The organism is Nocardia sp. NPDC023733, from assembly GCF_040639775.1.
GTDB classification, from domain to species: domain Bacteria; phylum Actinomycetota; class Actinomycetes; order Mycobacteriales; family Mycobacteriaceae; genus Nocardia; species Nocardia rosealba.
The window spans coordinates 690,908-1,606,201 of record NZ_JBFAAN010000001.1 but is presented as its reverse complement, the minus strand read 5'-3'; the positions used below and the strand labels follow the sequence as shown (position 1 = coordinate 1,606,201).

Here is a 915,294-nt window from a genome sequence, read left to right as displayed (position 1 = left end):
CGCGTACGGCGAGGTCGACGAGGCGATCGGTGTCGGCGAAGACCGGTTCGGCTTCGGCGAAGTTGCCCGCGTAGAGGGCGTCGAGCAGTGCCTCCTGGCGGCCCTGTTCGAGGGCGAAGTGCAGGAGCCGGTGCATGTCGAAGCTGCTGCCGTAGTCGCGGCCGCTGCTCTGGTAGGGCAGGCCGAGTTCGGCGGCCTGGGCGGCGATGGCGCGTTCGTTGGCGGCGGCCTGGTCGACGGTGATGCCGTACTTGGCGGCGATGCGTGGGATCACCGGTCCGCTCTCGTCGGCGGGCAGGGTGGGGTCGAGTTCGTAGGAACGGTGCACGACTTCGACGTCGTCACGGTGCTCGAAGCTGTGCAGGGCCTGTTCGAAGCGGGCTTTGCCCAGGTAGCAGAACGGGCAGTTGATGTCGGTCCAGATCTCTACTCTTGTGGTCAAGCGGGCCTCCTGCGCCACATCGTGGATGGGTGCGCCGGCCCGGCGGAACATTCTGGACAGGCGTACAAGTTCGTTCGGTGCAACGCGAGCGACACTGCCGCTATTCCGGTGCAACGGGGAGGAACATGATGGCAGTCGAGCGCGGCGACAGGGGGTGGGTGCAGGTGCCCGACGGTCTGCCACGGCCACGGGCACTCGGCGGACTATGGGCCATCCGCCACGCCCAGAGCGAAGCCAATGTCTGGTACGCCGATCCCGCTACGCAGACCCGGCCGATGCGCGGCACCGACGCCGGGATGGACCTCACCGAATACGGCGGTACCCAGTGTCAGCGGCTGGGTGGGTGGCTGGCCGGGTTGTCGAGCTCGCAGCGCCCCGGCCTCGTGGTGTGTTCCCCCTATCTGCGCACGCGGCTGACGTGGGCGTTGATGGCCGACGCGGCGGTACGCGAACGCCGCTTCCCCCCGATCCGCACCCTTGTCGACGAACGGCTGCGCGACCGGGAGATGGGTGTGTTCGAACTGCACCCCTACCGGGCGATCCGGCGACACGCCCCCGAGGAGGCGTCGCGCCGCGAGCAGGTCGGCAACTGGGTGTACCGCCCACCCGGCGGCGAATCGCTGGCCGACGTGGCGGTGCGGGTGCGCGGTTTCCTCGACGAACTCGACGCCGTCGCCGCCGGGGAACAGGTCCTGCTGGTCACCCACGACGCGGTGGTCGTGTCGTTGCGCTACATCCTCGACGGCCTCGGTGCGCCCGTCCCGGATTCGCTGGAACCGGTACCCAACGCCTCGGTGTCGCAGTGGCGGCGCGAGGGCGACCGGTTGGCGTTGCGGGTGTGGGGTTCCGACGACCACCTGACCGTGGGTGAGCGGGACGGCTGAGTGCCCTGCGTGTCGGCGTGGGAGCCGGTTCCGCCGCCCCTAGATTGGCTCTATGCCGAACCAGGACACCGGCCGCACCGGCACTGCCCACCTCGATGCGGCCCTCGAGTTCCTGACCCGGCTGGGAACCGACGCGCTCGAGTGCGGTTACGCCACGGCCGCCGCCGAGGACATGGTGCGGGCGTGCGCTGCGGCGTGGGGCTTGTCGCGGCTGACGGTGACGGGGATCGGCCGGGTGCTCATCGTGCAGTGCGAGGACGGGCAGGGGCATCTGGTCTCGCGAATGGGTGAGTCCGCCGGCCTGGACAGCTTCGACTGCGACCGGATGCGCCGCGTCAAAGCAGTGGCGCGAGCGACCGTGACCGAACGGCTCGACCCGGAAACCGCATGCCGCCGGTTGACCGACGCCGATTCCGGTCCGCCGGTGTTTCCGTGGTGGTGGGTGCAGGCGGGTGGGATGTTGCTGGCGTTCTGCATCTGTGTGCAGATCGGTGGCGGGATGCTCGCGGCGTCGGCGGCCGCAGTCATCCAGTTGGTGGTGAACGTGACCGGTCGGGGTTTCGGCGCGTGGGGGGTGCCGAAACTGTTCGGTGTCGCGGTCCAGGCGGCGCTGGCGGGCAGCCTGGGCGGGTTGTGTCATCTGGCCGGCTGGTTGACGGTGGCGCAGGCGGCGACGGTGGTCGCCACCACCTGGGTGTTGATCGCCCCACTGCCTCAACTGATTTCGACCGCCATCGACATGGTGAGCGGAGACAGCATGTCGGCGCTGGTGCGTGCGCTCGGTGCGGGATTGATCATCGGTGGGATCGTCCTGGGTGGGCTGCTCGTGCTGTCGTTGTCGTGGCGATTCGATCTCGGCGTTCCCGTGAGCGCGGACCTGCCGGTGCTTCCGGTGTGGCTGGGTGTGGTGTTCGCGGTCCTCGGCGCGATCGGCAACGCGCTGTTCAATGCCGGTGGCAAGGATCTGCTGCTGCCCGCCGCGGTGGCGGGTCTGGTGACCGCGTCGGTGAACCAGACGCTGATCCATCTGGGGAACATGCCCTCGGCGTGGGCGGGACCGATCGCCGCGGTGGTGCTCGGGTTCCTCGCGGCGGCGTGTGCGGACCGGTTGCGGTTGCCGATGTCGGCGCTGGCCCTGGTCGGTATCACCGGTGCGTTGCTGCCGGGTCTGATCGTGTGCCAGGGGTTGATGCTGTCGGTGTATCAGGTGTCGGGGGTGCAGTATTTCGTGCAGGCGGGGGCGGTGTGTGTGGCGTTGGGGGTCGGGGCCAGTCTCGGGGTGTACCTGTGGTCGGTGGTGGCGCGGCGTGGTCGGGCGGTCACCGCGCGGTAGCGGGGGTGGAACAATGCCGGGGTGGATATCGCGATCGGTTTGGTGGTGCTCATCGGGTCCGCGGCGGCTCTTGCCGCGACCGCGCGTCGTTTCGGGGTGTCCGAACCGCTCGTGCTGACGGTGGCGGGTGTGCTCGCCTCCTATGTCCCGATGGTTCCGCAGGTGCATCTGGAACCGGAGATGGTGTTGCTCGGTCTGCTGCCGCCACTGCTGTACACGGCGGCGTTGAAGACCTCGCTGGTCGATTTCCGGAAGAATCTGCGCACCATCGCGTCGCTGTCGGTGGGGTTGGTGTTGTTCTCCACGTTCACTGTCGCGCTGGTGGTGTGGTGGTTGCTGCCGGTGCCGTTCGCGGCGGCGGTCGCGCTCGGTGCGGTGGTGGCGCCCCCGGATGCCGTGGCGGCCACCGCGATCGCGCGCCGTACCGGGATGCCGCGCAGCATCGTGACGGTGCTCGAGGACGAGTCGCTGTTCAACGACGCGACGGCACTGGTGTCGTTGCGTGGGGCGATCGCGGCGATGGCCGGTGCGGTGACGGTGTGGCAGATCGGTGGCGACTTCCTGCTCGCCTCGGTCGGTGGCGCGGTGATCGGTGCGCTGGTCGCCTCGGTGCTGGTGGTGTTGCGCAGGCGGATTCAGGACCCGGTGCTCGACACGACGGTGTCGCTGCTCGCCCCGTTCGTGGCCTACCTGCCCGCCGAGCACGTACACGCCTCCGGGGTGATCGCGGTGGTGACGTGCGGGATGATCCTCGGCCACGGCGCGCACCGCTGGCAGGGTGCGGCCTCGCGGGTCGCCGAGACAACCAATTGGCGCACTGTGCAGTTCATTCTGGAGAGCGCGGTGTTCCTCGTCATCGGGTTGCAGGTGCGCTGGATCGTGGAGGGCGCCTGGCATTCCGGGCTCGACCACACCACGTTGATCGTCGCGGCGGTGGCGGTGCTGGCGGCGGTGATGCTTGCGCGTCCGGTGTGGGTGTTCACCCCGGTGCTGGTTGCCCGGCTGTTCGGGCGCGAGACCGAACCGTTGAGTCATGCGGCGGTGGTGTCGTGGGCGGGGATGCGCGGTGTGGTGACGTTGGCCGCGGTGCTGTTGCTGCCGGATTCGACACCGCAACTGCCGGTGCTCGAATTGCTGGCGTTGGTGGTGGTGGGTGGCACGCTGCTGGTGCAGGGCACCTCGTTGCCGTGGCTGGTGCGGCTGCTGCGGTTGCGTGGCCCCAGCCGCGCCGAGGACGCGCTCACCAAAGCCGATCTGCTGCACCAGGCTTCGGTGGCCGGGCTCGCCGAGCTGGACCGCCGTATCGGCCCGCACACGCCGGAACCGGTGATCGAATCGTTGCGCCAGCGCCTCACCTGGCGCAGCAATGCCGCGTGGGAGCGGCTCGGTCGTCCGGAGGCCGAATGGGTGACACCGACCGCTGAGTACCGGCGGCTACGGCTGGCGATGCTGGCCGCCGAACGCGACGCCGTGCTCGCCGTGCGTGACGTGGGTGCGGTGGATTACGAAGTGCTCCAGCATGTGCTGGCCCGCCTCGATCTCGAGGAGTCGATGATCGACCGCTTCGACGAGGACGACGACGACATGTCCACCGAGCCCCTCGGCAACGCCACCGCCGGCTGCGCGCATCTGGAACAGGCACCCGACACCGCGCCCCCGGTGGGCGAACCGGTGTGCCGTGCGTGCCGAGAGGCCGGGATGCGGTGGGTGCATCTGCGGATGTGCCTGGAGTGCGGGCACATCGGCTGCTGCGAGTCCTCGGTGGGCAACCACGCGACCGAACACTTCCATGCCACCGCGCACCCGGTGATGCGCAGCGTCGAACCGGGCGAGCGGTGGCGCTGGTGCTATCTCGACGAACTGCTCGGTTAGCGGCGGTGCGAGTAGATCAGGCGCGCGTACTGCGACAGGAGGCGGTCGAGTTCGGTCGGTTCGCCGGTGGCGGCGAGCTGCTGGTAGCCGATGAGCATGGCCATGCCGACCTCGGTGACCACGGCCGCGGTGTCGTCGTCGCCGATGACGCTGTCGATCACCCGGTGCACGGTGCGCCTGCGTGATTCGTCGATCCGTTTGACGGTGACGTGAACGGATTCGTCGTTGGCCGCCCAGGCGCGCAGGGCCGCTTCGGCGCCGTGTTCGAGGCCGCCGGTGAGTTCGGACATGGCGCGTACGTCGGCGTCGGGGTCGCCGTGGCCGACGTCGAGGGCGCGTAGCTCGACCATCTGCCGGTTCTCCCAGTGCTCGAGCAACGCGTCGACGAAGCCCTGCCAGGAGCCGAAGTGGTGGTAGAACGAGCCGCTGGTGACCCCGAGACGACGGCACAGCACGCCGATGTTGAGACCTTTGAAGCCGAACTCGGCGAGCACCGCCACAGCGGTGTCGAAGTACTGCTCCTTGGTAACCACTCGGGACATCGCGATGCCGTTCTGTTCGTGCGGGCAGGGCCGAAGAATGCGAACAGTACCCCATCGTATCGAGGGCCCAGAGCACCGTAACGAAATCTATTCTGTGGCCCGAACGCCGCCGCGCCTCCCGAAATGCCAAGGGCTGGAACATAATCGGTGCTCGATGTGGTGAGAGGAGGTCCCGGATGGAATAACGGAGCAATAGCTCTGTAAAGTATTGTTCAGTAGCGACCCCTGTTTCATGGCCCCGCAGACCGTGCTCGACGCCACCGAAACCCCCGTTGCCCGAACGGGTCCCGCCACCTTCGAGGAACCGTCGTCCGCGGTCGAGTGGTAGGCACCGCCTCGGCGAACGCCGGGAAGTGCTGGCGCACATCTGGTTACGCACCGAAAGGAACCGTATGCCCACCCTGCGCCATCACGGCACCGTCGCCGTCCTCGACCTCGGTGACGGCGAGAACCGCTTCTCCCCCGAGTTCCTCACCGAGATGAACACCCACCTCGACACGGTCGTCACCACCGGTGCGCAGGCCCTGGTGACGACCGCGACCGGCCCGATCTACTCCCGGGGTCTCGACTTGGAGTGGTTGGCCGCCAACGGCGATCAGGCCGCCGGCTACGTGGCCGCCGTGCACACCCTGCTCGCCCGGGTGCTCACCCTGCCGATGCCCACCGCCGCCGCGATCGACGGAGACGCGTTCGGGGCGGGCGCGATGCTGGCGCTGGCCCACGACTACCGTGTGATGCGCGCCGATCGCGGGTTCTTCTGTTTCCCCGAGGCCGAGCTGCGGATCCCGTTCACCAACGGCATGGCTGCCCTGATCCAGGCGAAAGTGCCCCCGAAGACGGCGATCGCGGCCATGACCACCGCACGCCGCTTCGACGGCACCGAGGCCGCCGCCTTCGACCTGGTCGACGCCACCGCCGCCGAGGTCCTCGACGCCGCTCTGGCCTCGGTCGCCCCACTGGGCGGCAAAGATCAGCCGACGATGACTGCCATCAAGTCGGTGATGTTCGAGGGTGTGCTCACCGCCTTGCGCGGCAAGAACTGATCACGGCAGCCGCGGGCCCTTGCCCAGGTACACATCGCCGCGGTCGTCGGTGGCCCAGCCGCCACCGGTATACCCGTCGAGTACGAAACAGGCGCCGCAGAACTGTTTCCCGAACACCGACAAATAGATGCTGCGGTACTGACTGATCGCCCGCATCTTCACCGACTTGTAGGCGGCCTGGGCCGCAGGCTGGGCCTCGAGGAAGGCGTAGCGGCGGAAGTCGGCGACCGGTTCGCTCGAGAACCGGACCAGCCCGAGCCGGTTGAGGTTGCCCAGATAGTGTTGGTCGCGTTCGGGCATAGCGCACCCGGCCATATAGGCGATCATGTTGATCCCGTCGGCGAGGCGTTGGGACCCGATCCCGAAGGGCGTCTTGGTGCGGATGTCGATGGCGGGCTGTGGTCCGGCGACGGCGAGGAACCGCAGAATCCTGGCCTCGTCGGGAGTCAGGTCGTGCAGGATCGGCACGAACGAGGGGTGCACGTCGCGGGGTTGCTGCGCCGAGTCCCAGCCCTCGTTGATCATGGCGTCGCCGATGGTCTTGAGGTCTTCGGCGTCGACGTCGGAGTCGATGGCGCGCAGGGCACCGGAAGCGGTGGGCGCCAAGCCGAGCGCGCTCAGCGCCGCCCGGCGCAGCACATCGACCCGTTCGTCGATGATGCGTGACATCGGTTCGCCCGCCCGGATGTCGTCGACCAGTTCGGTGGCCGTATGCACAGCGCCCTTGGTGACGGCACCGACGAATTGCCGCATCGAGAGCCCGGCGATGCGGGCCAGACCCGCCAGATCGGTGGGGATACCGGAATCGCGGTCGTCGTCCATGTTCACGCTCCGAAGACCAGTAGGTGCACGCCACCGACGAGGGCGCCCAGGATGCCGCCGTGCAGATACAGCAGCCAGGCGTCCTGTTCGATGGCGGTGTACAGCATTTCGACGAATTCCTCGGGCGGTAGTTCGCGCAGCTTCTCGGTGGCGAGCTCGTCGACGCTGGCCGCTGTCGACTGGGAGAACTCCACGTCCTCGACCAGCCAGGGCTTCATCTCGGTGGCCAGGCTCGCGCCCGCGGTGGCCTGGATGGCGTCGAAATGGCGTGGGCCGACGGCCAATCGGGTCACCGACCGCAGCGGGCCGAGGATGCGGTCGATCTCGAGCTGCAGGAAGTGGGCGATCACCGCGCGGGTCTTGTCACCGCTCGGCCCGTCGAGCAGTTGTTCGGTGACCACGTCGAGGGTGACGATCTGGTACCCGATCGCGTGCCCGAGGTCGGCCGCCGCCTGATACTGGCGTTTGGCGAATTTCGCGACACCCCACGGGTATTTGTATCTCGGCTGCGGGTTCGCCGGTTCGAACACCACCTTGATGGCGATGATGTTGACCAGCACACCCACCACGGCGCCGCCGAGCACCACGACCAGCCATGCAGGAAACAGATGCACCAGGGTGTGCAACCAGCCGGGCAGTTCGATCATCGCGGGCGTGTCACCGTGCGGGGAGCTGTAGTGCAGCAACGACAACCACAGTGCTACGACCACACCGAACGGGAAACCCAGCACCCCACTGCGCGTCATGAACCGCAGTTCGGGAGCACCGAGCCCGTAGATCACGTCCTTGAGCAGTTCCGGGCGGCGGCGCAGATACCCGACGACCATCAGCTTCACATCGAGCAGCTGGTCGATATTGGCACCGATGAAGTCGAAGGCGCGGTCGGTGATCGCGGGCAGTTCGGCTTCGACCCGCGCGTAGATCGCCTCACGCGCGCGCGGCGGCATATCCGCCCACAGCTGCGGGTGTTCGGTGGTCATGATCGAATCGACCATCGAGCGCACATTCGGTAACGCCACGTGTGCGACCTGGGCGGAGATCTTGCGCGGGTCCATCTGGTCGAAGAAGTCCTTGGCCGTGCCGATCTTGGCGACGGCGTTGTCGACCATCAGGCTTGCCATCTTCTCCGCGCGCGCCGGGATGAACCCCTGGAAGCCGAGAATGCCGCCCGGCGCGAAGGTCGGCAGGATCTGGACCTTGCGCGGCAACAACGGGAACAGCGTTTTGAGGCCCGGCACATAGAAACCGGTGAATCGCACCGGCGCGAACAGCATGATGACGCCGGTCCAGTTGGTGATCAGACCCGCGATGGCGCTGAAGATCGGAATGCTGATCATGTCGACCCAGAACTTGCTGAGTCCGGTCATCTCTTCCCAGTTCAGCAGGCCGAAGAAGCCCGCCGCCTCGATCTCAGCATTCATCCGGCGTCCACTCCGTCGTGTTCCGAACATCGCGCGTTTCGGTCATCTTAGGGGACAGATCGGGAGGTTCCGGGCAAGTTCGGCACTTACCCGCAATATCGGAGCAAACCTGCGATCATGTCCGGGCCCGGCGTGCTTTCGACCTCGCGCAGGTACGTATTCCAGGCTAACGCGGCGGGTCCGGCTCCGGGTCGGGATCGTCGGACCCATGGGTGGTGGCGACCAGCAGCAGGTTGGTGTCGATGTCGTGGGTGACCTTGTTGGCGACCGATCCGAGCAGCCGCGCGGGCCCGCTCATCCCCCGGTTGCCGATGACCATGAGGTCGTATTTCCAGGCGGCGTTGCACAGCGCTTCGGCGGGCGGCACGCCGGTGAGCACGTCGTGGCCGAGCAGTTCGGGATCGTCGAGGCTCAGGGCCGCGTGCACCTGGGCCAGGGTTTCCGCGCCGTCGGCGTCGGTCTTCGTGGCGGTCACCAGGAACGGGCGCGCACCGAGTTCCAGGGCCAGGTCGTAGCCGCGGCGCACGGCGAGCATCGAACTGGGTGAGCCGTCGGTGGCCAGGCCGACGGTGGTCCAGCGCTTGGGCACCTTGTGGGTGAACAGGACGTCGGTGGGGCTGTGGTGGGAGACGTGGTTGGCGGTGGAACTGGTGAGCCGGTCCTTGGAGCGGCCGAGACCACGCGCCCCGATCACCAGTAGCGTGCCCGGGTCCTGCGCACCGACCTCGAGCAGGGCCGCGCTCGGTGTCCCCGGCATATCCAGGGCCGTCACCTCGGACAGGCCCGCCTCGACGAGCGCGGCGACGGCGGCGGCGCTGATCCGCACGGCCGATTCGGGATCGAGGGCGGACTTGCGCGCCTTTTCCTTCCAGACGGTCAGCGCGGTGATCGGGACCCCGAGCCGAAGCGCGACCTCACCGGCGACGGTGACCGCCAGTTGCGCGGCCTCCGACCCGTCGGTTCCCACCACGATGCGCTGGTAGCGGTCCATGGGACCCTCTCCGATCCGACGACGGCGGTTCGCCACAGTATAAACACCGCACGCTCCGGCAATCCTGCCGCAAATGCCTGCGCCGGGTCAGAGGGCGATACCGAGGAGCCCGTCGACGGCGTTGCGCACCAGGGCCGGCGCGTCGGTATCGGTGCCACCGTAGGCGATCGCCTGCTCGGCCCAGTTATCCACCGCGACAAGGGCTTTGGGGGTGTCGAGGTCGTCGGCCAGGTGCTGACGCAGGCGGGCGACGGTGTCGGTCGCCGACGGTCCCGAGCCGAGCGATACCGCTTCACGCCAGCGGGCGAGGCGCGCCTGGGCCTGGCCGAGGACCGCGTCGGTCCACATGCGGTCCTGCCGGTAGTGCCCGGCGAACAGGCCGAGGCGGATCGCGGCGGGGTCGACTCCGGAGCGGCGCAGTTTCGAGACGAGCACCAGGTTGCCCTTGGACTTCGACATCTTCTCGCCGTCGAGCCCGATCAGCCCGGCGTGCACGTAGTGGCGGGCGAAACGGCGGGTGCCGGTGATCGCTTCGGCGTGCGCGGCGGAGTACTCGTGATGGGGGTAGATCAGGTCCGAGCCGCCGCCCTGGACGTCGAATTCGGTGCCGATGCGGTTGAGCGCGATCGCCGCACACTCGATGTGCCAGCCGGGGCGCCCGGCGCCGAACGGTGCGGGCCACGACGGTTCGCCGGGGCGTTCGGCCCGCCACAGCAGGGCGTCGATGGTGTCGCGCTTGCCGGGACGGTCGGGGTCGCCGCCGCGTTCGGCGAAGAACTTCTCCATGGTGGCGCGGTCGTAGCCCGACTCGTAGCCGAACTGTTCGGTGGCGTCGGCGCGGAAGTAGATGTCGGGATGTTCGGCGTCGTCGACGATGTAGGCGGCGCCGGAGGCCAGCAACTTCTGCACCACCTCGACGACCTCTTCGACCGATTCGATGGCGCCGATGTACTGACGCGGCGGCACCACCCGAAGGGCGGACATGTCCTCACGGAACAGATCGATCTCGGAGCTGCCGAGGTCGCGCCAGTCGATGCCGTCGCGGGCGGCGCGTTCGAACAGCGGGTCGTCGACGTCGGTGACGTTCTGCACGTAGTGCACGTCGTGCCCGGCGTCGCGCCACAACCGGTTGACCAGGTCGAAGGTCAAATAGGTCGCGGCGTGGCCGAGGTGGGTGGCGTCGTATGGGGTGATTCCGCAGACATACATCTTCGCGGTCGCGCCGGGGGTGACCGGGCGGACCTGGCGGTCGGCGGTGTCGTACAACCGCAACGGCGGCCCTGCTCCGGGGACGGTCGGAAGGGCGTTATCGGACCAGGACTGCATGATTCGAGGGTAGAGGCCCGGCCGAAGTGCTCGCCTCGCGGCCCGGTCGACCCGGTTGCCCGGCCGGATTCGGCGCGGCCCGCAACCTGCACACAAACGTGTTCGACCGGCACTGTCAAGGGTTGTGCTCACGAGGATTCCCAGGCCGCGGGGGGTTCGCCTGTGCGGTGGGCGGTCGTGCCGCGGTGGCGAGCGCCGAGCCCGCGAACGGTAGCTGCCGTCATCGACCCGCTTCGGGCCTACTCCCTATCATTACCTAATTGCACCTATTCGAACGTTCCTATACGGTTGTTTCATGCCAGAAGGTTTCTATTCGGTGGAACAGGTCGCGGAATTGCTCGGACTGCATGTGCGCACCGTGCGCGGATATGTGCGCGACGGCAAACTGCCCGCCGCCCGCATCGGCAAGCAGTACCGCATCACCCACGACGACCTCGAGACCTTCACCGGCCTCCCGATCAGCGCACCGAAACCAGCAACCGCCGGGCACGCGGAGGCCTCCTGCATCGTCGAGATCGACGACATCGACCGCGCCACCGTCGACCGGGTCGCAACCCTGCTCACCGCCACCGCCGCGACACGGGGTCCCGGCGGACGGGCCCTGCGGGTCGAAACCAGCTACGACCCCGCACGCGGACGCCTCAAAGTGATCCTGCTCGGCGGACTCGCCGACACCGCACGCCTGCTCGACTACCTGGACGGAGTCCTCGCCCCATGAGCACCATCTACACCTCCGAGCACGGCCGCGACCGCATCGCCGAGCGCTACCGCGAACATCTGGCGACCTGGCCGGTGCCGTGGGAGCAGCGGCTCGTCCCGACCGCCGCGGGTGAGACGTTCGTGCTGGACTGCGGACCGGCCGACGCGCCGCCACTGGTGCTGCTGCACGGTTCCGGATCCAATACGAGCGCCTGGCGCGGCGATATCACCGAGTGGGCGGCCCACTTCCGGGTGTACGCGGTCGACCTGCCCGGCGAGCCCGGTTTCAGCGCGCCCACCAGGCTGGCGCTGGACACCGCCGCCTGTGCGAACTGGCTCGACGAGGTCCTCGACGGGCTGGGGCTGGACACGGTGTCGATGACCGGGATGTCTCTGGGTGGCTGGACCGCACTGGACTACGTGACCCGCAAGCCGGGCCGGGTCGAGGCGCTGGCGCTGCTGTGCCCCGGCGGCCTTGGCAGGCATCGCTACGGGTGGCTGGTGAAAGCCGTGGGTCTACGGTTGCTCGGTCGCCACAGTGTGCGCGACATGGCGCGAACCGGGCTGGGCCTCACCGGTCCGGCGGCGGAGGCGATCCTCGACGACGTGGAACTGGTCTTCAGCCACTTCTCGGCCCGCTCGGGCAACTTACCGAGGTTCTCCGAGGCGCGGTTGCGGGCGGTGGACATTCCGGTGCTGGTGATCGTCGGCGAGCGTGACGCCCTGTTCGACTCGGCGGGCACCGCACGTCGTGCCCGGCTGCTCACCGAGGGCGAGGTGCAGGTGCTGCCCGATGTAGGACACGCGGTACTCGGCCAGGCGGAACGGATCAGCCGGTTCCTGCGCTCCCGGTGACCGCCGCTCCCCGACGTGCGGCGGTCCGGGGTTCAGCTCACTGCTCGTAGCACTGCACATTCAGGTTGTCGACGTTCTCACCGAACTGCGGCAGCGCGTAGAACGAGGCACCGACCTGGTCGGGGGCCTGCACGGTGACATCGGGCAGCGGGGCGCCCGCGCGGTCGGTGGCGGTGCACACGAAGGTCTTGTTCTCCCACCAGCCGGCGGGGAAGGCCTGGGCGGGCGCGGCGACGACGGCGCCGAGCAGCAGCGCGGCGGCGGATCCGGTAACGATCGAACGAGTCGACATGGTGTTCCTCTGATGATGCGGGGACAGCGAAAGTGCTTGGAGCACACTAGCACCGGCGCCGTCGTCCACCCAGGAAAATCCGTGCCGGTCAGGAGGGCGTGCGCACCCGCGCTTTCCCGCCCTGCGGACCGAACATGTGCAGGATCTCGACGGTTCGATCGTCGGCGGGCCCGAACCAGTGCGGTCGGTCGGTGTCGAACTCGGCGACCTCGCCCGCACGGAGCACGAGTTCTTCCTCGCCGAGGATCAACCTCAGGTCACCGGCCAGCACATACAGCCATTCGTACCCGGCGTGGGTGACCAGGCGCGGCTTGTTCGGGCCGAGGACCTGTTTGAAGACCTGCATGCGTCCCGGGTACTCGGTCAGCGGCACGACCACACTGCCGTTGCGGCTGCGTCGCGGCGTGAGATGCACGCGCGGGTCGCCGGTGGCCGGTGCGGCGATCAACTGGTCGAGCGAGACCCGATGCGCCCGCGCCAACGGCAGCAGCAGATCCAGGGTAGGGCGTCGCTTGCCGGTTTCCAGCCGCGACAGGGCGCTCACCGAGATCCCCGTCTCGGCCGACAACTCGTGCAGGGTCAGGCCGCGGCCGCGGCGCAATGCCAGCAGGCGCGGTCCGATCTCGTCGATGATCTGGGCGTCGTCCACCCCACCATTTTGCGGTCTTCGCAAAATCTCTACCGGTTCGCTCGGCCTCGCCTCGACGATTCTCGCCATGATCGACACAGCGAAAGACCACGCCCTCGGCGCGAGACGACGATGGGCGGTGCTGGCCGTGTGCAGCACGGGCCTGTTCCTGGTGGGGCTTGACACCACCATCGTCAACGCCGCCCTGCCGTCCATCGGCCGCGACCTGCGCACCGGAGTCCGCGGCATCGCCTGGATCGTCGACGCCTACACCTTGGTGATGGCCAGCCTGCTGATCTCGGCCGGCGCCGTCGCCGACCGGGTCGGGCGGCGACGGGTGTTCCGGGTGGGGCTGGTGCTGTTCGGCACGTCATCGATACTGTGCGCGGCGGCCCCGACGCTCGGCGTGCTGCTCGCCGCGCGGATCGCGCAAGGTGCGGGCGCGGCGATGTTGAGCCCGGTGGCGTTGGCGATCGTCGTCGGGGTGTTCACCGACCCGGCGCAGCGGGCTCGCGCGATCGGCGTGTGGGCGGCGGTCTTCGGAGTGGCGATGGCGGCGGGGCCGGTCGTCGGCGGTGCGCTGGTACAGAGCCTGGGATGGCGTGGGGTGTTCTGGGTGAATCTGCCGGTGATCGCGATGGTGCTCGTGCTGACGGCGCTGGTGGTTCCGGAGTCGGAAGCCGCGCGGGTGCGGCGGCTCGACGGTCGCGGACAGGCGCTGCTGGTGATCGTGGTCGGCGGGTCTGTCGGTGTGCTTCTCGAGGGTCCGCGGCTCGGCTGGGCTTCGCCCGCGACGGTAATCGCATCGGCGGTGGTGTGCGCGGCGATGGTCGCGTTCGTCCGGCTCGAAGGTCGCCGGCCCGAACCGTTGATCGATCCGGGTTTGTTCCGGCGGGCACCGTTCACCGCCGCTGTTCTCAGCGCGGTCGCGGTGTTCGTCGCCCTCGGCGCCACCTTGTTGCTGACGACGCTGTATCTGCAGGACGCGCGCGGGATGTCACCGGCGGCGGCCGGTGCGGTGATGCTGCCACTGGCGGTACCCGCGATCGTGTTCGCCCCACTCTCGGGAGTGCTCGTGAGCCGCCACGGTGCGCGGTTGCCGCTACAGCTCGCGGGCGGATTCACCGCGCTCGGTGGTGTGCTGCTGTTCGTCGCGGTCGGCGAACACCGCCCGATCCCCCTGTTGCTCACCGCATTGCTGCTGGTCGGAATCGGATTCGGCTTCGCCAACCCGCCCATCACCACCACCGCCGTGAGCGGGTTGCCCGCCGACCGCGCCGGTGTCGCAGGCGGAATCACCTCCACCGCACGTCAATTCGGTGCCGCTCTCGGCGTCGCCGTGGCAGGCGGGTTCATCGGCGGCGCCGCGCAGACGGAACTGGCTCAGCACGCGCGGCCCGGTTGGGTTCTGGTCGGGGGCTGCGGGCTGCTCGTCATGGTCGCGGCCGGGTTCGCACCCTCAGAACGCGGGCCAGGGGATCGGGCGGGCCGAATTCGGTAGGGGCATGACCGGGCGTTCCAGCAGGGCTTTGGTGCGTTCGGTCAGTGCGGTGATCTCGGCGTCGGTGATGTGCTCGGCGAGCGAATCCGCTATCGGGCCGGTCAGATTCGTGGCGAACGCGGTGACATCGGCGATCAATGCCTCGTCGATGGGCTGACCGGCCCACCCCCACAGCACCGTGCGCAGTTTCGGTTCGCTGTGCAGGCAGATGCCGTGATCGACGCCGTAGACCTGGCCGTCGACACCTTCCAGCGCGTGCCCACCTTTGCGGTCGGCGTTGTTGAGCAGCAGGTCGAGCACCGCCATGCGTTGCAGGCGTGGATCGTCGGCGTGCACGAGCGAGATCTCGTTGCCGGTGTCGTCCAGGGCGCGCAGCACCTCGCAGAACCCGTCGGGCACCGTGCCCGGTGAACACAGATCGACCAGGTCCAGGCGCTGGCGTGCGTCGGTGCGGTTGTCGACCGAGGTCACCCACCGCTGCACCATGCCAGGCCCGAACGGACCGTCGCGCAACACCGTTTCCGGGATGACACCCCATCCCAGCTGTTCGGAGATCAGGTACGAGGCCACCTCGCGCCCGGCGAGGGTGCCGTCGGGGAAGTCCCACAGCGGTCGTTCGCCGCGCACCGGCTTGTACACCACCCGCAGCGGCGCACCATCGGGTTCGGGTGCGGCGATCTCGCACACCAGCGTCAGGTTGCTGGCGACGCCGACCCGTCCGATGATCTCGAGCTCACCGTCGGTGATGCCGGACACGTCTCACTCCTCGTCGAGTTCGGCCGCACCGAAGATCTCGCCGCGCTTGTAGCCGTTGGTGCGCACACACATGTGCCCGCGCGCCGACAGCGGTTCCCCGCACAGCGGGCACGGTGGGCGTCCGGCCGCGATCACCCGGGTGGAGCGCAACGCGAACTCGCGCGCCTGCATCGGGGTGAGGAACACGCGCACCGCGTCGGGACCCTCGTCGGTGTCGTCGAGCACCACCGATTCGTCGACCTCGGTCTCGGTGATCGCCAGCAGTTCCACCACCACGGCGTTCGCGTCGGCGTCCCAGCCCAGACCCATGGTGCCGACCCGGAATTCGGTGTCGATGGGAGTCGTCAGCGGCGCCACATCGGTGACGTCATCACCTTCGGGCGGTACCTCGGCCCCGAAACGGCGCGCCACCTCGTCGAGCAGCAACCCCATCCGGTCGGCGAGCACCTTCACCTGCTGCTTTTCCAGCAGCACGCTGACCACGCGCGGTTCCTGCACGGCCTGCAGGTAGAACGAACGATCGCCCGGCTCGCCCACGGTCCCGGCGACGAAACGATCGGGGGTGCGGAATACATGGATTGCGCGTGACACATGCACCTCCTGATACGTGACCCTCAACGACACTCACGAACAACCTCCTGGTTCAAGGAGAATCGCGGTGTCTCACATTCCCATTATCCGCACTCGCTGTCCCGGGTACTTCCCCGCCGGGCAGCGGTGGCGGTGGTGTACCCGCGGACAGGGCCGACAGGTCGGCGCCGGTGTCGTTGAACTTCCACACCGACGGACCGTGCGGGCTGTACCGGACCACACTGATCGAGGCCGGTTCCACCGCGATCCGCTGAAAACTGTCCAGGTGCAGACCGAGCGCGTCGGCCAGGATCGACTTGATGACATCGCCGTGCGCGCACGCCACCCACAGCACATCGCGACCGGCCTTGTCGGCGAGCCGGCGTTCGGTGTCGCGGATCGCGGCCACCGCCCGCTGCTGCACCTGGGCCAGACCTTCGCCACCGGGGAACACAGCACCGGAAGCGTGCCCCTGCACCACTTTCCACAACGGTTCGGTGAGCAGTTCGGCGATCGGGCGCCCGGTCCATTCGCCGTAGTCGACCTCGATGAGCCGTTCGTCGTGTTCGGGTTCGAGACCGAGTTTGTCGGCCAGCGGGGCGACGGTGCGCTGACAGCGCAGCAGCGGTGAGCTGGCGATGTGTTCGATCGGCAGGGTGGCGAGCCGGTCGGCGACCGCGGCGGCCTGTTCGGTGCCACGCTCGGTGAGCTCCACACCGGGTGCGCGCCCGGCAAGGGTGCGCGCGGTGTTGGAGGTGGACACTCCGTGCCGGAGCAGGATCACCGTCATGGGACCAGCCTAACCATCAGCGGGCCGCGCGCTCAGGTGGCGGAGACGACACCCGCGGCGAGCAGGCCCATCACCGTCAGGCCGAGGATGATCCGGTAGCCGACGAACCAGTAGAAGGAATGCTTGCCGACGAACTTGAGCAGCCACGCCACCGAGGCATAGCCGACGACGAAGGCGAGGATGGTCGCGACCAGCAGTTGCGGGCCGCTGGCGTTGAGGCCTTCACCGGCCGGTTCGAAGGCGTCGGGCAGGCTGAACAGGCCCGACGCGGTGACGGCGGGAATGGCGAGCAGGAAAGAGAACCGCACCGCCGCTTCCCGTTTCAGGCCCAGGAACAGGCCCGCGGTCGAGGTGGCGCCGGAACGCGACACCCCCGGGATCAGGGCAAGGCACTGGGCCAGGCCCATGATGATGCCGTCGCGGGTGGTGAGCTGTTCGATCGGACGGGCCTTCTTGCCGTAGTACTCACCGGCGGCGATCACCAGCGCGAACGCCACCAGCATGAACGACACCAGCCACAGGTTGCGGGCCCCGGTGCGGATCTCGTCCTTGAACAGGAACCCCAGTACACCGATCGGGATGGTCGCGATGATGACGTACCAGCCGACGCGGTAGTCCAGCTCGCGCTGGGTGTCGCGTTCGTGGGCTTCGCGGGCACTGCGGTCCATCACCGGCAGCTTCGTCGTCACCCGGTCACCGACGGCCACCGCACGCTGGGAGCGTTCACGCCAGCGCATGCCGAGGGTGGTGAACCAGGCGATGAGGATGCGCCAGATGTCCTTGGCGAAATACACCAGGACCGCGGCCTCGGTGCCGAGCTGGGTGACGGCGGTGAACGACGCACCCGCATCGTCACCGAAGAACACACCCGAGACGATGCGCAAGTGTCCGGAGGAGGAGATCGGCAGGAACTCCGTGAGCCCCTGCACCAGTCCGAGTACCAATGCCTGGAACCAGGTCATCGACTCGCCCACCACATCCTCCTACCACTTCTCGCGCCCGAAAGATCGCGTCCTCCTGGGCTTTTGCTTGCTCGCCCGGCCGTGTGGGCCCGCGATCCCGCAGCGACCCTACCCGTCGGGCCGGATCGGTGTCTTCGGCCCACCGGTGAACCCGACTCGCACCGGGTCGGCGCGGCGGTGACGGCAACACCGCGCATTAGGCTGGGCGCCGTGACGAAAGCACGGGCGCGGTGATGGAACAGCGAACGGTGGGACGAAGCGGACTGCGGGTGTCGCGGATCGGGTTGGCTACCCACACCTGGGGCACCCATACCGACGCCGAGGAGGCCTCGGTGCAGCTGGCGGCTTTCGCCGATGCCGGGGGAACACTGATCGACCTCTCCCCCGTCTACGGCGACGGCGCCGCGCATCAGATCCTGGCCGGGTTGCTCGGTGAGGTGGTCTCGCGCGAGGACGTGGTGCTCAGCGGGTGTGCGGGGGTGGTGACCCACAAGCCGGGTGCCGGAGTGGGTGACACGGTGCCCGCACCGGCCGCGGTGGGTCCCGTCGTCGACGCGTCCCGGCGAACCTTGCTGCGCCAGCTCGATCGCACCCTCACCGACCTGGGTACCGACCATCTCGACATCTTCAGCATCGCCGCCTGGGACCCCTACACCCCCCTCGAGGAGGTCGCGGCCACCCTCGAAACGGTGATCGCCACCGGACGGGCCAGGTACGCGGGCGTGCGTGGCCTCAGTGCCTGGCAGCTGGCGAGCCTGGCCGCGATCGGCCCGGTCACGGCCGCGCAGACACCGTATTCGCTGCTGGCGCGCGGCCCCGAGAACGATGTGATTCCGGCCGCACGCCATCACGGGGTGGGGATCATCGCTTCGGCGCCGCTTGCCGGCGGCATCCTCACCGGCAAATACAGCGACGGTGTGCCCGCCGATTCACGCGGTGCCGACGAGTCGACGGCCGCCGAGATCCGCCGCCGCCTCGACGACGACCGCGCGACCCGGGTGGTCGACGCGCTGGTCACCGCCGCCGACGGGCTCGGTACTTCGCCGCTGGCGGTGGCGCTGGCCTGGATCCGGGACCGGCCGGGTATCGCGAGCATGATCGTCGGTGCGCGCGATATCGGTCAGCTCACGGGCGTGCTTGCCGCCGAAACCCTGGAATTGCCGCGGGCGATCGCGGCCGCCCTCGACGATGTGAGCGCCCGTTCGGAATGATGGCTAGCCTTACCTGCATGAAACTGCGTGGTGTGCTGACGGCGATGTTGGCGGCGACGGTCCTCACCGGCGCCGTCGCCTGCACCGGAAGCAATCCTGCATCGACTGCACGATCCGGTGGGCCGGTGACCGCCGAGTTCGCGGACCTCGACCCCGTCCCGATCGGACCCGCACCCACGCCGAAGATGCCCGCGACCGCACGCTCCTTCGACGGCACCGAGGTGACGGTCACCGACGCCTCACGCATCATCGCCGTCGACCGGTACGGCACGCTCGCCCAAATTGTCTGGGCCCTGGGTCTCGGCGACAACCTCGTCGGGCGAAGCACCTCCGCCTCGTTCCCCGCCGTCGCCGACGTGCCGAACGTGGCGGGCGGCAACGGCAGCCTCAGTGTCGAAGCGGTGCTCGCCCTTCGCCCGTCGGTGTTCCTCACCGACACCACCAGCGCCGCGCCCGCCGTGCGCGACCAGCTGCGCGCCGCCGGTGTGAAGGTCGTGTACTTCGACCCCGACCGCAGCATGGACGGCGTCGTCCCGCAGATCGAGGCCGTCGCGACCGCCCTCGGAGTTCCCGACGCGGGCCGCGCGCTGGGACAGCGCACCCGCGACGAGATCGCCGCCGCCACCGCCCGCGTGCCCGCCGCCGACCCGAAACCCAAGATCGCGTTCCTTTACCTGCGCAGCGCCGCGATCACCATGATGGCCGGCCCGGGTTCCGGTGCCGATTCGCTGATCACCGCGGTGGGCGGGGTCGATGCGGGGACCTCGGCCGGGCTGAGCGAACCGTTCACCGCGATCACCAGCGAGGCGATGATCGCCGCGTCGCCCGATGTGCTGCTGGTGATGACGGACGGCCTGAAATCGGTGGGCGGGGTCGACGGTTTGGTGAAGGTGCCCGGCATCGCCCAGACGCCTGCCGGGCGTGACCGGCGCGTGGTCGACATGTCCGACGCGGTGGTGCTGAGCTTCGGTCCCAACACCGGCCGGGTGATCTCGGCACTGTCCGACGCCATCTACGGGAAGACGTCATGACTGCGCGAGCAGCAGGAGTGACCTGCCGGGCGCGTGTCCTCCAGCCGGTTGACCCGGTCGTTCGGCGCAGCCGGCGATGCCCGGAGTTCGAACGTCTGGCGCCGGTTACACGCGAAGCGCCGGGCGGGGGCGATAGCTCTCGCACTCGACAGCCAGGTCGGCGTCGTCGCCCGATGACGACTGAGCCTTCCCGCGACGAGCACCGAGACGTCGCATGAGTGACGCCCCGGGGCTGATCAAGTCCGCCGATCCGGCGCGGATCACCGATGCGACGCCTGACCCGCTGCCGCATCCGCGACACCGAACTGCCCGGGTGACGGTGGTATTCGCGGTCGCACTGGCCGCGCTGGTGATTCTGGCCGTCGTGTCGGCGGTGCTCGGGCAGGTGCCGACGACCGCCGCGGAGGTGGTTGGCAGCGTCGCGCACCGGATCGGACTGGATTTCGGGCCGATGCCCGCGCACCCGGCCGGCGAGGTGACGCTGTGGGAGGTGCGTTTCCCCCGCGTGGTGCTGGCCATCCTGGTCGGGGCGGCCCTCGCGACAGCGGGTGCATTGTTGCAGGGCGTGTTCGCCAATCCCCTGGCCGAACCGGGCGTGATCGGAGTGTCCGCCGGTGCGGCTGTCGGTGCGGGCACGGTGATCGTGATCGGCGGCGCGTTCGTCGCCGCCTGGTCGATCGCGGCGGCCGCGTTCGTCGCCGGGCTCGTCACGACGGCGCTGGTCTATGTGCTGTCGCGCTCGGGTGGGCGCACCGAGGTGGTGACGTTGATCCTCACCGGTGTCGCGATCAACGCGTTCGCCGGTGGTCTCATCGCGCTGCTGCTGTTCGTCGCCACTCCCGCCGCCCGGGATCAGATCGTGTTCTGGCAGCTGGGCAGTCTCAACGGCGCCACCTGGCCGTCGGTCGCCGTCGTCGCCACCCTCGCCGCGAGCGGAATCCTGGCCGCCGTGCTCATCGCGCCGCGCCTGGATCTGCTGGCGCTGGGGGATTCCGCGGCCCGTCACCTCGGTGTCGACGTGGAGCGGCTGCGCAGGCAGGTGATCGTGGTGGTCGCCGTGCTCACCGCCGCGGGTGTGGCGTTCAGCGGCATCATCCTGTTCGTCGGCTTGATCGTGCCGCATGTGGTGCGAATGCTCGTCGGCCCGGGGCACCGGGTGCTCGTGCCCCTCAGCGCCGTCGTCGGGGCGGTGGTGTTGCTGGGTGCCGACGTCGCCGCGCGCACCCTGGTCCGCAATGCCGACCTGCCCCTCGGCATGCTGACCTCACTGATCGGCGGCCCGTTCTTCTTCTGGCTGCTGCGCCGCACCAGGGCCAAGGCTGGAGGTTGGGGATGAGCACACCGGGCCGGTCCGCTTCGCGGCCGGTACTCGACCGAACGGCCGCGAGCAGCACGGCGGCGAGCAGCCCGGTTCAGCGGCGGAAGACGACGTCGTGGCGGTCGCTGTTCGCCCGTACTCCCGATGTCCCCGCCCGCCCGGAACCGGGCACCGTCACGTTGCGGGCGACGGGTCTCACCGTGCGCCGTGGCGAGCGCACGGTTTTGGAGGACGTCGACTTCCGGGTGGCCGCCGGTGAGATCGTCGCGCTGGTCGGACCGAACGGCGCGGGCAAGTCGAGCCTGCTCGCCGCCCTGGCCGGTGAGCTGGAACCCACCTCGGGCACAGTGAAACTCGAAGGCCACGCCCTGTCGCACTGGACCCACGCCGACATGGCCCGCCGCCGCGCGGTCCTGCCTCAATCACACACCGTCGGCTTCCCGTTCACGGCCCGCGAGGTGGTCGCCATGGGGCGCGCACCGTGGCTGCACACCCCCGCCGCCGATCGCGACGACGAACTGATCACCGCCGCCCTGGCCGCCACCGACGTCACCCACCTCGCCGCCCGCACCTTCCCCGCCCTGTCCGGAGGTGAACGCGCCCGCGTCGCCCTGGCCCGGGTCCTCGCCCAGGACACCGCGACCCTGCTCCTGGACGAACCCACCGCCGCCCTCGACATCGGCCACCAGGAAGCCGTCCTGCGGCTCGCCGCCGACCGTGCCGCCGAGGGTGCGGCGGTGGTCGTGGTCGTGCACGATCTAGGGGTGGCCGCGGCCTACGCCGACCGCGTCACCGTTCTCGACGAGGGTCGGGTTGCCGCCGACGGCCCACCCCGCGAAGTCCTCACTCGGGACCTGCTGACCAAGATCTACCGACACCCGGTCGACGTCTTCGACCACCCCGCCACCGGCCTGCAACTGGTCCTACCGGACCGCACCCACCACCGAAAGCCCTGACCCGCCACGTCGACGCCGGTCCCGCTGGTCGTCTCATGAGCTGGGGCCTGCTCGAACCCCCGGCCGGCGGACCGCCTTACTGGGCAGCCGCACGCCCTAGGGGCGGGATTCAGCGAAACCCGCCGCCACAACCGGAGTAACTGCCGCCCGTGTCACCGGAGTAACCGCCGCCCGTCTCACCGCCGTAGGTGGTGGAGGGGCCGCGGTATCCCGACGGCCGACCACGCCCGTTCGGATCGACCGGATGCGGGTCGATCGACTCCCCGGTCAACGCCTCCCAGCCGGCGCTCTCGCTTTGATACTTCTCCTCCAGTGCCCGCTTGGTTTCGGTGCCCCACATCACCCAGGTGTGCGGGTATCGCGCGCGCTCGGCGACCAGCGCCGCATGGACCTCGGTCACCGTCAGCCCACTGTTGTCCCCTCGTGGATCGTCCAAGCTGGACAGGTAGATCCAGAAACTGCGCGAGCCTCGGTAGTCGTTGAGGTAATAGGCCCATTGCGGTCCGGCGGCGGCTTCCAAGGCCGTGGCGCGCCGCGTACGGGCTCGCGCTTCCTCGCGATCAGCCTCCTCCTTCTGTCGTTTCCACTCCTGCTCCGCGCGTTGCCTTTGCTGGGTGCTGTACTCGACCAGGAACCCGGGCAGGTCGCCGGCTCTTTCCTTGTACACCGCCAGTGCGCGATCGAACTGCGCGCACAGTTCGTCGGCCTCCGCTTCGTAGTTGTCCCGCAGCGTGCGGTTTCGCCGCGCGTATCGGATGTGCCACCACTGTCGCGACAACGCGGAGCGACGCAGCGGCGGGCGCAGGTGCGCGCTGATCTGCTCGGCCCTGCCCTGCAGTGCCTGGATCGTGGCCACCAGTTCCTCGGTCGCCGAAAGCCAACGGTGGTGATCGCTGTCGGTGGCCTTCGCGAGGAGGGGCGGTCGAAATCCGAAATCGGGCTCGGCCACGCACTGCAGTTGAGCGTTTGCCCTGATCCTGCTGCCGAGGACGTCGTCGCGCCGGGTGTGGATCATTTCACCGAGTGTGCTCACGTGTACCGCGCGGCCCATACCTCAGTGTGACAGGGAACAGCGTGCACCACAGGCTCTTTCGCGGGCAGGCCACCGCTCACAGATTATTGACCTGGAAGTACAGAACGCTTATTGTCGAATCGTGGCCAGGCCCCGCAACTTCGACACCGAGACGGTCGTGGACCGTGCGCTCGACCAGTTCTGGACCTACGGCTACCTCAACACCTCCCCCGCCCAGCTCGCCGACGCAACCGGCATCGGTAAAGGCAGCCTGTACAACGCTTTCGGCAGTAAACGCGCCCTGTTCGATCGGGCCCTCGAACGGTACGGACGGCTCGGCGTGGCCCTGGCCGAGGAGTGTATGGCCGGGCCGGGCAGTACGCGCGACTGCCTGCGCGAGTACCTGCGTGCGGGGGTCGACCTGGATTTCTCGACACCGACCCGGCGCGGTTGCCTCGCGGTGAACAGCGCCGCCGAATTCGGAGACCGCGACACCGCGGTCACCACGGCTCTGCGCGCCATCGAGGAGCGCATCGTCGCCGTCCTGGCCGCCCGCATCGAACAGGGTCGCCGCGACGGTGATGTCGATCCGTCCGTCGATGCGAAAACCGTTGCGGCCCTGCTGTTCACCACCAACACCGGCCTACGCATCATGTCCAAGACCAACGACGCGTCCGCACTCTATCGCGTCATCGACGCGGCCCTGACCATCCTCTGATCTGCCCGTTCCCTCTCCACCTCTTTTCGCATGCCCTAATTTTTGACCTGTAGTTCAAGAAAGGCTCATCATGGACCTCGACCTCACCGGCAAAACCGCAGTCGTGACCGGCGCCTCGCGCGGCATCGGCCTGGCTGTCGCCGAACTGTTCGCCGCCGAGGGCGTCCGCGTCGTCGGCGCCGCCCGCACCATCACCCCCGAACTCGAGAAAGTCGCCGCCGCAACGGTTTCCGCCGACCTGAGTACGAGCGAAGGTGTGCGCACGGTCATCGATACCGCGCTCGACCATCTCGGCGGCATCGACATCCTGGTCAACAATGTGGGTGGCGGCGACGTCGACAGGCTCGCGCTCGGCGGGTTCCTCGACAGCACCGACGAGCACTGGCAGCGCTACCTCGACCTCAACCTGTTCAGCGCGGTCCGGGCCACCCGTGCGGCCCTGCCAAGCCTCCTCGAGCGACGCGGGGCGATCGTGAATGTCTCCTCGATCAGCGCGCGCCTGCCCGCGAGCGGACCCGCCGGCTACGGTGAGTCCAAGGCCGCCCTCACCTCGTTCGGCAAGCGGCTCAGCGAAGAATTCGGTCCCCGCGGCGTACGCGTCAACACGGTGTCCCCGGGCCCGGTCGGCACCCGGGTGTGGCTCGCCGACGACCACTTCGCCGCGACGATCGCCGCGGCCCAGGGCGTTTCGCATGCCGATCTGCTGGCGTCGTTGCCCGGCCGGTTCGGCATCACCACCGGCCGGATCACCGAACCGCAGGAGGTCGCCGCCCTGATCGCCTTTCTCGCCTCGGCCAAGGCCGCCAACATCGTGGGCGGTGAGATCGTGATCGACGGCGGCGTCGTCAAAACGGCCTGAATCCCGGCCGCCTCACCGCCAGATGATCTTGAGCAGCGCGGGGGTGAGCACCATGCGGATGATCGTGGCGTCGATGATGAGCGCCACGATCATGCCGTAGGCGATGTACTTCATCAGCACGAGATCGGAGAATCCGAACGCACCGGTCACGACGATGAGGATGGCGGCGGCGGAGGTGATGACCCCGCCGGTGTGGGCGACGCCGTAGCGGATCGACTCGGTGGCGTCGGCACCGGAGGCACGTTTCTCCGCGATGCGCGACAGCAGGAACACCTCGTAGTCGGTGGACAACCCGAAGATGACCGTCACGATCAACGCGACCACAGCGAACATCAACGGTCCCGGCGTGAACTGGAAGACCCCCGCCCCGTGCCCTTCTACGAAGATCCAGGTCAGCACACCCAATGTGGACACCAGGCTGAGCGCGCTCATCGCCACGGCCTTCACCGCGAGGATCACCGACCGGAACGCCACGATCATCAAGGCCAGGGCGGCGGCGACGAGGATCGCCAACAGCAGGGGCAGCCCGTCGATCAACCCGTTGATGCTGTCGCGTTCCAGCGCCGGAATGCCCGCGACCATGATCTCGACACCGGGTGGTGCGGGCAGGGCACGCAAGGAGTCGATCACCCGGTCGGCGTCGCGTTTGTCACCGAGCCCGGCCGAGAGCACGTTCACGTCGTTCTTCGTGGGCGCGGCCGGCTCGAACCGACCGGTCAACCCGGGAATCTGATTGGCCTCGAACCGGATGTCACCGAGCTGCTGCGGGGAGGCACCGACCACGACGAGCTTCAACGGTTCGGTGCGGAAACCGGGGAACAGCCGGTCGAAATCCTCCTGCGCCACTCGCGCCGGATTGTCGGCGGCCAGATACTTCTCGCTGATCCCACCGAACTCGATGTGGCGCAACGGAATACTCAGCGCCAGCAGTCCGAGCACGATGGGGATCACCACCGCCCACGGCCTGCGCATCGCCCAGGTCGCCAGCCGGGAGAAGAACCCGGCATCGATCTGGGCCTCGGTCTTGGTCCGGGAGAACCGTTTCCACCCGAGCCAGTCGATGCGCCGCCCCGCGATACTCAAGGCGGCGGGCAGTGCGGTCACCGACAGCACCGCCGCCAGCATCACCGCCGAGATGCCACCGTAGGGCACCGAGCGCAGCACCCCGTTGGGGAAGATGAACAGCGCACCGAGGCTGAGCGCGATGATCCCGGCCGAGAACTGCACCGTGCGGCCCGCGGTCGCCACGGTGCGCGCGGTCGCTTCCTCCACGCTGCGCCCGGCGGCGAGCTCCTCGCGGAACCTTGTCACCGTGAACAGCCCGTAGTCGATCGCCAGACCGAGGCTGACCAGCGTCATCACGGCGCTGGCGAACACATTCACCTCGATGTGGTCGGTGAGCACCCGCAGGATCCCCGAGGTGCCGAGGATGGTGAGCCCACCGATCAGCACCGGAAGCAACGCACCGATCACCCCGCCGAACACGAAGTACAGCAGGATCGCCACGATCGGCAACGCGATGATCTCCGCGCGCCGGATGTCGTGCTGCATCCCGATGTTGATGCCCTCGACCACCGGCTGCAACCCGGCCAGTTGCACCGTCGTCCCGCCGGGTCCGCCGCCGGGCACACCGGCGTTCAGGTGCGGTTTGAGTGCCAGGTAGTTGTTGACCGTGGCCGTGCCGCCGCCACCGGCCAGCCCGATGCTGGCGAAGGCGTGCTGTTTGGTGGGGTCGGAGGCGTTCGCCGAGAACGGGCTGTCCCAGTAGCTGTCGATCTTGTGGATGCGCTCGCCGTGCTCGGCACGTAAACCGTCGAGGGCGGCCAGGACCGGGCCGCGCACCGCCGGATCGTCGACGGTGGCGCCGGCCGGGGCGGTGTAGATGACGATGAGATCGCCGTCGGTGTCGCGCCCGAAGGTGTCGTCGGCCAGTTTCGACGCGGCGACCGATTGACTGTCCTCGTCGAACCAGCCCTCCTGGGTGTAGCGACCGGCCAGGTCACGGCCGTACCACCCGGAGATCGCCACCGCGAGGACGAACAACCCGAGCACGAGAAAACGATGCCGGTGGACGAAACGCCCCCACCGCATCGACCGCGATTCCCGCATCTCAACCGCAGGCGGCGGTGCGGTAGTCGGCCGAGCGCAGGATGCCGCACAGGTCGGTGCGCGAGATCTTCCACTTCCCGTCGATCAGCACGAAATGCACGATGGTGGTGCGGACATTGGTGCCCGAACCGTCCTTGTCCAGGCGCATGGTCGCGGTGAGCGTGCCGTCGCGGTTGTCGAACACCGGGTCCACGACCCCGTACACGGCGTGCGGGTTGTCGCGCAGCGCTTTGTACATGTCGGGGATCGCGTCCTTGAACGCGGCGCCGTCCTCGATGAGAGCGGTGCGTTCGTCGTCGGGCAGGTTGGGGTCGAGCGCGCGTTTGATCTGCGCGTCGAGTTCGGCGGCGGTCGGCAGCGGCACGTTGGCCTTGCTCGACGAGATCGCGACCGAGGAGGACAGGGAGGCGTTGGCCGAGGACCGTGCGGCGTCGACCGAGGCCTCGTCGGTCCCACCGCAGGCGGTGAGGACGGCAAGGGCCGTGAGGCAGGCGGTGGCCGCAGCGGCCCTGGCGAAAAGTGTGGAAGACATCACCATCTACATACCATCAATGACGGCACCGATCCGGCCGAGGATGCCACGAACACTGGTTTCGGGCCGCTGCACGGGTTGTGCGTGCTCGATCAGGTCGCGCACGAACGCGACGACGCTTCGCTCGTCGTCGAGGTCGATATCGGTGACCTGCGCACTGGCCTGGGCCACCACATCGGCGGAACCGGGCACGGTTTCGCCCAGGTCGGGGCGGTATATCTGGACGGTCAGGGTGGCGCGCCGGGTGCGGAAAGCGAAGGGCCGCCCGTCGTCGGTGGTGCCGAAACCGTGGGCGAACGGGCCGAGCGACAGGTCATCGATACCGAAACCCGACGCGGTGGGCTCGGTCATCGTGTGTTCTCCTGCCGCTGTGCGGGGCGATCAGTTGTCGACACGTCAACAGTAACGCGCGTCACCGTCGTCTCGGCGCGGGCCACCCGGTCGGAGCTACTGGTGAGTCATCATGGTCAGATGGTGATCTGCGGTCATCTCGTGCGGAATTGAAGGAGTTCGGTGCATGCGCCTTCGTGGCTCGGTCGCCTCGACGTTGCTGGCGGCACTTGTGGTGGCCACCGGTTGCGCGGGTGAGGACAGCGGTCCCTCTGTGCCGACCCGGGAACCGGCGACCGCCGCGGTCTCGCCCGCCGCGGCAGGTGTCCCGGCCGGGAGTGTCACGTCGCTGTCGGCAACGAAAGCGCTACTGGCCGAACGGGCGACCGGTCGGCTCGCCGCGCTCGACACCGCGGGCACGACGCTCGCCCTGATCGACTCGGCGGGCACCCAGCGGGTGGCCCTGCCCGTCGCGGGCACCGCCCTGGCGCAGGGGACGGCCGGTGAGGTGCTCGTCGCCGCCGACGGCCGGGTGCTGCGGGTGCGTGCCGATTCGGGCGCGATCACCGAACTGCCCGTCGAGGGTGACGTGCGCAGTGTGCAGATCCGTCCCGACGCGAGCCTGGTCGTGGGCACCGCCGACGGCACCGTCCGCGTCCTCGACCCCACCGGTGCGGTCACCCGCACGGTCACCGGCCTCGTCTCGGCCGACGCGCTCGCGGTCACCGGCGACGCCATCACCGTCCTGGACCGCAAACAGACCGCCGTCGTCGGTGTCGGCACCGACGCGCTCGGCCTGATGCTGCGCGCGGGCGACGGCGCGACCAACGCCTTGGCCGACCCGCACGGCCGCATCGTCGTCGCCGATACCGACGGCGGCGAACTGCTCGTCTACTCGGCCGGTCCGCTCGTGCTGCGTCAGCGTTTCCCGGTAGCATCGGCGCCTTACGCCCTGGCCTACGATCCGCGCTCGGACACGGTCTGGGTGTCGTGCACGCAGAGCAACGAGGTCGTCGGGTACGACCTGTCGACCGGCATCGGTGTCGAGGTCGACCGCTTGACCACCGTGCGTCAGCCCGACGCGATCGCCGTCGACGAACGCACCGGCGACCTGTTCGTCGCCTCGGCCGCGGGCGATGGCCTGCAGCGGATCGGGGCCGGACAGCGGAAGAGAGGGCTGTGATGGCGACTCCGCCGAGCTGGGAGACCAGCAACGACGATTACGAATACGTGCCGCTTCGCCTGCCACCGGAGGTCACCCGGGTCTCCGCTTCCATGCGGTTGGCCATTCAGGCCGAATTCGGTGGCTGGGAACTGTCGCGGGTGCGCGCCTACACCGACGGCAGCCGCCGGGTGTTGTTGCGCCGCCGCAAGACCGCCGTCCTCCCTGTGCCCGAACCCGGATTGTGAGCCGACCCATGTACGCCCTGCTATTACGTCTGATGTTCCTGATCCCGCCGGAGCGGGTGCACCACCTGGTGTTCGCGGCCCTGCGGTTCGCGACGTGGTTCCCGCCGACGCGGTGGCTGGCGCGCAAGCTCACCGTCGTCGAGGACCCGATCCTGGCGACGACCGCGTTCGGTGTCGATTTCCCCGCGCCGCTCGGGCTGGCCGCCGGTTTCGACAAGAACGCCGACGGCGCGAACACGTGGGGTTCGCTCGGTTTCGGGTTCGCCGAGATCGGCACCGTCACCGCCCAGGCCCAGCCCGGTAATCCGGCGCCGCGCCTGTTCCGTGTGTCGGCCGATCGCGGCCTCATCAACCGCATGGGTTTCAACAATCACGGTGCGGCCGCCGCGGCCGCCCGCCTGCACGGTGCGCACCCCACGGTGCCGATCGGCGCGAACATCGGTAAGACCAAGGTCGTCGAACCCGATGCGGCCGCGGCCGATTACGCCACCAGTGCGCGCCTGCTCGGTCCGCTGGCCGACTTCGTCGTGGTCAACGTGTCCTCCCCCAACACCCCCGGCCTGCGCGATCTGCAGGCGGTCGAATCGTTGCGCCCGATCCTGGCGGCCGTGCTCGACGTGGTGTCGGTGCCGGTGCTGGTGAAGATCGCCCCCGACCTGTCCGACGACGACATCGACGCGGTCGCCGACCTCGCCGTCGAGCTCGGTCTGGCCGGCATCGTCGCCACCAACACCACCATCCGCCGCGACGGTCTGAAGACTCCCGCCGCCGAGGTCGAGGCGATGGGCGCGGGCGGGCTGTCGGGCGCCCCGGTTGCCGAGCGTTCCCTGCAGGTTCTGCGCCGCCTCTACGCCCGCGTGGGCGACAAGCTGGTACTGATCTCGGTGGGCGGTATCGAAACCCCCGAGCAGGCCTGGGAGCGCATCCTCGCCGGCGCCACCCTGTTGCAGGGCTACACCGGTTTCATCTACGGCGGCCCCTTCTGGACCACCCGCATCCATCGCGGCATCGCCGCCAACCTGCGCGCGAGCGGTTTCACTTCCCTCGCCGAGGCCGTCGGCGCCGAACATCGCACCGCGAAGGCCTGAGCCTCACCCGTAGTACACGTCCCGCGCACGCTCGCCGTGCGGCAGCTTCGGCGGACCCCAGCCGACTCTGCGGTCGGGCGGATCGTGGAACGATTCGCCCGCGGGTTCGCGTCCGGCGCGGGCGTCGAGCCGTTTGGCCAACTTGGTCAGCGCCTGCTGCCACATCATGCCGAGGATGTCGGCGCGGGCGCTGATCTCGGCGTGGGCGATGCGGTCGTAGGCCATGCCGAGATCGCTGACGAGTTCGTCCAGTTCCATGCCCGCGCGAGCCTGTTCCGTGGTGAGCAGATAGCCGGGCAACCAGCTCAGGGTCCAGGAATCGGGGCCGACGCGTTCGGCGTATTCCGGTGTGCGGTCGCTGCGCATGGTGTCGTCGGTGCGGAAAATCATCGCGGACCTGCCTTCCCCGGCGGGCGCTTCACCTGTCCGGGTGTCCGGTGGGGCGGGCGCTCCCCCGTAACCCAGTGTGGCATTTGCCTTTTGTCCGGGTCAATTGCCATTGTAGAGAGGTAATTGCCGCAAACCGGGCGTGGCAAACCCGGCATTGTGGCGATCGCAGTCCGGCGACCGCGCGGTCGCGGGTCGTCAGGTGACGGGAGGCAGACATGTCGATGGTTCCCCAGGACGCCCGTGTCGCCGCGATCCGCAGCATCCTCACGCGCCTCGGCAAGTACTCCGGTCTGAGCGCGGAACGCTTGCGCCACACCGAAATCGACGCCGCGCCACTGCTCGAGCTGCTGTCGGTGCGCAGGCACGCCAGGCGCACCGAAGAGAGTGTCGAAGCCGCGATCCTGCCGGTGGTGCGTGAGGTCGCCCAGTGGCTCGCCCCTACCGATCGGCTGATCGTCGATGCCGCCCTGTGTCTGGGGTTGTGGCGGGACCGGCCGGGCGTCGGTGTCGATGTCGAACGCCTGTATGCGGACAACCTCGGTGAACGTCGAGAGGCCTTGACCGAACAGTGGGTCGCGTTGCACACCCTGCTCGATGTCGACCCGATCCCCGAGACCCCCACCGTCAAACGCCTGCGCACCGTCGTCGAGCATGCCGCGTTCACCGCGCTGGCCGGGCTGCTCGCCGCCGACTCGGGCTATCCGATGGCGCAGCCCGCCGCGCCCGCGCCGACCGCGCCGCCGCCCGCCCAGCGTGGGGTGGTGACGGTATTCGGTGACGCGGTGATCGACCACCTGTACCGGGTCGACGACTTCCCCACCGCCACCAGCTCGGCCAGCGGCAGCTTCACCGGTCATCCCGGCGGCAAAGGCCTCAACCGGGCGGTGGCGGCGGCCCGGCTCGGCATCGACGTGCACCTTGTGTGCGCGGTCGGTGACGACGAGTACGGCCGCCGCATCCGCGAATTCCTCGAAACCGAGCGCGTGCACCTGGATCTGGTGAAGGTGGTCCTGTTCGCGCCGTCGCTGGTGACCGCCGTCGTACTGGCCCCCAACGGCGAATCGCGGATGATCGGCTGCCGCGACACCCGCGTGCAGTTGCAGGACGAAGACCTGCACCGCCCCGAGCTGCGTGCCGCGCTCGAGTCCTCGGATGTGGTGATCCTGAGTTTCGAGCAGCCACCGGCGGTGATCGAACAGGTACTGGCCACGGTGTCGCAGCTGCAACCCAAACCGCCCGTGATCGTGTGTCCCACTCCGTCGATGCAGGTTCCCCAGGGGCTGTATCAGCATTTCGGCGCCGTCGACTACCTCGTCGGCACGGCCGCCGAACTCGCGGCGCTGCTGCCCGACGTGCCCGCCGAGTCCGGCGACGATATCGCCCGGTTACTGCGCGGGCTCGGTGTCGGCACCGTGTGCACGGTGGAGAACTTCCGCTGCGTGGTCGCCTCCGACACGGTGAACACCGTGGTCGACCACTTCCCGCAGGTACTCAAGGCCTCCGTCGGTGCGGCCGCGGCGTTCACCGGGGCGTTGGCGCATCGGTTGGTGAACAGCCGAACCGCGCTCACCGCAGCCGATTTCGCGTGGGCCACCGCCGCGATGATTCCCACCCAGAAGCTGGGTGCGATCGCGGTGACCATGCCCGGTGTCGACGACATCGATCGCATCGTGCGCCTGTACGCGCCGCGCGCCTGATCCGGGGGTAAAGTCGCGGCGTCGCACCGCACCCCGTCCCACCTCGGAGGATCGTTGACCATACTGTCGTTCGGCAGTACCGCGAGCACCCGTGCCGGGTCCGACACCGCCCACCGTTTGGGCCGTGCGGGCGGGCAGCTGCCGGTTCGGGTCATCGAGATCGCCGACCCCGACGACGGCGGGCATCTGCTGGTTTTCGGCAACCCCGGCGACGGTTGCCTGGTACGGCTGCATTCACGCTGCCTCTACGGCGAGAGCCTGGGCTCCGACGACTGCGACTGCGGCGCCGAACTGCGCACCGCGATGGACCGCATCCAAGCCGAGGGCTGTGGTGTGCTGGTCTATCTGGAGCAGGAGGGCCGCGGCGCCGGCCTGATCTGGAAGGCCAGGGGGTACCGGGAGAGCGAACTGTCGGGCGCCGACACGTTTCAGGCTTATGAGCGCCTCGGCCTTCCCGCCGACACCCGCCGTTTCGCACCCGCCGCGAACGCACTCTCCGAGCTGGGCTTGCGCCGGGTACGCCTACTGACCAACAACCCCGACAAGTGCCGGGCACTGACCGATGCGGGCATCGACGTGAACCCGGTGCCCCTGACGATCACCCTGGCCACGACCCGGGGCAGACAGTATTTGCAGGCCAAACGCGTGCACCGCCACCACACCATCCCCGTCGACGACCAGGTCCCCGGCACCCGCCGCCGGACGTGGTGGTGGCCCGGTCGCCGCAGGTAAACGCTCCGGGATTCCCGATATCCGGCTAAGATATGTGAGCCGTGCCACATTTGACGTCTTCGCCTCGAGATGATGTGAGGAAAGTCGTCTCATTGGTTCGGCACTTCAGCTCGGCCTATGGGAACAGGGATATGACAGAGATCGGTTTCGCGCACGCTTCCGGGGTCACGGTGCACACCGTACCCGCCGCCTTCCAGCAGACCGCCGCCTTGCGGCCCGGCCAGATCGCGCTGCGCACCGTCGGCGGCACCCAGGAGATCACCTGGTCCGAATACGCCACCCGGGTGCGCGCGCTGGCCGCCGGCCTGGCGAAACTCGGTGTCGGGCACGGTGATTCGGTCGGGATCATGCTCACCAACCGACCCGAGTTCAACCTGATCGACACCGCCGCCCTTCACCTGGGCGCCACCCCGTTCTCGGTGTACAACACCAGCTCGCCGGAGCAGATCGCGCACGTGTTCGCCAACGCGGGCAACCAGGTGGTCATCACCGAGCAGGCATTCCTCGATGTGATCCGGGAATCCGGCGCCGAGATCACGCACACGGTCCTCGTCGACGGCACCGCCGAGAACACCGTGTCGCTGGCCCAGCTCGAGTCGGACCCACTGCCGGACTTCGATTTCGACGCCGCCTGGCAGGCCGTGGAGCCCGGTGATCTGGCCACCCTCATCTACACCTCGGGCACCACCGGCCCGTCCAAGGGTGTGGAGCTCACCCACAGCAATGTGATCGCCCAGGTCGTCGGCCTGGTCTCCGGCCCGCTGCCGGTCGGTTTCGACGACCGCGCGGTGTCGTACCTGCCCGCCGCCCATGTCGCCGACCGCATTTCCGCGCACGCGATCAGCCTGCTCACCGGTGTGCAGATCACCACCGTCCCGGATCCGCGCGAGATCGCCGCCGCCCTGCCCGACGCCCGCCCGACGGTGTTCTTCGGTGTGCCACGGGTGTGGCAGAAGATCAAGACCGGTATCGAGAACAAGCTCGCCGTGGAACCGAGCCCGGTGAAGAAGGCGCTGGCCAACTGGGCGATCGGTGTCGGCGTCGCCGACGCGCGCGCCAAGCTGGCGGGCGAGGGCTCGTCCCTGCTGCTCGGTGTGCAGCACAAGATCGCCGACGCGCTGGTGCTGTCGAAGTTGCGGGACGCGCTCGGTTTCGCCGAACTCAAGGTCGCCGCGTCCGGTGCCGCCCCGGTGCCGCCGGAAACTCTCGAGTACTTCCTCGGCCTCGGCTTCTCGGTGAGCGAGGTGTGGGGTATGTCGGAGACCTCGGGTGTCGGGACGTTCACCGAGATCGACAAGCCGCGCCCCGGTTCGGTCGGTCGTGTCATGGACGGGGTCGAGTTGCGGTTGGACGCCGACGGCGAGGTCCTCATCCGCGGTCCGATCATCACCCGCGGTTACCGCAATATGCCCGACAAGACCGCCGAAGCCATCGACGACGCGGGCTGGCTGCACACCGGTGACGTCGGCACGCTCGACGCCGACGGCTACCTGCGCATCGTCGACCGCAAGAAGGAACTCATCATCAGCGAGGCGGGCAAGAACATCGCCCCCTCCAATATCGAGAACGCCATGAAGGCGGCCTCGTCGATGATCGGTCAGGCCGTCGCGATCGGCGACGCCCGCCCCTACATCACCGCCCTCGTCATGCTCGATCCCGACGTCGCCGCCCTGCGCGCCAAGGAATTCGGTGCCACCGACGCCACTCTGGCCGAACTGTCACGGCGCCCCGAGATCATCGAAGAGGTCAAGGAGGCGGTGCTCGCGGGCAACCGCAAGCTGTCGCGGGTGGAGCAGGTGAAGCGGTTCCACATCGTGGAGACGCTGTGGGAGCCCGGTGGTGACGAGCTGACCCCGAAGATGTCGCTCAAGCGCACCCCCATCGCGAACAAATACGCCGACCGCATCGCCGAGCTCTACGCGGCCGAACCGCCCGCGGGCGTCGTGAACGTGAAGTAGGTCCGAAAGAACCGGTGGCCCCACATCCGTGCGGGGCCACCGGTGTTCTCAGTGCTGTTCGTAGGTGCCGACGAGGGTGGCACGACCCAGGGTGTGGAAGAACAGGTTGAACCCGAGGTAGGCCGGGGTGGCGTCGGGGCCGACTTCGAGTTCGGGCACGTCGACGGCGTGCACGACCACGAAATACCGGTGCGGCCCATGGCCTTTCGGCGGGCCCGCGCCGACGAACCCGGGGAATCCGCCGTCGTTGCGCAACGACACCGCACCGGCGGGCAGGGTGCCGCCCTCGCTGCCCGCGCCGGTGTCGAGCGAGGTCACCGAGGCGGGGATGTTGGCGACCGCCCAGTGCCAGAATCCCGACGCGGTCGGGGCGTCGGGGTCGTAGACGGTGACCGCGAAACTCTGGGTGTCCTCGGGGAATCCGGACCAGCTCAGCTGCGGGGAGATGTCCTTGCCGCCCGCGCCGAACACCCCGGAGACCTGATCGTTGGCCAGCGGCTGTCCGTCGGTGATGTCGGTGGAGGTGAGGGTGAACGACGGCACCTTCGGCAGCGCGTCGTACGGGTTGTAGGTCATAGCGGCCTCTCTGTGTTGTTGGCGGCTGGGCCCGCGGGTTCAGCTGTTCAGCAGGAAGTGTTCCAGCACCCGGGTGCCGAATTCCAGGGACTGCACCGGCACCCGTTCGTCGACGCCGTGGAACAGGGCGGTGAAGTCGAGGTCCGGCGGCAGCTGCAGTGGCGCGAAACCGAAGCAGCGAATTCCCAAGCGGGCGAATGCTTTCGCGTCGGTGCCGCCGGAGAGCATGTAGGGCACGGTTCGCCCGTTGGGGTCGTTGGCCAGCACCGCGTCGTTCATGGCGTCGACGAGGTGCCCGTCGAAGGTGGTTTCGTAGGAGTCGAGTTTGGTGATCCACTCGCGTTCCACGTCGGGACCGATCAGTTCGTCGACCTCGCGTTCGAACGCGGCCTGACGCCCCGGCACCACCCGGCAGTCGACCACGGCCTCGGCGGTCTGCGGGATCACGTTGGCCTTGTAGCCGGCCGAGAGCATGGTCGGGTTGGCGGTGTCGCGCAGCGTGGCACCGATGATGCGGGAGATGGTGCCGAGCTTGGCGAGTTGACCTTCGATGTCGGGACTGTTCGGGTCGAACTGCAGGCCGGTTTCCTCGGTGACGGCGGCCAGGAATTCGGCCACCGAGTCCGAGAGCACCACGGGGAAGGTGTGTTTCCCGAGCCGGGCCACCGCGTCGGCCAGGATGGTGACCGCGTTGTCCTCGTGCAGGAACGACCCGTGGCCGGCACGGGCCTTGGCCCGCAACCGCATCCAGCCCAGGCCCTTCTCGGCGGTCTCCACCAGGTACAGCCTGCGTTCGGTACCGTCCGGGCGCGGGACGGTCAGCGAGAACCCGCCGACCTCACCCACGGCTTCGGTGACGCCTTCGAACAGGTCGGGCCGGTTGTCGACCAGCCACTGCGAGCCCCATTTGCCGCCGTTCTCCTCGTCGGCGAGGAACGCGAATACCAGGTCTCGCGGCGGCACGGTGCCCTCGGCCTTGAACTGGCGCGCCAGCGCCAGGGTCATCCCGACCATGTCCTTCATGTCGATCGCGCCGCGCCCCCACACGTATCCGTCCTGCACGGCCCCCGAGAACGGGTGCACGCTCCAGTCGGCCGCTTCGGCGGGAACCACGTCGAGATGGCCGTGGATCATCAGCGCACCCCGGCTCGGGTCCGCCCCGCGCAGGCGGGCGAACACATTGCCGCGCCCCGGCGCTCCCGATTCGACGTACTCGGTCTCGTATCCCACCTCCTGCAGTTGCGCAGCGACCCACTCGGCACACTCTCGTTCGCCCTTGGTGGTCGCGAGCTCACCGGTATTGGAGGTGTCGAACCGGATCAGCGTACTGACCAGCCCCACCACCTCGTCTTCCGCGCGAGACCGTCGATCGACTCCAGAACTTTCGCCAGATGCCACCACGCCCCTTTCCTACCACTGTTGGCCGTCTCGACGCGCCCCGCGTAGGCATCACCCCCATGTTTAGATGCTGACTTAATTAGATCTGTGTTTAAATAAGGGGTGCACGCTTTGGACATCCTCGGGGATCCGGTTCGCCGCCGGATTCTGGAACTGCTCGCCGCCGGTGAATGCGGTGCGGGCGCGATCAGTGACGCTGTGCGACAGGAATACCCGATCTCCCACCCCGCCGTGTCACATCACCTGCGGGTACTGCGGGAGAACGGGTTCGCGACCGTTCGCGCGGAAGGTACGCGGCGCCTCTACGCGGTCGACAGCGCCGGTATGCGTCAGGCCGACGAATGGCTCGACCGGTTCCGCCACCTGTGGCAGACCCGGCTCGACGCCCTGGACACCGAGATCGCCCGCGGCAAACGCGAGCGGCGCAGCTGAAGGAGACAGCAATGCTCGACCTCATCGATCAGATAAATCGCACCATGACGGACCTCGGGCCGTCGAAACAGGTGCGGCTCGCACGGACCTACGACACGACCGCCGAGGACCTGTGGAACGCGTGCACCGACCCGCAGCGGCTGTCACGGTGGTTCGAGCCGGTCGGTGGTGAGCTGCGGGAGGGTGGCCGCTACCGGCTCGACGGCAGCGGGACGACCGGCACCGTCGAAGAGTGCGTCGCGCCGACACGGCTGCGCGTCACCTGGGAGTACGGCGACGACACGAGCGTGGTCGAGGTGACGATCACCGGCACCGAGGGTGGGGCGACCCTCGAGCTCACCCACACCGTGCCGGACAACGAACACTGGCGAACCTACGGCCCCGGTGCCACCGGCGTCGGCTGGGAAACCTCGTTCCTGGCAGTGGGTTTGTACCTGTCCGGTGACGGCAGGGCGACCCCGGCGGAGCTGGAAAAGCTGCTGTCCACACCGGAAGGCGCCGAGTACATCCGGCGCGCCGCGAGCGCCTGGGGCGACGCGCACGCCACCGCCGGGACCGATCCGGCGACTGCCCGCACGGTCGCCGACCGCGTGGCCGGCTTCTACACCGGCGCCGAGTAGCGACGAGCGGAGGCAAGGCCGTCAGGAGCCTCGCACAGTCGCGGCCAACGCCTCGTCTGCGAGCGCTTTCGCCGCTTCTCGCGGTGCGTGGTGGGCGAGGGCGGTGACGAGATCGCGGATTCCGTGCCGCATGCCCGGTGTGAGGCGGGCGTGGCGTGCCACGTCGAGCTCGTTGGCGATGGTGAGGACGGCGAAGGCGTGCAGGTCGGCCCCGGTGATCGTGAGCGATCCGCCGGTGAAGCGGTCGGTGACCCGCAGTGACGGTTTCCCGAGGTCACGGTAGGTCGGTGTGCGCGCGCAGGCGCCGTAGAGGTAGACCAATTCCTCGGCAGGACAACCGATCACCTCGGCCAATCGGTGTCGCCGCGTGGTCGGTAGGAGTGCGGTGGCGAATCCGTCCGTGCCGTAGGTGGCGTGGCAGATCGCGGCGAGCCGGGTGCGTCGTGGGGCGTTCCACTCGGCGGTGATGGTGTGCACGCGCCGCAGGTGATCGAGCAGGTTCCCGCCCGGGTGTTCGACGCGTTCGGCGCCGAGTGCTCGCTGGAATTCGAATGCCTCGTGCACGGTGTCCTCGTCGAGACAGGTATCGGCGTGCACCGCGATGAGATCCGCTAGTTCTTCCGGCGCGTCGCGGGCAACCAAGTGCCCTGCCTCGGCGATCACGGCGGTGGTGACGCGCCGGTTCGCCCGGCGCAGACGGTGCACATCGTCGTCGGCGAGGAAGGAGCGGCCGCCGCGCACGAGCAGGATCGGCAGGTCAACTGTGCCGATGGTGGTGAGCAATGCTGGTCCGGATCCGAGGATGTCGTCGGTGAGGTCCTCGAGGCTTGCACTGAAGCCCTGGTCGCGCAACCAGGTTCGTGTCGGCTCCGGGTCGGGATCGGGAACGACGTCCACGAGGATCAGCCCGGCGACCCTGGACCGGACGGCAGGTTCGGCCAGCGCCGCCATGGCTGCGAAGCCGCCGAGGGAGGCTCCGGCGACCACCACGGGTCCGGGCTCACGGCCGATCAGCGCGGCCACGTCGTCGGCGAGCGGCCGAAGCGTGGTGACCTGCCCGGAACTGTCGCCGTGGCCGCGCAGGTCGACCGCAACGGTGCGGTAGCCGCGTGCCCCGAGCCGGGCCGCGATCGGCGACCAGACGCCGCGGCGCTCTCCCCCGGCGTGCAGCAGCAGGACCGTGGGTCCGTGGCCGCTGATCGTGGCGCGCAGTGTGGCGTCGCCGAGGACGATATCGGTGTGGATCATCGCAGGCCCCAAACCTTGACGTGTCCAGGTAACGGTATGCCGTGCCACCTTGGCCGGTCAAGGTAGTGTGACGAGGTGAGCATGCCGAGAGTGCGAAGGCGCCCCGAGGAGGCGCGTCAGGCGATCCTCGACGCCGCAGCGACGCTCCTGACCGAGGGCGGACCCTCGGCCGTGCAGGTCCGTGCGGTCGCCGCCCGCGTCGGTATGACCGACGCCGGCGTCACCCATCACTTCCGCAACCGGCAGACCCTGCTCACCGAGCTCCTGCGGCACGGCGGCCGCCGGCTCCGGGCGGGCCTCGCCAACATCGTCGCGACCTGGCTGGACGACAACGCCGACCTGCCCGCACTCATCACCGCACTCCACGACTTCTACCGCGGCGGCTACGCCGATCTGGCCGTCGCCCTGCACGCCGCGGGTTGGCGTGACCGGGGCAGCGGCATGCTCGACCCCGTCGTCGAGGCCCTGCACCGCGCCCGCCCACCAGGCAGTTCCCTCGACGACACCCGCCTCGCCGTCGCGGCTCTGCATCAGGCCGTGGCGCTGGATGTCCGCTACGGCAACGCTTTCCGGCGCAGCGCCGGGCTCACCGACGCCGCCGCGACCTTCGACGCGCACGCACAGTGGTGGGCACGCCATCTCGAAACCACCCTCGGCCTGTCCGCGCCCGGCCGGGTTCAGGGTTCGAGCACGTAACGACCGCGCGCCCCACCTTCGGCCATGGCTCGGTGGGCGTCGGCGGCCCGGTCCAGCGGCAGGACCGCGTGGGCCCGCGTGGGCAATCGTCCTGCTGCGGCAAGGGCGAGCAGCTGGCTCAGGCGTGATGCGTCCGATCGCACCATCAAGACGTTCACGGTGATCCCCCGTTCCACCGCGGGCACGATATTGGGCCGGACCCCGACGAATATCCCACCGTCACGGACCGGTTTCAGGCCCCACGTCTGCTGCGGGGTGGCGTCGACGACCGCGTCCCACCCGGGTTCGACCGCGGTGACGAAGTCGGCGCCGAGTCCGCGCACGAACTGTTCGTCGGCCGCTCTGGCCAGACCGGTGACCCGCCACCCCCGGTCGGGTGCGAGCGCGGCGACACCGGCCCCGACGGCACCGGCGGCGCCGATCACCAGCAGCCGGTCGCCATCGGCGGGTGCGTCGCCGAGCATGTCGACGATCTGTGCGGCGCTCAGACCACTGAGCGGCACCGTGGCCGCCGGGACCAGGTCCAGCCCGTCCGGCACGACCGCGAGGTCGGTGGCGGGCACGACGAGTTGTTCGGCGTAGGTGCCGAAGTCGCGGTCGAAGCCGAGCACGACACCGGCGACTCGGGTCCCGACGGCCAGGTCGACGCCGGGTCCGGTGGCCAGGACGGTGCCGGCGAAGTCCCAGCCCAGTCCGGTGTGCTCGGGTTGGTCGATCATCCCGAGATCATGGAAGAAGCCGCTGACGACACCGAGGTCGGTGGGGTTGACGGGTGCGGCCGCGACGGCCACCCGCACCTCACCCGGTCCGGGCTCGACGACGGGGACGTCGATGATCTCGATCGAGTCGGGTCCTGTGGGTGTGCGTACGACGGCGGCCCGGAAAGTGTCGGCTGTGTTCATGATTCGCTCCTCCATCAGTGCTGATGGGTTCCAGCCTGCTCACGCGACTTGGAGGGGAGTTGGAGCCGAATTGGACGTCGTCGTGCCCTGCTCGGTCAGCTGCGGATCGCCGCGGCGGCGCGCGCCCTGGCTGCGGTGGACCAGTGCGGGGCGTTCCACAGGTCGGCGATGTCGGCCGCCTGAGCGAAATGCGCGGCCGCCTCCTCGCCACGACCGAGGAACACGGCGAGTTCGCCCAGTACGTGCGCGACCGGGCGCACGGCGAGCGACACACTCTCCGCGCCCGCGGGAGGACCGTCGCGGTGCGGCAGCAGGTCCGTGTAGACCCGCTCGGCACCGTCGCGGTCGTTCACGGCGATCAGGGCCAGCGCCCGTAGGCTCGTCAGGAAGGTGAAGAAGAAATCGGCCCGGATCGGGGCCGGTGGTGTGGATTCCACTTCGTTGCCACGACCCGCCGCGTGCAGGGCCAGTGTCAGCAGGTCGGCGACCATCGGGCCGAGCGCGGCGTGGAAGGCGCGGACCTCGTCCAGGTGGGCGCCGAGGGTACCGTCGTTGATCCAGATCGCCGCGCGTGCGATGCGCAGGAACCCGGCCGCGTGCACCGACCCGGCGCGTTCCATGCGCTGGGTGGCTGTGATGTAGCGGCGTTCGGCGTCGGCGAACCGTCCCTCGATCAGTACCAGTGTCGCGAGGGCGATCTCGGCTGCGCCGACCGCTTCGGGCATCCGGTAGGCGCGGGCCAGGTCGCGCGCCTGTTCGCTGACGCGACGCATGGTCGTCGGATCGTTGGCGGCCGCGGCACCGGCGGCCAGGTTGAGCAGGGCGGTGATGCGGTACACGGGCAGGTCGTGCTCGGTGCCGATCGCCAGGAGTTCCCGCGAGTACTCCTGGCGGCCCGAGGCGCGCGCCAGGATCAGCAGGGCGGCGGCGCGCAGACCCGGGGAGGTCGCCGACTCGAGTGCTTCCAGAGCCGCGGGCATAACTGTCGGATCGTCTTCGCCGACCAGTTCGTGGGTGTAGGCGATGAGCAGATGGGCGCGCACCTCGCGGTCGAGGTCGGTGCGGGTGAGCAACCGGGCGAGCCGTTCGACGATCGGGCGGTCGACCGTGCCGTACATCCGGGACTGCCACGGTGTCGGTTCGGTCCAGGCGGTGAACGCGGCGATCATCAGATCCTCACGTCCCAGCGACTCGGCGAACTCCACGGCCTCCTCGCGGGTGCGTCTGGCCCCCGCGATGGACCCGGCCCTGACCTGTGCTCGCAGCAGTCTGCCGAGCAGATCCACCCGTTCGTCCGGTTCACGGGCAGCGGCGACGGCATCGGTGAGGAGTACGACCGCCACATCGTGGGCGTAGCGCGCCTCGGCCAGTTCCGCGGCTTGCACGCAGTACCCGACGGCTTTCGGTGACCCGGCCCGCGCCCAGTGGTGTGCCAGGGCGGCGATGTCGCCGGAGCCTTCGAGGGCCGCGGCGATCCGCGCATGCATCCTCGTTGTGCGTGCCCGGCTGACACCGGTGATCAGAGTGTCTCTGACCAGGGCGTGCACGAACCGGACACGACCGGGCCCCGGTTCGTCGAGCAGCCCGGCGATGACGCCCGCGTCCACGGCGTCGAGCACGCTGTCCTCGTCGGTGTCGGCGGCGCGCACGAGCACGTCGACCGCGCATTCCCGCCCGGCCACCGCCGCCAATCGCAGCACGGACACACCGCTGTCGGGCAACCGTGCGAGCCGTCGCCGCAGCACGTCGCGGACACCCTCGGGAACCTCGGAGAGCGCGACCAGTGCGCCTTCGCCGTTGAGCAGGCGCGCGGTCTCGCGCACGTAGAAGGGGTTGCCGCCGGTTCTTTCGGCGATTCCGGCCACGGTCGAGTCGTCGGTGTCGCATTCGGTACGCACGAGTTCGGCGACGGCGTCGCGGTCGAGTCCGGGCAGATCGAGGCGCAGCGGGGCGGTGCGGGCCAGGGTGGCGAGTGTTTCGGTGAGGCGCTCGCTTTCGTCCGAACGGTAGGCGGCCACGATCAGAATCGGGGCCTTGGTGTCGATGCCGCCGGTGAGCAGTTCCAGGGTGGCCGCGTCTGCCCAGTGCAGGTCGTCCAAGACGACGGCGACCGGGCGGTCGGTGGCGGCCGCGGCGAGCCGGGCCCACACGGCTCGGCGGAGCCGGAATCGTCCGGCTGCCGCGTCGCCGTGTGCGGGCGCGGAGTCGCCCAGCAGTGGAGCCAGATCGTCGGAGAACGGTTGTGGCGCAGTGCTTTCGGCGATCGATCGCAGCACTTCGACCCAGGCCCAGGCCGGTGGTGCGCTGTCGACGTCAGGGCAGCGCCCGACGGCTACGAGCCAGCCGTCGCGGGTGAGTGTCGTGGCGAGGTGCTCGAGCAGGGTCGACTTGCCCTGTCCCGCTTCGCCGGTGATCAGGGCGGTTCTCGCGCCGTTGGTGATCGCTTGCTCGGCGGCTCTGGTCAGGGCTGCGAGTTCGTGGTCGCGTCCGACAAACGGGGTAGGCGACCGGCCGTTGTCGACTGCCGTTGCCGCTGAGTGTGATCCGACGCTCCCGGAGTAGTTCTTCCCCGGGTCGACCGCACCTGGTCCGGCCGCGCCGGGGCGGACTTCGCCGGAGTCAACCGCGCCGGGGCCGACTTTGCCCACCTCTACCTCACGGCCGCCGCCCGCAGGATCTTCGCGCGCATTCCGGCTCCTGGGCAACGCTGTCCGCTGCGAGGGCGCCACCGGAACCGCCGCTCGCAGGAAGTCCGTGCGCTGAGCCAGGATCGCCTCTTCCAGTTCCACCAGGTCGGGGCCCGGATCGAGGCCGAGTTCGTCGGCGAACAGCGTGCGGGCACGCCGCAGCGCGGTCAGCGCATCGGCCTGACGCCCACTGCTCCACAGCGCGAGCGCGTGCAGCCGCCATCCTTCCTCGCGCAAGGGTTCGTCGCGGGTGAGGGTCTCGGTGTCGGGAACGACCGTCGCGGCCCGGCCCAGGCGCAGACCTGCCCCGATGTGCAGTTCGCGCGCGACCAGGCGCAACTCGTGCAGCCGTGCTGTTTCGGCGGCCACCCACGGCTCGTCGGCGACCTCGGCGAACGCGGGACCGCGCCACAGCGCCAATGCCTCGTCCAGCCGGGCGCGCGTGTCCTCGGGATCGGTGAGTGTGCGGGCTTGTTCGAGTAGCTCCTCGAACCGCCAGGCGTCCACCGCATGACCGGGTAGTCGCAGCGCGTAACCGGGTGCGGCGCTCACCAGCAGACGTGCCGGTGCCCGTGGTGGCCGGTCCGGTTCCAGCAGACGGCGCAGGTTCGACACGTACGCCTGCAACGACGCCAACGCCCGCGACGGTGCTTCCCCACGCCAGAGGTCTTCGACCAGGCGGTCCACCGGCACTACCTGCCCGCGCGCGGCCACCAGCAGCGCGAGCACACCGCGTTGACGCGGCCCACCGAGGGGAAGCGGTTCGCCGCCGACCTCGGCCGCGAACGAGCCCAACACCCGGATCAAGACCATGACCAGCCACATCGTACGCGCGCAGGCCCGCACGGTTTCAAGTCGGCTCCAACTGCCTTCCAAACCTCGGCGAGCAGTCTCGTTCACATCGAAACCCGTTGAAAGGCAGGACAGTATGAGCATCACTACCCAGGGCATGCGGATCGGCACAGTGGGACGAAAGGTGGTCACGAGGTATCGGGTCACCACCGTGATGGCCGTGATCTGCGCGGCGGCGCCGTTGTATTTCGGGCTGAGTTTCCTGCTCGCTCCCGAGAGTTCACCCGCCGGTTTCGGTATCGCGCCGTGGCCCACCGGCAATGCCGACGGCTATTTCGTCGTCAAGGGCGTGCGCGACATCTCCACTGCCGCGGTGGCGTTCCTCGTGCTCGCCCTCGGCCACCGTCGCGTCCTCGGCTGGATCGTGCTGATCAATGCGGTGATCCCGTTCGGCGACGCACTGGCCGTGGTGACACACGGCGGAACGGTGACGACAGCACTGACCGTGCATATTTCGGCCATGATGTTCGTCGTGCTGACGGCTGCACTGCTGCTCACGGAACGCCCCGGGCGCGCCTAGCCGAAACCGGAGCAGGTCGGTGTGGTCGTCTCGATCACACCGACCTGCCGGCTGTCCTGCGCACACCGAACCGCGCAAGCAACGCCCGCGCCGCGAGACCGAAGATGGTCCTGCCCGCATCGGCGGGCGCATCTTTGCTCGGCGCGCACCAGACTTGAAAGGTCTTAGGACTCATCGGAATCGAAATGTGCTCGTGCGTGATCACCCATCGGCCCTCCACCCGCCGAAGGCAGACGGTCTCGCGCACCCAGATCGACAATTCGATGCCACCCTTGTGCTTCCCGGAATCCAGATGGAGCATGTTGGCGAAGGCCACGTCCCCGTCGACGGCGATCGTCAGCTCATGCGTTTCCAGATCGATCGGCCCGTCGTACCCGTCGAACCACCGCAGAAAGTTCGCCCGCACCTCCTCGGTTCCCGTAAACCGCAGCGGCGCGACAGCATCGTAGTAGACGATGTCCTCCGCGTAGAACGACATCGCCGCGTCGATATCCTTCGATTCGTGCGCCCGGGTACGACTTTCCAAGAACTCCCTGATCTCGCTCTCACCTGACATCCCGCGTCTCCTTCCGCAACCTTCGGACCTTTTCGGTAGTCCGACGAGACAGCGACAACGAATGTGAGGTCCCCGCCGAGCGCACCCCGGAGTTCGGAAAGTCTCGTTGCACGTGTTTGGCTGGCGTGGTGAGCGCGCGGATTGTTCGGATCGGGGTCGGGGTGGTTGCCGGGGTGGCGACGCTGGCCGGAATCGCCGGTGTGGCGTTGCATTTTTCGCGGTGGGATGTGGAACCGCTTGTGTTGGCGGCGTCGGCGGCACCGTATCTGATGTGCGGTGCGGTGGTGGGGGCCGCTGGTTTCGTGGGCATCAAGCAGTGGGTGGCTGCCGGGGTGGCGGGGATCGTGGTCGCCGCCGGTCTGGCGACCCAGGCACCGCTGTACTTCGCCGATGGTGGTGGCGAGGGGCCGGCGATCATGGCGATGCAGGCCAACCTGCTGTTCGACGGTGCCGATCCGGTGGTGCTCGTGAACGAGGTGCGAGCACGGGACATCGCCGTGCTCACCGTCAACGAGCTCACCCGCCCTGCGGTCGAAGATCTCGGTCGCGCAGGTCTGGATGCTCTGCTCCCGTACCGCTACCTGGCCCCCGGCCAGACCGCGAGCGGGACCGGGATCTGGAGCCGATACCCGTTGTCCGACACCGTCGAATACGACGGGTACGTCCTCAACCAGATCTCTGCCACCGCCACCGTTCCCGAGGTCGGTCCGGTCTCGGTATATGCCTTCCACCCGGTGCCCCCGATCTACGACACGCACGTCTGGGCCGATGAACTGTCCCGCCTTCGGCAGGTACTGGACGGTGCGCCCGCCGATCGTCCGGTGCTCGTCGGCGGCGATTTCAATGCCACCCACGACCATGCCCGGTTCCGCGCTATGGCCTCGGGTCGCTACGCCGACGCGGGCGCCCAGGCGGGCGCGGGCCATCTGGTCACCTATCCGACGGACAAATCGATACCCCCGTTGGTCGGCATCGACCATTTCCTGCTCGCCGACGCACACGCAACGAAGGTGGAAACCGTCGATCTGCCCGGCGCCGACCATCGGGCCCTGGTGGCGCGCATCGTTTTTCCGTTGCGGTAAGAACTACGACTCGGCCCGAGCCAGCACCGCCTCGACCCGTGCCCGCATCGCATTCCCGGCCGCCAGCAGCGGTTCGGCCGAGCGCAATGTCCGCCCGAGCACGAACGCCCCTTCCAACGCGGACAGAACCGCCAGCACAAGATCGCGCGCCTCGTCCTCGACCAGTCCACGACGCACGAAGTATGTGGCACCCTGGGCGATCCAGTCGGTGATGACCTCGGCCACCACCTGGCGCAGTTCCGGTTCGGAGTCGGCGATCTCGCCCGCCACGGTGCCGACGGGACACATGTTGATCCACCCGGATTCCTCGAGCGTGCGGGCGGCGTCGGCGAACGCGGACGACATCGCGTCCACGAGATCCTCATGCGGGTCCATCAGCAGCGGCAGCAACTGGATGTAGGCGGCACCGGAATCGCGCAGCGCCACAGCGGCGATCTGCGGTTTTCCCTGCGGGAAGTGGTGGTAGAGCGAGCCCATCGGCACGTCGGCGGCGGCGGTGATCTGCTTGACCGTGATCGCGCTGTACCCGTGCGTGCGCATCAGTTCGGCGACGGCGGTGACCAGGCGTTCGCGGGTAGGCGTTGACATCTTCTCCCTCACGACTCCAGACTAGAGCAAACGCACTAGAGTGTTCGCTCTAACTGGAGGTTCTCATGCCGTCCGTCGAACTGCCCGCCGGCCGCGTCCACTACACAGAGCGTGGGGAGGGACCGCCGGTCGTGCTGTTGCACGGCCTCCTGATGAACCACCGGGTCTGGGATTCGGTCATCGATCTGCTGCCCGCCGGGTTCCGCTATGTGCTGCCGGATCTACCGTTGGGTGCGCACCCAGAGCCGTTGCGACCGGGCACCGACCTGAGCATGCGCGGACTCAATCAGCTGATCGCGGACTTCCTCGCCGCTCTGGACCTGCACGACGTCACCCTGGTGCACTCGGACTGGGGTGGTGGACTGTTCTTGACCGCCTACGGTCTCGACGAGCGGGTGGGTCGGCTGATCGTCTTCCCCAGCGAGGCGTTCGACAATTTCCCGCCCGGCTTGCCCGGCAAATCCGCGACCCTCGCCTCCTACCTGCCCGGCGGTATCACCCTTGCCCTGCGTCAGTTGCGCGTGCGCTGGTTGCGCGAGACTCCACCGCTGTTCGGCTGGATGGCGAAATTCCCGCTGTCCGACGAGCTCGTACGCGCCTGGACCGATCCCGGGCTGCGCGATGCCGGTATCCGCCGCGACCTGCTCGCCTACACCCGTTCCGGTTTCGACAAGGCCGAACTGATCGCCGCGACCGAAGCACTGCGGCACTTCCGGGGTGAGGCATTGATCCTGTGGTCGTCGGCGGGCAAGGTGATGCCCCGCGAGCACGGCCGCCGCCTCGCCGACCTGATCCCCCGCGCTCGCCTGGTCGAGATCGACGACGCCTATGTGTTGTCGATGCTCGACCAGCCGAACGCGGTCGCCGCCGCAGTCACCGAGTTCCTCACCAGCACGGCGGTTCGCCCGACGGAAAGGTGAATCAGCCGACCTCGAGGGTGGTGTTCACCGGTGTGGCTCCGGTGGTCGAGTCGAGCACGGGGCAGTGTGCGTCGACGGCTTCCTGTAGTTCGGCGTAGCGCTGCGGTGTCTCGGGGCCGTTGATCCGCACGGCGACCCGCACCGCCTGGAACCCCGCACGTACCGTGTCGTCGATGCCGAAGAACCCGCGCACATCCAGGTCGCCTTCGGCGGTGATCTCGAGGTCGTCGATGCTGATCCCGAGTCGCTCGGCCCAGAATCGGTAGGTCACCACCTGGCAGGAAACGAGTGCCGCCAGATACACCTCCACCGGATTGGCGGCGGTGTCGGCGCCGCCGAGCGCGGGCGGTTCGTCGACGCGCACGGTGTGGGTGCGTGCGGTGACCACGCTGCCCACCGTGCCCTCGGGCGTCGCCGCCGCACGGAACACCACGTGCGCGTTGGCCGTATCGAGGGCCACCGCTTTCGCTGTCGCTTCGGAAATGCTGTTCAGGGCCGCGAGGTGACTGGTCATGCCCGCACGCTATCGACGCGGATATCCGCGGCCAACCGATGAGTTCCGCGTGATTTCAACCCCTGCTCAACGGGCGACGCCCAGCGACAATGCGGCGAAGGCCTTCGGGGCGCCGGGTTGGTAGAAGCGGTCGAGTTCCACTATTTCGAATCCGGCGCCGGCGATCAGCGCGGGGATGTCGCGCGCCAGATGGCATCCACCGGCGATCCGCTGCTGGATCGGGTCGAGCCGGTGCTGCCACACCCGAACCGACTCGTCCGGCGCCAACCCGTGCTCGACGAAATGCAAGGTGCCACCAGGCTCGAGCACCCGCCGGATCTCGGCGAGCGCCGCCGCGACGTCGGGAATCGTGCACAGCGTGAACGTCGACAACGCGGTGTCGAAACTGTCGTCCCCGAACGGCAGCGCCTGCCCGTCCAGGCCCGCCCGTTCGATCGGAACCGGGCTGGCCGCAACCCTTTTCGCCGCGATCTTCCACCCCACATCAGCAGGCTCCACCCCACTGACCCGCGCCACCGTCTCGGGATAGAACCCCACATTGTTCCCCGAACCGAACCCCACCTCCACCACATTCCCCCGCAACCCGGAGCACACCCGCTGTCGCAGCGAGTCGTTCACCCGCGCCCCACATACCTTGTCGGTGAGATGTGGAAGAACCCGATCGGTGTAGAAGCCCATCCCCCGATCATCCTCGCCGACCAGCCGCCGGGAAAGACCCTGGTACTGCGTCAGCGCGAAGCTCAGGCCGAGTCGGTTCAGGCGAGGCGGCGGTCGAAGACCTGGGTGCCCGAGCCGGTGGCCGGGTCGACGGTGACGACGCGGGCGCGCATCGAGTCCGGGTACAGGTCCAAGACCATGAAGCCCAGTTCATGATGGGTTTGGTAGAGGGCGTTGTGGCGGCCGGTCGGTTCGCCGGGCTGGCCGGTGGAGGTTTTGGCCGAGGCGCCGGAGATGATCTGGCGGGTGCCTTTGGTGGCGGGGGTGGGTTCCAGGATCTGCATGGTGTGGTCGTGGCCGGACAGCAGCAGCGAGACCTTGCCCAGGACGTGGTCTTCGAAGAAGCGTTTGGCGTGGACGCCGTTGAGCGGTTCGATCGGCAGGCCCTCGTAATTGCCGGCGTCGCCGTGGGGGCCGTTGCTCAGGTAGGGGTGGTGGGTGCAGGCGATCTTCCACTGCGCGGTCGACTCGGCCAGTGCGCGGTCGAGCCAGGCCCGCTGTTCGTTCATGTAGGGGCCGCCGACCGACCAGTACGGGTCGAACACCGGCGGAATGTAGGCAGCCAGCGGGTTCACGTCGAGAACGAAGAACTCCACGACGGGGTTTTCCTCGGGCACGCGCAGCGAGTAGTAGCGGCTGGGCATCCACCAGCGCGGCGAATTCGCGTGATAGGCCACCTCGTGGTTGCCGCGCGGCAACCAACCGCCGTCGCCGGGAAACACCGAGCTGGTGTCGTGATTGCCGAGCACCATCGCCCAGGGGAAGTCCAGGCCGGTGTTGGGGTCTTCGAATTTCGTGGCGAACTGGATGTCGTCGGGCCCGTTCGGGCCGGAGTCGTAGATATTGTCGCCGAGCCCGACAGCCAGCGAAAACGGTTCGCGCGCATGGAATTCCCGCGCCGCGTCGGCCACCGCCCACTGCGTGCGCGTCCCGGTCCCGGCATCACCGGTGACCAGCACCCGCACACCGTGCCCTGCCGTGGGCGCGAATTTCGCCACCTCGGCGGGCACCGCACCGGCCGGGGTGAGCCCGACCAACGTCAGACCCGCGACGACACCGGCCGCGCCCGCGAGAACCTCGCGCCGACCGACACCGTTCGACCGCACGTTGAGCTGCTCGTCCATGCTCACCTTTCCGAGTTCACCCGCCGACCGCTCGATCGAAGCACAACACCCCGGCCGCTACCGCACCGCACCCAGCGCGTTTCGATGAACAATAGAACAACATGGACGATCGCCCAGTTAGCGTCGTGGAATTTGCCTCTAACAGCGGGTCGCGCCATCTCTCGCTCGACGACACATCAGCATCTGACCGGCCCCGACCTGGAATTCGTAGTCGACGTCGACCACCCGGCAGTCGACACCGTCGTCGGCCAGTTCGGAAATCAACGCACGCAGTCGTGGATACGGGGTGCACGAACCGATCGGGACAAGCGGGAACACCCTGAGCTCGGTACCGATCCGCAGCAGTTCGACGATCGCTCGACGATGGAATTCGGGATCGAGATCGTCGGCGTAGCAGAAGAGAAGGTGCGAACTCAGCACGAGGTCGACACTGTTGTCCGCGAACGGCAGGTGCGGCAACCATCCCGGAACGTAGCGTTGCGGATACGAACTGCTGTGGGCGGCGAACTGCCGGGCCGACTCGGAGCGTGCCCGGCGATGCGCGTCGGGATCGGCGAAGAACTCCCACCGATAGTCCTGCGCGTGTGCGCGAACGAAGTCGTTGCCGCGTTCGGCCTCGGCAACAGCGGTCGCCGCCACCTTCGCCAATCCGTCACCGAAATAGGCGACATCGCATGCGGTCACGTCCCCACCCCGAGCACACACCTCGGCGGTGAAACCCGCAGCACCACCGGGACAATCGAGAATCCGGCGCCGCAAGTCCTCCTCACTGAGCGCGAACATCGCCCGATACTCGTCCAGCGAACGAGAACTGACCAGAATCTCCCCGAACCCACCGGCTCCTGAACCTGAAGTGCTGTCGCTCATCTGTCGACCTCTCTATCCAGGACCGCCGCCCGGACCCGCCCAGATGTCGTCACGACAAGCACCCGACCGCCCGCGAGGCGGCCATGCAACAACAACGCCGTCCGCTACTGGACCGACCACCAATGCTGCTGCACACACATCATCACAGCCCGAGTACACCAGCCGCTCCCCTCCGCGCGCAACCACATTCGGCGCACCGCCCGATCACTCACCGGCAAGCGGGCTGCTCATTCTGCGAGCTGCCCGCCGGCAGGAGGAGGAGTGTGCCGCAGGGCCTCGTCATTGCTGATCCGGGTGGGCTGGCATCGCGCGGCTTCTGTTTCACTCGAGGTCGGCGATCGTCTTTCACATGGTTCGAGGCGGACGGGATCGCATTACCCGATCGGGTTGTGCCCCAGCAGGACTCGTCCCGTGAAGCGGGTTTGTTTGGGCCTGGGCAGGGGGTGGAATTGGCAGCCGAGGACGTCGCGGTAGAGGCGTTCGAGGTCGCAGGTGCGGGAGTAGCCGGCGCCGCCGGTGGTTTCGATGGCCAGGCGCACGGTGGCGATGAGGGCTTCGGCGGTGACTGTTTTGCGGCTGAGGGCTCGGGCGGCGTAGGCGTCGGTGTTGGGGAAGGTGAGGTCGGCGGCGTCGGTGAACATGGCGGTGACGAGGTCGTCGGCGGTGGTGTGGGCGTTGAGCATCTCGCCCGCTGTTTGCAGGGTGTGGTCGTCGGCGCGCCCGCGCAGCAGGTGGGCGGTGAGGGCGACCGCCGCGTCGGCGATGCCGAGGTAGGCGGCCAGGATCAGGGGAAGAGCGGCGCCCAGCACGACATTCAGCACGGTGGGCCACGCACCGGCGGGCCGGATCAGCGACACGGCCGCCTCGGGTACGAATACGTCGTCGAGCACCACGGTGTGCGATCCGCTGGCCCGCAAACCCAGTGTGTCCCAGGTCTTCTCGATCCGAACACCGGCTGCCGACATGGGGATCGCACAGTGCAGCACCTGGTTCCCTTCGAGGCGGACGCTGGTGACGAGCACGTCACCCACCTCGCATCCGCTCGCGGGCGCTTTGCGCGCACTCACCCGGTATCCGCCGTCCACCGGCACGGCCATTCCGTTGGAATCCACCCAGTCCGAGGCGCCGGTGCTGACGAGAATCGCCCCACCGACAACCTTCGCGAACACCCCGGAGGCGTCGATACCGTGCTTGTGCCGCCACACCTGCGCGGCGACCAGATGCGAATGCATCGCGAACGCCACCGCCGTCGACGGATCGTGGGCGCCGAGCTCACGCAGCACCGCCCCCATTTCGTCATGCGTAGCCCCACCGCCCCCGAATTCGGCCGGAACGAGCGCGGCCGAGAGCCCGGAGGAGCGCAGCAGGTCGAAGGCGGCGACGGAGATCTCGCCGGTGCGGTCGCGCTCGGCGACCTCGGTGCGCAGTGTTTCACCGATCGTGCGGGCCAGGGCGACCCGGTCGGTTGTGGAAGTAATCGTGGAAGTCATGTTTCGAAAGGTAGGGACGGGCGCGATAACCGGATAGTCCAGAAAGTGGACTCCCCCGGTCCAGTATCTGGACCCTGTCGGCGAGGTGATGATGACGAGCACAACCCCCAGCTACGCCCAGTACTGCCCCATTTCGCGTGCCCTCGACGTGCTCGGTGAACGTTGGTCGCTGCTCATCGCCCGCGACCTGTTCCTGGGCACCACCCGATTCAACGATCTGGCCCGCGGCTTGCCCGGCCTGTCGCGCAGCCTGCTGGCCAAACGGCTGCGCCAGTTCGAACGCGCGGGTCTGGTCGACAAGCTCGGCACCGAGTACGTGCTCACCGAGGCGGGTCGCGACCTGGAACCGATCCTGTTCGGCCTCGGCGAGTGGGGTGCGCGCTGGACCTTCGGCGAACCACGCCACGACGAGCGCGACGCGGCCCTGCTCGTGTGGTGGATGCACAACCGTCTCGACACCACGCAGCTGCCGGGTCGCCGTCAGGTGCTCGCGGTCCGGTTCACCGACGATCCGCGCCGGTTCTGGATCGTGGTCGAGGGCAGTGCGGCGTCGGTGTGCGAGACGGATCCGGGGTATCCGGTCGATGTCACGATCAGCGCCGACGTGGCGGGTTTGTACGAGGTGTGGCTCGGTCGGTTGCCGCTGGCACACGCCCAGCGCACCGGACGGGTGCGGTTCATCGGCCCGCTCGCGGTAACTCGCCGGATGCCCGATGTACTGCGATTGAGCCCGGTCGCCGGGTACGTGCGCGCGACCGCCCAGCAGGCCCGAGCCTCCTGAAACCGGACTTATTACGCAAAACCGAACAAAACGTGTCTGTTATCACTCCGTGGCCCATCGTGTTGGCAACGGCCGTGACCACAACGTTATTGTTCGAGTCATGGTACGTACCGGAGCAGAGCAGACAGAACCGGACGAACCGAATGTTCCTCTCCCCCAGCAGCATCCGGCACGTCTCGAACTAGTCGGCGATACCGACACCCCCGAACCCGCGGCATCGGCGGACGACGGGTTCCCTCGCCTCGGCGACACCAGCTTCCTCACCGGCGCGGCCAAGCACCGCCTCGCCGCGTTCATCCACACCAAGCTCGCCGAACTCGAGGAACTGCCCTGACCCGGATTAAGCTGGGCGCGCCGTAGATCAGCGGCGACCACGCGGGCGAGGAGGGCTGCGGTGAGCGAGGCGGTCGTGCTACCCGAACGGGTCCGGACCGAACTACGCCGCGGGGTCCGTAGCGTCCTGATCGACACCGCCGCACTGCGGCTCGTCGGTGAACGTTTCGACGACGACCAAGCGGGCGCGCTGCGCCGCTATCTCGAGGCGTCGCAGTCGGCCAACACGCTGCGCGCGTACCGCACCGACTGGATCGCGTGGGCGGGCTGGTGCGCGGGCGAACACCGCCAGGCGCTGCCCGCCGACCCCCTGGACGTGGCGGTGTATCTGGCCGCGGCCGCCGACGCCCGCCGCGACAACGGCACGTGGGCGTTCAGCCCCGCCACCCTCGACCGCAAATCCGCCGCTATCGCGGCCGTGCACGCGGCCAACGGGTTGCCGTCCCCGACCAGGTCCGACGTCGTGCGCCTCACCCTGCGTGGCATCCGGCGCACCCGCCGCACCCCACCGACCCGCAAACGCCCGGTCCTGCTGCACACCCTCGAACAGCTCCTCGCCGAACTCCCGCCCCCCGGCTGGCCGACCGAACCAGCTCGCCGCCGCGACGCCCTCGCCCTGCTGGTCGGTTTCGCCGGTGCGCTGCGACGCAGCGAACTGGCCGCCCTGCGCATCGGCGATGTCCAGGTACGCACCGATCACCACACCGGTGAACCACTGCTGATCGTGCACCTGCCGACCACCAAAACCGACCCGACCGGCGCGAGCGAACAGCGTGTCGCCCTGCCACGCGGCAAACACCCGCACACCTGCCCCGTCTGCGCCTTCGCCGACTGGGTTCAGCTCCTCGAAATCCATTCCGGCACAGCTGATCTCCGCGCCTGGGTCACCGCGAACCCGATCACCGACACCACCATCCACCGTTGTCACGGTTTCACCGGCACCGCCCTGAGCGCCGAACCCCACCGCCCCCTGTTCCCCACCGTCAACCGGCACGGCACCATCGCCCCCACCGCCCTGTCCGGCCGCGCCGTCGCCGAACTGGTCAAACGCTACGCCGCCCGCGCCGGCCTCGACCCCGCCCTGTTCTCCGGCCACTCCCTGCGCGCCGGTTTCGCCACCCAAGCCGCCCTCGGCGGCGCCAGCGACCGCGAAATCATGCGCCAGGGCCGCTGGTCCAACCCCCGCACCGTCCACGGCTACATCCGCACCGCCAACCCCCTCGAAGACAACGCCGTCACCAAACTCGGCCTCTGACACGCTGACCGACGCGCACCGGGTGCCTCGCGGAGCCGCTCACCCGAACGGCCGTACCTTCGTCATCGGGCTGCGGTCGCACCTGAGGAGAGTATGGCCATGAGATCTTCCGGGATGGGCATCGGCGTGAACGGGCCGACATCGGATCGACCGTTGTTGCCCAGTGGCGCCCGACCGGTCGCGGATGCGATGCCGCCGAACGCGAGTCGAAGTACCTGGCCGACGACTTCGCGGCGGTCGCGGGATCGGATCGCGAGCCGGAGCATCTCCCAGTGGGCGCGAGTGTGCGGCCACGCCCACTCCTGCGACAGGATATGGGCCCGCTCGAGGGCGTGCCACATCTCGTCGATATCAGTGGTCAGGCGAGCGCGGTTCAGTTCGGCTTCGAACGCGGATCGGACGCCGGCAGGCATGCGGGACATGGGGACCTCCTGAGTTGGATTGCCTCCCAACAGCGTTGCTGTCCACGTCGGCGCCTGCTTGAACAAACCTGCTACGGGCCGTCGAGTTCGTCCACCAATCGCAGCTGCCCGAAGTGCGACGGGGCTGCGCCGAACATGCTGTGGCAGACGCGGTTCAGATGGGCGCTGTCGGCGAATCCCGCACCGTGAGCAGCCTCGGTGAGGGTCCGACCTGCGGCGAACAGCCGGATTGCGTGCTGCATCCGCAGCCAGCGCACATACGCACGGAACGGAAGCCCCACTTCGGCCGAGAACAGGTGCGCCAGTCGGCTCTCCGACAGCCCCGCCCGCTGGGCGAGTTCACCGAGTCGCACCGGGCCGTCGGCGAGGAGCCCGGGCAAATCGGCCAAGGAACGGCGCACCGCCGGATGCCAGGCGCTACGGTCGGGCTCGCCCGCGCCGGTGACAAGGGCAGCCATTCCGATCGAGCCGCAGCTGAACATCGCCCCGTGACGCACCCAGATATCGACCGCATCCGCGGGATCGGGACACACCACGGTCGCCACCGCAGCTTCGGGCGCCAAGTGGATCAATGTCGCCGAGGCGGTGCCCTCGACCACTCGGTGGCTGGTGTTCGGCGGAATCACCGCGGCGCGGCAGCTCGCGGTCGATCCGTGTGCGTCACCGATACCGAACGCGGACTCGCTCTGCATGATCTGCACTGTGTGGTGCGCGTGCAGCGCCGTGGTTCCGACCTCACCTGTCAGCACCATCAACCCGGGCCGCAACAGCATCGTCCCGGTCCATCCGGTCGCGCCGGTCATGTGTTCTGCCCAGGAGCGGCCCGACACGCTGGGCCACCGACCGCGCGGTGCGAAGACTGCATGGTCGAAGTATGGCAATGCCACCAGCCCCCCACCCGGGAACCTCTAGTGCGATTCAGGGTGGTGCGCTCGCCTTCGACTGGCCGATGTGGGTGAGTCCATCTTCTTCGAAGCGGCACCGAACGGGTAGTCGGCTGCCGCGGGCGGCGCATTCGATCCGATGGCCGAGGGGCGCGCACCCCTACTGCGGATAGCCGAGGTGGCTGACAGGCGCCGCAGCGCGCACGGTCAGACCAGCGCCTCGGCATGGTGTACCTGCCGCAGATCATTGCGGTCGAGCCACTCGGAGATGGCGGCCGCCAGCAGGTCCGGCTGATCCTCGGGAGTGTGGTGACCGGCGACCTCGTCGTACTGCTGAATATGCAGGGCGGAAATGGTTTTCGCGCACCAGTCGATGACGGCGGGTTCGGTCATCGCGCCGTAGGCGGGCGTGAAGTTCACCATCAGCTTCGGTACGTCCGGGCTCGACGCGAGCCATTCGTCGTACGCTTCGGCGCGCGCGACGACATCGGTCGGCGTTCCGTCCAGCGGCATCGACCGGGCGAAGCGCAGCACGGGAATTCTGCTCTCCCGCGTCGGGAACGGGCGCTGGTACACCGCCAGGTCGGCGGGCTCGAGCCGATCCGAGATGGTGGCGAGCCCGTCTCGGACGAACGAATCCTCGAGGAAGATGGACTCGCCCACACCGTCGGTCCGGATCGCACGCCACAGATCCCGACCGGCTGCGGGGAACTCCTCCCAGCTCATGGGTTTGATGATGGTCTCGGTGAACGCGACCCCGCGCACCCGATCGGGATGGCGTGCCGCCCAGTCGAAGGCGAGCGCGCCACCCCAGTCGTGGCCGACGAGCACCACACTGTCCAACCCCATCGCCTCGATCCAGGCATCCAGGTAGCGCGCATGGTCGTCGAAGCTGTAGTCGATCGCCGGCTTCCCCGACTCGCCCATGCCGATCAGATCCGGAGCGAGCAGCCGACCGGCGCCGACTCCGGGTAGAACATTGCGCCACAGGTACGACGAGGTCGGGTTGCCGTGCAGGAAAACGATCGGTGCGCCGGTGCCGGTTTCACGGTGGTAGATGGTCGAGTCGAGTACACGGGTGACAGGCATGGTGGTCCTTTCAGGTGGAGACAGGAGGCGATCCGACCGACAGAGCCGGGCGGCGTCACCTCAAATCAGTTAGTTGCCTAACTAATTCAAGACGTTAGCGAGTGCCTTGCCGTTTTGTCCAGAGTTAGTTGGACAACTCACCCAGAGGGGTGGGGCGGCCCGTCAACGCCCCGTATGCAATGAGAAGTACTCCGACTGCCGAGGTGGCTGGGCGGCGGTGGCCAGGATTCGTGCCACGTCGTCGATGCCGTCCCGCAACGGCGCGACGGTCACACGCACCGCCTGCGGCTGACCTGCCTCTTCACCCACCAGAAAGGGACCACCCGGAGCCACTCGAATACCGTTGGCCGCCAGATGAACCAGCGCCGAGCGTTCATCCGTCACCGGCACCCAGGCATTGAGCCCGTCCCCGTCGGCGACCGCCACACCGTGCCGGCTCAAAGCACCGGTGAGTGCGCGTCGACGATCGGCGTACTCCGTACGCGCTTGTGAGACAGTGCCGTTCGCGGTGTCGTCACGCAGGAGTTCGTACAGCAGACGTTGCAGGATGCGCGGTGTCCAGCCGGGGCCGAGCATGCGGGTGGCGACGATGCGGTCAATCACCTCCTCGGGTCCGGAGAGGGCGGCGATGCGCAGGTCGGGGCCATGGGATTTGGAGAAACTTCGCACGTGCAGCACCTGGTCGGGTAACCAGCGGCCGAGGCTGATATCGGCGGCGGCGACGATCGCACCGGAATGGTCGTCCTCGACGACCATGCACCGATGCTCGCTGCGACCGAGGATTCTGGCGAGCGTCTCGGCGCGCTCGGCGGTCATGGACGCACCGGTCGGATTCTGGGCGCGCGGCTGCAGGACGGCGGCGGCGGGCGCGAGCGTGAGAGCGCGCGCCAATTCGTCCGGCAGCACACCGTTCTCATCCATCGCCACCGGGAGCGCCTGCACACCGATGGTGTCGAGGTAGTCGAGGAAATGCGGGAAGGTCGGGTTCTCGACGATCACCCGATCACCGAAGCGCACCACCGCGGCCAGGCTGCGCGCCACCGCGTCCATCGCCCCGTCGACGACAGTCAACCCACCCGACCCCGTCGGCCAGTCGGCCTGCAGCAGCCGACCGAGCTCGGGAACCACCGGTGGCTGGTGATAGTCGGTGCTCTCCGCACGCGAAGCAACCTGTGCGAGAAGCGACCCGATCTCGGGGAGCAGGGCCGGATCGGGCGTGCCGAGCGAGAGGTCCAGGCGCGCGGACTCGGCCCCACCGGTCATCCCACCCGCACGCGTCGGGGCAGCGCGCGGCACCCCGGTGACGAAGGTTCCGCTGCGCCCCTTGGAAACAACCAGCCCGGCCTGAGCCAGCGCCCGCCACCCGTGGCTCACGGTCGCCGGACTCACTCCTAGCTGCGCGGACAGTTCGCGCACCGTGGGGAGCCGATCACCCGGGCGCAGCTCGCCACTGGTGATGAGCCGGGCGATCGCCCCGGCGATCCCGGCGGGCGTCGGATCATCGATCCGGATCTTCTTGTCCACTTTTCCCTCGCCGTCGGCCCCTCGAGATTTACACTTCCCGGCATTGGGTGAAACATTCAAGAAATGTTTAGTGCTGACGATAACATAACCCAAATCCTAGGCAGGAGATCGACCGGTGACGATCATCAAAGCAGCCATCACACAGGCCACCTGGACCGGCGACAAAGAATCGATGCTCGCCAAACATGAGAAGTTCGTCGAGCAGGCAGCCGCCGAAGGCGTTCAGGTGATCTGCTTCCAGGAACTGTTCTACGGGCCGTATTTCGGCAATGTGCAGGACAAGAAGTACTACGAATACGCCGAATCGGTGCCGGGCCCCACCACCGAAAGGTTCGCCGCCCTGGCACGTGAACACAACATCGTGATCGTGCTGCCGGTGTATGAGGAAGACCAGCCCGGTGTCCTCTACAACACCGCCGCTGTCATCGACGCCGACGGCACCTACCTGGGCAAATACCGCAAGCACCACATCCCCCACCTGCCCAGCTTCTGGGAGAAGTTCTACTTCCGGCCCGGCAACCTCGGCTACCCGGTGTTCGACACCGCCGTCGGCAAGATCGGCGTCTACATCTGCTACGACCGCCACTTCCCCGAAGGCTGGCGCGCCCTGGGCCTGGCAGGCGCCGAACTCGTCTTCAACCCCTCGGCGACCAAACCCGGCCTGTCCAACCGGCTCTGGGAACTCGAACAGCCGGCCGCGGCGGCCGCCAATCAGTACTTCATCGCCGCCAACAACCGGATCGGCACCGAGAGCGACGAATTCGGCGATGACGCGGTGACCTTCTACGGCAGCTCCTACTTCGTCGACCCGCGCGGCAATTTCGTCGGCGAGGTCGCTTCCACCGGCACCGAGGAACTGGTGATCCGCGAGATCGACCTCGACGTGGTGCGCGAGGTGCGTGGCGACTGGCAGTTCTACCGCGACCGCCGCCCCGACTCCTACTCCTCGATCGTGGCGCCCTGAGCCGGAAAGGATCACCGTGGCAACAACATTGATCACCGGCGGCACCGTCGTCTCGGCGACCGGGGGTGGTGCGGCCGATGTGCTCATCGACGGTGAACGCATCGTCGCCCTGCTCGAACCCGGCAGCACCGTCCTCGGCGCGAATCTGACGGAAACGGTCGACCGCGTGATCGACGCGACCGGCAAGTACGTCATCCCCGGCGGCATCGACGCCCACACGCACATGTCGATGCCCTTCGGCGGTACCACCGCCGCCGACACCTTCGAAACCGGCACCCGCGCCGCCGCCTGGGGTGGAACGACCACCATCATCGACTTCGCCGTCCAGAAATTCGGTGAGCGAGTCCAGGACAGCCTGCAGACCTGGCACGACATGGCCGCGGGCGAATGCGCGATCGACTACTCGTTCCACCAGATCATCGGCGACGTCAACGACGAATCCCTGCGCGCCATGCGCGAACTGCCCGGCGAGGGCATCAGCAGCTTCAAACTGTTCATGGCCTACCCCGGCGTGTTCTACAGCGACGACGCCCAGATCCTGCGCGCCATGCAGACCGGCGCCGATACCGGCCTGCTCACCATGATGCACGCCGAGAACGGGCCGGCGATCGACGTGCTCGTCGGCCAGCTGCTCGCTCAGGGCAAGACCGACCCCTATTACCACGGCATCGCCCGCGCCTGGGAACTCGAGGAAGAGGCCACTCACCGGGCGATCATGCTCGCCAAACTCACCGGCGCGCCGCTGTATGTGGTGCACGTGTCGGCCAAGCAGGCCGTCGCTCAGCTCGCCGCCGCCCGCGATCGCGGCCAGAACGTCTTCGGCGAAACCTGCCCGCAGTACCTGTACCTGTCGCTGGAGGACCAGCTGGGTGCGCCGGGTTTCGAGGGCGCCAAATGGGTGTGCTCCACGCCGCTGCGTTCCAAGCACGACCACCACCAGGACGAAGCGTGGCAGGCGTTGCGCACCAACGACCTGCAGATGGTGTCCACCGATCACTGCCCCTTCTGCATGAAGGGCCAGAAGGACATGGGCATCGGCGACTTCTCCAAGATCCCCAACGGCATCGGCTCCGTCGAACACCGCATGGATCTCATGTACCAGGGTGTGGTTGACGGCAAGATCAGCCTCGAACGCTGGGTGGAGATCACCGCGACCACCCCCGCGCGCATGTTCGGTCTCTACGGCCGCAAAGGCGTCCTTGCCCCCGGCGCCGACGCCGACGTGGTGATCTACGACCCCGACGGCCACACCTCCATCGGCGTCGACGCCACCCACCACATGAATATGGACCACTCCGCCTGGGAGGGCTACGAGGTCGACGGCCACGTCGACACCGTGCTCTCGCGAGGCAAGGTCGTCGTCGACGACAACGCCTATCTCGGCCGCAAAGGCGACGGACGTTTCGTCCGCCGCGACCCCTGTCAATACCTCATCTAGGGAGCCACCATGCAATTCGGAGCGGTCCTGCAGTGCGACCCGCCTGCGGCGCGCACGGTGCACCTGGCCAAACTCGCCGAAGCACACGGCTTCAGCCACCTGTGGACCTTCGACTCCCACATCCTGTGGCAGGAACCGTACGTGCTCTACAGCCAGATCCTCAACGAGACCAAACGCATCACCGTCGGCCCCATGGTCACCAACCCCGCCACCCGCGACTGGACGGTCACCGCCTCCACCTACGCCACCCTCAACGAGGCCTACGGCAACCGCACCATCTGCGGCATCGGCCGCGGCGACTCGGCGGTCCGGGTCGGCGGCGGCAAACCGACCACCCTGGCGACCCTGCGCGAATCCATCCGCGTCATCAAGGAACTCGCCAACTCCCGCCCGGTCGAGGTCGACGGACGCGTGCTGCAATTCCCGTGGAGCACGGGCTCGACCCTCGATGTGTGGGTCGCCGCGTACGGGCCCAAAGCTCTCCAGCTCACCGGTGAGGTCGCCGACGGGTTCATCCTCCAGCTCGCCGACCTCGACATCGCCGAATGGATGATCCGCACCGTCAAGGACGCGGCCGCCGCAGCCGGGCGCGACCCCGACGCGGTCAAGATCTGTGTCGCCGCACCCATGTACATCGGCACCGACTGGGCACACATGCGTGACCAATGCCGCTGGTTCGGCGGCATGGTCGGCAACCACGTCGCCGACATCGTCACCCGCTACGGCGAATCCGGTTCCGTCCCACCGGCATTGACCGACTATATCGCCGGTCGCGAAGGCTACGACTACAACCAGCACGGCCGCGCGGGCAACACCCACGCCGCCTTCGTCACCGACGACATCGTCGACCGGTTCTGTGTCCTAGGCACCGCCGAGGACCACCTGAAGAAGCTGCAGCGCCTCGCCGAACTCGGTGTCGACCAGTTCGCGGGCTATCTCCAACACGACAACAAGGAGGAGACCATGCGCGTCTACGGCGAAACCGTCATCCCCGGCATGACCAAACACATCACCGCGATGAAGGCGGCATCATGACCGCCGCCGACACCGCGACCGACCTCGACGCCCTGGCCTACCGGCTCGACCGCGACCACGTCTTCCACTCCTGGTCCGCCCAGGCCGCGCTGCAACCACTCGTCATCGCGGGCGGACGCGGTTGCACGCTCTGGGACCACGCCGGCCGCGAATACCTCGACCTGTCCAGCCAGCTCGTCAATGTCAATATCGGCCACCAGCACCCGGCCGTCACCCGAGCGATCGCCGAGCAGGCAGCCCAACTCGCCACCATCTCCCCCGCCACCGCCAACCTCGCCAGAGGACAAGCCGCACAGCGCATCTCCGCGCTCGCACCGGACGGCTTCGACAAGGTGTTCTTCACCAACGGCGGCGCCGACGCCATCGAGAACGCCATCCGGATGGCACGCCTGCACACCGGCCGCGACAAGGTGCTCTCCACCTACCGCTCCTACCACGGCAACACCGGCGCGGCCGTGGTCGCCACCGGCGACTGGCGGCGCGTACCGAACGAATTCGCCCGCGGCCACGTCCACTTCTTCGGCCCCTACCTGTACCGCAGCGAATTCTGGTCCGAGACAGCCGAACAGGAATGCGAACGCGCACTGCACCACCTGGAACGGGTGATCCAATGCGAGGGTCCCGCCTCCATCGCGGCCATTCTGCTAGAGAGCGTCCCCGGTACCGCCGGTGTGCTCGTCCCACCGCCGGGCTACCTCGCCGGCGTGCGTGAGCTCGCCGACCGCTACGGCATCCTGCTCATCCTCGACGAAGTGATGGCGGGCTTCGGCCGCACCGGCGCCTGGTTCGCGTTCTCCCGCCACGATGTCGTTCCCGATCTCATCACCTTCGCCAAGGGCGTGAACTCCGGTTACGTCCCGGTCGGCGGCGTCATCATCTCCGACCCCGTGGCACACACCTTCGACGACACCGTGTTCCCCGGCGGCCTCACCTACAGCGGCCACCCTCTGGCCGCCGCCTCCATCGTCGCCGCACTCGACGCCATGGAATCCGAAGGCATCGTCGCCAACGCCGAGCGCGTCGGCCGCGAAACCCTCGGCCCCGCACTACGAGCCCTCGCCGACGACTTCCCCGTCATCGGTGAGGTACGCGGTGAAGGCGTGTTCTGGGCACTCGAACTCGTCACCGACCCACACACCCGCACACCCGTCCCCGCCGCGACCATGGGCAAGCTCAAAACCGGTCTCCTCGAACGCGGCGTGCTCCCGTTCATCGCCGACAACCGCCTGCACGTGGTGCCTCCCTGCGTCATCACCGACGCCGAGGCCACCGCGGGCGTCGCCGCGATTCGTGACGTACTCGCCGGACTCTGAAGACAAGGAAACGACCATGACACAGATTCTCGAGCACTGGATCGACGGCAAGGCCTGGCCGGGCGAATCCACCCGCACCGCACCGGTTTTCGACCCCGCCCTCGGCACACCCCAACGTGAGGTGCGCATGGCGACCGCCACCGACGTCGGCACCGCCGTCGCCGCGGCCGCCGCCGCCCTGCCCCAATGGCGCGACAGTTCGATCGCCACCCGCAGCAGGTTCCTGCTCACCTTCCGCGAACTGCTCAACGCCCGCAAAGACGACCTCGCCCAGATCCTCACCGCCGAACACGGCAAAGTCCTCAGCGACGCCGGCGGCGAGATCGCCCGAGGGCTCGAAGTCGTCGAATTCGCCCTCGCCATGCCACAACTGCTCAAAGGCGAGTTCAGCCAGAACGTCTCCACCGACGTCGACGTGTACTCGGTGCGTGAACCGGTCGGGGTGGTCGGGATCATCAGCCCGTTCAACTTCCCCGCCATGGTTCCCCTGTGGTTCTTCCCGATCGCCATCGCCGCGGGCAACACCGTCGTCCTCAAGCCCAGCGAGAAGGACCCCTCGGCCGCCAACTGGCTCGCCGAACTCGCCGCCGAAGCGGGCCTGCCCGCGGGCGTCCTCAACGTGGTCCACGGCGACAAGGAAGCCGTCGACGCCCTGCTCGTTCACCCGGACGTCGCCGCGATCTCCTTCGTCGGCTCCACCCCGATCGCGCGCTACGTCTATCAGACCGCCGCCGCCAACGACAAACGAGTACAGGCACTCGGCGGGGCCAAGAACCACATGCTCGTGCTGCCCGACGCCGACCTCGACCTCGCCGCGGACGCCGCCGTCAACGCGGGCTTCGGCTCGGCGGGCGAACGCTGCATGGCGGTGAGCGCGCTGCTCGCCGTCGACAGCATCGCCGACGAACTCGTCGCCAAGATCGCCGAACGCATGGGCAGACTACGCACCGGCGACGGCCGCCGAGGCTGCGACATGGGACCGCTCATCACCCGCGAACACCGCGACAAGGTGGCCGGCTACCTCGACGTGGCCGCCACCGACGGCGCCACCATCGTCGTCGACGGCCGCGAAACCAGCATCGACGGTGCGGCCGAAGGGTTCTGGCTCGGCCCGACCCTCATCGACAACGTCCCGACCAGCTCCGCCGTGTACCAGGACGAGATCTTCGGCCCGGTCCTCTCCGTCGTCCGGGTGAACGGCTTCGAGGAGGGCATCGAACTCATCAACAGCTCCCCCTACGGCAACGGGGTCGCGATCTTCACCAACGACGGTGGGGCCGCACGGCAATTCCAGCGCCGGGTCACCGTCGGCATGATCGGCATCAACGTCCCCATCCCGGTGCCCGTCGCCTACCACAGCTTCGGCGGCCACAAAGCGTCGATCTTCGGTGACGCGAAAGCCTACGGACCGCAGGGCTTCTCGTTCTTCACCCAGGAGAAGGCGATCACGTCGCGCTGGCTCGACCCGAGCCACGGCGGCATCAACCTCGGGTTCCCCCAGCACAGTTAGCAGTAGAAGTAGAGAGATAATGCGATGACAGAAACACAGGTCCACGCGCCCGAGGGCGCGGGACGACACTCGCAGCTGGTCAACGACGACTTGGCGCCCACTACCAAGGACACGGCGACCTGGCGCACCTGGGACCTGTTCTGTCTCTGGATGACCTCGGCCCACAGCATCGCCAGCTACGGCTTCGCCGTCGGCATGCTCGCCCTCGGCATGACCGGCTGGCAGACCATGCTCGCCCTGTTCGCCGGTGTGCTGATGCTGTGGCTCGGGAGCAACCTCGTCGGTGTCGCGGGTCAGAAGGTCGGGGTCCCGTTCCCGGTCTTCGCCCGCGCCACCTTCGGCGTGTTCGGCGCCAACATCCCCGCCCTGCTCCGCGCGCTCGTCGCGATCTTCTGGTACGGCATCCAGACCTACCTGGCCTCCACCGCGGTGATCGTGCTGATCCTGCGGGTGTCGCCAGGTCTCGAATCGTGGACGAAACCCAGCTTCCTCGGACTGTCCGCGCTCGGCTGGATCGCGTTCCTCGTGCTGTGGACCGTGCAGCTGATGATCATCAGCTACGGCATGGAGATCGTGCGCAAGGCCTCCGACTTCGCCGGGCCGGTCGTGTGGATCGGCATGATCGCCCTCGCCGTGTGGATCATGAGCGAAGCCGACTGGAGCATCGACCTCAATGCTCGTGCGGGTGAAGCACTCTCGAGCGGACAGACGGTGTCGGCGTTCATCGGGGTCGCGTTCCTGATGGTCGCGTTCATGGCCGGACCGCTGGTGAACTACGCCGACTTCGCCCGATTCTCACCCAGTCAGAAGGCCATCCGGCGCGGCAACGCCTGGGGCATACCCTTCAACGAGACCGCGTTCGTCGTCATCTCGATCATCATTTCCCTCGCGACCTTGAAGGTGTACGGGGAAGTACTGTCCGACCCGGTCGAGCTCGTCGCCCACATCGACAACGATGCGATCGTCATCATCTCGGCCGTGCTGTTCGCCATCGCGACCGTCGGCATCAACGTGGTGCTGAACTTCGTCTCCCCCGCCTACGACATCTCCAACGCCGCACCGAAGTACATCTCGTTCCGCACCGGCGGCATCATCACCGCCGTCCTGTCGATCGTCGTACTGCCCTGGAAGTTGTGGGCCAACCAGGACTTCATCGTCTACTTCCTCGGCGGTGTCGGTGCTCTGATGGGGCCGGTGTTCGGCATCCTGGTCGTCGACTACTACCTGGTTCGCAAACAGCGCACCGACGTGCCCGAGCTCTATTCCGGCGCGACCGACGGCACCTACTTCTACACCCGCGGATTCAACCCGCGAGCGCTCGTCGCACTGCTCATCGCGGGTGCGGTCAGCGTCGTCGTAGCTCTTGTCCCCGATTCCGCCTCGGTCACGGCGCTGTCGTGGCCGGTCGGCGCGGCACTCGGCGCCGCCGTCATGTACGGCCTGAGCCGCAAACCCGCGCAGGTCTGAACCTGCGACTGTGCCCCGGCGACAACGACTGTCGCCGGGGCACAGTCGTCAGACGATCCGGTCGAGCCGGAAGATCCGGAACTCGCGCCCGCCGGCGAGCTGATACTCCATCTCGTAACCAGGCCAGAACTCCACGACCTGATCCCACACCCGCTTACGTTCCACCCCGGTGATCTCCGCGACCGACACAGGGAACGCCGTACTGCCGTTGAACCGCACCGATGCCGTGCGCGCGGCACGCAGATTCGCCGACCAGGCCGGATGTTCGGGCTTGCCCCAGTTGGAACCGACGAGGAAGAAGCCGTCACCGTCGGGCACACACAGCAGCGAGGTCGTCCGCGGCACACCGGACTTGCGACCGACCACGGTCACCTCGATCGACGGCAGACCGGCCAGATCGAGGACACCCCAACGCCCACCGGAGAACCGGCGAAGCAACCGTTCGGCGGGCAACACGACACTCGCCCCCCGCATCACCCAGGCTTGTGCTCCGAACACGCGCGCCACACGGGGCAAGGGATTCCACACCATCCCCGAATCCTGGCTCGAGCGCGCTGGATTAACGAACCCACAGGGTGTGCTTGAGAGGCATTTCACTCCCCCGCCCTTGCTGGTGGTTTGTTCGTGGGCACATGTATCGGAGGTGAGTTGTGGGTTGGAAAGACTGGGCTGACATAGTTAGATGCGCATATCTGCGTAACCGAATGTAATAAATGGACGTTCGCCTTACTGCCGCAATTCCCGGACTACCGCTCGTCGATGCCGCACACTGGACTCTCCTCCCCCTCCCATTCCAGCCGCCAGGAGTGCCATGCCCTCCCCCAGCCGCCGCAGGATCCTCGCCACGATCGCCGTTGTCTTCGCCGCGCTCGCGGGAAGCACCTCCCCCACTACCGCCCGACCACCGGCATCCACCCAGTTGGCACCGATGAGCCCCGACTTCCTCTGGGGTGTAGCCGCTTCCGGGTTCCAGGCCGAAGGCGACGCACCGGACAGCAACTGGCGCCGCTACGCGGAGTCCGGCAGCACCGAGCATCCGTACCTGAACTCGGTCGACTTCCGCCAGCGGTTCCGATCGGATATCGCGCTCGCGGCCGACCTCGGCGTGCGCGTGTACCGCATCGGCATCGAGTGGGCACGGGTGCAGCCTCGACCCGGCGTCTGGGACGAGGCGGGTCTCGGGTTCTACGACGAGGTCGTCGGCGCGATCGTCGCGGCGGGCATGCGACCGATGCTCACCCTCGATCACTGGGTCTATCCCGGCTGGGTAGCGGATCGTGGCGGGTGGCGCGATCCGCGCATCGTGACCGACTGGCTGACGAACGCGCGCACCATCGTCGATCGCTTCGCCCACACGGATCCGCTGTGGGTGACGTTCAACGAGCCGATGGTGTACCTGGCCAACGAACTACGCCACGGCGGGCTCGGCCCCACGGACGCACCGGCTATGGTCGACCGAATCGCCCAGGCCCACAACAGCATCCACGAGTACATCCACGCCGTGCAGCCGGATGCCATGGTCACGAGCAATGTCGCCCACATGCCGGCCGTCGACGACGCGGTCAACGGCCCGCTGCTGGATCGCATCTCGGCGCGCCTGGACTACATCGGAATCGACTACTACTACAGCCTCTCCCCCGCCGAACCGCGCATCCCCGACCCCGGCAAACTCTGGACCATGCCCCTGCACCCCGAGGGCATCTACTACGTCCTCGAGCACTACGCCCGCAAGTTCCCCGGCCGCCCGCTCTACATCGTCGAGAACGGGATGCCCACCGAGAACGGGCTGCCACGCCCCGACGGCTACACCCGCGCCGATTCGCTGCGCGACACCGTGTACTGGCTGCAGCGCGCTGTGGCCGACGGCATCCCACTGCTCGGCTACAATTATTGGAGCCTCACCGACAACTACGAATGGGGTTCCTACACACCACGATTCGGTCTCTACACCGTCGACGTACTGACCGACCCCACACTCACCCGCAAACCCACCGACGCTGTCGCGGCCTACCGGGAGATCACCGCCGCGGGCGGTGTCGGCGATGACTACCGCCCGACGCGAGCGCCTGCGCCCTGTTCGGTGGTGAACGGGGTGGCGAGTTGCACCGATCCGGTGACAGTCCCTCGGTAACAGTTCGATACCGGATCGTGTGCTTTACACTCAGGCGGTGTCGAGCGCAACGTCACGACCAGCCCGCGCCGTGAGCGGCAGACAAGCCCGGTGGCAGCCGCACAACGACAGCCGCCGGGAACGGATCGTGCAGGCGGCGATCGAATTGATCGAGCAGGCGCCGCCGGGTGTCGAGGTGCCGATCGTCCAGATCGCCGAACACGCCGGGCTCGCGAAATCCGTTGTGTACCGGCAGTTCGCGGGCCGCGACGAGCTCGACCGGCGCATCCGCAGCGATATCACCGACCGGTTCGTCGGCGATATCGAGGACGCGCTCGACATCGGCGACGGTTCCATCCACCAGATCCTCGTTCGCACGGTCGATGCCGTCGTCACGTGGGTCACCGAGCATCCACGACTGCACGAATTCCTGCGCACCGGGCCGTCGGAGGCCGATCCGGACGTCGACGCCATGAGTTCACTCATCGCGACACTCGCCGCGTCGACCCGCGCGCTGGTCACCGGACTGGCCGGAGTGGTCGGCGTGGCCGACGACGGCTCGGCCGACGCGATGACCTTCGCGATCGTCTCGATGACCGAGGCGACGGTCACCCGCTGGGCCAACGACCCCGCCCCGGTCCTGTCGAGACAGCAGCTGATCGAGGAGGTCGCCTCCTATGCCTGGCACGTGGTGGACGGCGTCGCCCGGCGCCACGGGCTCACCCTCGACGCCGAACAACCCCTCACCACGGTCATCACCCAGCTGATGACCAACGGCGACTGAGGGCGGCTCACGCAGCCCTGCGGGCACTCCGCTCCGGCTCGCTGCGGTAGCGCGACAGCGGCCCGTCGATGCCGAGCGCCTTCCACACCTGCTTGGCGATCGGGTTCATCATGCCCAGATCGTCGGCCAGCTTCCGGACGTCGGCGAAGTAGCCCGCCAGAACGTGCTGCGAGTGCTCGGACTTCCAGAAGGCCTCCCGGATGACCTCACGCGGGATGTCGAACTGCGTGGCGAACGAACGGGGCGGAGCCATGATCTCCCCGGCCAGCCAGCGCATCGCGATCGGGAACGCCACCGAACACACGCCACGGTTGAACTTGCCCATCCGCCCGATGTGCGCGGCGAGGAAGTCGTGGGCGAAGGAGATGTGGCGCGCTTCCTCGGCGATGTGGATCTCCATGGTGCGCACCACCATCGGCGGCAGGTTCGCGCCCGCGCGCAGCATGGCCTTCTGATAGTGGTCGATCGGTTCCTCGCCGCCGAGGATGCCGATGAACAGGATCGTGTGCGCGTAGCCGCCCGCCACGCCGATGAACGGCGAGAGTGCCTTGAACAATGGCCGCATGCCCGGTACATCCACACCGATGCGGTTCACCAGTTCCTGGAACATCTGGATGTGGTTGCACTCTTCGGTCATCTCGTGCAAGCAGTACCGGAACTCGGGAGAGCCGTTCGGCAGCTTCATGATGTACTGCATCATCCCGCGGATCAGGATGCTCTCGAATGCGGCGCCGACCCTGATCGCGTTCGCGGTGCGCCACTTGCCGATCTCGATCTGCCGCTCCAGCGGCTGCTCGCGATACCACTGCGTGGCACCGAGCGGATCGTATTCGGACGACAACACCCAGCGCGGGTCGTTCGGGTCGAGAGCCAGCTCAGGCGAATCCCAGTCGATATCGAGGTAGGGATCGAAATGCCGGTCGACGGACCCTTGAGACAGGGTCGCCAGGGCATCGCGGTATTCCTCGCTGATGAGTCCGCCACGGCTCGATTCGGTCAGCGTCATCGGTGCCTCCTCGGTTCGCGTCGATGCGCACGGCAGTGTCAACCGTCACATCGTCGAACTCAGAGTAACTGAGACTTAAGGTCCCACACAACCCCCGTGTGCGGCGCGTCCGAATCGAGAGCGATGACTATTCGACCAGCAGAACAACCAGTTGACGGGCCAGTTCCGCGTCTGCGGGGCCGCCGCGCCAGATCAGCGGGCGACGGGGATCGAGGCGGTCCAGCGCATCGGGCAGGGAGCTGAACACGCGCTCGGCGCGGACCACGCACACCTGGGGCATGTCCTCCGACACGGCGGGTCCGCCATCCACCTCCAGGGCGAGCGAACCGGTCGAGGCATCGCCGGCGACAGCATCGCGGACCACCGCGTCGCCGCTGCTCGCCGCGCCGGAGCCGTGCACCACGGCATGACCCGGCGCACCGGCCCAATGGTCGAGCCACGCCGGACCTGGCTCGACGGCGGCGAGTACGGTGCGCACGCTCATTCCGTAGAGCACATCGGCCACGGCGGCGGGCAGGCCCGTGGTGTCGACCAGCCGCACCAGCGAACCCTGTTCGCGCAGCCGTTCGACGAAGCGGGCGAGTACGGCGGCGCGTTCGGCCGGGTCGGCGTCGGCCGGGCGACCCGCCGAGCGACGAACCGTCACCCGTCGCGCGTCGTCGGGTAGGTCCAGCAGCCCGTCGCGGACGCGGCGCAAGATCTCCTCGCGAGAATTCACTCGGGCACTCCCCGTTCGGCGGCGGTACCGGTGGGCCCGCCGTTCACACATCTCTCACCCCACATACCGCAGGAATCACCTCCTTCGCTACCGTACCGACCGGTCCCTCTGGAGTAGCGAGGGCGCCACGTGGGGAAAGTCATGCCGATCAGCCGACCGGGGGTGAGCCCGCCGTCTCGCGGCGCGCCTCGGCCGCCTCCTCGGCGGCCCGGTTCACCTCGGCGGCCAGCGTGGTGCCACCGACCTCCCAGGCCATGGCGAGCAGGCGTTCCCGGAAGCGGGCCAGGTCGACGCCGAGGTCCTCGCCGGCGTAGCCGCCCGACGCGTCGCGAACCGCGCCGACCACCTCGTCGGCGAGCGCGGCCATGCGTGAGCGAATCATGGTGCGCAGTTCGCCGCTGAGCGGAATGTCGATACCGACGTCGTAGAGCACGAGGGCGCCCTTGAGCATCGGGCGATCCGGCACGTACCACCGCTCACCGCGGCGCTCCAGATAACCGACGGCGATCAGTTCGGTCAGCACGTCCGAGCCGCGGTCGCCGAGCAGGGCGGCGAGTTCGGCGTCGTCGATCTCCGCGCTGCGTTGCGCGGCCTGGGCCGAACGCGGGTCGAACAGCGTGCGCCAGTCGCCGCTGGCCGGTTCGGCGTCGAAGACCTCACGGATTGCGTCGAGCCGCAGCCCGCGGCCCTGCATGGCGACGATGTCGCGCAATCGGTCCAGATGCTCGTCGGAATACACCACTTCCTTGCCTGCGCGCCCGGGCTTGGGTAGGACGCCGAGCGAGTGGTAATAGCGGATCGTGCGCGCCGCGACGCCGCTGGCGTCGGCGAGTTCCGCGCGGGTGTATCGAGGCACGCGACCAGCATAGGGGCCGAGCCCCGGGCGGACTTTGACAGTGCTGGCTGTCGGCGTTAGCGTTACCGGCGTCACTGTCGACACCATCGAGGAGCTCTTCTATGTCCGAGCGAACCACCGACTTCGACGTCTTGATCGTCGGTTCCGGATTCGGCGGCAGTGTCACCGCGCTGCGACTGGTGGAGAAGGGCTACAAGGTCGGCGTGCTGGAGGCAGGCCGCCGCTTCGCCGACGACGAACTGCCGAAAACCAGCTGGGACCTGCGTAAATTCGTGTGGGCACCCAAGCTCGGCTGCTACGGCATCCAGCGCATCCACCCGCTGCGCGACGTGCTCATCCTCGGCGGCGCCGGTGTCGGCGGTGGTTCGCTGAACTACGCCAACACCCTCTACGTTCCGCCGGAGCCGTTCTTCCAGGACGCGCAGTGGCGCGACATCACCGACTGGCGAGCCGAGCTCACTCCGTACTACGAGCGCGCCAAGAAGATGCTCGGCGTGGTGCAGAACCCGCACATGACGCCCGCCGACGAGATCTTCAAGGCCGTCGCCGAGGACATGGGCGTGGGTGACACCTTCGTCCAGACGCCGGTCGGTGTCTTCTTCGGTGAGCCGGGCAAGACCGTCGCCGATCCGTACTTCGGCGGGGCAGGCCCCGAGCGCACCGGCTGCATCGAATGCGGTGACTGCATGGTCGGCTGCAAGTTCGGCGCCAAGAACACGCTGGTGAAGAACTACCTCTACCTCGCGGAAAAGGCGGGCGCGCAGGTCATCCCGATGACCACCGTGTCGGCACTGCGTCCGCTGCCCGACGGCACGTGGGACGTGGCCACCGAGCGCACCGGCGCCTGGGTGCGCAAGAACCCCAAGACCTACACCGCCAAGCAGGTGGTGCTCGCCGCGGGCACGCTCGGCACCCAGAAGCTGCTGCACGCGATGCGCGACGAGGGCGCGCTGCCCAAGATCTCCGATCGGCTCGGCCTGCTCACCCGCACCAACTCCGAGTCCATCGTCGGCGCGGCCACCAAGACGCTCGCGCCCGGCCAGGACTTCACCAAGGGTGTCGCGATCACGTCCTCGATCCACCCCACTCCCGACACCCATGTCGAACCGGTCCGCTACGGCAAGGGCTCCAACTCGATGGGCATGCTGCAGACCCTGATGGTCGACGGCGGCGGGCGCGTGCCGAGGTGGCTGCGGTTCCTGTGGCTGGTGATCACCCATCCGCTCACCTTCTTCGGGTTCATGAGCGTGCGGAACTGGAGCGAGCGCACCATCATCTCGCTGGTCATGCAGCACCTGGACAACTCCATCACCACCTACACCAAGCGCGGGCTGTTCGGGCGCAAGCTCACGTCCAAACAGGGCCACGGGCAACCGAATCCGACGTGGATCCCCGCGGGCAACGAGGTGACCCGCCGCGTGGCGGACAAGATCGGCGGCGTCGCCGGCGGCACCTGGGGCGATGTGTTCAATGTGCCGATGACGGCGCACTTCCTGGGTGGTGCGGCGATCGGCGCCGACCCGCAGCACGGCGTGATCGACGCCTACCACCGTGTGTTCGGCTACCCGACGCTCAGCGTTGTCGACGGTGCGGCCGTCTCGGCCAATCTCGGGGTGAACCCGTCGCTGACGATCACCGCGCAGGCCGAGCGCGCGGCCGCCTACTGGCCGAACAAGGGTGAGGTCGACACCCGGCCCGAGCAGGACGCGGGATACCGACGGATCGAACCGGTCGCACCGAAGCAGCCGGTGGTCCCCGCGGGCGCGCCCGCCGCGCTGGTCTTGCCGATCGTCGAGATCCGCAACCCGGAGAAGACCGCGGGCTGACGACCGGAACATGGCCCCGGACAAGCGGTTTCGCACCGCAGGTCCGGGGTCTTGTTCGTTCAGAGGGCGTTGATGCGCGCCAACGCCTCGAACGCCAGATCGGCCGCCTGCCACAGCGCGGCGACCTCAGTCCGGATCGTGGGCGCCAGCGCGGGGTCCTGCAGGGCGAGTCCGTTGCTGAAGATCACCACGTTCGCACCGAGGTCGGCGGCGATGAGCATCTGCTCGGTGGCCACGCCCGCGCCGAACAGCTGATCGAGGCCCTCCCCCACGAAATAGAACCGCCACAGCGGCCCGAGGTCGGCACCGTAGACGGCTTTGGTCCGGTCGACGATCACTTCGCCGACCGAGGCGATGCCTGCGACGATCTTGAAATAGTCCGGTGCGTGCTCGGGACGGCTCCCGACGGCGGCCACCGAATACGTCAGGTCGACGGTCAGGTGCGCGTTGTATCCGGCCATCGCCGTGCGTGCCCGCGAGGCGCCGCAGTCCTTGGCCAGGGCGAAATAGTGTGCCCACTGCGGTTCGACGACGCCGCCGGAGAATTCGGCGTGCAGATTGTCGAGGAAACGACGCAGCAATTCGAGACTGATCGAATGCGCGTATTCGCGGTCGAGGAAGGCCGCCGGATCACGTTGCATCGGCATCACGGCGGTGGATTCCACACCGTCGAGGCCGATCGCGAACAGCCCACGCAGGTCCCGGTGCTCGACAAGGATCTCGGTGATTCGGTGGTGCCGGTCGACGGCGTCCTCCAGCCGGGTCAGGGTATCGCCGCCTGCGATCTCGGAAGTGTCCGAGAGCCGGGCGATCTCGCCGATATCGGCCGGCGAGAGGGTTGATCCGCACGCGGTGTCGGTCACAGCGCCGGCCGGTCCCGCGACCAACCCGGGCAGAGCCATGATCCCGACCGCGACAGCCGCGACTATTCCACTCCCGATACGCATCCTGCGATTCCACCACCTCCCGCCCCGATCCGCTGTGCGACGCACCCGGATCGGCAGGCTCGCCGAGGCGGGCAGGTGCCACGGAGATCCGAGCGGAACCGGCTGAACAGCAGGCCGTTCGGTGGCGGGTTAGCTGCGGCAGCCCACGTGTTGGAGGGCCGTCAGATCAGGCGGATGCTCGCGATCATCTTCTTGGCGTCGTCGGCGGACAGTTCGCCGGTGGTGCCCCGGTCGACCAGGATCGCCATGACCATCGGCAGACCCGCCGACTTCTCGAAGGCGAAGGTGTACACCGAGTACGTGGTCGTGGTGCAGCCCGGTCGCGCCGGTGTCCACGAACCCGAGCTCTCGACGAACTGTCCGGCCAAGCCGCTCTTGGTGGTGAGCGAAGTGGGGGCGGTGATTTTGCCGCCTGTCGAATCGGAGTAGCCGCCCTCGGCCGCGATCCTGGCCGCGGTGGTCGCGGCCTCAGGCAGGGTGTTCTCCGTACTGAGGGCGATCCCCGCGAGTCCTCGGTAGGCCGAACCGGGGCAGTAGTTCTCGCCTTCGGAGGCCTTTCCGGTACCCGCGAACATTCCGCTCAGACCGAGGATCACGACCGAGTCCGACTCCGAGGCGATCTGCCAACTCGGCGGGACGTCGTAAGCGATGCGCTCGTCAGCGAGCAGCACACCCTTCCAACCCGGCGTCACCGGTGCGGTGCTGGTACCGGTGGGCGGGACCGTCTGCGTGGTCGTCGTCGGTGCGGCAACCGCCTGCTCGTCGTTGCCGCCGGTTCCGATGACCACGGCGGTCACGAGCACCACCGCGAGCACCACGACAACCGCCCCGATCCCGATCAGCAGACCGGCATTACCCTTTCGCGGCGGCTGCGCGTACCCATACGTCTGCCCGTGCTGCGGAAACGGCAAGGACATGCTGGGCCCGAGCCCCTGCTGCGGAATTCCTTGCTGCGAGTTGGGTATTCCGTACCCACCCGGCTGCCCATAACCCTGCGGCGCCCCAGGGTACCCCTCCGACCCCGGCAGCATTCCCGGCTGCGGGCCCGGCATTGCCCGGTAGAGCACAGGCTGCTGGAATGCCCCGGACCCCTGCTGTCCGGATGCCTGCGGGGAGGCCTCCGATCCCTGCGGCGTACCGGGCTGTGGAAACGCACCCGACCCCTGCGGCACACTCGATTGAGGGAAGACACCCAGGCCATGCGGTTGCTGAAACGGCACAGGCCCCTGTGGAGCGAGGATCGTCGGATCCCCCTGCGGTGGTTGTGGAATCGCAGGCTGAGAAGTAGACCCGGACGACGCCGGATCCTCGCCCGGCGCCCCTGCCGACTCCCACCAGCGATCGACGTTGTCTGCCACGTCCCAGTCCTTCCTCACACCCGCCTCGCCGATCTCCCTCGAGCAGGCGTCCCGCTCAGCGTAACGGCGCAACCCCGTAAACGAGAGCCGCGCGTGCCGCTGCAGGCACCTGCCATCCCATTCATGGACAGCCGATCACCACGCTCCTATGGCTCGAAATCTGCCGACGTCCCGTCCTGAGAGCGCGGGATCTTGGTCGAGGCGCATGCCCGTCCCAATGCGCGGGGAGGGAGGGTGGGGCCGATCGGGCGACTAGCGCGTGGACGACGTGATCTGGTCGGCCGCGGCGGCGGTGGCGGCTCCGAGGGCGGTGACCTGGGCGGCGGTGAGGCGGGAGTCGGGGCAGGTTACTACCGAGGCGATGACGGCGCCGGTGGTGTCGCGGATGGGGGCGGCGACGGTGAGGACGGCGTTGTCGGGGCCGAGTTCGCCGGGCAGGTAGTCGATGGTGATGAGTTCGGTGATGACGGAGCCGAGTTGGGCGCGCAGGGCGGCGGTGATCGGTGTGTCACGCAGGGCCGCAAGGGCTTCCAGCATCGGCGTCGAATCGTCGACCAGTCGCTCGACGGAATAGCCGCGGGCGCGGATCTCGGTGAGGACGTGTGCGAGGCGCTCACGGTGTGTGGGGTCGGCGCCGGTGAGCCAGGCGCGTTGTTCGGATTCCGGTGCCCAGGCGACGAATTCGCGGCAGACAGGTGGGGCGAGCGGCAGCCGTCGGCCGGGCCGGATCCAGGTCGCCGACGGGTCGCCGACGAGTTCGGTGACCACGATGTTCGCCCCGTCGCGTTCGGCGAGGAAAACAGGTGCCGACACCTGGTCCGCCAGCGCGCGCAGGACAGGGGCGGCAGTACGGCGCAGCGGGAACGCGGCTTCGGCGCGACGGGCGACGGTGAGCAGCCGCAGACCGATGCCGTAGCAGCCGTCGCCGTCGCGCACGGTCCACCCGTCGGCGGTGAGCTGGGTGAGCACGGCGTGGGCGGTGGCGCGGGAGATCCCGGCTTCACGCACGATGCGGGCCAGCGTGAGCCGCTCGGTGGCGTGGCGCGAGAGCAGCTCGAGCACCTTAACCACCCGCTGGGTCGGGGCCGAGACGACGCTCGAATCCGGCTCGGCCGACGCCGGATCCGACGTCACCTCTTGACCGGCGCTCTCGGCCCGGCTTATCGTCGGTGTCACAATACCGAACGATAGCGTCGATTATTCGACAGTGCAACCCCGGGCGTGAGCCCGCCGGGAAGGTGGACAGTGCAGACGGGATACGAGTTGACGCACCTGGCGGCCCTGGAGGCCGAGGCGGTGCACATCCTGCGCGAGGTGGCGGCCACCTTCGAACGACCGGTGCTGCTGTTCTCCGGCGGGAAGGATTCGGCGGTGCTGCTGCATCTGGCGCGGCGCGCGTTCTGGCCCGCGCCACTGCCGTTCCCGCTGCTGCACGTGGACACCGGCCACAATTTCGACGAGGTGCTCGCCTACCGCGACCGCACCGCCGACCGCACCGGCGCCCGCCTGCTCGTCGCGAAGGTCCAGGACGACATCGACGCGGGCCGCGCGGTCGAACGCCCCGGCGGCACCCGCAACCCTTTGCAGACCACCACCCTGCTGCGCGCGATCGGTGAGCACCGTTTCGACGCCGTGTTCGGTGGCGCACGCCGCGACGAGGAGAAGGCACGCGCGAAAGAACGGGTGTTCAGCTTCCGCAATCGTTTCGGCGAATGGGAGCCGCGCGCCCAGCGTCCCGAGGTCTGGAACCTCTACAACGGCAGGCATCAGCCGGGCGAGCACATCCGGGTGTTCCCGCTGTCGAACTGGACCGAGCTCGACGTGTGGGAATACATCGACCAGGCGGCCGTCGAGCTGCCCTCGCTGTACTACGCGCACCGCAGGCGGGTGATCGAGCGCGACGGAATGCTGCTGTCCGCGACCCGTTTCGTCACCGAAGCCCCCGGTGAGCGCGCCTTCGAGGCCACTGTGCGTTTCCGCACCGTCGGCGACGCCACCTGTACCGGCTGTGTCGAGAGCACCGCCGCCACCCCGGCACAGGTGATCGCGGAGATCGCGGCCACCCGGCTCACCGAGCGCGGCGCCACCCGCGGCGACGACCGGATCTCCGAGACCGGGATGGAAGACCGCAAGCGAGAGGGCTATTTCTGATGCGCCGCAATCTGTTACGCCTGGCCACCGCCGGCAGCGTGGACGACGGGAAGTCCACCCTGATCGGTCGCCTGCTCTACGACTCGAAATCCCTCTTCGACGACCAACTCGCCAACATCGAGCGCCTCAGCACCGAAAGGGGCAGTGCCACTACCGATCTCGCGCTGCTCACCGACGGTTTGCGGGCCGAACGCGAGCAGGGCATCACCATCGATGTCGCCTACCGCTATGTGACCACCCCGCGCCGCAAATTCGTCATCGCCGACACGCCGGGTCACGTGCAGTACACCCGCAATATGGTGACCGGCGCGTCCACCGCAGATCTCGCCCTGATCCTGGTCGACGCCCGCACCGGCGTCAGCGAGCAAACCCGCCGTCATGCCTTCCTCGCCACTCTGCTCGGCGTCCCGCACCTGGTGGTGTGCGTGAACAAGATGGACCTGGTCGACTGGTCGGAGGAACGTTTCACCGAGATCAGGGAGGAATTCTCCGCGTTCGCCGCGAAATTGACCGTCGGAGACCTCAGTTTCGTGCCCGTCTCGGCCCTGCACGGCGACAACGTGGTCGACAGCTCACCGCAGCTGGGCTGGTATCCGGGTCCGCCGCTGCTGCGCCACCTCGAGGACGTGCACATCGCCTCGGACCGCAACCTCATCGACGCACGGCTCCCGATCCAGTACGTGATCCGCGCCGAACAGGGGTCGGCGCAGCGCAGTTACGCAGGCACCGTGGCGGGCGGCATCTTCAAACCGGGCGACGAGGTGGTGGTTCTGCCCGCCGGTCACGCCTCGCATGTGCGGGAGATCTGGGGTCCGGGCGGCACGAAAGTCGAGGAGGCGTTCACGGGGATGGCGATCTCGCTGACCCTCGACGACGACATCGATATCGGCCGGGGCGACCTGCTGGCCCGCCCGGGCAACTCCCCACACCAGAGCACCGAACTCGACGCCATGCTGTGCTGGTTCTCCGAGACCGCCCGGCTACGCGCCGGCGACAGCCTGCTCGTCCGCACGGCCGCGCAGACCACACAGGCCGAGGTCGTCGCCATCGACTACCGGCTCGACGTGAACACCCTGCATCGGGTCTCGGAGGTGGAGGCGTTGTCGCTCAACGACATCGCCAGGGTCCGGCTGCGCGCCCGTCGCCCGCTGCTGTCGGATCCCTACCGGGAGAACCGGCGCACCGGCAGCTTCATCCTCATCGATCCGCGCACCGACGAGACGGTCGCGGCGGGGATGGTCACCGGTCGCGAAACGGTCGAGGTGTCGAGCACATGCACCGGTCCGGTGACGTGGCATCGCTCGGCGGTGACGCGTGCCGAGCGCACACACCTCGGGGCGACGATCTGGCTGACCGGCCTGTCGGGTTCGGGGAAGTCGACCGTCGCCGTGGAACTCGAGCGCCTGCTCGTCGAGGCCGGGCGCCCCGCCTACCTGCTCGACGGCGACAATCTGCGCCACGGCCTCAACGCAGGACTCGGCTTCTCCCCCGCCGACCGCGACGAGAACGTGCGCCGAGTCGCCGAGGTCGCTGCCCTGTTCGCCGACGCCGGAACCGTCGCCGTCGTGTCGGTCATCAGCCCGTTCGCCGCGCAACGTGACCACGCCCGCACCGTGCACTCCGACCGGGATCTGCCCTTCCACGAGGTGTTCGTCGACACCCCGCTGGCCGAATGCGAACGCCGCGACCCGAAGGGCCTCTACGCCAAGGCCCGTGCGGGCGAGCTGCCCGGTTTCACCGGCATCGGTTCCCCCTACGAGCGGCCCGCACAACCCGACCTGGTCATCACCCCCGACCTCGGCTCCCCCGCCGAGAGCGCCGCCCATATCCTCCGAGAGCTAGGGATCACAATCCGTTGAACCAACCGAGTACCACCACTGCCGACACGGGCGCACCGCCCGATTCGCTCACCGCCCCGTTTCTCGCCGCCGTCGCCCAGGCCGAAACACTCATCGCCGGTGCGGAATTCGTGCGCAGCGACACCGACCGCGCCGAAGGCTACGACTACCTCGCCGCCAGTATCGCCGCCTGCCTGCGGCTCTCGGGTGCCCACGGCACCTCGCACCCCTACTTCGTGTCTTCCACCGGCCCGTACGCCAAGATGGGCCTGGACAATCCGGACACCCTCTACTACCACGCGAATATCGAGCCGACCGCCGAGTATGTGGTGAGCGGGGTGCGTGGAAGCACCGTCGACCTGAGTTTCCAGGTCCTCAAAGGTGACTACACGGCCACCGAGGTGCCCGGCGGGGCCGATGCCTTCGACGACCGACGGATCCCGATCGCCGCGGACGGCAGCTTCTCGATCCGCTTCGGTCCGGCGAAAGCCGATGCGGGCGTGGACTATTTCCCGCTCGGTGAGGGCGCGTCGATGCTCGCGGTGCGCGAGGTCTACAGCGACTGGACCGAACGCAAGGGCTCGATCCGCATCGAACGGGTCGACACCCTCGGCACCGCACCGGACGAACCTGATCTGGCCCGGTTGCGCAAGCGCTACCGGGCCGCCGGGAACATGCTGCTCACCAGGGTGCACACCTGGTTCAACTTCCCCAAGTGGTTCTATCTCGACCTGCCGGTGAACACCCTCACCGCACCACGGCTCACCCCGGGCGGTCTCAGCACCCAGTACTCCTCGGTGGGACATTTCGACCTCGCCGACGATCAGGCCCTGGTGATCACCGTGCCGAAGTCCGACGCGCCCTACCAGGGGTTCCAGCTGGGCAGCCTCTGGTACATCTCACTGGATTACGTGAACCATCAGACGAGCCTCAATCATGCCCAGGCACAGGTGGATCCGGACGGAATGATCCGGATGGTGGTGAGCAACCGCGATCCCGGCATCACGAACTGGATCGAGACCACCGGCCGCACGCGGGGCATCCTGCAGTTCCGGTGGCAACGCACCGACCGGCCCATGACCGAAGCCGACGGCCCGCGTGTGGAACTCGTCGACGTCGCCGATGTCCCCGCGCACCTGCCGTACTACGACCACAACCGGATCGACGCCGCCGCGTGGCGTGACCGGATCGCCGCCCGGCAGCGGGCTTTCGCCGAGAGGATGCTGGGATGAGCCTGCTGGACGGGAAGGTTGTCGTCGTCTCCGGTGTGGGGCCGGGGCTCGGCCGGTCGATCTGCACGGAAGCCGCGGCGGCGGGTGCGAAGGTGGTCCTCGCGGCTCGCACCGAATCGCGGCTGCAGGAGGTGGCCGCCGAGATCGACGGCGAAACGCTCTGTGTGCCTACCGACATCACCGACGACGCCGCGGTGCGCGACCTCGTGTCGCGCACGGTCGAGAAGTTCGGCCGCGTCGACGCGCTGGTGAACAACGCGTTCTCGGTGCCATCGATGAAGCCGCTCGAACGCACCGATTACGACCAGATCCGCGACAGCCTCGATCTCACCGTGCTGGGCGGTCTGCGGATGACGCAGGCGTTCACGCCGGCCCTGTCGGAGTCCAACGGCGCCGTGGTGATGATCAATTCGGCGGTGGTACGTCACAGCGAACCCCGCTACGGCAGCTACAAGCTCACCAAGGCGGCGCTGCTGGCGATGTCGCAGACCCTCGCCACCGAGCTGGGTGGCAAGGGCATCCGGGTGAACAGTGTGCTGCCCGGCTACATCTGGAGCGACCAGTTGAAGTGGTACTTCGGCCAGATCGCCGAGAAGTACGGCATCACCGTCGAGCAGGTCTACGAACAGACGGCTGCCCGATCCGATCTGAAGCGGCTGCCCGAGCCGGCCGAGATCGCCCGTGCCGTGGTGTTCCTCGCCTCGGACTGGGCGAACGCGATCACCGGCCAGACCCTCGACGTCAACTGCGGCGAATACCACAACTGATCAGGAGTTTCCCTCGATGACTGTGCGCACCGATGTCGGCACCGTAGCCGACCTGCACGCCTCGGCAACCAAACTCACCGGCCTCACCGATTTCGGCTCCGACGACTACACCGAAGCCCTCGGCGTGCTGCTCGATTCCTATCGCGACGAGGCCGGGCTCACCGAGCTCGGGTCCAAGATGTCGCGGTTCTTCCTGCGCGGCACCTTGATCGCTCGCGCCCTGAGCGAGGCCGCGTGGGCCGCGAACCCGGGGTTTGCCGAAACACCGGTCACCCGGCCGATTTTCGTCACCGGGCTGCCGCGCACCGGCACCACCGCACTGCACCGCCTGTTGGCGGCCGACCCCGCCAACCAGGGACTGGAGATGTGGCTGACGGACTTCCCGCAGCCCCGGCCGCCGCGGGAGAGCTGGGCGGACAATCCCGCCTATCAGCAGATAGACGCCGGGCTGCGTCAGCATCAGGTGCAGAACCCGGAGTTCATGGGCCTGCACTACATGAGCGCTGCCGATGTCGAGGAGTGCTGGCAATTGCTCCGCCAGTCGGTGATGTCGCACTCCTACGAGTGTCTGGCGTACCTGCCGAGCTATTCGCAATGGCTCACCACCCAGGACTGGACGCCCGCCTACGCCCGGCACCGGCGCAACCTGCAGCTCATCGGGATGAACGACTCCCGCCGCTGGGTGCTCAAGAATCCCAGTCACCTGTTCTGTCTGGACGCCCTGCTCGCCGTCTACCCCGACGCCGTCGTCATCCAGACCCATCGCGACCCCGCGACCGTGATCCCCTCGGTCTGCAGCCTCAACGAGCACGCCACCCGTGGCTGGTCGACCGTCTTCACCCCGGAGGTGATCGGCCGCACCCAACTCGACCTGTGGTCGCGCGGGTTGCGCGAGTTCACCGCCGCGCGCGCCCGCCACCCCGAGGCCCACTTCATCGATATCGACTTCGCCGACCTGCGCTCCGACCCGGTCGGCACCGTCGAGACGATCTACCGGTCCATCGGCACCGACCTCACCCCGCAGGCCCGAGCGGCCGTCCTCGACCTGGACGCCGAAAGCCGCACGGGCGCACGCAAACCCACCCACCACTACTCGCTCGCCGACTACGGGCTCACCGAGGACATGGTCGCCGAGCGCTTTTCCGGCTGATCGTGGGGGCGGCGGGTCTAGCGGGCGCTCCACCCGCCGTCCATCACATACGACGACCCGGTCACCATGCCCGCCGCGTCCGAGGACAGCCACGCCACCAGCTGGGCCACCTCCTCGGGCTCGATCAGGCGTTTGATCGCACTCTCGGTGAGCAGCACCTGTTCGACCACCTGTTGTTCGGGGATGCCGTGGATGAGGGCCTGATCGGCGATCTGCTTGTCCACCAACGGTGTTCGCACATATCCGGGATTCACGCAGTTGCAGGTGACGCCGTGCGGGCCGGCCTCGAGCGCCGTCACCTTCGACAGGCCCTCCAGCCCGTGCTTGGCCGTGACGTAGGCGACCTTGAACCGAGAGGCGCGCAGCCCGTGCACCGAGGAGATGTTGACGATGCGGCCGAACCCGTTGCGGTACATGTGCGGCAGTGCCGCGCGGATCAGCAGGAACGGTGCCTCCACCATCAGCGTCTGCATGGCCCGGAACCGTTCGGGCTCGAACTCCTCGATGGGGCTGACGGTTTGGATACCCGCGTTGTTGACGAGGATGTCGGTGTCCAGGCGCAGTTCGGCGAGTGCGTCGACATCGCGCAGGTCGACACACCAGGCGTGGCCGCCGATCTCGTGGGCGACGGCTTTCGCGCCGTCACCGTCGAGATCGGCGACGGTGACCTCGGCGCCGCGGGCGGCGAGGACCCGCGCGCAGGCGGCGCCGATCCCGCTCGCGGCACCGGTGACCAGCGCGGTGCGGCCGGTGAGGTCACTCATGCCGCAAGCCGTTTCGGCGCGTTGGTGTCCGCCAGATCGACGGTCTCGAGGTCGATCCCGCGCGTCTCCCGCGCACACAGCACCGCGATCACCGTGACCGACGCCGCCACCGCGAGGTAGACCGCGATCGGCACCGACGAACCATAGGAATCGAGCAGGCGCACCGCGATGATTGGCGCCAGCGAACCGGCCACGATCGAGGTCACCTGATATCCCAATGACACACCGGAATACCGCATTCTGGTGGGGAACATCTCGGCCATCATGGCGGGCTGGCCGGCGTACATGAACCCGTGGAAGACGAGACCGACGATGATGGCGGACAGAATCACCACGCTGTGCCCGCTGTCCATCATCGGGAACGCGAAGAACCCCCAGGTTCCGCCTGCGACGGCACCGGCCAGGTACACCGGCCGACGCCCGACCCGGTCACCGAGGTATCCGGCGAGCGGGATCACCGCGATGTGCACGGCGTGGGCGATGAGCAACCACCACAGGATCGTGGTCGTATCGGCGTGTACCTGCACCTTGAGGTAGGTGATCGAGAAAGTGACCACCAGGTAGTACATGATGTTCTCGCCGAAGCGCAGCCCCATGGCGGTGAAAACCCCACGCGGGTAACGGCGCAACACTTCGAACGGGCTGAACGAGGTGGCCTTGGTGTGCTCGAGCGCCTGCTGGGCGGCCAGGAAGATCGGCGCGTCGGTCACCTTCGTCCGCACGTAGTAGCCGACGAGCACCACCACCGCCGACAGCCAGAACGCGACCCGCCAGCCCCAGCTCAGGAACGCCGCGTCCGACAGTGTCGAGGTGAGCACCAGCAGCACGATGGTGGCGAGCAGGTTGCCCGCGGGCACTCCCGCCTGCGGCCAGCTCGACCAGAAGGCGCGGCTGCGGCTGGGGCTGTGCTCGGCGACCAGCAGCACCGCACCACCCCATTCACCACCGACCGCGAAGCCCTGAACGAAGCGCAGTGTCACGAGCAGCGCCGGTGCCCAGTAACCGATCTGGGCGAAGGTGGGCAGACAGCCCATCAGGAACGTCGCCGCGCCGACGAGCACGAGACTCGTCTGCAGCAGCTTCTTGCGCCCGTATCGGTCACCGAAATAGCCGAAGACGATGCCGCCGAGCGGGCGGGCCGCGAAACCGACCGCGTAGGTGACGAACGCGGCGAGGATCGCGTCCAGGTCGCTGGTCCCCTTCGCGAAGAACACCTTGCTGAACACCAGGGTGGCGGCGGTGCCGTAGAGGAAGAATTCATACCACTCGACGACGGTGCCCGCCATCGAGGCGGTCACCACCCGCCGTAGCCCGGACGGTGTCTCCTCCGGTGTGTCACCGGTGGGCCGGGTCGCGCTGCTGACGCTCATCGCACTACTCCTTCACGCGCTGTGAGCTGACTCACATTCCATGCGAGGAGTATTCGTGCAGAAGTCTTTCGGTCGCAATGCCCAGTTTCGCAGCGGCTATCTGCGAATATGCAGATATGAGCCGTTCCGTCGCGTCGTCCGGGCGCAGGCCGAGTGCCGATGATTTGCTCGTACTGCTCGCCGTCGGCCGGTCGGGGCGGTTCGTCACCGCCGCAGCCGAACTCGGGATCAACCACACCACCATTTCCCGGCGCATCGCCGCACTCGAGGCGGCGGTGGGCGGGCGGGTACTCACGAAAGTGGCAGGTGGTTGGGAACTCACCGATCTCGGTCGCGAAGCTCTCGTAGCTGCCGAGACGGTCGAAGCCGCGGTGCGCTCACTCGGTTCCCCGGGCGGGGAACGCACGCTCGAAGGGGTGGTGCGGCTCTCGGCGACCGACGGGTTCAGCGCCTATCTGGCCGCGCCCTCGGCGGCGCGGGTGCAGCGCCGCCACCCCGGCATCGCGGTGGAGATCGTCGCCGCCACCCGCCGCGCATCCACCCAGCGAACCGGCCTCGATCTCGAGGTGGTCGTCGGCAGACCCCAGGTACACCGGGCCGAGGCCATCGAACTCGGCGACTACTGCCTCGGCCTCTACGCCGCCCGGGACTACCTCGACGCCCACGGCGCCCCCGCGACCATCGACGACCTCGCCGGCTATCCGCTGGTCTATTTCATCGAGTCGATCCTGCAGGTCGACGACCTCGACGTGGCCACCAGCTTCGCGCCGACCATGCGCCAATCCGTCTCCTCCACCAACGTTTTCGTCCATGTGGAAGCCACCCGCGCGGCCGCCGGCATCGGCCTGCTCCCCTGCTTCATGGCCGACCGCCACCCCGACCTCGTCCGGGTCCTGGCCGACGAAGTCCGGGTCCAGCTCACCTATTGGCTGGTCACCCGACCCGAGACCCTGCGCCGCTCCGAAGTCGCCGCCGTCGTCGACGCCCTGCGCACCACCGTCCGCGAATGCCGCGCCACCCTCCTCGGCATCCCCGAAACGTGATGGTCCCGCTACCGATCGGCGGCCCAGTTCCTGGATGATGTAGCGCAGGTTCGCGGCCACAACACTTTCCGGAATCCGCCCCACAGTTCCGTCAGACGAAGAAGCAGGCGATCAGGAATGCTGCGACGGCTGTCCAGAGGAGGTAGCCGAGGTGGGTCCGTGAGTTCCGGATGGCATCGTCGATGGTGTGGGCTGCTGTGAGGCGGCCGGTGAAACCCGTTGGTGCCACCTCGAGCGCCTCGTCGAAGCCGTCGGCGGCGACGATCACGCGCAGCGAATGACTCTGTGCGGCAAGCAGTTTGCCGCGATACCCGCCGACCTCGGTCAATTGGTCACCCGCCAGCCCGGCGGTGATCGCGCAGGACGGGTCGATCCGGCGGCGCACCACACGCCCTCGTGACATCAGATAGTCGAGGGCGACGGCGAACGCCGCACCCGAGGACGCACCGCTGATGTCGTTGACCGGGGCGCCACCTTCGAGCGTGAGCGACCACAACACGCTCGCCTCGGTGCCCGCGATCCTGCTGACCTGCCAGGCGTCGACCAGCGCGTCGTGGAACTCCGCGTCGGCCTGCAGGAAGCTCATGCGGGCCGGGTCCGGATGCAAACCGCTCGGACCACCGTCGACCTGCGCCAATTCCAGGACGGCGACGTGTCCCTGACCGTAGGCGTCGACGAACAGGACGCGTATCGCGCTGGTGTGCAGGGTGACCGGCCTGTGTCCTGCCAGTTCGAGGGCGGCGAGCGTCGTGAATCCGTGCGCGGGATGGTCGCGGTGTTCGGTGAGATGACCGAGCACCGACGCGAGCTCGTTCTGCCCGGCGCCGATCGGGACGTCAGCAGTGGTGGAGGAAGGTGTCGAGTACAAGTTCGCGCGTTCGGCATGCGTGAGAAGACGCTGGACGGCGCTACCGGTGTCGGATACACCGGCCAGTGCGCATGCCAGCGCACCCAGTGCCCGCGCGGCCGAGAGTTCGGCGGTGTCGCGCCTGCCGTGGTCGCTGGGTGACTCCGCTTCCTCGGCAAGCAACTCGTCCTCGTCGAGGCTTTTCCAGCGTGCCAGCGATGCACGCGCCAGCACCTCGGTTTCCCGCCGGGGTGCCAGCAGCTCCCGAGCGGTCGTACCACCCGCGAGGACGGCGGCTCGACAGCATCGCAACCAGTGCTGTTGCGCTCCGACCAGCATGTCGAGCACGACATGGTCGGGAAGGTGGCTCAGGTCGTCCGCCGCGCCGGTGGGTCCGTGCGTGACGTGCGACGGGCCTGGGGGACCGACGGCATCTGTCGAAAGTCCGAGCATGGGTGCGCTCCTTACCGAGCCGGGCGGAGAATCCCGCGAGCGGGAGAACTCAGTGTCGCGCCGCAACAGGACCTGTCCACAGTCCGTCGGTGCCAAGGCCCTGACATACAGTGCCAACCCGTTGTCACCCTGTGGGACAGGGGTTTACGAACGCGCGGCCGGGGAGGGCGTTCGACCACTCCTGTGGGGTGATGGGTGCGGTGCCGGTGGCGCAGATGCGGGCGGCTTCGGTGGTGGCGTCGGTGCGCCAACGGCGCAGGGTGCCGTCGGTGGCGGATTCGACCAGGACGGTTCCACCGGCCGCGAACGCGAGCATTGTTTTCTGCCAGTGCCTTTCGTCGTGGTGCAGGGCGGCGTAGACGGTGGGCGCGGCGGGGTCGGTGTAGTCCCAGATTTCGATGCGGTCCCGGGCGAGATCGTCGACGGCGAGGCGGGTACCGGTGTGGTCGAAGGCGACCGAACCGACGGAGCCACGTGCGGCGACGGGGATCGGCAGGGGCCGGGGGCCGCCTGGTTCGCCGACGCGATAGACGAAGGCTCCGGCGCGGGTGCCGACGGCGAGGATGTTGTCTGTTGTGACGGCCAGCGACATGTCCTGACCAGCCGTTGGCAGGCCGGACAGTTCCGCCACGGGTCGGGCGTCGGGCCCGCCGCTCAGGTCGTAGACCGTGACATGCCCGGTGCGGTGACTGCCGACGGCCAGCCTCGATCCGTCGGGACTCACGGTGAGTGCGGTCGGATAGCCGTGCCCGAATCGCAGTGTGGACCGGAGCTCGGGACCGCCGGGCCGGGTCAGGTCCCACTGTTCCACCGATGACGTCAGACCCCGCCCGACGGCCAGGGTGCCGTCCGGGCCGAAGACGACACCTCGCGTGTCGACCAGGCCGTTGTCGATCGGCCGTCCGAACGGCTTCGGGGTGAGCTCGGTGATGTCCCAGACCTGGATGGCGCGTTCGTTCAGGGTGGCGGCTCGTGTCCCATCGGGGCTGAGCACCACGGTGTCGAAAAGGCCCGAGGGGTCGCCGTCCACGGAGTCTCGTCCCGTGGCCGCGGGGGTTCTCGACAGTGCGCGCAAGCGCGGCAGCAACGCGTCGGGCAGCACACCGGGAGCCGGTGCGGATACGTCTTGGGGAAGCCTGAACAGCGTCCGCGGTCCGAGTTCGGCGGCCTGGCCCGCGAGGTCGAAAACGTGGACGGCGCGGTCGAATCCGGAGGTCACCAGTGCGCGCCCGCCGCGGAACACCTCAACCCGCGCCACGGATCCTCCGGGGAACCGGGCGAGCACCGCACCGGTGTCGAGATCGAGGAGGCGAGCACGGGAATCACCGCCGACCACCACTGCCGTGCGGCCGTCCCCGGTCGGCGCCACGTCGAAGTACTCGTTGGCGCCTCGCGACATCGCGCGCAGCGGTTCGGGCCGGGCGATGTCGGCGCTCAGACGCCACCTGGCGATCTCGCCGGGGTTGAGCCCCACCGAGAGCACGTCACCGTCGACATCGACCGACCTGATCTCGGCGCCGTGCGGTCGGTCGGCCGACATCTCGAAAGCGGGACGGGCCGGATCCAGAGCTGTTGCGTCCCAGCCCCGTACGGTCGTGGTCCACGTTGTGTTGACGATCCGGGAACCGGCCGCGACGAGGACCCGGTCGTCGGCCGCGACGAACGCGTGGTTACCGGGAACAGTCAGCGCGGGTTGCGGCACAGGGTGCGCGGGATCGGCACCGAATCGCCAGGACAGCACCGTTCCACCGTGGGTGCCGATCGCCAGCAGATCGTTGCCGGGACCGAAGGCCAGCGACCAGGGCAGATGATCCGCCAACGCGAATTCGGTTGTCCGCCGGGGATTCTCCGCAATGCTCCACAAGACCGCCGAGCGTTCACCAGCCACCGCAAGCCAACGCTGGTCCGCGCTGATGGCCAGTGCCCGCACCGGGCCGGCCACCGCCGCGAACGCCGGCATTCGGGTCACCCCGGCATCATCGACCCGGACGAGCTGCACGGTGCCGTCGCCGTTGCCGATCGCGATCATGTCGCCACCGATGCTGGTCGCCAGCCGTGGCGGGTCGATACCGGCCGAGGCTCCGTCACCGGTTACCCCGGGCAGGATCCGGATCGGCGTGCCGAGAGCCGAGAACTCCAGCAGGGCCGATCGGGCATCCGTCGTGGCGCTCGTACGCACCGCCGCGAGGGCGACGAGTTGCGACAGCGCGGGGTCGAAGTCGGCACCACCCCGGGCCACGCCCGCGAACAGCCGGGAATTCGATTCGGCTCTGGCGGCGGCATTCTCGGCCCGGGCCCGGGCCAGACCGGTCACCGAGAGCACCGCGAGCAGGACGGCGAGCACACCGGCGACAGAGACCAGCCACAGCGCCATATTCGGTCTGCTGCGCGTGCGCGACACAGCTTCGGCGACCGTCGCGGCCGCCGCGATGCGGTCGAGGAAGTTCTCCGGCGCCTGCCGCCGCGCCTCTTCGTACCCGGTGGCGGCGACCACCACCCGAAGCGAAGCGCGCTGCGCGGCAGCGAGTTTGCCCGCATATCCGCCGACCGGGGTCAGTTCCGTTTCCGACAGGCCCGCCGTCACCGCGCAGGCCGGGTCGAGCCGGCGCACCCGCAGCCACCGGACCAGCTGGTGGCGTGGGGCCAGGTCGTCGAGCGCGACAGCCATCGCCGCGGCCATCGACGCACCGTTGATGTCGTTCTCGGGCGCGCGGCCCGCCCCGGTCACCGACCACAGCACGCAGGCGCCGGTCGCGGCCGGTCGGCTCACCTCCCACGCCCGCGTGAGACTGTCGGCGAACTCGCGATCCGCCTGCAGGAACGACATGGCGGCCGGATCCGGGTGCAACCCGCTCGGCCCTTCGCGCACCTGCTCCAATCGCAGCACGCCGACTCGTCCGGCTCCCCCGATGTCGACGAACAGCACACTGACCCGGGTGGTCCGCACCGTCGGTGGGCGCCGACCGGCCAGTTCCAGCGCGGTGACGATGCCGTAGCCGCGTGAGGGCCTGCCACCCTGGCCGAGCAGGTGCAGCACCACCTCGGCCAGCGGGTCGTCGCCACCGGTGATCGGGCCGGCGGGGAGCAATTGAGTACCGGCCGAATGCAATCCGGCCCGTTCGGTGTGCCGCAGGAAGACCGCACACGCCTCGGCGATGTCGCGTGCGCCGGTCAGGGCCTGGGCGAGGGCGGCGACCGCGTGGGCCGCCGACACATCGGCGGTGACCCGATCACCCTCGAGATCGGAGTTCTCCGATTCCTCTTCCAGCGGGTCGTCGCCTGCCTCGAGGTGTTTCCACCGCGCCAGCGAATGCCGTGCCAGCACACCGGTTTCGCGGCGCAGGTCGAGCAGCGCCAAAGCCGCCTCGGGGCCCTCGGCGACCGCTTCCCTGCACAGTGCCAACCACCGCTGCGGCGCTCCGGTGAGCTCGGACAACAGCGCGTCGTCGCGCTGGAACTCCGACTGTCCGGTCATCGTCGGCCCTCGACCGCAGCGGGGCGGGTCGCGTTCACCACGGCCGGATAAGCTCGACAGCGATGCGCATCAACGACCTTCCCGGGGGAACCATCTTGTCGAGAACACTCCTTGTCGGTGCTGCGCTGTCCGGTGCGGCGATCACCGCCCTGCTCGGCACCGGTTGCTCCACCGGGGACAGTTCGGCCATGCCCGTGGCCGGTGCCAACACTCCCACATCGACACCGCCGCCACCACTGCTGTCGGCCGACGACGTCGAGCAGCTGTTCGCGCGCATGCTCGACCCACGGGTCCCGAACTCCGAAAAGCTCGGTCATGTGCAGGGCATCGCCGACGATCCGGGTCTGCCCAACCGCATCGCCGAAGCACCGGGTCGGAACAACGCGACCGTCACCGTCACCATCGCCGGAACCAGACTCGGTGCGCCGGGCATGCTGGCCGAGGGCACCGGGACGATGAATACCGCGAGCAGCCCGTTGACCGTGCCGTTCGTCGCCGAGGACGGGAAGTGGAAGATCGAGAAGGCCTGGTATTGCCAGATCGCCTTCTCGATGATGGTGTCCTCCCCCACCTGCCCGTCCTAGCTCACATTCGTCGTGCGAACCGGTCGGGCGGGCAACGGCATCTGTGTAGGAGCCCGTTTCCCCTCAGCAGGAGGCTCCCGCTGTGACCCGTGTCGTCCGGTCGTTTCCTGGTCCGCCGACCGGCGCGCGGGCGATGCGACACCATGCCGGTTCGGCATCGAGCTGCCCGGTCCAGACCGTCCGCTACGCGAATTCTCATCGGGCACTGCGGCATTCGGCACTGTCGCCGACGAAGTGGGGGCACGGGTTGACTTCTGACTCCTTGGACACCTGGCTCGGCGCCACCTGGAGCGCGGTCCCCGCACCGCTGCGCCTCGCGGTGGTGGAACACATCTTCGGCGCCGATCTGGTCACCATGTCGACCTATGCGGCGGCCAAGGCGCGGTATGTCGTCGAGCGGGTCGACCCCGACATGCGTTCGGACTTCGAGGACGTCGCCCAGGACACCATGGTCGCGTTGACGGCAACCTTGCCCACCGAGCGTATCCGGCACTGGAAGACCCATGTCCTGCAGCAACTCCAGTGGCAGGTGCTGCAGAACAGAAGGCGCCGCACAGCGGAGAAACGTCATCCGGGACGCCGGGTCGACTACGAATCCACCGCGCTCGTCGTCGAAGACCACACACTCGTCGGCGGTGAGGACCGGCTGGCCGACCGCGCCGTCCTGCGGGACGCGCTCGACGCGATCCCGCACTCCGAGACCGCCGCCGTGCTGCGCGCGACCTTCGTACTCGCACCCGACGGCACCTACACCGACGTGCAGACGACCAAAGAGGTAGCCGAGGACCTGAACTTCAGCCAGGAGAAGGTCAAACGGCTGCGCGCGGCGGGAACGAAGATGCTGCGCGAAGCCCTGCGCGCCCAGCTCGACGCCCGCGACCAGGACTCCGAGGAGGCATCGTGACGACGCGCGATCATCGACCCGCACGGCTGGACCTGCCCGTCGACATCGACGTGCTGCTAGCGCTCGCCGACGACTCCGAACCCGATGCCGAGGCAGCCACCGCAGGCGCCCGCATCGCGGACCGTCTCTTGGCGGCAGACAACGCGACACCGGAACCACCTTCCCTGGCCGCCCGACGCGCCGTGATGCGGGTGCCCGGGTGGACGGTGCGGCCGCTGGCCGCCTCCTCCCGGGACGGAGCACCATCGAGCCGGGTCGTCCAGAAACAGATCGACCAGGAGCTCGGCATCGAATTCACCCGTACCCCCGCCGGTACCGAGCAGACACGGATCTCGGTGCAATCGTTCGGTCCCGACACCGCGGCAGGAGATGTGGTTCGCGTGGCGGTGCATGCGGGCGAGGAACGAACCGAAGTCCTCGTCGTCCTGTATACGGATGCCGACGGGTCGCTCACCGGTCAGATCGTCACCCGCGCACTGACTTTGGCCGAGCACCTGGAGATCTCCATCGTGCCGGGCGCGGCGCTGGGCCACACGCATACGGCGGCAATCACCGACGCCGTGCGGTGTTCGTTGACGGCCGGACGCAACGCGTGGCGGCGGGTCGCCAAGGGTCTGCCGGTCGGCGACCCGGTTCGGTCGGCGATCGTCGCCGGATTGAGCTGAGTGCGAGGAACGGCCCCGGCGCGGCGGACAGGTCGTGGGTGAGGAGACCCCCCAGCGATCTCCTCACCCACGACACGAGACGCGTCGCGGGCAGTGCCGACGACTGGTCTCGTCATCAGTGATGCGATACGGCCCCCGATCGGTTCGCTGCCGGGTGGAGTTCGGCAGAACGCCTATTCGCAGTCTTCGCATGGCGTGGTGTCGCGGGCGGTCCATCGTCGGAGTTGCGACGAACCGATCGCGCCGTAGTCCGCATCGATAGCGGTGGCAGGGGGAAGAATCCGGGGGGTACGTGATGACGAACGACGCTGATCGACGGCTGGAAATGGCTGCGGCGGCGGTCTTCACACTGGGTTCCTATGCCCGCGCACGGCTCGATTCGCTCGCCGGATCCGCGACTACGCGGGCATATATCCTGCGGCGAGAGACGGAGGCCACGCACACACGGCGGGTCGCGGTGGCCCATGCGATCGCCGACGCGCGAGTGCGTGACTGTTGTGCCCGCGCGCGGGCGGCGGTGGAGAAGCGGGCAGGTGGGTCCGATGCGGGCTCACCAGTTGCGGACTGTTCGGTTCGGATCGGCGAGTTGTCGTTCGGCCCGGATAGTGTTGTCCCGTTGGTGGTTCCGCTGCTCGGCCAGGGGAGCCTGGTGGTTTCGGGCGGTGCGCCCGGGGTGGTCGGCGAGCTCTTCGCCGCGATCGTGGATCGTATGCGAGCCGTCGTGCGGTCGCTCGCTGTGCACTGCTTCGATCCAGCGGGGCGAGGGCATCTTCAGCGGGAAGCGCAGCGGGCGCCGGAACAATTCGCTGACCTGGTCCACGGGCTGACCCGTACGCGGGCCACATCCGCTCGACTGCTCGTCGTGCTCGACTATCCGCGTGGCATGGATGACGACACCGCCACGGCACTCACCGAGCTGATGGGGACCGGACACGAGCACGGGGTGAGTATCCTCCTCCACCACGATCCGGAACACCGCGATTCGTGCGCGGGACTCGACTTCTCACGACCCCTGCGCGGGTACGGAAACGACTTCGTCTGGCAGGCGTGCCCACCCGGGCGAGTCGATCTCGATCCGTCGAATGTCTCGGTGGCAGTGCCGGATTCACGCCGTAACTACCTCGACTACCTTTCGGAGCTGGCCGAGATCGTGACGATCGCGCGCACTCGCGACGACGAGATCACCGCAGCCGACCACCAGCTCCAAACCGGCACGGCCGCGCTCGCCCGTCACCTGCTCGAACTGGACGACCGTGAACGGCACCACCGTGCGGTCATCGACGCACATGAACGTACGGCATGCCGACTCCTGCTCTCCGTGCGACGCGGCGACCTGATCCACGAACCGGAACCGACACCTCCGACGACTGTCCTGTCGACCGAGGAACTGCTCAGGGCCCTCGAAGTGGCAGTGCACGAACTGCGCCGCCAGGTCGAGGCCCAGCCGGCACCCGACAGGACCGCTCCGGCATAGCGGCTTGCGCCCGAGGAGCACGCCACCGGTCTAGTGGTGCGTCCTCGCGGCAGACTCGGCACCGGCGCTCATCGCGGCCAAGTCCTCGGCCACGGCATCCCACAGCGCGCCGTACTCGGGCACGAGGGTGCGGACGTGCGTCAGGGTCGGATAGTCGTTCGGGTCGAATGCCAGGTGTCCCGGACGACCGCCCGGCATGGCGGTGTCGGGCCAGCGACGGGCCGGTGCGTTCGACGCGGAGTCGTCGACGAACAGGATCTGCGCCTGCCCCTGTGCGCCGATCTTCCAGACAGCGCGGGTCGACGCGGAAATGGTCACGGGCATGAAGTCCTCCGATGGCCATGGATAGCGACAACGGGATCGTAAGACAGTCAAGGCGTTTCACGGAGTGTCGCGCGACCGTCCGGCGCCCCGCCCGGTCGCGGCCGCGTTCACCGGCGGAACAGCGTCCGACCATTTCTAGAACACGTTATAGTTTCCGGATGCGGCAAGGACAACCCGCCGCACGAAAGGTGGTACAGGTGCTGACCTGGGACGATGAAGCCGATGTCGTCGTTGTCGGATACGGCGGCGCGGGGGTTACGACGGCACTCGCCGCTCGCGAACGCGGCGCGGATGTCCTCGCCATCGATCGGTACCTCGGCGGCGGCGCGACCGAGCTGTCCGGCGGAATCATCTACGCCGGGGCGGGCACCTGGGTGCAGCACGCCGCCGGAATCGACGACGACGCCGACAATATGTTCGCCTACCTGCAGGCCGAGGTCGGCGACGCGGTGAGCGCGCAGACGCTGCGCCGCTTCTGCGAGGAGTCTCCCACGCTCGTCGACTGGCTCACCGAACACGGCGTGCCGTTCGAGGCGTCGGTGTGCCCGTACAAGACCTCCTACCCCACCGACGACTACTACCTCTACTACTCCGGCAGCGAAAACGCCGGTGGTTACCGGGAACTCGCGAAACCACGTCAGCGCGGACACCGCGCCCACGGACCCGGCGTCTCGGGCAAGGCGGTGTTCCGCCCACTGGCACGGTCGGCCGCCGCACGCGGCGTCCGGGTCCGAACCGGAACCACAGCGACCCGGCTCGTGGTCGAGGACGGCCGGGTGACCGGCATCGAAGCGGTCACCCTCGACGGCGCACCCGCCGCTGTGCGACGCCGTTTCGCCGCACTGGCACGGATCTCGTCGAAACCCGGCGTGTACCACCCAGGCCTGCGCCGGGCCGTGCAAGCGCTGATCGAACGTATCGAGCGCAAACACGGTGTGCCGGTGCGCATCCGGGCCCGCTCCGGTGTCGTACTCACCACCGGCGGGTTCATCGCCAACGCGGCGATGGTCGCCCGGCATAGTCCCCACTACCCGTGGGCGCAGGGTCTACCGTTGGGGTCGGCCGGGGACGACGGCAGCGGCATCACGATGGCCGAGGAGATCGGCGCGGCCACCGGCAAGATGGACGCGATGTCGGCATGGCGTTTCATCGGGCCGCCCAGCGCCTTCTACGGCGCGATCGCGGTGAACACCGAAGGCAGTCGCATGGTCGACGAATCACGCTACGGCGCGGCACTGGGCGCCGCTATCGCCACCGCCCCCGACAACCGTGCCTGGCTGCTCGTCGACGCCGAGCTCGCCGCCGAAGCACGCACCCAGATCGCCGGCCAGTCGGTGTGGTTCCAGCGCATGCAGACCGAACGGCTCCTCCGATTCGGCCGCACCACCGGCCGCACCATCGAAGAAGCCGCGACACGAGCAGGCGTCGACCCCGCAGGCCTGCGCGCCACCGTCGACGCCCACAACCAGGCCATCGAGCAGGGCGCCCCCGACCCCCTCGGCAAACCCGACGACATCCGCCGCCCGATCCACACCGGCCCCTACGCCCTACTCGACATCTCCTTCGCCGCCCGCCTCACCTACCCGATGCCGATGCTCACCCTCGGCGGCCTCCTCGTCGACGAACAAACCGGCGCCGTCCGCACCGAAACCGGCGACACCATCCCCGGCCTCTACGCCGCCGGCCGCGCAGCAGTCGGCATCTGTTCCAACGGCTACGTCAGCGGGTTGTCCCTGGCGGACTGCGTCTTCGCCGGTCGCCGTGCGGGAACTCACAGCGTCCAGCACGTCGCCCAGAACTGAACTACTCGCGTATCACCGAGCGCTGAGCGTCGTGATCGGTCTCCCTGGATCGCCTCCGAATCAGGGAGACCTGACGCACCCTGAGATTCAGCGCCTGACGGCACCCGTCCAACTCATCCGAACGTCCAGCAAAACCGCAGGTCAGATAGGCGATTTGGTTTACGACAATCAGTCGGATAATCTTTTGGCACACCAGCAAGTCCGGGTGGCGGAATGGCAGACGCGCTAGCTTGAGGTGCTAGTGCCCGTATTAGGGCGTGGGGGTTCAAGTCCCCCTCCGGACACCAGTGCTAAACACAATTATGTGTTTGCATATATCTTCTCGATGCTCCAGGTGCAGACCTCGCACCTGGAGCATCGGCATTTGTAGGCCCGTGCAGCGGCTACCCTGTGAGTAGGTGAACATCTCCGCGTGATTCGACGCGCTGGCGGGTCTCGGTCTCGTCCAATGGTCGGTCCAGGTCAGATTTCGTCTCAACCTATGGGTGGCCGCACCACCGGCAGTCCGGCCGGTGTGTTGGTCGAGCGATCGTCGAACGCCCACCTCGTGGTGCTCGGCGCCGCCACTCGCGCGCACACGATCCGGCACCTCGGAACGACCCTGCTCGCGGTGACCTCTCACGCACGCGGCGCTGTGGCGGTGGTGCGCGGAACCGAACTCGTCGCCGTCCACGCCTGGAGCGATCTGTCCAAAGGCGAGTACGGCGGCACCGACTACCTCGACTGCCGATCGAAGGTTTCGAAGCGGCCGAGCAGGCCCTGCTGGCCGAGCCTCTGGCAGGTTGGTCCGCGAAATATCCCGGCGTCGTGGTCCGTCGCGAAGTTGATGTGTCCGGGCCACGCGAACGGCTGGCCGAGTGGTCGAAGACGGCGCAACTACTCGTGGTCGGCAGTCGAGGGCGCCGCGGTTTCCGCGGCTTGCTCCGGGGCTCCACCAGCAACTGGTTGGTTCAGCACGCCGACTGCTCGGTGATGGTCGTGCATCCGGAATGAATCCAGCACACTGTGAAGTGTTCCTGCGGGAAGACGACTATCGGCCGACGTTCACGACAGAAAGGCTGAGAAATGGAAAACGACAACCCGAAAGTCGAAGAACTCGCTGTCAACGAATGCTGGGCCTTGCTCCGCACCAAGGAAATAGGCCGCCTCGCCGTGTCGGTGGACGACGACCCGGATATATTCCCTCTCAACTACGTGGTCGACCATGGAACCATCGTGTTCAGATCCGCGCCCGGTACGAAGATGTCCGCCGCGTTGTCGAATCCGCGCGTCGCATTGGAGGTCGACGGCTACCTGGCCGAGTCCCACGAAGCCTGGAGCGTAGTAATCAAGGGCCGCGCCGAAGGGATTCGTGAAATCGGTGACCTGATGGACACCGTGGATCTCCCCCTGTTCCCGTGGCAGGGTGGCGCGAAGAACTTCTTCATCCGGCTCGTACCGACCTCAGTGACCGGTCGCAGATTTGCCGTTGCCGAACCCGCAGCTTGGCGGACTCCCCTTTCCGACGCACGACGATCTCCGATGGAGTAGAACGCTCGTTGGCACCACCGGCACCACGCCAACCAACCGTTCCCCGCACCGCTACTAGCGAAACTCCCCTCGGCGGATGACAACTCCGAATCGGGGTCGATCAACAGCAGCACAGCGACCTCCCCGATCGACCGGCCTCGCGGGTTCATCGGGCCGGTCTCGCGCACCGATCTCTACCCCTGTGCCAGTGCCACCCGCCGCATGGATGGACGGTGCTGCAGTCCGACCCGGAAGTTATCGGTAGTCGTCGGTCGCATCCGAGGCCGACCATGACAGCTTCCTAGTGTTCGTCGTCGCACCGAGGCGCGCGGACCGTGGGGTGTGTCGCGGAGTTGTCAGGCGAGCGCGCGGTCGGCGCACGGCAAGGCGGGGCGATAGCGCGCGGTGGCGACGACGAGGTCGGCGACGAGCAGCCCTTCCTGGTCGGGATCCATCGGGATCGCGAGGTCGTGACCGTCGGGGCCGAGAATCCGGGCGACACCGCTACCCCCGTGCAGCACGTCAGCGCGGCCCTCCGCCGCTGCCTGCCATCCGCGCACCGGGACTACCGCAGTCGGGGCCAGCAGGTAGCTGCGAGCCGCCCGCGCGTACAGGCGGCTGGCAGCGGTGCTCAGGTCCGCCGCGTCGATCCGAGTGTCACCGCGGCAGAACGTGAATCCGGGCCAGGACGCCAGATGGATGTGCTCGCCCGCCCGCTGCATCGCCCCGCACGCGCCGGACAGGAAATGGTCGGTGCCACCGAGCGCCCCGATCGTGCCGAGTGCGGTTTCACGCAGCAGCGCGGGCCCGTCCGCCGTGCCGAACACGCTGCGTTCCAGGGCGGTGGGCAGCATCTTCCGGGAGACGGTGATGTCGCCCTGATCGTCGATCAGCGCCTGGGACATGAACACGCGGTTCCCGGCTCGCTCGGAGAAGCCGAGGCCGACGTGGATGCCTCGGCGGCGTGCGGCGTAGCGGATCGCGCGCAGCTCGGGGCCGTCGACGGTCATCGAATTGGCGTGGTACCTGGCGAGGATGTCGCCGTCCCACTCGACCGCGCGCAACCACATCCACCATGGGAAACCGGGTATGAATGTCTCGGGGAAGGCGACCAACCGGGCGCCCTGCTCCGACGCGGCCTCGACCAACGTGATGACCTGGTCGACGCCGGCGGCCACATCCAGCCACCGAGGCTCGGCCTGCACAGCCGCCACTCGCACCCTGCTCGTCATCGTCTCTCCTCGATCCAGCTGTGACACCTTCACAAGAAGGGACACGCGATACCGCCGGTCCTCACGCACCGACAGCTGAGATCACAATCACCCGAGTTGCCGCCTCCGATAGATCGCGCAGCACACGCAAGTGCTGGGATCTGGAACGCCTACGCACGTCGCGGCACCACGACCCTGCTCGCCGCGTTCAACACCGCCGACGGCACCGCGATCGGCGAGCTGCACCGCCGCCACCGCACAACCGAGTTCCGCAAGTCCTGATCGCGGCGCTTTCGAGGACGTCGAGAATGGACGCGGGCGCGCGCCACTCGATCGACGGATCGGCATGTACTCCCGCACGGACCGCAGCTGCGAAAGATTCCATCCGAACCAGAGTGCTACTACCTGGGTGCGTGGCCGACACCCATCGTCGGCGTCCGCGACGATGCCGATGCGCGGATCATCCCCGCTCGCGCGGGGAGGACACTACTTGACCAGGGCGTTTGCAGACCAACCACCCAAATTTCATTCACTTTCGACCGCACCGAGGCCGAAATCACCAACACGGCAGACCAGTATCCGGTTCCACATACACACCACCTCATCACGCGCCCTCAGCAGTCACCGTCACACCGCAAGTCACAGCACCCTAGCCGTCCGTCGAGCAGCCTGCCGGTGCATCGTCACGACACCGGCCGAGCACGGGCGCAGTTGACGACTTCGCGAAAGCCCAGCAAAGCCGCGTCCGCGGTACTCGACCCAACACACATCAATCACACAGAAATGACCGGAAACAGCGGGAAGCGACAGGAAGCAACCAGACTGCAGCGTGCGCCACAGTTCTGTTCTACCAGTAGTTTTGGGTACTTTCGGGTGGCTTCGGGACGACTTGAACCGGCGACAAGTGGTCGCAGGTTCAAATCTCCGCCAACCGCCCTTCCTCGAGCGGGCGGTTGGCGGAGTAGATCAGACCGCTGGATCAGAAGAGCTTCATGACGATCCCGCCATCAGTCCAGCACCAACGACGTCCGCCGAATCAGGCGGTGTGCATAGTGGTCGAATACCCCTCCGGACACAACGCTTTTTATTGATTTACCCCTTTGACCTGCATATATAGATGTAGGTCACAACTGTCTTCGAGCCGTGCGAGTCGCGAAACCGCAGGCAGGAGCCCGTGGGGGTTCATTACGGTTCTATCTGAGAGAGTCCCGAGAAGGCTGACAGCATCAGCGGATCATTGAGCCCGATGCTGCAAAGGCATCAATCGATCGAGATCACAAACTCGCCGAATAGGTCGCCACTTTTGAAGCTGGTCTCCATGCAGAAATCGGACCAGCCTGTGAAGTCTCCGTCGACGCACGCAATGCGACGGACGACCTGCTCGCTCAATGGCCGATGACCTGTCGGGTCAGTCCATGGCGACAGCGCATCGGCCATGGAGGCCGGTCAGCTCTTCCGAATAGGCCCACAGCTGTGCGGCCAACTCGAGATCTACCGCCTGCTTTCGGAACGAACGCCAGGGGACATGTCGTTCGAAGTAGGCACCGTTGATCCAGCCCGCTTCCGCTGTCAAGTACACCAGTGGATCGGCACCGCGCTCTGGGCTGAGGAGCAGTTTCCGTACCGGACGCGACCGGACGATCGCGCCCATCTTGTACGGCCCGTTGTCCCAGGCACCGGTGAGCACGGGGCCCGGATTGACTGCTGCGGTTGTCAGACCGGTGCCCGCGGTGCGGCGCGCCAATTCTCGTGTGAACAGAATATTCGCCATCTTGGTGTCGGCGTAGGCGGTGATCTGGTTGAACGGCCCGGTGACCGCGTTCACGCGATCCAGCCGCAATCGGGCGAAGCGGTGGTCCGAACTCGAGGTGTTCACGACCCGCGCCCGCGACATCACCAACCGTTCACGCAGCAGGTTCGTGAGGAGAAACCCGGCGAGGTGGTTGACCTGGAAGGTCGACTCGTTGCCGTCGACAGTAGCCGTGCGTCCAGGCCAGGATCCACCCGCGTTGTTGAGGAGCGCGTCGATCCTGTCGTAACGATCGAGCAATCGCGTGGCGAGCATGCGGACATCGTCCAAGCAGGTGAAGTCGGCCGTGAACGCCGTGCCTCCGATGCGCGCCGCCACCGCGGCAGTCCGCTCCGGCGAGCGACCGACAACTGCGACATCGGCGCCGCGCGCGGCCAGTTTCGCGGCGGCCGCGGAGCCGATACCCGCGCTCGCCCCTGTCACCACGATGGTTTTCCCTGTCAGATCTGATCCCTGCATGTTCCCCTCCAGATGTGCGCAACAAACCCCGTTGCTACACAATATATTTCATTTCTCATTCGCGCATATTGGGCGCGGCCCAGGGGCCGGGCAGCGAAAGGGCTGGACCGATGTGAGGCGTCCCACAGGTAAGGCTCCACTTACTTCTGACACACTTCTGTTGTGCTCTTCTTCGATGGACCAAGCGGGCTGGTGCACTACCGACGCTGGCGGACAGCGCGACCACGGACGACCGTGGTGCTTCTCCACGGCCTCGGGCAGCAGAGCGCGGACTACCACCGGTTCGCCAGGTTCCTGAACCGGCACCACATCGATGTCTGGGGCATCGACCACATGGGTCATGGATTGAGCGAGGGCGAATTCGACGGGGTCCCCCCGGTCGACGAATTGGCTACTGCGGCAGTGCAGTTGATGGCTCGTGCCCGATCGGCAGACCCTTACGGCTCGCTGGCACTGGTCGGACACTCCCTGGGTGCGGGAACGGCGCTCATCGCCATGCAGTCCGGCTCCGTCGAGGTGCAGGATGTTTCGCGGGTAGTCCTCACCGGAACCCCGGAACAGGCTCATACCCTCGCCATTCCAGCACCGAATGTCCCCACACTCGTCCTGCATGGGCGCGAGGATCGGCGGGCCAAGATCGACCCGATCAGGACATGGTGCGCAGATCGGCCGACGGTCATCCTGCGGGAGGTATCCGATGCGGGGCACGATCTGCTCCACGAGCCGGTGCAGCGAGCCGTCTCCGAAACAATCGTCGACTTCCTCGCCGGGGAGACGGAACCGTTCATGTCGACGCAGCAGATCCCCGGAGGGTCGCGCCAGGTGTCACGACGGCTCGAACATCGGCGACGGAGCACCTGCCGTCCGGGATGCCATGTCGGCGGCCGATAGGTGACGCCCACCTCGAACTTCGCGGTTCGCCTCGACCGGGAAGCCGGTCGAGACGAACCTTCCCCGAGAACCCACACGGCGCCGCCACGTCGAGGGGCAGCCCGACCCTAACCGATTCGGTAGGTCGCCCGTTCGAGCCGCGCCGACCAGGTCATCGCCCGTCGTGTCGGCCGATTTCACCTGATCCTTGCGCCATCTCACTTAGGTCGACATATACTATTAAATATATTTTAGTTCAGACGGGTTGTTCCGCGATCCGTCGACCTGCGTCCATGCCATGCATGGAGGGAAGTGAGAGACCATGTTGCGTTTCGACGGGAAGGTCGCCATCGTCACGGGCGGCGGCCGGGGGCTCGGCCGTTCGCACGCGCTGCTGCTGGCCTCACGGGGAGCATCGGTCGTAGTCAACGACTTCGGATCTTCTGCCGCCGGGCAAGGATCCGATACCTCTCCGGCCGACGACGTGGTCTCCGAGATCATCGCGGCGGGTGGAAATGCGGTGGCGAACCACGACAGTGTGACCACCGGAGCCGAGTCGATCGTGCAGACCGCGATCGAGGCATTCGGGCGTCTCGATATCCTCGTGAACAATGCCGGCATCAACCACATGACGCCTTTCGGACCGGAGGCGATCGAAGGGATCCGGCAGCACATCGAGGTCAACTTCCTCGGGACCGCGGCCGTGACGGCCGCCGCCTGGCCGCATCTCATCGCGTCGGGCGCGGGGCGAGTGGTCAACACCGCTTCGCCGACACTGGTCGGCTTCGAACAGCAGAGCGCCTACGTGGCCTCGAAGGGTGCGGTCTTCTCGTTCACCCGCACTCTCGCCATGGAGGCGCTCGCGGTCGGCATCCGCGTGAACGCGGTCGCCCCCACCGCATACACGCGAATGGCGGCGGAGGCGGAGATTCCCGATGAGCTCAAGAGGAAGCTCGAGACGACGATGACCACCGAAATGGTGTCCCCGACGGTCGCCTACCTCGCGCACGCGAACTGTTCCATCACCGGCGAGACTCTGCTGAGCCAGGGTGGGCTGATGCAGCGCTTCGCGCTCACGATGAACGATGGTTATACGAACCCCGAGGCCACGCCGGAGGACATCCAGGCGAACCTCGACGCCATCCTGGATGATGGCAGCAGCAAGCCGGTCGGAATCATCGGCACCGAGAACGAGGGTTCGCTTCTCGACTTGTTCAACTGATCCTCACCAGGCCGGGGTGGGCATCGACCTCACCCCGGCCGGGTCTGTCGGGCACCGCTGACCCAGCTATCGCCAGGAGCACGCTTGACCGACACGATGCGCGCACTCGTTTCCGGAATCGGCCCCGACTGGGTACTACGAGAAGTTCCGCGCCCGCAGCCCGCAGCAGGTCAGATCCTGGTGCGCAATCGGGCCGCCGCCACCAACAACGCCGACCTGCCGATGCTCGCCGCCGCGGACCCGACTCACGGCGGACACGGCAACCAATTCATCGCCGGTTTCGAATACGCCGGTGAGGTAGCCGCGCTCGGCGACGGCGTGGACGGGTGGCAGGTCGGCGATCCGGTGATGGGTTCGATTCCGTCGTCGTTCGCCGAATACGTCGTCGCCGATCAACGCTTCGTCCTGCCCCGCCCCGGCGATCTCGATCCGCCCGTGGCGTGCGCGCTGCCGACCGGTCTGCTCACCGAACACGGCGCACTCACCGCTGCGGGATTCACTGCCGGACAGAGCGTGCTCATCACCGGCGCTTCCACCGGCATAGGACTCATCGGGGCCCAGTTGGCCAAAGCCCTGGGCGCTGCTCAGGTCATCGGCACCACCCGTAGCGCCGCGAAACGCGAGCTACTGCAGGAGGCGGGGGTCGACACGGTCATCGTGACCGACGAGCAAGACCTCACCGAAGCCACGCTCGATGCCACCGACGGGCAGGGCGTCGACGTAGTTCTCGACCACATCGGAGGCCAGACCTTCGCCCGATGCCTTCCCGCGACCAAGATCGACGGTCACGTCGTCAATATCGGCCGCCTCGCCGGCCCGGCCTCCACCATCGACCTCGACGCCCTGTCCTATCGGCATCTCACGGTTCATGGAGTCTCATTCGGCTTCACCCGCGACCAGGAGATGGCCGACGTCATCGCCGCGCTCCTGCCCGAGGTGATCCCGGCCGTCGCTCGCGGGCAGATCCGACCGGTGATCGACAGCACCCTGGGCCTGACACAGGGCAAGGCAGCCGCCGATCGGCTGCGATCCGGCGAAGCAGTCGGAAAGATCGTGCTGGTCATGGGGAACTGATAAGCACGTTCGCCCCGGTTTCGATTTGCCGTCGTGATCATCGGCTCGTGAGCGCAGGCGCGGCATCGAAGTCGACCTGCCGGCCTGCGCTCACTTCCCGACATCCGTGCCTCCGGCAGCCGGCGACACTGACCAGCTATCGCGAATCCGGTAGCCAGGTCACGACATCGGGCCACAGGATGAAGCCGATGGCGACGATCACCATGGCGACCGCGTAGGGCGCGGCACCCCTGAACACTTCGACGGTGTCGCGGCCGGTCGCCCGCGCGACGACGAAGACGTTCAGTCCAAGTGGAGGGGAGATCAGGCCGATCTCGCCCATGAGCACGACGAACACACCGAACCAGATCACGTCGTAGCCGAGCGTTTCTACCAGCGGCAGCACGATGGGCACGGTGAGGGCGATGATCGCGACCTGGTCCATGAAGAAGCCGAGCACGATGTACATGACGAGCAACGCGAGCATGATCGCGATCGCTGGTATCGGCAGACCTTCGATCCAGGTGACCATCGAGCCGGCGACCTTCGTCTGCGCGAACGCGTAGCCGAACACGTGGGCCGCGATGACGATGGCGAAGATCATCGCACTGGACTTGACCGAATCGATCACCGCGTCGACGAGCCCCGTCACCGTCATCCGTCCGTGCACCGCGACAAGCAGTGCCGCGACCAGGCAGCCGATGGCCGCTGATTCGGTCGGTGTGACGATGCCGAAGTAGATCAGCCCCACGACCGCCAGGAAAACGACGAGCATCGGCAACGCGTCGAGCAGTGCCTTGATCTTGGTGAGCCAGGAAGACCGTTCGCCCCGGGGCATCCTCGACGGGTCGCGCAGGGCGGGCAGCAGCATGGCCGCCAGCAGCGCCGCGGCGATGATCAGCCCCGGAACCAGGCCGGCGACGATCATGTCCCCCACACTGGTTTCCGCGGTGACGGCATAGAACACGAGGATGACACTGGGCGGGATCATGCCGCCGAGCGTGCCGACCGAGGCCACGATGCCCGTGGCGGTGGTCGGGCGGTATCCCTCGTCGATCATGCGTTTGCTGGTCGTCTCGGCGAGCGTCGCCGCGGCGGCAGTCGACGAACCGGAGATGGCCGCGAAACCGACTCCCGCTGCGGTGGAAGCGATTCCGGTGCCGCCGGGGATCCGGCCGAACATCGTGCGCCCGGCATTGAACAGCGAGTCCATCATTCCCGACATCAGCATCAGATGTGCCATCAGGATGAACAGCGGAATCGCCGACAGGGACAGCGACTGCACCGATCCCACCGGTACCGCCTCGAGGACACCGAGTCCGGCCCCGACCGACAACTGCAGCGCCAAGCCCGCCAGACCGGCGCCGAGAATCGCGAACGACACCGGCACCCGGACGGCGATCAGCGCGATCAGCAGCACTGCCATGACAAGCGCGATCATCGCGCACCTCCCGCGATGTCGGTACCGGAACGGCTTGTAGCCGCCGGGGTTTCAGTGGTGTCGCCTGGGTCGTAGTCGGTGGCGAGGATTGTCCACGGCGCGATCAGCTCGCGGATGAGATCGATGAGCACCACGATCATGCCGAGGACCATCGAGACAGGCAGAATCGCGCGCATGACCCAACCGGGTATGAGCAGTTCCGACGACCCGCGGATCGGTCCTTCGTCGATGGCGATCGCGAACACCAGGCCTTCGATACCGGCGGTGAGCAGCGCGCCCATACCGATGAGCAGCACCAGGTAGGCCAGGATCAGCAGGACTTTCCGCAGCCGCACCCCCAGCCGGTAGAAGAGGCTGGTCACGGCGACGTGGGCGCCGCTGCGGTAGGCGGTCACCAGCCCGAAGAAGGCGACGATGGTGAGCAGGTACATCTCGATGAACGCGACCGCCCAACCCAATGTGACGGAGAAGAAGGTACGCAGGACCACGTCGACGAGCGTCAACGCGACGATCGCGACGATCGCGATTCCGGCGATGACGCCGCAGACCGCCGAGATGCCGTTCTGGACGCGATCCAGTCCGGGGTGTTGTTCGGTGCGATAACCGAACATGGTGCGCTGGGCGGTGCCGTGCCGGAAGGGGTGAACGATGCTCATTTCGCCGCTCCCCCGACCCTGGCTTCGATCGCGTCGAGAATCTCGCGGGCGTCCAGGCCCGCTGATTCCAGGTCGCGAACCCATTCGGCGCGCACGCTCGCGAGCGCGGCGTCCCACTGTGGGCGCGTCTGTGGGCTGACCTCGTCGAATTGGATTCCGGCCGCCCGCATCGCGTCGACGGCCTTCGCGTCGGCGGCGGCGATCGACGTGCAGGCTCCGGCGCGCGCCACTTCGGCGGCCGCCTGCACCACCCGTCGTTGCGCGTCGTCGAGCTCGGCCCAGGCATCGGCGTTCATGGTGAACCAGATGCTGCTCGAGCCCAGATTCGCCCGCAGCGTTCCGTACCGCAGCACCTCCTGGAAGCTGTAGGAGAGCACGGCGTAGCGCGGCAACAGCGCACCATCGATCGTTCCACGCGAGAGCGCCTCATACATGTCGCCGACCGGCAACGAGACCGGGGCCACCCCAAGGCCTTTCGCGACCCGGTCACCCACGCCACCGGGCGAGCGCACCAGCAGGCCGGCGAGGTCCTCGGGTCGGGTGGCGCGGCGGTCGGCGGTGAAGACCTCGATCCCGGAGACGGCAGCACCCCACAGTGGCACGACACCGCGCTGCTCGATCTCCTTGTCGTAGATGATCCCGCCGGGTTTGACCAAGGGATCGAGCACCTGAACTGTCGTGCACGGGTCATCGGTCAGCCCCGGAAGATCACCCACGCCGGTCAGTGGCAACTCGTCGGCCAGGTAGGCCGGCAGGACGAATCCCATGTCCACCGCGCGGGTTCGGACGAGGGTGAGCATTTCCTGTGTCTTGCCCAGTTGCCCGGCACCGTAGTAGTCCAGGTGCAGGCCGACCTCGGGACCGTGCTCACGCAGATAAGCGAAAAACGGCGCGGAGCCGCCCTTGCTCACGGGATGGCCGCCGGAGAATCCATCTGCCACTACCAGCGTGATGCCGTCGTCGGAGCCATGTTCCGCCGAACCACAGCCGACGGTGGCGACCAGGATCGCGGCCAGCGCTGCCAGCGCCGCTTTCGGACGATGCGTCATGGCTTGCCACCACCCGAGCAAGCTCCGGGCAGCCGTCGAAGTGAGGTGGCCGGCGCTGCCGGATCGCTCTCGGTTGGGGTGGCTCGATGCTTGAAACCCACGCTGGTCTCCGTCTTCATCAGGGGTGGCCTGCACCACAGTTCCGCATAATATATAAAGCACCGTATCAAGAAGTGTGACGCGTCACTGGTGATTCGGCCGAACCGGCGCCGAAGTTCCTGTTCGGGTGAAAATCTCGAAAACCCGATCCGCAATCTCGCTCAGCGAATATATTATGTTTTCTGCTCCGATCCCGAGTGATCCGTCGCAGATCTCGCGCTGTCCGGCGGCAGATCCTGCCCGCCAGCAAGCATCCCGTTACCCGACATCGGTGGCAGTCGCGTCAGCACTCCCAACTCTTCCCGAGGAGCACTATGAAACCCAACCGTCTGGCAGGCGTCTGTGCCGCCACGCTCAGCGCCCTGGTCCTGACCTCGACCGTCGCTGCCGCCGACCCCCTCAGCGTCGACATCGTCCCCGGCGTGAACTACACCGCGTACAAGGACGGAACCGCGGCCGTCATCGAGATCGAGCACGGCGCGCTCATCGTGGACAACGGTCAGTTCCAGATCCGGTCCGACCGCGGCGAGATCCTGGCCGGCGTGCCGCTCGAGTTCAACGTCGACGACATCGCCTTTCCGATCGACGTGGCCATCACCGGCGACACCGCGCGCCTGACCCCGGTGCTCGATCCCGCCCGCGCCCACTACCGACCCGTCGCGCTCCCCCACCAGGAACAGGCACCGTGGAAATCCCCGTATGACCGTGAGCAGGCCGCCTGGTCGCGGATGACCTCGACCATCTCGATGGGTGCGGCGGTCGGTGCCCTGGTCGGGGCGGTCGGCGCGGGCACGATCGGCTGTCTGCTCGGCGGCGTGACTGCCGGTGTCGCCACCGGGCCCCTGGCGTTGCTGTTCGGTGCGGGCCCGCTGGCCGGTTGCCTCATCGGCGCCGCCGCCCTGGCCCCGATCGGTGTGCTGACCGGCGCGATCCTGGTCGGCGCTCCGGTGGCGATCGCGGCCGTCATCCAGTACCAGGACACGGTCAACGCCCCCTTCCCCACCCAGAAATAGACGGCCGGTGGGCGGTTCATCCGGGCCGCCCACCTGGTGCCGAGCAGCGACCCCGAACCTCCGAAGGACATGCACGTGACACAACTCGCGCAAGAGCAATCCTCGCCCGCCACACCCCCACCGGATCCAGGTCCCGGGATAACCGGGTGGGGTCTGACCGGGATGTTGGTGGTGCTCTACCTCCTCAACGCCTCCGACAAGGCGGTGTTCGGGCTCATCGCCCAGCCGCTGCGCGAGGATCTCGGCCTGAGCGCCTCGCAGATCGGGTTCACGGGCAGCCTGTTCTTCCTCGCCTTCACCGTGGGCGGATTCCTTGCCGGACCGATCAACAAGCTCCTGGCCCTGCGGTGGTCGATCGCGTTGATCGCAGTGCTCTGGGGTCTGGTCATGCTGCCGCTGGTGGTGTGGGCGACCTTCGCCGTGCTGCTGCTGAGCCGGATGCTGCTCGGATTCACGGAAGGGCCGACCTCGGCGCTGCTGCACACCGCGGCGTACTCGTGGCACCCGCCGAACAAGCGGGGCTTACCCAGTGGGCTCATTCTCACCGGCAGCATGCTGGCCAAGATGGCCGTCGTTCCCCTGTTGGCGCTGGTTGTCGCGGAGTACGGCTGGCGCGCGGCGATCATCGTGCTCGCCGCGGCGACCGCCCTGTGGTGCGTCCCGTGGCTGCTGACCTGGCGACCGGGTCCGTATCAGGTGGGTGGCAAGCATGCCGCGACCCAGGACGCCACGACCGAACCCGCGGTGCCGTGGCGGCGGCTGCTGACGTCGAAGACCTTCGTCTCGGCGGTCGTCGTCGCGATCACCGCGTACGCGCTGATGTCGGTCGTGTTGACCTGGCTGCCTTCGTATTTCGAACAGGGCCTCGGATATTCGCGACTGGAGTCGGGCACACTGTTCGCCGCGCCGAGTTTCGTCGGGATCGCCACGCTCGTCGGTGGCTCGTGGCTCAGCGACCGCGGCGTGAGCCGTGGCCTGTCGACCCGGCTGGTGCGAGTGGTCGTGCCGTGTGTCGGTGTCATGATCGCCGGCGTGCTGCTGCTGAGCCTGCCCCTGCTCGGGTCGCCGCTGCTGGCGGTGATCGCGGTGTCGGTGGCCTACGGCCTGGTGGTGGCGATCTTCCCGCTGCTCAATGCCGCGGTCATCGCGACGTGCCCGCCGCGTCAGACCGCCGGGGTGATCGGTGCTTTCTTCGCGCTGCAGGCGATCGGCGGCATCATCGGTCCGTGGTCGATGGGGATAGTGGTCGACGCTTCGGCGAGCAAGGTCGACGGTTATACGGCCGCCTTCCAATGCCTCGGTGTGGTGGGCGCGATCGCCGCGGTGGCGGCGTTGTTCCTCGCCGATCCGCTCCGCGATCGGGAACGGCTGCGCGTGACTCGCTGATCCTCGACGAACAGGAGAACGGCCGGGAGACTTCATCGTCTCCCGGCCGTTCTCGCTGGGCGGCTCAGCCCAGGTTCATGTAGACGGCCTTCGGGTAGAGGTAACTCTCCACGTGTTCGCGGCCGCCCTTCCAGCCGTAGCCGCTCATCTTCGTTCCGCCGAAGCCGACCGATGGGTCGAGGATCCCGTAGCAGTTCACCCAGACGGTGCCCGCGTTGATGCCGCGCGAAACCTTGTGCGCAGTGCTGAGATCCCTGGTCCAGACCCCACCGGCCAGCCCGTACGGGGTGGCGTTGGCCAGGCGCAGCGCCTCCTCGGTGTCGTCGAACGGGATCACCGTCGCCACCGGGCCGAAGATCTCCTCCTGCGCGATGGTCATCTCGTTGGTGGCCAAGGCGAACACCGTGGGTTCGACGAAGAAGCCCGATGCGCGGTCGCCGTCGAGCCGCTTACCGCCGCTAACCAATTCGGCCTCACCGGAACCGATGTCGATGTAGTTCAGCACCCGGTCGAGTTGACGCTGCGAGATCAGCGGGCCCAGTTGGCTGTTCGGGTCGAGGCCGTCACCCACCCGGATCGTCTTGGTGAATTCGGCCATGCGCGAGACGAATTCGTCGTGAATCGAACGCTGCACGAAGATGCGGGTGCCGGCCACACAGACCTGGCCGCTGTTCGTGTACACACCCATCGCCGCGCCCGGCACCGCCAGGTCCAGATCGGCGTCGGCGAAGACGATGTCGGGCGACTTGCCACCGAGCTCGAGTTGCAGCCGCTTCATGTTCCCGGCCGAGGCGCGCACGATGGTCTGGGCGGTACCGACCGAACCGGTGAACGCGATGCGGTCCACACCGGGGTGCTCGGCCAACGCCGCGCCCGCGTCCTTGCCATAACCGGTGACCACGTTGACGACACCGTCGGGAACGCCTGCTTCGGTGAGCAATTCGGCGACCCGCAGCACCGACAGTGACGCGTCCTCGGCGGGCTTGAGCACGGCCGTGCAGCCGGTCGCCAGGGCCGGGCCGAAGATCCACCACAGGCCGATGAGCGGGCCGTTCCACGGGATGATCCCGCCGACGACCCCGACCGGTTCGCGGTAGCGCAGGGTCAGGAAGTCACCGGGCAGCGAGTTCGGCGGAGTGCTTGCCGTGCCCGCGTCGACCTGCGAGGCGAAGAACTGCAGTACCTGCGAGGTCCACTCGCGCAGGCCGCGCGTGCGGGTCAGCGGGGCGCCCATGTCCAGGGTCTCGATGGTGGCGAGTTCTTCGAAGTGCTCGAGGACCAGGTCGTGGACGCGCAGGATCAGCGAGCGGCGCTGGTGCGGGGTCCAGCGGCTCCATTCGCCCTCGAAGGCGGTGCGGGCGGCCGCGACGGCGGAGTCCACATCGGCGGCGCCGCTCGCGGCGATGGTGCCCATGGTGGCGCCGGTGGCGGGGTTGACGACGTCGAGGGTCTCGCCCGAGGCGGCGGGCACCCAGCGTCCGCCGATCAGGTTGTGCTTGGCCGTGCCGACGAACGCGGGCACCGGATGGGTGGTGGTCATAGATCTCTCCGAATCAACGAAAGGGCTTGGGGGTCAGTCGAAAAGGAAGACGCCCTTGCCCGCGTCCTGCTTGTCGAACCATCGGTAGGCCTCTTCTGCCTGCTCGAGGGTCCAGGTGTGCGAATACAGGTCGTCGACCGGAAGGTTGTGCGCGACGACGTAATCGGCGCAGCGTGCCTGTTCGATTGTCGACATGGTCCAGGACGTCATCAGCGTCCACTGGTTCTTGTAGACGGACTGGGTCGTGAACTCGACGTGTCCGGGCAAGCCGATGAACACGGCCCGGCCGAAGGTGCCGAGCACGGAGAGGGCGTCCTCACCGGCCCGGCCCGAGGTCTCCAGCACGACGTCGGCCTTGCGGCCGCCGGTGTGTTCGGCGACGACCTCGGCCACGGACTGCTCGCGAGAGTTGACGACGATGTCGGCACCGAACCGCTCGCTCTCGGCGAGGCGGCGGTCGTCGACGTCGACGGCGATCACCCGCGCCCCCATCGACGCCGCGAACATCGTCGCCGAAAGGCCCACAGGCCCTTGCCCGAAGACCACCGTCGTCGTGTCCGCAACGCCACCGGCACGCTTGATCGCACCCCACGCCGTACCCGTGCCGCACCCGATGGCCGCGCCAGCCTTGAACGACAGTCCTTCCGGCATCGGCAGCAGCGCCGCCGTCGGCACCAGGGCGAAGGAGGTGTGGCCGCCGTTGACGTGCACCGCCATGGTCTTGCCCGGCGCGGTCTCACACATCTGCGGCCAGCCCGCACGACAACGGCGACAGGTGTTGCAACCGAAGTAGTGGTGGATCATCACGCGGTCACCGACTGCGAAACGGGCCGGGTCGACACCGTCGCCGACCGCGTACACCTCACCGCACGGTTCGTGACCCTGGATCACTGCGTGGTCGAAATCGAAAGCACCGTGGTAGAAGTGCAGGTCGGAGCCGCACATTCCCGAGGCGCGGATCTTCACCACGACTTCGCCGTAGCCCGGTTCGGGCTCGGGGAAGTCCTTCAGCACCGTGGTGCCGTCTCCCGGGAACAAGATCCCCTTCATCAGTTTTCTCCTGTCTCGTGCGAGCAAATCAGGCGCAGCGGCGGGCGCGCAGCCGCGCGGTCGCCTCGTGATCGATGCGCAGTCCCTCGGGGTCGAGATGTGGGTCGCCCTCGACGACGACCCCGTAGTCGCGCGCGGCACCCGCGACGCTCACGTACTCGTTGCGGACGTCGGCGAGCACCCGTTCGGGATCACGGTGCAGCGGGTCGCCCCATCCACCACCACCGTTGGTGAGGCAACGCAGGATCGTGTTCGGTCCCGTCGACCACACCTGTTCGGCGGCGAAGTAGTGGTAGCGGCCGTCCACCGGGTCCAGCGCCTTGGTTTCCGGATCGAGGACTCCGGCGACCGGCACGCTCTCGGCGTAGACCTGTGTGTCAGTGCCGAGCAGGCCGGGGGCCGCGCCGTCCGCACCCGGCGGGAACAGCCACATCGCTCCGGTGGGCCCGGCCTGTCCACCGTTGGCGCCGACGCCGGAGGGCTGTTTCGTGCGAAACGGTGACAGGTAGTGCGCGCCGGCGGTGAGCCACAGCGCGTCCTTGAGATTGGCCGCGCCGCCGCGGAAGGTGCCGGCGCCGCCGGTGTCGATGGCGTGTTCTTTGCGCAGCAGCACCACCGGCGACTCGCGTTCGATCGTCTCGGTCGCGGGGTCGAGGTTGTTGAGTGTGAACAGGACGGTGTAGCTGTCGCCGTCGCCGACATGCGTTGCGCCCCACGGTCCGTGTTCGCCGCCGCACTGGGTGGCCGAGGTCCACGGCGTGCCGTCGGCCCGCAGGCCGGAGGCGTTGTGGGTGTTGGTCGAGCCGTAGTCACCACCGACACCGTGCTTGCCGAGGACGGGGTTGAGCGCGTCGAAGATCGCCGACGCCACAGCGCCGGAGGCTTCCCAGAACATCATGATGCCGCCGTCGGGTGGCAGCGAGGAGACGATGGTGCCCGGGGGCACCGCGAGGTCGACGTTGCGCCAGGTGCCGGAGGTGAACGGCACCTTCGGGTCGAGCAGCATCGTGAGGGCGACGCCCACAGCGGTTTTGGCGTCGAGCACACCGCAGTTGATGCAGGTCCTGGCCTGGGGCGAGGTGCCGGACAGGTCGATCTCCATGTCCTCGCCGCGCTTGCGCACGAGCACCCGCACGGTGTAGTCGACGGTGTCGTCGAGGCCGTCGGCGTCGATCAGTGCCGAGCCCGCGTAGTCTCCGTCGGGTACCAGTGCGATCGCGTCGCGCATGCGCTCGGCCGAGGTGTCGCAGGAATAGTCCAACGTGCCGAGATAGGCTGCGAGACCGTACCTTTCGATGTTCTCCAGGATCAGCCGCTCCCCCAGCTTCAGCTGCTGGAAGATGCTCTTGAAGTCGGGCAGCAGCATGCCGCCCCAGCGAGTGTTGTCGAAGATCAGGCTGAAGGTGGAGCGCACCGGTTCGTCTTGTGCCCACAGCAGCATGGGCGGGATCACGAGGCCGTTCTCGTAGACGTTGCTCTTGGTCGCGGAGAAGCCGCCGGGCACCGTGCCACCCATGTCGAGTTGGTGCGCGCACATGGTGACGTAGGAGACGACCTCTCCGTCGACGAACACCGGGCGGGTGAACGCCACATCGTTCACGTGCCTGCCACCTCGGTACGGGTCGTTGCAGATCAACACGTCACCGGGTCGCAGGTTCTCGGGCCCGTACTCCTCCACGGCGTTGCGGACCGCGTCACCCATGGTGCCGAGGAACACGACCAGGCTGTTGCTGACCACAGCCATCGGATAGCCCTTGTTCGCAGGACCGCTGATGGTGCAGGCGAAGTCGTACCAGTCGCGGATGATCGGCGAGAACGCCTCGCGCATGAAACCCGTGGACATGTGCTCGACCGCGTAGCGCAGCCGGTTGGTGATCACGGTGGCGCTGAACCGGTCGGCACCGTAGCGCTCGCGGAACTGGGCGTCGGACAGGTCGCGCAGCCGGGGGGCGGCGGGGATGGTCGGACTGGACATGTCACTTCCTCCGGATCACGATTTCGCCGTACACACCGACGGTGGCCTGCTGGCCCGCACCGATATGAGTGGTTGACAGTTCTTCCTCGACCACGGCGGGTCCGTCGAGCACATCGCCTGCGCGCAGGCTCGTGCGGTCGTAGACGTGGGCCTGCTGGGCGCCGATACCGTCCGAGTCGAGGTCACCCAGGTACCGCAGCGTGACGGTGCGGCGAGGGGTGAGTGGACCGTCGCCCACGGAACGGGACGGGAGCTCGGCGTATTCGACCTTGGGGGTGTCGAGGATCGCGCGCACCCGGAACGTCACGCCTTCGACGGGCATGATCTCGAAGCGGTTGCCCGAGCGGGCCTCGTAGGTGTCGTGGAAAGCCGACACCATGGTGGCGACGGCGGCCTCATCGATTGTGCCGCTCGGTACGGGCACGAACGGGGTCTCCCAGCTCTGTCCGGCCAGGTGCGCGTCCATGCTGCGCAGGATTCGCACCGAGCCCCCGCCCGTGCGAGCCCGCAGCTGTTCCTCCATCTCGGAGAACAGCTTGTCGATCGCGGGGGCGGCGTCACCCGTCAGCATGAGGTAGGCGCTGCGGTCGACCGTGAAAACCTGGTCGGTGGAAAGCAATCCGACCGCGGAGAACAGGCCGGGGTTCGGCGGCACGATCACCTGCTTGCACTGCACGGTGTCGAGTACCGCGGGCAGCAGCATCGGGCCCGCGGCGCCGAAGGCGACCAGGCTGTAGTCGCGGGGGTCGACACCGTTCTTGATGGCGACGTTGAACACGCCCTCGGCCATGTTGTTGACCGCCATCTCGTAGGCGTAGCGAACCCGGTGCGCCAGATCCAGCTCGGTGTCGAGGGACTCGAAGGCCCGCCGCGACGCGTCGGCGTCGAGCTGCACTTCGCCGCCCGCGAAGTCGTCCGCATCGAGGATCCCGATCAGCAGGCAGGTGTCGGTCGTTGTCGGCTGGGTGCCGCCACGGCCGTAACAGGCCGGTCCAGGCTGTGCCCGCGCACTGTCGGGGCCGACCTGGATCTCGCCCGCGGAACCGATCGACACGATGCTGCCGCCGCCCGCACCAATGCTGGAGATGTCGTTGGCCAGCGCATTGACCACGAGGTCGTGCTCGAGTTCGAAGGTGGTGTTGACGAACGGTTCGCCACCGCTGACCACGCTGATGTCACACGAGGTGCCGCCCACGTCGGCACACAGCAGGTCGTTCTCCTCGATGAGCGCGCCGAAGTGCGCGCACGCGACGGTTCCGGCGGCAGGGCCGGAGAAGACGATGCGGAACGGCTGCTCCATCGCCTGCGCCGAGGGCACAAGGGTCGCCGCGCAGTCGGCGAAGTTGAGCTGGCCGGCGAATCCGAGTTCGCTCAGGCCCTTCTCCAGGCCCGCGGTGTAGTCGGAGTAGATGATCTTCATCAGCGTGTCGATCACGGTGGTGGAGGCGCGGGCGTATTCCTTGGCCAGTGGCGACACCTCGCTCGAAATCGAGCACGGCACGTCGCCGAGCACCTCACGCACCAGTTCACGCAGCCGCAGTTCGTGCACGGGATCGACGTAGGCGTTGATCAGGCAGATCGCGACGCCCGCGACCTCGCAGCGGCGCAGCACCTCGAGTTCGGTCCTTGCCTGGTCCTCGTCGAGGGCGAACAGCACACCGCCGTCGGCGGTGATGCGCTCGTGGATGCCGCGCCGTAGGTAGCGCTGCACCAGTGGCCGCGAGGCGTCGCCGAAACTGCGCCGCCAGTGCGGGTCGAGGATGGCTTCGGCCGGGCGCCAGACCCGGCCCATGTCGAGGATGTCGCGGTGGCCCTCGGTGGTCAGGAAGCCGATCTTGGGCAGCTGGCGGGTGATCACGGCGTTGAGGCCGTGCGTGCTGGCGTGGTTGAACACCGCCGCGTCGGCGACGCCGAGCACCTCCGCGCCGCGCAGGACGGGGCCCGCGACCTCGGCGTAGTCGGTGGAAATCTTGGCGGTGTGGATCCGCCCGTCGCGCCAGGCGACGACGTCGGTGAACGTGCCGCCCACATCGACTGCGATCATGGTGTCTCCTGAAGTGATTCGGTGCTCAGACGAGGTCGGCGAGCAGCTGGATGGGGCCGAGGCGGTGCCAGGGTTCCCGCGACACGGAGTGCAGGCAGCGCTGGCACTTGACCACCTGCACCCAGCCCTGCTCGGCGACGACGGGGTACGCGCGCAGTTCGGCGGCGCCACATCGTGGGCAGGCGCCGTCGCGGGGTTCGCGATCCACCTCGAGTGGTGTGGGTGCGTCAGCCATGGCTGGGTCCTCCTACGGCGAAGAATGTGCGGCCGGGATGCCGTGAGGACGACGGTAGGATCGGGAGACCTGGGTCACAATCCGCTCGGCGAAGGTGCACTGTCCATCGAGCGAAGCACCTCTGGAATCGCAGAACGTATATTATATTGATTATGTGATACCCATCACGCCTGAAAGGAGGGTCTGCCGTTGTCGTCAGCACCCGCGGCGTGCGTGAGCGCCTTTCGTACGGAAGATCCGGCCGCCGCACACGATCACGTGGCCGCCGCCTTCGCCCACCACGAACTCGTCCTCGACGAGCGGCACAGGATCGACTTCGCCCTGGAGACGGTCCGCTCGCAGAGCCTGACCGTCGGCCGGATGGCCTATGGCACCGATGCCCGCATCGACGGACCCCCGATGCAGACGTGCTATCACCTGAATCTGTCCGTGGCCGGCCAGAGCACCGTGGCGCAACACGGCACCCGCCGATCGTTCGGCGCGGGTGAGGCCGGCGTGGCCTTCGTGCACGACGCCCCGGTGTCCATTCGCTGGAGCGCCGACGCCGCGCACTATCACATCAATCTGCGCCGCGTGCCGTTCGAACGCCACGCGGCTCGGCTGCTCGGCCGCCGCGACACCGAGCCGGTCCTGTTCGACCTCACCTTCCCCATCGACACCCCCGCCGGCCGCGCCCTGCTGGCCTCGACCCGGTTCGTCTACGACGAATTGGCCCGCGAAGGCGGGGTGGCGACGATGCCGTTGGCCTGCCGTGAACTCGAGTCGACGCTGATGACCCAGATCCTGCTCACCGCGCCGAGCCAGCTGACCCCGATCCTCACCGGTTCCGCGCCGAGCATCGGACACACGCGGGTACGCGAGGCCGTCGCCTACATCCACGCGCATCCCGATGCCGACATCTCGACCGCCGAACTCGCCGCCCGCGCCGGGGTGACCGCCCGGGCACTGCAATTGGCATTCCGCGACGCGGTCGGCATGTCGCCGAGCGCCTACGTCCGCTCGGTGCGGCTGGACCGGGTGCGCGACGAATTGTCCTCCGGCCGAGCCGCTTCGGTGAGCGACGTGGCGATGCGATGGGGCTTCTTCCATCTAGGCCGCTTCGCCCAGCAGTACCGCGAACGGTTCGGTGAACTGCCGTCGGAAACCGCGGGCCGGGCCGGCCTCGATTGAGTGCGGGCGGAGGACAGGAGCCGAACATGGCATCGAATCAGTGCAGTGTCGCCGAACTGAACGCCACCATCGCCGAGATCGCCGAGCACGCCGATGCCGTGCTCGATCGGGATCCGATAGAGCACCAGCTCGACCCCGGTGGAGAGAGCCTCGGCGCACTCTGGGACCTGGTCACCACCCGCGCATTGCGCGACACCGAGGCCGCGGGCTCCTCGCCCACCCGGCTGGCCGAACTGATCGGTCTGCTCGACCGGATCAGGGCGGCGGAATCGATGCAGGCGCGGCTTCGGCTCGCGAACCGGACCCAGCGGCTGAGCAAGGTGCACGCCGCGCTGTCGGAACTGAGCGCGGTGACCAGTGTGGATTCGCTGCTCACCCGGATCCCGGAGGCGACCTGCGGGCTGGGGTTCGACCGTGCGTTGGTCTCCACGGTGGACGGCGCGTGGCGGTTGCACACGATGCATGTCGTCCGCGATCCGCAGTGGGCGGCCGACATCGTCGCGGTCGGACGGGAGAACCCGCCGATTCTCGACCACGGGCTGGTCGAGAACGACACGGTCGTCGATGCACGCGCTGTACTCGTGCACCAGGTGCAAGACAATCCGCGAGTCAACCGGCCGTTGGCGGCGATAACCAAGTCCTCCTCGTACGGGATCGCGCCGCTGCTTGTCGACGGTGAGGTGGTCGGCCTCGTGCACGGGGACTGCTATCACCAGCAGCGTGTGCTCGACGACGTCGACCAACTGTTGCTGTCCACCTTCGCCCAGGGGCTGAGCCAGCAGCTGGCGCGCGTGTCGATGCTGGAGGGGATGTCAGCGATCCGCGCCCAGCTCGAGGGTTTGGGGAGGTGGTCGGCGCCGGGCCGTACTGTCACCCGATCGATCGCGGTGAGCCGTGACGAGGACGAAGTTCTCACCCGCCGGGAGGTGCAGATCGTCCGGTTGCTCGCCGAGGGTGACTCCAATGCGCGTATCGCCCGCAAGCTCACCATCTCCGAGGGCACGGTCAAGACCCACATCACCCGTGTGCTGCGCAAGCTGGGCGCCGCAAATCGGGCGGAAGCGGTGTCGATCTGGTTGCGGAACTCGGCCCCGTCCGGGTCGCTGCGCACCTGATGTATCCCGAACCGGCCGAAGGTCGTACGAAAGTCCTACCCGCGCCAGATGTCGGCGTGCCCGCCGAGCGGAAAAGTGACGTGTGACATAGAGCGGCAGCACAGCCGCCGCACACGGCACGGAGGCGCGGTATGACACAGAGCGAACGGGAAGCCGACTGGATCGTCGGCATCGACGTCGGTGGCACGTTCACCGACATCATCGGGCTCAACCAATCCACCGGTGAGGTCCGCGACGGCAAGGTGCTGTCCACCACCGAACAGGAGGTCGGCGTCCTCGCGGCGCTGGCGGCGATCGAGGTCGCCGTGCCAGCGGTCGCCGAGATCGTGCACGGGCACACGGTGGGAATCAACGCGCTGCTGAGCCGCACCGGCGCGCACACCGGCCTGATCGCCACCGGTGGGCACCGCGATCTGCTCGACATCGGCCGCATGCACCGCGAATTCGGTGACCGTTTCTACGATCCCACCTGGTTGCGACCGCACCAGGAACGCCCGATCGTGCGTCGCGAATCCCGTTTCGGTGTCCCCGGTCGCCTGCGCTACGACGGCACCGAACTGCTCGCGCTCGACGAGGATGCCGTACGCCGCGCCGCGCGCGAGCTCGGTGAGCAGGGCGCCCGCTCGGTGGCAGTGTGCCTGATGAACTCCTACATCAACACCGCCCACGAGCGACGCACCGCCGAGATCGTCGCCGAGGAACTGCCCGACGCCTACATCCAGACCTCGGCGCTGTACCCGGTGACGCGCGAACACGAACGCACCACCACCGTCGCGCTCGACGCCTACGTGGGTCCGGCGGTCGTCGGCTATCTCGAGCGTTTGATGGCCCGGCTGTCCGAGGAGGACTACCGGGGCACCTTGTGGATCATGATGATGAACGGCGGCGTCGCCACCTTCGCCGACGCGGGCCGCGCACCGGTGTTCCAGCTCGTCTCCGGGCCGGTCGGCGGGGTGAGCGGCAGCGTCAAGCTCGCCAACGAGAGCGGTGCGCCGAACCTGCTCACCATCGATGTGGGCGGCACCAGCACCGATGTGGCCGCGATCCGCGGTGGCAAGACCCCGCTCACCGATACCTGGACTCTCGAGACCGGCTTGACCCTGACCATGCCGCTGGTCGATGTCGAGAGCATCGGTTCCGGTGCGGGCAGCCTGATCCGCCCCAGCGCCCTCGGCAACGTCGCCGTCGGCCCGGCCTCGGCGGGATCGAATCCCGGTCCGGTCTGCTACCAGCGTGGCGGCGTGGAACCGACCCTCACCGACGCCTGTGCCGCGCTCGGCATCCTGCAGCCGGACCTGTTCGCGAACGGCGCGATCCAGCTCGATGTCGACGGCGCCGTCGAGGCGCTGCGCACCACCGGCAAGCAGTGGAGCATGTCGGCGCTCGAACTCGCCTCGGCCGCCTACGAAATCGCCTGCCAGGACATCGCCGCGAAGGTGCGCAGCATCTCGGTGTACCGCGGCCTCGATGTCCGCGAGTTCGCGCTCCAACCGTCCGGTTCGGCGGGGCCGATGCTCGCTGACCGGGTCGGTCAGATCCTCGGCCTGGACAAGGTGATCGTGCCGCGCAGCCCCGGCCAGTTCTCCGCACTCGGTCTGCTGCGCAGCGATCTGATGGTCACTCGCGCGCAATCCATCATGACGCCCTTGGCGCCCGACCGCGCCGAGGCGGTGGAGGACGCGTTCACGGCCTTGCAGGACAGCATCCGGGCTGATCTACAGGACCAGGGCATCGACGTCTCGCGTCTGCGTTTCGAGCGCGCCGTGTTCGCGATGTACCGCGGCCAGACCTGGGACAACCGGCTGCCCATCGAGACAGTCGCGATCACCGCAGAGCGGGTCGGTGAGCTGATCCCCCGGTTCCACGAGTTCTACCAGGACTCCTACGGTTTCGCGGCCCCGGAGATCCCCGTGGTCGTCTCGACTGTGGAGGTGACCGCGGTGATTCCACGCGAACTCGGCGCCGCCGACCACACCCCCGAGCAGGGCGAGTCCTTCTTGCGCACCACCCGGCTGACCGTGCCGGGAACCACCGACCCCGTCGAGGTACCGATCCACGTCCGCGAACGTCTCGCGCCGCACCAGCCGGTGCCCGGCCCCGCCCTGATCGCCGAGAAATTCGCGACCACCCTCGTGCTGCCCGGCCGGGCCGCCCACGTGGACGACGACCTCAACCTCATCATCGAGCCGCAGGCCTGAGGAGCAACCATGACCACCATCGAAACCCCCGGCCCCGCCGTCGACGTCGAGCTCGACATCCTGCGCTACGGCCTCGTCGAAGTCGCCCGCGAAATGCTGGATTCGCTGATGCGCAGCGCCTTCTCACCGGTCTGCCGTGACATCCTCGACTGCACCAGCGCCATCCACATGCGCACCGACGACGGCTGGGAGACGGTCGCGCTGTGGGAGGGCTGCATGCAGCACGCCTTCACCGCACCGCACATCGCGAACTTCGTGATGGACGACTGGGACATCGACACGATGCAGCCCGGTGACGTCATCTTCGTCAACGACCCGTGGCGCGGCACCATCCACCAGTCGGATGTGAACCTGTTGCGCCCGGTGTTCGTGAACGGCCGCGTGGAGTTCCTGCTGCACTCCACTTCGCATCTGGTCGACCTCGGCGGCGCGATTCCCGGCGGCTTCTCCAACGGCACCCAGACCCACTTCGAGGAACAGCTCAAACTGCCGCCGACGCTGTTGTACGCCAACGATGTTCCGGTGCGCCCGACCTTCAACTTCATCCTCGAGAACAACCGGGTACCCCAGCTGGTGCTGGGCGATCTGCGCGCGCTGCACGGCTGCCTGGTCGTCGGCGAACGACAGCTACAGGAGCTCGTCGCCCGCAGCGGTCTGGACAAGATCCGGGCCGCGGGGCGCTATGCCATCGAGTCCACCGAGGCGAGCATGCGCCGCGGTATCGCGAGCATCCCCGACGGTGACTACACGGCCGAGGACTTCCTCGACGAGGACGGTGTCAGTGGCGAGCCGATCCCGGTACACGTCACCGTGAAGGTCCGCGGGGATTCGATGGAGATCGACTTCTCCGGCTCCGGGCGCCAACCGCTGGGCAACTGCGGTACCGCCTGGTGTGAGGCCACCCGCTGCATCGAGGCGGTCAAGCTGATGGTCGACCCGTCCACTCCGGTCAACAGCGGCACCTTGCGACCGGTCGAAACCATCCTGCCGCCCGGCAGTGTGGTGCAGGTGCTGCCGCCGTCGAGCTGCTCCAACCACGCCGATATCGGTGCGCGCGGCATCAATGTGGTGACCCAGGCGCTGAGCCAGGCCACCGACGAGGCCTTCGCCTGTGACACCGGCACCGCGGTGGTCGTCAGCCTCGGCGGCATCGACACCCGCGCCGGGCACGAGGGCACACCGTGGGGTGCGTTCGCACTCGCCGGCGGCGGTTGGGGCGGTACCTGGAAAGAAGACGGCGTCTCGTTCTGCGTGATCCCGATCGGCAACTGCCGCACTTCCGTTCAGGAGCACCTCGAGATCGAGAGCCCGCTGGTCGTCGTCCAGCACGAAATGGTCGTCGACACCGCCGGTGCGGGGCGGTATCGCGGCGGCGCCGGATCGGTGTATTCGATCTACGCCGAATCCGACACGATGGTCACCGTCACCGCCGACCGGATCCGGGCCGGCGCCCCCGGGTCCAACGGCGGCGGCGCGGGCGCTCCCGCATTCGGCTGGTACATCGAGAATTTCGATCTGGCCCGGCACGGCGATCCGCTCGATCTGCGCGGGATCGAACCGTTGTTCGGCATGTTCGATGCCGACGGCAAGCCCGACCCCAACCACGGCGAGTTCGGCCGGGGCGCGCGCTATCAGACGGGCAAGTTCTCCGGTCTGATCCTGAAAGCCGGTGACGCCCTGCGTTTCGTCATCGGTGGCGGTGGCGGCTGGGGTGACCCGCTCGAACGCGAAGCGGACAGGGTCGCGTCCGACGTGCGGGCAGGACTCGTGAGCCCCGAATTCGCCACTGCCGGTTACGGAGTCGTGCTCGCCGACGGCGAAGTCGACGAAGCCGCCACCACCGCACAGCGTGCGCGCCTGGCGACCGAGCGTGCCGAGGGGCGCTGGCAGGTGCCGGTCGCCACTCCCCTCACCTGGACCCTCTGAAGACAAGGACCACTGACATGTCAGTCGATCGACTCCTGTTCCCCCGCCCCGAGACCGACCGCGTGTATGTCGAGCGCGTGCCCGTCGACGGCGCGTGCCCGGCCTGCGGTGCGGCCGAGCTGGCCCGCTACCCCGTCGCCAACTTCCTCGGCCCACGCATGGTCGTGAAGTGCCAGCGCTGCTTCCACCACGTGTCGGTGACCCGACCCGAACCCGAGGACCACTGGCCCGCGTGGCGCTCGCCCGCCCACGACTGGCCCGCCTCCCGCGTCGGATAAGCCCTCCCCCACCATCTTTCGCTCCGAAAGGACACACATGACGCTCGACGGGAAAGTCGTTCTCATCACCGGCGCCGCAGGCGGAATCGGTACGGCCACCGCGCTGCTCGCGGCCGAGGAAGGCGCGCGGCTCGCGCTGACCGATGTGTCGAAGGATCGCCTCGAAGCCACCGCCGAGCAGGTGCGCGCCGCGGGCGGCGAGGTCCTGGCCCTGCCCGCCGACCTCACCGACGGCGCCGAGGTGAACGCGCTGATCGACGCGGTCACCGCCGAATACGGCCGCCTCGACGGCGCGTTCAACAACGCCGGGGTCAGCGGCGGACAGATCGGCCAGGGCGGCCGCCGCGTCGGCGAGTGGGACGAAGACGCCTTCGATCGCGCGATCGCGGTGAACCTGAAGGGCGTATGGCTCTGTCTGCGTGCGGAATTGGCGCAGATGGAAGCCCAAGGTGGCGGCGCGATCGTGAACACCGCGTCGCTGGCCGGGCTGTCGGGCTTCAAGACCACCGCCGGGTATTCGGCCGCCAAGCACGGCGTCATCGGGCTCACCAAGACCGCCGCCCTCGAGTACGCGCCGACCATCCGGATCAACGCGGTGTGCCCCGGCTACACCGACACCGACCTGATGAAGGACGCCAAACGCCGCAGCGGCGACACCATCATGGCGCGCATCCCCGCGGCCCGGCTCGCCCAGCCCCGCGAGATCGCGGAGATGGCGTGCTGGCTGCTGTCCGACCGCGCCGCCTACGCCACCGGCGGCGAATTCGTCGTCGACGGCGGCTACATGGCGGGCTGACTGTCCCCTTCTCGAATTGATCTCTACCCGAAAAGGATTCACGCATGACAACCATGATCGGCGCGGCGGCCAGTTACATCGATGGTCGCTGGAGCGGTGGTGACGGCGAGCCCATCGCCACGATCAACCCCGCGACCGGGCTCCAGGTGGCGCTCACCCCCGCCACCGGCCCCACCCAGGTGACCGAGGCCGTCTCGGCTGCTCGACGCGCCTTCGACGGAGGTGAGTGGAGCCGCCTCGGTCCGGCCGAACGCGGCGCCCTGCTGCATCGCCTCGCCGACCTGCTCCAGGAGAACCGGGAATCACTGGTCCAGATCGCCGCCACCGAGATCGGCACCCCGATCAGCAGCGGACCGACCCTGCACGTCGACCTGCCCGCGAAGTTCTTCCGCTGGTTCGCCGACGCCGCCATCCGTGGACCCCGCGACGGCTACGAACAGCCCATGCCACTCGATCACGACCCGATCACCACCAGCAGTCTGCTGCTGCGCCAGCCCGCGGGTGTGGTCGCCGCGATCGTCGCCTACAACGTGCCGATCATGATGAGCGCCTACAAACTCGGCGCCGCCCTCGGCGCCGGTTGTTCCACGGTGCTGGTCACCTCACCGAAGTCTGTGCTGCTCACCGCCGCGTTCGTCAGGTTGGTCGAGGAGGCCGGATTCCCCGCGGGCGCGGTCAATCTGGTGTTCGGATCACCGGCGGTCACCGAGCAGGTGGTCACCGCCGCCGAAGTGGACATGGTCACCTTCACCGGCTCCCCCGCCGTCGGCAGCAGGATCCTCACCCTGGCCGCCCCGACGCTGAAGAAGGTGGTTCTCGAACTCGGCGGCAAGTCACCCAACATCGTGTTGCCGGGCACCGACCTGGATCGCGCGGTCCCCGCCTCGGCGCTGCGGTTCACCCGCAACAGCGGCCAGGCCTGCGGAGCGACCACCCGAACCCTGGTGCCGCAGGCCGACTTCGACGAATACGTCGAGCGGTCCGGCGCTTTCCTGCGCACCCTCACCGTCGGCGACCCGCTCGCACCCGACACCGTCCTCGGCCCGCTCATCACCGGCGAACACCGCGCCGACGTCGAAGGGTTCCTGGCCCGAGCTCGTGACGCCGGCGCCGACATCCCCGTCGGTGGTGGCCGACCGGCAGGCCTCGACGACGGGTTCTTCCTCGAAGCGACCCTGGTCACCGGTGTCCCCAACGAAGCCGAGATCGCCCAGGAGGAACTGTTCGCTCCCGTCGGTGTGGTCATGCCCTATACCGACCTCGACGACGCGGTCCGCACGGCCAACGACGTCAAATACGCCCTCAACGCCAATGTCTGGGGACCGACGCCCACCGCGATCGAGTTCGCCCGGCGTCTGCGTTCGGGCACCGTCACGATCAACGGCGGCGGCGGCATGCGCCCCGACGCCCCGTGGGGCGGCCCCGGTCACAGCGGTATCGGCCGGGAGGGCGGCGAAGAGGGCTTCCGCGAATTCTTCGAAGTCAAGCACCTGCAGTGGCCGCTGTGAACCTGTTGGACGGCAAGGTCGCCGTCATCACCGGCGCGGCGAGCGGGATGGGCCTGGCCACCGCGGAAACCTTCGTCGAACACGGTGCGAAGGTGGTACTCGCCGACATCCAGGAGGAACGCGGAGCGGCGGCCGCCGCCCGCCTGGGTGACTCGGCATTGTTCGTGCGCACCGATGTCACCGTCGCGGCGCAGATCGAGTCCGTCGTCGGCGCCGCGGTCGATACCTTCGGACGACTCGATGTCATGTTCAGCAATGCCGGTGCCGCCGTGGATCTTTCGCCGATCGATGACCTCGCTCCGGAGGGACTCGACCGCACACTGGCGCTGAACCTGCAAGCCCATGTCGCCGCGCACAAGTACGCGGCCAGGCAGTTCCGGGCGCAGGGTGTTCCGGGCTCGATCATCACCACCGGCAGTGTCGCCGCGTTGCAGGCCGGATGGAACGGCGGCGCGTACTCGATGGCGAAGGCCGCGGTGCTGGCCTTGGTTCGGCAAACGGCGATGGAGAACCAGGGCACCGGCATACGCTCGAACGCCATCCTGCCTGGTGCGGTCCTCACCTCGATCATCACCGACATGTTCGGGGTGAGCCGCGAGCGCGAGGAAGAGTTCCTCACCGGGATCGGCGACCGCATCGGCGGCGAGACGCTGATCGGGCGCGCGGGACGCGCCCGCGATATCGCAGGCGCGGCGCTGTTCCTCGCCAGCGATCTGTCAGCCTGGATCACCGGCGTCGCACTGCCGGTCGACGGCGGCGCGACGGCGGTCACCAAGGACGCCACGGTCTCGATCGTCACCGAGTTCGCCACCGAGTTCAACGCAGGTCCGTGAGGCGAGCTCATCCCCGCGTCGGCCGCGGTTGCCAGGTGGCAACCGCGGCTGATCTCGTTGTCGGTCAAGATTGTCGTTCACGGCGCGTCATCAGGTGAGCGACGAGGAGAACCGTGAGCACCGCCGTGCAGCCGACCGCGCCGACGGCCAACGCGATGCCGATCCCGGTGCCGCTCGGGTAGCCGTCGGGGGCGATGTGGGCGGCGAGGACCGCGCCGGACATCGCACTACCGAACGAACCGCCGACGGTGCGCAGCACCTGGTTGAAGCTCACCGCGCTGCCGAGCTCACGGTCGGCCACACTGCGCGCGATCAGCGCCGGCATCGCCGCGTAGGTAGTGCCGATGCCCGCGCCGAAGCCGAACATGCCGAGCAGAATCTCCCACAGCTCGTCGTGGGCCAGCCACAGCAGCAGGCTCGACGCGGTGACCAGCGCCGCACCGGGAATCAGCAAGGCGCGCATCGGGATACGGGCCGAGACCACCCGGACGACGCGATTGGCCGCGAAACTGCCGACCGACAGCGGCAGCATGACGAAGCCGGCCCAGAACAACGGCATCGCGATGCCATAGCCGGTGGAGGCGGGCGCCTGCGCGATCAGACTGGCGATCGACAGGCAGGCGTACATCGCGGCGCCGAGACCGATCGCGGTGCCGTTGGCGACGAGCGCGTCGCCGGCACGCAGGACCCGCAGGTCGACCAGCGCGTGCTCGGTGCGTAGTTCCACCAGAGCCCACACGGTCAGGATCGCCAGTGACACGACGAGCAGGCCGAGCGTCCACGGCGAAGCCCACCCCCATCGCGAGCCCTCACCGGCAACGAGCAGCAACGTCGCGAGACCGGCGCCGAGCAGCAGCGCGCCGCGCAGATCGAACGGTGTGCGCGGGGCCCGCTCGTCCGGACCGTCGGGGACGACTTTCCACACCACGAGCACGGTGGTCAGCAGGAACAGTGCCGCCGCCCAGAACGCGAACCGGTAGCTGAAAGCGTCGGCGAAGATGCCGGTGAGTGGGTAGCCGAGCCCGAGGCCGGTGGTGACTGTCACCGACAGTGTCGAGATGCCGTTGCGCACTTCGTCGGCGGGCAGGTAGCGCCGGGCAAGGGCGATGGTCACCGGCACGATGCCGTAACTGAGGCCCTGCAACGCGCGCCCGAGCAGGAACACCGCGAAATTGGTCGCCACGGCCGCGACGACCGACCCGACCAGGATGATGATCAGCGACCACAGCAGCAACCGCTTCTTGTGCGGGCCGTCGCTGAGCCTGCCCATGACCGGGGTCGTCACCGCACCGACCAGCAGATTGACGGTGAGCATCCACTGCGCCGCGCTCACGTCGACGCTCATCTCACGCGAGATCGCGGGCACGAGCAGCATGCCGAGCGAACTGACGATGGCCGAGGTCAGGGCCGTGTAGACGAGGGCGGGGGTCAATCGGCGCGCGGCGATCATTCGACCGGTCCCGCGGCAGCCAGTTTCCGTAACGCGGGCAGCGCCTCGTCGAGGGCCGCACGTTCCTCGTCGGAGAGTCGTTCGGCGAGAGCGCGCGCCAGCCAGTCCAGCCCCGCCGCCCGCTCCTCGACGAGCCGGGCGTGCCCCACGTCGGTGAGTTCGACCCAGACGCGACGGCGGTCCTCGCTGTCGGGTGTGCGCAGGACCAGCCCCAGGGCTTCGAGTTCGCGCACGGCGGTGGCGATGGCCTGGTGGCTGACGGTCTGGACCGTCGCCAGCGTGGCCGCGGTGGCGCGGCCGTGGGTGGACAGATACGCGAGCACGCCGAGCTTTCCGCCGGAGATCGTCCGACCGGTGAACAGCCGCCGGGCGATCGGGTGCAGGACTTCACCCAGCTCGCGGGCAGTGGAGGGTGCGGAAGTCATTAGCCAACCATACAACTAAATTGCACAACTTAATTGCGTAGCTGTCGTGATGCTGCACATACCGCCGACACGCGAAAGGCCCCTCCGATCGCAACCGGAGGGGCCTTTAGTAGGCGGGTCAGCGTCGTGGAACCAGCGACATCGTGCGCCCGTTGGCGAAATAGGTGCCGGTGTAGACCCCGACCGATTCGTCCAGATCGAGGACGCCGTCGGCACCGATAGTGAACCTCCGCAGGATCTCCTCGCCGCCGCGCGCCGGGTCGGTGCCGAGAGCCCACAGCACCTCACCGCTCGGTGACATCACCGTCGATTCGGCGAAAGTGCCCGGCTTCTCCGGCGCGAACGCGACGTCGGGCAGCGGTGTCAGCACGCCGTTCGGCTCCACCGCGAAGGAACTGATGTGTCCCGAGCCCATGTTCGGGACATACAGGAAACTGCCGTCGGGAGTGAAACTCGGGACGTGCGGCAAGAAGCCGGTCGGCCACGGCGATCCCTCGATCTCGGTGAGCGTGCCGTCGGCGGCGCGCCTGAAGCCGGTGACCGAACCCATGACCTCGTCGATGACGTACACGTGCCTACCGTCGGGGGTGACCCGCGGATAGATCGGGTTCACGCCCGTCGACGCCCGCTGCTTGGCCGGGGAAACCGAACCGTCGGCATCGACGTCGAACACCAGCAGCTGCTGAGGCAGCAGGCTGGCCACGTACAACTGCTTGCCGTCCGGCGAGATGGTGCCCGAAGCGACGCCGTCCAGGGACTCCCCGAACGGAACCGGCGAACCGTTGAGGGTCGGCGTCCCGTCCGCACCGATCCGCACCGGCACGACCTGCGCGTTCTGCAGACCGACGACGACGAAGGCATCGCGGTTGTTCGGCGAGATGATGATGTCGACCGGGACATCGGGCATCGCCAGCGGCGTCCCGGCGGTGAGTTCGCCGTCGGGCCCGATGGCGTGGGGGATCAGCTGGGGGTTCGAACCAGGGGCGACGAACAGGAACCGGCCGTCCGGCGTCGGCGTCTGCGGCCAGTTCAGCGCGCCGGGCATGGGCTTGCCGGCCACCGAGGTCGGCTGGCCGGTGTCGGACGCGTTGAAACCGGCGATGCCGTTGCTCAGGAAACCGTGCGCGTAGATGTGGTAGCCGCTCGAGTCGGCCGCGGCGGGCGTGGCTGTCGCGGTGAAGCCGGGCAGAACGGTCGCCGCGAGAGCGAGCACCCAGCCCGCTCGCGCGCGCCGCGTCCCCGAACCACCTGTCGACGTTGAATCAGAGGTCATAGCTGGGAGGTTATGACGCGAACCACACTCGAAATGTCCAGAAAACTGCACACCTACGACCGGCATAGACAGCGAACGACCCCTCCGGCCGGGACCGAAGGGGTCGTTCACAGAAGGGGGTCGTTCAGCCCTGGGCGGGCATCAGGCCGAGCTGGGTCAGGAAGCTGACGTTGTCCCAGTAGACGCGGTGCTCGCCGACCTTGCCGTCACGCAGAGTGAAGGTGTCGATGAGCGGGAAGGTCACCGTGCGGCCGGACGGCGGCACCTCACCCTCGGCGGTCGCCAGCGGTCCGGTCTGCACACCGGTGAAGACGATCTCGGCGATCGCGGTGTCACCGTCGACCCAGGTGTTGCGGCGCTCGATCTTCATCCCGGGGAACGCGGTGATGAAGGCGCCGATCATGCCGCGCAGTGCCTCGATGCCGGTGAGCGGGCCGGACGGGAACTGCGCCGACACATCCTCGGTGAACGGGCTCGCGGCCAGTTCGAGATCGCCGCCTTCCAGTCCGGCGTAGTGCACGTTGACGAGGTCGAGCAGATCGCTCATTGGTTGGACCTTTCGGTGAGGTTCGCACCCGGGGTTCCGGATACCGGAAAATATATTGTGCTTTGTCGATCAGCACCAGAGTAGTTGTGCGCCTTCACAATTCATATCGAGCGCGGTCGCACTGCGGCAGTGTTCGCCATGATGTACTCGAACAGGCAGACCAGCACCTCCTTGCACGAGGCACGGTCGCGCGCATCGCACAGCATGATCGGCACATGGGTCGGCACGCCGAGGGCGGCGCCGATCTCCTCGGGGGCGTAGCGGTCCGCGCCGTCGAAGCAGTTCACCGCGACCACGAACGGGATCCGCCTGGACTCGAAATAGTCCACCGCGGCGAAACTGTCGGCCAGACGCCGGGTGTCGACCAGCACCACCGCGCCGAGCGCGCCACGCGACAGCTCCGGCCACAGAAACCAGAACCGATCCTGCCCAGGCGTACCGAACAGATACAGGATCACTCGCGGATTGATGGTGATTCGGCCGAAATCCAATGCGACGGTAGTAGTTCGCTTGGCTTCGATCCCGCGCAGGTCGTCCACGGAACTACTCAGTTCGGTGAGTTGCTCCTCGGTACGCAACGGCGTGATCTCGCTGATGGCACCGACCATCGTGGTCTTCCCGACGCCGAATCCTCCGGCTACCAGGATTTTCACCGCCAATTCGGTGGCCATGACCGCCGGACCGCGTCCGTCAGAGGTTACGTATGCCATCCAATACCGCCTGCAGTAGTTCGGGGTCGGGGCCCGCTTCGGCCCTCGGTGGAGATCGGAAGATCACATAGCCGGCCGTGATGAGGTCGCTGACAAGCACCTTCACGGTGGCCAGGAGCAATTTCAGGTGGGCGGCGATCTCGACGATCGACATCGGCTGATGGCGGCACAGCTGAAAGATCTGGGCGTATTCGCGGTCGAGTTTGTTCACATCGGAGTCGTAGCCGACCGAGATCACCAGGGTCAGGATGTCCAGGTCCGGCAGGTCCCGGCCCGCTCGGCCGCGGGTCAGCGCGAACGGACGAACCAGGGGCCCCGGGTCGTCGTCCACGTAGCCCCACACCTCGTCCGGCCCCTCACTCACGGCACTCGCGTCGACATCGAGGTTCTCGGCGCCGCCGACAGATGCTCACGCACTTGGCCGACGATCACGTTCATCTCGTAGGCGATCAAGCCGAGATCCGCGTCGGCATCGGTCAACAGGGCCAGGCACGCGCCGTGCCCGGCTTCGGTGACCAACAGATAGCCGTGCTCCAGTTCGACGACAGTTTGATGCAGTGGCCCCTTGGCGAAGCGCGTGCCGACCCCGCGAGCCAGGCTGTGCAGGGCCGACGACATGGCGGCCAGATGCTCGAGATCCTCGCGCTCGAAACCGTCGGACCCGGCCAGTGCCAGTCCGTCCGCGGACAGCACCACCGCGTGTTCGGCGCCGGATGTCATCGTCACCAGGTTGGTGAGCAACCAGTCGAGCGTGCCTGCGGGAGCCTGACGAACCATCATGTCCTCGTTCATGTTCTGACCCGTTCTACGGATGGGAGTTGGGTGGTCGCACGCGAGCCCGTCGCGTGCCGTTCTGCAGCGAGCTCATCGCCGTACGCACCGTCTCCGGCGCTCGGACGCGCGCTGCCCCTGCCGGCGCCGGGTTGTACGGATCCTCTTCTCCCACATCGGTACTGAGTTGCGGCGACAAGTGCGTGAGCCGTTCACGTCTGGGCAGGGCAGGTCTGCGATCCGCCTCGGCGACCGAGGCTCCGTCGAGCCTGGCCGGCGGTTCGTTGCTCGCCGCGTGGTACCCGTTGCGTCGCACCGGCTCAGCCCGGCGGATCTGCTCCGGCAGGGCAGGTGCCGGAACCGGATCGGGGCGAGGCGCACCGGGCAGCGCGGTGGCGCCGGGAACACGGTGCACGGCGTCGCGGGTGTGTACCGGTTCGACCGCCGCAGTCGGATTGTCGTCCCCGGCCTCGAGCACAGCCCACGGCACCAGCACGGTCGCTCGCACACCACCGTACGGCGATTCCTGCAGGGTCACGGAGATGCCGTGGCGCGCCGAGAGTCTGCTCACCACGAACAGCCCGAGATGGCGATGCCCCGCCAGCGCCATCTCGTGGAACTGTGGCGGCTCGGTCAGCATCGCGTTGAGGCGTTCCCGTTCCTCGAAGGAGATCCCGAGGCCCTGGTCGTCGACCTCGACCACCACTCCCCTGCCGACCGAGTTGCCATGTACCGCCACCGGTGCGTCCGGCGGGGAGAACGCGGCCGCGTTGTCGATCAGCTCGGCCAGCAGGTGGATGAGGTCGGCGACGGCCGCGCCGAGCACGCTCACGGCGGGTAGCCGGATCGCGCTCACCCGCGCGTACCCCTCGGTCTCGGACACCGCGCTGCGCACGATCTCCTCGAGCGCCACCGGGTTGCGCCAGCGTCGTCCCGGCGCGCGACCGCCGAGGATGAGCAGGTTCTCGGAGTTGCGGCGCGCGCGAGTCGCCAGGTGATCGAGCTGGAACAGCAGCTCGAGGTCCTCCGGGTCGTCCTGGCGGGCCTCGGCGACGTCGAGCACGTCGAGCTGCCTGCGTACCAGGGCCTGACTGCGGAACGCGATGTCGAGGAACACCTTGTTGAAGCCGTTGCGGGTACTGGCCTCGCCCACAGCGGTCTCGAGCGCGGTGCGCTGGGCAACAGCGAACGCCTCTGCCACCTGGCCGATTTCGTCACGCCCCCGGTCGACCGGGGCGGTTTCGGCCTGCGCGTCGACCTGTTCACCGTTGTGGATACGGCGGATGAGATCGGGCAGCCGGTCGTTGGCGAGCTCGAGGCTGGCCGAGCGCAGAGTGCGCAGGCGGCGCAACAGCCGATTGGCCAGGACCAGCGAGCCCGACACCGCGAGGATGGTGACGACGAGCATGATGGCCGAGACGAAGAGCAGCTGGTCGATCATGCGGTCGGCCGCCGCGCTCGTCGCGTCGACCGTCACCCGGAACTGATCCCGGATCACCGCGATCAGGCGGGTGTCGACCGCACGTTCGGCGGCCAGCCATTGCTGCACCGGCATCGACAGCTCGCCGCGCTCGGCCATCTCGTCCTCGCCCGTAGTGCCGACACGCCAGTCGGCGCCACCGGTCAAGGCGCGAACGCTGGTGCGCACCGCGGGCGACAAGCGGGTGTCGACGAGCTCGAATTGTTTGCGATAGACGCCGATATGTTGCGCGAGCACTCGCCGCTCGTACGGCGACAGACCATCGGCCGCCGCCGTCCCCGCGGCCACGAGACTCACCACGCGCGAATGGCTTTCGGCCGCGCGCAGCAGCTCGATCGCGGTCATCTCGGCGTCCATCGTCGTGGTGTCGGAGGACTTCAACCGTGCGGAGTCCTGGCCCGCCCCGAGCATGGCGGCGATGAGGTCGCTGAAATACTGGTCGACATCGCCGGTGGTCGCCCGCCTGCTGTCGACCGATTCCCGGATCACCTGCATCCGGCCGATGAGATCCGACAGCGCCTGGATGGACTCGGCACCGGTGTTCTGATCCATATCCTGTGCCGCCGAGGCGATCCGGCCGGTCTCGGCGATCGCACGGTCGGTGTCGTCGCGGCTGGTGCGCAGTTCCGCGTCCGCGCCCGGTGCGTGCTCCTGCGCGGTGACACTGGCGAGTCGTTCGGCCTGGATCGACGTCACGAACCGCAGCAGTGGGTCGATCACTGTGCCCCGGTAGTCGGACCATTCCTTGACCGACTGCGCCCGGAGCCCGACCAACGTGACCGCGACCGCGCCAGTCGCCAGCAGCACCAGGCTGGGGATCAGAGCGATCGCGAGCACGCGGGTCCGCACGCTCGTGCCGAACCGGGCTCGCAGCGGGTGTTGCGAACTGCTCGAACGGGCGTCCTCGACGCTCGACTCTGCATCGGCCGACGGCACAGTGGTTCTCCTCGGGATGGACAGGCTCGGACGGCGCGGTGGGCCGGGCGGCCCACCGCGGTGCGTCATCGCGCGGGGGTCAGGTGGGCCGACGGGCCGTCGTGGAAGACCACGCCGGTGTCGACAGCGGGCAGCCCCGACGGCGCGATGCTGCCGTCGGCGGCGACGTTGTATGTGTGCACCCGCGCCGTACCGTTCACAGTGAGCGAGTCGATGACCCAGAGCTCGTCTTCGTCGGGACTGAGCACAACGCGGCCGGGAACAGTGCCCTCGGGGGTTGGGTAGGGCGCGCCGGGCAGAGGCGAGAGCGCACCGTCGGCGCCGATGCGGAAACCCTCGACCTGTCCGCTGCGTGATGCGGGCACGTACATGTGCTTGCCGTCCGAGGTGATCGCCGAACCGTGCGGGGTGTCACCGGTGGGGTACGGCGAGCCCGGAGCCTCCGACAGGCTGCCGTCAGGGGCGATCACATAGCCGGACAGGGTGGCGCTGCCCTCGTTGCTGACGTAGAGATAGCGGCCGTTCGGGGTGATGGCGGGCAAGGCGGGCAGCTCACCCGTCGCCATGGTCGGGCCGGCCTGGGTGAGCGAGGCGTCGGCGTTGATGGCGTAGCTGGTGACGGTCCCGCCGGTGAAGGTGGTCACGATCAGGTGGCGTCCATCAGGGGTCACCTGCGGCAGGCTCAATCCGCTCATTCCGGGCACCGGGGTGGCCGGAGCGCCGGTCGGCACGAGAACACCGGAGGCGGTGATGTCGAAGGAACGGACCTCGGTGCTGAGTGTGCCGACGGTCGCGAACAACCGTGATCCGTCCGGCGTGATCGTCACGCCGATCACGGGGGCGCCGAAATCGATGCGGCTGCCTGCGATCTGGTGCATCGCCCCGTCGGCGCCGAGGTCGAAGCCGATGATCGAGCCGGAGACCACGTGCCCGGCGTATGCCCGGCGGCCGTCCGGGGTGATCTCGAGGGTGATCGAGCCGGTGTCGCCGGCGAAGGGCGAACCGGGCACCGGAGTGAGCGCGCCGTTGTCGTCGACCCGCATGACGCCGATGCTCGCGGAACCGCTGCCGGTCACCAGCAGATAGCGTGGCGCGTCAGCGGGGGCCGAGTGCGCGAGGGCCGGGGCCGACGACAGTGCGAGCGCGGCAGCCACGACTGCGGCGACACGTCGCGGTGCGAATGCGTTCCTGAGCATCAGGATGCGGTACCTCCGTGTATCGGGCAGGCCACGTCGCCTGCCTCGAATTATGCACAATATAGTGTGCAATCTCACTCGCGTGGTTGATTTGAAATAAGGCAACGAGGCACCCCTCTACTTGTTACGACACACAACGGAGGTTGCCAGATCATATACAAAATGTGATCGTTCCGCGTTGTCGCGCGATTTTGCCTTCTGCCGATCGCGGACTCCGAATCTCATCGAGGAGATCACCGATGACTTCCCTTTCCCTCCCCTCCCGATCCGGCCCCGTGAGTCGTATACTCCGTTGCGCCGCACTGGCTTTCATCGCCATGCTGCTCGCAGTGGTCGGCTGGAGTGCTGCGCCCGGCCCGGCCGCGGCCGCCACTTCCCGCTTCCTGATGGTCGCGGGCACCGCGTCGATGGGCATCAGCGTCCTGCGCGTGGCCGACGACGGAACGTTGGCGAGTGTGCCGAACAGTCCGTTCCCCACCGGTTTCGGCGTCCTGTCGCTGGTACTCGCCCCGGACGGCCGCACTGTCTACGTCCCCCACGCCGGCGACTTCGGCGTCTCCGGATACCGCCTGGACGACAACGGGAGCCTGCATCCGGTTGCGGGCGCTGACATCACCGTCGGCGGGCCACCCACCGCCGCGACACTCAGCCCGGACGGCAAACAGTTGTTCGTCGTGGTCGGCGGGGCGCCGGGCCACGTCGAGTCGTTCGCGGTGACGCCCTCGGGCGCGCTCGTTCCCACCGGAGCGCCGACGGTTCCGGTCGACGGGTTCAGCGCGGTCGGTATGGCGGCAGTCGACCCGAGCGGACGGTTCCTGCGGGTGGTCACCTACCTCGGCAACACCATGTCCAATTACGCGATCTCGCCGGACGGCACGATGACCCCGCTCGGCGCCATCGAGGTGAAACTCGGTCCCGTCGCCCCCGGCCTCAGCCGGGACGGGCGATACCTCTACGTGAGCAACGAATTCGGTTTCGATCTGTCCGGCTTCGCGATCGGTGACGACGGGCAGCTGACACCGACACCCGGCTCGCCCTACCCGACCCACGGCGTTCCGCACGGCGCGGTGGTGACCGCCGACAACACCCGCCTGTACGTCCCCAACGCCATGGGCCAGTCGATCGCCGGCTTCGACCTGCACCCGGACGGACGACTGACCGAACTTCCCGGTTCACCGTACGCGGCGCCCGCGGCCACCCTGCCGGGTCAAGTGGCCCTGCATCCCGACGGCAAGACGCTGTATCTCATCGATGTGCTCACCGCGCAGGTGACGACGCGGGTGCACAGCTACACGATCCGTGACGACGGCAGCCTCGCACCGTCCGGACGGCCTTCGGTCGACACCGGTGTGGTCATGTCCGACGGGCCCGTGGTCGCCATCACCCCCTAGACGAACGAAAGGGCCGGTGTCATGACCATTTCGGTCACGACACCGGCCCTCAGCGCGAAGCTCCCGGCTTCGGGATCAGGGCTGGACGCCCATTTCCGGGCCGATGTACTCACGGACCCGCGCGGCCTTGCCGTCGCGCACCTCGACATTCTGCAGCAAGTGCAGCTTCATCTCCTGACCGCCGATCGATACCTCGGTGGTGCACTCGTGAAAGAACCCGTGCTCGGTGTAGGTGACCCCGAGGGAGACGAAGGTCGGAACGGCACCGCCCGCGGAACGCTCGTACACGGCCGCGACCGCGTCGGCCACGGTGACCCACTTGTCGTCGGAGCTGTGCCACACGAGGCAATCGTCATGGCTGATCTCCTTGAAGAGATCAATGTTCGTGAGGGCCTTGACCCAGTTGTCCGCGAGATCTTTGGTGGCCTGATCGGGGGTGGTGCTCATCGTTGAACGGTGCCTTCCTGTCCGGTTCTCTGCAGTGAGGTCCTGCTCCCCCATGCTGCGTGCGAACCGGCGCACCGAGTGTCCAACTTTCTGGACACTGCGACCTAGGCTGTGGACTTCTCCGGGGTGGACCACATGCCCTGCTTCTCCAGCATGGCGATGAGTTCGTCGGCGCCGGACATGATGTGATCGCGCATCAGGCTGCTCGCCGTCTTCGCGCGGCGCTTGCGCAGCGCCTCGAGAATGGCGGGATGGAAATCGAGAGACTCGTTGGCATGGCCCTCGATATTGCCGTAGAACCGGTTGGGCAACTGCTTGACGATCGAGCGCAACAACAGCGCGAGCCTGCGGGAATCCGCGGCCAAGTTCACGGTGCGATGGAATTCGTGGCCGAGCGCGACGATGCGGTCGAGATCGGCTCCGTCGGCTACCGCCTGTTCGTGCTCGGCGACCACCTCGGCGAGGTGGGCGAGCTGGCGCGGTGAGATGGATTTCGCCGCGCGCGAAGCCAGTTCACCCGCGAGTGTGGCCTGTGCCCAGAACAGGTCGCGTACGTCCTGCCTGCTGAACGCCGACACCATGAACCCGCGCCGCGGGACCAGTTCGACGAACCCCTCGCCACTGAGCAGCAAAAGGCCCTCACGCACGGGCGTGTTGCTCACGCCGACCGCTTCCGCGATCGGTTCCGCGCGCAGGAACTCACCGGAGCGAACCCGGCCCGAGATGATCAGTTCCCGCACGTAGCTCGCGACGTCTTCGGACAACTGCTGACGCTGCGAATTCGCGCGGCGGGGTAGCTCCCGGGGTGAGGAATCGGCGTCCAGAGGGTCTTTGTCGTTCGGCACTTACGCATTATGCGGCCCCGAAGCGCGATCGCGCAGCACCACCCCCATGGAAAACGGCGTCGGTCACCGCAGGGTGGAAACCCATGTGCCGTGCGCGGTGACCGACGCCTTGCCCGAGACCCCCGGGGGATCAGAAGGACCTCGGGAGGTCTTGGTGTTCAGAGCAAGACCTTATCATATATTTAATATTATGACCTATCCGATCCGAAGGGCACATCGATGACCGGAGCATTCTTCCGCGCGCAGCACAGCAGCCATGGGGTCGAGCTCGTCCCCCAGGCCGAGGCCGCGAGCGGGTGGGGCCAGGAGCACATGCGTGGGCTCGCGGTGAGTTCGGCACTGGCTCGCGCCGCCGAGCAGCAGGTCGACACCCTCGGGCGCACCGACCTGGCGCCGGTGCGGTGGACCGTCGACCTCTTCCGTCCCGCACGGTTACGCCCGTGTACCGCCTCGGCAACCGTCGTCCGGGAAGGCAAGAGATTGTGCTTGATCGACACGGTGCTCGAACAGGACGGGCGGCCCGTCGCCCGGGCTTCGGCGCTGTGGCTGGCACCCGGTCAGAGCCCACCGGGTGCGGTCTGGTCCGGCGGTACGCGACCGGAGCCGCCACCACCCGGAACCGCGCTGGTCGAAGCCCAGCACCGGCTCTACTTCACCGAGGAGACCGGATGGGGCGACGCGGACCGATCCACCAACGACGCTCGCAATACGATCTGGCACGAGCAGATTCCCGTGGTCGAGGACGAACCGACCACGCCGTTCCAGCTGGCCGCAGGCGTTGCCGACGTGGTGAATGTGGCGGTCAACCTCGGCGGCAACGGACTGGAGTTCATCAATGCCGACGTCTCGCTGGCCCTGGGCCGCCTGCCGGTGGGGCCGGCCGTCGGTTTCGCCACCACCCAGCGAATCGAAGAGGCGGGAATCTCGGTCGGCACCGCGGTCGCCTTCGACCGGGTGGGCGTCTTCGGCACCGTGACTTTGTGCGCGCTGGCCGACGCGCATCGAGCCGTCGACGTGCGGAGTTTCCGACCGATCGCGTGACGCAGGTCGCAGAATATATTATGCTGAATCAAAGACTCGTGAAGGAGTGCACCGATGATCCGCTGGGCGAACACCGACGACAAGGCCACCTCGTGCTGACCCGGGGCGCGGTGCTTCGGCAGACACCGGGCGCCTACGAGATCGTCGAACTCGACATCGAGGACCCCCGTCCCGGTGAGATCCGGGTCAAGATGGCCGCGGCGGGCTTGTGCCATTCCGACGACCATTTCGCGGTCGGTACGCAGACGCCGGGCATTCTGCCTCTCGCGGGCGGGCACGAGGGCGCCGGTGTCGTCGAGGCCGTCGGACCGGGCACCAAGGGCTTCGCCGAAGGTGACCACGTGGTCTTTTCTTTCCTTCCGGTGTGCGGCCGCTGCCGGTGGTGCGCGCACGGCCACCAGAACCTGTGTGACCTCGGCGCGTTCCTGGCCACGGGCGCGCGTTTCGACGACCCCACGTCGTATCGGCTCTCGCTCGACGGCGCACCCGTCGGTCAGCTCGCCGGACTCGGTACCTTCTGCGAATACACCACCGTTTCCGCTGTCTCGGCGATCAAGATCGATCCGTCGATCCCGCTCGATATCGCCTGCCTCACCGGCTGCGGTGTCGGCACCGGTTGGGGTGCGGCGGTGAACTCGGCCGAGGTGAAGCCGGGGCACGTCGTGATCGTCATGGGCATCGGCGGCATCGGGATCAATGCCGTGCAGGGTGCCGCACACGCAGGCGCCGGCGCGGTCATCGCGGTCGACCCCGTGCCGTTCAAGCGCGATTCCGCACTGAAGCTCGGCGCCACTCACGCCGTGGCCGACATCGAGGAGGCGGCCGAACTCGCCCGCTCGATGACCAACGGCCAGGGCGCCGACTCCTCGATCGTGACGGTCGGAATCACCACCGGTCGCCATGTGGGGCAGGCGCTGAGCGCCGTGCGCAAGGCAGGCACCTGTGTCGCCGTCGGGCTCGGCGACGCCACCGTCGGCGCGGGCGACATCAACCTGCACGAACTCACGCTGTACCAGAAGCGCCTGCAAGGCTCACTGTTCGGCGCGAGCTCGCCCACCGCCGACATCCCGGCACAGCTGGCGATGTATCAGCAGGGCTCGCTGAAACTCGACGAACTCGTCACCACCCGCTACTCCCTCGACGACATCACGCAGGGCTTCGCCGACATGAACGCCGGGCGGAACCTGCGGGGTGTCGTCGTCTACGACTGATCCCGGCAAGTCGAAGGACCGATCATGAACGTGCTGATCGAAATGACCGCATTGTGCCTGACCCGCCCCGCCCCCGGCGCGGATGCGCAAGCGCTGGCCGCCTGGTACGCGGCGAAGGCACGGTTGCACGACCACCTGGCCGGTCTCGGTGGACCCGACAGCGCGCGCGAACGTGAGCTCGCCGCGGCCGCTCACCGGCGCGCGCTGACCGTCACCGTGAGTGAACCGGCATGAGACCCGCGGGCGAGAAGTCTTTGCGCCTTCCCCCGCCGCGCGCGGAAGCCTGGGCCTGGCAGATGTATGCCACCTGCCGCGCCTACGACGTGAACGACTTCTACGACACGGGCCAGGAATCGCGAAAGGTGCTTGCCGCCAAGAAGGTCTGCGCGGACTGCCCAGTCCTGACCCATTGCCGGGACCACGCGGTCACCACCAACGAACCGCACGGCATCTGGGGTGGAATGACGCCGAGAGAACGAGCCAAGTACCGCTGGGTGCACTACTGGTCGAAACGCCTTTGACGCCAGTCGAACACCGGCATCGACAGGGCTATTCTCGGTAGAGGCGAGCGCACCCGCGCACCGCGACCTGAGCAGTACCGAATCGAGCCGAAATGGCCGACATCGAGTCGACGCAGCGCAGTTCCGCTTCGGGAATTCCCGCGGAGCTGGCCGCTGCGGGCTTCGAAGACGCCGAGGAGATCGGGCGCGGCGGTTTCGGAGTCGTGTACCGGTGCGCCCAGCCGGAGCTGGATCGGGTGGTCGCTGTGAAGGTACTCACCGCTGAGCTCGACCCCGACGGATTGCAGCGTTTCGTGCGGGAACAGCAGGCGATGGGCAGGCTCTCGGGTCATCCGAACATCGTCGCCGTTTTCCACGCGGGCACCACCCGTGGCGGGCATCCCTACCTGGTCATGCCCTACCACGCGCGTGGGTCGCTCGAACAGCGCATCCACACCGTCGGTCCGCTCGACTGGGCGGCGACGCTGCGGCTCGGTGTGAAGATGGCCGGAGCGCTGGAATCGGCGCATCGGGCGGGCATCTTGCACCGTGATGTGAAGCCCGCCAACATTCTGATCAGCGACTACAACGAGCCGGAACTCACCGATTTCGGCATCGCTAGAGTCCAAGGCGGATTCCACACGACCACGGGCGTGGTGAGCGCCTCCCCCGCGTTCGCCGCGCCCGAAGTGCTGCGCGGCGCTTCGGCCACCCCTGCCACGGATGTGTACAGTCTCGGCGCCACACTCTTCTGCGCGCTCACCGGACATGTCGCCTACGAGCGTCGCGAAGGTGAGCAGGTTGTGTCCCGATTCCTGCGGGTTTCCCAGCAACCCGGCCCCGATTTCACCAGCCGGGATGTGCCTGCGGCGGTCCGGTCGGTGATCGAGCACGCGATGGCCCCCGACCCAGCCGAGCGACCCGCCGATGCCGCCGATTTCGGCGCGGAACTGTGTGCGGCGCAACGGGCCACGGGTGCACCCGTGGATGTGCTTCGGGTTCCGAGCCCGCCACCACAGGCGGCGGCGACGGTACCGCGATCGAAGGAACGGACCACTGCCCCACCGACTCCGGCCACCAAGTACCGCCCGCCGACCCCGGCGCGTGCGACGCTGGCCCGTATGCGGCTGCTCGAGCGGCTGCGTACGTGTGAACACACCAGGCTCACCACCATTCACGCACCCAGCGGTTTCGGGAAGACCACGCTCGCCGCGCAATGGCACGACGAGCTCGTCGAACACGGCGCCGCCGTTGCCTGGCTCACCGTCGACGAGGACGACGACAACGTCGCCTGGTTTCTGGCCCACCTCGTCGAGGCTGTCCGTTCCGCGGTTCCCGATCTCGCCGACGACCTCGATCGTCTGCTCGAGGCCGACCCCGACGATCCGGCCCGCGCTGTCCTCACGGGGCTCGTCGACGGTCTGCACGCCCGCGACCGGCGGGTCACCCTGTTCCTCGACGACTGGCAGCGCGTCACCGGCGCCGGCTCGGTGGCGGCCATCCGGTTCCTGCTCGAGCACGGCTGCCATCATCTGCCGCTCGTCGTCACCACCACCGCGAGTCCGGACCTGCCGGTCAGCCGACTGCGCATGTACGGTGAGCTCACCGAGATCGACGCCGCCACTTTGCGTTTCGACGCCGACGAAGTCCGCCACTTCCTCGACGACGCCGATGATGTGCACCTGGACGCGGAGGAAGTCCTCGCGCTGACCCGGGCCACCGACGGGTGGATCGCCGCGTTACAACTCGTGGTGCTGTCGTTGCGCGCGGGCGAGGACACCGGGCAGCTACTCGGTAGCCTCGCCACCCACCCTGATATCGGTGCGTTCCTGGCCGAGAACGTGCTCGATGCCCTCGACCCGGAAACGCTCGACTTCCTCATGACGACCTCGATTTGCGAGCGGATCTGCGGCAGCCTGGCCGCAGCGTTGACCGGCCACGCCGATGCCGCCGAAGTGCTCGCCGACCTCGCCGAACGTGGATTGTTTCTCCTGCCGACCGGCCCCGGCAGCGAGTGGTACCGCTACCACCAGCTCTTCGCCGGTTACCTGTGCCGCAGACTGACCCAGGACCGGCCGGGACAAATCGCTGGGCTGCGGCTGCGGGCCGCGCAGTGGTTCGCCCGCCGTCATCTGCTCAACGACGCCGTCGAACACGCTCTCGCCGCCGAAGACCCCGGCCGCGCGGCCGAGCTCGTCGAGGAGGGCGCGGGCTATCTGCTGGAACGGTCCAGAATGGTGATGCTGCAGGGGATTCTGGCCAAACTTCCCGCGAATGTGTGCCGCACGAGACCGCGGATCCAGCTGTTCGGGGTGTGGGTGAACCTGGTTCTGCGCAGGCCTGCGGCCACCGAGGCATACCTGGCCCGTTTCGAGGCGGCCCTGGACTGCGTCGACGAAGCCGACCGTGCCGATCTACGGGCCGAAGCAGACGTCGCGATCAGTGTCCGCGAGATGTTCGCCGACCGGGTATCGGCACTGGACGGGCTGATCGGGCAGGCGCTGACCCGTCCCGACGACTTCTCTCCCCGGATTCCGGGCGTGGCCGCCAATATCGCCACCTTCGCCGCGATCCATCGCTTCGACTTCGACGAGGCGCGGCGACGGCAACTCTGGGCGGCGCCGTACCACGAGGCGACCGGCCCGTTCCTGTCCGTCTACGGTCGCTGTTTCGCCGGTCTCGCGGCCCTCGAACAGCTCGACATCGCCGGCGCCGAGGAGCTTTTCACCGTCGCACTCGACACCGCACTGGCCACGATGGGCCCGGCGGCGCACGCCACCCGCTTGGCCGGGGCACTACTCGGTGAGCTGCGTTATGAGACAGGCGATCTCGACGCAGCCGTGGATCTGCTCACGGCGAGCAGGGAACTGTCGACCGAAGGCGGCGGTGGGGTGGACTTCATGCTGGCCACCTATGGGACAGGTGCGCGGGCGCGGTCCCTGCGCGGCGATCACGTGGGCGCGCGCGAACTCCTGGCAGAAGGCCTGTCCGTCGCCGAGCGCCTCGAGCTGCCTCGGCTGACCGCTCGTCTCCGCAACGAACAGGTCCGCGCGGGCTTCGATCTGGACCCGCGAATCGCCGACGCCCTGCTGGCACCACGCACGGTCCGGCACGAGGACGGAATCGTCGCCGCCATCGACGAATTCGACGAGGACTCAGCCATCCGATTGCTGTCGGAGGCCGGCGAACACGAACGTGCGCTGGCACGAGCCGAACTCCTGCTCGCGAGCATGCACGCGGACCGTCGTCCGCTGGCGAGCTTGCGCGTCGGATTGCTGGTGGGTTCCGCGCTGCGGCGGGCCGGGCGCCGGGACGAGGCCGAACACACTCTGTCACCGTTGCTGTTGCAATGCACCCGGCTCGGCCTGACCCGTCTGCCCGCCGACGCGTTGTGACGACCGAGCTGTGCCGGACGGGAAACCTGAAGCTAGCGGGCCGGTTCGACGACCCCGCCCGGGTCTGTTTCAGGGGCCCGTACCTGCGCAACCTCGTCGTCGACCGTCGAAGCGGGCATCAGGATCACGACGACGGCGGCGATCAGCGCGGGGATCGCGAAGGCGTAGAAATTCCAGTGGCTGCCCAGCGAGGAGCCGACGACCCAGCCACCGATCGACGGACCGAGGATGGAGCCCACGCGGCCGAGCCCCATGCTGGCGCCCACCGCCGAACCCCGGCACGAGGCAGGGTATTTGGCCGCGACGTAGCCGTAGGCGAGCGAACTGCTGCCGATGGACCCCAGCCCCGCGCCTGCTACCGCGACCATCAACACCGCGGTGTCGAGTTTGCGACTCAGCGCGAGCAGCGACACCGCGCCGATGAGGAAGAACAGAACCAGGATCCGCCGTGAGCCGTACCGGTCGGCGAGCATCGAACCGCCGATCATGCCGATGATGGCACCGACCTGCAAGACCAGCAGGAATTGCAGCGAGGAGCCGAGTGGGTAGCCTGCCTCGCGCATCAGCACCGGCAACCACGTGTTCAGACCGTAGGTGATCACCTGGGCGCAGACGCAGACCAGGACGAACAGCAGCAGCGATGGCAGGTACCGGCGGGTGAGGAGCATGCGCAGCCCGCTCGCGCTGTCGGTGCTCGAGGCTGTGTCGACCTGGATTCGCTGTTCGGCGCGAATCGCGTCGATGTCGAGTCCGTAGGCACCGGCCAGCTCGGCAGCCTCGGCGTCCTTCCCGCGAGCGACCAGCGAGTTCACCGATTCCGGCAACCAGAAGTACATGGCGGGGACCACGATCACACACAGCGCGCCCACACCGTAGAGCACGCGCCAGCTGTTGTCGGGGAGCAAGGCGATCGCGACCAGGGCGGCGATGATGCCGCCGAAGGAGTAACCGGTCAGCATCATGCCGTTGTAGATCTGCCTGCGATTGCGCGGCGCGAACTCCATCGTCAGGGCGACAGCCGAAGGGACGACGCCGCCGAGGCCGATGCCGGTGAAGAACCGAGCGGCGCCGAGGAATTCGGGCGACGTGGCGACCGCGCAGATCGCGCATCCGGTGGAGAACCAGACGACACCCGCCATCATTACTTTGCGGCGTCCGATGCGGTCGGCCAGTGGGCCGGCGAGCAGGAAGCCGACCATCAGACCGACCAGGGTCCAGCTGCCGATCAAGCCCGCGGTGCTCGCCGACATCCCCCAACCCGGTTCGTCCAGGAGGCTCGGCACGGTGGCGCCGTAGACGATGAGGTCGTAGCCGTCGGCCACGATCGTCAGAAAACAGAGCATGACCACGACGAGGCCACTTCGTTTGCGCGGGGCCGGACCATCCATTTCGTACTCCTTCGACGTTCTGCCACAGCGACACCGCCGTGCGACGTGGATCACAATATCGCACAATATATGATCCGGAATACTCTTTCAGCGACCAGCTCGTGCGTGAACACAACAAAGGCCTGGGACCGTCGGAGGTTCCCAGGCCTTGTAGCCGGCGCTGTTCAGCCGTCAGCGCTTACCTGGCAGCATGACCGCCACCATGGTCACCGGCTTGTCGGTCCGGTTGCTCCAGGCGTGCTTGATCCCGCGGTTGATCACGGTGTCGCCCGCGCGAAGCAGGGTCTCCCCCGTTTCGTAGATCGCGTAGATCTCGCCGTCGATGATGGTGGCGATGTCGACGGTCTCGGTGGCATGCAGGCCGACGATCGCGTCGTCCTCGGCCTTGGCGTCCTCGCCGTGCAGGTTGCCGATCGATTCCGCGTATACCGCCGGGTCGATCTCGCTGTCGGGCGGGAAGGTCGCAAGGCGCACCACCACGCCCGCGGCGGGCGGATCCAGCTCCACCTCGGAACCGAGCGTGTCGCCGTCGGCCATGTCGGCGGGCAATGCGTCGACCCGCCACACGTCGTTCACTGTGAACGCGGGCAGGGCGATGCGCGTGGCGGTGCCCTCGTCGACGACGATCGTCGACTTGCCGTCGCCGTCGAGGCCCGCGATCACGCGTCGTGCGGTTTTGCCGAGATGCTCACTGGTCATGGATGCCACCCTTTCGGTCCGGACGGACAAGACGCCCGTCACATTCCCTAATAATATATTCCATATCAAATCTTCGATAGGGTGGGCGCTGATCAGAGGTTGGTCGCGAAGAAGGGGGTCAGGGCGGCCATGGCCTGGTCGACGTACTCAGGGCGGTCGTAGAGACCCACGTGACCCGCGCCTTCGACCAGCACGAGGTCGGTGTTCTCCGGCAGGCGCTTGTGCAGGGCATCGGCCTGCCACAGCGAACCGGCGGCCGAGCCGGCGATCAGCAGCACCGGCTGGGTCAGGAACTCGGCACCGGCGAAGGCGTCGTAGTCGAAGATCCGGGTGACGCTGGCGGTGAACAGCATCCGGTTGTCGGAGTTGGGGTGCTGCGCGCGCTGGGTGCGGTAGTACTCGTGCGCTTCGATCATGTCGGGATGGGTTGTGTCGTCAAGGGTTTCGGGCACGTAGGTGACCTCGGCGATCTCCCCGCCCGCGGCTTCGATTGCGCGCTGCCCCGCGACGGCGTCCAGCGTGGCGAGCTGTGTTTCCAGCGGCAACGAGCCGTCCCAGCCGCGCCGGAAGGTGGCGCCGATGTCGACCGGGCTCACCGTGCCGACGGCCTTGATCCGGCGGTCGGACTTGGTGGCGTCGATCGCGTAACCGCCCCCGGCGCACACACCGAACGCGCCGATCCGGGCGGCATCGACGAAGTCGAGGGTCGAGACGTAGTCCACCGCGGCGCGGATGTCCTCGACCCGCGCGAACGGGTCTTCCAGTCGGCGCGGAATCCCGCCGCTCTCCCCCTGGTGGGAGGCGTCGAAGGCAAGGGCGACGAAGCCCTCGGCGGCCAGCTTCCGCGCGTACAGACCGGCGGTCTGCTCCTTCACGCCCCCGCCCGGATGAACGCACACGATCGCCGGGTAGTACCGGTCGACGGAGAAGTTCTCGGGCAGGTACAGGTCGCCCGCCATGGTGACCGTGGCGTTCGGGAAGTCGATGTGCTGCACGATGATGTCCTCGGCTCGTCGGGGTTCTTTCCGGATGACATCAGTCTTCGTCATCCGGAAAGTCCCTGGCAGGACGACTCTGTTCCTGGGAAGGATCCTTCCCCCTCAGTGCACCGCGGCGAACATCAGCTTCGCGTCGTCGGCCTCGGCCGGATCGAACTCGGCCACGATGCTGCCCTGCTTGGCTACCAGGATCCGGTCCGAGAGGGCCCGGATCTCCGGCAGATAGGACGAGATCACGATCACCGCGACACCGTCGTCGGCCAAGGCGCGGATCATCGCGTGGATCTCGGTGATGGTCCCGAGGTCGACACCACGGGTCGGCTCGTCGATGATCGCCACCAGTGGCTGACGGGTCAGCCCTTTGGCCAGCACAACTTTCTGCTGGTTGCCGCCACTGAGCTCCTCCAACTTGGCCCGCTCGGGTCGCAGAGTGCGCACATGGAACCGCTCGACGAAGCGCTGGGCCACGGTCTTGCGTTCGCCCGGTCGGACCAGCAACGGCAGGCGTGGCGCGCTGCACAGGTGCCCGAAGTAGATGTTGTCGGCGATCGAGAAGTGACCGAAGAAGCCGGAGGACTTGCGGTCCTCGGTGATGTAGACCAGGCCCGCGCGACGGGCATGGCGCGGTGTCCGGAAACGCACCTTGTGCCCGTCGAGTCGCACGGTGCCGCCACGTAGACGCCGGCGCTTGGTCACCCCGGCGACGATCATCGCCGTCTCACTTCGCCCGGCACCGACGAGGCCGTAGATCCCGACGATCTCCCCCGCGTGCGCGGAGAACGACATGTTGCGCACAGCCGGAAGCAGGGTGATGTCCTCGACCTCGAGCACCGGTGCCGGATCGGGCTCGCGATTCGGTGGCACCCGTTGGTATTCCACGCTGCGCCCCACCATCATCCGCACCACCTCGGCGCGGTCGAAGGCCGGTTTGTCCAGTGTGCCCTGCACCTCACCGTCGCGCAGGACCGTGATGCGGTCGGCCTCTTCCAGTGCCTCGTCGAGCATATGGGTGATGAACACGACCCCGATGCCCTGCTTCTTCAGCCTGCGCATCGACAGGAACAGCTGCAGTCGTTCCTCCGGTGTCACCGAGGCGGTCGGTTCGTCGAGGATGACGACCTTGGCGTCGCGGTGTACCGCGCGAGCGATCTCCACCATCTGCTTCTGTGCGATGCCGAGCGCACCAGCGGGCACCTCCGGCCGGATGTGGAAGTTGTGTGACTCCAATAGTTCTCGCGCAACCACATTGAGTTGGGAGAGATTGTTGAAAGCCTTCTCGTCACCGAGGAACAGGTTCTGCGCCACGGTCATCGACTCGACGAGGGACCCTTCCTGGTACACCATCGCGACCCCGGCCTCGGCCGATTCCTTCGGGGTGCTGAAGTTGCGCATCCGCCCGGTGACGAGCAGGGTGCCCGCGTCGTGTTCGATCGCACCCGAGATCACCTTCACGAGGGTGGATTTGCCCGCGCCGTTCTCGCCGAGCAGGGCGTGGATCTCGCCCGGCGCGACCTCGAAGTCGACGTCGCGCAGCGCGTAGGTTCCGTTGTAGTGCTTGCTGATCCGGCTGAGCCGGATCACCGGCTCGGCGGCGACGGCGGTGTCGCTCACTGTACTCACCTTTCGTTCTCTGATTGCGGTTCGATCAGGTTGCGGAAACCACGCGCCGCCACCACGATCCGTCCGTCACGTGACACCACGCCGGTGACCCCGTGGCGGTCGCTATCCGCGCGCGAATGCACACTTTCGGCGATGCGTCCCCGCTGATCGATCCGGAAAGCCAGACCGTAGGAGCGCGCGGGCGCCCACGGTTTGATCACGCCGTGTACGCGCAGCTGCCCCAGTTGCAGGGTGTCGGTGTAGGGATCCGCACACCGCAGGCGTGGGACGAACCATTGGTCCTGACGAATCGTCGCGGTCATCTCGCGTAACAATTCGGGTTCGTCGAGCAGCAATTCGGTGAATCGGTTGCGCGCGTACGGCGCGGCGACCCACCAGCCGTTCGTGGTGGCGGCGATCCGGCCCGGATACACCGGCAGATTCGACGCCACCGCGGTGCCGGACTTGCCCGGGGCGGCCACGGTGCGGCGTTCGATGCGGTGGTCGAAGCCCAGCGATACCAGAACCTCACCCTCGCCGGCACTTTCGATGCCGCCGGGCCAGCCGAGACCCTCGGCGACCACTTCGGCGTGCAAGCCGTCGACGCGGACGATGCGCCCACTGCGGTCGTCGGCGACCAGCGCGGCGGACCAATCCGGTATCTCGCGGGAGCCGATGGTCGCCAGCACGACGCCGTCGGGCAGCAACGTCAGATCGGTGACGCACGCGGCCAGCTCGGGATCGGTGCACAGGTCGGTGGCCACTCCGCTCTCGTCGACTGTCACGAGGCCGACGCCCTCGACGGCGGCGACTACCCGATCGTCGGCGACCAACAGACTGCCGACCTGCCCACCGAGCGTCACCAGCCGCGTGACGGTGCCCTCGGTGAGCGTGAAAATGCTGTCACCACTGGAGAAGACGACTGCTCCGTTGTCACGGATGCGCACGTCGTCGGGTTCGAACTCGACGTCGGGCAGCAGAGTCACGCCCTCGTCGAGGCGGCGGTTGGGCCGCAGGCCCGCCTCGAACGGCGGCACCGTGCGGTGCCGGGCCCAGTCGGGGTTCAGCCATTCCTTCATGGCGTTGATCGTCCGGTTCATCGCCGTACCTCCACCATCGATCGGCCGGGCACGATCAACCCGGGAACCGCAGCCGGATCGATCGTTCCGACCTCGCTCGGGTCGAGGGTGAGTCGACCGATGCGGTTGTTGCTGACACCGCACAGATACAGCTGGCCGGCCCGCTCCTTGACCGCGGTCACCATCGGATAGTTCGCCAGCGACGAATCCCACAGCACCTGAAGGACTTCGCCACGATCGTTGAACTTCATGACGCACGACACGTTCAGCTGCGGTACTACCCAGCTGTCGAGCGGGACCTCCTTGGTCATCCGCCTGCGCACCGCCGGGTAGCGGTTGAGCAGGTCCGACATCGGCGTGCGCATCGACACGAACGGCAGCCAGTAGTTGCCGTCGGAGGAGCGGTTGAGGTTGTCGGGGTTGCCGGGCAGGTTCTCCAGCACCGGTTCCAGCTGTCCCTGCTTGGGTCCGGCGATCCAGAGCCGGTCCACCCGGCACAGACCGGTGCTGGCGATGAGGATCGACTGGCCGTCGTGGGAGGTGCAGATGCCGTTGGGAAACACGCTGTTCGACACCACCACCTCGGTGCCACCGTCGGGGTCGATGCGGACCACGCGGCCGTTTGCCCGCGATTCCACCAGTTCCACCAGATATTCGGCGGCATTGGTTCGTGTCGAGAAGTCCGAGACGTAGATCGAACCGTCCGGCGCCACGTCCAGGTCGTCGACCGCGCGCAAGGCCGAATCGTCGAGCAGGGAGAAACGACTGCGTCTGACCTTGGTGGCGATCGGCTCGGATTCGCCGTCCGGGGAGATCCGGTAGATGCCCATACCACCGACGGCGACGAGCAACTGGCCGTCCTGGTCCCACCCGTGCCCGAGGGGGAAACCGCCTGTGCGAGCGAAAATCTCGCCCTCATCAGGGTTGTCGGCGGCGAACCGCCACACCCAGCCTCGACGATCACCGCAGTAGACATTGCCCTCTGGGTCGACCGCGCAGTCCTCGGCGCCTTCGATCTTGCCGAGACCGATCGGGGGTGCGTCGGTGGTCCTGTTGTTGATCGTCCACACCGTGCCCGGCTCGGTGACGTCGATGAGCGGGCCGAGGGTGATCCGGCCCGGATCGATCTTGAGCTTGTCGGCGGTGCGCTGCCGGTATTTGCCCCACTGCAGGTCGAGCACCGCGAAGACGAGCAGTGCGGTGGCGAGAACGACCGTGTAGTAGGACCCTTCGAGCCGCAAGGCCACGGTGGCCTGCTGGATCACCTGCACCACGATGATTCCGACGGTCGCCCGCAGGACCGATCCGCGTCCGCCCTTGAGGCTGACACCACCGAGCACCACGGCGGTCAGGGCGATGATCTCCCAGCCCTGGCCGACGTCCGGGTCGGTGCGCCCGACCCTGGCCGAGGTGAGCAGGGCGGCCAACCCGGCCAGCGCCCCCGACAGGACGTAGACGAAGAAGGTGACCCGGTCGACTGGAATGCCGTTGCGCCGCGCCGAACGCCGATCACTGCCGACCGCCGCGACCCACCAGCCCCACCGCGACCGGGTGAGGCCGACATGCACGGCGATCAGTACGCACCCGAAGAAGCACCAGCCGGTGGGGATCAGCGCGATGCTGCCCTCACCGAGGAAGTCCCAGACGATATCGGGCTTGGGCATGCTCAGTTCGAAACTGAACGCCGACTGCAAGGCGGCGGCCGCACCACCGAACGCGACCAGGGTAACCAGCGTCGTGATGAACGGCCGCATCTTGCGATAGGCGATGAAGTAGCCGTTCACACTGCCCAGCAGCGCACCGAACACCACCGCGCCCGGTGCGACGAGGGCCATCGGCCAGTCCCAGGCACGGGAGGCGACCATCGCGCCGATCGCGGTCAGGCCGACCATCGAACCGATCGACAGGTCGATGCCACCGCAGACCAGCACCACGGTGAGCCCGATGGCGAGCAGCCCCTTCTCCGACACCTCGTCCATGATGATCGGGGTGTCGGCCGGACCCACCGGGGTAAACAGGACGAACAGCAGGCTGAGCAGCAGGGCGAGGGCCAGCGGAACCGCGCCCTCCATCCAGCGCTTCTCGAACAGATCCGACAGGGTTCTGGCAGGCGCGAGCCGATCACGCCACTTCCCGCCGGTCAGGGGGAAGGCATCGACTCCCCGCGAGCGTGATTGCAGTGTCATCGCCGCTCACTGCCCCTTGTAGCAGGCGATGGTGGTGTTGTCGACGTTCGCGCGATCCACGATGGTGTGCGGCACGAACGCGACGGTGTGACTGCTACCCGCCGGGGCGCCGGTCTGGATCAACTGCTGGGTCGTGACCACCGCGGCGGTGCCGACACCTTGGACGTCGTAGGAGGCCGAGGCCGTCACCTTGCCCGCGCGCAGGGCGTCGCACCACACGGTGTCGGCGGCCATCGTGTACGTGCCGAGGGAATCGGCGGGGATCACACCGCGCGAGACCGCGCTCTGCACGGCGTCCCCGACGGCAACGGAGTTGAGGTCGTAGGTCACCAGGAATCCGCAGAAGTTGTTCTTCTGCTGCTGGATGATCGACTCGGCGGCCTGTTGCGCGAGCGAGTTCTGCCACTGGGTGTGCGCGGTGGTCACCACCTCGAAGCCTGCCGGGTCGAGCACGTTGTGCACCCCCTTCGACCACAACAGCGAGGCCGCGTCGTTGCCTGGACCGTCGATGATCGCCAATCGCTTGGGGGCGCCGCGCTTTTCGCAGTCCTGCACGGCGCGCTGGGCGATGTCCTCGGCGGCGGCGAGGTTGTCGACACCGATGTAGGCGTCGCCGAGGCGGCTCGAGATCATGTTGACCACCACCGTGTAGATGCCCGCTCGCTGGGCGTCCTCGATCTGCTTGGACAGCACACCGACGTCGGGATTGTGCAGGATCAGCACGTCGACGGCCTTGCGGGCGATCAGATCGCTGATGATCCTGGTCATCTTGTCGGTGTCGAAATTGGGGTCGTGGATCTGGAAGTCGGCGCCGAGATTGCCGAAGGCACGCTCCATCGATGCGCCCCAGTTCATCGTCAGGTTGTAGCCCTTGTACAGGATCGGGACGAAGGCGACCCGCTTGCCCTGCATCGACTCGTGCACCTTCTGCGTCGCGTCGAACAGCTGCACGTTCTCACCGAACGCCTGGCCCTCACCGCCCGCCGGTCCGGTGGACGAGGTTCGAGCGCCGGTGGAACAGCCCGCGAGTACGACGGCCGAGACCGAGGCGAGGGCGAGGGCGATCATCTTCTTCTTCATCGTTGAAGACTCCTTGTGAGCGAAGGTGTTTCGAGGGTGGCTTTACAGTTCGCCGCTCTTGGCGGTTTCCTCGTCGCGCGGATGCAGCCACGAGTCGAGTGCGATGGCCGCGATGAGCACGCCGCCTCGGATCAGGTCCTGTACTGCGGAGGTGAGGCCGTGCAGCACGAGCAGGTTGTTGAGCACACCGATGAACAGCGAGCCGGCGAGCACCCCGAGAATCGAGCCGCGACCACCGGCCAGCGAGATGCCACCGATCACGGTCGCGGTGAGCGCGGTGAACAGCAGCGGGTCGAACGAGGTGACGGTGGTCTGTACGCTGCCCTGGATCGACACTGTCAGGTATCCGGCGAGCAGGGCGAGCAGCGCGGAGATCACGTAGGTGAGCACCTGCAACGGCCGAACCGGGGCACCGGTGGCACGAGCGGTGGCGAAATTGTCACCCATCGCTCGGATCAACCGGCCCGCCGAGGTGTAGGTGACGAAGAGCCAGGACAGCAGGAAGACCGCCGCCGCGATGATGATCGGCCGCGGCACACCGAGGAACGAACCGTTGCTGAGCTCCGCGATCCACGAACCGCCGGGCAGCGCGTAGTAGTTGCTGTCGAGCAGCAGCATGTCGACCCCACCGATGACGAGCAGACCGGTGGCCAGGGTGACGAACAGCGACGGCACCTCGACATAGGCCACGAGCACCCCGTTGACGAGACCGACGATCAGCGCGACCGCCGCGGCGATCGCGATCGCCTGCCACTCGGGCATGCCACTCGACATCAGCGCGAGCGTGGCCTGCGCGCAGCCGAGCGCGACACCGGCGATCGACAGGTCGATGCCTTTACCCAGGATGACGATGGCGACGCCGACGGCCAGAATCCCGAAGGCCGCCGACAGCCGCAACAGGCTGGCGAAGTTTCCGGTTGTCAGGAATCCCGGTGTCGTCGCGGCACCGACGACACACAGCACGGCGGTGATGCCGAGAACGAAATAGGCCTGTTCCGAGCGGCCGAGCTGGTCGCGCAGGCTGGGACGGGGCGTGGTGGCCGCCGCTGTGGACGTCGTCATGATGCTCCCCGCATGGGTTCTCCTCTGAGACTCAGGTCACTCTCGCAGACTGTGCGAAATATTAAATATGTGGTGTTGTGCCTCACAAGAAGATCGACCCGCGATCAACCGAAGGGTCGACAGCACTGCGACCAGCGGCTGATGCGGGCCCGGAGTTTCGGACACAATTCGGACGTACACCGCGCTATCGCGTTATATATTGCATATTCTGTGTGGTAGTGGTATGAGAACTGGAGTTGACACGTGGTGATCGACATGAGGGCACCCAGCGGCGGCATGGCAGTCGAGGCCGAGCTCATCGCCGTCGCCACTGAAGCGTCGGAGATCCTCGGACGCCGGATCCAGCTGCCCGGCACCCACTCCCCCGACGCGGCCAAGCGGCTGCTCACCCAGTTGTGGGACGAGGCCGTGGCCGCACTATCCGGAATCACCGACCACGCGGACATCCAGCGAACGACCGCGCTACTGGCTCGCATTCGCGCCGCCGAGACCGAACTCGCCGCGGCCGACGCCGCGAGTTCGGCCACCCACCTGCGGATGGCCGCCCAGGCGATCGCACGGTTACACGGCGCACGCGGCGTCGACGACTTGCTGAGCCGGGCCGCGGAAGCGATGGGCGCGATGGGCTTCGACCGCGCACTCGTGTCGACCACCGAAGGGCAGCGCTGGCACCCGCACACCATGTTCGTCGTCGACGACAAGCCGTGGGCCGAGGCGATTCTGGCGGCCGGACGCGAGTCGTCGCCGACGCTGGACGGCCACCTGGTCGAGAGCGACATCGTGCAGCGGGCCCGACCGGGACTCGTCTTCGACGTTCAGCACAATCCCCGTGTCGTCCGGCCGCTGGTGGAGATGACGCACTGCAGTTCCTACGCTGTCGCGCCGCTGACCCTGCACGGTGCCGTCGTGGGACTGGTGCACGGCGACTACTACTTCCAGCGGCGCGAAGCAGACGCCACGGCGCGGGCGATGCTCGCGGTCTTCGCCGCCGGGTTGGGCCACGCGCTGGCCGGTGCGAGTTTGCTCGACGGCGTGACCGCCCTGCGCAGTGGGCTGGATCGGCTGACGGACCACGCGGCCGCCGGCTGCCCACCCCGGGGCCAAGCGCTCTCGTCGCGCGAACTCGAAGTGGTCGAATTGCTGGCAGCGGGTCGAGCGAATCGCCAGATCGCGCGCGACCTGAGAATTTCCGAGGCGACAGTCAAGACTCACATCACCCATATCCTGCGCAAACTCGGTGCGGCGAACCGCGCGGAAGCCGTCGCGTACTGGCTGCGCGGCCACGCCGCACACTGACTACGGGATTGCCGGAAACCCGTTCGCAATGCTTACATAATATATAGTGCTAGCAATGGTGCGGGCAGGCCTGCTGTCCTCGCACCCCCGTGAGAGGACAGTCCATGGCCGACACCATCGTCGAGCAACTGGCCCGGTTCACCACCGGCGCGAACTACGACACCCTTCCTCCCGAGGCAGTCGACGAAGCCAAGCGCTTGCTGCTCGACGCGATGGGCTGCGCCCTCGGCGCCGTCGAGGAACCCAAGGGCAAGATCGGTATCCAGTACGGCAAGCTCACCGGCGGCACCGACGGCGACGCCACCATCATCGGCACCGACGACCGGGTGTCGATCTTCGGCGCTTCCTTCGCCAACGGTGAACTGATCAATGCCCTGGACTTCGACGCGGTGCTGCCCCCGGGCCACGTCTCGCCCTACGTCCTGCCGACCACGATGGCCATGGCCGAGAGCCGTGGCCGATCCGGTCGAGAGGTGCTTGCCGCCGTCGCGCTGTCGCACGAGATGTCCTACCGCTTCTACAAGTCGATGGACTACCTGCGCGACGTCCAGAACGATTCGATGGACCTGTCTCCGGTGATCGGCTACAGCGTCACCGTCTTCGGCGGCACCGCGGCCGCGGGCAAGCTCGCGGGACAGTCCACCGAGACATTGGCCAACGCGCTCGGTATCGCGGCCGCCACGGCCCCGGTGAACTCGATGCGGCCGTGGATCAAGCACGCTCCGAGCTCCACCCTCAAGTACCTGCTCGCGGGTACTTTGACGCAGGCCAGCCTGACCGCGGTCTTCATGGCCGAACTCGGCCACACCGGTGACCTGCAGATCCTCGACGATGCCGAGGTCGGCTTCCGCAAGTACATCGGCACCCGCCGATGGGAACCGCAGAACCTCACCGACGCTCTGGGCACCGAATGGCGTTTCCTTGCCGAACAGTCCTACAAGCCCTACCCGCACTGCCGCATCCTGCACGCGCCGCTGCACGCGCTCACCGAGATCCTCGAGACCAACGACATCCGTCCCGAGGAGATCGACGCCATCCGCTGCTGGGGTGAGGCCGCGGTGATGCACCCGCTGTGGCAGAGCCGGGTCATCGAGAAGACCCACGACGCGCAGTTCGACATCGCCCACGGCCTGTCGGTCGGCGCGCACCGGGTCACGCCGAGTCGGGCCTGGCACGCACCGGAACTCGTGTTCAGCGACTCGGTACTCGGCCTGATGGACAAGGTCACCTTCGCGCCGCACCCGGACTACTTCAAGGCACTGTCCGCGCATCCTTCGGCACGCCCGACCAAGGTCGAGGTCGACGCCCGGGGCACTACCTTCGTCGCAGAGCGGACCTACCCCAAGGGCAGCCCCTCCCCCGATCCGAGCACCAGGATGACCACCGACGAACTGGTCGCCAAATTCCGGATCAACGCACAGGAAGTGTTGTCCGAGAGCAGGATCGATCAGGTAGCGGAAACCGTGCTCGGCGTGGACAAGGTCGACGATTTCGGAACAGTGATGCGTCTGCTCGCGCCGAACAGCCTGCCCGCCTGAGCATTCCACCCCTGTAGACGAAAAGCCCCGCTCGCCCCCTACGCGCGCGGGGCTTTTCGTGTCCCGGCCTGCTGATCGCATGCCGTGATGTCGACTGTAGACACGACAGCGGCCGGGGCATGTCCAACAAACTGGACATGCCCCGGCCGACCGCTCACGCGATGCGCAGTGCCCTGATCCGGTTGTAGAGCGTCGAGCGGCTGACGCCGAGCGCCCGCGCGGCTTGCAGCTTGTTGCCACCCGCAGCCTCGAGAGCCGCCATGATGACTTCCCGTTCGGCTTCACGAATCGGCGAACCGGGCACCTGACCACCGCGGTGCGACGTGGGAAGGTCGGTGGGGATGATGTCGCCTGCCGATCGGGTGCTCGCCACCAGCTCCACGACGCGGCGCAGTTCGGCGAGATTTCCGCGCCACGGCTGCGAGGCCAGTACACGCATCGTCTCGGCGGTGAACCGGGTCCTGGTGTGGCCGGTGACCTCGGTCAGCATCTGCTGGGCGAGCCCCGGCACCTCGTGCCTGCGTCTACGCAACGGGACCAGTTCCCTGCGGTCGTTGCACAGCGCGGGCAGGGCGGCGTGCACCGCGTCGAGGTGCTCGCCCGGCGTCGAGGTGAGCACGACTTCGCGGGACGTTTCCCGTAGCCGCTGGGCGAGCAGCGCGGTGAGTTGCTCGGAAAGCAGCTGGATGTTCTCGATGACCACCGGCGGGCCGTCGGCCGCCAGTGTCTCGCCGAGCTGAGCGGCCCACGCAGTGTCACCGATGAGCACGATGTCGGTCGCGTCGAGCGTGCGAGCCGCGGGGCCGACCAGACCAAGCGCTTCGGTGGTTCGGCCGGTCCCCGCCTCGCCGACCACGAGCAGCGGCCACAGCGGCATCCGGTCCGAGGCCACCCTGGCACGTCGAACACCGGACTCCTGGGTGATGTCGACGAGAACTCCGTCGGCTCCGTCGATCGATCGGCAGACCAATCGCACGGCGCGACCGGAGGTCAGCACGAGTTCCCGGCTGTCCTGTCCACCGACGGGCACGGCTTCGGCGCAGGCACGCAATGCGGCGTGGTCGGCCGGCTCGAGCAGGTCGACCGCGGCAGGTGTGGCCAGGACCAGCCCGTCACCGATGACGACGACGGCCCGGCCGCGGCGTCCCGCGGCGGCCTGGAAGGCGCTCATCAGTCTGCTGTGCGCACGGGGTGAGTCACGTTGGAGCCGCTCTTGGATATCGCGGACCATGCGGCGGGCCAACAGCGCCGACAACCGGTGGTCCGCACTGGTTTTCGCGCCGATCCCCAGCACTCCTTCGAGCCGACGGGTGACCGGATGGAAGATCGGATGCCCGTAACAGGTGAATCCGCGAAACAGCGCCAGGTAGTGCTCATCGGCCCGCACGAGCAGGCTGCGCCTGGTCTCGAGCGGGGTGCCGAGCGCATTGGTGCCGATGCGATCTTCACCGAGCTCGACGCCCGGCACGATGCCGATATCGGCGACCGCCCGCCGGATCGATCGGGCGGCGCCGTGGATGTCGATCACCCGGCCGGCCTGATCGGCGAGCACCAGTGCCACCGGGGTGCCTTCGAGCTCACTCGCGACCCGCCGCAGGACCGGACTCGCCGCACGACCCAGAAAGCTGTCGGTGCTTCTGGTCGCGAGATCGAACGGTGGCATCGCGTCTTCACGGATGCCGTTGAGCCGCGATCGGGCCCACGCCGACTCGATGTCCGGTCGAGTCGAATCCCGGTAAACCTGCAACACAGTCATGGATACTCAACACCACCTTGTCCCCGGCCGCCTGAACATGCGGTCGACGCCCGGTCCTCTGTGACCGAGCGCACTTGTATTTTATACACAATATCTGCTTGGTTCCTCGGGATTTGCCGCGAATCCGACCATTTTCCGGTCGGCGTGGGAAGGATTTGTCCCAGGCACAGCGCCACGGGCGGGCATATCGTAGAGAAATGACCGAGAGAGCGCCCCACCTTCGCGAGCTGGGTGGATTCCTGAAGGCACGGCGTGCCGAGCTCAGCCCGGAGGAGGTGGGCTTGAGCGTGCACAGCGCCGCCGCGCGCCGGGTGGCAGGTCTGCGCCGCGAGGAGGTGGCGGACCTGGCCGCGATCAGTCACGACTACTACACCCGGATCGAGCAGGGCCGTCTCGCACCGTCGGAGCCGGTCCTCGACGCGTTGGTGCGCGTTCTGCGTCTCGACGACGCCCAGCGCGACTACGCCGAGAACCTGGTTCGCCGCTCTGCCCGTCGACCGGCCAAACGAGGCCAGAAAACCGTGCGCCCCCAGCTACAGCGGCTGCTCGACCAGCTCACCGAAACACCGGCCCTGGTGTTCGGGCGCTACCTCGACATCCTCGCCTGGAACCACCTGGCGGCGGCCTTGATCACCGACTTCGGCCACATGACTCCCCGGCAGCGCAACTACGTGCGGATGGTCTTCACCGACCCGGCGATGCGCACCCTCTACGACGACTGGGAGAGCGTCGCGCGCACGTGCGTCGCCATCCTGCGCATGGACGCCGCGGCCAATCCGACCGACCCCCAGCTCACCGCGCTGGTCGGCGAACTGTCCATAGCCGACGAACAGTTCCGGCAGTGGTGGGCGGCACGCAACGTGGCCCGGCAGGAGTTCGGCTCGAAGACACTCAACCACCCCGACGTCGGTGAAATGACCCTGAACTGGGACACTTTCAGCTCGTCGGGCGATTCGGAACAGCAGTTGGTCCTCTGGTCGGCAGAGCCGGGTACGACCTCCCACGAGAAGCTTCGCATACTCACGTCGTGGTCGGCACCGGTTCCCGAACGGGATCCGGCGGACCACCCGAACTGAACCCTTCCGGAACCAACCGGGCATGGCCTCCGGTCACAACATTGACGGTAGTTGATATATTATGCGTAATTATTCCGCGGACTCGTACCGACGTCCAAAGACCCCACCAGAGCAAGAACCACCGACGCCTGTGCGCATCACCGTCCACGAACTCCTCGACTACTTCGGACGATGCGGCGCATGTGGCTATCCAGCCTCGGCTTCGAGAGTCGTCAAGCATTTCGGCGACGGCTCCATCCAGCACGAGGTGATTGCCACGTGCGGTCTCCCCTGTGGCTGGCGCGCCCCCGTCTCGATGCGCCGGATGACCGGCTCTCCCTGAACCGTGTCCGAATTTCTGGACACTTCGCGCGCCCGAACCTTCCTACATTCGAACGACCCGGGAGTAGTACCCGGGGTGCCGCGCAATGCCGCGGCCAGTCGGGAACAGCGCTCGCGCGCCGGAAGGAACGTCGATGACGACATCCACCACAGGGGCCACAGGTTTCGCCGCACGCACCAGAAGGGCGGCAGTCGCAGTCGCGACCGTCCTGCTGAGCGCGGGGGCGATGTCCCCGGCAGCAGCCGGACCTGTCGAGGACCCGCAGTTCCTCCTCGTGGGCGGCACGGTCAGCGGTGACGTGACCGTGCTGCGCGTGGAACCGAGCGGCGGCCTGACGAAAGTGGGCCAGACACCGGTCGGCCTCGGCGTCATGTCCCTGGCGCTCGCACCGAACGGGCGCCACGTCTACGTCAGCCAGGCCGGCGAACAGCGCGTCACCGGATATCAGATCGACTACGCGGGCGCTCTTCGCCCGATCCCCGGGGGTGCGGTCGAAATCGGCGGCGGCGTTCCCATCACCTCGACTCTTTCCGCGGACGGTCGCCTGTTGTTCGTCGCCGTCGGCGGCGTGCCCGGACACATCAGGACCTACGCGGTCGACCCGTCCGGCGCGCTGACGCAGACCGCCTCGATCTCGGTACCGGGTTTCAGCGCCATCCCGATGATCCGGATCGACCCGGACGGCCGATTCCTGCGCTTCGTCAGCCCCTTCGACAGCCTGATCTCCAGTTTTTCGATCGGGCCCGACGGTGAACTCACATCGATCGGTGCACCCGTATCCGGCGGTGCGCTGCCGGTGAATCCCGGCTACACCCCGGACGGTCGCTTCGTCTATGTGAGCAACGAGCTGGGTGGCGACATCTCCGGCTACTCGATCGGCCGGGACGGCCATCTCACTCCCACGCCGGGGTCGCCGTATGCCAGTGCGCTGATGCCACACGGAGCGGAGGTCACCGCCGACGGCGCGCGGGTCTACGTGCCCGTGGTCGCCGGCGGTGGTGTGGCCGGCTATTCGATCGGCACGGATGGCGCTCTGGCAGCCCTGCCGGGTTCGCCGTTCCCGGCGCCTCCAGGCTCCGGCCCCGGCACGGTGTTGCTGAGCGACGGCGAGCGACATGTCTACGCCGCCGACGTGCTGACCACCGGAATCACCACCCGCGTACACACCTACGACGTGCGACCCGACGGGACGTTGACCCTGTCCGCCCTCCCGTCGGTGGATACCGGCACCGTGCTGGGCGACGGACCGATCATGGTTCTCACGCCCTGACCCATCAGATATATTATATTTCAAACAGGCCGCAGCGGATAAGGAGTAGCGATGCAGATGCCAGGTCATTTCGAGGTTCCCCTGGTGGTGCACGCGTGAGCGGGCAGCCGCTGGTGGGCCTGCGCGTCCTCGAGTTCGCCAGTTTCGTGGCGGGACCCTCGGCGGGGATGACTCTCGCTCAGCTCGGCGCGCAGGTCATCCGAGTCGACCCGCTCGGCGGTGGGCCCGACTACCGGCGGTGGCCGGTCGCCCGGAGCAATGGGGAGAGCCTGTACTGGAACTCGCTCAATCGGGGTAAGCAGTCGATCGCCGTCGACGTGCGCAGCGAGCAGGGCCGGGAGTTGGTCCTGGCACTCGCAACCGCGCCGGGCAAGGATGCGGGGATCGTTGTCGACAACGCGGTCGGTCGGCCGTGGTTCTCCTACGAGGCACTCGCCGATCGGCGAGCCGATGTGATCAAAGTGCACATCGGCGGCCAGGCCGGTGGCGGCCCCGCGGTGGACTACACGGTCAACACCGAGGTCGGCGTCACCGATCTCACCGGGCCCGCCGATTCGCGAACCCCCGTGAATCACGTACTGCCCGCGTGGGATCTGGTCGCGGGGATGACCGCGACCACCGCACTGCTCGCTGCCCTGCACCGCCGGGAACGGTCCGGCGAGGGCGCGCACCTGCAGATCGCGCTGGCCGATGTCGCCCTGGCCGGTGTCGCGAATCTGGGGTGGCTCAGCGAGGTTCGGGAACGCGGTGACCGCCCGCGCCACGGCAACTACATGTACGGCTCGTTCGGCGCCGACTTCGTCACCGCCGACGAGGGGCGCGTCATGGTGGTCGCGCTCACACCCCGTCAGTGGCAGGCATTGTGCACGGCGACCGACATGACGAAGGTGATCACCTCGCTCGAACAGACCCTCGGGGTGGATTTCGCCGACGAAGCACATCGATACATCCACCGCGAAACCATCGCGGCAGTGATGCGTCCCTGGTTCGCCAACCTGCCCCTCGACTCGGTGGGCGCGGCGCTCACCGAAGCAGGCGTGCTGTGGAGCCGCTACCGCCAGATGAGCGATGTGGTGGCCGATTTCGAGGCGGGCGTCGGCAGCCGGGTGCTGACCGAAGTCAACCAGCCCGGTATCGGACCGGTCATCTCGGCGCACAGCCCGATCCGTGAGAACAGCGAGTACGGGCCGGTAAGCCCGGCCGCCCCCCTCGGCGCCGATACCGATCAGGTCTTCGCCGAAATCCTCGGTCTCAGCGACAGCGAGCTCGGGAAGCTGCGTTCCGAGGGAGTGCTCGGGGCCACCGAATAGGGTTGCGGCCCTGCGCTACAGCGAAAGGGCCGGTGCTCGAGGACGACATTGTCTTCGAGCACCGGCCCTTTCGCTGTCGCGCCCGGTCACTCATCAGGCACGCCAGCGGTTTACGGTCAGCCGTCCGCCGAGAGCACCCCCGCGGCCAGAAGTTCGTCGACCTTCCCGGCCGGGTACACCTCACCGGCGACAGCGCGGGTATCCGCACCCACTCGCGGAGCGACACCGGGACGCTCGGGTCGTGCACCGGCGAAGCGCCACGGCGGGCGCACCAGCGCGAGCCCGTCGTCCTGCGGCTCGATCATGCGCAGCCACCCGACCTGCTCGTGCTCGACGTACCCGGTCATCGACAGCACCGGCGCGAAGGGCACGTCTTCGGCGGTGAGCCGCTTCTCCCACTCCGCGAACGAGCGCTGCTCGAACTCGGCCTCGACGATCTCGGCGAGCTCGAAATAGTTCGCCTCACGCGGGCGGTATTCGGCGAAGCGCGGGTCGACCGCCAGGTCGGCGCGATCCATCGCCCGGCACAGCGCCTGCCAGAACTTCTGCGACGACGAGAGATGCACAGCGATGTACTCGCCAGTGGCGGTCGGCGCGCAGAAATTCTGCGCCTGGGGATGCCTGCTGCGCCGGCTCGGATCGGAACCGAGTTCGAAGGCCTGGGTGATGCCGTCGGTGACGAGCACGCTGACGGCCTCCATGATCGAGGTCTCCACGTGCTGCGGTTCACCGGTGCGGTACCGGCCGACCAGCGCGGCGAGCACGCCCGCGGCCGTGCTCAGCCCGGTGACCAGGTCGGCACTCAGCCCGCCGGTGAGCTGGGGATGACCCTCGTCGCCGAGCAGCGAATACAGGCCACCGAAGGCTTGCCCGATGGTGTCGTAGGCAGGCCGCGCGGCCAGCGGTCCACCAGCACCGAAGCCGGTCACCGAGCCGTAGACGATATCGGGGCGTAGTTCACGACAGACCTCGGCGCCAAGACCCATCGCAGCCACCTTGCCGGGGCGCATGTTCTCGAGCACCACGTCGAAGCGCGGGATCAGGGCCTTGACAAGGGCGATGCCCTCGGGCTGCTTGAGATCGACGGCCAGGCTGCGCTTGCCGGTGTTGTACTGACGGAAGTACGGGCTGGCGTCGTTCTGGTGACGGCGGAAGTCCTCGCCGACGACGGGCCGCTCCACCTTCACGACTTCGGCACCGAGGGCGCACAACATGGAGGTGGCGAACGGGAGCGAGATGTAGCCCCCGATCTCCAGGATCCGAATTCCGTCGAGCGGCCTGTGCTGCATAGCCTGTCTCCCTCTAGTCACGTGCTCATATTATATATTATCGCTGCATCGCGGTGTCATAGGTCACATCCGGCGAAGGTCGATCGGCGCCCGACGGCAACCGACAGAATAGGCACAGTGGCGGTGAGCACAGCAGCCCTGGCCTGTGCGCTAAGTTATATCATATACTTTACATGAGCCGGGTCACATGGCACCGACGGAGCGCCGCGCGCTAAACCACCGCTGACCAGGGATTTCCCTACCCGGACACAATCGCCGACGAGGACGATAGGTCTACCCCATGAGTGTTCAGACAGAGTTGTGGCAGGGACAGTTCGACAAGCTGTTCATCGGCGGCGGGTGGGTGAATCCGGCAACGCAGCGCACGTTCGAGGTGGTCTCCCCCGCCACCGAGGAACCCCTCGCCCGCATCGCCGAGGGCAGCGAGGCCGACATCGACGCTGCTGTCGCTGCCGCCCGCGCCGCCTTCGATCGCGGCCCGTGGCCTCGGATGGAACTCGCGGAGCGGATCGCGGTGCTCACCAGGGTGAGCGAGATCCTCGCGGACCGGCAGGACGAGATCGCTCGCCTGATCAGCGCCGAAATGGGGTGTCCGATCACGCTGTCGACGCGGATGCAGTCGATGGGCACACGGATGCTGCTCGACGCGTTCCTCGAGCTCGCTCCGCAATACCAGTGGTCCGATATCCGCCGCTCGGTCACCGGCAACGCACTCGTCACGCGCGAACCCGTCGGGGTCGTGGCCGCGGTGGTGCCGTGGAACGCGCCGCTGCAGATCGCCATCATCAAGCTGGCGCCCGCGCTGTTGGCCGGATGCACCGCTGTGCTGAAGCCGTCGCCGGAGACCGCGATGTCGGCGTATCTGCTCGCCGAGATCTTCGAACAGGCCGGTCTGCCCGACGGCGTGGTGAACATCGTCGTGGCGGGCCGTGAGGTCAGTGAGCACCTGGTCCGTCATCGCGGCGTCGACAAGGTCTCGTTCACCGGCTCGACGGCCGCGGGCCGCCGGATCGCCGCCATCTGCGGGCAGGACCTGCGCCGCGTCACCCTCGAGCTCGGTGGGAAGTCGGCCGCGGTGCTGCTCGACGACGCCGATCTCGATGCCGTGGTGCCGGTGATCCGGGCGCTGTCGCTGCGCAACACCGGCCAGGTGTGCAGCAACAAGACTCGCATTGTCGTGGCCCGTTCACTGCGCGACGAGCTCTACGACCGGTTGCGCGACATGGTCGGGTCGATGCCGATCGGTGACCCGTTCGATCCGGCCACCGAGGTCGGCCCGCTGGTGACCAACGCCCAGCGCGAACGCGTGGAGGGCTATATCGCGCAGGCCCGGTCCGAGGGCACCCAGGTGCTCGTCGGCGGTGGCAGGCCCGAAGGTTTGGACCGAGGTTGGTACGTCGAGCCGACGATCTTCGGCGACGTCGACCCCAACGCGCGGATCGCGCAGGAGGAGGTGTTCGGTCCGGTACTGACCGTGCACACATTCGACACCGAAGCCGAGGCGATCGATATCGCCAACAACTCCGACTACGGCCTCAACGGTTCGGTCTTCGCCGCCGATCCCGCCCACGCGCTGGCGGTGGCTCGCCACATCCGCACCGGCACCGTCGAAGTCAACGGCACGCCCGCCGGCTTCTTCGCCCCACTCGGTGGCTTCAAGAACAGCGGCATCGGCCGCGAAGCCGGACTCGAAGGCTTCGACGCCTACATCGAATGCAAGTCCTACGGCCTGCCGCAGCCCCTGCTCGACTCGCTGGCCTGACGCCCTCCCTTCCTGAAAGGTTCTCCATGCCTTCCCTACCCCCGTTGGAAGCCGCCGTCGCCCGGCTGGTCACCGATCTGGAGTACGATTCGATCCCGGCCGACGCGCTGGCCGGCGCCCGTCGACTCATGCAAGACCAGCTGGCGGTGCAGATCGGCTGCGCATCCCTGCCATGGAGCCGGGCGGTGCTCGAGCTGACCAAGGCCTCGCACGCTCCCGGCTCGGCTCACGTCACGGCGTCAGGTGACGAAATGAGCGCCGCCGATGCCGCTTTCGTCAACGCGACGTACGGTCACGGCTTCGAGTACGACGACGCTCACCGATCCAGCTCCAGCCACCCCGGCAGTGCCGTGGTCTCCGCGGCTGTCGCTGTCGGCGAGGAGCTCGGTGCCTCGATGTCGGAGGTCATCACCGGCATCGTCGCCGGATACGAGGTCTACACCCGGATCGGCATGCTGGCCGCGCCGCAGCTGCTCGAGCGAGGGTTCCATCCGCACGGGGTGTTGTCGGCGTTCGGTGCCGCCGCCGTCGTCGCGAAGATGCGTGGATTCGATGCCGAGCGCACCATCCACGCGCTGTCGATCGCGATGAGCCACAGCTCGGGAACCACCGAATACACCTCGACCGGTGGCTCGGTGAAGCGGCTGCATTCGGGGATCGGTACGCGCAACGGCATTCGCGCCGCCGAGATGGCGGCGGCGGGCATCACCGGTCCGACCACGTTCCTCAGTGGCGGCAAGGGCTTCTACCGCACCTTCGTCGGGCGCCCGGTCGCCGAGGGCGCCGCCGAATTGTTCGACCCGACGGCCTCTTTCGAGATCACGCGGGTGTGGATCAAGCCCTACTGCTGCTGCGGCATCAACCACGCCTACATCGACGGTGCCCAGCAGCTCACCGCGCGGGCAGCCGAGGTCGAGTCCGTTCGGCTCGGCATCCAGTCCGGCGGCGACGTGATCATCGGCAACCAGAACGCCAACGCCTACGCCCCGCAGATCATCGAGCACCTGCAATACAGCTTGCCTTTCCAGTTCGCCTTGGCGATCCTGGGCCGTGGCAACGGTTTCCGCGCCCATCACGACTACATGGCCGGGCGCCTGGACCTCAGCGAGGGCAGTGAGGTGGCCGAGATGGCACGCCGGGTGAAGATCGAGGTCGATCCCGAGCTGGACGCCGAATACGCGGGACGCTGGATCGCCGATATCACTGTCACCTACCGCGACGGCTCCACCGAGCACGTCTTCGTCGACAACCCACGCGGCACCGCAGAGAACCCGATGACGCAGACCGACCTGGACGCCAAGTTCCGCGACCTCACCGTCGCCGATCTGGGTGCCGAACGCAGCGAGGCGTTGCTGACTGCGATCAACTCCGGGGATCCGGCCACCCCGGTCGGCGAGTTCGCCGCGCTCTTGCGCGTCTGACCCACCGGAAAGGCCTTGCCCGGCTCGGATTGCCGAGTCGGGCAAGGCCTTTCACATATCAGGGCATCAAGTACAAACGTTCGTTCGGCAGACGGGGCAGGTCAGCGTAGTGCGCGGCTGCGACCGTGATGTCACAGAGATGACGACCGGCCACATCCTGGACGAAAACCAGCGCTGCCGTCAGACACGCCACGAATTCCATTCGGATGGTGGCGAATTGGACCATCAATCGAACATCGGGTTCGTGGGGACATGGTGATCGCTTGTCAGATTTCATCGGGTATCGACCTGCTTGTACTCGTCGTTCCACAATGACTGTGCCCCGGCGGGCCTGTTCGGTTCGCCGGGGCACGGTCGGTGCCTGAACGGTGATCAGGCGGTCTCGAAGGTGGCGGCCATACCTTGGCCGCCACCGATGCACATGGTGGCAAGACCACGGCCACCACCACGTCGGCGCAGTTCGTGCAGCAAGGTGGTGACCATGCGCACGCCCGTGGCGCCGATGGGGTGGCCGAGCGAGATGCCGGACCCGTTGACATTGAGCCGGTCGTGATCGCGCCAGCCCCAGCCCTCCAGGACAGCGAGGACCTGCACCGCGAACGCCTCGTTGACCTCGACGAGATCCATCGAATCGAGCAGCGAGACGGTATCGGTGCCCTGGCGCGCGGCGAGTTTCGCGACGGCGGGCACCGGCCCGATACCCATGCGGGAGGGCTCGCAGCCCGCGGCGGCCCAACCGGTCAGATAGCCGATCGGCTCGAGGCCGAGCGCGTCGAGCTGGTCTTCGGCGACGACGAGAAGCCCGGCGGCGGCATCGTTCTGCTGGCTCGAGTTACCCGGGGTGACGGTGCCGTCGGGCATGATCGTGCGCAGCTTCGACAGGGTCTGCGGCGTGGAGTCCGGGCGGATTCCCTCGTCGGCGGCGAACACTACCGGCTCGCCCTTGCGCTGCGGCACGGTCACCGGAACCACTTCGTCGGCGAATCGCCCCTCCGCCCAGGCGGCGGCCGCCCGCTGGTGGCTTCGCGCGGCGAAGGAGTCGGCCTCCTCGCGCATCAGACCGTAGTCCTTCGCGAGGTTTTCGGCCGTCTCGATCATTCCGGAGATCTTGCCGAACCGGGCCACCGGTTGTGAGCGTTCGCGGCCGCGGTCGAGCCGGTCGAACAGCTGCACGGTGCCCGCACGGGCACCCCAACGTGTACTGGTCGAGTAGTACTCGATGCGGCTCATCGACTCCACACCACCGGCCAACACCACGTCGGCGGCGCCGGTCTGCACCATCATCGCCGAAGTGGCCAGGGCCTGCAGGCCACCGCCGCAGCGCCGGTCGAGTTGCATACCCGGCACGGTGATCGGCAGCCCGGCGTGCAGCGCCAGCCAGCGACCGACGCACGGCACTTCGGAGTTGGCGTAGGACTGGGCGAACACGACATCGTCGATGCGTTCGGGGTCGATCCCGGAACGCTCGATCACCGCTTTCACCACGGTGGCGCCCAGGTCCTCGACTGGTACGTCACGCAGGGAACCTCCGAAAGTACCGACGGGGGTGCGGGTGGGCGCGACGATCGCGGCCCGGCGCAGGGTTGACATCCATCGACTCCGATCAGATCGCGTTGCGCGCGATGAGCTGTGCGGCAATGACATTGCGCTGGATCTCGTTGGTGCCCTCACCGACGATCATCAGCGGCGCGTCGCGGAAGTAGCGCTCCACGTCGTATTCCTTGGAGTAGCCATAGCCGCCGTGCACGCGGATCGCATCGAGCGCGATCTGCATCGCGGTCTCGGACGCGAACAGCTTGGCCATGCCCGCTTCCATATCGGCACGCACGCCGGCGTCCAGTTTCTGGGCGGCGTCGAGGGTCAGCAGGCGGGCGGCGCGTTGCTTGGTCGCCATGTCGGCAAGCAGATTGCCGACGGACTGGTGCTTCCAGATCGGCTTGCCGAAGGACTCACGTTCCTGCGCGTACCGCACCGCGGCATCGAGTGCGGCCTGGCCGACACCGAGCGCGCGTGAGGCGACCTGGATGCGCCCGACCTCGAGGCCGCGCATCATGTGGCTCCAGCCCAGGTTCGGCACGCCGCCGAGGATGGCGTCGTCACCGACCTTGCGACCGTCGAACACCAACTCGCAGGCCTCCACGCCGCGGTAGCCGAGCTTGGGCAGCTTCTTGGAGATGATCATCCCGTCACCGGGTTCCACCAGGATCACGCTCATGCCCTTGTGGGCGGGCTTGGCGTCGCGATCGGTGATACACAGCAGACCGATCAGCCCCGAGTGCGCGGCGTTGGAGATCCAGGTCTTGGAGCCGGTGATGGACCACTGGTCGCCGTCGCGCACGGCGACGGTGCGCATGGCCTGCAGGTCACTGCCGCCCGCGGGCTCGGTGAGGGCCATCGTGGCCCGGATCGCACCCTCGGCCATCTTCGGCAGGTACTTCGACTTCTGCTCCGGTGTGCCGAAGGTCTTGATGAGGTAGGTGATCACCGAGTGGCCACCGATAGCGCCCGCCAGGCTCATCCAGCCGCGTGCCAGTTGCTCGGTGACACCGGCGAAGCAGGCGGTGCTCACATCGACACCACCGAACTCGGCGGGCGCGAGCAGACCGAAGAAGCCGAGCTTCTTCATCTCCTCGATGAACTCCTCGGGGTAGACATCGTCTTCCTCGAACTCGCGCACGCGGTTCTTGACCCGCTGGTCGACGAAATCGGCGACCAGATCGACCATCTGCTGCTCATCGGCTGTGAGGCTCATGCCTACCCTTCCCTAGTTCACGCATAAAATATTATATCATTTCCAGAAGCCGCGCGATTCGAGCATGTGCACCGCCCGGTCACCACCGTGCAGGAAATGCTCCTCGGTGACTGCGCGAGCCGTGTCCGCATCCCGTGCGCGCAGAGCTGCGAGGATCTCGCGGTGATCGCGGTCGGCGGTGTCGGACCAGTCGTCGTGCGTCTCGTAGAAGCCGTGCGGACCGGCGCTGCCGAGCACCTTGAGTTCGGTGAGCAGTCGCCGGGATCCACTCGCGCGGTTGATCATCCGGTGGAATTCGAAGTTCAGCGTTTCGCGGTCCGCGCTCGACGCAGTCGGCATCCGATCCAGGATCACACCGAGCGCGTCGAGTGAGGATATGCCGATCCGCTCGGCCGCGCGGGCGGCAGCCAGCCCGGACACCACGCCGAGCAACCAGTAGTGGTCGCGGACATCATCGCGAGTCATCGGAGCGACGAACGCGCCACGCCGGGGCGGCATATCGACGATGCTCTCCAGTTCCAGGGCGATCAGCGCCTCACGCACCGGCAGCTTGCTGATGCCGAGCGAATCCGCGATCTCGTCCTGGTCGATCTTGTCGCCGGGACGCAGCTCGCCCGCGAAGATCCGCCGCCGGATCTCCTGCACGGCGGTGGTTTTCAGGCTGGTCGGCGGTGCGACGCGCGGCAGGTCCATCAGGCCTCGCTCGGCTGGGCGGCCCGGGGCGCGAACTCGGCCCGGATCGCGTCGGTATGCGCGCCGAGCGCGGGCACCGAACCGTTGGTCACCGGCCAGTCCCGTGCCGTGCCCGGCGGCAGCAAGGCCGGCACTGGGCCGGACGGGGTGCCGACCTCACGCCACCGGCCGCGTTCTCGCAGCTGGGGATGCTCGGCGAGCTCGCGCACGCCGTTGAGCCGCGCGTTTCCGATACCCGCCCTGTCGGCGGCATCCTGAACCTCGGCGAGAGTCCTTGTCGCGCACCACTGTTCGACAACGGCGTCGACTTCGCCGCGACGCGCGACCCGGTCGTCGTTGTGTAGATAGCGCGGATCCTCGGCGAGTTCGGGGCAGCCCATGAGTTCGGTCATCCGCCGCCACTCCCGATCGCTGGTCGTGCCGAGAACCGCGGTCTGCCCGTCCGAGGTCGGATACGCGCCGTACGGGGCGATCATCGGCGAACCCATACCGACCGGCACCGGCTCCGTGCCCGCGTGCAGCACCTGGTTGAGCGCGAAGCCCATCATCTCCGAGACCACATCGAGCATCGCGACCGGCACGACCGCGCCGCGGCCTGTGCGCTCACGGTCATAGAGCGCGGCCAGGACCGCCGAATACGAGTACAGCGCGGTACCGATGTCGGCCACGGGGATGCCGGGCTTGGCCGGCTGTCCGGGAACGCCGGTGATCGCGCACGAACCCGCCTCCGCCTGGATCAGCAGGTCGTAGGCGCGTTTGTGGTCGAGCGGACCGCCGCGGCCGTAGCCGGAGATGTCGACGATGATCAGCCGCGGAAACCGGCGCGCCAGTTCCTCGACACCGAGCCCGAGCCGATCCAGCGCGCCCGGGCCCAGGTTGCTGACCAGCACATCGGCCCCCGCGAGCATCGCTTCGAGGACCGCCAGGTCGTCGGCGGCGCGCAGATCCAGCGCCGCCGATTCCTTGCCGTGGTTGAGCCAGGTGAAATGCGCCGACAGGCCACCGACAACCGTGTCGTAATGCCGGGTCGAGTCACCGTATCCCGGCTGCTCGACCTTGATCACCCGGGCGCCTAGGTCGGCGAGGTGGCGGGTGCACAGCGGGGCGGCGATGGCCTGTTCGAGGCCGATCACCGTCACCCCGGCCAGCGGAGCACGCGTGGGTTCGGTGCTCATGAGAACTTCGGCTCCCGCTTCTCACGGTGTGAGCCGACGCCCTCGACGACATCGGGGCCACCGAAGTGATAGAACTCGAGGCCGAGCGAGGCGTCGAAGATCGGCATGGCCTGCCGGTACCAGCCGTTGAGGGCCATCTTGGTGCCCTGGATGCCCGCCCGCGAACCGGCCGCGAGCTTCTGCGCGATCTCCATGGCACGGTCCTGCACCTGGTCGTCGTCGACGCACAGCGACACCATGCCGATGCGCTCGGCCTCCTCGCCGGTGAGGACCTCGTTGGTCAGCAGGTGGTACTTGGCCTTGGCCATCGAGGTCAGCAGCGGCCAGCAGATCGCGGCGTGATCGCCCGCGGCCACGCCGAGGCGCACATGGCCGTCGACGATCTTGGCACGGCGGCCCGCCACCGAGATGTCGGCGAGCAGCGCCGCCACCAGGCCGGCGCCCGCAGCGGGACCGTTGATGGCGGAGATGATCGGCTGGGGCACCTCGATGATGTTGCGCACCAGGTCCCGTGCCTCCCGCATCACCCGTGTCCGCGACGCGTAGTCCCCGATCATGGCCTCGACCAGATCGAAGCTGCCGCCGGCGGAGAAGGCCCGCTCCCCCGCACCACGGATGACGACGGCGCGCACCGATTCGTCGAGGGCGATCACCGGCCAGATGTCGGCGAGGTGCCGATGTGCCTCGGCGCCGACGGAATTCAGGTTCGGGCCGTCGAGCACGATCCGCAGCACGCCGTCGGCGGGCCGGTCGATCGTCAACGACGAGAACTCCTCGTAACCGGGCACTTGTTGTCCTTTCATTCGCTGATCGACACCGCGTCGGCGCCGGTGGTGACCGCGGCGGTCGTCCACCGGGCCAAGATGTCGTCGAGGTCGCCGAGCCCGGCAGGCGGGCACGACGGTGTGCGGGCCGGGGTCCGGTCGAAGCGTGGCGCGGGCGCCGGGTGCAGTACTCCCGAAACCCGCTGGAACACACCACGTTCGACGTTGTGGGGATCCGCGGCGGCCTCGTCGAAGGTGAGTACCGGGGACACGCAGGCATCGGTGCCCCGATATACCTGCCACCACTCGTCGCGGGTTCGCTTCGACACCGCTTCGGCGATGAGTTCGCGCAGTCTCGGCCACTGTTCGCGGTCGTCCTGGCCCGGCCAGCTGGTGGTGTCGACATCGAGGTGGCTCAGGAACTCACGGTAGAAGTCGGGTTCGAGCGCTCCGACCGCCAGATAGCGCCCGTCCGCACACCGGTAGGTGTCGTAGAACGGGGCGCCCGAGTCGAGGAAGTTGGTTCCCGGCTCGTCGGAGTACAGCCCGGCGGCGCGCAAGCCCTGCAACTTGGCCGTCAACACGGCCACACCGTCGACCATCGCCGCATCGATGACCTGACCACGACCCGTGCGCCCGGCCTCGACCAGCGCGCAGGCGATGCCGAACGCGCCGATCGCCCCGCCACCGGCATAGTCACCGAGCAGATTGATCGGCGGTCGCGGCGCCCCGCCTTCGGAGGCGAGGGCGTGCAGAGCGCCGGACTGGGCGACATAGTTGATGTCGTGTCCGGCGTCCTTGGCACGGGGACCGGTCTGGCCGTACCCGGTGAGCCGGACGTAGACCAGGCGGGGGTTGCGTGCGGTGGCGACCTCGGGACCCAGCCCAAGCCGTTCGGTGACACCGGGGCGATATCCCTCGATGAACACGTCGGCCGAATCCGCGAGGCGCAGAACAGCTTCGCGCCCGGCTGAGTCCTTCAGGTCCACGGCCACCGACCCGACACCGCGGTTGACCACATCGGTCTCCTCGGTCAGGCCGACGGTCTGGCTCAACTCCCGCGCCGAACGGTGCGGTGGCCGCACCACCCGGACGACATCGGCGCCCATGTCGGCCAGCAGCATCGACACATAGGGCACCGGCCCCATGCCTGCCAGCACGACGACACGCACACCCGCCAACGGTCCCGTCATGGGTATTTCTCCTCCTAGTAGGAACGCGGTAGGCCGAGCACCTGCTGGGAGATGTAGTTGCGCACCATCTCCTGGGAGAACGGCGCATTACGCAGCAGACGCACCTCCCGCCACAGCCGCTCGATGTGGTACTCCTTCGCGTAGGCGTATCCGCCGAGCGTGGAGAACGCGCGATCACACGCCTCGAAACCGGCTTCGGCACCGAGGTACTTGGCCGCAGCCGCCTCGGGACCACACGGCAGGCCCGCGTCGAACAGTTCCGCCGCGCGCATGATCATGCCCTCGGCGGCTTCCAGCCGGATCCAGGAATCGGCCAGCGGATGCGCGACGGCCTGGTTCTGGCCGATCGGGCGGTCGAAGACCACGCGGTTCTTGGCGTATTCGGCCCCGATCTCCAGCGCGGCGCGACCCAGGCCCACGCCTTCCATACCGACCACGATGCGCTCGGGGTTCAGTCCGTCGAGCAGGTAGTAGAAGCCCTTGTCGACCTCACCGACGAGCCGGTCGTCGGAAACCTCGAGGTTGTCGATGAACAGCTCGTTGGTATCGATGGCGGCGCGACCGAGCTTGTCGATCTCGCGGACCGTGACCTTCGAGCGGTCCATATCGGCCAAGAACAGCGACATGCCCCACAGCGGCTTGTCCTCCCGCCGCGGCGAGGTGCGGGCCAGCAGCAGGATCTTGTGCGCGTTCTGGGCATTGGTGATGAACACCTTCTGCCCGTTGATCACCCAGCCGCCGTCGACCTTGGTCGCCTTGGTTTTGATCCGCGAAGTGTCCACGCCCGCAGTGGGTTCGGTGACACCGAACGCCATCAGCAGCTCACCCGAGGCCAGCTTGGGCAGGTACTCGCGCTTCATCTCCTCCGAGCCGTACTTCACGATCGGCGCGGGCGGGAAGGCGTAGAAGTGGATCGCCGAGCCACCGCTCATCCCGGCGCCGGAGGCCGAGATCTCACCGAGCATGACGGCGGTCTCCTTCAGACCGAGGCCGATGCCGCCGTACTCCTCGGGGATCATCGCACCGAGCCAACCACCGGCGGCGAAGGCTTTCACGAAGTCCCAGGGGTATTCGTGCTTGTTGTCCTTGTCGAGCCAGTAGTTGTTGTCGAACTTGCGCGCGAGCTCGCGCGTGGCCTGTCGGACGACTTCGACGTTGTCGTCGGTCGCTGTAGCGGCAGTCATTGCTACTCCTGTTCGTCGCCCGTGGACACGGGGATCGCTTCGAGTGGGGTGGCGGGGTCGAGGGAGGACATGTCTCCGGTCGGTGCCCCGAGATACCGGGACCGAATGGCCCGGCGCATGATCTTTCCGTTCTTGGTCTTGGGCAGGCTCTCCACGACGACGACCGAGGGCGCGAACGAGCGTCCCGCGTTCCCGATCGCGGTGTCCTGCAGGTCTTCCGGGGCCTGACCGGTGGAACGCAGCACGGCGAAAGCGACCGCACGCTGACCACGCAGCTCGTCGGGCACGCCGATCACGGCGACCTCGGCGATCCGGTTGTCGCGCAGCAGCGCCGCCTCGATCTCCGCGGGACCGACCCGGCGGCCCGACAGTTTGATGGTGTCGTCGGAGCGGCCGTGGATGCGCCACATGCCCTGGTGGTCGATGCTGGCCAGGTCGCCGTGTACCCACACGCCGTCCCACTGGTTCCAGTAGGTGTCGAGATAGCGCTCGCGGTCCTGCCAGAAGGCATGGGTCATGCCGGGGAAGGTGTTGCGTACCACCAGTTCACCGATCTCACCGACGACCGGATTGCCGTCCTCACCGAACACCGAGGCGTCCACGCCGGGCAGTGCGCCGGTGAACGCGGCCGGGGCGGCGGGCAGGAACGGATACCCGATCAGGATGCCGCCACCGACCTCGGTGCCACCGCTGTAGTTCACGATCGGCCGGGTGCCGCCGCCGACCTCGGAGAACAGCCACCACCAGGTGGGTTCGTCCCAGGCCTCGCCGGTGGACACGAAGGTGCGAAGGCTCGGCATCGCATGGGTCACCTCCTCCCCCGCCGCCTTCAGCGCACGCGCCGCGGTGGGCGCGATACCGGCGACGGTGACACCGTTGCGCTCGATGATCTCCCACATCCGGTGCGCGGTGGGGTGCGTCGGCAGCCCCTCGATCATCACGATCGTCGCGCCGAGCTGCAGCGGACCGGTCATCAGCATGGGGCCGACGAGCCAGCCGAGATCGGTGATCCACGAGACGACATCGCCGTCGTGCACGTCGAAGCCGTAGCCGAAGTCGACCGCCGTCTTCACCGCGAAGCCACCGTGGGAGTGCACGATGCCTTTGGGGCGACCGGTGGTACCCGAGGTGTAGACGATGGTGAGCGGGTCGTTGGACTCGGTGTCCGCGGTCGGCACCGGCACCGGATCGGCATCGAGCTCGTCGTAGTACACGTCGCGGCCCTCGCGCATCGGCACCTCGGTGCCAAGATGCCGGATGACCACGACCTTGGCCACGGTCGGCGCCGACTCCAGCGCCGCGTCGGCGGTCGCTTTCAGCTCGACCCGCTTGCCGCGCCGCGTGGTCCCGTCGGCGGTCACCAACAGCACCGCCTCGGAATCCTGCAGGCGGGTGGCGAGCGCATCAGGCGCGTAACCGCTGAAGGTCGGCACCGACACGGCACCGATCATCGCGATCGCGAGGAAGGCCACCGCGGCTTCGGGCACCACCGGCATGAACAGCACCACCCGGTCACCCCGCCGCACACCCAGCTGGGTGAGGTTGGCGGCGAACCGCCGCACCTGGTCGTCGAGCTCGGCGAAGGTCAGGGTGCGCCGTTCGCCCTCGTCGCCCTCGTAGACCACCGCGAGGCGGTCGGCGGCGGAGCCGCGTGCATGCCGGTGCGCGGCCAGCTGCGCGATGTTGACGCCGCCGCCGGTGAACCACCGCGGGAAGGGTTTCCCGGCCGACTCGTCGACCACGCGGTCGAACGGGACCGAGAAGTCCACGCCCAGGTCGGTTGTCGCAGCCCGCCAGAACCATTCGGGCTCGGCGATGGCTCGCTCGTTGAGCTCGGCGACCGCCGCGGCGTCGTCACCGAATCCCCAGGCGCGCATCGCCGCGAGCAATCGGCTGCGCTCACGGATCTGTTCGTCGGGCACCCAGGCCGGCTGCTCGGCAGGCTGAACGTCCACCATGACGTGTCCTCCTCGTTGCTGGTTCGTCGTGTGTGGCGGATCAGGCCTGCTCGGCCGGACGCTTCATCATCAGGCCGACACGCAGGGCGTCACAGACCACCTCGTCGCGCTGATTGATCCCGAGGTGACGGAAGGTCACGATGCCGGAGTCGTTGCGGCTCTTGGATTCCCGCTTGTTCTCGATCTTGGTCTGCACGTGGATGGTGTCACCGTGGAACACCGGCTTGGGAAACTTGATCTGCTCGAAGCCCAGGTTGCCCAGGGTGGTGCCCTGTGTCGTCTCCGGCACGGTGATACCCGAGACCAGTCCGAGAATGAACAGGCTGTTCACCAGGCGCTGGCCGTAGATGGAGTCCTTGCTGTACTCGGCGTCCAGGTGCAGCGGGGCCAGGTTCAGCGTCATCACGCTGAAGAACGTGTTGTCGGCTTCGGTGACGGTGCGACGGTTCACGTGGTCGATAACCATCCCCGGCTCGAACTCCTCGAAATACAGGCCAGCCATGTCGCGTCCTCTCGGAATATATTATGTACTAGACGGTGTCGAACGGATGCTACCTCACCGTTCGGCTCATCGTATATTATATCATTGTATATTATATCTAGTATCAGCCTCAACCACAGAGGAGCCGAGAGTGTCCGAACTCAGTGCCGAGGACTTCGAGCCGATCCTGGCTCACGTCCGCACGTTCATCCGTACCAAGGTCGTCCCGCGCGAGCAGGAGATCCTGGAGACCAACGCGATCCCCGACGACATCCGGCAGGCCGCTGCCGAGATGGGTCTGTTCGGGTACGCCATCCCGCAGCGGTGGGGCGGCCTCGGCGTCGATCTCACCCAGGACGTCGAGCTGGCCATGGAGTTCGGTTACACCTCGTTGTCGCTGCGTTCGCTCTTCGGCACCAACAACGGCATCGCCGGTCAGGTACTGGTCAACTACGGCACCGACGAACAGAAGAAGCAATGGCTCGAGCGGATCGCCTCGGGCGAGGTACTGGCCTCCTTCGCGCTCACCGAACCCGGCGCCGGCTCCAACCCCGCCGGACTGCGCACCCGCGCCCGCCGCGACGGCGACGACTGGGTGATCGACGGCCAGAAACGCTTCATCACCAACGCTCCCCTCGCCGACCTGTTCGTCACCTTCGCGCGCACCGCCGAGCCCGGCCCCGACGGCCCCGGCATCGCGGTGTTCCTGATTCCGGCCGATACACCGGGCGTCATCGTCGGACCGAAGGACACGAAGATGGGTCAGGAAGGTGCCTGGACCGCCGACGTCACGTTCACCGATGTCCGAGTCCCCGCCGACGCCTTGGTCGGTGGATCGGAGAACGTCGGGTACAAGGCCGCGATGGCGTCACTCTCGCGTGGTCGCGTGCACATCGCCGCACTGTCGGTCGGTACCGCGCAGCGCGCACTCGACGAGTCGGTGGCCTATGCCGCCACCGTCACCCAGGGCGGTACACCCATCGGTGACTTCCAGCTGGTCCAGGCGATGATCGCCGACATGCAGACCGGCGTGATGGCCGGGCGTGCGCTCGTGCGCGACGCTGCCGCCAAGTACGTCTCCGGCGAGGACCGCCGCATCTCTCCCTCGGTGGCCAAGCTGTTCTGCACCGAGATGGTCGGCCGGGTCGCCGACAACGCGGTGCAGATCCACGGTGGCAGCGGGTACATGCGTGAGGTGACGGTCGAGCACATCTATCGCGACGTGCGCCTGCTGCGTCTGTACGAGGGCACCAGCGAGATCCAGCGCCTGATCATCGGCGGCGGTCTCGTCCGCGAAGCGAAGAAGCGCGCGTGAGGACCGGAACCGCGACGGATCTGGCGACCAGGATCCGCGTCGCGTCGACCCTGCTGTTCGTTCCGGCAGACCGTCCCGAACGCTTCGCCAAGGCCGCCGCGGCGAATCCGGGTCTGGTCGTCCTCGATCTCGAAGACGCCGTGGCACCCGATGCCAAGGAGGCCGCCCGTGAACACGCCGTCGCCTGGATCGAAGCGGGCAATGAGTGCGCTGTCCGCATCAACGCTGTCGGAACCGCTTGGCATGCGGACGATCTCGCCGCGCTGGCACCGCTGCGCTGCGCGGTCGTGCTGCCCAAGGCCGACATCGGCAACCTCGACGGTGTCATCGATGCCCTCACCGAGGCTCGGGCCAGCGCGCCCTACCGTCCGAAAATCGCCAGCAGCCGGCCCCTACTGATCGCATTGATCGAAACGGCCGCAGGGGTATTGCATTCCGCGGCCGTCGCGGCCACACCGGGCGTGGACCGGCTCGCGGTGGGCACCTTCGATCTGGCCGCTGAACTCGGTGTCGATCCCACCGACCGTGAAGCACTCGCCGGTACCAGGCACGCACTGGTCCTGGCTTCCGCCGCCGCCGGCCTGCCCGGCCCGATCGACGGCGTCACCGGCGTCGTCGACGATGCCGACCTGGTGCAAGACGATGCCCGCTTCGGCAAACGGCTCGGTTTCACCGGCAAGCTGTGCATCCATCCGCGCCAGCTCCACCCGGTAGCGACCGCGTTTCGCCCGACCGATGCCGAACAGGCCTGGGCACGCAAGATTTCCGCCGCGATCACCGACACCTCGGGGGTCGCCGTGGTCGACGGTGCCATGGTCGACAAGCCCGTACTCGACCGTGCCCGCCGAATCCTGGCGCAGCTCGACGCCACCACCGACAGTGAGGAAAAGCCATGACCGGACCACTTCTGGCCGACAAGACCGCCGTCGTCACCGGCGCCGCCCAGGGCATCGGCTACGCCATCGCCGAACGATTCGTCGCCGAGGGCGCGCGCGTGGTCATCGGTGACATCGATGGGGACGCCGCCCAGGCCGCCGCGGACAAGCTCGGCGGCGCGACCGTCGCCCGCGGTGTTCGCTGCGATGTCACCGTCGCCGACGACGTCCAGGCCCTCATCGACGCGGCCGCCGAATCCTTCTCCCCCGTCGACGTGATGGTCAACAACGCGGGTATCACCCGCGACGCGACCATGCGCAAGATGACCGAGGACCAGTTCGACCAGGTCATCGCCGTCCATCTCAAGGGCACCTGGAACGGCACCCGGCTGGCCGGTGCGGTGATGCGCGAACGCGGCAGCGGCGCCATCGTCAACATGTCGTCGCTGTCGGGCAAGATCGGTCTGCCCGGGCAGACCAACTACTCCGCCGCCAAGGCGGGCATCGTCGGCCTCTCCAAGGCTGCCGCGAAAGAGCTCGCGCACCTGGGGGTCCGGGTCAACGCCATCCAGCCCGGCCTGATCCGCACCGCCATGACCGAGGCCATGCCGCAGAAGGTGTGGGATCAGAAGATGGCGGAGATTCCGCTGGGCCGGGCCGGTGAGATCGCCGAGATCGCCGCGGTTGCATTGTTCCTCGCCTCCGACATGTCCTCGTACATGACGGGCACGGTGCTCGAGGTGACCGGCGGGCGGTTCATGTGAGCACCACCGCCGCCTGGCAACCCCACCTCGAGACCTCCACCGAGCTCCTCGATCCCGCGCCGGTGGCAGCGCTGGCCGCGCTGCTCGACGACGGTCTGCCCGCTCCGGCCCCCGGCGACACCCTGCCACCGCTGTGGCACTGGGTAGCTCTGCCCCGCTGGGCCGCCTCCGGCGTGCTCGGCCCCGACGGGCACCCGCGGCGCGGTTCGTTCCTGCCCCCGGTGGAACTGCCGCGACGCATGTTCGCCGGTGGTGAGATCCGTTTCCACGCACCACTTCTCGTCGGCAGCACGGTTCGCCGTGAGACCGAAGTGGTGTCGGTGACCGAGAAGAACGGGCGCTCCGGGGCCCTGGTCGTTGTCGATGTGCAGATCCGGTTGTTCGACGACACAGGGCAACTCGCGATCGAGGAATCGCAGAACCTGATCTATCGGGAGGCAGCGCCCAAACCGGACCGCGCCGCGGAACTGCCGTCCACCGAGGACACCCTGCCCGGTCCCCCACTGCGCCGAGTCGCGGACGACGCGTGGGAGCTGCGGACCGATCCCTCCCTGCTGGCCCGGTTCTCCGCGGCGACCGCGAACGCGCACCGCATCCACTACGACTGGCCCTACGCCACCGGTGTGGAGGGGTACCCGGGGCTGGTCGTCCACGGACCCTTGCAGGCGATCACGTTGGCCGAGATCCACCGGCTGATGCACGGGGCGCCGGTGCGGGGGTTGCGTCATCGCGGCCGGGCGCCGCTGTTCTGCGGTCAGCCGGCACGCCTGCTCGCCACCGAGGTCCCCGACGGTGTCGCACTCGAATTGTTCGGTCCCGGTGGGGAATCCGCCAGTCCGAATGCCACCGTCGACCTCACCACCGATTAGCCAGGAGACATCGTGACCCGCGTTTTCACCACTCTCGACGATGTCCGATCCGCAGTCGGTGTCCCGATCGGCCCGAGCGAGCCCTTCCTCGTCGACCAGACACGGATCTCCGCGTTCGCGGTTGTCACCGACGACGAACAGTGGGTCCATGTCGACCCGGTGCGCGCCGCGAACGGCCCCTACGGGAGCACCATCGCGCACGGGTATCTCACGTTGTCGCTGATCTCGCACTTCCGGCCGGAACTGATCGACTTCACCTTCGGTTCGGCACGGGTGAACTACGGCGTCAACAAGGTTCGCTTCCCCGCTCCGCTGCGCGCCGGGTCGAACCTACGGGCCTCGGTCACGATCACCGACGTCACCGAGACCGCCGCGGGCGCCGTCGTGACAGCGAAGTACGTACTCGACGGCGGCGAGGCCAAGCCGGCCTGTGTCGCGGAGACAGTCCTGCTGATCGTGAGCTGATCGGCCGCACGAAGAAGCGGGGGGTGGCCACGGCCACCCCCCGCTTTCGTCTGCCAGTTACGCGTTGGCCGCCACAGCGTCGGCCAGGGCGATGACACCCTCGGCCGTCTTCACGTGCGCGAGATCGATGTGCTGGCCTTCGAAGTCGACCGCCGCGCTACCGGCTGCCTCGGCTTCGTGGAAGGCCGCGATCATGCGCCTGCAGTAGTCGACAGTCTCCGGCGACGGCGAGAACACCTCGTTGGCGATCGCCACGTGCGAGGGGTGGATCGCCACCAGCCCGCGGTAGCCGAGCTGCCGGTTGTCCAGGCAGAAGCGCCGCGCGCCGTCGAGATCCTTGATGTCCTGCCACACCCCGGTCACCGGGTGGTGCAGTCCGTTCGCCTTGGCCGCCAGGATGATCCGGCTGCGCAGGTACAGCGTCTCCAGACCGGCGGGAGTGAACTCGAAGCCGAGTTCGCGGCCCACGTCGGCGTTGGGTCCGGTGGCACCGAGCAGCGAGGCCACCCGGGGGCTCGCGCCCGCGATGTCCTCGCAGTGCGCCATCGACACCGCGGTCTCGAAGGACACGATCAACTGCACCGTCCCGACCTCGATGCCTTCACGCTGCTCGATGTGGCTCAGCACGGCATCCAGGCGGACGATCTCGTCGGCGGTGAACACCTTCGCCAGGAACAGTCCGGCCAGCCCCGGCCGCACGATGGCTTCCAGGTCACCGCCGAGCAGCCCGCTCACCTCCGGGTTGGCCCGCACCCACAGGTCGGGACGCACACCCTCGGCGGTGAGACGGTCGATCGTGGCCGCGACCCTGCCGCGCGCCTCGACCTTGTCCGCGGCGGGCACCGAGTCCTCGAGGTCGAGGATCAGCGCGTCGGCCCCGGAGGCGACGCCCTTGTCGGCCCAGGACCCCTTGTGACCGGGGACGAAGAGCATCGAGCGGTACGGTTTCATCGTGTGCCTCCCTTGGCAACTGCTGTGCGAGTCTTTCTCAATATAATATATGTAATATCATCGCTGCACCGCCACTACCGCGTTCGCGCCGTCGGCGAAGATCAGCCCGGTGTCCACCGACTGCTCCCCTGTCGGTGTGAGCCGTCCGTCAGGCGCCATCGTGTACGGATGCACGCGCGCAGTGATGCCGACGGTGAGGGTGTCGATCAGGAAGAGCCGCCGCGTTTCCGAGTCGACCACCACTCGGCCCGGCAGCGTGCCCGCCGGCGCCGGGTACGGCGCCCCGGGCAGCGGGATCAACGACCCGTTCTCGGCGATCTCGTATCCACCGATTTTTCCCGCCATCGCCTCGGCGATGTACATCCGGCGGCTGTCAGCGGTGAATTGCGCGGCGTGCGGCAAGGACATCAGCCCGGTGTTGAAAGGCGACCCCGGCACGGGGCTCAGTTTGCCGTCGTTGCCGATCGCATAGCCCGAGATGGTGCCGCTTGCCTCATCGCTGACGTAGACGAACCTGCCGTCCGGCGTCACACCGGGCAGAGTCGACATCAGACCCGACCCGATGGAGTCGACGAGGGTCAGCGCGCCGTCTGACCCCACGGCGAAGCTGAAGGTCGTCGCCTGCAACCAGCCGACGGCGAATACGCAGCGGCCGTCCGGCGAGATCGCCATCTGACTGAGCCCACTCAGCCCAGGCACCTGAACCGTGCCGGTGAACACCAACCCGCCGGTGGCGGTGATCGAATAGGTGCGGATTTCGTTCGTCACCGAACCGCTCGACACATACAGCCGCTTCCCGTCGGGCGCGACCACGGCGCCGACACCGGGCGCGCCCAGCTCGAGATTCGCCTCCGGAATCGAGGTGAGGACGCCGTCGCCGCCGAGGCGGAATCCGTTCACGGTGCCCGACACCGTGTTCGTCGAGTAGACGTAGCGGCCGTCCGGGGTAACCGTCACAGCAAGCGAACCGGTCCCGGACGCGAAGGGTGAGCCGGGAACTGTCGACAATCTGCCCGCTTCATCGAGGCCGAGCACACTGATACTCGGTGACGCGGTCCCCCCGATCACCAGAAACCGGGTCTCGGGATCGGCCAGTGCGACTGACGAATTCAGCCAGCTTCCCGACACGAGTGCGAGCGACGCCGCGAGGCATGCGGCCGCGCGCCGGGGACGAAAACGCTGGTTGGGGAACATATGTGCAACCTCCGACCGATCGGCGAGCACCGCTGCTCCCCGATCGAATAGACACGCGCGATCTGCGCCAGGAACGAATCGGGCGGCAGTGTCCGTATGCCACCCTTTTCCCGATCGACGCTAGGCAATTTTTAGTGCGCGCAATGTCCAAGAATATGGACAGCACACAATTTCCGGACAGCACGATTTCCGGATCCCGCCGAGCAGCGCAAAGGGCCCCGCCGACCGACGTCGACGAGGTCCTGTGCGGTGGAATTCCGGTGCAGTGGGAAAAACTCAGTTACCCAGACCGGGGATATCCGCCGGCTCGTTTTCGAGCACCAGCGTTTTGGTTTCCAGGAAAGGCAGCAGACCTTCCGAACCACCTTCACGACCCACGCCCGACAGTTTGAAACCACCGAACGCGATCGAGAAATCGGTGCGCGGACCGTTCTGCCCCACCGTACCGGTGCGCAGTCTGCGCGCCACACGATAGGCGCGGTCGGTGTCGTTGGTGAAGACCGCGGCGTTGAGACCGTACGGGTTGTCGTTGGCCAGCGCGACGGCGTCGTCCTCGTCCTTGGCCGCGATAACAGCCAGGACGGGGCCGAAGATCTCCTCGGTCGCGATCACCGACCGGTTGTCGACACCGGCGAAGACCGTCGGCTCGACGAAGAAGCCGCGCTCGAGCCCGGCCGGTCGGCCACCACCGGTCACCAGGCGCGCGCCATCGGCTTTGCCTGCGGCGATGAAGCTTTCGACGCGTTCGCGTTGGCGAGCGGAGGCGAGCGGCCCCATGGTCACGCCTTCCTCGAACGGGTCACCCACGCGAACGGCGCTCATCGCGGCACCGAGCGCGTCGGCCAGTTCGTCGTGACGCTTCTCGGAAACGATGACACGTGTCAGGCTGTGACAGACCTGGCCCGCCAGGTAGCTGATGCCACCGGCAAGCACCTTCGCCGCCGTGCCGATGTCGTAGTCGTCGAGCACCAGGGCGGGCGATTTACCGCCGAGTTCGAGAGTGCAGCGCGCCATGCGGTCGGCACAGATCGCGCCGATCGTGCGGCCGGCCACCGTGGAGCCGGTGAACGTCACCTTGTCGACGCCGGGGTGGCGAACCAGCGTCTCCGAAACCTGCCGGTCTGCCGTCACCACATTGATCACACCCGGCGGCAGCCCGACCTGGTCGCAGATCTCGGCGAACAGATAGGCCGAGGTCGGTGCCTCTTGCGGCGGCTTCAGCACGACCGAACATCCGGCGAGCAGGGCGGGCGCGCACTTGTAAGCCATCAGGCCTGCAGGACCGTTCCAGGGAACGATGGCCGCGACGACACCGACCGGCTCGCGCACCAGCAGACCGGCGCCCCCGGCCGCGGGGGTGTGTGCCTCGCGGAACGGGAACGTTTCGGCCAGATCGGCATAGGCATTGAAAGCACCGGACAGGAACAGTGGAAGCCGGGTCTTTGCCAGCGAATAGACGATGCCCGATTCGATCGACCAGAGCCGGGCGAAATCGTCACCACGCCTGGTCAATTCGGCGGCGATCGCGCGCAGGTATCCGGCACGCTCGGCCGGCGACATCAACGGCCACGGACCGGTGTCGAAGGCCTTGCGCGCGGCCGCCACCGCGGCATCCACGTCCTCGACGGTCGCCGCGCCGACGGCGGTGACGACCTCCTCGGTGCTGCAGTTGACGACCTCGAAGGTCTCCGACGACGACACCGGTACCCAGTTGCCATCGATATAGGACGCCTCGGGGTGCACGGGCAGCACGCCCGCCGCAACCGACTTCGTCATTGAAAGTCCTCTCACGCTGTGACGCATGTAACGTATCTAAATATATACTATATTTAGTATCGATACACCATGCCGTTGAACAGGGGTTGCGTAGCGAGCGAGGCTTTCCTACGCCGACACCGGTCGTGGGTCAGGCTGTGGACTTTCGGGCCGGCTCGGCCCACAGCCCCTGCTTCTCCAGCATGGCGATCAGTTCGTCGGCACTGGACATGATGTGGTCTCGCATCAGCGTGTTGGCCGCCTTGGAACGACGCTTCTGCAGCGCTTCGAGGATCAGCGGATGATCGCGCAACGTGTCCTCGCCGTGTCCCTCGATATTGATGTAGAAGCGATTCGGTAGCTGCTTGACGACGGTCGCCAACAGCATCGCCAACCGGCGCGAGTCCGCCGCCAGATTGATCGAACGATGGAACTCGTGACCATAGGTGACGAGCGCGTCGTCGGAACCGTTCTCGGCGGCGCGCGCATGCGCTTCCACTACGTCCGCCAGGTGGTCGAGTTCGCGCTGGGAGATCGACTTGGCCGCCCGGCTCGCCAATTCGCCGGCCATCGTCGCCTGCGCCCAGAACAGATCGCGCACATCCTGTTTGCTGAACTGCGACACCATGAAACCGCGTCGCGGCACCAGCTCGACGAAGCCTTCGCCGCTGAGCAGCAACAAGCCTTCGCGCACCGGGGTGTTGCTGACGCCGACCGCCTCGGCGATCGGTTCGATCCGCAGGAACTCACCAGGCCGCACCCGGCCCGAAATGATCAGCTCGCGAACGTAGGTCGCGACATCCTCCGACAGCTGATGACGCTGCTTGTTCGCGCTGCGAGGCAAACGCTGCAGGATGGTTTCCATCGGGGTCCTTTCGGTCGCCTGTTCATGCATTATGCCTCATATGTGACATCAAACCCATGCGTGACACCCAAGTTCTGAGCATTTGTCCAGTTGAGGTGTCCAATTTGCTGGACACCGCGTGGCGGAAGCCCGGCTTAGGCTCGCCGAACGTCGCCCCTTCACCCGGGCGAACACCCGGCAAGCTCCAGCGTGCCGGGCCGAAGAACGCAGGATGGGAGTTCACGAGGTGAACCAGACAATCACCCGGATGGTCGACTCCGCAGTGACCACACACAGCGCTTCCGGCGAGGTGCGTGAACAGCTACTCGTCCTGGCCTCCCGATCTTTCGCCTCGGCCAGCAAGCTCAGTGATGACGGTGAGGCGGTGGCAGGTCTGGAACGGGCGGTGACCACGTGCGTCCGGTTGGGCGTCGACCTCGACACGACGTTGTCGATCGTCATCGGAGCCATCGAATTGGTCGTCGACGCCGCGCCCGCGACGTCCGCCCTCACCGCGGGTTCCGGGCAGATACTGCGGACGGTCCGCGTGGCCACCGGGATCGTCGCTCGCGTCTACGGGCAAGCGGGCCACCCGACCCACGACAGCGTCGAAGCAGCACAGGAAGTCGCCGCCGCACTGCTGCGCGGCGATTCGTCGAAAGTGCTCGGGCAGTGCAACCAGATAGCTGTCGCCGACGCCTACGCGATCATCGCCGTCCATTTGCCCGCACGGCGCGGCAGACCTCACGACGCGCCGCGCAGCCTGGCCGAACCCATTGTGGCACGGCTGTATTCGGAGCTGCGTCGCCGCTTCGGCCCGAGCGCGCTCGCCCTGCTTGGTGCCGCAGGCGCGACGGTCCTCGTTCCCGACACAGCGTTCGGCGAGTTCACCGCCCTCACCGGCTTCGTCGAAGCTCTCCGTACCGCGGAGGGCAATATCCCGACCGGGGTGATGATGTGTGCGCCGACCGCCGACGTGCCGACGGTGGCCGAACAGGTGCACGCCGCCCTGGACGTGGTCACCCGACTCGGGATGACCGAGCGGCTCCATCGCTTCAGTGACATCGCGGTGGAGTACCAGCTCACCCGCCCCGGCCCCGGCCGCGACGCCCTGTCCACCCTGCTCGACCCGCTCGAAGACTTCCCCGACCTCATCGAGACGCTGCGGACCTATGTGGAGACCGGTCTCGATCGCCGTCGCACCGCCCGCCGACTGCATCTGCACCCCAACAGCGTCGACTACCGGCTCAAGCGGATCTTCCGACTCACCGGCTTCGATACCACCGACCCGACCGGGCTCTGGAACCTGCGCTCGGCCTTGGTCATTCGCGACCATCACACCGAATACACCGCCATGCGCGCCTGATCGAGCGTCGGCGCCACGTCGAGCGCCGACACTCCGACCACGCTCAGAAGGTCGCGGTCTCGAAGACGACCCGGTCGTTCTCGATGTGGTACGTCTCGGTCCCGGTCTTGCCGTTGCCCAGGTCGAAGGCGAGATACACGTACTCGCCCACTGCCTCCTTCCGCGTGAACGTGGGGGCCGCCGCGGTGTCGAGCTCTTGGGCCCCGGCAGCCATCAGCGTCGCGAGGAACGCTTTCATAGCGGCCTTTCCGATCAGCGGCTCCGGCGCCAGAGTGGTGATGATGACCGTGTCCTCGGAGTAGTCTGCGGCGATCGTGTCGATGTCGCGTGTGCTCATCGCGGCGATGTGACGATCGACGACCGCCATGGACGCCGCGGAGATCTCGTCTACTTCAGAAGTCTTGCTCATGTGCTGCTGACCCATCTCTCATCGGCGGAACGGGGAGCCGTCATCGCCGGTCCATATCGCCCGAATCTGTTGCCCCCAGGGCGATTCCAGGAGACTACGGTCACCCACCGCTGAAATCTGTCCAGAAATTGGACAGTCCGAATACTCGCTGAATCCGATTGTGCAAGAAGGGGGCCCCGCGATTGCTATCGCAGGGCCCCTCGAGGTTGTGAGTAGTCCGTGCTATCCGAAGACCGGGCTGTCCGCGACAAAACTCGCAAATCTCGAGCTTCGGGTCTGCCACCGCTCATCGCGTTTGACGAATTCCAACGCGTATGTCCCCGAAAGCAGTACCCGGGTGCCGTCGGCGGCGAGGCGGAAGTAGAAGACGTCGGTGGCCGCTGTCGCCTTCTCGTCCTGGATATCGATAGCCGGATTGGTGATGTGGTGATGACACTGCGGCACAGAGTCGGGATCGAAGTGTTCTTGCGCCATCAGCGGTCGAGCAAGGTGACGACCGATTTGGTCTCGAGGTATTCCTCGAGTGCGTCGGGACCGTTCTCTCTGCCCCACCCGGACTGCTTGAAGCCGCCGATCGGCATCTGAACACCGCCGGCGCGGTGGATGTTCACGCCGATGCGGCCACCTCGCAACCGGCGAGCGACGCGATGAGCCAGCGAGACATCGCGCGTCCAAACGCTGCCCGCCAGGCCGTATTCCGTGTCGTTGGCCGAGGCGATCGCGGCGTCGACATCGGTGAACGACATCGCCGCGATCACCGGACCGAAGATCTCCTCGCGGACGATCCGCATATCCGGACTCGCATCGGCCATGACGGTCGGCGCGTAGTAGAAACCGCGCCCCGCCAAGCGCTTTCCGCCGCTGACGACGCGTGCGCCCGCTGCTCGGCCGTCCCCGACGTACCCGGCGACCCGGTCGAGTTGGCGCTGGGAGACCAACGGGCCGAGCAGCGCGTCCGGATCGGTGCCGTAGCCGACTTTCATACTCCGGCCCTGCTCCGCGATGCCCTCGACCAGCTCGTCGTAGACGTCGGCGTGTGCGAACAACCCGCGTGCCCGAGGTGCAGATCTGGCCCGAGTTCCAGAACACACCGATCGCGATACCAGCCGCGGCGGCGGCGATGTCGGCGTCGGGCAGCACGATCACCGGCGACTTGCCGCCCAATTCCAGCGACACCTTCTTCAGATTGCCCGTGGCCGCGGCGACGATCCTGCGACCCACCTCTGTGGACCCGGTGAAGCTGATCTTGTCGACGCCCAGATGCTCGGCCAGCGCCGCGCCCGTCGCCCCGAAACCGGTGACGACGTTGACGACACCCGCCGGAACGCCCGCGTCGAGCAGAATCCGGCCGAGGGCAAGCGCTGAGAGGGGTGCTTCCTCCGACGGCTTGAGCACACACGTGCACCCCGCCGCCAGTGCGGGCGCCAGCTTCATCGACATGGCGATCAAGGGCGCGTTCCACGGCACGATCATCGCCACGACGCCGACGGGTTCGCGGTACGTCGCGCCCTGCAGCCGACGTTCGGCGCTTCCGATCTCGACGGTGGTGCCCTGGATCTTGTCCGCCCAGCCCGCGTAGTAGCGGAACTGGTTGACCGCCTCGGCCACCATCAGTTTCGCCTGCATCGATGAGCAAGTGCCCGACGCCGCCGTCGGACCCGAACGCGGACCGCACCACTGCTTCCACTGCCACGATCGAGCTCATGCGTGATCGTGGATGTAGTAGGTGAACTGGTCTTCGATCATGAGGTCATCTCCGTCGGATCTTTCGGATACGAGCCCGACTTCGGGCTCGCGCGGGGCTTTCGAAATTCCTGGCTACTCGGCCGAGGGCGGGGTGCCGAGGACGAGACCGTAGGCACGACGGCCGACGTCACCGGAAAGGTCGATCGTGATTCCCTTGTCCTGGGTGAACTCGTTCAAGGCGTCGGGTCCGAGCTCACGGCCGGTGCCGGACTGTTTGAATCCGCCGAACGGCAGGTACTGAGAAATGTTGTGGTAGTCGTTGATCCACACCGAACCGGCCTCGATCCGACGGGCGACCTCGAGCGCGCGCTGGTTGTCACGGCTCCACACAGCGGCGGCCAAACCGTACTCGGTGTCGTTGGCGATCTTGATCGCCTCGTCCTCCGAGTCGTACTTCAGCACCGAGAGCACGGGGCCGAAGATCTCCTCGCGGGCGATGGTCATGTCGTTGGTGACACCGGTGAACACCGTCGGCTCCACCCAGTAGCCCTTCTCGAAGCCCGCGCCGGTCGGCACGCCGCCACCGATGACGACCGTGGCGCCCTCCGCCTTGCCCTTCTCGATGTAGCCGAGGATCCGCTCGTGCTGGGTCTTGCTCATCACCGCGCCGATGTCGGTGGCCGGATCCAGCGGGCTGCCGATCTTCAAGGTCTTCAGCCGTTCGACCAGACGCGCGACGAACTCGTCGTGGATCGACGCGGGCAGCAGCAGCCTGGTGCCGGACTCACACGCCTGACCCGCGTGCAGCAGGAAGGCATAGATCGAACCATCCACCGCCGCAGTCAGATCGGCGTCGTCGAGCACGATGTTCGGGCCTTTGCCACCGAGCTCGAGCAGCACGCGCTTGACGGTGCCCGAGGCGTCGGCCATCACCTGACGGCCGGTGGCGGTGGAGCCGGTGAACGACACCAGCCGCACGTCGGGGTGCTTCACCAAGTGGGCGCCGACGGTCGGGCCGTCACCGACGACGACGTTGAGCGCACCGTCGGGCAACCCGGCCTCCTTCAGCAGCTGGGCAAGCTCGAGTGCGAAGATCGGGGTCTTCTCGTCGGTCTTGAGAACAACGGTGTTGCCCGCCGCCAGCGCCGGGATGGACTTCCACACCGCGATGACCGCCGGGAAGTTCCACGGAACGATGCCCGCGCAGACGCCGACCGGCTCCTTGCGGATAAAACTCGCCGAAAGCACCTGGCCGGCAACAGGTCCCGAGCGCTCCCACTCATAGGTGCGGGTCAGTTCCGCGTAGTGGCCCAGGTGCATCAGTGGGAAGCCGACACCGATGGCGCCCGCCAGTCGCACCGGTATGCCGGTCTCCCTGGCGCTCAGCACCGCGAGCTCATCCATCTTGCCGCTCAGTGCGGCGATCACGCGGTCGATCACGGCGGCCCGCTCGGCGGGCGAGGTGTTGCGCCAGACACCGGACTCGTGGGTCCGCTCGGCGGCGGCTACCGCCGCGTCGACGTGGCTGGTGTCGGCCTTCGCGACGGTGACCACAACCTCTTCGGTGGCCGGGTCGATCACCGGGATGGCGGTCTCGGTATCGACCCACGCACCATCGATGAACAACCGGTAGTGCGGGACGCCGTCACGGTCGACGGCTGCGCTTTCGGGAAGGGTGGCAGTCATTGATCACCTTTGTTGCGAATTGCCGGCAATTCCGCCGGAGGAAGGCATGAACGGGCCGGTCGGTCGCTACCCGAAGGTGGCCGATCTCCGGTGGCCCAGATTCGAAGGTAGAGAAATCCAGATCACACGAGTGTCCAAATTCTTGGACACTCGCTGCGCGCGAAATGCGGTCCCTTGCACTGGCTTGCTCTGCAGTCGTCGACTGTGATTCGACGACCACGAATTTCCGCTTCGGAACATGTCACTGGGTTCGTACAGCTCAGCGACCTACGATGAGAACAGCCGGTGACCAGGCCTCGGGTTCTCCCGGCACGATTCACGATCGCTGCCGGTGAGCTGCCCCGGCCGCGTTTCCCCATCACGAAAAGAGACGAACATGACCGGACCGCTCGACGGCGTGCGCATCCTCGACCTCACGTCGAACTTCATGGGCCCTTTCGCGACGTTGCTGCTGGCCGACATGGGCGCCGATGTCGTGAAGATCGAGTCGACGGCCGGCGACACCACGCGCGGTGTCGGTCCATGCCGCAATCCCGGCATGGGCGCGATCTTCTTGCACCTCAACCGCAACAAGCGCAGCGTTGTGCTCGATCTCAAGTCCGCCGACGGCAACGCCGCTCTCCAGCGCATGCTGGCCTCGGCGGATGTGCTGCTCTACAGCCTGCGGCCGAAGTCGATGGCACGCCTCGGCTTGGCCTATGAGCAGGTCCGTGAGCGAAACCCACGCCTGATCTACTGTGGCGCTTTCGGTTTCGGCCAGAACGGCCCCTACGCAGACCGGCCCGCCTACGACGACCTCATCCAGGCCGCCGTCGGCATGCCGGTCCTGCAGAGCCGCAAAACCGGTGAGCCGACCTACATCGCCACCGCGATCGCCGACCGCGTCGTCGGCATGGCCGCGGCCAACGCCATCACCACCGCCCTCTACCGCCGCGAACGCACTGGACACGGCCAGGAGGTGCAGGTCCCGATGTTCGAGACATTCGCCCAGTTCGCCATGGGCGATCACCTCTACGGTCACACCTTCATCCCGTCGATCGGCACCTCCGGTTACGCCCGGATGATGAACTCCGACCGCCGCCCGTACCGGACTCGCGACGGCTATCTCGGCGTCAACGTCTACAACGACAAGCACTGGCACCGGTTCTTCGTCCTGGCAGGCAGGCCCGAGATGGCCCAGGATCCCCGTTTCACCGATATCGGCGGCCGCACCGAGAACATCGGGCTGCTCTACCGTTTCCTCGCCGAAGTACTCGAAACCAAGACGACGGCGGAGTGGGTGCAGATCCTGGCCGAAGCCGACATCCCCGCCATCGAGATGAATACTCCTGAAATGCTTCTCGACGATCCGCACATGAAGGACGTCGGGTTCTTCATCGAGGAGGAACACCCGACCGAAGGCCTGCTGCGGTCGCTGGGTATCCCGCAACAGTGGAGCGAAGACGCCCCTGAATTGCGGTACCCCGCACCGAGGCTCGGCGAACACTCGGTACAGGTCCTCAGCGAGTACGGGTTCGGAGAAGACGAGATCGAGCACTTGATGTCGACGGGTGCGGCATACACGCCGGAGACCCTGCAGACCTGACCGAATGAGCTGTCGACCTGATCGACGACAGCGTCGAGCGAGTTCAGGCGCCCGCGAAAGATCGACTGAACGACTGTCCCGCCGACACCCGATTGCGCATGCCCACCAACCGAGCGGATTCGTAGCGGGCCAGGCCTTCTTCGACTTCGATGCCGTCGAGCGCCTCGGCCAGCGCGGCCGCGTCCGCTACCGCCTCTTCGAATCCCGCACCGGTCATGGGTGTTTGGGCGTGCGCGGCGTCGCCGAGCACACCGATGCGGCCGTTGACCACTCGCTGCGGCAAATACTCGGTGATCGGCGTTGCCACCACTTCCCGTGCCTGGAACGCTTCGACAACTCCCGTACGCCACGGTTCGGACCACCGCTTTTCGGCGGTGCGCACCATCTCGTCGTACACCTCGGCGGGGATCGCGTCCACGCGCGGTGTGTGCTTGACCTCCGTGCCCTCGATCGCACCGATCCGCTGGAACAGCGAGGTGTGGTGCGGGTCGAACCAGCCCCACCCGTAGCGGGTGACGCCCCCGTCACGATCGATCAGTGGGTACACGGCGAGCATGTCGTCCTCGCCGGAGAAGAAGTCGGGGCCGCCTGCCCGGTCGAGATAGGACTCGGGCAGTTCCGATTGTCCGAGCCACACGACGTAGCCCGCGTAGTCGGCGACGGGGCGCGCCCGATCCACCCAGCGGCGCACCACGCTGCGGTACCCGTCCGCCCCGAGAAGGACGTCGCCGGTCCACGTGGAGCCGTCAGCTTCCCTGGCCCAGGCGGTGGTGTCGTCCTGTCCGACCTCGACGATGCGCACGTTCTCGACCACCGTGACGAGCGGTTCCGCATCGGCGGCGGCACGTAGCGCCGAGTACACGTCCCACCAGGAATGCGGGTACACGCCCTGGCGCATCGAGGCCGGGCCTAGCGCCGTGCCGACGATCTCGCGCGCTTGCCGACCGAGCGCCCGGCGCAGACCGGCACCCGACACCAGAATCGCCACGCCACGTTGGGTGCGCCCGGATGTCCGCTCGAGCACGGTCACGGCTGTACCGCGAGCCGCCAGCGCGAGCGCCGTTGTCAACCCACCCAGTGAGCCACCGACGATCAGTGCCGCCGCGTGCCGCGACGTCTGCCCGGAACTGTTCGTAGAAATGACGGTCTCCTCGATTCACGCCGCGCGACCCTTCACCGCGATGCGGTAGGTGCGATCGGCCCACAGCACTCGGCCGTGCTGCTGTCCGACTCGATGGTGACACCCGCCGATCACCCGTTGCAGGGGAGAAATTGCTCCTAGGAAGACCGCGAACCTGGTGACCACCCGTGTAGCGCGCCGATGGTGGAGCCCCTGGCTCAGGAGTACTCGAGAATTCCCGTGACCGAGGCGGAATCCTCCGCCGGCAGTCTGTCCCCGTTGTCGACCGGTACCGCCGGATCCGGCAGCGCATGACCCATCCGCTCCCGTTTTGTGAACAGATACGCCGCGCGGTGAGGGTCGGCCTCCACAGTGAGCGGCAACAGCCCAGATATCCGAATCCCGTTGTCCGCCAAGGCCTTCGCCTTATCGGGATTGTTCGTCATCAGCCGCACCGCGGTGACGTCCAAGTCGCGCAGCATCTGGGCCGCGGCACTGTAGTCCCGGGCATCGACTGGCAGACCGAGCGCGATGTTCGCGTCGACGCGTGCGCACCCCGAGCTTCGGATCGATGTTGCGCGGCGGCTCCGGCGAGGTGGCACAGGTGCGATTCCTCGGCGCGGGGTTCGTCATTCTCCAACCCTCGGAGTTCACCTTCGGGACGACCGGCTCGAAGTAGCCGTGCTGCGCTTCGATCAGTCGTCGGGCGAGGCGCGGCGGTTACGTTTGATGACGCCGCGCCGCTTCTTCGCTGAGATTCGACGTTCCTTCGCTCCGCGCGAGGGTTTGGTGGCGCGGCGGACAGGTGGTGGTGCGGCAGCGGCCTCACGCAACAACATGGCCAGGCGTTCGCGGGCAGCCGCGCGGTTCTGCAGCTGTGCGCGTTGCTCCGAGGCGGCGATCGTGAGTACTCCGTCGACCAGACGAGTTGCCAGGCGGTCGAGCATCCGGGTGCGCAGTCGCTCGGGCACCGACGGCGACTCAGCCAGGTCGAACGACAGCTCCACCCGGCTGTCGGTCGTGTTGACGTGCTGGCCTCCCGGCCCGGACGACCGTGAGAACCGCTCGCGTAACTCGGACGCTGGTATCACCAGCGCCCGGGTCACGATCAGGTCCTCTGCCATGGTCCGACGCCGTTCTCTCCGGTTCGCGAGTCGGCTCGGCCACGTCGCGACTGAATGGTGGTCTCGTAGCGAACCTCCACCACCGATTACATCATCCGGGGCGGCAGACGATCTCCGGTCAGCCGATCGCGCCCCGATCGCGCAAGACTGTGAGTTCGGCCCGGGTGAAGCCCCAGTCCCCCAGCACTTCGTCGGTGTGCTCACCGGGTTCGGCCGGCGGCCGCTGGATCGCACCGGGAGTGCGACTGAAACGCGGTGCCGGAGCGGGCTGGACCACTCCTTCGACATCGACGAAGGTGCCGCGTTCCCGCAGGTGCGGGTTGTGCGGTGCCTCGGTGAGCGAGAGCACCGGGGTCAGGCAGGCCTCCCGTCCCGCTGCGAGAGCACACCATTCGTCGCGGGACTTGGTGCGGAACACGGCAGCGAATTTCTCCTGCATCGCGGACCATTGCGATTTGTCGTGCTGGTCGGGCAGCTCGGATTCGTCGAGGCCCATGATCCGCAGCAGATTGCGCCAGAAGCGGGATTCGTTGGCGCCCAGGCTGATCCAGCCGCCGTCGGCGGTTTCGTACACGTTGTACCAGGGCGCGCCCGAGTCGAGCCGATTCACACCGCGCTCGTCGCTCCAGTAGCCTGCGGCGAACAGCCCGTAGAACAGCGTCATCAGCGAAGCCGAGCCGTCTACCATGGCGGCGTCGACCACCTGACCCCGGCCCGACGTACGACTCTCCAGCAGCGCGGAGACCACACCCAGCGCCAAATACAGTGCCCCACCGCCGAAGTCGCCCGCCAGGTTGAGCGGAATGACAGGTGGTTCACCGGCGCGGCCGACCGAATGCAGCACCCCGGTCAGCGAGATGTAGTTGACATCGTGACCGGGGTCTTTTGCGAGCGGCCCGTGTTGGCCCCAGCCGGTCATCCGGCCGTACACCAGCGTCGGATTCACCGCCGTACATTCATCAGGGCCGAGGCCGAGTTTCTCCGCGACCCCCGGCCGGAATCCTTCGAGCACCACGCGGGCCTCACCGACGAGGCGCAGCACCGCCTCGACCGCCTCGGGCTTCTTCAGGTCGAAGACCGCGCTGCGCCTGCCCCGGTTGAGCAGGTTGAACTTCGCGTCGATCGGTGCGCCGCCGTCGTAGCCCGGTGGGCGGTCCAACCGGATGACGTCGGCACCCAGATCCGACAGCAGCATCGCGGCGAAGGGTGTCGGTCCGACCCCGCCGAGTTCGACGATGCGAATGCCCGTCAGCGGGCCACTGCCGTCAGCCATCGCTGGCGCTTCGCTGTCCGAGAACACCGCGGAACCGCTCGTCGGCGCCGCCGATATCCTGCGCGGCAGGCAACGGGGGCGGTCGTTTGCCGTCGAACGACAGCGGCAGTCCGACGACCCCGATCTCGTCTTCGGTGGGCGCACCGATGATGCCGAGCGCCTTGGTCTGCTCGTGGGCCACCATCTCGGCAGTCGTCTGCACCGGCGCCACGGGAACACCGAAGTCCTGCAACCGTTTCTGCCAGTACTCGCGCGGGTGCTCCGCCAGCCGGTCTCCGATCGAGCGGTCGATCTCGGCGCGGTTGGCCAGCCGAGCGGTGTTCGTCGCGAACCGGTCGTCGCTCGCCCATTCGGGTCGGTCCAGCGCCTGGCTCAGGCGAGCGAACAGTCCGTCGTTGCCGCAGCTGATGATCAGATCACCGTCGGCGGCCGAGTAGGCGCGGTGCGGGACGATGAACGCGACCCCCGAGCCGTGGCGTTCACCGGGAGCGCCGTCGGCGTTGTAGCCCGCGACGCCGATCGACATCCATGCGATCGCCGTTTCCAGCAGCGAGGCGTTCACCGCGGCACCGTCCAGCTTGGATCGGCGCCGATGGAGCGCGGCGAGGATGCCGATGGCCGCCCACATTCCGGTGCCGAAGTCGATGATCGACACTCCCGCGCGCACCGGTGGGCCGTCGTGTTCGCCGGTGATGCTCATGATGCCGGAGAACGCCTGCATCAGCGGGTCGTAGCCGGGCAGACTGTTCATCGGCCCGTTGTGTCCGAACGCGCCGACCTCGCAATGCACGAGTTCGGGTTTGGTGACCCGCAGGCTTTCGGCGTCCAGACCGTACTTCGCCGCGGAGCCGGGTCGCAGATTGTGCAGGAACACGTCGGCGCGTTCGGCGATCAATTGGTGCAGCAGCGCGAGCTGTTCGCGGTCCTTGATGTCGATACCGATGGACTGTTTGCCGCGGTTGAGCGCGTGGAATGCCGCGCCGCTGCCTTTCCACATGCTCGGACCCCACCCGCGCGATGAATCACCGGTGGGTCGTTCGACTTTCCACACCTCGGCGCCGAGCTCGGCCAGAATCTTGCCGGTGAACGGCGCCGAGGCGCTGTCGCCGAGTTCGACCACGACGATTCCGGACAGCGGAAGTTCGCTCTGCTGGTTCATGACGTACCTCTATCCGGGGTTCGCGGCGGTGAAGACGGGGATGGTCTGTGCACCGCGTTCGACGAATCGGACGGTGACGTCCTGATCGATCGCGATGGCCTCGGGGTCGCCTTCGATCTGGGCGAAGAGCATGTAGCCCTCGGCCATCTGCACGAACCCGACCGTGTAGGGCGTGATCGACGCCCATACCGGCGTCGGGCCACGCATCACCGTGCTGAAGGAGTAGACCGTGCCGCGCCCGCTCGACTCCTGCCAATTCAGTGCGGACGAAGTACAGTAGGGGCAGTACGAGTGCGCGGGCCAGACGGCTTCGGCACAGTCGGCGCAGCGTTGAAAGGTCAGGCGCTGCTCGTCCAGCGCCGCCCAGTAGGGTGCGGCATCGAGCAACTGGTACGGCTGCGGCCAGTCGTTGGGTGTGGTCTCGCTCATGTTCGTCTCCGATTCCGCTCAGGCCGCCAGCACCAGGACGCTGCCCGCCGCCAACATGCCGCCCGCCCCTTGGACCAGAGCGGTCTCCGGCTTGCGGGTGGGCGCCAGCCCCAGCGCCTGCCCACGCAGCTGGCGCACGGTCTCGATGAGGGTGTCCATGTTGCAGGAGATGCCGGGCTGGCCGAAGGACAGCCAGCCGCCGTTGGTGTCGGTCGGTAGGTCGCCGTCGATGCCGGTGCGGCCCTCGCGATAGACGTCGATGCCCCGGCCCTTCTTCGCGAAGCCCAGATCCTCCATGACGATCGGTCCCATGTGCGCGAAGTTCACCGACATCTGGATCATATCGATATCGGAGGGGCCGAGTCCGGCCATCGCGTAGGCCTGCCTGGCCGCCTCGATGGTTGCGGTATGGGTCAGGTTGGGCAGGGTGCCGAAGCCGGCGAACTTGCAGGTGCGCATGTTCATCCGGTCCGACAGGTACTCGTGCGTGGTGGCCGACCCGTACCCGTGCAGGTAGACCGGCTTCTGGTGGGGGCGCACATTGTCGGGAGCGGTGACGACCAGCGCGCCACTGGTACCACCACCCCAGGTCGAACACATCCACCGGCGCAGCGGCGTCGCCACGTACGGCGAGGCGAGCACGGTGGCGACATCGATCTCGCCGTGCTTGGCCTTGGCCGCGTGCGGATGATGGGCACCCCAGCGCTGATTGGCGACGGCGACCTCGGCCAGATCGGCTTCGGTGATGCCGAATTCGTGGAAGTACCGGCGCGCGGCCTGGGCGTAGAGGGACGGGATCGTCGGTCCGTACATCACTTCGAACTGTGGATCCGCGTCGGCCTCCGCACCCATGGCCACCGCGTCGACGAACAACTCCGTCGCATCGCTCTGCAGGCACAGCACATACTCCGCCTTGCCCGCTGCGATCATCTGTGATGCCTGGGCGAGCGTGGCGGTGAGGCCTGCGCCGTGCAGGGTGAGTTCGCTGGTGAAAGTCAGCGGCATCTGCATGTGCGAGGCGAAGATGTTGTTCCACTGCGAGCGTTTGTCGGCCCACGGCGAGCGTCCGGTGAACAGGGCGTCCACCTGGTTCTTCGTGATCCCCGCGTCCGCGAGCGCCGCGACGGTGGCCTCGACGGCCAGTTGCAGCGGGTCCTTACGATCGGCACGGGTGGCATAGGCGTCACCCATGCCGACGATCGCTGCGACGGGTTGTGCGGTCATCGAATCAGCCCCGCACCTTTTCGGTCGGCAGCGAGGCGCCGACGAGGGCTTCGAGATCCTCGCGCTTGCGGAGCATGAGCAGGCTCCACTCGCTGCGCTGGACCACGTCGCCGTGCTGGTTGAGCGCCTTCATCAGGAAGGTGATGACGCCGAACTTCTCGTCCTTGTCCTTCTTGGCGATCACCTCGGCGGTGACGTAGATCGTGTCGTTGATGAGCACCGGCTTGAGGTAGCGCAGGTTGTCGATGCCGTAGTTCGCCTGGATCGACGGGCCGAACTGGATCAGGCCGGTCATCAGCGAGTAGGTCAGCGACCCCTGGACCAGACGCTCACCGAAACGAGTCTGCGCGGCGTAGTGGACGTTGGAGTGGATTTCGATCCAATTGCCGGTCAGCGCACAGTAATTCACCACGTCGGCTTCGGTGATGGTGCGTCCGCCGGAGCGGAAGACGGTGCCGACCTCGATTTCGTCGAGCGGCATGTCGATGCGGTTGTTGATGGTGGCCATCGGAGTTCTCCTGAGAGTGCTTGTGAGAGTGAGGATTACAGGCGCATCGACTTGGCGATGATGGTGCGCTGGATCTGCGAGGTGCCGCCGCCGATGGTGGACTGCACGCTCTCGCGCAGGTACCGCTCCATGTCGGCCTCGGGCAGGTTGGCGTAGCCGCCGAGGATCTGCATGCCGTCGAGGGCGCACTGCTTGAGCGTCTCGGAGCCGTAGAGCTTGGCCATCGAGGTCTCGCGGGCGGCGGGCAGACCGGCGGCCTTCATCTTGGCGGCGCGGTAGCAGAGCAGGCGCGCGGCGTCGACGCGGGTCTGGTTCTCGGCCAGCATGTGCTTGAGCACCTGGAACTCGTAGATGGGCTTGCCGAACTGGATCCGCTCGTGGGCGTACTTGTTGGCCGCGCGCACCGCTTCCTGGGCGTTGCCCACGTAGGCGGCGGCGACGGCACAGCGCTCGAGCTCAAGGTGGTCGGTGATGATCTTCCAGCCCTGACCGACCTGACCGAGCAACGCATCGGCGGGCACACGAACCTCGTCGAGGAAGATCTCGGTGGTGCCGGTGGCGTGGCGCGACAGCGTCGGCAGCTTACGGATGTCCAGGCCGGGAGTGTCGTTGGGAATCAACAGGACCGACAGGCCGCCGTGCTTGTCGTCGGCGTCGGTGCGCACCAGCATCGCGATCACCGTGTCCTTGGCCGCCGCACCCGAGCACCACAGCTTCTGGCCGGAGACGATCCAGTCACCGTTCTCGTCGCGACGCGCGCGGGTCTTGGTGTTGGAGGCGTCCGAGCCGGCGTCGGGCTCGGAGATCGAGACCGAGAAGCGGATCTGCCCGTCGATGAACGGCTTGACGTAGCGCGCCTTCTGCTCGTCGGTGCCGTACTTCAGGATGTTCATCGCGGTGAAGGTGGGGACCAGCACCGAGCAGGCGAAGTCGAAACCGAACTTGCCGAGACCCTCGGCCATCAGCGAGTAGTCGAAGATGTCGCCACCGGAGCCGCCGTCGGCCTCGTCGATGAGGATGCCGAGCCAACCCTGGGCGGCGATCTTCTCGTACGCCTCGTACGGGTACTCCCGGCCGCTGTCGCACTTGCGCACATATTCGACGGTGATCTCGTTGTCCATGAATTTGTTCACCGTGTCGAGCCAGGCGGCCTGCGACTCGTCCAGGAAGTTCGAATTCATTCTCTGTGCTCCGTATGCGATGAGTTCGGTTGAATTATTCGCCGAGATGAACGTTAATTCCGCCCGTCCGATGCGCCAAGTGATGATCTTCGAATTGCCTGTTCAACATCTACGAATCCTCGCCACGAGGCGCGAACAGGTCAGATAACCAGCAGGTCAACGCCACTTTGCCGCAACTGTTCGAGGCTGAACCACGAACCGGCACCCAGCAAGTGAAAAATATCGAATCGACGATTCGAAGACAGCGAATTGAATAGCCGTAGGGGCCGAACTATGGTCGGGGAGCAATCGCCGCCCAACCACAACGGTAACGTGGCGACATCGCCACGGCTATTCGGGAGTCATCATGAGAAGTGCCCCATTCTCGGCGCGGTACTGGAGTGCTGTCGAGACCCTCTCACCGCAGGAGTCGCGCCGGGTTCAGGACGAGCGGCTTCGCGAGCAGCTCGCGTACCTGGCCGCGCGCAGCGACTTCTACCAGGCGAAGTTCGCCGAGCACCGCATCGACGTGGGCAGGGTCGAGACCGTCGACGACCTCGCCGGACTGCCGTTCACCGAGAAGCAGGAGCTGCGCGACAGCCTCGCCTCCGCCCCACCACTCGGCACGCACGTCGCCGCCGCCGAGGCCGACATCGTGCAGATTCAGGCGTCCTCGGGCACCACGGGTTCACCGTCGTATGTCGGCCTGACAGAGAGCGACATCCGCACCTGGAGCGAACTGGGCGCACGTGCCCTCTACGCCAACGGATTCCGGCCCGGCGACCGCCTGCTGCACGGCTTCGGCATGAGCAAAGGCTTCGTCGGTGGCCTGCCGGTCGTGCAGATCCTGCAGTACATGGGCATCGTGGACATCCCGATCGGCGCGGAAGCGGGTGCCGAACGGCTGCTGCGCGTGCAGGCCGATCAGCGCCCCAACGCCCTCATCGGCACCCCCTACTTCCTCACCCACCTGGCCGAGCAGGCACCGCAGATCGTCGGTCGCGCTGCCGCCGAGCTGGGCGTACGCGCGATCAGTGTGGGTGGGGAACCGGGCGGCGGACTGCCCGCGGTGCGCGAGAAGCTCGAATCGCTCTGGGGCGCCACGGCGCGAGAGATGTTGGGTGGCACCGACATCGCGTGCACCTACTGGGGCGAGTGCGAGGTCGGCGACGGCATGCACTTCCTGTCACCGGATCTGATGATCGCCGAACTCATCGACCCCGAGACCGGCGACCAGGTGGCGCCCGTCGACGGCGCCGGCGGTGAACTCGTCTACACCGCGCTGCGTCGCCAGGCCTCTCCCCTGCTGCGCTTCCGCACCCGTGACCATGTGGTCGTCACCGGCACCGATTGTGCTTGCGGCCGAACGGGTTACAAGGTGCGCTGCGTCGGGCGGACGGATGACATGCTGATCGTGCGTGGCATCAACCTGTTCCCGTCCGCGGTCAAGGAGCTGGTCATGGAACTGGCGCCCGCGACGACCGGTGAGATGCGCATCCGTGCCGACTTCGAGGGCCACTCCACCCAGCGCCCACTTCCCTTGGTGGTGGAGTACGCGCTGCACCTGACCCCAGACCAGCGCGACGACCTGCGCGCCACCATCGAAGGCCGGGTGCGCTCGGCGCTCAACGTGAAGACGACCGTCGAGCTGGTGCCCGACGGCACCCTGAAGCGGCCCGACCATGTCAAGGTCGCGCTCATCGAACGGGTATCGACCGAATGAATGCTGGATATTAAATATTGTCTGCATGCAAACGCACTATGATCGGAGACACCGGTCCGGCCCGACAGCGGAGGTGAGATGGGCACGCTCAACCGGTTGCACCTGATCAGGCAGGTCGACCTGTTCACCTTGCGCCTGTTCCTCTCCGCGATCGAAGAACAGCAGATCGGCCTGGCCGCGATTCGCGAGAACATCGCCGCGTCCACCGCGACCAAACGCATTCAGGTGCTCGAGAACATCGCGGGCGTCAAACTGCTGGAGCGGACACCGAAAGGGGTGATTCCGAGCCAGGCGGGGGCGATCCTGGCCCGCCACGCCCGGATGATCTTCGACAGTCTCGACGACATGCGCACCGAATTCGCCTCGCTCACCGAGGGCGTGCAGGGCGAGTTGCGGATCGTTTCGGCCCGGTCGGTGATCGTGCCGTTCCTGGCTCGTGAGCTGGGCGAGTTCAGCCGCGAGTACCCGCTGGTCGACCTGGTGGTGCACGAGGTGGAGAACGCCGATATCGTGCAGGAGGTGGCGCGCGGTGAAGCCGACCTCGGCGTCTTCGTCTCGGCGTATGGCCTGGATCTGGACGGCGTGGAGGTGACGCCGTACCGGCGCGACCGCATCGTCGCCGTGGTTCCCCTCGAGCACTCGCTCAGCGGGCAATCGAGCGTGACGATCCGGGACCTGTTGCCCGAGAACCTGATCGCGCCGCGCGCGCTGGTCGGTGCGCTGCGCGCCGCGGCGCACCGAATCGGTGAGGAATACGCCCCGAAGCACGTGTTACGCAGCGGCGGTGCCGCCATCAGCCTGGTCCATGCCGGGCTCGGCGTCACCGTGCAGCCCGAATGCCTGGTCGGCCACGAATGGACCGGCCGCGTCGCCGTGCTGGAACTCGCCGAACCCTGGGCGGAACGACGGATCCATCTCGCCACTGCCCGTGGTCGCGAATTCAGCCCGGCCGCAAAAGTTCTCATCGAACAGTTGCTGACCCGTCCGATCGATGAGGACGAGCCGACGCCGGGCCGGTGAGTAGGCCGGAAAAGCTCGCGCGACCCTACTCACCGTGCTGACGGTCCGTCAGAGATGTTTGGTGAAGAAGGGCACGAGGCGGTCCAGCGCCTGCGATACCGCTTCGGGCTGGTCGTAGAGGTCGTAGTGCGTCACTCCCTCCAAAACGACAAGTTCCTTGTCCTTGGACGCGGCGCGCTGGTAGAGCTCGAACGCGTCGCGGTAGGCGCCGAACGCGCCGGGCTTGTCGCCGACGACGAGGCACAACGGCTGGGTGAGCAGGATCTCCGCGCGGGTGTAGGCATCCCAACCGACGAGGCGCGCCTGCCGGGAAAACAGAAAGCTGGTGCGGCCATTGGGTTTACGCCCGCGGTCGGTCTTGTAGTACTCGGTCGCCTCGACCAGGTCGACATCCGTCAGACCTGCCTGCTCGGCCGCTTCCGGGGACGGTGGCAGCAGATCGTTGACCTGCTCGTCCTTGCCGCGAGCCTCGGCGGTGCGCTGCGCGGCCATCGCCTCGAGCGCACCCAGTGGGTCGTATTCGGTGAAGCCCTCGAGCATTCGCCGCCCGACATTCGCACCGGTCACCGTGCCGAGGGCTTTGATGCGTCGTTCGGTCATGGTGGCGTTGACGGCGTAGCCACCGCCGCCGCAGATGGCCAGTACCCCGATCCGGTTCTCATCGACCCAGGGCTGGGTGACCAGATAGTCGATGACGTAGCTGAAGTCCTCCGCACGAAACCCTGGGTCCTCGATCAGGCGCGGTTCGCCCCCGCTGTCACCTTGAAAGCTCGCGTCGAAGGCGATCGCCACGAACCCCCGCTCGGCCAGCGCGGTGGCGTAGATATTGCCCGAGGTCTGTTCCTTACAGCTGCCGGTCGGGTGGGCACTGATGATCGTGGTGTATTTCCGGCCGGCATCGAATCCCGGCGGATAGTAGATATCTGCCGCGAGGTCCCAAGCCAGGGCATTGATACGAACGTGTTCGATGTTGTCGGTTGTCATGAGCTTCCTCTCTCGTCAAGTGAATTTCGTGGATCGTCCGCGACGGGCGTCGGTTGTTACGCAACGGACCGCGCGCGGGCGGCCCATCGTGTTCCCAGCCCACCTACCGCGCCCGCCAAGAGCAGGCGGCGCGCAGTGGGATGGGTCGCCAGCCAGGTGTAGGGGCTGAACGGCAGCGCTTGTTTTCCGAAATCCCCTTTGACGCGTGCGTCCCCGCTCGGCTCGTAGAGATTGCCGTCGGTGTCGGTCGCCGCGTCCTTGGTTTGCTCCATCGGAATACCGAACTTGGCCAGCACGACGTCGGCCAGTCGGGGGGTGAGGTGCTGTGTCACCTTCATCAGCTTGGCCGCGCCACCGGCGTAAAGATCGCGGACCGGGTAAGTGGCGGCGAACAGAACGCACTCGGCGACCACCGCCGGGTCGTAGAACGGCGGGGCGCCCTTCGGCTTCACGCCCATCTTGTTGCGGCCGTTGTCGAAGAACGGCGTATTGATCGCCGCCGGTTTGATACTGGTGACCGAAATCGGTGTACCCGCGGCTTGCAGCTCCCGCCGCAGAGCGTCGAGCATTCCTTCGACCGCGTGCTTGGACGCGGCGTAGGCGCTGTTGAGCGGCATGGAGATCACCGTCTCACCCGAGCCCACCGACACCAGCGCACCGCCGCCCGCCCGGCGAAGATGCGGCAGCGCCACCTGGAAGCCGTGCACCTGTCCCATGAAGTTGACCTCCATCAACCGGCGGAACTCCTCGGGTGTGGTGTGTTCGAAGTCCGCGTAGACCACCACGGCCGCGACAGCGACCCATGTATCGATCCGACCGAACTTCGCCACGGCCGCCTCGGCGACGGACTCGACCTGAGCCCGGTCGCTCACATCGCAGACGACATACACCGCCTCCCCACCGGCGTCCTCGATCTCACGCACAAGCGTCGACAGCCCCGCTTCGTTGCGCGCCGCCACCACCACCTTCGTCCCCGCGGCGGCAAGCCGAGGTGCGGTCTCTCGACCGATACCGCTCGATCCGCCGGCAACGACGGCAACCTGCTGCTCGAGTGGTCGAAGCTTGATCCTTGACATCCGTGATCCCTTCAGTAAGGCCAGGCCTCCAGCGAAAATTACGCATTATGCTTAGATGACGCCACCGTGCGCCTACCCCATTCGGTGGGTCCGAATCAGCGGGCCGAGAATTCCCGAAGCGGCCTCCCGAACCGTGCACAGCGCCCGAGGCCGATCTCCTGTTGGTGGGTGCCGGGTCGGCCCCCGGTGAGCAGCCCGCGACCGCAGCGACGGCCCGCGCGGCTCGGCCTACGTGAAGCGCGACATCCCGCAACTGGTCGAGTTCTACGAGGGGGCGCGTTGGTGCTGGACGAATTGGTCACCGAGACTTTCGGTTTCGACGACATCGCCGAGGCTTTCGACTACTGCGCCGGGGAGAACGGCGCCCGCGAGGGCTCCTCTCCCCTGGGGTCACGTAACGCAGGAGCGGCGTGGGCGGTCGGCTCCGCGATGCAGGCGTTCACCGGTCGTGGCGACAAACGGATCCGGCATGCTCTTCTCGGTATGCTGAGACTTCGCTGGGCACTGCTGGAGATCCGCTACGGAGGAAGCCATGAGCGCACCGCGTCTTCCGCTCGCACGCGCGGTGTCGCCGCTGGAACTGTTCTTCGACCTGGTCTTCGTCCTGGCACTGGGGCAGCTCACCCATCATCTGGTTTCACATCTGAGCTGGCGGGGCGCGGCCGAGACACTGGTCGCGTTGATCGCGGTGGTCGGAATCTGGACGTTCACCACCTTCGAGATCACCATGCTCGACGTCGAACGCAAGACCACCCAGATCATCACCGTGGTGGTGATGGCGTTCGGTCTGTTCGCCAACGCCGGAATCGCGCACGCGTTCGACGACAGTCCGTGGCTGTTCGTGGTGCCGATGCTGGCCGCGCTGATCGGACCCTGCGTCTATGCCGCGGTGACCGCGCCCGGCGAAGCTCTGCGTGAGCACTTCCTGCGGGTGTTGCTGTGGTTCGCGGTCTCCACTCCCCTGTGGCTGATCGGCGCGGCGGTGGAACCCGAGAACCGCCTGTGGCTCTGGGCAGCCGCGGCCGCGATCGACCTGATCGGCACCTGGGCGGCGCACCCGATCCCAGGGCGACGGATCCATTCGCGAGAACTGGCTTTCGACGCCGAACACATCGTCGAACGGATGCGGCTGTTCCTCATCATCATGCTCGGCGAGACCGTGCTGACGCTGGGCCGGGTGATCACCGAACACCACGACGACGCACTGGTGCTGACCATGGCCTTCGGCTGTTTCGTGGCGCTGGTGTGTCTGTGGCAGATGTACTTCGCTCGGGCCGAGCATCAGGTGGTCCGGCACATCACGCGCACCGCCGACCCGATCGCCGCCGTGCATCTCGGGCTCAGCGCGATCTACGGGGTGGTGGCGGGACTGGTGATGTTCGCCGCAGGCGCGGAAATGCTGCTCGGCCACGCGCACACAGTTCCCGCCGGTGTCGCGGGCGTGCTCGTCCTGACCGGGCCTGCTGTCTACCTGCTCTCGCAGGCCGTTTATTTCTATCGTGAGACGCGACGCGATTGGGCGCCCCGCGTAGTCGGAGCGGCCGTGCTGGTCGCCGCGTCGATCGCGGCCTATCACCTGCCGCCTTGGTCGGTGGTGGTACTGCTCGTGCTGAGCCTGGGCGGACTGGCCGTTCGGCTGTCGCGCACGTCTGCGGGAACCACCACCGTTTGATCACACCTTCTGCCCTGGTCGAGGTGCGATTCTCATCTAACAGTCCGTTTAGACTGTACAACCGGACAGTTGGATGGTTAACCTGGTGCGGTGATCGCAGACCTCGAAACGAACCGTGCAGGCAGGCGCGAATGGTGGGCGCTTGCCGCCCTGGTCCTGGTGGTGCTGCTGCTCGCGATCGACGGCACGGTCCTGTACCTGGCCGTCCCGTCGCTGACCACCGATATCGCACCGACCGCGACCCAACTGTTGTGGATCGGCGACATCTATTCATTCGTGCTCGCGGGCTTGCTCATCACGATGGGCAATCTGGCCGACAAGATCGGGCGCAAACGGTTACTGCTCATCGGCGCCGGGGCGTTCGGCTGTGCGTCGGTACTGGCCGCGTTCGCGCCGAACCCGGAAACGCTCATCGCCGCTCGCGCGCTACTCGGTGTCGCGGGCGCGACACTGATGCCCTCGACACTGTCGATCGTTCGTCACCTGTTCGCCGATCCGAGACAACGCACCACCGCGATCGCGATCTGGTCCGCGGGCGCCACAGCAGGTGCCGCGCTCGGACCACTCGTCGGCGGTGCGCTGCTCGAAAGGTTCTGGTGGGGCTCGGTATTCCTGATCAACGTGCCGATCATGCTGGTCGTCCTCGTCGCGGGCGTCGTGCTGCTCCCGGAGTCGCGCGGCGACGCCAACCGGCCGGTGGACCTCATCTCGGCAGCACTGTCGATTGTCGCGATCGTGCCTCTGGTGTACGCGATAAAGCATTGGGTCGGAACGGGTTTCGACTGGACTGTGCTCGCGTTCGCGGCAGCGGGTGTGGTGGCAGGATGGTTGTTCGTGCGCAGGCAGTTGAATCTCGAGTACCCGCTGCTCGATATCGCGCTGTTCCGCCGACCGGCATTCACGGGTGCGGTCACCTCGTCGGCATTGTCGATCTTCGCGTTCATGGGTCTGCTGTTCTTCTTCTCCCAGTACCTTCAGCTCGTGCGCGGTTACGGGCCGCTGCGGGCCGGGATGGCCGAACTTCCAGCCACGATCGCGTCCATCGTGGTGATCGCCTTCGTCGGAGTGCTCGTCACACGATTCGGCCCGGGCCGCTCCATCGGCGCCGGTCTCGCCACTGCCGCGGTCGGCCTTCTCCTGCTCGGGTTGTCCGCCACCCACTCCGGCTACTGGGGTCTGGGTGCCGCCTTGGCGGTACTGGGTCTCGGCGTGGGTGTGGCCATGACGCTGGCGGTCGACGCGGTGGTCACCGCCGTGCCCCGGGAGCGCGCGGGCGCGGCGTCCTCGATCGCCGAGACCGCGTACGAACTCGGCGGGGCGCTGGGGATCGCGGTTCTCGGGTCCATCCAGTTGGCGAACTACCGGTCGCATGTGAACCTGCCCGCCGATACCGACGCGGCCGTCGTGGAGGACTCGCTCGCCGCCACCGTCGCGACGGTCGACGACCCCGGCATCGTCGCGCTGGCCCAGGACTCCTTCGCCCACGCCATGCAGACAACGTCGTTCATCGCGGCGGCGATCCTCGCCGTCGCGGCGATCCTCGCCTGGCGCACCATCCCTTCCCACGGCACTGCGAAAGTAGCTCGACATGACGAAGCCTGACCGCGCGACCACCGGCGACCGCACCGCTACCCGCGACAAGGAACGAACCCGCCGCGCCATCTTGGACGCGGCCGAGGCGGTATTCACCGAACGCGGCGCCAACGTGGCTCTGGCCGATATCGCGGCCGCGGCAGGCGTCACCAAAAGCGGTCTCATGCATCACTTTCCACACCGCGAAGCACTCGTCAACGGAGTCACCGAGCACATCCTCACCCGCTTGCACGAAGAGGTGCGCGCCCAGATCGACCTGTCGGAGAACAGACCCGGAAAATTCACCCGGGCCTACATCCGCGCCTTCACCGGCGACAGCGAATACGTAAAGCGAGTCCTCGCCCCCACCAGCCTCATCACCACCCTCGGCACCTCACCGGAGCGCGAAGCCCTCTACGAACGCGACGCCCGCATCCTGGCCGATGCCTTCGCCGCCGACGGTCTCCCCCACACCCGGGTACTCCTGATCCGATACGCCACAGAAGGGCTCGCGGTCGCCGCCGCCAGCCCCTACCTATCGGACGAAGATCTCGAGATCGCCCGTACCGAACTCCTCGCGATGACCGAGGTGAATACTCCACCTGACCTGTAGCATCCCGAACTCTCGACACCGAAATCGTGCTCAGCGCGGTGCGCATCTGCTCGTCGTCGCGGTAGAAGACAGCGGATCGGTAGGCAGGGCCGACATCTCTACCCTGGCCGTTCTCGATCGTCGGATCAAAAGTGGTCTCGACTGCTTCGGCATGTCCACGACCGTTGTGCGGAGTGGGACAGCCTGTGCCACCGGCATATCCAGCACGTGTCGAGACCCACCGCTCACAAACAGAGCGAGGGCCACCGGTGTTCCGGTGGCCCTCGCTTCGTATCGAGCTGGATCAGCCCAGGTTCTTGTGGAAGAACGGCACCAAGCTCTCCAGAGCTTCGCCGGTGGGGCCGGGCTGGTCGTACAGGTCGTAGTGCGAGGCACCCTCGACCACGACGAGCTGCTTGTCCTTCGACGCGGCACGACCGTAGAGCTCCATGCTCAAGCGCTGCGACGCGAAGGCGCCGGGCTTGTCGCCGATCACGACACACAGCGGCTGGGTCAGGAAGACCTCGACACGGTCGTAGGCATCCCAGTCGGCAAGGGCGGCCTGACGGCCGAAGTTGAAGCTGGTCTTGCCACCGGGGGCCTGGCCGCGATCAGTCTTGTAGTAGTCGGTGGCCTCGAGCACATCGATATCGTTGACGCCCGCCTGCTTGGCCGCCTCGACCGATGGCGGCAGCAGATCGTTGATCACTTGAGCCTGACCGCGCGCCTCCGCGGTGCGCTGCGCGGCGATGGCCTCGAGCATGCCCATCGGGTTGTACTCCGAAAAGCCCTCGCGCATCAGCCGGCCGACGTTGCTGCCGACCACGGTGCCCAGTGCCTTGATCCGGCGGTCGATCTTGGTGGCCGCCACGGCATAACCCGCGCCTCCACAGATCGCGAGGACACCGATGTTGTCGGCGTCGACGTACGGCAGGGTGACCAGATGGTCGATCACGAAGCTGAAGTCGCTGGTGCGGAAGCCCGGATCCTCGACCGAGCGCGGATCGCCACCGCTGTCGCCCTGGAAGCTGGCGTCGAACGCGGCGACGACGAAGCCGGCCTCGGCCAGCGCCTTGCCGTAGATGTTGCCCGAAGTCTGCGCTTTGCAACTGCCGGTGGGGTGGGCAGAGACGATGGTGGGATACACCTTCGACTCGTCGAACCCGGGCGGGAAGTAGATATCGGCCGCGATGTCCCAGGCCCAGCCCTTGACCGCCACTGTCTTGATGTTGTCTGCCATGACCTTTCCTTCTCCCATTCGCTCTAGCTACTCACTGGCTATAACTAGAAGCTACGGCCGTTACAGCAGCGCTAGAAGGGCAGAACAGTGCCTAGGAAAGATCCTTCCCACCCTGGCCGAATATCGTGGACCGGAGCATGGAGGCGCAGCTATCCTCCCGCTTCGCCTTCGATCGAACCGGTGACATGACCGAGCTGACGAGCGCCCCGCGTCGGCAACTCGACCAGCGCGACGTAACACGGTGGCTGCGCTCGTCATATGCGTCAATCCACTACCAACGACGTATGTTGAATCAGGCGGTGTGCGTAGTGGTCGAATCGCCCTCCGGACACAACCAGTACACCCACGGGTGGTGTCGCTTCGGCGATCACCACCCGTGTTTTGTCTATGTAGGTCAGCTTGAGGCCGATCTGACGGTAGACCGCGTTCTTGTCCTCCGGATCAGCTCGCCCCAGGGCCGAAACCATCCCACCGAGGGACTCGACCAGCTCCCGAATTCCTTCGCGGCTCAGCCGCGGTTTCTCGCCGACAGTTCGTTTCAAGCTCGCCAGCTGGCTCGCAGCAACCTGCCGTTCGGCCTGTGTCTGTCTGGTCCAGCCTGCGACCGTGACAGGATCAGCGCCTGCGTCGAGCGCGTCGCGGTACCGAGCTAGCTTTCGATCACAGTTGCTGATCAATCGTCTCGCCTCCTCGAGCTGGGGCGCCTGGTCAGCTTGGGCGCTCTCGAGCGTGACCAACGACTCCTCGACCTGCTCGGACCGGAAGATCTGAGCCAGCCAGTGGTCAAGCTGTCCTGTCAACTTGTCCTCGCGGATGTAGACCGATAGTTGATGGTCGATCTGGTTGGCGATGGCATATTCAGACGGGTACCGGCAACGGTAGTGCGCCTTGTCGTGGTTCCAAGTGCCCTGCATCAGGCGACCACACGACTTATGCGAGATCAGCCCCTTGAATGCGTAGGGGTGCTTACGACGCTGGGTCGCCCGACCCGTTGATCGCGGTCCGCGCGAGGCCAACCGCAGCTGCACCGCATCGAACACGGAGCGATCGATCAGCGGCTCATGCGCGGGCTGATCGGAGAATACCCATTGTGACTTCGGATTCCAGGTCAGCCGTGTTTCGTGGCCAAGGGCGACGTCCTCTACGTCAATGAGAGATTCCTGCTTGCGTTGCCTGTTTCAGACGGCGTATCGAGGGGGCGCACCTTGCCGCTCATTCGGGGCGGCGGCGCCGGTTCTGGGTTGAGACCGATGATGGTCATTCCTGGCACCAGGCCCAGCGGTTCACAGAAGTCGAGAAGTCGGTCAACGGTGTAACGCCCTCGTCCACCCGCGACGAGCAACGGTACGTCGGCCTCATTGACGCCGAGCCGAGCAGCGGTCTCAAGGCGTGATTCACGCAGATCCTCAATTGCGTTCGCGATGACACCCCCGAGGCGATCGCGGTGAGTTGTGTTGGGGACGATGCGTGGCACGCCACACTGTAGCAATCTCTCTGACCTGCACGAACGTTCACCTATGACATCCGGAGGCGGTGTTCGTTCCCCGGTCTCGCAGTAGGCCAACGCCGACTTCCCTCGGTGTATCCGGCTTGCCAACGCAGCCAACGACACGCCTGCAGCCTCGCGGGCAGCTCGGAGCTGCGCACCGACGATAGCGCTGTGACTGTCCATGCTGTCGCATCATGCCACCCTGTGGACACGTTGTGGACGACGAATCTCTCCCAGCTCCCGCAAGATTCGAGCAGTGCCAGAGGAGCTGCCGCAGCCGAACATGGCGATGATCCGGGATGTGTGAACCATGGGCCAAAGGTTCGACGACAGACCGTGTCTGACGTTCTACCGAGTGGCCAAGCCCAAGATCGGCACGGTCCGCGTCCACCTGGACATCGAGGTTGACGACATCGAAGCCGGTCGCTGTCAAGTGAATCGACGCGACCCCGGCGATGGTGAGTACTGACTTGCACACCGTTCTGCCCAGAACCCGCTCGTGGTCGCGATGCTCGGCGACCCTTCCGCGCACCACGGTCGCGCGAGAAGCTCAATCTACCGATGGTTCACCGATCCGGCCTCGCGACGGATCTACCCGGAAAGAGACCGGCCCGCAGTCACGCTCGTTCGTCGCCGACCTGCGCGCGGCCGTCGGACGACGCAGTCCCGGCGACGCCGATGTGACCGAGCTGGTGGAGGAGCTGGCCCGACAGTCAGTCGAACAGGACCCAGCTGACCATCCGCTACCGGGTAGCGCGCAGATCTCCGAAGACTCCCACGCAGGCACCCCCGGTGGTATCGGTCACCTGCAGGCGCAGACGCAACGGCTTGTCGAATTCGAGATGGATCGGCACAGAGGCACCGAGTTTCACGAGGACGTCGGTGAGTAGTGTTCCGTCGGCGTAGATCTGGAACTGCACGGCGATGTCGCTCGGCGTCGAATCGTCCTGTACGCCGAGCACACCGTCGAGCCGGGTGAACTTGCGTCCGAGGTCGTACTCGACGAACGCCATTTCCTTCCGGTAGGGCGAGAGCAGAACAGAGCGGCTGTAGGAAGTTCCCGACACCCGGCTCGGCCCGAACTCGAGATCCGCGGACTCCCCACCCGACAAAGGTTTGAAGTCCATCACGTATTGCACGGCATCGGTGCTCACGTCCGACAGAGCTCCCGAGGTCGACCCGGCAGCCGATGTCGATGTCGATGTGCCGGATCGGGAAGTGGTCGGCGCGGCGGCTATAGCGCTCGGACGCGGGGCGGTCACCGAAACCGGCGCCGCCGTGTCGTTCGCCGGTGCGGACGACCGCTGCGAGGCAAGTACCACCACCGCGCCGACCAGCACGACGCATGTAATCCCCAACGCGACGGTGGCGAGCAGCAATGGATTACGTCGGTTGCTCACCGGCGACGGCAGATCCGCGAAGATGGCGTCCAGGTCGGCCTGGGTGGCGGCAGCGGTGATCTTTTGCGCCCGCAGATCGAATTCCCTGAGGTCGATGCGCCCGGCTGCCTGATGCTCGTTGAGAAGCGCCAGCGCGCGGTCTCTTTCGATTGTTCCGATCCGTGGATTCATTTTTCTCTTCCATTTTCCGCAGCGCGGTGGGACGCACTCTGCTGCTGGTTTGCCAAAGTTTCATCCGGTGCGAACGAATTCCCACCGACTCCGTCTCAGCGCTTACGCCCGGGCGGCTCCGTGCAGTGCACCCTCGGCCGGCCCCACGCATTCTTCGCATCCTGGGGCCTTCTCGTGTCGAACAACGTCAGCCGGAAGGCACCGGAAATGTCGACGGTGACCTCGCGGGCGCCGTCGTCCATCGTCATCTCGCCGGTGAAGACCTCACGGTCATCGGCCTGCACGACGAATCGACCGATTCCGTCGGACGAACCGGAATCAGCGTCCTTGCCGATCCATACCGAGAACCGATCGCATGTGCCGCCGATCGTCCAGATCGCGCGATTCATGGGGTCCGACGACGTGGACGGGTAGTAGCCGACAATGCTGCTCGGGAAGCTCGCCGATCCGATTCGAACTGGATCGACCGGGTCGAAACCGTTGTTCCAGGAGACGGCTCGGTACGAGGTCAACTCGTACCACCCGTCCGCGCGGGCACCTGTCGAAGGCGCGACCCCCGGGGATGGGGCGAGGCTCGACGTGGAAGCGAAGGGAAGCGCCGATGTCGGGGAGACGGTGGGCAGGGCACGCTCGTCCGCCGAGGTGAACCGTTCCAGTAACGACAGTGCGCCCTCGGCGTTCGCGAGGCCGGCCACCAGCAAAGCTGAAACCGTTGTCACGGCCAGCCATCGCGACGGCCTCGCTTTGATGAAACTCAAGACATGCTCCAGTCCAGATTCAAGACGGTGGTGAGCCGGTTCGCGGCAGCGTTGCCGGGCAAGGTTCACCGGGTAGATGAATACGGCACTATTCGTTCAGCCGCAGCCGTTTCGGCGATATTGTGCACCCCAAACCGATACCGCCCGGAAATGAATTCTGGACGGTCGGAATTAGTGCGCCGTACGAACCAGCTTTTGCTGTTCGGTCTTAAGCTGTCCGTAGGTGTCGCGTACGTAGCGCACGTATCCGGCACCCGGGTGTGGCACCAGGGGGCGGACATGCACACCGTCGGACTCGGCGGCCAGTTGCACCTCGACGGACGCGACATGCGAACAGAATCTCAGCAGCGGTTCCGGAACCTCGTAATCCGGTACGAGATCGGCGTGTTCGATGATCAGATCGCGCATCGCCCGGTTCACCGGCATCAACGCGTGGTCTCGCCACCGCCGCCAGGTCTCGGTGGCGAGATCAGGACGACGGTGCGCCGCGGCGGGAACCTGCGCTTCGCGCAGCTTCTCCCAGATGCGTTCGTTGATGTCGACCATGACGTGCAGCGGACCGTACAGCTCACGAATCTGCCTGCTGATCCTGACCAGTCGCGCCTGCCGCCGTTCCTGGGCGAGCTGGCCGCGCTGGTTGAGCAGATAGGCGAGTCCGGCGACCGCGACGGTCGTCACGGCCGTGATGAGAGTGGCCACCATGTTCACGGAATTCACGGTAGCCACGCCGCGCCCGAATCTGGATAGGGTTGCCGTTCAGGCGATTACAGAGTCTTCCAGCCGACTTCCAGCCGAGGCCGGCGCAGTCTCGACCGCCTCGGATCGGGCCACGATCTCCGTGACCCGAACGGTGTCGCCCACCTGGGTGGACAGGTCGATCGCGCTGCGCCGATGGTGTCGCGCCACCGCCTGTTCGCCACGGGCGTCGGCGACCTTCGCGAGCCCGGCGTGACCACGAGCCTGCTCGGCGGCGCTGCAGGCCATCTGCCCGAGGGCGACAGCATGCTCGAAGGCCTCTCGGGCATCGGAGAAATCGCCGAGGGACAGATAGGCGTCACCGAGTACGTTCGCGGTCATGGCCTCGTCGGCGAACAGGTTGAACGTCCGGAACATCTCCGCCGCTTCGAGCAGCCTCGGCAAGGCGTCGAGATGCCTGCCGAGACTCACCTCGATGAGGGCCGTGTCCCGCAACAGGATGGCCCGATTTCGCGGCGCACCATGCAGATCGGCGAACGCGAGGGCGCGCAGACTCAGCTCGAGCGCCTGCTCGAACTCGCGCCTGTGCACATGCACCCACGCCTGATGGGCCAGCGCGGTGTGTTCACCGTGCCGGTCGCCGAGCCGCACGAACAGCGCCCGCGCCTGCTCATAACGCACGGCAGCCGCCGCGGATTCGCCCTCCGTCATCAGGGCGAGACCGAGATTGTTGCAGGTGACAGCCTCCGCATACTGGTTTCCGGCCCGCACGGCGGCCGTGACGGCCAGCTCATGGGTCTCGGTCCACAATTCGATGTCCTTGGCGATGAACGCGAACCCGCGCACCGCGAAGGCGATCTGCCAGCACTGCTCGTCGAGGCCGTGTTCGAACGCGGCGCGGGCCACGGCGGCCAGATTGTCACGCTCGGCGGTCATCGCCAGCATGGCCTCCTGGTACGTCGGTTCTGTCGCCGCGACTCGACGCGGACCAGGCGCCATCTCGCCGCGATGCCGGGACGGGGTCAGCACTCTGTCCATGCCGTCGGCGAAAGCGGTGTAATGCTCGACGAGACGAACCAGCGCCGCCCGCGCGGTGGCCCGATCGCAGTGGACGGCGGCGCGGCGGCGCGCGAACTCGCGGACCAGATCGTGGCAGCGGTATCGTCCGCGCGTGGCGGGTTCGAGCAGACTCACCTCGATCAGCAGGCGCAGATGCCGCCACATGTCTGCGGGCTCGATGCCCATCAGCGCGGCGCCGCTCCCGATGTCGAAACTCGTACCCGGGTGCAGGCCGAGTACCGTGAACGCCCGCACCGATTCCGGTGGCAGACGGACCACGGAGTACTCGAACAGCGACTCGACATCACGGTCACCGTCGTGCAGCATCTCCAGCGCGACCAGTGGCTCGCCGTGCTCGGCCGTCGGCCACATCTCGCTGCGCAGGATCGCCGCGGCGATCCTGATCGCCACCGGCAGGCCGTGGCACTGGCGCGCGATCGCGGCACGCTGGGAAGCGCTCGGTACACGCCCGGGAGGCAGCCCGCGGGTGAGGCGATCGAGTAGCGCGAGCGCATCGTCCTCGCTCAGCCGACCGATCGGCACTCGATCCACCTCGTCGAGTCCGTTGAGCGTGCCGCGGCTGGTGACGATGATCGCGCAGGCACCCGCTCCCGGCAGCAGCGGCGCCACGTGCGCCGAGTCGACGACGTTGTCGAGCAGGACGAGATACTTTCCCGCACCGAGCTTGTCTCGCAGCAGCAACAGCCGCGAGTCCGGTTGAGCGGGAAGCGATTCGGCGGCAACTCCCATCTGCCGCAACAGCGCGCCCGCGGCTACCGCCGGTGCCACGACCGGCCCGGCCGCGTAACCGCGCAGGTCTAGGAAGAGGCAGCCGTCTGGAAACCGTGACAGCAGGTGTCGCGCGGCACGAACCGCCAGCGCGGTCTTGCCGACTCCCCCGAGGCCGGACAGAACGCAGACCGTGCCGCCGTCACCGACCAGCGTGATCACCTCGTCGAGCTCGCGTTCCCGGCCGTGCAGAACCGCGATGTCGCGCGGCAGGTCGTTGTGCCGCAACACCTCTCGTGCGGTCGTCTCGGTCTCGGGGCAGTCCTCGGCGCCGCGCGCGATACCCGCACCTTCACCCCGATGCCACATCTCGAGCGACTCCCGCAGATCGGCCAGCCGTTTTGCATCGGGACCCGAGATATTCAGCGCCGCAAGCAATTCGTCGAGGCGCTTGGTATCGGGCAGGGTCTCTCCCCGCAGGTAGGCGTAGACGCTACTGGCGGAGACACCGACCAGTTTGGCCACCTTGCTGCATGCCACCGGGCCGGAAGTCCGCTCGGCGCGTAGCTTGGCGGCTCTCAACTCGGCGGCGAATCGCGCGAACTTCGGCGTTGTCTTCTTGCCGCCCACAGTCAGCCTCCTGCTCGGGACCGCGCAGCATCCTGCAGGCTTTTCGAGCGCTTTCCAGATCTCCGGGCGCCCCGCACCTCGCCCGTGCTGGCATGACGGTTCAGTCTACCGAAGGAGACGCCCGTGTCCGAGGCGATGAGCAGACCCAGATCCCACGATGACGTCCCCTTCGATGCGGCGGAGTCGAGGCCGAGGTGCGATCCGTTCCGTCCGTACGGCCTGGTGCTGGACTCCGACGGCCGAATTCTGCTGGTGGACAGGGCAGACGAGCCACTCGACCGCCAGTTCTCGCAGGTGACGACAGTGCCGCTGCACGCGCGAACCGCTGCGCGACGACATCGACTACCCGCGGGGGGCGACGACTTCGGCCCCGACGCCCAACGGGGCGCGTGAAGGCAGATGTTCCGCCACATCTCCATCGTCGACTCCGCCCTCACCGCCATCGACCAGCACGTTGCCGCCCACCCACCGGAACGTGGTGGCGGGTTGCTCGGTCCGCTCGGAATGCCACTGATCACGTCATTTCTTCCTGACCCGGACGGTGTTTCGCCGACGGCGACCTTCCGTTTCTCAGCGGCGTTCCAGCGCGCCCTCACGCGCGTCGAGTTGGTCGAACCCGACCTCGAATTGAAGGGAATCGTGCACTCGCACACCGAGGGCGCCGAGCATCCCTCAGCCGCGGACCTCGTGGCGTTCGCCGACTGCCTGCGCCTGACGCCATGGCTGGGCAGGTATGTCACGCCCATTGTGACCCGACAGAATCAGCGCACCGAAGACCACCACGTGCTCCTGCCCAACGGCGTCATGTCCGTCTTCGTCTCGACGCCGACCACGCTGGGTGCGGTCGAGGTCCGTCCCGCCCGAGTGCAGATCCTGCCGATCGGACGCGACTGCGCCAGACTCGCGGCAACACTCGGCGCATCGGTATCCACACCGAGAACCGCCGATGTCGAAGGGGTCGTCCATATCGCGGTCACTCTGCGCACCGAGTCGCTCGTGCTGACGCTGTTGTTCCCGCTGCTGTACCCGACCCAGGCTCCGATCGCGTTGGCCGTACGCACCGTCGACCACCACCACCGCATACTTCCGCTGCCACTCACCTGGGATCTGACCGTCGCGGCGGGATCCCGGTTGGTGCGGGCTCTGGACACCGTGGCGGATCTGTCGTGGTGAATCCAATCCGCGACGAGGTCGACCTCGCCTACCATTCTGGCCCGTCACCGACTTCGCCACGGGGTGGCGAGCGCGCCGCGCGATTCGTATTCCACTCGGGCAGAACATCTTCGGGACGTCGATCAGAAGGGACGACATGAGGAACAAGACAACGATGACGCCGACACGGGCTGCTGAGCAGCCCACCTCGCTCCAGTGAGCACCGAGCTGGACTCGGCCGACCCGCCGGCCTCGGACAGCGCACCACGGGTGTTCGTCTCCTATTCGCACGACTCACCTGAGCACAAGGAGCTGGTACGCGAGTTCAGCACGTTCCTTCGCAGCGAGGCGGGCGTCGACGTCCGGCTCGACGTCTGGGACGATAAGGAGCGCCTCGACTGGTCGCTGTGGGCCATCGAGCAACTGACCGAGGCGGATTTCGTGCTCGTCATCGCCTCTCCCGCCTACAAACGCCGTGCGGACGGCACCGCCGCCGCGGACGAGGGGCGGGGCGCACAGTTCGAGGCGGCGATCATCCGCGACGGCATCACGAGGGATCGTCCGAGGGAAACCCGGCGAATTCTGCCGGTCATCCTCCCTGGCCGCTCGGTCGACGAGGTCCCGGTCTTCCTGACCGCTCATTCCACCACCCGGTATGAGATCAGCGAATTCACGACCGAGGGCGTCAACGATCTGCTCGCGGCGCTCAGCGGAGTCACCGAACATCCCGCGCCGCCTCGTGGCACCTGGGTCGGGCCGCGGTTCGGTACCCGACGCACCGAAACACAGCCTGCCGATGTCGCACCACGCAAGCGCAAGGCACGACTGCTCACCGACGCTTTGGACCCGATCACGCGCGGACCGGATCTGCAGATCACCGGAGCCGATCTGAACGGAATCCACTACGGCAACAGCATTGTTCACCGCTGTGCGAATTTCTGTGGCGACCCGCGTAGCCCGATCGAGTACAACCTGCGCCGGTCGTTCCACGAGTTCGAGACCCTGGTCGGAATCCTGGACGACGCCGTCGACGCGCGCCAGATCGGCTACTTCCAGGTCTTCCTCGACGGCGAGGCGCAGAAACAGGTCGAGGTGGCCTACGGTGAACCGGCGCGGATCCGCTACGACGTGAGCGATGTCCTGCGGCTACGCCTGGTCGCCTATCGTCCCGACACGGTCGCCAATCCGATGCTCGCCGGATTGGGTGCGGCCGTCGGGCGTCCAAGCAAGCTACCGGCTCTGGCCTGGGGGAACCCCACCCTGTTCGCCTGAGGGCTACCTCTCCGTTTCCAGTGGCGTTCAGCGTATTTCAGCGTTTCCACGCCACACGCCCCCACACCACCGCAGCAGCGCATTCTCGATGCGGCAACGCCCACGGCGTCGTCACGAGAAGGCCCGCCGACTCGGGCGCCGGGCGGGGTGCACTCGAATGCGCACCCCGCCCTTCGGAAACGGATAAGAGGTAATCGAATGCGATATGTCAACGCATTGTTCGTAGCGGTATTCGGAATCACGCTCTGTGTAGCCGGATTCAATTTCTACGGTTCGGGCGCGATCGTGGCGATCGTGCTGGGGCTGATATCCGTGGGATACGGAGGCTATATCGCGTTCTCGCGCGGCAGCTACTTCATGACGGACTGGTTCTACGCGCTGCCCATCGTGGGTGGGCTCGTCCTCTTCGCGGGCCTGAGTCGATGACCGGGAGTGGATCGCCGATGACATTCCGACGCGTCACCACGGTGACGGTAGGCATCGTCTTGGTCCTGGCGTCCGTCTCGTGCGGGCAGGACCCGACGAAGGTGACCTGTTCCGAGTTCGCGGCGATGAGCTACGAGGAACAGAACGAAACCCTCGACGACCTGTTGTCCGCCCACGACCTCGAAACGCTGTCGACCGCCAACACCATCGGCGTGCGCACCGAAGTGGACTCCTACTGCGGCACTTTCGGATTCAGCAAGGACACCGGGGGCAAGGCGGGCCGCAACGGCACACAGCAGATCGACAACGCCGTCGACTGGGACTCCAGCACATGGGGCTGAACCGGCGCGCCGCGGACCACCGCGGCGCGCACCGCAATTCGGGAAAGGTGAATACGCGATGACCGTGGAAATTGCCGTGGCCATGTTGGTCGCCTGGGCGATCGGCAAGGCCGGCCGAGTCCGCCAACCTATCAACGGAATCACCGGCCGAGCGCTCGACCTCGCGATCGATGGGGTGCGCGAGGCTGTTGTCGCCAAGCTCGGCGGCGACCCGGCCGTGCAACAACTGTTCTACGAGGCCCGCGCCACCGACGGCGCGGTGTCCGCAGAAACCCAGGTCGCGGTGGAACGGTCGATTTCGGCGGCGGTCGCCGGCGACAGCCGATTCGGCGCCGAACTCGCGCGACTGACCGCAACCCCGGCTCCGTCTCCCGTCCCGTCCGATGCCGGGTCGCGTACCTACTCCGGCAATTTCGGTGTAGCGGGCGATATTCACGCCTCGGGCCCGGTCAATGTCAGGAACAAGGTCGTCAACCAGGCCCGGCGCCACCCGGTCCTCGCGACGTTCGTCGTCATCGGGGTGGTCGCGCTGCTCGGTTTCTCCGCCAACCAGCTGACCAGCCAACAAGAAACGCAGCAGGTCGGCGGTGCCGAGACGATGTCCGGCACCTGGTCTGCCTCCGACGGCACCGGCACCAAAACCTTCGGTTCCGACGGCGGCGCTTGCGATGGGTTCTACTACAGCAACGGTCGACCGCTCGACATCGGCGGCCCGATGACGTGCTCGATGTCCAGCAAACCCGACGCCGAAGGCAGGTACTCGCTACGCGTCGTACAGAGCTCCAATCGTGCCACTTACCTCGTCGTGTTCTCAGATGCCGATCATGCGTCGGTCTTCGACACCTCCGGGGCCGAACTCTATGACCTCGAGCGCTTCTGACCGGTCGATCTCCGGTTTAACGCCACACCGAGCTCCCTGGCGATGATCATTTTCATCACCTCGCCGGTGCCCGCTCAGATTCTGGCTACGCGGGTATCGGTGTAGGGCCGGGCGACGGTGGCGTGTCTCATTGTGAGTTGCCGCGGAGGTAGGCCAAAGCGGCCAGGACTCGGATGTTGACGTGTGGGCGGGCCGGGTCGTCGGCTTGGACGAGGCCGAGTTTGTCCTCGATGGTGGAAACGTGGTGCTCGACGGTGTTGATCTTGGTGTTGAGTTGTTGCGCATACCGAGATTGATGCCATCCTGCACGCCTTCCACGAGGGCGTCGCCCTGTGCCTGAACCTCGTGCACAACCAGGCGCAATTCGACCGCAAAGCCATGCTCGACAGTTTCCGCACCGCGATGACCATTTCGGATCTGCTGTGCACCACCGCTACCCGCGCCTACATGCGGGAACACCGCAACGTCGCCACCGAACATCACACCGCGGTACACACCCTCACCTCCGCACTACTCGCCGGACAGCCCACATCGACCCTGTCCCGCGAAAGCCGGATCCCGATCGCCGAGTCGTATTCCGTTCTGGCGCTGTCTGTTCCGAAACGCCCCAGCGAGCACGACTCGCGCCTCGACGCCACCGTGGTGGCCCGACGGAAGCTGCGCAGACTGCTGGCCGCGCTGGTACCCGCGAAGACCGCCGAAATCCCCGGCGCGGTCGAACGCGCGCACGAACTACTCGACATGGTCGCCCGCCTGGGCAGCGCCGCCGGGCTGTACCACTTCAACGACCTCGCCCTCGAATACCAGCTGACCCGACCAGGACCCGGTCGGGCCAGGTTCGGTGAACTGCTGACACCCCTGGAACGCACTCCCGAACTCCTCGAAACCCTGCGCGTGCACATCGCCAACGACATGAACCGCCAACGCACCGCACACCTGCTGCACATCCACACCAACACCGTCGGCTACCGCCTGCGCCGCATCGCCCAGATCACAGGTTTGGACCCCACCGCAGTGTCAGGACTGTGGCAACTGCGCTCGGCGATGATCGCTCGCAGCTTCGACAACACCCCATCCATCGAACTCCCCGCCACCGACACCAAGCGGCACCATCCGACCCTGGCTAGATCCGCCTGACAGAACTCCGAACGACCTGCTCGCCCCGGCGTGGAGACTCCCCCGCCGTGTCGCTCATGGTCGACAGCGAGTCAGCGCGGGTCCGCCGCGGAATCGGGCCTCGATGAAGTTCCAGGCTTCGGTTATCCCTGTGCCGTTCCCGTGGACCAGGTGATCGCTCCTCCGTCGTTGCGGTAGAGCACCAGATTGCCGGTGTCCTCCAGGACCAACGTCGACGGGCCCTGGGTCCACGTCCTCGATGACCACGCCGCGGCCCCGCTTCCGGTGTACAGGACCAGGTTGCCGTCGTTCTGGTTGACCAGATTCTCTCCGTTCGTCGTCGCGGTCGACCACAGCACTTCCCCGCTGTTCCGATAAAGCACCAGGTTGCCATCACCCTGTAGCCACAGCTCGTAGAGTCCGTTGCGGGACCGAAGCGCGGACGCGCGGGGCAGGGTCGCTCCCGTTGCCAACCGCTCGGGCCAACTCGGGACCGGCGTGACACCGTCGCTACGCAGGGCCGCGCTGACATCGGCGGTGATCGGCTCCTTGCTCGCCATCGTCGTGGTGACCAGGCCGAAGTGGCACTCGGGATCATCGGCGGCGGTGCAGCGATCGCGGTAGGAGTAGACGATCAGCGGACCCGCATATGGCAGCGCACGCCACATGTGGACGCCCTGCACGAGGTACTTGCTGACGGTGCTCGCGCTCGGGATGGCCGCGAGTCCGGCTGTCGGATAGCCGAATTCGGTAGCCCACACCTTCTTCGCGGTGTCGCCGTGGCGAACCATCACCGAGTGCACCAGGGCGAGCTCACCACACGGCGTGGACTCCGAGGGTGGCCCGAACATGTTCCACCAGCGATTGACGCATTCGGGGTCGGCAGGGCCTTTGCCCGAGTTCCACGCCGGATACGGGTGGTGCGCGACGGCATCGAAATAGCCGCGATACCCACGGCTGTACGCCCAGTCCAACCAGACCGACGGCGCGTTCGGATTGGTCCCGCCCTGCACCGTTCCCGCGCCCGACGCCCCGGCCAGAACAACACACCCGGGACAGCGCGCCTTCACCCGCGGGTAGGCGAGTTTGACGAGCTGCCAGTATCGCGCTTTGCGGTCGCCGACGAAGTTGGCGAAGTTCACGAAGTTCGGTTCGTTCCAGATCTCGTATGCCTGGACCTTGGCGCCGAAGTGCGCGACCGTGCGATCCACGATCGAGGTCCAGTCCTGGTCACGGGTCGGGAACCATTTGTCGCCGCTGTGACCGCCGTTCGCCCACGGCGGCGCGTAGGCGAGGACGAGCAGAACCCGCATTCCGCGGGCGGCGGCGGCATCCACGACCGGGTCCAACCGGTCCCACCGCAGCGGCGCCCCACGGGCCGGTTCGACCGACCACCAGTCGAGGTCGAGGCGCAGCAGCGGAACCTTGGGCGCCACCGCGGACTGCATGGCGGGCAGACGCCGCACGATGTCGGCACCGTCACCTGAGCCTTCCGCGAAGCCGACATCGGCGGACGTGAAGGAATCGGCGGGCGCTGCCATCGCCGGGCCGGGCACAGCCGCCATCACCGACAGCATGCTCGCGACCAGCGCGAGCACCGTATTTCCGACGCGAATTCGTCCGAGCAGGTCGAGAATCGATGTCTTCATCCAGAAGGCCCTTCTGTATGAAATCTTCGCGATCGATGCGTGTGCTGTAGTGTGCGCCGACTCCCACGAAGGCCCCGAATGACACGCCGTCAACGAGGTTTCGTCACGCAGTCCGGTCTTAGTCCTCGGTTTCGACCCTGATTGCCGATCAGCCTGCCGTTCCCGGCGCAGCCACCGAACAGCAGGTACAGCCCGGTGTCGGTGAAGCCGACCGCGGTCAGCATCAGGACAAGCGTGCGAGTCGCGAAACCGCAGGCAGAGCGCGTGGGGTTCAACACCGCTCAATCTGAGAGATCCTCGAGAAACCGACGACATAAGCGGAGGCCACCCAGGCCCGAGGCGTCTGCAGCCTCGCCGGGCCCACGCAGTTCCACTCCGCTCGGAATCGCGGTGCCGGTGACCGGCCGGATACCGTAGCCTCGTCCTTATGAGTGTCCAGGCTGGGGTGGCTTCACCGCACGACCACGTCGTGAGCATTTATGACGGACTGGATGAGCTGGCCCGCAACGTCAGCGACTTCCTCGGGCAGGGGTTGGACACCGACGGTGCGGCCGTGGTGATCGCCACACCCGCCCATCGCGAAGCCATCGCGACGCGGTTGAGCGAGCACGGCTTGGACTTGGCTGCCCTCACCGCGGCCGGCCGCTATCGAGCCCTGGATGCCGCGCAGACCTTGGCGAGCTTCACCATCGACGGCGCGCTCGACCGGGCTCGTTTCGCCGAAGTGATCGGCGAGGTCATCGCCGCTGCGAGTGCGGGTGGGCGTTCCGTGCGCGCGTTCGGTGAGATGGTGGCGCTGCTGTGGGCCGACGGCGATCCGGCCGCTGCGATCGAGCTCGAAGCGATGTGGAACGAGTTGGCTCAGAGCCATCGGTTCCTGCTCTACTGTGCCTATCCCCGTGACATGCTCGCCGGCGCCGACGATCTGGTGCGCCTGCAGCAAGTGTGCGCCCATCATTCCGAGATCGTCGCTCCCGACAGCTACACCGCCGCCCAGCCCGAACTCGGGCCGAGCGCCGACCCGGACAGCGATTCTCGAACCTATCTGCCGGTACCCAGCGCCGTCAGCGCCGCGCGCCGATTCGTCACCGGCAGGCTGGGGAAATGGCAGCACGGCCCCGCGGTCATCGACGATGCCGCCCTGGTCGTTTCCGAACTCGCCGCCAACGCGGTTGCCCACGCGCACACCGCGTTCCGGATCCGTCTGTCCCAGACCGAGGGGATGGTGAAGATCGAGGCCGAGGACCTCAGCCCGCGCCGACCGGTTTTGGGCACCGACCGCGGAAGTGCGGTCGGTGGACGTGGTTTGATCCTGATCGCGGCACTGGGCAGCCGATGGGGCATCGAACCCGACCCGGCAGGACACGCCAAGAACGTGTGGTGCGAAATCCCCTCCCCTGACCTGAGGGAAGGACTCTGAGATATGTCGATCGATCTCTCCGCGCCCGCGCGCGGTACCTCGGTGGCCAGGGCGGCTGGTGCACTGATCGATAAGCGAAGCGGCGGCTGCCACGATCATGCCTGCGTGGCGTATACCACCCGCGCTGAACGCGACCGCGCCGCCGTGGAATGGCTGCTCGAGGGTGCCGCGCTCGGGCAGCGGCTGCTCGCGGTCACCGACGACGACGATGCCGGTGACCGCTTGCGAGCCGCTTTCGCCGCGGCCGATGCCGGCTACGAGCTGACCCATACCTCCCTCGGGGAGGTCTACGACTTGTCCGCGCCGATCGACGCCGAAGCCCAGCTTGCTCATTTCCGGGGCGAAGTCGCATCGGCCATCGACGCGGGTTTCGCGGGCATTCGCGTCTTCACCGACATCACCGCCCTGAACCTCGATCCCGCACGCCGTCCCGGTCACCTCCGGTGGGAACACGTCGCGGACGCATTCATGGCCGGCGGTAACCCGGTAGCCGCGATGTGTGCCTACGACCTCACCGCGACCGGCGAGGATCTGGGCGCGGTCATGGCCGTACACCCGTTGCGCCACGGCCCCTCCCGGGTCCCCACGACGTTCGGGATGTATTGGCGAGACGGCCACCGTTTCCTGGAGGGCGAGATCGATCAATTCAGCATTCCCGCCCTGATCGGCGCGCTCGAGGTCTTGCCGAGCGAGGGCGCCGACCTCGACGTCAGCGGTCTGGCGTTCCTGAGTGTGCGCGCCTCGGCGGTACTGGCGGGCATGGATCCGTCCCAGCGTGCACACCGGTCGATACGGCTGGTCAACGCCCATCCCGTCGTCGAGCGGGTATGGAGCGTGATGGATTTCGATCCCCGACGGTTGATCAAGCGCACCGATTCCTGAGCCGGCTTCCGTGCGGATTGCCGTCGTGGCCTATCGGTTCGATCGCGACTTCACCACCGCCGCAACGAATCTGGTGAGGGCCGCCGACATCGCCCCGCTCAGCCAACCGGCAGCTCCGTTCCCGGTGAATATCCCGCCCGATAACCTGCAGTCCCGCGCCGGCTCGGCGTCACAGCAGGTGGGTGGTGAGAAAGTCGATCTGATCGATGAGGATCTCCTCCACTACCGGCGGGTGATAGACGGTGAAGTGGTCGGCGTCGTAGTGGTTGAGGGTGGCGCGGGGCGCAAACGACGTCACGATGCACCCAACCGGGCGCGGTGCGTTTCACACAGTTTCCAGATCGCGTTGCGGATGCGTTCGTCCAGGACAGCGTCGGGCCATGGGGTCGGGATGGCCTTGGTGTTGAAGTAGGCGCCGTTGGTGTTGCGGACCTCGGGGCTGGTCGCGAGATGAATGCTGGACCGCGTGGCCCTGAGCAGCGCCTTGTGGCCATAGACCACCGGCATCGCCAGCCGCAGCAGCGGCACGATCGGACGCGCCAGCGGTGGGTAGGTGCCGATGGTGAGGTCCCTGTTCATCGAGGTGTACGCATGTCCGGGGTAGGCCACGTTCAGCGTCACCGGTGCCCCTTCGACCTCCTGGGCGAAGCGGTAACTCATCGCCATCTGGGCCAGCTTGGTCTGGTTGTAGAAGGACAAGCCGACGTAGGACTTCTCACCCTGGAGGTTGTCCAGATCGATCCGGCCCTTCGGGATGCCGCCGGTGATGTTGATGACCCGGGCCGCACCCGAGGATGTCAGGGCCGGCATCAGCCAGTGCGTGAGGCAGAACGGCGCGACCACGTTGACCGCGAACGCTGTCTCGATACCGTCCTCAGTTATCTCACGATGAGATCTGGTCGCTCCCGCGTTATTGATCAGCACGTCGACGCCACGACTCCGGGTGCTGACCTCCTCGGCGAGGCGCTTCACGTCGCCGAGCCGGGACAGGTCGGCAGTTATCGCCTCGACTCGGTGGTTCCCACTGGAGGCGCGGAGTTCCTCCACGGCGGCATCAGCGCGGTTCTTGTCGCGCCCGACGAGGATCACGCGTGCGCCCATTTCGGCCAACTGTCGCGCTGTCTCTTTACCGATCCCTCCGGTACTTCCGGTCACCAGCACGGTCTTGCCATCCACAACCATCACTCCGCTCGCCGAGATTCTGACACTTGGTGACACTTTAGTCATCAAGTGTACAGCTTAGTCTGAGTGCATGAGTGAGGGACTGAGGGAACGGACCCGGCGAGCCGTGCGGGCCGAGATCGCCGAGGTAGCCATCGACTTGTTCACCCGCCAGGGCTTCGAGAACACGACTGTCGATGAGATCGCACATGCAGCCGGCATGACCAAGCGCAGCTTCTTCCGGTACTTCCCGACCAAGGATGACGTCGTCTTCGATGGCATAGACCTCACCGGCGCGGACGTGGTCGCCGACATCGCCGCTCGACCTGCGGGCGAAAGCCCCTGGGAGTCTCTGCATCACGTACTCCGCGCCCGGCTGGGCGAGATCCATGCCAGTGAGCAGGTCCTGGTTACGTTGCGGCTGATCGAGGCCACCCCCGCACTGATAGGACGACTCCACCAACGACGAGCAGAGTGGCGAGGGCGAGTCGGTGACGCGCTCCAGGCTCGCCCGGGCGTCGAGATCGACGCGTACGCAGCAGATCTACTGATCAACGCCGCGACCGCTGTACTGGATGCCGTGTCCAGTCAATGGGTCCGATCAGGCGGCAAAGCAGACCGCTCCAGTCTTCTCGACCAAGGATTCCTCCACGTCCACGTAGATCCCGACCCGCAATAGTGTTAGTCCTCGGCACGTCGGCGACTCGTCGTTGACGTCCTCTATCAGCCGACGACCAGACAGAACGGGTGACCGGCCGGATCCAGCAGCACCCGCCACCGATCGACGCCCGGCTGGTGGTCCACCCTGACCGCGCCGAGACTCAACGCAATCTTCTCCGCCGCGTCGAGGTCCTCGACCCTGAAGTCCAGGTGTAACTGCTGCGGCACGTCCTGGCCGGGCCACGAGGGGGCCCGGTATCCGGTGACCCTCTGGAAGCCCAGGTCACAACCCGGACCATCGGTCAGAGCGACGAATTCGTCGGCGTCGTAGCCGAGCTGCATGCCCGTCAGCTCTTGGTAAAACCGGGCAAGAGCCCGGGGATCAGCGCAGTCCAGAGTCACGCCCCGCAGTGTGGCTTTCGGCATCATGTACTCCTCGGTCATCGATGTTCGCGGGCCGCGCGGCGGTCGCCGCAGGTAGTCATCCAACGCGCTGTCGTGGGTCGGCTCCACTCCTTTTCGGGCGGCGGACAACTCCAAACCAGGGATCACATACGTCTCGCCCAATCGAATCGCAGCCGAGGCGGGGATCAGTATCGGCACGCTTTCCTGATACTTCACACCCGCCCGTGGTCCGGTTCAGCGACGCGGTGATGCCAGCGAGCCGGGTTCCGCCGGTGTGGGCGGTCCTTCGTGAGCACCGTCGATTGCGTGGGGACGACGCAGCGTCGTACGGAGGCTGCGCGGATCAGCCTCGTGCACTGCGTAATCGACTCTCCCGATCGCAGGCGAACGCCACCACTAGTCGTCTGGCGATTCCGTAGAGCACGTGCGGCCGTTACCACGAAGCTCGCCGAGATCGGTGAGCGTGGCCGTGGTGCGTTCGATGTGTAATCCGTTGCGCCTGAGCTCAACTGAAGCAGCCGTCGATCTCGTGTGGACTGGTTGTCCGCTCGAAGATGAAGCGTCTAGCGTGTTGGCGTGAGCGTGTATCGGGATCCCGTGGACGGCAGCGAGTACCGCTTGGATGAGCCCCGGTGGCGGTCTGCGGCAGGACGCCCACTGTGGATCGACCCGGGAGCCGGACTCGACCGTTCCGATATCGATGTCTCCGCACGGTCGCTGTGGCGGTACCGCGCGGCGCTGCCGGTGGAGTTCTCGGAGCCGATCTCGCTCGGTGAGGGCTCGACGCCGCTGCTGGAACGGGAATGGGAGCGTGGCGGGCGACCGCTGTTCAAACTGGACTTCCTGAATCCGACCGGCAGCTTCAAAGACCGCGGCACGAGCGTGATGCTGTCCTATCTGCGCGATCGCGGAATCCGGTCGATACTCGAAGACAGCTCCGGCAATGGCGGCTCCTCGATCGCGGGGTACGGGGCCGCGGGCGGTCTACGGGTGAAGATCCTCGCGCCCGCGTCGACCTCGTCGGCCAAGATCGCGCAGGTTCGAGCCTTCGGCGCGGAGTTGCAGCTGGTGGAGGGCCTGCGCGAGGAGTCGCAGAACGAGGCGATCCGTCAAGCCGAGGGCGACGCCTTCTACGCCAGCCACAACTGGCAGGCGTTCTTCCTGCAAGGCACCAAGACCCTCGCCTACGAGCTGTGGGAAGACCTCGGGTTTCGCGCGCCCGACAATGTCGTCGTCCCGGTCGGCGCGGGCAGCAGTCTGCTGGGATGCTGGCTCGGGTTCCGTGAACTGTTGCGCACGGGACAGGTCGAGCGGATGCCGCGCCTGTTCGCCGCGCAGCCGCTGAACTGCTCACCGGTCGATGCGAGCTTCAGCGCCGACACCGACCAGCCGGTCGAGCGCGCGGTGGCGCCGACGATCGCGCAAGGCACGTCGATCGCCCGCCCGCTACGGCTGACACAGATGATCGCGGCGCTGCGCGACAGCGGCGGCGCCACAGTCACGATCCCCGAGAACGACATCGTGCACGCGCTGGAGAAACTGTGCTCGAGCGGCCTGTTCATCGAGCCGACCAGCGCATGCGCGGCCGCGGCGTACTCTGCCCTGTTGACGTCGGGACACATCACGCCGGCGGAGGAAACCGTGGTCCTCCTCACCGGCTCAGGGTTGAAGGCCGCGCCCACAGTGGCCGAACTGCTGGATACAGCGCACGAATGAGCGGCATCGCACACAACCCCGCATTTCGCTCGGGACCGCGATTTGTCGAGGGTCTGGACCCCGATCCGGTCGGAAACGGCATCGGGACGACCAAAGCGGCGAGGTTGGGTTCAAGGTTGACCAGCAACCGATCTCTGCAGTCACCCTCAGCGGGGTGGACGGCCTGATCCAGGTCATCTGGAACCGTTAGTGCCGCCGTGGAACTGATTCCGGGTACGAACCGGGTCGCCGCCAGCAGATAGGTGGGTACGGCCCACCTATTTGCATACTCGCGCCTATTTGCATACTCGCGATGACGGTCTACTACAGAAGCCGGTTCAGGACGGAAGCCCGTCGGGGAAGCACACGGGACGCCAGATCGTGCCGCAGAAGAAGTTGTTCAGGTCAGCGGAACCGCTGGCGATAGCGCCGGTACCGATCGGGTGGAGTTCATGACTCTGCGGTACGGCGACGGCATGCGCCGGGGCAACAGACATCAGAACCGCACCGCCCAGCAATGCGCTGGCGATGAGGACGCGATCGACGCGAATCATATGAAACCGATCTGCTCGAGTTGGATCCGGTCACGAATATGACCTCGCTCAGCACATCGATCACCGAACACCGACCGTTACGAGCCCAATGCCGTTGTGGCGTAGCCGAACCGAGGACGGGTTCGGCCAGCCGCCTTCGCGCGCAGGTCGTCACCACCCGACGGTCTCAGCCGAACGCGAACACCGTGGCTTAACGCGGTCATCTCTTCTCCGGGTCTTGCTCGGCAGGTAGAAGCTGGCGCGGGCCCATCCCGGGCGCCCGCGAGAACATGCAACCGCCCGAGGTCTTGCCTCGCGTAGTGACCACATGACAGCATTGGGTCACTACAAAGGAGCGCACATGCCCCGACCTCTACTTCCCGAACGCCGGGGGCGCATCCTTGCCGCAGCACAGCAACTGCTGCTGGACAAGGGGTGGCCCGCAACGACGGTGTCGGCGATCGCCGCTCGTGCGGGTATCGGCAAAGGTGCCATATACCTGGAGTTTCCGGACAAGCCCGCGATCCTCGCCGCTGTCCTGCAAGACCGGATGCGGCAGTTGAGCGTTCAGGTGCATACCCGGGTGGTCGAGGCCCCGGACCTCGTCGATCTGCCGGCGGTCTACCGCTTCGGGGTCGAGGCTCTCCTCGCGGATCCGTTGATGTGCGCGCTGTACACCGGTGATCAGAACGTGCTCGGCGACTACGTTCAGGCCGTCACCGACGACCGCTATCTCCAGCGCCAGGACTGGCTCGGCGACTACATCGCTCGCCTTCAAGACATCGGTGTCATCGACCAGACCATCCCCGCCGACACCATCACCCAGGTACTCAGCGTGTTCACCGTCGGTCTGATCCATGCGCCGGGAACGCTCGGCGCGACCAACGCGGAAATACTCTCGGCCACTGTGGGTTTGTTCGCTGATCTCGTCGGGCGCGGGCTCGCGACCGGCCTTGCCACCGACCCCGAAGCGGCGCGCGCGGCACAGCTCGAATTGCTCGAACGGCTGGAAACCCAACTCGATCCGCAGGAGCCGCCATGACCGACATTTTCGACACCTACACCGACGTGACCGTCGCCGGAGGCCCGGTACGGCTGTATCGCGCAGGCGATGTCGGGCCGCCGTTGCTCCTATTGCACGGCGGCATGCTTGACACCGCACAAGGTGTGTGGCGGCGGATCGTGCCCGACCTCTCCGCCGACCATCGCGTCTACGCCATAGACCTCCCCCGCCACGGCAACAGCCGCCCCTGGCAAGGAGTCCTCGACGACGCCTTCTACCGGCGGTTCCTCCACGAGCTGCTCGACACTCTCGACCTGCCCCGAGTCGCGATCATCGGAATCTCACTCGGCGCAGGCGTCGCGACCGGATACGCCTTGGACCACCCTGAACGAGTCACCGCGCTGATCGCCATCGGCCCCGGCGGAATCGGCGCAAAACGCCCAGCACAATTCCTCACCTGGTTACTCATCCGAACTCCCGGCGTCCTGCGGCTCACCAGCCGATACCTCGCTCGGCATCCCCGATCGATCTGCAAGTCGATGGCCAGCACCCTCACCGCAGGCGCGAACACCCCCGATTTCGACACCATCGTCGAGCTGGCCACCGCCGAAGCCGTAGCGAAAGCCGAACACGGCGAACCAGTTCTCGACGACTGGATGACCCGCGCATACGGCCCATTCGCCATGCGCCTCAACCATTTACCATCCCTCCAGAACCTCACCACACCCACGCTGTGGATCCGCGGTGGCAACGACTCACTGGTCGGTGCGACCGAGATCTCGGCTGCGGCTGCCGCAGCACCGAACAGTCACCTGGTCACCATCCCGGACGCCGGACACATCGTCACCTACGACCAGCCCGGGGAATTCAATCGTCTTGCTCGCGAATTCTTGGAGGCGACACTCGATCGCTGTTGACCGAGCCGCTTCGCGAAAGCGCTCTTCCGAGAACCACCCATTTGATCGGTCGGCTGAATCATCTGACGGTATCAGTGATTCCAGCACAGACGCTGCCACCCGCCACGATGTTCGCGTGGCCCCCGCCTGGCCTCAACGACATCCATTACAGTCGATGATCGTGGATCAGCTTCAGGAAGTACCAACACCGCCAACGATCTTTCGATCTTCGTGGGTCCGTTGGCTGGAGCTGATTCTGTTGGGGCTGATCGGGATCGCGGGCGGCTGGTTGCTCCTCGTATTCACCACCACCACCCAATCCGCGCTGACGTTCCCTGTCCTCGGTGCGATCATCTCGGGAACCCTTTCTCTGCTGCTCGGACTGCATCACCTCGTCCGTCGTTCACCCGATGTAGCAGTCGACGATCACGGGGTGACGTTCGGCCCGTTCGGCCGAATTCCGTGGGCCGGGATATCGCGTATCCATCTGCGCGCATCCCAGACCATGAGGTACCTGGCCATCGAACTGGTCGAGCCTGGGCCGAAGCCCACTGAAAGGCGTTGGCCCAGATGGGTGTACGGCCCGATCGGCAAGATCTATGCCGGATACCCGCTCACCGTCTCGGAGCGCTGGCTACGCCCGATATCGCTGGACGACATCGCTGATGAACTCCTCAGACGAAACCCTGACCTGGTCATCACAAGATCAGAACAGTCAGGACTCCGCTGGTGGTGAGGTCTGTCCCGAGCCGTTTCGACCCTGTGGAAAGACCCCGGCTAGCCTGGCTCCCGGATGGGCGCCAGCGGACAAAGGCGACGATCGCCAACAGCGCCAGCGCGGTCGTCTGCGAAATCAACAACACCGAACCATCGGCACAGCACGGCTTTGACCCCCTAGAAAGTCGGCGGCACCCAGCCCGTAGCCGCGCCGAGTACGAGTGCGGGGCCACGCCTTAGATCATGTCACCCAATCGAATTCGCTCGAGCGGCCACGGATCTCAGCCTGTACTAGTGTGCTCGACGAACACGAAGGCACTGTTAGGGGTACGGATGGAGTCAAAGCGTGTCGGCCGCAAGGTCGTCGACCCCGGTCGCCTCGATCCGGACACACCGCAGCGGTGTTCCTTCCAGCAGTTCCAACAGTGGCTGTCGGCACGTATCCAGACTCCGGTCGGCCATGAACGCGTACTGACGCTGCCCAAAGCGGCAGCGACAGTGACGCTCGCGCTAGCGGCGGCGGTCGCGTCAGCGGGCTGGAGCTACCTCCCTCTGATCTCCGAATTCAGGGATGGGTGTAAAAAGCTGTCGAATAGCGACGTCATCGGTGTGTTAGGTGCAGGAGCGGAAGTCGACGGATTCAATTACAGGCCTCAGCCTTCCGTGGCTCCGGACCCGGGTGCGGACAGAAACGTGCTGGCGGGAGGGGACATCTGCGCTCGGTATGTCAGCGGGTGGAAGGACGGCGACCGCCGGGGCAACAGTATGGTGTACGCGAGGACTCAGACCGGAAGCGATGCGACAGCTGTATTCCGACGTGAGCGGGAAAATGCTCTGAACCGCGACCCCCAGGACACGCAAACGCTGAGAACCTTCTTCTCGAGCGACACCCGGCTCGGCGACGAAGCGTTCTGCACGGTCACCAAGGACGCCGACGACCCCGCCCACGGCGTGCTGGTACGTTTCGGCGACAAGGTGGCATACGCCGATGTTCCGACGCTCGGCAACCTGACAGATGCGGAAAACTGCGATCGGGCCCGACGGCTCGCCAACGAACTCGGCTAGGTATTGTCGGCCACTGTTTCGAGCCATTCCAGCCGAGTGCACCAATGCGCGACGTCGACTTTCACCGACAGCGCCTGCTCACCGAAATCGAAGATGTGTCGTCGGGTATCCAACCATTGGCGAAGATATCGCGTGCTTGCAACTCTACAATCAGGGTGCAGTCGATTCGTATTGGCCTTCAGGGGTTCCCAAGACGAAGCGATCCCACCGTGATCTGGTGCATGGATTACCTGTTCCGACGGCGCACCGGTGAGGGGCTCATCATCTGAACCTCACAGTGCGACATGCCGGCGCGGCCAACCGTCGTCATCGAGTCGTTGTCAGTGGTTGGCTGTGCGTACGGCGGTTGCGGCCAGGGTGGTGTAGTTCATCGTGAAGGATCCGCCCAAGGAGTCGATGGCGTTTCCAACCGCGTCCAGTATCTCCGCCTGCTGATCGGGACGGAGCTGGGTGAGACCGCCTGTGGTGGGAAGCAATTCCAGCCATTGCTCGCGTGTATAGGACCGCTGCCAGTCGAATAACCACTGTTCGGGATCGTCGAACTGTTCGTTCTCACGGATCTGGGCGGCGAATCTCGCGTATCCCTCCTGGTAGAGCGCAAGGGGGCGTCGAGCGGGCTGGCCGCTGAGCGGGGAGTCCGGCGCGATCCGCCGGTAGGCCGCGGCGAACGGTTCCGCCACCTCGGCGGGTGGCTCGTACACGTGACCGAAGATCGCCAGTCGTCCCCCGGGACGCAGCACGTCGGCCGCCTTGGCGGTACCGGTGACGGGGTCCACCCAATGCCACGACTGAGCGGCGACGACCGCATCGAAGGTGCGGCCACGTGGTTGCCACCTCTCGAAGGTCGCCACCTCGACCTGCACGCCGTGGGCTCGCGCGAAGTCGGCCATCCGGGCATCGGGTTCGACGCCGAGCACGTCGCAGCCCGCGGCTTGGAACTGCCGGGCCGCGATGCCGGTACCACAGCCGACGTCGAGCACGTCCGCCTTGGAGTTCCCGGCGAGAATCCGCTCCACCAGTCCTGCGGGGTAGCGGGGGCGCGCGCGGTCGTAGCGCTGCGCGTCGATGCCGAACGACTCGGCCATGCGCCGATCCTCGCGCGGCAGGGGTGGTTCTTCTCGCGATAGAGTGGGCATGCGCCCACTTTAGTGGGCACATGCCCACTAGGCAATAATACCGGTGAATCGACGCACGAGAGGACAGCCAGTGCCGACTGGGATGCATCTTCGCGATGCGCGGCAGCAACTGTTCGATGCTGCCGAACGCGTACTGCTACGTGACGGTCCGAACGGGTTGACCAGCCGGGCAGTCACCGAGGAGGCGCGCTGCGCCAAAGGTGTTCTGCACCGGCACTTCACCGACTTCGACGCTTTTCTCGCCGACCTTGTGATCGATCGGGCCGCGCTGCTCGAGGCCCAGGGGAACGCGCTGCGTGCGTCCGCCGGCACCGGCACGGTGGCCGCCAATCTGACCAGCGCACTGCCCCTTCTTTTCGGGCCGGTTCCGGTGGCGATCATCCCGCTCATCACCTTTCGTGACGAGCTGCGCGCGCGACTGCGGCAAGCCAGGCCCGGCGGCGGTATGGCGATCCTCGCCGAGGCGACAACCGCGATCTCCACCTACCTGACCGAAGAACGTGAACTGGGCCGCATCGCCGCCGACGCAGACATCGACGCAATCACCCTCTCCCTGGTCGGCGGCGGGCACCTGTTGTTCACAGACCGCGACCCCAGCCCACCGACCACAGCAACGATCGAAAAATTCGTGACAGCGGTCATCTCCACCGCCCTGCAGCGACGACCCGACTGAGCATCCACCGGCGCACCGATCCAGACTGGGCCCAGAACGGAAATTCATTAGCTGACAGCAAGAGCCCTATTGCCACTCATCGAACGAACCGCGCCGGATGAGCTCTCAGTCGGCGCGGGCAGTGGCTGCCAGCGCAGCATATTGTTCTTCGAACCTCTGATTGCCACTGCCGCGGAGTCGATCTCCCGGACCGAGTTCGCCGGACACGAGCATTTGGGGCACCGCCGGACTCGTCACCACACTGACCGGAAACTCCGTGGTAGAGCGGTGGCGCGAGCAGTTTCGAAGTACCGAAAAGCTAGATTCCGGCCGCCGGTGCGCAGGCGCCGAACCTCGTATGGGTCGCCGATTCACCTACAGCTCGACCTGAACGGGATGGGCGTATGTGGCGTTCGTCTTCGACGTGTTCTCGAGGCCGAAGTCGTCCGTCGGCACGGGGCGTTAGGACCGTTACTGATGTCGAATTCGCGTTGCACAGGAGAACCCACACCGTCAACGATGCCTCCACGATGTTCTGTACCGACACAGGCACTCTCGCACACCTCACGCGCCTTCCTCGAGTTTGATCGAGCACAGACAGGTGCTGACCGGCTTCCTGCCGACCTTCGAGGACGCCGCCCGCTCCATAAGTCGATCAGCGGTGTACGAGTAATTGGGTTAAACTAACTCGTACTCCACTGTTTGACATACAGGGACGGACCAACATGAGCGCTACCGACCGAGCAGGTGCCGCGACAACTGCAGGTGGCCGAGCCGGGAACCGGCGCGCTGACGCCCAGCGCAACCGGATCTCGATCCTCGCAGCGACGCCCGTCGCCCTGCGTAAGAACCCTGACGCCTCCGTCGCGGACATCGCCGCCGAGGCCGGTGTCGGGCGGATGACGCTCTACGGGCACTTCGCCACCCGTGCCGAGCTGATCGAGGCAGCCTTGGTCGAGAGCTTGGAACGCGGTGACGCCGTCCTGTCCGAAGTCCCGCTCGACGGTCGACCCGCCCAAGCGCTGGCGCGCCTGGTCGAGGCGAGCTGGAACCTCGTCGACCAGTCGCGTGCGCTGCTCGCCGCCGCACAGAAGGAACTCTCGGCGACCCGCATTCGCGAGTTGCACGAGAAGGCCGAAGCACGGATGCGCGATTTGCTCGAACGGGGGCAGCGGGAAGGGGCATTTCGCGGCGACCTGCCGGTGAGTTGGTTGCTGGCCACGGCTCACGTCGTCATGAACGCCGCCGCCGAGGAGATCGCCGCAGCGCGCCTCGACCCCGGGGATGCCGCCCGTTTCATCGACGCCGTACTTCAACCCGCGTTCGCCCCCGCCGCCACGAAGGAACGATCGTGACTCGGCTCATCGCCAGCATGTGGACCACTGTCGACGGCTTTGTCGCCGGGCTCGACGACTCGATGGACTGGTTGCGTGCCGACGCCGATCTCATGGAGTACGAGACCAACCTGGTCGAGAACGCCGGCGGCCTTCTGCTCGGCAGGATCACCCACAGCGATTTCGCCGCGTACTGGCCCGCGGTCGCCGCCGGTGAGATCGACGCCGACGAAGGCACCAGACGCTACGCGCGTCGCCTCGATCAGCTCGACAAGTTCACCGCCTCACGCTCCGGCGAAATCGCCGACTGGCCGGGAACGCAACAGGTCGAGCACGTCACCGCCGCCCGAATCCAGCACATCAAAGACCATGCAGACGGTGACGTGATCACCTACGGCAGTCTCAGCCTGATCGCCGCACTCAATGAGCTGAGCCTGATCGACGAGTTCCATCTGATTGTCAATCCGACCCTGCTCTGCCGCGGCAAGCCCCTCTTCGACGAAGACCAGCGCCGGACCGAGATGGGCCTGCTGGAATGTCGGCCGTTCTCCGCCGGTGCCGTCCTCCTCCGGTATGCAGCGACTTCGACGACGAACTGACCGATCCCCCGAGCGAGAAACAACATGTCCAGACCATGTCCGGTGAGTACAAACCGGGCGCAATTCAAGGGAGAGCAACGATATGAGGCCACTCCGATACTCGATCAACGTCACGCTCGACGGCTGTTGCCATCACGAGGCGGGGCTCCCGCCGGACGAGGAGTCGATGCGCTACTGGACCTCTGAGATGCAGCGGGCCGATGCCCTGCTGTTCGGTCGAGTGACCTACCAGATGATGGAGTCGGCGTGGCGGCGCCCGGCCACGGGCGTGTGGCCTGACTGGATGGATGAGTGGGAGATCCCCTTCGCCGAGGCCATCGACCAGGTTCGAAAGTACGTCGTGTCGAGCACGCTCAGCGCGGTCGACTGGAACGCTGAGCTCATACAGGGCGACCTGGGGCAAGCAGTCCAGCAGCTCAAGCAGGAACCGGGCGAAGGCCTATGGGTGGGCGGAGTGACACTCCCCCTGGCGCTGGCGGATCTGGGACTCATCGACGAGTACGAATTCCTTGTGCACCCGGTCCTCGCCGGGCGCGGACCGACGTTGCTCGCCGGCCTGCGCGAACGCATCGAACTCGAGCTCGTGGATCGGCAGGACTTCCAATCGGGCGCGGTCGCCGTGCGATACCGGCCCACCCATGTAACCGCTTGACGCGATCGTCGTGGAACATCGGCCGCTGTCCTGCGATGAACGACGTTTCCCGCGACGGACACGACGAGTCGTCCTTCCCCCAACTCGAGCGCCGGACACCCACCGAGCGCGAGCCGAACAGAGACTGCCGAATGCACAACAGAACGACGAACCTCGACACCCACGCCCACCCCCACCCGTCCGGCCGCGCTGCGGCTATCGGAGGCCACCTACTCGCACGCTGGCCGTCGGTGCTCGGCCTGCTCGCACTGCTTGCCAACAACACAGACGGAGCCGATCCCCACGTCACGGCGATGATCATCATCATCGCAGCGACGTGCTACCTCGCGGCCGCCGCCGTCGGTTCTCGACGAAGCGGCTGGCTGATGGTGGCACTCGTCAGCATGGCCGTCGTCCTCGCCGAGCTCACGGGACTCGACCCGACCGCCACGGTTCTTGTCCTGGGAGCGGGGTTCGCGATCTTCGGGCTTCTCCGCAGAACCGGGGCAGATCGACGAGAGGTCGGCCGGCAGGCTCTTGCGTTCATCGGCTTCAGCGCCATCGCCCTGACCGCCATGATGTCAAGCCCGACCCTGGCCCTCTACCTGGCAGCCACCGCCTCGCTGGGACACACCGTATGGGACGTAGTCCATTTCATCCGCGACAAGGTCGTCAGCCGCTCACTGACCGAGGCCTGCTTCGTCCTCGACCTCGGCCTCGGGATTGCGCTGCTGCTCACAGCATGGTCCACGCACCCCCTATAACCTCGAGGGGCATCCGGTACCGATTATGGCGGGTATGAGCCCGATGGGCTCGAAGTGCATGCGGTGCGAGGCAAGCCGACGGTGATCCGGCGGTTGCGACTGACCCGCCAGGGCTGGGAAGCGCGCCGGAGTGCGCCGGTGGAAGTGACCGGACTGGCGGGGTGTCTGCCGCTGCCGGCGAATCAGACCGTGCCCCTGACCTTCTCGCTGGAAGTTCCTGGTGCGGAGTTGTTTTCCGTGGCAGCCAGAAGCCGGGACCCCCAGCCGGCGATGAGCTCGATCGCTTCGGGCGGTCCGTGCACGACGAACGGTGCTCCGATGGAGGCGAGGCAGAAGGCCGCCCAGTCCAGTGACTCCGCAGCGATGTGGACATCACAGATTCGGGCATCGAGGGCCTCGACGGTTCCGTAGTGCGCGATTTCAGCTCTGATCTGTTCGGCCGGAGCCTCGACCGTGGCGTACACACGGTATCTGGCGGGCATCGAGCCGAGCTGGTTGCGGACGTATTCCACCGGGTCGTCGCCGGGTAGGCCGCGAGGAGCGAACCGCGCTCCGGTGCGGTCGGTTCGCGCGATGCGATCGACGCGGAACGTGCGCCAGTCGGTACGGTCCAGATCCCACGCCACCAGGTAGAGGCGGTTCTCGACATTGACGATCCGATGCGGCTGAACTGTTCGGTCCGAGACCACGCGTTCGCCGTCGTGGTAGGTGAACGAGACGGTGTCGGCGTCGCGGCAGGCCAGCGCGAGGGTCGTCAGCGCGGTGACATCGTCGATGGCGGCCCGTTGGTATCCCTCGCCCGCCGGGGTGACCACCGTTCGCAGGCTGTCGATTCGGCGGCGAATCCGGGCGGGTAGAACCTGGACGATTTTGGCCATCGCGCTGATGGCGGCTTCCGCGGAGGCGGGGTGGATACCGGTCGCGATCTCCTTGAGACCGAGGACTGTCGCCGCGGCCTCCTCCTCGCTCAACACCAGTGGCGGCAGGGCAGCACCGGAGCTGAGTTGATAGCCGCCGCCGGTTCCGCGGGTCGTGAGGATCGGATAGCCCAGCTCTTGGAGACCGAGCACGTCACGCCGGATAGTCCGCTCGCCGACGCCGAGGCGGCGCGCCAGCTCGGCTCCCGACCAATGACGACGGCTCTGCAGCAGACCGAGCAGGGCAAGGGCGCGAGTACTGGTGGACACACCTCGAGATTAGGGCACTTGTGGACACATACTGTCCGGAACTGGGGCAAAACTGGGGCCACCAAACAAAGGAGACAGCATGTCCGACAATCCCGCAGTCCCCTCGGCGCCGGCCGGCTCAGCGACCGTCGACCCCTTCATCTGGACCGATGATGCGCCGGGTCTGATCAGTTTCCTGGTCGAGGTGTTCGGCGCGGTCGAGGTCCCCGAGGCCCGCACCGCGGACACCGATGGGCTGGTGCTGCATTCCGAGCTGCGGATCGGCGACTCGACGCTCACGATCGCCGATCGCAAGCCCGGCTGGCCGTACACGCCGGCGTTCATCCGGGTGTATGTCGACGACCCGAAGGCCACGCTGCAACGCGCCGCCGATCGGGGCGCCCGGATCGTCACCGAACCGACCGATTTCTGGGGTGATGTGCTCTCCCGTTTCGCGGATCCGTTCGGGCATCTGTGGTGGGTCTACAAGCACAACCCGGTGGCCGCCTCCTGGGAGGATGGCTCGGCGTCCGACAGCGGATCCGAATGGGCGCAAACCGATTCGGGCGCCGACGAGCAGTCCTGGGAATCGTTCGCGACACCGGAGTTGGCAGCTGTTCATTCCTCGCTGATGGAGGCGATGGCCTCTCTGCAGGATCCGCGCACCCGCTGACCCGCTGCGATTGTCGGCAGAAACCTAGGCAGCTTTCTCGACCGGGTGCGGTCTGCGCGAAGTGATCGGCGCACCGATCAGGGGCCGCCCGGTCGCGACCGCCAGCGCGGTACCGACCACCCCGATCAGTCCGCGCAGGCTCGGCGCCGAGATGCTCGACGACAGCACGGTTCGCGTACTCGGTGGCGCCAAGGGATCGGCAGCGATGCGGTCTGACAACCAGCGCAGACTCATCGGGGTCGACAGCGGAAGCAACGTGAAGTGGTCACTCATGCGGTCGCGTACGTAAGTGACGTGGGTGCCCGCAGCCCGGTACCGTTCGACCTGCTCGTCGACACTGCCGCAATGGATCACCTGATCATCGACCGGTTGCATCACCAGCAGCGGACAGGCAGGGGCAGACAAACCCAACCGCAGATCGTCGAGCACCGCGCGGATCTTCGGTTCGGCGAGGATCTCGTCGAGCGGACGTCGTAGGTGGTCGTCGAAACTCTGCCCCGACATCCGCAGCAGCGCGACAATCGGCGGTAGTTTCTCGACGGCTGCCAGCAACGCCTGTCCCTCGGGCAAGATATCGGCGTCGAGGGCAGCGTCGAGGTCCGGATACAGCCGACGCAGTGCCGCCACCACCATCAGCGGAAAACCGGAGAATCGACTGCCGTGCAGGCGAAGAAACACCTCGCCGGGATCGCCGACCGGTGCGCCGAGCACCGCACCCACCAGGTTCAATTCGGGCGCGTAACTCGGAGCCATCTCGGCGGCCCACGCGCTGGCCATGCCACCACCGGAGTACCCCCACAATGCGATCGACGTCCGCGGATGCAGGCCGAGCGGCGTGAACGACAGCGCCGCCCTTGCCCCGTCCAAGCTGCGATAGCCCGGTTCCCGTGGCGCGCCGAAACTTCCCTTCATACCGCCGTGATCAGCGATACTGACCGCCCAACCACGCCGGAGCGCATTCGCGATCAGCGGCCATTCGAGCCGGGTGATCGAACCCGGCGCCCGCGTATGGTGGCGCAACACGTAGGACGGCGCACAACGCTCGGTCACCGAGTCGATTGCGGACTGGAACAACAACAGCGGGCGGTCCTGGTCCGCGACAGCCCCGGCCGGGAGCACGACGGTAGTTATCGCGATCTCCGCCCGCCCGAAAAGGTCATTACTGCGGTAGGCCAACTGCCAGGCTTGGACCTGCTGCCGGACCGATCCGAACAGTGACAGTTCGACCCGTCTGCTCCGAATCAACGAGCCCGGTGCGTAGGCGGCGATATCGGCGGGACAGCGCATGAAGGGGTCTAGAGAGGGGAGCTGCGGGACGTCGCGGTGCGGTTCGGTACTTCTCGGCCCTGGCGAATGATCAGTTTCGGACACGATTTTAGGGTCTTCCTGGGTTCGATAGACGAGCTGTGCGATATCGAAGCCCGGGTCCACAGACCCCATCTCACAAACGGCCGAAGGCGACCTTGCCCACTACGAAGCCTAGGTAGCTCTCACCCGATTCGTGGGCAGCCGGACACCAATTGTGTTACCTCACAGCACGTTCAGCGCACACGTTGTATCCCGACGCAACGACTGTCCCCGCTGAGCAATCGCCGAAAAGCCGTGGGTCGAATGGAGCCTCGAGATCCGGCCGACGCGTGTTCGCCCGGTGTCTGATTCGGCGAACCGACCCCGGCCACCCGAGCTAGTAGGTGGCGGCCGTTGGGCGCCGAACTTTTCTGAACACTCCTCCCGGCCCGAATGCTTTGTCCGCGAACCGTTTTCCTATGAGGGCGTGTGTGTCGGTGTCCGGGTGCAGGCCGTCGGGAAGTGGATGGCGCTGTGCGTCGCGCTCGCCGTAGAGAGTGCGACCGTCGAGGTAGTGCAGGTTCGGATCCTCGGACCTGCTGTCGATGATCTCCGTCAAGGCATCCCGGATGACCCGAAGGGTCAGGCGGCCCAAGGTGGTATCGCACTTCTTTCCGGTCGCGACGAATTGAAGGGAGCCGGTGCCCAGCGTGGTCGGATCGATCGCGCCGGGGCCGGGGGTGTCCTCGTGGATCGCGCAATGGATGGGCGAGATCAGCAGCAGCGGCGTGGTGGGGTGGCCGTCACGGATGGTGTCCAGGAACCCGTGAACGGCGGGAACGAAGCTGCGCAGCCTCATGGAGTCGTGGTTCACCACATTGATTCCCAGCTTGACACTGATCACGTCCGCTGGAGTGTCACGCATGTGGCGGGTGGCTTTGATCGCGAATTCGGCCACCGTCTGGTCGTGAATCTCGACAGCGTCTTGTTCACGACTGGTCGCGAATCTCGACACCACTGCACCAACCTGGTTGCAGTACGGCGGTACCCAACTGATCTCCCGTATCGGGGGTTGTCAGCAGTCATCGTGAGGGATCGTCGCGTTGCCGCCCGGCGGACCTGGACAGCAGCATTGGAACGTGTTCCCGCATTCTTTGGTGTCGCGTCCGGGTTCCCCGGATGAACCGATAGGCGGCATTAGCGGACGTCTGAAAGTCTTGACCGAGAGTCGAGATTTCAACTGCGGTAGTCGAGTAGCTCGGTCAAGTAGTGGGCGCGGTCCTGCTCGCCGAAGTCACGAAGCGCACCGGCGAGCTTGAACCCGAGGTTGTCTGCATCTGGATCGTCGAGGCAGTTGTAGATCCAGTTCAGCGTGAACTGCGTGACTCCGGTATCACTGACTGCGCGGACGTCATCGAGACGCATACCTTCGCCATCGATGACGCACCGGACCCCGGAGCACGTCTTGGCCAGTAGTTCGGCTAGGTACACCGCGTACGCCAACACCTTGACCGCGCGGAGGGAAGGTTCTTCGTCGGGGTCTTCGGCCATCGATCCGACGACTCCCTGAACGAAAAAGACGCTCGGGTCGGTCCCGTCGAGGTTGGCACCTTCTCCTCTGGCCCAGTCGAGGAATCGATGTGCTTCCGCCAAAAGTTGATCACTCACGACGGCATCGTATGTGGCAGGACCGACGCACACGTTTTCACGCTCATCGGCATGAACCGACGTTCGACCGCGCTGGCAACTCGCCTGGAGACGCTTACCGGCCGTGCCCCATTCGTGCCCTGAGCCAGGGTCAGATGGGGTAAATCCGGGTACCTCACGCGCAACCGGTAGCCCAGGTCAGAGCGCTATTCCCGCCTATTCGCCTGCTTCCCAAGTAGTGAGATCTGCCGTCGGCAGATGCGGACGTTCGTGACCGCGCGGTATGCGGCAGAAGAGTGCGTGTGTCCCGGGGTCGACGTGGTCAATCGGTCGAAAAGAACAGGGTGTCCGCGACATACCAACTGGGACCTCGTCCCTGCCCGCTCAGCCAGGTCTCGTGCTCGAATTCCAGCTTCTCCACCAGGGTGGTGAGATCGTCGACGAAGTCTTGATCGATCTTGTCGATGACCGACCGATAGGCATCGGTGACAGCTTTCGCTCGTGACAGTGCCAGGTGGCCGACTTCAGGGTATCCCTCCAGCGAACCCGGTATGCGGAAGGGGATTTCGGCTGGCGGCCCGGCAAACAGGAACCCGAACGAACACAGTTCCTGAGGCACCCCACAGCGTTGAAGTTCCTTGTCCAGCTCGAAGAAGTACGAGATGGGGTTGCGAAAGTACCCGACCTGCACGGGATCGGAACCACTGCTGGCGATGATGATCTGCAGCGCGGCGTGATACGCGCAGCCTGCGTATTCTCCTGGCGAATCGGCACGGCCTCGGACCAGGTGATCGAGCGCGTCAGGTATGGACAGATCCCAGAAGACGTCTTGGTGATCGAGGGCGTCCTGATAGGCGCTGGCTCGATCCTTCATAGTGTCAAGGACGCGCACCTGATTCGCGGTCAATGATGTTGCGCCGATATACGAAAGAACGTTGTCGAGTTTGGCGCTACGCAACTCGATGCAGTGACTACCCATGCGCCCATGGTCGCAAGGCGCACCGACAAGAGCGGGCACTGGGATGCTCGCTCATCGGCAATACAGTGCGTTCGACAGGGCTCATCCAAGACCGGTACCGCATCGCCGATTTGAAACATGTTCATTCGCCGGATCAGGGCAGTCGGTGGTCAGACACCTGGCTGCTGAGTGGTCCGATGACGGGCGGCGATCAACAGACGTCTCGCGGGCGGTTCGGTACCGGTCGGCGGGCTGGGTGCTGTCGAGATTCACGAACACCACATCGAGCGGTGTTGGGATTCGCGACCAAGGTGGTGCCGAGATTCGCGACCAGAACCAGGCGGGCCATGAACGGATCCACGAGCGCGCTGCCGCCGAAGCCCAGGTTGCGCAGCTGCGCGCCGCCGCGCAGCGCCGCGACGACAGGCCAGATGCGAGTGGGGCTCGTGGCGTTGGAGCCCTGGCTAATCGAGCTGCCGTGGTGTAACCACACCGGACCGCTCGGCGGTGCGGGATGCAATTGGGCGTCGGACCGCAGTGCGATCAGATCGATCTGTTCGTTGTGCGGGAGCCAGATCTCGACCGTTTTCTCCCCGGGCGCGAGAGCGGTGATGGTGACGAGTTCAGAAGCCCCCGACTCGAACGTTCGGGTGCCGGTGCGCGGGTCGATCTCGATGGTGTCCCCACCGGTGAGGACGTGAGAATGGTGGAAGACGCCGTCGACCACCACGTCGACGGCACCGCGGGCGCGAGTCGCGCCGCGGTAGCTGATGCGGGTGGCGTGCACTTGCATACTGATGTCGACGCTCGTGGTGCGCACGGCGACTCGTACCCCGGAAGGGTGCGCTTCCATGAGGGTGAGCTGCGGATCGGCGAACCGCTCTCGGATCGGCCGGGGAAGTCTGTGAGAACGTGCGCCGCGCTCGGATGATTCCAGTTCTACTGCACCGCGGATCAATTCGGCGGCGAACTGTGTGGTGATCATGGAATTGCTCTCTCGCGGGCAGTGCCGCGGTTGTGCCAATGGGTGAGGAGGAAGTCGAGGGCGTCGATCAGTTCCGGCCACGACTGCTCGGCCGGTGGCATGCCGTGGGCGAAGCTCCCGCTGCGTTCGAGGTTCGGAAATCCGCTCAACGCGCTACCGATGATGCGGGTGACGTGAACCCGATCGGGGACGGCGATGTCGTAACCGAGCAGGACGGCGTCGGTCACCTGCACGATGCGGCGTGCGGCGCCCGAATCGACGGCGGCCTGCCCCGCCTGTCGCTGCAAGGACGCCCATCGGCCTGGATGTTCGGTCGAGTACGCACGGTGTGCGGTCGCGAAACCCAGCGCGTCCTTCTTCGACCGGCCGGCTATTGCGTCGCCGATGTTCGCCGCGAGTTCGCCGAGCGCCAGGGCGGTAATGCCGTCGCGTAGGTCGGCGAGGTCTTCGACATGCGAGTACAGGCTCGGGGTTCGCACGCCGAACGATCTGGCCACGGCCGCGAGGCGCGAATCAATACGCACCACTACGAGGAAGTCGATAACCCGGGAGTTCGAACTGGTCGGGCAAGCCGCCAGCTCGGCCGACGCGCATACCGCCGGCCGTTCAGTCATCGAGGAAGGCCAGCAGCTCCGCGGTGACGAATCGCGGGTTCTCCTCGACGAGCCAGTGCCCGGCACCGGGCACATCCACCGCGCGCACGATGTTCGTCAGCCGACCGGCCGTGCTCGCCCGCACCGGTTCGACCTGCCCCTGCGCCGTCAGAAGCAGGGTCGGAACGGGTGTCGGCGCCGCTGCGGCAGAATCGCGGACGTCCTGGTCGAGGGCTCGGTACAGCTCGAAACCGCCCGCCAGGTTTTCCGGGCGGGTATAGGTCCTCGCGTACTCGTCGATCTCGGCGTCGGTGAACGGCGACCGTCGCGAGGTTCCGCCGAAAGCTGTTCCGCCATAGGAGACCTGGGGGAAGAACAGGGCGAGGTAGTCGCGGACTTCGTCGCCGACCATCGCTTCGGGCACTCCCGGTTGGGAATGGAAAGCGATGTGCCAGCTCATCGAACGATAGGTGGCCGCGTCGACGGCAGGCCCGGGCAGCGGCAGGTCGAGGTAGCCGAGGCTCGCGGTGTCGGCGGGGAACTGGCTCGCGTAGTGGAAGGCGACCGCCGCGCCGAAGTCGTGTCCGATGACGTGCGCGTCGCGCACCCCGAGCCGATCGGCCACGAGGGTGTGGACGTAGCGCGCCAGGGTGGCCTTGCTGTAATCGCTCGGTGAGCCTGTGCTGTCACCCAATCCGGGCAGGTCGACGGCGTAGACGGTGTGTTTCTCGGCGAGCGCAGGCATGATCTCCCACCAGCCGTACCAGCTCTGCGGCCACCCGTGGATCAGCACCACCGGTGTGCCGCTGCCACCGGCCACGTAGTGCATACGAACACCGTCGACGTCGGCGAATTCGTGTCGGAAGGTCTTGTCGAAAGCTGGATCATCCTTGATCGCAACGGCATACGGGGGCACCTCCTCCCCCGTCGCTTCGGTGGCACATGCCGCGGCGCTGAGTGTGAGCACGGTGGCGACAGCGGTGACCCCCACCGCGCGGGCGTATCGACGCAAGCGTCCTGTCGTAGATCGAGCCGTGATGATCATTGTGGCTTTCCTGTAGTTTCGGGGATTTCGTTCCGCCCCACCACCTTTCCCGCGACCGCCACGACTCGACAACGAACCTTGCCACCCCAGCAAATCCCCCAGAATCATCGCCGGGCGCGCGACACGGCCGAATAGGTCACCGGATCAGGCCGCCACAACTCCGCAGCGGCTCGTCTTCGGGCACGAGATCTGTTGCCGCCGCGCCGGTTTCCGGGTCGTAGGGGTAGGACACGTGCTGGTGCACGAGCAACCAGCGTCCGCCGCGCTTGCGGAATACCCGGGTGCCTCGCGACCAGGAGTGATCGACCCGTCCATCGGCGTCCTCGGCGCTCATGTGGTTGAGGCCCCACACCACGGCGAGATCACCACGGACCTCGACTGCCATCTCGGGGACGTCCCAGGTCACCCGCCCGGGGGCGGATTCGAGTCCCCGTCGGCAGACCTCGCGGACGTTGTCCGCGCCGGTGTAATGCAGCGGTGCGTCGTGTTCGTAGGATTCGACGTCGGTGGCGATCTCCGCCATCAGGCTGTCGAGGTCCTTCTCGGCAGTCGCGGCGAACCACCGCTGATGCAGTGCGCGAATCTCGGCGACGTCGGCGGCCGGGTCGGCGGTGGTGTCGGGGAACGAATGGTGTTCGTGGGCCACCCTCCATCGGCCACCTTCCTTGCGCAGGCCGAGAGTGAGGCGTAGGCGGGTATCGGGTTCGGCCGCAAGCTCTTCCGGTGATCCACATCGAAGCAGAGCGTGTGCGTAGGCGACGTCGGCGCCGGCTGAAATGTTCAGCTCGACGATGTCGAAGGTGGCGCCGCGGCCGAGCCAGGTGAAGAACGGTGGCCAGGTCTGCCGGTAGGCATCGATGCCACGGACGCCGTTCTGCGGTGGCGGTACGTCGTACATGACGATGTCGGCGGTGTGGTCGGCCAGCACACGGTCGAGTTCACCGGCGCGGACGGCGGCAGCCCACTCGTGGATCAGGGTGCGGATCTGGTCTTCGTCGTGCGACATGACGGTCTCCCTTCGGGGTGCCGAGGTCGGGCCCCGGCCGGTGGGAACGTCCCACTACCGGTATGACCCAGCCGGCGGTGCCGAACTGATCGTCAGTCGGTCACGAATTCGGGGAGGGCGAAGCGGGCGAACAGTGTGGGGTCGAGGAACGACACCACGTCGGTGATCGCACCACCGCGCACTGTCAGCACATCGAGGGCCATGGCCGCGAAGACGGAGCGCTCGGGGTCCCACCAGTAGGTGCCGAACGCTGGTTGACCGTTGGCCACGGCCGGGCGGAAACGCCAGCGCCAGTGCAGCGGGCCGGTCACCAGGAATTCCCGGATCGCGGATTGTCCGGCATACCACTCGGGCAGTGGCGGCATGGCGTAGCGGGCGTCGGTGGCGAGCAGCGCGATGATGCCGTCGACATCGGCGTTCTCCCAGGCGGTGGCGTATCGCTCGGCGAGGCGACGCGCCTGCGGATCGTCGGGCGCTACCGACGGTTCGCGCTGCTCGAGGCGGGCTCGCGCCCGTTGTAGGGCGCTGTTGGCCGAGGCCACGGTCACGTCGAGCAATTCGGCGGTCTCGCTCGCGGTGAAGCCGAGGACATCGCGCAACAGCAAGGCACCCCGCTGCACACCCGGCAACTGCTGGATCACCGCGACGAACGCCAATTCGATCGACTCGCGAGCCGTATAGCGTGCCTCCGGCCCCGGCTCCCCCACCCCGATGCCTGGATACGGTTCGAGCCATATCCGTTCGGCCGCAGGCGCATCCGGCTCCGGATCCATCGGGAGTTCGCGGCGGCCGCGCTGCTCGAGCATGGTCAGGCACCGGTTGGTCGCGATCTTGTACAGCCATGGCCGGAACTTGCCCGGGTCGGCGAGGTTCGCGCGCGAGCGCCACGCGCGCAGCAAGGCCTCCTGCAGGGGGTCGTCGGCATCATGGACCGAACCGAGGAAGCGGTAGCAGTGCACGTGTAGTTCCCGCAAGGGGCCGACGAGGCGGTCGAACTCGGCGCGATCGGCGGCGGGACCATCGGCAGTGTCCACCTCGCGATCATGGCACACCTCAGGGCCGGGGTGCCCATGGTCCAGATTGTCGATGGCGGATTCAGACAGGTCTTGTCGGCGCCTCACTCTCAGCCGAAAACGAACATGGCATGAGTCGACATCGACTGGCAGGGTGAGGTGCATGGAGAACTTGCGGGACGCCGAGCGGCGGTTGCAGGCCGCGCAACTCGCCGGGGATGTGCAGGCGCTGGATCGTCTGCTCGATGACCGGTTGATCTTCACCTTCGGCGCAGACGTCTACACCAAAGCCGATGATCTGGAGCTTCACCGCACCCGCACGCAAGTGATGACGGCCTTGGTCGAAGAAGAGTTGAACGTCCTCACCGACGGGCGCGCCGGGGTGACCTGGTTCCTCGGGACCGTCGAGGGCACCGTCAACGGCGAACCTTTCGGAGCCAGGATGCGCTACACGCGTTCATGGTTGCACGACGATGAGCACGGCTGGCGGATCATCGCAGCACACGCCAGCGCAATGGACTGATGATGGGTGCGTGTGCGCTGTCAGCGGCGGGTGGTCCGGGCACGGATGTGGATGCGTTCGCCGTGTCGCCCGAAGAGGCTGAGGAGTTCGACGCTGCCGCGGCCCGCCGCACCGAACCAGTGCGGGATCTGGCAGTCGAACTCGGCTGCCTCACCGGCGTCCATGACGAAATCGTGCTCGCCGAGCCGGACGCGTAGTCGTCCGCGCAGCACGTAGAGCCATTCGTTGCCCTCGTGGGTCCGCAGGTAGGGCTCTTCGTCGTGGGCGGGGATGATCATCTTGTAGGCGCGGAGATCGCCCTGGTGCCGCGACAGTGGGACCAGCACCCGGCCGTCGTTCTTGGTGGGTTCCTGCGGCACACGAGGATCGACGATTCGGGGTGCGGCGACGATCTCTTCGAGCGGTATCCCGAGCGCGACCGTGATCGGTAGGAGCAGTTCGAGGCTGGGTTTGCGCTGCCCGGATTCGAGCCGGGACAGCGTGCTGGTCGACAGACCGGTGGCTCGGGCAAGGTCGGCCAAACTGAGTTTGCGCTGTTCGCGGGCACGTCGCAAACGTGGCGCGATCTGCTCGATCACGGCACCGACGGTCGGTTGATCATCCATCCGGCCAGCCAACCAATCCATCCCGGAATCGGCAAGGTTGTTTGCCGATACCGCACAGGCACACTGATGCTCGTCTCGGAGGTGCTCACATGAACGAGACAGTGGATACAGCGATGCACGGGTTCCCATCCCGCGACGGCATACCGCCGACGGAGTTCGTCGCGACCGACGGAATCGAGGCCGAACGAGAAAGGTTGGCGGCGTACAGGTTGCGCCTGTTCGACGGGTCCGTGCGCGAGGTCGCGTCGGCAGGTGATCGTCGATGACCGTCACCGCACAACTCACGCAACGACGCAGCGACCGCTTGCCCGTCGGCGTATACGTGCTTGGCTTCAGCCTGTTCGCGATGGGCACCGCCGAGTTCCTGCTCGCAGGTGTGCTTCCCGAGGTGGCCACCGACCTCGATGTGCCGCTGTCGTCGGCCGGCATGCTCATCACCGCCTTCGCGCTTGGTGTCGTATTCGGTGGACCGCCGTTCGCCGTACTCAGCCTGAGGTTGCCGCGCCGCACCGCACTGATTGCCACACAGGCCGTCTTCGCCCTGAGCATCGCGATCGGCCTGCTCGGCAGCTATCCGGTACTGCTGGCTTCCAGAGTCGTGGCCGGTATCGCCTATGCCGGGTTCTTCGCGATCGCGTCGGTGACCGCGATCGGCCTGGTCACTCCCGACCGCAACGCCCGCGCGTCCGGCGTGGTAGTGAGCGGGCTCAGCGTCGCGATGGTCGCAGGCGGACCGCTGGGCACACTACTGAGCCATTTCAGTGGGTGGCGGGGCGGATTCTGGGCCGTGGTCGCCCTCACACTCGTCGGGATCGCCGGTTGCGTTCTCGGGATTCCCGCTGCCGCAACGGTTTCCCGATCAGGCACCGGATCGGTCGTGGCACGCGAACTCGCCACGATACGCAAGCCGAGGCTGTGGGTGATCTACGCGATCACCATCGCGACCACCGCGGCATACATGCTCACGTTCAACTACCTGGCCGCCATGCTGGCCGACATCACCGATATCGGCGAGGTCTGGATCCCGGCCGTCCTCGCGCTCTTCGGCATCGGCGCCTTCGCCGGACTGACGATCGGCGGCCGGATCTCCGACCGGCGCCCCCACTCGGCGCTGGGCACCGGAACCGGCGCGATCGTGATTCTGTCCGTGGTGCTCGCGGTGTCGATGCGACAGGTCTGGATCGTTGTTCCAGCCGTATTTCTGCTGGGAGTTGCGGCGTTTGTGCTCAACCCCGCCCTGTACGGCCGGGTGTTCGCCATTGCAGGCGACGCGCCGACCCTCGCGGGAGCCACCACGGTCTCAGCCTTCCAATTGGGTATCAGCTGCACCCCGGTGTTGGCGGCCGTGATCCTCACGCAGGAGATGGCTCTGACGTCGGTTTGCCTGCTCGGAGCCGTTCTCGCAGTGCTGGCCGGGCCCCTGATCCAGCTCGACAAGTCACGACCGGCAGCCTAGCGTAAGCCGCTGTGGCTCTTCCGATCTCACGGTCTCCGTGCGGCGTGCGGTAGGTCATCGTCCACCGCAGCCGTTCGGGGCCGACGGGCACAGCTCGGCCCGACCCCTCGTACCGCAAATGCCCCTGCTCCACCGTGAACGGCGGAGCTTCCGCGGTTCCGCGCTGTCGGTAGGCTGCACGTTGAACACCATCACGCTCCGGATACCAGCCGAGGCACCAGGTCCGCGAACAGTTTCCGGCGCGAGATGTCCGATCATGTGCATGCCCAGTAGCCGGTCATGACCGCGCCTCCTCCGCAGGGACAGCCGCGTCCTTCTGCTCGGCCGCCGTCCGCGGGACGAGCAGACCCGCGATCACCGTTCCGAGGGCGATCAGCGCACCACCGAGCAGGAACGCGGTGGAGTAGCCGTCGCTGAGCCCGGCGGGCGAGCGGTCGTCTCCGGTGACGGTGGCGGCGATCGTGGTGAGCACCGCGAGGCCGAGCGCGCCGCCGAGCTGGCGGGAGCTGTTCAGCAGGCCGGAGGCCATACCGGCTTCCTCGGCGGACACACCGCGCATGGCGATGGTTCCCATGACCACGAAACTGATGCCGATGCCGACGCTGGCCACGATCGAGGGGCCGAGGATGTCGGTGAGGAAGGTGCCGCCTGGTCCGCCTGCGCCGAACCAGGCGATGCCGACGGCGCCGAGCAGGCCGCCCGCCACCAACGCGGCGCGATAGCCGAACCGGCCCACGATCGGCGCGACCAGGCGCATGCCGACCACGGCACCGAGCGCGAACGGGACGAAGCAGATGCCCGCGGCAGCCGGGGAATACTGCAGTACCGACTGCATGTGCAGCGACACGAAGTAGAAGGCGGTCAGCTGGCCGGCGGTGATCATGAAGCCGAAAATATTGGCGCCCGCCACGCTGCCGTGCGTGAGCAGTCCCAGGCGCATGAGCGGTTCGCGGACTCGCAATTCCACCGCCACGAACGCGGCCAGCAGCAGCGCTCCGGCGCCGAGCGTGCCGAGGGTGACCGCAGACGCCCAGCCGTGTTCGTCGGTGCGGACCACACCGAAGATCAGCAGCAGCATGGACGCGGTGACCAATACGGCGCCGACGACGTCGAGCCTGGGCCGCTGCTGCTCGACCGCGCCGCCGATGCCACGTACCGCGGTGGCGAGTGCGGCGAGCACGATCGGGACGTTGATCAGCAGGACCCACCGCCAGTCGGCGAAATCGGTGAGCAGACCGCTGGCGACGACGCCGAGAGCGCCGCCGAGCATGGTCGCCCCGGCCCACAGCCCGACAGCTTTGGTCCGGGCCGGCCCCTCCTCGAAGGTCACGGTGATCAGCGCCAGCGACAGTGGCGACAACGCGGCGGCGCCAAGACCCTGCACCGCCCGCGCGCCGATCAGCACCGATTCATGGGTGGCCAGACCACCGGCGAGGCTGGCCGCACCGAACAAGACGAGCCCGGCGATCATCGTGCGACGGCGGCCGATCACATCGCCGAGCCGCCCGCCGAGCAGCAGGAAACCGCCGAAGACCACCGCGTAGGCGTTGACCACCCACTGCAGCATGGTGGCCGGAAGGCCGAACTCGGCCTGGATAGCGGGCAGCGCGACGTTCACCACCGACAGATCGAGCGAAACCATGAACTGCACGATCACCACGGTCGCCAAGACGGCGGCCGGTTTGTTGACTTGCGACATCCGACTCTCCACAGCGTGATTCGATTTTACGAACGCGTATTTTTATCATGGAAGCACACCCGAACTCACCTGTCGAGAGCGCCATCGGAAGAATGGAGCGCCGTGCCGACCTCCACTCCCCGCCGCCGCGGCCGACCGGTCCGTCTGGAGCGAGACGCGGTCGTCGCCGCCACCGGCGACATGCTCGCCACCGACGGCGCCGACGCGTTCAGCATGCGGCGACTCGCCGGGCGACTCGGCGTCAGCACGGCGGCGATCTACCACCACTTCCCCACCAAGGGCGCACTGTTCTTCGCCGTCCTCGATGCCCGCGCCGACGACCTACGGAAGCCGGATCTCCCCGAAGACCCCAGGGACCGGCTGGTCGCGGTAGTCCTCTACCTCATCGAGACCCTGCACGAATTGCCCTGGGTGGTCGACATTCTCGTCACCGGCGAGACCTACGGCCGGGCGGCGATGTGGATCCTCGACGAGTTCGTCAGCTGCGCAAGAGCTCTCGGCGCCACCGAGGAGCAAGCGGTCTACCTGTATTCGGTGCTCTGGCGCTTCACCCTCGGCGAACTCACCGCCCGCCGGGCGGCCGACGACCGCGCCGATGCGACCCGCCGCGGTCATGCACCTCCGCATTGGACCGAGTCCGCAGCCACCGACCTGCTCGACGACTTCCCCGCCGCGGTCGGCGTACTGCCGCAATGGACGACCGCGATGGCGCGGTACGACGTCCGCAAGGCCGTCGGCGACGTCGTCGACGGCCTCGTCGCCAATCTCGCGCCTGCCGACGGCTGACCCACACCGCCACCTCCAGCCAACCGCCCGCTCGCCGGGTCAACCGACAGGCCGAGGTTCGGCTGCTACTGTCGAAAATGGTTGCCATTAGCAGCGATTGCGAATGATCGCGTGCTCGCCCGTCGGCACGGGCGCGAGATGGGAGCAGCAATGCCTGGAGGGTGGATCACCTCGAAGCCGACCCGAACCGACCGGCGGGCGAACGCGCCGGCTACCCATTGAACCGGCGCGTTCTCGATCTCCGCATTTTCCCGGGAAGATGCCGAGATCTATCAGGCCGTTACCCGCAGCAGTCCGACCCAACCACGCGTCTCCCACCCGAACACTCGATCGGCGGTCTCCTCAACCTAGGCGACCGAGGCCGAGCGGTCGGCTGGCGAGGCGTTCTACTGCGGATCCACCATCTCGACCCTCTTTCGAACCACTCGACATGACCGGCTTCGTGTCGCGCGACCCGCCGGCGGGTCGACTACGGTCGGTGGTTTCTCCGGCGGTGGCCAGGTGGTCCACGCGGTGGCGGCCGCGTGCTCGGCGACAGATTTCCCCCAGTCCCACATAGTTTCGCTCCTCCCCTGAGCTACTCGGCGGGTCTCATCCAGGCTATCCGGCGAATATCACGCGGCGCCAACAGTTTTCGCGTGTGAGCAGCACAGCGGCCCGGGTGCGGTAGACGGCTCTCGTATGCTGACGTGGTGCGCCTGATCGATCTGACCCGGCCGATCCACACCGGCATGCCGGTGTTCCCGGGCGATCCGGAAGTTCTGCTGGAACCGGCGTTGCGTGCCGCCACCGACGGGGTGAACGTGCTGCGCGTGCATCTGGGGTCACAATCCGGGACACACGTCGACGCACCGGCTCATCTGGACGACAGCCTGCCGACATTGGACCAGCTACCTCTCGAGCGCTTCGTCGGCCCCGCCCGGATCGTGGATGCGCGGTCGGCGCCGGCGCGCACCGCGATCGGACCGACACTGTTCGACGTCGACCTGCCGGCTGCCACGATCGTGCTGATCGCCACCGGTTGGGCTTCGCGATGGGGCACCCCGGACTACTTCACGCACCCGTATCTGCACCCGGAAGCAGCGCAACTGCTGGTGGACAAGGGAATCCGGACCATCGGCATCGACGCGCCGAGCATCGACCCGTCCGGGGTCGACGACTCGGACCTGCCCGCGCACCGGATCCTGTGCGGCGCACACGCCGTGATCGCCGAGAACCTGACCGCGCTCGACGAGTTGTCGAACGCGCAGGCCGCAGGCGAATCGATCGAGGTTTCGTTGTTCCCGCTACCGCTGCGTGGAGCCGATGGCGCCCCGATCCGGGCGGTGGCCCGGATCGGTCGAGGTCTCGACTGAGCAATCTCTCCGGCAACACCTCAGACAAGCCGAGCCGAGACATCCATACCGGTGTTCCTGGACCGATACCCCGGACGATCGGCTTCAGCTGTTCTTGAAGGGGTTGAACGTCTTTCCGAGGAAGTAGCCCAGGCGGACGGGCAGGGGCTTCATTGCGGCGGCGGAAATCTTGTTGACGATGCCCGGGACACACACGGGGTTGCCCTTCATCACCGCATCCCACCCCTCGGCGACTACTGCGTCGGGCTGCTGCCAGAGGATGCGGGGCAGGTGGTCGGCTTTGTCGCGTGTGCCCATGACATCGTGGAATTCGGTGCGGGTGAAGCCGGGGCACAGTGCGGTGATGTGGATGCCGTGGGGTTGGAGCTCCATGTCGAGGGCTTGCGAGGTGTCGAGGACGTAGGACTTGATGCCGGTGTAGAGCAGGCCGGCGCCGGGCGGGGCGAAGGCAGCGACCGACGACAGGTTGATGATGCGTCCCCAGTGACGCTTCTTCATACCGGGAATGACAAGGTGGGCGAGTTCGGTCGGGGCGGTGACCATCAGCTGGATTTCCCCGGCCAGGGAGTCCCATGCGGTGTCGGCGAAAGCAGTCTTGCCCGAGAGACCGGCGTTGTTGATCAGGACGTCGACGTCCAAGCCCTGCCCGTCGGCGTAGTCCACGATCGCGGCGGGTGCGGCGCTGTCGGTGAGGTCGGCGGCGAACACCTCGCAGCGCACATCGTGGCGTGCGCTCAGCTGCGCGGCGAGTTCCCGGAGACGATCGGCGCGGCGGGCGACGAGCAGCAGTTGGTAGCCGTTCGCGGCGAGGTGGTGGGCGAACGCCGCGCCGATGCCGGCGGACGCGCCGGTGATCAGCGCGGTGCGAGGAGTTGTGGTCATGATTCCTTCATTCGGGTTGGGCCGGGAACGAGTGGTGTCAGGCGGGCGGACCGGGCAGCTCGCGGGAGCCGGGGGTGAAGTCACGGCGGGCTTTACCGATGTCTCCGCGATAGGAGCCGATGGGACCGGTCAGCAGGAAGGGCCGGGGAACGCGGCGCTGGGCATCGGTGAATCCCCAGGTGCCGATGCCCAGGTAGACGCCGGGCGCGGCACGCCGCACCTCGTCCACCATGTGGATCGAGCCGCAGATCGAGGTGTAGGCGCGATAGACGAGCGTGTAGGACGGTGCGCCGTCATAGCGGGACGGGGCCGAGAGCGTGCGCATCGGGTAGCGCTGCCGGACTCGGCCGCCCACGCCGAAGGTGTTGTAACCACGTCCGCTGTTCTCGTCGACGGGCCGGAACGCCTTGCACCGCCACGGCTCCAGCGGGTTGGCCACGGCCATCTTTCCGGTCACCACGGCGAACAGGTTCGGCTGGGCAAGCAGAGCCGCGGCGTACTCGCCGTCGATTTCGGCAATCGTTGGGGCTTCCAGGGTGGTGAACAGGGCAAGCAGACCTCGGGTGTCGAGTCGGCGCAGCTCGTCGGCCACGTTGTCGGAGTCCATGGGAACCAGCCTCATCTCGCAATTTCTTGAACGTCGCTCAAGAAACGTACCGCCTTCTTGAGCGAGGTTCAAGATAAAGTGGTGAGGTGCCAAGGAATCGACGTCCGCAGAACCGTGAGGAGAAGCGAGAGGAGATCATCGCCGCTGCCCGGCGCCTGCTCATCGACGACGGCTTCGACTCGGCGTCCACGGCGCGGATCGCCAAGAGCGCGGGAGTCACCGTCAATACGATCTACTGGTACTTCCAGGACAAGGACGAGCTGCTCATCGCGGTCCTGGACCGCATCCTGGCCGAGGCGCTGGCCACCTACGCGGAGATCGACGGCCTGCCGCTGAACGAGCAGCTACTGTGGGTGGTCGACCAACTCGAACAGCTGCACGGGCTGGTCAACACCGTGCACGCCCGGGTAGCCGCCTCCAGCTCGGTAGACGCCTGGCACACCGGTTTCCACCAGCTGGCCGATGCGCTGTTCGCCGCGAATCTCCGCGCAGCCGGCGTCGCCGAGACCGACCTCGCCGCCATGTCGGCCATCGGCACCTTCGTCGTCGAAGGCCTCCTCACCCATAAGCACGACGCCGCGGACAAGCGAGCGGTCATCGACCTGCTCGTCCGCAGCCTCACCACCGCATCCGGCCCACCGAAGGCCGCTTCCTGAGGCCGTCGGTCCGGAAATCAGCGAGCCAGCCGCGATTCTCCGATCACGCTGCCGCACAGGCACATCGAGTACCCGCACGCAGGATGGGCAGTGACTCGTGCGGTGGCCGACAGCCCTGATCGACTGCCGGTCGGCCGCAATTATGATGCCGGGTCGGCGATCCGCCACGGTGGGTCGAGCCGGTTTTCTCCGGCGTAGAACAGGCAGAGCCGATGACCGTCCGGATCGTGCAGCCATGCCTCGCGCCACAGCCATGGTGTGTCGACGGGCGAACTGTCGAACACCACACCCGCGGCACGTAGCCGAGCGCACTGGTTGTCGAGGTCGTCGGATTCGAAGTAGATGGACACCGGCCCACCGCCGTGCAGGGAGTCGACGAGCTCGACCGAAAACGTGCTGTCCCCATCAGGGCATCGGAAACGCAGGTAGTGGTCGTTTTCGACGATCAGCTGTAGCCCGAGCAGCGCATAGAACTGCTTGGACCGGGCAAGGTCGATAGCACCGATGGTGATCTGATTCATCCGCATCCGGCCACTGTGCAACCTCAACCGCAGTGCAGGTCAACTTCGTGCCGCCGGTCCGTTCGACCGGACCCCGCCCGCGAAAACGCAACGCTCCGCGTCATCGACTGACTTCCAGCAGATCAGGGCAGTGCGGAGCAGTTGCTCGGGGCAGGCGCACCGGCGAGGCGTTGGGTGAGCCAGTCATGTGCGGCGAAGGTGGTGGGTAGGTATGCCAGCAGGTGTCCGATCGCGGTGCTGGGGAACAGCGGCGGTAGCCAGGCGGTGGTGTCCAGTTGCACGGTCGCGCCGTGTGCGCACCAGTCGACGGCGAGGCGGCGGACCTGAGGGTATGTCAGAACATCGTCGTTGGTGCCTGCGGCGATCAGGACCGGTGCGATGGGCTTGCGCCTGCCGATGCGCTGCTCGTCGATGATGGCCGACAATTCCGGTGAGCTGTCGATGATCTGGGCGGGCATGCGTCCACCGGTGGTGTACCAGGTCGCCGGGCGCAGCATGGTGCGGAAGACGGCTTCGCCGATACAGGTGTCGGCCAGCTCGGCCATCATCTGCTTGCCGGCGGGGTTGGTTGCGGCATCGATGATGGGGGCTGTTTCGGGATGGTTGGCGACGATTCCGTTGAGTACATAGCCCAGCAATCCCGTTCCGAAGCCACCGATCACACCGGGGATGATCCCGTTGACGGCCGGGGCGCTGAGCATGAGATCGCGCAGGTCGGCGGGCGGAGCTCCGGCGTACGTGCCGCGCACGTCGAGTTCGGGAGCGTATTCGCCCTGCAGTTCGGCGGCCGCGGCTGCGGCACCACCACCTTGGGAGTAGCCGAAAATGCCACTGGGACGCGAGATTCCGGTCAATGCTTCGGCGGCGCGAACGGAGTCGAGGACCGCATGGGCTTCGGCGGCCCGGTTGACGTAGTCGTGCACGGCGGGGGTGCCCAGGCCGTGGTAGTCGGTCATGACCACGGCCATGCCCCGTGCGAGCAGCGCGTAGACGGTGATCATCTCGTAGCTGACCCAGATGTCGAGGGGGAAGGTGTAGTGGATGAGCTCGGCCAAGGTTTTCGACGGTGCGCACTGGTCGCCTTGACCCTGGGTGCCCGGCGCGACCGCGATCAGCGGGCGTGGGCCCGGCCCGTGCCACGGCAGAGTGGGTTCGAGATAGGTACCGGTGACTGCGGCCGGTTCACCGTGGGTGTCGGCGCTGAGGTACATGATGCGAGTGGCGTTGGCGGGTAGTTGGCCTTGCTGTCCGGGGATGGCCCAGGCCAGCGCATATGGCTCGCTGCGCAGGATCTGGCCTGGTTCGCCGTCCGGGAGGGGTGTGGGCGGGAGATAGAAGTCACCAGCCTGCCCCGAACCCGAGGACGACCCCGACGCCGAGCCGGAATCCGGCGCAGCCGCGGCCGAGCCGGCTCCGACACTCAGGGCCGCCGTGGCCGTCAGAGCCAGCACGGCGAGCATCACCCACGTCTTACGCTGGCCGACCGGTATGCGCTGTGCTCCGACCGATTCCGTGAACATCAATTCCTCTTTTCTGAATCGAATTCAATATGAATTCGATTCAGATTCCCATGCGAGGGGGAGAGTGTCAACGGTCACATCTCCCACCGAAGTCGCATTGCCGATTTGCGGGGCTCGGCCTGGTGGCGAGCATCGCCAGAGACCGGAAAGGAACCGCGACGGCCTCGGACGACGGCGTATCCCGGTCGGCCGGTGCCCGCCGCGGGGCACATCCTGAGCGGGCATGTGGAACTGACCCCATGCCATGTATCCAGGCCGCCCCTGGGCAACAGCTCTCAGCTGGCGGCGACGGTCAGGGCACGCGAGACGGTTAGGCGGGCGGTGTGCATCGAGGCGGCGAACGCGACGTGGCGCGCGCGCCGGTTCATGAAGTTCGCCGGCAGGTGCGCCAGATCGTTGACGCGTGGGCAGATCGCGATCACCCGGGTGCCGCGAGCACGCACGGTGGCGATCTCCGCAATGAGGATGTCGGTCATCGGTCGTCGCAAGCACCTGTTCTCCAGGAAGCCGCCGAGTCCGGGAATGCGTGCGCGGTCCGGTGAGGCCATCGGGGCGATGAGGTAGATCTCGTCGAAACCGTGGTCTGCCAACAGATCCAGCGACGCAGTCGAGGCCACCCCGCCATCGATGTAGGTCCTGCCTCCCGCGGTGACCGGCGGCATCCACCCCGGCACCGCCCACGAGGCTTGCAACGCGGTCGCCGCCGACACCGCAGGAGCATCGGGGGCACCGAACGCGACCCGCTGACCGGACTCGGTATCGACCGCGACCATCCGGGCAGCGGGATGGTTCAGCCATGCCCCTTCGCGTGTGTAGGCCTCGGCCAGGCGGGCCAGCCAGCTCGCATCGCCACGCCCGGTCGGGGCGATGCCTGACAGGGCGGCCAGTCCGCGCTGCGAACGCAGCAAGCCAGGGTTGAGCAGGCGCGGAATGGGTAGCGGCGGCAAGGAAGGTGGTGCGGCGTCGTGGTGATCACGCAACCGTCTGTCGTGGGCCGTGCCCTGCTGCATGCGGACCAACTCGTCGACCGAGACCCCGCCGGCGAGCAGTGTGATCAGTTCAGCGCCCGCGGAGGTGCCTTGCATGAGGTCGGCGGTGCGGGGATCCCAGTCCAGTTGCTTCGACAGAGCATCAAGGGCTGCGACGATCCAAGCCGCGCCGATCGTGCCGCCGCAGCCGATCACCAGTGCGCGTGAGGTCATCGGGAACCGGCCTTGCGGCCACGCTTCGGCGCCGCTGAGGCGGTGACGGCTGTGGCGTGTTGATCGGCGTGGCGTTCGATGCGCTCGGTGTAGGCGCGACGGCTCTCGGCATCGATGCCGGTCAGCGCGCGGCGGTCGTCGACGAGGCGACGCACGCGGTTTTCGACGAAGCTGGGCACCAGTGCCTGCACCGCCGACCAGCCCGGCGCCAACCAGCCTGGGACAGAGATGGTTTCGGGTGTGCGGTGCACGCTGTCGACGACGGCGCGGGCGACGTCTTCGGGATCCACGGTGGGTATTCCTTTGCCCAGGGTGGCCCCCGACGACAGTTCCGTGCGCACCGCGGAGGGCAGTACCGCGGTGATGGTGACACCGGTGCCCGCGTATTCGCGGCGCGCGGCCAGCGACAAGCCGAGGGCGGCGAATTTGGAGCCGTTGTAGGTCACCATGCCGGGGATCGGGATCATCCCGGCCATCGAGGCGACGTTGACGATGTGGCCGCGACCGGTTTCGACCATGCCGGGGAGAACGGCGCGCATGCCGTTGACGACCCCGCGCACGTTGACGTCGAGGATCAAGTCGGTGGTTGCTTCGGTTTCCTCGGTGAAGCTGCCCAGCGGCATGACCCCGGCATTGTTGACCAGGACGTCGAGGCGCCCTTCGGCGCCGATGACCTCGGTGAGGAATTCGCGCCATGACTCGACGCCGGTGACGTCCAGGCGTGCGCTGTGGCAGTGCGGGATCGAGGCAGCGGTGGCCGCGGCGACGTCGGTGTCGATGTCACCGATCCACACCCGGGCGCCCTTGGCGCTGAACGCTTGTGCGGTGGCGGCACCGATTCCCCGGCCGCCGCCGGTGATCACGACGACAGCGCCGTTGAGGTCGATTCGGGAATTGCGAGACATCGTTGTCCTTGTCCTGGTCGGTTGTCAGACGGTCGTCGACTCGGCTACAGCGCCATGGTGTGCGGGCGAGCCGATGAGGAAGTCGCGGTCGTCGGGTTCGGTGAGCATGGCCGTCATCGTCTTTCGGTCGAAAGGCCACAGATCGATCGTGTTCTGATCGGTGAAGTACCAGGAATTGCAGCCGGTGTACCACACCGTCGGGCCCATCGCTTCAGCGACTGCGTCGTTGAACCGGGCTGTCGCAGCCTCGGTGACCTCGACGGTGTCGAGCTCACCGGTGGCGAACCGATGCAACCAGCGGGTGATGTAGCGGGCGGTCAGTTCGGCCGAGTACTGCAGCGAGATCGAGCCCGTCGGCGAATTCGGGCCGAGCACCGTGAACAGGTTCGGAAACCCGGGTATCGCCGTCATCCGGTAGGCGCGTGGGCCTTTCGCCCAAGCCTCGTCGATGTGCAGGCCGTCGCGGCCGCGCAGGTTCATCGGACGCATGTAGTTGTGCGGGTGGAAACCCGTGGCGAAAACGATGACGTCGACAGGATGTTCGCGTCCGTCGGCGGTGCGGATCCCGTTCGGGGTGATCTCGGTGATCTTGTCGGTCACCAGCTCGGCATTGTCGGCCTGAATGGCCTGGTAATACGTGCCGGAGACGACCTGCCGCTTACACAGCGGCTGGTAGTCCGGTGTCAGCGCGTCTCGCAGGTCCTTGTCCCGCACCTGCGCTCGTAGCGACAACCGGGCGAGCTGTTGCAGCGCTGTTCGCCGCCAGGTGGGGCGCAACGCGACATCGGCGAGGATGCCCGAGGCCCACAGCGACACCGCGTACACCCGATCATGCACCGTGGGTGAGGCGGCGAGAAGCTTTGCCACCAGCTTGGATTGGGCCGACCCCATCGGTGCCCACAACACCCATTGCGGAGTGCGGGTGAACTGGCTCAGCTTCGCCGCCCCCGGCTGCAACGCCGAAACAACCTGCACACCAGTCGATCCCGAGCCGATCACCGCGATCCGTTTGTCCACGGTAACGAGCGAATCGTCCCATCGCGCCGTGTGCACCGTGTCGCCGGTGAAAGTGTCGAGGCCCGGGATCTCAGGGACGAACGGGTGATGCAGTACCCCGGTCGCGGCGATGACGAAGTCCGCCGTCAACTCGGTGCCGTCGGCAAGGGTGACGACCCAACCGCGTCCGTCGAAGACCGCGTCGGTCACTTCGCTGTTCAGACGCAGGTGTTCACGCAGCCCGAACTTGTCGACGACCTCGGCGTGGTAGCGCTGGATCTCCGGACCGGTGGCCCAGACCCGGCTCCAATCGGGTTTGGGCGCGAACCCGAACTGGTAGAGCTGCGACGGCACGTCGCAGGTCAATCCGGGGTAGCGGTTCCAGAACCACACCCCACCGACGTCGGATCCCTTCTCCAGGATCACGAAATCGTCGAAACCGGCCTTCTTGAACGTCACCGCCGAGGCGATCCCGGCGACACCGGCACCGATGATGATGATCTTCGGCACACGAACCGGCCTTATTGCCATCAGCTTTGCCTTTCGAGCAGAGGAGTGGTTCACGACCCGGCCAGTGCGTGCAGTTTCGCCCGCAGGACCTTGCCGCTGGCGTTGCGGGGGATCTCGTCGAGCACGACGAACCGCTTGGGCACCTTGTAGCGCTCGAGACCTTCGCGCACATGCTGTTTGAGCGCGTCCTCCCCCGGCGCGGCAACACCCGGTCCGAGCACGACGAACGCGTTGAGGACCTGTCCGAACTCGGGGTCGGGGACGCCGATCACGACCGCTTCGGTGATGTCGGGGTGGGTGGCGAGGCGGTCCTCGACCTCGCCGGGAAAGACGTTCTCTCCGCCGGAGACGATCATGTCGTCGGCGCGGCCGTCGATGAAAAGCCGTCGCGAAGCATCGAAATGGCCCATGTCGCCGGTGGAGACGTGCCCGTCGATGACCTCTTTGGTCGAGACCTTCGCGGTGGGGTCGGGGGTGTATCCGGTGTACTCAAGACCGCTGCGTACGAAGATCTCACCGATCTCACCTGTCGCCGCCTCGCTGCGGTCCGCGCGCAGGATCCGCACCGACACCCCGAGCGCGGCCCGGCCGATCGTGTCAGGCGCGGCGACGAGATCGACCGGCGTGGCGATGGTGACCAGACCGGCCTCGGTCGAGCCGTACCCGTTGACCAGGACCGGGCCGAAGGCCTCGATCAGCTTCGAGATCGTGGTCGGCGAGATCGGTGCCGCACCGGTCACCATGACCCGCAGCGACGACCGCGCTGACCGGCTATCGGCAAGACCCGGCACAGCGAGTAGTCGTTGCAGCATGACCGGCACGGCCATCACCACGCTGACCTGGTGGCGGGCGATGTCGTCGAGCGCGGTCGCCGCGTCGAAACGACGTCGGCAGATCGCGGTGCCGCCCAACGCCAGCGGCCCGAGTAGCGACAACAGCCCGAAGCCGTGGAACATCGGCGGCGCGACCAACACCCGGTCGGTTGACCGCAGCCGCAGGATCGCCATCGCGGTCAACGTCAGCAACACGATCGCGCGCGGTTCGACCGCGCGCGGCACACCTTTCGCGAGACCTGTGGTGCCCGAGGTCAGCAAGGTCAGCTTCACCGCATGGCGCACCCTCGGCGGTGCGGGATGACTGCGGGCGGCCAGGTCGTCCAGCGTCGGTAACCCCGTGAGGTCGGCGTGCGGTTCACACCAAGCCAGCACCCGCAATCCCGCGAAGTCGGCCTTCTCCACGGTGACGGCGTATTCGTCGTCGTAGATCAGCACATCCGGGTCGTGCCGGGCGAGGATCGCTTGCAATTGCGGGGCGGGCAGTTCGGTGTTGATGAAGATCAGCTCCGCGCCCAGCTGCGCGCCCGCGGCCATCGCCTCGGCGAACCCGCGATGGTTGCGGCAGATGATGCCCACCGATTTCGGCGGTGCCGGGCACGCGGCGAACAGGGCCGCGGCGATCGCTTCGGCCCGCTGCTGCAGCCTGCGATAGGTCAGTTGCCCGGTGTCGTCGATGATCGCGACCTTGTCCGGGTGCCGGATGGCGGTCGCTGCCAACAACATCGCCGGTGTCGGGCCGTACCGGTAGAAGCTGCGCGCCAACGCTGCGGCCTTGCGCGGGCCGACCGGGGTCAGCATTCCCGACGACAGGACCGCCGGGATCGCCGAACTCCACTGACGCAGAATGTGATTCAGGTCAGCGGACATCCGTGCGCACCTGCCCGTTCGTGGAAGGGCCGGTGGCCTGCGCCGTCGGTGCGGTGGCCTCGGCCGGGGTCACCGGAACATGCGGGCGCAGCCGTGACAGCGAGGCCTCGGTGTCACCGAGATTGCGGAAGATCCGCTCGACGAGCAATTCCAGCGGCCACCGGAACACGGTCGCGTTGATCGCCGACGGGAATCCGTACAGCGGAGTCATCGTGCGCGGCTTCTTCACCACCGCCTTGGCCAGCACCTTCGCCGCGTCGTCGGGAGTCTGACCGGGCAGCACCCGCATCCACCGGCTCGGCGCGCTCATCCGCGTGTGCAGCAATCCGCCGTAGAACGTGGTCAAGGTGACCCCGTCGGCGCGCGCTTCCATCCCCACCGCACGCATCCACCAGTCGAAAGCAAGCTTCGACGACAGGTAGAACCCCCACTTGGGAGCGTTCGGGAACATGATCCCCACAGTGGAGACGTTCACGATGTGACCGCTACCGCGCGCCCGCATCCCCGGCAGCAGAGCCAGGGTGAGGCGCATCGGCCCGAGATAGTTCGCGCCGGTGGTGGCGGTGATGTCCTTCGGCCGGTCGTAGGACAGGTGGATCGATCGGCGCAAGGATTTGCCTGCGTTGTGGATCAGCACATCGACCTCGCCGAGGTCGTAACGCACCGACGCCGCGAACTCGGCGACCGACTGCTCATCGGTCAGGTCCAGCCGGTACGGATAGGCCTCTCCCCCAGCAGCGTTGATCTCCTCGGCCACCTCGAGCAACCGTTCCATCGAACGAGCGGCGATCACCACCCGGGCACCAGCCGCCGCGAACCATCGCGCGGTCGCTTCGCCGACGCCGAACGACGCACCGGTGATCACGACCACCTTGCCCTCGACCTCACGACGCAATGCCGCCTGACTGCGCAACCCGCGCGGTCCGATGACCCAGGCGACCGCGCGGGCGAACGGAGTTTCGACGATCCGCGAGGGACCGGTGGGCAGAACTTCAGACATCAGTGATCACTCCGTCGTCTTCGACATGGTGGACAGGGAGCCCAGAAAGGCCAATGCTTGGGGATCCGACAGCGTGGCGTCGATCGCCCGCTGGGTCAGCTCGATATCGGGGTCGGTGCGCAGGGCGGCCAGGATCGTGCCGAACATATTGCCGACGACCAGGTCTTTGACCTGCTCGCGGCTGATCTCGCGGGTGCGCGACCAGTGCAGGACCAGACCTTCGATGAAGGACACGAAGCCATTTATCGCCGCCCGCAACACCGGTGACGAGTCCGAGCCGGTCACCTCGATGAGCAGAGCTTCGGTCAATTGGGTGCGGTGCCGGTCGCGGATCTGACGCACTTCGGCGTCGGCGACATCGGCGAACAGCGCTTCGAACGCGCGCGGCTGCTGCTCGGCTTCATCGAGCAGCCGGTCTATGCCCCGGTTCAGCCGATCCAGCGCCGGGCCGCGCATGGCCAGCAGATCTCCCCAGAACTCTTCGGCGGCCTGCTCCAATACCGCGAGGTAGAAGCCTCGTTTCCCGCCGAAGTGGTAGCTGATCGACCCCGCTGCCACCCCCAGGGAGCGCGCCAGGTCGACGATGGAGACCTCTTCGTAGCGGTCGCTGCTGAACGCCGCCTTGCCTGCCGCGAGCAGCGCCGCACGCGAGGCCTCACCGCGCCGATTGCCGACCATCACACCTCCCGAGTTGTTGAATCAGATTCAGTAACTTGAGCGTAAGCGGCTTCGGCGACGTCGGTCAAGGATTTTCTGAACAGGATTCAAATATCTGGGCGTGGAGGGCGCTGCCGCCGCACAACAAGGCTCCTCGCCAGTGGGAGTAGTCGTCGGCATTGAAGCGAATATGCATCAATCGGTGTGGATTCGAAGCAAGTGGGCACTCGACCGCTAGCTGGACGAATTCAACCCCGAGGAGGCCGAGAATGAGCACTGTCATCGAAGCCGTCGACGTGCACGTGCCGGTGGCGACCGCCTACAACCAGTGGACCCAGTTCGAATCGTTCCCCCAGTTCATGCACGGTGTCGACCGCATCGAACAACTCGACGACACCCACACCCGATGGACCGTCGACATCGCCGGAGCTACCCGGACATTCGATGCCACCATCACCGAGCAGCACCCGGAGGAACGCATCGCCTGGAAATCCGACGATGGACCGCAGCATGCCGGAGTGGTCACCTTTCATCGGCTCGACGACTCGACGACCCGGGTCACCGTGCAGATGGACATCGATCCGGAGGGCTTCGTCGAGAACATCGCGGACAAGACCGGGGTGCTCGATCGTCGTATCAAGGGGGACGTGCGCCGCTTCAAAGACTTCATCGAAAGCCGTGGGTCGGAAACCGGAGCGTGGCGCGGCGATGTCGATCGCCCCAAGCCCTAGTCGCGAATCAGCATGCGGTGTGTGATCTTCGGGGTGACCGGCTACATCGGTGGCCGGTTGGTACCCGAATTGCTTCAGGCCGGTCATGATGTCCGGGTGGTCGCCCGGACACCGGCGAAACTGGCCGAAGTGCCGTGGCTCGATCGGGTCGAGGTGGTCGAGGGCGATGTCACCGACAGCGACCAGGTGCGCGCGGCGGTGGCCGGTCGGGAGGTCGTCTACTACCTGGTGCACTCGTTGACCCGCCGCGACTTCGCCGATATCGACCGTGAAGCCGCCCAGATCGTCGGGGCGGCAGCGTTGTCGGCGAGGGTCGGTCGCATCGTCTATCTCGGCGGGATCGTCCCGCCACACACCGAACTGTCTCGCCACCTGGCCTCCCGTGCCGAGGTCGGCGAGATCCTGCGTGCATCCGGTGTTCCCACTGTGGAGTTGCGTGCGGCGGTGATCATCGGATCGGGGTCGGCAAGTTTCGAGATGCTGCGGTATCTGTCCGAGCGCCTGCCCGCGATGGTCACCCCGCGGTGGGTTCACAACAGGATTCAGCCGATTGCGGTTCGAGACGTTCTGTATTACCTGGTGCACGCCGCGGAGTTGCCCGCCGAGGTCAACCGCGCCTTCGATATCGGCGGACCCGACGTGATGACCTACTTGACCATGATGCGCGAATACGCCGTCGTGGCCGGGCTGAATCGTCGAGTCGTGCTGCCGGTTCCGGTGCTCACGCCGTGGCTGTCGGCGCAGTGGGTCAATCTGGTGACCCCGGTGCCCCGTGCGCTCGCAGTGCCGCTCATCGAGTCGCTCGTTCACGAGGTCGTCTGCGGCGAGCACGACATCGCCGCATACATCTCGGATCCGCCGGAGGGCCTCACCCGGTACGGATGTGCCGTGGAGCTGGCGCTGACCCGCATCCGCAACGCCGAGGTGCCCACCCGTTGGTCCGATGCCAGCACCTACGGCGCACCCTCCGACCCCTTACCCACCGATCCGGACTGGTCCGGCGGCTCCCTCTATGAGGACATTCGCGAACATCACACCTCCGCAGATCCGGACACGGTGTGGGCGGTGATCGAATCCATCGGCGGTGAGAACGGCTGGTATTCGTTCCCGCTGGCCTGGTCGCTGCGCGGCTGGATCGACCGGGTGGCCGGGGGTGTCGGACTTCGCCGCGGCCGCAAACACCCTCGGCGCCTGCACTCCGGCGAGGCGTTGGACTGGTGGCGCGTGGAATATATCGACCGGCCACACCTGCTGCGCCTTCGCGCCGAGATGCGGGTCCCGGGCCTGGCATGGCTCGAGCTCGGTGTCGAACCCACCCCGAACGGTGGTTCCCGATACCGCCAACGCGCGATCTTTCAACCGCACGGACTTGCCGGGCACCTGTATTGGAAGGCGATCAGCCCCTTCCACAGCGTCGTTTTCGGGGGCATGGTCCGCAACATCACGAGTACTGCGGAACGCACCCCCGACAGCACGCCGAAAGGTTGAAGATTCGGACCCTCGGATCGGGGCCCGCGGTATCCGCATCTTGGGTTCGACCCGAACAGATCAGGCTTCGGTCGGGGTCAGTGCCCGTGCCCGACTACCACGCCGCGCCCACAACGCACGAGCCAGCGCCGAACCGGCGACGCGAGTCCGGCGCGCATTGCCCACGGTCGCTCGCGCGGTGAACACCGCGAACTCGCTCTGTTCGATCCGGTCGAGAATCTCCGAATACAAGATGGCCGCGGTGGCGACGCACGGTCGAGATACCGGGTGCAGCAACGCGATTCCGGCATCGGCGTACCGGTACCAGTCCCGGGCGACGGCGTGTTGAGCGGCCAGCGCCGACCGCACCTTGGGGTCGGTGCGCCGATTGGTCCGGCACCACTGCAAGCGGGCGCGGTCCACACCGAAAGCAGCCAGCTCGTCGGCAGGCAGATACACCCGGCCACGGTCGAGGTCTTCGGCAACGTCGCGAAGGAAGTTGGTGAGCTGGAAGGCTTTTCCCAGCGCCGCCGCGTAGGGCGCGGCCTCGGGTCGGGGGCCGATGGTGCCGAGCACCGGCAGTACCTGCAGGCCGATCACCGCTGCCGAACCGTGGATATAGCGATCCAGCGCGGCCCGATCCGGGTAGTCGGTCACCGTCAGATCCATCCGCATCGAGTCGAGGAAATCGTCGAACAGCGCGTGCTCGATCTCGTATCGGGCGGCGGTATCGGCAAGCGCGGCAAGGATCGGGTCGTCGTGGGTACCGCGAAGACTGTCGCGCATGGTCTTCGCCACCGCGTCCAGGCGTGCCGCCGCAGAACCGGTGGCGTCGCCGGTCGGGGGTTCGTCGACGATGTCGTCCGCCCATCGGGCGAAACCGTAGAGCGCGTGGATGGCGGGACGCTGGGCGGGCGCGAGCAGCCGGGTGGCGAGGAAGAATGTGCGCCCGTGCCGGGCGTTGAGCTCCCTGCACCTCTGATAGGACGCGCGCAACCCCGCGTCACGGATACCTGCGGCGTCGAGTTCGGTGCGAGTCATCGTCCTCCGTCCCTGGTCGCGGTGGAAAACGAAGACCGCGAGGTAGTCACGGTGCCGGTCACGCGGTCGGCGGCGAGACGACCCGACAACAGTGCCGTCGGCACGCCGACACCAGGAACGGTGCCACAGCCGGCCAGCACCGCATTGGTCACTCCGCGTGGCATGTTCGCGGGACGGAACGGACCGGTTTGGGCGAAAGTGTGCGCGAGCGAGAACGGAGTACCGGCCAGCATGCCCTGCCGTTGCCAATCGGCGGGGGTGTCCACATGCACGATCGTGGAGTTCTCGACGAAGCCCGGAACCAACCGGTCCTCGACGATCGCCGCGAGTTCCTCGCTGTAAGCGGTGGCTCGGCGATCCCAGTCCAGATCCTTGCCGCGATACAGGTTGGGCACCGGAGCGAGAACGGTGAACAGGTCCTGCCCGTGCGGGGCGAGGGCAGGGTCGGTCGCGGTGGGCCGGGTGACCAGCAGCGACGGGTCCGTCATCAACTCTCCCCCATCGATCAGTTCGTCGAAGGTCTGTTTCCAGGCGGCACCGAAGACGAGGTTGTGATGTGCGGTCGGCACGCCGGCGGGAAAGCCGACATGCATGACGACCGCGGACGGTGCCGGTCGCCAGCTGATCGGACGCCGCGGAGAGCGATCGAGCAATTCGTAGGCTGTGGCTAGTTCAGTCGCCAAAACGACTGCGTCGCAAGGGATTCTGCGTCCATTTTCGGTGAACACAGCGGTGATGCGTGAACCGTTCCGTTCCAGGTCGTGGACGGTCTCGTCGTAGCAGAACCGCACACCGGCATCCACGGCTGCGGCGGCCAGGGCGTCCGGTAGCGCACGCATTCCGCCGCGCGGAAAGTACACACCGCCCACGGTGTCCATGTAGGAGATCACCGCGTACAGCGCCAGGGCTCGCTGTGGCGAAACACCCGCGTAGAGGGACTGGAAGGTGAACACCCGCCGCAGCCGTTCGTCGGTCAGGAAAGATCCGACCGCCCGGTCGAGGCGACGAAAGCCGCCCAACGCGATCAACCGCGCGAGCGCCGGTGTGAGCAGAGAGAACGGAGAATCGACGTTCGTGGCGACAAACCGATCGAATTCGACGCGATACAGTTCGCTCAACCACGCCCGCAATCGGCGGTAACCCGCGACTTCCTCGGGCCCGGCGAATGCCGCGACCGATTCCTCCATCGCCGCGGCGTCACTGTGAATATCCAGCCCGCTGCCGTCGGCGAAGTGCGCGCGGTAGGCCGGGATGACCGGCAGCAAGTCCAGCCGGGAGTCGAGACTCTCCCCCACCGCGGCGAGGGTGTCGGCGACGATGTCGGGCATGGTGAGTACCGACGGCCCGGTGTCGAGCATAAGACCGTCGATATCGCGCCGCCCGGCTCGACCGCCTGCGACCGAGTCGCGCTCCACCACTGTGACACCGCGGCCGCGCCCCGCCAAGTGCAGCGCGGCGGCCAGACCAGCCAGACCGGCCCCGACGACGACAACCTCATCGGTTCTTCCCGGTATCGTTCGCATCTCTACCTTCCAGTCGGACTTCTCGGTGGCACGCTGGCCGGTCAGGACGTACGGTCGGTGCACAACAGCGCCATTCGGTGCAGCGCGTCGGCCACCGACGGTTCGAGGTCGGCGCGGTCGAGAAGCCGACGCGCGTGTTCGACTCGGTCGCGGATCATCCGCTCGGCGCACTGCCGCGCGCCGCTGTCGACGATCACCGCCTGTGCGAAGGCGACGCCCTGCTCGTCGATCAGCTCTTCCCGCCAGAGATCTCGCAGCCGGGCGCGGTCCGGCGGCCCGGCGAGCTGATCCGCCAGTGCGATCAACGTGGTCGCCTTGCGTTCTCGGATATCGTCACCGGAAGGCTTTCCGGTGGTCGACGGGTCGCCGAAGACGCCGAGCAGGTCGTCGCGAAGCTGGAATGCTTCTCCGACCAGTACGCCGTAGGCACCGAGAACATCCATCACGGTGTCGTCGCAGTCGGCCATCGCCGCACCGAGTTCCAGGGGTCGGCGCACGGTGTAGTTGCCCGATTTACGACGTGCGATGTCCATTACCGCGGTCAAGGACGGAAAGCGGTTCGCGTCGTTGGACAGGTCCGCGAGCTGGCCTACTGCCAGTTCGCTGCGCATCGCGTCGTAGCGTGGCCATGCCCGGCCCAACGCGGCGGTGCTGACGCCACTTTCGCGCAACATGCGCTCGGCCCACACGAGGTACAGGTCGGCGAGGAGGATCGCCGCGGATTCGCCGAATCGGGCCGCCGATCCCGACAACCCCTGCTCGGCATGCCACGCGGCCAGACGCAGGTGGGTCGACTGGCGCCCCCGTCTGACACGGGACTCGTCCATCACGTCGTCTTGCACGAGCGCGAACGCGTGTAGCAGTTCCACACTTGCGGCGGCGCGCAGCGCTGGTTCGAACTCGCCGCCGCCACCACACAGCCAACCGAGATAGACGAACACCGACCGCACGCACTTGCCACCCGACGCGAAGTCGACCATCAGCCGACCTGGCAGTGAGAACCCCGCCGGGTCCAATTCCGCCGCGCAACGCGCCCGGACGAACTCATCGACGTGATCGCGTACCGACCTCTGTGTATGCGCGAGCCACTGCGCGAACTGCGTCGAGCCGTCGTCGGTGGAGAGTCCACAAGGTCCGGCCGCGGTCGCAGCTCGCTCTGCATTCACGCCACGATTGTGACACCGTTTTCCCAAAAATGCATCGTTTGTGCGTCGATTACTGCCGCGTCGGCTCTCCCTCGCCGGCACAAGTTGTTCCGCACCGCGGCCGGGTCTCGGAGGGATCCGGTTGGATGAGCGCGTGACTGTCTATGACGTAGCCCGCCGGCTTCCTGCCATCGCCGACCTGCGGGACCTGTGCCGCGCGCTTGCGATGCTCGACGCGATCCTGAGCCCGGACTGGGAAAGCCGGTACTACTCCTTCAACGGCGCCTGGGCCGAAGGCCAGGAGATGGCTTCGATGCGCAACGGGTCCGGAGACGAATACTCCATCGTTTTCTCGGTGGCCGGGGTATATGCCCGGGGCTTCAGCCACGAGTCGCCGATGAGCCCGTATGGCCATGACCGCCTGCCCTGGCCGGGAGTGATCGACGAAGTTCCCGATGTCTTCATGCCCTTGGTCGAGGAGCCGGCATTCACCGACGAAGACGGCGTGCTTGCTGTGACGGCCTGCTTGTGGCGGGAGACGACGGATGATCAGTGGCACCACGGCACGATCGACTTCCCCCCGGACCATGCCGACCCTGACGGGGCGACATATCTGTTCCAACTACTGGTCGACCGCTCACCTGAAGCGTTCCAGCGCTTCGCCGAGGACTATTACGAGATCTCTGTGGACCTGGAAGCGGTGCGTGACGTGTATGCCTTGCGGCCGCTGGACCAGGAACTCGTGTCGTCGTTGAACCCAGAGGCCACCCTGGCGGACCTGGCCCAAGACATCTCCGAAATCGGATATCCGCATGCCTCGTGATCGAGTGAACGGAATTCGATCGTTCAGTCGGGAAAACCCGCGGGATCGACGAGCAGGCGCTTGAGCACTTTGCCGGTTTCCCCGCGCGGCAGCGAGTTGAGAAAAGTGACATCGCGCGGGACCGAGAAGCGACTGAGCCGGTTGCGGACGTAGGTGCGCACCATGCCCGAATCCAGGCTGGAGCCTTCATGTTTGACGAGGAATGCGGCCAATCGCTGACCGAATTCACGGTCGGGTACCCCCACCACCGCGACATCGCTGACCTGCGGCAGATACGACAAAGCCTCTTCGACCGGACGTGGGAAGACGTTCTCGCCACCGGAGATGATCATTTCGTCGTCGCGTCCCGCCACGAACAGTCTGCCCTCCGCGTCGAGGTAGCCCAGGTCACCGGTGTTCAGCATGCCGTCGGCCTCCTCGGGCGGAGTGTCGTTGACGTAGCCGTCGAAGAGCATGTGGTTGCCGACGAAAATCCGTCCGGTCACCCCGATCGGCACCGGCTGGTTGCCGGCGCCGAGGATCGCGATCCGGGTCCCCAGCGGCGGGCGGCCCGCCGTGGTGGGAGCGGCACGAAGGTCCTCGGGCGCGGCCACGCTGGCCCAGGAGACCTCGGTGGAACCGTAGAGGTTGTAGAGCACATCACCGTAGTCCTCGAGGAAGCGATCGACGGTCGCCGCGACGAGTGGAGCACCACAACTGACGACGTGACGCAGACTGCTCAGGTCGTGGCGAGCGCGCACCGCGGCGGGCAGGTCGACCATGCGCTGGATCATGGTCGGCACCGCGATGAGGGTGTTCACCCGGTGTTCGGCGACCTGACGAAGGCATTCCTCGGCATCGAATCCTTGCGCGAGCACCACGGTGGCCCGTACGGCGGTGCTCAATTGCAGTGCCGAGAGACCCCAGGTGTGGAACAGCGGCGCCGGGATCATCATCGTGCTGCCCACGTGGATCGGGATTCGCGACAGGAGCGCGACCAGGGTGTCGAATCCCTTCGGATGCGGACGCCTGGCGCCCTTCGGCGTGCCGCTGGTTCCCGACGTGAGCACGATCTGCCGACCGGGCACCGTGGGGACCGGAAAAGTCGTGTGGCCCATGGCGATCAGATCCTCGATGGTGATCCGCCCCGGGTCCGCGGGCAGGTCGTCGGTGACGAAGCGCGGCACGCCGTTGTGCAGATACTGCACGAGGTGGTTGAGGTCGGTGTCGACGAACAACGCCGAGAGCCGGTGCCGCTGCACGATCTCCTCGATCCGCCTGCCCGACAGGCCGGCGTTCAGCAGTGCGACGTCCACGCCCAGCTTGCCCGCCGCGACCATCGTTTCGACCATGCCGCAGTGGTTGGCGGCGAGCAACCCGATCGCGTCGCCCGCACGCAATCCGACCTCGTACATCGCACCGGCCAGCGCGGTGGTGCGCTTGTCGGTTTCGGCGAATGTGGCCGTGCTGACGGTGTCGATCAGGGCGAGTTGGTCGGGACTGTGCGCGGCGCCCGCCGCGTAACCGCCCGCCAGGTTGAAACCCCACCGGTACAACGACCGAAGTTGCCGCGCCGAGGTCACCGGCGGCGCGACCAGCCCGGAATTCACCACCCAGCGCACGAGCTCGGACTTGCGACGGATCGGCGCCCGGTCGCCGTTTCCCACCACCGATGTCTGCGCCCCACGCACCACATCGACCGCACGCCGCAGCCCGGCCCTGATCCACCGGACGGTCTCGGCGTCGCGTGCCTCCGCCAGCGCCGGATGCAACCGCGGCGCGGCGAAGGCGGTGACGCTCACGCTGGTTCGCTGCTGGTCACCGGCGAGCCGGATCAGCGCGAAACTGCCCGTCTCCGGGTTGTGCAGTTCGAAGCTCTCGTACCAGCGACCGATCCGCAAGGCCAGATCGACGGTGCGCACGCCGACATCCGCGTCGCCGATGCGGACCTGCCACCTCGTGTCTCCCTCGGTACCGGTCAACCGCTGGCATCCCCCGATGCCGGACCACAGCCGCGGATAGCTCTGCGGTTCCAGCAGCACCTCCCACAACGCCTGCCTCGCAACGGCGAAGTCCACGGTCACGTCCACGACATCACTCGACATCTCTGCGCCTCTCTCGGCCCGGCCACGCTGCCGGGAAGTGCCCACGCATCCCGGCCACTGTGCCGCGACGGCGCCTTTCGTCAGGCACTGCACCAGAAGTCATAGTCGCGCACCGGGTCGTGGCCGAACGAGGATTCTCCGGATGCTTGACGGTCTACCGAAGAACAGGCGCACCAACTGTGAACACTGCCAATCGTCGGCCGACCCGAAGTCGGGTAGCGGCCCGCGTATTTCAGTCCACCCGCTGAGCAGGATCGCCGGCCGCCGCCGGGGGTGGGTCGGCCAACAATCCGCCGTGCAGGAGCTGGGCGACAGCATCGTCCCAGCGGCGCAATTGTGCTGGTGAGGTGAGCGGCTCGGGTAGGTGCCGGTCGATCTGTTTCCGCAACACAGCCGTACCGATGACCAAGATCAATGGATGCAGCGCTGCCCAGGTGCGGTCGACATCGGGTCGTAGCAGCCCCTGTTCATCGAATTGGTGCCACTGCGTGGTGCTGATGGAGACCAGTCCATCGAAGATGGTCGTGCCGATGGTGTCGCCCTCGACGAACGCGTGCGCGATGTAGTCGACGACCTCGGGATGGTCGGTCATGATCGAAGCGACTCGATGCCCCAGCTCGCCGAGCGAATCCTCCGGTGGTGGCGGTAGGGGCCGAGACGCAACCGCTGTCGCGACGACTCGCAGGACGTACTCGTCGACAGCGACAACGAGTCCGGCCTTGGTACCGAAGTGATGTTGCACCAGCCCGATCGACACCCCCGCCTTCTCCGCCACCGCACGAAGCGAGGTTGCCGAAACCCCGTCGGCGGCGAAGCACTTCAACGCGGCAGCGCGGATCCGGTCCGCGGCCGAGGGGCCGGGGCCTGCCGGTAGGGGAAATGGCGACGTGGGCTGCACGAATCAACCATAGACAATACGAGCATACTGTGCCACGATACGTTCATATTGCAAAACAGTATGGACATATTGCACCGGGTATCGAGGTAGGTAATGGCCATCCAAGACAATCGACGTCGGACACGAAACCTGCGACTGACCGCTGTGACGTTCGCGATCGGGTTCGGCGTCCACGGCTTGGATCATCTGCGGCGCGGCATGGACGCTTCGCCGATGTCGATCATGATCGGCGGCAACGTGCAGGCAGTGCTTGTCGCCGTCGCCGTTCTGATGACGATGACTCACCGGTACCGGGCGCCGGAAGCGGCGATCGGCATCGGTTTCGGCAGCGCGGCCGTGTTCACCTACGCCCACCTGCTACCGACATTCTGGGCCGACTATCAAGACAGCTATATCTCGTTGCCGCACACCAACGTCACCTGGTTCTCCTGGCTGAGCGCGATCACCGAGATCGGCACCGGTCTCGTCTACGGGTTCGTCGGCGTCGGCGTACTACGAGCGAGGAAATCAACCGACCCATCCGCGCGTCTCGACGCCTCCTCGCCCGGAACAAACCGATGAGGGTCCTGGTGCTCGGCGGCTACGGTGCCGTAGGCGGCCATCTCGTCACCGAGCTCCGCCGCCGAGGAGACGCGGTGGTCGTCGCCGGCCGCGATCCGGCACGCTCGGACACGGTCATCGATCTCCAAGACCCTCGGCTGTCGGCCTATCGTGCGGCGCTGCCCGGCACCGATGTGACAGTCAACGCCTCGGGAGCCGAAAATCCACGATTGGCTGCCCTCGCCGGTGACCACGGGTCCGCGTTCATAGAAATCTCGGCCACCTCCGAATATCTCGACGACCTCGCACGGACAAACGTGGGATCCCCGGTCGTCGTCGAGGTCGGCCTCGCCCCTGGGCTCACCAACCTGCTCGCAGCAGCAGTCCACCGAACCTCGCCGGGCCCGATCGACCTCGCCGTGTTCCTCGGCGCCGGCGAACATCACGGCGCTGCCGCCGTCGAATGGTCATATCGACTGCTGGGCAAGCACTTCCGCGACGGCGACGGCTACATCCGCAACTACACACAGCCCGAGACCTTCGTGCTACCCGGGCACCGGAGACCACGGCGGCTCTACCGACTCGATTTCGCCGACCAGCACACCCTCCAGCGCGACTTCGACGTTGCTGTCCGCACGTTCTTCGGTCTCGATTCCCGACTTGCCACCACCGCACTCGCCGCACTCACCTGGCTGCCCGGCGCCTCGAAAGCGCCACGCGGACTCCACTTCCCAGGGACCGACCGATGGATCGTGCTGGCCCGCGGCCACGACGGGACCACGCGCTGGGCACGCGGAACAAACCAATCCCGCGCGACCGCGATCGTGGCCGCCGCAGCCGCGACTCACGCGCCGCACCTCCCCCACGGAATCCACTCCCTCCATCGCGTTCTCACACTGGCCGACCTGCCCCTGGGTGACATCGAACTCGACATCCCGGAGCCGGGCCGCTGACCGACTTCCGCAACAGCGGCGAGGTGTCGGATGAATTCGCGGGCCGACGGTCTCGGCGCAGTGTCCCGTGTCGCGACGGTGTCAGCTCGCGCGCGAGCCGGGATCTTCGGGGACTTCGGTGGTTTTCGTGCTGCGGTGCGCCCGGATCAGCAGGGCCGCGCGCAGATAGCACAGCCCGGTGATGTCGTTGAGGTCGAATCCGGTCATCTGGGTGATCCGCTTCAGCCGGTAATCGACGGTATTGGTGTGGATGAACATCTTTCGCGCGGTGCGCGCACGTTGCATATTCGTCGCCAAATACACCTCGAGGGTCTGCATCAATTCAGGATGCGGCTCGAGGGAATCGACAACCGAACTCAGATAGTCGCGGGCGGGCCCCGGTCGGGTGAGCTGATATTCGAAAGCCAATTCGTGCGGGCGGTAGACTTTGCTCGGCCCGCCGAGGCGGTGCACTATTTCGACGAGTTCGTGAACCTCTTCGGCGGCGCGCGGGATCTCTGTCGGCGCGGCCGTCGTCACGACCGCGCGCAGCGGTACCTGGGCGGCCGCGGACAGGTGTGCCACCAGCTCGTCGAGGTCTGCTCCGGCGAACTCGGAGGCAGGCAGCAGCAACGTGCCACCATCCACGCTGAGCAGCGAGAGCGCCTTGCCGTCGCACCGGTCGGCCAGTTCTGCCTGGACTCGCCGCAGCTTGCGTCGGGCGACTACTTTCGCGTTCAACCCCGGTTCCGATTCCTTTGCATGGGGCGGAAGTTCGAGCGCCATGACGTGATACTCGGCGTCGATCTCGATGCCGCATTCCCGCGCCATCGTCGCGGTGTTCTGGCCGCCGAGCAGCGCCGAGGTAAGGGTGTGCACGGCGGTATGGTGCTCGCTGACGACAGCACGCAGTTCCCGCACATACGCCGCCGACACCGCGGCGGTGATCATGTCCTGGGCGTCCATCAGCCGCCGTACCACGCCGACCATGGTGTCGTAATCATGGTTGGCGACATTGGTGATGATGAGGTCGAAGCCGAGTTTGAAGCCTTCGTACACGGCGTGGTGGATGGTGTCGATCGGAATGCCCTCGCGCGCCCAGTCGGCGGCGGCAGCCTGTACGCGCTCCACCCGGCCGGGCAGATCACGGCCGTCGAGCATGCTTCGGGTGAGTTCCAGGCAGATCCTGGTGACGGTGGTGATATCGCCGTCGAGCGCTTCACCGGGCAGTGTGCCGCAGGGGACGACGTTTTCGATGAAATGGACAACCATCTGCCGCGAGATCGCGCGCACATCGCTCAGGGGCGTCGACACCGGGCGGCCCGCGGCGGTCAAGAACGGTTCGATGGAGGTCGTAACAGCCATAGTGAATCCTTCCCACCCGAGTTCGTAGTTACCGGGCGCGGGCAGGTGCGGGCGCCCCGACGCTCGCCCACACCCGCCGCACGGTCCGGCGGATCAGAGGCAGAAGCTCACTTCCAGCGGCCCCAGCGGCAGCGGCAGGCAGACCTCGACCGAACCCGAAACAGGTGCAGGCGCGGCGGCGGTGGCGGTGCCGACGCTCAGCGCGGCGGCCGACATGACGAGCGCGGCAACGGCGAGCGGGCGGCTGATTTTGGCGTTCATATGTACTTCCTCGATTGTGCTCGTGAACATCCCAACCTCGGGACATCTCGATCAGATCACGGCGACGCTCGAAGCTCATTATTCCGGGCGAGGTTTTGACGTTCCCATTTCGCTCGCCGCACAATCCTCGGAGGAATCCACAACAAATGGTGACGGCCGTTTCCACCCCTCATCGGGTATGTACGCGGTCGTCGGCACCACGACGGTTCAGGCCCTCGGCAGACCCAACTGCACACAGGCCAGCAGCGCCACCTCGATGTCGAGCCGGTGCTCGGTGAGCGGATGCCCGAGCACCTCCTCGGCTTTGCGCACCCGATAGTGCACGGTGTTCTTGTGAACGTGCAGACGAGCGGCGGCATCGGTGTAACTGCCTCGCGCGTCGAGGAATACGCGCACCGTCTCCCGGAGCCTGGCCGCCGTCTCGTCGGTGCCCATCAGTCCGCCGAGCACGCGCGCCGCCCAGGCCTGGACCCGCGTCACGTCATCGGCGAGCAGCCCGGTCAGCGCCACGTCCGCGTAGGCGAGCACACCGCGGGATCGGGCGGCCACCGCCACCGAGCGAGCCCGCTGTGCGTCGTGGAAACTCTGCCGGAATCCCGCGAGCCCGGTCGCGGGATCCCCCACGGCCATCGAGAGAATCGGTGTCGCGCGCAGCTCCCGCACCAGCCGCGCGGTGTCGAGGACAGGCCTGCCGGTCGAAGCCAGCCACACCCAGCGGGTGTGCTCGTCGATTTCGACGGTCATGGGCGAACGGGCCGACACCGCAGCCAGCACCTGGATGCCGGCTCGCAACACAGGCCCCGGGTCGGCGGTTCCCGGCGGTGTCCACAGCAGCACGAACTGGTGCCAGCCGCGCAGCGACGCCGACAGCATCTGCTCCGCGGAGGCCAGATCCAGCTCCTCGGCGTCGAGCACCGCGCGGACCTGGGCGGCACGAGCGGCATCGGTGCGCGCGTCCCAGCGGCGTCGCTCCGTGCCGTAGATATCGATCAGGCCCTCGATCACCTGATCGATGTAGCTGTTGACGAGCTCGGCGACGCGTGCGGCGGCCGCCAGCGCCATGGCGGTCGGCGGCGCCAGCTCGGTCAGCAGCGTGATCGTCCACTGCACGAACATGTGCTCGCCGAGCCGGTAGGCCCGCAGCAGCGCCTCCAGCGACAGATCGTGCTGGGCGAAGCGGCGGGCGTACTCGGCGGCGGCGGGCGGCACGGTGATGTCGTCGAGCCCGATGCCGAGGGTGAGGATGTCGATGATGGCGGTGAGGTTCGACTCGGTGCTCGCAACCATGAGTCGGCGGACCTCGTCATCGTGGCGGAACTCCGGGATGGTGTCGGCGAACATCGTGGTCATCGCGGGAGTGAGCCGGTCCAGATCCGCCTTGATCCGGCCCGCCACCTCGCGGACAAGGGCGTCGTAGTCGGGGGCCATGGGCGCCGACACTACCCCGCGCCTACCCGCCGACCAGGCTGTTTGTACCCGTGGCACAACGGGGGCTCGCAACGCTGGTCTCCCGGCCCGTAGCCGCCACCGAGGCCGGTCCCTACCGTGGGTGATGTAACCCAGATCACAATCAGCCTCGTGAGGAATCATGCGACAGATCGTCGAATTGCCCACCACCCGAGCGGTTTCCGCGCCGGACGCGCCGTGCCTGGCCGACGACACCACCGCGCTGACGAACGCGCAGTTCCGGGACCGGGTGCACGGCGCCGCCTCGGTGCTGCGCCAGGCGGGTGTGCGTGCGGGTGACGTGGTCGCGGTGGTGCTGCCCAACCGCGTCGACCTCGTGGTCGTGCTGTTCGCCGCCTGGCAACTCGGTGCGGCGGTGACACCGGTGAACCCGGGACTGACCGACGACGACATCAGCTTTCAGATCGCCGATTCGCGAGCACTGGTGGTCGTCGGTGACCCCAACCGAGCGGGGACAACCCTCGACGTGGCCGAACTGGCGCATTCCGCCGGCCCGGTCGCGGCAGTGGCCCCTCGCGACGGTCTGGCGCTGATCATCTACACCAGCGGTACCACCGGCCGCCCCAAGGGCGTGCTACTCGGCCACGACAACCTCGCCGCCATGTGCGCGATGGTCATCGGCGCGCTCAGCCTGGACCACACCGACCACAGTCTGCTGATCCTGCCTCTGTTCCACGTCAACGGGATCGTGGTCAGCGTGCTGTCGCCGCTGCTGGCCGGTGGCCGCACCACGATTGCCGGGAAGTTCTCCGCGACCGGCTTCTTCGACCTGGTCGAGCGGGTCCGCCCGACCTACTTCTCCGGCGTGCCCGCCATCTACGCCATGCTGGTGGCCCAGCGCGCCGAGCTGTGTCCCGACACCTCCTCGCTGCGGCTGGCGATCTGCGGTGCGGCACCCATGCCCGCAGAGCTCATCGCCCGATACGAGGACCGTTTCGGTGTCCCGGTCGTGGAAGGCTACGGGTTGTCCGAGGGCACGTGCGCCTCGACACTGAATCCGGCGTCGGGACAACGCAAGCCGGGCACGGTCGGCCTGCCACTGCCCGGTCAGACCGTGCAGGTCGTCGACCTCGACGGCGTCGCGCAGCCCGCCGGGGAACGCGGCGAAGTGGTGATCAGCGGACCGAATGTCATGCGCGGGTACCTCGGCAAGCCCGAGGAGACGGCGAAGACGGTGATCGACGGCCGGCTGCACACCGGCGATATCGGCTATTTCGACCCCGACGGCTACCTGGTCCTGGTGGACCGGATCAAGGACATGATCATCCGTGGCGGGGAGAACCTCTACCCGAAGGAGATCGAGAACGCGCTCTACACCCATCCGTCCGTGCACGAGGCGGCGGTGGTCGGAGCGCCCGATCCGGTGCTCGGGGAGGTGCCGGTCGCGCACGTGGTCACCACCGGCGCCGTGACCGCCGCCGAACTCACCGAGCACTGCCGCGAGCGGCTGGCCGCGTTCAAGGTGCCCGCGGCGATCGTGCTCACCACCGAACTGCCGCGCAACCCCGTCGGCAAGATCGACAAGAACCGGCTCCGCGCGCTCGCGACGACCGCCTGAACACCCTCCACCGGAAGGTAATTCGGAATTCGAGGCAATTCCGGTCGCGGTCGCGCGCGCCCGGAACACGACAAGAAAGGCATGAGAACAATGGGGTTCAAAACAGGTGATTTCCCCCCGGTGGATACGGAGACATTTCTCGATCTGCCACTGCGCGACCGTGTGCGCACCCTGGCCCTGCACTGGGTCGAATACGGCTTCGGCTCACCGAAGATGATCCACACCGTCTATGTGCTGAAACTGCTGGTGCTCTACATCTTCGGCGGCGTCCTGGTGTCCACGCTGACCTCGGGAACCGGCCCGTTCTGGGACATCGGCGCCTGGTGGGATCAGCCGATCGTCTACCAGAAGCTGGTGGTGTGGACCGTCCTGCTCGAGGCGATCGGCGTGGCCGGATCCTGGGGTCCGCTGGCGGGCAAATTCAAGCCGATGACCGGTGGCGTGCTGTTCTTCGCCCGGCCGGGAACCATCCGGCTACGACCGTGGCGGCGGGTGCCGTTCACCGCGGGCAACACCCGCACACCCTTGGATGTCGTGCTGTACCTCGGGTTCCTCGCGACCCTCGGGCTCGCGCTGCTGGCACCCGGACGCCCGTCGCAGTCGCTGCTGGAACGCCTGCCCGACAACACTTCCGGGCTGATCAGCCCCGCGCTGCTCATCGCCGCGATCGCGCTGTACATCCTGTGCGGGCTGCGGGACAAGACGATCTTCCTGGCCGCGCGTGGTGAGCAATATCTGCCCGCGCTGGTGTTCTTCGCCCTGCTGCCGTTCACCGACATGATCATCGCCGCCAAGCTGCTGATCGTGATCGTATGGGTCGGCGCCGGGGTGTCGAAGTTCGGCAAGCACTTCACCAATGTCGTGCCGCCGATGGTGTCCAACAGCCCCTCCATGCCGTTCCGATCGGTCAAGCGCGCCCACTACCGCGACTTCCCGCACGACATCCGCCCGTCCAGGCTCGCCGCGTTCATGGCGCACGTCGGCGGCACCACCGTCGAGGTGGTCACCCCGATCGTGCTGCTGTTCTCCACCAACCACTGGCTCACCCTGGCCGGCGTGGCGATGATGGTCGTGTTCCACCTGTTCATCACCTCAACCTTTCCGCTGGCGGTGCCACTGGAATGGAACATCCTGTTCGCCTACCTGACGGTGTTCCTGTTCCTCGGCTACCCGAACGGGGAGGGGTACGCGGTGTTCGACATGTCCTCGCCGTGGCTGACCCTGGCGATCGTCGTGGCGCTGGCGTTCTTCCCGATCGTCGGGAACCTGCGCCCGGACCTGGTGTCGTTCCTGCCGTCGATGCGTCAGTACGCGGGCAACTGGGCCTCGGCGCTGTGGGCCTTCGCCCCCGGAGCGGAGCAGAAGCTGAACACCATCGAGCACCGGCCCACGCTCAACCAGCTCGAGCAGCTCCAGGCCATGGGTTACGAGCCGACCGTCGCCGAGATCACCATGCAGCAGACCATCGGCTGGCGCTCCATGCACAGTCAGGGCCGCGGCCTGTTCTCCCTGCTGTACAAGCACATTCCCGATATCGACCGCTGGACCGTGCGCGAAGCCGAGTTCGCCTGCAACTCGCTGATCGGCTTCAACTTCGGCGACGGGCACCTGCACAACCTCGACCTGATCGAGGCGGTCCAGCAGCGGGTCGGGTTCGCGCCCGGAGAATGGATCGTGGTCTGGGTCGAATCGCAGCCCATCCACAAACCCACCCAGGAGTACATGGTGATCGACGCCGCCGTCGGCGTGATCGAGCGCGGCACCTGGCGGGTCGCCGACGCGGTCGAGGCACTGCCCTGGCTGCCCGGTGGTCCCATCCCCCACCAGGTGACCTGGCGGCGCGAAGACGTCGACGCCCCGATCGTGTCCCGCCGCGCGGACACCACGGTCCTGCCCGCCGAATAGCCCGGAAACCGCAGACAGACAGGACGAGTCCATGAAGACGGCGACAGTGGTCGGCAGCGGCCCCAACGGGCTGGCAGCGGCGATCACCCTGGCCCGGGCGGGCCTGGAAGTGGCAGTGCTGGAAGCGGCCGACACCATCGGCGGCGGCACCCGCTCCCACGAGGCGATCGTGCCCGGCCTGCTGCACGACCACTGCTCGGCCATCCATCCGATGGCCGTCGGCTCGTCCTTCCTGCGCGGCATCGACGTGGAACGGTACGGATTGCGTTGGGCGCATGCGGAATTGGATTGCGTGCACCCCCTCGACGACGGCAGCGCGGGGGTGCTGCACCGCTCGGTCCGCGACACCGCCGCCGGACTCGGCGCCGACGAGCGGCTGTGGCGCAGGCTGTTCGAGGGCCCGGTGGCCGGCTACGACCTCACCAGCGCTGACATCATGCGGCCGCTGCTGCGCTTGCCCCGGCATCCGATCCGGCTGGCGCGCTTCGGGATTCCCGCGACACTGCCCGCCACTTTCCTGGCGCGGGCCTTCCGCACCGAGCAGGCTCGGGCGCTGTTCGGCGGCGTCGCCGCGCACGCCTTCCATCCGCTGCACCGACCGCTCAGCGCCAGTATCGGTCTCGGCATCCTCACCGCCGGCCACCGATACGGGTGGGCGGTGGCGGTCGGCGGCTCTCAGCGCATCGCCGACACTATGGCCGCGGTCCTCGGTGACCACGGCGGCAAGATCGAAACCGGTGTCCGGGTGCGCTCGACGTCGGACCTGCCGCCCTCGGATATCACGATCTGGGATCTCGCGCCGACCGCGGTCGCCGAGATCCTGGGCGACCGGCTACCCGCACGTGTCGCCCACGCTTACCGCCGATTCCGTTACGGGCCGGGCGCTTTCAAAGTGGACTTCGCTGTCGAGGGCGGTGTCCCGTGGACCGCCCCCGCCGCGCGACGGGCGGGCACCGTGCACCTGGGTGGCGACTTCGCCGAGATCGCCGCGGCCGAACGCGACATCCACGCGGGCCGGCTGCCACAGCGCCCCTTCGTCCTGGTCGGACAGCAGTATCTGGCCGACCCCGGCCGCTCGGTCGGCGACATCCACCCCGTGTGGACCTACGCCCACGTGCCCAACGGCTACACCGGTGACGCCACCGAGGCGATCATCGCTCAACTCGAGCGCTTCGCCCCCGGCTTCCGCGAGCGGGTGATCGGCATGTCGGTCCACAGCACGGCCGAATTCGCCGCGGGCAACCCGAATTTCTTCGGCGGCAACATCATGACCGGCGCCAAGGACATCCCGCAGCTGGTCTTCGGCCCGCGAAAGACCCTCCAGCCCTACGACATCGGCGTCCCGGGCCACTATCTGTGCTCGGCGGCGACGCCACCGGGCCCGGGCGCGCACGGCATGTGTGGCGCGAACGCCGCCGAGCGGGCACTGCGGAAGACGCATTCCTGAGGCCTCGTCGACCAGCGGGTTACGTCGACCCGAACCACCGGATAGGCGTAACTCAATCCACCGCGCGTCGGGACGAGTCGAGTCGGTGCACGGTGAGAGCGGCCGCGAGCATGCGGGATTCCCGGGGGACGGTGGGGTCGAGGCCGGTGAGTTCGGCGATGCGGTGCAGTCGATAGGTGAAGGTGTTGGGGTGGACGTGGAGGCGACGGGACGCTGTTTTGCGGTCGGCGCCGTAGTGCAGATGGGCTTCCAGCGCGTCGAGCAGATGGGGGCTGGCCAACAACGGAATCACGCGTTGGGCCAGTCTCGCTCGCGCGGGGCCCGGACGCGTGAGCTGGTACTCCAGCAGCAGATCGTCGAGCCGGTAGCAGCCACCCGGTCTGCCGCGCAGGCGCGCCAATTCGGTCAGTTCGATCGCGTCTTCGGCGGCGGCCGGAATATCCGCACGACCGACGCCGGGGAGTTCGGCCAGATACACGGTCACGCCGAATTGCTCCGAGAGTCGCGCGGCGAGTCGGTCGAACTGCTGGGCTTCGACGGTTCCGGTCTCGGAGCTGTCGCTCACCAAGGCGATTCCGGTCTTCCCGTCGAAAGTGGCGGGCGTGGTGGTGCCGGTGAGGTCGTCGAGTGCGTGTTGCAGCACCCGGATCCGGCGCCGGGCCACCAGATTCGCGGCGCTGCCAGTCAGCAGCGGTTCGTTCAGGTGTATCGCCAAGACGGTGTAGTGATCGGCGAGAATCGTGTCCGCGCGGGCCGCGAGTTCCTCGGCGGGCAGGCCCCGCACCAGTGCCGAGCACAATTCGCGACGCGCCTCCCGCTCGGCGTGATAGATCGAGCGCTCGACCTCGGTGTATGCCTCCACGACCGTCAGATTGATATCGCGCAGCAGATCGAGAAGTCTGCCGAATGCCATCAGGAATTGGTCCATCTCGTCCGGTTCGACCAAGGCCGATGCCTCGGCAAGCAACGACTTCGCCGATGCGTGGATCGCGGCGATGAGCATTCGCAGCGGCAGCCGGTCCTCGGCGTGCCGTTCGGCGACGGGTCCGACGAAGACCGCCACCTCGGCCTGACTGAAGTCACGACCGGCGGCGATGGCCTCCAAGACCGCACGGCCGCAGGTCAGGATCGTCGGCAGCACCTCCGCGGTGAAGTGGTCGGCGGGTAGGTCGGCGGGTGTGGTGGCACCGAGACCTTCCGCGAGCATGCGTTCGGAGATCTGCGGCCATCGAGCGAGCATGCGGGCAGTCAGAGCGGGTCGCACGGAAACAGGCTTTTCGACGAGCATGCCCCGATTGTGTTCCGAAGACAGGCCTGCAGTGGTAGGTCCGGTCGAATACGGCCAAACCCTGGCGTCCGCACCAATTTCGTCACCGTCATCTCAGCGCACGGTGCAACGAACGTCTCCGACTACAACGTGTTGCTACTCGTCATCGTCGCTCAGTGGAGTGACGATGCGGTCCTGTGCACGCCAAACTGTCGTGACCCTACTTTCGGAGATGCGGCCGACACCAACGATGATCATGTTCGACACCAGTGCCTTACCCTCCGCGCCGTCCGCGCAGATCTCGCGGGCGACGCAGCGGATCGTCGACGGAGTTCTGCACGCGATTCGCCCGCACAATGCGCCCAGCAATGTCCTGCACGACGAAATACATGCCGTTGTCAGAGAATGTCTGGAATTGGTGAGCGGCGCGCGCGATCACGATGTACGCGCGGTGCTCCGCCCCGCTGCCGCACGATGGGCGACCACCGGTGTTCCCATCGAAACCGTCCACCGGCTCGTGCAGACAGGGTTCCGTGTTCATCTGAACGACCACACCTCGAATCCGAGGTACCAAAAGAATCTCGGCAATGTCGCCAAGATCATGGAGGCGATGCAAACGGTCAACACGACGATCTACCGGGTCTATCTCGAGGTCGATCGGTTCGTCGCCGATCACCATGGTCGGCAGGCAGTCGCCCGTGCCCTGCTCAGCGGGCGAAACGCGTCCGCGGTCGCCCGTGAACACGGAACACCGCTCACCGAGCGGTACCTCGTCTTGTCGGTGGCCGCCCACTCGCCCGGGCCCGGGACTGTTTCACCCGGAAACTTCGTCGAGATGCTCGAAGACTGTCTCCCACAACCCGTTTCCGCGTTGCACAGCACGCTCGGTGGCACCGTGTTGATTCACGGCACGCCGGATACCGAGACAATTCGGCACATGCTCGTGCGGACATCGCTGATCGTGATCGCGATCGAGGCAGCGGGTGACGATATTCCGGCGGCCACCGAAGTCGGCCACGAATTGCTCGACGTCGCGCGCAGACTCCGCAAACGACCAGGCCTGTACGACTTCGACGATCTCGCAGTCGAATATCAGCTGACTCGTCCCGGTCCCGGCCGCGACTGCCTCGAAACCGCGCTCGACGCGGTAGCGGTAGATCCCGAGCTGGTGACCACGCTGCGGGTCCATCTCAACAACGGACTACATCGCCGGCTCACCGCACGTGAGATGCACATCCACGAAAACACCGTCGACTACCGGCTCCGCCGGATCTACCGACTCGCCGGACTCGACCCCCGCAACCCGGAGCTCATCACGAGACTGAGAGCAGCGCTGACCGTGCGCGAGTACATGCTGGCCTCACGGGTCCCGCCTCGCGCATAGCTCGCCGAACCGACGTCAAGGCCGTGGGCTGCGTATTGCCGCGAACCAGTCGACGAGGTGCGCGTCCTCGACAGCGGTCGCGGCTACGACGTCGCGGGGATCGGCGCCCTGGAGGATCTTTTTGAGCGGGACCTCGAGCTTCTTGCCGGTTTTCGTATGGGGGATTCCCGGGGCGACGATGATGTCGTCGGGGACATGGCGAGGTGAGGTTTTCTCGCGGATGGTTCGGTTGATGCGTCGACGCAGCGGCTCGGTGAGTTCGGTACCGTCGACGAGCACGACGAACATCGGCATCCAGTATCCACCGTCGGGTTGTTCGAGGCCGAGGACAAGCGTGTCTTCGATCTCCGGAAGTGATCCGACCGCGTGATAGATGTCGGCGCTGCCCATCCGGATGCCGTGGCGGTTGAGGGTGGAGTCGGATCGACCGTGCACGATCACGCTGCCGCGGCCGGTGCGGGTGATCCAGTCTCCGTGCCGCCAAATGCCGGGGTAGGTGCCGAAGTAGGCGTCGCGGTAGCGGTGACGGTCAGGGTCGTTCCAGAACATCACCGGCATGGACGGCATGGGTCGGGTGACAACGAGTTCGCCGACTCCGCCGCGGACGGGCCGTCCTTGTTCGTCCCAGGAGTCCAGCGCGACACCGAGATACGGTGCCGACAACTCACCCGGCCATACCGGCACGGTGCGCACGCCTCCGGCGAAGGCCGTGACTACGTCGGTGCCGCCGCTGATCGAGGACACCGCCACGTCTCGACCGACGTTGTCGCGGATCCACAGTGATGTGGAAGCCGGGAGTGCGGCGCCGGTGACGCCTACCGTGCGCAGCGACGTCAGGTCGCGCCCGCGGCGGGGTTCGACGCCGGCCTTCGCGCACGTCAGCAGATATGCGGGACTGGTACCCAGCACCGTCGCGCGGGTCCGGGCGGCCAAGTCCCACAGTGCGTCCGGCGCCGGACAGGTGGGGCTGCCGTCGTAGCAGACGATGGTCGCTCCGACGAGCAGACCGGCCACCTGGTAGTTCCACATCATCCACGAGGGGCTGGTGAACCAGAAGAATGTGTCATCGGCGCCGATGTCGGATTGCAGGGCAAGCGCTTTGAGGTGTTCGAGCAGTACACCGCCGTGGCCGTGCACGATGCCCTTCGGCGGGCCGGTGGTCCCCGAGGAGTAGAGCACCCACAGTGGGTGTTCGAAAGCGACTGGAACCGTGTCGATTCCGGGCGCTCCGGAATCGTGGCGGGCGACGTCGTCCCAGTCCTGCGAGTCCGGAACCGTGGTCCCCGCGCGGGTCACGGCGATCGTCTCGCGCAGCGTGGGGATCCCCTCGCGCAGCGTGGCGATGTCGTCACGTTTGTCGTGGGCTTTGCCGTTGTAGCGGTATCCGTCGCAGGTGATCAGCACCAGGGGCTCGAGTTGGCCGAGTCGGTCGAGCGCGGCGTGGGCCGAGTAGTCCTGCCCGCACGCGCTCCAGATCGCACCGAGGCTCACGGTGGCCAGGAACGCGATGACCGCTTCGGGGATGTTCGGCAGGTACCCGACCACGCGGTCGCCCGGTCCGACACCGAGCGACCGCAATGACCGCGCCAGTGTCGCAGTGCGAGTGAGCAGTTCGTCCCAACTGATCTCCCGGAGCGCGTTGTCTTCGGTGGCGGCCAGGATGGCGGGCCGATCCGTGCGGGCGTTGCGCACCACCTGATCGACGTAATTGAGGCGGGCGCCGGGGAACCAGTGTGCCTGCGGCATGGGTTGGTTCGTCAGTACTGTCCCCGGCGCGTCCCCGAGGTCGAACCAGTCCCACACGGTGCGCCAGAATCCGGCCACGTCGCCGATCGACCACTGCCACAACGCCGCGTAGTCGGGGAAGGTGATGCCGGTGCGTGTCGTGACGAAGTCGGTGAAGGCGGTGAGTCGGGCCTGGGCGAGATCTTCCGGCGCGGGCACCCACTGCGGCAGCGGGTGGTCGTCGGTCATCGTGGGCTCCCACCGGACTCGACCGAGCGCGGTCCGTCGAATCCTCGTTCGGCACTGCGGAGCAGGTAGTCGAAGCCGGCCTGGATTTGCGTGGGGTGCCAGACCTGGCCGCGCTTGTGTTCGGTCTCGAGCTCGCTGGACCACGTCTTCGGGCCACCCGCCGACAGCGACATGAGTTGGGTGCGGCAAGCCCGTTCGAGCAGTACGGAATACATGACGGCGGTTGCCACGTCGGGTCCCACGGTGACCGCGCCATGGTTCGGGATGAGGACCGCGGCACACTCACCGAGTGTGGTGGCCAGCGCGGCACCGAGGTCGGGGGTGTCGATCAGGGCACCGGTTTCGGTGAAGCGCGGCAGTCGCTCGTATGCGAACAGCACCCCGTCGTGGGAGATCGGGCGGATTTCGCAGTTCAGTGATGCGAAGGCCGACAGGGTCAGTGCATGGGTGTGTACGACGCTGCCGACATCGGGTCGCGCCGCCATGATCGCGGTGTGGATGGGATATTCGAGGTGGCGCCGCCCGGTTCCGTCGACGACGGTGCCCTCGGGTGAGACGAGGACGACCTTGGCGTCGTCGATCTCCTCGAATCCCCATCCGGAGGCTTTCATCCAGACGCCGCGGCCATCGGGGTCACGAACGGAGGCGTGTCCCCACACCATGTCGCCCAGACCTGCGACGGCCAGGGCGCGGCTCGCCTGCACGACGTGGTTTCGAGGGTCGGTCACTGTGTCTCCTGCGGTTCAAAGGGAGCGTGTGGCGGCCGGGTCGAGGACAACCACTTCGGTGGTCTCGGGCGCGAGGTTCTTCAGCAGCTGGCAATGCATGTTCTGGTGCGCGGGCGCCAGACCCGCCTGGTGGATCGGCACGACGACGCGCGGCGCGATCGACCGCAGATAGTCGATACCCTCGCCGATCTTCATCCACGGCCCGCCGATCGGCAGCAACAAGACATCGACCGCCGCAGAGATCTCGTCGAACGCGTCACCCGGGTGGAAGACGGCGTTGTCGATCAGATAGCCGACGTTGTCCGAGGTCGGCAACGCCGCATGGACACAAGCGTGTTCACCACCGGTGATCACGATGTCGTGGCCGAGCACCGAGAGCCTCTGGCCCGGCTGCGCGATGTGTGCGGGTCGACGCATGTTTTCGGGATAGTCGGGGTTGTCCAGTGCCGCGAGTGTGCCCTCGCCGACGATCAGCTGGGCGGCGGGGTTGGCCGTCAGCAACGCCGCCAGCCGTGGACCGTCGAGGTGGTCGGGGTGGGCGTGGGTGATCAGGATCAGGTCCAGGTCGGCCAAGTTCTCGAAACCCTGCGAATAGGTACCCGGATCGAACAGGATTCGCGTCGAGGCGGCCGCGCCCGGGATCTCCACGAGAACGCAGGCGTGCCCGAAGTGGGTGATGTTCATAGCTTTTCGCCTTCCGGTGAGGTGTTCATGGGTTGACGACGGTCATCCACATCGGTTCCTTGCGGTTCACCATCGCTTCGACCGCTGTGTCGGCATCGGCGAGAGGGAACCGCTGGGTGATCAGTTCGTCCACGGTCAGAGCGCCGGATCCGAGCAGCGCGAGGACGTGTTCGGCGTCGGACCTGGTGCAGGCGCGGGTGCCGACGAAGCGCCAGCAGTTCACCATCAAGGCCAAGGGCGGCAGCGACAACGGTGTGGTGTTGCCGCCCATATGCGCGAGGGTGCCGCCGGTGCGCAGGGCGGCCATCGCCTGGCTGGTGGCCGCGCCGGACGGGATGTAGTCGGCGACGGCGTGCGCACCCTCCGGGGCCAGCTCGCGAAGGCGGCGGGTGAGACCGCCGGTGCGCTCCCAGTCGGTCGGCAACTCGTCAAGGGCGATGGTGTCGACCTCGACATCGCCGGCCAGCGACGTGACCGCGGCGAGCCGTTCGGCGGAGCGGCCGACCAGCAACAACCGGGCGATGCCGAAGTGCGCGGCCAGTTTGATCGTCGCGGTGCCCATCGTCCCGGTGGCGGCGGTGGTGACGACCGTCGAGCCGAGCGGCAGCTGTGCGCATTTCAGGATCCGCACCACATTCGCCAGATCGTGTACCTTGGCCGCGACGTCGAAGCTGACGTTGCCCGGGAGCTGATCGATCAGCCAGTGCGGTACCCGGATGTATTCGGCGAGGCCGCCGTCGTGGTAGCGCTCGTAGAGCGGCATCGGCATCGTGCCGAAGCCCGCGTGCCCGATCATCGCCTGCTGCGGGCACATCATGTCACGGTCGGTGCGGCAGTAGTCGCAGGTGCGGCAGTTGAGGTTGGGGTGCACCCGTACCCGATCACCCACCGCCAGGTCGGTGACCTGCTCGCCCACCGCGGCTACTGTCCCTGCGGCTTCGTGCCCGAGTGTCGTCGGAAGATGTTTGAAGGCGCCCATTTTCAGCAGGGCGATCATGCCGGGTGCCAGCCCGGCGGAAACGACCTTGACCACCACGTCGAGTGGTCCTGGCTGCGGAATCGGGATCTGTTCGAGGGTCAGGGTGTGTGCGCCTTCGGTGGCGCGGGCGGCGAGCATGGTCATCGCGAGCTTCTTTCCCCGGCGAGGGCATCGAGGTATTCGGGTGTGCAGGGCTGCGCGGTGCGTGAGGTCTCGGCGACCTGGGGCAGTTCGCGATGGGACAGCACGCTGAGGTAGGCGCCGTCCTCATGGCCGACGCTGGTGTGGGCGATGCCGAGCGGGATCCGGACGAAGTCGCCCGGACCTAGTTCGACGATCCCGCGCTGGGTCACCAGCGTGCGCGAGCCGCTGATCTGGTACTGGATCTCGTCGGCGTCGAGGGTCCGTGTGTAGCGCCGCACGTCTGGTTGCTCAGACGTGAATGTCACTGTGCCCAAACTGAATTGGTCTGTCGCGTAGAGCCGATCCGAATCCGGGCCGACAGCGAATACCGCGATCCGGTCGGGTTCTTCGGTGACACGATCGAGCAGTTCGTGCTCGTCGATGCCGAACACGGTGATGTCGTGGCCCAGCGATCCCATGCACTGGGTGACCGCCTCGTTGAGTTGTCCTGGCTGCCATCCGGGAAACGGCGGCAGCACGGCTGCGGATGTACGCACCGCACTACCCGTTTCGGTGACCGGCGCCGGAATGTAGAACAGCAGATGGCTTTCGGCGCGCCCGTAGTTGTCGTGCGCGACACCGCGCGGAATGCGGGAGAACTCGCCGGGCCGGTGTTCGATGGTGCCGAGTTCGGTCATCAGGGTGCGTTCGCCGTCGATCTGGTAAGAAATCTCGTCGACGTCACAATTGCGGTGATAGAAGGGCTGGCGATTGTCCATCGTCTGCCATTCGATGCGGATCTGGTCGTTCTCGTAGACCCCGCGCGGTGGGGCGAACGGCTGCGCCTGGTACTGCCGGGGGAAGTGAACCACCGTCAGTGGCGGATGATCGCGCCACAGCTTCATCGGCATCTTGCCGTCGTGTGGCGGGGAGAGCAGGTGCCGTTCGTCGCGGCGGATGCTGCGCAGGGGCACCCCGGACTTCATGGTCACGATGTCTTCGATGACAACACTCATTGCGGAGACCTCTTTGTCTCGTCAGGAAACGAATTCGGCGGCAGGCAGTGCCTGGTAGTAGGCCGCCGCGCCGGGGTGCAGCGGAATCGGGGTGATACCCATCGTCGGCGGGTCGAGCGGGTAGGTGACCGGGCTGCGCTCTGGCGGCAGGTGCTGGTATTGCGCTTCGAGGAGGTGGCGGGTCTCGCCGAGAATCCAGGCGACGGCATAGGCCAGGTCCTCGGCCATGTCCGCGCGGGCCACGACCAGGAAATCGGAGAAGTCCAGCGTCTGGAACGCGCTGCGGCCGGGAAAGAATTCGTCGGCGACCGTGGCGGCGGGCCAACCGAAGTCCCGGTCGAAGGAGGCGAGCACGTCGGGTTCGACTTCGAGGAAGCGGTAGTCGGCGCCGAACTGCTGCCAGTGCGGCAGCATGACGGCCTCGTGCACGATGGCGTTGGCGCGGCCGGCCAAGACGTGGTCGAGTGACTCGAAGGGCCGTTCGTCGCCGAGGAACTGTCCACCCCAGCCCTCGACATCGACGCCGGATCGGGCGAGCAATTCGTGGGCGGCCAGGCCGACGGCGTTGACCCCGTCGTCGACCGAAGTCGCCACCCGCAGCATCGGTTTCAGCTCGCGTAGCTCGGCGAACGACGTGACGCCGAGATCGCCGTGCACGGCGAAGACGAGCCGATCACGTTGCGGCACAACGCCGAGCGCTCGCAGATCAGGATAGTGCTCGTCGCGGTAGGTGCCGCGGCCGTCGAGCGCGACAGTCGTGAACGCGGCGGGTGTGGTCAGCGCGATATCGACTTCACCGCGCCCGACCGCGCGCACGTTGTCGGAGAACCCGCGACCGTTCCAGATACCGACCCGAGTATGTGGACCCGCACGGTCTGTGAGTTCCTGCGAGATCCAGCCACACACCCGGTGCAGATTGGCTGTCCCCCAATCACCTTGCAGTTGCACTCGCAGCGATCGGTCGATGCGGGGTTCCGTCGGCCTCGCACTCATGCGGGAATCACCTCGCTGCGCACCAGGTTCCGGACCGCTCCGACGCCATCGATCTCGACACTGACCTGGTCGCCGTCGCGCAGGAACAGCTGCGGATCGCGTCGATAGCCGACCCCACCTGGGGTGCCGGTCAAGATGACGTCACCGGGGGCGAGGGTGGTGAAGGTGGAGATCTCGGCGATCAGCCGGGGGATGGAGAAGATCAGCATCGACAGATCCGATTCCTGGACCTTCTCGCCGTTGAGCACGGTGCGGATACCCGCACTCGACAGGTCGACCTCGGCCGGCGTCACCAGCGACGGACCGAGCGGCGTGCTCGCCTGCCACGCCTTTCCCTGCATCCACTGATGGGTCTTGTACTGGAAGTCGCGCATGGTGATGTCGTTGGCCGTGCTGTAGCCGAGAACATGTGCGGCGGCATCGGCTTCGGCGATGCGACGCCCGGACCTGCCGATGACGACGGCCAATTCACCTTCGTAGTCCACCTGGGTCGACTCCGGCGGCAACACGATGTCGTCGTAGGCACCGATGAGACTGTCGGCGAACTTGGGGAACAGCACCGGATAGGTCGGCAGCTCGCGTTTGGTCTCGGTGACGTGCTCGCGGTAGTTCAGCCCGACACAGAAAACCTTCGACGGGTTGGGCACCACCGGCAGCAGCCGGACCGCATCGATCTCGACTCGGCCGCCGGGATCACGTACGGCATCGGCCAGCGTTTCCGAGGTGGTCCCGGCACCGATCTCGGTGAGACCGTCCAGCGGGACCAGGGTCGAGCCCTGTACTTCGCCGACGCGGCGCACGCCGCGGTGTTCGTAGGTCATGTACGCCATGTCAGTGTCCTTCGCTGGTCTTGCGCCACGAGGCGAGCTGGCCGCCCCACAAATTCACGGAATTAGGGATCGGCTTCCACCGGCGCGGCACATAGGTCACGCGGTCGTCGTGGAATTTCTCCATCTCGGCGGACAGTTCGATGTGGTTGCCCGCCGGGTCGTCGAAGAAGACGAAAAGGTTGTTGCCCGGGCCGTGGCGACCGGGACCCCAGGTGACATCGACGTTCTCGTCGGTCAGCCGGTCACACCAGGCCTTGAAGTCCTCCCATTCGGCCAGGTCGAAGGAGTAGTGGTCGATGTCGCCACCCACACCGACATTCACCACGGCCAGGGTGTGGTGGTCGCGGTCGCTTCGTAGCCACGCGAATCGGCCGTCCTCGAGCTGATCGGAGATGCGGAATCCGACGGTGTCGACGAAGAACTCCACCATCGGCACCACGTCGTCGGTCGCCAGGGTGATGTGCTGGTATTTGATCGGTCGGCGACCGGTGTCGGCGGCATTCTCGCCCTCGCGCGCCACGGCGGTGTGGAAGTGGACCGGTGTGCCGTGGGGGTCGGTGGTCACGATGCCGGTGGCGGTGCCGAGTCCGGCGTCGAGATAGGTCGGGTCCAGTGGCGAGACGGTGTGCCCGGCGGCCGTCAGCCGTTTCGCGATGCCCTCGACGCCGTCGAGGTCGCGGACCTCGAAACCGTAGTGGTGCAGTCCCTTTTCGCCTTCGAGGAGATCGATGACGTGATGTCCGGTGCCCCAGCCCAGGCGAAGTCCGCCCTCGGGCAGCTGCTCGTGCACCTGCAATCCGAGCACCCGGCCGTAGAACGCGGCCGACGCCGCGACGTCGGGTACGCGGAATCCGATGTGGGACACGGTGGTACGGGTCAGGGTGCCTGCCGCCGCGCTTTCCTGCAAGACGATCCGCTGTGGTCTATCCATGGCTCGAGGCCCTTTCTGTCCAGGTCGATATGTCGGTCACCGTGTCGGTGGTCCGGTCGGGGTGCCAGGCGGCCGCAACCACCCGGTCCGGGCGGAGAAGTACGAATTGCCCGGCATAAGGTTCGAATTCGCGGGCGGCTGCACCGTCGACGTCGATCAGGACCCGACGTCGAGTCCGTGGGAGGTACTCCCCCAGCGCGAGCAGCGCCGTGGTCGTTCCGAGTTGCCGGACGACCGGCTCGGCTGCGTCCCAAGCCTGCTCGTCGACATCGACGCCGATCAGCGCCCAACCCATGCCGAGCACGTCGTCGAGCCGGGCGACGCTGTGGTGAGCGGTGTCGAAGACCAGCGGCTGTCCCAGCGCGATTCCGACTCCGTCGTGTCGATCGGTATCGAGCACCAATCCTTCGGTGAAGCGCTGGACCGGTCGGTACCGCATCTGCTCGAGGTAGGCGCGGCCGTCCTCGGTGCTCAGCGCCCGCTCGATCACTGCGTCGCGGCGCTCGGCCAGTCGCGCCGAGGTGGTCATCACCACGCGCCCCAGCCGTTCCGACATCCGCACCGTGGCCTGCACATGGGCGGCGCGTTCGCGCTGATAGCTGGTCAGCACCGACGGGGCGAGCCGACCGGCGAGGACATCGGCGATCTTCCAGGTCAGGTTCGCCGCGTCCCGAATACCGGAGTTGAGTCCCTGGCCGGCGAAGGGCGGCATCATGTGTGCCGCGTCGCCGAGCAGGAAGGAACGTCCGATCATCCACTCGTCGGCGACGACCGCGTTGAACCGGTAGTTCACCGCACGTTCGATCTGCGCCGGTGTCAGCTCACGATAGGGCGCGACCAATGCGCGGATCAGCTCGAACGACGGCGCCTGGCCGGGCGTGCCCTCCCCGTCGAAGAGCCGGAATTCGTAGCGGCAGCGGCCGTCGAGCCCGGGCACGATGACATGCGGGCGGGCCGGATCGCCGTGATGCATGGCGAAGCGTTCGGTGTGCGGATCGTCGAGGGTGTCGACGACCAACCACACATCGGGGTAACTACGCCCGGTCATTTCGACGCCCTGGCCGAGCCGGGTCACCGATCGACCGCCGTCACAGCCGAGGACGTAGGCAGCGTCGAGGGTCACCGGACCGCTGTCGGTGCGCGCGTGGACTCGCACGGAGTCGGCCGATTGCCCGAACCCGGTCACTTCGACGCCGAACCGCAGCGACACATTCGGCATCTGCCCCAGTGCTTTCACCAGCACCCGTTCGAGATCTGGCTGCGCGAAGGGGTTCTTGAACGGGTACCCCAGGCGGAACGGCTGCGGGCCACGTGCCTGGAACAGCGGCGCCCCGTGACGGTCGTAGTAGCGAGTGCCCGTGCCCGGCACCACGATCGGCAGCACTTGGTCGACGATGCCCGCGCGTTGATACACCCGCAGGGATTCGTCGTCGATGCTGATGGCCTTGGGCTCGTCGCTGGTCGACTGGTTCTGTTCGACCACGACCACGTCGACGCCTCGTGCGGCGAGCAGGGCCGCGGCTGTGAGCCCGACCGGCCCGGCACCGCAGATCACCACCTCGGTTTCGTCTGGCGACTTCACCGGCGCCATCACCTCACCTTCTCCCGCTGTCGGTACGAACTCGATAGCCCAACCCTGACACGGTGTCCTGCATTACAAAAGTGACGTCCTGTATTACAGGACACTTACTCCGGCCCTCACAAGCACATGAGCGCGGTCACACCACCAAGACTACTCTAGCGCTATACCTATATTGATAGAGTTAAATGATGTCCCGAACTCCCCTCGGCCACGAGCCGCCTCCGATGCCGGTGCTCAGCTACTTCCGGCATCCCAAGAACTGGCTGATTCCCAGCGTCGTCCTGACCGCCGCCCTGTTCGTGATCACCGTGATCTTCACCGGTAGCGTCGCCGACCCGGCGGCCGATCTGCACCACGCCCCGATCGGCGTGGTGACGTCGGACAAGGGAGAAGTCGGAGACCGCGTGGTGGCCGGCATCGTGGACCGGCCACAGCAGCCGAGCGAGGCGGTGAGCTGGCGGCGATTCGACACCGTCGACGCAGCCACCACGGCGATCGCGAACAACGAGCTGTTCGCGGCGATCGTCCTTCCCGAGAACTACTCGGCCGGGCTCGGCTCGCTGCCCGGCCCGAACCCGCAACGACCCGAGATCACAGTGCTGACCAACCCCGGCGCCGGCACGATGGCCGCCCAGATAGGCACCCAGATCGCCGAATCGGCGGCACGAGGCGGGTCGACCGCGGCCGCCGGGCAGATTCTGGCGCACGTACCGGGTGCGATCAGCCCCGCCAACGCGGTGTTGCTCTCCGACCCGGTCACCATCACCCACCAGCAGGCGATGCCCTTCGGCGATCGCACCGGCAACGGTATGACCGCCTTCTTCTATGCCCTGCTCTTGATGATGGTCGGCTTCCTCGGCGCCAATGTGGTCAACGGGCTCGTCGATGCCGAACTGGGCTTCGGCCCGACCGAGATGGGACCCAAGCGGCGCATGCTGCCGCCGCGCCACATCACCCGAGTCGGCACATACGTGGCGAAGTGCCTGACCCTGGCGATCGCTTCAGTACCCGCGGCCACCGCGATTCTGGCCGCGAGCGTGTTCGTGCTCGACCTGGACCTGCCGCACTGTGGTCTGCTGTGGCTGTTCAGTCTGCTCGCGATCAACGCGATCGGGGCGGGCACCCTTGCGGTGGTCACCTTGCTCGGCCCGATCGGCATCGTGGTGAGCATGGTCTTCTTCATCGGCTGGTCGATCCCGGTGTCGGGCGGCGCGATTCCGCAGCAGGCCATGCCGCCGTTCTGGCGCTTCCTCGGTTCGTTCGAGCCGATGCGAGCCGTCGCCGACGGTGTCCGCGCCATCATCTACTTCGATGCACGCGCCGACGCGGGCCTGGGCCGCGCCCTGGTACTCCTGGTGATCGGGCTGTTCGCCGGACTCGCGCTCGGCCTGCTGGGCAATCTGTACTACGACCGGCGCGGTCTGCACCGAATTCATCCGCGGGCCATCGCGCACATTCAGGAGTTCCTGCACCGCGTGCCCCAGCACAAGGATCCGACCGCACCCGAGACGTCGGGCAGCCATCCGGCCACAGCCTCATGACCCACGTCGCCGAGCCCCCCTGTCGAAGGGCTCGGCGACGTGTATCAGCGGGCAAATGTCACCCTCGGGTGGAGTGCGAGCCGGTCATCAGCGCGGCCAAGTCGTCGGGTTCCAGAAAAGACGGCGGGGGCGGTGGCCCCCAGGCGTACAGACCCTGCAGACCTTCCAGTACCGCAGGGCTCCAGAGCTCGTCTTCGGGCACCGTATCCATATCGGAGTAGTACTCGGAGAAGTTGCCCGCTGGATCCTTGAGATACCAGAAGAAGTTGGCGCCGGCGAAATGGCGGCCAAGACCCCAGATGTGACGTTCGGGATGACCTTCGAGCATGGCGTGTGCGCCCCGGCCGACCTCATCGATGTCGTCGACCTGCCAACTGGTGTGATGCATGAAATTGACCGGCGCGGCCAGCACCAGCACATTGTGGTGCTCGACCGAGCATCGCAGGAACGCGGCCTTGTCCCCCATGTAGTCGCTGACCTTGAAACCCAAGCCCTCGACGAAGAATCGCATGGTGGCGGCGAGGTCGGTACTGCCGAGCACCGCGTGGCCGAGCTTGCGTGGCCGGACCGGTTCGGTACGCGACAGGAACGGGGCCCGGCCCCACCGGTCGATGCGGCCGGGGCCGTTGTACGGCGTCGGCGCTACGGCCGGCTCGGTGATGATGCGCGGTCGCACCAACACCCGCACCACGGTGCCGGTGACCGGTTCGACGGCACGCACCGACAGCGGATTGCTGTCGCTCGGCACCCCGATCGCCGCGAGCCGGGCGGCCACCGAGGCGATATCGTCGCTGTCGTCGGCGGCGACGGTGAGGTCGAGGAGCTTACGCAGCGGTGCGTGCACCACCTGAAGTTGTTCACCGCCGTCGCGGGTGGCGAATCGCCCCTCGCCGAGGTGATCGAGCCCGAAATCGGTGTAGTAGCTGATCGTTTCGGCCGGGTTGGGAACCCCGATGGTGACCTTGCCCAGTCCGTGCAGTGCCATGTCGAGGTCCTACCGCGTCGCGACGAAGGTCTGCTGCAGCGTGCCGATGCCTTCGATCCAGGAATCGAGACGTTCGCCGGGGCGCAGAAACCGCTTCGGCTCGCGGCCGACACCGACTCCGGCCGGTGTGCCGGTGAAGATCACGTCGCCGGGGAACAGCGTGACCGTCTGCGACAGTGCGGCGATCAGGGACGGGACCGGGAAGATGAGGTCCCTGGTGCGGCCCTTCTGCACTTCTTCACCGTCGATGGAGCACCCGAGCTCGAGGTCGTCGGGATCGGCGAACTCGTCCGGTGTCACCAGCCACGGGCCCTGCGGCGAGAACCCGGGAAAGGACTTGGCGAGCCCGAACTGCGGTGCGGGACCACGTAATTGGGAAACGCGTTCCGAGATGTCCTGGCCGACGGTCAAGCCCGCCACCCCGGCCCATACCTGTGCGGCCTCGACGCACCGCAATGTCTGCCCGATCACGATCACGAGTTCGACCTCCCAGTCCACATTTCCCCCTTCAGGGATGGTCACGGTGGTGTCGGGGCCGCTGAAACTGGAGACGTATTTGGTGAAGACCGGCGGAAGATGTTCGGGCGCATCGAATCCCGACTCCGCCGCATGGGCCCGGTAGTTCAGTCCGACCGCGAAGACCTGCTGCGGAACGGGCGAGGGTGCGCCCAGCTCGGAGCGGTCGAGGGCGACGGAGTGCCGCTCGATCTCCTCGGATGTCAGCTCGGCCGCCCATTCCCGCACTGTGCCCCACTCGGCGTACAGCTCGGCGAAGTCCCCGCCGAATCGGCCCGCCGAAGCCGTGGCGATGTCGGCGGCACGCTCTTGTCCTGGCTCGCCGTGCACGATGGCCGCGCGGCCCCGCATGTTCGCAATACGCATGACAGTTGTTCTCCTCTGTGATGTGGGTGCGTCAGGAGACGCTGGTCGTCAGGCAGGCGAGGTAGTCGGCCGCCAGGGTCGCGGCGCCGTCGAAGGTCTCGGCCGTGCCGAACACGTAGTGGTCGGGCCTTATCAGCACGGCGGCAAGGGAATTGGCAGTGAGCCATGCCGTCCAGCCGCCGTTGAGGTCACGCAGGTCGGGGTTGCCGGTGTCGCCCAGCGACAGCGCCGTCACCTCGGCCTCGGCAAGCGACGCGAGCAGTGTCTCGTCGAGCAGGTCGGCGGCCGGGCGGCCGGCTGCAAGGATCAGCAGCGCCCCGTAACCGGTGACATCATCCAGCAGGACCGCAGCGCCGTCGGCTTCGACGGGGAACTGGGGACTCATCGTCCCCGGCAATTCCCCGCTCGCCCGCACGGCTCCTGACCCGAGCACGGGCCGGGCGGTGACGGGCAATACCACTGCGGGATCGGCGTTTCCGGCGATCATGCGGGCGTCGCGTCGTGCCGCTTCTTGCGGATCGAGCACGCAGATCACCTTTCCCAGTTCCACCGACATCGCGATCGCGTGCTGCAAGTGCACGCTGCGTTCGCTGGTATAGGTGTCGAGCAGATCCGGCGTCGACACCCTGCGCAGAACTCGGTCCAGCTTCCACGCCAGGTTGGCCGCGTCGCGCAGCCCCGAGCACATCCCTTGGCCGGCGAACGGTGGCATCTGATGGGCCGCGTCGCCGGCGATCATCATTCGCCCGGTGCGCCAGTGGTCGGCCCAGCGAGCTGCGAAGGTATAGATGGCGTGCCGTTCCAGTCGGGTGTTGGCCGGGGTTCTCCCCCACGCCGACAACAACTCCCAGGCCCGCTCGACGGTGCCGAGTTCGGCGGGGTCCTCACCGGGTAACCGCATGAATTCCCAGCGGCGCCGACCCGGTCCACCGGAAACGATCGTGGTCGGGCGGGCGGGGTCGCACAGTTGCCAGTTCTGCGGCGACCAGACGATGTCGTCGGTCGGGATCGTGTCGACGATCAGCCAGTCGAAGAAGAAGCCTTGATCGTGCATCGTCGCGCCCATCCGCCGGCGCACGAGACTGTTGGCGCCGTCGCAGCCGATGACATAGCGGGCGGTCAGGGTCCGGTCGACGGTCGAGGCGGGGACAACATGCCCGGGAGTTTCGCCCACGCCGACCACCACGTGGCCGGGCTGCTCGTCGACGGTGCGGACCTCGGTCCCGCGGACCAGGGTGACGTTGGGCATCGTCTCGACAGCATCGGCCAACACCTGTTCGAGCTGGGGCTGCGAGAAGAAGTTGGCCGTGGGCCACCCGTTGGGGCCGACACCCGACCAGTCGATGCGCAGCAAGGCCTGACCGGCCGCGTTGCGCCATTCGTAATGGTCGGGTACCGAGTCGGAAATGGCCCGGATCTGCCGGGACAGCTCCATCGATCCGAATATCCGGCCGATCTCGTCGTCGAAGTGCACGGCACGTGGCAGCGGATACGGTTGCGGCCAGCGCTCCACGACGACCACATCATGGCCGCGGAGCCCGAGCATGCGCGCGGTGGCCAACCCGACCGGTCCCGCGCCGACGATCACCACGTCGTGATCTGGATTGCGCATTGTTCCTCGCTTGAATGGTGCTCAGTTGCCCTGGTGGACAAGGTGTTTGATCTCCTGGAACTCCTCGATGGCACGGTGGCCGTTGAGCCTGCCCACACCGCTGTGCTTGAAGCCGCCTTCCTCCATCTGGTCGTGGACGACGCCCCAGGTATTGGTCCACACGGTGCCCGCGTCGATCCGGCGGCCGACCCGCAACGGTCGATCCACATCCCGCGTCCAGATCGAGGCGGCCAGCCCGTATTGGGTGGCGTTCGCGCGCTCGATCGCGTCGAGCTCGGTATCGAAGATCTCGAAAGTCGCTACGGGCCCGAAGATCTCGTCCTGCACTACCGGCGATGTCACGTCGGCTACCTCGATCAGGGCGGGGCGCAGGAAAGCGCTCGTTCCGGTCGGCTCGAGCAGTCCCCCACGGACGAGCACCTTCGCGTATCCGGCCGCATCGTCGACGAGCCGGTCCACGCGCTCGGCCGCGGCCCGGTCGATCAGCGGACCCATGTCGGTCTCGGGATCGGAGCCGGGACCGACCTTCACCCGGTTCAACGCCTCGGTCATCAACTCACGCAGTTCGTCGGCGATGCCGCGCTGGGCCAGAATTCGGCTACCGGCCATACAGAACTGGCCGCTGAAGGTGGTGATGGCGGCGGTCAGCGTCGGCACGACCGCGTCGAGGTCGGCGTCGTCGAACACGATCATCGGTGACTTGCCACCGAGTTCGAGCGAGACCGGTTTGAGGCCGGTCGCCGCGGCCGCCATGATCGCGCGCCCCACCGCGGTGGAGCCGGTGTAGCTGATCACGTCGGAGTTCGGGTCCGAAACCAGTACCGGCGCACCGGTATTGCCCGATTCGGTGAACGCGTTGACGACACCGGGCGGCAGCGCCTCGGCGATGAGTTCGTAGAGCAGCCCGTTGGTCAGGGCCGTCTGCGCGGGCATCTTCATGGCCACGGTGCACCCCGCGGCCAGCGCGGGCGCGAACGAGCGCACCGCGAGGATGATCGGCGAATTCCACGGCACGATCACCGCGGCGACACCGATGGCCTGGGGCAACGCCATCGAATACATCCCCGGCGCCAGCTGCGCGGCCCGGCCGCTGTCGGTCAGGGCGAGGGCGGCGTTGTATCGCAGTTTGGGGATGGTGGCGTCGACCTCCATGGCGGCGTCGGCGAGCTTCTTCCCGTTTTCCCGGGACAGCAGCTCGACGAGTTCGTCACGACGACGCGTCATCGCGTCGGCGAGCGCGAACAGCGCCGTCGCCCGAGCGTGCCGATCCTGCGACCACGTCGTGGTGTCGAATACCCGCCGGGCGGCGTCGATGGCCGCTCGGGCGGTGACCGCACCCGCGTCGGCGAAGGTGCCCAACGCCAGGCCGGTGGCCGGGTCGAGGCTGGTGCCGACGGCGTGGCCGTCGCGCCATTCGCCGTCGATGAGGTTGCGGGTGTGCGGGAGTGTCATGGGGCCTCGAATCGGATGACGGGTTTGACGGTGATACCGGCGCGCGTGTCGTCGACAGCGCGTTGCAGTTCGGCCGGTGGGTAGAAGCGCACGAGCCGATCCAGCGGCAGCCGTCCGCCGCGATACAGCGCGATCAGTGCCGGGATGAAGGTGATCCGATCGCTGCCGCCCTCGGTGACACCGAGCAGGGTCCGGCCGTCGATCATGGAATTGACGTCGACAGCGATGCGGGTTCCCGCCGCGGGTGCGCCGATGATCGCGACGGTGCCGCCTGCCCGGATCTGTTCGAGCGCACCTTCGAGCAAGCTCGGCACCCCGGTCGTCTCGAGCACGAAGTCGAAGTCGCGGAGTTCGCCCGCGTCCGTCGTCGTCGCGGTAGCGCCGAGCTCGCGCGCCAGGCCGAGCCGGGCGGGAATCCGGTCCACTGCCACGATCTCGCTCGCACCGCACAGCCGCGCGGCCATCACCGCCGACAGACCGACCGCTCCCGCTCCGACTACCGCGACACGCGACCCCGGCTGCGGGCGAAGGAGATTGAGCACTGCGCCCGCACCGGTTTGGATTCCGCACCCGATCGGGGCGAGCATCGCCAGTTCGTCGTCGTCCTCGACGACCACCGGCACGACACTGTGCTGTGCGGCCACCGCGTACTGCGCCAGCGACGACTGACCGAAGAACAACCCGCCGATCGGCTGCCCCGAGCGATCCCGCAGCGGTGTTGTCCCATCAGGCCTGCGGGCTCCGAAATTGAGCGGAAAGTAGGTGGGGCACTGGGTGGGACGCCCGGTCCGGCAGCGAGCGCACGCACCGCAGGACGCGAACGACAACACCACACGGTCACCGACCGCCGCGGTGGTGACGCCGGCCCCCACCGCTTCGACCACACCGGCGCCTTCATGTCCGAGCACCGCGGGTAGTGGTGTCGGCAACCGGCCCGCGAGGACCGAGAGATCGGTGTGGCAGACCCCGGCGGCGACCAGGCGGACGAGCACCTCGCCCGGGCCGGGGTCGTCGAGGATGACGTTCTCCCAGGAGAAATTGTCCGCAGCCGCACGGGCCACAGCGGCGAGGGAATCGATCGGCATGAACGCCACGCTACGATTGTGTCCTGCATTACAAAAGCACCATCCTGTAATACAGGACACACAGCATCCGAAGAAGATCTACCTCTAGAGCTAAACTGGGGTGTGCCTCCCACCGACCACGACGACCTGCCGGCCGAGATCACCCGAACCAGCTGGACACTGCATCGAGCACTCCGACAGAGCCAGGGAACGCCCCGTGGTGAGAACCCACGACCACTGGCCCAGGTGGAAGTCCTCAAACTTGTCGACAGCCGCCCCGGCATCACCGTCCGCGAAATCGCCGAGGCACTGCGCATGCAGCCCAACAATGTCAGCACGTTGGTCTCGAACCTGACCAAGGACGGATTTCTCGACCGGCGCGCCGACCCGACCGACGGCCGGGTGATCCAGCTCCATCCCACCGCCAAGATGCGCGCCGCGAGCGCAGAACTCGCCGACCGTCTCGACGCCGGGGTTTCCGATGCGCTGGCGACGCTGAGCGAGCAGTCCAGGGCCCGCATCGCGGCGGCCCTGCCGGATCTGCGCGCCCTTGCCGATGCGCTCGGCGCACAAAATCCTGTATAGCAGCACATGCATCCTGCTTTACAGGATCACGAGTGGTGATTAGCGTGTGCGTATGACCGAACGGAACGCCGCGCCGAGCACCTACCGGGAACGCAACTCCACGGCCGATCGCGCCCTCGACATCCTGCTGCTGTTCTCGGCGGAGAAACCGGTGTGGACCGGCACCGAAGTCGCCGCCGGGCTCGGCGTCGCCCGCTCCACCGGTTACCGGTACCTGCAGAGCCTGTCCGGCAACGGGTTCATCGAAGAAACTCCGGGCGGATTCCGACTGGGGCCCCGGATATTTCAACTCGCGCGCCTCGCCCGCGCCGGCCTCGGGCTTTCCGAGGCCGCCCTGCCGGTGATGCGAACGCTTGCCGCGCACGTCGACGAAACGGTGCTGCTGACCCGCCGCTCCGGCCGCTCGGTGGTCTGTCTCGATCTCGTCGAAGCCAAGCACGCGGTTCGGCTCTCTTACGAGCGGGGCCAGGTGCTGCCGATCAACGCGGGCGCGGCGGCCGAAGTCCTGCTGGCCTGGGCAGACCCCGACGAAGTCACCTCGGTACTCGAACAGGCGCCGCTCGAACGATTCACCCCCAAAACTCTCACCGATCCCGCGGCGCTGCGCACGCGGTTGTCTCGTATCCGCAAAGCCGGCATCGCGGTGTCGCAGGGCGAACTCGACCCCCACATCCTCGGCGTTGCCGCACCGGTCCGAAATGCCACAGGCTCGGTCTGCGCCGCGGTGAGCGTCGCCGCCCTCGCCGCCCGGGTCCCGCGCAGCCGGCTGCGCGATGTGGAGGCCGCGGTGAAAGAGGCGGCTGCGGAGATCTCACGCCAGCTCGAACTTCGCGACTCCTGAATATCAGGATGCCCGTATCGATTTCCAGGAAATAATTCCTACGATGGGCGCCATCAGTCAGCCCATCGAAGAGGAGACCTGGATGATCGTCCGGCACGAATTCGACCACGGGGACCGGTTGCCCTGTCCCGACGCGGCGGGAGTTCTCGTCGCATGAAAGCCGAACCGAACCTCGAACAGATCCAGGACTCGATCGCCGAGCTGCTGCGCACGGAGGAGCTCACCACCCTGGCCACGATCGATACCGACGGATTCCCGTCGGCCGCGGCCATGCACATCGCCGGTGACGGACTCATCGCCTACATCCACACCTTTCAGTACAACCGCAAGCACGCCTCATTGCAGGCGAATCCCAATGTCAGCTACGTCGTGAACGACTTGCCCGACGACGGATACGCCGGGCGCCGCCTGACCCGCTCGCTGCAAATGCAGGGCCGCGCGACATTGGTCACCGATGCCGACGAGATCCAGCATGCCGTGCGATTGAGCTTCGCCCAGTTCCCCTGGCTCGCCGACACATCGATGTACAACAACATCAAGCTGCCCGACCAAGGCCAACAGGTCTTCTACCGCATCACCCCGACCAGGGCGCTGTGGGCCGATCATCAGGTCCGCATGCTGTGGCGCGTACTCCTCGAATTCAGCGAGGACGGACGCGAGATCACCGACTCGCAGGACTACAACGCGGTAATGCGCCGCACGCGTTGACATCTCGCGCATCCGAAGGGCGGCAACTGGGCACCCGGCATCTGTCCGACGTGCCCGGTTCGCCGCCAATCGGCAGGTGTCAGGACACGCAGATTCCGGCGACCGCGACAGGTGCCATCGCCTGGCGTGTGCACCTGCACCCCGCCGGATAACCACTCGTCACCTCGGCGAACCCCGGATCCTGCACCGCTTCCAGCAGGGCGGCAGCCGATTCCCACACCGCCAGATTGATCAACACGGTGCTGCCCCGGGTTCCGCGATAGAGGTCCGCGCGCAGGAGCCCTGTGCGCTGTCGCATGAACTGAGTGGTCTCGCGCCACGCGGCAACAGCGGTGTCCACGCCGCCTTCGGGAACGACGACGATATCGAGCAGCGTGAACGGTCCGTCGGTTGCCTCGAGCTGCGATTCGAATGTCGATTCCGGGCAGAGTTCGAAGAAGTCGATCGTGGAATCACCGGTCGATGCGACGTCGGTCGATGCGTCGGACGAATACCCCCACGGCGCGCCCGCGCATACCCCGGACATGGAAACCGGCCGAACGAGATGCGGATACGACGCGGACCCATCCGGATACCGCGGAAGAAGCTGCTGGAATTCCGGACTGCCGAAAGCGTTACGGAGGCATTCCGCGGATTCCCATACCGCGATATTCGTCAGCACCCGGCTGCCACCGGTGCCGCGGTAGAGTTGCGCGGAGACGAATTCCTGTAATCCGCGATCCCCGCGGGAACAGCTCAGTCGAGGTAACCGAGCAGCGGATACGAACGTGCCGGATGACAGAGTTTCGACATCGTCTTCGCCTCGATCTGCCGAATCCGTTCACCCGTCACACCGAACACGTGCCCGACCTCGTCCAGAGTTCGCACATTGCCGTCGTCCAGGCCGAACCGCATTCTGACGACGGCCGCCTCTCGCTCCGTCAGCGCGTCGAGTATCGACATCACCTGCCGCTGCAGGAGAGCGAACGACGCGGCCTCGACCGCGACGACACCTTCGGAGTCCTCCACCAGATCGCCGAGACTCGTGTCGGCGGAGTCACCGACGGCCTGATCCAACGAGACCGGCTCGACCGCCAATCTTCGGAGCTCGTCGACCTTGGCGGACTCGATGCCCATCACCGCAGCGACTTCCGCTGCCGTCGGCGCGCGACCCAGTTCCAGTACCAGAGCGCGCTGCACGCTGCCGACGCGGTTGATCGCCTCTACGCCGTGCACCGGGATGCGGATGATGCGAGCCTGGTCGGCAATCGCACGGCTGATGGCCTGGCGTATCCACCACGTCGCGTACGTCGAGAGCTTGAATCCCTTCTTGTAGTCGAACTTCTCGATCGCACGGACGAGACCGAAGTTCCCTTCCTGCACCAGGTCGAGGAAGTCGAGGCCACGCCCGTGGTACTTCTTGGCGATCGAGACAACCAGCCGTAGGTTCGCCTCGAGTAGGTGCGCTTTGGCCTTGCGGCCTTCTCCGACGATCGACATCAGGTCCCGTCGCAGTCCGGCGCCGAGGTGCTCCACGCCCTCGGAACACTCCTGCAACTTCGCCGCAGCGACCAATCCGGCCTCCACCCGGATTGCCAATTCCACCTCTTGCTCGGCTGTCAGCAGTGCCACCCGGCCGATCTGCCGCAGATACCAGCGCGTCGAGTCGACCTCGGCGTTGCTGTCGTCTCGCACACCACGTGGTGTCATCGCTTTCGAATGTGTCGGCATCGTCAACCTCTCGGGTCGGGAGCGGCGTCGCGACGCGTGATCGCGGAGAGGCCGTGGAATGGCTGCGGACCGTCAGGTCACGATCCGCAGCGGGTTTTCGATCAGAGTCGCGAGGGTCGCCATGAACTGCGCGGCGACCGCGCCGTCGATAGCTCGATGGTCGGCCGACAGGGTCACCCGAAGGATCTTGCGGGCAACGACTTCGTCGTTCTCGAGGCGTAATTCGTCGGCCGCTGCGCCGACAGCGAGGATGGCGGACTCCGGTGCGTTGATGACCGCGGTGAATTGCTCGATGCCGAACATTCCGAGGTTGGAGATCGTGAAGGTGCCGCCCGTCATCTCCTCCGCGCGAAGCTTGCGGTCGCGGGCGCGGATCGCTTTGTCCCGGCTTTCGGCGGCGATCTCGGATACGCGCTTGCGGTCCGCGTCGCGGATGACCGGAACGAGCAGACCCACCGGCGTCGCGACTGCGATACCGATGTGGATCCCCCTGTGCCGCAGCAGTTTGTCGCCCGCGTAACTGACATTGACCGAGCTGTCGGTGCGCAGCGCGACAGCCGCGGCCTTGACGAGCAGGTCGTTCACACTGACCTTGCTGTCACCCGCCGCGTCCTGCAGCGCGTTGATCCGGGCGCGGAAGGCGAACAGTTCGGTCACGTCGATCGCGCTGGTCAGGTAGAAGTGCGGTGCCCGCTGCTTGCTCTCGGTGAGCCTGGCCGCGGAGACGCGCTGCACTGCGCTCAGCGCGACTTCGTCGAACTCTCCTGATGCCGGAAGCTCCTGCACAGCGGCCGCTTTCACGTCGGGACCAGCCGCGACGGCACCGGGCGCGGCAGCGTTGTGGGCCGCCTCGACATCGCGTTTGGTCACCCGCCCGCCCGGACCGGTTCCCACAACAGAGTCCATGTCGACCCTCAGCTCGCGCGCGATCTTGCGAGCGAGCGGCGAAGATTTCACGACATCGGTGCGCGGCGAAAGTGGAGCACTGCCTGGAACACGCTGTGGCGCAGCGGCTGTGACCGCTTCGACCACGTCGGACAGGGCATCGTCCGAGGTAGCCGCCAGGGCGGTGTGTCCAGCGGAATGCCCGCTCGTGCCGGTGCCATCCCCCACGATCGCGATCGGCTCGCCGATCGGAACCCGGACGCCGGGCTCGGCGAGGATCCTTTCCAGGACACCGTCGTCATAGGCCTCGAGTTCCATCAGGGCTTTGTCGGTCTCGATCTCGGCGACGATCTCGCCACGGGTGATCCGGTCGCCCACGTTCTTGAGCCAAGCCGCGACAACGCCGTCCTCCATGGTGTCCGACAGGCGGGGCATGATGATCTCAGGCATGGCGGGTGTCCTTACCGACGGCGGCCAGGGTTTCCGTCACCGCGGTGTAGAGCGATTCCGCGGACGGCAGGGCGAGCTTTTCGAGTGGTTTGGCGTAGGGCAGCGGGACTTCGGCCATGGCGACGCGGCGAACGGGGGCGTCGAGGTAGTCGAACGCGCCGTCGGAGATCGATGCCGCGATTTCCGCGCCGATCCCGTAGGTGAGCCAGTCGTCCTCACCGATGACCGCGCACCCGGTCTTGCGCACCGAGGCCACGATGGTGTCCCGATCCAGCGGACGCAGACTGCGCAGATCGATCACTTCGACCGAAACACCTTCGGCGGCGAGGCGTTGCGCGACCTCGGTGGCAACGGTTGCCATGCGGGAGTAGCCGATCAGGGTGATGTCGGTACCTTCCCGGGTGACCGCCGCTTTTCCGATCTGCGCAGCCGGAAGATCGTCGGGCACTTCGCCTTTGGTGTTGTAGAGCGACAGATTCTCCAGGAACAGCACCGGATCGTCGTCTTCGATCGCAGCCTTCAGCAATGCCCGCGCGTCGGCGGGCGTGCTCGGCGCCACGACCTTCAGGCCCGGCACGAAGGCGTAGTACAACTCGATGTTCTGCGAATGCGTCGCCCCGAGTTGCTGGCCGCCGCCACCGGGAGTACGGATGACGAGAGGCACGCTGGTCTGGCCGCCGAACATGCCGTAGATCTTCGCGGCGTGGTTGACGATCTGATCCAGCGCCAGCAGCGAGAAGTTGATGGTCATGATCTCCACGACCGGGCGCAATCCGAGCATCGCCGCGCCGATCGCCGCACCGACGAATCCTTCTTCGGCGATGGGTGTGTCGCGCACTCGCTTCTCGCCGAATTCCTCGAGCAGACCCGCGGTGATCTTGTAGGAGCCTTCGAAGACGCCGATCTCCTCACCGATCAGAAGAACGTCGTCGTCGCGTCGCATCTCCGTACGCAGGGTTTCGCGCAGCGCTTCGCGATAGGTCATGACAGGCACAGTGGGAGTCCTCAGTGGGTGAAGAGCGGATCGGCGGGCAGGCGGCGGGAATCGCCCGGTACCGGGGTGGCGTAGGTGTAGTCGAACAGGCTCGACGGCTCCGGATGCGGGCTGGAATCAGCGAATTCGACGGCGGCGGAGACACCGGCGGTCACCTCGCGGTCGAGATCGGCCAGCGACGTTTCGGTGAGCACACCGGCGGCGAGCAAACGCTGCTGCCACACCACGATCGGATCGTGTTCCCGTGCCGTCGCAACGGTCTCGGAGCTGCGATATCTGGCCGGGTCGACCACCGAGTGGCCCTTGAGCCGGTAGCTCACCGCTTCGAGAAGTGCGGGTCCGCCGTTGCGGCGAGCACCTTCGATGAGCTCGCTCGCCAGGTCACGCACGGCGAGCACATCGGTTCCGTCCACCCGCTCACCACGCATGCGATAGGCGGCGGCGCGTTTCCACAGATCCGGTTCGGCCGAGGACTTCTCGACCGTCGTGCCCATACCGGTCTGGTTGTTGATCACCAAGAACACCACCGGAAGCCGCCACAGCGCCGCGATGTTGAGGGACTCGTGGAATGCGCCGATATTGGTGGTGCCCTCCCCCATCTGGCACACCACCACATCGTCGCCGCCGTTGTAGTCGATGGCCAGCGCCGCGCCGACGGCAAGGGGAACCTGGCCGCCGACGATGGCGTAGCCACCGAGCAGCCGAGTCGCGGTGTCGTACATGTGCATCGAACCGCCCCAGCCCTTGGACGTACCGGTGGAGCGGCCGTACAGCTCAGCCATCACCCGCCCCGGCTCGATACCCTTGGCCAGCGCGTAGCCGTGTTCGCGATAGTTGGTGAACAGGTAGTCGGTGGGTCGCATCGCGGCACCCAGGCCGACCACCGTGGCTTCCTCGCCGAGGTTGAGGTGGCAGTAGCCGCCGATCTTGGCCTGCTGGTAGCTCTGCGCGGTGCGCTCCTCGAAGCGGCGCACGAACAGCATGTCGCGGTAGAGACCACGCAGCGTGTCCGGATCTTCCGTCGCGGGCACGGGGTCGGGGGCCGTCAGCTCGCGGGCGGGCTTGTTTCGCGCGGTGGTTGTAGTCATGTCAAGCTCCTCGACGCTTGCGCGGCGCGATGTGTACCGGCAGTCCGAGTCCGGCCATGGCCGCCTCCATGCCGATCTCGCCGAGAGTGGGGTGGGCGTGAATGGTGTCGGCCAGTTCGTCGAGCGTGGCTTCCAACGACATCGCGAGCGCGCCCTCGGCGATCAGATCGCTGGCGGAGGGGCCGATGATGTGCACCCCGAGCACTTCCTGATGCGCCTGTCCGGCAACAATTTTGATGAATCCCTCGGTCTCGCCGAAGGTCTTGGCCCGTCCGAGCGCGGCGAACGGGAACTTGGCCGTGATCACCTCGTGGCCGGCCGCACGGGCCGCTTCCTCGCTGAGACCGACGCTGGCGATCTCCGGGTGGGTGAATGTCGCGGCCGGGATGACCGAGTAGTCGATATACGTGTCGTGCCCGGCGATCACCTCGGCCGCGGTGATCCCCTGGTGCGAGGCGACGTGAGCGAGCATGGCCCGACCGGTCACGTCGCCGATCGCGTAGACATGCTCGACGCTGGTCCGCAGCCGATCATCGACCTCGATGAAACCGCGGGCGTCCGTGGCGATTCCACACACGTCCAGGCCGAGTTCAGCAGTGTTGGGACGCCGCCCGACGCCGACGAGCACGGCGTCGGCGTCGAGTTCGTGCGCCACCGGACCACCGACCGAGACCCGCAGTGCGTCGCCCTCGGCGATCTCGGCGACGGTGGCGCCGGTGAGCACGGTGATGCCCCGCCGCCGCAACGAGCGGCCGAGCGCTTCGCCGATCTCCTCGTCCTCCAGCGGAACCAGGCGGTCCTGCATCTCCACGATCGTGACCTGGCTGCCGAAAGTGGCGAACAGGCTCGCCCATTCGGCACCGACGGCGCTGCCGCCGACGACCACCAATCGTCGCGGCACCTCGGTCAGCCCGAACGCACCGTCGGAGGTGACGACACCGGGAAGTTCCGCGCCCGGGACCGGTAGCCTCGCGGGCACCGAACCCGTCGCGACGATCACGTCGCGCGCGCTCACCCGGCGGATCGCCGTTCCAGCTGCCGCGGCGTAGCGGGGCCCGCCGTCGAAGATCGGCGAGGCGCCGACCTCGTGGACTTCCACGACGGTCGGCTCGACGAACCGGGCATGGCCCTCGATCAGGGTGACCCCGCCGGCCTTCAGCAGACCCGCGACACCATCGGTCAGCTCTTCGACGATGGCGTCCTTGCGTTGCCGTACCGCGGCGAAGTCGTAGCGCACGTTGTCGGCGAGGACACCGAATTCGGCTGCCGCGGTGAGGGTCTGGAAGACTTCCGCGGAGCGCAGCATCGCTTTGGTTGGAATGCAACCCCAGTTCAGGCATACGCCACCGGGGCGTTCCTTTTCCACCACGCAGACCCGTAGGCCGCGTTGCGCGGCACGGATGGCAGCGACGTATCCACCCGGTCCACCACCGATGACCAAGAGATCGAATTCCAGCACTCGTGGTGCTCCTCAGCTCGAAGGTTCAACCCGTCCGCGGTCGCAGCGCGGGTTGTTCATCGAGTCTCACGGTCCGCGATTGCCCAATCAACGGACATGCAGCCCAGACTTCACCAGCTGGAATTGGGCGCAGAGCCCAACTCGGGAAAATGGTGCACCGTTCACTCGGCGGTGGTTGGCCTCATCTCCAGGGCCGCCAATGCCAGCGAGAGCTCGAGGTAGGACCGTTGTCCTTCCAGCCGCCGCCCGAGCAGTGTGGAGATCCGCTGCAACCGGTTGATCACCGTATTTCGATGGCAGTGCAGCCGCGGCGCGGCGTGCGCCGCCGAGCAGTTCTCCGCCAGCCAGACCGTCAGTGTGCTCAGCAGGATTTCGCGTTCCCTGGCGGACAGTTCGAGCACCGGACCGAGCGTGCGAGCGATCATCAGCTCGGTCAGATCAGGCGACCGCAGCAACAGCGCCTCCGGGTAGCGATCTTCCAGCGACACCAGACCCCGCGCTGTTGCGGACAGCGTCTCCAGCGCGAGGGTCGCCAAAGCGTGCGCGGTACCGATCTGCGACAGCCCCGCGACAACCGGGGAGGCCGCTGCCCGCCCCCGAATCCGCTTGCCGACCTGATCGAGCACCACGGCGCTCTCGCGCTGCTCCATCGAAACGAGCCCGACCATGGTGTCGACCCGGTCGTGCCACACCGAACGAATACCCATGGCAGCCAACGCCATCTCGGTACCCAGCTCGACGCTCGGCCGTTCGCCACGCACCGCGACCACCAGAAGGCCACCGTGGGTGGGCAGATTCAGTTCGCGCCCTGCCCGCGCGGCGAAGTTGACGTCGTGCGCACTGCCCGCGAGCAGATCCTCGATCAACCCGTGGCGATGTCGCTCGTCGCGGCGCACCTGCTCCAATTCGGTACTCCGGTAGGAGGTGACCAGCGCCGACGACATACCGTCGATCGCCGTCCAGGTCGCGGCTCCGATCTTCCGGACCTCGACAGACGACATTTCCCCCGCCCGGTCGAGGAGAGCATCCCAGACGATCTGGCCGCCGAGCCGGAAAGTCCGCAGCATGACTTCCAACGGCACACCTTGGGCCGCGCGATCGCGACCGATCGCTGTGGCAACGTCGTCACCACTCGCCGCGACCACGTCGCCGGCCAGTAGATCGAGCACCCTGGCCAGATAGCTGTGACACCCAGCGCGCAAATCGTCCCGGCTCACCGGCGAATAGTCGGTCCACTCAGGAATATCGGTGAAGATCGCCGACATCAAGCGCTCGGTGAGTGCGGGCACCTCGGCTCGGCATTCGACTGCCAGCCGCCGGCCCCCCACCGAGTGCCCGATGTACTTCGGTGTCCCTACCACCGTGTTCACGCTACGCCGCCGTGGACATCGTCTTTTCGACGCCGCCACACCGTGGCGCGGTTACTCGTCGATGTCGCGATCGCGAACGGAGCGCCATTGCGGCGGATCCGATCGTCGGCGAGTCAGCGGATGCGTAGCGGCAAGGTGTGGTGGCGGCGAACGAAAATGCTTGGTACCCATTGAGGTTGGTCGCCCTCTATGAGGGTGAAGTTGTCGCTGCGTTCGAGCAGCGTGGTGATCGCGACCCTGGCCTCCGTTCGAGCCAGTGCCGATCCGAGGCAGAAGTGGGCGCCTTTGCCGAATGCGAGATGACCGGTCACGCTTTTCCGATCGATGTCCACTTCGTCCGGGGCCGGGAACCGCGCGGGGTCGCGATTGGCGGCGCCCCAGAGCAACAGCAGATGGCTGCCCTCGGGCAACTCGACATCGCCGAGGGTCGTCGAGGTGGTGACGTGCCGGTGGTGGCCGCGGAACGGGGACTCGAGCCGCAGAACTTCCTCGAGGAACGGGGCGACGAGGTCGGGCTGCGCTCGTAAGTGCTCTTGGAGAGCCGGGCGGGTGGCCAAGATTCTGGCCGCACTGGCGATCAGACCTGCGGTGGACTCTCCCCCGGCTCCGACCAGTTGCACCAAGACCAGGACGGCGACTTCCTCGACGATCTCGCCGGTGGTGCAGGCGTGGGCCAAGACCCCGAGTAGGTCGTCGCCGGGATCTTGTCGGGCACGTTGCAGTTGGTGGTGCAGGTACTGAGCGACTTCTGCCGCCGAAGCGAACAGCCTGCCCAGCTGCCCTTCGCCGACCACACCGCCCAGCATCTCGGTGCTGTCGTAAGCCCAGACGAGCAGCTGCGGCACGTCCTGTTCGGGCAGTCCGATCAGGTGCGCGACCATTGCCAGCGGCAAACGATCAGCCATCTCGCCGGCCCAGTCGATCCGGCCGTCACGCACTCCGTCGGACCACAAACGGTCGACCAGCTCGCCGACGGCGGGGCCGAGGGTCCGGATCCGCTTACCGAGGACCGGCAACACCAGCTTGCGGTGAGCCAGATGAGTCGGGTCGTCGGCGGTCGCCAGGACGTGCACCGCTTGTCCACCGCCGTCCAGGTCGAAAGTCGTCGGCGGACCCGCGGAGTGCTGGACAAGAACCGCCGTCAGATTCGACGAGAAGTCCTCGGTGCGCCGTACGGCTTCGGTCACCAGCTCCCACGTCGACACGAGGTAGAAGTCGGTGCCGGGAACCCGATGAACCGGTGCGGTCTCACGCAACGATCGGTAGAGGCGGTAAGGATTCTCGAGGTGAGCCGAATCGAAGATGTCGATCTCGTCCAGCGGTATGACGCTCATCAGCTACTCCCAGACCATTGGTAGAACGTGTTTCAGTAGCACCACCGTCCATGTCCGAAACAGGGGTGTCAAGATCACGTGGAGAATTGCGATTCAACGCCTTTACCTGCGGTTTCATCTGTCTCAACGCCGACGAGGCTCAGGCCATTGAAGCTGGTCGGCGGCCCTTTCGCGCACGGCGATGATAGACACAAACGCAATTCTGTCTCACTATGAGATCTCACGCAGGCCCGTTCCAACTGCTGGAGGCACCCCATCACAGATCATGATCGAGCCGATTGGCTCGCCGGTGGGCGTCGTCGCGACATCGCCGCCGAACGAATCCACGCCGCGGCAACCGCACTCATTCTCGAACGAGGCATCGAGGCGGTGAACGTCGACGAGGTCGCCGCGCGCGCGGGCTGCTCGAGAGCGACGCTGTACCGGCATGTCGGCGGGAAATCGGCCATCGTCGACGGTGTGATCGCACGTGCCGCGTCCGTGGTCGCGGAGGAAGTCGCCCTCGCCGTCGAACCCTTCGACGGGTCGCGGCGCGTCGTAGAGGCGATCCTGGCATCGGTCGACGCGGTCCGCACGAATCCGGTACTGGCCCAGTGGTATGCGCGGTCCCGCGCCACCCGCGCGGACAGCTATCTCGCGGCCTCACCGCAACTCGGCAGATTCGCGACCGCACTCACCGGTGTCGCCCCCGACGACGCGGCGGCGCAATGGATCGTTCGAGTCGTGATGTCGCTGCTCACCTGGCCACTGGACGATCCGGCCGAAGAGCGGCTGCTCGTCGAGCGCTACGTCGAACCAGGCCTTCGCTGAGACCGCGCGGACGTGCCCCCCACCGCATTGCGAGAATTTCCGCCTCACCGTCATACACTGCCGGAATACCGCATTTCCGCAAGCGTGTCCCCCACTAGTTATGGAGGGTTTTCATGCGTGCTGTTTCCGTTCTCGCGACAATGCTGGGATCCGCCGCCTTATCGCTGGCCCTGGCGGTCGCACCAGCCGAAGCAGAATCCAGCCCCGTAGGCACCGACGCACTGGTGTCCTTCGAATTCGGACCGGGAAATACCCGCACCGAATGTCACGGCGGCCGGTTCCCTTGTGAACCGACAGAATTCACATGCGACAACGATCGGTGCGTTCAGAAACAATGGCTGTGCGATGGCGACGACGACTGCGGCGACGGGACCGACGAACGCAACTGCCAGTAGCGCCCGAGTTCGCGAACCGGTCCGGGAACCACTAGCTTCGACCCATGTCGGTTGGTACGCGCGAGCTCGCGGAGTTCGAGAACTCACGGCCGCGTTTGGAGGCGATCGCGTATCGCCTGTTGGGCTCGGCGAGCGATGCCGAGGACGCGGTGCAGGACACCTTCGTGCGCTGGCACGCCGCCGACCACGCATTCGTCGAGACGCCCGCCGCCTGGCTCACGAAGGTGCTCACCAATATCTGCCTCAACCAGCTCACGTCGGCGCGGGTTCGACGGGAGGCGTATGTGGGCCAGTGGTTACCCGAGCCGGTCTTCGCCACCGACCCGATCACGGGCCCGGCCGACACCGTCGAGCAGCGCGAATCGGTGTCGATGGCCGTACTCACCCTGATGGAACGGCTCTCGCCGAGGGAACGCGCCGTGTACGTGTTGCGCGAGGCATTCGGCTACGCGCACAACGAGATCGCCGAGATCCTCGATATCACCGAGGCCAACTGCTACCAGATCTACCGGCGCGCCAAACAGCATGTGACCGACGACCGGACGCGCGTGCACGTCGACGAGGCGGCCGCGCGCAAGGTGGTCGAGGAATTCCTGGCCGCCACACTGAGCGGCAACACCGACTCGCTCATCCGGTTGCTGACCGACGACGCGATCAGCGCGGGCGACGGTGGTGGCGTGGTCCCGTCGCTGGACCGGCCGATCACCGGCTCGCTGCAGGTGGCGCGGTTCCTGCGCCGTCTGTTCGTGCCGAACGAACACAAGTGGGCGATGATCGGCGGCCGCGCCGACCTGTTCGCCGCCGTCGCCAACGGCGTTCCCGCGCTGGTGATCGTGGCCGCCGACCGCGTCGTCGCCCTCATCACCTTCGACGTGACGACCGAGGGGATCGTGGCCGTGCACACCCAGGCCAACCCGGCCAAGCTCGAGCGGGCAACCCGGCACTGGGCGACGAAGCAGCACGCCGACCCACTCCTCACGGGCTGGTGACCTAGCCCACACTCCAGTGCTGTCAGGTTTCGCATCGCTGTCCGGTTCAGGAAGCGAACACCACCCAGACAGGAGTGAGACCATGAAGCATCGCATCGTCGTTCTCGGCGCCGGTTACGCCGGAGCCAATGCCGCCGGACGTCTGGCCAAGCGGCTGCACCCGGCCGACGTCGACATCACCGTCGTCAATGCCGACCCGGAGTTCGTCGAACGGGTCCGTATGCACCAGCTCGCGGCCGGACAGGACCTGAAGAGTCGCCCGCTGACCGAGGTCTTCGCGGGTACCGGGGTGAGCGTGCGGCTGGGGCGGGTCACCGCCATCGATGTCGACCACAAGACGGTCTCCGTCGATGACAGCAACGAGATCGCTTACGACACACTGGTTTACGCCCTGGGCAGCACTGCCGCTTCCGGTGCGCCGGGGGTGGCCGAGCACGCGTACGACATCGCGGGCAAGCAGTCCGCGCTCCGCACGCGTGCGCGGCTGGCGAGCCTGGGCGCCGGTGCGACCGTGCTGGTCGTCGGCGGTGGTCTCACCGGCATCGAAGCGGCCACCGAGATCGCCGAAGCCCGACCGGATCTCGGCGTCGTGCTCGTGGCGCGCGGTGGCCTGGGCGACTGGCTGAGCGACAAAGCGCGCCGACACCTGCGCGCCGCGTTCGACCGGCTCGGCATCACGGTACGCGAGCACACCGATATCGCCCGCGTGCTGGAGACCGGTGCAGTCACCGGTGACGGTGCGGTCATCCAGGCCGAGATGACGGTGTGGACAGCAGGTTTCGCGGTCCATCCGATCCCCACGGCCACCACCTTGACCGTGTCGGACACCGGTCGGATCGTCGTCGACGAGACGATGCGCTCGATCTCGCATCCCGACGTCTACGCCATCGGTGATGCCGCGCTCGCCCCGGGCGCGGGCGGTGACCCGCTGCGTATGTCCTGCGCTTCCGGTGTCCCCACGGCGTACCAGGCGGCCGATGCCATCGCCGCCCGCCTGACCGGACGCGCGGTGCCGCGCAACGAAATCGGCTACACCGGCCAGTGCGTGAGCCTCGGCCGCCGCGACGCCCTCGTGCAGTGGGTCACCCCCGACGACCGCCCCAAGTCCTCCGCGCTCACCGGACGACCGGCCGCGCGTCTCAAGGAGTTCATCTGCAAGAGCGCGGCCTGGAGCGTTTCGCACCCGACCACGATGATGCCGTCGCGCAGACGACGTATCACCGCGACCTCCTCGGACTCCGCGCACACGGCCTGATTCGCCGCGCCTCGTCCCATCGGCCGCGCATTCGTGGTCCTACTTCGCCGGTGCGATGTTCTGATTGAGATGGAACAGGTTGGCCGGGTCGTAGGCCTTCTTGATCGCCGCCAAGCGGTCGTAGTTGGGCCCGTAGTTGGCGCGGATGCGGCCCTGGTCGTCGGAGGCCATGAAATTGATGTAGCCACCGTCGGCGGTATGCGGTTCGAGCGCGGCGTGGTAGTCGCGTACCCACTCGATATTGGCTTCGTTGTCGGCCGCGTCCGGCCACATGCCCGCGATGACCGGGGCGAAGTTCGCGGTCCGGTAGGCGAACGCGGTGTCCTCCGCCGCGACGTCGTGGACGGCGCCGTCGATCGGATACAGGTGCATGGTGGACTGCATGGCGGGCACCCGTGGACCGAACTCCAGGTGCGCGGCGAGGGCGCCGTCGGTGAGTTCGGGTTGGAAGGCCGCCTTCCAGTAGTGCTGCAACCCGGCGGGGAGCAGCGCGTCGAACGCGCCGTTGAGGGTCGGGTAGGGCATCCGGCCCACGTGCTCGGCGACCGGTGCCGCGACCGCGCGCAGGTCCGCGAGCAGTGCTTCAGCCTCCTCGTCGCTGCCGTTGAAGCACGACACCAGGAGCACGAAGGGCTCACCGACCCGGTCTTCGGGGATGAACGGTAGCGGCGGGGCGATCTGGAAGGCGGGGAAGGCGCCCATCGCGCGCGGTGCCGCGGCGATCCAGTCGCGGTAGGTCCGCAACAGTTGTTCGGCGGCTTCGAGCTCGAAGAACATGGGTCCGCCGTAGATGGTGTCCACCGGGTGCAGGTCGAACTCCATCTCGGTCACCACACCGAAGTTGCCGCCGCCACCGCGCAACGCCCAGAACAGATCGGGATGCTCGGTCGCGTTCGCGGTGACGAAAGTGCCGTCGGCCAGGACGACGTCGGCGGATCGCAGGTTGTCGATCGAGAGCCCGTAGGCACGGGCGAGGTAGCCGATGCCGCCGCCGAGCGTCAGGCCGGCCACCCCGGTGGTCGAGATGATGCCGCCGGTGGTGGCGAGGCCGAATGTGTGTGCGGCGTGGTCGAAGTCGCCCCAGGTGCAGCCTGCCTGGACCCGGGCGATCCGCTTGTCGGGATCGATGCGAATGCCCTTCATCGCGCTGAGGTCCAAGACGATGCCGTCGTCGACGGTGCCGAAACCGGGCACGCTGTGCCCGCCCGCGCGCACGGCGAGGTCGAGTCCGCTCGCCCGGGCGGTGTCGATGGTGACGCGCACGTCGGCGACGTCGACCGCGCCGACGATCGCGAGAGGTTTGCGGTCGATCATCCCGTTGTAGACCGAACGGGCCTGGTCGTAGCCGGGTGACTGCGCGGTGATCACCTCGCCGCGGACCGCTTCGAGCATGGTCAGTGCTGGTGTGCCGTTCATTTCTGCTCCCTGAGGGTCGGCCGGTGCGGCGATCAGCCGAACAGGCGCAGGACGTGGTCGTGGAACTGACGCATCTGCGCCACCGGGCCGACTTCGAGGAAGACGGCTCCCCCGGCGGAAGTGGCGGTGTGCCCGGCAGGCCAGTGGTAGACCTCCCCCGCGGCGGCGGTCTCCACCGTGCCGTCGGCGTGCTCGAGCCGCAACGATCCTTCCAGCACGATTCCCCAGTGTGGGCTGGGGCAACGGTCGTCGGGGAGGCCCTGCAGGACCGGTCCGAAGTCGGTTTCGGGCGGCACGCTGGCGTATCGGACCGCCATGCCGCCCCACTCGATGTACCGGGTGGTCAACTCGCCCTGGGCGACCTCGATGGGCAGGTCTTCGATCCTCGTCGCCATGATGTGCTCCTCGGTCGGCGTTACCTGTGACGCTACGGAGAACCGGTGCCGCGCACCTGACCTGATCTGACCGAATCGGCGCGGGCGCGAGGGGGTCGGATCGGACTATCTCGATGGGCGTCGAATCCGGCTAAGGTCGAGGAGTGACCGAATCGGCGTCGCCGAGCAGCGGTACGGCCTTTGTCGGTCGCGGCGCGGAGGTCGCGCGGCTCGAGGCCGTGTGGGCGGCGGTCGAGAGTGATCGGCGGCAGGTCGTCTTCGTCGGCGGCGAGCCGGGCGTCGGCAAGACCCGGTTGGTGAGTGAGGCGGCCACCGCGTTGCGCGCGCAGGGCGCCACCGTGCTGTGGGGCGCGTGCCGCGAAGACCTCGACATCCCGTACCGGCCCTTCGTCGCGATTCTCGAGCAGGCGATCGAGCAGGCCCCGCCGGAAGCCCTTCGCGCTATCGCGCCCACCGCGGCTGCCCCGCTGCTGCGGCTCACCACGAGCGTGTCGCGGTATTGGCCGTCGGCGCAACCGAATCCGGGTGACCGGGACTCGCGACCTGCCCTCTTCGACGCCCTCATGCGGGTCTTGCTGGCGGCCGCCGAGCGCTGCCCGCTGGTGCTCGTCCTCGAGGATCTGCACTGGGCATCGGAGCCGACGTTGGCGATGCTGTCTCATCTGGTCGAGTCCACTGCCGGTGAGCGGTTGCTCGTGCTGGCGACCTTGCGGACAACCGCACCGGACCGTACGGACGCGGTGAGCTTCGCCCTCGCCGATCTGCATCGTCTCGACGGTGTCGCGCGGATCGACCTCGCCGGGCTCAGCACCGAGGAGGTGGCCGAGTACCTCGTCCGGGCGGCCGGGGTGTCGCGGGGCTCGGCGCTCTCGGCCGCGCCGGTACTGCGCGACCACACCGGCGGGAATCCGTTCTTCCTCCAGGAGTACTGGCACGACCTTGCGACCCGCGGCGGCTTGACCGCGGTACGTTCCGCTGTCGCCGCACCGCGATCGGTCCAGGATGCGCTGGCCCGCCGGCTGGCGGCCTTCGATGTGGACCACGCGCGGGTGATCGAACTGGCGGCGGTCGCCGGTGATGTCGTCGACCCCGAGATCCTGACCGACGGACTCGACTCGAACCAGGTCCTCGCGGGAATCGACTTCGGTGTGCGTGCCGGACTTCTCGTCGCGGGGACCGCCGACGGCGAGTATCGCTTCGCGCACGCCCTCGCTCGCCAGGCCGTGCTCGACCGGATGTCGGCGGGCGATCTGGCGGCCGCGCATGCCCGGGTCGCGCTCGCCCTCGAGCAGCGCGACCCCACCCGGGTCGCCGCACTGGCTCATCACTATTTCCGGGCCCGTGCCCTCGGATACGCGGACAAGGCGGTGCACTACCTGGTGCTCGCGGCCCGCCAGGCCGAGCGCGGCATCGCCCATCGCGAGGCGGCGTCGCTGTACGAGCGCGCCGCGCAGGCGCATGCCGCACACGGCCCGACCAGGGTCGAGCTTCTCTCGGCGGCGGCGCGCTGTCACCTGCACGGTGGCGACTTCGACACCGCCCGTCGGCTCTACGAGGAGCTGGCCACGGACGGGGATCCGCGCGTCCGGCTGGCCGCCGCGATCGGGCACGAGAACGCGTCGTGGCGGCCCTCCGAGAGTGGTCAGCGCTCGCTGGCGCTGTTGAGCGAAGCTCTGGGCGCCGCCGCCCTGAACCCTGACGACCCGCTGTCGGTGCGCGCTCGCGCGAGCATGGGGCGTGCCGCGTCGTTCACCGGCGACTCCCGGCAGGCTCGCCGGATCGGTGAGGATGCGTTGGCGCGGGCCAGGGTCATCGGTGATCCGGAGTTGCTCGCGCACGCCCTGTGCACGACGCTGTGGCAGGGTATGCGCCCGGACCTGGCACCCGAACTGCTGGCACGGGCGATCGAGCTCAACGACATCGGGGCGCGCCTCGGTGACGACGACTACCGGGGACCCGCCGCTTTCCACCGCGCGGTGTTCGCCTACCTGCTCGGCGACGCGGTGGCGTGGAGCAGCGCCCAGCGTGACCTGACCGAGTTGGCGTTGGCTCGGGGTCAGCCGTTCTTCCGGTATGTCGCCGGATGTTCGCGGTGCGCGCACCGGTTCGCCGTCGGCGACTTCGCGGGCACCGAGCGGATCATCGATTGGCTCGACGACCAGTTCGCTCAGGAGTTCGGCGGCGCCACCGAGGGCTCATGGGGTGTGCAGCAGTTCATGCTCCGGCGGGTCACCGGTGGGCTGGAGCAGGTTCGTCCGCTCGTGTCCGGCGATGAGAGCTTCGACGACCACTGGTTGCCGGGACTCTTGGCGTTGTACACCGAACTGGAGATGTGGCAGCCGGCCGCGCGCCTGCTGACTCACCTCTGCGAACGACTCGCCGATCACCGTTTCGGCGCCCAATGGGCGGGCGTGCTGGCTTTCGCCACCGAGGCGGCGGTCCGGCTCGACGACACCGAGGTGGCGGCGACCCTGCGCCCGTTGATGGCCGAGTACGCCGGCGCCAATCTGATGGCCGGTGCGAGCGTGGCGGTATTCGGCAGTGCGGATCGCTATCTCGCCGAACTGGACTCGGTGCTCGGTGCAGGCGGTGCGGACATGCACTTCGAGCGCGCTCTCGCGATGGACCGCCGGATGGGAGCGGTGACTCACCAGGCCGAGACATTGGCGGCTTGGTACCGGCACCGGCTGCGTCGTCCCGCCGCCGTGCCCGGACCTACCGCCGCCGACCTCGCCACCGAGGCACGCGCGCTGGCACGGCGGATCGGACACCGCCGCATTCTGCGGGATCTGGACGCGGATCCGGCGCCGCGCCGCGAGCACGTGACGCTGCCGAACGGGCTGACCGATCGCGAGGTGGATGTGCTCCGCCTGGTCGCCGACGGACTGTCCAATCGCGAGATCGGCGAGCGGTTGTTCATCAGCGCCAACACCGCCGCCAACCATGTACGCAGCATCCTGATCAAGACGGCCGCGCCCAATCGGACCAGGGCCGCCATCTTCGCCACCGAGCACGGACTGCTCTAGCCGGAGGCGGTCCCGTCTGCGGTGGACAGCGGAGCGAAGGCTCCGTCCGGGGTGATGGTTCCGGACAGTTCCATGATGGCGTCGGCGGGGATTCCGGCCCGCACCGCGGCGGCGCGGATCGCGTCGACGTTGTCGGCCTCGTAGAGGCAGAACGTCTTGCGTTTGTCCAGCGACAGAAACGAACTGAGCCAGCGCACCCCGAACTCGTCGTTGATCCGGTTGATCTCCGCGGCGGTCTCCGGGGCCACCTCGAGCTGTTCGGCGAATTGCCGCTCCACCATGAATATCGGCATCGGATGCCCCTTGGTTGTGCTCGAGCGCGGCCCACACGGTGCACCGGTCCGAACGGCGGTCCCCGGTTTTCACGGTACTCGCCGGTCGACCTTCCGCACAGCCTGCGGAGACCTACCGTCGCAGCGGACTACGCTTGGCAGATGACCACGGTGGCGCAGTTGAAAGCCCTGCAAGCTGCGGTGAAACAGCGCTACCGGGACGACCGGGCCGCTGCAGTCACGCCCCTGCGTGCGGCGGGTTCGTTCGCCGACCCCGGCATCACCTGCACCGTGCGGACATTCGCGGGGCCCGTGCGCGCCGGGCTGCATCCGGCGACCGGTGGTGACGGTTCGGACGCCTGCTCCGGCGACATGCTGCTCGAGGCGTTGGCCGCCTGCGCCGGGGTGACCTGCCGCAGCGTCGCCACCGCCATGGCGCTGCCCATCACCGGCGCCGAAGTGGAGGCGACCGGGTCGTTCGACGCCACCGGCACCCTCGGTATCGACCGGACCGCCGAAGTCGGGGTATCGCCGATCACGGTGACGATCACCGTCACGACCTCGGCCGACGTCGACGCTGCCGCATTGGCGAAACTCGCCGACCTCACCGAGCGATACTGCGTGGTCGGCCGGAGCCTCGTGCACCCGCCGGTGATCCGGGTGGTGGCAAGCCGATGAGCTCGTCACCGGGGTCATGGGCCGATGGGACCCGGCTCTACGAGTTCGTCGAGAAGTACGCGAGCATGGGCGAGCATCGCGTCGGCACCGACGTCGACCACGACACCAACGCATTGTTCGCCGACGAGCTGACCAGCCTGGGCGCGAGCATCGAATACCAGCGATTCACGTTCGACCGTTACGTCGCGAATACCCAGGTGACCATCGACGGAGAGCCGGTCGAGTCGGACGCGCTGTACTACCAGAGCGTCGGCGTGCTCGAGACCGACTCCCCGTATACGGCCGCCGTGCACGCCACCGAGGGCGACCGCACTTCCGCCGACCTCGACGCCGCGATCACGGCTGCGGAGAATGCGGGTGCGGCTGCCGCGGTGATCGCGACTCTCAACCCGCTGGGTCAGCTCGTGATGCCCAACCGCTATCCCACCGTCGTCGGCCGGATGCCGGTGGTCCTGGTCCCCGGCCGGGTAGCCGACGACCTCGCCGCGAAATCGGTCCACCTCCGCTTCTCGGCCCAGACAGTCGCGGGCTCGAGCACGAACGTGATCGCCACCTTCGCCGCGGACAACGCCGACGCCGCGCCCCTCCTACTCGCGACACCGCTCAGCGGCTGGTTCGGATGCGCGGCCGAACGCGCGACCGGCATCGCCGTCGCGTTCGCTCTCGCGGAGCGCTTCGCCGGACGGCACCCGGTGGTCGTCGTCGGAGCGCCGGGACACGAGATCCTGCACCACATCGGTTTGCAGCACTACCTGCGCACCTTCGACATGGATCCCGCGCTGATCGTGCATCTGGGCGCCAATGTCGCACTGGGAGTGCGGAAAGCACCCGAGGCACCCCTCGAACTCGCACCATCGGTGACCGACCCGCACCACCTCCCGACCGTCGGGCGTTCGCTGTTCGTCAGGATGGACGAAAGCCGTTACGGCCCGGTGGAAAAGGCCCTCGCCACGGCCGGGCTGGCACCGATCCTCAACCCGCCGAAATGGTTCGGCGAAGGCGAACTGTGGGCTGATGTGAGCCCCGCGCCGCTGATGTCGTTCGTCGGGATCACTCCTGCCTTCCACACCCCGGCCGATACACCGGACAACACCACCTCACCCGAAGCGCTTACCACCGTCGCCCGCGCCGTCGGCACGGCCGTCGAAAACTACCTCGACCAGAGCTGATCTCGACCTGATTCCGAATCAGCCGTGCAGGCCGTCGTCGTGGGTCCGTACATCCGGCAAGCCTGGTATTCCCGACGCCGGCTCGTGACGGGTGTTCTCCGACGCCGAGTCAGCCGGTGGTCGGCGGATGGGGGCCGACTCGGCCGACGGCGTGCAGGAGCTGGGCATTCGCCACGTCGATCGGGGTGTCCGCGGTGATCACCAGCAGGGTGAGGTGCACGCCGTTCGCGCCGGCGAGGTGCATGGTGTCGGGGAGCTGGCCGATGTCGGGGGCCCGCAGTTCGACACCGTCGGGGCGGTCGATGCGGCGCTGGTTGCGGCTGGTCACGTTCCAGTCGAAGCTGATTCGCGCCGTCCGGCCCAGGCGGGGCGTGAGGGCGCTGATCAGATCGTGGAGTTCGGCGGTGAGGTTCTCCGTTCTCGGCCACCACGCGCCGTCGAACAGCTCGGCATGACTTTCTGTGCCGCGCAACAGGAGTCGCGGCGTCCGGGTCGGTTCTCCGAACGGTTGCCGATCGTTGTCCGCAGTGTCTGTCGCCTGGGGATCGAGGGCGGGGGGCGGGCTGTCCTCGGGGTCGGCTTCGGCCGCGGCCATCAGGGATTCGTGGGCGATTCGGGCGTCGGTGCCGGAAGGGATCACCTGCAGCACCATCATGGCCGCGTCGCGCCCGAACACGTACATCGTGTTCCACAGCTCGAAGTGATAGGCATCGAGCCGGACGGTCTTCCCCGCGACTGTGATCCGAGAAGGTGCGGACGCCCAGCACGAGGGGTCGTACACGACGCGCCAGACCGGGCCCAGCCGTACCCCGAGCACGGCGAGCAAGTCGGGCAGTTCGGCCGACAGGTCGTCCGAGCGCGGCCACCAGGCGCCGTCGATGTAATGGTCGGCCGCAGAACGCGCCCGTATCCGCAGTCGCGGCGTATAGAGCGGGGGAACCTCGTGGCGGGCGGGTGCCGCGTCGGGATGACGACTTTCGCGAAGGCGCATGACGGTCCTTTCGGCCGGGATCCGAGGAATCGGTATCAGCTCCGGGGACCTGTACATCCTCCAGTAGACGCCTCGGGCAGCTTGCTTGTCAACGCTGTAGGTCTACACTGGCAACGAAACTGGATCAGACGGAGGTGGCCTCGTGGCCGAGGATTCGACAGATGGCGCCCGCCGTCCCGCCAACGCGGTGACCAGGGCGTCCGTGCTCACCGCGGCGCTGATGATCGTCGATCGCGACGGCGTCGACGCACTGTCGATGCGGCGGCTGGCCGAAGCGGTCGGCCGGGACCCGATGGTGATCTACCGTCACCTGCCCAACAAGGCCGCCGTGCTCGACGGCGTGGCCGAGATGGTGTTCGAACAGCTGGTGGTCGATGCCGACGATCCGGACTGGGCGGCACAGCTGCGCGCGGTGGCGCGCTCCTTCCGCGCGTTGTCGCTGGCCCACCCGAATGTCGTCCCGCTGCTGGTGACCCGGCCGCTGTCGACCCCGCTCGGCATGCGCCCGATCGCGGTGGTCCGGCCGCTCGAGAACATCCTGCGACTGCTCACCAACGCCGGGTTCTCCGGCGCCGACGCGCTGCACGTCTACCGCGCCCTGTTCGGATTCCTCTACGGTCACGTACTCAACGAGCTCCAAGAGGTGATCGAGCGGCCGGAGGAATCCGACGAGGTCCTGCGGCTCGGCTTGCATCGGCTGCCGATCACCGAGTTCCCCCTGGTGCGTGAGCTCGCACCGATACTGGCCGCCTACGACGGCGCGGCCGAACTCGAGCGAGGCCTGGATATCCTCCTCACCGGCCTCACCGCGACCCTGAGTCACCTCTCGGGCTGATCACTGTCCGGTTCGGCCCCACCCTCGGACTCCCAGCGTTGCTCGGCGGACTCGCCGTCGATGTCGGCCGGGACCACCCGCAGGTGTAACCAGTGGCCGTCGACGCCGAGCACATCGACCGTGTGCGGTCGCATGTAGTGGTAACCGTCCAAGCGCACCCGATGACCTCGATGATCGAAAGTCCGTGCGGCAGCGGGCCATTCGTCGATATTGTAGCTCAGCCGATGCACCGGGCCGCGCCGGGGCTCGAGCCGCGCCAGCAGATCGGGCAGCTCGGCGGTCAGATCCGCACCGTGCGGCCACCAGGTCGTCGAGGCATCCGAATGCGGTCCGGGAACACGTCCGGCCGATGTTCGCGTCATGATCCGGCGCTCCTGTCCCGGCTCCCGCCGACTCCGTCACACAGCGGTCACCGTGTGCGTCTATACCGTTAGTCTACGCTGTAGACGTCTGCTGTAGATGAACGTAGAATCAGCGGTACGACCAGTGAGGAATCATGGCCATCACCGAAGTCGCGGTCTACGCGCACCTGAGCAGAGCCGATGTCGAAGCCCTCGGCGAGGAACTCGACACGATCCGGCGCGACATCGAGGAGCGGCGCGGCACCCCCGACGCCGACTACATCCGGCGCACGATCGCCTTCCAGCGAATCCTCGACGCGAGTGCGCGACTGCTCCTGGCGGGCACCGGCTCACGACTGGGTTGGCTCGTCGGCACCTCGGCGCTGGCCGCGGCCAAGAGCATCGAGAACATGGAGATCGGCCACAATGTGTCGCACGGCCAATGGGATTGGATGAACGATCCCGAGATCCATTCCCGCACCTGGGAATGGGACATGGCCGGGGTGTCGTCACAGTGGCGCTACTCGCACAACTACCGCCATCACATGTTCACCAATGTGGTCGGGATGGACGACGACGTCGGATTCGGCGTCATCCGGGTGACCAGAGACCAGCAGTGGCGACCACGCCTGCTCCTGCAACCGCTGCAGAATTTGCTCCTGGCAGCCACTTTCGAATGGGGCATCGCCCTGCACGGGCTGTATTCCGAACGCGACCGCGCCGCGACCGCCACCGAGAAGACCGCGCACACCCGGGCGCTGGTCCGCAAGATCGGCAGGCAGACGGCCAAGGACTACGTGTTCTTCCCGATTTTGAGCGGACGACGCTGGCGCCGCACCCTGACCGCGAGCATCGCCGCCAACGCGCTGCGCAATCTCTGGGCCTACGTCGTGATCTTCTGCGGCCACTTCCCCGACGGCGCCGAAAAGTTCACCCCGGAAGCGATCGAGCACGAGACGCACGGCGAGTGGTACCTGCGCCAGATGCTCGGCTCCGCCAACTTCGACGCCGGCCCGATCCTGGCCTTCCTCAGCGGCCATCTCTCCCACCAGATCGAGCACCACCTTTTCCCCGACCTGCCGAGCAACCGCTACGCCGAGATAGCAACTCGGGTCCGCGCACTCTGCGACAAATACGACCTGCCCTACACCACCGGCCCGCTGCCCCGGCAGTACCTGCTCACTCTGCGCACGATCAACAAACTGGCCCTCCCCGACACCTTCCTGCTGGCAACCACCGACGACGCACCCGAAACCGCATCCGAACGCAAGTTCGCCACCGCGGTCCCCGCCGAGTCGGGAACCATCCGGCGCGGGCTACGCACCGCACTACGCGCGGGAGCCCGGTCCGGTGATCACCGAGGCAATTTCAGCACTCGGCGGGCGATGATATCGAGCTGGATCTCGATGGTGCCGCCACCGAAGAGGATGGCGGGCAGGCCGAGGAAGTCGAAGGTGTAGGGCTGTTCGGGGTGGCCGACGGCGGCGCGCGGCCCGAGAACCGAGACCAGGGCACGCGTGGCATCGCGCTGAGCGATGGCGTGCCAGACCTTGCGAACGCTGTTGCCCGCGGTATCGCCGTCAGCGATACCGTTCGTCCCCGCTACGGCATTGCGCAGGGTGAGTGCGGCGACCGAGAGCTCGCGTGCGGCATTGCGGCCGAGGACACGCACCACGTCGTCGCGAGTGCCCGCGTGGTCACCGGAATCCAGAAGCCGGCGCACCAGAGCGCTCGAGCCGTGACCGAAGGTGGCCGAGCCCATGGCGAATCGTTCGTTGGACAGGGTGGTGACCGCGATCCGCCAACCGTCACCGGGATTCGCGACCACCTGACTGTCGGGCACGAAGACCTCGTCGAGGAAGACCTCGTTGAACTCCCAGATGCCCGTGGCCTGACGCAGCGGGCGGACGACGACACCATCGGCATCCATCGGAATCAGAAAGTACGTCAGGCCCGCGTGTTTGGCCGCCGTCGCATCGGTGCGAGCCAGGCAGACCGCCCAATCCGCTTCCTGTGCTTGGGAATTCCACACTTTCTGCCCGGTGATCACCCACCCGCCCGCGACCTTCCGCGCGGCGGTGGACAGTCCCGCCAGGTCCGAACCCGCTCCCGGCTCGGAGAACAGCTGACACCAGATGATCCGGCCGAGGAGGGTGTCGGTGACGAACCGCGCGCGCTGTTCGTCGTCACCGTGTTCGATCAGGGTGGGCAGGACCCATCCGCCGATTCCGAGCTCGGGTTGGGCGAGACCGCGGCGCGCGAATTCGTCGGCGATCACAGCCTGTTCGGCCGGACCGGCGCCGAGTCCGTACGGGGGTGGGTAGTGCGGGGCGACCAGGCCGTCGGCGGCCAGCCGCGTACGACGGGATCCGCCGCGCGCGGGAGCCCAACCCGCCGAGGGGATCTCGTCGTCGGGCAAGGCGACGACCTCGTCGAGCACGGCACCCACGGTCGAACGCAGGGCCGGCGAGGTCGTGGCGGTGACGAACGTGAAATCGCGCTCGGCGCGCAGGCACCGCTGTCCCAGCTCGCGCGCCGCCGCGTCCTCGCCGCCGATCACGGCAGCCAACGCGATCGCCCGCCGCCAGTACAGGTGGGCGTCGTGTTCCCAGGTGAAGCCGATGCCACCGAGCAGGCTCACACAGTCCACCGCTTGATCGATCGCGGCGGGTAGGGCGGTCAGCGCGGCGCTCGCGGCGGCGAGAAGGCGCTGCTCGGTAGATTGGGACTCGGCGCGACCGGCGTCCCAGGTCGCCGCGGTCGTCACCTCGGCGCGGACCAGCATCAGTGCCGTCTTGTGCTGTACCGCTTGGAAACTGCCGATCGGGCGCCCGAATTGGTGCCGGACGCGAATGTAGTCGACGGTGGTGTCCAGCAGCCGGCGACAGATTCCGGTCGCCTCCGCCGCGGCAAGGGTGGTCGTCCACAGCTGGGCGAGAGCTGGGTCGATGCCGTCGAGCACCTTCGCCGGCTCCACCCGATAGGCGTCGAACGCGAGGCCGCCCAGGGAGCGGGTCAGGTCGACGGCCTCGGCGGTGGTCACGTGGGCCGACGAGCCGGACGCGACCGCGTCGGCGGGGTCGAACCAGAACCACAGGCTCGCCGCACCGTCGATATCGGCCCGCACCACCACCCGTTGGGCGCCGGGCAGACCGAGTGCCGGATCGGAGGTCCCAGAGACCACCCAGCCGTCTCCGTCGGGTTCGGCGCGAAGTCCTGCGCCGGTGACGACCGATCCGGTCATGCCCGCGCTGAACGCCGTCAACAGTGCCGGGGCGTCCGTCGCCGCCGTAGCGAGCGCGCTCGCGGTCACAGTCGGCAGGTACGGGCCGGGGAACAGGGCCGCGCCCAGTTGCTCGACCGCCACTACGAGGGTGGCCAGCCCGCACTCGTCGCCACCGTAGACAGCAGGCAGGTGCAGTGCGTGTAATCCCTGATCGCACAGGGCTGTCCAGGTGTCGGACGGTCCGGCGCCGGTCGAGTAGTCGGCGAGGTGTTCACGCGTCCGCGACAGCGGTGCGAGCTTGCGGGCGAAGGCGGCGACCGATTCCGCGAGTGCCTGCTGGTCGAGGTTTACGGCTAGGGACATCTGCGGCTCCTGAAGGCTGGAAAGGTCACGACGGCGTTCGGTCCTGGCACTCGCTCGACAACGCGGACCAGACCGGGGCGCGGTGGTCGAGCCGGGCGCGCATCCCTTCCACGGCATCGTGGCTGCCCATCACGCGCAGGTGCAGTTCGGTTTCGAGCTCGGCGACCCTGGCGGGGCCATAGCCGTGGATCGCGGCGTCCCACAGCAGTCGCTTGCTCGCTGCCATCGATGTCGGCGAGGCGTAGGTGGCCATGTCGGTGGCCATCGTGAGGGCGGCGGGCAGTACTTCGGCCGCGGGCAGGCACCGGCTGGCGAGGCCGAGCCGGACCGCTTCGACGCCGTCGAAAGTGCGTCCCGACAACAGGATGTCGGCGGCGACGGACATCCCGGCGACCTTGGCCACCGTCCAGTGCGCCATCGCGTCGGGCACGACACCGAGGCGCACCTGGGGAATGGCGTAGCGGGCGTCGTCGGCGACCAGACGGATGTCGGCCTGCATGGCAAGGGTCAGCCCGATGCCGATGGCGTGTCCGTTCACCGCGGCGATCACCGGCTTTCGCAGGGTGAAGGCGGGCGGGTCGACCGGTGAGGCGGAGAAGGTCGCGCGATCGGGATCGTCGAAGGTGGCCGTTCCGCCGCCCAGGTCAGCTCCGGCGCAGAAGGCCGGGGCGGCACCGGTCAGCACGATCACCCGGACCGCGGCGTCGGCATCCAGGTCGCGGTAGGCCCGGCCGAGCGCGTGACCCATCGCGGCGGTGAAGGCATTGCGGCGCTGCGGTCGATCGAGAGTCACCACGGCGACGCCGTCGCAGATCCCGATCCGGACGCCGCTCATACGACCTGCAATGCGGTGACCAGGTCCCTGATCTGCGCGTCCGGAGCGGTGTAACCGGGGAAATAGCAGCAGATCCGGTCGGCGACCCGGCCGAAACGTGCCACGATCTGGTCGGCGCATTCCTCGGGCGTGCCGTAGACGGCGAGCGTCCGCAGCATGTGGTGGTCGATCAGCTCCGTCATCGGGCCGACCTGGCCGCGCTTGGACAGCGCGTTCAGTTCGGGCTGGAGTTCACCCCATCCTTCCACCTCGAGGACCGGGCGGTAAGCGGGGGTCGATCCGTAGAAGGCGAGCAACCGCCGTACCCCGACGGCGGCGGACTCGAGCTCGCGCGGCGTCCGGCCCATCGCGACGATCACCTGCGGGTAGATCGCCAGGTCGGCGGCCGCACGCCCGGCTCGCTCGAGCCCTTCCTCGATGGCGGGCACGGTGCGTTCGGCGAAATGGCGTGCGCTGTTGAACGGCATGACCAGCAGCGCGTCGGCCACCTCGGCCGCGGTTCTGGTCATGATCGGGCCGAGCGCGCCGAGGCAGATCTGCGGCACCCCATACGGATTAGGGCCGGGATCGAAGGTGGGCGGCATCAGGGTGTGCCGGGTGAATTCCCCTTCGAAGCGCAGCGCGGTCCCGTTCTGCCACGCGTCGAGGACCGCCTTGACCGCTCGGACGATCTCGCGCATCCGTGCCGCGGGCCGCGACCACTGGCCGCCGTACCGCTTGTCGATGTGCGCGCGAGTCTGCGAACCGAGTCCGAGCCGGAACCGGCCACGGCTGAGCAGGTGCAGATCGTAGGCCGCGTGCGCCAGGTGCAGCGGGCTACGTGGCAGTGCGATGGCGACATTGGTCATGAGGTCGACAGGTTCGGCACCGCCGGCCGCCAGGATCAGCGGCAGAAACGCATCATGGGGACCTTCGAAGGTGAACAGGCCGTCGGCGCCACACGCGGTCAATTCGGCAGTGCGGGAGACGACTTCGTCGGGGCGGGCGTCGAGCTGGAGATCGACCTTCATCGGTCCGCCGTGAACTGCGGAAGCACTGCGATCATAATTACATAGTAGCATGTAACGTTATGGCGCGACCAGGGGAGAATTCGCCGCGAGCGACGGTTCAGCGCGGGTTCACGAGCACGTACAGCGCGTCCGCCATGCGCGTCACGAACCGCTCGGCGTCTTCACCGCCTCGCGACAGCGCGTGGAATGTCGTTGTCCCCGCGAGGATCTCGAAGACCAGCTCCGGATCGACGCCGGGCGCGAGCCGACCGTCGTCGACCGCCCCCACGAGCAACTCGGCGAAGGCCTTGCGTACCGGCGCACCGATCGCCAGCAGCCGTCGCCGCGCCTCTTCGGTCTGCGAGTCGGCCAGCAGACCCGGCACTCCGGCGCGCGCCGCCGGGCTGTCCGCGCGGGCGAGAAAAATGCGCACCCAGGTCGCCAGGTCGGCACGCAGATCGCCGGTCGGCTCCGGCGGCGCGTACGCGCCGGGACCGTGAATGGCCTCCTCCAGCAAGGCCTGCCGAGTCGGCCAGCGCCGGTAGATCGCCGGTGTGTTGACGCCGGCGCGCTTGGCGATCGCCACCACCGTGGTCTGCGGATACCCCACCTCGGCGAGCAGCTGCCGGGCGGCGATGAGCACGGCGAGGTCTTTGTCGGCGTCACGCGGCCGACCGGGTCGCGGCGAGGATTCCGAAGTCACCATTACATACTAGACTGTAACGTTATTCGGCGCTGCCGCGACCCGTGACCACAATCAGTCCTCGGCCAGCAACTGCTCGATCCGCTGGACACAGAACGCCGTCACATCGACCTCCGGCGGCAGCTGCAACCGGTGCGCCATCCGCAGCAGCGGGATACTGAGCAGGGCCGCCGCCAGAATCTCGTTGTAGCGCAGGTTGCGCACCTTCATCCCACTGCGTTCCTCGTAGCGGGCGATGGTCTGCTGCCTGGTCGGTGTGCCCGGAAGCCGTTCGGTGCCTTGGAATTCCGAACACGCCCAGTCGAGGAACAGCATCCAGGCGAGGTCGGCTTCGTGGTCGCCGATGTAGGAGATCTCCCAGTCGAGCACGCCGACAACCCGGAATTCGGTGTCGTAGAGGATGTTCGACATGCGTGCGTCACCCCAGCACAGCGTGACGTGGTCGGGTTCGTACGAATTCGCGCGTAGCCAGTCCACCGCACGGCGCAGCGCTGGTGGCGCGGTGGTCGACGCCCAGTCGAGGGCGGCGCCGACGTAGCCGACTATCTGATCGAGTGGTTTCGTGCCGAATTGCGGGAACGCCAGGAAGTCCAGATTCAGGGTGCGCCAGTCGAGCTGGTGGATCTCGGCGATGGTGTCGACGCAACCCCACCACATCTTTTCCCGCTCGGCGGGCTCGGCATCGAAGTACAGTCCGGCCGAATGATAGGACGGCAGGTCACCGGGCGCGCAGCCCTCGATCCGGTCCATCACGAAGTACGGGCTGCCGAGCGCCTCGGTGCCGCGATCCAGCCAGCGGACAGCGGGTACCGGCAGGCCGGTGCCCGCGAGCCTGCGCATGACCAGCACCTGCCGGAGCAGGTCATAGTCGGGAAACAGCGCGACCTCGGGCGGGCGGCGCAGCACCAGCGACACCTGCTCGGCGTCGTCGCGTTCCAGGTCGAACAGGAACGTCTCGGTCGCCAGCCCGCGCGGGCTGGCCGTCCAGTTCGATACCCGGGCGGAGCGCGCGTCGGGGAACTCCTCGCGCAGGACGGGCACGACGGCGGTCGGCAGGTCTGCTGCTGTGGGTCGAGCGGTCATCAGTAGCCCTCGTACCCGTAGCGGGCGTTGCGGCCCATGAACACCATCTCCACCAAGCCGTAGCCGACCTTCCCGTCACTGCTCTCGACCTTGCAGAAGGTCTCGGTGAGCATGCTGACCTGCCGCAGCTCCCCGGTATCGGCCAGGTCGACGGTGAAGCCGTCGCTGTAGGACTCGCCCTTCCAGATACCGGAGGCGTAACCGCGGTACATGTCGTAGCCGGCCAGGCCCGGCCAGAAATCGTGTAGCGCCGTCACGGAGAAGGTGCGCACGTTGCCGTCGGCGGCGGTCGTGGTGAACGCGCCCTCGGTGACGATGCGGAAGTCGTCGCGGAACTTCAGGTCATGGGTGACGCCGATGATCGGCACGGTCGGCGCCTGCGCTTCGATGGGCTGCTGGATGGAGCCTTCGAAGTGCCAGCGTTGCCCGTCGGCGGTCTCGCGCTGGGCGAAATGGACCAGCTCGTCGTCGAACTGGAAGATGCCCATGAAGTACAGGACACCGTCCGGGATCTCCGAGGGCTGCAGACCGCTGCCCTCGCCGAGGCTGCCGCCGCCACCGCCGTGCCTGGTGCCCCACGAGTGATCGCGACCGAACCACCAGGTGCTCGGGTCGATGTCGATCCGCTGACCGTCGACCTCGAGCCAGCCGGAGATCTCACCGTTCTGGTAGTAGCGTCGCGCGTCCTCGCGGACGCGCCCGCGGGTGCGGAAGAACGCGGGTTCCTGCTCGTAGGCGGGGAACTGACCGCTGAAGTTCAGCTCGAGGCGCAGCCCGTGCTCGTTGTCGCCGAGGCTCGCGTGAACCCCGCGCAGCGGCTCGGTGATCTCGTAGCGGTAGGGGCCCACCTGCCAGGCGCCCAGGTCGTCGTACTTGCCGCCGATCTCACGCGACAGGCGCGCCACATGCGCCTTGCCGTCGATGGTGACCATCGCGTAGGCGTCCATGACATTGCGGTTGGGGTAGCGCGCCATGCCGGTCATGACGCTGACCCGGCCGGTGGTGTCGAAGCCGTAGAGCACGACGCGCTCGGTCCAGCGCAGGTCGCTCTGGACGACGTGGTCGAAGGTCGTCGGCAATTGGTGGCACAGCAGTTCGTCCTGGGGAGTCAGCATGGGGATCCTTCACGAGTGGGGGGGTGGAACAGGTTTCAAGTTAGCGAATTCAAATACACCATGTAGCGTTTTTAAAAAGATCCGATCTCGGCTACGCTCTGCCGACGTCGAAGGAGGAGTGATCGGTGACCGAACAGATCGAGAACCGCCAGGGCCGCGGTCGTCCACGGGACCCACAACTGGACGAGCAAGTGCTGCGCGCCACGCAGGAATTGCTGGTAGAGCAGGGTTTTCAGGCCACGACGATTCAGGGCGTCGCGCGCCGCGCGGGCGTGGTCGCCACCTCGATCTACCGTCGGTGGCCGAACAAGATCCACCTCGTCGAGGACGCGATCTTCGCGCTCGACACCGGGGTGGTCCCGCAGCCCACCGGTGACATCCGCGCGGACCTGCTCGCCTGGACCCGGCTGTTCTTCACCGCCGCCACCCATCCCGCGGCCCGCTCCGGCATCCCCGGCCTGCTCTCGGCCTACCACGACGACGAACAGAGCTACCGGCGACTGCGCGACCGCGGCGAGGGCATGGCGCGAGTCGCGTTGCGCGCCACCATCGATGCGGCCGTCGAAACCGGCCAGGTCTCCCCTGCCTGCGATCCGGACCTGCTCTTCGAATTCCTGCGTGGCGCGACCCTGCTGCGCGCACTAACCCGAGGCGACGAGGACGGCGAACACTTCTGCCGCCAGACGGCCGCGGCCCTGGTCACCCTCGCCCTCCATCACGAAAGTACGGAATGAGAACCCTTTATCGACGTCTGCTCGTCGCCGCGGCCGCCGCGTTGCTGGTCCCCGCCGCGATCGGCATCGCACAACCGGACTCCTCGGGGAGGGTGCTGGAGAGTCGCGACATCGCCGACACCGCTGTCGCCCGGGCTGCCTGCACCGGCGACGCGCTTCCCGAACCCGGCTTGCAGGGCGACGTGCCGGCCGCCGACCGTGACAGCGGCCGCAGCACCCAGGGCTACCGGTGCAACATCACCCGCATCGGCGGCTACGCGGGTCGCGGCGCGGGGATCACCTCGACGCAGTTCGACCACTGCGTCTATCTGGGTAGCTTCTTCCCCGGCAACCTGCTCGGCCCGGCGCAAGGCGTGCAGGTGATCGACGTCGCGGATCCGGCGAATCCGGTGCTCACCACCACGCTCACCGAACCCGCGATGCTGGCCGGAACCTGGGAGAGTCTCAAGGTCAACTCCGAGCGAAAGCTGCTGGTCGGCACCGGGGTTCCCGCGTTCACCGGCGCGGGGCTGATCTCGGTCTACGACATCTCCGACTGCGCGCACCCGCGTCTGCTCAACCCCGGCCCGGGCACCGATCCGACCCTGCCGGTGCAGATCACGGCGCACGAGGGCGGTTTCTCCCCCGACGGCCGCACCTATTGGGCGTCCGGGGTCGTTCCCGGCATCGTCAGCGCTGTCGACCTGACCGACCCGGCTCTGCCCCGCGTGATCTGGCAGGGCATGCCCGGCAAGTCCATGCACGGTATGGGCCTGCGCGCCGACGGCAACCGGATGTATCTGGCCGACAACATGGGTGGGCTCACGATCCTCGACACCTCCGCCGTGCAGCGGCGCGATCCCGACCCCCAGGTGCCGATCATCGCCCAGCTCACCTGGACCGACGGCTGGGCGACCCAGCAGAACGTGCCGGTCACCTACAACGGCGTGCCGTACCTGTTCAGCGCCGACGAGGCGGGCTCCGGCGGCGTGAAACTCATCGACATCTCCGACGACACCCAGCCGCGCGTGGTGAACACGATCAAGCTGGAGATCAATCTTTCGCAGCACCGCGACAGCGCGATGGCCTCCAGCATGGGTGGGTCGCTGTTCGCCTACGACGCCCACTACTGCTCCGCCGACCGGCCGGTGAATCCCACCGCGCTCGCCTGCGGCTGGATCTCCTCCGGCATCCGGGTGTTCGATGTGCGCGATCCGTTCCAGGTGCGCGAGATCGCCTACTTCAACCCACCGGCACGCACCGGCCAGAACAGCGAGTTGTGGAACTCCCCGCACGCTCTCGCCTCGATCATCGGTGTCCCGCTGCTCAGCGCGCCGTCGGTGATGCAGGCCGTCGAGTCGGGCGCCTTCGATCCTGAGCAGGCGACCAGCTCGCGTACCGGCGACGTGGCCTTCGGTGACCTGTCCACGGACTGGTGCTTCTCGGCCCCCGAATGGCGTGGCAACCAGCTGTGGGCCGCCTGCGCCGACAACGGCCTGCTCACCCTGGAATTGGCACCCGAGGTGTACACCCCGCCCGCCGACCAGCGCTCGACCGTCGGCTCATGAGCGAGCGAATGCCGACACGCGATGTGTCCGCCGCGGTCGGTTACCGACGAAGTACGCCGCGGGTGGTGCTCGGTGCCGCCACGTCGATCCTGCTCCTGCTGGTGATCGGCGCGGCCCTGCGACCGCTCGTGGTACCCGAGATCCCCACGGCCGCACCGGTATTGACATCGACCGAGATCGGTTTCGTGCAGGACATGACCGGTCACCATCAACAGGCGCTGACCATGGTCGAGCGCCTCGCGCCCGACGTCGACCCCGCGGTGCGGCGACTGGCCGACCAGATCGCCGACGCCCAGCGCCTCGAGATCGGCATGATGCTCGGCTGGCTCCGGCTGGCCGGTACGACCCCGACCAGCGCGCACCCGATGTCGTGGATGCCCACCGGTCACCGGCATGCCGGCGCCACGACGATGCCCGGCATGGCCACTCGCGCCGACCTCGACGCCCTCGCCGTGGCCCGGGGAGCCGAGGCGGAAATGATGTTCCTGCGCCTGATGTACCGCCATCACCAGGGCGGCGTCGCCATGGCCCAGGCCTTCGACGAGCTGTCCACCGGCGGTCCGGTCGAGCAGGCCGCGCGCGACATGATCAGCACGCAGAGCCAGGAGTCCGGAATCATCGGTCTGCTGATCGCCCGGTACGGTGCGGCCGCGACGGGCTGAGTCGGCTGGATGCGCGGTCTGCCGGTCGTCACCGGCTTCGCTGACGGTTGCCGCGTAGACCCGGCACTGACGCCGGACACCGCGCTCACGAATGCGTGACCATGTCGCGGATCGCAGCGCGGACCTCGACGACAGCGGGGATGGCCGCGAATTCGACCGACTCGTGCAGGAAGTCCGAAAGCCGGGCGGCTGTGCGGCCGGTCGGACCCCGGTTCAGCGACAATGCCGGACCGATCTCCTCGACCGCGCGTTCGGGCTCGCCGAGCATCAACCGCAGGCGAGCCGAGGAGATCGCGGCCATCTCCGGTGTCAGGACTTCCCGCGACAGCGGCGGGTGGACATCACCGAAGGCGATGCGGGCCAGGTCGGGGCGAGTCGCGATGAGTTGACGGTAGCTGTGGCCGAGCAGCCGCGACTGCTGCCCCGGCCCCGGCCAGTCGCGACGCGGTCCGAGGAGCATGCCGATGGCGGCCGCGGTGAGGCTGCGGTCGGCGGCATTGTCAGCGGGGGCGGCCTCGGCGGCTTCACCACGGCATTCCGCCGCGACGACGATCGCGCGCTGGAACGCGGCCTGCTCGCCGAGAATGCCGTTCGCGTAGGCCTCGAGCTCGGCGAGGGCGACCCGCAACAGGGGTGTCGCGGTGCGGCGCGACAGATACTGTGCGAGCTGAGCCACCTCCAGTCCTTCCGCGGGCCTGCCGCTGTCGAGGAGCTGCCAGGTCGACTCGGTGAGGATCGCGGCGGTCAGCACCGGGTCGCCTGCGGCGTGGGCCAGCCGCGCGGCATCGACCGAGTACCTGCGCGCGGCGGCGACGTCCTCCACATCCCAGCTCATGGCGGCGGCGATGTCGGCCAGTTCCGCACCGATCCGGAGTGCGCGCCCATACCGGTTCGAATCCGAAAATTGCTGCAACCGAGGCAGATTCGCGCCCAACCACGCCGTGACGGCACGGCGCGGCGCCTGCCCGTCGCCCCACTGCCTGCCTCGCGCCCATATCGCCAGCTGCTCGGCGGCGGCCAACTCGGCGGCGGAGAAGGTCGGGTGATCGGCGCGCGCGTACGTGGCGGGTGGTAGCAGCAGCGACCGCAGCTGGGTGGGCAGGTCGTCGAGCTCGCCGACCGATTCGACGGTCAACCGGTCACGCAGGTGATCCAGCGACGTGTGCAACGCCGACGCGTAGGCGTCCACGTGCTCGGCGCGCACCGCGCGCGCACCGGTCTCGAGCTGACCCAGATACGGCTTGGAGTAGTTCGTGCGAGCGGCCATGCCCTGCAGACTGATCCCGGCGGCTGTCCGCGCGACGCGCAGCGCCGAGCCCACTTCGCTCATGCGCGTGCCGCACCGGCGCTCGGCCGCGCCATGCGGATGCGCGCCCGCACATCATTCGCTTGTGCGAGGTTCGCGACTGGGATCGGCTTTCTCATCACCTCGACGATACGTCCCCGGTCTCGCCGCGCGCGGGGTGTCTGCAAACCGTCTGCAAGACGGCGCGGCCCGGCCTCGCGCAGCGGTTGGTCTCCCTATCGTCCGAGATCGTGAGCAACAAAACTGTCCTGTCCGGTCGGCGCCCGCGCAATGGTGCGCGGGGCGCGCTGACCTCTCTCGCGCTGATCGTCGCCGCGGCGACCGGGGTGGTGCCGGCAGCGGCGGCGCCGTACCGACCCGCCGCACCGCTCGAAGCCACCTATCACGCGCCCGGCCCGTGGGTGGTGGCCCAACGAACCGGTGTCGACTGCTGCACGTCCACCGGCGACAGCTACGACATCTGGTATCCGGCCGACCTCGGCGCGGGCGGTGTGGTGCATCCGGTGATCACCTGGGGCAACGGCACCATGGCCCACCCGCGCGAATACGCGTACCTGCTCTCGCATCTCGCGTCGTGGGGATTCGTGGTCATCGCCGCCGATCGCACCGACACCGGCACCGGTGCGCAGATGCTCGACGCGGTGCGCTACCTGAGCGACCAGAACGGCGACCCGAACAGCGTCTTCCACAACAAGATCGACACCGACGCGGCCGGAGCCACGGGCCATTCGCAGGGTGGGCTCGGCGCGATCAACGCGCTCACCCGCGGCGGCGGCCTCGTCGACACCGCGGTGACCCTCGAGATGCCGATGGCGGCGGCCTGCGCGTCGCTGCCGACCGTCGACGGCCAGAGCGCCTGCATCGATCCCACCGCGGTGACCTCCGGCTCGGTCCTGCTGGTGAACGGTACGGCCGACGGCATCTCGCCGGCCACGCAGGCGCTCCCACCCGAGGTGATCGGTTTGCAGTCGATGCAGGCGTACTACGACGCGATGCCCGCAGGCGTACCCAAGGCCCGCGCCGCGGTGGTGGGCGCCCACCACAACGACGTCCAGGGCCAGCCCGACTGCACCAACTTCGGCTGCACCGAGGGCGTGCACCGCTATCTCGGCTACCTGACCGCCTGGTTCATGGACCGGCTGCGCGGCGATCAGGTCGCCCGAGGCGCGTTCCTGGCAGGCACCGGCGAACTCCTGCACAACCCACACTGGTCCGATCAAGCCAGCACCATCACCCGCTGACCGACGAAAGGCTGCATCTTCCATGGAAGACCACATCGAGAAACTGCTCACCGAGCTGGATCTGGACGGCAAGCTCCGGCTGATCTCCGGTGCGAGCCTGTTCCGGATGGCAGGCGACCCCGCTATCGGACTCGCCGAGATGCCGGTGTCCGACGGGCCGTCCGGGGTGCGTGGCGAGAACTGGGACGAACGCGACCCGTCGGTGAGCCTGCCCTCCGGTACCGCGATCGCCGCCACCTGGGATCCGGCGCTGCTCACCGAGATCGGCGCCCTGATCGCCGCCGAGGCCCGCCGCAAGGACGTCTACGCGGTGCTCGGCCCGACGATGAATCTGCACCGTTCCCCGCTCGGCGGCAGGCATTTCGAGTGCTTCTCCGAGGATCCGCTGCTCACCGCCGAGATGGCCGACGCGTACGTGCGCGCCGTGCAGGCGCACGGCGTCAGCGCGTGCCCGAAACACTACGTGGCCAACGACTCCGAGACCGACCGCTTCACCGTCGACGTCCGCGTCGACGACCGGGCACTGCACGAGCTCTACCTCTACCCGTTCGAACGCACCGTCGAAGCGGGCGCCTGGATGATCATGGACGCCTACAACGCCGTCAACGGCACCACCATGACCGAGAACCCCCTGCTCGACGAACCGCTCAAGGGCACATGGGGATTCGACGGCGTGGTGGTGTCGGACTGGATGGCGGTGCGCAGCACCGAGAGCGCGGCGAACGGAACCGACCTGTGCATGCCGGGCCCGCCGCACCTGTGGGGTGAACCGCTGGCCGCCGCCGTGCGCGCCGGCGAGATCGCCGAGTCGGCCGTCGACGACAAGGTGCGCCGCATCCTGCGCTTCGCCCAGCGCGTGGGTGCGCTGAACGGAACTCCGCAGCCCACCCCGGTTTTCAGCGACGAACAGGCACAGGATCTGGTCCGCCGGGTCGCCGCGGAGGCGATGGTGCTGGTCCGCAACGACGGTGTCCTGCCGCTGGCACCGGACACGACCATCGCCCTCCTTGGCCCGTCCGCGGGCGAACCACGTTTCCTCGGCGGTGGCAGCGCCACCGTCATCCCCGGGCATACCAGCACCCCGGTGGAGGGCCTGACCGGGCGCCTGCCGATAACCCACACCGCGGGTGTCCATTTGTCCGAGGACCTGATTCCCGCCCCGGTGACGATCATGACCGACCCCGAGACCGGCGAACCGGGCCTGTCCGCCCGGTACCTGAAGGACGGCACCGTACTCGGCGTCCAGCACCGCACCACCAGCCGTCTCGTGCTGCTCGGTGAACCGCTGGCCGCGCAGTCGAACGCGATCGAGTTGCGCACACGTCTGCGCGCGGATATGGCCGGCGACTGGCAGATCGGATTCGGCGGCGTCGGCCACGTCCGGCTCGACATCGACGGCGAGACCGTGCTGGACGAGAACGTGACCCTGGAATCCGGCGACCCGGCGGCAGCGCTGCTCGACCCGCCCCAACGTCACGTGACCCGCACCCTCGCCGCAGGCGACGAGGTCGAGGTGCGGCTCGTGACCAGCATTCAGGACGCGATGCCGGGCCTCGGCATCATTCTCGGCGCCACCCTCGGCATCCGGCGTCCGCAGCGTGACGACAACGAGGAGTTCGCGGCCGCGATCGAACTGGCGCGCGCCGCCGAGGTGGCCGTGGTGGTGGTCGGCACGACCGAGCAGATCGAGAGCGAGGGCATCGACCGCACGTCTTTGCGGCTGCCCGGCCGCCAGGACGAACTCGTCGCCGCCGTCGCCGCGGTCAACCCGCGCACCGTCGTGGTGGTGAATTCCGGTGCGCCGGTGGAGATGCCGTGGCGAAACGAGGTCGCCGCCGTGCTGCTGTCGTGGTTCCCCGGCCAGGAGTTCGGCGCGGCACTGGCCGACGTGCTCACCGGCACCGCCGAACCCGGTGGCCGGCTGCCGACCACCTGGCCCGCGACCATCGCCGACGTTCCGGTCCTGAACACCACACCCGTCGACGGCGTCCTCGACTACGCCGAGGGCATCCACATCGGCTACCGCGCGTGGTTGCGCGCGGGCACCGAACCCGCCTACCCCTTCGGCCACGGCCTCGGCTACACCACGTGGTCGACCGACGACCTCGTCGTCGACGGGCACACCGTCTCGATCACGGTGACCAACACCGGAGACCGCGACGGCAAACATGTCGTCCAGGCCTACCTCGCACGCCCCGACAGCACGGTGGATCGGCCGGTGCGCTGGCTGGCAGGCTTCGCCGCCGTCACCCTGGCCGCGGGCGAGTCGCGCACCGTGTCGCTCGACCTGCCCGACCGCGCCTTCCAGCACTGGGGGTCCGACGGCTGGGAAACAGAACCCGGCGAATTCACCGTGCACGTAGGCACTTCCGTCACCGACCTCCCCCACACCGCTTCCCTCATCTGACCCCAGCTCGACCTGCTCGACCGAACAACGGAGCGTGGCCATGTCCACCAGTACCCCTCGACTCGACAAAGACGACCACAACGACACCGGACGGCTCGACGGAGCCTCGCGCACCAGGATTTTCACCGTGCTGGCGGTGATCGTCCTGTTCTCCGAGATCGCCCCGATGCAGTACACGATCGTGGCGGCGGCGTTACAGAAGATCGCGCCGAGCTTCCCCGGTGTCGGGGCCGACATCAACTGGGCCATCATCGTCTTCGGGTTGATCGGCGCGGCCGCGTCTCCGTTGATCGGCAAGATGAGCGACGTCTGGGGCAAGAAGCGGATGTTCCTCATCTGCGGTGCCCTGTTCGTCATCGGTTGCGTACTCGACGCGACCACCTCGAACTGGGCGGTCTTCCTGTTCGGTCGCTGCCTGCAGGCCACCGCCATCGCCACCGCGGTCATCGCCTACGGCCTCATCCGAGACCTGCTGCCGCGCACCATGATTCCGTTGGCGCTCGGGCTCACCGCGACCGGCTTCGGCGTCGCCTCCATCGCGGGTCCGGTCCTCGGCGGCTACCTGGTCGACAACCACAGCTGGCGCGCCATCTTCTGGGTGCTGGCGGCGTTCACCCTGGCGATGCTGCCGCTGGTCTGGTTCATCGTGCCCGAGTCCGAGCTGCGGGTCCCCGAGCGGATCGATATCGTCGGCGCCGCACTGCTGTCCGGAGGTGCCGCACTCACCTTGATCTACGTCGACAAGGGCCACGACTGGGGCTGGGCGAAGCCCACCACGCTGCTCTGGCTGGTCGCGGGCATCACCCTGCTCGTCCTGTTCGTCGTCATCGAAAAGCGTGTCGCGACACCGATCATGAACATGGAGTTGCTGTTCCACCCGCGCGTCGCGCTGGTCCTGGCCGGGGCGCTCCTGGCCTCGCTTCAGATCGGCATCGTCTCCTACGCCATCGCCTACATGGCCCAGACTCCACCGGATTCCGTCGTCACGGCTGGGATCGGGCAGTCGACGGTGGCCGAGATCCAGCGCCTGACCGGTCAAGCGGTACCGCTCGACGCTGTGCGCGTCGCCCTCGATCCCGGCTACACCTACGGCAGCGGGTACTCCCTGCTCGAGTTCGCGGTCCGGATCGCCCTGCTCGGTTCGGTGATCACGATGATCTTCGGGGCGGTCGCGGGTCTGCTGGCCAAGCGAATCGGTGCCCGGCTCCCCCTGATCGTCGCCCTGATCATCTTCGCCGGTGCGGGCATCGCGTTCGCGCTGCTACCACTGACCACCACCAACTTCCTGGTCGTGAACTCGATCTTCAGCGTCGGCTTCGGCATGTACTACGCCTGCATGCCGATCCTGCTGGTCGAGGCGGTGCCGCAGGAACAGCAGGGCGTAAGTCTCGGCATGCTCGGGGTCATGCAGTCGATGGGCGTGGCGATCGGCCTGGCCGTCGTCACCGCGTTCCTGCACAACAACGGCATGAGCGCCCTGGTGAGCGTGGGCGGCCTACCCCAACCGGCGACCCCGCTGCCCGACCTGTTCGGTGACCACGGCTACCGGCTCGGTTTCTGGGTCTGCGCGGCGGCATCCGTGCTCGCACTCTCGCTCGCGCTGGTGATGAAACACGGCCGCGCCCCGGCCACCGGAGGCGCCGCGCACTGACCCGGACACGCCCTCGGCGATCAGTAGTCGAGGGCGTGTTCCGGCTGGCAGACGAACAGGGGTGACGGTAGGTAGCGGACGACGGCGTCCAGGAGGGCGGCGATGTCGTCGCTCGCGCTGGGTGCGTCGCAGAGGATGGGGACCACGTCGCCGTTGCGAGTGCGACGGCGGATGCGGTTGTGCAGGTCCCGCGCCGAAAGGGAGTCCGCGGAGTCCGATTCGGTCAGCGTCTCGACGAGCGCGCGGTACCAGCACCCGGCGGACTCTCCACGGCTACCGGCAGCCTCGAGCGCCGCGGCCGACACCAGATCGAGGACACCGTCGAAGCCGTCCCCGGTGCCGACCGGGACCTGCAGTGCCAGCGGTGCTGCCCCGCGGGTGTCGGCGATCGTACGAACGCAGCGGTCGAAATCGGCGGTGGGTCGGTCGAGGCCGGTGACCAGGCACAGGCGGGCGACCTGATGGTCGTCGGCGACTCGCAACATGGTTTCCAGCCGTGGGGTGCTGTGCGCGGCGGCGTTCACGACCACGACGACTCCGTCGGCTACCCGAATGCAGCGTTCCAGGTCGGCGATGAGCGCCTCGTTCGACGGCGCGGCGACGCGAATCGTGTGCTCGGCACCGTCCGTCGACCAGCGGACGGTGTCGTCCGTGTCGCCGAAGCACCGGCGCAGACGGTGGGTCAGCCGGGTCGCCCCGGCGGGATCGCCGACGATCGTGACATTGCGGATCGACTGCGGGTCAATAGCTTTGGTGCCCATCGCGCTGCGGTACTCCAGATCGACGTCATCGCATCCTCGACGCGCTCACCGTACCTCCGCCCGAGCGGCGCCGGATCGGAATTCCGCCCCAAAGTAGAACGTGTTCCTATACCGTCGGCCACGTGCAGAAAGAACAACGCCCCGCCGTGGCTGACTGGTTCACTGCGGACGACGGCCAGGTACGCCTCAAAGGAACCCGCTGCAACGACTGCGGCACGCCGTACTTCCCGAAGAACACGCTCGCCTGCCGCAATCCGCAGTGCACAGGCACCCACGACGGCTCCGAGCTCGTCGAATACCTGTTCTCCACGCGCGGGCGGATCTGGTCGTACGCGGACGCTCGGTACAAGCCGCCCGCGCCCTACGTCTCGGCCGATCCGTTCGTGCCCTATGTCGTCGCGGCGGTGGAGCTCGAGGTGGAGCAGATGGTGATTCTCGGGCAGGTCGTGCGCGGTCTCACCGTGGACGACCTGGCCGTCGGTATGCCGGTCGAACTGACCGTCGGCACGCTGTACGAGGACGACGACGCCGAGCACACGGTGTGGATGTGGAGGCCGGTCAATGACTGACACGAACGATCGCGACATCGCCGTCCTCGGCGCGGGCATGCACCCGTGGGGCAAGTGGGGCCGCAATTTCGTCGAGTACGGTCTGGTGGCGGCGCGTGCGGCGCTGGCCGATGCCGGGTTGGACCACCGCGACGTCGGCTACATCGCCGGCGCCGACACCATCCGCAACGGTTACCCCGGCTTCGTCTCGGGTGCGACGTTCGCGCAGGCGCTCGGTTGGTCGGGTGCGCAGATCTCGAGCAGCTATGCCGCGTGCGCCTCGGGTGCGCAGGCCATCGCCAACGCGCGGGCCCAGATCCTGGCCGGACTGTGCGAGGTCGCGCTGGTCGTCGGCGCGGATACCACCCCGAAGGGGTTCTTCCAGCCGGTCGGTGGCGAGCGCCGCGACGACCCGGACTGGTTGCGCTTCCATCTACTCGGCGCCACCAACCCCATCTATTTCGCGCTGTACGCCCGCCGCCGGATGGCCTTGCACGGCGCCACCCTCGACGACTTCGCCGCCGTCAAGGTGAAGAACTCCAGGCACGGCCTGAACAATCCGAACGCCCGCTACCGCAAGGAGGTCTCGGTCGAGGAGATCTCCGCCTCGGCGGTCGTCTCGGACCCGCTGCGGTTGCTCGACATCTGTGCGACCAGCGACGGTGGCGCCGCCCTGGTGCTCACGTCGGTGGACTACGCCCGCCGCCACGGCATCACCGATCCGGTGCGCATCTCCGCGCTGTCGACGGTCACGCCGACGTTCCCCAAGACCGTGCTCGATCTGCCGGATTTCTCGACGGATTCGGCGGTGGCCGTCGAGCCGCCCTCACGCACCTTCCGGTCGGCCATCGCCCACGCCGCCTACGAGGAGGCCGGTATCGGTCCCGAAGACCTGTCCCTGGCCGAGGTCTACGACCTGTCGACGGCACTGGAACTGGACTGGTACGAGGACATCGGGCTCTGCGAGACAGGCGAAGCGGAGGCTCTGCTGCGCAGTGGCGCGACCACCTTGGGCGGACGGGTGCCGGTGAATCCCAGCGGCGGCCTGGCCTGCTTCGGCGAGGCCATCCCAGCCCAGGCCATCGCCCAGATCTGCGAACTCACCTGGCAACTACGCGGTCAGGCCGAGGGCCGCCAGGTCGACGATGCCCGCGCGGGCATCGCGGTGAACCAGGGCCTGTTCGGCCATGGATCAGCGATCATCGCCACACGCTGACCCACGGCGTCGTTCCCCGCGGCGCGCAGGATCGGATCCGCGACCTGCGCGCGTGGGGTATCGGCACCGCGCGGAATTCGGGATACTGTTCGTTACCCCATCGACCGGGCGCTTCGACCCATCGGAGGACTGCCGTGTCCACAGCGATATCCGCTCCGTCGACGATGCCGGTCGCGCAGGGCACCGAAGGCGGTGGCGCCGCCCTCGATCAGGTCGCGCTCATGACCGGTGCGGCCGCGGTGATCGGTGCGGTGCTGCTGTGGGTGGCCTACCTGCACCGGACCCGACGCATCACCTGGCTGCAGCGGCTGGCCGACTTCAGCGGGCGCATCATGAACCGGCCGGGCTGGGTGGCGCTCCCGATCGCGATGTTCCTCGCGACCATCTTGACGGCGTTTCTCGGCTTCATCTGGGATGTGAGCCTGCACGTCGGCAAGGGCCGCGACGCCGGACCGCTGGCCAACCCGGCGCACTACTTCATCCTTGTCGGCCTGTTCTTCCTCTTCATGGCGGGCATGCTTGCCGTCATCCTGCCGCTCGACGAGAAGCCGGGCCGGGCCGCGGTGAAGATCACCCGCGACTGGTACGCCCCCGTGGGCGGCATCCTGATCGCCGGTGCCGGTTTGTACGCGCTGATCGGTTTTCCGCTCGACGACATCTGGCATCGGCTGTTCGGCCAGGATGTCACGCTCTGGGGGCCCACTCACCTGATGCTCATCGGAGGTGCGGGCCTGTCGCTGGTCGGCGTGTTGCTGCTCGAACTCGAAGGCCGGTACAACCGGCCCGACCCCGCGCGCATCGACGGCCGGGTGTTGTGGGCGGTTCAGGCCTTCGCTTTCGGCGGCCTGGTGATCGGGCTGTCGGTGTTCGGCGTCGAATTCGACTTCGGTGTGCAGCAGTTCCGGCTGGTGCTGCAACCGATGCTGATCGTCTTCGCCGCGACGATCGCCCTGATCTCGGCGCGGCTCACGCTCGGCCCGCTCAGCACGTTGCTGCTCGTGGCCTTCGCCTTCGGTGTGCGATGGGTCGTCGCGGTCCTGGTCGGCACCGGATTCGAGGCGCCGCGCAATGTGTTTCCGCTCTACCTCGGTGCCGCGGTCGTGGTCGAACTGCTGGCTCTTCTGCCGTTGATCCGGCGACCACTCTGGTGGGGCGCGCTGGCCGGGCTCGGGGTGGCGACGGTAGGCATCTGGCTCGAATCGCTGTGGATCGAGCGGATGTTCGTCAATCCGTGGGTCGCCGGGATGTGGCCCGAACTGCTGGCGATGGCGGTGCCGGTCGGTGTGGCGGGCGGTGTGATCGGCGCGATGCTCGGCACTGTGCTGCGCGGCGAGCCATTGCCCAGTCCTGCGGTGCGGCGCGGACTGGTTGTCGCCGCGGTGGTGATCGCCGCCGCGGCCACCACGAACGGGCTGATCATCCGGGTACCGGAGAACGCGTCGGCGGCGGTCGTGCTCACCGACGCCGAGCCCGTGCGGGGCGGACGGATGGTCACCGCCGACATCCGGCTCTCCCCCACCGATCTGGTCGGTGCCGATCCGGAATGGGTGGAGATCCTGGCCTGGCAGGGCGGTACCGGTGACGACAGTCCAGGCCACGGCCTGGTCGTGGACAAACTGCGTCGCGTCGCCGACGACCACTTCGTTTCCACCCGCCCGGTGCCCGTGCACGGCACCTGGAAAACGGTGCTGCGCCTGCAGGACGGGCGCATGCAATCCGCGCTGCCCCTCTTCATGCCGCTCGATCCCGGCATCGGCGCCGCGGAGGTGGCCGCGCCCGCGAGCTTCACGCGGCCGTTCGTCGAGGAGATCTCGGTGTTGCAGCGCGAGCGGTCCTTCGACCATCCGTCCTGGCTGATCGGCCTCGCCGGCCTGGTGGTGCTGGCATGCAGCCTGGCCTTGATCGCGGCGATGGCGTGGGGCTCCGCGCGCGTCAACGATCGCTATCTGGCGGCGGGCAGCACACCGGATCAGAAGGCAACGGTCGACACGTGATCCGCCAGGAGAACGTCGACATTCTCGCCGACCACTCCCTGCTGCTGGCGATTCCGGCCTTCCTGCCCGCGGTCGCGCTGGTCGGGTTGGTGTTGTTCATCGCGATGCGCGATCGGCGCGCGGAGAGGCGCGAAAACGAAGGCGCCGGAACTGAATCCACGCAGACCGACGGCAGTGAGGAGAATCCGTGAGCACTCGTCGACTCGGGTTCGGTCTTGTGACGGTCTCCGTGGGTGCGCTGCTGATGGGCTGCTCATCGGGCGAGCCGACCGTCGAGCCGGTGGCGACCGCACGCACCATCGACATCCGGATAGCCGACGGCGAAGTGTCGCCGGTCAATACGCGCACCGAAGCAGAGGTCGGGCAACGCATCGTGTTGCGGGTCGACAGTGACGCCACCGACGAACTGCATGTCCACTCCGCTCCCGCGCACACCTTTCCCGTCGCCGCGGCCGCCGGCCAGGAGTTCGAATTCACGGTGGCGGTTCCGGGCCAGGTGGACATCGAACTCCACCACCTCGGGCGGACGGTGACGACGCTGCTGGTCCGGCGTTGAGCCCCCTCGCCCACGGTCTCAACGGTGCCGCGGACCTGCCGATTCCGCTCACGTACGCCCTGGTCGGTGCGGCGTGGGCGCTGACCTTCTCGTTCGCGCTGCTGTTCGTGGCCTGGCGTCAGCCGCGACTCGACCCGGAGTCGCCGGGATGGCCGCTACCCACGCCGGTGCGGCTGATGATCGACGCTCCCGTGACTCGCGGCATAATTTCCGCGATCAGCGTGTTGTCGACCGTGTGCGTGCTCGTCATCGCGGTGTTCGGTTCCGCCGATCCGGCCCTTAATCCGGTTCCCGGAGTGCTGTATATCGGCGTCTGGGTCGGGGTGATGGTGGCGTCGCTGCTGATCGGACCGGTCTGGAAGGTCATCTCCCCGATCAGGGCGATCCATCGATTCGGCTGTCTATTGCTGCGGCGCACGCCGGAACACGGAATTATCCGCTATCGCGAGGAGTGGGGAAACCTTCCCGCCGCTGTCGGCCTGTTCTCCTTCGCGTGGCTGGAGTTGGCTTGGCGCACACCGGGTTCGGTGGCCTCGGTGCTGACCTGGCTGATCGGCTACCTGGTCGTCACCTCGATCGGACTCGTACTGTTCGGCACCGTGTGGGCAAAACGCGCCGACCCGCTCGAGGTGTACAGCACGCTACTGGCGCACCTGAGTCCGTTCGGCCGCGACCGCGCGGGACAGCCGGTGCTGCGGATGCCGCTGAACAATCTCGCGGGAACCCCCGGGCTCGCCGGATCGGTAGCGGTCGCCGCGACATTGCTCGGATCCACCGCCTTCGACAGCTTCTCCACATTCCCGTGGTGGCGCGAACGGGTCGACAACCTGGCCCCGGTGGTCGACCCGACACTGGTGCGCACGGCCGGGCTGCTGGTCTTCATCGGGATCGTGGGCGGACTGTTCTCCGTCGCCGCACGCGCCACCGGCGGTGTCTCCTCCGCCGAACGCGCGCTGCTCCCACGGCGGCTGGCGCTCAGCCTCACCCCGATCATCGCCGGTTACCTTGTCGCCCACTACCTCACGTTTCTCGTCGAGAAGGGACAGGCGACGGTGCTGCTGTTCGCGGACCCGCTCGACCGTGGCTGGAATCTCGCGGACCTGGCCGATCGAGACGTTGCCTACGTGCTGTCGAGCCATCCGAGTGTGCTCGCCACCTGCAAGGTGCTCGCTGTCCTGATCGGCCATATCCTCGGCGTCGCCGCCGCACACGACCGATGCCTGCTCCTACTCTCCCCTCGTCACCGGCTGACCGGCCAGTTGGCCTTGATGCTGACCATGGTCGCCTTCACCTTCACCGGGCTGTATCTGCTGTTCGGGGGTTGAGGTCCGATCCGCTCCCGGCCTCTCCCCGGGTGAGTCGCGGCGGTGGAGCACCGTGCGGCAGGGGCGGTCCCACCGCGAGCAGAGCACCCGGTGTTCGGCCATTGCCCCAGCCCAGCTTCTCGCGGTACCGGCCGATGTGTTCGGTCGGCACGGACGCCGACGCGAGCGGCGTGGCATCGGGTGCCACATAGAGCGCGTCGGCCGGGCAGTAGGCCTCGCACATGAAGCACGTCTGGCAGTCGGATTGCCTGGCGATGACCGGAATGCCCGACACGGTCCGGTCGAACACGTCGGTGGGGCAGGCGAGTACGCATTTGTCGCAGCCGATGCAGTCCTCGGCGCGCAGCAATTCGATCACAACGCCACCGCCTGACCGGTGTTGCGAGCGGCAGCGGTGCCGGTCCACGGGGTGTCGAGTCCCCCGGAGATCACGTGATGGTGCTGGGCGGGGTCGGTGCGGGGGTGATCGGCACGTTTGCTCATGCCCCGGGTTTCGGTTCGCGACAGGGCCGATCGGTACATGAGCCTGCCCACCGCGGTGATCGCCACGGCCTGGCGTGCCCGCACCCGATCGCTGCCGGTGACGCTCAATTCCGCCGCGGCCACGTCCCACAACTCGTCGAGACGGCCCAGGGCGGCGCGCAGCCGGTCGCCGTGACGCAGATAGTTCTTCTCGAACGGCATCAGCTCGCGCTGCGCCGCGCTCACCAGTTCGGCCGCGGTCAACGAGCCGGACCCGGCCGTGCGCAACCCGACCCGACCCGCACCGACGACCTCGCCCTGTCCGGATGCCGATCGCGCGTACCGTGCGGCGCCCGCGCCCGCCCAACTACCCGACGACATCGCCCACGCCGCATTGTGGCTACCGCCGCCGGTGAACCCACCGCAGATACGCTCCCTGGTGGCGGCGTCGCCCGCGGCGTACAGGCCCGCGACGCTGGTGGCGCAGTCGTCGCCGACCACGTCGATTCCGCCGGTGCCGCGCACCGTTCCCTCGGCGAGCAGATCGATCTCGAAGCGCTGGGTGAACGGGTCGATCCCGCGTCGATCGAACTGCAGGAAGAAGTTCGGCTGACCCACCCGCATCTGCGCCTGCACGGTCGCATCCGCCCGATCGAGCTGGGCGAACACCTTCTGGTGCAGCAGGTTTCGTGCGATCACCGATCGTCCGCGGGTGGAGCCCGCGTCCTCGATCACCCGGCCGTCCTCGCCGAAGAAGGTGGCGTAGCCGTAGTAGGCGGTTTTGGTGATCGTCGAGCCTTTGGGCACGATCGCGTAGGCGTTGGAGAATTCCATGCCGGAGAACCTGGCGCCCACTTCGGCCGCCATCAACGCGCCGTCACCGGTGTCGACATTGGTGCCGAGCGCACCGGACAGGAACGCGCAGCCGCCGGAGGCCAGCACCACCGCGCCCGCCGTGATGCGGTAGTCACGATCCAGCTGGCGTTGCCGACCCGCCGCACCGCGCACCGCACCCGACTCGTCGACGAGCAGTTCAAGAGCAGGCGAGTGATCGTGGATCTCCACTCCGATGCGCTTGAGCCAGGCGCGCATCCGGCGCATGTACTCGGGGCCCTGCACACCGGTGCGCAACTGCTGCCCGGTCACCGGGTCCACCGGGAACGGATAACGCCCTTCGACGGCGAGCCGGTTCATATTGGCATAGGTCTGGTCGAGGACCCGATCCATCCAGTAGTGGTCGGCGAGATGACCGCCCAAGGCCTCGCGGGCCGCCTTCGCCGACGCCCGCGCCTGCGCTTCCGGCGCCACGTACCAGACTCCCGTGCCCGACGGTGCCGTCGCGCCGCTGGTTCCGCAGTAACCCTTGTCGACCAGAATTACCCGCGCGCCCGCCTCTCTGGCGTGGATCGCCGCCCAGGCGGCGGCCGGACCGCCGCCGATCACCAGAACATCCGTACTCGCGGACCAGGTTTCGCTCATCGCAGTCGATCTCCTGTCGAAAGCCGGTGCCCGGCCCGCAGACCGGGCACCGGAGGGGTTTGTCAGACGCCGGTGAACTTCGTGCCGGCCACCCAGGTCGACGCGGCACCGTCGACGCCGACCGGGACCTCACCCTCGAGGGTGGTGCGGTAGAGCACACGGGTGACGTCGAGATGGTTGAGGTCGCTCGGTGCCAGATGCGCGGTGGCACGGTTGTCCCAGAACGCGATACTGCCTGCCGCCCAGCGGAATCGGACGGTGTAGGCAGGCTGGGCGATCTCGTCGAACAGCAGGTCGAGCAGGGCGTCGCTCTGGCGAGGGGTGAGGCCGATGATCCGGGTGGTGAAGCCGGGGTTGACGAACAACACCCGCTCCCCGGTCGCCGGATGCACCCGCACGACCGGGTGTTCGGTCACCAGCGGCGACGCGGCGGTCTTGCGGGCGTAGTCGCTGTCGGCTTCCCACGGTGGGATCCGGCCGCCGAATCGGTGCTCGGCGCGCAGCCCGTCGAGGAAGGTGCGCAAGGATTGCGGCAGACCGGCGTAGGCGGCGGCCAGGTTGGTCCACTGGGTGTCGCCACCGTGCTCGGGGGCGATCTCGGCCCGCAGAATCGAGGCAGCGGGCGGGTTGATCAGCGGGGAGACATCGGTGTGCCACTGGTTGGTGTAGCTGAACTTCTTGCGGCCGAACCGCTTCTCGTACAAACGGCTGTCGACGGCGAGGATCTCGGGGTACTCGGTCGGTGCGTCGTCGTCGTAGGGGTGCGACGGTGTCACCGCGCCGAACCGCCGGGAGAAGGCGATCTGCTCGGCGTGCCCGATGTGCTGATCGCGGAAGAACAGCACCTTGTACCGGTGCAGTGCCGCGGTGAGGTCCGCGACGGTGGCGTCGGTCAGGTCGGCGCGCAGGTCGATGCCGGTGACCTCGGCGCCGATGTGCCCGGCGACCGGGGCGATCTCCAGTGCTGTCGCGCTGCGAGGGCTTTCGATGGTGGTCATATCCATGGTCCTTCAGGAGAAGCTGGGGGTGGCAGGTGCTCGTGGTCGCCGACAGGAACTGCTCACCACACGCATGAGCTCCAGATCGAGACGACGGGTCCGCATCAGGCGCTGACCTGCGCATCCCGGTGGGTGAACCGGCTCTCCACCGGCGCGAGCCCGTAATGCCCACGCAGAGTGGTGGATTCGTAGTCGGTGCGGAACAGGCCACGTTCCTGCAGGATCGGCACCACCCGGTCGACGAAGTCCGCCAAGCCACCGGGCAGGTACGGCGGCATGATGTTGAAGCCGTCGGCCGCACCCGCGTCGAACCAGCTCTGCAGTTCGTCGGCGACGTGCTCGGGCGTGCCCGCGAAGGTGCGGTGCCCGCGTCCGCCGCCGAGCTTGCCGATGAGCTGGCGAACCGTCAGATCCTCGGCTTCGGCGAGCTCCTTGACCAGGGTGAATCGGCTCTTCCCGCCCTCGATGTCGCGTTCGGCGGGCAGCGGTGGCAGCGGCGCGTCCAGCGCGTGCGTGGTGAGGTCGACGCCGAGCATGGTCGAGAGCTGGCGCAGCGCGTAGTCGGGCGAGATCAGGTCGGTGAATTCCTGCTCGAGCGCCTTCGCCTCCTCGACGGTGTCGGCGATGAACGGGACCAGGCCGGGCAGCACCTTCAATTCGTGTTCGGCGCGACCGTATTTCGCCAGTCGGCCCTTCAGTTCCCGGTAGAACCGCACGCCGTCGGCGAGGGTGCGCTGGGCGGTGAACACCGCTTCGGCGTGGCGCGCGGCGAACTCCTGACCCGATTCCGACGAGCCGGCCTGCACGAGCAGGGGCCGTCCCTGCGGGCCGCGCGGCGAATTCAGCGGGCCACGCACCCGGAACCGCTCCCCCACGTAGTCGAGGGTGTGCACCCGGGTGGGATCGGCGAAGACACCGTTCTCGGTGTCGAGGACGATCGCCTCGGACTCCCAGCTGTCCCACAGCGCCAGCGCCACCTCGACGAACTCCTCGGCCCGCTCGTAGCGGCGGGCATGCTCGGGGATGGCGTCGAGACCGAAGTTGTGGGCTTCGTCGGCGGTGCCGGAGGTGACGATGTTCCACCCGGCCCGGCCCCCGCTGATGTGGTCGAGGGAGGCGAATTTGCGGGCGAGATCGAACGGCTCGTTGTAGCTGGTCGAGGCGGTGGCGATCAGACCGATCCGCTCGGTGGCGGTGGCGATCGCCGACAGCAGCGTGACCGGTTCGAACACCGCGAGGGTGTTGCGTTCGATGCTGGGGCCGACGGCGAGGGTGTCGGCGAAGAACACCGAGTCGAGTTTGCCCCGTTCGGCGATGCGGGCCAGGTTCTGGAAGTGCTCGACGTCGAGCACCCGGTGCGCGTCGGTGCGCGGGTGGCGCCAGGCCGCCTCGTGGTGCCCGACACCCATCAGGAAGGCGTTGAGATGAAAGCTCTTGCGGGACATGGGTGAGTCTCCTGATCAAGCGTCGGTCGGGGCGGTGCGCCAGCGGGACAGGCGCCGTTCCAGTGCGACGAGAGCGAAATTGAAACCGAGGCCGATCAGCGAGATCGCCACGATCCCCGCGTACATCTGCGGGATCTGGAAGTTCTGCTGTGCGGCGGTGATGAGGTAGCCCAGACCGGCACGCGCACCGACCATCTCGGCTGCGATGAGCACGAGGATCGAGCCGGCCGCCGCCATTCTGATGCCGGTGAAGATGGACGGGACGGCAGCGGGCAGGATCACTTTCTGGAACAACCGCAGTGGTGAGAAGCCCAGCGACACCGCCGATTTCACCAGCAGCGGGTCGACAGTACGCACACCGGTGATGGTGTTGAGCAGGATCGGGAAGAACGTGGCGTAGCCGATCAGCGCGATCTTCGACGTCTCACCGATCCCCAGGATCAGCACGAACACCGGCAGCAGTGCCAGGGCGGCGGTATTGCGGAACAGCTCGAGGACCGGGTTGAGAAAATCCGACACCGGTTTGTACCAGGCGATGGCGATTCCCACCGGCACCGCGATAACCAGGGCGATGGAGAATCCGGTGACCGACCGGGTGAGGCTGGCCGAAACATGCTCACTCAGTTGGCCGTTGGCGGTGAGCTCGGCGAAGGCCTGCACCACGACGGAGAACGGGGGCAGGAACACCTCGTCGACCAGGCCGAGTCGCGGTGCGAATTCCCACGCGCCGAGGAGCAGCGCGAAGGCGAGCAACGGCTTGGTGATGCGGGCCAGGGTGGTCACGGCCGTGCGGGCGGCGCGAACCACGCCCTCGGGAACGGACCCGATCCCCACGGTGGTGCCCCTCGGACGGACGAGCAGCGGGAGGGCGCTAGACATGGGCGGGACTCCTGTCGATGGACGCGGCGGGATCGGTGGCGAGCTCGAGCTGCTGTGCCCGGCTCACCTCACTGCGCAGTTCGGTCCAGATGCGATGGCGGTACTCACGGAACTGTTCGCTGGAGCGGACATCGATATCGCCGGTGCGATCGATGTCGATGTCGATCACAGCCTTGACCCGGCCCGGTCGCGAGGTGAGCACCGCGACGCGCTGACCGAGGTAGACGGCCTCATCGATGCCATGAGTGATGAACAGAATGGTCTTGCCGGTCGTGCGCCAGATGCGCAGCAGTTCGTCCTGCAGCGATTCCCTGGTCTGGGCGTCGAGAGCGGCGAACGGCTCGTCCATCAACAGCACCTCCGGGTCGAAGGCCAGGCTGCGCGCGATCGCCACCCGCTGCTTCATGCCCCCGGACAATTCGTGCGGGTAGCGGTCGCCGAAGCCGGCGAGGCCCACGAGTTCCAGGTAGTGATCGGCGATCTGTTTGCGTTCCTTGCGTGCGATCCCCTTGGCTTCCAGGCCGAAACCGATGTTGGCGCGGGCGGTGCGCCACGGCAGCAGCGCGTACTGCTGGAACACCACCCCTCGGTCGAGGCCGGGACCGGTGACGGGCGAACCGTCGAGCAGAATCTGCCCCGAACTCGGCGAGCTCAGGCCGCCGAGCAGGTCGAGCAGCGTGGATTTGCCCGAACCGCTCGGCCCGACCAGGACCAGGAACTCGCCGGCGCCGACCTCGATCGTGATGTCGTCGATCGCGGTGAACTTCTCCGTCGCGCCCCGCACGGCGAACTGTTTGCCGACGCCGTGCAGCGCGAGTTTCGCAGTGGTGCTGCTCATTTCGCGGCCACCACCTCTCCGGTGGGACCACTGGCGGGCTGGTAGGTGCCGTTGGCGTAGGGGTTGTACTCGTTGGTGTAGAGATCTTTCGCGGCGATCTTGCCCGCGGGCAGTTCACCGTTGCGCACGAGCCAGTCGATCCAGATCTGGATCTCCTTCTCCGCGATCACCGCACCCGGCACGGGAATACCCGCGCTGCGCCAGTAGTCGAGCAGCTTCAGGTTCTCGTTGCGGCCGCGTGCGGTGATGATCTCGGTGAATTTCGCGATCGCCTCCTCGCGCGGTGTCACCTGCAACCACCGGGTCGCCCGAGCTGTGCCCTGTACGAAGTCCGCGACGGCCTCACCGTTCTGGGCGATGAAGTCGGTGCGGAAAACGTAGGTGCCGTAGTCGAATTCACCGAAGATGGCGGTGTCGGTGAACAGCGGGCGCACCCCTCCACGCCCGACGGCGGTCTCGCGCCACACACTGTTGAGCGCGCCGACGTCGATCTGTCCGCTGCGCAACGCCTCCTCGGTATTGACCGGCGGCACGACGATCAACTGCACCTGCTTGATCTCGGCCTCGGTCAATCCCTGCTGGTGCAGCCACTCCCTGGTGACGAATTCGTGGTGCGCGCCGAGCGTGTTCACACCGACCTTCTTGCCGATGAGGTCGCGGGCGCTGGTGATTCCGGAATCTTCGCGGACGAAGTATCCGGTGAACGACTTGTCGTCGGAGCCGTAGGAACTCAGCACCGATCGCACCGGTGCGCCACCGGCGGCGAGTTTGACCACCGCACCGTTGAACGCGCTACCGAATTCGATCTGTTTCGTAGCGGCGGCCTGGATATTGGCCGGGCCGCTCGTGGTATCACCCTCCCACCGCAAACTGATCTTGCTGAAATAGCCGAGTTCGTCGGCGAGTTCGTAGGGGGTGACCAGACCGGTCTGGCCCTGATAGCGCAGCACGGTCTTGCCGTCGGCGGTGGTCGGGGCCTCGGCGGTGCCGCACGCGGTGACCACCGTGAACGCGGCGGGAGCGACGAGCGCGGCGGCGAACGCGCGCAGCGAACGTCGTCGGAAGACAGTGGACAGCATGATTCGAATTCTTTCGACGGTGGACAATCGGAGATGAACAGAGCGGATCGGCGGCAACGCGGGCCGCCGCGCGGTCAGCTGCGACAGAATCCGGGTGCGAGGCGCATCAAATCCACCGTGCGACGGCGGACGAGCGCGGGAAATACGATCATGTCGGGACTTTCATCGAAGGTGTGGCGAAGAATTCGCCACAACGCATTTCATGATGCCCTGGAATATACGGCCGGCCAATACCTATTTCGCATAGTGGAAATCAGCGTGCGCCGAATTCCGTGCCTGCGGCCGCGGTGTGGAAGTACGGACCGATACGCACCGCGATCCGGTGCATGGCGGGCACGACGGCCCGCACGAGGTCGCGATCGAGGCGCACCGCGCGCGCCTGCACCCCGAGCGCGCCCCACACCTGTTTGCCGGGCCCGAGCACCGGGACCGCGACCGCGCGGATCGGATCGTCGCTGTCGATCTCCTCGACCGCGAAACCTCGCTTGCGCACGGAGTCCATCAGCTCACCGCGGCCGCTGCCGGCCGGGGTGTGGGCGAGCAGTGCGTGGCCGACGGCACTGTCGTAGAGCGGCCTGCGTTCCTGCGGGATCTGGTTGGGGCAGAACGACACCGGTGGCCGCGCCTGGAAGACGGTCAGTGCCTCACCGGCATCGGGCACGCTGAGGGACACCGTGATCTTGATGCCGGCGGCGAGCGCGTACAGGTGCGGCGCGGCGGCGTCGAGCCCGAGCCGCGCCAGGGCAGGCCGGGCCAGGCAGGCGAGCCCGTGCCCGATCCGATATCGGTCGCTCGCCGGGTCCTGTTCGAGCAGTTTGCCGCGCACCAGTGCCTGCGCCAGCCGGAATGTCGTACTGACCGGCAAGCCGCAGCGCTGCGCCAGTTCACTCACCGACAATTCCGGATCACCGCCCCGGAAGCACTCGAGCACACGCACCGCGCGATCGACGGTCTGTGCGCCGGAACGGGATGGCTCGGTGGCGGGCATGGTGGTCTCCTACTCGATGAGCTGTCGTGAACTATCGCCAGTCCCGTGAGCAGGTGCAATGCTTCCGCGCACCGTCAGCGTAATTCGAGCGGCCCCGTGAAACACTGTTCGGTGACCGCGAACCGAACGGTCGACCGCCCGCGATGCCGAGAGGAGACGGCCATGACCGACGAGCCCGGGAATTCCCGACCGCAGGCGCCGGTGTCCAAACGCAAAGCGTCGGCCCGGGGAGCGGCCCGCAGGCTCGGTGTCGAGGACTGGACGAACGCGGCACTGCGGGTGTTGCTGCGCGACGGCGTCGGCGCCGTCACCATCGCCAAGGTCTGCGAGGAGCTCGGGGTCACCAAAGGCAGCTTCTACTGGCACTTCGACGGAATCGACCAGCTGCTCGAGACCACAGCGCAGTTCTGGTGCGCCGATCACAACGACGCCGCCCGCGGCTTCCACGACCTCGACGAACTGCCCGTCGAGCAACGCCTGGAACGCATGGGCGCGTTGCTCACCGAGGAGCGGGTCTGGCAGGTCGAGCTCGCGGTCCGCGACTGGGCGCGCACCAACGCGAAGGTGGCCGAGGCAGTGAAGGCGCTGGATCAGCGGATCTTCCACACCCTGTCCAAAGCCCTGATCGAGCTGGGGTTCTCGCCCGAGCAGGCGGAGATGCGGGCCGGGCTGATGTGCTTCGCGGGCATCGGTTTCGTGCACGGCAATCAAAACCTGCCGGTTCCCACGGCGGATCAGCGGCGCGAGTTCTTTCGGTTCATCACCAGCGCCGGACCACGGTGCTGAGCCCGGTTTCCTCGTCGGCGCTCAGGTCAGCGCGACCAGTTCGTGCAGCGTCGTTCCGGCACGATGGGCGGTGCCGTCGCCGGTGTGCACGCTCAGTTCGAAGGTGGACTCGAACCGGAAGTAGCCCGGATGCCCGACGAGCCGATGTACGAGCGGCTTGACCAGGCGTGAGCGCACGACCGGCAGATCGTCGAGCAGATCGTGGGCGTGGATGACCCGGGTGACGTCCAGGCGCAGTTCGAGTCGCCCCGGCACCCGCAGTTCGACCCATTCGGGGTAGGTGCGGCCCGCGGTGGCGTCGAAGCGGGCGGGGCCCTCGGTGAGGACTGTCTCGCCGGTGGACAGCACGATGTCGGCGTGGTTGGCCAGCATCAACGGGTTGATCTCGTGGCCGCCCTTGCGCTGCTGGGTGAGCACCGAGGCGAACAGCAGCGAGTAGTCCTCCACGTACAACCGGCCCCAAACCCAGCGCTCGATGATCTTCTTCATGTCGCCGACGCCCCAGTTGTGGTCGTGGTAGCCACGTCCGGTGACCTCGTGCCGTACGCCGTCGAGCTCGATCGCCCCGGTCACTCGCGCGCGGGGAGCGGCGACCATCCAGCCGAAGGAATCCTTACCGCCGAAACGGGTTTCGCCCTTGCCGGGCATCCAGCCGGGGACCTCGTTGTGGAACCGCAGGTCGAAGACCAAGCCGTCCTCGGCCATTCGCAGATGGTGGGTGGGCAGACCGTCGGCGTGCGATTCGGTGCGGGCGGTGTTGGCACCGATACGCACATCGCAGGCGTCCGGCGAGAACGAGGCCGCCGAGTGCGGATACCGCCGTGACACCTGGCGGCGCGTGCCGTCGGGCGCGTAGATGATCATCTCCACCCAGGGTCGTGACAGCGGCAGGTCCTCGGGACGACGTTTGATCAGGAAGCCGATCACCACGTGGCCGGTGTCGAGGTGCGCGTCGAAATACCAGTGTTCGAAGGCGAGCTTGCTCGACGCGGGATGAAAAGCGTTGTGGCGCAGCTCGATCGGCGTCAGCTCGCCGTCGCCGCGGCCGGGCCCGTTCCATACTTCGACGATGTCGGTGGCAGTCGTGGTCGCTTTCCGTCCGTTCATCGGCGCAGGGCTCCGCCTGCGTCGAAGGCCGCTTCGCGCCCCCGCATCTGGGCCCGGTACCAGTTCTCGCGATGGGCGAGCATGAGTTTCTCGTGTGCCCGCGCGAACGGCGGGCAGAACCGGCGCACGAGTTCCGTCACGGTGATCAGCGGAAAGCGCAGCATCGGGACGAGGATCCACGGGAACGCCGGTGGCAGGGTGTAGTGCCGGCGCGTACCGGGGGCCATGTACATCGCGGCGTAGACCGAGTTGATCCGGAAGTTGTACATCTCGCGCAGCCGGGTCAGGCCGCGGTGACCGTCGCGGGGCGCGAACGCCGCCGGATACGACTCGATCAGTTCGGTCCCGTGCTGTCCGGCGTCGTAGGACCGTGACGCGATGGTCATCGCCAGCACGCGCAACGCGTCGAGAACCGTGTCGGGGTACCAGCGCAGCCGGACACCGAGCAGGTGGCCCATGTACTTCTGGAAGTGCAGCAGCGCACGGATTTCCGACGGTGTCGTCTGGTAGCCCAGCGCCCACAGCCCGAGGCCGGGCGTCACGCTGCCCGCCAGCAGGGTGAGCATCTGGTAGGTCTGGCTGATCGGCAGCCCCCACCGTTCGATGTCCCATTCGGGATGGCCGGCGACCTTCGCGCGCACCGACACGTGCATGACCCGTACCTTCAGCGCGGTGGCCCGGCCCGCCGAACCGGCGGTGAGCAGCGCGCCGCGCTCGGAGACGTCCATCCAGAATCGGCAGGTCTCGAGGAACCGGCGCAGCGCGCTGTCACCCGCGTACCCACCGGCCAGCGACAGTGGCGTGGCGACCGCCGCCTCGGTGTACATCTCGAGCGTCTCGGCCCCCGCGAAACTGAACAGCATGGTGCCCCAGCGCCGCCAGATCGCGGCACCCTGCTCGACGAGTTCGGGCACCACCCAATCGGGTACCGTCTCGAATTCGGCGAACAGTTCGCGCATCGATTCCGGTGCCTCCGGGACCGCCTGGATGCCCTCGCGCAGGGCCTGCTCCAGCATCCGGCGCCCGGCTTTCGGTCCGATCTCGCCGTGCATCACCTCCGCGACGAACCGCTCGGCCACCGGGTCACCGGTGAACAGGTCTTCGCACAGGGCGATCGCCTGCTCGTCTGTCGGGAACAGCCGTTGCCTGGTCACGGCCGTGAAGACGCGTTCGATGCGCCGCACGAGCGGGGTGCCACGCGCCTCCCAGTAGCGAAACGCGCTGGGGCACTTCACCGTTGCCCCGGCGTGAAGGTAGTCGACCTGACCTTCGACGGATTCGGCCACCGCGGGCCTCCTGACGTGAGCATCCATCCGCTGACTGTGATCAGGTCGACCATACTACGACGCATAGTTTTCCGTACCTGAAAGTACGGAAGCTAGGCGATCGCTCGCTCAGGCAACAGGAAGGAAGCGGTTGTCGATGACGGTCGCGTAATCCGGCAGCGGGGTGCCCGCCGGGATCTTGCCTTGACTCTCGGCCCACTGCCCCAGCTCCGTGAGCTTGCCCGGCAGGGCCGGCGGCAGTTGCAGAGTGAAGTCGAATTGCGGGAGCACACCGCGCAGCAGGTCGGGTCGCAGCTGGGTGGCGGCGGAGACCGCCTCGACGGCGGGCTCGGCGAGCGCTTTCAGTTGCTCGCCCGCCTCCGACAGCGCCGCGAAGAACGCGGTCAGAGCCTCGGCCTTGCGGGCGACGGCGTCCTGAGTCGCCAGATAGAGGCTGTGCTGGTGATAGCTACCACCGGTCAGCTCGACCGCGTCGGCGCCGAGAGCGGCCACCACCTGGGCCTGATACGGCTGGAAGATCGACACCGCGTCCACATCGTGCCCGCTGGCTGCGGTGACCGTCGCCGACGGCGCGACCTGCACGAGGTTGGCGGTGATGTTGTTGTGCGACAACGTATTCGCGGCGAAGTACGCGGCACTGGTGCCCAACGGTGTTCCGATGGACTTGCCCGCCAGATCCGCCACGTCGTCGATGCCCGCGCTGCGGCGGGCGATGATGCGTGAGCCTTCCCAGCGTGAACCGTCGCCGACGATCCGCAGCGACGGCGAGCGGGTGAGCACGGCGGAAGTCGGCACGTCGGCGGCCGTGGCGATGTCGACCTGCCCGGCCGCGACCGCCTGCAGCGCTTCCACTCCGGACGGGAAGTTGACTACTTCGACTGTCACATTGTGCTTGTCGAACAGCCCGACCCGATCGGCGACGGGTATCTGCGCCCAGGACGGGTCGACGACGAATCCGACGGTCAGCTTAGTCGGATCGTCGCTGTCCGCGTCCGCGCAGGCGGTGACGGTCGCGATGGCGAGCACGGTGAGCGCCGCAGCGACGACGCGGCGAGGGGAGATCTTCACGGTGGTGTGTCCTAGCTCGAAAGGAGGGTCAGGCGATGGCGTGGTCGATGCCGAGCTCGTGATGCAAGAGCTTGCGGAGCCGGCTGTAACCGGGTTGCTCGGCCAGCGCGTCGGAAGGACGCGGCCGGGTCAGTGGGTTGGCGATCCGGTCGACGATGAGACCGTCGCGCAGCACACCGACGGTGTCGGACAGCCGGATCGCTTCGTCGATGTCGTGGGTGACGAAGACGACGGTGCGGTGGTATCTGGTCCACAGGTCGATGAGCAGGTCCTGCATTCGCAGCCGGGTCAGCGCGTCGAGTGCCGCGAACGGTTCGTCCATCAGCATCACCGTGGGCTCACCGGCGAGCATCCGGGCGATGCTCACCCGCTGGCGCATACCGCCGGACAGTTCGCTCGGCCGGCGCGCACCGGTGCCCTCGGGTAGCTCGACCACCTCGAGGAGTTCGGCGACCCGCCGGGTTCGTTCGCGCGCTCGGACACCGCGGGCGCGCAGGGTGAATTCGACGTTGTCGGCCACCGACATCCACGGAAACAGCACGTCGCGCTGAAAGGCCATGCCACGGCGCGGATCCGGGGCGAGCACGGGAACGTCGTTGTCGCTCACCTGCCCCGAGGTGGGGATGATGAGACCGGCCAGGCAGTGCAGCAATGTCGACTTGCCGCTGCCGGAGGCGCCGACCAGCACGGTGAACGAGCCGTCGGGGATCGACATGGTGATCCCGCCGAGTGTCGGTGCCGGTCGCCCGGGATAGTGCACGACCAGGTCCTGGATGTGAATCGCCATGTCAGTGCTCCTTTTCCGACCACTTGGTCAGCGGCGCCGTGGCCGAGGCGATCGCCAGATCGCAGGCGGCGCCGATGATGCCGAGCACGATCAGGCAGGCGATCACCCGGTCGGCTTGGGAGAACATCTGCGACTGATAGATCCGGTAGCCGATTCCGGCGGTGGTGCCGGTCATTTCGGCGACGACGATGAGTACGAACGACATCGCCGCACCGACACGCAGCCCGGAGACGATGTCGGGAGCCGCCTCGGGCAGCACGATCCCGAGCAGGGTCTGGCGTCGGCTCGCGCCGAGGCAGCGGGCGGCCTGCAGGTAGTCGTGTGGCGTACTCGACAGGCCGGTGTGGCTGTTGATCCAGACCGGCACGAAGACACCGAGCGCGATGACCAGCGCTTTGCTGTCCTCACCGAGCCCGAACCACAGGATGGCCAGCGGAACGAGGCCGATGGTCGGGACGGGAGCGAGCAGCCGCAGCACCGGCTGGAGCAGTCGGCGCCCGGTCGCGGTGTTCGCCGTCAGCACGGCGGCGGCGATGCCCGTGAGCGCACCCAGGACGAATCCTGTTGCGGCACGGCGGGAACTGGCGACGATGTCCTCGGCCAGCACGCCGTCGAGCCACAGGCCGTACCCGGCTCGCCAGATCTCGGGCAGCGCGGGGAACAGCTCCGCGGGGAACCGCCCGCTCGCCGCGACCAGGGTCCAGGCCACTGCTGCCAGTCCCAGTCCCGCGACTGTCCAAACCAGGGCCTTCGAACGCGCAATCCACACCGACGTGGCTGGTTCGGGGCCGCGTCGTGGCCGGGATCCGGAGGGCGCGGGCGGACCCGATGCTGTCGTGGTTCCCACGCTGATCGTCATCTCGTCGTCCTTCCTTCAGCTGTGGGTCGACGCATGTTCGGGCACCCAGTCGAAGGGAACCGACTGCGCCCGGTAGACCAGCGGGGTCAGGGTGAGCCGGTCGACCCCGGGGACGCGGGGTTCGCGGACCTCGGGCTCACCGGCGACGCCGTAGCCCTCGTAGGGACTGTGGTACTCCCAGACCACCGCACCGTCCGAGGTGACCTGGAAGATCCGGCCGCGCATGCCCTCGGTGACGAGGGTGTTGCCGTTGGGTAGTCGCTGGGCATTGCTCACGAAGGAGCTGAAGAACGTCCACGACGGGCGCTGGGAGTCCTCGGCGGTGTACTGCCAGACGATCTGCTCGGTCACCGGATCGATCTCGAGTACCCGGGATCCGGCGTAGATGCCGAGCGGAGCGGGCGGATAACCCGCACCACCCTGGTTGTCGAAGACCAGGATGTTGCCCGCGCCGGGCAGGCCCGGCGCGATCATGTGCGGGTTGTGCTGGCCCGAGATCTGATCGAGCGGGCGCGGCACCTTGTGGACGTTGATGCGCTGATGCTGGTCGCCCGGCACAGCGTCGAAGTACGGGCCGAGCTGCCAGGCGATCGCGCCGGAGGCCTTGTCGATCAGCGCGACGATATTGGCCTTACGGAAGCTGACGAGAATGTTGTCGGGCTGGAACACCGTGTCGGGGTCCTCGGCGTGCCAGGCGTTGGGGCCGAGCGATTTCGCACTGTTCATCTCGAGATAGCCCCACGGGTCTTCGGGATCACGGGCCGCGGTGGCGCGCAAGGCTTCCCAGCCGGCTTCGCTGAAACCGAACTCGTGCAGGTGGTCACCGGCGAGCCACTGCCAGACGATGGCGCCCTCGGGGTCGACTTCGACAAGCCCCTGGTCGCCTACCGTCATCGCACCGAGGTCGGGGACCACCCGTGGCACGGTCACCAGGAGCAGGCGGTTGCCGTTGGGTAGTAGTTCCCAATCGTGGTTCTGGCGTGCCGCGCCGCCGGGCGCCTGCCTGCCCCATTCCCACACGGTCTCACCGGTCCACGTGAGTTGCCCGACCGTGCCGTTGGCGTAGATGCCGCCACGGGCGTCACCGCTCTCGCTGAGCTGGACGCCGATGTCACCGATCCGGCCCGCGTTGAGCGCTGGGTCGATGATCCGGGGCGGAACACCGGCGAACGGCCACTCCCGCACGACGGTGCCCGCGAGATCGATGAGGCGGGTGGTCGAGTCGGCTCCGGTGAACAGGATGTAGCTGTCGTGGGCGTTGCCGGGTTCGTGATGGGTGACTCCGCTGAGTCGTACGTAGGACATATCGTCTACTTCACCTGTCGTTTGTTGCGGCGGAGGGTCGCGCCGGTAACGTGTCTAATCGATTAGCGTAGGAAGAAATACGGCGCTGGACAGGGTAGAAATCGGGATGAGTGAAACCCGGACGAATTCGGGCGCAGCCCGCGATACTGGAGCGAATGTGACGACCAAACGGCCCACCCTCGCCGACGTCGCGACACTCGCGGGCGTCTCGACCGCCGCGGTGAGCTACGTCCTCAACGACGGGCCACGCCCGGTGTCGGATGCGTTGCGCGCCAAGGTTCTCGCGGCGGCCGACGAACTGCGCTACCGTCCCGACCGCAACGCCAGGGCGCTACGACGGCCACGCAAGTGGCGCCAACTCGGCCTGCTCGTCCCCGACCTCACCTTGCCGCTGTATGCCGCGCTTGCCGGGCGGCTCGAGATCGAGGCGCGCGCTCGCGATCACCTGACGATGATCGGCAACACCGGCTACGACCCCGACCGGGAACTGGAGTTCACGGCGGCGTTCACCGATGTCGGCATCGACGGCCTGATCGTGGTCGGCGCGGTCAACACTCCCGAGATCGGCAAAGTCTGCCGCCGCGCTCGCGTGCCCGTCGCGTGGGTGCACAACCGCAGGGGAACCGTCGACACCCCGACGCCCCTGGTCCGCGCCGATCATGTCGCCGCGGGCAGGCTCGCGACCACACATCTCACCGAGGTCCACGGTTGTCGCGACATCGCCTTCGTCGGCGGATTCACCGCCACCGACGTGGAATACGGCGACCGGGAAACCGTCGCCGAGCGGTACGAGGGCTTCGCCTCGATCATCGAGGGGGGCACCGTGATCCGCACCGATCTCACCCCCGAGGGGGCCTATCTGGCAGTCGGTGCACACCTGCGGGCGGGGCACCGACCGCAGGCTCTGGTCGTCGGCACGAACGGCCAGGCAGCGGCCGCGACGCGTGCTGTCACCGATGCAGGCCTACGTGTTCCCGCCGACCTTCGCATTGTCGGCTTCGACGGTGGCGTGGCCCACCAGTTCGGGCAGATCACCCTCACCTCGGTGATGCAGCCGATCGATGTCATCGCCGCCCGCGCGATCGGCGATGTTCTCGATCCGGCCGAGCCGGACCCGGCGATGTGGGTGCCGATGCCGGTCACCCTCCACCGCGGTGAGTCCTGCGGCTGCCCGCCCGGCGCCGATCCACCCCGGCACCCATCCTCTAGGTGACGGGAGTTGCGCGCTCGCCCGCTCCCCCATGGCCCTCGGTGGGGCGGCGCAACCAAGCCTGCAATGCCTCGGTGACTTCGGTAGGGCGCTGTTCCATGATGAAATGCCCGCCGTCGAGCCGGACGAGACTCGCGTTCGGGATGTGTGCGGCGAGGTCTTCGGCGTAGCGGAACGGGATCGCCGGGTCCTTGTCGCCCCAGATCACCGAGGTGGGGCAGTCGATGGCGCCGAGTCCGGCCGCGAGTTCCGGGCGCAGCCGGACGCTGTAGCCCGCCCAGAAATGGGCGTACCACCGGCGTCCTTCGCGGGTGTTCAGGAAATCGAGGTAGTCGGCCAGGCGCTGGGTGTCGAACGAGCCGTTGCGGACGAACTGTGCCAATCCGAGGCGGTGGACGAGCCCGATCGTTCGCGCGGTGAGAAGCGGACGCAACAGCGGGCGTCGCGCCGCGGCGGAGAACAGCCCGAACAGTTGGTAGTACGGCGTGGTGAAGGTGCGATGAGCCCGGGAATTGAGGATCGCGAAGCGCTGGACCCGGTCGGGGTATCGCTGCACGAACCCGAGTCCGAGGAAACCGCCGTAGTCGTGACAGGCCAGATCGACACGGTCCAGGCCCAGTGCGTCGAACAGCCGTGCGATCCGGTCGACCTCGGTGTCGTAGTCGCAGCTCAGCCGCAGGTCACGAGCCGAAGCGCCCCAGCCTTGCCAGTCCGGGGCGATCACCCGGCGCGACTGGGACAGGGGCCCGATCTGATGGCGCCATGCGGCGTGACTCTCCGGCCAGCCGTGCAGCAGGACCAGCGGATCACCTTCTCCCACATCGACATAGGCCAGGCGCGCGCCGTCGACGCCGACCTCGTTCAGTTCGTAGGTTGTCGTCATCTCTGCTCCACATCTCGCACGGTGGTCACGATCGGTGGATGTATGGTCGCGTGCATGGCGTTGCCCGCACTTCCAGAAACGTGCGCTACCGATCCAGCGACCGCCACCGCTCCGGCACGGCTGTGGCTACGTCTCGGACACGCGGTCTATATCGGACCCGGTATGGCGCTGGGGCCGCATTCCACCGCCGTGGCGAGTCTCGGGGTCGGTTTGGACGGGCCGTTCCGGGTCCGCGCGGCGGGTGTTCCCGATGTCACCGCCCGCAGCTTCCTGTTCCGCGCCCGGGTCACCCACCACATTCTCGACACGGACGGACGAAGACTGTTCTGCTTCTTCGACCCGACCTCGTCCCGGATGACCCGCTGTCTCGGCGGGATGTCGCGCGACGTCGGCGGTTTCAGCGCCGATCAGCGCAACGAGGCCGCCCTGATCGACCTGGGCAACTCCCCCGACCCCGATATCGACCGAGTACTCGATCTGGCCAGCGTGCCGGTCCCGACGATCGGCGATCCACGCATCGCCGCCGTGGCCGCGCAGATCCGCGCCGACCCGACCCAGCAGCAACGTGCGGCCGAAAAGGCCCTGGCCGCAGGACTTTCCACCTCGTACTTCCTGCGCACCTTCGCCGAGCAGACCGGCACCAGCTTCCGCCGCTATGTCCAATGGGCGCGAATGCTGCGAGTGGCGAAAGCCCTCACCGAGGGTCACGACCTGACCCGAGCCGCCACCGATGCGGGCTTCGCCTCCCCCTCGCATTTCAGCGACACGTTCCGGGCCATGTTCGGCATGACTCCCACCGCCTTCACCGCCCTCGGCGCCGAACTGCACATCGACGACTGAAACGCGGCCCGGACGCTCAGCCCTCCTTGACCAGCTCCGGCTCTTCCTCGGCCATCACGGCCTCACCGCGCGCGACCATGCCCGCCTCGTCGGACAGCGTCAGGTGCGGGATGAACAACGCGAGCGCGAACGCGAGGATCGCACCGGGAATCAGGTACCAGAAGCCGGGAACCAGCGCGTCGACGTAGGCGCCGACGATGGCGTCGTGCAGCTTGTCCGGCAGATTCTTGACCACCGACGGGATCAGCGCGCTCGGGTCGATGTTCGCCGCCGCCGCTTCCTGCCAGTTCGCCTGGAACGCGCCGGTCAGATTCTCGGTCAGCCTGCCGGTGAAGATGGAACCGAAGATCGCGATACCGAGCGCGCCACCCATCTCACGGAAGTAGTTGTTGGCACTGGTCGCCGTGCCGATCTGGTCGGGGGCCACCGCGTTCTGCACCACGAGCACGATGATCTGCATGATCAGGCCGAGGCCCGCGCCCATCACGAACAGCATGGCCGAGACCACCCACATCGAGGTGTTCGCGTCGAGCCGGGTCAGCCACAGCATGTCGACGGCGATGAGTGCGGCGCCGATCGGCGGATACACCCGGTAGCGACCGGTCTTGGTGATCACGTTCATCGAGGTGATGAGCGTGAGCATCATGCCGATCATCATCGGGATCAGCAGCAGACCCGACACCGAGGCGGAAGTACCGCTGGCCATCTGCAGGTAGGTCGGGATGAAACCGATCGCCGCGAACATCACCAGGCCGACCAGGAATCCGATCACCGAGGTGAGCACGAAGGTGCGATTGCGGAACAGCCACAGCGGCAGCATCGGCTCCTCGGCGCGCGACTCGACGAAGACGAACGCCGCGACCACGACGACGAACGCCGCGATCATCGACAGCATCACCGTCGAACCCCACTCGTACTGCTTGCCGCCCCAGTCGGTGATCAGGATCAGCAGGGTGGTCGCGGCCGACATGAGCACGATGCCCAGGTAGTCGGGCCGGAACTTGGGGCGGTGGCTGGGGATGCTCAGGTAGCGGAAGGCGATGAACAGCGCCGCGATCCCGATCGGCACATTGATCCAGAAGCACCAGCGCCAGTCGAGATGGTCGGCGAACAGACCGCCGAGCAGCGGCCCGGCGACCGAGGTGATTCCGAAGACAGCGCCCATCGGCGCCATGTACTTGCCGCGGTCCTTGGCAGGCACCACATCGGCGATGATGGCCTGCGCCAGGATCATCAGGCCACCGCCGCCGACGCCCTGCAGGCCGCGGAAGGCGATGAACTCCCAGAATCCCGTCGACGCGGCGGCGCCGACGGAGGCCGCGGTGAAGACAGTGATCGCGAACAGGAACAACCAGCGCCTGCCGAACATGTCGCCGAGTTTTCCGTAGATCGGCATCACGATGGTGGTGGCGAGCAGATACGAGGTGGCGGTCCAGGCCATGTGGGAGACCCCACCGAGTTCGCCGACGATGGTCGGCATGGCGGTGCCGACGATCATCTGGTCGAGGCTGGCCAGGAACATACCCGCGATCAGCGCGGAGAAGATCAGCCAGATCCGCTTCTGCGTCAGGACGATCGGCGGCGGCGAGTCGGCCGTCGTGGTCATCGGTGCGTCTCCCTTGTCGTATCGTCCGGCCGGTCGAACAGCCGGGCGGCCATGGCGCAGTGCGCGTGCAGCGCTGCGGCGAGCGACCCGTTCGGGTCCGCGGCCAGCGACATCGCCGCCCGCGTGGTGATGGTCGTCATGATTCCCGCGGTGAGCGAGGCGAATTCGGGGTCGACCTCGGCACCGAGCCGCGCCGAGAGGAGTTCGGCGGTGGCGGCTTCCAAACGGGCGCCCGAGGCGATGAAGGCGGCGAGCACTCTCGGCTCGGCGGTGATCAGCTCGGTGACCAACGAGATACCTTCGCGCACTTCGTTTTCGGGCTGGAACCCGGCGGCGTGTAACCAGGTGAGGTCCTCGATCAGCACCCCCGTCGGACCGCCCGCGACGAACTCCTGCCGCGCTTCGGGCGTGCCGATGTCGCCGACCGGGCCGACCACCGCGTCGAGCTTGGTGTCGTAGTAGTTGAAGAAGGTGCGCGGCGAGACGCCGACCGCCTTGGCGATGTCGTCGACATTGGTCGCGTCCAGCCCGTGCTCGACCGCCAATCGCCGTGCGGCAAGGCACAGTTCGATCAGGGTCCGCTGCTTCTTCTGTTCACGCAGACCGATCGAGGGCTGCTTGGCCGACTCGGAAGACATGCCGCCAAGTTAGCACAAACTGCAATTTTTCAGAAACTGCAACTACATGGGCTCAGGCCTCGGCGGTACGACCCGACAGCGGCATCGCGGGCAGGCCGAGCTTGCGGTGGTCCCAGGACCTGACCCTGGTCTGGTCGACCCGGATCACGATGCGCTTGTTCATCATCTGCTCGACGAACGGATGAACCTCGGGGCTGTACGGGCCGACGTAGCGTTCGTAGATGTCGATGGCGGCGCGCCAGTACTCCTCGTCCTGCGTGTCCTCGATCAGGTGGGCGGTGCCCTCGATCGACACGCCACGCAGCTGGTCGTAGGTATCGCCCGCTTCGGCCATGCAGGCGATGGTCGGATCGCGGCGCAGGTTCACCGCCTTCTGCGATTTCGACTTGGTCTCGAAGTAGACGACACCGTCGATGTGACCGAACCACATGGCGGTGAGGTGTGGTTTTCCGGACTGGTCGAGGGTGGCCAGTGTGAGCACCCTCGTGCTGTCGAGAAACTCCGCGATTTCCAGCGCATTCATCCGCACTACGGCTCGCTGATCGATCCCCACTACTGGCCACCTTCCGGTCCTGGTCACTTTGCGCCGACCCTACTCAGCCGAGCAGCGCACCGCGTTCGCTCTGCCTAGGTGCGGGTTTTCGGGGTCGCGGGTGGAGTCCGTGCCTCGTTGCGGTGCTGGTCCCACCAGGAGGCGCTTTCCTGCTGGGCGGTCTCCTGGTCCTTGGACGGCGCCGGTGTACTCGGTATGCCGAGGACTCTGAGCCGCCAGTCGTCCTGCGGGATGGCGGCCACGATGCGCACGGGGACGACCGCCGTGAGCAGCAGGCAGTTGCCGACGCAGACCATCAGACAGATCGGGGGAACCGAGACCACGATCGCGGTCGCGAGGGTTCCCATCCGGATCGGATCGCGCGAGATGGACAGGATATTGCCGCAGATGCTGGCCAGCACGGTGACGAGGAGCAGCAACTCGTAGAACCGGACAAGGGAGGTGGCCTTCTCGTCACGGATGCCGACCAGCGTGATGAAAGTGCAGGCGACCAGCGCGACCGTCAGACCGACGACAAGCGGCCACAACCACGTCAGATGCTCCGGAACCCCCGCCACCCCGGCGAGGGTCGAGGTGAAGGTGAAGGAGGCGATCGCCGCGGCGACAACCAGTACCGCCCCTAAACCGACCAGTAGCTTCGGGACCGTCACTGGAACAGGACGAGGGAAACGGTCCGAGTGGTCCATCGGGCTCCATTCTACGGGCTTTGGCCGCCAAACACGCAGGCACTCAACAGAGTACGGGCACGCGGCGGGCCGCGCCGTGAGCGGATCGAGCGGACACCGTAAAATCCCGTCACACACGATTCGCAAAGTGGAGCTCGGCCGGCGCGAGGCATCGGATCCGGCGATCAGCGCGCAGCCAGGGTCAAGCCGTGGGTTTTCGGGGTACCGGCCCTGCGAGAATTGTGGAACTCTTCCGCTTCACGCGGTCCCCATCGAACACCGGGACCGACTACACCGATGCGAAGGACCACCTTACCCATGCGAATCGCAGGACTGACCGCCCTCGCGGCGGGCGCACTGATCCTCCCGGCCACCCTGGCTCCCGCGGCCTCGGCGGAGGTGGAGGACATCACCATCTACGCCTGGGGCAACAGCGAAGTGCCCGTCGCCTGCGATTTTGTGGGTGCCAACTGCACGGTCATGGCCCGGATGTTCGGCGCCGACTACGCACTGCCCGCCACCGTCACGATCAACGGCAGCGAGCTCACTTCGCCCGAGCGCCTGGACTACCCGGACCGGCAGCGCAGCGCGGTCCGCGGCACCTGGCGCCCGCCTGCCAAGGGCACGTACACGATCGTGGCCACCCAGGGCTCCTCCACCAAGACCCTCGTCGTCGAGGTCACCGGTGACCCCCAGCTGGGCAGCGGCTCGGCGGGGCTGCCGAGCGGTTCCAGCTGACCCACGGCCGACTCGCCGACCGCCCGGTGCGGGCGGTCGGCGAGCGCACCGATCACTGCGCGAGCAAACCCTTGGCGACGTGGGTCACCTGGATCTCGTTGCTGCCCGCGTAGATCATCAGCGACTTCGCGTCGCGGGCCAGCTGCTCGACCCGGTACTCGGCCATATATCCGTTGCCGCCGAACAGCTGCACCGCTTCCATCGCGACATCGGTGGCGGCCCTGGTGGAATACAGCTTCATCGCCGAGGCCTGTGCCAGCGTCGGCATCTTGCCCGCCGCCGAGCTCTCCAACGCCCGGAACACCATGTTCTCGACGTTCAGACGCGCGATCTCCATTTCGGCCAGCTTCAACTGGACCAGCTGGAAACGGCCGATCTCCTGCCCCCACAGCTTGCGCGATTTGGCGTATTCGATGCACAGCCGGTGGCATTCGTTGATGATGCCCATCGACAAGATGGCGCAGCCGACCCGTTCGACGATGAAACTGGCCCGCGCGCTCTCCCGGCCGTCACCGCCCTGGTGATCCTCGGTCTCACCCAGCAATCGGTCCTTGCTCAGCCGCACATTGTCGAAGAACAACTCACCGGTCGGCGAGGAATGCATGCCCATCTTCTTGAACGGTTTGCCCTGAGTGAATCCCTCCATGCCCTTGTCGAGCACGAAGGTGAGCACCTTGCGGTCGCGTTTGTCGCCGCCGTCGCCTTCGTCGAGCTTGGCGTAGACGACCACGGTGTCGGCGAACGGGCCATTGGTGATGAAGGTCTTCTGCCCGTTGAGGATGTAGTCCTCACCATCGCGACGAACGTAGGTCTTCATGCCGCCGAACGCGTCGGAACCGGAGTCGGGCTCGGTGATCGCCCACGCCGCCACCTTGTTCAGGGTGACGATGTCTTTTAGCCACCGCTGTTTCTGCGCGAGCGTGCCGCGTGCGGCGATGGTCGCCGCACCGAGACCCAGGCTGACACCAACCGCCGCGACGCTACCCAGGGTCACTCCGGTCAGTTCGCTGACGAGAACCGCAGCCATACTGCCTTGCGCCGCAAGCGGATTCGATGCGGACTTCTTGTCCGGCTTCGCCGGCGCGGGCTCACCCGCCGCGATCCGGTCGGCCCTGGCCTGTTCCTTGGCCAGCATCTTGTCGACAGCCTCACCGGCCATCACATCGAGCCCGAACTGGCTGAACAGGGTGCGCATGATGTCGTAGGGCGGCAGCTCGCCGTGTTCGAGTTCGTCGATGTGGGGACGAACTTCCTTGTCGATGAACGCGCGCACGGATTCGCGGATCATCTCGTCGGTCTCGGACCATTCGAACATCGTTGTTCACTCCAGGATTGGTGGTTCAGGGCAATCGGGCGGCGATGTCGTCGATCGACCACGCCTCGTCGGTCTCGATGGTCTTGATGTCGTGCCAGCCGGCGAGTTCGCTGATCGCACCGCCCTGTACCGCGAACACCTTGCCGGTGATCGGGCATTTCTCGCCTGCGAGGTAGGCGACCAGCGGTGAGATGTTGGCCGGGCTGAAAGCGTCGAAGCTTCCCTCGGCTTCGGCGTCGGCCGCCTCGGCCGCCATCAGCGCGCCCATTCCCGGGGTGGCCAGGGTCAGGCGGGTGCGGGCGATCGGGGCGATCGCATTGGCCCGCACGCCGTAGCGTTCGAGCTCGTCGGCCGCGACCTGGGTCAGCGCGGCGATACCGGCCTTGGCGGCACCGTAATTCGCTTGGCCCGCGTTGGGCACAGTCACCCCGGACGCCGAGGCGGTGTTGATGATGGCGGCGTTGGGTCGACGGCCCGCCTTCGACTCTGCCTTCCAGTACGCCGAGGCGTGGTGGACGACCGCGAAATGGCCTTTGAGATGCACCGCGACCACGGCGTCCCAGTCCGACTCCGAGAGGCTGGGGATGAAGCCGTCGCGCAGGATGCCGGCGTTGTTGACGACCACGTCGAGGCCACCGAATTCCGAGATCGCTTGCGCGACGAGGGCTTCAGCGCCCGCCCAGGTGGCGATGTCGTCGGTGTTGGCTACTGCCCGGCCACCGGCGGCGACGATCTCGTTCGCCACTTCCTGTGCCGGGCCGACGTCGACGCCGTCACCGCTGTTGCTGCCGCCCAGGTCGTTGACAACGACTGCGGCACCTTCGCGGGCGAACAGCAGCGCGTGCTCACGTCCGATACCGCGACCGGCGCCGGTGATGACGGCGATGCGTCCCTCCAAGGCACCCATGTCCTACTCCTTCGTTCCCGCGATTTCGGCGATGCCGTTGCTCAGCACCACATCGGTCCCTCGCACCGTCTCGAACGCGTACGTGGTGACACCGTTGTCGGTGCCCGCATTCCAGATCCGCGTCTCGAGGTCGTCACCAGGGAAGACGAACTTGGAGAAACGTACGGCCAAGCGCTGCACCCGCGAAACGTCGGAATCGGCGACTTCGGCGAGGACACCCCACCCGGCCATCGCCATCGTGCACAAACCATGCGCGATGATGCCGGGCAGACCGGCGTCCTTGGCGACTTCCTCGTCCAGGTGCAGCGGCACCGGGTCACCCGAGGCGGGCGCGTACCGGAACGTCTGGTCGTGGTCCACGTGGTGGGCGATCTTCGCCTGCGGCGGGGACTGTTTGAGCTCGGTACACGGCTCGATCACCGGGATCGCCTCGCCGACTCTGTCGCCGGCGTCCACGCCGCGGAAGAAGCCGGACAGGTACTGCTCGTTGACGAGCTCACCGGTCACCTCGTCGGCACAGGTGAGATGGATGTAGACCAGCGAACCGGTGGACTTGGTCTCCCAGCCGATCACGCGGCCCCGCGAGACCAGCTTGTCACCGGGCTTGATCGGGCGGTGGAAGTGGAAGTCCTGCTCGCCGTGGGTGATCCGGCCGAAGATGTCCATCGGCACCACGTCGACGGCCGGCGCCATCAGCGCGTCGAAGGCCGGGACGATGGCGAACACCGGCGAGCCCACGTCGCCGCAGCGATGCGCGGGGATCGGGTCGTTGGTCGCGGCCGCGTACTCGGCCAGCCGTTCCCTGGTCACCTCGAACCGTTCTTCGTCCGACCACAGGTTCAGTCCGGCACGGTCGAACTCGAAGACGTCACCCATGATCAGGCCCCGGCGGCGAGGGCGGCGAGCTTGTCCAGCGAGGTCTGCAGCTGGTTGGTGCCGTCCTTCTCGACCGCCTTGCCGAGCGCGCCCTTGATCAGCGAGCCCTCGAATTCCCCTGCGACCTGGACCTCGGTCTGGTCGCCGTCGGGGGTCAGGTCGAAGGAGAAGGTGGCCTTCACCCCGGCCATCCCGGTGCCCGTCATGACCAGCTTGGTCGGGGCGACCTCGCCGACGACCCATTCCATCTTGTTGGCCATGCCGAGCATGAAGATCTTGGCGGTCAGCGCCGCGCCTTCGGTCAGGGTGGCCGGCGGCTCGACCATCCAGCGCTCGTGGATGGTGAACCAGTCGCCCCAGGTGGACGGGTCGGTGATCACGCCCATCAGCTTCTCGGCGGGGGCGTTGAGGGTGGCGGTCTGCTCGATGTGACCCATGAGTGTTCTCCTGCGAATGGTGGTGTGGTGGAAGGCCGGTCAGCGGTCGGCGCGCTGGTACGCGGTGACGACGGCGGCGCCGCCCAAGCCGATGTTGTGCTGCAGGGCAGCGGTCACGTTGTCGACCTGACGGGCGTCGGCGGTGCCGCGCAGCTGCCAGGTGAGCTCGGCGCACTGCGCCAATCCGGTGGCGCCGAGCGGGTGCCCCTTCGAGATCAGGCCGCCGGAGGGGTTGACGACCCACTTGCCGCCGTAGGTGGTCTGGTTGTCGTCGAGCAACCGACCGGCCTCGCCGGGGGCGCACAGGCCGAGGGCTTCATAGAGCAGCAGTTCGTTGGCCGAGAAGCAGTCGTGCAACTCGATGACCTGGAAGTCCTCACCGCCGAGTCCGGCCTGCTTGTACACCTCGGCCGCGGCGGCGACATTCATGTCGTAGCCGATGATGTTCTTGGCCGTGCCGTCGAAGGTCGACGCGAAGTCGGTGGTCATGGCCTGACCCACGATTTCGACCGCCTGGCCGGCGAGGTCGTGTTTGTTCACGAAATCTTCGCTCGCCAGGATCGCCGCGCCGGAACCGTCGGAGGTCGGCGAGCATTGGAGCTTGGTGAGCGGGTCGTAGATCATTCGCGAATCGAGGATCTGATCCATGGTGTATTCGTCACGGAATTGCGAATACGGGTTGTTCACCGAATGCTTGTGGTTCTTGTAACCGATTTTCGCGAAATGCTCGGCGGTGGTGCCGTATTCCTTCATGTGCTCCCGCCCTGCGGCGCCGAACATCCAGGGCGCGGGCGGAAAGAGCACCTCGGAGATTTCGGCCAGGGCCTGCATGTGTTTGCCCATCGGCTGCTCGCGGTCGTCGAAGGTGGTGCCGAGCGAGCCGGGCTGCATCTTCTCGAAACCGAGCGCGAGCGTGCAGTCGGCCAGGCCGCCGCGAATCGCCTGCGCCGCCAGATACAAGGCGGTCGATCCGGTCGAGCAGTTGTTGTTCACGTTGACGACCGGAATTCCGGTCATTCCGAGTTCGTAGACAGCGCGCTGCCCGGAGGCGGACTCGCCGTACACATAGCCGACGTAGGCCTGCTGCACCTCGGCATAGGAAATACCCGCATCATTGAGGGCGTTGGTGCCCGATTCCCGTGCCATATCCGGGTAGTCCCAGATGCTGCCGTCTTCGTTGAATCGCCGACCCGGCTTCTCGAATTTCGTCATACCGACACCGACGACGAATACCCGTTGCGTCACAGGACAGTCCTCTCGATAGATCAGCCATGCGGCTGTCACGTATGACGCTATGAGTTCTGCTGCTGCTCGACGAGGACCGCAGCGGGCCGTTCGGGGGACCGAAACGATCATCGCCGCTGCGGTACCGTACGAATCGCCTCGCCCGACGTCGAAGGAGCCAAGTGGCGCATACGATTCCGATGCGGTTCTTCCGGGCGACAGTCGAGTCGATGGTGAAACGCGGCCTCGACGTGGAGCGCGCGCTGCGCGGAGCGGGACTCGACTGGCGGCTCTACGCCGAGGACCGCGCCCGGATGACACCGGAGCAGACGACCGGGGTGATCCGCGCCCTGTGGGAGCAAACCGACGACGAACTCCTGGGCCTCGGGCCCCGGCCGGTAGCGCGCGGCGCCTTGCGACTGGCCGGACTCACCGTCATCCACACCCGGGATCTGCGCGGTGCGCTCGGCCGCATGTTCGAACTCTCCGCCGTGACCACCGGCATCCGCTGGGCGTTGCGGGCCGACGACGCGGGCCGAGCCACGATCAACATCGCCGATCCCGACGTGCGCCTCGATCCGTTCGTCGCATTCGCGATGATCGGTGGAGTGCACCGGTTCGCCGGTTGGCTGATCGGAGCGCCGGTCGCGTTGCTTTCCGTGGATTTCCCGTTCGATGCCGAGCATCTGGCCGAGGAGTACACGACGATTTTCGGGATCCGGCCCACCTTCCGCGCGTCGCGGTTGGCGATGTCGTTCGACGCGGCGTTGCTGGCCATGCCGGTGGTGCGCGACGAAGCCGACCTCAAGCGGTTCCTCCGCGACTCCCCCGGTGTGCTGTTCTACGCGCAGGAGCAGGCCGCGACCACTACGGCGCGGGTGCGCGCGATCATGGAGCGCAACCAGAACGGTTCCTGGCTCGGCGCCGACGAGCTCGCCCGTCGCCTATCGATCAGCGCGCCGCACCTGCGGCGGCTGCTGCGTGCCGAAGGCACCAGCCAGCGGCGAATCCAGGAGGAGATCCTTCGCGACCGCGCCGTCGAAGCGCTGGTCCACGGAGACGAGTCGATCGCCGACCTCGCCGCCCGCCTGGGCTATTCGGAGGCCAGTGCCTTTCGCCGGGCGTTTCACCGGTGGACCGGTAGCGCGCCGAGCGACTACCGCTCCACCCGAATCAGGAAGCCGTGACCGTATGACGCACACCGAGACGGAAGCCCGCTTGGACGACACGGGCAACGTCTTGATCGCACCGACGGGATTGCGCGACACCGCGATCACGGACTTCTTCGGGTCCACGATCACCCCGGCGGATCTTGCCGCCGGATCGGCGGATCTCACGCAGAAGACCGTCTACCTGTGTGGCGATATCGCAGCGATCGATGAGGATCGGTTACGTTCGGCCGCACGGGTTTTCGTTGTCCGAAAGCTGTCATACGGATACCACGATCACGAACTGCCGACTCTCATCGACCTCGGTCGTGTCCCGGTTCGTGTGCATCGCGTCGGCGTGTACTACCGCCGCTTCTTCGCCCTCGAAGACGACCACTTCGGACGGATCAGCGCCGAGCACACTTTCCAGTCCCTGACCGAGTCCACCAAACCGGGTTCGGCCCACCGCAGCGGTATCTACCTGACACCTGTCACGCGGAGAGGTGACGAACTGCATTTCCGCCTGCTGCGCTGCTCGACGAATCTCTCGGGGCCGACCGAGGGCTTCGGCGCGACCGACACGAGCATCGTCGACGCCCTGAACAACGAGGCCGCCACCGTGTTCCGTGGCCACGCGCCGCTCAATCACGTTCTGGCCCAGATCTATCACAACACCCCGGCCACGGCCGGGCGCAAACAGGCCAAGGCCAAGATCTCGGCTCATGCCGACAAGACCAAGGACATGCCAGTCGGCGGCATCATGGCCTTCTGCACCTTCTACAACGGGCTCGACATGCTGGGGCCCATGGCCGCCGACCCCTTCGACTACGGCGTGCGGAATACCAGCGGCCTGACCGAACTCCGCTTCCGCCTGAAGGATTCGGCCGACGCACGCGACGGGGTACCCGTGCGATTCGATCTGACCCTGTATCCGGGTTCCGTGTTCTTCATGCCGCTGTCGACCAACCGCCTCTACACCCACGAGATCCGGCCCCCGGCGCCGGACGTCGGATCGCTGCCGACCCGACTGGGCTACGTGGTGCGCTGCTCGAACGCCGAAGCCGTACACAGCGACGGCCAGACCTTCCTGAAGCGAGCCGGTGGCTTGGTAAAGCTGGAGCCGCCTACTCCAGAAGGCGTCGACGAATTGCGCGGGCTCTACGCCGAAGAGAACAGAACCACGTCCTTCATCGACTACGGCGACCGGTTCCCCTTCAGCATGAACGCAGGAGACTACGATGCTCCTTGAATCTGACATCTATGACGAAATAGCCTCGTACGCTCTGTCTTTCGAGCGCAATCTTTTCACGGAGCTTTCCGGTTCGGCTCTCCTGGAGGAAACGGGAAACGGCCGGCGCGGCGCGACTCTCACCGACCCCGATGCGGCGGGTCGCGTGCCGCTCGTCCGAACCACCACCCGCTATGCCCGCCCGACGCAGCGCTTCCAGCCGCTACATCACCACCTGGCACAGCAGATACAAACCCGAGCGGGAATCGCGGTCGGTTTCGACAACGCGCTCATCGAGAGCTACACGAACACCTACACCACCATGGGCGGCCATTCCGACCAAGCTCTCGACCTCGCCGATCAGTCCTTCGTCGCCGTCTTCTCCTGCTATCGCCACCCCGAGGCACCACCGAGGACGCTGATCTTCGAAAGGAAGGGGACCGCTGAGAAGTTCGCGATCCCCCTGGCCCACCACAGCGTCGTCGTGTTCTCCGTCGCCGCGAATCGGCGGTTCAAGCACAAGATCGTGCTCGAGCCGTCCGCACGGTCGGTCGAAAACGACTGGCTCGGCGTGACTTTCCGCAAGTCGAAGACCTTCGTCCAGTTCCGTGAGGGTCGGCCGTACCTGCCGCAGGGCGCACGTCTCACCTCGGCCGACGACGATCAGCGACGAGAGTTCTACCGCCTGCGACGACGTGAGAACAACGAAACAGACTTCGTCTACCCGCCGCTGACCTACACCGTCAGCGAAAGCGACCTGATCCCACCGGCCTGAGGATCAGCCACCCGACTGCTCGCCGGGTGTGCCAGGTCAGCTCAGGTGGTGCACCTCCTGCTTTCCGTAGACCGGGGTCGGCACCCCTTCGAACCGGGCCTTCAGCTGCAAGGCCAGGTACAGCGAATAGTGGCGGGATTGGTGCAGGTTGCCGCCGTGGAACCACAGGCCGGGCTGCTGGGTCGGCTTCCACATATTGCGCAGCTCGCCTTCCCAGGGGCCCGGGTCTTTGGTGGTGCCCGAGCCGTAACCCCAGCATTTGCCCACCGCGTCGGCCACGTCCTGGCCGATGAGGTCGGCCGCCCAGCCGTTCATCGACCCGTAGCCGGTCGCGTAGACGACGAGATCGGCGGGTAGTTCGGTGCCGTCGGACAGGATCACACTGTCCTCGGTGAGTTCGCGGACCTGCCCGTGCGCCAAGCGGATGTCGCCGTTGGCGACGAGTTCGGCGGCGCCCACATCGATGTAGTAGCCCGAACCTCGGCGCAGGTATTTCATGAACAATCCGGAGCCGTCGTCGCCCCAGTCGAGCTCGAACCCGGCGCGTTCCAGGCGTGCGTAGAAGTCGGCGTCGCGCTCGCGGATCGCGTCGTAGACCGGGATCTGGAATTCGGGCATGATCCGGTACGGCAGCGACGCGAAGGTGAGATCGGCTTTCTGCGTGGTCATTCCGGCAGCAAGGGCGCGCTCGGAGTACAGGTCACCGAGGCCGAGTTCCATCAGCGAATCCGACTTCACGATGTGGGTGGACGACCGCTGCACCATGGTGACCTCGGCACCCGCCTCCCACAGGGCACCGCAGATGTCGTGGGCGGAGTTGTTGGCCCCGATCACCACGGCACGTTTGCCCGCGTAGCGGTCCGGCCCGGGGTGCCGGCTGGAGTGGTGCTGGTCGCCCCGAAAGCGGTCCATCCCTGGGAAATTCGGGATGTTCGGTTTGCCCGACATCCCGGTCGCGAGCACCAGGTGGTGCGGGCGCAGCACGAGCGGGTCGCCATCGCGTTCCACCTCGACCACCCAGGTTTCGCTCGCGTTGTCGTAGCGTGCCGAGGTGCAGGTGGTCTTGGACCAGTACGGCACCTCCATCACCTTGGTGTACATCTCGAGCCAGTCGCCGATTTTGTCCTTCGGCGCGAACACCGGCCAGTTGTCGGGAAACGGCAGATACGGCAGGTGGTCGTACCAGACCGGATCGTGCAGACACAGCGACTTGTACCGCTTGCGCCACTGGTCACCGGGGCGGTCGTGCTTGTCGACGACGAGGGCGGGCACGCCGAGCTGGCGCAGCCGCGCACCGAGGGCGATACCACCCTGTCCCCCACCGACGACGAGCACGAACGGCTGTCGCGTGTAGCCGAGTTCGTGCTGTTCGCGTTCGCGTTGCTCGGACCAGGTCACCCGGGCGCGGTCGGCACCGTGACGCACGCCCCTCGGCCGCCGTGGGCCTTTGCTCTCCTCGAAGCCCTTCAACTCCTGCAGGGTGGTGAGCAGGGTCCACGCGCCCTCGTCGGTGAGCCGCAGGTGCCCGACACCGCGTCCGGCCCCGGTCTCGAAACCGATCCACGCGCTGATCACCCCGTCGGCCTCGGTCGGCGTCTCGGTGGTGTGGAAACCGGACGGGTCCGTGTCGGCGAGCTGGGCTGCCAGCATGTCGGCGACGCCCGCCCGGCCCTCGACGGTCTTGATGTTCCAGGTGAACGCGATCAGGTCGCGCCAGAAGCTGTCGGTGGCGAACATGCCCGCCGCGGTGTCGACATCGCGCGCGGCCAAGGCCGCCTCGAACGCCGTCAGCCAGGCGTCCACCCGCTGCTGGGGTCCGGCTACGTCCGATCCGTCGACGACGGGATCGAGTGTCTGGGTCATCGAATCCTCCTCCACAATCTGTGACATGAAGCACACGTCATGCGGGAGGGGTGGCACAATCGTTGCAGCGCGTTGCAGCGCTGACAGACGGCACCGATGAAGGGCGCAGGCGTGGGCGATTTCGGCGCGTTCGTACCCGGCACCGACCTCTCCGGGTACGCGCGTGAGCTGATCCGCATGCACGACGCCGTGATCGCCGGTGGGCGTTCGCCGCTGCGGCCTCGCCCTCTCGTCGCCCGGTCGTGGTCGCGGGTGCTGGCGGCGGGGCTGGTGCCCGACCAGCCGAGGGCTCGCTCGGTGCTGGCCGTCGACGATGTCGAACGCAGGCGCCGCGAATCCTCGCTCACCGCGGTGATCGACGACCTCACGCAGGCACTGTCCGATCTCACCGACACCGCTTCCCAGCTGATGCTGGTGGTCGCCGACGCCGAGGGCGTGATCCTGTGGCGACACGGTTCGGCGAAGGTGCGCCACCGGGCCGACACCCTGGGATTCCGCGAGGGCGCGCGCTGGACCGAGGACGCGGTCGGCACCAACGCGATCGGCACCGCGCTGGCCGAGGCCAATCCGGTCCAGTTGTTCTCCGGTGAGCACTTCGAGCAGTTCCAGCACCCCTGGTTCTGCACGGCGGCCCCGATCCACGACCCGCGCACCGGTACCCTGCTCGGAATCGTCGACATCAGTGGTCCCGCGCTGGCCCTGCATCCGGCGGTCACCGCGCTGGTGAGTACCGGCGTGCGGCTCGCCGAAGCGCAACTGTGGCGTCATCACGAGACCCGGCTCGACCGGCTGCGTTCGGCGGCGGGCCCCGCCCTGGCCGGGTTGTCCGGACCCGCCCTGGTCGTCGACGACAACGGCTGGGTGGCCCAGGCCGTCGGTGTCGGCGCCACGCACCGGGTGGCCGTGCCGAGACCCGACCGCCCGATCACCGTCCCCGGGCTCGGTCTGTGCACCGCCGAGCAACTCGCCGACGGATGGCTGATCCGTCCGGACTCCGGCTCCCGGCTCACCCGCTTGGAGCTCGACCTGTCCGGTCAGCCGACCCTGCGCGCGCACGGCGGCGAATCCGCCTGGTGCTGTGCGCTCTCGGCACGCCATGCCGAGATCCTGCTGCTGTTGCACCTGCACGGCCGACAGGGCATGACGGTCGGGCAGCTCAGCGAAGCGCTGTTCGGCGATGCGGACCACGCCGTCGCGGTCCGGGCCGAGATCTCCCGGCTGCGGCGGACGCTCGGTTCGGTGGTGACGAGCCGACCCTATCGGATCGCCGAATCTGCCAGCCTCACAGTTACTTTCGGCTCGGCCGAGCGCCTCGCCGACTGCGATTTCATCCGACACAGCGCGGGACCGGGCTTACGCGCACTCTGCCGGTGACTTCGCGGTCGATGCCGTACTCGGACGATCGGCGCCGGGATGGAATTCACGACATCCCGGCGCCGAGAGCACAGCTGAGCCGATAGTCAGGGCAGCCTGGTGCCAGGTCAACTGACCGTTGCGGTGATCTTGATCGCCGGTGTGACCTTGTACTCGGTGGCGAAGGTGATCGTCTCACCCTGCGTCAGGAGTCCCTGACACGTCGGCGTCCCCTCGGCCGTGGCCAACTTCACCACGGCCGTGGTCGCTTTGAGGGTGGAGGTGGCGTTCGTGTACGTCATCGCGGTGTGATGAGTCCAGAACCCGCACGAGTTTCCGACGACCGTAGTGAAGACCAGGTTGATCGAGTTGAACAGGTCGCCATTGACCAGCGAGGTCGTCCCTGTGGCCGCATTGTAAGACTTGCCCGTGAAGTTCGAGGCGCCTGCCGCTGCGGTGAACTGCCCTCGCCACGCCGTGCCGTCGGGAGCGGTGCAGTTGATCAGGTCCGTGTACTTGATGGCACCGAGCCCGGAGGTCGTCCGGGTACCTGCGGGCAGGGAGCCCGACGAGGACAGGCTCGGACAGGTGAATATCGTTGTGCCGCTTTTGTTCTTCACGACCAGCGGTCCCGACACCGCCGAGAAGGCTCCGTTGCTGTTGGGGTTGACGACTGTCCAGGTGGTGGTTGCCGCGTGCGCGGGCGCCGAGAGCGCGGCGGTCGCGAGCAAGGGCGCGGCCACGGTGATCGATGCCAGAAGGTGGCTGGTGCGCATTCCGAACATAGTGGTCTCGATTCATCAAGCCAGAGAACGCGTCGGGCGACCGATCAGACCGTCGTGCCGCGAGACGCACTAGGCGTAACGGCCCAGCCAGGTGACCGTATCAACGAAACTCGTTGCTTAGCACACGGTTTGAACTAATTAGTTTTCAAACCAATCAGTCAGGAATTATTGCTCCGCAGCGGCACGCCCGCAGCACGGCGTTCGACTCAGGCCGGGAACACACCGGCCAGCACAGCACCGATCTGCGCCACCGCGCGGTCGACACTGCCGGTGGGCTGGAACAGGTGACTCAGGGTGAGCCGCACCATGATCTCGACGATCGAGGCGATCTCCTCGTCGGACAGCTGAGGCAACTGGTAGCGGTCGCGGACCGTGATCGTGAGCGCGTCGACCGCCCGGACGAGCACCGGCTGCGCGTCGCTCACCAAAGCGGGCAGCAGGGCGGTGTCGGCATCCTGACGAGCGGAGAGGACCGCCTTGATCAACGTGTTGTCACCGGCGGTGCGCAGGGTGTATTCGGCGGCGGCGGTGATCCCGGCGAGGGGGTCGGCCGGATGCTCACCCAACGTGTCGGCCACCCCGCTCAGGTAGATGCCGGTCTCGCGCTCGATGAGGGCATCCGCCAAAGCCTGCTTGGTGCCGATCTCCTTGTAGAGGACCGGTCTGCTGATGCCGACCTCCTTCGCGATACGCGACATGTTGACCGCGCCCCAGCCTTCGGAAACGACCATGGTGCGGGCAGCGTCGAGCATGCGATCGCGCAACAGCTGACGCATCTCGGACTGGAAGTTCGGCGATTCGGCCACCCAGCCATCGTACATGTCGTCCGAAGTGACAGCTGCGTTGACAACTCATGACTCTATGTATTTACTGAGAACATATCGGCCTCAATTGTAAACGAGCTCGACAATGCCCGGGAAATGTCTCGGTGATCAGGAGAACGAGATGACGACATCGCGAAACCACGAAGAACCGGCCACGGCCCTGCAATGGCGTGATTCCAAGCGCTATCTGTGGTTGTTCGGCCTCGTCGCCCCCAGTGCGGCAATGCTGGCCACGGCACTCGTCTGGGTGTTCAACCAGCTGGGCTGGCAGGTGGTGGCGCCGGTGTGGTGGTGGCTCGGCCCGATCCTGGTGTACGTCCTGCTGCCGACCCTCGACCGCTTCTTCGGGCCCGACGGTGCGAACCCACCGGAGGAGGTGATGGCACAGCTGGAGAACGACAGGTACTACCGCTACTGCACCTACGCCTACATTCCGCTACAGCTGATCAGCCTGGTTTTCGCTTGTTACCTCTGGACCGCGGACAACCTCTCCTGGCTCGGAATCGACGGCGGTCTGGGCCTGGCCTCGAAGATCGGTTTGGCCTTCACCATCGGGGCGATGGGCGGTGTCGGTATCAACACCGCCCACGAACTCGGCCACAAGAAGGACGAACTCGAGCGCTGGCTGTCGAAGATCACGCTGGCCCAGACCTTCTACGGGCACTTCTACATCGAGCACAACCGCGGCCACCACGTGCGTGTCGCGACGCCGGAGGACCCGGCCAGCGCCCGCTTGGGCGAATCGTTCTGGAGTTTCCTGCCGCGCAGTGTGTGGGGCAGCCTGAAGTCCGCGTGGGAACTGGAAGCCACCCGCCTGCGCCGGCTGGACAAGAGCCCGTTCTCGCCGCACAACGACGTGCTCAACGCGTGGTCGATGTCGGTGGTGCTGTGGGCGGCGCTGGTCGCGGTGTTCGGCCCCGCGATCCTGCCGTTCCTGGTGATCCAGGCCGTCTACGGATTCTCCCTGCTCGAGACGGTGAACTACCTCGAGCACTACGGTCTGCTGCGGAGCAAGACCGCCTCGGGTCGCTACGAGCGCTGCACCCCCGAGCACAGCTGGAACTCCGACCACATCGTCACCAATATCTTCCTCTACCACCTGCAACGCCACAGCGACCACCACGCCAATCCCACCCGGCGCTACCAGATCCTGCGCCACATGGACGGCGCGCCCGAACTGCCGAGCGGGTACGCGAGCCTGATCGGCCTGGCCTACCTGACCCCTTTGTGGCGCAAGGTGATGGACCATCGTGTGCTCGCGCACTACAACGGCGACATCACCCGGGTCAATATCCAGCCGAGCAAGCGCGCGAAGATCCTCGCGCAGTACGGAGCGAACTGATGGCCGCCTACCTCTGCCCCGTGTGCGACTACGTCTACGACGAGCGCTTCGGCGCTCCCCGTGAAGGTTTCGCCGCGGGCACCGCCTGGTCGTTGATTCCCGAACAGTGGTGCTGTCCGGACTGCGGTGTCCGCGAGAAGGTCGACTTCGACATGCGTGAGGTGAGTCGCGGATGAGCGGGCGGATCGTGATCGTCGGCGCCGGTGTCGCCGGCGCCACCGCGGCACACACCTTGCGCCGCGAGGGGTATACCGGCGAGATCGTGCTCGCCGGGGCGGAACCGACGATGCCCTATCGTCGGCCCGCGGTCTCGAAGGAACTACTCGCGGGCACCGCCTCGCTGGAACGCACCCTGCTGAAGCCGGTGAAGTTCTGGGCCGACAATGTCATCGATCTGCGGGCGGCGACCAGGGTCGACGCGATCGACATCGACCGTGCGTCGGTGCGATTGAGCACGGGTGAAGACCTCGGCTACGACAGCTTGCTGCTCGCGACCGGCGCGCGGGCACGCCACATCGACACCGCGTCCACCCGCGTGCACACCTTGCGGACGCTGTCCGACATCACGGCGCTGCGAGCGGCGATCGATGCCGGCGGGTCACTGCTGATCGTCGGCGGCGGGCTGATCGGCTGCGAGGTGGCCGCCACCGCCCGCGGCCTCGGCGCCGATGTGATGCTGTTGCACGCGGGCCCCGCGCTGCTGGACCGGGTGGTGCCGCAGGCGGTGTCGGACCTGCTGCGCGACCTCCATCAGGAGCACGGCGTCGTCGTCGAGACAGAGTTCAGCACAACGCATCTCGGCGACACCGCCGACGCCGTGACAGCCACGGCGGCCGACGGGCGCAGCCGGTCGGCCGGGGCCGCTCTGGTCGCCATCGGAGCGGCGCCCGACACCGCCTTGGCCGAAGCCGCCGGCCTGGCCGTCAACGAGGGCATCGTCATCGATCAGCACTACCGCACATCGGCACCGGGAGTTTTCGCCGCGGGCGACGCGACCACCGCCTTCAACTCCCACCGCGGCGAGTTCGAGAGCGGCCGGCAGTGGAACTCGGCGATGTCCGCGGGCGCCGCCGCGGCGAGGGCCATCCTGGGCCGCCCGGCCGCCCCCGTCGAAATCCCTTGGGGCTGGACCGATCAGCACGGACTCTCCCTGCAATTCGCCGGCTGGGTCCACCCGCACGACGACCTCGTCGTCGAAGGCACCGTGGCATCCCGGGACTTCCTCGCCGTGGCCGTCCGCGACGGCCTGCCCGTCGGCGCCGTCGCGATGGCCAGGCCTCGGGAACTCCGCGCGGCGCGGGCGGCCATCGCCGCCGGTGCCCCCTGGACCACCAGTTCATTCCGCAGTTCCGAAAGAAGTGGAAACCTTTCCACAATTAACTATCCGGAGAAAATAACTAATAGCGGATAACGATATTCAGGGCGTATCGATTCGCGATTTCAGCCACGAAAAGAAGATGGCGAGCTATATTTTTAAAACACCCACTTTGTAGTTGGGCATACCGTCACTCCTCTGCTCGACATTTTCTGGAGATCGCCATGATATCGACCACTTCCCTGTTTCGCGCAGGCTTTATCGCTCCGGTGGCTGTCGCCACCGTCTTTTGTCTGGCCGCACCCGTCAACGCGGCGCCGGTCAGCGTGAACTGGGCATGCCGGGGCACCGTCCTCGGGATCAGCCAGACCTCGAACATGAACACGACGGTCACCGGTACGGCGCCGGGCTCGGCGGCATCGGGATCCGCGGTGGCCATCACCATCACACCCGGTGCGTCGTCGGTGCCGAGTTCGGCTTCCGGCTTCACGGTGAACAACATCAGCAACCTGAAGATGACCATTCCCACCCCGGCGAACTCGACCCTGGTCTCGGCCAGCGCCTCCGGAGGTAGCGTGGCGGGCACGGTCGCGACGTCCGGTGGGAACGTCGTGCTGACCATTCCCGGGCCGATCGCCGGTGGTACCAGCTTCACTCCGCCCGCGGTGACCATCAATGTCACCGCGGGTGCCGCTGGAACGTCGATCACCAGCAAGTACGCGGGAACCAGCTACACAAGTCCCGGTATGACCATGACGACCAACGTCTCGTTCGTCGGCAACGTAGCGACTTCGTGCTACCCGAACCCCTCCCCGACCCTGACCACAACCACCGTCACCTAGGCCCATGGACAGGCGCTACGGCACGATGACCCACACCCGCGCCGACAATCCGTGGTGAAGATGTCCGGACCGGGTCGCGCGAGCGGCCCGGTCCGGTCCCGGCGAGACCATATACATCACTATCGACAATGGTTGCCCCCCTTGCGGTTTGGTGCAGAGTAACCATATTCGACCGAAAAGTCCGATGGGCGTATCGCACCCGCCATCGTGTCGTACGCTGCATGTCCGACACAGCCACGGTTCACTTCGGTGGCCGCGGTGGTGCCGATCTCGTGAGGTTCGATCGACAGGAGCCACCATGCCCCCTTCGAACGCCCGGCGGCGATCCTTCCGCCCGTAGGGAAGTTCTGATCGGTGACTGCTGATGGGAAAGCTCGTGTGCCCCACTACTAGCGAACCCGCCCGGATCTCGGTCGAGCTCAAAAGGGCGCTGGAGTTCTATCACGGATCCGTCGAGGATCTGATTCGCGAATTGATCAGAGTGCTCGGCGTGAACGAGACCGATCGACGCGCCCTCGAAATCGTGCTGCTCGAAGACGAGAAGTCCACCACTCCGGGCAGGCTGGCCGAACGGCTCGGCCTCACCGCGGCGGGCGTCACGATCATGCTCAACCGGCTCGAGAAACAGGGCTATATCGTCCGCTCGCTGCACCCGACCGATCGTCGCCGGGTGATAGTGATGGCCACCGAACTCGCGGCCCATCGGGTACGGGAAATCGTCGTTCCCATGATCGTCGAGAGTTACAAGATGTTGCTGAGCTATTACAACACCGCCGAACTCGAAATAATCGCCGACTTTCTGACCCGCGCGGGCGAACTGCAACAAATACACCGGCAACGGCTACGTGAGGTACATCCCTACTCGAAATCCTGAAATGGGCCGCGACGTCCGCATTGTTGCCACCGGTTCGCACGGTAGGCGTACCTCGAGGGAGAAGCCAGGATGGAATCCGTCGACCACAGCGAAATCGATCCCAGGAGTCGGCCTCGGGTTCAGCATCGATACGGGCGGCACGCCTCGACGGCACCCGCCGAATGGTTCCGGCGGCGGATGTCGCGTGCGGGCGTCGCGGCCGCGGTCGTCGGCACGGGAATCGGGATATCGCTGATAGTGCGGGCGGATTCGAGCCTGCCGACGAGCAATGCGGCGATATTCTCGGGCGGATCGTCCGTACAGACTTCCGGCTACTGCGCCGTCGACGACAGTCCCGCTGTGGTCGATTCCGGCGGGGTAGCCGACGCACCGAGCGAGGTCGCCGTTGCTGATGTCGCCTCGGGTACCGAACCGGCGACCGATGCCGGATTCGACCAACCGGACACCGAACCGCCGAGTACCGCCCCCGCACCGGAAACGACGACCATCGTGACCACCGATCCCTTGCCTGCGGATTCGCCGGATACCTCGGTCAGCGTGAGTTTGTCTGTCACGGCAAGCCTTTCGGTGCAGGCCACACCGCCGCCACAAGATCCGGGTGTCGCGTCGGTCCCGGAATCCACAGTGCCCGTCACGGCGATTCCCTCGGATACCTCGACCGTCAGTCCGAGCACAGTGACGGTAACGGCTGATACCCCGACCGTCACCGTCACATCTACCACCACGACCACCGCTGCGCCGACCGCCACGACGACAACACCCCGCACCACAGTCCCACCGAGCTCGACCGCCGCCGCGCCACCGACGACCACAACGACGCGGCCCCCTCCCGTGACTACGACGCCGACTGCGACGAAGCGCGCACGCCCGACTCCATCCCTCGCGCGCCCACCGTCCACGTCGTCACCAGCAACGACAACGAGGTAGACGCCTCGCAGACCACCACGCGAATCCTGAGCTCGGCGAGCACCGGCAACCACATCGGTTTCGGGACGGGCCCACACGTCGGTACCTACGAGGTCGGAAGGCCCACTGAACTGCGTCTCGTCGAGCTACGCGACGTGCACGATGGAGATGGTGGCCTGCGTCAGTTCACCGCGTAGGGGTAGGCGTCGGAGCGGTCCTGGAACGACAGGATCCGGGGGTTCTGCACGCGACCGCCTCGGATCTCGATGGCGCGGCGAATCGTGTCGCTGGCGTCCCACGCGCCGGGGCCGGCGAGCACGACCGGCAGGTATTCGAGCAGGGCCTCGGAGTTCTCCCAGGTCGCCGAGTCCCACAGGAAGGACGGGCTGTGGTCGACGCCGTAGTAGTGCAGCTCGGTACCCACGGCGAACATGGGGTCGGCGAACGAGGTGGGGCGCGCCCATTCGAAACCCATCCCCTCGTCGCAGGAGACGTCGATGAACAGCGTGCCGCGTGAGAAGAGGTCGAGGTCGTCGTTGGTCACGAATGTCAGTGGTGCCTCGGTGTCCTGGAACATGCAGTTCACGACCACGTCGTAGCCGGCCAGCATCTCCGCGAGCGGGCCCGGTTCCGGTGCCTTCAGTGCCAACGTACGACTCGGGGTGGCCGGATCGCGCTCGAAGTGCTGCATCCGCACCGAGGCGAAGGGCGAGGCCACCGCGGACACGCTGCGCTGGGTCAGCACCGTCACATCGCTGATGCCGAGCGCCGACAGCGCCCGCACGGCACCGCGCGCGGTAGCACCGAAGCTGATCACCGCGGCTCGCATCCGGCGACCGTAATCGCCGGTGACACCACGCAATTGGAGTGCGTGCAGCACCGAACAGTAGCCGGCGAGCTCGTTGTTCTTGTGGAAGACGTGGACGCTGAACACGCCTGCCTTCGTCCAGTGGTTCATCGCCTCCCACGCGATCAGGGTCAGCTCCCGATCGATGGCCAGCTGGGTGATTCGCGCGTCCTGCACACAGTGCGGCCAACCCCACACGATCGTGCCGGGCCGCATCTGCTCGAGGTCTTCGGCCAGCGGTTTGGCCAGCAGCAGCACATCGCATTCGGCGAACAGCTCTTCGCGGGTGCGGAAACCGGCGACCAGCGGAGCGAGTGCCTCGTCGGAGTAACCGAAACGGTCACCATAGCCACGTTCGAGAAAGATCTGCCCGCGCAGTCCCGGGTCGATGCGGTCGAGGTGGGCCGGATGGATGGCCAGCCGATGCTCGTTTTCCTTGCGGGAGGTCGCGACGACGCCGACGGTCAGGTCTTTCACAGTTGCTTCACCTGGTGAGTCTACCCGCTACCTTCGGCCCGGCCCGATCGGGTCAGTTCATCGTGCCTTCCATGGGGATGTAGATCTCCGATGCCTCGACGAACGCGCCACCGATCCGTGCGGCCAGGGCCAGTGCCTCGTCCGTCTTGCGGATCGCGGTGCGAATCACGTCGCCTTCGTCGTCCTCGTCGCCCGCCGCCACCAGCTCGTCGGCCTTGCGCGCCAGCCAGTGCCGGGTCACCGGTACGGCGGCGGGGGCCGCGTATCCGCCGACCTCGTAGTTGCTCGGAATGGTGTAGTTGACCGCCCATTCCAGTGCGGGGAACTCCGAGCGCATCAGGCCGAGCAAGGCCGAGTTGTCGACCAGGCCCGAATAGCCGTCCGATCCGGCTGTGCGCTCGAGCAGCGTCGGCCATACCCGGCCGCGCTGGATCCAGCCCGGCAGAATGTGCGCGAGGAACTCCACCAGAACGAACTGCAGGTTCCCGGCGAGTATCTCGCCCGGATCCGCGGTTTCGCCGTCGGGTGTGGTGAACGACTGCCGTGTCCGCAAAGCCCGCACCGCTTGGCGCAGCAGGACGACCTTGCCCGAGATCGCTTCGGCGACATACCGATCCGGCGGGAGTGTGCCCTCCATGTTCGGCCGCACACGACCAACCAGTGTGCGGTCGAGCAGCGACAGTTGCTGAACCGCGAGGTGATCCACTTGTTCCGGGGTGCACCGGTTGTATTGCAGCACCGTCTCCGCGACGTCGTCGGGCGTCTGCGCGGTGACGAAGTAGGGCCTGCCCCACACATACAGCTGCGGGTCGAAGTCGGCGTTGCCGCCCAGTTCTTCCAGCGCGCCCAGACCCCACGCATTGGCCCGGAACCGGACCTTCGTCTGTTCCACGCCGAAGCGGATCAGATCATGCAGATCCTCGTCGGTGCCGTACCCGGCGATATACGGAAGTACCCGATTCTCGACCATCCGCATGTCGATCGCATGAAAACTGACGTCATACCCCATAAGGGCCAGACAGTACCCGCACCGGCGGACAAGTTACTTATCCTGCTGTCCCACAGCCTATTTCACCTCGTCACAGTGTCCCGCCGGTACAGGCGAGGCGGCATCAGATGATCGGACGAGGAAGGCGCTCGGGTGAGGGTCGGCTCGGACGAATATCGACTTGCGGGTTTCGTGGCGGGCGTCGTATCGTGGCCGCAATCCGATCGGTGCTCTCCGGGAATACAGTCGCAGTGTGGGAGCCCCGCCTCATCTGAGCAGGCGTGGAGTGGGCGGCGTAATGACGCACACCCATCTCCAACGGAGGATTTCATGCATATCGGACTCGGCCTTCCCATCGCCGACCCCAGCACGCTGCCCGAATGGGCCGTCCGTGCCGAAGCCGCCGGTTTCGCCACCCTCGGACTGCTCGACCGGTTGGTCTACGACAACCCCGAACCGCTCGTCACCCTGGCGGTGCTGGCTGGTCGCACCACTCGTATCCGGTTGCAGACCGAGGTGCTCATCGCACCGCTGCGCGAGCCCGCGCTGCTCGCCAAACAGGTCGCGACGCTGGATCGGATGTCCGGTGGTCGCTTCGTGCTCGGCCTCGGTGTCGGCGGCCGCGACGACGATCACGAGGCGAGCGCCATCGATATCCGCAGCCGCGGCCGCCGTATGGACGAACAACTCGGCCTCATGCGCCGGCTGTGGGCCGGTGACCGATTCAGTGACAGCTGCGGGCCCATCGGCCCCTCGCCGACCACACCGGCAGGCCCTGAACTGCTGTTCGGTGGCTTCCAGCCCGCCGCGATCGACCGCGTCGGCCGCTGGGGCGGCGGGTTTCTCGCTGCTGCCGCACCGTCCTGGGCGGGCGGCCTCTTCGACCTGGCCCGCGAGTCCTGGAGCAACCACGGTCGTTACGGCTCACCACGCATCGTCGCCCAGCTCAACGTAGTCCTCGGTCCGCAGCCGGTGGTCGACCAGGCCCGCGCCGCTGTCCTCGACTACTACGAGTTCAGCGGCCGTGCGGACTACATGGCCGGCGGCATACTCACCACCGCGGCGCAGATCGGTTCCACCATCAGGCAATTCGAGGACCTCGGCGCCGACGAAGTCATGCTGTATTGCTACGGCACCGATCCCGATCAGATCGACCGTCTCGCCGACGCCGTGCTCTGATAGCAGGGCCCGAGCGCCCTGCTGGACGGATACCATCGACGGCATGTGTACCTATGCGTTCGTGCACTACAAGCTGCACTGGGTATGCGTCGCGTGCCGGTTGTCGTTCAAGCGTCATCCATCGGAAGACGGTGTGCGGCATCGTTGCCCACGGTGTACCCGGCCGATGTCGTGCGCGGGGCGTGACTTTGCCGCTCCTGCGCGCCGTGATGTCGACGGGTGGTCCGTCGTCGGCGTCGTGGTCGGTGCAGGACTGCGATACGAAGGGTTCGAGCCGTGCGGGTGCGGGCGTGAAGCGAAGTTCCGGCCACGCACTCGTGCCCAGGTGCGGGCACGGAAGGTCTTCGCCGCTCGATACGGGCTTGCACTGGGTGAAGCACTCGGCCGCCCGCAACTATGACAGCACCGCTGGTCCCGCTCAGGTACGGCGGACGCGAGCCGGGAAAGACTCTAGCGTTGCGGGTCGTCGTCGGACTGGTGGTGCGCGGGGGCGAGGAAGGTCGGGAACTGGTGACCGGTGGTGATCGGCGTTGCCGCCGTGGGTTCGTTGTGGTGGGGGGTGCTGAACAACGGGACAGCGTTCGAAGACACGGTGAGCTCGACCTCGTCGGTTCGGGCGGGTTCCGGAGGACGGCCGGACGTGCGCGGGTGTAGGTCGGTCATGGATTCCCCCTGGGAGTGGCTTCGAGCCGTGGTGACACCGAGCATAGCGACGACCTCCGACAACCCCTGTATGGTCGCATGCCCGCCCGGTCCCCCGCGGCCCAGGACGGTCGGACCGTCCGAACCGCGAGCGTGCCCGGGAAGGTCGGGCCTGCTCGAGTGGTTGCCTTTCGTGTGACCGTCCACGCCACCGCCCTGCACCCTTTCGTCCTAGAGCGCTACAGCCCCACGGGTTTCCGTCGTGACCACACCCTGTCGTCGGCCGAAGTCCACTCCCTTTTCGAGGCTGCTCGACGCGCGCCTTCGGCAGGCAATTCGCAACCGTGGCGGTTCATCGCCGGTGTGCGCGGTGACGCTGTCCATCGGCGGCTCACCGGTTTCCTCGCGCGAAGTTCCGCGGCGTGGGCACCGGATGCGAGCCTCCTCGTCGCCAACCTCGTGCAGCGGCGGGTTGAGGACACCGACTTCGAGTACTCCGAGTTCGCCGACTACGACCTCGGACAGGCCGTGGCGCACCTGACTTTTCAGGCCAACGCACTCGGACTCCAGGTGCATCAGTTCCGGGCATTCGACCGGGACGGACTGCACCAGGAGTTCGAGCTGCCTGATCATTGGGAGATCGCGACCATGGCGGCCGTCGGGCGGCCGGGCGCCGACGCCACTGGTACGGATCGTCGGCGTAAACCGTTGGACGACGTCATGTGGACGGTCGCGAACATCGGTTCACAGCATGCACGATCCGGAGCTGCCGAAGAGTGATCGGGCGATGCCCTCGAGGAGGAGTCGATCTCCTCGAGGGCGCGCACCGGGCGATCAGATCCGCTCGGTGCTGGTTCCGCGAATCGAGGCCACTATCCCGTTCGGCACGGTTCGTCGTGTGGGCGTGGTTGCGGGCCGCCCGAGAGTCGTCGAGGGGAGTCCGGCACCGTGAACGAGAGGGCCGGGTTGTTTCCGGCAAGCGCCTTTCCGAAAGCTGCCACCGTTCCCGGCCAGGCGTTGGTGACGGTGCCGTCGGCCGTTTTCCACCAGGTCGTTGCCTTGCCGTCGCGCCAGACGGTCCGGTCGAGCGCGTCGTCGAGGTGGTCCAGGTAGGTCGCCATCGCCTGGTCGGTGACCTCGATCGGTTCGCGCAGCCGGGCACTGAGTGCCAGGCAGCGCATGATGTAGCGGACCTGGTGCTGTTTGACGGCGGGATTGCTGTTGGTAGGGGTGAACGAGTGCGGTCCCGCGATGAGATAGAGGTTGGGAAAGCCGGGCACCGCAAGTCCGTAGAAGGCGGTCGGGCGACCCTCTGTTCGCCACCGGTCGTGCAGCTCTACACCACCACGCCCACTGACCCGGACGCCGTCGAGGAACTCCCGGGCGCGGAATCCGGTGGCCAGGACGATGAGGTCGGCGCGGCGTTCGATGCCGTCGACGGTGCGGATACCGTCCGGGACGATCCGGTCGATCGGATCGGTGACGAGTTCTACGTGGGGCTCGGTGAGCGCCCGGTAGTACCCGCTGTCGATGAGGATGCGCTTCTCCCCGATCCGGTGGTCCGGGGTGAGCTTTCGGCGCAGCTCCGGATCGGGTACCTGGCGTCGAAGATGTTCCCGGGCAACGAATTCCAGCGATCTGGCCGACCATCCGGCATGAGTGGTCGGGGCCAGGACAAGGTCGGCGGCGCGGTACAGTCCGGCGCGGTACAAGCCGTGCAGGCCGGGTACATGGGTCAGCGCCCACCGCGACACCGTTCCGAACGACGCGGCGGGCTTGGGCAGTACCCACGACGGGCTCCGCTGATAGACGGTGACCGAGGAAGCGGTGCGCGCCAGCTCCGGAATCATCTGTGCCGCCGAGGATCCGGTGCCCACCACCGCGATGTGTCCGGTGCGGTCGGCCGTGTGATCCCAACGCGCGGAGTGGAACATCGGACCACCGAAGGTGTCGGCTCCGCGCAGCTGTGCGACAGCGGGCCGGTGCAGCTGACCGACCGCCCACACCACCGCTCTGGTGCGGATCAGCTCGCCCGCCGACGTGGTCAGCGACCAGATGCGGTCGTCGTCGCGGTAATCGGCGCTCACCACCGCGGTGTCACAGCGCAGATGGGGACGCAACCCGTGCCGGTCGGTGACCGCACCCAGATAGGACAGGATCGCTTGCGCGTCGGGGTAACGCACCCGAGGGTCACGGTAGGGGTCGAAGGCGAGCGAATACAGGTGCGCGGGCACGTCGCAGGAACAGCCCGGGTAGGTGTTCTCCCGCCACACACCGCCGACCTCGGACCCCTCCTCGAGGATCAGGAAGTTCTGCACGCCTGCCTCTTTGAGTTCCCACGCCATGGTGAGCCCGCCGAACCCGGCCCCTACAACGACGACCTCGTATTCGACACTGTGTCCGGTCATGGCCGCACCTGCCCGGCGATCGAGCGCAGCACCTCGCCGAACGGGGCTGTCTTCCCGCCTGCCCAGGTCTCCCACCACCGCAGATAGTCCGGGGATGCCATCGGCGCGTCGAAGGGATCGAGTTCGATGTCGAAGCCGTCGACCAGAACACTCAGGTACGCACCGAGATGGTCGATGCCACAACGCAATTCCTCGTGGACACGGTGGGCGTGCCGGGGCGGCAGCTGCCCGTGGGCGGCGAACCAGCTGCCGTGCGCGCGGATTCGCTCCAGCGAGTACACAACGCAGGCGGACTCGAGCAGGTGGCGGGCCGATGCGTCGTCGGCCGTGACACAGGCCTGGAACAACGCGGTGGCGGCAAGCCTTTCGCTGGTAGCGGCGGCGAGCTCGACGGCGGCGGTGTCGCAGTCGACCGCGGTGCTCGCGACGGCGATGTCACCACGGCGCAGTGCGGCGGCGAGCGCCGACTCCCGCTCGGCGAGCATGCGGATGTACCAGGGCAGAAGGTCCGGCGTGGCCGGTAGCGCCAGGGCCGATTCCGCGCGGGCGATGAGGTGCCCGGCCTGCTTCCAGAGCAGCTGGGACTCGCCCTCGGCGGTGATGATGCCTTCGGTGTTGCCGATCCAGTCGACGATCCAGTTGGTGCGCAGCGACCCCTGCGCCGCACTGCGCTGACGGCAGGTCAGCAGCACGTCGTGGGCGGTGTAGGCCAGCAACGGTTTGGCCAGCATCGACCACAGCGCGGAGAACGGTTCGGCGGCGGCCACGCGCAGGTCCTGGATGCGGCGGCCGAGGATGCTGGTGGCGTAGGTGGAGGCCAGTGCGGAGACAAGATCACGGCGAACCGTTCCCCGGTCGGCCATCGAGGTCCGGCCACCCGGCCGGCGCTGACCGGCGTAGTTCACCGTCACCGCCAACGCCGCACGCGCACCGGCGGCAGCCGCACCGGCCAAGTCGAGCCTGCCCTCCCCCAAGGCCGTGATCGCGCGGTGAAAGCGTTGCCGCACCGGCACTTTCGATTCGAATCCACCAGCGCCCAGCACCGCCCACCGACCGCCGAGCAGTGCGTCGACCGGGACGAACACCGCGTCGAACCGGATCAGCGCGTGATCCATCGGCGCCCAGCCCTTGTCGGGCAGCGGCGCGACGTTCAGCCCGGGCACGAGTCCCTGCCCGGTACGCAACCTCAGCAGGAAAGGCAGCACGCCTTCGTCGTGACCGTCGGCGATCAGGCGGGCGGTGACCACACCCGTCTTGCGGGTGGTCGGATCGGCCATGTTCGGCATGAACTTCCAGCTGTCGGTATCGGGCGAGTCGAGCCAGAACCCACCACGGGCGCCGTCCCAGGTGGCGGTGGTCTGCTGGTCGGCGCCGTTGGTGCCACCGAGCTCGGTCAGCAGCAGCAGGCCGATCGCCTCCCCGGTGTCGAGCTCGGCGAGGAGTTCCCGCTGGTACGCCGAACCGTTGCCGAGTGCGGTGATCGCCCCGATCGCCAGGTCGAGATGGCCGGTGAGCACGGGCAACAGGTGCGGGGCGTAGACCGCCGCCCACTCGCACAGCGCACCGCGCAACTCGGGGTCGGCGGCGATGGCGGTCGCCGATCCACCGAGGGCCGCGATCGTCGCGCGCAGCAGATCCGGTGCCAGCGCGGCCTCGGCCGACGAGGTGAGCCCCGATCGCGGCCGGTCGTTCAGGGCGATGGTCGTGGCACGCACCCGGCGGTGCGTCGCACGCGAATCGCCGAGAATCGCCGTTCGCAACGACTCGACCGTCGGGTCGGCCGGTGCCGTGAGCGGCCGATGGGCCGAATCCGGGCACACGGGAACAACAGGAACATCTAGTGTGGTCACAGCAGCGCTCTCCCAGTGTCTGCGTTGCTCCGCGCGGCGGTGGCGACCGCCACGCAGAGCTCTTTCGGGTGTCTCCCCGTGCTCGCGGGGAGACACCCGATCCGATGTCCGGGGAGAATCCGCACCAGCACAACGGCGCGGCCCCGGTCCCGTACACGAACGACCGACCGCACCGGCGGCCCACGGCCACACGGAATGCCCTTCGGGGCAGTAGAATTGAGCACACCCATACCGTCGGACTCCTCCATGACTCCGGACACAGCCGAACACTGATCGCCTGCCTCCGGGTCCGGAGTTTGCTCTCCGTCCGGCGCGCGCAACCGCAATCATCCAGCAATCGCTACCCTGGATCAGGTGTGTAGCGGTCGAGTCGGGGTGTCGTCCCGATCAGCGGCGGCGTGGGGGTTGACCAGCGGGAATGATGACACGTCAGCGAAGATATGGGGGCGCGATCGACCTTCGGTCGTGCACCGGTTCGTCGGATGGGCGCCCGAGTACCGCTGACCGACGACCCATGAATTGACTTGCGTTCCCGGACCGCTCGGCACCTGCGGGAAATACGATCGTGCTCGGTCGCGTCCACCGGGGTGCGATGCCGGGAGCTGTTGGGAGACAAGCGTGGTCGAACGGTTTCGGAGCGTGGTGGATGTGCATCTGGTCTTGGTGCGCGACGGGAAGTTGTTGTGGTCGCGGCGGTCGAACACCGGATTCGCCGACGGGGAGCTGGGATTGGTGGCCGGACACCTCGAGGAGGGCGAGGACGTGGTCGAGACGGCCATTCGGGAGGCCGAGGAGGAAGTGGGGATCCGGCTGCGCCCCGAGGATCTGACGTGTGTGCACGTCATGCAGCACCGCTACGGGGATCAGCCGCACAGGGTGGGATTCTTCTTCCGCGCCGAGCGGTGGGACGACGACGTGGTCAACCGCGAACCGCACAAGTGCTCCGAGCTGACATGGCGGGAGATGAGCGAGATTCCGAGTGACGCGATCGCCTATCAGGTGGCGGCGATGCGCCGGATCGCCGACGGTGAGAGTTTCAGCGTGTACGCGACGGACGGGCGATGAGCTGGAACGTGCGGGCGAAGTGTGTGTCCGTTCGCCAAAGATCAGCCCTTGCCTCGGTGACGAGCATCACGGCGAAGTAGTTCGGTTTCCGTACTATATCTCTCCCCTGCTAGTTGATATGCTTCTCATATCATACGTACTCGGTACTTGTTGGTACCGAAAGGGAAGGGAAGTAGATCATGTTCGTCGTCATCGGAGCCACCGGGATCGTCGGCCGGGAAGTCATCTCCCACTTGGTAGCCGCAGGCGCACCCGTCACGGCGGTCACCCGCGATCGCGATGCCGATCTGCCCAGCGGAGTTGTTGTCGCGCAAGGCGATCCGGCGGGTGCGCGCATTCCGGACGACGTGTGGAAGGGCGCGGAGGCAGTGCTGTTGAGCTCGCGTGGCGCCCTCGACTCCGCGGCCGAGATCCTCGCCGCCGCAGCGGATCACGGGGTCGAGCGGGTCGTGGTCACCTCAGCGGCGACCGTTGAGTACCCCGCCGGGGAACCGCGCTTCATGGCGGGGTTCCAAGCCCTCGAAGCCGCCGCCGAGAGTTCGGGCATGGCGTGGACCGCCTTGCGCTGCAGCGATTTCGCCGCCAACACCCTGGCCTGGGCGCCGCAGCTACGCGCCGGTGACGTGGTGCGCGGTGCGTATCGGGATGCGGCAACCTCACCGATCCACGAACGCGATATCGCCGCTGTCGCCGTGCGCGCACTGACCGAGGACGGACACGGAAACCGCTCCTATGTCCTCACCGGTCCCCTGTCGCTGACCCAACCCGACAAAGTCCGCATTCTCGGCGAGGTGACCGGTCGCGACCTCTCGTTCCTCGAACTCACCCCCGACCAGGTGCGGGCCGCGATGACGGCACAGGGACTCCCCGAAGACATCCCGGCCCGGCTGCTCGGCTCGCTCGCGGACTACGCCCGCGTCCCCGGCCCGACGACCACCACGGTCGCCGACATCCTGGGCCGTCCCGCACAGGATTTCGCCACCTGGGTCACCGACCATGCCGCCGTCTTCACCCGCTGACCGGAGGACTTGCCGATGACCTCGAACCCAGCGGCAACCGTTCAGCGGGCGAGTTCCTCGGCGGATTGCTGCCCGGCACCACCGGTGCGCCGGAGGAAGTCGGCGATCACCGTGAGCTCGTCGTCGGTGTAGTCGGCACACAGCGCGTCCATCCGGTTGTTCATGCCGGAAAACACCTCGTAGAGCGCCGAATTGCGTTCGCGCACAGCACGGACGGTGACCGCCCTGCGGTCGGCCGAGTCCGGGTCGCGTTCGCGCACGACCCATCCACCGTTCTGCAAGCGGTCGAGGATCCCGGTCAGCGTAGCCGGGTGCAGGCCGGCCCGGCGCGACAGTTCCTTCGGCGACATCGGCCCGTGCCGGTTGATCAGATCGAGGCAGGTGAAGTCCACTTCCCGCAGCTCCACCTGCCCACCGAATCGCCGATTGAGCAGCGACATTTCGATATTCAAGTCACGCAGGGCGTCTTTGACCTCCACCGTGAGCTTGCGTCGCCGAGCCGCTCCGTCCGCCGCCATCCGCGCCCTCTTCTCCTACTCACCGAACAACCATACGAGTTTCATATTATACGCGCGGCGATCGTGCTGTGCTGATCGCGGCGACGACGATGGCTGTCGCCGCGATCAGGGCGGTGGCCGGCCACCCGAACCACTCGACCGCAGCGGCGCCGAAGGCGGTCCCGAGGCTGCCGCCGATGAAGTAGACCAGCATGTACGCGCTGTTGAAGCGTGCCGGTGCGTCGGGTTCGATCGCCAGGACCGTGCTCTGGTTGGCCACCTGGGCAGCGAAGAGCCCGGCGTCGAAGGCCGCCAGGCAGACCAGCGTCACGAGTGTGTTCGCGAGGCTGAAACCCATGACGACGGTGGCGGTCCCGGCGAGGACGAGGCCGGCGAGGATCACCCGGCGAGCACCGTCGCGGTCGGTCCGTGTGCCGGCGATCCGGGTGGCCAGGACGCCCGAGAGACCCGCCAGCGCGTAGAGGCCGATCCGTTCGGCCGAGTAGGAGTACGGGGGCTCCGAGAGTGCCACGGCGATGCCCGCCCAGACCGCGCAGAAGGCGAAGAACCACAGGAAGCCACGCACAGCGGCGACACGAAGCGTCGCGTGGTGGACGAACAATCCGGGCAGGGACCGCAATGTCGAGAAGTAGCCGCGCTCAGCGGTGCCGGTCACGGCGGGCAGCGCGGCGAGGCAGCAGACGGCGAGCAGAGCGCAGCCGGCCGCGAAGACGAGCAGCATCGCGCGCCAGCCGATCTCGTCCGCGAGCCACCCACCCACGATCCGGCCGGCGAGGATGCCGACGGAGATGCCGGCGGTCACCATCCCAAGGACCGTCGCGCGCCGGTGCGGGTCCGCCAACCGACCGGCGACGGAGCTCAGCCCGGCCCCGACCGCCGAGCAGGCGCCGACCAGACCGATCATCGGAGCCAGCACGGCGGCGCTGCCCGCGGCGGCGCTGGCCGCGAGCGCACACGCGAGTACCCCGAACTGAGCGGCGAGGACACGGCCGGGAGCGAAGCGGTCGACCAGCGGCACCAGCAGACCGAGTCCTAGCATGTAGCCGATCGGCCCGCAAGCCAGGGCGAATCCGACAGCGGTGATCTGGGTGCCCAGCGAATCCGCCACGTCCGCGATGGCGGGCTGCATCGGATAGATCGTCGATGTACCGACGGCAGCCGCGAGTGCCATGAACAGGATCAGGGGATGGTGGAGCCGGTCGGCCACAGGGGTCACTGCCCAGGTATCAGGGTTCACTCGACCGACCGTAGGGAGCCGCGAATCGGGTTACCGGCGGGAAAACGACCTGACCGTTCCCGTCCGGCACCGCCTTGTCGGACCCGAGATCCGCAGTGCGAGGAGCGGTTTCGATCGACCCGAACAGGTGAACCACGAATCTGCTCGAGCACGGCATCAATCTTGTACTGTCGCAACCAGATCAGATGCTGTGCCGCGCCGGCGGTGTGGACCGGCGGGCCGGCCAATTCGCAGTCGATTCGCAGAGGAACGAGACCCATGGCCGACGTAGACACCCCACAGATCAGGACCGACATCCCGCATTCGGCGCGGATCTGGAACTACTGGATGGGGGGCAAAGACCACTATGACATCGACAAGATCGCCGGTGACGCGGGCTTGGCCGTCGACCCGGACATCTCGACCATGGCGGTGCAGTCGCGGCAGTTCCTGATCCGGGCGGTCCGGTTCCTGGCCCGTGAGCGCGGTATCCGGCAGTTCCTCGACATCGGCACCGGTCTGCCGACCATGCAGAACACCCACGAGGTCGCCCAGGGCGTCACCCCCGACGCCCGCGTGGTGTACGTCGACAACGATCCGCTGGTGCTCACCCACGCGCGGGCCCTGCTCACCAGCACCACCCCCGAGGGTGTCACCACCTACATCGACGCCGACTTCCACGAGCCCGAGAAGATCGTCGCCGACGCCCGCAACGTGCTGAACTTCAACGAGCCCATCGCGGTGATGTTCATGGGCGTTCTCGGCCACGCCAAGACCTACGAGGACCTGCTCCGCATCGTCGGCACCGTGCTGGCGGCGGTCCCGTCGGGCAGCTACCTCATCATGTGGGACGGCACCGACGACAGCCAGGCCTATGTGACGCTGTGCGAGAACTACACCGGCACCGGCGGCACCCCCTACATTCCGCGCACGCAGGCCCAGATCCAGGCGGTGTTCGACGGCCTGGAGTTCGTGGAGCCCGGCTTCACCTCGATCACCCAGTGGCGTCCCGAGGATGCCCAGGTTGGCGAGGTCCAGCCGATCTCCGCGTATGGCGGGGTCGCCCGCAAACCCTGAACCGACCACGACAGCGGGCCCGCACCGGCACACGGTGCGGGCCCGCTGTCGTGTCAGTAGGCGAACAGCAGGATCTCCTCGCGGGTGTAGTCGTGGTCGGGATGGTTCGCCGCCAGGTGCGCGTTCGCGTGCTCGACCAGGTCGTCCTCGTCGGCGCCGACGATGAGGTCTCCACAGGGGCATCGCAGTCTGGTCTTCATGGCATTTCCTCTCGCGGGCAACGGTTCCGGCCGATGCGCCCTTGCTCACCGGCGGTACGGTGAAATACAGTCTAGACACCTGTCCAGACAGTGAGGGAGACACGGTGCCGAGCAATCTGCGTCCTGAGGACGGCTGCACGCTGCTGATCGACGGAAAACTGAGCCGGGGATCGGGCGGGGTGTTCGCGACCGGCAACCCCGCTACCGGCGATCGCCTCGGCTGGGCGGCCGACGCCACGACCGAGGACATGCGCGCGGCCGTCACCGCGGCCCGCACCGCCTTCGACACCACCGGGTGGTCGACCGATCCCGCGTTCCGGGCGCGCTGCCTGCGCCAGTTGCGCGAGGCGATGCGCGAGCACATCGAGGAACTGCGTGAGATCACCATCGAGGAGGCGGGCGCGCCCCGGATGCTCACGGCGGGACCACATCTGGAAGGGCCGGTGAACGATCTCGGCTACTTCGCCGATCTCGCCGAATCCTATTCCTGGCGCACCGAGATGCCGATCGCCGAACCGATGGGGATGCGTACCCGCAGGGAGTTGCGGCGCGAGGCGGTGGGCGTCGTCGGGGCGATCACGCCGTGGAATTTCCCGCATCAGATCAACCTGGCCAAGATCGGGCCCGCCTTGGCCGCGGGCAATACCGTGGTGCTCAAACCGGCCCCCGATACCCCGTGGTGTGGTGCGGCGCTGGGGATTCTGGCCGCCGAGCACACCGATATCCCCGCGGGTGTGTTCAATGTGGTGACCGGCTCCGACCACCGGATCGGCGCCCAGCTCGCCGAGGATCCCGACGTGGATCTGGTGTCGTTCACCGGTTCCACCCGCACCGGGAAGTCGGTGATGGCCGCGGCGGCGGCCACGGTGAAGAAGGTGTTCCTCGAGCTCGGCGGCAAGTCCGCGTTCGTCGTCCTCGACGACGCCGATATCGCGGCGGCCTGCGCGATGGCCGCCTTCTCGGTGTGTGTGCACGCCGGTCAGGGCTGTGCGCTGTCCACCCGGTTGCTGGTACCGCGCAGCGCTTACGAGGCGGCTCTCGAAGCGACAGCCAGGACCATGTCCGGCATCCGCGCAGGTGACCCGGACGATCGACGCACCGTGTGCGGTCCGCTCATCTCCGAGCGACAGCGCGAACGCGTGGAGGGCTACATCTCGCTGGCTCGCAGCGAAGGCGGTGAGGTGGTCGTCGGCGGCGGTCGTCCGACCGGACGCGACGCGGGCTACTTCGTCGAGCCGACCCTGATCGCCGGGCTGACGAACCAGTCCCGGGTGGCCAGGGAGGAGATCTTCGGGCCCGTGCTGGTGATCCTGCCGCACGACGGCGACGACGACGCGATCCGCATCGCCAACGACTCCCCCTACGGCCTCTCTGGCTCGGTGTGGGGCACCGATCCCGCGCGCGTCGACAAGGTCGTCTCCGCCGTCCGCACCGGAACGCTCGGCGTGAACGGCGGCACCTGGTACTCGGTCGACGCGCCCTTCGGCGGCTACAAGCAATCCGGCATCGGACGCGAGATGGGCGTCGCCGGTTTCGAGGAATACCTCGAAACCAAACTCGTGGCCTACCCGGCCTGAAGGAGAACAGACATGACACGTTTCACCGACCGGACCGCGATCGTCACCGGCGCGGCACAGGGAATCGGCGCGGCGTACGCCAAGGCGCTCGCCGCCGAGGGCGCCCGCGTGGTGGTGGCCGACATCAATGCCGAGGCGGGTGAATCGGTCGCCGAGGAGATCACCTCGGCAGGCGGTGTCGCTGCGTTCCGCGAGGTCGACGTCGCCGACCCGGATTCCGCGGCCGCGCTCGCCGCGTTCACCGTCGAGAAGTTCGGCGGCATCGACCATCTGGTGAACAACGCGGCCATCTACGGGACCATGAAGCTGAACCTGCTGCTCACGGTGCCGTGGGACTACTACAAGCACTTCATGAGCGTGAACTTCGACGGCGCGCTGAACGTGACCCGCGCGGTCTGGCCGACGATGCGCGCCAGTGGTGGGTCCATCGTGAACCAGTCCTCCACCGCCGCATGGACCTATTCGAGCTTCTACGGGCTGGCCAAGGTCGGCGTGAACGGCCTCACCCAGCAGCTGGCCCACGAGCTCGGCAGTTCCGGCATCCGGATCAACGCCATCGCCCCCGGCCCCATCGACACCGAGGCGACCAAGACGATCACGCCGTCGGTCATCGTCGACGACATGGTGAAGCGGTTGCCGCTCAAGCGGATGGGCACACCGCAGGATCTCGTCGGCGCCTGCCTGTATCTGCTCTCCGACGACGCCGCCTGGGTGACCGGGCAGATCTTCAATGTCGACGGCGGTCAGGTGATCCGCTCATGACCACCGAGAACGCGCCACGCCTCGGCTACATCGGGCTGGGCAACATGGGTGCGCCCATGGCGCGCAGGCTCGTCGACTGGCCGGGCGGGCTGGTGGTGTGCGACGCGCGGGCCGATGCCACCGAGAAGTTCGCCGCCGCGGGCGTAGCGGTGGCCGCGACACCGGCCGCGGTCGCGGCCCGCGCGGCAGTGATCTCGGTGACCGTCCTCGACGACGCCCAGGTCCGCGACGTACTGACGGGTCCGCAGGGAATTCTGTCGACTGCCGCCGCGGGCACGGTGGTCGCCGTGCATTCGACCATCGCCGACAGCACGGCAACAGAATTGGCCGAGGAATGCGCGCGCCACGAGGTGGAGCTGGTCGACGCACCCGTCAGCGGCGGTGCGCCCGGCGCGAAACAGGGGCGCCTCGCGGTGATGGTCGGCGGCAGTGCGACCGCGTTCGAGGCGGTGCGAGCCCCGTTCACCCGCTTCGCTGATCTCGTGGTCCACGCGGGCCCGGTGGGTGCGGGTACCCGGATGAAACTCGCCCGCAATCTGGTGCATTTCGTCGCTTTCGCCGCCGCCGCCGAGGCCTCGCGCCTGGCCGAGTCGGCCGGGCTCGACATCCGCCGCCTCGGTGAGGTGGTGCGCCATTCCGACGCCGTCACCGGCGGACCCGGTGCCATCCTGTGGCGCGAGAGCACCGCTCGCCTCGTCGACGGTGATCCGTGGCTGCCGATCATGTCGCACGTGCGCGACCTCGGCGAGAAGGATCTGGCGCTGGCCCTCGACCTCGGCGCCCGGCTCGGCGTCGAATTACCGCTCGCCCGAATGGGTTTCGAGCATCTCGCCGAAGGCCTCGGCCTTCGGGCCCCCACATCCGACAGGAGCAGCACATGACCGACGACGCCCGCGCCCGCGGCCTGGCCCGCATGAAAGAGGTCTACGGCTGGCAACCGCCGGAGATCGACGGCGCGTTCTTCGCCACCACCGTCGATCACCTCTTCGCCGAGATCTGGTCGCGCCCCGGCCTCACCGACCGCGACCGCCGCCTGCTGCTGCTCGGCGCGCTCACCGCCCAGGGCCGCGTGGAAACCGCCGAAATCCAGATCCACGCCGCCCTGCACAACAAGGAGCTCACCGAGGAACAGCTCCGCGAAATCGCCCTGTTCCTGTGCCACTATGTCGGCTGGCCCAACGGGACCCGGCTCGATACCGCGATCAGCACCGTTTCCGAACGGGCGCGCGGGGGCGGCGAACCGCGCATGCGCAGGCCCAAATAGGTATCCCATGTACCTGCGACTAATATGGAATTGTGTCCGAAAACCATTCTGATCCCGCGATTCTCGAGGCCACGCGCAGGCGCCTGACCGAGAAGCAGGCCGATACGGTCGACCGGCTCACCCGCGCCGCCGTCGACGTCATCACCGAGCAGGGTTATTCCGGACTCACCGTGCGTCAGGTGGCCGCCGCCGCGGGTGTCGGAACCGCGACCGCCTACACCTATTTCTCGTCGAAGGAACACCTCGTCGCCGAGGTGTTCTGGCGTCGCCTGCTGCAGACGCCGCAGCTCGACCACGACGACGACAAGTCGGCGGCCGAGCGGGTCGTCGAGACGCTGCGGCAGGTGTCGCTGATGGTCGGCGGGGAGAACGAGCTGGCGGGTGCGGTGACCAGCGCCCTGCTCGGCCAGGATCCCGACGTGTCGCATCTGCGGGTGCGGATCGGCCTGGAGATCCGGCAGCGGATCGCGCGGGCGCTCGGCCCCGACCACGATCCGGATGTGCTCGAGGCGTTCGAATTGCTCTACGCGGGCGCGCTGGTGCGTGCCGGGATGGGATACGGGACCTACGACGAAATGGCGGACCGGATCGAGAAATCGGTCTATCTGATCCTGGAATAGTCTGCGCGACAACAGAAGCCGTCATCCGGATAGCCGGGTGGCGGCTTTTTCGCGCATTGCGCCACGCCCGAGAACTGTAGTACCGTCTGGACACGTGTCTATATGACCCAGAGATTGAGAGGTCTTCGATGACGCTTCTGAAACCGCGACGGGTCTCCGGCGGCGAACACGAGCACGGTCACCTCGAGGAAATGCGTTCCGATCCGATCGCCCTCATGCGCCGGGTGCGCGAGGAATGCGGCGACGTGGGCGTTTTCGAGCTGGCCGGGCGCGACGTGGTGTTGCTCTCGGGCGCCGAGGCCAATGAATTCTTCTTCCGCGCCGGCGACGAGGACCTCGACCAGGAGGCCGCCTACCCCTTCATGAAGCCGATCTTCGGTGAGGGCGTCGTCTTCGACGCCAGCCCGGAGCGACGCAAGGAGATGCTGCACAATCAGGCGCTGCGCGCCGATTACATGCGTGGCCACGCGGCGACGATTTCGCACGAGGTGGACCGGATGATCGCGGACTGGGGCGATTCCGGCGAAATAGATCTGCTCGACTTCTTCGCCGAGCTCACCATCTACACATCCTCGGCCTGTCTGATCGGCACCAAATTCCGCAACGAACTCGACAGCCGTTTCGCCGAGCTCTATCACGATCTCGAGCGCGGCACCGACGCGCTGGCCTATGTCGACCCGTATATGCCGATCGAGAGTTTCCGTAAACGCGACGAATCGCGGCGCGAACTCGTCGAATTGGTCGGCGAGATCATGGACCGTCGCATCGCCGCACCTCCCCAGGGTAAAGAGGAACGCGATCTGCTCGACGTGCTGGTTTCGGTGCGCGACGAACAGGGGGCACCGCGCTTCTCGGCGTCGGTGGTCACCGGCATCTTCATCTCGATGATGTTCGCCGGTCACCACACCACCTCGGGGACCTCGGCATGGACGATGATCGAACTGCTGCGCCACCCCGACACTCTCGCCGATGTGGTCGGCGAACTCGACAGCCTCTTCGCCGGCGACACCGAGGTGAGTTTCCGTGCGCTGCGCCAGATTCCGCGACTGGAGGCGGCGCTGAAGGAGGCGCTGCGACTGCATCCGCCGCTCATCATCCTGATGCGGGTGGCCAGGGACGAGTTCGAGGTGTGTGGGCACCGCATCGCGCCGGGCGACCTGGTGGCGGCCACCCCGGCGGTGTCCAACCGGCTGCCCGAATGTTTCCCCGACCCCGATACCTTCGATCCCGGCCGCTATATCGACCCCGAACAGGCCGATATCGTCAACCGCTGGACCTGGATCCCGTTCGGCGCGGGCAGGCACCGCTGCGTCGGCGCCGCGTTCGCGCTCATGCAGATGAAGGCGATCTTCTCGATCCTGTTGCGCGACTGGGAGTTCGAGATGGCGCAGCCGTCGGAGAGCTATCGCAACGATCACTCCAAGATGGTCGTGCAGCTGCAGCAGCCGTGTCGGGTGCGTTACCGCAGGCGACGCTGAGGACACACACACGAACGCCGCCCCGAAGTTCGGGGCGGCGTTCGGCGTCGTGGGTCAGCGCAACGGGGCTTCCGGCTGGACCTCGCTGACGATCACGTGGGCACCCCGCGGTGTGCTCACCACGGCGGTGACGGCGTCGGCCAGGTCCGAGGCACGCAGCATGTAGGGGTGGCGCGCGAAACCCCAGCGCGACCAGTCCTTCAGCAGCGGCTCGATGTCCTCGACCGTCGCATCGGTGCCCATCTCGGTGGCGGTGGGACCGGGCCGGACCAGCGACACACGAACCCCGGTGCCCTCGAGCTCCATGCGCATCTGGGTGGCCAGCGTTTCGATGCCCGCTTTGGCGGCGCTGTAGGCCCCGGTGCGCGGCCGTGGGGTCACCGAGCAGTCCGAGCCGATGAGCACCACGTCACCGCGCCGCCGTTCGATCATGCCGGGCACGAGCAGGCGGAGCAGGCGCTGTGGGCCCGCGAGATGCACGTCGAGCTGGCGGACGAAGTCGGCCGATGACAGCTCGTGCACGCACCCGAATTTCACCACCCCGGCGGCCGAAACCAGGATCTCGATATCACCGAGTTCGCGCTGCGCGGCGGCCACGAACTCCTCGACCGAGTCGTCGTCGGTGACATCGAGCCGGTGGGCGAACGCGGTGCCGCCCTTCTCCCGGATGTCCGCCGCGACGGCCTCGCACTCGGCCTCGCGCCGCGCGCCGAGCGCGACCGGATGACCCAGTTCGGCAAGGGCTTTCGCGGTGGCGGCGCCGATGCCGGACGAGCCGCCGGTGACCACGGCGGGTCGCACCGGTGGGTGGGGTTCGAATCGTGGCATGGCCACACCTTCCTTCCGTCCAGACCGTACCTGGACACCTGTCTGGACATTACTACGAATCAGTCGTGCCGACCGGCGATCCGCCTCACTCGTAGGCGACTTGCCAGTGCTTGATCCCGTTGACGAAGCTCGACCGCAATCTGGTCGGCTCGGCGACCTGCCGTAGGCGGGGCATGGCGTCGGCGATGGCCCCGAAGATCAGTTCCAGTTGCAGTCGCGCCAGATTCGCGCCGACGCAGTAGTGCGGGCCGGTCCCACCGAAACCCAAGTGTGGGTTGGGGTCTCGCAGGATGTCGAAGGTGAACGGGTTGCCGAAGGCCGATTCGTCGAAATTGGCCGAGCTGTAGAACATCGCCACCCGCTGCCCGGCGCCGATCGGCTGACCGCTCAGTTCGGTGTCCTCGGTGGCGGTGCGCTGGAACGCGATCACCGGAGTCGCCCAGCGAACGATCTCGTCGGCGGCGGTGCGTGGGCGCTGTGCGCGGAACAGTTCCCACTGCTCGGGATGGTCCACGAAGGCCTTCATGCCGTGGGTGGTGGCATTGCGGGTGGTCTCGTTACCCGCGACGGTCAGCAGGATCATGAAGAACCCGAATTCGTCGGGTGTCAGTGAGCCGCCGTCGATATCGGCGGTGACCAGTTTCGACACCAGGTCGTCGGCGGGGTCGAGGCGTCGCGATTCGGCCAGCTGCCAGGCGTAGCCGAGCAGATCCGCGGTGGCGCCGATGGGGTCGCCGTATTCGGGGTCGTCGAAGTTGAGCATCTGGTTGGACCAGTCGAACAGGCGCAGCCGATCCGGTTGCGGGATGCCGAACAGTTCGGCGATGGCCTGCAGCGGCAGCTCGCGCGCGACCTGGTGGACGAAGTCGCCGCCGCCGGTCACGCGGGCGGCGTGCACGATGGCCTCGGCGCGCTCGGCCAGCGCGGCGCGCAGCGCCTCGACCGCGCGTGGGGTGAACCCGCGCGAGATGATGCGGCGCACGGCCGAGTGCTTGGGTGGATCCATGTTGAGGAGCATGGATTTCGTCGCCTCGAAGGTGTCGGCGGTGACGGTGCCGGGGAAGCGGATCACCGAACCCTTGGTGCTCGCGGAGAACAGGGTGGGGTTGCGCGAGATCGTTCGCACGTCCTCGTGACGGCTCACGACCCAGAATCCGCCGTCGTCGTGGGGCACGCACATGTCGTCGGACTGCGCGTTCCACCACACCGGGGCGGCCTTGCGCAACATCGCGAATTCCTCGACGGGCGTGCGCTGTGCCCAGAGTCCCGGGTCGGAGAAGTCAAGGCCGGCGGGCAGGGTGAGTGGGGGCATCGGGATCTCCTCACATCCGCGTCGCGACGCCGCGCGCCCACCGGTAGTCGGCCTTGCCGGTGGGTGAGCGCAGGATTTCGCGACAGCGCAGGATGGCTTTGGGCAGTTTGTAGCGGGCGATGTGCTTGGCGCATTCGTCGAGCAGTTCGGCATCGGTGACGGTCTCGTCGTCCACCTGGACGAGGGCGACGACCTCGCTCCCCCACCGCTGCGACGGTCTGCCGACCACGACCACGTCGAGGACGCTCGCGTGGGCGGCCACGGCGCGCTCGACCTCTTCGACGAAGATCTTCTCGCCGCCGGAATTGATCGTCAGGTTGTCGCGGCCGAGCAGTTCGATCCGGCCCTCGCCCAGCACCTTCGCGCGATCACCCGCGATCGACCAGCGCACACCGTCGACGACCGGGAAGGTGCGCCGGGTCTTCTCCTCGTCACCCAGATAGCCCAGCGGGATGCGGCCCTTACGTGCCAGCCAGCCCGAGGCGCCCGGTTCGTCGAGCAGCCGGGTGAGGTCCTCGTCGATCACGGCGGTGTCGGTATCGGCGGGGACGAAGCTGCCCGCCGTGGTTCGGGCGTCGGCGTCGTAGACCTGGGTCATCTGGATGCCGGACTCCGAGGAGCCCACCGAGTCGACGACGAGTACGGGTTTGCCGAAGGCCGCGATCAATCGCTGTCGCACGGCCGGGGTGAGCGGGGCGCCTGCGTTGTGCACGGCCGCCAGCGACGGCAGATCGTAGTGGCGCCGCTCGAGCTCGGCGACGATCGGTCGCGCCATGGCGTCACCGACCAGTGGCAGGGCGATCACGCTCTCACGGGCCACGGCCTCGAGTACCGAGGTAGCGTCGAAGCGGTCGACCACGGTGGGCAGCACGAGGGTTCCGCCGTTGGTGACGCATTGGAACAGCAACCACTGGGCGGCGCCGTGCATGAACGGCGCGGCGACGACCAAGCGGTAGGCGCCGCCGGTGACCGTGGCCGAATCGGCCAGTTCCGCATAGGAACTCAGTTGCACGCCGGTGCCGAAGCGGGTGCCGCCCATGGCGGCGAGGTAGATGTCGTCCTGACGCCACAGCACACCCTTGGGCATCCCGGTGGTGCCGCCGGTGTAGAGCAGGTACAGATCGTCGCCGTCGGGTTCCGGCAGCTCGCCCTCGGCGGTGGCGACGGCGGTCTCGTAGTCGATCGAGCCCGGCAACAAATCGTTGCCGCTGCCGTCGGCGACCTGGATCAGGAGTGGCGGGTCGGTCAGCGTGGGCAGTACCGCGGCCACGCGTGGGGCGAATTCGGCGTGGTACACCAGCACCCGCGCCCGGGCGTCGTGGAGCAGGTACAGCAATTCCTCTTCGACGTAGCGGTAGTTGATATTGAACGGCACCGCGCGCGCTCGGTAGGCACCGATCAAGATCTCCGGGTACTCGGTGCCGTTGCGCAAATAGACGCCCAAATGGTCCTGCCCGGACAAATGCCGGGCGGTCCGCTCGACCTCGGCGCCGATCCCCCGCGCGGCCAGGAATCGAGCGAATCCCGTTACCCGGCGGTCGGTTTCGGCATAGGAGATCCGGCGGTCACCGTGCACGAGGAATTCGCGCTCCGGAATGGCCGCGACCACGGTCGCGAATACGTTCGACAAACTGAAACCAACCATGCAGTGCCTCGCAACTCGATGCCGGTTCGCTATTTCTGAATTTCTGTCCGGACAGGTGTCCATGATACGGAGAATCCCGCTCGTTCGGGGTGATTCGCGATTACGACCTTCCGCCGAAGGTGGGTGTAGTACCGTCCAGACTGGTGTCCAGGCAATTGAACGGGCATTCGAACACCAAGGGGGTGTGCATTGTTCGGGCGGACCACATCGCGAGCCGGGCACGGCCATTCCACCGACGCCGAGCCACCCGCGCAGCCACGCACAGCGGGCGCGGTGCTGCGCCGCAACTTCGCCGACACGGTGCTGTCGGCGCTGACCACCTTCGGCCGCGCCCTGCGCATGGGCACCTCGGCCGTTCGGATCGGTGCGAACGATGCCGTGCGCCTGCGGTTTCCGGTGCACGAGGCCTTGGAACAGGCCTGGTTCCTGGTGAAGGTGACCGCGATTCCGGCCGTGCTGATGGCCGTGCCGTTCGGGGTGATCCTGTCCACCCAGGTCGGCAATATCGTCTCCCAACTCGGCGCCGACTCGATGATCGGCGCCGCGGGCGGGTTGGGGGTGATCAAACAGGGCGCGCCGATGGCCGCGGGCATTCTGCTCGGTGGGGCGGGCGCCGCCGCGATCGCCGCCGACCTCGGTGCGCGCACCGTGCGCGAGGAGGTCGACGCCATGCGCGTGATGGGCGTGGATCCGGTACAGCGCCTGGTCGTTCCGCGCATCGCCGCCATGATGCTGATCGCGCCGCTGCTCGACGTGCTCATCATCGTCGTCGGGATCGCCGCCGGATACGGCGTAGCGGTCACGGCCCTCGACGTGACGCCGGGCAGTTACTGGGACTCCTTCGGCGCGTTCACCACCTCGCTCGATGTGTGGGTGTCGCTGGTGAAGTCGCTGATGTTCGGGTTCCTCGTGGTGGTGATCGCCTGTCAGCGCGGGCTGGAGGCACGGGGTGGACCACGCGGGGTGGCCGACGGTGTCAACGCCGCGGTGGTGATGTCGGTCGCGGCGATCACTGTGCTCAATACCGTTGTCACCCAGGTGGTCACGGTCTTCGTTCCACTGCGGGCGGCCTGATGACCGCGAGCCCGTATCTGCCGTTCGGAGTGCGCTGGATCGGCCGGCTGCGGCGCCGCATCGGGCCGGTGCGCCCCGTGGAGTCGCTCGGGTTCGTGATCGGGTTCTGCTGGCAGGTGCTGTCGTCGGTGCCGTACACCCTCGCGCACTACCGGCGCCAGACACTCACCGCGATCACCGATATGACCTGGGGGCGTGGTTCGGTGATCGTCGGCGGCGGGGTGGTGCCGCTGATGTTGCTGATGGGTGCGGCGATGGGTGCCTCCATCGGCATCGAGGCCCATCACGCCCTCGACGCGCTGGCACTCGGTCAGCTCAGCGGGCTCATCTCCGCGTTCGGGGTGACGCGGGAGCTGGCACCGATCGCGGCCGGGGTGGGTTTCGCCGCGCAGGCGGGCTGCCGGATGACGGCGGAGATCGGGTCGATGCGGATCTCGGAGGAGATCGACGCGCTCGAATCGATGGGAATCCGGTCGGTGCCGTTCGTGGTGACCACCCGGGTGGTGGCCGGGATCGTCGCGGTGGCACCGGCTTTCGTGGTGGCGTTGATCCTGAGCTATCTGTCGTGTCAGCTGATCGTGACATCGATCCACGATGTGCCGACCGGCACCTACGACCACTACTTCGACCAGTTCGTCCTCGGCTGGGATGTGTTCGCCGCGACCGTGAAGGTGGTGGTGTTCGCCGTCGCGGTGGTCCTGATACATTGCTACCAGGGTTATTTCGCGGTCGGCGGGCCCGAAGGTGTCGGTATCGGTTCGGGGCGGGCCATCCGCGCCAGCCTGGTGGCGATCATCGCGCTCGACATGGTGGCCACCGTCGTCCTGTGGGGCTGGCGCTCCCCGATCACGTTCACGGGGTGACGCGCATGCCTCCGTACGCACTTCCCGGGACCGAGGTGGGGCCGTTGCGTGCCCGCGTCCTCGGTGTCTGCGCGATCCTGGTCGCGCTGGCGAGCGTGTCGGCCTGGCAGGTGTGGCCGGAATCTCTTGCGCCCGAGCAGATCCGGGTGACGTTGCAGACCGAGCGGGTCGGTGCGGGCATCGCCCCCGGCACCGATGTCCGTCTCGACGGGGTGCGGGTCGGCACGGTCGAGGCCATCACGCCGGCCGGGCGGGGGCGCGAACACCTCACCCTGGTGCTCGACCGGCCGCAGTTGTTCGGGCTCACCGACACCGTCGATGTCGAGTTCGCGCCCGGCAATCTGTTCGGCATCAGCGCACTGAATCTCGTCGCGCGGCCCGGTGGCACCGAGCTCGGGAACGGTGCCTCGGTCGACCTCGACGACGGACGCGTCCGCGACGCCACACTGGCGGCGCTGCTGCGCTCGACCGGCGGACTCGTCGAGCAGGTACTCACCCCGAAACTGGCCGAGCTGCTGCACACCATCGCGGGCGACCTGCGTGCGTTCACCCCGCTGCTGGAGGCACTCGGCGCCACTCTGCGCGCCTACGCCGACACCCGCGAACTACCGCCGTCGGAGCTGGCGAGCTCCTTCGGTTCGGTGCTGGCAGGTATGCCGCCGATGCTGACCGGCGCCGTCGACGTGCTCGAAGCCGCCTACACCAACGAGTACCTGCGCTCACCGGCGAACATCGCGCGGTTCGGGCAGTTCTGGGGCGATATGCAATACCAGCTCCTGCCTGCCGTCACCGCGCTGATGACCACCGCGCGAACACATTTCGGCGACATGATGCCGATGGCCACGCTGCTGCTCGACGAGGTGACCGCGACCATGGGTCCACCGGGACGATCGGCGGATCAGCTCGCCACGCTGCTCGAACGCCTCGGCGCCGCGTTCCGGGATACCCCCGACGGCCCTGTGCTTCGGGTTTCGATCGAACTCGACACCGTGCCCGGGCTGGCCGGGCCGCTGGCCGCCCTGCTGCCGAACGGAGGCCGCTGATGAGAACTCGCGGGCTCGCCGTGCGGGTGGCGATCGCACTGACGCTCACCGCCGTCGCGCTGGCCGGGATCTTCCGGTTGATCGAGCGACCGGTGCGCGGCGACACCGAGTCCTTCACCGCGCTGTTCACCGATGCCAACGGATTGCGCACGGGCGACGATGTGCGGTTGCACGGTGTGACGGTCGGCAAGGTGTCGGGGATCGAGCTCGACGGCGCCCTGGCTCGCGTCCGGTTCACCGTGCTGCGTGCGCACCCGGTCGACACCGCCGCCACGATCGCCGTCCGGTACCAGAACCTCACCGGCTTCCGCTATCTCGAGCTCGTCGCGCCGCAGCGGCCGAGCACACCGCGCGCGCCCGAGCAGGTGTTCGGGACCGCCGAAACCGTTCCCTCGTTCGACATCACCACGCTGTTCAAGGGTTTGCAGCCGGTGCTCGCGCAGCTGTCCACCGAGGAGATCAACCGGTTCACCACCAGTCTGCTCGCTGTGATCCAGGGTGACGGCGCCGGTCTGGGTCCCGCGCTCGATGCGGTCGACACCCTCAGCCGCTACGCCTCCGACCGGCAGGTCGTGCTGTCGACGCTGGTGCGCAATCTGGCCGTGATCGCGGAGCGCCTGGGCGGTAAGTCGGCGCAGGCGGTGCGGATGCTGACCAACCTCACGGGCTTGTTCACCGCCATCGCAGAGAAGCTGCCGGGTCTGGTCGATTTCTCCGTCGCCATTCCCCCGGTGCTGCAACCGATCCGGTCGATGCTGACCGCGGCGGGCATCACCGGTGACGAGGGCAGCGATCTGGACCTGGTGTTGCGCAATGCTTTTCCCGACCCACAGGTGGCGGCGGAGGTCTTCGCCGGGCTGCCCGGACTGATCCAGACCATTGCGGCCACCGTGCCCGCGAACGGGCGGGTAGGCACGTGCACTCATGGGGTCGCGGAGGCGCCGGAGCCGTTGCGCGTGCTGTTCGACGGGCAGGGGGTGACGCTGTGCCGCACCCGATGACACGACTGCGGGCCTTGTTCGGCCGGCCCACCGACGGGAGGGCCGGTGACCTGCGCTGGGGGCTGGCCGGGGTGTGCGGTGCCGTGCTGCTCATGATCGCGCTGGGTGTGGTCGCGGTGGTCGGGACGGATGCCGAGCGGGTGTACCACGCCGAACTGGCCGACGCGGGGGCCCTGCGTGCGGGCGACGATGTGCGGATCGCGGGGATCGGTGTCGGCCGGGTACGGACCCTGGACCTGCTGGCGGATCGGGTGCGGATGACGTTCACCGTGCGCGAGGACGTCGCCGTCGGCGATCAGACGATCCTGGAGATCCGCATGCTGACGGTGGTCGGCGGCTACTACGTCGCCCTGCGACCGGCGGGCACCACTGCGCTCGGTTCGGCCGTGATCCCCCGGGAGCGAGTGATCCTGCCCTACAACCTCACCGAGGTCTTCCAGGACGCGGTGCGACCCGTGCGCGAGATCGACGGCGCGGTGCTGCGACAGAACCTGGCCGCCCTGTCCACCTCGTTCGACGACAGTCCCGACGCTTTCCGCGCGGCGCTGCGGGCAGCCGGTGACCTCGTGGCAGTGCTGAACACCCAGAACGCCGACATCTCCCGCGCGCTCGCCTTCGCCGACGAGTACCTCACCGCGCTGAACGGGAGTTCGCAGGTGCTCGCCCAATTGGTGCGCAACCTGCACACCCTGGAAACGCTGGTGCAGACCAACAAGGCCATCGTGAGCCAGGCTCTGGGCGACCTGTCCGATGTGCTGCGCAAGGCGTCCCCGCTCGGCCGGGCCTGGGACCGCGACCTGCGGGCCCGTGCGCAACCGCTCGCCGACGCCGTCGCGGGTCTGGAAAACCTCGGCACGCACCTGGGTTCGCTCTTCGAAGCACTGGTGGCGCTGGAACAGCGATTGACGCCGCTGCTCGCCGGTGGCGACGGGGTGAGCGTCGACCATTCGGCGGTGACGATCGTGCCGGAGCGTATCTGTGTGCCGGTGCCGGGAGGTGGGTGCTGATGGTGACCCGCCTGCTCGGTTCGCGCGGGTTCATGTCCACGGCGGTGGTGCTTGTCGTCGTCCTCGCGGGCGCGGCGGCACTACAGCTGTCACGACCCGCGCCGCCGGTGCGCACCTATTGCGCGGACATGCCCGACAGCATCGGGCTCTACCGGGGCAGCTCCGTCACCGTGCTCGGCATCCCGGTCGGTGAGGTCACCGGCATCGAGCCACACGGCGCCTCGGCGCGGGTGCGGTTCACGGTGCGCGCCGATCGCCGGCTGCCCCTGGATGTGGGCGCGGTGACCGTGAGCGACACCCTGGTGGCCGATCGCCATCTCGCTCTCGTCGGCGACGAACCGGCTACCGGCGGCTGGGAGCCGGGCACGTGCATCACCAGAACACTGACACCGCTGAGTCTTTCGGAAACTTTCGACGCGCTCGCCGGGCTGGCCGACGAACTGAACGCCGCCGACGATCCCGCGCAGCGCACCGCTCTCGGCTCGGGGTTGTCGGCGCTCGATCGTGCGACCGCGGGCACCGGTGACGACATCAACGCGGTCCTGCACCAGCTCGGCCGGGCACTGGCCGCCCCCGATGCCGCGATCGGGCATCTCGGCAGTCTCATCGATGCCCTCACCGAGCTGGTACGACACGCACGCAACGGGTGGGACACGGTGCGGGCGATGACGATCGAACTGCCGCGGACGTTCAACGACATCGTCACCATCGCCTTTCCGCCGATCATCGACATCGTCACGTACCTGATCCAGGTGCTGCCCCAGCTCAACGACGTGATGATGATGATCGGCACGCCGGCGGTCCGTGCGCTCGACAAGATCGCCGACCTACCCGCACTGCTGACGGCGGGATTCGGCTCGGTTGCCGAGGTCATCCGGCTCACCCCCGCTCTCGCCTCGGGCTTCGCCGCGAGTATCGATCCGGACAGCGGACGCCCCACCATCGGATACGCGCCCCCGAAGCTGGCTGTGCCCCAAGCGGACTCACCACACGTCTGTGCGGCGATCCAGGCGGTGACCGGGCAACCGTGTGCTCTCGCGCCGGATGGCACGGTCACCCTGCCGACGCTTCCGGCCCTGCTCGCGGCGGTGAGTGCGCGATGATGTCGACGACGTGCCGGGTGCGGAACCAGCTTCCACTCAGGAGGCGTGGTCGGCTCCGACATCTGCTCCTGATCGTCGTAACCTGCACCCTGCTCGGATGCGGAACGGCTCTGCCGGGCACCGGCGAACCCACCTATCGGCTGCGCATCGAATTCGCCAGTGTCCTCAATCTGCCGCAGGGCGCGAAGGTGATCGCCGACGGTGTGCGCGTGGGCAAGCTCTCTTCGGTCACCCTCAGCGAGAAGGGCTATGCCACAGCGGAAGTCGACATCGACGACGCGGTTCGGCTGCCGGTGGGCACCACGGCCGAGCTACGCCAGAACACCCCGCTTGGCGACGTGCACATCGCGCTCTCCGAACCGCGCGAACCCACCACCGGCACACTGGGCCCGGGCGCGACGATCCCGCTGGCCGACACCGCCCGCGCCCCGGCCATCGAGGACATTCTCGCCACCCTGTCGGTGTTCATCGGCACCGGCGCGGTCACCGATCTGCAGGACATCGTCACCACGATGAACGGGGTGCTGCCCGCCGATCCGCGCGACACCGCCCGCCTCTCCGAAACCCTCGGGACAGACCTGTCGGACCTGGCCGACCACCTCGACTCGGTCGACGCGGTCCTCGACGGTCTCGGTGCCACCCTCGACGACGGCGTCCTCGACAACGCCCCGGTGCTGGCCGAGCTGCTCACGCCCTACGGCGTCACCCAGACCACCGATGCGATCAACGCCCAGATCGGCGTCATCTTCGTCCTCACCGCGCTCGGCCCGGTCGCGCCGAGCGCCGCCTGGCTCGGGCCGCTGCTCGGTTCGCTCGACGCCACGACCGCCGCGGTGGTGCCGATGCTGTTCGGCAGCAGGCCACTCGACACTTCGTCACCGTCGAACCTGAAGACGCTGGTCGACCTGATCCACACCAAGGTGCTGCCCTTCGCCCAACGCGGGCCGAAGGTCGACGTGGTCGAGATCGGGGTCACGGGGGCGATGGGTACCGACGAGCAGACCGCGCGGATCGTCGATCTGCTGCGGATGATCGGAGCCGTTCGATGAATACCCGTGCCGCACTGTCGCTGTCGGCCATCACGGCCGTGCTGGTCCTCGGCGTCGCGTACATGACGTTCGGGGTACTGAACATCGACCCGCGCCGCGACTACCTCGCCGTCGAGCTGGAACTGAGCACCTCGGGTGGGCTCGGTCCCGGCGCGCCGGTGCTGCTGAACGGGATCGCGGTGGGCCGGACCGAGTCGGTGCGCAAGCAGGCGAGCGGGGTGCTCGTCGCCTTGCGGATCGACGAGCGGTACCCGATTCCCGTGTCGAGCCGCGTCCGCGTGGAACAGCTCTCGGCACTCGGCGAGCCCTACATCGGTTTCGACCCCATCGACGACGCCGGGCCGTATCTCACCGACGGACAACACATTCCGGCGCACCGGGTGCCCGCGCCGATGACCATCACCACCCTGTCCACCCGGCTGATCGACCTGCTCGATCAGATCCGCCCCGAGGTGATGGCAGGCCTGGTCGACACCTTCGACCGCGCCCTCGCCGACACCGAGGCGACCATGCAGACCCTGCGCCGCTCCACCACGTTGCTGGCGGCGACGCTGCTCAGCCGCACCGATCGGCTGCGTCAGCTGTTCGCCGACCTGCAATTCCTCGGCGCCGACATCGACTGGATGGGGCCGTCACTCGGCACAGCGGGCCCGCTGTTCGGCGAGTTCGGCATCACCCTCAGTGCCATCGTGCAGTCCGGGTCGGCGCTGGTCGACAGCCGCCCGGTCGCCGACTACTTCTCCGGCAGCGGGGTGCTGGTGTTCGTACGCGAACTCGAGGCCCTGCTCACGAAGATCGGGCCGAGCGCCGCGGCCTTGGGCCCGATGCTGCAACCGGTGGTGCGCGAGGCGGTGGCCACCGCACCCGATCTCGACCTCGGCGCCCTGCTCGACCAGGCCCTGCACGGCCTCGGCGACGACACGGTGCATCTGCGCATCGGCATCAAATAGGCACGAAAGGACCGGCACCCCATGACCGTTGACCTCGAGAACCGCCAGAACACCCCGGCCACCGGCGAACCCCGGCCACGTACCGTGTCGATCCGGCTGTCGAGCGTGCTCACCGGGTGCGCCGTCGCAGTGCTCGTGGTCGCGACCGCCACCTTCGGGATGCTGTATCTGTCCGCGCGCACCACCATCGCCGACCACGACCGGCGCACCGCCGAGGATCGCCGGGTCGAACAGGTCGCCCTCGACTACGCACTCGGGGCATCGACCATCGACTACCGCGACGCCAAGGCGTGGCTGGCCCGGCTCAAAACCGGGACCACACCGCAGCTTTCGGGCAAGTTCGACGCGACAGCACCGCAACTCGAGCAGATCCTGCTGCCGCTGCAGTGGACCTCGACGGCGACACCCTTGTCGGCGGGCGTCGTGTCCGAATCCGGCGGGGTGTACAAGGTGAACGCCTATCTCACCGTCAACTCCACCAGCGTGCAGAATCCCACCGGCACCCTCACCACCGTGGCCTATTCGCTCACGGTCGACCGCAACGCGGACTGGCGGATCGCCGATGTCGGTGGGCTGCAGAACGCCCTGCCGCTGAAGTGACCTACCTCGCCCGCACCGACATCGGCAGCGTGGCGAAGCCGCGCACACTCACCGAGTGCACCCGTTCGGCGGCGACGGTGTCGATCTCGTAGCCGCGGATGGAGGCGGCGATCTGCCCGAGGCCGATATTGGCTTCCATCCGCGCCAGGTGCGCACCGAGGCAGAAGTGCACGCCGAGACCGAAGCTCAGCAGGGTCTGGGAGCTGTCGCGGCCGATACGGTACTCGGCGGCGTCGTCGAAGACGTCCTCGTCGCGGTTGGCGGAGCCGAGCAGCAACAGCACCCGCTCCCCCGCCGCGATGGTGTGTTCACCGAATTCGACATCCGCGAGGACACGGCGCACCAGGATCTGGGTCGAATTGTCGTAGCGCAGCGTCTCTTCGGTCCAGTCCGGCACGAGCGACGGGTCGGCCAGTGGTTTGGCGACCTCGTCGGGGAAGCGTGAACCCCAGTACATGGCGTTGCCGAGCAGTTTGGTCGTCGTCTCGTTGCCCGCGACGACCATCAGGATCAGGAAGCCGATGATCTCGGCGTCGGACAGGCGGGTGGTGCCCGCGTCGCCGTCGGTGATCTCGGCGTCCATCAGAACCGACACCAGATCTTCACCGGGGTTCTTACGGCGCCCTTCGAGCAGGTCGCGGTAGTAACCGGTGAGTTCGAGATAGGCCATGATCGCGCCCTGCGGCACGTCGAGCACGCCTTCCTCACGATGCAGCAGCAGATCCGACTGGATGCGCAGATGGGCGCGGTCCGATTCGGGGACGCCGAGCATCTCCGAGACCACGTCCATCGGCAGCAGCCCGGCGAAGTCGCGGATGTAGTCGAACTCGCCCAGTTGCAGGCACCGATCCCAGTGGCTGCGGGTGAGTTCGGCGATCCGTTCGCTCAGGTCGGCGAGCCTGCGCGGGGTGAAACCCTTGGAAACCAGTTTGCGGATGCGCGCGTGCTTGGGGTCGTCCATCGCCAGGAACGACATGGACCGGTGCGCTTCGGGACCGTAGGCGGTGGGGTCGAGCGAGACACCCCAGCTGTTGGACAGGCGGGCGCTGTCGCGCAGCGCCGCCCGCACATCGCGGTGCCGCGACAGCGCCCAGAAGTCCATCGACGCGTTGCGGTACACCGGTGCCTCCGCCCGCAGCCGGGCGTAGGTGGGGTACGGGTCCTCGTGGAAGGCGTAGTCGTACGGGTCGAACGGGATCGAGGTCTCCATGTCAACGGTCACTGCGCACTCCAGTTGAATCTACGACGGTCAACGGCAACGGGATTCCACGATCGGCGAAGGTGAAGGCGGCACCGGTGCTGATCCTGGTCAGCGCGACCTCCACCGCCTCGGGGGCCGGGTCCTCGGCACGCACGACATCGACGACGAGTTCGGTGTCGGTCACCTTCGAGGTGTGGCAGGTGTAGCGCGGGTCCACCCCGCGCACCAGCGCGTCGAGCGGTGCGAGATGGTCCGGGTCGAGCAGAGCGGGCCACACACCGTCGGTGATCGCACCGCACCCACGCTCGAGCACGAGAGTGACTCCCGCGCCGGCAGTTTCGACCCTCGCGCCCACGTACTGCCGTGGATTGAGCGCCGGATGCAGATCGAGCACCCGCGCCAGCGACTCCGGGTCACCGCCAAGACCCATGGCCGATCTGATCCGTTCCGCGGCCACACCGGCCACACCGGCGAACTGCTTGCGGCCGATCTCGGCGGCACGCTCGGCGTCGACCCGTTCGCGGATCGCGATGAGGAAACCGGCGACCAGCAGGTGCTGTTGCAGCGCGACCTCCTCGGCGATGCGAATCAGCGCCGACCGCGAGAAGTCGGCGAACCGCAGATCGCTCAGCAACGGGCCACGGTAGTCGGCGGTGCCGTCGTCGGCCGGGTCGATCGGTGACAACGCCACCGTCGCCGCGACCGACCCGGCCACCAGCCCCGCATTGCGCGGGATCGGTGGCGGTTCGTTGGCCGGGTCGATACTCACCCGCCAGGCGCACACCGGCTTGCGGTCCGCGGGCGCACGCGGTGGGCGGTGGATCGGGCGGACCTGGGCGTGCGGGTTGGTGGCCAGGGCGGTCGCGTCGAAGGTCGGGTCCTCGATGTCGTGACACATCGCCCGCACGAACTGGTCGCCGAGCGGTTCCACATCGGCCAGCGCGCCACAGTGGTCGAGCCAGAACTCGCCGTGATCGTGATCGTCGACGCGGAAGCGGAAGTCGAGAAACTGTGGCGGCGCACCGATATCGAGCTGCAGGCCTTTGAAGATCGTCTCGACGCTGTCACCGGCGAAGCCGAGCGCGGCCTGCATTCGCCGGGTGTACACGGGACTGGCGACCTGCCACTCGTCGATGGCGACCTCGGTCATGCCCTCGCGACCGAACGCGCCGATCGTGTGCGGCATACCCGACCGGTCGATCAGGTGACCGCACAGCAGCAGTTCCGGGACGAGCGTGGCCAGTTGCGCGCGCGACAGCCCGGCGTAGGACCGTCGCGAATCCGGTGTCACCACAGCGGAACCGGCGCTTTCCCGATCGGGTACCACCCCGGCAGCGGCTGCTCGGTCGTCGCCTTCTTGATGCGGGTGAGCATGCCGGGGGTCATCGCCTTGTTCGTCATCATCTCCATGAACAGGGCGCCGACGTTGCCGTAGTCGAAGAAGTCGCGCTGCCAGGACCATTGGAAGTCGCCGCCGTAACGGAACCAGCTGCCACCGATGCCCTGCACCTGATAGTTGCTGCCGTCCGGGCGGGTCGCGCTCGAGGTCTGCTTCCAGAAGCCGACCACGTCACCGGTCTTCTCGTCGATCACCACGTGCTGGTAGGGATAGGTCCAGCCGTCCAGGCCGTCCATCTCCTGGCCGACCGCGATCTCGCGGATCTCCTCGCGACCCACCGCCATGAACTCGTGGTTCGGTCCGTAGTTCCAGCCGTAGGTGGCGTCCTCGGTGTACATGTCGGCCAGCGGCCGCCAGTCGCCTTCGGCCTCACAGCGCTTGTTCGCGTCCAGCCAGCGCTGGACCATCTCTTCCAGTTCGCCGCGCGAAAAACCGGTCATGTCATTCTCCTTCGTCGTCGGCCGCGCTGTCGTCGACGATCGACAGCGCCCGCGTGGGGCAGTAGGTCACCGCGTCGGCGACGGCCGCGTGCTGCGCGCTCGACGGCCGTTCGACGAGGATTTCGACCTTCCCGCGTTTGGGCACCGTGAACACCTCCGGCGCTTCCTCCTGGCACGCGGCGTGCCCCTGACACAGATCCAGATCAACGACGATGCGTCTGCTCATCTCGTCGCCCGCCTTCCCCTGTCGCCCAGGTGTTCTCAGCTTCGAGACACCGAGCTGGACACCTGTCTGGACAGTATCATCGACGCGCGCGGACAGCAATGGTCCATCGGTGTGTGTGAAGGGGTGCGGAAGGTGGAGTTACGACTCGTCGGCCGCGGTGCCGGGCGAGTAGGGCGAACCGAAACCGGAGTTCCAGGCGAAATCACCGCTGTCGGCGGTGGTCACCCGGAGCGCGGCGGCGGCCAGCGGCGTGTTGTCTCCGGTGAGCCGGGTGATGGCGCGCTCGAGGGCGGGCACGATGTCGGTGATGTCGAGATCGCCGTGCGCGAAGCGGGCGAGCAAGGCGAAGACCATGTTCGACAGGACGAGCGCGAGATCGGCGGCGTAGTCCTTGTCGAGGGTGGCGAACATCGGGGCGACCACGGGCAGGATGGCGGCGAAGCCCTGGTTGTCGAGGCGCTGGCCGCCGGGACCCGACCTGGCGTGATGGTAGGCGGCCAGCATCCGTGGATGACGCTCCCACGGTTCGAATACGTAGCGGATCACCCGGATGAGCACTTCGGCGAGCGACTCCCCCGGGCGCGGCGGCTCGAGTTCGGTGTAGGTGTTGGTGGCCATCCATTGCGCGACGGCGGCGAGGACGAGCTCGTCGCGAGTGGCGTAGAGCTTGTAGACGGTGCTCAGCGACGCGTGGGCGAGCCGGGCGACGGTGCGCAACTGCACCGCCTCGTACCCTTCGGTCTCGAGCAGCGTGAGGGTCACCTCGGTGATCCTGCGCGCCGGATCGCCTTCGCCCCTTCGTGCCACCCGGACAGGGTAGTGCACGGAGCTCAGATGCGAGTCCCGATGTCTTCGACGACCACGGTGTCCATGGCCCGTTCGGCCACGGCGGCGATGGTCATGGACGGATTACACGCGGCGGCGCTGCCCGGCAGCAGTGCGCCGTCGAGAACATAGAGCCCCGGCTGGCCGTGTACGCGGCCGTTCAGGTCGCACACCGCACCCATATTGGCCCCGCCGAGCGGATGCCAGGTGGAGGGGAACAGGGTGTTGGTGTCGAGCAGTGTGGCGCCCGTGCCCGCGATGCGCGCGACCGTCGGTCCGATGTGGTTGTCCTGAATGGTCCGGTCGCCGTCGGCGGGCCAGCGCAGTACGGCCTCGTCGCGTGCGGCATCGTAGGTGAAGGCGCCACGGCTGTCGCTCACGCCGTAGCCGACGAGCATCGTGCTGCCCGCATCGAAGGACACGGGCGGGATGGACGCCTGGATCACCGTGTGCGCGGTGTGCGGGTCGTCCCAGTTCTTGCTGCCGTAGACCACCGGACCACCCTGTGCCGCACCGAAATTCGCGGCCGGATCGCGCCAGACGTAGATGCGGTCGGCGTTGGTTCCCCAGCCTCGGCCGAGGTCGTCGGGCAGGCCCGGGATCAGTCCCTTGGCGCCGGCACGGACCAGCAGACGGGTGGTGTTGAGGCTGCCCGCGGCCATGATGAGCGCGCCGGTGGAAAGGATCTTGTGCTCGACGACGGCGCCCGTGGTGTCGAGCCGTCGCACGTGCACGATCCAGCGGCCGTCGGCCGCGCGCTCGACGTCGGTGACCTCGTGCAGCGTTTCCACCCGGCAGTTGCCGGTGGCCTCGGCGGCGGCGATATAGGTGACGTCGACGGAATGCTTACCGCCGTTGTTGACTCCCATCGCGCCGTCGCCGTTGGTGTAGGAGGCCTTCATCTCCCCCCGCAGTTCGGCGAGGGCGAAGCTCCAGTCGATGGGCATCGGGATCTTCGACAGCGGCAGCCCGGCCTGGCGCACCCGTTCGGCGAAAATCCGCGCGACACGGTAGTTCTCGGTGTTCACCAACTCGTCGGGTGCCTCGGCGAGGCCGAGCATCGCCGCCACCCTCGGGTAGTGGACCCGGTTCATCCGCGCCCAATCCAGCTCCGGCGGGAAGTGCGCCTCGAACACGTCCTGGGCGGGCTGCAGCGACATGCCCTGATAGACCAGCGAACCGCCGCCGACACCGGCGGCACACAGGGCGGTCATGTTCTCACCGGGCACTGCCTCGACCAACCCGGCATAGGGCTCGACGAGCAGGGGGCGCCCGAACAGGTTCGGGCTCGATCGGCACCACAGCATCCGCTTGTCCGGCGCGGACGCGCGCGGGAAGGTTTCGGCGTTCGGGCCGGTCGGCCAGCGTAGCCCGCGTTCGAGCACGGTGACCGGCACGCCCGCCTGCGCCAGCCGCAGAGCGCTGACACCGCCACCGAATCCGGAGCCGATGACGACGACCCGATGGTCCTCACGGGTCAGGGGAATGGTGCCGGTGCGCACCGGGATCGGCGCGGCGAGGCCCGGGCGGGCGCCGAGCAGCATGCCGCCCAGCGCCGCCCCGGCCGCGAGCATGCTGCGGCGGGAGAACGTATTCACTGGGATTTCCTCGCAAGAAGTCAGTCGAAGGTGCAGCCGGTGACCGGCTTGTCCGCGAGGCGATCGAGCAGATAGGTGATCGCGTTGTCGGGACCGAAACCGTCGATCATCTCGGGGCCGAAATGGTTCGGGATGGTGGTCCCGGGCAGGATCGGCGGCAGCTCGTTGGTGCGGAAGGTGACCGTTGCGCCCTTGGCGCACCAGGTCTCGGCGAGCGCGCGGGCCTGGCCGTAGGGGACGGTGTCGTCGTTGAGCCCGCTGGTGATGAGCACCGGCGTGGCCGGGGTCATCGAGCCGACCCGCAGTTCTTCCAGAGCCGCTGCGGCTTCGGGCATTTCGGCCAGGTGCTCGGTCAGCGTGCGACCGTCCTTGGTCAGCGTTGTGGTCTTCAGGAACGGGTGTCGGGTGATGAGGTCGGCGATGCACGAGTCGCTCAGGGTGGCGAGCATGTCGCGGCCCGACGGGCTGATGACCCGGTCGATGGCCGCGTTCAGCTCCGGGTAGCGGGCGACCATGCCGTTCACCGCGAAGCCGATGGCACCACTGATCAGGGCGCCGTCGATCTTGGCGAGGATCGCGGACAGGTCGGCGACGGGGCCACCCGCCCAGGTGCCCTTCACCGTGAGTTCCGGTGCGTAGTCCGGCGCCATCTCCGCGGCCGCCGCGGTCGAACCGCCGCCCTGCGAGTAGCCCCACAGCACCACCGGCGTCTCCGGGCCGACACCCGCCAGGCGATGTGCCGCGCGGGCGCCGTCGAGCACCGCGTGGGCGCTCTCGATGCGATTGGCGTAGGTGTGGATGCCCGGTGTGCCGAGGCCGATGTAGTCGGTGACGAGCACGCGCGCGCCGAGCTGGCTCCACACCGCCGAGGACGGCAGTTCCTGGTTCGCCGACAGGCCGAGCGCCGGGTCGGTGTGCACGCTCAGGCCCGTGGAGAACGCCTGCGACATGGCGCACCGGTCGGCCTGGCCCGAGGTGCCGGGCGCGATGACGACGGTCGGGCGGGGGCCCGCACCCAGCCAGGGGCCGGTCGGTTCGATGTAGGTACCAGACACCGCGACGGGGGACCCGTCCTGCAGGCGCGAGGTGTACATGACGTGCTGGGCCGCGCCCGGCCAGCCCTTCTCGGTGGGCGGGGTGGCGAGCAGGGTCATCGGAGCGGTCTTGACGATGGCGCCGGGTTCCTGCGGGATCTGCGCGGGCGGGGTGTAGAACGAGCCGACCGGCTCGGCCGACGAGGCCTCGGTCTGGGCGACCACGACGGTGGCCGCCATCGCACAGGCAACTGCTACTCCCAGGACGACGCGGCCTGTCTTCGGCCGTCGTCGCCCGATACCCTGCTGATCCATCGAGAACCTTTCCTTCCACCGCCCGGCGACGTCGCCGGAGTGATTCACGCCGCAGGTGAAACGAACCATGAGGCCCGTCACACTTGCGCCGCCGGGAAGAGTAACACTGTTACTACCGGAGCGGAAGGTAGGGTTACCGACGAGTTCAGAAGCGGGCGATCACCAGCGCGACGCAGCCGATGAGCGGCGGGACCAACTGGATCAGGGCCGGGCGCGCCTTGCTCGGCGAGGACGCGAGCAACACGACACCCGCCGCGACCATCGAACCGGCTCCCGCGAGCACGAGCGCGAGCCCGATGCCCTTGTCACCGAAGGCGGTGAACCCCATTCCGGTGGCCGCGACGACAGCCAGAAAAAGGTTGTAGAAGCCCTGGTTGAAGGCCATCTCCTTGGTGGACTCGGCCTCAGCGGCCGACATCCCGAAGGTCCGCCGGGTGCTCGCCGCCGTCCACTGCAGCGACTCCATCACGAAGATGTAGGCGTGCAGCAGCACCGCCACCCCGGTGAAGATCAAACCGATCGCGGTCATCGTCGCACCTCTCGCCGCCGTCCGGACCTACCGGGCTTCCGTGGTGATTATTCACCGGCAGCAGCCGCGGATCCCGCGCCGACTCGCGGCGGGGCACGAGAAACAGACCATACAATCAGGCAGCGCTATGTATGGTTGGTGCGTGACCACACCGCCGCGACCGCGTCAGCTCGATCATCCGGTACTGCCCAAGATCTTCCGGATCGTCGGCCGCGCACAGGTGGCGATCTACCGGCGCACCGGCGGACGCATCGGCGGCACTTGGCGCATCGGCGCGGGTTTCCGCAAGCCGGTGCCCACCCTGCTGCTCGAGCATCGCGGCCGTAAGTCGGGCAAGCAGTTCACTGTTCCGCTGCTCTACCTCGTCGACGGCGCCGACATCGTGGTCGTCGCCTCCCAGGGCGGGTTGGCGAATCATCCGCAGTGGTACCGGAACCTATGCGCACACCCGGACACGCACGTGCAGATCGGACGTGAGCGCCGGGCCGTGCGGGCGGTGGTCGCCGATGACGAGCAGCGGGCTCGGCTGTGGCCGGCGCTGGTCGACCTGTACGCCGATTTCGACACCTATCAGGCGTGGACCGAACGCCGGATACCGGTGGTGATCCTGACGCCTCGGCCTGCCTGAGAACTACCTTCCCAGTACGACCGACATCGCCTGGGCCCCTGCGGTTATCGCCTCGACATAGACCATTCGCTCGGCGCGGCCGACGGCCGGGCGCAGCGGGCCGAGCTGCAGTTCGTAGGGTGCGGCGCCACCGGCGAACACCGGGGCCGACAGGTAGCTCACGGGCAGCGGATCGTCGCCGGTGAATTCGATGTCGCGATACGGGCGGGCGGTGAGACGGGCGAGCTGGCGCAGGACGCGGGCGCGCAGGTCGGGTTGCAGGAGTTCCGCGCCGACGGCGCCGAGCAGGTCGGCGAGCACGTCGACCACGCCCGCGTCGTCGGAGTCGGGACGAAAGACCGCGCACCCGTTGGCCCGCACGAACCTCAGTAGTGCCGCGGCCTCGCCAGGAGCGGTCTTCGACCACGCGGCACGCTCGGCCTCTGCGCGCCACGGCATCACGGCCGCGCCCGCCGGGTAGGCCAGCGGAATCGATTGACCCACAGCGAGTCCCGGAACCACACGGGCGTCCGGTGCGTACTCCTTGGCGACGACGGTCAGGGTGGTGCGTTCGATTCTGCTCAGGGTCACCCCGCAGCCCGCTGCGGCCGCGAGCGCCCGCAGTTCGGCCCGCACGGCCGCCTCGGGCAGTTCGGATTCCGCCGGGGACAGCGCCGCCAAGGCCGGGCCGGGGCGGAAGCGGCGTTCCCCGTCCCGGCGCACCCAGCCGACCGCGGCGAGTTCGGTGAGTACGGCGGTGACCGTGGCGCGCGCCAGCGACAGCGCAGTCGCGATCTCCGAGGCCGTGAGCGGCTTGCCCACACTCGCGAGCAACTCCATCACCTCGATGACCCGCCGAGTCGGCGGCGATGCCGACTGCGCCATGACAACCCCTTGTCCGCAGGGTCACCCCGCCCTACACTGCTTCGACTATTCGCCACACATTAGTCGAATATTCGACGCCTGAGGGGCTTTCATGATTCTCGATCACTTCCGGCTCGACGACCGGGTCGCCGTCGTCACCGGAGCAGGACGCGGACTCGGGGCCGCGATCGCCGTCGGATTCGCGGAGGCGGGCGCCGATGTGGTGATCGCGGCGCGGACCGAGTCGGATCTGCGTGCGGTCGCCGAACAGGTGGCGGCCACCGGCCGGCGGGCAGAGATCGTCGTCGCCGACCTCGCCGACCCGGCGGCCGCCGCCGCGCTCGCCGAGGTGGCGGTCGAGCGGTTCGGGCGCCTCGATATCGCCGTCAACAATGTGGGCGGGGCCCTGCCGAAACCGTTGCTCGATACCACTCCCGAGGACCTGGCCGAGGCCTTCGCCTTCAATGTCGGCACCGCGCACGCCCTGGTGCGGGCCGCGGTGCCGAGGATGCTCGCCACGGCCGAGGGCGGCTCGATCATCAACATCACCTCGACCATGGGCCGGTTGCCGGGACGCGCGTTCGCCGCGTACGCGACGGCCAAGGCCGCGCTGGCGCACTACACACGCACCGCCGCGGCCGATCTGAGCCCGCGGGTGCGGGTCAACGCCATCGCACCCGGGTCCATCCTCACCTCGGCGCTGGCGATCGTCGCGGGCAACGAGCAGATGCGCGGCCAGATGGAACAGGCGACGCCGCTGCGGCGCCTCGGAGAGCCCACCGATATCGCGGCGGCAGCGGTGTATCTCGCCTCCCCTGCCGGGTCGTTTCTCACCGGCAAGGTGCTCGAGGTCGACGGCGGGCTCATCGCACCCAATCTGACGATTCCGCTTCCCGATCTGTGAGGACCACATCATGACTGTTCGCGTAATCCACTGGGGTACAGGCAATGTCGGTCGGCACGCGTTGACGGGCGTGCTCGCCGACCCGCGGTTCGAGCTGATCGGGGTCCATGTTTCCGGACCTGACAAGGTCGGCCTCGACGCGGCCGAACTGGCAGGACTCGCCACCCCGTCCGGCGTGCGGGCCACCACCGGCATCGAGGAGGTACTGGCTCGCCGTCCCGACTGTGTCGTATACACCGCGATGACCGACAACCGGCTACCCGAGGCGCTCGAAGACCTGCGCAGGCTGCTCGCCGCGGGCATCAATGTGGTGGCGAGCGCGCCGGTGTTCCTGCAGTACCCGTGGGGTGTGCTCCCGGCAGAACTGCTCGATCCCATCGAACAGGCCGCGGCACAAGGTGCTTCGTCGCTGTTCGTGAACGGGATCGATCCCGGGTTCGCCAATGATCTGCTCCCCCTCGCTCTGCTCGGCACCTGCCGGTACGTCGAGCAGGTGCGCTGCCTCGAGATCGTCGACTACTCGACCTACGACAACCCGGCGGTCATGTTCGACATCATGGGGTTCGGCAAGCCGATGACCGAGACGCCGCTGCTGTTGCAGCCGGGGGTGCTGTCCTTGGCGTGGGGCAGCGTCGTGCGGCAGCTCGCGGCCGGGCTCGGCATCGAACTCGACGCCGTCACCCAGGAGTACCAGCGGTTGCCCGCCCCGGAGACCTTCGACATCGACTCCGGCACCATCGAGGCGGGTACGGCGGCGGCGCTGCGGTTCGAAGTGCGCGGCATGGTGGGTGATCGCGCTGTCACGGTGCTCGAGCACGTCACCCGGTTGCGCGCCGATCTCGCGCCCGACTGGCCGCAGCCCGCCCGGACCGGTGGTTCCTATCGGGTGGAGGTCACCGGCGAGCCGAACTACACCCTCGATCTGGCCATGTTCAGCGACCACGGCGACCACAACCACGCCAGCCTCGTCGGCACCGCGATGCGCCTGGTCAACGCCATCCCCGCCGTCGTCGCCGCACCGCCGGGCATCCGCACCACGCTCGACCTACCGCTGGTGACGGGCACCGGGCTGGCGGATGCGCGAAGGATCCCGCCCGGCGCCGGGGAGTAACGCCCGCGTCAGCTGTCGCGGTTCTCCCCCAGTTCCTCGACGATCGGGTTCGGCGGTACCTCGCGATCGCGCTCCGCCACACCGGGGTGGGCGTGATCGCGGCTCTGTGCCATTCGCTGCGCCTCGGATCGTCCGTCGTCGAGGGTCACCGACTGCAGGACCTCGGTCATGTTCGCGTAGGCCACCGGCGGGATGGCGCGCAGGGCGCGCACCGTGTCCTGGTCGGCTTTCGCGTCGGTCGCGCACCGCACCAGGTCGTCCTTGTTCGCCGGGAAATCCACCTCCGACAACGCTCGCTCGACCCGCTGCACATCGGTAGTCACCATCACGGAACCTTTCCGGGCGCCGAAGCGACCTTCGTCAGTTTCCTCGAACGGCTGCCGAAATACCCGGGCGGACCGGCCTCAAACAGGGCGGTCCTCAGGCGGCGGGGATGACTTCCGGGCGGGCCGGCTCCACGGCGACGGACTTGCGATCCGCGCGCCTGCCGGTGACGAGGAACAGCACCACCAGCGCCACCGCCAACCACACATAGGTATCGCCGATGAGGTGCTGATCCCAGGTCCACGACGTTTCCCGGTGTTCGCCGTCGGGCAGGAAACTGTGCGGCGCGATGACGAAGACGGCGGCGACCACGACGGCCGTGGCATACCAGCCGCGCGCGCTCGCGGCGGGCAGGGTGCGGGCGTGGCAGACGATGGCGAGCAGCGCGGGGGCGATCCACACCCAGTGGTGCGACCACGAGATCGGCGACAGCAGCAGGGTGAAGACGGCGTTGAGGGCGAGGGCGATCGCGGGAGCGTCCGCGGCCTTGCGCATGGCGACCACGACGAGGGCGAGCAGCAGTGCACCGAAGAACAACCACAGGGCGTCGAACGGCAGGCCCGTGACGTGCAGGCGGGCCAGTACCGCCTGAATCGACTGGTTCGTGTGGAAGGCCGAACCGCTCAGCCCCGAGACGTTGCCGAGGCCGCCGAACCAGTAGCGCACGGACTCCGTCGGCAGGATCGCGAACGAGGCGAGGGTGGCGATCGCACCGGTCGCTGCCGCGGTGGCGGCGGCCTTGTAGTCCTTGCGGACGAGGAAGAACAGCACGAACGCGGCGGGCGTGAGCTTGACGGCGGCGGCCAGGCCGATGAGCATGCCGCGCGGGTAGCGGGTCTTGGGCAGCAGGCAGTCGGTGGCGACCAGGACCATCAGCAGCAGGTTCACCTGGCCGAAGTCGATGGTGGCGCGCACCGGTTCGAGCAGCATCGCGACCGGCAGCGCGCAGGCGGTGATCAGCAGGGCGACCTGCTTGCGATCGGGGTTGTAGCGGCGGGCGACCAGATACAGGGTCCAGGCCAGCGCGGCGACCGACACCGCGACGTAGAGGGTTTTGGCCGCACCCCACGGCAGCAACGCGAACGGCGCGAGCGCGATCGCGGCGAACGGCGGATAGATGAACGGCAGTCCGATACCGACACTGGTCTTGGGGAGCTGTCCGTACATGTCGGCGCCGTCGCGCATGGCCTCGATCCCGAGGCGATACACCTGCAGGTCGATGAAGGCGCCGGAGTACGGTTCGAACGGCCACAGCGGGGTCCGCATGCACACCACCGCGACGACACCGAGCAACACCGGCACCAGCCACCAGGCTCGATTGATCGGGCGTGGGGTCGGTTGCGCGGGGTGGGTGGTGTCACTACTCATCCGCGGCGACTATACCGACCGAGGGCCCGAGTCGGGGCACCGACCTTCGGCGACAGTGACGCGCACTACACCCCGCTCAGCCTTGGTTGTAGCGGACGAGCAGGCGGGCCAGGGTGCGCACATCCTCGTCGGGCCAGTCCGCGAACCGGGCGGTGAAGGCGGCTCGGCGGGTGCGTTCGGCCTTGCGTGCGACGGCGCGACCCTCGGGGGTGGCGCGCAGGATGTGGTTGCGCCGGTTGGCGGGGTCGATTTCGCGTTCGAGGTAACCGAGCTGCTCGAGCGCCCCGACCTGCCTGCTGACGGTCGACTTGTCGAGCAGGAACTGTGCGGCCACGTCGGCGGCCTGGCAGCCGTCACGTTCGAGGACGAGGTCGAGGATGCTGTAGGCGACCAGGCTCAATTCCGGGTGCAGTTCGGCGGCGCGGCCACGGGCGCGGCGGGAGAAGGCGGTCAGCTCCCGCTGGATGACATCGACGGCGTCGTCCCTTGCCTCTGACTCAGTCATGGTTGTACGATACAACAATTATAGTTGCATTTACCAACCTTCTTGGAGACTTCCCTCGATGACCGTCACCCAGCTGCGGCACCTCGCCGGCCACCTGCTCACTCCCCTGCTGATGTGCCTCGGCATGGCCCTGGCCTATCTCGGAGCCTTCCATCAGCCCACGCCTAACCATCTGGCGCTGGCCGTCGTCGGTGATTCCCCGCAGGCGATGGTGCTCGCCCAGACGATGCAGGACCGGGGCGGTGAGGGCGTCGACGTCATCACCGTGCCCACCCGAGAGGCCGCGACGGACCTGCTGCACGAGCGCGACCTCGTCGGCGCCTATGTGCCCGATGCCGCGCGCCCCGAACTGCTCGTGGCCACCGCCGGTTCGGACACCAGCGCGATGGCCGCCGAGGTGGCGTTCCGTTCGGTTGCCGACCATCAGGGCGTGCCGCTGGTCGTCACCGACGTGACGAGCAAGGCCGAGGGCGATCCGACCGGGCAGGGCCTGTTCTTCCTGCTGGTGGCGTTGAGTGTCGGCTCCTACGGCAGTGTCGCGGTGATCGGCGCCGCGGGCGCGATGCTGCGGATGCGGGTGCGCGCGGCGATCGGCGTGGTGACGGCGATGGTGGTGAGCCTGATCGGTGTCGTCGTAGCGGGCCCGGTGTTCGGGGTGATCGACAGCGACTTCGCCAGCGTGTTCGGCATCGCCTGGCTCTATTCCGCGGGCATCATCCTGATCGGTGTCGGCCTGCACACCTTCCTGAAGCGCTGGACCACGCTCGCCCTGATCACCCTTTTCGTGATGCTCAACTTCACCACCTCCGGCGGTGTCTACCGGCCGGAACTGCAGAACGGATTCTTCGGCGCGCTGCATTCGTTCTGGAACGGTGCCGATTTCGTCGAAGGTCTGCGCAGCCTGCTGTACTTCGACGGTGGCGCCGGTTTCAGCGCACGCCTCGGGGGGTTGTTCGTGTGGCTGGCGGTCGGCGTGCTGCTCGTCGCCGTCGCGGGCAAGTACGAGGCGCGGCATGCGCCTGAACCCGTCACCGAGCGTGCGGTCGAGGAGGAGATCGGCGAATCGGCCGCCGTCTGAACCGTGGTGACTGCGCCACAACCGAGCGAGCGCGGGCCGAGATCGGTTCGGTGAACTGGGGAGCGGAGCGCCGGATCGGCGGGCCGCGGGCGGATTACGACGAGGTGAGATGACCGATTCCGTGTCATGAATCCGGCCGCGTTCGGGGTGGGACGCGGGTACGGTGTAGCGCGCGACCGATGCAGGGGGTACTACGTCGGAAAGGGTGGGCTGCACCGATGAATCGTCCTGGCGCACAACGCCCCGGTGACGTGCCGCTCGAGCACCGCTACACCGGGGCCGATCCCATCGACTGGTGCGGCGCCGACGTGTACCCGATGTACACCGAGGCACTACCCACAGGGACGACCGCACTACGGCTGCGCGCACTGTCGGTGATGCCGCCCGCCGACGTATCCGGCCTCGGCCTTGGGCTAACCGTCACCGACGGCCATGTGCATCTGGGCGGACGAACCCTCGGAGGGGTGGACATCTGGTCCGACGCGCTCGCGGCGGGCATCGACATCACGGTCACCGCCGAGGCGCCCGACGCCCTGTTCACCCTCACGCCCGTCTGGGTGGCCGGTGCGGGCCCGCAGCAGTCGTGGACCGGCAACTACGGCATGGTCGTCGATCTGCTGCCCGACGGCGCGTCGACGCTGTGGTGCAGCACCGGCCCGGGTACCCCCGACTTCAACGAACTCGTCGTCGAACTCACCCGGGCCGACACGGATCCCGCACCGACCGATCAGTTGCCACGAATGGGCGCCCAGCCCCTCGTCCAGGCCGAGCCGCCCCTGTACGCCCGGCCGACCGCGCGCGTGCAGCCGGCCGTCTCCGCCGAACCGACCCGGCAGCCATACGCGGAGCAGAATGTCGGACGCGCGCTGCACGACCTGGGCTCGGCCATGTTCGCACGGGGAGAACACGACTCGGCTCGTGTGCTCTGGGCACAAGCCGCCGAGGCCGGAAACAGCGCCGCCGCCTACGACCTGGGCCTGCTCGCCCTGCACGTCGGTGATATCGGCGCCGCCCGCACCTGGTGGCAGGCCGCGGCCCACGAGGATCCCCGGGCCGCGGCCTGCCTGGCCGAGCTGCCTCAGCGCACCTGATCCACCAGGTGCCGCTCGGCGGATAACGACCGCACGGGCGTGAAATCACGTGCGGCGATGTGCTCCGGCCTGCGCTGCGGCGCCGCGAACGGCTCGACCAGGGCGTTCTCGACACTGTTGAACACCAGGAAGATGTTCGACCTGGCATACGGCGTGATGTTGTTCGACGACCCGTGCATCAGGTTGGAATCGAACAGCAGCGCCGAGCCGGCCTTGCCGGTGAACTGGGTGATGCCGTAGCGCGCGGCGAGGAAGGTGATGTCGTCGTTGGTCGGGATCCCGATGCGCTGCTCGCGCAGCGACTCCCGGTAATGACCCTCCGGCGTCTCACCCAGACACGGCACGAACGTGCGATGCGAACCCGGCATCACCATCAGCGACCCGTTGAACGGGTAGTTGTCGGTCAACGCGATCGACAGACTCACCGCGCGCGGGGTCGGCATCCCGTCCTCGGCGTGCCAGGTCTCGAAATCGGAGTGCCAGCCGAACCCGCTGCCACCGAAACCCGGCATGTAGTTCACCCGGCTCTGATGCAGATACACCGGGGAACCGAGGATCTGCTCGGCGAGCCCGACGATGCGCGACTCGGCGAGCAGTTCCGCGATCGGCTTGCTGAGCCGGTGCACCTGGAACACCGACCGGACCTGTCCGGCAACGGGTTCCACGATCACTCGCTCGTCGCCGTAGAGCACCGGGTCGGCCGCCAGATGCCCTATCTCGGCCCCGAAAGCCGCCACCTCGTCCGCGCTGAGCAGATCCGGGATCGTCGCGAAACCGTTCGCGTCGAACTCGGCCAGCTCGGGTGTACGCACCTGCCCCCACACCGTCGGATCGGTGCGCTCGATGTGGGGGGCGGGCTCGGACAACCGCGTGGGGTAGCGGTCGGACCGATCAGACACTGGCATCCTCCTCGATAATCAGCGGATACACCCCGTTCTCGTCGTGTACCTCGCGGCCGGTGACCGGCGGATTGAACACACACAACATCCGCAGCGTGGTGCGGGCGGTGACCTGATGACGTTCGTGGCCGTCGAGCAGGTACATCGAACCGGGACCGAGCGGGTACACGGTCTGGTCCTCGAGGTCGAGCAGTTCACCCTCGCCCTCGACCAGCCACACCGCCTCCACATGGTTCTGGTAGTGGAACTTGTGCACGGTCCCGGCCTCGATCGTGGTCTCGTGGAACGAGAACCCGACCTTGTCGCCCGCGAGCACGATACGTTTGCTTCGCCACCCGGGACCGGCCACATCGCGGTCGGTTCCGGTGATCTCGGCGGTGGTGCGCACGATCATGCGGCACCACCACAAACGGTGTCGATGCTGTCCGACAGCACCGAAAGACCACGGTCGAGCTCGTCGCTGCGCAGCGTCAACGGCGGCAGCAGTTTCACGACCTCGTCCATCGAACCCGAGGTCTCCACCAGCAGACCCTGCTCGAACGCGGTGCGGCAGACCTTGCCCGCCTGCGACGGGTCGTCGAAGACGATGCCGTGCACCATGCCGCGACCGCGCGTGGTGATGCCCTCGTGCCGCTCGGCCACGGCCGAGAGCGTGCGGCCGATGTACTCGCCGTTGGCGGCGGTGAGCCGGGCCAGCTTGTCGTCGGACCAGTACTCGCGCAGCGCGGCGGTCGCGGTGACGAAGGCGGGGTTGTTGCCGCGGAAGGTGCCGTTGTGCTCACCGGGAGCCCACTGGTCGTGCTCGGGCTTGAGCAGCACCAGCGCCATCGGCAGGCCGTAGCCACCGATCGACTTGGACAGGGTGACGATGTCGGGGGTGATGCCCGCGATCTCGAAGGAGAAGAACGGGCCGGTGCGGCCGCAACCCATCTGCACGTCGTCGACGATGAGCAGGATGTCGCGCGCGGCGCACAGGCCGGCCAGGTGGCGCAGCCACTCGGCGCGGGCCAGGTTCACACCGCCCTCACCCTGCACGGTCTCCACGATCACCGCGGCGGGGCGGTCGAAACCCGAGGAGCTGTCGTCGAGCACCCGCTGCATCCAGCCGAAGTCCTCGATGGTGTTGTCGAAGTAGCCGTCGTAGGGCATCGGGGTGGCGTGCTCGAGCGGCACACCGGCACCCGCCCGCTTGGCCGCGTTGCCGGTGACCGACAGCGCGCCCAGCGTCATGCCGTGGAAGGCGTTGGTGAAGCTCAGGATCGTCTTGCGGCCGGTGACCTTGCGGGCCAGCTTGAGCGCCGCCTCGACCGCGTTGGCGCCCGTGGGCCCGGGGAACTGCACCTTGTAATCGAGCCCGCGCGGGGTGAGCAGGGTTTCGCGGATGGTCTCGAGCAGTTCACGCTTGGCCACGGTCGACATATCGAGACCGTGGGTGATGCCGTTGCTCCCGATGTATTCCAGCAGCGCCTTCTTGAGCACCGGGTTGTTGTGGCCGTAGTTCAGCGCGCCTGCGCCTGCGAAGAAGTCGAGGTAGTCGCGGCCCTGCTCATCGCGGATCCAGGCACCTTCGGCGGTGGTGAACACGGCGGGCCAGTCGCGGCAGTAGCCACGCACGTTCGATTCCATCGCTTCGAAAATGCTGGTGTCGGTGGTCGTGATCATGATCATGCCTCCTGGCGCTGAGCGGGCGAAATAATGTAGAGGTGCTCGGCTTCGTGGGAATCCGGAAAATGATGTGCTTCGAATAGTTCCTCGGTACGCAATTGCGCGCCGCGTTCGCGGGCCACCGCGGAGAACAACGCCTGGGAAGCGGAATTATCGGGAGAGATCGTCGTTTCCAGGGTGTTGATCCCGGCGGGTGCCACGGAATCGAGCAGGGCGTGCAGGAGTTTCGCGGCCAGACCCCGGCCGCGGAATTCGGCGTCGACGGCGATCTGCCAGACGAAAAGCGTGTCCGGCGCATCGGGACGAACATACCCGATCACGAATCCCACTGCCTGCCCGCTACATTCGACGACCATGGAGGTCGCCTCGAAATCACGACACCACAGCAGATAGGCGTAGCTCGTATTCACGTCGAGTACGCGGGAATCGCGCGCGATGCGCCACAATTGGGCACCGTCACCCAATCTCGGGTGTCTGAGAATAATTTCCGAACCTCGAGCCGCCGCGGTATCGGTCGGCTCCATGGACATAGTCGGACTCGGCATACATTCCACCTTGACTAAGAGACTTTACGGTCTTTGTGTCGAGCTCTTTGCGGTTGTATGACGAATCGTTTACTGCGGCTGGATATCCAGCCGGTAGCCCAGCCCGCGCACGGTCACCACGATGCGCGGATCCGAGGCGTCGCGCTCGATCTTGGTGCGCAACCGGCGCACGTGGACGTCGACGATGCGTTCGTCACCGAAAAAGCCTTGATCCCACACTCTTTCGAGCAGCACCGCGCGGCTGAGCACGCGGCCGGGGGTCTCGGCGAGTTCGCACAGCAACCGGAACTCGGTGACCGTGAGGTGCAGTTCCTCGCTGCCACGGCGCACCGCGCCCGCGTCGGCCGCGAGGACGAGGGGACGCACCGGGTCGTCGTCGAGGACGACTTCGGGGGTGGCGTCGCGTTCGGCGGCGATCCTGGCGCGGCGGCGCAGGGCGCGCATCCGGGCGGTGATCTCCTTGATCTCGAACGGTTTGCTGACGAAGTCGTCGGCACCGGCTTCCAGGGCGGCGACCACGTCGTGGGTGTCGTACCTGGTGCTGATCACGATGATCGGCACGTCGTGGTCGCGGCGGATCTCGCGGATGCAGTCGAAGCCGTCGGTGGCCCCGCGCATCAGGTCGACGATCATCAGGTCGGGCGGGCCGTCGTTGCGGAGCCGGTCGAGGGCGTCCTCGGGGACGCCTGCCTCGGCCACGGCGTAGCCCTCGTCTTCCATCGCGCGGCGCAGATCGCCCCGCATCTGCACATCGTCGTCGACGATCATCAAGTTGGCGGTCATCCTCGCACCTCGCTGCCGCCCGGCGCGACCGTGACCGCCGATGCGGCTGTGTTCTGCCAATGCTCGCTCATGTGCACTTCCTTTGCTGACACGCTCGTGCGTGCGGCCGGTACACCTGGGGAATTCGCGTCCCCAGACCGACACGACATCCCGCTTTCGAGCTTGTTACCAATCCGTTACTTACCCAGAGCACTCGTCGCGTAAACCCGCCGTAACAATTCGTGCCCGATTTGTACGGTTCCGAAGGTCGGTCGGGATGCTGCGCGCGGTGGCATAGTCGACGGGGTGATGCCCACTTTCGACGACATCGAGGCCGCCGCCGCGCGGATCGAGGGCCGGGTTCGCCCGGTGACGGTTGCACCCGCTGGACCTGGGGATTCCCCGCTCTGGTTCGCGCTGGAGTTCTTGCAGTTCACCGGGACTTTCAAGGCGCGTGGCGCGCAGAACTTCCTGCGCGCCGCCGGAGAGTTGCCCGCCGCCGGTGTGACGATCGCCTCAGGCGGCAATGCGGGACTCGCGTGCGCGTGGTCGGCGCGGGAAGCGGGCGTGCCCGCGACCGTGTTTCTGCCCGAATCGGCGCCGCCGGTCAAAATCCGTCGACTTCGTGACTTGGGCGCCGATGTACGACTGATCGGTCCCGAGTACAAGCAGGCGCTGGCCGCGTGCCAGGAGTTCGCGGCCGACAGCGGAGCGCTGTTCTCGCACGCCTACGATCACCCGCTCATCGCGGCGGGCGCGGGCACGCTGATGCGCGAGATCCAGCAGCGCGTGCCCGATCTCGACACGGTGGTCGTCGCGGTGGGCGGCGGCGGACTGTTCACCGGAACCGCTGTCGCCGCACAGCATTTCGGCATCCGCACCGTCGCGGTGGAACCGGTGGGCTGCCGCTCGCTCAACGCCGCACTCGAGGCGGGCCGTCCGGTGCAGGTGAGCGTCGACTCGATCGCCGCCGATTCGCTGGGCGCGCCGAACGTGTCGGAGATGGCGCTGGCCGCCGCCCAGCACCCGGACGTGGTGTCGGTGCTGGTCGAGGACGACACGATTCGCGCTGCGCGCCGACAGCTATGGGACGAGCACCGGATCGCCGTGGAGAACGGTGCCGCGACCGCGCTGGCGGCGCTGCGCGACACCGGTTCCGGTGCGGCCTACCGACCCGCCGAGGGCGAGCGGGTCTGCGTCATCCTGTGCGGGGCCAACACCGACCCGTCGGACCTGGTGTGAGGGGTGCTCAGCGCACCAGTTCGTTCTTGGTGGCGTAGTTGGTCATGGCGGCATTGAGGCCGCGCATGGCCAGCGTGTAGCCATACGGGACGTAGCGCTGGCCCCAATGGGCGAGGTGGATGTCGCGGGAGGTGTAGACCCAGTAGCGGTTGCGTTCCACACCGCGGATCACCGCGTCGGCGGCCTGTTCCGGCGTGACGGCATGGCGCAGGAACAGGCCGATGGCCTTGCGCAGCGCGGCGTTGTCGCGGTCGACGCCCGCGATGTCGACGCTGTCGACCATCGGGGTGGCCATCGCCCCGGGAAGCACGAGGCTGACGCCGATCTTGTGCCTGCGTAGGTCGAACCGCAGCACCTCCGACACACCGCGCAGCCCGAACTTCGTCGCGCTGTAGGGCGCGTGCCACGGCAACCCGAACAGTCCGGCCGCCGAGGATACGTTCACCAGGTGACCGCCACGCCGCGCGGCGATCATCGGTGGCAGGAACTCCTCGATGACGTGGATGGGGCCCATGAGGTTGATGTCGATGGTGCGCCGCCACTGCTGATGGGTGAGTTTGTCGACGGTGCCCCAGGTGGCGATGCCCGCCACGTTCATCACGATGTCGACGTGCCCGACGGCCTCGAAGGTGTGTGCGGCCAGCCCGACGACGGCCGAATGGTCGCTCACATCGGCGGGATGGGCCAGGTGCACGGTGGCACCGGCGGCGCGCAGTTCCTCGGCGGTGGCGGCCAGTGTGTCGGCGGTGATGTCGGTGAGCACCAGCGACGCGCCCTTGGCGGCGGCCGCGAAGGCGGTGGCCCGGCCGAGACCGCTGGCGGCGCCGGTGATCAAACAGGTCTTCCCGTCGAACTTCGTCATGGCCCCGACCCTACGGTTCGCTCGATGTTCCCGTCTACGACAGGGTATCGATGGTTATGGTCGTCCAGCCGCCGACGTGCAGGCGGCTACCCGCCCGCAACGGCACCGGAACCTGTGGCGACAGCGGTGTCTCGGTGCCGTCGAGGCTAGTCCCGTTGGTCGAGCCGAGGTCGGTGACGGTGAGCGCGCCGTCGGTCCCGACGCGCAACAGGGCGTGCGCACGCGACACACCCGGGTCGGCCGGGGCGATGCCGAGGTCGATCTCGGGCACGATGCCTTGCGACGCCGAACGTTTGCCGATCAGGAACTCGCTGCCGCGCAACTCGATCCGGCGTTCGGGGTAGAAACCAGGGAACGCCACCCGGTCGGCGTCGGGACCTTTGCGGGCCTGCACCCGGTCGTAGAACTCGCGGTCGGCGAAAACCCTGGCCACCCACACGGTTGCGCGTTCACCGGCGACGTCGGGTGCACCGACGGGCGGCGCGTCGGTGTGCGATGGCGGTGGCGCGGGCAGGGCCGAGTCGTATCCGCAGTTCTCGCAGAAGCGTCCGCTGGTCGGCACCGAACACGCGGGGCACAGGCGCAGATCGGCCGGATCGGCTGCCGGGACACCGGTGAGTGCCGACCCGCACACATCGCAGTAGTCGGTGGCCTGCGTCTGGTGACCGTCCGCGCACACCGCCATGTCAGGAACCCTCCGACCGCAATCGGGTGGTCTTGGTCGAGCGGATGTCGAGCGCGAGTTCGTCGGCGGCCGCGACCTGACCGCGCAGCTTCACCGTCCCGTCCTTCTCGTCGACCTCGACGACGGTGCGAAGCAGTTTGGCGGTGGACTCGTGTCCCGAGGCGGCGGCCAGTTCCACCGCGCGGCGCAATTTCGCGGTGGCCGTGGACAAGTCGCCCTCGCGGCGCGCGGCAAGGCCTTCCTGGACGGCCTGGGCGAGTTCGACCTGGCCGGTGTAGTGGGCGACGCGGGTGCTGATCCTGGTCGACAGGGTGGAGTCGGTGGTCCACACCGCCCGAACCAGTCCCTGACCGAGCACGTCCTCACCCGCAAGCACGCTGAGACGGGCCGCCAGCTTCTCCCGCCCGGGCGCGGCCGGTTCCAGTTCGATCTGCAGGTGGTATTCGCGTTCCTCGGCCGCCCACGACGACAGCGGGTAGTCCCCCACCTGCGCACCGGAATCGGTACGCCGCCCGGTGAGGTCCTCCAGCACCGGTGCGACCTGCTTGACCATGCGCACCCGCGCACCCGCCGGAGTCCACACGCGCAGGGTGAGTTCCGGGATCACCCGGGCCGCCGACGAGCGCATCATGGCGGCGAAATCGGCCGCCAGGTCCTTGGGATCGGCGACGATATCGGCGCCGCCGGACAGCTTCGAGGAGATCTTGTGCAGATCGGCCGCCGCCCAGTCGGCACCGACACCACGGCAGTCGCAGACGAAAAGCCCTTCGGCGCGGTCGAGTTCGGTGGCCAACTGCTCGGGGGTCTCGTGTTCGTTCTTACCGTCGGTGAGCAGGATGGCGTGCGCCTGAGCACCCGGATGCCCGGCGGCGACCTGGCGGGCAAGGGCGAGCCAGGACCCCATGGCGGTGCCACCGTCGGGCCGCAATCGATCGAGGGCCCGCTTGGCGGCGGTGCGGTGGGTGTGGTCGGCGGGCGCCGACAGCGCGCCGGTGGGGTAGATCATCCGCGCGGACTCGGTGCCCTCGATGATGGCGAAGGCGGTGCCGTCGGGGATCTCGTCGAGCGCGGCGCGCGTCGCGGTGCGCGCGTTCTCGAACTTGCGCTTGTGCCCCATCGACCCGGAGCAGTCGATGATGAGGATCTCGAGCCGGGGCGGCGGGGTGGCGACGGCGGCCAGTTCGGGGCCGGTGGTGACGGTGAGCACCGCGTCGACCACGCTCGCGCCCTCGGCGAGGAATTCGTTCTGGTCGACGGCGACCGAAATGCCTGCGCTGTCAGGGGAACTCATGACACTCCTGGATCGGGTACAGCGGCACGCGCGGGCACGGGGGCGAGCGCGACCGTGATGTTGTCGCTGCCGCCGCTGTCGAGCGCGAAGTCGGCCAGGGCGCGGGCCGCGGCCTGGGGGGTGGTCTCGACGGTGAACCCGGCGAGCGCGACCGGATCGGGCAGGTAGTTCCACAGCCCGTCGGTGCACAACAGCAGGGTGCCGGGTTCGGTGACGAGCATGCTCTGCAGGCAGTTCGCCGACCACGGTGCCTCGCCGCCGTCGGCGCCGAGCCAGCGCAGCAGGGTGTGCGCGCGTGGGTCGCGCATGGCGGCTTCCTCGTCCATGGCGCCCGCGTCGACGAGGGCCTGGGCCCACGAGTCGTCGACGCTGAGCCTGCGCGAGGCCGTCGGATCGCCCGCGGCGAGCCAGAACGCCCGGCTGTCACCGACATTGGCGACGGTGATCTCGGTGCCCTCAGGGGTGTCGCGCAGGATCGCCGAGACGTAGGTGCACGAGGGCGCGTACTCGGGGGTGCGTGACATGCCCCGCACCGCGGCGACGGCGGTGGCCAGTCCGGCCATCACGGCATCGGGGGCGGGGCGGCCGTCGGCGAGCGCGGCCAGCACCGCGTCGACGCCCGTGCGGGCGGCAGTGCCGGAGGCGGCCTGGGGGTCCTGGGAGGTCGAGACGCCGTCGCTGACGACGATCACCCGCACGCCGTCACCGTCGCGCACGGCGGCAGCGACCGCGTCCTCGTTGCGGGAGTGGCTGATTCCGCGATCGGTGAGGATGTACACCGGGCCGAGGTCTTCCTCGAAACGGTCCGGAACCGGTTTCGGGGTGCGGCACACCACGCACAGCCCGGCCTCGTAGCGTCGTTCCCCACAGGTGGGGCACTGCGGCACCGTGACCGGATCGTGCACCGGCAGGGCCGCCTTGCGCACCCCGAGTTCGCGACCGCAGCTCTCGCAATACCGGTATCCCGCCCGCGCCGCACCCGCGCAGTCCGGGCAACCCGCGGCGGTCACAGCGTGGTCCTGGGGCGCACGTTGTTGGCCTGATCCACCAGCACGAAGCGGGTCCACATGTCGTCGGCTTCGCGCGCCAATGTCCGCAAGCATCGTTCCAACCCCGTCCGCACTCCCACTTCGGTGAATTCCACATCCAACAGCTTGCCTGGTGCACTCGGCCGCTGTCCCGACCGGATCCAGTTCAGTGCCGCCTCGAGCACGTGCATGCGCACCCGCGCGGTGCGCGCACGCGAGTCGAGGCGCAGGTGCTCGACCCGCTCCCCCGCCTCGCGCAACGCGGCTTCGTCCAGTTCGGCCGGACCACGATCGGCCAGCAGCGTCTCCACGGCGCGCACGCGGGCCTCGGTGTACATCGACGAGGTGCGTTCGACCTGGTCGAGCACCCGCACCGCACCGGCGCGGTCACCGTCGGCGCGGCGCAACCGGGCGGCGCCGAAGGCCGCCGACAGATAGGTGTGGTCCGTGCACCAGACCAAGTCGTAGAGTGCGAGCGCTTCGCGTGGCCGGTCGCCGTGCTCGAGCGCGACGGCCAGGGCGAGTTTGGGCGCGGGCTCGCCGGGCAGCGCGGCGTAGACGGCCTCGAAATCCGCTGCGGCGCTGCTGTAGTCGCCCTTCAGCAGGGCGGCCTGCGCGCGATACCACACCGTGCGCCAGTCGAAATCCAGATCCAGACCGGCGAGCCGCGCGAGGGCGGCGTCGGCCTCGCCTGCCTCGAGTTCAGCGCGCACGAGGCGCAGGGGGATCTCCACCGATTCCCCGGCGCCGGTCACCACCGCGCGCAGACCCGCGGTGAGTGCCTGTTCGAGTTCGGCGGGGGTCGCGGCGTCGGTGGTGGCCAGCAGCGCGGCGCCACTGTCGCCCGGGTCGACGAGCGGCGCGGGCAGCGCGGCGACGACCGCGGCGGGTTCGGGTGTGGCGCTTTCGATTCCGAAGACAGCGCGGGCGGGACCGAAGACTGCCGACATGCCCGGGCGCGGTACACCGTCCTCGGCGGCGAGGACCTCGCGCAGCACACCGGTGAGCTGGTCGGCCATCTCACTCGTCGAGGCGAACCGGGCCAGCGGATCGGGGTCGGTGGCACGCAGCAGGAACCGGTACAGCGAATCGTGGCGGGCCAGCAGCGGTTCGGTGTCGGGCGTTGGCAGTGGTCCGAGGCGGCCGTCCACCGAGGGCACCCGCATCATCAGCACCGCGAGAGTGCGGCCGGCTGTGTAGATCTCGGTGGCCACGGTCGGGCCCGTTTCGGCGATCTCGGGTGCCTGGTAGCCGAGGGTGCCGTAGATCGGGGACGTGGTGTCGTCCATGGCGATCACGGCGCCGAGGTCGATGAGTTCGAGGCGTTCCTCGGTCTGCATCACGTTGTCGGGTTTGAAATCGCAGTAGGCCCAGCCGCGCGCGTGCAGATAGCCCAGGGCGGGCAGCATTTCCAGCACATAGGCGATGGCCCTGGCCGGTGGCAGGTAGGCGTTGTGCGCGGCGCGGTAGTCGCGCAGGATCTGCTTGAGGGAGGTGCCGCCCACGTAGGCCATCACGATGTAGCCCACCGGTTCGCCGTCGGCGTCGGCGTGTTCGGTGAAGTTGTGGATCTTGACGATATTGGGGTGGTCCACCTCGGCGAGGAAGCGCCGTTCGGCCAGGGCGGCGGCCTGCGCGTCGCTGTCGCCGGTGTCGATGAGGCCCTTGAGGACCACCCAGCGGTCGTTGACGCGGATGTCGGTGGCCAGGTAGATCCAGCCGAGCCCGCCGTGCGCCAGGGCGCCTTCGACCTTGTACTGTCCGCCCACCAGGTCGCCGGGTTGCAGGCGCGGCACGAACGAGTAGCGGGTACCGCAGTGCGGGCAGAAACCGCTGGTACGGCCCGGGATTCCGTCGTTGGTCCGGCCGACCGGTTTGTCGCACCGGCCGCAGTAGCGGTCGGATTCGGGGACCTTGGGGTCGGTGAGCACCGCCGACGCGGGATCCACGCGCGGTACCGGCGGCACCTCCACCAGTCCGGCGCCGAGCCGGCCGCGCGCCGCCGATCGCGCCGAGCCCGAGCGGGTGCGCACCGAACGGCTCGAGGTGCGGTTGGCGCTGATGGTCGCCGCCGACGGGCTGTGCACGGGGGCGCTGATCGGGGCGGGCGCGGTGCCGCAGGTGTCACAGTAACCGTCGACGATCGTTCCGCCGCAGCCGGTTTCGGCACAGAGTCCGGGCGCGGTGACCTTCGGAGCGGCACCGGTCGAGGTGCCGACCGTCGGGGCAGGTGTTCGCCGGACGGCCGTGGTGTGGCCCGAACGCCGGGGCGGGGCCGGTGCGGCGCCGTGGACGGCGGCCGCCACGGGCGCGGTGCCGCAGACGGCGCAGTAGCCGTCCTCGATCACACCGCCGCAACCCGGTTCACTACAGATCATGCTGTCCGCCCCGCTTTCTCCCCGATGATCGAACGATAGTCGGCGACGGCCCGGGTGACGGCGGCCAGATCGCACGGTGTGCGTGTGAGCAGGCCGGCGGCGATGCGGTCGGCGGCGAGCACATCGCGCTCTTCGGCCACACCCAGGCGCGAGGCCTTGGCACGATAGGCGGCGAGCCTGCCCTGCAGCTCGGCCCGCCGATCGAGCAGACCCTGCGCCAATTCCGCTCGGCGCGCGGTCTTGTCGGCCGCGTCGTCGGCACGTAGGCGCAGGGCGAGCAGGTGTTCGACGGTCGAGCGGGTCGGTTCCTCGCCGAGGGTCGACAGCTCGGCGAGCAAGGTCGCGACCGGCGCGCCGCCGGGCGGCAGCGGTCCGGTGTTGACCTTGCGTTCGGCGCGGGCGGCGGTGTCGTCCGCGCGACGCTGTGCATCGGCCAGGTCGATGAGCCGGGCCCGAAGTGCCGCAATGGCGGCAGGGAGATCGGTTGCCACCGAGAGGAATTCGGCATTGCGGACGGTTTCGGCCTCGATCAGCTCGATGAGCGAGGCCAGTGCCGAGGTGATCTCACCGGGTGCGAAGCCGAGCGGGTCGGTGCCCGCGCGGCGCAGCAGGGCGGCCAGGGGTTCGGTGGCCGCGGCCAAGGCGCCGTTGGCCCGCTCCACCCGCTGCTGCAAGGGCGCGAGGGCGCCGAGTACCTGCCGGTCGACGGCCTCGACCTCCTCGGCGAACGGTGCGACAAACGCGAAGGCCGCGCGCATGCGGTCGAGACAGTCGGCGATCCCGACCGTCACCACGGTTTCGCTCGGCCCGGTGAGCCCGCGCTGTGCCAACGGCACCGGCACACGGGCGATTTCGTGCGGACGCCCCCGCAGCAGGTCGGTGAGCCGGGCGCGGGCGCGGTCATCGATCCGGCCGCGGCCACGCACCGTCTCGGCCTCGGTGAGGATGGCGCGCACGCGGGCGAGGTTGTCGAAGAGTTCGCCGAGCGCCTTCTCCACCGGCGCCCATCGGCGCGCGGTCTCCCCCTCCGGTGGGTAGCGGCGCACCAGGGCGATGCCGGGATGCCGGTCCAATTCGAGCAGGGTGCTGCTCACCGTCGCCAATTCCGCGATGCGCCCGGCCAGTTCACGATCGATCTCGGCGGTGCCGAGTATCGGCGAACTCATCCGGCGTACCTCGGCGCGGGTGCGCCGGGCGACGGACCGAGCGCCGACAGATGCTGGGCGTAGATCCGTTCCCAGGTGCCGTCGCCGCTGATCCGTTCGAGCACGCCGTTGACGAAACGCACCAACTCGTCGCTGCCCTTGGGCACACCGACCGCGTAGGCCCCCGAACCGATGGGCGCACCGACGAGTTCGAGGTTGCGGTCCTGGGCGACCAGACCGGACAGGATCGGTTCGTCGCCGCTGATCGCGTCGACGGTGCCCTGCTGCAGCGCGACGAGGCAATCGGTCCAGTTGGTCACGCCGAGCACGGTCGGCGGGGTCGGCAGGGTGAACAGCGGCGCGGCCGCGGTGGTGCCCTTGGTGACACACACCCGTTTGCCCGCCAGGTCGGCGCCGGAGGCGATACCGGCGCCGCGCGGTGCCGCGAAGCGTTGGGCCGCACGGTAGTACACACTCGAGAAGTCGACGTCGCGGCGCCGTTCACAGGTGGCGGAGAAGGTGCGAACGATCATGTCGACCTTGCGCTCCTGCAGCAGCTGGATGCGGTCGGCGGCGGTCACCGAACGCAACTCGATGCGATCGGGGTCGCCGAACAGATCGCGGGCGATCTCGCGGGCCAGGTCGATGTCGAAGCCCTCTAGCCGCCCGGTGGACGGATTGCGGAACCCGAACATGTAGGTGTTCTGGTCGACACCCACCCGCAACCTGCCGTTGGCGACGATCGCGGCCATCGCCGATCCGGCGGGCATCGCCCCCGGTCGCGGCTGTGCGCGCGGCGCCAAGGTGGCCTCGGTATCGCAGGATCCGGTGCCCTCGGCGGTCGGTGCCGAGGTGATCGCCTCGGCGCCCGGCAGCGGTGGCGCGACGGCGGTGGCCTCGATCGATGACGGCGCGGGTGCGTCACCGCAGCCCGCGAGCAGGACGGCCGTCGCGGCGAGAACCAGCGCGAACCGGTAACGACGAATGCTCACAGGAACTCCTTCAACCGTGGCCACAGGCCCGTGACCACCGCACCGGCCGCGGCGAGCAACAGCAGCAGGGTGCCGAAGGGGCTCAGCGTCAGGGCCGTTCGCGCGTCGTCGACGCCGTCGCGCAGATCGGTGCGTGCCTGGGCGAGGGCGTCGCGCAGTTCGCTGTCGAGGCGGGTGAAGCTCGTGGCCGAGCTCTCGGGGCCGGTTCCGATGGCCTGGGTGACCGCGCCCGTGAAGTCGGCCTTCTCGTAGGCGGTGCGCTGGGCGTTGTGTCCGGCGTTCCAATTCGTCAGCGCGCGTGCGGCATCGGAGTCGGCGGCACCGGCGGCGGCCAGGCGCTGTTCCAGGTCGGCGGTGTGGGTGCGGAAGGATGCCTCGGGTGCGGTGATGTCGCCTCGGGTGATGAGCGCGAGGGTCTCGTCGGTGCGGGCCTGCTGGGCGAGGATGCGCGCCCCCGCCAGGTTCTCCACCCGCGCGCCCGCACCGGAGTCACCGGTGTCGAGCAGCTGGGCGGCGGTGAGCGTCGAACCGACGGTCCACAACAGGGCGAGCGCGGCCGCCGCGGCAGCCAGAGCCACACCGGGGTTCACCAGGCGGTTGGTGCGGCGCAGCAGGATCACCGAGGCCACCGCGCAGGCGAGCAACACCAGCAGCAGCAACAGGATCGACGTCAGCGGCAGGGCACCGATGCGCTGCTGATCGTCGCGGACGGCGGCGAAGCGTGCCTCGTTGAGCTGCTCGGCGTGCGGCAGCAGGGAGGTCTGCATGAGATCGGAGGCCTGGCGCAAATAGGCCGAGCCGACCGGGAAACCCTGGCGGTTGTTGGCGCGCGCGGTCTCCACCAGACCGGTGTAGGTGGGCAGATCGGCGGCGATGCGGGCCACGATCGCCCTGGTCTTGGCGTCGGTGGCACCTGCCGTCGCCTCGGCGAGGGCGGCGGCGGCCTCGGCGAGCGCCTGCTCGTAGGTGTCGCGCACCTGCGGTGATTCGATGCCACCGGACAGGAACGCGGTGGCGGCACCCGCGTCGGCGGCCGAGAGCGACACGTAGAGGCTCTGCGCGGCGAAGGCCAGTGGTTCGGTGCGATCGAGCACCTGCTCGGAGCGGACGATCTTGGCGTCGAGCTGTTGTCCCGCAGTCGATCCCGCGATCAGACAGGCCAGGGTGGTGAGGACGAGGACAACCCCGATCACCCCCGGTGTCGTCGCGGCGAACCGCCGCAACCACGTCCCCGCGTCACGGATGGTCGCCGGTAGGCGAGATCCCACACCGTCCTCCTCACTTCTCCCCGGGCGGTGTCTTCGATCGCGATCCTACGGGAGCGGCCGATAATTCGCCCGCGCGCGGGAAAGGCGCTCGCGCAACCCGATTCACCAGGCAAAAGCAACGGGCCCGCCGCACCTTCCGGTGCGACGGGCCCGTGCGGTCGGCCGGTCAGGCGCTGGCGACCTGCTCGTCGGGTCGCGCGGCCGAGCGAGTCTTGCTGAACCGCAGCACACCGTCCTCGATGGGCGCCTTGTGCATGAGCGTGCGGTCGCGGTAGTAGTTGTTCACCAGCTTCCAGGCACCACGCTTGCCCTGGCGCGGCATCTCACCGTTGCCGCGCTGGATGTAGCCCGAGGTGAGGGCGCCACCCATCAGCGACTCGTCGGCGTAGTCCTCCGGATCGGCGTGCACCTCGAAGGTGCTGTAGCCCCGGTCGCGCATGATGTTGAGCACCCGGCACAGGTAGGCGGCGGCCAGGTCGGCCTTCAGCGTCCAGGAGGCGTTGGTGTAGCCGATGATCATCAGGAAGTTCGGGATGTCGGAGTACAGCACGCTCTTGTAGGCGACCGTCTCGTTCATCTTCACCGGGTTGCCGTCGATCGACATCGTCGCGCCGCCCATGATCTGGACGTTGAGGCCGGTGGCGGTGACGATGATGTCGGCCTCGAGCTCCTGGCCCGATTCGGTGCGGATGCCCTTCTCGGTGAAGGTGGCGATGCGGTCGGTGACGATGTCGGCCTTACCGCTCTTGAGCACCTTGAACAGGTCGCCGTTGGGAACCACGCACAGCCGCTGATCCCACGGGTTGTAGGACGGGGTGAAGTGCCGCAGGTCGACCTTGTTGCCGAGCTGCAGGCGCACCTGGGCCAGCATCAGCTTCTTGGCCAGCTCGGGGTTGGTCCGCGAGAGCTGGAAGCTGGCGCGCTGCAGGGCGATATTGCGGGCGCGGCCGATCTTGTAGGCGATCATGTCGGGCACGCGGGTCTTCTTGAACCCGATGGCGACCGGGTCGTCCGACGGCAGCGCCTGGATCCAGGTGGGCGAACGCTGCAGCATGGTGACGTGGGCGGCCTTGTCGGCCATCGACGGGATCAGCGTGATGGCGGTGGCGCCGGATCCGATGACCACGACCTTCTTGCCGGTGTAGTCGAGGTCCTCGGGCCAGTGCTGCGGGTGCACGATCCGGCCCTTGAAGTCGTCCTGACCGGGGAACTCGGGCTGGTAGCCCTTGTCGTAGTTGTAGTAGCCGCTGGCGCCGACGACGAAGTTCGCGGTCCAGGTCTCGGTCTCACCGGTGGCCTCGATCAGGGCGGTGACGGTCCACTGCGCGGCGTCGCGGTCGAAGTCCAGGTGCACGACCTTGCGGCCGAAGGTGATGTGATCGGTGACGCCGTATTCCTTGGCGGTGTCCTCGACGTACTGACGGATGCTCGCGCCGTCGGCCAGCACCTTGGTGCCGATCCAGGGGCGGAAACCGAAGCCGAAGGTGAGCATGTCGGAGTCGGAGCGGATGCCGGGGTACTTGAACAGGTCCCAGGTGCCACCGATGTTCTCGCGGCGCTCGAGGATCGCATAGCTGCGTCCGGTCTGCTCGCGAATGAGGTGACAGGCCGTGCCGATTCCGGACAGGCCAGCGCCGATGATCAGTACGTCGACATGCCGCGTCATTGAGGAAACTCGTTTCGTAGGGTCGTCGCCGCCCGGGCACCGTCGCCCGAGCCTGCCACGAGGTTACGTGTTTCGCATGGTTACGTCTAGTTCCGTGCGGCGGGTGGGAGTTGTGCGCACGGTGAGCACAATGCGTGACCTCATCGGATGCGCCGGTCAGCATCGTTGCCATGAGTAAGCAACCACTGTCGTTCCATTGGTTCCTGCCCACCTACGGCGATTCGCGGGGGTTGGTCGCGGGCGGGCACGGCAGTTTCATGTCCGGTGACCGGCCGGCCACCCTGCGCTATCTCAATCAGCTCACCGCCGCCGCCGAGGACAACGGCTTCACCGGCGTACTGACCCCCACCGGGGCTTGGTGCGAGGACGCCTGGCTCACCACCGCGATGCTGGTGCAGACCAGCGAGACGCTCAAATTTCTGGTCGCCCTGCGGCCCGGCCTGGTCAGCCCGACCCTGGCCGCGCAGATGGCCGCGACCTTCCAGCGCCACTCCGGCGGCCGGTTGCTGCTCAACGTGGTCACCGGCGGGGAACCGAAGGAGCAGCAGGCGTACGGCGATTTCCTCGACAAGGAACAGCGGTACGCGCGGACCGGGGAATTCCTGCACATCGTGCGTGAACTGTGGCGTTCGACCGAGCCGGTCACGTTCACCGGCGAGCATCTACGGGTGACCGAGGCGCTGCTCAGCGCGCGACCCGATCCGGTCCCGCCGGTGTTCTTCGGTGGGTCGTCCGGCCCGGCGGGTCCGGTCGCGGCACGCTATGCCGATACCTATCTGACCTGGGGTGAACCACTGGACGCGGTGGCGAAGAAGCTGGACTGGATTCGTGGTCTCGCCGCGCTCGAAGGCCGGTCGGTCGACTTCGGGTTGCGCGTGCACGTCATCACCCGCGACACCGCCGCCGAGGCGTGGGCCGAGGCCGACCGGCTGCTCTCGGGCATCGCGCCCGGCGAGATCGAACGGGTGCAGGCGAGCCTGGCCCGCAGCGAGTCCGAGGGGCAGCGGCGCATGGCGCGCTTGCACAACGGGCGCACCGACAACCTCGAGATCGCCCCGAACCTGTGGGCCGGCGTCGGCCTGGTGCGCGGCGGGGCGGGCACGGCGCTGGTCGGCTCCCACGCGGAGGTGGCCGAGCGGCTGCTCGAGTACGCCGCGCTCGGCATCGACCACTTCATCCTCTCCGGATATCCGCATCTAGAGGAGGCGTACTGGTTCGGCGAGGGGGTGCTGCCGATTCTGGAACGAAAAGGGTTGTGGCAGCACCCTTCCCGGGTTGCCGCGCCACCAGCCGTCACCCCGTTCACCGCGGCGGCCCACTGACGTTTCAGCCGATCGTCGCCGTGGCCTCGCCGAACCAGCGGGTGAGGCTCGCCGTGAGGTCGTGCCCGCCGTCGTCGACCCAGGCGACGTGTCCGTCCGGGCGGAGCAGCACGGCGGGCAGGTCGACGGACTCGTCGATCAGGTGATCGACGCGGTCGGCCCAGCCCGTCACCGACCGCCCGCCGGACGAGTCGAGCAGGAGGCCACGGCCCGCGTGCAGGTGGTCGTAGAGGCGGCCGTCGGCCAGTTCCCTGTCGGGTAGCCGCCTGCCGAGCAGGTCGTGGCCGTCGCCCAGGTCGTAACGGATACCGGTGGCGATGATCTTCTCGATCAGGTGCCGGGTGACCCCTTCGAAGTCCATCAGTTCGGACAGCACCCGGCGAACCGCCTGGGCACCAGGATCGAGCGAGATCAGCGCCATCTGGGCGCGGGTGTTGTCCAGGACGTCGGCGGCCACCGGGCGGCGCTCGGCGGCGTAGCTGTCGAGCAGTCCTGGTGGTGCCCAGCCGGCGACCTCGGCGGCGAGTTTCCACCCGAGATTCATCGCGTCCTGGATGCCCAGGTTCAGGCCCTGGCCGCCGAGCGGCGGATGGATGTGCGCGGCATCGCCTGCGAGTAGCACACGGCCGCGGCGGTACTCGTCGGCCAGGCGGGTGGAGTCGCCGAACCGCGAGATCCAGCGCGGGGCGTGCGCACCGAGATCGGTGCCCGCGGTCGCGATGAGCTGCTGCCGCAGTTCGTCGAAGGTGGGTACGACGGTACGGTCCCGCGCGACACCGGCGGCGGGCACGACCACGCGATAGAAGCCGTCGCCGATCGGTCCGGCGCCGAACCGCAGCTGGGTCCGGCGCACCTCAGTGTTCACGGCGGTTACCGTTTCCGGCGGCGCGGTCAATCGCATCTCGCCGAGCAGGGTGTCGGCCCGGCTCGGTTCGCCCGGAAAGCCGATGCCGACCAGCGAGCGCACCGTGCTGCGGCCACCGTCGCAGCCGACAAGGTAGCGCGCGACGAGACTGGAGCCGTCGGCCAGTTCGGCGGTCACCGCGTGCTCGTCCTGGGTGAGGCCGACCAATTCGGTACCCCGCCGGATCTCGGCGCCCAGCGCCACGGCGTGCTCGGTGAGCAGGCGTTCGGTGACGGGCTGTGGTAGCCCGAGCACGAACGGGTAGGTGGTGTCCAGGCCGGCGGGCTGGGGTTTGGCGATGCCGGCGAAGTAGCCGCCGAGCGGGTGGCGCGAGCCGAGCGCGAGGAACCGGTCGACCAGCCCACGCTGGGCGAGGACTTCCAGGCTGCGGGCGTGCAGGCCGAGGGCGCGCACGACCGGGGTCGGCGCCGGATCCCGGTCGAGGACGACCACCCCGGCACCCTGCAACCGCAGCTCACCGGCCAGCATCATTCCCGTCGGCCCCGCACCGACGACAATCACGTCGATCATCAATCCACCTCTGTTTCCGCTGGTCATACGCTCAGGCAGGCGATTGTGCAGGACGACCGGGGGCTTGTGGCAAGACCCGGGGTGCGCTATATGTTGAGAGTGGCAGGGAGTGGTTCGACCTCCTTGCCATTGTCTTGTCCGAACTCTTTCCGTGGCCGCCGAGGCTTTTCGGTCCGCCCGCCGGAATCACTCCTCCACTTGCCCCGCGATGTGCGCTGAACCGAGACCGGTCGAGCACCCCGATCACGCGGTGTAGGCACGACCACGGCCGGAATATTGCACTCGATGCATGGCTGCACCCGATGCGAGTAACCGAGGATTCCACGTGCGCAGCGCGGGCGAATTCGCCCCGACCTGCACGAACACGACGCCCGCCGTACTCGAAATTATCCGGCTGTCACTGCTCGCCCGCACGCCGTGCACCGCGCACACCAACTCCCCCAAGCGATTTCGGCATCGAGTGCAGCGGCGGTTCCACGTGAATCAGGGCTCTACCGGCGGTTTCGCACCGATGCCTGATCGGTCGTCCCGCCCGGCGGCGATACGCTCGGCGACGTGACCATCACCGTCGGCTTCGACCTGGACATGACGCTCATCGACTCGCGGCCGGGCGTGGCCGTGGCGATCGACACGCTCGCGCAGGAGTTCGACCTGCCGATGATCGGCGCGCGTTTCGCCGAGCACCTCGGCCCGCCGCTGGCCACCCTGCTCGGTGACGCGGGCGCACCCGACGACCTCGTCCCGCATCTGGTCACCCGGTACCGCGAGCTGTATCCGGATGTCATCGCGAGCATCCCGGCTCTGCCCGGCGCGGGCGACGCGCTCGAAGCGGTACGGGCGGGCGGCGGGCGCGCCCTCGTCGTCACCGGCAAATACGAACCGCACGCCCGTCTGCATGTGGAACATCTGGGGTGGGACGTGGACCGGGTGGCCGGTGATCTGTGGTCCACCGGGAAAGCGGCGGTGCTCCGCGAGGAATCGGCGTCGATCTTCGTCGGGGATCACGCCGGTGACATGCGCGGAGCGAAAGCGGCCGGTGCGTTCGCGGTCGGTGTGGCCACCGGCCCCTACGATGCCGACGGACTGCGCGCGGCCGGCGCCGATGTGGTGCTCGACGGTCTCACCGGTTTCGCCGACTGGCTGGCCGGCCATACCGCCGCCTGATCCGCGAAAACGCCTGTGCGATGAACCTTTCGGAACCCTGCGGGTCGCGCGGGCGTTGACCGATCATGTCGACGGACCCCTACTGGAACCACAACACGCACTACCACCCCTGGCTGCTCGAACAGGTGCCCGTGCACGCCCGCACCGCCCTCGATATCGGTTGCGGCGACGGCCTGCTCGCCCGCAAACTCGCCACCCGCTGTGATGCGGTGCTCGGCATCGACATCGACCCCGAGGTCATCGCGAACGCACCGTCGACGCCCCACGTGCATCTGGACAAGGCCGACTTCCGCGACCTCGACGACACCTTCGACATGGTGACCGCCGTCGCCACCCTGCACCACGTCCCCGTCCGCGAAGGCATGGCGGCGCTGCGCGACCTCGTCGCTCCCGGCGGCACGCTCGCGGTGGTCGGGCTCTGGAAGATGCACCCGCTCACCGACATCGGCTACCTCCCACTGCTACCGGTCGTCTGGGCCACCGACCGTCGCCACCGCCGCGAAGCAGGCGGACCGAACGCGACGATCCGCGATCCGGAGGAAACGCTCGGCGAGATCCGGCGAGCCGCCGAGGAATTCCTGCCGGGCGCGCGGATTCGCCGCCGCCTGCTGTGGCGGTACACGCTGCTGTGGCAACGACCCCGCTGACCCGCCGATCCCGATCACCGCACCTGGCCCGGTAGCCCGCTGTGATCTGAATCGCAGTTGCTCAACTCACCGCGGGCGTCGGCGCGAACCCGGTGATACAGTCCGGCCAGTTTTTCGACGGGGAGGGATTCTCATCAGCACAACGCCGACAGTTCTGTGGCGCACCGGTTTCGGGGTGCCACGGTGACGCGGACAAGATGGATCGTGGTCGGCATCCTGGCCTCCGTGGTCGCGGTGATCGTCGCGGTGGTCACGGTCGTCGCGGTGACCGGGCCGAAGGATCCGCGCGAGTTCGTCGCCGAGAAGTACCAGCGTGCCCGCCAGCTCGACCAGGCCAACGACGGCCTCGCCTTCACCACAGCCGCCGCGCCAGCAGCGGTCGCGGCCGCCATTGCCAAGGCCACCGAGCCGCGCGACCGGCGCAACACCGGCGACAACCACTATCTGCGGTTCGACAAGGACCTCGTCGCGGTGTCGCCGCACGCGGGCGGCTCGCTCGTGCTGGTCGACAGCTGGGCCAACGGCACCCGCCGCCACCACTCGCACACCAGCAGTTACGGCTGGACCAGCGGTTCCGCGGCGGGTGACTACCGCGGTGGCGGCAGCGACAGCGGCGGCAAGTAGTTCATTCGGGGCATCTCGCCTCACAAGCACAGGAGGACACTCATGCTCGCCGAACTGGGGGCGGACGCGGGCGCCGCGCTCGCCTATTCCGCGGTGGGAATCGTGTTGATGGCCGTCGGATTCGGGCTCGTCGACCTACTCACCCCCGGTGATCTGCGCGCTCAGATCTGGATCGAACGCAACCGCAACGCCGCGACCCTGCTCGCCTCGAACCTGTTCGGCACCGGAATCATCGTCGCCACCGCCATCTGGACCTCCGACGGGGAGATCGTGAAGGCACTGCTGGCGAGCGCGGTGTACGGCGTGATCGGGCTGGCCGCGATGGCGTTGGCGTTCGTGCTGCTCGACGCGCTCACCCCCGGTGATTTCCGGACCGTTGTCGCCGATCCCGAACCGCACCCGGCGGTCTGGGTGACGGCATCGGCCCATGTCGCCGTCGCGCTGGTGGTGGCCGCGGGCCTCACCTGATGCCCACCCACCGCCTGGCGCGGGCGGCGCTGCTGGCGACGGTATTCGTCTGCGCCGCCTGCGGTCTGGTGTACGAGCTGTCGCTGGTGACCCTCGGCAGCTATCTGATCGGCGACACCGCCGCGCAGGCCTCGATCACCCTGAGCGTGATGGTGTGCGCGATGGGTGTCGGTGCGCTGGTCGCGAAACCGTTGCGCCCGTACGCCGCCGCCGCGTTCGTCGCGGTGGAGCTGGCACTCGCGGTGATCGGCGGGTTGTCGGTGGCGGCGCTCTACGCCAGCTACGCCTGGCTCAACGTGTACACCGCCGCGTTGGTCGTGGCGGCGGCGGTGATCGGGATGCTCGTGGGCGCCGAGATCCCGCTGCTGATGGAGCTGTTGCAGCAAGTGCGCAAACAGGAGGCCAGCAGCGCGGTGGCCGATCTGTTCGCCGCGGACTATGTCGGCGCGCTGCTGGGTGGTCTGGCGTTCCCGTTCCTGCTGCTGCCGGTGTTCGGACAGATCCGCGGCAGCCTCGTGGTGGGTGTGGTGAACGCGATCGCCGGTCTGGCGTTGGCGTTCTTCTTCTTTCGCGACCGGATGACCCGCGCCACCCGGCACACACTGATCGCCATGACCGCCGTCGTCGCCTGCGGCCTGTCGAGCGCCTACCTGTACGCCGACCGTTTCGAGGCCACCGCGCAGCAGGCGCTGTTCGCGCATCCGATCGTGTGGCAGACCCGCACGCCCTATCAGCAGATCGTGCTCACCGAGTCGTTCTCGCCGTTCGCCACCACCGACACCCGGCTGTTCCTCAACGGCGGCCTGCAGTTCTCCTCCGTCGACGAGTACCGCTACCACGAGGCGCTGGTGCATCCGGTGCTCGCCGGGTCACGTCGCTCGGTGCTGGTGCTCGGCGGTGGCGACGGGCTCGCGCTGCGTGAGATCCTGCGCTACCCCGATGTGGAGCGGGTGACGCTGGTCGAGCTCGATCCGGCGATGGTGGAGCTGGCCCGCACCGACGACCGGCTCACCGAACTGAACCGGCACGCCTTCGACGATCCACGCGTGCGGGTGGTGAACGCCGACGCCTTCAACTGGTTGCGCGGTGCACCAGGGCTTTTCGACGCGGTGATCGTCGATCTGCCCGACCCCGACCAGACCTCGGTCGCCAAGCTGTACTCGCAGGAGTTCTACGCGATGACCGCGAACGTCCTGGCCCCCGGCGCCCGCCTGGTGGTGCAGTCCGGTTCCCCGTTCTTCGCGCCCCGCTCCTTCTGGACCATCGATGCCACCCTGCACGCCGCCGGCCTGCACACCACCCCGTTCCACGTGGACGTCCCGAGCTTCGGCGACTGGGGGTTCGTCCTCGCGGCGAGGAACGAGCCCCCGATCCCCACCCTGCGCTCCCCCACTCCCCTCCGCTCCCTGGACGAGACAACCCTCACCGCCGCCACCGTCTTCCCCCCGGACCGCCGCCCGAAGGACCCCGGGGTCTCCACCCTCATGCACCCGGTGATCCTCGACCTCCAACGCCAGGAATGGCGCTGAAGCCGACCCCGCCGCACGCCGGGTTCCTGACATCCACACCGAGGTCCTGATCCTGACAACCCGGTGAGCCGGATCGCCGGGACGGCACTGAATCCGGTTCAGCCGCACGCCGAGTCCCCAGGACCGACCTAGGTCCTACTCCTGATACGCCCCGTGACCCAGGACGCGCAGCGCGGGGCATAGCGTCGGGTCCGGCTCACCCACAGGCCAATTGGGCTCCCATGATGGTCAAGGCCAGCACCGCCACCGCAGTCGACAGCGCCCGTCCCTGCCGCCGCATACGCCGGCCGAGACTGTTGAGCCGGGCACCCGCGCCCGTCGCCACGACGCGCACCGCCGCACCGGCACTCAGCGCGGCCGAGGCCAGCCCGCGTCGCGCCCGGCGGTACACCGCGACCAGCGCTACGGACCGCAGCCGGTCCCCGAATACGGACGCGGTGTCCACAGATCCCACGCCTTCTTCGCCACCCGCGCGGCGGCGCCGAGTCCGTCGGAACGCACCGACGAGGGTCAGGACCAGAGCGGTGATGAGCATCGTCTTCCCTTTCCGCTCAGCGTGTTCCGGCCGGAACGGCTGGTGCTGATCGACGCTTGCCCGGTGCGGTGACGACGCCGAAGGCGATCAGGCTGTCGGCGGTGTCGCGGACCGTCTGTTCCACCGGGCGCATGGTCCAGTCGAGTTCGCGGCGAGCCTTCTCGGCGCTCACCCGTTCGGCGCGGCCGAGGACCGGCACGGTGAGGCGGACGGTCTTGTCGAAGAGCGCGACCAGGCGGACCAGGGCGTTGGGCAGTACCCGCGTCGGCACGCGGAAGCCCTGGGGGCCGAAGTCGCGGGCGAGCATGCCTGCCAGCTCCCCCATCCACAGCGGCTCACCGCCACAGATGTACCGGTTGCCTGCTGCCGCGGGCACTTCCATGGCGAGCCGGTGCGCGATGGCGAGGTCGCGCACGTCGACCGGGGACCAGCCGGTGCGCACCGAACCCGGGACGTCGCGGGCGAGCAGGCGCTGGATCGGTGCGTGCGAGGTGCTGGTTCGTGGTTCGAGCAGCGGCCCGAGGATCATGCCCGGGTTCAGCACCACCAGTTCGAGATCGCTGGTGTCACCGAGGGATTCGACGTACTCCCAGGCGGCGCGTTCGGCGAGGGTCTTGCTCTTCTGGTAGGCCGGAATCCGGTCGACGACCGACCAGTCGTTCTCGGTCCGCACGTCGCCGTTGTCGTGTCCGTAGGCGACCGCCGCCACCGACGACGTGAGCACTACCCGACGCACCCCCGCCGCGGCGGCCGCGCGCAGCACCCGAAGTGTGCCCTGCACGGCGGGCTCGATGAGGTCGCGCTCGTTTTCCGGTGGACTGTCGGGGAACGGGGAGGCGACGTGCAGCACCGTGTCGCAGCCCGCCACCGCCTCGGCCCACCCGGCATCGTCGTCGAGCGTCGCGGCGGCGAATTCCAGGTCGCCGCCGGTGCGGCGGGCCAACTCGGTGAGGTGGGCGCGCTTGGCGGTGGCGCCCAGATCGCGCACGGTGCCGCGCACGGCGTATCCGTGCTCGAGCAGTTCGGCGATGCAGTGTCCGGCGACGAAGCCGGTGGCGCCGGTGACGAGAACCCTTGCGGTCATGGTGTTCTTCCGTTCCCTCGGAGGAGCCCACCCATCTGAGCGGTGCTCAGATAATCTAAGCACCGCATAGATATGCTGTCCAGTGCCTATTTTCCCGGGCGCGTCGCCTAGGCTCGGAGGAGTGAAGCGCACCAGTTACCACCACGGCGACCTGCGAGCCACCCTGATGGCGGCGTGCCTGCGCCTGATCGAGAGCGAGGGGCTCGCGGCGGTGAGCCTGCGCCGGGTCGCGCGCGAGGCCGGGGTGAGCAGCGGTGCGCCGTACCACCACTTCGCCGATCGCGCCGCGCTGCTGTCGGCGCTGTCGGTCGACGGTTTCCAGCGCCTGGCCGAGGAATTGATCGCCACGCGGGCGCAGGCGAGCAGCCCACTGGCCGCACTCACCGAACTCGCCGCCACCTATGTGCGGTTCTCCCGCGAGAATCCGGCCCTGTTCCGGCTGATGTTCCGGCCCGAATTGTCGCAACCGGACAAGCATCCCGACGCCGCACACGCCGGTGACACGGCCTTCGGCGTGCTCGCCGACACCGTCACCGAATGTGTCGCCGCCGGACAACTTCCCGCGAACCAGGCCGACACGCTGGCCGTGGCATGGTGGAGTCTCGGCCACGGACTGGCCTCGCTGTGGCTCGACGGCCACCTCGAAAAGCGCAGTGAGCAGCTGGGAACCAACGCGCCCGACCTCGTCGACGAGATCATGCGCGCCTTCACCGCGCTCGTGGCCACGCGTACCTGAAAATTTTGCGATGCGGGGTGTGCGAGCGGCCCTAGAGTGGGTAAGGCTGTTCTACCCCAGTGCGCCCGAACACGAGCAGGAGGCCCGATGGCTGAGACTGTGAAACTCGATCCCGCGGTCGAGGCGTTCGTCGACGCGCTCAACGCCCAGGACACCGACCGCTTCTACGGCGTGCTCGCCGAAGACGCCACCATGTCCGACGACGGCGTGGAACGCAACCTCGCGCAGTGGACCGAGGCCGAGATCTTCAGCGCCAACGGGCATCTGGAGGTCGACACGGTGGAAGCCGACGGACTCGAGTTCACCGCCGACTACACCAACAGCCGGTGGGGTTCCATGCGCACCACCTGGCGATTCGATGTGCGCAACGGCCTCATCAGCCGCTTCGAGACCGGACAGGCGTGAACGAACTTCTCCTCCCGCGTTACGGCCACGCGTCGCTGGCCGACCTGCTCCCCTCGATCCTGGCCTGCCTCGGCGTGCCCGGCGAGCACGACCGCCTCGGTCTCGAGCTGGATGTCGACCATGTGTGCGTGCTGCTCGTCGACGGTCTCGGTGCCACCGCGCTGGACGCCGAAAGCGCTGCGGCGCCGTTTCTTTCGGGATTGCCCGCGGCCACCCTCGATGCCGGTTTCCCGAGTACGACGGCGACCAGCCTGACCACCCTCGGCACCGGTCTGCCGCCGGGTGAGCACGGCACCGTCGGCTACACCTTCCACCTGCCGGGGCAGGACCGCCTGTTCAACGGCCTGCGCTGGCAGCTCACCGGCGAGGGTCCGAAGGTCGACGCGATCGCCGAGTTCCCCCCGGAGCGAATCCAGCCGCACCGCACCACCTTCGAACGCGCGACCGCCGCGGGCATCGCGGCCGTCCAGGTGGCACCGAGCTACCAGGACGGCTCGGGTCTCACCCGCGCCGGCTGGCGCGGTGGCGGTTTCCGGACGGCGTTCTCGGTGGGCGACCTGGTCGACGGGGTGCTCACCGCGCTCGGCTCGGCACCGAAAAGCCTTGTCTACACCTATCATTCGGATCTCGACACCACCGGGCACGCGCGCGGCCCGCAGACCAGGGCATGGCGGTTCGAACTGGCCAACGTCGACCGGATCGCGGCCGAGCTGGCAGGCAACCTACCGCCGCGCTCGGCGCTGATCGTCACCGCCGATCACGGCATGGTGCCGCTGGTGCACCGCATCGACTTCGACACCCACCCGCACCTGTCCGAGGGCGTGCGCGCGCTCGGCGGCGAACCGCGGGCCCGCCACGTCTACACCGAAGCGGGGGCCACCGAGTCGGTCGCCGACACCTGGACGGGCACGCTCGGTGACGAGTTCGTGGTGCGTACCAAGGCCCAGGTCATCGAGGCCGGGTGGTTCGGCCCGCGCGTGCACCCCGAGGTGGCGGCGCGGATCGGCGATCTCGTGGTGGTCGCCACCGGGACGAGCGGGGTGATCCGCAGCGGCGCCGAGCCCCTGCAATCGCAGATGCCCGGCCATCACGGGTCGCTGACCGCCGACGAACTGCTCGTGCCGTTGCGAATCCACCGCAGCTGACCGCTGTGTTCGATGGTGCCGACCCGCGAGAGCCCTGCGTGGACACGCTCCGCTACCGCCTCCGGGCCCGCCGCGATCGGCATCTAGTCTGAAGCGGATCCCGGCGAGTCGTCCCGGGCGCGACCTTTCAGGAGGAACCATGCACGCCACCCGCAGCGGCGCCGTCGCGGTCGGACTCGCGGTGCTGGCGGCACTGGTGACCGGCTGCTCCGATGTCGAGCGCCTGCTCAACCAGGGCGGCGACACCCCCTGCCGCGATTACATCAATCAGGAACCGGACACCAAGCGGATCACCATCACCAAGGCGATCAAAGAGCAGACGGGCAACGACAACGAACCGGCGGGCACCGTGGTCGACGCGATGATCGTGCAGGTCGATCTGCTGTGCGCGGGCCAACGTAATATCGATACCCCCATCAAGAACGCCGATATCGCGGGCCTGTTCCTGAACAAATAACCGACCACGCGTCAAGCCGACGCGACAGGGCACACCCCGGTGACCCGGTAGTCCGCAAGCGATCCCGGCCCACGCCGGTGGCACACCTGATAGACAGGAACAGCCACCGACGAGCAGGAGTGAACGTGGGCGCATCCGACGATCCGATTCCCGGATCGCCCAGGCCCGACGGGCTCGCGGACTATCGCGGCGCGATCGAGAAGCAATGGAACCGCCTCGCCGCCCCGTCGCGTCCACTGCAACTGCCCCGCGACACCGGACCCGTGCGCCGGGAGGTGGCCAAATCCTGGCAGCGTTCCCTGCACACCGTCGACCCAGCCCAGACCGTCGCCCCCGGGCTCGACGACATCAGCGGCCGCTGGCGTGAGTCACCGCTGCGCAGGCCGGTGACCGAACTCGCGGGCCAATTGCGTGGTATCGCCGAGGATTCCGGCTACCTCGCCGTCGTCAGTGACGAATCGGGCACCATCCTGTGGACAGCGGGCGACCGCACTCTGCGCCGCCAGGGTGAGCAGGTGAACTTCGCCCCCGGCGGGGTGTGGGACGAAAGCCATATGGGCACCAACGGCCTGTCGCTCGCCCTGCACGACGACCGGGCCTGCACCGTCTTCTCCGCCGAACACCTGGTGGCCGCCCTGCACGGGTGGGTGTGCTATTCGGCGCCCATCCACGGACCAGACGGCCGCACCGTCGGTGTCCTCGATCTGTCCTCCACCTGGGAACGCTCGCACCCGATGGTGATGACCTCGGTGCGCGCCCTCGTGACGGCCGTGGAGACCATGCTGCGCGCCGAGGCACCCACCCCCGTTCCCGGCGTGCGTCTCGAATGTCTCGGCGCCGCAAGGCTGCTGCGCGACGGCCGACCCGTCCCGCTGCCGCCGCGCCAGCTCGAGATCCTCGCCCTGCTCGCCCTCGAACCCGACGGGTACACCCCGGAACAGCTGCACGCCGCCGTCTACGGCGACCGCGCGGTATCGCTGAACACGCTCAAAGCCGATGTCTCCCACCTGCGCCGGGCGACCAGGGGCGAGATCACCAACCGCCGGTACATGCTCACCGGTGCGGTGTCGTGCGACGCGGTGGAACTGCTCGCGGCCATCGAGGGCGGCGACCTCACCTCGGCGCTGTGGCTGTATCGCGGACCGCTGCTACCCGGCTCGGACCTGCCCGGCGTGCACCAGTGGCGCGACCACCTCGATGTCGGCCTGCGCGACGCGGTGCTGGCCAGCGATCGCCCCGAGCACGCGGTGGCCTTCGGGCAGCGCTGCCCCGGCGATGTCGCCGTGCACGAACACGCGTTGCGGCTGCTGCCGCGCGACGACGTCCGCCGAGCCGTCGTCACCGCCCGTCTGTACACCGCGCGCCAGGGCTGACCTGCGCGAACGGTACGACCAACCTCGCACCAACCTTCGCCGACCATAGTGTGTCCCACCACGCACGAGGTCGCGAGGAGCGAGACGCATGATCTACGGCAAGCCCGGATCGGATACCGGCATAGTCAGCTATGCCGCCCGATACGACAACTTCATCGGAGGCGAATGGGTCGCCCCCGTCGAAGGCCGCTATTTCGACAACACCTCCCCGGTCGACGGCGAGGCGTTCTGCGCCGTGGCCCGCTCCGGCGCCGCCGACATCGACCTGGCAGTCACCGCCGCCCGCCGCGCCGCTCCCGGCTGGGCCGCCACCTCCCCGTCCGCCCGCGCGGGCATCCTGCTGGCCATCGCCGACCGCATCGAGAACAGCATCGAACCGCTGGCGGTAGCCGAGACCTGGGACAACGGCAAACCCGTCCGGGAGACCCTGCACACCGATCTGCCCCTCGCCGTCGACCACTTCCGGTATTTCGCCGGGGTGCTGCGCGGACAGGAGGGAACGATCTCCACGGTCGACAGCGAGACCGTGGCCTACCACCTGTCCGGCCCGCTCGGCGTCGTCGGACACATCCTGCCGTGGACCTACCCGATCCTCACCGCCGCATGGGAACTCGCGCCCGCCCTCGCGGCAGGCAACTGCGTCGTACTCGAACCGGCCGAGCAGACCCCGGCCTCGCTGCTGCTCGTCGTGGAGCTGATCGCCGACCTGCTGCCCGACGGTGTACTCAACGTGGTCAACGGATTCCGGGCGGAGGCGGGCGTTCCGCTGGCGCGCAGCCCGCACCTGGACAAGCTCACCTTCACCGGTGACACCGCCACGGCACGGCTGATCCTGCGGCACGCCGCCGAGAACATCGTCCCGGTGTCGCTGCGGCTGGGTGGCAAGTGCGCCAATGTGTTCACCGCCGACGTGCTCGCCGCCGACGACACGTTCCTGGACAGCGCCGTCGAGGGATTCGTGATGTTCGTCCTGAACCAGGGTGAGGTCGGCACGTGCCCGTCGCGTGCGCTGATCCACTCGTCGATCTACGACGAGTTCCTCGCCCGCTGCATCGCCCGCACCGAGGCCGTCGTGTCCGGTCATCCGCTCGACACCGAGACGATGATCGGCGCGCAGGCCGGCAACGACCAGTACGAAAGGATCCTGTCCTACTTCGATATCGGCAGAGCCGAAGGCGCCCGCGTGCTGACTGGAGGGGAAGCACGCAAGGTCGACGGCCTGCCGGGTGGGTACTACATCGAACCCACCGTCTTCGAAGGCGACAACTCGATGCGGATCTTCCAGGAGGAGATCTTCGGCCCGGTGCTCGGGGTGACCCGCTTCGACACGCTCGACGAAGCGGTGCGGGTCACCGACGACACCGCCCACCGCCTCGGTGCGGGCGTGTGGACCCGCGATCTGGGCACCGCGCACCGGTTCGCGGGCGCGGTCGGCACCCGCCGGGTGTGGGCCAACTGCTACCACCCCTATCCCGCGCAGGCCGCGGGCGAGAACACCGCCATGATGCTCGGGCGCTACCAGCGGTCCAAGAACCTGCTTGTGCGCCATTCGACGACGACACCAGGGATGTTCTGATGCAGAACACGATCCACCGCGTGGATATCACCGAACGCGCCCAGGACCTGCTGCGCCGCGTCATCGAGGACAACGGCCCGGTGCTGTTCCGGCAGGCGGGCGACTGCTGCGGGGACAACTCCGCGCCGATGTGCTTACCCACCAGGCAGTTCCCGATCGAGCAGAGCGACATCCTGCTCGGCCGGTTGAGCTGGCACACCGAATTCTGGGTCAGCCCGGAACAATTCGAGTGCTGGAAAGACACCCACCTCACCATCGATGTGACCCGTGGGCCCGCCTCCGAGCAGTCCCTGGAAGCCTCGCACGGCCTGCGATTCGTCCTGCGCGCGCGGCAGTTGACCGCGGCGGAGAACGCGGCGCTCGCGGCCGCGCCGCCACCGCGCACCGGTGCCGACCGCACGCTGTAGGCGCGGGAGAAGACCTGACCTGGCCCACCCCTCCGGGTACGCCAGGGCACGGCGAGCCCCCGCCGACTGGGCCATCGCGGCTCAGCCGGCGGGGCGAGCTCGAAATCGTCCCGAATGCCAAATCGCGTCTCGCTCAGCGAGACCCGTGCGGCAACACTGCAACAATTCCGTTACGTTATGGCGATGTTCTTAGCGAGACTCGGTGTTCGCACCCGGATTCTGGCGATCGCTCTCATCCCCAGTCTGACCCTGGTGGTGGTCGGCGTCGGCACGGCGGGCTACCTGGTCGAGGAGAGCAACAAGGCCAAGACCTGGGCGACCGAGATGCAGGCGGCCGTCCCCTATACCCGCGCGCTGATCGAAGCGGTGCAGTCGGAACGCCAGCTCACCCTGGCCTATCTGGCCGGTGACGACACCGCCGCCGACGCCCTCGGCCCGGCCAGGACACGCCTCGACGCGGCAGTGCAAGGCCTGATCGATATCTCCACCGACATCCGCGCGGTCGACGATTCCGAAATCGGTGACGACAAGGGCGGATTCAACACTCTCAAGACGCATCTGACCGGTGTGCGCCAGGGCGCCGACGCGCGGATGCTGCCCGCCAACGATGCCTACACCTTCTACAGCCGCCTGCTCGACGTGCTCACCCAGGGCACCAAGGTGGCCGAGCGCGCCGCCCCCGACGCGGGGGTGGCCTCCGGTGTGGCCGAGGGTGTGCGTCTGCTGCACGCGGCCGAGGCGATGTCGCGCAGCAACGCGATCTCGCTGTCGCTGGTCACCGCCGACGGCCCGACGGGCATCCCGATCGAGGAGCTCATCAACCAGATCGGCTACTACCACACCGAATTGGCCGGCATCGTCACCGAGCTCGACGAGGACGAGCGCGCGCCGATCGCCGCGATGATGTCCTCGCCGCACTTCGCCCAGCTCGCCGCGATGGAGTCGGCGATCGTGAGCCGTTTCGCCGCGCCGCAGCAGCCGACCGGCTCGTCGACCCGGACGCAGGCCGTCACCGCCCTGCCCATGTCGATCCCCGAATGGCACACCGCCGCAGGCGAAGTCAACCGGGCCATGATCGAGGCCTACGGTGCGCACAACAGCCATATCCAGAAGCTGGCCGAGAAGACCGCGCAGCGCGCCGAGGTGAACGCGGCGATGGCCGGTGGCGGCGTCGTGGTGGTCAGTCTGCTGGCGTTCCTGGTCGCGGTGATCCTGGCCAACCGGATCATCCGCCGCCTGCGCAGGCTGCGCACCGAAACCCTCGCTCTGGCCGACGAACAGCTGCCGGCCACCATGCGCGCCCTGCGCGAGGGCGGTGAGGTCGATCCCGCCGACATCGCCCCGAAGCTCGACTTCGGTCGCGACGAGATCGGTCAGGTCGCCGACGCCTTCGAGCACGCCGCCGCGGCGGCGCTGCGCGCGGCCGTCGACGAGGCACGCACCCGCGAGGGTGTGCGCGCGGTGTTCCTCAATATCGCCCACCGCAGCCAGATCGTGGTGCACCGTCAGCTCGAGATCCTCGACGAAGCCGAACGCAGCCAGGAGGATCCGGCGCTGCTCGAGACCCTGTTCCGGCTCGACCACCTGGCCACCCGCGAACGCCGCAACGCCGAGAACCTCATCATCCTCGGCGGTGGCCGCCCGGGTCGCCAGTGGCGCAACCCGATTCCGCTGATGGACATCGTGCGCAGCGCCATCGGCGAAACCCTCGACTACGCGCGCGTGCGGGTCACCAAGCTGCCCGAGGTCGACGTCGTCGGCACCGTGGTCGCCGACCTCGTGCACCTGCTCGCCGAGCTGGTCGACAACGCCACCGCCTTCTCGCCCCCGCAGTCGCGGGTCGAGGCGGGCGGCAACATCGTCGGCAAGGGTGTGGTCGTGGAGATCACCGACCAGGGCATGGGTATGAGCCCCGAGGACCTGGCCCGCTACAACGACATGCTCGCCGATCCGCCGGACTTCGGCGTGGGCACGCTGTCCTCGGATTCGCGTCTGGGCCTGTTCGTGGTCGCGAGACTGTCCACCGCGCACGGTGTTTCGGTGCGGCTCAGCGAATCCGACTACGGCGGCATCCGCGCCATCGTGCTCATCCCGCAGAACCTGCTCGCCGGAACCGCGGCGATGCCGAGCTCGCCCGCCACCACCGGGCCGCTGCGCCGTGGGCTGCCCCGCCCGCACGAGCAGGCGCCCGCCGCCGCGCTCGAGCAGGCACCGGTGGCCACCCTCGTCGCCGAACCGCCCGCACCGCGCGCCGCCGAGCCGATCGTGGACACCCGCGTCGTGGAGGTCGAAGCCCCGCCGCAGCCGGAGACCGGCCCCGACGGCAGGCCCCTGCTGCCCCGCCGTCAGCGGCAGACGAATCTGCGGCCCGAACTCGCCGAGGAACCGACCACCGCCGAAACGACCGCGCCCGCGCCGCGTCCCCGCTCCGCCGAGCAGGCCCGCGACCTGATGTCCGCGATCGAGATCGGCACTCGACAGGGCCGCAAGCCCCTGTCGAACTCTCACCAGGACGAACAGGAAGGCTGAGGTGAACTCTCCCCAACCAGGTGATCTCAACTGGCTGCTCGACGATCTCGTCGACCGGCTGGCAGGGGTCCGCTACGCGGTCGTGCTGTCCACCGACGGGCTGCTGCTCGGGCGCTCCACCCAGATGAAGCGGGAGGACGCCGAGCATTTCGCGGCGATGTCGTCCACGCTCTACGGGCTGGCGCGCAGCGCGGGCAACCGGTTCGACGGCGGCGGCGTACGCCAGGCCGTGATCGAACTCGATCGGGCCGTCCTGTTCGTGACCTCCGCCGGTGACAACGCCTGTCTGGCGTTGCAGGCCACCGAGTCGGCCAATCTCGGGATGGTCGCCTACGAGATGAACCTCACCGTGCAGCGGGTCGGCAGTTTCCTGTCGGCGGAACCGCGTCACGGGCTGGCCGAAATATAGGACGCGGCACCATGACTCGACTCGGCGATCCGTGGTTCGACGACGCGGCCGGACCCCTGGTCCGGCCGTACGCGGTGACCCGCGGCCGCACCATGGGTGCGGCGCACGACCTGGACATGCTGACAGTGGTTGTCGCGGTGCATCCCGCGCCGACCCTGCGCAGGCCCGAACCCGAGTACGGCACGATCGCACAGCTGTGCAAACGTCCGCAGTCGGTGGCCGAGGTGTCGGCCGTGCTGAAACTTCCTCTTGCGGTGACCAAGATCCTCGTCGGTGATCTCATCGGCGACGGCCACCTCATCTTCCGGGCTCCGGTAGCGGCCGAGGCAGGCGCCGGCGACCTCAACGTATTGCGAGCGGTTCTGGATGGCATCCGAAAACTTTGACCCGACCATGAGCAGGCACCTCGCCGCCTCGGTCAAGATCCTCATCGCCGGCGGCTTCGGCGTCGGCAAGACCACGATGGTCTCCTCGATCAGCGAGATCGCCCCGCTGCGCACCGAGGAGCTGATCACCGAGGTGAGCACCGGTGTCGACGATCTGTCGGGGGTGGAGCAGAAGTCGACGACCACGGTCGCGCTCGACTTCGGCCGCATCACCATCGACCGCGACCTGGTGCTGTACCTGTTCGGCACGCCCGGCCAGGACCGCTTCTGGTTTCTGTGGGACGAACTGTGCCGCGGCGCCCTCGGCGCGATCGTGCTCGCCGATACCCGCAGGCTGAGCAACTCCTTCGCCGCCGTCGACTTCTTCGAACGTCGTGGGCTGCCGTTCCTGATCGCGGTGAACTGCTTCGACGGTGCGCCTCGCTACACCGTGGACGAGGTCCGCGACGCGCTGGATCTGGACCCGAACACCCCGGTGATCCTGTGCGATGCCCGCGACCGTCCGTCGGCCAAGGCGGTGCTCACCCACCTGGTGGAGTACCTCATCGACCGCGCCACCCGCACACCGGTCACCACCTAGCTCCCACGGCGACGCCCACCAGCACCCCTGGTGGGCGTCGCTCGTTTCAGTGTCCCGGCCTGGACGATGTGACCCGAGCGCTGCGCCCGCAGGTGCGGCAGCACGGCCTCGATCTCACGCTGCGCGGATCGTGCACGCGTTCAGGTCGCGGATTTCCGACCGTAGTCGGATCTGCGGAGCGGCCGAACCGGTTAGCGTGGGACCAGGCGTTCTGCGGAAGGCGGGAAGAGCTGTGGACAGCAAGACGATCGCGCGCCAATGCACCCTGTGCGAGGCACACTGCGGAATTCTGGTGACGGTGCGGGAGGACCGCGTCACCCGGATCGAAGGCAATCCCGACGACGTCCTCTCCCGGGGCTACATCTGCCCGAAGGCCACCGCCATGGGCGGCCTGCATCACGACCCCGACCGATTGCGCACCCCGATGCGACGCACCGCCACCGGATTCGTTCCGGTGAGCTGGGACGAGGCGTTCCGCGAGATCGGTACCAGACTGCGAGCCGTGCGCGCTGCGCACGGCCCGAGCGCGATCGCCATGTACATGGGTAACCCGGCAGCGCACAGTTCGTCGGTGCTCTACGGCGGGTTGTTGCGAGCGGCGCTGTTCACCCGCAACTTCTTCACCGCGTCCTCGATCGACCAGTTCCCGCAGGAATTCACCGCCTGGCGGATGTTCGGATCGAATGTGCTGATGCCGGTGGCCGATATCGATCGCACGCACCGGCTGGTGGTCCTCGGGGCCAATCCGGCGGTGTCGAACGGCTCGATCACCACCATGCCCGGCGCCAAACAGCGCATCAAGGACGTCCGCAAACGGGGTGGCACGGTGGTCGTGATCGACCCGCGCCGTACCGAAACCGCCCGGCTGGCCGACGAACACATCGCCGTGCGGCCCGGCGGTGACGTCTATCTGCTGCTCGGCATGCTGCACGTGCTCCTCGGCGAGGGGCTGTGCGACGAACACCGGGTGCGCGCGCAATGCGTCGGCTGGGATGAGCTCAGCGCCTTGGTCGCCGACACCACGCCGGAGCGGATGGCCGGGCCCGCCGGGGTCGACGCCGACACCATCCGCACACTCGCCCGCGACCACGCGGCCGCGCCCTCGGCGGTGCTGTACGCGCGCATCGGTGTGTGCCAGCAGGTCACCGGCACCCTGACCCACTGGCTGGTGAACACGATCAATGCCGTCACCGGCAACCTCGACCGGCCCGGCGGTCAGATGTTCGCCACGCCCGTCGTCGACGGCGCGCGGTACGCCAAGCACCTGCGGGTGGGCTACGGCGCGTGGACCGACCGCACCGGCGCATACCGGTCCTTCCGCAGCGAATTGCCCGTTGCCGCGCTCGCGCACGACATCCTCGAGCCGGGCAACGACCGGATCCGGGCGATGATCACCTACGCGGGCAACCCGGTGCTCTCGACACCACAGGCGGGCAAGCTCGACGAAGCCCTCGCCGCCCTCGACTTCTTCGTCGCCGTCGACATGTACATCACCGAGACCACCCGGCACGCCGACTTCATCCTGCCGCCCGTCTCCGCGCTGGAACGCGAGGAGCTGAACCTGCTGTTCCCCATCTTCAGCGTGCGCAACAACGCCCGCTACGACGCGAAGGTGTTCGACCCGCCCGCCGACGGCAAGGACGACTGGCAGATCCTGGCCCGCCTCGTCACCGAGGTGACCCCACTGCCCGCCCGCCGGCTCACCGGCCGGGTCCTCAACGCGGTCTTCGAACAGCTCAGCCCCCTGCGCTTGACCGCGGCCGCGGTGGCGGCAGGCCCGTACGGGGTCTTGCGGCGCGGCCGAAAAGGTTTGACGCTCGGCAAGATTCGCGACACACCGGGCGGCACCGACCTCGGTCCGTTGCGCCCGCGCCTACCCGAACTGATCGGCACCCCCGACCGGGCGGTCCACCTGGCGCCCGCCGATTTCCTCGCGGCGGTCCGCACGGTCCTCGACGAAACAGACTCCCCCACAACTGATTACGACCTGCAGCTGATCGGCCGACGGCACCTGCGCAGCAACAACTCCTGGCTGCACAACATCGAGTCGATGGTCAAGGGCCGCGACCGCTGCACGGTCCTGATGCATCCCGACGACGCCGCCGCCCGCGGCCTCGCCGACGGCGACCAGGCCACCGTCGAGTCCCCGGTCGGCGCCATCGAGGTTCCGGTGGAGATCAGCACCGATATCCGCGCCGGTGTGGTGGCCGTGCCACACGGATACGGCCACCGCGAACCCGGCGTCGGCTGGCAGGTGGCCGCCGCGCTGCCGGGCGCCAACGTCAACCTGCTGCACGACCCGGCCCGCACCGACCCGCTCTCGGGCACGTCGGCAGTGAACAACACCTGGGTGCGGGTCGGCCGGGTCGAGAAGGCAGGCAGCGCAACCGGATCCGAGGTGGCCGTGGCGCCGCGGTGAAGTCACCGCGGCGGACGGTCAGCGGAAACGCAGGTCGGCGGTGGCCAGACCGAAGATCTTGCGACCCGCCGACTTGGCGACGACCGCGATCACCGCGGTGCGGGTGACCGGGTCGAGGGACTTCACTCGACCGGTGAACTCGACCTGCCCGCCCTCGCGGCCGACGATCGTGTAGTTCGACAGGCGGACACCGTAGCGGGTCACCGCGCCCGGATCGCCCGACCAGGCGGACAGGAAGCCCGCGCCGAGGCCCATGGTCACCATGCCGTGGGCGATGATGTCGGGCAGCCCGGCCAGCTGGGCGATGCGCTCGTCCCAGTGGATCGGGTTGCTGTCGCCGGACACACCGGCGTAGTTCACCAGATCGCCACGCGACAGGCGCGCGTCGCGCAGCGGCAGTTCGTCGCCGACGCTGAGGTCTTCGAAGGCGAGCGTGGTGCTCGGCACCCGGGCGGCCCCGGCGGCGGACAGGTGGATGTCGCCCTCGGGGCGGCGCGGGGTCTCGACGTCGGACGCGGCGGCGTCCTTGTCCTGGCTGAAGACCTTCACCCCGTGCACCATCACGTTCTCCACCGCACGAGTGATCTCGGGATCGACCCCGTCGTCACCGGTGATGCCGACGACCGTGGTGTGCATGATGTGCACGGTCTCGCCGGATTCGTCGGCGAAGGTGTTGGTGACGGTGATGAGGTCCTTGCCCGCGATACGGCGCACCGAGGACAGCTCCACGTCCACGGTCAGGCGGTCACCGGCGACGATCGGCTTGTGCTGCTCGAAGACCTGCTCGGTCTGCACGAACATGTCGTAGCCGACGACCACCGATTCGAACAGGTGCCGGTTGGCCGCCATCGCGGGAATGGAGACGAACGTCAACGGGGCGACCAGACCCTGGTACCCGAGCGCGGCGGCCGCCTCGTCCTCCCAGTGCGCGGGATGGAAATCCTGCACCGCGCGGGCGTATTCGCGCACCTTCTCACGGCCGACCTCGTAGATGTCGTCCACCCGGTAGTAGTGCCCTACCTTCGACGCGATATCGGGGGCTTCGGCCACGGAAGTCACTATGGATCACCTTCGTTCGGGGGACGGACTCCCGGCAGGGTAGCCGACGAGCCCGTCCACCGGGCGCACCATGGCACAGTTCACAATCACGCGAGCTGTGCGATGGGCTCGATCAGAACGAGGGGACGTCGCTCGTCGAGGCGTTGCCGCCGATCGAGGGCTGCAGGGTGATCTCCCATTCGGTGTCGGCGTCGAACACGTCGTCGAACTTCGAGAACTCCTGATCCCGGGTGAAGCCGAGTGCGGCCTGGTCCCAGTCGGTTCCGTACTTCATGTAGACGAAGTAGGAGCCGGCGATGCCGCTGAGCGTGGCGTTGGAGTTGCCCTGCACGTAGATCGTGGCCTGCGGCGACTTCGGGTCGCTGCTGGTGACGACGATCGCGCAGTCGGAGGAATTGCCGTTGACGATCTTCAGCTCGCCCGACCCGTTGAGGCCGTTCTGCTGGACGACGGCGCCGTTGTCGGCCCGGCGGTTCTGCAGCGGGGCGGCGACGGTGCTCGAGGTCGAGGTGGACCCCTTACCGGTCGGTGCGGATTTCGTGTCGTCCAGGCAGGCGCTCGTGGCGAGCGCGGTAGCAATGGCGATCACGGCGAACAGGCGGCGGTGAAGCATTCTTCCCCCGTACTCAGGACCGGAATTCGATACCGGTGTCGGCGCACAGTATTGCGCGAAATGCCGGAATTGTCAGATCGCTTGTCGGCGTGACCGGTTCGCTCCTGGGCATATGCGAGCAGGTCCTTACGTCCTCTAACGTTGCGGGGTGCTAGGACATTCACACGCGACCAGTGGGGCGCTGGCCTGGGCGGGGACCGCCGCGGCGCTGCCGCTCACCGTCGCCGCCTTCCCCCTGTTCGACAGCGAGACAACACGATTCGGCGTCGCCGAGCTGATCATGGGCACCTTCCTCACGGCGGGCGCGGCCCTGCTGCCGGACGCGGATCACCCGAGCGGGACCATCTCGCACGTGCTCGGGCCCGTGTCACATCACCTGTGCCGCTTCATCTCCTGGGTGTCGGGCGGGCATCGGCACGGCACGCATTCGCTGTTGTTCGTCGCGGGCGCGGTGGGCGCCACCTGGGCCGGTGAGCACTGGCTCGGCAGGCCGTTCACGCTGAGCCTGGTGTTCTTCCTGCTCGCGCTTGCGGTTCGGTCGTTGCACCTGTGTCCGCCGGGCAAGAGTGTGCGCACGTACGGCACGGTGATCGTGCTGGCCAGCGCGGGCACCTTCGCGGTGGACCATTGGATCGTCGACCGGCCCGCCTGGTTGCCGATCTGCGTCGGCCTCGGTTGCCTCGCGCACCTGCTCGGCGACTGCCTCACCGAGCGCGGCTGCCGGCTGCTGTGGCCGTTCCCGCTGCGCACGCGGGTGCCGCTGATCGACCGCACCGGTAACCGGGTGGAGACCTGGGTCATCTCACCCCTGTTCGTGCTCGGCACGATGGGCGCGCTCTGGTACGCGATCACCCAGCAGGCCTGATCGTGCGAGGACGGCGGAACCCCTCACCCCGCCGTCCTTGCCCGTTCTTTTTCTCGGTGTTCCAGTGAGGCGTATATAGTCAGATGCGCATATCGCGCTGATCTAATGCCTTGTGCTGGAGCACGGAACCCGGCCGGAGAGTCCGGTCAGATCTCCCGAAGCCTGCCCGAATCCGCCGCGTTTCAGTGCACAGTTGTACTCTCAAAAGCGTGACCGAGCAACTCTCCCAGTCCCAGGCCGAAGTCCAGGCGCTCGCCCGCCTGGCCGGCGACGAGTTCGTCGGTGCGGTCGACGGGATCGCGGCCATCCACCGCGCCATCAGCGATCGGGTGTTCACCGCCGTACGCGCGGGAGTCGGGACGGCCGCGGATCCGGTGAAGGTCGTGCACGACGCCATCACCGAGAGCGTGTACGCGGTCGTCGGCGGTACCGGGCACGTCGTCGGCGAGATGGCGAGCGCGGTGCAGGTATCCGGCCTACCCGCGCCGTCACGCACCGTCTGGGGCGCGGGCTTTCTCGCGGCCGTCCAGGGGCTGATCGGTGACGCGCTCGAGGACGACGCACCGATCCTGGCCTCCCCCATGACCATTCGTGTCGACGGCGCGCCGGTCCCGGCCGAACAGCTGGCCGCGCATGTTCCCGTGCCGACCACCAAGCTCGTCGTCCTGCTGCACGGGCTGGTCGAGACCGAACACGCCTGGCGCCTCGGCGGCAGGCCCACCTACGGCGAACGCCTCGAAGACGACCTCGGTTACACCCCCGTCTTCGTGCGCTACAACACCGGCCTGCACATCTCCGAGAACGCCGCGCAACTCGACGCCCTGCTCACCCGGCTCGTCGAGCAGTGGCCGCTCCCGGTCCACGAGATCTGCCTGATCGGGCACTCCATGGGCGGGCTCGTCGCGCGCAGCGCCTGCCACCGGGCCGAGCAGAGCGACGCCGGCTGGGCGCGTTCGGTGCGACAGGTGGTGTGCCTCGGCTCGCCGCATCTGGGCGCCCCGCTCGAACAGTTCGTGCACTACGCGGCCGCGGTGCTCGACCGGCTGCCCGAGACCCGCCCGCTGAGCACCCTGCTGCGCAGGCGTAGTGCGGGCATCCGCGATCTGCGCCAGGGCTCCCTCGTCGACGAGGACTGGCGCGACCGGGACGTCGACGCGCTGCGGGCCGAGGCGGTGCGCGAGGTACCGCTGCTGGCCGGTGCCGACCACTACTTCGTCACCGCGACCGTCACCCACAGTCCGAAGCATCCGCTCGGGATGGTGGTCGGCGACGGGATGGTGTTGCGCGGCAGCGGTTCCGGGGTCGGGCGCAGCAGGCGCATCGGTTTCGACAGCGGCAACGGGTTGCACGTGCCGGGCGCCAACCATTTCAGCCTGCTCAATCACGACGCCGTCTACACCGCGCTGCACGGATGGTTGTCGGGGACGCCCCACCATCCGGTCCAGCTCGATACGCTGGGGTCATGACTCTCGACCACGGCGATCCCGGCGACGCACCGGCCATTCCGCTGCCCACCGCTCCCCTGGCCAACGACGCGCGACCGTCCGCTGCCGAGGAGGCCAGAACGATTGCGGCCGCGTCCAATACGGGCACCCTGGCCAGCCTGACCGCCGACGGCGCGCCGTGGGCGTCGTTCATCACCTACGGGCTGCTCGACGGCGCGCCCGTGCTGAGCGTGTCGCGCCTGGCCGAGCACGGGCGCAATCTGGCCGCCGATCCGCGCGCCAGCATCGCGATCGTGACGCCGGACATGCCCGCCGATCCCCTCGCGGGCACGCGCATCACCCTGGCCGGTGTGGTGGAGCGGCCGAGTGGCGCCGAGGCCGAGGCGGCCCGCGCCGCACACCTGGCCGCGGTACCCGCCGCGAAGTACTACATCGATTACAGCGATTTCACGCTGTGGGTGCTGCGGGTCGAACGGGTGCGCTGGGTCGGCGGCTACGGCCGGATGGATTCCGCGACCGCCGCGCAGTACCTGGCCGCACGACCGGACCCGATCATGCCGCAGGCGGCGCCCGGCATCGCCCACCTCAACGCCGACCACGCCGACGCCCTGCTCGCCATGGCCACCCAGCTCGGCGGCTTCCCCGATGCCACGGCCGCGAGCTGCGAACGGGCCGACCGCTACGGTCTCGAACTGCGGGTCGAGACACCGCGCGGGGTGGCACGCACCCGCGTCGGCTATGCCGAACCGCTCACCGAGATCGGTCAGTTGCGAGCCGCGACAGTGGAGTTGACGCGGCGGGCGCGGGCGATGGCCGGTCAGGTCTCGTAACCGGTCAGTTCCAGAGCACGGCGACCAGCACGTTCACGATGGCGAGTCCGCCCGCGGCATCGGTCATCCAGCCGACCTGCTTGCCGCGCTTGGCATCGGCCCGGCCGACTTCGGCGAACCCGGCCACCGCGATCGAGATGACGAGCTTCACGGCCAGTTTCGTCGTGTCGGGTTCCTTGTCCAGCGATTCGACGCCGGAGGCGAGGCCCGCGAGGATCACGCCGGTGACGAGCTGAGCGCGGGCGCCCCACACCATCAGTTCCGAGACCACCGGGCGCGACGCGACATACCCACCGACCACCGCGGCCATGCCGAGCAGATGGGTGACGACCACCAGGTCGTAAACGAATTCCATGACTGCCGAGCGTAGTTCACACGACAATGGCCGGCACCCGATGGCGCCGGCCATTGTGGACGAATGCGGCTAGCGGGTGGCCTGGTCGAGCAGGTGTGCGTCCTTGCGCATCCCGAACGCCGTGATGACCTCCATGATGCCGATGACGATCAGGAAGATACCCACGACGAGAACCAGCGTGGCGATGGAGCCGATCGGCCAGACGATCAGGATCACACCGGCGATCGCGCTCAGCACACCGTAGAAGATCTGCCAGCCGCGGCCCGGAATGCTCGGTTCCGAGATCGCCGCGAAAAGCACGGTGATGCCGCGGAACAACCAGCCGATGCCGATCCACAAGCCGAGCAACACGATCGAGGTGAGGTCGTCGCGGAAGCAGAACACACCGATGATCAGCGACAGCACACCGCTGATGAACGAGAGCACCCGCAGGCTCGTACTCGGCAGATGAGTGAATGCGGCGACCAACTGGAAGATGCCGCTGGCAACCATATAGATACCGAAAAGAACGCCCGCGACAAGCAATGACGGACCGGGCCATACGAGCACGATGATGCCGAGGACCACCGCGAGAAGACCGGTGACCAGAATTGTTTGCCAGGTTTTCTTGGCAAGCGCGGTAAATGGGCTCTCCAACACGGTATTTGTCGTCATGACGAGATGTTATGCCCGCCAGCTCTCATTCCCTGGAAAGTTGCTGAAGCTGTGATCGTGTCGCGGCGCACAACCCGCCGCCGAACGGGCGGGACGCGGCGCGCGGTGACGAGCGACACCTCATTGCCACTGCGAACGTTTGGCGCGTTCCGGTCCCGGGTAGGTGATGGGAGTGTCGGTTGTACTCGTGCTGCAAGCTCGTGGACTCGGTGATCTGCTCGCCGCGGTCCCGGCTCTGCGTGCCCTGCGCCGGGCCGAACCAGGCAGCCGGATCGTGCTGGCCGCGCCCCATCGCCTCGAACAGATCGTCGACCTGATCTCCTCGGTCGACGAACTCGTCGCCACCGCCGATCCGGCGGCCCTGATCTGGGACGGTCCCGCGCCCGAGCTGGCGGTGAATCTGCACGGCCCGGACGGTGCGAGCGCGCGAGCGCTGGCCGATACCGGCGCCAAACGGATCATCGGGCACCGGACGCCGGGCCTGCCCCGGCTCACCGGGCCGCGCTGGGACCCCGAGGCCCACGTGGCGGATCGGTGGTGTCAGTTGCTCGAGAGCGAGGGCATCGCCGCCGATCGGCGCAATCTCGGACTGGTCCCGCCGGTTGCCTCCATCAGCCGTCGCGACTGCGTCGTGGTGCATGTCGGCGCCGGTGCGCCCGCGCGCCGCTGGCCGCCGGAACGGTTCGCCGCCGTGGTGCGGCACCTGATGGTCCTCGGCCGCGACGTGGTGCTCACCGGTGATCCGTTCGAACGCGACATCGCCGTGCAGGTGGCCGCGCAGGCGGGCCTGCCCGACGACCGGGTACTCGCGGGCAGGCAGAACCTCACCGATCTCGCGGCCACCGTGGCCGGTGCCGCCCTCGTGATCTCCGGCGATACCGGCGTCGCCCATCTCGCCACCGCCTTCGGCACCAGGACCGTGCTGCTGTTCGGGCCCACCCCGCCGCGTCGTGGCGGTCCGCCCGCGCATCTGCTCGGCAGGCACGCGGTGCTGTGGGCGGGGCAGGTCGGCGATCCCGATGCCCGCACCCCCGACCCCGGCCTGTTGCGCATCGGAGTGCCCGAGGTGATCGCCGCGGTCGACGCGCAGCTCGACAAGCAGGATTGGGCCGAGTCGAGTCGCTCGCGTTATCGCCGGGTGGGCTGACCGGCGGGCGGTGCGGCAGCGGTCGGCTAACCGGCGGCTCGCAGCGCGGCGGCATGGGCGGCCAGTGCGCTCGGCCAGAACTGTTCGAGGTAGTCGCGTGCGTCGTTGAGGCCACGCGGATCCAGGGAGTACAGGTGACGGTTGCCGTCGCGGCGCATGCTCACCAGGTGCGCCTCGCGCAGGATGCGCAGGTGCTGGGAGGCGGCCGAGCTGGTGATACCGGTGGCCTCGGCGAGCTCGGCGACCGAGCGTGGACCCTGCGGCAGCGACTCGAAGATCGCGCGCCTGGTCGCGTCGGATAACGCGGTGATTGCCCGAACTCCGTTAGCGTCCACTGAACAAGTGTGCGCGGATAACGCCTGGTCGGCAATGATCTTGCGGTCACGGTATTTCACCCGGTCGCTCCCGGGAATTTCTGTTTTCGAGATGCGATTGTTATAGATCAACTGGGGTTATAGCCGCTCGTGATGGCAGCCACAGGATTCGCCGCGTCGGTTACGAATTAGCTACCTTCGAGACATGTTCGTGACCAACCCGTTATCCGCCCGAATCTCCGACGCCTTCGCAGGTCGTCTGGGTGGCGTTGTCGCGGGTGCGGTGGCCCTGTCCGCACTCGTGGGAACGTCCGCCGCCGCCTTCAGCGGCCCCGAGACCCCTACCACCACCGCCGTCGCGGCGTCTTCGGCAGACGCCCTCGGCGTTTCGCAGGCCCGCTTCACCTCCGCCACCGCGCCCGAGGTGCAGGCCGAGACCCCCGCCGCCGCACCGGTGGCCTGGGAAGAGCACCGCGAGGCCATCCAGGCCGCGCTGCCACCGCTGCCCGCGCCGCTGCCCTTCATCGCGCCGCCCCCGCCGCCGCGCCCGCAGACCGTCCGACCGGTCAACGGTCGCCTGACCTCCTACTACGGCCCCCGCTGGGGTGCCGCGCACAACGGCATCGACTTCGGTGACCCGATCGGTGCGCCGGTCTTCGCCGTCACCGACGGTACCGTCATCGAGACCGGCCCGGCCTCCGGGTTCGGCCTGTGGGTCCGCGTCCAGCAGGACGACGGCACCATCGGCGTGTTCGGTCACGTCAACGAGATCCTGGTCCAGCCGGGCCAGCACGTGAACGCCGGCGACGTCATCGCCACCGTCGGAAACCGTGGCCAGTCCACCGGCCCCCACCTGCACTACGAGGTGCACGTGCCGGACGGCTCGCTCTACGGCGCCCCGATCGACCCGCACCCGTGGCTCGCCGCGCGCGGTATCGACGTCGGCGTCCCGCAGGACTGATCCTCACCACCCACTGATCGCCGCCCGACCGGCGATCAGGAAATCCCGCAGCCGCGCGACCGCGAGCGTCGACCCATGGTCTCCCGAGACCAGGCCGATCTCGCGGTCGCGTTCGCCATCGATGCGCACCACGGCCAGGTCGGGGTGCGGTGTCTCGGCGGGTGGGAGCAGCGCCACGCCGAGCCCCAGCGCGACGAGCGCGCGCAGTGTCTCGAACTCGGTGATCTCGAACAGCACGCGTGGCGTGAAACCCGCTGCGGCGCACCAGGAATCGAGTAGCGCACGCAACTGATAGCTCGGCGGGTTGGCGATGAACGCCGCATCGGCGAGCTCGGTCAGCGCCACCCGCGAGCGCCCCGCCAGCGGGTGGGTTCGGGCCACGTGCAGATCGATACGCTGGCGCCCGAGGACGACCGTCGGCAGGTCGTCGGGCGGCGGGATCATCACCGCGAGATCGAGCCTGCCGTCGCGGACCTGCTCGGCCAGCGCCTCACCGTGGGCCTGCACCAGGTGCAGGCGGATGCCGGGTGCGCGGGTGTGGAACTGGGCGAGCAACGCCGGGACACTGATCGGCCCGAGGGTGAGCGGGAATCCGAACCGAACGAGACCGGTCTCCGGGTCGGCGTCGGCCCGCACGCGGCGCACGGCGTCGTCGAGCGCGCGCAGCACATCGCGCGTTCGTTCGTGCAGGTCACGACCCTGTGGCGTGAGCGTCACGCCGCGCCCCGACGGCTGGAACAGCGACACCCCGAGATGCTGTTCGAGGGTCTTGATCCGGCGGCTCAGTGACGACTGTGGCACCCCGAGACGCTGCGCCGCCCGGGTGAAGTTGCCCTCCTCGGCGGCCGCGTCGAAGGCCGCGAGCAGGGGCGCGACGGCCTGCGCGCCGTATTCATCCATATCCGGATCATATGCCCGGCGATTCCGTATTGGACGGATCGGTGGTGGCGGCCCGACGATGGCGGTACACGGCTATCGGGAGGTTCGACATGGATGCCAGGACACACGAATCCGCTTGCGGAGACGACATTCTCGACGCGGTACTGATCGGCGGCGGCATCATGTCGGCCACCCTCGGCGCGCTGCTGAGCACTCTCGCCCCCGACTGGTCGATCGCACTGTTCGAGCGCCTCGGGGAACCGGCGGGTGAGAGTTCGGGTGCGTGGAACAACGCGGGCACCGGGCACTCCGGGCTGTGCGAGCTCAACTACATGCCCGACCCGGACGACGCGAGCACCGCCGCGCGGATCGCCGAGCAGTTCGCCCTGTCCCGGCGGTTCTGGTCGGCGCTAGCAGCACGCGGCGCGTTCCCCAACCAGGACGCTGCCCACCCGTCGGCCGAGCGCAGTCCCCTCGGGGCCTTCCTGACATCGACACCGCACGTGACCGTGGTCTTCGGCGACCGCGATATCGCTTACCTGCGGCGTCGCTGGGCCACCCTGCGCGAGTTGCCCGCCTTCGCCGAGATGGAGTACACCGAGGATCGCGCGGTGATCGGTGCGTGGGCACCGCTGCTGGTGCGCGGACGAGCCGCTGACGAACAGATGGCGGCGACTCGGCACATCGGCGGTACCGATATCGACTTCGGCGCCCTCACCAGGGCGTTGCTGGCGACAATGACCGAGGCGGGCAATCCGGTGCGGTTGCATCGCGAGATCACCGGCTTGCGGCGCGGCGCCGACGGGCTGTGGACCGTGCGTGGGCGCGATCTGGATTCCGGGCGGACGTTCCGGGTTCGCACCCGGTTCGTGTTCGTCGGCGCGGGCGGTTACGCGCTGCGGCTGCTGCAGCGGGCCCGGCTGCCCGAGGTGCGCGGGTACGCGGTGCTGCCGATGGGCGCGCAGTTCCTGCGGACCGGTGATCCCGATGTGGTCGCCGAGCACGAGGCGAAGGTGTACAGCCAGGCCTCGCTCGGCGCGCCGCCGATGTCGGTGCCGCATCTGGATCGGCGGGAGGTCGACGGGTCGGCCGCGTTGATGTTCGGCCCGTACGCCACTTTCAGCACCCGGTTGCTGCGCCACGGGTCCCTCACCGACCTGTTCACCACCGTGCGCCCGCACAATGTGGTGCCACTGTTGTCCGCGTGCTTGCGGAATCTGCACCTCGGGCGCTATCTGCTCGGTCAGCTGCTGGCTTCGCGTCGGGACAAGTTCGCCGAGCTGCGGCGGTTCTATCCCACCGCCGACGCCGCCGACTGGGAACTGATCCAGGCCGGTCAGCGCGCGCAGCTGGTGAAACCCGACGGGCGGTTCGGCGGCGAACTCCAGTTCGGCACCGAACTCGTCACCGGGGCCGACGGTACGATCGCCGGTCTGCTCGGCGCCTCCCCCGGCGCTTCCATCGCCCCCGACATCATGCGGGATCTGCTCGATCGCTGCTTTCCCGCGCGACGCCACGAGTGGGCGCCGTTGCTCACCGAGCTCCTGCCGGACGCCCCGGAAACGAATTCGGCGGGGATTCCGTTGGCTACTGTGCTCTCCCTTGTCGCCCAACAGATTTCGCCGGACGATGCCTCCAGCGACAGCTGACACTCCGGCAACCGCGCGCCCTGGAATGGTCACCGCGCCGCAGGCTCGCTCAGGGGTGAGGCACGCACCGAGTTCTAGGGGTCGTCCCACGGATGAGCCAGGGGTGAGGTCGGCATAGTACGGCGGTAGGGGTACCCGGACCGTTCCGCAGCGGGAGGTGCTGGGGCGCACGGCATTTCTACCGTCGGGACATGGCGACGATCGACCTCACCCACACCCTGTCCCGCTTCCGGCTCCAGACCAGGCCGAGGAGCGAGCAGGCACCCTGGCACGGCCCGCTCTTGGTCAATTCGGCCCTGATGTCCGCGCTGGTCGTGGTGTCGATGATCGGCATGGTCGTCGACCACCGGTTGCTGCTCGGTGAATCGGTGTGGCTCAAACCGGCGAAGTTCGGTTTCGCGTTCGCCGTCTACGGCATGACGCTGGCCTGGATCCTGCGGTTGCCGCATCGGGGCCGGCGACCCACCTGGTGGCTCGGCACCGTCTTCGCGGTCACCGGGGTGCTCGACGTCGGCTTCATCGCGCTACAGGCGGCGCGCGGGACCTTCAGCCATTTCAATACCGCCGCCGATCCGGTCAATCAGATCGGCCAGCAAGTCTTCGCCTCCGGTGTCCCCGGCCTGTTCCTGGCGAATCTCGTTCTGGTGATGATCATCTCGTGGCAGAAGCTCACCGATCGTCCGACCGCGATCGCCTTGAAGGCCGGATTGTGGCTGGCGGTGGCAGGCATGATGCTCGGGTATCTGATGGGCTTCACCGGCGCACAGCTGGTGCGTCAGGCCGACGGCACCGTGATCGGGTTGATGGCGGGGCACACGGTCGTGCCGGGCTCCCCCGCCGACGCCGCCCGAGACGGACTCGGCGCGATGCCGATCACCCACTGGAGTACCACCGGTGGCGATCTGCGGATCCCGCATTTCGTCGGACTGCACGGCATTCAGGTGTTGCTGCTCCTGGCCGCCGCGCTGGCCGCGCTCGCCGCCCGCTACCGCTGGCTGCGGACCGAGCGGACCCGCGCCGCACTGGTCGGCGTCGCCGCCATCGGGTACGCCGGACTGCTCACTCTCGTGTTCTGGCAGGCACTGCGCGGTCAGCCGCTCACCGGTCCCGACCTCGCCACGGTCGGCGCGACGCTCGGGCTGATCGGGTTCGTCGCCGCCGGTGTCACCGCGATCTACCTACGTTCCCGCGAGACACCGGCCGATCCGGCCTAGCCCCAGTCAGCGCAGGCGTTCGGCTTCCTTGGTCAACTGCACGAGCGTCGCACTCAGCTGCGCCAGCTCGGCCTGATCCGCGCCCTCGGCCACAGCCGTCGCCACGTCCTCGGCCGCGCAGCGCGCCGCGAACCACCGGTCGGCCAGGTCGGCGGCCTCCTGGGCGGTGAGCACCACCGCGTCCTCGGGAATCCCCGTCCCCTTGAGACTCGTGCGGTGTTCGTAGGCACGTTGCCGACACGACTGACGGCAATAGCGGCGACGCCGACCCGATTCGGAATCGACGATCTCCCGCCCGCACCACGAGCAGGACAGCAGGCGACTGCGCGACATGCTGCGAAACCCTAGCGGCCCCACGACCGATCCGGCGGTTCAGGTCTCGCTGAGCGGGCACTCACCCAGTGGGTCCGACGGCCACCCCGGCCGTAGCGACTACAATGGAACAGTTCAGTCTTCCCGCGCGTTGAACGGTAGTACCACGTACCGGTTGTCGGCCGCCTCGATCTGGACTGACCAGAGGGTGCGGGGAACAGGCCGACAACCACGCGGCGCCAGCCGCCAAAGACACAGGAGCACACATGGCAGATCGCGTACTCCGGGGCAGTCGGCTCGGAGCGGTGAGCTACGAGACCGATCGCGACCATGACCTGGCCCCGCGCCGGATCGCCCGCTACCGCACCGACAACGGTGAGGAATTCGACGTCCCGTTCGCCGACGACGCGGAGATCCCGCCCACCTGGTTGTGCCGTAACGGCCAGGAGGGGCAGCTCATGGAGGGCACCTCGGTCGAAACCAAGAAGGTGAAGCCGCCGCGCACCCACTGGGACATGCTGCTGGAGCGTCGCAGCAAGGAGGAGCTCGAGGAGCTGCTCAAGGAGCGCCTCGACCTGCTCAAGTCCCGCCGCCGCGGCTAGCCACCGGCGACAACGGCGAAGGCCGCCTCCCCTCGGGAAGGCGGCCTTCGCCGTTTCATCTCGTCAGTGACTGGCTACTTTTCGGTACTGCAGCAACGCAGCGGGCATGGCGACGGCCAGGATGACCAGCGAGCAGATCACCGCGTAGAGGATGCAGTTGTCGGCTGCCCAGCCGGTGGCCGGGGCGAACGACGGCGGTGCGGAGTTGTCGAACAGTTTGCGCCCGGCGGCCGAGACGGCGGTGATCGGATTCCATTCGGCGATGGTGCGCAGCGGACCGGGCAGGGTCTCGGCGGAGATGAACGCCGAGGAGATGAACGACAGCGGGAACATCCAGATCAGGCCCGCGCTCTGTGCCACCTCGACGGTCGGCGAGATGAGCCCGGTCAGCGCGCCGACCCAGGACATGGCGAAGGCGAACAGCAGGATGATGGCGAAGGCCAGTGCGGCGTCGGCGATGCTGCCGTTGATCCGCCAGCCCACGATGTACCCGCAGATCACCATCACCCCCAGGCTCGCCACATTGACCACCAGATCGGACAGTGTGCGGCCCATCAGCACCGCGAGCCGCGACATCGGCAGCGTTCGCATCCGGTCGATGATCCCCTTCTGCAGGTCGCCGGCCAGCCCGACCGTGGTGAACGCGGCGTTGAACGCCACGGTCTGGGTGAAGATGCCCGCGAGCAGGAACTCACGGTACTGGTCACCGCCCAGGGACGCGCCGAAGATGTAGGCGAAGAGGAACACGAACATCAACGGCTGGATGGTCGCGGTCACCAACAGCGTCGGCACCCGCAGGATGGTGAGCAGGTTGCGGTAGGCCACGATCGCGCTGTCGCGCAGGAACCGGGCCCGCGGCGGGGTCTGGTCGGCGGCAGCGGGCCGCGAGGAGCCCGGGGTGATGGGCATTTCGCGGGTGTCGTTGTCCGCCTCGACGTCGGGGGCCACGCTCACGACAGGATCTCCTCTGGCACGTCGTCGGTTTCGGGTTCGGTGGCCGGTTCGGCCGGGGTTCCGGTGAGCGAGAGGAACACGTCGTCGAGGGTCGGGCGGACCACGACGGCGTCGAGCACGCACACCCCCGCGTCGTCGAGCCGGCGCAGGGCCTCGACCATCGTGCGGGAGCCGTTACCGACCACCACCGATACTTCGTCGCTGCCCGGCTCGTGGATCGGCGTGCCGACACCCACCTGATCGAGGACCGAGACCGCGAGATCGGGACTCTGCCCGGCGGCCAGGGTGACCGTGAGCCGGTCGCCGCCGATGGAGGTCTTGAGTTCGTCGGCGGACCCCCGGGCGATGACGGTGCCCTTGTCGATCACGGTGATCCGGTCGGCGAGCAGGTCGGCTTCCTCCAGGTACTGGGTGGTGAGCAGCACCGTGGTGCCGTCGTCGACGAGGTCGCCGATCACCTTCCACATATCCAGGCGCCCCCGGGGATCGAGGCCGGTGGTCGGTTCGTCGAGCACGACCACCGGCGGCCGTGCGACGAGAGAACCGGCCAGGTCGAGGCGCCGGGCCATACCGCCCGAGTAGGTGCCCGCGCGGCGGCTCGCCGCGTGGTCGAGACCGAGCGCGGTGAGCAATTCCTCGGCTCGTTCGGTGGCCTGCTTCTTCGACATGCCGTAGAGGCGCGCCACCATGCGCAGGTTCTCGTATCCGGTCAGGTTCGCGTCGACCGCCGCGTACTGGCCGGACAACCCGAGGCGGGTGCGGGCCGCGGCCGGATCGGCCAGCACATCGACCCCCGCCACGCGCACCGTGCCCGCGTCGGGGCGAAGCAGGGTGGTGACGATCCGCACGGTGGTCGTCTTGCCCGCGCCGTTGGGCCCGAGCAGGCCGAGCACCGTGCCCGCCGGTATCTCGAGGTCGATCTCCTTCAGTACGCGCACCTTGCCGAAACTCTTGGCGAGGCCGCGCACTTCTACCGCCAGACTCACGGACGCATCTCCTTCTCGGCGCCGCCGCACACGGTGATCCCGGGCACCCCGTCGAGGTGGCGGTGCAGCACGGGGCCGATCGCCGCCAGCGCCTCCGGTGTGGTCATCGCCGCGTGCCTGCAGGGCAGGTCGTGGTTGTGGATGGTGCCGGTGACGAACTGTTGCCAGGAACCGGCCCGCCTGGCGGGATCGGCGGCATTGATCTCGTCCGCCGCCGCGGTGAAGAACAGCAGATCGCCGTCGAAGGTACGCGGCCGGAACACGTTGGCCATCACCGTCCCGTCGGCGTACCCGGTGTAGAGGCGTTGCAGATTGTCCACCGACAGTGCCGCGAACGGCCCCGGCTGTGCCCGCAGCAGATCGGCCGCTTCGTGCAGGTCGAGGTCGGCGGGCAGTGGTGCGCCGTCGACGAGGTCGGCACCGAACTCGCCGAGGATGTCGGCGACGCTCGGCATCGCGGTGTCGAGCCAGCGGTCGCCGAGCTGGTAGCTGTCCATCATCGCCAGCAGCGCCACGTCCTCGCCCAGTTCCTGCAACTGCACCGCGATCTCCTGCGCGATGAGCCCGCCGAGCGACCAGCCGAGCAGGTGATACGGCCCGTGCGGCTGGATCGCCCGGATATTGGCCACGTAGTGACCCGCGGCCTCCGGGATGGAGGTGAAGCTGTCCTGACCGGACACGTGCGGGGCCTGCAGGCCGTACACGGGTCGATCGGGAGCCAGGTGTGCGAGCAGCCCCGAGTAGCACCAGGCCAGGCCGATGGCCGGGTGCACACAGAACAGCGGGGTGTCGTGCGGCCCGGTCGACGGGCGGATCGGCAGCACCGGTTCCAGGGCGGCGGCCATCACCTCCGCCGGGTCCGCGCCGTCGAGCCGGGCGGCGATGGCGGCCGGTGTGGCATCGCCGAACATCATCTGCACCGGCATCTCGTAGCCCTGCTCCCGCAGTGCCGCGACGACTTTGGTGGCCAGCAGCGAGTTGCCACCCAGTTCGAAGAACCCGTCGTCGGCGCCGACCCGCTCGACACCGAGCACCTCGGCGAAGGCGGCACACAGCGCCACCTCGGCAGGCGTCACCGGCGCGCGGTACCCGCCCGAGGCGGTGAACACCGGTTCGGGCAGCCGGGCACGGTCGAGCTTGCCGACCGGGCTGAGCGGCACCTCGTCGAGCAGCATGATCGCCTGCGGCACCATGTAATTGGGCACGTGCGCACCGATGTGCTCGAGCAGTTCGGGCACCGTCGGCGACGCGCCGGCGCGGGCCTTCACATACGACACCAGCGCGGTGACCCCGGCCTGAGTGGTGTGCCCGACGGTGAGCGCCAGCTCCACGTCGGGGTGCCGGGCGAAGGCCACGTCGATCTCGCCGAGTTCGATCCGGAACCCGCGCACCTTCACCTGGTGGTCGGTGCGGCCGACGTATTCCACGTCGAGCGCCGACTTCCTGCCGTCACGCCAGCGCACCAGGTCACCGGTGCGGTACATGCGTTCACCGGGCGCACCGTAGGGATTGGCGACGAAACGCTGCGCGGTGAGCCCCGGCCGATTGTGGTAGCCGCGGGCCAGCGCCGCACCGGCCAGCTGCAGTTCGCCCGTGACGCCGATCGGGGTGGGGTGCAACCGCCGGTCGAGCACCGTGGCCGAGACACCGCGGATGGGACCGCCGATGGTGATCGGACCCTGCGGGCTCATCGGTTGCGGCATCAGGGTGACGATGGTCGTCTCGGTCGGCCCGTAGACGTTGTAGAAGTTGCGCCCCGGCGCCCAGCGGGCGAGCAGGTCTGGCGGCAGCGCCTCACCACCGGTCAGGATGTGCGCGAGCGAATGCACACCCGTCGGATCGACGGTGCCGAGCGCCGCGGTGGTGATGAAGGCGTGCGTGATCCGTTCCCGGATGAACAGCTGACGCAATTCTTCGCCACCGACGATGCCCGCGGGCGTGATGACGAGGGTGCCCGCCCCACCGAGCGCGAACAGGATGTCGAGCATCGACCCGTCGAAGCTCGGGGTGGCGAAGTGCAGCACCCGGCTGCCCGGTCGCACGTCGTAGCGGTCGGCGCATTCGGCGGCGAAGTTCGAGATGCCGCCGTGGGTGACCACCACACCCTTCGGGGTGCCGGTCGACCCGGAGGTGTACACCACGTAGGCCGGGTTGGCCAGGCGCAGCGGCCGGACCCGGTCCGCGTCGGTGATCGGCGCGTCGTCGGTGCCGAGCACGGTGGCGCGGGTGTGCGGGTCGTCGAGCACCAGCCAGCGGCAGTCACCGGGCAGCTGGTCGCGGTGCGCGAGCAGGGTCAGCCCGATCGCGGCGCCGGAGTCGGTGAGCATGTGGCTGATCCGCTGCGCCGGGTAGTTGGGGTCGACCGGTACGAACGCGGCCCCGGCCTTGGCGACGGCCAGCATGGTCGCCACCGACTCCACCGAGCGCGGAATACCGAGTGCGACAAGGCTTTCCGGGCCGATACCCTGTCCGATGAGCAGCCGGGCGAGCCGGTTGGTCCAGCGGTCGAGGGCGTCGTAGGTGACCACGGTGTCGCCCGCGCTGAGCGCCACACCGTCGCGGGCCCGCGCCGTCGCGGCGTCGAACACCTCGGCCAGGGTGACCGGGGTGTCGGGCCGGGCACCGTGGACGGGTGCCAGCGCGGTCCACTCGACCGCGTCGAGCAGGGCCAGGTCGCCGACGGCGGTGTTCGGGTCGGCGGCGACAGCGGTGAGCAGCCGCACCAGGCGGTCGCCGAGGCGGCGCGCGGTGACCTCCTCGAACAGGTCGGCGGCGTAGTTCACCGACAGGGTGATGCCGTCACCGACGCGATCACCGGTCTGGGTCTCGGTGAAGGTGAACTGCAGATCGAACTTGGCGATGCCGGCGTCGGCGTCGACCGCCTCGATCCGCAGGCCGGGCAGTTCCAGCATCCGCACCGGGTTGTTGCGCACCGAGAGCATCACCTGGAACAGCGGGTGATGCGCCTGCGAGCGTGCGGGATTGAGCACCTCGACCAGCCGCTCGAACGGCAGGTCGGCATGGGCGAAGGCGTCGAGGTCGTGGTCGCGCACGGTGCGCAGCAGGTCGACGAAGGCGCGGTCGTCGGACACCTCGGTGCGCAGCACAAGGGTGTTGACGAACATGCCGATCAGCGCGTCGAGCGCCGGATGACCACGTCCCGCGCTGGCGGTGCCGACGACGATGTCGTCGGTGCCCGTCACCCGGTGCAGCAGCACCGCGAGCGCGGCGTGCAGCACCATGAACATGCTGACGTTGTTGGCGGCGGCGATCCCGCGCAGCGCCCGGTGGGTGGCGGCGTCGACCGCGCAGTCGACGGTGCCGCCCCGGTAGGAGGGCACCGGCGGGCGCGACCGATCGGCGGGCACGGTGAGCAGTTCGGGCAGCCCGTCGAGGGTGTCGCGCCAGTGATCGAGCTGCTTGCGGATCAGCGAGTTCTCGTCGTCCTCGGTGCCGAGCAGCTGCTGCTGCCACAGCGTGTAGTCGGCGTACTGGATCTCGGGGATCTGTTCGCCGAACGGTTCACCGGCGCGGATGCCACGGTATGCGGCGGCCACCTCGGCGGCGAGCGGTTCCAGCGACCACCCGTCCATGGCGATGTGGTGCACCACCAGCACGAGCACGTGCTCCTGAGACCCGGCGACGGCCAGTTTGGCCTGGGCGGGCACCGGCAGCCCGGTGCGGTCGACGGTGATGAGCGCGGCCCGCAACGGCACCGAGACCGACAGGTCGAAGCCAGGTGCGGCGAAACGCGCGACGGCGGCGTCGACCTCGTGCGGTGTCGCACTCGCATGGAAGAGAGTGACCGCCGCGATCTGCGGGTCGAGCACCAGTTGCTGCGGCTCGCCCGCCGTTTCCGGGAACACCGTGCGCAGCGTCTCGTGCCTGCGTTGCACCGTGTGCAGGGCGGCGATGAGTGCGTCGAGGTCGATCGGACCGTGCAACCGCAGCACCACCGGGATGTTGTACGCACCGGCGGACTGGTCCTGCGCACCGGCGTTGAACCGGTTGAGGAACCACAGCCTGCGCTGGGCCGCCGAGAGCGGGATCCGTTCCGGGCGATCCTGTTTCACCAGGTCCGGGCGGCCTTCGTCACCGGACGGCCCGGTCTCCACCAGCGCCGCGAGCTCGGCGACGGTCGGTGCGGCGAACACGGTACGCACCTCGAGGCGCACATTGCTCGCGGCCGCCAGCCGGGCGACCAGCTGGGTGGCCAGCAGCGAGTTGCCGCCGATGTCGAAGAAGCTGTCGGTGGCCGACACGTCCTCGACGCCGAGCAGATCGGCGAACACCCTGGCCACCAGGCGTTCGGACTCGGTGCGCGGTGCACGGCCCGCCGCGACGGTGAACTCCGGTTCGGGCAGTGCCGTCCGGTCGAGCTTGCCGACGGGTGTGAGCGGCACGGCGTCGATCAGGTTCAGCGAGGCCGGAACCATATGCCCGGCCAGGTGTTTGACGGCGTGATTGCGCACGTCGGCCAGATCGGCCGGGACCGCGTCTTCACCCAGCTGCACCCAGGCGACGATCCGGTCGTCACCCGCGATGGTGCGCACCTCGGTGTGGGCGAAACGGACATCGGGATGGCTGCCGAGCACGGCACTGATCTCACCGAGCTCGATGCGGAAACCACGCACCTTCACCTGGTGGTCGCTGCGGCCCAGGTAGTCCAGTTCGCCGGTGGCGGTCCAGCGCACCACGTCGCCGGTGCGGTACATCCGGCTGCCCGCGGGCCCGCACGGGTCGGCGACGAAGCGCGACGCGGTGAGCCCGAACCGCTGGTGGTAGCCCTGGGCGATACCCGCGCCACCGATGTAGAGCTCGCCGGGAACCCCGACGACGACCGGTTTCAACCGCTCGTCGAGCACCAGGGCCCGCGATCCGCGCACCGGTGTACCGATGGTCACCGGCACACCCACCCGGAGCTCCGACATGGCCGCGATGACGGTGAACTCCGTCGGCCCGTAGGCATTGACGAATCGGCGCCCGGGCGCCCAGTTCTCCACCAGATCCGGCGGCACGGCCTCGCCACCGGCCATCAGCCCGCGCAGTCGCGGCAGCGGCCAGCGGCTCGCATCGATCGAGGCGAGTACGGCGGGGGTGAGGAAGGTGTGGGTGATCTCCTCACGCTCCAGCAGGGCGCCGAGTTCGTCGCCGCCGTAGACGTCGATCGGGCCGATCACCATCTCCGCGCCGGAGTACACCGCGAGCAGCATGTCGAGCACGGAGACGTCGAAGCTCGGGGTGGAGAAGAAGAACGTCCTGGCGAACCGGTCGAGGCCCATCCGCTCGCGCAGATCGAGCGCGAGGCTGACCAGACCACCGTGGGTGACGGTGACGCCCTTGGGCAGACCGGTGGAACCGGAGGTGTAGATCTGGTACGCCAGGTCGGCGGCGTGGATGGGGCGGATGCGTTCGGCATCACGGATCGCGGCGTCGTCGTATCCGGCCAGCTCGGTGTGCAGGTCGGGATCGTCGACCAGCAGCCATCGAGTGTCGAGCGGTCCGGCGGCCTCGCGCAGGGCGGGGGCGTCGGCGCTCGTGGTGAGCACGGCGCGCGCACCGGAGTCGGTGAGCATGTGCCGCACCCGGTCGGCCGGGTAGCGCGGGTCGACGGGCACGAACGCGGCACCGCTCGCGGCGACACCGAAGATGGCGAGCGCGCAGTCCAGCGACCGGGTGAGGCCGACGGCGACCCGATCGCCGGTGCCGATCCCCCGTGCGATGAGGGCGCGACCGAGCCGGTGGGCACGTCGGGCCACCTCGTCGTAGTCGAGTTCACCGACCTCGCCCGCCACGCTGCCGCCGGCGAACCACCGCAGCGCGGGCCTGTGCGGGTACCAGTCGGCGGCCCGGTCGATGATGTCGGACAGCACCACCGGGGTGACCAGCGCCGGCCCCTGCGCCGGGACGAGCGCGCGATGTTCGGCGACGGTGAGCTGGTCGATATCGGACACCAGCCTGCGCGGGTCGGCGGTCACCTGGGTGAGGATCGCCGCGAACCGGGTGGCCAGCGTCTCGATCGTCGCCCGGTCGAAAAGCTCGGTGGAGTAGACGAATTCGAAACGCTGCCCGTCGCCGTCGGGGGCCACCCGCAGTTCCAGGTCGAACTTGGCGCGGGCGATGTCGAGTTCCTCGGCGCGCAATCGCAGGCCCGGCAGCTCCAGTTCCGGTGCGCTGTCGTCCTGCATGCTCAGCGCCACCTGGAACAGCGGGTGCCGGTTGTTGGCCCGGCTGTCGCGGCCGAGCGCGTCGACGACCCGTTCGAACGGCAGGTCGGCGTGCGCGAGCGCGGCCAGCTCCGAATCGCGGTCGGCGTGCAGCAGTTCGGTGAAGCTGGCGCCGGGGTCGACGTCGGAGCGCAACACGAGGGTGTTGACGAACATGCCGACCAGCTCGTCGAGCTGGATGTCGGTGCGTCCGGCGACCGGGGTGCCGATCGGGATGTCGCGACCGCCGGTGACCCCGCGCAGCAGCACCGCGAGCGCCGAACGGACGACCATGAACAGGCTGACACCGGTCTCGGCCGCCAGCTCCTCCATCGCCTCACGCAACGGCGCCGACACCGGGCACACCACGGTGGCCGCCGTGCCGACCGGTTCGGCCGGACGCGGTCGGTCGAACGGCAACGGCAGTTCGTCGGGCAGTTCGGCCAGTGTCTCGCGCCAGAACGCGAGCTGGGTGGCGGCGATGCTGTCGGGGTCGTCCTCGGCGCCGAGCACGGCCCGCTGCCACAGGCTGAAGTCGGCGTACTGCACCGGCAGCGGTTCCCGCACCGGAACGCTGCCACCGGCACGCGCCACATACGACACCGCGAGATCCTTGGTCAACGGGCCGAGCGACCACCCGTCCGCGGCGATGTGGTGCACGACCACGCCGAGCAGGTATTCCTGAGTCCCGGTGCGCAGCAGCGAGACTCGCAACGGCGTCTCGTGGGTCAGGTCGAAGCCCTGCCTGGCGAACTCGGCGAGTATCTCCTCGGCCCGTGCGGGTTCGGTGTCGACGGGCTCGATCGCCGGCACCGACCCGGCCGTCGGCAAGACCACCTGCTGGGCGCCGGAGAGGTCCTCGGGGAAGACCGTGCGCAGCACCTCGTGCCGCTGCACCAGGTCGGTGACCGCGCCGCGCAATGCGTCGATATCCAGATCGCCGCCGATTCGCAAGACGAAAGCGATGTTGTAGGCGCTGGATTCGGGCGACAATCGGTTGAGGAACCACAGTCGTTGCTGCGGCAGCGACAGTGGTATGCGTCCCGGGCGCGGGGTGTGTACCGCCAGCGCCACCCGCTGCGTCCGGGGCGCTTCCGCGATCAAACCGGCGATGCCGGCCACCGTCGGCGCCTCGAAGATCTGGCGCACCGGCAGATCGACCTCGAAGTCGGCGTGCAGCGCCGCGGCCAGCCGGGTGGCGAGCAGCGAATTGCCGCCGATGTCGAAGAAGCTGTCCTCCGCGCCGGGCACCGGCCTGCCGAGGATCTCGGTGAACACCGCGGCCACCCGCATCTCGAGGTGGGTACGCGGAGCGCGCGATCCGCCTGCTGCCGCGAATTCCGGTGCGGGCAGGGCCTTTCGGTCCAATTTGCCCGCCGGCGTCACCGGCATCCGGTCGAGCACCGCCAGCGCGGCGGGCACCATGTAACCGGGCAGTCTGCCGCGCGCGGTGTCGAGCACGGCCGCCGGTTCGATCGGCCCGTCGGCGGTGACGTAGGACGCGAGCCGCTGCTGACCGTGATCGTCGACGTGCACCACGGTCGTCGCCGAGCGCACTCCCGGGTGTTCGCGCAGCACATGGTCGATCTCGCGCAGCTCGATACGGAAGCCACGGATCTTGATCTGGTCGTCGGCGCGCCCGAGGAAACGCAGGCGACCGGTGGCGTCGGCGACCACGAGATCGCCGGTCCGGTACATCCTTTCGCCCACACGGCCGTGCGGATTCGCGACGAAGCGCTGCGCGGTGAGGCCGAGTTTGCCCAGGTACCCACGCGCCACACCGGGACCGGACACATACAGTTCGCCCGGAGTCCCCGGCGGCACCGGGTGCAGCCGGGAATCGAGGACGAACAAGCGCATCCCGCGCACGGGCGCACCGAGCGGCACCGGCTCGCCGGGCACCATGGCGGCGCTCGCGGTGACCGCGACGGTCGCCTCCGACGGGCCGTACATGTTGTGCATCCGGTATCGACCGGCCCAGGTGTCGACCAGTTCGTCGGAGCAGGCCTCGCCGCCGACGATGACGGTGTTGAGTTCGGGGAACTCACCGGCGGGCACGGTCGCCAGGGCGGCCGGGGTGATGAACGCGTGCGTGATCCGTTCCGAGCGGAGGAATCCCGCCAGTTCGGCGCCGCCGTACAGGTCGGCTGGGGCGACGACGACGGTCGCGCCCGCGGCGAAACCGAGCAGCAACTCCAGCACCGACGCGTCGAAACTCGGTGAGGAGAAATGCAGGGTACGGGCGGCATCGGTCACCCGGAACAGCTGGGTCTGCTCGCTGGCCAGCGAAGAGATGCCCGCATGGGTGACGACAACCGCCTTGGGCAGGCCGGTGGAGCCCGAGGTGTAGATCAGGTACGCGGGCTGGGTCGGCCGCATCGGGTGCGTGCGCTCGATATCGCGCACAGGCGCGGCCGAGCGGTGTGCGCAGTCGGCTTCGAAGGCTGCGGTCCCGAACACCAGCCATTCCGGTGCCCGGCGGTGCTTGCCGACGGTGGTCGGCAGCGCGGCGAGGTGTTCGGGCAGGGTGAGCCCCAGCACCGCACCGGAGTCGCCGATCATGTGCGCGATGCGCTCGGTGGGGTACGCCGGGTCGACCGGCACGTACGCGGCACCGGTCTTGGCGACCGCCCAGATGGCGATGATCGATTCCAGCCCACGCGGCAACGCCACCGCCACCACCGACTCGGGGCCCGCGCCGTGCGCGATCAGGCTGCGCGCCAACCTGTTCGAGCGCTCGTCGAGCTCCCGGTAGGTCGTGTCGAGCCCGAGATAGCGCACCGCGACCGAATCGGGCAGGCGCTGGGCGGTATCGGCGAGCAGGCGGGCGAGGGTGTCGGCCGGTTCGGCCGGTGCGCCCGCCACGGGCACGAGCCGCGCGATCTCGCGACGGTCGAGCAGCGGCAGATCACCGATCGGTTCCTGCGGCGCGGCCAGCGCGAACCGCAGCATGGTGGTGAACCGGCGGGCGATGGCCTCGACGGTCGAGCGATCGAAAACATCGGTGGCATACCCGAATTCGGCGTGCAGCGGCCCGTCACCGTGGTTGTCGCGCACCTCGAGCTGCAGATCGAACTTGGCGACACCAGTCTGCACCGGCACGAGTTCGGCGGCCACACCGGGCAGTTCGACGCGCAGCTCGGGGGTGCGGTCGTAGGACAGCATCACCTGGAACAGCGGATGCCGGTTGGTCGACCGGTCCGGGTTCACCAGTTCGACGAGCCGTTCGAAGGGCACATCGGGGTTGGCGAAGGCGTCGAGGTCGGTTTCGCGGACCTGGTCGAGCACCCGGTCGAAACCGGCACCGAGGTCGACATCGGTGCGCAGCACGAGGGTGTTGACGAACATGCCGACGAGTTCGTCGAGCGCCGGATCGGAGCGTCCCGCGATCGGGGTGCCGATGGTGATGTCGGTGCTGCCGCACACGCGCGCGAGCACGGTGGCCAGTGCGGCGTGCAGCACCATGAACATGCTCACCCCGCGGCCGCTGGCGAGCTGGCTTGCCGCGCGGCGTGTTTCGGCATCGATGGTGAGGGCGACCGTGTCGCCGCCGGTAGTCCGTCGCAACGGGCGCGGGCGGTCGAGCGGCAGGTCGAGCTGATCGGGCAGTCCGGCAAGGGCCCGGCGCCAGTGCCCGAGCTGACGCCCCAGCGGTGCCTCCGGGTCGGTCTCGTCACCGAGCAGTTCCCGTTGCCACAGTGCGAAATCGGCGTACTGCACGGGCAGTGGCGTCCACCGTGGCGCGTTGCCCTCGGCGCGGGCGGCGACGGCGGTCATCAGATCCCTGGCCAGCGGTGCGACCGACCAGCCGTCTCCGCAGATGTGGTGCAGCACCACGACCAGCAGATGCTCGTCCGGGGCCAGGCGGTACAGCACCACCCGCAGCGGCGTCTCGCCGCGCAGGTCGAAGCCGCGCCCGGCGACCTCGGCGACGAGGTCGTCGATGCGGCCGTCCCCGTCGTGCGCGACGAGATCGGGTGCCACGGCGGCGGCGGGATGGATCAGCTGGTACGGCCCCTCCGGGCCGTCGGGGAAGCTGGTGCGCAGGCTTTCGTGGCGGTCGAGCACGTCACGGAGGCCGGCCCGCAGGGCGGCGAGGTCGAGCCGACCGGTCAGCCGCAGCGCCAGCGGCATGTTGTAGGCGGCGGCGTGTTCGGCGAACCGGTTGAGGATCCAGAGCCGCTGCTGGGCCAGCGACAGCGGCACCCGTTCCGGCCGGGTCGCGGGAACCAGCTCGGGCGTGGAGGTCTCGGGCCGGTGGGTGCTGATGTACTCGGCCAGCGACGCGATGGTCGAGGCCTCGAACAGGTGCCGGATGCTGATGCTCGCGTCGAGGGTGGTGTTGATCCTGGCGACGGCGCGCGCGGCGACGAGCGAGTTGCCGCCGAGGTCGAAGAAGCTGTCCTGCACGCCGATTCCGGTGCCGTCGAGGGCGAGCACCTCGGCGAAGATCTCGGCGAGCGCGCATTCCAGCTCGGTCTGCGGTGCGTCCGCACCGGTGGTCACCCGCACACCCACCTCGGGGGCGGGCAGTGCCTTGCGATCCACCTTGCCGTTGGCGCTCAGCGGCAGTTCGTCGAGCACGACCAGCGCCGAGGGCACCATGTAGGAGGGCAGCGCCCGGCGCAGCGCCGCCATCAAGGCCGCCACCTCCGGTGCGGCGGCGCCCGGTGCGGCGACCACATAGGCGACGAGTTCGTCGTCGCCGGTGCGGCTGGTCCGCGCCACGCAGACGGCACGGGCGACACCGTGCTGGGCGAGCAACGCGGACTCGACCTCGCCGAGCTCGATGCGCAGACCACGGATCTTGACCTGGAAGTCGGTGCGCCCCAGGTATTCCAGGACGCCGCCGTCGAGCTGCCAGCGGGCCAGGTCGCCCGTGCGGTACATGCGTTGCCCGGGGGTGAACGGGTTGGCGACGAACCGATCGGCCGTCAGATCGGGCCTGCCGAGGTAGCCGCGCGCCAGCTGGGTGCCCGCGAGGTACAGCTCGCCGACCACGCCGGGCGGGACCGGGCGCAGCTGCGGATCGAGCACATAGGTCTTGGTGTTCCACACCGGCGAGCCGATCGGCACGGTGGTCGCCCCGACCGGGCACGGCCAGTAGGTGACGTCGACCGCGGCCTCGGTCGGCCCGTACAGGTTGTGCAGCTCCGGCCCGCGCAGCGCGGCATGGAAGTCGGCGACGGTGGCACCGGGCAGCGCCTCACCGCTGCAGAACACCCGCCGCAGGTTCGCCCCGCCGCGCACGCGCGGATCGGTGACGAACAACGACAACATCGACGGCACGAAATGCGCTGTGGTGACCGACTTCTCGGTGATGATTCGCGCCAGGTACGCCGGATCGCGGTGCCCGCCGGGTGCGGCCACGACCAGCCGAGCCCCGACCTGCAACGGCCAGAAGAACTCCCAGACCGACACGTCGAAGGTGGCCGGGGTCTTCTGCAGCACGGCGTCGCTGTGGTCGAGCGGGTATTCGGCCTGCATCCACCGCAGCCGGTTGACGATGGCGGCGTGCGTGACCGCCACACCCTTCGGCTTGCCGGTGGATCCCGAGGTGAAGATGACGTAGGCGGGGTGTTCGGGCCGCAGCGGCGCACGGCGGTCGGCGTCGGTGATGGGGGCGATGTCGTGCCCGGTGACGTCGAGCGTGTCCAGATCCACGCGCACAGCACCTGCGGGCAGCCGCACACTATCGCGAGCGGCGGTCAGCACACACACCGGTTTCGCCTGTGCCACAACGGCATCGATGCGATCGACCGGATGCTCCGGATCGATCGGCAGGTAGGCGGCGCCGGTGGCGAGCACGGCGTACATACCGATCACCATCTCGATGCTGCGGTGCAGGCACAAGCCGACGGTGGTCTCCGGGCCCGCACCGCGCGCGATGAGTTCGCGGGCCAGCTGGTTCACCCGTTCGGACAGTTCGGTGTAGCCGATGGCGCGGTCACCGTACTCGAGCGCGACGGCGTGCGGGCTGCGTCGCACCTGGTCGGTGAACAGCGAGACGAGCGTGCCGGTGGGCACCGGGATCTCGGTGGCATTCCATTCCCGCAGCACGCGTTCGCGTTCGGTCGCGGTGATGGCGTTGAGCGCGTGGGCCGGGCTGTCGGGGACGGCGGCCAGGAACCGGGCGAGGAAGTCCAGGTAGCGGGCGTGATGCGCCGAATTCTCGGTCTCGCCGTAGAGGCGGGGGTTGGCCTCGAAGTCGAGCTGGATGCGGCCGCCGTCGCCGTTGTAGATATTGATGGAGAGGTCTTCGACGGGGCCGGTCGCCAGCACGTGCAGCTGACCGGTGATATCACCGAATTTCAGCTCGTCGTGGAACAGCATGATGTTGACCATCGGCCCGAAGAACCCACGTGCGTCGCGCGAGTAGCCGCAGTCGCGGCGGATGTCGTCGGAGCGGTAGCGCTGGTGCCGCAGGGCGCCGGTGATCTGCAGTTCGGTCTGGCGCACCACATCGGCGACGGTGGTGTTCTCGTCGAAACGCACGCGCAGCGGAACGACGTTGGACACCACACCCGCCGAGCGGCGCAACGCCACGGTGGTGCGCGCCGAGACGGGCAGGCTCAGCACCACGTCGGCATTGCCGGTGACCGAGCGGACGTAGGCGGCGAGGGCGGCGACGATGAGCGCGGAATTGGCCGAATTGTGCGCGGTGATCGCCTGCGTGAGCAGGGTGTCGAGGTCGGTGTCGAGCACGGCGGTCGCGCGGTGACGGCCGGGGTCGTGGGTGTCGCCGGTCGCCGTCACCGACGACAGTGTCATCGGCTCGCCGACACCGGCGAGTTGTTGCATCCAGTACTCGCGGTCGGCGTGGAAACGGCTGGACTCGCGGTAGCGCGACTCGTCGGCGTAGAGGTCGACCAGTGCGGCGGCGCGCGACACGGAGGGCTCGCGCTGCTCGCCGACCGCGGTGTAGATCTCGGCGGTGCGCGCGAGCGCGTTCATCGCCCCGTATCCGTCGATCACGATGTGGTGACCGCGCTCGTACCAGAACCAGTCGCGCTCCCCGATGCGCAGCACCACATTGATGGTGAGCGGCTCGTTCTCCATGTCGATGGGCGTGCTGGCGTGCTCGTTCATCCACCGTAGTGCGGCCGCGCGCGGATCGGGCTCGCCGCGCAGATCGATACGGGCCCAGCCGGGCCGCCAACTCGGATCGACGCGCTGATGGGGTACGCCGTCGATCTCGAGTAGGCGCACGTGTCCCACCTGGGATTCGGCGCCGAATCGCTCGATGGCGTAGAGCAGCCTGCCCGGGTCGAGATCGCCGTGCAGTTCCACGTAGTGCGCGATCGTGAGCGGAATGTCGGGCCTGATCCGTTGCGCGTACCACAGCGCCGTCTGACCGGGCGACAAAGCGAACGGCTGGCTCGAGTCCTCGTCGGTGACGCATGAGCTGACGCGGTCGGTGGCCAATGAACTCATCAAGCACTCCGTTCTGGTGTGTCACGACTCCCCGAGCAGCGCCCGGGCACACGACGGCCCAGGGCGTGGCTATCCACGCCCATGATTCGGAGTACTCCGGCGGCCGGATGGCTACCGATCTGGATTTATTTCGCGCTCAACGAATTACACCCCTGTAGCAGCAACTCGATGCCGCTTCCCCCGGGTTAAAACAAACCGCTTATTCAGAATTTCCTGAGCCGCGCATAACCTGCGTCTGGTTAGCTCGGCGGCGGCGGGCCAAGAGCAGTCCCGCGCCGATCGCGGTCAGGATAACGGACGCCAGTTCGGGCGCCGCACCGGTCCTGGTCGCGATCGTCGCCGTGTCGCGCAATGGTAGCTGGGCGACCAGCGCCGCGGGGACGACTTGGTCGGAGTGCTGCGTGAGAGTGCCGTCGGCGGTGATGATTCCACTGACCCCGGTGGTTGCCGCGACCACGAGCGCCCGCCCGTGTTCGACCGCGCGCACCCGCGACATCGCCAATTGCTGATACGTCATTTCACTCTCGCCGAAGGTGGCGTTGTTGGTCGGGACAGTCAGCAATTGCGCGCCCGCGGCAAGGGATTCCCGGAATGCCCGGTCGAAGGCGACCTCATAACAGGTGGCGACGCCGATTCGGACATTCGCGGCAGTGACGGTGCCGTCGCCGTGGCCGGGTACGAAATAGCCCGCGCGATCGGCATAGGAAGAGAACAAACGGAAGAAACTTCGCATCGGCAGGTATTCGCCGAACGGCTGGATGATTTTCTTGTCGTGGCGCTCCCCCGGTCCGGCGGCACCGTTCCAGACGATCACCGAGTTGGTGGTGGTCCGGTCTCCGTTCACCAGGACCGCGCCGACGAGGATCGGGGCGCCGATGCGCTCGGAGGCGCGGGTGATAGCCGCGGCCGCGTCGGCATTGCGCAGCGGGTCGATATCGGAGGAGTTCTCGGGCCAGATCACGATGTCGGGTTTGCGCTCCAGGCCGCGTGCGACGCTGTCGGCAAGCTCCTCGGTGCGGCGGACATGGTTGTCGAGGACGGCGCGGCGCTGAGCGTTGAAGTCGAGGCCGAGCCGGGGCACGCTGCCCTGGATGGCGGCGACCGTGATCGTGCGCAGACCGTCGTCGGGGGCGGGCAGGGTGGGGCGCAGCGCGAGCCCGGCCAGCGGCGCGACGATCACGGCGAGACCGGTCAGCGCGATGCCCTTGTCGACAGTGCGCTGTCCGGCGCGCACCCGCAGCACGAGGGCGGCGAGCGCGGTGCCGGTGAGGGCCACCGCGAAGCCGATCAGCGGGGCGCCACCGTAGGCCGCAAGGGGCAGGTACCACCCGTCGGCCTGCCCGAAAGCTATTCTCCCCCACGGGAATCCACCGAAGGGAACATTCGAGCGCGCCCATTCGGTCGCCGTCCACGCCAGCGCCAGCCACACGGGCCATCCGCGGAGTCCGCCGAGCCACCGCGCGAGCACGCCCCAGAGCCCGAAGAACACCGCGCACGCCGTCGACAACGCCAGCCACGGCACGGGGCCCACGTAGATCCCGGTCCACGGCAGCAACGGCAGGAAGAACGCCAGCCCGCCGAGCATCCCGTACCCGAACGCGGCCCGCACCCTGCTCGTTCCGTGGACGGCGAGCGTCAGCAGCGCGACGGCGAACGGCGCGAGAAACCACAGCGGCCGCGGCGGAAAACTGGCGAACAGCAGCACCCCACCGAGCACCGCCAGGGCCATCCGCCCGAACACGGCCCCAGCCGTCGCCGTCCCCACCGCTCGATCGGAACCGGCATCGCCTTCCCGCCCCGCGCTCCGCTCCGACGGCGACGTGCCGTCGGGTCCGTGAGTATCGCTCGTTTCGGATGCGGGCCGGTGCGTCGACCTTCCCGGCTCAGTGGAGCGGACGTCGACAGTGCCCGCTTCCGGCACGGAAGGACTTTCGTGCTCCTTGTCGCCGGGATACGCAGGTCCCTCGGCCGGTCCCGATGGCTCGGTGGGTAGGGGCCGGTCGCCGGTGGCGGGGTCGATCATGGTGTCGCGCTCCGTGATTCGTGGCTGGTCGGCTCAGGCCGCGTAGATGGTCGTGCCGTTGTGCACGGTGCGCAGACAGGTCGGGAGGGGCGCGTCCGGGTCGAGGGCGGGCAGGCCGGGGACGCGCGAGCGCGGATCGGTCGACCAGCGCTGGACGGTGTCGGCGGCCGCGGCGACGACGAGGTCGCCCGCCTCCCAGACCGCGTAGGAGGCCGGTGCGCCGGGGACGAGGGTGCCCGCCATCCCGTCGCGGACACCGCCCGCGCGCCAGGCGCCACGGGTGGCGGCGGCGAAGGCGGCGCGCGGCGAGAGTCCGTGCCCGGAGGTGCGGTGGTGCACTGCGGCACGGATCTGCACCCAGGGATTCAGGGTCGTCACGGGGGCGTCGGAGCCGATGGCCAGTGAGATCCCGGCGGCCGCCATCGCGGCGAACGGATTGAGCCCGGCGGCCCGCTCGGCGCCGAGGCGGGTGGCGTACATGCCGTCGGTTCCACCCCAGGCGGCGTCGAAGCCCGGTTGCACCGACAGGATCACCCCGAGCCGGGCCAGCTGTTCGATCGCGGCGGCGTCGGTCATCTCGGCGTGCTCGACCCGGTGCCCGCGCGCGGCGACGGCGGGACCGCCGAGTTCGCTCGAGACCCGGGCGAATCCGTCGACCACCAGGTCCATGGCCGCGTCGCCGATGGCGTGGAACCCGGCCTGGATCCCGGCTTCGGTGCAGGCGCGCAGGTGGTCGGTGACGGCATCGGCGTCGAGGAAGTTCTTCCCGCAGCCGGCGGCGTCGGCGTACGGTTCGCGCAGCAGCGCGGTGTGTGAGCCGAGCGACCCGTCGACGAACAGGTCGCCGCCGAGTCCGTGCACGCCGAGTTCGCCGAGCAGCGCGCGCGCCTCGTCCGCGCCGCGCACGGCCTGGCCCCAGTAGGCGCGCACCTGCACGCCGTGGTCGAAGGCGAGCAGTTCACGCACGTCGTCGCGGCTCGAGATGTCGGGTCCGGCGCATTCGTGCACGGCCACGATGCCGTGCGCGGCGGCGCTGTCGAGGGCGGCGGTGCGGGCCGAATCCCGTTGGGCGCGAGACAGTCCGGCCAGGGCGACGGCACGTACCCGGTGGTGGGCGACGGCGCGCAGCGGTTCGCCACGGTCGCCGGACTCACCGGCGGCATCGAGCAGCGCCGACGACGCGACGGCCGAGTGCGCGTCGATGCGCGCGAGGTAGACCGGCCTGCCCGGCCCGGCGGCCTCGTCGAGTTCGGCGACCGTCGGCGGCCGCTGCTCTGGCCAGGTGGTGTCGTCCCAGCCGTCCCCGATGATCACCCCGTCCGGCTGGCGTACCGCGTGGGCACGGACCGCGTCGAGGAGGTCGGCCAGCGAGCGAGCGCCGCGCAGATCCAGCCCGGTGAGCCGCAGTCCCAGGGCGGTGACGTGGACGTGCGGGTCGACGAACGCGGGCGCGACGAACGCGCCGTCGAGGTCGATGATCTCCGCGTCGGGGTGCATGGCACGCCCGGGCGCCTCGGCGCCGAGCCACACCACGGTGCCGTCGGTGACCGCCATCGCGGTCGCGTCCGGGGAACTGGAACTGTAGAAACGACCGCCGATCAGCAACTGGGTACTCACGGTGCCCCAGTCTGCCGTATCGGCGGATCGTCAGGTCGGCAGGGACAGCACGGCGCACACGTCGGCGTCGCCGAGTCCCGCCGGTGTGTGTCCGCCCGCTCGGGCGGCGATCAGTTCCAACCGCCACGCGGCGGTGGTGAAGTCCGACATCGACTGTCCGGCAGCGGTACTCGCTCGGCGTACCGCGTCGGCCAGTTCCTCGCTCACCGTGACGGTGATCTGCTCGGTGGCCATGCGGGTCACTGTAGACCGTCGGCGCGGGTCGGTCAGGCGGAACCCAGCGCGCGGGGGCCGCGGGTGTGACCGTCGTCGTACCACTGGCCGACGACGTCGCCGTCGACCACGTCACCCCCGGCGTCGACGACCACGCCACGGTAGGGCGAAGGCGCGAAGGAGGGCAGCGGGCCGAAGCGCCGGGTGCCGAGCTTCTCGAGGACCGGGCGCAGCAGCGCGCGGGTGGGCGGGAACAGGGCCAGCAGGCCGAGCACCCCGGTGATCAGACCCGGCACGAACAGCAGGACCGATCCGGTCGCGACGAGCAGCCCGTCGGCGACCGCGCTCTCCGCGCTCACCTCACCGCGCGAGGCCCGGCGGAACCGGTCGAACACCCGCCGCCCCTGCTTGGCGAGCAGGGCCAGTCCCACACCGGAGACCGCGACGAGCACCAGCAGTGCCCACCCGACCCCGATCACCTGGGCGAGGCCGACGAGGGCGGCGATCTCGACGACGAGGTAGAGCACGAACAGCAGGGCGGTCATGGTGATCCTTTCGGACGATCTACCCGTTCAACGCACGAGCACGCGCTTTTTCTCCCGGCCCGTGGCCGATCACTCACCCTCCGGGCCGCACCAGCCCGGTCTCGTACGCCAGCACCACCGCCTGCACCCGGTCGCGCAGCCCCAGTTTGGTGAGCACCCGGCCCACGTGTGTCTTCACGGTGGCTTCGGACAGGAACAGTGCGGCGGCGATCTCGGCGTTGCTCTGTCCGGCGGCGATCTGCTCGAGCACCTCGCGTTCGCGGACGGTGAGCACGTCGAGCACCGACGGGTCGCGCAGCCCGGCCGGGTCGTCGGCGACGAGGCGGTCGAGCAGTCGTTTGGTCACTTTGGGTGACACCACAGCGTCACCGGCGGCGACACTGCGGATCGCCGAGACGAGGTCTTCCGGCGGGGTGTCTTTGAGCAGGAAGCCGCTCGCCCCCGCGCGCAGCGCGCCGAGGGCGTGTTCGTCGAGGTCGAAGGTGGTCATCACGAGCACGCGCACGCCGTCACCGGCGGCGACGATGCGGCCGGTGGCGGTGACACCGTCGACCACCGGCATGCGCACATCCATCAGCACGACGTCGGGGCGCAAGTCCCCGGCACGGCGGACGGCTTCCTCGCCGTTGGCCGCTTCGCCGACGACCTCGATGTCGGGGTGGGCGCCGAGGACCATTTTCAGGCCCATCCGCATGAGTTCCTGATCGTCCACCACGAGCACACTGATCGGCATTCCCTCACCCTAACGGCCCGTTCAATCGGTTTCGGCGCGTAGCGGGAGGCGGGCGCTCACCTGCCAGCGCCCGTCGGGCAGCTTGCCCGCGTGCAGGGTGCCGCCGAGCACCGCGACGCGTTCGCGCATGCCGACCAGGCCCATACCGCCACCGTGAATCGAGCTCTCCTGCACGGGAACTCCGCCGCTGTCGGTGATCTCGACCAGGATCTCCTCGGCGCCGCGCTGCACCCGCACCACGGCCTTGGCGCTCGCACCGGCGTGCCGGAGGGTGTTGGTGAGCGACTCCTGCACGATGCGGTGCACGCCGAGGCTCACCTCGGGAGCGATGTCGTCGAGTTCACCGGTGAGCTCGAGGTCGACGGCCAGGCCGGCCTCACGCATCATCTGCGCCAGTTGCGCGATGCCCGCGCTGCCGTGCTGGGGCAGCAGTTCGGGTGCGTGCTCGGTGCGCAACAGGGCGACGGTGCGGCGCAGTTCGCGCAGGGCGTCGCGGCCGGTACCCGCGATCGTCGACAGCGCGCGTTCGGCCGCGTCCGGGTCGGTGCGCAGGGCGTATTTCGCGCCGTCGGCCTGCACGATGATGACGCTCACCGCGTGCGCGACCACGTCGTGGAGTTCGCGGGCGATGCGGGTGCGTTCGGCGGCGACGGCCTCGTGGGCGCGGCGTTCCTTGTCGTAGTCGGCGACGGCGAGCCGCGCGGTGACCTCGGCGTCGTAGGCGTGCCGGGCGCCGTTGAACTCCGCCAGCGTCCAGCACAGCGCGTAGATGGCGCCGACGAGGATCAGGTCGCCGCCCTTGGGCTCCCGCAACAGCAGCACCGACAGACTCAGATCGAGGGCGAGGAAGCCCACGTAGATCAGCCCGTCACGGCGTCCGACGTAGGCCACCAGCGTGTAGAGCATCACCCCGAGCCCGATCAGCGCCACATGCGGTGCGGTGCTCTCGTTCAGCAGGTAGGCGGTGAACGTGCACAGCAGCGACAGCACGAGCAACACCGCGGCCATCGCTCGCGGGTACAGACGGCGCAGCACCACCGGCAACGGCAACAGCACGGACAGCGCGAGGTAGACGACCTTGTTCCTGGCCTCGCCCACGCCGAGGACGTCGAAGCACAGCAGCATCGCCGCGAGGAGGGAGTCGGCGACGATGGGTCGGCCGCGGAGCCACAGACTGAACCGGCGCACCGGCCAAGCCTAGGCGCCCGCTGGCTTTCCGGCCGTGATCTTGATTGCCTTGACGCGTGCAACTCGGAGACTGGACGGTGCTACTGGTGGCCGCGGCGGCGGCGGGCTGGGTCGACGCGGTGGTCGGCGGCGGCGGGCTGATCATCCTGCCCACCCTGTTGCTGGTCGCCCCCGGCATCGCACCGCAGACGGCGCTCGGCACGAACAAGATGGCCGCGCTGGCGGGAACAGCCACGGCGGTACTGACCTTCGCGCGCAAGGTGCCGATGCAGTGGAAGGTGCTGGTGCCCGGTGGGGTGATCGCCGCGATCACCGCCGCGTGCGGTGCGGCGGCCGTGTCGCTCATCGACCGCGAACTGTTCATCCCGATGGTGATGGTCGTGCTCGTCGGCGTGGCGATCTTCGTGACATTGCGCCCGAAGGTCGGGTTGACGATGGCGACGCACCCGCCGACGCGACGCAAGGTGATCCTGGTCGTCGCGCTCGCCTCGGGCCTGATCGGCCTCTACGACGGTTTGCTCGGCCCCGGCACCGGAACCTTCCTCATCATCACCTTCGCCACCCTGCTCGGCACCGAGTTCGTGCGCGCCGCGGCGATGGCGAAGGTCATCAATTGTGGGTCGAACGTTGGCGCGCTGCTGTATCTCGGCGCCACCGGGCACGTGCTGTGGGGGCTCGGCGCGGGCATGGCGGTGGCGAATATCGCCGGTGCCGTTGTGGGTTCGCGGATGGCGCTGGCCAAGGGCGCGGGCTTCGTCCGGGTGGTGCTGCTGGTTGTCGTCGTGGTGATGGTGGTGCGGCTGGGCTGGCAGCAGTTCGCCTAGCGCACCGCGTCGGGCTGGGCGGCCAGCCACGGTTGCAGCACCCGCGAAGTGGTTTCGTGGATCTTGCGGTGCAGGCGTTCACCGTCGTCGATGCTGTGCTGCGGTTGCTGGAACAGCACCGTCAACGCGCCCGAGACCGCGCCGACCACGGCGCCGACCAGGGCGGCGGCGCCGACCTCGTCGAGTTCGTGGGGAAACGCCAGGTGCAGTTGCCTGGCGATCTCGCGCTGGGCGACGAGCTGGGCATGCGCGGCGCGACCGCTCACCGACGGAACGGTGCGCGAGACGCGGGCGCGCAGGGCGGCGATGCGGGCGCCCAGGTCGTCGACGAGGTGTTCGCCGGGGTTGTCGCCCGCGGCGCGCAGGGCACGCAGCAACACCTCGACGGGTCGCTCCCCCGGCCTGCGGGTGGCGATGGCCGCGACCGCCGCGCGCACGCGGTCGTCGGGTTCGGGGAAGAGCAGTTCTTCCTTGCTGGCGAAGTAGTTGAAGAAGGTCCGGGTGCCGACCTCGGCCGCGGCCGCGATTTCGGCGACGGTGGTCTCCTCATAGCCTGCTGCCTCGAACAATTCGACGGCGGCCAGCAGAATCGCACGACGGGTTCGTTCCCTTTTTCGATCGCGGAGGGCAGATGGCGGCACGGCGGGCACCCTACGGCATCCGCGGGTTCTCCGGCGGGAGGATCGGGGCCCGCGCGTCACGGTTGTCGCTGCCACGGCCCGGTTTTCACGCAGGCCTGGGCACGTGTCGGTGGGAGCCGCTAGCGTAGTCGCGGTGAGTACCACGACTTCACACGAGGTGGACGAAGAGTTCCGCGCGCTCGGGCTCGCCGCGCTGGCCGAGGCCGCGTTGTCGGCGGCCCGCGCGGCGGGAGCCGAACATGCCGATCTACGGGTGCAGCGGTTGGTGACCCAGTCGATCCGGTTGCGCGACGGCCGGGTCGAGGCGGTCACCGATGCCACCGAACTCGGGTTGGCGGTGCGTGTGATCGTCGATGGCACCTGGGGTTTCGCGTCCCACGCCGCCCTCACCCCCGACACCGCCACCGAGGTGGCGCGTCGCGCGGTGACCGTCGCGCGAGCTCTGCGTTCGCTGAACCGGGAGCGGGTGGAGCTGGCCGACGAACCGGTCTACGACGACGTGTCCTGGGTGTCGGCCTACGATCTCGATCCGTTCGCGGTGCCGACGGCCGACAAAGTGGCGCTGCTGCAGGACTATTCGGGGCGGTTGTCCTCGGCCGACGGTGTCGACCATGTCACCGCCTCGGTGTTGCAGGTCAAGGAACAGACTTTCTATGCCGACACCGCGGGATCGTCGATCACCCAGCAGCGGGTGCGGTTGCATCCGGAACTGGAAGCGGTGACCGTCGACGCCGCGGCCGGGGTGTTCGAGACCATGCGTACCCTCGCCGCGCCGGCGGGTCGCGGGTGGGAGTACGTCACCGGCGCCGACGGAACCTGGGACTGGGCAGACGAACTCGCGCGGATCCCCGGCTGGCTGGCCGAGAAGGTGAAGGCGCCGTCGGTCGTGCCCGGTCCGACCGATCTGGTGATCGACCCGACCAACCTGTGGCTCACCATTCACGAATCCATCGGGCACGCCACCGAGTACGACCGGGCGATCGGCTACGAATCCGCTTATGCGGGTACCTCGTTCGCCACTCCCGACAAGCTGGGCACCTTGCGGTACGGCACACCGATCATGCATGTCACCGGTGACCGCACGCAGGTGAACGGGCTGGCCACCGTCGGTTACGACGACGAGGGTGTGGCGGGCCAGCGGTGGGATCTGGTGCGCGACGGTGTCCTCGTCGGCTATCAACTCGACCGTGTCTTCGCCCCGCGCCTCGGCCTGGACCGCTCCAACGGCTGCTCCTACGCCGATTCGCCGCACCATGTACCGATCCAGCGGATGGCGAATGTGTCGCTGCAACCGGATCCCGACAGCGACACGAGCACTGCCGAGCTGATCTCGCGGGTCGAGGACGGTCTCTACGTCGTAGGCGACAAATCCTGGTCGATCGATATGCAGCGCTACAACTTCCAGTTCACCGGACAGCGGTTCTTCCGGATCCGCAACGGGGAGCTGGCCGGACAGGTGCGTGATGTCGCCTACCAGGCCACGACAACCGATTTCTGGGGGTCGATGGAGGCGGTCGGCGGGCCGAGCACGTGGCAGCTGGGTGGGGCGTTCAATTGCGGTAAGGCTCAACCGGGTCAGGTGGCGGCGGTGAGTCACGGTTGCCCGTCGGTGCTGGTGCGCGGGGTCAATATTCTCAACACCCGGACGGAGGGCGGCCAGTGAGCGCGAGTGTGTTTCCGGCGGGGGCTGTGGTCGAGCAAGCACTTGCCGCGTCGACGGCCGACGAGGCGATCGTGCTCGTCACCGACGCGCACGAGGCGTCCCTGCGGTGGGCCGGCAATTCGATGACCACCAACGGTTCGTCGGTGTCGCGATCGTGGGCGGTGATCTCGATCTTCCGCGACGGACCGAATTCGGCTCGGGTGGGCTCGATCTCGTCGACCAGTGTCGATCCGGCCGACATCACGGCCGTCGTGCGGGCCGGTGAGGAGGCCGCGCGCACGGCCGAACCGGCCCAGGACGCCATGCCGCTGCTCGAGCCGACCGAGGACGATTCGGCCACCTGGGAGCAGGCGCCCGGTAGCACCGGGATCGAGGTGTTCGCCGGGCTGGCGCGCGATCTGTCGGCCGGGTTCGACGGCACCGACCGGCTCTACGGTTTCGCCCACCACCAGGTGCACACCACCTGGCTCGGCACCTCCACGGGCATCCGCCGCCGGTTCACCCAGCCCACGGGGTCGGTCGAGATCAATGGAAAGCGCGGGAAGGGCAGCGATCTCGCCAGCGCCTGGGTCGGCGTCGGCACACCCGATTTCGTTGATGTGGACACACCCGGGCTGCTGTCGGAGCTCTCGCGGCGCCTCGACTGGGCCGCCCGCCGGGTCGACCTGCCCGCGGGCCGCTACGAAACCTTGTTGCCGCCCTCGGCGGTCGCGGATCTGATGATCTACATGGCGTGGAGCATGGAGGGACGCGGCGCCCAGGAAGGGCACAACGCCTTCGCCCGTGCGGGCGGCACGCGTGTCGGTGAGCGACTCACCGACCTCCCGCTCACCCTGTATTCCGACCCGAAGGCGAGCGGCCTGGAGTACCGGCCGTTCGTGGCGACACCCTCCTCGTCGGAGTCGCTGTCGGTGTTCGACAACGGTCTGTCCGCGCGGCGTGTCGACTGGATCTCCGGCGGCGCCATCGAATCGCTGATCTACCCGCGCGCCACCGCCGCCGAATTCGGCACCACCGCAACGGTTCCCGGTGAGAACCTGCTGCTCACCGGCGGCGGCGACGCCACCCTGGACGACATGATCGCCCGCACCGAACGCGGCCTGCTGCTCACCTGCCTGTGGTACATCCGCGAGGTCGATCCGGCAACCCTGCTGCTCACCGGCCTCACCCGCGACGGTGTGTACCTCGTCGAAGACGGAAAAGTCACCGGCGCGGTGAACAACTTCCGCTTCAACGAGAGCCCCCTCGACCTGTTGCGGCGGGTCTCGGAAGCAGGCGCGACCGAGATCACTCTTCCTCGCGAATGGAAGGACTGGTTCAGTCGAACGGCTATGCCCCCGTTGCGGATTCCGGACTTCCACATGTCGTCGGTCAGCCAGGCGACCTGAGCCGAAGGGCCGGCGGTGCATGCCCGCACCGCCGGCCCAGGGTTCGCCTACGCGACCGCGCGACCCGGCAGTGGGCTCTAGCCCCAGTCGGCGAGACTGGTGGCGCTTCCCTCCGCCAGGTGCAGGATCACGTCCGCACCCTCGATGGTGTCGGGATCCAAGGGGAAGTAGCCCTGTTCGGGTTTCGTATCCGTCCGGATGTCGGCAGTGCCGAGGGTATCGGCGGCCACCAACCCCCAAGTGGGTGTTGCCTTCTGCAGAATGCCCTCGTACGTGCCCGGGTCGGGTTCGCCGAGTTCCAGGCCGGCGCTGCGCCCGAGGCTGCCGAGGATCGCCTGGTAGCGCTGCCCCATCAGTGCCGCGACGATCGCGCCCGCGCCCGACCAGGTGAGATTCATCGGGCCCATTCGCATGATGCTCGAGGTGCGGCGCAGGTGCAGGTTGTGGGCGCACACCAGGGTCGGGCCGCGTGAACTCTCGACGGTGCGGATGTCGAGGAGGTTCTCGGCCATCAGGGCGTCGCGGGTGGCGGACAGCGCCGACCAACGTTCGTCGTCGGGAAGAGGGTCGGCGGCTCGTGCGTGGTAGCGCAGCAGCCCGAGTCCGGTGATGAGATGGACTACGGCCCTGTGCCATTCGTCGAGCGAGGTGGCGGCGATTCGTTCCGGTGCCTTGGCATGGAGGCGGACGAGCAGGTCGTCGGCGATGACGCGCAGGCGCGCGGCATCGGTGCCCACGCCCACCGAGACGGCCGGGTCCATGATCGCCTCGGTGCAATTCCACCGGTCGTCCGCACCGGCCACCTCGCGGATGCCGAGATCGAGTTGCAGGTAGTCGCAGGCATATTCGAGGTAGGGGCGCGGACTCGGTGCGTACATGGTTTCCATCGCGCCGTCGAAACCGTGGATGCTCACGCGGTCCTCGGGCGGCAGTTCGGCGTTGTGGGCGTGTAGCCGGACCACCATTTCCCGGTTGGCGTCGAAGGCGCCGAAACCATGCGTGAACCCGGTCCTCATCACCTCGTCGAGGGTGCCGACGCCGTGGCGCACATAGTCGTCCACGGTGAGGGCGGCAGCCCGGTCCGTTTCCAGGGCGATGGACCGGAAACCTCCGTCTACCAGTTCTCCGAACAATTCGTTGCGTACGGCCGCGAAGCCCGGTTCCTTGTGCGTGGGTTCGCCGAATGCGAGGAGCTCGCAGGTGGACGGGATGATGTTCCAGATTCTCCGACTCATGTGAGTACATCGTATCGCTGAAGAAACGATGTAAACCTGGCCTGGCTTTCTTCGATATCCAGCCGAGTAAAGTCTCAAACTGTGAGGAATCTGCGTCCGTCGGATCTAGCCCAGGAGCACGGCATCTCCACCCAGGCGGTGCGCAACTACGAACAGGAGGGGTGTCTCCCACCCGCCGACCGCACCCCTGCCGGTTACCGCGTCTACACAGAGCTCCACGCGGCCGCTCTGCGCACCTACCTCACCTTGGTCTCCGCCTTCGGCCATGCCACCGCGAGTCGCATCATGCGTGCGCTGCACGACGACCGCCTCGACACGGCTCTCACCGAGATCGACCGTGCTCACGCTCGTCTACTCGAGGACCGCGAAACTCTCGCCTCTGTCCGCCGCGCGGTCGACCACCTCACGAGCGAATCATCCTTCTCCACAGTGGATTCCGAGGCTGCGTACACCATCGGTGAACTCGCCGGGCATCTGCGGCTCACCCCTGCCACGCTCCGAGCTTGGGAAGCGGCAGGCATCCTCTTGCCTGTCCGCGATTCCGCCACCGGCTACCGGATGTACACGTCCACCGACCGTCGTGACGCTCATCTGGCGGCGATTCTCCGTCGCGGTGGTTACCGGCTCGAGCACATCGCGGTCGTCATTGCGCAGATCCGTGGGGCAGGGAGTACCGAGGGTCTGATTGCTGCTTTGAGCGGATGGGAGGGCAAGCTGTCCGAGCAGGGGCTTGCGATGCTTGATGCGGGGGGTGTGTTTCGTGGGTATGTGGGTGTGCTCGGCGTGTAAGTGATTGTCTTGGAACGATGTTCGTGACTGATGGACTGGTGGTCTTGGGTACCGGTCGGGGCTTTCACGTACTGCAGGTTCGGCCCGACTGGACGGCTCGAGTGGTGCCACCTAGCGGATTCCTGGTGGTGTGGAACGCCCTCGGTGTTTGTGCACCACGGAGGTATTGGGCTGTATTTTTGGAGCGCTGGCGCGCTCGAGCGCGGCCCCTGAGGGGCCACGCGAACAGCGCTCGAGACTCGCGCTTCGCGCATGCGCTTCGAGCGCTGTTCGCGCGGCCGGGCCGCTGCGCCGCTTCGCGGCGGACCCTCCTCGAGGTCGGGTCGTGCGGGGTTGGGAGTGTGTCATGGCGGACTCGAGTGGTCCCCGCCTCACACCCTCTCGAGCACCGCCGAGGCCCCGATCCCACCTGCCGCGCAAATGCCCAACAGCGCGGTCTCTTTCCCGCTCCGAGCCAGCTCATTGGCCATAGTCGTCACCATTCGGGCACCGGTGGCGCCGAACGGATGCCCGAGCGAGATGGAGCCGCCGTGCACGTTCAAGGTGTCGATATCGACGGACCCCACCGCTTCATCGCGGTCGAGCCGGTTCTTGGCCCACTCCGTACTCTCCAACATACGAAGCACCGAAAGGGTCTGCGCTGCGAAGGCTTCATGGATATCGACGAGGTCGATATCGCCCAGGGACATACCCGCCTTGTCGAGCGCACGCGGCATCGAGATCGCCGGTCCGATGAGCACCTGGTCCGCTGGGTCGACGCTCACATAACTCCACGACCGGAATGCGGCCAGTGGCGTGAGGCCCAGCGCCCGAGCCTTCTCCTCGCTCATCAACAACACCGCCGACGCACCATCGGTGAGCGGGCTCGCGTTACCTGCGGTGACGGTGCCGTTCTCGGCGAACACCGGCTTCAGCGCGGCAAGCTTCTCCACGCTCGTATTCGCACGAACCAGACCGTCGGTCTCGATCCGTTTGCCGGACGGCGTCTCGATCGGCACGACCTCGTCATCGAATCGGCCCGAGGCGATAGCGGCGGCGGCGCGCTGGTGGGAGCGGGCGGCGAAAGCGTCCTGGTCGGCGCGGGAGATGCCGTTGATCCTTGCCATCTTCTCGGCGGACTCACCCATCACCTCACCGGTGGTCCGCTCGGAGATCTTCGGCTGACGCGGCAGGATGTCGGTGAACGGCGCGAGCTGACGCACCACGTCGAGGTAGTCCTTGGCCGACGGTTTCCCAAGGGCGACCGGCGCGACCGCGTGCACCACCTTCTGCGGCAGCTTGATCTCGGCGTTGCTGGTCGAGTCGCTGCCGCCCGCGATCATGATGTCGTATTCGCCGCGTTCGATCGCCGCGGCCGCCGAGGTGACAGCCTGCAGACCCGACGCGCACGCCCGCGTCACGGTGTATCCCTCGCACCCGAAATCCAGGTTCAGATCCAGGGCCACCTCGCGCGCGATATTCGGCGCGTGGCTCGGCAGGATCACCCCGCCCCACACGATGGACTGGATCTCGGCGGGCGCGATGCCGGTGCGCGCGAGCAGACCGCGCACCGCCGCACCGGCCAGGGCGATACTGTCGAGCCGGGTCAGGTCGGTGAACGCGCGGACGAACGGGGTGCGGGCACCCGCGATCACGACGGCGCGGCGGCGGTTCTCGGCCATGGGGGTCCTTTCGTCTGAACCCCCACGGTATCCGATACCAGCGGTACTGGGTACCGTTTCGGTCAGGCGGGCGTGATCTCGAGGCCGATGGTGCCGTCCTTGCCCCGCCGCAGGTTGCTGAAGAAGATCACCAGCGGGCCGGTGAGCCGGTACTTGCGGCGCAGCAGCGAACGCACCTGCTCGGTCTCGGCGCCGTCGAGCACGCGCGCGGTGCCCGACACCACCGCGCCGTGCGTCTTACCGCGCGCATCGCACGGCTGCACGGTCACCTCGGCATTGCGGCGGATGCGCTTGACCTTCCAGCTGTCGGTCACCGTCCAGACATACAGCTTGTCCTCGCGCGACACGGCCCACACCGGGGTACCGACGGGTGTGCCGTCCTTACGAAACGTGGTGAGCAGAACATAGTTCGCGGTCGCGGCCTCGCCCAGGCGGTTCGTCATCCCCTGAGCCTAGCGGTGCGAAAACTGGTACGGGCGGGGCGCCGGAAAGGTTCGTAGGCTCGGATTCATGAGCGATGCCGCAGTGCCGATGTTGTGGAGTGGTGATCTCGGGGCCACGTTGGCGTTCTATCGAACGCTGGGGTGGACGGTGACCCATGAGCAGACCCGGCCGTATGCGTACGGGGTGGTCGAGGGTCATGGGACCGCGTTGCACTTCTCCCCGGCCCCCGCTGGGGTGGAGCTTCCCCTCGAACACGTTGCGGCGCTGCTACTGGTCGACGACGTCGCCGACCGGCACGCGAAGTTCACCGCCGCACTGCGCACCGCGTACGGCAAGATCCCGGTGAAGGGTTGCCCGCGGATCACCCGTTTCCGGCCGGGGCAGTCGCGATTCACGCTGGTCGATCCGGTCGGCAATACGCTGCTGGTGATCCAGCGCGACGAACCGGAGTCCCTCGAATACGGCGGTTCCCGCGATCTCGAGGGTCTACCGAGGGTTCTCGACAATGCCCGCATCTTCCGCGATTTCAAGAACGACGACCGCGCCGCCACCCGAGCCCTGGAAACCGGTCTACGCCGTTTCGGCGCCACCGCTTCCGCGACAGACCTGGCCCGCGCCTACGCCGCCCTGGCCGAACTGGCCGTCGCCGCAGGCGATTCCGACCGCCTCACCCACTGGAAATCCGAACTGAACACCCTGACCCTCACGCCCGAGGAACGTGCCTCGCTGGCGACCGACGCCGCCGTACCGGACCAGCTGGCCGCCTGGCTCGCAGCGACCGAGTAACCGCCACAGGCCGCGGTGGCCGCGACCTGTGGAATCGTGACGCTACGAATCGCAGGGTCGCCCCGCCCTGGCGCCGCGCCGAATACCACTGCAAGACCTTTCCCTCGCGGTGAACAGAAGACTGTCCGACATAGATTCCGACTGGTTTCGTGTCACCGAACAGATGAAAAGACTGACCGGACTATCCGTTTCGATGCGGAGATCGGAGCGGAACGATGAGCCCGAGGTGGGCCCGGCAGGATGGGTTCGGGATTCGACTCGACTGGGGGCCTACGGGGGCGGCAGTGATCGGTGCGGGTGCGGCCTGCGTGGTGGTGGTCGATGTGTTGTCCTTCAGTACGACGGTGTCTGTTGCCGTCTCGGCGGGGACTGCGGTCTACCCCTATCGCTGGCGTGACGATTCCGCGCAGGTGTTCGCGGCGCGGCACGGTGCCGAACTCGCCGTCGGACGACGTGCTGTCGACGCCACCCATCCGTGGTCGCTGTCTCCGGCGGCGATCCGCCGCGCACCGTTCGCCGAGCGCCTGGTCCTGCCTTCCCCCAACGGTTCGACCATCGCCTCGGCTGTGGTGGGTCCGCCCGTCGTCGCGGCCTGTCTGCGCAATGCCGATGCGGTCGCCACGTGGATCACCGAGCGGCGGTGGGGCACGCCCCAGCAGCCGATCGCGATCGTTCCCGCCGGTGAACGGTGGCCGGACGACGCCACACTTCGGCCCGCTGTCGAGGACCTGCTCGGCGCCGGAGCCCTCGCGGCCGCGCTGATCGACCGAGGTTGTGGTCGACCCTCGCCCGAAGCCCGCTCCGCCGCACATGCTTTCCTGTCGGTGACGAACATCGGCACGGAACTCGACGAGTGTGCGTCGGGCCGGGAACTTCGATCGGGCGGGTTCGCAGACGATGTCGACATCGCGGCGCAGATCAATGCGGACACCGTCGTTCCGGTCCTCGCCGACGGCGCGTTCACCGATCACAGCCGTGAGCCGCCCTCCCCGGCGACCGGTCGGCGGGGAGCCGCTGCCGCCGACCCACCGCCCCGAATCTAGTGATTCGAGCCGATCACCACACGATGAGGCAACCCCTGGATGGCACTGACGTCGCCTCCGACCGGTCCGAGGCCAGAGCCGCGGTGTAAGTGACGGCGCCGTCGAGCGACGGACCCGTCACGGGAGCGCCGTGGGCGGCGGCGGTGATACCTCTCGAGAGAGAGAGAGAGATCAAATTCGCGAGGTCAGCACGCTCGGTCCGTCGGCGGTGACGGCAATCGTGTGCTCACTGTGTGCGCAACGCGACCCGTCGGCCGAGCGGATGGTCCACCCGTCGGCGTCGGTGTAGACCTTGTCGGTGCCCGCCGCGAACCAGGGTTCGATGGCGATGGTGAGCCCCGGCCGCAGCAGGAATCCGCGCCCGGCCCGTCCGTTGTTGGCCACGTGCGGATCTTCGTGCATGGTCCGCCCGATGCCATGCCCGCCGTATTCGGTATTGATCGGATACCCGTATCCGCGTGCGACATTCGCGATCGCGGCCGAGATATCGCCCAGCCGGTTACCGGGTTGCGCGGCGGCGATCCCGGCGGCCAGCGCCTCCTCGGTGGCCCGCACCAGCCGCTGATCGTCGGCCGAGCCGGTGCCGACGGTGAACGAGATCGCCGAGTCCGCGCTCCAGCCGTCGATGGTGACGGCCAGGTCGGCGGTGAGCAGATCACCGTCGCGCAGTACGTAATCATGCGGAAGTCCGTGCAGGACAGCATCGTTGACAGCCAGACACACCGTATTGCGGAACGGTCCACGCCCGAACGACGGCGAGTAGTCCCAGTAGCACGACACCGCGCCGCGCTCGCGAATCCGTTCGCGCACATAGGCTTCCAGCTCGAGCAGGTTCACCCCTACCAGCGCTCGTTCGCGCACGCCGGCCAGTACGTCCGCGACGAACCGGCCGGTCACCCGCATTCGTTCGATCTCCTCGGGAGTCTTCAACTCCACCATCACGCCTCCACTCGGTATTTTTATACCGACACTAGCCGTGCCGGTATAAAAATACCAAGCTCAGCGGTTGAGGTTGCCCATGTCGACCGGGATCTGCGCGCCCGTCACCTGACCCGCCTCGTCCGAACACAGCCACGCCACCGCCGCCGCGATCTCCTCCGGCTGACAGATGTAGCTCGGCAGCGCGTTCATGAAGATGGGCCCGAGGGTGCTCGCGTGCTCCTCGAGCAGCGGACCCATCTCGCCCATCTGCATCCCGGTCGCCACCCCCGCCGGGTGCACGGTGTTCACCCGGATGCCGTACCCGCCGAGCTCGTTGGCCATGGTCTTGGCCAGGCCGGTGATGGCGTGTTTGCTGGCGACATAGTGGCCGACGAACGGCATGCCCTTGAGTCCGGCCACCGAACTGGTGAACACCATCGCACCACCGCTGCCCTGCGCGATCAGGTGTGGCACAGCGGCTTTCGCGGTATGCCACACACCGGTCAGGTTCACATCGATGGTCTCGCGCCACTGTTCGGGCGTGATCTCCCACGACAGCGCCGCCGAGCAGATGCCCGCGTTGGCGACCACCACGTCGAGCCTGCCGAGCTGCTCGATACCGGCGGCCAGCGCAGTCGAGAGCGCGTCGAAATCGCGCACATCGACCTTGTTCGCGACGATCCGGCCACCGGCGGCCTCGACGAGCTTCACCGTCTCGGCCAGGTCGTCTTCCGTCGCCCCCGCGTATCCGGTGCTGCCGAATTCCGCGCAGGCGTCGACGGCGATCACGTCGGCGCCTTCCTCGGCGAAGCGCACCGCCTCGGCCCTGCCCTGTCCGCGCGCCGCGCCCGTCACGAAGACCACCTTGTCCTCGAACCGTCGTGCCACGTTCCTACCTCCGAACCTCGTCGTCCTTCATGAACACTTCACCACCACGGAACGGGCCGTGCGGTACGAAACCGGATTTCCGGCGGCGTCGGGTCCTACACGGCGGCAGGATCGTGGGCGAAGCTCGCCCACGCCCGGACGACGATCTCCCCCGCGGCATCGACACCGGTAAGGGTGACATCGACGCGCGGCTCACCGTCCTGGATGTAGTGCTGGGTGATGTGACCCGAGCAGGTCACGGTGTCGCCCGGCGGCAGGGCGCGCAGCACGCGAGTGCGGAAGCGGCGGATGTTCTCGGCGCCGAGCCAGTCGGTGGCGTAGGTGGCGAGCAGTTCGGCCGAGTGCGGTGTGCTCTCCTCGGCGACAACGGATTCGGTGACCGACGCCCACGACTCGGCGACGAGCCCGCCGGTGCGGTCGAAGTACTGGACGAGCGATTCGGAGCCGTCCGGATCGTGCCGGTCGATCGCACGGACGGCGGTCAGCCGATCACCGGCGCGCGGTGGCGGCCCGAAGAACCGGTGGTCGGTCTCGGTCCGGCCACCGGTGACGCGCCCACCCGCGGGCAGGAACGTCGGCGGGACCACGGGCCGTTCGGCGAGCCGGTAGGCCGGATCGCGCGAGAGCGCCCGGGCCGCGAACAACCGGATGTCCTCGGTGTCCAGATCGACGGCCACCGCCCTACCTGCGTGCACGCTCACGATCACTCCTCTCGTCCTGCTCGGCCGCCACGCTAGGTGGCCACCGGTGTTGTGACCGGTTCCTCTCCCGCTGATCGGGACATCGCGACGCGGGCGGGAAAACATGTCCACTGACCGGGACGACCCCATCACCGCCGACCCCCGACGGGCACACCATCGGCGCAGCTCATCCCCACTCCGCCCGAACATGGAGGTTTCGATGCCGGAGAACCCGCCGAACGGCCGAACCCAGTCCGCCACACCCGAATTCCGGGAGATCGAGGCCGCTGCCGCACCCACCCGCTTCGCCCGCGGCTGGCACTGCCTCGGCCTGCTCTCGTCGTTCCGCGACGGTGTGCCCCACGAGGTCAAGGCTTTCGGCACCACCCTGGTGGTGTTCCAGTCCGAGACCGACGGCGCCCTGCACGTGCTCGACGGTTTCTGCAGGCACATGGGCGGCAACCTCGCCCACGGCACCATCAAGGGCGACTCGATCGCCTGCCCGTTCCACGACTGGCGCTGGGGCGGCAACGGCAAGTGCACGGCGATCCCGTACGCGCGCCGGGTTCCCCCGCTGGCCAAGACCCGATCCTGGCCGACGCTGGAACGCAACGGCCAGCTCTACATCTGGCACGACCCGCAGGGCAGCAAACCCACCGACGCGGTGACCATTCCCGAGATCGAGGGCTACGGCAGCCCGGAATGGACCGACTGGACGTGGAACTCGATGCTCATCGAAGGCTCACACTGTCGTGAGATCGTCGACAACGTCGTCGACATGGCGCACTTCTTCTACGTGCACTACGCGTTCCCGCGCTATTTCAAGAACGTCTTCGAGGGCCACGTCGCCACCCAGTACATGCGCTCGACGCCGCGCCACGACATCGAGGTCGGCACCAGTTACGACGATCCGAACTCGACGTTGCGTTCGGACGCTTCGTATTTCGGCCCCTCCTACATGATCGATTGGCTGTGGAGCGAGGCCAACGGCATGACGATCGAGACGGTCCTCATCAACTGCCACTACCCCGTCAGCGAGAACTCCTTCGTGCTGCAGTACGGCGCGATGGTGAAGAAGCCGCAGGGCATGTCCGATGCCGACGCCGAGGCGATGGCCGCGCAGTTCGCGCGCGGTGTGGAGGTCGGCTTCGAGCAGGACGTCGAGATCTGGAAGAACAAGGCCCCCATCGACAACCCGCTCCTCTCGGAGGAGGACGGGCCGGTCTACCAGCTGCGCCGTTGGTACAAGCAGTTCTACGTCGATGTCGACGAGGTCACCGAGGACATGACCAAGCGCTTCGAATTCGAGATCGACACCGAGCGGGCCGTCACCAGCTGGGAGGCCGAGGTGGCCGACAACATCGCCCGCGGCCGGGTCGTCGACACCACCGCCTGATCCGCATCCACCTTCAGAGAAAGCACCACCCATGACCAACGTGCTCGACAACATCATGGCGATCGCCGACCGCCTGCGTGAGCAGAGCCCCGAGGCCGAACGCCTCGGTCAGCTGCCCGACGCGACCGCGAAGATGCTGAAGGCGGCCGGCCCGATCCGGTTGCTGCAGCCCAAGAAGTACGGCGGGTTCGAGGCCCATCCGCGCGAGTTCGCCGAGACGGTGATGGCCGCAGCCTCGCTCGACCCGGCCACCGGCTGGATCTGCGGCATCGTCGGCGTGCACCCGTGGCAGCTGGCCTTCGCCGATCCGAAGGTGCAGGAGGAGGTGTGGGGCTCCGACAGTGACACCTGGATGGCCTCGCCGTACGCGCCGACCGGCATCGCGCGCCCGGTGGAGGGCGGCTACATCTTCAACGGCCGCTGGCAGTTCAGCTCCGGCACCGATCACTGCGACTGGATCTTCCTGGGCGCCATGCTCGGTGACGCCGAGGGCAAGATGGCGATGCCGCCGACGATGCTGCACATGATCCTGCCGCGCGCCGACTACACCATCGTCGAGGACTCCTGGAATGTCGTGGGGCTCAAGGGCACTGGGTCCAAGGACATCATCGTCAAGGACGCCTTCGTGCCGTCCTACCGGGTGATGAACGGCGATCACGTGATCGACGGGACCGCGCAGCGCGAGTACGGCGTCACCGACACGCTCTACAAGATGCCGTGGTCGACGATGTTCCCGCTCGGCATCAGCGCCGCGGTGGTCGGCATCGCCGAGGGCGCGCTCGCCGCGCACCTGGACTACCAGCGCGAACGGGTCGGCGCCCAGGGCACCGCCGTCAAGGACGACCCGTATGTGTTGTTCGCGATCGGCGAGGCGGCGGCCGATATCAATGCCGCGCGCCAGGAGCTGCTGGCCAACGTGGATCGCGTGTGGGACCTGGTCGATGCCGGGAAGGAGGTCGGCTTCGCCGATCGCGCGGCGGGCAGACGCACCCAGGTGCGTGCGGCGTGGCGGGCGGTGATGGCCGTGGACCAGATCTTCGCCCGATCCGGCGGCAACGCGCTGCGCATGGACAAGCCCCTGCAGCGCTTCTGGCGCGACGCGCACGCCGGCCTCAACCACGCCATCCACGTGCCGAGCACGGTCTACCACGCCTCGGCGCTGAGTTCGCTCGGCATCGACCCCGCCCCGAACCTGCGCTCGATGATCTGAGCGAATACCGAAGAAGGACAACGTCAATGACAGACATCAAGAGCCTCGGCTATGTGAAGATCCAGACCGCCGACATGGACCGCTGGCGCAAGTTCGCCTTCGAGGTCCTCGGTTTCGCCCAGGGCAGCGGCCCCGACGAGGACGCGCTGTATCTGCGGATGGACGAGCGCGCCGCCCGGATGGTGGTGGTGCCCGGTGAGTCGGACGCGGTGGTGACCATCGGCTGGGAGGTGCGCGACCACGCCGCACTGGTCCGGGTGCAGGAGGCGGTCACGGCGGCCGGCATCGCGGTGAAGCCGCTGTCGGTCGAGGAGGCCGACGCACGGCGGGTCGAGGAGGCCATCACTTTCGAGGACCCCACCGGCGCCACACTCGAGGTGTTCCACGGCGCGCTGCTCGACCACAGCCCCGTGGTCACGCCCTTCGGCGCGAAATTCGTCACGGGCGCACAGGGTTTGGGCCACGTGGTGCTGCCGACGATGGGCCTGGGCGGCGCGTTCGAGTTCTACACCGAGGTGCTCGGCTTCCTGCCGCGCGGCGCCTTCCGCATCCCCGCGCCGCCGGAGTACGGGCCGGTGCGGATCCGGTTCCTCGGCGTCAACGAACGCCATCACAGCCTGGCACTGTGCCCCGCGCCGCACGGCGGGGCGCCGGGCCTGATCCACATCATGGTCGAGGTAGACAGCCTCGACGCGGTCGGCCAGGCCCTGGACCGGGTGAGCAAGGACGGCTTCTCGGTGTCCTCGACGCTCGGCAGGCACACCAACGACAAGATGGTGTCGTTCTACGTCCGCGCGCCCGGCGGCTGGGACATCGAGTTCGGTACCGAAGGCATGCGGGTGGACGAGCGGTACTACACCGCCGAGGAGATCACCGCCGACAGCTACTGGGGCCACGACTGGTCCGGCAGCGAGCCGCTCGCGGCGATGTAACCCGGCACACACCGACCGGCCCCCGGTCCGAGCCTCGCTCGGGCCGGGGGTTTTCGTGTTTTCGCTATGCGATGCCCTGTATTCCTGTGACAGCTACCACAGGAAGTGGTATAAATAGGCATATGCCTAATCGAAATATGCGCTAGGCATCAGCTCGTTGATCCGAATGGAGAGCTCATGGTCATCCAGGCCGAGGCCACCACCCCGAGCGCGATTCTCGATCGCGCGTCCCTGCTGCTCGACGCCTTCGACGGGCCGGGCAGGCTCACCCTCGCCCAGATCGTGCGCCGTACCGGTCTACCCCGGTCCTCGGCGCACCGCATGCTGGAGCGGTTGGTGCAGTTGCGTTGGCTACGCCGCGAAGGCCGTGACTACGAGCTCGGCATCCGGCTGATGGAGCTGGGTTCGCTCGCGGTGCACCAGGATCGGCTGCATCGCGCCGCCATGCCCTTCCTGCACGAACTGCACCGCGCCACCGGATTCGTCGTGCACTTGGCGGTCCTCGACGGCGCCGACGTGGTGTATCTGGACAAGATCGGCGGCGACTTGGCCGCGGCCGTGCCCACCCGCGTCGGCGGTCGGCGGCCCGCGCACTGTACGGCGGTCGGCAAGGCGATCCTCGCCTCGGCCGACGAGCGCCGCCTCGCGGAAATCCTCACCGCCCAGGGCTCGCGGACCCGCTACTCGATCAACTCCAGGGCCCAACTCGACGCGGAACTGGCTAAAGTGCGGGCGCACGGCGTCGCCGTGGAACGCGAGGAATCACTGCCCGGTTTCGGCTGTATCGCCGCACCGATCGGCGACCTCGGCCAGGCCGCCGTGGCGGCGGTCTCGGTGTGCGGTCCCGTGGATCGGATGCTGTTCGACCACCGGCTGAGCGCTCCGGTACGCACCACAGCGCTCAACATCTGGCGCCATGTCGACGACGGTCGGGTACGAGTGCGCCCGACCCTGCAACAGCACCCCCGCCCGTTGAATATCGGCCCACGCCCCCTTGCGCCGGCCGGCCAGCGAGCACGCGACTACGCCTGATCGAGGTACTGCGGCCGTCGCTCCCCCACGATGCGTCCGGTTCGCGAGCGCGCATATGCCGTCACTCCGCTTCCGGTGCGGGTGGCGGTCGCGTCGGCTGGGGTAGGTAGCGATCAGCACCCGCCCCGGCCGACGTCGACGGTGTGTTACCCGCGCACCGGCTCGTTGACGCAGAAGCTGTGGCAGATACGGTCGCGCACAATGACTTCCGGATGTTCGGGATCGAACCAGCGGTCCACGTGGGCCCAGTGGACGGGGTGCATGAGATACGCGCCGTCCAGCCCGTCGAGGTCGGTGAACTGCTGTTCCCAGACATGAGTCCACGACGCGGATCCGATCGCGCGCGTGGTCCGGCTCAGCCGCCAGGACCGGATGGTCGAGATGTAGTGCGGCATGCGGAGCAGATCGGCTTCGAACCGGTCGACGGTCGCGGGCGGGGTTTCCGGCGAGACACGAAGCAGGAGCACGCGATACACCGACCCTGCAGGTGGTTCGGCGGCGCCGGCGGTGCCTGCCACGTACTCGGCGCCGTCCATGTGGACGACACCGTCGACCATCGGGTCCCACTGTGGTGCAACGGTTTCCCATGCCGAGGCGTCGTCGAAGCGCAGGTGCACCAGGATGTCCCCGCCGTTGCGCACACCGTGCAGAGTCGGCTGGACGAGGACTCGGCGGGCCGGTGATGCGAGCGCGCCGGCCCGCAGGTCCGCGAGCACTCGATCGGCGTCGGCCGTAGGGGCCAGATGAATTAGCCGGATGACGTCAAACATTGCCGAGCCTCTCGATGTCGGCGGGTGCGGCGCCGGTTGTCCTGGTGCGTTCGAGGACGAGATGATCGACGTCGTCCCACCAGTGCCGCACGGATTCGTCGAGGCGGCCCTGCCAGGTCATCGCCCACCAGCCGGCCGCACCGTCGAGGACCCAGGTGGCGGTCACCGTGTTGGGCTCGTCCGGGAACCAGACGGGCGGGCTCACGACCAGCCGTTCCAGTGTCATGCCGCGGGCCCGGGCACCCGGCGCATACCCGCTCAGATAGGTGTCGACGAACTCCTTCGCCCGGCCGGGTCTCGTGACGACGGTGTCGATGACATAGACGTTCGTGGTGTCCATCCGCCGACGATAGGCAGCCGTCGCGGCAGGTCGGCGGGTTGTTTCCGCCCAGCGGGAGAACCCGGTCCGGTGCACGGGGATCCCGCCCTACGGTGAGGCGCACGACGCGCTGACCGACCGTGTCGGCACATTCACAGGAGGTTCAGTGACAATCCGTGACTACCCGACCACGGGGCCGGGTGCCGTGCCGGATCCCGAGGTGGCAGCGATGCTGGCGGCCCTGGACGCGGGATTTCCCGATGTGGCCGCGATGTCGGCCGCCGACGCGCGGGCCGCCATCTTCGCGAGACGTGGTGCGCCACAGCGGCTTCCCGATCTGCCCTCGGTCCGCGACGTGGTCGTCGACGGACCGGGCGGTGCGTTGACGGTGCGGGTGTACCGGCCCTACGACGACGGGCCGCCCCGGCCGGTGATCGTGTTCGCACACGGCGGCGGTTTTGTCTTCTGCGATCTCGACAGTCACGACGAGTTCTGCCGCTCCATGGCAGTGGGTGTCGGAGCGGTGGTCGTCGCGGTCGACTACCGCCTCGCCCCGGAACATCCCGGGCCCGCCGCCCACGACGACATGCTCGCCACAGTCCGGTGGGCAGCCGAACACATCGCTACATACGGCGGCGACCCCGCCCGCATCGCGCTGGCGGGTGACAGCGCGGGCGGCAACCTCGCCGCCACGGTCGCGCTCGCGGTGCGTGACGGGAACGGCCCGCCGGTGGCCGCGCAGATCCTGCTCTACCCCGTGATCGACGACGACTTCGACACCGAGTCCTACCGCCGCTTCGGCACCGGCCACTACAACACCACCCGGGCGATGCGCTGGTACTGGCAGCAGTACGCCCCCCACGGCACCGACGACGTGCGCCTGGTCCCCACCCGCGCCGAAACCCTCGCGGGCGTGGCCCCCGCCGTCGTGGTGACCGCCGAACTCGACCCACCGTGCTCGGCAGGCGACGCCTACGCCGCACGCCTGGAAGCCGACGGCGTGCCGGTCCGCCACCGCCGCTACGACGGCCTGTTCCACGGCTTCCTGACCATCCCGTCCCTGGCCGCGACCCAGTCGGCGCGCACCGAGATCTGGGCGATGATCCGCGAAACCCTCGGTCTCGGCTGAACCCCGGGCTCCTCGGCGACGCCTACTCGGGCGCGTCCGGGTGCCCGCCCGCCGCCTGCACGCGCTGCTCGATCTCACGCCAGCGTCCGGGCGTGGGGTGCGGGTACTCGGCGCGGTCGTCGTGTTCGGCGCCTGCCAGGATCGTCGCGGCCTGGTCGATCTCGTCGATCAGCTGCTGGGCGAGTTCGCGTTCGGCGGCGTAGTGGCGCTGGGCCCACTGCAGCACGATCTGCGAATAGGCCCAGCCCGGTTCGGATTTGGCGGCTTCGGCGTCGACGGCGGCGCGCTGCTCGAGCTGGTCGACGTCGGCGATGTGGTCGCGCAGAATCTGCTTGAGCCGCTCGGGTGAGCCGAGGTGGCCGAACATCACGCGCAGCAGCACATGGTGTTTGAGGACCGAGGGATCGACGGGCGCCTCATTCCACCAGGTGGTGACGGCGGCACGGCCCGCGTCGGTGATCTGGTACAGCCTGCGCCCGCGCATGGCGTTGTCGCTGTCGAGCCGGGAGGAGGCGAAACCGTGCTGTTCGAGCTTCTTCAGTTCCGCGTAGATCTGGCTGTAGGACGGGGTCCAGTAGAAGTAGCGCAGGCTCCAGTCGGCCCACTTCTTCAGGTCGTAGCCGGAGATCTCCTCTTCGAAGGAGAGCATCGCCAGGACCGCCCAACTGGTCGGCGGCAGGTTGGGCACGCCGGGGTCGGGGTCGGTGTTCGGCACCGGTGCATGGTAGCAACCGGCCCGGTCACCTCGGCTGTGTCGGCAACCGCTCACCGGGAGGACATCTTGAGAGCCGCACCGCCCGCCACCGATTCTGGGGGTATGAATGCAGACAATGTCGTCGTCGACGCAGGTGTTCCCAGCCCGGCCGAGCTGCGCGCGGTGCTCGGGCATTTCGCGACCGGGGTGGCGGTGATCGCCGCGCACGACGGCACCCGGCCGATCGGTTTCACCTGCCAGTCGGTGGTGTCGGTGTCGCTGGATCCGCCGTATGTGTCGTTCTGTCCGGCCAAGAGTTCGACGAGCTGGCCACTGCTGCGCCGCACGGGAACGCTGTGCATCAACATCCTGGCCGAGGATCAGCGCGCGGTGTGCGGCCGGTTCGCGGTGAGCGGCGGCGACAAGTTCGCCGGTGTGGAGTGGAGTCCGGCGGGCAACGGCGCGCCCGCCCTGCACGGGGCGCTCGCCCATATCGAGGCGTCGGTGGAGCTCGAGCACGACGCGGGCGACCACACCGTTGTGCTGGCCCGGATCAGCGGTCTGCGGGCCACCGAGGGCGCGCGACCGCTGCTGTACTACCGGGGTGGGTTCGGCGGGTTCGCCGGCTGACACAGCGACGGGGTGGTCGTCCGAAGACGACCACCCCGTTGCCCGTGGATCACGCCTCGAGAACGTCGAAGCCCTTGTAGCCCGCGGCCGCCACCTCGGCGATGATCTGCCCGTAGACGCCGAACCCACCGACGAACGGCATGAACACCCTCGGCTTGCCCTCGATATTGGCGCCCAGGTACCACGAATTCGCCTCGAGCATCAGCGTTCCCGCTGCCCGGTCGGCGCATTCCCGCACCCACGCCTCGACCGCGTCGGGCCGGGCTTCCAGCGCCACCGCGCCCTGGTCGTCGAGGAACCGGATCGCCTCGGCCACCCAGTCGACGTGCAGTTCCGAGTGCAGCACCATGTTCGCCAGCACCGAGGGACTGCCCGGACCGGTGAGATTGAACAGATTCGGGAACCCTGAGATACCCAGGCCCAGATAGGTTTTCGGGCCTTCTGCCCAGGTCTCGTTGAGGGTGACACCGCCGCGGCCGACGATGTTCATCCGCGAGACCGACCCGGTCATCGCGTCGAACCCGGTGGCCAGTACGAGGGTGTCGAGACGGTAGTGCGTCTCGGTCGTGTGCACACCGTCGGCATCGATGCCGGTGATCGGGGTGGCGCGCAGGTCGACGAGGTCGACATTGTCGCGGTTGAAGGTCTGGTAGTAGTTCGTGTCGGTGCAGATCCGCTTGGTGCCGATCGGGTGATCGCGCGGGATCAGGATGTCGGCCACGCGCGGGTCGTCGATCACCGCGCGCACTTTCTCCTCCCAGAACAGCCGCGCGGTGTCGTTGGCCTCGCGGGTGAGGAGCTGATCGGGGAAGGTCTTGGAGAACAGCACCCCACCCAGCTCCCACCGGCGCTGATAGGCCTCGCGGCGTTCCTCGTCGGTCGCCTCGACCGCGAGCTTCGGGTGCGGCTGGTGCGGTGAGCCGCCGCCACTGGCCATCGACAGCCGCCTGCGCTCGGCGTAGTTCGCCTTCTGCGCCCGCCGCTGTTCCTCGGTGATCGGCGTATTGCCCGCCGGGACACTGTAATTGGGCGTGCGCTGGAAGACGTGCAGGCGCGCGACCTCCTCGGCCAGGCACGGAATCGTCTGGATCCCGGACGAACCCGTGCCGATCACACCCACCCGCTGCCCGGCGATATCGACACCGTCGTGCGGCCAGTGCGAGGTGTGCAGTACCCGACCCGCGAAGGTGTCCAGGCCCGGGATGGCCGGGGTGTTGGCGTTCGACAGCGGGCCGGTGGCCAGCACCACGAACCGGGCCGACACCGCGCGCCCGGTGTCGGTGCCGACCTGCCAGCGCAGGGCAGGCTCGTCGAGCACGATATCGGTGACGCGCGTGCCGAATTCGATGTCGCGGCGCAGGTCGAAGCGGTCGGCGACGTGTTCGAGGTAGGCCAGGATCTCGGGCTGGGTGGCATACTTCTCGCTCCAGTTCCACTCCTGCTGCAGGTCCTCGTCGAAGGAGTACGAGTAGTCCACGCTCTCGACATCGCAGCGGGCACCTGGATAGCGGTTCCAATACCAGACGCCGCCCACGCCGTCGGCGGCCTCGAACACCCGCACGGTGAGTCCTTGTTCGCGGAACTTGTGCAGGGCGTAGAGCCCGGCGATGCCCGCGCCGACGACGACCACGTCGACCTCGGCCGGACCCTTCCCTGGTGACGATGGGGTCTTCACTGTGCCTGCCTTTCGATGGAGACCGGTTTTCCGCCGCGACGCTAGGGATCCGATCGGCATCCGAGCAGGTGGCCTTCCCGCTGACCGGCACGTTCGCCGGATCGTTGTCGCCTCCCGGTGATCGGGATGACCCGCATCACACCGGCGGGTCCGCGCATACGGTCGGGGCAAGTCGAGGCGGTATCAGGAGGAACAGTGGTGGACTGGAACGACGAGGTGGACGTGCTGGTCGCGGGCTCCGGCGGTGGCCTCGCGGGTGCGTACACCGCGGCCCGCGAGGGGCTCACCGTCGCAGTGGTCGAGGCGACCGACAAGTTCGGCGGCACGACAGCGTATTCCGGTGGCGGCGGCGTCTGGTACCCCTGCAACCCCGTCCTCGAGCGGGCGGGCACCGACGACACCCTCGACGACGCGCTCACCTACTACCGTGCCGTCGTCGGCGACCGCACGCCCGAGGACCTACAGCAGACCTATGTGCGGCGCGGTCGCGACCTCATCGAATACCTGGAATCCGACGAGCATTTCGCGTTCCAGATGCTGCCCTGGCCCGACTATTTCGGCAAGGCGCCCAAGGCGCGGCTCGACGGTCAGCGCCACATCATGCCGACACCGTTGCCCGCCGCCGAGCTGGGCGATCTGCGGGAATCCCTGCGCGGTCCGCTCGACACCGACCGGCTCGGGGCACCGCTGCCCGACCTGCTGATCGGCGGGCAGGCGCTGATCGGGCGGTTCCTGCGGGCGCTGTCGGGTTATCCCAACGTCACGTTGCACCTGTCCGCGCCGTTGGTCGAGCTGGTGGTCGAGGACGGGGTGGTGACCGGTGCGATCATCGAACGCGACGGGCAGCGCCACGCCATCCGCGCTCGCCGGGGCGTGGTGCTCGCGGCAGGCGGTTTCGAACAGAACCAGCAGTTGCGCGAGCAGTACGGTGTGCCCGGCCAGGCCCGGGACACCATGGGGCCCTGGGGAAATCAGGGACTGGCCCACCAGGCGGGGATCGCCGCAGGCGCCGACACCGACCTGATGGACCAGGCCTGGTGGTCACCCGGCCTGACCCATCCCGACGGGCGTTCGGCGTTCGCGCTGTGGTTCACCGGCGGCATCTTCGTCGACCGGAACGGCGAACGGTTCGTCAACGAGTCCGCCCCCTACGACCGGCTCGGCCGCGAGGTGATCCGACGGCTCGAGGCAGGCGAGATGACGTTGCCGTTCTGGATGATCTACGACGACTCCGAAGGCGAGGTGCCGCCGATCAAGGCCACCAATGTGTCCATGGTCGAGACCGAGAAATACGTCGCCGCCGGCCTGTGGCACACCGCCGAAACGCTGGCCGAACTGGCCGCGAAGATCGGAGTGCCTGCCGACAAGCTCGAGGCCACCGTCGAACGGTTCAACAGCATGGTCGCCACCGGCGTCGACCCGGACTTCGGGCGCGGCGACGAGGCGTACGACCGCGCCTTCTCCAACGGCGAACCACCGCTGGTTCGCATCGACAAGGGCCCGTTCCACGCGGCCGCCTTCGGCATCTCCGATCTCGGCACCAAGGGCGGCCTGCGCACCGACAGCGCCGCGCGCGTCCTCGACCGCGACGGGCAACCGATCCCCGGCCTGTACGCCGCGGGCAACACCATGGCCGCGGTGAGCGGCGAGGTGTACCCCGGCGGCGGCAACCCGATCGGTGCGTCGATGCTGTTCAGCCACCTCGCCGTCCTGGACATGCTGGGCAGTTAGGCCCCGGTCTCCTCGAAGGTGGCGCCACTGTGCGCTATCCGTTCGAGGGCGTAGGCGGGGTCGATCAGCGCCTCGGGCATGTGGATGCCCGGTGGCACGGCAGCACCGCGGAGCCCGAGCAACCGTTCGACCCCGAGCGCGATCCCGAGCGCGGTCAGCGGACGCTGTCCGCCCGGATGCACGAGTGTGCGACGCACTCGCCGAGCCGCGCCCGAGAAGTCGCTTCCCTCGACGTCGACGACGACCTCGAGGGAAGCGCCCGCGCCGCGCCGCCGGCCCGCGGACTCGCCGACCGCCAGGTCGAACCGGACGTTCGGCGCGCCCGTGGCCAGCGCGAGACTCGGCACGTCCAGGATCGGAACGCTCTGCCCGGCGAGCACCACCCCGTCACCGACCCGTACGTCGGCTCGGGCGTCGTCGCCGCTCACCCAGGTGAACACGCCGTCGCGGCGGATCAGTCCCGCGGTGGTGACTGCCGACCAGCGCTCCATGTCCGCGATGCCCGCCGGTCCCCCGGTATCGGAATCGTCCAGCGCCGCGGCGATTCCGATCCGTTCGACCCGCTCGAACTCCGCCGCGACCGCCAGGGTGGCGAGCACGACGATCCCGCCGAGATAGTGACTCGCCAGCAGGACCGGCGCCGCGGCCCGCCCACCACCCGCGACGACCTCGGGAGCGATGTCGAGCAGACCGCTGGACAGGCTCAGATAGGGCACGCCGTGGCGCGCGGCGAAGCCGAGCCCGTGCAGATGGGCGTCCCACAGTGCCGCCACCACCGCGGAATACGCGGCGTCGGCGGGCAGACCGAGGTCGGCGCGAGTGATGTCGATGGTGACCGCGTTCGCGCCACCGAGGCTCTCGGCGACTCGTCGCGCGCGTTCGATGTCCCGGCCCGCGATCGTGAGCTCGAGTTCCGGATACCACCGGCGCAGCAGCGCCGCCGTCCCCGCGCCCGCCTGCCCCGAGCCGCCCATGATCAGTACCGATGTCGCCTGTCGCGTCACGTCTTCTCCTTCGTCCAGTCAAGCTACATTTTGTAACTTACACTTTGTAGCTAAACTGGGGCGACTACGCAAGGGAGGAAGATTGCCGACCACGCCGACGCGCCTGTCCAGACCCGCAAGGCACGAACAGTTGATCGAGACCGCGCTGGCGATCGTGCGCGCCGAGGGCGCCGACGCACTGACTCTGCTCAGCCTCGCCGAGGCCGCCGGGGTGAGCAGACCGATCGTGTACGACCACTTCGGCACCCGTCCCGGACTGCTGCTCGAGCTGTATCGACGGCTCGACGAACGCCATCGGACCGCGACCGCCACGGCACTGGCGAGCGCCGCCCCCACCCCGGTCGAGATCGCGCGCGTGCTGAGCGGCGCGTATTTCACGTGCGCCACCGATATGCCCGAATTCAGCGCGGTCTCCGCCGCGCTCAAAGGGAATCGGGACATGGAGGCGATCCAGCGGGACCTGCTCGATGCCTACCTCACGTTGATGACGGACGCATTGATCCCGCACAGCGACCTCGCGGCCGACGCTCTTCGACTGCGGTGCGTCGGCATTCTCGGCGCGGCCGAAACGATCGCCGAGGAGCTGAACGCGCGGCGCTGCTCCCTCGACGCCGCGATCGGAGCCCTCGCCGATCTGATCGTCGGCAGCATCACGACGAGCGTCGCGACCTAGATCTCCCGCTGGCCGGGAAGCAGCCGCCCACCCACCCACCGGCCGTGATTGCGTTCATCGACCACTCCATCACCCATCTCCAGGAGCGACACGATGACATCAGCGGACCACATTCGAGACACGGTGCGGCGGTATGTGGAGACCGTCGGCGCCGGGACGGCCGCCGACGTCGTCGCGCTCTACCGCGAGGACGCCACCGTGGAGGACCCGGTCGGCAGCGAGGTGCGAGTCGGTCACGCCGCGATCACCGAGTTCTACGCCGCCATCGAGTCCCTTGACACGTCGACGGAACTGCTGAGCATCCGGGTCGCGGGCAACAGCGCCGCGTTCAACTTCCGGGTGGTCACCCGCTTCGGCGAGCAGACGTTCACGCTCGAGCCGATCGATGTGATGACCTTCGACGAGGACGGGCGCATCACCAGCATGCGGGCGTTCTGGTCGCAGGACGACATGGTAGTGTGCTGAGGAGCCCGAGAATGACTGCGAACCAGCAACAGTGGGACCACGAGGTCGGCTTCCTCGTCGTCGGCAGCGGTGCGGGTGGGCTCACGGGCGCACTCGCCGCGGCCGACCGCGGCCTCGACACGCTCGTCATCGAGAAGGCCGCCCACTACGGCGGCAGCACGGCTCTTTCGGGTGGCGGCATCTGGGTACCGAACAATCCGACCCTGCTGCGGGAGGGTCTGCGTGACGATCGCGCCGACGTGCGCGCCTATCTCGACGCGGTGGTCGGCGACCGGGTGCCGACCGCCAATCTCGACCGTTTCATCGACGAGGGCCCGCGCATGCTGGAGTTCCTCGAGACCAGCCCGCACCTGCGATTCCAATGGTGCACAGGCTATTCCGACTACCACCCCGAGGCGCCGGGTGGCCGCCCGGCCGGCCGGTCGATCGAACCGCTGCCCGTCGATCTCAAACAGCTCGGCCCCGACGAGGATCTGCTGCGCCCGGCCGCCCTCGCCACCCCACCTGGTCTGTTCATCACCTCCAAGGACTTCGTCCAGCTCAATATGGTGACCCGCACCTGGAAGGCGCGCTGGACCGCGCTGCTCACCGGGTTGCGCGCGATCAAGGCGATCGTGTTGCGCAGGCACATGGACACACTCGGCCGCGCGCTCATCGCCAGGCTGCGTCTTGCCCTGCGGGACGCGGGGGTGCCGTTGTGGCTGAACACCCCGCTGCGGTCGCTGATCACCGACGACACCGGCGCGGTGATCGGCGTGATCGCCGAGCGCGGCGGCCGCGAGATCCGCATCCGCGCCCGCGACGGTGTCCTGCTGGCCACCGGCGGGTTCGAGCACAACCAGGCCATGCGCAAGCAGTACCTGCCCGACGGCGGCCGCGACAATTTCAGCGCGGCCTCGGCGGACAACACCGGCGACGGCATCGTGGCCGGTGAAAAGGTCGGCGCCGCAGTGGATCTGATGGACGACGCGTGGTGGATGCCGTCGTTCCAGCGCCCGGAGGGTGTGAACCAGGTGCTGGTGTCGGAGCGGTCGATCCCGTGCTCGATCATCGTCGACAGCTCGGGCGCCCGCTTCACCAACGAGGCCGCGCCCTATGTCACCTTCGTGCATGCCCAGCTGGCCGGATCGCACGACCCGGCTTGGCTGATCTTCGATGCGAAAGCCAAGAGCCGCTACCCGATCGGCGGCGTCGTGCCGGGCCAGAAGTTCCCGGCGTCCTGGCTCGAGAGCGGTCTTCTGCGCACCGGCGCGACGGTGGACGAGCTGGCGGCGGCCATCGGTGTGCCCGCACTCGGCTTGCGCGAGTCCGTCGAGCGGTTCAACGGGTTCGCCCGCAACGGCCACGACGACGACTTCGGGCGCGGTGACAGCGCGTACGACAACTACTACGGCGACCCGACCCTGCCCCAGCCGACCCTCGACCCGCTCGACCGTGGCCCGTACTACGCGCTGCGGATTCGCATCGGTGATCTCGGCACCAAAGGCGGGCTGGTCTACAACGAGAACGCCCAGGTGCTGCGCGCCGACGGTTCCGTCATCGACGGGCTCTACGCGGCGGGCAACACCTCCGCCGCGGTGATGGGCAACGACTACGCGGGCGCGGGCGCGACCATCGGCCCGGCCATGGTGTTCGGGTACGTCGCCGCCGACCACGCCGCGGCAGCGCGCTGACCCGAGGAAAGATCATGCAACCCATCCAGTGCGCCACCTGCGGAAACCGGGTACTCGCCGAGAAGTTCAGCCCGAGTCACACCAGCGTGCAGTGGCTCGACGACGCCGAGTCCGCCTGCCCGGAGTTCGCCCGCCGGGCGGCCCTCGGCGAGCCGAGCAGCTGGATCCCGACCTGCCCGGCGCTGCGCGATTCCATCGAACGAGCTGTCGCCGCAGGCGAATTGGCGACCGATCAGCTCCGCAACGAACCGGTCCCCGGCCGCCTCGGCTGAGGCGACACAACCAGGAGAACATCATGCACAGACTCGACGGTCATCGGACGCTGGTCACCGGCGCCGGATCCGGTATCGGCCGCGCGACGGCGCTGCGCCTGCTCGACGAGGGCGCCACCGTGGTCGGCGCCGACGTATCGGCCGACGGCCTCGCGGCCGCCGCCACGCAGGCGAAGGAACGCGGCACGGGTGAGCGTTTCAGCGTCCTCACCCTCGATATCGGCAGCGAGCAATCGGTGGTCGAGGGTGTCCGATCGGCCACTGCCACCCTGGGCGGTCTGGATTCGGTGGTGAACGCGGCGGGCATCCTGCGTGCCTCGCACACCGAGCAGACCTCCCTCGAGTTGTGGAACCAGATCATCGGGGTGAATCTCACGGGCACGTTCCTCGTGGTCCGTGAGGCCTTGCCCGCGCTGCTGGCCAATCCGCGCTCGACCATCGTGAACTTCAGCTCCACCTCGGCGGCCTTCGCGCACCCCTATATGGCGGCGTACGCGGCGAGCAAGGGCGGCATCCAGTCCTTCACCCACGCCATCGCCCTCGAGTACGGCGGCAAGGGTGTGCGTGCGGTGTCGGTGGCGCCGGGCAGCATCAAGTCCGGGATCACCGATGCCACCGGTGGTTACGTGCCCGCCGATGCCGACTGGTCGCTGTTCGCCAAGCTGTCTCCCGTGTTGCCGACCGAGTTGGAGTCCGGTGGCGCGGGTATGGGCGACCCGGACGCGGTGGCGGGCGTGATCGCCATGCTGGTGTCCGAGGACGGCGCGTTCATCACCGGCACCGAGATCCGGATCGACGGGGGAACCCACGCCTGATGAGCATCACCTATGACGGCACGCTGCGCGAATTGCCCACCGACGCAGGCATTCTGCGCTACCACGAGGCCGGTGACGGCCCGCCCCTGCTGTTGCTGCACGGCTCCGGCCCCGGGGTGACCGGGTGGCGCAACTTCCGTGGCAATCTGGCCACCTTCGCCGAGCGGTTCCGCTGCCTGGTTCTAGAGTTCCCCGGTTTCGGGGTGAGCGACGACTTCGGCGGACACCCGATGGTGACCGCCCTGGACGCGGTGGCACGCTTCGTCGACGGACTCGGCCTGGAGCGGGTCGATATCATCGGCAACTCGATGGGCGGCGGCGTGGCGCTGAATTACGCCATCGCGCGACCGGATCGGGTGGGCAAGCTGGTGACCATCGGCGGAATCGGGCGCAACCTGTTCAGCCCTGGCCCCGGCGAGGGCATCAAGCTGCTGCAGGAGTTCACCGAGGAACCGACGCGGGAACGTCTGGTGCAGTGGTTGCATTCGATGGTGTTCGATCCGGCGATGGTGACCGAGGAACTCATCGAGGAGCGCTGGACTCAGGCCACCGATCCCGCGACCCTGGACAGCGCCCGGCGCATGTACAGCAAGGCGGCGTTCACGGCGATGGTGCGGGCGATGGAAGCGTCCGACGCTCCCCCGCCCTGGGCCATGCTGCACAAAGTGCAGGCGCCGACGCTGGTCACCTGGGGCCGCGACGACCGGGTGAGCCCGCTCGACATGGCCCTGATCCCGATGCGCACGATCCCGCGCGCCGAACTGCACGTGTTCCCGAACTGCGGGCACTGGGCGATGATCGAGCGGAAGGAAGAATTCGAATCGACGGTGCTGGCGTTCCTCACGCGCTGACAGCGTCTCTTTCCACCTTCACTGTATACCGTAAAGGGGGCCTTGCCACAAGGCCCCCTTTGTGGCGCATAATCGTCGGCCGCAGCATTTCACCTGCGGAAACACCGAAAGTGAGGGCTTGTGCCGGAACACGGTCACGACGAGGAATTGCAGTCGGAGCGCGAGTACGTGGCGCACCTGTACGCGCGGCTCGACGCCGAGCGCGCACAGGTGAAGGGCCGCTACAGCGCCGCACTGCGCGGCACCGGTAACTCCCCGATGGAACGCGACAACGAGGTGCGCGCGCTCGGGAAGGAGATCCAGCGCCTGAACGTCGCCGACAACGGTCTGTGTTTCGGCAGGCTGGATGCGGTGTCGGGGGAACCGTCCTACATCGGCCGCATCGGCCTGTTCGATGCCGGCGACGATTTCGAACCACTGCTGCTCGACTGGCGCGCGCCCGCCGCCCGCGCGTTCTATGTGGCCACCGCCGCCAACCCGGAGGGCATGCGCAGGCGGCGGCAGTTCCACACCCGCGATCGCCGGGTGCTCGGCTTCACCGACGAGATCCTCGGCAGGCCCGACGCGGGCGAAGGCGGCGACGCGGCGCTGCTGGCGGCGGTGAACGCACCGCGCGGGGACGGGATGCGCGACATCGTGGCGACGATCCAGGCCGAGCAGGACGAGATCATCCGCCTCGAACACCCGGGCGTCACCGTGATCGAAGGCGGCCCCGGCACCGGCAAGACCGTCGTCGCGCTGCACCGGGTGGCCTATCTGCTCTACACCCAGCGCAAGCGGATGGAACGCCAAGGTGTACTGGTGGTCGGCCCGAACCCGGCCTTCCTGAACCACATCGCGCACGTGCTGCCCGCGCTCGGTGAGACGAATGTCGTCTTCGCCACCACCGCCGATCTGATGCCCGGGCTGCACGCCACCGCCGAGGACACACCGGAAGCGGCGCGCGTCAAAGGCTCGCTGCGCATTCTCGACGTGCTCGGTGCCGCGATCGCGGACCGGCAACGACTGCCCGCGGTGCCGCGGGACATCGAGCTGGCCGACACGACGGTGCGCGTCGACGCGGCCGTCGCGGAGTGGGCGCGCGAGGAGGCGCGGGCGAGCGGACGACCGCACAACGAGGCGCGGGCGGTGTTCGCCGAGATCGTCACCTATGTGCTCACCGAACGCGCGATCGCACGCATCGGGAAGGGCTGGTTGACGCGCGAGGACAGCGAGGCGTGGGAGCAGCTGCGCGCGGACCTGACCGCCGAACTCGCCGAGAACACCGATTTCGTCGCTGTGCTCGACGAATGCTGGCCTGTTCTCACCCCGGAAGGGCTTCTCGCCGAACTGTATTCGTCCCCGGACCGTCTTCGCGCCGCGTCCGCGGACGAGTCGCTGTGGCGGGCCGACGGTGCCGCGTGGACGGTGTCGGACGTGCCGTTGCTCGACGAACTGGTCGATCTGCTCGGAAGCGGCGCCCCCGCCGACGACAGCGCCGAACGCGCCCGCAAGGCCGAAACCGCCTATGCCGAGGGCGTACTCGACACCCTGATCAGCCGCGAAGACCTGATGGACGACGAGGACCACCTGCTCGCCCAGGACATGCTCTACGGCGAGGACCTCGCCGACCGGTTCCTCGAGCGCGACACCCGCGAGCTCGCCGAACGCGCTGCGGCCGACCGTGATTGGACCTACGGGCATGTGGTCGTCGACGAGGCGCAGGAGCTCTCCGAGATGGACTGGCGGGTGTTGATGCGCCGCTGTCCGAGCCGCTCGTTCACCATCGTCGGCGACCTGGCCCAGCGCCGGTCACCGGCAGGTGCCACCGCGTGGGCGACGGTGCTCGACCCGTATGTTCCGGGCCGCTGGGTGTACCGCTCACTCACGGTGAACTACCGCACGCCCGCCGAGATCATGGCGGTCGCCGCCGCCGTGCTCGCCGAGTTCGCGCCGGAGGTTCGGCCACCGGATTCGGTGCGCGCGTGTGGTGTGCAGCCGTGGTCGCAGCAGGTCGATGCATCCGAATTTCCTTCGGCCATCGAGGCATTCGTGCGGACCGAGGCGGACCGGGAGGGCACGAGTGTGGTGATCGGTCCGGTCGGCATGCCGGGCACTGTGCCCGCGTCGGAAACCAAGGGCCTGGAGTTCGACGCCGTGCTCGTCGTCGAGCCGGGAAGGATTCTCGCGGAGGGACCGCGTGGCGCGGCGGAGCTGTATGTCGCACTCACCCGCGCCACCCAGCGCCTCGGCGTCGTCCACCACGACCCCCTCCCGGACGCACTCACCGGCCTCGCCGAGGCGCCGGAACCCCTCCCGGTCCGGTGATGTTCCGCAGGCCACCGACCTAGCGTTGGGTGCTGCCCGCGTCCACCGGCAGGGTGACGGCGGTGATGTAGCGAGCTTCGTCGGAGGCCAGGAACAGGGTGGCGTTGGCGATGTCGACGGGGTCGACCCACGGAATGGGCAGCATGTTCATCGACGTGGCGGCCTCGGCGAATTCCTCGCGGGTCGGATTCTCCCGGTCCGGCCGGAAGACCTTGCGCACCATGTCGTTCTGGATCATCGGGGTGTCCACATTGGTCGGGTGCACGGTGTTCACCCGGACATGGTGGGGCGCGAGTTCCTTCGCCAGCGAACGCATCAAGCCGACGACACCGTGTTTGGCCGCGACGTAGTGGGCGACGCCGACCAGCCCGCGTAATCCGGCGATGGAGCTGGTCAGGATCATCGCTCCCCCGTCACGAGCGATGAGGTGGGGTGTGGCCGCCTTGCAGGTCTGCCACACACCGGTGAGGTTGATGTCGATCATGGTCTGCCACTGCCGCTCGGTCAGCTCGAGGGCGAACGCGCTCGAGCTGATTCCGGCTGTGGCACAGACGATGTCGAGCCCGCCCAGCTCACCGACCCCGGCGTCGACGGCGGCCCGCAGCGCCGACCCGTCGCGCACGTCGACGACCGTGGCGACGATCCGCGCACCCGTCGCCTCGACGGCCCGGACGGTCTCGTCGAGATCGTCACGGCTCGCCGGTGGCGTCACCACGGTGTCGACCGGTCCGCAGAGGTCGAGCGCGATGATGTCGGCGCCCTCCTCGGCCAGCCGGATCGCCTGCGCGCGGCCGATACCACGCGCGGCGCCGGTCACCACCGCTACTTTGCCCGAAACCCGTCCCATGTCACACCTTCTGAGTCAGTCCGGCATCCACCACGAGCTGGGTTCCCGTCACATAACGGGACTCGTCGGATGCGAGGAAGAGCACGGCATTGCTGACGTCGACCGGTTCCACCCACGGGACCGGCAGCAGGGTGCGCCGGGCGAGTGCCTCGGCCGCGTCCTGCCGCGTCGGATTCGGCAGGTCCGGGCGCAGTTTCGCGTAGACCTCGTCGTTGAGGATCATCGGCGTCGCCACCGACCCCGGGTGCACGGTGTTCACCCGGATACCGCGCGGCCCGAGCTCGTTGGCCAGCGTGCGCGCCAACCCGACCACGGCGTGCTTGCTCGCCGAATAGTGCGCCGCCATGGCGCCGCCGACGATTCCGTTGACGGAGCTGACGATCACGATCGACCCACCGTCTACCAGCGCAGGCGCACCGGCACGCACCGTGTGCCAGGCACCGGTCAGATTGATATCGATGGTCCGCTGCCAGGCCTGGTCGGTGAGCTCCCACGACGGTGCGAGGTCGGTGTAGATGCCCGCGTTGGCCACGATCACGTCGAGCCTGCCGAGCTCACGCACCCCACCGGAAACGGCCGCATCGAGCACGTCCGCCTCACGCACATCGGCAGCAGCGGTGACGCACCGCCGTCCCAGCGCCTCGACGGCCTGCTTGGTCGTCGCCAATTCCGTTGCGGCGGTACCTATATCGAGGGCAATGATATCGGCGCCCTCCTCGGCAAGCCGCACGCAGTGCGCACGACCCATACCCCTGGCCGCACCGGTGACCAGCGCGACCCTGTCCTGCATGCGATTCATCGGGCGCCCCTACCAGATCGAGTGTCCACCCGGCCGACGCTAGGTTCGCCGCACCCCCGAATCGCCGGGCTCTCCCGGTGAGCGGACGATGCGCCGAGACTTCCCACCTACTGGGAGCGGCCGCGTCGATCTGCCCGATCCAACGGGCGTCGGCCTGTGATCCGGCTCGCCGGGCTTTACCTGAAGCGCAGTTCAGGTAATAGCTTGGGGGCAACGTGTAAAACCGACTGGGAGAAGTGATGACGATCGATGCGGCAGTGCGAGTACTGGAGCGGTACGAGGGAGCGTTCAACTCCAACGATGCGGAGGGGATGAACGCATTGTTCTGGGACGACAGCACTTTCGTAAACTTCAGCGGCAGTGTGGCCACCGGCCGCGACGAACTGCTGGCCAAACAACGTTTCGTGTTCGGCGTGGGCGGTCCACTCCACAACGTCGATGTCCAGTACCACCTCGAAAAGACGATCGAACTGGCACCGACATTCGTGCAGGTCGTCGCGCGTCAACGCACACGAGGCAGTGCCGATCCGGCGCAGGACCCGATGCACGGAGTGGTCATCTTCACCCTCGAACAGCGCGAAAGTGAATGGCGCATTCGCACCGGTCAGAACACCCCGGTGCGATAGCAACGCGACCGGCCGTTCCCGACCTGATGCGACGGGACTGGGAGGGGCGCACTTCCGCCCGAGTGCGGCTCGCTCCTCTCAGCCTTGCCGTTGTCGATCCTCGCGAAGCCGCTGGATTGCCCTCCTGATCGACACCGCCCGATCAGCGCCGGGATCTTACGCTGTTCGAAGTCGATGAGCCGACCGGCGGCGAAGTGATTGCCCATCACCATGGCGAGAAGGACCTTCATGTCGTCGGCCGAGGTGGTGTTCGCGGGACGGCTGGTTTCCGACGCGGCGGGCTGGTCGGTCTTGGTCGCTCGAGCGCCGTCGACGTCTCCCTGGCCGAGCGCAGATGTTGCATGAGCCTCGGCGAACGAAGGTCTGTGATCCTGCGGCTGTTCAGCAGGCTCAGGTCCTATGCCGGTACCGGACCGGGCATAACGGTAGTGCGTCCGGCAGTCGATCATCGCGGCCACCGTCACTGCCAACGGTGGCGAATCCCACGGCAGGATGCCGCGCAGGCCCGGAGATATAGTTCACCGGGTGACTTCGAGAATCGCGGCATACGGCGTCTGCCGCGAACATGATCGGGTGCTGCTTGTTCACCACATCGCCGAAAGCGGCGAAACCACCTGGACGCTTCCAGGAGGTGGGGTCGAGCAGGGAGAGGACCCCTTCGATACCGTGACCCGCGAGCTTGCGGAGGAGACCGGCCTCGACGGCGTCGTCGAACGACTACTCGGAGTGGATTCGAGGGTGATTCCGGCACATGAGGCCCACTCGGGGGTAGAGCACCAGAACATCGGCATCTTCTATCTCGTCCGCGTCACCGGCGGCCACCTCAGAGCCGAATCGAGCGGGGCCACTGTCGAACCGACCTGGACCCCGATCTCCGAAGTCGCCCACCTCCGCCGATCATCCCTTGTCGACTCCGGCCTGGCTCTGGCACAAACCCTCCCGGCGACCGGCCACGTCACCTCCACCCCGGTCGGCGGTCTGATCCAGCATTGAGCCAGTGAGTTGCCGCCGGGCGGTACAACCACGGAAAGAACTGATTTCGCCTATCTCGTGGTTCAGCGACCACCACGCGGACGACTCAGCAACGCGCGACCGCGTTCCGGGGTCAGGCTGTACGCCAGCGCAGGGTCGGCGAGCAGGGCGAGGGGCGATGTGATCCGGAGTGCGGGGCTGCCAGTGCGTCATCGCGGTCCCGAGCGCATCCCACAGTGCCGCTGGGTCGGAGTCGTGTTGTGCGAGCGCCTTTCGTACTGCGGAGTCGAAGGCTTGATTGCCGTAGGTAAGCCGGTAGCCGGGCTGCTGCACCCGTGCCCTGTACTCGTCGATAGCAGGTCCGATCTCGAGCCCGGGGTCGTTTTGCGCGTTTTCCAGGAGCTGGGCGATATCAAGGGCGGAGGCATGTGAGTGTTCGTCAGCGGCGTGTTTCTGGGCGAGTTCGAGGGCGTGGCGGTGTCCGGTGATTGCGCGTTCTGCCAGATATTCGGCAATGTCGAGGGCGGAGCCGTACCAGGGTTCTTTATGCGCGTGCTGGAGGAACATGCACGGCAGAAACTCGTCGGTGAACAGCGGACTGCGGAAGAATCCGTCCGGGACCGGCGTCGAAGGCAGCAGATGCGAAAGGATCCGGGAGTAGTCGTATGGAGAGGAAGTGGTGAGGAACATCTGGAGCTGGGTTCTCAGGACTGTGGCGCGCGGCTGGCCGAAATTCTGGGCCTTTTCCAGGGACACCATGGCTTTGTCGAGGTCCCCGGAAAGGGCTTGATCTCGACCCTCTTCGGCCACCGAAGCCCAGTTGTCACGAGTTCTGCACGCAGGCTGACGCAGTCGATGGAAGCCTTGGTACAGCGATTTCATGAGTGCGGTGAACGATGGATACCGCTGCGGAAATTCACTCCAGGCAAAGACGCTATATGCGGCCCACTCCCCGTCTTCGTCGCGGTCGGCCGGGTCGAGGAACAGAATCCCGACGTCGGCGTGCAACGAGATCAACAACCCACGACTGAATGGGTTACCCGGCGCATCACTTGGGGCTTCGGTGATCAGGTCGGCCCAGGACTCCCAGTTGGGTTCGAGATCACGCAGCCACCCCAGGTTTGTCGTGTCACGCATCTTCCACACGAACTCCCCGGCATGGCGCCATCCATCGGTGGTCAGCAGGAAACTGCGATAAGAGGGTGGCAACCTCAGGCCGAGACGCTGCTCGACGGCTGCGACGTCGGCCTGGGTGGCCGCGGGATAGCCGAGCCAGCGCTGCTGCACCACCTCGGGATCCAGGTCACCGGGATCGCAACTTGCAATCCATTCCTCACTCCAAAGCTCCAGCCACGGCCTCCAATTCATTCCATGCACGCTACGGACAGGCTCCGACACACTTCGTGCTGACGGCGTGGATTTCGACGAGCCGCCGGCGGCTGAGTAGGGCGCGCCCGTTCATAGTCGACCGACCTGGGGCATGCGGGCCACGAGGACAACGCGAACGCACTGTCATCTTCCCGACTCACTGTGGGAACTGGCTGATCCGGGTGTTCTGGAAGGTGGTGAACAGCCAAGTTCCAGTGTGGCGCACCGCGACTCGGGTCTGGACGGACCGGGCATCGGGCGGCGCGGTCGCGCCCGGCGGCTTGGGCCGATCGCCCACGGTGACCAACACCGCGATATTCGGTGCAGGGAAGCGCAGCGTGGTGGTTTCGGGTTCGGCCATGCGGGTGCCTCTCATGAACCCGTCGAAGCCCTCCTGCATGACGGTGGCGAGTTCGGTTCGGCCCTGGATGCGTTCCCCGATTACCGAGACGAAATCGGCGTCGGGGGTGAATGTGGCGGCGAAGGCGGCGCCGTCACCTGCGGCCCAGGCGTCCATCTGCGCGCGCAGCAGGGCGAGGACGGCGGTTTCGTCGGTCATGGCGTCACCGGTCCCCGTCGATGCAGGCCCGCGAACTCGAGGGCGGCGAAACTCGCGACGAACGCTGCGCCCGCGAGCAGGAAGACCCGGCCCCAAGTCGTCAGCGGAATCAGATCGATCACAGCGAGCTCGACCATGAGTACCGCCGACAGGGCGTTGACCGCGACAACGATGGCAGCCAGGCGAGACGGTAGCCGAGGGTGGCGCGCGATGAGCAGCAGTGCCGCGGCGCCGCCCAGCATGCCGACGCCAAAGGGGACCGACCAGGAAGTCGGCAGGCCTAGCGGTTCGCGCAACAACGGGGCGGTGGCCAGCAGAAAGGTGCCGAATAGCCCGGTGCTCCAGCCGTCTACCCGCAAGGCGATGCGTAGGCCGGGGCCGGCTTCAAAGGTGGTCATTGTGGTCATGGCGTCGACGTTGCCAGCGGCCGGTCATCGGCTCAATGACCTCCGAGGTCATGGCACCCGGTCGCGCCGGACCGATAGCGTGGCCGAGTGACGCGTTCGATGCAGGAATCCCCCGTCGGCACACTGCTGCGGGATTGGCGGCAGCGACGGCGGCTGAGTCAGCTGGAGCTCGCGCTGGCCGCCGACAGTTCGGCACGGCATCTGTCCTGCGTCGAGACCGGGAAGGCCAAGCCGAGTCGGGCCATGGTGCTCAAACTCTGTGATGTCCTGGAAGTTCCGCTGCGCGAACGCAATACAGTGTTGCTCGCGGGCGGATTCGCTCCGGAGTATCGAGAGAGCAGCCTGGACGACGCCCATCTCGCCGCTGCCCGGGCCGCGCTGGACACCATGCTGACCGCGCACGAACCCTATCCGGCGGTAGCGGTTGACCGGTACTGGAATGTCGTTGCCACCAACCGCGCGATGGGCCTCTTCTCGAACGAGGTCGACGACCAGCTGATGGAGCGACCCAACGTCTACCGCCTGGCCCTGCACCCCGGCCCGCCCGATGCCGCCACACACATGATCAACCACGGTCAGGTCAGGGAACTCCTGCTCGAACGACTGCTCCGCCAGGTTCGGGCGACAGGCGACCCGATCCTGCGCGCACTGTACGACGAGGTCTCCCAGTACCCGTTCCCGTCGCACACCGAACCCGATCCCAGTGCGCCCACCCCGTTCGCGGTGCCGCTACGCATCGCCACCCCGCTGGGCGAGCTACGCATGTTCAGCACCATGGTCACCTTCGGCGCACCCTCGGATGTGACGCTCGCGGAATTGGCCATCGAATTGTTCTATCCGATGGACGAATTCACTGCGGACACGCTGCGCACGCTCTTCACCGCAGATCCCGCAGCCCACCCCTGAACGCTCGCACCGTGGTCGAGTCCGCCACGCGCGGGAGGCTGGAACCAGAGCCCGCGCTGGACGCCTCGGCGATGCAGGGGCACGGATCCCGAACGTGATCACCACATTCCGGTTCAGCGATAGGTGACCTGTCGGCGCCCCGGGGCACGATGTCGGCATGTCAGGAAATCTCCCAAGCCTGAAAGACACCCTCGTCGCCGGTCTCACGCTCCCGATTACCGACGTCGAGCGAGAAGCTGCGCGCACCCCTCCCTACCCGATACCGGCTGCCGTGGTCCCCGTCCGCGACCGTGTCCTCGAGGAACTCGTCAGCCGCCTCCCGCGTGCAGGAGACGGGCCGCCGACGGTGACTCGCGTGCTGAGCTGGCCTCGGGACTACCGAACCGAGGTACAGATGCTCGCTTGCAGCCACGGTCTCTTCGAATTCGCGGACGCGACTTGCGCATTGATCGCAGTCGACGCACTCACCTCGGATGAGGTCGACAGCATGGCCCCGCTCCTGCCCGAGTCATGCGGGTTTCGTCGGCAGCAAGTGTTGAACCGGATCGCCGCCGGCGATCTGGCCGGCGCTCGTGCGCTCGCCACACGCATAGACGACGGATACGCCTGGCGCGCGTACCGCGACATCGGCTTCGCTCTTGCCGACCGAGGCGATGTCAAAGGCTTCTTCGCCGACTGGAAGCGATACGCGGCCGGGCAGGACCGTGCGGGCATGGCCCTGCTCAAAGAACATCTGATCGCGGGTGTCGCTCGACACCAGGACTGGAACGCGGCGGTGGCCGTCGCAGCGAACAAGCGGATCGGACCTAGTTTTGTCTGCCACGCGTTTACCGGTTTTGTCGACGCCGCCGACGTCGACGGACTATGGGAGGTGCTGACCGGTGCTGCCCAAGGCCTCCTGCCAGAGCTCGACGAGTTGGCCCTGCTTGCCGCCACGATCCGTCAAGCCACTCCGCACAATCCCGAACGCAACCACCCCCTGCTGGACACCGTCGTGGACCGCCTCATCGCGATCGACCCCACTGCCGACAAGGCCGTTATGCGTGGCCGTGACAGCGAGCTTTTCGCCTTGTGGCCGGCCATCGGCGAACAAAGCACGCTCGACCGGGTCCGAAAAGCAGTCCGAACACCTGGATACAAACGGGAACTCACCACCCTGCCGCGAGAGATGTCGCCCAGCAGGTGACGACTGCATCGAACCTGTCCGAGCTGATCGATCATCGACAGTCACGACCTCGCGAGGATGAAGCATTCGGTTCGTCCGGGTCAGGCGTGCACCGAGGCCCAGAAGTCGATGCGGTGCTCATCGTCGAAGTCGATGTTCTCAGCCCCCTCGGAGGAGAGTCTGCGGACTTCGGTGCCGGCCTTAGACGGCTCCCATCCGCCGTCCGCGTCGGGGTCGCCGGTGCGGGCGAAGGTCGACCAACTCCCGATCATGAGGTCGGCCAGCCGTTCATGGTCTTCGCGCACCGATTCGAAGAACGGGGTGTCGAACAGGAAGGCGCAGTCGACCATATGGTAGGCGTCGAGACCGAAGCCCGGGTGTTCGACGTGGGTGAAGTACGGGGCGTCGGTCACCGACAGCTCGTAGGTGAAGGCCGGTACCCGGTCGCCCAGTGCCGTGCGGGTCCGTACGAGCCCGCTCGCCCACTCGGCGTCGGTCAGTACCCGGCCCAGCGCTTTGACGGGCCGCTCGAATTCGCTGGCCGGGTACTCGGCGGCGATCGCAGCAGCCCGGTCGCCGAAGTTCTCCTCGAGCGCGGCGAAGTAGTCGGCTTCGGTCTCGATACCCAGGGTGGCCGCGTACGGTTGGAGCTCGTCGCTATTGATGCCGTGCAGAATCGGGACGCGGTTGAAATCGCCAGACGCCAGCGCTTGGCCAGTCGGGACGGGCATGACGGAGCCGCCGACAACGGGTTGGACCTCCATCAGCTGGTCGGCCTGGGAGACCAGGTCAGCGACATGGGCTTTTCGCAGGCAGGCCGCCATGTCCGTTTCGGAGATATCAGGGCACAGGGTGTCGGCGACAGCGGTCGCGGTCGTCCGGCCGTCTTCGCGGCTCGTCGCCCAGTCGGTGGCGCAGTTCGCGCTCTGCATGATGACCTTGTCGAACAGTCCTGCCGAGTCGGCGGAGGTGAGGTGGGCGCAGGAGTCGTAGCCGCCGCCGCTTTCGCCGAAAAGGGTCACGTTGCCTGCGTCGCCGCCGAACGCCGCCGCATTGGAGCGGACCCACCGCAGGGCGGCCCGCTGGTCCTGGAGACCGTAGTCCCCCGAACGGATCTCGCCGTCCGCTCCGTCGAGGGCGGGGTGGGCGAGACTGCCGAACAGGCCCTGGCGATAGCCGACGGTCACGACCATCACCTCACCCCCGGCGACGAGGCGAGAGGGGTCGTACTGCGCGGCGGCGCCATAAGTGTTGCCGCCGCCGTGGAGCCACACCATGACCGGCAGGTCCACGGCACCCGAGTCGGGAACGTACACATTGAGGTACAGGCAGTCCTCGCTGGTGGAGGGGGCACCCGGCATGCCCATCACGGATTCGCCCTGGGCACAGGCGGCCCCGAATTCGACGGCCTCCCTGACACCATCCCACGGCCGGGCATCTTCCGGTGCCGCCCAGCGCAAGTCACCTACTGGTGGGGTGGCGTAGGGGACACCGCGCCAAGAGCGGACACCGACTGAGACCATGCCTTGGAGCTGTCCGTGGTCGGTGGCGACGAGGGTCGAGGCGGCGGCGGGTACCGGGCTGGTCATGCAGGCAGACAGGAGCACCGCGGCGGTGAAGGTCGGGAGAGCGAAGGCTCGTATTCGCATGATCCGACGGTAGAAACCCACGGCCAGCAAACACATTCGACCGTAGTACTGCAATACCGCAGTCCATCAGGCCGGAGTACGAAGCTCGGATCAGTCGCAAGTACTGACGCCTCGCGATGTTGCTGGGCGGGATTTACCTGGCTGCGACAGGTTTTCGCCTTCGCTGGCATCGACTGATCTCGGTGGCCCTGCAACTCCCACCCGATCTCCCCCTCTGACAAAGCAAGTGGGCAGCGGCGCGCCATTCAGATCTTCGATCCTTCCCTTGCATGTCGCCGCTCGCCGTGAACTCGTCATGCCAGCGCATTGTCCGCAGCTCCTGCCACATGGAGTGTGGAGACCGTGCGACTCACTGGAGTGAGATGTTGGTTACACACTCCTGGTGCGGCGAGGCCAGATGCTAGAGCGGGCGAACGCCGCCTGATCGTGCAGTAGTCCCCATGTTGGTTACACACTCGTTGATACTCGCGTGCGAGGGACTGACGATATCGCCTCCCGCGCACCAGCCTGGCACCTCATCGTGCAGCAGCCCCTTCGGCTGCCAGGAATCGGCCACCAGTCAGCCGCCTCCGCACAGGCGTCACCAATGTCATGGCCTCATACGGTTAGTTGCAAGATGGCCCCAACTGATGTTGGGCCACTGCGCACGAACAAGACGATACGAGGGGTCGGTATGGGCTTTAGAACTGTGGTGATCTCTGAGGATCTGCCGTATGCGATGCCGACGTGGTTCATCGAGGCCCATCCCGAACTGCACTTCGGTAACCACGGGGACGGATCGGCTCGACTACCGATCGCAAGTCGCTTTGAGCGGAAGTTCTACGACTCCAAGGACGATCAGCTCTTTCTCGACCTACAGCGGGTATTGAACGAAAATCCGTCATGGAGCCACAATGTCGAGCTGATCCTGTTCCACGAGTGCGGTGGGATTACCAAGGTGCTGGTCACGCGCGACCAGATACGTATGGCAGAACCCACGGGCTGGTCCGAAGTCGAAGAGATCGACCATTGGTTCTGCGGCTGCTCATTCGGCACTCAAATCGAGCCCGAGCGCTCCGAACCCGAAGAGCGGAGCCTCCCCGAGATCGGAACGGCCGTTGGCCCACAGTCCGGCCCGGATGGAGAGTGACTATCCGAATACTGTGCTTGTCGGCAAGCCCGACCTCCAGCACGGACACCGCACCATAATGCCGCTTACCGCGCGACCGGCCAGCCTCCTCGGCATTGGCGATGTCGGCTGCGCCACCCTTGACCGGCTGACTAGGTTTTTGGCGGGAGTGCGCGAGGAATTCTGCGGTGCTCTTTGCGCTGTTCAAGCGGCATGAAGTGCGTAGGGTGCACTCCTGGCCGGGGTGAGATGTCGGTTACACAGTCTGTCTGTCCGACTCGCCGATCGCGACACACATGAGGGATCGCAGCCGCCGGCGGCACGGTGATGAGGGTCGATGATCCGTGCCGTTTGGTTGCTGAACGGGTTTCGGAACAGCCGGGTGCTGCGGTTTCGCCGCCGAGATCACCGCGCCGCGTGTGTTCTAAGAACGATTTCCGAACACCCCGGCTCCACCACCGACTCCGCAACACACCCTGGTTGTGCGGTGACTCCTGACACCGGATGGCGAGAACCGTACCAACGTAGGACGTTTGCCTGGCCTTGGCCGTTTGGTTGTCGGGGGTGCCTGGCAGACTGGTGCGTATGGCAGATGCTGACCTGCTTCGGGATCTTCGTGCGCGAGTACTCGATGAGAGTGAGCCTCTCGCCGGGTTGCTGCGCATGTGCCTAGCACTGGGGGCGATCACGCGGTCGGAAGACCTTCGTCGCTGGGCGAGGCGAGAGCTCAAGGGCTACGGACCCGACAACGAGGTTCCCGAGTACCGAACGCTGTCGCTTCCGTTGTTCGCCGATTCGGTCAGCGGCTACAACTTCGCGACTGGGCAGTCGATTTCGAGGTTCGCCGCGCCGCCGGAGGCGCGGCAGTACCTGCCCGAGACCATCTCGTTCCGGCAGCCGGTCGAAGACCTTGTCGCGATGACCGGCGGCTCGCGTATCGCGTTCGAGGGGCTAGCTTTCGCGCTGAATGCCTGGAACAAGACACTGCCGTTCGGGCAGGAGATCGTCCAGCTCTATTACATGACCTCGGACTCGACGATGACCGGCATGGTCGGCACAGTCCGCACGACTCTTCTGGAGATGGTGCTCGATATGACTCAAGATGTCCCGTTTGACCAGCTGCCTTCGCGGAACCAGGTCGACAACGCCGTTCAGGTGCACGTCCACGGCGGGCGTGATCAGTACAACCTGAGCGTCGGCACCAACCATGGTGTGGTTGGTCAGGGGGCGGGCTTGACCCAGAACCAGCACAACAGCAGCACCAACGTGGCCCTGCAGGAGAGCATCGCGGCGATCCGGGCGGCATTGGAGGAGATCGATAACCCCGAGGACCGCAACGCGGTTGCCCAGTCCGTCGATGACTTCGAAGAAGCGGTCGGTGAAGGCGATCCAGAGGCAATCCGCAGTCGAGGTGGGATACTGCGGCGATTGGCCGCTGGTGTCGGAAACCTCGTGCTCGCCGCCGCTGTCGACCAAGGGATCCAAGCGGCGATCGGCGCCATTGCTTAACGGGTCGAAGACCAACGCGAGATGACTATCGATGCCGATGATGCCATGGCGGAGAACCCCGCCTCGGCAGGCAGAGCCGACGAACTCGATACGGAAGGCCGAGCCACTATGGTGGGCGATGCGGGACTGCTGCGCGATCTTCGGGACCGAGTGCTCGATGAGGACGAATCTCTGAGCGGACTCCTGCGCACTTGCTTGGCGCTCGGAATCGCAACCGGCTCCTCGGCGCTACAGTCCTGGGCAGCCAGCGAGCTCAAGGGATACAAGACCGCTGCTGAGGTCCCGGACTACCGGAAAGTACCGCTGCAGCTCTTCGTGGACTCCCTGTCTCTCTCGAATGTGATCGTGCGAGAGCAGCCGGTCTCCCGCGACACGGCCCCAGCCAACGCCCGAGAGCTGATCCCCTACTCGGTCTCTCTTCTTTCCCCACTCGAGCAGCTCATCGTCATGGCCGAAGGTGAGAGCCACTATCACGTCCGCCTGCCGATCCTGAAGCGCGCCGCTGCGGAGTGGAACGTCGCGCAGAACAGTGACCCGATGATCTTCGACATGTACTACAAGATGGACAGCAACACCGCGAGCGGTGTGGTCAGTGTCGTTCGGACGACGCTGCTGGAGATGGTGCTGGACATGGCGAAGCATGTACCGCTTGACCAGCTACCGACGCGGCGCCAGGCCGATACAGCCGTCCAGGTACATGCTGGAGGCTCGTACGCCCAGTACCGCGTGGACGCCCGCAACAACAGCGGGGTCATCGGCCAAGGTCCCGCTGCAACGCAGACCCAGCACTCTGGACCACATCCGGCCGAACAACAGCGTCGGCGCTGGTTCCGACGCCCATCCCGTCAGTGAGGCCTGTTGGACTTGGCACTGGTGGGCCGTGTTCACTACATCGGCAAGACCCAGCCCGAGTAACGGGAGTGCAGTGTCCGGGTCCCGTGCCTTGGTGACCGCTGCACTGTCGATGAGATGCTCGAGACCGCAGGGCAATTCATAGCCACCACCGACCCGGCGGCGCATGCGAGCAGGGCACAGCGCATCGCCTTTCGGCTCGGGGTCAGCTTGTTGCTGTACCTGTGCAGCGGTCGATCCCGAGGGCTTCGTCGAGATCGGTGACCGCGACGACGACGTCAGTCGACCCGTGGAGCCACACGGCGGCTACCGCGCTGTCCCAGGCCGCGAACCCGCCCGAACGGGTGTGCTCGATCAGGGCTTGAAACGCTGCTGCGTCGGTATCGGTCAGGGCGACTACACGAATCGCTTCGTAGGTGGCTTGGAACTGTTCGATGACGCGCTGATAGCTAGCGGTCTTCTGATCGCGGCGCCAGCGAGTCGATTCGGATCGTATATCCCACAGCCGCCCGACCATGACGCCGACCAAGCCGGCCAACGCAGCGAAGAATGCTGCCGTCATTGATCCCCCAACTGACCCCGCTGCGCGAGGGATCAGGGCTAGTCTACGGCCATCGTGCAGCATTGCCAGGCGGCATTCGCCAGGACGCGTTCTGCACCACCGGTTCTCACTCTTCGACGAGCGCAGCCTCGATCTAAGCATGGCGATCGTTCAGGAGCCACAACCAGGGCAGGCATACCCTTCCCGCCGAGCTGCCCCGAGGAAGCGGGCGCAGCTAACGCATTTCCGCAGCTCAGGCGATAGGTGGTGTAGAGGTCGTACCACTCTCCGGGGTGAGATGTTGGTTACACACTCTGTAGTCGACAGTGCGATATCTACCCCCGTCATGGCAGCGGCGTGTCACGCGAGTGAATCCATGTGTGCGAAGCATCTGTTTCAACATCCCGGCGCGATCTGGTCTGGCAGCGCATAGATCGTGCGGTCCTCCACGGCCGTCTAACGCAAACGCAACCGGCCCGCCCGTCACGGTTCGTGATCGAGGCTGGCGGTTCCACTGGTCCGTCCGGTCTTGAGGCGCTACTGTCGCTTCAAGCCCACGCGACACGGAAGGGCAGTGGTGATGACCGGACTCCTCGATGTGATGAGCCTCGGCGCTGCCAGGGTCAAAGAGTTGGATGACCCAATTCTGCTAAAGCAGTGGGTAGAAGCCTTGTTGTCGATATACCGTATGCAATTCACTGGATACTCCATCTGCGCCGCGACACCACAGAGTGAGCGGCTGCTGGGTGCTGCCATGATGCTCGACTCGACACTCCGCGTGGACGCCGCTGATAACGCCATGATAGTGGGCGTCAATATAGCCAGCGGTACTCAGATATCGAGAGCTGCCGTCCGATTGAGAGAAGCCGGTACCCGCGGCAAATTGGTGGCCGTTGCTCTAAACGCAATTTTGCCGGAGTGGCGCTCGGGTGCACCAGGCTGGTCGGTACCAGAAGTCGACGAATTGATCATTCTAGAGGCCGAGCGGACTTCACCGTCAAGCTTTGGTTAGTTGACTTAACGCTGCAAGCGCGGCATCACATTTGCCTCTTAGCAATGCTGTTGCCTTGTCCTCCAGTTCTTTGACTGGTATCGCCAAGCATTTCGCCAGCGATTTAGGGTCGCCAATTACGATCGATGCTCCGAGATGCTCACGCAGAACAAACATCGCGGCGCCTTCGGCGTGCGCTCTTGAGAACGCCGCCTTGCGTCGATTTCCTACAGGGGAGGGGCCTGCAACACGTACTGCCGCTGAGGTGAAGTCCAGCGCAGGTAGCTTAGCCAGCAGAAGCCTAGCCAATTCGATCGCCTGCTCAGATGCCTCGCTCGTGTTGGTTCGCACGGTGAAGTGTGTGATGAGCGTAGGACACTCGAATGTCCCAGCCACCACAACCCCATCCAATTTCGGCGCGCCCGCGCCCGGTACAACGCAAATCCCCAATGCTGCCACGAACGCGTATCATACTGGAATGTCCGCGAAGCCGCTTCCAAACTACCCTGCTGGGACTGTGATTAACGATCGCTACGAGTTCCTGTACAAGCTAGGAAGCGACGGGCACGTGTACGCCGCGCGCGACCGCCACTTGGACAAGACGGTGGCGTTGAAGCTGCTGGACCCAATCGTGGGTGAGTCTGCGCGATCCTGGGATGAGGCGCGCAGATTGGAAGCGCTGAAAAGCCGATGTTTACTGGAGGTACTGAATGCTGACGTAGACGGTCCCAGCGACATCAGGTTCATAGTGACTCCGCTCGCCAAGGGCGGGGACGTCGGAGCGCTCGCGAAGGATGTGGGTCTCGGACTGCAGCAATCCGTCCGGATCATCCGCCACATTGCAGCCGGGATTGACCGTATTCATGCGGCAGGTATGGTCCACCGTGACATAAAGCCAGGCAACGCATTGGTCAGCGGTGACGACGTGGTGGTGTCAGATCTCGGCTACTGCGCGATTCTCGATTCCGACGGCAAGGCTGCCAGAAATGGATCGTGGTGCACAGTGGCCCCGGAGGTCGCGGCTGGTGGTGACTGTACAGTGTTATCAGACGTGTATTCGCTAGGCGCGACAGCATTTTACGTCCTCGCAGGCGAGTACCCGGTCTCGCTGAGATATTCCGAGGAAGGTCAAAGGGATCGGATCATGGCTGGCGAAATCAGGAATTTGCGCGACCTTGCTCCGCATGTGCCGCAATCGGCAGCAACAGTTATCCGTAAAGCGCTGAAGCTGAATCCTGTTGACCGCCACTCAACGGCTGAGGAGTTTGCGAACGCATTGGTTGGCGCAGTCGACGGGCGTCGTGATTGGTCGCGCGTTCTTCATCCGGGGCACTCATTCTGCCTCCGTGGCGAACCCTTCAAGACCCGCGCGGGCGTAGTTATCTGCAGCGAGCCTGAAGGGGCAAATGTTCGGCTGATAGCACGGAATGAACCTTCGATGCGTAGATTGAAAGGGAACACAGATCTGGTTATCGCGCACGACTATTTGTCGGCAAAGCTGCGCACCCTAGTCGCATCCTTGAGTAGCTAGTTCGTCCAGGTAGCCGATGGCCCGCTGACTGCTTACTTCAATGCGAGTGATCAGCTCTCGGTTCGGCTCACGTATCTGAAGTGTGGAGGCAGCACAATCCTTGGGGGTGGAGTATCCAGCTGCATACTACATAACGGGCACAGTCTTCAGGGTTGGCCAGCAGGCGCGGACGAGCAAGCCTAGGCCTGAAAGTATTCCATAGCGAGTTCGCGACAGATGTACCTATAATACCGCCCATGATTGCAGACTCAGTGCCCTGGAAGGAAGAGCTATCCAGAATTTCAGAAAGGCTTGAGAAACGCGCTGAGCAACGCCGGTGGTCTGAGCGCACCCGGTTCCTTGTCGAGCGTGACGTGATGGTCGGATTCTATGCTGTCAGAAAGCTATTCGATACGCCGGGCAAGATATCACAAGAGTGTCATGACTATAGGATAGGAGTAATTGAATACCCCGCCCGGGATAAAGGGCCAGATTTCTGGGACGCCTACAACTTCTCCAAATTCTACGACTTCGAGGCCGGATCCGATAGCTCCTTGACTTTGCGCGAGACGTGTAATCAAGTTATCCATAGTCGAGTATTCGCTATAGTTCATAAGGAAGATAGCGAAGGGTTTTCCGGAATTCTGGTAGCCTCGGACCAAAAGAGCAAAAAGAAGCTATTCCTCATAAGCCTGGAAGGGATCGTGGGCGCATTGCGGGAAGTTTTCGAAGATGAGGTACTTGCTTTCGGGTGGTACCGAGATAAGGAAGGCGTTCGTAGTTACTACAGCTCCCGTATATCGACTTTCATACCCCCTGAACGGCCGGGGGCGTCTTAACTCCAGAACGATAACTTGGAGCCAGTCCACCACATAACCATGCTTCGAATAGAGTCGACCAAGGAGGACCCAAAGTCGACTTCGGAGAAGACTGGTTCAGAGCACTCGCTCGCTGATCTTGCCGAGATGTTTCGCGTTGTCAACCGGGATGGCTGATGAAGCCACCACGACCGCGTTGGACAAGCTCGCGGGCCGTCACCCCGGCGCGCTACGTGGGATTTCAATCATGCCTGGCGCACACTGATCGCGCAGAGGAACAACTCGGCACCGGAATCAGTACCAGCATGGGAAGGGATCTGGCGGCTCCTTCCGTACGGAGTGCGGGAGGTGGTACGACTCATCGGGGTCGGTGTCACCCACTACGTTCGGCTTGAGCAGGCCAGTCGCAATCATTCCGCCGATGTGGTGGATGCGGTCGTCCCCGTCGGACTGTCCTACCGACGAGCGTGAGTATCTCGCCGATCGCGCTTTCACGTTCGTGGCCATCCGGCTGGCCCACCAAGTAGCCGGTCATCTCCTCACGGTCGGCTCCACCGGCGAACGCCCAATCTCCCGGTGAGCGGACACCGCGACACGATCTCCCGACCACCGGGAGCCGGGGCTGTCAGGGCGGCGCGGGACTGGGACGGTCGTGGCGACGTGTTCGCGAGCGTAGGAGGTCATCGGTGACGAGGGCGAGTGTCGGCGTGGCGCTTGGTGCGCGGGTGGTGACGCTGCGGGTTGCGGCGGTGGTCGAGGAGACTGCTGAGGCGCGTTCGTTCGTGTTCGAGGTTCCCGAAGATGTGAAGGAGCGGTTCGGGTATCGGCCCGGTCAGTTCCTCACGCTGCGGATACCCGGGGAGCGGCCGGTGGCGCGGTGTTATTCGCTGGCGAGTTCGCCGTTCACGGGGGAACCGCTCAAGGTGACGGTCAAGCGTACCGAGGGTGGGTATGGATCGAACTGGTTGTGCGACAACGTATCCGCGGGCGACAGCATCGAGGTGTTGCCGCCGACCGGCACTTTCACGCCTGCGTCTCTCGACGAGGATCTGCTGCTGTGGGCCGGGGGCAGTGGGATCACGCCGGTGTTGTCGATCCTGGTCTCGGCGCTGGTCGGCGGGCGGGGCAAGGTGGTGTTGTTCTACGCCAACCGTGATCGGGAGTCGGTGATCTTCGATCGGGCGCTTGCCGAACTCGTGCGGCGATACCCGGAGCGGCTCACGGTGACCCATTGGCTGCAGTCCGAACGCGGTCTGCCGGATGCCGGTTCGCTGGCCGACTTCGCCGCGCCGTATGCCGACTACCACTCGTACCTGTGTGGCCCCGCTCCGTTCATGGCCGCGGTGACCGAGGCGCTGGCCGATCGTCCACGAGAGCGGGTGACCAGCGAGGTGTTCGTCTCCCTGTCGGGTGATCCGTTTGCCGAGCCGGTAGCCGTCGCCTCCGACGACACAGCCGCTGACGTGGACGTGGAGCTCGACGGCACCGTCCACGCGCTGCGCTGGCCCCGCGACCGGACGCTCGTCGACGTGATGCTCGCTCGCGGACTCGATGTGCCGTACTCGTGCCGGGAAGGTGAATGCGGTTCGTGTGCCTGCACGGTGCTCGACGGCGAGGTCGAGATGGGCAGGACCGGTGTGCTGGACGACGACGACATCGCCGCCGGCTACATCCTCGCTTGTCAGGCGCGCCCGCGCACCGGCACTGTCCGCATCCGCTTCTGATCCGGGAGGTGCGCTGTGGCTGTTGATACCGCGCGGGAATCGGTCGGGTTCGGGTCCGAGCGTGGGCCGGTGCTCGTCTCGCTGATGCTCGCGACCGGGCTCGTCGCCCTTGATTCGACGATCCTGGCCACGGCGGTGCTCGCCATCACCGACAGTCTCGGCGATTTCGCGCTGTTCCCCTGGTTGTTCTCCAGTTATCTACTCGCCCAGGCTGTCACGGTTCCGGTCTACGGCGCGCTGGCCGATACGTTCGGCCGGAAACCGGTGATGCTGTTCGGGATCGCGGTCTTCGCGCTCGGTTCGCTGCTGTGCGGGTTGGCGAGCAGCATGCTCGCGCTGATCGTGTTCCGCGCGGTGCAGGGGCTCGGTGCGGGCGCGATCCAGCCGACAACCATGGTGATCGCGAGCGATCTCTACACCCTGGCCGAACGCGCCACGATCCAGGGTTATCTCGCCGGGGTGTGGGCGGTGGCGTCGGTGACCGGTCCGCTGCTCGGCGGCATCTTCGCCGACTACCTCGGCTGGCGCTGGATCTTCCTGATCAACCTGCCGCTAGCTGTGCTCGCCGGGTGGATGCTGATGCGCGGCTTCCACGAAACGGTGCCTCGACGACATTCCCGCATCGACTACGCCGGGGCGGTCCTACTCACTGCCGGTGCGAGTGCGCTGGTTCTCGGCCTGCTCGAAGGTGGTCGCGCCTGGGCGTGGGATTCGCCGACGGGCATCGGCGTGTTCGCCGGGGCCGCGCTGCTGCTGACGGTCTTCGCCGTGGTCGAAACCCTTGCCGCACAGCCGATTCTGCCGCTGTGGATCTTCACCCGGCCGGTGGTGCTGGCGAGCACGGTGGCGGCGATGCTCGGTGGTGCGCTGCTGTTCGGGTTCACCACCTATGTGCCGATGTTCAACCAGGGGGTGCTGGGGACCGGCGCGCTGGTCGCCGGGCTCGTCACAGGTGCGCTCACGCTGGGGTGGCCGCTGTCGGCCGCGCAGGCGGGAAAGGTGTACCTGCGCTTCGGTTTCCGGGCCTGCGCGGTGTCGGGGGCTTGTGTCGCGACGATCGGGGCCGCCTCGACCTTGCTCATCGACGAACACTCGACGCTGTGGCAGGTGGCGGCATCCTGTTTCGTCGTCGGTGCGGGGATGGGGCTGGTCGCCACTCCCACGCTCATCGCGGCACAGACCGGCGCAGCCTGGTCGGAGCGGGGTGTGGTCACCTCGGCCGCGCTGTTCGCCCGCTCGCTCGGGAGCGCTGTGGGTGTGGCCGTGTTCGGTGCGATCGTCAACGCTCGGATCGCAGGGTCCCCGGCTCCGGAAAAGCTCGCCGGGGCAATACATCTCGTGTTCGTGGCCATCGCCGCGATGACGGTGGTGATGGTCGTGGCCTGCGTGTTCATGCCTCGCCGAGCCGACACCGCGCAGTTGTAGACGTGACTTTCCCAGGATCCGGGAAGACCAGCGAATTTCTTTCCGGCCAGCGGGAAGCGGACCGTTCGGGTGCTCCCCCACCGAGGAGCATGGGGCGCATGATCACGACGACAAGGACGGAGGCAGCATGCTGAGCCCCACCGTGCGCAGCGAGGTCGCGGACGAATTGGCGCGCGCCGAACAGAATCGGGTGGCCGTGCCGCCGCTGGTCGACCGGTACCCCGGCATCGACGTGGTCGACGCCTACGAGATCCAGTTGCTCAACATCCAACGCCGACTCCGCGACGGCGCCCAGGTCGTCGGGCACAAAGTCGGGCTCTCGTCCAAGGCGATGCAGCAGATGATGGGCGTCGACGAACCCGACTACGGACACCTACTGGCCGAGATGGAAGTCTTCGAAGACGTCCCCGTCGACACCACCCAATACCTGCTGCCCCGCGTCGAGGTCGAGGTCGGCTTCGTACTCGGCAAAGACCTGCCCGGCGAGGACTGCACCGAAGCCGACGTGCTCGCCGCGACCGTCGCCTACGCACCCGCGATCGAACTGATCGACTCACGCATCACCGACTGGAAGATCGGGTTGGCCGACACCATCTCCGACAACGCCTCCTCGGCCGGATTCGTCCTCGGCAAACAACGCGTCGCCCCCGCCGATATCGACATCACCGCCATCGACGCGACCCTCACCCGCAACGGTGAAGTCGTCGCCGAAGGCCGCAGCGACGCGGTCCTCGGTGATCCGGTGATCGCGGTCGCCTGGCTGGCACGCAAAGTCGCCACCTTCGGAGTGCGACTCAAAGCCGGCGACATCGTGCTACCCGGCTCCTGCACCCGCGCCATCGACGCCCGCCCCGGCGACGACTTCCACGCCGAATTCACCGGACTCGGTTCGGTCCGTTTGCGTTTCGCCTAGTCCGGCACCGCGCTACCTGGCTGCTGCTGAGTCGACGCGGTAATCCAGCACTTCGCCGGTTCGCCGGCCCCAACTTCGAGGAGGCTTACCGTGGCCAACGGGAATGTCACTGCCGCGATCGTCGGATCCGGCAATATCAGCACCGATCTGCTCTACAAACTGTTGAGGTCGGAGTCCATCGAACCCCGATGGATGATCGGGATCGACCCGGCCAGTGAAGGGCTGAAGCGGGCTCGTGGGCTCGGCTTGGAGACCTCGGCCGAGGGTGTCGACTGGTTGCTCGCTCAACCGGAGAAGCCCGACCTCGTTTTCGAAGCGACCTCTGCCTATGTTCATCGTGCCGCCGCACCGCGGTATGCCGAATTGGGAATTCGGGCAGTCGATTTGACTCCGGCTGCGGTCGGCCCGGCGGTTGTTCCACCGGTCAATCTCGCATCGTTGGTCGATGCGCCGAACGTCAATATGATCACCTGTGGTGGGCAGGCGACGATTCCGATCGTGGCGGCTGTCTCGCGAGTCGTTCCGGTCGCCTACGCCGAAATCGTGGCCTCGGTCTCGTCGGTATCGGCCGGACCCGGAACCCGCGCCAATATCGACGAATTCACCAAGACCACCAGCCGTGGTGTCGAAACCATCGGTGGCGCCCAGCGCGGCAAGGCGATCATCATCCTCAACCCTGCCGAACCACCGATGATCATGCGCGACACCATCTTCTGCGCGATCCCCGAAGACGCCGACCACACCGCGATCACCGACTCGATCCACCGCATGGTCGCCGACATCCAGCAGTACGTACCCGGCTACCGGCTTCTGAACGAACCCCAATTCGACGAACCCTCGGTGATTTCCGGAGGCCTGGCGAAAGTATCGGTGTTCGTGGAAGTCGAAGGCGCGGGCGATTTCCTGCCGCCGTACGCCGGCAATCTCGACATCATGACCGCCGCCGCCACCAAGGTCGGCGAAGTCATGGCCGATCAGGTACTCGCCGCCCGCGTGTGAGCGCGCATCCCTCCGCCCCGGCCTCGTTAGGAATTCCCATGCCGTACTCCGCTGATCTCGACATCCGTATCACCGACACCTGCCTGCGCGACGGGTCACACCACAAACGTCACCAATTCACCACCACCGAGGTCCGCGATATCGTCGCCGCCCTCGATGGTGCCGGTGTTCCCGTCATCGAAGTCACCCACGGCGACGGACTCGGCGGTTCCTCGTTCAACTACGGATTCTCCAAGACCCCCGAACAAGAACTCATCAAAGCCGCCGCCGAAATCGCCGAGCAGGCCAAGATCGCCTTCCTCATGCTGCCCGGCGTCGGCGTCAAGGAAGACATCAAGATCTCCCAAGACAACGGTGCCTCCATCTGCCGCATCGCCACGCACTGCACCGAAGCCGACGTCTCGATCCAGCATTTCGGCTACGCCCGCGACCTCGGCCTGGAAACCGTCGGATTTCTCATGATGTCGCACACCCAACCCCCTGAGGCGCTGGCGAAACAAGCCCGCATCATGGCCGATGCCGGCTGCGAATGCGTCTACATCGTCGACTCCGCGGGCGCCCTGGTCCTCGAGCAGGTCTCCGACCGTGTGGCCGCCCTGGTCGCCGAACTCGGCACCGACGCCCGGGTCGGCTTCCACGGCCACGAAAACCTCGACCTCGCCGTCGCCAACAGCATCTACGCCATTCGCGCGGGCGCCACCCAGATCGATGGCAGCGCACGCCGCTTCGGTGCGGGGGCGGGCAATACCCCCGTCGAAGCCCTTGTCGGCGTCTGCGACAAACTCGGGATCAAAACCGGCATCGACTTCTTCGCCGTCGCCGACGCCGCCGAAGATGTCGTGCGTCCGGCCATGCCGCAGGAATGCCTCCTGGACCGCCAATCTCTCATGATGGGCTACGCGGGCGTCTACTCCAGCTTCCTCAAACACGCAGAACGTCAAGCCGAACGCTACAACGTCTCCGCCGCCGAAATGCTCGTCCGTGCGGGCGAACGCAAACTCGTCGGCGGGCAGGAAGACCAGCTCATCGACATCGCCCTCGAACTCCAACGTCAAGCTACGGCCTAGCCGCACACGATCAGAGCCCGACGGCACTCGAGGGGAGATAGTCCGCGCCGCCGACATACACCGTTCTCCCGTCGGCATCGTCGGACTCGGCCGCAGTCACGATCGCTCGCGCGAAATCCTCGACAGTCGGCAACGGGCCCGCCGCACGGCGTGACGCGACACTGCTCGCGTCACGCCGTTCCAGCAGTCGGACGATGATCGTCCCGTCGATCATGTCGCCGGACACCACAGTGAAACCAACTCCCCGCGAGCGGAATTCGGGAATCAACGCGCGCAGGGCATCCTCACCCGCTCGCTTGCTCTGCGCGATCGGTGCGTAACCCGCAGGCACATCGGACTTCTCGTGAATGAAGTGCGCCTGGTGGCTGGTGACGAACACGATGCGTCCACCCGACGGCATCAAAGGCAGCATCGCCTTCGCGAGATTCACCTGCGCGTCCCGATTGAGGCGCAGCGCGTAGCCGGGGTCCGCGTCACGCTCGAGACCGCCGGAAGCGTTGAGCACCAACACATCCAGCCGACCCTGTGTCCGGTGGATATCGGCCGCCATGGCAGCGACATCATCAGGCTCCGACACATCCGCGCCGATCGCTGAGGCGCTCCCACCCGCCATCACGATCTGGGCGACGACAGTCTCGGCCCGCTTGCGTTTCTCCCGGAAGTTCACGAGCACGTGCGCACCCTTCGCGCCGAACTGCCTCGCCGTCTCCGCACCGATCCCACGCGAAGCCCCGGTCACCAGCACCACCCGCCGCGCCGTCGATTCCACCATCGTGCTCCTCCCGCCCGCATGCTTCTGATTCAGAAGCAACTATCGTGCTTCTGAATCAGAAGTGCAAACCGGCGGACGATCCCGACGCCCGCTAAAAACCATGCTGCCCCAGGCGATTCGACCTATACGGCGACGGTGATCACGATTTTCGCCCTGGCATGTTCGGACTCCATGTAATCGATGGCTGCGGGAGTCTCGGCCAGGGGATAGATCCGGTCGATGGCCGGGTGAACATGGCCCGACTCGATCAGCTCACGGAGTTCAGTCAGCGACTCCGGGCTCTGTTGAGCCAGCGGGCCGCGGATCGACGGCTTCACGAACGGCCGAGCCAGTTGGCCGAGTGCGAGCAAGCCGACCGGACCGAACACGCTGCCCCCGTCGAAATTGCCGCCACCGGACAGAACGAGGGTGCCGGTGGGTTCGACCAGGCGAAGGAGGTCGCGTAGGCCCCGTGTGCCCGCCAGGTCGAGAACGGTGTCGTAGCGGCCGGTTACGGTCTCGCGGGTGTAGTCGAAGACGTGTGCGGCGCCGAGTGACCGTGCCGCCTCGACATTGCGGGTACTGCACACCCCGGTGACCTCGGCACCCCTGGCCCGGGCGATCTGGACCGCGAACGTGCCGACCCCTCCGGAGGCACCGATGATCAACACTCGGTTCCCGGCGGCGATGTGACGCAGGCAGGTCAGGGCGGTGTTGGCGGCCAGCGGTACGGCCGCGGCCTCCTCGAAGCTCAGATTCTTCGGCTTTCGGTCGAGGAGAGCGCGCGGGACCGCGAGGTACTCCGCGAACGCGCCGCTGACCGCCTCCCCGAACACGTCGTCGCCCACCGCCACATCGGTGACCCCGTCGCCCACCGCCTCGACCGTCCCCGCGAAGTCCCCGCCCGGCACCGGATTCGCCGGGCCCTTGCGGCGGAACACCGACCGATCCATCCACCGCGCGATCTTCGGATCTCCCCGCATCACATGCCAATCCCGCGCGTTCACCGACGCCGCACGAACCCGAACCAGCACCTCCCCCGCCCCCGCTTCCGGGCGGCCGACGTCGGCCACCGCCAACATCGCCGACGACCCGTAAATCCGCTGCACGATTGCTTTCACCTCGACAACGCTAGGCGTCACGACCACCCACACACATCGGGGAACGCCCCGAGGTATTCCGGATTCAGAACCCCGTCCCAGCGCCTGCGTGCTTCTGATACAGAAGCGGCTAGCGTGCTTCCGAATGAGAAGCGCACACGGCGGTGACGAGAACGCCGAACCCTCCGCGAAGATCGTGGCCGCGATCGACCTGCTCGGCCAGCGGTGGATGCTGCGCGTGATCTGGGAACTCGAACCCGGCCCCCTCGGCTTCCTCGACCTGCGTCGCCGGATGGGCAATTGCTCGTCGAGCATGCTCTCCGATCGCCTCCAGCAACTGCAGTCCGCAGGTCTGACCCGCAAGAACGGCCCGCGTGGCGCCTACGAACTCACCACCGAGGGTGCCCTCCTGGCCGAGTCCCTCCAACAGGTCTGGGACTGGGCAGAGGAATGGACACCCACGGGCGACGGCAATGGCCGAATCCCCTGGCGCCCCACCCGCTAGGACATGGTCGATCACACGTCCAGGATCGTGGCCATGGCGAGATTCCAGATGGGCGACAACGTCACATCCCCGCACGCCCGGGGACGGATCAGCGCGGTCAGGGGCACTTTCTTGGCGGCTCGGTGAGCGAGCACTTACCATCAAGGGCATGGTTCGTCTCCCGCTCAGTCCAGCCCAGGTCGAAGCCGGGCGTCGGCTGGGTCGGCGGCTGCGGACAGCTCGGGGCGATCGGGAACTCAACGAGGTAGCCGGGCGGGCAGGCATCTCTCCTGAAACGCTGCGCAAGATCGAGTCCGGGCGCATGCCCTCCCCCGCATTCGGCACCATCGTCGGCCTCGCCGAAGCACTCTCCATCCCGCTCGCCGAGCTGGCCGAGGTCTACCGCGCCGAGCAGATCGCCGAATCCGCCTGAGCTGTTCCGGTTCGCGCTCGCTGATGGCGAGGCGCTGGAACCCTCGAAATACCGACTACCGGCGATGCATCGATTCTTCGTTGTCGTATCCCAGGGTGACGTCGTGGGTGATCTCGCCGCGGGTGACTGCCACCTGACTCGCCACCGGTGGGTACCCGCGCGCGACGACCGTGTACTCCCCCTCGGGCAGGTCGGGCACGAGGTAGCGGCCTTTGTCGTCGGTGCGGGTGGTGGCAGCCGGGTCGCCGCTGGAATCCAGGACGGTGATCTCGACATCCGCGACCGGGCGGTCGCCGTCGACCCAGGCCGAACCTGTCAGGATCGCCATCGGTTCCAGATCGATATCGCGGTGCAGTGAGCCGGTTTCGGGCACGGTCAGGGCGACGGCCGTGGGGCGCATGTGGTCGGCCACCGCGACCAGGGTGTAGGTGCCGCTGACGACATCACGGCAGACGTAGGTACCGTCCTCGCCGGTGATCGCCGCCCCGACCACCTCCCCCTCGGGATCGGTCAGGGTCACCGTCGCACCCCACAGTGGTTCTCCGCGCCGCGCCGAACGCACCACGCCGGTGAGCTCACCCGCCCCGGTGAGCATCAGGTCGACGTGCTGGGCCCGCTCCCCGATCGACACGCTCACCGCCTCGGGTTGATGCCCAGCGGCGGCCGCGATGAGGACATAGTTGCCCGGTCGTGGTGCCTCGATCATGTAGGCGCCGTCGGCGTCGCCGTTGCCGCGTGCCACCTGGTGACCATGCTGATCGATCAGCGTGAGCGTCGCCGAGGGAACCGGGCGGGCATCGTCACGGCGCAGCAGACCCGCGATCACCCGGCCCGTCGCGCCCGGCCGCAGTTTGCCCGCCATCTCGTGCGCGTCATAGAGGCTCACGTCCCGTAGCTGGGCACCCTCGTCGGCCTCGTCGGGAACCGGATCCTCTTGCAGCGGAATCTCTTTCATGAACACCAGGACCAGGCAGGCGACGATCGCCAGATCGGCGGCCAGCAGGAACACGGTGTGCATCGAGTCGGTGAAACCCTCGAGGATCGGGATCCGCAGGTGGTCGGGCAGGGCGGCGATGCCGCTGGTGTCGCTCTGCAATGCCTCGAGCCGGGCGGCGTCGAAACCGGGCGGGAGGGTTCCGCCGAACGCGCCCAGGATGGAACCGGGCAGGCGATCGAACAGCACGGTGAGGAAGACCGCGACGCCGAGGGTGCCGCCGAGTTGCCGGAAGAACGTGGCCGCCGCCGTCGACACACCCATCTCGGTGCGCCCGACCGCGTTCTGCGCGGCGATCACCAGTGTCTGCATGCAGCCACCGAGCCCGAAACCCATGATCGCGCTGTAGGCAAGCGGCTGCCACAGCGGACCGTCGTAGGTGATGCGGGCGAACAATCCGCAGCCGATGGCCAGGATCAGTGCGCCGAGCACGGGCAGCACCTTGTAGCGCCCGCTGGCCTTGGTGATCAGGCCCGACAGCTGGGCGCCGACCATGATGCCCAGCACCAGTGGCAGCATCAGCAGCCCCGCCTCGGTGGGCGAGAAACCGCGCACCACCTGCAGGTATTGCGGAACCATTGTGATGGCCCCGAACATGGCGACACCGATGAGGAATCCGCCGAGAATGGCGACGCTGAAGGTGGAGCTGCGGAACAACCGCAGCGGGATCAGCGCGGCGTCCTTCATCAGGAACTCGACGATCACGAACACCAGCAGCCCGCCCGCGCAGATGCCGTAGCAGAGCAGCGATTTCGGGGACGTCCAGCCCCACAGCCTGCCCTGCTCGGCGACGATCAGCAGCGGCACCACCCCGACGACCAGCGCCAACGCGCCGAACCAGTCGATCCGGCTGTGCTGCCGGGTATGGCCGACGTTGAGCACCCGCCACACCACCAGGAAAGCGAGCAGACCCACCGGCACGTTCACCAGGAACACCCAGCGCCAGCCCTCGATACCACCGAGGCTCTCGTAATCGGACAGGAACCCGCCGACCACCGGGCCGAGTACCGTCGCGATGCCGAAGACCATGAGGAAATAACCCTGGTAGCGGACCCGTTCGCGGGCGGGCACGATGTCACCGACGATGGTGAATGCCAACGACATCAGCCCGCCGGCACCGAGCCCCTGGAACGCGCGGCACCCGGCCAGTTGGTACATGGTCTGGGCGAAGCAGCAGGCCGCCGAACCGACGACGAACAGCGCGATCGCCACCAGATAGAACGGTTTACGCCCGTAGATGTCGGCGAGTTTGCCGTAGAGGGGCGTGGTGACGGTCGCGGTGATGAGGTATGCCGTTGTCGCCCAGGCCTGTTCGTCGAAGCCGTCGAGACTGTTCGCGATCCGCACGATCGCGACGCTGACGATGTTCTGATCGAGTGCGGCCAGGAAGACCCCGAGTAGCAGGCCGGACAGAATGGTGAGTGTCTGGCGATGCGTGAGGCGTGGTTCGGCGACGACGGTATCGGTCATGGAAAAGCCCTGGTTCTGATCGGCTGGCTGGTGGGTGTCGATCATTCGGCCCACACAAGGGCCGACAACCCCGCTGCGAGGAAAACTTTGCGCCGCGGGTGGAACTCTTCATGCGCTGGTGGCCAGAGCTTACCCACGTCGGATTCGCGGCCGTCACCGAGGGATCAAGTTACCGTTCATTTCGCGCCGAAACGGTAGGCGCCGGCAATCAGCTCCGCCAGTCGTGGATCGTGAACTTCGTCGAGAGAATGCACCACTACCAGGTGATTCCAGCGCGCACGGCCCACCTGTGTCACCCGGTAGACCGGTGCGTGCGCCATTTCCCGGTCGAGCGCGAGCATGATCTGCACGGTGCCTTCGGGATTCTTTCCGGTGACGTTGTAGAGCCACACCCACGCGAACTTCCGCGCGACGGCGAAAACGATCTGCGAGGCCACCGACACCTCGACCGGACCATTGCTCGCGATCAATTCGCGCAGTACTCCGAAGATCTCACGCGAATGCGGTTTGCCCGAAAAGTACGCCTCGACCGATTCGCTCATCGCGGTACGGCCGGGGTCGCGGTGGTGAGCCGGTCGGCGAGGGTGGACAGGATCTCCGAACAGCCCGCCGGAATGCGCACAGCGGCCAGGTCGTCGGCGCGGGTTGCGCCGCGGTTCACGATCACCACCGGCACACCGTTTTTCGCGGCGCGGCGGACGAATCGCAGACCGGACATCACGGTCAGTGACGATCCCGCCACCAGCAGCGCCTCGGCGTCGTCGACCAGCGCGAAGGCCGCCGCCACCCGCTCGGCGGGGACGGTTTCGCCGAAGTAGACGATGTCGGGCTTGAGCATGCCGCCGCACCGGGCGCAGTCGAGCATCCGGAAGCGGTCGGTGTCGGTGACGACCGCGTCCGCGTCGGGCGCGACCTCGATACCGCCGCCGTGCGAAACCTCGTCGGCGAAACCGGGATTGGCCGCCTCCAATTGCTCGGCCAGCGTCATGCGGGAGATCACCGCCGCGCAGCGCAGGCAGCACACGCGGGCGTACGTGCCGTGCAGGTCGATGACCCGGCGAGCGCCTGCTTTCGTGTGCAGCAGGTCGACGTTCTGGGTGATCACAGCCGATACCACGCCCGCGTGTTCCAGCCGGGCCAGCGCGCGGTGGCCCGGATTCGGGCGGGCGGCGTCCATCCGCCGCCAGCCGATGTGGTTGCGGGCCCAGTACCGCTGCCGGAAGGCGGCGTCGCCGACGAACTGCTGATAGGTCATCGGATTGCGGGGTGGTGAGTCGGGGCCGCGGTAGTCGGGGATGCCGCTGTCGGTGCTCAAACCGGCCCCGGACACCACTACGACGCGGCGTCCGGCCAGCAGCTCGGCCGCACGCTCCACCAGGTCCCGGGTGGGCTCGCCCATGAAGTCATGGTACGAGTGGGCGGGCGCGGGGCGGCACGCCGGTGGAGTTGCGTGGCGAGCGGGTGCGGCGACATGATGACTCATCTGCCCGGCGATGTCAGAGGAAACTGGTGTCCGACAACGACGAACACGGCCGAAGCGCGCTCAACGGCGCGGTCGACGGGACCATTGTCGCCGTCCGCCGCATGTTCTATGTCCTCGGCGACGAGGTCGACCGCTCCGAGGGCCCGATCGAGTTCACCTTCCACAACGGTGCCACCCTGTTGCTCGATTCCGGGGTGGACGGCTCGGAACTGCGGATCCGGTCGGCGCCGTGGCGTGACCCGTTCGAACCGCTAGTCGACCCGGTCAATATCGAATACGTCGCCGAATCGGGCAAATACACCGCATTCGATGTCACCGACGAGGAACCTTACAGCGCCTTCACCGGCCGCCGCGTCGACGCCGTCTCGGTCGTACCCCTGCCCGACGGCCGCCCTCGCGCCGCGACCCTGTACCTCGGTGAGGCCGTGGTGAAAGCGGAAACGGTGGCCGACGAGGTGATCGTCACCCTGGTGCCCGCATGACGGGCTTCGCCCACCGCATGCGCCGATTGTTCGGCACCGGCACGGATTCCGCGCCGACCGTGTTCGAGACGACGCCGTTGCGGCCGGAGTTCGCCGGCGAGCACCTGCCGGGGAACCGGGTATGGGACGGCACACACGTCGCCTATCTCGACGAGCGAGCGCGCCTGCGGTTCCGGCTCCACGCCCGCGACGGGCTGCTCCACACCGCCGACGGCGCCCTGTTCGACACCACCGCGGCCAGTACCCTGTGGTCGCCGGAGGGCGGCCGGGCGATCTTCGTCATGGACGTCGCGGGCACGCTGTACTCCTCGCCCCAGCATCTGCTCGGCCGGTTCCACCATTCCAGCTTCCTGGCCGGTGGCCCGGTGGCGGCCGCCGGGGAGATCGTGGCGCGGGCGGGCCGGGTGCTGTTGGTGTCGGATCACAGCACCCACTACCGACCCCCGCGGCGCTTCACCCGGCAGGTTCCGCTCGCCTTGCGTGCCCAGGGCATCGAAGCCGGCGACCTGCCCCTCGAAATGCGTTCGCAGGAACCGTGATCGGCGGGCTCAGTGCCCCGACGCCAGTTCCGCCATCACCGTGTCGGTGAGCTTGTCGATGACGGCACCGCGGATCTGGTGGCTCTCGTTGGCCAGTGCCGTGGTGGTGCACATCCCGAACGCTCCGTCGGCGTCGTAGAGCACGGCCGCGCCCGCTGCGATCCCGTCGTCGCTGAGGTGACCTTCCGCCTCGATGCCCATCTCGACGCCGACCGGCATGCGCGAGAACGTGATCGACACATCGGTATTGATGAAACCGATGCCGTCGGTGCCCCAGTTGGTGACCAGACTGGTCTGCTCGCCCGTCATCGCGGCGTAGCAGAACGGGGAGGACTCCTCACCGGCGACGACCGGGATGTTGCGCACCCACTTGCGTTTACGGGTGTCGTTCTGGTGCTCGGTCATCCGGATCGACCAGCCGTCGGCATGGCCGTCGCTGCCGAACAGGTGCAGGCCCTCCTCGATCGCCGCGCGCGCGTCCGGCGGCGGCAGCGGCCGCTCCCGCTCGGGCCGCCACACCGCACCGGGCGGCTGCGCCGAGCGTTTCAGCAGCAACGCGCTGCCCCTGGCCACCACCGCGTCGTCCGAGCGCAGGCTGACGGCGATCGCGCGCACGCGTTTGCCGTCACGCACCAGCTCGCTCTCGACGGTCACGGGCACCGCGGGCACCGCGCGGTGCAGGTCGACGGTGAACCGGGCGGGCACGAACTCCTCGGTGCAGTACCGCGCCTCCACCTCCCGCGCCATCAACCCGCACACCGGCGGCCCCGACAGCGTCCTGGGACCCCACAGGCTCAGCGAGAACCTGGTCGGCTCGAACACCGCGCCCGTGCGGGTGAAGTACGCCGGTGAGGTGGTCATGGCGACCCTTTCCGGCCAGGGTGTTTCCCGGGCTCACCCGCCAAGATTAGAACGCGTTGCAGTTTTACGGCAACCCACTCGCGTTCGCCGTCGATCACGAGACCTGGGTGAGTTCCCCGACCCGAGTTCAGGGTCGGCACCGGATGTCTCCGATACGACGCCGGCCTAACGTCGACAGCACACCCACGAGGAGAACACCATGCGAAAACTCACTGTCGCACTCACGGCCGCGACCGTCTACGCCGTGCTGGCGACCCTGGTGGTGTGCACCACGATCGCCGAAACGATCTTCCTGTACCCGAACTACTTCCACGACATTCCGGCATCGCTGGAGGTGAGCGAGGCATTCACCGCCGTGGTCTCGGTCGGCGATGTGATGCGCCCGCTGGGGATGTTCCTGACCCTGAGCGCTGTGCTCGCCGTGGCTGCCGGTGTGTGGTCGGGGCGCGCCCGCGGCTGGCTGCTCGCGTCGCTGGTGCCGTTCGTCTCGGGGATGTTCCTGCTGTCGATGCTGTACCTGTGGCCGCGCTGGCCGATCCTGTTCGAGGATCGCGCCATGTACACGGTCGACGAATTGCACCGCACGGTCGCCGAGATCGAGATCGCGCATGCTGTGCGCATCGCCTGCGGCCTGCTCACCGCGGTCTTGGCCGTCATCGCGGCACTGCGGATCTACCGCGACCGGGTTCTGCTGCAGGCCGCGCAGGCGGACTACTCCAGTTCGCCCTCGGTCTCGAGGTAGATCTGGCGCAGCTTGTCCAGGGTTTCCGGTTCGGGGTGCTCCCAGAGCTTGCGCTCGGCCGCCTCCAGTAGTCGTTCGGCGATGCCGTGCAGCGCCCACGGGTTGGACTGCTCCATGAACTTGCGGTTCACATCGTCGAAAACGTAGCTCTCGGAGAGCTTTTCGTACATCCAGTCGGCGACGACATTGGTTGTGGCGTCGTAACCGAACAGGTAGTCGACCGTCGCGGCCATCTCGAAGGCACCCTTGTACCCGTGGCGGCGCATCGCCTCGAGCCAGCGCGGATTCACCACGCGCGCACGGAACACGCGGGTGGTTTCCTCCGAGAGCGTGCGGGTGCGCACCGCGTCGGGGCGGGTGGAGTCGCCGATGTAGGCCTCGGGGTTCTTCCCCGTGAGCGCGCGGACCGTGGCGACCATGCCGCCGTGGTACTGGAAGTAGTCGTCGGAGTCGGCGATGTCGTGCTCGCGGGTGTCGGTGTTCTTGGCCGCCACCGCGATTCGCTTGTAGGCGGTGCGCATGTCGTCGGCGGCGGGGGCACCGTCGAGGTCGCGGCCGTAGGCGTAGCCGCCCCAGGTGGTGTACACCTGCGCGAGGTCGTCGTCGGTGCGCCAGCTCTTGGAATCGATGAGCTGCAGCAGGCCCGCGCCGTAGGTGCCCGGCTTGGAACCGAAGATGCGGGTGGTGGCGCGGCGGGCGTCGCCGTGCTCGGCCAGGTCCGCGTCGGCGTGGGCGCGAACGTAGTTCGCCTCGGCCGGTTCGTCGAGGGCGGCGACGAGGCGGACGGCGTCGTCGAGCAGGGCGAGCACATGTGGGAAGGCGTCGCGGAAGAAGCCGGAGATGCGCACCGTGACGTCGATGCGCGGGCGACCGAGTTCGTCCAGGGAGATCACCTCGAGGGAGGTGACGCGGCGGCTCGCCTCGTCCCACACCGGCCGCACGCCGAGCAGCGCGAAGACCTCGGCGATGTCGTCGCCGGAGGTGCGCATGGCCGAGGTGCCCCACACCGACAGCCCGACCGACTTCGGGTACTCGCCGTGATCGGCCAGGTAGCGGGCGAGCAGAGACTCGGCCATGGCCTGACCCGTCTCCCACGCCAGTCGCGACGGGACGGCCTTCGGATCGACGGAGTAGAAATTGCGGCCGGTCGGCAACACGTTGATGAGACCGCGCAGGGGTGAACCACTCGGTCCCGCGGGGATGAAACCACCGTTGAGGGCGTGCAGGACCCGGGCGATCTCGATGCCGGTCTCGCGCAGGCGCGGCACGACCTCGGTCGCGGCGAACCGCAACACGGTCTTCACCGCCGCAAGACGCCCGCTCACCGCGACACCGCCCGCCGACTCGGGCGCGGACGAATCCTCCACTCCCCCAGCGAGAATCGCGGTGGCGTAGTCGTCGACCAGCGCGTCCACGGCATCCACGGACCAGTCCGTCGCTTGCAAGGCTGCGAGCAGCTCACGGGCGCGGGCTTCCACTACATCCACGCGGGTGCGGGCTTCGTCACCGGCTTCGCTGAGCCCCAGCGCTTCTCGCAGACCGGGCACGTTCTGCTCGCCGCCCCACAGCTGGCGGGCGCGCAGCATGGCCAGCACCAGGTCGAGTTCCATCTCGCCCTCGGGCGCCTGGCCGAGGATGTGCAGGCCGTCGCGGATCTGCACGTCCTTGATCTCGCAGAGCCAGCCGTCGACGTGCAGGAGCATGTCGTCGAAGACGTCCTCGTCGGGGCGTTCGGCCAGGCCGAGGTCGTGGTCCATCTTGGCCGCGCGCATCAGGGTCCAGATCTGCTGGCGGATGGCGGGCAGTTTGGCCGGGTCGAGGGCGGAGATGTTGGCGTGTTCGTCGAGCAGTTGTTCCAGGCGCGAGATGTCGCCGTAGGTTTCGGCGCGGGCCATGGGCGGGATGAGGTGGTCGACGAGGGTGGCGTGGGCGCGGCGCTTGGCCTGGGTGCCCTCACCGGGGTCGTTCACCAGGAACGGGTAGATCAGTGGCAGATCACCCAGGGCGGCGTCGGTGCCACAGGACGCGGACATGCCGAGGGTCTTGCCCGGCAACCATTCCAGGTTGCCGTGCTTGCCGAGGTGCACCATCGCGTCGGCACCGAAACCGTCGGCCGACGACAGCCACCGGTAGGCCGCCAGGTAGTGGTGGCTCGGGGGCAGATCGGGGTCGTGATAGATGGCCACGGGGTTCTCGCCGAAGCCACGAGGCGGCTGCACCATCAGTACTACATTGCCGAAACGCAGTGCGGCGATGACGATCTCGCCCTTCGGGTCGGCCGACCGGTCCACATACAGTTCGCCGGGCGGCGGGCCCCATGCCTCGACCACGGCTTCGCGCAGGTCGGCGGGCAGCGACTCGAACCAGCGGGTGTAGACGGTGGCGCCGATCCGGATCGGATTGCCCTCGAGCTGTTCGGCGCTGAGCCAGTCCGGATCCTGGCCGCCCGCCGCGATCAAGGCGTGGATCAGGGCGTCGCCGTCGCCCTCGGCTAGGCCGGGAATCTCGTCGATGTCACCGAGGTCGTAACCGGCCGAACGCATTTCGGTGAGCAACCGGATAGCGCTCGCCGGGGTGTCGAGGCCGACGGCGTTGCCGATGCGGGCGTGCTTGGTCGGGTAGGCCGACAGCATGAGCGCGATCCGCTTGTCGCCGTTGGGAATATGACGCAGGCGCGCGTGACGCACCGCGATCCCGGCGACGCGGGCGGCGCGTTCGGGATCGGGGACATAGGTGGACAGACCGTCCTCGTCGAACTCCTTGAACGAGAACGGCACCGTGATGATGCGCCCGTCGAACTCCGGGACTGCCACCTGGGTGGCGACATCGAGTGGGGACAGGCCGTCGTCGTTGGCCTCCCACTGGGCGCGCGGGCTGGTCAGGCACAGTCCCTGCAGGATCGGCACGTCGAGGGCGGCCAGCGCGGCCACGTCCCAGGCCTCGTCGTCACCACCGGCCGACGCGGTGGCGGGCTTGCTGCCGCCCGCGGCGAGCACGGTGACCACCAGTGCGTCGGCCCGGCCGAGGAGGGTGAGCAGTTCCGGTTCGGCGGTCCGCAGCGACGCCGCGTAGACGGGCAGGGCGCGGGCGCCCTTGGCTTCGATGGCGGTGCACAGGGCATCCACGTAGCCGGTGTTGCCCGCCAGGTGCTGGGCGCGGTAGTAGACGACGGCGACCGTGGGGGCGTGCGGTTCGAGGATGCGCGCCGAGCGTTCGAGCTCACCCCACGTGGGCAGCTGGACCGGCGGCTCGAACCCGTGACCGGTGAGCAACACCGTGTCGGACAGGAAGTTGTAGAGCTGACGCAGGTTGTCGGCACCACCCGCGGCGAGATAGTTGTGGGCGTCGGCGGCGACACCGACCGGCACGGTGGAGCATTCCATCAGTTCCGCGTCGGGTGCGATCTCGCCGCCGAGGGCGACCATCGGAATACCGCTGGCCCGCACCGCGTCCAGGCCCTCTTCCCAGGCACGTTTGCCGCCGAGGATGCGCACGATCACCAGGTCGACGCCGTCGAGCAGCTGCCCGAGATCCTCGACCAGCAGCCGGGCGGGGTTGCCCCACCGGTACTCGGCGCCGCTCGCGCGGGCGCTCAGCAGGTCGGTGTCGGAGGTGGACAGCAGCAGGATCACAGGGTGAGACCTTCCTCGGGTTGACGCGCCCATCGGGTTGCGGTGCTCGCCGGAGAGGGTCTGGCTGTTCACAGTGGCGCGACCGCACCGGATTTCCACCGGTTTCCTCGACGCCCGCCGAGCAAGTCGATGGTACTGGCCCGGACGCGCCCGCAACTTTCCAGCCCGCGTCCGGGGGTCGCTCAGGCGGCTTCGGCGCGGTCGGCGAGTTTGAGCCAGACCACGCCCGCGATCACCACGGCGAGCCAGAACGCTTTGAGCGGGGTGAGCGTTTCCTCGAAGAACACCGGTCCGAGCAGAGCGGCGCCGACCGCCCCGATACCCGCCCAGACGGCGTAGCCGATCCCCACGTCGATCGTTTTCAGCGCGACGCTGAGGGCGAAGAGGGTGAGGAGGAAGAAGACGATCGCCACCAGCGACCAGGTGAGCACGGTGAAACCGTGGCTGCCGCCGACGGCGAGGGCATATCCGACTTCGAAGGCGCCTGCGAGCAGCAGGACGAGCCAGGCGGTGGCGGGAGTGCGGTTGATCATTGTTCGGCCTTTCGGTGAGAAATGGATGCGGACGAGGTTGCTCAGGCGCCACTGCTGAGCTGCAGGCCGACGACACCGCCGATGACGATCACGATGCCGATCGCCTTTCGCCAGTCGACTCGTTGGCCGAAGAGCACCGCTCCGAGGACAACGATCCCGACGCCGGCCAGGGAGGTCCAGATCGCGTATCCGGCGCCGATGTCGAAGGTGAGCAGCGCCAGGCTCAGGAAGTAGGTCGCGATTGCGCCGCTGGCCAGCGTGGCGACGGTCCATCGAATGTCGGTGAAACCCTTCGCTTTTCCGGCCGCCAGGGCGACGGCGATCTCGAAGACGACGGCGATGGCGAGGTAGAGCCAGTTCACGATATTGCCCTTCTATGGTTGTACATACATATATATGCCGAGCGGAAGACCCTCCCGGCATGCCGGGTCAGGTCAGGAGCGTTCGCGTCCCGCTCGACGCGCGAGCAGCGCATCGAACATCGGCGACAGCTCTTCGGCGTCGTCGAGCAGGCGTTCCAGCTGGAGCTGGAAGGGTTCGCGCGCGTCCCTGACGAGCGCCTCCCCCTCCTCGGTGATCACGGCGTACACACCGCGTCCGTCCTCCGAACACAAGTCCCGCCGCGTGAACCCTCTTGCCTCGAGCCGCCCCAGCAATCGGGTCACCGAACTCTGATTCAATCCGATCCGATGGGCCAGCTCGCTGACCCGGATCTCCTTGTCCGGTGCGGCGGCGAGCTGCCGGAGCGCGTGGTACTCGGTGAGCCCGATGCCGTGGTGCAGCGTGAGCCATTTACCGAGGCCCGAGTCGACGGTCGCGACGAGAGCGGAAGCACGAAACCAGTCGTCGACCGGGTCGGCTCCCCGTTCCGTAAGTCCATGCTTGTGCATGCACTTAACTTAGCAGTGAACCTGCCGGGCCACAACCCGGCAGGTCGAGCGGTCAAGGGGCCGGTTCGCAGGGCATGGCGAGGGTGCGGAGGTCGCCGTCGTCGGCGGAGCGGATGTGGGCGGGGAGGTCGGGGGCCGACAGGTCGAGCATGATGTCGGGACCGATCGCGCCCGCGATCGCCGGGTAGAGGGTGGTTACGGCGAAGTGGATGGTCATCGCGGGGCCGGAGACACTTGCACGCAGCTCGGTATGTGGGGTCGGCTGCGGCGTGCTGTGCTGGGTCGACGCGTCCCGGCTCGGTACCGAGATCGTGACCGTGTCCGGGGAACCGAATCGCAGAGTCACGATCGGAGAGTCCGCGCGTTCCAGTGTTTCCAGGAGGTGCGCGCGGTCGAGGACAGCTCTGGTCGGGGTCGAGGGCAGGGCTGCCAGCATGCGGCGGTAGTCGGGGAATTCCTCGGGCGAGCGGCGGCAGCGCTGGCTCGCCCCTGAATCCTCGGTGGCAGTGCGGAATTCGATGGAATCGGGCGTGGGACGCAAGACCACGCTGTGTCGACGGCGCAGCCAGGAGGCGGTGGCACGCAGTTCGGCGGCATCGATGGTCGCGGACCACTCCGCCGTCACCGAGGACATCGGGCGCAGGGTTCGCGAGGCCAACCGGTAGCGGTCGGTGGCGGTGAGGATCAGTTCGTCGGGCCGGGCTTCGAACAGGATGGTGTCGAGCACGGGCAGGGCCGGATCGGTGAGGGTCGCCGTGGAGACCTGGTCGATGGCTGCCGCGAGCGCCGGTCCGCCGATGCGCACGGCCTGATCGGGTTCGGTTCCGGGCGCCGCACCGTGGCCGCTTCGGTCCGGCAACGATCGGGGGTCCGCGCCGAGCGCGCGGTGAGCGGCAGCGGCTGCCGCGTCGAACTCCCTGCGGCGGCAGTGCATTTCGGCGAGGTGCGCGTCGAGGAGGTCGGCGGCCCTGGCGGGGTCGGATTCGGCGAGCACCGCCGCGACCGTCGGCAACGGCATGTCGACGGCGCGCAGGTGACGGATCAGGCAGGCGGGGCCGGCCTGGTCGGGGGTGTAGTAGCGGTAGCCGGTGTCCTCGTCCACCAGGGCGGGAACGAGGACTCCGGCGTCGGCGTAGAAGCGCAGGGCGCTGGCGTTCAGACCGCAGGTGCGGGCGAACGCTCCGATGGTGATCAGTTCGGTGTCAGGCACCGGCTCATGATCGGGGTTGCAGCGACTCGAAGGTCAAGACGAACCGTTGCGCGTGCCCGCGGCGACCATCTCGGGCGAACCCGTGCCCAGGTGGCGGTAGACGTTGGCGATGACCAACTGGCCGAGGGCGTTGTTGCCGTAGCCGCCGATCACCGCGCCGATCCCTGCGGGGATGAGGGTGCCGAACAGCAGCAGCCCGCGTTTGACCAGGTAGTTGACGATGAACCGTTTGGCAGGCCCGTCGGGCATGCTCGACAGACCCGGGATGTGGTCGGTGACGACACCGAGCCACTGCCCCTTCGTATGACCTGCCGTCTGTTCGAGGACCTTCGTGCCCGACTCGCCGAGCACTACCTTCGACACCAAACGCTGCTGGCGCGGATCCTCGGGCGCGATGCCGTACGCCGCGGCGGCGCCCACCGAGAACACCGAGGACGCCTCCACGAAGACCGCGGTGTCCACACCGGTGGCAGCCAGGCCGATCAAGGTGCCGATGCCGGGTACGGCGGCGGTGAGCCCCACCGTCACGCCGCTGGCGGTGACGACAACGAGGTACTGGCGCGACAGCCGCTGCACGAGTTCCACCGGTGAATCGTCGGGGTGCCTGCTGCCCAGCCAGTCGACATAACGCTGCACCACGGGTGCTTGCGCATGGGCGACCTTGTCGAGCGCGGGAACTACACGCTTGTCCACGAATTCACGCAGCATGCGGTTGACCTCTCCTGTCGGCACTGCTCCGGCGGCGATCCGCCACTCACACTAGGCGGATACCGTTTCCTTCCGGTGCGCAAACACGAGCACGTCGCGAGGGAGCACCGATGAGTTCGGCGGCGATGTCCCGTCTCTTCCTCTGAAACAGCAGCTCACCGGAGAAGGATGTCGCCCATGTCGAACAACTCGCAGAGCACCGGCCGCAGAGTCGTGGCGGAGGTCACCGTGTCGCTGGACGGATACAGCGGCACCGGTCCCGACGACGACATGAGCTGGTGCATGGACTACATCACCAGCCCGCAGACCGAGATCTACTACGAGGGGATCTGGCGCGGCGCCGACACCGTCGTCCTCGGGCGAACCAATTGGGAAGGCTTCACGGCGGTGTGGCCGGGCATCACCGCGGACCCTGGCAGTTCCGCCCGCACCCGTGACCTCGGTGCCTGGCTCGCGACCGTCGAGAAGGTCGTCTTCACCAAGACCCTCGAACAGTCCGACCTGGACAAGGCCGAGTGGAGCAACGCCCGAATCGGTCGCGATCCGGAAGCGGACGTGCGTGCGCTCAAAGTCGCGCCGGGCCGCGACATCCTGATCACCAACAGCGCAAGCATCATTCAGTGCCTGCTGCGCGCCGACCTCGTCGACGACCTCTACCTCACCATCGTTCCGACGACGCTCGGCGGCGGCCTGCGCCTGCTGCCCGACGACTACGCGTCGACCTGGCGCCTCGCCACCGCGTCCACCTTTCCCGACTCCGGTGCCGTGTCCGTGCACTACGTCCGGCCCTGACGCCGGATCGGTCGCGGAGGGCACCGGCGCTGGTCGTAGGCTGGGGAATCATGACCAGGAGCGCTCCCGATTCTTGCCCAGGGGTTCTGCGGCTGCACGAGGCCGCGGACGGACCGTTGGCGCGGATCCGTGTTCCCGGCGGACGCCTGGAATCCGGACAGGTACAGGTGCTCGCGGAGGCAGCGCACGACCTCGGGAACGGCGATCTGGAGCTGACCTCGCGGGGCAATGTGCAGTTGCGTCAGGTGCGTGACGCGGGCGAACTGGCGGCCCGGCTGGCGACGGCGGGGCTGCTGCCGAGCCGGACGCACGAGCGGGTGCGCAATATCGTGGCCTCACCGATGTCGGGGCGGGTGGGTGGATTCGCCGACGTGCACGGGCTGGCCACCGATCTCGATTTCGGTTTGCAGGCCGATGCGCGGTTGGCCGACCTGCCGGGCCGGGTCCTGTTCACCCTCGACGACGGACGCGGTGACGTGAGCACGCTGCGCGGCGATATCGGGATCCAGGCCGTCGGCGACGAATTCGCGCTGCTGCTCGCCGGCGCCGACACCGGCATCCGCGTCACACCCGACGAGGCCGTCACCGTGATGCTCGACGCCGCCCGCGGATTCCTCGACCTGCGTGCGGAATCCGGGCAGTGGCGGTTGCACGAGATCCCCGGCGGTGTCGAGAAGGTCACCGAGACCCTGGACCGCTCCCCCGCCGGTGCGCGTCTGGAACTCGGTGCGACACATGACATTCCGATCGGCTGGCTCGAACAGGTCAACGGCCTGATCGCCCTCGGCGCGGGTGTTCCGCTCGGCACACTGCCCGCGCGGGTCGCCGAATTCCTGGCCGCCGTCGAACGCCCCGTGTTCCTCACGCCGTGGCGCAGTGTGGTGCTACCCGACCTGGAGGAGGGCCCCGCGGAAACGGTGGTGCGGGTGCTGGCGCCGATGGGCTTGATCTTCGACGCCGGCTCCCCTTGGTTACAGGTGAGCGCCTGCGCGGGCCGCCCCGGCTGCGCCAAGTCCCACACCGACGTCCGCGCCGACCTCACCGAAGCCATCGAAACCGGGCGCGTGCTCGGCGACGAACCATCCGACCCGACCGAGGGGCGTCCCGCGACAGTCGAGCCTGGCCGCGATGCCGAGCGCACCCTTCCCGCCGACGCGGCGGACCGTGCCGAGTCCGGCCTCGATGCCGCCGACGTGGTGGCGACCGGCCGTCAACACTGGTCCGGCTGCGAACGCCGCTGTGGCCGCCCGACCGGACCTGTCACCGATGTCGTCGCAACCGAAGGCGGGTACCGGATCAACAGACCGGACTAGGTCAGGTCGGCGTTGCCCTCGATCACCTTCAGGAGGTAGTGGAACTTGCTGATCCGCCAGCCTGCGGCGGTGCGGCGGGCGGCCAGGGCGTAGCTGCCGATGAAGGTGCGGGTCTTGCCGTTGGTTGCGGAGTTGTTCACGTGGACGGCGATGGAGTCGGCGTGTGCGGTGGCCTCGTCGCCGTGGATGTCGATGAGGTGGTTGCCCGACTGGTGGTGGACGGCGTCGAGGGAGTCCAGGCCCGCCTTCCAGTCGGCGGCGATGTCTTCGGCCGACCGGATCGAGACACCGCCGCCGAAGCCGCCGTCGAAGTCGACCTCGTCGGTGAAGACCTCGGTGACCAGACCGTCCCAGCGCTTCTGGTCGCAGTACACGAACATCCGGGTGATCGTCTCGGTGATCGCCAGAGTGTCTGCGAGAGTGTTCGATTCGGTCATGCAGGCGAGCTTAGAACGCCGTCCGCGCAGGTGCATCCCGCGCGAAAACCGCTCGACTCCGTGATCGGGACGGCCCTACGCTGACCTCCTCGAAACGAGGGGGTTCCCATGTCCACACTGCGAGTGACGGCCGAGCGGCTCGTCGTCGTCCCACACCCGAACGCCGACCGGCTGGAGCTGGCCCAGGTCGGGCTGTACCGGGCCGTCGTCGCCAAGGGACAGTTCGTCACCGGCGACCACGCCGTCTACATCCCGGAACAGGCGATCGTTCCGGACCCGCTGATCGTCGAGCTGGGTCTCACCGGCAAATTGGCCGGGGCGCAACGCAATCGGGTGAAGGCGGTGCGGTTGCGCGGTGAAGTGTCCCAGGGCATCGTCTGCACGCCGAGCGCGCTGTCGGGCACGGATCTCGCGGCGGCGGCCGAGGCGCGCACCGACTTCGCCGCCGAGCTCGGCGTGACCAAATGGGCGCCGCCGGTACCGGTTTCGATGTCGGGACAAGTGGAACCCGCACCGGACCTGCTGCGCTGGATCGATGTGGAGAACATCAAGCGGTTTCCCGATATCTTCACCGAGGGCGAGCCGGTGGTGGCGACGGAGAAGATCCACGGCACCGCTTTTCTGCTCACCCATCTGCGTGCCGAGGATCGGGTCCTTGTGTCGTCCAAGGGCATTGGTGGACGGTCGCAGGCACTGATCCGCACCGAGGGCAACCTGTACTGGCGGGCGGTGCACAGCCATCGGCTCGACGAGGCCGCCCGCAGGCTCGCCCATGCCCTCGACGCCGACCGGGTCGGACTCTTCGGTGAGGTGTTCGGGTCCGGGGTGCAGGACCTGCACTACGGTGCGTCGGCCGCGCAGGACGACACACTCGGTTTCGCCCTGTTCGACCTCGCGGTCGAGCAGACGGGGGCGCCGGTGCGCTGGCTCGACCACCACGAGATCGGCTCGCTGCTCGGCGAACTCGGCCTCGAGATACCGCGCGTACCGGTCCTGTACGAAGGCCCCTACGACGCGGAGATGTTGCTGAAGCTGGCCGAGGGCACCGAGACCGTCAGCGGGACGGGCGGCAATATCCGCGAGGGGCTGGTGGTTCGTGCCGCGAGCGAGCGGTACTCGCCCGTGCTCGGCGGCCGCGCCATCGGCAAGATCGTCTCCGACGCGTACCTGCTGCGCGACGGCGGCACCGAGTTCGAATGACCGGGTCGGCCGGGGAACCCAGCCTCCCCGGCCGGCTCAGGGTCGGGGTTCGCGGGGTGTGTGCAGTTCGAGGACGCAGCACTTCACGCCGCCACCACCTTTGCGCAGCTCGGACATGTCGACCGGGACCGGTTCGAAACCCCGCTCGCGCAGGGCGGCGATCAGACCGGTCGCTCCCGGGTCGAGGAAGACGTGGCGGCCGTCGCTCACCCCGTTGAGGCCGAAGGACAGGGCATCGGCCTCGGTGGCCAGGATCGCATCCGGGTAATGGACGGCCAGGGCCTCGCGGGCCTGCGGGCTGAAGGCCCCTGGGTAATAGGCGATGGTGGTCTCGTCGAGGCACATCAGCGCGGTGTCGAGGTGATAGAAGCGCGGATCGATCAGCTCGAGCGACAGCACGGGCAGGCCGAAGAACCGTTCGGCCTCGGCGTGGGCGGGCGCCGTGCAGCGGAATCCCGTGCCTGCCAGGATCCGGTCGCCCGCGAACGCGAAATCGCCCTCCCCCTCGTTGGTTTCGGCCGCCACCGCCAGCTCGCGTAGCTCCCGCGCCGCGAACCACCGGTGAAACGCCGGGCCCTCCGGTTGCCGCTCGGGATGGGCGAAGCGGGCCGACAACGCGCGACCGCCGATCACGATCGCGCTGTTGGCGGCGAACACCATGTCGGGCAGGCCCGGCTCACCCGGCACGGTCTCCACCGAATGCCCGTGCTGTTCGAGCAGTGCGCGCAGGATCTCCCACTGCGACAGCGCCCGCGCGCGGTCCACCGGCGCTGCCGGATCCATCCACGGATTGATCGCGTAGGTGACCTCGAAGTGGTCGGGTCGGCACATCACGAAGCGGCGCGGGGTGGCCACCCGCGCCGGAGTCGAGGAGGGAAGGGGAAGAACGGCGGTCATCAGGACTCCCGGTGGCTGCGCGGCGCGAATCGACGTCTCGACGGTAAATGTCGTCACGTTGCGCGGGGAACACCGATCCATTGCGCGTATCGATGGGAAAATGGTGATCCATTGCGTGAGAGGATCCTCATGGACGACATCGACCGCCGCATTCTCGCCGCCCTGCTGAAGAACGCACGTGCCACCTTCGGCGAGATCGGCTCGATCGTCGGATTGTCGGCGCCCGCGGTGAAGCGGCGGGTGGACAAGATGGTGGCGGGTGGGCAGATCACCGGATTCACCGCCCTGGTCAATCCGGTCGCCCTCGGCTGGACCACCGAGGCCTACGTGGAGGTGTACTACCGCGACAACATCTCCCCCGCCGAACTGCGCCGGACACTGGAACCGATCCCGCAGGTCGTCGGAGTGTGCACCATCGCGGGCGAAGCCGACGCGCTGGTGCACGTGATGGCCACCGACATGGCCGAGATCGAGGTGACCGTGGAGCGGATCAGGGAGAACGCGCGCGTCGGGCGCACCAGGAGTTCGCTGGTGATGTCGCGCATCCTCGAGCGCCCGCGCACCTGAGCCGACCGCGCCGAACACCACGTCGCGGCCAGGTTCTAGGGTTGTGCGCATGTCCGACGTGCGCACCAGCTACCTCACCGACGGGGCCGAGATCTATCGGCGCTCGTTCGCGACCATCCGCGCCGAAGCCGACCTCGCCGGTTTCCCCGCCGATGTCGAGCGCGTGGTGGTGCGGATGATCCACGGGTGCGGACAGGTCGACCTGGCGGGCGACATCGCCTACACCCCCGGTGTGGTCACGGCCGCGCGCGCCGCGTTGCGGGCGGGCAAACCGATCATCTGCGACGCCAATATGGTCGCCTCGGGCGTCACCCGTAAGCGGCTGCCCGCCGACAACCCGGTGCTGTGCAACCTCACCGACCCCCGGGTGCCCGAGCTGGCCGCGAGCATGGGCAACACCCGTTCGGTCGCCGCGCTCGAGCTGCTGCGCGCCGAACTCGACGGCGCGGTGGTCGCCATCGGCAACGCCCCGACCGCGCTGTTCCACCTGCTCGACATGCTCGACGCAGGCGCGCCGCGACCCGCCGCGATCATCGGCATCCCCGTCGGTTTCATCGGGGCGGCCGAATCCAAGCAGGCGCTGATCGACTTCGGCGGCGTCGAATATCTCACCGTGCGTGGCAGGCGGGGCGGCAGCGCCATCACCGCGTCGGCGCTGAACGCGATTGCGAGCGAACAGGAATGAGCGGCACACTCTGGGGCATCGGCCTCGGCCCCGGCGACCCCGAACTGGTGACGGTGAAAGCGGCCCGGCTCATCGGCGCGGCCGACGTGGTGGCCTTCCACAGCGCCAGGCACGGGCGAAGCATCTCCCGAGGTATCGCCGAGCCGTACATGCGGCCGGGCCAGATCGAAGAGCACCTCGTCTACCCCGTGACCACCGAGACCACCGACCACCCCGGCGGGTACCAGGGCGCGATCGACGAGTTCTACGAGCAGGCCGCCGCCCGGCTGGCCGCCCACCTCGCCGCCGGACGCGATGTCGCCCTGCTCGCGGCCGGTGACCCGCTGTTCTACTCCTCGTACATGCACATGCACCGCCGCCTGGCCGACCGGTTCCACGCCGAGATCGTCCCCGGCATCACCTCGGTGAGCGCGGCCTCGGCGGCGCTCGGCACACCCCTGGTAGAAGGCGAGCAGGTGCTCACGGTGCTGCCCGGCACCATGCCCGTCGACGAACTCACCGAGCGGCTGCGCGAGACCGACGCCGCCGCGATCATGAAGCTGGGACGCACCTTCCCCGGTGTGCGCCGGGCGCTCGCCGACGCCGGTCGGCTCGACGACGCCTACTACGTCGAACGCGCGAGCAGCACCCGCCAGCGGGTACTCGCGGCCGCCGATGTCGACGAGGCCGATGTGCCCTACTTCTCGATCACGCTGGTTCCCGGACCCACCCCGACCACCGGGGTCGCGGCCCTCGTCGGCGGACAGCACCGCGGGGCACCGACGAACACGTCGGAGCCGACGACCAGCAATGCTGCGGACGGTGAATCGGCAGGTGCCGCAGGCGAAGTCGTGGTCGTCGGCCTCGGTCCCGGCGCTGCGGACTGGACCACCCCGGAGGTCACTGCCGCCTTGGACGAGGCGACCGATCTCGTCGGCTACACCACCTACATCAACCGTGTCCCCGAGCGGGTCGGCCAGCGCAGGCACGCCAGCGACAACAAGGTCGAGTCGGAGCGCGCCGCGATGGCACTCGATCTGGCCAAGCGTGGTGCGCGGGTCGCCGTGGTGTCCTCCGGTGATCCGGGGGTGTTCGCGATGGCCTCGGCGGTGCTCGAGGTATCGGCCGAACCGCAGTTCAAGGATGTGCGGGTGCGGGTGTTGCCGGGGCTGACGGCGGCCAACGCGGTGGCGAGCCGGGTGGGCGCGCCGCTGGGCCACGACTACGCGATGATCTCGCTCTCCGATCGGCTCAAGCCGTGGGAGGTTGTGGCGCAACGCCTTTCGGCCGTCGCGGCGGCCGATATGGCGATCGCGATCTACAACCCTGCCTCCACGCAGCGACGTTGGCAGGTGGGCGCGATGCGCGACATCCTGCTGACCCATCGTGACCCGGAGACGCCGGTGGTGCTCGGTCGCGATGTCGGTGGCCCGACGGAATCGGTGCGGGTGGTGACCCTCGCCGACCTGAACCCCGACGAGGTCGACATGCGCACGCTGCTCATCATCGGCGCCTCCACCACGACGGCCTTCGACACGCCCGAGGGGACCCGCGTTTTCACGGCGCGCCGCTACGAGAACGCCTAGACCCACGACACGCCGCGACACGGGCAACCTTGGCGCGACCCCCACACTGGCCTAACATTCCACATAGGAATGTAGTTCGAAGGGAGTTGACCGTTGACCGACACCGCGACCCGCCGCCGCCCACTGAACTCCACCGCGGCTTCGCTGCTGGGGTTCCTGCACGAGGGTCCGATGTCGGGCTGGGACCTGGCGACTCTCGCCCAGCAACGCATCGGCGACTTCTGGACCATCACCCAGAGCCAGGTCTACCGCGAACTCGCCACGATGGACACCGCGGGCCTGGTGACCAAGGGTGAACGGGGTGCGCGAGAGCGCATTCCCTACCGGATCACCGACACCGGGCGGGAGGCGTTCGCCGAATGGATCGCCCGCGATCCCGGTGCCGAGACGATCCGGGTGCCGTTGCTGCTCACCCTGTCGTTCGGCGAGCATCTCGATCCCACGCACCGCGACCGGATCATCACCGCCAACCGCAACATCCACCAGGACCGGCTCGACCGCTATCTCGACGAGGACGCGACCGCGCTGGCGCCGCATCAGCGCGCCACTCTCGAATTCGGGATCGCCTACGAGCGCGCGGTGCTGCAGTGGTTCGACCAGCTGCCCGCCGTCTTTGCCGGGCAACCGCCGCGCTGAGCTCAGGAAACGCTGTGCGCGGTCGCGAGCCGCAACCAGTCGAGGGCGGCGCCGACCCCGTCGACGACGTTCGCGCCCGCGGGCAGGGGTGGGCGTTCGATCATGACGACCGGCACGCCGGCCGTGCGCGCCGCGGCGATCTTCGCCTCGGTCTGCGCACCGCCACTGTTCTTGGTGACCAGGACGTCGATGCGATGACGCGACATCAGCACCAGTTCCTCGTCGAAGGTGAACGGCCCACGCGCGAGCAGCAATTCGTAGCGCGGTGGCAGCGGGGCGGTCGGCGCGTCGATCGATCGGATGACGAAACGCTGCCTGCGACAGCCCTCGAAGGCGCCGACACCTTGGCGGCCGATGGTGAGCAGCACATTCTCGCCCCGGTCGGCCAGGGCGGAGGCTGCCCCGGCGAGATCGGGTACCCGCGTCCACAGATCGCCCCGGCGCGGCACCCATTCGGGGCGGCGCAGGTGCAGCGCGGGCAGGCCGAGGTCGGCGGCCGCGGTCGCCGCATGGGTACTGACCTGGGCCGCGAAGGGGTGGGTGGCATCCACGACGGCATCGATACGGTTCTCGCGTAGCCAGGTTCGGAGGCCCTCGACACCACCGAATCCGCCGATGCGCACCGGACCGACCGGCAATCGCGGGTTGGCGACACGTCCCGCCAGCGAGGAGACGATGTCGACTCCACGCTCACCGGACGCCAGGTTCGCCAGCTCACGAGCCTCGCCCGTACCGCCGAGGATCAGAACTCTCAGGACTGCCCGCTGACGTCGTCCCGGTCAGGGGTGGTCGACCTGGTGCACCGCATACAACTCCGTCCATCGAAATCGAGGCTCCGAGTTTTGCCCGGGCCGCGCCCGACCATACCCCCGTTGGGGAAGTGTTACACCTTCGGCGCATAACTTTCTGGATGAGCTTGCAGATGCACTCACCGTTCGGCCGTGATCTGACCGTGATCTGACCGTGATCGGCACAGTGTCGACATGGACGGTTGACCAGCACGTTCGCCGCCCACGCCCGGGTCGGTGGTGCGGGCGCACCGGCGAGCCCGACATCGGTTTCGAGTCCGGTAGCCACACTGGGCGATTGCCCAGCATCTCGATGCCATCGAAGACATACGCCGCGTGCGAGCGATGTTCGGCCGGTGGCGCGCGAGACCACGTGTGGACTGAACAGTCGCATCGGCCTGCTACCCGAAAAGGAGCAAATTCGGGGCGCACACCCCGGCACATCGTTATGCGAGACGACGGGTGACTCGTCAGGAATTTGCGCGCGGTTTGACGACGATCCACTGCGCGACGGGAAGCTGCGGCCGCCACGCCGTGAACCCGCCGAGCGGTTCACCTCGGTAGATCTGGAATTTGCGCAGGGTGCCACCGTGGCGCGCGCACCAGGCCAGCAGCAGCGTTTCCGACTCCGCGGTCACCGCATTGGCCACCAGGCGGCCGCCGGGCCGCAGGCGTTGCCAGCAGGCGTCGAAAACGCCGTCCTGGGTGAGTCCGCCGCCCAGGAAGATCGCGTCGGGCGCCGGGGAGTCGGTGCGGGTGTCGGGGAACGTGCCGCGCACCGCGATGCCGGGCACACCGAGCGCGTGCGCGTTGGTGGCGATCTGATCGCGACGGGCGGGCAGGCGTTCATAGGTGACCGCGCGGCACGCCGGGTGGGTACGGCACCATTCGATCGCGATGGTGCCCGAACCGCCGCCGACATCCCACAGCAGTTCGCCGGGTGCCGGGGCGAGGGCGCTGACGGTGAGTGCGCGGACCTCGGCTTTGGTGAGCTGGCCGTCGCCGGTGAACGAATCGTCGCGCAGGCCAGGCATTCTCGTGCGGCGCGGGTGATGCGGGTCGGCCACGCAGTCGACGGCACAGAGGTTGAGCGGGTCACCCGGGGGCTGCTGCCAGCCGTCGGCCGTGCCGGTACGCAGGCATTCGTTCTCGCCGCCGAGCTGTTCGAGCACGGTGAGCGTGGAGGCACCGAAACCGTTGTCGCGCAGCATTTTCGCCAGCGCGGCCGGGGTCGATTCGTTCTCGCTCAGGACGAGAATTCGACGGCGGTCGGCCAGTTCCGGCAGCACCGTGGTGAGCGGTCGGGCGACCACACTCACCACCGGGGTCTCGGCCAGCGGCCAGCCGAGCCGGGCGCACGCCAGCGACACCGACGACGGTTGCGGGTACACGTCGAGCGCGCCGGGTCCGACGATGCGGGCCAGGGTGGCACCGATGCCGTAGAACATGGGATCGCCGCTGGCGAGCACGGTGAGCCGCCGACCGCTGTGGTGCGTAAGCAGTTCCGGGAGAGCGGGCAGCAGGGGTGTCGGCCACGGGATTCGCTCGAACTTCCCGTCCGGTACCAGCGCCAGCTGTCGCGGCGACCCGAACACCACTTCGCTGTCCTCGACTGCCGCTTTGGCCCGCTCCCCCAGGCCACCCCACCCGTCCGCGCCGATACCCACCACGCGGATCGGGACACCCGACCACGCCGCACTAGTCATCGGGGTACCCCACCCGTCTGCGAGCGGACTGTTGTTGTCGCACGCAGAGCAGTGTCGATGCGCTCACGCCGGGCCGTCGGGACGGCAGCCACCGCGACATACGGCGCCGAACCGGGGCGGGCACGCCGCGCCATCGAAGCCGAGGTCATCGCAGCATCCGGCGCCGAAGCGACACGCGCGCAGCGGACCATCGGGGCGGCAATCACCGTGGCATCCGGCGCCAGATGGACTGCGGCAGAAGGCGCATGACGAAGAAGGCCAGCGCTAGGCGGCCGGGGACGGCGACCCGGGTGGCGCCCTTGTTCAAGGCGCGGACGACGGCGTCGGCGACCTGGTCGGGGGTGCTGGCCATGGGCGCGGGGTCCATGCCCTCGGTCATGCGGCCGATGACGAAACCCGATCGGACCAGCAGCAACTGGACACCAGTTCCGTGCAGGGCGTCACCGAGGCCGCTGGCGAAACCGTCCAGGCCCGCCTTGGCCGAACCGTAGACGTAGTTCGCGCGCCGTACCCGCACACCGGCAATGGAGCTGAACACCACGATCTGGCCACTGCCCTGGGCGCGCAGCAGATTCGCGAGGGTGGTGAGGACACTGACCTGGGCGACGTAGTCGGTGTGGACGACGGCGACGGCGTGGTCGGGGTCGTGTTCGGCGCGGGCTTGGTCGCCGAGAACGCCGAATGCCAGGACGGCCGTGCCGATTCCACCGTGTTCGGCGGCGATCTTCTCGAGCAGCGTGGCGTGCGTCGCGGTGTCGTCGGCGTCGAATTCGACCGTGTGCACCGCGGTCGCCCCGGCCGCGCGTACCTGCTCGACCTCGGCGGCCAGCGCATCGGAGCGGCGGGCGGCGAGGACCACCACCCGGCCCGGCGCCAGCCTGCGCGCGACTTCCAACCCGATCTCACTGCGCCCACCCAGAACCAGGACCGGGCCCCGGTTCGCCTGCTGCTCTCCCATGCGCACAGTGTGTCATCCCGGGTTCCCGCCGCCACCGAGCCTCCCCGCCATTACGAACCGCGACCGGCGAAGCGACGCCGGATCCTGTTCGAACACGCGGCCGCGGCACCGACAGCCGGCCGAACGGCCGGGTGTCGCACAGCGGTCCGTTCGAGCGGCAGGCCCGCGAACACCCCTCCGACCGCCCGGCGCTGACTGAAAGGGTGCCGTTGTGGGCGCGCGCCCGCCGACCGAGCGCACGGGGTGACCGGCTAGCGTCGAACACATGCCCACCGCGACCACACAGCTCTCCCCCGCCGCCCTCGCGTTCGTCGCCGAGCGGCACCTGGCCACCCTCACCACCCTGCGGGCGGACGGCACACCGCACGTCGTCGCCGTCGGGTTCACCTGGGACGCGGACAGCGGCATCGCGCGGGTGATCACCGATGGCGCGTCGGTGAAGGCCCGTAATGCCGCGCGGGGTGGTTACGCGGCCGTCAGCCAGGTCGACGGGGCGCGGTGGCTCACCCTCGAAGGGCCGACCACCGTGCTGACCGAGGCCGACGATGTCGCCGAGGCCGTTCGCCGCTACACCGAGCGCTACCGCGTGCCGCGCGAGAACCCCACGCGCGTGGTCGTCGCGATCCAGGTGCGCCGGGTTTTGTCGTCGAGCACGCTCAAATAGCTTGTGGCCGTTTACAACACGGTCAGGCCGTGCGGGCGCTGGTTCATGGACTCCACGCCGTCCTCGGTGACGACCACGATGTCCTCGATGCGCGCACCCCACTGCCCCGGGAAGTAGATGCCGGGTTCGATGCTGAACGCCATGCCCGGCTCTAGCACCAGATCATTGCCCGCCACGATGTAGGGCTCCTCGTGCACCGACAGGCCGATGCCGTGTCCGGTGCGGTGCACGAACGCATCGCCCAGACCCGCGTCGGCCAGCACGGTGCGGGCTGCGGCGTCGACGGATTCGGCGGTGACGCCGGGTCGCACGGCGGCCACCGCCGCCGCCTGCGCCGCCTCGAGCAACGCCATCCGCTCGGCGACCTGCTTGCTCGGCTCACCGAGCACATAGGTGCGGGTGGAATCGGAGTAGTAGCCGGGCGTCACCGGTCCGCCGATATCGATCACCACCACGTCGCCCTCTTCGATGACGCGGTCGGAGAAGAGGTGGTGCGGGATGGCGCCGTTCGGGCCGCTGCCGACGATGACGAACTCCGCCTCGGTGTGCCCCTCCTCGCGAATCGCCGCCTCGATATCGGCATACACCTCGGCCTCGGTGCGGCCCGCCCGCAGGAACTCGCCCATCCGGGCGTGCACGCGGTCGATCGCGGCGCCCGCACGGCGTAAGGCGTCGATCTCGGCCTCGTCCTTGATCATCCGCGACTGGCGCAGCACGGGAGTGGCCGAGGACGGCAGCCCCGTGGTCTGCTCGGCCAGCGGAATCAGGTGCAGGGCGGGCATGGCGTCGGCGACGGCGATGCGGGAACCGGCGTGCAGGGTGGAACGGACCAGCTGGTACGGGTCGACGCCGTCGACCCAGTCGAGGATCCGCAGACCCAGTTCCCCGGCCACCGAGCCGTCCAGCGCGGCGAGCTCGAGCTTCGGCACGACGACCGACGGAGTCGCGCCGTCGGCGGTGATCACCAGACAGGTGAGCCGTTCGAACGATTCGGCATCGGACCCGATGAGATACCGCAGGTCGGGACCTGGCGTAATGAGCAGGGCGTCCAGATGCGCCGCGCGCATCAACTCCACCGCCCGCTCGAGCCGCTGACCGTAGACATCCGCCGCGAACCTGGCATTCGTGTGCGCGCTCATAGCTTCCGACGTTACCCGCCGCGCCGCGACCCGCGCAGAGTCGCCCGCACGACGTGCGATCGCGAGCGCCGCGCGCCCACGGCCTGGGCGCCATCGGACGACGCGGCGCCGATCCCGCTCACCTGTCGGAGCCACAGGGCACAATCACCGGGTGACCGTTGCCGAGAGCACCCGTGGACCCCTGTTGATCCTGGACGGCGCCAGCCTGTGGTTCCGCGCCTACTACGCGATCCCCGACAAACTGCGCGGCGCCGACGGCCGCTCGGTGAACGCGGTGCGCGGCTTCACCGACATGGTCGCCTCGCTGATCACCAAACACCGGCCGAGCAGGCTCGTCGTCGGGCTGGACCTGGACTGGCGCCCGCCGTTCCGGGTGGCGCTCGTGCCGTCGTACAAGGCGCACCGCCTCGACACCAGCAGCACGGCCGCGCCCGGCGCCGAAGAAGTTCCCGACACCCTCACCCCGCAGGTGCCGATGATCCTGGACGTGCTCGCCGCGGCCGGGATCGCCACCGGCGGCGCCGAGGGGCTCGAAGCCGACGACGTCCTCGGCACCCTGGCCTATCGCGAGCGCACCGATTCCGTGGTTGTCGTCAGCGGCGACCGCGACCTGCTGCAACTGGTCCGCGACGACCCGGCACCGCCGGTGCGGGTGCTCTACGCGGGCCGTGGCCTGGCCAAGGCCGAGCTGTACGGGCCCGCCGAGGTGTCCGCGAAATACGGTGTGCCCGTGGTGAACGCGGGGCCCGCGTACGCCGATATGGCCACTTTGCGTGGCGACGCCTCCGACGGGTTGCCCGGTGTGGCGGGCATCGGCGACAAATCCGCCGCCCAGCTCATCTCCCGGTTCGGCTCCCTCGACGCCCTGATGGCCGCCGTGGACGATCCCGCATCCGATCTCGCCAAGGGTGTGCGGGCCAAACTCGTTGCCGCACAGGACTATCTGAAGGCCGCCGCACCGGTGGTCCGGGTGGTCTGCGATGCCGATGTGGAGCTGTCGGGCCCCGATACCCTGCCCGCGGCACCCGCCGACCCGGAGCGGCTGCGCGAACTCGCGGCCGCCTACAACGCCGAGAGCCCGATCACCCGGCTGATCACGGCGCTGGCCGCCGCGCACACCGCGTGAACGACGCCGGGCCGCCCGCAAACAGAGCGGGCGGCCCGGAAACCACCTGGCGGTAGGCTGAAAACCGCAGTACGACAGCCTAGTTGGGGCGGCCGACCTCGTAGGTACCGTCTTCCTTCGTGATCTTCACGGTGACCTTCTTGTCCTCACCGCTGACCTTCAGGTCGCAGGTGAAGGTCGCGTCGACCTCGACCTTCTGACCCGACGGGCACGACACATCGGAGACATCCGCGATGCCGTAGGAGCCGGTGAGCACCGAGGAGACACCGTCCTGCACCGCCGACTGGTCGAGCTCGTCGGACGAGAACACGACGAGCAGCAGGCCGATCACGGCGGCGATCACCAGCACGCCGGCCACGACGAGGCCGATGATCAGGCCCTTGCTCTTACCCTTGCCCCCGGGACCTTGCTGGGACTGCTGCGGCTGCTGACCCCACTGCTGCTGCGGCTGCTGACCCCACTGCTGGGCGCCTGCGGGCTGCTGCGCGTTCCAGTCCTGCGGCGGCGGCTGGGTCTGACCCCACTGCTGCTGCGGACCGGTCGGCTGCTGCGGCTGCGGCTGGCCCCACTGCTGCGGCTGCTGGGGCTGCTGCGGCTGGCCCCACTGCTGCTGGGGCTGCTGTTGAGGTTGCTGCGGCTGCTGGGGCTGACCCCACGGCTGCTGCGGTTGCTGTCCGGCGTTGGGGTCACCCCACTGCTGGGTCGGCTGGGCGCCCTGGGGCGGCTGCTGCGGCGGCTGTGCCGCGCCACCCCAGTGCTGGGTGGGACCGGCGCCACCGGCCCCCTGCTGACCCCCCCAGTGCTGGGTGGGATCGTTGCTCCCCTCCCCTGGGCCGTTCGGTCCGTACGGGCCGCTCATCCACTCGCCTCCACTCGCATAGTTGTACACACGGTAGCCCCCCGCGCCAGGCCGGCTACGCCAGGAAATCAAATCACAGACGAAACATCTACGCGGCGTCCACCGCGACGACACCCCGTCGGACGGCACGCACGGCCTTGGCCGCGGTACTCGCGATCTCGATATCGTCCGCGGTGTTGTGGATCTGGTCGAGCAGGTCGATCACCTGCCTGCACCAGCGCACGAAGTCGCCCGCCGACATCACGCTGCTCTGATCGCCGCTGGCCAGCAACGCCTCGGCCAACGCGTCACCGCGCGCCCACTTGTACACCCCGTTGACGAATCCCAGATCGGGTTCGCGGGTGGGCGGCAGCTTGTGCCTCGCCTCGTCGGCACGCACTTGTCCCCACACTTCGATGGTCGCGGCGACCGCGCGCCGGATGGGATCGGTGGGGCCGTGCGCGGTGAGCAAGCCGGACTCCTGCCGCGATTCGTACACCAGCGCGGACACCACTCCGGCGAGCTCGGCGGGACCGAGCCCGCGCCACAGCCCCTGCCGCAGGCATTCCGCGACGACCAGGTCGCTTTCGGCGTAAATACGGGCCAGCCGCCTGCCGTCGGGCGTCACTTCACCGTGCTCGACGAAACCGCGTTCCTCGAGCAGGCCGACGATGCGGTCGAAGGTGCGCGCGAGGGAATTCGTCGTCGCGGCAACCTTCTGGCGCATCGACTCGGTCTCGCGGGCCAGCCGCGCGTAGCGCTCGCCGATGCGGCTGAGCTGTTCGCGGTCGGGCCTGCTGTGTGCCGGATGGGCGCGCAGGCTGCGGCGCAGGGTGGCCAGCTGACGGTCCTCGCCCGCGCGGGTGTGGTCGTTGCGCCTGCGCCTGCCACGGCCGGGTGCCGAGATGCCGGTTCCGCGCAGCGCCGAGGCGAGGTCGCGGCGGATGCGGGCGGTGCGGTGGTCGACCCGGCGCGGCAACCGCATGTGTCCGAGGGGCTCGGCGGGGACGGGGAAGTCCGCGGCGGAAATCCTTCCGGCCCAATGGTCTTCGGTCAACACGAGGGGACGCGGGTCGCCGGGGGTCTGATCGGGTTCCAGGATCACCGCGAGCCCCGCACGCTTGCCCGACGGGATCGCGACCACATCGCCGCGCCGCAATTCGATCAGCGCACGCACGGCAGCGCCGCGCCGGTCGGCCCGGCCCTGCTGCTGGATGTCGCGCTCGCGCTGCTTGATCCGGTCACGCAGCGACAGGTACTCCATGAAGTCACCGTCGACGCCGCCGAGCTGGCTCTCCAGCTTGCGCAACGCGCCCTGGTTCTTCTCGATACCGCGCACCAGTCCGACCACCGAGCGGTCGGCCTGGAACTGGGCGAAGGACCGTTCCAGCAGGTTGCGGGCGTCTTGGGCGCCCATCCGGTCGATCAGGTTGATCGACATGTTGTAGCCGGGCCGGAAGGAACTGCGCAGCGGGTAGGTGCGGGTGGAGGCCAGACCGGCGACCGCGCTGGTGTCGACCTCTGGTTGCCACAGCACCACGGCGTGGCCTTCGATATCGATCCCACGCCTGCCCGCGCGACCGGTGAGCTGGGTGTATTCGCCGGGGGTGAGTTCGGCGTGCGTCTCGCCGTTGAACTTCACCAGGCGCTCGAGCACCACCGTGCGGGCGGGCATATTGATACCGAGGGCGAGGGTCTCGGTGGCGAACACGGCCCGCACGAGGCCCTTGACGAACAGTTCCTCCACCGTGTGCCGGAAGGCGGGCAGCATGCCCGCGTGGTGGGCGGCGAGCCCGCGCTGCAGCGCTTCGCGCCATTCCCAGTATCCGAGCACCTCCAGATCGGCCTTCGGCAGGTCGCCGGTGTGCTTCTCGATGATCTCGTCGACGACCTCGGCGTCGCCCGGCCTGCTCAGGTCCAGACGCGCGCGCAGGCACTGGGCCAGCGCGCCGTCGCAGCCCGCGCGGCTGAAGATGAAGGTGATGGCGGGCAGCAAGCCTTCCTCGTCGAGGCGGGCCAGCACCTCCGGGCGCGGCAACGGCCGGAAATTGCCCCGGGCGCCGCGGCCGCGCGGACCGCCGTACCCGTGCATGCGGTCACTGGCCTCGCGCTGCCGGATGAACCGGACCAGGTCTTCGTCGACGACGACCTTCTGATCGCTGGATTTCGTGTCGAACAGGTCGAACATCCGCTTGCCGACCATCACGTGCTGCCACAGCGGCACCGGCCGCGTCTCGTCGACCACCACCGCGGTGTCGCCGCGCACGGTCTCCATCCACGCGCCGAACTCCTCGGCGTTCGACACCGTCGCCGACAGGCTCACCAGGCGCACATCCGGCGACAGATGCAGGATCACCTCCTCCCACACCGCGCCGCGGAAGCGGTCGGCCAGGTAGTGCACCTCGTCCATGACGACGTACGACAGCCCGCGCAACGCGTCGGAGGAGGCGTAGAGCATGTTGCGCAGCACCTCGGTGGTCATCACGACCACTGGCGCGTCGGGGTTGATGGACTGGTCGCCGGTGAGCAGGCCGACGCTGTCGCGACCGTAGCGGGCGGTGAGGTCGGCGAACTTCTGGTTCGACAGCGCCTTGATCGGCGTGGTGTAGAAGCACTTGCCGCCCGAGGCGAGCGCCAGATGCACGGCGAACTCGCCGACGATGGTCTTACCCGCACCGGTGGGCGCGCAGACCAGCACGCTGTGCCCCTCTTCCAAGGCCTCGCACGCGGTGCGCTGGAAGGGGTCGAGGTCGAACGAGATTTCGCTGGCGAACTGCGCCAACTCGCTGGTCCGCGCGGGAGAATCGGTCACATCTCAGAGCGTATCGGAGTAGTCCGACACCGGTCGCTCTGTTTTCCGTGCGTCCTCGACGGGTCCGCTCGGCGCGACCGGATCGGGGGTGCCCAGCGGCGAGGCCTCGTCGTCGGACAGCCCGGCCAGGCCGTCGGCGGCCGCACGCCTGGCCCGGCGCGCGTCGTTGAACCGGGCGAACTGCACCGCCAGCTCGAACAGCACGGTCAGTGCCAGCGCGAGCGCGAGCATCGAGAACGGGTCCTGCGGGGTGACGATCGCGGCGAAGACGAACAGGCCGAACACGATGCCCCGTCGCCACGCCTTGAGCTTCACGTACGGCAGCACGCCGACGAGGTTGAGCCCGATGACGATCAGCGGCGTCTCGAAGCTGACACCGAAGATGATGAGCAGCTGGATGATGAACCCGAAGTACTGCGTACCGCTGAGCGCGGTGATCTGCACGTTGTCACCGATGGTGAGCAGGAACGACAGGGCATGCGACACGACGACGTAGGCGAGCACGGCGCCGGTGACGAAAAGGACCGAACCGGCCCCGACGAACCCGAAGGCGTACCGGCGTTCCTTGGCGTAGAGGCCGGGGGTGATGAAGGCCCACAGCTGATACAGCCAGAACGGCGCGGCCAGCACCACACCGGCGGTGAAACCGACCTTCAGGCGGAGCATGAACTGTTCGAACGGGCCGGTCGCGAGCAGTCGGCAGGCGCCGTCGGGCGTCAGGGTGGCGCGGGCGGAGGCGGGCAGCTCACAGTAGGGGCCGCGCAGGATCTCGCCGAGGCTGTCGAGCCCGAACAGCGGGGTGGCATACCAGAAGAAGCCGAGCAGGGTGGTGACCGCGATGGCGGCGAGGGCGAGCAGCAACCGGGTGCGCAGCTCCTGCAGGTGCTCGACCAACGACATGGTGCCGTCGGGATTCGTCCTGCGCTTGCTGCGCCGTGGATCGAACGGGATGCGCATGGTTGGTGTGGCCTCTAACCCTCGGTTCGGCGGATGCTCGGCAAACAGCACGGCGCCCCGGAGCGGCCGCTACCGCCCCGGGGTGAATGCGTGGGTCAGAGCGTCTTGTGCTGCGGCTGCGGCTGCGCGACCGGGGTGGCCTGGACCTGCGGAGCCGAGGCGGGCAGCTGCTGCTGTGGCGCCGCATCGGTGGGCGCGGTGGTGGTGGCCGAGGACTCGGCCTGCATCTGCCCGACCTCGCTCTTGAAGATCCGCAGCGACCGGCCGAGACCGCGCGCCGCGTCCGGCAGCCGCTTCGCACCGAAGAGCAGGACGAACAGCAGCGCGATGATCAGCAGGTGCGACCAGCTGAACGTTCCCATGATGAGTTACCTCCAAAGACTGTGGTGATTACCGATGCTACCTGTGCGCGCAGTTTCGTGGACCCGCGCCCGTGGAGGTGTTCGCCACCCGTTCAACGGGCGACGGCGCGTGCGGCGGCGGTCAGTTCGGCGAACAGGCGGCTGCCGCTGAAGCGTCGTTCGTCGCCGGATTCGGCGGCCCGGATCAGTTCGACGAGTCTGCGGTTGACCGGTGTCGGCCGCCCGACCATTTCCCCGAGGCGCACGATTTCCCCACACAGCCAAGCGATTTCGGTGCGTTTGCCACGGGCCAGGTCGTCGGCCATCGATGACCGCGCCACCGGGTCGATGGCGAGGACCCGGCCGAACACCCGCCGGAACAGCGAGTCGGGGACGCGCAGCAGATGCACCATCAGTTCCGGTGGCACCGGGGTGAGCTGAGCGGGCCGAATTCGCGCAGTGTTCATCACCGCGAGGGCTTCGGACTGGGTGAGGGCGAGGCAGCGCCGGTAGTCGCGGTCGGCCAGTTCCTCGCGCAGCGGTCTGCCCGACAGCGCGTTGATCGGGTTGTTGAGGTTGAGCAGGAGTTTGGCCCACTGGACGGGCCGCAGGTCGCGGTGGCGGCGCAGCGGCAGGCCCGCCTCGCGGAAACGGTCGGCGAACCGGTCGACGACCGGGTCGTCCTGGATGGCGAGGACACCGTCGCTTGCCCGGTGGAACCGGCCCTCGCCCCGGTGCACCACGTTGAACATCACCATGCCCGCCAGGACCACACTGGTCGGCAGGATCTCGCGGATGACGGTGTCGTTGCCGATGCCGTTCTGCAGACTCACCACCGGGGTGCCCGGGCGTAATCGCCCCGCGACAGCGCGCGCGGCGGTGGCGGTGTCGGCGGATTTCACGGTGACCAGGACGAGGTCGGCGCGTTCGGGTTCGTCGGGGGCGAGCGCGAGCCCGAACCGGTCGGGGCCGACTTCGGTGGCACCGCCGTCGAGGTCGGTCAGGCGCAGACCGTGTTCGGCGATGTCGTCGAGGACCCGCTGACGTCCGACGAAGATGACTTCCATACCCGCCGCGGCCAGCTGACCACCGACGAAAACCCCGACGCTACCCGCGCCGAGGACGAGGACTCGCTGACTCACGCGGGTTCGGTCTCCCCCAGCAGTCCGGCCGCCGCGTAGGCGGCCAGGGCGGCATCGGCGCGCTCACGCACCGCCGAGACCAGTTCGGGCGGCCCGAGCGCACTCACGCCGGTGCCGAACCCGAGCAGCAACCGTGCCATCCAGTCGGCCGAGGCGAATCGCATGCCCGCTTCGATGCTGCCGTCGGGGCGCGACCGGATGCGATGCATCGGGTACTGGTCGAGCACCCAGGCGTAGTCCGCGCGGATACGTAAGCGGGCCAGCGGAACGTCGGGGTCGTCCTGGAACAGGTCGAGCGCGGCGGCGTCGGCGGCGGCGTGACTCGGTGGACGGGCCGGTTCGTCGAGTTCGGTGGCGTCCTCGATGCGGTCGAACCGGAACAGCCGGACGCCTTCGGCCTGGCGGCACCAGGCCTGCAGGTAGCTGTTGTTGTCGACCAGCACGACCCTGATCGGGTCGACGACGCGTTCGGAGACCTCGTCGCGGCTGGCCGAGTAGTAGACCAGGCGCAGTGCGTGCGTGTCGGCGAGGGCGGCGCGCACGGTGGCCACCACCGGGCGTTCGACGGGCACCTGCGCGGGCGGGCGACTGACATCGCCGCCCGCGATGGCGGATTCGATCTTGGCGATCGCGGCGTGCGCGGCGGTCGGGTCGACCATGCCCGGCATCTCGACGATCGAGCGCAGCGCCACCAGCAGCGCGGTGGCCTCGGTGGAGGTCAGGCGCAGCGGGCGTTCGATGCCGGCCGAGAAGGTGACCTCGATGCTCTCCTCGGAGAACGACAGGTCGATGAGGTCGCCGGGGCCGTAACCCGGCAGCCCGCACATCCACAGCTGATTGAGGTCGCTCATCAGCTGCTTGGTGGTGACGCCCAGTTCGGCGGCGGCCTCGGCGGCGCTGATGCCGGGGTGCGCGAGCAGGTAGGGCACCATGTTCAGCAGGCGTGAAAGTCGTAGGGACAGGCGCGAACTCACGATGTCACCTCCGTGTGGTCCAGTACCGACCGTAGCCGGTTCATCACGTCGGCGCGCAATTCCGGTGGATCGAGCACCAGCACATCGGGGCCGAGGCCGGTGATGAGCCGGGCCACCCAGTCGCGTGAGCGCACCGGGACCTCGAGCACCGAGCCCGGGCGACCGCCGAGGTCACGGGTGTCGACTTCGGTGCCGATGCGGCGCAGTTCGCGGCCGCGGCCCTTGGCGACCCAGACGGTGGCCGTCCCGGTGACGGGCGCGTCGCCGGTGACCCGGTCGACGATGGCGCGCAGGTCGGCGTCGGCCGGTTTGTGGACCGCGTTGACCGGCCCGTACGCCTTCACCTCGCCCCCGATCCGCGAGAGCCGGAAGGTGCGCACCGCGTCGCGTTCCCGGTCGTGGCCGACCAGGTACCAGCGACCGTGGCGGGTGACGACACCCCACGGTTCGACATCTCGGGTGACGAACGGGTCGGTGACGGCGCTGTGGTGCCCGAACCGCACCGCCTGCCCCGCGTCGATGGCGGCGAGCAGTTCGCGCAGCACCGGTTCGGAACCACGGGTGCGGGCGGGCACCGCGGGCACCGAAACGCCCACGTTGTCGGTTTCCACGGTGACGCCGGCCGCCCGCAGCTTCAGCAAAGCGCCTTCGGCGGCACCGGCCAGTTCCGGCGACGCCCACATCTGCACGGCGACCGCGACGGCGGCGGCCTCCTCGCTGGACAGGTCGATATCGGGCAGTTCGTAGGCGTCGCGATTGATCCGGTAGCCCTCCAGCGTCGAGAAGCGACCGACCGGACCCACTTCCAGCGGGATGCCGAGGTCGCGGAGTTCGTTCTTGTCGCGCTCGAACATCCGGCTGAACGCCTCGTCGGTCGCGGACTCCTCGTAACCTGCCACGCTGTCACGGATACGTTCCGCGCTCAGGAACTGCCGGGTCGACAACAGCGCGATGACCAGATTCATCAGCCGCTCGACCTTGGATATCGCCACTCGATAGAGGGTAATGGTCGAGGGCGTCGGCTCGCGCGTCGGCGCACGATTGCCGTCGACCCGCCTCAGGCGCCGTCGATCACCAAGCAGAACGGGTGCCCCGCCGGATCGATGAGGACACGCCACCGATCCGGTTCCGGTTGCACCTCGGCTTTGGTGGCGCCGAGCGTCAGCAGCCGGGCTTCACCTTCGTCTAGGTTCGGGACCGCGAAATCGAGGTGGCACTGCTGCGGTGTCTGCTGTCCCGGCCACTGTGGTGGGCGGTAGTCGGCGACGCGCTCGAAGCCGAGTGACACTCCGTTCGGGCCGGTCAGCTCGATGTACTCGGGATCGGAGTCGGGGCTGCGCTCGAAGCCGGTGGCCCGCGCGTAGAACTCGGCGAGCGCATCCGGGTCGGGACAGTCGATCGTGACGGCGGCCAGCTTCATCCATACCTCCTGCATCGATGGCGAGAAGTACCTGTCCTCCGAGCGTGGCACGACGAGCGGCTTCTCGCCACGACATCGGTCATTCCCCGGAGCCGAAACGCTGTCGCAGTTCCCGCTTGAGCACTTTGTGCGTGGGCCCGAGCGGGAGTTCGGTGACGAACTCGACGCGACGCGGGTATTTGTACTTGGCGACCTGGGATCTGGCGAATTCGATCACCTCCTGCTCGCTCACCTCGCCGTCGGGCACGACCACGGCGACGATCTCCTCGCCGTAGTGCTCGTCGGGCACCCCGATGACCGCCACCTGGGCGATGCGTGGATGCCGCATCAGCGCCGCCTCGACCTCTGTCGGGTACACGTTGAAGCCACCGCGCAGGATCATCTCCTTGATCCGGTCGACGATGCGGATCCGGCCGGTCTCGTCGCGGGTGCCGAGGTCGCCGGTGCGGAACCAGCCGTCGATCACGGCGGCGGCGGTCGCCTCCGGCCTGCCGGTGTAGCCGCTGAACACGTTGTGGCCACGCACGACCACTTCCCCGACCTCGCCGACCGGCAGCAGCTCGATGCGGTCGGCGATGTCGGGGTCGGCGATCTCCACGTCGACACCCCATACCGGGTGCCCGACGGTGCCTGCCTCGGTTCCGTACACCGGCTGATTCACCGCAGCCGTGGGCGAGGTCTCCGACAGGCCGTACCCTTCGAGCACGGGCGCCCGGAAGAGCCGTTCGAACTCCTCGAGCACGGACACCGGCAGTGCGGCACCGCCGCTGACACAGAGCTTCAGCGCCGGAAGCCCGGTCGCGGTCGCGGCGGCCTCGATCAGCGACAGGTACATGGTCGGCACCCCGTGGAAGAGGTCGACCCGTTCGGCCGTCATCAACGCGATCGCCTGCGCGGCGTCGAATCTCGGCATCAGCACCAGGGTGCCGCCGACGCGCCAGTGCGAGTTCATCGACACGGTCTGCCCGAACACATGGAACAGCGGCAAGGCGCCGAGGGCGATGTCGTCGCGGTGGATCTCGTTGGCGTCGAAGGTGTTCACCGTCGCGCACATCACCATGTTGAGATGGCTCAGCTCGGCGCCCTTGGGGGTGCCGGTGGTGCCGCTGGTGTAGAACACCACGGCCGTGTCGAGTGGGCTGCGGGAGACGAAGGTCGGGATCGGCTCGCCGGCAAGGTCTTCCGGCGCCACCATCTCGATGCCGGCGGCTCGGGCGGCCTCGCCACCGGTCTGTGCCACCATCGGGTGACAGATCAGCAGGCGGGCGCCGCTGTCGCGCAGGACGTATTCCATCTCCGGCGCGGTGAGCAGCAGATGCACCGGCACCACCGTCGCTCCTGCGGCCAACACAGCGAAGTAGGCACGCGGGAAGTCGACGGTGTTCGGGCACAGCAGCGCCACCCGGTCACCCGGTTTCACGCCGCGTGCGATCAGCGCGGCGGCCTGCGCGCGGGCTTGCCGCCACAGATCGGCGAACGTGATGCGGTGTTCGCCCTCGATCAGGGCGAGGTGCTCGGGGCGGCGGCGGGCGGGTTCGGCGAGGATGCTCGCCAGGGAGAGGGTGGCGTTCACGGGTGCTCCTGGGTTCGACGGCGTCGGCGAGGTGTTGTCCGAGTCCGCTGGTGCGAGCGGACATCGTTGCGGTGATGGGCGAGAGATCGACTCCGACCGGGTCGGGATCGTCACGGATTGCGGGTGGGGACGGGTGGTGCCGTCGGGTGACACGACGGTGGCCGATATCGAGGCCGCGCAGGCTGCCGGTGCCGCGCGGGTCGGGCTGCTGCGCGTGGCGGCCGGGATGCGAACCTTTCGTCCGGGTGCGGGTGTGCTGCGGGCGCGCTCGGATGGCGACACGATCGGCGGTTGTGCGGGCCGGTCACCGGTGCAGGTGGACGGCCAGACCTTGGCCCACGCCGACGCACAGGGTGGCGATCGCGTGCTGCGCGTCGCGTTCGGTCAGTTCGAGCGCCGCGGTGAGGGCCAGCCGGGCGCCGCTGGCCCCGAGCGGATGGCCGAGGGCGATGGCGCCGCCGTTCGGGTTGATGTGCTCGGCGTCGTCGGGCAGACCGAGCGCCCGCGTCACCGCGAGCGCCTGGGCGGCGAAGGCCTCGTTGAGCTCGAACACGTCGACGTCGCCGATGCCGAGACCCGTTCTCGCGAGTAGCTTGCCGACCGCCGGAACCGGGCCGATGCCCATCGTGCGTGGCGGCACCCCCGCCGCCGTCACCGCGCCGACCCTGGCCAGCGGGGTGAGGCCGAAGCGATCCACGGCTGTCTCGGAGGCGAGCAGGACCGCCGCGGCACCGTCGTTGATGCCCGAGGAGTTGCCCGCGGTGATGGAGCCGCCCGCCACCACCGGCGGCAGGGCGGTGAGCTTCTCGGCGCTGGTCTCGCGCGGATGCTCGTCGCGCTCGACGACGACCGGTTCGCCACGCCGCCGCGCGACCGGAACCGGTGTGATCTCGCGTGCGAGGCGCCCGCGCGCGATCGCGGCCGCCGCCCGCTGCTGCGAGCGCAGCGCGAAGGCGTCCTGGTCGGCGCGGGAAACGCCGTGCTCGTCGGCGACGTGCTGGGCCGTCTCGGGCATGGTGTCGGTGCCGTATCGCGCGTGCAGGCGCGGATTCACCAGTCGCCAGCCGAGGGTGGTGTCGGCCAGCTGGGCCGAACGATCCCAGGGCGCGGCACTTTTGGGCAGCACGTAGGGCGCCCGCGTCATCGACTCGATGCCGCCGGCGATCACGAGATCGGCATCGCCCGCCCGGATCGCCCGCGCCGCGTGCCCCACCGCGTCCAGCCCCGAGGCGCACAAACGGTTCACGGTGACGCCCGGCACGCCGACCGGCAGACCGGCCAGCAACGCCGCCATTCGCGCGACGTTGCGGTTGTCCTCACCCGCCTGATTGGCGCACCCGAACACCACATCGTCGACGGCCGCCCAGTCCACCGCCGGAAACCGTTGCATCAGAGCGGAAATCACGTGGGCGGCAAGGTCGTCGGGCCGCACCTCGGCCAGTGCGCCACCGTAACGGCCGAAGGGAGTTCGCACACCGTCGACCAGGTACGCGGTGCCCATCACAAACCCATGTTCTTGGCGATGATCATCTTCATCACCTCGCTGGTGCCGCCGTAGATCCTGTTCACCCGGTTGTCGGCGTACAAGCGCGCCACCGGGTATTCGGTGATGTAGCCGTAGCCTCCGTGCAGTTGCAGACAGCGGTCGATCACTCGCGAGGCCACCTCGGTGCAGAACAGCTTGGCCGACGCGGCGTCGGCGGGGGTGAGTTCGCCGCTGTCGAGTGCGTCGAGGGCTCGGTCGACCACCGCTTCGGCCGCGTCGACCTCGGCCTGGCAGGCGGCCAGCTCGAACTTGGTGTTCTGGAACTGCGCCACCGGCTGACCGAAAACCTTGCGGTCCCTGGTGTATTCGAGGGCGAACCGGATCGCCGCCTTCGCCTGCGCGTAGGCGCCGAGCGCGATCGACAGCCGTTCCTGGGGCAGGTTCTGTCCCAGGTAGCCGAATCCCCTGTGCGGCTCACCCAGCAGATCCGACACCGGCACCCGCACATCGGTGAAGGACAGTTCCGCCGTGTCGGACACCTTCAGTCCGAGCTTGTCCAGTTTGCGCCCGACCGCGTATCCCGGCGAGGTCGTGTCGACCGCGAACAGTGAGATTCCATGTCTGCGATCGGTGTCCGAGGGCGGGGCGGTACGCGCGCAGACGATCACGCGGTCGGCGTGCACTCCGCCGGTGATGAACGTCTTCGCGCCGTTGAGCACGTAATGCGTGCCGTCCTCGGACAATTGGGCGGTCGTGCGCATACCGGCGAGGTCGGAGCCGGTGCCCGGTTCGGTCATGGCGATGGCGAACATGATCTCGCCCGACACGAATCCCGGCAGCCAGCGGTGCTTCTGTTCCTCGGTGGCGAGGTTCTTCAGATAGGGCAGGCACAGCCCCACGTGCACACCGGACCCGCCGAAGGACACACCCGCCCGGGCGGTCTCCTCGAGCAGGACGGCCTGGAACTTGAACGATTCGATACCGGCGCCACCGTATTCCTCGGGCACTTCGATCCCGAACACACCCAGCTCGGCCAGCTCGCGGTAGAACTCGCGCGGCACGATGCCCGCCTCGTACCACTGGTCGTACACGGGCACGACCCGCGACTCGACGAACGCGCGCACCGTTTTACGGAACGCTTCGTGCTCGTCGGTGAAAACTGTTCGCTGCATGATGATCTCCGCGATTCAGAGACGGCGTCCGCCGTCGACGTACAGGGTTTGCCCGGTGACGAATCCGGCGTCGTCGGAGGCAAGGAACGCGACCACGTTCGCGATGTCGGCGGGGGTGCCGACGCGCCGCAACGGGGTGATTTCGGCGGTCTTCGCCTGCAAGTCCTCGGCGCTCACACCCATCCGATCGGCGGTGGCCGCGGTCATCTCGGTGGCGATGAAGCCCGGCGCCACCGCGTTGACGCGGATGCCGAACGGGCCGAGTTCCATCGCCAGCGTCCGGGTGAGTCCCTGGATGCCCGCCTTGGCGGCGGCGTAGTTGGCCTGGCCGCGATTGCCGAGCGCCGACACACTCGAGGTGTTGACGATGGCCCCACTTCTGTTGTCCACCATGTGTTTCTGCGCGGCTCGGCTGCACAGGAACGCGCCGCGCAGGTGCACGGCCAGGACGGTGTCCCAGTCGTCGACCGACATCTTGAACAGCAGGTTGTCGCGCAGCACTCCCGCGTTGTTCACCAGCACATCGAGGGATCCGAGGTCGGCGACGGTGCGGGCCACCGCGGCGGCGACCTGGGTTTCGTCGGACACATCGCAGCCGATGCCGATCGCGGTGCCACCCGCGGCGTTGATCTTTTCGGCGGCCAGCACCGCGGCGTCGGGGTCCAGGTCGACGACCGCCACCGCGCAGCCGTCCTCGGCGAGACGCGCCGCGGTCGCCGCGCCGATACCGCGCGCGGCACCGGTCACGAAGGCAGTTCTGGAGGGCATGAATCGTACTCCTGTGTCAGACAATGGCGTTCACGCCGGTGAGGGCGCGGCCGATGAGCAGTTTCTGGATCTGGGTCGTGCCCTCGTAGAGGGTGAGCACGCGGGCGTCGCGCAGATACTTGGCGACGGGGTATTCGTCGATGTAGCCGTACCCGCCGAACACCTGGATGGCGTTGTTCGCGGCTTTCACCGCGGCTTCGGAGGCGAACAGCTTCGCCATCGACGCGGCGGTACCGAACGGCTCACCCCGGTCGACGAGGTCGGCCGCGCGCCAGGCGAGCAGCCGCGCGGCCTCGGTTTCCACCGCGATATCGGCCAGCAGTTCCTGCACGAGTTGATATCCCGCGATCGGTTTGCCGAACTGCTCGCGTTCACCGGCGTAACGCACCGACGCCTCCAGGCAGGCCCGCGCCACACCCACGCACCCGGCGGCGACGCCGATGCGGCCCTTGTCCAGCGCGCCCATCGCGATACGGAAACCCTGGCCGAGCTCGCCCAGCCGATTCGCGTCGGCGACGCGCACGCCGTCGAGCACGAGTTCGGCGGTGGCCTGGCCACGCAGCCCGAGTTTGCCCTTGATCTCGGTCCGGCCGAAACCCGGTGCGTCGGTGGGCACGAGGAACGCGGTGATGCCCTTCGGACCGGGACCGCCGGTGCGGGCGAACACCAGGGCGATGTCGGCCCAGGTGCCGTTGGTGATGAAGATCTTCGACCCGGAGAGGAGCCAGTCGTCGCCCTCGCGGGTCGCGCGGGTGATCAGGCCCGCGGCGTCGGAGCCTGTGCCCGGCTCGGTCAGCGCGAAACAGCCGAGTCGCTCACCTTCGCACAGCGACGGCAGAAACCGGCGCTTCTGCTCCTCGGTGCCGTAGGCCGCGATCGACTTGGCGACCAGGCCGAGCGAGACCGACACGATGCCGCGCACCGCGCTGTCACCGCGACCCAGTTCCTCGAGCAGCACGCAGTAGGCGAGCATGTCGCCGCCGGAACCACCGAATTCCTCGTCGATCCCGATGCCGAGGAACCCCATCGCCCCGAGCTTGCCCACGATCGCCGGGTCGACCGATTCCTCACGGTCCCACCGCGTCGCATGCGGTACGACCTCCTTCTCCACCCAGCTACGGGCGAGATCGCGCAGATCGCTGTGCGCCGACGAGAGTTGGAAATCCACAGGACACTCCTGAACCAAACGGCGTTAGGTTTACTCAGGCACCGTATCCTAACGGCGTTCGGTTAATCAAGAGGTGTTCTCCGCCCCCGGTGATACGGTTCGTGTCCCGAGAGTTCCCGCAGGAGAGGAAGGCGCATTGGCCAGGCCACGCGTACCGCTGTTGAGCCGCGATCGCATCCGCGAGGCCGCGCTGGCCCTGATCGACCGCGACGGCTTGGCCGAGGTCTCCATGCGCAAGCTGGCCGCCGAACTCGGTGTGCAGGCCGCCTCGCTCTACGGCCACTACCCCAACAAGGACGAGCTACTCGACGACATCGCCGCCCGCGTCATGAGCCGGGTCGACACCTCAGCCTTCGACACCGCGACCTGGGACGAGGCGCTGGCATCCTGGGCCCGCAGCTACCGAGCCGCCCTGGCCACCCACCCCAACTTCGTGCCCTACCTCGCCGCGGGCCCCGGTCGCCGCACCGAGAACCTGCGTGCCGCCGACGCCGTCCACGGCGGCCTCGTCGGGGCAGGCTGGCCGCCCCGCTACGCCACCATGATCGGTGCCGCAACCCGCTACCTGGTGATGGGCTCGACGGTCGGTTCGTTCGCCGGCGGTTTCGCCGACGACGTCCAGGTCTACCGCGACCGCTACCCCCACCTGAACCAGGCCCACCTGCTCCGCGCGATCGCCGACGAAATCGACGACGACAGCTTCGAATTGGCTCTGACAGCGTTCATCGCGGGGCTACAGACCACCTATGCGGCGGTTGTCGCCGACTGATCTACGGCACTGCCCGACAGCGGCGGAGCGGCGCAGGCGACCTCGGCTTCTCCGAACAGCACAAAACCGGTGGCGCCTACGCATTCGCTCCCATGCGCCACCGGTTTTGTCGGTCCCCCCGTCTGTGGGGGTTCGCCTACATCGAGGCGATCAGCCGATCGACTCGCTCGTCGACCGACCGGAACGGGTCCTTGCACAAAACTGTCCGCTGCGCCTGATCGTTGAGCTTGAGATGCACCCAGTCGACCGTGAAATCACGGCCGGCCTCCTGAGCCGCGGTGATGAAGTCACCCCGCAACTTGGCCCGGGTGGTCTGCGGTGGCGTCTCGACCGCGGCATCCACCGCCTCGTCCTCGGTGATCCGCTTCGCCAGCCCCTTACGCTGCAGCAGGTCGAACACCCCACGTCCACGCTTGATGTCGTGGTAGGCGAGGTCCAACTGGGCGATCTTCGGATCGGACAGCTCCATGCTGTACCGGTCCTGGTAACGCTGGAACAGCTTGCGCTTGATCACCCAGTCGATCTCGGTGTCGACCTTGGCGAAGTCCTGCGCCTCGACCGCGTCGAGCGTGCGGCCCCACAGGTCGACGACCGCGTCGATCTGCGGATCACGGTCCCGATTGCGCAGGTGGTCGACAGCACGCGCGTAGTACTCACGCTGGATCTCGAGCGCACTGGCCTGACGTCCACCGGCCAGCCGGACCGGCCGACGACCGGTGAGGTCGTGGCTCACCTCGCGGATGGCGCGGATCGGGTTGTCGAGGGCGAAGTCGCGGAACGACACCCCGGCCTCGATCATCTCCAGCACCAGCGAGGCGGTGCCCACCTTGAGCATCGTCGTCGGTTCGGCCATGTTCGAGTCGCCGACGATCACGTGCAGGCGCCGGTACTTCTCGGCGTCGGCGTGCGGTTCGTCGCGGGTGTTGATGATCGGGCGCGACCGGGTGGTCGCCGAGGACACACCCTCCCAGATGTGCTCGGCGCGCTGCGACAGGCAGAAGGTGGCCGCCTTCGGCGTCTGCAGCACCTTGCCTGCGCCGCAGATGAGCTGACGCGTCACCAGGAACGGCAACAGCACATCCGAGATCCGGGAGAACTCGCCGGCACGTACCACGAGGAAGTTCTCGTGGCAGCCGTAGGAGTTGCCCGCGGAGTCGGTGTTGTTCTTGAACAGGTAGATGTCGCCGCCGATGCCTTCTTCGGCCAACCGCTGCTCGGCGTCGATGAGCAGCTCTTCGAGCACCCGCTCACCGGCCCGGTCGTGGGTGACCAGCTGCACCAAGCTGTCGCATTCGGCCGTGGCGTACTCGGGATGCGATCCGACGTCGAGGTACAACCTGGCACCGTTGCGAAGGAAGACATTAGAGCTACGGCCCCAGGACACCACCCGGCGGAACAGGTACCGGGCCACCTCGTCGGGGGACAGCCGACGGTGACCGTGGAAGGTGCATGTCACACCGAACTCGGTCTCGATCCCCATGATTCGTCGCTGCACACTATCGACACTACAGCCATGACCAGTACCCGCGCGGCGCTCTGAGATCCCATTCGCATACGTGTTCACAACGATTCGGACAGTGAACGACCGTGTGCCCACGACGAGGTCGGGCCCGTGAACCGAGGTGGTTCACGGGCCCGATCACGATCTTCACGTCGGCGTCAGCCGTCCGAACCGTCCTCGGGTTCGGGCAGCTTCGCCTCGGTCACCTTCTTGCCGGTCGTCCCGGCCAATGCCTGCTCGAGCGGGGCGCCCTGCAGGCGCCGGAACGCCCGGCGCGGACGTGCCTGCTCGAGCGTGGCCACCTCGAGGGAGGACACACTGAGCACACGCTTGTCCTTGTCGGCCTCGGGTTGACCGGCCTGCAGCGCGCCGATCGCCACCTTCAGGGCCTCGTCGAGGGTGAGACCCGGCTTGTAGGCCGCCTTGAGCGCGGTCACGATCGGCTCGGTGGTGCCACCCATGACGACGAACTCGCGTTCGTCGACGATGGAACCATCGAAGGTGATCCGGTAGAGCACCGACGTCGGCACCTGCTCCGGGTAGCCGACCTCGGCCACGCACAGCTCCACCTCGTACGGCTTGAGCTGATCGGTGAAGATCGACCCCAGGCTCTGGGCGTACAGGTTGGCCAGCGAACGCCCGCTCACGTCGCGCCGGTCGTACTGGTAACCCTTGAGGTCGGCCTGCAGAATGCCGCCCCGGCGCAACGCCTCGAACTCGTTGTACTTGCCGACCGCGGCGAAACCGATGCGGTCGTAGAGCTCGCTGATCTTGTGCAGGGTCGCCGAGGGGTTCTCGGCGACGAACAGCACACCCTTGTCGTACACCAGCACGACCACGCTGCGACCACGACCGATGCCCTTGCGGGCCAGCTCGGTCTTGTCCCGCATGATCTGCTCGGCGGACGCGTAGTAAGGCAGCGTCATGCGCTGGCACCCCCGTTCACTGCGGCCTCCCGGTCGGCGGCGATCGCCGCGGCGACCTCACCGAGCCGTTCCTCGGTGACATCGGCCGCGCCCTCGGCGTCGATGGTCACCACCGTCGGGTAGATCCCGCGCAACGCGTCGGGCCCGCCGGTGGCACTGTCGTCGTCGGCGGCATCGACCAGCGACTCCACCGCGATCCGCAATGCCTGGTCCGCGTCCAGTCCGCGCCGGTAGAGCTTCTTGAGCGAGGACTTGGCGAAGTTCGAGCCCGAACCGACGGCGGTGTAGCCGAACCGTTCCTCACTGCGCGAACCGACCACGTCGTAGGACACGATCCGCCCGGCCTTGTCGGGGTCGGTCACCTGGTCGTCGTAGCCGACCAGCAGCGGGATCACCGCCAGGCCCTGCATGGCCGCGGGCAGGTTCTCGCGCACCATCTTCGACAACTTGTTGGCTTTACCGTCGAAGGTGAGCGAGACCCCTTCGATTTTCTCGTAGTGCTCGAGTTCTACCGCGAACAACCGCACCATCTCCACGGCCAACCCGGCCGTGCCCGCGATGCCCGCGGCGGAGAAGGTGTCGGTGATGTACACCTTCTCCATGTCGCGCGAGGCCACCAGGTTGCCCTGGGTGGCCCGGCGGTCACCCGCGATCAGCACACCGCCGCGGTAACTGACCGCGACGATGGTCGTCCCGTGCGGCGCGAAATCCGCGCCGACGAGCTCGCTGCCGCCGAACCTGTTGGCGGGCAACAGGTCCGGCGCGTGCATGCGGAGATGTTCGGTGAACGAGGACAGCGTCCGACCTGCGTGCAGACGCAACGGGTCACCTTGGGTCACTGGCCGCCCTTCTGCACATATGCCCGCACGAAGTCCTCGGCGTTCTCCTCGAGCACATCATCGATCTCGTCGAGCAGGTCGTCGGTTTCCTCCGCGAGCTTCTCGCGCCGCTCCTGTCCTGCCGCACCGTCGCCCTCGGGGCCCTCGTCCTCGTCGCCACCCCCGGCGCGCTTGGTCTGCTCTTGTGCCATGGCAGCCGACCTCCTCTTCCACTCAATGATCGTGCTCGTTCTTCAACCCTACCGAGCAGATCCGACAACATGGTCGATTAGCGATCGTATTGTCGCCCGGTCGTGCTGCGGATCGCCTCAGTGGGTGAGCTGTTCGACGAGATCGGCCGCCGATTCCGCCGCCTCGAGCAGCTTGCCGACGTGGGCTTTCGTACCGCGCCGCGGCTCCAGCGTCGGGATGCGGACCAGCGAATCGCCGCCGAGATCGAAGATCACCGAATCCCAACTGGCGGCGGCGATATCGGCACCGAACCGGCGCAGGCACTCGCCGCGGAAGTAGGCGCGGGTGTTGGTCGGCGGGTTGGTCATCGCGTCGAGCACATCCTGCTCGTTGACCAGGCGCTTCATCGACCCGCGCGCCACCAGGCGGTTGTAGAGGCCCTTGTCCAGGCGCACATCGGAGTACTGCAGGTCCATCAGGTGCAGTTTCGGGGCGGCCCAGCCCAGGCCTTCACGGCTGCGCATGCCTTCGAGCAGACGCAGTTTGGCAGGCCAGTCGAGCAGATTGGCGCATTCCATCGGGTCGCGCTCGAGCAGATCGAGCACCATGGCCCAGTTCTCGACGATGTCGCGCACGCGCGGGTCGTCGTTGCCTTCGCGGTCGATGAACTTGGCGACCCGCTCGTGGTAGAGACGTTGCAGCGCAAGGCCGGTCAGTTCGCGGCCGTCGGCGAGGGCCACGGTGGCGCGCAGGGTGGGATCGTGGCTGATCTGGTGCACGGCGGTGACGGGACGGGCCAGCTGGAACTCCGAGAGGTCCTCGCCCGCCTCGATCAGGTCGAGCACCAGCGCGGTGGTGCCGACCTTGAGGTAGGTCGACATCTCGGCCAGGTTGGCGTCACCGATGATCACGTGCAGCCGCCGGTACTTGTCCGCGTCGGCGTGCGGTTCGTCGCGGGTGTTGATGATGCCCCGCTTGAGGGTGGTCTCGAGACCGACCTCGACCTCGATGTAGTCGGCGCGCTGGGACAGCTGGAAGCCCGCGTGGTCACCGGACTGGCCGATGCCGACCCGGCCGGACCCGCAGATCACCTGGCGGGAGACGAAGAACGGGGTGAGACCGGCGATGATGTGGCTGAACGGCGTATCGCGGTTCATCAGGTAGTTCTCGTGGGTGCCGTAGGAGGCGCCCTTGCCGTCGACGTTGTTCTTGTACAGCTGCAGGCGCGGTGCACCCGGCACGCTCGAGGCGTGGCGCGCGGCGGCCTCCATCACCCTTTCGCCCGCTTTGTCCCAGATGACGGCGTCGAGCGGGTCGACGACCTCGGGCGCGGAGTACTCCGGATGGGCGTGGTCGACGTAGAGCCGGGCCCCGTTGGTGAGGATCATGTTGGCCGCGCCGACCTCGTCGGCGTCGATGACCGGGGCGGGCCCGCTCATCCGGCTGAGGTCGAAACCGCGTGCGTCACGCAGCGGGGATTCCACCTCGTAGTCCCAGCGGGTGCGCTTGGCGCGCGGCACCCCTTCGGCGGCCGCGTAGGCGAGAACGGCCTGGGTGGAGGTGAGGATCGGGTTGGCCGTCGGCTCCGTGGGGGTCGAGATGCCGTACTCGACCTCGATTCCGATGATGCGCTGCATGCTGACGAGCCTAGGCGACGCGCCACGCCCACACCGTCATCTCGGCTCCACGGGGTCGCCTCGGGTACCGGCGCGGCACGCCGATCGGGGCCGGGTCCCCCGGACGGGGGACCTTCGATGGTCCTCGTGGGCGATCCGGTCGGCACCGGTGCTCGCGATACTCGGATCATGAGCGAGATCGTGACGCAGACCGGCACCGAGACCGTGGCGACGGCCGGGCCACGACGGTTGCCCGCACTGGACGTCTTGCGCGGCATAGCCATTCTCGGCACGCTCGGCACCAATGTCTGGATCTTCACCGATCCCGCCGGGCTGGTCGGATATCTGGACGGGCTCGGCGCGGCCGCCGAGGGCGGGTGGATGTGGACCGAGCGGGTGCTGCAGCAGCTCGCGCAGGGCAAATTCCTCGGCCTGCTCACGGTGATGTTCGGGATCGGGTTGGCGATCCAGCAGGATTCCGCCCGGCGGGCGGGCCGGAGCTGGCCGGGGAAGTATCCGATCCGGGCGGCGTTGCTGTTCCTGGACGGTTTGCTGAATTTCCTGCTCGTCGCGGAGTTCGACGTGCTGATGGGGTACGCGGTCACCGGTCTCGTCGTGGCCTACCTGCTGGCGACAAGCGAACGCGCGCAACGCCGTTGGGTGATCGTGGCGAGCACCGTGCACGTGAGCATGCTGACGCTGCTCGCGGCGGCGCTGGCCTTCGAACCGGACGGCACCCGCGCCACGCCTTCGAGGCTCGACCCGAATCCCTATGCCGACGGGTCGTTCTGGGAGCTGGTCGCATTCCGGCTGGACCACGTTCTCACGTTCCGCATCGAGACGATCTTCGTCTTCCCGATGTCGATCGCGCTGTTCCTGCTCGGCGCCCACCTGTACCGGGCGGGCGTGTTCCGGGCCGAGGGTGCGCGAATTCGCCGGTGGCTCATGGTGATCGGTTTCGGCGCCGCCGCGCCCGTGGACTTCGCGGTCGGCGTGTTCGGCGGTGGTGACCTGGTCCTGTTCACCCGGTACGGCACCGCACCGTTCGTGGCGCTCGGCATCCTCGCCGCCGTCGCCGCCTACTACCTGCGCGATCCGCGCATGGGTTTCACCGGGGCACGCCTGAGCGAAGTCGGCCGGACCGCGCTGAGCTGCTACATCCTGCAGAACCTGATCGCCGGAATCCTGTGTTACGGATGGGGTTTCGGGCTTGCGGCCCGGGTGTCCGACGGTGCGCGTGTGCCGTTCACGATCGGGATCTACCTGCTGGTGGTCGCCCTCATCGCCTGCTTCGCCCACCTGTGGTTGCGGCGGTTCGAGCGCGGGCCGGTGGAGTGGCTGTGGCAGCGCACCTACACCGCGCTGGCCCGCGGTTGACGCTCAGCGCAGCCGGTCCTCGGGCGGCGGGGCCGCCTCGGGGGCGACGAGCAGGTCGGCGACGAGCGAATCCCGTTGCAGCGGAACACCGAGGCTGCGCGCGTTGCCCTCCAGCAGCGACAGCACCGATTCGGTGAGGATGCCCTGGATCTGTTCGGCGCCGAGCACCGGTTCCGGTTCGGCCCGCCAGCCGGCGATCACCGCGTCGACCAGACCGACCACGGCCAGCGCCATCGGCCGGGCGCGCGCCGGATCGATGCCGAAGCGGGCCAGGGTCGCGGAGAACATGTCGGCCAGCTGACCGCCCATCTCCCGGCCCGCGGGCGACAGCGTGGGGGCGCCCTCCACCTGCGGTGCGGCGTCGCTGAGGAAACGATGCAGGTTCGGATGGCGTTCGATCCAGCCGAGGTAGGTGCGGATCACCGCGCGCACCACCTCTTTGAGGGTGCCGTCGGGACGCAGGGTCGGCAGCAGTTCGGCGAGCAGCAGATCGAGGATGCGCCTGCGGGCCAGGGCGTCGAGTTCGGAGCGTCCACCGACGTGGCGGTAGACCACCGGTCTCGGCAGTCCGAGATGTTCGGCGATCAGCTGCACCGAGATCTCGTTGCCGTGTTCCTCGATGACCTCGATGGCGGCATCGATCATCTCCGTGCGGCGCCGGGCCTTGTGGCCCTGCCAGCGGGTGGCGCGCCCGTCGCTTGCGGTCTGCTCGGCCTGCGCGGATGATGCGATCACAGTGCCAACGATACGCGGCACAAAACTGACCGTGACATCGCGTTCCAGCAACCGGTGACCACGGTCCGGTTCCTGCCAGCGTAGCGCGATCGGTTCCCGCTCGGATCCCGGCCCTCGATCCCTCGGCACGGTGCGGGGGCGCCGGTATGCTCGGCGGCGTGCAGGCACGGGCGATGATTCTGGCGTACGCGGTTCTCGCGTGTGTGCTGCCCGCCTTCGTGCTCATGACGACTCCCGGCGGCGAGACCGCGCGCATGCTCGCCTTCGGTGCGGTCGCGGCCGCCATGGTGTGCGCGCTGGTCGCCGTCACCAGCGGCAGGCACGTGCCCGTCCGAGTCGCGTGTGCCGGTCCGCCCCGTTCGGCGCAGCGCAGGCTGCGTGGCGCGTTCCTGCCGCAGAGCAATCCGGACGGCGCCGGTCGCCCACGTCCGCGAGCACCGGGAATCGATCACCGCTGACGGGCCGCGCGCCTGTCGGATTCCGTGATCCCACTCCCCTGCCGTGCCGTCGCGCACGCCCTTCGGACAGGTCGTTCCGCCATGCTCGATTTCGTGTACTTCCCCGTGTCCGCACTTCTGTGGTGCTGGCACCAACTCCTCGCCCTCGCCTTCGGCCAGGCCACCGGCTTCACCTGGCTGATCGCCGTCGTTGCACTCGTTGTCACCGTGCGCGCGCTGCTTGTCAGGACAGCGCTGCGCCAAGCCAGGTCACAAGCGGTTCTGCGCACGCTGCAACCTCGCATCGACCGCATCCGCCGCACCCACAAGGACGATCCGCTCGCCCAGACGACCGAGATCCGCCGGCTGCACCGCGAGCACGGCGTGCGCCTGTTCGCGGGTTTCGGGCCGATGATCGCGCAGGCCTTCGTCTTCCTCGGCCTGTTCCATGTGTTGCGCTCGTTCGACCGGACCGGGGCGTTCGCCGTCGGCCCGTTCACCGCGACGCGCACACCGTTGTCTCCGGAGGTCAACGCGGCCACCGCGAACTACTTCTTCGGTGCCGACGAGGTCCGGGCGTTTCTCGATGCCCGCCTGTTCGGCGCACCGTTGTCGGCGACGCTGTTCGGGGCCGGCGCGTCGGCGGCTGTGTTCGTGGTGGCGCTGGTGCTGATCGCCGCGCTCGCCACGCACTGCACCGCTCGTCTCACGCCCCTGGCGGCCGACAACCCGACGGCCGCGGTGATGCGGACGTTGTCGCTGTGGGTGTTCCCGGCGGGCGCGCTGGTGAGCGGGGCGATCCTGCCGATCGTGGTCCTGGTGTACTTCGCGACGAACGCCCTGTGGACCCTCTGCCAGCAATATCTCCTCCGCCGCGCCTTCCTGCCCGAGGCCGCGGCGCCTGTCGCGGCACCGCGACGCAGAACGGCCGGTTAGTCTCGGGCCGTGTCGCCGCATCCGGAGTCCGAACTACTCGCCGTGTACGACGCCGAGGGCCGCGTGACGGGTACGGCCGAGCGGGGCGTCGTCTATCGCGACGGGCTCTGGCATGCCAGTGCGGGCGTCCTCGTCCGATCCCTGGACGGGACGCGCGTCTATGTGCATCGGCGCACAGACAGCAAACTCGTCTTCGCGGGGATGCACGACTGTCTGGCGGGCGGCGTGGTCGACGCGGGCGAGGACCCGACCGACACGGCGGTCCGCGAATTGCGCGAGGAACTCGGCATCACCGTCACGCCGGCCACGCGCCTACCGCTGCGCGCCACGGCGTCCTGGGACGGTGTGTGGGCGGGCAGGCACCTGCGTTGTCATCTGTTCGGTTTCGAGTACCGCCACGACGGTCCGATCCGCCACCAGCCGTCCGAGATCGCGGACGGCTGGTGGTGGACCGAGGCCGAACTGCGGGCCGCGCTGAGCGACCCGACGTGGCCCTTCGTCCCCGATACGCGGGCCGTTCTCGACGACCTGCTCACCGGGGACGAAGGCCCCCGAGACTGAGTGTCAGTAGACGACCACCGACCAGGTCTGCATGCTGAACGGCAGATCACAGGCGGTTTCGGAATGCCAGCCACCGAACGCGGGCTGCCCGTAACGCTCGTAGCTGCTGAACCAGTTCCACCAGGCCCAGCAGGTGACGCGTACCTGATGCCACACCGGATCACCGCACTGGGAGAAGGCGCCGGTGCCCGCAATCGGGTTCACCGAACAGTGGCCCGGCGGCTGGGCCTGCGCCGGCGCGGCGAGCATGGTCGACGCACCGATGAGCCCGGCAGCGGTGGTCGCGACAGCGATCTTGCGAAGCGATTTCATGTCAACCTCCACGCGCGTGGTCGGGCTGCTCGGTGATCCGCAGGCTTGGCCACGCTCGGTCCGAATAGATGTGCAGCGGACACGGTGTCGCGCTGATGTGAGCTACATCATCGGATCCGGCCGACACGTTACGGCCGTGCTCGAATAGTTATCGCCGGGCAATCGCGAATGGTCAGTCGAGCGCGCGCAGGGATTCCTCGTCGCGGGCCACGACGGCGCCGCCGTCGGCGGTGAGCACGATCGGGCGCTGGATGAGCTTCGGGTGCTCGGCCAGCGCGCTCAGCCACCGGTCCCGATCGGCGGCGGTGCGGCCCCAGTTCGCCATGTCGAGGTCCTTGGCGATCTGCTCGCCGGTGCGGGTGATGTCCCACGGCTCCTTGCCGAGGCGGGCGAGCACCGCGCGCAGCTCCTCGACGGTCGGCGGATCGTCGAGGTAGCGCCGCACGGTGTACTCCACGCCGTTCGCGTCGAGGTGGGCGGTGGCGTTCCGGCTCTTGGTGCACCGCGGGTTGTGCCAGATCTCGGTCTGTCCAGATGTCATGACCGCAGCCTAATCACGGCCGGTGGACGGCCCGCCCGGCCTGTACGGCAGAATAGAGCGTTCCTCCCCTCGAAAGGCAGCAGTGGTGACGCTCGGCATGGCCCTCGGCGACGCCGACCCGCGCATTTCGACGCGGTAGCGACCGCGGTTGTCCCCTGTCGTCTCCCGTCGAAGTGCTCGTCGCGTCTCACAGCACATCGACCACCGGGAGATCCCCGTGTCCACCATCACCTGGACCGAAGACAACGACCGATTCCACGCCGACTGGCATTCGGAGAACGGCACGCCCGCCCCGAACACCGTCACCGTCGCCGACGACACCCTCTCGGCCGATCACGCCTTCCGCCGCATCCGCGCGGGTGAGTCGCTGCTGTGGCGCGGCGACTACCACAACGGACGCCAGCTGCTGCAGGCACTCGGTCGCCGCGCCGACCGCCGCCCCGCGAAGCACGCGCCGACCGATCTCGGTGCCCTCTATCACCGCGAGCGGGCTCGCAAACGCACGCGCGCAAGCATTCTCGGCAACGTGCTGATCTGCCTCGAGGCGGGCAACGAACTGGAGCTGCGCCGCGCGCCCGACGTTCGGGCCGCGTGCACCGCGGCCTACGGTCGCGGCGACGGCGCCCGGGTCGTCACCTTCGCCGAACTGCTCGGCGTTCTCGGCGCCCAGCGCTGGCACGAGCAGGGCATCGAGGTGCCCGCACTTGGTGCCCGCATCCACCCGGGGTACGGGGTTTTCGCGCCGACCCGCAGCGAATACGTCGACCTGGTCGCCGACGCTCCCCTCGACCCCGAAGTCCGCACCGCCTTCGATCTCGGCACCGGCACCGGGGTGCTCGCGGTCCTGCTGGCCCAGCGCGGCGTCTCCGAGATCGTCGCGACCGACATCAATCCCCGCGCGCTGCGGTGCGCGGCCGACAATGCCAAGCGCCTCGGCTGGTCGGATCGGATCGCCGTCACCGGCCCCGCCCTGTACCCGCCCGGGCGCGCCGACCTGGTGGTATGCAATCCGCCCTGGCTGCCCGGCGACCCCACCTCCGACCTGGAACGTGGTGTCTACGACCAGGATCAGTCGATGCTGCGGGAATTCGCGCACGGACTGCGCGCCCACCTCACCCCGCACGGCGAGGGCTGGCTGGTGCTGTCGGACCTGGCCGAACTGCTGGGGCTGCGCCCGCCCGAGGAGATCGCCCGCCTGCTCGACGACGCGGGCCTGCACGTGATGGGCAAGCTCACCACCCGCCCACGCCACCCACGTGCGAGCGATCGAGACGACCCGCTGGCCGCCGCCCGCACCGCCGAGACGACCACGCTGTGGCGCTTGCGGGCGCGCTGACCGGCACATGCCGCGATACTGGGAGCCATGAGCGCCTCCGAAAACCCTTACGGAACAACGACAACCACCGGGCCCGAGCCACTGCGTCCGTATCAGAACCGGGTCAATACCTTCGTGCGCGGGCTGCTGAAGGTGCCGGTGCTGTCGCGCATCGTCGGTAAGCGGCTGGCGACACTGCACGTCACCGGACGCAAGTCCGGCAAGGTCTACGACATTCCCGTGGCCTACACGGTGCACGAGGGCACCCTGCTCATCGGTACCGCGCTTCGCCCCTGGGTGAAGAACCTGCGCGGCGGTGCCGAGGTGCGGCTCACCCGCGGCGGGGCACCCGAGACCTTCACCGCCACCGTGCATTCCGACGAAGCCGCCGTGCTCGACCTGTATACCGTGATCGCCAGGGACAACAAGCAGAACGCCAAGTTCAACGGGATCGGCTACACCGCCGACGGCGAGCCGTCCAAAGCCGACATCTATCAGACGTGGCAGCAGGGTGGTGTGGTCGTCCAGCTGGCTCCGCACTGATTCCTGTCCCAAAGCCTGGCCCCCGGCGGGCGCGGCTGGCAGGATGCGCGGTACATCGTCCGGCAGCACCCCATTTCGAGGAGACACCGCCCAGGTGAGCAGTCATTCGCAGGTTCGATTCATCGGCACCCTCCGGCGCGCGATGCTCGGCGTCGGCGTTGCCGCGGCCGCGCTCGTCGTCGTCGCGCCCGCCGCACAGACCGCGCCGCAGCAACAGGTACTGCCCGGTTGCAGCCCGGCCGCACCGGGCCAACCCAACGGCAAGCAGTGGCCTGCCGAGCCCGCGCTCACCATCGACCCGGCCGCCGCCTACACGGCAACTCTCGAAACCACCTGCGGTACCGTCGAACTGGAACTCGATGCCGCCGCGGCGCCGCGCACGGTGAATTCGTTCGCCTTCCTCGCCGGCGAGGGCTACTTCGACCACACCCGGTGTCACCGGCTCACCACCGAAGGCATCTTCGTCCTGCAGTGCGGCGATCCGACGGCCACCGGCCTCGGCGGCCCGGGTTACAAGTTCGGCGACGAGAACCTCGCGGGCGCGGTGTACCCGGCAGGCACCGTCGCCATGGCCAACGCGGGACCGGGCACCAACGGCAGCCAGTTCTTCCTGGTCTACCGCGACAGCACGCTGCCACCCAACTACACCCCCTTCGGACGGGTGGTCTCCGGCATGGACGCGCTGACCACGATCGCGAACGGCGGCGTGGCGGGCGGCGGCTCGGACGGCACCCCGTTGGCCGAGGTCGTCCTCGACCAGGTGACCACCACCGCGAACTGAGCCACAACGCACGAGGGCCGCGTCTCCGGGAACGGAGACGCGGCCCTTCGGCGCAACCGGGCTGAATCAGCCCGCGCTGATCGAGCTGAACAGGTTGGCGATCGTCTGCAGGATCACTTCGGTCAGGAAATCGGCGGCCGAACCGGTCATGGCAACACTCCCTCGTAACTGGTCTCCCTCACTGGGAGAGACAAGTGAAGCGTGCCTTATTCACTTATCCGCGCGCAGCGTTTCGGTGAAAAAAATCCGAACAGAACACCGAGGAGGCCGCGTTCCCGAAGCGGGAACACGGCCTCCGCCGGCGAGGGTTACAGGTACTGACCGGTGTTGGACTCGGTGTCGATCGCCCGGCTGGCCGAGGCGTTCTTGCCGGTGACGAGCGTGCGGATGTAGACGATCCGCTCGCCCTTCTTGCCCGAGATCCGCGCCCAGTCGTCGGGGTTGGTGGTGTTGGGCAGGTCCTCGTTCTCGGCGAACTCGTCGACGATCGAGTCGAACAGGTGCTGGATACGCAGACCGGGGTTGCCGGTGTCGAGCACCGACTTGATCGCGTACTTCTTGGCCCGGTCGACGATGTTCTGGATCATCGCGCCGGAGTTGAAGTCCTTGAAGTACAGGACCTCCTTGTCACCGTTGGCGTAGGTGACCTCCAGGAACCGGTTGTCGTCGCTCTCGGCGTACATCCGGTCGACGACCTTCTCGATCATCGCCTCGACGCAGGCCTGCTTGTCGCCGTCGAACTCGCGCAGATCGTCCTCGTGCAGCGGCAGCGTCTCGGTGAGGTACTTGGAGAAGATGTCCTGCGCCGATTCCGCGTCGGGCCGCTCGATCTTGATCTTCACGTCCAGGCGGCCGGGCCGCAGGATCGCGGGGTCGATCATGTCCTCGCGGTTGGACGCACCGATCACGATGACGTTCTCGAGGCCCTCCACACCGTCGATCTCCGAAAGCAGCTGCGGCACAACGGTGGTCTCCACATCGGAGGAAACACCCGAACCACGGGTCCGGAAGATCGAGTCCATCTCGTCGAAGAACACGATCACCGGGGTGCCCTCGGAGGCCTTCTCGCGCGCCCGCTGGAAGATGATGCGGATGTGGCGCTCGGTCTCGCCGACGAACTTGTTGAGCAGCTCGGGGCCCTTGATGTTGAGGAAGAAGGACTTGGCCTCCTTGGCGTCCTCACCTCGGGCTTCGGCGATCTTCTTGGCCAGCGAGTTGGCGACGGCCTTGGCGATCAGCGTCTTACCGCAGCCGGGGGGACCGTAGAGCAGCACGCCCTTGGGCGGGCGCAGCGCGTACTCGCGGAACAGATCCTTGTGCAGGAACGGCAGTTCCACCGCGTCGCGGATCTGCTCGATCTGACGGCCGAGACCACCGATGTCGGTGTAGTCGACATCGGGAACCTCTTCCAGGACAAGGTCTTCCACCTCGGCCTTGGGCACCCGCTCGAAGGCGAAGCCCGCCTTGGTGTCCACGAGCAGCGAATCACCCGGGCGCAGTTTGCGAATGGGCGAATCGGGGTCGTCCATGTCGTCGTACTCGGCGATCTTGGACAGCGGGCCCGACAGCCAGACCACGCGCTCCTCATCGGCGTGCCCGACCACGAGGGCGCGGCGGCCGTCGTCGAGAATCTCACGCAGGGTGCCGATTTCGCCGATCGCGTCGAACTTGCCCGCCTCGACGACGGTGAGTGCCTCGTTCAGGCGCACCGTCTGGCCGTACTCGAGGGTCTCGGCGTCGATGTTGGGTGAGCAGGTGAGGCGCATCTTGCGACCCGAGGTGAACACGTCGACGGTCTGATCGTCGTAGGTGTGGATGACGATGCCGTATCCGCTGGGCGGCTGGCCCAGGCGGTCGACTTCCTCACGCAGGGCGATCAACTGCTGGCGCGCTTCCTTGAGCGTGTCCATCAGTTTGCCGTTGCGGATGGTCAGCGAATCGATTCGTGCTTCCAATTCGCGTGCGCGATCCGGCGAGTCGGCGAGTTGCCTGCGGAGAGCAGCCGCCTCGGCGCGTACCGCCTCGAGCTCTCGCCAGGCCGCCGAATCCGAATTCTCGTTGGGGCTCATGATGCTGCTCCTCCCAGTCCCGGTCTATCAACGCTACCGGGCGCGGTCCGTTCTCGCTTTCCGACATGGTTTCGTCGTGATCACATCTTGTACGGTCGGTACGACATCAAACCACCGAATCCATCCTGTTAGGCTCCCCTAAGCCCGTACGGGGCACAGGGCGGACTACTCGCCCATCGAGCCGAAAGGTTGTTGCCGAACATGCTCCTTCCTACCCGCACGATCCGTGTCACCGTCGCTGCCGCCGCCGCAGCCCTCGCCGTCGGCCTCACCGCTTGCGGTTCCGACGATTCCTCGACGAACGCCACCAGCAGCAGTACCAGCATCTCGGCCGCTCCGTCCAGCGTTTCGGCAACTCCGGCGCCCACGGGAGACAACGCGGGGGCACCGTCCGCCGATTCCCTGAAGGCCACTCTCGTCCAGTTCGCCGACCCGGGATTGTCCAGCGACGAGAAGGCGAAGCTGATCGTCAACGGTGAGGCGCGCAAGCCCAATATCGACCAGATGAACGGCATGCTGGCCGGCTACACCCTGACCTTCGCCGTCGACAACGTCGCGACCAGCGGCGACAAGGCCACCGCCGACGTCACCATCACCTCGCCGCACGGCACCGCGCCCGCCTTCCCGGTGACCTGGGAGCGCGTCGACGGCACCTGGAAGCTGTCCGACGCCAGCGGCTGCCTGCTCCTCGGCTTCGCGCAAGCGCCCTGCACGCCCGCCTGACGTCCCGCTCCGGCCCGGGGACCCCGATGTATCACCCCGGGCCGATCGGCACCGTAGCGGCCCGCTCAGTCCCGTAAGCGGCGCACGTAGAGCGTCTGCCCGGCGCGCGCGACGAGTGTCCCGTCCCGATCGAAGATCTGCGCGGTGTGCTGGGTGAGCGACTTCGCACCGTCGGCGGTGGTCTCCCTGATCGCCGCCACCTCCTCGGTCGACAGGGTGATGTCGGTGGCGACCGTGCCGCGGCCCGGTGTGAGGAACTCGATCGACCCGGTGGTGTTCCAGATGCGGTACCCGCGCCCGAGCTGGCCGTAGGCGAGGATCGCGAAGAACGGGTCGGTCATCGAGTACAGCGTGCCGCCGAAGGCCGCCCGGTTGGGACTGTTGCGGTTCCACCACCGGACCGTGTACGTGACGTGCACGGAAGTCCAGTCGGGGGCAATGCTTTTCACGCGCACGCCGCCGAACAGGTACGGCGGGAAGACGTTGAACGCGGCGCGGTAGAACCGGGCCGATGTGCCCGGGTACAAGGTTCCCGCCGACGGGTCCCGCATCGGCTTTTCGGACTGATCGGTCATACGTTCTCCCCCTCGTGTGCCGCCGGGCGGCGATCCGCCTCCGGCGCGCGGAAATCGGTTCGGCGGATCGTATCCGAGTAATTCCACGCACGGGGTGGGTAGTTCCGCGCTGTGGTCGCGGCCCGGTTTCTGCGATGGTTGCGGCATGAGTGTTGTGCCGAGTGTGGCTGTGGTGGCGGCGAATACGCCCGCCGATCGCGATCGGTTCCTCGATCTGCTGCGGATCTCCTCGCTGGTGGTCGTGGTGGTCGGTCACTGCCTGATGCTGACCGTGTCGGTGTCGGGCGACGACGTCCGTTTCGGCAATGTGCTCGCCGATCTGCCTGCCCTCCAGCCGCTGACCTGGCTGCTGCAGGTGCTCCCGCTGTTCTTCTTCGCGGGCGTCGCGGCGGGCGCGCGCGGCATTTCCCCCGGAACATCCTGGGGCGCTTGGCTTTTCCGGCGCACGCAGCGGCTGATCCGGCCGGTCGGCTACTTTCTGGCTGCCTCGGCGGCGCTGGTGTTCGCCGCCGGGTCGGCGCTCGGACCGGGCTGGCAGCGGCCGCTCGCGATCACCAGTGTGCAGCTGCTGTGGTTTCTCGGCATGTATCTGGCGGTGCTGGCCTGTACGCCGCTGCTGGCCACCTGGGTGACCGGCACCGGCAGGATGTTCGCGACGATCGCGGCGATCGTGCTGGCCACCGCGATCGTCGACGCGGTGCGGCTCGGCGGTGGACCTGCCGAAGCCGGCTTCCTGAATCTCGTCGTGTGGCTGATCCCGGCGGTGCTGGGGATCGGCTATCTGCGCGGCCTGCTGTCCCGTCGGGTCGCCGCGTTGCTGGCCGGTGTGGTCCTGCTCGTCGACGTGGCGCTGGTCGTCGCCGGGCCGTACGACACCAGCATGGTGACGGTTCCCGGGCAGCGGTTGTCGAACCTGGCGCCACCGTCGCTCCTGCTCGCGGGGCACGCGGTGGCGCTGTGCTGCGCGGCGGTCGCGGTGGCCCCGTGGGTACGGCGGCTGGCGGCGCGGCCACGCGTGTGGTGGCTCACGGTCATCGGCAACACCGGCGCGATGACGCTTTACCTGTGGCACATGCCCGCATTGCTCACGGTGCTCGTCCTGAGTCACCTGGCCAGTGGCGATCGGGCCGGCCCGACCCACCGAGGCTTCTGGCTGCTCACCGCCGTGCAGCTGGGCGCGACGCTGGTCCTCACCGTGCTCGCGTTCCTGGCTTTGCGCGGGCTGGAGAACTCGCCGATGCGCTGGTGGGACGGCTCGGTCGCGGCGGTGCGCGGCGCCCGTTCCGCGGCCGTGCTGTTTGCTGTGGCGGCGGCCGGGCTCGCGATACTGCAGGCCACTCGCGGAGGCCTCACCACGGAGGGTCTGCCCTGGTTCGCGGTCGCCGCCACGGCACTCTTCGGTGCGCGGCTGCTCACCAGGGCATGAACGACCCACGGCTCCGCGGCGGTGTGCCCCCGCTAGGCGCGCCGACCCGCGATGGGTTCATCGGGTCGCCGCAGCACCCGGCGGAGCACCCGATGCGGGGGCAGACCGTGATCGAACTCAGCCCTTCGACGGACGACGCTGCGGCTTCGGCGTCACCGTGCCCTCGGCGAGGCGGCGCGCGCTCACCAGGAACGCGGTGTGCCCCTGCATCCGGTGTTCGGGACGCACCGCGAGCCCGACCACATGCCACCCGCGAACCATCGACTCCCAGGAGCGCGGCTCGGTCCAGCACTCCTGCTCACGCATCGCCTCGACGACCTTGGACAGCTGGGTGACCGTGGCGACGTACACGATGAGCACGCCACCGGGCACCAGCGCCTTCGACACCGCGGGCAGCGCGTCCCAGGGCGCGAGCATGTCGAGCACCACCCGGTCGACCTGCTCGCCGTCGTAGTTCGCCACGTCGGCGACGGTCAGCGACCAGTTCGGCGGGCGCTCACCGAAGAAGGTCTCCACATTCCGCACGGCGTGCTCGGCGTGGTCGTCGCGGATCTCATAGGAGATCACCTGCCCCTCGGAGCCGACCGCGCGCAGCAGCGAGCAGGTCAGCGCACCGGAACCGGCGCCTGCCTCGAGCACCCGCGCACCGGGGAACACGTCGCCCTCGTGCACGATCTGGGCGGCGTCCTTGGGATAGATGACGGTGGCGCCGCGCGGCATCGACAGCACGTAGTCGGTGAGCAGCGGGCGCAGGGCCAGGTACGGGGTGCCGTTGATCGACTTCACCACGGAGCCCTCGTCGGCGCCGATGAGGTCGTCGTGCTTGATGCCGCCGCGGTGGGTGTGGAACTCCTTGCCCTCCTCGAGCACCACCGTGTAGAGGCGCCCCTTGGCATCGGTCAGCTGCACCCGGTCCCCGATCGCGAATGGACCGGTCCGTCTGGCCGTCATGTATCTCCCGTTCTTCGAATGGAAGTCTCAAGCCTGCCAGGCGGGGCGATTCGCGCGATCGACGGGTCAGCTATTTCGCGGCAGTGAGCACGCGGTGCTGTTCGGCGAGGAGGGAGTGCGCTTCGGCTTCGGTGTCGGCGGGGACCTGCGCGACGTAGCGACCGACCGACACCAGGCATGCCCAACTGCTCTCGTCGGTCTCGGCCCAGCAGACCGATCCGGGGACGGCCGTCGGGGCAGCCATCGACTTCCATTCCCGATCGGAACCGAACTCGGCGGTGTCGGCCGCGAGCAAGGCCGCCGCGCCTGTGGCGTCGGCGGCACGGTAGACGATGCTGCCTTCGACGCCGAACGCGCTCACCCCGACCTTGTCGAACAGCGCGCGGGCCGCCTGCTGGTCGTCGGCGTAATGCGCCGCGGCGTGCCTGCCGAAGGCTCCCCGGCTCGCACCGCCCTTGCCGACGGCGAGTGCGTGGATCCCGGTGGGGTCGTAGGGGACTTTCGCCAGCTCGGCGACCGGGGTGGCCGCGAAGGAATCAAGTTCGGGGCGTTGACGTTCGAGCGCGGCGCGGATGATCTTCCCGATCTCGGGGAGCGCACCGTTGCTCATCCGGGTGAACACCACGTACTCCCGGTGCGGGGTGAAGGCCATGCCGTCCAGCCTGCCGCGGTTCGTCATGGTGACGACCCGGCTGTCCGGCGCTTCCGGCAGGTCGGTGACCACCCAGTCACCGGATTCGAGCAGACCGCTCTGTGTGGTCGCGGCGGTGGCCAGGGCGTCGGCCGCCCTGGTCGCGGACGCGCTGTCGGGGAAACGCAGGATGCCGTGGGTGAGCCACTGGGTATCGGCGCTCGTCTCGCCGCCGTTGGAGCGCTGGACGGCGAAGCCGGTGATCAGACCCTCGGCCGCGGCGGCGGCGCTCACCGCGTTGTTGTGGCCCGCCATGATCGTGAGCATCGGCTCGGTGAGGACACCGAGCGGTCCTCGGCGCACGAAGGTCGGGTCGATATCGGAGCCGAGGGTCAGCGCGTCGGCCATCCGGAAGCCCTCGGCGAGTTTGCCGGTCCGCAAATCCTGCTCGGGGCTGGTCGCGGTGGTCGTCGGTGCACTGGCCGATGTACTCGTGGCCACAGGCGGCAGTTGTTCCTCACAAGCACTGAGCATGATCATCGCGGCCACGGCCGCCCCCACCCGGATCGTTCGCATTCGGCGATCTTGACAGACACCGCCCCGATGGACGAATCGTGAACCTGTCGGTAGGTGCCGTTACCGTGGCGAACATGTCAGTGCCCCTGTCCGCGTCGATCGCCGACGAGACCTCTGCCGAACCGGTCACCCGGTCACGTCCGGCGTTGTCTCCTTCGCGCGCAGCCGATTTCAAGCAGTGCCCGTTGAAGTACCGGTTGCGGGCGATCGATCGGGTACCGGAACCACCCACGCGCGCGGCCGTTCGCGGCACGGTGGTGCACGCGGTGCTCGAGGACCTGTTCGGGTTACCCGCGGCCGAGCGTGGGCCCGACCGGGCGGCCGAGCTGGTTCCCGGCGCGTGGGAGCGGGTGCGGGCGGGCCGGGAGGGGCTCGACGAGCTGGTGGCGGCGGGCGGTCCGGAGGCGCTGTTCGAGGAGGTGCGCCGCCTGGTCGCCGGGTACTACGAGCTCGAGGACCCCACCCGTTTCGATCCGGACGGCCTGGAGGAGCGGGTGGAGGTCGACCTGGACGGTGAGATCCCGCTGCGCGGCTTCGTCGACCGCATAGACGTGGCGCCCAACGGTCTGCTGCGCGTGGTCGACTACAAGACCGGCCGCGCGCCCGGCCCCCAGCACGAGGCCCGCGCCCTGTTCCAGCTCAAGTTCTACGCCCTGGTCATCCTGCGCACCCGCGGCATCCTCCCCGCACAGCTACGCCTGATCTACCTCGCCGACAAGGTACTGCTCACCTACACCCCCGACCGCGAAGAACTCGACCGCTTCGCCCGCATCCTCACCGCCCTGTGGCAAGCCATCCTCGACGCGGGCCGCACGGGCGACTTCCCACCCCAACGCAATTCGATGTGCCGCTACTGCGACTTCCACGCCCTGTGCCCGGAATTCGGCGGCACCCCACCCCCATACCCCGGCTGGCCGACCCGAGACGCCGCCACCACCGACGTCGACCTCGGCCTTCCGCTGGTCCGCACCCCCGAAGACGTCTGATCCTGCTCGACGATCGCGCCACCGAAGATCCTCGAGCCCGCTTTCCTCTCAGGCCCGAGGGCACAGTTGGTTGGCTCAGGTCACGGTTCGGCTGAATTCAACGCAGGCGGCGTTCCTCTTCTTCTTCCAGCCTGCGGCGTTCTTCCTCGCGCTCGACCTGTTCCTTTTCGATCTTCTCTTCGTGTTCGTCCTTGTTCGACATGTGTTCGCCCCGATCCGTTGTTGTCCGGACAAAACCAAGGTTCAGCCTACGCGCCAGGATGTCGCAGGTCAGGAAGCCGCTCGGTTCCAGCGGACGCGCAGGGCAGTGGGGCCGCGGAGCGCGGTGCCCACCTGGCTGGTCACGGTGGCGTCCTCGGCCGCCGCTGCATCGGCGAGCCGCAGATCGGGCAGGCGGGTGAGCAGAGCGATCAGGGCGGTGCGGAGTTCGGCCAGCGCCAGCCAGCTGCCGAGACAACTGTGTGGGCCCTGTCCGAACGAGAGCATGGTGGTGGCGCGGCGGGAGATGTCGAACTCGTGTGGCGCGGGGTATTTCGCCGGGTCACGGTGAGCGGCGTTGACGGCGAACAACATCGGGGTGAGGGCGGGAATGTCGAGACCCTGCCAGTGGGTGTCCCTCGGGCAGGCGCGAGGCAGCAGTCCGACCGGTGGTTCCCAGCGCAATCCCTCCCAGATCGCCCACTCTGCCTGGTCCGCCGGATCGGCCGTGACCAGGGCGAGCTGGTCCGGATGAGTCAACAAGGCGGACAACGTATTTCCCAGAGCCAGCATGGTGGTGTCGGCGCCCGCCGGGAACAGCAGCCGTAGGAAGGCGAGTATCTGATCGTCGGACAAGGTGGTTCCCTCGACGCTCTCGGTGACCAGCTTCGAGATCAGGTCCGCACCGGGCTCCTCGCGACGGGCCGCGATGATCGGCAGCACATGGTCGGCGAACTCTCGCGAAGCCCGGTGTGCGGCAGCGGGATCGAGCGGGAAATAGAACAGGTCGTGCGCCCAGCGCAACACCGTCGCCTCGTCGCCGACGGGCAGACCGAGCAATCTGCTGATCACGAGAACCGGGTAGCGCGTGGTGAATTCGGCCACCAGGTCGGCAGCGCCGAGATGAGCGAAGCGGTCGATCACCTCGTGGGCGACCGGCGCGAGGAGCGGTTCGATCCAGCCGCTCACCAGGCTGCGCCGGAACGGTGGGGCGACGATGGCCCGGTTCACCCGGTGTTCGTCGCCGGTCATGCACTGCAAGGTGCGGCCGAGCACCGGTTCGGTGGTGAGCGAGTACACCGCCTGCGCCGGGAAGGTCTCCTCGTCCTTGAAGGCCGCCGACACCAGGTCATGGGTGAGCAGCAGCACCGCACGCGTCCCCGCGAAGGGGACGATCGCGTACGGCCGGCGGGCCCGCAGGTCGGCCAGCACACGGTGCAGGTCGGGCGTGTCCTGGAAGGCGAAGTCGATGTCGGTGATGTCGAGGTGGTCCAGGAGCGACGAGGCGGGCATAACATTCCTCCGGACACGAATATTCGTGTCGTCGAATCGGATTTTCGGCACGCGGACGGTAGACGACCGCGTCGGGAAGAACAAGAGGGAATGCGTGACCGCGTCACCACCGACCGATCGGGTCGTCTCCGTCGTCGAGCTACTCGCCGCCGAGGCACCACTCACCGCCGCGAGCGTCGCCGACCGGCTCGCACTGAGCCGGTCGACGGTCGCCGCCGTCCTCACCACATTGGAGTCGCGTGGCTGGGCGCTGCGTTCTCGCGACCTGACCTACCGGCTCGGGCCCGCGTTCCCCACCGCACACCGGGCAGCCGCACCCGCAGGCGCGGACGCCGCGTTGCGCGAGCTGGCCCGCCGGGTCGGGTGTGGCGCCGCGCTGGCGGTGGTCTCGTCGACCTCGATGACTTTCGTCGGCCTGGCCGCCCATCACGGCCGGGTGCCCGCCGGGATCGAGGTCGGCGCCCGCGTGCCGCTGCGCGCTCCCGCAGGCGCGAGTGTCATCGCGTTCTGCGCCCCGGAACGGCAGCGCGCGTGGCTGGCCACCGCCGACCCCGGCCGACGCGATGAACTGACCACCGCGCTCGCCGAGATCCGCTCCGCCGGACTCGCGGTCTGGGGCATCGACCCCGCCGACCTCGCCACCCTCGATGTCCTCGCCGAAGTAGCAGGCCACCTGGCACATTCACCGGCTTCCGGACCACTACGCCGTCGCGTCCTCGGCCTGCTCGGCGACCTCAGCGGCTACCCCCACACCGCCCCCGACCTCGCCGCGGCGGCACCGTTACCCATCGCCTACCTCGCGGCACCGGTGTTCGATCGTGACGAGGTGCCGCGCTGGGAACTGCAGATCGGGCCCCTGCATCCGGCGGTCTCCCGTGGCGACCGCGAGTTGTACCGCACAGAACTGCTCGCCTGCGCCCAGAAGCTCGGCGCCGCGACCTGACCGCGCAGAGCACCCTGGCGCCCCACTCAGCCGCCGACGGGCTCGGCGCTGCCGGTGGGTGCGGCCCCATCCGGTGCCCGCCGCGCGAGCAGGCGTTCGTCCACGTCAGACCGCGAAGTCACGGAACAGCAGCACCGAAAGGCCGAGTCCGGCGGCAAGGTTCACCAGCACCGCCGAACCGAAGACGGCGATCGGCCGCCACCCGGCCTCGCGCAATCCGCGCAGCGAGAATTCCAGGCCGATGGACACGAAGGCCAGGATCAGGAACCAGGTCCGCAGGTCGTTGACGATCGCGATATGCGCGGCACCGGTCTTCTTGTCGACCGATTGCAGGTACAGGGTGCCGATGATCGACGCGGCGACGAACCCGAGCACGAATTTCGGGAACCTCGCCCAGAATTCACCGAGGCTCGGGCGCGCGGCACCCGGCGTGCGGTCCACCCGGAACGCGAACCAGGCGGTGAGCGCGATCGCGACGAGTCCGATCAGCGCGTTCTGTGTCGTCTTGACGATCGTCGCGATCTGCAACGATTCCTCACCCGCGAGCGCACCGGCGGCGGCCACCGCCGCCGTGGTGTCGATATTGCCGCCGATCCACGCACCCGCGACCGCATCGGAAAGCCCGAGAAGGTCAGCGAGCCAGGGCAGCAGGAAGATCGACGGCAGCGCGAAGATGATGACCAGCGAGGCCGCGTACGCGATCTGTTCACGCCGCGCCTGCACCGCCCCGGCCGCCGCGATAGCCGCGCTCACCCCGCAGATCGACACCGCGGACGACAGCAGGGCGCGCAGTTTGTCGTCGAGCCCGAGTACCCCACCGAACCACCAGGTGAATCCGAAAACGATGGTGATCAAGGCCAGCGCCTGCACGATCGCGGGCGCCGCCGCCGTCACCAGAATCTTCAGATTGACGGAGGCACCGAGCAGCACCACGCCGGTCTTGATGAAGAACTCCGTGCGGAATCCGGCCGAAAGCCGGTCGCGCAGACCGAGTTTGCCGAGCACCACGTTCCCGATCAGGCCGATCGCGATGGCGTACACCGGGTACTCGATGGTCTTTGCCACTCGCTTCAACGGCGTGTCGGCTGCCCACTGCGGCACCTGCGTGTCGAAGAATCGCGTCAGCGCGCCGAGCACGAGCACAAGGAGCACCCCGGCGGCGATATCGGTAGAAGTTGCGCGCGTATTCCCCTGCACCGCCGCGGTTTCGGATGTGGTCTTCACCTCCGCCATCACGGCACCAGCCAATCGGGAATCGCCCCCACCAGCACGAGACCGATCAGCAGGAGACCGACAACGGTCGCCGCCCAATCCTCGTTCCACCTGAAAGCACTACCCGGCCGCGGCTCGGTCTCTGCTTGCGACACTGTGACTCCTTGCGTTCCTCATCGAGAACCGCAAACTAACCGCGCCACCCGCTCGCACACACCGATTACACTCACCCTGAACCGATCTCGACCGATCGACCGCCGAGCTCACGACCTCGGCATTCACCCCCGTCTCCGACGGAATCGCGCGAATTGTGCGACAGACCCCTGGATTCCGGGACTCCCTACGACGGCCGTCATTCGCGTACACTGCCGTTCGAGAGTGAAGAACGGGGTGCGGGGGAGGTTGCGTCGGATGACCGATGGCGACGGCAGGGAACGCCTCCACGCCGAAATAGCAGCCTTCTACGCGGGCTTCGGGCAGCCGGATGCGTTGCTCGCCGCGTTTCGGCAGGCCGCCCTGTTGGTTCCGCTCACCGCCGAGAACCGGGTCTTCTTCCTGCCGCTCGGTGGTGTCGACTGGTTGTGCGCGTTCACCAGCGTCGAGGAATACGCCCGGTTCGTCGCCGCGCGCGATCGCCTCGACAATGCCGCCGACCAGGACAAGGACTACCGCTACCACTGGATTTTCGGGCGGCGCCTGCGCGACTACCTGGATACGCGCGACGAACCCGCCGGAATAGCAATCGACATCGTCGGTTCCGCGCCGATGGCGTTTCCACCTGATCTCACCGAACACGCGACAGACGGGGGCATGCGATGACCACATTGAAAGTCGACCCCGCGGTGCTGCAACAGGCCGCGACGGGCATCGACGACACCATCGGTCAGCTGTCGGAGATGGGGATCGGCGAGACCGGCAATATGGGCCGGGGATTCGCGCTGCTCACGATGTCCACGCTCGAGGCGGGCAAACAGACGGTACAGAAGACCTTCGAGGAATTCACCGAGCGGTGGTCGTGGGGTGTGCGCGCATTGGTGCAGGCGGGCAACTCGATCGCCCGCACACTGGGATTGGCGGCGGGCCGCTACGACGAGATGGAAACCAAGTCCGAGGACACGCTGAAGACGATGTGGACGCATATGGCGGGCAATCCACATCTGTCGGGTGAGGAGATCACCAAGCGTTCCTGGGGTGAGACGTTCGCCGACAATTCGTTCAACCACATTCGCAACGCCGATTACAGCGTGAAGTCCTTTCAGGACGCCGGCCAGCACATTCAGACCAATATGAAGGTCATCGAGGCGGTCGGACCGCAGGCGTACGCGAATATCAGTCCGGTGACCGGCAGCCTACTCACCGGTGAAACTCCCGGCTGGAATACCGGTGCGGCCGAGCGAGCCGCGGAGATCATGAAGAAGGAGCAGGGGGGCCAGTAGTCCGTGGGGATCGGCGATTTCATCGACAAAGTCGGCAGCGCGATCGAAGACGGTGTCGAGAATGTCGTCGAGGGTGCGGGCCAGATCATCGACGACGGCCTGGATGTGGTCGGTGACGCAGCCAAACACGTCGGGCTGGAGAAATTCGGTAATGCGCTCGACGATCTCGGCGACAACATCGCCTCCGCGACCGGCGGCGATGTCGAAGAGGAAGAGCTGGGCCGGACCGAGGACCCCAAAGAGCTGATCCTGGGCGAGCCGTCCGAAATCGGTTCCGCCGCCGAGACATTGACGAAGATGGCCGAGGCGATCGAATCGACCGGTCAGGCACTGCAGAAGATCGATGCCACCGAATGGACCGGTAAGGGCGCCGACGCGTTCAATGCCGTCTACGACAAACAGCCGAAACTCTGGTTCGACGGCGCCGACGCGATGGCGGCCGCGGCCGAGGCACTGAAGGCCTGGCAGAACGAGGTGAAGGCCGCCCAGGACAAGGCCCAGACCGCCATCGACCGCTGGAAAGCGGCCGACGCCGAAGAACGTCGGCAGAAAACCTGGTGGAACGGTCTGACCGGCGAGCAGCAACAGGCGAATCCGCTCATCGATACCTGGACGACCATTCGCAACGAGGCGCGCGAAATCCTGCGCGGCGCACGGGTGCAGCGTGACAACGGCGCGTCGATCGCGGTCGGCGCGATCGAGACAGCTACCGAGCGGGCGCCGAAGGAACCGCCGTTCAGTGAGCGGTGGATCGCGAATATTTCCGACCTCAAAGGGGTGCTCGACCACGCTGCCCTGAATTTCACCGCCGGATTCCTCACCGCTATCACCGGAATGGTGCAATTGGTGCGCCAGGTGAATCCGACCGATATCTACAACATCACCCATCCCGCCGACTACGCCAAAGGGTTGTCCGATCTGGGAACCGGACTCGTTGTCGCCGTAGCCGATCCGGGTGCGGCGGTCGACGCCATCCTCAAAGAGGCAAGGGCCAACCCGTTCGAATTCGCCGGGTCGCTGGCCCCCGACCTCATCCTCACGGCCGCGACCGGTGGTGGTGGCAGTGTGAAGACGGCGATCTCCGCGCTCAAACGCGGCGCCGACGCGGGCAGGCGCGTGTCGGGCAATAGCGTCGACCCGAACCCGACTCCGACTCGGGCCCCGGAAACCCCGAGCCCGACCCGAGACGCCGACCCGCCAGGGCAGACCACGCCGCCTGAGGGTGCGGGTCTGCCGCAGAACGACCGGGGGTCCTCACCCGCTGAGGCGCGGCCCGTCGAGGCGGGCCCACAGCGCGAGGCCCCCACTCAGCGCACCGAGGACACCGGCGGTGGGCACTCGAGCGCGCCCGAGAACACCGAGCCGCGCCAGGCCGAGCCGGCACCACGAACGCAGCAGGACGAGCCGGCCCCGGCCGCCGAAAACCCGGGCGCCACCCGCGATCCCGAGCCCACCCCCGAAGTGGCGCCCACCCACACCCCGGAACACACCCCCGACCCCGAGCCGCCGACAAGCCGCACGGAACCGCGCCCCGAAGCTGCCGGAACCACGAACCCCGACACGTCCGCCCCGACCCAGCGGGCAGAGCCCTCCCCGACCCACACCGACCAGTCACCGACACAACGCACAGAACCGGCCTCGACCCACCAGGCCGATACGACGCCGACGCAACAGACCGACAACACACCGACCTCGCGTACCGACCAGCAGGACGACAGTTCGGCTCAGCGCACGGTTCCCGCGTCCGCCGACTCGCCGACCCAGCGCGCAGAACCTACCCCGCAGACGGATACACCCACCTCACGCTCCGACCAGCAGGACGGCGATCCGGCGCGGCGCACCGATCCCACCGCAGACACGGCGACACAACGCTCGGAACCTGAATCCACTCAACACAATCCGAGTTCGCCCAGCGCTACTCCCGACACCCCCCACACGCGAACCGACGGACACCCGGCTTCCGGCACCACGTCGCGCACGGAACCAGACGGCCGATCGATCGACCGCAACGACGCCGACCACCCTTCGAGTACCAGTTCCTCCCCGGACACTGCGGCTACCCGCCCTCCGCATACTGCCGACACCTCACCGGCCTCGGCCAACCCGAACACGACGACCGCCCCGGCCGCACAGACATCGAATTCCGCCACCTCCTCCCCCCTCTGGCAACCAGGCCCTGCCACCCACGCGGACGCGGGCCCGAGCCCCCGCACCCCCGACACGACACCCGCACGCCCCCAATCCACCCCGCCGAGCCCAACCCACACCCCACAGTCACCGACCCGGCCCGATACGACATCCGCACACCGACAACCTGATTCACCAACCCCGTCACGACCGACCCTGGACCCCCCACGTGCGGGCGTCTCCCCCGACCCGTCGGCCCGCCCGAACGGGAACTCACCGGTCACCGCCAGTCGCCCCGACACATCGCGCGCTCACACCGCCCAGCCGGCTCGCCCGCACTCTCCCACCGGCATTCCCGACCGAGGACCGAGTCGTCCCGTCGATCAGGGCACGAACCCAACGCACCATCCCGACGCAACACCGAGGGACCGCGCGCCCGAAAACACTCCCGTCACCTCCTCCCGCCTACAGCCAGACCGCGATTCGGACGCCCCCACCCGCCCACCCGCCTCGGACCGCGACCTACCCACCGACCGCAGCCCAGGTCGCGATGCACCCACCGACCGGACTCCGGGCGGCGATCCGAACATCCCGACCGATCGCACTCCGGACCCACACCGCGCCTCGCCAACAGATCGCACACCGGACCGCGACGTGCAAACCGACCGTGGTTCAGACCGCGACACCCCGATCGACCGATCGCCTGAACGGGACTCGGATACCACCACCGACCGCACCCCTGATCGCGATCCGAACACCACCGAGCGAACCCCGGACCGCGATCCGAACGCCCCGGCCGATCGCACTCCCGACCCACACCGCGCCTCGACCACGGATCACACACCGGACCGCGACGATCGCCGTTCGGACCACGACGCCCCCACCGACCGATCACCCGACCGTGACTCGGATACCACCACCGATCGAACTCCCGATCGCGACCAGGAGACCAGCAAGGACCGCGACCCGGACGCCGACGCTCCGACCGCGAAAGACCGGGCGGACGCCGACCACGATGCTCACGACCAAGCGCGTAAGTCCGGGGCCGAGCACGATCGCACCCCCGATCAGAAGACCTGTTCCACCGACCCCGTCGATATCAGCACCGGCGAATTCCTGCTGCCGGAAACGGATCTGGAGTTGCCGGGGGTGCTGCCGCTGGTGCTGCGCCGTTCGCATCATTCGAACTACCGTTTCGGGCGGTGGTTCGGGCCGTCGTGGTCGTCGACCCTCGATGCTCGCGTCGTCGTGTCGGAGGACGGTGTCACGTTCCTCGGCGACGAGGGCATCATGCTCGCCTACCCGCACGCGGAGGTGGGTGAACCGGTGCGGCCGCTCACCGACGGCCAGTCCTGGACGCTGACCCGCACCGACGCGGGCGGTTACCGCGTGTGGGATCAACGCCGCGAGCTGATCTGGCATTTCGCCCCGGAAGCCCACCTCGACAATCTCGATGTCGAGCTCGGAAACTTCGCGGTTTCGGCGATCACGGACCGTCACCACAACCGCATCCGGTTCCATTACGACGCCGACGGGGTGCCGGTCGAGGTGTCGCACTCCGGCGGTTACCGGGTACGCGTCCAGTCCGCGCGCGGCCGTGTCACCGGTCTGGTGTTGCTCACCGACGGCGAGCACGGGCTACCTGTGCGCGAATTCGGTTATACGGCAGGGTTGTTGACCTCGGTCACCAATGCCGACTCGGCGACGACCCGGTACACCTACGACGCCGAGCACCGGATGACCTCGTGGACCGATTCGAACGGCAACCAGATGGTCAACACCTACGACGATGCCGGTCGTGTGGTCCATCAGCGCGGCACCGCGGACATCCTGAACTGCGACTTCGCCTATGTGGATTTCCCCGGGGGTGCGGGCAGACTCACCGCCGTCACCGACTCCCTCGGCGCCGTCACCACCCACGGGTTCGACCGCGAGTTGCAATTGCGCGATCGGGTCACCCCCGACGGCGCCAATTTCCACACCGACTACAACGCCGAACGCAAACCACTGACCGTCACCGGTCCCGACCCGGCCACGACAACCACCTACCGCTACAACGGCGCGGGCGACCCGGTGGAAATCGTTCGCCCGGATGGTGTTTCGCTCGAGTACGACTACGTCTGGCGCCACCGCCCGAGCACCATCACCACCGCCGACGGTTCGGTGCACTGTCGGGAATGGTCCGACAACGGCGATCTGACCGCCGCTGTCGATCCCGCCGGTTCCCGCACCGAGTTCACCTACCATCCCTCGGGCGCGCTGGCGAGCGTGCTGGTCGACGGCGCACGCACCACCATCCACACCGACGCCGCCGGTCTGCCGATCGTCCTGATCGATCCGTTCGGCGCGACGACCCGCATCGACCGTGACGCCGCGGGGCGCCCGATCCGAACCGTCGACCCCACCGGCGCGGTGACCACCTACGAGTGGTCGCCCGCCGGAAACCTGCTGCGCAGAACCGATCCCGACAACCGGGCCGAGTCGTGGGCCTACGACGGCGAAGGCAATATCGTCGCCCACACCGATCCAGCCGGGGGCGTCACCACCTACTCCTACGGCGCGTTCGACCTCCTGCGGTCACGTCGCGATCCCGACGGATCGCTCACCCGCTACGAGTGGGATTCCGAACGTCGCCTCACCGCGGTGCACAATCCGCTCGGCCAGACCTGGACCTACGAATACGACCACGCGGGCCGCCTCGTCGCCGAAACCGATTACAGCGCAACACGAACCACGTACACGTGGGATTCCGCGGGTCGAGTCACCACCGTCACTCCGGCGACCGGGATCAGCCGCCACCACCGCTACGACGTTCTCGGCAGGTGCACCGAGATCACCACCGACGACGGCGACTGGGTCCGCTACACCCACGACCCCGCGGGCCGGGTGCTCACTGCGAGCACCGGCAACGGTGACAAGCACCATCACGTCATCGAATACACCTACGGTGCAACGGGTTTGATCGAATCCGAGCAGATCGACAACCGGCCGCCGATGCGATTCGGCTACGACCAGCATGCGCGCCGGATCGCCCGCACCAGCCCGACCGGGGTCGAAACCACCTGGCATCACGACCTGACCGGACGCGTCGATCGGCTCGGCGTCGGCGACCACGACGTCAGTTTCGAGTACAACCTCGCCGGGCACCTCACCCGCTGGCGCACCGGCGAGATCGCGGTCGACCGCGCTGTCAGCGCGCGCGGACAGCTCGTCGGCCAGGAGGTCATCGGCTTCCCCACCCGGCTCGTGTCCCTCGATCTCGACCGGCCCGCACGACCCGCGCCGCGCCACCTCCGCCGCGACGAATTCCTTTATCGCGCAGACGGATACCTCACCGCCCACGCTGTCAGCCGCCCGAACATCCCGGTCACGCACCACGACTACACCCTCGATGTCCGCGGCCGTGTCACCACCGTCGCCCGCAACGATCACCTCACCGAGCGCTACGGCTACGACCCGCTCGGCAACATCACCGGCACCGCCCGCGAATACCGCGACAACCTGCTGGTCCGCGACAGCGACACCGAATACCACCACGACCCCGCCGGTCGCCTCATCCGCAAAACCACCGGCGCACGCACCTGGCACTACCGCTACAACAGCTTCGACCAGCTCACCGACGTCTACACCCCCGATCGGCAGTGGTGGCGCTACACCTACGACGCCCTCGGCCGCCGCACCACCAAACAACACCGCGCCACCGACGGCACCGTCCTCGACCGCACCGACTACACCTGGGACGACACCCACCTGATCGAGGCCACCACCGCCACCAGCACAACCCGCTGGGAGTACCACCCCGGCACCCACACCCCACTCACCCAATCCGTCGAAGACCCGGCCACCTCCGAGTTCCGTGCGATCATCACCGACCTCGCCGGCACCCCCACCGAGCTCATCGACCCCGCCACCGCCGAAACCACCGCCACCGCCGAAACCACCCTCTGGGGCAAAACAACCTGGCATGGCACCTCAACCACCCCCCTCCGATTCCCCGGCCAATTCCACGACCCCGAATCCGACCTCCACTACAACCTCCATCGCGTCTACGACCCCGACACCGCCCGCTACCTCACCCGAGACCCCCTCGGCCTCACCCCCGCCCCCAACCCCCACACCTACCCCCACAACCCCCTCACCTGGCGCGACCCCCTCGGCCTCATCCCGGACTCGTGCGACAGCGATTCGTCCGACGACGACACGCCCGATCCCAACACCGTCAACCCGCCGGACCCCACACCCACGCGACCGACCGCCGACACAGGGCAACCCCGTACCACACCGGATACAGTTCCCGATCCGAACGCCGACGCGGGCACTACGCGTCCGGGATCGAGCGACACAGGCCCGACGACTACCAACACCCCACGAGGCCATCAAGACCCGTTCGGCGACCGCCGCGATGCGGTTCGCGACCGGATCACCCCGCCACGACGGGTCGTCGACGGACCCGAACTGGACCCCACCAATCCCGACCACGCGAATACGCGTGGCACGCTTCGCCCCGATGACTATCCGCTCCCCGTGCCGGACGGCCCCCCGACGCGAATTGTCAACGGAACAACCGATTCCGGCACCCGGTACACCGACACGATCTACGGAGACCCACCGAACCACACAGTTGTTCGCGATTACCATCCACGCTCAGTCGAATACCCCTCGCGTGGCGGTGGCACCTTCAGAGCCCTACGCCACGAACAACACGTCATATTTCCCCGGGATGCGAACGGTGACGTCCGATCGGTCTCGCGATCCCAAGTCGGCGACAACGTGGTGCGCACCGAGTCTCATAACGGCCGCCACGTCTCCACCGAAGGTGTGATCCGCCACGACTTCTCGCGAGGAGACAGGGTCGACCGCGACAAGGACAGCGCTGAAAGTACGGCTGCTACCAACACCGGTCGTGAGGGCATCGACCCGACGGGCACAGGACTGAACTACGATGGCGGGCATGGGTCCAGCTACCGAACCACCCTGGACAGGGGGCTGGTCAATCTGTTCGCGCAAGAGCGGGTATTCAATCAACGACAATTCCGTGTGCTGGAGAACGCTATTGCTGATTGGCCGACGTCACGTCCCGGTCGAGAAGCACGCATATACTTCGAGACCGATCCACCCGGTGCCGAAACACCCGAAACTGTTGACGGAACCGTGCGATTGATCGATGCCAAGGGCAACATATTCCGGGATCTCGATATCGATTTCGACAATCGCGGCGGGAATACGTTCGAACGAAAAGATCACAAGATTCAACTCAAAGACTATCGAGCGTATCACGAATAGCAGACAGGAGTGAATATTGACCGATTTCGATGAAGTAGAAGTCACCACTACCCTTGTGCAAGCGACTGGAGAAGCGGCCGCCGTTGCTTATCCGGATTGGACCTACGGTGTTTCGACGAGGGTCCTCCCTTCACGAGGTGTTGGAACCACGATCGTGGTCGCCTATCAAGGCAGCGAAGGAAAGGTGGCGGACCTGTGGGATCATCGCGACCTCAAACGGCTGATCCGCAAATCCTCGACCGCGCTGCTTGATGCACAAGGGGTCGAGTGCATGGGACTGAAATGTACCGTTGCACGGTCGGGCCAGTTCCGGATCGAGTATTCCTACGACATCGACGAAGCGATCAAGTGGGCGAACGAGGTCTTCAGCGGGCTTCCGCCTGCGGAACTCGTGGAAGTCCTGCGGCCACGTGACCTATGAGTGGTCGCACGAGGCCGTGCGCAGTACGCGTGGTGACCGGCCGTTCCGATTCGGGGACAGTGGATGAGTGAAGTAGCGGTAGTGGCCCAGCGCATCCGGGATACGTTGGTGGACAGGGGATTCGAGCCGATATTGCGGCGCGGGTCCGGGGAAGTCGGCCGGTACCAGGAGTGGACCGGCGTGCCTGCTCCGGCCGAGGTTGCCGAGTTGTGGTCGGTTCTGGCTGGTCGGGACATTCTCGGGATGTGCCTGGAAGGCCCGGATTCCGCGGGGCAGTACGTGGCCGCGCGGGCGAACGAGGCCGAGTCCAGTGATCCGGGAGAACCTTTCGAGGAACTGGACGGCTCGGCCGATGATGCGGTGCGAAAGGTGTGGTGGGACCGCGGCTGGTGTGCCCTGTACGCGACGGCCGATCTCGCGATCGCAGTCGATTCGCATCCTGGCGCGAAAGGGCAGGTCGGGCAGGTCGTGTACTGCGAGATGGACATGTACGGCGACCGTGAAGCGGTATGGGAGTCGGTCGAGGATTTTCTCCGTGACCTGCTGGCGGTGGTTTCCTCGGACGGGTTGATCGTGGAGGACGGGTTCGGGTTGCTGGCGGGGACGGATGGTGACCGGTACCTGGTGTCGACGGCTGTCCTCGAGATGGGGCAGGCACGTCGCGATGGCCGCCCCGTTCCGCTGGTTGCGTTCGCCGACGACCGACATTGAACAGGCGACCGCCGGAACGCACGAAGGCCCCCTCCGGCACGAACCGGTGGGGGCCTTCGAACAAATCGACTCAGAATGCTCGGCAGGAGCGGATGTCGGTGGCGAGGATGGCCTTGGCACCCAGCTCGGCAAGACGGTCCATCAGCTCGTTGCCCTGCTTACGGGGGACCAACGCGCGGACGGCGACCCAGTCGGGGTCGCGCATGGGCGAGACGGTCGGTGATTCCAGGCCGGGGGTGATGGCGGCGGCTTGGTCGAGCAGCGACTTGGGGCAGTCGTAGTCGAGCATCAGGTACTGCTGGGCGAACACCACGCCCTGGATGCGGTTGATGAGCTGGTTGCGGGCGCGGTCGTCGCGATCGGCGCCCGTGCGTTCGATGAGCACGCCCTCCGAGTCGCACAGCGACTCGCCGAAGGCGACGAGGTTGTGCTGACGCAGGGTGCGGCCGGAACCGACCACGTCGGCGATAGCGTCGGCGACGCCGAGCTGGATCGAGATCTCGACCGCGCCGTCGAGGCGGATCACCTCGGCCTCGATGCCGAAGCGGGCCAGGTCGGCGCGCACCAGGTTCGGGTAGGAGGTGGCAATGCGCTTGCCCGCGAGGTCTTCGACCTTCCAGTCCTCCCCGGCGGGGGCGGCGTAGCGGAAGGTCGAGCGGCCGAAGCCCAGGGAGAGGCGTTCGGTGACGGGGGAACCGGAGTCCAGGGCCAGGTCGCGGCCGGTGATGCCGAGGTCGAGCTCGCCGGAGCCGACGTAGATGGCGATGTCCTTGGGCCGGAGGAAGAAGAATTCGACCTGGTTGGCGAGGTCGAGGACCGTGAGGTCACGGGAGTCGGTGCGTTTGCGGTAGCCGGCCTCGCTGAGGATGGAGACGGCGGATTCCGATAGCGAGCCCTTGTTGGGAACTGCGACGCGCAACATGGAAGGTGGTCCTTTCGGGGATGACGGGAGCAGTGTCGAACCGGACGGATCAGCCGTCACAGATGTCGGTACACGTCCTCGAGCGTCAGCCCGCGACCCACCATCATCACCTGGACCCAGTACAGCAACTGGGAGATCTCCTCGGCGAGGGCCTCGTCGCTCTCGTGCTCGGCGGCCAGCCAGATCTCACCGGCCTCCTCGAGCACCTTCTTCCCCTGGAAATGCACGCCCGCGTCCAGCGCGGCCACGGTGCCCGACCCCTCGGGACGGGTCTTGGCACGCTCGGTCAGCTCGGCGAACAGGGACTCGAAGTTCTTCACGGTGACCGATTGTTTCACACCGTGCACAGCGGTTTTCCCGCGCACCACGGCCGGGGTGGGCCGGGGTGCGCGGGACACCGATCATGCCGCGAGCAACTCGCGCAGTTCACCAACCGCCGTACGCAGGTGGTCGGCGAAGGCGTACATCTGGTCGGCCACCGACTTCGGCGTGGCCAGGTAGATGTTCCAGCGGTCCGGCAGCAGCACGTAGGCGATACCGATACAGCGCGGACTGGTGGATCCGAAACCGAAGTAGCGGATGTACTGCGAGGGCGCCGAGCTGGTCGACAGGTAGTCGTCACGCATGACGGTCCAGCCGGGGCTGTCGAACAACGCGATCCGCTCACCGTCCACGCCGAGCTCGGCACCGCGGCGGCGCTGGATCCACTCGAGCTCCCACAGGTGCTGCTCGGGTGCCTGGCCCGCCTGGCATTCCTTGGCGCGGTTCACGTGCGCGGCGGCGGCGGTCCGCGCCGCGGCGAGCTTCGTCTCCTGGTCGACGTCGGGGTCGACCATGGCGTCGACGAAGGCCACCATCTCCGGCGTCACCACCCGCATGGCCTCGGTGCGGCCGTTGCGGAACTGACGGGTCGCGATGGACTCGTAGGTCGCCCCGGTGATGCCCTTGCTGCGCCGGTGCGCGAGCTGATAGCTCAACTGCGCGAACGCGTCCGGTGAGATCCCCAGCTTCTTGGCGTCAGCGGTGCCGAAGTCGTCGAACGACACCAGCGAGGTGGCCGTGTCGGCGGCGAACTTCGCGAAATCCGCTCCGGCGGCGGCGATATCGGCCCGCGCCGCCGAGTCGAGTTCGAACTCGACCGGCTCCACGGCGGGCAGCCCCTGCGCCTTGGCGCCGCTGGTGGCGGCGTGATCGTCCGCGCCGCGCTCGAGCAGCGCGTCGACGAACGACAGCACCGTTGTGCCGTCGAGCCCGCAGTGCTCGATATTGATGCCCGCCTGACCGTCGGCGAAAACGATGAACGACACCGACTTGTCGAAGTAGCGGTTGCCGCTGTCACCGTGCAGGAGCTGATCGCAGGCGTGCAGTTCGTCGCGGGGCGCGAAGTCCTCGAGGCACACCGAGAACAGTGCGGTCTCGATGGCGTCGAACGCCTCCACGTTGGCGGGCACGGTGCGCAGGGCGGCCCGGCTGCGGGCCCATTCGGCGCGTGCCTTGGTGGTGAGATGGCCGACCGAGGTATCGGTGGCGGCGGGCTTGGTGCCCGCCTTGATCACCGCACGCAGCCCGTCGACGATGTCGGAGAACGCGTACGGCGCGCCGTCGGCCCCGACCACGTCCATCCGGAAGATGTTGCCGCGGTAGAAGACCGCGATGTGGCGGGCGTCGGAGGGCCCGGGCCATTCGTCGCTGTAGGGCTTGCGAACGGAGTCCTGCACCTCGCCCGGAATCCGGGTCTCGGAGAACAGGTACTTGTTCTGCCACATCGACAACTGCTGTCCACGCTGGGTGACCGGCGGGATCTTCTCCGCGTCCAGGGCCAGCTTGTAGTCGACAGCGGCGCCGATGAGCGCGGCGGCCCGCTCGGCCTGCCCCGCCACCGTCGACGACGCCAGCGGCGTGTCGTCGCGGAACAGGAACACGAAGTTGGCGTTGAGCGCGATCCGGTCGCGGCGGCCGAGGTAACGCGAGGGCCAGAACTCGTCGAGCCAGCTGCCGACACCGGGTGTGGCGTCGTATTCGGCCAGCGCGGCGTGCAGGGTGCGCCCGGCCCCACCGGGGCGCAGCAGCTCGGCTACCGCGCCCTCGGTGGTGGCGTATTCCTCGGCGCCGAGCAGCGGAGCACACCACTGCAGGAACCGCGCGCAACTGTCTTCCAGTGTCGGCAGCGGAACCCGGGGCAGGGTGTCTTCGGCGGCGAACGTGGGTTGGTTCAATCCAGATCCTCAGGTCTCGATGGGATGCGGGCGGGACAGGAACAGGTTGGCGTAGAGCCAGCCTTCGGCTTCGTGATCGGTGGTGTCGATTCCCTTGGCCGCCAACGCATCGAGTACCTGCTGACGTTCCTGCGCCGAGGCGAAGCGACGCTGCTGGAACATACCGGGCCGCTGCTCACTGCGATAGCCGAGCGCGGCGAGTTCGGCGGCGATGGGATCGAAGTCGAACATCCGCAACACGAAGTGCGCCATCCACGGTCGCTTGTGTGGATCGGCTTGCGCGACCCTGGACAGGGTTTTCTCGGTGATGTAGCCGACGCATCCGGTGGAGATCACCAGATCGGCGGAGGCGAGCACACGTCGCTGTGCCTCGGTGGGCTCGGTGGCCTCGAGGTCGGCGTGCACGTAGTCGTGCAGGAGTCCGGCGGCGTGGGCGTAGGTCAGCGCCGGGCGTGCGGCGTCCATCCCGATGAAGCGTACGTCGGGCATCAGGTCGATGCGTAACCGCTCCCGGTCCGCCGCGAGGAGGCCCACGCGATCGGTGTCGGCGTGGTCGCGGTAGTGCGTGGCCAGCTCGTCGACGGTGGTGTCGGTCCGCAGCAGCGCCGCGTTCACTCCGTAGGAGCAGCCCAGGTCGAGCACCGTCGGGATGCGGTCCGGGCGCGCGGCGCGCAGCTGGCGCAACTGCTCGGCGAAATGCGGCTTCGCCAGTTCCGGGATCCGGTAGTCCAGCTCGTTCATCCGCGCGAAATACGCACGCGGATCCGGACTCTCGTAGATGTCGTCGAAGGATGCTTTACCGGTGGTGTGCAACGGAACGGACATGGGTTCCTCTCAGTCGAGCAGTCGGTCACCTCGGACGGCGGCGGCCGCGGCGGCCACGTGATCGGGTAGCACACGGCCGAACAGCTGCCTGGTGCGTTCGACAGTGCCGATCACCCCTGGCCGGTCCGTGTAGGCGAAGATCGCCGAATGTCGTTGTCCGGCACCGGTCACCTCGGTGACGCGGTGCAGAGAGAAGCGGCCCTTGAACAGTTGCAGGTCGCCGGGGCGCAGCTCGAGCGCCCGGATGAAGCGCCCGCCCTCGCCGGTGAGCACGGCCCGCACGTCGTCGAGATTCTCGGCGTGCGGATCGCGGATGTTCGGGCAGTACTCGAAGACACCGCCCGAGTCGGGGCGGCGGGTGAGCATGCTGACGGTGAATTCGTTGGTGTCGAAATGCCAGGGGTGCGACATGCCCGGCTCGACCACGTTCAGGCACAGCCCGGCCAGCGGGTCGGCGAATTCGTGCAGTTCGTCGAGTTCGAAGCAGTCGGCGACGAAGCGCTGGAACACCGGGTCGGTGTAGAGGCGCTGGATCAGCGCGTCGGTGGGGATGTGGTCGCGGGCGACGAAGGCGTTGCCACGGTCGAGCACGATGCGCGCCGGGTGATCGGCGGGCAGGTCGGCGTCGAGCGGGATGTTGTAGGCGTTGACCCGCTCCACCTTGTAGTGGGCGTGCGGGGCGATGGCCTCACCCTCGGCGCGCAGGGTGTCGAGCAGCTGCGGGCGGATGAATTCCCGCAGCACGGTACAGCCGTCCTCGGCGAGTTCGGCACGGGCCGCGTCGATCGCGGCCTGTCTACCCGGATCACCTGGATCGGTGAGTGGATACCGTGCGATGTCGACGATTTCGTCAAGCCCCCGCGTGCCTGTCATGGAAACAGTTTGCGCGAAAATTCCGTGACACGCCCGGGATTCGGTCGAATCGGCCAATCCCGAACAGATCACAGGGAGGTGAATTCATCTGCGCCACAACAGTTTTCGCACATTCCATCCCGATGACGGAATTATCACGGTAGGCTATTACGCCCTATCACGCGGTGGCAGTGGCTCGTTCGTCCCGTGCGGCGAAGGCGGCACGCAGGTCGGCCACCGACAATCCGATCAGTGACTCCCTGAATACCCGCCCGGCGACCTCGGGAACCTCGATTTCGCAGGGAATCACGATCACCGCGCAGCCGGCCCCCTGCGCGGCCAGCGCACCGGTCGGCGAGTCCTCCAGCGCGACACAGTCGGCGGGATCGACACCGAGCAGCTCGGCGGCCCGCAGGTAGACATCGGGTGCCGGCTTGCCGTGGGCCACCTCGTCACCGCAGACCGACAGGTCGAAGAAGTGCCTGCCGAGGGTGTCGAGACCGTATTCGGTGAGCGAGCGTTTGGTATTGGTCACCAGCGCGCAGCGCAGGCCCGCAGCGCGCACCATGTTCAGCGCGTCGAGCGCGCCCGGGCGCCACGGGATGGGGCCGAGCATCAGTTCACCGACGCGTCGTTCGAGGAACTCCCCCGCCGCCGCGATCACCTGCGGGGTGGCGGTGACGCCGATGCCGTCGAAGAGCATGCGCAGGGCATTGGGTCCGGAAGCGCCGATGAGGGAGTGGCGCAGCTCGTCGCTCATCTCATGCCCGTGTTCGCGGGCCAGCTCGCGCACCGCGATGTCCCACAACTTCTCCGAATCGAGCAGCGTGCCGTCCATGTCCCACAGCACCGCGGCCGGTCGCACGCTCACGTCTTCACTCGCCTCGTTCTCGTCGTCTCGCGGCCACCAGCACTCGCGGAGCCCGGTCAAGCCTAACGGGTTCGACCTATACGCCTGATCCGGCGATTTGGAGGTTGCCCGCGTCGCCGGTGACCTGGATCCATCGGTTCTCCGAGCTCACCGACCCGTTGGTGAGGTGATAGGTGAGCGAGACGACGGCGCGGTCGGGGCCGCTGGGGGTGATCGATCCGACAGTCACCGAGCGCACTGTCGACCAGAACGACGAGTACTGGCCGAAGCCGCCGGTCTGGGCCTGGTAGCCGGGGGCCAGGCGCGACCAGGCACCGCCGGTGTTGCCGGGCAGCATCCCGTAGTAGCTCGCGATGAACTGGTTGATGCGTTCGGGCGTCGGTGGGCCGACCGGTGTCGTGGTGACGGTGGTCGTGGTGGGGCGCGGGGTGGAGGTCGCGCTGCTCGTGGCCGGGGTGGAGGTGGGTGCGGTGGTGCCCCCGGACGGCGGCGGCGCCGAGACGGTGATGGTCTCCTGCTCGGGCACGATCACGACGGTGCTCACCTTGCCGTCGACCATGGTGGTCACCGTGACGGGCGAGGGCGGCTCCTGCGCCTGCTGCCCGGCGTCGCCGCCGCGGTCGCGGGTGACCACCAGCACTACCAGCATCACCGTGAATGCGGCGACGGCGACGGCGAGCAACAGCACGGCGCGGTTGTTCGACGAATCGGTCCGCGGCGGCGCGACAGGGAAGGCGGGCGGCCTGCCCGACGAATGCCCGCCGGTATCACCTACCCCACCGATGAATTCGGTCGCGGCGGCGGAGTCGATGTCGTTTGCCGAGGCTGCGGCGTCCTGGACCCGCGGTTCGGCCGGGGGCGGTGGTCCGACCAGGCCCCCGGTGGGGCCCGACGAGCCGCCGGTGATCGCGGAGCGGGCTGCCTTCGCGAGAGCCAAACCGCTGCCGAGCAAGCCGGCGCCCTTCACTCCCCCGCTCTCGGGTGCGGGCGATTCGGCGGGCGTCGCACCGAGCGCGAGCACCTTGGTCGCGGTGGCGGGGAGAGCCGGAACACGTCCTGCCGCAACGTCTTCCAGTGCGCGCCTGGCCTGTGCCATGGTCGGGCGTTCGGTGTCGTCGGCGGTGAGCAACCACATCAGCACCGGTCCGAGCGGGCCCGCATTCTTCGGCTCGGGCACCACCCCGCGCGCCACGGCGTGCAGGACGGCGAGGGGATTGTCGCCCTCACCGAACGGCGGCGCGCCTTCGACGGCGGCGTAGAGGGTGGAGCCGAGGGCGAACACGTCGGCGGCCGGTTTCGGGTTGTCACCGCGGGCGATCTCGGGCGCCAGATAGGCGGGCGTGCCTGCCAGGAACCCCGTCGCGGTGACGGTGACGTCGCCGGTGGCATGCGAGATGCCGAAGTCGGTGAGCTTGACGGTGCCGTCGTCACCGACGAGCAGGTTGGCCGGTTTCACATCGCGGTGCATGATCCCGGCGTCGTGCGCGGCGGACAACGCCGCCGCGGCCTGCGCACCGATCCCGGCCACCTCGATCGGTGACAGCGTCGCTCCACCGGAGATCTTCACCGCGAGGCTCGGCGCGTTCATGTATTCCATGACCAGCCAGGGCTGGCCGTCCTCTTCGGCGACATCGAAGACGGTGATGGCGTTGGGGTGGTGCAGGCGCGCGGCGATGCGACCCTCGCGCATGGCCCGCAATTTCGCTTCCAGCGCTTGGGTTCCGGTGAGGCCCGGCGCGAGCAGTACCTGCTTGACCGCGACGGTGCGCCGCAACCGGACATCGGTGGCGCGCCACACCACCCCCATCGCACCCGTGCCGATCGGGTCGGTGAGTCGATAGCGTCCCGCGATCAACCGATCCGATGTCATAACGTGTGCCCCTCCTGCTTACCGCCGAGTCGTCCAGCCCTCCGCGCCACAGCGGGATGAAACTTTCGAAAATCCTACGTGCCTCAGTGCTGCGATTCCGTTGCCAACCGTCGACCACCATGGTCTACCCATCGCGTTCGTGATCAGATTCACAACGGGCACAGGGCGAATCGGGCCGGTCCGCGGTGGACCGGCCCGATCACCGAACACCGAAGTCAGGCGTTGAAGTACTTCGCCTCGGGATGCAGCAGGACGAAGGCGTCGGTGGACTGCTCGGGATGCAGCTGCAGCTCTTCCGACAGCGTCACCCCGACCCGGCCCGCGTCGAGCAGGTCGACCAGTTTCGCCCGGTCCTCGAGGTCCGGGCAGGCACCGTAGCCGAAGGAATACCGCGCACCCCGGTAGCCGAGCTTGAAGTAGTCCTGCACATCGGCCGGATCGCTGTCGGCGACCGACTGCCCGTCGATGCTCAGTTCCTCACGCACCCGGCGGTGCCAGTACTCGGCCAGCGCCTCGGTGAGCTGCACGCCGATACCGTGCACCTCGAGGTAGTCGCGGTAGCTGTCGCCCGCGAACAGGGCGTTGGCGAAGTCGGCGATGGGCTGACCCATGGTGACCAGCTGGAAGGGCAGCACGTCGACCTGACCGGTCTCGCGAGCCTTGTCCCGCGAGCGGATGAAGTCGGCGATGCACAGGAACCGGTCGCGCTGCTGACGCGGGAAGGTGAACCGATACCGTTCGGGCGCATCGGGTTCCGGCTCGGTCAGCACGATGACCTCGTCGCCCTCCGACACCGCCGGGAAGTACCCGTACACCACGGCGGCGTGCTGCAACACGCCCTCGGTGGCCAGCCGGTCGAGCCAGTACCGCAGCCGCGGACGGCCCTCGGTCTCGACCAGTTCCTCGTAGCTCGGCCCGTCACCAGCACGCTGCCCGCGCAGACCCCATTGCCCGAGGAACAGCGCCCGCTCGTCGAGCAGACCCGAATACTCCGCCAGCGGAAGGCCTTTCACCACACGCGTGCCCCAGAACGGCGGAGTCGGCACCGGCTGATCGGCCGCCACGTCGGAACGCTCGGGCACCACGATGGGCGCCTCGGCGGCCTTGCGCTCGGCGGCGATCCGCTTGGACCGTTCGTGGCGGGCCTTGCGCTCGGCGGCTTTCTTCTTCGCCTCGATCGCCTCGGGACTGTCGGGGTCGAGGCCACCGCCGCGCTTGACGGTCATGATCTCGTCCATCAACCGCAGACCTTCGAAAGCGTCACGCGCGTAGTGCACTTCACCGTCGTAGACCTCGGTGAGGTCGTTCTCGACGTAGGAGCGGGTGAGCGCGGCACCACCGAGGAGCACCGGGAACTGCTCGGCCACACCCTTGGCATTGAGCTCGGCCAGGTTCTCCTTCATCACCACGGTGGACTTCACCAGCAGGCCGGACATGCCGATCACGTCGGCCTTCTTGTCCTGGGCGGCGTCGAGGATGGTGGCGATGGGCTGCTTGATGCCCAGGTTCACCACCTCGTAGCCGTTGTTGGACAGGATGATGTCGACCAGGTTCTTGCCGATGTCGTGCACATCGCCCTTCACCGTGGCCAGCACGATGCGGCCCTTGCCGGAGTCGTCGGTGGCCTCCATGTGCGGTTCCAGGTGCGCCACAGCGGTTTTCATCACCTCGGCCGACTGCAGCACGAACGGCAGCTGCATCTGGCCCGAACCGAACAGCTCACCGACGGTCTTCATGCCCGACAGCAGTGTCTCGTTGATGATCTGCAACGGCGGCACCGACTTCATCGCCTCGTCCAGATCATCGCCGAGACCGTTGCGTTCACCGTCGACGATGCGGCGTTCCAGGCGTTCGAACAGCGGCAGCGCGGCCAGTTCCTCGGCGCGCGAAGCCTTCGAGGACGCGGTCGACACGCCTTCGAACATCGCCATCAGCGTCTGCAGCGGGTCGTAGTCCTCGCCGCGGCGGTCGTAGATCAGGTCGAGGGCGGTCTCGCGTTGCTCGTCGGGAATCCGGCTCATCGGCAGGATCTTCGAGGCGTGCACGATGGCCGAGTCGAGACCGGCCTCCACGCACTCGTGCATGAACACCGAGTTCAGCACCTGCCGGGCGGCCGGATTTAGGCCGAAGGAGATGTTGGACAGACCGAGGGTGGTCTGCACCTGCGGGTGGCGGCGCTTGAGTTCACGGATCGCGTTGATGGTCTCGAGACCGTCCTTGCGCGATTCCTCCTGGCCGGTGCCGAGGGTGAAGGTCAGCGTGTCGATGATGATGTCGGACTCGGCCAGCCCCCAGTTGCCGGTGATGTCGGCGATCAGCCGCTCCGCGATGGCGACCTTGTGCTCGGCGGTGCGGGCCTGGCCCTCCTCGTCGATGGTCAGCGCGACCACGGCCGCACCGTGCTCGGCGACCAGCGCCATGATCTGCTGGAATCGCGACTCGGGACCGGCGCCGTCCTCGTAGTTCACAGAGTTCACCGCGCACCGGCCGCCCAGGTGCTCGAGCCCGGCCTGCAGGACCGCGACCTCGGTGGAGTCGAGCATGATCGGCAGGGTGGACGAGGTGGCCAGGCGCGAAGCCAGCTCGTTCATGTCGGCGGCGCCGTCGCGGCCCACGTAGTCGACGCACAGGTCGAGCATGTGGGCGCCGTCGCGGGTCTGGTCCTTGGCGATCTCGAGGCAGCGCTGCCAGTCGGCGGCCAGCATCGCGTCGCGGAAAGCCTTGGAGCCGTTGGCATTCGTGCGCTCACCGATCATCAGGATCGACGCGTCCTGCTCGAACGGCACAGCGGTGTACATGCTCGATACCGCGGGCTCGTGCTCGGGGTGACGGCGATCGTCGATCGGCGGCAGCGTCTTCTCGACCTCGCGCACCGCCTCGGCGACCTGACGGATGTGCTCGGGCGTGGTGCCACAGCAACCACCCACCATCGACAGCCCGAACTCGGAGACGAAACCGCTCATCGCGACGGCCAGCTCCTCGGCGGTGAGCGGGTACTCCGCCCCCTTGGCACCGAGCACCGGCAGACCCGCGTTCGGCATCACCGACACCGGAATGGTGGCGTGCCGCGACAGATGGCGCAGGTGCTCGCTCATCTCGTCGGGCCCGGTGGCGCAGTTCAGGCCGATCATGTCGATACCGAGCGGTTCCAGCGCGGTGAGCGCCGCACCGATCTCGCTGCCGACGAGCATGGTGCCGGTGGTTTCCACCGTCACGTGGGTGATGATCGGGATCCGGCGACCGGCGGCGAGCATGGCCCTGCGGCTGCCGGTGATCGCGGCCTTGACCTGCAGCAGGTCCTGGCAGGTTTCGATGAGGATGGCGTCGGCGCCGCCGTCGAGCATGCCGAGCGCGGCCTCGGTGTAGGCGTCACGCAGTGCGGCGAACGGGGCGTGGCCCAGCGTCGGCAGCTTGGTGCCCGGGCCCATCGACCCGAGGACGTAGCGCGGGGTGCCGTCGGCCGAGGGGCCCATCTCGTCGGCCACCTCGCGGGCGATGCGGGTGCCGCGCTCGGACAGATCGCGGATCCGGTCGGCGATGTCGTAGTCGGCGAGGTTGGGCAGGTTGCACCCGAAGGTGTTGGTCTCCACCGCGTCCGCGCCCGCCGCGAAGTACGCGCGGTGGATCTCGGCGAGCACATCGGGGCGGGTGTCGTTGAGGATCTCGTTGCAACCCTCGAGGCCGCGGAAGTCGTCGAGCGTGAGGTCCGCGGCCTGCAACATCGTGCCCATCGCACCGTCGCCGATGACGACACGGCGTCGCAGCGTGTCGAGGAGCGTGGTATCGAAAGTGGTGGGCAAGGACGCAGGCATGGTTCAAGACTAGTGGGCGCCTCCGACACACGAGACCACTGTCGGTGATCCAGTGGCCCGGGCCACACAACACGCAACCCTGCCGGTCGCCACAAAACAATTGGCACAAGACACTAGGCTGACCTGGTGGATGCCAGTGAGACCCCCGAGACGGAACTGCCGACGTTGCGCAATCCCGTGCTGGTCGCGGCCTTCGAGGGCTGGAACGACGCCGGAGATGCCGCCAGTGGCGCGGTCGAACATCTGGAGTTGCTCTGGGACTCCGAGCCGCTGGCCGAACTCGACTCCGAGGACTATTACGACTACCAGGTGAACCGGCCGACCGTGCGTCAGGTCGACGGGGTGACCAGGGAGATCCAGTGGCCCTCGACCATGCTGTCGGTGTGCTCCCCACCCGGCAGCGACCGCGACGTGGTACTGCTGCGCGGGATCGAACCCAATATGCGCTGGCGCAGCTTCTGCAACGACCTGCTCGAGTTCATCGAACAGCTGGGCGTGGAGACGGTGGTGATCCTCGGCGCGTTGCTGGCCGACACGCCGCATACCCGGCCGGTGCCGGTCACCGGTTCGGCCTACAGCCCGGAGGCCGCCGAGCGATTCAATCTGGAACAGACGCGCTACGAGGGTCCGACCGGAATCACCGGTGTCCTGCAGGACCAGTGCGTGAAGGCAGGCGTGCCCGCCGTGTCGTTCTGGGCCGCGGTGCCGCACTACGTGTCGCAACCGCCGAATCCGAAGGCGACGATCGCGCTGCTGCACCGGGTGGAGGAGGTCCTCGACATCGAGGTGCCGCTCGGCGAGCTGCCGGCTCAAGCCGAGGAGTGGGAGGCCGCGGTGAACGAGATGACCGTCGGCGACGAGGAGATCAGCGAATACGTGCGCTCGCTCGAGGAACGGGGCGACGCGGCACTCGATCTCAACGAGACGATGTCGAAGATCGACGGTGACGCGATCGCCGCGGAGTTCGAGAAGTACCTGCGCAGGCGCGGGCCGGGAAGCTTCGGGCTGTAGACCCGACGCACCGGCCCGCTCGGGCCGCTGCCGTCAGGATGGTGGTTCGGTATCGGAGGCCGCCATCTCAGCGCTCCAGCGTGAGGACTTGGGCGGCGGCCTCGTGCGCCAGCTTGGCGATCAGCATGTCGCGCGGAATCGTCTGCCCGGCAAGGTGATCGAGCGACGGGACCACCACGTGGTGCGCGTCGGCCCGCTTCAATTCCTGGGTGAGCTCGGCGAAGGCCGCACCGTCACCCGCGGTCGATTCATGGAACGTCGCGGCGAAACACATCCCCGCCGTAGCCGCGAGGCTGCGTAGCGCATCCTCCAATTGATCGCCCTGGCCCTCGGCCAGATCGTCACGCAAGTATCCATAGATCAACGCTTCCACCCGAACCTCCGTTGGATTGGGATCGCTGTTCTGTTGTCGGATCCCCCCGCGCGGCGCCAGCCGCCGCGCGGGGGTACTGCGTTGCCTCGCAAGCTCTCCTGCGGGGCGGGTGATCGGTCCGGCCGAGCACCTACTTACAGCATGCGCATTCGTGCTCCGTTGTAGCAGATGTCAAACCGATGACATCTACGTGCCCTATCCGGGACGCCGAACGTTAACTGGTGGAATACTACGGCCGTGACCGCAACTGATGATCGACCCGTCTGGGCTGTCCGGATGCGCTCGGAACGTGACGCGAGGGGATGGTCGCAAGCCGACGCCGTCCGCGCGATGCGTGCCAAGTCCTCACACAACCTGCCGACGGACAGTACTCTGCTGCGCAATTGGCGCCGCTGGGAGTCCGGTGAATCACGACCCGACGAGTTCTACGCGCCGATCATCGCGGCCGCGTTCGACACCGTCCCCGCCGCGTTCTTCCCCAAGTCCCGTCCCAACCGCGATGACGAGCTGTTATCCGCAACCGGTATGGACACACTCGAATTCATCGGCAGGCTACGCATGTCCGATGTCAACAGCGCCACCCTCGACGCGGTGCGGATCACCGCCGAACGGTTGTGCTGCGAGTACGCCTATGCCGACCCGCACGAGCTGCACGCCGAGGGAACCGCGTGGTTGCGCCGGATCACCTCGCTGCTCGACGGCCGACTCACCCTGAGCCAGCATCGGGAAATCCTCGTACTGGCCGGCTGGGTGGCGTTGCTGGTGGGTTGCGTCGACTACGACCTCGGCCACCGCGCGGGCGCGGAAGCCACTCGGCGGGCGGCGGATTCGCTCGGCCGCGAGGCGGGCAACCCCGAGATCGTCGGCTGGGCGGCGGAGATGTCGGCGTGGTTCGCGTTGACCCAGGGCAATTTTCGCGGCGCCATCGACGTCTCCGAGAAGGCGATGGCGGGGACCACGTCGATGGGTGTCGGGGTGCAGCTGGCCGCGCAACGCGCCAAGGGCTGGGCGCGCCTCGGCGATCGCCGGGCGGTACAGACCGCGCTCGACGAGGGCCGGGCGATCCTGGCGCGGATGGGCCATCCGGCCGATCTGGACAACCACTTCGTCGTCGACGCAACGAAATTCGACTTCTACGCCATGGACTGCTGCCGGGTGGCCGGGCAGGACCGGTTGGCCGAACGCTATGCCCAGCAGGTGATCAAGGATTCGACCCGGCCCGACGGCAGCGTGCGCAACCCCATGCGCGTGTCCGAAGCCCGGCTGACGCTCGCCGTGGTCGCGGTGCGTGATCGCGATCTGGAGCGGGCGGTGGAGGAAGGGATCGCGGCGTTCACGGCGGGCCGCAAGTCGCTGCCGTCGCTGGCGTGGATCGCGGGCGAGGCGGCGCGCGAGATCATCGAACGCTTCCCCGGCGATCCGCGCACCCAGTCGTTCCTCGAGCAGTTGCGCTCGCTCAACGTCGGGTGAGCGCGGCGGCGATGCCACGCCGATCCGGGACGGGTCGGACGGAGCAGGGGTCGGTCACCACTAATCTGTCTACGGTGACCGACCACCGCGCCGACGGCCTGCCCAGCGCCGTCCCTGCCCTGTGGGACGAGCGGCTGCGGTTGTTCTCGTTCGCCACCGCCGAGAAACGCGCCGACTACCTGCGGGTTCTGCGTGCCTTCGACAGTGCGCGCGCGGCATACGTGGTGTTGCTGCACGCCGATGATGTCGCCGAGTGGATCGCCAAGGCCGAGGCGGGCACGCAGGGGCCCGCTCCGGCGGGGGTGCCGCTGTCGGCGGCCGAGATCGGTCCGCTGCTCGAGCAACTGCACCGCTGGGGTGTGCTCGAGCGCAGTTACGACGGCACCCGGGCTGCCACGCTGGCCGAGTACCGCAACCGGCACTACGTGTACCAGTTCGCGCAGGCCGGTTTCCAGGCATATCAGGCAGTGGCCGGGGTGCTCACGGCCCGGATGGAGGACGCGTCGCTGTCGCGGCTGGTGCTCCCCGAACTCCTCGCGGATCTGCGCACCCTGGCGACCGCCAACCGCGAGGGCGACGCCGAGCGGGTCTACACCACGCTGCGCCGGCTCGACGCCGCGCTCACCGACATGGCGGCCCGCGCCGCGCACTTCTATCTGTCGCTGGGCGACCTGGTGCGGACCACCGAGATCACCCCCGAGTCGTTTCTCGCGCACAAGGACGCGCTGCTCGCGCACATGCGCGAGTTCAGCATGGATCTGGCCCGGTTCGCGCCACGTCTGGCCGCCGCGATCGGCGAGGTGGAGGACACGGGAGTCGACGCGCTGATCGGGCGGGCGGCCGGGTGCGACGAGCGGGTGCTGCTGAGTTCGGTGGAGCGGGAGGCGGATTGGCGAGCCCGCTGGGACGGGTTGCGCACCTGGTTCGTCGCGGGCACCGAGCCGGGCGAGTCGTGTGAGGCCGACCGGCTGCGGGAGGCGACGATGAGCGCCATCGCGGCCGTGTTGTCGCTGTTGCGCCGGGTGACCGAGACCCGTCGGGGCGGGATCAGCCGGGAATCGGCGTTGCGTCACCTGGCGGCGTGGTTCGTCGCCACCCCCACCTCGGGCAGTGCGCACGCCCTGTACGACGCGGTGTTCGGCCTCGGCAAACCACGGCACCTGTCGCTGGAACATCCCGACGCCGACCTGGTCCCCGCCGACCGGTCCTGGTGGGACGCACCACCTTTGGAGATCTCGCGCACACTCGCCGAGACCGGTCGCGCCCCCGCTGCGGGCGCACCCGCCCGGATCTCACGCAACGACGCCGGCGTGCGCCGCCTGCGCGAAGCGCAACTGGCCGCCCAGCGCGAACGCGCGGCAGCGGCCGCCTCGCTGGCCACCGGCAACGTGCACGAACGAGTACTCGACCAGCGCGAGACCGAGGTGCTGTTGCGTCTGCTCGACGCGGCCTCCACGGCCTGGGTGCCGGTGAGCGGACGAGTCGAGGGCACAACGGGTTCCGACAACGGCGTCACCCTGACGGTTCGCCCGTGCGACGGATCGACCGTCATCCGCACGGCGGCGGGATTGCTCCACTTGAACAACCGCCGCCTCGAAGTACAGGGTTCGACACGGCGGGGTGGGAAGCGATGACCGCGAGCATCGGCGCCCGGCCTGGTTCACACGGTGGGGCGGACCGCGGGATGCCCTGGAAGCCTCGGCGGCTACCGGCGCCGTGCTGCGGCGTTGTTCCGGTGTTGCGGCACACCGCGCTGAGCGACGGCGGCACGACGACGGCGCGCATCGGTGTGCTGAGCCTCGGCCGATACTCGATCCCGCATCCGGAGATCGACGGCTCTTGCTGTGGTGCGGTGCAGCAGGGGGTGGCTGCGTGAAGCGGCAGCGAATCGATGCGCTCGCGCTCGACAGTTACCAGCGGGCAGTGCGGGTGATGCTGGCGAATCACCTTGTCACGCGGGTGTATCCAGATCGGATCGCGTTGCCGCTGATCCGGCGGTGGGCGACCGAACTGCGCGAGGACATGGCCGAATTGTTCGGGTATCGGGTGGAGATCACCGAGACGACGGCGCGGCTGTATCCGGTGCACGATCGGCTCGAGGATGCCCGGCCCGCGCGCAGTGTGAACGATCGGGTGTTCGATCGGCGGCGCTACGCCTATCTGTCGCTGGCACTGGCCGCTTTGGGGCGGGCCGGGGATCAGATCACCCTGTCGGAACTGGCGGAGCATGTCGCCGATTACGCGAGCCGCATCGATGGGCTCGAATTGTCCACCGAGCGGGCCGCCGATCGTGACGCCTTCGTCGACGCCGTCAGCTGGCTCGGCGCGCGCGGCGCGTTGACCCTGGCCGACGGTGACGCGGGCGGGTGGGCCAGCGACCCCGACGCGGGTGAAGCGCTCTACGACATCGACCGCCCGGTGGTTTTCGCGCTGTTCCGGCCACCGCGGGCATTGCAGCACCTGCACAGCGTGCGCGGTCTGCTGGCCGAGGACACCGAGGTGGCGGCCGACGTGGCGCGTCGGGTCCGGCGGGCGCTGGTAGAACGGCCGGTCGTGTATTTCGCGGATCTGACGCCCGCCGAACGGGCGCTGCTAGGCCAGGAGCGCCTGATCGGTGAGGTGGAGTACTGCACCGGGCTGCGGGCCGAACGGCGGGCCGAGGGTGTCGCCCTCATCGACACGTCGGGTCGCCTGTCGGACACGCGGTTCCCGGGCACCGGCACTCTCGCGCAGGTGGGGCTGCTGCTGATCGGTGAGATCGCGGATGCGGTGCTGGATCTGGACAACCCGCTGCCACACCGCCCACTGCCCGACCTGGATCCTGCCGAGGAACTGCTCGACCAGCTCGACACCGCGATCCCCGAGGCGGGGGTGTTCGTCCCGCTGGCCGACGAAACACCCGACCCGGCAACGGATTCCGACGACGAGGTCACCGAGGAACCCGACACCTACCCGTTCCTCGACGATGCGTGGGTGCGGACGACCGTCACCGCCCTCACCGATCGCTACGGTGCCACCTTCGCCGCGCAATGGCAGGCCGACATCGGCGGCCTCACCGCCGAGGTGCTGGCCTTGCTGACCAAGTTGCGGCTGATCCGGCCCGTCGAAGACGGTCTGCTCGTGTTGCCCGCGCTCGCCAGATACCGGGGTGCGGTCGTCACGGTACGGGTGCGCAAGACCGAGGAATTGTTCGTCACCGCCGCGGATGTCGGCACCGGAGTGGGAGGGAGCTGAGCAGATGACGCTCATTCACGGCGGAGTGCGATTCGTCCCGACCCGCGCGGGCATCGTCAACCTGTGGGACTACCGCGACCAGGAGTTCTGTTTCGCCGACGGGCGCCTGGTGCTGCGCGGACCCAACGGTTCGGGCAAGACCAAGGCCCTCGAGGTGCTGTTCCCGTTCGTGCTGGACGGGCGGATCGAGCCGCGCAGGCTCAACCCGTTCGCCGGTGAGGAACGGACCATGAAGTCGAACCTGCTCTACCGCAAGCAGGAATCGGCGTACTCGTATGTGTGGATGGAATTCGCGCGCGGCAGCTGGGAGGACCCCGAGGTCGTCACGGTCGGTATCGGGATGCGTGCCACCCGGTCCTCGGACAAGGTGACGCGCTGGTATTTCGTCGCCGACGGCCGCGCGGGTGTCGATTTCTCGCTGATCGGTCCCGACGATCGCCCGCTCACCCGCAAACAGCTCGCCGAGCAGATCGGCAGCGACGCCATCGTCGACCGCCCGGTCGAATACCGGGCCGCGATCGATGCGCGCATGTTCGGGCTCGGTATGCAGCGCTACGACCAGCTCATCAACTTGATCCTCACGCTGCGCCGCCCGCAGCTTGCCAAGAACCTCGATCCGCGCGGGTTGTCCCAGGCGCTCACCGACGGTCTGCGTCCCCTCGATGAACAGCTCATCCTCGACGCGGCACGGTCGTTCAGCGACATGGAGGAGGTCGGCCGCACCCTCGACGGACTGGTCCAGGCCGATACCGCCACCCGGCGCTTCGTCGATGTGTACCGCAAATACCTTGCGGTACAGGCGAAGTCGGATGTCGATCAGGTTCGCACGCGACTCGAAGCCGTCACCAACGCCTCGACCGCACTGTTCGCCGCGACGGCCTTGCGCACCCGGCGCGACGCCGACCGCGCCGCCGCCGAGGCCCGGGCCGAGGAGGCCGACCGCGCCTACGAACAGGCCATCGCCGACCGCGAGAACTTGCAGCGATCCAGCGCCTACGAGGGCAAACAGCAACTCGACGACCTCGCCGACGCGGTCCGCAGGCTCGAAACCTCCGCCGCCGCCCACCGCGACAAGGCCGCCGAAGCGGCGCAAACGTTGCAGCGGCGGGCCGAGGAAGCCGAGAAGGCAGCTGAAGCGGTACGCACGGCCGCCGCCGCGCTGGTGCGCGGCGAAGAAGCCCTCCGCTCGGCCGCCGAGGAAGCGGGCATCGAGTGGACCACGCCCGGCACCGACGGCCGGGGCGACCAGTTCACCGCAGCCGTCCGCGGCCACGCCGAGGAACGCGACGCCGACGTGCGCGCGGTCCGCAAGGCGGTGAGCAAATGGGAATCCGCCGCCGCCGACCGAACCCGCGCCGAACGCCTCACCGAACGCGCGACAGAACTGCGCGACGCGGCAGCCGCCGAAGTCGCACATGCGGAAGCCGCGGTTGCGTTGGCGCGCAAAGATTCTGCGGCGAACCTGCGCGCCTGGTGGAAGACCAACTCAGCCCTCCTCGCGGGCATCGCGGAATCCTCGGTGAACGCCCAAGCCGCCGAAGCAGTCATCGACGGGGGCGACCCTGCCCAAGGCATCATCGGGGCGCGAGCCGATCGGACCGGGGCTGATGACGGCGGACTGTTCGAGGCGCTGGAGACAGCCTTCGCCGGTGCCGGAGTGGAGGATATCCCCTCTGCCGCAGAGGTTTTGGCGGAGCGGATCGAGCCGCTACGCGAGCAGATCCGCACCCGTCGGCAGGAGTCGCGGGCGCGGGCTGATGCTGCGGCCGCGCGCCGCGACGCACTGACGGCCGAACGCAAGCAGATCGCTGCCGAACACGATGACGCCCCGCCGTCGTCGTCGGCCAGAACCGGTATGCGCGAGGGACTTCCGGGCGCTCCGCTGTGGAAGCTGGTGCGGTTCGGGGATGGGGTGTCCGCGCAGGAGGCGGCGGGGATCGAGGCCGCGCTTCAGGCCGGAGGTCTGCTCGACAGCTGGATCTGCGGGCCGACCCTGCCCACCGAGGTCCAGTCGGACCACTTCCTGCTCCCACTGCCCGTCGACCAGCGCCCGACCGGTCGCACCCTCGCCGATGTTCTTGTGATGGAGGAGAATACGCCGGAAGTCGAAGTCCCGAGGGACACGGTCGCTGCCGTGCTCGCCTCCATCGCCCTCGACGAACTCCGCCCTGACTCGGACAGCTCCGCCCCTACGACAGCCGACGACCACTCAGGGTACGAAGCCGCCGAGACACACCCGGCGCCGACCACGCCGGCGCGAGCAGACTCCGCACCAGGCGCGGGAGGCGGAGCGAAATCGACGACAGTCGCGGCGACGGGTGCGGATCGCGCCGGTGTTGCGGACGGCGAAGGCATGGGACGGACCATCCCAGGCGCCACGCTGAGTGCGCTGACCGCCGAGGCCGCCCCCGTGGTGATCGGAACAGCGGGCCACTATCGACTGGGTGTTTTGGTCGGCAGGCATCACAAGACCGAGGCCGAGTTCATCGGTGCGACCGCGCGGGCGCGCAGGCGAGCGTTGCGGCTCGCCGAGATCGAGGCGGCGATCGAGGCGGCCGGCGCGGAATACGAGGCGGCTCGGGCCGAAGAGTCTTCGGCGGCAGCGCAATCGGCTGAGCTCACCGCTGCGGCGAAGTCGTTGCCACGACCTTCGGCGGTGACCGCCGCACTTCGGGCGGTCGCGGAGACCGCCGGACTGATGCGGTCGCGGGTGGAGGCGGCGGCGCAGGCCGAGCGGGAGCTCGATCAGGCCGTGGCCGAGGTGGCTGCTCAGGACAAGAAGGTGCGAGCAGCCGCGCAGGCGCACCGCACGCCGCGGGAGGCGCGTGAACTCGATGCGCTGGCCGCCGCGATCCGGCATTTCGAGAACACCGGCACCGGACTGCTGCGGTTGCGCGCCGAGCACGAACGGGAACGGGAACGCGAGCGGGAGGGCGCCGATCGGCACGACGAGGCCCGCGCCCTGGCCGAGGCGTTCGCCGAGGAGGCCGAGGCGGCCCGCGCCGGATACACCGAGCAGCAGCGCAAGCTCGAAACGCTGCGAGAAGCGTTGGGCGCCAGTGCTGCCGACATCGACCGCGAGCTGGATGCGGCGCGCGCTGCCATCGAAGCCGCCAAAGCCGAGCAGCGGGCCGCGCGCAAGGCGGCCAATGCGGCGATCGAGGCGGTGGGTGACGCGGAAGCGGCATATCGCACGGCACACGAGGCACTCGCCACGGCGCTCACCGAGGTGCTCGCCGAAGTGCGGTCGCTGGCTCCGTACGCGCGGCCCGACCTGCTGAGCCTGCTCGGCGCTTCGGTCGAACACCGGTGGCCGAGCAGCGAGGCCGCCTGGTCGACTCCCGAGCAGCTGCAGTACCGCATCGTCGCCGCCGGCCCGGAAACCGATCCAGTGGTCTTGCCGGACGAGGTCGCGGCCCTGTTCGCCGACCTGGATGCCGCCACTGCCCAGGTTCGCGCCACCGAGGCCGGGCGCAAGTCCACCCGTTCAGCGGTGACGAGCGCGCTTCAGGAGTTCGACGCCGCGCTCACCGCGTCGGGCCGCGATTACCGCCTGCACTGGGACGCCGCCGACGGGCTCACCGTGGTGGCCGTACACGACGAGAACGGTCAGACCGCACTCGCCGATTTCGCGGCGCGCATCGATGCCGCGCGCCGCGATCAGGAACTGTTGCTCACCGACGCCGAACGCCGCATCCTCGAGGACGCGCTACTCACCGGCTTGGCCCAGCAGATCCACGAACGGACAACGGACGCACGCGAACTGATCTCCCGGATGGGCGCGGAGATGAAGCAGCGGCGGATGTCGTCGGGCAACACCATCGGTGTGCACTGGGTGCTGGCCGACGGTCTGTCGGAGGCGGCGCGCGCCATGTGCAAGCTGCTCGACCGCGACACCTCGGCACTGAGCCCGGACGATCTGGGTGCGGTCCGCGCGCATTTCGCGGCCGAGATCCGGGCCGCCCGCGCCGCCCACCCGGAACGCTCGTATCCCGAGATCCTCGCCGCCACCCTCGATTACCGGTCGTGGCGGGTGTTCTCGTTCACGCTGATCTCCGGGGACGGGTCCGAGGACAAGCTCACCGTCGCCCGCCACAGCGCGCTCTCCGGTGGTGAGCAGTCGGTGTCGCTGCACCTGCCGTTGTTCGCCGCCGCCCACGTGATGCTCGATTCCGCCGACCCGCAGGCACCGCGCCTGCTGGCGCTGGACGAGGCGTTCGCCGGTGTCGACGACAACGGCCGCAGCGAATTGCTCGGCCTCAGTGTGCAATTCGACCTCGACCTGTTCATGACCGGCTACGACCTGTGGATCACCTACCCGCACGTCCCCGGCTGCGCCCACTACGACCTGGCCCACTCCACGGCCGAGAACACCGTGAGCGCGACGCTTCTGGTGTGGGACAGCGGCGAACTCCTCGCCGAACACGACGGCGGCGACCTCACCACCGCCCTCGGCTCCCCCAACCGCCGCCGCCTCCCCAACACCATCGAGGGCGGCCTCACACTGGAAGGGATGCCAGGGGAACCAGCACCGGTCGGCTGAGATCACCGCCGGGGCGCCGACCGGCTGAGGCCTCGAGCTCCGCGAGGCACCACTGGTCGCGCGGGAGCGGAGGGCAGCCGGTGCGATCGTCGGCATGGGATGCACCCATGCTTACGGTGGGAGTTGGCTCGCAACAGCTGGCCCCGCCCGTCGCGGGGCCGACACGGTGGGCGCGCTGTGCCGCCGACCTGCCCTGGCGTGCTCGTCAGGAAGACCCTGCCCCGTGGCTGATGATCCCGTGTCGGCCGCCCGGTACCGCACGGGCGAGTACGCGAGGATTCCGCCGGGGCATGTTGCCGGTGAGTGTCCGAGCGCCTCAGGACGACCGGTAGTGGGCGGCGAGCGTGGTCGCGCGGTCGCGCAGGGTGGTGCGCAGCCATTGCGGCGCAAGGATTTCCGCGTGGGTGCCGAGTTGCCAGAGTGCCCATTCGGCATGACGCGGGTCTTGGAAGGTCAGCTCCAGGCGGAGGCGGCCGTCGGGCTCGACCGTGTCGGAGCGGACTGTCACCGCCGTGCCGATGAGTTCCGCGCGGCGTGTGGGGTTCACGAGGACCACGACGGCGACCTGGTCGCTACCGGCGCGGAACCGGGCGCTTCGTTCCTTCCAGGCCCGATCCAGGTCGACGTGCTCCGGCCGTTGCGCGGGTTCGGGGAGTTCCTCCGCGTCGAGAATGCGCGACAGGCGGTAGGTGCGGTCCTCCCCTGCCCTCGTGGCCAGCAGGTATCCCTGGTCGGCGACGGTGACCAGGCCGATCGGGTCCACGCTGCGCCACTGCGCGGGTTGGTCGACGGCCGCGTAGTTGATGCGTAGGCGGTGACCCATCAGCACCGCGCGGCGGACGACGGCCACCACGGCGTCGGGCAGGTCCTCGGGCGCGATGCGGCGCGCGAGGAGGTCGGTCTCGGGGTCGACGAGCAGGCGCTGGGCGGCGCCGGTCGCGGTGTCGCGGTAACTGTCCGGCAGGGCGTCGACGACCTTGCGCATGGCCGAGGACAGGGCGCCGCCGAGGCCGAAAGCCTGTGCACCACGCCTTGATCCAGCCACCAGCAAGGCCAGCGCCTCGTCGTGGTTCAACCCGGTGAGCTCAGTCTGGAAACCGGGGAGCAGGGCGAAACCGCCGTGCCTGCCGCGTTCGGCATACACCGGCACACCTGCCGAGGAGAGCGCCTCGATATCGCGCAGCACAGTGCGAGTGGAAACCTCCAGCTCGCGGGCCAGCACGTCCGCGGTCAGCCGGCCGTGTCTGCGCAGCAGCAGCACGAGGGAGACAAGCCGGTCGGCGCGCACTCGCGAAAGATTACCCGCAATACACGACAGAGGATGTCGTGTATTGCTGACAGGCTCATCTGCGTCACGACAATCCATCACAGGAAAGGTGCCTGAACATGGCGCACACCATCGTCAACCCCGACGGCCTCCACAACCCGGTTCCGTTCGGCTACAGCCATACCGCCGCCGTCCCGGCGGGCACCGATCTGGTCTTCGTCTCCGGCCAGTACGGTTCCGACACCGACGGCGCGGTCGTCTCCGGCGACTTCGCCGACCAGGTGAAGCGGACATTCGACAACATCGCCACCGCCCTGGCAGCCCACGACCTGGATCTCAGCCACGTCGTCGCGCTGCGCACCTACGTGGTGAACCACGATGTCACGAAACTCGGCCCGATCGCCGGTGCCGTGGCCGAGCACTGGGGCCCCACCCCGCCCACCCAGACGCTCATCGGTGTCGCGGCGCTGGCCACCCCCGATGTGCTGTTCGAGGTGGAAGCGGTCGCGGCCCGACCCTGACGCGCCTCTCACCCCACTGCGTGCCCGATGCGCTCCGCCATCGCACGCAGTCGCGCGGACAGTTCGGGCGAGTCGTGTACCCGGAACGCGGCTCCGAGCGAAACCAATTGCCGGGCAAGCCAATCGGGGTCGTCATCCCGGACACCGGTGAGGCGGCAGGTGGTGGCACCGGTGGAGTGCAGGGTGGCGGGGTCCTCGCCGAGTCGGCCGGTGACCCGGGTACGCGGGGCGTCGATGGTGACATCGGCCCGGTACGGGGCGGTGGGCCAGTCGGTTCGACGTCCCGCCACATAGTCGGCGGCGTCGGCCGCGGGTAGCTCACGTGCGATGATCCGGGCACCGGTCGGGTGCGGGTGGGCGATCCGGTCGGTGCGGTAGGTGCGCCAGGCATCTCGGTCGAGGTCGTAGGCGACGAGGTACCAGCGCCGGCCGGACGCGACGACGCCGACCGGTTCGACATGGCGACGTGACTCGGCGCCGTCGGTGTCGAAATAGCGGAAGCGCAGTCGTTCCCGGTTGGTGACGGCCGCGGCGAGGGTGGTGAGCACCTCCGGCTCCACGGTGGGCCCCTCACCCACCCGGACCGCGACCGCCGCACCCACCACCCGCACGCGCCTCCGGAGCTTCGCGGGTAGAACCTGCTCGAGTTTGGTCAACGCCCGCACCGACGCCTCCTCGATTCCACCGACCGCCTGCCCGGTGGCGACCCGCAGGCCGACGGCCACCGCCACCGCTTCGTCCTCGTCGAGCACCAGCGGCGGCAGCGCCGACCCGGCGGTGAGGCGGTAGCCGCCGCTCGCACCCAGCGCGGCGAGCACCGGGTAGCCGAGCTCGCGCAACCGGTCGATATCGCGGCGCACGGTGCGATCGGTGACGCCGAGCCGGTCGGCGAGTTCGCTACCCGGCCATTCGCGTGGCATCTGCAGCAGTGCAAGCAATCGGAGCAGCCGCGCTGCGGTGTCGGTCATGATTTCGATTCTCGCGCACATCTAGGACCGATCCTGTCCTAAATGCCTCGTAGCGTCGGGTTCACACCGATCACGAGGAGTTCCGAATGACTGTCCGCCCCTTCCACATCGACATCCCGCAGGCCGATCTCGACGACCTGCACGACCGGCTGGCCCGAGCCCGATGGACGCCCGAACTGCCGGGCGACGGCTGGGAGCGTGGCGTGCCTGCCGCGTATCTGCGCGAGCTCGCCACCTACTGGGCCGACGAATTCGATTGGCGGGCACAGGAAACCGCACTCAATGCCTTCCCCCAGTTCCAGACGACCATCGACGGCCTCGACGTGCACTTCGTCCACGTCCGCTCTCCCGAACCCGATGCGGTGCCCCTGCTGCTCACGCACGGGTGGCCCAACACCTTCGCCGAATTCACCCGTGTGATCGGTCCGCTGACCGATCCACGCGCTCACGGTCTCGATCCCGCCCTCGCCTTCGACGTGGTTGTCCCGTCGGTCCCCGGCTTCGCCTTCTCCCAGGCTCCGCGCGAGGTCGGAATGACCACCGCACGGGTGGCCCGGATGTGGACCGAGCTCATGAACCGGCTCGGCTACCAGCGCTACGGGACCCAGGGCGGCGACCTGGGCGCCTACATCGCACCGGAAATGGCGCTCGCGGCGCCGGAGCACGTGATCGGGGTGCATCTCGACGGCGGTATCGGCATGCCGACCGAGGCCGACGTGCCCGCGATGTCGGAGGAGGACCGCGCCGAGTGGGACCAGATGCAACTGTGGATGACCGGTGGCGTCGACCACCACACCCTGCTGCGCGCCGCACCGCAGACCTTCGCGCTGGGCTGGAACGATTCACCGGTCGCGCTACTGGCGTGGATGATGCAGAAGTTCCAGGAGTTCACGCCGATGGCCGACCTCGCCGAGGACGTGATCGACCGCGACCACCTGCTCACCACGGTGTCGCTGTACTGGTTCACCCAGACCACCGGCACCTCCTCATGGCCCATGTACAACGGGCTGCGCGACGGCGGTTTCGGCTGGCCGACCGGCCAGAACCTGGTGCCGACGGGCGTCTACGGTGGCGGCTCACCGCTCATGCGCAAGCTCGCCGAACGCGACAACAAGATCACCCACTGGCCGTCGGGCAACCCCGGCAACCACTTCGTGGCGATGGAGGAACCGGCGGCACATGTCGCCGACATCCGGAGGTTCTTCGCAGCCCTGCACTGAGAGACAAGACCGCGCCGGTCGACCTAGCGCATGCTCGCGTCGGGCACGGTCGGCGGGCACGGCGTCCCCGGCACCGTCACCAACTCGAAGTGCCACCATTCGTTGTCGAAAGTCCGGCACAGCCCCCAGCGGTTGCCGTTGGCCTCGAGCCACTGGGCGCCGATCTGCGGGCCGACGTCGACCGCGTGGCCGGAGACGTGGGTCGATTCGGCGGGTGGGAGGACCCAGCGGCGGGCCTCCTCCGGGGTGCCGTGGGTGGCCAGGCCGTCCTGCCACAGCGCTTCCTGCTGTTCGGGGGTGCGGTAGCCGGAGGTGACCGACAGCGGCACGCCCTCGGCGTGGGCCTGCTGTTCGGCCAGGGTGTAGGCCAGGGCGAGCGGTGGGTCGAGGCCCTCGGTGCCCGCGGCGGACTGGACCTGTTCGCGCTGATCGGGGTCGGCCGTGGCGGTACCGGTGGCCGTCATCGCGGCGACCGCGCTCACGCCGACCAGGATGCGGAGAACAGAGTGCATGCCGGAATCCTATCGACCCCGGCTCGGCGCGGTTCGGCTCACCCGGATCGGCGCCACCGGTCGATCTCGCGGCCGACCTCGGTGACGGGTGGCTCGCGGTAGAGCCATTCGCGGGCCAGCAGGTGCCAGTTCGCGGTGGCCCGCAACTGGCCGAGGGTGGCGAAGGTGAACAGGTCGGCCCGGCGGGAGAACACGTGCTCCGGCGGCAGCAGCTGCCGGTGCATGCCGTGGAATTGCGACGAACGCGGGTCGACCGCGAGCAGCAGTGCGCCGGTGGCCAATTCGGGGGTGATGGTGACGTCCTCGTCCAGCAGGTGCCACCCCGTGGCGGCCCACACGTAGGCCAGGCTCTCCTCGACCGACACCCCGGCGCTGGGGTCGATGATTCCCCGGTCGACCCACGCGGCGTACAGGTCCTCACCGCGCCCCTCGGCGGCCGCACGCAGCACGTCGCGCTCGAAATCGACATGCGCCGGGTCCATCTGCTTGTACAGGCCGAAGTCGACGAAGGCGAGCTTCCCGTCGGCGGCCAGCAGCATATTGCCCGGATGGGGGTCGCCGCAGAACTCGTTGTCGACGAACAGGCTGGAGATGTAGAACCGGTAGATCAGTTCGCCCAGGTGGTCGCGGTCGGCGTCGGGCAGCGTTCGCATGTGCGAAAAGGGTTGCGACTCGACGTATTCGGTGACGAGCACATTGTGCGAGCAGTGTTCGACGATCGCGTCGGGCACGGTGATGAACGGGTGACCGCAATACCGCCGCGCCACCCGATGCTGGGTGCGGGCCTCGCGTTCGTAGTCCAGTTCGCTGCGCAGGTTGTCGGCGATCTCCTCGAGCACGCCGGTGTCGGCCATGCTCGGCAGCACGGATCTGCCCATCTTGCTGAGGAATTCGAGATTGCCGATATCGGCGTGGACGGCACGCTCCACCCCGGGGTACTTCACCTTCACCGCGACCACGCGCCCGTCGCGCAGGGTGGCCCGGTGCACCTGACCGATCGACGCGGCCGCGATGGCGGTCTCGTCGAAGTCGGCGAAGACGCCGCCGAGCGGCCCGAGATCGTCCTCGATCACCGCACGCATGGTCGGGAACGCGACCGCGGGCGCCTTGTCCTGCAGTGCGGCCAACTGGGCCCGGAAATGCTCGCGATGCGATTCGGGCACGAAGTCGAGGTCGAGCACCGAGGCCATCTGCCCCAGCTTCATCGCCGACCCCTTCATGCTGCCGAGGACCGTGACGATCTGCTGCGCGGTCGTCATCGCCGAGCGCTCGGCCAGGACTTGCCTGGCCTCCTCGGTGCGACCGATCATCGACAGTCGTCTGCCGACCCCGCGCACCGCTTGGCCCGCGGCGAACTGTCCGAGCTTGGCGCCGCGCGCCACCCGGCCCCCAGGAATTCCAGCGGGCATAGCCACCCCGTTCACCGTATGTCGCCGGTCACGTTACACCGCGACGGCTGGACGCACGACCAGAAGACCCGGGGAGCGGGTCTCTACACCCGTTCCTTGGAGCGGGTGCGCACGCGCAGGGCGATCGGCTTGGAGGTCTCGGCGAAGAAGTCGTTGCCCTTGTCGTCGACGACGATGAAGGCCGGGAAGTCCTCGACATCGATCTTCCAGACCGCCTCCATGCCCAGCTCGGGGTACTCGAGCACCTCGACGTTCTTGATGCAGTCCAGAGCCAGACGCGCGGCCGGGCCGCCGATGGAACCGAGGTAGAAACCGCCGTGTTCCTTGCACGCCTTGGTGACCTGAGCGGAGCGGTTACCCTTGGCCAGCATGATCATCGAGCCGCCCGCAGCCTGGAACTGGTCGACGTAGGAGTCCATGCGACCGGCGGTGGTCGGACCGAACGAGCCGGAGGCGTAGCCCTCGGGGGTCTTGGCCGGGCCCGCGTAGTACACGGCCATGTCGCGCAGGTACTGCGGCATCGGCTCGCCCGCGTCGAGGCGTTCCTTGATCTTGGCGTGCGCGATGTCGCGGGCCACGACCAGCGGGCCGGTGAGCGAAAGCCGGGTCTTCACGGGGTATTTCGACAGCTCGGCGCGGATCTCGTCCATCGGGCGGTTCAGGTCGATCTGCACCACGTCGCCGCCGAGGATGTCCTCGGTCTGCTCCGGAAGGTACTGCGCCGGTTCGGTTTCCAGCTGCTCGAGGAAGATGCCGTCCTTGGTGATCTTGGCAAGGGCCTGGCGGTCGGCCGAGCACGACACGGCGATGGCGACCGGGCAGGAGGCGCCGTGGCGGGGCAGGCGCACCACGCGCACGTCGTGGCAGAAGTACTTGCCACCGAACTGGGCGCCGATGCCGAACTCACGGGTGAGCTGGAAGACTTCTTCCTCGAGCTCGAGATCGCGGAAGGCGTGACCGGTGATGGAGCCCTCGGTCGGCAAGTTGTCCAGGTAGTGCGCCGAGGCGTATTTCGCCGTCTTCAAAGCGAATTCGGCGCTGGTGCCACCGATGACCACGGCCAGGTGGTAGGGCGGGCAGGCCGCGGTGCCGAGCGAGCGGATCTTCTCGTCGAGGAACTCGAGCATGCGCTCGGGGTTCAGGACGGCCTTGGTCTCCTGGTACAGGAACGACTTGTTGGCCGAACCGCCGCCCTTGGCCATGAACAGGAACTTGTAGACCGGGTTGTCGGCGTCGCCCTCGGTGGAGTACAGCTCGATCTGGGCGGGCAGGTTGGAACCGGTGTTCTTCTCCTCCCACATGGTGATCGGCGCGAGCTGGGAGTAGCGCAGGTTCAGCCGGGAGTAGGCGTCGAACACGCCGCGGCTGATCCACTCGGCGTCGTCGGCGCCGGTGAGCACGCCCTCGCTCTTCTTGCCCATCACGATCGCGGTGCCGGTGTCCTGGCACATCGGCAGCACGCCGCCCGCGGAGATGTTGAGGTTCTTGAGCAGGTCGAGCGCCACGAAACGGTCGTTGCCCGAGGACTCCGGGTCGTCGATGATCTTGCGCAGCTGCCGCAGGTGGGCCGGGCGCAGGTAGTGGCTGATGTCGTGGATCGCCGTCTCGGTGAGCAGGCGCAGGGCTTCGGGCTCGACCTGCAGGAAGGTGCGGCCGTTGTGCTCGAAGGTGCTGACCCCCTCGGTGGTCAGCAGGCGGTACGGCGTGTCGTCCGCGCCGATCGGCAGCAGATCGGAATAGCGGAACTCCGGCGCGGTCACGGATCGCACTCCTTCAGGCAGGTGGGCAGAGCATCGCAGAGCCTATCCACCACCGGGCGCCGACCCGGAGATTAGGCAATCCTTACTCAAGATGAAGTAATGTCGAGGTTGCACGTTCAACACAAACGGTGCTACCCATTCTCCCGGGCGGTGGTGGGCGTGCGCCGTTCAATCCGAAGCTTGCACCGGCGAATCTGGAGCTCGATCGTGACCGATCCACAGTGGCTCGATGATGTCGAAATGCGCGCCTGGCTGGGCTATGTCCGTACCCGCGACCTGATCGCCGCGGCGATCGGGCGTGACGCCGGCCGGGCGGCGAATCTCAGTTATGTCGAATATTCCGTGCTGGTGTACCTAGCCGACGCACCGGGCCAGCGTTTGACCTTCGCTGACCTGGCGGGTGCGCTGGAATGGTCGCAGAGCCGACTCTCACACCAGATCACCCGCATGCAGAAGCGTGGACTCGTGGTGCGCGAAACCATGCCGCACGACCAGCGCCGCACCGTCGCCCGGCTGACGAGCGCGGGCGGCCAGTTGCTCACCACGGCGGCCCCGGCCCACGTGCGCAGCGTGCGGCGGCACATGATCGACGTCCTCGACCGCGCGCAACTGGCCGCGCTCGCCGAGATCTACGACGTCCTGATCGACCACCACCGCAGTGCGGCACGGGAACTCGGCCCTCGCATGCCGACCAAGGAACCGACTCCCGCCGCGGACCTGGCGTGAGTCAGGACCCCGAACTGCCGCCGCCACCACTCGAGTCGGGCCGCTGGCCCAGCCCACCGCGCAGGACCGTTCCGCCCGCGACCGGTGCGCCACGGTCGTAGACGTCGCCGGTGCTCGGCCGCAGAAAACTGCCCGCCGCCAGCACGATCGCGGCACCGACCGCCGGGTACACCAGCGTGTCGGTGTGCTTGTACCAGAACCGTTTATAGCTCGCGTCGGACGTGTCGCAGCGGTCGTCGGCCACCCGCTTGTTCGTCGCCGTCTCCACGCAGACACCCACCGAGGCCGGGCGGGCGGCGGTGCTGGTGGTGGTGCGCGGGGTGGTGGTCACCGACGCGCGGGTGGTGGTCACCGACGCGCGGGTGGTGGTCGTCGGGCGCTGAGCGGTGCTCGGGGCACTGCAGCCGGCCGACACCAGCGCCACCGCGACCAGGGCGGGCAGGGTGAAAGTCACACTGCGCGAGCGCATTACCCGAACATCCACGACTTCCCCCTCCGACGACCACAGGTCAACGCTCGACCATAGCGACCGGTCCCCGCCCGGACAACCCGTGCGGCCTAGGTGAAATACCGCTTACCGCAATACCTTCTCGGCGGTGTGGGCGGTGTCGGGGATGCCGAGGGCGCGTTCGAAACCTTCCGGGACCACGATGTCGTCGCGGGTCAGATCGGTGACCGAGGTCTTGCGCAGCCCGAGCAGGGCGGAGTCGATGCCGCCGCGCAGAATGTCGAGGACATTCTCGACGCCCGCCTGGCCGTTGGCCGCCAGACCCCACAGGTAGGCGCGGCCGATGAGGACCGCGCGGGCACCGAGCGCGACAGCCTTGACGACATCGCTGCCGCGCCGGATACCGCCGTCGAGCAGGACCTCGATCTGGTCGCCCACGGCGTCGGCCAGTACCGGCAGCGCACGGATGGCGGCGGGGGTGCCGTCGAGGTTGTTGCCGCCGTGATTCGACACCGAGATGCCCGCGACGCCCGCGTCGACCGCGCGCAGCGCGTCGTCGACCCGCATCACGCCCTTCAGCAACACCGGACCGTCCCACTGCGCGCAGATCCAGGCCACGTCGTCCCAGTCGGGGGCGGGCGTCTGCATCCACTCGCCGTAGGCGCCGAAGAAGCCGGGCGCGGCGCCGCCGCCGACGGACATGTTGGGTGCGGTGAGGTCGGGGATGGAACCCGAGCGCAGGTAGGTGGCCAGCCAGCGCGGGCGGGCGAGGGTCTGCGGGGCGAATTTCATCATGGTGCGCAGGTTCAGCGATTCGGGGATCTGCGGGCTGCCCCAGTCGCGACCGTGCGAGAAGGACCAGTCGAGGGTGAGGATCAGCCCGACCGCACCGGCGGTCTTCGCCCGTTCCATCCGTTCCAGGATCTGGTCCTTGCTGCCGCACCAGTACAGCTGGAAGAAGGTGGCGGGGTTGGCCGCGATCACCTCTTCGACCGGCTTGCTCGCGAACGAGCTCAGGCCCATGGCGATGCCGCGGGCGGCCGCGGCCCGTGCCACGGCGACCTCACCGTCGGGGTGCACCGCCTGCACGCCGGTCGGCGAGATCAGCACCGGCATCGAAACCTGTTGCCCCAGCACGGTTGTCGATTGGTCACGGTCCCCGATGGGGCCCGCGCAGTGCGGTGCGAAACCGAGTTCGGTGAACGCGGTCTGGTTGTCCTCGATGGTCTGGCCCCGTTCGGAACCGGCGATCAGCGCGCCGTACACCGACTTCGGCAGCCGCTTACGGGCGCGACGCTGCGCCTCGGCGACGGTCTCGAACCAGGGGTTCATCGACGTGGTCCTTCCTCGTTGTCACCCGGCCACCAACGGCCGAGGTCGTGCAGGAGCGCGGCGGTCGCCGCACTCAGCAGTTCGGCGCCCGCGGCGGCATTCGCCCCGGTCGGGTCGCCGAGAATTCCGTTGTGGCTCACCGCGGCCACCCCGCCCGTGCGCAGCAGCGGCAGCACCTCGGCGAGCGGGCGGGTGTCCCCCGGTTCGGCCAGCTCGGTGCGCACCCGGTCGGGCGCGAGGGCGAGCTGGAGGGAGGTTTCGGCGTGGCCCGCGTGCGCGTCGCCGCCGTAGCCCGGGCAGAACAGGCGCACGTCGCGTGATTCCGAGCGCAGCAGGGCGACCGCCCGGCGCAGCGCCTCGACATTGCCGCCGTGGGCGTTGACCAGCGCGATCCGCTCGAAAGTCGCGGTGGCCGAACGACACAGCTCGACCACGAGCAGCTCCAGCGCGGCCTGCCCGATCGACAGCGTGCCCGCGAATCCGGCGTGTTCACCGCTGGCGCCGTAGGGCACGGCGGGTGCGACGAGCACGTCGTCGCGCGCGGCGGCGGCCCGCGCGCACAGCGCCGAGGAGATGTCGAGATCGGTCGACAGCGGCAGGTGCGGTCCGTGCTGCTCGATAGCACCCAACGGCACCAGCAGGATCGACGCGCGACAGGCGTCGACCTCCGGCGATGTGAGCTGGGCCACGAACATGTCCGAACATTAACGTCAGTCACTGACATAATCAAGACCTGGCGCCACCGGACGGGCCACTCCCTACGCTGTATCCATGTCAGCCCCGACCCAGCGCGGCCGCCCACCGCGCACCACGCGCCGCGCCCTGGAACTCATCGCGATGCGCCTGTTCACCGAGCACGGCTTCGAGGAGGTGACCGTCGGGCAGATCGCGGCCGAGGCGGGCGTCAGCGAACGCACCTTCTTCCGCTACTTCCCGAGCAAGGGCGAGGTGCTGTGGCACCAGTTCGACGACGAGGTGGCCGACCTGCGCGCGGCCTTCGCCGCCGTCGCCGACGACGAGCCGATGATGACGGCGGTGCGGCGCATCGTGGTGGCGGCCAACAGGTATCGCGCCGAGGACATCCCCGAACTGCGCACCAGGATGCGACTGATCTCAGGGATCCCCGCCCTGTCGGCGGGCGCGGGCGCGCATTACGACGCCTGGGAACGCGCGGTCGGCGAATTCGCCGCGCGCAGGCTCGGCACCAGGGTCGACGACCTGATCCCGCTGGCGGTGGGCCGTACCACCCTGGCCGCCGCCCGTGCGGCCTTCGACGCCTGGCTCGAACGCGGTGACGCCGATCTCACGGTGTACCTGGATCGGGCCCTGGCGGCGCTGTCACGTGGCTTCACCCCCGAATAGCCGGTTACCGGCAGGTTTGGACAGCACCGTGAATGGGGTATGAGTAGGCTTCGGTCAACGTGTGCAGTGCGCGCCAGGTGAAAACGTCGAAAGGGGCAGGAGCTTCCATGTCCGAGGTGTCAACGAGTCTTTCCGCGGATGCGCCACCGGCGCGCCCGGTGGACAACAACCTGCTCCCCCAGTTGGTCGAGCACCTCCGGCAGAACCGCACCGGCCTGCGTGAGGAATGGGCGCGGCGCATCACCGAGGCCGAACTGCTCACCGCGATGACCCCGGAGGAGATCTTCTCCGAGGCCACCTCCATGTACGACAACTACGTCGAGGTGCTGGTCACCGGTAGCGTCGAGGCCCTGCAGGCCTACGCCCGCGACCTGTCCGAGCGCATCATTCCCCGAGGCGTCGAGACCGACGAGGTCCTCGGAATCGTGCTCCTGCTGCGCGACGTGCTCGCCCGCTCGCTGTTCTCGAAGTACCAGTCGAACTTCGAGATGCTCAACCAGGTGCTCGACGCCTACGAGCCCGCCGCCAACCGCATCGCCAACACCGTCGGTGTGTCGTTCGTGCAGGAGCGCGAGCGCGTCATCAGCCGCCAGCAGGAAGCCATTCGCGAGCTGTCCACCCCGGTGCTGCAGGTGCGCGAGCAGCTGCTCATCCTGCCCATCATCGGTGTGCTCGACTCCCAGCGCGCCCGTCAGCTCACCGAGCAGCTGCTGCGCGCCATCCGGGCCAATCGCGCCAAGGTGGTCGTCATCGACATCACCGGTGTGCCCGCCATCGACTCCGTGGTCGCCAACCACCTCGTGCAGACCGTCGACGCCTCGGGCCTGATGGGCGCCAGCGTCATCATCACCGGTCTGTCCTCCGAGATCGCGCTCACCCTGGTGACCATCGGCCTCGACCTGTCCAAGATGAACGCGGTCGGCGACCTGCAGGGTGGTATCGAAGAGGCCGAGCGGCTGCTCGGGTACGAGGTCACCCGGGTCACCGAGCGGCTGAGCGAGCGGGACGGGCGCTAGCAGTCCGCCATGCCGGTACCCATCCTGAAACAGGGCACATTCCTGATCGCCTCGGTCCAGTCGGCGCTGACCGACGCCGACACCGAGCGGCTGCAGGACGATCTCATGACGCAGGTCAGCCGCTATCGCGCGACCGGCATCATCGTCGACGTCACGGCCATCGACGTGATGGACTCCTTCGCCGCCCGTTCGCTGCGCACCATCGCCCACATGACCCAGCTGCGCGGCGCGGAAACGGTGATCGTCGGTCTACAGCCCGAGGTCGCGTTCGCGATGGTTCAGCTCGGGCTCACCTTCGAGGACATGCAGACGGCCCTCGACCTCGAAGAAGGTCTCGCCTGGCTGAACCGTCACCCGCGCAGCCGACGAGATGGTCGTGACAGTGGCCGCTGAGCAGGTCGCGATCGCAGTCAAGGTGTCCGAGGACATCGTGACCGCACGCCAGGCCGGGCACGAGCTGGCGGCTCACCTCGGCTTCACCCTCACCGACCGCACCATGATCTCCACCGCCATCTCCGAGATCGCCCGCAACATCACCAGTTACGCGGGCAGTGGCGAGATCCGCCTGCTCGTCGACATCCGCGACGGCCGCCAGAGCCTCGTGGTCCAAGCCGAGGACCAGGGTCCCGGCATCCGGGACATCCCGCGCGCGCTCGAGGACGGATACTCCACCGGTCGCGGCCTCGGTCTCGGCCTGCCGGGCGCACGCAGGCTGATGGACGGCATCACCATCGATTCCGCCCCCGGCCGAGGGACGTTGATCGAAATGTGGAAGTGGGTACCCGACGGTGCATGAAGACGGGATCACCGGCCGCACGGAATGGTCGACGGCCGGCCGGGCACTACCCGGCCAGGATGTCTCCGGTGACCGTGGCGTCGTCCTCGACACCGGCGACGGCGGCGTGCTCTTCGGCGTGCTCGACGGTCTCGGCCACGGCGCCGCGGCCGCGGACGCGGCCGATCGCGCCACCCTCGTACTGTCGGAGAACCGCGGCGAACCACTGGATGTGCTGATGGTGCTGTGCCATCGGGCGATGGCCGAAACCCGCGGCGCCGCAATGTCGTTGGCTCTTATCGGGCCGGGCGACACCCTGCAATGGATCGGCGTGGGCAATGTGGAGTCGCGGCTGCTCACGCTCGGTCCGGCGGGCCCGGAGCTGCGGGCGACCATGCTGCTCACCGGTGGCATCGTCGGCTACCGGCTGCCCGCGCATCTACAGCCGCAGACCCTGCCGATCAAACAGGGTGACCTGCTGTTGATGGCCACCGACGGTCTCGTCACCGCCGACGCCGACAAGATCGACCTGGCCAGGCCCGCGGCCGCCATCGCGGGCGACCTGCTCGCCCGCGACGCCAAGGACACCGACGACGCGCTGGTCCTGGCGGCCCGCTTCCGGGGAGCAGGATCATGAGAGGGTGCCGATGAGTGCTGTCCTGGCCGCGTTCCTCGACGACTATTCGGCTGCCCTGCGCCGCCACGTCGCCGCGCCGGGCCAGACAGGCCTGAGCGAAGGCTACGACCTCGGCAGGCGCGCCCTCGTCGAGGGCATCAGTTTGCTCGATCTCACCGAGCACCACTTCCGCACCGTCGCCGAACTCGCGGGCAGCGAGGCGTATTCGCGCGGGGCGGAGGTGGCGCTGGAATTCCTGCTGCAGACGATGGCCGCGCTCGACATCGCCACCCGCGGCTACCTCGACGGCACCAAGCGCTACGAGCAACAGCGTTCACGCGCCGAGGACCTCGCGGGTCGCGACGCGTTCCGCACCGCGCTGGTCGAGTCGCTGCAGGACGGGTTCTTCGTCGCCGACGAGCACGGGACCATCGTCGAGGTGAACTCGGCGTTCGGGGTGCTCACCGGGTACGGGCCCGAGGAGGTGCCGTTCGCGCTGCCGCATCCGTGGGCCCTCACCGATCGCAAGGGCTATCCCCAGATCGGTACGGAGGCTTCACGTTTCGTGATGCCGGTGTGTCACCGCGACGGCCGCGAACGCTGGCTGGCAGTGAGCGCGAGTTCGCTGGTGAAGCAGGAGAACAACGAGCGGATCTTCGTCGGCACGGTGCGCGACGTCACCGCCGAGCACGACGCGCAGGCCCGCGATCAGGCGGCCTCGCGACTGGCGACCGCGGTCGGCGCGGCCACCAGCATGGTGGAGGTCCTCGCCGTGGGGCTCGACGAATTGCGGCGGACGATGGGCGCGCGCACGGCACTCGTGGCGGTGTGGCCGAGCCGCACCGGCCGCCCCGACCTCTACTCCTGTGGCGAGTCCCCCACCGCCGCCCAGGCGCCACCGGAACCCGAATTCGTCTCCGCCAACAGCAGATTCGTCGCGACGCCGGTGCAGCAGCCGAGTTCGCGCGGTGAGGCTCCGGTGGTGCTCGACGAGCAGACCAACGAACTGCTCGACCGGGCGCGCAGACAGTCCGCGCGCGGCCTGTCGGCCATCACCGGCGACGAGGGTGGTGTGGACGCCGTCGTCGCACCGCTCGGCGAGACCGGTGACGCGGCGCTGTGGGTACGCTTCGGCGCACCCCGCGCGGTGAGTGCCGCCGACTGGGCGCTGTATTCGCTGCTGGTCGGCCATCTCAGTGTCGCGTTGCAGCGTGCCCGCAACTTCGACCAGGCGCGCGCCACCTCGCTCACCCTGCAGCGTGCCATGCTCGGCCCGATCGAACTGCCGCCGCGATTCTCGGTGCACTACGAACCCGCCCTGCCGCCGCTCGAGATCGGTGGTGACTGGTACGACGTGGTCCCGCTGCGCGACGGCACCATCGGTGTGGTCGTCGGCGACTGCGTCGGCCGAGGACTGTCCGCGGCGGTGGTGATGGGCCAATTGCGCACCGCCGCACGGGCTCTGCTGCTACGCGGTGCCGGACCCGCCCAGCTGCTCGCCGAGCTCGACGCGGTCGCCGCACGGATTCCCGGCGCCATGTGCACCACGGTGTGCGCCGCCGTGCTCGACCCCGAGCGCGGCGTGGTTCGCTACTCCAACGCCGGCCACATGCCGCCGATCCTGGCCGCACCCGGTGGGCCCGGCCGGATCCTCGAGGGCGGCCGGGCGGTCCCGCTGGCCACCTTCGACACCCCGCGCCGCCCCGAGGCGACCACCGCGCTGCCCGCGGGCTCCTCGCTGGTGCTGTTCACCGACGGACTGGTGGAACAGCGCGGCTACGACATCGAGGAGGGCTTCGTGAAGATCGCGGACGTCCTCAGCGAAACCGGCGGCGCGCTCCCCCGCGATGTGGCCGACGCGGTGCTGTCACGACTGTGCCCGCCCGCGGGCTACGACGACGACGTGGCGATGGTCGTCTACCGTCAGCCACCGGAACCGCTGCACGTCGACATTCCCGCCGCCGCAGTCGAATTGACCGGCCTGCGGCGCACGCTCTACCGCTGGTTCGCCACCGCCGCCGTGCCGCACGACCTGGCCGCCGACCTCGTCGCCGCCGCCAACGAGGCGTGTAGCAACAGCGTCGAACATGCCTACCGCGACACCGAACCCGGCCGTGTCGTCCTCACCGCCACCTGCGAGGGCGACCGGGTGGTCATCGAGGTCACCGACACCGGCCGCTGGGTGCCCACCCCCACCGACCCCGGCTATCGAGGCCGTGGTGTGGAGATGATGCGGGTACTCACCGAGGACCTCGAATTCACCCACGACGAAAAGGGCACCCGGGTGCGTATGTGGGTGACGCTGCCCTCGATCACCTTCCCGACCGCGAATCCACTGCGCGCCTCGACGCGCCCGCCGGGAATGTCGTCGCTGAGCTCGTCCTGACAACTGTCAGCAAATGCGGCAGGGGACAGGAAAATCCGTGTTGACACGTCTACCCGTTGCTTGTCGGAGTCAAACTCCGTTGCTACGGTGATACCGCACTCCCACACCGAGCCAGGTGTGCATCCGGATATCCAGCGATCATCTCGCTGATTCGATGAGCTGCACAACCCTGATGACACCGACGCTGTCGGTGTCATCGCCGTGCAATTTTGCGAGACGATCCCTATCTCGAAGGAGAAACTGATGTCTGCAGCAGTTGGCGATCTGATCGACAGTATTTTGAAGATCCTCGGGTCGATCATCTGAACAACGATCCGTGAGTAAACCGTCGATTCCGGAGCCGACGACAGCTCCGGAATCGACGGGTTCAGTTCGTGGTCGTCTGATACGCCTCGATGTCGAAAACGCGCATCTGCCTGCGGTAACGGAAACTGAAATCCGGCCACAGCACCGCGTTGTTGCCCGTGCTGTCGAGAAACCAGCTGCGGCACCCACCGGTGGCCCACACCGTTTTCGCCATCTTGCGCTGGATTCCGCGGTTGTATTCTTCCTCGGCGTCCTTACGGACTTCGACGGTGCGCAGGCCTCGCTGCTCCATGGTTTCCAGTGCCGAGATCAGGTACCGGAACTGAGATTCCATGATGTAGATCAGCGAGGTGTAATTCAGCCCGGAATTGGCACCGAGCATGAAGAACAGATTGGGAAAGTTCGCGACCGTCGTGCCCTTGTAGTTGCGATACCCTTCCGCCTCACCGATTTCCGACAGGGTACGCCCGTCGCGGCCGACATACAGGTTGTAGGTCGGGGAATCCGATACCTGGAAACCCGTGCACAGCACAATCGCATCGACTTCGCGTTCGGTGCCGTCCTCGGTGACGATCGAATTCGCCCGCACCTCCGCGATCGAATCCGTCACCAGGTCCACATTGTCGCGGTCGAGCGCCGGATAGAAACGGTTGGACACCAACATCCGTTTACAGCCGAGACGATGCGTCGGCACCACCTTTCGGCGCACCTGCGGATCCCGGATCTCGAGGAACATCTTGACCCGGCCCACCAACTCCAGCAGCACCGCCGCACGCGGATACTTGGCCTGGAAGACGACGAAGATCTCGCGCAGCAGGTAGATCATCGCCCGGACCAGCCGCTGGAAGCCGGGAATCCGCCGGAACGCGAATCGCTCGACCGCCGTATAGCGACGACCCAGATGCGGCATCACCCAGGTGGCCGTGCGCTGATACACATCCAGGCTCGCCACCTCCGGGGCGATCGACGGAATGATCTGCACCGCAGACGATCCCGTACCGATCACCGCCACCCGCTTGCCCGCGAGGGTCGACTCGTGATCCCACCGCGCCGAATGGAAGATCTCCCCCTCGAAACTCGACATCCCCTTGATATCGGGAAGATTCGGCTCCGCGAGCACACCGGCCGCCGACACGATCACATCGGCGGTGAATTGCCCACGGCTGGTGTGGATCTCCCATCGGCCATCTGTGTCGTTCCAGCGCGCCGCCGTCATCTCGCAATCGAAGATGTGCTTGTCCCGCACCCCGAAACGCTCCGACACGTCCCGGATGTAGCGTTCGATCTCGGCCTGCGGAGAGAACGACCTCGTCCAATTCGGGTTCAGCGCGAACGAATACGAATACAACTGCGAGGGCACATCACACCCGGCACCCGGGTAGGTGTTCACCCGCCACGTGCCACCGACATCGGGCCCACGTTCGAGCACGAGGAAATCGGTGTGCCCCTGCTGACTCAACCGGACCGCCGCGCCCACGCCCGACAGCCCGCTTCCGACAATGATGATCCTGGCGTGCCGTATGTCCGGATCGGCCACGGTCACCGAGCTTCGTAGATGCGTTTGTGACCCGACATCGCGGCCAACCGGAACGGGCGCCGGGTTTCCTCGGCCATGGCGTGGTAGGCGCCGTCGGTGGGCAGCACCGCTTCGTGCAGGGCACGGTAGTGGTCGTAGTCGAGCATCTCGCGCGAGCTGATCGCGGCCTGGTTGGCCTCGGTGCGCAGGTGCGCGCGGTAGCCGGGTTGCACTGTGCCGCTGAAGAACTCGGCCACACTGCCGGAGCCGTAGCTGATCATCGCCAGGGCCTTGCCGGTGAGGTCGTCCGCGTGGTCGAGCAGCGAGGCCAGGCCGAGGTACAGCGAGGCGGTGTAGCTGTTGCCGACGGTGCGGTTGTAGGTGGTGGTAGCGCCGATGACGGCCTCGAGATCGGCGGCCTCGGCGGTGTGGCCCTGGCTCTCGAGCAGGTGCCGGTGCGCCTTGTAGGCCATCTTGGTGAAGGGCTGGTGGTAGCAGAACGCGGCGAACTCGCCGAGCTCGCGCCCGCCCTGGCGGCGGTAGTCACTCCACGCCTCCTGGGCGGCCTTCTGGTAGGCGTTCACCGAGGTCTTACCGTCGACGATGGCCTCGGAACGGTAGTTCGGGCGCCAGAAATCCATGATGTCGGCGCTGTAGAGCCCCGAGATCGGGTCGAGCGCGAGGATGGCCGGGTTCGCGGTGACCAGCATCGCGACCGCCGCCGCGCCCTGGGTCGGCTCACCCGGGGTGTCGAGTTCGTACTTGGCGATGTCGGCGGCGATCACCAGCACCCGCTGCGACGGGTCACGCGCGATCAGGCCCGCGGCGAAGGCCAGCCCGGCGGTGCCGCCGTAGCAGGCCTGCTTGAGCTCGACCACCCGCGCCGCGTTGGGCAGCCCGATCAGCGAATGCAGGTACAGGGCAGCGGCTTTGGACTGGTCGACACCGGTCTCGGTGGCCAGCAGCACGGTGCGGATGTTGTCGGTGCCGTGCCGTTCCAGGATCGGCTGGGCGGCCGCGGCGGCGATGGTGACGATGTCCTCGTCGGCGGCGGCCACGCTCATGCGTTCCTGGCCGATGCCGAGGTAGAACTTGTCGCGATCCACCCCGAGTCGCTCGGCGAGGACGGCGTGATCGAGGGCGTAGTGGGTGGTGGCGAACGAAAGGTCGTGGATACCGACCGGCGTTGTGGTCATCGTTGTGTCCCGTTGCTCGTGGTTGACCGCTCGAATTGGGTATGGGCACGCATCAATTCACCGCGATTGGTCTGCGCGGCCATCAGCGACAGCTCACCGCACAGCACGGTGGCCGCACCGATCACGGCGAGGCGGCGCGCGTTCTCACCGGGCTCGCGTTCGGCCCGGCAGCCGAGGCGCACCAGGTTGTCCTCGACGAAACTGGCGTGCTTGCCGTTACCGACCGTACCGACGATCAGGTTGGGCAGGGTGCACGAGAAGTACAGATCACCGTCGCGGTCCTCGGCGTGGGTGACGCCCTGGGAGCCCTCGACGATATTGGCGGCGTCCTGACCGGTGGCCAGGTAGTAGGCCAGCAGCATGTTCGCGTAATGCGCGTTGGCGGAACGGATTCCGCCCGCGAGCAGGGTGCCGATCAGATTCTTGCGGATATTGAGCTCGACCACCTTGGCGGCGGTGGTGTGCAGCCGCGCCTCGACGACCTCGCGCGGGATCAGCAGCTCGGTGACGACGTTCTTGCCGCGACCGAGGATGCCGTTGACGGCGGTGGCCTTCTTGTCGGTGCAGTAGTTGCCCGAGATGGAGCCGTAGCGCACACCGGGCATGGTCGACAGGATGTGGTCCATCAGGTGGTCGCTGGCCAGCGTGGCCATGTTGTGGCCGGAGGCGTCGCCGGTGGTGAACTCGAAACGCAGGAACAGCAGGTTGCCCGCGATCTGATGGTTCAGGTCGATGAGCCGGGCGAAGCGGCTGCTGCCCGAGACGACCTCCTGCAGCTCGGGCATGCGGGCCGCGAGCTGCTGGACGGTGGTGTAGGCGGTGTAGGCGTCGTCGGCTTCCAGCAGGATCGACCGGGTCATCCGCTCGTCGATGAGGGTGGCGACGATGCCTTTCTCGGTGAGGGTGCTGATCCGCGCACCGCGCCCGACCGAGGGCCACAGCGGGGTCTCGTAGGTGGCCAGCGGCACATCGACGGAGTCGTCGACGACATTGCCGGTGATCCGCAGCGGACCGACCCACTGCATCGGGACAGCCGCGTACGACATGTCATTCATGGATGACTCCTTCTCGGAGGTTCGATTCGCGCCACCAGGGACTCCGGTGGGCGAGACAGGCCACATCGATGCCGCGCAGCGCACAGAAGCCGGCCAAGTCGCCGGTGACGAGCACATCGCGACCGGTGAGCTCGGCCGGAGTGGTCGCGCCGAGGACGGTCATGATGTTGCGCAGCTGATCGAGCCAGGTGGTGATCTTGGCGACGAGGGCCTCGGTGCCGTGATCGACGAGCGTTTCCAGAAACGCTCCCGCCACGCCGGTCGCCTTGGCGCCGAGTGCCAGGGCGCGGGCCATGTCCAGGGGTGAGCGGATGCCGCCGGAGGCGGAGATGTCGATGCCGGTGATACCGGTGCAGTCGAGCAGGCACGCGGCCGTCGACTGACCCCACTGTTCGATGAAGGCGAAGTCGGCGCCCGCGCGCCGGTCGTTCTCGATGCGCGCGAAATTGGTTCCGCCGCGTCCGCCCACGTCGGCCACGGCCACCCCGGCCTCGCGCAGCCAGGTGACGGTCTGCCTGCTGAGGCCGAACCCGACCTCTTTGACGATCACCGGCACCGGCACGCCCGCGACGATCTCCTCGATCCGGCGCGGCCACCCGGCGAAGGCGCGGTCGCCCTCGGGCATCACGACTTCCTGCACCGAGTTCACGTGGATCTGCAGTGCGTCGGCCTCGAGCAGGTCGATCGCGCTGTGCACCTGGTCGAGGGTGGCATTGGCGTTCACATTGGCCAGGACGAATCCATGGGGGTTCTCCTCGCGCAGCACCCGGAAGGTGCCGGCGACGGCGGGGTCGCGGAAGTAGGCGCTCATCGACCCCGACGCGATGGGAACTCCGGTCTCGCGGGCCGCGACCGCCAGCTGCCGGTTGATCTCGCCGGTGTTGGTGCTGCCACCGGTCATCGCGTTCACGTAGAGCGGTGAGTTCCAGTGCTTTCCGGCGAAATCGACGCCGAGCCGCACATCGGTCGAGTCGATACCCGCCAGGGCGTGGTGCACGAAGGCGACGGAGTCGAAATCGTTGCCGCCGCTGTGGTTGCGGCGATGGTTCACCGCGTGGCGAACGTGGTCGTCCTTGCGGTCGGCGATCATGCGCGAACTCCTTCGGACGGGTGGATCCGCAAGGGCAGCTTGCGGATTCCGGCGGCTTCCCAGCGATCGGTCAGTGCGGCGGCCTCGGCGGCGCGGCCGGTCTCGAGCAGCGCGATGCCGCAGTCGCCGCCGCCCGCACCCGAGGGTTTCGCGGCGGCACCGGTTTCGGCCGCCGCCCGGCACAGCGCGGCGAGACGCTCGGTCATGATGCCGAGTCCCTCTGCCGCGTCGAGGCCGAGTAGAAGTTCACGCGCACAGTTGATTTCGGTGCGGATGGCGGTGGGGTCGTCGGTGTCGACGGCGGCGGCGAGGCGTTCGACGCAGGCATTGCTGTGTACCAGGAACTCGGCGCGGTCCAAGGGTGCGCCGAGCCCGGCGACCAGCGCGGGGGTGGAGGCGGGGGTGCCGGTCCAGCCGACGTGCAGGTCGAGGGTGGTCGGAGTGGGCAAGGGGCGCACCGAAAGACCCGGCCACGGCAGGCGAAGGGCCGCGTCGACGCCCTCGGTCTCGGCGGACCGGGCGATCCGCGCGCGATCCGGTGAGCTGTAGGCGATCCAACCGCCCCAGGTGCTCGCGGCGACGTCACCGCCGGAGGCGCGGGGGTTGACCTCGACGGTGGCGAGCATGGCGAGCCGGTAGCGATCCATCAGGCTCAGGCCGAGGTCGTAGAACTCGCCGAGCGCGGCCACCGCCGCGACGGTCACCGCGGCACTGGAACCGAGCCCGAACTTGCGGCCGTCGGCGTCGCCCAGATCGGCGGTGACGGCCAAACGGTAAGGGCGCGGGGTGATTCCCCGTTCGACGATCAGCCTGTCGACCACCGATGCCGCGGCGAAAAGGTAGGAGAACGTGGCCGGAACCGAACCGGTCGCGGCGACCAGCCGACCCGGGCCCTCTGTAGGCACCACCCCGGTGGCGAGCGCGAGATCCGTGGCAACGGGATTCGCGGCGACCGGGTCCGGCGGGAGGCTCGCACCGGGGTCGGCGGTCGGGTCGACGACCGCGGCATCGGCTGCCCGGCGGCAGACGAGCGTAGTGCCACCGTCGAGGTCGGACCCGAGGACGGTGTCGCCGTCAGCGGGGCTCACGGTGGCGGTGGCGTAGCGGTCGACGGCGACCAGCACGGCCCGGTGACCCGGTTCGACGACGGCGTACTCCCCCGCGACGAACAGTTTGCCCGGGGCGCGACAGGCGATCATGAGACCCCGACCTGCGCGGTGTCCCGGAGCAGCGTGGCGCCGGGACCGATGTGCGCGGTGCGGGTGCTGACGAAATCGCCGAGGCTCTCCACGGTCGCGGCCACCCGGGCGGCGTCGGCGCGGGTGCACAGCACCTTCACATTGGGGCCCGCGTCGATGGTCGCGTAGGCGAGCACACCGTCGGCGCGCAGGGCCTGCACGGCGTCGAGCACCGCGAGCGAGTGCGGCGAGAGGTAGCGGATGCCGGGGCGGGCCGTGAGCATGGTGGCGTGCATGCCGAGTGCGTTGCGTTCGGCGATCTCGCCGATGGCGGCGAGGTCACCGCGGGCGACGGCGCGGCGCATCTCCTCGAAGTCGAGCATCGACGACTCGGCCCACGGCCGGTAAAAGGGGGAGGTCTGGGTGGTCGCCCGCATGGCGTCGCGGCTCGACACCGTTTTGGCGGTCTGGTTCACGACCGCGACGACCAGGGCGGGGTCGAGTTCGTCGCCGCCGATCGGCTCGGCATAGGAACTCAGATCGCCCGCCTCGCCGTCGCCCTCGCCCGCGTGCCACACCACGAAACCGCCGAAGATCGAGCGCGACGCCGACCCGGACCCACGCCGGGCCAGCCGCGACAGCGCGCGCCCGTCCAGGTCCAGACCGTAGGCGGTGGCCGCGGCCGTGGCCAGCGCGGCGAAACCACTCGCCGAGGAGGCCAGCCCCGCCCCGGTCGGGCCGTCGTTGACCGTGACCACGGTGGCGCGCTCGGTACGGCCCGCCTCGGCCCGCACGAGGTCGAGGAAACGTTCGATACGGGTGTGCGCGGACCCGGTGGCAGCGGCGCCGTTGAACTCGATCTCGTCGACCGGCCCGTCGGTGACGCGCACGGTGGTGGTGGTCGCGAAGATGTCGAGCGTCATCGACAGGCTGCTCGTGACGGGCAGGAACATCGTTTCGTCGCGCTTGCCCCAGTACTTCACGAGGGCGATGTTCGGATAGGCGAGCGCGGTGGCCTCGCCGGTGGCGGAGGTCGAAGTCATTGGTGGGTACCGGGTTCCGAAGTCGTGGCGGACAGGGGCGTGGCGCCGGCCCGCATGGCGCGAGTCGGCACCGTCCAGGTTCGCACGGCACCCGCGCGGCGCAGCGCGGCACTCACCCCGGGCGCCGAGGCGGGCTCGGTGAGAGCGAGCACACAGCCGCCGAGACCGGCGCCGGTGAGCTTGGCGCCGTGGGCACCCGCACCGAGCGCGGCGGTGACGAGAGTGTCGATGTGCGGTGTGCTCACGCCCAGCTCGGCGAGCAGTTCCTGGAAATCGAGCATGGTCTTGCCGAGAGCTTCCGCCGCACCGGCCGACAGCTCGTCGCCCGCGGCCTCGATCAGGCCCGAGGCGCGCTCGAGCAGCGACCCTGCCCGCACCGGATCCTCGGCGAGCCTGCGCCGCACGCCGGTGACCGCGTGCTGGGTGGAGCCGGGCACGCCGGTGTCGGCGATGACGAGCGCGGCATCGAGCCCGATCGGCATCGGCTCGGCCCGGCCCTGATGGAACCGGATCGGACCGTTCGCCAGGACGGCACTGGCATCGATGCCACTGGCCCGCCCGTGCGCGACCTGTTCGCCACATTGCACGAGGTCGTACAGTTCGCCGGGTTCGACGACGAGCCCGTGCAGATCCGCGACCGCGCGCACCGCGGCACCCGCGCACGCGGCGCTGGAACCGAGCCCACGAGCCAGCGGAATCCCGCACTCCACAACGACTTCGACGGTAGTATCGGTGATTCCCCACCGCCGCAACGCTTCCTCGGCCGCGACCCGTGGACCCGACAGGGCGGTGTCGGTTCCGCCGACGACGAAACGGAAGTGCCCGTCGGCCGGAACCTGCGACCCGGTGCCGGGTTCGGCCGGGCGCGCCAGGGCGCGCACCGGCAGGGCGGGCAGGGGGAACGCGATCGCGGGCGTGCCGTGCACGACCGTGTGTTCGCCCAGCAGGATCGCTTTGGCGTGGGCGCGCCCGATCCCTACGACCATGCCCGTTTTCGTGGTCACATCGATTCCTCTCCCAACTCGGGCAGGTTCACCGCCCGACATCCTTCCTACCGGAACGACGCCGGGCGGTCGGCCTCGCGCTTACCGAGTCGATCGGCCGAGAATACTGCGCACGGACGGGAAGAACGCGGGCACCTGTGCGGCATAGGCGCGATAGGACGCACCGAAGCGGGCGATCAGGTCACGCTCCTCCAGGTAGGTACCGAGCAGGATGTACCCGGTCAGACCCAGCGCCCACACCAGGTGGCCGACCGTGAACTCCCTGGCGAACCAGAACGACACGAGCAGCCCGGTCATCAGCGGATGCCGCACCAGCCGGTACACACCGTTGACCTGCAACCGGTCGACGGTGGCATCCGGCACCTGGATCACGTACTGCCGGTAGGCCTGGCTGATACCGAGCAGATGGAAATGGTTCAGCAGCAGAGTCGCCGCGTAGACCAGCACGAACCCGATCCAGAACCCGATATCGAGCGCGATACCCACCGCACCTTCAGCAGACCAGAGTACGTGTGGTATGGGCTGCCAGGCCAGCATGATGACCCACATCACCAGGCAGACGCCGATGATGTAGACCGTCCGCTCGAGCGCTTCGGGCACCCAGCGGGTGATGAAGGCCTTGAAGGCGGGCCGGGCCATGCCCGAGTGCTGCAGGGCGAACAGGGCCAGCAGCACCAGGTCGATCGCGACGGCGGGCACCGCGGACAGGTGCGGTCCCTTGTCGACGGTCTTGGGCAGGAACCAGCCACCGGCGAACAACAGCATCAGCGGCACCGTGACGCCCGCGAAGGCGTACACGGCGAAGGAGAACAGGAACGGGACGAGCCGACCGGGCGTGCTCAGCACGCCCCGCGCCTGCTGGGGTGTCATCAGATCCATGCGAACCACGGCAGGTAGCGGTTGCGGACGGTGCCCGATTCCAGACGCTGCTCGAGGCGCGCCTTCCACTTGTTGCCGTAGCGCTCGTTGAGGAAGCCACCGGGCACGACCAGGCGCCAGCCCGACTGCGCGACCATCCAGTACGGCACGATGACGCCGGGGTTGACATCACGCATGTAGTCGAGCTTGTCGGGGATCTGGCTCCAGTGGATACCGGGGTAGCGGTGGTGCACGCTGTGGTAGCCCTGGTTGAAGATGAGGAAGTTGAGGATGTTGCCCGCGTTGTTGAGCGAGGTGCTCGGTTCGTCCTCGAACTGGCGCGCCGGCGCGTGGCTCAGCCAGGCGAAGTAGCCGGCGTTGACCTGGGTGATGAGGAACGGCACCCAGTAGAACAGCACGAACCGTTCGGTGCCCGCCGCGTACCAGACCGCGCCCATGACCAGGAAGTAGACCGCCAGGTCGAAGATGAACTGGTGGCGGGTGCGGCGGCGCCGCGGCGCCGGGTTGGCGGCGAACACCGTGCGCACGGTGTGGATCTTGACGATGGTTCCGTAGCGGATCCAGTACCAGACGGCGCCGAGACCCTTTTCCATTCCGGTGGTTGCGGTGACGTCACCCGGGCCGTCGTTGAACCGGTGATGGTTGAGGACGTGCACCTCGCGCATCTCGGCGGCGGTCAGGTTGCCCGGCAGGCAGCACAGGATGTCGACCACCCGGTTGGGCAGCTTCGACACGAACAGCGGGCGATGGGTGTGCATGTGCATCACGCCGATGGTGAGCGAGAGGTTGAGCAGCGACAGCACGATGATGAGCGGGATCGCGATGTACCAGTTGCCCGCGGCGGGGACGAACAGGGCGGCCGCGGTCATCCCCATCCACAGTGCGATGTGCACGAGCGGACCGACATTGGAGGCGTGTTCGAGTTTGAGGACCCGCCGGCTGAACGGCGGTTTCTCGGTAGGCGCGACGGGCGTTGGGGTGCTCATGGGCGAGCTCCTTCGCTAGTAGTGACGATGCTCATGAACGAATTGCGTCGGTGGCGAGCGCTGCCTGTTGCAGGCGCTCGGCGAGGTCGCGCAGGGCGTCGGGCCGGTTGCCCGGCACCCGCTCCATGGCCCCGAAGGCCAGGTGGTCGGCGATCATCATGGTGCGCACCGTCGAGCCGGCCGGTTCGCCGGTCATCGGTTCCTCGGGCAGGGCCCGCACGAGGGCGAAGGTGGTGTCGACGATCAGCGGGACCAGCGAGGTCGCGGCCGAGTTCTCACCACCGGCGCGCAGCACGTCGGTCTTGGGGACGTGGCGCTCGGCCGCGAAGTCCGGGGCGGCGTCGAGCATGGTGTGGATGGCACCGTCGGCACCAGCGCGCACCCGCTCGAGCATCCGGGTCCAGTACTTCGACGAACCCGCAGCCAGCACGGACGCCGAGAGCGGACGCCGGTACGGCTTGGGCGCGCCGACCGCCCCGCACAGGAACGCCGAAGTGGTGATGGTCATATAGGCCATGGCCGCGCGGGCACCGAATCCCGGCGTGCCGGGGCCGAGCCGGGCTAGCAGCGCGAAGCCGCCGAGGGTCGGGGCGAGCTGACGCAGCATCACCATGCGGGTGAGTTCCTCGCGGTCGGCGGCGCCGTAGAGCTCGAGTTCACCGTCGCGCAGGTCGTTGGCCGACTGGGCGATCACCGCGATACAGCCGGTGAGCTCGCGCAGGTCGTCCTCGGGCAGTACGCCGTCGGCGACCAGGGTGCACGCGTAGTGGGTGACGCGGCCGAGCACGCCCTCGCTGTAGGTGACGCGCGGCAGCGGCTTGTCGAGGTTGCGGGCCATCACCGCGGCCATGTCGGTGAGCACGCTCGCCACTCGTTCGCGCGCCTGTGGCGACAATCCGGTGACCAGCGCGCGGATGTCGGCGATGCGCTCGGCGAGCAACAGGTCCAGCGCCTCGCTGTCGCGCACGACGCCGGTGGTCGGCGGCAGCGCGGGCGGTGCGGAATCGCTTGTGCCGTTCAGGTATTCGGCCGCAGCCAGTACGGCCGAACCCGCGTGGTCGCGGTCGGCGAGGTCTTCGTAGGCGTCGAGCACCCGGCACGCGAGCAGGGCCGCGGCGGCTTCGGCCCGCTGGTGGGCCGGCAGGAAACTCACCGCGATACCGAGGTTGCGCCCGGCCGGAACAAGGGCCAGGCGGGCCAGTTCCTCGGGCGTGCGCGCGGCGCGCATGGCGGCCAGGTCGGGGGCGCGGCGCAGGACACGCAGGCCGCGGACCAGCTGGAGGAGTCGGACATCGCTCATCGGGAGATCACCTGCCGCAGAAGTTCGCGCAGGTCGTCCCGCGCCGGAGAGGGGCCGAACACGTCGAGCGCGTCGGTGGCGGTTTCGGTGGCGGTCACCGCGACCACGCGGGCGGCCTTGGTCGCGCCGCTGTCGACCAGGTCGGTGCGCAGGGTCTCGCTCGGTGTGGCTGGGTCGAGCCACAGGTCGCGGGCTCCCTCGCGCAGGTCGAGCCACTCGATGACCGGCCAGGTCGGGACGCGACGTTCGAGATCACCGCCGGCGTCCTTGCCGAGGCCGGGGCCACCCTCGATATCGCGGACGTCGTCCATGATCTGGAAGGCCAGGGCGAGCTGGTCGGCGTACACCATCAGCGCGTGCAGCCGGTCCAGGTCGACGCCACCCGCGGTGCCGCCGTAGGCGCACGACAGCCGGAACAAGGTGCCGGTCTTGGCGATGGCGACCAGTTCGTAGTGCCTGCGCAGCGCGGGCACGTCGATGGCAGGTGGCATGGTTTCGATGAGCTGGCCGAACGACAGCTCCGAGAGCCGGTCGGCGAAGGTGATGCCGGGCGCGTCGGTGATGCGCTCGGCCATCGCCGGGTTGTCGGCGAGCACACGGGCCACGACCTTCATCGCGGCGCCCGCCATGTGGAAACCGGCGCGGGCGGCTGGGCGGACACCGAAGGCGGCGGGGACCGACGGCGCGTCGCGGCGCAGCAGGGAGCCGTCGCAGATGTCGTCGTGGATCAGCGAGGATTCGTGCAGCATCTCCATGGCGCAGGCCAGGTCGACCGCGTCGGCCGGCGACACCGCGTCACCCGGCGCATCCGGGAGCAGAGTGGCGCAGGCCAGGACGAGCCTGGCCCGCACCCGCTTGCCGGGCGCTGCGAGCACATGGCGGTAGATGTCGTCGAAATCCTCACCGGTGAGCAGGATTTCGGGCAGGCGCGTGGCGACGAGCGGGAGTTGCTCGACCGGGCCTGCCGGTCGCGGCAGGACCCTCACCTGGTCACCGGGGTGCTCCACGTGCACCGCCTGGGGAACCTCGGGGCGATGGGCTGAGGCTAGCGCGGAGTTGTCCATAGCGCTGAACTCCTTTGGTGTGGTCACGATGGCGGCAGGGCTCATTGCACCTGGTGGACAGGGGTTTTCGAGGAATCGCCTCGGAGGAGTCGGAGGGGCGTCGCCACCGGCGGGCGTCGGGGCCGTGTTGTCCCGATCACTGGCTACCGACGGGTAGTTTTGTAGACGTCTGTCCCAATTGTCAAGCATTAGTGCAGGTTTCGCTCTGACGTGCACGAATACCGTTGACACACAACGTTTTTGAGCAGAAGTAACGACGAGCAGGGTTACGGCGAATGTCTGGATGTAAGCACCGGAGTGACGTGAAACACGCTGTGGCACAAGCGCTTATCGGCGGCGCGACCTGCCGTGTAGTGAGCGGTCAGCGCGCGACCAACGATCGCTGGTGCGGGTTTCACGAAGGGTTGCCACGACACTGTGGGCTTGCGCAGCTGCGCTGGGAGGTCGGCGGAAGACGTCCGGAGGCCGGCGACTTCGACGGCCGAGAAGTGTTACGTCGCGACTCTACAATCGGCGACGCGGTCGCGCGAATCGAAAACCACAGCCGCACAGCCCCGAAATGGGCTGTGCGGCAGCGAAACACCGGTTCAGGGGACTTCCGTTGCGATGACACGCCACAGGCGCGGACCCCGTGGCGCGGCGCGCCGGTTGGTTACCGGGGGCGCGAACCGAAGGGACGGTGACCGCGCTGCCAAGCCAGCCGGAACGACCACACGGCGGCGAGGATCGATCCGACGACCACCACCGCGATCGCCGAAAGGACGAGTCCCCCGGACCAGCCGACGCCCGCGTGGCGCGCGATCATCGCCGAGGCGGCGATCGGGCCCGCGGTGAGCAGTACCGGGATCAAGAGGATCAAACCGAGAGTTACCAGAGTCGAGGGCGCCATCGTCGCCCCGGAGCGTCGCGTGATCGTAGCCATTTCCGCCCTCTCCATGGATGGAACTCAGCGAACGTCGAACTCAGCGATCCATAAACAAAGCTACAGCCCGGTGAACGCCATTCGACCGATTGTCACGAAATGGTGATAACTCGGTTTGCGAAATATTTGCTCATGGGTCATGTTAATTCAGCGACGCCGATGAACGCCGTCACCGAGACGCGCGAGTCGCGCTCAGCCCGGCTCGGTACCGAAAGTGCCTTCGAGACGATTGCGTGACCCGGGATGAATCAGCCGGGCCGCACTCACCAAACCGCCGGAGGACCAGGTGCGCCGCCGGATCAGCAGACACGGTTCGTCACCGGCGATGCCGAGCAGTGCGCACTCGTCCTTGCTCGCCCGCACGGCTTCGACGATGTGTTCGCCTCGCAGCAGCGGGGCGACCTCGCTCAGATAGGTGTTGGGGGTGACGGTGGTGAAGTCCTGGGTGAGATAGTCGGGCGCCTGGGCCGGATTGACGTAACGATCCTCGAGCTGGATCGGCACGTCGTCCTCGCGGTGCACCAGCAGCGAGTGGAACACCGTGCCGCTCAGGTCGTTTCCGAGGATCGGATGACCCTCGTCGATCCGCTCGGCGCGCACGAAGACGACCTCGGTGCGGTGCCGGTGCCCGCGCTGCGCGATCTCGTCGGCGATGTTCCTGACCTCGAACAGCGGTGAGGTGGCCTTGCCCGCGGCGACGAACGTGCCGACGCCCATCACCCGGGTGAGGGCGCCGTCGGCGGTGAGGTCGCGCAGAGCGCGGTTGATCGTCATCCTCGACAGCCCGAGCGCGGCGACCAGCTGGTTCTCCGAGGGGATCTGCTCCCCCGGGCTCCATCGGCCGCCCTTGATCTGCGCCATGATGAGCTGCTTGACCCGCTCGTATGCCGCGAACTCGGTACCGAGCTCGCCGTAGAGCGCGGCCAGCTCCGCATCGACCACTTCGATCGCCACCACCGGTATTTCCCTCCGTCAGGCCAAGAGAATACGTCGCGGCCGATTCCGACAGCTACTTGTATAGACAGGACTATACCACTAATCTGGTTGTCAGTGACCCCGGACACACCCGTCTTTCGAGGAGTGAACACATGACCGACGACACCGCGCCCGCCGCAGGTCCGCGCCCCGTCCGTGCCCCGCGCGGTCCCCAGCTGCGCACCAAGGGGTGGCAGCAGGAGGGCGCCCTGCGGATGCTGATGAACAATCTCGACCCCGAGGTCGCCGAACGCCCCGACGATCTGGTCGTCTACGGCGGTACCGGGCGCGCGGCCCGCAGCTGGGCGGCCTACGACGCCATCGTGCGGACCCTGGAAACCCTCGAGTCCGACGAAACACTGCTCGTGCAATCGGGGAAACCGGTCGGCGTATTCCGCACCAATGAATGGTCGCCGCGGGTGTTGCTGGCCAATTCGAATCTGGTCGGCGACTGGGCCAACTGGGAGAAGTTCCGCGAACTCGAACAGGCGGGCCTGATGATGTACGGGCAGATGACCGCCGGTTCGTGGATCTATATCGGCAGCCAGGGCATTCTGCAGGGCACATATGAAACTTTCGGTGCCGTGGCGCGTAAACGTTTCGGCGGGTCGCTGGCCGGCACGATCACGCTCACCGCGGGCGTCGGCGGAATGGGCGGGGCCCAGCCACTCGCGGTGACGATGAACGACGGCGTGGCCCTGTGTGTCGATGTCGACCCGGCCCGCATCGATCGCCGCATCGCGCACGGCTACCTCGACACCAAGGCCGACTCGCTCCAGCAGGCACTGGATCTGGCCGTCGCCGCGCGCGACGAGCGCAGGCCGCTGTCGATCGGTCTGGTCGGCAATGCCGCCGAGGTGTTCCCGGCGCTGCTCGCCATGGACGCGCCGATCGATGTGGTGACCGACCAGACCTCCGCGCACGACCCGCTGTCCTACCTGCCGATCGGGGTCGCGCTCGAGGACTGGCACACCATGGCCGAGAAGGATCCCGGGTGGTTCACCACCGAGGCGCAGGCATCGATGGCCAAGCATGTCGAGGCCATGGTCGGGTTCATGGACAAGGGTGCCGAGGTGTTCGACTACGGCAACTCGATCCGTGACGAGGCCCGCAAGGGCGGCTACGACCGGGCCTTCGCGTTCCCCGGTTTCGTGCCCGCCTATATCCGGCCGCTGTTCGAGGAGGGCCTCGGCCCGTTCCGCTGGGCGGCCCTCTCGGGTGACCCGGCCGATATCGCCGCCACCGACCGCGCGATTCTCGAGCTGTTCCCCGAGAACGAGCATCTGAAGCGCTGGATCACCATGGCGGGTGAGAAGGTGAAGTTCGAGGGCCTGCCCGCCCGCATCTGCTGGCTCGGGTACGGCGAACGGCACCGCGCCGGACTGCGTTTCAACGAGATGGTGGCCTCGGGCGAGCTGTCGGCGCCGCTGGCGATCGGACGCGACCACCTCGATTCCGGGTCGGTCGCCTCGCCCTACCGCGAGACCGAATCCATGGCCGACGGCTCGGACGCCGTAGCCGACTGGCCCCTGCTCAACGCCTTGCTCAATACGGCATCGGGCGCCTCGTGGGTGTCGATCCACCACGGCGGCGGTGTCGGCATGGGCCGGTCCATCCACGCGGGCCAGGTGTGTATCGCCGACGGCACGCCCCTGGCCGCGCAGAAGCTGGAGCGGGTACTCACCAATGATCCCGGCATGGGCGTGATCCGTCACGTGGACGCGGGCTACGAGCACGCGGCCGAGGTCGCCCGGGAACGCGGTGTGCGAATCCCGATGCAGGAGAGCTGATATCGCTTCCTTCGGCGCCGGGTGTGAAAGCACCCGGCGCCGAATCGTGTCCCGGGTATTTTCGCGACGGATGCCCGCGGGATCACCTGGGTGAGTCGCGGCCCCTACACCTCCCGCAAGTGCGACGGCCACGGTCGGCGGCTTTCACCACGCGGAGTCAGGGGAGCCACGACGAAACGGCCCCAGGTGGCGGGAACCACCTGGGGCCGAGTCGGTTACAGCGGCGCGGTCAGTGCAGCCGGGTCAATCCAGCGGGCCGACAATGGATTCCGCGGCCGCCAGCAGCGCGCCGGACGCGGCCAGATTCACCGCCGCCTCGATTTCGGGCGCGAGGTGACGGTCGGGGCCGGGACCGGGGACGCGGGTCCGCAGGGCATCGCGCACAGCTGCGGTGGCGGGCGACGGTGTGAGCGGCGCACGCAGGTCGAGGGCGCGGGCCGCGGTGAGCGCCTCGATGGCCAGCACGCGGGTGAGGCCGTCGATGGCACGGCGCAGTTTGCGGGCGGCCGACCAGCCCATGGACACGTGGTCCTCCTGCATGGCCGAGGACGGGATCGAGTCGACCGATGCGGGCGCGGCGAGGCGCTTGAGCTCGGAGACGAGCGCGGCCTGGGTGTACTGGGCGATCATGTGGCCGCTGTCGACACCGGGGTCGTCGGCGAGGAACGGCGGCAGCCCGTGGTTGCGCGCCTTGTCGAGGAAACGGTCGGTGCGCCGCTCGCTGATACTGGCCACGTCGGCGACGACGATGGCGAGGAAGTCGAGCACGTACGCCACCGGGGCTCCGTGGAAGTTGCCGTTGGACTCGACGCGGCCGTCCAGGGTGACCACCGGATTGTCGACGGCGCTGGCCAGTTCGTACCCCGCGACCCGCTCGGCGTGGGCGAGGGTGTCGCGGGCGCCACCGGCCACCTGCGGTGCGCAGCGCAGCGAGTAGGCGTCCTGCACCACGGTGCAGTCGGGGGTGGCATGACTGGCGACGATCGCCGAATCGGTTAGCAGCCGGGTCATATTCGCGGCGGCGACCGCCTGGCCCGGCTGCGGGCGCAGCGCCTGCAGGTCGGCGGCGAACACCTTGTCGGTACCGAGCAGGCCTTCGACACTCATGGCGGCGGTGACATCGGCCAGCCGCAGCAGCGCGCGCAGATCGTGACAGGCGAGCAGCAGCATCCCGAGCATGCCGTCGGTGCCGTTGATGAGGGCGAGCCCCTCCTTCTCCGCCAGCTCCACCGGTGCGATCCCGGCGGCGGCGAGCGCCTGGGCGGCGGGCATCGCGGTGCCGCTCGCGTCGCGGACCGTGCCCTCCCCGATGACGGCGAGGGCCACATGGGCCAGCGGTGCGAGATCACCGGAGCAGCCGAGGCTGCCGTATTCGTGGACCACCGGTGTGATTCCCGCCGACAGCAGCGCGGCGTAGGTCTCGGCGACCACCGGTCGCACCCCGGTGCGGCCGGTGGCCAGCGTCGAGAGACGGAGCAGCATGAGGGCGCGCACGACCTCCCGCTCCACTTCGGCCCCCGATCCGGCGGCATGCGAGCGGATAAGGCTGCGCTGCAATTGCTTACGCGACTCCTGCGGGATGTGGCGCACGGCGAGCGCGCCGAACCCGGTCGACACCCCGTACACCGGTCGCGGGTCGGCGGCCAGCGCCTCGATGCGCTCGCGGCTTTCCCCCATGGCGGCCAGCGCGTCCTCGGCCAGCCGCACCGCGGCGCCCTCCCGTGCCACCCGCACCACGTCGGCGGGTGAGACCGGACCGGTGCCGACGACGACCGGTTCCAGCGTGACCGACCGGTTCGAGTCGATACCCACGATATTTCTCCATTCCGAATAAGCGTGCAGGACAAGCAACTTCAGGCGACGTCGGCCGGTACGGCCACCGGTTCGGGTTCGGCGGTCGCCGGCCGCACCCACAGGCGGTAGGCGATACCGAGCAGCGCGAGCCACACCACGCCGACCACGAGGGCCACCCGGCTGTCGGCGTCGAAGGCGATCACCCCGATCACGAACACCAGGAACGCGATGGTGATCAGCTGGCCGTAGGGCCACAGCGGCACCGGGAACTTCAGTGCGGCGACCTGTTCGGGGCTCATCCCGCGCCGCGAGCGCAGGTGCGCGAGCAGGATCATCAGCCAGACGAAGATGGTGGCGAAGGTGGCGATCGAGGCGATCACCAGGAACACCTTGTCGGGGATCAGGTAGTTCAGCAGCACGCCCACCAGCAGGGTGACGGTCATGATGACCACCGTCATCCACGGCACCCCGTTGCGCGAGACCCGCTTCATCGCCGCGGGCGCCTGGCCGCGCTGGGCCATGCCGTACATCATCCGCCCCGCACCGAAGATGTCGCTGTTGACCGCCGACAGCGCGGCCGTGATGACGACGACGTTGAGCACCGCCGCGGCAGGTCCGAGGCCGAGGCTCTGGAAGATCTGTACGAACGGGCTGCCCTCGTCGCCGATCGTGCGCCAGGAGTCGATCGCCATGATGACCGCGAGGGTGAGCACGTAGAACACGATGATGCGCACGGGCACGGTGTTGATCGCGCGCGGGATGGTGCGCTGCGGGTTCTCGGCCTCGCCCGCGGTGATGCCGATGATCTCGGTACCGCCGAAGGCGAACATCACGATGGCGAAACAGGCGATGAAGCCGCCGATTCCGGTGGCGAAGAAGCCGCCGTCGGTCCACAGGTTCTGCACGCCCGCGCTGGTGTCGTGGAGGCCGAAGCCGAAGATCAGCACGGCGATACCGCCGGCGATCATCGCCACGATGGCAACGATCTTGACCAGGCTGAACCAGAACTCCACCTCACCGAAGACCTTCACGCTGAGCAGGTTGATCGCGCCGATGAAGAAGATGACCGAGAGCACCCAGATCCAGCGTGGCACGTCCGGGTACCAGAACCCCATGTACACACCGAACGCGGTGACGTCGGCCAGGCACACGATGAGCATTTCGAAGGTGTAGGTCCAGCCGGTGAAAAAGCCTGCGAGCGGTCCGAGGTGCTGGCTGGCGTATTCACCGAACGAGCCCGCGACCGGGTTGCTCACCGCCATCTCGCCCAGCGCGCGCAGCACGAGGAACACGGCGGCGCCGCCGATCAGATACGCCAGCAGCACCGAGGGACCGGCCCGGTGGATCGCCTCGGCGGACCCGTAGAACAGGCCGGTGCCGATGGCCGAGCCGAGCGCGATGAAACGGATGTGGCGGGCGGTGAGGCCGCGGGTGAGCGCGGCGGCGGGCTTGTTCAAACCATTCTCCCGGGATCGGAAAGGGCGCAGGGTCGCCGGTGATGCCCGGTCTCTTCGCCTGTGGGGCCGGTCACAACGACCCCTACATGTATATGCCTGTCTATACAGCCATGTCAATGGCCAGTTATCGCCTGGCACCGTAGCGCTTGACTATCCTGTATATACAGGCATATACATAGCAGACGTGATCCACCGCACAGCCCGCCGCCAGGAGGACAACCCGTGCCAACCACCGTGCTGCGCGATATCGGCACCCTCGTCACCAACGACCCGGCCCTCGGGGACGGCCCGCTCGGATTGCGCCGCGACGCGGCCGTCGTCTTCGACGACGCGCAGGTGGTGTGGGTGGGTGACAGCGCCGACGCCCCCGCCGCCGATCAGGCGGTCGACCTCGACGGTCGTGCGGTGCTGCCCGGTTTCGTCGAATCGCATTCGCACCTGGTCTTCGCCGGTGACCGCGCCGAGGAGTTCGCCGCACGCATGTCCGGCCGCCCCTACGGCGCGGGCGGCATCCGCACGACGATCGCGGCGACGCGCGCGGCGACCGACGAGCAACTCGATGCGACTGTGCGGCGTCTGCTCGCCGAGTCGCTGCGGGCGGGCAGCACGACGGTCGAGATCAAGAGCGGCTACGGGCAGACTGTGGACGACGAATGGCGCAGCGTGCGTATCGCGGGTCGCCACACCGACGAGGTGACCCTGCTGGCCGCGCATGTTCCGCCACCCGAATACGCCGGGCGCCCGGACGATTACGTGGCCATGGTGTGCGCGGAGATGATCCCGCGCTGCGCGCCCGAGGCCCGGTGGATCGATGTGTTCTGCGAGCAGGGCGCCTTCGACCGGGACCAGTCGCATGCCGTGCTCAGCGCGGGCATCGCGCACGGGTTGGTGCCGCGGGTGCACGGCAATCAGCTGCACCAGGGGCCGGGTGTGCAGCTCGCCGTCGAACTCGGGGCCGCGTCGGTCGATCACGTCGCTCATGTCAGTGGTGCCGATATCGACGCGCTCGCGAACAGCGACACCGTGGCGACGCTGCTGCCCAGCGCCGACTTCTGCACGCGCAACAGCTATCCCGATGCGCGGGCGCTGCTCGACGCCGGGGTGACCGTGGCCCTCGGCGCCGACTGCAACCCGGGTACGAGCTACACCACCAGCCTGCCGTTCTGTATCGCCTTGGCCGTGCGTGAGCTGCACATGACGCCGGACGAGGCGGTCTGGGCGGCGACCGCGGGTGGGGCGAAAGCGTTGCGGCGCGACGATATCGGCGCACTCTCCCCCGGCAGGCGGGCCGACGCCGTCGCGTTGGACGCGTCGTCACATCTGCATCTGGCCTACCGTCCCGGCGTTCCGCTCGTGCGCCAGGTGTGGCGCGGCGGCGTGCTCGCATCGAACTGAGGTGTCCCCCATGACTTCCTGGACCGGCCGCGTCGACGGCACGTCACCCGAGCATCTGCGCTGGCATCAGGCCGTCGCACCCTATGAACCCGGCGCCGACCCCGGCGCGTGCGTGTTCGTCGGCTTCGCCAGCGACGAAGGCGTGCGCCGCAACAAGGGACGGCCGGGCGCCGCCGACGGACCCGACGCCCTGCGCCGCGCGCTGTCGCCGATGGCACTGCCCGGCCCACTGCGCGCGTTCGACGCGGGCACGATCGCGGTCACCGATCAGCGGCTAGAGGACGGCCAGCGCCGGCTCGGCGACACCGTCACCGCGCTGCTGGACGCGGGTGCCTTCCCGATCGTCCTCGGGGGCGGGCACGAGGTCGCCTTCGGCACCTACCTCGGCCTCGCAGGCGCCGAGCGCGCCAGGGACGTCACCATCGGAATCCTGAACCTCGACGCACATTTCGATCTGCGCCCCGATCCGGTACCGAGCTCGGGAACCCCGTTCCGGCAGATCCTCGAATCCGGCGACGACGTGCGGTACGCGGTGCTCGGGATCAGCCAGCCGGCCAACACGACGATCCTGTTCGACACGGCCGAACGGTTCGGCGTGCGTTATCTGCTCGACGACGACTGCACCGCCGAGCGTGCGCGAGCCTTCGTCGCGGACTTCCTCGCCGGCATCGACCTGCTGTACCTCACCATCGACCTCGACGTCCTGCCTGCCGCGGTAGCGCCCGGTGTCAGCGCGCCCGCCGCGTTCGGTGTCGCGCTGCCCATCGTGCAGGCCGTCTGCGATCAGGCCGCCGCGAGCGGCAAACTCGTGGTCGCCGATGTCGCCGAACTCAACCCGGCTCTCGATATCGACAACCGCACCGCCCGCACCGCCGCCCGGCTCCTGCACCGCCTCGTCACCCGGCGCGTCCCTCAGAAGTAGCGCACACCGACATAGACCCAGGCGACGACGCAGCTGAACACAGTCACGACCGCACCGTATTTCGTGAACTGCCAGAAGCTGATTCGCTGGCCTGCCCGGGCGGCGATACCGAGCGCGACGACATTCGCGCTCGCCGCGACCGCCGTGCCGTTGCCGCCGAAGTCGGCGCCGAGCGCGAACGCCCACCACAGCGACCGCGCGGTTTCGGGGTCGGGGGCGTCCGCCACGATGCCCTCCACGACCGGTGCCATGGTCGCCGTGTAGGGGATGTTGTCCACGAACGCGCCGAGCAGCGCGGAGCCGAAGACGAGCGCGGTGGCGGCGAGGAAATAGTCGTCACCCACCCAGGTGCTCGCCGCAGCGCCGACCGCGGCGATCACCCCGGTGTGCACCAGGCCTGCGACCATCACGAACAGGCCCATGAAGAACACCAGCGTCGGCCATTCCACTTCGTGCAGGACATCCCCGATGTCGAGCCCGGACACCAGCACCATCACCCCCGCACCCACCAGTGCGATCACCGACGGGGCCACGTGCACCACACTGTGCAGGCAGAACCCGGCCACCACCGCGGCCAGCACGATCAGCGACCGCACGAGCAGTTTCGGGTCGCGGATCGCGCGCCGCTCCCGCAGGGCGAGCACGGCCTCGACCGAGTCCGGGTCGGTACGCAGCGCCGAACGGAACAACACCCGCGTGAACAGCACGAACAGCGCGAAGACCAGCACCACGATCGGGGCCATGTGCACCAGGAAGTCGTTGAAGCTCAGGCCCGCCCGGCTGGCGATGATGATGTTGGGTGGGTCGCCGATCAGCGTCGCCGCGCCACCGATGTTCGCGGCGAGCACCTCCGCGATCAGGAAGGGCTGCGCGCCGAGGCCGAGCCTGCGGCACACCACCAGCGTCACCGGGGCGATCAGCATGATGATGGTGACGTTGTCGAGGAAAGGTGAGGCCACGGCGGTGATCAGCATCAGCATCACCATCAACCGGTAGGGATTGCCGCGAGAACGTTTCGCCGACCAGATCGCCAGGTAATCGAACAGACCCGTCTGCTTGACGACGCCGACGATGATCATCATGCCGAGCAGCAGGAAGATGACATTCCAGTCGATGCCCGCGTGCGGTGAGAAGAACACCTGCTCGCCGGGGATCAGCCCGAGGACCGCCATCAGGCCTGCGGCGATCAGCACGGTCTTCACCTTGTCGACACGCTCCGTGGCGATGAAGAAGAACGCCACCACGAAGATGGTCACGGCGAGGACGGCGGCCATCGTCGGCGCCGATCAGTCGCCGGGGCCGGCGAGGGCGAGGCTGGTCAGCAGCCGTTCGAGGGTGATCGCCCCGCACAGGGTGCGGGCCCGGTCGACGACCGCGATGAGCGGACTGTGCTTGCGCGCCATCAGGATCGCGATCTCGAGCAAGGTGGCATCGGGGGTCACGGTGGCCGGTCGCGGTGCGCCGTCGGCCAGGCAGTCGCCGACGGTGAGGCTGCCGGGTTCCTGCCAGAACAGGTCGGCGTGCACCTCGTCGATGGTGCGGACCAGGGTGGTGTCGTCCTGATACGACGCCGGGATGGCCAGGCGCAGCACCTGGGTGCCGGGCAATACGGCCACCGGCCGGTCCTCGGCGTCGACCACGACCAGACCGGGCAAACGGTTGACGACCATCACCCGCACCGCGCGGGCCACCGGGTCGGTGGTGCGGACGGTCGGCAGGTTCATCGCGATATCGCGTGCGCGCATGGCTCGGCTCCGGGGTGATTCGACGGTGCTCACGACTCGGCCCGCTGTCCGGCGAGCCGCTCGACCCGCTGCTCGAGCCGGCGCAGCCGATCGGCGAGGGGGCTGGTGTGCATCAGCTCGGCCACGTGGTCGGCTTCCTCGGGTTCGAGCGCGAGGTCGACGCTCGGCTCGTCACTGCCGGGGGCGTACACGAGCAGCCTGCGCCCGCCTGCCGACTCGGTGAGCAGTGCGAAGTCGATGCCGCGACCGGTGCGGAAATGGTGCAGCACCCCGGTTCCGGGGATCGTCGTCCTGTCGGTATCCATCCGGGCGGTCCTTCCCCTGACACGGTCGAATGCGTGCGGATTCGAGTCTGGTGCGCGCGCGGGGCGGCGACCATCGGCGCCGGCACCCATTTCCGGCATCCGTCCGGCGGTCGTGCGCACGCGCGGATGGGTGTCGCACCCGATGGACAGCGGCCGGGTGCGTCAGCATGCTGGGAGCTATGAAGCGTCTCGCGAGGGTGCGAGCAGGACGGGAGCAGCGCACGCCGGTGACGGCGCTGTTCTGGCGGATCTGCCTGCTCAACGGTGTGGTATTCACGCTCGGCACGCTGATCCTCGCGCTCTCTCCCGCCACCGTGTCGGCCCGGCTGCGCTTGACCGAGGTGCCGGTGCTGGTGATCGGTCTCGCGGTGATCCTCACCGCCAACGCGCTGGCGTTGCGTACCAGCCTGGCGCCCCTCGACGAACTGGTCACGGCCATGCGCCGCGTCGACCCGCCACGACGCGCGGTGCGTTTCGACCGGCGCGCCAGTGGGGACTTCCACCGGCTGATCGAGACCTTCAACGCGATGCTCGACCGGCTCGAGGCCGAGCGATCGGCGGCCGGAGCCACGGCGCTCGCGGCACAGGAAGGTGAGCGTCAGCGGATCGCTCGCGAACTGCACGACGAGATCGGCCAGAGCCTGACCGTGGCGTTGTTACGGCTGAAACGGGTCGTGGACCGCGCGCCTGCGGGATTGCGGGACGAGGTGACCGATGCGCAGGAAACGGTGCGCGGATGTCTCGACGAGGTGCGCGGTATCGCGTCACGATTGCGGCCCGACGTGCTCGACGACCTCGGGCTGCACAGTGCCGTCACCGCGCTGTGCCACGAATTCACCCGCAGCGCGGGCATTTCCGTGCACCGCGAGGTCGACCCGTCGATCAGCAGGCTCGACCCGGCGGTCGAACTCGTCTGCTACCGCATCGCCCAGGAGAGCCTGACCAACGTACTGCGCCACTCGGGTGCCGACCAGGTGAGCCTGCGGCTGGCCGGCCACGCCGACTCCGTGGTGCTTCGCGTGCGCGACAACGGGTGCGGCGGGGTGATCACCGAGGGCGCCGGCATCCGGGGGATGCGCGAACGCGCCATGCTCGTCGACGCGACGCTCACCATCACCACATCCGAAGACACCGGCACCGCCGTGGAGCTTGTTGTCCCGGTTCACCGCGCCGCACACGTCGGAGAACCGGTATGAGCACCCCCACCCGGATCCTGCTGGCCGACGACCACGCCTTGGTGCGCAGCGGGCTACGGCTGATCCTCGACAACGAACCCGACCTCACCGTGGTCGCCGAGGCGGCCAACGGCTACGACGCGGTGACCGCCCTGTCCGGCGAAACCGTAGACCTGGTGATCCTCGATATCGCGATGCCGAGGATGACCGGCATCCAGGCGGCGCGCGAGATCACCCGCGCGCATCCGGGCGTCCGCATGTTGATGCTGTCGATGTACGACAACGAGCAGTACTTCTTCGAGTCGCTCAAGGCGGGCGCCTCCGGGTACGTGCTCAAATCGGTCGCCGACCGCGACCTCATCGAGGCCTGCCGGGCGACGATGCGTGGCGAGTCGTTCCTGTACCCGGGTGCGGTCACCGCCCTGGTCCGCGACTATCTGCACCTGGCCCGCCAGGGTGGACGGCTGCCCGAGACCATTCTGACCGCCCGCGAAGAGGAGGTGCTCAAGCTGATCGCCGAAGGATATTCGGCGCGGGAGGTGGCGGCCGAGCTGGTCATCAGTGTGAAGACCGTCGACCGCCATCGCGCCAATATCCTGCAGAAACTCGGCCTGCGTGACCGGCTCGACCTGACCCGCTACGCGATCCGCTCAGGTCTGATCGAGCCGTGAGCCCCGATCATTCCGCGTTCGGGTCGATGCGCACCTTCGACTTGCGCCCGACCGTCGCCCGGACCACCGGTTCGACCACGCGTGCCGCGATCGGCCCCATCACGGCCATCAGCAGCACGTATGTGGTGGCCAGGGCGGCGAAGCTGTCGGGTACCGCGCCCGCGGCGACGGCGAGGCCGGCGATGACGATCGAGAACTCGCCGCGCGCGACCAGGGCAGCACCCGCGCGAGCCCGGCCCAGTTGGGAGGCGCCGGCCCGCTTGGCCGCCCACCAGCCGGTGTACAGCTTCGTCACCGTGGTGACCACGACCAGCAGGACCGCCCAACCGAGGACCGGCGGAATGGTCGCCGGATCGGTGCTCAAGCCGAACAGCACGAAGAACATGGCGGCGAACAGGTCGCGCAGGGGTTCGAGAATCTTGGTCGCCTCGTGCGCGGTCGCCCCCGAGATCGCGATACCGAGCAGGAACGCGCCGACCGCCGCCGACACCTGCACCGCCGAGGCGACACCGGCCACCAGCAGCGCCGAACCGAGCAGTTTGAGCAGGAAGATCTCGCGGTCCTCGCTGGCCACGATCGCCGACACGTACCGGCCGTACTTCAGCGCCACGATGAGCACCAGCGTCACCGCGACCAGCGCGATTCCGACGGTGGTGAGCCCGGCCATGAACCCGACACCCGCCAGCACGGCGGTGAGCACCGGCAGGTAGATCGCCATCGCCAGGTCCTCGAACACCAGGATCGACAGCACCACCGGTGTCTCGCGGTTACCGAGCCTGCCCAGGTCGTTGAGCACCTTGGCGACGATCCCCGAGGAGGAGATGTAGGTGACGCCCGCCATCGCGATGGCACCGGTCGGTCCGAGTCCCAGCCACAGCGCGACGATCACGCCCGGCGTGGCATTGAGGACCAGGTCGAGCAGACCGGCGATCCACGACTTGCGCATGCCGGTGACCAATTCACCTGCGGTGTACTCCAAACCGAGCAGCAACAGCAGCAGCACCACACCGATCTCGCTGGCGATGTGGATGAACTCCTCCACCTCGTGCAGCTCGATCAGCCCACCGGTGCCGAAGAGCAGACCCCCGAGCAGATAGAGCGGAATGGGTGAGAGGCCGATGCGGCCCGCGATGCGCCCGAGCACACCCAATCCGAAGAACACAGCCCCCAGCTGGATCAGCGCCAGCGTTGTTCCACTGATCTGCACGGGCTCAGCCGTCGGAGAGGATCGAAGCGGCAGCGTCGAGCCCGGCGGTCGTACCGACGATGACGACCATGTCGCCCCCGAGGAAACCGAACTCCGGTCCGGGCGAGGGGTGGACCTGACCGGCGCGCAGCACCGCGACGATGGAGGCCAGTGTCCGGGTCCGCATCTCCGTCTCGCCGAGGCGGCGGCCCGCGTAGGGCGAATCGGGCAGCACCGGCAGCGACCGGGTGCTCACACCGTCGAGATCGCGGTGTTCCTCCTGCAGTTGCGCGACGAGCCGCGGGGCACCGAGCAGGCTGGCGAGCGTGCGCGCTTCGCCGTTGGAGAGCGGGACCTGCACGGTGGTGTCGGGGTCGTCGATCTTGGTGAAGATCAGATCGGTGCCACCGTCGCGGTGGTCGACGACGCCGATGCGCCGAGCCACCTTGGTCAGCGAGAACTCTTTCCTGACACCGATTCCGGGCAGGGATGTGACTTCAACATTCATGGGATCACCTAACCTCAGCTAGGCGATACCTTACCTTCTCTTTACTATCGACACGGCCCGTCAGCCCGCGTCGAGCAATTTTCCGGCAGCCTCGAGGCCCTTGCCGGTGCCCACGACCACCACCAGGTCACCGGCGACGAAGATGAAATCGGTTCCCGGCGAAGGGGTCACCTCCCCCGCGCGGACCACCGCGACCACCGAGGCCTTGGTGCGGGTGCGCATGGCGGTGTCGCGCAGCGGACGCCCGTCGAACGGGCTGCCGCGATCGATGGCGAACTGCCTGGTCGACAGATCGTCGACACCGAGAGAGTCGGCCTTCTTCTGCACCACCTGCGGCGCACCGAGCAACCCCGCCAGGACACTGATCTCGGTGCTGGACAACGGAATCGAGGTCTTGGTCTCGGCGTCACCGGCACGGGACACGACCAGATCGACAGTGCCGTCACGGTGTTCGATCACGCCGATCCGGCGGCGGGCCTCCGCCAGCGGAAAGTCCTTGCACACGCCGATTCCCGGTAACGGCGTCACATCGATGTTCACGCCCACACAGTACGACGACCGCGCCCGTCGGTGCGGCCACCCCCGCACGGGGGCCGCGACGATGCCCGTCCGCCGTCGATCGTGACGCACCGCACGCCGCCGTTTCCGCCGGATCGATGGCGGTCACGACCGGGGCGCGGGCACCCGGCGGCGCACCGGTGCGGCGACCACGATCGGGGCAACGGCTTGCGTATTCGGGCGAAGTTGTGTGTTGTTGATCGGTGACCAACACACCCGGAGACGCTTATCCACTCACGGACACGATGACCACCACGACGGCGGTACACGACGGCGTCACGGTCCTGACGGTGACCGGTGAGGTCGACCTGGCGACCGCACCCGCCCTCGACGCCGCCATCGAGGCCATCCTCGCCGACAAGCCCGCGACCCTGGTGATCGACCTGACCGCGGTCGGGTTCCTCGCCTCGGCGGGCATGGCCACGCTGGTAGCGGCGCATCAACGCGCGGGCGAGGACACCGCCATCGCCGTGGTCGCCGACGGGCCGGCTACCAGCCGTCAGCTGAAGATGACCAGCCTCGACCAGGTGTTCGCCATGCACACCACCCTCGCCGACGCCCTGGCATCGCTGCGGTCGTGACCGCGTAGTCCACCGACGCCGACGCGCCGCATCCCGGAGTTGTCCGTGCTGCGGCGCGTCGCGTTGTGGTGGGTCAGCAGAGGCCGCGCAGCTGCTCGATCAGCTTGATCCGGCCCGCCGCGTTCTCGGCGATCGGGGTGACGTTGAGCGTGGTGACACCGGCCTCGGCGAACGCGGCGATGCGGTCCTTGACGAAGCCCTCTGGCCCGATCAGCGACACATCGCGCACCAGGTCGTCGGGCACCGCGGCCGCGGCGGCCTGCTTGTCGCCGGCCAGGTACAGCTCCTGGATGCGATCGGCGGCCTCGCCGTAGCCGTACTTGGTGGCCAGGGTGTGGTAGAAGTTCTTGCCCTTGGCGCCCATGCCGCCGATGTAGAGCGCCAGGTGCGGCTTGACGAACTCCAGCAGCGGCGTGACGTTCTCGCCGATCGCCAGCGCGGGGCCCGCGTACACCTCGAGGTCGCCCAGCGACGGATCGCGCTTGGCCTTGCCCGCGGCCAGCGCGTCACCCCAGACATCGTTCGCCTTCTCCGGCAGGAAGAAGATCGGCTGCCAACCCTCGGCGAGTTCGGCGGCCAGCTCCACGTTCTTGGGGCCGAGCGCGGCCAACAGCACCGGAATGTTCTCGCGCACCGGATGATTGATGAGCTTGAGCTCTTTGCCCAGGCCGGTGCCCCGGTCGGCGGGCAGCGGGATCTGGTAGTACTTGCCCTGGTAGTTGAGCTTCTCGCGGCGCCACACCTTGCGGCAGATCTCGATCAGTTCGCGGGTGCGCCCGATCGGGGCGTCGTAGGGCACGCCGTGGAAGCCCTCGATCACCTGCGGACCGGACGCGCCGATGCCGAGGATGAACCGGCCGTCGGAGACGAAGTCCAGGCCCGCCGCCGTCATCGCGGTGAGGCTGGGGGTCCGGGTGTAGAGCTGCAGGATGCCCGAGGCCAGCTGCACCCGCTCGGTGCGCGCGGCCAGGAAGCCGAGCGCGCTCACCGCGTCGAACGAGTACGCCTCCGGCACGAAGACGACGTCGAGACCGGCCCGCTCCAGGTCGGCGACCTCGGCCGCCACCTCCTTGAAACCGCCCGAGTAGTTGATGCTCAATCCGATCCGCATGCACCCAACATAGACCCGGACCCACGGACGCACCCCGACCGGTCGGTCCGCGCCCACACCCGCTGGTCGGGCGGGGTGCGCGGGTGGGCACGCGGTAGCGTTGAGGGTGAAGCAATCCTCGTCGAAAGGCCACTCCGTCGTGTCGCAGCCCACCGTGTCACCCCAGCAGACCGCACCCTCCTTCGGTGACGTGACCCTGGAGCACTATCTGTCGGAGCTGGCCGCCAAGGTGCCCGCCCCCGGCGGTGGCGCGGTGGCCGCCCTGCACGTGGCCCAGGCCGCGGCGCTGGTCGCGATGGTCGCGCGCTACACCACCCGGGCCAAGGACGCCGAGAACCGGCCGGTGATCGACCGGATCATCGAGGCCGCCGACGCCGCCCGCGCCCGCTCGCTGGCGCTGGCCGATGCCGACGCGGCCGCGTTCACCGCCGTCGGCGCCGCCTACAAGCTGCCCAAGGACACCGACGATCAGGTCGCCGAGCGCACCGCCGCGATCAATGCCGCCCTCGTCGAGGCCGCCCGGGTGCCCGCCGCCGTGGTCGACGAGGCCGACGAGATCCTTTCCCTCGCAGGGGAACTGCTGCCGATCGGCAACCCGAACGTGGTCACCGACATCGGGGCCGCCGCCGACGCCGCCCGCGCCGCCGCGCAGAGTTCGCAGCTCAATATCGAGATCAATGTGGCCTCGCTGCCCGCCGCGCTGGGTGACGATTTCGCAGCGGCACTGGTGCGGGTGGAGACCATCGCCGCACGCGCCGACGCCCTGCATGCCCAGGTCCTGCACGTCGTGCGCGGCTGAGCACAAGTCGACACTCCGATCGACCCGTAGGCCGTTACCACTTCGAGAGGTCCAGTTGATCATGGACGCCTAGACTCGGGAGACGCCTACGAGTGACCGAAGGGGTGGCGTTTATGAGAAACGCACTTCGTTTTCTGTTCGTCGCGATCATGGCGGCACTACTGGCCGCGTCCTGGTCGGGAGCCGCGTCCGCGGACCTGATCGGGGACCAGCGCACCCAGTACGGTGGCGGAACCTATGCCGAAGCGGACCTGTCCAACCACACCTTCACGGTGACCGCGAACGGCGAGACACGCGTGATGCCCGCGTCCATGGGCAAACCCGGTTTCGAGACGCCCACCGGCACCTTCAGTGTGCTGGAGAAGGATCGGGCGGTGGTGTTCGATTCGCGCACCATCGGTATCCCGCTCGACGACCCGGAGGGCTACATCATCGACGGTGAGTACGCCGTGCGCCTGACCTGGGGTGGCGTGATGGTGCACTCGGCACCGTGGTCGGTGGACTCGCAGGGTAACGCCAACGTGAGCCACGGCTGCATCAATCTCTCGCCCGAGAACGCCGCCTGGTACTACGAGAACGTCGGCATCGGCGACCAGGTCTATATCCACTGGTGACGCGCTCGTCGCCCGCGCATTCGGCGAACACGGCGTCAGGGCAGTATCGTGCCCGTAATGAAATCGTTGCGGGACATTCCCTGACGGCGGATGCCTGATGAAGGTGGGGCGATGGATCGACCGGAAGCGCGCAGACCGATCGGGGCTCGACAGCAGGACCCGGGATCGGCTGGTGTTCCGCTCCGAGGTGCCCTGCCACGGCGCCGCAGCCGCGAGGCAGGCACCTCGGGAACCGGTGCCCGGCACCGGATAGAGGGTGGGCCGACCACGCCCGCGGGTATCCCGGTCGTCTCGCTGTCGGCTCCGGTGCCCGTGCGCGACGCCTTTGCCACCGATAGGCTCCCGATCGTGGGTGGGCCGATGGATCCCGGTGCGGGACAGGTAGATACGCCGTTCATCTTGCCGAACAACGGGCCCGATACCGACAAGCTGCCCATCGTCGGCGCCGGCTCCCCCGCGCCGGAACCGGCTGACGCGCAGGGCGAATGGGAGTCGTCCACTTCGGCCCGATCGGCATCGACGTGGCCCGCGTCGTCGTGGTTCGACTCGGCTCGACCGGAAACCGCTCGGCCGGAAGCAACCCGGCCGGAATCGGAGCGACCCGAATCGGCCCTCGAACCCGGGCGACATCGATCGGCTCGACCGGGATCGACTCCACAGGAATCGACATGGTCCGGATCGGCTCGGCCCGCGCCGGAATCGGCCTGGACCGAACCGGCGGCGCCCACGCCGGTCCGGCAGGAAGCGGCGACAGCACCGACCGAAGCGCCCGCTGCCCCGGCGCGCACGGGAGACGGCTGGGCGGATCGGTACACGGCGGAGTGGGAGCCGCGTCCGGCACCGGACTACAACGGTGACGACGAGGTCTTCGCGCGGATGATCGACCGGTCCAAGCGCAGGCGCACACCCCGGTGGGTGGCTCCGCTCGCCGCCTCGGTGGCCGGGGCGGTTCTCATCGGCGTCGGGTACTTCCAATTCGGTGGTCCCGCACCGGCTTCCACGTCGGCGAGCACCACGCTGTCCACCGTCGCCGCGCCCGCACCCGCCGTCGGGCACTGCCCGTCCGAACAGGTCGGCAGCCTCGTGCGCGGCAACGGTCCCGGCGGAACCGACAGCGGGGTATCGGCCATCATGGCCTTCCAGCACGCCTACTATGTCGCGCGGTCCGGCGATCAGGCGCGCACGCTGGTGGCCGGTGACGCCGCACTGCCCACGGGCGCGCAGATCCAGTCGGGCATCGACACCATTCCGGTCGGCACCACGCACTGCCTCGACATCACGCCGGGCGCGTTCGCCGGACAGTACTTCGTGACGATCACCGAGTACCGGCCCGACGAGGTGCCGATCGTCTACAACCCGCAGCTGGTCGGCACGACCAAGGTGGGCGCCAAAACGCTGATCACCTCGATCGGGCCGGTCCGCTAGCTCCGGAAAGTGCTCAGGCCCTTGCCTTCTCGGCCGCGACCACCACGTGCCGCATGAGCAGCGCGGTGGTCACCGGGCCGACGCCACCGGGCACGGGGCTCAGGGCGGCGGCCTTGCCGTCGACCGAGGCGGCGTCGACGTCGCCGACGATGCCACCGTCGGCGGCCTCGTTGGTGCCCACGTCGATCACCACGGCGCCCTCACGGATGTGCTTGCCGGTGACCAGGCCGATCCGGCCCGCGGCCGCGACCACGATGTCGGCGGCGGTGGTGACGGCGGCCAGGTCGGTGGTGCGCGAGTGCGCGACCGTGACGGTGGCGTTCTCGGCGAGCAGCAGCTGTGCGAGCGGCTTGCCGACGATATTGGAGCGGCCGACCACGGTGACGAGCTTGCCCTGCAACGCGATCGAGTGATGCTTCAGCAGCTCCACGACCGCCTCGGAGGTGGCGGGGACGAATCCGTCGAGGCCGGAGGCGAGCAGGCCGAGTGACAGCGGGCTCACACCGTCGACGTCCTTGCTCGCGGCGATCGCGGAGCTCACGTCGTCGAGGCTGACGCCGGCGGGCAGCGGAGTCTGCAGCATGATCGCGTCGGTGGCCGGGTCGGCGCTGCGGGCATCGAGTTCCGCACGGATCTGCTCGGCGGTCGCGTCGGCGCCCAGATCGATCTTCTCGCAGGCGATGCCGAGCCGTTCGGCGGCCTTGCGCAGGGAGTTCACGTACCAGGCACTGGCCGGGTCGTCGTTGGCGACGACCAGCGCCAACGTGGGCGCGGTGCCTGCGTCGGTGAGCGCGGCGGCGCGCTGTTTCGAGTCGGCGTTGATGGCGGCGGCGAGTTCCTTGCCGGTCAGCGAAGCGGTATCCACGGTTGGTCAGCCTATCGGCCACCGGGTGCACCCCGAAGCGCCGGGCCGCGACGCGCCTGCCGACGGCGGGTTACCCGGACCGGACCGTCACGGGTCGTAGGGTGTCCGGCAGCTCTGCCATCAGCTCTGCCCGCATGTACGCCACCCGGAAGGTCGCGACTGTCGTGAAGATCTCGAGGCAATGGAAACAGCTCGCCGCAGCGGTCGCCGCGGTCGCGGCGGTCACGAGTGCCACGGTCGGCCCCGCCGCAGCCGAAGCGGACGTGACAGCCCTCTACAACTCGGCTCAGCGGCATTTCACCGACGGTGACCTCGATGCCGGGCGCGCCGACCTGCGCGCCCTCATCAGCGCCGACCCCGGTGATGCCGAAGCTCTTGCCCTGCACGCCATCTGGTCGCATCACGCCGGCGACGCGGCGGCGGTGAACGAGGCGATGCAGCGATTGGGCAGTCTCGATCCCGCGATGGCGGCGGGCACGCAGCGGGTACTGCACGCGGTGACCGCCGCGGTGTCGACGCTGCCCAATCCGCTCCCCTCTCTCATCGGCCCCCAGACCGGCATCGTCGTGCTCGGGTACGGTCTGCTGCCCGACGGTGCGCTGCGCCCGGAACTGGAGAACCGGCTCACGGCCGCCTGGTTGCAGGCCGTCGCGGCGCCGTTCTCGCCGGTCGTCGTCACCGGCGGCAACCCGCAGAACGGGATCTCCGAGGCCGAGGCGATGCGGCGGTGGTTGATCGGGCGTGGGTTGCCCGCCGATCGGATCCATGTCGAGGACCGGGCCGGATCGACGGTGCAGAACGCACTGTTCAGCACGAAGCTGCTGCGCGATCTCGGCGCGAACAGTGCGGTGGTGGTGACCTCGCCCAACCATATCCGGCGTGCCGTTGCGGACTTCATTGTCGCGGGGACGAATGTGGTGGGGGCTATGACGTCGTTGGAGCAGTTGGTCTCGCAGCTGCCGCCGCCTGACCGTGGTGCTCAGCGCGGGATCTATCTCGACGCGACGCGGACGTTCGAGCTCGACAGTTCGCGCTGACAGGCTGATTGAGGCGTACGAAACCACCTTGGTGTTTTGTGCACCACAAAGGTATTGGGCTGTATTTTTGGAGCGCTGGCGCGCTCGAGCGCGGCCCCTGGAGGGCCGCGAGTTAGCCACCGGTGCTCGCGCTTCGCGCATGCGCACCGGCGGCTAACTCGCGGCCGGGCCGCTACGCCGCTTCGCGGCGGACCCTCCTCGAGGTCGGGTCGTGCGGGGCTGGGAATGCGGTCATGGCGGACTCGAGTAGTGCCGTGTAGCTGGGTGTGCGGTAGGTGGCGGACTCGAGTGGCGCCGTGTCCTGGGAGTGCGGTAGGTGGCGGACTCGAGCAGTGCCGTGTGACCGGGAATGCTGACATGGCGGATTGGGGGATTCGCAGCTGGTTGTTGGGGCGGGCACAATCGGCGGATGGGTATTACCGGGTCTGTTGATGTGGTTGCTGCTTTGCGGCGGGCGGGGTGTGTGTTCGCCGAAGAGGAGGGCGCGTTGCTGATCGAGGCGGCGGGTGCTGATTCAGCGCGGCTCGACGGGCTTGTGGCGCAGCGGGTTTCGGGGGTGCCGCTCGAATATCTGTTGGGGTGGGTGGAGTTTCGTGGGATGCGGGTCGGGGTGCGGGCGGGGGTGTTCGTGCCGCGTCAGCGGACTGCGTTCCTGGTCGAGCAGGCGTTGCGGGATGTGGCGGCGGAGTCGGTTCGTGTCGTCGATCTGTGTTGCGGTTGTGGGGCACTCGGGCTCACGGCTGCCACGGAACTGACCGGGCGTGGATGTTCGGTCGAGTTGATCGCCGCGGATATCGATCCGGTGGCGGTGGCGTGTGCGCGGGAGAATCTGGCCCCGCTGGACGCACCCGTGTACGAGGGTGACCTCTTCGACGCGCTCCCCACCGAGCTGCGCGGGCGCGTCGACGTACTCCTCGCGAATACACCGTACGTGCCGAGCGCCCGCATCGCCGATCTGCCACCGGAAGCGCGTGAGCACGAGCCACTCGTCGCACTGGACGGTGGCGACGACGGTCTCGCGATCTTCCGCAGGGTCGCCGCGGGGGCGGCGCACTGGCTGGCACCCGGCGGCTCGGTATACGTGGAAACCGGGACGGGACAGGTGGATTCGGCGCTGGCCGTGCTTCGCGAGCACGGATTGGTGCCCCGGGTCGAGCATTCCGAGGAGTACTACGCCACGGTGGTGATCGGCACCCGCCGGGACTGAGCAGACACAACGATGCCCCCGCCGACCATCGGGTCGGCGGGGGCATCGCGCTGGCTACTTACGTCCGGTGAAGTGATCCATCGAGTGGTACACGCCGACCGCGTTGAGGTACAGATCGCGGATCTTGATCGGCAGCAGACCGGTGAGCGCGCGGTTCATCCGCGAGGTCCACGGCAGCACCACCAAGGCGCCACCGTTCTTCATCTCCCGCCACGAGGTGTCGACGACGTCGTTCTGCTCGAGCATGGGGGTGAACAGGATGCCCTTGGCGCCGTCGAACATGCCGGTGTTGATGTAGGTGGGACAGACCGTTGTCACCTTCACGTGGTCGTGTCCGGCCTGCTCGAGCTCGAGCCGCACCGAATCCGACCAGCCGAGCGCCGCCCACTTCGACGCCGCGTACACCGCCATGCGCGGGTTGGCGACCAGACCGGCCGAGGACGCGATGTTGAGGATGCGCGCCTGACCGGCACCGGCCACCATGCCGGGCAGGAACTCGAGGGTGACGTACATCGGGGCCAGCGAGTTGATCGCCATGGTCTTGTCGATGTCGGCGCGGTTCTCGGTTTCCCAGAAGTAGGTGTTGCCGCGCACGATCCCGGCGTTGTTGACCAGGATGTCGATGCCGCCGATCTCCTTGCGGACGGCCTCGCCGTTCTCGCGGATGGAGTCCTGCGACGACACGTCGACCACGTACTGATGCACCTTGCCGCCCTGCGCGGACAGCTGTGCGGCCGTCTCACGCAAGGCGATCTCGTTGATGTCCCACAGCACCACCGCGTCGGCACCCTCACGCACCGCGTGCTCGGCGAACAGCTTGCCAAGACCCATGGCGGCGCCGGTGACCAGCACCCGCTTGCCCGCGACCGATTCCATCTTCATGTGCTACCTACCCCTGCTCGTTCGTGCGCGCTACTTCTGGCGCAGCGTCTTCATGGCACCGAGAACCAGCGTCATCGTCTTGGCCCACAGCTGCTCGGACATACCGGGCAGCGGCCCGATCGGCAGCACACGCTGCACCGCGACGGTCTGGGTGTCGACGTACTTCAGCAGGCCCTCGGGGCCGTGGCGACGGCCCTGACCCGAGATCCCGAGACCACCCGAGGGTGCGTCGATGCTGCCCCAGGCGGCGGCGAAACCGTCGTTGACGTTCACCGATCCGGCGTTGATCCGTGCCGCGACCTCGCGGGCCCGGTCCACGTCGCGGCTCCACACGCTGGCGTTGAGACCGTAGGCGGTGTCGTTGGCCGCCTCGATGGCGTCTTCGTCGGAGTTCACCTTGTAGACCGAGACGACCGGGCCGAAGGTCTCCTCGCGGTAGACCGTCATGCCGGGGGCCACGTCCACGAGCACGGTCGGCTCGTAGAAGTAGGGGCCGAGGTCGGGACGGGGGCGGCCACCGGCGAGGACCTTGGCGCCCTTGGCGACCGCGTCGTCCACGTGGGCGGTGACGGTGTCGAGCTGACGCTGGAAGGTCAGCGAACCCATGTCGCGGCTGTAGTCGAGTTCGCCGCCGAGCGACATGTTCTTGACGTTGCCGACGAATTCGGCGACGAACTGGTCGTAGACCGAGGCGTCGACGTAGATGCGTTCCATCGACTCGCACAGCTGACCGGCCGAGGAGAAGCACGCCCGCACAGCCACTTTCGCGGCCTTGGACACGTCGGCGTCGGCGAGGACGAGCAGCGGGTTCTTGCCGCCGAGCTCGAGCGAGTAGCCGATCAGGCGTTCACCCGCCTGCTGGGCGATGGTGCGGCCGGTGGCGCTGGAACCGGTGTAGTCGACGTAGTCGGCACGCGCGATCACGTCGCCACCGATCTCGCGGCCGCGCCCGAGCACCGCCTGCCACAGCCCGCGCGGCAGACCCGCGCGCTCGGCGGCGTCGATGGCCCACAGGGCCGACAGCGCGGTCTGGTTGTCGGGGCGCGCGATCACCGCGTTGCCCGCGACCAGGGCGGGCAGGGCGTCGGAGGCCGACAACGCGAGGGGGTAGTTCCACGGCGAGATGACCGCGACGACGCCCTTGGGGCGGTTGTGCACGTCGACGGCGGTGAGCACCGGGAGCACACCGCGCGGCTTGCGGTCGGCCAGCAGTTTGGGGGCGACGGCGGCGTAGTAGCGCGAGTTCAGCGCGACGTCGGCGACCTCGTCGAAGGCGTGCGGTCGCGACTTGCCCGTCTCGGTCTGCACGATGTCGAGCACCGTCTCCTGCTCGGCGAGCACGATGTCGTGGAAGCGGCGGACGATCTCGACGCGCTGCTTGACCGGCACCTTGGCCCAGTCGCGCTGCGCGTGCCGGGCGACGGCGAACGCGCGGTCGATATCGGCGATCGAGGACTGGGGCAGGTCACCGATCTTGTGGCCGGTAGCGGGAGCGAAGACCTCGACCGACGGTGCGCCACCGGCGACGGCCCGGTCGAACAGAGGCTTGACCAGCGTTTTCGGCAGCGCGGTCGGTTCGGCGGTCAATTCGGGGGCGGTCGTCATTGTCGGCCCTTCTCCTCACCAGGTGGTCGCGCGGTGCAGGCGCGGATATTCGGCTATTTGCTGAACACTGGTGTTAGATTAATGCGTGGGCCCGGGTTCGTGTCAAGCTTTCGGCAGCGAGTTCGCCGACGGAGTGGAGGTGCGATGACCGAGGAGGCGACGTCGGTGCGTCGCGGTAGGCCACCGCAGACCCAGGAGCAGGCCGAGGAAGTGCGCGCCCGGATCGTCGAGGCGACCGCGGCGGTGTTCGCGCGCAATGGTTCGCGCGGGTTGAGTGTCGCCCAGATCATCGAGCAGGCCGGTCTGGCGCGCCCGACCTTCTACCGGTACTTCAGCAATGCCGCCGAACCGTTGCGCGCGGTGCTCGACGCGAGCAACGACGGGCTGGTCGGTGGGATCAGCGCGGCGCTGGCCGGGACCGACGAGCCGGTGCAGTTGGGCATCCGGCTCATCGACGCCTATGTGGACTGGGCGCGTGGGCACGGTGCGATGTTGCGGCCGTTGTTCGCCGAGTTGCACGATCCGGGTTCGCCGGTGTCGGCCTATCGGGAACGCGCGCTCGACGACATCCGCGATCTGGTGCGCAAGACGTTCGGCGAGCTCGGCCGTACGGTGCCCGCGCCGCTCGATCTGGACGCGGCGCTGCACGTGTGCGAATACGTCGTCTACCGGCTCACGGCCGATGCCGAGCCGGGCAGCGATCCTGACCCGATCCTGGTGTCGGAGGCGAGGGTGACCATGATCCGCATCCTGCTGGTCACCCTCGGCACACGCGACGACCTCGCCTACGCGATGGAACTGCCCGGCCTGTTCCCGGATTCCTGAGTACGCTGCGGGCGGCTCGCCGCGACGAGCGCGACCGACAGCAATGCCGCACCGAGCCAGCCCATCGGCGACAGGCGTTCGGCGAGCACCAGCACCGCCAGCAGAGTGCCGGTGAGTGGCTCGAGCAGGGCGAGCAGGGCGCCTGTTCCCGCGCCGACACCGGTGAGACCGCGGAAGTACAGCGTGTATGCGATCGCGGTGGGGAACAGTCCGAGCGCGAGAATCGTCACCACCGAGCCGGGGGCGAGATCGACGGCTCCTGTGGTGAGAACGGCCGGGACGGCGAGCACAATCGCGCCGATGGTGAATCCGACTCCAGTGGCGGTCACCGGGTCCAGGCCCGGCACCTCGGCCGCCGAGACCAGTGTGAGCAGCGCGAACGCCGACGCCGCGGCGACTGCGAGCGCCGCACCGAACAGCACACCGGAACCGCCCGCACCCGGAGTTCCGACGAGCAGGACCAGGCCGAGGAGTGCGAGGGCGATGCCTGCCGCGCGGCCTGTATCGAGGCGTTGTCGGCCGGTGACGTATTCGAGCCCGGCGACGATCACCGGGGCCATGCCGATGGTGAGCAGCGTCGCCAGGCTCACCGACGACAGCGCCACGGCACCGAAATAGCAGCCCTGGAAAATCGGCGCGAGCAGGGCGATCGCGGCGATGCGACGCCAGGCTGGTCCACCGCGCGGTATCGCGCGCCGGGTGAGCACGCACAGCCCGAGCAGCAGCAGGCCGCCGACCGCCAGCCGCACAGTGGCGACCGCAACCGGTGACAGTCCCGTCCCGCGCTGGACCACAGTGCCGAGCAGTCCGCCGGTCCCCCACAGGACGCCCGCGAGAACGAGTTCGGTGATGCCTGCCCGGCGGAGTGCGGTGGGCCGGGACACTCGCCCGGCAAGAAGAGAAGACATGAAAGCTCCTGCGACAGAAGGAATGAGTGGTCGCGAGAAGCGAGGTGCGGACATGCGGAACCGCTGTGCCGTCGACCCGACGGCGGGGGCCTGCCGACCCGCGCGGCGCGCGGGGGCACCTCGCTCAGGAGGTGGGCGGCGGGGTGCAGCGGAAACGCGGGTTCACCCGGCCGAGGGTACTCCACACACAATCTCCACATTTGGCGACGCAACCCTCCACACCCGGTCGCTAGGGTCGCAGCATGGAACTCAGTGGGGGTACGGCGCGGCGGGTCCTCGTCGTCGACGACGAGGTGACGATCGCCGAGTCGGTGGCGGCGCGTTTGCGCGCCGAGGGATTCACCGTCGACCTGGCGCACGACGGTCCGGCGGCAGTGGCCGCCGCGGCGGCGGGGGAACCGGATCTGGTGGTGCTCGATGTGATGCTGCCCGGCTTCGACGGTCTCGAGGTGTGCCGGCGGATTCAGGCCGAGCGTTCGGTTCCGGTGCTGATGCTCACCGCGCGCACCGACGAGACCGACCAGCTGATCGGGCTCGGTGTCGGTGCCGACGACTATCTGACCAAACCGTTCTCCATGCGGGTGCTGGCCGCCCGGGTGCACGCGCTGCTGCGGCGGGTGGACCGGGCCACCGAACGCGGCGACAGCAGCATCGTCGTCGGTGATCTGCGGATCGATCTCGCCGAGCGCCGGGTGTGGCGGGGCGAGGCCGAAGCACGGCTCACCCCACTGGAATTCGATCTGCTCACCCGGTTGGCGCAGCGGCCGCGTGCGGTGCTGGCCAGGGAGCGGTTGCTGGAGGACATCTGGGACTGGTCGGACGCGGCGGGCACCCGGGCGGTGGATTCGCATGTGAAAGCGTTGCGGCGCAAGCTCGGTGCCGACCTCATCCGCACCGTGCACGGTGTCGGCTACGCCTTGGACGCGCGATGAGCGTGCCGACCGCACTGGACCGGATCGCCGACCGGTTGCCTCGCCCGCTCGACCCACTGCGCTCGATCAAGCTGAAACTCGCTGTGCTGATGGTCTGTTCGGGTGCGGTGGCGTTCGCCTACTTCTGGTTCCGGATCGGCTGGTTGCCGACGTTCACCACCCTGACCGCCATGTTCATCGCGTTGGTCACCTCGCAGATCCTCGCGCACGGCATCACCCGGCCGCTGCGCGAGATGACGGCGGCGGCCCGGCGAATGGCCCAGGGCGACTACAGTTTCCGGGTGCGGGCGTCGTCGCGGGACGAAGTGGGCCAGCTGGCGACCGCGTTCAACCAGATGGCCGCCGATCTGGCCGCCGCCGACCGGCAGCGCCGCGATCTCATCGCGAATGTGTCGCACGAATTGCGCACACCGGTCACCGCGCTGCACGCCGTACTCGAGAACATCGTCGACGGGGTGAGCGACCCCGACCCGGCCACCCTGCGCACCGCGCTGGCGCAGACCGAACGGCTCGGGTTGCTCGTCGCCGAACTACTCGACCTGTCGAGCATCGAAGCGGGGGCCAGTCCCCTGGATCGCGAAACCCTTCCGCTGACAACACTTCTGACAGAGGCCATTGCCGAGGCCGAGGTGATGACGGCCGCGCTGGGTCGCGGGGTGCGGTTCACCACGACGGTCGAACCGGCCGACGCGGTGGTCCTCGGTGACCGCTCCCGGCTGCACCAGGTGCTGTTCAACCTCCTCGACAACGCCGCCCGGCACGGACCCGCAGGCGGTGAGGTGCGCGTGACCGCCCGCGCCGATGCCGACACGGTGGTCCTCGAGATCCAGGACGACGGCCCAGGCATCCCGGAAGCCGACCGCGCCACCGTCTTCGACCGTTTCACCCGCGGCGGGCGCACCGACGGCGGCGGTACCGGGCTCGGCCTCGCCATCGCCCGCTGGGTCGTCGACCTGCACGGCGGCACGATCGCGGTGGCCGACCCCGGCTCGCGCATCCGGGTAGTCCTGCCCACCTCCTGACTCACCCACATCACCACCCCCGACCACTGGTCCCGGGGGCGGACGAGCACACCTATTTTCGAGGGGAAACATGACGAAATCGACCACAGAGCGGTCCGGCGAGGACAACGAACTTCCCGATGCCACACCGGATCCGGCGGACTCTGCCGGATCAGGTGCGGAACGCCGAGACTCTCCCACGCCCACCACACCCGAGGCCCGAGTTGAGCCGAGCCCAGAGGCAGGCCCCGTCGCCCTCGCCGTGCCGGACACCGCCCGACCCGAGGCGAAACCCGATGCCGCCCCACCCGGCGCGAAGGAGCAGAGCGAGCTCGGAGCGCCACACCACGGCGCCGATTCCGGCGATTCGACCGCGAATTCTGTTGCGCAGAAGGGCAATCAGCCGTCCGATACCGCGCAGTCCGGTGATTCGGACACTGCAACTGCCGATTCCGGCGCTGACACCACTGCCCCGGCGCGCGAACCTTTCCAGTCCGATTCGACCCCCGCACCGGATAGAGCCGCGCCCAACGGATCACCAGGCTCCGTGGTCGAGCCGACGACATCCCCCGCCAGCCGGTCGGCATCGGGCACTTCTACTCCCCCGTCCTGGACGTCCGGCTGGCAGGCAGCCGCCGTGGAACCGATGTCGCCCATCCGGCACACCGCAGCACCACCACGTCCCCCGACCCCACCGCGCTGGCGCCGCGTCGCCCGCCCGTCCGGCGTCCTTCCGGCCGCAGCGCTCGTCGGCGTCGTCGGCGCCACCGTGATCCCCACCGACCGCCCCGGCATCGGCTGGCTCCTCACCGGCACCGCCATCACCGCCGCCCTCTGCGCCGTCGACCAGCGAGCGCGCAGAAGTACCACGCGAACGTCGGAGCGAATTCCTGGCGCCGCCGGTGATTCAGCGAATCCCGGAGAGAAGCCGGTAGCCGCGGACTCGACGACGGCGCCGAATGCGACCGGCACCCGAGTCGTGGACGGCTCGCGGACCGAGCAGACGAAGACCATCCCGCCCTCGATGCCCGCCACCGCGACGCCCAGCGCACGCTCGGATACGTCTACGAGCGCAGCCGCGGAATCAGAGGCCGACACCAACACGGCCGCGCGCGCGAGCACCGAGATTCCTGCGGGACCCGGTGCGAATGCGGGCACGCGCCCGGGTGACAGCGCAGACGCCGGCCCAATTGCGAGTGCGGAATCCGGTGCGAGTCCGCACGGAAGGGTCAGTCCGAGCGTCAATGCCACACCGAACCCGGCAGCCGCCGCGAGTCCGGCGACCAGTGCGAGTCCAACAGCCCCTCCGGGTCCAGCACACACTGCGAGTCCAGCAACCAGTGCGAGTCCAACAACCGCTACGAGTCCGGCAACCAGTGCCGGTCCGGCAACTGGTGCGGGTGGGGTGACGGCTCCTGAGGTTGTGGCTGCTGGTGGGGACAGCGGGATTGCCGGGGCCGGTGCGGGTTTCGTTGGTGCGGGACGGGGCGGAGGGGCCGGGGGATCGGTCGTGCGGGTGGTGCAGCGGGTGGCGTTGCGGTGGGGGCGTAGTTGGTGGGTCGGGTTGGCGCTGGTTCTGTTGGGGGTCGGGGCTGTTCGGGCGGCGGGGTGGTTGTTCGCGTGGTGTGTGATCGGGGCCTGTGTGGCGGGGTCGTTCGCGGTGTTGGGGCGGCGGAGTACGCGGGGTGTGTGGTTCGACATGATCGCGGTGCCGATCGAGTCGTTCGTCGCTGTGCCGTGGGCGTTCTCGGGGGTGCGGCAGGCCGGGACGACCGAGTTGTCGCGGGTGCGGCGGTACGGGGTTTCGGTGGCCGCGACGGCAGTGCTGCTCGTGGTTTTCGTGCCACTGCTCGGTGGGGCCGACGCGACGTTCGCGACGCTGTTGAGCGGGCTGGTGCCCGAGGTGGACTCCGCTGCCGCCTGGGAGCGGCTGGTGCTGTTCGCCGTGCTGGGCATGGGCGCGTTGGGTGCGCTGTACCTGCTGGCCGGACCGCTGCCCGCCGCCGGCGAGACCGTCCGGCCGAGGCGGTTGTGGACGCGCAGTGAGTGGGCGTTGCCGGTGGCGGTGCTCGCGGTGTTGTTCGGGGTGTTCCTCGGTGGCCAGTTCGTCGCCCTGTTCGGCGGCGACGACTACGTGCAGCGCACCGCCGGGCTCACCTACGCCGAGTACGCGCGGAGCGGGTTCTGGCAGCTGTCGGCGGTGAGCATCCTCGCCCTGGCGGTGATCGCCACCGTCCTGCACTTCTCGGCCAAGGACACCGCCGCCGACCGGCTGTGGGTGCGGGTGCTGCTCGGTGTGGTCAGCCTGCTGACGCTGATCATCGTCGTTTCCGCGCTCGGCCGCATGTGGACCTACCAGCAGGCCTACGGGTTCACGGTGCTGCGTCTGCTGGTGTCGATGTGCGAGCTGTGGGTCGGGTTGCTGTACGTGCTGATGCTGGTCGCGATCGGACGGCTGCGGTGGAGCTGGGTGCCGCGCGCCGCCGTCGGCACCGCCTTGGCCACGCTCGTCGCCCTCGCGGTGATCAACCCGGAATACCTTGTCGCCGAACGGAATATCGACCGGTGGGAACAGAACGGGCGGCTCGACACCGCCTACCTCACGACCCTGTCCCCCGATATCCTCCCGGCTCTGCGCGGGCTCCCCGACCCGCTCCGGGCCGAGATCGAGCCGAACATCCGCAGAGGCCTCGACGACGACCCCTGGTGGGCCTGGAACCTCTCCCGCAGCTCCGCCCGCTGACCTGGGCGCTCGATCACCACGCTCTGGTGGCGGGATTTCAGCCCGAAATCCCGCCACCGGAGCGTGGTGATCTCGATCCGACGTCAGGTGGCGAGGGTGGTACGGGTGAGACCGCTGGCGCGCAGGACGCGGCGGGCGATGGCGGCGCGGATGGCGTCCTCGGTACCGATGATGCGCACGTGGGTGCGGGCGCGGGTGATCGCGGTGTAGAGGAGTTCCCTGGTGAGGAGCGTGGATTCGGGTTCGGGCAGGACCACCGAGACGGTGTCGTACTGGCTGCCCTGGCTGCGGTGGATGGTCATCGCGAAAACCGTGACGACCGAAGGGAATTGGGTGGGATGCACGAGGTAGGGCTCACTGCCGCGTTGCAGGGCGGCCCGCAGGGAACCGTCGGGTCGGCGGATGATGACACCGGTGTCGCCGTTGTAGATGCGCGCCTCGTGGTCGTTGGCGGTGACGAGCAGCGGTTGACCCGGGTACCACACCGCTTGTGGCCCTTCGGGTCCCGCGCCACCGGCAGCCGCCCATTCGGCCGCCATCCGATCCCACCGCTCGACACCGAACGGGCCCTGCCGATGCGCGCAGAGCAGACGATGTGATTCCAGCGCGCCGAGCGCACCGACCGCGTCACCGGCTTCCGCAGCCTCCGTGACAGCGAGCGCCGCGGTGGTCACGTCGGCGCGCACCGCACGGATATCGTCAGGACCACACAGTGATACGTCGTCTCCCCCGGCGCGCAGAATCGCCAATGCAGCATCGGCATCCCCGGCACGCACGGCGACAGCCAGATCCGCGATCCGCCCACCGAAGCGCCGCCCACGGGTCAGTCGCACGATGCCACCCTGCAGACGCCGCATCTCCAGCGCACTGAGCGAATCGACTTCCTGCGCAGGCGAATTCGCGGGCATTCCTTCGCCGTCAGCGGCAGAGGTTCCGGCTGCCGCATCGGTCACAACGGCGGCGTCATCGCCGGAGGCGGTCTCTTCCCCCGCACGAGCCGCAGCGGATGCTGACCCGGTGCCGGATATCAGGAGTTCGCGCAGGGCCGGGTTCGGGACGCCGACGACCGGTCCGGCGACGAGGTCGGCCAGGACGGCGCCCGCGTCGACGGAGGCGAGCTGGTCGGGGTCGCCGACGAGGACGAGGCGGGTGTCGGGGCGCAGGGCCGAGAACAGGTGGCTCATCATCGTGAGCGAGACCATGGAGGTTTCGTCGACGACCACCACGTCGTAGGGCAGACGGTTGTGGGCGTGGTGACGGAAACGGGTGGTGCGGCCCCGTTGCCAGCCGAGCAGGCGGTGCAGGGTGGACGCGGTGAGCTCGGGGAGGCCGAGTTCGGCGGCCTGGTCGCGCACGGCTTCCTGCAGGCGGGCCGCTGCTTTGCCGGTGGGGGCGGCCAGGGCGATGCGCAGGGCGGGCAGTTTGGGGTTCGCCCTGCGGTGGGCCGTCAGCAGGGCCAGGATTCGGGCAATCGTGTGGGTTTTGCCGGTGCCGGGACCACCCGCGACGACGGTGGTCCAATGAGTGGCGGCCAGGGCTGCGGCGAGGCGTTGCCGGTCGGGGCCCTCGCCGAGGGGGTCGGCGAACAGGCGGTCGAGTTCGGCACGCACGAGGGCGGTGTCGACGACGGGGTGGTCGGCGCTGCGTTCGACAAGTGCCCGGCGCAGCGTCTGTTCCTGCTGGTAGTAGCGGTCGAGGTAGAGCAGCGCCCCACCGTCGGCATCGGCCTCGACCACCCGTAGCGGACGCAACGGTCCGGCCTGACCACCCTGCACGAGTGGACTGGCCCGCAGCGCCGTGAGCACCCGGTCCGTCTCGGGCCACGGCAGTGTCGCGGGATCGATACCGGTTGCGGCATCACGACTTTCGTCGGCATCGACACCGATCTCACGCATCCGCGCCAGCTCGAGACACACCGATCCCGACCGCACCGCACGCACGGCGAGCGCCGCCGCGAACAACACGTCCTCACTGTCCTCACGCCCGAGCCGCCCCAACCGCACGGCCACATGCACGTCGGCAGCCGACAGCACACCTGCCTCGTTGAAGACCCGCAGCAGACCGGTCCCCCGCTGCGCCACCTGAATCGATGTCACCTTCTCGCTCTCCCACCGATCCGCCGCCCATAGGCGGGACGCTGGTCTTCGTCGCGGGCGCGGTCATCCGCCGACATCGCTGTCCTGGAATGTCCCCGCATGCCGAGGGCCGGCCGCACGACCGTGTCGGGTCGAAGGTGCGGATGCACTCCCCGATGCGCGTCCGGATCCGTCGGTGCGGATCCTTGGGCGTCGGTCGACCGGACGCACCCGGCGGAAACAGCTGCGCCCGTCATCGAGGACCCTCCCCGGCGAGCAGATCCGACAGTGTCACAACGAGTTCGGCGGGTGGGTACCAGTCGAAGACGCCGTGGCCGGGTGGGGTGTCGGCGCCGATCATGCCTCGGACGAACAGGTAGCGGGCGCCGCCGAGGTGGCGGGTCGGATCGTAGTTCGGGAGGCGCCAGCGCAGATAGCGGTGCAGCGCGACGGCATACAGCAGTGCCTGCAACGGGTAGTGGGAGCGGATCATTTCCGCGAGCATGTGTTCGCGACGGTAGTGCTCGACAGTGAGGTCGCCGGTGCCGAGCCGGTTGGTTTTGTAGTCGACGATCACGTACTGGAAGTCACCGTCGCCGGGGACCCGCAGCACGGCGTCGATGCTGCCGGTGAGGTAACCGCGCAGCACCGTCTCGGGTAGGGCTGCGAGGTGATCGGCATAGCCTGACAGGTCGTCGTCCGGTGGAAGGTGGGTGCGCAGCAGGGCGGCGATATCGCGCAGGGTGGCGGCCCGGCCGCGCGGGTCGTCACCGCCGCCGAGGGGTAGTTCGAACTCGAGCTCGTTGAGCCGGTCCCTGGTCGGGATGCGGGCCAGCGAGCCGAAATCGGCCGGCGTGCACAGGACTTGGAACAGTGCCTCCGACAGCAGGTCGACATCGAGTTCGGCCATGGTGTGCTCGACCGCTTCGGCACACCGCGCGCGTACCTCGGCCGCGAGGTCGGTGACGGAGGTGTCGACCGTTTCGAGCACGCTGTGCACGAGGGTGCCGAATTCGGCACCGTAGGGCAGGGCGTTCATCAGCGACGGTGCCGCCGCGACCACCGTCGGCACGTCGAGCGGCGGGGTGTCCGGTTCGTCGTCGGGACCCGGCCCGTCCTCGGGTTCGCTGTCGTTGACCGAGGCCAGGTCGTGCGCGCCCGCGGTGAGGGCCGAGTAGGAGGTGCGCCGCCACAGCTGGTCGAGGGGCCGGTCGAATTCGGCGGCTGCCAGCTCACCGGTGGGTAGTTCGGTGCGTACCCGGCGCGGCGCCACGTTCTCGGGGCGGTCGACCGCCGTCACCGAGATCACGTCGGCGGCCGGGGCAGCCCATTCCGAAAGGCGTTGCAGGGCAGCCGCGTCGGCGGGAATCTCGGCACGCCTGGGTACCTGCGACGCACCGGGACGACGGCCGAGGATCATCCGGTGCAGCGGCGCGGCACCCGTGGTGACGGCGGGCGCCCACCAGGTGACCACCTGACACATCGCCCGGGTCGCCGCCACATACAGCAGCCGCAGTTCTTCGCCGGATTCCTCGGCCTCGCAGCGCAATTGGCGTTCGCTGTAACCGGGGGCGTCCTTGCCGCCGATGTCGAGCACCCGGGTGCCGTTGTCGTCGTGGAACAGCAAGGTCGCCGGGTAAGGGTTCTTGGCACTGTCCCACGCGAAAGGCAGGTACACGATGGGGAATTCGAGTCCCTTGCTGGCGTGCACCGTGGCGATCTGGACGGCGGCGGCGTCGCGGTCGAGACGGCGGCTGCGCCCGCTCACCGAACCCGCCTCCGGGTCGCGGACCCGGTCGGCCAGCCAGCGGGTGAGGGCGGTCAGACCGAGCCCTTCGGTGTGGGCGACTTCGTCGAGGAGACCGGCCAGGTGACGCAGGTCGGTGAGTTCGCGCTCGCCGTTGTCGACGGCGAGCAGTCGGGGCGCGAGTTCGGTTTCGGTCGCGAGCTTGTCGAACACGGCGGCGAATCCGGCGCGGGCGAACAGGCGGGCCGCCTCACGCAGCTGTGTGGAGATCCGCCCGACGAGATCGGCACCACCGGCATCGATCTCGGCGAGCGTGACGCCGAGGATCGGTGTGCAGGCCGCCAACCGCACGCGGTCACCGCGATGAGGTTGCTCGAGTGCGCGCAGAACCCACAGCCAGTCGGTGGCGGCCGGCGTCGCGAAAACACTTGTGCCACCGGCGAGTACGGAGGCCACACCGACCCGGTCCAGGGCGGCGCGCACCACGTCGATCTGAGTGCGGGTGCGCACCAGCACCGCGATGTCGCCGGGACCGATCGGTCTGCGCACCCGGCCGTCGCCGACCTCGGTGAGCGAATAATCCGCGCCGCGTTCGGGTTTGGCCTCGATGCTGGTACCGGATTCGAGCAGCGTGACGATGTCGGCGGCGAGATCCTCGGCCACCTTCGCGCGCTGCCTGCCGACCGACGGGAACCCCGACTTGTTCCGCGGCCCGGCACCGGTACGCGGCAGTACCCGCAGCCGCAACGGGGTGACGACCTCCGGGTCGCCGTGCAACCGGGTGTCGGCGCGGGTCGCGGCGACCGGGTACACGCTGATCTCCGGATGACCCAGTTCCGCGCCGCCACAGAGGTGATCGATCGCGCGCAACAGTCCGGCATCGCTGCGCCAGTTGCGGGTGAGTTCGCTGCGCTGTCGCGCGTGCGCCACCGCGTCGAGATAGCTGAGCACCTCCGCGCCACGGAAGGCGTAGATGGCCTGTTTCGGGTCGCCGACCAGCACCATGGTGGCGTGTTCGTGGAAGGCGCGGCGCAGGATGTCCCACTGCAGCGGGTCGGTGTCCTGGAATTCGTCGACGAGCGCCACCCGGTAGCGCTCGCGGATACGGGCACAGGCCGCGCGACCGTGCACCGGGTCGGCGAGCACGTCGTGCAGCAGCACGAGCAGGTCGTCGAAGTCACGCAGTCCCGCACGGCGTTTGCGGCGGTCGGTTTCGGCGCGCACGGCGGTCGCGAACGCCACCCGTTCGCCTGCGGCGCCCTCGGTGCGTGGCGCGAGTTCGGCGTGCCGGTCGTGGACAGCGGCCAGCGCGAGGATATGCGCGTCACGCAGGGTGAAGGGGGCGCGGTCGCGGGCGTAGCGGGCCAGATACAGGTCGTCGGTGACGGTTGCGACGAGGTCGTCGACCGATTCGACCAGCCGGGCGCCGGGGTCGTGTTCGCCCGCCAAGCCGAGTTCGTCGAGCATGCGCTGGCAGAACGAGTGGGTGGTGGCGATGGTGCCCGCGTCGAAATCGGCGAGAGCGGCGAGCAGCCGGCGGCGGCGCAGCTGTACCGTCGCCGGGTCGGCGGCGGCGAGGGCCCGCACCAGTTCGTCCGGATGTGCCTGTGCCGCAGCGGGTTCGGCGAGTGCGGTGGCAACGGTGACAAAGCGGTCCCTGGTGCGTTCGCGCAGTTCCTGGGTGGCGGCACGACTGAACGTCACCAGCAGCAGTTCGGTGATCGAGATCCCCTGCTCGGCCACATACCGCACGGCCAGCCCGACGATCGCATGGGTTTTGCCGGTCCCCGCGCTCGCCTCGAGCACGGTGGTGCCCTGCGGCAGCGGTCCCGCCGCATCGAATGCCTCGGTCGGCGGCGCCGACATCATCCCGGTCACCGCTTCGGCCCCTCGTACCAACCGGCTCGCGCCCAGCCCGCCTCGGTCGCCCACAGCGCCCCCACGGGCAGCGATGTCTTCATGGTTGCCCCTGATTTTCGGCGGCGAGCAACGGGCCCCACCAGCGGCGAGCTATGGCACCGAAGCGGGTGGTTTCCGGTTCACCGGGGCGGGCGGGTTCGGCGGTCAGCTGCTCGAAGCGTGGGGCGCGGCCCCAGATGTAGCGCAGGTAGCGGTCGGTGTGGTCGCCGAATTTGTCGGGACCGTTGGGGCCGCCGTCGAAGGCGTGTTCGGCGGCGAGCAGGGCGTCGGCCACGCTGTCGCCGCGGAAGCGGCGTTCGGCGTAGGCGGCGGTGGCGGTGGGGGCGACGGGCAGCGGTTCGCACAGGCCCTCGTCGCGCAGGCGGACCAGGTCGCGCAGGATCGCAAGGGCCGCAGGGGGTTCCGGGGCGGTGATGATCGACCGGGCGACCGGGCGACTGCGGAACTGACCGCGCCCGGTGCTGATCGCCCGCCACGAGCGGTCCTCGGTGGCGGCCAATGCGAGCAGCGAAACCCACGCCGCGAGACGGTGTTTGGGGGCCAGACGGGAGTACGTGGTGCGGACGAGGGTTTCGCCACGAACTTCGGGGACGGTACCCGCGAGGGTCCGGCCGTTGCCGAGGTCGACGGCGATGTCGACGGCGCGCGGGTTCGCCTCGTAGTCAGGCAGGGCGGTGCGCACGATGGTGTCGACGGTGCCCTCCACCTCGTCGAGCACCCGGGTGCCGAAACCGAAGGGCGGCAACGTCCCTCGCCGCCATTCGGCCGCACGCAATCCCGCCGGGTCGGCGCCGGTGAGGCGGGCGGTGAGCATCCGCTCCCCCAGATCCCACTTGGCCAGGCCGTCGAGTTCGATGGGCAACTGGTCGGCGATGTCCTCGGATTCCTCGGGGACCCGCAGGCCGAGGCGCTGCCACAGGAACGCGCGCACCGGGTGTTCGGCGAACGCGATCAGTTCGGCCAGTGCCACGTCCGCGGGCGGGGCGGGCGGGAGTGGTTCGGCGAGCAGCGGTGGGCGCGGGCGGGACGGACGCGCGGCAGCCCGGGCACCCGCGAGCGCGACGGTGTCGAAGCTGCGTGGGCGCTCCGGTGCGAAATTGCGCCGGTCGAAGGCCTGGAGCGGATGCCGGATGTGCACGTCGGACATCGCGGCCGAGCCCACGTGGGTGGCGAGCACGTCGAGTAGTTCGGCCACCGGGACGGCGGGCGGGCGGGCGGCTCCGGTGACCGGGTCGGCGCCGGTGTGCAGCACAAGCAGCTGTTCGGTGGCGGCCATGATCGCGTCGAGCAGCAGCTGCCGGTCCTCGCTGCGGGCGTCGCGTTCACCGATCAGAGGGTCGCGGGCCAGCAGGTCGTCGCCGTCGACGCTGCCGGTACGCGGGAAGATGTCGTCGTCGAGGCCGAGCAGCACCACCACCCGGTGCGGCACCGATCGCATGGGGACCAGCGAGCACACCGTGAGTTCACCGGTGCGGAAGTTGGCGCGCCCGGGTGCGCCCGCGAGCCGGGAGGTCAGCAGCACCGCGACATCGGCCAGCCGCAGCGGCGCGTCACCCGCGTGCTCGGTGGCGGCGACGATCTCGCGGCGCGCTTCGGCCCGGATCCAGGAGTAGGAGTCCGGCACATCGGTGAGCAGCTCGAGCGCGCGCAGCAGCACCGCCGTCCACTGCGCGGCGGGCCGGGGGCCGCGCAGGTCGCGCAGGCAGACCGCGACCCGGTCGACGAACTCGGCGAACCGGCCCGCCAGGTCGACATCGTTGGAGTCGACATCGTCGAGGGGCAGGGCAAGGTCGAGCCAGTCGTCACCGGACTCGTCGGCGGTGACGCCGAGCAGAATGCGGTCCACCGCGGCATTGAGAGTGTTCTGGGCGAAGTCGGCCAGGCCGAACGCCTCCCGCTGGCGCTGCCCGATACCCCAGCGCGCACCGGACTCGGCCGCCCAGCCACGCAGCCGTTCGATGTCGTCGTCGTCGAAACCACAACGGCGGCGCACGCTTTCGGCGGCGGCCAGGTCGAGGACCTGCGTCACGGTGACGCGCCCGTCGGCCAGTTCGAGCAGATCGATCACCACCGCGAGCATCGGGTTGGTCACCGCCCGGCCTCGGTCGGCCAACCGCACCCGCAACTGATGGGCCGGATGTTCCCCGGCTACGGGCTGGTCCCCCGTGCCCGACCCACGCTGCCCGAAGGCTGCCCGCACCAGCGGGGCGTAGGCCTCCACGTCGGGGCACATGATGAGCACGTCGCGTGGTTCCAGCGTCGGATCGGCGGTGAACGTGCGCAGCAACAGATCCCGCAGCACCTCGACCTGCCGGGCCGCACCGTGACAGGCGTGCACCTCGATGCTGCCGTCCGGCACCGCCCCCACCTCCGGGGCACGGTCGTCGCGGATCGCGCACTGCACCCGGCCGAGCAGGGTCGTCGAATCGAGTCGCGCCGGGAGATGACTATCGCTGTCCAGCAACGGGTTCAGCCGCTGCTCCAGCTCCCGGACATCGCGGCCGAGGCCGGTGAGCAAGGGGTGCGAAACGCGATCCGCGGTCCGATCGGCAGAGCGAGGCGACGCCGAGAACCGCTGAACCCCAGCCGGATTCGCCTGCGCCGACTCATCCCGATCAGCGACCGGATCCGAGCCGCCCCCGACCGGTGGACCACCGCTCGCCGAGTCACCCACACCATCGACACCACGCACAGCCGCAGCCGTGCTCGGCGAAGCCGCACCGGACTGCGGAAACGAGGCGTTGCCGGTCGCATCGCGTCCGGCAGCATCGGTGAGTGCCGTCCACAGCACCGGACTCGGATGTGCCAGCCACAGGTGCACCTCGCGATGGGTGGCGAGGGCGGTGAAGACGGCGAGCTGGTCGGCGGGCAGACGGGTGAGGCCGAACAGCGACAGCCGCTCGGGCAGGTCGACGGAAGCAGGGTCGGTGCGCAGCCGGGCGCAGGCGTCGGCGAGGCGTTCGGCGGGGCTCGGGGAGCCGATGGCGGTGCGCAAGGCACGCCACAGCCGCGGCTGCCAGGCCAGGTCGTCGGGCACCGGGCCGCCCGCGCCGTCGGTGTCGAGGCCCGCGACCCAGTCGAGCAGCACAGGCGGGCGCTGAGCGGCGTAGGAGTCGAACAGGGCGGCCAGGTGGGCGGCGGTCGAATAGCGCCTGCCGAGCCGGTGATCGCCGCCGGGCAGCCCGAGGTGGCGGGCCAGGACCGCCGCCCACGGTTCGGCGGCCACCTCGTCGATGACCCGCAGCACCGACCACACCACCCGCTGCCCGGACCACGGGTCGTCCTCGGCGGTGATCCCGTTCGCGGCGGCCAGCACGTCGGCGACCAGCGCGGCAGGTGAGGGGAAGGAGATGTTGGCGGCTACCCCGTCGCCCGCGCCGCCCACGCCGAGCACACCGGACAGCCGTTGCGCCAGCCAGCGCTCGACACCTTTCGCGGGAACGGCGACCACCTCGGTGGCGAAAGGATCACCGGGCGCAACCGCGAGCACCTGCCCGAGACCGTCGGCCAGCGCGTCGGCGCGTTCGGCGCGATGGAGGTGCAACGGCATCCGTCGTTTATACGCCCAGCGACCGACCCGCAATCATGCGACCCCGCCCGCACCCCCGGCAAGAGCTAGTGAAATAGACCACACTGCAACGCGTTACCGGCCACGCCTGCGCCGGGACGAAACCGGGGCGTGGGACTCTGCTGGCTCGGGTGGGACGGTTCGGCCGCGGTACGAAAGGCGGGTTCGGTTCATGATCGCGCAGGTGATTGCCCTGGTTCCCGACGGCGGATTCGTCGTCCGCCGCGCGGGCGCCCGCTGGGAACTCATCAATTCCCGGCGCTACGGCCCCGATCAGGTGCTGCACTCGTGGCCCCTCGATCGTCACGGCGAGGCGTTCGAGCACTGCCACCGGCTCAACGGCTGCCCCATCGCCACCCCGCACGCCGCGCATCACTGATCGCAATCCCGCTGTGCCACAAGGCCGATTTGTGACGATTCGGCAGCGAAGGGTGCGTATGAGCCGCCGATGTGCCAGTGTGGTGCCTCGTGCGTGACCGTTCCCCCGCCACCCGCGTCGTTTCCCGGGTCGCAGCAACAGCTTGTCTCCTCGCCGCCGCGGCCGCCCTCACCCCGGGCGTCCCGGTACTCACCGCTACCGCGCAGGCCGCGCCGGTCCTGACCCAGGCGTGCCTGTCCGGATTCGACTGCGACATGAGTGCGCGGATCGCGAAGGTCAACAGCTACCTGGCCGGCCGTCCCGGCGTCGTCGGCTACGTGCTGCGCGACCGCGTCACCGGCGGCATCTACGCCAACGAACACGCCGAGAACCAGGTGTGGACCGCCTCGACGATCAAGCTGGCCATCGCCGCCGACCTGCTCAACCGGGCCCGCGTCGGCGCCATCGCGCTGTCGCCGGAGGACCGCGGCAATATCGAGGCGATGCTCGCCACGTCCAACGACCAGGCGACGGATGTGCTGTGGCACAAGTACATCGGCTTCGACCGGATGGCCTACAACAACGCCTTCCGCGCCTACGGCATGGTCAGCCTGATCCCGCAGCCGACCAACACCGCGCTGTTCCCGGACTGGTCGTTCCAGAAGTGTACCGCCGCCGACCTGGACCGCCTGATGAACACGATCCTCGACACCATGCACCCCGACGATCTGGCCTACCTGCTCGACCGGATGCGCTCGGTCGACTCCAACCAGCACTGGGGTGTGTGGGGCGCCGGTGCGGCGATGCGTCCCGGCCTGAAGAACGGCTGGTCGGCCGAGGCCGACGGCTGGGTGGTGAACTCGGTCGGCGTCGCGGGCGAGGGCGAGCGCTATACCCTGGCGATCATGAACGCACTCGGCGCCGACGGCGGCTACACCGAGGGCGCCGAGACCGACACCAAGGTGGCCCAGCTCCTGCTTGCGGGTCGCTGAGGCGTCACGTCCCGTAAGGTCGGTTCTGTAATCACCCCAGTCAGCCGAGGAGTCAGGACGATGAGCACTCAGTCTGTCGGGAACCAGCGGCACCGCGTGGTGGTGATCGGTTCCGGGTTCGGCGGGTTGTTCGGCACCCGGCACCTGCGCAGGGCCGATGTCGATGTCACGCTGATCTCCAAGACGTCGACCCACCTGTTCCAGCCGCTGCTGTATCAGGTGGCCACGGGCATCCTGTCGACCGGCGAGATCGCCCCGGCCACCCGGCTCGTGCTGCGCAAGCAGAAGAACGCGCAGGTGCTGATGGGCGACGTCGTCGACGTCGACCTGGACAACCAGACGGTCACCTCGCGCTTGCTCAACCGCGACACGGTGACCCCCTACGACAGTCTCATCGTCGCCACCGGCGCGCAGCAGTCCTACTTCGGTAACGACCACTTCGCCACCTACGCGCCCGGCATGAAGACCATCGACGACGCCCTGGAATTGCGTGCCCGCATCCTCGGCGCCTTCGAGCAGGCCGAGCTGGCCGAAACCCAGGAGGAACGCGACCGGCTGCTCACCTTCATCGTCGTCGGCGCAGGCCCGACGGGTGTGGAGCTGGCCGGGCAGATCGCCGAACTCGCCGACCGCACCCTCGACGGCACCTTCCGCACCATCGACCCGCGCGACGCACGCGTCATCCTGCTCGAGGGCGCGGGCGCGGTACTCGGCCCGATGGGTCCGAAGCTGGGCGCCAAGGCCGCCAAGCGGCTCGAGAAGATGGGCGTGGAGATCCAGCTCAACGCCATGGTGACCGACGTCGACGCGCACGGTGTAGTCGTCAAGGACAAGGACGGCAGCACCCGCCGCATCGAGGCGATGTGCAAGGTGTGGTCGGCGGGCGTGCAGGCCAGCCCGCTGGGCAAGATGATCGCCGAACGTTCCGACGGCACCGAGGTGGACCGCGCCGGTCGCGTCATCGTCGAGCCCGATCTCACGGTCAAGGGTCACCCGAACGTCTTCGTGGTCGGCGACCTGATGTCGGTGCCCGGTGTGCCCGGTCAGGCCCAGGGTGCGATCCAGGGTTCCACCTACGCGGCCAAGGCCATCAAGGCCGGGCTGAAGGGGCAGACCCCGGCCGAACGCAAGCCGTTCAAGTACTTCAACAAGGGCTCGATGGCGACGATCTCGCGTTTCGACGCGGTCTGCCAGATCGGCAAGCTCGAGTTCAGCGGGTTCCTCGCCTGGCTCGCGTGGCTGGCCCTGCACCTGTACTACCTGGTCGGCTACCGCAGCCGGATCGTCACCGTGATCGGCTGGTTCGTCTCCTTCCTCGGCCGCAACCGCGGTCAGATGGCGGCGACCGAGCAGTGGGTGTTCGCCCGGTTGGCGATCGAGGAAGTCAACTCCGACGTCTCCGAAGCCGACGAACTCGCCGCCCACCTGGGCGCCCCGCCGTCGGGGCGCAAACAGGTCGACGAGCGCAAGTCCGGGTAGCACGTCTGCGCGAAAGCCGGGTGGTTCCGTCGAACCACCCGGCTTTGTCGTCTCCGGTTACCTTCCGGCACACCGATATTGCGGGTTGCCGACGTTTCGGACCCATCCGCCCACGGCACCGGTCCGAATGTCGGAGGTCATATGTGTGACCAAATCCCCCGGATGAAAGGTGATCTATGGCGACGGGGAAACACAGGGCGCCGAGCCCGCAGCGGCAGAAGGTCGGTTCGGTCGTCGCGGCGGGAGCAGTACCCCTGGTCATGGCCCTGATCGGCACGGGCACCGCGAATGCCGATCCCGCGCAGGCGGCGGTGACGCAGCCCGAACAGCCGATCGCACCGGAGTACGACGCGGTCGCGCCCAATGCCGCCCCATACGTGACCGCGCCGAAACCCGCGAACACGCGCAGCTCGCTGCCGTGGGCACGCACGGGCCCGGAGAACGATTACCTGTCTCCGGTCGGCCCGCTGCATCTGCCGACCGCGGTGGCGCCGGTTCCGCCGATCCTGCCGCCGCCGGGCCAGTTCCGCTTCGGTGACCAGCAGGTTCCGGTGCCCGACTTCGTTCCGGTCGAGACGTCGATCCAGATCAACGACGCCTCGGCGGTCACCGAGGCGAATCTGGCGACTTTCCTCGACTCGGTCGGGCTCGAGCGCAGCCGCTCGGACCGGATCGCCGAGTCGACCATCGGTACGGCGGCACGGGGCGCGGCGGTCGGTTCCACCGTGGCGATCCCGGCCGCGATGATGGCGAGCACGGTGGGTGCCGTGGCCGGGTTGGTCGCGGGCGTGGTGTTCCTGCCGGTCGGTCTCGTCGCGGGACCGATCCTGGGCGGGATGGCCGGCTACATGGCGGTGTCGGTGCCCGCGACGGTCGTCGGCGCCGGGGTCGGCGCGGCGGTCGGGGCCGCGAACGGCTTCCTCGCGCCGCCGCGCGGGGTCACCCCCGACGCAGTCGACGCCGAGGAATCCGAGCTCGTCCAAGCCTGACCCGCAGACGTGGTGGGAGTCGGATACGTCCGGCTCCCACCACTTTCGGTTATCCCACAGCTACCGGCGTGCGCAGGCGGGCACTGGTGCGCGTCGCCAGCGAACCGCCCGCGGCCAGCGGCAGGCGGACCGTGTCCAGGCCGCCGGTCCACGCGGGCCGAGCGTCGGGGTAAACCAGTTCACTGTCGATCGCGCGCGGCGCGTCGAGGCGATCGTCGGCCGACGCACCCGCCCCCAATTCGAGACGATGCCGCAGCAGCGGCACCTCACCCACGTCGGCCACGAGATCACCGCGCCACCCGCCGCCGTCCTCGCCGCTTCGACCGAGCTGGACGCGTTCGCGCAATCGCAGTTGCGCGTCGGCGGCCAGAACGACGGTGGTCACCATGTGGTGGTGGGCGCCGCCCGCGACGATGGTCGGTTCCGGGTCGAAATCCAGGACGCCGCCCGCCCCGACCTCGAAGTACCACCGCGCCGACGACATCGGGGTCGCGGCACTCGGCAACGCGATCGTCGCCGCCACCGAGCGCACGACCAGCCGCGCACCCGGCCGCACCACGATGCGGATGTCGAGTTCGTCCCCGCCGAGCGGGGTGGCGGCGGTGCCGATCAGGTGCACGGTATCGGCGCCGGTGTGGCGGCCGGCCAGGCCGCCGACCGCGTCGATGCGCGGCAGCAGGCCCGGCGCGGCGACGATGCTCAGTTCAGTGCGCAACGCCCGCGGCCGCGTCCTGCTCGGCGACCACGCGCAACTGTTCGCGCACCCAGGCGAGCACGGGGGTGGCGGCCGGGTCCTCGGTGAGCGAGATCAGGGCGGTCGGCCTGCCCTCACGCACCTTGGCGGCGTCGCGCTCCATCACGCCGAGGTCGGCGCCGACCAGCGGGGCGAGGTCGGTCTTGTTCACCACCAGCAGGTCGGAGAAGGTGACACCGGGGCCACCCTTGCGCGGCACCTTGTCGCCGCCCGCCACGTCGACGACGAAGATCTGCACGTCGATGAGACCGGAGGAGAAGGTGGCGGTGAGGTTGTCGCCACCGGATTCGACGAGGATCAGGTCCAGCGGCGGATTGGCCGCGACCAGGTCGTCGATGGCGTCGAGGTTGGCGGTGATGTCGTCGCGGATGGCGGTGTGCGGGCAGCCGCCGGTCTGTACGGCCGTGATCCGCTCGTCGGGCAGCACCGCGTGGCGGCGCAGGAAGTCGGCGTCCTCGGTGGTGTAGATATCGTTGGTCAGCACCGCGAGCGAGAGCTCGTCGCGCAACTGCCTGCACAGCGCCGCGACCAGCGCGGTCTTGCCCGAGCCGACCGGGCCGCCGATCCCGACGCGCAGCGCCTCACCGGGAACCCGATCGCGCTTGGGCCGGTCGTGGCTGTGATCGTGCGGTTCACCATCGATCAGGTGCGGCGGCATGGGAACTCCTTCATCTCGGGGTCAGGACGCGAACAGTGGCATATCGCGGTGGAGGTGACGTTCGGCGAGCGCGTCCTGCAACGGATCCGACAGCGCGGCCAACCCCGTGGCGGCCTCGGCGGCGACCCGGTCGCACAGGGGTGCCAGGCGCAGCGTGCTCGCCGCGATGGCGGCGGGATCGAGGGCGAGGAGGCGCTGGGCGGCGGTCGCGGCACCGGTCAGCGTGGTGTAGACGACGACGCCCGCGAGTTCCTCGGCATTCGCACCGCAGGCCTGTCCGACCATGCCGAACACCGTCGACAGGTGCGGGCGTGTGCCGACCGTCGACCAGTTCGGGTGGTCGGTGTCGCCCGCGTGGACCGAGGTGGGCCAGAGTTGTTTGGCGAGCCGCAGCAGACCGCGACCCTGGGCACGGGAAGCGGCGCGCGCGGCGGGAGATGGTGTGCGCGCGTCGGTTTCGAGGTCGGCACGCCCGGGAGGGAGCGTGCCCTCGCAGACCGCGGCGGCCAGCGAGGCCGTCACCAGACCGGTGGTCGCGATGCGGCGGCGCAGGTACAGCTCGACGCTCGCGTTGTCGCGCAACAGCCCCGAGGCCACGGCCTCCTCGACGCCGCCGGAGTGCACGTGCCCGCCGATGGGCAGGCGCGAATCGGCCAGGGCGAGCAATGTCGCCAGGCCCGTCGCACCCTCGTTTCGCATCCGACGATCCTATGCAACGACGTCGCCGGAACGCTCGGCGAGCCACGTCCGGCCGCAGGCCCGGTGGCACTCCTCACATCGCACGAGTGCTGCGCGGGACCGGAAACCGGTAGCGGCGGTCACGCCGCCACCGGCAGGTTCAGCGAGTCGACCGGGCCGAACGCCACGCCAGCGCGGCCATCGCCAGCAACAGCAACGCGCCGCACGTGGTGGCGACGTGCATGCCGCTGACGAACGATTCGCGAGCGGCGTGCGCCAGACCCGCATTGCCACCGGAGTGCGCGAGGGTCTCCCCCAGCGTTTCGTTGAAGTCGCCGCCGGAGCGGAACACCAGCGCCGCCAGCGAACCGAGCAGTGCGAGCCCGAGTGCGTTGCCGAGTTCGAAGCTGGTCTCCGAGATTCCGACCGCCGAACCCGCGCGCTCGGCAGGCACCGCGGACACCGCCACATCCGACACCAGCGTGAAGGAGATGCCGTAACCGATACCGGCGATCACCGAACCGGCCACGTACCAGGCCAACCCGCCGTCGACACCGACGCCGAGCAGCATCAGGTTTCCCACCGCCGACGCGACGAGCGCCAGGGTGAACGCGGCCCGCACTCCGATCCGCAGCCCGAGATTCGCCCCGCTCATCGAGCAGACGAACACGGCCACCGCCATCGGAATGCCGAGCAGCGCGGCCTGCAACGGGTCACGCCCGGTGACCGACTGCAGATACACGCTGGTCAGGTAGCTCATCGCGGCCAGCGACATCATGCCCGCCATGCTGGCGCCGATGGCGACCCGGAACAGCGGCCGGGTGAACAGCGACAGGTCGAGCAGCGGTTCGCTGAGATGACGCTGCCTGCGCACGAACAGCACGAGCATCACCACACCGATACCCGCGATCACCAGCGAGACGAGGTCGAACCCGTCGGCGGCGATGTGCTTGATGCCGTAGACCACCGGCAGGATGCCGCCGATCGACAGCGCCACGCTCGGCAGATCGATCGGGCCGAGGGTCGTGGAGCGGTGTTCAGGCAGCAGGAACGGTCCGAACAGCAGCAGGATCGCGAGCACCGGGATATTGATGAGGAACACCGAACCCCACCAGAAGTGGTGCAGCAGTAGGCCGCCGATGATCGGGCCGACGGCCGAACCGCCCGCGAAGAACGCCGTCCAGATGCCGATCGCGGTGGCGCGCCCGCGGGCGTCGGGGAAGAGCGTGGAGATCAGCGCCAGGCTCGACGGCAGCAGGGTCGCACCGCCGATACCCATCAGCACGCGCGCGGCGATGAGGATCGGGGCGCTCGGCGCGAACGCGGCGAGCACCGATGCCACACCGAATACGGCCGCGCCGGCGAGCAGGATGTTGCGCCTGCCGATCCGGTCGCCGAGATTGCCCATCGTGATGAGCAGGCCGGCCAGCATGAACCCGTAGATGTCGAGGATCCAGAGCTGCTGGGAGGCGGTGGGGTCGAGGTCGCTCGTCAGGGTCGGCATGGCGAGGAACAGCACCGAGATGTCCATCGACACCAGCAGCACCGGCAGCAGCAGCACGCCCAATCCGAGCCATGCGCGGCGTCCACCGGCGACTGCGGTGGGCACCGCCGGTTCCAGCTTCGTCATTCCGAGTTCCTTCCAGGGGTATGCGTACGGCGTACGCGAGACACCGGTACAGTGTACGCATTAAGACCGGATGACGAAAGTGAGTCATGGGATGACTGAGGCCAAGCTCACCAGGGCGGCGATCGTCGACGCCGCGATCGCCCTCGCCGATGCCGACGGCCTCGACGCGGTATCGATGCGACGCATCGCCGACCGGCTCGCGGTGGGAACCATGTCGCTGTATCGGCACGTGGACAGCAAGGACGAACTGATCGCGGCGATGACCGACGAGATCGCCGCCCGGCACCCCTATCCCGACCCCACCGGGCAGAACTGGACCTGGCGCGACCGGGTGCGCATCGCCGCCGAGATCGATTGGCAGCTCTACCAGCAGCATCCGTGGGTACTGCTGACCTTCGCGGTCCCCCGCTACAGCTTCGGCCCCCAGGGGCTGGCGAGCCTGGCCTGGCTGGTGGCGGGCCTGCGCGAGCTGGAGGTGTCGGCGCGCGAGGCAACGACGATGGCATTCACGGTGTGGAACTACATCTCGGGCGCGAGCCTGCCGGTGGTCGGTGGCGCCCTGCTCGCCGACAAGCGCACCGCGACCGACGACCCCAACGGTCTGCGCGATCTACTGGAAGGCACACCACAGTTCCCGGTGCCGCCCGCCTTGGCGGACCTGGAGGGTGCGGGCGTGAGCGAGCTGACCTCGCAGGATCTGCTCTACCTGGGCCTCGACGCGCTCTGCGACGGTTTCGCCGCGCGCGCCGACCGGTCCGGCTAGGTCATCGAACAGACTGCGCCGCAGCCGCTTTCGGTTTCCGCCAGGCGGGCAGTGTGAGATAGGTGGCGGCGCGCAACACCCATTCCACCGGACCGTAGGGATGGTGACGTAACCACCAGGCACTGAGCGCGAGCTGGGCGGCGAAGGTGACCAGCGCGACGAGCACGACCACCGGCGGCGCGACGGTATCGGCGAGGGCGAACCCGTATCCGGTGTAGACCACCATCAGCACCACCGACTGACCGATGTAGTTGGTGGCCGCCATCCGCCCGGCGGGCGCGAGCGCGGCGAGATACCGGCCGGTGCGCGGTGAGCCCGCCAGCCGGAGGACCAGCGCGACATAGGCGAAGGTCATGGCGGGTGCGATGAGGTACTGGAGTCCGTGGACGAGGACCGGCGGATGCCACCAGTCCATCAGCTGGGCGAAGGTCATGGCCGAGATCGGGAGCCCGAGCCCGAACCCGATCCACAGCACCCGGGGCGACCAGCGCGCGATGGTCGCGGCGTCCTCGAACAGATTGCGTTTACCCGCCACCATGCCGAGCAGGAACATCGCCAGGCTCGGGACGCCCTGGGCTATCCAGATGAGGATCGCGAACACCGGGGCGACGGAGGTCTGGGCGGCGAAGGTGTCGGCGAAGCTGCCGGTGTAGTCCGCCGACATCTTCGGCAGGTCGAAGAACAGGCCGAGACCGAGTGTGCCCGTGTCGCTTCCGGGCAGGAAGGCGAAGACCGACCACAGCGAATACAGCACGATCGCGGTGATGACAGCGGTGCGGGCCGAGAGTTTGCGCAGGGCGATCAGCAGCAGGCACAGTGCCGCGTACAGGGTGAGGATGTCGCCGACCCACAGGAAGTACACGTGCAGCAGGCCGATCCCCATCAGTGCCGCGCACCGCCGCAGCAGCCGCCGCACCGGTGGCGCCCCCGCCCGCTGAGCCGCCGCGATCTGCAAAGTGAACGAGTATCCGAACAGGAACGCGAACAGCAGGTAGAAGCGCCCGGTGAACAGCGCGTCGACGCCCGCGCGGACCAGTTGGTCGGCGGTGCCGTCGAACAGGGAACGCGGGTCCTCGCGAGTGCCGACGGCAGACCACAGGGTGGTCGCGATGATCACATTGGTGATCAGGATGCCGAAGAGAGCGAAGCCGCGCAGGATGTCGACCTCGCCGATGCGGCGGCCGGAAGATGCCGCGGGTGAAGGGGTTCCGGCTGTCATGGACCGAGAGTAGGCCGGAGTGCCTCGCCGGTCGTCCCCCGTGAGACCGATTCGGTGGAGCTGTCGCAGGGGGTATCGGTCACCCTTGCGGCGTATTGACACGCCGGGCTGCCATCGGCCCCTGTGCTGAGTGGGCGAGACGCGCGACCGGAACGTGCGGAGTCGGGCGAAGTCAGGCGCGGTGGAAGAATGGGCGCATCGTGCACGACTCGCAACCAGCTTCGGAGGCGGACATGCAGGCAGTGGTGATCGAACGATTCGGGGAGCCGAAGGACGTACTCGCGGCACAGACCGTGCCCGCGCCCGAACCGGGACCAGGCGAGGTGCGGCTGTCGATGACGCTCTCGCCCATCCACAACCACGACCTCGCGATCGTGCGCGGGGTATACGGCTACAAACCACCGCTGCCCGCGATTCCGGGCACCGAGGCCGTCGGCGTCGTCGACGCGGTGGGCCCGGGCGCCGATCGGGTGCAGGTCGGGCAGCGGGTCGCGGTGGCCGGGGCAAGGGCCGCGTGGGCCGAATTCTTCGTCGCACGCGCCGACCAGGTGGTCCCGATGCCGCCGACGGTGCCCGACGAGACCGCCTGCCAGTTGCTTGCCATGCCGTTGAGCGCGCTGATGCTGCTCGACGACCTCGCCGTGCAGCCCGGTCAGTGGATCGTGGTCAACGCTGCCAACGGCGCCGTGGGCCGACTGGTTAACCTGTTCGCGAAGCAGCGCGGGGTGCGGGTGCTGAGCCTGGTGCGCGGACCGAGTTCGGTGCGGGCACTCGAGGACCTCGGCTACGGCCCGGTCCTCGACACCGAGAGCGACGGGTGGACCGACCGGGTGGCCGAGGTGACCGGTGGCGAACCGATCGTGCGGGCCGTCGATCAGGTCAGCGGTCCGGCCGCGGCCACGCTGATGTCGCTGCTCGCCCCGCGCGGTGAACTCATCTCCTTCGGAGCGCTGTCGGGCAAGCCGATGGTCGTCGACACCGGTGCGGTGATCTTCAAACAGGCTGTGGTGAAGGGCTTCTGGGGCCAGCAGCGCAGCGCCGAGATCGACCGCGCCGATTACGTGCGGCTCATCACCGAACTGGTCGGACTCGCCGCCGACGGCACGCTGCGCCTGGAACTCGACGGTGAGTTCCCCCTCGACAAGGCCGCAGACGCGGCCGTCGCCTCGGAAACACCGGGACGCAACGGCAAGATCGCGGTACACGGCTCAGCTCGCTGACACGGTTCGGCGAAAACCGCGTTCGCCGGGCGCGGTTTTCGCCCATCCGAACATCACCTGCCACAAGGGAATTCGGTAATTCCGGTGGTCACTTTCGGCGCGTCGCCTCGGCCACCCCGGTACCGTGACGAAATGGCCGACACCACCACCGCCGCCGCCCCTGTCGAGACCATCGGCGCCGACTTCTTCGACGACCCGCACGCCCACTACCGCCGCTGGCGCACCACCGGACCAGTGCACCGGGTGCTGTTCCCCGACAATGTGATCCGCTGGATCGTCATCGGTTACCCCGAGGCGCGCGCCGCCCTGGCCGATCCCCGGCTACGCAAGGACACAGTGCGAGCCGACGAGATCCTGCGCGCCAAACGCGACGGCACCCCCACCGACGCCAACACCATGGTGCTGCTGCAACACATGCTCAGCACCGACCCGCCCGAGCACACCCGTTTGCGCAAACTGGTGAACAAGGCGTTCACCACCCGGCAGGTGGCGGCCCTGCGCCCCCGCGTCGAGGAGATCACCGAGAATCTCCTGGATGCGATGGACGGCCACGACGAGGTCGACCTCATGCAGGCCTTCGCCAATCCCCTTCCGGTGACGGTGATCTGCGAACTACTCGGTGTTCCCTTCGACGACCGCGACGACTTCCAGGCCTGGACCCGGTCGCTGGTCGGCGTGGTCGGCGAGGAGGAGGGGCGGCCCGCCGCCGCGGCCGCGATGGCGGCGTACCTGTCGAGTTTGGTGCGCGCCAAGCAGTCCCGGCCCGCCGAGGATCTGCTGTCGCAACTGGTGCTCGCCGACGAGGACGGCGACCGGCTCACCGACCGTGAACTGGTGTCGATGGCGTTCCTGCTGCTGGTCGCCGGCCACGAGACCACCGTGAACCTGATCGGCAACGGTGTGCACGCCCTGCTGCGCGAGCCGACCCAGTGGGCGGCGCTGTGTGCCGACCCGGCGGGCGTGCCCGAGGCCATCGAGGAGTTCCTGCGTTTCGACGGGCCGGTCGACATGGCGACGCTGCGGTTCACCGCCGAGCCCGTCACCCTCGGTGGTGTCGAGATTCCGGCGGGTGAGATCGTCAACGTCGCCCTGGCGGCCGCCAACCGCGACCCCGCCCGTTTCGCCGACCCCGACGCGCTCACCGTCGACGGGCCGACCTCGGGTCACCTCGCCTTCGGACACGGCATCCACTTCTGTGTCGGCGCGCCCCTGGCCCGCCTCGAAGCCGAGGTCGCCTTCACCGCCCTGCTCCGGCGCTTCCCCGACCTGCGCTTGGCCGATCCCGCCGCCACCATGCACTGGCAGACGAGCACGCTCATCCGCGGGCTGCTCGACCTTCCGGTCCGGCTGCGCTGAGTCGTTTTCGCTGCGCGAGTCCCTCGTCGCTGCGCTGAGCCCTCGTAGCTGCGTCGAAGCCTCAGTCACGTCCCCGGCGTAGCATCGGGCCCAGACGTCATCCGGGAGACAGGGGCCGATCATGCCGAAGAAGTTCGCCGCCGCGGCGCTGATCCTCTGCGCTGCGGCGGCGCCGCTGTTCGCGGCGCCCGCCGCCTCCGCCGAGATCACCGGGCCGAACCGCCTGACGGTTCACACGGGGTCCGGCCAGCTGGCCGACGAGACGGCCGGACTCATCCTCTGCCTCATCCAGCTCCCGCCCTCGGCGTCCGGCGACTCCGGACAGGGCTGCCCCACCTGACCTACTGCCGGTAGGTGGCCAGGAAGCGGCCGATGCGTTCGATGATGGCCTCGAGTTCGTCGGCGTGCGGCAGGGTGACGATGCGGAAGTGGTCGGGACGCGGCCAGTTGAAGCCGGTGCCCTGCACGATGTGCAGCTTCTCCTGCAACAGCAGGTCGAGAACGAACTTCTCGTCGTCGTGGATGGGGTACATGTCCAGGTCGATGCGCGGGAAGGCGTAGAGCGCGCCCTTGGGTTTCACGCACGAGACACCGGGGATGGAGTTGAGCGCTTCCCACGCCCGGTCGCGCTGTTCGCGCAGCCGACCACCGGGCAGGACCAGGTCGTTGATGCTCTGATACCCGCCGAGGGCGGCCTGGATGGCTTGCTGCGCCGGGACATTCGCGCACAGGCGCAGACCGGCAAGCATCGTGAGACCCTCGAGGTAGCTCGCCGCGTGCTGAACGGGGCCCGACACCACGAGCCAGCCGGAACGCAGACCGGCGGCGCGGTAGTTCTTCGACAGGCCGGAGAAGGTCAGGCACAGCAGGTCGGGGGCGAGCGAGGCGACCGCGGTGTGCTCGAGGTCGTCGTAGTAGATCTTGTCGTAGATCTCGTCGGCGAACACGACGAGGTTGTGCCTGCGGGCGATCTCGAGGATCTCGCGCAGCACCTCGGGCGGGTACACCGCACCGGTCGGATTGTTGGGGTTGATGAGGACGATGGCGCGGGTGCGGTCGGTGATCTTGGCGGTGATGTCGGCGAGGTCGGGATACCAGTCGGCGCCCTCGTCGCACAAATAGTGCACCGGGGTGCCGCCGTTGAGCGCGGTCGCGGCCGTCCACAGCGGGAAGTCGGGGGCGGGTACGAGGACCTCGTCGCCGTTCTCGAGCAGTGCGGTCATCGCCATCATGATGAGCTCGGAGACACCGTTGCCGAGGAACACCTGCTCCACGTCGACATCGGGCACCCCGAGCGTCTGGTAGTACTGCACCACCGCGCGCCGGGCCGAGAGCAGGCCTTTCGACGAGGTGTAGCCGGTGGAGGCGGGCAGGGTTCGGACCATGTCCTGCAAGAGGTCCGGCGGCGCGTCGAAACCGAAGATCAGCGGATTGCCGGTGTTGAGCTTCACGACGTGATGCCCCTCGGCCTCGAGCCGGGCGGCTTCCTCGGCCACCGGACCGCGAATCTCGTACGACACTCCCGACAGCTTGCTCGACTGCTTGAACTGCATGGACTTCCCTCCGCGATGTGGTTGCCGCACACACTACTTGGTTTTTCCAAGATCTCACTTGGATTTTCCAAGTATCAGGTTAGAGTGATAGCCGTGTCACGCCGAAGCTACGACCACTACTGCGCCGTGAGCCGCGCGCTCGACCTCGTCGGGGACCGGTGGAGCCTGCTCGTTGTCCGCGAATTGTGTTCCGGCCCACGCCGTTACAGCGATCTGTTCGCCGACCTGCCCGGGATTAGCACCGATATGCTCGCGACCCGGCTCAAGGGGCTCGAACGTGACGGTGTGCTCACCCATCACCGCAACGGGATGCGTTCGAGCTATGAGCTCACCGAACTCGGCCGGGGGCTGCGACCGGTGCTCGATGCGTTGGCCGGGTGGGGTGCGCCGCTGCTCGGGCAGCGCAATCCCACCGACGCGGTGCGCGCGCATTGGCTGGCCCTGCCCCTGGGCCGGGCTCTCGCGGAGGTCGTCGACGAGGGCACTGTCACCGTGCATATCGGCGACACCGTGCTGCACTACGTGCGCACCGCCGAGGGGATCACCCACCACGACGGACCCGCGTCCGCAGCGGATCACGAGCTGCGGCTCGACCTGGCCGAAGCCATCGATATCGCGACCGGTGCTCAGCCGCTGTCGCCCCGGGCATTGTCACCCGTGCGCTGACCTGCGCGAGCGCGACCCGTCGCGGTACCGGCACGCCGCCGACCGGTCCGGGTACCCCGGCCCACCGCTACCCTGTCGTACCGACACGGGACCAGCCGGATCGGCGACGAGGCCGTACCGCTAGGCCTCCGAACCGTTGACCACCGCGTACGCGAAACCGTCCCAGCCTTTGGCACCGACGGTCTGGATCACCGTGGCGTCCAGGCTCGGTTCGGCGGCGAGCAGGTCGATCAATTCGCGGCTGGCGCGCACGTTCGGATCGTCGGAGTGCTCGTCGGCAACAGCCCCGCCGCGCACCACATTGTCGACGATGATCACCGAACCCGGACGGGTCAGCCGCAGCGCCCACTGCACATAGTTCGAGTTGTTCACCTTGTCCGCATCGATGAACACCAGGTCGAACGGCTCGCTGCTGTCCTCAGCCACCTCGGGCAAGGTATCCAGTGCGGCACCCACCCGGATATCGACGCGCTCCCCCACCCCGGCCCGGTCCAGATTCTCCCGCGCGACCTTGGCATGACGCGGCTCGAATTCCAGAGTCACCACGGTGCCACCCTCACCGACCGCACGCGCGAGCCATTCGGTGCTGTACCCGCCGAGCGTGCCGATCTCGAGCACTCGACGCGCACGAGCGGTGCGCGCCAACAGATTCAGCAGCTTCCCCTGCGGCGGCGACACATCGATCGCCGGCAACCCCGCACTAGCGTTCGCCTCCAGCGCGGGCACCCCCTCCTCCCCGACAAGCGCACTGACGAGATAACTGTCGACATCGGCCCACTCAGCACTGGTCATACCCGCAGTCTGCCACCAACCCCCACCCGACACCGGCACCTATTTCGCGGATTCCACTCCGGCGACCCCGCGCACCAGCTGCACCGCGCTCTGCGCCATGGTCTTCGTCGACACCAGCGCCTCGGCGAGCTTGATCAGCATCTGCCACACAGTCATGGTGGCCAGCGAGATATCGGCCAGCGCGCGAGCGATGAGCGCGGGCGACGCGGTTCCGGCCGAGGCGATGAGGATCGCGGTCATCTCGAGCAGCATGCCCGCCAGGCTGCTGAGGATCTCGACGACGATGCCGCGCACCGTTTCCACGATCGACTTCATCGCCTTGTTGCAGTCGGCGAGGATCTGCGACACGGCGGCCTTCTCGGCGATCGTGCTCGCGAGTTCGGTCGCCTTGGTGCGATAGGCCTCGGCGGCACAGCCGGTCCACTCCCCGATGCCGGTGTCGACGGCGGCGGCCAGTTGCCCGGCGGTGGTGGTGAGATGGTCGGCGATCTTCTTCCACGAATCCGAATACGCTTGGACCATATCGGGATTGCCGGTGATGGAGTCGAGCGACTTGCGCATCGGTTCCACGTGTTCGAGCATCCAGCTCATCAGCTGCGAGCCGATGAAGTTGAACGGGTCGAACTTCGCCAGCGCCGAGGTGCCTTTGATGGCCTTGCCGAATGTCTGGACGGCGGAGGACCAGTCGGCCGCTGTCGATCCGGCCTTGGCGATGGCGTCGATCTTGTCGGTGGTCGACCCGCCACCGGCGAAGGCGTTGTCGAGGCCGTACCCGTTCTCGAAGGTGTCGCCCTGCAGAGTGCCCTCGAGAATGCCCGCGTTGGCCTCCTGCCCGCCGTTCTTCTCGTCGATCCGCGGCACACCCACGTTGCTGAACAGGAAATTCGATTCCTGGTAGTAGTTGTCGCGATAGTTGGTTCCATCGGCCAGCAGGTCGTTGTCGGGTGCGGGCGCGTCGTCGAAGGAGTCGACGGTGCCCGGCAGTACCGAGTTCTCGTTGAGGAAGGTGCCGATGGCGGTCGGTTGGTCGGCCATGCTCAGACGGTCCCCTCGATCTCGGCGGTGGTGGCTTTCAGCTGTCCGGCCCGGGTGGTGTCACACATTTCGAACGTGTCGGCGGCGGTTCGCAACTTGCCCGGCATCGCCGCCACCAGGGCATCGAGTTCGGTGAGTCCGTCGACGATCTCGTCGTGCAGCGTGTTGAGGGTGATCACCGCGTACGGCTTCACCAGCAGGCCGTAGCCGTCGTCGGCGTGGGCCAGGTAGCTCGCCGCCTCCAGGGCGGAGGCCACCCCGCTCGCGACGCCGTCCACCGATCCGGCGTGCGTTCTGATCGCATTCGGGTCGACATTCACCACATCGGTCACGCTGACTCCCTCCTGAAAGCGAACCCGATCGAGTCCGCGCACCTGTCTCGAACTGATTGGACGCGGAACCACCCCGTTCGGTTCCCCCGAATACTCGCCGCAGCCGAGATCGCGCTACTGCAGCCAGGATTTGCGCTGGTAGAAGAGATCTTCCTCGTCGGGTTCCACGGGCGCGACGACCCGGTCGCGGTGAGGTTTGCGGGCGGCGCGCACCTCGGGTTCGACGGGCGGCCACGCGGTGACCGGCGGTGGCGGCGTGGCGGCAACGGGCGCCTGCTCCGAATCGATCGGATCGGGGAACCGTTCGGTGTACTGACCGACGATCGCGGTCCCGGCCTCGTCGGTGCCGACCACGTCGTGCACCAGCCCGGCGACTCGGTCGCGCAGCCGGGCCTGGGCACGCCGGGTGCAGGCCATCAGTTCTGCGGCGACGTCCGAGGGGTCCATGCCACGCACGCCTGCGCCCAGCGCGCCAGATCGTCGGCGGCATCGGTCAGATCGTCCACGACAACGGCCCCCTCCCACCGGTTCGTCCCGGCACGTGACGCGAGGCGACCGATACCCGCCCCGCTCGGATCGCGCCGAGATTACCCCAGGCCGCGACACTCGGCGGCCAGCCCTCAGAACAGGAAGTAGCGCTGGGCCATGGGGAGTTCGGTGGCGGGGGCCTCGGTCCAGACCTCGCCGTCGACGCGGACGGTGAAGGTGTCGGGGTCTACTTCGATGCGTGGCATGGCGTCGTTGTGGGGCATGTCGGTCTTGGTGACGCGGCGGACGTTTTTGACGGGGACCAGTTTTCGGCGGATGTCGAGGCGGTCGGCGAGACGGTCGTCGATGGCTTGTTCGGAGACGAAGTGCAGGGAGGTGGCGGCCGCGGCGGGGGCGGCGGCACCGAACATCGGGCGCGGCAGGACGGGTTGGGGGGTGGGGATGGAGGCGTTGGCGTCGCCCATCGCGGCCCAGGCGATCATGCCGCCCTTGAGGACCGCGTGCGGGCGGACACCGAAGAACGCCGGATCCCACAGCACCAGATCGGCCAGTTTGCCGACTTCCACCGAACCGATCTCGTCGTCGAGTCCGTGGGAAACAGCCGGGCAGATGGTGTATTTCGCGATGTAGCGCTGGACGCGGGCATTGTCGGCGGCGCCGTCGCCCGGCAGCGCACCGCGACGGCGTTTCATCACGTGCGCCGTCTGCCAGGTGCGCAGCACCACCTCACCGATGCGCCCCATGGCCTGGGAATCCGAGCCGATCATGGAGATGGCGCCCAGGTCGTGCAGGAGGTCTTCGGCGGCGATCGTCGAGGGCCGGATGCGGGATTCGGCGAAGGCCAGGTCCTCGGGGATCGACGGGCTCAGGTGGTGACACACCATCAGCATGTCGAGGTGTTCGTCGAGGGTGTTGACGGTGTGCGGGCGGGTGGGGTTGGTCGAGCTGGGCAGCACGTTGAGATGCGAAGCGACCGTGATGATGTCGGGTGCGTGGCCGCCGCCCGCGCCTTCGGTGTGATAGGCGTGGATGCCACGGCCCGCGATGGCGGCGAGGGTGTCCTCGACGAAGCCCGCCTCGTTGAGGGTGTCGGAGTGCAGCGCCACCTGTACGCCCGCCGCGTCGGCCACGGTGAGGCAGGCGTCGATGGCGGCCGGGGTGGAACCCCAGTCCTCGTGCAGCTTGAAACCCGATGCGCCGCCGCGCAATTGCTCCCACATGGATTCCTGGCTCACCGTATTGCCCTTGCCGAGCAGCACGATGTTCATCGGCCAGTGGTCGAGCGATTCCAGCATCCGGGCCAGGTGCCAGGAGCCGGGGGTGACGGTGGTGGCCTTGGAGCCCTCGGCCGGGCCGGTGCCGCCGCCGATGAGGGTCGTGATGCCGCCGCCGAGGGCCTCCTCCATCAGCTGCGGGCAGATGAAGTGCACGTGGCAGTCGATGGCGCCCGCGGTGAGGATGCGGCCGTTGCCCGCGATGATCTCTGTCGCCGGGCCGACGACGAGGTCGGGGTGCACGCCCGACATGGTGTCGGGGTTGCCCGCCTTGCCGATGCCGCAGATCCGGCCGTCACGGATGCCGATGTCGGCCTTGATGATGCCCCAGTGGTCCACGATCACCACTCCGGTGATGACGGTGTCGGGTGCGCCGTCGGCGCGGGTGGCGCGCGACTGCCCCATCGACTCGCGCAGCACCTTGCCGCCGCCGAAAACCGCTTCCTCGCCCGCCAGACCCGGTCCGCCGCAACGGTCTTCGGTGATCTCGATGAGCAGGTCGGTGTCGGCCAGGCGGACCCGGTCGCCGGTGGTCGGGCCGAACAGTTCGGCGTAGCGGGCGCGGCTGAGTTCGGTCATCGGCTCTCTCCCGGAAGCTGCGGCGAAACGGCGTGCGGTGTTCGGTTGCGCTCAGCCATCGAGACGGCCCGGTGCGTCGGCGTTGATCCCGTAGACCTCGCGGGAGCCACCGAGCGGTACGAGCGAAACCCGTTGCGGCAGACCGGGTTCGAAGCGGACAGCGGTGCCTGCCGGGATATCGAGGCGGTGGCCGCGCGCGGCGGCACGGTCGAAGTCGAGCGCCGCATTGGCCTGCGGGAAGTGCACGTGACTGCCCACCTGCACCGGACGGTCACCGGTATTGACCACGTCCACTTCCACACGCACCGCGCCCGCGTTCAGTTCGATCGTGCCCTCGGCACACAGGTACTCACCGGGAATCATGGTCTCATCCGATCGGGTGGTGCACGGTGACGAGTTTGGTCCCGTCCGGGAAGGTCGCCTCGACCTGAACGTCGTGGATCATCTCGGGCACGCCCGTCATCACGTCGTCCCTGGTGAGTACCTGACGCCCCGAGGACATCAGTTCCGCGACGGTCCGCCCGTCCCGCGCGCCCTCGAGCACGTGGTCGGTGATGAGCGCGACCGCTTCGGGATGGTTGAGCTTGAGTCCCCTGGCCTGCCTGCGCCGCGCCAGCTCGGCCGCGTAACTCAGCAGCAGCCGTTCCTGCTCGTGCGGCGACAAACGCATCGGGGTTCTCCTCGGCGGGTCGTGGTCGGTGAGCGACATTCTGGCACGAGCGTGCCCCCACGGGTCGCCCACCGACTCCGTGACCTGGGACGAACCCGGCTCGATTAACGAGAAGTTAACGAACCGGCCCCCGCACCGCTGACGCCTAGTCGGCCCGGTCCATCGAATTGAACCCGTCAGTCAACTTTTGGCCCGAGTTCGGCTTAGACTCCGTAGGCGACCTCAGCGACAACCCACTTCGCGGCGCCCCGACCGCCGGCCGCCCTGGACACGCACAAAGGACCCGATGTGACCAGCTCACGCGACCCCCTACTCGTCACCATCGAAGCCGAGCGCGCGATTTTCAAGACCTTCTACAAGTTCTTCCGGATCGCCGACACCCAGGAGAGCGAACGCTTCTCGGAATGCTTCACCCCCGACGCCCTGATCGAGTACCGGATCATGCCCGGACCGCCCGTGCTCTTCCACGGCCGCGACTCGTTCACCGACTACATGAGCCGGGTGCCGAAGTCCCAGCGCGCCCCGGTGGCCCACGTGATCGGGCAGGCCACCATCGAATGGACCGACGATCGCCCTCTGCTCACCGCGTATGCCACCGTCTGGCACTGGTTTTCGAATCCGGACGCGGGCAGGCCCGCGGACTGGACCGTGATCGGCCTCGTCCGCGACGAGTTCGAGCAGCACGAGGGCGAATGGCTGATCGCGCACCGCGACGTGCGCCATGTGGCGGGAAAGGTCGCCGCGGGCCGAACGCCCGGCTCGCCGGCGGCTGCCGGCGACTCCACGGGGAACTGAGGTCAGGCCGCCAGATTCTGCAGGCGCACCTGTCCGCGAGCGACCATGCGACCCTCAGCGTCGGTGATCACCACGACCCACAACTGCTGGCTGCGGCCGCGGTGGATCGGGGTGGCCTCGCCGGTGAGGGTGCCCTCGCGCACCGCGCGCAGGAAGTCGGTGTTGTTGTTGACCCCGACCACCTGACCGCGCTCACCGAACCAGACACTGCCACCGACGCTGGCGAGGGTTTCGATCACCGTGCAGTACACGCCGCCGTTCTGGATGCCCGCGGGCTGATGCAATTGAGGGCGCACCTCCCATTCGCCGCGCACACGGTCGGCGGAGACCTCGGTGAAGCGCATGCCGATGAGGTCGGTGAAGGTGCCTTCACTCATCTTGGTCATCAGCTCGGGCGTGATATCGGCCCACGACAGGGGATTTTCGCTCATACCGTCCGGTTTACACCATCAGAAATCCGGCGTCGCCACCGGGAAAACGAAGCGGCGGACCCCGTTACGAGAACGGAGCCCGCCGCGGCAGGAACGAGGGGGTCGACCGCAGCCCTCGGGACCACCGACTCATCCATACGCCACGATGAGCATAGGTCAGGCTTACCTAAGTGGTCAAGTGACTGCCGGAATGCGACGCGCCGGTAGCCATATCCAGGGCTTGCTCAACACAATCGCAATACTCCATGATCATTCACACCTCTATGTTCCGAGGCTTGTGTCGATGGTGAAAGCTCATGTTCTGGGCGTACGACGACCAGGGGGTGGGCGCGGCGAGAGAGGCAAGATTTCGTGAGTAGTAGTCGTATTCCCCGGTGGGCCGCGTGCGCGGCGATGTGTGCGGCGGTGGCGGGTACCGCGCTCGCCGCACCCGTGCAGGCCGAACCACTGTGGCCCGGCGGGCCCGATATCCCCGGCGTGCCCGCCATCGTTCCCGCGCCCGAACCGGAACCGGTGGTGGCGCCGTGCAGCGAGAAGGCCCGCGCGTGCCTGCAGCTGTCCACCAACAACGCGTGGCTGATGGACAACGGCACGGTGACCTACGGTCCCACCCCGATGTCGCACGGCCGCCCCGGCTACGAAACCCCGCCGGGCACGTTCAAGGTGGCGTTCAAGAAGCCGTTCCACTGGAGCACCCTGCACAACGCCCCCATGGAATACGCGATCTTCTTCAACGGCGACATCGCCTACCACATCGGACCCACCGAGGAGCAGTCCCACGGCTGCATCCGCCTGACCCCCGACGGCGCCAAGGCGCACTACGAATGGCTCGAACCCGGCGACATCGTCGAAGTGGTTCCCTGATCGTCCCCTGAGGGGAGGCCACTCGTGGCCTCCCCTCGTTCGTCCCCCGGCAGGTTCAGCCCGCCGATTGTGCGACCGAGACGGTCAGCGCGTCGAAGAGCCACAAGTGCGCGGCGCCGGAGGTGACCGACTCGCCCGTCAGGGCCGTGGTGAGACGCCAGTAGCGGCGCACGCGCTGGTCGGCGCCGAGGGCCAATCGCCGACGGAATTCCGGGGTGTCTCGCTCGGCGCGAGCGGTGGCGTGGGCGTGAACGTAATGGTCGAGTTCGGCGCCGGGCCGAGGTTGTTCGCCGATCGCGACGAGTGGGGCCGCCGAGAGACACGCCTGCGCGACGGACATCAGCAGGTCCTTTTCGTCACGCACACCAGGAACGGCGCTTTGCCGGACGGTGTCGAACATCGCCGCGGTCAGCCGTGGATCACGCACGGCCGCCACGAGTTCGGCGTAGGTCAGCAGATACTGCGGGTCCGGATCGGTCGGAGGGCCCGGCACATTCATATCGATGAAGTCGTGCAGCACGGGAGCGGGCAGCGGAGCCAGCTGATGCCGCCAGAACCCGACGAGCGCGTCGTGCGCGGCAGCCGGATCGGCAACGGCGGCAACCAGATTCACCCCGACCCCGACCTCGCCGCCAGCCACCGCGGTCAGCAGCGCCTCGCGTCGCCGCAACGCGGCGAGTTCACCGCCGACAGCTTCACGTTCGGCGGCGATCACCTCCGCCAGGGCGCGGGTACCCGCGAGGACCTCGGCGATGGCGGCCAAGCCGATTCCCAGCGCACGCAGGCGTCGCAGCAGGCCGAGGCGCTCGATCGCATCCGTCCCGAATGTCCGATGCCCGGTCGAGGTGCGCTCGGCAGCGAGCAACCCTTCGTCGCAGTAGTAGCGGATGGTGCGTACTGCGACGCCGGTTCGGTCGGCGAGTTCGCCGATCGTCAGGCGTGTGTTGTGGGTCACATCCGCTGGCACCTCCACCTCGGTGGAGCTCCTACGGTACCGACGACATCGACCGAAGGAGACAGGATGACAACCGAACAACCGAGCGCGGACATGGTCTGGCGGCGCGTGGCCGAGGAGCGCACCACACTGGTCGAACTTCTGATCGGGTTCGACGAATCCGAGTGGGACGCAGCGTCATTGTGCGCAGGGTGGCGAGTTCGCGACGTGGTTGCCCATCTGGTCCTCGCGACCCGGTTCACCCTCGGGACGATCCTGGTGGAACTGGTGCGGGCGCGCGGAAATATCGACCGGCTCATCCGTGACAGTGCCGTTCGATATGCCGACCGGACGACCAGTAGGGAACTGCTCGCACAGCTGCGGGAAACGATCGGGTCACGCACGACCCCGATCGGTACGACGCCGCTCGACCGCTTGATGGACCTGCTCGTACACGGACAGGACATCGCGGTGCCGCTCGGGATCGAGCGGGTCGCGCCCACGGAGCCCGCGCAGTGGTCGCTGGAGCGGGTGTGGGCGATGGGTGCGCCGTTCCACGCGCGCAAGCGGCTCGCCGGATACCGGCTGTGCGCGACCGACACCGGGTGGACAGCAGGATCGGGGACGGAGGTCACGGGCACTGCTGCGGAATTGCTGATGCTCGTCACCGGCCGCGCCGAATGCCCGACTGCCGGCGGACGGGTCGTGCTGCCCGACGCCGGTGGCGGACAGGGGGATTGACGCGGCTCCCCGACGGACGGGCGACGCGTGACAAGCCTTGTGCGTCGCCACAGGTCACAGCATCAGCGGTAGTGACGTTCGCCAACCGGGCGAGATACTTTCCGTCGGAAAGAATTCGGGACGAATTGTCCGGATCCGCCAAAAATCGGGTGATGCGAAATGGCCGGCGGCTACGTTACCGGCATCACGACGGGCGACCGCCGCTGATGCAGATCCGAAAATGCCGCAAGGAGAACTGATATGGGTTCACTCACCGAATTGATGATGGCCGGAATTGCGGGACTCGGTTCCGCCGCCGAAGGGGACGGTTTGCTCGCCGTGTTCCTCGGCTCCGTCGAAGCCTTCTTCCCGTAAACAACCCGATATTTCACCGAGGAGAACACCATGGGATCGCTCTACGAATTGCTGCAGACCGGGGCGGGCAGCCTCAGCGACGGCACACTGCCGTTCGTGCAGGCGCTGATCTCGGCCAGCGGCGGCACGCCGTCGCCCGGTAAGTAGCGACCAGGCGAACGGGTCGAGAGCGGGCCGACGAGCCCCTCCGACCCGTTCACAGGCCCGAGCAAGAGTTACCTTTCAATAGCGGAACGACATAACGACTCAACGGCCCGTCGTCGGCAGCATGACAGATCTCCCCGAGGCATAGCCCCGAAACAAGGGGCTTGCGCGTCCACCCGGCAACACCCCACCGACGAGCCCGCCGCGCGTTCCGAGCCGAGCGGACACGACGTCCATCGCGCCCCCGCGCATCAGCCGAGCATCCGGACTCGACTCCGACTCGTTCCGCACCGCTGCAGTTCAGAGCGGGAAAAAGCCCCCTTGACACCCGTTCCGCGTACACCGTTGTTCCCCGCGAACCGACTGATAACTGTGCCAGACAGTGGCAGTAACCACAGGTCACACCTAGTGCAGACAGGATGTTCCGGCAATCGACAAGTTGATTCCGGCCGGAAGAAAAATATGAACAGTTCGAGCGGAGTGAAACATCGGGTTGCCACACCTTGGGTGGCGGGTTACGTTACCGGCGTCACATCGAAGCCTGGTGTGGCCACAACGCAAGGAGAGATACATGGGCTCGTTGAGTGAGCTTCTGACCGCGGCCATCGCGGGACTCGGTTCGGCTGCCGAAGGCGATGGTCTGCTGGCCGTCTTCCTCGGTTCGGTGGAAGCCTTCTTCCCGTAATCCGGCCGTCCGGTCACCCGGCTCGCCCGTGACGCGAGCCTGATTCACCCATCACCACCAGGAGAAACACATGGGATCCCTCTACGAACTGCTGGAGACCGGCGCCGGCAGCCTCAGCAATGCGGCGTTGCCCTTCGTGCAGGCGCTCATCTCGGCCAGCGGCGGCACGCCGTCGCCCGGCAAGTAGCCCCTCAGCTCTGTCACGGGGGCCGGCCCATCAGCCGGCCCCCGGTCGCTCTTCGAGAAGTCAGCAGGCTCGTACCACCGATGAACACACCCGCATTCCGCACCCTCCTCGCCGCGGCCTGCGCCGCCGCCCTGGCCACCGCTCCCGTGCTCGCCGACGGCCCGCAGGCGACCGCCGCGCCCGGCGCCCACCTGGTGAGCCGCGGACAGACCGGCCAGACCGCCGAGATCAGCGTCTATTCGCCGTCGATGGATCGCACCATCGCGCTGCGCGTGCTCCGCCCCGCCGACACCGCGACTCCCGCCCCGACGCTGTACCTGCTCAACGGTGCGGGCGGCGGCGAGGATTCGGCCAACTGGGCAGGTCAGACGAATGCGGCCGAGTTCTTCGCCGGTAAGCACGTCAACGTCGTGATGCCGATGGAAGGCGCGTTCAGCTACTACACCGACTGGCACCAGCCCGACCCCGGACTTGCGAAGAACCTGAAGAACAACGGCGTCAACAAGTGGACCACCTTCCTCACCCAGGAGTTGCCGCCGGTGATCGACGCGGCCTTCGACACCACCGGCGTCAACTCGCTCGCGGGCATCTCGATGGCAGGCAGTTCGGTCCTCGACCTGGCCATTCAGGCCCCGCAGCTCTACCGGAGCGTCGCCTCCTACAGCGGCTGCGCGATGACGAGCGATCCGGTGGGCCGCGAGTTCGTCTCGCTCGTGGTCCGCCTCGGCGGCGGCAAGGTGGAGAACATGTGGGGGCCGGCAGGCGATGCCGCCTGGCGCGAGCACGACCCGTATGTACAAGCGCATCGGCTGCCCGATATCCCGATCTATATCGCCGCGGGAAGTGGATTGCCGGGCGTGCACGACACCCTCGCGAATCCGCGGGTACATGTCGAAGGAAAAAACCCCGCGTCCATTCTGCAGAATCAAATGCTCGTCGGTGGCGGAATCGAAGCGGCGACCATGTATTGCACCGCGCAAATGTCCCAGCGGACACGCGAACTCGGCCGTACGAATATCACCTACAATATGCGCGCGACCGGAACTCATTCATGGGGTTATTGGGAAGACGACTTGCACGCTTCCTGGCCGATGATGGCGACGGCACTCGGCCTGTGAGCACCCTGCGGGTACGCCCCGGGCGGTTGGCGCCGCGCGACGCGGTGTTCGTCTACGACGAGACCGACCGGCACCTCTCCCACATCGTCGCGGTGTACTTCTTCGCCGACGACGGCACCGCGCCTCTGCACACGCGCGAGGTTCGCGAGTGGGCGCGGGCTCGCCTCGGCCACTCTCCCCTGTTCCACCGCCGCTTGCGCCGCACTCCCTTCGATCTCGACCTGCCGTACTGGGTGCCCGCTCCGGTGGCGAATATGGCCGATCACGTCTTCCTCGACGCGCCGAGTACCTGGCCTGCGGCCCAGACCCGGATCGCCGAACTCGCCTCGGCGAGAATGGATCTCGTCAAGCCGCCGTGGGAGATCCATGTCCTGGACCGGGTAGGTGAGGTGCCGGGAATCGGGACGGCGACGGTGGTGGTGCTCAAACTCCACCACAGCGTCTGCGACGGGGTCGCGACCCGCGAACTCGAGGCGAAACTGTTCGGCGATGCGCCCGCCCCCGAGGTCGAACTCGGCGGTGACGACCTGATCGGCGTGGCCGTGCGGACTGCCGCCACTGTGCTCACCGCCCCCGCGCGATTCGCCCTCGGCATGGCCCGGACCCGGGTACCCGGCGACAGGAGCGCGGTGACCCAGCAACCCGTGACCCGCTTCAACCGCGATATCCACGCACCGCTGACCATGCATGTCGTCACCCTGCCGATGACCGAGGTCCGTGCCGTGCAGGCCGCGTGCCCGATCCGGGTCACCGTCAACGACCTGATGCTGACCACCGTGTCGGGCGCGCTCGCGGCTTATCTGGCCGAGCGCGGCGAGACCCCCGAGGCTTCCCTCGCAGCCATGGTGCCCATGTCGATGCGCGGTGTGGCGCAGTGGGATTCGGTGAACCAGCTCACCCAGATGTTCGTCGATCTGCACACCGACATCGACGACCCCGTGCGGTGTCTGCTCGCGATCGAGGAATCGGCGAAGCGGGCCAAAGCCACCGCCGCCGACCCGGCCACGCTGCGCACCGAGTCGCGCGTCGAGACCGCGCCCGCGCTGCTGCTGCGAGCCGCGGGCTGGGCGCGCACCCTGCGCCGGTTCGACGCGGCGACCTCGATCCCGTTGAGCAACACCACGATCAGCAATGTGCCGCCGGTCCGCGACGACCTGCGGTTCGGCGGACGGCCCCTGGTGCGCGTGCTCGGTGCGCTGCCGATCCACGACGGCGACGGCCTGCGCCATCTCATCACCTCGCAGGGCGCGGAGCTGGCCGTCACCGTCACCACCAACGCGGCGATGATGCCGGACCCCGACCACTACGGCGACCTGCTGCTGAGCTCGTTCCGGCGACTCGGCGACGCCGTGGCCGCCCGGGGTGCCGCAGGCTAGTCCGGCGGTTCCTGCGCACCCTCGTCGGTCTCGGCGACATCGGGGGCGACTTCGCGGGTGGCCATGCCACCGTCCTTGCCCTCGTCACGGGGGCCAGGCCGTCCACCTTTCGGTTCGGCGGTGTCGTCGTCGCGGTCGCGTGGTGTGGTCATGAACTTCCTCCTCTCCTCGGCTGGCTCTACCCGTTTTTCCGCATCCACACCACCGCGGGCACGAATCGCGTTCACCACGGCCAGCACCGCGCCCAGACCGACGAGGATCAGCCCGCGCGCCCACACCTCACCGTCGATGCGGGTGAACAGGAACAGGCACGACGCCAGGCCGAGCAGGGGCACGATCGTCGGAATCCGGAAGTGTCCCGGTTCGCCCGGTTCGCGGCGCAACACCAGCACCGCCGCGTCGACGGAACCGAAGACGAACAGCAGCAACAGCACCAATGTCGCTGCCAGCGAATCGACTTCGCCGGTCAGCGCCAGCAGCAACGACACCGCCGAAGTCGCCAGGATCGCCACCCAGGGTGTACGTCTGCCGGGCAGGATGCGGGCGAGCGCGGACGGCAGCAGGCCGTCGCGGGCCATGCCGTAGGCCAACCGCGAGGACATGATGCCGGTGAGCAGGGCCCCGTTGGCGACCGCGACCAGCGCGATCAGACTGAACAACCAGTCGGGCACCTCCCCGGCCACCCGCACCACCTCCAGCAGCGGGCCGCTCGACTCCGCCAGCTTCTCGGTGGGCACCGCGGCACTGGCGACCACACCGATCAGCGCGTACACCACCCCGGCGGTGAGCAACGCACCGAACAGCGCCGTGGGGTAGGACCGGCGTGGGTCCTTCACCTCCTCGGCCAGGTTCACCGAGGTCTCGAACCCGACGAACGAGTAGAACGCCAGCACCGAGCCCGCCAGCACCGCACCGACCGCCCCCTGTTCGGCGGTGCCGACCTGGGTGAGGCGGCTCAGGTCGGCGTCACCACGCAGCATCACCCACAGACCGAGTCCGATGATGAGCAGCAACCCGCCGACCTCGACCAGTGTGGCTGCCACGTTGGCGCCCAACGACTCCCGGATGCCGCGAATATTCAGCGCCGCGAGCAGCACGAGAAACACCACGACCACCACGACCACCGGCACCGAGACCAGCGCCTGCAGATAGTCCCCCGCGAACGCCCTGGCCAGCGCACCCACCGACACCACACCGGCGGCGAGCATGCAGAAACCGACGAACGACCCGGCCGCGGGCCCGAACGCCCGGGTGACATAGTGCGCCGACCCACCCGCCCTCGGGAACTTCGTCGCCAGTTCCGCATACGAACCCGCGGTGAGCGTGGCCAGCACCAGCGCGATGACGAGCGGCAACCACACGGCGCCGCCGGATTCCCGGGCCACCGAACCGACCAGCACGTACACCCCGGCGCCCAGAATGTCGCCGAGGATGAAGAAGTACAGCAGCGGCGTGGTGACAGCCCGCTTCAGGACAACGGTCATGCGGAACCTATACCCGCGACCGCGCCGGTGAAGCGCGCGACGCGCTCAGCGCTGCAGCACGCTGCTGCGCCGCACGGGCAAACCACGCTCCTCGAAGGCGGTGAGCAGCAACTGGCCCCGACGCGCCGCGGCGGCGGCATCGGTGCGCGCCAGATCGGGCACATAGGTGGCCGCGCCCACGACGGATTCACCGACCAGCGGCCAGAACCGGCGCGCGGGCAGGCCCGAGCAGCGGGTGAGCACCGACTGCAGCGGGATCAGCGACGACGCGCTGCGCTGCACCAGCCACACCGCCATCGCCGCCTCGCAGGGCAGTGCGACGGTGCCGGGTTCGGCGGCCTGCGGATCACCGTCGACGACGCGAATCGTGGTGTCGGACAAGCCCGCCCAATCGATACCGCCGTCGTTGTCGTGGTGGATCCAGAGGTTGTCGCGCCCCGGATCCCAGGCCTGCGCCGACATCACGAACAGCGCGGTGACCCGGCCGACGACGGCGTGGATGAGCGCGGTCGCCACCACCTCGGCGGCGATCTCGTCGTTGATCATCTCCGCGGCGTGCCTGCGGTACATCAGTTCGACGCGGCCCTCGGACAACCCGTTCGGGACATGCCACCATCGCCGTTTCCCCTGTCCGGCCATCGCCGCCACGGCATAGACCCGCGGATGCTCCGGTTGCAGGGCTTGCAACCGCGCACAGGCGCGATCGAACGCGAGGGTGGTGCGGGTCGTGGTGGTGGTGACGGGCTCGGGCATCGAACCTCCTCGAACGGTTGGTTCCCGTGACGATGATGTCTCGGAACATAGGTTAGGCTTACCAGACTTCACAAGTCGTGTCCGGTTTCGAGGCAGGAGAAGTTCGTCGCCGTGATCCACCCTGGCACCGTCAGACGCCGTCGTCTGACCGGGCTTGCCCTGCTCGCTGTACTGCTCACCGTGGCAGTGGTGGCCAGCATCGCCATCGGCACCCGCTCGCTCGCACCGTCCACGGTGTTCGACGCCGTCACACACGCTCTCGGCTGCGACGGCGGCCCGTTCCGATGCCCGGCCCGCTCCACCGCCGAGGAAATCGTGCGTGAGCTGCGTCTCCCGCGCACCGCGTTGGCCCTCATCGCCGGGATGGCGCTGGGGGTCGCGGGCGCGCTCATCCAGGGGTATACCCGGAATCCGCTAGCTGATGCCGGATTGTTAGGACTGAATGCGGGCGCCGGCTTCCTGGCGGCGCTCAGCATCTATCTGTTCGGCTTCACCGCGCCGGGTCAGTACATCTGGTTCGCCTTCGCCGGGTCGGCGATCGCGGGATTGATCGTGTTCGGCGTCTCCTCGATCGGCGGTGGCAAAGCCAGTCCGTTGAGCCTGGTGCTCGCCGGTGCGGCGGTCACCGCGTTCCTGCAGGCGATGACCAACGCCGTCGTCGTACTCGACAACGCGGCGCTCGACACCTACCGGTTCTGGGTGGTCGGCACGGTCAACGGCCGCGAGGCCGACGTGTTCTGGCAGGTCCTGCCGTTCCTCGTGATCGGACTGGGCATGGCGCTGGCCGCCGCCCCCGCCTTGAACCTGCTCGGTCTCGGCGACGATGTGGCACGCGGGCTCGGTGTCGACATCGGCCGGGCGCGCGCGTTCGGACTGGCCGCGGTGGTGCTGCTCAGCGGTGCGGCCACCGCGGCGGTCGGGCCGATCGCATTCCTCGGGCTGGTGGTCCCGCATATCGCTCGCATCGTCACCGGACCCGACAACCGGTGGCTGATTCCCTACTCGGCCCTGCTGGGCGGCCTGTTGCTGCTGGCGGCCGATATCACCGGCCGCGTCGTCGCCCGGCCGGGTGAACTGCAGGTCGGGGTGATGCTGGCGGCGCTGGGCGCACCGTTCTTCATCGCCCTCGTGCGCCGCAAGAAGCTGGTGACGCTGTGAGCGCCGGCATCGACACGACCGCCGATCTGCGCAAGGTGCGTCCGGCCTTGCGAGTGGGTCCGCTGTCGCTGGTGCTGCGCCCGGTGATGTTCGGTTTCGTCGTCGCGTTGGCCGTGACTGTGTTCGTGCTGTTCTGCGTCGATATCGCCGTCGGCGACACCTATGTCCCGCTGAGCCGGGTGCTCGATGTCCTCGGCGGGGGTGGGTCCCGATCGCAGCGGTTCATCGTCCTCGAATCGCGACTCCCCCGGGCGCTCACCGCCGTGGTCGTCGGTGCCGCCCTCGGGCTTGCGGGCGCGCTGATGCAGTCCATCCTGCACAACCCGCTGGCGGGGCCGGACGTGCTCGGTATCACCACCGGCGCGAGTGTGGGCGCGGTCGCCGTGCTGGTCGGAAGCGGCGGGGCGACAACGGGTCTCGTCGCGACGGTCGGTGCCCCCCTGGCGGCGCTCGCGGGTGGCCTGCTCACCGCCGTGGTCATCTACCTGCTCGCGTGGGGTCGCGGTGGTGGCGGGGAACGCGGTGTCACCGGTTTCCGCCTCGTGCTCATCGGTATCGGCGTGAACGCGGTGCTCATGTCGGCGATCAGCTGGCTGCTCACCCGCGCCAGCCTCACCGACGCCGCCCGTGCCCAGGTCTGGCTCAACGGCTCGCTCGACGCGGCCGACATGTCGAGTGTCGTGCCCGCCGCGATCGCGCTCACCGTGGTCACCGTCGTCGCGCTCGTCTCGGCGCGCACGCTGGCCGCGCTGCGCCTCGGCGAGGAATCGACCCGGGTGCTCGGTGTGCGCATCCAGTCCCAGCAGGCGCTGCTGATCGGTTCGTCCGTCGTCGCCGCCTCGGTGGCGACCGCGGCCGTCGGGCCCGTCGGATTCGTCGCGCTGGCCGCACCGCAGATCGCCCGGATGGCGTTCCGCACGCCCGGCGAACCGCTGATCGCCTCGGCGCTCACCGGCGCCGCGCTGGTGGCGGGCGCCGATATCATCTCGCGCGCGCTGCTGCCCGTCGACCTGCCGGTCGGTATCGTCACCGCCGCGCTCGGCGGGCCGTTCCTGCTCTACCTGCTCGTCCGCATGAACCGGAAGGCCACGCTCTCATGACCAGCCCCGCCCATCGCCTCGCCGCCGACACCGTTTCCCTCGGCTACGGCGAGCGGGTGATCGTCGACGGGCTCAGTCTCGACATCGCCCCCGGCGTGGTCACCACGGTGATCGGACCGAACGGGTGCGGCAAGTCGACGCTGCTCAAGTCGCTCGGCCGGTTGCTTCGTCCGCGCGAAGGCCAGGTGGTGCTCGACGGCAAGGCCATCTCGTCGATGAAGACCAAGGACGTCGCACGGGTGATCGGCATGTTGCCGCAGACCCCCGTCGCACCGGAAGGGCTCACCGTCGCCGATCTCGTCGCGCGCGGCCGTCACCCGCATCAGTCCTGGCTGCGGCAGTGGTCGGCCGACGACGAGACCGAGGTCGCCGCAGCCCTGGCCCAGACCGGCATCGCCGACCTGGCCGACCGCACCCTCGACGAGTTGTCCGGCGGGCAGCGGCAGCGCGCCTGGATCTCGATGGCACTCGCTCAGGGCACCGACATCCTGCTCCTCGACGAACCGACCACCTATCTCGACCTCGCGCACTCGCTGGAAGTGCTCGACCTGGTCGACCGCTTGCATGCCGAATTCGGACGCACCGTGGTGATGGTGCTGCACGATCTCAACCTCGCCATCCGCTACAGCGACGAACTGGTGGTGATGGCGGCGGGCCGCATCGTCGCGCAGGGAAAACCGGCCGACATCATCACCGCGGAACTGCTCGCCGAGGTGTTCGGACTCGACGCGAAGGTACTCACCGATCCGGTCTCGGGGCGGCCGATGGTCGTGCCGATCGGCACGCGCCACGTGCACGGCGCGGCCGGGTATGACGAATGACACACCAGCAAACACCCCGTTACGACAATCTGTAGTACGCATCTTTGTCGTTGAGTCCGTAAAATCGGAGGGATGGCAGGTCTCGGCGAACTCGAAAAAGCGGTGATGGACCAGTTGTGGTCCGCCGACGAACCGCTCACGGTGCGGCAGGTACACGAAGCACTGGCGGCTCGTCGCGAGCTCGCGTACACCACGGTGATGACCGTGCTGCAGCGGCTGGCGAAAAAGGATTTGGTTGTGCAGCGTCGCGACGATCGCGCGCATCGGTACGCCCCGGTACACAGCCGTGACGAACTGGTCGCGAGCCTGATGGTCGACGCGTTGCAGCAGGCCGACGCGGCGGGCAGCCGCGCCGCCGCACTGGTGCACTTCGTGGAACAGGTCGGCAAGGACGAAGCCGATGCGCTGCGCGAGGCACTGGCCAAGCTCGAATCCGACGAAAACAGCGGCTAGACTCCCTGGCGGCTCTCACAACGACGTGAGCGCCCCTGGCCCCACAACGCAGTGAGCAGAGTCGATGAACGCAACCGCGGCAGTCTTCGCAGGTCTCGCCTTGCTACTCGCAGGGCCAGTTCCCGCGCTGCTCAGCCGTGCTACCTGGCCGCACCGCAGTCCGCGGGCAGCGGTCGTGTTGTGGCAGGCCATCGCGCTGGCCGCCGTGCTCAGCGCCTTCGGTTCCGGGCTGGCCATCGCCAGCCTGCTGCTCGTTCCCGGCCCCGACGGTAGGCCGACCACCTCCCCCACCAAGGAGATCGACGCGCTCGGGCTGCCGCTGTGGCTCGTGTACGTCACCGTGTTCGCGCTGACGCTGATGATCGGCGCGCGCCTGATGTTCTCCATCGTGCGTGTCGGCGTGCACACCCGCCGCCGCCGGTCCCGGCACCGCATGCTGGTCGATCTGCTCGATCAGAGCGGTCCCGTGCGCCGCGCCGCCGACATCCGGGTGCTCGCCGCCACCGAACCCATCGCCTACTGCCTGCCCGGGCTCCGCCAGCGCGTTGTACTCAGCGAAGGCACCCTGACCAGCCTCGACGACGCCGAGGTCACCGCGATCGTGAGCCATGAGCGCTCGCATCTGCGGGCCCGCCACGACCTGGTGCTCGAGGCGTTCACCGCCGTCCACGAGGCGTTCCCCCGGGTGGTCCGCAGCAAGGCCGCGCTCGGTTCGGTGAAACTGCTCATCGAACTGCTCGCCGACGACTCCGCGGTGAAGGTCACCGGCCCCAAACCGCTCGCCCGCGCCCTGGTGGCGTGCGCGAAATCGACCGCACCGCAGGGCGCGCTCGCCGCGGGCGGTCCGAGCACCCTCATCCGCATCCAGCGCCTCGCGGGCACCAACGGTGACGTGAGAATCGCCACCGCGGCCTACCTGGGATCGGCGGCGATTCTGGTGGTTCCCACCCTCGCCGTCGCGGTGCCGTGGCTGCAGGAACTGAGCCGGTTGTTCCACGGCTGACCTGGCGATCACCCAGCCGAGCCGGACGCGACGCCCGCACCCCGGACCCTGCTGATCACTCCTGGCCGAACCGGTGCTCGCCGTTACCGCTGACCAGGTTGTTTACCCACGCGAACGCAATCACGCCTATCCTGGGAGATCGGTCCTTCCTGCTGGGCCGCACCCCGTACGCCGTTCGCGTGTTTCGGGTAATCGGCGCCGGTGATCTTCCAGCGCGATTCGCAGCCCAACGAAAGGCCATTTTGTCCACCTCTGCTGTCTCCGACGCGACCGAACCGACCTTCACCGAACTAGGCCTGCCCGTGGCCCTGGTGCAGGCCCTGCGCAACGCGGGCATCGACAAGCCCTTCCCCATCCAGGCCGCCACCATCGGTGACGCGCTCGCCGGGCGTGACGTGCTGGGTCGCGGCCCCACCGGCTCGGGCAAGACCCTCGCCTTCGGCTTGCCGATCCTCACCCGCCTGGCCGAGGGCCCGCCGTCCAAGCCGGGCCGCCCGCGTGGCCTGGTGCTCGTACCGACCCGTGAGCTCGCCACCCAGATCGAGAAGGCGCTCGAAGATGCCGCTCGCTCGCTCGGTCTGCGTGTCGCCTCCGTCGTCGGTGGTGCACCGATCAAGCGGCAGGCCGACCGCCTCGCGCGCGGTGTCGACCTGCTGATCGCCACTCCCGGCCGCCTCGACGACCTCATCAAGCAGCGCAATGCCGACTTGTCCGACGTGGCGATCACCGCCCTCGACGAGGCCGACCACATGGCCGACATGGGGTTCCTGCCCCAGGTCACCCGCCTGCTCGACCGCACCCCGAAGCAGGGTCAGCGCCTGCTGTTCTCGGCCACCCTCGACGGTGACGTGGACAAGCTCGTGAAGCGCTACCTGAGCAACCCGGTGACCCACTCCACCGCACCCGCCGAGGCGTCGGTGAGCACCATGACCCACCACCTGTTCTTCGTGCGCGACAAGAACATCAAGCGGACCGTCGCCACCGAGATCGCCGCCCGCGACGGCCTGACCATCATGTTCGTGCGCACCAAGCACGGCGCCGATCGTCTGGCCAAGCAGCTGCGCGGCGCCGGTGTCGACGCGGGCTCGCTGCACGGCGGCAAGGCACAGAACAATCGCGTGCGCACGCTGGCGGCCTTCGCCGACGGGTCGGTGCCGGTGCTGGTCACCACCGACGTGGCCGCGCGCGGCATCCACATCGACGGTGTGTCGCTGGTCGTGCACTTCGACCCGCCCGCCGAGCACAAGGCCTACCTGCACCGCGCCGGTCGCACCGCGCGGGCCGGCGAGGACGGCGTGGTCGTCACCCTCGTCACCGACGAGGAGCGCAAGGACGTGGCCGCGATGACCCGCAAGGCGGGCGTGCGGACCGACGGTATCGATGTCCGCCCCGGCGACCGGAAGCTGGTGGACATCACCGGCGCCCGCAAGCCGAGCGGCATCGCGCTCGCCACCCCCGCCGCACCGGCACAGCCGACGCGGACCTCGACCGGTGCGGGTCGTCCGCGCCGCGCAAGGCCCAGTGGCGCAACAGCTTCCGAGGGCGGGCACAGCCGGGGTTCGGGCGCGCCGCGCCGGGACCGTCCGACCGGTGAGTCGCGTTCCCGCAAGCCCGCGGGCGCCGGCGGACACGCCCGGAGCGGCGACACGCCGACGAATTCGCGGCGGCGCGCCGGTCGTCCGGCGGCTCCGGCGGGCAACCGCAACCGTTCCGCAAACTGATCGCACAGATGAATCGCCGCGTGGCCGAACCGATTACGGTTCGGCCACGCGCCTTTTCCGGCGGCATGCCAGGAGCACCCCGCGCGCATCCGCCCGCCGGACCGCTCACACGGCTATCATCGGCACAGTGCGATTTCTTCCTGGCCCACCGCCGCCGTACGACCTGACCTACGACGACCTGTTCCTCGTCCCGAACCGCACGGATGTCGCATCCCGGTTCGATGTTGACCTGGCCAGCGTCGACGGCTCGGGTACCACCATCCCCCTCGTCGTCGCGAACATGACTGCGGTGGCCGGTAAGCGGATGGCCGAGACCGTCGCCCGACGCGGCGGACTGGTCGTCCTGCCGCAGGATCTCCCGATCCCGGCGGCCGCCGAGACCATCGCGTTCGTCAAGAGCCGCTCGCTCACCGCCGACACCCCGGTCACCCTCGACCCCGACGCGGCGGTGTCCGACGCGCTGGCGCTGATGCACAAGCGCGCGCACGGCGCGGTGGTCGTCGTCGAGGACGGCAAACCCGTCGGTGTGGTCACCGAGGCCGCCTGCGCCGACGTCGACCGATTCGCGCGCTTGCGCGAGATCGCCCAGACCGATTTCGTGCAGGCCCCCGTCGACGCCTCGCCCCGCGACATCTTCGACCGGCTCGCCGGTTCACACACCCAGCTCGCCGTGCTCACCCACCCCGACGGCACCCTGGCGGGCGTGATGACCCGCACCGGCGCCATCCGCGCGGGCATCTACACCCCGGCCGTCGACGCCGAGGGCAAACTGCGCGTCGCCGCCGCCGTCGGCATCAACGGTGACGTGGCCGCCAAGGCGAAGGCACTGGCCGACGCGGGCGCCGACGTCCTCGTCCTCGACACCGCCCACGGCCACCAGACCAAGATGCTCGAATCCCTGCGCACCGTCGCCGATCTCGGCCTCGGGCTGCCGCTGGTCGCGGGCAATGTGGTCTCCGCCGAGGGCACCCGCGACCTGGCCGAGGCGGGCGCGACCATCATCAAGGTCGGCGTCGGCCCCGGTGCGATGTGCACCACCCGGATGATGACCGGTGTGGGCCGTCCTCAGTTCTCCGCGGTGGCCGAATGTGCCGCCGCCGCACAGGAACTCGGCGTGCACGTGTGGGCCGACGGTGGTGTCCGCCACCCCCGCGACGTGGCTCTGGCGCTGGCCGCGGGCGCGTCGAACGTGATGATCGGCTCCTGGTTCGCCGGCACCTACGAGTCCCCCGGCGACCTGCGCGTCGACCGTGACGGCAACGCCTACAAGGAAAGCTTCGGCATGGCGTCCAAGCGTGCCGTCGCCGCCCGCACCGCCGCCGACAGCGGTTTCGACCGGGCCCGCAAGGCGCTGTTCGAGGAAGGCATCTCCAGTTCGCGGATGCGCCTGGACCCCGAGCGGCCGGGCGTGGAGGACCTGATCGACCACATCTGCTCGGGTGTACGCAGCTCCTGCACCTACGCGGGCGCCCGCACCCTGCCCGAGTTCCACGAACGCGCGGTGCTCGGTGTGCAGTCCGCCGCCGGTTTCGCCGAGGGCAGGCCGCTGCCCAGCGGCTGGTGACCGCCCGGCCGACCGGACGCCGTGCGGGCGCCGGTCGGCCGCGCCGCTGACGCATCAACCGAGGCGACGGATTACTATGGAGTTGCCGATCTCGGCACAGCTCGTTTTCCCACCTCGAAAGGATCCAGTTGTCACCCGCGTCCAAGGGCGCCACACAGGAGGGCTCCTCTACGGAGCCGGGTGACAAACCCGGCGTCCTCCTTTCCGCAGCGTCCGTCCGATCCACTGGTCTCGCCCCGGCACCGCATGGGTGGTGCTGAGGATGTCCACCGTGCTGACAGTGCTCAGCCTGCTCGGTTTCGCCGCATTGACCCTCGGTACCGCCCTGTTCGTGGCCGCCGAGTTCTCCCTCACCGCCCTGGAACGCAGCGCCGTCGAATCGGCCGCGCGCTCCGGTGACACCCGGTCACGACTGGTCAAACAGGCGCACAACACCCTGTCGTTCCAGCTCTCGGGCGCCCAGCTCGGCATCACCATCACCACCCTGATCACCGGCTTCATCGCCGAGCCCGTGCTGGCGCGGCTGCTGGCGCCGCTGCTCGACGGCATCGGCCTGAGCGAGACCGCCGCGACCGGTGTCGCGCTCGCGCTGGCGCTGATCCTGGCGACCTCGCTGTCGATGATCTACGGCGAACTGGTACCCAAGAACATCGCCATCGCCAAGCCGATGGCGACGGCCCGGCTCACCGCGGGCCCGATGATCGGGTTCTCCGTGTTCTTCAAGTGGCTGATCCGATTCCTGAACAACGCCGCCAACTGGCTGGTCCGCAGGCTCGGCATCGAACCGGCCGAGGAACTGCGTTCGGCCAGGTCGCCGCAGGAACTCGGGTCGCTGGTTCGCACCTCGGCCCAGCGCGGGGCGATGGATCAGCGCACCGCGCAGCTGATGGACCGCTCGCTGGAGTTCGGTGAACGCAGCGCCGAGGACCTGATGACCCCCCGGGTGAAGGTGGAGTCGCTCGACCGCGACGACACCATCGCCGACCTCATCGCCGCCTCGGCGCGCACCGGGTACTCCCGGTTCCCGGTGATCGACGGCGACCTCGACAACACCCTCGGCGTCGTCCACGTCAAACACGCCTTCACCCATCCGGCGCACCTGCGTAAGCAGATCCCGCTCGGGAAGCTCGCCGTCGCGGTACCGATCGTGCCCGCCAGTCTCGACGGCGACGAGGTGCTCGAACGGGTCCGTGCCGACGGCATGCAGGTGGCGCTCGTCGTCGACGAGTACGGCGGCACCGCGGGCATGGTCACCATGGAGGACCTGATCGAGGAGATCCTCGGCGACGTGCGCGACGAGCACGACGAGGAGGAACGCGATGTGCGCCGGGTGAGCGACGGCTGGGACTGCTCGGGTCTGCTGCGCATCGACGAGGTGTCCCGCGCGACGGGCTACGACGCGCCCGAAGGCGAATACGAAACCCTCGGCGGACTCGTCCTCACCCAGTTGGGCCGCATCCCGATGGGCGGCGACGAGGTCGTCCTGCCCGAATCGCGTGGCGGTGCGGGCGGCTGGGTGGCCCGGGTGGAACGGATGGACGGACGGCGGATCGACCGGGTGCGCCTGGTGCCCGTCGACGACGCGAACCTCGCGGCACGGGAGCACAACCATGGGTGACCTGTTCGGACTCGTCCTCACCGCGGTGCTGCTCGCGGGCAACGCCTTCTTCGTCGCGGCCGAGTTCGCGCTCATCTCGGCCCGTCGTGATCGCCTGGAAGCCCTTGTCGCACAGGGGAAGAAGAAGGCCGCGACGGTGATCGAGGCAGGCGAGAACCTGTCGATGATGCTGGCCGCCGCCCAGCTCGGCATCACCATCTGCTCGATCCTGCTCGGCCGGGTCGGCGAACCGGCCATCGCGCACCTGATCGAGCGCCCGTTCGAACTGCTCGGGTTGCCCGAGCAACTGCTGCACCCCGTCGGGTTCGCGCTGGCGCTGACGCTGGTGGTGATCCTGCACATCCTGCTCGGCGAGATGGTCCCGAAGAACATCGCGCTGGCCGGTCCGGAACGCTCGGCGCTGCTGCTGGTACCGATCCATCTGATGTGGCTGCGGATCGCGCGTCCCCTCATCGCGCTCTACAACTACGCGGCCAACCTCACCCTGCGGATGCTGCGCATCGAGCCCAAGGACGAACTCGACGCGACGGTGTCCACGGTGGAACTGGCCGAGATGATCGGCGAGTCGCGCTCGGAGGGTCTGCTCGACGAGGAGGAACACCGCAGGCTCACACAGGCCCTCGGCACCTCCGAGCGGATCGTGGGCGATGTCATGGTTCCGCTGGCCGAGGCGCGTTCGGTGCCGTTGCGCGGCGACGGAACCACGCTCGGTGATGTGGAAGCCGCCGTGGCCGAGACCGGGTTCTCCCGGTACCCGGTGCGCGCGGCCGACGGTTCGCTCGTCGGCTACCTGCACATCAAGGACGTGCTCGACGAGGTCGCCGACGACAACGCGGGCCCCGACACCAAGATCCCACGCACCGACATCCGCCCCCTGCCGACGGTCACCACGACCACCGCGCTCTACGAGGCGCTGGCCAGGTTGCGCCGCACAAGCAGTCATCTGGGCCGGGTGGTGGATGCCCGAGGAAACACCGTCGGCGTCGTCGCGCTCGAGGACCTGGTGGAGGAGTTCGTCGGTACCGTGCGCGACGGGACCCATCGCAAACCCGAGTGAGTTCGCGGGCCCCGACCTGCGCGGGGTGGTTCCCGCCACCCCGCGCAGCCGGCCCCGGCCATGCGGCTCGAACCACGGGCCCGCGCCCGAGTCGTTAGGGTCGGGCAGTATGCGCCCCCTCAGGCATCTGATCCTCATCTTCGCTGGGGCCGTGCTGCTTTCGGTCCTCGCAGCCCTGGCCTTCGCCGGCGACGCACACCCGGAATGCGCCGCCATCCCGGGCGATGTCGGCCCCTGCGACTATTGGGGCCGCGTCGCCGAATACGGGCCGTTCATCATCCTGTGGGCACGATGATCCTCGCGGGACTCGGATCGGCGATATGGCTGGTGATCATGGCCGTTCTCGGGCTCGTCGCGCTGCTGCGTGCCGACCTCGGTGACCGCTGAGCCGCGTGCCGAACAGGCTGGGCACGAGGTGTCTTCGGCGAGGAACGACTACGGCCGGATACAGCAGGAAACGATGCGCCAGAAGGCCGTACCGGACATGCTGCGGATGTCCCAATCACCGATCTGATCGTGTGCGGTGGAAACAATGCGGTCGATGTCGAAATCGTTCCTGGTCGCCGCACCGGTCGATTCGACCTGGTCGATCACGAATTGTCTTGCCGCGCCGCGCATATCAACCGGCTCGGGGCGAAAGCTCCGGTCCAGAATCGATGACAAATCGAGTTCCCCTCTCCGCCTGACCGCAGGGCCAGCAGGGCATATTCTGTTGTGTCCATGCCCTTTTCGCCGCGCGGGTCCCCTGGATTACCTGACGCACAGAGTCTAGGGCGGGGTGACGGGTAGACGGCTGTAGGCGCCGACACCGTTTCGGGCCTGTCGTTGTCGCCGCCACAACAACGGGCAAATCAGACAGGCTGGACGGCTTGCCGCCAACCCTGCCCGGTCGGTGTCGGCGAGCCCGCGAGGTCGGGCAAGGTGCCGACGGCCTGCAGGGCGGCCACGAGTTCGGCCAGCCGGGTCGGGTTGCTCAGCGAACAGCCGAGTTGTTCTTCGAGCTTGCGGATCCGGTGCCGCACAGTGTTCTCGTGGCAGTACAGCGCGGCCGCGGCGCGCACGGCCGAACCGTCGGCGGCCAGCCAGGCCCGGGCCGTGGCGAGGTGGGTGTCGCGCTCCTTAGGGGGCAGCCGCAGGATCGGGCCGAGTACCCGCCAGACGAACTGCCTGGCCGAGTCCACGTTGCCGATCACCAGGTCGCTGATGGGGGTGTCGACGATCTGGTTCACCCCGACCGTCCCGGCGGGCATCGCCTCCAGCGCCGTGCGGGCGAATCGAGCCGCCCTCGGGGTTTTGTCGAGCCTGCCGAATTCCGGGCTCACGCCGACCCGGAAAGTGGCGGTGGCGGAGACGATCTCGAGAATGTCGGACAGTGATTGGCTGCGGCCGCGGTAGATGATGCCGATCTCGCGGTCGGGTTGGGAACGCCAGGCCGAGGAGGTGCCGCGCCGGCGCAGCACGTCCTCGAGATGCAGCGTCGCATTGTCGGCGATGGGTGCCGATTCCGTGGCGACCACCACGAAGGTGCCTTCGAAGGGCAACCCGAGGGTCTGCGAGATCTCCCACGCCGTCTGGGTGTCGCCGGCCGAGCCGTCGATCAGGGCCGCGACCAGCGCGGACCGCCGCCGATCCTCGGCGACCAGACGCGCGTTCATCTCCTCGCGGTAGGCCTCGGTGAGCGCGGTCGAGAACTCGTCGTTGAGCATCCACAGGTCGGACACGGTGTCGGTGGCCACCTCGACGGCCTTCGGGCCGTGCTCGCGCGCGCAGCTGAGCAACCGCTCCCAGAAGAACGCGAAGCCGATGGTGTAGGCGCGCAACAGTTCCGGCAGCGGCACCCCCATCGCGGCGCGTTCCCGCCCGGTCCGTTGCGCGGCCGACAGATCGACCGGCACGTTGTATTGCAGCTGGTCGAGCGAACGGGTGAGGTTCCGGCGCAAACTCTGCGACAGCAGTTCGTCCGACACCACCGTCTCGTCTCGATACAGGGCGATGTGCTGCCTGGTGAAGGTGACCAACTCCGCGACGTACTCGTCGAGCCGTGACCGCATGATGGCGGCCAGGCCGACGATGACAGGATCGGATTCGCGACCGAGCATGAACCGGCACGCTACCGGTCCGCCGGTCACTCGGCCCGAGGACTACCCGACTTCGACGCCGCGCAGGTGAGTTTCCCCTGCGGCAGTGCTTCCGGTCAGGCGGGATCGCCGGAGGGTTGGGCGGTGGGCGGGACGGCCGCCTTCGCCGCGGTTTCGCATTCCGCCGATTCCGGTGGGGTGGTCTTCGCGTCGATCTGTTCGCCGAGGTAGCGCAGGACCACCGCGATCATCGCCACCACCGGGACGGCGAGGAAGGCGCCGGTGATGCCGTAGAGGGAGCCACCCGCGGTGACCGCGAGCAGCACGATCACCGGGTGCAACTCCATGCTGCGGCTCTGCAACACCGGTTGCAGCACATTGCCTTCCAGCTGCTGCACGGCGATCACGACACCCAGCACGATCAGCGCCGTGGTGAAACCGTTGCCGACCAACGCGACGAGCACGGCGAGCGCGCCCGCCACGAACGCGCCGACCATCGGGATGAAACCGCCGACGAAGGTGATCACCGACAGCACCAGCGCCAACGGCACATCGAGGATGAACAGGGCAGCGCCGATGAGCACGGCGTCGACGAAACTGACGATCGCCTGGGTGCGGATGAACCCGCCGAGGGTCCCCCAGACCCGCTCGAGCACGGCCTCGAGGTGGCGGCCGCTGCGGTTGCCACACACGAGGTTCATCCAGGGCAGCAGGCGCGGACCGTCCTTCAGGAAGAAGAACACCAGAACCAGCACCAGGAACACCGCGATCAGCACCGAGGTGGCGGTGGATACACCGGTGAAGACGCCGTTGGCGATCTGGGTGCCACTGGACTGCAGTCGCGACACGATGGCGTCGACGGCGGAGTCGAGCTGTTCGTCGCGAATGTTCAGCGGCGGACCCTGGATCCAGTCACGCACCTGGTTCACGCCCGCGGTCGACTTGTCCGCCAGTTCCGGTGCCTGATCGGCGACCGACGGCACGATCAGCGCGATGACGCCCGCCACCAGCGCGAGGAAACTCACCAGCGTGATCGTCGCGGCCAATGCGGGCCGCAACCCGTGCGCGGTGAGCCACCTGGTCGCGGGCCACAGGATCGTGGTCACCACGACCGCCAGCGCGACCGGCAACAGCACCACCCACAGCCGCGCCACGATCGTGCCGAGCACCCACGCACCCGCCGCGATCGCGACGATGCACAGTGCCCATTTGGCCAGCCACAGCAGTCCGCCACCGATCACCTCGCCTCGGTCGCGGCCCTGCTGTCCGTCCGTTCGCGCCGTAACGCTCGCATTCCCCATCGCGCCCACGCCGCTAGTCTGGCATGCGCCCCGGCGCCCCCGCATGATGAGCATTCCCCGTCGGCGCGCCTCGACGGTGGCCGGCCCCAGGTCCGTGCCGTGCCGGGACGGCTCGGTGAGCCACCGGATGCACCATCGCGCAGGCGGGCATTCGCGCAGTTCGGCGAGGATAATCGAAGTGGGACGAAGTTGCGGCACCACCACCAGGAGCGAGCAATGATCCACAGTCATCGGGCGTTTTCCCATTTGGTCCGCGCCACGGGCGAAGACAATTTCGGCGACGATCAGTTACGGCACGCGGCCTGGGTCGCGCGGTGTGTGGGCCGCCTGCGCACCTGCCCGCTGCGCGTCGAGGACTACGACGAACTCGCCGACCGTTTCGAGCCGAAACCCCTGGTCGCCGGGTCGTCGCTGTTCGTCGCCGGGGCCGCGTCGGAGGGGGTGTGGTTCGTCCGGCAGGGCCTGGTCGAGTTGTCGGTCGGCTCGGCGCAAGAGCAAACGGTCATCGACGTCCTGCGCCCCGGCGACCTCGACGGCGACCTCGCCCTGCTGCTCGAAACGCCGCCGCCCTACACCGCCCGCGCCCGCACCGATTCGCACTGCCTGTTCCTACCGGCCGCTGCCTTCGACGCACTCCTGGCCGACCACCCCGATATCTCCCGCCGCTGGCTCACGAGCGTGGCGAAACGCCTCGCCGCCGGTCAGGGCCGTCTCATCAACATGCTCGGTCGCCCGCTGCCCACCCAGCTCGCCCAGCTCCTGCTCGACGAAGCCGTCGACAACACGGTCGATCTGCCGCACCGCACGCTCGCCGCCATGCTCGGCACCTCTGTCCCCACCCTGAACAAGGCACTCAAAGAATTCGACCGGGACGATCTGATCACGCTCCACGACCCGACGATCACCCTGACCTCCCTCGACCGCCTCCACCACCTCGAGTCCTCACACTGACCGGATTCTCTTCCGACACACGATCATTCCGCTCTCGCGTTCGCAACACTCCGCGCTGCTCCGGCGGCGAGCGAAGAGTTCTCACCACCGCTCCGGAGGCCCGGCATCGGTGAATCATGTGACGGCCTCGACCACCGCACCTACCCCCAGAGCAGTCCGCCCGCCGAACCACCCGGCGGGCGGCACTCGCACCCGCCGGGACCGGAATTCGGCTCAGATCTCCGCCAACTGGTGGTCGGTGACGTGGGCGGTCAGGTAACGCAGGTGATCGCTGGAGTCGCCGAGGGTGTGTTCGATGGCGGTGAGGCGGGCGGTGTAGTGGCCGACGGGGTACTCGGCGGTCATGCCGATACCACCGTGCATCTGGATGGCTTCCTGGCCGATGTGCCTGCCGGAGCGGCCGATGCGCAGTTTCGCGCGGGCGGCGACCAGCGGGTCGGCGATGCCGTCGGCCAGAGACATCGAGGCGTACAGGCTCATGCTCCTGGCGAGCTCCAGCGAGACGTACATGTCGGCGGCGCGGTGGGTGAGCGTCTGGAAGGTACGCAGTGCGACCCCGAACTGTTTGCGGGTGCCCAGGTACTCGGTGGTCAGCCGCAGCGCTTCGGACATGGCACCGACCGCTTCGGCGCCCAGCGCGGCCTGGGCGGTGACGATCATTTCGCCGATCACATCGGCGGCGTCGACCGGGGTGCCGAGGGGTTCGGCGGTGGCGCTGTCGAAGGTGAGGTCGGCACCGCGGCGCCCGTCGTGGGTGCGGAAGGCGGTGACGGTGACGCCCGGATCGGTCGGTTCGATCAGGAACAGGCCGGTGCCGCCGTCGGGCAGCGCCGCGCTGACGATGAACTGGTCGGCGGAATCAGCGGCGGCGACCGGATGCTTGCGACCGGTCACCCGCCAGCCGTCACCGTCGCGGGTCGCCCGGGTGGACACCGCGGCGGACGGTGGCCGCATCCCCGGCTCGACATGGGCGAAGACCGGCCTGCGCTCGCCTGCCGCGATCTCGGGCAGCAGCTGTTTGCGTTGTTGCGCGGAGCCTGCCCGGGTGATGACGGCGCCGGGGATCAGCGCGCAGTCGAGCACCGGTTCCGGTGCGAGCGCACGCCCGAGTTCTTCCAGCACGAGCATGGTCTCGATCGGGCCGGCGTCTAGTCCGCCGTCGTCGGCGGGGATGGTGAGCCCGAGCAGGCCGATCTCGGCGAAGGTCGACCACACCTGTGGATCCCAGCCGGGGTCGGTGGCGACGACGGTGGCGCGCCGTTCGTGGGTGTAGTGCCGGGTGAGGACGCTACGGACGGTGTCGCGCAGCATGTCCTGTTCGGTGGTGAATTCGAAATCCATTGCGCTGTCTCACAGTCCGAGGATCGTCGAGGCGATGATGCTGCGCTGCACCTCGCTGGATCCTCCGTAGATCGAAGTCTTGCGGTAGTTGAGGTAGGTGGCGGTGCTGCGCCGCGCCCAGTCGGGTGTATCGGTCTCGCGGGCCAGCGAGTCCGGACCGGCGATGTCGACGAGCAGTTCGGTGACCGCCTGCTGGAGTTCGGTGCCGCGCAGTTTGAGAATCGAGGACACCGGGTTCGGTGCGCCGTCGGCGGAACCGGCGACGACCCGCGCCTGCACGAGTTCGAGTGCGATCAGCTCGTTTTCGAGTTCGGCGATGCGGGCGGCGAACATCGGGTCGTCGAGCAGGGTGCCGGATCCGAGCCGGGTCTGCTTGGCGTGTTCCTTGGCCAGCCACAGCCGCACCTTGGTCTGGCCGACGGCGGCGATGCCGGTGCGTTCGTTGCCGAGCAGGAATTTGGCGTAGGTCCAGCCCTGGTTCTCCTGGCCGACGAGCTGGTCGGCGGGCACCCGCACGTCCTCGAGGAATACCTCGTTCACCTCGAAGCCGCCGTCGATCAACTCGATCGGGCGGACGGTGACGCCCGGTGTGTCCAGCGGGAACAGCAGCATCGAGATGCCCGCTTGCTTCTTGGGCGCGTTCGGATCGGTGCGGGCCAGGCAGAACATCCAGTCCGCGCTCTGCGCGGCGGTGGTCCAGGTCTTCTGGCCGTTGATCACGTAGTCGTCGCCGTCGCGGACGGCGACCGTGCGCAGGGAGGCGAGGTCGGAACCGGCCTCGGGTTCGGAGAAGCCCTGGCACCACCAGATGTCGAGATTCGCGGTCGCAGGCAGGAAGCGCTGCTTCATCTCCGGCGCACCGAACTGGGCGATGACCGGCCCGATCATGTTGGTGTTGAAGGTGAGCGGTTCGGGGACCGAGGCGAGCTGCATCTCGTCGTGCCAGATATGGCGCTGCACGGGGGTCCAGTCGCGGCCGCCCCATTCGACCGGCCAGTGCGGCACCGCGAGCCCGTGCGCGTTGAGGATGCGCTGGGTGGTGACGATGTCGTCCTTGGTGACCTCGGCCATGTGCCGGGTGCGATTACGGATGTCTTCGGGAATTTCGTGCCGGAAGAAGGCACGCAGCTCGTCGCGGAAGGCGAGCTCGTCCTCGGTGAGTGCCAATTGCATGCTCGGGAATGTTACACAGGGAGCGATATGTTTCAAATACCCTCGGCGGCCTATGCTGTCCCCTGTGACGCGAACCGAAGGAACCCGGGCGCCCGGACGGCCGGCCGCGGCCACCCGCGACGATGTGCTGCGCGTCGCGATCGACACGTTCCTCGCGGGCAAGCGCGTCGACGTCAACGCCATCGCCGCCCAGCTCGGCCTCGGGCGCACCAGCATCTACCGGTGGTTCGGCTCCCGCGACGGCCTGCTCGGCGCCGCGATCGCCCACCAGCTCGAGCGCATGGTCGCCCACACCGCCCGGACGTGCCGGGCGACCGGCGCGGAACGCCTCAACGAGATCCTGGACCGCTGCATCCACTGGCTGGTCGAGGACGATTCACTGCGCACCTATTTCGACAACGAGTCGACCAGCGCCCTGCGTTTGATCACCCGCAGCGACGGCCTCGTCCACCAGACCGCGGTCGCGGTCGTCGCGGGCCTGATCGAACGCGCCGAGGCCGAGGGCTATCAGCCGCCCATCGTCCGCGACACCTTGGCCTACGCCCTGGTGCGGCTGTGGGAAGCGTTCCTGTACAACGACGCGGTCGCCGGTTTCCGCGGGGATGTGGACCGGCTCCAACAGGTGCAGGCGGCGCTCCTCCGAGCCTGACCTGCGGCGGGTCGTTGGTGCCTCCGGCTGATGCGGGACAATGACCAGGTGAGCACGCACAGCGACCTGGACTCCGCTCTCGACCTGCGGGTATTGCCCGAGGTCGAGTGGCAGGCCGCCGCGTCCGCGCACCGGGAGAGACTCGATCGGCTGGTCGGCCCGTATCTGGAGCGGCGGGCGGCGGGGACGGCGCATCCGGTCATCGATTTCTTGTTCACCTACTACGGGAACAAGCCCGCGCAGTTGCGGCGGTGGCATCCGGGGTTCGGGATCGGTTTGCGGGGAGCGCGGGAGTACGCGGGGGCTCGCGGGTATCACCGGGTGGATGGCGATGTGTTCACGGCCGATCCGGCTTATCTGGTGAAGCGGCGGGAAACGGTGGAGTTCGTCGGGCGGTTGTTGACCGCTACCGCGACGCGTCCGGCGCAGCTGTCGTGCTTCGGGTTGCACGAGTGGGCGATGGTGTACCGCACCGACGAGGTGCGCCATCAGCAGGTGCCGTTGCGGTTGGGGCATGCGGGGACCGATGCGGTGGTGGAGTCGATGTCGTTGCGGTGCACGCACTTCGACGCGTTCCGGTTCTTCACCCCGGACGCGGTGGGGCGCAATGCCGAGCCGCTGACCCGCGCCGACCAGGTGCGACGGGAACAACCCGGCTGCCTCCACGCGAACATGGATCTCTACAAATGGGGTTTCAAGCTGGCCCCGCTGATCCCCTCGGACCTGCTGCTCGATTGTTTCGAACTCGCCTGCACCGCACGAGAACTCGACATGCGCGCCAGCCCGTACGACCTGCGGGAATTCGGCTACGAACCAGTCCGCGTCGAAACCCCCAACGGCCGTGCGGAATACGTGCGCGCCCAAGCCGCCGTCGCCGAAACCGCCGACACGCTACGCACACGATTACGCGAATCCTGCACCGAACTGTCGGCCACCCTCGAGCGGCTCGCCGCCTAACCGCCGCGCCGCAGCACGACAGCACTCGCGCACAGCGCGACCGCCACCGCGACCCACGGCGCACTCCCCCCGGGCACCAGATCGATCAGCGCACCGGTGACCACGGAGCCGATCAGCACACCCACCCCGCCGATGGACGCGAGCAACCCGTAGTACGACCCGAGCCGCCGCTCACCGGCGATGCGCCCCACCATGTCCCGCGACACCGGGAGCACGATCATCTGCCCGAGCGCCAGCAGCAGCACGAACACCGCCGCCGGAATCAGCCCCGCCACCCCGTGCCACCGGGCGGGCGCGCACACCGCCATCACCAGGAACGCGGTCGCCATCACCAGGAGCCCGACCGGCAGGGCGGTGGCCGAACGCGCCCGCCGGGTCACCGGCAACTGCGCGAGCACCACGAACAGCGACGAGAGCGCGAAGAACCAGCCGAGCGGCGCCTGCGAACCCCATGCTCGTTCCACCTCGAGCGGCAGCAGCAGATACAGCTGGTTGTAGGCGACCAACTGCGTACTCATCGCCACCGCGAACACGAAAAACCGCTTGTTGGCGAGCACTTCCCGCCAGCCTTCGCGCCAGGTGCTGTGCGCACCGGGTGTCCGGGGCAACCACCGCAGATGCGCGAGCAGGATCACCACGAAGACCCCGGCCGCGACCAGGCACGCCACCGCGAAGTCGGCGGCGAGCAGCAGGGCTCCGAGCAGCGGCCCGGTGAATGCCCCCACCTGCCCGAATGCGGAGAACAACGCGAACGCCTCGGTGCGTGCCCGCCCCGCGCTCCCGGCCGCGCTGGCGAGCGCGCTTTCGACTGCGGGTGAGAACAACGCGCCTGCGAACCCGATCAGCACGGTCGCCGCCACGATGCCCGGCACCGAGGTGACCGCTGCGAGGCCGACGAACCCTGTTATGCGACAAAGGCATCCGGCGACGACCACGGGTCGCACACCCCACCGGTCGGCCAGCGAACCACCGACGAAGAACAACCCCTGCTGAGAGAAGGTGCGCAACCCGAGCACCGCCCCGACGAACGCCGCGCGCAGCCCGAGATCCTCGGTCAGGTACACCGACAGGTACGGCAGCACCATGAAGAAGCCGACGTTGAACGCCAGCTGGGTGAGGACGAGCAACCGCACCGCCGGAGTGGCCGCGACCAGATCACGCGACAGCGACCACCGGTCGAGCAGCGGCCGACCCGAACCCGGCACCGCGGATCAGGGTGCGGAGACCGGGACCGGCCCCGGTTCGAACAGGATGGACAACCGGCCCTTCGTCGCGTCGGCGATCACCTCGGCGCGCACGTTGTACACCTCGGCGATCAGTTCGGCGGTCAGGACGTCGACCGGCGGACCACCGGCCACGACCCGGCCCTCCTTCAACACGACCACCGCGTCGCAGAACATGGCGGCCAGGTTCAGATCGTGCAGGGCGATCACGCTGGTCACCGGCAGCCGGGTGACCAGGGCGAGCAATTCGAGCTGATGGTGGATGTCGAGGTGGTTGGTCGGCTCGTCGAGCAGCAGCTCACGCGGTTCCTGCGCCAGTGCCCGCGCGATCTGCACACGCTGCTTCTCACCACCGGAGAGCCGGTGCCACAACCGGTCCGCCTTCGCCGTGAGGCCGGTGTGTTCGAGCGCGGCGGCCACCGCGGCTTCGTCGGCGGCGGTGTTGCCGCCGAAGGCGCCGCGATGCGGGATGCGGCCGAGGCGGACCACGTCGGCGACGGTGATGTCGACGTCGGTGTCGGCGTGCTGACTCACCACGGCGACCGCCCGCGCGATCTGCCTGCGTTTGACGGTGGTGAGGTCGTCACCGTCGAGGGTCACCACGCCGGAGGTCGGCCGCACCACCCCGTTGAGAAGCCGCAACAACGAGGACTTCCCGGACCCGTTGGGACCGAGCAGGCCGACGGTCTCCCCCGGCGACGGCGTGAGACTCACCCCGTCGACGACGAGCGACCCACCCCGGTCCCAGGTGACGTTGCGCGCGTGCAGCGTCATCGCACACTCCTTCGCCGCGACAGAATGACGATGAACGCCGGCACACCCACCAGGGCCGTCCCAACCCCGACCGGCAGCGGGGTCGGCGCGAACGCCACCCGTGAGATCGCGTCCACCCACACCATGAACACCGCGCCGAGCAGCGCGGTCGCCGGAACCAACCGGCTGTGGCGGGGACCCACCAGGAACCGCGCCGCGTGCGGAAGGACAAGCCCGACGAACCCGATCGCGCCCGCGACGCTGACCAGGGTCGCGGTGATGAGCGCGGTCACGATCAGCAACAGCATGCGCACCTTGGCGACGGCGATGCCCAGCGAGGCAGCCACATCGTCACCGAAGGAGAAGGCGTCGAGCACGTAGGCGAAGTACAGGCACACCGCCGCACCCGCCAGCACGACGATCGCGCACAGCGTCACGTCGTCCCAGCGCACCCCTTCCAGCGAGCCGAGCAGCCAGAACATCACGCCGCGTGTCTCATCGGAGTCGGCGAACGCGAAGATGACGAACGAGGTGAGCGCGGAGAACAACTGGGTGCTCGCCACGCCCGCCAGGATCACCCGGTCATTGCTGCCACCGGACATGCGGGCCAGCAGCAGCACCAGCCCGAAGGCGACGAGCGAACCGAGGAACGCCCCGCCCGACAACCCGAGCGCCGCCCCACCCACCCCGAGCACACCGACGATCACCGCACCGGTCGACGCACCGGAGGAGATACCGAGGACGAACGGGTCGGCCAGCGGGTTGCGCAGCAGCGACTGCATGATCACACCGCAGATGCCGAGCCCGGCACCGCACGCGGCGGCGACCAGGGCCCGCGGCAGGCGTTCCTCCCACACGATCGCGTTCTTCGACACCCGCACGGGGACATCGGTGAGCCCGAGGTGGTTCAGCAGCACATCGCGCACGTTCACCGGCGAGATGTCGGCCGGGCCGAGGGTGACGGCGATCAGGATCGACACCGCGAGCGCGGCGAACCCACCGACGACGATCAGCGACCAGAGCACCAGGGGACGCTCCCGAGCCGGACCGACGGTCGTGCGTGCCTGCTCGCGCACGGTACTCAGTTGGGCACCTTCAGTTCGCGCAGGCCGGCGGCCACCTTCTCCAGGCCGTCGACGGCGCGGATGGACGGATTCATCTCGGCGCCGTGCAGCGCGATGTAGCGCTTGGCGCGGACGGCCTCGAGGTCGCGGGTGACGGGATCGGCTTCGAGGAAGGCGGTCTTGTCGGCCAGCCGGTCACCGGGGAAACGGTTGCGCAGCAGGTCACCGAGGACGAGCACGTCGGGGTTGCGGTCGACCAGGGTCTCCCAGCCGACGGCGGGCCAGTCGTCGGTGAGGTCGGCGAAGACATTGGTCGCGCCGACCGTGGTGGCGAGCAGGTTCGCCGAGCCGAGACCGCCCGCGACATAGGGGCTCTTGGTGTCGGCGAACCAGAACGCCATCGAGACGTCCGACTTCGTGATCCCCGCTACGGCCGCGTCCGCCCGGGTGCGCAGCTCCGCGATGAGCCGGTCGCCGCGGTCGGTCACGTCGAAGACGGTCGCCAGTTCGCGGATCTCCTGATACAGCGAGTCCATGGTCAGCGGGTTGGTTCGCTTACCGCCGCCGTTGATGCTCACCCCGTTGTCACAATCGGTGGGCGACAGATAGGTGTCGATGCCGGTTTCGGCGAACCGGGCACGATCGGCGACGCCGCCCTGCTTGAAGTGCCTGCCGAACGACGCGGTGACGAAGTCCGGGTCGGTGTCGAGGACGACCTCGTAGGTGGGGGCGTTGTCGGCCAGGCGCGGCACCGACTTGTTCGCCTCGGCCAGATTGTCGCGCACCGGATCGGTCCAGGAAGCGGTGCCGACGACCCGGTCACCGAGCCCGAGCGACAGCAGGATCTCGGTGGATCCCTGATCCAGCGACACCACCCGCTGCGGCGGCGCGTCGAGGGTGACGCTGGTCCCGCAGTTGTCCAGCGTGAGCGGATAGCTGGTGCGGCCTTCGCCGCCTGCCGCCGCGCCGGGACCCGCGACCTGCTCGGATTCGCCGCAGGCGACGAGCGCGCTCGCCACCGCGGCGGTGACACAAACCAGACCGATCCGACCCACAGACAATTTCACGAAAGGCAGCCTAACCTAAAGTAACTGGTCAGTCGCTGGCGTCCTTCTTTTTCAGATCGATGACGATCTCTTCGGTGGCGGGCTCGGTGACCAGAGCGAAGTCGCCCTCGTGCAACTCGGTGCCCTTGTCGACGGCGATCTCGATGAGTTCCGCACCCCGGTCGGCCCGCAGGATCAGCGGGTCGTCGCGCAGGTCCTTGTAGAGCGAGAAACACATCGCGATCATCACCACGAGGAACGGCAGCGAGACGACCGTCGTCAGCGCCTGCAGGCCGGTCAGCGCACCACCGAGATTGTCGGAATCGGCGATGACCAGCATGATCGCCGCGACCGCACCGGTCGCCGCACCCCAGAAGATGACGATCCAGCGCGACGGTTCGATGCTGCCGCGTTCGGACAGCGTGCCCATCACGATGGAGGCGGCGTCGGCACCGGAGACGAAGAAGATCGCCACGAGGATCATCACCACCACGGTGGTGATCGAGGTGAGCGGGTACTGGTCGAGCAGGTGGAACAGGGCGAAGTTCGAGTCCACCGAACCGTCGGGTTCGGTGAGCGCGCGGTCCTTGGTCTGCTCGGCGATACCCGCGCCACCGAAGACGGCGAACCACAGCAGGCTCACCACGCTCGGCACCAGCAACACACCGGTGACGAACTGGCGGATGGTGCGGCCGCGGCTGATGCGGGCGATGAACATGCCGACAAACGGGGTCCACGAGATCCACCACGCCCAGTAGAAGATCGTCCAGCTCGACAGCCAGGCCTTCATCGCCTCGTCACCGGCGCCGGTGCGCGAGGCCATGGTCGGCAGCATCTCGACGTAGTCACCGAGGGCGATCGGCAGCAGGTTCAGTACGAACAGCGTCGGCCCGGCGATGAACACGAACGCCGCGATGGCAAGGGCCAGCACCATATTGATGTTGGACAGCCACTGGATACCGCGTTCGATACCCGACACCGCCGAGAACACGAACGCCACGGTGAGGCCCGAGATGACGGCGACGAGACCGATCTTGCCGACGCCGTCGATCCAACCGTTGAACTCCATGCCCGCACCGATCTGCAGGGCACCGAGGCCGAGGGAGGCGGCCGAGCCGAACAGGGTCGCGAAGATCGCCATCATGTCGATCGCGCGGCCACCGAGACCGTCGGCGTGGCGGCCGAGCAACGGCCGGAACACCGAGGAGATCAACTGCGAGCGGCCTTTCCGGAAGGTGCCGTAGGCGATGGCGAGGCCGGCGACGGCGTAGATCGCCCACGGGTGCAACGTCCAGTGGAACAGCGTGGTCGCCATCGCGACCTCGGCGGCGGCCGGTGAGCCCGGCTCGGCGGTGTGCGGCGGCGGATTCACGAAGTGCGACAACGGTTCGGCCACACCCCAGAACATCAATCCGATGCCCATGCCCGCGCTGAACATCATGGCGATCCAGGAGACCGTGCGGAATTCGGGCTTCTCGTCGTCGGCGCCGAGCGGGATACGACCGTAGCGGCTCACCGCCAGCCAGATCACGAACACCACGAACGCGGTGGCGACCAGCACGAACAGCCACCCGGTGTTGGTGATGACCCACTTCTGGGCCGAACTCGCCGCAGCGGCGAGGCTTTCGTCGTCGAGTGCACCCCAGGCGACGAAGGCCAGCGCACCGATCGCGGTGGCGGCGAAGACGAATCGATCGAGTCCCGTTTTGCGCGATGCTCCCGGGGGTACCGCTCCCGGTGTCGCGTCGGCGTCACCGGATCTGTCAACAACGTTGTTCGACATGAAGTCCGTAATCCTTTCCGGCCGCACGCACCCGGCCCGCCCAGACGAACCGGCCGGTTGCAGCAACCGTACAGCGCATCGATGCGGACCTCGGGTAAGGCACGACCCAGCCTTGGCTTAGTTCCCCGGAATCACCTCCGGCAATCTTTCGGTTGCTTTACGATTCGCACAGACGACTGTCTGAGTCAGTAGCCGTCGGGGGGCGGATCGAGGAGGCAACGATGCACCTGTGGACTCGGGTCGTGCGCGCGACGGCACCGGCGGCGGTGGCCGCGCTGATCGCGATCGGACTGCCGTCGGGCGCGGCCGCCGATCAGCCCTTCGACCAGCTGGTGCACGAATTCTTCGACATCGGGCGGACATCGGTGCCACGCGCGGAGTGCGGGCCGGGGTCCGCACCGGAGACGGGGCTGCAGGGCGACGTGCCCGCCGCCGACCGGGACAGTGGTCGCAGCGAGCTGGGCTACCACTGCAATATGTCGATGGCAGGCGGATACACTGGGCGCGGAGCCGGAATCACGTCGACCAGTTTCGAACACTGCGTCTACATCGGGTCGTTCTTTCCCGGCACCCTGCTCGGCGAACACCCGGGCGTGCAGGTGCTCGACGTGTCCGATCCGGCGAATCCACGGCACACCGCGACTCTCGCCGAGCCCGCGATGCTGGCCGGCACCTGGGAGACGTTGAAGGTCAACACGACTCGCGAATTGCTCGTCGGCACCGGCGTCCCGCTCGCCATCGGCGCGGGCTTGCTGTCGGTGTACGACATCTCCGATTGCGCGCATCCCCGGTTGCTGAATCCGGGGCCGGGCACGAACCCGGCCATGCCGCTGCCGATCACGACGCACGAGGGCGGCTTCTCCCCCGACGGCCGCACCTACTGGGCCTCGGGCATCGCGCCCGGCCTGCTCAGTGCGATCGATCTGACCGATCCGGCGAATCCGCACGTGATCTGGCAGGGGCTCACCGGGATCGAGGCGCACGGTTTCGGGGTGAGCCCCGACGGGAACCGGCTCTACATCTCCGCGCTCGGCGGGTTCACCGTGCTCGACGTGAGCGCGGTGCAACGTCGCGATCCGAACCCGCAGGTCCCCCATCTCGGGCGCACCTTCTGGACCGACGGCTGGGCCACCCAGCACAGTGTGCCGGTGACCTATGACGGTGTGCCGCATCTGTTCACCGTCGACGAAGGTGGTTCCGGCGGGGTGAAACTCATCGATGTCTCCGACGACACCGCGCCGCGCATCGTGAACAAGATCAAGCTCGAGATCAATCTCGGTGAGCACGTCGACGCCCAGATCGGTTCGGCCATGGGCAATTCGCTGTTCTCCTACGATCCGCACTACTGCACGGCGGACCGCCCGGCGAACCCGACCGCGCTCGCCTGTGGCTGGACTTCCTCCGGCATCCGGGTATTCGACGTGCGCGACCCCGCCGCGATCCGTGAGATCGCCTATTTCAACCCGCCCGCCCGCACCGCACGCAACCTCGAGATCTGGAACTCCCCGCACGCGCTGGCCTCGATCATCGGCATCCCCGCGATGAGTGCGCCCGCCGCACTGCGGGCCATGGCGGACGGGTTGTTCGATCCCGCGCAGGTGTTGTCGGCGCGGGTGGGGCGGATCGCGTTCGGTGATCTGTCGGCGGACTGGTGCATGTCACCGCCCGAGTGGCGGGGAAATCAGTTGTACGTCACCTGTTCCGACAACGGGTTCATGGTGCTGAATCTGGACGAGGCGGTGTATCGGGCGCCCGCCGACCAGGTTTCGACGCTGGGGTCATGAGGGTGATCGCCGATCGCCCGAGGGCTCTCGGGGTGGCGGCCGCGCTGGCGGCAGCCGTGTTCTTCTTCGTCCTCGGCGCGGCGTCGCGCCCGCTGCTCGCTTCCGAAGAATCCGCACCCGCAACGGTGCTGAACTCGACCGAGCTGGGTTTCGTGCAGGACATGACGGCTCATCACCAGCAGGCCATGATCCTCGTGCAACGGCTCGACCCGGCCGTCGACGCGGGGGTGCGTGCGCTCGCCGAACAGATCGCCGACACCCAGCGGGTCGAGATCGGTACCCTGCTCGGCTGGACGCAGCTCGCCGGCGCCGCGCCTACCGCCACCACACCGATGAGCTGGATGACGGCACACCATCATTCGACCGGTCCCGCCACCATGCCCGGGCTGGCGACCCGAGCCGAGCTCGACACTCTCACCACGGCACGAGGTTCCGAGTCCGAGATCTTGTTTCTGCGGCTGATGTACCACCACCACGCGGGCGGAATCACCATGGCCCGCGCCGCCGACGCCCTGCTCACCGAGGGGCCGGTCAAGCAGGCGGCCAGGTCGATGGCGCAGTCGCAGAGCCGCGAAATGGGCTCGCTCGGTGTGCTTCTCGAGTTGCGCGGCGCACGACCGTGAACTATCGGTCGCGGCGGGTGAACATGTCGTTCAACGCGTCCTGACCGAGCTGGTTCTCGGCGTAGGTGAAGGTGCCGCGTTCGGCCAGTTCGCGGGCGGCGTCGAACAGGTGGCGGTACAGCATGCGCGCGATACTGCCGCCGACGGTGACCCGCCGGACACCGAGATCGGCGAGTTCGGCCATGGTGAGGGTGGCGGTGAGTCCCATGACGACATTGAGGGGGCCGTCGAGCTCGCGAACGAGGGTGGCGATGGTTTCGGCGTCGGCGGCGCCGGGAACGAAGACGCAGTCCGCACCCGCCGCGAGATAGGCGTTGCCCCGACGGATCGCCTCGTCCAGCCCGCCACCGACGAGCAGGACGTCGGTACGGCCGACGAGCACGAACGGCGCGCCGCTGGCCGCCACCGCCGCGCGGGCGGCACGCACCCGGTCCACGGCGTGCACCTCCTCGAACAGCGGGGCCGCGCGCTCACCGGTGAAGTCCTCGATATTGCCGCCCGCCGCCCCGGCGGTGATGGCCTCCGCGATGGTGGTCGCCACGGCCTGCGCGTCCGGCCCGTACCCCTCCTCGAGATCGGCGCTCACCGGAACCCCCACCGCACCGGTGATCTCCCCGATCCGGCGCATCATCGTGCCCTTGTCGACCCGCCCGTCCTCCTCCGAGGCGTGAAAGTCGTGATCGGGCCTGCCGTACGAGAACGCGATCCCCGCACTTGTCGTGGCGATCGCCGCAAACCCGGCGGCCTCCAGCACCCGCGCACTCCCCGCATCCCACGCATTGGGCAACAGAAAACACCCCGACCGATGCAGCTCGACAAACGCCTGTGCCCGCTCCCGCTGTCCCGTATCCACCCCTCCATTCAGCCACGCGAATCCGATCCGCGCATCGAGACCACGCCGAACCGCATCGCACCGACGGGGACCGGCGGGGGTGAGGACAACGTTATCGGGCGGCAACTGGGGAGAAAATCGCAGGCAATGGGGGGTGCGGACGATGGGCGGAGTATCGGCGGGCGGAAGGTTGGACGTGGTGGTGAGCGCGCGGGCGGAGATCGTCGCGGTGACGCGGTGCGGGCTGGAACAGGTGCGTGCGCGGATCGCGGCGGGTCTGGAGCCGGTGGGGGTGCGTGAGCTACCGGTGGGCGAGGCTGTCGGGGGAACACTGGCGGTGGCGTTGCGCGCGGCCACACCACTGCCCCGGGTGGACACGGCGGCCATGGACGGTTACGCGGTCGCGGGGCCGGGGCCGTGGTGGCGGGTGCACGAGCAGGTCGGGTACGCGGGGCGGCCCTGCTCGGTGGTGCTCGCTCCGGGCGAGGCGGTGCGGATCGCGACCGGCGCCGCCACCCCGTTGGGCACCACGGCCACTCTGCGCGACGAACACATCGTCACCACCGTGGTGTCCGGCAAACCGGTGGTATTGCGCGCACCCGATGCCCCGGTGCGCGACGACACCCGGCGGCAAGGTGAGAACTGGTCCACCGGAACACAATTGGCGCCCGCGGGCACACGGGTGTCGGCCGCGCTGGTCTCGGCCGCGCTCAGTGCCGAGGCCGAAACCGTCACGGTGCGTGGGCCGTTGCGCGCGGATGTGGTGATGACCGGTGACGAGATCCGGGCAGTCGGCCCGCTCGGTCCGGGCGAGACCCGCGATTCGCTCGGACCGGTACTGCCGGAGTTCCTGCGCTGCTGCGATATCGAGAGCACCGGGCTGTGGCATCTGGCCGACGAACGCGACCTGCTGCGTTCCTGGCTCGCCCTGAAATCGAATGCCGACCTGGTGGTGATGGTCGGGGCAACCGGCCGGGGTGCCGCCGACCACCTGCGCACCCTGCTCGCCGACCTCGGTGCCCGCATCGTCGTGGACCGGGTCGCGATCCGCCCCGGCGGCTCGACCCTCGTCGCCCAGCTCCCCGACGGCCGTGTCCTGCTCGGCCTCCCCGGCAATCCGCTCGCCGCCGTCGCCGCCCTGCTGGCCGTCGGCCCCGCTGTCATCGACGCCCTCACCCTGCGCACCCCCGGCCCGACCATGTGGGGCAGGCTCTCGGACGCAGGCGTGATGGCGGGCGACGCCACCCGCATCGTCCCCGTCCAGCAACAGACCGGCGGCGTCTGGCGCAGCACCGGCCCCGCCCACACTCCCCACCTGGCCGGCCTCATCGGCTGCCAAGCCCTGGCGGTCCTCCCACCCGGCACAGGCCGAGGCACCCTCGTCGAACTGCTCCCCCTCCCCCGCTGACCGAAAGGCTCGGACCGGTGTCGTCTGCCGACACCGGTCCGAGCCCAACGATCATCTGAGGCGACGCGCCACCGATTCCAGCGCTCGGCCCGCGGGTTACGTCTGCTGCGGAGGCTGCCAGGGGCGACCGTACGGGTCGCCGGGCTGGGACTGGGCCGGGCCCACCGGCGGCGGTTCGGGGAGATTTCGTTCCGGTTTGGGCGCAAGGGTTTTCGGCAGCGTCGGTTCGAAGCCCTCGACCGGCTGGCGGGCGGTGGCCTCGGCGGCGCGGACCGCCTGCTCGATCTTCGGGTCCGAGGCGGTCTCGAACCAGTCGGCCACGTCGGAGTCGTCCTCGATCTTCACCGGGGGCGTGTCCTCGGTGTTCGGTTCGTACCGGAACACCCCGTCGTCGCCCTTGGTGGCGAAGTTCTGGGCGAACCCCTCGAGTGCCTTGCCGAAGTCGCTGGGGACCAGCCACACCTTGTTGGCATCGCCCTTCGCCACCATCGGCAGCGTCTGCATGTACTGGTAGGCAAGCAGTTCCGGTGTCGGCTTGCCGTTCTTGATGGCGGCGAACACCTTCTCGATGGCCTTGGCCTGACCCTGGGCCTGCAGGTAGGACGCGGCCCGCTCACCCTGTGCCCGCAGGATGCGGCTCTGCCGCTCACCCTCGGCCGACAGGATCGCCGACTGCTTGGCGCCCTCGGCGGACAGGATCTGGGCCTGCTTGGCGCCCTCGGCGGTCTTGATCTGCGACTCGCGGGTGCCCTCGGCGGTGAGGATCATGGCCCGCTTCTCGCGGTCGGCCTTCATCTGCTTTTCCATCGACTCCTGGATCGACGGCGGCGGATCGATCGACTTCAGCTCCACCCGGGCCACCCGAAGACCCCAGCGGCCGGTGGCTTCGTCGAGCACACCGCGCAGCTGGTTGTTGATCTGGTCGCGCGAGGTCAGCGTCTCCTCGAGCGTCATGCCACCGACCACGTTGCGCAAGGTGGTGACGGTGAGCTGTTCGACGGCGGCGATGTAGTTGCTGATCTCGTACACCGCGGCCTGCGGGCTGGTGACCTGGAAATACACCACCGAGTCGATCTGCAGGGTGAGGTTGTCCTGGGTGATCACCGGCTGCGGCGGGAACGACACCACGCGTTCACGCAAGTCGACTTTGGCGCGCACCCGGTCGGCGAACGGGACGAGGAACGTGAGCTGTCCCGACACCGTGCGCGAGTACCGGCCGAGCCGTTCGATTACCGCCGCCTCGGCCTGCGGAACGAGCGCAATAGATTTGAAAACCACCACCACGACCAGCAGGACGAGGACGGCGGCCACGATCAAGGCAACCATGGACTCTAAGGACCCTTCCAGACGACGGCGGTCGCGCCGTCGATCTTCATCACATAGACGGTCACACCGGCTTCGTAGACTTCGCTCGGATCGAGCGGACGCGCCGTCCACACTTCGCCACCGAGTTTGACCCGGCCCGAATACTCGGCGACGTCCTCGAGAACGAGTGCCGACTTCCCGGTCAGCGCATCGACATTCGTCGGTGTGGGCGGCGGGGTTCCGAACCTGCGGCGCAGCACCGGGCGAACCCCGAGGAACAGCACCCCGGCCATCGCGCCGAAGACGAGCGCGTCACCCCACAGCGGCAGCCCCGCGGTGGCGCTGACGCCCGCGGTGGCCAACGCCGCCACTCCGAGCATGAGCAGCGTGAGATCCCCGGTGAGCATTTCGGCCGCCGCCAGCACAAGGCCCGCGATCAGCCAGACTATTGCGGCCACCACCCAAGCCTAGCCCCGATCGGGCCGTCGCGGGCGGCGTCGCCCGCCCCCGGAGCCGATCTTGTGGTCCAACGGTTTTCGCGCGCCGCTCCCGCTACCCCGGCGCCGACGGCTCTAAGCTCGGGCGGGTGAGTGCGCGTGACATGTACGGCGGCGATATCTACGCAGGCCACAACCGGACGAAGAAGACGCCGGTACCGCAGGTGGCGGCCGAACGGGATCTGGTGGTCGAGGACGCGGCGAGCGGATTCTGCGGTGCCGTAGTCGGTTTCGACCGCAGCTACGACGGTGAGTTCGTGAAACTCGAGGACGGGCGCGGGGCGGTCCGCCTGTTCGCGCTGCGCGAGGCGGCGTTCCTCATCGACGGCAAACCGGTGACGCTCGTGCGCCCGAAGGTCGCCGCACCGAAGCAACCGACCCGTTCCGCGTCCGGCTCGACGCGCGTGGAGGGGTTGCGCGCGCGGGTGGCCCGCGGCAGCCGCATCTGGGTGGAGGGCGTGCACGACGCCGCACTCGTCGAGCGGGTGTGGGGCCACGATCTTCGGGTCGAGGGCGTGGTCGTCGAACATCTCGAGGGTCTCGACAATCTCGGCGCCCGCCTCACCGAGTTCGGGCCCGGTCCAGGGGCGCGGGTCGGGGTGCTCGTCGACCACCTGGTGACCGGTTCCAAGGAGTCCCAGCTCACCACGGGGCTCGGCCCGCACGTCCTGGTCACCGGGCACCCCTTCATCGATGTGTGGCAGGCGGTTCGTCCGGCCGCCGTCGGGATCGAGGCCTGGCCGACGGTGCCGCGCGGTGAGGACTGGAAGACCGGCATCTGCCGCAGGCTCGGCTGGGGTACCCCGCAGGAGGGGTGGCGCCGGGTGTACAACGCGGTCGACTCGTTCCGTGATCTCGAGGCGCCACTGATCGGCGCGGTGGAACGGCTCATCGACTTCGTCACCGAGCCCGAGTAGCTCGACCGCAGGTCAGACCCGGCACACGGATCGGGGCGAACCTTTATGCTCGATGATTATGTGCTCTCCCAGTGCCACGCTGACGGTCTGGGCCGGCTCCTGGCTGGCCGGTACCAGCGCGCCCGACGACGTGCTGGAGTCGCTGCACGCCTGGGCGCCACGCCACACCATCGCCGCAGGCGACCCGGCCACCGGTGGCCGCACCGACTTACCGTGGACCTCCCGCGGCGACCTTCCCGGCACCGGCGCCATGCCGCTGCTCAAGGTCATCCGTGAGGCGATGGCTCCCTCGGGCGCACACCTGCGCCTGGTGCTGCCCGCACCCGGCGACGTGCGCGGCCTGCCGGTGGGCAGCGCCTTCGCGGCGGATGCCATCGATGCGGAGGAGGGCATCCTGATCGGCGTCCCGGGCCAGGAGGGCACCGGTCTGATCCCGCACTGGGACGACGACGACACCCTGCAGTGGACCGTCTACAGCGTGATCGTCCCGCCCGTCGGCGACCCGGACATGACCCTCGGCGCCGCCGAGTACACGATGCGTGAAGCGGTCCGCGACGCCGCCGACGCGCTCATGCAGCTGCACACCACCTCGATCGGCCCGTCCGACGCCGACCCGCGCGAGCAGATCGAAGCCCAACTCGCCGCCTACGCCAAGCACGCCTATCCCGACTCGATTCCGTTGCGCGCCAAGCGGATTCTCGACACGGCCGACCATGTCGCGGCGATTCTCACGGTCGCCGAACACGAACCGGCGTCGTCGCCGACCTCGGCCACGGCCATCGGCGCCCACGAATCACTGCTGCGTCCGCTGTGGAACACGATCCGACAGGCCCGGCTGGTCGCCATCCACGCGGCCGCGCGACCAGCCGCCTGACGCCGGAAAAGGTTGCCCGACAGCTCATCCGACGAGCGGACCGACGGTCAGCGATACGGCTGCTGGTACTGATTCGGGTACGGCGCCCGCTGCGGCGGGTAGGGCATCGGCTGCTGAGGCGGGTACGGACGCGGGTACTGCGCCTGCGGGTACTGCGGCGGATAGGGAGCCTGCGCGTATCCGCCCTGCGGGTGGCCGTAGTTCGGCGGCATCTGCTGCGGGTACGGCTGCTGATGCTGGGCGAACTGCTGCGGCATGTGCTGGGGCGCACCCTGATTCGAGTTGCCACCGAATTTGCGGATCAGCACGATCACCACGATGAGCACGATCACGGCGATGATGATCAGCCACACCCAGTCGGGCAGGCCGACCCCGACGCTCACCCCGCCGCCGCCACCCCGCTTGGCAAAGATCGTTTCCGCCGTGTGGACAGTCTTCATCGGGCCTCCCCCGTCGCGGCTGCTCGACCCTCCCGGCCGAAGAACACCGGCGATGCTAACCCACCTGATTCACCAACGGGGAACCGCCGCTTCAGAATCCATTCAGCGCGGTCTTCATATCCGGATAGTCCAGGACGGTGAGGGTGTCGGCGCGAACCCCGGGGCAGCTGCGGTTGGTGACCTCGTCGACCACGAAGCGGTCGTAGGAGATGGCGGCATTGGCGATGGTGTCGCGCTGCGCCCACAGGCGCATGGCTCCGTTGAACGCCACCCGGCCGACCTCCGGGCCGAGCGCCTTCCAGGTGCCCTGCTGGGAGTCGAGGATGCTGCACAGGCTGTCGACGGTCGGTTGGGAAATGGTCGGCTCGGTCGGTTCGGGGCCGGTCTCGTACCCGGAATCACCGCCGCAGCCGGCCAGGGCGAACGTCCCGGCGACGGGCAGCAGGAGCAGCGCGGCCGCGTGACGGCGTTTTGTCGAGCGCATCGGATGCCTCCGATCTGTCGATCACAACAACCGCCCAGCCTACCCGCGTAGTAGGCGCGGGCGGTGAATGGTTATGCGGTTGTGCTCACGCACGCGCGGGGCGCGGGGGCAGTTCGCAGCAGCCGGGAGCGCACAGCGCGCCGTCGACCGTGCAGCCGTAACCGGGGACTTCGCCCAGCTCACGCACGTCGCCCGCGCTGAGGCGCTCCTGGATCAGCTCCACGATCATCCGGGGGAAACGGGGATCGGTACCGGGCGTGGCGGCGCGCGCGAAGGCCATCCCGAGTTCACCGGCCCTGGTGGCCGCCTCGTTGTCGAGATCCCAGATCACCTCGAGATGATCGGAGACGAATCCCACCGGGCACACGACCACGGACTCGATCCCCTTGGCGTGCAACACATCCAGGTGATCAACGATGTCGGGTTCGAGCCACGGCACCTGTGGCGGCCCGGACCGCGACTGCCACACCACGTCGTACTCGGCGAAACCCGCTGCGGCGGCACACAATCGGGCGGCTTCGGCCACCTGCCTGCTGTAGAGGCGGCCACCGTCGGCCGGCGGTCCCGCGACATTGTCGGCGGCGACGGGGATGGAGTGCGCGGTGAACACCAGACGCGCGCCCTCGCGGTGGTCGGCCGGAAGCTGTTGTACCGCAGCGGTGATCGCGTCGGCGAAGGAGGCGATCAGCAGCGGATGATCGAAATACTGGCGCAGCTTCACCAGTTCGGGCGCGCCCGCACCCACGGCGGCGCGGGCTCGGGCGATGTCCTCGTCGTACTGGCGGCAGCCGGAATACCCACCCCACGCGGAGGTGGGGAAGACCAGGGCCGAGCGCACACCGTCGGCCGTCATCGTGGCGACGGTGTCCTCCACCATCGGATGCCAGTTCCGGTTGCCGAAATACACCGGCAGGTCGAGTCCGGCGTCGGCCAGATCGGCCGCGAGCGCGGTGATGATCTGCCGATTGAGGGCGTTGATCGGCGAGACCCCGCCGAAATGCAGGTAGTGCTCGGCGACCTCGGCCAGTCGTTCCGGCGGCACCCCGCGGCCCCGGGTGACGTTCTCCAGGAACGGGAGCACGTCCTCGGGACCCTCGGGGCCGCCGAACGACAGCAGCAGCAGCGCGTCGGCCATCAGTTGGCGGTGAAGTTCTCCGGGAACCACATGTTGTGGCTCGCGCCGCCGTCCACATAGATGATCGAGCCGGTGGTGGCGGGCAGCCAATCCGAGAGCAGCGCCACGATCGACTTGCCTACGGCGCGCGCGTCGGCACCGTCCCAGCCGATCGGCGACGCGCCGTCCCAGTACTCGTCGAGCTGACGCAGCTGCTTGGCGTCGTCGGTGGCGGTACCGGCGATGGCCTTGGCGGCGAGGGTCTTCACCGGGCCTGCGGCGATCAGATTGGAGCGGATCTTCTTGGCGTAACCCACTTCCCGGGCCACGTACCGGTTCACCGACTCGAGCGCGGCCTTGGACACGCCCATCCAGTTGTAGTACGGCATCGCCACGCGCGGATCGAAGTCCATGCCGACGATCGACCCGCCCTCGTTCATCACCGGCAGCACGGCGCGGGCCAGCGAGGCGTAGCTCCAGGCGGAGATCTCGAAGGACTTGGCCACATCGGGGCCGGGACCCTCGAGGAACGGCACCGCGTCCGGACCCATCAGGGTCTTCGGCGCGAAGGCGATCGAGTGCAGCACGCCGTCGATGCCCTCGGGTGCCAGCTCACGCACGGCGTCGGCCAGCGCGCCCAGGTTCTCCTCGTTGGTGACGTCCAACGGGATGGCCGGGGGCACTTCCTGCGGCAGCCGCTTGGCGATGCGGTCGATGAGGCGCAGCCGCTCGGGGATGCCGGTGATGATCACCTTCGCGCCCTGCTCCTGCGCGACCGCCGCCGCGCTGAACGCGATCGAGGAATCGGTGATGATGCCGGTGATCAGGATGGTCTTGCCTTCGAGCAGTCCGCCCATGGGTTTTCGGTTCTCCTGCGATTCGGGGATGCGGCGGGCTGATCGCCCGCCACGGGGAGTCGGTCAGCGGGTCAGTGGCCCATGCCCATGCCGCCGTCGACCGGGATGACGGCGCCGGAGACGTAGCGGGAGTCCTCGGAGGCGAGGAAGCTGACCACGGCCGCGACATCCTCGGGCTGGCCGACCCGCCGCAGCGGGATGTACTTCTCGACCATGTCCTTCATGTCCTCAGGCAGATCCGCGGTCATATCGGTTTCGATGAACCCGGGCGCGACGACATTGGCCGTGATGTTGCGCGAGCCGAGTTCGCGGGTGACCGACCGGGCCAGACCGATGACGCCCGCCTTGGACGAGGCGTAGTTGATCTGACCTGCCTGGCCCATCATGCCGACCACCGAGCCGAGGAAGATCATCCGGCCCCACTTGGCGCGCAGCATGGCGCGGTTGGCACGCTTGGCGCAGCGGAACGCACCGGTGAGGTTCGCGTTGACGACCTTCTCGAACTGTTCCTCGGTCATGCGCATGAGCAGCGTGTCGTCGGTGATGCCCGCGTTGGCGACCAGCACCTCCACCGGACCCTGGTGCTCCTCGACCTCGGTGAACGCCCGGTCGACCGACTCGCTGTCGGTGACATCGCATTTCACCCCGAACAGTCCCTCGGGCACGCCCGACCCGCGATGGGTGACGGCGACCTTGTGCCCGTCGGCGAGCAGGCGCTGGGCCACCGCGAGACCGATTCCGCGATTACCGCCGGTGACCAGCACCGACCGGGATGTGACGTTCGACATAGGGTCCAACCTATCTGTTCTGGTTCCAGGGCCCGGCGTCAGGGTCGCACCGTTGCGACTGCTCACAACGCCGAGTACGGCAAGCTAGGGCAGGCGTTGACGATAGAGCAAGCTGACGAGCACGCCCGCCGCGACGAACAACATGCCGCCGAGCAGCCACGGCCTGCTGGCATCGCCCCGGGTGGTCTCGTAGCCGATCTGCTCTTCGAGGGTGTCGTAGACAGCGGTGAGCTCGGCGAGTGAGGAGGCGGTGTAGAAGTCGCCGCCGGACAGCTCGGCGATCTCGCGCAGCGAGTCGTTGTCGACGGGAACCTTCACCCGCTGCGAGCCGCCACCGTCGGAATCGGGGATCTCGACGGTGCCCCACTCGGTGCCGAAGGAGATGGTCGACACCGGGATGCCCTTGTTCTTGGCGAGGCGGGCGGCGGTGAAACCGTGGCGCGGGTTGTCGATGTCCTTGTCGTCGGGCACGGTCTGCTTGCCGTCGGACATGAGCACCACGCGCGCGGGCGGCGGCGTCTCCGCGCCACCGAGCACCGCGGCGAGGGTGTCGATGGACTGCAGGGCCGTCAGGATGCCCTCACCGGTGGCGGTGCGCTCGGCCAGCTTGATGTTGTCGATCGAGTGCTTGACCGCCTCACGATTGGTGGTGGGCGACACCATCACCGACGCGGTACCGGCGAACGTGACGAAACCCAGGTTGATACCCGGGGTCAGTCCCTCGACGAAGTCCTTGCCCGCTTCCTGCGCGACCTGCAGCCGGTTGGGCGGCACATCGGTGGCCTCCATCGACAGCGACACGTCCATCACCAGCACCACCGTCGCGCGGTTGCGCGGCACCTTCTGCACGGCGGTCGGCCCGGCGGCGGCGATGGTGAGCAGGATCAGCCCGACCAGGATCAGCGCGATCGGCACGTGCCGCATCGGGCTCGGCCGCGACGGCGCGACCCGCTCGAGCACGGTCATGTTGCCGAACTGCAGCATCCGCTTGTGGCGGGCGCGCTGCACGAGCACATAACCGAGGACCAGCAGCGCGACGACGAGGAGGAAACCCAGCCAGGCGGCGGCGGTGAAATGCGAAATACTCACTGGCGAGGCACCCGCCCGCTCGGGGCGCCGAGATTGTGGCGCCGGGTGGACACGAACCGGACCACGTCGGCGATCCAGTCCCGATCGGTCTGCAGGCTCAGCACCGGCGCGCCGCAACTGCGCAGCGCCTGATGCACCTGTTCGCGCTGCGCGTTGGCCGCGGCGGCGAAATCGGCGCGCAGCGTGGGAGTCACGCTGAATTCGCGGGTGTGCCCGGTCTCCGGGTCGTGCAGGACGACATCGCCACCGTCGGGCAGTGCGATGTCGAGCGGGTCGAGCACCTCCACCGCGAGTAGGTCGTGGCGGGCAGAGATGGCGCGCAGCGAACGCTGCCAGTCCACGTCGCCGAGGAAGTCGCTGATCACCACCGCGAGACCACGTTTGCGCTGCGGGCGGCGCAACGATTCGATGCCCGCCTTCAGGTCACCGCGCACACCGTCGCGCGCGTGCGGGGTGGTCGCGATGCCGCGCAGCATGGTCTGGGCGTGCAGGCGCCCGGCGCGCGCGGGAATCCGGACCAGATCCTGACCGGTCGCCACGACGGCGCCGATGCGGTTGCCGCCGCCGGAGGTGAGGTGGGTGATGGCCGCGGCCGCCGCGATCGCCAGGTCGCGTTTCTGCACGCGCCCGGTGCCGAAGTCCAGACTCGACGACAGGTCGACCACGAGCCAGGTCTCGAGTTCGCGGTCGGCGATCATCTGCCGCACATGCGGATGGGTGGTGCGGGCGGTGACCGACCAATCCATCTGGCGCACATCGTCGCCCGGCTGGTACAGCCGCGCCTCCCCCGGCTCCGAACCCGGGCCGGGGATCAGACCCTGGTGGTCGCCGTGCAGCACACCGTCGAGGCGGCGGCGCACCGTCAGCTCGAGCGTTTTCAGCGCGGCCGACAGTTTCGGGTCGGTCAGCTCACCCGCCCGGAACGACGGCGGTACGTGAGACGGCTCGGGCACGCGGGCAACGGGTTCCGGCGCACTCACTGGGGTGCGACGTGGCCGGCGGGCTGGGACTGCTGCCCGTTCACCGGCTGCGGCGCAGGCTGGGAGTGGGGAGCGGGCGGCTGGGGCACCGGCGGCTGCGAGTTCTGCGGGCCGCCGACGGCCTGCGGCGCGACCTGCGGCAGACCGACGGTCTGCAGCACCCGCTTGATGACGTCCTCGGGCGAAACCTCGTCGGCCAGTGCGTCGTAGGACAGCACGAGGCGGTGGCGCAGCACGTCCGGGATCACCTCGACCACGTCCTGGGGCACCACGTAGTCGCGGCCACGGATCAGCGCGACCGAGCGGGCGGCGGCGATGATGCCGAGGCTGGCACGCGGGGAGGCGCCGTAGGAGATCCAGCTCGCCACGTCGGGCATGCCGAACTCGGCCGGGGTGCGGGTGGCGCTGATGACGCGGACCACGTAGTCGACGAGCGCGTGGTGCACGAAGACATTGGCGGCGACCTTCTGCAGCCGGATGATGTCCTCGGGCTCGAGGATCTGCTTGGGTTCCGGCGCGCTCACACCCATCCGGTAGATGATCTCGCGCTCCTCCTCCACGGAGGGGTAGTCCACGACGACCTTGAACAGGAAGCGGTCGCGCTGCGCCTCGGGCAGCGGGTACACGCCTTCGCTCTCGATCGGGTTCTGGGTCGCCATGACCAGGAACGGATCGGGCATCGGGTAGGTCTTGCCGCCGATCGACAGCTTGCGCTCGGCCATCACCTCGAGCAGGGCCGACTGCACCTTGGCGGGCGCGCGGTTGATCTCGTCGGCGAGCACGAAGTTGGCGACCACCGGGCCGAGTTCGGTGTCGAACTCCTCGCGGCCCTGCCGGTAGATGCGGGTACCGATCAGGTCGGTCGGCACGAGGTCGGGGGTGAACTGCACCCGCGAGAACGAACCACCGACGACCTTGGCGAACGTTTCCACGGCAAGGGTCTTCGCGACGCCGGGTACACCCTCGAGCAGGACGTGGCCACGGGCGAGCACACCGACGAGCAACCGCTCGACGAGCCGATCCTGGCCGACGATAACCCGCTTGACCTCGTAGATCGCCTTCTCGAGAGTCTGGACGTCACGCTCCAGGGTGCTCGGCGTTGCCGTACCGGCGTCCTTCGCCAGCTTCGGCCCGCTCACACCTTCCGTCGAAGTCACCAACATCCCCGCTTTCGCTTTGGTCCTGTGCGTGCGGCCCCAACTATTCCATTGAATCGCCCGGTGCGCCGCAACCGGCCATGACTCGGCGGCAATTCGGCCCTCTCGGTGCGAGCGCCCGAACGGGCGCGAGCGCGGAGTGCAGGGACACTACCTGCATCATTGCCGAAATCCGCCAGGTGCGCGGCGGGTCCGGCGACATCGCCGAATTCGTCGACCGGTGTCGTTGTCGTCGCACGACAAGTGTGTGCGTGTGCTTCCTCGCCCGCGCGGACAGTGGCGGCACGCCTGCTCGAACCGCGGCCGGGCAACGGCGTGGACGGCCCGGGCGTTCGGACGATTTCGCCGACGACTCGCCCGAACCCGGCCGGCTTGTTACCCTCCCTCGCGAAACACATTGCGCCCGAATATTTCTCGGGCCGGGGGGAACGATTGGCGATGTATCCGGGGAATCCGCAGTTCGGTCAGGGGCAGCCGTATGGTGGCCACCCGATCCATTACCCACCGCAGCCGGTCTTCGACTTTCGAAAGCCACGCCCGCGCGGGCGGGTGATCGGGCTGGTCGTCGGTTCGGTGGTGACGGTGTTCGCGTTGGTCGTCGGCGCGGCGGTGTGGCTGGCGTGGCCGGAACCGGCGGGCAGCAGCGCGCCGTTCTACCAGGCGTTGTCGTCGCTGTCGTCCAAACCGGCGCTGCGGTACCGGACCACCGTGCCCAGCAGTGCCCATACCTGGGACGTGACCGTCACCGCGACCGGCGACACCACCGGAACGGTTTCGGTCGACGGGCAGTCCTCCGAGATCGTGCGCGCGGGCGGGCAGCTCTACCTCGGGCCTGCCTCGGGCACACGCGACGACCTGGGGCGGGCACCGGTCAGCGCGGCGAATCGGGACAAATGGCAGACCGCGCCCGAGCCCATCGAGACCGAAGCCGCCGTGTTCTCCTCCCCCGCGCTGCTGGCGAGCTGGCTGGCAGCCCAGCTGGACCGCGCGGACCTCCGCGGCCGCGTCCAGGTGGGTGACGAACCCGCGCTGCGCGCGGAAACCGAGGAGGGCACGCTCGATATCTCGGTCTCGGAACCGTACCGGGTGCTGCGGTGGGCGCCGGCCGACGATACCGACGCTGCCGAGCTGGTTCTCACCGAAGTCGCGGACTCGCTCGATCAGGTGCGGGCCGCGTTGCAGAACGCGATCGGCCGGCTCGCCGGCGCGGTGAACAGCGACTTCACCTTCCGTCCCGGCCAGGGCGCGTTGACCTGCAGCACGGCGGGATGCTCTGTCCGGCAACCGTTCACCGGCCGGATCACCCGCTCGGACCGAGCCCGCGTCACCGGAACGGCGACGGTCACCCTCACCGCGACGATCTCGGTCGAAGGCCGCCATGGTGGACGCTGCAGCGCGAGTGGTTCGTTCCCGCTCGAGACGAACGGGTTCAACGGCGAGCTCACGTGTACAGCGCCCGAGGCCGGTGCGGTCTTCGCCGCGGTCAGCGCCGAGAAACAGGCCGCCGCCGAGCGTCAGGCACAGGCCGAACGCCGCACCGTGAACTACGAGACCCGCTTCGCCGCGGACACCGAGGTGGTCGCCGAGGCCGTCGGCCAGGCGCAGGTGCAGGGTCTGCTCGACGCGATAGAAGAAGGTCTGCGCGAGCCCGACTGCGACGCCGCGAACAGTTTCGTCGCGGGTACTCCGGTCCTGTTGGCCGACGGCACAGTTCGTGCGATTCAACAGATCACCGTGGGGACGCCGGTCGCCGTGGCGGCGCCGTCGGCAGGGCTGCGGTCGACGTCGTCGGTGCGGTCCGTCGTCCACGGCATCGGCGGACGATCCCGCGAACTCGTCACCCTGACGATCACCGACGGTGACCGAACCGCGATCATCTCCGCGACGACCAACCACCCGTTCTGGGTGCCCGCCCTGTCGCGGTGGGTGGACGCCGGCGATCTGAAGCCGGGCACGCTGCTCGCCGGTCGTGCGGACGAACGACCACGTGTCGTCGAAGCGCGCCGGGAGGTGTCGCACGCACCGGTCTACAACCTCGAGGTCGACGGCCCGCACACGTACTACGTGGTCGCGGGGAACACGAGCGTGCTCGTGCACAATTGCCCTGCACCGAAGGGCGGGCCGCCGTCCGCCAGGAAGGAGATTCGCAATGCTGTCGAACTACTGCGTGCCGGGCAACTGCCGCAACGGCTGAACCCCGACGGCACACCGGACATCTTCGAAGGCCGTCCCGGCACACCAGCGGCTGTTGCCCGAAAATGGGCGGATTCATCGATCTACGAGGTCCCCGGCCTCGGTAATCAGTTCCGGCTTCTTCGCAATGCCTATGGCGATGTGGGTTGGACGGACAACCACTACGGGCGAATTATCGTCTATGCCGACTGATGGTGGAGCATGACAATCACTGGGAACCCGCGCCCGAGTGCGCGATTCGCGCTCCGCTCGGAAGATGCCGACCACCCGTTGCTCGCCTCGTTCGATCGCCTCGACGACTTCTTCGTCGGTGACGCGAACAGTGGCGACGAGTTCGATGCCTATGCCCCCGAAGGCCTGGTACCGATACATTTCCGGGCGGACGGCATCCGGTCGGTCGGCCCGATGCTCCGCGCGAGCCTCGAGTCGACGCGGCGGCCTGCCGACCTCGGTGACCTCGACCTCGACGTACTCGACGAGGCAGGCAACACCATCGGACGGTACTGGGTCGGCGCGGTCGCGCTGACCCATGCCGAGGATCACGGCCCCTCGTTCTCGATGACCGGATGGGTGAGCCGACTCGCGCATCGATCCGCTGATGCCGCGTGGGATCGACTTCGTCACGGGCGGCTGACACTCGCCGGACAGTGGGTCGGGCTGACGCAGGCGGAGCGTGAAGGCTGGCTCGAGGTCGCGATGCGCTACGAACGCCACCTTCCGCCGAAGCCTCCGCCCACTGTGATCACGGTGAACGGCGGCGACATCACCGACCTCGCGGGTTTCTACTGCGCCATCGGTGAAGCGGCCAATGGCCCCGGCGGCTATTTCGGCGCCAACTTCATGGCATTGCGCGAGTGCGCGCGGGATCGCCCCGGACTGACCGTTCGATGGCGCGATTCGGACGCCTCGGCGCGGCACCTGGATACGGTGGTCGAGACACTCGCCGGGCCGATGACTTGGATGGAGCTGGCCGTTTCCACCCTCCGTGACGCCGGCGCGACCGTCGTACTCGAGTAGCCCCCGGTACCGCGGCGTTCACTCGGTGACGATGCGCACCGCGTACGGCATGATGCCGCCTTCGCGCACGGGCGAAATCTTCACCACGTCACCGGATTCGGGGGCCTCGATCATGGTGCCGTCGCCGAGGTAGAGCGCCACGTGGGCGCTGCCGCCCGGGCCCCAGAACAGCATGTCGCCGCGTTCGCGTTCCTCGACGGGGACCCGGGTGCCCGCGTTGTACTGATAGCCGCTGTAGTGCGGCAGGGAGACACCGATGCCCGCGAAGGCGTAGAGCATCAGGCCCGAGCAGTCGAAGCCGACCTTGTTGTAGTCGCCGTGCGAGTCGCCGACGCCGCCGTCGCGGATGCCGAGGGTCGGTCCTTCCTCGTCGCCACCGCCCCAGGCGTAGCTCACGCCGAGCTGGGACATGGCGCGGTCGATCACGGTCTCGATCGCGGCCGAGCCGGTGACCTGCGGGGTCGTCGATCTCGGTTTGGATTTTCGCGGTGCGGTCGGTGTCGATTCCAGGTCGGTGTGCGGGCCCTGGTCCTCGCCGAGGCGGGCGGCGCGGTCGCGGGCGGCCTGATCGGCGGCGGCGCGGGCGGCGGCCGCGTTGGCGGCGGCGAGCAGGGCGGAGAGCTGGGCCTTCTGCTGATCGTCCCAGTCGAGGAAGATCTCGCGCTGACTCTGCAGGCCTGCCACCGTCGAGCGGGCGGTATCGAGGGCGATCTGGGCGGCGGTGCGGTCGCGCTGGAGGGTGTCGCGGGCCGCCGCCTGATTGTCGAACTCGGCCTTGGCGACGTCGACGGCGGCCTGGGCGGCGTGCTTCTTCTGTTCGGCCGCGCTCGCGGCGGCGTCGGCGTCGGCCTTGGCCTGGCGGGCCGCGGCATTCTGGTTGGCCTGGGCGATCTGGGCGCGTCGCAGGTCGTCGAGCACCTGGCGCTGATTCTTCGACACCATGCTCAGCACCTGCGCGCGATCCATCGCCGCGTCCGGCGTGGACGACGCGAAATAGGTGACCACCGAACTGGACGACGGACGCACATAGGCCTGGGTGGCGAGCTGATCGAAATCGCCTCGGGCGGCGACGACCTTCGCGCCGACGTCGGCGAGCTGGGCCTGGCTGTCGGCCACGGCGGCAGCGGCCGCGCCTGCGGCGTCACGCGCGGTCTGCAGGTCGACGAGCGCCTGGTTGACGGCCTCGCGCTTGCCCGCGAGGGCGTCGTCGAGGGCACGTAATTGCTGATCGGCGGCGGCGACCCGGTTGATGAGGGCGCCGATCTCGCCGACGCGCGCGTCGACCTCGGCGCCCGCGCCCGCGATCTCGCTGTCGGACGGGTTCGGTGGTGGCGACGGCGGCACGGCCGTCGTCGGGCCCGCGGTCACGACGACAGCGAGCACGGCCAGCAATCCGATCGCTATCCGTAACCGCCCTGGTTGATCCTGCCCGCTCGCACCGCGCACGGCACCTCCGAGTGACTCGACTCGACATACGCCACTGGCGCATCAGCCGACTCAGCGACCCCAAGGGTCGACCAATGCCCCCTGTACCACTGCTTTCCCGATCGCGATCACCGCTACCGTACGACACATATTTCACAAAGGAAACAACTGCCACGGCATGACGGGACATCAATTCGGCGATTGCCCGGCATTAGCTTGAGGTGCGCCATGTTTCGAAGCGCAGAAACAGACCGAAGGTCTGGAAATGTGACTGGAGAGAAACCAGTTAACGGAGAGAACCCGCATCGTCGCCCGCGACAACCACCGCGTCGTCGTCGGGGCCACGCCGGGCCTTCACGAAGTAGAGCCCCGCGATCACCAGGACGGTCAGCGCCAGCATCACGCCGGTGACGGCGCCCCACGACACGCCCTCGGGCTGCTCGAGGCGACCCACGAACGCCGACACGGCCTCCTCGGGGTGGTTGCCCCGGTACTTGGCCACGTCCTCGGCCCACTCGAGCCGGACCCGGCTGATGTCGTCGCTGTAGGTGCCGATCCAGTCGTCACTGAGCACCGCGACCGTGCCCTCGGTGTTCTTGCCCAGCTCGGTGGCCAGGTCACGTAGGCTCGAATCGTGGCCGGGATTGCCGGGAACGACGACAACACTGAGCGGAATGCCGTCCGCCCGCGCCTCGGCGACGATCGCGGCCAGTTCCTGCTGATCCTTGCCCTTGGGCGCGGCCACGTGGTTGTCGGCGAGGTCGGAGCGGAGACTGCCCAGATCCGTGTTCGGCGGCAGTTCGACGGCCATCGGCGCAAAGGTGTGCAAGACGGTCATTTTCCATCCGGTCTGTCGAGCCCCGGTCGCGATGCGACGGGCATCCAACACTGCCAAGGTGAGCGTCACTGCGTCTGTCCCCGACTCGCTCGACAGGCACAGTACGCGACGGCGCGCGGGAACCGGTCGCCACGGCACACCATGAGCTGACGCGGCGCCCCGATTATTTCATAGGACAAGCGTACTGTTAGGCTCGTACGGCGAGGAAACCGGCATCTCACGGCGCCGGATCCCCCTCCGAAGACGCGAGCCGCCGGCACAGCCCCGCCGGCGGCACACCCTCACCAATGAGTGGAGCTGACGTGACGAAGAGTATCGATACCTTCGGCGCCAAAGGCACGCTCGAGGTCGGAAGCAACTCCTACGAGATCTTCCGTCTCTCGGCTGTTCCCGGCACCGAGAAGCTGCCCTACGCCCTGAAGGTGCTGGCGGAGAACCTGCTGCGCACCGAAGACGGCGCCAACATCACCGCCGATCACATCCGCGCGATCGCGAACTGGGACCCCTCGGCGCAGCCGAGCGTGGAAATCCAGTTCACCCCCGCGCGCGTGATCATGCAGGACTTCACCGGCGTGCCCTGCATCGTCGACCTGGCCACCATGCGTGAGGCCGTCACCACCCTCGGTGGCGACCCGAGCAAGGTCAACCCGCTCTCCCCCGCCGACATGGTCATCGACCACTCGGTGATCCTCGACGTCTTCGGCCGCGCCGACGCCCTCGAGCGCAACGTGGAGCTCGAGTACGAGCGCAACGGCGAGCGTTACCAGTTCCTGCGCTGGGGCCAGGGTGCCTTCGACGACTTCAAGGTCGTTCCCCCGGGCATGGGCATCGTGCACCAGGTCAACATCGAGTACCTGGCGCCCACCGTCATGGTCCGCAACGGCCAGGCCTACCCCGACACCTGTGTCGGCACCGACTCGCACACCACCATGGTCAACGGCCTGGGTGTGCTCGGCTGGGGCGTCGGCGGCATCGAGGCCGAGGCCGCGATGCTCGGCCAGCCGGTCTCCATGCTCATCCCGCGCGTCGTCGGCTTCAAGCTCAGCGGTGAGATCAAGCCGGGCGTCACCGCCACCGACGTGGTGCTCACCGTCACCGACATGCTGCGCAAGCAGGGTGTGGTCGGCAAGTTCGTCGAGTTCTACGGCAAGGGCGTCTCCGAGGTCCCCCTGGCCAACCGCGCCACCCTGGGCAACATGAGCCCCGAGTTCGGTTCCACCGCGGCGATCTTCCCGATCGACGAGGAGACCATCAACTACCTGCGCCTGACCGGCCGCACCGACGAGCAGCTCGCGCTCGTCGAGGCCTACGCCAAGGAACAGGGCATGTGGCACGACGCCGACAAGGAGCCGGCGTACTCGGAGTACCTGGAGCTGGACCTGAGCACCGTCGTGCCGTCCATCGCCGGCCCGAAGCGTCCGCAGGACCGCATCCTGCTCAGCGAGTCGAAGTCGGCGTTCCGCTCCGACATCGTCGACTACGTGGGCGACTACACCGCCCTCGACGAGGGCGTCGACGAGACCTTCCCGGCCTCCGATCCGGTCTCGGTCTCGGCCGACCACGCCGGTGACGCCTACACCCCCGCGCACTCGGCGGCCAACGGCGCCAAGGGCCGTCCGTCCAAGCCGGTGACGGTGCGCTCGGCCGAGCGTGGCGACTTCGTGCTCGACCACGGCGCTGTCGTGGTCGCGGGCATCACCTCCTGCACCAACACCTCCAACCCGTCGGTCATGCTCGGCGCCGCGCTGCTCGCCCGCAACGCGGTCGAGAAGGGCCTGTCGACCAAGCCGTGGGTGAAGACCAACATGGCGCCGGGTTCGCAGGTCGTCTCCGACTACTACGAGAAGGCCGGCCTGTGGCCCTACCTCGAGAAGCTCGGCTTCTACGTGGGTGGCTACGGCTGCACCACCTGCATCGGTAACACCGGCCCGCTGCCCGAGGAGATCTCGGCCGCGATCAACGACAACGACCTCTCGGTCACCGCCGTGCTGTCGGGTAACCGCAACTTCGAGGGTCGCATCTCCCCCGACGTGAAGATGAACTACCTGGCCTCCCCGCCGCTGGTCATCGCCTACGCGCTCGCGGGCACCATGGACTTCGACTTCGAGACCGATTCCCTCGGTAAGGATTCCGACGGCAACGATGTCTTCCTGAAGGACATCTGGCCCTCGGCCCAGGAGATCGACGACACCATCAAGTCCTCGATCAACCAGGACATGTTCCGCAACTCCTACGCCACCGTCTTCGACGGTGACGAGCGCTGGCAGAACCTGGCCACCCCGGAGGGCGACACCTTCGCGTGGGACGAGAACTCGACCTACGTCCGCAAGGCGCCGTACTTCGAGGGCATGCAGATGGATCCGGAGCCGGTCTCCGACATCAAGGGTGCCCGCGTGCTGGCGCTGCTGGGCGACTCGGTCACCACCGACCACATCTCTCCGGCCGGTCCGATCAAGCCGGGCACCCCGGCCGCGCAGTACCTCGACTCGCACGGTGTGGCCCGCAAGGACTACAACTCGCTCGGCTCGCGGCGCGGTAACCACGAGGTCATGATCCGTGGCACCTTCGCCAACATCCGGCTGCGCAACCAGCTGCTCGACGACGTCTCGGGTGGTTACACCCGCGACTTCACCCAGGAAGGTGGCCCGCAGGCGTTCATCTACGACGCCTCGCAGAACTACCAGGCCGCGGGCATCCCGCTGGTCGTGCTGGGTGGCAAGGAGTACGGTTCGGGCTCCTCGCGTGACTGGGCCGCCAAGGGCACCAGCCTGCTGGGCGTGAAGGCCGTCATCACCGAGTCGTTCGAGCGCATCCACCGCTCCAACCTCATCGGTATGGGCGTTGTGCCGCTGCAGTTCCCGCAGGGCGAGTCGGCTCAGTCGCTCGGACTGACCGGCACCGAGACCTTCGACATCGAGGGCATCACCGCCCTCAACGAGGGTGTCACCCCCAAGACCGTCAAGGTCACCGCCACCGCCGAAGACGGCAAGGTCACCACCTTCGACGCGGTCGTCCGCATCGACACCCCCGGTGAGGCCGACTACTACCGCAACGGCGGCATCCTGCAGTACGTGCTGCGCAACATGATCCGCGGCTAGTTGCCCGATCGGTGGCGCGGTGTCGAACGACGCCGCGCCACAAGGGCATCCGCTCGGATGCTCTTCGTGCTGTGAGTCCCCCGCCTCGGTGTTCCGGGGCGGGGGTCCGCATATGGCGTCACTGGAGGAATCATGCCCAAGGTCAGCGACGACCACCTCGCCGCCCGCCGCAGCCAGATCCTCGACGGTGCCCGGCGCTGCTTCGCCGAATACGGCTACGAGGGCGCCACCGTGCGCCGCCTCGAGGAGGCCATCGGCATGTCCCGTGGCGCCATCTTCCACCACTTCCGGGACAAGGACGCCCTGTTCTTCGCCCTGGCCAAGGACGACGCCGAACGGATGGCGGAGGTCGCCGCCACCCAGGGCATCGTGCAGGTGATGCGCGATATGCTCGCCCGCCCCGAAGAATTCAACTGGCTGGGCACCCGCCTCGAGATCGCCCGCCGCGTGCGCACCGATCCCGACTTCCGCGCGGGGTGGACCCAGCGTTCGGCCGAACTCACCGCCGCCACCCTCGCCCGCCTGGAGCGCCGCAAAGCCGCGGGCGCCCTGCGCGACGACGTCCCCACCGACGTCCTGCTCGGCTACCTCGACCTGGTCCTCGACGGCCTGATCGCGCGCATCGCCTCCGGCCACACCGACGAAAACCTTTCCGCTGTACTGGATCTCGTCGAAGCATCCGTGCGACGCAAGGAGTCCTGAGCTGGGCTCGACTCGGCCATGGGGTAGCTCAGTAGGTAGAGCGCCGACTTCCGCAGGACGGATGCCGCGGGTTCGATTCCCGCCTCCATGGCCGCCCGAGCGCTCAGCGGGAAGACCGCGTACCTCTATCCCCCGGAGCGGGATCGGGTCCGCTCTCCCACTCCCCCAACAACTTTCGCGCGATCCTGTCGAGCGCTACCTGATCGTCGCGGTCCAGCACCGACAGCATGGCCGTCTCGTTCTCGGTGTGCGCGACGACGACCCGGTCGACCAGCTCTCGGCCCTGCTCGGTGAGCGCCACCCGCACGGCCCGCCGATCCACCCGATCCGCGATGCGCCGCACCAGCCCCGCCGCCTCCAGCCGGTCGATCCGCCCGGTCATGCCCGCGCGCGACAACATCAGCGTGTCCGCGAGCACCGAGGGGTTGAGTTCGAACGGCGCACCCGAACGGCGAAGCGCGGCAAGCACATCGAACTCCCCGCGCTGCAGTCCGTGCGCGGTGAACACGGATTCGATACGGGCAGTGGCGACATTCAGCAGCCGGCCGAGTCTGCCGAACACCGCCATCGCCGCCAGGTCGAGGTCGGGGCGTTCGCGGCGCCATTGTGCGGCGATCGCATCTACGGCGTCGGCGGTCGATTCATCCATGGACAGGATTCTATTCGACGGGATATAGTTCGGTAGCGAATTATCAATCGACGAACGGAACTGTCATGGACACCCGCGATATCGCCCTCTGCCTGCCCGAGGACGCCGAGACGCTGGGCACCGACCGCGTCCGCGTGCGACTGCTCACCGATTCCGAGGCAAGCGACGGCACGGTGAGCACCGTGGAAGTGACCTTCGACCAGGGCGCCGACGGGGCCGCACCGCACTATCACACCCGCTCCGACGAGCTGTTCTACGTCGCCGACGGCGAGCTGCAGGTGATGGCGGGCGACCGCATCCTCACCGTGGGCGCGGGCGGATCGCTCGTCGTCCCACGCCAGATGCCGCACGCCTTCGGCGCCACACCCGACAGCGGAGCCCGCATCCTCATCGCGCTGATGCCGGGCGTGCAGCGATTCGAGTACTTCCACCTGCTCGACCGGCTCGCGAAGGGCACGGCGGATCACACCGAACTCCTCGCCGCCCAAGCGGAATTCGACAACTACTTCATCGACGCGCCCGCGTGGACAGCCGAACGGAACGCCCAGCGCCGCTGACCTATACGCGGGCGGCCGGAATGTGGCCGAGGTTGCACCGGAATCGGGAACATTGCGCGCGAAGGCGCCAGTTGTACGCTGTATGACGTTCTCGGTACCGGTCCTCGTCCGCGGCTACGAGCTCGACACCCAAGGCCACCTGAACCACGCCGTCTACCACCAGTACGGTGAGCACGCGCGCTGGGAACTGCTCCGCGCGGCAGGCATCCCGCAGGACAAGTTCATCGCCAGCGGCATCGGCGCGGTGGTGCTCGAGTCGACGATCAAGTACAAGCGCGAACTGCGCGGCGGTGACGAAGTCACCGTGACCTGCGCGTTCGACTGGCGCGACGGCGAGAAGGTGTTCCGCTTCCACCACCGGATCATCAAACTCGACGGCACGGTCGCCGCCGAGATCACCGTCACCGCGGGGGCGATGGACCTGACCACCCGCCGACTCGTCGCCGATCCCGCGGGCCACTTCCGCTCCCTCGCCGAGAACCCCGAAATCCTCGGGTTGTGACATAGCGGCCGGCGCCGCGGGACATGGCCGACGGCGCGGCAGGTATCGACCGGCAACTTCGCCGGGGTGCCTGCCGCGCCGTTGCTGTTTTCGTTTGCTGATCGATTGCCCGTGTCGGATACCTGCACACACTCCGGTTGCCCGAAATTCTCGTCCCGCTAGGCGATCACGCGCCGCTCGGCGGTTTGCCCGGCGCTCCGTAAATCTCGCGAACACCCTCGGTGAAAGGTTCGCTCACGTTATGATCCGAAGCGCCTAGAGGGGTTCTGGCAAATCGCGAGCAGACGAGAAGATCGGAGTGAGTGCCCATGACCGACGCCATCCACCTCCCCGCTACCGCGTCGTCCCGAAGCCGGGGCCCCGCCTTGCGCGGACAGCTGGTGGCCGAGTCCGAGCGCGATGTCTCGGTCCGCGTCGACGGCGGGACCTGGACCTTCGATCGCCGCGACATCCTGCGGCTCACCGAGGAGCGCGCGGCGGAGGGGCGACAGGTGCAGGTCGACATCCGGCCCGGCGCCACCGCCGATTTCACCCGCCGGATGCGCGTGGAACTCGTCGAACGACCCATCACGCTGGCACCCGCACCGTCGGAAGCCCTCGGCGACGAGCAACTCGCCGAAGCCACCCGCAGCTGGGCGGCGAAACTGCGGATCGCCGAGCGTGGCGGCACCTCCGGGGCGACGTTCACCTTCCACGACGGCATCAACTGCGACAGTCTCGACTGAAACGGCCGACACAGTCATGGAACGCGCGACCGACGCGGTGCTCATCGTCTCCGAAACCGACGACCTGCACGCCGACGCACTGGCCGTCACGTTGCGCGAGCACCACCGCCTCGATCCCATCCGGCTCGACCTGCGCGACTTCCCTTCCGAGACAGGCAGTTTCCGTCTCGACAAGGCGGGAACGAATCGGGCGTTGTCGCATGTGCACGGCCTGGACGACGTGCGTGCGGTGTGGTGGCGCAGGCCGCACCCGTGCCGCGTCCCGCACGGCGTGCGTGCCGCCGACGACGAGTTCCGCCAGGCCGAATGCGACGGTTTCCTGCAGGGGATGCTGTGGTCGATTCCGGCGTACTGGGTGAACGACCCGGCCGCCGAACGCACCGCGAGCCGCAAGATCGTGCAGCTCGAAACGGCGCACCGGGCCGGTTTCGCCGTCCCGGAAACGCTCATCACCAACGACCCGGACGAGGCGCGCAGCTTCGTCGAATCCCGTTCGGTCCCCGTGGTTTACAAACGCACCGGCACGGGCCGTGGTGAGTTCTCCGAGACACGCATCATCACCCGGCCCGAGCTGGGCCGGCTCACATCGATCCGTTCGACGCCGACGACCTTCCAGGATTACGTGGACGCCACCTGCGATCTGCGGGTGGTGTGGGTCGACGGCGTCGAATGGGCGGTGCGCATCGACTCACAGGCGGGTGTCGGCCGGGTCGACTCGCGGCTCGACACCTCGGTGGCGTTCGCCCCCGACCGGCTACCCGCCTCGGTGAGCAAGTCGCTGGCCACCCTGATGGGCGCGCTCGGCTTGAGTTTCGGTGTGGTCGACCTGCGCTTGGGCGTCGACGGCGAGTACTACTTCCTCGAGGTGAATCCGCAGGGCCAGTTCGCCTACCTGGAGATCAAGACGGGTCTGCCCCTGTTCACCAGCCTGGCGAATCTGCTGGTGCAGGGTGACGGCGCGGTTCCCGGCTGGTGATCAGTCCAGGGTTCTCGGCCGCCTCGATCTGGACTGAGCGGAGGGTGCGACGAAGGAGTGCCCGGAGGGAGGGAAGATCGAGGCCTCCCGGGCCGAGAACCGCGGCGCCAGCCGCTATGTCTCAGGGTTCTTCCTGCGGTTGGCGCCGCCGCGACCGCGCAGCTCGACATGCGATTCGACCAGCACATTGTGAATGAAGCCGTACGAGCGGCCGGTCGCCCTGGCCAGGGAGCGGATGCTGGCACCCGCCTCGTACTGCTTCTTCAGCTGGGACTGCAACCTGTCACGGGACTTGCCCGTGACCCGGGTGCCCTTCCCCAGCGCGGCCTTGCCTGTCGATGTTGCCTTGGCCGATCGAGCGGCCTGTCTCGCACTGTCGCTCATGGCTTCCTCCGAGTCGCCGAGCAGCTCATTCCAGGCTAGACACTCCGCACCCGGCGATCAACGAAAAACAGTGACGAACCTCACGAAAACCCCGCGAGTTCCCTCGCGACACACCGATCTCCGTGCTGAAGAGCGAGTTCGCTCAGGCGAGATCGATGAGTTCGGCGTACTCGGCCGACCAGTGGTCCTCGGTGCCGTCGGGCAGCAGGATCACCCGTTCCGGGTTCAGCGCCTCGGCCGCGCCCGGGTCGTGGGTCACCAGCACCACCGCGCCCGCGTAGGTGCGCAGCGCGTCGAGGACCTGTTCGCGCGAGACCGGGTCGAGGTTGTTGGTCGGTTCGTCGAGCAGCAGCACATTGGCCGCCGAGGAGACGAGACCGGCCAGCGCGAGACGGGTCTTCTCACCGCCGGACAGGGTGCCCGCCGGCTGCTCGAGCTGCGGGCCGCTGAACATGAAGGCGCCGAGCAGACTTCGCAGTTCCTGCTCGCCGGCGTCCGGGGAGGCGTGGCGGATGTTCTCCCACACCGTCGCCTGGTCGTCGAGGGTGTCGTGTTCCTGGGCGAAGTAGCCGACCTTGAGGCCACGGCCCTGTTCGACACCACCGGCGGTGGGTGTCTCCACCCCGGCGAGCAGTTTCAGCATGGTCGTCTTACCGGCACCGTTGAGGCCGAGCACCACGACGCGAGAGCCCTTGTCCACGGCGAAGTTCACGCCGGTGAAGATCTCGAGCGAACCGTAGAGCTTGGTCAGGTCCTTGACCATGAGCGGAGTCTTGCTGCACGGCGCGGGTTCGGGGAACCGGATGCGGGCCACCTTGTCGGCCACGCGCACGTCGTCGAGTTCGGAGATCAACCGTTCGGCGCGACGCACCATCTGGTGTGCCGCAGCGGCTTTGGTGGCCTTGGCGCCGAGCTTGGCGGCCTGCTGACGCAGCGCGCTCGCCTTCTTCTCCGCGTTGGCGCGCTCGCGGACGCGGCGCTGCTCGTCGGTGGCGCGGGCATCGAGGTACTTCTTCCAGCCCATGTTGTACACGTCGGGCTCACCGCGCACCGCGTCGAGGAACCACACCTTGTTCACCACGGCGTCGAGCAGGTCCACGTCGTGGCTGATGACGATGAGGCCGCCGTCGTGGTTCTGCAGGAACCCGCGCAACCAGGTGATGGAGTCGGCGTCGAGGTGGTTGGTCGGCTCGTCGAGCAGCAGGATGCGGTCGGAGCGCCCGCCGCTGCCGTCGGAGGCGGAGAACAGGATGCGGGCCAGCTCGATGCGGCGCCGCTGACCACCGGAGAGGGTGCGCAGCTGCTGGTCGAGGATCCGGTCGGGTAGGCCGAGGCTGTTGCAGATGCGCGCGGCCTCGCTCTCGGCGACGTAGCCGCCGAGGGAGGAGAACTGGTCTTCCAGGCGCCCGTACTTGCGGATGGCCTTCTCGCGTTCGGCGTCGTCGGCGACCTCGGCCATGCGCAGCTGCTGTTTTTCCATGTCGCGGATCAGCGCGTCGAGACCGCGGGCCGACAGCACGCGGTCGCGGGCGATCACGTCGAGGTCGCCTTCCTTGGGATCCTGCGGCAGGTAACCGATCTCGCTGGAGCGCGTGATCTTTCCGGCGTAGGGCTCGCCCTCACCCGCGAGAATGCGCAGGGTGGTGGTCTTGCCCGCGCCGTTGCGCCCGACCAGTCCGATCCGGTCGCCGGACTGCACCCGCAGCGCCGGCCCGGGAGCCGAGAGCAGGGTGCGGACTCCGGCCCGGACCTCCAGGTCGGTCGCCGTGATCACAGAGCTTCTCCTCGATGTCGAAAGCAGATGGTCGCCGAACCGTCTCCATGGTGCACCGACGGTTCCGGCAAGAACCACTCATTTTACCGCCCCGCTGCCGGTGCCTCGAACCTGGCGCCGACGGATGTGAGCGTGGTTACTCTCGTCGCATGACTACCGATCTAGTTGGCCGTACCGCTCTCGTCACCGGCGCCAGCCGGGGCATCGGCTTGGCGACGGCCGCCGAACTGCTGCGCGCGGGTGCGAATGTGCTGATCACCGCCCGCAAACCCGAACCGCTCGACGCTGCCGCGCAGGAGTTGCGCGCCCTCGGACACAAGGGCCAGGTGAGCACCGTCGCGGGCAACTCCGGTGACGCCGACGCGCGGGCCGAGGCAGTGTCGCGGGCGGTCACCGAGTTCGGTTCCCTCGACATCCTGATCAACAACACCGGCATCAACCCGGTGTTCGGTCCGCTGATGGACGCCGATCTCAACGCCGTGAGCAAGATCTTCGACGTGAACGTCGTAGCCGCGCTCGGCTATGTCCAGCAGGCATACAAGGCATGGATGGCTGAGCACGGCGGCGCCGTGGTGAACGTGGCGAGCGTGGCCGGTATCCGCTCCTCGGGGGTGATCTCGGCCTACGGCGCCTCCAAGGCGGCGCTGATCCGGCTCACCGAGGAACTGGCGTGGCAGCTCGGCCCGAACATCCGGGTGAACGCGGTGGCGCCCGGTGTGGTGAAGACCAAGTTCGCCGATGCCCTGTTCTCCGCCGACGAGGAACGGGCCGCCAGCGTGTACCCGATGAAGCGCCTCGGCTCCCCCGAGGACGTGGCGCGCCTGATCACCTTCCTGGTGTCGGACGAGGCATCCTGGATCACCGGCGACTGTGTTCGCGTCGACGGCGGGTTGCTGGCCACCGGCGGCATCTGAGACGGGAACGGGGCGGCCGTTGCCCGGCCGCCCCGTTCGGCTCATTCCTCGCGAGCGCCCGCCAGCGCCTCGTCACCCTTGGCGGCGGCACGCTCCGCCTCGGCGCGAGCGAGCGGGTCGATCACCTCGACGGTCGGCTTCCCGGTAACGCCCAGCGGATCACGTACCGGCACCGGATGATTCGCGCGCGAGCCACCCTCGTCGAGACCCCACCGGTCGTGCAGCCTGCGTAGGAAATCCGGTGCGTACCAGTTGGCCTCGCCGAGCACCTTCATCGCGGCGGGCAGCAGGAACCCGCGCACCAGCGTGGCGTCCACGATCACCGCCAGCGGCAAACCGATGCCGAACGCCTTCATGAAGGTGATGTCGGAGGCCAGGAAACCGAGGAACACCAGCGAGATCAGGATGGCGGCCGCGGTGACGATGCGGCCGATCCGTTCCAGGCCGAGCGCGACGGCCGCCTCGTTCTTGCCGGTGCGGTCGTACTCTTCGCGGATGCGCGAGAGCAGGAACACCTGGTAGTCCATCGCCAGGCCGAACGCGGCGGCGAACAGCATCACCGGAACGGTGGCCGAGAGGTCACCGGTGACGGTGAAGCCGAGCACTCCCGACAGATGCCCGTCCTGGAAGATCCAGACCAGGGCGCCGAAGGTGGCGGTGAGGCTGAGCGCGCTGAGGATCACCGCGAGCACCGGGAGCACCACGCTGCCGGTGAGCAGGAACAGCACGATCAGCATCAGGATCACCACGAAGCCCAGCGCCCACGGCAGGGCGTCTTCGATGGCGTTCACCGAGTCGACATTGGCCGCCGCGACCCCGCCGATCAGGATCTCGCTCGGAACGTCCTGGGCGCGAAGCTGTTCCACCAGGGCGCCGAGTTCGTGGCTGTCACCGGTGGACGGGACGATCGACAGGTAGGCGGCCCGTTCGGCCCGGAAGCGGGCGTTGAGCGCGGTCGGCTCGGCCAGCCGCCCGCCCTGGGCGTAGCTGCCGGTCGCGGTGTCGACACGGCGCACATTGTCCAGGTCCGACATCGTGCGCGCGATGGCGTCCAATCCCTCGGCGCTGTAGGCACTGTCGGGCAGGACCGCGACGAGGGTGTCCTGGTCGCTGTCGCCGAAGTCGCGCTGCACGGTCTCGGCGACCTGTCGCGAATTCATCGACGGGGGCAGCACCCGTTCGTCCGGGAAGCCGAGTTTCACCCCGAGGAAGGGGGTGCCCAGCAGCAACAGCACCGCGGCGACGGCGAGACCGATCGGGATCGGTTTGCCCATGACGGCGGTGGCCAGTTTGTGCCAGGCGCCCTCGCCCGGTGCGGGCCGTGGCGCGCGCAGGAACCACCAGCCGAGCTGACCACGGTCGATGTTGGTGCCGAGCAGCAGCAGGATCGCGGGCAGCACGGTCAGGGAGACCAGGGCGGCGAGGCCCGCGACGATCACGCCCGCGTACCCCATCGACCGGATGGCCAGCAGCGGGAAGAACACCAGACCCGCCAGCGCCACCGCGACGGTGAGCGCGGAGAACGCGACGGTGCGGCCTGCCGTGCGCAGGGTGGCGCGCACGGCGTCGGCCGGGGTGCGGCCCTCGGTGAGTTCGTCGCGGTAGCGGTTGACGATCAGCAGGCTGTAGTCGATGGCCAGGCCGAGCCCAAGCAGAGTCGCCACGTTGGTCGCGGTGACCGCGAGCGGGGTGAACACGGCGAGCAACCACAGCGTGCCCATCGTCATCAGTACGGTGACCACGGCGACCAGCAGCGGCAGGCTCGCCGCGACCAGCCCACCGAACACGAACAGCAGCGCCAGCAGCGTGAGCGGGAACGCGATGGCCTCGCCCTTGACGATGTCGGTCTTGCTCTGTTCGACGGTCTCGTGCATGAGCATCGCGAAACCGCCCACGCGGACCCGCAGTTCGCCCTGGGTGCCCGCGAGGTCGTCGGCGACAGCGGCGACCCGTTCGTCGATCTCACGTTCGCTGCCGAGGACCGTGGCCACGATCAGGCCCTGTTTGTTGTCGAGGCTGCGCAGCGCGGGCTGGTGGGTCGTCCAGTAGGACAACACGTCGGTGATACCGGCGCGTTCCTGCAGGTTGGCGACGAGCGCTGTCGCGGCGGCGGTGGACTCGGGGTCGTCGACCGAGTCCTCGGTTTCCACCAGCAGCACCAGATTCGGTGGGCCCTGGCCGAATTCGTCGCGTAGCACGTCGAGCGCCCGGCTGGACTCGCTGCCGCTGTCGGTGTAACCGCCGCCCTCCACCCGGTCGAACAGCGTCGCGCCGAGTGCTCCGAGCACCAGCGCGAGCACCGCGAAAACACCGAGCACCCAGCGGCCACGCCGCTTGGTGAATTCGAACACCGGTATACCCCTGTCTCGTCGAGCAACACTGCGGCACGCATCTCGACGTGCGGTATTCGGTGTCACCCGGTCGGCCCGCCTCGTCGGCCCGATCCTGCTGGCGGGTCGGCGCGTTCGCCCGGCGATGTTAGCAACCCCGCGACGTTCGCGCCGTCGCTCCGATATCCCCGTTACCGCTGCCGCTCAGCCGAGTCCGAGCGAGGAGGTGGCGACGGTGCGGCGCACCCGGCGCGGGAGGCCGGCGAACAGGGTCGCCATCGCGGCGAGAGTGCCGGTCAGGTCGTCGTGGCCGGACAGGTACGAGCGTTGCTGGGCCGCTGGGAGATCGAAGAACGCCTCGAAGAAGACCGGTATATCGCGGGGCGGGAGGGCGAGCAGGGACCGTAGCCCGGCCCGGCGCAGGGCCGCGACCGCGCGTGCGCGTGCGGTCCACAGCCGGTTGCCCTCGACGACGGTGTCGGCGGCGGCGAGTGAGGCGGCGACGCTGTATCCGGTGGCGGGGTGGATCAGGCCGCCCGCGGCTCCGAACCGGCCGTCACCGGGCTTGCCGCCCTCCACCGGGAACCGCACGCGCTCAACGGGTTCCGTGCCGTCGAGTTCGATGCCGTGCTGCCGGAGCCGGAATTCCAGTCGCGTGCGCAACAGCTCGGGGGTCAGTGCCGGGCGCCCGGCCAGACATGTCTCCTCGAACAGCATCCGGCCCTTCGCCACCGGCACCGTGTAGAGAAACGACCGTGGTTCGTCGGGTCCGGCACCGTTGTCGAGCCGCCAGTCCATGAACACGCAGGGCTCGTCCGCTTCGATCATCACCCCGTAGGCGGTCTGCTCAGCCCGCTGCGCCGCGCGTCCGACTCCCCGCGCATCGATCACCCGGCCGTGGCACACGTGCCCACCTGCCGTCCGCACCGAGCCCGCCCGCGCGTCCACCTGGGTGACTCGGTCCGCGATCACCCGCACTCCGTCCACCGCCAGGGCGTTCTGCAACCGCGGCGTATCGAATACCCGGTACCCCCGCCCGATCCGGTGCTCCCCTGTCGCCCACACCGTCGGTTCCACGCCGTCTCCGGCGAAGACCTCGTCCCCCACCCACTCCGGCACCTCGTCCGCCCACGCCGCATAGGTCGCCGTCCACGTCCGCTCCGGACGAGGATCGATCGCCACCACCGACAAACCCCGCACGGCCGCCCGGTGGGCCACGGCCCTGCCCGCGGGCCCCAACCCACAAACGATCAACTCAGCGCGCACGCCACCAATTGGACCAGACCCTTCATCGAATCAAGCGCCGGCGCATTACGACGGGGCACCGGTTGTGCATCGCCCGCTCGCCCCGGGAGCACGGATCGATCATGATGGGGTCTATGAGGTCGATCTGGAAGGGCTCGATCGCTTTCGGGCTGGTCAACGTCCCGGTCAAGGTCTACACCGCGACCGAGGACCATGACATCCGGTTTCATCAGGTCCACGCCAAGGACGGGGGCCGGATCAAATACGACCGGGTCTGCCAGGTGTGCGGCAAATCGGTGCAGTTCTCCGATATCGACAAGGCATATGTGTCGCCGGACGGCGAGCAGGTAGTGCTCACCGACGAGGACTTCGCCAAGTTGCCCGCCGCGGAGAAGCACGAGATCCCGGTGCTGGAATTCGTGCCGTCGGATCAGATCGACCCCGTGCTGTTCGACAAGAGTTATTACCTGGAACCCGATTCGGCGACACCGAAGGCGTATCAACTGCTGGCCGCGACACTCGAACGGATCGACAAGACGGCACTCGTGCATTTCACGTTGCGGCAGAAGACCCGGTTGGCGGCGCTGCGCGTGCGTGAGGGTGTGCTGGTGTTACAGACATTGCTGTGGCCCGACGAGGTGCGCGCGGTCGACTTCCCGTCGCTCGAGGACGCGCCGACCCCGCGCCCCCAGGAATTGAAGATGGCCGAAACGCTGGTCGAGTCGATGTCGGGTGATTTCGATCCGGGCGAATACACCGACGAATATCAGATCGAATTGCAGAAATTGCTGGACGAGGCGATCGCCAGCGGCACCGGCAAGGTCGAATCGACCGCTGCCGAACCGGCCGAGCAGCCCGATGCCGAGGTGGTCGATCTGGTGGCCGCCTTGCAGCGCAGCCTCGAGGCGAGCGGGCGGCGGGAAGGCGAGTCGGCCGCCCCGAAGAAGAAGCCGGCGAAGAAGGCCGCGGCCAAGAAGGCGGCACCGCGCAAGGCGGCGAGCAAATCCACGGCGAGCAAGTCCACGGCCCGCAAGGGGGCCTAGGGCACACTGGGCCCATGGACCAAGCGATCGCCGTCGTACCGATGGGTCTGGGGCATCTGCGTCAGGTTCTCGACCTCGGGCATCAGGTTTTCGACACGACGACCAAGCCGTACACGTCCTGGTCGCTGACGGCCGTCGCCGAGCATCTGGACAGTCCCGACAACGCCTGCTGGGTGGCCCTGGACTCCGATCGGGTGGTCGGCTTCGTGCTCGGTTCGATGGAGTTCGAGCATCGTGACGATTGGGCCTACCTCGAGTGGATCGCGGTGGCGCCGGATATGCAGGGGCACGGCATCGCCCGGCGGTTGGTCGACGTCTGCTCGGAGGCGTTGTTCGCGCGTGGTGCCCAGCACATCGTCACCGACGTGGAGCAGCGCAACGGTGCCTCGGCGGCGCTGATGCGGCGCAGCGGTTTCGTGCCTGCCGCGACCGTCACCCTGCTGGTTCGTACCAACCCCGAGACGCCGGGCGACGACCCGCTGCCGCCGATCGCCAAACATGATCTCGTCCGGCGTGGCCGTCTGTCGCTCGACCACCCGCGACGATGAAAAAGGGGCACGAACCCTTCGGTTCGCGCCCCTTGTCGAGGAATGCGTCAGACGTTCGCCGTGCAGGCGGACAGGATGACCCGCGCCGGACGCGGCGACGCCGAACCCAGGTCGGGGAACGGCGGGGCGCTCAAACCGAGCACATCCACCGCCGACCGCTCGGCGGCGGCCAGCGAGTGGTCCCACGACCAGCCGAATCGGTAGTCGGCGCCCTGGGCCACCGCACCGCAGGCATTGCGGAACGAGACGACCACCTGGCAGTCCCACACGCCGCACTCGGCGAGCGCGGCGTGCTGGGCATCTGCCCAGCTGCCGTAGTTCACCGCGGACGCGACCACGGCCTCGTCCGACGACAGCGCGAGCGCGCCGTAGAGGTCACCGGCGGCGGCCTGGAATCCGCCATCACGTGACACGGCGGTGTAACCGGGCGCTTCGGCGATCGCCACACCGCTGGCACCGGCGGCGGCCGGACCCGCGGCGACCACCGTGAAGGCGGCCACCGCGGACACGGCGGCCACACCGAGGGCGTACTTGCCCACAACAGACATCAGAATTCTCCCCATCGAAAGTTCGGTCCCGAACCGGGACCACCCCCAATCATGAACGCCCACAGCCCCACCGAGAAATACCTTTCCCGAATAGCTCTACCCACCGAGTTCGGCACGCGCCCGCATCAAGGCGAACCCCAGCAGATTCAGTCCCCGCCATCGCGCGGGATCACGAGCCCGCTCGTCCGTCGCCGACAGCCCGATCCCCCACACCCGATCCAGCGGACTCGCCTCCACGAGCACCCGCCCCGCCGTGCCCGCCAAATACGACCGCAACCCCGCATCCGATCCGAATTTCGCCACACTGCCCGCCACGACGATGTCGAATCGCGCTTCTTCCCAAACACTTTGGTCGAACCCCCGAACAAGCCTGCCCACCTTTTTCGCCTCGGCGGGATGGGCGACCTCGAGCACTCGCCCGGCCGCCTCGGAATCACCGAACAGCAGCGCCTTGCGCCACATCATGTAGTGCTCGGCGGTGGCGAACCGCTCCCCGTCGACCGAGAAGGGCGCGGGCCACCACTGACTCAGGCAGCCCGAACCGAGCGCCCCGTCCGCACGCGGCCGATGCCCCCAGAACAGCAGGTATTTCGGCACGGCTCCCTGCTCGACAGCCGCACACAGTTCTTCGACCGATCGCACGGCCCACCCCGGTCTCTAGTTTTGGTCATATGAACTATATATGTGGCTCGAGCTACGTGCCAAGGGCTTTTCGTGGCGGCACCGAGCGCGCCGAGCAGGAGACCCATGCCTTGCAAGGCCGCAAGTTAGACGGGCGTCCAACTATTGGTGAGGGTTTGGCTCGAGGCAATTCGAACCGTTGTCGGGCAGGGGTGGGCGCGGCTTGGATGACCGAGTTCATCAATGGCGAGCAATTCGGGAGTACAAGTGAAATTCCGTCGGGTACTGGCGATCCCGGTCCTCATGGCAACCGCTGCCCTGACCCTCACGGCGTGCGGCTCGGACGACGCGGAATCGGGCACCGTTGTCCGGATCGGCACCACCGACAAGGACAAGGCCTGGGATGTGTTCGAGCAGAAGGCCAAGGAGCAGGGCATCACGCTGAAGATCACCAACTTCTCCGACTACCAGCAGCCCAACGCGGCGCTGTCGCAGAAGCAGATCGACGTCAATCTCTTCCAGCACCTGCAGTTCCTCGGCCAGTACAACGTGGCGAGCTCGGACACGCTGACCCCGATCGGTTCGACCTACATCGTGCCGCTCGGCCTGTACTCCAAGAAGCACAAGGCGGTGGCCGACATCCCGCCCGGCGGCGAGATCGCGATCCCCAACGACCCGACCAACCAGGCCCGTGCCCTGTTCGTGCTGCAGGCCGCCGGATTGCTGAAACTCAGCGGCACCTCGGCCCAGCCCACACCGGCCGACATCGACAAGGGCGCGTCCAAGGTGAAGGTGACCCCGGTCGATGCCGCGCAGACCGCGCTCTCGCTGGCCTCGGTGGACGGTTCGGTGATCAACAACACCTTCCTCGAGCGTTCCGGCATCGACCCGCACTCGGCGCTGTACAAGGACGATCCGAAGAATCCGGCCGCCGAGCCCTACATCAACGTGATCGTCACCCGCGCCGAGGACAAGACCAACCCGACCTATCTGAAGCTGGTGGAGATCTGGAAGGACCCGGCCGTGGCCGCCGCACATGCCGAGGTCACCAAGAACACCGCGGTCGCCGTGACGCGCCCGGGCGCCGAGCTCGAACAGATCCTCGACCGGGTGCAGCAGGGCATCCGGGCGAACAGGTGAGTTCCGCCGCTGCTGTCGAATTCCGTTCGGTCACCAAGGTGTTCGGCAGCGGCGCGGACGAGCACGTCGCGCTCGACGGTATCGATCTGCGCATCGAGCACGGTGAGATATTCGGGGTGATCGGCTATTCCGGGGCGGGCAAGTCCACCCTGGTGCGCTTGATCAATGCCCTGGAGAAGCCCACGTCGGGCACCGTCACGATCTCGGGCGCCCCCATCACCGGGGTGCCGGAGTCGGCCGTGCGCACGCTGCGCCGCGATATCGGCATGGTGTTCCAACAGTTCAACCTCTTCCGATCCCGCACGGCCGCGGGCAATGTGGAGTACCCGCTGAAGGTGGCGGGCTGGAAGCGCGCCGAACGCAAGGCGCGGGTGGCCGAACTGCTCGAATTCGTCGGTCTCACCAACAAGGCCCGTGCCTATCCCGATCAGCTCTCGGGTGGGCAGAAGCAGCGCGTGGGAATCGCCAGGGCACTGGCCACCTCCCCGTCGCTGCTGCTCGCCGACGAGGCCACCTCCGCGCTCGACCCGGAAACCACCGGTGAGGTGCTGCGGCTGCTGAAGAAGGTCAATGCCGAACTCGGGGTGACCATCGTGGTGATCACCCACGAGATGGATGTGATCCGCGCGGTCGCCGACCGGGTCGCGGTGCTCGCCGAGGGCCGGATCGTCGAATTGGCGCCCACCTTCGACGTTTTCGCGGCACCGCGGGCCGAGTCGACCCGATCGTTCGTCGGCACCGTGCTGCACAACCGGCCCGATGCCCGCGAACTGGACCGGCTGCGGGAGCTGCACGGCGGCAGGCTGGTCACCGTCGACGTCGACGACCACAGCGGCATCGGTGCGGCGCTGGCCGCCGCGGCCGCCGCCGACGTGCGCTTCGAGATCGTCTACGGCGGTGTGAGCACGCTGCAGGACAAGACCTTCGGCAGCATCACCCTGGCCTTGCACGGACCCGACGACGCGGTGGACCGCGTCGTCGCCGATCTGGAACGGAAGGGCTGAGATGGACACCGACTGGGAGAAACTGCGCCCCACCCTGTTCGAGTCCATCGGGACGACCGTCTACCTGGTCGGCGTGACGTTCGTCGTCGCGGGCCTGATCGGCCTGGTACTCGGCACCGCGCTCTACACCACCCGCAAGGGCGGCCTGCTCGCCAGCACACCGATCTATCTGGTGCTCAATGTGATCGTGAACGTGGTGCGCCCGATTCCGTTCATCATCCTGCTGGCCGCGCTCGGCCCGGTCACCCTCGAGGTGGTCGGCACGACCATCGGCTCCGAGGCGGCACTGTTCGTGATGATCGTCGCCGCCTCGTTCGGCATCGCCCGCATCGTGGAACAGAACCTGGTCACCGTCGACCCCGGGGTGATCGAAGCGGCCCGCGCGGCGGGCGCGGGTCCGCTGCGCATCATCCTCACGCTGCTGATCCCGGAGGCGCTCGGCCCACTGATCCTCGGCTACACCTTCGTGGTGATCTCGATCGTCGACATCTCCGCCATGGCGGGCACCGTCGGTGGCGGCGGTCTGGGCGACTTCGCCATCGTCTACGGCTACCAGCAGTTCCGATGGGAGGTCACCCTCGTCGCCGTCCTGATCATCATCGCCGGCGTCCAGGCCGTCCAGTTCCTCGGCAACTGGCTGGCCCGGAAGGTGTTGCGCCGCTGAATCACCCGGTGGGCCGAGCTAGGCCGAGCGGACGCCGCCGAGTCCCGGTGTGGGACAGACCTCGGCGTCCGCCCGGGCCCGGCGCGGACCGCTGGTACCCATCGCGCCACCGAAGCCGGTCGAGGCCACCTGCTCGGCGGGCACTCGCGGGCCGGTGTGGAAACTGCGGGCGATCATCGCCGACCGCAACTGCCACAGCCCCGAGGCCTGCGCCGGGTCGAGCCCGGTGAGCTGGGCGACGCGCCGCAGCCGGTAGTCGACGGTGTTGGTGTGGATGTGCAGCAGGCGGGCCGTGCGCTGCCGGTTCATGTTGTTGGCGATGTGCACGCGCAGCGTCTCGTACAGCTCGGGGTGCTTGTCCAGCGGGGCGAGCAGTTCCCCGAGCCGGGCACGGCCGGGACCGGGGCGGGTGAGCTGGTATTCCAGCGCCAGATCGCCGAAGCGGTACAGGCCGGGTTCGCAATCGAGCCGCTCCACCATGTCGAGCAGTTCGTGAGCGCGCTGTGCCGCGTCGGGGATCTCGGCCGCGGGCGAGGTCACCAGCGCCGCCGTCACGTCCACGCGGGCGGCCCGCGACAGGGCCTCGATGAGGCCGTCGAGCTGATCGTCGGCGAGCAGGTCGGCCGGAATGAGCAGCGTCCCACCGTCGACCGACAACAGCGACAGCGCCTGCTCCCCGCACCGGTGCGCCAGCGCGGCCTGCACCCGGCGCAACTTGCGTCGCGCGACCACCGAGGAGTTCAGGCGGGCATCGTGCTCGTCGGGATGCTCGCCGATCGAAAGGGCCAGTACCGCATACGATTCGGCCACGGCGATCCCGCACTCGCGGGCCATCGTGATGGTCGGCTGCCCGGCGAGCAGGGCGGAGGTGAGCGTGTGCACGGCGGTGTGGTGCTCACCGGCGATCTCGCGGTGCTCGCGGATGTAGGCGCGAGTCACGGTGGTGCACAGGACATCCGAGATCGCGATCAGCCGACGGAACTCGTCGGGCAGGCTCATCCCGGCGCACGCGGCGTCGAAACCGATCCGGAAGCCCTCGTGCAGCGCATGCAGGATCGTGTCGATGGGCACGCCCTCGCGCGCCCACCCGGCCGCCGCGACCGCGAGCCGGTGCAGCTTGGCCTCCTCGTCACGCCCGTCGAGCAACCCGGCGCAGATCTCGAGGCACATCCTGGTCACCGAAGTCACCTCGCCGGAGATCGCGTCACCGGGCAACGTCCGGCAGGTCGCCACGTTGTTCACGAAATGGGTGACCAGCGTGGATGTCAGCCCCCTGTCCACTGGGATCGTCATCGTCGACTCCTCCTCGTTCACACCGTTCGGTGCTGCTTCCCCGGTACCTGTCCCAACGTGATGGCCGACACCGAGGTCTTCTTCGTGACATGACTGTAGGGTGAGTAACCGCTCACCTTCTACTCCTCTTTCCCGCGAGGTGCACCGATGCCCCCACAAGCCGATAAGCAGCGCAAACGCCCGAAACAGGATCGGGCGAGGGAGACGCGGGCACGCATTCTGGAGGTATCCGCTCACCTTTTCGGCACCCGCGGCATCGGCAATACCTCGACCAACCGGATCGCGAGCGAGGCGGGCATCAGCATCGGCACGCTCTACCGGTATTTCAACGACCGCGACGAGATCGTCAAAGAGCTGACCGACAGCCTGTTTCTGCAGGTGGAGGACCGATACAGCAAGTTTCTCACCGTCGCCGCGGACAAGACACCGCGCGATTCGGTGGCCGAGGTGATCCGCACCGCCGTGCAGATCCTCGTCGCCAACGGGCCCCTGGTCCGCGCCCTGGTCGCCGACCTGCACTTCTACGGCAGCGGTATCCCCGAATTCGAGCCGCGGCTGCGCATGATCATCAAGCTGTATCTGATCCACCTGCTCGGCCCGACCAAGACCATCGACATCGACACGATGGCGTTCGTGGTGCTCAACGCCGGTTTCGCCACGGCGCTGCGTTCGGTGGAAATGGAAGACGAGGGTCTGGACCGCGATGTGGTGATCGACCAGACCGCCGACATGATCGGCGCCTGGATCGCCTCGGCGCTCGAGGCCGAAACGGCCCGGTAATGCGGCAGGCCCGGATCCCGCGAAGGATCCGGGCCCGATCAGGTGGTGACGATCAGCGCGCGTTGGCGGTGCAGATCGCGTCGACGACGTGGGCGCCGCTCAGGTTCGCCGAACCGGTGTTGGCCAGCATGGCGGTCGGGGTGAGCTCGGTCAGGCTCTCGTAAGCCGTGCGCTCGGCATCGGCCCGGGTCGGACCGGATGCCCACGCGAGGCCGTCGTTGCTCTGGACCAGAACGCCGCAGCCGTTGGCCCAGGTCATGACCTCGTTGCAGTCGGCCAGGTGGCAGTCGGCGATCGCCGCGGCGATGGCGGCCTCGGCGCTGCCCTCGTTCACGCTGATGCCGTAGATGGCCTCGTTGTCGCTCAGCGCGACCGACGCCCACTGGTCACCCGCCGCGCTCGCCGAACCGGCACCCAGCACCGACCCGGCCGCAAGGCCGAGTGCCACAACGGCGAAGCCGGCCTTACTCATGAAACTCATTCGAATGTTCTCCTCTGGAAACTGTTCCGGAAGTCCGGAACCTTCCAGATCATCATCGAAAGTTCGGTAATAGCCAACTCCAGGGGTAAAGGTACCGACGCAAAAGAACCCGGATCCGCTCGAGATCCGGGTCCGATTGCTATCGCGTTCAGCTCGCGTTGGTGGTGCACACCGTTTCGATCACGGTGCCGCCTGCCATCTGCGACGAGCCGAGGTTGACGAGCAGGTTCTGCGGGGTGCCCTCGGTGAGCGCGAGGTAGGCCTCCCGCTCGGCCTCGGCGCGGTTGGAGCCCTTGCCCCAGGCCACGTACTGCTCGTTCTCCACCAGGGCCAGGCAGCCGTTCACCCACGACACCTCGACAGCGCAGCCGTCCGCGCCGCACTGCTCCAGCGCCGCCGCCTCGGCCTCGGCGCGGGTGGGGTAGTCGACCGAACGGCCGTAGTTCGACCAGTCGGCGTCCACGGCCATGGCGCCCCACTGGTCGCCCGCCGCACTCGCCGAACCCGCCCCGAACACCGACCCGGCCGCAAGGCCGAGTGCCACAACGGCGAAGCCGGCCTTACTCGTGAAACTCATTCGAATGTTCTCCTCTGGAAACTGTTCCGGAAGTCCGGAACTTTCCAGATCATCATGCAATTCGCGCGAAAGGCCAACCGAAACGCGAAATCTCACATCACCGGCGTCGGCACATCACCGACGGAAAACACGACAGGCCCGGATCCTGCGAGAGGATCCGGGCCCGCGTCGTGCTGTCGATCAGCGCGCGTTCGCGGTGCAGACCACGCGGGCGACCTTGGCGCCACTCAGGTCCGAGGACCCGAAGTTCGCGAGCTGGGCGGTCGGGGTGAGCTCGGAGAGCCGTTCGAACGCAGCGCGCGTGGCCTCGGCCGCGGTGCGCCCCGAGGCCGCCGCGACGCCGTCGTCGCTGACGACCAGTGTGCCGCAGCCGTTGGCCCACGAGATCATGACCTTGCAGTCGGCGGCGCCGTTGGTGCCGCAGCTCGCGATCGCCTGCTCGCGCGCCTCTTGCTCGCTCGGCCAGCTGCTGCTCGACCCGTAGGTCCAATCGGTCGTGCTGAAAGCGATCGCGCCGAACATGCTCTGCGCGTTCGCGGCACCGGCGCCGAACACCGAACCGGCCGCAAGACCGAGCGCCGCGACGGCGAAGCCGGCCTTACCCATGAAACTCATTCGAAAGTTCTCCTCTGACAAACAGTTCCGCGATCGCGGAACCGACAAGTGGACCATCCTCGGACCACCGCCCGCCAATCGGAGTGACGCACTTCACGTTTCGACACGGACACGGAAACGCCGCAGGCCCGGCACCCAAGCGGGGTACGGGCCTGCGGCGAAAAGTGTTGTCTAGACCGTGAAGCCGAGGGCGCGCAGCTGTTCGCGGCCGTCGTCGGTGATCTTGTCGGGGCCCCACGGCGGCATCCAGACCCAGTTGATCTTCAGGTCTTCGACCAGGCCGCTGCGCACCAGGGCGTTGCGGGACTGGTCCTCGATGACGTCGGTGAGCGGGCAGGCCGCCGAGGTGAGTGTCATGTCGAGGGTGCAGATGTTGGCGTCGTCGACGGACATGCCGTAGACGAGGCCGAGGTCCACGACGTTGATCCCGAGTTCGGGGTCGACCACATCACGCATGGCCTCTTCCAGATCCGCGATGTGCTGGATCTGTTCGGGCGTCAACTCCGCTTCGGGAGTGGGCGCTGCGGTTTCGGTCGTGGCTTCGTCAGCCTTGGTCTCACTCATCACGCATCCCCATTTCCCATGGCAGGTTTGGCATCTTCGGCCGAGGCGATCTGCACGACGGCGTCCTTGAACGCCATCCACCCCAGCAGTGCGCACTTCACGCGCGCGGGGTACTTGGCGACACCGGCGAGGGCGATACCGTCGCCGATCATGTCCTCGTCGCCCTCGACGGTGCCTCGGCTCGAGATCATCTCGCTGTAGGAGTCGACCACCTTCAGCGCCTGCTGCACCGGCAATCCGATCACCTGGTCGGTGAGGATCGAGGTGGCCGCCTGGCTGATCGAGCAGCCCTGGCCGTCGTAGGAGACATCGGCGACCTCGCCCGCGTCGTCGATGTGCACGCGCAGGGTCACCTCGTCACCGCAGGTGGGGTTCACGTGGTGCACCTGGGCACCGAACGGTTCCCGCAGCCCGCGGTGGTGCGGGTGCTTGTAGTGGTCCAGGATCACTTCCTGGTACATCTGCTCCATGCGCATGTCTTATGCAACTCCGAAGAACGTCTGAGCCTTCCGAACGGCCGTGACCAGTGCGTCGACCTCGTCGAGAGTGTTGTAGACGGCGAAGGACGCCCGCGCGGTCGCGGCGACCCCGAAGCGGCGGTGCAGCGGCCACGCGCAGTGGTGCCCGACCCGGATGGCGACACCCTGGTCGTCGAGGATCTGGCCCACGTCGTGGGCGTGTACCCCGTCGACGACGAACGACACCGCGCCACCGCGATCCACGTTCTCGGTGGGTCCGATGATCCGCACGCCCTCGATCGCGCCGAGGCCTTCGAGCGCGGCACCGGTGAGCGCGTGCTCGTGGGCGGCGATCGCGTCCATGCCGAGGTTCTCGAGATACCGCACCGCGGCGGCGAGTCCGACGACCTGCGAGGTCATCGGGGTGCCCGCCTCGAAGCGCTGCGGCGGCGGCGCGTAGGTGGTCTTCTCCATCGTGACGGTCTCGATCATCGACCCGCCCGTGATGAACGGCGGGGTCTCCTCGAGCAGCACGCGACGGCCGTACAGGCCGCCCACACCCATCGGGCCGAGCATCTTGTGCCCGGAGAACGCGGCGAAATCGACACCGAGTTCACGGAAGTTCACCGCTGTGTGCGGCACCGACTGGCAGGCGTCGAGCACGACCAGCGCGCCGACTTCCTTTGCCCGCCGGACCAATTCGGCCACCGGCGCCACCGCACCCGTCACGTTCGACTGGTGGGTGAACGCGAGAACCTTTGTCGCGGAGGACAGTTCGAGCGAATCCAGATCGATGCGTCCGTCGTCGGTCACCCCGTACCACTTGAGCGTGGCACCGGTGCGCCGCGCGAGTTCCTGCCACGGAACGAGATTCGCGTGGTGTTCGAGTTCGGTGATGACGATCTCGTCGCCGGGTCCGACCTTGTACGGGAACCGGTCGTCACCGAAGGCGTTGGCCACCAGGTTCAGCGACTCGGTCGCGTTCTTGGTGAACACGATCTCGCCCGCGTCGGCACCGACGAAGCGCGCGATGACCTCCCGCGCGTCCTCATAGGAGTCGGTGGCCTCCTCGGCGAGCTGGTGCGCACCGCGGTGCACCGCCGAGTTACGGGTGAGCAGGAAGTCACGCTCGGCGTCGAGCACCTGCAGCGGACGCTGCGAGGTGGCACCGGAATCCAGGTACACCAACGGTTTCCCGTCCCGCACCGTGCGGTGCAGGATGGGGAAGTCGGCCCGGATGCGGGCCACGTCGAGGGCCGACCCCGAGACGGACACAGCGGTCATGGTCGTCAGGCTCCAGTGGTCGCGGACGTGAAGCGCACGTAGCCGTTCGCGTCGAGTTCCTCGGCCAGCTCGGAGCCGCCTTCGGCGACGATGCGGCCGTTGACGAACACGTGCACGAAGTCGGGCTTGATGTAGCGCAGGATGCGGGTGTAGTGCGTGATCAGCAGGACGCCGCCGTCCTCGCGATCCTTGTAGCGGTTCACGCCGTCGGAGACGATGCGCAGCGCGTCGACGTCGAGGCCGGAGTCGGTCTCGTCGAGGATCGCGATCTTCGGCTTGAGCAGGCCGAGCTGCAGCACCTCGTGGCGCTTCTTCTCGCCACCGGAGAAGCCCTCGTTCACCGAGCGGTCGGCGAAGGCCGAGTCGATGTCGAGCTCCTTCATCGACTCCTTCACCTCCTTGACCCAGGTGCGCAGCTTCGGCGCCTCACCGCGCACGGCGGTGGCGGCGGTGCGCAGGAAGTTCGACATCGAGACACCGGGGACCTCGACCGGGTACTGCATGGCCAGGAACAGGCCCGCGCGGGCACGCTCGTCGACCGACATGTCCAGGACGTTCTCACCGTCGAGGGTGATGGTGCCCTGGGTGACGGTGTACTTGGGGTGTCCGGCGATCACGTAGGACAGCGTGGACTTGCCCGAGCCGTTGGGGCCCATGATGGCGTGCGTCTCGCCGGACTTCACCGTGAGGTTCACACCGTTGAGGATCTGCTTGGACTCACCCTCGGGGGTGGTGATCTCCGCGTGCAGGTCCTTGATTTCCAAGGTGGTCATCGAATTCGAATCCTTCGTTGCAGTAAGTGGGTGTCAGATACCGACAGTGGCGAGTTCGGCCTCGATGGCCGCCTCGAGCCGCTCCCGGACCTCGGGGACCGTGACCTTCTGGATGATCTCGAAGAAGAAGCCACGCACGACCAGGCGGCGGGCGACGTCCTCGGGGATGCCACGAGCGCGCAGGTAGAACAGCTGCTCGTCGTCGAAGCGGCCGGTGGCACTGGCGTGTCCGGCACCGGCGATCTCACCGGTCTCGATCTCCAGGTTCGGCACCGAATCGGCGCGGGCGCCGTCGGTGAGCACCAGGTTGCGGTTCGCCTCGTAGGTGTCGGTGCCCTCGGCCGCGGCGCGGATCAGCACGTCGCCGATCCAGACCGTGCGGGCGTCGCCCTTCGGCGAGGACGGGTCACCCTGCAGCGCACCCTTGTACAGCACGTTGGACTTGCAGTTGGGCTCGGCGTGATCGACCAGCAGCCGCTGCTCGAAATGCTGGCCCGCGTCGGCGAAGTACAGACCGAACAGCTCAGCCTCGCCGCCGGGACCGGCGTAGCGCACGGTGCCCGACAGGCGAACCAGGTCGCCGCCGAGGGTCGCCGACACGTGCCGCAGGTTCGCGTCGCGACCCAGCTTCAGGTGATGCGCGGTGACGTGCACCGCGTCGTCGGCCCATTCCTGGACGGCGACGACGGTGAGCTTGGCGCTGTCACCGAGCACGAATTCGACGTTCTCGGCGTAGGTTCCGCTGCCGCGCTGATCGAGCACGATCGTGGCGACGGCGAAGTTGTCCAACCGGATCTGCAGGTGGCCGTAGGCGGTCTTGCCCTCGCCCGGACCGGTGATGGTCACGGTGACGGGGTCGGAAACCTCGGTCTCCTTGCCGACGGTGATGACGGTCGCGGTCTCGAAGCCCGAATAGGCCTGGGCGGCAACGCGATCGGCGGGGGTACCGGCCTGGCCGAGACGGGCGTCGGTGCGGTCGACCGTTTCCACGGTGACACCGGCGACCTCGCTCACCTCGACGGTGGCCTGACCGTCACGCACGGCCGTACCGTCGTGCAGGCCGCGCAACCGACGCAACGGAGTGAACCGCCACGCCTCGTCGCGACCCGACGGGATCTCGAACTGGTCGACATCGAACGAGGTGAACACCTCGCCCTTGTTGACCGCGGCGCCCGCGCCCGGGTTCTGGGTCGGCGTCTCGAGCGTCGACATCAGCCCACGGCCCCTTCCATCTGCAGCTCGATGAGCCGGTTCAGTTCCAGTGCGTATTCCATCGGCAGTTCCTTGGCGATGGGCTCCACGAAGCCGCGCACCACCATGGCCATCGCCTCGTCCTCGGTGAGACCGCGGCTCATCAGGTAGAACAGCTGATCCTCGGACACCTTGGAGACCGTGGCCTCGTGGCCCATGGTCACGTCGTCCTCGCGGATGTCGACGTAGGGGTAGGTGTCGGAGCGGCTGATCGTGTCGACCAGCAGCGCGTCACACTTCACCGTCGACTTGGAGCCATAGGCGCCCTTGTTGACCTGGACCAGGCCGCGGTACGACGCACGACCGCCGCCACGCGCCACCGACTTCGACACGATGGTCGAGGAGGTGTGCGGGGCCAGGTGCAGCATCTTGGCGCCGGTGTCCTGGTGCTGGCCGGGGCCGGCGAACGCGACGGACAGGACCTCGCCGTGCGCGTGCTCACCGGTCATCCAGACCGCCGGGTACTTCATGGTGACCTTGGAGCCGATGTTGCCGTCGACCCACTCCATGGTGGCGCCCGCCTCCGCCTTGGCCCGCTTGGTGACCAGGTTGTAGACGTTGTTGGACCAGTTCTGGATGGTCGTGTAGCGGCAGCGGCCGCCCTTCTTCACGATGATCTCGACGACCGCGGAGTGCAGCGAGTCGGACTTGTAGATCGGCGCGGTGCAGCCCTCGACGTAGTGGACGTAGGCGTCCTCGTCGACGATGATCAGCGTCCGCTCGAACTGGCCCATGTTCTCGGTGTTGATCCGGAAGTAGGCCTGCAGCGGGATGTCGACGTGCACGCCCGGCGGCACGTAGATGAACGAGCCACCCGACCACACCGCGGTGTTGAGCGCGGAGAACTTGTTGTCACCGGCGGGGATCACCGAGCCGAAGTACTCCTGGAAGATCTCCGGGTGCTCCTTGAGCGCGGTGTCGGTGTCGAGGAAGATGACGCCCTGCTTCTCCAGGTCCTCGCGGATGGAGTGGTAGACGACCTCGGACTCGTACTGCGCGGCGACACCGGACACGAGGCGCTGCTTCTCGGCCTCGGGGATGCCCAGCTTGTCGTAGGTGTTCTTGATGTCCTCGGGCAGGTCTTCCCAGCTCTCGGCCTGCTTCTCCGAAGAGCGAACGAAGTACTTGATGTTGTCGAAGTCGATGCCGTCGAGGTTGGAGCCCCAGTTCGGCATGGGCTTGCGGTCGAAGATGCGCAGCGCCTTGAGGCGGATGTCGAGCATCCACTCGGGCTCGCTCTTCTTGGCCGAGATGTCGCGAACGACAGCCTCCGACAGGCCGCGTTGCGCACTGGCGCCCGCGACATCCGAATCGGACCAGCCGTAACCGTAGTTGCCCAGCGAGGCAATGGTTTCGTCCTGGGTCAGCGGTTGCACCTGGTCGGTGGTTGTCGTCATTCGGCACTCCTTCCGGAGTCGTTGCTTCGTTCCGCCGCGGGCTGTGCGGCGGATGGGATTTTCGGCACCGCGACCAGCGGCACGTGGGTGGTGCAGGCGCAATCGCCGTTGGCGATCGTCGCAAGTCGCTGCACGTGGGTGCCGAGCAGGTCGCGGAAAGCGTCCAGTTCGGCGGCGCACAGCTGCGGGAACTCCTCGGCCACGTGGGCCACCGGGCAATGATGCTGGCAGATCTGCACACCGGCACCCACCTGGCGGGTGGTCGCGGCGAAACCGGCGTCGGCGAACGCCTCGGCGATCTCCTCGACCTTGGCCTCGATCACGGGGGCACTGTGCTCGGCGACCGGCTCGATGCCGTCGACGATGGTACGCACCCGTTTGCGGGCGAACTCGCTGATCGCCTCGTCGCCACCGATCTCACCGAGCTGACGGATGGCGGCACCGGCCAGGTCGTCGTAGGCATGGCCGAGGTTGCCACGTCCGGCGGCGGTGAGCTGGTATTGCTTGGCGGGCCTGCCGCGGCCCTTCTGCTGCCACGGCGCCGACCGGCTCGCGCGCGCCTGACCTGCGTCGATCAGCGCGTCGAGGTGCCTGCGCACCCCCGCGGGGGCGAGCCCGAGTTCGGCACTGATGGCGGTGGCGGTGATGGGACCCTGCTCGAGCAGCAACTGGACGATGGCCGCCCGGGTCTGCCCTTCGTGCGCGGGCACAGCAGACGACCGGGTGCCGGTCGTCTTACGACCGGTCCCTTCCGCGCCTGTCCGCAAACCCACGGTTTTCACAACACCAGTGTGGCGGAATTACTTCCCTAAATCTAATAAGGGTCACCTTGCCAAGGGCACCCTGACCTGCGACGAAGACATCACACCACCGCTCCGCCTCCGCAAAACCCCAGGTGCAGCCCACCCTCTCGCCCACCACGGGGTGACTCATCGCACACCCGGGCCGACCTCCTCACGACCCGGCGAGAAACCCCGAGAGCAGCACGGACTCCAGCTCAGCGGGGAATGAGAGGGTGGGTGGCCGGGCCTTCGATAACGGCGCCGTCGGGCTCGAAGCGGGAGCCGTGCAGCGGGCAGTCCCAGGTACGTTCGGCGTCGTTCCAATGCAGGATGCCGCCCAGGTGGGGGCAGATCGCGGAGATCTCGGTGGTGACGCCGTCGACGGTGGAGACTGCGGTGGGATGCAGCCCGTGGCGCTCGACGCGGCCGCAGCCTTCCGGCGGGATCGTGTGCTCGTCGGCGCCGAGCAGGTGCAGCCAGCCGGTGGACAGGTACCGGGCGACAGTCGCGTTGGCGCGGGCGCCCGCCGGGAGGGAGGCGACTTCGCCGAGCCGCCAGGCGGAGAGAGTGTCGGCCCATTTCGGAGCGTCGCCGGTGATGCGCCCCGCGAGGGCGAGCGCGGCGGCGGCGCCGTTGGTGAAACCCCACTTGGCGAACCCGGTGGCGACGAGCACCTCCTCGCGGCCCGGAACGAGCGGGCCGACGTAGGGAAGTTCGCCGACGGGGTGGTAGTCCTGCGCCGACCAGCGGTGCAGCAGTTCCGCGCCGGGGAACCACCGACCGGTCCAGTCGAGCAGGTCCCGCACGTGGGCGTCCGCGGAATCCTCGCGACCCACCTCGTGACCGCTGCCGCCGACCAGGAGCACGTCGTCGGCCGGGTAGCGGCGCAGCGACCGGATCGGTTGTCCCGCACTGATGTACATCTCCTCCGGCACCGGCCCGGGCACCGTGAACGCGGCCAGATAGGAGCGCTGGGCGGTGACGCGGGCGAAGTAGCCACCCCGGTCGAAAATCGGTGTTCCGGTCGCGACGACGACGTTGTTCGCATCCACCTCGCCGTGTTCGGTGTCTATCACCACCCGGCCGTCGTGGTGACGAAGCCGTTGTGCGCGCGTCGATTCGAAGATCGCCCCGCCCTGGGTCTCGACTTCGGCGGCGAGGGCGGCCAGAAAGGCCATCGGGTTGAGCTGGGCCTGCTCGCGCAGCCGCACGGCGCCGTGGAGGGGGAACGGAACGTCGACGTCGTCGACCAGGTCGGTGGGCAAGCCGGCCGACCGCGTCGCCTCGAATTCCGCCCGCACAGCGGACATCTCGGATTCGTTCTGGGCATAGGTGTAGGCGGCCACGCGCTCGACGGCGAGGTCGCGTCCGGCGCAGAAATCCAGCAGCCAGTCGAACCCGTCGAGATTGGCGGCGACGTAGCGCGAGAGGGTCGCGATGCCGTGCCTACGGGCGATGGTCTGGGCCCGGGTGCCTTGCAGGAGCGATACTTTCGCCGTCGACGCGGCCGTGGTGCCCGCGCCGACTCGTTTCGCCTCGATCACCGCCACCTCGCGGCCACGCTGGGCCAGCAGCAGCGCGGTCGTCAACCCGACGATCCCCGCGCCGAGGACGACGGTGTCGAAGCGCGAACCGGGGGTCAGCCGTAACCGGGCGGGAACTTCGGCGTTGTTCAACCACAGAGACGTCATGAGGAGCGCATAGCCCGGCCTGGCCGGTCGAAACCGGACACGCCCACCGGACCGCCGCACCGCTCGGCCGACCCGTGCGCCTCGCCGAGGTACAGATCGTCTGCCGTCGCCGGGGAACGTGGTGAGCCGCCGACCGACGACGTTCGCACAGTCCGGCTCGTGTCGGTGACTCATGGCACGATGACCATGTGTCACACCCGCCCGCACAGACGTGCGTCCGCCACCCCGACCGGCCGACCGGCCTCGCGTGTACTCGCTGCGGCCGCCCCGCCTGCCCCGAATGCCTACGGCCGGCCGCCGTCGGCCAGCACTGTGTGGACTGCGTCCGGCAGGGTCAGCGCGACGTGCGGCCGGTGCGCACCGTCGCGGGCGCGCGGGCGGGCGCGTCACCGGTGCCGATGGTGACCTACGGGCTGATCGCGATCAATGTCCTGGTCTACCTGGTGACCGCGGCGCAGGCTGGCAACCCGATGCAGAACCATCGGGGTTCGTCGGTGTTCGGCGAGTTCGTGCTGGTGCCGCTGCTGGTCGCCGACGGTGAATGGTGGCGGGTGCTCGGTTCGGGGTTCCTGCACTACGGCGCGATCCATCTGCTGGTCAACATGTTCGCGCTCTACGTCGTCGGCCGCGATCTCGAGCAGGTACTCGGCCGGGTCACCTACGGATGCCTGTATCTGGTCTCGCTGCTGGGTGGTTCGGCGGCGGTGATGGCGCTCTCGGATGCCTACACCATGACCGCTGGCGCGTCGGGCGCGGTGTACGGCCTGTTCGGCGCTGTGACGGTGACGCTGATCCGGTTGCGGCAGAGCCCGACCCCGATGCTGGTGGTGATCGGCGTCAACGTGCTCATCAGCTTCTCGCTGCCGGGGATCTCGCTGTGGGGTCACCTCGGCGGGCTCGCGGCCGGCACGCTCAGCGCGCTGGGCATCCTGTTCGTCCCCGGCTGGCTGTCGGCGCGGGATCTGCGGTCGGCGCAGCGCATCGGATGGATCGCGATGGGCGTCGTCACGGTGCTCTGCCTGGCCGTCATCGTCGCCGCCGCCCTCTGGTTACGCACGCAACCGGTTTTCGTCGTTCCCGCGGCACTCAGCACACCCGCCTGATTCGCGCTGGTCGGGGCGTTGCGCCGACCGGTGACACAACGATCGCGGCCGGGGCAACTAGGCTTCGACCCCGTGGCGGTACTGGAGGGCGCGGCGCGCAAGACACTGGCGTTCGGGCGGCGAGCCCTCGGGTTCGACGTGCCCGCGCCCGATCACACCGTCGCGGCCCTGCACCGCGACGAGACCGAGGTCCCCGGCCTCGACAAACGCGAACGCGCCCAGCTGGACCGCATCCGCTTGATGGGTGCCACCGGCGCCGTGCTGATGGCCATCGCCGCGCTCGGCATCGGCGCACAGCCCGTGCACCAGAATCCGGTCTCCGGTGTGCGGGTGCTCGGCATCTTCGCTCGCGCACACACGGGGTCGCTGGCGATGTGCATGTTCGGCACCGTGCTGGTGATCGGGGCGTGGTTGCTGTTGGGCCGCTTCGCGATCGGCGGCCTGGCCGGATCGCCACTGCACCGGCTCACCCGGTCCCAGCTCGACCGGACGCTGCTGCTGTGGATCATCCCGCTGTCGGTGGCACCGCCGATGTTCAGCAATGATGTCTACTCCTACCTGGCCCAGAGCGAGATCGCCGCGCGCGGCATCGACCCGTACGCCGAAGGGCCCGTCGCCGGGCTCGGGATCGACAACGTCCTCACCAACAATGTGCCGACCATCTGGCGTGACACACCGGCGCCCTACGGCCCGCTTTTCCTGTGGATCGGGCGCGGTATCGCCGAGCTGACCGGCGACAACATCATCGCAGGCGTGTGGGTGCACCGGCTGCTCGCACTCGCGGGCGTCGCCTTGATCGTGTGGGCGCTGCCCCGGCTCTCGGTGCGCTGCGGGGTGGCGCCGGTGAGCGCGCTGTGGCTCGGCGCGGCCAACCCGCTCGTGCTGTTCCACCTGGTCGGCGGCGTCCACAACGACGCGCTGATGATCGGTCTGATGCTGGCGGGCATGGAGCTCACGCTGCGCGCCATCTACGGCGACGGCGGCAGGCGCGACACCCTCAACGGCCACCTGCCACCGCTGGACGCACGCGGTTACGCCCTACTGATCGCCGGCGCGGTGGTGATCACGCTGTCGTCGTCGATCAAGTTCACCTCCATCATCGCGCTCGGCTTCGTCGGGATGGCGCTGGCACGGCGCTGGGGCGGCAGCCTGCTCGCCGTCGTCAAGGCCGCCGCCCTGCTCGGGGTGATCGCCGGGGCGACAACGCTTTTCGTGAGCTGGGCCAGCGGACTCGGCTTCGGGTGGGTGTTCACCCTCAGCGTCGCCAACGCGGTGCGCAGCTGGATGTCGCTGCCGACGGTGATCGGCGTCATCACCGGTTTCGGCGGGGTGCTGCTCGGGCTCGGCGACCACACCACGGCACTGCTGTCGATCACCCGGCCCATCGCGGGACTGGTCGCGGGCTATGTGACGGTGCGGATGCTGGTGGCGACCGGCACCGGCCGCCTGCATCCGGTGGGTGCGCTCGGTGTGTCCCTCGGCGCGATCGTGCTGCTCTTCCCCGTGGTCCAGCCCTGGTACCTGCTGTGGGCGATCGTCCCGCTCGCCGCCTGGGCCACGCAACCGGTGTTCCGCGTGCCCGCCGTGGCGTTCTCGGCGGTGGTGTCGATGCTCGTCATGCCGCGTGGTGCCGAATTCCAGGTCTTCCAGATCATCGGCGCCGCCCTGGCGGCCGCGGTGTGCTTCGCGCTGTTCTACGTCCTCACCCGGCACACCCTGCCGTGGCGGGCCCAGGCGGGGGTGTCGGCTCCGTCACAGGAGGCCACGGCTTACCGTGTCACATCGTGACGAGAAGCCCGGGACCCGCCGTTAGCGTCGACGGCGTGGTCAAGCGCTACGGCGACACCACCGCGGTCGACGGCCTGCGTTTCGACGTGGAACAGGCGCAGGTTTTCGCGCTGCTCGGCCCCAACGGCGCCGGAAAGACCACCACCGTCGAGATGTGCGAGGGCTTCGTGCGCCCCGACGCGGGCACGGTCCGCGTGCTCGGCCTGGATCCGATCGCCGACTCCGAACAGCTGCGGCCACGCATCGGCGTGATGTTGCAGGGCGGCGGCGCCTACCCCGGCGCCCGCGCGGGCGAGATGCTCGACCTGGTCGCCGCCTATTCCGCCGACCCAATCGACCCCGACTGGCTGCTGCGCACCCTCGGCCTGCAGGACAACCGGCGCACCCCCTACCGGCGCCTCTCGGGCGGTCAGCAGCAGCGCCTCGCCCTCGCCTGCGCCCTGGTCGGCAGGCCGGAGATCGTGTTCCTCGACGAGCCGACCGCCGGTCTGGACGCCCAGGCCAGGCTGATCGTGTGGGAACTGATCGACGCCCTGCGCCGCGACGGGGTGAGCGTCGTGCTCACCACGCACATGATGGACGAGGCCGAACAGCTGGCCGACCAGCTCGTCATCATCGACCACGGTGAGATCGTCGCCCAGGGCACCCCCGCCGAGGTCACCGCGCACGGCGCCGCCGGTCAGCTGAGGTTCTGCGCCCCACCGAAACTCGATATCGAGCTGCTGAAATCGGCCCTGCCCGAAGGGTTCTCGCCGCACGAGACCACGCCTGGCACCTACCTGGTCGAAGGCGAGATCACCCCGCAGGTACTGGCGACGGTGACCGCATGGTGCGCACGGATGGACGTGCTCGCCACCGACATCCGCATCGATCAGCGACGCCTCGAGGACGTCTTCCTCGAACTCACCGGACGGGACCTGCGCGGATGACCGAGACCGTGAGCCGGTTCCAGCCCGGCACCTTCACCCCCGACCCGCGCCCCGCCTCGCGCGCCGCGATGCTCGTCGCGCAGACCACGCTCGAGCTGAAACTGTTGCTGCGCAACGGCGAACAGCTGCTGCTCACCATGTTCATCCCGATCACCCTGCTGATCGGTCTCACCCTGCTGCCGTTCGGTGATCTGGGCGCGGACCGCGTGAACCGGGTCGTGCCGATGGTGATGATGACGGCGGTGATGTCGACCGCGTTCACCGGTCAGGCCATCGCGGTGGGCTTCGACCGCCGCTACGGCGCCCTCAAACGGCTCGGCGCCACCCCGTTGCCGCGCTGGGGTGTGATCGCGGGCAAATGCGCCGCAGTGCTGATCGTGGTGGTGCTGCAGGCGGTCCTGCTCGGGGCGATCGGGATGGCGCTCGGATGGCGTCCCGGTGCGGGCGGCCTGGCCCTCGGCGCACTGGTGATCGCACTCGGCACGGCGACCTTCGCGGCGATGGGTCTGCTGCTCGGCGGCACGCTCAAGGCCGAGATCGTGCTCGCTTTGGCGAATATCCTGTGGTTCGTCATGCTCGGTATCGCCAGTCTCGTACTGGTCGACACCGTGCCCGCCGCGCTGACGGTGATCGCGCGCCTGGTTCCCTCCGGCGCACTGGCCTACGCACTGGAAGCGGCACTGGCCGGGTCGATCGACTGGTTCGGCGTCGCGGTACTCGCGGTGTGGGGCGTGGTGTGCGGGTCACTGGCCACCCGTCTCTTCCGCTTCCACTGACGTGACCAACGACGCACTGTAGTAGCCCGGGTATCGAGCGGGAAACGCCTGCCAGTACCATCGTGACGTGCTGTATCGCGCCTTCATCGGCCTCGTCGACCGGCTGCCACTCCCCTCGCTGCGGACCCAGCGGCTCATCGCCCTCGCGGTGATTCTGAGCCAGGCCGGGATCTCGGTGACCGGCGCGATCGTGCGCGTCACCGCGTCCGGTCTCGGCTGCCCCACCTGGCCGCAGTGCTTCCCCGGCAGCTTCACTCCCGTCGGGGTGTCGGAAGTGCCGGTGCTGCATCAGACCGTCGAATTCGGCAACCGACTGCTCACCTTCGTGGTGACGCTGTGCGCGGCGCTGATCGTGCTGGCCGTCGTCCGGGCCCGCCGTCGCAAGGAAGTCCTCGTCTACGCCTGGCTGATGCCCGGCGGCACCGTCGTGCAGGCGATCATCGGCGGCATCACCGTGCGCAGCGGCCTGCTGTGGTGGACCGTGGCCGTGCACCTGCTCGCCTCGATGGTGATGGTGTGGCTGGCGGTGGTGCTGTACGCGAAGATCGGCCAGCCCGACGACGGCATCGACACCGTGCAGGTGCCCGCTCCCCTGCGCTGGCTCACCGCGCTCAGTGGCGTGGCGCTGGCGGGTGTGCTGATCGCGGGCACGCTGGTCACCGCCGCCGGACCGCATGCCGGCGACAAGAGCATCGATCGGCCGGTGGCACGCCTCGAGGTGGAGATCGTCACCCTGGTGCACCTGCACTCGCAGCTGCTCATCGGGTACCTGGCCCTGCTCATCGGCCTGGCCTTCGGCCTCTACGCCGTCGGCATCACCCCCGCGATCCGCAAGCGCCTGTTCGTGCTGCTCGGGATCGTCCTGTCCCAGGCTCTGGTCGGTGTCGTCCAGTACTTCACCGACGTCCCCGCCGCCCTTGTCGCCATCCACGTGGGTGGCGCCGCGGCCTGCACCGCCGCCACCGCGGCCCTGTGGGCATCCCTGCGCATCAGAGAGACCGTCGACGCCCCCGCCGTCTCCGCAGCGGCGACGCACTGACGACCGGCTCCCGAAAAGCACCCGGTCGCCGCACGCTCACATCGTGAGTGCTGCGGCGACCGGGTGAAAAAGTCGGATCGCGACTCCGGGGTCAGGCTCCCGGGAAGACATTCGCGTTGCGGGCCTTGGGGAACTTGGTCGAGCGAGCGACCCAGCCCGCCATCTTGGCCCAGTGCCCCTTGGCGGGGGTGACCTTGGAGACCAGCTCGCGGTCCCACTCTTCGGTCTCGGTGAGCCCGTCGACGCGCTCGACGACGGCCTTGGCGGTCGCCAGATCGGCCACCACACGGTCGCCGAGGACGCCGTCCTCGCCGACGAGGGTGATGCGCACACCCTGCTCGCCGATGTACTGCAGCACGGCCGTGCCCGAACCGCCGTGCTCGGCGACGAACTTCGCGATGGACTTCTCGACCTCGGCGGGCACCTTCACGGCCTCGGGCGCGGCGGTTGTACTCATGGGCGAGAGTTTACCGGTCGGTAGTTTCGCGTCCACCCCCGAGTGACACCGAACACGGGGTGTACAAAGGGGACTCATGCGCGCGATTCAGGTTTCCGAGCACGGCGGTCCCGAAGTCCTGCGGTCGGTGGAGGTGGACGACCCGCGGATCGGCCCGAAACAACTGCTGGTCGACACCCAGGGCGTGGGTGTCAATTACATCGACATCTACTTCCGCACCGGCCTGTATCCGCAGGCCACACCCTATATCCCGGGCTCCGAGGGCACCGGTGTGGTCGCCGAGATCGGCGCCGAGGTCACCGAGTTCGCCGTCGGCGACCGGGTGGCGTGGGCGGCGGCGCCGGGCAGCTACGCGGAGAAGGTGGCCGTCGACGAGGCGGTGGCGGTGAAGGTGCCCGAGGGCGTGGAGCCGGCCGTCGCCGCAGCGGCCCTGCTGCAGGGTATGACCGCGCACTACCTGGTCGAATCGGTGTTCACCCCCGAACCCGGCGACCCGGTCCTCGTCCACGCGGGCGCGGGCGGGGTCGGTCTGCTGCTCACTCAACTGGCCGCCGCCAAGGGCGCGCGCGTGATCACCACGGTATCCACCGATGCCAAGGAGAAGCTCTCCCGCGAAGCCGGTGCCGCCGAGGTCCTGCGCTACGACGACGACCTCGCCGCCCGCGTTCGCGAACTCACCGACGGCCAAGGCGTCGCGGCGGTCTACGACGGCGTCGGCGCGAGCACCTTCGAGGCGAGCCTCGCCTCGTTGCGGGTGCGCGGCACTCTCGCCCTGTTCGGCGCGGCCAGCGGCCCGGTACCGCCGTTCGACCCGCAGCGCCTCAACCCGGCCGGTTCGCTGTGGCTGACCCGCCCATCGCTGGGCGCCTACACCCGCGATCGTGCCGAATTCCTCTGGCGCGCAACCGATATCTTCGACGCCATCGCGGCGGGCACGCTGAACCTGCGCATCGGCGCCACCTATCCGCTCGCCGACGCCGCCGACGCCCACCGCGACCTCGCGGCCCGCAAGACCACCGGTTCGATCGTCCTGCTGCCGTAGACGCGAAACCGGCGGCCGGGCAATCACTGCCCGGCCGCCGGTTCGAGTTCGCGCGAGAGCTACAGGCCGACGATGCTGCCCAGCGTCGTCCAGCCGAGCACCGAGTCCACGGCCAGACCGCAGAACACCACGGCCAGATAGTTGTTGGACTGCAGGAACAGTCGCAGCGGCTTCACCGATTCACCCCGGCGCACACCCGCGTACAGCTGGTGCGCCATGAGCAGGAACCAGGCACCGGCGACCAGCGCGACGGCCGCGTAGATGACACCGGTCGCGGGGACGAGGGCGAGGGTGGCCAGCACCGTCAGCCAGGTGTAGATGACGATCTGCTTGGTGACGACCTGCTCGGTCGCGACCACCGGCAGCATCGGCACGCCCGCCGCGCGGTAGTCCTCCTTGTAGCGCATGGCCAGGGCCCAGGTGTGCGGCGGCGTCCAGAAGAAGATGACCGCGAACAGCACGATCGCAGGCCAGCCGATGTTCCCGGTGACCGCCGACCAGCCGACCAGCGCGGGCATACAGCCGGCCGCGCCACCCCACACCACATTCTGCGAGGTCCGACGCTTGAGGCCCTTGGTGTAGACGAAAACGTAGAACAGGATGGTCGCGACCACGAGCACACCGCTGAGCAGGTTGGCCTGCCACCACAGCCAGGCGAAGGAGATCGCGCCGAGCGCAAGGCCGAAGACCAGCGCGTGCGAGGTGGGCACCGCGTCGCGGGCCAGCGGGCGGCGCGCGGTCCGCTTCATCACCTTGTCGATGTCGGCGTCGGCGACACAGTTGAGAGTGTTGGCGCTTGCCGCGCCCATCCAGCCACCGAACAGGGTGACCAGGATCAGCCGGATGTCGACATTGCCCCGGTCGGCCAGGAGCATGGTCGGGATGGTCGCGACGAGCAGGAGCTCGATGACTCGCGGTTTGGTGAGCGCGATGTAGGCCAGCGGCTTACGCACGACCCGGGCGAACACGCTGTCGCCCGCCAGACGATCGGCGAGAGCCGTCGAGGAATCGTGCGCACCGCTACTACCCGGCTGGTTACCGATCCGCACTGTTTCTCCTCGCACGCTGTGCTTCGCATCCGGCATTGGAACGAGCAGCGCGCGGCTGCGGCGCGGCCACTACTACACACGATGGTAGACGGGTGACGGTGCCGCTCCACGCCAGGCCCCTGCCACCGTGGGCGCCGTCACCCGGGTCGCGCCGCCCGTCCGGCGGTGAACCGGTCCCGACGCGCAGGTGAACGACGTGCCGCGCGCCGCGCCGATTCCCGGCGACGACCCCCAGCGTGATCGTGGGACAGGCAACTAGACTCACACTCAGGGTTCGCGCCGATCAGGTGGAACAGCACCTCTAGGGTATTCCTGTACATCGGTACGCACCCCCGGCCGCGTGCGGTCCAGTACGACACCATCGCCGCTGCCATCTACTCGCCGTCGACGAAACCTAGGTCAGGAGAACCACGGTCGTGTCAGTCACAGACGACATTCGCGCCCTCACTCAGCGGAACTATCCCAGCGACTGGACGGACCTGGACACCAAGGCCGTCGATACCGCCCGTGTTCTCGCCGCCGATGCGGTGCAGAAGGCGGGCAACGGTCACCCGGGTACCGCGATGAGCCTCGCCCCCGTCGCCTACAGCCTCTTCCAGCGCGTCATGCGCCACAACCCGGCCGATCCGAGCTGGTCCGGCCGCGACCGCTTCGTGCTCTCGTGTGGGCATTCCAGCCTCACCCTCTACATCCAGCTGTACCTGGCCGGTTTCGGCCTCGAGCTGTCCGATCTCGAGCAGCTGCGCCAGTGGGACTCGCTGACCCCGGGTCACCCCGAGTTCCGGCACACCGACGGTGTCGAGATCACCACCGGCCCACTCGGCCAGGGCCTCGCCTCCGCGGTCGGCATGGCGATGGCGGCCCGGCGCGAGCGCGGCCTGTTCGACCCCGACGCCCCGGAAGGCGCCAGCCCGTTCGATCACCACATCTTCGTCATCGCCTCCGACGGTGACATGCAGGAAGGTGTCACGGCCGAGGCGTCCTCGATCGCGGGTACCCAGCAGCTGGGCAACCTCGTGCTGATCTACGACGACAACGAGATCTCCATCGAGGACAACACCGACATCGCCTTCACCGAGGACGTGGCCGCGCGCTACGAGGCCTACGGCTGGCACGTGCAGACCGTCATGGGCGGCGAGGACGTGGTGGCGATCGAGGCGGCCATCGAAGCGGCCAAGGCGGTGACCGACAAGCCGTCGATCATCATCCTGCGCACCATCATCGGCTTCCCGGCCCCCTCCAAGATGAACACCGGTGGCGTGCACGGCGCGGCGCTCGGCCCCGACGAGGTCGCCGCGGTGAAGAAGGCGCTCGGCTTCGACCCGGACAAGTCCTTCGACGTCGACCCGGCCGTCATCGAGCACACCCGCAAGGCGCTCGAGCGCGGCGCGGCGGCCCAGCAGGCCTGGCAGGCCGACTACGACGCCTGGGCCGCGGCGAACCCGTCGAACAAGGAACTGTTCGACCGCCTGCTCACCCGCTCGCTGCCCAAGGGCTGGACCGAGCACCTGCCAACCTTCGAGCCCGACCCCAAGGGCATGGCCACCCGCAAGGCCTCCGGTAAGGTGCTGGCCTCGCTCGCCGACGTGCTGCCCGAACTGTGGGGCGGTTCGGCCGACCTGGCCGAGTCCAACAACACCACCATGCCCGGTCAGCCGAGCTTCGGTCCCGAAGCCATCTCCACGGGCATGTGGAAGGCGCAGCCCTACGGCCGCACCCTGCACTTCGGTATCCGTGAGCACGCCATGGGCTCGATCCTCAACGGCATCGCCCTGCACGGCCCGACCCGCCCTTACGGCGGCACCTTCCTGGTGTTCTCCGACTACATGCGCCCGGCCGTTCGCCTGGCCGCGCTGATGCGGGTGCCCGCGATCTACGTGTGGACCCACGACTCCATCGGCCTCGGCGAGGACGGCCCGACGCACCAGCCGATCGAGCACCTGGCCGCGCTGCGCGCCATCCCCGGCCTCAACGTGGTACGCCCCGGCGACGCCAACGAGACCGCCTACGCCTGGCGCACCATCCTCGAGCGCGACTCCGACGAGCACGCCTCGCACTTCCACACCTACGACGCTCCCCACCAGGACGGCCCGTCCGCGCTGGCGCTCACCCGCCAGGACGTGCCGACCCTCGAGGGCACCAGCTACGAAGGCGTGCGCAAGGGTGGCTACGTGCTGGCCGAGGCGTCCACCGGCACCCCGGAGCTGATCCTCGTCGGCACCGGTTCGGAGCTGCAGCTGGCCGTCGAAGCACGCACTACCCTGGAGGCACAGGGCATTCCGACCCGCGTGGTCTCGATGCCGTGTGTGGAATGGTTCGACGCACAGGACCAGGCCTACCGCGACGAGGTGTTCCCGCCCGCGGTCCGCGCCAGGGTCGTCGTCGAGGCCGGCATCGCGATGCCGTGGTACCGGCTCGTCGGTGACGCGGGCGAGATCGTGTCGATCGAGCACTTCGGCGCGTCCGCGAACTTCAAGAAGCTCTACAGCGAATTCGGTATCACCGCCGATGCCGTCGTCGCCGCCGCGCAGCGCACGCTCGACAAGGTGAAGGGGTAAAACCATGGCACAGAACGAGAATCTCGCCGCACTCGCGGCAGCGGGGGTCTCGGTGTGGCTCGACGATCTGTCCCGTGACCGCATCAAGTCCGGCAACCTCGCCGACCTGATCGCGACCAGGGGCGTCGTCGGTGTCACCACGAACCCGTCCATCTTCCAGGCCGCGCTCAGTGTCGGTCACGCCTACGACGCGCAGGTGAAAGACCTTGCGGCCCAAGGCGCCGACGCCGATGCGGCGATCCGCACCATCACCACCGACGATGTGCGCGCCGCCTGCGACGTGCTCGCCCCGGTGTTCGAGTCGACGGGCGGTGTCGACGGGCGCGTGTCGATCGAGGTCGACCCGCGCTTCGCCTTCGACGCCGACAAGACGGTCGCCCAGGCGATCGAGCTGTGGAAGATCGTCGACCGCAAGAATCTGTTCATCAAGATCCCGGCCACCGAGGCGGGCCTGCCCGCCATCACCTCGGTGATCGCCGAGGGCATCAGCGTGAATGTGACGCTGATCTTCTCGGTGCCGCGCTACCGCGCGGTGATGGGCGCCTACCTCGACGGTCTGCGGCAGGCCAAGGTCGCCGGCCACGACCTGGCCAAGATCCACTCGGTTGCGTCGTTCTTCGTCTCCCGCGTGGACACCGAGATCGATAAGCGGCTCGACGCGATCGGCACCCCCGAGGCGCTCGCGCTGCGCGGCAAGGCGGGCGTGGCCAACGCCCGGCTGGCCTACGCCGAGTACCAGGACGTGTTCGACGGTGGGGCGCACACCTCCACCTACAACCACCTGGCCTCCCAGGGTGCCAACCGGCAGCGGCCGCTGTGGGCCTCCACCGGTGTGAAGAACCCGGACTACCCCGACACCCTGTACGTCACCGAGCTGGTCGGCCCGAACACGGTCAATACGCTGCCGGAGAAGACGCTGCAGGCCTTCGCCGACCACGGCGAGGTGCGGGGCGACACGCTCAGCGGCAAGGCCGTCGAAGCCGCGCAGGTGTTCAGCGACCTCGAGGCCGCCGGCATCGACCTGGCCGACGTGTTCGAGGTGCTCGAGCGCGAGGGTGTCGACAAGTTCGAGGCCTCCTGGGGTGAGCTGATCGACGCCACCACCGAGGAACTGCGCACCGCGGCGGCAGGGGGCAACTGAACTGATGGCCGGCACAGCAACGACGGACAAGGCGGGGCTGTGGCACAACCCGCTGCGCGACGAACGCGACAAACGGGTGCCTTTCATCGCGGGGCCCTGCTGCATGGTGATCTTCGGTGTCACCGGGGATCTGTCCCGTAAGAAGCTGATGCCGGCCATCTACGACCTGGCGAACCAGGGGCTGTTGCCCCCTGGTTTCGCCCTGGTCGGTTTCGCCCGGCGCAATTACGCCGACGAGGATTTCGCCGCGGTGGTGCTCAGCGCGGTGAAGCAGCACGCGCGCACCCCGTTCCGCCAGGAGGTCTGGGACCACCTGGCCGAGGGGTTACGTTTCGTGCAGGGCAGTTTCGACGACGACACCGCCTTCGCCACCCTCGCCACCACTCTGAAGGACCTCGACGCCACCCGTGGCACCGGCGGCAATTACGCCTTCTACCTGTCGATTCCACCGAATATGTTCCCGGTGGTCCTCGACCAGCTCTCCGAACACGAACTGGCCAAGGCCGCCCCGCGCCCCGAGGGTTACACCCCGTGGCGGCGGGTGGTGATCGAGAAGCCCTTCGGGCACGACCTGGCCAGCGCCCAGGAACTCAACGCCCTGGTCAACCGGGTGTTCCCGGAGGAGCAGGTGTTCCGCATCGACCACTATCTCGGCAAGGAGACGGTGCAGAACATCCTGGCGTTGCGCTTCGCCAACGAACTCTACGAGCCGATCTGGAACGCCAATTTCGTCGACAGCGTGCAGATCACCATGGCCGAGGACATCGGTTTGGGCGGGCGCGCGGGCTATTACGACGGCATCGGCGCCGCGCGCGACGTCATCCAGAACCACCTGCTGCAACTGCTGGCGCTGACCGCCATGGAGGAACCGACCTCCTTCGAACCGATGCAGCTCACCACCGAGAAGATCAAGGCGCTCTCGGCGACCAAACTCGTCGAACCACTCGACGAGACCACCGCGCGCGGCCAGTACACCGAGGGCTGGCAGGGCAGCGAACACGTGGTGGGCCTGCATCAGGAGGAGGGGTTCGACCCGCAGTCGCGCACCGAGACCTACGCCGCGATCACCCTGCACGTGGAGAACCGGCGCTGGGCCGGGGTGCCGTTCTACCTGCGCACCGGAAAACGCCTGGGCCGCAGGGTGACCGAGATCGCGGTGGTGTTCAAGCGCGCGCCGCACCTGCCCTTCGACCAGACCATGACCGAGGAGCTCGGCCAGAACGCTCTGGTCATCCGGGTGCAGCCGGACGAGGGCATCACCCTGCGTTTCGGTTCCAAGGTGCCCGGCTCGGGAATGGAGGTGCGCGATGTGAACATGGACTTCAGCTACGGCGAGGCGTTCACCGAGTCCTCCCCCGAGGCCTACGAACGCCTGATCCTGGACGTGCTGCTCGGCGTGCCGTCCCTGTTCCCCGTCAACGCGGAGGTCGAATTGTCCTGGCGCATCCTCGATCCGGTGATCGCGCACTGGGCCGCCGAGGGCAAACCCGAACCCTACGAGGCAGGCACCTGGGGTCCCACCTCGGCCGAGGAGATGCTCGCGCGCAGCGGGCGCGAATGGCGGCGCCCGTGATCGTCGACATGCCCGACACCAACACCGTCGAGGTCGCCAAGCGGATGGTGCAGCTGCGCGAGTCCAACGGTGTCATCACCCAGGGCCGGGTGCTCACCCTTGTCGTGTGCACCCTCGATTCGTCCGAGGCCGAGGACGCCATCGACGCCGCCAACGACGCCAGCCGCGAACACCCCTGTCGCGTGATCGTGCTCGCCCGTGGCGACCGCGACGCCGAGACCAGGCTCGACGCCCAGATCCGGGTGGGCGGTGACGCCGGGGCGGCCGAGGTGATCGTGCTGCGGTTGCAGGGTCCGCTGGTGAACCACGAGAGCAGCGTGGTGACGCCGTTCCTGCTGCCCGACACCCCGGTGGTGGCGTGGTGGCCACGCGGCGCACCGGACTTTCCCTCCCAGGACTCGGTGGGCAAGCTGGCCAAGCGGCGCATCACCGACGCCACGTTCGCGCCCGACCCGCAGGCCGCACTGGGCAAACGCTGCGCCTCCTACGCCCCCGGCGACACCGACCTGTCGTGGAGCCGCATCACCTACTGGCGGGCGCTGCTCGCGGCCGCGCTGGACGAGCCGCCGTTCGAACCGGTGCTGTCGGTGAGCGTGTCCGGGCTGGCCAGTGAGCCCGCGCTGGATACGCTGGCGGGGTGGTTGGCCGCGCGGCTGGACTGCCCGGTCGTCCGCAGGACCGGTGAGCTGCGGGTGGAGATCCGCCGGGCCACCGATTCGATCGCCATCGCTCGACCGCAATTGGGCAGGACGGCAACGCTGACCCGCACCGGTGCCCCCGACCAGCGAATCGCGCTGGCGCGCCGGGAAACTCGCGATTGTCTCGCCGAGGAACTGCGCCGGCTCGACGCCGACGAGATCTACGCCGAGGCGCTCGCCGGAATCGAAAAGGTGACCTATGAGTGACCGTATCGAGCTGCACGACGAGCTCGGCGAGGAATTCCCCGCCAACACCGTCGAGGTGCACGACGACAAGGAACTGCTCGCCGACGCCGCCGCCGAACGTTTCGTCGCCGTGATCGTCGCGGCCCAGGCCGAGCGCGGCAACGCCTCGGTGTCGCTCACCGGTGGCAGCGACGGCATCCGCCTGCTCGAGAAGGTGCGTCAGGCGCCCGGCGACATCGACTGGTCGAACCTGTACGTCTACTGGGGTGACGAGCGTTTCGTTCCGTCGGGCGACCCGGACCGCAACGAGCTGCAGGCGCGCGAGGCGCTGCTCGACTTCGTCCCGCTCGATCCGGCGAAGGTGTTCCCGATCGCCGCCTCCGACGGCCCGTACGGTTCGCCCGAGGAGGCCGCGGCCGCCTACGCCCAGCTGCTGCACACCGAGCTCGATGAGCGCGGCGACATCGACCTGACGGTGCTCGGCATGGGCCCCGAAGGACACATCGACTCGATCTTCCCGCACTCCCCCGCCGTCCGCGAGCAGACGGATTACGTTGTCGCGGTCCACGATTGCCCCAAGCCCCCACCCACCCGCGTCTCCCTCACCCTGCCCGCCGTGCACCGCTCCCGCCACGTGATGCTGGTGGTCAGCGGTGAAGGCAAGGCCGCCGCGGTAGCCGCCGCCGTCAACGGCGCCTCCCCCGACGACGTCCCTTCCGCAGGCGCGGTCGGCATCGAATCCACCACCTGGGTCATCGACGAAGCCGCCGCGACGGACCTGCTGGTCGACATAGACGACGAAGAAGAGTGACGCGCGACTGACGGTGCCGACCGGTTCGACATGATCGGCACCGTCAGCCTTGTCCGACCGCTCAGACGTCCAACGCCACTCTGGTCGATCCCGATCCCGATCTCGTCCGCGATCGCAGTGACCGTTGTCCGGATTTCCCGCTGCCCGAGCGCATGGACCGCCTCACATACCCGCACGATTCGTCCCTGGTCACACCCCCGATGTCCGCCGAAACGGACCGGCGCGCCTAGTGCCGGACGAGGTGGAACAGAATCTGTCCGGGCTTTCCTCTAGTGGCCGAGTCAGCCGTGGACCAGTGGTCGCGGCGTTAGCATCGGGGCTCTCGGCATGGCGATCGGCGTCGGCTCGGCTGCGGGCGAGGAGTGGGCAATGGGCGAGGTGGGTAGAGGGTCGGTTGATCTGGATGCGGCGTTCCGGACGGCTGTGGTGGGGCTCGGGGCCGGGGCGGTCGATGCCGGGGCGGGGATCGATGCGGCGTTCGGGTTGGAGTTGTTCGAATCGCAGGTGGCGAGTAGGCATCTCGACCTGGCGGCGCGGCGGCTGGGGGTTGCCCGGCAGGGGTTCTACAGCATCGGGTCGTCGGGGCACGAGGGGAATGCGGCGGTGGCGGCGGCCTTGCGGGTGGATGATCCGGCTTTGCTGCACTACCGGTCCGGGGCGTTCTTCGTGCAGCGATGTAAACGGGTACCCGGCCTGGATCCGATCCGGGATGTGCTACTCGGGGTGGTCGCGGCGGCGAGCGATCCGATCTCCGGTGGACGGCACAAGGTGTTCGGTAGCGCTACCGCGTCGATCATTCCCCAGACCTCGACCATCGCCTCGCACCTACCCCGCGCCGTCGGCCTCGCGTTCGCGATAGAAAGAGCTGCCCGCCAAGGCATTTCGTGCCGGTGGCCCCGAGATGCCGTGGTGGTGTGCAGTTTCGGTGACGCCTCGGCCAACCACTCCACCGCGACCGGTGCGATCAATGCCGCCGTGCACGCCTCCCACCAGGGTGTGCCGATGCCCATCGTGTTCGTCTGCGAGGACAACGGGCTCGGGATCAGCGTGCCGACACCGGCCGACTGGATCGAGCGCGCCTACGGTCCACGCCCCGGCCTGACCTATCTCGCCGCCGACGGATGCGACCTGCCCGATGTGCTCGGTGCCGCCGAGGACGCGGTGCATCTGGCCCGCACCTGGCGGGTGCCGGTCTTCCTGCACATGCGCACGGTCCGGCTCGGCGGCCACGCGGGTTCGGATGTGGAGGCGGGCTACCGTGGCCCGGCCGATATCGCCGCCGACCTGGCCCGCGACCCCCTCCTCGGCACCGCCCGCTACCTGCTCGCCACCGGCGTCACCGACACATCCGACCTGCTCGCCCGCTACGACCGCATCGCCGACCGGGTGCGCGCGGTCAGCGATGAGGTGGTGCGCGAGGCGAGGCTGGATTCCGCGTCGGCCGTCATCGCTCCCCTCGCCCCGTCCCACCCGCCGACCGTCCGCGCGGACGTTCTCCGTACGCCGAAGCCCGCCATCGGCACCGCCACGACGCCCCGGACCACGCTCACACCCACCATCAGCCCCAGGATGACCCTCGCCCAGGCGATCAACCACACCCTCGGTGAACTCCTCGCCCGCGACCCCGACGTGCTGGTCTTCGGTGAGGACGTGGGCCGCAAGGGCGGGGTGTACGGGGTGACGAAGGGTCTGCGGAAGCGATTCGGGGCGCGGCGGGTGTTCGACACCTTGCTCGACGAGCAGGCCGTGCTCGGCACCGCGCTCGGTACGGCGCTGGCCGGGTTCGTGCCGATTCCGGAGATCCAGTACCTGGCGTATGTGCACAATGCGGCCGATCAGATCCGGGGCGAAGCGGCGACGCTGCAGTTCTTCTCGGCCGGGCGGTACCGCAATCCGATGGTGGTCCGCATCGCGGGGCTGGCCTACCAGAAGGGTTTCGGCGGGCACTTCCACAACGACAATTCCCTTGCGGCACTTCGGGACATCCCCGGTGTGGTGGTGGCCGTCCCCGCCCGCGCCGACGATGCTGCCGCACTGTTGCGGACGTGCGTCTCGGCGGCGCGGGTGGACGGCCGGGTCTGCGTGTTCGTCGAACCGATCGCCCTGTATCACACCCGCGACCTGCATCCCGGCGACGACGGATGGCTCGCCTCGCCCACCACCGAACACGTCCCGATCGGGAGTGCCCGCGTCTACGGCGACGGCACCGATCTCACCATCGTCACCTTCGGCAACGGTGTCCCGATGAGTTTGCGCACCGCCGATCGACTCGCGGACCGGGGTGTGCGCGCCCGCGTCCTCGATCTGCGGTGGCTGAATCCGTTGCCGGTCGCGGACCTGCTCGAGCAGGCCGTCGCGACGGGCCGGGTGCTGGTGGCCGACGAGACCCGACACAGCGGCGGCGTGTCCGAATCGGTCTACGCCGCGCTCCTCGACGCCGGATACCGTGGCGCCCTCGCCCGCGTCACGAGCCTCGACAGTTTCGTGCCGCTCGGTCCCGCCGCGGACACCGTGCTGCTGAGCGAAACGGACATCGAAAAGGCGGCGCTGGCCCTCCTGCACTGAATTTGGTCCCCTTTGCGAGGAATTCGCCGAATCCTGTCGAGAAGTACGCGATCGGCGCGGTTTGGTGACCGCGCGCCGGGTACACGCCGCACACACTCGTCTACTCGGAGGATTTCGTCATGAGGACAGGGCTTACACGTTTCGGCATCGCGACGGTGGCGGCAGCGGCGGTCGCCGCGGGTGCGGGGCAGGCCGCGGCGGCACCGGCGACGGTGTCGATCGACGGCAGTATGCAGGTACTCGGGTTGAACATCCTGCACGTCGACGCGCAAGGACAGGGCGACGGGCCCGCCACGGGTACCTACGTCGCCACCGGGCAGTTCGGGAACATGCCGTTGCCGGTGAAGGTCACCGGGCCGGTGACGTGCCTGCGGGTTCAGGGCAACAAGGTGTCGCTGGTGTATCCGATCACCACCGCCGAACCGGTGATGCTGTTCGCACCGGATTCGATGGCCATCCAGATCACGGTGGCCAAGGGCGAGAACGGTGCCTCCAACATGATCGGCTACGGCGTACCGATGCCGACCAGCTCGTTCACCGACTGTCTGCCCGGCGCGACGCCGCTGATGTTCGACGGAACGATCGACATCAGCTGACCCGACCCCTCTTGCCGGGGCGTGCGTCCGCCGCCTCGGCTGCCCTCCGGGGACACACCCGCCGCCGAAAACGGGCCGCGGGGACGCCATGTGCCGTAGGTTTGCCGGGAACATTTCAGCGGTGCGGTGTCAACCCATGGAGGCGTGTTCACGGTGCGGTCGGATGTCGGGGTCACCTGCCCACTGTCCCAAGCGCAATGGAGCTGGTGGCTGGCCCAGCAATTGCATCCCGAGGTCCCCGCCACGGTCGCGATGTACCTGGATCTGACCGGCGCGGCCGACCTCGACCTGCTCGTCCGCTGCACCCGGCAGGCCGCCGCCGAATTCGAATCTCCCCATGTGCGGCTCACTCTCGTGGACGGCATCCCGCACCAATTCGTCGACTCCGCGACTCCGCTGGCCTTCGACATCGTCGACCTGTCCACCGCCCCCGACGCCGTCGCGGTGGCTCTCGACCACATGGAACGCGACCACAGCGCCCCTCTCGACCCGCTCGCCCCCGATCTGACCGTCGCCTCGATCTTCATCATCACCCCCACCCGCCACCTGCTGTACCTGCGCAGCCACCACATCGTCCTCGACGGTATGGGCGCCGCCGCCCTCCTCGCCCGAACGGGCGACCTCTACCGCACCGCCCTCCGCGAGACGAGCGCCCTCGACGAATCGCAGCACGCCGCCCCACAGCCGAGCAGGGCAGCCAAGTCGGACCAAAGACCGTTGACAGTCGCGCAATTGCTGGAAGAGGACCGCGTCTACAAAGCATCTTCCCGCGCCGACGCCGACCGCAGCTACTGGCGGCAGCAGTTGACCCGGGTCGGTGAGCCGGTGAGCTTGACACGCCGGGCGGCGGCACCCGCGCCCCGCCCGCATCAGGTGAACACCACCCTCGATGCCGGAACCGTGCGGCAGCTCGCGGACGCCAAGGCCCGGCACGGTGCGACGTTCCCGGAGCTGGTCATCGCCGCTTTCGCCGGCTATCTGGCGCGGATGACCGGGAGCGCGGAGGTGACCCTGACCATCCCGGTCACCGCGCGACCGACCGCCGTGCTGCGCCGTTCGGCGGGTTCGATGTCGAATGTGGTTCCGCTGCGGCTGTCCGGATTGGACGACATCACCGTCGGCGCTGTCATCGCGCAGGTGCGGGCGGCGGTGATCGGGGCGTTGCGTCATCAACGGCACCGGCACGAGGACATCCGCGGCGACCACCCCACCCTGCGGGAGGGGTTCGGTCCGGTGGTCAACACCCTCGCCTTCACCGAGCCCCTACACCTGGGCCCGCTGTCGGGTCAGGTGCGTTTGCTCGCCCTGGGTCCGGTCACAGATCTGCATGTCAACGGCTACCAGATCGGCCCGGACGAGGTCTCCATCGACTTCCAGGCCAACCCCGCCCGCTACTCCCACGACGCCGTCCTCACCCACCACGGCACGTTCCTCACCTACTTCACCCACTTCCTCACCGCCCACCCCCACGACCCCATCACCATGCACGCCCCGACCGCCGCTTCCATGCGGTCACCGAACCGGTTGTCCCCCAATGCGGTACGCCCGAACACAGCATCACGAACCCTGCCCGAACTCCTGCGCTCAGCTCTCTCGACACCACCCCGAGCCGACACACTGCGACCTGCACCGCAGGCGGACACCTCGCCACCGACGCAGTCAACCCGCTACGCCCCGCCGACGGCGGGCAACAACGCTACCTGCGAATCCGCGTATTCCGCAGTCGCACTGCAAGATCGGGACCGTACGCTCTCCTACTCCGAGCTGGACGAGATCTCGTCGCGGTGGGCCCGGGCACTCCTCGCACGCGGCGCCGGGCCCGGGGCATTCGTCGTCGTCGCGATTCCGCGTTCGCTGGAATCGGTGGTGGCGTTGTGGGCGGTGGCGAAGACCGGGGCCTGCTTCGTCCCCGTCGATCCGGACGAACCCGCGAACCGGTTGTCCACCATCATCGCGCGCTGCGGGGCACGGCTCGGGGTGACGGTTTCGTGGGTGAGCGTCGGCTGCGATGCGCTCACCTGGCTCGCCATCGACGACCCGGCCGAGGCGAACCGCTACCCAGGTACCCCGGTCGGTGACCACGATCGCCCTCGGCCGTTGCTATCGGGTGATCCGGCCTACGTGATCCACACCTCGGGCACCACCGGCACGCCAAAAGGTGTCGTCGTCGCCCACCACGCACTGGGCGATCTCACCGACTACCTGCTGAAACAGTATGGACTGAACCGTGATTCGATTCTTCTGCACTCCCACAGCGCCACCTACGACGCGCACCTGCTCGAGCTGCTCGCCGGTTTCGCGGCGGGTGCCCGGGTGGTTGTCGCCCCGCCGACGGTCGTGGCCGGTCAGGAAATGGCCGAGCTGATCCGCGCTACCGGCTGCACCATTTTCCAGACAGCGCCCGCCGTGCTCGCCACGCTGTCACCCGAGCAGCTCCCGACCGTCGAGGTCGTCGCGATCGGTGGCGAGGCGTGCCCGGCGGCGCTGATGGCCGAGTGGGCAACACGGGTGCGGTTGTTCAACGGGTACGGGCCGACCGAGACCACCATCATGGTGACCGAGACGGATGCCATGCGCCCCGACGGCGCGGTGACGGTGGGTCACCCCCTCCCGGGCGTGTCCGCGTGGGTCCTCGATACGCGCCTGCGGCAGGCGCCGGTCACTGCGCGGGGTGAGCTGTATGTGGGCGGCGCGTGTGTCGCCGACGGCTACCTGAACGACCCGACCGCCACCGCATCACGTTTCGTCGCCGACCCGTTCGGTGACGGCTCCCGCCTGTACCGCACCGGCGATCTGGTCAGTGTGCGTCCCGACGGAGAGTTCGAATTCTTCGGCAGGCTCGACGCCCAGCTCGAGGTTCACGGCCGGCGTATCGAACCCGCGGAGATCGAGGCGACGCTGCTCACCGAACCCGAGATCGCCTACGCCGTGGTCACCGTCGCCGATGCGGGCACACCGGGCGCACGTCTGATCGGCTACGTGGTTCCCGTACCGGGAAGGCACGTCGACACCGCCGCCGTCCTGGCCCGATTGCGTGCCGCACTGCCGCAAGCCCTCGTCCCGACCTCCCTGATCGAACTCGAGCGACTTCCCCTGGGCGGCAACGGGAAAGTCGTGCGCTCCGCCCTCCCCGCACCGACGATCACCACGAACCCCACCCGTCCACCGGCCACCGAGCTCCAACGCCTGATCGCCGACCGCATCGCCGCAACGCTCGGCACCCCCGTCGGCCTCGACGACGACTTCTTCGAACTCGGCGGCAATTCCCTTCTCGGCGTGCTGGTTTCGTCCGACATCGCCGCCGCGACCGGCGTCCCCGTCACCGTGCGCTGGCTCTACACCAGCCCGACCGTGCAGGCGCTGGCCGAACGCATCACCACCTTCGACGGTCACAGCGGCGACGACGACGCCCTCGGCACCGTTCTCGTCCTGCGCCGCAGGGGTTCTCGCCCACCCCTGTTCTGCGTGCACTCCGCGGTGCCGCTGGCGTGGTGCTACGCGGGCCTGGCCGGGTACCTGCCCGACCGCCCCGTCTACGGCCTGCAGGCCACCGAACTCACCGGCGCCCCGACCATCGACGACCTGGTCGAGCACTACCTCGCCGCCATCCTCGAACTCCGACCCGACGGCCCGTACCACCTGCTCGGCTGGTCGCTGGGCGGCCAGATCGCCCACGCCCTCGCCGTCCGCCTGCGCGACACCGGCGCCCGGGTCGGCGTGCTGACCATGCTCGACAGCGTCGTCTATACCCCGGAGGAACCACCCACGCCGCGCATGCGCGACCTGCTGACCCACCTGCTCGGCGACGAACCCGACGACGCCGACGCCGCCCCGGAGGTCACCGCCACCGAAGCGGCCGCGATCCTCGCGAGCACGAAAACCTCCTTCGGCACCGGACTTTCGGCCAGCCAGCTCGAACGCCTGCACCGGGGTTATCTCGCGGGTGTGCGATTGTCGCACACCTACCGCCCGGCGCGCTTCGACGGTGACCTGCTGTATTTCTCGGCGACGCGCGGGGTGACCGCGATGTTCGACGCCGACATGTGGCAGCCGTTCGTCACGGGCGAGGTGGTCGAGCATCCGGTCGAGGCCACCCACGCCCAGCTCACCAACACTTCGGTCTTGGCCCACATCGGCCCGCTGCTCGCTCGTCACCTCGACCGGGTGGAAGAACCTTCCGAACCGGCACTCGCGACTACCGCAGCCGACGAGCCGTGGTGATCACCACCCCGAAAACCGGTACCACACACCGTCATACGGTCGGTAGGTCTCGTCGTACTCACCGGTCGGCTCGGGTGCGCCGCCGGGCAGATAGGCGAAGCCCACCCTGCCGATGAGCTCGCCGGGGGTGCGGAAGAGGCATCCGCCGTCTTCCCGGTAAACCTTCGTCACGGTGAACACGCCGATGCGCTGGTCGTCGGTGGACGGCTCACACGCCTGCGCGGCGCGTTCGAAGTCCGCTTTGGACAGGGACCAACCGAATCGCTGCGTGGCACCTGTTCCGCCGAGCACCGCGGTGAGCACAACGATCACCGGTGCGACCACGGTCAGCCAGGTCCCACGAAAAGCCACCAACCCGACGATCCCGAACGCGAACCACAGCACACCGACTGCAACGAGCACCACGAAGGCGACCAGCACGCGTTCGATCGGCCCATCGACCATTTCCTGCCAGAACAGGACCACACAGCACAGTGCGGTCGCGACCGCGATGCAGCGCATGACGACGGTCCACCAGGTCGGCACCGGCCGACGGGATCGCACGACTCCCCCAGAGTTCATGACCGTCACCGTACGTGGCGGATCACCCCTGCGGAATCAGGAGAACTTGATCTCCAGGCCGATACCGAGAATGGCGATCAGCCAGACGATGCCGACGAAGATGGTGACGCGGTCGAGGTTCTTCTCGACGACGGTGGAACCCGACAGGCTCGACTGCACGCCGCCACCGAAGAGGCTGGACAGGCCGCCGCCCTTGGCGCGGTGCAGCAGCACCAGCAGCACCAACAGCACGCTGGTGATCACAAGGAGGATATCGAGGAACAGCGACATGGCGACCATCCTAGGTGCTGGGCGGGCGCCCGGTCTAACCAGGCTCGACAGCGACCAGATGCGAGACGGTCTCGAGGCCCGCGGCGTAGTGCGCCACGGCCTGTTCGATCTCGCGATCACGCGCGGTGAGCCGCACCTGATGCTGATGCATGTGCTCGGCCCAGGAGCGCACGACGAACGCCTCGACGAACCGGTCGACGGTCCCGACGTCGCGATACAGCCGCCACTCCATCGCCCCCGTGCGCTGTCGCGACCGTCCGACCAGGGCCATCGCGTCGGTGAAGGCCGGTACGTCCTCCGGCGGCACGTCGTAACCGCGCAGCACGAGCACGGGCCCGTCGGTGGGGTCGGGTTCGACGACGAGTTGCGGTTCGGGCCAGTACGCGGCCGGTGAGAGGTCGATCTCCTCGACGTTGTGCCGGATCGGCCACCACACCGTGCTCACCGCGCACGCCCCGAGCAGCACCGCCGCGATCAGCAATGCGGTGACGGCGCCGTAGGCCCCGGCGACCAGACCCCACAGCAGCGAGCCGATGGCCTGCCCACCCATGAAGACCAGCATGTACACCGACAGCCCGCGCGCACGCACCCAGGCGGGCAGCAGCAACTGCATGGTCGAGTTCAGTGTCGACATGGCGAGCAGCCAGGCCAGCCCGGCGCCGACGAGCAGCACGAGCACCAGCACGACACTGTGCACCAGCGCGGTCGCCACCGCACCGATCCCGAACAGCACGGCGGCCAGCGCCAACCGCTGAGTCGGCGTGAACAGCACCCGCAACCGCGACAACCCGAGTGCACCGCACACCGCACCGAGCCCGAGCGCGCCGAGCAGCAGACCGTACCCGTCGGAGGCCAGCCCGAGCCGGTCGTGCGCGATGACCGGAAGCAGAGACCACACCGCACTCGCGGGCGCGATGAACAGAATGGAGCGGAACAACACCCGCCGGATGGCGGGCGCGGCCCGGATGAACCGGGTGCCCGCCTGCAATGCGGCCAGCGGGCGTTCGCTCGGCAGCGAGCGCACCCGGACCGGCCATTTCGACACCAGCAACACCGCGACGATGCCGACGAACGAGAGCGTGTTGAACCCGAACACCACCGTCGGCCCGGCCACCGAAACCAGCACACCCGCCACGGCGGGCCCGACCGCGCGACCGATGTTCACGCTCATACTGCCCAGTGCCGCCACCGAGGTGATCTGGTCGCGCGGCACGAGTTCGGGCTGGATCGCCTGCCACGCGGGTGCGGTGAGCGCCTGACCGCAGCCGAGCAGGAACAACAGCGTGAGCAGCACCGCGGGCGTGGTGTGGCCGGTCGCGGTGAAGACGGTCAACGTCAGCGAGGCCACCGCCATGCCTGCCTGCGCGCCGAGCAGCAACCGCCGCCGATCGATCAGATCGGCCAGCACCCCGGACGGAATGGACAGCAACATCACCGGCAGCGTGATCGCGGTCTGCACGAACGAGACGAGCACCGCGGCATTGGGTTGGTCGACGAGAATCCACTGTGCGCCGACGGTCTGCATCCAGGTGCCCAGATTCGACACCAGCTGCGCGATCCACAACGCCCGGAACACCGGCGACCGCAGCGGAGCCCAGGTCGACACCCGCTCGCCCGCCACACCCGTCACATTCCCGAGCATATCTCCGGTCCCCCGGCTGGACGCACGCTCACCACGCTGTGGTGGCGGCATCGGCCGAGAGCCCAACGCCACCAGCGCGTGGTGATCTTGATCGGCTGTCGCCGGGCGGACGTACGATGGGCCGATGCCGGGATTCCCGCTCCGCCTCGCCGCTCTCTGTGCGCTCGCCGTCGCGGCAGGCGCCTGTTCGTCCGGTGATTCGGGTGACGCGCCACCGAAGCCGACGCCGATGGGGCATACCTATCTGTCGACGCGGGTGGAGGGTGGGGCGATCCCCGGCGGCGGTCCGATGACGCTCACCTTCGACGACGGCCGGATCACCGCGAACTCCGGGTGCAACACCAGCAGCGGCACCGTCGACCTGAGCGACAACGTGCTGCGTACCTCCCGGCTCGCCGGCACCCTGATGGGCTGTCCCGGCGAACGCGGCCAGGCCGACGCCTGGCAGAACTCGTTCCTCGAGGCGAGCCCCACTTGGCGGCTCGACGGCGACAACCTGATCCTCACCGGCAAGGACGTCACCGTCCACCTCACCGACAAGAAGATCGTCACCCCGGACAAACCGCTGACCGGGACCACCTGGATCGCGACCACCCTGCTCACCCCGGATGCCAAGGTCCGCTCGGCCGCGCTCGACGAGGCCCGGCCCACCCTCACGATTACCGCCGACGGCCAGGTCAGCGGCACCACCGGATGCAATCGCCTGACCGGCACCGCGCAGCTCAGCCCCGGCGACGAGGTGAGCTTCGAGGTCGCCACCACGAAGATGATGTGCCCGCCGGAGGTGATGGAAGTCGAACAGCACGTCCTCGGTGTCCTCGACGGTCACACCGAGGCCACCATCGACGCCGACACTCTCACCCTGCGCAATGCCAACGGCACCGGCCTAGAACTGCGCGCTCAGTAGCAATACGAAAGGCCGGAACCCGATTTCACGGATTCCGGCCTTTCGGCACAGCAGAACAGGTCAGGGCAGCGGACCACCGGCGGCGATCGCGGACAGGGTGGCGAACTCGTCACCCTTGAGCGAGGCACCGCCGACGAGCGCGCCGTCGATATCCGGCTGACCGATCAGTTCGCCGATGTTCTTGGCGTTCACCGACCCGCCGTAGAGCACGCGGACACCGGCGGCGACCTCCGGGGAGGCCAGCTTCTCCAGCTCGCCGCGGATCGCACCGCACACTTCCTGCGCGTCGGCCGCCGAGGCCACCTTGCCGGTGCCGATGGCCCACACCGGTTCGTAGGCGATGACGACCTTCGAGATCTCCTCGGCCGTCAGACCTTTCAGCGAACCACGCAGCTGCTCGAGGTTGAACTCGACGTGCGTGCCCGCCTCGCGAACACCGAGCCCCTCGCCGATGCAGACGATCGGGGTGAGGTCGTTCTTCAGCGCCTGCTTGGCCTTGGCCAGCACAGTGGCGTCGTCTTCGGTGTGGTACTGTCGCCGCTCCGAATGCCCGACCACCACGAAGGTGCAGCCCAGCTTGGCCAGCATGGACCCGCTGATCTCACCGGTGTAGGCACCCGAATCGTGCACCGACACGTCCTGCGCACCATAGGTGAGCAGCAGCTTGTCGCCGTCGACGATCGACTGCACGCTGCGGATGTCGGTGAACGGCGGGATGACCGCCACGTCGACCTTCGCGAAGTACTTCTCCGGGAGCGCGAACGCCACCTTCTGCACCAGCGCGATGGCCTCGAGGTGGTTGAGGTTCATCTTCCAGTTGCCCGCGATGAGCGGCTTACGTGCTGCCATCGCTCAGCCCTCCAGCACCGAAATACCGGGCAGCTCTTTGCCTTCCAGGTATTCCAGGGACGCGCCACCACCGGTGGAGATGTGCGAGAAGCCGTCGTCGGGCAGGCCGAGGGTGCGCACGGCCGCGGCCGAGTCACCGCCGCCGACGACCGTGAACGCACCCTTGCCGGTGGCGGTCACGATGGCTTCGGCGACACCACGGGTGCCCGCGGCGAACTTCTCGAACTCGAACACGCCCATCGGGCCGTTCCAGAACACCGTCTTCGCCTCGGTGAGCAGTGCGGCGAACCGCGACACCGACTCCGGGCCGATGTCCAGGCCCATCCAGCCATCGGGGATCTCGGTCGAGGCGACGGTCTTGCTGTCGGCGTCGGCCGCGAACTTGTCGGCCGCCACGATGTCGACCGGCAGGTGCAGCACGTCGCCGAAGCGCTCGAGCAGGCCCTTGCAGGTGTCGATCATCTCTTCCTGCAGCAGCGAACTGCCGACCGAAACACCCTGTGCGGCAAGGAAGGTGAAGCACATGCCGCCGCCGATCACCAGGGTGTCGACCTTGGGGGCGAGCGCCTCGATCACCGCGAGCTTGTCGGAGACCTTGGAACCGCCGAGCACCACCGCGTACGGGCGGGCCGGGTCCTGGGTGAGCTTCTGCAGCACCTCGACCTCGGCGGCGACCAGCGTGCCCGCGTAGTGCGGGAGCAGCTCGGCCACGTCGTAGACCGAGGCCTGCTCGCGGTGCACAACACCGAAGCCGTCGGACACGAACGCGCCGTCGTCGCCGACCAGTTCCACGTACGCGGCCGCCAACTTGGCCCGCTCGGCGTCGTCCTTGCTGGTCTCGCGCGCGTCGAAACGCACGTTCTCGAGCAGCAGCACGTCACCGTCGGTGAGGCCCTCCGAGCGCGAGAGCGCGTCGTAGCCGACCACGTCACCGGCCAGCTGGACATTGCGGCCCAGCAGTTCGGCCAGTTTCGTGGCCACGGGGGCCAGCGAGAACTTCGGGTCCGGCGCACCCTTCGGGCGGCCGAGGTGCGCCATCACGACGACCTTGGCGCCCGCTTCGACCAGCGCCTGGATCGTCGGCACCGAGGCGATGATGCGGCCCGGGTCGGTGATCTGGCCGTTGTCGTCGAGGGGGACGTTCAGGTCGGAGCGCACGAGCACGCCCCGACCCTCGACACCCTCGGCCAGGAGATCCTGGAGTGTCTTGACCGTCATCGCGTTCAGAGCGACTTGCCGACGAGACCGATGAGGTCGGCGAGGCGGTTGGAGTAGCCCCACTCGTTGTCGTACCAGGACACGACCTTGACCTCGTTGCCGATGACCTTGGTCAGCGGGGCGTCGTAGATCGAGGAGTGCGGGTCGGTGACGATGTCGCTCGACACGATCGGGTCGACGTTGTACTTGAGGATGCCCTTCAGCGGGCCCTCGGCGGCAGCCTTCATCGCGGCGTTGATCTCGTCGATGGTGGCGGGCTTGGCCAGCGTGGCGGTCAGGTCGGTGACCGAGCCGGTCGGGACCGGGACGCGCAGCGCGTAGCCGTCGAGCTTGCCCTGCAGCTCGGGCAGCACCAGGCCGATGGCCTTGGCCGCACCGGTGCCGGTGGGCACGATGTTCAGGGCCGCGGCACGGGCGCGACGCAGGTCCTTGTGCGGCGCGTCCTGCAGGTTCTGGTCCTGGGTGTACGCGTGGATGGTGGTCATCAGGCCCTGGACGATGCCGAACTCGTCGTTGAGCACCTTGGCGATGGGGCCGAGGCAGTTCGTGGTGCACGAGGCGTTGGAGATGATGTTCTGGCTGCCGTCGTACTTGTCGTCGTTGACGCCCATCACGATGGTGATGTCCTCGCCGGAGGCCGGCGCGGAGATGATGACCTTCTTCGCACCCGCGGACAGGTGACCCTTGGCCTTGGCGGCGTCGGTGAAGATACCGGTCGACTCGACGACGATGTCCACGCCCAGGTCGCCCCACGGCAGCGCCGACGGGCCTTCCTTGATGGCGAGCGCCTTGATGCGCTGCTCGCCGACGACGATGGTGTCACCGTCGACGGACACGTCCTGCGGCAGGCGACCCAGGATCGAGTCGTACTTCAGGAGCGTCGCAAGAGTGTTGATGTCGGTGAGGTCGTTGACCGCGACGATCTCGATATCGGTCTTGCCGACAGCCTTCAGCGCCTCCACCGCACGGAAGAAGTTACGTCCGATACGACCGAAGCCGTTGATACCTACCCGGACAGTCACGTTATCGCTCCTCAGCTTTCAAGCGGATTCATTCCGACGGTCACCACAGTAGTAGCCGACCCAACCCCACCGACAGCCACCTGCGGTTTGTGAGTCGCGCGCCCCTGAGCACCTGGAATGCACAGAGTAGAGGGCATAGCGATCGCACATGACCGCTATGCCCTAAACGTCGGATACGCCACAACCGCGTGGCGCGAATCCTCAGGCGTCGTCGAGAAGTTCGGCCGTCACCGCCGACTCGGTATCGGGGATACCGAGGTCCTTGGCGCGCCGGTCGGCCATCGACAGCAGGCGCCGGATGCGGCCCGCGACAGCGTCTTTCGTCATCGGCGGCTCGGCGAGCTGACCCAGTTCCTCGAGCGAGGCCTGCCGGTGCTGCACGCGCAGCTTGCCCGCCGCGGCCAGGTGGTCGGGCACGTCGTCGGCGAGGATCTCGAGCGCACGCTCCACCCGGGCGGCCGCCGCGACGGCCGCGCGGGCCGAGCGGCGCAGGTTGGCGTCGTCGAAGTTGGCCAGCCGGTTGGCCGTCGCGCGCACCTCGCGGCGCATGCGGCGCTCCTCCCAGGTGAGCCTGGTGTCCTGGGCGCCCATGCGGGTGAGCAACGCGCCGATCGCCTCGCCGTCACGCACCACCACCCGGTCGGTGCCGCGCACCTCACGGGCCTTGGCGGTGATCCCGAGCCGACGGGCCGCGCCGACCAGCGCCAGCGCCGCCTCCGGGCCAGGGCAGCTCACCTCGAGCGCGGAGGAGCGCCCCGGCTCGGTGAGCGAACCGTGGGCGAGAAAAGCACCGCGCCAGGCGGCTTCGGCGTCACCGATGCTGCCGCCGACCACCTGGGCGGGCAATCCGCGCACCGGCCTGCCGCGCACGTCGAGCAGCCCGGTCTGGCGGGCCAGCGCCTCGCCCTCCTTGGACACCCGGACCACATAGCGGGAGGTCTTGCGTAAGCCACCCGCGCCGAGCACGTGCACATCGGAGCCGTAGCCGTACAACTCGAAGATCTCGCGGCGCAGCCTGCGGGCGATGGACCCCATGTCCACCTCGGCTTCCACGATCACCCGGCCCCCGACGATGTGCAGACCGCCCGCGAATCGCAGCAATGCCGACAATTCCGCCTTGCGTGAGCTTACCTGCGACACCACGAGCCTGCTCAGCTCGTCCTTCACCTCGGCTGTCATCGCCACGAGACGCGCTCCTTTCCCACCGACCCCGAACGCTCATCTGCAACACTGTGCACATCCGTGGCACTGTGCTGTCTCTCGACTCGAAGCCCAGCCAGTTGCGACCGCGGCGACCGAATCAGCTGATCCAGTGCGGCGGCTAGTTTTCCGGGATGATGCCGATCCGTTCCCGGCTCGGCCACATCGCAGAACGTTACCCGTGCGCGCAACTGTTCGGCGGCTCTTGACACATGTTCCCGCTGCCGCCCCTCGGGCACCGACGCCGAGTCGACGAGCACCTCGTCGACCGCGAAACCCGGTGCGTGCTGGGACAATACATGGAGGTGACGCTCGGCGGAAAAGCCGGCCGTCTCCCCCGGCTCCGCGGCCAGATTCAGCACGAGTACCTTACGTGCCCTGGTGCGGACCAGCGCGTCGCGCAGACCGGGGACGAGCACGTGCGGGATCACACTGGTGAACCACGAACCCGGCCCGAGCACAACGACATCCGCGTGTTCGATCGCCGAGACGGCCGCCGGGCTGGCCGGTGGATCCGAGGGAATCAGCCGCACCCGGCGGACCTTACCCGGTGTGGTCGCCACCGCGACCTGACCGCGTACACACCGGCCGACTCGCGGATCCGATTCCAGCCCCGATACTTCCGCCTCGATGTCGAGCGGGATCGGCGACATCGGCAGCACCCGGCCCGTGATGCGCAGCAGCCTGCCCACCTCGTCGAGCGCCGCGACCGGGTCGCCGAGGATGTCGGTGAGCCCGGCGAGCAGCAGGTTGCCGAGCGAGTGCCCGGCGAGCGCGCCGGATCCGCCGAAACGATGCTGCACGGTGGTCGCCCAGATGCCGTCGGCGTCCTCGGCCAGCGCGGCGAGCGCCATCCGCAGGTCACCGGGCGGGAGCATGCCGAGTTCGGCGCGCAGGCGCCCGGATGACCCGCCGTCGTCGGCGACCGTGACCACGGCGGTGATCCGCCTGGTCAGCCTGCGCACGGCGGTGAGTGTCGCGTACAGGCCGTGACCACCGCCCAGCGCGACGACGGCTGGGTCGGCTTCCCATCCACTCATTCGCGCCCCAGGTCCCGATGCACCACGCGCACGACGTCGACCGCCGCGGGGCCGGTGTCGGCACCGATGCGTTCGCCGAGCGCCTCGGCGATCGCGACGCTGCGGTGTTTCCCGCCGGTGCACCCCACTGCCACCGTCATGTATCGCTTCCCCTCTTGCCGGTATCCGGTCGTGGTCAGGTCGACCAGGTGGTGGCAGGTGCGCAGGTAGTCCTGCGCGCCCGGCTGCGACAGCACATAGTCGCTGACCACCGACTCCTGGCCCGTGTGTTCCCGCAACTCGGGAATCCAATGCGGATTCGGCAGGAAACGCACATCCAACACCGTGTCGGCGTCGAGTGGAACACCGTACTTGAAACCGAAGGACTGCACAGTGAGCTGCAGCGCGGCGGGCACGCCCGCGCCGTACACCTCTTCCAGCTTGCGGTGCAGCTGGTGGATCGACAGCTCGGTGGTGTCGATGACGACATCGGCGGCGGCCTTCACGGCCGACAGCCGGACCCGTTCGGCGGTGATGCCCGCCGAGAGGGTGCCGTCGGGGCTGTCGCTCTGCAGCGGATGCCTGCGCCTGGCGAAGCCGAAACGCCGGATCAGCACGTCGTCGGAGGCTTCGAGGAACAGCACACGCGTACGGATGCCCGCCGCACGCAACTGTTCGGTGACACCGGAGAGGTCACCGGTGAAGAACCGGCTCCGCACGTCCATGACCAGCGCGAGCCGCCGGATCGGCGGGTCGGCGGCGGCACCGAGTTCGACCATGCGGCCGATCAGTTCCGGTGGCAGATTGTCGGTGACGTACCAGCCGAGATCCTCCAGGACGCGCGCGGCAGTGCCGCGGCCCGCGCCGGACAAGCCGGTAACGATGACCACTTCTACTGGCTGCTGTGTGTCGGTGACTGTCCCGGCGTTGTCCGGTGCCGCCCCCGCCTTGTTGTTCGATTCGACGCTTGTCATGTCCTACCGGATCCGTTTCTGGGTGCCTTTCGATCATCCCGCACCGGTTCGGGTATCGGGCGCAGACACAACGTACGGCACTCGCAATGTTGCGTCTCGCTGATCGCTACGTGCTGTTGAGTGCCTCGAGTACCGCTTTGGCCGTGGAAACGCCGATTCCGGGCACCGCGGTGATCTCGTCGACCGTCGCGTCCTTGATCCGCGCGACCGAACCGAAATGGGTGACCAGCGCGGCGCGTCGCGTCTCGCCGAGCCCGCGCACCGAGTCGAGTGCCGACGCCGTCATCCGGCGGGAGCGCTTGCTGCGGTGGAAGTTGATGGCGAAGCGGTGCGCCTCGTCGCGCACGCGTTGCAGCAGGAAGAGCGCCTCGCTTGTCCTCGGCATGATGACCGGATCCGGTTCGCCGGGGACCCATACCTCTTCCAGGCGTTTGGCCAGGCCGATCACCGCCACATCGGTTATGCCGAGTTCGTCGAGCACCTCCGCGGCGGCGGCGACCTGCGGTGCGCCGCCGTCGACGACGTAGAGGTTGGGTGGATAGGCGAAGCGGCGCGGTTTGCCGGTCGTCGGATCGATGCCGGGGCGTGAGCCGGGCTCGTCGGTGTCGTCGCCGGCGAGTTCCGCAGGCAGGTCGACGGGCTGCTGGCGTTCGCGCGCCAGCCGGGCGAAGCGGCGACGGGTCACCTCGGCGATGCTGGCGACGTCGTCGGAGCGGCCGCCGCCCGCGGCCTCCTTGATCGCGAAGTGGCGGTACTCGGATTTGCGGGCCAGGCCGTCCTCGAACACCACAAGCGAGGCGACCACGTCGGTGCCCTGCACATGGCTGATATCGACGCATTCGATGCGCAGCGGGGCACTGTCGAGTTCGAGTGCGTCCTGGATGTCTTGCAGCGCTTGCGATCTCGACGTGAGATCGCCCGCGCGCTTGAGCTTGTGCTGGGCCAGCGCCTCACCAGCGTTGCGCTGCACGGTTTCGGCGAGCGCCTTCTTGTCGCCGCGCTGCGGGATGCGCAGCGACACCGCCGAGCCGCGCAGTTTGCTCAACCACGCCTGGATCTCGGGCGCGTCGGCGGGCAGCACCGGGACGAGCACCTCGCGCGGGACGACGTTCGCCGCCTCGGGTTCCACACTCGTGTCGGCCATGGCGGCCTGTTCGCCGTAGAACTGGGTGAGGAACTGTTCGACGAGGGCGGCGAGTTCGGTGCCGGATTCGGCGATGTCGAGCGCGTCGCCGGATTTGTCGACCACCCAGCCGCGCTGGCCACGCACGCGCCCGTCGCGCACGTGGAAGATCTGCACGGCGGCCTCGAGTTCGTCGGTGGCGAAGGCGATCACGTCGGCGTCGGTGCCGGTGCCGAGCACCACCGCCTGCTTCTCGAGCGCCCGGCGCAGTGCCTGCACGTCGTCGCGCAGGCGGGCGGCGGTCTCGAAGTCGAGGTCGTCGGCGGCCTCGTGCATGCGGCGTTCGATGGCGCGGACCATCTTGTCGGTCTTGCCGGACAGGAAGTCGCAGAAGTCGTCGACGATGTGGCGGTGCTCGTCGGCGCTGACCCGGCCGACGCACGGCGCCGAGCACTTATCGATGTAGCCCAGCAGGCAGGGGCGCCCGATCTGGTTGTGCCGCTTGAAGACTCCGTTGGAACAGGTGCGCGCGGGAAACACCCGAAGCAGCAGGTCGAGGGTTTCGCGGATGGCCCAGGCGTGAGCGTAGGGGCCGAAGTAGCGCACGCCCTTCTTGCGGGCGCCCCGGTAGACGAAAAGCCTCGGATATTCCTCGTTGAGGGTCACCGCCAGCACCGGGTACGACTTGTCGTCGCGGTAGCGCACATTGAAGCGCGGATCGAATTCCTTGATCCAGTTGTATTCGAGCTGTAGCGCCTCGACCTCGGTGGACACCACGGTCCACTCCACGCTCGCCGCCGTTGTCACCATCTGCCTGGTGCGCGGATGCAGCGACGCCACGTCGGCGAAGTAGGAGTTCAACCGGCTGCGCAGGCTCTTGGCCTTACCGACATAGATCACCCGCCCGTAGGCGTCCCGGAATTTGTACACACCGGGTTCGACGGGAATCGTGCCCGGCGCCGGCCGGTATGTCGCGGGATCTGCCACGTATCCAGGGTAGCGAGGCCTACCGACAATCCCGCCGCCCGTGCTGGGTGGGACGGCACGGGCGAACCGTCGGGTCCGGCGCCGGAGGCCGGTGTGTAGCGTTGATGGTCGGCTTGCCGCCGGAAAGGACCCCCGATGACCGACGCCCCCGCCCTGCACCCCTACGACGATCTGGACGACGAGGCGACCCCGTCGTGGCTGATGCCCGCCACGGTGCGCGGCGCACGCTTGATCGCCCTGGTCTCGGCGGCGGTCGGCATGGTGCTGATCGTGATCGGCGCCGCACTCGGCAAGCAGAGCCCACTCGGCGTGGTGGTCGGCTACCTCCCGACCTTCGCCCTGGTCCCGCTGGTCGTGCTCTTCGGCCGGGCGGGCGACCGCGTGCGCGTCGCCGCGGTGGCCCTGGCGGCCGTCGGCGCACTCACCTCCTGCACCGGCATCCTCACCGGCCTCCCGCCGGGCGCGGTGGGCATCGTCGCCTCGGGCGCCGTCGCCGCGCTCCTGCTCCGCCCGTCCGCCAAGACCTGGTTCACCCGCGAACGCTGACGCGCGCCGCCGCCACGATCTGTGCGTGGCCGCCGGTCGCACGTTGGCGCGACCGCGAACTCTCGGGCCGCGGGACGGGGCGACCGCGGGGCACCTACTCGGTCGGCGCGGCGATCGGGATGGTCCCGGTGACCGTGTCGATCCCCTATCCCGTCGTGATTCCGTGTAGCGCCAGGGCATCGATCAGGGCGCGCGGCCGGGCGGTGGTCGGGAGCGGTTCGACGAGGGCGAACTGGGCACCCAGGGCGGTGGCACCACCATCGGCTTCGGCGCTGTCGCCGACCATGAGGACACGGTTCGGGTCGACGCCGAGGCGGTCGATCGCGTCCTGGAAGATGCGCGCATCGGGTTTGATGGCGCCGACCTCGTAGGACAGGGTCATCGCGCCGACCATTGTGTCCCAGCCCCGGGTGGCGAACGCGGGCCGGATGTCGAAGGCGATATTGCTCACCACACCCACGGGGATACCTTGGGCGGCAAGGGCTTTCAGCACGGCCCCGGTGTCGGGGTACGGCGTCCAGGCCAGCGGGTCGATGAGCCGCCCGTACAGGTCGGCGGCCTGCGCCTCGGGAACGCCCGAACCGCGCAGCACCTCGAGATAGGCCTGACGGTGCAGGGCGGGATCGAGGTCGCGGTTGTCCCAGGCGTGCTGGCCGGGTGCGTCGAAGGTCATGAACTGTTCGACCGGTGCCGTCATGCGCCGCAGGACCTCGGCCTTGGCCGCCACGTCGAACGGGGTGCCGTCGTCGCCGACGAGGACATCAGCCCAGCTCGGGTCGTCTTCCAACCGGAACACCGTGCCGGAGAAATCGAACAGCACCGCATCGATCGCCATGTCAGCCAGGGTAACGCTGCCGCGCCCGGCCGGAAATCCCTGTGCGCGACGACGGTTCGGGGTTACGCTGCCACGATGACGCCAAGGCGACGGACGTGGATCGGGGCCACGACGGCCGCAGTGCTCACGGTGGGGCTGCTGGCCGGTTGTTCGACAGACGACACCGAGGCGGCGGAGTGCACCAGCCCGCCCAACGGCACCCCGATCACTGCCGCGCCCGCGACCGCGACGGGCCCGACCACCCAGAATCTGAGTACCAACCCCGAGATCGCCTCGGGCTACCGCAGCGACATGTCGCCGGTGGGCACCAGCACCTACGCGGTGTCGACGGCGAACCCCATCGCCACCGAGGCCGCCTGCCGGGTGCTGCGCGCGGGCGGCACCGCCACCGACGCCCTCGTCACCGCCCAGGCGGTGCTCGGGCTGGTGGAACCGCAGGCCTCCGGCATCGGCGGCGGCGCGTTCCTCGTGCACTACGACGCGAAGTCCCGCACGGTCGAGGCCTACGACGGCCGGGAGACCGCACCCGCCGCCGCTACCGAGAACTACCTGCGTTGGGTGAGCGACACCGACCGCACCGAACCGGCGCCGAACACCCGCGCCAGCGGCCGTTCGATCGGGGTGCCCGGTGTGGTGCGGATGCTGGAGCTCGCGCACCGCGAGCACGGCATGACCGCCTGGAAGGAACTGTTCGATCCCGCGATCGGCTTGGCCGACAGCGGTTTCGAGATCAGCCCGCGGCTGGCGGGCCAGATCGCCGAATCGGCCAAGGACCTCGCGACCGACGAGGGCGCGCGCGCCTACTTCCTGGAGCCGGACGGCTCGCCGAAACGCACCGGCACCGTACTCACCAACCCCGCCTACTCGAAAACCCTCTCGGCCCTGGCCACCGACGGCGCCGAGGCCCTCTACAGCGGCCCGATCGCCCAGGACATCGTCGAGGCGGCGGGCAGCACGGCCGGCGGGCGCACACCGAGCCTGCTCACCACCACCGACCTGGCGAACTACGAACCCAAGAAGCGCACCGCGCTGTGCACCGGGTACCGCAAGTACGAACTGTGCGGCATGCCCGCGCCGTCCTCGGGCGGCAGCACCGTGGCGGCCACGATGGGCATCCTCGCCAATTTCGATCTGGCCGCGCTCGGCCCGCAGGACGTGAACCGCAACGGCGGCAAGCCCGATGCGCGTGCCGTGCACCTGATCTCGGAGGCCGAACGCCTCGCCTACGCCGACCGCAACAAGTACGTCGCCGACCCGGATTTCATTCCATTGCCGGGCAATTCGGCGCTGTCGCTGGTCCACCCGCAGTACCTGAAGGAACGCTCCACGCTCATCAATCCGGACCGCAGCATGGGCACCGCCCAGCCGGGCAATCTCGGCCCGGTGCCGCTGGGCAACGGCCCGCAGCCGCCCGAGCACGGCACCAGCCACATCTCGGTGGTCGACAAGTACGGCAACGCGGCCGCGATGACGACCACGGTCGAATCGGCCTTCGGTTCGTTCCATTTCGTCGACGGGTTCCTGCTGAACAACCAGCTCACCGACTTCGCCGCCGACCCGCTCGACCCCGACGGCACCCCCGTCGCCAACCGTCTGCAGCCGGGTAAGCGGCCACGCAGTTCGATGAGCCCGACCCTGGTGTTCGATCGCGACGACCAGGGCAACCGTGGCGAGCTCGCCCTGGTCACCGGCTCCCCCGGCGGCTCGGTGATCATCCAGTTCGTGGTGAAAACCCTTGTCGGAGCGCTCGATTGGGGCCTGGATCCGCAGCAGGCGGTATCCGGGGTGTCCTTCGGGGCGGGCAATTCGCCGAGCACGGGTGTCGGCGGCGAGCATCCGGCGATCGACGCCACGGCCAACGGTGACAACGACCCTCTCGTGCGCAAGCTGCGCGAGATGGGTCATCAGGTGACGGTCGCACCACAGTCCAGCGGCCTGAGCGCGTTGCAGCGCGACGGCAAGGACGGCTGGATCGGTGGCGCCGACCCCCGCCGTGAAGGTGCGGTGCTCGGCGACACCCGCTGACCACCCCGGGACCTCGCACACCGCGAGAACCGCCTCGACCACGCTGTGGTGGCGGCATCGCGCGAATGCGCAACGCCACTACAGCGTGGTGAGCAGGTGTCCAACTCAGACCCGCGGCGCGTGAACTCAGGCGCTGTAGCGGGCGCCGAGTTCACGCAGACGCTCGATGGCGTCGGCGGCGTAGGACTTGTCGTTGGACCGGATTGCCAGCATCGGCACGTAGTCGTCGTCGACGAGTTCGAGCCGCGCCCACGCCTTGCGGTCGGGGAAGGCGGCGCCGCGGATGACGTCCCACGGGTATTCGTGGTAACCGAGGATATTGCGCACGGCCACCCCGCGCGCACCGGCACGCACCCGCGGCCGGGTGAGCAGCAGCACCGCTCCCGCGCCGATGACACCGATCAGGATCATCGCGACCTGATCGGCGACCCGGAAGTTCACCCCGGTGGATCCGGTGCGCAACAGCAACCCGCCCGCGGTGAAGAACGCGAGCACGAGCACCGCGACCACGACGGCGGTCCGGGTCGCGCGCCGAGGACGCACCTCGAGCTCCCAGTCCGCGTGCTGTTCCACCGGCACGGTCACGCCGATCGCAGCGCGCGCAGGGTGAGCGCGGCATCCAGCGCGGCGGCGCAGGCCTGCTCGCCCTTGTCCTCGGCCGAACCGGGCAGCCCGGCACGGTCGCGCGCCTGCTCCTCGGTGTTCGTGGTGAGTACGCCGTTGGTGACCGGGGTCGACTCGTCCAGCGACACACGAGTGAGCCCGGCGGTCACCGCATCGCACACGTACTCGAAATGCGGTGTGCCGCCACGGATCACGACGCCGAGCGCGACAACAGCGTCATGGCTGCGCGCCAATTCCTGTGCGACGACGGGCAATTCCATCGCCCCGGCACAGCGCACGACGGTGACGTGCTCGACCCCGGCCTCCTTCGCGACGCGCTCCGCGTTCGCGACCAGGGTGTCGCAGATCTCGGTGTGCCAGCGCGAGGCCACAATGGCGAGCTTGAGGTCGGTGGCCTTGGCCAGCGCGAATTCCGGTACGCCGGTGCCGCTCATCGTCTGATGCTGCCTTTCGGGAGAGTTACTGCGCGGTTTCGCCGAGATCCAGGTCGTCGAGACCGACCAGGTCGTGGCCCATGCGATCGCGCTTGGTCCGCAGATAATGCAGGTTCTCGGCGTTGGCGCGCAACGGCATCGGCACCCGCTCGGTGATCCGCAGCCCGTACCCGTCGAGACCCACCCGCTTGGCCGGGTTGTTCGTGAGCAGCCGCATCGACCGGATTCCCAGGTCCACCAGGATCTGCGCACCCGTGCCGTAGTCGCGGGCATCGGCGGGCAGGCCCAGGTCGAGGTTGGCGTCGACGGTGTCGCGCCCGGTGTCCTGCAACTGGTAGGCCTGCAGCTTGTGCATCAGACCGATACCACGGCCCTCGTGCCCACGCATGTACAGCACCACGCCGCGGCCCTCGGTGTCGACCATCTCCAGTGCCGCGTCGAGCTGCGGGCCGCAATCGCAGCGCAGCGAACCGAACACATCACCGGTCAGGCACTCCGAGTGCACCCGGACCAGCACGTCCTCGCCGTCGCCGATGTCGCCGCGCACCAGCGCCACATGTTCGGCCTCGTCGAAGATGCTCTGGTAGCCGACGGCCTTGAAATCGCCGTGCGCGGTCGGGATCCTCGCCTCGGCCACGCGCACCACGTGCTTCTCGTGCTTGCGCCGCCAGGCGATCATGTCGGCGATCGAGATCATCGCCAGGTCGTGCTCGTCGGCGAATACCCGCAGCTCGTCGGTGCGGGCCATGTGCCCGTCGTCCTTCTGGCTGACGATCTCGCAGATCACACCCGCCGGCCGCAGCCCGGCCATGCGCGCCAGGTCCACCGCGGCCTCGGTATGGCCGGGCCTGCGCAGCACGCCGCCGTCCTTGGCGCGCAACGGCACCACATGACCCGGCCGCGTGAAATCGTCGGCCTTGGCCTCGGCGCTGGCCAGCAGCCGCATGGTGACGGCGCGGTCGGCACCGGAGATACCGGTGGTGATGCCCTCGCGCGCGTCGACCGACACGGTGTAGGCGGTGCCGTGCTTGTCCTGATTCATCGCGTACGCGGGCGGCAGACCGAGGCGGTCGCAGTCGTCGGCGGTCAACGGCACACAGATGTAGCCGGAGGTGTAGCGGATCATGAACGCGACCAGCTCCGGGGTGGCCTTCTCGGCCGCGAAGATGAGATCGCCCTCGTTCTCACGGTCCTCGTCGTCGATGACGACAACAGCCTTGCCGGCCGCGATATCGGCGATCGCGCGCTCGATGCTGTCCAACCTGGTCACGTCTGCTTGCTCCGTAATTTTGGCGGCCGGGGCCGCGGTGTTTCTCGGCCCTGGGGGCCTCGATCTTCCCTCCCGGCGGGCACTCCTTCGTCGCACCCTCTGGTCAGTCCAGATCGAGGCGGCCGAGAAACTGACAATGACTACTACAGTACGGCGTGCTTCAAGGGCGTCCGGGGGTGCCCGCGCCGGGTGTGTCAGCCTCGCTGTGCCAGGCGCTCCACGTACTTCGCGATGACATCGACCTCGAGGTTCACGGTCGTGCCGACGGGCGCGGTGCCGAGCACGGTCAGCGCGAGGGTGGTGGGGATCAGCGAGACCTCGAACCAGTCGCGGTTGCCGTCGGCGGCGGGTTCGTCGTCGATACCGAGGTTCGACACGGTGAGCGAGACGCCGTCGACGGTGATCGAGCCCTTCTGGACGACATAGCGAGCGATGGCGTCGGGCAGGGAGATGCGGACCACCTCCCAGTTCTCGGAGGGGGTGCGGGCCAGCACGGTGCCGGTCCCGTCGACGTGGCCCTGGACGAGATGTCCACCGAGGCGACTGTTGATCGCGGCGGCGCGTTCGAGGTTCACCCGGGAGCCGGGCACGAGGGCGCCGATGCTCGACCGGTCGAGGGTCTCGGCCATCACGTCGACGGTGAAGCTGTCGCCGTCGATCACATCGACGACGGTGAGACACACGCCGTTCACCGCGATCGAATCGCCGTGTCCGGCATCGGAAGTCACCAGCTTGCCGCGGATCGTCAACCGGGCGGCGTCGGCCAGCTGCTCGGTGGCCACGACCTCGCCGAGTTCCTCGACGATCCCTGTGAACATGTCTGACTCCCTTGTCGCGTCATCCGTACCCGTTGGGCCCAACAGCGGGTAGACGACCACTATTCCCGCTCGGCGCACAGCCTAGTGGCGGCACAGGTGAGGGCGGAATCCGACCGCGCGCTGAGCGGGAGGCCGCAAAACCCGCACAGCGCCGGAAAATCACGGGAAAAGAATCCGGACATAAAGAATCACCGCCGAAAGAGAATGCGGCGGCAATCCTTCGTTCGATTTTCTCCGTGTGCCGGTGCAATAAATTTTCCGGCCACGACCACGCCGTTTTGTACCCCGAGCGCCGAAAGAAGAAACACGGAGATCCACGGACTTGCCACGCCCTGGCCACTGACGCAATATTGTTACGTCAACGATTCCCGACGTTCAACGATGCGATACCGGGAGACAACACTGTGAGCTACCCACTGCTCGATTCCACGCTGGAAAGTCGCTGCGTCCATTACCGGCGGGAACTACACCTGCCCGCGACGGTCGACCCGGACTCCCGGCGCATCCTCCTGCAGATCGGCACCCACTACGGTGCGGTGACCATGCCGGGTGACCTGGGTGAGCGGGTACAGGCGCAGTTGCGTGCCGACGGTATCGCCGGACCGGTCGTCGACCATCCGCGCGCCCATTGCTGGACCTTCCTCACCGGGCCCTGCCACCTCGACACCCTCACGCCGACAGCCGAAGCCGAACTGTTCCGCCTCTACGCGAGCGTCGCCTGCGCGGGCAGCCACATCGTGCTGCCCTCGCCCGACGACGAACGCACCGGCTACCGCACCTGGGTGCGCGCACCGGAGGCGGCCGACAACCGGCCACCGCTCGAGGCCGTGATCGAGACAGCGCGGGCGCTGGGCAGCCACGCCCTGCACCCGCACTGACCGAACCGGGTTACGGCAACCAGGCGGCGGTTGCCAGACTGCGCAGATTCTGGACGGCCGCACCGGGGTCGGCGGTGTTGTAGACCGCCGACCCGGCCACGAAACAATCGATGCCCGCCGCGGCGGCCTGCTCGATGGTGTCGGTATTGATTCCACCGTCGATTTCGACGATGAGCTGCAATTCGCCCGCGTCCACGAGATTGCGCACGATGCGCGCCTTCTCCAGGACCTCCGGAATGAACGACTGACCGCCGAAACCGGGCTCCACGCTCATCACGAGCAGGGTGTCGAATTCGCGCAGAATTTCCAGGTACGGCTCGATCGGCGTGTTCGGCTTCACCGACAGTCCAGCCTTGGCGCCCGCCGCGCGGATATCGCGGGCGACGGCGATCGGATCGTCGGTGGCTTCGGCGTGGAAGGTGACGTTGTAGGCGCCCGCTTCGGCGTAGCCGGGCGCCCAGCGGCCCGGGTCCTCGATCATCAGGTGGCAGTCGAACGGGATGTCGGTGGCCTTCAGCAGGCTCTGCACCACTGGAAGACCGAGTGTGAGGTTCGGCACGAAGTGGGCGTCCATCACGTCCACGTGCAGCCAGTCGGAACCTTCGACAGCGGCGGCCTCGGCGGCCAGGTTCGCGAAGTCCGCGGACAGGATGGACGGGGCGATCATCGGCTCGGCCGGGCGGTGGAACGTCGGTGTGGACACAGCGCGCAAGTGTAGCGACCGCGTGGTGATCGGCGGCCGGTTGTGGGTAGCCTACAGAGCGTGACCAACATTTCGGCGGAACAAGAGCTGTTCAGCGATCCGGTGCAGATCCGCGTGGCAGCGTCGGTGACCCAGCTGCCGATCCTGCGTGGATTGGCCGAAACACTGGTCCTGCTCAGCGATTTCACCCTCGACGAGGTGGCCGACGTGCGCCTGGCGGTCGACGAGGTGTGCTCCACGCTCATCGCGATCGCCGCGCCCGGCTCGCAGCTCACCTGTGAGTTCGTCGTCGGTGACACCGAACTCGTCGTGCGGGTGGAGGGTGTCGCGGCCGCGGAGGGGTTGCCCGACCAGCGCAGCTTCGGCTGGCATGTCCTGCGCACGCTGAGCGACGAGGTGAACGCCGACCAGCAAGGATTCGACGCCGCCCGGTCCGGGTATCCGACGAGTGTCCGTATCCGTCGGGTCCGGGGGAAGGCGTAGTGCACGGCGACACCAACGAAGAGCACAAGCCCGATCCGGAAATTCTCGAACAGCCCGCCGAAGCCGTGCTCGACGAGCCGGTCATCGAGGAGCAGGTCGTCGAGGAGCAGTTGAGCGAGCCCGCGCCCGCGGCCCCCTCCGGGTACGACGATGTGAGCGCGCTGTTCGAACGGCTCGCGGCGACCGAACCCGGCAGCGTCGCGCACGCCGTGGCCCGGGACGCGCTGATCAACCGCTGCATCCCGCTGGCCGACCACATCGCCCGCAAGTTCAGCGGCCGTGGTGAGCCGTTCGACGATCTGTCGCAGGTGGCGCGGGTCGGTCTGGTGCACGCGGTCGACCGGTTCGATCTGAGCCGTGGCTCGAACTTCCTGTCGTTCGCGGTGCCGACGATCATGGGTGAGGTGCGGCGGTACTTCCGCGACAACACCTGGGCCATGCGAGTGCCGCGGCGGGTGAAGGAAACCCATCTGCGCATCGGTGCGGCCGTGGATCAGCTCTCGCAGCGGTTGGGTCGCTCGCCGACGGCCAAGGAGATCGCGGCCGAACTCGATGTCGACCCCGACGAGGTGACCCAGGCGGTGATCGCGGGCAACGCCTACCAGCCCACCTCGATCGACGCCGCCTCGGTCGGTCGCGACAGCGACGCCTCGCTGCTCGACACCCTGGGCGAGGAGGAGTCGCAGTTCGACCGGGTCGAGGAGTACATCGCGGTGCGCCCGCTGCTGGCGGGCCTGCCCGAGCGGGAGCGGCGGATCCTCACGATGCGGTTCTTCGAGTCGATGACCCAGACCCAGATCGCGAACCAGCTCGGCATCTCGCAGATGCACGTCTCGCGTATCCTCGCGAAAACCCTTGCGCGCCTGCGTGATCTGTCCGAGCGGGACTGAGTCCGCCGCGGGGACAACGGTGTCCCCCTACGCGCGTTCGCGCCGCAGTTTCGCAGGTGCGCGCAACCACCACGCGCTGTCGATCAGCTCGGCGAGCTGTTGCCGGTCGACCACTTCCAGATCGATGAGTACATACGGGTGCCCGTCGTAGTGCGGCGTCGTATAGAACGCCGGATCCCCCGAGGCGAGTAGCGCCTCCTTCTCGGACGGCTCGCACAAGAGCACCAGCCCGCCCTCGGCCTCCGACCGCAGCCGCGCGAAACTCTTCCCGCCGACCGACAGCCCCGGACTGCGCCACCACGTCCCCTCCGCCACCCCCGGCAGAGCGGTCGCGATCGCCACCACCTGTTCCCACGTCATCGCCATACGCGAATTCTCCCCCGCGAGACACGCCACGCCTTGGACGAATGTCACCGCTCGCTGTCGAGTCGCGGTCGGTCCGAATCGGGCACACGCCACCTGTCACACAGCCACGGCCTGCCGCGATCTCCTTCGGCGACACACCTGAGACGTAGGTTGCGAAACGCGGTGGGCGCGTCCACTCCTTCGCGCCGTCACCCGAGCGAGCATCAACGCCCAGGTTGTGCGACCCGGACTCGAACACCGGCGGCCCCAGCACGTGGCGGGCGAGCCGCCCGGCGGATGCTGTGGCGGTGCGGTCGACTCGGATCGGATCGCACCGCCGCAGCGCGTGATCGGGCCTACTTCTTGCGCAAGGCCGACAGGAACATCGCGTCGGTGCCGTGGCGGTGGGGCCAGAGTTGGGCCGAGGGGCCTTCGCCGAGGTCGGTGACGCCGGGGAGCAGCTCGCGGGTGTCGAGTTGTTCGGCGCCGGTGCGGCGGACGAAATCGGCGACCACCGCGACGGTTTCGGACAGGTGCGGGGAGCAGGTGGAGTACACGACCACGCCGCCGGGGCGCAGGAGATCCCATGCGGCGGTGAGGAGTTCGCGCTGCAGGGTCACCAGTTCCGGGACGTCGGCGGGGGTGCGGCGCCAGCGGGACTCGGGGCGGCGGCGCAGTGCGCCCAGGCCCGTGCATGGGGCGTCGACCAGGATGCGGTCGTAGCCGGGTTCCAGACCGGTGTCGCGGCCGTCCTTCACGTGCACCGTGACGGGCAGGTCGCGGGTGGACTTGCGGACCAGTTCGGCGCGGTGCTCCGACGGTTCCACCGCATCGACGGTGAACAGATCGATCGCGGCGAGCGCTCCGAGCAGCGCCGCCTTCCCGCCGGGTCCGGCGCACAGGTCGAGCCAGCGGCCCTGATCGGGACCCTCGAGGGGCGCCCGGCTCAGCGCCAGCGCGACGAGCTGAGAACCTTCGTCCTGCACCGCGGCGATGCCCTCGCGCACCGGTTCGAGCTGACCGGGATCGCCGCCGTCGAGGTACACCGCGTACGGCGACCAGCGACCTTCCTCGCCGCCGGTGACCAACGCCAATTCCTCGGACGTGATCTCACCGGGACGCGCGACCAGGTGCACCACCGGACGTTCGTCGTCGGCGGCCAGCAGGTCGGACAGTTCACCCGCCTGCGCACCGAGGGCGTCGGCGAAGGACTGGGCGATCCAGGTGGGATGGGCGAATTCGAAGGCGAGCTTGCCGACCGGATCGGCCGGTGCCAGCTCCGCGATCCACTGGTCGGCGGTCTTCTCCCCCGCCCGGCGCAGCACCGCGTTCACGAAACCGGCACGGCCCTGGCCGAATTCGGCACGGGCCAGATCGACGGAGGTGTCGACAGCGGCATGCGCGCCGGTCCGCGTGCGCAGCAGCTGGTAGACGCCGAGGCGGAGGATGTCGAGGATCGGCCCGTCGATCTCACCGACCGGACGACCCGCGCACGCCGCGATCACGGCATCGAGCTGCCCCTGCGACCGGCACGCTCCATAGGTGAGCTCGGTCGCGAACGCGGCATCACGCCCGCTGACCTTGCGCTCCCGCAACAACTTCGGCAGTACGAGGTTGGCGTAGGCGTCACGTTCACGCACGGCCCGCAGCACGTCGAGGGCCACCTCCCGCGCCACATCCACCGGCTCACCCCGCCGCTTGCGCGGACTCGGCACACTCGGATCCGGCCGATCGGCCCGCTGCCGTTCGCTCCGCTGCCCGGCCGGCTTACCACCACCCTGGCGTGCGCTACCGGAACGACCGCTGTCACCGGTACGGTCACTCCGCTTCCCGCCGCGCGAGTCCCGCGAATCGCTGTCGCGTCCCGAACGGCCGCCCGGTTCGGCCGACCGCCCACCCCGAGATTCGCCGTCGCGTCCGAAACGGCCGCCGTCTCCCCCTCGATCGGTCGGCTGCCCGCCGCGCACGCCCCGCGAATCCCCTTCGCGCACACCGCCGGAACGGCCGGAATCGTCGGATCGTCCAGGGCCACCGCTTCCGCGCGAATTGCCCTGGCGTTCAGCCCTTTCCGATGAAGCACGCCGTTCCGTGCCGCCGTCCGCACGCCTGCCGGATCGCTCAGCTGCGCCGTCGGAGCGACCGAAGTCCCCACCGCGCGGCCGATCACTGGCACCGCGATCACCCGCATCGCGATTGCCCCGCGAGGTGCCGGGCCGATCGGCCGGGTCATACCCGCGGGCGGCGCCGGAGCGGTCGTCCGCGTCGCGTCCGCGACCGGCAGCCGGGCGCCGGGTGTCGTCGGTGCGCGCAGGACCGCGACGGTCGTAGTCCCATCCTCGCGACTCGCCGTCGCCACGACGCGGGCGACGGTCGTCCTCGGCGCGGGGGGCCTTGTTGTCGCGACCCTTGGCGGCGCGGGCGGCCCAGCCGCCGTCGACGTTCTTGCCCGTGATCTTGCGGTCGTCGCGGGGTGCGGCGCCGCTGCGCTGGTCGGCTTCGCGCCGACGCCTGCGGTCGGACGCACTCATCCGATCACCGTGCCCGGTGCGAGACGGGCGCCGCGCGCCCAGTCGAGGGCGTTCATCATCTTCTTGCCGGGTGGTTGGACCTGGCCGAGGCGGACCGCGGTGGTCGACGTGCCGACGAAGACGCCGGATTTGCGCACCTCGATCTCGCTTTCGGGCAAGGTTTCCTCCACCAGCTCCACCGGGCCGAGTTTGAGGCGCAGCCCGTTCACCTCGGTCCACGCGCCGGGCGCCGGGGTGACGGCGCGGATGTGGCGGTGGATCGCCAGGGCGGGCTCGTCGAACCGGATACGGCTCGCTTCGACGGTCACCTTCGGGGCGTAGGACACGCCGTCGTTGGATTGCGGAATCGCTTGCAGCGTCCCGTCTTCGACACCGACCATGGTCTTCTCGAGCAGCACCGCGCCCGCCTCGGCGAGCCGCGCGAGCAGCTCACCCGAGGTGTCGGTGTGGCCGATCTTCTCGGTCATCACGCCGTAGACGGGTCCGGTGTCGAGCCCTGCCTCGATCTGGAAGGTGCTTGCTCCGGTTATCTCGTCACCGGCGAGGATGGCGGCCTGTACCGGCGCCGCGCCGCGCCACGCCGGCAGCAGCGAGAAGTGCAGGTTGATCCAGCCGTGCGCGGGAATGTCGAGGATCTGCTGGGGCAGCAGGGCACCATAGGCCACCACCGGGCAGCAGTCCGGCGCGAGCTCGGTGAGCGCCTCGACGAACTCCGGATCCGAAGGCTTGCGTGGGGTGAGCACCGGGATGCCGTGCTCGTCGGCCAGCAGGCCGACCGGTGAGCGCATGATCTTGCGCCCGCGACCGGCGACCGCGTCGGGCCGGGTGACCACCGCGACCACCTCGTGGCGTTCGCTGTCGAGCAGCCGCCGCAGCGAGGGAACAGCAGGTTCGGGGGTACCCGCGAAGACGAGACGCATCAGCGGCCACCGCCGACACCGCTGGATTCGCGCACGGTGACACCGGCACGGAACCAATCGGATTCGCGGATGGTTCGCATCGCTTCTTTGCGGTCGGCCTGCTCGAGCCGGTTCACGAACAGCACGCCGTCGAGGTGGTCGTGCTCGTGCTGCACGCACCGCGCCAGCAGCCCGTCGGCGTCGAATTCGACCAGCGCGCCGGTCTTGTCGACGCCGGTGACGCGCACCCGCAGCGCCCGGCGCACGTCGTAGCGCACGCCGGGGATCGACAGGCAGCCTTCCGGCCCGACCTGCTCGTCCTCACCGATCGCGGTCCACTCCGGGTTCACCACGTGCCCGGCGGCGTCGCCGGTGTCGTAGACGAACACCCGCAGCCCCACGCCGATCTGCGGCGCCGCCATCCCGACGCCGCCGTCGTCGTGCATGGTCTCGGTGAGATCGGTGACGAGCTGCGCGAGCTCGGCACCGAACTCGGTGACCTCGTCGGCACGCGAGCGCAGGATGGGATCGCCGAACAGGCGAACGGGCTGAATGGTCACGGCGGCTCCCGGCTGGACGATGTGCGGTCGTCCCATTCTAGAGACCCGCCGGGGTGGTTCCGACCGGCGCGGCCGTCAGGAGTTGCCGGCGATGATGACCTGCGGGATGCCCGTCCCCAGCGGCACCGGCGTACAGACGGGCGCGGGCCGGGCCGGGTCGAGCACCCGTAGCAGCAGTTGCTGCACGAACGGGTCGTAGACGAGGTTGAAATGCCCGGTCAGGTCGTCGGGGCACAGGTCCTGCAGGACGAGGTTCTCCGCGCCCGGACCGCGCAGGGCGATGTTCTCGAACGGCTGGATCATCTCGTCGACTCGACTGCCGACAGTGACGTAACGGACACCGGGCACGGTGTCGCCGCCCGCGTTCAGTTCGACCATGATCGGCTCGCCCTGCGCCTGCTGGACGGCGGCGGTCGAGGTCACCTTCGCGTACACATCCATCATGCCGGGCACCGCCTGGCCGACCGGTACGAGGCCGTACATGACGCCGCCGTAGCTCGGGGAGGCGAGCCCAACCCAGGTGTTCACCACGTCGGCGCCGCCGAGCTTGTTGACGTAGTACCGGCTGACATTGGCCCCCTGCGAGAAGCCGACGAGATCGACCTCGGCCGCCCCGGTCGCGGTGCGCACCTGCTCGACGAAGGCGGCGAGCTGGGCGAAGCTGACGCGCATGTCCTCGGTGCCGTAGGTGTCGGCGCCGGGCGCACCGCCGTAGTTCAGCGCGAACACGCAGAAGCCGGCCGCCACGAGTTGCGGGCCGATACCCGACCAGTCGGAGTAGGCACTCGAGTCGGTACCGTGGACGAGCACGACCGGGCGCGGGTGCTCGCCACTCGGCGTACAGCCGAAGTTGTTGACGCCCAGGGGAACCGCGTCGGGATGGTCACTGATGTAGCGGGCGGCGGCCAGGTGGTCGAACTGTGCCGGACCCGGTTGAGTCGGGACGATTGCCGGGCGGTAGCCCGGCGGTTCGGCGGTGGCGACCGGGGCGAGTGCCGCCCCGATCACCGCCGCGCAGGCGAGCGCCGTGCGCGACACCGCCCTTCCCCATTGTGATGATCCCCAACCCCACAGACCTCGCGGTTGTTCCATACCCCAATGATTTACTCCATTGCCTGGGCAAAAGCACCTCGAAAGGGGGGTTCACGCCGCCCTCATTTATCGGGGGTTGCGTCACCGGTCGCGGCGATGTCGTCCTCGGCGAGGATCCGGTACAGCGCCCGGCGGGTCTCGGTGAGCACCTCGGCCGCGCGCGCGGCTTGCTCCGGGGTGCCGACCTGGGCGACCTGACCGACCGCACCCATCACCTGGCCGACGAGGCCACGCAGATCGAGTGCCTGGGTGCCGACATCCTGCCGGACCTCGGCCCAGGGGTCGCCGAGCTCGTCGCGCTCGGTCTCGACATAGGCCTTGCCCGCCTCGGTGAGTTGCGCGGTTTTACGACCGGCCACCTTCTCGATGAGGACCAGCCCCTCGTCCTCGAGCTGGGCCAATGCCGGGTAGATGGAACCCGGGCTCGGACGCCAGATGTCGTCGCTGCGCTCGCGGATCTGCTGGATCAGTTCGTAGCCGTGCATGGGTCGTTCGGCGAGCAGCAACAGGACCGCGGCGCGGACGTCACCGCGCCTGCCCCGGCCGCCGCGACCACGTCCCCGGCCGAAGCCAGGTCCGAAACCGGGACCGAAGCCCGGGCCGAAGCCGGGTCCGAATTCCGGGCCGTGACCGTGGCGGCCACCGCGCCGGAAGTGCCTGCGGTCGGGCCCGAATTCCGGGTGCCCCTGACCGCGTCCTCGCTCGAAGTGTCCGAATTCTCTTTGTCGATCGTCGTGCATAACAGCCTCCTCGGCATGTCCGTTTCCATTTGCCGTTATCGACGATATATCGGCAATGCATCTAGCGCAAGGGTGTTCTCGCTGTGCGCCGCCTCACGGCAGCACCGGATCACCCCTCCCCGCGAATGCGGTGGGGTTGCGGAAGATGAGCGAACTACTCGGCGGCCACCGCGACCGGCTCGCTCACCGCGGTCGAGGGCGAGCGTCGGCGGTCGTTGCTGATGGCGGTGATCGTGGCGGTCCCGAGTTTGCCCCGGCGGTCGTAGAGGACGGCACTGCTCACCGAAACGCCCGCATGGGAGGTGTGGTCGAGGGCTTGCAGACCGACCTCCACGCCCTCGGGAAGGCGCGAGAGACTGAGGGTCATGTCGGCGTTGATGTAGCCGACGCCGTGCGAACCCCAGTGGCAGACGAGGTTGGTGAGGTCGCCGCTGGCGGCGGCGCGCTGGAAGGGCGAGAACGGCTGACCCGCGACGAGGTTCGGCAAGTTGTTCCAGGTGACCTTGCGTTCCGCGTCGCGGGCGGTGCGGAAGTCGGTGAGCCATTCGCCCGCACCGGATTTGAACAGCGGTGCGGCGCCGCCCGGCTCGTCGATGCGCTGCTCGGGGACGGGTAGTTCCAGATCGGGCTGCCAGACGGTGCCGGGCGGGTCGTCGGTGGCCGCGAGGAAGGTGACGGTGGCACGGGAGCGCGTCTGGCCCTGCTGCACGAGCCGGACGTCGGCGACCTTGATGCGGTTGCCGTCGCGCACCACTTCGCTGCGCAGCGAGATCGGGTCGGTCGTCACCTGCTGGAACAGGTCGACGGTGAACCTGGCCGGCACGAAACCTTCGCCGGGACTGTGCTTCTCGGCCTCTACGGCGAGCAGACCGCACACCGCGACACCGTGCAGCTGATTGGGCGACCAGCGGCTGATCGCCACTTCCGTCGGCACGAACTCACCGTCAGACATCCTGAAGAACTCCACCACGGTCCTCTCCGCAGGCCCGCCGCACGTCATCGGGCAGGGTCATCCGGTCTTACCACAGCACCGTCTTCTCCCCCGACCTCGGTGGCCGCGAACCGGGCGGAAACGACTGGTCCGTGCCCGGGCCTGATCAGCCCCGCCCGGCAACCTCATCGATCCACCGTTTCAGCCGGTCACCCTCGGTAACCATCAGGTCGGGATCACGAAACGTGTTGGTGATCAAGGAAATTCCTTGATAGGCGGCCACGAAGGCCACGGCGAGTTCGGCCGCGTCCGGCCTGCCGAGTTCGGTGAATTGATCACGCGCCCAATCGATCAGGAGGCTCATCAGCCGCGCCGGTTCGCCCCCGAAACCGTCGGGTCGCTTGTCGAGTTCGGCGGCGAGCGAACCGGTCGGGCAGCCGAAGCGGGCGGCGAGGTCACGCTGGTCCACCCACGAGTCGACCATCGCCTTCAACCGCTCGGCCGGTGTGGGCAACGGCGCGAGCTTCGCGACCACCTCGGCCAGCGTGCTCGCATGGGTCTCGATGACGGCGTGGACGAATTGATCCTTGGTCTTGAAGTAGTAGTAGACGTTGCCGACCGGGACATCGGCCGCGGTGGCGATATCGGCGATGGTCGTCTTCTCGATGCCCTGCTCGTAGAACACCCGCGCGGCCGCCTCGACGAGACGTTCCCGCTTCCCCGCTCTCGAGGCACCTCGCGTTGGTGAGTCAGTCATGCAACTAACTATAGACACGGTGGCGACCTCGGTGCTATGTTCTTTTTAGTCAGCCAACTAACTCAGGAGTGATCATGATCGTTGTCACCGGTGCGACCGGCAATATCGGACGTCAGCTTGTCGAGGTACTGCACTCGGCGGGAGAAGCGGTTCGTGCGGTGTCGCGCGGAACCACGCCCGTCGACCTGCCCGCAGGCGTCGAGCACGTCGTCGCCGATCTCGGCGACCTCGACAGCCTCTCCCCCGCCCTCGCCGGTGCGGACGCGCTGTTCCTGCTCATCACGGGTGAGCAGCTGATGAGCGGACCGGAGCCGGAACAGGTGCTGAAGACGGCGTCGGCGGCCGGTGTGCGCCGGGTGGTTTTCGTGTCCTCCCAAGGCGCGGTGACCCGCCCCGATTCCGCCGGGTACGCGCGAACGATCGCCTTCGAGCAGGCCCTCGCGGCCTCGGACCTCGAATGGACCGCGCTGCGGCCGGGCGCGTTCAACTCCAACACCTTCGCCTGGCTGGAATCCGTTCGCACCGCCCGCACGGTCGCGGCTCCCTTCGGCGATGTCGGCCTGCCCTCGGTCGATCCCGCCGATATCGCCGCCGTCGCGGCTGCGGCCCTGCGCGAGGACGGCCACCACGGCCACGCCTACACGCTCACCGGCCCGGCCGTGGTGACTCCGCGCGAACAGGCAATCGCCCTCGCCGAGGCGATCGAAGAACCGATCACCTTCGTCGAGCTCACACCCGCCCAGGCGAAGCAGAACATGCTGCACTTCATGCCGGAACCGGTCGCCGACCACACCCTGACCATCCTCGGCACACCGACTCCCGAGGAGCAGCAGGTCAGCAATGATATCGAGCGGGTACTCGGGCGCCCGGCCACGTCGTACGCACAGTGGGCGCGGCGCCACAGCGCGATGTTGCGCTGAACCCGCCGCGGCTCATACCGGGTCCGCGCGGGGTTCGACCCGATCAGGCGCCTCGGCCCTCGTCGCGATGGCATGCGCCCGTGGCCCCCAACGGCGACGCGTCGACTTCATTGCGCTTCCGCCAGTCCGGCGATGCACCCGACTTCTCGGCACAGATCGCTGTCGAGTGCAGGGCCAACCATTGTCGGGCGATCCCCAACGGGGTGACTGCGGGTCTGATTCAGTTGATGTCCTCGGGTCCAACGTGGAAGGGCCCGGAATCGGCCCGCCCGCGTCAGTCGACATCCACCAGGCCGACGCGGATGGCGCTCGAATCGGTCCGGGCGAGGTCAGCCGATGTCGACCGGGTCGATCTGGACTCGGAGGGGGGCGTCGGAGCGGTGAGAGCTGCGGACGCCCTGGGCTGCGACGAGGGCGCGGGACAGGGGGGCCGCCGAGGAGCGGGGCACACGCAGGAGCATGCGTTCCACTTCGGCGGGTTCGTCGGCGCCGGAGAACGGTTTGCGAGCCGTGGGCGGGAGCGGGACGGGGCCGAGGATCTCCACCTGGTCGGGCAGTTGGGCGGCCTCGAGCAGTTCGGTGATCGACTCGGTGGTTCCGTCGACGGCGGCCATGCGGACAGCCGGGGGGAAACCGACCTCGGCGCGGGCTTCGAGCTCGGCGGCGGCGTGGTTGACCGGGTCCCAGCGGACCAGGGCTTGCACGGTGGGCAGGGACGGTTCGGCCATCACGATCACCTGGCCACGGGGGCGGACCATGGCGGCGGCACCCATCCAGCGGCGCAGGGTGTCCTCGGCGGCACGCAGGTCGGCGCGACCCAGCAGGGCCCAGCCGTCGAGGAGCAGCGCAACGCCGTATCCGCCGCGCACCAAGGGTTCGGCGCCGACGGTCGCGACCACGACCTGGGCGCCCGGCTCCACGGTGTCGAGCATGTCGCCGCCCCCGGATGTCCGGATCGGCACACCGGGGAAGGCCCGGCCCAGCTCCTCCGCGGTGCGGGCGGCGCCGATCACCATCGCCCGCAGTGCGCGGGCCCCGCACGCCTGGCAGCGGAACGCCGCCTCCGTGATGCCGCACCATTTGCAGTGCGGACTGGCTGCTTCACCGTTGTTCGAATGGGGTAATGCCAAGGGCCCGTTGCAATGTCGGCAGCGTGCGGGGGTTCGGCATTTGGCACACGCCAGCGACGGCACATATCCGCGGCGGGGCACCTGAACCAGCACGGCCGCGTTCTCCTTGATCGCGGCACGGGCGGCGGTGAAGGCCACGCCGGGGATGCGTACGGCTCTGGCCAGCGCGTCGCGTTCCAGGGCGAAGTCGCTGTCGCCGGGGGCGCTGATCCGGGGCATCACCGCGCGCAGGGTCGCGCGTTCGGCGAGAAGGTCGTGGGCCCACCCGGTTTCGACAACCGCCTGGATCTCGGCGGTGCGCGCGAAACCGGCGGCCACGAAGGCGGCACCGGTCTCGTGGGCGCGCAGCATCGCGACCTCACGGGCGTGCGGATACGGTGCGCGCGGTTCGGCGTAGGTGTCGTCTCCGTCGTCCCAGATGGCGATCAGGCCAAGGTCACGCACCGGCGCGAACACCGCGGCTCGTGTGCCGACCACGATCCGCGCCTGCCCCCGCAACACCGACAACCACCGCCGGTACCGCGCCGCGGGCCCCAACCCCGCCGACAATCCGACCGCCGAATCACCCACCAGCCGAACGCATTCCGCGAGCAGCCGGTCCAGATCCCGCTGATCGGGCACCATCAACACCGCCCCGCGCCCCGCCGCGACCACAGTCGCCGCCAACTCGGCCAACCGTGCCGCCCAGTCCTCCCCCGGCATCGCCTGCCACGCCGCCCGAGGCCCCTTCCCCTGCCGCAACGCCGCCACGAACGCCCCGCCGTGCAGATACCGCTCCCAGGTCGACACGTCGACATCCACTGCCGATTCCGCTGTGGCTGAATCGGTCTCGGCCCCGACGGCGGCAGATCCAGTCACACCGCCGCCGAAACCCGACTCGGCGGCGACCGGACCCGACGCAACAGAACCACCCGCGGCGGTGTACCCAGCCGCAGGGGAACCATGTGCGTCGGCAGCGCGGTCGGATTGAGCGGGCCCAGCGCTGGATTCGGCTGCCGCACTCGATGATTCAGCCCCGGCCTCGGAAGGTCCAGGCATGGCGCCGTCGGATGTCGGCGGCTCGGTGGTGGCGCCGGCTGGTGTGGCCGTGACGTGGAGGGCCTGAACGGATCCGGGGGCTGCGTCCTTGTCCGTGCCGCGCGTTTCTCCCTCGCGGGCGGCGGACTTCTTCGATGTGGTGGCTGATGCCCCGCTCGCCTCGGTGCGGGCGTGGCGGGGTGGGATGGCCAGGCGCAGGACGTCGGCGCGGGTGCCTGCGTAGCGGGCGGCGACGGTGGTGGCCAGGCGCAGGATTTCGGGGGTGAGGACGCGTTCCGGGGAGACCACGCGCTCGAGCTTCACCATTTTGCCGGTGTGCTCGGTGGACGAAAGGCGTTGCAGGAGATAGCCATCGACGAGGCGGCCGGCGAAGCGGACGCGCACGCGCACACCGGGCTGGGCGATCTCGTCCAGTTCGGGCGGGACGAGGTAGTCGAAGTCGCGGTCCAGGTGCGCGGGCGACAGCAGCGGGAGCACCCGAGCGATCGGGTGTCCCGCTGCTGTCGATGGTTCGTCCGCGGTCACGCGGGCCGTGGGTACTACAGGCCGACGGCCGCGCGCAGCTTGTCGGCGCGGTCCGTGTGCTCCCAGGGCAGGTCGACATCGGTGCGGCCGAAGTGACCGTAGGCCGCGGTGGGCGCGTAGATCGGGCGCAGCAGGTCGAGATCGCGGATGATCGCGCCCGGACGCAGGTCGAACACCTCGGAGATGGCGGTCGAGATGCGGGTGGGGTCGACCTTCTCGGTGCCGAAGGTCTCGACGAACAGACCGACCGGGGCAGCCTTGCCGATGGCGTAGGCGACCTGCACCTCGACGCGGTCGGCCAGGCCGGCGGCCACCACATTCTTGGCGACCCAGCGCATGGCGTAGGCGGCCGAACGGTCGACCTTCGACGGGTCCTTGCCGGAGAACGCGCCACCACCGTGGCGGGCCATGCCGCCGTAGGTGTCGACGATGATCTTGCGACCGGTGAGACCGGCGTCACCCATCGGGCCACCGAGCACGAACTTGCCGGTCGGGTTGACCAGCAGGCGGATGTCGGAGGTGTCGAGCGACGGGATCTCCAGATCGCCGATGACCGCCTCGACGACCTTCTCGCGGATATCGGGGGCCAGCAGGTTGTCCAGGTCGATATCGGCGGCGTGCTGGGTGGAGATGACGACCGTGTCGAGGCGGACCGGGCGGTCACCGTCGTATTCGATGGTTACCTGGGTCTTGCCGTCGGGACGCAGGTAGGGCAGCACGCCGGACTTGCGGACCTCGGTGAGCTTGCGCGAGAGCCGGTGCGCGAGCGCGATCGGCAGCGGCATCAGCTCGGGGGTGTCGGTGGTGGCGTAGCCGAACATCAGGCCCTGGTCGCCCGCGCCCTGGCGTTCGATCTCGTCGTCGGACCCGCCGACGCGCGCCTCGTGCGAGGTGTCGACACCCTGGGCGATATCGGGCGACTGCGCGCCGATGGCGATGTTGACACCGCAGGAGTTGCCGTCGAAACCCTTTGCGGAGGAGTCGTATCCGATCTCGAGGACCTTCTCGCGCACGATCCGCGGGATGTCGGCGTAGGCCGACGTGGTCACCTCGCCCGCGACATGGACCTGGCCGGTGGTGACCAGGGTTTCCACCGCGACGCGGCTGCCCGGATCCTCGGCGAGCAATGCGTCGAGGATGGAATCGCTGATCGCGTCACAGATCTTGTCCGGATGGCCCTCGGTCACAGACTCACTGGTGAATAGCCGACTACCTGTCGTACGCACAGTTATTCCCTCTCCCTCAACGGGTTACTTCTCTTCAGACTATTCCAAACCACCGACAAGGTGGCGGGTTAGGACAACCCACACCACGAACACACCCGTGCGCGGTACACTGCGCGAGATCGTTGCGGCGCAACGGTTTTCGCGCACGAAACGGCGGTTTTGCCCGGTCAGCGCAGCAGTGGCACGAGCGCATCGAGCACCCGGCTCGCCAGCAGTGCCTTGGAACCGTGATCGAGTGCCACCTCGGTGCCGTCGGCCCCGAGCAGCCACCCGTCGTTGGTGTCGACCTCGAACGCCTTGCCCTCACCCACCGCGTTGACCACGAGCAGGTCGCAGCCCTTGCGGGCCAGTTTCGCGCGGGCGTGGGTGAGCACGTCACCGTTGTCGTCCCCGGTCTCGGCGGCGAAACCGACGATCGCGGTGCCGTCGAGCCTGCCCTCGGTGCGGGCGTCGACCAGACCGGCGAGGATATCGGCGTTCTTGGTCAACGGGATCACGTCGGGTTCGTCGGCGCCCTTCTTGATCTTCGCTGCCGCCACATGGGTCGGACGGAAATCGGCGACCGCGGCCGCCATGACGACCGCATCGGCGCCCACGGCGTGCTTGTCGACGGCCGTCTTGAGCTGTTCGGCGGTGGTGATGTGGACCAGCTCGACCGCGGCGGGCGGGGCGAGCTCGATGGTGTTGCCCGCGATCAGCGTCACCTGGGCGCCACGCTGGGCGGCGACCCTGGCCAGGGCGTAGCCCTGCTTACCGGAGCTGCGGTTGCCGAGGAAACGCACCGGGTCGAGAGGTTCTCTCGTCCCGCCTGCGGTGATCACCACGCGACGACCGGTCAGGTCGCGGGGCAGTGCGTCGGCGCGCTCGAGCAGCAGCGAGGCCAGACCGAAGATCTCCTCCGGTTCCGGCAGCCGTCCTGGACCCGTGTCGGCACCGGTGAGCCGGCCCGACGCGGGTTCCATGACGTTGGCGCCGTGCGCGCGCAGCGTCGCGACATTGGCCACCGTCGCCGGATGCTCCCACATCTCGGTGTGCATCGCGGGTGCGAACAACACCGGACATCGGGCCGTCAGCAAGGTGGCGGTGAGCAGATCGTCGGCGCGCCCCTGGGCGGCGCGAGCCATCAGATCCGCGGTGGCGGGGGCGATGACGACGAGATCGGCCTCCTGGCCGATCCGCACATGCGGCACCTCGGGCACGTCGGTGAACACGTCCGTGTGCACCGGCTGACCGGACAGCGCCTCGAAGGTCGCCTTGCCGACGAACTGCAGCGCCGCCTCGGTGGGAATGACCCGCACCTGATGCCCGGTCTCGGTGAAACGGCGAACGAGGGCACACGCCTTGTAGGCGGCGATGCCCCCGCCGACCCCGACGACGATCCGCATGGTCTCTACGCCTCCCGGCTGGGGATTGTCACTCGCCCTCGGTGTGTTCGAGCAGGTCGGAGTGGATTTCGCGCATGGCGACCGACAGCGGCTTCTCCTGCAGACCGGGCTCGACGAGCGGGCCGACGTACTCGAGGATGCCGTCACCGAGCTGGTTGTAGTAGTCGTTGATCTGCCGGGCGCGCTTGGCCGCGTAGATCACGAGGGCGTACTTGGACGAGGTGCGCTCGAGCAGCTCATCGATCGGCGGGTTGGTCAGGCCGATGGGAGTGTCGTACGCGGGTGCAGCGGTGATGTCCGTGCTCACTAGGGGAGGCTCCTGCGGTTTAGTGGGTCAAGAACTCGAATTTGTGCTAACGAACAAGGATACCAACTGCTCGCAGGCGGTCGTCACCTCGGCGTTCACAATGACCGTGTCGAACTCGTCACGTGCGGCCAATTCGACCCGGGCGGTCTCGAGCCTGCGCTCGATCACCTCGGGGGTCTCGGTACCGCGTGAACGCAGCCGCGAGACCAGTTCTTCCCAGCTCGGCGGGGCGAGAAACACCAGCAGCGCTTCCGGCATCGCCTGCCGGACCGACCGCGCACCGGCCAGGTCGACTTCGAGCAGTACCGATCGTCCGGCGTCCAGTGCCTCACGCACCGGCGCCGCGGGGGTGCCCGATCGCTGCAACCCCCCATGGATGTCCGCCCATTCGAGCAATTCGTCCGCCTCGATCATGGCGTCGAAATCGGCTCGGGAAACGAAGCGGTAGTCGCGTCCGTCGACCTCACCGGGCCGCGGGGCCCTGGTGGTGGCCGACACGCTGAAAACCAGCTCGGGCAGACGTTCCCGCACGCACCGCACGACCGTGGACTTGCCGACGGCCGAGGGGCCGACCAGTACAACCAGTCGGCCCTTCCGCGTGTGTTGTTCGACCACCTGGATCAGGAGTCGAAGTCGAAGCGAGCCAGCAGCGCCTTGCGCTGACGGTCGCCCAGGCCACGGAGACGCCGGGTGGGGGCGATCTCCAGCTCGGTCATGATCTCGGCGGCCTTGACCTTGCCCACCTTCGGCAGAGCCTCGAGCAGCGCCGACACCTTCATCTTGCCGAGGATCTCGTCGGATTCGGCGTCGGTGAGGACCTGCTTCAGGTTGGTGCCGCCTCGCTTCAGGCGCTCCTTGAGCTCTGCCCGAGCGCGGCGAGCGGCAGCCGCCTTCTCCAGAGCAGCGGCGCGCTGCTCGTCAGTCAGCTGGGGAAGGGCCACGGGTTCCTCCGTCTCATCGTTCATTGCTAGATCTACCGCCGGTTACCCGGACGGTCTGTGCGACCGTACCCACGGTGCCCGCCGATTGCGAACCCGACCCCCAGGTCAGGGGCGGATTACGGATGCCGTATGGCGCGCGCGGGCATGATGCGGCGAGGTCGGATTCCCGCCATCCGATCGTACCGCCGAATTCTGAAAACACGTCTGGACCTGCGGTTATACCGTTTTGGGCGATGTTAGCCACCGGGTAGCGTGAGCGCGGTCGGCCGGTCCGGCAAACCCGGTGCGGCGCGACCAGCGACTTTCCCGAATTTATGCGCGTGTCGCACGTTTTCGTACCGCGTGTCGTCACTTCCGGGCGCGAAATCGGTCCAGCACAGCCCCGACGGCGGTCGCGGTCACGTCGTCGATCCAGTCCGGAATCGGGGCGGCGCGGGCGATGTAATCGCGGACCAATCCGTACGGAATCGCCTTCACCGCAGCCTCGGCGACGGCCCGGGATTCGTCGTCGACGACGCCGAATTCGGTCGACACGGCGGCCAGCAGCGCGGCCTGCATCTCGTCGTTGACGCCCGCGATCGCGGCGCGCAGCTCCTCGGGCCCCACATCGAGCAATTGTTCCCGATGGAACATCTTCATCGCCCTGGCCTCGGTGGGACGCTCACGGCAGTAGCGAGGCAGGAAGACGGCCGCCGACAGCAGCGGCTCGGGCCCACGCAGCGCGGCGACGAAACCCTCGTGGAAGCGCTGGATCGAACGCAGCCACAACCGGGCGAGGAGTTCGTCACGTGAGGCGAACCGCACGTAGATGGAGCCGGAGTGCACGCTCGCGGCCTTGCCGATGGCGGCGATCGACGGCCGGGCGACGGCCGGGTCGGCGAGCAGGTCACGGGCGGCGTCGAGCACCTGATCGTCGGTGAAGAGACGGGGTCTTGCCACCGCGTCAGCCTAGTGGCACAGTTTATGAATATGGATTCAAAAACTCGTTTTCCGGTCGCCGGAGCGTCGTTGATCTTCATCGCGGGCGTGCACACGGTCATGGGCATCGCTTTGCTCGCGGCGAGTGATCAGGACACGGAGCTGTCGTTCTGGTTCACCCTGTTCGGCGTGGTCGGCGTCGGCCTCGGGTTGGCCATGATCGACCTGGAACGGGCGCGCGGGTTCGTGCCCGCCCCGGTGCTCGGCACGCTGGCGCTGGTGACGGCGTGCGGGCTGATCTACCAACCGCTGTCGGGGTTCGTCACCTTGCTCGTCCCGGTCGGGGTCGGTGCGTTCGGTTGGTGGCGGGCCAGGAACGCCCTCGTCGCCGCCTGAACACGTCGATCCACCCAAGACCATCCGGAACTCGAAAACAATTGCGCCATAGGCCATTTCGGCGCCATTACGGGGGTACGACAACGGAGCCGGAGCGGCTCGCACGCCACTCCGGCTCCGTCACAGCAGATGTCAGGCCTGCAGGAAGGCGAACTCCTCCTGCAGCTGAGCGGTCTTGTCGCACAACGCCGTCACCGATGGGCCGGCGTTGAGCACCTCACGCGACACATTCGGGACCACCGCCGACAGGTTCGCCGCGGGGACGAGCGCGCGGATCGAGTCCGCTCCCCCACCCTGGGCACCCACTCCCGGCATGAGAATGGGCCCGTTGAGCTTCGACAGGTCGGGCGCCTCGGTGAGCGTCGCGCCGACGACGACACCGACGGAGCCGAATCCGTCGCCCGTGTTGCGTGCGGCTGCCTCGTCGACCATCGTCTGCGCGATCGTTCGCCCGTCGGCCGCCACGATCCGCTGCAGCTGCGCCCCTTCGGGATTCGAGGTCGCCGCCAGGACGAACACGCCACGGTTGTTGGTCTCGGCCAGGCTCAGCGCCGGCTCGAGTGATCCGAAACCGAGGTACGGCGAGACCGTCACAGCGTCGGAACCGAGCGGCCCGTCACCGAGCCAGGCGTGCGCGTAGGCGTCCATGGTGGAGCCGATATCGCCGCGCTTGGCGTCGGCGAGCACCAGGGTGCCCGAGGCGCGCAGCACCGAGATGGTGCGCTCCAGAACCGCGATACCGCCCGAACCGTAGGTCTCGAAGAACGCGACCTGCGGCTTCACCAGGGCGACGCGACCGTCGAAAGCCTCCACACAGATCTCGGCGAACGCCTCGAGCCCCTCGACGTCTTCGCCGAGCCCCCACGCCCGCAGCAGGGCGGGGTGGGGGTCGATGCCGACGCACACCGGACCGAACTGCCGCATGGCGTGCTGCAACCGGTGACCGAATGTCATGTCAGCCACGCAGTTTCGAGTGCAGTTCCTGCAGCGAACGCACCCCGAGACCACCGTTGATGCCCGCCTCGATGCCCTGCACCGCGGCCGCCGCGCCCTGCACGGTGGTGATGCACGGGATGTTCGCGCCCACCGCGGCGGTGCGGATCTCGTAGCCGTCCACGCGAGGACCCGAGTTGCCGTAGGGGGTGTTGAACACGATGTCGATCTCGCCGTCGCGGATCTGCTCCACGATGGAGGCCTCCGGCATGCCGGTGGCCGGATCGGTGGTCGCCGGGTCGGAGTGCTTGCGCACCTGTTCGCACGGAATGCCGTTGCGGCGCAGGGTTTCCGCGGTGCCCGCCGTGGCGAGGATGCGGAAGCCGAGGTCGTGCAGGCGCTTGATCGGGAACACCATGGCGCGCTTGTCGCGGTTGGCGACCGACACGAACACCGTGCCCTGGGTGGGCAGCGAGCCGTAGGCGGCGGCCTGGCTCTTGGCGAAGGCGGTGCCGAAGTCGGCGTCGATGCCCATGACCTCGCCGGTGGACTTCATCTCCGGGGAGAGCAGCGAGTCCACGCCGGAGCCGTCGGCGCGACGGAACCGGTGGAAGGGCAGCACGGCTTCCTTCACCGCGACCGGCGCGTCGAGCGGCACGTGGCCGCCGTCGCCCTCGGGCGGCAGCATGCCTTCCTTGCGCAGTTCGGCGATGGTGGCGCCGAGCATCACCCGGGCGCACGCCTTGGCCAGCGGCACAGCGGTGGCCTTGGACACGAACGGCACCGTCCGGCTGGCGCGTGGGTTGGCCTCGAGGACGTAGAGCACGTCGTCCTTGAGGGCGTACTGCACATTGAGCAGGCCCTTCACGCCGATACCCTTGGCCAGTGCGATGGTGGAGCGGCGCACGGCCTCGATGTCGCTGCGGCCCAGGGTGATCGGGGGCAGTGCGCAGGCGGAGTCACCGGAGTGGATGCCCGCTTCCTCGATGTGTTCCATCACGCCGCCGAGGTAGACCTCCTCGCCGTCGCACAGGGCGTCGACGTCGATCTCGATGGCGTCTTCCAGGAACCGGTCGACGAGCACCGGGTGGTCCGGGTTGAGTTCGGTGGCGCGGGAGATGTAGCCCTCGAGCGACTTCTCGTCGTAGACGATCTCCATGCCGCGCCCACCGAGCACGTAGGACGGGCGGACCAGCACCGGGTAGCCGATCTCGGCGGCGATCTTCTTGGCCTGCTCGACCGTGGTCGCGGTGCCGTACTTGGGGGCGGGCAGTCCGGCGGCGACGAGAACGTCACCGAATTCGCCGCGGTCCTCGGCCAGGTCGATGGCGGCCGCGGAGGTGCCGACCACCGGGACACCGGCGTCGGTGAGCCGCTGCGCCAGACCGAGGGGGGTCTGGCCGCCGAGCTGCACGATGACACCGGCGACGGTGCCCGACTCCGACTCCGCGTGGTACACCTCGAGCACGTCTTCGAAGGTCAGCGGCTCGAAGTAGAGGCGGTCGGCGGTGTCGTAGTCGGTGGAGACGGTCTCGGGGTTGCAGTTGACCATCACGGTCTCGTACCCGGCGGCCGAGAGTGTCTGCGCCGCATGGACACACGAGTAGTCGAACTCGATGCCCTGGCCGATGCGGTTCGGGCCGGAGCCGAGGATGATGACCTTCTCGCGCTCACGCTGCGGCGCGACCTCGGACTCCGCGCCGGGATCAAGCTCGTAGGAGCTGTAGTGGTACGGCGTCTTCGCCTCGAACTCGGCGGCGCAGGTGTCCACGGTCTTGTAGACCGGGCGGACACCCAGGCGGTGGCGCAGCGAGCGCACGCCTGCTTCCCCGGCGAGTTCGGGTCGCAGGGCGGCGAGCTGACGGTCGGACAGGCCGTAGTGCTTGGCCTGACGCAGCAGGTCCTCGTCCAAGACCGGTGCGTCGAGCACTTCCTGACGCAGCTCGACCAGCGCGGCGACCTCGGCGACGAACCACGGGTCCACACCGGAAGCCTTGGCCACCTCTTCGATGGAAGCGCCGTAGCGCAGCGCGCGTTCCACCTGGTAGATGCGGCCTTCGGTGGGCACGCGCAGGTCGGCGAGGATGGCGTCGATCGCCTCGCGCACCGATGCCGGATCGCTGGGATCCTTCGGCGCCCACTGCCCGTCCTCGGCGGTCCAGAAGCTGGCCGCCTTGGTCTCGAGCGAGCGCAGCACCTTGCCGAGGGCCTCGGAGAAGTTGCGGCCCATCGACATCGCCTCGCCCACCGACTTCATGGTGGTGGTCAGCGTGGCGTCGGCACCGGGGAACTTCTCGAACGCGAACCGCGGCGCCTTCACGACGACGTAGTCCAGGGTCGGCTCGAAGCAGGCCGGGGTCTCGCCGGTGATGTCGTTGACGATCTCGTCGAGGGTGTAACCGATGGCCAGCTTGGCGGCGATCTTGGCGATCGGGAAGCCGGTGGCCTTCGACGCCAGCGCCGAGGACCGCGAGACGCGGGGGTTCATCTCGATGACGATCAGGCGACCGTCCTTCGGGTCGACCGCGAACTGGATGTTGCAGCCGCCGGTGTCGACGCCGACCTCGCGCAGGATGGCGATGCCGAGGTCGCGCATCTTCTGGTACTCGCGGTCGGTGAGCGTCATCGCGGGGGCGACGGTCATCGAGTCGCCGGTGTGCACGCCCATCGGGTCGACGTTCTCGATGGAGCAGACGATGACCACGTTGTCGCGGCCGTCGCGCATGAGCTCGAGCTCGAATTCCTTCCAGCCGA

General features: G+C 68.0%; 854 protein-coding genes, 2 tRNA genes and 6 pseudogenes (2 of these 862 only partly in view). 382 read left to right on the top strand and 480 right to left on the bottom strand.

The genetic code is table 11. The features are described from left to right. On the bottom strand, positions 1-442 hold the 5' portion of the coding sequence (locus AB0F86_RS07435; protein ID WP_356982724.1) for a DsbA family oxidoreductase. 266 nt of this gene lie to the left of the window's left edge; the window shows 442 of its 708 coding nt (coding positions 1-442); the start codon lies at positions 440-442; its stop codon lies off the left edge, out of view. A 125-nt stretch (positions 443-567) separates the two neighbouring features. Between AB0F86_RS07435 and AB0F86_RS07430 the strand changes: the two genes are divergently transcribed. From AB0F86_RS07430 to AB0F86_RS07420, 3 genes are read left to right on the top strand one after another with little or no spacing between them, the layout of a single operon-like run. Next, positions 568-1,326, top strand: coding sequence for a histidine phosphatase family protein (locus AB0F86_RS07430; RefSeq protein ID WP_356982723.1), 759 nt, complete (start codon positions 568-570; stop codon positions 1,324-1,326). A gap of 52 nt (positions 1,327-1,378) precedes the next feature. Next, positions 1,379-2,659 (top strand): threonine/serine exporter family protein, encoded by a 1,281-nt coding sequence (locus tag AB0F86_RS07425; protein ID WP_356982721.1) that lies wholly within the window; start codon positions 1,379-1,381, stop codon positions 2,657-2,659. Positions 2,660-2,680: 21 nt separating this feature from the next. Next, positions 2,681-4,531, top strand: a complete 1,851-nt coding sequence (locus AB0F86_RS07420; protein WP_356982720.1) for a Na+/H+ antiporter — start codon at positions 2,681-2,683, stop codon at positions 4,529-4,531. Here the strand turns inward: AB0F86_RS07420 and AB0F86_RS07415 are convergent. Next, positions 4,528-5,073 (bottom strand): TetR/AcrR family transcriptional regulator, encoded by a 546-nt coding sequence (locus AB0F86_RS07415; protein WP_067490032.1) that lies wholly within the window; start codon positions 5,071-5,073, stop codon positions 4,528-4,530. The genes AB0F86_RS07420 and AB0F86_RS07415 overlap by 4 nt on opposite strands. Before the next feature lie 392 nt (positions 5,074-5,465). Here AB0F86_RS07415 and AB0F86_RS07410 point away from each other — a divergent pair, with 392 nt between their 5' ends. After that, positions 5,466-6,116: an enoyl-CoA hydratase-related protein gene (locus AB0F86_RS07410; RefSeq protein ID WP_356982718.1), complete on the top strand. Its 651-nt coding sequence runs from the start codon at positions 5,466-5,468 to the stop codon at positions 6,114-6,116. Here the strand turns inward: AB0F86_RS07410 and AB0F86_RS07405 are convergent, their stop codons facing one another. From AB0F86_RS07405 to mshC, 4 genes are all read right to left on the bottom strand, one after another. Further along, on the bottom strand, positions 6,117-6,938 hold the full coding sequence (locus AB0F86_RS07405) for an Abi-alpha family protein (RefSeq protein WP_225279924.1): 822 nt from the start codon (positions 6,936-6,938) through the stop codon (positions 6,117-6,119). It abuts the gene before it with no gap. Positions 6,939-6,940: 2 nt separating this feature from the next. Then, positions 6,941-8,359, bottom strand: coding sequence for a hypothetical protein (locus AB0F86_RS07400; RefSeq protein ID WP_181695963.1), 1,419 nt, complete (start codon positions 8,357-8,359; stop codon positions 6,941-6,943). Between the two features lie 166 nt (positions 8,360-8,525). Beyond that, on the bottom strand, positions 8,526-9,350 hold the full coding sequence (locus tag AB0F86_RS07395; protein ID WP_356982716.1) for a universal stress protein: 825 nt from the start codon (positions 9,348-9,350) through the stop codon (positions 8,526-8,528). 87 nt (positions 9,351-9,437) lie between these two features. Next, positions 9,438-10,676 carry a cysteine--1-D-myo-inosityl 2-amino-2-deoxy-alpha-D-glucopyranoside ligase gene (mshC, locus tag AB0F86_RS07390; RefSeq protein WP_356982714.1) on the bottom strand — a complete coding sequence of 413 codons (1,239 nt, stop codon included), beginning with the start codon at positions 10,674-10,676 and terminating at the stop codon, positions 9,438-9,440. Positions 10,677-10,971: 295 nt separating this feature from the next. On the opposite strand from mshC, the gene AB0F86_RS07385 reads away from it, so the two are divergent. Then, entirely contained in the window at positions 10,972-11,394 is a 423-nt protein-coding gene (locus AB0F86_RS07385; protein WP_067490050.1) for a helix-turn-helix domain-containing protein, read from the top strand. Then, positions 11,391-12,230, top strand: coding sequence for an alpha/beta fold hydrolase (locus tag AB0F86_RS07380; RefSeq protein WP_356982712.1), 840 nt, complete (start codon positions 11,391-11,393; stop codon positions 12,228-12,230). The genes AB0F86_RS07385 and AB0F86_RS07380 overlap by 4 nt, the downstream gene beginning before the upstream one ends. 37 nt (positions 12,231-12,267) lie before the next feature. On the opposite strand, the gene AB0F86_RS07375 is transcribed toward AB0F86_RS07380, so the two are convergent. Beyond that, positions 12,268-12,522 carry a hypothetical protein gene (locus AB0F86_RS07375; RefSeq protein ID WP_181695967.1) on the bottom strand — a complete coding sequence of 85 codons (255 nt, stop codon included), beginning with the start codon at positions 12,520-12,522 and terminating at the stop codon, positions 12,268-12,270. 88 nt (positions 12,523-12,610) lie between these two features. Further along, the gene (locus tag AB0F86_RS07370) at positions 12,611-13,171 is read right to left on the bottom strand and encodes an XRE family transcriptional regulator (protein ID WP_356982710.1); all 561 of its coding nucleotides are present in this window, start codon (positions 13,169-13,171) and stop codon (positions 12,611-12,613) included. Between the two features lie 67 nt (positions 13,172-13,238). On the opposite strand from AB0F86_RS07370, the gene AB0F86_RS07365 reads away from it, so the two are divergent. Next, positions 13,239-14,651, top strand: a complete 1,413-nt coding sequence (locus tag AB0F86_RS07365) for an MFS transporter (RefSeq protein ID WP_356982708.1) — start codon at positions 13,239-13,241, stop codon at positions 14,649-14,651. On the opposite strand, the gene AB0F86_RS07360 is transcribed toward AB0F86_RS07365, so the two are convergent. The 4 genes from AB0F86_RS07360 to AB0F86_RS07345 are packed head-to-tail and all read right to left on the bottom strand — an operon-like array spanning position 14,610 to position 17,729. Beyond that, complete coding sequence (locus AB0F86_RS07360) at positions 14,610-15,407, bottom strand: SCO1664 family protein (RefSeq protein WP_356982706.1); 798 nt, start codon at positions 15,405-15,407, stop codon at positions 14,610-14,612. The two genes, AB0F86_RS07365 and AB0F86_RS07360, sit on opposite strands and share 42 nt — an antisense overlap. Positions 15,408-15,410: 3 nt before the next feature. Further along, positions 15,411-15,998, bottom strand: a complete 588-nt coding sequence (locus tag AB0F86_RS07355; protein ID WP_356982704.1) for a DUF3090 domain-containing protein — start codon at positions 15,996-15,998, stop codon at positions 15,411-15,413. Positions 15,999-16,050: 52 nt separating this feature from the next. Next, complete coding sequence (locus AB0F86_RS07350; RefSeq protein ID WP_067490061.1) at positions 16,051-16,767, bottom strand: histidine phosphatase family protein; 717 nt, start codon at positions 16,765-16,767, stop codon at positions 16,051-16,053. A gap of 32 nt (positions 16,768-16,799) precedes the next feature. Beyond that, positions 16,800-17,729, bottom strand: a complete 930-nt coding sequence (locus tag AB0F86_RS07345) for an undecaprenyl-diphosphate phosphatase (protein WP_356983752.1) — start codon at positions 17,727-17,729, stop codon at positions 16,800-16,802. Positions 17,730-17,962: 233 nt separating this feature from the next. On the opposite strand from AB0F86_RS07345, the gene AB0F86_RS07340 reads away from it, so the two are divergent. The 4 genes from AB0F86_RS07340 (at position 17,963) to AB0F86_RS07325 (ending at position 22,245) form a co-directional block, all read left to right on the top strand. Beyond that, positions 17,963-18,940, top strand: a complete 978-nt coding sequence (locus tag AB0F86_RS07340; RefSeq protein ID WP_181695972.1) for an aldo/keto reductase — start codon at positions 17,963-17,965, stop codon at positions 18,938-18,940. Positions 18,941-18,957: 17 nt separating this feature from the next. Then, positions 18,958-19,971: an ABC transporter substrate-binding protein gene (locus AB0F86_RS07335; RefSeq protein ID WP_356982702.1), complete on the top strand. Its 1,014-nt coding sequence runs from the start codon at positions 18,958-18,960 to the stop codon at positions 19,969-19,971. A 214-nt stretch (positions 19,972-20,185) separates the two neighbouring features. Further along, positions 20,186-21,307, top strand: a complete 1,122-nt coding sequence (locus tag AB0F86_RS07330; RefSeq protein WP_356982701.1) for an iron ABC transporter permease — start codon at positions 20,186-20,188, stop codon at positions 21,305-21,307. After that, positions 21,304-22,245: a heme ABC transporter ATP-binding protein gene (locus tag AB0F86_RS07325; protein WP_356982700.1), complete on the top strand. Its 942-nt coding sequence runs from the start codon at positions 21,304-21,306 to the stop codon at positions 22,243-22,245. The genes AB0F86_RS07330 and AB0F86_RS07325 overlap by 4 nt, the downstream gene beginning before the upstream one ends. 109 nt (positions 22,246-22,354) lie before the next feature. Here AB0F86_RS07325 and AB0F86_RS07320 read toward each other — a convergent pair whose 3' ends face one another. Then, a complete protein-coding gene (locus AB0F86_RS07320) occupies positions 22,355-23,260 on the bottom strand; it encodes a hypothetical protein (protein WP_356982699.1) in 906 nt (301 codons plus the stop codon). A gap of 139 nt (positions 23,261-23,399) precedes the next feature. On the opposite strand from AB0F86_RS07320, the gene AB0F86_RS07315 reads away from it, so the two are divergent. Continuing rightward, positions 23,400-23,975 carry a TetR/AcrR family transcriptional regulator gene (locus AB0F86_RS07315; protein ID WP_356982697.1) on the top strand — a complete coding sequence of 192 codons (576 nt, stop codon included), beginning with the start codon at positions 23,400-23,402 and terminating at the stop codon, positions 23,973-23,975. Positions 23,976-24,045: 70 nt separating this feature from the next. Beyond that, complete coding sequence (locus AB0F86_RS07310; protein WP_356982695.1) at positions 24,046-24,834, top strand: oxidoreductase; 789 nt, start codon at positions 24,046-24,048, stop codon at positions 24,832-24,834. A gap of 12 nt (positions 24,835-24,846) precedes the next feature. Here AB0F86_RS07310 and AB0F86_RS07305 read toward each other — a convergent pair whose 3' ends face one another. Genes AB0F86_RS07305 through AB0F86_RS07295 form a run of 3 tightly spaced genes read right to left on the bottom strand, consistent with a single transcriptional unit; the run spans position 24,847 to position 27,826 of the window. After that, positions 24,847-26,886, bottom strand: a complete 2,040-nt coding sequence (locus AB0F86_RS07305; protein WP_225279938.1) for an MMPL family transporter — start codon at positions 26,884-26,886, stop codon at positions 24,847-24,849. A gap of 58 nt (positions 26,887-26,944) precedes the next feature. Beyond that, on the bottom strand, positions 26,945-27,475 hold the full coding sequence (locus AB0F86_RS07300; protein ID WP_225279939.1) for a hypothetical protein: 531 nt from the start codon (positions 27,473-27,475) through the stop codon (positions 26,945-26,947). Between the two features lie 6 nt (positions 27,476-27,481). After that, positions 27,482-27,826 (bottom strand): hypothetical protein, encoded by a 345-nt coding sequence (locus AB0F86_RS07295; protein ID WP_181695978.1) that lies wholly within the window; start codon positions 27,824-27,826, stop codon positions 27,482-27,484. 166 nt (positions 27,827-27,992) lie between these two features. Between AB0F86_RS07295 and AB0F86_RS07290 the strand changes: the two genes are divergently transcribed. The 3 genes from AB0F86_RS07290 to AB0F86_RS07280 are packed head-to-tail and all read left to right on the top strand — an operon-like array spanning position 27,993 to position 30,303. After that, entirely contained in the window at positions 27,993-28,988 is a 996-nt protein-coding gene (locus AB0F86_RS07290; RefSeq protein WP_356982692.1) for a hypothetical protein, read from the top strand. After that, positions 28,988-29,215: a DUF5703 family protein gene (locus AB0F86_RS07285; RefSeq protein WP_067638350.1), complete on the top strand. Its 228-nt coding sequence runs from the start codon at positions 28,988-28,990 to the stop codon at positions 29,213-29,215. The genes AB0F86_RS07290 and AB0F86_RS07285 overlap by 1 nt, the downstream gene beginning before the upstream one ends. An 8-nt stretch (positions 29,216-29,223) precedes the next feature. After that, positions 29,224-30,303, top strand: a complete 1,080-nt coding sequence (locus AB0F86_RS07280) for a quinone-dependent dihydroorotate dehydrogenase (RefSeq protein ID WP_356982690.1) — start codon at positions 29,224-29,226, stop codon at positions 30,301-30,303. A gap of 3 nt (positions 30,304-30,306) precedes the next feature. On the opposite strand, the gene AB0F86_RS07275 is transcribed toward AB0F86_RS07280, so the two are convergent. Then, positions 30,307-30,693: a hypothetical protein gene (locus AB0F86_RS07275; RefSeq protein WP_356982688.1), complete on the bottom strand. Its 387-nt coding sequence runs from the start codon at positions 30,691-30,693 to the stop codon at positions 30,307-30,309. Between the two features lie 215 nt (positions 30,694-30,908). Here AB0F86_RS07275 and AB0F86_RS07270 point away from each other — a divergent pair, with 215 nt between their 5' ends. From AB0F86_RS07270 to AB0F86_RS07260, 3 genes are all read left to right on the top strand, one after another. Continuing rightward, complete coding sequence (locus AB0F86_RS07270; RefSeq protein WP_356982686.1) at positions 30,909-32,390, top strand: PfkB family carbohydrate kinase; 1,482 nt, start codon at positions 30,909-30,911, stop codon at positions 32,388-32,390. Between the two features lie 54 nt (positions 32,391-32,444). Next, entirely contained in the window at positions 32,445-33,122 is a 678-nt protein-coding gene (locus AB0F86_RS07265) for a GTP cyclohydrolase II (RefSeq protein WP_181695982.1), read from the top strand. Between the two features lie 131 nt (positions 33,123-33,253). Then, the gene (locus tag AB0F86_RS07260; protein ID WP_356982685.1) at positions 33,254-35,080 is read left to right on the top strand and encodes a long-chain fatty acid--CoA ligase; all 1,827 of its coding nucleotides are present in this window, start codon (positions 33,254-33,256) and stop codon (positions 35,078-35,080) included. 48 nt (positions 35,081-35,128) lie between these two features. On the opposite strand, the gene AB0F86_RS07255 is transcribed toward AB0F86_RS07260, so the two are convergent. Both AB0F86_RS07255 and AB0F86_RS07250 read right to left on the bottom strand, forming a co-directional pair. Continuing rightward, a complete protein-coding gene (locus AB0F86_RS07255) occupies positions 35,129-35,656 on the bottom strand; it encodes a YbhB/YbcL family Raf kinase inhibitor-like protein (RefSeq protein ID WP_356982683.1) in 528 nt (175 codons plus the stop codon). Between the two features lie 39 nt (positions 35,657-35,695). Beyond that, positions 35,696-37,057 (bottom strand): M20/M25/M40 family metallo-hydrolase, encoded by a 1,362-nt coding sequence (locus AB0F86_RS07250; protein ID WP_356982682.1) that lies wholly within the window; start codon positions 37,055-37,057, stop codon positions 35,696-35,698. 99 nt (positions 37,058-37,156) lie between these two features. Here AB0F86_RS07250 and AB0F86_RS07245 point away from each other — a divergent pair, with 99 nt between their 5' ends. Together AB0F86_RS07245 and AB0F86_RS07240 are read left to right on the top strand one after the other, a co-directional pair. Further along, positions 37,157-37,486, top strand: a complete 330-nt coding sequence (locus tag AB0F86_RS07245; RefSeq protein WP_181695986.1) for a metalloregulator ArsR/SmtB family transcription factor — start codon at positions 37,157-37,159, stop codon at positions 37,484-37,486. 11 nt (positions 37,487-37,497) lie between these two features. Beyond that, positions 37,498-38,106 carry an SRPBCC family protein gene (locus tag AB0F86_RS07240; RefSeq protein WP_356982681.1) on the top strand — a complete coding sequence of 203 codons (609 nt, stop codon included), beginning with the start codon at positions 37,498-37,500 and terminating at the stop codon, positions 38,104-38,106. Positions 38,107-38,127: 21 nt separating this feature from the next. On the opposite strand, the gene AB0F86_RS07235 is transcribed toward AB0F86_RS07240, so the two are convergent. Then, positions 38,128-39,354: an alpha/beta fold hydrolase gene (locus tag AB0F86_RS07235; RefSeq protein WP_356982680.1), complete on the bottom strand. Its 1,227-nt coding sequence runs from the start codon at positions 39,352-39,354 to the stop codon at positions 38,128-38,130. An 81-nt stretch (positions 39,355-39,435) separates the two neighbouring features. Between AB0F86_RS07235 and AB0F86_RS07230 the strand changes: the two genes are divergently transcribed. Next, complete coding sequence (locus AB0F86_RS07230) at positions 39,436-40,050, top strand: helix-turn-helix domain-containing protein (protein WP_356983750.1); 615 nt, start codon at positions 39,436-39,438, stop codon at positions 40,048-40,050. Here the strand turns inward: AB0F86_RS07230 and AB0F86_RS07225 are convergent. Continuing rightward, positions 40,032-40,952, bottom strand: coding sequence for a zinc-binding dehydrogenase (locus tag AB0F86_RS07225; protein WP_356982678.1), 921 nt, complete (start codon positions 40,950-40,952; stop codon positions 40,032-40,034). The genes AB0F86_RS07230 and AB0F86_RS07225 overlap by 19 nt on opposite strands. Before the next feature lie 95 nt (positions 40,953-41,047). Then, positions 41,048-44,452 carry a BTAD domain-containing putative transcriptional regulator gene (locus tag AB0F86_RS07220; protein WP_356982676.1) on the bottom strand — a complete coding sequence of 1,135 codons (3,405 nt, stop codon included), beginning with the start codon at positions 44,450-44,452 and terminating at the stop codon, positions 41,048-41,050. Between the two features lie 115 nt (positions 44,453-44,567). Here AB0F86_RS07220 and AB0F86_RS07215 point away from each other — a divergent pair, with 115 nt between their 5' ends. Continuing rightward, on the top strand, positions 44,568-45,011 hold the full coding sequence (locus AB0F86_RS07215; RefSeq protein WP_356982674.1) for a DUF4267 domain-containing protein: 444 nt from the start codon (positions 44,568-44,570) through the stop codon (positions 45,009-45,011). Between the two features lie 34 nt (positions 45,012-45,045). Here AB0F86_RS07215 and AB0F86_RS07210 read toward each other — a convergent pair whose 3' ends face one another. Further along, complete coding sequence (locus AB0F86_RS07210; RefSeq protein WP_356982672.1) at positions 45,046-45,567, bottom strand: nuclear transport factor 2 family protein; 522 nt, start codon at positions 45,565-45,567, stop codon at positions 45,046-45,048. Positions 45,568-45,695: 128 nt separating this feature from the next. Between AB0F86_RS07210 and AB0F86_RS07205 the strand changes: the two genes are divergently transcribed. Then, positions 45,696-46,649 (top strand): endonuclease/exonuclease/phosphatase family protein, encoded by a 954-nt coding sequence (locus AB0F86_RS07205; RefSeq protein WP_356982670.1) that lies wholly within the window; start codon positions 45,696-45,698, stop codon positions 46,647-46,649. A 3-nt stretch (positions 46,650-46,652) separates the two neighbouring features. Here the strand turns inward: AB0F86_RS07205 and AB0F86_RS07200 are convergent, their stop codons facing one another. Then, entirely contained in the window at positions 46,653-47,237 is a 585-nt protein-coding gene (locus AB0F86_RS07200) for a TetR/AcrR family transcriptional regulator (RefSeq protein ID WP_357171638.1), read from the bottom strand. 65 nt (positions 47,238-47,302) lie between these two features. On the opposite strand from AB0F86_RS07200, the gene AB0F86_RS07195 reads away from it, so the two are divergent. Next, positions 47,303-48,157 (top strand): alpha/beta hydrolase, encoded by an 855-nt coding sequence (locus AB0F86_RS07195; RefSeq protein ID WP_356982666.1) that lies wholly within the window; start codon positions 47,303-47,305, stop codon positions 48,155-48,157. 1 nt (position 48,158) lies between these two features. Here the strand turns inward: AB0F86_RS07195 and AB0F86_RS07190 are convergent, their stop codons facing one another. The 5 genes from AB0F86_RS07190 to AB0F86_RS07170 form a co-directional block, all read right to left on the bottom strand. Next, a complete protein-coding gene (locus AB0F86_RS07190) occupies positions 48,159-48,671 on the bottom strand; it encodes an OsmC family protein (protein ID WP_356982665.1) in 513 nt (170 codons plus the stop codon). Between the two features lie 66 nt (positions 48,672-48,737). Next, a complete protein-coding gene (locus tag AB0F86_RS07185; RefSeq protein ID WP_356982663.1) occupies positions 48,738-49,349 on the bottom strand; it encodes a class I SAM-dependent methyltransferase in 612 nt (203 codons plus the stop codon). Positions 49,350-49,426: 77 nt separating this feature from the next. Next, on the bottom strand, positions 49,427-50,512 hold the full coding sequence (locus AB0F86_RS07180; protein ID WP_356982661.1) for a metallophosphoesterase: 1,086 nt from the start codon (positions 50,510-50,512) through the stop codon (positions 49,427-49,429). Positions 50,513-50,650: 138 nt separating this feature from the next. Beyond that, entirely contained in the window at positions 50,651-51,295 is a 645-nt protein-coding gene (locus tag AB0F86_RS07175; protein ID WP_356982659.1) for a methyltransferase domain-containing protein, read from the bottom strand. A 458-nt stretch (positions 51,296-51,753) separates the two neighbouring features. After that, the gene (locus AB0F86_RS07170) at positions 51,754-52,869 is read right to left on the bottom strand and encodes an acyl-CoA dehydrogenase family protein (protein ID WP_356982657.1); all 1,116 of its coding nucleotides are present in this window, start codon (positions 52,867-52,869) and stop codon (positions 51,754-51,756) included. 91 nt (positions 52,870-52,960) lie between these two features. Between AB0F86_RS07170 and AB0F86_RS07165 the strand changes: the two genes are divergently transcribed. The 3 genes from AB0F86_RS07165 to AB0F86_RS07155 all read left to right on the top strand — a co-directional run bounded on the left by AB0F86_RS07165 (position 52,961) and on the right by AB0F86_RS07155 (position 55,238). Then, positions 52,961-53,650, top strand: a complete 690-nt coding sequence (locus AB0F86_RS07165) for a winged helix-turn-helix transcriptional regulator (RefSeq protein WP_356982656.1) — start codon at positions 52,961-52,963, stop codon at positions 53,648-53,650. Positions 53,651-53,750: 100 nt separating this feature from the next. Continuing rightward, complete coding sequence (locus AB0F86_RS07160; RefSeq protein ID WP_067638311.1) at positions 53,751-53,984, top strand: hypothetical protein; 234 nt, start codon at positions 53,751-53,753, stop codon at positions 53,982-53,984. Between the two features lie 60 nt (positions 53,985-54,044). Beyond that, complete coding sequence (locus AB0F86_RS07155; RefSeq protein WP_356982655.1) at positions 54,045-55,238, top strand: site-specific integrase; 1,194 nt, start codon at positions 54,045-54,047, stop codon at positions 55,236-55,238. Between the two features lie 62 nt (positions 55,239-55,300). On the opposite strand, the gene AB0F86_RS07150 is transcribed toward AB0F86_RS07155, so the two are convergent. The 4 genes from AB0F86_RS07150 to AB0F86_RS07135 all read right to left on the bottom strand — a co-directional run bounded on the left by AB0F86_RS07150 (position 55,301) and on the right by AB0F86_RS07135 (position 59,157). Continuing rightward, complete coding sequence (locus AB0F86_RS07150; protein ID WP_356982653.1) at positions 55,301-55,651, bottom strand: DUF3703 domain-containing protein; 351 nt, start codon at positions 55,649-55,651, stop codon at positions 55,301-55,303. An 80-nt stretch (positions 55,652-55,731) separates the two neighbouring features. Then, positions 55,732-56,463, bottom strand: coding sequence for a helix-turn-helix transcriptional regulator (locus AB0F86_RS07145; RefSeq protein WP_356982652.1), 732 nt, complete (start codon positions 56,461-56,463; stop codon positions 55,732-55,734). A 288-nt stretch (positions 56,464-56,751) separates the two neighbouring features. Further along, the gene (locus AB0F86_RS07140) at positions 56,752-57,633 is read right to left on the bottom strand and encodes a haloalkane dehalogenase (protein ID WP_356982650.1); all 882 of its coding nucleotides are present in this window, start codon (positions 57,631-57,633) and stop codon (positions 56,752-56,754) included. A 162-nt stretch (positions 57,634-57,795) separates the two neighbouring features. Further along, positions 57,796-59,157, bottom strand: coding sequence for an aminotransferase class I/II-fold pyridoxal phosphate-dependent enzyme (locus AB0F86_RS07135; RefSeq protein ID WP_356982648.1), 1,362 nt, complete (start codon positions 59,155-59,157; stop codon positions 57,796-57,798). Between the two features lie 121 nt (positions 59,158-59,278). Between AB0F86_RS07135 and AB0F86_RS07130 the strand changes: the two genes are divergently transcribed. Genes AB0F86_RS07130 through AB0F86_RS07105 form a run of 6 tightly spaced genes read left to right on the top strand, consistent with a single transcriptional unit; the run spans position 59,279 to position 66,884 of the window. Further along, a complete protein-coding gene (locus AB0F86_RS07130) occupies positions 59,279-60,121 on the top strand; it encodes a nitrilase-related carbon-nitrogen hydrolase (protein ID WP_174550327.1) in 843 nt (280 codons plus the stop codon). A 16-nt stretch (positions 60,122-60,137) separates the two neighbouring features. After that, on the top strand, positions 60,138-61,559 hold the full coding sequence (hydA, locus tag AB0F86_RS07125; protein WP_356982647.1) for a dihydropyrimidinase: 1,422 nt from the start codon (positions 60,138-60,140) through the stop codon (positions 61,557-61,559). A 9-nt stretch (positions 61,560-61,568) separates the two neighbouring features. Then, positions 61,569-62,594, top strand: coding sequence for a TIGR03842 family LLM class F420-dependent oxidoreductase (locus AB0F86_RS07120; protein ID WP_356982646.1), 1,026 nt, complete (start codon positions 61,569-61,571; stop codon positions 62,592-62,594). Further along, positions 62,591-63,907: an aspartate aminotransferase family protein gene (locus AB0F86_RS07115; RefSeq protein ID WP_356982645.1), complete on the top strand. Its 1,317-nt coding sequence runs from the start codon at positions 62,591-62,593 to the stop codon at positions 63,905-63,907. Before AB0F86_RS07120 ends, AB0F86_RS07115 begins: the two co-directional genes overlap by 4 nt. A gap of 16 nt (positions 63,908-63,923) precedes the next feature. Continuing rightward, entirely contained in the window at positions 63,924-65,417 is a 1,494-nt protein-coding gene (locus AB0F86_RS07110; RefSeq protein ID WP_356982643.1) for a CoA-acylating methylmalonate-semialdehyde dehydrogenase, read from the top strand. A 24-nt stretch (positions 65,418-65,441) separates the two neighbouring features. Next, a complete protein-coding gene (locus tag AB0F86_RS07105) occupies positions 65,442-66,884 on the top strand; it encodes an NCS1 family nucleobase:cation symporter-1 (RefSeq protein WP_356982642.1) in 1,443 nt (480 codons plus the stop codon). Positions 66,885-66,932: 48 nt separating this feature from the next. Here AB0F86_RS07105 and AB0F86_RS07100 read toward each other — a convergent pair whose 3' ends face one another. Next, on the bottom strand, positions 66,933-67,415 hold the full coding sequence (locus AB0F86_RS07100) for a nitroreductase family deazaflavin-dependent oxidoreductase (RefSeq protein WP_356982641.1): 483 nt from the start codon (positions 67,413-67,415) through the stop codon (positions 66,933-66,935). A gap of 280 nt (positions 67,416-67,695) precedes the next feature. Here AB0F86_RS07100 and AB0F86_RS07095 point away from each other — a divergent pair, with 280 nt between their 5' ends. Next, entirely contained in the window at positions 67,696-69,015 is a 1,320-nt protein-coding gene (locus AB0F86_RS07095; protein ID WP_356982640.1) for a family 1 glycosylhydrolase, read from the top strand. A 37-nt stretch (positions 69,016-69,052) separates the two neighbouring features. Continuing rightward, positions 69,053-69,778 (top strand): TetR/AcrR family transcriptional regulator, encoded by a 726-nt coding sequence (locus AB0F86_RS07090; RefSeq protein WP_067638282.1) that lies wholly within the window; start codon positions 69,053-69,055, stop codon positions 69,776-69,778. Positions 69,779-69,785: 7 nt separating this feature from the next. Here AB0F86_RS07090 and AB0F86_RS07085 read toward each other — a convergent pair whose 3' ends face one another. From AB0F86_RS07085 to AB0F86_RS07075, 3 genes are all read right to left on the bottom strand, one after another. After that, a complete protein-coding gene (locus AB0F86_RS07085) occupies positions 69,786-70,784 on the bottom strand; it encodes a diiron oxygenase (protein WP_181696011.1) in 999 nt (332 codons plus the stop codon). A 127-nt stretch (positions 70,785-70,911) separates the two neighbouring features. Continuing rightward, positions 70,912-71,502, bottom strand: a complete 591-nt coding sequence (locus AB0F86_RS07080; RefSeq protein WP_356982638.1) for a hypothetical protein — start codon at positions 71,500-71,502, stop codon at positions 70,912-70,914. Between the two features lie 148 nt (positions 71,503-71,650). After that, positions 71,651-72,358 carry a MerR family transcriptional regulator gene (locus AB0F86_RS07075; protein WP_356982637.1) on the bottom strand — a complete coding sequence of 236 codons (708 nt, stop codon included), beginning with the start codon at positions 72,356-72,358 and terminating at the stop codon, positions 71,651-71,653. Positions 72,359-72,459: 101 nt separating this feature from the next. On the opposite strand from AB0F86_RS07075, the gene AB0F86_RS07070 reads away from it, so the two are divergent. Beyond that, positions 72,460-74,184 (top strand): GMC family oxidoreductase, encoded by a 1,725-nt coding sequence (locus AB0F86_RS07070; RefSeq protein ID WP_181696014.1) that lies wholly within the window; start codon positions 72,460-72,462, stop codon positions 74,182-74,184. 59 nt (positions 74,185-74,243) lie between these two features. Here the strand turns inward: AB0F86_RS07070 and AB0F86_RS07065 are convergent, their stop codons facing one another. From AB0F86_RS07065 to AB0F86_RS07055, 3 genes are all read right to left on the bottom strand, one after another. Next, positions 74,244-75,131, bottom strand: a complete 888-nt coding sequence (locus AB0F86_RS07065; RefSeq protein WP_356982635.1) for a DUF5995 family protein — start codon at positions 75,129-75,131, stop codon at positions 74,244-74,246. Between the two features lie 161 nt (positions 75,132-75,292). Beyond that, positions 75,293-76,048: a hypothetical protein gene (locus AB0F86_RS07060; RefSeq protein ID WP_356982633.1), complete on the bottom strand. Its 756-nt coding sequence runs from the start codon at positions 76,046-76,048 to the stop codon at positions 75,293-75,295. A gap of 693 nt (positions 76,049-76,741) precedes the next feature. Then, complete coding sequence (locus tag AB0F86_RS07055) at positions 76,742-77,665, bottom strand: helix-turn-helix domain-containing protein (RefSeq protein WP_356982631.1); 924 nt, start codon at positions 77,663-77,665, stop codon at positions 76,742-76,744. A 69-nt stretch (positions 77,666-77,734) separates the two neighbouring features. Between AB0F86_RS07055 and cysD the strand changes: the two genes are divergently transcribed. The 5 genes from cysD to AB0F86_RS07030 are packed head-to-tail and all read left to right on the top strand — an operon-like array spanning position 77,735 to position 83,627. Next, positions 77,735-78,640 carry a sulfate adenylyltransferase subunit CysD gene (gene cysD, locus AB0F86_RS07050; protein ID WP_356982629.1) on the top strand — a complete coding sequence of 302 codons (906 nt, stop codon included), beginning with the start codon at positions 77,735-77,737 and terminating at the stop codon, positions 78,638-78,640. Further along, positions 78,640-80,499, top strand: a complete 1,860-nt coding sequence (gene cysC, locus AB0F86_RS07045; protein ID WP_356982627.1) for an adenylyl-sulfate kinase — start codon at positions 78,640-78,642, stop codon at positions 80,497-80,499. Before cysD ends, cysC begins: the two co-directional genes overlap by 1 nt. Then, on the top strand, positions 80,496-81,710 hold the full coding sequence (locus tag AB0F86_RS07040) for a hypothetical protein (RefSeq protein WP_356982625.1): 1,215 nt from the start codon (positions 80,496-80,498) through the stop codon (positions 81,708-81,710). Before cysC ends, AB0F86_RS07040 begins: the two co-directional genes overlap by 4 nt. Then, the gene (locus tag AB0F86_RS07035; RefSeq protein ID WP_181696020.1) at positions 81,707-82,477 is read left to right on the top strand and encodes an SDR family oxidoreductase; all 771 of its coding nucleotides are present in this window, start codon (positions 81,707-81,709) and stop codon (positions 82,475-82,477) included. The genes AB0F86_RS07040 and AB0F86_RS07035 overlap by 4 nt, the downstream gene beginning before the upstream one ends. Positions 82,478-82,493: 16 nt before the next feature. Next, on the top strand, positions 82,494-83,627 hold the full coding sequence (locus tag AB0F86_RS07030; protein ID WP_356982623.1) for a sulfotransferase: 1,134 nt from the start codon (positions 82,494-82,496) through the stop codon (positions 83,625-83,627). A 17-nt stretch (positions 83,628-83,644) separates the two neighbouring features. On the opposite strand, the gene AB0F86_RS07025 is transcribed toward AB0F86_RS07030, so the two are convergent. Beyond that, positions 83,645-84,391 carry a 3-hydroxybutyrate dehydrogenase gene (locus AB0F86_RS07025; protein WP_356982621.1) on the bottom strand — a complete coding sequence of 249 codons (747 nt, stop codon included), beginning with the start codon at positions 84,389-84,391 and terminating at the stop codon, positions 83,645-83,647. Further along, complete coding sequence (locus AB0F86_RS07020) at positions 84,388-85,761, bottom strand: MFS transporter (RefSeq protein ID WP_356982619.1); 1,374 nt, start codon at positions 85,759-85,761, stop codon at positions 84,388-84,390. Before AB0F86_RS07020 ends, AB0F86_RS07025 begins: the two co-directional genes overlap by 4 nt. Before the next feature lie 116 nt (positions 85,762-85,877). Here AB0F86_RS07020 and AB0F86_RS07015 point away from each other — a divergent pair, with 116 nt between their 5' ends. Further along, entirely contained in the window at positions 85,878-86,804 is a 927-nt protein-coding gene (locus AB0F86_RS07015) for a LysR family transcriptional regulator (RefSeq protein ID WP_356982617.1), read from the top strand. Positions 86,805-86,895: 91 nt separating this feature from the next. Here the strand turns inward: AB0F86_RS07015 and AB0F86_RS07010 are convergent, their stop codons facing one another. Beyond that, positions 86,896-88,104, bottom strand: a complete 1,209-nt coding sequence (locus AB0F86_RS07010) for a hypothetical protein (protein WP_356982615.1) — start codon at positions 88,102-88,104, stop codon at positions 86,896-86,898. Between the two features lie 124 nt (positions 88,105-88,228). Then, a complete protein-coding gene (locus AB0F86_RS07005) occupies positions 88,229-91,579 on the bottom strand; it encodes a hypothetical protein (protein WP_356982614.1) in 3,351 nt (1,116 codons plus the stop codon). A gap of 62 nt (positions 91,580-91,641) precedes the next feature. Between AB0F86_RS07005 and AB0F86_RS07000 the strand changes: the two genes are divergently transcribed. The 4 genes from AB0F86_RS07000 (at position 91,642) to AB0F86_RS06985 (ending at position 95,206) form a co-directional block, all read left to right on the top strand. Beyond that, the gene (locus tag AB0F86_RS07000) at positions 91,642-92,163 is read left to right on the top strand and encodes a hypothetical protein (RefSeq protein WP_356982613.1); all 522 of its coding nucleotides are present in this window, start codon (positions 91,642-91,644) and stop codon (positions 92,161-92,163) included. Positions 92,164-92,410: 247 nt separating this feature from the next. Next, positions 92,411-93,067: a sigma-70 family RNA polymerase sigma factor gene (locus AB0F86_RS06995; protein ID WP_181696028.1), complete on the top strand. Its 657-nt coding sequence runs from the start codon at positions 92,411-92,413 to the stop codon at positions 93,065-93,067. Then, entirely contained in the window at positions 93,064-93,732 is a 669-nt protein-coding gene (locus tag AB0F86_RS06990; RefSeq protein ID WP_356982611.1) for a hypothetical protein, read from the top strand. The genes AB0F86_RS06995 and AB0F86_RS06990 overlap by 4 nt, the downstream gene beginning before the upstream one ends. 616 nt (positions 93,733-94,348) lie before the next feature. Further along, a complete protein-coding gene (locus AB0F86_RS06985) occupies positions 94,349-95,206 on the top strand; it encodes a hypothetical protein (RefSeq protein WP_356982610.1) in 858 nt (285 codons plus the stop codon). Between the two features lie 30 nt (positions 95,207-95,236). Here the strand turns inward: AB0F86_RS06985 and AB0F86_RS06980 are convergent, their stop codons facing one another. After that, a complete protein-coding gene (locus AB0F86_RS06980) occupies positions 95,237-95,530 on the bottom strand; it encodes a hypothetical protein (RefSeq protein ID WP_356982608.1) in 294 nt (97 codons plus the stop codon). 158 nt (positions 95,531-95,688) lie between these two features. Here AB0F86_RS06980 and AB0F86_RS06975 point away from each other — a divergent pair, with 158 nt between their 5' ends. From AB0F86_RS06975 to AB0F86_RS06960, 4 genes are all read left to right on the top strand, one after another. Then, the gene (locus AB0F86_RS06975; RefSeq protein ID WP_356982607.1) at positions 95,689-97,332 is read left to right on the top strand and encodes an FAD-binding protein; all 1,644 of its coding nucleotides are present in this window, start codon (positions 95,689-95,691) and stop codon (positions 97,330-97,332) included. Positions 97,333-97,531: 199 nt separating this feature from the next. After that, positions 97,532-97,619 (top strand) — tRNA-Leu (locus tag AB0F86_RS06970). A gap of 520 nt (positions 97,620-98,139) precedes the next feature. Continuing rightward, positions 98,140-98,325: a universal stress protein gene (locus tag AB0F86_RS06965; RefSeq protein ID WP_356982605.1), complete on the top strand. Its 186-nt coding sequence runs from the start codon at positions 98,140-98,142 to the stop codon at positions 98,323-98,325. Between the two features lie 72 nt (positions 98,326-98,397). After that, entirely contained in the window at positions 98,398-98,862 is a 465-nt protein-coding gene (locus tag AB0F86_RS06960) for a pyridoxamine 5'-phosphate oxidase family protein (protein WP_356982604.1), read from the top strand. A gap of 335 nt (positions 98,863-99,197) precedes the next feature. Here AB0F86_RS06960 and AB0F86_RS06955 read toward each other — a convergent pair whose 3' ends face one another. Then, positions 99,198-100,073: a nitrilase-related carbon-nitrogen hydrolase gene (locus AB0F86_RS06955; protein WP_356982602.1), complete on the bottom strand. Its 876-nt coding sequence runs from the start codon at positions 100,071-100,073 to the stop codon at positions 99,198-99,200. 96 nt (positions 100,074-100,169) lie between these two features. On the opposite strand from AB0F86_RS06955, the gene AB0F86_RS06950 reads away from it, so the two are divergent. Further along, the gene (locus tag AB0F86_RS06950) at positions 100,170-100,334 is read left to right on the top strand and encodes a hypothetical protein (protein ID WP_356982601.1); all 165 of its coding nucleotides are present in this window, start codon (positions 100,170-100,172) and stop codon (positions 100,332-100,334) included. 1,126 nt (positions 100,335-101,460) lie between these two features. Here the strand turns inward: AB0F86_RS06950 and AB0F86_RS06945 are convergent. Next, complete coding sequence (locus AB0F86_RS06945) at positions 101,461-102,321, bottom strand: SDR family NAD(P)-dependent oxidoreductase (RefSeq protein ID WP_356982599.1); 861 nt, start codon at positions 102,319-102,321, stop codon at positions 101,461-101,463. A gap of 162 nt (positions 102,322-102,483) precedes the next feature. Between AB0F86_RS06945 and AB0F86_RS06940 the strand changes: the two genes are divergently transcribed. The 3 genes from AB0F86_RS06940 to AB0F86_RS06930 all read left to right on the top strand — a co-directional run bounded on the left by AB0F86_RS06940 (position 102,484) and on the right by AB0F86_RS06930 (position 105,487). After that, the gene (locus AB0F86_RS06940) at positions 102,484-103,212 is read left to right on the top strand and encodes an alpha/beta fold hydrolase (protein ID WP_356982597.1); all 729 of its coding nucleotides are present in this window, start codon (positions 102,484-102,486) and stop codon (positions 103,210-103,212) included. A 301-nt stretch (positions 103,213-103,513) separates the two neighbouring features. After that, entirely contained in the window at positions 103,514-104,413 is a 900-nt protein-coding gene (locus tag AB0F86_RS06935) for an SDR family NAD(P)-dependent oxidoreductase (protein WP_356982595.1), read from the top strand. A gap of 84 nt (positions 104,414-104,497) precedes the next feature. After that, positions 104,498-105,487, top strand: coding sequence for a zinc-binding dehydrogenase (locus tag AB0F86_RS06930; RefSeq protein WP_356982594.1), 990 nt, complete (start codon positions 104,498-104,500; stop codon positions 105,485-105,487). 136 nt (positions 105,488-105,623) lie between these two features. Here AB0F86_RS06930 and AB0F86_RS06925 read toward each other — a convergent pair whose 3' ends face one another. From AB0F86_RS06925 to dctP, 3 genes are read right to left on the bottom strand one after another with little or no spacing between them, the layout of a single operon-like run. Continuing rightward, entirely contained in the window at positions 105,624-106,907 is a 1,284-nt protein-coding gene (locus AB0F86_RS06925) for a TRAP transporter large permease (protein ID WP_356982592.1), read from the bottom strand. After that, positions 106,904-107,563, bottom strand: a complete 660-nt coding sequence (locus AB0F86_RS06920) for a TRAP transporter small permease (RefSeq protein ID WP_356982590.1) — start codon at positions 107,561-107,563, stop codon at positions 106,904-106,906. The genes AB0F86_RS06925 and AB0F86_RS06920 overlap by 4 nt, the downstream gene beginning before the upstream one ends. Further along, the gene (gene dctP / locus AB0F86_RS06915; protein ID WP_356982588.1) at positions 107,560-108,612 is read right to left on the bottom strand and encodes a TRAP transporter substrate-binding protein DctP; all 1,053 of its coding nucleotides are present in this window, start codon (positions 108,610-108,612) and stop codon (positions 107,560-107,562) included. Before dctP ends, AB0F86_RS06920 begins: the two co-directional genes overlap by 4 nt. A 413-nt stretch (positions 108,613-109,025) precedes the next feature. Between dctP and AB0F86_RS06910 the strand changes: the two genes are divergently transcribed. Both AB0F86_RS06910 and AB0F86_RS06905 read left to right on the top strand, forming a co-directional pair. Continuing rightward, positions 109,026-109,724, top strand: a complete 699-nt coding sequence (locus AB0F86_RS06910; protein ID WP_356982586.1) for a hypothetical protein — start codon at positions 109,026-109,028, stop codon at positions 109,722-109,724. 75 nt (positions 109,725-109,799) lie between these two features. After that, positions 109,800-111,110, top strand: a complete 1,311-nt coding sequence (locus AB0F86_RS06905) for an MFS transporter (protein WP_356982585.1) — start codon at positions 109,800-109,802, stop codon at positions 111,108-111,110. A 64-nt stretch (positions 111,111-111,174) separates the two neighbouring features. Here the strand turns inward: AB0F86_RS06905 and AB0F86_RS06900 are convergent, their stop codons facing one another. The 5 genes from AB0F86_RS06900 to AB0F86_RS06880 are packed head-to-tail and all read right to left on the bottom strand — an operon-like array spanning position 111,175 to position 117,954. Beyond that, positions 111,175-112,650, bottom strand: a complete 1,476-nt coding sequence (locus AB0F86_RS06900; RefSeq protein WP_356982583.1) for an aldehyde dehydrogenase family protein — start codon at positions 112,648-112,650, stop codon at positions 111,175-111,177. Between the two features lie 33 nt (positions 112,651-112,683). After that, positions 112,684-113,700, bottom strand: a complete 1,017-nt coding sequence (locus AB0F86_RS06895; RefSeq protein ID WP_356982581.1) for an alcohol dehydrogenase catalytic domain-containing protein — start codon at positions 113,698-113,700, stop codon at positions 112,684-112,686. Between the two features lie 28 nt (positions 113,701-113,728). Further along, the gene (locus AB0F86_RS06890) at positions 113,729-115,675 is read right to left on the bottom strand and encodes a hydantoinase B/oxoprolinase family protein (protein ID WP_356982580.1); all 1,947 of its coding nucleotides are present in this window, start codon (positions 115,673-115,675) and stop codon (positions 113,729-113,731) included. A gap of 1 nt (position 115,676) precedes the next feature. Then, positions 115,677-117,719 carry a hydantoinase/oxoprolinase family protein gene (locus AB0F86_RS06885; RefSeq protein ID WP_356982579.1) on the bottom strand — a complete coding sequence of 681 codons (2,043 nt, stop codon included), beginning with the start codon at positions 117,717-117,719 and terminating at the stop codon, positions 115,677-115,679. Between the two features lie 25 nt (positions 117,720-117,744). Beyond that, on the bottom strand, positions 117,745-117,954 hold the full coding sequence (locus AB0F86_RS06880) for a hypothetical protein (protein ID WP_356982578.1): 210 nt from the start codon (positions 117,952-117,954) through the stop codon (positions 117,745-117,747). A 189-nt stretch (positions 117,955-118,143) separates the two neighbouring features. Between AB0F86_RS06880 and AB0F86_RS06875 the strand changes: the two genes are divergently transcribed. The 8 genes from AB0F86_RS06875 to AB0F86_RS06840 all read left to right on the top strand — a co-directional run bounded on the left by AB0F86_RS06875 (position 118,144) and on the right by AB0F86_RS06840 (position 127,778). Continuing rightward, entirely contained in the window at positions 118,144-119,124 is a 981-nt protein-coding gene (locus AB0F86_RS06875; RefSeq protein ID WP_356982577.1) for an AraC family transcriptional regulator, read from the top strand. Between the two features lie 26 nt (positions 119,125-119,150). After that, complete coding sequence (locus AB0F86_RS06870) at positions 119,151-120,239, top strand: LuxR C-terminal-related transcriptional regulator (protein WP_356982576.1); 1,089 nt, start codon at positions 119,151-119,153, stop codon at positions 120,237-120,239. Positions 120,240-120,370: 131 nt separating this feature from the next. Beyond that, positions 120,371-122,437 carry a hydantoinase/oxoprolinase family protein gene (locus tag AB0F86_RS06865; RefSeq protein WP_356982575.1) on the top strand — a complete coding sequence of 689 codons (2,067 nt, stop codon included), beginning with the start codon at positions 120,371-120,373 and terminating at the stop codon, positions 122,435-122,437. Between the two features lie 9 nt (positions 122,438-122,446). Then, complete coding sequence (locus AB0F86_RS06860; RefSeq protein ID WP_356982574.1) at positions 122,447-124,363, top strand: hydantoinase B/oxoprolinase family protein; 1,917 nt, start codon at positions 122,447-122,449, stop codon at positions 124,361-124,363. 17 nt (positions 124,364-124,380) lie between these two features. Continuing rightward, positions 124,381-124,641 carry a hypothetical protein gene (locus AB0F86_RS06855; protein ID WP_067488460.1) on the top strand — a complete coding sequence of 87 codons (261 nt, stop codon included), beginning with the start codon at positions 124,381-124,383 and terminating at the stop codon, positions 124,639-124,641. 37 nt (positions 124,642-124,678) lie between these two features. Further along, positions 124,679-125,437, top strand: coding sequence for an SDR family oxidoreductase (locus tag AB0F86_RS06850; protein WP_356982572.1), 759 nt, complete (start codon positions 124,679-124,681; stop codon positions 125,435-125,437). Positions 125,438-125,481: 44 nt separating this feature from the next. Continuing rightward, a complete protein-coding gene (locus AB0F86_RS06845; protein WP_356982570.1) occupies positions 125,482-126,945 on the top strand; it encodes an aldehyde dehydrogenase family protein in 1,464 nt (487 codons plus the stop codon). Beyond that, complete coding sequence (locus AB0F86_RS06840) at positions 126,942-127,778, top strand: SDR family oxidoreductase (RefSeq protein ID WP_356982569.1); 837 nt, start codon at positions 126,942-126,944, stop codon at positions 127,776-127,778. Before AB0F86_RS06845 ends, AB0F86_RS06840 begins: the two co-directional genes overlap by 4 nt. 64 nt (positions 127,779-127,842) lie before the next feature. Here the strand turns inward: AB0F86_RS06840 and AB0F86_RS06835 are convergent, their stop codons facing one another. From AB0F86_RS06835 to AB0F86_RS06795, 9 genes are all read right to left on the bottom strand, one after another. Further along, positions 127,843-129,228, bottom strand: coding sequence for an MFS transporter (locus AB0F86_RS06835; RefSeq protein ID WP_356982568.1), 1,386 nt, complete (start codon positions 129,226-129,228; stop codon positions 127,843-127,845). Further along, positions 129,225-129,653 (bottom strand): MarR family transcriptional regulator, encoded by a 429-nt coding sequence (locus AB0F86_RS06830; RefSeq protein ID WP_356982566.1) that lies wholly within the window; start codon positions 129,651-129,653, stop codon positions 129,225-129,227. Before AB0F86_RS06830 ends, AB0F86_RS06835 begins: the two co-directional genes overlap by 4 nt. A 118-nt stretch (positions 129,654-129,771) precedes the next feature. Then, positions 129,772-130,926: a beta-propeller fold lactonase family protein gene (locus tag AB0F86_RS06825; protein ID WP_356982564.1), complete on the bottom strand. Its 1,155-nt coding sequence runs from the start codon at positions 130,924-130,926 to the stop codon at positions 129,772-129,774. A gap of 124 nt (positions 130,927-131,050) precedes the next feature. Further along, entirely contained in the window at positions 131,051-131,473 is a 423-nt protein-coding gene (locus AB0F86_RS06820; protein WP_067488475.1) for a nuclear transport factor 2 family protein, read from the bottom strand. Between the two features lie 101 nt (positions 131,474-131,574). Further along, the gene (locus tag AB0F86_RS06815; protein ID WP_356982562.1) at positions 131,575-132,144 is read right to left on the bottom strand and encodes an ATP/GTP-binding protein; all 570 of its coding nucleotides are present in this window, start codon (positions 132,142-132,144) and stop codon (positions 131,575-131,577) included. Between the two features lie 19 nt (positions 132,145-132,163). Beyond that, positions 132,164-132,547, bottom strand: coding sequence for a DUF742 domain-containing protein (locus tag AB0F86_RS06810; protein ID WP_356982560.1), 384 nt, complete (start codon positions 132,545-132,547; stop codon positions 132,164-132,166). Continuing rightward, on the bottom strand, positions 132,544-132,975 hold the full coding sequence (locus AB0F86_RS06805; RefSeq protein ID WP_356982559.1) for a roadblock/LC7 domain-containing protein: 432 nt from the start codon (positions 132,973-132,975) through the stop codon (positions 132,544-132,546). Before AB0F86_RS06805 ends, AB0F86_RS06810 begins: the two co-directional genes overlap by 4 nt. Before the next feature lie 13 nt (positions 132,976-132,988). Next, a complete protein-coding gene (locus AB0F86_RS06800; RefSeq protein ID WP_356982557.1) occupies positions 132,989-135,370 on the bottom strand; it encodes an ATP-binding protein in 2,382 nt (793 codons plus the stop codon). Positions 135,371-135,435: 65 nt separating this feature from the next. Continuing rightward, positions 135,436-136,566 carry a beta-propeller fold lactonase family protein gene (locus AB0F86_RS06795; RefSeq protein WP_356982555.1) on the bottom strand — a complete coding sequence of 377 codons (1,131 nt, stop codon included), beginning with the start codon at positions 136,564-136,566 and terminating at the stop codon, positions 135,436-135,438. Between the two features lie 239 nt (positions 136,567-136,805). Here AB0F86_RS06795 and AB0F86_RS06790 point away from each other — a divergent pair, with 239 nt between their 5' ends. Continuing rightward, entirely contained in the window at positions 136,806-137,957 is a 1,152-nt protein-coding gene (locus AB0F86_RS06790; protein WP_356982553.1) for a beta-propeller fold lactonase family protein, read from the top strand. A gap of 75 nt (positions 137,958-138,032) precedes the next feature. Here the strand turns inward: AB0F86_RS06790 and AB0F86_RS06785 are convergent, their stop codons facing one another. Continuing rightward, positions 138,033-138,404, bottom strand: coding sequence for a hypothetical protein (locus AB0F86_RS06785; RefSeq protein ID WP_356982551.1), 372 nt, complete (start codon positions 138,402-138,404; stop codon positions 138,033-138,035). Positions 138,405-138,508: 104 nt separating this feature from the next. Beyond that, complete coding sequence (locus AB0F86_RS06780; protein WP_356983747.1) at positions 138,509-139,228, bottom strand: GntR family transcriptional regulator; 720 nt, start codon at positions 139,226-139,228, stop codon at positions 138,509-138,511. 240 nt (positions 139,229-139,468) lie between these two features. Here AB0F86_RS06780 and AB0F86_RS06775 point away from each other — a divergent pair, with 240 nt between their 5' ends. The 5 genes from AB0F86_RS06775 to AB0F86_RS06755 all read left to right on the top strand — a co-directional run bounded on the left by AB0F86_RS06775 (position 139,469) and on the right by AB0F86_RS06755 (position 145,396). Further along, entirely contained in the window at positions 139,469-140,290 is an 822-nt protein-coding gene (locus AB0F86_RS06775; RefSeq protein WP_356982549.1) for an acyl-CoA thioesterase domain-containing protein, read from the top strand. A 92-nt stretch (positions 140,291-140,382) separates the two neighbouring features. After that, positions 140,383-141,501, top strand: coding sequence for an NDMA-dependent alcohol dehydrogenase (locus tag AB0F86_RS06770; RefSeq protein WP_356982548.1), 1,119 nt, complete (start codon positions 140,383-140,385; stop codon positions 141,499-141,501). 24 nt (positions 141,502-141,525) lie between these two features. Next, positions 141,526-141,735 carry a hypothetical protein gene (locus AB0F86_RS06765; protein WP_356982546.1) on the top strand — a complete coding sequence of 70 codons (210 nt, stop codon included), beginning with the start codon at positions 141,526-141,528 and terminating at the stop codon, positions 141,733-141,735. Then, positions 141,732-142,022 carry a WhiB family transcriptional regulator gene (locus tag AB0F86_RS06760; RefSeq protein WP_067488491.1) on the top strand — a complete coding sequence of 97 codons (291 nt, stop codon included), beginning with the start codon at positions 141,732-141,734 and terminating at the stop codon, positions 142,020-142,022. Before AB0F86_RS06765 ends, AB0F86_RS06760 begins: the two co-directional genes overlap by 4 nt. Before the next feature lie 92 nt (positions 142,023-142,114). Beyond that, complete coding sequence (locus AB0F86_RS06755; RefSeq protein ID WP_356982543.1) at positions 142,115-145,396, top strand: protein kinase; 3,282 nt, start codon at positions 142,115-142,117, stop codon at positions 145,394-145,396. 32 nt (positions 145,397-145,428) lie between these two features. Here AB0F86_RS06755 and AB0F86_RS06750 read toward each other — a convergent pair whose 3' ends face one another. From AB0F86_RS06750 to AB0F86_RS06715, 8 genes are all read right to left on the bottom strand, one after another. Next, positions 145,429-146,784: an aromatic acid/H+ symport family MFS transporter gene (locus AB0F86_RS06750; RefSeq protein ID WP_356982541.1), complete on the bottom strand. Its 1,356-nt coding sequence runs from the start codon at positions 146,782-146,784 to the stop codon at positions 145,429-145,431. A gap of 171 nt (positions 146,785-146,955) precedes the next feature. Beyond that, positions 146,956-147,483 carry a cupin domain-containing protein gene (locus AB0F86_RS06745; RefSeq protein WP_356982539.1) on the bottom strand — a complete coding sequence of 176 codons (528 nt, stop codon included), beginning with the start codon at positions 147,481-147,483 and terminating at the stop codon, positions 146,956-146,958. A 92-nt stretch (positions 147,484-147,575) separates the two neighbouring features. Next, positions 147,576-148,532, bottom strand: coding sequence for an alpha/beta hydrolase (locus AB0F86_RS06740; protein ID WP_243749943.1), 957 nt, complete (start codon positions 148,530-148,532; stop codon positions 147,576-147,578). 51 nt (positions 148,533-148,583) lie between these two features. Further along, a complete protein-coding gene (locus AB0F86_RS06735) occupies positions 148,584-150,092 on the bottom strand; it encodes a sugar ABC transporter ATP-binding protein (protein ID WP_356982537.1) in 1,509 nt (502 codons plus the stop codon). A 5-nt stretch (positions 150,093-150,097) separates the two neighbouring features. Beyond that, complete coding sequence (locus tag AB0F86_RS06730) at positions 150,098-151,180, bottom strand: hypothetical protein (RefSeq protein ID WP_356982535.1); 1,083 nt, start codon at positions 151,178-151,180, stop codon at positions 150,098-150,100. Continuing rightward, a complete protein-coding gene (locus AB0F86_RS06725; RefSeq protein ID WP_356982533.1) occupies positions 151,177-153,345 on the bottom strand; it encodes an SMP-30/gluconolactonase/LRE family protein in 2,169 nt (722 codons plus the stop codon). Before AB0F86_RS06725 ends, AB0F86_RS06730 begins: the two co-directional genes overlap by 4 nt. Positions 153,346-153,351: 6 nt before the next feature. Continuing rightward, positions 153,352-154,425 (bottom strand): substrate-binding domain-containing protein, encoded by a 1,074-nt coding sequence (locus AB0F86_RS06720; protein ID WP_356982531.1) that lies wholly within the window; start codon positions 154,423-154,425, stop codon positions 153,352-153,354. 42 nt (positions 154,426-154,467) lie between these two features. Next, complete coding sequence (locus AB0F86_RS06715) at positions 154,468-155,487, bottom strand: ABC transporter permease (RefSeq protein WP_356982529.1); 1,020 nt, start codon at positions 155,485-155,487, stop codon at positions 154,468-154,470. A 255-nt stretch (positions 155,488-155,742) separates the two neighbouring features. Here AB0F86_RS06715 and AB0F86_RS06710 point away from each other — a divergent pair, with 255 nt between their 5' ends. Next, positions 155,743-156,783 (top strand): response regulator transcription factor, encoded by a 1,041-nt coding sequence (locus AB0F86_RS06710; RefSeq protein WP_356982527.1) that lies wholly within the window; start codon positions 155,743-155,745, stop codon positions 156,781-156,783. A 104-nt stretch (positions 156,784-156,887) separates the two neighbouring features. Beyond that, positions 156,888-158,321, top strand: coding sequence for an MmgE/PrpD family protein (locus tag AB0F86_RS06705; protein ID WP_356982525.1), 1,434 nt, complete (start codon positions 156,888-156,890; stop codon positions 158,319-158,321). A gap of 154 nt (positions 158,322-158,475) precedes the next feature. Here AB0F86_RS06705 and AB0F86_RS06700 read toward each other — a convergent pair whose 3' ends face one another. Continuing rightward, the gene (locus tag AB0F86_RS06700; RefSeq protein WP_356982524.1) at positions 158,476-160,077 is read right to left on the bottom strand and encodes a helix-turn-helix domain-containing protein; all 1,602 of its coding nucleotides are present in this window, start codon (positions 160,075-160,077) and stop codon (positions 158,476-158,478) included. A 197-nt stretch (positions 160,078-160,274) separates the two neighbouring features. Between AB0F86_RS06700 and AB0F86_RS06695 the strand changes: the two genes are divergently transcribed. From AB0F86_RS06695 to AB0F86_RS06685, 3 genes are all read left to right on the top strand, one after another. Further along, positions 160,275-161,153, top strand: coding sequence for a helix-turn-helix transcriptional regulator (locus AB0F86_RS06695; protein ID WP_356982522.1), 879 nt, complete (start codon positions 160,275-160,277; stop codon positions 161,151-161,153). A gap of 455 nt (positions 161,154-161,608) precedes the next feature. Further along, positions 161,609-162,745: a beta-propeller fold lactonase family protein gene (locus AB0F86_RS06690; RefSeq protein ID WP_356982520.1), complete on the top strand. Its 1,137-nt coding sequence runs from the start codon at positions 161,609-161,611 to the stop codon at positions 162,743-162,745. Positions 162,746-162,840: 95 nt separating this feature from the next. Continuing rightward, entirely contained in the window at positions 162,841-164,055 is a 1,215-nt protein-coding gene (locus AB0F86_RS06685) for a CoA transferase (RefSeq protein WP_356982519.1), read from the top strand. 116 nt (positions 164,056-164,171) lie between these two features. Here the strand turns inward: AB0F86_RS06685 and AB0F86_RS06680 are convergent, their stop codons facing one another. Further along, positions 164,172-165,344 carry a CoA transferase gene (locus tag AB0F86_RS06680; protein ID WP_356982517.1) on the bottom strand — a complete coding sequence of 391 codons (1,173 nt, stop codon included), beginning with the start codon at positions 165,342-165,344 and terminating at the stop codon, positions 164,172-164,174. 280 nt (positions 165,345-165,624) lie between these two features. On the opposite strand from AB0F86_RS06680, the gene AB0F86_RS06675 reads away from it, so the two are divergent. Beyond that, complete coding sequence (locus AB0F86_RS06675; protein WP_356982516.1) at positions 165,625-167,106, top strand: aldehyde dehydrogenase; 1,482 nt, start codon at positions 165,625-165,627, stop codon at positions 167,104-167,106. Positions 167,107-167,132: 26 nt separating this feature from the next. Next, the gene (locus AB0F86_RS06670; protein WP_356982515.1) at positions 167,133-168,527 is read left to right on the top strand and encodes an MmgE/PrpD family protein; all 1,395 of its coding nucleotides are present in this window, start codon (positions 167,133-167,135) and stop codon (positions 168,525-168,527) included. Positions 168,528-168,899: 372 nt separating this feature from the next. Here the strand turns inward: AB0F86_RS06670 and AB0F86_RS06665 are convergent, their stop codons facing one another. The 9 genes from AB0F86_RS06665 to AB0F86_RS06625 are packed head-to-tail and all read right to left on the bottom strand — an operon-like array spanning position 168,900 to position 178,748. Continuing rightward, entirely contained in the window at positions 168,900-170,117 is a 1,218-nt protein-coding gene (locus AB0F86_RS06665) for an acetyl-CoA C-acetyltransferase (RefSeq protein ID WP_356982513.1), read from the bottom strand. Positions 170,118-170,130: 13 nt separating this feature from the next. Next, a complete protein-coding gene (locus tag AB0F86_RS06660; protein WP_356982511.1) occupies positions 170,131-171,279 on the bottom strand; it encodes an acyl-CoA dehydrogenase family protein in 1,149 nt (382 codons plus the stop codon). A 36-nt stretch (positions 171,280-171,315) separates the two neighbouring features. Next, a complete protein-coding gene (locus tag AB0F86_RS06655) occupies positions 171,316-171,972 on the bottom strand; it encodes a GntR family transcriptional regulator (RefSeq protein ID WP_356982509.1) in 657 nt (218 codons plus the stop codon). Further along, on the bottom strand, positions 171,972-173,147 hold the full coding sequence (locus tag AB0F86_RS06650; protein ID WP_356982507.1) for a CaiB/BaiF CoA-transferase family protein: 1,176 nt from the start codon (positions 173,145-173,147) through the stop codon (positions 171,972-171,974). The genes AB0F86_RS06655 and AB0F86_RS06650 overlap by 1 nt, the downstream gene beginning before the upstream one ends. Continuing rightward, positions 173,144-173,935, bottom strand: a complete 792-nt coding sequence (locus AB0F86_RS06645) for an enoyl-CoA hydratase/isomerase family protein (RefSeq protein ID WP_157102025.1) — start codon at positions 173,933-173,935, stop codon at positions 173,144-173,146. The genes AB0F86_RS06650 and AB0F86_RS06645 overlap by 4 nt, the downstream gene beginning before the upstream one ends. Positions 173,936-173,946: 11 nt before the next feature. Further along, positions 173,947-175,104 carry a CaiB/BaiF CoA-transferase family protein gene (locus tag AB0F86_RS06640; protein ID WP_356982506.1) on the bottom strand — a complete coding sequence of 386 codons (1,158 nt, stop codon included), beginning with the start codon at positions 175,102-175,104 and terminating at the stop codon, positions 173,947-173,949. A 14-nt stretch (positions 175,105-175,118) separates the two neighbouring features. After that, positions 175,119-176,288 carry an acyl-CoA dehydrogenase family protein gene (locus tag AB0F86_RS06635; RefSeq protein WP_356982504.1) on the bottom strand — a complete coding sequence of 390 codons (1,170 nt, stop codon included), beginning with the start codon at positions 176,286-176,288 and terminating at the stop codon, positions 175,119-175,121. 2 nt (positions 176,289-176,290) lie between these two features. Then, positions 176,291-178,246 (bottom strand): AMP-binding protein, encoded by a 1,956-nt coding sequence (locus AB0F86_RS06630; protein ID WP_356982503.1) that lies wholly within the window; start codon positions 178,244-178,246, stop codon positions 176,291-176,293. Between the two features lie 40 nt (positions 178,247-178,286). After that, positions 178,287-178,748 carry a MaoC family dehydratase gene (locus AB0F86_RS06625; protein WP_356982501.1) on the bottom strand — a complete coding sequence of 154 codons (462 nt, stop codon included), beginning with the start codon at positions 178,746-178,748 and terminating at the stop codon, positions 178,287-178,289. Positions 178,749-178,794: 46 nt separating this feature from the next. On the opposite strand from AB0F86_RS06625, the gene AB0F86_RS06620 reads away from it, so the two are divergent. Genes AB0F86_RS06620 through AB0F86_RS06600 form a run of 5 tightly spaced genes read left to right on the top strand, consistent with a single transcriptional unit; the run spans position 178,795 to position 183,015 of the window. Then, positions 178,795-180,042 carry an acyl-CoA dehydrogenase family protein gene (locus AB0F86_RS06620; RefSeq protein WP_356982499.1) on the top strand — a complete coding sequence of 416 codons (1,248 nt, stop codon included), beginning with the start codon at positions 178,795-178,797 and terminating at the stop codon, positions 180,040-180,042. Further along, positions 180,039-180,938 (top strand): CoA ester lyase, encoded by a 900-nt coding sequence (locus tag AB0F86_RS06615; protein ID WP_356982497.1) that lies wholly within the window; start codon positions 180,039-180,041, stop codon positions 180,936-180,938. The genes AB0F86_RS06620 and AB0F86_RS06615 overlap by 4 nt, the downstream gene beginning before the upstream one ends. After that, complete coding sequence (gene fabG / locus AB0F86_RS06610) at positions 180,935-181,681, top strand: 3-oxoacyl-ACP reductase FabG (RefSeq protein ID WP_356982495.1); 747 nt, start codon at positions 180,935-180,937, stop codon at positions 181,679-181,681. The genes AB0F86_RS06615 and fabG (AB0F86_RS06610) overlap by 4 nt, the downstream gene beginning before the upstream one ends. Then, positions 181,678-182,550 carry a MaoC family dehydratase N-terminal domain-containing protein gene (locus AB0F86_RS06605; protein WP_356982493.1) on the top strand — a complete coding sequence of 291 codons (873 nt, stop codon included), beginning with the start codon at positions 181,678-181,680 and terminating at the stop codon, positions 182,548-182,550. The genes fabG (AB0F86_RS06610) and AB0F86_RS06605 overlap by 4 nt, the downstream gene beginning before the upstream one ends. Positions 182,551-182,562: 12 nt before the next feature. Further along, the gene (locus AB0F86_RS06600; protein WP_356982492.1) at positions 182,563-183,015 is read left to right on the top strand and encodes a MaoC family dehydratase; all 453 of its coding nucleotides are present in this window, start codon (positions 182,563-182,565) and stop codon (positions 183,013-183,015) included. A gap of 57 nt (positions 183,016-183,072) precedes the next feature. Here AB0F86_RS06600 and AB0F86_RS06595 read toward each other — a convergent pair whose 3' ends face one another. The 4 genes from AB0F86_RS06595 to AB0F86_RS06580 form a co-directional block, all read right to left on the bottom strand. Continuing rightward, the gene (locus AB0F86_RS06595) at positions 183,073-183,966 is read right to left on the bottom strand and encodes a CoA ester lyase (protein WP_356982491.1); all 894 of its coding nucleotides are present in this window, start codon (positions 183,964-183,966) and stop codon (positions 183,073-183,075) included. Positions 183,967-184,023: 57 nt separating this feature from the next. Further along, complete coding sequence (locus tag AB0F86_RS06590) at positions 184,024-185,160, bottom strand: beta-propeller fold lactonase family protein (RefSeq protein WP_356982490.1); 1,137 nt, start codon at positions 185,158-185,160, stop codon at positions 184,024-184,026. Positions 185,161-185,436: 276 nt separating this feature from the next. Further along, positions 185,437-186,936, bottom strand: a complete 1,500-nt coding sequence (locus AB0F86_RS06585) for an aldehyde dehydrogenase (protein ID WP_356982489.1) — start codon at positions 186,934-186,936, stop codon at positions 185,437-185,439. Positions 186,937-187,066: 130 nt separating this feature from the next. Continuing rightward, positions 187,067-187,780, bottom strand: a complete 714-nt coding sequence (locus AB0F86_RS06580; protein WP_356982488.1) for a GntR family transcriptional regulator — start codon at positions 187,778-187,780, stop codon at positions 187,067-187,069. Between the two features lie 226 nt (positions 187,781-188,006). Between AB0F86_RS06580 and AB0F86_RS06575 the strand changes: the two genes are divergently transcribed. Next, entirely contained in the window at positions 188,007-189,125 is a 1,119-nt protein-coding gene (locus AB0F86_RS06575; protein WP_356982487.1) for a helix-turn-helix domain-containing protein, read from the top strand. A 43-nt stretch (positions 189,126-189,168) separates the two neighbouring features. Here the strand turns inward: AB0F86_RS06575 and AB0F86_RS06570 are convergent, their stop codons facing one another. The 5 genes and pseudogenes from AB0F86_RS06570 to AB0F86_RS06550 all read right to left on the bottom strand — a co-directional run bounded on the left by AB0F86_RS06570 (position 189,169) and on the right by AB0F86_RS06550 (position 192,906). Beyond that, positions 189,169-189,549: a nuclear transport factor 2 family protein gene (locus AB0F86_RS06570; RefSeq protein ID WP_356982486.1), complete on the bottom strand. Its 381-nt coding sequence runs from the start codon at positions 189,547-189,549 to the stop codon at positions 189,169-189,171. Between the two features lie 207 nt (positions 189,550-189,756). Further along, positions 189,757-190,008: a nuclear transport factor 2 family protein gene (locus AB0F86_RS06565; RefSeq protein WP_356983745.1), complete on the bottom strand. Its 252-nt coding sequence runs from the start codon at positions 190,006-190,008 to the stop codon at positions 189,757-189,759. Continuing rightward, positions 190,008-190,580: an aldehyde dehydrogenase family protein gene (locus tag AB0F86_RS06560; protein WP_356982484.1), complete on the bottom strand. Its 573-nt coding sequence runs from the start codon at positions 190,578-190,580 to the stop codon at positions 190,008-190,010. Before AB0F86_RS06560 ends, AB0F86_RS06565 begins: the two co-directional genes overlap by 1 nt. A gap of 61 nt (positions 190,581-190,641) precedes the next feature. Then, positions 190,642-191,145, bottom strand: a pseudogene (locus tag AB0F86_RS06555) (aldehyde dehydrogenase family protein); the annotation flags it as partial. Between the two features lie 207 nt (positions 191,146-191,352). Then, positions 191,353-192,906 carry an aldehyde dehydrogenase family protein gene (locus tag AB0F86_RS06550; protein ID WP_356982482.1) on the bottom strand — a complete coding sequence of 518 codons (1,554 nt, stop codon included), beginning with the start codon at positions 192,904-192,906 and terminating at the stop codon, positions 191,353-191,355. Positions 192,907-193,282: 376 nt separating this feature from the next. Here AB0F86_RS06550 and AB0F86_RS06545 point away from each other — a divergent pair, with 376 nt between their 5' ends. Further along, positions 193,283-194,491: a CoA transferase gene (locus tag AB0F86_RS06545; RefSeq protein ID WP_356982481.1), complete on the top strand. Its 1,209-nt coding sequence runs from the start codon at positions 193,283-193,285 to the stop codon at positions 194,489-194,491. A gap of 43 nt (positions 194,492-194,534) precedes the next feature. On the opposite strand, the gene AB0F86_RS06540 is transcribed toward AB0F86_RS06545, so the two are convergent. Both AB0F86_RS06540 and AB0F86_RS06535 read right to left on the bottom strand, forming a co-directional pair. Then, positions 194,535-195,584 (bottom strand): FAD-dependent monooxygenase, encoded by a 1,050-nt coding sequence (locus AB0F86_RS06540; protein ID WP_356983743.1) that lies wholly within the window; start codon positions 195,582-195,584, stop codon positions 194,535-194,537. A 245-nt stretch (positions 195,585-195,829) separates the two neighbouring features. Beyond that, the gene (locus AB0F86_RS06535) at positions 195,830-196,213 is read right to left on the bottom strand and encodes a hypothetical protein (protein ID WP_356982479.1); all 384 of its coding nucleotides are present in this window, start codon (positions 196,211-196,213) and stop codon (positions 195,830-195,832) included. Between AB0F86_RS06535 and AB0F86_RS06530 the strand changes: the two genes are divergently transcribed. Beyond that, complete coding sequence (locus AB0F86_RS06530; protein ID WP_356983789.1) at positions 196,159-196,290, top strand: hypothetical protein; 132 nt, start codon at positions 196,159-196,161, stop codon at positions 196,288-196,290. The genes AB0F86_RS06535 and AB0F86_RS06530 overlap by 55 nt on opposite strands. Before the next feature lie 16 nt (positions 196,291-196,306). Here the strand turns inward: AB0F86_RS06530 and arfB are convergent. The 7 genes and pseudogenes from arfB to AB0F86_RS06495 all read right to left on the bottom strand — a co-directional run. After that, positions 196,307-196,714: pseudogene (arfB, locus tag AB0F86_RS06525) on the bottom strand (alternative ribosome rescue aminoacyl-tRNA hydrolase ArfB); the annotation flags it as partial. 139 nt (positions 196,715-196,853) lie between these two features. Further along, positions 196,854-198,008 (bottom strand): CaiB/BaiF CoA-transferase family protein, encoded by a 1,155-nt coding sequence (locus AB0F86_RS06520; protein WP_356982478.1) that lies wholly within the window; start codon positions 198,006-198,008, stop codon positions 196,854-196,856. After that, a complete protein-coding gene (locus tag AB0F86_RS06515; RefSeq protein WP_356982476.1) occupies positions 198,001-199,167 on the bottom strand; it encodes a CoA transferase in 1,167 nt (388 codons plus the stop codon). Before AB0F86_RS06515 ends, AB0F86_RS06520 begins: the two co-directional genes overlap by 8 nt. Positions 199,168-199,176: 9 nt before the next feature. Next, the gene (locus AB0F86_RS06510) at positions 199,177-199,596 is read right to left on the bottom strand and encodes an OB-fold domain-containing protein (RefSeq protein WP_356982475.1); all 420 of its coding nucleotides are present in this window, start codon (positions 199,594-199,596) and stop codon (positions 199,177-199,179) included. 18 nt (positions 199,597-199,614) lie between these two features. Further along, positions 199,615-200,820 carry a thiolase family protein gene (locus tag AB0F86_RS06505; protein ID WP_356982473.1) on the bottom strand — a complete coding sequence of 402 codons (1,206 nt, stop codon included), beginning with the start codon at positions 200,818-200,820 and terminating at the stop codon, positions 199,615-199,617. 4 nt (positions 200,821-200,824) lie between these two features. After that, positions 200,825-201,328 carry a MaoC/PaaZ C-terminal domain-containing protein gene (locus tag AB0F86_RS06500; RefSeq protein WP_067488624.1) on the bottom strand — a complete coding sequence of 168 codons (504 nt, stop codon included), beginning with the start codon at positions 201,326-201,328 and terminating at the stop codon, positions 200,825-200,827. A gap of 35 nt (positions 201,329-201,363) precedes the next feature. Further along, positions 201,364-202,509, bottom strand: a complete 1,146-nt coding sequence (locus AB0F86_RS06495) for an acyl-CoA dehydrogenase family protein (protein WP_356982471.1) — start codon at positions 202,507-202,509, stop codon at positions 201,364-201,366. A gap of 346 nt (positions 202,510-202,855) precedes the next feature. Between AB0F86_RS06495 and AB0F86_RS06490 the strand changes: the two genes are divergently transcribed. After that, on the top strand, positions 202,856-204,211 hold the full coding sequence (locus tag AB0F86_RS06490; RefSeq protein WP_356982470.1) for a phenylacetate--CoA ligase family protein: 1,356 nt from the start codon (positions 202,856-202,858) through the stop codon (positions 204,209-204,211). A 78-nt stretch (positions 204,212-204,289) separates the two neighbouring features. Then, entirely contained in the window at positions 204,290-205,231 is a 942-nt protein-coding gene (locus AB0F86_RS06485; RefSeq protein WP_356982469.1) for a LysR substrate-binding domain-containing protein, read from the top strand. A 48-nt stretch (positions 205,232-205,279) separates the two neighbouring features. Here the strand turns inward: AB0F86_RS06485 and AB0F86_RS06480 are convergent, their stop codons facing one another. Continuing rightward, positions 205,280-206,215, bottom strand: coding sequence for an alpha/beta hydrolase (locus AB0F86_RS06480; RefSeq protein ID WP_356982467.1), 936 nt, complete (start codon positions 206,213-206,215; stop codon positions 205,280-205,282). Between the two features lie 56 nt (positions 206,216-206,271). After that, positions 206,272-207,291 carry an SDR family oxidoreductase gene (locus AB0F86_RS06475; protein WP_356982465.1) on the bottom strand — a complete coding sequence of 340 codons (1,020 nt, stop codon included), beginning with the start codon at positions 207,289-207,291 and terminating at the stop codon, positions 206,272-206,274. A gap of 532 nt (positions 207,292-207,823) precedes the next feature. Here AB0F86_RS06475 and AB0F86_RS06470 point away from each other — a divergent pair. The 3 genes from AB0F86_RS06470 (at position 207,824) to AB0F86_RS06460 (ending at position 211,148) form a co-directional block, all read left to right on the top strand. Then, positions 207,824-208,963, top strand: coding sequence for a low temperature requirement protein A (locus AB0F86_RS06470; protein WP_356982464.1), 1,140 nt, complete (start codon positions 207,824-207,826; stop codon positions 208,961-208,963). Positions 208,964-209,053: 90 nt separating this feature from the next. Continuing rightward, positions 209,054-210,565: an MFS transporter gene (locus AB0F86_RS06465; protein WP_356982463.1), complete on the top strand. Its 1,512-nt coding sequence runs from the start codon at positions 209,054-209,056 to the stop codon at positions 210,563-210,565. Beyond that, entirely contained in the window at positions 210,552-211,148 is a 597-nt protein-coding gene (locus AB0F86_RS06460; protein WP_356982461.1) for a TetR family transcriptional regulator, read from the top strand. The genes AB0F86_RS06465 and AB0F86_RS06460 overlap by 14 nt, the downstream gene beginning before the upstream one ends. 73 nt (positions 211,149-211,221) lie before the next feature. Here AB0F86_RS06460 and AB0F86_RS06455 read toward each other — a convergent pair. The 5 genes and pseudogenes from AB0F86_RS06455 to AB0F86_RS06435 all read right to left on the bottom strand — a co-directional run. Continuing rightward, a pseudogene (locus AB0F86_RS06455) lies at positions 211,222-211,266 on the bottom strand (hypothetical protein); the annotation flags it as partial. Positions 211,267-211,431: 165 nt separating this feature from the next. Beyond that, positions 211,432-212,367, bottom strand: coding sequence for an alpha/beta hydrolase (locus AB0F86_RS06450; protein ID WP_356982459.1), 936 nt, complete (start codon positions 212,365-212,367; stop codon positions 211,432-211,434). Between the two features lie 263 nt (positions 212,368-212,630). Continuing rightward, on the bottom strand, positions 212,631-213,407 hold the full coding sequence (locus AB0F86_RS06445; protein WP_356982457.1) for a hypothetical protein: 777 nt from the start codon (positions 213,405-213,407) through the stop codon (positions 212,631-212,633). 101 nt (positions 213,408-213,508) lie between these two features. Then, positions 213,509-213,841: a hypothetical protein gene (locus AB0F86_RS06440; RefSeq protein WP_356983788.1), complete on the bottom strand. Its 333-nt coding sequence runs from the start codon at positions 213,839-213,841 to the stop codon at positions 213,509-213,511. Between the two features lie 54 nt (positions 213,842-213,895). Then, positions 213,896-214,039: pseudogene (locus AB0F86_RS06435) on the bottom strand (helix-turn-helix transcriptional regulator); the annotation flags it as partial. A 325-nt stretch (positions 214,040-214,364) separates the two neighbouring features. Here AB0F86_RS06435 and AB0F86_RS06430 point away from each other — a divergent pair. Then, a complete protein-coding gene (locus AB0F86_RS06430) occupies positions 214,365-214,592 on the top strand; it encodes a hypothetical protein (RefSeq protein ID WP_356983741.1) in 228 nt (75 codons plus the stop codon). 7 nt (positions 214,593-214,599) lie between these two features. On the opposite strand, the gene AB0F86_RS06425 is transcribed toward AB0F86_RS06430, so the two are convergent. The 4 genes from AB0F86_RS06425 to AB0F86_RS06410 form a co-directional block, all read right to left on the bottom strand. Continuing rightward, the gene (locus tag AB0F86_RS06425; RefSeq protein WP_356982455.1) at positions 214,600-215,427 is read right to left on the bottom strand and encodes a DUF1707 domain-containing protein; all 828 of its coding nucleotides are present in this window, start codon (positions 215,425-215,427) and stop codon (positions 214,600-214,602) included. A 95-nt stretch (positions 215,428-215,522) separates the two neighbouring features. Then, positions 215,523-216,254 (bottom strand): NPCBM/NEW2 domain-containing protein, encoded by a 732-nt coding sequence (locus AB0F86_RS06420; RefSeq protein WP_356982454.1) that lies wholly within the window; start codon positions 216,252-216,254, stop codon positions 215,523-215,525. Positions 216,255-216,356: 102 nt separating this feature from the next. Continuing rightward, on the bottom strand, positions 216,357-216,887 hold the full coding sequence (locus AB0F86_RS06415) for a hypothetical protein (RefSeq protein WP_356983739.1): 531 nt from the start codon (positions 216,885-216,887) through the stop codon (positions 216,357-216,359). A 54-nt stretch (positions 216,888-216,941) separates the two neighbouring features. Further along, complete coding sequence (locus tag AB0F86_RS06410; RefSeq protein ID WP_356982452.1) at positions 216,942-219,299, bottom strand: helix-turn-helix transcriptional regulator; 2,358 nt, start codon at positions 219,297-219,299, stop codon at positions 216,942-216,944. A gap of 399 nt (positions 219,300-219,698) precedes the next feature. Between AB0F86_RS06410 and AB0F86_RS06405 the strand changes: the two genes are divergently transcribed. The 6 genes from AB0F86_RS06405 (at position 219,699) to AB0F86_RS06380 (ending at position 224,507) form a co-directional block, all read left to right on the top strand. Then, positions 219,699-220,472, top strand: a complete 774-nt coding sequence (locus AB0F86_RS06405; RefSeq protein ID WP_356982450.1) for a Mov34/MPN/PAD-1 family protein — start codon at positions 219,699-219,701, stop codon at positions 220,470-220,472. Between the two features lie 195 nt (positions 220,473-220,667). After that, positions 220,668-221,723: an SEFIR domain-containing protein gene (locus AB0F86_RS06400; RefSeq protein ID WP_356982449.1), complete on the top strand. Its 1,056-nt coding sequence runs from the start codon at positions 220,668-220,670 to the stop codon at positions 221,721-221,723. A 198-nt stretch (positions 221,724-221,921) separates the two neighbouring features. After that, complete coding sequence (locus AB0F86_RS06395; RefSeq protein ID WP_225280010.1) at positions 221,922-222,149, top strand: hypothetical protein; 228 nt, start codon at positions 221,922-221,924, stop codon at positions 222,147-222,149. Positions 222,150-222,166: 17 nt separating this feature from the next. After that, positions 222,167-222,490, top strand: a complete 324-nt coding sequence (locus tag AB0F86_RS06390; protein ID WP_356982447.1) for a hypothetical protein — start codon at positions 222,167-222,169, stop codon at positions 222,488-222,490. 58 nt (positions 222,491-222,548) lie between these two features. Then, on the top strand, positions 222,549-223,370 hold the full coding sequence (locus AB0F86_RS06385) for a hypothetical protein (protein ID WP_356982445.1): 822 nt from the start codon (positions 222,549-222,551) through the stop codon (positions 223,368-223,370). A gap of 345 nt (positions 223,371-223,715) precedes the next feature. Further along, positions 223,716-224,507: a helix-turn-helix domain-containing protein gene (locus tag AB0F86_RS06380; RefSeq protein WP_356982444.1), complete on the top strand. Its 792-nt coding sequence runs from the start codon at positions 223,716-223,718 to the stop codon at positions 224,505-224,507. 122 nt (positions 224,508-224,629) lie between these two features. Here the strand turns inward: AB0F86_RS06380 and AB0F86_RS06375 are convergent, their stop codons facing one another. Beyond that, positions 224,630-226,135 (bottom strand): hypothetical protein, encoded by a 1,506-nt coding sequence (locus AB0F86_RS06375; RefSeq protein ID WP_356982442.1) that lies wholly within the window; start codon positions 226,133-226,135, stop codon positions 224,630-224,632. A gap of 427 nt (positions 226,136-226,562) precedes the next feature. On the opposite strand from AB0F86_RS06375, the gene AB0F86_RS06370 reads away from it, so the two are divergent. Both AB0F86_RS06370 and AB0F86_RS06365 read left to right on the top strand, forming a co-directional pair. Then, positions 226,563-227,555 (top strand): MEDS domain-containing protein, encoded by a 993-nt coding sequence (locus AB0F86_RS06370; RefSeq protein WP_356982440.1) that lies wholly within the window; start codon positions 226,563-226,565, stop codon positions 227,553-227,555. A gap of 3 nt (positions 227,556-227,558) precedes the next feature. Continuing rightward, on the top strand, positions 227,559-228,437 hold the full coding sequence (locus AB0F86_RS06365) for an MEDS domain-containing protein (RefSeq protein WP_356982438.1): 879 nt from the start codon (positions 227,559-227,561) through the stop codon (positions 228,435-228,437). A 169-nt stretch (positions 228,438-228,606) separates the two neighbouring features. Here the strand turns inward: AB0F86_RS06365 and AB0F86_RS06360 are convergent, their stop codons facing one another. Next, positions 228,607-228,735, bottom strand: coding sequence for a hypothetical protein (locus AB0F86_RS06360; protein WP_255674609.1), 129 nt, complete (start codon positions 228,733-228,735; stop codon positions 228,607-228,609). Further along, positions 228,732-229,613, bottom strand: coding sequence for an SDR family NAD(P)-dependent oxidoreductase (locus AB0F86_RS06355; RefSeq protein WP_356982436.1), 882 nt, complete (start codon positions 229,611-229,613; stop codon positions 228,732-228,734). The genes AB0F86_RS06360 and AB0F86_RS06355 overlap by 4 nt, the downstream gene beginning before the upstream one ends. A 76-nt stretch (positions 229,614-229,689) precedes the next feature. Between AB0F86_RS06355 and AB0F86_RS06350 the strand changes: the two genes are divergently transcribed. Then, the gene (locus AB0F86_RS06350; protein ID WP_225280018.1) at positions 229,690-230,277 is read left to right on the top strand and encodes a TetR family transcriptional regulator; all 588 of its coding nucleotides are present in this window, start codon (positions 229,690-229,692) and stop codon (positions 230,275-230,277) included. Between the two features lie 44 nt (positions 230,278-230,321). Here the strand turns inward: AB0F86_RS06350 and AB0F86_RS06345 are convergent, their stop codons facing one another. Continuing rightward, positions 230,322-230,879 carry a VOC family protein gene (locus tag AB0F86_RS06345; protein WP_356982434.1) on the bottom strand — a complete coding sequence of 186 codons (558 nt, stop codon included), beginning with the start codon at positions 230,877-230,879 and terminating at the stop codon, positions 230,322-230,324. 360 nt (positions 230,880-231,239) lie between these two features. On the opposite strand from AB0F86_RS06345, the gene AB0F86_RS06340 reads away from it, so the two are divergent. After that, positions 231,240-232,379 (top strand): pyridoxal-phosphate dependent enzyme, encoded by a 1,140-nt coding sequence (locus tag AB0F86_RS06340; RefSeq protein WP_356982432.1) that lies wholly within the window; start codon positions 231,240-231,242, stop codon positions 232,377-232,379. A gap of 317 nt (positions 232,380-232,696) precedes the next feature. Here AB0F86_RS06340 and AB0F86_RS06335 read toward each other — a convergent pair whose 3' ends face one another. Further along, on the bottom strand, positions 232,697-232,912 hold the full coding sequence (locus tag AB0F86_RS06335) for a hypothetical protein (protein ID WP_225280115.1): 216 nt from the start codon (positions 232,910-232,912) through the stop codon (positions 232,697-232,699). A gap of 307 nt (positions 232,913-233,219) precedes the next feature. Here AB0F86_RS06335 and AB0F86_RS06330 point away from each other — a divergent pair, with 307 nt between their 5' ends. From AB0F86_RS06330 to AB0F86_RS06315, 4 genes are all read left to right on the top strand, one after another. Next, positions 233,220-233,933: a helix-turn-helix domain-containing protein gene (locus tag AB0F86_RS06330; protein ID WP_356982430.1), complete on the top strand. Its 714-nt coding sequence runs from the start codon at positions 233,220-233,222 to the stop codon at positions 233,931-233,933. Further along, positions 233,930-234,811, top strand: coding sequence for an alpha/beta hydrolase (locus AB0F86_RS06325; protein ID WP_356982429.1), 882 nt, complete (start codon positions 233,930-233,932; stop codon positions 234,809-234,811). The genes AB0F86_RS06330 and AB0F86_RS06325 overlap by 4 nt, the downstream gene beginning before the upstream one ends. Positions 234,812-234,971: 160 nt before the next feature. Further along, positions 234,972-235,526 carry a hypothetical protein gene (locus AB0F86_RS06320; protein ID WP_356982427.1) on the top strand — a complete coding sequence of 185 codons (555 nt, stop codon included), beginning with the start codon at positions 234,972-234,974 and terminating at the stop codon, positions 235,524-235,526. Between the two features lie 314 nt (positions 235,527-235,840). After that, the gene (locus AB0F86_RS06315; protein WP_356982426.1) at positions 235,841-236,572 is read left to right on the top strand and encodes a hypothetical protein; all 732 of its coding nucleotides are present in this window, start codon (positions 235,841-235,843) and stop codon (positions 236,570-236,572) included. Between the two features lie 320 nt (positions 236,573-236,892). Here AB0F86_RS06315 and AB0F86_RS06310 read toward each other — a convergent pair whose 3' ends face one another. Further along, on the bottom strand, positions 236,893-237,708 hold the full coding sequence (locus tag AB0F86_RS06310; RefSeq protein WP_356982424.1) for a class I SAM-dependent methyltransferase: 816 nt from the start codon (positions 237,706-237,708) through the stop codon (positions 236,893-236,895). Positions 237,709-237,778: 70 nt separating this feature from the next. On the opposite strand from AB0F86_RS06310, the gene AB0F86_RS06305 reads away from it, so the two are divergent. The 5 genes from AB0F86_RS06305 (at position 237,779) to AB0F86_RS06285 (ending at position 241,688) form a co-directional block, all read left to right on the top strand. After that, positions 237,779-238,381, top strand: coding sequence for a TetR/AcrR family transcriptional regulator (locus tag AB0F86_RS06305; RefSeq protein WP_356982422.1), 603 nt, complete (start codon positions 237,779-237,781; stop codon positions 238,379-238,381). Positions 238,382-239,085: 704 nt separating this feature from the next. Next, the gene (locus tag AB0F86_RS06300) at positions 239,086-239,715 is read left to right on the top strand and encodes a TetR/AcrR family transcriptional regulator (protein WP_356982420.1); all 630 of its coding nucleotides are present in this window, start codon (positions 239,086-239,088) and stop codon (positions 239,713-239,715) included. Beyond that, a complete protein-coding gene (locus AB0F86_RS06295; RefSeq protein ID WP_356982418.1) occupies positions 239,712-240,293 on the top strand; it encodes a dihydrofolate reductase family protein in 582 nt (193 codons plus the stop codon). Before AB0F86_RS06300 ends, AB0F86_RS06295 begins: the two co-directional genes overlap by 4 nt. A gap of 82 nt (positions 240,294-240,375) precedes the next feature. Further along, positions 240,376-240,945: a dihydrofolate reductase family protein gene (locus AB0F86_RS06290; protein ID WP_356982417.1), complete on the top strand. Its 570-nt coding sequence runs from the start codon at positions 240,376-240,378 to the stop codon at positions 240,943-240,945. Between the two features lie 230 nt (positions 240,946-241,175). Beyond that, complete coding sequence (locus AB0F86_RS06285; RefSeq protein ID WP_356982415.1) at positions 241,176-241,688, top strand: hypothetical protein; 513 nt, start codon at positions 241,176-241,178, stop codon at positions 241,686-241,688. A gap of 182 nt (positions 241,689-241,870) precedes the next feature. On the opposite strand, the gene AB0F86_RS06280 is transcribed toward AB0F86_RS06285, so the two are convergent. Beyond that, positions 241,871-242,875: a transcriptional regulator gene (locus AB0F86_RS06280; RefSeq protein WP_356982413.1), complete on the bottom strand. Its 1,005-nt coding sequence runs from the start codon at positions 242,873-242,875 to the stop codon at positions 241,871-241,873. 79 nt (positions 242,876-242,954) lie between these two features. Between AB0F86_RS06280 and AB0F86_RS06275 the strand changes: the two genes are divergently transcribed. Then, positions 242,955-243,527 carry a VOC family protein gene (locus AB0F86_RS06275; protein ID WP_356982411.1) on the top strand — a complete coding sequence of 191 codons (573 nt, stop codon included), beginning with the start codon at positions 242,955-242,957 and terminating at the stop codon, positions 243,525-243,527. A gap of 24 nt (positions 243,528-243,551) precedes the next feature. Here the strand turns inward: AB0F86_RS06275 and AB0F86_RS06270 are convergent, their stop codons facing one another. From AB0F86_RS06270 to AB0F86_RS06230, 9 genes are all read right to left on the bottom strand, one after another. Next, positions 243,552-244,898, bottom strand: coding sequence for an alpha/beta fold hydrolase (locus AB0F86_RS06270; protein WP_356982410.1), 1,347 nt, complete (start codon positions 244,896-244,898; stop codon positions 243,552-243,554). Between the two features lie 313 nt (positions 244,899-245,211). Beyond that, positions 245,212-245,772: a hypothetical protein gene (locus AB0F86_RS06265; RefSeq protein ID WP_356982408.1), complete on the bottom strand. Its 561-nt coding sequence runs from the start codon at positions 245,770-245,772 to the stop codon at positions 245,212-245,214. Positions 245,773-246,050: 278 nt separating this feature from the next. Further along, complete coding sequence (locus AB0F86_RS06260; protein WP_225280131.1) at positions 246,051-246,482, bottom strand: hypothetical protein; 432 nt, start codon at positions 246,480-246,482, stop codon at positions 246,051-246,053. A 301-nt stretch (positions 246,483-246,783) separates the two neighbouring features. Then, the gene (locus AB0F86_RS06255) at positions 246,784-247,440 is read right to left on the bottom strand and encodes a hypothetical protein (protein WP_356982406.1); all 657 of its coding nucleotides are present in this window, start codon (positions 247,438-247,440) and stop codon (positions 246,784-246,786) included. A gap of 190 nt (positions 247,441-247,630) precedes the next feature. Next, positions 247,631-248,404, bottom strand: coding sequence for a hypothetical protein (locus AB0F86_RS06250; protein ID WP_356982405.1), 774 nt, complete (start codon positions 248,402-248,404; stop codon positions 247,631-247,633). Continuing rightward, positions 248,401-248,928 (bottom strand): TetR-like C-terminal domain-containing protein, encoded by a 528-nt coding sequence (locus AB0F86_RS06245; RefSeq protein ID WP_356982403.1) that lies wholly within the window; start codon positions 248,926-248,928, stop codon positions 248,401-248,403. The genes AB0F86_RS06250 and AB0F86_RS06245 overlap by 4 nt, the downstream gene beginning before the upstream one ends. 82 nt (positions 248,929-249,010) lie before the next feature. Then, positions 249,011-249,988 (bottom strand): alpha/beta fold hydrolase, encoded by a 978-nt coding sequence (locus tag AB0F86_RS06240; protein ID WP_356982401.1) that lies wholly within the window; start codon positions 249,986-249,988, stop codon positions 249,011-249,013. A gap of 190 nt (positions 249,989-250,178) precedes the next feature. After that, the gene (locus tag AB0F86_RS06235; protein WP_356982399.1) at positions 250,179-251,048 is read right to left on the bottom strand and encodes a nuclear transport factor 2 family protein; all 870 of its coding nucleotides are present in this window, start codon (positions 251,046-251,048) and stop codon (positions 250,179-250,181) included. 92 nt (positions 251,049-251,140) lie between these two features. Further along, on the bottom strand, positions 251,141-252,082 hold the full coding sequence (locus AB0F86_RS06230) for an RNA polymerase subunit sigma-70 (protein ID WP_356982397.1): 942 nt from the start codon (positions 252,080-252,082) through the stop codon (positions 251,141-251,143). A 142-nt stretch (positions 252,083-252,224) separates the two neighbouring features. On the opposite strand from AB0F86_RS06230, the gene AB0F86_RS06225 reads away from it, so the two are divergent. Further along, complete coding sequence (locus tag AB0F86_RS06225; protein ID WP_181696166.1) at positions 252,225-252,584, top strand: nuclear transport factor 2 family protein; 360 nt, start codon at positions 252,225-252,227, stop codon at positions 252,582-252,584. A 20-nt stretch (positions 252,585-252,604) separates the two neighbouring features. On the opposite strand, the gene AB0F86_RS06220 is transcribed toward AB0F86_RS06225, so the two are convergent. Then, positions 252,605-253,189 (bottom strand): XRE family transcriptional regulator, encoded by a 585-nt coding sequence (locus AB0F86_RS06220; protein WP_356982395.1) that lies wholly within the window; start codon positions 253,187-253,189, stop codon positions 252,605-252,607. Between the two features lie 262 nt (positions 253,190-253,451). Here AB0F86_RS06220 and AB0F86_RS06215 point away from each other — a divergent pair, with 262 nt between their 5' ends. After that, positions 253,452-254,645 (top strand): MFS transporter, encoded by a 1,194-nt coding sequence (locus tag AB0F86_RS06215; RefSeq protein ID WP_356982393.1) that lies wholly within the window; start codon positions 253,452-253,454, stop codon positions 254,643-254,645. Between the two features lie 277 nt (positions 254,646-254,922). Here the strand turns inward: AB0F86_RS06215 and AB0F86_RS06210 are convergent, their stop codons facing one another. Beyond that, a complete protein-coding gene (locus tag AB0F86_RS06210) occupies positions 254,923-256,344 on the bottom strand; it encodes an MFS transporter (protein WP_356982391.1) in 1,422 nt (473 codons plus the stop codon). Positions 256,345-256,446: 102 nt separating this feature from the next. On the opposite strand from AB0F86_RS06210, the gene AB0F86_RS06205 reads away from it, so the two are divergent. Continuing rightward, on the top strand, positions 256,447-257,130 hold the full coding sequence (locus tag AB0F86_RS06205; RefSeq protein ID WP_356982389.1) for a TetR/AcrR family transcriptional regulator: 684 nt from the start codon (positions 256,447-256,449) through the stop codon (positions 257,128-257,130). 692 nt (positions 257,131-257,822) lie between these two features. Then, positions 257,823-258,485, top strand: a complete 663-nt coding sequence (locus AB0F86_RS06200) for a cyclase family protein (RefSeq protein WP_356982387.1) — start codon at positions 257,823-257,825, stop codon at positions 258,483-258,485. A gap of 84 nt (positions 258,486-258,569) precedes the next feature. Here AB0F86_RS06200 and AB0F86_RS06195 read toward each other — a convergent pair whose 3' ends face one another. Next, on the bottom strand, positions 258,570-259,367 hold the full coding sequence (locus AB0F86_RS06195; RefSeq protein WP_356982385.1) for an SDR family oxidoreductase: 798 nt from the start codon (positions 259,365-259,367) through the stop codon (positions 258,570-258,572). 37 nt (positions 259,368-259,404) lie between these two features. Further along, the gene (locus AB0F86_RS06190) at positions 259,405-259,974 is read right to left on the bottom strand and encodes a hypothetical protein (RefSeq protein WP_181696175.1); all 570 of its coding nucleotides are present in this window, start codon (positions 259,972-259,974) and stop codon (positions 259,405-259,407) included. 86 nt (positions 259,975-260,060) lie between these two features. On the opposite strand from AB0F86_RS06190, the gene AB0F86_RS06185 reads away from it, so the two are divergent. Then, positions 260,061-260,630 carry a helix-turn-helix domain-containing protein gene (locus tag AB0F86_RS06185; protein WP_356982383.1) on the top strand — a complete coding sequence of 190 codons (570 nt, stop codon included), beginning with the start codon at positions 260,061-260,063 and terminating at the stop codon, positions 260,628-260,630. Between the two features lie 140 nt (positions 260,631-260,770). On the opposite strand, the gene AB0F86_RS06180 is transcribed toward AB0F86_RS06185, so the two are convergent. The 8 genes from AB0F86_RS06180 to AB0F86_RS06145 all read right to left on the bottom strand — a co-directional run bounded on the left by AB0F86_RS06180 (position 260,771) and on the right by AB0F86_RS06145 (position 269,665). Further along, a complete protein-coding gene (locus AB0F86_RS06180; protein ID WP_356982382.1) occupies positions 260,771-261,157 on the bottom strand; it encodes a VOC family protein in 387 nt (128 codons plus the stop codon). Positions 261,158-261,273: 116 nt separating this feature from the next. After that, positions 261,274-262,671, bottom strand: a complete 1,398-nt coding sequence (locus AB0F86_RS06175; RefSeq protein WP_356982380.1) for a lipase family protein — start codon at positions 262,669-262,671, stop codon at positions 261,274-261,276. Positions 262,672-262,946: 275 nt separating this feature from the next. Then, positions 262,947-263,873, bottom strand: a complete 927-nt coding sequence (locus AB0F86_RS06170; protein ID WP_356982378.1) for a patatin-like phospholipase family protein — start codon at positions 263,871-263,873, stop codon at positions 262,947-262,949. Next, complete coding sequence (locus AB0F86_RS06165) at positions 263,870-264,778, bottom strand: SDR family oxidoreductase (RefSeq protein WP_356982377.1); 909 nt, start codon at positions 264,776-264,778, stop codon at positions 263,870-263,872. Before AB0F86_RS06165 ends, AB0F86_RS06170 begins: the two co-directional genes overlap by 4 nt. Positions 264,779-264,802: 24 nt before the next feature. Beyond that, on the bottom strand, positions 264,803-266,305 hold the full coding sequence (locus AB0F86_RS06160; protein WP_356982375.1) for an NAD(P)/FAD-dependent oxidoreductase: 1,503 nt from the start codon (positions 266,303-266,305) through the stop codon (positions 264,803-264,805). A 29-nt stretch (positions 266,306-266,334) separates the two neighbouring features. Then, a complete protein-coding gene (locus tag AB0F86_RS06155; RefSeq protein ID WP_356982373.1) occupies positions 266,335-267,987 on the bottom strand; it encodes an AMP-binding protein in 1,653 nt (550 codons plus the stop codon). Continuing rightward, the gene (locus tag AB0F86_RS06150; RefSeq protein WP_356982371.1) at positions 267,977-268,987 is read right to left on the bottom strand and encodes an SDR family NAD(P)-dependent oxidoreductase; all 1,011 of its coding nucleotides are present in this window, start codon (positions 268,985-268,987) and stop codon (positions 267,977-267,979) included. Before AB0F86_RS06150 ends, AB0F86_RS06155 begins: the two co-directional genes overlap by 11 nt. Positions 268,988-268,993: 6 nt before the next feature. Then, positions 268,994-269,665, bottom strand: coding sequence for a helix-turn-helix domain-containing protein (locus AB0F86_RS06145; RefSeq protein ID WP_225280152.1), 672 nt, complete (start codon positions 269,663-269,665; stop codon positions 268,994-268,996). A gap of 248 nt (positions 269,666-269,913) precedes the next feature. Here AB0F86_RS06145 and AB0F86_RS06140 point away from each other — a divergent pair, with 248 nt between their 5' ends. Next, entirely contained in the window at positions 269,914-270,375 is a 462-nt protein-coding gene (locus tag AB0F86_RS06140; RefSeq protein ID WP_181696183.1) for an SRPBCC family protein, read from the top strand. Positions 270,376-270,387: 12 nt separating this feature from the next. Continuing rightward, complete coding sequence (locus AB0F86_RS06135) at positions 270,388-271,863, top strand: SDR family oxidoreductase (RefSeq protein WP_356982369.1); 1,476 nt, start codon at positions 270,388-270,390, stop codon at positions 271,861-271,863. Positions 271,864-271,923: 60 nt separating this feature from the next. Here AB0F86_RS06135 and AB0F86_RS06130 read toward each other — a convergent pair whose 3' ends face one another. Genes AB0F86_RS06130 through AB0F86_RS06120 form a run of 3 tightly spaced genes read right to left on the bottom strand, consistent with a single transcriptional unit; the run spans position 271,924 to position 275,386 of the window. Continuing rightward, entirely contained in the window at positions 271,924-272,883 is a 960-nt protein-coding gene (locus AB0F86_RS06130) for a phytoene/squalene synthase family protein (RefSeq protein ID WP_356982368.1), read from the bottom strand. Further along, positions 272,880-274,406: a phytoene desaturase family protein gene (crtI, locus tag AB0F86_RS06125; RefSeq protein ID WP_356982367.1), complete on the bottom strand. Its 1,527-nt coding sequence runs from the start codon at positions 274,404-274,406 to the stop codon at positions 272,880-272,882. The genes AB0F86_RS06130 and crtI overlap by 4 nt, the downstream gene beginning before the upstream one ends. 41 nt (positions 274,407-274,447) lie before the next feature. Then, positions 274,448-275,386, bottom strand: coding sequence for a polyprenyl synthetase family protein (locus AB0F86_RS06120; protein ID WP_356982365.1), 939 nt, complete (start codon positions 275,384-275,386; stop codon positions 274,448-274,450). 319 nt (positions 275,387-275,705) lie between these two features. Here AB0F86_RS06120 and AB0F86_RS06115 point away from each other — a divergent pair, with 319 nt between their 5' ends. After that, a complete protein-coding gene (locus AB0F86_RS06115; protein WP_356982364.1) occupies positions 275,706-276,374 on the top strand; it encodes a hypothetical protein in 669 nt (222 codons plus the stop codon). 23 nt (positions 276,375-276,397) lie between these two features. Here AB0F86_RS06115 and AB0F86_RS06110 read toward each other — a convergent pair whose 3' ends face one another. Beyond that, positions 276,398-278,458 (bottom strand): AMP-binding protein, encoded by a 2,061-nt coding sequence (locus tag AB0F86_RS06110; protein WP_356982362.1) that lies wholly within the window; start codon positions 278,456-278,458, stop codon positions 276,398-276,400. A 232-nt stretch (positions 278,459-278,690) separates the two neighbouring features. Continuing rightward, on the bottom strand, positions 278,691-279,356 hold the full coding sequence (locus tag AB0F86_RS06105) for a helix-turn-helix domain-containing protein (RefSeq protein ID WP_356982361.1): 666 nt from the start codon (positions 279,354-279,356) through the stop codon (positions 278,691-278,693). 144 nt (positions 279,357-279,500) lie between these two features. Here AB0F86_RS06105 and AB0F86_RS06100 point away from each other — a divergent pair, with 144 nt between their 5' ends. Together AB0F86_RS06100 and AB0F86_RS06095 are read left to right on the top strand one after the other, a co-directional pair. Further along, a complete protein-coding gene (locus tag AB0F86_RS06100) occupies positions 279,501-279,917 on the top strand; it encodes a hypothetical protein (RefSeq protein ID WP_356982360.1) in 417 nt (138 codons plus the stop codon). Continuing rightward, positions 279,914-280,849: a hypothetical protein gene (locus AB0F86_RS06095; protein WP_356982358.1), complete on the top strand. Its 936-nt coding sequence runs from the start codon at positions 279,914-279,916 to the stop codon at positions 280,847-280,849. Before AB0F86_RS06100 ends, AB0F86_RS06095 begins: the two co-directional genes overlap by 4 nt. A gap of 81 nt (positions 280,850-280,930) precedes the next feature. Here the strand turns inward: AB0F86_RS06095 and AB0F86_RS06090 are convergent, their stop codons facing one another. From AB0F86_RS06090 to AB0F86_RS06080, 3 genes are all read right to left on the bottom strand, one after another. Further along, a complete protein-coding gene (locus AB0F86_RS06090; protein WP_356982356.1) occupies positions 280,931-282,193 on the bottom strand; it encodes a helix-turn-helix domain-containing protein in 1,263 nt (420 codons plus the stop codon). A 93-nt stretch (positions 282,194-282,286) separates the two neighbouring features. Further along, positions 282,287-282,454, bottom strand: a complete 168-nt coding sequence (locus tag AB0F86_RS06085) for a hypothetical protein (RefSeq protein WP_356982354.1) — start codon at positions 282,452-282,454, stop codon at positions 282,287-282,289. A gap of 207 nt (positions 282,455-282,661) precedes the next feature. Then, positions 282,662-283,882, bottom strand: coding sequence for a helix-turn-helix domain-containing protein (locus AB0F86_RS06080; RefSeq protein WP_356982353.1), 1,221 nt, complete (start codon positions 283,880-283,882; stop codon positions 282,662-282,664). 160 nt (positions 283,883-284,042) lie between these two features. Between AB0F86_RS06080 and AB0F86_RS06075 the strand changes: the two genes are divergently transcribed. The 3 genes from AB0F86_RS06075 (at position 284,043) to AB0F86_RS06065 (ending at position 288,831) form a co-directional block, all read left to right on the top strand. Continuing rightward, positions 284,043-285,479 carry an AMP-binding protein gene (locus AB0F86_RS06075; RefSeq protein WP_356982352.1) on the top strand — a complete coding sequence of 479 codons (1,437 nt, stop codon included), beginning with the start codon at positions 284,043-284,045 and terminating at the stop codon, positions 285,477-285,479. Between the two features lie 90 nt (positions 285,480-285,569). Continuing rightward, on the top strand, positions 285,570-287,384 hold the full coding sequence (locus AB0F86_RS06070) for a DUF3556 domain-containing protein (protein WP_356982350.1): 1,815 nt from the start codon (positions 285,570-285,572) through the stop codon (positions 287,382-287,384). 31 nt (positions 287,385-287,415) lie between these two features. Continuing rightward, on the top strand, positions 287,416-288,831 hold the full coding sequence (locus AB0F86_RS06065; protein ID WP_356982349.1) for an NAD(P)/FAD-dependent oxidoreductase: 1,416 nt from the start codon (positions 287,416-287,418) through the stop codon (positions 288,829-288,831). A gap of 52 nt (positions 288,832-288,883) precedes the next feature. Here the strand turns inward: AB0F86_RS06065 and AB0F86_RS06060 are convergent, their stop codons facing one another. After that, positions 288,884-290,071, bottom strand: coding sequence for a helix-turn-helix domain-containing protein (locus tag AB0F86_RS06060; RefSeq protein WP_225280166.1), 1,188 nt, complete (start codon positions 290,069-290,071; stop codon positions 288,884-288,886). 301 nt (positions 290,072-290,372) lie between these two features. Then, the gene (locus AB0F86_RS06055; protein WP_356982348.1) at positions 290,373-290,843 is read right to left on the bottom strand and encodes a hypothetical protein; all 471 of its coding nucleotides are present in this window, start codon (positions 290,841-290,843) and stop codon (positions 290,373-290,375) included. Positions 290,844-291,035: 192 nt separating this feature from the next. Between AB0F86_RS06055 and AB0F86_RS06050 the strand changes: the two genes are divergently transcribed. Beyond that, entirely contained in the window at positions 291,036-291,482 is a 447-nt protein-coding gene (locus AB0F86_RS06050; RefSeq protein ID WP_356982347.1) for a helix-turn-helix domain-containing protein, read from the top strand. A 15-nt stretch (positions 291,483-291,497) separates the two neighbouring features. On the opposite strand, the gene AB0F86_RS06045 is transcribed toward AB0F86_RS06050, so the two are convergent. The 9 genes from AB0F86_RS06045 to AB0F86_RS06005 are packed head-to-tail and all read right to left on the bottom strand — an operon-like array spanning position 291,498 to position 301,322. Then, positions 291,498-293,456: an acetoacetate--CoA ligase gene (locus AB0F86_RS06045; RefSeq protein ID WP_356982345.1), complete on the bottom strand. Its 1,959-nt coding sequence runs from the start codon at positions 293,454-293,456 to the stop codon at positions 291,498-291,500. Beyond that, the gene (locus AB0F86_RS06040; protein WP_356982343.1) at positions 293,453-294,184 is read right to left on the bottom strand and encodes a class II aldolase/adducin family protein; all 732 of its coding nucleotides are present in this window, start codon (positions 294,182-294,184) and stop codon (positions 293,453-293,455) included. The genes AB0F86_RS06045 and AB0F86_RS06040 overlap by 4 nt, the downstream gene beginning before the upstream one ends. A gap of 15 nt (positions 294,185-294,199) precedes the next feature. Beyond that, a complete protein-coding gene (locus AB0F86_RS06035) occupies positions 294,200-294,868 on the bottom strand; it encodes an MBL fold metallo-hydrolase (RefSeq protein ID WP_356982341.1) in 669 nt (222 codons plus the stop codon). 25 nt (positions 294,869-294,893) lie between these two features. After that, positions 294,894-295,991 carry an alcohol dehydrogenase catalytic domain-containing protein gene (locus AB0F86_RS06030; protein ID WP_356982339.1) on the bottom strand — a complete coding sequence of 366 codons (1,098 nt, stop codon included), beginning with the start codon at positions 295,989-295,991 and terminating at the stop codon, positions 294,894-294,896. Beyond that, positions 295,988-296,986, bottom strand: coding sequence for a hypothetical protein (locus tag AB0F86_RS06025; RefSeq protein WP_356982338.1), 999 nt, complete (start codon positions 296,984-296,986; stop codon positions 295,988-295,990). Before AB0F86_RS06025 ends, AB0F86_RS06030 begins: the two co-directional genes overlap by 4 nt. A gap of 21 nt (positions 296,987-297,007) precedes the next feature. Beyond that, positions 297,008-297,979, bottom strand: a complete 972-nt coding sequence (locus AB0F86_RS06020; RefSeq protein WP_356982336.1) for a TAXI family TRAP transporter solute-binding subunit — start codon at positions 297,977-297,979, stop codon at positions 297,008-297,010. Further along, entirely contained in the window at positions 297,976-298,809 is an 834-nt protein-coding gene (locus AB0F86_RS06015; RefSeq protein WP_356982335.1) for a fumarylacetoacetate hydrolase family protein, read from the bottom strand. Before AB0F86_RS06015 ends, AB0F86_RS06020 begins: the two co-directional genes overlap by 4 nt. A 1-nt stretch (position 298,810) precedes the next feature. Next, complete coding sequence (locus AB0F86_RS06010) at positions 298,811-299,740, bottom strand: VOC family protein (RefSeq protein WP_356982334.1); 930 nt, start codon at positions 299,738-299,740, stop codon at positions 298,811-298,813. Then, a complete protein-coding gene (locus AB0F86_RS06005) occupies positions 299,733-301,322 on the bottom strand; it encodes a bifunctional 3-(3-hydroxy-phenyl)propionate/3-hydroxycinnamic acid hydroxylase (RefSeq protein ID WP_356982333.1) in 1,590 nt (529 codons plus the stop codon). Before AB0F86_RS06005 ends, AB0F86_RS06010 begins: the two co-directional genes overlap by 8 nt. 188 nt (positions 301,323-301,510) lie before the next feature. Here AB0F86_RS06005 and AB0F86_RS06000 point away from each other — a divergent pair, with 188 nt between their 5' ends. Then, positions 301,511-302,863 (top strand): DUF3533 domain-containing protein, encoded by a 1,353-nt coding sequence (locus AB0F86_RS06000; protein ID WP_356982332.1) that lies wholly within the window; start codon positions 301,511-301,513, stop codon positions 302,861-302,863. A 58-nt stretch (positions 302,864-302,921) separates the two neighbouring features. Here the strand turns inward: AB0F86_RS06000 and AB0F86_RS05995 are convergent, their stop codons facing one another. The 5 genes from AB0F86_RS05995 to AB0F86_RS05975 are packed head-to-tail and all read right to left on the bottom strand — an operon-like array spanning position 302,922 to position 308,879. Continuing rightward, entirely contained in the window at positions 302,922-303,848 is a 927-nt protein-coding gene (locus AB0F86_RS05995) for a VOC family protein (protein ID WP_356982330.1), read from the bottom strand. Positions 303,849-303,857: 9 nt separating this feature from the next. Next, entirely contained in the window at positions 303,858-304,730 is an 873-nt protein-coding gene (locus AB0F86_RS05990) for a fumarylacetoacetate hydrolase family protein (protein ID WP_356982329.1), read from the bottom strand. Between the two features lie 31 nt (positions 304,731-304,761). Beyond that, the gene (locus AB0F86_RS05985) at positions 304,762-306,342 is read right to left on the bottom strand and encodes a bifunctional 3-(3-hydroxy-phenyl)propionate/3-hydroxycinnamic acid hydroxylase (RefSeq protein WP_356982327.1); all 1,581 of its coding nucleotides are present in this window, start codon (positions 306,340-306,342) and stop codon (positions 304,762-304,764) included. A gap of 21 nt (positions 306,343-306,363) precedes the next feature. Further along, positions 306,364-307,794 carry an aldehyde dehydrogenase family protein gene (locus AB0F86_RS05980; protein ID WP_356982326.1) on the bottom strand — a complete coding sequence of 477 codons (1,431 nt, stop codon included), beginning with the start codon at positions 307,792-307,794 and terminating at the stop codon, positions 306,364-306,366. Continuing rightward, complete coding sequence (locus AB0F86_RS05975; protein ID WP_356982324.1) at positions 307,791-308,879, bottom strand: NAD(P)-dependent alcohol dehydrogenase; 1,089 nt, start codon at positions 308,877-308,879, stop codon at positions 307,791-307,793. The genes AB0F86_RS05980 and AB0F86_RS05975 overlap by 4 nt, the downstream gene beginning before the upstream one ends. Before the next feature lie 102 nt (positions 308,880-308,981). Here AB0F86_RS05975 and AB0F86_RS05970 point away from each other — a divergent pair, with 102 nt between their 5' ends. The 3 genes from AB0F86_RS05970 to AB0F86_RS05960 all read left to right on the top strand — a co-directional run bounded on the left by AB0F86_RS05970 (position 308,982) and on the right by AB0F86_RS05960 (position 310,992). Continuing rightward, positions 308,982-309,443, top strand: coding sequence for a MarR family transcriptional regulator (locus tag AB0F86_RS05970; protein WP_356982323.1), 462 nt, complete (start codon positions 308,982-308,984; stop codon positions 309,441-309,443). A gap of 52 nt (positions 309,444-309,495) precedes the next feature. Further along, positions 309,496-310,284 (top strand): IclR family transcriptional regulator, encoded by a 789-nt coding sequence (locus tag AB0F86_RS05965; RefSeq protein WP_356982321.1) that lies wholly within the window; start codon positions 309,496-309,498, stop codon positions 310,282-310,284. 153 nt (positions 310,285-310,437) lie between these two features. Further along, positions 310,438-310,992, top strand: a complete 555-nt coding sequence (locus AB0F86_RS05960; protein WP_356982319.1) for a pyridoxamine 5'-phosphate oxidase family protein — start codon at positions 310,438-310,440, stop codon at positions 310,990-310,992. 79 nt (positions 310,993-311,071) lie between these two features. Here AB0F86_RS05960 and AB0F86_RS05955 read toward each other — a convergent pair whose 3' ends face one another. The 8 genes and pseudogenes from AB0F86_RS05955 to AB0F86_RS05920 all read right to left on the bottom strand — a co-directional run bounded on the left by AB0F86_RS05955 (position 311,072) and on the right by AB0F86_RS05920 (position 320,282). Further along, the gene (locus AB0F86_RS05955) at positions 311,072-311,518 is read right to left on the bottom strand and encodes an antibiotic biosynthesis monooxygenase family protein (RefSeq protein WP_356982317.1); all 447 of its coding nucleotides are present in this window, start codon (positions 311,516-311,518) and stop codon (positions 311,072-311,074) included. A 209-nt stretch (positions 311,519-311,727) separates the two neighbouring features. Further along, positions 311,728-312,639: pseudogene (locus AB0F86_RS05950) on the bottom strand (RNA polymerase sigma factor); the annotation flags it as partial. A gap of 135 nt (positions 312,640-312,774) precedes the next feature. Beyond that, a complete protein-coding gene (locus AB0F86_RS05945; protein WP_356982315.1) occupies positions 312,775-314,037 on the bottom strand; it encodes a dihydrolipoamide acetyltransferase family protein in 1,263 nt (420 codons plus the stop codon). Further along, positions 314,030-315,022: an alpha-ketoacid dehydrogenase subunit beta gene (locus AB0F86_RS05940; RefSeq protein ID WP_356982313.1), complete on the bottom strand. Its 993-nt coding sequence runs from the start codon at positions 315,020-315,022 to the stop codon at positions 314,030-314,032. The genes AB0F86_RS05945 and AB0F86_RS05940 overlap by 8 nt, the downstream gene beginning before the upstream one ends. A 20-nt stretch (positions 315,023-315,042) precedes the next feature. Further along, the gene (gene pdhA, locus AB0F86_RS05935) at positions 315,043-316,119 is read right to left on the bottom strand and encodes a pyruvate dehydrogenase (acetyl-transferring) E1 component subunit alpha (RefSeq protein WP_356982311.1); all 1,077 of its coding nucleotides are present in this window, start codon (positions 316,117-316,119) and stop codon (positions 315,043-315,045) included. 1 nt (position 316,120) lies between these two features. Continuing rightward, a complete protein-coding gene (gene lpdA, locus AB0F86_RS05930) occupies positions 316,121-317,578 on the bottom strand; it encodes a dihydrolipoyl dehydrogenase (RefSeq protein ID WP_356982309.1) in 1,458 nt (485 codons plus the stop codon). A 161-nt stretch (positions 317,579-317,739) separates the two neighbouring features. Continuing rightward, positions 317,740-318,939 carry a helix-turn-helix domain-containing protein gene (locus AB0F86_RS05925; RefSeq protein WP_356982308.1) on the bottom strand — a complete coding sequence of 400 codons (1,200 nt, stop codon included), beginning with the start codon at positions 318,937-318,939 and terminating at the stop codon, positions 317,740-317,742. 122 nt (positions 318,940-319,061) lie between these two features. Next, entirely contained in the window at positions 319,062-320,282 is a 1,221-nt protein-coding gene (locus tag AB0F86_RS05920) for a cytochrome P450 (RefSeq protein WP_356982307.1), read from the bottom strand. A 255-nt stretch (positions 320,283-320,537) separates the two neighbouring features. On the opposite strand from AB0F86_RS05920, the gene AB0F86_RS05915 reads away from it, so the two are divergent. From AB0F86_RS05915 to AB0F86_RS05900, 4 genes are all read left to right on the top strand, one after another. Further along, entirely contained in the window at positions 320,538-321,092 is a 555-nt protein-coding gene (locus AB0F86_RS05915; RefSeq protein ID WP_356983737.1) for a TetR/AcrR family transcriptional regulator, read from the top strand. A gap of 113 nt (positions 321,093-321,205) precedes the next feature. Continuing rightward, complete coding sequence (locus AB0F86_RS05910) at positions 321,206-321,487, top strand: hypothetical protein (protein WP_356982306.1); 282 nt, start codon at positions 321,206-321,208, stop codon at positions 321,485-321,487. 44 nt (positions 321,488-321,531) lie between these two features. Then, a complete protein-coding gene (locus AB0F86_RS05905; protein ID WP_356982304.1) occupies positions 321,532-322,476 on the top strand; it encodes an RNA polymerase sigma-70 factor in 945 nt (314 codons plus the stop codon). 82 nt (positions 322,477-322,558) lie between these two features. Beyond that, positions 322,559-323,731, top strand: coding sequence for an FAD-dependent oxidoreductase (locus AB0F86_RS05900; protein ID WP_356982303.1), 1,173 nt, complete (start codon positions 322,559-322,561; stop codon positions 323,729-323,731). A gap of 39 nt (positions 323,732-323,770) precedes the next feature. On the opposite strand, the gene AB0F86_RS05895 is transcribed toward AB0F86_RS05900, so the two are convergent. Beyond that, positions 323,771-325,147, bottom strand: a complete 1,377-nt coding sequence (locus AB0F86_RS05895; RefSeq protein WP_356982301.1) for an FAD-binding oxidoreductase — start codon at positions 325,145-325,147, stop codon at positions 323,771-323,773. A gap of 32 nt (positions 325,148-325,179) precedes the next feature. Beyond that, a complete protein-coding gene (locus AB0F86_RS05890) occupies positions 325,180-325,542 on the bottom strand; it encodes a cupin domain-containing protein (RefSeq protein WP_356982299.1) in 363 nt (120 codons plus the stop codon). Between the two features lie 143 nt (positions 325,543-325,685). Here AB0F86_RS05890 and AB0F86_RS05885 point away from each other — a divergent pair, with 143 nt between their 5' ends. Next, entirely contained in the window at positions 325,686-328,568 is a 2,883-nt protein-coding gene (locus AB0F86_RS05885; protein WP_356982297.1) for an AAA family ATPase, read from the top strand. Here AB0F86_RS05885 and AB0F86_RS05880 read toward each other — a convergent pair. Beyond that, positions 328,565-328,861: a DUF4242 domain-containing protein gene (locus tag AB0F86_RS05880; RefSeq protein ID WP_356982295.1), complete on the bottom strand. Its 297-nt coding sequence runs from the start codon at positions 328,859-328,861 to the stop codon at positions 328,565-328,567. The two genes, AB0F86_RS05885 and AB0F86_RS05880, sit on opposite strands and share 4 nt — an antisense overlap. Positions 328,862-329,002: 141 nt before the next feature. Between AB0F86_RS05880 and AB0F86_RS05875 the strand changes: the two genes are divergently transcribed. Together AB0F86_RS05875 and AB0F86_RS05870 are read left to right on the top strand one after the other, a co-directional pair. Beyond that, positions 329,003-329,518: an OsmC family protein gene (locus AB0F86_RS05875; RefSeq protein ID WP_356982293.1), complete on the top strand. Its 516-nt coding sequence runs from the start codon at positions 329,003-329,005 to the stop codon at positions 329,516-329,518. Beyond that, on the top strand, positions 329,515-330,687 hold the full coding sequence (locus tag AB0F86_RS05870) for a hypothetical protein (protein ID WP_356982291.1): 1,173 nt from the start codon (positions 329,515-329,517) through the stop codon (positions 330,685-330,687). The genes AB0F86_RS05875 and AB0F86_RS05870 overlap by 4 nt, the downstream gene beginning before the upstream one ends. A 109-nt stretch (positions 330,688-330,796) precedes the next feature. On the opposite strand, the gene AB0F86_RS05865 is transcribed toward AB0F86_RS05870, so the two are convergent. Next, a complete protein-coding gene (locus AB0F86_RS05865) occupies positions 330,797-331,678 on the bottom strand; it encodes a DUF5994 family protein (protein WP_356982290.1) in 882 nt (293 codons plus the stop codon). A 142-nt stretch (positions 331,679-331,820) separates the two neighbouring features. Here AB0F86_RS05865 and AB0F86_RS05860 point away from each other — a divergent pair, with 142 nt between their 5' ends. After that, positions 331,821-332,513: a TetR/AcrR family transcriptional regulator C-terminal domain-containing protein gene (locus AB0F86_RS05860; protein ID WP_356982288.1), complete on the top strand. Its 693-nt coding sequence runs from the start codon at positions 331,821-331,823 to the stop codon at positions 332,511-332,513. On the opposite strand, the gene AB0F86_RS05855 is transcribed toward AB0F86_RS05860, so the two are convergent. Beyond that, positions 332,498-332,875 carry a DUF5994 family protein gene (locus AB0F86_RS05855; RefSeq protein ID WP_356982286.1) on the bottom strand — a complete coding sequence of 126 codons (378 nt, stop codon included), beginning with the start codon at positions 332,873-332,875 and terminating at the stop codon, positions 332,498-332,500. The genes AB0F86_RS05860 and AB0F86_RS05855 overlap by 16 nt on opposite strands. A gap of 134 nt (positions 332,876-333,009) precedes the next feature. Here AB0F86_RS05855 and AB0F86_RS05850 point away from each other — a divergent pair, with 134 nt between their 5' ends. After that, positions 333,010-334,314 (top strand): acyl-CoA desaturase, encoded by a 1,305-nt coding sequence (locus AB0F86_RS05850; RefSeq protein WP_356982284.1) that lies wholly within the window; start codon positions 333,010-333,012, stop codon positions 334,312-334,314. On the opposite strand, the gene AB0F86_RS05845 is transcribed toward AB0F86_RS05850, so the two are convergent. The 6 genes from AB0F86_RS05845 to AB0F86_RS05820 form a co-directional block, all read right to left on the bottom strand. Beyond that, entirely contained in the window at positions 334,209-336,443 is a 2,235-nt protein-coding gene (locus AB0F86_RS05845; protein WP_356982282.1) for an acyl-CoA dehydrogenase, read from the bottom strand. The genes AB0F86_RS05850 and AB0F86_RS05845 overlap by 106 nt on opposite strands. Before the next feature lie 25 nt (positions 336,444-336,468). Continuing rightward, entirely contained in the window at positions 336,469-337,278 is an 810-nt protein-coding gene (locus AB0F86_RS05840) for an enoyl-CoA hydratase-related protein (RefSeq protein ID WP_356982281.1), read from the bottom strand. After that, positions 337,275-338,288 carry a TIGR03617 family F420-dependent LLM class oxidoreductase gene (locus AB0F86_RS05835; protein WP_356982279.1) on the bottom strand — a complete coding sequence of 338 codons (1,014 nt, stop codon included), beginning with the start codon at positions 338,286-338,288 and terminating at the stop codon, positions 337,275-337,277. The genes AB0F86_RS05840 and AB0F86_RS05835 overlap by 4 nt, the downstream gene beginning before the upstream one ends. 97 nt (positions 338,289-338,385) lie before the next feature. Continuing rightward, positions 338,386-338,970, bottom strand: coding sequence for a TetR/AcrR family transcriptional regulator (locus AB0F86_RS05830; RefSeq protein WP_357171634.1), 585 nt, complete (start codon positions 338,968-338,970; stop codon positions 338,386-338,388). Between the two features lie 54 nt (positions 338,971-339,024). Next, positions 339,025-340,053, bottom strand: a complete 1,029-nt coding sequence (locus AB0F86_RS05825) for a phosphotransferase family protein (RefSeq protein WP_356982276.1) — start codon at positions 340,051-340,053, stop codon at positions 339,025-339,027. Further along, positions 340,053-341,168 carry a hypothetical protein gene (locus tag AB0F86_RS05820; protein WP_356982274.1) on the bottom strand — a complete coding sequence of 372 codons (1,116 nt, stop codon included), beginning with the start codon at positions 341,166-341,168 and terminating at the stop codon, positions 340,053-340,055. Before AB0F86_RS05820 ends, AB0F86_RS05825 begins: the two co-directional genes overlap by 1 nt. A gap of 125 nt (positions 341,169-341,293) precedes the next feature. Here AB0F86_RS05820 and AB0F86_RS05815 point away from each other — a divergent pair, with 125 nt between their 5' ends. From AB0F86_RS05815 to AB0F86_RS05805, 3 genes are read left to right on the top strand one after another with little or no spacing between them, the layout of a single operon-like run. Beyond that, the gene (locus tag AB0F86_RS05815) at positions 341,294-341,902 is read left to right on the top strand and encodes a TetR/AcrR family transcriptional regulator (protein WP_181696218.1); all 609 of its coding nucleotides are present in this window, start codon (positions 341,294-341,296) and stop codon (positions 341,900-341,902) included. Further along, entirely contained in the window at positions 341,899-343,449 is a 1,551-nt protein-coding gene (locus tag AB0F86_RS05810) for a hypothetical protein (RefSeq protein ID WP_356982272.1), read from the top strand. The genes AB0F86_RS05815 and AB0F86_RS05810 overlap by 4 nt, the downstream gene beginning before the upstream one ends. Then, positions 343,446-344,111 (top strand): DUF305 domain-containing protein, encoded by a 666-nt coding sequence (locus AB0F86_RS05805; protein WP_356982270.1) that lies wholly within the window; start codon positions 343,446-343,448, stop codon positions 344,109-344,111. Before AB0F86_RS05810 ends, AB0F86_RS05805 begins: the two co-directional genes overlap by 4 nt. Positions 344,112-344,196: 85 nt before the next feature. On the opposite strand, the gene AB0F86_RS05800 is transcribed toward AB0F86_RS05805, so the two are convergent. After that, positions 344,197-345,441, bottom strand: a complete 1,245-nt coding sequence (locus AB0F86_RS05800) for a helix-turn-helix transcriptional regulator (RefSeq protein ID WP_356982269.1) — start codon at positions 345,439-345,441, stop codon at positions 344,197-344,199. A gap of 206 nt (positions 345,442-345,647) precedes the next feature. Here AB0F86_RS05800 and AB0F86_RS05795 point away from each other — a divergent pair, with 206 nt between their 5' ends. The 3 genes from AB0F86_RS05795 to AB0F86_RS05785 are packed head-to-tail and all read left to right on the top strand — an operon-like array spanning position 345,648 to position 350,716. Further along, on the top strand, positions 345,648-346,658 hold the full coding sequence (locus AB0F86_RS05795; RefSeq protein WP_356982267.1) for a hypothetical protein: 1,011 nt from the start codon (positions 345,648-345,650) through the stop codon (positions 346,656-346,658). 22 nt (positions 346,659-346,680) lie between these two features. Further along, entirely contained in the window at positions 346,681-349,065 is a 2,385-nt protein-coding gene (locus AB0F86_RS05790) for a glycoside hydrolase family 3 C-terminal domain-containing protein (RefSeq protein WP_356982266.1), read from the top strand. 40 nt (positions 349,066-349,105) lie between these two features. Continuing rightward, entirely contained in the window at positions 349,106-350,716 is a 1,611-nt protein-coding gene (locus AB0F86_RS05785) for an MFS transporter (RefSeq protein WP_356982264.1), read from the top strand. Positions 350,717-350,736: 20 nt separating this feature from the next. On the opposite strand, the gene AB0F86_RS05780 is transcribed toward AB0F86_RS05785, so the two are convergent. Beyond that, positions 350,737-351,477 (bottom strand): GTP-binding protein, encoded by a 741-nt coding sequence (locus AB0F86_RS05780; protein ID WP_356982262.1) that lies wholly within the window; start codon positions 351,475-351,477, stop codon positions 350,737-350,739. A gap of 122 nt (positions 351,478-351,599) precedes the next feature. Here AB0F86_RS05780 and AB0F86_RS05775 point away from each other — a divergent pair, with 122 nt between their 5' ends. The 6 genes from AB0F86_RS05775 (at position 351,600) to AB0F86_RS05750 (ending at position 357,116) form a co-directional block, all read left to right on the top strand. Beyond that, entirely contained in the window at positions 351,600-352,046 is a 447-nt protein-coding gene (locus tag AB0F86_RS05775; RefSeq protein ID WP_356982260.1) for an OB-fold domain-containing protein, read from the top strand. Next, positions 352,039-353,241, top strand: a complete 1,203-nt coding sequence (locus tag AB0F86_RS05770; RefSeq protein WP_356982259.1) for a lipid-transfer protein — start codon at positions 352,039-352,041, stop codon at positions 353,239-353,241. The genes AB0F86_RS05775 and AB0F86_RS05770 overlap by 8 nt, the downstream gene beginning before the upstream one ends. 164 nt (positions 353,242-353,405) lie before the next feature. Then, positions 353,406-355,235: a hypothetical protein gene (locus AB0F86_RS05765; RefSeq protein ID WP_356983735.1), complete on the top strand. Its 1,830-nt coding sequence runs from the start codon at positions 353,406-353,408 to the stop codon at positions 355,233-355,235. Further along, positions 355,235-355,426 (top strand): hypothetical protein, encoded by a 192-nt coding sequence (locus AB0F86_RS05760; protein WP_181696471.1) that lies wholly within the window; start codon positions 355,235-355,237, stop codon positions 355,424-355,426. Before AB0F86_RS05765 ends, AB0F86_RS05760 begins: the two co-directional genes overlap by 1 nt. Beyond that, the gene (locus AB0F86_RS05755) at positions 355,423-355,791 is read left to right on the top strand and encodes a hypothetical protein (protein WP_308017127.1); all 369 of its coding nucleotides are present in this window, start codon (positions 355,423-355,425) and stop codon (positions 355,789-355,791) included. The genes AB0F86_RS05760 and AB0F86_RS05755 overlap by 4 nt, the downstream gene beginning before the upstream one ends. Beyond that, positions 355,788-357,116 (top strand): hypothetical protein, encoded by a 1,329-nt coding sequence (locus tag AB0F86_RS05750; protein WP_356982258.1) that lies wholly within the window; start codon positions 355,788-355,790, stop codon positions 357,114-357,116. The genes AB0F86_RS05755 and AB0F86_RS05750 overlap by 4 nt, the downstream gene beginning before the upstream one ends. Here AB0F86_RS05750 and AB0F86_RS05745 read toward each other — a convergent pair. The 8 genes from AB0F86_RS05745 to AB0F86_RS05710 form a co-directional block, all read right to left on the bottom strand. Further along, positions 357,085-357,474: a ferredoxin family protein gene (locus tag AB0F86_RS05745; protein WP_356982256.1), complete on the bottom strand. Its 390-nt coding sequence runs from the start codon at positions 357,472-357,474 to the stop codon at positions 357,085-357,087. The two genes, AB0F86_RS05750 and AB0F86_RS05745, sit on opposite strands and share 32 nt — an antisense overlap. After that, entirely contained in the window at positions 357,471-359,057 is a 1,587-nt protein-coding gene (locus AB0F86_RS05740; protein ID WP_356982255.1) for an FAD-binding protein, read from the bottom strand. Before AB0F86_RS05740 ends, AB0F86_RS05745 begins: the two co-directional genes overlap by 4 nt. 62 nt (positions 359,058-359,119) lie before the next feature. Continuing rightward, the gene (locus tag AB0F86_RS05735) at positions 359,120-360,055 is read right to left on the bottom strand and encodes a TauD/TfdA family dioxygenase (RefSeq protein WP_356982253.1); all 936 of its coding nucleotides are present in this window, start codon (positions 360,053-360,055) and stop codon (positions 359,120-359,122) included. 104 nt (positions 360,056-360,159) lie between these two features. After that, positions 360,160-361,500, bottom strand: a complete 1,341-nt coding sequence (locus AB0F86_RS05730; protein WP_356982252.1) for an LLM class flavin-dependent oxidoreductase — start codon at positions 361,498-361,500, stop codon at positions 360,160-360,162. Between the two features lie 15 nt (positions 361,501-361,515). Continuing rightward, positions 361,516-362,379, bottom strand: coding sequence for an ABC transporter permease (locus AB0F86_RS05725; RefSeq protein ID WP_356982251.1), 864 nt, complete (start codon positions 362,377-362,379; stop codon positions 361,516-361,518). Then, the gene (locus AB0F86_RS05720; RefSeq protein WP_356982249.1) at positions 362,372-363,217 is read right to left on the bottom strand and encodes an ABC transporter ATP-binding protein; all 846 of its coding nucleotides are present in this window, start codon (positions 363,215-363,217) and stop codon (positions 362,372-362,374) included. The genes AB0F86_RS05725 and AB0F86_RS05720 overlap by 8 nt, the downstream gene beginning before the upstream one ends. Then, positions 363,214-364,296, bottom strand: a complete 1,083-nt coding sequence (locus AB0F86_RS05715; RefSeq protein ID WP_356982247.1) for an ABC transporter substrate-binding protein — start codon at positions 364,294-364,296, stop codon at positions 363,214-363,216. The genes AB0F86_RS05720 and AB0F86_RS05715 overlap by 4 nt, the downstream gene beginning before the upstream one ends. A 253-nt stretch (positions 364,297-364,549) precedes the next feature. Further along, on the bottom strand, positions 364,550-365,284 hold the full coding sequence (locus AB0F86_RS05710) for a helix-turn-helix domain-containing protein (protein WP_356982245.1): 735 nt from the start codon (positions 365,282-365,284) through the stop codon (positions 364,550-364,552). A gap of 162 nt (positions 365,285-365,446) precedes the next feature. Here AB0F86_RS05710 and AB0F86_RS05705 point away from each other — a divergent pair, with 162 nt between their 5' ends. After that, the gene (locus tag AB0F86_RS05705) at positions 365,447-366,070 is read left to right on the top strand and encodes a TetR/AcrR family transcriptional regulator (RefSeq protein WP_356982244.1); all 624 of its coding nucleotides are present in this window, start codon (positions 365,447-365,449) and stop codon (positions 366,068-366,070) included. Positions 366,071-366,091: 21 nt separating this feature from the next. Here AB0F86_RS05705 and AB0F86_RS05700 read toward each other — a convergent pair whose 3' ends face one another. The 6 genes from AB0F86_RS05700 to AB0F86_RS05675 all read right to left on the bottom strand — a co-directional run bounded on the left by AB0F86_RS05700 (position 366,092) and on the right by AB0F86_RS05675 (position 372,482). Continuing rightward, positions 366,092-367,177, bottom strand: coding sequence for a lipocalin-like domain-containing protein (locus tag AB0F86_RS05700; RefSeq protein ID WP_356982242.1), 1,086 nt, complete (start codon positions 367,175-367,177; stop codon positions 366,092-366,094). Then, on the bottom strand, positions 367,174-368,463 hold the full coding sequence (locus tag AB0F86_RS05695) for an oxygenase MpaB family protein (RefSeq protein ID WP_356982241.1): 1,290 nt from the start codon (positions 368,461-368,463) through the stop codon (positions 367,174-367,176). The genes AB0F86_RS05700 and AB0F86_RS05695 overlap by 4 nt, the downstream gene beginning before the upstream one ends. A 108-nt stretch (positions 368,464-368,571) precedes the next feature. Further along, the gene (locus tag AB0F86_RS05690; RefSeq protein WP_356982239.1) at positions 368,572-369,531 is read right to left on the bottom strand and encodes an ABC transporter substrate-binding protein; all 960 of its coding nucleotides are present in this window, start codon (positions 369,529-369,531) and stop codon (positions 368,572-368,574) included. Positions 369,532-369,559: 28 nt separating this feature from the next. Next, positions 369,560-370,318 carry an ABC transporter ATP-binding protein gene (locus tag AB0F86_RS05685; protein ID WP_356982238.1) on the bottom strand — a complete coding sequence of 253 codons (759 nt, stop codon included), beginning with the start codon at positions 370,316-370,318 and terminating at the stop codon, positions 369,560-369,562. Between the two features lies 1 nt (position 370,319). Further along, complete coding sequence (locus tag AB0F86_RS05680; RefSeq protein WP_356982236.1) at positions 370,320-371,027, bottom strand: ABC transporter permease; 708 nt, start codon at positions 371,025-371,027, stop codon at positions 370,320-370,322. A 165-nt stretch (positions 371,028-371,192) separates the two neighbouring features. Further along, positions 371,193-372,482, bottom strand: a complete 1,290-nt coding sequence (locus AB0F86_RS05675; RefSeq protein WP_356982234.1) for an aryl-sulfate sulfotransferase — start codon at positions 372,480-372,482, stop codon at positions 371,193-371,195. Positions 372,483-372,639: 157 nt separating this feature from the next. On the opposite strand from AB0F86_RS05675, the gene AB0F86_RS05670 reads away from it, so the two are divergent. Further along, positions 372,640-373,695, top strand: a complete 1,056-nt coding sequence (locus tag AB0F86_RS05670; RefSeq protein WP_356982232.1) for a LacI family DNA-binding transcriptional regulator — start codon at positions 372,640-372,642, stop codon at positions 373,693-373,695. Here the strand turns inward: AB0F86_RS05670 and AB0F86_RS05665 are convergent. Next, a complete protein-coding gene (locus tag AB0F86_RS05665) occupies positions 373,688-374,575 on the bottom strand; it encodes an alpha/beta hydrolase (RefSeq protein WP_356982231.1) in 888 nt (295 codons plus the stop codon). The genes AB0F86_RS05670 and AB0F86_RS05665 overlap by 8 nt on opposite strands. Positions 374,576-374,629: 54 nt before the next feature. Between AB0F86_RS05665 and AB0F86_RS05660 the strand changes: the two genes are divergently transcribed. Continuing rightward, positions 374,630-375,415: an AraC family transcriptional regulator gene (locus AB0F86_RS05660; RefSeq protein ID WP_181696243.1), complete on the top strand. Its 786-nt coding sequence runs from the start codon at positions 374,630-374,632 to the stop codon at positions 375,413-375,415. Between the two features lie 16 nt (positions 375,416-375,431). Here AB0F86_RS05660 and AB0F86_RS05655 read toward each other — a convergent pair whose 3' ends face one another. The 4 genes from AB0F86_RS05655 to AB0F86_RS05640 form a co-directional block, all read right to left on the bottom strand. Continuing rightward, positions 375,432-377,021, bottom strand: coding sequence for an MDR family MFS transporter (locus AB0F86_RS05655; protein WP_225280207.1), 1,590 nt, complete (start codon positions 377,019-377,021; stop codon positions 375,432-375,434). Then, the gene (locus AB0F86_RS05650) at positions 377,018-377,659 is read right to left on the bottom strand and encodes a helix-turn-helix domain-containing protein (RefSeq protein ID WP_356982229.1); all 642 of its coding nucleotides are present in this window, start codon (positions 377,657-377,659) and stop codon (positions 377,018-377,020) included. Before AB0F86_RS05650 ends, AB0F86_RS05655 begins: the two co-directional genes overlap by 4 nt. Positions 377,660-377,711: 52 nt before the next feature. Then, a complete protein-coding gene (locus AB0F86_RS05645) occupies positions 377,712-378,212 on the bottom strand; it encodes a TIGR03618 family F420-dependent PPOX class oxidoreductase (RefSeq protein WP_356982228.1) in 501 nt (166 codons plus the stop codon). 74 nt (positions 378,213-378,286) lie between these two features. Beyond that, positions 378,287-378,862: a hypothetical protein gene (locus AB0F86_RS05640; RefSeq protein ID WP_356982226.1), complete on the bottom strand. Its 576-nt coding sequence runs from the start codon at positions 378,860-378,862 to the stop codon at positions 378,287-378,289. 333 nt (positions 378,863-379,195) lie between these two features. On the opposite strand from AB0F86_RS05640, the gene AB0F86_RS05635 reads away from it, so the two are divergent. Next, entirely contained in the window at positions 379,196-379,615 is a 420-nt protein-coding gene (locus tag AB0F86_RS05635) for a hypothetical protein (RefSeq protein ID WP_181696247.1), read from the top strand. A 52-nt stretch (positions 379,616-379,667) separates the two neighbouring features. On the opposite strand, the gene AB0F86_RS05630 is transcribed toward AB0F86_RS05635, so the two are convergent. From AB0F86_RS05630 to AB0F86_RS05610, 5 genes are read right to left on the bottom strand one after another with little or no spacing between them, the layout of a single operon-like run. Beyond that, a complete protein-coding gene (locus AB0F86_RS05630; protein WP_356982224.1) occupies positions 379,668-380,930 on the bottom strand; it encodes an acyl-CoA dehydrogenase family protein in 1,263 nt (420 codons plus the stop codon). Positions 380,931-380,955: 25 nt separating this feature from the next. Beyond that, positions 380,956-381,837: an SDR family oxidoreductase gene (locus tag AB0F86_RS05625; protein ID WP_225280213.1), complete on the bottom strand. Its 882-nt coding sequence runs from the start codon at positions 381,835-381,837 to the stop codon at positions 380,956-380,958. Between the two features lie 3 nt (positions 381,838-381,840). After that, complete coding sequence (locus AB0F86_RS05620) at positions 381,841-382,713, bottom strand: MaoC/PaaZ C-terminal domain-containing protein (protein WP_356982222.1); 873 nt, start codon at positions 382,711-382,713, stop codon at positions 381,841-381,843. A 2-nt stretch (positions 382,714-382,715) separates the two neighbouring features. Beyond that, positions 382,716-383,150, bottom strand: a complete 435-nt coding sequence (locus AB0F86_RS05615) for an SRPBCC family protein (protein WP_356982220.1) — start codon at positions 383,148-383,150, stop codon at positions 382,716-382,718. Positions 383,151-383,189: 39 nt separating this feature from the next. Then, positions 383,190-384,395 (bottom strand): lipid-transfer protein, encoded by a 1,206-nt coding sequence (locus tag AB0F86_RS05610; RefSeq protein WP_356982219.1) that lies wholly within the window; start codon positions 384,393-384,395, stop codon positions 383,190-383,192. A gap of 161 nt (positions 384,396-384,556) precedes the next feature. Between AB0F86_RS05610 and AB0F86_RS05605 the strand changes: the two genes are divergently transcribed. The 3 genes from AB0F86_RS05605 to AB0F86_RS05595 are packed head-to-tail and all read left to right on the top strand — an operon-like array spanning position 384,557 to position 387,525. Beyond that, the gene (locus AB0F86_RS05605) at positions 384,557-385,561 is read left to right on the top strand and encodes an AraC family transcriptional regulator (RefSeq protein ID WP_356982217.1); all 1,005 of its coding nucleotides are present in this window, start codon (positions 384,557-384,559) and stop codon (positions 385,559-385,561) included. Positions 385,562-385,565: 4 nt separating this feature from the next. After that, positions 385,566-386,771, top strand: coding sequence for a hypothetical protein (locus tag AB0F86_RS05600; RefSeq protein WP_356982216.1), 1,206 nt, complete (start codon positions 385,566-385,568; stop codon positions 386,769-386,771). After that, complete coding sequence (locus AB0F86_RS05595) at positions 386,761-387,525, top strand: hypothetical protein (protein ID WP_356982214.1); 765 nt, start codon at positions 386,761-386,763, stop codon at positions 387,523-387,525. The genes AB0F86_RS05600 and AB0F86_RS05595 overlap by 11 nt, the downstream gene beginning before the upstream one ends. 36 nt (positions 387,526-387,561) lie before the next feature. On the opposite strand, the gene AB0F86_RS05590 is transcribed toward AB0F86_RS05595, so the two are convergent. After that, the gene (locus AB0F86_RS05590; protein WP_356982213.1) at positions 387,562-389,388 is read right to left on the bottom strand and encodes an NAD(P)/FAD-dependent oxidoreductase; all 1,827 of its coding nucleotides are present in this window, start codon (positions 389,386-389,388) and stop codon (positions 387,562-387,564) included. 96 nt (positions 389,389-389,484) lie between these two features. Here AB0F86_RS05590 and AB0F86_RS05585 point away from each other — a divergent pair, with 96 nt between their 5' ends. After that, the gene (locus AB0F86_RS05585; RefSeq protein WP_356982212.1) at positions 389,485-390,762 is read left to right on the top strand and encodes a transcriptional regulator; all 1,278 of its coding nucleotides are present in this window, start codon (positions 389,485-389,487) and stop codon (positions 390,760-390,762) included. A gap of 107 nt (positions 390,763-390,869) precedes the next feature. Here AB0F86_RS05585 and AB0F86_RS05580 read toward each other — a convergent pair whose 3' ends face one another. Beyond that, the gene (locus AB0F86_RS05580) at positions 390,870-391,472 is read right to left on the bottom strand and encodes a hypothetical protein (protein WP_181696256.1); all 603 of its coding nucleotides are present in this window, start codon (positions 391,470-391,472) and stop codon (positions 390,870-390,872) included. Between the two features lie 260 nt (positions 391,473-391,732). Next, a complete protein-coding gene (locus tag AB0F86_RS05575; protein ID WP_356982209.1) occupies positions 391,733-392,332 on the bottom strand; it encodes a TetR family transcriptional regulator in 600 nt (199 codons plus the stop codon). Positions 392,333-392,471: 139 nt separating this feature from the next. Between AB0F86_RS05575 and AB0F86_RS05570 the strand changes: the two genes are divergently transcribed. From AB0F86_RS05570 to AB0F86_RS05560, 3 genes are read left to right on the top strand one after another with little or no spacing between them, the layout of a single operon-like run. After that, on the top strand, positions 392,472-393,692 hold the full coding sequence (locus tag AB0F86_RS05570; protein ID WP_356982207.1) for an alkane 1-monooxygenase: 1,221 nt from the start codon (positions 392,472-392,474) through the stop codon (positions 393,690-393,692). After that, positions 393,692-393,868, top strand: a complete 177-nt coding sequence (locus AB0F86_RS05565; protein ID WP_181696259.1) for a rubredoxin — start codon at positions 393,692-393,694, stop codon at positions 393,866-393,868. Before AB0F86_RS05570 ends, AB0F86_RS05565 begins: the two co-directional genes overlap by 1 nt. Next, complete coding sequence (locus AB0F86_RS05560) at positions 393,865-395,103, top strand: FAD-dependent oxidoreductase (protein WP_356982205.1); 1,239 nt, start codon at positions 393,865-393,867, stop codon at positions 395,101-395,103. The genes AB0F86_RS05565 and AB0F86_RS05560 overlap by 4 nt, the downstream gene beginning before the upstream one ends. A 94-nt stretch (positions 395,104-395,197) precedes the next feature. Here AB0F86_RS05560 and AB0F86_RS05555 read toward each other — a convergent pair whose 3' ends face one another. After that, entirely contained in the window at positions 395,198-395,530 is a 333-nt protein-coding gene (locus tag AB0F86_RS05555; protein WP_356982203.1) for a hypothetical protein, read from the bottom strand. On the opposite strand from AB0F86_RS05555, the gene AB0F86_RS05550 reads away from it, so the two are divergent. Both AB0F86_RS05550 and AB0F86_RS05545 read left to right on the top strand, forming a co-directional pair. Then, on the top strand, positions 395,523-395,849 hold the full coding sequence (locus tag AB0F86_RS05550; RefSeq protein WP_220138919.1) for a hypothetical protein: 327 nt from the start codon (positions 395,523-395,525) through the stop codon (positions 395,847-395,849). The genes AB0F86_RS05555 and AB0F86_RS05550 overlap by 8 nt on opposite strands. A 364-nt stretch (positions 395,850-396,213) precedes the next feature. After that, complete coding sequence (locus tag AB0F86_RS05545) at positions 396,214-396,723, top strand: MarR family transcriptional regulator (RefSeq protein ID WP_356982202.1); 510 nt, start codon at positions 396,214-396,216, stop codon at positions 396,721-396,723. Between the two features lie 311 nt (positions 396,724-397,034). On the opposite strand, the gene AB0F86_RS05540 is transcribed toward AB0F86_RS05545, so the two are convergent. The 3 genes from AB0F86_RS05540 to AB0F86_RS05530 all read right to left on the bottom strand — a co-directional run bounded on the left by AB0F86_RS05540 (position 397,035) and on the right by AB0F86_RS05530 (position 399,962). After that, entirely contained in the window at positions 397,035-397,277 is a 243-nt protein-coding gene (locus tag AB0F86_RS05540; RefSeq protein ID WP_356982200.1) for a hypothetical protein, read from the bottom strand. A gap of 533 nt (positions 397,278-397,810) precedes the next feature. Further along, positions 397,811-398,953 carry a N(5)-(carboxyethyl)ornithine synthase gene (locus tag AB0F86_RS05535; protein ID WP_181696263.1) on the bottom strand — a complete coding sequence of 381 codons (1,143 nt, stop codon included), beginning with the start codon at positions 398,951-398,953 and terminating at the stop codon, positions 397,811-397,813. 52 nt (positions 398,954-399,005) lie between these two features. After that, a complete protein-coding gene (locus AB0F86_RS05530; RefSeq protein ID WP_356982199.1) occupies positions 399,006-399,962 on the bottom strand; it encodes a hypothetical protein in 957 nt (318 codons plus the stop codon). A gap of 309 nt (positions 399,963-400,271) precedes the next feature. Between AB0F86_RS05530 and AB0F86_RS05525 the strand changes: the two genes are divergently transcribed. Next, entirely contained in the window at positions 400,272-401,120 is an 849-nt protein-coding gene (locus tag AB0F86_RS05525; protein WP_356982197.1) for an LLM class flavin-dependent oxidoreductase, read from the top strand. A gap of 450 nt (positions 401,121-401,570) precedes the next feature. Here AB0F86_RS05525 and AB0F86_RS05520 read toward each other — a convergent pair whose 3' ends face one another. Beyond that, positions 401,571-401,783, bottom strand: a complete 213-nt coding sequence (locus tag AB0F86_RS05520; protein WP_181696266.1) for a hypothetical protein — start codon at positions 401,781-401,783, stop codon at positions 401,571-401,573. A gap of 159 nt (positions 401,784-401,942) precedes the next feature. Between AB0F86_RS05520 and AB0F86_RS05515 the strand changes: the two genes are divergently transcribed. Continuing rightward, positions 401,943-402,542, top strand: a complete 600-nt coding sequence (locus tag AB0F86_RS05515) for a nitroreductase family protein (protein ID WP_356982195.1) — start codon at positions 401,943-401,945, stop codon at positions 402,540-402,542. 92 nt (positions 402,543-402,634) lie between these two features. Here the strand turns inward: AB0F86_RS05515 and AB0F86_RS05510 are convergent, their stop codons facing one another. Together AB0F86_RS05510 and AB0F86_RS05505 are read right to left on the bottom strand one after the other, a co-directional pair. Beyond that, positions 402,635-404,170, bottom strand: coding sequence for an NAD(P)/FAD-dependent oxidoreductase (locus tag AB0F86_RS05510; RefSeq protein WP_356982193.1), 1,536 nt, complete (start codon positions 404,168-404,170; stop codon positions 402,635-402,637). Next, on the bottom strand, positions 404,167-406,020 hold the full coding sequence (locus AB0F86_RS05505; protein WP_356982192.1) for an acyl-CoA dehydrogenase family protein: 1,854 nt from the start codon (positions 406,018-406,020) through the stop codon (positions 404,167-404,169). Before AB0F86_RS05505 ends, AB0F86_RS05510 begins: the two co-directional genes overlap by 4 nt. Positions 406,021-406,659: 639 nt before the next feature. On the opposite strand from AB0F86_RS05505, the gene AB0F86_RS05500 reads away from it, so the two are divergent. After that, positions 406,660-407,085 (top strand): NUDIX domain-containing protein, encoded by a 426-nt coding sequence (locus AB0F86_RS05500; protein WP_356982191.1) that lies wholly within the window; start codon positions 406,660-406,662, stop codon positions 407,083-407,085. A 179-nt stretch (positions 407,086-407,264) separates the two neighbouring features. Then, positions 407,265-408,104, top strand: a complete 840-nt coding sequence (locus tag AB0F86_RS05495; protein ID WP_356982189.1) for an NAD(P)H-binding protein — start codon at positions 407,265-407,267, stop codon at positions 408,102-408,104. 41 nt (positions 408,105-408,145) lie between these two features. Here AB0F86_RS05495 and AB0F86_RS05490 read toward each other — a convergent pair whose 3' ends face one another. Next, a complete protein-coding gene (locus tag AB0F86_RS05490) occupies positions 408,146-408,622 on the bottom strand; it encodes a MarR family transcriptional regulator (RefSeq protein WP_225280234.1) in 477 nt (158 codons plus the stop codon). Positions 408,623-408,668: 46 nt separating this feature from the next. Further along, on the bottom strand, positions 408,669-409,859 hold the full coding sequence (locus AB0F86_RS05485) for an MFS transporter (RefSeq protein WP_356982188.1): 1,191 nt from the start codon (positions 409,857-409,859) through the stop codon (positions 408,669-408,671). Positions 409,860-410,117: 258 nt separating this feature from the next. Here AB0F86_RS05485 and AB0F86_RS05480 point away from each other — a divergent pair, with 258 nt between their 5' ends. Further along, on the top strand, positions 410,118-410,915 hold the full coding sequence (locus AB0F86_RS05480) for an SAM-dependent methyltransferase (protein WP_067635394.1): 798 nt from the start codon (positions 410,118-410,120) through the stop codon (positions 410,913-410,915). 53 nt (positions 410,916-410,968) lie between these two features. Here the strand turns inward: AB0F86_RS05480 and AB0F86_RS05475 are convergent, their stop codons facing one another. After that, positions 410,969-411,115: a DUF1059 domain-containing protein gene (locus AB0F86_RS05475; RefSeq protein ID WP_181696274.1), complete on the bottom strand. Its 147-nt coding sequence runs from the start codon at positions 411,113-411,115 to the stop codon at positions 410,969-410,971. Between the two features lie 104 nt (positions 411,116-411,219). On the opposite strand from AB0F86_RS05475, the gene AB0F86_RS05470 reads away from it, so the two are divergent. The 6 genes from AB0F86_RS05470 (at position 411,220) to AB0F86_RS05445 (ending at position 416,816) form a co-directional block, all read left to right on the top strand. After that, positions 411,220-412,692 (top strand): aldehyde dehydrogenase, encoded by a 1,473-nt coding sequence (locus AB0F86_RS05470; protein WP_356982185.1) that lies wholly within the window; start codon positions 411,220-411,222, stop codon positions 412,690-412,692. Positions 412,693-412,704: 12 nt separating this feature from the next. Beyond that, a complete protein-coding gene (locus tag AB0F86_RS05465) occupies positions 412,705-413,454 on the top strand; it encodes an SDR family oxidoreductase (RefSeq protein WP_356982184.1) in 750 nt (249 codons plus the stop codon). Beyond that, positions 413,451-414,335, top strand: a complete 885-nt coding sequence (locus AB0F86_RS05460; protein ID WP_356982183.1) for an NAD(P)-dependent oxidoreductase — start codon at positions 413,451-413,453, stop codon at positions 414,333-414,335. Before AB0F86_RS05465 ends, AB0F86_RS05460 begins: the two co-directional genes overlap by 4 nt. Then, positions 414,332-414,718, top strand: coding sequence for a carboxymuconolactone decarboxylase family protein (locus AB0F86_RS05455; RefSeq protein WP_356982181.1), 387 nt, complete (start codon positions 414,332-414,334; stop codon positions 414,716-414,718). The genes AB0F86_RS05460 and AB0F86_RS05455 overlap by 4 nt, the downstream gene beginning before the upstream one ends. Positions 414,719-414,750: 32 nt before the next feature. Next, positions 414,751-415,338: a TetR family transcriptional regulator gene (locus tag AB0F86_RS05450; RefSeq protein ID WP_225280238.1), complete on the top strand. Its 588-nt coding sequence runs from the start codon at positions 414,751-414,753 to the stop codon at positions 415,336-415,338. 128 nt (positions 415,339-415,466) lie between these two features. Next, positions 415,467-416,816: a cytochrome P450 gene (locus AB0F86_RS05445; RefSeq protein ID WP_356982179.1), complete on the top strand. Its 1,350-nt coding sequence runs from the start codon at positions 415,467-415,469 to the stop codon at positions 416,814-416,816. A gap of 54 nt (positions 416,817-416,870) precedes the next feature. On the opposite strand, the gene AB0F86_RS05440 is transcribed toward AB0F86_RS05445, so the two are convergent. The 3 genes from AB0F86_RS05440 to AB0F86_RS05430 form a co-directional block, all read right to left on the bottom strand. After that, positions 416,871-417,644 (bottom strand): SDR family oxidoreductase, encoded by a 774-nt coding sequence (locus tag AB0F86_RS05440; protein WP_356982178.1) that lies wholly within the window; start codon positions 417,642-417,644, stop codon positions 416,871-416,873. Between the two features lie 85 nt (positions 417,645-417,729). Next, positions 417,730-418,956, bottom strand: coding sequence for a cytochrome P450 (locus tag AB0F86_RS05435; protein WP_356982176.1), 1,227 nt, complete (start codon positions 418,954-418,956; stop codon positions 417,730-417,732). Between the two features lie 10 nt (positions 418,957-418,966). Continuing rightward, positions 418,967-420,601, bottom strand: coding sequence for an acyl-CoA synthetase (locus AB0F86_RS05430; protein ID WP_356982174.1), 1,635 nt, complete (start codon positions 420,599-420,601; stop codon positions 418,967-418,969). 189 nt (positions 420,602-420,790) lie between these two features. On the opposite strand from AB0F86_RS05430, the gene AB0F86_RS05425 reads away from it, so the two are divergent. From AB0F86_RS05425 to AB0F86_RS05385, 9 genes are read left to right on the top strand one after another with little or no spacing between them, the layout of a single operon-like run. Beyond that, a complete protein-coding gene (locus tag AB0F86_RS05425) occupies positions 420,791-421,675 on the top strand; it encodes an ABC transporter permease (RefSeq protein ID WP_356982172.1) in 885 nt (294 codons plus the stop codon). Further along, a complete protein-coding gene (locus AB0F86_RS05420; RefSeq protein ID WP_356982171.1) occupies positions 421,675-422,538 on the top strand; it encodes an ABC transporter permease in 864 nt (287 codons plus the stop codon). The genes AB0F86_RS05425 and AB0F86_RS05420 overlap by 1 nt, the downstream gene beginning before the upstream one ends. A gap of 5 nt (positions 422,539-422,543) precedes the next feature. After that, positions 422,544-423,581 (top strand): MlaD family protein, encoded by a 1,038-nt coding sequence (locus AB0F86_RS05415; RefSeq protein WP_356982169.1) that lies wholly within the window; start codon positions 422,544-422,546, stop codon positions 423,579-423,581. Beyond that, positions 423,581-424,582 carry an MlaD family protein gene (locus AB0F86_RS05410; RefSeq protein WP_356982168.1) on the top strand — a complete coding sequence of 334 codons (1,002 nt, stop codon included), beginning with the start codon at positions 423,581-423,583 and terminating at the stop codon, positions 424,580-424,582. Before AB0F86_RS05415 ends, AB0F86_RS05410 begins: the two co-directional genes overlap by 1 nt. After that, on the top strand, positions 424,579-425,589 hold the full coding sequence (locus tag AB0F86_RS05405) for an MlaD family protein (protein ID WP_356982166.1): 1,011 nt from the start codon (positions 424,579-424,581) through the stop codon (positions 425,587-425,589). Before AB0F86_RS05410 ends, AB0F86_RS05405 begins: the two co-directional genes overlap by 4 nt. After that, positions 425,589-426,692 (top strand): MlaD family protein, encoded by a 1,104-nt coding sequence (locus AB0F86_RS05400; RefSeq protein ID WP_356982165.1) that lies wholly within the window; start codon positions 425,589-425,591, stop codon positions 426,690-426,692. The genes AB0F86_RS05405 and AB0F86_RS05400 overlap by 1 nt, the downstream gene beginning before the upstream one ends. A gap of 17 nt (positions 426,693-426,709) precedes the next feature. Further along, positions 426,710-427,741 (top strand): MlaD family protein, encoded by a 1,032-nt coding sequence (locus AB0F86_RS05395; protein ID WP_356982163.1) that lies wholly within the window; start codon positions 426,710-426,712, stop codon positions 427,739-427,741. Next, the gene (locus AB0F86_RS05390) at positions 427,738-428,691 is read left to right on the top strand and encodes an MlaD family protein (protein WP_356982162.1); all 954 of its coding nucleotides are present in this window, start codon (positions 427,738-427,740) and stop codon (positions 428,689-428,691) included. Before AB0F86_RS05395 ends, AB0F86_RS05390 begins: the two co-directional genes overlap by 4 nt. A 21-nt stretch (positions 428,692-428,712) precedes the next feature. Beyond that, complete coding sequence (locus tag AB0F86_RS05385) at positions 428,713-429,291, top strand: hypothetical protein (RefSeq protein WP_356982160.1); 579 nt, start codon at positions 428,713-428,715, stop codon at positions 429,289-429,291. A 1-nt stretch (position 429,292) separates the two neighbouring features. Here AB0F86_RS05385 and AB0F86_RS05380 read toward each other — a convergent pair whose 3' ends face one another. The 8 genes from AB0F86_RS05380 to AB0F86_RS05345 all read right to left on the bottom strand — a co-directional run bounded on the left by AB0F86_RS05380 (position 429,293) and on the right by AB0F86_RS05345 (position 436,858). Further along, entirely contained in the window at positions 429,293-430,501 is a 1,209-nt protein-coding gene (locus AB0F86_RS05380) for a cytochrome P450 (protein WP_356983734.1), read from the bottom strand. A gap of 1 nt (position 430,502) precedes the next feature. After that, complete coding sequence (locus tag AB0F86_RS05375) at positions 430,503-431,786, bottom strand: hypothetical protein (RefSeq protein WP_356982159.1); 1,284 nt, start codon at positions 431,784-431,786, stop codon at positions 430,503-430,505. Further along, a complete protein-coding gene (locus AB0F86_RS05370; protein WP_181696289.1) occupies positions 431,780-432,331 on the bottom strand; it encodes a nuclear transport factor 2 family protein in 552 nt (183 codons plus the stop codon). The genes AB0F86_RS05375 and AB0F86_RS05370 overlap by 7 nt, the downstream gene beginning before the upstream one ends. Before the next feature lies 1 nt (position 432,332). Beyond that, positions 432,333-432,557, bottom strand: coding sequence for a ferredoxin (locus AB0F86_RS05365; protein ID WP_067487825.1), 225 nt, complete (start codon positions 432,555-432,557; stop codon positions 432,333-432,335). Positions 432,558-432,695: 138 nt separating this feature from the next. Beyond that, positions 432,696-433,364, bottom strand: coding sequence for a TetR family transcriptional regulator (locus AB0F86_RS05360; RefSeq protein ID WP_181696291.1), 669 nt, complete (start codon positions 433,362-433,364; stop codon positions 432,696-432,698). 23 nt (positions 433,365-433,387) lie between these two features. After that, complete coding sequence (locus AB0F86_RS05355; protein ID WP_356982156.1) at positions 433,388-434,980, bottom strand: GMC oxidoreductase; 1,593 nt, start codon at positions 434,978-434,980, stop codon at positions 433,388-433,390. Positions 434,981-435,000: 20 nt separating this feature from the next. Further along, on the bottom strand, positions 435,001-436,254 hold the full coding sequence (locus AB0F86_RS05350) for a lipase family protein (protein WP_356982154.1): 1,254 nt from the start codon (positions 436,252-436,254) through the stop codon (positions 435,001-435,003). 220 nt (positions 436,255-436,474) lie between these two features. After that, positions 436,475-436,858 (bottom strand): DUF1304 domain-containing protein, encoded by a 384-nt coding sequence (locus AB0F86_RS05345; RefSeq protein ID WP_356982152.1) that lies wholly within the window; start codon positions 436,856-436,858, stop codon positions 436,475-436,477. Between the two features lie 142 nt (positions 436,859-437,000). Between AB0F86_RS05345 and AB0F86_RS05340 the strand changes: the two genes are divergently transcribed. Next, positions 437,001-437,486: a nitroreductase family deazaflavin-dependent oxidoreductase gene (locus AB0F86_RS05340; RefSeq protein WP_225280254.1), complete on the top strand. Its 486-nt coding sequence runs from the start codon at positions 437,001-437,003 to the stop codon at positions 437,484-437,486. Between the two features lie 3 nt (positions 437,487-437,489). On the opposite strand, the gene AB0F86_RS05335 is transcribed toward AB0F86_RS05340, so the two are convergent. Then, positions 437,490-438,350 carry a helix-turn-helix domain-containing protein gene (locus tag AB0F86_RS05335; protein WP_356982150.1) on the bottom strand — a complete coding sequence of 287 codons (861 nt, stop codon included), beginning with the start codon at positions 438,348-438,350 and terminating at the stop codon, positions 437,490-437,492. Positions 438,351-438,441: 91 nt separating this feature from the next. Here AB0F86_RS05335 and AB0F86_RS05330 point away from each other — a divergent pair, with 91 nt between their 5' ends. Together AB0F86_RS05330 and AB0F86_RS05325 are read left to right on the top strand one after the other, a co-directional pair. After that, positions 438,442-439,233, top strand: a complete 792-nt coding sequence (locus AB0F86_RS05330; RefSeq protein ID WP_356982148.1) for an SDR family oxidoreductase — start codon at positions 438,442-438,444, stop codon at positions 439,231-439,233. A 10-nt stretch (positions 439,234-439,243) separates the two neighbouring features. Beyond that, the gene (locus AB0F86_RS05325; RefSeq protein ID WP_356982146.1) at positions 439,244-440,344 is read left to right on the top strand and encodes a diacylglycerol kinase; all 1,101 of its coding nucleotides are present in this window, start codon (positions 439,244-439,246) and stop codon (positions 440,342-440,344) included. An 8-nt stretch (positions 440,345-440,352) separates the two neighbouring features. Here the strand turns inward: AB0F86_RS05325 and AB0F86_RS05320 are convergent, their stop codons facing one another. From AB0F86_RS05320 to AB0F86_RS05310, 3 genes are all read right to left on the bottom strand, one after another. Next, complete coding sequence (locus AB0F86_RS05320) at positions 440,353-440,670, bottom strand: DUF2795 domain-containing protein (RefSeq protein ID WP_220138924.1); 318 nt, start codon at positions 440,668-440,670, stop codon at positions 440,353-440,355. Between the two features lie 94 nt (positions 440,671-440,764). After that, positions 440,765-442,036, bottom strand: a complete 1,272-nt coding sequence (locus tag AB0F86_RS05315; RefSeq protein ID WP_356982145.1) for a glycosyltransferase 87 family protein — start codon at positions 442,034-442,036, stop codon at positions 440,765-440,767. A 76-nt stretch (positions 442,037-442,112) separates the two neighbouring features. Continuing rightward, positions 442,113-442,541, bottom strand: coding sequence for a MarR family transcriptional regulator (locus AB0F86_RS05310; RefSeq protein WP_356982143.1), 429 nt, complete (start codon positions 442,539-442,541; stop codon positions 442,113-442,115). A gap of 58 nt (positions 442,542-442,599) precedes the next feature. Between AB0F86_RS05310 and AB0F86_RS05305 the strand changes: the two genes are divergently transcribed. Both AB0F86_RS05305 and AB0F86_RS05300 read left to right on the top strand, forming a co-directional pair. Continuing rightward, on the top strand, positions 442,600-443,619 hold the full coding sequence (locus AB0F86_RS05305; RefSeq protein ID WP_356982142.1) for a hypothetical protein: 1,020 nt from the start codon (positions 442,600-442,602) through the stop codon (positions 443,617-443,619). Between the two features lie 218 nt (positions 443,620-443,837). After that, on the top strand, positions 443,838-444,710 hold the full coding sequence (locus tag AB0F86_RS05300; RefSeq protein WP_356982141.1) for a hypothetical protein: 873 nt from the start codon (positions 443,838-443,840) through the stop codon (positions 444,708-444,710). Here AB0F86_RS05300 and thpD read toward each other — a convergent pair. From thpD to AB0F86_RS05275, 5 genes are all read right to left on the bottom strand, one after another. After that, positions 444,698-445,615 (bottom strand): ectoine hydroxylase, encoded by a 918-nt coding sequence (thpD, locus tag AB0F86_RS05295; RefSeq protein ID WP_181696302.1) that lies wholly within the window; start codon positions 445,613-445,615, stop codon positions 444,698-444,700. The genes AB0F86_RS05300 and thpD overlap by 13 nt on opposite strands. Beyond that, on the bottom strand, positions 445,602-446,003 hold the full coding sequence (locus AB0F86_RS05290) for an ectoine synthase (RefSeq protein WP_181696303.1): 402 nt from the start codon (positions 446,001-446,003) through the stop codon (positions 445,602-445,604). The genes thpD and AB0F86_RS05290 overlap by 14 nt, the downstream gene beginning before the upstream one ends. Then, complete coding sequence (gene ectB / locus AB0F86_RS05285) at positions 446,000-447,268, bottom strand: diaminobutyrate--2-oxoglutarate transaminase (protein ID WP_181696483.1); 1,269 nt, start codon at positions 447,266-447,268, stop codon at positions 446,000-446,002. Before ectB ends, AB0F86_RS05290 begins: the two co-directional genes overlap by 4 nt. A gap of 5 nt (positions 447,269-447,273) precedes the next feature. Beyond that, entirely contained in the window at positions 447,274-447,798 is a 525-nt protein-coding gene (gene ectA / locus AB0F86_RS05280; protein WP_356983732.1) for a diaminobutyrate acetyltransferase, read from the bottom strand. Between the two features lie 90 nt (positions 447,799-447,888). Then, complete coding sequence (locus tag AB0F86_RS05275; RefSeq protein WP_067635442.1) at positions 447,889-448,602, bottom strand: response regulator transcription factor; 714 nt, start codon at positions 448,600-448,602, stop codon at positions 447,889-447,891. A gap of 288 nt (positions 448,603-448,890) precedes the next feature. Here AB0F86_RS05275 and AB0F86_RS05270 point away from each other — a divergent pair, with 288 nt between their 5' ends. After that, positions 448,891-449,823 carry a threonine/serine dehydratase gene (locus tag AB0F86_RS05270; RefSeq protein WP_225280261.1) on the top strand — a complete coding sequence of 311 codons (933 nt, stop codon included), beginning with the start codon at positions 448,891-448,893 and terminating at the stop codon, positions 449,821-449,823. Positions 449,824-449,830: 7 nt separating this feature from the next. Here AB0F86_RS05270 and AB0F86_RS05265 read toward each other — a convergent pair whose 3' ends face one another. From AB0F86_RS05265 to AB0F86_RS05225, 9 genes are all read right to left on the bottom strand, one after another. Further along, positions 449,831-450,685, bottom strand: a complete 855-nt coding sequence (locus tag AB0F86_RS05265; RefSeq protein WP_181696305.1) for an SDR family oxidoreductase — start codon at positions 450,683-450,685, stop codon at positions 449,831-449,833. A 34-nt stretch (positions 450,686-450,719) separates the two neighbouring features. Then, complete coding sequence (locus AB0F86_RS05260; protein ID WP_356982139.1) at positions 450,720-451,370, bottom strand: FHA domain-containing protein; 651 nt, start codon at positions 451,368-451,370, stop codon at positions 450,720-450,722. 1 nt (position 451,371) lies between these two features. Continuing rightward, entirely contained in the window at positions 451,372-452,661 is a 1,290-nt protein-coding gene (locus AB0F86_RS05255; RefSeq protein ID WP_225280263.1) for a VWA domain-containing protein, read from the bottom strand. Continuing rightward, positions 452,658-453,671, bottom strand: a complete 1,014-nt coding sequence (locus tag AB0F86_RS05250; RefSeq protein WP_225280264.1) for a protein phosphatase 2C domain-containing protein — start codon at positions 453,669-453,671, stop codon at positions 452,658-452,660. The genes AB0F86_RS05255 and AB0F86_RS05250 overlap by 4 nt, the downstream gene beginning before the upstream one ends. Next, positions 453,668-456,067: a tetratricopeptide repeat protein gene (locus AB0F86_RS05245; RefSeq protein ID WP_356982138.1), complete on the bottom strand. Its 2,400-nt coding sequence runs from the start codon at positions 456,065-456,067 to the stop codon at positions 453,668-453,670. The genes AB0F86_RS05250 and AB0F86_RS05245 overlap by 4 nt, the downstream gene beginning before the upstream one ends. Then, positions 456,064-457,233, bottom strand: a complete 1,170-nt coding sequence (locus AB0F86_RS05240) for a hypothetical protein (RefSeq protein ID WP_356982136.1) — start codon at positions 457,231-457,233, stop codon at positions 456,064-456,066. Before AB0F86_RS05240 ends, AB0F86_RS05245 begins: the two co-directional genes overlap by 4 nt. Then, entirely contained in the window at positions 457,230-458,198 is a 969-nt protein-coding gene (locus AB0F86_RS05235; protein ID WP_356983730.1) for a glutamate ABC transporter substrate-binding protein, read from the bottom strand. Before AB0F86_RS05235 ends, AB0F86_RS05240 begins: the two co-directional genes overlap by 4 nt. A gap of 2 nt (positions 458,199-458,200) precedes the next feature. After that, positions 458,201-459,472, bottom strand: coding sequence for a hypothetical protein (locus AB0F86_RS05230; RefSeq protein ID WP_225280267.1), 1,272 nt, complete (start codon positions 459,470-459,472; stop codon positions 458,201-458,203). 166 nt (positions 459,473-459,638) lie between these two features. After that, entirely contained in the window at positions 459,639-461,138 is a 1,500-nt protein-coding gene (locus AB0F86_RS05225; protein WP_356982134.1) for an NAD(P)/FAD-dependent oxidoreductase, read from the bottom strand. Between the two features lie 170 nt (positions 461,139-461,308). On the opposite strand from AB0F86_RS05225, the gene AB0F86_RS05220 reads away from it, so the two are divergent. Then, positions 461,309-462,460, top strand: a complete 1,152-nt coding sequence (locus tag AB0F86_RS05220) for an LLM class flavin-dependent oxidoreductase (RefSeq protein WP_356982133.1) — start codon at positions 461,309-461,311, stop codon at positions 462,458-462,460. A gap of 4 nt (positions 462,461-462,464) precedes the next feature. On the opposite strand, the gene rox is transcribed toward AB0F86_RS05220, so the two are convergent. Next, a complete protein-coding gene (gene rox, locus AB0F86_RS05215; protein ID WP_356982131.1) occupies positions 462,465-463,895 on the bottom strand; it encodes a rifampin monooxygenase in 1,431 nt (476 codons plus the stop codon). 555 nt (positions 463,896-464,450) lie between these two features. Here rox and AB0F86_RS05210 point away from each other — a divergent pair. The 5 genes from AB0F86_RS05210 to AB0F86_RS05190 all read left to right on the top strand — a co-directional run bounded on the left by AB0F86_RS05210 (position 464,451) and on the right by AB0F86_RS05190 (position 468,327). Further along, entirely contained in the window at positions 464,451-465,059 is a 609-nt protein-coding gene (locus tag AB0F86_RS05210) for an HAD hydrolase-like protein (protein ID WP_356982129.1), read from the top strand. Positions 465,060-465,124: 65 nt separating this feature from the next. Beyond that, complete coding sequence (locus tag AB0F86_RS05205; protein WP_181696314.1) at positions 465,125-465,706, top strand: class I SAM-dependent methyltransferase; 582 nt, start codon at positions 465,125-465,127, stop codon at positions 465,704-465,706. Between the two features lie 183 nt (positions 465,707-465,889). Further along, positions 465,890-466,330 (top strand): DUF4247 domain-containing protein, encoded by a 441-nt coding sequence (locus tag AB0F86_RS05200; protein ID WP_181696315.1) that lies wholly within the window; start codon positions 465,890-465,892, stop codon positions 466,328-466,330. A 42-nt stretch (positions 466,331-466,372) separates the two neighbouring features. Further along, positions 466,373-466,798 carry a DUF350 domain-containing protein gene (locus AB0F86_RS05195; RefSeq protein ID WP_067492240.1) on the top strand — a complete coding sequence of 142 codons (426 nt, stop codon included), beginning with the start codon at positions 466,373-466,375 and terminating at the stop codon, positions 466,796-466,798. Further along, entirely contained in the window at positions 466,798-468,327 is a 1,530-nt protein-coding gene (locus tag AB0F86_RS05190) for a polyamine aminopropyltransferase (protein ID WP_225280273.1), read from the top strand. The genes AB0F86_RS05195 and AB0F86_RS05190 overlap by 1 nt, the downstream gene beginning before the upstream one ends. A gap of 196 nt (positions 468,328-468,523) precedes the next feature. Here the strand turns inward: AB0F86_RS05190 and AB0F86_RS05185 are convergent, their stop codons facing one another. Both AB0F86_RS05185 and AB0F86_RS05180 read right to left on the bottom strand, forming a co-directional pair. Beyond that, positions 468,524-468,862, bottom strand: a complete 339-nt coding sequence (locus AB0F86_RS05185) for a hypothetical protein (RefSeq protein WP_356982127.1) — start codon at positions 468,860-468,862, stop codon at positions 468,524-468,526. Between the two features lie 16 nt (positions 468,863-468,878). After that, a complete protein-coding gene (locus tag AB0F86_RS05180; RefSeq protein WP_356982125.1) occupies positions 468,879-469,946 on the bottom strand; it encodes an NAD-dependent epimerase/dehydratase family protein in 1,068 nt (355 codons plus the stop codon). Positions 469,947-470,067: 121 nt separating this feature from the next. On the opposite strand from AB0F86_RS05180, the gene AB0F86_RS05175 reads away from it, so the two are divergent. The 12 genes from AB0F86_RS05175 to AB0F86_RS05120 all read left to right on the top strand — a co-directional run bounded on the left by AB0F86_RS05175 (position 470,068) and on the right by AB0F86_RS05120 (position 482,368). Further along, positions 470,068-470,682 (top strand): TetR/AcrR family transcriptional regulator, encoded by a 615-nt coding sequence (locus tag AB0F86_RS05175; RefSeq protein ID WP_067635471.1) that lies wholly within the window; start codon positions 470,068-470,070, stop codon positions 470,680-470,682. 87 nt (positions 470,683-470,769) lie between these two features. Beyond that, entirely contained in the window at positions 470,770-471,087 is a 318-nt protein-coding gene (locus AB0F86_RS05170; protein WP_181696320.1) for a nuclear transport factor 2 family protein, read from the top strand. Further along, positions 471,084-472,232: an alkaline phosphatase family protein gene (locus AB0F86_RS05165; RefSeq protein WP_181696321.1), complete on the top strand. Its 1,149-nt coding sequence runs from the start codon at positions 471,084-471,086 to the stop codon at positions 472,230-472,232. The genes AB0F86_RS05170 and AB0F86_RS05165 overlap by 4 nt, the downstream gene beginning before the upstream one ends. Before the next feature lie 139 nt (positions 472,233-472,371). Further along, positions 472,372-472,689, top strand: coding sequence for a hypothetical protein (locus AB0F86_RS05160; protein ID WP_067492235.1), 318 nt, complete (start codon positions 472,372-472,374; stop codon positions 472,687-472,689). Positions 472,690-472,814: 125 nt separating this feature from the next. Next, positions 472,815-474,062, top strand: coding sequence for a transcriptional regulator (locus AB0F86_RS05155; protein WP_356982122.1), 1,248 nt, complete (start codon positions 472,815-472,817; stop codon positions 474,060-474,062). A gap of 88 nt (positions 474,063-474,150) precedes the next feature. After that, a complete protein-coding gene (locus tag AB0F86_RS05150) occupies positions 474,151-475,638 on the top strand; it encodes an aldehyde dehydrogenase family protein (protein WP_356982120.1) in 1,488 nt (495 codons plus the stop codon). Next, positions 475,638-476,045: a DUF779 domain-containing protein gene (locus tag AB0F86_RS05145; protein WP_225280281.1), complete on the top strand. Its 408-nt coding sequence runs from the start codon at positions 475,638-475,640 to the stop codon at positions 476,043-476,045. Before AB0F86_RS05150 ends, AB0F86_RS05145 begins: the two co-directional genes overlap by 1 nt. A 183-nt stretch (positions 476,046-476,228) precedes the next feature. After that, a complete protein-coding gene (locus AB0F86_RS05140; protein ID WP_356982119.1) occupies positions 476,229-478,574 on the top strand; it encodes a nitrate- and nitrite sensing domain-containing protein in 2,346 nt (781 codons plus the stop codon). Between the two features lies 1 nt (position 478,575). After that, positions 478,576-478,983: a roadblock/LC7 domain-containing protein gene (locus AB0F86_RS05135; RefSeq protein ID WP_067492231.1), complete on the top strand. Its 408-nt coding sequence runs from the start codon at positions 478,576-478,578 to the stop codon at positions 478,981-478,983. Between the two features lie 11 nt (positions 478,984-478,994). Then, positions 478,995-479,369, top strand: coding sequence for a DUF742 domain-containing protein (locus tag AB0F86_RS05130; protein ID WP_067492230.1), 375 nt, complete (start codon positions 478,995-478,997; stop codon positions 479,367-479,369). Next, positions 479,350-479,949: an ATP/GTP-binding protein gene (locus tag AB0F86_RS05125; RefSeq protein WP_067492229.1), complete on the top strand. Its 600-nt coding sequence runs from the start codon at positions 479,350-479,352 to the stop codon at positions 479,947-479,949. Before AB0F86_RS05130 ends, AB0F86_RS05125 begins: the two co-directional genes overlap by 20 nt. Before the next feature lie 232 nt (positions 479,950-480,181). After that, positions 480,182-482,368 carry a molybdopterin oxidoreductase family protein gene (locus AB0F86_RS05120; RefSeq protein ID WP_356982116.1) on the top strand — a complete coding sequence of 729 codons (2,187 nt, stop codon included), beginning with the start codon at positions 480,182-480,184 and terminating at the stop codon, positions 482,366-482,368. Positions 482,369-482,386: 18 nt separating this feature from the next. Here AB0F86_RS05120 and AB0F86_RS05115 read toward each other — a convergent pair whose 3' ends face one another. Both AB0F86_RS05115 and AB0F86_RS05110 read right to left on the bottom strand, forming a co-directional pair. Next, entirely contained in the window at positions 482,387-483,427 is a 1,041-nt protein-coding gene (locus AB0F86_RS05115) for a fused (3R)-hydroxyacyl-ACP dehydratase subunits HadA/HadB (RefSeq protein WP_356982114.1), read from the bottom strand. A gap of 112 nt (positions 483,428-483,539) precedes the next feature. Continuing rightward, positions 483,540-484,040, bottom strand: a complete 501-nt coding sequence (locus AB0F86_RS05110) for a hypothetical protein (RefSeq protein WP_181696327.1) — start codon at positions 484,038-484,040, stop codon at positions 483,540-483,542. Positions 484,041-484,188: 148 nt separating this feature from the next. Here AB0F86_RS05110 and AB0F86_RS05105 point away from each other — a divergent pair, with 148 nt between their 5' ends. From AB0F86_RS05105 to AB0F86_RS05095, 3 genes are all read left to right on the top strand, one after another. Further along, a complete protein-coding gene (locus tag AB0F86_RS05105; protein WP_225280286.1) occupies positions 484,189-484,905 on the top strand; it encodes a metal-dependent hydrolase in 717 nt (238 codons plus the stop codon). A gap of 209 nt (positions 484,906-485,114) precedes the next feature. Continuing rightward, entirely contained in the window at positions 485,115-486,371 is a 1,257-nt protein-coding gene (locus AB0F86_RS05100; protein ID WP_356982112.1) for an alpha/beta hydrolase, read from the top strand. Then, the gene (locus tag AB0F86_RS05095) at positions 486,368-487,180 is read left to right on the top strand and encodes a DUF2470 domain-containing protein (protein WP_181696330.1); all 813 of its coding nucleotides are present in this window, start codon (positions 486,368-486,370) and stop codon (positions 487,178-487,180) included. The genes AB0F86_RS05100 and AB0F86_RS05095 overlap by 4 nt, the downstream gene beginning before the upstream one ends. A 4-nt stretch (positions 487,181-487,184) precedes the next feature. On the opposite strand, the gene AB0F86_RS05090 is transcribed toward AB0F86_RS05095, so the two are convergent. Both AB0F86_RS05090 and AB0F86_RS05085 read right to left on the bottom strand, forming a co-directional pair. Continuing rightward, complete coding sequence (locus AB0F86_RS05090) at positions 487,185-487,535, bottom strand: hypothetical protein (protein WP_067492221.1); 351 nt, start codon at positions 487,533-487,535, stop codon at positions 487,185-487,187. A 69-nt stretch (positions 487,536-487,604) separates the two neighbouring features. Further along, positions 487,605-488,189 carry an HdeD family acid-resistance protein gene (locus tag AB0F86_RS05085; protein WP_181696331.1) on the bottom strand — a complete coding sequence of 195 codons (585 nt, stop codon included), beginning with the start codon at positions 488,187-488,189 and terminating at the stop codon, positions 487,605-487,607. A gap of 172 nt (positions 488,190-488,361) precedes the next feature. On the opposite strand from AB0F86_RS05085, the gene AB0F86_RS05080 reads away from it, so the two are divergent. After that, on the top strand, positions 488,362-489,336 hold the full coding sequence (locus AB0F86_RS05080; protein WP_225280288.1) for a glycosyltransferase family 9 protein: 975 nt from the start codon (positions 488,362-488,364) through the stop codon (positions 489,334-489,336). A gap of 26 nt (positions 489,337-489,362) precedes the next feature. On the opposite strand, the gene AB0F86_RS05075 is transcribed toward AB0F86_RS05080, so the two are convergent. Continuing rightward, the gene (locus tag AB0F86_RS05075; protein ID WP_356982109.1) at positions 489,363-489,671 is read right to left on the bottom strand and encodes a metalloregulator ArsR/SmtB family transcription factor; all 309 of its coding nucleotides are present in this window, start codon (positions 489,669-489,671) and stop codon (positions 489,363-489,365) included. Positions 489,672-489,855: 184 nt separating this feature from the next. Here AB0F86_RS05075 and AB0F86_RS05070 point away from each other — a divergent pair, with 184 nt between their 5' ends. Further along, entirely contained in the window at positions 489,856-490,611 is a 756-nt protein-coding gene (locus AB0F86_RS05070) for a M23 family metallopeptidase (RefSeq protein WP_084456271.1), read from the top strand. A 3-nt stretch (positions 490,612-490,614) separates the two neighbouring features. Here the strand turns inward: AB0F86_RS05070 and AB0F86_RS05065 are convergent, their stop codons facing one another. Next, positions 490,615-491,511 carry a LysR family transcriptional regulator gene (locus AB0F86_RS05065; protein WP_356982106.1) on the bottom strand — a complete coding sequence of 299 codons (897 nt, stop codon included), beginning with the start codon at positions 491,509-491,511 and terminating at the stop codon, positions 490,615-490,617. A gap of 89 nt (positions 491,512-491,600) precedes the next feature. On the opposite strand from AB0F86_RS05065, the gene mqo reads away from it, so the two are divergent. After that, entirely contained in the window at positions 491,601-493,139 is a 1,539-nt protein-coding gene (gene mqo, locus AB0F86_RS05060; RefSeq protein ID WP_356982104.1) for a malate dehydrogenase (quinone), read from the top strand. Positions 493,140-493,330: 191 nt separating this feature from the next. Next, entirely contained in the window at positions 493,331-494,353 is a 1,023-nt protein-coding gene (locus tag AB0F86_RS05055) for a hypothetical protein (protein ID WP_356982102.1), read from the top strand. 6 nt (positions 494,354-494,359) lie between these two features. Here AB0F86_RS05055 and AB0F86_RS05050 read toward each other — a convergent pair whose 3' ends face one another. Beyond that, entirely contained in the window at positions 494,360-494,686 is a 327-nt protein-coding gene (locus AB0F86_RS05050; protein ID WP_067492213.1) for a hypothetical protein, read from the bottom strand. Positions 494,687-494,931: 245 nt separating this feature from the next. On the opposite strand from AB0F86_RS05050, the gene AB0F86_RS05045 reads away from it, so the two are divergent. After that, the gene (locus tag AB0F86_RS05045) at positions 494,932-495,267 is read left to right on the top strand and encodes an RNA polymerase-binding protein RbpA (RefSeq protein WP_067492212.1); all 336 of its coding nucleotides are present in this window, start codon (positions 494,932-494,934) and stop codon (positions 495,265-495,267) included. 63 nt (positions 495,268-495,330) lie between these two features. On the opposite strand, the gene AB0F86_RS05040 is transcribed toward AB0F86_RS05045, so the two are convergent. The 9 genes from AB0F86_RS05040 to AB0F86_RS05000 form a co-directional block, all read right to left on the bottom strand. Next, positions 495,331-496,221 carry an ABC transporter permease gene (locus AB0F86_RS05040; RefSeq protein WP_225280292.1) on the bottom strand — a complete coding sequence of 297 codons (891 nt, stop codon included), beginning with the start codon at positions 496,219-496,221 and terminating at the stop codon, positions 495,331-495,333. Then, positions 496,218-497,207 (bottom strand): ATP-binding cassette domain-containing protein, encoded by a 990-nt coding sequence (locus AB0F86_RS05035; protein WP_181696337.1) that lies wholly within the window; start codon positions 497,205-497,207, stop codon positions 496,218-496,220. Before AB0F86_RS05035 ends, AB0F86_RS05040 begins: the two co-directional genes overlap by 4 nt. Next, positions 497,204-510,847 carry an amino acid adenylation domain-containing protein gene (locus tag AB0F86_RS05030; protein WP_356982099.1) on the bottom strand — a complete coding sequence of 4,548 codons (13,644 nt, stop codon included), beginning with the start codon at positions 510,845-510,847 and terminating at the stop codon, positions 497,204-497,206. The genes AB0F86_RS05035 and AB0F86_RS05030 overlap by 4 nt, the downstream gene beginning before the upstream one ends. A 199-nt stretch (positions 510,848-511,046) precedes the next feature. Next, positions 511,047-512,576, bottom strand: a complete 1,530-nt coding sequence (gene lnt, locus AB0F86_RS05025) for an apolipoprotein N-acyltransferase (RefSeq protein ID WP_356983729.1) — start codon at positions 512,574-512,576, stop codon at positions 511,047-511,049. 327 nt (positions 512,577-512,903) lie between these two features. Continuing rightward, positions 512,904-514,487 carry an amidohydrolase gene (locus AB0F86_RS05020; RefSeq protein ID WP_356982097.1) on the bottom strand — a complete coding sequence of 528 codons (1,584 nt, stop codon included), beginning with the start codon at positions 514,485-514,487 and terminating at the stop codon, positions 512,904-512,906. A 30-nt stretch (positions 514,488-514,517) separates the two neighbouring features. Next, a complete protein-coding gene (locus AB0F86_RS05015; RefSeq protein ID WP_067492208.1) occupies positions 514,518-514,721 on the bottom strand; it encodes a hypothetical protein in 204 nt (67 codons plus the stop codon). 32 nt (positions 514,722-514,753) lie between these two features. Then, the gene (locus AB0F86_RS05010) at positions 514,754-515,245 is read right to left on the bottom strand and encodes an FxsA family protein (protein ID WP_356982095.1); all 492 of its coding nucleotides are present in this window, start codon (positions 515,243-515,245) and stop codon (positions 514,754-514,756) included. A gap of 73 nt (positions 515,246-515,318) precedes the next feature. Next, positions 515,319-515,978, bottom strand: a complete 660-nt coding sequence (locus AB0F86_RS05005) for a response regulator transcription factor (protein WP_356982093.1) — start codon at positions 515,976-515,978, stop codon at positions 515,319-515,321. A 21-nt stretch (positions 515,979-515,999) separates the two neighbouring features. Next, entirely contained in the window at positions 516,000-517,166 is a 1,167-nt protein-coding gene (locus tag AB0F86_RS05000; RefSeq protein ID WP_356982092.1) for a histidine kinase, read from the bottom strand. Between the two features lie 56 nt (positions 517,167-517,222). On the opposite strand from AB0F86_RS05000, the gene AB0F86_RS04995 reads away from it, so the two are divergent. Further along, positions 517,223-517,990 (top strand): TSUP family transporter, encoded by a 768-nt coding sequence (locus AB0F86_RS04995; protein WP_067635509.1) that lies wholly within the window; start codon positions 517,223-517,225, stop codon positions 517,988-517,990. Here the strand turns inward: AB0F86_RS04995 and AB0F86_RS04990 are convergent. Then, positions 517,987-518,631 (bottom strand): TetR family transcriptional regulator, encoded by a 645-nt coding sequence (locus tag AB0F86_RS04990; RefSeq protein ID WP_303745828.1) that lies wholly within the window; start codon positions 518,629-518,631, stop codon positions 517,987-517,989. The genes AB0F86_RS04995 and AB0F86_RS04990 overlap by 4 nt on opposite strands. Before the next feature lie 133 nt (positions 518,632-518,764). Between AB0F86_RS04990 and AB0F86_RS04985 the strand changes: the two genes are divergently transcribed. Then, complete coding sequence (locus tag AB0F86_RS04985) at positions 518,765-520,294, top strand: TldD/PmbA family protein (RefSeq protein ID WP_356982090.1); 1,530 nt, start codon at positions 518,765-518,767, stop codon at positions 520,292-520,294. 8 nt (positions 520,295-520,302) lie between these two features. After that, on the top strand, positions 520,303-521,682 hold the full coding sequence (locus AB0F86_RS04980; RefSeq protein WP_356983727.1) for a TldD/PmbA family protein: 1,380 nt from the start codon (positions 520,303-520,305) through the stop codon (positions 521,680-521,682). 77 nt (positions 521,683-521,759) lie between these two features. On the opposite strand, the gene AB0F86_RS04975 is transcribed toward AB0F86_RS04980, so the two are convergent. Continuing rightward, a complete protein-coding gene (locus AB0F86_RS04975) occupies positions 521,760-522,917 on the bottom strand; it encodes an erythromycin esterase family protein (protein ID WP_356982089.1) in 1,158 nt (385 codons plus the stop codon). An 81-nt stretch (positions 522,918-522,998) separates the two neighbouring features. Here AB0F86_RS04975 and AB0F86_RS04970 point away from each other — a divergent pair, with 81 nt between their 5' ends. Next, positions 522,999-523,706, top strand: coding sequence for a MerR family transcriptional regulator (locus AB0F86_RS04970; protein ID WP_356982087.1), 708 nt, complete (start codon positions 522,999-523,001; stop codon positions 523,704-523,706). Positions 523,707-524,077: 371 nt separating this feature from the next. Here AB0F86_RS04970 and AB0F86_RS04965 read toward each other — a convergent pair whose 3' ends face one another. Both AB0F86_RS04965 and AB0F86_RS04960 read right to left on the bottom strand, forming a co-directional pair. Beyond that, complete coding sequence (locus AB0F86_RS04965; RefSeq protein WP_181696345.1) at positions 524,078-525,367, bottom strand: acetyl-CoA C-acyltransferase; 1,290 nt, start codon at positions 525,365-525,367, stop codon at positions 524,078-524,080. A gap of 62 nt (positions 525,368-525,429) precedes the next feature. Further along, entirely contained in the window at positions 525,430-525,810 is a 381-nt protein-coding gene (locus AB0F86_RS04960; protein ID WP_225282449.1) for a PPOX class F420-dependent oxidoreductase, read from the bottom strand. Positions 525,811-525,877: 67 nt separating this feature from the next. Here AB0F86_RS04960 and AB0F86_RS04955 point away from each other — a divergent pair, with 67 nt between their 5' ends. Together AB0F86_RS04955 and AB0F86_RS04950 are read left to right on the top strand one after the other, a co-directional pair. Continuing rightward, entirely contained in the window at positions 525,878-526,597 is a 720-nt protein-coding gene (locus AB0F86_RS04955; RefSeq protein WP_356982085.1) for a glyoxalase, read from the top strand. A 215-nt stretch (positions 526,598-526,812) separates the two neighbouring features. After that, positions 526,813-527,640, top strand: coding sequence for a 2-phosphosulfolactate phosphatase (locus AB0F86_RS04950; protein WP_356982083.1), 828 nt, complete (start codon positions 526,813-526,815; stop codon positions 527,638-527,640). Between the two features lie 171 nt (positions 527,641-527,811). Here AB0F86_RS04950 and map read toward each other — a convergent pair whose 3' ends face one another. From map to AB0F86_RS04935, 3 genes are all read right to left on the bottom strand, one after another. Beyond that, positions 527,812-528,579, bottom strand: coding sequence for a type I methionyl aminopeptidase (gene map, locus AB0F86_RS04945; RefSeq protein WP_356982081.1), 768 nt, complete (start codon positions 528,577-528,579; stop codon positions 527,812-527,814). A 60-nt stretch (positions 528,580-528,639) separates the two neighbouring features. Further along, entirely contained in the window at positions 528,640-529,449 is an 810-nt protein-coding gene (locus tag AB0F86_RS04940; protein WP_356982079.1) for a mycofactocin-coupled SDR family oxidoreductase, read from the bottom strand. A 95-nt stretch (positions 529,450-529,544) separates the two neighbouring features. Beyond that, positions 529,545-530,150: a hypothetical protein gene (locus AB0F86_RS04935; RefSeq protein WP_356982077.1), complete on the bottom strand. Its 606-nt coding sequence runs from the start codon at positions 530,148-530,150 to the stop codon at positions 529,545-529,547. 187 nt (positions 530,151-530,337) lie between these two features. Here AB0F86_RS04935 and AB0F86_RS04930 point away from each other — a divergent pair, with 187 nt between their 5' ends. The 4 genes from AB0F86_RS04930 (at position 530,338) to AB0F86_RS04915 (ending at position 534,699) form a co-directional block, all read left to right on the top strand. After that, positions 530,338-531,525, top strand: a complete 1,188-nt coding sequence (locus AB0F86_RS04930) for a Rieske 2Fe-2S domain-containing protein (RefSeq protein ID WP_067492168.1) — start codon at positions 530,338-530,340, stop codon at positions 531,523-531,525. Between the two features lie 31 nt (positions 531,526-531,556). Continuing rightward, a complete protein-coding gene (locus tag AB0F86_RS04925) occupies positions 531,557-532,735 on the top strand; it encodes an acyl-CoA dehydrogenase family protein (RefSeq protein WP_181696352.1) in 1,179 nt (392 codons plus the stop codon). A gap of 26 nt (positions 532,736-532,761) precedes the next feature. Continuing rightward, entirely contained in the window at positions 532,762-533,667 is a 906-nt protein-coding gene (bphC, locus tag AB0F86_RS04920) for a biphenyl-2,3-diol 1,2-dioxygenase (RefSeq protein ID WP_356982074.1), read from the top strand. Positions 533,668-533,844: 177 nt separating this feature from the next. Next, complete coding sequence (locus tag AB0F86_RS04915) at positions 533,845-534,699, top strand: IclR family transcriptional regulator (RefSeq protein WP_181696354.1); 855 nt, start codon at positions 533,845-533,847, stop codon at positions 534,697-534,699. Positions 534,700-534,845: 146 nt separating this feature from the next. Here the strand turns inward: AB0F86_RS04915 and AB0F86_RS04910 are convergent, their stop codons facing one another. Further along, entirely contained in the window at positions 534,846-535,469 is a 624-nt protein-coding gene (locus tag AB0F86_RS04910; RefSeq protein WP_356982072.1) for a Dabb family protein, read from the bottom strand. After that, entirely contained in the window at positions 535,462-535,809 is a 348-nt protein-coding gene (locus AB0F86_RS04905; protein ID WP_356982070.1) for a hypothetical protein, read from the bottom strand. Before AB0F86_RS04905 ends, AB0F86_RS04910 begins: the two co-directional genes overlap by 8 nt. Before the next feature lie 145 nt (positions 535,810-535,954). Between AB0F86_RS04905 and AB0F86_RS04900 the strand changes: the two genes are divergently transcribed. Further along, positions 535,955-536,917, top strand: a complete 963-nt coding sequence (locus AB0F86_RS04900) for an alpha/beta hydrolase (protein ID WP_356982068.1) — start codon at positions 535,955-535,957, stop codon at positions 536,915-536,917. 22 nt (positions 536,918-536,939) lie between these two features. Here the strand turns inward: AB0F86_RS04900 and AB0F86_RS04895 are convergent, their stop codons facing one another. After that, positions 536,940-537,566 carry a PadR family transcriptional regulator gene (locus AB0F86_RS04895; protein ID WP_243749795.1) on the bottom strand — a complete coding sequence of 209 codons (627 nt, stop codon included), beginning with the start codon at positions 537,564-537,566 and terminating at the stop codon, positions 536,940-536,942. A 168-nt stretch (positions 537,567-537,734) separates the two neighbouring features. On the opposite strand from AB0F86_RS04895, the gene AB0F86_RS04890 reads away from it, so the two are divergent. Next, complete coding sequence (locus tag AB0F86_RS04890; RefSeq protein ID WP_067492161.1) at positions 537,735-538,241, top strand: flavin reductase family protein; 507 nt, start codon at positions 537,735-537,737, stop codon at positions 538,239-538,241. A gap of 49 nt (positions 538,242-538,290) precedes the next feature. On the opposite strand, the gene AB0F86_RS04885 is transcribed toward AB0F86_RS04890, so the two are convergent. Next, positions 538,291-539,916 carry an NAD(P)/FAD-dependent oxidoreductase gene (locus tag AB0F86_RS04885; protein WP_356982066.1) on the bottom strand — a complete coding sequence of 542 codons (1,626 nt, stop codon included), beginning with the start codon at positions 539,914-539,916 and terminating at the stop codon, positions 538,291-538,293. 195 nt (positions 539,917-540,111) lie between these two features. Here AB0F86_RS04885 and AB0F86_RS04880 point away from each other — a divergent pair, with 195 nt between their 5' ends. Further along, entirely contained in the window at positions 540,112-541,647 is a 1,536-nt protein-coding gene (locus AB0F86_RS04880; RefSeq protein WP_356982064.1) for an FAD-binding protein, read from the top strand. Here the strand turns inward: AB0F86_RS04880 and AB0F86_RS04875 are convergent. Next, a complete protein-coding gene (locus AB0F86_RS04875; protein ID WP_356982063.1) occupies positions 541,644-542,651 on the bottom strand; it encodes a saccharopine dehydrogenase in 1,008 nt (335 codons plus the stop codon). The two genes, AB0F86_RS04880 and AB0F86_RS04875, sit on opposite strands and share 4 nt — an antisense overlap. A 130-nt stretch (positions 542,652-542,781) precedes the next feature. Here AB0F86_RS04875 and AB0F86_RS04870 point away from each other — a divergent pair, with 130 nt between their 5' ends. From AB0F86_RS04870 to helR, 7 genes are all read left to right on the top strand, one after another. Further along, entirely contained in the window at positions 542,782-543,324 is a 543-nt protein-coding gene (locus AB0F86_RS04870) for a TetR/AcrR family transcriptional regulator (protein WP_255494930.1), read from the top strand. A gap of 93 nt (positions 543,325-543,417) precedes the next feature. Next, positions 543,418-543,789: a nuclear transport factor 2 family protein gene (locus tag AB0F86_RS04865; protein WP_356982061.1), complete on the top strand. Its 372-nt coding sequence runs from the start codon at positions 543,418-543,420 to the stop codon at positions 543,787-543,789. Between the two features lie 11 nt (positions 543,790-543,800). Next, positions 543,801-545,462 (top strand): FAD-binding protein, encoded by a 1,662-nt coding sequence (locus tag AB0F86_RS04860; protein ID WP_356982059.1) that lies wholly within the window; start codon positions 543,801-543,803, stop codon positions 545,460-545,462. Between the two features lie 14 nt (positions 545,463-545,476). Further along, positions 545,477-545,734 (top strand): hypothetical protein, encoded by a 258-nt coding sequence (locus AB0F86_RS04855; RefSeq protein ID WP_067492154.1) that lies wholly within the window; start codon positions 545,477-545,479, stop codon positions 545,732-545,734. A gap of 23 nt (positions 545,735-545,757) precedes the next feature. Then, positions 545,758-546,549: an SDR family NAD(P)-dependent oxidoreductase gene (locus tag AB0F86_RS04850; protein WP_356982058.1), complete on the top strand. Its 792-nt coding sequence runs from the start codon at positions 545,758-545,760 to the stop codon at positions 546,547-546,549. Next, positions 546,549-547,400: an alpha/beta fold hydrolase gene (locus tag AB0F86_RS04845; RefSeq protein WP_356982057.1), complete on the top strand. Its 852-nt coding sequence runs from the start codon at positions 546,549-546,551 to the stop codon at positions 547,398-547,400. The genes AB0F86_RS04850 and AB0F86_RS04845 overlap by 1 nt, the downstream gene beginning before the upstream one ends. Before the next feature lie 120 nt (positions 547,401-547,520). After that, positions 547,521-549,707, top strand: a complete 2,187-nt coding sequence (gene helR / locus AB0F86_RS04840) for an RNA polymerase recycling motor ATPase HelR (RefSeq protein WP_356982055.1) — start codon at positions 547,521-547,523, stop codon at positions 549,705-549,707. Positions 549,708-549,726: 19 nt separating this feature from the next. Here helR and AB0F86_RS04835 read toward each other — a convergent pair whose 3' ends face one another. Together AB0F86_RS04835 and AB0F86_RS04830 are read right to left on the bottom strand one after the other, a co-directional pair. Next, positions 549,727-550,554, bottom strand: a complete 828-nt coding sequence (locus AB0F86_RS04835) for a mycofactocin-coupled SDR family oxidoreductase (RefSeq protein ID WP_356982053.1) — start codon at positions 550,552-550,554, stop codon at positions 549,727-549,729. A gap of 1 nt (position 550,555) precedes the next feature. Further along, entirely contained in the window at positions 550,556-551,353 is a 798-nt protein-coding gene (locus AB0F86_RS04830; protein WP_356982052.1) for a mycofactocin-coupled SDR family oxidoreductase, read from the bottom strand. 239 nt (positions 551,354-551,592) lie between these two features. Between AB0F86_RS04830 and AB0F86_RS04825 the strand changes: the two genes are divergently transcribed. Further along, a complete protein-coding gene (locus AB0F86_RS04825; protein ID WP_356982051.1) occupies positions 551,593-551,979 on the top strand; it encodes an SgcJ/EcaC family oxidoreductase in 387 nt (128 codons plus the stop codon). Here the strand turns inward: AB0F86_RS04825 and AB0F86_RS04820 are convergent. Then, a complete protein-coding gene (locus AB0F86_RS04820; RefSeq protein WP_356982049.1) occupies positions 551,958-552,437 on the bottom strand; it encodes a hypothetical protein in 480 nt (159 codons plus the stop codon). The two genes, AB0F86_RS04825 and AB0F86_RS04820, sit on opposite strands and share 22 nt — an antisense overlap. A 67-nt stretch (positions 552,438-552,504) precedes the next feature. Here AB0F86_RS04820 and AB0F86_RS04815 point away from each other — a divergent pair, with 67 nt between their 5' ends. Beyond that, positions 552,505-552,972 carry an NUDIX domain-containing protein gene (locus tag AB0F86_RS04815; protein WP_356982047.1) on the top strand — a complete coding sequence of 156 codons (468 nt, stop codon included), beginning with the start codon at positions 552,505-552,507 and terminating at the stop codon, positions 552,970-552,972. On the opposite strand, the gene AB0F86_RS04810 is transcribed toward AB0F86_RS04815, so the two are convergent. From AB0F86_RS04810 to AB0F86_RS04800, 3 genes are all read right to left on the bottom strand, one after another. Beyond that, positions 552,877-554,319, bottom strand: a complete 1,443-nt coding sequence (locus AB0F86_RS04810; protein ID WP_356982046.1) for an SMI1/KNR4 family protein — start codon at positions 554,317-554,319, stop codon at positions 552,877-552,879. The two genes, AB0F86_RS04815 and AB0F86_RS04810, sit on opposite strands and share 96 nt — an antisense overlap. A 157-nt stretch (positions 554,320-554,476) precedes the next feature. Next, on the bottom strand, positions 554,477-554,878 hold the full coding sequence (locus tag AB0F86_RS04805; protein ID WP_356982045.1) for an SgcJ/EcaC family oxidoreductase: 402 nt from the start codon (positions 554,876-554,878) through the stop codon (positions 554,477-554,479). Continuing rightward, the gene (locus AB0F86_RS04800; RefSeq protein ID WP_356982043.1) at positions 554,875-555,285 is read right to left on the bottom strand and encodes a hypothetical protein; all 411 of its coding nucleotides are present in this window, start codon (positions 555,283-555,285) and stop codon (positions 554,875-554,877) included. Before AB0F86_RS04800 ends, AB0F86_RS04805 begins: the two co-directional genes overlap by 4 nt. An 87-nt stretch (positions 555,286-555,372) precedes the next feature. Between AB0F86_RS04800 and AB0F86_RS04795 the strand changes: the two genes are divergently transcribed. Then, positions 555,373-556,191, top strand: coding sequence for a helix-turn-helix transcriptional regulator (locus AB0F86_RS04795; protein WP_356982041.1), 819 nt, complete (start codon positions 555,373-555,375; stop codon positions 556,189-556,191). Positions 556,192-556,348: 157 nt separating this feature from the next. After that, positions 556,349-557,377 (top strand): hypothetical protein, encoded by a 1,029-nt coding sequence (locus AB0F86_RS04790; protein ID WP_356982040.1) that lies wholly within the window; start codon positions 556,349-556,351, stop codon positions 557,375-557,377. Between the two features lie 80 nt (positions 557,378-557,457). Here the strand turns inward: AB0F86_RS04790 and AB0F86_RS04785 are convergent, their stop codons facing one another. After that, positions 557,458-559,005 carry a carboxylesterase family protein gene (locus tag AB0F86_RS04785; RefSeq protein ID WP_356982038.1) on the bottom strand — a complete coding sequence of 516 codons (1,548 nt, stop codon included), beginning with the start codon at positions 559,003-559,005 and terminating at the stop codon, positions 557,458-557,460. Positions 559,006-559,678: 673 nt separating this feature from the next. On the opposite strand from AB0F86_RS04785, the gene AB0F86_RS04780 reads away from it, so the two are divergent. From AB0F86_RS04780 to AB0F86_RS04770, 3 genes are all read left to right on the top strand, one after another. Next, positions 559,679-560,134 (top strand): hypothetical protein, encoded by a 456-nt coding sequence (locus AB0F86_RS04780; RefSeq protein WP_357171631.1) that lies wholly within the window; start codon positions 559,679-559,681, stop codon positions 560,132-560,134. Positions 560,135-560,698: 564 nt separating this feature from the next. Beyond that, positions 560,699-561,622, top strand: coding sequence for a hypothetical protein (locus AB0F86_RS04775; protein WP_356982034.1), 924 nt, complete (start codon positions 560,699-560,701; stop codon positions 561,620-561,622). Positions 561,623-561,643: 21 nt separating this feature from the next. Continuing rightward, positions 561,644-562,474 carry a hypothetical protein gene (locus AB0F86_RS04770; protein WP_356982033.1) on the top strand — a complete coding sequence of 277 codons (831 nt, stop codon included), beginning with the start codon at positions 561,644-561,646 and terminating at the stop codon, positions 562,472-562,474. A 205-nt stretch (positions 562,475-562,679) separates the two neighbouring features. On the opposite strand, the gene AB0F86_RS04765 is transcribed toward AB0F86_RS04770, so the two are convergent. Then, entirely contained in the window at positions 562,680-563,036 is a 357-nt protein-coding gene (locus AB0F86_RS04765; protein ID WP_356982031.1) for a hypothetical protein, read from the bottom strand. A 559-nt stretch (positions 563,037-563,595) separates the two neighbouring features. Between AB0F86_RS04765 and AB0F86_RS04760 the strand changes: the two genes are divergently transcribed. After that, on the top strand, positions 563,596-564,027 hold the full coding sequence (locus AB0F86_RS04760; RefSeq protein WP_356982029.1) for a hypothetical protein: 432 nt from the start codon (positions 563,596-563,598) through the stop codon (positions 564,025-564,027). On the opposite strand, the gene AB0F86_RS04755 is transcribed toward AB0F86_RS04760, so the two are convergent. Further along, complete coding sequence (locus AB0F86_RS04755; RefSeq protein WP_356982027.1) at positions 564,013-564,465, bottom strand: hypothetical protein; 453 nt, start codon at positions 564,463-564,465, stop codon at positions 564,013-564,015. The genes AB0F86_RS04760 and AB0F86_RS04755 overlap by 15 nt on opposite strands. A 19-nt stretch (positions 564,466-564,484) precedes the next feature. Here AB0F86_RS04755 and AB0F86_RS04750 point away from each other — a divergent pair, with 19 nt between their 5' ends. The 7 genes from AB0F86_RS04750 (at position 564,485) to dmpG (ending at position 572,462) form a co-directional block, all read left to right on the top strand. Further along, entirely contained in the window at positions 564,485-565,537 is a 1,053-nt protein-coding gene (locus tag AB0F86_RS04750) for a serine/threonine-protein kinase (RefSeq protein ID WP_356982025.1), read from the top strand. Positions 565,538-565,773: 236 nt separating this feature from the next. After that, on the top strand, positions 565,774-566,355 hold the full coding sequence (locus tag AB0F86_RS04745) for a hypothetical protein (RefSeq protein WP_356982023.1): 582 nt from the start codon (positions 565,774-565,776) through the stop codon (positions 566,353-566,355). Positions 566,356-567,020: 665 nt separating this feature from the next. Further along, positions 567,021-568,058 (top strand): ferredoxin--NADP reductase, encoded by a 1,038-nt coding sequence (locus AB0F86_RS04740; protein ID WP_356982022.1) that lies wholly within the window; start codon positions 567,021-567,023, stop codon positions 568,056-568,058. Positions 568,059-568,073: 15 nt separating this feature from the next. Then, on the top strand, positions 568,074-569,483 hold the full coding sequence (locus AB0F86_RS04735) for an MFS transporter (protein WP_356982021.1): 1,410 nt from the start codon (positions 568,074-568,076) through the stop codon (positions 569,481-569,483). Between the two features lie 127 nt (positions 569,484-569,610). Continuing rightward, positions 569,611-570,396 (top strand): 2-keto-4-pentenoate hydratase, encoded by a 786-nt coding sequence (locus AB0F86_RS04730; RefSeq protein ID WP_356982020.1) that lies wholly within the window; start codon positions 569,611-569,613, stop codon positions 570,394-570,396. Positions 570,397-570,486: 90 nt separating this feature from the next. Further along, positions 570,487-571,395 carry an acetaldehyde dehydrogenase (acetylating) gene (locus tag AB0F86_RS04725; RefSeq protein WP_356982019.1) on the top strand — a complete coding sequence of 303 codons (909 nt, stop codon included), beginning with the start codon at positions 570,487-570,489 and terminating at the stop codon, positions 571,393-571,395. A 38-nt stretch (positions 571,396-571,433) separates the two neighbouring features. Next, a complete protein-coding gene (dmpG, locus tag AB0F86_RS04720; RefSeq protein ID WP_356982018.1) occupies positions 571,434-572,462 on the top strand; it encodes a 4-hydroxy-2-oxovalerate aldolase in 1,029 nt (342 codons plus the stop codon). A gap of 10 nt (positions 572,463-572,472) precedes the next feature. On the opposite strand, the gene AB0F86_RS04715 is transcribed toward dmpG, so the two are convergent. Beyond that, positions 572,473-573,234: an SDR family oxidoreductase gene (locus AB0F86_RS04715; RefSeq protein ID WP_356982017.1), complete on the bottom strand. Its 762-nt coding sequence runs from the start codon at positions 573,232-573,234 to the stop codon at positions 572,473-572,475. 122 nt (positions 573,235-573,356) lie between these two features. After that, on the bottom strand, positions 573,357-574,334 hold the full coding sequence (locus tag AB0F86_RS04710; RefSeq protein WP_356982016.1) for an NAD(P)-dependent alcohol dehydrogenase: 978 nt from the start codon (positions 574,332-574,334) through the stop codon (positions 573,357-573,359). Positions 574,335-574,458: 124 nt separating this feature from the next. Here AB0F86_RS04710 and AB0F86_RS04705 point away from each other — a divergent pair, with 124 nt between their 5' ends. Both AB0F86_RS04705 and AB0F86_RS04700 read left to right on the top strand, forming a co-directional pair. Beyond that, the gene (locus tag AB0F86_RS04705) at positions 574,459-574,818 is read left to right on the top strand and encodes a helix-turn-helix domain-containing protein (RefSeq protein ID WP_356982015.1); all 360 of its coding nucleotides are present in this window, start codon (positions 574,459-574,461) and stop codon (positions 574,816-574,818) included. Positions 574,819-574,966: 148 nt separating this feature from the next. Further along, positions 574,967-575,230, top strand: coding sequence for a helix-turn-helix transcriptional regulator (locus AB0F86_RS04700; RefSeq protein WP_356982013.1), 264 nt, complete (start codon positions 574,967-574,969; stop codon positions 575,228-575,230). A gap of 55 nt (positions 575,231-575,285) precedes the next feature. On the opposite strand, the gene AB0F86_RS04695 is transcribed toward AB0F86_RS04700, so the two are convergent. The 3 genes from AB0F86_RS04695 to AB0F86_RS04685 form a co-directional block, all read right to left on the bottom strand. Beyond that, on the bottom strand, positions 575,286-577,694 hold the full coding sequence (locus AB0F86_RS04695; protein ID WP_356982011.1) for an MFS transporter: 2,409 nt from the start codon (positions 577,692-577,694) through the stop codon (positions 575,286-575,288). A 176-nt stretch (positions 577,695-577,870) separates the two neighbouring features. Beyond that, the gene (locus AB0F86_RS04690) at positions 577,871-578,236 is read right to left on the bottom strand and encodes a DUF5655 domain-containing protein (RefSeq protein ID WP_356982010.1); all 366 of its coding nucleotides are present in this window, start codon (positions 578,234-578,236) and stop codon (positions 577,871-577,873) included. Next, entirely contained in the window at positions 578,233-579,093 is an 861-nt protein-coding gene (locus AB0F86_RS04685; RefSeq protein ID WP_356982008.1) for an NAD-dependent protein deacetylase, read from the bottom strand. Before AB0F86_RS04685 ends, AB0F86_RS04690 begins: the two co-directional genes overlap by 4 nt. Positions 579,094-579,203: 110 nt before the next feature. Here AB0F86_RS04685 and AB0F86_RS04680 point away from each other — a divergent pair, with 110 nt between their 5' ends. Then, positions 579,204-579,659: a hypothetical protein gene (locus AB0F86_RS04680; protein WP_067492129.1), complete on the top strand. Its 456-nt coding sequence runs from the start codon at positions 579,204-579,206 to the stop codon at positions 579,657-579,659. After that, on the top strand, positions 579,656-580,198 hold the full coding sequence (locus AB0F86_RS04675) for a hypothetical protein (protein ID WP_356982006.1): 543 nt from the start codon (positions 579,656-579,658) through the stop codon (positions 580,196-580,198). Before AB0F86_RS04680 ends, AB0F86_RS04675 begins: the two co-directional genes overlap by 4 nt. A gap of 9 nt (positions 580,199-580,207) precedes the next feature. Here AB0F86_RS04675 and AB0F86_RS04670 read toward each other — a convergent pair whose 3' ends face one another. Then, on the bottom strand, positions 580,208-581,059 hold the full coding sequence (locus AB0F86_RS04670; RefSeq protein WP_356982004.1) for an acyl-CoA thioesterase domain-containing protein: 852 nt from the start codon (positions 581,057-581,059) through the stop codon (positions 580,208-580,210). Positions 581,060-581,258: 199 nt separating this feature from the next. On the opposite strand from AB0F86_RS04670, the gene AB0F86_RS04665 reads away from it, so the two are divergent. Further along, positions 581,259-581,801: a hypothetical protein gene (locus tag AB0F86_RS04665; protein WP_356982003.1), complete on the top strand. Its 543-nt coding sequence runs from the start codon at positions 581,259-581,261 to the stop codon at positions 581,799-581,801. On the opposite strand, the gene cobN is transcribed toward AB0F86_RS04665, so the two are convergent. The 6 genes from cobN to AB0F86_RS04635 all read right to left on the bottom strand — a co-directional run bounded on the left by cobN (position 581,771) and on the right by AB0F86_RS04635 (position 588,774). Then, positions 581,771-585,433 carry a cobaltochelatase subunit CobN gene (gene cobN / locus AB0F86_RS04660; RefSeq protein ID WP_356982001.1) on the bottom strand — a complete coding sequence of 1,221 codons (3,663 nt, stop codon included), beginning with the start codon at positions 585,431-585,433 and terminating at the stop codon, positions 581,771-581,773. The two genes, AB0F86_RS04665 and cobN, sit on opposite strands and share 31 nt — an antisense overlap. A 182-nt stretch (positions 585,434-585,615) precedes the next feature. Beyond that, on the bottom strand, positions 585,616-585,966 hold the full coding sequence (locus AB0F86_RS04655) for a multidrug efflux SMR transporter (RefSeq protein WP_181696398.1): 351 nt from the start codon (positions 585,964-585,966) through the stop codon (positions 585,616-585,618). Positions 585,967-586,007: 41 nt separating this feature from the next. Beyond that, a complete protein-coding gene (locus tag AB0F86_RS04650) occupies positions 586,008-586,328 on the bottom strand; it encodes an SMR family transporter (RefSeq protein WP_181696399.1) in 321 nt (106 codons plus the stop codon). Between the two features lie 72 nt (positions 586,329-586,400). Next, on the bottom strand, positions 586,401-586,856 hold the full coding sequence (locus AB0F86_RS04645; RefSeq protein WP_181696400.1) for a MarR family transcriptional regulator: 456 nt from the start codon (positions 586,854-586,856) through the stop codon (positions 586,401-586,403). A gap of 52 nt (positions 586,857-586,908) precedes the next feature. Beyond that, positions 586,909-588,066 carry a MerR family transcriptional regulator gene (locus AB0F86_RS04640; RefSeq protein WP_356981998.1) on the bottom strand — a complete coding sequence of 386 codons (1,158 nt, stop codon included), beginning with the start codon at positions 588,064-588,066 and terminating at the stop codon, positions 586,909-586,911. Between the two features lie 33 nt (positions 588,067-588,099). Further along, positions 588,100-588,774 (bottom strand): hypothetical protein, encoded by a 675-nt coding sequence (locus AB0F86_RS04635; protein ID WP_181696496.1) that lies wholly within the window; start codon positions 588,772-588,774, stop codon positions 588,100-588,102. A gap of 177 nt (positions 588,775-588,951) precedes the next feature. Here AB0F86_RS04635 and AB0F86_RS04630 point away from each other — a divergent pair, with 177 nt between their 5' ends. Together AB0F86_RS04630 and cobG are read left to right on the top strand one after the other, a co-directional pair. Further along, positions 588,952-589,566, top strand: coding sequence for a dihydrofolate reductase family protein (locus tag AB0F86_RS04630; RefSeq protein ID WP_356981996.1), 615 nt, complete (start codon positions 588,952-588,954; stop codon positions 589,564-589,566). A gap of 50 nt (positions 589,567-589,616) precedes the next feature. Next, positions 589,617-590,879: a precorrin-3B synthase gene (gene cobG / locus AB0F86_RS04625; RefSeq protein ID WP_356981995.1), complete on the top strand. Its 1,263-nt coding sequence runs from the start codon at positions 589,617-589,619 to the stop codon at positions 590,877-590,879. Here the strand turns inward: cobG and AB0F86_RS04620 are convergent. Further along, positions 590,876-591,316: a nuclear transport factor 2 family protein gene (locus AB0F86_RS04620; RefSeq protein WP_356981993.1), complete on the bottom strand. Its 441-nt coding sequence runs from the start codon at positions 591,314-591,316 to the stop codon at positions 590,876-590,878. The genes cobG and AB0F86_RS04620 overlap by 4 nt on opposite strands. Before the next feature lie 108 nt (positions 591,317-591,424). Here AB0F86_RS04620 and AB0F86_RS04615 point away from each other — a divergent pair, with 108 nt between their 5' ends. Beyond that, on the top strand, positions 591,425-592,516 hold the full coding sequence (locus tag AB0F86_RS04615) for an RNA ligase (ATP) (protein ID WP_356981991.1): 1,092 nt from the start codon (positions 591,425-591,427) through the stop codon (positions 592,514-592,516). 36 nt (positions 592,517-592,552) lie between these two features. On the opposite strand, the gene ddaH is transcribed toward AB0F86_RS04615, so the two are convergent. After that, a complete protein-coding gene (gene ddaH, locus AB0F86_RS04610) occupies positions 592,553-593,413 on the bottom strand; it encodes a dimethylargininase (RefSeq protein WP_356981989.1) in 861 nt (286 codons plus the stop codon). 129 nt (positions 593,414-593,542) lie between these two features. Here ddaH and AB0F86_RS04605 point away from each other — a divergent pair, with 129 nt between their 5' ends. From AB0F86_RS04605 to AB0F86_RS04590, 4 genes are all read left to right on the top strand, one after another. Next, a complete protein-coding gene (locus AB0F86_RS04605; RefSeq protein ID WP_181696407.1) occupies positions 593,543-593,980 on the top strand; it encodes an Lrp/AsnC family transcriptional regulator in 438 nt (145 codons plus the stop codon). Between the two features lie 49 nt (positions 593,981-594,029). Continuing rightward, positions 594,030-594,665 (top strand): precorrin-8X methylmutase, encoded by a 636-nt coding sequence (locus AB0F86_RS04600; RefSeq protein ID WP_356981987.1) that lies wholly within the window; start codon positions 594,030-594,032, stop codon positions 594,663-594,665. Beyond that, positions 594,662-596,230 (top strand): precorrin-3B C(17)-methyltransferase, encoded by a 1,569-nt coding sequence (gene cobJ, locus AB0F86_RS04595; RefSeq protein ID WP_356981986.1) that lies wholly within the window; start codon positions 594,662-594,664, stop codon positions 596,228-596,230. Before AB0F86_RS04600 ends, cobJ begins: the two co-directional genes overlap by 4 nt. A 93-nt stretch (positions 596,231-596,323) precedes the next feature. After that, positions 596,324-596,866 carry a PadR family transcriptional regulator gene (locus AB0F86_RS04590; RefSeq protein WP_181696409.1) on the top strand — a complete coding sequence of 181 codons (543 nt, stop codon included), beginning with the start codon at positions 596,324-596,326 and terminating at the stop codon, positions 596,864-596,866. A 2-nt stretch (positions 596,867-596,868) separates the two neighbouring features. Here the strand turns inward: AB0F86_RS04590 and AB0F86_RS04585 are convergent, their stop codons facing one another. The 3 genes from AB0F86_RS04585 to AB0F86_RS04575 all read right to left on the bottom strand — a co-directional run bounded on the left by AB0F86_RS04585 (position 596,869) and on the right by AB0F86_RS04575 (position 600,318). Then, positions 596,869-597,621: a cobalt-precorrin-6A reductase gene (locus AB0F86_RS04585; RefSeq protein WP_356983725.1), complete on the bottom strand. Its 753-nt coding sequence runs from the start codon at positions 597,619-597,621 to the stop codon at positions 596,869-596,871. 503 nt (positions 597,622-598,124) lie between these two features. Further along, a complete protein-coding gene (gene cbiE, locus AB0F86_RS04580; protein ID WP_356981984.1) occupies positions 598,125-599,360 on the bottom strand; it encodes a precorrin-6y C5,15-methyltransferase (decarboxylating) subunit CbiE in 1,236 nt (411 codons plus the stop codon). A gap of 202 nt (positions 599,361-599,562) precedes the next feature. Continuing rightward, a complete protein-coding gene (locus tag AB0F86_RS04575; RefSeq protein ID WP_356981983.1) occupies positions 599,563-600,318 on the bottom strand; it encodes an SDR family NAD(P)-dependent oxidoreductase in 756 nt (251 codons plus the stop codon). Between the two features lie 265 nt (positions 600,319-600,583). Between AB0F86_RS04575 and AB0F86_RS04570 the strand changes: the two genes are divergently transcribed. Beyond that, complete coding sequence (locus AB0F86_RS04570; RefSeq protein WP_356981981.1) at positions 600,584-600,982, top strand: PPOX class F420-dependent oxidoreductase; 399 nt, start codon at positions 600,584-600,586, stop codon at positions 600,980-600,982. 11 nt (positions 600,983-600,993) lie between these two features. Here the strand turns inward: AB0F86_RS04570 and AB0F86_RS04565 are convergent, their stop codons facing one another. Beyond that, on the bottom strand, positions 600,994-602,121 hold the full coding sequence (locus AB0F86_RS04565) for a Xaa-Pro peptidase family protein (protein ID WP_356981980.1): 1,128 nt from the start codon (positions 602,119-602,121) through the stop codon (positions 600,994-600,996). Between the two features lie 151 nt (positions 602,122-602,272). On the opposite strand from AB0F86_RS04565, the gene AB0F86_RS04560 reads away from it, so the two are divergent. Continuing rightward, a complete protein-coding gene (locus AB0F86_RS04560; protein ID WP_356981978.1) occupies positions 602,273-603,247 on the top strand; it encodes a 5'-3' exonuclease in 975 nt (324 codons plus the stop codon). 79 nt (positions 603,248-603,326) lie between these two features. Here AB0F86_RS04560 and AB0F86_RS04555 read toward each other — a convergent pair whose 3' ends face one another. From AB0F86_RS04555 to AB0F86_RS04495, 13 genes are all read right to left on the bottom strand, one after another. Continuing rightward, on the bottom strand, positions 603,327-604,106 hold the full coding sequence (locus AB0F86_RS04555; RefSeq protein WP_181696414.1) for a DUF4333 domain-containing protein: 780 nt from the start codon (positions 604,104-604,106) through the stop codon (positions 603,327-603,329). An 88-nt stretch (positions 604,107-604,194) separates the two neighbouring features. Further along, entirely contained in the window at positions 604,195-606,897 is a 2,703-nt protein-coding gene (locus AB0F86_RS04550) for an RNA helicase (RefSeq protein WP_356981976.1), read from the bottom strand. A 3-nt stretch (positions 606,898-606,900) separates the two neighbouring features. Continuing rightward, positions 606,901-607,854, bottom strand: coding sequence for a twin-arginine translocase subunit TatC (gene tatC / locus AB0F86_RS04545; protein ID WP_181696416.1), 954 nt, complete (start codon positions 607,852-607,854; stop codon positions 606,901-606,903). 95 nt (positions 607,855-607,949) lie between these two features. Then, on the bottom strand, positions 607,950-608,216 hold the full coding sequence (tatA, locus tag AB0F86_RS04540) for a Sec-independent protein translocase subunit TatA (protein ID WP_067492102.1): 267 nt from the start codon (positions 608,214-608,216) through the stop codon (positions 607,950-607,952). 92 nt (positions 608,217-608,308) lie between these two features. Then, entirely contained in the window at positions 608,309-609,337 is a 1,029-nt protein-coding gene (locus AB0F86_RS04535) for a 2-dehydropantoate 2-reductase (RefSeq protein ID WP_181696417.1), read from the bottom strand. Continuing rightward, on the bottom strand, positions 609,334-610,311 hold the full coding sequence (locus AB0F86_RS04530) for a YafY family protein (RefSeq protein WP_356981973.1): 978 nt from the start codon (positions 610,309-610,311) through the stop codon (positions 609,334-609,336). The genes AB0F86_RS04535 and AB0F86_RS04530 overlap by 4 nt, the downstream gene beginning before the upstream one ends. After that, on the bottom strand, positions 610,308-611,303 hold the full coding sequence (locus AB0F86_RS04525) for a YafY family protein (protein ID WP_084456314.1): 996 nt from the start codon (positions 611,301-611,303) through the stop codon (positions 610,308-610,310). Before AB0F86_RS04525 ends, AB0F86_RS04530 begins: the two co-directional genes overlap by 4 nt. A 65-nt stretch (positions 611,304-611,368) precedes the next feature. Beyond that, positions 611,369-611,731 carry a VOC family protein gene (locus tag AB0F86_RS04520; RefSeq protein ID WP_356981971.1) on the bottom strand — a complete coding sequence of 121 codons (363 nt, stop codon included), beginning with the start codon at positions 611,729-611,731 and terminating at the stop codon, positions 611,369-611,371. A gap of 79 nt (positions 611,732-611,810) precedes the next feature. After that, complete coding sequence (locus AB0F86_RS04515) at positions 611,811-613,304, bottom strand: long-chain fatty acid--CoA ligase (protein WP_356981970.1); 1,494 nt, start codon at positions 613,302-613,304, stop codon at positions 611,811-611,813. 304 nt (positions 613,305-613,608) lie between these two features. Next, positions 613,609-614,805, bottom strand: coding sequence for a 3-oxoadipyl-CoA thiolase (pcaF, locus tag AB0F86_RS04510; RefSeq protein ID WP_356983723.1), 1,197 nt, complete (start codon positions 614,803-614,805; stop codon positions 613,609-613,611). Next, the gene (locus AB0F86_RS04505; protein ID WP_356981968.1) at positions 614,805-615,962 is read right to left on the bottom strand and encodes an acyl-CoA dehydrogenase family protein; all 1,158 of its coding nucleotides are present in this window, start codon (positions 615,960-615,962) and stop codon (positions 614,805-614,807) included. Before AB0F86_RS04505 ends, pcaF begins: the two co-directional genes overlap by 1 nt. A gap of 15 nt (positions 615,963-615,977) precedes the next feature. Next, entirely contained in the window at positions 615,978-616,730 is a 753-nt protein-coding gene (gene fabG, locus AB0F86_RS04500) for a 3-oxoacyl-ACP reductase FabG (RefSeq protein WP_356981966.1), read from the bottom strand. Positions 616,731-616,746: 16 nt separating this feature from the next. Next, complete coding sequence (locus tag AB0F86_RS04495; protein ID WP_356981964.1) at positions 616,747-617,898, bottom strand: acyl-CoA dehydrogenase family protein; 1,152 nt, start codon at positions 617,896-617,898, stop codon at positions 616,747-616,749. A 136-nt stretch (positions 617,899-618,034) separates the two neighbouring features. On the opposite strand from AB0F86_RS04495, the gene AB0F86_RS04490 reads away from it, so the two are divergent. Continuing rightward, on the top strand, positions 618,035-618,667 hold the full coding sequence (locus AB0F86_RS04490) for a TetR family transcriptional regulator (RefSeq protein ID WP_181696424.1): 633 nt from the start codon (positions 618,035-618,037) through the stop codon (positions 618,665-618,667). A 136-nt stretch (positions 618,668-618,803) separates the two neighbouring features. Here the strand turns inward: AB0F86_RS04490 and pafA are convergent, their stop codons facing one another. From pafA to dop, 5 genes are all read right to left on the bottom strand, one after another. Further along, the gene (gene pafA / locus AB0F86_RS04485; RefSeq protein WP_181696425.1) at positions 618,804-620,162 is read right to left on the bottom strand and encodes a Pup--protein ligase; all 1,359 of its coding nucleotides are present in this window, start codon (positions 620,160-620,162) and stop codon (positions 618,804-618,806) included. Between the two features lie 164 nt (positions 620,163-620,326). After that, positions 620,327-621,094: a proteasome subunit alpha gene (prcA, locus tag AB0F86_RS04480; protein ID WP_225282383.1), complete on the bottom strand. Its 768-nt coding sequence runs from the start codon at positions 621,092-621,094 to the stop codon at positions 620,327-620,329. Continuing rightward, positions 621,091-621,864 (bottom strand): proteasome subunit beta, encoded by a 774-nt coding sequence (prcB, locus tag AB0F86_RS04475; RefSeq protein ID WP_225282454.1) that lies wholly within the window; start codon positions 621,862-621,864, stop codon positions 621,091-621,093. Before prcB ends, prcA begins: the two co-directional genes overlap by 4 nt. Positions 621,865-621,929: 65 nt before the next feature. Further along, on the bottom strand, positions 621,930-622,124 hold the full coding sequence (locus AB0F86_RS04470; protein WP_067492090.1) for a ubiquitin-like protein Pup: 195 nt from the start codon (positions 622,122-622,124) through the stop codon (positions 621,930-621,932). 117 nt (positions 622,125-622,241) lie between these two features. After that, on the bottom strand, positions 622,242-623,741 hold the full coding sequence (dop, locus tag AB0F86_RS04465; protein WP_181696427.1) for a depupylase/deamidase Dop: 1,500 nt from the start codon (positions 623,739-623,741) through the stop codon (positions 622,242-622,244). 168 nt (positions 623,742-623,909) lie between these two features. Between dop and AB0F86_RS04460 the strand changes: the two genes are divergently transcribed. After that, a complete protein-coding gene (locus AB0F86_RS04460; RefSeq protein WP_356981961.1) occupies positions 623,910-625,097 on the top strand; it encodes a DUF418 domain-containing protein in 1,188 nt (395 codons plus the stop codon). A 3-nt stretch (positions 625,098-625,100) separates the two neighbouring features. On the opposite strand, the gene AB0F86_RS04455 is transcribed toward AB0F86_RS04460, so the two are convergent. Continuing rightward, positions 625,101-625,832, bottom strand: a complete 732-nt coding sequence (locus AB0F86_RS04455) for a TetR/AcrR family transcriptional regulator (protein WP_356981960.1) — start codon at positions 625,830-625,832, stop codon at positions 625,101-625,103. 158 nt (positions 625,833-625,990) lie between these two features. On the opposite strand from AB0F86_RS04455, the gene AB0F86_RS04450 reads away from it, so the two are divergent. From AB0F86_RS04450 to AB0F86_RS04440, 3 genes are all read left to right on the top strand, one after another. Continuing rightward, the gene (locus tag AB0F86_RS04450; protein WP_356981959.1) at positions 625,991-626,290 is read left to right on the top strand and encodes a DUF6412 domain-containing protein; all 300 of its coding nucleotides are present in this window, start codon (positions 625,991-625,993) and stop codon (positions 626,288-626,290) included. Positions 626,291-626,371: 81 nt separating this feature from the next. Continuing rightward, on the top strand, positions 626,372-627,205 hold the full coding sequence (yidC, locus tag AB0F86_RS04445) for a membrane protein insertase YidC (RefSeq protein WP_356981957.1): 834 nt from the start codon (positions 626,372-626,374) through the stop codon (positions 627,203-627,205). A 9-nt stretch (positions 627,206-627,214) separates the two neighbouring features. Next, positions 627,215-627,766, top strand: coding sequence for an NUDIX domain-containing protein (locus tag AB0F86_RS04440; protein ID WP_356981955.1), 552 nt, complete (start codon positions 627,215-627,217; stop codon positions 627,764-627,766). Positions 627,767-627,769: 3 nt separating this feature from the next. On the opposite strand, the gene AB0F86_RS04435 is transcribed toward AB0F86_RS04440, so the two are convergent. After that, positions 627,770-628,078 carry a hypothetical protein gene (locus AB0F86_RS04435; RefSeq protein WP_356981953.1) on the bottom strand — a complete coding sequence of 103 codons (309 nt, stop codon included), beginning with the start codon at positions 628,076-628,078 and terminating at the stop codon, positions 627,770-627,772. Positions 628,079-628,250: 172 nt separating this feature from the next. Further along, the gene (locus tag AB0F86_RS04430; RefSeq protein WP_356981952.1) at positions 628,251-628,619 is read right to left on the bottom strand and encodes an arsenate reductase family protein; all 369 of its coding nucleotides are present in this window, start codon (positions 628,617-628,619) and stop codon (positions 628,251-628,253) included. 217 nt (positions 628,620-628,836) lie between these two features. Here AB0F86_RS04430 and AB0F86_RS04425 point away from each other — a divergent pair, with 217 nt between their 5' ends. From AB0F86_RS04425 to AB0F86_RS04415, 3 genes are all read left to right on the top strand, one after another. Beyond that, entirely contained in the window at positions 628,837-629,955 is a 1,119-nt protein-coding gene (locus tag AB0F86_RS04425; protein ID WP_356981950.1) for a class I SAM-dependent methyltransferase, read from the top strand. Between the two features lie 27 nt (positions 629,956-629,982). After that, positions 629,983-630,477, top strand: coding sequence for a nitroreductase/quinone reductase family protein (locus AB0F86_RS04420; protein WP_356981948.1), 495 nt, complete (start codon positions 629,983-629,985; stop codon positions 630,475-630,477). Between the two features lie 94 nt (positions 630,478-630,571). Continuing rightward, the gene (locus AB0F86_RS04415) at positions 630,572-631,258 is read left to right on the top strand and encodes a peptidylprolyl isomerase (protein WP_181696434.1); all 687 of its coding nucleotides are present in this window, start codon (positions 630,572-630,574) and stop codon (positions 631,256-631,258) included. A gap of 308 nt (positions 631,259-631,566) precedes the next feature. Here AB0F86_RS04415 and arc read toward each other — a convergent pair whose 3' ends face one another. Further along, a complete protein-coding gene (arc, locus tag AB0F86_RS04410) occupies positions 631,567-633,327 on the bottom strand; it encodes a proteasome ATPase (protein ID WP_181696435.1) in 1,761 nt (586 codons plus the stop codon). A gap of 201 nt (positions 633,328-633,528) precedes the next feature. Between arc and AB0F86_RS04405 the strand changes: the two genes are divergently transcribed. After that, positions 633,529-634,050 (top strand): hypothetical protein, encoded by a 522-nt coding sequence (locus tag AB0F86_RS04405; RefSeq protein ID WP_356981945.1) that lies wholly within the window; start codon positions 633,529-633,531, stop codon positions 634,048-634,050. Between the two features lie 65 nt (positions 634,051-634,115). Here the strand turns inward: AB0F86_RS04405 and AB0F86_RS04400 are convergent, their stop codons facing one another. Next, positions 634,116-634,625 carry a DUF4442 domain-containing protein gene (locus AB0F86_RS04400; protein WP_356981943.1) on the bottom strand — a complete coding sequence of 170 codons (510 nt, stop codon included), beginning with the start codon at positions 634,623-634,625 and terminating at the stop codon, positions 634,116-634,118. Positions 634,626-634,770: 145 nt separating this feature from the next. Here AB0F86_RS04400 and AB0F86_RS04395 point away from each other — a divergent pair, with 145 nt between their 5' ends. Then, positions 634,771-636,051 carry an acyltransferase family protein gene (locus tag AB0F86_RS04395; protein ID WP_356981941.1) on the top strand — a complete coding sequence of 427 codons (1,281 nt, stop codon included), beginning with the start codon at positions 634,771-634,773 and terminating at the stop codon, positions 636,049-636,051. Positions 636,052-636,168: 117 nt separating this feature from the next. Here the strand turns inward: AB0F86_RS04395 and AB0F86_RS04390 are convergent, their stop codons facing one another. Together AB0F86_RS04390 and AB0F86_RS04385 are read right to left on the bottom strand one after the other, a co-directional pair. Then, entirely contained in the window at positions 636,169-637,002 is an 834-nt protein-coding gene (locus AB0F86_RS04390; RefSeq protein ID WP_067635738.1) for a tRNA (adenine-N1)-methyltransferase, read from the bottom strand. 70 nt (positions 637,003-637,072) lie between these two features. Continuing rightward, a complete protein-coding gene (locus AB0F86_RS04385) occupies positions 637,073-638,209 on the bottom strand; it encodes a hypothetical protein (protein WP_356981939.1) in 1,137 nt (378 codons plus the stop codon). A 74-nt stretch (positions 638,210-638,283) separates the two neighbouring features. Here AB0F86_RS04385 and AB0F86_RS04380 point away from each other — a divergent pair, with 74 nt between their 5' ends. Further along, positions 638,284-639,195, top strand: coding sequence for a RecB family exonuclease (locus AB0F86_RS04380; protein ID WP_225282371.1), 912 nt, complete (start codon positions 638,284-638,286; stop codon positions 639,193-639,195). A gap of 270 nt (positions 639,196-639,465) precedes the next feature. Here the strand turns inward: AB0F86_RS04380 and AB0F86_RS04375 are convergent, their stop codons facing one another. Further along, positions 639,466-640,686, bottom strand: coding sequence for a cytochrome P450 (locus AB0F86_RS04375; RefSeq protein ID WP_356981936.1), 1,221 nt, complete (start codon positions 640,684-640,686; stop codon positions 639,466-639,468). Between the two features lie 94 nt (positions 640,687-640,780). Between AB0F86_RS04375 and AB0F86_RS04370 the strand changes: the two genes are divergently transcribed. Further along, a complete protein-coding gene (locus AB0F86_RS04370) occupies positions 640,781-641,629 on the top strand; it encodes a helix-turn-helix domain-containing protein (RefSeq protein WP_356981934.1) in 849 nt (282 codons plus the stop codon). Positions 641,630-641,734: 105 nt separating this feature from the next. On the opposite strand, the gene AB0F86_RS04365 is transcribed toward AB0F86_RS04370, so the two are convergent. Then, positions 641,735-642,862: a putative sulfate exporter family transporter gene (locus AB0F86_RS04365; protein ID WP_356981932.1), complete on the bottom strand. Its 1,128-nt coding sequence runs from the start codon at positions 642,860-642,862 to the stop codon at positions 641,735-641,737. Beyond that, positions 642,862-642,996 carry a hypothetical protein gene (locus AB0F86_RS04360; protein ID WP_255675624.1) on the bottom strand — a complete coding sequence of 45 codons (135 nt, stop codon included), beginning with the start codon at positions 642,994-642,996 and terminating at the stop codon, positions 642,862-642,864. Before AB0F86_RS04360 ends, AB0F86_RS04365 begins: the two co-directional genes overlap by 1 nt. Positions 642,997-643,252: 256 nt before the next feature. Between AB0F86_RS04360 and AB0F86_RS04355 the strand changes: the two genes are divergently transcribed. The 5 genes from AB0F86_RS04355 (at position 643,253) to AB0F86_RS04335 (ending at position 652,819) form a co-directional block, all read left to right on the top strand. Continuing rightward, complete coding sequence (locus AB0F86_RS04355) at positions 643,253-643,660, top strand: SseB family protein (RefSeq protein WP_225282367.1); 408 nt, start codon at positions 643,253-643,255, stop codon at positions 643,658-643,660. Continuing rightward, entirely contained in the window at positions 643,657-644,277 is a 621-nt protein-coding gene (locus AB0F86_RS04350; protein WP_181696444.1) for a hypothetical protein, read from the top strand. The genes AB0F86_RS04355 and AB0F86_RS04350 overlap by 4 nt, the downstream gene beginning before the upstream one ends. Positions 644,278-644,280: 3 nt before the next feature. Then, on the top strand, positions 644,281-651,687 hold the full coding sequence (locus tag AB0F86_RS04345) for a putative T7SS-secreted protein (RefSeq protein WP_356981929.1): 7,407 nt from the start codon (positions 644,281-644,283) through the stop codon (positions 651,685-651,687). 16 nt (positions 651,688-651,703) lie between these two features. Next, positions 651,704-652,108, top strand: a complete 405-nt coding sequence (locus AB0F86_RS04340; protein ID WP_356981927.1) for a hypothetical protein — start codon at positions 651,704-651,706, stop codon at positions 652,106-652,108. Positions 652,109-652,171: 63 nt separating this feature from the next. Next, on the top strand, positions 652,172-652,819 hold the full coding sequence (locus AB0F86_RS04335; protein WP_356981925.1) for a hypothetical protein: 648 nt from the start codon (positions 652,172-652,174) through the stop codon (positions 652,817-652,819). 70 nt (positions 652,820-652,889) lie between these two features. Here the strand turns inward: AB0F86_RS04335 and hisG are convergent, their stop codons facing one another. The 8 genes from hisG to metH all read right to left on the bottom strand — a co-directional run bounded on the left by hisG (position 652,890) and on the right by metH (position 664,187). Continuing rightward, complete coding sequence (hisG, locus tag AB0F86_RS04330; RefSeq protein WP_067492068.1) at positions 652,890-653,741, bottom strand: ATP phosphoribosyltransferase; 852 nt, start codon at positions 653,739-653,741, stop codon at positions 652,890-652,892. Positions 653,742-653,797: 56 nt separating this feature from the next. After that, entirely contained in the window at positions 653,798-654,079 is a 282-nt protein-coding gene (locus AB0F86_RS04325) for a phosphoribosyl-ATP diphosphatase (protein WP_308017178.1), read from the bottom strand. Between the two features lie 63 nt (positions 654,080-654,142). After that, positions 654,143-655,957 (bottom strand): choline/carnitine O-acyltransferase, encoded by a 1,815-nt coding sequence (locus AB0F86_RS04320; RefSeq protein WP_356981923.1) that lies wholly within the window; start codon positions 655,955-655,957, stop codon positions 654,143-654,145. Between the two features lie 9 nt (positions 655,958-655,966). Then, positions 655,967-656,782: a class I SAM-dependent methyltransferase gene (locus AB0F86_RS04315; protein ID WP_181699065.1), complete on the bottom strand. Its 816-nt coding sequence runs from the start codon at positions 656,780-656,782 to the stop codon at positions 655,967-655,969. A gap of 9 nt (positions 656,783-656,791) precedes the next feature. Continuing rightward, the gene (locus AB0F86_RS04310; protein WP_356981920.1) at positions 656,792-657,655 is read right to left on the bottom strand and encodes an arpA protein; all 864 of its coding nucleotides are present in this window, start codon (positions 657,653-657,655) and stop codon (positions 656,792-656,794) included. A gap of 157 nt (positions 657,656-657,812) precedes the next feature. Next, positions 657,813-658,505 carry an HAD family phosphatase gene (locus AB0F86_RS04305; RefSeq protein WP_356981919.1) on the bottom strand — a complete coding sequence of 231 codons (693 nt, stop codon included), beginning with the start codon at positions 658,503-658,505 and terminating at the stop codon, positions 657,813-657,815. Positions 658,506-658,581: 76 nt separating this feature from the next. Further along, positions 658,582-660,375: a serine/threonine-protein kinase gene (locus AB0F86_RS04300; protein WP_356981917.1), complete on the bottom strand. Its 1,794-nt coding sequence runs from the start codon at positions 660,373-660,375 to the stop codon at positions 658,582-658,584. Positions 660,376-660,590: 215 nt separating this feature from the next. Further along, positions 660,591-664,187 (bottom strand): methionine synthase, encoded by a 3,597-nt coding sequence (gene metH / locus AB0F86_RS04295; RefSeq protein ID WP_356981915.1) that lies wholly within the window; start codon positions 664,185-664,187, stop codon positions 660,591-660,593. A 126-nt stretch (positions 664,188-664,313) separates the two neighbouring features. Between metH and AB0F86_RS04290 the strand changes: the two genes are divergently transcribed. Continuing rightward, on the top strand, positions 664,314-665,198 hold the full coding sequence (locus AB0F86_RS04290; protein WP_067492062.1) for a PAC2 family protein: 885 nt from the start codon (positions 664,314-664,316) through the stop codon (positions 665,196-665,198). A 67-nt stretch (positions 665,199-665,265) separates the two neighbouring features. Here the strand turns inward: AB0F86_RS04290 and AB0F86_RS04285 are convergent, their stop codons facing one another. After that, the gene (locus AB0F86_RS04285; RefSeq protein WP_067492061.1) at positions 665,266-665,571 is read right to left on the bottom strand and encodes a hypothetical protein; all 306 of its coding nucleotides are present in this window, start codon (positions 665,569-665,571) and stop codon (positions 665,266-665,268) included. Between the two features lie 237 nt (positions 665,572-665,808). Here AB0F86_RS04285 and AB0F86_RS04280 point away from each other — a divergent pair, with 237 nt between their 5' ends. The 5 genes from AB0F86_RS04280 (at position 665,809) to AB0F86_RS04260 (ending at position 674,818) form a co-directional block, all read left to right on the top strand. Continuing rightward, positions 665,809-667,041, top strand: coding sequence for an XRE family transcriptional regulator (locus AB0F86_RS04280; RefSeq protein WP_225282360.1), 1,233 nt, complete (start codon positions 665,809-665,811; stop codon positions 667,039-667,041). A gap of 134 nt (positions 667,042-667,175) precedes the next feature. Beyond that, positions 667,176-668,675 carry a TIGR02677 family protein gene (locus AB0F86_RS04275; RefSeq protein ID WP_356983720.1) on the top strand — a complete coding sequence of 500 codons (1,500 nt, stop codon included), beginning with the start codon at positions 667,176-667,178 and terminating at the stop codon, positions 668,673-668,675. After that, positions 668,672-668,917: a hypothetical protein gene (locus AB0F86_RS04270; RefSeq protein ID WP_356981914.1), complete on the top strand. Its 246-nt coding sequence runs from the start codon at positions 668,672-668,674 to the stop codon at positions 668,915-668,917. The genes AB0F86_RS04275 and AB0F86_RS04270 overlap by 4 nt, the downstream gene beginning before the upstream one ends. Continuing rightward, the gene (locus AB0F86_RS04265) at positions 668,914-670,275 is read left to right on the top strand and encodes a DUF2398 family protein (protein WP_356981912.1); all 1,362 of its coding nucleotides are present in this window, start codon (positions 668,914-668,916) and stop codon (positions 670,273-670,275) included. The genes AB0F86_RS04270 and AB0F86_RS04265 overlap by 4 nt, the downstream gene beginning before the upstream one ends. 4 nt (positions 670,276-670,279) lie before the next feature. Then, positions 670,280-674,818 carry an SbcC/MukB-like Walker B domain-containing protein gene (locus AB0F86_RS04260; protein WP_356981910.1) on the top strand — a complete coding sequence of 1,513 codons (4,539 nt, stop codon included), beginning with the start codon at positions 670,280-670,282 and terminating at the stop codon, positions 674,816-674,818. 316 nt (positions 674,819-675,134) lie between these two features. Here the strand turns inward: AB0F86_RS04260 and AB0F86_RS04255 are convergent, their stop codons facing one another. Further along, positions 675,135-676,106, bottom strand: coding sequence for a WYL domain-containing protein (locus AB0F86_RS04255; protein WP_356981908.1), 972 nt, complete (start codon positions 676,104-676,106; stop codon positions 675,135-675,137). Positions 676,107-676,204: 98 nt separating this feature from the next. Between AB0F86_RS04255 and AB0F86_RS04250 the strand changes: the two genes are divergently transcribed. Further along, positions 676,205-676,606 (top strand): RidA family protein, encoded by a 402-nt coding sequence (locus AB0F86_RS04250; RefSeq protein WP_356981907.1) that lies wholly within the window; start codon positions 676,205-676,207, stop codon positions 676,604-676,606. A gap of 8 nt (positions 676,607-676,614) precedes the next feature. Here AB0F86_RS04250 and AB0F86_RS04245 read toward each other — a convergent pair whose 3' ends face one another. Continuing rightward, on the bottom strand, positions 676,615-677,574 hold the full coding sequence (locus AB0F86_RS04245) for a YafY family protein (protein WP_356981905.1): 960 nt from the start codon (positions 677,572-677,574) through the stop codon (positions 676,615-676,617). An 86-nt stretch (positions 677,575-677,660) separates the two neighbouring features. On the opposite strand from AB0F86_RS04245, the gene AB0F86_RS04240 reads away from it, so the two are divergent. Then, entirely contained in the window at positions 677,661-678,794 is a 1,134-nt protein-coding gene (locus tag AB0F86_RS04240) for an epoxide hydrolase (RefSeq protein WP_356981903.1), read from the top strand. Between the two features lie 23 nt (positions 678,795-678,817). Here AB0F86_RS04240 and AB0F86_RS04235 read toward each other — a convergent pair whose 3' ends face one another. The 3 genes from AB0F86_RS04235 to AB0F86_RS04225 form a co-directional block, all read right to left on the bottom strand. After that, complete coding sequence (locus tag AB0F86_RS04235; protein ID WP_225282351.1) at positions 678,818-679,306, bottom strand: M15 family metallopeptidase; 489 nt, start codon at positions 679,304-679,306, stop codon at positions 678,818-678,820. 38 nt (positions 679,307-679,344) lie between these two features. Continuing rightward, positions 679,345-680,715, bottom strand: coding sequence for an AarF/ABC1/UbiB kinase family protein (locus tag AB0F86_RS04230; RefSeq protein WP_356983719.1), 1,371 nt, complete (start codon positions 680,713-680,715; stop codon positions 679,345-679,347). 83 nt (positions 680,716-680,798) lie between these two features. Continuing rightward, on the bottom strand, positions 680,799-682,475 hold the full coding sequence (locus tag AB0F86_RS04225; protein WP_174550282.1) for a fumarate hydratase: 1,677 nt from the start codon (positions 682,473-682,475) through the stop codon (positions 680,799-680,801). A 207-nt stretch (positions 682,476-682,682) separates the two neighbouring features. Between AB0F86_RS04225 and AB0F86_RS04220 the strand changes: the two genes are divergently transcribed. Then, positions 682,683-683,201, top strand: coding sequence for a MarR family winged helix-turn-helix transcriptional regulator (locus AB0F86_RS04220; protein ID WP_181699087.1), 519 nt, complete (start codon positions 682,683-682,685; stop codon positions 683,199-683,201). Between the two features lies 1 nt (position 683,202). On the opposite strand, the gene AB0F86_RS04215 is transcribed toward AB0F86_RS04220, so the two are convergent. The 3 genes from AB0F86_RS04215 to mftE form a co-directional block, all read right to left on the bottom strand. Continuing rightward, positions 683,203-683,670: a hypothetical protein gene (locus tag AB0F86_RS04215; RefSeq protein WP_356981902.1), complete on the bottom strand. Its 468-nt coding sequence runs from the start codon at positions 683,668-683,670 to the stop codon at positions 683,203-683,205. Positions 683,671-683,775: 105 nt separating this feature from the next. After that, positions 683,776-684,981 (bottom strand): pre-mycofactocin synthase MftD, encoded by a 1,206-nt coding sequence (gene mftD, locus AB0F86_RS04210; protein ID WP_356981901.1) that lies wholly within the window; start codon positions 684,979-684,981, stop codon positions 683,776-683,778. Continuing rightward, a complete protein-coding gene (gene mftE / locus AB0F86_RS04205) occupies positions 684,978-685,676 on the bottom strand; it encodes a mycofactocin biosynthesis peptidyl-dipeptidase MftE (RefSeq protein ID WP_356981899.1) in 699 nt (232 codons plus the stop codon). The genes mftD and mftE overlap by 4 nt, the downstream gene beginning before the upstream one ends. A gap of 76 nt (positions 685,677-685,752) precedes the next feature. On the opposite strand from mftE, the gene mftR reads away from it, so the two are divergent. The 6 genes from mftR to AB0F86_RS04175 all read left to right on the top strand — a co-directional run bounded on the left by mftR (position 685,753) and on the right by AB0F86_RS04175 (position 691,136). After that, positions 685,753-686,343, top strand: coding sequence for a mycofactocin system transcriptional regulator (gene mftR, locus AB0F86_RS04200; RefSeq protein WP_356981897.1), 591 nt, complete (start codon positions 685,753-685,755; stop codon positions 686,341-686,343). A gap of 107 nt (positions 686,344-686,450) precedes the next feature. Continuing rightward, a complete protein-coding gene (locus AB0F86_RS04195; RefSeq protein ID WP_067492043.1) occupies positions 686,451-687,359 on the top strand; it encodes an STAS domain-containing protein in 909 nt (302 codons plus the stop codon). 9 nt (positions 687,360-687,368) lie between these two features. Then, positions 687,369-687,752, top strand: a complete 384-nt coding sequence (locus tag AB0F86_RS04190) for an STAS domain-containing protein (RefSeq protein WP_067492042.1) — start codon at positions 687,369-687,371, stop codon at positions 687,750-687,752. Further along, entirely contained in the window at positions 687,730-688,155 is a 426-nt protein-coding gene (locus AB0F86_RS04185; protein ID WP_067492040.1) for an ATP-binding protein, read from the top strand. Before AB0F86_RS04190 ends, AB0F86_RS04185 begins: the two co-directional genes overlap by 23 nt. Next, on the top strand, positions 688,148-688,771 hold the full coding sequence (locus AB0F86_RS04180; RefSeq protein WP_181699097.1) for a SpoIIE family protein phosphatase: 624 nt from the start codon (positions 688,148-688,150) through the stop codon (positions 688,769-688,771). The genes AB0F86_RS04185 and AB0F86_RS04180 overlap by 8 nt, the downstream gene beginning before the upstream one ends. 10 nt (positions 688,772-688,781) lie before the next feature. Then, on the top strand, positions 688,782-691,136 hold the full coding sequence (locus AB0F86_RS04175) for a SpoIIE family protein phosphatase (RefSeq protein ID WP_181699099.1): 2,355 nt from the start codon (positions 688,782-688,784) through the stop codon (positions 691,134-691,136). 367 nt (positions 691,137-691,503) lie between these two features. Here AB0F86_RS04175 and AB0F86_RS04170 read toward each other — a convergent pair whose 3' ends face one another. From AB0F86_RS04170 to hutC, 13 genes are all read right to left on the bottom strand, one after another. Beyond that, positions 691,504-692,985 (bottom strand): NAD(P)/FAD-dependent oxidoreductase, encoded by a 1,482-nt coding sequence (locus AB0F86_RS04170; RefSeq protein ID WP_357171628.1) that lies wholly within the window; start codon positions 692,983-692,985, stop codon positions 691,504-691,506. After that, the gene (locus tag AB0F86_RS04165; protein ID WP_356981892.1) at positions 692,982-694,154 is read right to left on the bottom strand and encodes a hydroxymethylglutaryl-CoA synthase; all 1,173 of its coding nucleotides are present in this window, start codon (positions 694,152-694,154) and stop codon (positions 692,982-692,984) included. The genes AB0F86_RS04170 and AB0F86_RS04165 overlap by 4 nt, the downstream gene beginning before the upstream one ends. After that, positions 694,151-695,209, bottom strand: coding sequence for a hydroxymethylglutaryl-CoA reductase (locus tag AB0F86_RS04160; protein WP_220139540.1), 1,059 nt, complete (start codon positions 695,207-695,209; stop codon positions 694,151-694,153). Before AB0F86_RS04160 ends, AB0F86_RS04165 begins: the two co-directional genes overlap by 4 nt. Then, complete coding sequence (fni, locus tag AB0F86_RS04155; RefSeq protein WP_181699105.1) at positions 695,202-696,299, bottom strand: type 2 isopentenyl-diphosphate Delta-isomerase; 1,098 nt, start codon at positions 696,297-696,299, stop codon at positions 695,202-695,204. The genes AB0F86_RS04160 and fni overlap by 8 nt, the downstream gene beginning before the upstream one ends. After that, entirely contained in the window at positions 696,296-697,498 is a 1,203-nt protein-coding gene (locus AB0F86_RS04150) for a phosphomevalonate kinase (RefSeq protein WP_356981889.1), read from the bottom strand. Before AB0F86_RS04150 ends, fni begins: the two co-directional genes overlap by 4 nt. Continuing rightward, a complete protein-coding gene (mvaD, locus tag AB0F86_RS04145; protein ID WP_356981887.1) occupies positions 697,495-698,520 on the bottom strand; it encodes a diphosphomevalonate decarboxylase in 1,026 nt (341 codons plus the stop codon). Before mvaD ends, AB0F86_RS04150 begins: the two co-directional genes overlap by 4 nt. Beyond that, positions 698,517-699,524 (bottom strand): mevalonate kinase, encoded by a 1,008-nt coding sequence (gene mvk / locus AB0F86_RS04140; RefSeq protein WP_356981885.1) that lies wholly within the window; start codon positions 699,522-699,524, stop codon positions 698,517-698,519. The genes mvaD and mvk overlap by 4 nt, the downstream gene beginning before the upstream one ends. Positions 699,525-699,605: 81 nt before the next feature. Beyond that, complete coding sequence (locus AB0F86_RS04135) at positions 699,606-700,403, bottom strand: NnrU family protein (protein ID WP_225282341.1); 798 nt, start codon at positions 700,401-700,403, stop codon at positions 699,606-699,608. After that, on the bottom strand, positions 700,394-701,389 hold the full coding sequence (locus tag AB0F86_RS04130; RefSeq protein ID WP_356981883.1) for a fatty acid desaturase: 996 nt from the start codon (positions 701,387-701,389) through the stop codon (positions 700,394-700,396). Before AB0F86_RS04130 ends, AB0F86_RS04135 begins: the two co-directional genes overlap by 10 nt. Before the next feature lie 31 nt (positions 701,390-701,420). Then, positions 701,421-702,689, bottom strand: a complete 1,269-nt coding sequence (locus AB0F86_RS04125) for a hypothetical protein (RefSeq protein ID WP_356981882.1) — start codon at positions 702,687-702,689, stop codon at positions 701,421-701,423. Next, complete coding sequence (locus AB0F86_RS04120; RefSeq protein WP_357171626.1) at positions 702,686-703,780, bottom strand: polyprenyl synthetase family protein; 1,095 nt, start codon at positions 703,778-703,780, stop codon at positions 702,686-702,688. Before AB0F86_RS04120 ends, AB0F86_RS04125 begins: the two co-directional genes overlap by 4 nt. Before the next feature lie 625 nt (positions 703,781-704,405). Continuing rightward, positions 704,406-704,675: a hypothetical protein gene (locus tag AB0F86_RS04115; RefSeq protein WP_181699118.1), complete on the bottom strand. Its 270-nt coding sequence runs from the start codon at positions 704,673-704,675 to the stop codon at positions 704,406-704,408. Positions 704,676-704,867: 192 nt separating this feature from the next. Further along, complete coding sequence (hutC, locus tag AB0F86_RS04110) at positions 704,868-705,638, bottom strand: histidine utilization repressor (protein ID WP_356983717.1); 771 nt, start codon at positions 705,636-705,638, stop codon at positions 704,868-704,870. A 125-nt stretch (positions 705,639-705,763) separates the two neighbouring features. Here hutC and hutU point away from each other — a divergent pair, with 125 nt between their 5' ends. Next, complete coding sequence (gene hutU / locus AB0F86_RS04105; RefSeq protein WP_356981878.1) at positions 705,764-707,440, top strand: urocanate hydratase; 1,677 nt, start codon at positions 705,764-705,766, stop codon at positions 707,438-707,440. A 243-nt stretch (positions 707,441-707,683) separates the two neighbouring features. On the opposite strand, the gene hutH is transcribed toward hutU, so the two are convergent. Beyond that, complete coding sequence (hutH, locus tag AB0F86_RS04100; RefSeq protein WP_356981876.1) at positions 707,684-709,252, bottom strand: histidine ammonia-lyase; 1,569 nt, start codon at positions 709,250-709,252, stop codon at positions 707,684-707,686. Positions 709,253-709,293: 41 nt separating this feature from the next. Beyond that, positions 709,294-710,691 carry an amino acid permease gene (locus AB0F86_RS04095; protein ID WP_225282336.1) on the bottom strand — a complete coding sequence of 466 codons (1,398 nt, stop codon included), beginning with the start codon at positions 710,689-710,691 and terminating at the stop codon, positions 709,294-709,296. A 222-nt stretch (positions 710,692-710,913) separates the two neighbouring features. On the opposite strand from AB0F86_RS04095, the gene hutI reads away from it, so the two are divergent. Both hutI and hutG read left to right on the top strand, forming a co-directional pair. Further along, positions 710,914-712,086 (top strand): imidazolonepropionase, encoded by a 1,173-nt coding sequence (gene hutI, locus AB0F86_RS04090; RefSeq protein ID WP_356981875.1) that lies wholly within the window; start codon positions 710,914-710,916, stop codon positions 712,084-712,086. Between the two features lie 10 nt (positions 712,087-712,096). Continuing rightward, entirely contained in the window at positions 712,097-713,008 is a 912-nt protein-coding gene (hutG, locus tag AB0F86_RS04085) for a formimidoylglutamase (RefSeq protein ID WP_356981874.1), read from the top strand. Here hutG and AB0F86_RS04080 read toward each other — a convergent pair. The 3 genes from AB0F86_RS04080 to AB0F86_RS04070 are packed head-to-tail and all read right to left on the bottom strand — an operon-like array spanning position 712,999 to position 715,058. Next, positions 712,999-714,282: an ArsB/NhaD family transporter gene (locus AB0F86_RS04080; protein ID WP_181699127.1), complete on the bottom strand. Its 1,284-nt coding sequence runs from the start codon at positions 714,280-714,282 to the stop codon at positions 712,999-713,001. The genes hutG and AB0F86_RS04080 overlap by 10 nt on opposite strands. Before the next feature lie 12 nt (positions 714,283-714,294). Beyond that, positions 714,295-714,753 (bottom strand): CBS domain-containing protein, encoded by a 459-nt coding sequence (locus AB0F86_RS04075; protein ID WP_067981335.1) that lies wholly within the window; start codon positions 714,751-714,753, stop codon positions 714,295-714,297. A 29-nt stretch (positions 714,754-714,782) separates the two neighbouring features. Beyond that, positions 714,783-715,058: a hypothetical protein gene (locus AB0F86_RS04070; RefSeq protein WP_225282331.1), complete on the bottom strand. Its 276-nt coding sequence runs from the start codon at positions 715,056-715,058 to the stop codon at positions 714,783-714,785. A 179-nt stretch (positions 715,059-715,237) separates the two neighbouring features. On the opposite strand from AB0F86_RS04070, the gene AB0F86_RS04065 reads away from it, so the two are divergent. Together AB0F86_RS04065 and AB0F86_RS04060 are read left to right on the top strand one after the other, a co-directional pair. Further along, positions 715,238-716,254, top strand: coding sequence for a histidine kinase (locus AB0F86_RS04065; protein WP_356981873.1), 1,017 nt, complete (start codon positions 715,238-715,240; stop codon positions 716,252-716,254). Continuing rightward, entirely contained in the window at positions 716,251-716,904 is a 654-nt protein-coding gene (locus AB0F86_RS04060; RefSeq protein WP_356981872.1) for a response regulator transcription factor, read from the top strand. The genes AB0F86_RS04065 and AB0F86_RS04060 overlap by 4 nt, the downstream gene beginning before the upstream one ends. 7 nt (positions 716,905-716,911) lie before the next feature. Here AB0F86_RS04060 and AB0F86_RS04055 read toward each other — a convergent pair whose 3' ends face one another. From AB0F86_RS04055 to AB0F86_RS04045, 3 genes are read right to left on the bottom strand one after another with little or no spacing between them, the layout of a single operon-like run. Next, positions 716,912-718,105 (bottom strand): cation:proton antiporter, encoded by a 1,194-nt coding sequence (locus AB0F86_RS04055; RefSeq protein ID WP_157104744.1) that lies wholly within the window; start codon positions 718,103-718,105, stop codon positions 716,912-716,914. A 10-nt stretch (positions 718,106-718,115) separates the two neighbouring features. Next, complete coding sequence (locus AB0F86_RS04050) at positions 718,116-718,598, bottom strand: TrkA C-terminal domain-containing protein (RefSeq protein ID WP_356981870.1); 483 nt, start codon at positions 718,596-718,598, stop codon at positions 718,116-718,118. Between the two features lie 60 nt (positions 718,599-718,658). Further along, entirely contained in the window at positions 718,659-719,138 is a 480-nt protein-coding gene (locus tag AB0F86_RS04045) for a TrkA C-terminal domain-containing protein (protein WP_181699134.1), read from the bottom strand. A 263-nt stretch (positions 719,139-719,401) separates the two neighbouring features. On the opposite strand from AB0F86_RS04045, the gene AB0F86_RS04040 reads away from it, so the two are divergent. Continuing rightward, a complete protein-coding gene (locus tag AB0F86_RS04040) occupies positions 719,402-719,737 on the top strand; it encodes an STAS domain-containing protein (protein ID WP_181699136.1) in 336 nt (111 codons plus the stop codon). Positions 719,738-719,810: 73 nt separating this feature from the next. On the opposite strand, the gene AB0F86_RS04035 is transcribed toward AB0F86_RS04040, so the two are convergent. Further along, positions 719,811-720,848, bottom strand: coding sequence for an LLM class F420-dependent oxidoreductase (locus tag AB0F86_RS04035; protein WP_067491994.1), 1,038 nt, complete (start codon positions 720,846-720,848; stop codon positions 719,811-719,813). A 139-nt stretch (positions 720,849-720,987) separates the two neighbouring features. Here AB0F86_RS04035 and AB0F86_RS04030 point away from each other — a divergent pair, with 139 nt between their 5' ends. The 3 genes and pseudogenes from AB0F86_RS04030 (at position 720,988) to AB0F86_RS04020 (ending at position 723,686) form a co-directional block, all read left to right on the top strand. Next, positions 720,988-721,647, top strand: coding sequence for a cyclodeaminase/cyclohydrolase family protein (locus AB0F86_RS04030; protein ID WP_181699139.1), 660 nt, complete (start codon positions 720,988-720,990; stop codon positions 721,645-721,647). A 239-nt stretch (positions 721,648-721,886) separates the two neighbouring features. After that, positions 721,887-722,261 (top strand): annotated as a pseudogene (locus AB0F86_RS04025) (L,D-transpeptidase); the annotation flags it as partial. A gap of 111 nt (positions 722,262-722,372) precedes the next feature. Beyond that, positions 722,373-723,686: a hypothetical protein gene (locus AB0F86_RS04020; RefSeq protein WP_225282327.1), complete on the top strand. Its 1,314-nt coding sequence runs from the start codon at positions 722,373-722,375 to the stop codon at positions 723,684-723,686. A 13-nt stretch (positions 723,687-723,699) separates the two neighbouring features. Here AB0F86_RS04020 and AB0F86_RS04015 read toward each other — a convergent pair whose 3' ends face one another. Beyond that, entirely contained in the window at positions 723,700-724,551 is an 852-nt protein-coding gene (locus tag AB0F86_RS04015; RefSeq protein ID WP_356981868.1) for a bifunctional 5,10-methylenetetrahydrofolate dehydrogenase/5,10-methenyltetrahydrofolate cyclohydrolase, read from the bottom strand. 164 nt (positions 724,552-724,715) lie between these two features. Between AB0F86_RS04015 and AB0F86_RS04010 the strand changes: the two genes are divergently transcribed. Continuing rightward, positions 724,716-725,588: a YdcF family protein gene (locus AB0F86_RS04010; RefSeq protein ID WP_225282325.1), complete on the top strand. Its 873-nt coding sequence runs from the start codon at positions 724,716-724,718 to the stop codon at positions 725,586-725,588. Between the two features lie 409 nt (positions 725,589-725,997). Further along, entirely contained in the window at positions 725,998-726,795 is a 798-nt protein-coding gene (locus AB0F86_RS04005) for a putative protein N(5)-glutamine methyltransferase (RefSeq protein WP_356984373.1), read from the top strand. 54 nt (positions 726,796-726,849) lie between these two features. On the opposite strand, the gene AB0F86_RS04000 is transcribed toward AB0F86_RS04005, so the two are convergent. Both AB0F86_RS04000 and AB0F86_RS03995 read right to left on the bottom strand, forming a co-directional pair. Continuing rightward, the gene (locus AB0F86_RS04000; protein WP_181699150.1) at positions 726,850-727,677 is read right to left on the bottom strand and encodes an SDR family NAD(P)-dependent oxidoreductase; all 828 of its coding nucleotides are present in this window, start codon (positions 727,675-727,677) and stop codon (positions 726,850-726,852) included. A 30-nt stretch (positions 727,678-727,707) separates the two neighbouring features. Then, entirely contained in the window at positions 727,708-729,282 is a 1,575-nt protein-coding gene (locus tag AB0F86_RS03995) for a succinic semialdehyde dehydrogenase (RefSeq protein WP_356984371.1), read from the bottom strand. 144 nt (positions 729,283-729,426) lie between these two features. On the opposite strand from AB0F86_RS03995, the gene AB0F86_RS03990 reads away from it, so the two are divergent. Beyond that, on the top strand, positions 729,427-730,107 hold the full coding sequence (locus AB0F86_RS03990; protein ID WP_067491967.1) for a TetR/AcrR family transcriptional regulator: 681 nt from the start codon (positions 729,427-729,429) through the stop codon (positions 730,105-730,107). Here the strand turns inward: AB0F86_RS03990 and AB0F86_RS03985 are convergent. Further along, positions 730,068-731,015 carry an EamA family transporter gene (locus AB0F86_RS03985; RefSeq protein WP_356984370.1) on the bottom strand — a complete coding sequence of 316 codons (948 nt, stop codon included), beginning with the start codon at positions 731,013-731,015 and terminating at the stop codon, positions 730,068-730,070. The two genes, AB0F86_RS03990 and AB0F86_RS03985, sit on opposite strands and share 40 nt — an antisense overlap. Before the next feature lie 242 nt (positions 731,016-731,257). Here AB0F86_RS03985 and AB0F86_RS03980 point away from each other — a divergent pair, with 242 nt between their 5' ends. Both AB0F86_RS03980 and AB0F86_RS03975 read left to right on the top strand, forming a co-directional pair. After that, positions 731,258-731,947 carry a response regulator transcription factor gene (locus AB0F86_RS03980; RefSeq protein ID WP_181699156.1) on the top strand — a complete coding sequence of 230 codons (690 nt, stop codon included), beginning with the start codon at positions 731,258-731,260 and terminating at the stop codon, positions 731,945-731,947. A gap of 14 nt (positions 731,948-731,961) precedes the next feature. Further along, entirely contained in the window at positions 731,962-732,969 is a 1,008-nt protein-coding gene (locus tag AB0F86_RS03975; protein WP_225280856.1) for an ATP-binding protein, read from the top strand. Positions 732,970-733,347: 378 nt separating this feature from the next. Here the strand turns inward: AB0F86_RS03975 and AB0F86_RS03970 are convergent, their stop codons facing one another. Continuing rightward, positions 733,348-734,070, bottom strand: coding sequence for a hypothetical protein (locus tag AB0F86_RS03970; RefSeq protein ID WP_356984423.1), 723 nt, complete (start codon positions 734,068-734,070; stop codon positions 733,348-733,350). Here AB0F86_RS03970 and AB0F86_RS03965 point away from each other — a divergent pair. Next, positions 733,973-735,691: a DUF4153 domain-containing protein gene (locus AB0F86_RS03965; RefSeq protein ID WP_356984421.1), complete on the top strand. Its 1,719-nt coding sequence runs from the start codon at positions 733,973-733,975 to the stop codon at positions 735,689-735,691. The two genes, AB0F86_RS03970 and AB0F86_RS03965, sit on opposite strands and share 98 nt — an antisense overlap. A gap of 83 nt (positions 735,692-735,774) precedes the next feature. Here AB0F86_RS03965 and recD read toward each other — a convergent pair whose 3' ends face one another. The 3 genes from recD to recC form a co-directional block, all read right to left on the bottom strand. Beyond that, entirely contained in the window at positions 735,775-737,787 is a 2,013-nt protein-coding gene (gene recD, locus AB0F86_RS03960; protein WP_356984368.1) for an exodeoxyribonuclease V subunit alpha, read from the bottom strand. Between the two features lie 232 nt (positions 737,788-738,019). Further along, the gene (locus AB0F86_RS03955; protein ID WP_356984419.1) at positions 738,020-741,382 is read right to left on the bottom strand and encodes a UvrD-helicase domain-containing protein; all 3,363 of its coding nucleotides are present in this window, start codon (positions 741,380-741,382) and stop codon (positions 738,020-738,022) included. Between the two features lie 88 nt (positions 741,383-741,470). Then, positions 741,471-744,983 carry an exodeoxyribonuclease V subunit gamma gene (gene recC, locus AB0F86_RS03950; protein ID WP_356984367.1) on the bottom strand — a complete coding sequence of 1,171 codons (3,513 nt, stop codon included), beginning with the start codon at positions 744,981-744,983 and terminating at the stop codon, positions 741,471-741,473. A 190-nt stretch (positions 744,984-745,173) separates the two neighbouring features. On the opposite strand from recC, the gene AB0F86_RS03945 reads away from it, so the two are divergent. The 4 genes from AB0F86_RS03945 to AB0F86_RS03930 all read left to right on the top strand — a co-directional run bounded on the left by AB0F86_RS03945 (position 745,174) and on the right by AB0F86_RS03930 (position 748,819). Continuing rightward, positions 745,174-745,380, top strand: coding sequence for a hypothetical protein (locus tag AB0F86_RS03945; protein ID WP_181698142.1), 207 nt, complete (start codon positions 745,174-745,176; stop codon positions 745,378-745,380). Between the two features lie 89 nt (positions 745,381-745,469). Then, complete coding sequence (locus AB0F86_RS03940) at positions 745,470-746,351, top strand: tat pathway signal sequence (protein ID WP_181698141.1); 882 nt, start codon at positions 745,470-745,472, stop codon at positions 746,349-746,351. Positions 746,352-746,411: 60 nt separating this feature from the next. Next, positions 746,412-747,830, top strand: a complete 1,419-nt coding sequence (locus AB0F86_RS03935) for an NAD(P)/FAD-dependent oxidoreductase (RefSeq protein WP_181698140.1) — start codon at positions 746,412-746,414, stop codon at positions 747,828-747,830. Between the two features lie 176 nt (positions 747,831-748,006). Next, positions 748,007-748,819, top strand: a complete 813-nt coding sequence (locus AB0F86_RS03930) for a hypothetical protein (RefSeq protein ID WP_356984366.1) — start codon at positions 748,007-748,009, stop codon at positions 748,817-748,819. Between the two features lie 49 nt (positions 748,820-748,868). Here the strand turns inward: AB0F86_RS03930 and AB0F86_RS03925 are convergent, their stop codons facing one another. The 4 genes from AB0F86_RS03925 to AB0F86_RS03910 all read right to left on the bottom strand — a co-directional run bounded on the left by AB0F86_RS03925 (position 748,869) and on the right by AB0F86_RS03910 (position 752,539). Next, a complete protein-coding gene (locus tag AB0F86_RS03925) occupies positions 748,869-749,534 on the bottom strand; it encodes an urease accessory protein UreD (RefSeq protein ID WP_356984365.1) in 666 nt (221 codons plus the stop codon). Then, positions 749,524-750,231, bottom strand: a complete 708-nt coding sequence (gene ureG, locus AB0F86_RS03920; protein ID WP_181698138.1) for an urease accessory protein UreG — start codon at positions 750,229-750,231, stop codon at positions 749,524-749,526. The genes AB0F86_RS03925 and ureG overlap by 11 nt, the downstream gene beginning before the upstream one ends. Positions 750,232-750,252: 21 nt before the next feature. Further along, positions 750,253-750,930, bottom strand: a complete 678-nt coding sequence (locus tag AB0F86_RS03915; protein WP_356984363.1) for an urease accessory UreF family protein — start codon at positions 750,928-750,930, stop codon at positions 750,253-750,255. Positions 750,931-751,069: 139 nt separating this feature from the next. Beyond that, entirely contained in the window at positions 751,070-752,539 is a 1,470-nt protein-coding gene (locus tag AB0F86_RS03910) for an MFS transporter (RefSeq protein WP_356984361.1), read from the bottom strand. A 91-nt stretch (positions 752,540-752,630) separates the two neighbouring features. Here AB0F86_RS03910 and AB0F86_RS03905 point away from each other — a divergent pair, with 91 nt between their 5' ends. Beyond that, positions 752,631-753,302: a TetR/AcrR family transcriptional regulator gene (locus AB0F86_RS03905; RefSeq protein ID WP_067491940.1), complete on the top strand. Its 672-nt coding sequence runs from the start codon at positions 752,631-752,633 to the stop codon at positions 753,300-753,302. 1 nt (position 753,303) lies between these two features. Here AB0F86_RS03905 and AB0F86_RS03900 read toward each other — a convergent pair whose 3' ends face one another. Next, positions 753,304-754,521 carry a DUF418 domain-containing protein gene (locus AB0F86_RS03900; RefSeq protein ID WP_356984359.1) on the bottom strand — a complete coding sequence of 406 codons (1,218 nt, stop codon included), beginning with the start codon at positions 754,519-754,521 and terminating at the stop codon, positions 753,304-753,306. A 233-nt stretch (positions 754,522-754,754) separates the two neighbouring features. Here AB0F86_RS03900 and AB0F86_RS03895 point away from each other — a divergent pair, with 233 nt between their 5' ends. From AB0F86_RS03895 to AB0F86_RS03885, 3 genes are all read left to right on the top strand, one after another. Then, positions 754,755-755,741, top strand: coding sequence for a zinc-binding dehydrogenase (locus tag AB0F86_RS03895; RefSeq protein WP_225280783.1), 987 nt, complete (start codon positions 754,755-754,757; stop codon positions 755,739-755,741). Between the two features lie 132 nt (positions 755,742-755,873). Then, complete coding sequence (locus tag AB0F86_RS03890) at positions 755,874-757,097, top strand: cytochrome P450 (protein ID WP_356984356.1); 1,224 nt, start codon at positions 755,874-755,876, stop codon at positions 757,095-757,097. Positions 757,098-757,218: 121 nt separating this feature from the next. After that, positions 757,219-757,437: a hypothetical protein gene (locus tag AB0F86_RS03885; RefSeq protein WP_181698132.1), complete on the top strand. Its 219-nt coding sequence runs from the start codon at positions 757,219-757,221 to the stop codon at positions 757,435-757,437. A 1-nt stretch (position 757,438) separates the two neighbouring features. Here AB0F86_RS03885 and AB0F86_RS03880 read toward each other — a convergent pair whose 3' ends face one another. Further along, the gene (locus AB0F86_RS03880) at positions 757,439-758,650 is read right to left on the bottom strand and encodes a pyridoxal phosphate-dependent aminotransferase (protein ID WP_067491930.1); all 1,212 of its coding nucleotides are present in this window, start codon (positions 758,648-758,650) and stop codon (positions 757,439-757,441) included. 93 nt (positions 758,651-758,743) lie between these two features. On the opposite strand from AB0F86_RS03880, the gene AB0F86_RS03875 reads away from it, so the two are divergent. Next, positions 758,744-759,316 (top strand): helix-turn-helix domain-containing protein, encoded by a 573-nt coding sequence (locus AB0F86_RS03875; RefSeq protein ID WP_181698130.1) that lies wholly within the window; start codon positions 758,744-758,746, stop codon positions 759,314-759,316. Positions 759,317-759,436: 120 nt separating this feature from the next. Here AB0F86_RS03875 and AB0F86_RS03870 read toward each other — a convergent pair whose 3' ends face one another. The 7 genes from AB0F86_RS03870 to AB0F86_RS03840 form a co-directional block, all read right to left on the bottom strand. Further along, positions 759,437-760,108 carry an O-methyltransferase gene (locus AB0F86_RS03870; RefSeq protein ID WP_225280780.1) on the bottom strand — a complete coding sequence of 224 codons (672 nt, stop codon included), beginning with the start codon at positions 760,106-760,108 and terminating at the stop codon, positions 759,437-759,439. Positions 760,109-760,147: 39 nt separating this feature from the next. Further along, a complete protein-coding gene (locus AB0F86_RS03865) occupies positions 760,148-761,143 on the bottom strand; it encodes a hypothetical protein (protein WP_356984353.1) in 996 nt (331 codons plus the stop codon). Positions 761,144-761,145: 2 nt separating this feature from the next. After that, positions 761,146-761,475 carry a type VII secretion target gene (locus AB0F86_RS03860; protein ID WP_181698127.1) on the bottom strand — a complete coding sequence of 110 codons (330 nt, stop codon included), beginning with the start codon at positions 761,473-761,475 and terminating at the stop codon, positions 761,146-761,148. 114 nt (positions 761,476-761,589) lie between these two features. Then, positions 761,590-761,922, bottom strand: a complete 333-nt coding sequence (locus AB0F86_RS03855; protein ID WP_356984351.1) for a hypothetical protein — start codon at positions 761,920-761,922, stop codon at positions 761,590-761,592. A 173-nt stretch (positions 761,923-762,095) separates the two neighbouring features. Next, on the bottom strand, positions 762,096-763,817 hold the full coding sequence (locus tag AB0F86_RS03850) for an urease subunit alpha (protein WP_356984349.1): 1,722 nt from the start codon (positions 763,815-763,817) through the stop codon (positions 762,096-762,098). A 51-nt stretch (positions 763,818-763,868) separates the two neighbouring features. Continuing rightward, positions 763,869-764,180: an urease subunit beta gene (locus AB0F86_RS03845; protein WP_181698124.1), complete on the bottom strand. Its 312-nt coding sequence runs from the start codon at positions 764,178-764,180 to the stop codon at positions 763,869-763,871. Between the two features lie 4 nt (positions 764,181-764,184). Next, entirely contained in the window at positions 764,185-764,487 is a 303-nt protein-coding gene (locus tag AB0F86_RS03840; protein WP_181698123.1) for an urease subunit gamma, read from the bottom strand. Between the two features lie 288 nt (positions 764,488-764,775). On the opposite strand from AB0F86_RS03840, the gene AB0F86_RS03835 reads away from it, so the two are divergent. Beyond that, positions 764,776-765,282 carry a nuclear transport factor 2 family protein gene (locus tag AB0F86_RS03835; RefSeq protein WP_356984347.1) on the top strand — a complete coding sequence of 169 codons (507 nt, stop codon included), beginning with the start codon at positions 764,776-764,778 and terminating at the stop codon, positions 765,280-765,282. Between the two features lie 2 nt (positions 765,283-765,284). On the opposite strand, the gene AB0F86_RS03830 is transcribed toward AB0F86_RS03835, so the two are convergent. Continuing rightward, positions 765,285-765,713 (bottom strand): PaaI family thioesterase, encoded by a 429-nt coding sequence (locus tag AB0F86_RS03830; protein ID WP_356984346.1) that lies wholly within the window; start codon positions 765,711-765,713, stop codon positions 765,285-765,287. A gap of 351 nt (positions 765,714-766,064) precedes the next feature. Between AB0F86_RS03830 and AB0F86_RS03825 the strand changes: the two genes are divergently transcribed. After that, the gene (locus tag AB0F86_RS03825; RefSeq protein WP_356984344.1) at positions 766,065-766,577 is read left to right on the top strand and encodes a L,D-transpeptidase; all 513 of its coding nucleotides are present in this window, start codon (positions 766,065-766,067) and stop codon (positions 766,575-766,577) included. Positions 766,578-766,632: 55 nt separating this feature from the next. Here AB0F86_RS03825 and AB0F86_RS03820 read toward each other — a convergent pair whose 3' ends face one another. Continuing rightward, positions 766,633-767,532, bottom strand: a complete 900-nt coding sequence (locus AB0F86_RS03820; RefSeq protein WP_356984343.1) for a MerR family transcriptional regulator — start codon at positions 767,530-767,532, stop codon at positions 766,633-766,635. Positions 767,533-767,598: 66 nt separating this feature from the next. Between AB0F86_RS03820 and AB0F86_RS03815 the strand changes: the two genes are divergently transcribed. The 3 genes from AB0F86_RS03815 to AB0F86_RS03805 all read left to right on the top strand — a co-directional run bounded on the left by AB0F86_RS03815 (position 767,599) and on the right by AB0F86_RS03805 (position 772,116). Beyond that, positions 767,599-768,252, top strand: a complete 654-nt coding sequence (locus AB0F86_RS03815; protein ID WP_356984341.1) for a maleylpyruvate isomerase family mycothiol-dependent enzyme — start codon at positions 767,599-767,601, stop codon at positions 768,250-768,252. Positions 768,253-769,702: 1,450 nt separating this feature from the next. Continuing rightward, a complete protein-coding gene (locus AB0F86_RS03810) occupies positions 769,703-770,740 on the top strand; it encodes an alpha/beta hydrolase family protein (RefSeq protein WP_356984340.1) in 1,038 nt (345 codons plus the stop codon). Then, positions 770,737-772,116 carry a wax ester/triacylglycerol synthase domain-containing protein gene (locus tag AB0F86_RS03805; protein ID WP_356984338.1) on the top strand — a complete coding sequence of 460 codons (1,380 nt, stop codon included), beginning with the start codon at positions 770,737-770,739 and terminating at the stop codon, positions 772,114-772,116. The genes AB0F86_RS03810 and AB0F86_RS03805 overlap by 4 nt, the downstream gene beginning before the upstream one ends. Here AB0F86_RS03805 and AB0F86_RS03800 read toward each other — a convergent pair. Both AB0F86_RS03800 and AB0F86_RS03795 read right to left on the bottom strand, forming a co-directional pair. Next, complete coding sequence (locus AB0F86_RS03800) at positions 772,113-773,600, bottom strand: APC family permease (protein WP_356984336.1); 1,488 nt, start codon at positions 773,598-773,600, stop codon at positions 772,113-772,115. The two genes, AB0F86_RS03805 and AB0F86_RS03800, sit on opposite strands and share 4 nt — an antisense overlap. 45 nt (positions 773,601-773,645) lie before the next feature. Continuing rightward, positions 773,646-774,353, bottom strand: coding sequence for a hypothetical protein (locus AB0F86_RS03795; protein ID WP_181698116.1), 708 nt, complete (start codon positions 774,351-774,353; stop codon positions 773,646-773,648). A gap of 111 nt (positions 774,354-774,464) precedes the next feature. Between AB0F86_RS03795 and AB0F86_RS03790 the strand changes: the two genes are divergently transcribed. The 10 genes from AB0F86_RS03790 (at position 774,465) to AB0F86_RS03745 (ending at position 785,143) form a co-directional block, all read left to right on the top strand. Then, a complete protein-coding gene (locus tag AB0F86_RS03790; RefSeq protein WP_356984334.1) occupies positions 774,465-775,511 on the top strand; it encodes an iron ABC transporter permease in 1,047 nt (348 codons plus the stop codon). Between the two features lie 86 nt (positions 775,512-775,597). Continuing rightward, positions 775,598-776,611: an iron chelate uptake ABC transporter family permease subunit gene (locus tag AB0F86_RS03785; RefSeq protein WP_356984417.1), complete on the top strand. Its 1,014-nt coding sequence runs from the start codon at positions 775,598-775,600 to the stop codon at positions 776,609-776,611. After that, positions 776,608-777,432 carry an ABC transporter ATP-binding protein gene (locus AB0F86_RS03780; RefSeq protein ID WP_356984332.1) on the top strand — a complete coding sequence of 275 codons (825 nt, stop codon included), beginning with the start codon at positions 776,608-776,610 and terminating at the stop codon, positions 777,430-777,432. Before AB0F86_RS03785 ends, AB0F86_RS03780 begins: the two co-directional genes overlap by 4 nt. A gap of 63 nt (positions 777,433-777,495) precedes the next feature. After that, positions 777,496-777,885 carry a BlaI/MecI/CopY family transcriptional regulator gene (locus AB0F86_RS03775; RefSeq protein WP_279537543.1) on the top strand — a complete coding sequence of 130 codons (390 nt, stop codon included), beginning with the start codon at positions 777,496-777,498 and terminating at the stop codon, positions 777,883-777,885. A 64-nt stretch (positions 777,886-777,949) separates the two neighbouring features. After that, complete coding sequence (locus AB0F86_RS03770; RefSeq protein WP_181698112.1) at positions 777,950-778,888, top strand: M56 family metallopeptidase; 939 nt, start codon at positions 777,950-777,952, stop codon at positions 778,886-778,888. A gap of 239 nt (positions 778,889-779,127) precedes the next feature. After that, positions 779,128-780,609 carry a DEAD/DEAH box helicase gene (locus tag AB0F86_RS03765; RefSeq protein ID WP_181698151.1) on the top strand — a complete coding sequence of 494 codons (1,482 nt, stop codon included), beginning with the start codon at positions 779,128-779,130 and terminating at the stop codon, positions 780,607-780,609. Between the two features lie 127 nt (positions 780,610-780,736). Beyond that, entirely contained in the window at positions 780,737-782,173 is a 1,437-nt protein-coding gene (locus tag AB0F86_RS03760; protein WP_181698111.1) for a GuaB1 family IMP dehydrogenase-related protein, read from the top strand. A gap of 262 nt (positions 782,174-782,435) precedes the next feature. Next, complete coding sequence (locus AB0F86_RS03755; protein ID WP_181698110.1) at positions 782,436-783,791, top strand: hemolysin family protein; 1,356 nt, start codon at positions 782,436-782,438, stop codon at positions 783,789-783,791. After that, complete coding sequence (locus AB0F86_RS03750; RefSeq protein ID WP_181698109.1) at positions 783,784-784,848, top strand: hemolysin family protein; 1,065 nt, start codon at positions 783,784-783,786, stop codon at positions 784,846-784,848. Before AB0F86_RS03755 ends, AB0F86_RS03750 begins: the two co-directional genes overlap by 8 nt. Positions 784,849-784,957: 109 nt before the next feature. Continuing rightward, positions 784,958-785,143, top strand: coding sequence for a hypothetical protein (locus AB0F86_RS03745; RefSeq protein ID WP_356984329.1), 186 nt, complete (start codon positions 784,958-784,960; stop codon positions 785,141-785,143). 140 nt (positions 785,144-785,283) lie between these two features. Here the strand turns inward: AB0F86_RS03745 and AB0F86_RS03740 are convergent, their stop codons facing one another. From AB0F86_RS03740 to AB0F86_RS03730, 3 genes are all read right to left on the bottom strand, one after another. After that, positions 785,284-785,442, bottom strand: coding sequence for a hypothetical protein (locus AB0F86_RS03740; RefSeq protein WP_225280763.1), 159 nt, complete (start codon positions 785,440-785,442; stop codon positions 785,284-785,286). Between the two features lie 257 nt (positions 785,443-785,699). Further along, complete coding sequence (locus tag AB0F86_RS03735) at positions 785,700-786,947, bottom strand: helix-turn-helix domain-containing protein (protein WP_356984327.1); 1,248 nt, start codon at positions 786,945-786,947, stop codon at positions 785,700-785,702. Between the two features lie 95 nt (positions 786,948-787,042). Then, the gene (locus AB0F86_RS03730) at positions 787,043-788,227 is read right to left on the bottom strand and encodes an AI-2E family transporter (RefSeq protein ID WP_356984415.1); all 1,185 of its coding nucleotides are present in this window, start codon (positions 788,225-788,227) and stop codon (positions 787,043-787,045) included. Between the two features lie 216 nt (positions 788,228-788,443). Here AB0F86_RS03730 and AB0F86_RS03725 point away from each other — a divergent pair, with 216 nt between their 5' ends. Then, entirely contained in the window at positions 788,444-789,178 is a 735-nt protein-coding gene (locus AB0F86_RS03725; protein ID WP_356984326.1) for a Crp/Fnr family transcriptional regulator, read from the top strand. 213 nt (positions 789,179-789,391) lie between these two features. Here AB0F86_RS03725 and AB0F86_RS03720 read toward each other — a convergent pair whose 3' ends face one another. Then, positions 789,392-790,519: an acyl-CoA dehydrogenase family protein gene (locus tag AB0F86_RS03720; protein WP_356984324.1), complete on the bottom strand. Its 1,128-nt coding sequence runs from the start codon at positions 790,517-790,519 to the stop codon at positions 789,392-789,394. 9 nt (positions 790,520-790,528) lie between these two features. Further along, positions 790,529-791,692, bottom strand: coding sequence for an acyl-CoA dehydrogenase family protein (locus AB0F86_RS03715; protein ID WP_356984323.1), 1,164 nt, complete (start codon positions 791,690-791,692; stop codon positions 790,529-790,531). Positions 791,693-791,756: 64 nt separating this feature from the next. Between AB0F86_RS03715 and AB0F86_RS03710 the strand changes: the two genes are divergently transcribed. Continuing rightward, a complete protein-coding gene (locus tag AB0F86_RS03710) occupies positions 791,757-792,341 on the top strand; it encodes a QsdR family transcriptional regulator (protein WP_225280755.1) in 585 nt (194 codons plus the stop codon). 48 nt (positions 792,342-792,389) lie between these two features. After that, positions 792,390-793,298, top strand: a complete 909-nt coding sequence (locus AB0F86_RS03705; RefSeq protein ID WP_356984321.1) for a 3-methyladenine DNA glycosylase — start codon at positions 792,390-792,392, stop codon at positions 793,296-793,298. On the opposite strand, the gene AB0F86_RS03700 is transcribed toward AB0F86_RS03705, so the two are convergent. From AB0F86_RS03700 to AB0F86_RS03680, 5 genes are read right to left on the bottom strand one after another with little or no spacing between them, the layout of a single operon-like run. After that, complete coding sequence (locus AB0F86_RS03700) at positions 793,295-794,503, bottom strand: MFS transporter (RefSeq protein WP_356984320.1); 1,209 nt, start codon at positions 794,501-794,503, stop codon at positions 793,295-793,297. The two genes, AB0F86_RS03705 and AB0F86_RS03700, sit on opposite strands and share 4 nt — an antisense overlap. Before the next feature lie 6 nt (positions 794,504-794,509). Then, on the bottom strand, positions 794,510-795,295 hold the full coding sequence (locus AB0F86_RS03695) for an ABC transporter ATP-binding protein (RefSeq protein ID WP_356984318.1): 786 nt from the start codon (positions 795,293-795,295) through the stop codon (positions 794,510-794,512). Next, complete coding sequence (locus AB0F86_RS03690) at positions 795,292-796,299, bottom strand: iron chelate uptake ABC transporter family permease subunit (protein WP_181698147.1); 1,008 nt, start codon at positions 796,297-796,299, stop codon at positions 795,292-795,294. The genes AB0F86_RS03695 and AB0F86_RS03690 overlap by 4 nt, the downstream gene beginning before the upstream one ends. Before the next feature lie 56 nt (positions 796,300-796,355). After that, positions 796,356-797,405 (bottom strand): ABC transporter substrate-binding protein, encoded by a 1,050-nt coding sequence (locus AB0F86_RS03685; protein WP_225280714.1) that lies wholly within the window; start codon positions 797,403-797,405, stop codon positions 796,356-796,358. Positions 797,406-797,433: 28 nt separating this feature from the next. Then, the gene (locus AB0F86_RS03680; RefSeq protein WP_356984316.1) at positions 797,434-799,167 is read right to left on the bottom strand and encodes a BCCT family transporter; all 1,734 of its coding nucleotides are present in this window, start codon (positions 799,165-799,167) and stop codon (positions 797,434-797,436) included. Positions 799,168-799,388: 221 nt separating this feature from the next. Here AB0F86_RS03680 and AB0F86_RS03675 point away from each other — a divergent pair, with 221 nt between their 5' ends. After that, a complete protein-coding gene (locus AB0F86_RS03675) occupies positions 799,389-800,951 on the top strand; it encodes a hypothetical protein (RefSeq protein ID WP_356984315.1) in 1,563 nt (520 codons plus the stop codon). Further along, positions 800,948-801,574, top strand: coding sequence for a DUF305 domain-containing protein (locus AB0F86_RS03670; RefSeq protein WP_356984313.1), 627 nt, complete (start codon positions 800,948-800,950; stop codon positions 801,572-801,574). The genes AB0F86_RS03675 and AB0F86_RS03670 overlap by 4 nt, the downstream gene beginning before the upstream one ends. 1 nt (position 801,575) lies before the next feature. Here AB0F86_RS03670 and AB0F86_RS03665 read toward each other — a convergent pair whose 3' ends face one another. Next, entirely contained in the window at positions 801,576-802,427 is an 852-nt protein-coding gene (locus AB0F86_RS03665; RefSeq protein WP_356984311.1) for an isocitrate lyase/phosphoenolpyruvate mutase family protein, read from the bottom strand. 142 nt (positions 802,428-802,569) lie between these two features. Between AB0F86_RS03665 and AB0F86_RS03660 the strand changes: the two genes are divergently transcribed. After that, positions 802,570-803,814, top strand: a complete 1,245-nt coding sequence (locus AB0F86_RS03660) for a molybdopterin-binding protein (RefSeq protein WP_356984310.1) — start codon at positions 802,570-802,572, stop codon at positions 803,812-803,814. 96 nt (positions 803,815-803,910) lie between these two features. On the opposite strand, the gene AB0F86_RS03655 is transcribed toward AB0F86_RS03660, so the two are convergent. Next, positions 803,911-805,140: an SPFH domain-containing protein gene (locus tag AB0F86_RS03655; protein WP_225280708.1), complete on the bottom strand. Its 1,230-nt coding sequence runs from the start codon at positions 805,138-805,140 to the stop codon at positions 803,911-803,913. A 5-nt stretch (positions 805,141-805,145) separates the two neighbouring features. After that, on the bottom strand, positions 805,146-805,577 hold the full coding sequence (locus AB0F86_RS03650; RefSeq protein WP_181698093.1) for an NfeD family protein: 432 nt from the start codon (positions 805,575-805,577) through the stop codon (positions 805,146-805,148). Between the two features lie 143 nt (positions 805,578-805,720). Here AB0F86_RS03650 and AB0F86_RS03645 point away from each other — a divergent pair, with 143 nt between their 5' ends. Then, positions 805,721-806,533 (top strand): DUF3097 domain-containing protein, encoded by an 813-nt coding sequence (locus AB0F86_RS03645; RefSeq protein ID WP_225280839.1) that lies wholly within the window; start codon positions 805,721-805,723, stop codon positions 806,531-806,533. A gap of 58 nt (positions 806,534-806,591) precedes the next feature. Then, a complete protein-coding gene (locus AB0F86_RS03640) occupies positions 806,592-807,407 on the top strand; it encodes a hypothetical protein (RefSeq protein WP_181698092.1) in 816 nt (271 codons plus the stop codon). Between the two features lie 47 nt (positions 807,408-807,454). Here AB0F86_RS03640 and AB0F86_RS03635 read toward each other — a convergent pair whose 3' ends face one another. From AB0F86_RS03635 to AB0F86_RS03600, 8 genes are all read right to left on the bottom strand, one after another. Continuing rightward, on the bottom strand, positions 807,455-807,847 hold the full coding sequence (locus AB0F86_RS03635; protein WP_225280707.1) for a hypothetical protein: 393 nt from the start codon (positions 807,845-807,847) through the stop codon (positions 807,455-807,457). A 91-nt stretch (positions 807,848-807,938) separates the two neighbouring features. Continuing rightward, entirely contained in the window at positions 807,939-808,331 is a 393-nt protein-coding gene (locus tag AB0F86_RS03630) for a hypothetical protein (protein WP_181698090.1), read from the bottom strand. Between the two features lie 85 nt (positions 808,332-808,416). Beyond that, entirely contained in the window at positions 808,417-809,466 is a 1,050-nt protein-coding gene (locus AB0F86_RS03625) for a ferrochelatase (RefSeq protein ID WP_356984307.1), read from the bottom strand. Continuing rightward, on the bottom strand, positions 809,466-810,302 hold the full coding sequence (inhA, locus tag AB0F86_RS03620) for an NADH-dependent enoyl-ACP reductase InhA (RefSeq protein WP_225280704.1): 837 nt from the start codon (positions 810,300-810,302) through the stop codon (positions 809,466-809,468). Before inhA ends, AB0F86_RS03625 begins: the two co-directional genes overlap by 1 nt. A gap of 71 nt (positions 810,303-810,373) precedes the next feature. Further along, positions 810,374-811,090, bottom strand: a complete 717-nt coding sequence (gene fabG1, locus AB0F86_RS03615) for a 3-oxoacyl-ACP reductase FabG1 (RefSeq protein ID WP_356984306.1) — start codon at positions 811,088-811,090, stop codon at positions 810,374-810,376. An 84-nt stretch (positions 811,091-811,174) separates the two neighbouring features. Continuing rightward, a complete protein-coding gene (locus AB0F86_RS03610) occupies positions 811,175-812,179 on the bottom strand; it encodes a VWA domain-containing protein (protein ID WP_067635960.1) in 1,005 nt (334 codons plus the stop codon). Beyond that, complete coding sequence (locus AB0F86_RS03605) at positions 812,176-813,132, bottom strand: DUF58 domain-containing protein (protein ID WP_181698086.1); 957 nt, start codon at positions 813,130-813,132, stop codon at positions 812,176-812,178. Before AB0F86_RS03605 ends, AB0F86_RS03610 begins: the two co-directional genes overlap by 4 nt. Positions 813,133-813,155: 23 nt before the next feature. Beyond that, positions 813,156-814,322 (bottom strand): MoxR family ATPase, encoded by a 1,167-nt coding sequence (locus AB0F86_RS03600; protein ID WP_356984304.1) that lies wholly within the window; start codon positions 814,320-814,322, stop codon positions 813,156-813,158. Positions 814,323-814,754: 432 nt separating this feature from the next. On the opposite strand from AB0F86_RS03600, the gene AB0F86_RS03595 reads away from it, so the two are divergent. Then, on the top strand, positions 814,755-816,701 hold the full coding sequence (locus tag AB0F86_RS03595) for a Hint domain-containing protein (protein WP_356984302.1): 1,947 nt from the start codon (positions 814,755-814,757) through the stop codon (positions 816,699-816,701). Positions 816,702-816,710: 9 nt separating this feature from the next. Next, positions 816,711-817,526, top strand: coding sequence for a barstar family protein (locus AB0F86_RS03590; protein ID WP_356984300.1), 816 nt, complete (start codon positions 816,711-816,713; stop codon positions 817,524-817,526). A gap of 18 nt (positions 817,527-817,544) precedes the next feature. Here the strand turns inward: AB0F86_RS03590 and AB0F86_RS03585 are convergent, their stop codons facing one another. Beyond that, positions 817,545-818,972, bottom strand: coding sequence for an NlpC/P60 family protein (locus tag AB0F86_RS03585; protein ID WP_356984298.1), 1,428 nt, complete (start codon positions 818,970-818,972; stop codon positions 817,545-817,547). 265 nt (positions 818,973-819,237) lie between these two features. Continuing rightward, a complete protein-coding gene (locus tag AB0F86_RS03580) occupies positions 819,238-819,789 on the bottom strand; it encodes a DUF6676 family protein (protein WP_181698081.1) in 552 nt (183 codons plus the stop codon). Between the two features lie 302 nt (positions 819,790-820,091). On the opposite strand from AB0F86_RS03580, the gene acnA reads away from it, so the two are divergent. The 3 genes from acnA to AB0F86_RS03565 all read left to right on the top strand — a co-directional run bounded on the left by acnA (position 820,092) and on the right by AB0F86_RS03565 (position 823,680). Next, on the top strand, positions 820,092-822,887 hold the full coding sequence (gene acnA, locus AB0F86_RS03575) for an aconitate hydratase AcnA (protein WP_356984296.1): 2,796 nt from the start codon (positions 820,092-820,094) through the stop codon (positions 822,885-822,887). 132 nt (positions 822,888-823,019) lie between these two features. Then, positions 823,020-823,589, top strand: coding sequence for a TetR/AcrR family transcriptional regulator (locus tag AB0F86_RS03570; RefSeq protein WP_181698079.1), 570 nt, complete (start codon positions 823,020-823,022; stop codon positions 823,587-823,589). Between the two features lie 17 nt (positions 823,590-823,606). Then, positions 823,607-823,680 (top strand) — tRNA-OTHER (locus AB0F86_RS03565). Between the two features lie 12 nt (positions 823,681-823,692). Here AB0F86_RS03565 and AB0F86_RS03560 read toward each other — a convergent pair. Beyond that, entirely contained in the window at positions 823,693-824,238 is a 546-nt protein-coding gene (locus AB0F86_RS03560) for a MarR family transcriptional regulator (RefSeq protein WP_356984294.1), read from the bottom strand. A 65-nt stretch (positions 824,239-824,303) separates the two neighbouring features. On the opposite strand from AB0F86_RS03560, the gene AB0F86_RS03555 reads away from it, so the two are divergent. The 4 genes from AB0F86_RS03555 to AB0F86_RS03540 all read left to right on the top strand — a co-directional run bounded on the left by AB0F86_RS03555 (position 824,304) and on the right by AB0F86_RS03540 (position 826,998). Continuing rightward, positions 824,304-824,795 (top strand): cupin domain-containing protein, encoded by a 492-nt coding sequence (locus AB0F86_RS03555; RefSeq protein ID WP_356984292.1) that lies wholly within the window; start codon positions 824,304-824,306, stop codon positions 824,793-824,795. An 82-nt stretch (positions 824,796-824,877) separates the two neighbouring features. Beyond that, positions 824,878-825,297, top strand: coding sequence for an acyl-CoA thioesterase (locus tag AB0F86_RS03550; protein ID WP_181698076.1), 420 nt, complete (start codon positions 824,878-824,880; stop codon positions 825,295-825,297). A 308-nt stretch (positions 825,298-825,605) separates the two neighbouring features. Then, positions 825,606-826,022, top strand: coding sequence for a hypothetical protein (locus AB0F86_RS03545; protein ID WP_067635980.1), 417 nt, complete (start codon positions 825,606-825,608; stop codon positions 826,020-826,022). A 16-nt stretch (positions 826,023-826,038) separates the two neighbouring features. Then, a complete protein-coding gene (locus AB0F86_RS03540) occupies positions 826,039-826,998 on the top strand; it encodes a hypothetical protein (RefSeq protein WP_181698074.1) in 960 nt (319 codons plus the stop codon). A 114-nt stretch (positions 826,999-827,112) separates the two neighbouring features. On the opposite strand, the gene AB0F86_RS03535 is transcribed toward AB0F86_RS03540, so the two are convergent. Continuing rightward, the gene (locus AB0F86_RS03535) at positions 827,113-827,382 is read right to left on the bottom strand and encodes a helix-turn-helix domain-containing protein (RefSeq protein ID WP_181698073.1); all 270 of its coding nucleotides are present in this window, start codon (positions 827,380-827,382) and stop codon (positions 827,113-827,115) included. Positions 827,383-827,524: 142 nt separating this feature from the next. Then, positions 827,525-829,156 carry an ABC-F family ATP-binding cassette domain-containing protein gene (locus AB0F86_RS03530; RefSeq protein ID WP_067493732.1) on the bottom strand — a complete coding sequence of 544 codons (1,632 nt, stop codon included), beginning with the start codon at positions 829,154-829,156 and terminating at the stop codon, positions 827,525-827,527. A 149-nt stretch (positions 829,157-829,305) separates the two neighbouring features. Between AB0F86_RS03530 and AB0F86_RS03525 the strand changes: the two genes are divergently transcribed. Next, positions 829,306-830,070: an SDR family oxidoreductase gene (locus AB0F86_RS03525; RefSeq protein ID WP_356984289.1), complete on the top strand. Its 765-nt coding sequence runs from the start codon at positions 829,306-829,308 to the stop codon at positions 830,068-830,070. Positions 830,071-830,111: 41 nt separating this feature from the next. Here the strand turns inward: AB0F86_RS03525 and AB0F86_RS03520 are convergent, their stop codons facing one another. Together AB0F86_RS03520 and AB0F86_RS03515 are read right to left on the bottom strand one after the other, a co-directional pair. After that, positions 830,112-832,421 (bottom strand): MMPL family transporter, encoded by a 2,310-nt coding sequence (locus tag AB0F86_RS03520; protein ID WP_356984288.1) that lies wholly within the window; start codon positions 832,419-832,421, stop codon positions 830,112-830,114. 183 nt (positions 832,422-832,604) lie between these two features. Further along, positions 832,605-833,675 (bottom strand): lycopene cyclase family protein, encoded by a 1,071-nt coding sequence (locus AB0F86_RS03515; protein ID WP_356984413.1) that lies wholly within the window; start codon positions 833,673-833,675, stop codon positions 832,605-832,607. Between the two features lie 104 nt (positions 833,676-833,779). Here AB0F86_RS03515 and AB0F86_RS03510 point away from each other — a divergent pair, with 104 nt between their 5' ends. Both AB0F86_RS03510 and AB0F86_RS03505 read left to right on the top strand, forming a co-directional pair. Then, positions 833,780-834,688: a Ku protein gene (locus AB0F86_RS03510; protein WP_356984286.1), complete on the top strand. Its 909-nt coding sequence runs from the start codon at positions 833,780-833,782 to the stop codon at positions 834,686-834,688. A gap of 14 nt (positions 834,689-834,702) precedes the next feature. Continuing rightward, a complete protein-coding gene (locus AB0F86_RS03505) occupies positions 834,703-835,236 on the top strand; it encodes a GNAT family N-acetyltransferase (RefSeq protein ID WP_356984284.1) in 534 nt (177 codons plus the stop codon). Between the two features lie 47 nt (positions 835,237-835,283). On the opposite strand, the gene AB0F86_RS03500 is transcribed toward AB0F86_RS03505, so the two are convergent. Both AB0F86_RS03500 and AB0F86_RS03495 read right to left on the bottom strand, forming a co-directional pair. Continuing rightward, entirely contained in the window at positions 835,284-835,784 is a 501-nt protein-coding gene (locus AB0F86_RS03500) for a DUF4189 domain-containing protein (protein WP_084456394.1), read from the bottom strand. Positions 835,785-835,880: 96 nt separating this feature from the next. Continuing rightward, the gene (locus tag AB0F86_RS03495; protein ID WP_356984282.1) at positions 835,881-836,426 is read right to left on the bottom strand and encodes an NADAR family protein; all 546 of its coding nucleotides are present in this window, start codon (positions 836,424-836,426) and stop codon (positions 835,881-835,883) included. A gap of 282 nt (positions 836,427-836,708) precedes the next feature. Between AB0F86_RS03495 and AB0F86_RS03490 the strand changes: the two genes are divergently transcribed. The 3 genes from AB0F86_RS03490 to AB0F86_RS03480 are packed head-to-tail and all read left to right on the top strand — an operon-like array spanning position 836,709 to position 839,213. Continuing rightward, complete coding sequence (locus tag AB0F86_RS03490) at positions 836,709-837,545, top strand: MetQ/NlpA family ABC transporter substrate-binding protein (protein ID WP_356984412.1); 837 nt, start codon at positions 836,709-836,711, stop codon at positions 837,543-837,545. Then, positions 837,542-838,549 (top strand): methionine ABC transporter ATP-binding protein, encoded by a 1,008-nt coding sequence (locus tag AB0F86_RS03485; protein WP_356984280.1) that lies wholly within the window; start codon positions 837,542-837,544, stop codon positions 838,547-838,549. Before AB0F86_RS03490 ends, AB0F86_RS03485 begins: the two co-directional genes overlap by 4 nt. Position 838,550: 1 nt before the next feature. After that, positions 838,551-839,213 (top strand): methionine ABC transporter permease, encoded by a 663-nt coding sequence (locus tag AB0F86_RS03480; protein ID WP_356984278.1) that lies wholly within the window; start codon positions 838,551-838,553, stop codon positions 839,211-839,213. Positions 839,214-839,231: 18 nt separating this feature from the next. On the opposite strand, the gene AB0F86_RS03475 is transcribed toward AB0F86_RS03480, so the two are convergent. After that, positions 839,232-840,506, bottom strand: a complete 1,275-nt coding sequence (locus tag AB0F86_RS03475; RefSeq protein ID WP_356984276.1) for a helix-turn-helix domain-containing protein — start codon at positions 840,504-840,506, stop codon at positions 839,232-839,234. A gap of 147 nt (positions 840,507-840,653) precedes the next feature. On the opposite strand from AB0F86_RS03475, the gene AB0F86_RS03470 reads away from it, so the two are divergent. Beyond that, a complete protein-coding gene (locus AB0F86_RS03470; RefSeq protein ID WP_181698063.1) occupies positions 840,654-841,286 on the top strand; it encodes a TetR/AcrR family transcriptional regulator in 633 nt (210 codons plus the stop codon). Between the two features lie 52 nt (positions 841,287-841,338). Here the strand turns inward: AB0F86_RS03470 and AB0F86_RS03465 are convergent, their stop codons facing one another. The 11 genes from AB0F86_RS03465 to AB0F86_RS03415 form a co-directional block, all read right to left on the bottom strand. After that, a complete protein-coding gene (locus AB0F86_RS03465; RefSeq protein ID WP_067635991.1) occupies positions 841,339-841,767 on the bottom strand; it encodes a DUF4189 domain-containing protein in 429 nt (142 codons plus the stop codon). 148 nt (positions 841,768-841,915) lie between these two features. Then, entirely contained in the window at positions 841,916-842,344 is a 429-nt protein-coding gene (locus AB0F86_RS03460; RefSeq protein WP_181698062.1) for a DUF4189 domain-containing protein, read from the bottom strand. Positions 842,345-842,524: 180 nt separating this feature from the next. Then, on the bottom strand, positions 842,525-842,959 hold the full coding sequence (locus AB0F86_RS03455; RefSeq protein WP_181698061.1) for a DUF4189 domain-containing protein: 435 nt from the start codon (positions 842,957-842,959) through the stop codon (positions 842,525-842,527). 171 nt (positions 842,960-843,130) lie between these two features. Further along, positions 843,131-843,523 (bottom strand): metal-sulfur cluster assembly factor, encoded by a 393-nt coding sequence (locus AB0F86_RS03450; protein ID WP_067493905.1) that lies wholly within the window; start codon positions 843,521-843,523, stop codon positions 843,131-843,133. Beyond that, positions 843,523-843,999: a Fe-S cluster assembly sulfur transfer protein SufU gene (sufU, locus tag AB0F86_RS03445; protein ID WP_067636000.1), complete on the bottom strand. Its 477-nt coding sequence runs from the start codon at positions 843,997-843,999 to the stop codon at positions 843,523-843,525. Before sufU ends, AB0F86_RS03450 begins: the two co-directional genes overlap by 1 nt. Before the next feature lie 3 nt (positions 844,000-844,002). Next, the gene (locus AB0F86_RS03440) at positions 844,003-845,265 is read right to left on the bottom strand and encodes a cysteine desulfurase (protein ID WP_356984273.1); all 1,263 of its coding nucleotides are present in this window, start codon (positions 845,263-845,265) and stop codon (positions 844,003-844,005) included. Between the two features lie 5 nt (positions 845,266-845,270). Then, a complete protein-coding gene (gene sufC, locus AB0F86_RS03435; protein ID WP_067493704.1) occupies positions 845,271-846,038 on the bottom strand; it encodes a Fe-S cluster assembly ATPase SufC in 768 nt (255 codons plus the stop codon). A gap of 33 nt (positions 846,039-846,071) precedes the next feature. Then, positions 846,072-847,250, bottom strand: coding sequence for a Fe-S cluster assembly protein SufD (gene sufD, locus AB0F86_RS03430; protein WP_356984272.1), 1,179 nt, complete (start codon positions 847,248-847,250; stop codon positions 846,072-846,074). Beyond that, positions 847,250-848,686: a Fe-S cluster assembly protein SufB gene (sufB, locus tag AB0F86_RS03425; protein ID WP_181698058.1), complete on the bottom strand. Its 1,437-nt coding sequence runs from the start codon at positions 848,684-848,686 to the stop codon at positions 847,250-847,252. The genes sufD and sufB overlap by 1 nt, the downstream gene beginning before the upstream one ends. Then, the gene (locus tag AB0F86_RS03420; RefSeq protein ID WP_356984410.1) at positions 848,683-849,459 is read right to left on the bottom strand and encodes a metalloregulator ArsR/SmtB family transcription factor; all 777 of its coding nucleotides are present in this window, start codon (positions 849,457-849,459) and stop codon (positions 848,683-848,685) included. Before AB0F86_RS03420 ends, sufB begins: the two co-directional genes overlap by 4 nt. Before the next feature lie 224 nt (positions 849,460-849,683). Next, complete coding sequence (locus AB0F86_RS03415) at positions 849,684-851,159, bottom strand: FAD-dependent oxidoreductase (RefSeq protein WP_356984270.1); 1,476 nt, start codon at positions 851,157-851,159, stop codon at positions 849,684-849,686. 188 nt (positions 851,160-851,347) lie between these two features. On the opposite strand from AB0F86_RS03415, the gene AB0F86_RS03410 reads away from it, so the two are divergent. The 5 genes from AB0F86_RS03410 (at position 851,348) to AB0F86_RS03390 (ending at position 856,794) form a co-directional block, all read left to right on the top strand. Further along, positions 851,348-852,262: a rhomboid family intramembrane serine protease gene (locus AB0F86_RS03410; protein WP_356984269.1), complete on the top strand. Its 915-nt coding sequence runs from the start codon at positions 851,348-851,350 to the stop codon at positions 852,260-852,262. A gap of 72 nt (positions 852,263-852,334) precedes the next feature. Then, positions 852,335-854,050, top strand: a complete 1,716-nt coding sequence (mptB, locus tag AB0F86_RS03405) for a polyprenol phosphomannose-dependent alpha 1,6 mannosyltransferase MptB (protein ID WP_181698055.1) — start codon at positions 852,335-852,337, stop codon at positions 854,048-854,050. Beyond that, positions 854,044-854,979: an ABC transporter ATP-binding protein gene (locus tag AB0F86_RS03400; protein ID WP_174550292.1), complete on the top strand. Its 936-nt coding sequence runs from the start codon at positions 854,044-854,046 to the stop codon at positions 854,977-854,979. The genes mptB and AB0F86_RS03400 overlap by 7 nt, the downstream gene beginning before the upstream one ends. Beyond that, entirely contained in the window at positions 854,976-855,755 is a 780-nt protein-coding gene (locus AB0F86_RS03395) for an ABC transporter permease (protein ID WP_225280688.1), read from the top strand. Before AB0F86_RS03400 ends, AB0F86_RS03395 begins: the two co-directional genes overlap by 4 nt. A gap of 67 nt (positions 855,756-855,822) precedes the next feature. Beyond that, positions 855,823-856,794, top strand: coding sequence for a heme A synthase (locus AB0F86_RS03390; RefSeq protein WP_356984267.1), 972 nt, complete (start codon positions 855,823-855,825; stop codon positions 856,792-856,794). Between the two features lie 91 nt (positions 856,795-856,885). Here the strand turns inward: AB0F86_RS03390 and AB0F86_RS03385 are convergent, their stop codons facing one another. Continuing rightward, on the bottom strand, positions 856,886-857,251 hold the full coding sequence (locus AB0F86_RS03385; protein WP_225280686.1) for a hypothetical protein: 366 nt from the start codon (positions 857,249-857,251) through the stop codon (positions 856,886-856,888). A gap of 76 nt (positions 857,252-857,327) precedes the next feature. Between AB0F86_RS03385 and AB0F86_RS03380 the strand changes: the two genes are divergently transcribed. Then, the gene (locus AB0F86_RS03380; RefSeq protein ID WP_356984265.1) at positions 857,328-858,293 is read left to right on the top strand and encodes a quinone oxidoreductase; all 966 of its coding nucleotides are present in this window, start codon (positions 857,328-857,330) and stop codon (positions 858,291-858,293) included. Between the two features lie 59 nt (positions 858,294-858,352). Here the strand turns inward: AB0F86_RS03380 and AB0F86_RS03375 are convergent, their stop codons facing one another. Next, entirely contained in the window at positions 858,353-859,342 is a 990-nt protein-coding gene (locus AB0F86_RS03375) for a heme o synthase (RefSeq protein WP_067493681.1), read from the bottom strand. A 416-nt stretch (positions 859,343-859,758) separates the two neighbouring features. Here AB0F86_RS03375 and tkt point away from each other — a divergent pair, with 416 nt between their 5' ends. The 8 genes from tkt to AB0F86_RS03335 all read left to right on the top strand — a co-directional run bounded on the left by tkt (position 859,759) and on the right by AB0F86_RS03335 (position 873,691). Then, entirely contained in the window at positions 859,759-861,900 is a 2,142-nt protein-coding gene (gene tkt / locus AB0F86_RS03370; protein WP_356984263.1) for a transketolase, read from the top strand. Positions 861,901-861,904: 4 nt separating this feature from the next. Beyond that, on the top strand, positions 861,905-863,041 hold the full coding sequence (gene tal / locus AB0F86_RS03365; protein WP_181698049.1) for a transaldolase: 1,137 nt from the start codon (positions 861,905-861,907) through the stop codon (positions 863,039-863,041). Between the two features lie 4 nt (positions 863,042-863,045). Beyond that, a complete protein-coding gene (gene zwf / locus AB0F86_RS03360; RefSeq protein WP_356984261.1) occupies positions 863,046-864,614 on the top strand; it encodes a glucose-6-phosphate dehydrogenase in 1,569 nt (522 codons plus the stop codon). After that, positions 864,611-865,519 (top strand): glucose-6-phosphate dehydrogenase assembly protein OpcA, encoded by a 909-nt coding sequence (gene opcA / locus AB0F86_RS03355; RefSeq protein WP_067636576.1) that lies wholly within the window; start codon positions 864,611-864,613, stop codon positions 865,517-865,519. Before zwf ends, opcA begins: the two co-directional genes overlap by 4 nt. After that, positions 865,512-866,309, top strand: a complete 798-nt coding sequence (gene pgl, locus AB0F86_RS03350) for a 6-phosphogluconolactonase (protein WP_084456401.1) — start codon at positions 865,512-865,514, stop codon at positions 866,307-866,309. The genes opcA and pgl overlap by 8 nt, the downstream gene beginning before the upstream one ends. Positions 866,310-866,636: 327 nt before the next feature. Continuing rightward, positions 866,637-868,874 (top strand): thiamine pyrophosphate-dependent enzyme, encoded by a 2,238-nt coding sequence (locus tag AB0F86_RS03345; protein WP_356984260.1) that lies wholly within the window; start codon positions 866,637-866,639, stop codon positions 868,872-868,874. Between the two features lie 119 nt (positions 868,875-868,993). Beyond that, positions 868,994-869,470, top strand: coding sequence for a hypothetical protein (locus AB0F86_RS03340; protein WP_225280682.1), 477 nt, complete (start codon positions 868,994-868,996; stop codon positions 869,468-869,470). Between the two features lie 144 nt (positions 869,471-869,614). After that, entirely contained in the window at positions 869,615-873,691 is a 4,077-nt protein-coding gene (locus AB0F86_RS03335; protein WP_356984259.1) for an amino acid adenylation domain-containing protein, read from the top strand. On the opposite strand, the gene AB0F86_RS03330 is transcribed toward AB0F86_RS03335, so the two are convergent. From AB0F86_RS03330 to AB0F86_RS03320, 3 genes are read right to left on the bottom strand one after another with little or no spacing between them, the layout of a single operon-like run. After that, the gene (locus AB0F86_RS03330; protein ID WP_356984258.1) at positions 873,692-874,252 is read right to left on the bottom strand and encodes a hypothetical protein; all 561 of its coding nucleotides are present in this window, start codon (positions 874,250-874,252) and stop codon (positions 873,692-873,694) included. A gap of 36 nt (positions 874,253-874,288) precedes the next feature. Next, entirely contained in the window at positions 874,289-874,522 is a 234-nt protein-coding gene (gene secG, locus AB0F86_RS03325) for a preprotein translocase subunit SecG (protein WP_067493884.1), read from the bottom strand. 34 nt (positions 874,523-874,556) lie between these two features. Further along, on the bottom strand, positions 874,557-876,152 hold the full coding sequence (locus AB0F86_RS03320) for an MFS transporter (RefSeq protein WP_356984256.1): 1,596 nt from the start codon (positions 876,150-876,152) through the stop codon (positions 874,557-874,559). 136 nt (positions 876,153-876,288) lie between these two features. Here AB0F86_RS03320 and AB0F86_RS03315 point away from each other — a divergent pair, with 136 nt between their 5' ends. Beyond that, positions 876,289-877,071, top strand: coding sequence for an META domain-containing protein (locus AB0F86_RS03315; protein WP_356984254.1), 783 nt, complete (start codon positions 876,289-876,291; stop codon positions 877,069-877,071). 60 nt (positions 877,072-877,131) lie between these two features. Here AB0F86_RS03315 and tpiA read toward each other — a convergent pair whose 3' ends face one another. From tpiA to uvrC, 7 genes are all read right to left on the bottom strand, one after another. Next, a complete protein-coding gene (gene tpiA / locus AB0F86_RS03310; RefSeq protein ID WP_067493662.1) occupies positions 877,132-877,920 on the bottom strand; it encodes a triose-phosphate isomerase in 789 nt (262 codons plus the stop codon). 3 nt (positions 877,921-877,923) lie between these two features. Continuing rightward, on the bottom strand, positions 877,924-879,138 hold the full coding sequence (locus AB0F86_RS03305; protein WP_225280677.1) for a phosphoglycerate kinase: 1,215 nt from the start codon (positions 879,136-879,138) through the stop codon (positions 877,924-877,926). 5 nt (positions 879,139-879,143) lie between these two features. Beyond that, entirely contained in the window at positions 879,144-880,160 is a 1,017-nt protein-coding gene (gene gap / locus AB0F86_RS03300) for a type I glyceraldehyde-3-phosphate dehydrogenase (RefSeq protein ID WP_356984252.1), read from the bottom strand. 201 nt (positions 880,161-880,361) lie between these two features. Next, a complete protein-coding gene (whiA, locus tag AB0F86_RS03295) occupies positions 880,362-881,345 on the bottom strand; it encodes a DNA-binding protein WhiA (protein WP_067493655.1) in 984 nt (327 codons plus the stop codon). Continuing rightward, on the bottom strand, positions 881,336-882,400 hold the full coding sequence (yvcK, locus tag AB0F86_RS03290; RefSeq protein WP_225280675.1) for a uridine diphosphate-N-acetylglucosamine-binding protein YvcK: 1,065 nt from the start codon (positions 882,398-882,400) through the stop codon (positions 881,336-881,338). Before yvcK ends, whiA begins: the two co-directional genes overlap by 10 nt. Then, positions 882,397-883,353, bottom strand: a complete 957-nt coding sequence (gene rapZ, locus AB0F86_RS03285; protein WP_084456406.1) for an RNase adapter RapZ — start codon at positions 883,351-883,353, stop codon at positions 882,397-882,399. The genes yvcK and rapZ overlap by 4 nt, the downstream gene beginning before the upstream one ends. A gap of 106 nt (positions 883,354-883,459) precedes the next feature. Then, complete coding sequence (gene uvrC / locus AB0F86_RS03280; RefSeq protein WP_356984249.1) at positions 883,460-885,463, bottom strand: excinuclease ABC subunit UvrC; 2,004 nt, start codon at positions 885,461-885,463, stop codon at positions 883,460-883,462. 135 nt (positions 885,464-885,598) lie between these two features. Between uvrC and AB0F86_RS03275 the strand changes: the two genes are divergently transcribed. Further along, entirely contained in the window at positions 885,599-886,009 is a 411-nt protein-coding gene (locus AB0F86_RS03275) for a hypothetical protein (protein ID WP_356984248.1), read from the top strand. A 145-nt stretch (positions 886,010-886,154) separates the two neighbouring features. Here the strand turns inward: AB0F86_RS03275 and AB0F86_RS03270 are convergent, their stop codons facing one another. Beyond that, positions 886,155-886,844, bottom strand: a complete 690-nt coding sequence (locus tag AB0F86_RS03270) for an HAD-IA family hydrolase (protein ID WP_356984247.1) — start codon at positions 886,842-886,844, stop codon at positions 886,155-886,157. A gap of 75 nt (positions 886,845-886,919) precedes the next feature. On the opposite strand from AB0F86_RS03270, the gene AB0F86_RS03265 reads away from it, so the two are divergent. Further along, positions 886,920-888,869, top strand: coding sequence for a gamma-glutamyltransferase family protein (locus AB0F86_RS03265; protein ID WP_356984245.1), 1,950 nt, complete (start codon positions 886,920-886,922; stop codon positions 888,867-888,869). Positions 888,870-888,995: 126 nt separating this feature from the next. On the opposite strand, the gene AB0F86_RS03260 is transcribed toward AB0F86_RS03265, so the two are convergent. The 4 genes from AB0F86_RS03260 to AB0F86_RS03245 form a co-directional block, all read right to left on the bottom strand. After that, complete coding sequence (locus AB0F86_RS03260; protein WP_225280670.1) at positions 888,996-889,454, bottom strand: PH domain-containing protein; 459 nt, start codon at positions 889,452-889,454, stop codon at positions 888,996-888,998. Beyond that, positions 889,451-889,927 (bottom strand): 6,7-dimethyl-8-ribityllumazine synthase, encoded by a 477-nt coding sequence (gene ribH / locus AB0F86_RS03255; protein ID WP_225280669.1) that lies wholly within the window; start codon positions 889,925-889,927, stop codon positions 889,451-889,453. The genes AB0F86_RS03260 and ribH overlap by 4 nt, the downstream gene beginning before the upstream one ends. 25 nt (positions 889,928-889,952) lie before the next feature. Next, entirely contained in the window at positions 889,953-891,197 is a 1,245-nt protein-coding gene (locus AB0F86_RS03250; RefSeq protein ID WP_067493641.1) for a bifunctional 3,4-dihydroxy-2-butanone-4-phosphate synthase/GTP cyclohydrolase II, read from the bottom strand. 194 nt (positions 891,198-891,391) lie between these two features. Further along, positions 891,392-892,015 carry a riboflavin synthase gene (locus AB0F86_RS03245; RefSeq protein ID WP_356984242.1) on the bottom strand — a complete coding sequence of 208 codons (624 nt, stop codon included), beginning with the start codon at positions 892,013-892,015 and terminating at the stop codon, positions 891,392-891,394. Positions 892,016-892,419: 404 nt separating this feature from the next. On the opposite strand from AB0F86_RS03245, the gene AB0F86_RS03240 reads away from it, so the two are divergent. Next, positions 892,420-892,893 carry a hypothetical protein gene (locus tag AB0F86_RS03240; RefSeq protein ID WP_225280667.1) on the top strand — a complete coding sequence of 158 codons (474 nt, stop codon included), beginning with the start codon at positions 892,420-892,422 and terminating at the stop codon, positions 892,891-892,893. A 10-nt stretch (positions 892,894-892,903) separates the two neighbouring features. Here the strand turns inward: AB0F86_RS03240 and rpe are convergent, their stop codons facing one another. Then, on the bottom strand, positions 892,904-893,560 hold the full coding sequence (gene rpe / locus AB0F86_RS03235) for a ribulose-phosphate 3-epimerase (RefSeq protein WP_225280833.1): 657 nt from the start codon (positions 893,558-893,560) through the stop codon (positions 892,904-892,906). Positions 893,561-893,656: 96 nt separating this feature from the next. Here rpe and AB0F86_RS03230 point away from each other — a divergent pair, with 96 nt between their 5' ends. Together AB0F86_RS03230 and AB0F86_RS03225 are read left to right on the top strand one after the other, a co-directional pair. Next, positions 893,657-894,079 carry an anti-sigma factor gene (locus AB0F86_RS03230; protein ID WP_067493638.1) on the top strand — a complete coding sequence of 141 codons (423 nt, stop codon included), beginning with the start codon at positions 893,657-893,659 and terminating at the stop codon, positions 894,077-894,079. Beyond that, entirely contained in the window at positions 894,079-894,969 is an 891-nt protein-coding gene (locus tag AB0F86_RS03225) for an RNA polymerase sigma factor SigF (protein WP_225280666.1), read from the top strand. Before AB0F86_RS03230 ends, AB0F86_RS03225 begins: the two co-directional genes overlap by 1 nt. A 27-nt stretch (positions 894,970-894,996) precedes the next feature. Here the strand turns inward: AB0F86_RS03225 and AB0F86_RS03220 are convergent, their stop codons facing one another. From AB0F86_RS03220 to AB0F86_RS03185, 8 genes are all read right to left on the bottom strand, one after another. Beyond that, positions 894,997-895,335 carry an MmcQ/YjbR family DNA-binding protein gene (locus AB0F86_RS03220; protein WP_225280665.1) on the bottom strand — a complete coding sequence of 113 codons (339 nt, stop codon included), beginning with the start codon at positions 895,333-895,335 and terminating at the stop codon, positions 894,997-894,999. A gap of 335 nt (positions 895,336-895,670) precedes the next feature. After that, on the bottom strand, positions 895,671-897,029 hold the full coding sequence (locus tag AB0F86_RS03215; RefSeq protein WP_356984407.1) for a transcription antitermination factor NusB: 1,359 nt from the start codon (positions 897,027-897,029) through the stop codon (positions 895,671-895,673). A gap of 809 nt (positions 897,030-897,838) precedes the next feature. Beyond that, positions 897,839-898,762, bottom strand: a complete 924-nt coding sequence (gene fmt, locus AB0F86_RS03210) for a methionyl-tRNA formyltransferase (protein WP_356984239.1) — start codon at positions 898,760-898,762, stop codon at positions 897,839-897,841. Next, positions 898,762-899,301, bottom strand: a complete 540-nt coding sequence (gene def / locus AB0F86_RS03205) for a peptide deformylase (protein ID WP_356984237.1) — start codon at positions 899,299-899,301, stop codon at positions 898,762-898,764. Before def ends, fmt begins: the two co-directional genes overlap by 1 nt. 75 nt (positions 899,302-899,376) lie before the next feature. Continuing rightward, positions 899,377-900,309, bottom strand: a complete 933-nt coding sequence (locus AB0F86_RS03200; protein ID WP_356984406.1) for an alpha/beta fold hydrolase — start codon at positions 900,307-900,309, stop codon at positions 899,377-899,379. Positions 900,310-900,455: 146 nt separating this feature from the next. Continuing rightward, positions 900,456-901,133 carry a PadR family transcriptional regulator gene (locus tag AB0F86_RS03195; RefSeq protein ID WP_356984235.1) on the bottom strand — a complete coding sequence of 226 codons (678 nt, stop codon included), beginning with the start codon at positions 901,131-901,133 and terminating at the stop codon, positions 900,456-900,458. A 154-nt stretch (positions 901,134-901,287) separates the two neighbouring features. Further along, positions 901,288-902,085, bottom strand: coding sequence for a thioesterase family protein (locus AB0F86_RS03190; protein ID WP_356984233.1), 798 nt, complete (start codon positions 902,083-902,085; stop codon positions 901,288-901,290). 145 nt (positions 902,086-902,230) lie between these two features. Then, on the bottom strand, positions 902,231-902,821 hold the full coding sequence (locus tag AB0F86_RS03185; RefSeq protein WP_356984231.1) for a TetR/AcrR family transcriptional regulator: 591 nt from the start codon (positions 902,819-902,821) through the stop codon (positions 902,231-902,233). A 74-nt stretch (positions 902,822-902,895) separates the two neighbouring features. Here AB0F86_RS03185 and AB0F86_RS03180 point away from each other — a divergent pair, with 74 nt between their 5' ends. Beyond that, the gene (locus tag AB0F86_RS03180; protein WP_356984229.1) at positions 902,896-903,741 is read left to right on the top strand and encodes an NAD(P)H-binding protein; all 846 of its coding nucleotides are present in this window, start codon (positions 902,896-902,898) and stop codon (positions 903,739-903,741) included. Positions 903,742-904,070: 329 nt separating this feature from the next. Here the strand turns inward: AB0F86_RS03180 and AB0F86_RS03175 are convergent, their stop codons facing one another. The 7 genes from AB0F86_RS03175 to AB0F86_RS03145 form a co-directional block, all read right to left on the bottom strand. Then, positions 904,071-906,434 (bottom strand): primosomal protein N', encoded by a 2,364-nt coding sequence (locus AB0F86_RS03175; protein WP_356984227.1) that lies wholly within the window; start codon positions 906,432-906,434, stop codon positions 904,071-904,073. A 14-nt stretch (positions 906,435-906,448) separates the two neighbouring features. Beyond that, positions 906,449-907,660: a methionine adenosyltransferase gene (metK, locus tag AB0F86_RS03170; protein WP_225280658.1), complete on the bottom strand. Its 1,212-nt coding sequence runs from the start codon at positions 907,658-907,660 to the stop codon at positions 906,449-906,451. 167 nt (positions 907,661-907,827) lie between these two features. Next, positions 907,828-909,045: a bifunctional phosphopantothenoylcysteine decarboxylase/phosphopantothenate--cysteine ligase CoaBC gene (gene coaBC / locus AB0F86_RS03165; protein ID WP_356984225.1), complete on the bottom strand. Its 1,218-nt coding sequence runs from the start codon at positions 909,043-909,045 to the stop codon at positions 907,828-907,830. Positions 909,046-909,073: 28 nt separating this feature from the next. Beyond that, positions 909,074-909,352 carry a DNA-directed RNA polymerase subunit omega gene (gene rpoZ, locus AB0F86_RS03160; RefSeq protein ID WP_067493623.1) on the bottom strand — a complete coding sequence of 93 codons (279 nt, stop codon included), beginning with the start codon at positions 909,350-909,352 and terminating at the stop codon, positions 909,074-909,076. Positions 909,353-909,379: 27 nt separating this feature from the next. After that, positions 909,380-909,967 (bottom strand): guanylate kinase, encoded by a 588-nt coding sequence (gmk, locus tag AB0F86_RS03155; protein ID WP_174550285.1) that lies wholly within the window; start codon positions 909,965-909,967, stop codon positions 909,380-909,382. 5 nt (positions 909,968-909,972) lie between these two features. Next, complete coding sequence (gene mihF, locus AB0F86_RS03150; RefSeq protein WP_030203531.1) at positions 909,973-910,293, bottom strand: integration host factor, actinobacterial type; 321 nt, start codon at positions 910,291-910,293, stop codon at positions 909,973-909,975. 348 nt (positions 910,294-910,641) lie between these two features. Further along, positions 910,642-911,232 (bottom strand): TetR/AcrR family transcriptional regulator, encoded by a 591-nt coding sequence (locus tag AB0F86_RS03145; protein WP_356984222.1) that lies wholly within the window; start codon positions 911,230-911,232, stop codon positions 910,642-910,644. A 30-nt stretch (positions 911,233-911,262) separates the two neighbouring features. On the opposite strand from AB0F86_RS03145, the gene AB0F86_RS03140 reads away from it, so the two are divergent. Continuing rightward, on the top strand, positions 911,263-911,607 hold the full coding sequence (locus tag AB0F86_RS03140) for a DUF6463 family protein (protein WP_356984220.1): 345 nt from the start codon (positions 911,263-911,265) through the stop codon (positions 911,605-911,607). Positions 911,608-911,739: 132 nt separating this feature from the next. Here the strand turns inward: AB0F86_RS03140 and pyrF are convergent, their stop codons facing one another. Beyond that, the gene (pyrF, locus tag AB0F86_RS03135) at positions 911,740-912,561 is read right to left on the bottom strand and encodes an orotidine-5'-phosphate decarboxylase (RefSeq protein WP_225280830.1); all 822 of its coding nucleotides are present in this window, start codon (positions 912,559-912,561) and stop codon (positions 911,740-911,742) included. A 1-nt stretch (position 912,562) separates the two neighbouring features. Further along, positions 912,563-915,294 carry the 3' portion of a carbamoyl-phosphate synthase large subunit gene (gene carB / locus AB0F86_RS03130; RefSeq protein WP_356984218.1) on the bottom strand. Its footprint extends 631 nt past the window's final position, so the window shows 2,732 of its 3,363 coding nt (coding positions 632-3,363); its start codon lies off the right edge, out of view — the gene reads right to left on this strand; it ends in the stop codon at positions 912,563-912,565.

Excerpts from the sequence above, each read along its gene's own strand:
- AB0F86_RS04215 (WP_356981902.1), bottom strand. The coding sequence starts at position 683,670 with ATGCGCTCGCGCAGTGTGACTTTCACCCTGCCCGCCCTGGTCGCGGTG.
- AB0F86_RS05030 (WP_356982099.1), bottom strand. The coding sequence starts at position 510,847 with ATGAGTTCATTGGCCACCGACCGCGTCAGCTCATGCGTCACCGACGAG.
- AB0F86_RS04730 (WP_356982020.1), top strand. The coding sequence starts at position 569,611 with ATGCTGAGCCCCACCGTGCGCAGCGAGGTCGCGGACGAATTGGCGCGC.
- AB0F86_RS07020 (WP_356982619.1), bottom strand. The coding sequence starts at position 85,761 with ATGAGCGTCAGCAGCGCGACCCGGCCCACCGGTGACACACCGGAGGAG.
- AB0F86_RS07255 (WP_356982683.1), bottom strand. The coding sequence starts at position 35,656 with ATGACCTACAACCCGTACGACGCGCTGCCGAAGGTGCCGTCGTTCACC.
- AB0F86_RS05455 (WP_356982181.1), top strand. The coding sequence starts at position 414,332 with ATGACCGACGACGCCCGCGCCCGCGGCCTGGCCCGCATGAAAGAGGTC.
- AB0F86_RS03995 (WP_356984371.1), bottom strand. The coding sequence starts at position 729,282 with ATGACGACCGCCCCCGAATTGACCGCCGAACCGACCGCGCTGCCGAAA.
- AB0F86_RS05710 (WP_356982245.1), bottom strand. The coding sequence starts at position 365,284 with ATGCCCGCCACCGAGCCATCCCGTTCCGGCGCACAGACCGTCGATCGC.
- AB0F86_RS07110 (WP_356982643.1), top strand. The coding sequence starts at position 63,924 with ATGACACAGATTCTCGAGCACTGGATCGACGGCAAGGCCTGGCCGGGC.
- AB0F86_RS03755 (WP_181698110.1), top strand. The coding sequence starts at position 782,436 with ATGTCCACCGTGCTGACAGTGCTCAGCCTGCTCGGTTTCGCCGCATTG.
- AB0F86_RS04175 (WP_181699099.1), top strand. The coding sequence starts at position 688,782 with ATGAGTGCTGTCCTGGCCGCGTTCCTCGACGACTATTCGGCTGCCCTG.
- AB0F86_RS04975 (WP_356982089.1), bottom strand. The coding sequence starts at position 522,917 with ATGAGTCGGAGAATCTGGAACATCATCCCGTCCACCTGCGAGCTCCTC.
- AB0F86_RS05325 (WP_356982146.1), top strand. The coding sequence starts at position 439,244 with ATGACTGTTCGCGTAATCCACTGGGGTACAGGCAATGTCGGTCGGCAC.
- bphC (WP_356982074.1), top strand. The coding sequence starts at position 532,762 with ATGACAGACATCAAGAGCCTCGGCTATGTGAAGATCCAGACCGCCGAC.
- AB0F86_RS04020 (WP_225282327.1), top strand. The coding sequence starts at position 722,373 with ATGGATCGACCGGAAGCGCGCAGACCGATCGGGGCTCGACAGCAGGAC.
- AB0F86_RS03725 (WP_356984326.1), top strand. The coding sequence starts at position 788,444 with ATGATCCACAGTCATCGGGCGTTTTCCCATTTGGTCCGCGCCACGGGC.
- thpD (WP_181696302.1), bottom strand. The coding sequence starts at position 445,615 with ATGCCAGTGTCTGATCGGTCCGACCGCTACCCCACGCGGTTGTCCGAG.
- AB0F86_RS06275 (WP_356982411.1), top strand. The coding sequence starts at position 242,955 with ATGTCCGACAATCCCGCAGTCCCCTCGGCGCCGGCCGGCTCAGCGACC.
- AB0F86_RS03470 (WP_181698063.1), top strand. The coding sequence starts at position 840,654 with ATGCCCCCACAAGCCGATAAGCAGCGCAAACGCCCGAAACAGGATCGG.
- AB0F86_RS04800 (WP_356982043.1), bottom strand. The coding sequence starts at position 555,285 with ATGACCACAATGACCACCTTTGAAGCCGGCCCCGGCCTACGCATCGCC.
- AB0F86_RS04655 (WP_181696398.1), bottom strand. The coding sequence starts at position 585,966 with ATGATCAACCGCACTCCCGCCACCGCCTGGCTCGTCCTGCTGCTCGCA.
- AB0F86_RS05800 (WP_356982269.1), bottom strand. The coding sequence starts at position 345,441 with ATGAGCGAAGTGGGCTCGGCGCTGCGCGTCGCGCGGACAGCCGCCGGG.
- AB0F86_RS07180 (WP_356982661.1), bottom strand. The coding sequence starts at position 50,512 with ATGGACGAGCAGCTCAACGTGCGGTCGAACGGTGTCGGTCGGCGCGAG.
- AB0F86_RS03730 (WP_356984415.1), bottom strand. The coding sequence starts at position 788,227 with ATGGGGAATGCGAGCGTTACGGCGCGAACGGACGGACAGCAGGGCCGC.
- AB0F86_RS06835 (WP_356982568.1), bottom strand. The coding sequence starts at position 129,228 with ATGATCGCCGCGCGCCGATTGACCCCCGCCCTCGTCTACACGGCCCTG.
- AB0F86_RS04930 (WP_067492168.1), top strand. The coding sequence starts at position 530,338 with ATGGAGGTTTCGATGCCGGAGAACCCGCCGAACGGCCGAACCCAGTCC.
- AB0F86_RS03780 (WP_356984332.1), top strand. The coding sequence starts at position 776,608 with ATGACCAGCCCCGCCCATCGCCTCGCCGCCGACACCGTTTCCCTCGGC.
- AB0F86_RS05595 (WP_356982214.1), top strand. The coding sequence starts at position 386,761 with ATGCTCCTTGAATCTGACATCTATGACGAAATAGCCTCGTACGCTCTG.
- AB0F86_RS03720 (WP_356984324.1), bottom strand. The coding sequence starts at position 790,519 with ATGGATTTCGAATTCACCACCGAACAGGACATGCTGCGCGACACCGTC.
- AB0F86_RS05045 (WP_067492212.1), top strand. The coding sequence starts at position 494,932 with ATGGCAGATCGCGTACTCCGGGGCAGTCGGCTCGGAGCGGTGAGCTAC.
- AB0F86_RS07290 (WP_356982692.1), top strand. The coding sequence starts at position 27,993 with ATGCGCCTTCGTGGCTCGGTCGCCTCGACGTTGCTGGCGGCACTTGTG.
- AB0F86_RS03540 (WP_181698074.1), top strand. The coding sequence starts at position 826,039 with ATGGAACGCGCGACCGACGCGGTGCTCATCGTCTCCGAAACCGACGAC.
- AB0F86_RS05975 (WP_356982324.1), bottom strand. The coding sequence starts at position 308,879 with ATGCCGATCGATTCCCTCGCCGCTGTGGCCCGTGCGGCTGCGGACAAT.
- AB0F86_RS03560 (WP_356984294.1), bottom strand. The coding sequence starts at position 824,238 with ATGGATGAATCGACCGCCGACGCCGTAGATGCGATCGCCGCACAATGG.
- AB0F86_RS07330 (WP_356982701.1), top strand. The coding sequence starts at position 20,186 with ATGAGTGACGCCCCGGGGCTGATCAAGTCCGCCGATCCGGCGCGGATC.
- AB0F86_RS06110 (WP_356982362.1), bottom strand. The coding sequence starts at position 278,458 with ATGTCGAGTGATGTCGTGGACGTGACCGTGGACTTCGCCGTTGCGAGG.
- AB0F86_RS06920 (WP_356982590.1), bottom strand. The coding sequence starts at position 107,563 with ATGAGCATCGTTCACCCCTTCCGGCACGGCACCGCCCAGCGCACCATG.
- rapZ (WP_084456406.1), bottom strand. The coding sequence starts at position 883,353 with ATGACAAGCGTCGAATCGAACAACAAGGCGGGGGCGGCACCGGACAAC.
- AB0F86_RS04670 (WP_356982004.1), bottom strand. The coding sequence starts at position 581,059 with ATGACCACCTCACCGGCGTACTTCACCCGCACGGGCGCGGTGTTCGAG.
- AB0F86_RS07035 (WP_181696020.1), top strand. The coding sequence starts at position 81,707 with ATGAGCCTGCTGGACGGGAAGGTTGTCGTCGTCTCCGGTGTGGGGCCG.
- AB0F86_RS04000 (WP_181699150.1), bottom strand. The coding sequence starts at position 727,677 with ATGAAGATGGAATCGGTCGCGGGCAAGCGGGTGCTGGTCACCGGCGCC.
- AB0F86_RS06745 (WP_356982539.1), bottom strand. The coding sequence starts at position 147,483 with ATGACCAGTGAGCATCTCGGCAAAACCGCACGACGCGTGATCGCGGGC.
- AB0F86_RS07215 (WP_356982674.1), top strand. The coding sequence starts at position 44,568 with ATGAGCATCACTACCCAGGGCATGCGGATCGGCACAGTGGGACGAAAG.
- AB0F86_RS06510 (WP_356982475.1), bottom strand. The coding sequence starts at position 199,596 with ATGAGCGAGACCACACCCAACGACTGGCCGCAGCCGTACCAGTTGCTC.
- AB0F86_RS04420 (WP_356981948.1), top strand. The coding sequence starts at position 629,983 with ATGAGCGCCTCCGAAAACCCTTACGGAACAACGACAACCACCGGGCCC.
- AB0F86_RS03630 (WP_181698090.1), bottom strand. The coding sequence starts at position 808,331 with ATGCGCTCGACAAAACGCCGTCACGCGGCCGCGCTGCTCCTGCTGCCC.
- AB0F86_RS06845 (WP_356982570.1), top strand. The coding sequence starts at position 125,482 with ATGACAACCATGATCGGCGCGGCGGCCAGTTACATCGATGGTCGCTGG.
- AB0F86_RS06430 (WP_356983741.1), top strand. The coding sequence starts at position 214,365 with ATGCTCGGCGACCCTTCCGCGCACCACGGTCGCGCGAGAAGCTCAATC.
- AB0F86_RS05600 (WP_356982216.1), top strand. The coding sequence starts at position 385,566 with ATGACGCACACCGAGACGGAAGCCCGCTTGGACGACACGGGCAACGTC.
- AB0F86_RS06790 (WP_356982553.1), top strand. The coding sequence starts at position 136,806 with ATGACTTCCCTTTCCCTCCCCTCCCGATCCGGCCCCGTGAGTCGTATA.
- mshC (WP_356982714.1), bottom strand. The coding sequence starts at position 10,676 with ATGCAGTCCTGGTCCGATAACGCCCTTCCGACCGTCCCCGGAGCAGGG.
- AB0F86_RS07165 (WP_356982656.1), top strand. The coding sequence starts at position 52,961 with ATGACGAGCACAACCCCCAGCTACGCCCAGTACTGCCCCATTTCGCGT.
- AB0F86_RS06660 (WP_356982511.1), bottom strand. The coding sequence starts at position 171,279 with ATGAGCCTCACAGCCGATGAGCAGCAGATGGTCGATCTGGTCGCCGAT.
- AB0F86_RS03910 (WP_356984361.1), bottom strand. The coding sequence starts at position 752,539 with ATGACGAAGCTGGAACCGGCGGTGCCCACCGCAGTCGCCGGTGGACGC.
- AB0F86_RS03965 (WP_356984421.1), top strand. The coding sequence starts at position 733,973 with ATGCCCGCCACCGCGACGCCCAGCGCACGCTCGGATACGTCTACGAGC.
- AB0F86_RS06325 (WP_356982429.1), top strand. The coding sequence starts at position 233,930 with ATGACCGACATTTTCGACACCTACACCGACGTGACCGTCGCCGGAGGC.
- AB0F86_RS06370 (WP_356982440.1), top strand. The coding sequence starts at position 226,563 with ATGAGTGTCCAGGCTGGGGTGGCTTCACCGCACGACCACGTCGTGAGC.
- cobG (WP_356981995.1), top strand. The coding sequence starts at position 589,617 with ATGACCAGGAGCGCTCCCGATTCTTGCCCAGGGGTTCTGCGGCTGCAC.
- AB0F86_RS06485 (WP_356982469.1), top strand. The coding sequence starts at position 204,290 with ATGGGCACGCTCAACCGGTTGCACCTGATCAGGCAGGTCGACCTGTTC.
- AB0F86_RS07160 (WP_067638311.1), top strand. The coding sequence starts at position 53,751 with ATGGTACGTACCGGAGCAGAGCAGACAGAACCGGACGAACCGAATGTT.
- AB0F86_RS06090 (WP_356982356.1), bottom strand. The coding sequence starts at position 282,193 with ATGGCTGTTACGACCTCCATCGAACCGTTCTTGACCGCCGCGGGCCGC.
- AB0F86_RS07230 (WP_356983750.1), top strand. The coding sequence starts at position 39,436 with ATGCCGAGAGTGCGAAGGCGCCCCGAGGAGGCGCGTCAGGCGATCCTC.
- AB0F86_RS05780 (WP_356982262.1), bottom strand. The coding sequence starts at position 351,477 with ATGGGCACCAAAGCTATTGACCCGCAGTCGATCCGCAATGTCACGATC.
- AB0F86_RS05880 (WP_356982295.1), bottom strand. The coding sequence starts at position 328,861 with ATGCCGATATTCATGGTGGAGCGGCAATTCGCCGAACAGCTCGAGGTG.
- AB0F86_RS05335 (WP_356982150.1), bottom strand. The coding sequence starts at position 438,350 with ATGGCGCAGTCGGCATCGCCGCCGACTCGGCGGGTCATCGAGGTGATG.
- mftR (WP_356981897.1), top strand. The coding sequence starts at position 685,753 with ATGTCAGCCCCGACCCAGCGCGGCCGCCCACCGCGCACCACGCGCCGC.
- AB0F86_RS06580 (WP_356982488.1), bottom strand. The coding sequence starts at position 187,780 with ATGGAAACCATCCTGCAGCGTTTGCCTCGCAGCGCGAACAAGCAGCGT.
- AB0F86_RS06075 (WP_356982352.1), top strand. The coding sequence starts at position 284,043 with ATGCGACAGATCGTCGAATTGCCCACCACCCGAGCGGTTTCCGCGCCG.
- AB0F86_RS04035 (WP_067491994.1), bottom strand. The coding sequence starts at position 720,848 with ATGCGGATCGGATTGAGCATCAACTACTCGGGCGGTTTCAAGGAGGTG.
- AB0F86_RS03915 (WP_356984363.1), bottom strand. The coding sequence starts at position 750,930 with ATGCGAAACGAGGGTGCGACGGGCCTGGCGACATTGCTCGCCCTGGCC.
- AB0F86_RS07380 (WP_356982712.1), top strand. The coding sequence starts at position 11,391 with ATGAGCACCATCTACACCTCCGAGCACGGCCGCGACCGCATCGCCGAG.
- AB0F86_RS03880 (WP_067491930.1), bottom strand. The coding sequence starts at position 758,650 with ATGCAGTTCAAGCAGTCGAGCAAGCTGTCGGGAGTGTCGTACGAGATT.
- AB0F86_RS04905 (WP_356982070.1), bottom strand. The coding sequence starts at position 535,809 with ATGGACACCACGAACGTCTATGTCATCGACACCGTCGTCACGAGACCC.
- AB0F86_RS03440 (WP_356984273.1), bottom strand. The coding sequence starts at position 845,265 with ATGACCGCTGTGTCCGTCTCGGGGTCGGCCCTCGACGTGGCCCGCATC.
- AB0F86_RS05405 (WP_356982166.1), top strand. The coding sequence starts at position 424,579 with ATGACACGACTGCGGGCCTTGTTCGGCCGGCCCACCGACGGGAGGGCC.
- AB0F86_RS04250 (WP_356981907.1), top strand. The coding sequence starts at position 676,205 with ATGGCGCACACCATCGTCAACCCCGACGGCCTCCACAACCCGGTTCCG.
- AB0F86_RS03955 (WP_356984419.1), bottom strand. The coding sequence starts at position 741,382 with ATGATGTCGGCGCCGCCGACCGAGGCATTCGATGCGGCGGGACCGCTG.
- AB0F86_RS04695 (WP_356982011.1), bottom strand. The coding sequence starts at position 577,694 with ATGACCGATACCGTCGTCGCCGAACCACGCCTCACGCATCGCCAGACA.
- AB0F86_RS03625 (WP_356984307.1), bottom strand. The coding sequence starts at position 809,466 with ATGGCCGACGCGCTGCTGCTGCTGTCGTTCGGCGGCCCCGAGGGTCCC.
- AB0F86_RS06180 (WP_356982382.1), bottom strand. The coding sequence starts at position 261,157 with ATGCGGATGAATCAGATCACCATCGGTGCTATCGACCTTGCCCGGTCC.
- AB0F86_RS04855 (WP_067492154.1), top strand. The coding sequence starts at position 545,477 with ATGCAACCCATCCAGTGCGCCACCTGCGGAAACCGGGTACTCGCCGAG.
- AB0F86_RS05095 (WP_181696330.1), top strand. The coding sequence starts at position 486,368 with ATGACTCTCGACCACGGCGATCCCGGCGACGCACCGGCCATTCCGCTG.
- AB0F86_RS03545 (WP_067635980.1), top strand. The coding sequence starts at position 825,606 with ATGACCGACGCCATCCACCTCCCCGCTACCGCGTCGTCCCGAAGCCGG.
- AB0F86_RS06220 (WP_356982395.1), bottom strand. The coding sequence starts at position 253,189 with ATGGATGATCAACCGACCGTCGGTGCCGTGATCGAGCAGATCGCGCCA.
- AB0F86_RS05705 (WP_356982244.1), top strand. The coding sequence starts at position 365,447 with ATGACCGACGAGCCCGGGAATTCCCGACCGCAGGCGCCGGTGTCCAAA.
- mftE (WP_356981899.1), bottom strand. The coding sequence starts at position 685,676 with ATGTTCGTGGCCCAGCTCACATCGCCGGAGGTCGACGCCTGTCGCGCG.
- AB0F86_RS07105 (WP_356982642.1), top strand. The coding sequence starts at position 65,442 with ATGACAGAAACACAGGTCCACGCGCCCGAGGGCGCGGGACGACACTCG.
- AB0F86_RS06520 (WP_356982478.1), bottom strand. The coding sequence starts at position 198,008 with ATGGCTGACGGCAGTGGCCCGCTGACGGGCATTCGCATCGTCGAACTC.
- tal (WP_181698049.1), top strand. The coding sequence starts at position 861,905 with ATGGCACAGAACGAGAATCTCGCCGCACTCGCGGCAGCGGGGGTCTCG.
- AB0F86_RS07100 (WP_356982641.1), bottom strand. The coding sequence starts at position 67,415 with ATGGTGTGGAATCCCTTGCCCCGTGTGGCGCGCGTGTTCGGAGCACAA.
- AB0F86_RS04575 (WP_356981983.1), bottom strand. The coding sequence starts at position 600,318 with ATGGGAGAGCAGCAGGCGAACCGGGGCCCGGTCCTGGTTCTGGGTGGG.
- AB0F86_RS03770 (WP_181698112.1), top strand. The coding sequence starts at position 777,950 with ATGAACGCAACCGCGGCAGTCTTCGCAGGTCTCGCCTTGCTACTCGCA.
- AB0F86_RS06890 (WP_356982580.1), bottom strand. The coding sequence starts at position 115,675 with ATGTCCAGTCCGACCATCCCCGCCGCCCCCCGGCTGCGCGACCTGTCC.
- zwf (WP_356984261.1), top strand. The coding sequence starts at position 863,046 with ATGGCCGGCACAGCAACGACGGACAAGGCGGGGCTGTGGCACAACCCG.
- AB0F86_RS06815 (WP_356982562.1), bottom strand. The coding sequence starts at position 132,144 with ATGGCCACCGAATTGGCGGTGAAAATCCTGGTAGCCGGAGGATTCGGC.
- AB0F86_RS04130 (WP_356981883.1), bottom strand. The coding sequence starts at position 701,389 with ATGAGCACCCCAACGCCCGTCGCGCCTACCGAGAAACCGCCGTTCAGC.
- AB0F86_RS03275 (WP_356984248.1), top strand. The coding sequence starts at position 885,599 with ATGACCGACGCCCCCGCCCTGCACCCCTACGACGATCTGGACGACGAG.
- AB0F86_RS05180 (WP_356982125.1), bottom strand. The coding sequence starts at position 469,946 with ATGACCGCAAGGGTTCTCGTCACCGGCGCCACCGGCTTCGTCGCCGGA.
- AB0F86_RS06375 (WP_356982442.1), bottom strand. The coding sequence starts at position 226,135 with ATGAAGACATCGATTCTCGACCTGCTCGGACGAATTCGCGTCGGAAAT.
- AB0F86_RS03180 (WP_356984229.1), top strand. The coding sequence starts at position 902,896 with ATGATCGTTGTCACCGGTGCGACCGGCAATATCGGACGTCAGCTTGTC.
- hisG (WP_067492068.1), bottom strand. The coding sequence starts at position 653,741 with ATGTTGCGCGTCGCAGTTCCCAACAAGGGCTCGCTATCGGAATCCGCC.
- AB0F86_RS06775 (WP_356982549.1), top strand. The coding sequence starts at position 139,469 with ATGACCGGAGCATTCTTCCGCGCGCAGCACAGCAGCCATGGGGTCGAG.
- AB0F86_RS04065 (WP_356981873.1), top strand. The coding sequence starts at position 715,238 with ATGAAGCGTCTCGCGAGGGTGCGAGCAGGACGGGAGCAGCGCACGCCG.
- AB0F86_RS04300 (WP_356981917.1), bottom strand. The coding sequence starts at position 660,375 with ATGACATCGGATCGGTTGATCGCGGGACGCTATCGACTCACCGACCCG.
- AB0F86_RS05850 (WP_356982284.1), top strand. The coding sequence starts at position 333,010 with ATGGCCATCACCGAAGTCGCGGTCTACGCGCACCTGAGCAGAGCCGAT.
- AB0F86_RS03385 (WP_225280686.1), bottom strand. The coding sequence starts at position 857,251 with ATGAGTACAACCGCCGCGCCCGAGGCCGTGAAGGTGCCCGCCGAGGTC.
- AB0F86_RS05370 (WP_181696289.1), bottom strand. The coding sequence starts at position 432,331 with ATGACCGGTTTTTCGCGCGGCGAACTGGAAGAGATGGTCCAGCGCTGG.
- AB0F86_RS06885 (WP_356982579.1), bottom strand. The coding sequence starts at position 117,719 with ATGATCGCAGTCGATGTGGGCGGCACGTTCACCGACGTCGTCGCCTGG.
- sufU (WP_067636000.1), bottom strand. The coding sequence starts at position 843,999 with ATGCGCATGGAGCAGATGTACCAGGAAGTGATCCTGGACCACTACAAG.
- AB0F86_RS06175 (WP_356982380.1), bottom strand. The coding sequence starts at position 262,671 with ATGTTCACGGAATCGGTCGGAGCACAGCGCATACCGGTCGGCCAGCGT.
- AB0F86_RS06620 (WP_356982499.1), top strand. The coding sequence starts at position 178,795 with ATGCTACCTCACCGTTCGGCTCATCGTATATTATATCATTGTATATTA.
- AB0F86_RS05065 (WP_356982106.1), bottom strand. The coding sequence starts at position 491,511 with ATGGATGAATACGGCGCGCAGGCCGTCGCGCCCCTGCTCGCGGCCTTC.
- AB0F86_RS05720 (WP_356982249.1), bottom strand. The coding sequence starts at position 363,217 with ATGAGCAGCACCACTGCGAAACTCGCGCTGCACGGCGTCGGCAAACAG.
- AB0F86_RS04770 (WP_356982033.1), top strand. The coding sequence starts at position 561,644 with ATGACTATCGATGCCGATGATGCCATGGCGGAGAACCCCGCCTCGGCA.
- AB0F86_RS05110 (WP_181696327.1), bottom strand. The coding sequence starts at position 484,040 with ATGCTTCACCGCCGCCTGTTCGCCGTGATCGCCATTGCTACCGCGCTC.
- inhA (WP_225280704.1), bottom strand. The coding sequence starts at position 810,302 with ATGGGCGGACTGCTCGAAGGCAAGACCATCCTGATCACCGGCATCATC.
- coaBC (WP_356984225.1), bottom strand. The coding sequence starts at position 909,045 with ATGCGGATCGTCGTCGGGGTCGGCGGGGGCATCGCCGCCTACAAGGCG.
- AB0F86_RS04365 (WP_356981932.1), bottom strand. The coding sequence starts at position 642,862 with ATGGCGGAGGTGAAGACCACATCCGAAACCGCGGCGGTGCAGGGGAAT.
- AB0F86_RS06590 (WP_356982490.1), bottom strand. The coding sequence starts at position 185,160 with ATGTTCCCCAACCAGCGTTTTCGTCCCCGGCGCGCGGCCGCATGCCTC.
- AB0F86_RS05245 (WP_356982138.1), bottom strand. The coding sequence starts at position 456,067 with ATGATCTGTAGTGAACCGGGTTGCGGCGGTGTGATCGAGGACGGCTAC.
- AB0F86_RS07285 (WP_067638350.1), top strand. The coding sequence starts at position 28,988 with ATGGCGACTCCGCCGAGCTGGGAGACCAGCAACGACGATTACGAATAC.
- AB0F86_RS07280 (WP_356982690.1), top strand. The coding sequence starts at position 29,224 with ATGTACGCCCTGCTATTACGTCTGATGTTCCTGATCCCGCCGGAGCGG.
- AB0F86_RS03535 (WP_181698073.1), bottom strand. The coding sequence starts at position 827,382 with ATGAGCGACAGTGCGAGACAGGCCGCTCGATCGGCCAAGGCAACATCG.
- AB0F86_RS07115 (WP_356982645.1), top strand. The coding sequence starts at position 62,591 with ATGACCGCCGCCGACACCGCGACCGACCTCGACGCCCTGGCCTACCGG.
- AB0F86_RS05260 (WP_356982139.1), bottom strand. The coding sequence starts at position 451,370 with ATGGCGGTGTGCGCGGACGGTCACCAGACGCAGGCCACCGACTACTGC.
- AB0F86_RS05255 (WP_225280263.1), bottom strand. The coding sequence starts at position 452,661 with ATGAGTTCCCCTGACAGCGCAGGCATTTCGGTCGCCGTCGACCAGAAC.
- AB0F86_RS03330 (WP_356984258.1), bottom strand. The coding sequence starts at position 874,252 with ATGAACTCTGGGGGAGTCGTGCGATCCCGTCGGCCGGTGCCGACCTGG.
- AB0F86_RS05845 (WP_356982282.1), bottom strand. The coding sequence starts at position 336,443 with ATGTCCCTAGCCGTAAACCTCGACCAGCAGGCACTCGCGGAATCGGTC.
- AB0F86_RS04080 (WP_181699127.1), bottom strand. The coding sequence starts at position 714,282 with ATGGCCGCCGTCCTCGCCGTGACCATCTTCGTGGTGGCGTTCTTCTTC.
- hutG (WP_356981874.1), top strand. The coding sequence starts at position 712,097 with ATGACTTCCTGGACCGGCCGCGTCGACGGCACGTCACCCGAGCATCTG.
- AB0F86_RS06690 (WP_356982520.1), top strand. The coding sequence starts at position 161,609 with ATGACGACATCCACCACAGGGGCCACAGGTTTCGCCGCACGCACCAGA.
- AB0F86_RS04390 (WP_067635738.1), bottom strand. The coding sequence starts at position 637,002 with ATGACGGCCAGACGGACCGGTCCATTCGCGATCGGGGACCGGGTGCAG.
- AB0F86_RS04395 (WP_356981941.1), top strand. The coding sequence starts at position 634,771 with ATGAGTGTTGTGCCGAGTGTGGCTGTGGTGGCGGCGAATACGCCCGCC.
- AB0F86_RS07235 (WP_356982680.1), bottom strand. The coding sequence starts at position 39,354 with ATGATCCACACCGATATCGTCCTCGGCGACGCCACACTGCGCGCCACG.
- AB0F86_RS07415 (WP_067490032.1), bottom strand. The coding sequence starts at position 5,073 with ATGTCCCGAGTGGTTACCAAGGAGCAGTACTTCGACACCGCTGTGGCG.
- AB0F86_RS06570 (WP_356982486.1), bottom strand. The coding sequence starts at position 189,549 with ATGGGTCAGCAGCACATGAGCAAGACTTCTGAAGTAGACGAGATCTCC.
- AB0F86_RS07295 (WP_181695978.1), bottom strand. The coding sequence starts at position 27,826 with ATGACCGAGCCCACCGCGTCGGGTTTCGGTATCGATGACCTGTCGCTC.
- AB0F86_RS05145 (WP_225280281.1), top strand. The coding sequence starts at position 475,638 with ATGCAGAACACGATCCACCGCGTGGATATCACCGAACGCGCCCAGGAC.
- AB0F86_RS06010 (WP_356982334.1), bottom strand. The coding sequence starts at position 299,740 with ATGGATAGACCACAGCGGATCGTCTTGCAGGAAAGCGCGGCGGCAGGC.
- AB0F86_RS04435 (WP_356981953.1), bottom strand. The coding sequence starts at position 628,078 with ATGAAATCGCTTCGCAAGATCGCTGTCGCGACCACCGCTGCCGGGCTC.
- AB0F86_RS03550 (WP_181698076.1), top strand. The coding sequence starts at position 824,878 with ATGACGTTCTCGGTACCGGTCCTCGTCCGCGGCTACGAGCTCGACACC.
- AB0F86_RS06030 (WP_356982339.1), bottom strand. The coding sequence starts at position 295,991 with ATGACCATGCTCGCCGCCCGCGCCACCGAAGGCGCACACACCCTGACC.
- AB0F86_RS05635 (WP_181696247.1), top strand. The coding sequence starts at position 379,196 with ATGCGAATCGCAGGACTGACCGCCCTCGCGGCGGGCGCACTGATCCTC.
- AB0F86_RS05190 (WP_225280273.1), top strand. The coding sequence starts at position 466,798 with ATGCCCACCCACCGCCTGGCGCGGGCGGCGCTGCTGGCGACGGTATTC.
- AB0F86_RS04805 (WP_356982045.1), bottom strand. The coding sequence starts at position 554,878 with ATGACCGACGAAACCGCCGTCCTCGCCCTGCTGCGCGCGCAGATGGAC.
- AB0F86_RS06865 (WP_356982575.1), top strand. The coding sequence starts at position 120,371 with ATGACACAGAGCGAACGGGAAGCCGACTGGATCGTCGGCATCGACGTC.
- AB0F86_RS05765 (WP_356983735.1), top strand. The coding sequence starts at position 353,406 with ATGCCGGTCGCGCAGGGCACCGAAGGCGGTGGCGCCGCCCTCGATCAG.
- AB0F86_RS03455 (WP_181698061.1), bottom strand. The coding sequence starts at position 842,959 with ATGAGTTTCATGGGTAAGGCCGGCTTCGCCGTCGCGGCGCTCGGTCTT.
- AB0F86_RS05560 (WP_356982205.1), top strand. The coding sequence starts at position 393,865 with ATGAGCGGGCGGATCGTGATCGTCGGCGCCGGTGTCGCCGGCGCCACC.
- AB0F86_RS05440 (WP_356982178.1), bottom strand. The coding sequence starts at position 417,644 with ATGCCACGATTCGAACCCCACCCACCGGTGCGACCCGCCGTGGTCACC.
- AB0F86_RS03265 (WP_356984245.1), top strand. The coding sequence starts at position 886,920 with ATGACGCCAAGGCGACGGACGTGGATCGGGGCCACGACGGCCGCAGTG.
- AB0F86_RS03570 (WP_181698079.1), top strand. The coding sequence starts at position 823,020 with ATGCCCAAGGTCAGCGACGACCACCTCGCCGCCCGCCGCAGCCAGATC.
- AB0F86_RS06880 (WP_356982578.1), bottom strand. The coding sequence starts at position 117,954 with ATGGCTGACGCACCCACACCACTCGAGGTGGATCGCGAACCCCGCGAC.
- AB0F86_RS06665 (WP_356982513.1), bottom strand. The coding sequence starts at position 170,117 with ATGTCAACCCTGCGCCGGGCCGCGATCGTCGCGCCCACCCGCACCCCC.
- AB0F86_RS06385 (WP_356982445.1), top strand. The coding sequence starts at position 222,549 with ATGACCGTGGAAATTGCCGTGGCCATGTTGGTCGCCTGGGCGATCGGC.
- AB0F86_RS07145 (WP_356982652.1), bottom strand. The coding sequence starts at position 56,463 with ATGACCGGCGCGACCGGATGGACCGGGACGATGCTGTTGCGGCCCGGG.
- AB0F86_RS04910 (WP_356982072.1), bottom strand. The coding sequence starts at position 535,469 with ATGTTTGACGTCATCCGGCTAATTCATCTGGCCCCTACGGCCGACGCC.
- AB0F86_RS05545 (WP_356982202.1), top strand. The coding sequence starts at position 396,214 with ATGGGAAAGCTCGTGTGCCCCACTACTAGCGAACCCGCCCGGATCTCG.
- AB0F86_RS06975 (WP_356982607.1), top strand. The coding sequence starts at position 95,689 with ATGCGGCAAGGACAACCCGCCGCACGAAAGGTGGTACAGGTGCTGACC.
- AB0F86_RS03450 (WP_067493905.1), bottom strand. The coding sequence starts at position 843,523 with ATGAGTGAGACCAAGGCTGACGAAGCCACGACCGAAACCGCAGCGCCC.
- AB0F86_RS04375 (WP_356981936.1), bottom strand. The coding sequence starts at position 640,686 with ATGCCCGCCTCGTCGCTCCTGGACCACCTCGACATCACCGACATCGAC.
- AB0F86_RS05730 (WP_356982252.1), bottom strand. The coding sequence starts at position 361,500 with ATGTCCCGCAAGAGCTTTCATCTCAACGCCTTCCTGATGGGTGTCGGG.
- AB0F86_RS07320 (WP_356982699.1), bottom strand. The coding sequence starts at position 23,260 with ATGATCCACACCCGGCGCGACGACGTCCTCGGCAGCAGGATCAGGGCA.
- AB0F86_RS06170 (WP_356982378.1), bottom strand. The coding sequence starts at position 263,873 with ATGACCTCACGCGCACTGGTGATCGGCTGCGGCGGCACGATCGGCGCG.
- AB0F86_RS04335 (WP_356981925.1), top strand. The coding sequence starts at position 652,172 with ATGAGTGAAGTAGCGGTAGTGGCCCAGCGCATCCGGGATACGTTGGTG.
- AB0F86_RS06500 (WP_067488624.1), bottom strand. The coding sequence starts at position 201,328 with ATGGCCACCATCAACAACCGCATCGACATGCCGCTCGACGAAATCGAG.
- AB0F86_RS07185 (WP_356982663.1), bottom strand. The coding sequence starts at position 49,349 with ATGGGCTTCTACACCGATCGGGTTCTTCCACATCTCACCGACAAGGTA.
- AB0F86_RS06085 (WP_356982354.1), bottom strand. The coding sequence starts at position 282,454 with ATGAACGCCAAAATCAGCCGCCCGCTCGCCGTTGCCGCGCTCGTCATG.
- AB0F86_RS05380 (WP_356983734.1), bottom strand. The coding sequence starts at position 430,501 with ATGGAGACCTCGATCCCGTTCGACCCGTACGACTACGCCTTCCACGAG.
- hutU (WP_356981878.1), top strand. The coding sequence starts at position 705,764 with ATGACCGACGACACCGCGCCCGCCGCAGGTCCGCGCCCCGTCCGTGCC.
- AB0F86_RS04165 (WP_356981892.1), bottom strand. The coding sequence starts at position 694,154 with ATGACCACAACGCCGGTCGGTATCCACGACCTTTCGTTCGCCACCACC.
- AB0F86_RS06710 (WP_356982527.1), top strand. The coding sequence starts at position 155,743 with ATGAGGGCACCCAGCGGCGGCATGGCAGTCGAGGCCGAGCTCATCGCC.
- AB0F86_RS05070 (WP_084456271.1), top strand. The coding sequence starts at position 489,856 with ATGTTCGTGACCAACCCGTTATCCGCCCGAATCTCCGACGCCTTCGCA.
- AB0F86_RS04760 (WP_356982029.1), top strand. The coding sequence starts at position 563,596 with ATGACCGGACTCCTCGATGTGATGAGCCTCGGCGCTGCCAGGGTCAAA.
- AB0F86_RS05010 (WP_356982095.1), bottom strand. The coding sequence starts at position 515,245 with ATGACCGCCCTGCTGTTCGTGCTCTACCTCGTCGTCGAGATCGCCGCC.
- AB0F86_RS05220 (WP_356982133.1), top strand. The coding sequence starts at position 461,309 with ATGAGTAAGCAACCACTGTCGTTCCATTGGTTCCTGCCCACCTACGGC.
- AB0F86_RS04190 (WP_067492042.1), top strand. The coding sequence starts at position 687,369 with ATGCCGGTACCCATCCTGAAACAGGGCACATTCCTGATCGCCTCGGTC.
- AB0F86_RS05480 (WP_067635394.1), top strand. The coding sequence starts at position 410,118 with ATGGCCGACGTAGACACCCCACAGATCAGGACCGACATCCCGCATTCG.
- AB0F86_RS05790 (WP_356982266.1), top strand. The coding sequence starts at position 346,681 with ATGGAAGACCACATCGAGAAACTGCTCACCGAGCTGGATCTGGACGGC.
- AB0F86_RS04040 (WP_181699136.1), top strand. The coding sequence starts at position 719,402 with ATGACCACCACGACGGCGGTACACGACGGCGTCACGGTCCTGACGGTG.
- AB0F86_RS04835 (WP_356982053.1), bottom strand. The coding sequence starts at position 550,554 with ATGGGACGGGTTTCGGGCAAAGTAGCGGTGGTGACCGGCGCCGCGCGT.
- AB0F86_RS07405 (WP_225279924.1), bottom strand. The coding sequence starts at position 6,938 with ATGGACGACGACCGCGATTCCGGTATCCCCACCGATCTGGCGGGTCTG.
- AB0F86_RS05835 (WP_356982279.1), bottom strand. The coding sequence starts at position 338,288 with ATGAAGGTCGATCTCCAGCTCGACGCCCGCCCCGACGAAGTCGTCTCC.
- AB0F86_RS04570 (WP_356981981.1), top strand. The coding sequence starts at position 600,584 with ATGCCCACCGCGACCACACAGCTCTCCCCCGCCGCCCTCGCGTTCGTC.
- AB0F86_RS05620 (WP_356982222.1), bottom strand. The coding sequence starts at position 382,713 with ATGGGTGACGTCTTCGAGTTCGACCGTGCCGGACTGAACCTGTGGTCG.
- AB0F86_RS06585 (WP_356982489.1), bottom strand. The coding sequence starts at position 186,936 with ATGACGAAGTCGGTTGCGGCGGGCGTGCTGCCCGTGCACCCCGAGGCG.
- AB0F86_RS06015 (WP_356982335.1), bottom strand. The coding sequence starts at position 298,809 with ATGGCGTACATGACCTACGAACACCGCGGCGTGCGCCGCGTCGGCGAA.
- AB0F86_RS04240 (WP_356981903.1), top strand. The coding sequence starts at position 677,661 with ATGACTGTCCGCCCCTTCCACATCGACATCCCGCAGGCCGATCTCGAC.
- AB0F86_RS06680 (WP_356982517.1), bottom strand. The coding sequence starts at position 165,344 with ATGCAGCACAGGCCGCTCGACGGAATTCGGATCCTGGAGATCGGGGGC.
- ribH (WP_225280669.1), bottom strand. The coding sequence starts at position 889,927 with ATGAGCGGCACCGGCGTACCGGAATTCGCGCTGGCCAAGGCCACCGAC.
- AB0F86_RS05390 (WP_356982162.1), top strand. The coding sequence starts at position 427,738 with ATGAATACCCGTGCCGCACTGTCGCTGTCGGCCATCACGGCCGTGCTG.
- AB0F86_RS06425 (WP_356982455.1), bottom strand. The coding sequence starts at position 215,427 with ATGAATCCACGGATCGGAACAATCGAAAGAGACCGCGCGCTGGCGCTT.
- metH (WP_356981915.1), bottom strand. The coding sequence starts at position 664,187 with ATGCCTGCGTCCTTGCCCACCACTTTCGATACCACGCTCCTCGACACG.
- AB0F86_RS07085 (WP_181696011.1), bottom strand. The coding sequence starts at position 70,784 with ATGACGCTGACCGAATCGAGCCGTGGCGGACTCATCAGCGAGGAATAC.
- AB0F86_RS05810 (WP_356982272.1), top strand. The coding sequence starts at position 341,899 with ATGAGAACCCTTTATCGACGTCTGCTCGTCGCCGCGGCCGCCGCGTTG.
- AB0F86_RS03945 (WP_181698142.1), top strand. The coding sequence starts at position 745,174 with ATGATCGCGCAGGTGATTGCCCTGGTTCCCGACGGCGGATTCGTCGTC.
- AB0F86_RS05475 (WP_181696274.1), bottom strand. The coding sequence starts at position 411,115 with ATGAAGACCAGACTGCGATGCCCCTGTGGAGACCTCATCGTCGGCGCC.
- sufD (WP_356984272.1), bottom strand. The coding sequence starts at position 847,250 with ATGTCGACGCTCGAGACGCCGACCCAGAACCCGGGCGCGGGCGCCGCG.
- AB0F86_RS04185 (WP_067492040.1), top strand. The coding sequence starts at position 687,730 with ATGGTCGTGACAGTGGCCGCTGAGCAGGTCGCGATCGCAGTCAAGGTG.
- AB0F86_RS06565 (WP_356983745.1), bottom strand. The coding sequence starts at position 190,008 with ATGGCGCAAGAACACTTCGATCCCGACTCTGTGCCGCAGTGTCATCAC.
- AB0F86_RS03555 (WP_356984292.1), top strand. The coding sequence starts at position 824,304 with ATGGACACCCGCGATATCGCCCTCTGCCTGCCCGAGGACGCCGAGACG.
- AB0F86_RS04705 (WP_356982015.1), top strand. The coding sequence starts at position 574,459 with ATGAGAAGCGCACACGGCGGTGACGAGAACGCCGAACCCTCCGCGAAG.
- AB0F86_RS04690 (WP_356982010.1), bottom strand. The coding sequence starts at position 578,236 with ATGAGCGAATCGGTCGAGGCGTACTTTTCGGGCAAACCGCATTCGCGT.
- AB0F86_RS06895 (WP_356982581.1), bottom strand. The coding sequence starts at position 113,700 with ATGAAGGGGATCTTGTTCCCGGGAGACGGCACCACGGTGCTGAAGGAC.
- sufB (WP_181698058.1), bottom strand. The coding sequence starts at position 848,686 with ATGACGACAACCACCGACCAGGTGCAACCGCTGACCCAGGACGAAACC.
- AB0F86_RS03795 (WP_181698116.1), bottom strand. The coding sequence starts at position 774,353 with ATGCCCGAGCCCGTCACCACCACCACGACCCGCACCACCCTCGCGTTC.
- AB0F86_RS06830 (WP_356982566.1), bottom strand. The coding sequence starts at position 129,653 with ATGACTTCCGCACCCTCCACTGCCCGCGAGCTGGGTGAAGTCCTGCAC.
- AB0F86_RS05225 (WP_356982134.1), bottom strand. The coding sequence starts at position 461,138 with ATGACGCGGCATGTCGACGTACTGATCATCGGCGCTGGCCTGTCCGGA.
- AB0F86_RS04785 (WP_356982038.1), bottom strand. The coding sequence starts at position 559,005 with ATGCGAATACGAGCCTTCGCTCTCCCGACCTTCACCGCCGCGGTGCTC.
- AB0F86_RS05435 (WP_356982176.1), bottom strand. The coding sequence starts at position 418,956 with ATGCCCCCACTCACCCTGCCCGCCGGCCTTGACTTCTCCGACCCGGGA.
- AB0F86_RS05320 (WP_220138924.1), bottom strand. The coding sequence starts at position 440,670 with ATGGTGACTACCGATGTGCAGCGGGTCGAGCGAGCGTTGTCGGAGGTG.
- AB0F86_RS05305 (WP_356982142.1), top strand. The coding sequence starts at position 442,600 with ATGACCGTCACCCAGCTGCGGCACCTCGCCGGCCACCTGCTCACTCCC.
- AB0F86_RS05650 (WP_356982229.1), bottom strand. The coding sequence starts at position 377,659 with ATGTCTTCCGAGTCGGCCAAGCAGCCCTCGATCGGTCTGCGTGAACAG.
- AB0F86_RS05770 (WP_356982259.1), top strand. The coding sequence starts at position 352,039 with ATGACTGACACGAACGATCGCGACATCGCCGTCCTCGGCGCGGGCATG.
- AB0F86_RS05005 (WP_356982093.1), bottom strand. The coding sequence starts at position 515,978 with ATGCCGATCAGTGTGCTCGTGGTGGACGATCAGGAACTCATGCGGATG.
- AB0F86_RS03270 (WP_356984247.1), bottom strand. The coding sequence starts at position 886,844 with ATGGCGATCGATGCGGTGCTGTTCGATTTCTCCGGCACGGTGTTCCGG.
- AB0F86_RS03595 (WP_356984302.1), top strand. The coding sequence starts at position 814,755 with ATGTATCCGGGGAATCCGCAGTTCGGTCAGGGGCAGCCGTATGGTGGC.
- arc (WP_181696435.1), bottom strand. The coding sequence starts at position 633,327 with ATGAGCCCCAACGAGAATTCGGATTCGGCGGCCTGGCGAGAGCTCGAG.
- AB0F86_RS06310 (WP_356982424.1), bottom strand. The coding sequence starts at position 237,708 with ATGCCCACTCTATCGCGAGAAGAACCACCCCTGCCGCGCGAGGATCGG.
- AB0F86_RS05565 (WP_181696259.1), top strand. The coding sequence starts at position 393,692 with ATGGCCGCCTACCTCTGCCCCGTGTGCGACTACGTCTACGACGAGCGC.
- AB0F86_RS04950 (WP_356982083.1), top strand. The coding sequence starts at position 526,813 with ATGAGCCCGAGGTGGGCCCGGCAGGATGGGTTCGGGATTCGACTCGAC.
- AB0F86_RS06855 (WP_067488460.1), top strand. The coding sequence starts at position 124,381 with ATGTCAGTCGATCGACTCCTGTTCCCCCGCCCCGAGACCGACCGCGTG.
- lnt (WP_356983729.1), bottom strand. The coding sequence starts at position 512,576 with ATGGCCCTGGCGGTGCTCGGTGGGGTGCTGCTGTTCGCCAGTTTTCCG.
- AB0F86_RS05725 (WP_356982251.1), bottom strand. The coding sequence starts at position 362,379 with ATGTCTAGCGCCCTCCCGCTGCTCGTCCGTCCGAGGGGCACCACCGTG.
- AB0F86_RS04715 (WP_356982017.1), bottom strand. The coding sequence starts at position 573,234 with ATGGTGGAATCGACGGCGCGGCGGGTGGTGCTGGTGACCGGGGCTTCG.
- AB0F86_RS06490 (WP_356982470.1), top strand. The coding sequence starts at position 202,856 with ATGAGAAGTGCCCCATTCTCGGCGCGGTACTGGAGTGCTGTCGAGACC.
- AB0F86_RS05785 (WP_356982264.1), top strand. The coding sequence starts at position 349,106 with ATGTCCACCAGTACCCCTCGACTCGACAAAGACGACCACAACGACACC.
- AB0F86_RS06095 (WP_356982358.1), top strand. The coding sequence starts at position 279,914 with ATGAGGGTCCTGGTGCTCGGCGGCTACGGTGCCGTAGGCGGCCATCTC.
- AB0F86_RS05865 (WP_356982290.1), bottom strand. The coding sequence starts at position 331,678 with ATGCGCCTTCGCGAAAGTCGTCATCCCGACGCGGCACCCGCCCGCCAC.
- AB0F86_RS04195 (WP_067492043.1), top strand. The coding sequence starts at position 686,451 with ATGTCCGAGGTGTCAACGAGTCTTTCCGCGGATGCGCCACCGGCGCGC.
- AB0F86_RS07260 (WP_356982685.1), top strand. The coding sequence starts at position 33,254 with ATGACAGAGATCGGTTTCGCGCACGCTTCCGGGGTCACGGTGCACACC.
- AB0F86_RS04845 (WP_356982057.1), top strand. The coding sequence starts at position 546,549 with ATGAGCATCACCTATGACGGCACGCTGCGCGAATTGCCCACCGACGCA.
- AB0F86_RS04765 (WP_356982031.1), bottom strand. The coding sequence starts at position 563,036 with ATGACGGCAGCATTCTTCGCTGCGTTGGCCGGCTTGGTCGGCGTCATG.
- AB0F86_RS04645 (WP_181696400.1), bottom strand. The coding sequence starts at position 586,856 with ATGCACAAGCATGGACTTACGGAACGGGGAGCCGACCCGGTCGACGAC.
- AB0F86_RS04850 (WP_356982058.1), top strand. The coding sequence starts at position 545,758 with ATGCACAGACTCGACGGTCATCGGACGCTGGTCACCGGCGCCGGATCC.
- AB0F86_RS04675 (WP_356982006.1), top strand. The coding sequence starts at position 579,656 with ATGACGGGCTTCGCCCACCGCATGCGCCGATTGTTCGGCACCGGCACG.
- AB0F86_RS06925 (WP_356982592.1), bottom strand. The coding sequence starts at position 106,907 with ATGATCGCGCTTGTCATGGCAGTGCTGCTGATCGCGCTGATCGCCGTC.
- AB0F86_RS06080 (WP_356982353.1), bottom strand. The coding sequence starts at position 283,882 with ATGGCCCCCGACTACGACGCCCTTGTCCGCGAGGTGGCGGGCCGGATC.
- AB0F86_RS05655 (WP_225280207.1), bottom strand. The coding sequence starts at position 377,021 with ATGACCACGACGGCCGACTCGCCGCCGCCGATCGTCCTGACGCAGAAG.
- AB0F86_RS05460 (WP_356982183.1), top strand. The coding sequence starts at position 413,451 with ATGACCACCGAGAACGCGCCACGCCTCGGCTACATCGGGCTGGGCAAC.
- AB0F86_RS05990 (WP_356982329.1), bottom strand. The coding sequence starts at position 304,730 with ATGCGTATTGCGAACATGCGGGGCCGCGCGGCCATCGTGCACGGCGAG.
- AB0F86_RS05685 (WP_356982238.1), bottom strand. The coding sequence starts at position 370,318 with ATGGCGATTCACATCCAGGACCTGGTCGTGCACTATCCCGGGCGACCG.
- AB0F86_RS07430 (WP_356982723.1), top strand. The coding sequence starts at position 568 with ATGATGGCAGTCGAGCGCGGCGACAGGGGGTGGGTGCAGGTGCCCGAC.
- AB0F86_RS06675 (WP_356982516.1), top strand. The coding sequence starts at position 165,625 with ATGAGTGTTCAGACAGAGTTGTGGCAGGGACAGTTCGACAAGCTGTTC.
- AB0F86_RS03660 (WP_356984310.1), top strand. The coding sequence starts at position 802,570 with ATGGGCGGAGTATCGGCGGGCGGAAGGTTGGACGTGGTGGTGAGCGCG.
- AB0F86_RS07275 (WP_356982688.1), bottom strand. The coding sequence starts at position 30,693 with ATGATTTTCCGCACCGACGACACCATGCGCAGCGACCGCACACCGGAA.
- AB0F86_RS06020 (WP_356982336.1), bottom strand. The coding sequence starts at position 297,979 with ATGAGTGCGAGGCCGACGGAACCCCGCATCGACCGATCGCTGCGAGTG.
- AB0F86_RS04745 (WP_356982023.1), top strand. The coding sequence starts at position 565,774 with ATGATTGCAGACTCAGTGCCCTGGAAGGAAGAGCTATCCAGAATTTCA.
- AB0F86_RS05240 (WP_356982136.1), bottom strand. The coding sequence starts at position 457,233 with ATGAGTTCGCCGATACTCGGCACCGCCGAGATCGATCGTGAACTGGCC.
- AB0F86_RS03845 (WP_181698124.1), bottom strand. The coding sequence starts at position 764,180 with ATGATTCCCGGTGAGTACCTGTGTGCCGAGGGCACGATCGAACTGAAC.
- AB0F86_RS03935 (WP_181698140.1), top strand. The coding sequence starts at position 746,412 with ATGAGCACTCAGTCTGTCGGGAACCAGCGGCACCGCGTGGTGGTGATC.
- AB0F86_RS05570 (WP_356982207.1), top strand. The coding sequence starts at position 392,472 with ATGACGACATCGCGAAACCACGAAGAACCGGCCACGGCCCTGCAATGG.
- AB0F86_RS04895 (WP_243749795.1), bottom strand. The coding sequence starts at position 537,566 with ATGCTCTCCTTCGAAGAGGAGATCTCCGGCTACGACCTGAAGAAGTGG.
- AB0F86_RS04555 (WP_181696414.1), bottom strand. The coding sequence starts at position 604,106 with ATGAGCGGCCCGTACGGACCGAACGGCCCAGGGGAGGGGAGCAACGAT.
- prcA (WP_225282383.1), bottom strand. The coding sequence starts at position 621,094 with ATGACGCTGCCTTACTACGCGTCCGCCGAGCAGATCATGCGGGACAAG.
- AB0F86_RS06515 (WP_356982476.1), bottom strand. The coding sequence starts at position 199,167 with ATGAACCAGCAGAGCGAACTTCCGCTGTCCGGAATCGTCGTGGTCGAA.
- AB0F86_RS06045 (WP_356982345.1), bottom strand. The coding sequence starts at position 293,456 with ATGACCGACGACCACCCGCTGCCGCAGTGGGTGCCCGCGCCGGAAGAT.
- AB0F86_RS06335 (WP_225280115.1), bottom strand. The coding sequence starts at position 232,912 with ATGATTCGCGTCGATCGCGTCCTCATCGCCAGCGCATTGCTGGGCGGT.
- AB0F86_RS04505 (WP_356981968.1), bottom strand. The coding sequence starts at position 615,962 with ATGCAGCGAACAGTTTTCACCGACGAGCACGAAGCGTTCCGTAAAACG.
- AB0F86_RS04780 (WP_357171631.1), top strand. The coding sequence starts at position 559,679 with ATGGGCTTTAGAACTGTGGTGATCTCTGAGGATCTGCCGTATGCGATG.
- pyrF (WP_225280830.1), bottom strand. The coding sequence starts at position 912,561 with ATGACATTCGGTCACCGGTTGCAGCACGCCATGCGGCAGTTCGGTCCG.
- AB0F86_RS06945 (WP_356982599.1), bottom strand. The coding sequence starts at position 102,321 with ATGCAGGGATCAGATCTGACAGGGAAAACCATCGTGGTGACAGGGGCG.
- AB0F86_RS06720 (WP_356982531.1), bottom strand. The coding sequence starts at position 154,425 with ATGAAGAAGAAGATGATCGCCCTCGCCCTCGCCTCGGTCTCGGCCGTC.
- AB0F86_RS07200 (WP_357171638.1), bottom strand. The coding sequence starts at position 47,237 with ATGTCAACGCCTACCCGCGAACGCCTGGTCACCGCCGTCGCCGAACTG.
- AB0F86_RS03645 (WP_225280839.1), top strand. The coding sequence starts at position 805,721 with ATGTACGGCGGCGATATCTACGCAGGCCACAACCGGACGAAGAAGACG.
- mqo (WP_356982104.1), top strand. The coding sequence starts at position 491,601 with ATGGATGCCAGGACACACGAATCCGCTTGCGGAGACGACATTCTCGAC.
- AB0F86_RS04460 (WP_356981961.1), top strand. The coding sequence starts at position 623,910 with ATGAGCGAGATCGTGACGCAGACCGGCACCGAGACCGTGGCGACGGCC.
- AB0F86_RS06860 (WP_356982574.1), top strand. The coding sequence starts at position 122,447 with ATGACCACCATCGAAACCCCCGGCCCCGCCGTCGACGTCGAGCTCGAC.
- AB0F86_RS05525 (WP_356982197.1), top strand. The coding sequence starts at position 400,272 with ATGCATATCGGACTCGGCCTTCCCATCGCCGACCCCAGCACGCTGCCC.
- AB0F86_RS04790 (WP_356982040.1), top strand. The coding sequence starts at position 556,349 with ATGTCAGGAAATCTCCCAAGCCTGAAAGACACCCTCGTCGCCGGTCTC.
- AB0F86_RS04605 (WP_181696407.1), top strand. The coding sequence starts at position 593,543 with ATGGACGACATCGACCGCCGCATTCTCGCCGCCCTGCTGAAGAACGCA.
- AB0F86_RS03930 (WP_356984366.1), top strand. The coding sequence starts at position 748,007 with ATGGCGACGGGGAAACACAGGGCGCCGAGCCCGCAGCGGCAGAAGGTC.
- AB0F86_RS06330 (WP_356982430.1), top strand. The coding sequence starts at position 233,220 with ATGACAGCATTGGGTCACTACAAAGGAGCGCACATGCCCCGACCTCTA.
- AB0F86_RS06655 (WP_356982509.1), bottom strand. The coding sequence starts at position 171,972 with ATGGACCTGCCGCGCGTCGCACCGCCGACCAGCCTGAAAACCACCGCC.
- AB0F86_RS03195 (WP_356984235.1), bottom strand. The coding sequence starts at position 901,133 with ATGCACGACGATCGACAAAGAGAATTCGGACACTTCGAGCGAGGACGC.
- AB0F86_RS07095 (WP_356982640.1), top strand. The coding sequence starts at position 67,696 with ATGCCCTCCCCCAGCCGCCGCAGGATCCTCGCCACGATCGCCGTTGTC.
- AB0F86_RS03785 (WP_356984417.1), top strand. The coding sequence starts at position 775,598 with ATGTTCGGTTTCGTCGTCGCGTTGGCCGTGACTGTGTTCGTGCTGTTC.
- AB0F86_RS04235 (WP_225282351.1), bottom strand. The coding sequence starts at position 679,306 with ATGCACTCTGTTCTCCGCATCCTGGTCGGCGTGAGCGCGGTCGCCGCG.
- AB0F86_RS06595 (WP_356982491.1), bottom strand. The coding sequence starts at position 183,966 with ATGAAACCGTACCGCTCGATGCTCTTCGTCCCCGGTCACAAGGGGTCC.
- AB0F86_RS05630 (WP_356982224.1), bottom strand. The coding sequence starts at position 380,930 with ATGTTCGAATGGTCCGAGACCGACGAGATGATCCGCGAATCCGTGCGC.
- AB0F86_RS05615 (WP_356982220.1), bottom strand. The coding sequence starts at position 383,150 with ATGGGTCACATCGAGCAGACCGCCACCCTCAACGCCCCCGCCGAGAAG.
- AB0F86_RS05055 (WP_356982102.1), top strand. The coding sequence starts at position 493,331 with ATGGCGACGATCGACCTCACCCACACCCTGTCCCGCTTCCGGCTCCAG.
- AB0F86_RS07030 (WP_356982623.1), top strand. The coding sequence starts at position 82,494 with ATGACTGTGCGCACCGATGTCGGCACCGTAGCCGACCTGCACGCCTCG.
- AB0F86_RS07425 (WP_356982721.1), top strand. The coding sequence starts at position 1,379 with ATGCCGAACCAGGACACCGGCCGCACCGGCACTGCCCACCTCGATGCG.
- AB0F86_RS05855 (WP_356982286.1), bottom strand. The coding sequence starts at position 332,875 with ATGACGCGAACATCGGCCGGACGTGTTCCCGGACCGCATTCGGATGCC.
- AB0F86_RS06910 (WP_356982586.1), top strand. The coding sequence starts at position 109,026 with ATGAAACCCAACCGTCTGGCAGGCGTCTGTGCCGCCACGCTCAGCGCC.
- AB0F86_RS05365 (WP_067487825.1), bottom strand. The coding sequence starts at position 432,557 with ATGAGCAGACGCATCGTCGTTGATCTGGATCTGTGTCAGGGGCACGCC.
- AB0F86_RS06765 (WP_356982546.1), top strand. The coding sequence starts at position 141,526 with ATGAACGTGCTGATCGAAATGACCGCATTGTGCCTGACCCGCCCCGCC.
- AB0F86_RS06235 (WP_356982399.1), bottom strand. The coding sequence starts at position 251,048 with ATGTCGCACGACGAAGACCAGATCCGCACCCTGATCCACGAGTGGGCT.
- AB0F86_RS03475 (WP_356984276.1), bottom strand. The coding sequence starts at position 840,506 with ATGACGATCCCAGTGGACAGGGGGCTGACATCCACGCTGGTCACCCAT.
- AB0F86_RS06960 (WP_356982604.1), top strand. The coding sequence starts at position 98,398 with ATGGAAAACGACAACCCGAAAGTCGAAGAACTCGCTGTCAACGAATGC.
- AB0F86_RS05330 (WP_356982148.1), top strand. The coding sequence starts at position 438,442 with ATGATTCTCGATCACTTCCGGCTCGACGACCGGGTCGCCGTCGTCACC.
- AB0F86_RS07000 (WP_356982613.1), top strand. The coding sequence starts at position 91,642 with ATGCGCATCAACGACCTTCCCGGGGGAACCATCTTGTCGAGAACACTC.
- AB0F86_RS05890 (WP_356982299.1), bottom strand. The coding sequence starts at position 325,542 with ATGGCGACGAGGATCGAAGACCTGCCCATCGAGGTCGCCCAGGGCGAG.
- AB0F86_RS03415 (WP_356984270.1), bottom strand. The coding sequence starts at position 851,159 with ATGACGTCTCTGTGGTTGAACAACGCCGAAGTTCCCGCCCGGTTACGG.
- AB0F86_RS07210 (WP_356982672.1), bottom strand. The coding sequence starts at position 45,567 with ATGTCAGGTGAGAGCGAGATCAGGGAGTTCTTGGAAAGTCGTACCCGG.
- yidC (WP_356981957.1), top strand. The coding sequence starts at position 626,372 with ATGCTCGATTTCGTGTACTTCCCCGTGTCCGCACTTCTGTGGTGCTGG.
- AB0F86_RS05350 (WP_356982154.1), bottom strand. The coding sequence starts at position 436,254 with ATGGCGGCCACCGTCGTGGTCGCCCAGACCGAGGCCTCGTCGGCCGAG.
- AB0F86_RS05590 (WP_356982213.1), bottom strand. The coding sequence starts at position 389,388 with ATGACCCAGACACTCGATCCCGTCGTCGACGGATCGGACGTAGCCGGA.
- AB0F86_RS06140 (WP_181696183.1), top strand. The coding sequence starts at position 269,914 with ATGAGCACTGTCATCGAAGCCGTCGACGTGCACGTGCCGGTGGCGACC.
- AB0F86_RS05160 (WP_067492235.1), top strand. The coding sequence starts at position 472,372 with ATGCACGCCACCCGCAGCGGCGCCGTCGCGGTCGGACTCGCGGTGCTG.
- rpe (WP_225280833.1), bottom strand. The coding sequence starts at position 893,560 with ATGATCGCCCCGTCCATCCTGTCCGCGGACTTCGCGAACCTGGCCGCC.
- AB0F86_RS05315 (WP_356982145.1), bottom strand. The coding sequence starts at position 442,036 with ATGAGTAGTGACACCACCCACCCCGCGCAACCGACCCCACGCCCGATC.
- AB0F86_RS07175 (WP_356982659.1), bottom strand. The coding sequence starts at position 51,295 with ATGTTCGCGCTCAGTGAGGAGGACTTGCGGCGCCGGATTCTCGATTGT.
- AB0F86_RS05625 (WP_225280213.1), bottom strand. The coding sequence starts at position 381,837 with ATGGGTGCCTTGGAGGGACGCATCGCCGTCATCACCGGCGCCGGTCGC.
- AB0F86_RS05385 (WP_356982160.1), top strand. The coding sequence starts at position 428,713 with ATGACCGTTGACCTCGAGAACCGCCAGAACACCCCGGCCACCGGCGAA.
- AB0F86_RS05955 (WP_356982317.1), bottom strand. The coding sequence starts at position 311,518 with ATGTCCGGGGTATGCGCGGGCGCGCCGTGGGGGTATTCGTCCGACGCA.
- AB0F86_RS03315 (WP_356984254.1), top strand. The coding sequence starts at position 876,289 with ATGCCGGGATTCCCGCTCCGCCTCGCCGCTCTCTGTGCGCTCGCCGTC.
- AB0F86_RS06640 (WP_356982506.1), bottom strand. The coding sequence starts at position 175,104 with ATGACGGGACCGTTGGCGGGTGTGCGTGTCGTCGTGCTGGCAGGCATG.
- AB0F86_RS05400 (WP_356982165.1), top strand. The coding sequence starts at position 425,589 with ATGGTGACCCGCCTGCTCGGTTCGCGCGGGTTCATGTCCACGGCGGTG.
- AB0F86_RS05550 (WP_220138919.1), top strand. The coding sequence starts at position 395,523 with ATGACCATTCCCACCCCGGCGAACTCGACCCTGGTCTCGGCCAGCGCC.
- AB0F86_RS04955 (WP_356982085.1), top strand. The coding sequence starts at position 525,878 with ATGAGCGATGCCGCAGTGCCGATGTTGTGGAGTGGTGATCTCGGGGCC.
- AB0F86_RS07400 (WP_181695963.1), bottom strand. The coding sequence starts at position 8,359 with ATGAATGCTGAGATCGAGGCGGCGGGCTTCTTCGGCCTGCTGAACTGG.
- AB0F86_RS06155 (WP_356982373.1), bottom strand. The coding sequence starts at position 267,987 with ATGTCCGCTGACCTGAATCACATTCTGCGTCAGTGGAGTTCGGCGATC.
- AB0F86_RS05740 (WP_356982255.1), bottom strand. The coding sequence starts at position 359,057 with ATGAGCGAAACCTGGTCCGCGAGTACGGATGTTCTGGTGATCGGCGGC.
- AB0F86_RS03745 (WP_356984329.1), top strand. The coding sequence starts at position 784,958 with ATGCGCCCCCTCAGGCATCTGATCCTCATCTTCGCTGGGGCCGTGCTG.
- AB0F86_RS06730 (WP_356982535.1), bottom strand. The coding sequence starts at position 151,180 with ATGAACCGGACGATCAACGCCATGAAGGAATGGCTGAACCCCGACTGG.
- AB0F86_RS03525 (WP_356984289.1), top strand. The coding sequence starts at position 829,306 with ATGACTACCGATCTAGTTGGCCGTACCGCTCTCGTCACCGGCGCCAGC.
- AB0F86_RS04060 (WP_356981872.1), top strand. The coding sequence starts at position 716,251 with ATGAGCACCCCCACCCGGATCCTGCTGGCCGACGACCACGCCTTGGTG.
- AB0F86_RS04890 (WP_067492161.1), top strand. The coding sequence starts at position 537,735 with ATGAATGCAGACAATGTCGTCGTCGACGCAGGTGTTCCCAGCCCGGCC.
- AB0F86_RS05170 (WP_181696320.1), top strand. The coding sequence starts at position 470,770 with ATGGCTGAGACTGTGAAACTCGATCCCGCGGTCGAGGCGTTCGTCGAC.
- AB0F86_RS04915 (WP_181696354.1), top strand. The coding sequence starts at position 533,845 with ATGGTCATCCAGGCCGAGGCCACCACCCCGAGCGCGATTCTCGATCGC.
- AB0F86_RS03855 (WP_356984351.1), bottom strand. The coding sequence starts at position 761,922 with ATGGACCCCTCGGACGTCGCCGCAGAACTGATGGCCTGCACCCGGCGT.
- AB0F86_RS07005 (WP_356982614.1), bottom strand. The coding sequence starts at position 91,579 with ATGACCGGACAGTCGGAGTTCCAGCGCGACGACGCGCTGTTGTCCGAG.
- AB0F86_RS04070 (WP_225282331.1), bottom strand. The coding sequence starts at position 715,058 with ATGGATACCGACAGGACGACGATCCCCGGAACCGGGGTGCTGCACCAT.
- AB0F86_RS06065 (WP_356982349.1), top strand. The coding sequence starts at position 287,416 with ATGAAGACGGCGACAGTGGTCGGCAGCGGCCCCAACGGGCTGGCAGCG.
- AB0F86_RS06630 (WP_356982503.1), bottom strand. The coding sequence starts at position 178,246 with ATGGTGGACGTTCAGCCTGCCGAGCAGCCGGCCTGGGTGCCCGACGAA.
- fabG (WP_356982495.1), top strand. The coding sequence starts at position 180,935 with ATGACCGGACCACTTCTGGCCGACAAGACCGCCGTCGTCACCGGCGCC.
- AB0F86_RS03600 (WP_356984304.1), bottom strand. The coding sequence starts at position 814,322 with ATGTTGGTGACTTCGACGGAAGGTGTGAGCGGGCCGAAGCTGGCGAAG.
- AB0F86_RS04245 (WP_356981905.1), bottom strand. The coding sequence starts at position 677,574 with ATGACCGACACCGCAGCGCGGCTGCTCCGATTGCTTGCACTGCTGCAG.
- AB0F86_RS03750 (WP_181698109.1), top strand. The coding sequence starts at position 783,784 with ATGGGTGACCTGTTCGGACTCGTCCTCACCGCGGTGCTGCTCGCGGGC.
- AB0F86_RS04125 (WP_356981882.1), bottom strand. The coding sequence starts at position 702,689 with ATGAGCGATGTCCGACTCCTCCAGCTGGTCCGCGGCCTGCGTGTCCTG.
- AB0F86_RS03640 (WP_181698092.1), top strand. The coding sequence starts at position 806,592 with ATGTGCTCTCCCAGTGCCACGCTGACGGTCTGGGCCGGCTCCTGGCTG.
- AB0F86_RS03480 (WP_356984278.1), top strand. The coding sequence starts at position 838,551 with ATGGACACCGACTGGGAGAAACTGCGCCCCACCCTGTTCGAGTCCATC.
- AB0F86_RS06725 (WP_356982533.1), bottom strand. The coding sequence starts at position 153,345 with ATGACACTGCAATCACGCTCGCGGGGAGTCGATGCCTTCCCCCTGACC.
- AB0F86_RS07350 (WP_067490061.1), bottom strand. The coding sequence starts at position 16,767 with ATGACGGTGATCCTGCTCCGGCACGGAGTGTCCACCTCCAACACCGCG.
- AB0F86_RS05805 (WP_356982270.1), top strand. The coding sequence starts at position 343,446 with ATGAGCGAGCGAATGCCGACACGCGATGTGTCCGCCGCGGTCGGTTAC.
- tatC (WP_181696416.1), bottom strand. The coding sequence starts at position 607,854 with ATGCGCATCCCGTTCGATCCACGGCGCAGCAAGCGCAGGACGAATCCC.
- dmpG (WP_356982018.1), top strand. The coding sequence starts at position 571,434 with ATGCCGTACTCCGCTGATCTCGACATCCGTATCACCGACACCTGCCTG.
- AB0F86_RS05995 (WP_356982330.1), bottom strand. The coding sequence starts at position 303,848 with ATGGCACTGCACGGACTGGGCAAGGTCACCATCGGGGTTCCCAACCCG.
- AB0F86_RS07240 (WP_356982681.1), top strand. The coding sequence starts at position 37,498 with ATGCTCGACCTCATCGATCAGATAAATCGCACCATGACGGACCTCGGG.
- AB0F86_RS05960 (WP_356982319.1), top strand. The coding sequence starts at position 310,438 with ATGAAAGCCGAACCGAACCTCGAACAGATCCAGGACTCGATCGCCGAG.
- AB0F86_RS06550 (WP_356982482.1), bottom strand. The coding sequence starts at position 192,906 with ATGACTGCCACCCTTCCCGAAAGCGCAGCCGTCGACCGTGACGGCGTC.
- AB0F86_RS04115 (WP_181699118.1), bottom strand. The coding sequence starts at position 704,675 with ATGGCTACGATCACGCGACGCTCCGGGGCGACGATGGCGCCCTCGACT.
- AB0F86_RS07065 (WP_356982635.1), bottom strand. The coding sequence starts at position 75,131 with ATGCGTATCGGGAGTGGAATAGTCGCGGCTGTCGCGGTCGGGATCATG.
- yvcK (WP_225280675.1), bottom strand. The coding sequence starts at position 882,400 with ATGAGTGGATGGGAAGCCGACCCAGCCGTCGTCGCGCTGGGCGGTGGT.
- AB0F86_RS07220 (WP_356982676.1), bottom strand. The coding sequence starts at position 44,452 with ATGGTCTTGATCCGGGTGTTGGGCTCGTTCGCGGCCGAGGTCGGCGGC.
- AB0F86_RS06650 (WP_356982507.1), bottom strand. The coding sequence starts at position 173,147 with ATGAGCACCGAACCCACGCGTGCTCCGCTGGCCGGGGTGACGGTGATC.
- AB0F86_RS04160 (WP_220139540.1), bottom strand. The coding sequence starts at position 695,209 with ATGAATGACATGTCGTACGCGGCTGTCCCGATGCAGTGGGTCGGTCCG.
- AB0F86_RS06700 (WP_356982524.1), bottom strand. The coding sequence starts at position 160,077 with ATGACTGTGTTGCAGGTTTACCGGGATTCGACTCGACCGGACATCGAG.
- AB0F86_RS07170 (WP_356982657.1), bottom strand. The coding sequence starts at position 52,869 with ATGACTTCCACGATTACTTCCACAACCGACCGGGTCGCCCTGGCCCGC.
- AB0F86_RS03490 (WP_356984412.1), top strand. The coding sequence starts at position 836,709 with ATGGCAACCGCTGCCCTGACCCTCACGGCGTGCGGCTCGGACGACGCG.
- AB0F86_RS03870 (WP_225280780.1), bottom strand. The coding sequence starts at position 760,108 with ATGACCAGTGCTGAGTGGGCCGATGTCGACAGTTATCTCGTCAGTGCG.
- AB0F86_RS03140 (WP_356984220.1), top strand. The coding sequence starts at position 911,263 with ATGGATTCAAAAACTCGTTTTCCGGTCGCCGGAGCGTCGTTGATCTTC.
- pdhA (WP_356982311.1), bottom strand. The coding sequence starts at position 316,119 with ATGACTACAACCACCGCGCGAAACAAGCCCGCCCGCGAGCTGACGGCC.
- AB0F86_RS04400 (WP_356981943.1), bottom strand. The coding sequence starts at position 634,625 with ATGACCGATCAGTCCGAAAAGCCGATGCGGGACCCGTCGGCGGGAACC.
- AB0F86_RS05265 (WP_181696305.1), bottom strand. The coding sequence starts at position 450,685 with ATGACGAAGTTCGACGGGAAGACCTGTTTGATCACCGGCGCCGCCAGC.
- AB0F86_RS05920 (WP_356982307.1), bottom strand. The coding sequence starts at position 320,282 with ATGAGCGTCATACCGCTGGACGAGATCGACATCTTCGATTCGGCTCAC.
- AB0F86_RS05910 (WP_356982306.1), top strand. The coding sequence starts at position 321,206 with ATGCGTGCTGTTTCCGTTCTCGCGACAATGCTGGGATCCGCCGCCTTA.
- AB0F86_RS07015 (WP_356982617.1), top strand. The coding sequence starts at position 85,878 with ATGAGCCGTTCCGTCGCGTCGTCCGGGCGCAGGCCGAGTGCCGATGAT.
- AB0F86_RS06300 (WP_356982420.1), top strand. The coding sequence starts at position 239,086 with ATGAGCGCTACCGACCGAGCAGGTGCCGCGACAACTGCAGGTGGCCGA.
- AB0F86_RS05430 (WP_356982174.1), bottom strand. The coding sequence starts at position 420,601 with ATGGTTGGTTTCAGTTTGTCGAACGTATTCGCGACCGTGGTCGCGGCC.
- AB0F86_RS06365 (WP_356982438.1), top strand. The coding sequence starts at position 227,559 with ATGTCGATCGATCTCTCCGCGCCCGCGCGCGGTACCTCGGTGGCCAGG.
- AB0F86_RS06935 (WP_356982595.1), top strand. The coding sequence starts at position 103,514 with ATGTTGCGTTTCGACGGGAAGGTCGCCATCGTCACGGGCGGCGGCCGG.
- AB0F86_RS04150 (WP_356981889.1), bottom strand. The coding sequence starts at position 697,498 with ATGATCGCCTGTCGCGCCCCGGGCAAACTGTTCGTCGCGGGGGAGTAC.
- AB0F86_RS05905 (WP_356982304.1), top strand. The coding sequence starts at position 321,532 with ATGTCGGTTGGTACGCGCGAGCTCGCGGAGTTCGAGAACTCACGGCCG.
- AB0F86_RS04380 (WP_225282371.1), top strand. The coding sequence starts at position 638,284 with ATGTCAGTGCCCCTGTCCGCGTCGATCGCCGACGAGACCTCTGCCGAA.
- AB0F86_RS06405 (WP_356982450.1), top strand. The coding sequence starts at position 219,699 with ATGTTCCGCCACATCTCCATCGTCGACTCCGCCCTCACCGCCATCGAC.
- AB0F86_RS03670 (WP_356984313.1), top strand. The coding sequence starts at position 800,948 with ATGAGGGTGATCGCCGATCGCCCGAGGGCTCTCGGGGTGGCGGCCGCG.
- AB0F86_RS05125 (WP_067492229.1), top strand. The coding sequence starts at position 479,350 with ATGGCATCCGAAAACTTTGACCCGACCATGAGCAGGCACCTCGCCGCC.
- AB0F86_RS04620 (WP_356981993.1), bottom strand. The coding sequence starts at position 591,316 with ATGACCGAATCGAACACTCTCGCAGACACTCTGGCGATCACCGAGACG.
- AB0F86_RS06395 (WP_225280010.1), top strand. The coding sequence starts at position 221,922 with ATGCGATATGTCAACGCATTGTTCGTAGCGGTATTCGGAATCACGCTC.
- AB0F86_RS04925 (WP_181696352.1), top strand. The coding sequence starts at position 531,557 with ATGACCAACGTGCTCGACAACATCATGGCGATCGCCGACCGCCTGCGT.
- AB0F86_RS03865 (WP_356984353.1), bottom strand. The coding sequence starts at position 761,143 with ATGGCCGACCAACCGACCGCCATCGGCACCTTCCTCAACGAGAACTCG.
- AB0F86_RS05875 (WP_356982293.1), top strand. The coding sequence starts at position 329,003 with ATGACCACGGTGGCGCAGTTGAAAGCCCTGCAAGCTGCGGTGAAACAG.
- AB0F86_RS05945 (WP_356982315.1), bottom strand. The coding sequence starts at position 314,037 with ATGCCTGAGATCATCATGCCCCGCCTGTCGGACACCATGGAGGACGGC.
- cbiE (WP_356981984.1), bottom strand. The coding sequence starts at position 599,360 with ATGACTAGTGCGGCGTGGTCGGGTGTCCCGATCCGCGTGGTGGGTATC.
- AB0F86_RS04615 (WP_356981991.1), top strand. The coding sequence starts at position 591,425 with ATGTCCACACTGCGAGTGACGGCCGAGCGGCTCGTCGTCGTCCCACAC.
- AB0F86_RS06255 (WP_356982406.1), bottom strand. The coding sequence starts at position 247,440 with ATGGGTAGTCACTGCATCGAGTTGCGTAGCGCCAAACTCGACAACGTT.
- AB0F86_RS05510 (WP_356982193.1), bottom strand. The coding sequence starts at position 404,170 with ATGACCGGACACAGTGTCGAATACGAGGTCGTCGTTGTAGGGGCCGGG.
- AB0F86_RS06470 (WP_356982464.1), top strand. The coding sequence starts at position 207,824 with ATGAGCGCACCGCGTCTTCCGCTCGCACGCGCGGTGTCGCCGCTGGAA.
- AB0F86_RS07270 (WP_356982686.1), top strand. The coding sequence starts at position 30,909 with ATGTCGATGGTTCCCCAGGACGCCCGTGTCGCCGCGATCCGCAGCATC.
- AB0F86_RS03735 (WP_356984327.1), bottom strand. The coding sequence starts at position 786,947 with ATGCTCGGTCGCGAATCCGATCCTGTCATCGTCGGCCTGGCCGCCATC.
- AB0F86_RS04405 (WP_356981945.1), top strand. The coding sequence starts at position 633,529 with ATGCTCCTTCCTACCCGCACGATCCGTGTCACCGTCGCTGCCGCCGCC.
- AB0F86_RS06475 (WP_356982465.1), bottom strand. The coding sequence starts at position 207,291 with ATGTCAAGGATCAAGCTTCGACCACTCGAGCAGCAGGTTGCCGTCGTT.
- AB0F86_RS04825 (WP_356982051.1), top strand. The coding sequence starts at position 551,593 with ATGACGATCGATGCGGCAGTGCGAGTACTGGAGCGGTACGAGGGAGCG.
- AB0F86_RS05015 (WP_067492208.1), bottom strand. The coding sequence starts at position 514,721 with ATGGCCACCGAGCAGATCACCGTCACGGTGAGCGAGGAACTGGCCGAC.
- AB0F86_RS04135 (WP_225282341.1), bottom strand. The coding sequence starts at position 700,403 with ATGGATCTGATGACACCCCAGCAGGCGCGGGGCGTGCTGAGCACGCCC.
- AB0F86_RS04630 (WP_356981996.1), top strand. The coding sequence starts at position 588,952 with ATGTCGAACAACTCGCAGAGCACCGGCCGCAGAGTCGTGGCGGAGGTC.
- AB0F86_RS06415 (WP_356983739.1), bottom strand. The coding sequence starts at position 216,887 with ATGGTGGCCACTCTCATCACGGCCGTGACGACCGTCGCGGTCGCCGGA.
- fmt (WP_356984239.1), bottom strand. The coding sequence starts at position 898,762 with ATGCGTCTCGTCTTCGCGGGTACCCCCGAACCTGCTGTTCCCTCGCTG.
- AB0F86_RS04050 (WP_356981870.1), bottom strand. The coding sequence starts at position 718,598 with ATGAATGTTGAAGTCACATCCCTGCCCGGAATCGGTGTCAGGAAAGAG.
- AB0F86_RS06505 (WP_356982473.1), bottom strand. The coding sequence starts at position 200,820 with ATGACCGCACAACCCGTCGCAGCGATCGTCGGCATGGGTGACGCCTAT.
- AB0F86_RS03895 (WP_225280783.1), top strand. The coding sequence starts at position 754,755 with ATGCAGGCAGTGGTGATCGAACGATTCGGGGAGCCGAAGGACGTACTC.
- AB0F86_RS03815 (WP_356984341.1), top strand. The coding sequence starts at position 767,599 with ATGACAACCGAACAACCGAGCGCGGACATGGTCTGGCGGCGCGTGGCC.
- AB0F86_RS06870 (WP_356982576.1), top strand. The coding sequence starts at position 119,151 with ATGGCATCGAATCAGTGCAGTGTCGCCGAACTGAACGCCACCATCGCC.
- map (WP_356982081.1), bottom strand. The coding sequence starts at position 528,579 with ATGGTGGAGTTGAAGACTCCCGAGGAGATCGAACGAATGCGGGTGACC.
- AB0F86_RS06290 (WP_356982417.1), top strand. The coding sequence starts at position 240,376 with ATGAGGCCACTCCGATACTCGATCAACGTCACGCTCGACGGCTGTTGC.
- AB0F86_RS04350 (WP_181696444.1), top strand. The coding sequence starts at position 643,657 with ATGACCACATTGAAAGTCGACCCCGCGGTGCTGCAACAGGCCGCGACG.
- AB0F86_RS04665 (WP_356982003.1), top strand. The coding sequence starts at position 581,259 with ATGCGAAAACTCACTGTCGCACTCACGGCCGCGACCGTCTACGCCGTG.
- AB0F86_RS05700 (WP_356982242.1), bottom strand. The coding sequence starts at position 367,177 with ATGAACGGACGGAAAGCGACCACGACTGCCACCGACATCGTCGAAGTA.
- AB0F86_RS06130 (WP_356982368.1), bottom strand. The coding sequence starts at position 272,883 with ATGACTCGCACCGAACTCGACGCCGCAGGTATCCGTGACGCGGGGTTG.
- AB0F86_RS03590 (WP_356984300.1), top strand. The coding sequence starts at position 816,711 with ATGACAATCACTGGGAACCCGCGCCCGAGTGCGCGATTCGCGCTCCGC.
- prcB (WP_225282454.1), bottom strand. The coding sequence starts at position 621,864 with ATGCACGCGCCGGACCTGTTGCCCGCCAACAGGTTCGGCGGCAGCGAG.
- AB0F86_RS06785 (WP_356982551.1), bottom strand. The coding sequence starts at position 138,404 with ATGAGCACCACCCCCGATCAGGCCACCAAAGATCTCGCGGACAACTGG.
- AB0F86_RS05940 (WP_356982313.1), bottom strand. The coding sequence starts at position 315,022 with ATGACCTATCGCGAAGCGCTGCGCGAAACCCTGCGTACGGAGATGCGA.
- AB0F86_RS03510 (WP_356984286.1), top strand. The coding sequence starts at position 833,780 with ATGAGGTCGATCTGGAAGGGCTCGATCGCTTTCGGGCTGGTCAACGTC.
- fni (WP_181699105.1), bottom strand. The coding sequence starts at position 696,299 with ATGATCGCCGACCGCAAGGACGACCACGTTCGCCACGCGGTGAACCAT.
- AB0F86_RS07310 (WP_356982695.1), top strand. The coding sequence starts at position 24,046 with ATGGACCTCGACCTCACCGGCAAAACCGCAGTCGTGACCGGCGCCTCG.
- AB0F86_RS04430 (WP_356981952.1), bottom strand. The coding sequence starts at position 628,619 with ATGACATCTGGACAGACCGAGATCTGGCACAACCCGCGGTGCACCAAG.
- AB0F86_RS03185 (WP_356984231.1), bottom strand. The coding sequence starts at position 902,821 with ATGACTGACTCACCAACGCGAGGTGCCTCGAGAGCGGGGAAGCGGGAA.
- AB0F86_RS07335 (WP_356982702.1), top strand. The coding sequence starts at position 18,958 with ATGAAACTGCGTGGTGTGCTGACGGCGATGTTGGCGGCGACGGTCCTC.
- AB0F86_RS07150 (WP_356982653.1), bottom strand. The coding sequence starts at position 55,651 with ATGCCTGCCGGCGTCCGATCCGCGTTCGAAGCCGAACTGAACCGCGCT.
- AB0F86_RS03465 (WP_067635991.1), bottom strand. The coding sequence starts at position 841,767 with ATGAGTTTCATGAGTAAGGCCGGCTTCGCCGTTGTGGCACTCGGCCTT.
- AB0F86_RS06165 (WP_356982377.1), bottom strand. The coding sequence starts at position 264,778 with ATGTCTCGCAATTCCCGAATCGACCTCAACGGCGCTGTCGTCGTGATC.
- AB0F86_RS06545 (WP_356982481.1), top strand. The coding sequence starts at position 193,283 with ATGACCGGACCGCTCGACGGCGTGCGCATCCTCGACCTCACGTCGAAC.
- AB0F86_RS03985 (WP_356984370.1), bottom strand. The coding sequence starts at position 731,015 with ATGTCTTCTCTTCTTGCCGGGCGAGTGTCCCGGCCCACCGCACTCCGC.
- AB0F86_RS04260 (WP_356981910.1), top strand. The coding sequence starts at position 670,280 with ATGACGCTCATTCACGGCGGAGTGCGATTCGTCCCGACCCGCGCGGGC.
- AB0F86_RS03990 (WP_067491967.1), top strand. The coding sequence starts at position 729,427 with ATGACCGAGGAGGCGACGTCGGTGCGTCGCGGTAGGCCACCGCAGACC.
- AB0F86_RS04355 (WP_225282367.1), top strand. The coding sequence starts at position 643,253 with ATGACCGATGGCGACGGCAGGGAACGCCTCCACGCCGAAATAGCAGCC.
- AB0F86_RS06480 (WP_356982467.1), bottom strand. The coding sequence starts at position 206,215 with ATGACAACCGACAACATCGAACACGTTCGTATCAATGCCCTGGCTTGG.
- AB0F86_RS05820 (WP_356982274.1), bottom strand. The coding sequence starts at position 341,168 with ATGCTGACTCCCCAGGACGAACTGCTGTGCCACCAATTGCCGACGACC.
- AB0F86_RS06750 (WP_356982541.1), bottom strand. The coding sequence starts at position 146,784 with ATGGATGGTCCGGCCCCGCGCAAACGAAGTGGCCTCGTCGTGGTCATG.
- AB0F86_RS06635 (WP_356982504.1), bottom strand. The coding sequence starts at position 176,288 with ATGACTGCCGCTACAGCGACCGACGACAACGTCGAAGTCGTCCGACAG.
- AB0F86_RS07060 (WP_356982633.1), bottom strand. The coding sequence starts at position 76,048 with ATGTCCTTGCCGTTTCCGCAGCACGGGCAGACGTATGGGTACGCGCAG.
- sufC (WP_067493704.1), bottom strand. The coding sequence starts at position 846,038 with ATGACCACCTTGGAAATCAAGGACCTGCACGCGGAGATCACCACCCCC.
- AB0F86_RS06695 (WP_356982522.1), top strand. The coding sequence starts at position 160,275 with ATGACCGAGAGAGCGCCCCACCTTCGCGAGCTGGGTGGATTCCTGAAG.
- AB0F86_RS06795 (WP_356982555.1), bottom strand. The coding sequence starts at position 136,566 with ATGCTCAGGAACGCATTCGCACCGCGACGTGTCGCCGCAGTCGTGGCT.
- tpiA (WP_067493662.1), bottom strand. The coding sequence starts at position 877,920 with ATGGCAGCACGTAAGCCGCTCATCGCGGGCAACTGGAAGATGAACCTC.
- ureG (WP_181698138.1), bottom strand. The coding sequence starts at position 750,231 with ATGCCGCCGCACCTGATCGATGGTGAACCGCACGATCACAGCCACGAC.
- AB0F86_RS05465 (WP_356982184.1), top strand. The coding sequence starts at position 412,705 with ATGACACGTTTCACCGACCGGACCGCGATCGTCACCGGCGCGGCACAG.
- AB0F86_RS04865 (WP_356982061.1), top strand. The coding sequence starts at position 543,418 with ATGACATCAGCGGACCACATTCGAGACACGGTGCGGCGGTATGTGGAG.
- pgl (WP_084456401.1), top strand. The coding sequence starts at position 865,512 with ATGAGTGACCGTATCGAGCTGCACGACGAGCTCGGCGAGGAATTCCCC.
- mftD (WP_356981901.1), bottom strand. The coding sequence starts at position 684,981 with ATGAACCCCTGGTTCGAGACCGTCGCCGAGGCGCAGCGTCGCGCCCGT.
- AB0F86_RS04470 (WP_067492090.1), bottom strand. The coding sequence starts at position 622,124 with ATGGCACAAGAGCAGACCAAGCGCGCCGGGGGTGGCGACGAGGACGAG.
- AB0F86_RS07340 (WP_181695972.1), top strand. The coding sequence starts at position 17,963 with ATGGAACAGCGAACGGTGGGACGAAGCGGACTGCGGGTGTCGCGGATC.
- AB0F86_RS06215 (WP_356982393.1), top strand. The coding sequence starts at position 253,452 with ATGACCGTCACCGCACAACTCACGCAACGACGCAGCGACCGCTTGCCC.
- AB0F86_RS03635 (WP_225280707.1), bottom strand. The coding sequence starts at position 807,847 with ATGAAGACTGTCCACACGGCGGAAACGATCTTTGCCAAGCGGGGTGGC.
- AB0F86_RS06450 (WP_356982459.1), bottom strand. The coding sequence starts at position 212,367 with ATGGCAGACAACATCAAGACAGTGGCGGTCAAGGGCTGGGCCTGGGAC.
- AB0F86_RS03980 (WP_181699156.1), top strand. The coding sequence starts at position 731,258 with ATGGAACTCAGTGGGGGTACGGCGCGGCGGGTCCTCGTCGTCGACGAC.
- AB0F86_RS05870 (WP_356982291.1), top strand. The coding sequence starts at position 329,515 with ATGAGCTCGTCACCGGGGTCATGGGCCGATGGGACCCGGCTCTACGAG.
- AB0F86_RS04600 (WP_356981987.1), top strand. The coding sequence starts at position 594,030 with ATGTCCGACGTGCGCACCAGCTACCTCACCGACGGGGCCGAGATCTAT.
- AB0F86_RS03905 (WP_067491940.1), top strand. The coding sequence starts at position 752,631 with ATGACTGAGGCCAAGCTCACCAGGGCGGCGATCGTCGACGCCGCGATC.
- AB0F86_RS05965 (WP_356982321.1), top strand. The coding sequence starts at position 309,496 with ATGACCGAACGGAACGCCGCGCCGAGCACCTACCGGGAACGCAACTCC.
- AB0F86_RS06705 (WP_356982525.1), top strand. The coding sequence starts at position 156,888 with ATGGCCGACACCATCGTCGAGCAACTGGCCCGGTTCACCACCGGCGCG.
- AB0F86_RS05665 (WP_356982231.1), bottom strand. The coding sequence starts at position 374,575 with ATGACGACAACCTACGAACTGAACGAGGTCGGCGTCGACGGCGCGCGC.
- AB0F86_RS06820 (WP_067488475.1), bottom strand. The coding sequence starts at position 131,473 with ATGAGCGATCTGCTCGACCTCGTCAACGTGCACTACGCCGGACTGGAA.
- dop (WP_181696427.1), bottom strand. The coding sequence starts at position 623,741 with ATGCAGCGCATCATCGGAATCGAGGTCGAGTACGGCATCTCGACCCCC.
- AB0F86_RS03810 (WP_356984340.1), top strand. The coding sequence starts at position 769,703 with ATGAACACACCCGCATTCCGCACCCTCCTCGCCGCGGCCTGCGCCGCC.
- AB0F86_RS06210 (WP_356982391.1), bottom strand. The coding sequence starts at position 256,344 with ATGTCGCAAGTCAACAAACCGGCCGCCGTCTTGGCGACCGTGGTGATC.
- AB0F86_RS06390 (WP_356982447.1), top strand. The coding sequence starts at position 222,167 with ATGACATTCCGACGCGTCACCACGGTGACGGTAGGCATCGTCTTGGTC.
- AB0F86_RS05530 (WP_356982199.1), bottom strand. The coding sequence starts at position 399,962 with ATGGGGTATGACGTCAGTTTTCATGCGATCGACATGCGGATGGTCGAG.
- AB0F86_RS05205 (WP_181696314.1), top strand. The coding sequence starts at position 465,125 with ATGTCGACGGACCCCTACTGGAACCACAACACGCACTACCACCCCTGG.
- AB0F86_RS07325 (WP_356982700.1), top strand. The coding sequence starts at position 21,304 with ATGAGCACACCGGGCCGGTCCGCTTCGCGGCCGGTACTCGACCGAACG.
- AB0F86_RS07365 (WP_356982708.1), top strand. The coding sequence starts at position 13,239 with ATGATCGACACAGCGAAAGACCACGCCCTCGGCGCGAGACGACGATGG.
- AB0F86_RS04005 (WP_356984373.1), top strand. The coding sequence starts at position 725,998 with ATGGGTATTACCGGGTCTGTTGATGTGGTTGCTGCTTTGCGGCGGGCG.
- AB0F86_RS05275 (WP_067635442.1), bottom strand. The coding sequence starts at position 448,602 with ATGACCGCCAACTTGATGATCGTCGACGACGATGTGCAGATGCGGGGC.
- AB0F86_RS05345 (WP_356982152.1), bottom strand. The coding sequence starts at position 436,858 with ATGACCGCGATCGGTTTGATCTTCACCGGGGTGGCGGTGCTGCTGCAC.
- AB0F86_RS06025 (WP_356982338.1), bottom strand. The coding sequence starts at position 296,986 with ATGAGTGTTGTCATCGAAGACATCGTGACCATGAAGTCCGGGGTGCCC.
- AB0F86_RS04270 (WP_356981914.1), top strand. The coding sequence starts at position 668,672 with ATGACCGCGAGCATCGGCGCCCGGCCTGGTTCACACGGTGGGGCGGAC.
- AB0F86_RS07225 (WP_356982678.1), bottom strand. The coding sequence starts at position 40,952 with ATGAACACAGCCGACACTTTCCGGGCCGCCGTCGTACGCACACCCACA.
- AB0F86_RS06225 (WP_181696166.1), top strand. The coding sequence starts at position 252,225 with ATGGAGAACTTGCGGGACGCCGAGCGGCGGTTGCAGGCCGCGCAACTC.
- AB0F86_RS05660 (WP_181696243.1), top strand. The coding sequence starts at position 374,630 with ATGGCGTTGCCCGCACTTCCAGAAACGTGCGCTACCGATCCAGCGACC.
- AB0F86_RS03505 (WP_356984284.1), top strand. The coding sequence starts at position 834,703 with ATGGACCAAGCGATCGCCGTCGTACCGATGGGTCTGGGGCATCTGCGT.
- AB0F86_RS03900 (WP_356984359.1), bottom strand. The coding sequence starts at position 754,521 with ATGACAGCCGGAACCCCTTCACCCGCGGCATCTTCCGGCCGCCGCATC.
- AB0F86_RS04385 (WP_356981939.1), bottom strand. The coding sequence starts at position 638,209 with ATGCGAACGATCCGGGTGGGGGCGGCCGTGGCCGCGATGATCATGCTC.
- AB0F86_RS05270 (WP_225280261.1), top strand. The coding sequence starts at position 448,891 with ATGCCCACTTTCGACGACATCGAGGCCGCCGCCGCGCGGATCGAGGGC.
- AB0F86_RS07190 (WP_356982665.1), bottom strand. The coding sequence starts at position 48,671 with ATGACCAGTCACCTCGCGGCCCTGAACAGCATTTCCGAAGCGACAGCG.
- AB0F86_RS07195 (WP_356982666.1), top strand. The coding sequence starts at position 47,303 with ATGCCGTCCGTCGAACTGCCCGCCGGCCGCGTCCACTACACAGAGCGT.
- AB0F86_RS04315 (WP_181699065.1), bottom strand. The coding sequence starts at position 656,782 with ATGTCCGTTCCGTTGCACACCACCGGTAAAGCATCCTTCGACGACATC.
- AB0F86_RS03380 (WP_356984265.1), top strand. The coding sequence starts at position 857,328 with ATGCGCGCGATTCAGGTTTCCGAGCACGGCGGTCCCGAAGTCCTGCGG.
- AB0F86_RS06070 (WP_356982350.1), top strand. The coding sequence starts at position 285,570 with ATGGGGTTCAAAACAGGTGATTTCCCCCCGGTGGATACGGAGACATTT.
- AB0F86_RS07385 (WP_067490050.1), top strand. The coding sequence starts at position 10,972 with ATGCCAGAAGGTTTCTATTCGGTGGAACAGGTCGCGGAATTGCTCGGA.
- AB0F86_RS05050 (WP_067492213.1), bottom strand. The coding sequence starts at position 494,686 with ATGTCGCGCAGTCGCCTGCTGTCCTGCTCGTGGTGCGGGCGGGAGATC.
- tatA (WP_067492102.1), bottom strand. The coding sequence starts at position 608,216 with ATGGGAACGTTCAGCTGGTCGCACCTGCTGATCATCGCGCTGCTGTTC.
- AB0F86_RS05415 (WP_356982169.1), top strand. The coding sequence starts at position 422,544 with ATGCCTCCGTACGCACTTCCCGGGACCGAGGTGGGGCCGTTGCGTGCC.
- AB0F86_RS06715 (WP_356982529.1), bottom strand. The coding sequence starts at position 155,487 with ATGACGACGTCCACAGCGGCGGCCACCACGCCCCGTCCCAGCCTGCGC.
- AB0F86_RS07070 (WP_181696014.1), top strand. The coding sequence starts at position 72,460 with ATGTCCGAGCGAACCACCGACTTCGACGTCTTGATCGTCGGTTCCGGA.
- AB0F86_RS03245 (WP_356984242.1), bottom strand. The coding sequence starts at position 892,015 with ATGTTCACAGGGATCGTCGAGGAACTCGGCGAGGTCGTGGCCACCGAG.
- AB0F86_RS05825 (WP_356982276.1), bottom strand. The coding sequence starts at position 340,053 with ATGACCGCTCGACCCACAGCAGCAGACCTGCCGACCGCCGTCGTGCCC.
- AB0F86_RS05900 (WP_356982303.1), top strand. The coding sequence starts at position 322,559 with ATGAAGCATCGCATCGTCGTTCTCGGCGCCGGTTACGCCGGAGCCAAT.
- AB0F86_RS06805 (WP_356982559.1), bottom strand. The coding sequence starts at position 132,975 with ATGAACGAGGACATGATGGTTCGTCAGGCTCCCGCAGGCACGCTCGAC.
- AB0F86_RS05130 (WP_067492230.1), top strand. The coding sequence starts at position 478,995 with ATGACTCGACTCGGCGATCCGTGGTTCGACGACGCGGCCGGACCCCTG.
- AB0F86_RS05980 (WP_356982326.1), bottom strand. The coding sequence starts at position 307,794 with ATGACACTCCCGCACACCCGCAACCTCATCGACGGCGAATGGCGCGAC.
- AB0F86_RS06195 (WP_356982385.1), bottom strand. The coding sequence starts at position 259,367 with ATGACCACAACTCCTCGCACCGCGCTGATCACCGGCGCGTCCGCCGGC.
- AB0F86_RS06625 (WP_356982501.1), bottom strand. The coding sequence starts at position 178,748 with ATGGCTGGCCTGTATTTCGAGGAGTTCGAGCCGGGGATGGTTATCGAC.
- AB0F86_RS07345 (WP_356983752.1), bottom strand. The coding sequence starts at position 17,729 with ATGACCTGGTTCCAGGCATTGGTACTCGGACTGGTGCAGGGGCTCACG.
- AB0F86_RS06900 (WP_356982583.1), bottom strand. The coding sequence starts at position 112,650 with ATGACCACCACCCATCCGGTGCCCGCGTTCGTCGGCACGGCCAAGCAC.
- AB0F86_RS03840 (WP_181698123.1), bottom strand. The coding sequence starts at position 764,487 with ATGCGTTTGTCGCCGCACGAGCAGGAACGGCTGCTGCTGAGTTACGCG.
- AB0F86_RS05185 (WP_356982127.1), bottom strand. The coding sequence starts at position 468,862 with ATGCTCATCACCGCTCTGGTCCTGACCCTCGTCGGTGCGTTCCGACGG.
- AB0F86_RS05410 (WP_356982168.1), top strand. The coding sequence starts at position 423,581 with ATGAGAACTCGCGGGCTCGCCGTGCGGGTGGCGATCGCACTGACGCTC.
- AB0F86_RS06190 (WP_181696175.1), bottom strand. The coding sequence starts at position 259,974 with ATGGACTCCGACAACGTGGCCGACGAGCTGCGCCGACTCGACACCCGA.
- AB0F86_RS04700 (WP_356982013.1), top strand. The coding sequence starts at position 574,967 with ATGGTTCGTCTCCCGCTCAGTCCAGCCCAGGTCGAAGCCGGGCGTCGG.
- AB0F86_RS06460 (WP_356982461.1), top strand. The coding sequence starts at position 210,552 with ATGACGAAGCCTGACCGCGCGACCACCGGCGACCGCACCGCTACCCGC.
- AB0F86_RS03340 (WP_225280682.1), top strand. The coding sequence starts at position 868,994 with ATGAGGACAGGGCTTACACGTTTCGGCATCGCGACGGTGGCGGCAGCG.
- AB0F86_RS05490 (WP_225280234.1), bottom strand. The coding sequence starts at position 408,622 with ATGGCGGCGGACGGAGCGGCTCGGCGACGCAAGCTCACGGTGGAGGTC.
- AB0F86_RS05310 (WP_356982143.1), bottom strand. The coding sequence starts at position 442,541 with ATGACTGAGTCAGAGGCAAGGGACGACGCCGTCGATGTCATCCAGCGG.
- AB0F86_RS04075 (WP_067981335.1), bottom strand. The coding sequence starts at position 714,753 with ATGCGCGCACGCGATATCGCGATGAACCTGCCGACCGTCCGCACCACC.
- AB0F86_RS06035 (WP_356982341.1), bottom strand. The coding sequence starts at position 294,868 with ATGAACATCACCCACTTCGGGCACGCCTGCGTTCTCGTGGAGATCCCG.
- AB0F86_RS03695 (WP_356984318.1), bottom strand. The coding sequence starts at position 795,295 with ATGACGCTGCACGCGCGCAACGTCACCTGGGACCGGGGTGGGTCGCTC.
- AB0F86_RS03395 (WP_225280688.1), top strand. The coding sequence starts at position 854,976 with ATGACCGAGACCGTGAGCCGGTTCCAGCCCGGCACCTTCACCCCCGAC.
- AB0F86_RS05150 (WP_356982120.1), top strand. The coding sequence starts at position 474,151 with ATGATCTACGGCAAGCCCGGATCGGATACCGGCATAGTCAGCTATGCC.
- AB0F86_RS06145 (WP_225280152.1), bottom strand. The coding sequence starts at position 269,665 with ATGGTCGGCAATCGGCGCGGTGAGGCCTCGCGTGCGGCGCTGCTCGCG.
- AB0F86_RS04685 (WP_356982008.1), bottom strand. The coding sequence starts at position 579,093 with ATGGGCGAGCCCACCCGGGACCTGGTGGAGCGTGCGGCCGAGCTGCTG.
- AB0F86_RS04635 (WP_181696496.1), bottom strand. The coding sequence starts at position 588,774 with ATGCTGCGTGAATTCGTGGACAAGCGTGTAGTTCCCGCGCTCGACAAG.
- AB0F86_RS03190 (WP_356984233.1), bottom strand. The coding sequence starts at position 902,085 with ATGTCTGACGGTGAGTTCGTGCCGACGGAAGTGGCGATCAGCCGCTGG.
- cysC (WP_356982627.1), top strand. The coding sequence starts at position 78,640 with ATGCGCCGCAATCTGTTACGCCTGGCCACCGCCGGCAGCGTGGACGAC.
- AB0F86_RS03885 (WP_181698132.1), top strand. The coding sequence starts at position 757,219 with ATGCCGAAGAAGTTCGCCGCCGCGGCGCTGATCCTCTGCGCTGCGGCG.
- AB0F86_RS06150 (WP_356982371.1), bottom strand. The coding sequence starts at position 268,987 with ATGTCTGAAGTTCTGCCCACCGGTCCCTCGCGGATCGTCGAAACTCCG.
- AB0F86_RS03460 (WP_181698062.1), bottom strand. The coding sequence starts at position 842,344 with ATGAGTTTCACGAGTAAGGCCGGCTTCGCCGTTGTGGCACTCGGCCTT.
- AB0F86_RS06825 (WP_356982564.1), bottom strand. The coding sequence starts at position 130,926 with ATGACCTCTGATTCAACGTCGACAGGTGGTTCGGGGACGCGGCGCGCG.
- recC (WP_356984367.1), bottom strand. The coding sequence starts at position 744,983 with ATGCCGTTGCACCTCCATCGCGCCGAACGCGCCGACGCGCTGGCCGAC.
- AB0F86_RS07300 (WP_225279939.1), bottom strand. The coding sequence starts at position 27,475 with ATGTCTTCCACACTTTTCGCCAGGGCCGCTGCGGCCACCGCCTGCCTC.
- AB0F86_RS05715 (WP_356982247.1), bottom strand. The coding sequence starts at position 364,296 with ATGCTGTCCACTGTCTTCCGACGACGTTCGCTGCGCGCGTTCGCCGCC.
- AB0F86_RS07410 (WP_356982718.1), top strand. The coding sequence starts at position 5,466 with ATGCCCACCCTGCGCCATCACGGCACCGTCGCCGTCCTCGACCTCGGT.
- AB0F86_RS07375 (WP_181695967.1), bottom strand. The coding sequence starts at position 12,522 with ATGTCGACTCGTTCGATCGTTACCGGATCCGCCGCCGCGCTGCTGCTC.
- AB0F86_RS06160 (WP_356982375.1), bottom strand. The coding sequence starts at position 266,305 with ATGGCAATAAGGCCGGTTCGTGTGCCGAAGATCATCATCATCGGTGCC.
- AB0F86_RS03800 (WP_356984336.1), bottom strand. The coding sequence starts at position 773,600 with ATGACCGTTGTCCTGAAGCGGGCTGTCACCACGCCGCTGCTGTACTTC.
- AB0F86_RS03345 (WP_356984260.1), top strand. The coding sequence starts at position 866,637 with ATGGCGATCGGCGTCGGCTCGGCTGCGGGCGAGGAGTGGGCAATGGGC.
- AB0F86_RS05445 (WP_356982179.1), top strand. The coding sequence starts at position 415,467 with ATGACGCTTCTGAAACCGCGACGGGTCTCCGGCGGCGAACACGAGCAC.
- AB0F86_RS05420 (WP_356982171.1), top strand. The coding sequence starts at position 421,675 with ATGACCGCGAGCCCGTATCTGCCGTTCGGAGTGCGCTGGATCGGCCGG.
- AB0F86_RS07025 (WP_356982621.1), bottom strand. The coding sequence starts at position 84,391 with ATGAGTGACCTCACCGGCCGCACCGCGCTGGTCACCGGTGCCGCGAGC.
- AB0F86_RS05735 (WP_356982253.1), bottom strand. The coding sequence starts at position 360,055 with ATGACCACCATCGAAAGCCCTCGCAGCGCGACAGCACTGGAGATCGCC.
- AB0F86_RS05520 (WP_181696266.1), bottom strand. The coding sequence starts at position 401,783 with ATGACCGACCTACACCCGCGCACGTCCGGCCGTCCTCCGGAACCCGCC.
- AB0F86_RS06000 (WP_356982332.1), top strand. The coding sequence starts at position 301,511 with ATGTCCCGAACTCCCCTCGGCCACGAGCCGCCTCCGATGCCGGTGCTC.
- AB0F86_RS03580 (WP_181698081.1), bottom strand. The coding sequence starts at position 819,789 with ATGACCGTCTTGCACACCTTTGCGCCGATGGCCGTCGAACTGCCGCCG.
- AB0F86_RS05585 (WP_356982212.1), top strand. The coding sequence starts at position 389,485 with ATGAAGGGCGCAGGCGTGGGCGATTTCGGCGCGTTCGTACCCGGCACC.
- AB0F86_RS04810 (WP_356982046.1), bottom strand. The coding sequence starts at position 554,319 with ATGAATTGGAGGCCGTGGCTGGAGCTTTGGAGTGAGGAATGGATTGCA.
- AB0F86_RS05090 (WP_067492221.1), bottom strand. The coding sequence starts at position 487,535 with ATGGAATTCGTTTACGACCTGGTGGTCGTCACCCATCTGCTCGGCATG.
- ectA (WP_356983732.1), bottom strand. The coding sequence starts at position 447,798 with ATGGAGCCGACCGATACCGCGGCGGCTCGAGGTTCGGAAATTATTCTC.
- AB0F86_RS06740 (WP_243749943.1), bottom strand. The coding sequence starts at position 148,532 with ATGACGAAGACTGATGTCATCCGGAAAGAACCCCGACGAGCCGAGGAC.
- AB0F86_RS04310 (WP_356981920.1), bottom strand. The coding sequence starts at position 657,655 with ATGACAGGCACGCGGGGGCTTGACGAAATCGTCGACATCGCACGGTAT.
- AB0F86_RS06120 (WP_356982365.1), bottom strand. The coding sequence starts at position 275,386 with ATGGTCGACTTCGCGTCGGGTGGCAAGTGCGTGCGGTCGGTGTTCGTC.
- AB0F86_RS05290 (WP_181696303.1), bottom strand. The coding sequence starts at position 446,003 with ATGATCGTGCGCACCACCGCCGAGATCACCGGAACCGACCGCGATGTG.
- AB0F86_RS07395 (WP_356982716.1), bottom strand. The coding sequence starts at position 9,350 with ATGGACCGCTACCAGCGCATCGTGGTGGGAACCGACGGGTCGGAGGCC.
- AB0F86_RS03655 (WP_225280708.1), bottom strand. The coding sequence starts at position 805,140 with ATGGTTGCCTTGATCGTGGCCGCCGTCCTCGTCCTGCTGGTCGTGGTG.
- AB0F86_RS03220 (WP_225280665.1), bottom strand. The coding sequence starts at position 895,335 with ATGGCGATGACGTGGGAACAGGTGGTGGCGATCGCGACCGCTCTGCCG.
- AB0F86_RS05195 (WP_067492240.1), top strand. The coding sequence starts at position 466,373 with ATGCTCGCCGAACTGGGGGCGGACGCGGGCGCCGCGCTCGCCTATTCC.
- AB0F86_RS03680 (WP_356984316.1), bottom strand. The coding sequence starts at position 799,167 with ATGTCGAACAACGTTGTTGACAGATCCGGTGACGCCGACGCGACACCG.
- AB0F86_RS06670 (WP_356982515.1), top strand. The coding sequence starts at position 167,133 with ATGCCTTCCCTACCCCCGTTGGAAGCCGCCGTCGCCCGGCTGGTCACC.
- AB0F86_RS04230 (WP_356983719.1), bottom strand. The coding sequence starts at position 680,715 with ATGCCCGCTGGAATTCCTGGGGGCCGGGTGGCGCGCGGCGCCAAGCTC.
- AB0F86_RS07010 (WP_356982615.1), bottom strand. The coding sequence starts at position 88,104 with ATGCTCGGACTTTCGACAGATGCCGTCGGTCCCCCAGGCCCGTCGCAC.
- AB0F86_RS06495 (WP_356982471.1), bottom strand. The coding sequence starts at position 202,509 with ATGAATTCGAACTTCCTGGACGAGTCGCAGGCCGCCTGGCTCGACACG.
- AB0F86_RS05085 (WP_181696331.1), bottom strand. The coding sequence starts at position 488,189 with ATGACGACAAATACCGTGTTGGAGAGCCCATTTACCGCGCTTGCCAAG.
- AB0F86_RS04860 (WP_356982059.1), top strand. The coding sequence starts at position 543,801 with ATGACTGCGAACCAGCAACAGTGGGACCACGAGGTCGGCTTCCTCGTC.
- AB0F86_RS05895 (WP_356982301.1), bottom strand. The coding sequence starts at position 325,147 with ATGAACGGCACACCAGCACTGACCATGCTCGAAGCGGTCCGCGGCGAG.
- AB0F86_RS04565 (WP_356981980.1), bottom strand. The coding sequence starts at position 602,121 with ATGAGCGCGCACACGAATGCCAGGTTCGCGGCGGATGTCTACGGTCAG.
- AB0F86_RS05555 (WP_356982203.1), bottom strand. The coding sequence starts at position 395,530 with ATGGTCATCTTCAGGTTGCTGATGTTGTTCACCGTGAAGCCGGAAGCC.
- AB0F86_RS03500 (WP_084456394.1), bottom strand. The coding sequence starts at position 835,784 with ATGTCTGTTGTGGGCAAGTACGCCCTCGGTGTGGCCGCCGTGTCCGCG.
- AB0F86_RS03890 (WP_356984356.1), top strand. The coding sequence starts at position 755,874 with ATGGCCGACACCACCACCGCCGCCGCCCCTGTCGAGACCATCGGCGCC.
- AB0F86_RS03850 (WP_356984349.1), bottom strand. The coding sequence starts at position 763,817 with ATGACCGAACTCAGCCGCGCCCGCTACGCCGAACTGTTCGGCCCGACC.
- AB0F86_RS06980 (WP_356982608.1), bottom strand. The coding sequence starts at position 95,530 with ATGCCCGTGACCATTTCCGCGTCGACCCGCGCTGTCTGGAAGATCGGC.
- AB0F86_RS06850 (WP_356982572.1), top strand. The coding sequence starts at position 124,679 with ATGACGCTCGACGGGAAAGTCGTTCTCATCACCGGCGCCGCAGGCGGA.
- AB0F86_RS07140 (WP_356982650.1), bottom strand. The coding sequence starts at position 57,633 with ATGCCTGTCACCCGTGTACTCGACTCGACCATCTACCACCGTGAAACC.
- secG (WP_067493884.1), bottom strand. The coding sequence starts at position 874,522 with ATGTCGCTGTTCCTCGATATCCTCCTTGTGATCACCAGCGTGCTGTTG.
- dctP (WP_356982588.1), bottom strand. The coding sequence starts at position 108,612 with ATGACGCATCGTCCGAAAGCGGCGCTGGCAGCGCTGGCCGCGATCCTG.
- ddaH (WP_356981989.1), bottom strand. The coding sequence starts at position 593,413 with ATGACCGCCGTTCTTCCCCTTCCCTCCTCGACTCCGGCGCGGGTGGCC.
- AB0F86_RS03675 (WP_356984315.1), top strand. The coding sequence starts at position 799,389 with ATGCACCTGTGGACTCGGGTCGTGCGCGCGACGGCACCGGCGGCGGTG.
- AB0F86_RS07120 (WP_356982646.1), top strand. The coding sequence starts at position 61,569 with ATGCAATTCGGAGCGGTCCTGCAGTGCGACCCGCCTGCGGCGCGCACG.
- AB0F86_RS04965 (WP_181696345.1), bottom strand. The coding sequence starts at position 525,367 with ATGGCCGAGAACCGCCGCCGCGCCGTCGTGATCGCGGGTGCCCGCACC.
- AB0F86_RS05140 (WP_356982119.1), top strand. The coding sequence starts at position 476,229 with ATGTTCTTAGCGAGACTCGGTGTTCGCACCCGGATTCTGGCGATCGCT.
- AB0F86_RS03715 (WP_356984323.1), bottom strand. The coding sequence starts at position 791,692 with ATGCAATTGGCACTCACCGAGGACGAGCTCGCCTTCCGCGACGAGCTG.
- pcaF (WP_356983723.1), bottom strand. The coding sequence starts at position 614,805 with ATGGGCACCGCGTACCTGGTCGACGGTGTGCGAACTCCCTTCGGCCGT.
- AB0F86_RS03305 (WP_225280677.1), bottom strand. The coding sequence starts at position 879,138 with ATGACGGTCAAGACACTCCAGGATCTCCTGGCCGAGGGTGTCGAGGGT.
- fabG1 (WP_356984306.1), bottom strand. The coding sequence starts at position 811,090 with ATGTCGAACGTCACATCCCGGTCGGTGCTGGTCACCGGCGGTAATCGC.
- AB0F86_RS04960 (WP_225282449.1), bottom strand. The coding sequence starts at position 525,810 with ATGACGAACCGCCTGGGCGAGGCCGCGACCGCGAACTATGTTCTGCTC.
- AB0F86_RS04750 (WP_356982025.1), top strand. The coding sequence starts at position 564,485 with ATGTCCGCGAAGCCGCTTCCAAACTACCCTGCTGGGACTGTGATTAAC.
- AB0F86_RS03830 (WP_356984346.1), bottom strand. The coding sequence starts at position 765,713 with ATGAGCGAAAATCCCCTGTCGTGGGCCGATATCACGCCCGAGCTGATG.
- AB0F86_RS05300 (WP_356982141.1), top strand. The coding sequence starts at position 443,838 with ATGAATCGTCCTGGCGCACAACGCCCCGGTGACGTGCCGCTCGAGCAC.
- rox (WP_356982131.1), bottom strand. The coding sequence starts at position 463,895 with ATGATCGACGTGATTGTCGTCGGTGCGGGGCCGACGGGAATGATGCTG.
- AB0F86_RS06050 (WP_356982347.1), top strand. The coding sequence starts at position 291,036 with ATGCTCGTGCGGACATCGCTGATCGTGATCGCGATCGAGGCAGCGGGT.
- AB0F86_RS05495 (WP_356982189.1), top strand. The coding sequence starts at position 407,265 with ATGTTCGTCGTCATCGGAGCCACCGGGATCGTCGGCCGGGAAGTCATC.
- AB0F86_RS06135 (WP_356982369.1), top strand. The coding sequence starts at position 270,388 with ATGCGGTGTGTGATCTTCGGGGTGACCGGCTACATCGGTGGCCGGTTG.
- AB0F86_RS06315 (WP_356982426.1), top strand. The coding sequence starts at position 235,841 with ATGGAGTCAAAGCGTGTCGGCCGCAAGGTCGTCGACCCCGGTCGCCTC.
- AB0F86_RS06955 (WP_356982602.1), bottom strand. The coding sequence starts at position 100,073 with ATGACGAGCAGGGTGCGAGTGGCGGCTGTGCAGGCCGAGCCTCGGTGG.
- AB0F86_RS04775 (WP_356982034.1), top strand. The coding sequence starts at position 560,699 with ATGGCAGATGCTGACCTGCTTCGGGATCTTCGTGCGCGAGTACTCGAT.
- AB0F86_RS06060 (WP_225280166.1), bottom strand. The coding sequence starts at position 290,071 with ATGCTCGCTCGATGGCCGCAGATCTCCGAACGCATGCTCGCGGAAGGT.
- crtI (WP_356982367.1), bottom strand. The coding sequence starts at position 274,406 with ATGCGAACGATACCGGGAAGAACCGATGAGGTTGTCGTCGTCGGGGCC.
- cobJ (WP_356981986.1), top strand. The coding sequence starts at position 594,662 with ATGAGCGGCACACTCTGGGGCATCGGCCTCGGCCCCGGCGACCCCGAA.
- AB0F86_RS05675 (WP_356982234.1), bottom strand. The coding sequence starts at position 372,482 with ATGTCCTACGTACGACTCAGCGGAGTCACCCATCACGAACCCGGCAAC.
- AB0F86_RS06250 (WP_356982405.1), bottom strand. The coding sequence starts at position 248,404 with ATGATCACCACACAGTTCGCCGCCGAATTGATCCGCGGTGCAGTAGAA.
- AB0F86_RS06350 (WP_225280018.1), top strand. The coding sequence starts at position 229,690 with ATGAGTGAGGGACTGAGGGAACGGACCCGGCGAGCCGTGCGGGCCGAG.
- AB0F86_RS05840 (WP_356982281.1), bottom strand. The coding sequence starts at position 337,278 with ATGAGCGGCGTCCGGATCGGGATCTGCGACGGCGTCGCCGTGGTGACT.
- mvaD (WP_356981887.1), bottom strand. The coding sequence starts at position 698,520 with ATGACTTCGACCTCCGCCACCGGCGAGGCCACCGCGCTCGCCTATCCG.
- AB0F86_RS04520 (WP_356981971.1), bottom strand. The coding sequence starts at position 611,731 with ATGAAGCTGGCCGCCGTCACGATCGACTGTCCCGACCCGGATGCGCTC.
- AB0F86_RS05985 (WP_356982327.1), bottom strand. The coding sequence starts at position 306,342 with ATGCGCAATCCAGATCACGACGTGGTGATCGTCGGCGCGGGACCGGTC.
- AB0F86_RS06755 (WP_356982543.1), top strand. The coding sequence starts at position 142,115 with ATGGCCGACATCGAGTCGACGCAGCGCAGTTCCGCTTCGGGAATTCCC.
- AB0F86_RS04830 (WP_356982052.1), bottom strand. The coding sequence starts at position 551,353 with ATGAATCGCATGCAGGACAGGGTCGCGCTGGTCACCGGTGCGGCCAGG.
- fabG (WP_356981966.1), bottom strand. The coding sequence starts at position 616,730 with ATGCCCTCCAGAACTGCCTTCGTGACCGGTGCCGCGCGCGGTATCGGC.
- AB0F86_RS06760 (WP_067488491.1), top strand. The coding sequence starts at position 141,732 with ATGAGACCCGCGGGCGAGAAGTCTTTGCGCCTTCCCCCGCCGCGCGCG.